We start from the raw sequence: 922,746 nt of genomic DNA on the forward strand, positions 1-922,746 counted from the left end.
CAGCCAGTGTTGTGTAATCTGCTTCTCCATAAATTTTGGCGTTCATAAGCTTAGTGTGAGATACATAATCGAAAAGGAACATCGTATATCCCTTTGCCGTTTTTGCACTTGGCTCTATGTTGATAATTGAATTACTGAAATCAATAGTCATCTCTGTCGGCAGAAGTATGGTTTTGGCAGCAGGGGTGACCAGATAACGCCCAAAGGGGAATATTATTTTCTTGAAATGATTAGCAGAGGCATAATTCATGGCTGCCTGTATACCATTTGTGGTGTTGACCGCATCCGTATGATCTGAACGAATTCCGTAGGTTTCCAGCACGACATTGTAAACCTCCGAGGGTTCAATCTTTAACACTACGGGTTCAGAAACCGTTACCGTAAAACTTTTAGAGTACATTTTACTGCTGTCGTAGGCTGTAATTACAGAGGTTCCGACAGAAAGGCCGTCAAGCACTCCCAAATTTACCGAACAGACATTGGGGTTGGAGGACTGCCAAATTACAAGGTTGTCATTCATAACATCAAAGGGCAAGGTGGTTGCCATAAGTGCGAAGCTTTGTCCGATCTCCAGATTGGAAGTATTTCTATTAATAGAAATACCGTTTATCTTTCTACTTGAAGCAGGGGGTATAGTTGTACTGGCACCTACAGTAACCTTTACACGATTTTGAAATACCTGATCCTTATATTTAGAGACCACAGCTATTTCTGTGTCACCGGGATTCATGCCTGTCAACATCCCGCTTGAATTTACGGTAACAAACCCTTTATTTCCACTCTCAAATTCATTGAACAACAAGGGTGCATATTTGGCCGGGCTTGTGACCACCACCAAAGGTTGATCCTCCCCGGGAGCCATTTTTACTTCGGCTGGAGATACGGATACTAACCTCAACTCTTCTGAGTCTTTATAGGAATGATAATTCTCTGCAGCTTCTTCATCGGACAAGGCTCTATTATAGATCGAAAAGGAATGTATGGTAGTGGGGTCTGTATTTATTGCGGTCTGGTCTCTTCTAATGAAAATATTACTTTTTGCCAAAACCTTCGCATAATCAACAAAATCCGCAGGCTTATCACTATTTGCACCCGGCTTCCCATTGATCATTAAATTACATCTGCCGTCAGGATAGAATCTTACCGTGGCGATATTAAGCTCATTTATATTATGAAGGGAATCATTCAAGCTTTTATTGATCCCGCTATTTGCATCAACAAACCAGGTGTGCCCCAGATTACCGGGCTTTTCAGTTCCACCAGCCGCTATATATTTATAAAAATTGTTACATACAATACTGCCAATGTAGGAGCTTATGCTGGAAGGTTCAGTTCTGAATAAGACGCCTCTGATGTTATAGGCCACGATTTCAAAGGTTACACCCCTTGTGTTGAAATCCAAAGAATCAGACAGGACTCCGGTATTGGATAATATAGTAACGTAATCCTGTTTATTAAGATATAATCCCCTGTTATCCAGCCACCCGTCAGTTCCATCATGGGCAACCCCTATAAGGGTGCACACCACCTTATTAACGGAATCATACACTATGTTGGTTTTAGAGCCAGCTCGTCCGGTGAATTCAACATTGAATACAAGGCTGTCGTCTGATGATTTTAAAGTTGTCGCATTAATGGTTGCCTCAGGAGAGACTCCTGTATGATTCTTGGCTTTGACACTGAACTTGTAAGTTGTTTTAGTGGCCAGCGCCTCCACATCGTGGGTTGTAAAGGTGGTATTCGCGAGGAAAATTCCATCTATGAAAATATCATAGCTCGCAGCATTATCTGAAGCTGTCCATAATAACGTCATTGCTGTTTGCTTTATATTGGTGGCCTGAAGATTACTCACGGGTTCCGGAGGGGCTGATATGATTCCGGTCTCTACCACTCGAACAGAACGGTTTGTACCATCACTGACTGCATAAATTTTTACATTGTCACCTATAATGAATTTCAGAGGAGAGTCGGCAGATTTATGCGGAGCACCGGTTCTTTCCGTTACCGAAGCGGACCCCCAATAAATAACTCCGGTATCGGGGGGATAGACTATTAATTGTTTTCTGCCTGTTAATTTTCCTGTCTTCAACTCAACCGGGGCAGAAGTAATAGTAATAGCATTTGTTTTTAAATTGATCAAGGGCTCATCGCCATCTAGATAAAAGTTAACCATAATTATCACCCCTTCTATGATTCCGATCATTTATATATATACTTTTTGTAGTGCGAGGGTGAGAGAGAAGAGAATAAATAGGTAAAAATTCCACTATTAAATGGAATAATTTTCTCCCTTTCTGACGAAACTGGAACACAGTACCTGTGATATGAAGGTTAAAGTTCAGGAGGGGAACCATGTGAAAAAATTGCGTGATGTAATTACCATGCTGCTTGTGCTTTGTATTGTGATCGGACCCTTTAGCACGGCTTCGGCGGCTTATGCGGAAGAGAAGAGCAAGGGCTCCGGAGGAAAGGCTGCAACTTTAGATCTGGCGCCGGGAGCGCGTTCCGCCATTTTGCTGGATGCCGGTACCGGCACCATTATTTACGAGAAGAACAGCCATGATAAGCTGCCTCCGGCAAGTATTACGAAAATAATGACGATGCTGCTCATCGTAGAGGCCCTGGATGAGGGGCGGCTGCAGTTAACCGACAAGGTGCGGACGAGCGAATATGCCGCTTCGATGGGCGGTTCACAGATCTTTCTGGAGCCGGGTGAAGAAATGTCTGTGGATGAAATGCTCAAAGGAATCGCAATGGCTTCCGGTAATGACGCGTCTGTGGCGATGGCAGAGAAAATTGCCGGCTCGGAATCGTCTTTTGTGGACCTGATGAATAAACGTGCCGAGGAGCTGGGTCTGGGGGATACCCATTTCGCCAACGCCAACGGTCTGCCTGCCGAGAATCACTATTCCTCTGCACATGATATTGCCTTAATGAGCCGGGAGCTGCTTAAACATGAGCAGATTATAAAATATACCGGTGCCTATCAGGACTATTTGCGCAAGGATTCCGAGAAACCGTTCTGGCTCGTGAATACAAACAAGCTGGTGCGCTTCTACACCGGAGCCGATGGACTGAAAACCGGTTATACGTCTGAGGCTAAGTTCTGCCTGTCCGCTACCGCTGCAAGAGACGGGCTGCGCGCTGTGGCTGTGGTACTGGGTGAACCCAATACGAAAACCCGCAACAGCGAAGTTTCGGGGATGTTCGATTACTTGTTCAACCAATACAAAGTCCATACGCTTCATAAAGCCGGAGATACGATGGCTACGCTCAATATCGAAAAGGGCATGAAGTCACAGCTGGTTCTGACGGCTAAGGAGACTTATAGTGTTCTTTTGAAAAAAGGGGTGGCACAGGAAGGCATCCGTCATGCGGTTATACTGCCGGAGAGCGTAAAAGCTCCTGTCGCGGAAGGACAAATCGTCGGAAAGCTTGTTGTGTATCAGGGCAATGCCGTTTTGAAGGAATATGATCTAAAAGCAGGCGAAGCCGTCGCTAAGGCAGGCTGGTGGAAGCTGTTCAAGCGGACGACAGGATCGTTGTTTACAGCAGATTAATCCGATTATTTTGTAGATAAACCGCTTCTCTTTTGTAATTTCATAGGAGTTTTCTTCTAGTTTTGTCGGGAGGCAGGATTCCTGTTTTGCCGCGTAGAAAACCTTGTCCTTGAAGGGTACAACAAAGAGGAGAGTGGCAAGCATGAATTCACATGTTGAAATGGAGCATCACCGGGGTGTGCTGATCGTCCGTCTGTCAGGGGAGCTGGACCATCACGCAGCCGACTATGTACGTATGGATATGGATGAAGCGATTATGAAGAATCAGGTAGAGCATCTGGTTCTTAGTCTGAAGCATCTTCAATTCATGGACAGCTCCGGGCTGGGCGTTATTCTCGGAAGGTATAAGCTCATTCGCAGCAAAGGCGGAAAAATGGCAGTATGCGATGTGACCGCACCCGTGCGGAGACTGCTCGAAATGTCGGGCCTGTTCAAAATCATGCCCCTATATGACGACGAGAGTGCTGCACTCTCGGATTTGGAGGTTGCGTTATGACAAAGAGCCAAGCCGGTAACTTCATGAAGGTGCAGTTCGCTGCCCTGTCAGAGAACGAGTCGTTCGCGCGTGTGGTTGTGGCAGCCTTCGTCACCCGGCTCGATCCTACGCTGGATGAACTGAATGATCTGAAGACGGTGGTGTCAGAAGCGGTCACCAATTGCATTATTCACGGGTATGACAGTGATCCGAACGGTGTGGTCAGCATCTCGGCCAGTATAGAGCATGAAACCGTGCACCTTACCATTGAGGATCAGGGGCGGGGAATTGAGGATTTGGAGCTGGCACAGCAGCCGCTCTATACGTCGAAGCCGGAGCTGGAGCGGTCGGGCATGGGTTTTACCATTATGGAGAGTTTCATGGATGAGTTCGAAGTCACTAGTGAACCGGGTCGCGGCACTTCCATCTCAATGAAGAAAACCATCGTTTCGAAAAAAGCTTTATACAATTAGGGGTTGGAGCCATGGATGCAGAATCAAAAAAAGCTCCGCCGACCTATTTGGACGATGCGGAGGTCAAACGTCTTATCGCGCTCAGTCAGGCCGGAGATAATCTGGCCCGTGACACGCTTGTAAGCTGCAATATCCGTCTCGTCTGGTCGGTGGTGCAGCGGTTTATGAACCGCGGATATGAGCCTGACGATTTATTCCAGATCGGCTGTATCGGTCTGCTGAAGTCCGTTGATAAATTCGACCTCAGCTATGAGGTCAAATTTTCTACCTATGCCGTGCCGATGATCATCGGCGAGATTCAGCGTTTCCTCCGGGACGACGGCACCTTGAAGGTCAGCCGCTCATTGAAGGAAATGGCCAACAAGGTGCGTAAGATGAAGGACGAAATGTCCAAAACGCTTGACCGCCTGCCGACCATTAGCGAAGTTGCGGAGGCGCTGGGCGTGACGCCGGAAGAAATCGTCTTTGCCCAGGAGGCCAACAAGCCGCCGACCTCCATCCACGAGACCGTGTTCGAGAATGACGGTGATCCGATTACACTGATCGACCAGATCGCCGACGAGTCACAGGAGCGCTGGTTCGACAAGCTTGCGCTTAACGAAGCGATCGGGGCTTTAAGCGAACGGGAGCGCCTAATCGTCTACCTGCGCTACTACCGCGACCAGACCCAGTCGGAGGTCGCCAGCCGCCTGGGGATCTCCCAGGTGCAGGTTTCCCGGCTGGAGAAGAAGATTCTGGCGAATATCCGCGAGCAGATTGCGCAGTAGGATGGGGCAGATTTATAAGCTGAACCCCCGGGATGATGTCAAGTATGCAATATGAATAGGACAACAGACAAGCCGCCCATTTCGGGCGGCTTTTGTGAGGCTCAACACCAATATCAATTCTTGACGGAGAGGGATACTGTGCAATAGGAATCACTCGAACTTTTGAGAAACTGGTCTAACCTACTTACAGTGACGGAGCGTTGTAGGAAAGACCGCCATATCGGGTAATGGAAAGCAGGACCAATCCAACCGAAATGAGGCTAGGGTCCAAATCAGGAAATCTGGAGTTGGGGAAGTTAAATCTACAAGACCGTTTTGGCGGACCCAGGATACGCTACCCGACTTGAAATACCCCCGTTTTCGTATTTGGTGGACAGAGGAGCCCTTATTTAGCTGAAAGCTACCTAAAGAAGGCGTTGAATCCACAATTAGCGTCACCTCAGTCCGGTTCTGTTCTCTTTTAGTACATCAGGCGATAATAAGGACTCTGCAGTCCGCCCAACAGTTCGAATACGCGTATACCCGCATGAAACATATTGTCAAGCACTGATTCTGGTGTTGATCCAGTAAAGAGAGGTTTCTCTTTACTGTTTTTAGAGAGATTTAGGAATGGTTCCTGCTGCAGCAGCGGAGAGAACGGAACGATTGCGGAAAAACGGGAGCGGTCGCCCAAAAGTGTTATTTATGTACTGAACAAAGGAATAGAGGTATTTGCCAGAACAGCTCAAATCTATGTGATCATTATCCTAATGATGGGTTTAATAAGCAGTTTCTTTGTTATTGCTGCCGGTCTGGTTGATCTTAATAATTTGTTTCCGCTGCACCCGAAGGATTGGATAGATGCATTAAAATCCGCGTACCCCAACATTTGGATTTTTCCATTCGGAGAAGCGGTATGCTTCACAACGATTTTCCCCCATCTCAATAAAGCTCACGCGGCTAAGACAACGGGGATTGTTGAAACCCCTGGAAGGGAAACTGTAGGTATTATTTCCACGAATAATGGAGAGTAACCATAAAAAAGTGAATTGGCCTTCCTATTGACAGTCTACTAACTAATAGGTAGATTGAATAAAATCCCTCTGCTCCATCATCTAAAAAGCAGCGGGGTATAATTGGGCATGAGGGGGACGAATCGTCCATGACAACATGGAATCTGCAAGGAACTGTCAGTCACTTACTGGTCTGTAACGGAAGCAGCTGCAAGAAGCACAAGGGTGAAGAGGTAGCTGAAGCCATAGAGGATGAAATTGAGAAGCAGGGTGCGCAAAGTCTGATTCATACGACGGTGACCCGCTGTAATGGAAGATGCAACGACGCCTGTGTGGTTATCGCTTATCCGGAGGGCGTGTGGTATAAGGAAATTACGCCAAAATCAGCGAAATCACTGGTGCGGAAGCATTTGCAGGGTGATCGGCTTGAAGAAAATGTGGTGTATACCTATGACGGGAAGCTGGTAGCAGCGGGTGAAAGAGGAGCAAAAGGGAAGAAGAAAAAGTAGCAATTATATTGAATAGGCAGCAATTAACCTCAGCCCTGCACCGGAATTGTTCGGTGCTGGGCTGTTTATTTTTATGGGAAAGAGGATTATCATTGAAAGAAAGTTATATTTTAGGGGGGGCTGGCATGTTCGAAAGATATTCGGCTGGCGATGGAGTTCTGCAAAACGGGTCTTTTATAAAGGATGAGGTTCAATACAATTTGATTCATCGTATCAGTGAAATTGAACATTCAATTAAGATTAGATCTGCTGACGGCAACCTGATCTTTACCCGGTCCGAGGGCCATAATCCTTGGCTGTGGGTTTCAAGTGAGATTGCACCGGAAAAAAGAAAAGTGCTGGTGCAGGAGCTTGTGGAACAGGTGAAGGAGGATGACTATCCGGGAATAACTGCGGAACTGGACACGGCAAAGCTTTTTGCTGAATCCTTTTGTGAAGCTAAAGGTGCTTTGTTTCATACTCATATGATGCTGGAGTCCTATCATTGCCCCAAGGTGCACAAACCCGAGGCGGTTGGTGGACATCTGCGGCAAGCAAACCTGGAACACTCGGCTATGATAGCGGAATTTATGGCAGGGTTCTCGGAGGATGCTTTTGGCGTGCCTGCCGAACCTGAGGTTTTCCGGTCCACGGCAAAAGAAGCAGTCCGCTCGGGCAACCTGTATCTGTGGGTCGTTGATGATACTCCGGTATCCATGGCAAATATCGCCCATCGCACCGCCAGACATGGCCGTATAAACGATGTATATACCCATCCAGCCCATCGTAAACAAGGATACGCCAGCGCGGTTGTGGCTGAACTCTGTGAACAATTATTTGAAGAGCGGTTAACACCGATGCTCTATGCAGATGCCAAAAACCCCGATTCCAACAAAGTGTATCAATCGATAGGTTTTGTGGAGGCAGGAAGCATAGCGGAACTTAAGTTTATTTGAAGGAGAATGAACATATGCTGCATTGAAAATCATAGTGACCGGAGCAGCCTCCGGTATTGGAAAAGAGGTAGTCCGGCATAGCTTGCAGAATAATGCGACAGTTATCGGCTGTGATCTGAATGGCTCGGCTTTAGAGGATCTGAATGTGGAGATGGCCTCTGACAAAATGTACATATACAATCTGAATGTCAGCAATTCCGGGTGAATGCAGTGGCCCCTACGATGGCCAATACTCCGATGATGAGCCATATTCCAGAGTGGAGACAGAAGGAATACCAGGAGCACCAGTTGATTAAAGAGCCCTTGCGGTCGGAGGATATTGCCGATACAGTCATCTTTTTATTAAGTTCTAAATCAAGAGCCTATACGGGGGCTACCTTTGATATAAATAATGGCTGCTATTTGCGTTAACAGGAAAGTGACAGCATTCATGCTGATAATTTGACTTGCAGCCCATGCGTTGACTATGCTATTAAAACACGAATAGATAATTAACGCATGTTAATGTAGGGGGACTGGAGAAATGGAGAGGCTGCAGGTGTGGCCGGAAAAGTTCAAAAAGTTTTTTCTTAACAATAAGTTTGTTGTTTTTTTGCTGATATTACTGCTGATCGGAATCAATGTTCTGGTATTTTCCAAAATCCCGTTCGTCTTCAAGCCTATCTCCGTACTTCTGCACACGGTAGCGCTGCCGCTGATCCTCTCGGGGGTTGCCTATTATATGCTGAATCCGCTGGTAGACCGGCTGGAAAGAAGAAGTAAAGTGAGGCGTGCGTATGGAATTGTCATTCTATATCTGCTGATCGCGGCTATTATTACCCTTATTTTGCTGACCGTCATTCCGCTTATTCGCAGCCAGTTGCTCGATTTAATAAACAATTTCCCGAAGTACAGTAACCAGATCCAAGAGGAGTTTATAAGCCTGACAGGCAGCGAGTTGTTCGACAAGGTTCAGCAGAACGTCGGAACTGACGTTAACGACATCACGAGCCGGGTTACGACATGGGTAACCTCTTTCCTGAACAATGCCCTGAATGGTGTCGGTAACTTTGTCGGAGCGCTCACAGAGATTGTGCTGGCGCTCGTGACGACTCCGTTAATCTTATTTTACCTGCTCCGGGACGGAAAAAGACTTCCTGACTTTATTCTGCGATTTGTCCCTACGTCACTGCAGCCGCAGACAAAATTGGTGATGTCGGAAATGAACAGTCAAGTGGCTTCCTATATTCGCGGGCAAATTATCGTCAGTTGCTGTATAGGTGCGCTGCTTTACGTAGGTTATGTGATCATCGGACTGAAGTATTCGCTTGTGCTTGCCATTGCGGCAGCTTGTACAGCGGTCGTTCCTTACCTGGGTCCGGCGATTGCCATTATTCCCGCATTAGTTGTAGCGATGGTTACTTCCCCCTTCATGCTGCTGAAGATGATCATCGTCTGGACAGCGGTGCAGTTGATTGAAGGTAAATTTATCTCTCCGCAAATTATGGGCAAGACGTTGAAAATTCACCCGATCACGATTATCTTTGTAATTTTATTCGCGGGTAAAATGTTCGGAATGGTCGGCATTATCCTAGCTGTGCCAGGTTACGCTGTGTTAAAGGTGGTATTTATTCATGCTTTCCAGTGGTTCCGCTTCCGTTCCGGTTTATACACGCAGATTGAAGAGAATAAGGAATAAAATGAAAGGATGATTGCAAATGGAAGGACCCATAGCCGTAACCTGCTACGGCAGGCTTAAAGGAATGCAAGCTAATGGCGTGAACATCTGGCGCGGAATTCCCTTTGCAGCTCCTCCCGTTGGTGAGCTTCGTTTTCGTGCGCCGCAGCCGCCGGAGCCTTGGAGCTCCGTTAGAGATGCTTTGGAATTCGGTCCCGTCAGCCATCAGCCGCCAGATACCCGGGGTACAAGATTCGGGGGTTCTAAGCCCCAACATTCTGAGGACTGCTTGTATTTGAACATTTGGTCACCTAGAGCTGGCGGCGAAGGTTTGCCGGTTATGGTCTGGATTCATGGAGGAACCTTTGTAACCGGAGCGGGCAGCCAGCCGATGTTCGATGGAGCCAGCTTGGCTGCACGGGGAAAAGTAATTGTAGTTTCTATTAACTACCGGCTGGGGCCGTTCGGATTTCTGCATCTATCTCCACTGGGTGAAGGATATGCATCCAACCAGGGATTGCTGGATCAGATTGCGGCTCTGAAGTGGGTGCAGCAGAATATTGCCGCCTTTGGCGGAGATCCTAAGCATGTAACAGTGTTCGGGGAATCGGCAGGCAGTATGAGCATCGCCGCGCTGCTGGCCATGCCTGCGGCAAAAGGCTTATTCTCGGGGGCAATCATGCAAAGCGGAACCTCGCAGACTCTTCAGCCGCAGCAGGCGGAAGGAATAGCCGCAGGTTTGCTGGATGAGCTCGGGATTTCTCCCGGCGGTGGTGATACCAGCCTGCTGATCTCCCTGCCCGCCGAGAAGATTATGGAGGCGGCTGAACGAATGACATTCAAGCTGTCCGGAGGCTCGCTAAGTATGTTTTATCAGCCCGTTATTGATCATGATACGCTTCCGGAAGACCCGGCGAAGGCTGTGTCAGGCGGATCGGCAAGCGGCATTCCGCTGCTTATTGGTACAAATCGGGATGAGGGCAATCTTTTCTTCCGCGAGGGATCGAATGCAGCAGGCTTTGAGCAATCGCTTAAGGCGCTTGAGATGATGATGGGAAGAGGAAACCTGTCCGAGATCGCCCGGCATTACCCGACTTCCTGGCAGGGACAGGCTGATATTCTGACTGACCTCTACTTCTGGAGCAATGCGGTTTCCTTCGCTGAGAGACAATGGGCTCATGCGCCGGTCTGGATGTACAGGTTCGATTGGACAGTCCAAGGCCATCCACTGCTGGGCAAAGCTGTGCATGGCGCTGAAATTGTCTATGCTTTTAATAATTTATCAAATTTGAAACGTCTTGGGTTAGAGATCAAACCATCGATGAAGAGGCTGGCGGAAGCCATGCAGGGGGCGTGGATTGCTTTTGCACATCGAGGAGACCCGGGGACACTTGGGCTGCCATGGCCGCAGTATAGCCCTAAGGATCGGGCTACCCTTATTTTTGATGAAGACACACGGATCGTGCATGATCCCGAGCCGGAGAAGCGCAAGCGGTTAATCCGTTATGTAGGGACCAGTTTATGACGGCTCCACTTCAGGCTCAACACGATCATTTACTTCGGTAATTTAGCCCAAATATTCCTTAATACCCGCAACAATCGCCTCGGCTACCCTTTGCTGGAAATCCTCGCTGTAGAGTAAGGCTTCATCATTTGCATTGCTTAGATAACCGCATTCCAGCAGGATAGCCGGCATTTTCGTTTCTCTAGTTACATGCAGACTGCTCTGACGCACGCCACGGTCCGACAGACCTGTTGCAGGCACAAGGTATTTATGGACAATTTCGGCAAATTGCAGGCTTTCATTCCGCGTGTAATAGGTCTCCGTGCCGCTTGGGTTACTCTTGCTTCCGGCCGGAATACTGTTGGCATGAATGGAGAGGAACAGATCAGCATTCAGATTATTGGCGATTCTGACTCTGTCCTGCAGGGTCGGATAGCTATCATCGCTGCGAGTAAGGACAACCTCAATATCCGGGTCATTCTTTAGCAACTCCTCAATCTTCAATGCAGTCGCAAGGGCAAAATCCTTTTCCTTGCGTTTGTTGACGCTGATCCCCCCCGGATCTTTTCCGCCATGGCCGGCATCGATTACAATCCTTTTTTTGCCGGAAACCACAGCTGGGGGTACCGTTGCAGCCGGAGCAGCAGGGGCGATTGTGGTAGTGGGAGTAGTGCCTGTCCCATTCAGGTCCACAATAATAAGTCCGTCGTTCGCATTAATCACACTGTAGGTTTTGGCACGGTTCAGATCGATGACTACCCGGATTGCAGAGGGAGAATTACTGAATAATGAGTACCGGACAGTAGAGACATCAGGGTTTCCAATAACCTCCAGCGTTCCGTTTTGTTTGTTTCCGAGAGACAGGTTTTGGACAAAGCTTTGAGAATAAAAGGTGTTTGGCAAATCTATGACGATCCGGTCTTTACCGGTCATAGCAAAGACACTTGGTGATACACTGCCGTTCACGGCAATACTTAATCTGTTATCGCTAAAGCTCAGATTAGTGACAGCAGCCCCCTGACTGTTTACTCCGCTTGACGTTTCACTACCAACGGGCGCACTGTTAGTTTCCGCCGGCTCACTTTTCAAGGGAGCTTTGGGGGGAGAAGTTAAATATACCGTTTTTGTAGGGTTGTCCCAACCGACAGTGGTTCCCGTTTCCTCTCCAACGAACCTCAAGGGCACGAGAGTGATGCTTCCGCTGAGAATAGGAGGATTGTCCAACTGTACCTGTTTGCCGGATGACTCAGCCGTCGCTCTGTTCAAAACCAGCTTCAGTGTTGTACCCGCCTGCTCGATGGTCACCATCTTGGTTACATTGTCCCACTTCACGGAATAACCGAGCTGCTCGGCTACAAGGCGAAGTGGAACCATTACACTTCCATTTACAACCTGCACCTGTGTATCTTTTGTAATCGCAAGCTCGTTACCATTCAGGTTGATGTGTGTTGCTGCCGAATCGGCATGACCAATTCCAGGCGCAACCAGTACCAACAGGAGGAGCAATAAAGCCCAAAAACTATATTTCTTCATATCCAATCCCTACCATCCCCGTTTATTGGTCTTATGTATGATGATTACGCGTACCCGCAGGAGGAGAAAAATAAATAATTATGTCCTAAATTGTAGGATAGCTAAAGTTTATATTAGCTATATCGGATTATGGAAAAGGAAAGTGAACATAGATGCCCTGATGACAGTCCAAGGTTAAATGCCTCGGGCTGTTATTTTTGCGTGGAACAATGATTTCAGAGCATCAAGAGTAAAAATAAACCTTTCCTCCCATACTATCGTTAATCTTGCAGCTAAGAGCTTCTTACACAACCTTTAGGAGGACCTCGGATGAAACGTCATTCTGCTCCCGACATTTATATACAGCTTAAGAACCGGGTAACGCTTCCTAAAGGTAAGGCTGTTACGCTCCGTGATGTTGCGCTTCTGATTACGGAGCCGGAGTGGGAGGAGCTTTTGTACTCCATGCAGCTCATTCAGCCGGAGCAGAGTGACGGCAATCTCGTGCTTATTGATTTGCTGACGGTTATTCCGCGAATTCGTGAGCTGCTGCCGGAGGCTAACATCAAGCCGATTGGTGAAGGCAGGACAATCGTGGAGATTGAGGGCCAGAGAGAGGCGCGCAAGCCTTCAAAGTCGCTGTTTGTGCTGGTCTGGCTGCTGCTTTTCTTCGGCTCGGCGCTGACGATCATGAATTTTCATGCCGATGTCAATATGCTGGAGGTCCAGATCCGGACTGTGGAGATGTTGACCGGCCATCGGGATGAGCATCCTTATGTGTTCCAAATCGCGTATTCATTGGGGATCGGGCTGGGCATGGTGATATTTTTCAACCATTTGTTCAAGAAGAAGTGGAATGAGGAGCCGACTCCGCTTGAAGTGGAAATGTTCCTGTACCAGAAAAATATTGACCAGTATGTGATGAATGAGGAATTCAGCAAATTGAAGCAACGTGAAGATGGTGGATCTGACCATGCGGGAGGCACATTATGACCGCGCCAATATCGCTGGGACTGAATCTGCTGCTCGGCATTGCGGGCGGGATTGCTGTAGGCAGCGGTGTGATTGCTCTTTTTATTGTGCTCGATATGATTCCCCGTCTGGCGCAGCTAACCTCTTCATACGATAAAGTGCATTGGTACGAAGGTGCGATGATAGGAGGTTCGCTGCTTGGTACCATTAGCGATTTCTGGAACTGGAGGATCGCGGCAGGGCCTCTGTTTGAACTCGGGGTTGGTTTGTTAGACGGGATTTTTGTCGGGCTGCTGGCTGCTGCATTGACAGAGGTGTTAAATGTACTGCCGATATTGGCCAAACGTCTGAATATGACTCAATATCTGTTCGGGCTGCTGATGGCTATGGTAAGCGGAAAGGTCGCCGGTTCTTTATTCGACTGGGTTGTGTACCGACAATAAGGGGGTTATAGAGTGACCAAATATGTTCACAGCGGCAATTTTCTGGGGTCAGATGAGAAAGTAAATTCAGTGGCGGAAATGGATGAAAGTCCTGGGCAAACGGAATCTGCAGGCAGCGAGCAGAAGCAGGATACGGAGGCTTCAGATGAGCTGGGTAAAGAGGAGCCGGAAGAATATTCAGGGAAGGGAATCTTCGCCAGGCTGTTCGGTTTAGACCCTGACCCGGACCCGGACATGCAGGATCAGGAAGCACAGGGAGCAGAAGAGGGGATATCGGAGGAGGAGAACCAGGCGAAGCCATCCAAAAAATCCAAGAAGGCAAAGGATTCCGTAAGTCAGGCGCAAGACCCAAGCGATAACAAGGACCCTCTCCAAAAAAAACGTGACAATGAGCAATCCGATTCGTTGAAGGAATCGGTTGTTTACTGGCAGGGTAATGACAATATTCCGAGTTCTCTCGAACAGACCAAAGATACGTTAACTGAGGTAATGGGACTGGACTCTTCTTTTGACATCATATTCCGGGAAATGACCTTTGGCGGCCGCAAGGCAGCAATGCTGTGTATCAGCGGTTTTGCCAAGGTTGAGATCATCGACGAAATCTTGAAAAGGCTGACCTTTCTTAAGCCTGAAGATATGTCTTCGGATGTGATCGCGAGATTTATGAGTGAATATATCCCTCACATTCAGGTTGTGAAATCCAACCAAATGAGTGAGATCATCAACAAGGTTTTGATGGGCATGAGCGCTATCTTTTTTGATGATGAGACGCAGGCAATCCTGCTGGATTCCAGGTCCTATCCAATGCGCAGCCCCGATGAACCTACCATAGAGAGAGTCGTCCGCGGAGCGCGGGACGGCTTCACAGAGACGCTTCTCAGCAACGTAACGCTTGTTAGAAGAAGGATACGTGATCCGGGACTGAAATACGAGATGCATCAGATTGGGGAGCGGACAAAAACTGATGTCTGCGTGGCATACATTGATGATATCGTGGATAAGACTCAGGTTAAGGCCGTGACCGATAAAATTAAAAGCATTGTAATCGACGGCATCCCCATGGCGGATAAGCAATTGGAGGAAGCAATCGTTGGCAGCGGCTGGAATCCTTATCCTATGGTTCGTTATTCTGAACGCCCTGATGTTGTAGCTTCCCATTTGCTGGAGGGACGGGTGGTTATCTTTGTCGATACCTCACCGAGTGTAATGGTTTTACCGACAACCTTTTTTGACCTCTGCCAGCATGCGGAGGAGAACCGGCAGACCCCGTTTATAGGTACTTATTTACGCTGGATTCGGTTCTTGGGTGTTTTTGCCTCCATGTTTCTGCTGCCACTATGGATGCTGCTCGTAATACATCCCGAATTAAAGCCGCCTATGCTTGAATTTATCGGTCCGCAGAAAATGGCCAAAATCCCTCTGCTGGCCCAGTTTCTCCTAATCGAAATCGGTGTTGACTTATTGCGGATGGCTGCTGTGCATACGCCGACACCTCTTGGGTCTGCTATGGGCCTGATTTCAGCTATATTGATTGGTGACGTTGCCGTGCAGACCGGATTGTTTGTGAATGAGGTGGTTCTGTATATGGCCGTGGCGGCGATCGGGATGTTCGCAACTCCCAGCTATGAGCTTGGGCTTGCGAACAGGATTGTCAGGCTTGTGCTGCTGCTCGCCGTTGCCGCCTTCCAAGTGCCGGGGTTTATGATAGGTTCAACGCTGATCATTGTATTGTTGACCCTTCGCCGGTCCTACAACTCGTCTTATTTATGGCCGTTTATACCCTTTAATATAAAGGCAATGGCTCAAGTCATCCTGCGCCAGCCTGTGTTGAATTCAAAAACAAGGCCGTCCTTCAACAAACCCAGGGACAATACGAAAATGCCGTCGGCGAAGCCAAACGATAAACTATCGTAGGATAATACAAATCAACTGCAAATTAATCCATTCAATGGCGTTCCCTCCGTCTGCTATACTGAATACACTAAGACAGATGGAATTGGATATTCCATAGAAAATGGAGGACTACACAATGTTTTTACACGGGACGAGCCGAATTAATGATGCTGGACATCTGGAAATCGGCGGATGTGATGTAACGGAATTGAAAGCGGAGTATGGAACGCCTCTGTATATTATGGACGAGCAATTGGTCCGTCGCCGCTGCCGCGAGTATATTGATGCTTTTACAGCTTCGGGACTTGGTTTTCAGGTTGCGTACGCGAGCAAGGCATTTTCAGTAATGGCAATGTGCCGTTTGGCTGATGAAGAGGGCTTGTCCCTTGATGTAGTGTCGGATGGAGAATTATACACGGCGCTGCAGGCCGGTTTCCCGGCAGAGCGCATTCACTTCCACGGCAATAACAAAACACCTGATGAGATTGAAATGGCCATTGATGCCGGTATCGGTTGTTTTGTGGTCGACAATTTGGTGGAGCTTGGCATGCTGCAAGCCATAGCTTCCCACAAGGAAACAACAGTTAATATCCTGTTGCGTGTTACTCCGGGTGTTGAGGCGCATACACACGAATATATCTCTACCGGCCAGACCGACTCCAAGTTTGGATTCGATATCGGAAACGGTTCGGCCTATGAAGCGGTGAAACAGGCTGCTCTACAGAGTAATTTAACACTGCTGGGTGTGCACTCTCATATCGGCTCGCAAATCTTTGAAACGGATGGTTTCCAGCTTGCCGTTGAGCGTGTAGCAGGATTTGCACGCAGCGTTAAGGAAGGGTTGAACGTGGAGTTCCGGGTAGTGAATCTGGGGGGCGGCTTTGGGATTCGTTATATTGAAGGCGATACTCCACTGCATGTATCTGAATATGTGGCGGCGATTACCGATGCCGTGAAGACTCATTTTGCGGGAATCAGCAGTAATCTGCCGGAAATATGGGTTGAGCCGGGCCGCAGTATTGTCGGTGATGCCGGAACTACACTTTACACCGTAGGTACCAACAAGAACATTCCGGGTGTACGCAAATATGTGGCAGTGGATGGCGGAATGACTGACAATCCCCGTCCGGCATTGTATGAGTCCAAGTACGAAGCCCTGCTTGCCAATCGTGCCAACGAAGCAGCGACCGAGACGGTATCCATTGCGGGCAAATGCTGCGAGAGCGGCGATATGCTCATTTGGGATGTAGAGCTGCCCGAGGCAGAGAGCGGTGACCTGCTCGCTGTTGCCTGCACAGGCGCGTATAACTACTCCATGGCAAGCAACTATAACCGTCTTCGGAAGCCGGCGGTTGTGTTCGTACAGAACGGTCAGAGTGATCTCGTAGTGCGCAGAGAGAGCCACAACGATATTATTGCGAATGATATTGTGCCGAACCGTATCGCTAAACAGGCTGTTCTGAAGTAATATCCGGTTAAGGATCGATTTATAAATGTGAATTACAGAACGACTGCCTGTTTTGCTCAGGCAGTCGTTCTGACGTTCATGGATAAGGAATAAAAGATCCTTTGCTTTTTTTGCGTAGAAACGTAATTCATAGTAAAATAATGAAAGTGTCTAAATTTGTTTATTTCGAAAGGGGTCATTTACATATGGCTAAGCAAGCGAAGATTACATTGGAAAATGGCGGCGTAGTGCTGCTGGATTTGTTCGATCAAGATGCTCCCAACACTGTAGCCAACTTTGAAAAGCTGGCAAACTCCGGTTTCTACAACGGATTGGTATTCCACCGCGTTATTCCGGGTTTCGTAGCTCAGGGCGGATGTCCTAATGGAACAGGTTCCGGTGGACCCGGTTACACCATCAACTGCGAAATCAACCCGAACAAACATGAGCGTGGCTCCATTGCCATGGCGCATGCCGGCAAGAATACAGGCGGAAGCCAGTTCTACATCGCCTATGCTCCACAACCGCATCTGGACGGCGTACACACCGTATTCGGTAAAGTCGTTAGTGGCATGGATCAAGTGGATACTTTTAAAGGCCGCGACAAAATGACTTCTGTAGAAGTACTCGAAGCTTAATCAAAACTGCTTAATGAAACATCTTTTTTGAAAAAAAATCGCTCCTTGCGAAATGGTTGGGTGGAACCTCCATTTTGTAAAGGGCGATTTTTTTGTGTTGTTCTACTTCGATTGAATGAGCACCCGATGGGTGGTTCCGTCCATTTCCACGTACGTCTTCCAGCCAAATTGTTCGCTTACGAATTGAGCGGGAACCATTGCAGTTCCGGCAAGCAAGACTAAAGGATTCTCCAAGGCTGCTTCATTTCCATCTACATTGGCGCTGTTTTTCCCTGCTGTCATTTTAATGGTGGTGCTGTCATTAGCCAAAGTTGCTGTTTTTGTTGAAGAGTCCCAGGTAAGAGTTGCCCCCAGCGTAGAAGCAATCTCTTTTGCGGATAGAAACAATTCTCCATCTCCCTGGACGGACCGTTCGGTAAAGACAATGCTTTTTCCATTAATTTGAATATCGTATGAAGACACGTTACCCTCTTTATCCATTGCAGCCGTTGTGGCCTGTGTTATAAGGATCTTGTTTAACGGATCAATGTTGTCGCTGGTCACCCGGAACCGGACGTCGTCCTTTCCGATAGCTTCCGCAATCCAGCTGTTCACCTGCCCGCTATGATGACTTAAATCCTTGTATAAATCCAGATTGAAGGTCCATTCGGGTTCTGCCTGGAAATCGTAAAGACGGACATTGGAATACTTGTCAAACTGCTGAAACATCCACTTGCGCATCTCCAGCTGATTGTTAAAGCGCGTCGGGTTGCTGCTGTACCAGGCGACTTGTCTCATTACACTGTAAGGCGGGTAATAAAAATTAAATTCCACATCGGGGTACTCCTTAATAAGCGGAGCGATGTAGGTGTCGAATCGCTGCTGAAGCTGCTCTATGTTTTCTTCATTCAGTCCAAAGTAAACTTCACTGGCTCTTTGCTCGTAATACAGCTTGGCGACACGTTTCTTTGTGTAGGAAAAAGCGGCACTCCAGTTGTTCAGATGCTCCAGATCTTTATTCTTTTTACCGGTAAGCATATCTTTTATGCTGGTTCCAAATTGCTCATAAACCGAGGCATTGAACCAGTACTTGTAATCATTCCAAAAATTGTCGTCATACATGTAGTCAGGAAAGGTCTTAAGGTCTTGCTCATCGGCATTCTTCAAAGAAAAGTAGTCCAGCCCCCAAAGAACCTTTTTAACCTTACCGGTTTTCAAAGCGACACTCGCAATCTTGTTGTGCTCTTCGACGGTAGATCCTTCAATGGACAGCTTCATCGTTGTTCCGCCCAGGCTTTTATTGACTTCCGATGGCAGGAAGTTTTCAGTCATGGAAGTACCAATGATAATGGTGTCATAGTCAAAATTTTTGGCCAATCCCGGATTCTGGTACCTTTGCTCTTTGGAGAAGACCGGGGTGTACCAGGTGGAGCGGTGATAGAACTGGAGCGGATCAAGAAATACCATTAGCGCGACCATAATAACCGCAATAATCATTGTAAAAAGAAAAAAGTAACCTACTGCTATTTTGGACCGGTTATCTATAACCGGGGCGGGCTCGGGGGCGGGCTCAACCTCCAAGTTTGTTTTTAATTTTGGCAACACAATAACGTTCCTCCTAAGTGAATCATCTTGACTCTAGAAATTAAAATATAGGAATTCGGTAATCCGGTTAAAGAAGAGCAGCGAAATCATAAACACAACAGCCATAACCAGCGACGTCTTCCAAGTAGGTCGCAATTTACTGAAGGATTCCGACAAGTTGGGAGATATCAGCATGATCAATGTTAGCGCGGCTAAAGCCGGCAGCATCAGCTTGAACTCGGATACCTGGGAAAGTCCGGTTCCGTTTATTCCAAACATACCCTTGAGCAGCCTTTCAGCTTGTTTCATATTCTCTGCACGGAAAAAGACCCAGGTTACATTCAAAAAGATAAAGGTGATGACCCAGCTCAGCCAAGTCGGCAGCGGAACTCCCCAGCGTTTCCAAATACGTTCGACGGCTTGTCCACTGCCATGAAGTAAACCCCACAGTATGAACATCCAGCTTGCTCCGTGCCAAATACCGCCGATCAGGAAGGTGATAAGAACATTTCGGATGGCGATCCAGTATCCACTTCTGCTTCCTCCCAAAGGAATATAAATATAGTCTCTCAGGAATTGGCTTAGTGTGATGTGCCAGCGTCTCCAGAAGTCCTGAATGCCCGTAGCCCTGTATGGTGAATTAAAATTCTGCGGCAAATTGATGTTAAAGAGCAGGGCAATTCCGATGGCCATGTCCGTATAACCGCTGAAATCGTAATAAATTTGAAAGGTGTAGCTAAGGCTGGTAACCCAGGAATCCACAAATTGGGAAGCGGATGAAAAGCCTTGATTGGCATAAACGGCGAGATTGTCAGCAATAAGCATTTTTTTGCCGAGGCCGATACAGAAAATCAACAGACCGGACCAAACATTGCTCCAATTCCAGAGCTTGTTGCGGACGCTTTCGAACTGCGGCATCATGTCTTTGTGATGTAGGATAGGTCCGGCAATCAGATGCGGGAAAAATGTGACAAAAAGAATGTAGTTAATCATGCTGTATTCCTGCACACGCCCCCGGTACGCATCAACCAGGTAGGCAATTTGAGTGAAAGTGAAGAAGCTGATTCCCAATGGCAGCAGGAGGTGAAGCAGCGGCAGGTTGCCGCTCGTTGCCTCATTCCAGTTCTGTATAAAAAAGTCCGTGTATTTGTAATATCCGAGCAGCAGCACGTTAGCCGATATTCCGAAAAAGAGCAGCGCCGATTTGCGGGAGGCAGCAGTCGTTAGCTTTTTGCCGACCAGGTAATTGAATAAGATGGACATCAAAATTAAAGGAATATACTTCAGGTTCCACCAGCCGTAAAAGAAAAGGGAAGCCAGTGCCAGCCATAGCTTCGCCATATAAAAATAACGAAATTTTATAAAGACAAAGTAAACCAATAAAACGATAGGCAGAAATTGAAAAATAAAAGTATAAGAATTAAATAACATGATGAGCCTCGCTTTTCTTCATTATGGGTCCAACTTCATTATAATAGTATTTTTTGTAAGAAAAAGACTGTGATATTAATCAACCGGAAGCAGACCAATGCTTTCTAAACCGGCTTGGCAGCCAAAAGAAAAACACTAAAATCACCAGAAATAATACAAATGCCAAAAGCTCTGTCCGAAAACGGTTGAAAAGTTCATTGAAAACTCCTCAAAAATAGTTTAGTTACCATGATTCTAATGGCTTGAAAAAAGGTGATATAAGTATATACGCTTTATAAGTTTTCATCAATGGCATATGCTGCAGTGATCCCTCATAAAATGAACAAATTATGCCCCGTGACTACATATTAGCTGCCTGAGCGGAACGGTTCAAAAAAAATCAAATACCCATTTTCAACCCGATTTGCATGACTTCACATCAGTCGTGCCCAAATTAGGGGTAATAGTGATGGGAAGAAACCGCCGCTTAAGCGATTTTGTGTAATTACATATAACGTAAATCACTGTTCATTTTATGAAGTCCACTAAAGCGCTCTATTCCTTTCATGTCATTGCCCGAATAAACATGAATTTTATAACACGGAGGGGTTGAGTCAATGGTTAAGAGAAGACTAAGTGTGCTCATTATTATTTTCATGCTAGTAGCGCAATATATGTATGGCTTGGGTGTTCCATTGCCTGTGAAGGCTGAAGGAGCCGGTGGGAGCACGACTGTCTCCGAGGCTGTTTATGACAATGGTGTTACGGTCTCGGAAAGTGTGTACGCGTCTACGGTGCCTACAGCGCCTAAGGCCATTAGTTCTAACATCATCACCAGTGTCACCTTATCTGTATACGGCGCTGATGGTCAGGTAGACACAGGCCCCGTATATCAACAGGGTTCTAATGTATCACTGGATTATACATGGGCTCTTCCAAATGGACATAAGGCCGGAGACACCTCCACCTTCCAGCTTCCCGCCCAGTTTAAACTCTATAATGACATCAGTGGAGTCCTTGCTTCAGAAGGAGAAAATGTAGGAACGTTTCAGATCAGCCAGGCTAGCCACCAGGTTGTCATGACCTTTAGCAGCTATGTAGAGAGTCACGATAATGTCCGAGGCACACTCCGAATCAATACCAAATTTGATGAAGAGGTCATCAAAGGCAGTACCGTGCAGCAGATCTTAATTCCGATTAACGGGGAAACACAAACCTTTACCTTTATTTTCAAACCTTCAGGTTCAACGATTGCGAAAAGAGGCGTAGCCTCAGGTTTCAATGCGGATGAAATCCGCTGGACGGTTGATGTGAATACAACTCTGGATGCTGTAGATCATGCCGGTGTAACCGATCCGATACCGGCTGGATTGTCTTTGGAGAACCTGGCAAGCAATCTGGCTGTATACCAGCTTAACGTCTCGCTTAACGGCTCAGTGACACGGGGAGATTTGGTTCCGGCAAGCAATTATTCGGCTAATGTAGAGGCGGGTGCACTGAAACTTCAATTCACCTCAGACACGATCAGCAGCGCTTACCGTATCGAGTATACAACTGCCATTACGGATGAGACCAAAACCACCTTTACCAACAAGGCGACCTTCACAGAAAAATACGTGGCAATTGCTGACTCTACTGCGACGGTTACCGTACAGCGCGGGGTGGGCCTGAATAAATCCGTAACCAAATATGACTCGGGGGATCAGATCATTTCCTGGGCAATCGAATATAACTACAATGAAAAGAATATTTCGCAGGCCAACGCCCTTATAACTGACTTGTTCAACGATACTCAGCAGTTGGTGGAAGGCTCCCTGGCAGTTTATCCTGTAACTCTGGCTGCGTCCGGAGCTCCAACCAAAGGCGCAGCACTGGCAGCAGGTACAGATTATACTGTTGAAGCTGCAGCAGGTGTGAATCAAAAAGGCTTTAAGTTGCACTTCAAGAAAGATATTTCTTCAGCCTATCGCATAGAGTATCAGACCAAAGCAGTTGACCGTGTCCTGAGTAATGCTACGATTACTAATACGGTCTCAGACAGTACGTATAGTGATAAGGCGACACAAGTTATGCGGCCTGCCGTAATTTACAAGAACCTTAACGGGGTAAATTACAATGCCAAAACTGCTGCCTGGAAGCTAACCTTTAATGAAGATGACTATCCGATGAGTAACGTAGTCGTTACCGATACGTTTCCGGAAGGTGGTCTGAAATATATACCGGGATCTTTAATTGTTAAGGATAATTTTGGAAAAGATGTGAACCCGTCGGAGTATGATTTGGTGTACGGGGTTGATCCCAAGATTGGTTTTAAGATCAGTTTTCATTCGAAGATTACCGGAACTTATACCATTCAATATCAGGTTGAATTTAATAACGAATGGATTACTACTGCCACGGAGCAATTCCATAACACTGCGCGAATAGACTGGGAGGACAATTCTTCCATCAAGCATACGGCGGAAGCGCATGGTGTATTTAATCCCAGAATTGACGTGAAGAATAACGGCTTCAAATACGGCACTTATAATGCTGCTGCGAAGACAGTTAACTGGACGATAGGCGTTAACTATAATGGCAAATCCCTTACGGATGCTGTGTTGACGGATCTGGTAAAGGAACCCCAAACCTTGCTTGAAGATTCCATCAAGGTATACAAGATGAACATTAGGGCAGACGGCTCATCTTCCAGAGGGGATGAGGTGACCAATTTTACCTTTACAACAAGCAAGGTGGGTAACGACACTCTGCTGAATGTGAAGCTGGGTGCTATCAATTCTGCGTACTATGTTATTTTTAAAACAGACCTTGAAGGAAAGCTCCTCGGCACCAAAATAAACAACAAAGCTAATTTGTTCGACGGAGCAAAGGCAGTATCCAAAGACTTGACGGCTTCTGTGAACATCCCTTACGGCGGGGAGCATCTCGACAAGAATGCTGTTCAGTCAGGAGACAAGATCAACTGGACGATTCCTATAAACCGGGGGCAGTCCTATATTAAAAATGTAGTGATTATTGATACGCCTAGTCCTAATCAGATCCTTCTGCCGGATTCATTCCATTTGTATAAAACAAAAATCGGTGAAGACGGAATAGTGGGGGAACTCCAAAATGAACTGGTCAGAGGCGCGGATAAAGATTATACGCTGGAAATCACAACAAATAACGCGGGTCAGCAAACCTTTACTCTGAAATTTATGAAGGACATTCAGACCTCTTTTATCTTGAAATACCAGTCGCTCATTACTGCACGGAACGGCCAGGAAGTGACGAATACGGTCAAGCTAACAGGAGACAATGTTGTCAACGTTAACCATGAAACAACAAAAGTAATGATTGTCGGGATCTCCAGCGGCTCTGGAACAGGTACTGGTGAAAGGGGTACTTTGACGGTCAAGAAGGTAGACGCGGATAATAACGCCATGATACTTATCGGCGCAAAATTTAATTTGTACCGAATCACGGGTACAGAGCGTCTGCTTCTTGATACTCAAACCACAGATTTGGATGGGACTGCAGTATTTAGAAGCATATTGTCAGGGAATTATATTTTAGTTGAAACCTTGGCACCGGATGGCTATGTACTTGATTCACAAGAGCGCAGGGTAACGCTCAATCCAGGAGCAAATATAGTATTAACAGTTACGAACGGAAAACAGGCTGCGCCTTCGCCGGAAACGTCGCAATCGCCAATCGTGACATCACCGTCGCCGGAACTGCCGACACCTACGCCTTCAACAATACCTGGCGAGATCATAATTGAAGAATCGGCGGTGCCGCAGGGTCCCGGAGTTACCCCGACAGTTCAGCCAACTGTTCAGCCGACGCCGCCTGTAGATCAGGTGGTGCCTGAAGATGAGACTCCGCTCGGGGGTGTTGAGATTGATGACGAGGAAATCCCTGAGGGAACTGTACCGGATAATAGCAATACCAGTCCTGATGTGCAAAATCTCCCTAAAACAGGTGAGGAAAGCTCATTACCGCTTTACATCGCAGGGTTCGGAATGATTCTTGCAGGATATATTCTAAATAGAGTGTTCAAGCGGGGCAAACGGTCAGAATAATGATTGTAAATCTTAGGTCAGATAGGACATCATAACAAACAGGCACCTGGAGGCATCTCCGGGTGTCTGTTTTTTTGATTATAAGTTACATTAAGAAAGTAAGTATAATATTCACACTTGCATTTTGATTTTGTAGATGTTAATTTTATTTTATCAGTTCTTAAATTGAATATTAGATTTGATCCTTCAGGGCAGGGTGTAATTCCCTACCGGCGGTGATGCCGTTGTATATTAGCTCGTTAAGCTGATCTGCAGCGCTTAGTCCGCTACCCGGCTGTCGTTATTACTAACGCAGACGGTGGACCCGGTGAAATTCCGGGACCGACAGTATAGTCTGGATGGAAGAAGGAGAGAATGACGCTTGTTTTTTACTGACAGGTGAACCGCAGTTTTTTTATATTGCTATGTGCGTTATTTCACAAGGCCGCCGTTTGGCGCAATTTCCGCACAACCTTATTTAGACTGCCGCAAACTCTCATTCAACCCATCTGAAGTTCTCCCCTGGAGACCTGAGGTGGGTTTTTCTGTTTTATAATATTCTACAGTAGGACAGCTGCGGATTGGAGGTAGATATGGACACAATGAATGACGAGTATTACATGTCCCTGGCACTTGATATGGCTGAACGAGCTCAGGGACAGACAGGGATAAACCCTGTCGTCGGCTGTGTAATTGTCAAGGATGGAGCAATGATCGGTCTTGGAACCCATCTCCAGAGAGGCAAGGGCCATGCAGAAGTACATGCGCTTAATATGGCCGCAGGCCAAGCCGCAGGAAGTACCGCCTATGTAACACTGGAGCCCTGCAGTCATTATGGCAAAACGCCTCCCTGCAGTGAACGGCTGATTGCCGAAGGCGTGGTCAGAGTTGTTATTGCCAGTGAAGACCCTAATCCGCAGGTCGCTGGAAGAGGCGTAACAATGCTGCGGGACAAGGGTATTGAGGTGGAGGTAGGGCTGCTGCGTGAGCGTGCGCTCCGTCTTAATGAGAAATTTATCAAATACATCCTGACCAAGCAGCCGTTTGTTACACTCAAGAGCGCCAGTACGCTGGACGGCAAAATAGCTACCAAAACCGGAGACAGCAAATGGATCTCCAATGGGACAGCGCGGGAAATTGTACATACGCTGCGGCATCGCCATCAGGGTATTATGGTTGGCGTTAATACCGTAATTGCCGATAATCCCTCCCTGACCACAAGAATGGAAGTTCCGGGCATTAACCCGGTGCGGATCATTATTGATTCCGGTTTGCGAACACCGCTGGAGTCGGCTGTAGTAACTGACAGTTTGGCAACCACAATAATAGTTACTACAGAAACAGCCGATGACGTCCGAAAGAATGCGCTGCTCGGGGCAGGAGTCCAGGTATTGGTTTGTGGTGAGGGGCCGCGTGTTGATTTGCAGGATGCGATGGCGAAGCTGGGAGAACTGGAGATCGGCTCGATTCTGCTGGAAGGCGGAGGTACGCTAAATGGAGCGATGCTGGAGAGCGGGCTGGTCGACCGCGTAATTCTCTTTTTTGCTCCAAAGATTTCTGGAGGCGGAGCGGAAGCGCCGGGAACCTTTGTATTCCCCGGTGTCCAGTTGATGAAAGATGCCATCACTCTTCAGGGAGTGGAAGTGGAAACCCTCGGGGATAATGTGTGTATCAGTGGTACTCCCGTAAACGCCAGTGATTTACAAGGGACTTCTGCTTCTTGAAACTTTTAGGAGGTGCGAAATGTTCACAGGATTAATAGAGGAAGTTGGCGTCCTCCGCGGAGTTTCCACCGGGGGCGAGGTTATGGTACTGAAAATTGCGGCTTCCGTCATTATGGATGACCTGAAAATTGGGGACAGTGTTTCGGTTAACGGAGTCTGCCTTACCGCAACAACCTTGGGGGATCATTTTTTCACCGTTGATGTGATGCCTCAGACGTACCGCAACAGTAACCTTAAGGAGCTGCGTGCCGGAAGCAAGATGAACTTGGAGCGGGCCATGGCCTCCGGAGGACGTTTTGGGGGACATATCGTTCAGGGGCATGTGGATGGAATAGGGACGATCAAAAGTGTGAAGCGCGATCAGAATGCAGTAGTGTTCGAAGTGAGTCCAGACGTTAAATCCATGTTTAAGTACATTATTCCTCAAGGCTCGATAACAATCGACGGAATCAGTTTAACGGTTGTAAATACAACCTCATCCTCTTTTTCAGTTTCGATTATTCCGCATACGCTGGGCGAAACCGTGCTGGCATTTAAGCGGGCCGGCGACAGTGTGAACATTGAATGTGACGTGCTGGGCAAATACGTGGATCACCTTTTGCATTATGGCTCTGCCGCTCAGAACGAAGAAGACAAGCCCTCCGGTATCAGCAGGGATTTCCTGGCAGCCAACGGGTTTGTATAATACTTTTAGGAGGACAGAATGATGAGCGAAGCATCGAATGAAGAAACTGTGCTAGACCCGATTGAAGAAGCCATATATGATCTTATGCGCGGTAAAGTGATCATCGTAGTCGATGATGAGGATCGTGAGAATGAGGGGGATTTCATAGCCCTGGCGGAAAAGGCAACACCTGAGGTCATTAACTTTATGATTACCCAGGGCCGCGGACTGGTCTGCCTGCCCATTACGGCTGAGCGGGCCGAGGAGCTTGATCTGAAGCCGATGGTCAGCCAGAATACCGATTTTCATGGAACGGCCTTTACCGTATCCATTGATCATAAAGATACCACAACCGGTATTTCTGCCAACGAGCGGTCGATAACTGTCAAAGCGATTATGGATCCTAACGCAAAACCCGCCGATTTCCGCAGACCGGGTCATATGTTCCCGCTGGTCGCCAAGAAAGGCGGGGTCCTGCGCCGCTCCGGCCATACCGAAGCTGCTGTCGATCTTGCCCGTATGTGCGGGGCTTATCCGGCGAGTGTAATTTGCGAGATTATTAAGGAAGACGGCGAAATGGCCCGGCTGCCTGATTTGATCGAGATTGCCCGCAAGCATGATCTTAAGCTGATCAGTATCAAGGATCTTATCCATTACCGCAACGAGAAAGAAAAGCTCGTAAATCGTGAAGTGTCTGTCCGTATCCCTACTGATTTTGGAGTCTTCCAGACGATAGCTTACAGCAACGAAGTGGATGATAAAGAGCATGTAGCTCTGGTTAAGGGTGATATTTCCGGTGATGAGCCGGTGCTGGTACGGGTGCACTCCGAATGCTTGACCGGAGATGTGTTCCACTCCCACCGCTGTGATTGCGGGCCTCAATTTGAAGCCGCGCTGCGCCAGATTGACGCTGCAGGAAAAGGTATTCTCCTCTATATGCGCCAGGAAGGAAGAGGCATTGGCCTGATTAACAAACTTCGCGCTTATAAACTTCAGGAGGAAGGTCTGGACACAGTTGATGCAAATCTTAAGCTGGGCTTCCCGGCCGATTTACGTGATTACGGCATCGGAGCACAAATTCTTAAGGACCTTGGTATACGCCAGATTAAACTGATGACCAACAATCCGCGCAAGATCAAGGGATTAGAAGGCTATGGACTGGAAGTCGTCGAGCGTGTGCCGATTCAAATGCCGGAGAATGAAGACAACAGCAAGTATCTTCATACGAAGCAGACGAAGCTGGGACATTTGCTAACATTTGATACCATTGAGCAGAACGAGGATTCGGAAGTCTAAATTATAACTTACTTATGAAAGGTTGATGAATGGAAATGCCGAACTATTTTGAAGGACATTTAGTATCCGAGGGACTTAAATATGGGGTTGTAGTAGGACGTTTTAATGAGTTCATTACCAGCAAATTGCTGTCTGGTGCTTTGGATGCATTCAAACGCCACGGTGTTAAGGATGAAGAGGTTGATGTAGCATGGGTTCCTGGAGTGTTTGAAATTCCGTTAATCGCCCAGAAAATGGCTGAAAGCGGCAAGTATGATGCTGTTATTACTCTGGGTACTGTCATCCGCGGGTCTACCACTCATTATGACTATGTGTGTAATGAAGTGGCCAAAGGTGTTGCCGCCATCAATCTTAAAACGGGTGTGCCGACGATTTTTGGTGTAGTCACCACCGAAAATATCGAACAGGCTATTGAACGTTCCGGAACCAAAGCAGGCAACAAAGGCTGGGATGCAGCCAATGCCGCCATCGAAATGGCCAACCTGAACAAGATGTTCAAATAAGTAGGCTATTGACGGATATCCATAAATCGTGCTTATTTATATGTATAAGAAGAAAGCATGGATTATAAAAATTCTTTCTACTTGTGTAGCGTCCTTAGCGGTGCTGCACTTTACTTTTTTTGGGCAGGAGGTTGCCTCGTGACTGTATTGTACAAGCTGGAGACGTTTGAGGGTCCGCTGGATTTGCTTTTGCATTTGATTGATAAGGCGGAAATTGACATCCAGGACATTCCGGTCAGTGAGATCACCGAACAGTACATGGAATATCTGCGCAGCATGCAGCAGCTTGAACTGGATATTACGAGCGAGTTTCTCGTGATGGCCGCTACATTGCTGTCTATTAAGAGCAAGCTGCTGCTGCCCAAACCACCGGTGATCGAGTTAGACGATTTCGAGTATTACGAAGAGGATGGCTTCGACCCGCGTGAGGAATTGGTGCAGAGGCTGATTGAGTATCGTAAAATTAAGAGTATTGCTATTCAGTTAATGGATATGGAAAGCGAGCGGAGCCTGATTTTTACGAAGGAGCCTGAGGATTTGGCGCCGTTTGTACCGCTTCAAACCGATAATACCCTCAAAGGATTGCATACGGCCGACCTTATAGCCGCTTTCCGCAAAGCACTGAGCAAGGCAGCCAAACGCTCCTCCTATCAAAGGATAACCAGAGATGAGATCTCGGTCAAAGACCGGATTCGTGATGTATCCGAGGCGCTGCGGCGGAGCGGAAAGGGTGGCAAGCTGCGCTTCTCGGCGCTGCTTCATGACGAAATGGCCCGTCATGAGATTGTAGTGACTTTTCTGGCTATCCTGGAGCTCATGAAAATGAAGGCAATATGGTGCTATCAAGAGAGACTGTTTGAAGATATCGTAATGGAGTGGAGAGGAGAAGAACACTTCAATGGATTACAAGAGTCTGAAGTCAATTATTGAAGGCTTGCTGTTTCTGTCCGGGGACGAAGGGCTTTCAGTCCGGCAAATAGCGGAGATTACAGAGCAGCGGCCGGAGCTTGCAGCCCGTGCGCTGGAAGAACTGAAAGAGGAATATGTATCTCAGAAACGGGGTCTTCAGGTGGTGCAGATTGCCGGAAATTACCGGCTGGCCACACTGCCGGACCATGCACCATACTTCGAACGGCTGGCTTATTCACCCTCCCGGTCATCCTTATCCCAGGCAGCGCTCGAGACACTGGCAATTGTCGCTTATCGTCAGCCGATTACCCGGGTGGAGATTGAAGAAATCCGCGGGGTCAAATCAGAGCGGGCCATCCATACGTTGAACAATAAGGATCTGATCCATGAGGTCGGGCGTGCGGAAGCCGTAGGCCGCCCCATTCTGTATGGTACGACCAAGTCTTTCCTGGAAAGCTTTGGACTGGCTACGCTGAAGGAATTACCTGAACCGTCAAGCCTCGACAGCTCTGATCAACTGGAAGAAGAGACTCAGCTCCTGTTTAACAAGCTGGACAGCACCCAAATAACGATTGATGAATTAGAGCAGCCTTAGGCTGCTTTTTTTTTGTACTATTTTGAAGGAATGAGGGGTCCGGATCGACGCAGGCAGCAATATATTCAATTTTTAGCATTTCTGCCGAATGATTTACGGAATATCCTGCCATACTAATCCAAGTGTACCCAATACTGAGGTTGCTTGGAGGTTTTCACGTGACGTTATGGCTCGCATTACCCCTGGCATTGCTGATTCTGGCTATCGTTCTGCTGTTGTCTTCTTCTATTGATTTTCATTTACGACTTTGGAAGCGTGGCAAGGATGACCATGTAGAAATAAACATCTCTTTTCTATTTGGAGTGGTAAAGCTTCACTATGAGCTGCCTGCTATAGTGTTTCAGGGTTTTAGACGCGGAGTGCGTGTCAAGCTGGAGGAAAGTGGAGTAGCGCCGGTAATGGAGAAGAAGCAGAATGATGATGAGAAGTACATTGACAAGGAAACCGTGGAGAAATGGTTTGATAAGTTTAAAAAGGCACTCAAAGCAACAGAGGGATTGAAGAAATGGGGTATAGATACCATGTCCCATGTCAAAATAACAAAGCTTGACTGGTCTACGGATTTCTCACTTGGGGATGCAGCAGGTACGGCTACAGCGGCTGGTGCGCTATGGGGGCTGAAGTGGAGTATGGTCGGCTGGTTCTCGCAGTGGGTGAAGCTAAAGAAGAGTCCTCGTTTGTTTGTTGTGCCCGTATTCGAAGATGATTTGGCTTTTACTACAGAAATGGCCTGTGCGGGGAGTATCTCTATCATTCATGCCATATATTCTGGATTGCGGCTTTTTATCCGTGCTGTCAAAGCCGACAGAGAGCTGATCCTGTGGAAAGAAATTATCCGGGGAAGAGTTTAGAAGAGGAATAAACTTGAAAAATACGTCCTTACATACTGATGAGCTATTTTGGGGATGATATACGCTGTGGAAGAAGAATATTCATAAAAAGCCAAAGGAGGATAACAATATGAATGAACATCCCATTCAAGGTCTGATGCAGACTGCGATGGAAAATATCAAAGGCATGGTCGATGTAAATACAATCGTTGGCGATCCTGTTGAAACTCCAGACGGAAGTGTCATCCTTCCAATCAGTAAGGTGGCATTTGGTTTTGCTGCGGGTGGAAGTGATTTTCGTGTTGACGAAGATGATAAGACCAGCGGTGGTGCTGCAGGACAAACTAATGTTAGAATGCTTCCGTTCGGGGGCGGTAGCGGTGGAGGCGTATCGATCCGTCCGATTGCTTTTCTCGTAGTGGGCAAGGAGGGCGTGCATATTGTGCCGCTTGACAATCAAACCCATCTGTTCGAGAAAATTATCGATGCGACTCCGGGGGTGATCGACAAAATTCAATCGATGTTCCCGGGGGCTGGAGCAGGTCAAATGCCGCCAACACCTGTGCCGCCTGTAACGCCCGCTGTACCTCTTTCCCAAACTGTGGTTAAAGGCGAAACTGTTACTATTAACCCATCCTCTGATAAGAACCATTAAGGCACAATGAACGATACATTTTACTTTTAAAATAAGCAGGATCAGGGACATCGCTCAATGGGCGGTGTCCCTTTTTGCGCAGAGCCGCGATAGAGGAACAGGGACATACCATCCCGTCGTACTGCATACACTTGTACAACACAGCTTGATCCTAGCTGCTGACACAAGAACTGATAAAAAGCCGGAGGATGAACATGAAGACAATGAACCGTAAATGTCCCTTTACCTTGATATTGTGCGTTTTGCTGCTGCTTCTGGGGCCGCTGCCTTCACTCCGGGCAGAGAATAGCTCCATTAACACCCATGCAATGGCAGCGTCGCTGATCGATGTGGAATCCGGACGGATTTTGTACAGCAGCCGTGGTGATGAGAGAATGCGTATAGCCAGTCTGACCAAAATTATGACAGCGATCGTTGCCATCGAGAATGGTGATCTTAATGATGTTGTAAAGGTTGGCAAAAACGCCTACGCGAAGGAGGGATCTTCCCTTTTTTTGAAGCTGGGCGAAGAGATGACACTGGAAACGATGCTTTACGGCCTAATGCTGCGCTCCGGCAACGATGCAGCTTCTGCAATAGCCGAGCATATAGGTGGGTCCGAGGAAGGATTTATTTATCTGATGAATGCCAAGGCGCAATTGTTAAACCTCACGAACACTCATTTTGCCAATCCTCATGGCCTTGATGCTGAGGGACATTATTCAAGTGCGAATGATTTGGCTGTGCTGACCGCTTATGCTCTCCATAATCCTGTGTTTAAGGAGATTGTAAAGACACAGGTTAAGACCGCTGATAATCCATATGAGAAATGGGATTACAAATGGAGCAATAAAAATAAAATGCTGCGCATGTATGAAGGGGCGGACGGAGTAAAAACAGGGTATACAAAAAAAGCGCTGCGTTGTCTCGTAAGCTCCGCAACCAGAAACGGGCAGCAGCTCGTGGCGGTTACACTCAACGACGGTGATGACTGGAATGACCACGCTTCACTGCTTAACTTCGGTTTTAACCATTATCCGCTCAAAACATTAATCGAACGCGGGGATAAAGTAAGCGGTTATGATTTGGTGACAGGGAAAGACTTCAGCTATCCATTTAGTGAGGGAGAGCAGGAACGTTTCGTTACCAAAATGGTTCTTCAATCAGGAGCTGATTCAAGCTCAACAAAAGTCCGAGTGGCTGATTTTGGTTTGCGGGGGGCATTGGTGCTGGAGCTAGGAGGCAGGGAGATCGGACGGGTACCTTTGTACAGCCCGGATGCGCTGCCGCCTGAACAGCCTGCATACGGCAAAAGGCTCAGTACAGCAGGTGCGGCCGCTTACCCTGCCGCTACGTGGCTGGAGGCACTTGGAAGTGCGCTGAGGGCGTTATTTCAGATCATGGGAGGAGAGGCTCCCCATGATTAACGTTATCTGGTTAGCGATGATTGTCATCGGATTTCTGTTCGCAGCAGTCAACGGCAGAATGGACGCTGTGACAGCCGCTGTATTTGACGGAGCCAAAAATGGCGTTACCGTAAGCTTTGGATTAATCAGCGTATTAGTGTTCTGGCTCGGAATTATGCGTATCGCGGAGGATGCCGGCCTGCTTCGAAAAATTGCCAAGCTGCTGGGTCCGATTGTAGCCTTCCTATTCCCGGATGTTCCGCGGGGACATCCGGCCATAGGCTATATTCTTTCAAATATGAGTGCTAACCTGCTTGGCCTGGGCAATGCTGCAACGCCAATGGGAATAAAAGCAATGCAGGAACTGCAGACACTTAATCCCAATAAGGATACTGCGACACCTGCCATGTGCACGTTATTGGCATTAAATACGGCGAGCATTACCCTCATTCCTGCAACGCTTATTGCTATCAGGCTTACCTATGGGTCAGCCGATCCTGCCGGCATCGTTGGCACAACGCTTGCAGCGACTGCTGTAGCCACGTTTGCAGCAATAGCTGCCGACAGATTGTGCAGGCGCCTGGCGCTGCTGCGCAGGCCGCCCGAACCGCCTTCTGCGGGACCGAAGGACGCCGCTCGCAGGAGCAGTCCTTTCTCCCATCCTTCAGTGAAAGGGTGAATGACCTGTGCTACAACTAATTAGCCTTATATCCGCTTGGGCTATTCCCGTCATGATCACGTTCATTCCCTTATATGCCTATACACGTAAAGTTCCCGTATATGAGTCTTTTGTAGAAGGTGCAAAGGATGGATTCAGTACGGCGATAGGAATTATTCCGCACCTGGTCGGCATGATGGTTGCCATCAGTGTTTTTCGTGCTTCGGGAGCGCTCGATTTTATTATGGGCTTTATAGCTCCCATGCTTCATGGCTTTGGCGTACCTGCAGAGGTGCTTCCTCTAGGTTTGCTGCGCCCTCTCACCGGGACAGGCTCACTGGCCTATACCACCGAGCTCATTCGTGTCCACGGGCCCGATTCGCTGATCGGAATGATCGCATCGACCATTCAGGGCAGCACAGACACCACACTATATGTCCTGACCGTATATTTCGGCGCTGTAGGCATTCGCAACGGACGTTATGCTCTAAAGGTCGGCCTTTTCTCCGATGCCGTCGGCTTCGTTGCCGCCATCGTCATCTGTATGCTCGTGTTTGGCTAGAGATGTAATCTTGGCATGTTATCTCATCTTCATCTTGGTCTTCAACCTTGTCTTTTATTTTTTGACTTATGTTTTGGCACTTTACCTCTCCTTCATTTCGGTTTGATGCCTGCTCTTTGAATGGTTTGGTTTTTACCGTTGACGATAGTAACGAAGAGGAGGTTTGGAACTGGAGAAGCGCCAGCGTTCGGAAGTCCAAACATTCCTCGCAGTTACGCCCCAGTCAACGCTTCCCCCAAAACAAACGTTCAACAAGCAGGCGTCACCCCGAATCCCCCCCCAACATATGCTATTGCAGCAATGCTGGGGAGGCGACAACCATGTTGTACAAAGGTTTTATTATGCACCATTCGCACTGCTCTTCCATCAACGGCAAAGGCTTCGACTTCTGGGTGGAACCGGGCGGTCAGGTGTATGCTGCTCCGATGCTGACTGATCCGGATTACATTCATATCTGTCTGGAAGGAGACTTTAGCCATCGGGATGCTGCGGCGTCCGAGTCCGGGAGGAAAGAGCAGCTGTTTGCGGCAGGAAAGCTCATTCTGGAGCTGGCTGCACGCTTTGAAATCTCCCCGCTAATCATTGAACCCCATAGCATTTCTTGTCCTGGTACTTTTTTTCCTTGGAATGACCTTGTGATTTATCCCTCTGATGGTTATCATTAACCTGAGGTGACTAGTCGAAAATGGAAAGATTACAGAAGATTTTGGCGCAAGCTGGTGTAGCATCCAGACGTAAATGTGAGGAACTGATTTTGGCCGGAAAGGTTGAAGTCAACGGGGAGTTTGTTACAACGCTCGGTACCAAAGCCGATCCTGATAAGGATATTATTACAGTTTCCGGTAAAGCAATCCGAGGCGAGAATAAAATCTATATTATGTTTAATAAGCCTAAGGGCGTTATTACGAGCGCATCCGATAACAAAGGACGTAAAGTCGTAACGGATTACCTGAAAGGCATTAATGAACGGGTATATCCTGTAGGCCGTCTCGATTATGATACGGAAGGTCTGCTGCTGCTGACGAATGACGGGGAGTTTGCCAACCTGCTCACGCATCCAAAGCACCATGTACCCAAGACGTACCATGCAACAGTCAAGGGGGTTCCGCACGGAAGTGCACTGGACAAGCTGAAAGCCGGCATCAAGCTGGAAGATGGCATGACTGCTCCGGCCGAGCTCGAATACAAGGATATTGATGAAGTGAATAAGGAGTCGATCATCAGCATAACCATTCACGAGGGACGTAACCGTCAGGTGCGGCGTATGTTTGAAGCGATCTCTCACCCTGTAATCCGTCTGAAACGAATTTCCTTCGGGGATATTATGCTGCAAAATCTAAAACGCGGATCGTACCGCCATTTGACCAAGGATGAAATTAATCATTTACAGCAAATTGCCAAGTCAGGGCTGCTGAAAACAAAAACACCACGCAAGGACACATAAAGTTCACAAAATGACCCCCGAAAGTCGTGGCAGTATTCGTTATAATGTTCATAGGATGTTCACACCTAACAACAAATGTATGAGTTACGTCATAGAAGGGGGCTTCTGTGTGGGCAAAGCTAGAAAGCCTGTTCAAATTGTAATTTTGTTTCTGGTAGTCATCCTCGGCGGCTATGCGATTGGTTCTTCGGTCTTCAAAGGGGACGGGAAGCCTAAAGTGGGAAGTAAAGCGCCTTCTTTCGAGCTGCTGGGGCTTGACGGCCGGAATCATACTTTGGATGAATATGAAGGCAAGTCGGTAGTATTGAACTTTTGGGGCTCATGGTGTACACCCTGCGTAAAGGAAATGCCGGCATTACAAGCCCAGTGGGAGAAATGGCGTGATAAGGGCGTTGTTGTCGTCGGAGTCAATGTTGGCGAGGATCAAATGACCGTGGAAAACTTTGTGAAGCTTGTGAATATCAATTTTCCTATCATTATGGACCCCGGCCGGAACGCTGTGCGCAGCTACGGTATTTCACCTATGCCGACTACATTCTTTATCAATCCCAAGGGCAAGATCGATAGTATTCATATCGGACAGCTTGATCTCACTACACTTGATGATGTAATCGGGAAGCTGGTGAATCCATGAATCAGCGTACACCTTTTATCACGAATACCAAGTGTGAATGCGGCCATCAGAACCCGGTAGGCACCGTGCTTTGTGAAGCATGCGGCAAGCCGCTGGGTGATGAGATCAACTCGAACGAGAATCTTGAAATGCGTTATGATGGAGCAGCCCGCCGCTCCCAGCGTGTAAATCCGGGGCTGATCGATTTGGTGTGGAACTTTTTTTCCTCGGTCAAAATAGCGATCTATCTGATTGTGCTGACGCTGCTCGGCTCGACGCTGGGGACTGTTTTCCCACAGGAAAGCACCTTTCTTAACATTGATCCATCCACCTATTACAAGGAAGAATACGGAATTGCCGGGGATATCTATTACACACTGGGCCTTTCACATACTTATGAGTCGTGGTGGTTTGTGTCGCTGCTGGTTATGATCGGCGCGTCGCTGGTTATTTGCAGCCTTGACCGTGTACTGCCCCTTTACAAAGCCCTAAGCAGACAGAAGATCCGTAAACACCGTCAATTTCTGACCCGTCAAAAGATTGTCCTTGTCACAAAGGTCGAGGAAGATCCTGATACCTGGATAGTAAAGGCGATTCAACCGCTGAAGAAGAAAGGGTACCGTGTCGTTACAGAAGAGGGTTCACTGCTTGCGGAGAAACACCGGTTTAGCCGTTGGGGTCCTTATGTCATACATATCGGCCTTATTATTTTTTTGCTCGCTGTGTTGGTAAGGGGATTGCCTGGACTTAATATGGATCAGCATCTTGCTTTTCCTCAAGGCGAACTCATTCAAATACCGGATACATCATACTATCTGAAGAATGAGAAATTTACCGTAGAATTCTATACCGAGGAAGAGATGCCCGAGGAGTTCCGCGGCACAAAGGTTCTTCCAAAGCTGTATGAAACCAAAGCAGTGTTGTATGAATGTACGGCTGACTGTGGAGATCCTTCCAGGGAACCGCAGCTCACCGAGGTAGCATCGCATGATATTCAGGTTAATGATCCATTGAATTACCAGGGTCTGAAAGCGTATCAATTTGATTATGACCTTACACCTGTATTGCGTTCTGTGCAGCCAAATCTGGTCAATTCCATTACCGGGGAGTCTTACGGCAAGTTTAAATTGGACATGAAGAACCCGCAGCGTGTCTATGAGTTAGGACCCTATGAGCTTACGCTGAAAGAGAAATACATGGACTTCGGCCTGAATGAGGAGGGGCAGCCTGTCTCCAAGTCACCCTATCCCAACGCTCCGGCGTTTCTTTTCCTGATGAAGGGCCCGGATCTTCCGGCGGAGGGACAGCAATACTTTTATTTCCCTAAACAGGTGGATCAGGCAAAGTTTCAGCAGGAGGCTATCAACGACAAACTGGGCGGTACGGAACGGTTTCTCGAGTTTGAGGTAAATGCAATGAGCGATGTGGACTTCTCAGAATCGACAACGTACCTTAACATCCGTGTCGACCGGGTGATGCCTTTCATCTGGATTGGAGCGGGCATTATTATGCTGGGTCTTGTACTCGGTTTTTACTGGCAGCACAGACGCATTTGGCTGACGCTTGAGCATGGGGAACTGACGCTGGGCGCACACACCAATAAGAACTGGTTCGGCTTCCGCCGGGAGATTGTTTCTTTTTTAGGAAAGATGGACATCACAGTCGATGAAAAATCATTGGATAACGGGGGAGGTCTAACATGAACTTGCTCGATTTCAGCAGTAACGCCTTTATAGCCGCATTCTTCCTGTATAGTGGAGCTTTCATGTTATTCACCATTGCCATTATGGGCCGTAAATGGTCGGGCCGCAAGCCGGAGGAACACACTGCCCGATGGGGCAAAATTGCCTTCATTACTTCGTCTTTGGGTCTGGCAGGTCATCTGTTATACTTCTTCACGCGGTGGGCCGGAGCAGGTCATATACCCGTCAGCAACATGTATGAATTCATGACCTTTCTCTCGATGATGGTTATGGTTGCTTTTACAGTAATCTTCGCGATTTACCGCAAAATATTGCTCGGCCTCTTTGCAGTTCCGATCTCCATTATTATTATGGCTTATGCAGCGGTGTTCCCGCAGGAGGTTCAGCCCCTTATTCCTTCGCTGAAATCCATCTACCTGAATATTCATGTAACCCTGGCGGCGCTAGGGGAGTCTTTCTTCGCAGTCGGCTTTGCTGCCGGACTAATGTATCTGCTGCGAACCGTTAATTTTGACAGCAAGGCCAAAAACGACAAAAAACAACAAAGACTTGTGGAGTTTACGCTGTTTTCCATCATTGTCATCATTGGTTTTCTGGGCTCGGTATTTGCTTTCCGCGGGGCTGGATACGAAACTGTTTTTACAAGACAGAACGTTACGATTGACAGCCCGGGGCAGAAAGATAGTACAATAGAGAAAGTTAGTTATAAAATGCCGCCTATTGTGGCACCTTACCATAGCGAAATTGAGAGCTTCCAGTCGTTTCTTGGCATGAAATCTCCACTGTTCGAAGCACCCTCGTGGATGAATGGTGTTAATGCCGGACGCAAGTTCAATACCGTGATCTGGTCGCTTTTATCGGGGCTGGTTCTGTACGGAATTGTTCGTCTGCTTGCCCGTAAATCATTAGGCAAGGCACTGCACCCTCTTATGGACGGAATCGACGCCGATGATCTCGACGAGATCACGTACCGGGCGATTGCGATTGGCTTCCCTATATTTACGCTGGGGGCTTTGATTTTTGCAATGATATGGGCACAAGTGGCCTGGGGAAGATTCTGGGGATGGGACCCTAAGGAAGTTTGGGCACTCGTTACCTGGCTATTTTACAGCGCCTATCTCCATTTACGGCTTGCTCGTGGATGGCAGGGACGCAAATCCGCATGGCTCGCCGTACTCGGATTTTTGGTCGTAATGTTTACACTGGTTGGCGTTAATCTGGTCATCGCCGGACTGCATTCTTATGCCGGAACCGACTGAGTGAATGTATGGCTGCTGCGCAGCGCATGAATAGCGGGTATTGTTCTACTGTATTTGATGAAGGGGTTGTTGTGAAATGGCAGAGCATTTGAACAGAATTCTGGTGGTGGATGACGAGGAGCGAATCCGCCGCCTGCTTAAAATGTATCTCGAAAAAGAAGGATACGAAATCGATGAAGCGGAAGATGGCGAAATTGCCCTCCGTAAAGCAACAGCCAATGATTACGGTCTTATTTTACTGGATGTTATGCTGCCCGGCATCGACGGCATTGAGGTGCTGACCAGGCTTAGAGGGGTTAAGTCCACACCGGTGCTGATGCTTACCGCCAAGGGTGAAGAGATTAACCGGGTTCAGGGTTTTGAAATGGGCGCTGACGACTATGTCGTTAAGCCTTTTAGCCCCCGTGAGGTGATTTACCGGGTAAAGGCCATTATGCGCCGTTCATCCGCTACGGCTTTCTTGTCCAAAGAGAGCAATTCCAGCAATAACATCGTATTCCCGCATCTTATTATCGAGCACGATGCGCACCGTGTTACGGCTGGAGGGCAGGAAGTAAGTCTGACTCCGAAGGAATATGAGCTGCTGCATTATTTGGCTATTTCGCCGGACAAGGTGTTCTCCCGTGAAGAACTGCTTAAGGATGTCTGGAATTACGAATTCTTCGGGGATTTACGGACAGTAGATACGCATGTGAAACGGCTTCGCGAGAAACTGAATAAAGTATCACCGGAATCGGCAGCTATGATCACAACTGTATGGGGAGTAGGCTACAAGTTAGAGGTGCCTAAATAACGTGAACTTTTGGAGAAGTCTTGTCGGCAAGCTGTGGGCTACGATCATCTGTCTGGTTGCTGTCGTACTCATAACACTGGGTTTATTTTTACTTCCCTATATCGACAGCAACTTTACCAATTCCGGAGCAATCAAACGGTTATTTATGTACACATGCATGATAGGATTCTCTTTAACCACTTTTTTCGCTTTGTTTCTTTTTACCAAGATTACGCAGCCGCTGCAGCGTGTCATAGAGGCTTCCAATAACATTCGCCGCGGCGAATATGGGACAAGACTGACACTTGTAACAAGTGACGAGATTGGCCAACTGGCCACTTCTTTCAACCATATGGCTGAGGAACTGGAGAAGAACATCCGCAATCTGAATCATGAGAAGGGCCATCTTTCCAGCGTATTGCGCAGTATGAGTGACGCGGTCATTACATTTGACATTGATGGACGGATTATATTGACCAATCCGCACGGACAGTCTCTACTGGAAGCCTGGAGTGATTTGAAGTGGGAACAGGAAAGTGATTCCGAGCTCTATACGGAACCGGATGGCCGGAGTGATGTGCCTCCCCCGCTGAATCCCTTGTTCCAAAGTACGCTCATACAGGGCGGTGATCAGCGTTCCAATGTTCATGTCCGCCAGGGCGTATGGTCTGTACACATGGCTCCGCTATACACGGAGGATGATATTCGCGGTGCAGTGGCTGTACTGCGGGATGTGACTGAAGAGGTACGGCTGGAAAAGATGCGCCGTGACTTCGTGGCGAACGTCTCCCATGAAATCCGGACCCCTCTATCCATGATGCAGGGTTATAGTGAGGCCCTTCTGGACGGTATGGCCTCCTCACCGGAAGAGAGCAGTGAACTGGTGCAGGTGATTCATGATGAGTCGCTGCGGATGGGACGTCTGGTGAAGGATTTGCTGGATCTTGCCCGAATGGAAGCCGGACATACGGATATGCAGAAGGCTCAGGTGAATATGGATGACCTTTTGGATAGAATGTTCCGGAAGTTCACTGTGCGTGCCAAAGAGCGGGAGATTCATTTACAGTACCGCAAGCTAAGCGATAATCTCGTTCTGGAGGCAGCGGATGAGGACAAGCTGGAGCAAGTCTTAACCAACCTGCTGGACAATGCTTTCCATCACACGCCTGCAGGGAAGAATATCGTGATTACTGGAGAAGAAAGTGTTCTGGAAGGAAGGCACTATGTCGAGATTAAAATTATCGACGAAGGTGTCGGAATTCCTCCGGAGGATTTACCCTTTATATTTGAACGGTTTTATAAGGCCGACAAAGCGCGTTTGCGCGGAGATTCAGGCGGTACAGGGCTGGGGCTGGCGATTGTCAAGAATATCGTAGAGTCTCATCAAGGCCATATTTCCGCAACAAGCAAGCTGGGTGAAGGTACCCGTTTCACGCTTCGACTTCCTGTCGAAAAACAGTAATTTCAAACAAAGCCTGACGGCGCCTCTGACAGCAGAGGTGCTTTTTGTTGAAACAGGCACATAAATCTTGTTCATCGTGGAACAAAAGTTATGTTATTTTGATTATCCTATATCCATTAATCTCAGGAGGCCATTATTTTATGACAGATTATATTTTGGCATTGGATCAGGGTACAACCAGTTCACGGGCCATTCTGTTCGACCGGGAAGCGCGTATGATCTCCCAGGGACAGTATGACATCTCGCAATCTTTTCCCCGTCCCGGCTGGGTGGAGCATGACCCGGAGCAAATTTGGGAGACCCAGCTGGCTGCGGCAAGGGATGCTATTGAAAGAAGCAATATTCAGCCGAACCAGATTGCAGCTATCGGAATAACCAACCAGCGTGAAACGGCATTGGTCTGGGATAAAGCCACCGGCAAGCCCATTTATCCGGCGATTGTATGGCAGGACCGGCGGACCGCAGGGTTATGCGAGGTGCTGAAAGGGAAGGGGCTCAAGGAGGAAATCGCAAGCAAAACCGGACTTGTCATCGATGCCTATTTCTCCGCCACTAAAATCTCATGGATTCTGGATCATGTGGAAGGGGCCCGGGAGCGGGCAGAAAAGGGTGAGCTGCTTGCCGGAACGATCGACAGCTGGTTAATTTGGAAGCTTACCGGAGGAGAAATCCACGCTACAGATGTAACGAATGCCTCCCGCACGATGCTGTTTAACCTGCATTTGCGGACCTGGGACGATACTCTGCTGGCTGAATTAAATATTCCGCGCTCCATATTACCGGAGATCAAGATGTCGGGAGGAGAGTTCGGCATGGCACAGTCCCAGTGGTTCGGTGCTGATATTCCGATCACCTCAGTGCTCGGCGACCAGCAGGCTGCCCTGTTCGGCCATACCTGCCTTGAAGCGGGCAGTGCCAAAAATACATACGGCACCGGTTGTTTTATACTCATGAATACCGGAAGTGAAGCTGTGGTATCACGGCACGGTCTGCTGACAACGGTTGCGTGGGGATTTGGGGATGAAATGTATTATGCGCTAGAGGGAAGTGTGTTCGTGGCAGGTGCGGCCGTACAGTGGCTGCAGGAGGGGCTTGGACTGATCGAAGCACCGGCGTGTTCTGAGCAAAAGGCGAAAGAGGTCGAAGACAGTGAAGGGGTTGTGGTCGTACCAGCCTTTACCGGGCTAGGCGCACCTTACTGGGATATGTATGCCAGAGGCGCGATATTTGGCTTAACCCGTGGAACCACTGCAGGACATTTGGTGCGCGCAACCCTGGAATCGCTGGCTTTTCAAACGCGGGATGTTATCGGAGCTATGGAAAAAGACGCCGGAATGCCGCTTACCGAGCTGAGAGTGGACGGAGGAGCCGTTCGCAACGATCTGCTGATGCAGTTCCAGGCCGACATTCTGGGCAGCGAGGTTACCCGGACGACATACTCCGAAACGACTGCACTTGGTGCGGCTCTTCTAGCCGGCTTAACCTCCGGCATCTGGACCAGAGAGCAGCTGCTAAGCTTCAACAAGTCGGAGAAGGTGTTTGTTCCCCTCATGGAGAAGGAGGAACGCGAACGCCGCTACCACGCCTGGCAGGACGCAGTCTCGCGTACAATGGGCTGGGAGAAGCACTAGGAGCTTGGAAAGAGTTTCTCAAAAGCAAGAGGAGGTGTCCCATCTGCCATTTTCATGGCTTATGGGACACCTCCTTTTAGTTCACTTAATACTCCATAACGAAAGCTACATTTTGCCAGCCGGCACCAACCGTCCAAAACAATACTTTATCACCACGTTCAATTTTTCCGGTGGTCACAGCTTTGTGAAGGGCAATAAAAGGGCTGCTGGTGGAGGTATATCCAAACTCATCACCTATGTATACTGCTGCATCTTTATCGATGCCGACTTTTTCGGAAACGGCAAGAATATTAGGAAGTGACAGCTGTGAGAAACAGGCTGCTTTAATAGATTCTGGTGCAATATCATTGTTCGACAGCAGGGTTTGGATAGATTCAGATGCAGCACCAACACAGATTGAATCATCGAAGGGAATAAACTTAACATTGAACTCCCCGGTGTTCACTCCTGTCTTGCCCAGCTTAGCCAAGCCTTCAGCAGGAAACAAGGAATTACCATAGACACAAGTGTCTGTCTGGTAAATAGAATCAATGAACCCTGTCGAATTCTCATCACGTTCCAAAATGACTGCCGCAGCAGCATCACCGAAGTTAGCATAATAAACGGGATCATTCTTGTCGGCATGAGGTGCAACGTGATCGGAACCGATGACCAGAGCGCGCCGGATTCTGGGATTTGCAATCATTTGGCGGCTAACCTGTTCAATTGAAGCCGTCATTCCGGCACAGTTGGCGTTACTGTCGATACATATCGCATGGGATGCGCCGTTAATTAATCGGTGGATCATTAATGAGTTCGTAGGAAAGATATATTCAGGAGTTTGAGTCGCATAGGCGATAAGGTCGATATCTTCTCCGGAAAGTCCGGTTTTCTCCAAAACATTGCTGGCGGCCTCAAAAGCCATTGTCAGGGAGTTCTCGTCCTCATTGTCAATGCTGTAGCGGGTTTCACGACCTAAGGCCGTCAAAAGTCCACGGATATCAATACCCTTTTCATCAAAATGCTGAATGAAAAAGTCGTTCCCAATCTTGTTGCTTGGATGATAAATATCGATGTCCTTAATACGAATCCCAGCCATATAATTCCTCCTAAAATTACGAGCATGCTTAACCTAAAACCCGCATTAATGGACTAGACACTTACCGTAGAAATGATCTCTAAATTCTCAATTCCAGCCTTACGACCCAGTCGGGACAGCTGCATTTTAAGGATAGGATTATTCTCAAGTGTGAGTTTTACTTTTACGAAACCGTCGCTTTTAAACATGATGAAGCACCCTTCAAGCAGAGGAACAACATCAGCTGAGGTTACATTAAGTTTTCTGCAATCAATTAGGAGTTCGTAGTCGGCAGGATTGATAGGACTAATTGTTTGTTTATAGGCCTGAATGGATTTTGTGCCGTCCTCTTCTGAGAAAGTACCTTCCAGCTCGATATTCATTACCTTGTTAGCTGAATCCGTCTTTAAATTAAATTTCCCCATTTGTGCATCTCTCCCATTGTTAATTGTTTTAAAGCATGCCAATCTTTATATCCGCTAAAACTATTTATTAACGTCAATTTTCGACATTAACCTTTTATTTTTGGGATATTTTAACTCTATTATTTCATATATTTCTCAAATATGCAATGTAAAAGTCGAAAAATGTATTAAAATGTCGTGAAAGATTTATTGGATTTCATCAAGTGTAGAGAGTAGGACATTAAAAGCACTAATCACTCTTGGTGCTCCTACACAAGGGACTAAATGCAATAACGTGCCTTTGATTTGTTCAATAGTGATCCCGACACGAAGCGCCATGATATAGTGAACTCCCAGTTGGTCAAACTGTCCCATTGTAATTAAGGAAGAGATGACCGCGATTTCCTTCCAGTCATTGCCGATGGTGTTGCGCTGAAAAATATCACCATAGGCGTTTCCCATTATATATTCAGCCAGATCGGGAAAATGCTCTTTAATCGGAGCCAAGGCTTTAGCGCCATAGTCTCCGGAAAGATTAGAAAAGTGGTCCAGGCCATTCATAACATTGTCGCTCATATGTACCTCCTCTAGAGATTTAGTGTACGGTGTGCGGTTGGGGGGACTTCGTCACGGTCAGTTAACAATTCGATGACGGCCACAGCATTCAAAGCGACAGCTTCTCTAATTGCTGAAGCAAATTGTTCTGCAGTCTCACACTTAAAGCCGGTAGCGCCCAATGATTCAGCGAATTTTACAACATCCATAGGTACTTCGAATATAGTCCCATCATTTCGGCCTGTAGTTTTCTCCATACCTTTTAGCGCCATATCCAGTTGCATATTATTCACAACGATAAAGATGACAGGGATATCTTTACACACGGCTGTATTAATCTCTGTCCCCAGCATCATAAAGCAGCCGTCGCCTGTGATGCAGAAAATCGTTTCAGCGGGTGAGGCCACCTTGGCTCCAATGGCCATGCCGATCGCATTGCCCATGCAAGCAAAGTAAGCATCAAAAACCAGGCTGCCTGGTTTCTTCACCTTGTACCATTTGACAGCATTGAAACCGTGACTTCCATCGTCGACGAACACTGTATTATTATAAGGGATTAGATCACTCATAGTGCTTAGTACCGATGCCAGTGAGAGCTTGGGGAGGACAGGGAGCTCTTCCGTATAATCTACAGGCACGGTTTCGCGTTTAGTAACAGTGTCAGGATTAATATTATTGATATACAGCCTCAGGTTTTGGCGAAGATCTCCGGTTACCTGTATGGTCTTGGAGGTTAATATTTTTCCGACAAAGGTAGGATCGCTGTCAAACTGAATCAATGTCGCCGGATGATTCTCCCGCCCCAGATTACAGATGGTCATATCGCTTAACCGTGATCCCAGAACGATATATAAATCACTATGGTTCAGTAGATCTTCACCGTGTTTGCATCCCCCGACACCGATCGGACCGTGATACAACGGGTGATCCCAAGGAATAGCTCCTTTACCTCCAGGCGAGGTCACGATAGGAATATTAAAGATTTCAGCTAATTGAATCAGCTCCACATGGGCTTCAGACCGATTAACACCTTTACCGGCAATAATTAAGGGATTAATGGAGTTATTAATGGCCGAAATTACACGATCAATGTTAGCAAAACTTACGAGGAATTCCCGCTCCGGGATAATAATATTGCATTCTTCAAGCCGTTCCGTCTGAACATCAAAAGGTAAACAAAGATGAACAGGTCCACGCTTGCCGCTCAGTGCAATTGAAATCGCATGATTAAAAATGGTGCCGAAGTGGTCGCCGCGTTCAACAAGCTTACTAAACAATGTAGCAGGTCTGAACATCTCTGCCAGATCAGCAAGATAAGAGGACGAATCCTGGCATTGTGGAATTCCTAGTTCTTTAATGGACTGGTGACCGGTAATGAATAAGACAGGTAAGTTATTAGCTTTAGCATGCGCTGCTGCGGTGAGCAAATTAGTGCCTCCTGGGCCAGAGGTACCAAAAGCTACTCCGAGATTTCCGGTTTTTAGAGCGTAACCGGAGGCTTCGAACCCGGAGCTTGATTCATGTCTCCCAGGGATAAACTCAATTCCATAATCCACCATCTTTAAAGCTGCAGGACAAATAGATTTACCTATGATTCCAAAGGCATGGGTTACTCCGAGGTTACGTAGTGCTTCTGCCATGTAATCTGCGACTGTCTTCAAAAGTTACACCTCACAAGTGAATTTATGTAGATTAAATTATCGATCCATCGAATAGAAATCGTCAGACCTATAAAATTAAAAAAATAAAACCTGTGCTCAAATACAGAGCACAGGTTGGTAGCACAAATCGCCGTAGAGACCGCATAAATAATCCAGTCATTCTGGTTTTTCAGCAACCTGGCAGTCATGACCCCATTAATTACCGAGGCTGTAGATCCATGGCTTTGCGTCATTCTCTTTCGAGAATTTTGCCCATATAAATTTGTGAATTTCAAAGAAGAATAATTTTCCTTTACAATATATTCCTCGAGCACCTTTGTCAATAAAATTATACATAATAGCTCGAAATTTGACGAAGAATGTGAATAAATTAGGAAAATTAGATTCTATTTAAAACTTAAAGACATGGATAGTCTTTTGCAGTTGAAGTACGGAACGGGTCATAATTTCAGTTTCATCGGCTACCGCTTGAAGCGCATGAATTTGTTCGTTCATTGCCGCTGAAACTTCCTCGGTTCCGGCAGCAGTTTGCTCAGTGATTGCTGAAATATTTTGAATAGCGCCGGAGATTTTCTGCGCACTCTCCAGCATGCTGTCGCTTTCTGCAGAGAACGAAGAAATTTGCTCGGTTATATACTGAACACTTTGTACAATCTGGGCAAAAATCTGGGCGGTTTCAACAATCATCTCATTTTGTATTTGCACGACTTCTTCATTGATGGAGATATTCTCAATGGCTTGCTTGATATCATTCTCGATACTCCTTACGAGACCGAACACTTCTTTCGTGGAGGCGGTAGATTCTTCAGCAAGCTTACGAACCTCCTGGGCAACGACGGCAAAGCCTCGTCCATGTTCCCCGGCCCGTGCCGCTTCTATGGAAGCATTCAGCGAGAGGAGGTTGGTCTGCTCGGCAATCTCTGTAATCGTCTTTGTAATCATCGTTATGCCTTTGGCATTTTGGGAGAGGGCCTCGATGGTCTGCGCTACTTTTTCGGTAGCATCGATATTTTTCCGCATTCCGGCAGCTTGGGTATCTACAGAATGTCTGCCTTTTTCAACCAGATCCAGCGTATGTATTGAACGTTTGTTCATTTCTTTCGTTGAACTTGTGTAGTTGGATACTTTAGTCTCTATGTCTTTTATAGATTCCGCCATATCGGCAATATCAACGGATATTTCATTCGCTCCGAGAGCCAGTTCATTGGAGGATGAAGCGACTTGAGCCATTACAATTTTCAAATCCTGATTCTTATTCTCTATCCCGCGGCTTGCATCCGTTACCTGGCGGGTAATCTGTGAGGCTTCTGTAAGGATTTTCTTGAGTTTATCAATCATACTGTTGAACGAGCGGCTTATATCGCCCATAGAGCCTGTCTCATCAGCTCTGGAAGTAAAGTCTCCTTTCGCGATCGTGTGCGAGATATTGGAAATGTCGTCAAAGGATGATGTAAGCGTTCTCTCAATGTAGCGGGAAAGAGGGTATGTGAGACCGCCAAGTAAAGCTACCAGGATAATTCCTGCAAATGCTTTACCTATAATCAAAAATGCAATCAAAACAGGAACAGCGAACAACGCGGCAACCATAAAACATCCGGCAATGATTCTTTCTTTTAACGCAAGCTTGTTCATCCAGGCCATAACAAACAGATCCCCCTTAATTATGTTGACTATTGTAATATTATAGGTGTTTTTGGGAGCCGAGGTCTATTGTAAGAATTGACATAAATCATAAATCTTTAAAGTGGTATAAAAATAGGGGGTGTCCCATAAGCCATATAAATGGCTTTGGGTATCCCCGTTGTTTTTCGAGTAGGATGTACATTGACGCTTGCTGTGGACGCTCCGCGAACGGACCGTTGTTCCAATCGCTGTTGTCCCCAGATTTTATTTATTCTCCTTAGCGGTGAAAATCCGGGGACAAAGGCGACCGCTACCGCTTTTCCACAATCGTTCCGTCCTCTCCGCTGCTTTAAGCAGAAAAAGTTTCGACAATCCTCTTTAAAATCACAAAAAAAGAAACCGTCCTTTGGTAAAATGGAAGTACCACCAACCATCCTAAAAGGAGCAATTTCTCTGTACATTCTATATACCATAGACCAACTTTACCTGCCAATGGATTTAGAAGAAGATCTTCCACCCCATCACCTCGTTCGTGTCGTTAACGCCGCCGTAAATCGACTGGACGATACCATCTTTGACGCAGCCTACCCCGGCGGCGGCCGCGATAGCTACCATCCCAAAATGCTCACCAAAGTCATGATCTACGTCTACACCCAGCGCATCTATTCCTCCCGGCAAATCGCCAAAGCCATTCGGGAGAATCCTACTTGGAAAGCGAAGAGATCAAGGCCGTGGTTAAATACGGCAACTACCACAAAGAAAAGAGCAAGACATGGAAAGAAAACATTGGAAAGATGGAGAACTGGACGTACAACGAAGTCGAAGATACGTGGACGTGTGCGGCCGGAACAACGCTTCATTTTTGCTATGAGAGTAAGAAAACAATTAGATAGTGGATATGAACTCCGGCAACGCCATTACCGCAGTACCGGCTGTCATGGTTGTCCCCTGAAAGCCGAGTGTACAAAGGCTATGGGATATAGAATGTACAGAGAAATTGCTCCTTTTAGGATGGTTGGTGGTACTTCCATTTTACCAAAGGACGGTTTCATTTTTTGTGATTTTAGAAGGAGATTGTCGAAACTTTTTCTGCTCAAAGCAGCGGAGAGGACGGAACGATTGTGGAAAAGCGGCAGCGGTCGCCTTGGTCTCCGGATTTTTACCGTTAAGGGAAATAAATAAAATCTGGAGAGCACAGCGATTGGAACAACGGTCCGTTCGCGGAGCGTCCACAATAAACCAAGACCGTAATCCTACTCCAAAAACAACGAGGGTGTCCCTAGCCATTTACATGGCTTTTGGGACACCCCCCTATTTTTCTGGTGACTATAACGTCTACAGAAGGATAACTTCCTCGGCTGTGTTGATTTCCGGTAATCCGGCCAATTTCACAAGCACCTCAGTTGGAACGGCTTTGTCAACTGTCAGGAGCATGATTGCGGCACCGCCGACAATTTTGCGGCCTACCTGCATGGAGGCAATATTGACATCATTTTGCCCGAGCAGCGTACCCACCAAACCGATGATACCCGGTTTATCGTTATGGGAAATGAAGATCTGGTGACCTTCCGGAGCAATATCGACCGGGAATTTATTTAATTGCACGATGCGTTCACCGTACCCCTGCAGGAGTGTACCGGCAACCAGCTGTTCTTCGCCATTCTCTGTTTTCAAAGTAACGGTTAGAAGGTTGGTGAAGCCTTTTGTTTTGGAGGCTTGGGTTACGACCACGTTGACATCGCGCGTTTTGGCCAAATGCATGGAATTCACAATATTTACATCGCCGCCGAAATGACGGGACAGCACACCCTTCACGATGTAGCGGGTCAAAGGCTGTGTATCGACATCGGATAGGTCACCCGCATATTCAATATGAATTTCACGGACGGCTCCATTAGTAATTTGGGTGACAAAGCTGCCGAGCTTCTCTCCAAGATTGAAATACGGCTGAAGTCTTTTCATCACGCTTGGGGCAACCGCAGGGATGTTAACGGCATTGATAAACGGTTCATTCCGCAGAATGTGAAGCACCTGTTCCGAAACATCAATCGCAACGTTCTCCTGTGCTTCCACGGTGGATGCACCCAAATGCGGGGTTACGATGATTTTTGGATGCGACAGGAAAGGATGGTCGGCTTGTGGCGGCTCCTTCTCGAACACGTCGAAAGCAGCTCCGGCAACAATGCCGCTATCTATGGCTTCCACCAAAGCCAGCTCATCAATTACACCGCCACGGGCACAGTTGACAATGCGCATGCCTTTTTTCATTACCTCGAACTGCGGACGGGAGATCATATGACGGGTTTCCGGAGTTAATGGTGTGTGTACTGTGATGAAATCCGATCCCCGTACAATGTCGTCAACAGAGGCCAGTTTTACTTCCATTTTCTCTGCACGATCAGCTGTCAGGAAGGGGTCGTAAGCAAGGATGTCCATACCGAACGCTTTGGCGCGTTTGGCTACCTCACTGCCGATCCGCCCCATACCTAGTACACCCAGAGTCTTGCCGCGAAGCTCCACCCCGAGAAATGTTTTTCTATCCCATGTTCCCCCGATAGTCTTCGCATAAGCCTGAGGAATATGACGGGCCAAAGCCATCATCATGGCAAAAGCATGCTCACATGTCGTAATGGTGTTGCCATCCGGAGCATTAATAACTACAACACCGCGCTGGGTTGCTGCTTCAAGCTTAATATTATCTACACCTACACCGGCGCGGCCAATAACCTTCAGGTTAGTGCCAGCTTCAATGATTTTGTCCGTAACCGTTGTTTGACTGCGCACGAGCAGACCGTCGTATTCTCCGATGATCGCGATGAGTTCATCTTCGCTAAGTCCTGTTTTTTTATCTACCGTTACGTCCTTTGCATCCATCAATTGCTGAATGCCTAAATCGCTGATTGGATCCGATACTAATACTTTAAACATGGTTTCTTTTCCTCCTTAAATTTGAAAGCATAATATGTTGAGGATGCCCTGATAGGACGCTCCACATTACCTGAAAATCACTTCCGGCTGCTGAATCCAAAAACTTTTCCCTAAACAACGGAGCAACGCGGTGCCGCGGAAAAGAAAGAGGGTGCATCCAGGCAGTAAATACCGGACTTATCCCGGAAATCGGCATGTTTCTTTATTTAGGGTAACAAAAAGACCCTCAACCCCATACTACTGCCATAGTAAGGGACGAGAGTCGTCGTGGTACCACCCTAATTCACTGTGATTGCAAAATCACAGCCTCATTGGCCTGTAAAGGCCACACTGGTAACGGAGATGATCCGATTGTACCTACTGTAAATTCGATACAATATCTCAGGAGCGCTAAAGATAACTGTCCGCCACCGGTTTGCACCAACCACCGGCTCTCTGTAGACCTTGAGTATCTTTGTTCCATCATCGGCTTTGCTTGATTAATTTTTCATAATGTAACATGGTGATGCCAGATGTGTCAATAGGCGATTAGTAAGATGGATTACCTAGGCAGCCGCCTTGAAGAGGTCTTCATTTTTCGTTATGATGCAATAACAAGTCTTACTCATAAAAAAAAGGAAGCTGGGGCATGGTCTCCTTGGCGTAATATTGTTCCCGCCATTTGATGAAATCCTGCTCCTGCACAGCACCGGTAGAGATAAGCACTGCAGCAGAAGACTGAACATCCTTCAGTTTCAGGGTGCTGGCGGTACCAGAATAGATCAAATCATCAACCTTGGCTGTAATATCCTGAGGATCATATCCGGCGTAAATCGCACGATTCAACATCATATTGGCGATGGTTGCATTTTTAAGCAGCAGGGGCATTTTTTTCCATTCTATAAAAGTCACTGTTTTTGGTGCGATGAGCTCAACCGGGATTTTGCTGTTGCTTTTGGCTCCCCATCTCAGCATAGCGTCATAAAAATTCTTTTGCGCCAGCAAACCAAATTTCATACCACTGGAGGTAAAAGAGTCGCTTTTCAGAAGCTTTGCGGTTTCCTTGCCTGCGGAGCCTGCAGTAATCTTGTCGGATGCCTGGGAAAAGAGGGTTAGGCTTTTCAGTATATTTAGCTGTGATTCCTGCAATAGCGGCGAATTGGTAAAGATCGAATCCTGGTTCACCTTTTTATATTGTTTATCAGCAAGTATGCCGAGATTTTTGAGAATTGCTCTGTTCTCGCGGGTATCGTTGTTCCGCGCCAGCTTATCGACTTCCTCGTTCCAATCCCGCTTGAATTCACGGTAAGGCAAAAATACGTTATGATAGAAAGTAACAAGATCCTGCTGCTGATAGGATCCGGAGTATTCCTTCGCTTCTTTGCTGCTGTTCAAGCGCTCATATTTGTCTTCCGTTTTATCTGCCCCCACCTTCACACCGGTAAAAAAGGCGGCGAATGCAGAAATCAGGAAAAATAGTAGGCCAAGTGTGTATAACATTTGAGTGCGGGAGGTACGACGGTTCATAATAAGTGCTCCTTTTTCTAGGGGATATCGTTATGTAGTTACTGCAAAAGACAAGATTTGGCTCTATGTAGGAGCTACCCGTAAATAACAATATAGAACAGGCAGGTAATAATGAAAAAATTCAAATTTGGCGATATCAAAATAAAAAAAGTAACCTCGCAGCAATTAACGGACCGGCTGCTTTTGTTAAATCTATATATTACACAGGGACTTACCTTAATTATCGGTTTGATCTGGATATTATTACAGAAAAGAAATCCTTTTCAAGTACTAAATTTTCCGGACAGTGGACATTTTGTGGCATGGGGACTTATTTTAGCCGGAATTATGCTGGTTGTGGATTTCTTGCTGACCTATATTGTACCTGAAGACAGCATGGATGACGGGGGGATTAACGAGCTTCTGTTCCGCAAACGGCCGGTCTGGCATATCGTACTTATCGCTGCAATTGTATCCGTATGTGAGGAGACGTTATTCCGGGGTGCGGTGCAATATGCGTTCGGACCGTACTGGACGAGTATTCTGTTCGCCGTTATTCATATCCGCTATTTGCGGCACTGGATACCAACCGGTTGGGTATTTTTAAGCAGCTATGGTCTTGGATACATATATATCCACTCAGGGAGCCTCTGGGCACCCATCGTATGTCATTTCGTCATCGACCTGTTCTCAGGACTGGTGATCCGCTACAGGAGGGAATCATGAGTGAGGAACTCAGCCGGGTAAAGTCCCGCCAAAAACAGTATAAGGGAGAAGCTCCGTCAACTGTCAAAATAAAACCAATAGAACCATCCCCGAAGGAAGCTTCTACACAACGGGAAATACCCGCCGGTAATCTGTCAAGGGCAGGCCGTGCAGCGTCGCGTACCAAGACGAATAAGACGGATAAGGTGGCTATGGAGGGGGAAGGAGCACGGCAGGACAAAGAAGCCACACCTTCTCGTGCACGAACCTATACCTCGGAGCGGGTGCGGCTAAGCAAAATGTTTGTTAATTCGCTGATTTTTATATTTGTCATTCTGCTTGCTTTTCTGCTCTGGTGGGGGATTGAAGGCGCACCGAAGCTGAGGACGCTCCTGTGGTAACCGGCTTATTCGCTTATACAGCAGGCCTGATGCTATTGACGGCAGTGATAGCTGCAGGTTTGATGATAGTCCAGGCCTATGGGAAGGAGATTATTGCCGAGGAAATAGTACTGGATTCGCTGCCGGAGCCATTTGACGGTTTTCGTATCCTGTTTATTACGGATATCCACCGCCGCCGGCTTCCATCGGCTAAGCTGTCTCTCTTAAAGGGGAGAGTGGATGCAGTCTTTCTTGGCGGTGATCTAACGGAGAAAGACAGCCCTTTGGAGCGGTTTGCCGATAATATAGCACTGCTTGTCTCAATTGCGCCGTTGTACGCTGTTCATGGCAACCACGACCACAAAGCAAATACCCCGGTCGTCGATAACATCATCCGGGGTAGAGGGGGCCATTTACTGCTTGATGAGAATGTGGCTTTTGTGAGGGAAGATACCACTCTATGGCTTACCGGGGTGGATTATCCGAGAAGCAGCGGGAAGATCTCTTACGCTCCATTGCCGCCGCTCCCCTTCAGTGAAAGTGAAAATCCGTGCCGCATTATTCTGGTGCATGATCCGTTATGGCTGTCTCAGAGCGGCTCTGTGCCGGGGGACCTTGTACTGGCCGGCCACACCCATGGCGGACAGATAATACTGCCCTTTATCGGACGGAGACATGTAGAAGCATTCTATCGTACATACGATGCCGGAATGTTTCAATGGCCGAAAGGTGACGGTACAAAGGCCTTTGCCAAGGTGCTGATCAGCCGCGGATTCGGCACCTCTCATTTGCCGCTGCGCTGGCGCAGTCCGGCGCAAATGCATGTGCTGACTTTACGCCGGGAGCCTTCTTCCTGAAACGGGATCAGCGCATTTTCAACTCAATGCTTTGTGGATCAACAAAGCTGTAGCCTTTGCTCTCCAATGTACTCAGCAGAGTATCCAGACCTTCTACAGTCCAGGGAAGCTCATGCATGAGGATATTACTCCCGGAGTGCAGCTGATCCGTTACATTCTTAATCAGCTTCTGGGTTTTTCCGGTTTCTTGCTCTTTCATTTCCCAGTCCAGGGAACCGACGGACCAGTTCATAAAGAGCATTCCGTACTCTGCAGCTACCTTTTTCCCTTCTTCGCCACCTGCGCCAAACGGAGGACGGAAGAAATGGGGAACCTCCCCTGTAATCTCCTTGACCAAATTCTGAACATCTTCGAGCTGCTTCCTAACGGCGGCATAGGATTTGTCTTTGAGAACAATATGATCCCAGCTGTGATTACCGATAATTCCACCGCGGTCATGAATGAGCTTTAACAGTTCAGGATGCTCTTTTACACGATAGCCATTTACGAAAAATATCGCTTTGGCGTTATGTTTGTCCAGCGTATCCAACAGGGAATTGATCATACCTGCTTCCTTTGGGCCATCATCAAATGTAAGCAGGACAACTTTTTTGGGCGTGCCTGCCTCATTGGGGATGATGTCATAATTCTTGTTCATATGGTACAGAAGAGGCACCTCTGCTGGTTTTAATTCGGTGGACTGGGGAGCTGATGAAGCTGCCGGTACAACCGCCGACGGACTTGGCTGCGGTGAAAGAGTTCCTTCACCACCGTTTTCTTCTTGGTCCGGCAAAGTTGATATTACAGATGTGGCAGCCGCCGTGGGCTGCTGGTTTGTCTGGATGGCTGCATTTCCGCCGTTTCCGCTGTTATTGCTGCATGACACCAGCAGAAACGTGGCCAAAAGGAGCACTGCTGTCTGTTTACCCACATTTTTCATCTCGCTTTCCTTTTATTAGACTGTATGAGCCGGAATTTTTCAGCGAACACTAGTCATGATTTTACCATAGAAGGAGGTTAGAGTAATGAAATCTTCGAAATTTATGTTCGGAGTCATGGTTGGTGTAGCCGCTAGTATGTATATGTCCAAAAAACGAAAATCAATGATGTCATCTTTTGGTCAATCGAACGGTTCCATGGGTGGCGCCGCTGATAAGGCTAAGGATAAAATTATGGGAATGGCTATGACCGGCTTCGGGAGCACTTCGGCAAATAATGCGGCCGGAAGCACCACGCAAGGCAGCAACCAGACGACTCAAAAGAACGGCGCTCCAATTCAGTCTAAGGAAGAAAATTTAAAAATGATGAAGGATTTTATCCGCAGCAACCCTGATGTCAAGCATGAAGTGGAGCATATTCTTAAAGAAACACATACAACCATACCCGGTTTGTAACCTCTTTAAGCTCCTGCAGAATCATTTTGGGGATGCAATTATCTCCAAAATGATTCTTTTTTGTATATTAAATTACGTGCATTTGTAGCGGTGAAATGATAACATACATACATAGTAACCATTTTTGGCTCATTACTCGGGACTCATCATACATTATACTAAATGAGCTTGCAAAAGGAGGATCCTGTCATGAGAATAGAGCGTTTAAGTCAAGATAAGATACGGATTTTCCTCACTTTTGACGACCTGAGCGAGCGGGGCATCCAGAAGGAAGATATGTGGCAGGAAGTTCCAAAGGTGCACGACCTCTTTACGGAAATGATGGACCAGGCTTACAGTGAACTTGGTTTCGACGCAACGGGTCCGCTTGCCGTGGAAGTGTTCGCTTTGCCCGCGCAGGGAATGGTCGTTATAGTGACCCGGGGAAAATATGATCACCATCAGTACGGTATGTCCGGGGAAGAAGAATTGCCTGAAGAGATTTACGAAATGGAAGTTACCCTTGAACAAAGCGACTCCATTGTATACGCATTCCGCGATTTTGAAGTTCTGATTGAAGCGGCTCATGTGCTCATCGGCAATATTACTTCCGAGGGAAAACTGTATTCTTATAAAGATAAATGGTTCCTTTACTTCGACCCGAAGGAATTTGAGGAATCTGCTCTCATCGGTCTAATCGCTGTATTGGCCGAATTCGGGGAATCATCGTCTGTTACTGAAGCAGTGCTGGATGAATACGGTAAGACGGTTATGCCGGAGAATGCGGTACAACTGCTGTGCACTCATTTTAAACGTCAGGACTAAGCCGTCCGTGTCCGGATTGAAGATGTCTTCAATCCGGTCGTCACGGTTCGGATGATACCGGGCATCTTGTAAAGAGACCTGGACAGGGAGGTTATTCGGTGCTTTTGTTATCGGTCATTTCGTCAGCAGTAGCACCGGGACTCGCTTTGCTGACCTATTTTTATTTGAAAGACAAGTATGATCAGGAGCCGCTCCATATGGTCATCAAAGTCTTTCTCCTGGGCTTTTTGATAGTTTTTCCAGTAATGATTATTCAAAGAGGTCTAGTGCTGGGTATAGATGGCGGCTCCTATGTGGATTCGTTCCTCATTTCCGCCGGCGTGGAAGAAGGCTTGAAATGGTTTGTGCTCTATCATATGATCTACAATCATACCGAATTTGACGAGCCATACGATGGGATACTATACGCCGTGGCTATTTCGCTCGGCTTTGCAACGATAGAGAATGTCATGTACGCCTGGTATAGCCATGCCTCACTCGGCTCCATGTTTTTAAGGGCGCTGCTGCCCGTTTCAGGACATGCTATGTTCGGTGTCATCATGGGCTATCACATGGGCAGGGCCAAATTTTCGCAGGGAATCAGAACCCGCAGAATTCTTTTAATATCCTTGCTTCTGCCTTGGTTATGGCACGGGATATATGATTTTATTCTTAATACAACCGCTAACTATTGGATCTGGTTCATTATCCCGTTAATGGCCATATTATGGTACGGGGGTATGGGGAAGGTAGCGAGAGCCAACAACCGATCTCCTTTTCGTTTTTTGAAACGGGAAGAAGAGGTTAACCTGTAATAGAGATGGACACACTTACATCTGAAGGATAGTTCCGAAAATGAGGGATTCCAGTCAGGAGGAAGGTGTCTTTTTTTTGCGCGTAAAAGTTCGTATTCTTTGCAAACAGTGCGGCGAGACCTACATATTAAGGGGAATTAAAGAGCAGGGCGTGATCCAGACGGGCTTCAAGCAGTGCCTGTGCAGCAATAGCAGCGGATTCCAGATTGAAGAGCGGCTATAATTGCAGCTTCGGGTGCACTATGGATTTGAGCGAGAATCATTGTGGAGATTTTTGTGAATAAGACTCCTTCGTTATTGTCAAACTAACGGCAATAAGCTATGGAAAGGAGTTTTGCAGCCTTATGTATAAAAGATGGAGTGCCGTTATGTTTCCTCTTACCACGCTGCTGCTGATCGGAGCGCTAGTATGGGGATATCAGGTGAACAAGCAGAAAAATGCGATTATGATCAAGGCGGAGAACCAGTATCAGCGCGCCTTTCATGATTTGTCGTACCACGTGGAGCGACTGCACGGGGAACTGGGCAATACCCTCGCAGTTCGTTCAGCTTCAGACGGGATGCACCGTAAAGGACTGGTCAATGTGTGGCGGCTGACCAGTGAGGCGCAGAACGAGATAAATCAGCTGCCTCTCGCACTGCTGCCTTTCAGTGAGACTGAGGAGTTTCTCTCGAAGATTTCCAATTTTTCTTATAAAGCCGCTGTTCGTGATTTTACTAAAAAACCTCTTACAGAAGGGGAACTGAACAATTTAAAAGAGCTCTACAAAAGCTCAGGAGAAATCTCCAAAGACCTGCAGGAGGTTCAGAACAAAGTAATTGATAACCGGCTGCGCTGGGTGGATGTTGATTTGGCTTTGGCATCCGATGAAGAACCTTCGGACAACACGATTATTGATGGCTTCAAGACCGTCGATAAAAGGGTTTCGGCCTATCCGGAATTAGACTATGGACCTTCTGTAGCCAGTATTTATGATACACGTTCTGTAAAAAAGCTGGGTGGAGCTCCCGTCACGGCGGAGAACATCAAAACCAAGGCTGCTAAATTTGCAGGTGCAGGAAGCGGAGCTAAAATCGAAGTTCGTGAGAATGGTAAGGGCACTGAGTGGGCGTCTTATACAGCAACAGTTAGCGGTCCACAAGGAACGGTGCCCATCAGTATGGACTTTACTACCAAGGGTGGCCTGCTGATTTCTTATAACGAAAACCGGGAAGTCGGAACTGCCCGGGTATCCATGAAGAAGGCTGTATCCAAAGCACAGGAGTTTCTGAAGCAAAAGGGATATCCTAATATGACTGCTGTCCGTGCTGATCGTTACGATAATCTCGGTAATTTAACCTTTGTAACCGACAAGGATGGTGTGCTGATCTATCCGGAGAAAATGACCGTTCGTGTCGGTCTGGATACAGGTGAGGTTACCGGATTTCAGGCCAATGATTACGTTAATGAGCATGATGACAACCGTGAAATTCCAAAGCCTGAGCTTAGTCTTGCCGAGGCCAGGAAATTTCTGAATTCGGATTTCAAAGAGCTCTATAACCGGCTTGCGTGGATTGAAAATGATGATGCTGAGGAAATGTTGACCTATGAATTCGGGGGCAGAATCAATGGATCGCAATACCGCATTTACTTAAACGCATCGGATGGAAATGAAGAGGCGGTGGAGGAAATCAGAACCTCTTCTGGAGCACAGGATAAATAAAGCATTCCTGCCAAGCAGTTAATATACAAAAGACTGTCCCATGAGCCATTAAAAAGGCCGGTGGCAGTCTCTTTTTTTTGTAATATTATTTTCTCACCCGGCTTTCAAAACGCCATGGTATAATATGCATTAGAATATTTTACTACATAAGTGGCGGTGACAGGTTTGTATCCCAAAATAAACGAATATCTCTACATTCAGATTGCTGCCGGTGACACTGCAGAGGCGGAAATTGAATATAAATCGAGAATCGCAGAGACAGAAGACGACGCGTTCTTGATTGAAATTCCGATTCAGGAGAATAACGGACGGCTCAAAAAGCTGTTTATTGGAGATGAGCTATCGGTTTATTTCGTGACCGAGGGCGGCATCAAGAATTATTTTTATACACATGTTATCGGTTTTAAAGAAGATGTAATCCGCATGGTGCGGGTACGCAAGCCTGTTGAAGAGTCCATCTTTAAAATACAGCGCCGCAGTTTTTTGCGGGTCAACGCTGAACTTGAACTGGCCCTGAAGCAAGGCAGCGGTGCCCGTTTTCTCGTGCGGACAGATGATATCGGCGGAGGGGGAACATCATTCCTTACGGACGTTAGCTTAAAGCTCGAAGTAGGCAGCAAGCTGTCCTGCTGGCTGATGGTGCCGTACCGGAACGGAACTACCGAGCATGTCTATTTTGAAGGAGAAGTTGTAAGAATCAAACCCTTGGAGAACGGACGGAAGCTGGCGATGCTGAAATTTGCCGCCATTTCCGATAGTGAGCGGCAAAAAATTATCCGTTTCTGTTTTGAGCGCCAATTCGATTTCCGTAACCGGTAAAGTCTTTTTTTATCATTTTTTTACTCTGTGCGCTTTTGCACTGACGTACAAACTGTGGTATAATTTTATAAGTCGCAGGCAATGCCTGCTTTTTTCTTGATGAAAGAGTGTTTGAGGAGGAATGCCCCGTTGGATAGGCAGGGTACACACATTAACGACAGAATTAACGTCGCCATAGACGGACCTGCCGGGGCAGGCAAGAGTACTGTAGCCCGATTGGTAGCACAGAAGCTGTCTTACATTTATGTCGATACGGGAGCTATGTACCGGGCGGTAACCTGGTATATGATTCGCGAGGGCATATCGCCGGAGAATTACGATAAAGTGTGTCAAAAGGTACACGATATGGTGATTGAATTAATACCGGAGAAAGATGTGCAGAAGGTGCTGATTAATGGGGAAGATGTAACCCCGCATATTCGCAGCCTTCAGGTGAATGGCCTGGTGTCGCAGTATTCTAAGATTGAAGGCGTAAGATCCAGACTCAGTCATTTGCAGCGTCAGATGGCGCTTCGCAAGGGGGTCGTTATGGATGGCCGCGACATTGGCACAACAGTATTGCCTGATGCCGAAGTGAAGATATTCATGACGGCAAGTGTAGAAGAGCGGGCGCTCCGCCGTTATATGGAATTGAGAGAAGCGGAAGTAGTGAGTCTGCAACAGTTGGAGAAGGATATAGCTGCGCGGGACCGGCTTGATGAAGGTCGGGAGATTTCACCGTTGCGCCGTGCAGAGGATGCCATTCTTCTGGATACGACCTCTATGGATATCCATCAAGCCGTTGAAGCCATTGTGTCCCACTGCAGATCTCATGTTGACGGGGAGAGAAATCATTTATGATTTATGTAATTTGCCGAGGATTATTACGCTTGATTTACGCCATTGTTTTCCCTCTGAAAGTAGTGGGAAGGGAGAACGTGCCGAAAGAAGGCGGAGTATTGCTCTGCGCGAACCACATCAGCTTGCTCGATCCTTTCACAATGGGAATCAAGCTGAAGCGACAGGTAAAGTATATGGCCAAGGCAGAGATTTTTAAAATTCCTGTGCTAGGCTGGATAGCCAAGCAAGTTGGAGCATTTCCTGTCAAGCGTGGGGGCGTAAGCAAAGAATCCATTAAAACGGCTCTTAATACGCTGCGTGGCGGCAACGTCATGGGAATCTTCCCGGAGGGTACTCGTAATTCCGATGTAGGAGCAAAGAAGGGTGCAGCTAGTTTTGCCCTTCGTAGCGGTGCTGCTGTTGTTCCGGCGGCGATCATCGGTCAATACAAGCCTTTTCGCAAAATGGTTGTCATTTATGGTTCACCCATCGATCTCAGTGAATTTGCAGGTGCCGGCAGTGATTCGCTGGAAGCTGTCACAGATGTGATTATGGGCAGGATTCGTGAAATGCTGGAAACGGGTAAGCCAAGCAGTAAGTAATCAGCAAGGTTAAATTACGGCATAGCCGCTATATTTTGGAACATACTATTTGGGAATGCTTGTTTTGAACTCTGCTCTACGCAGGTTTAAATAAATGGGGTTTTGAATCGAGGAGGGTAATCACATGTCTGAGGAAATTAGAAATCAGGAATCTGCGGATAACGTTGAGAACAACGAGAACGCAGAAGCGACAGAAACTGTTGAATCCGCTGTGGTAGAAGAGAACAACGGAGCTGCAGAAGCTGTTGACAGTAATGAAGAAGCGAGCCAAGAAGATTTGGAAGTTATCATTTCCGTGAAAAAAGGCGACACCGTGAAAGGAACGATCGTCAAAATCGAAGATAACCAAGCTTATGTAAGCATTGGATATAAATACGACGGCGTAATTCCGATTCGCGAATTGTCATCCGTACAATTGGACAACGCTGCTGAGGCGGTAGAAGTTGGACAAGAAGTAGAATGCAAAGTGGTTAGCATCAATGACAACAAGGAAAGTCTTGTACTCTCCAAGCGTGCCATTGACAGCGAAAAATCATGGGAAGATTTGGAGAAGTATTTCGCTTCCCAGGAAACCTTTGAAGTTACTGTGGCTGACGTTGTTAAGGGCGGTCTCGTAGCTGATGTTGGCGCGCGCGGATTTATTCCGGCTTCCATGGTTGAACGTCATTTCGTAGAAGACTTCAGTGATTACAAAGGCCGCACTTTGCGCGTTAAAGTGAAAGAACTGGATCGTGAGAACAGCAAAGTAATCCTTTCCGCCAAAGAAGTGCTTGAAGAGGAATTCGAAGCTAACAAGCTTAAAATTATGGGTGAGCTTTCCGAAGGTCAAATTATTGAAGGAACGGTACAACGTTTGACTCAATTCGGCGCTTTCGTTGATGTAGGCGGTGTTGATGGCCTCGTTCACGTATCCGAAATTGCCTGGAACCATGTGGAGAAGCCGTCGGATGTTGTTTCTGAAGGAGACAAAGTTCGCGTTAAAGTACTTAAAGTAGATCCGGAGAAGGGCAAAATCAGCCTGAGTATCAAAGCTGCTGCTCCAGGTCCTTGGGATTCTGCCGGCGATCAAATCAAAATTGGTGATATTGTTACAGGTGAAGTTAAACGCCTTGTCAACTTTGGCGCATTCGTAGAATTGCTTCCGGGTGTTGAAGGTCTTGTGCATATCTCCCAAATTTCTCACAAACATATCGGCACTCCACATGAAGTGTTGAAAGAAGGACAAGAAGTACAAGTGAAAGTACTCGACTTCAATCCATCTGAAAAACGCGTGAGCCTGAGCATTAAAGAAACTGAAGAAGCTCCAGCTCCTTCGGCCAGACCTGAAAGAAGCAGCAACAGCAACAGAGACAGAGGACCTAAAGAAGTGCTTAACAATCCTAACGTTTCGTTAAGCAATGAAGGCCTTAGCTTTACACTTGCTGAGCGTTTTGGCGATAAGCTGGACAAATTTAAGGGTAACAACTAATCCCTTAACTAAGAAGAAACGCCTCCCCGTCCTTTTAGGGACGGGATTCGTTTCATACCGGGTAAAGTAATCGGCGAACCCTCGATGCGGGGGTTCGCCGATTGTGTTTTTGGGGTCCCTGAATCGGGAAATAATAAATTTGCGGTGAGATTGGTGATTTTGAGGAGTGTTAGCCAATTTTATTGTTTTTTGCTATGATGAGTAGCGTAAAGGAAGACAGGAGGAATGAATATGGCAAGACCCGTTGTGGCAATCGTTGGGAGGCCTAACGTCGGAAAATCGACGATTTTTAATCGGCTGATCGGCGATAGACTGGCCATTGTAGAGGATAAGCCGGGCATTACACGTGACCGGATTTACGGTATTTCAGACTGGAATGGCAAGTCATTCAGTGTAATTGATACCGGAGGTATTGAAATTGACGGTGAGGACGCGATCCTGAAATCCATCCGTGTTCAGGCGGAGCTGGCCATTGAGGAAGCGGACGTCATCATTTTTATGTGCGAAGCGAAGAGCGGACTTACGAATTCAGATGAAGAGGTAGCACAAATTCTGTTCCGGTCAGGGAAACCCATTGTGCTGGCCATCAATAAAGTGGACAATATGAAACGTACCGAGGATATTTATGAGTTCTACAGTCTCGGATTCGGAGACCCTATCGGAATTTCCGGCAGTCATGGTACAGGAATCGGTGATCTGCTTGATGCTGTAACTGAGCGTCTGCCTGAACCTAAGGAGGAGGAATACGACGAGGATGTTATTCGTGTGGCTTTAATCGGCCGCCCGAACGTAGGTAAATCATCCTTGGTGAACGCCATTTTAGGGGAAGAACGTGTTATCGTCAGTGATATTGCCGGAACGACACGCGATGCCATTGATACTCCTTTTGAACGTGATGGCCAACGCTATGTGCTTATAGATACCGCCGGCATGCGCAAACGCGGCAAGGTGTATGAAACTACTGAGAAATACAGTGTAATGCGCGCCATGCGTGCTATTGAACGGGCCGATGTTGTACTCGTTGTCATTAACGGTGAAGAAGGTATCATTGATCAGGACAAGCATATCGCCGGTTATGCGCATGATGCAGGAAAAGCGGCGATTTTTGTTGTAAACAAATGGGATGCCATCGAAAAAGATGATAAGACGATGCAGAATTTCGAGAAGAATATCCGTGACCATTTCTTGTTTATGAGTTATGCCCCGGTTGTCTTCTTATCCGCTTTGACCAAGCAGCGTCTGCAAAAACTGCTGCCGGTTGTGCAGCATGTCGCTCAGCAGCATGCTATGCGGATTACTACGCATTTGGTTAACGATGTTGTATCGGATGCCGTGGCCATTAATCCTCCACCGACGGACAAAGGCCGGCGCTTGCGCATTAACTATGTGACGCAGGTTGCGGTTAAGCCGCCCACTATTGTGGTGTTTGTTAACGATCCGTCGCTGATGCACTTCTCCTATGAGCGTTATCTGGAGAATAAGATCCGCGCAGCGTTTAATTTTGGAGGGACGCCGATACGTATCTTTACACGGCGTAAATCCGACGAAGGTTAGGGGAGAATTCGTGTGGCGCTTGAAGTTCTGGTTATCGTTGTAAGCTATTTGATTGGCTCCGTCAGCTTTAGTGTATTGTTCGCCAAGCTTCTGAAAGGAATTGACATCCGTCAGTACGGAAGCGGCAATGCGGGGGCTACCAATACGCTGCGGGTTCTGGGGAAAGGACCTGCAATCATAGTGCTGCTTCTGGATGTGTTGAAGGGAATCGCCGCTGTCTGGCTTGGGACCTGGATTGGCGGATGGGGGTCATGGGTTGCTGCGGCTTGCGGGATCGCCGCCATTATCGGCCACAACTGGCCGCTGTACTTTCATTTTCGCGGCGGTAAAGGCATTGCGACTACGATCGGCGTTATGGCTACTCTCTGTTTCTGGCCGGCATTGACGGCCGGAATTATCGCGATCCTGTCCATATTCATTACCCGCTATGTGTCGCTTGGTTCACTGATTTTTGTGGTTTTAACACCCATCATATATCTGCTGAGCGGATTTACGCAGCCGGTGCTGTGGACCAGCCTCATCATAGCGGTCTTCGCATTTTGGCGGCACCGTACCAATATCGTAAAGATCTTCGAGGGCCGTGAGAACAAAATCGGCTCCAAAGCCAAAGGGGGGAACCGCGTTGTCTGATAAGGTCACCGTACTGGTCGCAGGAAGCTGGGGAACAGCGCTGGCTAGCGTGCTGGCGGCCAACCATCCGGAAGTTTATCTGTGGACGCGTAATCCTGAGCAGGCTGCGGAGATCAATGGATCCCACACCAATCAGCAATATTTGCCGGGAATTGACCTCCCTGTCAACATTGTTGCCACCACGAATATGGAGACTGCTGTAGCTGGTTCTAAAGCAGTAGTTATAGTAGCTCCTTCTTCTGGTATGCGCCAGGTCACCCAAGCCTTGAAGCCATATTGGAAGGAAGATATGCTGTGCGTTCATGCAACGAAGGGGTTCGAGACGGAGAGTATGAAGCGTATGTCAACCGTCATATCCGAGGAACTGGGCATACAGGAAGGAAAAGTGGTGGTGCTCTCCGGGCCCAGCCATGCCGAAGAGGTCGTCCGCCGTTGTCCTACAACGGTTGTTGTTGCTTCACCGGACGATAAGGCTGCAGCAGCAGCGCAGGAGTTGTTCATCAACAACGACTTCCGGGTCTATACGAATCGTGATTTGATTGGTGTAGAGCTTGCCGGAGCACTCAAGAATATTATTGCGCTCGGTGCGGGTCTTTCGGATGGTCTCGGTTTTGGAGATAATGCGAAAGCGGCGCTGCTCACTCGCGGACTGGCTGAAATTTCCCGTGTGGGTGTCGAAATGGGCGCCAACCCTTTGACCTTTGCCGGACTGGCAGGTATCGGCGACCTGGTCGTAACGGCAACCAGCCAGCATAGCCGTAACTGGCGTGCAGGCTTCATGCTTGGACAAGGCAAGCCGCTGCAGGAAGTGCTGGATTCAATGGGAATGGTAGTAGAAGGTATCCGCACGACGCAAGCTGCCTATGCGATCTCGGCCCAACTGAACGTTCAGATGCCGATTACGGATCAGATTTATCATGTACTCTTTCAAGGCAGAAGCCCCCGCAGTGCCGTCGAAGCGTTGATGGGGCGTGACCGGAAGACCGAAATGGAAGCTATTTCGCAGGAAACCTGGGAGCAATGGCATTCCTGAGCACTTTCACCATTTGCCGTAAATTCTCATATGTTGTTAATGGGTATTGACGGAGGAGGGATGAAAAGTGAGCAAGAGTTTTTCCAAGGATGCGTTGAACGCCATTAACAAAAAAGCGGGCAAAAATATTACCGAAGGCGCCGTCAAAAAGCTGGCCAGCACAGTCAAGCCGGGGACGATGCAGAATGAAGCCCAGCTCCGCCAGTTAATTAAGCAGGTGTCATCAATGGCTAAAGTACCGGTCAGTGAAGATACAGTACAAGATATTATCAATGCGGTTAAAAAAGGCGGCGCAGGTACGGGAACGATAGAAACATTAATGAAAATGATGCTTAAAAAATAGCTTATCTTTTTTAAGACAAGAGCAAAAGAACCTGGCAGATCATCCTGCCGGCGGCTTTTGTTCTTTTTTTGATCCGGTTCATGATATAATGTTGCCTATAAAATGCAGCTGATGGGGGGATTTGGCCTTGGATCCGATGACAAAAATGTGGTTGTCGCTGATCGCTATACTGATTATGGGATTGTCTGTATTTCTGATTACTTTTGCACGCAGCAGGACAAAGGGTCTGATCAGAGCTGTACTGTCCGTGTTTGCTTTTGTGATCATGATTATTGGCCTTCTGGGTGGAGTCGCCTCAATTATGTAAGCCGTTACAAGGGAAAAGCATTACCAAAGAGATAAAGCCCCAGCTGGGAATGACACTGCTTGCGCATGCTTTGAAGCAGTTAAGACACCAGGAATCATTATAGCGATGAACAGAACGTATTTCTGAAAATAAGGTTTCTGAAAATAAGGTTTCTTCTTAGCAATCGCACTTCGACTTTTGTTGAAATGGGGACTGAGGCGATGTCTGGTTTGGAAATGCGTCCTGGGCTGCTTGAAGCGTTGAGAAATGTAAGCGGTCTATTAAGCTTTGATTGGGAGGAGAAGCCGCCTCTATGGCTGCTTGGCGGCAGCTGCGGACTGCTGCTGCATGGGGTGCCGCTGGAGGTGTCTCCACGTGATATAGATTTGTATGCGGACTTGGGAGAAGCTGACGTCCTGCACAGCGCCTTAAGCAAATGGGCGCTTAACCATCCGGAGGAAGACTGGAGCCGGGGCTGTTTCTCGCTAAGAAGCCAATACAGGCTGGAAGAATATTCTGCTGAACTGGTATGCGGCTTCAAGGTATGCTTCGGACTTTCGCAGTATACTGTAGAGACAAGCCTGTTGCTTCAGGATGCTCCTCGTACCTATTTTGAAGGTATCGGACATCTGAGGCTTATGCCTCTGGCTCATGAGTTTGTGTTTAACGTAATGCGTGGCAGGCGGGACCGATATGAGGGCATAGCTGCTGTAATGAGGAAGAACCTGGCTAATCATTTGCCGCTGCTGCAGACCTTGATTGACCACAATTTACTGGAACAGTCTCATGTACTACTAATCGAAGAGCTTTTGGCAGTTTCTTTGTCGCATGAACTGGAAAGGATGTGACCTCATGAATTCGCAAAAGGGGCTAACGGTGGTATTTCAGCCGGATGGCCGTAAAGCTGTCGTACCCCGCGGTGTAACGCTGCTGGAGGCTGCGCGTAAGGCGGGTGTAGCGATTACAACACGCTGTGGGGGGAAAGCGGGTTGTCTGATGTGTAAAGTAACGATGGAAAGTCAGGAAGCGGCGTTTGTGCGCCCCCCAGGTGATGCTGAACGCCGCAAGCTGGGAGGCTTGCTGGACAAAGGGGTGCGTCTGGCCTGCCAAACAGCCGTATGGGAGGATGTCACTGTCATCGTCCCGGAAGATCCGTTGAAAGCTGCTGTACGTCGTAAGCTGGAAGCTGCGCGGCGTAGGGAAGACGATGCGCTTTGGTAATCCCGTCTATATCATTTCGGGCACAGGAGGAAGGAGGACACAGTGAGATACATACGAAAGGATTGGGCTTCCCAAGGCCGTATACTAATCTTAATAAGCGTTTTTCTTTCTCTGTCAATCACACTATCGGGTTGTCTGTACCCTGAAGATAAAGAGGGGCGGACAAAGGTGAATTACCGGGAAAGTGTAAGGCGGATACAGTCTGCTGTAGATGATTATCAGAAGGAGGAAGGACTCCTGCCGATCATCAATGCCGAGACCACGACCCCTAGATATGAGAAATTCCGGGTTGATCTTAACCTGCTGAATCAAAAAGGGTATCTGGATGATATCCCCGCCACAGCTTTTGAGAAGGGAGGCAGCGCTTATTTTTTGATTTTAAACGAAGAGAGCAGCCCTACTGTTAAAGTGATGGATCTTGCTACCGTACAGAAGGTGAATGATGTGCAGCTTCAGGTAACCCGGTATATGTCTGCTCATGGAGGGGCGCTTCCGTCGGGGGAGGAAATTTATCCGGGATTATATTTATTAGATACCAAAAAGGCGGGAATTGGCTCTGTTGAGCTAACGAGTGTCTATTCCGGTCAAGTATTACCCTTTCTTATGGATATAGAGGGAAAAGTATATGTCGACTATGTATTTGATATTATGGCTGTTATTAACAAGAACGGGGGCGGTCACGAGCAGAATAAGGATCTGAGGCTTGCTCTGGAGCAGGCTTCCTATTTTGTGCCGGTCAAGTCGTTGCCTTACCTATGGATAAATGAACAGCCTGTGCCGCAGGCGCCGAACGGACAATAAGGCCGGAACGCACCCTCAATCGCAGCTTTCCACATGGAGAATCCCCTCCATGATTGGAAAGGGCGATTTCTTTAGGTTGTGATCTAAATAGTGGTTCTTTTCAAAGTCCCGTCCTCATATGATTGATGAGAAAGCTTCCGGGTGCCGAACGCTTGCGATGCGTATCTTCTTTGGAATTCATAACTCAAATTGTGCAAAAGCAGGTCATAAATTCGTACTGGATACATATGATGATACTAGTCCAAATGCATGTCCGAGCATTCGGAGTTTAGCGCGGGGCAGTACGTTCCGTTTTCGTAAGCGGCTAAGCTTCGGGCGGACATACGAAAAGCCCGGTTAATGTCCTGTAGAAGGGTCATGACTACCGGCGGAACGCGAAGTCGATGCTCTTCAGGCATTTTTTCTTCGGAGTAATATGAGGAGGGGATCTCTTTTGGAAAAAGTGGATATTTTCAAGGACATTGCCGAGCGAACCGGCGGAGACATTTATCTTGGAGTCGTCGGCGCGGTCCGCACGGGAAAATCGACATTCATCAAACGCTTTATGGAGACGATTGTATTGCCCAACATCACGAGTGAAGCCGATCGTTTGCGGGCAATAGATGAGCTTCCGCAAAGCGCGGCAGGCAAAACCATCATGACAACCGAACCTAAATTCGTCCCTAACAACGCTGTGCAAATCAAGGTGGCGGAAGGGCTTGAGGTGAATGTACGGCTGGTGGACTGTGTAGGCTACGCTGTAGATGGCGCCAAAGGCTATGAGGACGAAAATGGACCGCGGATGATCTCGACACCGTGGTTCGAGGAACCGATTCCGTTCCAGGAGGCAGCGGAAATCGGTACAAGAAAGGTTATTCAGGAGCACTCCACGCTTGGAGTAGTTGTAACTACAGATGGTTCGATTGCCGAGATTCCCCGCGGCTCTTATGTAGATTCAGAAGAGCGGGTGATTGCGGAGCTGAAGGAGGTCGGCAAGCCGTTCGTGCTTGTTATTAACTCTACACGGCCTCGCAGTGAGGAGACGCAGCAGCTTCGGGGAGAACTGGCCGCCAAGTATGATATACCGGTCATGGCGCTCAGCGCAGCGAATATGAGCGAGGATGATGTCACGGGTGTTCTGCGTGAAGTATTGTATGAATTCCCGGTACATGAGGTTAATGTGAATCTCCCAAGCTGGGTTATGGTGCTGGATGAGAATCATTGGCTGCGCAGCAGTTACGAAAACTCGGTTCGTGATACGGTTAAAGATATCCGCCGCCTGCGGGATGTAGACCGTCTTGTAGCCCAATTTACAGAATATGAATTCATTGAAAGAGCGGGCCTCAGCGGTATGAATATGGGGCAGGGGGTTGCGGAAATTGACCTGTACGCTCCAGAAGAGCTTTATGATCAAGTGCTCATGGAGGTTGTGGGCGTTGAAATCCGCGGCAAGGATCATCTTCTGCAGCTGATGCAGCAATTCTCGCATGCCAAACGCGAATATGACCGCTTTGCCGAAGCACTGGAAATGGTCAAAACGACCGGCTATGGGATTGCAGCACCTTCACTGGCGGAAATGGCGCTTGATGAACCGGAGCTGATCCGCCAGGGCTCGCGCTTCGGAGTCCGTCTGAAAGCGACTGCCCCTTCCATCCATATGATTCGTGTAGACGTGGAATCGGAGTTCTCGCCGATTATCGGAACCGAGAAACAAAGCGAAGAGCTTGTGCGTTATCTGATGCAGGATTTCGAGAATGACCCGATCAAAATTTGGGAATCAGATATTTTTGGAAGATCACTGCATTCCATCGTCCGCGAAGGCATTCAGGGTAAAATCGCCATGATGCCGGATAATGCCCGCTATAAGCTTCAGGAAACACTAGGCCGTATTATTAACGAAGGCTCTGGCGGTTTAATCGCCATTATTCTGTAAATTAATACGAACTTTGAAATGGGTTTCACATTGGAGCAGGCGCTGTCCTGCTCTTTTTGCGTTTTTTAGGACTTTATAGGTCTATGAAATCATTTAAATTTTGAAAGAAAGGTGATACTTTCTGCTCTTTTTTAAGTAACGCCTTGAAATTATGGATGGGCTGTATTACTATAAGTTTGTTGCGCTTTAGGGACAATGATGCGCCAGAGTCTTGCTGATAGCGGGTTATCACGTATATTTTACGCGTAAACGGAAACAGTGAGTGATATTGCAACACATTGGTCGGGGAGGTGAGAAGACATGAACAAATCAGATTTGATCAACGCAGTAACGGAAGCAACTGAACTTCCCAAGAAAGATGTTACCAAAGCTGTAGATGCTGTATTCGAAGCCATTACGGAAGCTCTGCAAGGCGGTGACAAAGTGCAATTGGTTGGATTTGGAAACTTTGAGGTGCGCGAGCGTTCAGCACGTAAAGGCCGTAATCCGCAAACCGGTGAAGAAATCGAAATTCCTTCGAGCAAAGTTCCGGCATTCAAACCCGGTAAAGCGCTTAAAGACGGAATCAAATAAAGATTTCTACATATCCATATCCTAATTTGGTTATACACAACCATGCCGCCCTCCAAGGCGGCATTTGTTTTTTGAATGGCATACAGGTACATTCTAAATACATTCAGAGGAGGATCAGAGATATGACTGATAACAAAAATTCCGGCAACCCGGTACCCGCAGGCAGCGATTATATCGTAGTCAAAGCGAAGGAGAACGGTGTTCAGGTAATCGGGTTAACCAGAGGCCTGGATACAAGGTTTCATCATACGGAGAAGCTGGACAAAGGCGAGGTGCTCATCGCTCAATTTACCGATCATACCTCGGCTATGAAAATTCGCGGCAAAGCCGAAATATGGAGCAAGCACGGACAACTGGAGAGTGAAAGCTGAAAAGCAGGCATAGCCTGCTTTTTTTCGAAATATAAGTAAGTATGAGATATCGTATAAAGGCCTAAAGACACGGATACGCTGGATAGAGGGGGAGAATCCATGAACCGGGCATGGTGGGTCGGAGCTGTTCTGCTGCTAAGCGCGGCATCTGCTGTAGTATTGCCGAAGCTGGCAGATCTGAATTCCGTCCTGCATAAGGAGCAGGGGGTTGTAGAAACCTTTATCGGCGGCGGTCATACGACGCTTAACGAGGACAATCTTGTAGATACTCTGGGGGCTCTGCCCCTGCTGCTGCCCATCGACAGCGTGGGCTGGAAGAACGAGGTCCTGTCGCTGGACCTGAAGGTTACAAGCAGTGATCATGAACCGGACGAGATATATAAGGATATGGCCCAAGTCATTTCCTTTGCTTTCCAGGACACATCGAATGTGAATCAGCTTCTGCTGCGTATTATTGTTGAGGACAAATGGCTTGGAAGCCGGCGACTTTTACTGGCCGGAGACATCAGACGTGAAGAATGGTCCCGCGAGCTGCAGCGTGAACTTGAATCTGCGGGGAATAATCTTCTCTCGGCCCGGGTTCAGACCGGTTTTCGGATTAGCGAAAGCGATCTTTGGAAAAAGCAGTTCATAACTCCCTGAGCGGGGTAAAAGAAACTAGGACCGTCCACGGTGCGTGACAAAATAACATGTGATATAATAGACAAGATTGTGAACAAAGTAACTGTCATAATGTCATTGGCTCGGAGGCTGAAATGAAACCGTACCGCATACCACAGCTAGCTAAACCCTATACCGACTACGACATGATTCAGCGGCATACGGAATTGCCGCCGTTTCCTGATGTCCGTGGACATTTGTTATATATTTTTCTGAACCATGGTACTACGGGCCCCCAACGAAATGATGAATTATACACGTTGGTAACTACACTTATACAGCTGGGCCTGGATACCCATGAAGCTATTGACCGTTCAAACGGAGAACCGGGTGGAGATCCTATGCGCTCCCGTCAGCTTAAGGTGCTTGCAGGAGACTATTTCAGCAGCTGGTTCTACCAGTTACTCGCAAGACATGAGCAAATTGAGATGGTTGGCATCCTTAGCGCGGCAATCGCTGAATTGAATGTGATGAAGGCGAACCTTTACAGCAAGATGAAGGGAATGCTCTTCTCGGGTGAACAATATCTTCGGCACATGGTACAGCTGAATATGCGGCTGTTCCTTTCTTTTACCCCAATGATTGAAGATTCGCTTAAAGAGCTGTGGCAAAATCTGCTTCGTGAATTCTGCCAATGCGAGACGGTTGCGGTGGAACTGCGGCGAGGCGGAGAGCCATCAAGTGCGTTTGACGGTTACAGTTACTGGCATATACTTGAGGCTGCAGCAGAGGATGAGAAACAACTGCTTCGGGATCGTAGTCTGGATCTCAAGGATTGGAAGAAGTTAAAGATGAAATATAAGTGTGATTCCCTGCTTAGGGACAAGCTGCACAAATCTGTGGATACCATTCAGGGAATGCTGCAGGGAATTAAAGATGAGAGCTTAATTAACGAACTCAATGCTGCACTGGACCGCTTCCTCCTGCAGATGAAAATTTCGGGACAAGCCGCCGGGGAGGGTTAATGAATGTCTATTGAGAAAACAACTGCCGGTCCTGAGGTTACTGTGAAGCCGAAAGAGCAGTACGTACATTCGGTATTCGAAAGCATAGCTGGCAATTATGATATTATGAACGATATTTTAAGCTTTCGCCGCCACAAAGCATGGCGTAAATTCGCTATGAAGAAAATGGCGATGAAGCCGGGAGATAATGCGGTAGATTTATGCTGCGGCACCTGTGACTGGAGTATTACAATGGCTGAAACTACAGGAAACGGATCTGTTGTCGGGCTTGATTTCAGCGCGGGAATGCTTGAGGTTGGCCGCCGCAAGATTGAAGAACGCGGGCTTGGAGAGCAAATCTCTCTCGTACAGGGGAATGCAATGAATCTTCCTTTCGGAGATCATTCTTTCGATTATGCAACCATCGGTTTCGGTTTGCGGAATGTGCCGGATCTGGTTCAGGTACTGAACGAAATGAAGCGTGTTGTGAAGCCTGGCGGTATGGTGGTCTGTCTGGAGCTGTCCAAGCCTACGGTTCAGCCCTTCAAAGGCATATATTATTTTTATTTCCGGCGCGTTCTGCCCTTGCTGGGCAAACTGTTCGCCAAGAGCTATCAGCAATATAAATGGCTTCCTGAATCTTTAGCGATCTTTCCCGACCGGCAGCAGCTGGCCTCGATTTTTCGTGAAACCGGATTGCAGAAAGTGGAATCTTTCCCCTTGACCGGAGGCATCGCGGCATTACATATTGGACTCAAGGAGAAACTTTGATGTTTAAGAAAATGGGCATTTTTTTGCAAATGATCAAGTTTGAGCATACGGTATTTGCTTTACCCTTTGCCTTTATGGGAGCATTACTCGGCTCTGTTGTAATGTTCGGATCATTGCCGTCATGGAGTAAGATTGGTTGGATAGTCATCGCGATGTTTGGAGCACGCAGTGCGGCCATGGGACTGAATCGTCTGATTGACCGGATAAGCGACGCCAAAAATCCCCGGACAGCCGGAAGGGCAATTCCCGTGGGACTTCTAAAGACGGGAGAAGTCATTTTATTTATCGCTGTTTCATTTTTTCTGTTATTCTGGGCCGCTTTTCAACTGAACTCTCTATCTACGAAGCTGCTGCCAATCGCTGTCTTTCTACTGGTCTTTTATTCTTTTACCAAACGTTTTACCTGGGCATGTCATCTTATTCTGGGCCTAACGATCGCCCTGGCGCCGCTCGGCGGATGGGTAGCGGTAACAGGAAATGTAGACTGGACGGCCATGGTATTCTACTTCACGATTGTGTTCTGGACGGCTGGATTCGATATCATTTATTCCTGCCAGGATGTTGAGTTTGATACGAATGAAGGGCTGTACTCCATTCCAGTCCGGTTCGGCGTTGCGCGTGCTCTCGTCATAGCCCGTGTGTTCCACATTTTGACCGGGGTTGGTTTCGTATCTCTACTGTTTATTACCGATTTGAGCTGGTGGTATGTTGCCGGTATGCTGATCGCCTACATTATTCTTTTTTATGAGCATCATATTGTATCTCCGAGCGATTTAAGCCGTTTGCAAACCGCATTTTTCACCATGAACGGCGTGCTCAGCATCGTGGTATTCTCGTTCACTTTGATTGACTTGGTGGTGCAGTTCTACAAATGATCCACACGAAACCTAAGAGCTTTGTTGTCGGGATTACCGGGGCGAGCGGTGCGATTTATGGTGTTCGCCTTACTGAAACTTTGCTGTCTATGGGATATACTGTGCATTTGGTTGTTAGTCATGCGGGCTGGCGCGTACTCAAGGAAGAGCTCGGCGTTAATACCTCAGACCGGGACGGTTTTTTGAGCGATAAGTTCAAAGACTGCCCCGGTTCTCTGCTGTATCACCCTATCGGCGATATAGGTGCGTCTATAGCCAGCGGCTCCTTCCGTGTAGAGGGTATGATTATTATGCCTTGCTCAATGGGAACGCTGTCAGCTGTAGCCAATGGAACCTCGGATAATCTGATGACACGTGCGGCAGACGTTATGCTGAAGGAAGGGCGCCAGCTCGTGCTCGTTCCCCGCGAAACGCCGCTGCATGCGATTCATCTTGAAAATATGCTGAAGCTGTCCCGTTTGGGAGTTCGAATGATTCCAGCCATGCCCGCCTTTTATTTTGGTCCGCAGAGCTTGGAGGATCTCGTGAACTTTATGGTTGGCAAAGTGCTGGACAGCTTCAATATTGAACATGCTTTATTTCGCAGATGGGAGGGTTGAACTTATGGACATTAACGGGCCTACCGTTATCGGCAAAATCAGCTATACAAACTCATGGCCGGTATTTCATAATTTCCATCCTGCTTCCCTGAGCCACCCTGCCGAAATGGTAACTGAAGTGCCTGCGATTCTGAATCGGGGCATGAGCGAAGGCAGCATTCATGTCGGGGCGTTATCTTCTTTCGCTTATGCTGAAGCCAGTGACAGGCTGCTCCTGCTGCCGGATTTATCCGTCAGCTCGGAGGGCCCTGTCAAGTCTATCCTCCTGTTTTCACGGGTTCCCGTAAAGGAGGCAGCGAACGGTGTCATTGCTTTAACCAACACTTCCGCAACCTCGGTCAATCTGCTGAAGATTTTATTGGAGAAGGCTTATGGGGGAAAGCCGCAGTACATTAGCGTTGACCCCGATCTGGATGTCATGATGGAGAATGCCGACGCTTGTCTGCTGATAGGTGATAATGCAATTAAGGCTTCCTGGCAGGATCAAGGGTATATCGTTACAGATCTCGGGGCACTTTGGAAAGAGTGGACAGGCCTGGGGATGACATTTGCAGTCTGGGCCGTAAATAGAGAAGCTGCACTTAAAAAGCAGGAGGCCATATCGGAGATTGCTGACGCCTTTGCGGAAAGTAAGAAACGTGGTCTCAGGGATCTTGTGCCGATTGTCCGTGATGCCTGCTCCATGGTCGGAGGAACCGAGGCCTATTGGTACGGGTACTTCCGTAATTTATGCTATGATTTTGGAGAAAGGCAGCAGAAAGGTCTGAACCTCTATTTCCGCTATGCCTACGAATTGGGCCTGCTGCCGCAGGAAGTGAAGATGGAGCTTTGGAGTCACAATCTGCTGACTAGGGTGAAGGAATGAAACGACTGCAAATATTCGGTTTGCTGAATAAAGATATGGATCATATCGAAAAAGAGTTATACCGCAGTGTCCAGGGCGACGATGCCCTGCTGACCGAGACCTCTCTTCACTTGCTGAAGGCCGGGGGTAAACGTCTGCGTCCTGTATTTGTGCTTATGGGCGGTAAATTCGGACAGTATGACCTGGAGAAGCTGAAGCGTGTTGCGGTTCCCTTGGAACTGATCCACAGCGCATCGCTCGTTCACGACGATGTTATAGATGATGCGGACCTCCGGCGTGGTGAGCCGACTGTAAAGGCTAAATGGGGCGATAAAATTGCCATGTACACCGGTGATTATATTTATGCGAAGGCATTGGTTATGACCAGCGAGCTGAAAAATCCGCGAATCCACCAGATTTTGTCTAAAGCGATGGTAGAAATGTCCATTGGCGAAATGGAGCAAATTCGTGATTTCTTCAACAGTGAGCAGAGTGTTCGCCATTACTTGCGGCGTATTCGCCGCAAAACGGCGCTGCTGATTGCGATCAGCTGCCAGCTTGGCGCACTTGCCGCAGATGCAGACCCGGAAGATGCACGGCTGCTCTACAACTACGGATACAATGTTGGGATGGCCTTCCAGATTCGAGATGATCTCCTGGATCTTTCCGGGACCGAGAAACAAATCGGCAAGCCTCCGGGCAGCGATATGCGACAGGGCAACATCACCTTGCCGGTGATATACAGTCTTGAAGATGACAGGCTCCGGGACCTCTTGCTTGAGGAGCTGGAATTAATCCGCGAAGGCCGCAACGGGGTAGGGCGGGCCATTGATCTGATCCTCTCCGGTGAAGGAATCAGCCGGGCGGAGGAACTGGCTTCACACTACATAACCAAGGCGTTGGCAGCGCTCGATGGTCTGCCTAACAACAAGACCAAGCGCAGCTTGCGCGACATTGCTTTTTTCGTTACCGGGAGAGCTTATTAGGAGCCTGACGATGAGAGGCTTGCAAATCCGATATTAAGCGTTCACAGAGGCTGTTGTTTCTGTTAAAATATCGTAAAAAACACATCCTTCGAAAAGAGAAATGGAGAGTGGACTCTATGGAGCAGACATATCTGATGATCAAGCCCGATGGTGTGCAGCGCGGATTAATTGGCCGTATCGTTGCCCGTCTGGAGGACAAAGGCTTCAAATTGGCAGCCGCCAAGCTGATAACGATTACAGAACAGCAGGCAAAGAAACATTATGCGGAGCATGAAGGAAAGGAATTTTTTCCGGAACTGGTTTCTTTTATTACCTCGGGTCCTGTATTTGCCATGGTCTGGGAGGGGGATGACGTCGTGGCCTTGTCACGGCTGCTCATAGGCAAGACCAAGGTAGGTGAAGCTTTACCGGGCACCATCCGCGGGGATTTCGCCAGCCATACGCCGCTCAACCTGATTCACGGCTCGGATTCACCGGAGAGCGCACAGCGGGAAATTGCCAATTTCTTTGCCCCGGAAGAACTGGCCCAGTATCATAAAGACATCGCAGCTTGGATTTAAGATCCGGCAGGAGGCAGGGGAAAATCATGTCCGAACGTGAAGCCACAATTGCGGACCCCGATTACATTGGGTTTATTCATAATATCAAACAAAGCACCGGAATAGATCTGGCTCAATATAAAGAAGCACAGATGAAGCGGCGCCTGACCACTCTTCGTGTGAAGAACGGATTTCATAGCTTTGCCGAATTTTTTACTGCAATGATGAAGGATAAGTCTTTATTTTATGAATTTCTGGACCGGATGACGATTAATGTCTCCGAATTCTGGCGTAATCCGAATCGCTGGGAAATTTTGCGTGATGTGATCCTGCCTGAACTGCAGCGCGGCGGCCGCAGACTGAAGCTGTGGAGCGCCGCATGCTCCACTGGGGAAGAGCCTTATACGCTAGCCATGATTCTGTCCGGTAAGGATATTCTTGCGAATACCGGAATTCTGGCCACGGATATTGATGACGGAGCCTTGTTCAAGGCAAAGCAGGGCATTTATTTGGAACGTTCCCTTAAGGATGTGCCAAAGGATGTGGCAGAACGTTACTTTAAGCCCGAAGGGCCGGTATATAAGGTTGACGAGTCGCTGAAAAAAAATATCGATTTCCGCAAACAAAATCTGCTCCTGGACAAGTTCGACGAAGGCTTTGACCTCATCATTTGCCGCAATGTGATGATCTATTTCACTGAAGAGGCCAAGGGCAAGCTATATCAAAAGTTCTCGAACAGCCTGCGTCCAGGCGGATATTTGTTCGTAGGCAGCACGGAGCAGATTTTTACGCCATCCCAGTACGGCTTCGAATCAACGGAAACGTTCTTCTACCGTAAAAAATAATATTCAGGCCATCATCCGTACTCTTATTTCTACGTATACTTTCGCGTGTATAAACTGATACTGCATAGTAGGTTCAGCATGCCAAGCGAAAGGTCGTAAATACACAATGGACAAAAGCAAGGTTATTGCCGCATACAGGCGCGGATTCATTACGGTTCGCGAATGCGGGCAAATTCTCGGCGTGGAGGAAATGCAGTTGAAGCGTCTTCTGCAGCAGGAGGAGAACAAGCAGTCCTATCCTCCGCAAAGCCAGCCTATCGGGAGCTAATCCGAAACCAGAGTATTGCTTCTGAAGCAGCGTCGCCTTTACCCTTGGGGTAACAGGACGGCGCTTTTATTTTAGAAACAGCATGAATTCAGTTTTCTTGTCAAAGAGGTTTCCCTATACTATAATGAGCAAAGATATTAGGATTTTAGCGGTTTACAGTTTGAAAGTGTGAAGGGGGAACGCAGCATGAGTTTACGCTATTTGACGGCGGGGGAAACGCACGGCCCCCAGCTTACAGCCATTATTGAAGGTTTACCCAGCAATCTGATACTGAATTTTGAAGAGCTTAATTTTCAACTGCAGCGGCGTCAAAAAGGTTATGGACGAGGACGTCGTATGCAAATTGAGAAGGATACCGCACAAATTGTCGGCGGCGTGCGTCACGGCTTTACGACAGGTGCTCCAGTTGCTTTGGTGGTAGAGAACAAGGACTGGACACATTGGCAGAACATTATGAATATAGAACCGATTCCAGGCAGCGATGAAGAGAAACGGCGTGTAAACCGGCCGCGTCCCGGTCATGCGGATCTGAATGGCGGATTGAAATATAATCTGACGGATCTCCGCAATGTACTGGAGAGGTCCAGTGCGCGTGAAACAGCGGCCAGAGTAGCCTGCGGTGCTGTTGCGAGACAGCTGCTGGCAGCCTTTGGAGTCAAGATCGCAGGACAAGTTATTCGTATTGGCGAGATAGAAGCACCTGCAAATAATTTGCCAATAGATGAATTGATCGAGTTAACGGAACAGTCCTCTGTAAGAGTTGTAGATAAAGAGACGGAGCTTAAGATGGAGTCTTACATAGACAAGATCAAGGAGGAAGGCGATTCCATCGGTGGTATTGTGGAGTGCGTCGTCGAAGGTCTGCCGGTAGGACTTGGCAGTCATGTACAATCTGACCGTAAGCTGGATGGAGCCATTGCTGGAGCTGTTATGTCGATTAACGCCTTTAAGGGCGTAGAAATCGGAATCGGCTTTGAAGCCGGCAAGCTGAGGGGCTCACAGGTGCATGACGAAATTATGTATGACGCGGCGCAGGGATACTACCGGGCCAGTAATCGTCTGGGCGGCTTTGAAGGCGGTATGACGAACGGGATGCCGGTTGTAGTCCGCGGAGTAATGAAGCCGATTCCGACCTTGTACAAGCCGCTGAAGAGCGTGGATATTGATACCAAGGAACCTTTTACGGCGCAAGTGGAACGTTCCGATGCATGTGCTGTACCCGCAGCCTGTGTCGTGCTTGAGAATGCAGTTGCCTGGGAAATCGCCAAAGCCTTCCTGGACAAGTTCGGCGGGGATTCCCTGGAAGAGATTAAGGCTAACTACGACAATTATCTGCTGCAGCTGGAGAGCTACTGATTATGCGGAGTATAACAGTAGATTTGGGCGAACGTTCTTATCCCATTCATATCGGAAGCGGCCTTTTACAAAATATCGGTACACGGTGTGCCGAAGCCGGTTTTCCGGTTCGCAGTCCGCTGCTGCTCGTCAGTGACAGCTCGGTAGCCCCGCTCTATTTGCCGGCTTTGGAATCCCGGCTACGGGAACATGGCTATACGGTGATCAGTCACATCATACCTGCTGGTGAGGCTTCCAAATCGCTTGCAGTCTATGAAGAGATTATGACAACGGCCATTAAAGCCGGTCTGGACCGCAGTTCTGCTGTACTCGCATTGGGTGGCGGCGTTGTTGGCGATCTTGCTGGCTTTGTGGCTGCAACCTATATGCGCGGGATCGGATTTCTGCAAATGCCTACAACCATTCTTGCGCATGACAGCAGCGTAGGCGGTAAGGTCGCAGTTAATCATCCTCTCGCCAAAAATATGATCGGTGCATTTTACCAGCCTTCAATGGTCCTGTACGATCTGGATACGTTAAGCACTCTTCCTCCGCGTCAGGTAGCCTCCGGGCTGGCGGAAGTCGTGAAGCACGGTCTGATTGTGGACCGCGAATTTGCATACTGGTGCCGGGCACATGCTTCGGAGCTGCTGGCTCTTGATCCTGAAGCACTGGGCCATGCGCTGGAGCGCGGCTGTGCAATCAAGGCTGATGTAATTGCTGTTGATGAGCGGGAACAGGGCCTTCGGGCGATTCTGAATCTTGGGCATACGATCGGCCACGCCATTGAGGCGGTAGGCGGTTACGGTGTATTTCTGCATGGTGAGGCGATTTCTATCGGTATGGCAGGTGCTGCGTTGCTGGCTGCCAAGCTGGGCAAGGATAAGTCCATTTATGAGGAAACGGTATCGATGCTGACCGCTCTCTCTCTTCCGGTGACTCTCCCCTCCCAATACGGGGAGGATGAGCTGATGGAGGCTATGATGCATGACAAGAAATTCAAGGAAGGCAAAATGACGTTCGTTGTGCCGGATTCCATAGGCTCCGTAAGTATAGTCAATGATGTGCCGGAGTCCGCTGTTCGTGAGGTTCTTGCACAGCTTAAGAAGGAGGGAAGCCCGTGGTAAACCGGGGAATTCGCGGAGCGACGACCGTTGCCCGCAATGAGGAAACGGAGATTTTACATGAAACCGTTGTGCTGCTGCGGGAAATTGTAGAGCGTAATCATGTTATTGCTGAAGATATTTGCAGTGTGTGGATCACGATGACTGCTGATCTGGACGCCACGTTTCCGGCGCGGGCAATCCGCGAGATAGAGGGCTGGGAAATGGTGCCGCTAATGTGTTCTACGGAAATCCCGGTCAAGGGCAGTCTTCCGCAATGCATACGGTTGATGGTACAGGTTAACACAGACAAGAGCCAGCGGGAAATCCGGCATGTATATCTGAACGAAGCGCAGAAGCTGCGTCCTGACTTATCCCAAAACAAATCATAAACCGAAGCTCGGGGTTGTCAATGGCTGTCAGCATCATGTATAGTGTAATTAGACGAGTGAAGTTGAGTTTAGTTGAGATGAGTATAGATGAGCAGAGTGCACAAGGATTTTTAAGTATAATCGGCTATCGTTTTTTACAGTGTCTGTCTTTTAAGATACGCTGGAGTTTTTTTGTTATATCGGCGTATTCCGATTTGGGCGTAACTGTAGGGTGCGTTACCGGTCCTATGCTCTTTTTCAGATACTTACTTACATAAACCTCTACTTCGGTGGAGGTTTTTCTGTTTTTTGAACCCTAATACATCTTCAAGGAGGCCCCAAATGACAAACCCCAGTGTTGAAGAAGCGGTATCCATGTCAAGACAATATAATCTGATCCCTGTGGTGAAACGGCTGCTCGCCGATATGGAGACGCCTATCCGCATATTCCAGCGTTTTGCAGGACGCGACCGCGCTTTCTTGCTTGAAAGTGTGGAGGGAGGCATTCAGTGGGCCCGGTATTCCTTCATTGGCAGTGATCCGTTTCTGATGATTTCCGGTAAAAAGGGTGTCATAAACGTAGAGTGCGGCGGCGAAAAGAAGCAGCTTCAGGGTAAGCCGATTGAAGAACTAAAGGCACTGCTTCGTTCGTACCGCAGTCCGAAGCTGGATGAAATGCCGCCTTTTACGGGTGGAGCCATTGGATTTTTCGGATACGATCTATTGCAATATTACGAAAAACTGCCTGCACATGCCAACGATGATCTCCATATGGATGACATCCGCTTTATGTTCTGTGACCGTATCATCGTGTTCGATCATGTGAAGCAGCAAATTCTGCTTGTAGGCAACCTGCATATTAAGGACGGTGACACCGACTCCGATATCAGAGCGAATTACGAGGAGCTTAGCGGCAAGCTGGAGATTATGGCGGAAGAGCTGCAAAAGGAAGGACCGAAGGAGAATGTCAACCGTCGCAGTATCCCGAAGGATATCGAGCTTGGGGACATCAAGTCCAACCTTACCAAGGAACAATATATAGGGAATGTGGAGCAGGCAAAAGAGTATATTCGCGCCGGGGATATTTTTCAGGTGGTGTTATCCCAGCGGTTCCACATCGAGACAGAAGTTTCGCCGCTCCATGTTTACCGGATGCTGCGTACGCTTAATCCTTCACCTTACATGTATTATTTAAAAATGGATGATGAGATTATTGTAGGCACTTCACCGGAGGCACTTGTCAAGGTGGATGGAGACCGGCTCGAGACCCGGCCGATTGCAGGTACGCGTCCGCGTGGCGAGAATGAAGCTTTGGATCGTGCGCTTGCTGCCGAACTGCTGGAGGATGAGAAAGAGAGGGCAGAACATTTGATGCTGGTCGATCTCGGCCGCAATGATCTGGGGCGTGTGTCCAAGTTCGGAACGGTAAAATGTGATTCTTTTATGGAAATCGAAAGATATTCACATGTCATGCATATGGTATCCAACGTTTCAGGGACTCTGCGTGAAGACAAGGATTTCTTCGATGCCTTCCTCTCTTGCCTTCCTGCAGGGACCGTCTCAGGTGCACCGAAGCTGCGGGCCATGGAGATTATAGCGGAGTTGGAGAAGGAAGCTAGAGGAGCCTACGCCGGAGCGATTGGTTATCTCGGGTTTTCCGGTAACATGGATTCATGTATTACGATTCGTACGATTATTTTCCGCAAAGGACGTGCTTATGTCCAGGCAGGAGCGGGGATTGTCTGGGACTCTGTTCCGGAGAAAGAATATGAGGAGACTGTCAACAAGGCCAAAGGTATGCTGAAAGCAATTCGGATGGCGGAAGCGATGTTCCCTCCTGCGGCGAAAGAGACTGAGGTAATCAACCAGGATTATTTATACGAATACACACCCTGATAAGGGTCTGAAAGATATTGAACAAGTTATTTTCATAATGGCTGGGAGGAAGAGAGAGATGGAAGCAATGGAAATCATGCAGGCTGGAATCAGAGGCCTGATTGAAGGCAAGAACCTGTCGAGAACTCAGGCCAAGGAGATTATGGGCGCTATTATGGAAGGGAATGCGACACCTGCGCAAATCGGCTCTCTGTTGACAGCGCTGCGGATCAAAGGGGAAACGGTAGATGAAATTACCGGCTTTGCGGAGGCAATGCGCGGATTCGGAACACATGTGGTAACCGAGAGCACCCGTCTGCTGGATACCTGCGGCACAGGAGGTTCAGGCATCCATAAGTTCAATATTTCCACAGCTTCAGCGATTATCTCCTCTGCGGCTTCGGTGCGTGTGGCCAAACACGGCAACCGTTCAGCTTCTGGCAAAGCGGGCAGCGCCGATGTCCTGGAGGCGCTCGGAGTCAACATACACCTGAACGCTGAACAGGCGCGGCAATGTCTGGACAGTATTGGGATTTGCTTTCTTTTTGCGCAAATCTATCACCCCTCCATGCGCCATGCGGCCGCGCCGCGCCGCGAGCTTGGGGTTCGGACGGTCTTCAATATGCTTGGGCCGCTTACAAATCCCGCTGGAGCCGACCGTCAGCTCCTCGGAATCTATGACCGCAGCAAGACAGAGACCGTTGCAACTGTGCTGAAGGAGCTTGGCTCCAAGCGGGCAATGGTCGTAAGCAGTCTGGATGGACTGGACGAAATCAGCATTTCTGCTCCTACGCAGGTATCGGAACTGCGTGAAGGAATTGTGACTACCTATGAGGTGCTTCCCCACGATCTGGGACTTGAAAGCCATCCGCTGGAGACTGTTCTAGGGGGAGATGCCGCCGAGAATGCGGCTATCATCACCTCCGTGCTTCAAGGATCCATAAGCCCTTACCGGGATATTGTACTGGCGAATGCGGGAGCCTGCATTTATGTCGCCGGACTTGCCGATTCACTGGCCGGAGGCGTGGACACAGCGAAGGCGGTAGTAGATTCAGGCCAAGCATTAGCTAAGCTGAAACAGCTTGTAGCCGTGACGGAGGAGTTCAACTATGTATCTTGATAAAATCGTCTCCACCAAGATTAAAGAAGTAGAAGCTCTCAGTAAGTCATTTACCTTGGAAAAAGCAGAGCGTGATATAGCTGCCATGCCGGCAACACGAGGCTTTCGTGAAGCTCTTACGACACGGAGGAAGAGAGATCTCGGTCTCATCGCCGAAGTGAAAAAGGCATCACCCTCAAAAGGATTAATCCGTGCCGATTTCGATCCTGCTGCTATCGCCAGAGGATACGAGGCTGGTGGTGCGGATTGTCTGTCTGTGCTTACGGATGCCGACTACTTCCAGGGCAGTGGCGCTTATTTGCAGCAGGTTCGCGAAGCCGTGGGTCTTCCGCTCTTGCGCAAGGATTTTATTATTGATGAGAAGCAAATCTACGAGGCGCGTTTGCTGGGGGCCGACGCTGTGCTGCTGATTGCCGCGATTTTGACACCTGCTGTGCTGTCGGCCTTTACGGATACTGCCGCAAGTCTTGGGCTTGATGTGCTAATTGAGGTCCATGACCGCAGTGAACTGGAAGCGGTGCTGAGCACCGGAAAGGCAGTGCATAATCATGTGCTGCTGGGTATCAATAACCGTAATTTGCGTACTTTTGAAACCTCTTTGAACACTACGGCAGAGCTTGCGGCTCTCATACCCCAAGGTGTTCCTATCATTAGCGAGAGCGGAATAGCAGGACCTATGGATATTGAGTTTCTAAAAGGAACCCGTGCCGGGGGAGTGCTGGTGGGTGAGTATTTGATGCGGCAACCCAATGTGGAGGACGCTGTCAATGGATTATTGGGCCCTCTGCCTGAAGGAAGGGATCGGATCCGGAATGACTGAGACAATGGTAAAAATCTGTGGACTTCAGGACGTTGAAGTGCTAAAATCTATGGTAAACTTGCCTGTGGATTATATCGGATTTGTCTTTGCGCCGAGCCGCCGCAGAGTATCGGCGGATACAGCTGCGGTGCTGGTAGCCGAACTAGCGGGATGGAGGACTGGAGAGGTACCCAAGGCTGCTGGGGTTTTTGTTAATCCGGAAATCGCCGAATTGAGAGAGCTGCTCTCCACCGTATCGCTGGACGTGATTCAGCTCCATGGTGACGAAAGCCCGGGTTTTTGCCGCGAGGTACAGGAGGCTTTTCCTCAGGTTCAGGTATGGAAGGCGCTCTCCGTAATCGTTAATAAAGACGATAAGACTGGAAATAGTTACAATATAATCAATAGCTATGCCGGGACTGTAGATGCGCTGCTACTGGATACCTATGATCCCCAGCAGAGCGGCGGCTCCGGCCGTACGTTTGCCTGGGAGGAAATTCCGGCCTATCAAGAGCAGGCGGCAAGCCTTGGTCTACCGCTGTTTGTAGCCGGGGGACTTCATCCCGGAAATGTAGGAGAGCTGCTGGAAGGCTACTCACCGGATGGAGTGGATGTATCCAGCGGAGTGGAAACGGACGGCGTAAAGGATATTGCCAAAATGACAGCTTTTGTGGAAAGGGTGAAGCATTTATGATACAAGTACCAGATCAACATGGACGTTTTGGTGCTTTTGGAGGGCGCTTCGTGCCCGAAACTTTGATGAATGCACTGATTGAGCTGGAGGAAGCCTACCGTAAGTATTCCGGTGACCCCGCTTTTCAGAAAGAAATAGATTATCTCCTCAAGCAGTATTCCGGGCGGGAGACGCCGCTTTACTATGCAGAGCGTCTGAGCAAGCACCTTGGACAAGCCAAAATATATTTAAAGCGTGAAGATCTCAACCATACGGGCGCACATAAAATCAACAACGCCATCGGGCAGGGGATTCTGGCTAAAATGATGGGTAAAACAAAGGTAATCGCTGAGACAGGAGCTGGCCAGCACGGTGTTGCCACAGCTACTGTAGCTGCACTGCTCGGTATGGAATGCAAGGTGTTTATGGGCGAAGAGGACACCCGCCGCCAGGCGCTTAACGTATTCCGTATGAAGCTGCTCGGAGCTGAGGTTATCCCGGTTACGTCCGGTACTCGCACACTGAAAGACGCCGGCAATGAAGCACTCCGCTACTGGGTCAGCCATGTGGACGATACATTCTACGTGCTGGGCTCTGCGGTAGGGCCGCATCCGTATCCAATGATGGTCCGTAATTTTCAGCGGATTATTGGAGACGAAACACGGCGCCAGATTCTGGAGGCTGAAGGACGTCTGCCGGATCTGCTCGTGGCTGCCGTAGGCGGCGGTAGTAATGCCATCGGGATGTTCTATCCTTTTGTTGGGGATGAGAGTGTGGGGATGATCGGCGTGGAAGCGGCTGGGAGAGGCGTTGATACCCCTTTCCATGCTGCTACTATGAGCAAGGGAAGCCACGGTGTGTTCCAAGGCTCAATGAGTTATCTTCTGCAGGATGAGCACGGGCAAGTCCAAGAAGCTCATTCCATATCGGCGGGTCTGGATTATCCGGGTGTGGGTCCCGAGCATTCCTATTTGAAAGATATAAAACGGGCTCAATATGTTCCTGTTACGGACGCTGAAGCCCTGGAAGCATTAAAACTTCTGTGTTTAACCGAAGGAATCATCCCTGCTCTTGAATCGGCTCATGCTATTGCACATGTAGCCAAGATTGCTCCAGGCTTGACTAAGGACGATATTGTAGTTATCTGTCTGTCGGGCCGAGGAGATAAAGACGTTGAATCCATCTTGGCCTACACGGAAGGGGCGGAAAAGTAATGACAACCGATACAACGAATCGTATGGATGTGGCTTTCCGGCAGCTTAAGGAGCAGGGACGGGCGGCACTGATTCCTTTCCTGACGGTAGGCGATCCTGATCTGGAAACTACACTTGCTATTATCAAGGAGCTTGAAGCGGCTGGAGCTGACATGCTCGAGCTGGGCGTTCCTTATTCGGATCCGCTTGCGGACGGGCCTGTTATACAGCGCGCTTCCGCACGTGCGCTGAAGGGAAGCATTCATGTGCGAACCTGTATGGAGACTGCGCTCAAGGCTCGTCAAGCCGGAAGTGAGCTGCCTTTCATTCTCTTCACTTATTACAACCCGGTCCTGCAGATGGGGTTGGATACTTTCTTCGCAGAGCTGAATAATCATGAGATTAGCGGTCTTATTATACCGGACCTCCCTGTAGAGGAATCAGAGGATATGCGCAGCCGCAGCCGCGAAGCCGGAGTGAACCTCATTCCGTTGGTAGCTCCAACTTCCAGTGAACGTATCGCCAAGATTGTATCCGGCGCGAGCGGGTTCGTATACTGCGTTTCCTCATTAGGCGTGACTGGAGAAAGAGCTTCTTTTCACGTTGGGGTGGATGAATTCATCAACTCTGTTCGTCAAGCGACAGATTTGCCGGTGGCGGTTGGCTTTGGTATTTCTACTGGAGAACAGGTTGCCCGTTTTGCGAGCATTTGCGATGGTGTGGTTGTCGGCAGCGCCATTGTCCGCAAAGTTGAGGACGTCATACCGCTGCTGGACAATCCCGATACGCGAAGCGAGGGTCTTTTGCAAATCCGTGAGTTTGTGGCACAATTAAGACCATCGAAGTAAATGGCTATCCGGACCGCCTTTAGCGGAAGTTTATTCTTGCATGATCAGGAAGCTGATTCAGGAAGTTTATATTTTCTGATATTATTAAGAAATAACAGGAATTTTTCCTGTTAATTGAGACGTGATGATTCTACGGAGAACGGCCAGTCTCGAATAAGCATTTAATTACTGACGGAGAGAGGGCTTTTAATGAATCCAAAACCTAATATCGTGAATTTGCCTGTCTACAAGCCGGGCAAGCCTATCGAAGAAGTGAAGAGAGAGCTGGGCTTAAGTGAAGTGATCAAGCTGGCTTCCAATGAGAATCCGTACGGATCATCCCCGAGCGCCAGAGCTGCTATTGTAGCAGAGCTGGACAATCTCAGCGTTTATCCCGATGGCTCTGCTGCTGAACTGACTTCAGCGTTGGCCGGTCATCTTGGGGTGAAGAATGACAATATTATTTTTGGATGCGGCTCAGACGAGATCATTGCGCTTATTGCCCGGGCTTTTTTTCTGCCTGGCGATGAGACGATCATGGCTGACCAGACCTTCTCTGTCTATAAGAGCAACGCCGACATCGAAGGTGCCGTAACTATTGAGGTGCCGTTGGCTTCGGGAACACATGACCTTGATGCGATGCTGGCCTGTGTCTCTGACCGGACCAAAGTCATTTGGGTCTGCAATCCCAACAACCCCACAGGGACAATCGTGGGGGAAGAAGCTTTAACGACTTTTCTGGACTCGGTACCAAACCATGTTATGGTCGTGCTGGACGAAGCCTATGCTGAGTATGTAACGGATCTCTCTTACTCTAACGGAATCCAGCTGCTGGAGCGTTATTCCAACCTTGTTGTTCTGCGCACATTTTCCAAAATTTATGGTTTGGCGGCGCTTCGAATTGGATACGGTGTCGCTAGTCCAGAAATCATTAAGCTGATCAATCAAGTGCGTGAACCGTTCAATACTTCCCGTCTGGCTCAGGCAGCAGCTTTGGCAGCTTTAGGGGACCAGGATTATGTACAGGAATGCCGTCGGCTTAATAGTGCGGGAATTATTCAGCTGCAGAGGGAATTTAAGCGGCTCGGTCTGGAATCTTTTCCGGCACATGGAAATTTCATTATGGTTGATGTCCGCAAGTCTGCGGTTGATGTATTCGATTCCTTATTGCGCAAGGGAGTCATTGTGAGAGCGGGACATCGTCTGTACCCTTCTTATATCCGAGTCACAGTCGGCTCTACGGAGCAGAATATAGCATTTGTTACGGCTTTGGAGCAGGTGCTTAGCGAGCAAGGGGTAAGAGCATAATTGCACAGAGAATAGAAAATATAGAAGGCGGGTAGTTCAAAGAACATGACGACAAAAATAGCAATATTCGGTGTCGGTCTGATCGGCGGCTCTCTGGCCCTTTGCTTCAAAGGCAAGGAGGGTCTGTATGTTGTAGGCCATGCCCATCGCCCTGAATCAGCAGCCAAGTATGTCAGCAGGGGTGTCGTTGACAGTGCCACACTTTCGTTTGAAGAGGCGGCGCTGGATGCCGACTACATTTTTTTGTGCGTACCAGTAGGAATGCTGGAGAGCTATTTGCAGAAATTAAGCGTACTTCCGCTCAAACCCGGCTGTATTATTACTGATGTAGGGAGCACGAAGGCAACCATTGCAGCATGCGCTGTCTCCCTGGATCTTCCTGGTGTCCATTTTATAGGTGGACATCCGATGGCAGGATCGGAGCGCTCGGGAGTGGAGGCAGCTTCTTCGCTGCTGTTCGAGAATGCTTATTATGTATTGACGCCACCGCCTGGAGTCCCGGAACAGGCCTACCGTTCCCTGGAGTCCTTGCTACTACATACCAGAGCGCAGATCGTCCGTCTGGATCCGGAACGCCATGATGAAATCGTTGGCGCGATCAGCCATTTACCGCATGTTATTGCGGTTGCGCTCGTGAATCAGATTCATGCCTATGATGACACGGACTCATTGTACAGTACGCTTGCCGCTGGAGGCTTCCGTGACATCACGCGGATTGCTTCCAGTGATCCCGTAATCTGGCGAGATATTTTATTGAATAACCGGTTGGTCATGCTGAAGCTGCTGAAGGACTGGAATCAGGAGGTTTCTTCTTTTGTTCATCTGCTGGAGTCAGAGGATGGAGCGGGCATAGAAGAAGCATTTGATGAGGCGAACGGGTTCCGCAGCCAACTGCCTGAACGGCGGAAAGGCATGATTGCCCCGTTGTTCGACCTGCACATTGATGTGCCTGACCATCCGGGTATTATTGGGCGAATAGCCACGGAGCTTGGAGATCAGGGCATCAACCTTAGCAACATACAGATTATTGAGAGCCGGGAGGACGTTCCGGGTATTATGCGTCTATCCTTTCGCCAGGAGAGTGACATGGAGCGGGCCAAAATTCTGCTGCAGCATAATGATTATTTGGTATATGTCTAAAAAGCCGGGGCCTGCGCCCAATGTCATTAAGTTAAGGCGCAAGGCCAAAAATCAAGAAAAAGAGTAGGTTATCGAAAAGATAGCCCGCTCTTTTTTTTGCACTAAAAAAAGAACTTGACAAGCAGATGGAAATGTGTGGCGAAGCCCCTTGAAAAAACGAGGAGGTTACGCCAATGGATGAGTACGCGATCTCGCTAAAAAAAACGCTGACATCCCTCATACGAAAAATGTCAGCCGCACCCGCTCCTTTTGTCAAAAACCCTGAAAAAGATTTTACCCGAAAGAAAAAGCTGCCCTTTGAAACGGTCATGCAACTCCTGATTTCCATGGGAGGAAACAGCCTTTACAAGGAACTCTTGGAATCGCAGGGCTATGACGTAAACACCGCAACCACTTCTGCTTTTGTCCAACAGAGGAATAAAATCCTGCCGTCTGCTGTGGAATTCTTGTTTCACGAATTTACGCAATCCTATACGGATATCAAGGACTACCGAGGGTATCGATTACTTGCCATTGACGGTTCGGATTTGCATATCGCAACCGACCGGGCGGACACGGATACCTATTTCCAAAGTCAACCGAACACGAAAGGCTACAACCTTCTGCATTTGAATGCAGCCTATGACTTATGCAACAGACTTTACGTGGATGCCATTATTCAGCCACGGAGGTTGTGCAACGAGGGAAGGGCGCTGGCTGCCATGGTTGACCGTTCCCCCATTCAAGGCAAAACCATTGTTACTGCCGATAGGGGTTATGAAAGTTACAACAATTTCGCGCATATGGAACGCAAAGGGTGGAGCTATGTCATACGGGTTAAGGATTTGGATTCGAATGGCATTCTTTCGGGCTTGCATCTGCCCTCTGGCGGAGCGTTTGATATGGACGTTCATCTGACACTCACCAAAAAACAAACCAAAGAGGTCAAGGCTCATCCTGAGATGTACAAGTTCGTCCCTTCCACGTCTACCTTTGATTTTTTAGATTTGCACGAGAACTTGTTTTACCCGATTTCCTTTCGGGTTGTCCGTTTCGTCCTGCCGGGTGGCGCTTATGAAACCGTCATTACGAATCTTTCTGCCGCTGATTTCCCACCCGATGAAATCAAGTCCATTTATAACATGCGATGGGGCATTGAAACCTCTTTCCGGGCATTGAAATACACCGTCGGCCTGACGAATTTTCACGCAAAGAGACAAGAGTCCATCACCCAAGAGATTTTTGCAAGAATGATCCTGTACAATTTCGCTGAAATGATGACCTCGCACGTCGTCATTTCCCAAATGGATAAACGGCACCCCTACCAAGTCAACTTCACGGTTGCCGTTCACGTTTGTAGACATTTCCTGCGCTCACGGGACGATGAACCCCCGCCCGATGTAGAAGCACTGATTCGCAAGAACATTTTGCCGATTCGACCCATTCGCCCAGGGCAGAAGAATACGCGCAAAATCCGCTGGAAATCAGTCGTTAGCTTCGTCTACAGAGTAGCATAATTCGTTTCGTATGAACATTTTTTTAAGCGGATATTCCGTCCGCTTGTTTGCTGTGCGCTTTTTTCTTGCTTGCACCAAAAAAACAAACGGCACAGGGCTTTTTCCCATGCCGTTTCGGATTCCATTTTTATTCCCAGTCTTATCTTTGAGCTTATCTTAATGACATTGGGCCTGCGCCCCGGCTTTTTTGTAGGCAGTTCTAAAAATAGACAAAAAAAAGACCGCTTACAAAAGCGGCCTTTGCTCATTAAGAGCAGCAGTTTTGGATAGGAGTGGAGAGAAACCATACTGTACTTTTATTATATGTATACGGTTACATTTTGTCAACACTTAATTCTTATTTAAATATTCTTGTTTACAGAGTGGGAAGGAATATATAAAAGAAGGAGAAATATATTAGTGTTATGTCCGAAATATTATGTAAAATAATGCTGAACATTCTATGCAAATCTACCAAACTGAGGTCTATTACTGAAATTTGCTAGGGAAGTGTGTTACAATAGAAAAGTATTTTTGCAGAATGTTATATTTTAGTATGTTTCAGCTGAAGCATGCCTGAATTATTGGGTATGTGAATATACATAGGAGTATTTTGTATGGAGCCAGACCCAATTGTACATGCACCGCAACTTTTCAAGCCCTGCCCGGTAATAACAATAAGGACCGGACGGGATAGACGTGTAAGGGCGAGGAGGGCCGAACCCCACCATGACTGATTCCCAGTTGATCCAGCTTATTAAACAAGGCGATACAGAACTTTATTCGGAATTAATGCGCAGGTACCAGCGCAAAATATTGGCATTTGTCTATCACATGCTCAAGAACTCCCATATGGAGCTTATTGCAGAGGATCTCTGCTCAGAGACGTTCTATAAGGCGTTCCGGAGCTTGCATTCCTTCCGTGAGGTCGATGCTTCCTTTTCCACTTGGCTGTATACGATCGCCCGCAATACTGTGCTTAGTGAGCTAAGAAAGCACCGTGCAGGCAATGTGTCGTTGGAAGAGAGTGGATACACACCTATAGCTCCGCTAGAGGTGGCTCCTGAGCAGGCTGCACTTCGCAAAGAACGGATGAATTTGGTTCGTGAAGCCATCAACAACCTTCCAGAGAAGCAGCGCTCGGCGCTGATCCTGCGTGAATACGATCAAATGGACTATCAGGAAATTGCTGTTATTTTGGACCAGAGTGTAAGCTCTGTAAAATCATTGTTGTTCCGCGCCAGGAGCAGCGTGAAGCTCCAGCTCGAATCCTATTTTTATGAGCCTGTACTAGAAGAGCAGGCTGAGAGGGTGTAAGGCCTATGAACTGCAGGGAAGCGCAGGAATATATTCCGCACTTGTGGGACGCTCCCCCCACTCATCCAAGGCGGATTTTACTGGAGAAGCATATTGCGAGCTGTCCTTATTGTGCAGCTGAATGGGAATTATGCCAGGAAAGCAGTCTGCTTATCCAAGACATGAAAGAACATATTAGTGAAGAGCGTGCTGAAGTTATAAATGTTAAAGTAATGGAGCGCATCTATCTCGAAAGTCCCTGGCTGCTGCCGGGTGACGGGAAATCGGCGGGCAATCCGGCTGTATTCCGGCGCAGGATCAGTCTTTGGATAGCTTGCTTCCTGGCGGTATTTCTTTGCAGCTTTCTATACTTTACGATGTTTAAGAATCCAGCTGACACTACAGTAGTGCAGAGCGGCATAGTGGATACAGGTGTTGCCGGATTATCTTTGGATTGGACGTCCTCTTATCCTGCAACAGCTTCTGACAGCGGAATTATTGAACCGTTCGTGGCCGGCATGGGGCCGTCTCACCCGGGATATTGGATGGTGCTGTCTATGCTCGGCATCGTTTTGTCAGTTATTTCTCTAAGTCGTTTGAACCGTTACCGCAGATCATAAAAGCCCTTTACAAATGTAAAGAGGCTTTTTTGTTTCTGAAAACTAGCACTTCATTGCACCCAATATGCTCTAAAAAGAAGACATTTGATTTCATCCGTGGTACATTAAGAAACAAAACATGAGAGAGGATAGGTGTGCAGATGTTGATTGGCTTAATACGCCATGGGCTGACCGATTGGAATGCTATAGGCAAAATACAGGGGCATAGCGATATCCCGTTAAACGATGAAGGCCGGATGCAGGCGGAAATGCTGGCAGAACGTCTCCTGCAAGAGGCCTACCGCTGGGATTATTGTATTACCAGCAACCTTTCTCGTGCAGAAGAGACGGGGAGTATTATTGCAGCCAGGCTGGGAATTCCGCTGCTGGACCCTGACGACCGGATCCGTGAACGTGCATACGGCCAGGTGGAAGGACTTACTGCTGAAGAGCGTGAACGCAAGTGGGGTAAGGATTGGAATCAACTGGATTTGGGACAAGAGAGTGACGGGCAGCTGCAATGCCGTGCACTTGCTTTTCTGGAGGACCTTGTGGTAAATTATCCGGACCGCAATGTGCTTATTGTGTCTCATGGGGGATTTTTGGCTCAGCTTTACAATGCGCTGTATAAGGATAAATATTCTGAACGGATCGGTAATTTGTCACTGACAATTCTGGAGAAAAAGGATCGGGAATGGAACCCGCTGCTGTACAATTGTTCCCGCCATATTCTGCAAAAGCAGCACTAACCCGACCTTTCGGGTTATTTTTTTTGCATATGGGGAATAAAAAGGGCTGTATTTCCCATAATGGTAGTAAAACGGTGAGGCGATAAAAGATGAATCTGGCGGATATGCTCACATACGCAGATATTGGGCAACTGACCGCTATAGCGGGCCGATACCACTGTGAATGCAAACGAAATTCCAAGCACGACCTGATTCAGAACATTTTGATCACGCTTGGAAGCAAAGAATTCATGAGGGATCATATCCGGGAGTGCTCTCCGGGGGATTTGCGATTCATGAACATATTATTGTTCGATGAACGAAGCTATTTCAGTCTGGAGGATTTGCTCGCCGCCGCACGGCAGGCGACGTTTGACGTCCCTGATGGCAGCAAGGGGAGTTACCGGGATATTGTTTCCCGATTTAAGAGCGGAGGCTGGATTTTTAGCGGTCCCTCCCAGCAAACCCGTTATTTGTTTCAGGTGCCTTTAGATTTGAAAGAGCGCTTCCGTGATCATATGGGGGAGAACCTGAGAGAGCGGATCACATACAGCAGCGAGCCTGAAATGTACAGGGATGAGGGTGATATGAGCGTTCGTGATCTATTATTGTTTCTGCGTTATGTAAGAGACAATGAGCCGGAGCTGAATCTGGAGGGGGCGCTGTATAAACGATTTCAACAGGGACTAATGAATGCCCTGCACATTCCTGAACCCCCACTTACCAAAGGAGGCTGGACCTTTGGATACGGCAGAGCCTTTGAGCACTATCCTCCAAGATTCGCTCTGTTATATGATTACGCCCGTCATCGCCGCTGGATTTCCGAGGATGGATTCCGTCTCAGGCTTACTCCGGCAGGGAATTCGGTACTCGATGAAGGAAAATGCGAAAGCCTGTTGCAGTTATACTCCTTTTGGTTAAGACTGTATAAAGGTGCTATTCCAAACCTCCCATCTCTTATTTACTGGATCAGCATCAGTGCAAGAGAATGGGTAACAGTCTCTTCCTTAGAGGAAGCAGTGGGTTGGCTGATCAAGCCGTTTTACTACGACGACGCCGGTTCGATTTTGGAAAAGCGCATATTGCGTATGATGCTGCATCTGGGAATGCTGCGGCTGGGTGAGACCTCAGAGGGACTGGTGTGCATGGTGACACCTTGGGGAGTGGAGGCGGCTCGTCAAAAGCAGATGCAGTAAGGGGGAGGGGAAGTATGCGGATTGCTTATGGGTCTTACATACCCCAGCTTGATAGCTCGGTTTATGTCGCTGAAGGAGCTAAGCTGGTCGGTGACGTGAAAGTGGGACGGAACTCGAGTATTTGGTTCAATGCTGTACTCCGTGGGGATCTGGCACCGGTTATTATCGGGGAACGCTGTAATATTCAGGACGGTGCCGTAGGCCATGTGGGCGAAGGTCTGCCGCTTATATTGGCGGACGATATATCCGTAGGGCATACAGCGATTATTCACGGCTGCAAAATAGGTAAAGGTACATTAATTGGAATGGGCGCAATTGTGTTGAACGGAGCCGAGATTGGTGAATATGCTTTAATAGGAGCAGGATCTATTGTAACCGAAAACAAAAGAATTCCTCCCTATACGCTCTCTCTCGGCTCCCCGGCCAAAGTTGTGCGTGAGTTGACCGAACAGGACTTGCTAAGGATGGCGCATACGACAGAGAGCTATGTGATGAAAGGTAAAGAATACGGAATAATTTAAACAGCGGAGGTGTATCTCGAATGGACAAAATGAAGGCTACCTATGAAGTGATGCTGGGTTTAGCGGCGGAAATGGTGTGGGACGAAGCGCTGCGCAAGCGCCGCAGCGACATCTTGTACCGGGAGATTGACACGGCGCTGGCTGCCGGGGACGAGGCTGCTTTCCGAAACCTGACAGAAGAACTGAAAAGCTTGGCATAAAAAAGTATAATGTTCTTTTGTACTTAGCTTGCGTTTATTGGAGAAACGGATTCTGTTCAAAAAAGGACGGAAGATCCGTTTCTTCGTGTTGTTATAGATTAGTTGATTATAGCAGGGGAGATGAGCAACATTGAAATTTAGTGATTTTGACTCCATGATGTGGGAGGAGAACAAACAGTTTTATGATACCTGCCTTATTCCATTTACGGGACTGACAGGAGCAGAAAGTCCTGTCGATGCAGTGGCAGCCTTGGAGAGATTGCGCGATTTCATGGATTATGTAGAAAAGCCTTTTCGGGGGCGTATTATAACCTATCCGGTTTTTCAATACACGGGTGATCTATCTTTACAGCTAATGAATGAGGTCTGCCGAAAAGTCAAATCCATAAATTTCCGGTATGCTGTGGTGCTGACTGCCGATTTGGAGATTAAGAAAGAAGATATTATTGAAAGCGATTTAGTTCTTTCTATGCACCAAATGAAGTCTCTTTCCCATACAGAAATACAGGCTATTCTATCTGAAAAAATACAAACACTATGGCAGCAAGGGGTTCCATTTTAAATGTGACTAAATAACGACAATTTCGAAGAGTGAACACTTTTTGGCTTGTCACAAAACGGACAATATTCTTGACGGTTTTCTGAAGCATAAGATATGATTAGGTTGAACTTATGTGTCGTGTGATTATTATCATTGAAAACGCATTATAAATGAATACGGATCTTCTTTAATGACATCTTTCAAGCAACACCGATAGGTGCTTTATACTTTGAAGAGGGGGTTATAAACAGTATGAGCAGCCATAATGAGCAACAAGAGACCTGGCCCAACCAACCACCCGGCCGCAAAGAGATGTCACGCAGACAATTTTTAACGTACACACTCGGCGGCGCCACCGCATTTATGGGAGCCGGCGCCATCCTCCCCATGGTCCGTTTCGCGGTAGATCCGATTCTACATAAGAAAGGCAAGGGGGATTTCATAAAGGTTGCAGAGACCAAAATCATTACCGACCAGCCGCAGGAGTTTAACTTTGAGCTTCAGCAGCAGGACGGATGGTATGCCAGTGCAGCTACACTTACAGCCTGGATTCGTAAAAATGAGCAGGGAGAAATTTATGCGCTTTCACCGATTTGCAAGCATCTGGGCTGCACGGTCGGCTGGAACAACAACAAGAGCACTCCCGATGAATACCATTGTCCTTGCCACGGGGCACGTTATACAAAGGCGGGTAAAAACCTGGCCGTAGCGCCCAAACCGCTGGATCAATACACTGTGAAAATCGAAAACGGGTGGGTTCTTTTGGGCGACATCATCCCGAATACCGAAGTCAACAAGGAGGCGTAGTGATGTTTAAAAATGTCTATAACTGGATTGACGAGCGTCTGGACATTACGCCAATTTGGAGAGACGTGGCCGATCATGAGGTTCCAGAGCATGTAAACCCGGCCCATCACTTTTCGGCGTTTGTGTATTGCTTCGGCGGACTTACGTTTTTTATAACCGTTATTCAAATTTTATCCGGCATGTTCCTGACGATGTATTATGTTCCCGATATCATGAATGCTTATGCCAGCGTTGAATATTTACAGACCAAGGTTGCCTTTGGGCAAATCGTCCGCGGGATGCATCACTGGGGCGCCAGTCTCGTTATTGTTATGATGTTTCTCCATACGATGCGCGTATTTTTTACCGGCTCGTATAAGGCGCCTCGTGAAATGAACTGGGTAGTAGGGATGCTGATCTTTTTTGTAATGCTGGGTCTGGGCTTGACCGGATATCTGCTTCCTTGGGACAACAAGGCCTACTTTGCAACCAAGGTTACGCTCGAAATTGCCAATTCTGTTCCTGTCATGGGTCCGGTATTAAAGGAACTGATGCAGGGCGGCACGATTGTAGGCGCTGAAACGCTGACCCGATTCTTTGCACTTCATGTATTTTTCCTCCCGGCGGTCCTGCTTATTCTGCTTGTAGGACACTTTATCATGATTCGCAAACAGGGTATTTCAGGTCCGCTATAAACGATCGCGAAGCAACTCTTAGAGAGGAGGAATACGATGGCACACGGAGACAATTCCAAAGAAAAGGTTGTATTTGTCGGCGATTCACGCGTACGCAGAGGCAGCGGATTTATTACACCTCCAGACTATAGTGCTTATCCGGGCAAATCTGAGGCCTTTATTCCTAATTTTCTGCTAAAAGAATGGATGGTTGGTGTAGTAGTTCTCGTCGGAATTATGGTGCTTACCATTTCAGAGCCAGCACCGCTGGGATTTCCCGCAACGGCAACGGCAACGGTAATACCGATCCCCGACTGGTATTTTCTATTCCTGTATCAATACTTGAAGCTGCCGTATGCTTCGGGGAGTTATATCGTTCTCGGAACACTCGGCGTTACAGGCGTAGCATTCGGTGCGCTTTTGCTGGCACCTTTTCTGGACACAGGCAGGGAACGCCGCTTCTATCGCAGACCGATCGCCTCATCTCTCATGTTCCTCTCCCTGGCAGCCATTATTTATCTTACGAATACCGCCTGGACGGAATATAAGCATGAGATGGCAGCTACCGGTCAAATTCCGGAGGATATCCAACGTGAGGAAAAGGCGGCGGAGAACAAAGCTAAGGGATTACCCACTTCCAGTGCTGTAAAGACTAATACAGTTGCTATTGTGGACAAGGATGATCCCGCCATGGGACTTTTTAAACAGGCTACCTGCATCTCCTGCCATGCAACCGATCTGAAGGGTGGTGCCGGCCCCTCGCTTAGAGGTGTAGGAGATGTTTACGACAAGGAAGGTATTCTTAGTATAATTAAAGAAGGCTATGGCGACATGCCCAAGATGTATGATGTTGCAATAAATGCGGGTCTGAGCGATCAGGATGTGGACGATCTTGCCGGTTGGCTTGCGAAACAAAAAAGCGAACAGTAAAATAGTATTATGTCGCAAAGTCTGATCGGTTATGCGGTCAGGCTTTAGTCTGTTAATTCGCAAAGCTGCACATTATGGAGGTCTGACCATTTTATGTTTGGAAAATCGAGTGGAAGAATACTTAAACACCGGGGAGTGCTGTGGCTGCTGTTCGCCGTTAACTTCCTCGGAACGATTTACGGTTACATATGGTACGGCAATCAACTGGAATTTACGGCGGCTAATTATCCGCTATGGCTGCTTCCGCTAGTTCCCGACAGCCCGACAGCAAGTCTCTTTTTTACGGCTGCACTTCTATTACTGCTCTATCCTCCAAAAAGCATCACTGGGTCAACCATTCGCAGTTTAGTGGAAGCGCTGGCCGTCATTACCTCTGTGAAATATGGAATTTGGGCAGTGAGCATAATAGCAGCAGGCGGTTATCAAGGCAATTATTTAAACTGGCAGGATTGGATGCTCATCATTTCCCACTCCGGCATGGCGGTGGAGGCTCTGCTCTACGCCCGATTCTTCTCCTATAGGAAACTGCTGCCTCTTGCCGTATTATGGACACTGCTGAACGATACCGTAGATTATTCTTTCGGTGTATATCCATGGCTGCCGTCTGTGCTGGAGGATGATGTTACCGGAGTCCAATTTTTCACGTTGGGTCTGACGTTATTCAGTGCAGCTGCCGCTTGGTTAACAAGTGGGCGCAAGCGCACCTGGTGACCCCGTTTCTATTAGGTCATAAGGTTCTAACCCTTGTCCTCCTGCCATAGTTATAAGGCAGGAGGGATGTCTCATGCCGCTTAAAGGGTATAATCAAATTCTTGGTCTGATCCTTTGCTCGATACTGTTCCTGCCATTCGGAGGGGGAGCTTTTGCGGCTGCAGGGAGTGCCTCGGGGGCCGTGGACAATGGAGCAGCTCAAGTTAGTGCGAAAAGCCGGGCGCTGCAGTTGGAACAAGCTGCGGAGGTTCTATATGGTCATGTGCTTGAGGGGGATGTAACCAAGGTTCGTCAGGACACTGAAGCGGTATCCCGCCTTTTTGTTGCGTCTTCCTTTGAAGGATTGACCTCTGTAGAAGGTATTAATGCCCTGTCAGGTGTGATTATTGATCTGAAAGCCGCCGTGGCCGGAGCGGAAATTTCCCAGCAGCGGTGGGAATCTGCTGCAGCCAAATTGCGGCTTGCCGCGAACAGTCTGAATCATCCACGCCAGCCGATGTGGCTGCAATATTATAAGTTGATCCGCGAAGATCTGAATAATATGGAGAAAAGCGCGTCTGTAAATGATTTGGGAGCCTGGAAGACGGCTGTCCAGCGTCTTCAGAGCCGATATGAGAACATCAGACCAGCTATTCTTATTTCCCGCCCGCCGGAAGAGGTAAACGCTTTTGATTCGTGGCTGTCCTACGCCTCAGGGGTCCCGAATTCTTCCCAGCCGATTAACCGCACACGGCTACTGGAGATTGTTTCATACGGACAGGATGCTGCACGAGTATTGTTCGGCAAGGAGAAAGATGAGCCGGCTCTGTCGCTTCCATTGGCACCGGAGGCATACGGGATATGGGGACTTCTGGCGGCCAGCTTCATACTGGCTGCACTGGTATATGCGGGTTACCGTAAATATCGCGCAGAAAGACAGAGTTGGCGTCCGGTATAGTATCTGTTAATAGCAGTTGATTTTTACTGGAAAAAGAGCCGATATGAACGGTTAAAACCCGTACATCCGGCTCTTTTTGCATCTGATTAATAGTCCCTGGAGCTACGTTTCCCGGAAGCCTTCTCCGTGTACGTCATGCACATCATTGATAATTACAAAAGCCCTCGGATCTATGGATTTAACCAGCTGGCTGAGCCTGCGGATTTCCTGGCGGTATACCACACAATACACCATATGTTTGGCCTGTTTGGAGTACGCGCCGATAGCGGGAATCAAAGTAACCCCCCGATCCATTTCAGCTGTGATCAAATCCGCAATCTCGGGAGCATGATCGCTGATGATGGTAAAGGCTTTTGCGGCGTAAGCACCTTCTTGAATGAAGTCAATAACCCGTGAGGCTATAAATACAGCTACAAGTGTATATAGTATTTTTTCTCTCGGAATATACAGCAATGAGACGCCGATAATAATAATATCGATGGAAAGTATGACCTGACCCATGCTCCAGCCGAAATTTCTGCCGCAAATCCTGGCTACAATATCGACGCCGCCGGTTGTTCCTCCGAACCTGAAAACAATGCCAAGACCGAGGCCGAGGGTCACACCCGCATATAATGAAGCCAGAATGAAGTCATGCTCCGTGCGGAACGGTTCGATCCAGCCAGAATCAATCATTCTTTCGAAAATCCACAAGAAAAAGGATAATGCTCCGATACCGACTCCGGTATAGGCAATTTGCCTGGCTCCCAGAACCTTCCACCCCAATATAAACAACGGCAGATTAAGAACCAGTGTTGTCAGGAAGATGGGAATATTGAAGGCATAATTAAGCAGGATGGTGATCCCGGTGACGCCCCCCTCCATCAGCTGGTTGGGAATAATGAAATACAGCAGCCCGAAAGCATAAATCGCCGTGCCGAGCAGGATGGGAGCTACTGTTTTACTTACCGCAATGGTTTTGGATGAACTCATAAAATCCCTCGTTTGGCCTCTTTATGGGCAGTTTTTCTTAACCTAAAGGATAGTATTCCTTTTTAGCCGGACATTAAAAAAGATTTGTCTTCAAAACGTCTTTACGATAACATAGGGGCAAACAGAAGGCAAGATGCTGCAAGGAGGAGGATTGGCAATTTATGGACAAAAGTCTTGGGGACATCCAGCGAGAAGTAGACGCTTATATATCCCAATTTAAAGAGGGTTACTTCAGTCCTTTGTCTATGCTCGCACGAATGTCCGAGGAAGTCGGAGAACTGGCCCGGGAAGTCAACCACCAGTTCGGCGAAAAGCCGAAAAGGAAGGACGAAGCGGATAATTCCATCGAGCTGGAGCTGGGCGATATTATGTTTATTACGGTTTGCTTCGCCAATTCACTCGGCATTGACCTGACTGAAGCCCATAATAAAGTCATGCACAAATTCAATACCCGTGATGCCGGGAGATGGACGAAAAAAGACACCGATTAGGCCATTCAGACATATGCTGTACCATACGACCGGCAATTAGCCGTGAGGATGGTGCATATGAGTCCAGAAGATTATGTTAGACAGGCATACCGTTGTATTTTGCGAAGTGATTTTGCAGAGGCCATTCTTTGTTTCGAGGCTGCCATCTCGGAAAGTCCGGGTGATGCGGAGGTTCGTTACCGCTGCTCAATTACTTATGCCCGTAACGGCAGACTGGATAAAGCGATTGAGCACGCGCTCGCTGCGGTGGCCCTGGACGGCAGCAAGCCCGAGTATACGCTGCATCTGCAGCATTTGCAGGCATTGACTCTTGTACATGAAGCCAAAGGCTTGCTGGAGGCGGAGGGCAAGGGAAGCAAGAATCCGTACAGACCGATTACATTATTAAAAGAAGCGGTTATGCTCGATCCATTAAACGGTGATGCCTACGTGTGGCTAGCTCTTGCGTACAGCCGGATGAATGAGCATTTACAGGCTATTGCGGCCTTGAAAGAAGTCATTTCCCTGCATCCGGACGATGCCGGATTACGGCAGCTGATGAAGGATCTTCAGAAATCGCTACAAAAGTATATGCAGTAATTACACAACTAGTGAAAGCGGGGATAAACATATGAGTGACAAAATCAGAGTCATTGTATCCGGTGCCGGCGGAAGAATGGGGCAAGAAGTAGTGAAGCTTGTGCTTCAGGATGAAGCATTGGAGCTGGCGGCGGCAGTAGACCACTCTCCGCAGGAACAGGATGCCGGCCGGCTGGTAGGCCTGCCGGAAGCCGGCATTAGCGTTTCCGGGGATTTAGAGACGGCTTTGGCGGCGAGCTCAGCCGACGTGCTGGTAGACTTCACCACTCCCCAATCCGCTTATATTAACACCGCTCTTGCTATTAAATATGGAGTACGGCCGGTAATCGGGACGACAGGATTTACACCTGAACAAATTGCCGAGCTGGACAAGCAGTGTCAGGATCAGGGGATTGGCGGCCTGATTGCGCCGAACTTCTCGATAGGGGCCATACTTTTAATGAGATTTGCGGCACAGGCAGCAAAATATTTTCCTCATTTGGAGATTATCGAGTATCATGGAGACCAGAAGCTTGATGCCCCTTCGGGGACCGCTGTAAAGACTGCCGAACTGATCTCGGAGGTACGGCAGGAGCTGCGTCAAGGCAATCCGCTGGAGGAAGAAACTATTGAAGGCGCCCGCGGCGGATATTACAACGGATTCCGCATTCACAGCGTAAGGCTTCCCGGTGTATTTGCCCAAGAGGAAGTAATCTTTGGCGGGTATGGCCAGTCGCTCAAGATCAGACATGATTCCTACGAGCGTGCAGGATATATGCCGGGTGTCAAATTGGGTATTCAGAAGGTAATGGAATATACCGGAATGATATATGGATTCGATCATTTTATTGAGTAGATGGGGGAGAGTTCTTCATGATGAAGATCGCATTTATCGCACATGACCGCAAAAAGGATGAGATGGTTAATTTCGTGACCGCATATGAGCATGTATTTGATGGTCATGAGCTGTTTTCCACAGGAACGACAGGCCAGAGAATAATGGATGCAACCAAGCTGAAGATAAACCGTTTCATGTCTGGTCCCCTAGGCGGAGATCAGCAAATAGGCGCTTTGGTCGCCCAGGATGAGTTGGATCTGATTATCTTTTTGCGGGACCCGCTGATGGCTCAGCCCCACGAGCCGGATATTACGGCACTGCTTCGCCTTTGCGATGTATACGGAATTCCGGTAGCGACAAATATTGCGACTGCCGAGATTCTGGTTAAGGCCATAGACCGCGGCGATTTTGGCTGGCGGGAGCTTGTCCATAAATACAAACCAGGAGTAGACGAATGAAGCTCGATATCCTGATATTCGGCGCTCATGCCGATGATGCTGAAATAGGAATGGCAGGAACCATAGCCAAGCATACATCAGCAGGTTATACAGTAGGCTTATGCGATTTGACCGCTGCAGAAATGTCCTCCAACGGTACCGTGGAACTCCGCAAGGCGGAAGCGCAGCAAGCGGCAGATGTGCTTGGAGCAAAGATTCGTACGAATCTGGGTCTCCCCGACCGGGGTCTTTATATAACAGAGGAGCATTTGTCAGCAGTGACAGCGGAAATCCGCAGGTTCGCACCAGACATAGTGTTTGCTCCCTATTGGGAGGACCGCCATCCCGATCATATGGCTTGCAGCAAGCTGGTGGAGGAAGCGGTATTTAACGCCAAGCTGCGTAAATACATGCCGGACAAGCCGGCGGTGCCTGCGCCGCAGCTGTATTTTTATTTCATTAATGATCTGGGGCGAACCGATCTGATAGTTGATGTAACGGAGCATTATGAAGCCAAGGAAAAGGCGCTTTCCTGCTACCGTTCGCAGTTTCAGAAAACTCCGGGTGAGGATTATGTAACCACCCCGTTAACGGAAGGCTATATTGAACGCGTCCGCTCCAGGGATATGCTGCTTGGACAGCGGAGGCTCATTCCTTATGCCGAAGGATTCGCAACGAAGATTCCCCATACCGTGGAATTGTTTACTGCAGGGTCTTCACGTGTGTAGAAGACTTGATTAATGTCAAAGAAGGGGACGGAACTATGGACCGGTTGTTAAAAATAGGCATTACCTGTTATCCGTCTCTTGGCGGCTCGGGCGTGGTGGCAACGGAACTCGGTAAGCTGCTGGCCGAGAAAGGCCATGAGGTTCATTTTATTACACATAGCATCCCGTTCCGGCTGGGAACGTTTCAGAAAAATATATTTTATCATGAGGTTGAAGTTAACGATTATTATGTATTCCGCTATCCTCCCTATGATCTGGCGCTTGCTACCAAGATGGCCCAGGTCGCCAAAATGCAGGGGCTTGATCTGCTTCATGTCCATTATGCTGTTCCGCATGCGGTCTGTGCGCTCCTCGCCAAGCAGATGCTGGGCAATCAGATCAAGGTGGTTACTACGCTCCATGGAACTGATATTACGGTACTGGGTCACGATGAATCGCTTAAAGATCTCATCCGTCTGGGTATCAACGAAAGTGATGCAGTGACGGCGGTGTCGCTGGATCTCATCCAAGAGACGCACCGTGCTCTGGATATTACACGCAATATTGATTTGACTTATAATTTTGTAGATAAGCGGGTCTATTATCCGCGGGATGTTTCAGATCTGCGCGATGATTTCGCATCACCGGATGAGAAGATCCTGATGCATATCTCAAATTTTCGTCCAGTAAAACGGGTCAGTGATGTAATTGACGTATTTGCCCGTGTAAGCGCCCGGCTGCCTTCGCGGCTTCTGTTGGTAGGAGAGGGACCAGACTTGCCTAAAATCCAGGCCAAGATCACTGAAATGGGCCTGGAGGACAGAGTACGGTTCCTGGGCAAGCAGGATGACATTGCTCAAGTGATTTCGATGGCCGACCTGCTGCTGCTTCCTTCGGAAAAGGAAAGCTTTGGTCTGGTTGCTCTGGAGGCTATGGCCTGCGGGGTTCCGACAATCGGTTCGATGACCGGCGGAATACCCGAATTAATACAGCATGGAAAGACGGGTTTCCTGGCGCCGATCGGCGATACTGCTGCTATGGCTGATTACGCCATAACGCTTTTATCGGACGATCAAAAGGCCGGGCAGTTCAGAAAGGCTTGCCTGCAACGGGCCTGCGAGGATTTCAATAAAGATAAAATTACGAGACAGTATGAGGATATATATTACCGTGTACTGGGGCGTAAAGTGCCGGGACTGGATACGGTCCGGGGATAAGGAGTCAGTTATGGAATGGACCATGGCACATCCCGATATGGCGGAAGCCGCCGGAATTATAGTCAGCCGGCTGTTGGAAAAAGGCTACGAGGCTTTCTGGGTCGGGGGCTGCATTCGCGATGAGCTTTTGCACCGTCCAGTGCATGATATGGATATAACCACCTCTGCGCTGCCTGATCAAATCCTGTCAATCTTTCCCCGCTGTATTCCTACGGGACTGCAGCATGGAACAATCACAGTTCTACAGGGTAAATATGCCTTTGAGGTTACTACATACCGGACAGAGAGCGGGTATTCGGATCACCGCCGTCCGGAGCAGGTTGTTTTTGTAAAAGAGGTGAAGGAGGACCTTCGCCGCCGCGATTTCACCATTAACGCGATGGCCTGCGGCATGGATGGCCTGCTGATTGATCCGTTCGGCGGGGCGGATGATTTGCAGCGGCGTGTTGTACGCTGCGTAGGAGACGCGGAGGAGCGCTTTGAAGAGGACGCCCTGCGGATGCTTCGCTGCGTTCGGTTCGCGTCCACGCTGGGCTTCTCCGTCGCCAAGAACACGTGGCGGGGACTGTTGCGCCAGCGGGACAAGCTGGCGCATATCGCGGTGGAGCGTGTCCGCGCGGAGCTGGAACGAATAGTGGAGGGACCGCATCCCCGGCGCGGTCTCGGCATGCTCTCGCGCAGCGGGCTGCTGCTGCGCGGCAAGGCCCCGTTCCCCGTAGCCGGTACCGACCTGGCGGCAGCCGCCGCCGATGTGGCCGGGATCGGGGAACTGGAGAGCGCCCGCCTGCGGTGGGCGCTGCTCCTCCATGCCCTGGGGCGGTCGGCCGGCGAGGCCGACGAGCTCCTGCGGGCATGGACGTTCCCGGGGGCGACGCGGACTGGCGTCGCCGGGGTGCTGCGGGTCCGCGAAGCCTGGACCGCTTCAATGGCGGAGGTGCCGCCGGGGGACCCGGACGGCACGGACAAGCTGCGGCGGCGGTGGATCGCCGCCGTGCTGGCCTACGGCCCGGACGCCGCCTGCGGCTGGCTGGCGCTGCTAAGGGTGCTGCCTCCGGGTAGCGCCAGCGCCGCCTGCGTTCCGCAACCGGAAGTCCCAGCAGAGGGTACTTTCGCACCGGAGCCCGAAGACTTTCCATCCATGGCAGAGACATGGATGTCACAAATGCCTGTAACCAGCCTCGCGGGTCTGGTTGTGGGCGGCAAAGACCTGACAGAAAACTTGAACAGGCGGCCTGGACCCTGGGTAGGCGAAATACTTGACAAGCTGCTGCTGGCGGCAGCTGCAGGAGATATTCCCAACGATAGACAATTATTGCTCGCGGAAGCAAAAAGGATGGTTGGACATGAGCAACTATGAGACGCTGCTGTTGGCCCGGTTGAAGGGGAACACTTCTCTCTCCGGCTGGACGGGCGGGCTGAAGCTGCTGGAGACTGTGGTGTCCACACAGGAGGAAGCCAAAAAATTAGCCGAGAACGGCGCTCCGGAAGGAACGGCTGTCATCGCGGAGGAACAGACAGGCGGCAGAGGCCGGATGGGACGGAAGTGGCATTCTCCCAAGGGAAAAGGGATCTGGATGAGTGTTGTCCTTCGCCCTAATCTGCCTCTTATGTCTACCCCTCAGCTTACACTGCTGGCCGGAGTGGCCGTGTGCCGGGCAATCCGGCGGGCCACAGGGGTGGAAGCCGGAATTAAATGGCCGAACGATCTGCTGGTCTCGGGCCGCAAGGTCTGCGGTATTTTGCTGGAATCTTCCTTAAGTGAAGGGCAGCTTCAGTATTGCATTGCCGGAATCGGCATAGATGCAAACCTGGCAGAGGACGATTATCCGGACTTTCTAAAGGGTGTCGGCACCTCGCTCATGATTGAACGCGGAGGGCTTCCTGTAGACCGTACCGATCTTGCCGGGACGGTACTGGCTGAACTTGAGAATCTCTATACTCTATATCTGGAACAAGGCTTCGGGCCCATCAAAGAGCTGTGGGATTCCTTATCAGTGACCTTGGGGCGGCAGATTGCCCTGAATACGGCACAAGGTCGCCGTGGAGGACGGGCGGTAGGGCTCGACAGTGACGGAGGACTGCTGCTGCAGGATGACAAGGGACAATGGTTCAGTGTTTGTTCCGGTGAAATAGAAATGATTTGATATGATATGGCAAGGGTATCATCCCTTGTCATATTTTTATCGTGTAATTGCGTCATGAATTTGGTATACTATGGCTGTGAGGCAGTATCGTTTCACGAACTGCACTCTTAAAGGTTATTGAAACTGTAACCCCATGTTTTCATAAGTCTTTAAATGTACCTTCATAACTGCGTTGACGGTTACGTTGGATTCTGCTCTGAGCCGTAAGGACCGAGACAGAAGGGACGATCGCGAGTGACTCTTCTACTGCCCTTCGGACCTTTTTAGCGGACATGCTAAAAGGTTTTTTTGTTTGCGCGGATACGCGTATTTTAACTCGAAAAGGGGAATGGTGCTCAAATGGCTGAAAAACAGGCTTTGAACATTGTGAAAATGAAAAAAATGAAGCGGGACGGCGTGCCGCTGAGCATGCTGACCGCTTATGATTATCCTTCTGCACGTCTGGCTGAAGAAGCCGGTATAGATCTTATCCTCGTTGGGGATTCTTTGGGCAATGTGGTACTCGGTTACGACTCGACTTTGCCGGTCACGATTGATGACATGGTCTATCACACCCGGTCGGTGGCCCGGGGCGCTGAGCATACGTTTATCGTTGCTGATATGCCATTCCTGACGTACCACGGCGGTATTGATGAGAGTCTGCGGAGCGTACGGAGACTGATGCAGGAAGGCCGTGCCCACGCCGTTAAAATGGAAGGCGGATTGGAAATTTGCGCAACCGTGGCTTCCATCGTCTCCGCCGGCGTACCGGTGCTTGGCCACATTGGGCTGACACCTCAGTCCGTGAATATGATCGGCGGCTACCGTGTCCAAGGCAAGGATGCGAAGGACGCGCAGCGTCTGATGGATGAAGCGAAGGCTTTGGAGGCTGCGGGCGCATTTGGCATCGTGCTGGAGCTGGTAACGGAGGAAGTAGCGGAAGCGATTTCGAAGGAGCTCAGTATCCCTACGATCGGTATTGGCGCAGGGCGTTTCTGTGATGGCCAGGTGCTGGTATTTCACGATTTGCTCCAGTATGCATCCCCTTATCGAACGAAGCGTTTTGTCAAAACCTATGCAGATGTCGGCAGCTTGATCCGTGAAGGAATCAGCCAATATGTACAGGAAGTGAAGCAGCGTTCCTTTCCGGACGAGAGTCATATCTTTGCTGCGGATGAGACTGTCCTTGAATCATTATATGGAAATGCCGGAAAAGGAGTGAAGTAAGATGAGAGTGGTCCGAAATGTAGAGCAATTACGTGAAGCTATAGAATATATGCGCGGCGGAGGTCATGGCCCCATCGGGCTGGTGCCTACCATGGGATTTCTGCATGAGGGGCATGCAAGTCTGCTGCGCCGGGCCGGAGAAATGTGCGGCACGGTTGTGATGAGTATTTTTGTCAATCCGCTGCAGTTTGGACCGAATGAGGATTTCGAGTCTTATCCGCGTGATGAGAAACGGGATTTGGAGCTGGCGGAGCGGGAGGGCGCCGATATTGTTTTCATTCCAAGCGTTGAGGTGATGTACCCTGTGCCCATCCGCAGCAAGGTTATGGTATCTTCACTGACGACACAACTGTGCGGGGCTTCCCGTCCGGGTCATTTTGACGGAGTTACAACGGTGGTCGCCAAGCTGTTTAATATGGTGCAGCCCGACTATGCCTACTTTGGTCTGAAGGATGCCCAGCAGGTGGCGGTATTGCGTCAAATGGTGTCCGATCTAAACATGAACGTATCGATCATAGCATGCCCTATTGTTCGTGAGAGCGATGGTCTTGCACTGAGCTCACGCAATGTGTATCTGTCGGCGGAAGAACGTCATCAGGCACTCGTGCTGTCCCGGTCACTCCGGGAAGCCCGCGAAGCCGTTGAAGAAGGCAGAGCCGGTACGGCAGCCGAAGTAAAACAATTGCTGATTTCTGTTGTTTCACGTTCGCCGCTTGCGGTGATTGACTATGCGGAGATTTTATCGTTCCCGGGACTGGAATCCTTGGAATCCGGCTCACGCCTTACGGACACAGACGGGGAGATTATTATGGCGCTGGCTGTTAAATTCGGCAAAACGCGTCTGATTGACAATATTGTATTTACGCCCAAGGAGGTTGCAGCCCTTGTTTAGACATATGATGAAATCCAAAATTCACCGGGCGACGGTAACGGAAGCGAATTTGAATTACGTGGGCAGTATCACCATTGATGAGGATTTGATGGAAGCGGCGGATCTTTTGGAGAATGAAAAGGTGCAGATCGTTGACAACAACAACGGCTCCCGCCTTGAAACGTATGTTATTCCCGGACCGCGCGGAAGCGGCGTGATTTGTTTGAATGGTGCAGCAGCCCGGCTGGTTCACCCAGGGGATACAGTGATCATCATTTCCTATGCCTTGGTGTCCCAGGAAGAGCTGGCGGCTCACAAGCCGACGGTGGTATTCGTTGACGATCATAACATGCCGGTAAAGCTGACAGACCATGAGCTGCACGCTACGATAGCGTAAGATCCGTTCGATTTCCCGGCCATGTAATCAATGGAAGGGATGAAACAGCCTCTCCCGGCAAAAAATGAAGTCAGGCAAGTTGAACTGATTTCATTTTCAGTGAGGGTGGGATGTCCCATGTTTCAACATTTATTTGCTGAAATGAACGAGATGCTCCAGGAAATCGTCATTCATTACCCTACAGCGGAGGGTACCCGCCGGGAAGAGCTTTTATGCAAATATAACCTGCTGCGCCGGCTGAGTGATAATGTAATGGATGAATGGCTGGCCTTTGCGGAGAAAATGAACAACTTCAGCCAAGGGACGGATCTGTCCTATGCGCAAGAAGAGGAGCCGCCTCAGCGGGAAGCTCCGGAGCTTTCCATGGAGTCCTTTGTCCGCGGGCAAGGATACTATAAGCTGCTCATGTACCCGCAATGTATCGAACAGTTCAAGGCAGTCATTTCACGTTATCCGGATAGTCTCTCGGGCCGGTTGTATCTGGCGATGTCCTACCTGCATCAAGGGGAAGGTGAAACGGCGTGGGAGCATTTAAACCACATGATCACTTTGGTCAGGAACAGGAAGCTGAAAGCAATGGTCTATAATGCCATGGGCTGCATAAGGGCCTCGCAGAAACGTTATCCTGAAGCCCAGGAGCTGTTCGGTCTTTCCCTGCAGCATGATCCTTCACTTCCGGAGCCGAATGTTAACCTGGAGGTCTGCCGCCTTAAAGACGGCGAGCTTCAGTATGGAAGCCAGCTTGTTTCGCTTTTGTAATTATTACCGTTATATTCAAGCGATGCATCCACTGAACAAGCGGCGTGCATCGCCTTTTTTCGTAACTTCTGTTATGCTCATAAAGAGTCTCAAGTGAAAGGGAATAGAACTTACAATGAAATTTGCCGTGCTTGATTTTGAAACAACGGGAACCCAATCTGTGGGTGAAATCATCCAGGTTGGACTTGCCATTATAGAAGAAGACCAGTCCATCTCGCGGGTTTATGGTTCCTACGTCAAGCCCGGAAAGCCGATTCCTCCTTTTATTACCGGATTAACCGGAATAACTGACAGTGATGTGCAGGATGCCCCGGAGCTGGAAGAAATGATGATGGAGCTCGTGCCGCTGCTGGATGATGTTGTGCTTGTTGCGCATAACGCATCCTTTGATTTTCAGTTTCTGCAAAATGCCTTGGACCGGTGCGGATACTTGCCGTTTCAGGGCCGTATTTTGGATACCATTGATTTCCTTAAAATCTGCTTTCCATCGCTGACGACCTATCAGCTGGGGGCAGTCAGTTCTTATTTTGGAATTAAGCATGAACGTCCGCATCAGGCCGACAGCGACGCATTGGCTACTGCCCTGATCCTGCTCAAATGCCTTGAGGAGCTTTATAGTCTTCCGCTCCTTACGGTGCAGCGTCTCAGTGAGCTGTTTACGGAGAATGACGGTGATCTGGGCTGGTATTTTGACGGTTTGCTGCGTGAACGGGAGATGGAGACCTTTCAGCCTGAAGGAGAGCTCTCCTTTTACCGTCAGCTTGCACTTAAGGTGGGGGACTGGAATGAGCTTACCCCACCCCGGGCTGACAGTGAGGAGAACCCTCTGGACCCTATATCCTTTGCCGATTATATGGCTGAGGTGACCCGGCGGCTTCAGGATTCCCTGCCTCATTACGAGAGCCGGGAAGCTCAGGAAATCATGTTTGGTGAAGTGATGACAGCACTGGAAGAAGATAAGCACCTGCTGATTGAGGCTGGAACGGGAACGGGTAAATCACTCGGCTATTTGCTGCCGGCGATCTACCAGAGCGTCCGTACGGAACAGAAGGTGATGGTCAGCACTCATACCATCAATCTGCAAGACCAGCTGCGTGAAAGGGATATTCCTTTGCTGACCCAGGTGGTCCCTTTTCCGTTCAAAGCTGCGATTTTCAAGGGCAGAGGGCATTATTTGTGTCTCCGCAAGTTTGAGCATAAAATAAACCGGAGGGACTTCGTCAGTCCTAGAGAAGATTTAATTACAGCAGCGCAAATGATTGTATGGTTAACCCAAACGGAATCAGGAGATGATGAGGAGCTCAACATGGGTAACCGTGGAGGCGATTTCTGGGAAACTGTAGCAAGTGATACGGATTCCTGTCTGGGCCGCGCTTGTCCCTGGTTTCGCAAATGCTATTATCATCGGGCCAAGCATGAGGCAGGGATCGCTGATGTGGTCATCACGAACCACTCCAAGCTGTTCGCAGATGTAAAAGCGGGGCATCAATTGCTGCCTTCCTACGACCATCTGGTTATTGATGAGGCTCATCATCTGGAGGACGTAGCGGGTAAGCATTTAGGCATGCATATGAAGCACTTTACTGTTGTTCACACGCTTTCCCGGCTGTTCAAGGACAGCCGCAACGGCCAACTGCCGGCACTGCGTCAGCAGCTGCAATCGGCTGGCAGCGAGCAGGCCTCCGAATGGAGCGTTATCATCGATAGAATTCATAACGACTTAATTACCGTGAAGGAAACATGGGACATCTTAAGTGAGAAGCTGTTCAGTCTTCTTCCGGAACGAAGCGATTCGGCCGCAGGAGAAGCCGGACAATTAGTGCTGCGCCTCTTGCCCGGAAAGAAGCCGAAGAATTGGGATGAGCTTGCTTCACTGGAGAGCGGAATGATATCAACGCTCAGCGATGTCCTGCGCACCGGCGAGAGAATGCTGAATGAAATGAGGGATCAGGAGGGGCAATCCTCTTCCGATAGTCTTGTCACGGATATCAGCGGATTATTCAAGGATTTGGCGGCCATCCGGGATCAAGTGCGGTTTTTTATGGGCTTGAACGATGAGGGTGTTGTATATTGGCTGGAGGCTAACGGGAATTACCGCAGCAAGTCACTGCAGCTATATGCGGTTCCAGTGAATGTCAGCTCTCAATTGAAGGAGCTGTTCTTCGACAAGAAGAAAAGCATTGTGCTGACTTCGGCGACTTTGTCGGTAGATAAATCGTTTCAGTTTATGATTGATAATCTGGGTCTGAATGAAGCTGCGGAAGAGGGCCGCCTCATGACCGTTCAGCTGCCCTCACCCTTTCATTACCGGGAACAAGCGCTGCTCGTGATCCCCCGCGACTTCCCGAGTGTAAAAGGAAGCGTGGGCGATGCCAACTTTGTGGATACTCTGGTGCAGTCACTTGCCGAAGCGGCTGTAACGACTAAAGGACGTATGATGGTGCTTTTTACATCCTACCGCATGCTGCGTCAGGTGTATGATCCTTTGAAGGAAGTGCTGGCATCGCAAGAAATTACGGTGCTCGGGCAAGGCATAGAAGGCGGGAGCCGCAGCAAGCTGATACGTCGCTTTCAGGATAACGCCGCTTCTGTCCTGTTGGGAACAAGCAGCTTCTGGGAGGGGGTAGACATCCCCGGCGAAGCGCTCACATGTCTGGCTATTGTGAGGCTTCCCTTCCAGCCGCCCAACCATCCTCTGGCGGAAGCGAAATCGGAGCTGCTGCAGGCACAGAAGAAGAACCCTTTTATGAAGCTGTCTGTTCCCCAGGCGGTGATCCGGTTCAAGCAGGGCTTTGGACGTCTGGTCAGAACTGCCCAGGACCGGGGGATTGTAATTGTTTATGATACCAGAGTTATAGAATCTTATTATGGAAAGTACTTCCTTTATTCATTGCCCGGCCCTAAAATGGAGCATATGCTGACCGATCAGATGGTCCCGCGTATTGCCGAATGGCTGGAGGAGGGGGGCGTCTCCTAAACGCCCGTTTATAACTTTTAATCTATAGGGACTCATAATTTTCCGCTGATACTGCATTCAACCTTTAGGAGGAGAAAATATGAAATCGGATAAAATATCGGAGGCTGTCGTTCGCAGACTCCCTGTGTACCTGCGCTTTCTGAACGATCTCCACAAGCGTGAAATTGCGACCGTTTCTTCTCAGGAGCTGGGCCAAAAACTGGACCTTAACCCGGCGCAAATTCGCAAGGATTTGGCTTATTTCGGCGATTTCGGAAGAAAAGGCATCGGTTATGATGTCACCTATCTTATTGAGAAAATCCGTCATATCCTGAAGCTGGATCAGCAAATAAACGTAGCACTGGTAGGTGCCGGTAACCTTGGGCATGCCTTATCCAATTATAATGCGTATTTGAAGGATACCATGAAAATTACGGCTATCTTTGATTCCTATATGCCGAAGGTGGGGCAGAAAATCAACTCTCTGACCGTACAGCCGATGGATGAGCTGGGCAGGACGATCCGGGAGCAGGGTATCCGAATCGGAATTATCACTGTTCCGGCTTTTGAAGCACAGAACGTAGCGGATATTCTTGTGGATTCAGGAATCGAGGCCATCCTGAACTTTGCCCCGGTCATTCTGAAGACTCCTCCTTACGTTCGTATCCATGCTGCTGATTTTACGACCGATTTGCAAAGTCTGGCTTATTATTTACAGGATGGAAGGGAGGAAGAAAGTGAACATGAAGAGCAATAAATGGATCATCAAGAACGGGAAATTTATTGTTCCCGGTGCTGACAAGCCTGTCCTGAGCGGTTATATGACTGTGGAAAACGATCGGATCACTTACATAGGTGAAGTGGAACCCCCTTTGGAGAATGGTGTTGAAATTATAGATGGAAGCCGGCTTCTGTTCATGCCGGGTCTTGTTAATACGCATGGCCATGCTGCGATGTCGCTCCTTCGCGGCTATGGAGATGATCTGGCCCTTCAGGTATGGCTTCAGGAAAAAATGTGGCCAATGGAGGAGAAGTTCACGGGCGAGGATGTGTACTGGGGAACTTCATTGTCAGTATTGGAAATGCTGAAGGGGGGTACAACTACCTTCCTGGATATGTATGATCATATGGACCGGGTTGCTGAGGTTGCAGATCTCTCGGGTATCCGTTCTGTTCTGATGCGCGGAGTGATCGGATTTTGCTCTGAAGAAATGCAGAATCATAAACTTGCCGAAGCCATTGATTTTGCCCGCAGCTGGCATGGCAAGGCTGACGGAAGAATTACAACGATGATCTCGCCGCACGCACCGTATACGTGTCCGCCGGATTATTTTGTGAAATTCGTGCAGGCTGCGCATGACTTGGACCTTCCGATGCATACGCATATGTCTGAGACCCGGCGGGAAGTCGAACAGAATGCAGCCGATTATGGCCTGCGTCCTGTCGCGCATTTGGAAAAGCTGGGCATGTTCACGCGCCCGTCGCTGGTGGCTCATGGTGTCCATCTGAATGATGAGGAAATTGAGATTCTTGCCCGTTATCAGGTCGGTGTATCCCATAATCCGGGCAGTAACCTGAAGCTGGCCAGCGGAGTTGCACGTGTTACGGATTTACTCCGGGCCGGTGTGCCTGTGTCTCTTGGTACCGACGGAGCAGCTAGCAACAACAATCTCGACATGTTTGAAGAAATGCGTCTTGCGGCGCTGATTCATAAAGGGGTTACCGGAGATCCTACTGCGGTTCCGGCACCGGAAGCCATGCGGATGGCCACGGAGGTTGGCGCCAAATCCATCTTTTTGGATAAAGTGGGAAGGCTGGCCCCGGGAATGAAAGCAGATTTCATTGCCATTGATATCGACCAGCCTCACCTCCTTCCGCATACCGACCTGCTCTCTCACGCGGTATACTCGGCCAGTGCGAAGGATGTAGAGCATGTATGGATTAACGGCAAGCAGGTTGTGAAGCACGGAAAGTGCCAGACACTGGATGAGGAAATGATCCGCCGTAAAGCCCAAGAGTCTTTTGAGGGCCTTCTAAAACGGTAGTGCCGTAGAAAGGAAGCTGTAATTTGAAGAAAAGGAGAAAATGGATCCTGCTGGGATCGGCCCTGATGCTGCTCCTTCTGTTCGGACTAAGCCAGTTCTACGTCTCCATTATGAAGGACGAATGGAACGAGAAAAGGGCTGCCGAAGACATCGCCGGAACGCGGGCCGGGCTGACCCAGGTTAAGAAGGCGCAGAAATCCATCTGGGACGAAAATTCAATATATTGGGTTCTTACAGGTAAAAATGAGGCTGGAATCGAAATGATGGTTTGGGTTCAATTTACTAAAGACGGAAAAATCGCTGAGGGTGATAATGCCGTCTACGGCGTAGAGCTGAGCAGAGGTACTTCGGAACAAAAAATCCGCTCACTTATAGAAGCCCAGCTTCCGGACATAACGATTAAGCGGCTAATGCCTGGAGTATATAACGGAGAATATGCCTGGCAGCTTTTCTATGAGCAGGGAGACCGTTATTACTATAAGTTTTTCCGTTTTGCCGACGGAACCCCCATCGGGGAAGGTTACAGTCTGCCGAATCGCTAAACTGATTTAATCACTGTGATATAAACTTTGATATATGATAAGTATGCAATTCCTATGTAATGATACGCGAAATTCATAGAAAAAGAGACCGCAACGCTAACCGTTGCGGTCTCTTTTGTCGATATAGGAAGAAAGCAGGGCCTAACAGGCAAAAATTAGTAGTAAAAATTTTAAATATATTCACACTTTGTTTTCAAATCGTATATACACCTGTGATATACTACTACTTGTATCAAGTACATGACTCGTAGAAAAAAACATATATCACTTATTGTGATAAATGCGAAAGATGTATAGTTTTCCCATCCTGAGAGGAGGACGTTTACTTGAAATTGCGTCTGGTACCCCTATTACTTACGTCATTGCTATCGGCTGCCCTTTTGTTTGGAGGGTGGTTCATGTATCGCCAATTTGCAATTCAGGAGCCGCTCCAAAAGATCGTCAACAGCTATGAAGGAGTTAACGATTCACACATATCTATTAACCGCGATGAAGTATCTTTGAAACTTGATTTACAGCCGGGAACGAAATTACGTGAACTGGTTCAATATATTTCAACCGAGGGCCAATCGGTAATCGGAGGCCGTACGCTTAATCTGGATGTTGAGCAGCACTCCAATCAAGAGCTTGATGAAATCTGGGATAAAGCAATGTTCTCTGTAGCCGAAGCGATGGAAAGCCGCAAGTATACATTAATACCCGCCACACTGGACGAGTTGAAGGAACAGTATAAAGGGATAACAGCCACAACGGAAATTGATGATAATAACGTATATGTAAGTCTGACGAACGGCAAAGAAAGCAAATTTATTATTTTGCCGCGACAGCCTGAAACAATGGGGGTTTGGAATAATGCCTAAATGGACTAAAGAAGTATTGGCCGGATTTCTTCCAGTGCTGCTGATTTTTATGGCTTTTCTCGGTTTCAATATTGTGCCCGTTATCATCGGGGTTGCCATGCTTGGTTCATTATTGCTCATTGCTCATATGCGCGGCGGATTAACGGTAAATGCAGGTGCAGATAAGAAACGCAAGAAGAGCGGCCCTTCCAAGCTCACCTTTGAACAAATCGGTGGTCAGGATAATGCCAAGCAGGAGCTGCGTGAAGCGCTGGATTTCCTGATCCGGCACGAAGAAATCAGTAAATTCGGAATTCGTCCCTTGAAAGGTATTCTGCTTACAGGCCCTCCGGGAACGGGCAAGACGCTTATGGCCAAGGCCGCTGCACATTATACGAACTCTGTTTTCGTCGCAGCCTCGGGTAGTGAGTTTGTAGAGATGTATGTCGGTGTCGGTGCCGGACGGATCCGTGATTTGTTCCGCGATGCCCGCACCCGGGCTGTGAAGGAGAACAAGGAAAGTGCGATTATTTTTATTGATGAAATTGACGTGATCGGCGGTAAGCGTGAAGGCGGACAGCAGCGCGAGTACGATCAGACGCTTAATCAGCTTCTAACGGAGATGGACGGTATTTATAACTCGGATACCCCGCGTATTCTTCTCGTAGCAGCTACAAACCGTAAAGAAATGCTCGATTCGGCTCTGCTGCGTCCGGGACGGTTCGATCGGCACATACAAGTGGATATGCCTGATAAGAAAGGCCGTAAATCGATCCTGGATCTGCATGCCAAGAATAAACCGCTGCATGAAGAGGTCAGTCTCGATAAAATTGCCGAGGAAGCCTACGGCTTCTCGGGTGCCCAGCTGGAAAGCGTCATGAATGAGGCCGCTATCTACATGATGAGAGAAAATCTGATGGAAGTGGAACAGCGCCACTTGTCGATGGCCATCGACAAAGTGATGATGGGCGAAAAAACGGACCGGGAGACGAATCACGAAGAGAAGAAACGTGTTGCCATTCATGAGCTTGGACATGCCATTATGGCTGAGCTTCTCCGTCCGGGGAGTGTCAGTCAGGTTACGCTGACCCCGCGCGGACAGGCCCTCGGGTATGTTCGCCACAATCCGCAGCAGGAACAGTATCTATACACAAAGGATTATCTGGAAGATCAGATTATGATCGCGCTGGGCGGAGCCGCTGCTGAAGAAATATTTTACGGCGGAAGAAGTACAGGTTCACGAGGAGATTTCGATCAGGCACTTAATATTGTAGAGACGATGATGAAGTCAGGACTAACCTCACTGGGTATTGCCAAGCTGGAGATGGTAACGACAGAAGAGCTTATGAAGGAGAATAGTAAAATTCTCGATGAGCTTATGGCTCAGACCCATGAGAAGCTAATACAACAGCGGAGCGTATTTAATTACTCCCTGGACATACTTATGAAGGAAGAAATGCTCTCAGGGGAGCAATTTCGTTGTCAATTTCGTGACAGTGTACTTTTACCGGCATAATTCTTTATGCCGGTTATTTTTTTTTACTTTTCAGGCATGCTAAGATATCATTATATGTCGGGCTTATTTATTTTTACGACAGAAAAGGTACGATACTAAGTATAGATACCTGAAAGGATGAGAATTTTAGATGAATTTTAAGAAAATTGGTGTCATCGGCGGTGGCACGATGGGACAAGGCATTTCTGAAATGCTGGCAGCAAAGGGTCTCGATGTTATGCTGGTGGAGAAAACCCCTGAAAGATTGAATTATTCCTACGAAATGATTGAGACAAGTCTTGACAAGCAATTGGAGAAATGGGCGATTACCCAGGCCGAGAAGAAGCTGATTCTGAGCCGGATTCAAAAAGTGACCCATTTTGCCGAACTTAGCTCATGTGATATGGTCATCGAAACCATCACTGAGGATTTGGAAGCCAAGAAGAAAGTGTTTAACCAGCTCGATCAGGTATGTCCGAGCCATATTATTCTCGCCAGCAACACGTCGACGCTCAGCTTGACGGAGCTTGCAAGCACAACAATGTATCCGGAGCGTGTAATCGGAATGCATTTCATATACCCTGTAGCAAAAGTTGATCTTGTCGAAATTGTACGCGGATTGAAAACATCCGATGCTACTTTTGAAGATACCAAATCTTTTGTTGACGAAGTGGTTGAGAAAAAAGGCGTAATGATCTATGAATCCCCGGGATTTGTAACTTCACGTCTTATTTGTCTGTTCATTAATGAAGCTATGCATGTGCTGCAAGAGGGTGTGGCTTCACCGCAGGATATTGACGATGCTATGCGCATCGGCTATCAATTCCAATATGGACCGCTTGAAATGGCTGACCGATTCGGTCTTGATTCTGTTCTGGCTGCGCTGGAGCGGATGTTCCGCGAGTATGGCGAGTTGAAATACCGTCCTTCCACCATTCTCAAAAAGATGGTGCGTGCAGGACATCTGGGCATGAAATCAGGCGAAGGCTTCTTCAAGTATGACAAGGATGGTGACCGTGCATGAATATTTTAGTAATTAACTCAGGCAGTTCTTCTTTGAAATATCAGCTTTATAATATGAATGATGAATCCGTTCTGGCTAAAGGCTTGGTAGAACGCATCGGGATGGATTCCTCCATACTGACTCACAAGCCGACAGGGAAACAGGAAGTAACAGAAGTTAGCGAAATTCTGGAACACAATACAGCAATTCGTAAAGTCCTTGCCAGTCTGACGGACAAGGAGCACGGTGTGATTGCTTCAACTGATGAGATCAATGCTGTGGGTCACCGGGTTGTACACGGTGGAGAGTTTTTCAAGGCTTCTTCGCTGGTGGATGCTGATGCAAAGACTAAAATCCGCCAATTGTTTGACCTTGCACCGCTGCATAATCCCGCAGCAATGATGGGTATTACTGCAACCGAGAACAATATGCCGGGTGTGCCGCAGGTCGTTGTATTTGATACGGCGTTCCACCAGACGATGCCTGAGAAAGCTTATATGTATGCTATTCCGAGAGTATTGTATAACAAATACAAGGTTCGCCGTTATGGAGCACACGGTACATCCCATGATTTCGTGAGCAAGGCTGCTGCGGAATATCTGGAGCGTCCGCTGGAAGACCTGAAAATTATTACTTGCCATATCGGCAACGGAGCGAGCGTAACGGCAGTTCAAGGCGGCGTGTCCGTGGATACATCTATGGGTATGACTCCATTGGAAGGCCTGATGATGGGTACTCGCAGCGGCGATCTTGACCCTGCCGTTGTCCCTTATGTCATGAATAAGGAAGAGCTGTCCGTAGGTGAAGTCAACTCCATGCTAAACAAACATAGTGGACTCTTGGCAATTTCGGGCATAAGCAGCGACATGCGTGATATTGAGGCCGGTGCAGAAAATGGTGAGCCCAACTCTACACTTGCTTATGATATGTATGAATACCGCTTACGGAAGTACATCGGTTCTTACGCAGCTGCAATGAACGGTGTGGATGTTATCGTATTTACTGCTGGTGTTGGAGAGAATTCCTCCATGCTGCGTGAAAAAGTACTTAACAATCTGACGTTCCTTGGAATTGAACTAGATGCCGAAGCAAATAAGATTCGCTCCGGCGATCCGCGCCGCATCTCTACGGCTGATTCCAAGGTGCAGGTGCTTGTAGTGCCGACAAACGAAGAGCTTGTCATTGCACGCGATACACACCGTATTGTTCAAGGAATTAACGGCTAAACCAGAGGAGAGTATGAAGGCATGGCTAACAAGAGTGTTATCAAGAGCGTGAATGAGCATGTCGGAGAAAGTGTTGTAATCGGCTGTTGGGTAAACAACAAGCGCTCCAGCGGTAAAATTCAGTTCCTGCAGCTTCGTGATGGTACCGGTTATATTCAGGGTGTTGTGGTGAAATCGGAAGTGCCTGAGCAAGTATGGGATGATGCCAAGAGCCTGACACAGGAAAGCTCCTTGTATGTGACCGGAATTATCCGGGAGGAGCCGCGCAGCCAATCGGGTTACGAAATGACCGTGACCGGAATAGAAGTCCTGCATCTGACTGAAAACTACCCGATTACTCCGAAGGAGCACGGTGTCGACTTTTTGATGGACCACCGTCATCTCTGGCTTCGTTCCGCGAAGCAGCGGGCAGTGCTTGTGATTCGCGCGGAAATTATCCGGGCGGTACAGCAGTATTTTGATACGAACGGATTTACGCTTGTGGATCCGCCAATCCTGACGCCTACGTCGGCTGAAGGCACCACTAACCTGTTTCACACCAAGTATTTTGAAGAAGATGCCTACTTAACGCAAAGCGGACAGCTTTACATGGAAGCTGCAGCAATGGCGCTTGGCCGGGTGTATTCCTTCGGTCCAACCTTCCGTGCCGAGAAGTCCAAGACACGTCGCCACTTGATTGAGTTCTGGATGATTGAACCGGAAATGGCGTTTACGGATCATGAGGAAAGCCTGCGCGTTCAAGAGGATTTCATTAGCTATGTCGTGCAATCCGTCGTTACGAATTGCCGCCCGGAGCTGGAGGCCGTAGGCCGAGATATTTCCAAGCTGGAGAATATCAAGGCACCCTTCCCGCGCATTACTTATGACGATGCGATCAAGTTCTTGAATGACAAAGGGTTTGAAATTGCCTGGGGTGACGATTTCGGAGCACCTCATGAAACGGCTATCGCTGAAGTCAACGACAAGCCGGTCTTTATTACTCATTATCCAGCATCGTTCAAGGCCTTCTACATGAAGCCTCATCCGGATCGTCCGGAAGTAGTGCTGTGTGCCGATATGATCGCTCCGGAAGGCTACGGAGAAATTATCGGCGGTTCACAGCGGATCGACGACCCGGCTCTGCTGGAGGAACGCTTCAAAGAACATAACCTATCTCTGGACACGTATAAATGGTATATGGATTTGCGCACCTACGGTTCTGTGCCTCACTCCGGCTTCGGTTTGGGCCTGGAGCGCACTGTGGCCTGGATTTGCGGTCTTGACCACGTGCGCGAGACAATTCCATTCCCTCGTACGCTGTACCGTCTCTACCCTTAAGGGAGAGAGGAGCACATATGGACAGCAAAGGCTGGAACACTTGGGGCGAAGGCGTCTCCTTTGGCCTGGACAACGGGATGGCCGTCATTCCTTATGCGCTGCTGAAGAATTACCGCAAGCTGAATTTAAGCGGCAGTGAAACACTGCTGCTCATCCACTTGCTCTCTTTCCGTCAGGTGGAAGGGATTGAATTCCCTTCTCTTGAAGAGCTTCAGGCTGTTACAGGCCGGAGTACATCCGTGATCGCCGGTGAACTGCAGAAGCTCATGAAAGATGGCTTTATCAGTATCGATGGAGATAACGACGAGCTGCAGGGCATTCATTATGAGCGCTACAACTTCTCCGGCCTCTATGGCAAGCTGGGCGCTTATCTGGCGATGCAGGCAAAAACCGCTGAACAAGCAGGAACAGGCAAAGCTTCATCCGTCTCTCTGAACAGTAATATAGAGGATGAAAGCCGCAGCATGTTCAGCATTTTCGAGAAGGAATTCGGACGCCCTTTGTCCCCTATGGAATGCGAGACGATTTCCAACTGGCTGGATCAGGATCGCTATCCCGAGGAACTGATTCTACTGGCGCTGAAAGAATCCGTATTCGCAGGCAAGCTTCATTTCCGGTACATCGACCGTATATTGCTGGAATGGAGCCGTAACCGGATTAAGAACGCCCAGGATGTTAAGGCCTACACACAAAAATTCCGCAGTGGCGGCAGATAATTATAGCTTGAATGAGCAGAAGAACCGTGTTGCAATGGCGTTATTAGCCTATTGCAGCACGGTTCTTTTATTTACTGCTTATTTTGATCGAGAAGGTTTCTGTATAAACCGAACTAAAGAATTAAATGATGAAAAAGGGTAGAGTAACGGAGGGGAAGGTTGGATCTGTAGGAACGTATAGTAATTATGCAGGGGCAGGCAGGATAACCTGCGTCTATTGCTATGGGAAGGAGGGGAGAGTCATTGAGGATGACAGCCTAATCAGGGGAATTTGCCGGGGAGACGGTAATTCCTTTCGTCAGTTTGTTGAAAGATACAGCCAGCATGTGTTTAAAGTGACTTATTCGGTTCTAAGAGATGCCAAAGAAGCTGAGGATGCAGCACAGGAAACTTTTTTGCAAATTCATAAATCTCTCCCCGACTACCGCAATCAGGGATTAAAGACCTGGATCACACGTATCGCCTTACATAAAGCCATCGATGCCAAGCGCAAACGCGACAGGCGGAGGGAACAGCCGGTGGATTACGATAATGTGCTTAATCTTACTCCTGCAAGGGATGAAGATGTACTGACTGGCGTAGTCCGGCGGGACCGGGAGAATCGCCTGTGGAATGAAGTGGAGAATCTGCCGTCAGTACACCGAGACGTTGTTATTGCATTTTATCTGGAAAATAAAAATTACGAGCAAATTGCCGCTGAGAAAGGGATAACCCTGAAAACGGTGGAATCCAGATTGTACCGGGCCAGACAGTGGATTCGGACCCATTGGAAGGAGGAGGAATGGCTGTGAAGGATAGCAGGGATAGCATGGGCAGAGATGAGGTTGTGGCTTACCTTACAGGCCAAGGAACTGCTGATGAAAGAGAGAATTGGGAAGAGTTACTGCTCGGAGAAGAGGACGCTCTTTCTTTATATATCGAAGCCCTGGAAGATATGCAGGATGAGCTGCCCGTATTGGTTGATCCGGTTTCTTTTGCCGCAAAGGTTATGGAGGGTTTTTCGGAGGATAGATCGGAGGAGCCGCGCCGAAACCGCTGGTATGAGAAAGCTATATTCCATTACGTTGTCGCAGCCTCGCTGACGCTGGTGTTTTTGTCCTCCGGAGTTTTTGACAAGCTGCTCTCAGGGAATATGGATGTAATTGTGCAGACCAGCGATAAGGGGCCATCCTACAGCGAGCAAGTGATGCAGGCCACCAGCGGATGGCTGGACCAGCTTATGAAAGACGGGAACAAATGAGAGGAGAGAGAAGAATGCAATTGCAGTTCAATAAATTACGGGCGTTTTTTCTAAATGTGATTCCAGGGGCGGGACATTATTATGCGGGGAGTAAGATCCGTGGAGTCGTTTATTTTCTAATCAGCTTCGGAGGCTTGTTTATGTCATTGCTTCTTGCTGTCGCCTCAAATGAAGAAGGATTTGTAGTTATTGGATTGGTTGGCTTTTTCCTGATGTGGTGCCTGAGTATGCTGCATCTGCTGATCATTCTGTTGAAAATGCCTGCTCACTATACAGCAGATGTGCCCCGTGAAGAAGTGACCATGCCATCAACACCCGTTCGAAGCGCAGAAGGTGAAAGATTCCACGTTATTTTGCTGTCCTTCATCCCGGGACTCGGTCATTTTCATTTGGGACTCATGCAGCGGGGCTTGTCCTTTCTGATCTCGTTCTTCGGATATATGACGGTGATGCTCTTCCTGACAGGGGTGACGTCCAGTTCCGCATTTCTGCTATTGTTCGGCGTTCTTCCCGTTATTTGGCTCTATAGCATGTTCGACGCGGTACAGCACATTCACCGCAAGCTGGCTGGAGAACAACTGGTTGATCGTACACTGTTTGAGGATATGGAAGCAGGCCGCGAGGATGGACGACGCAGTAAAGTGCTGGCTACGCTGTTGTCCGCTTTTCCCGGTGCAGGTCAAATGTATCTCGGATTGCAAAAAAGAGGACTTCAGCTCATGCTGCTCTTCCTCGGAAGTATTTATGTGATGGATCTGCTGCGGTTGTCCGTGCTTTTCTTTCTCATTCCGGTGATTTGGTTCTACAGTTTATTCGACGGCCTGCAGCTTGTAAGCCGTTATGGACGCGAGCCGCTGCAGGATAAGCCTGTAATCGAAGGGTTCATGAATCATCAGGGCTGGCTGGGGGCGGTGCTTCTGGCGCTCGGGCTGTATTATATTCTGGCTAATGTGGCGGTACCTGCACTTGATGTGCGTTTTCCCGAATGGCGGCTGCAGTACAGGGTGAGTACTTATTTAAAAACAATTATCGTATCGGTATTGCTTATTGGCGGAGGCCTGAAGCTGCTGACCGGCAGTAAGAATGCAGCAGGAAAAAAAGAAGCGGGTGGTAAATGATGAATAGTCCTGTAGAAGCTCAAACGGCAGAGGGAGCCGGCAGTTCAGCTTTTAACAAAGAGTGGGCCTCCCGGCGCTGGCGAGTGGGTACCTTATCCATGGGAATTAGCTTGTTGTTTCTGGGATTGCTAATTATGGCCTCGCAATGGAAAGGTGCCGATGTATTTGAAACTCCAGAAATGGAGTTAATGTTACCGTGGCCGCACCTGCGGGTATTAAGGTGAGTGTGCGGGATAATAGCGGAAATAAGGTAGTTAGGTGAAAAATAAAAAAAAGGGAGCCTTCCTCGCAGCAGAAACATCTGCTCCGGGATAGGCTCCTTTCTTATTCAGCAAGTCCGATAGCTTACATCAGTTCCTTCTCCAAGGCGGCACCCATCTCACGGGAGCGCTCGGCACACCGGTTAACAGCAGCGATCACCGTTTCAAAGAACTCCCCTTTATCGAGGACTTCAAGGGCTGCTTGGGTAGAACCGTTGGGAGAGGTAACTTTTTTACGCAGGGCAGCCGGATCTTCACCGGTCTGCTGTACCATTCGGGCGGCCCCCAGAACCGTCTGCACTGTCAATTCGGTGCTTTGCTCTGCGGACAGACCGCCGCGAATCCCGCCCGCAATCATGGCCTCCATCATGTAGTAAATGTAGGCGGGTCCGCTGCCGGAAATCCCGGTTAGCGTCTCCATACGATCTTCATCAATGACTGAGGTCAGGCCAACCGCTTCGAATATATTGAGAGCCAGACGCCGGCTTTTCTCGTCCACTTCTTTAGAGAAAGAGATTCCGGTAGCGCCGAGGCCAATGGTACTGGAGGTATTAGGCATCGTGCGGACAACAGGCTGGTGTGTTCCAAGCAATCCCTGGATCGTCCGTATAGTCAATCCGGCGATTACAGAGATTACAAGTTGTTCCGGTGAGAGCAACGGACCCAAGGCTCGCAATGCTTCCGCAGCATCTTTGGGTTTCATGGCCAATACGATCACTGGTGCGGTTCGCAGGTATTGGGCTCTCTGTTCCGGATCATTGCTGGCCAGGACGCCATAACGTGCACGGAGCTCAGCCAGTCTATCATTGCCGCTACGATTCAGCATCACAATATCAGGGGAGGCAACAACCGAGCGGGCAATCATTCCGCGTACGATGGCTTCCGCCATGGAGCCTGCACCATAAAAGACAATGTTGTGGTTAATGAGAGGGGTGGAAGGTTGTTGACACATAGGTAAAGTCCTCCTTGGAAGTAATGCGTACTAGCCCCGGATTTGCCCGTTGCCGTATATCTTATATTTGGTTGAAGTAAGTGCAGGCAGTCCCATAGGTCCCCGGGCATGCAGTTTCTGGGTGCTGATGCCGATTTCGGCTCCGAAGCCGAATTCAAAGCCGTCCGTGAAGCGGGTGGAGGCATTGTGGTAAACGGCAGCAGCATCTACTTCCTGTAAAAAGCGTGCCGCCGCCTCCACATCTTCCGTCACGATGCATTCCGAGTGTTTCGTTCCGTATTCCGCAATATGCTGCAAGGCTTCTTCAAGACCGCCGACGATTTTGATATTAAGAATATAGTCATTATATTCTGTGGCATAATCTTCAGGCGAAGCTGGCACAGCCCACGGGATGAGGGACAAGGTCTCCGGGCAGCCCCGCAATTCCACATTGGAGCTCCGGAATACTTCAGCAAGCGCAGGTAGACGGGACACGGCATAGTCCCGGTGTACCAGCAGCGTCTCCATCGAGTTGCAGACGGACGGGCGCTGTGCCTTGGCATTAAGGCTGATCGCCTGTGCCATCTCCTGCAGTGCACTGGAATCGAGGTAAGTATGGCAGATGCCGGCCCCTGTTTCGATGACAGGCACGGTGGCGTTCATAACTACATTCTGAATAAGGGAGCTTCCCCCCCGCGGAATAATAACATCCAACAGGCCATTCAGCTTCAGCATTTCATTTACCGAGGAGCGGTCAGGGTCCTCGATCAGCTGGAGTGCATTTTTCGGCAAGGCAGTCCCGGCAAGGGCATCATGCAATATCTCAACAATTTTACGGTTTGAGCTGATGGCGGAAGAACCCCCGCGCAGGACGACGGCGTTGCCGGTCTTCAGGCACAGACCCGCAGCATCCACAGTTACATTCGGACGAGCCTCGTAAATAATGCCGATTACCCCAAGCGGTACGCGAATTTTCTCAATCGTCAGTCCGTTTGGCCGCTCCAGCAATTCCAGACGGTCACCGATCGGATCAGGGAGGACGGCGATTTGCCGCAAACCTTCAGCGATATCGTCGATGCGGCTTTCGCTCAGTGCCAGCCGGTCCAACAATGGTTCAGGTGTGCCGCCCAGCCTGCCCCGCTCCAAATCCTCTGCATTAGCGGCGATGATGGCCGTTGCTTCGCGCTGCAAGGCATCTGCCATGACCAGCAGGGCTTCATTCTTCTGGCCGGTCGTCAGGCTTGCCAGCACTCCTGCAGTTTCCTTGGCCAATGTTGCTTTGGTAACAACTTCACTCATAATTATTATACCCCCCAGAACTAGTTATGTTAGTCCGACACCCATTATCTCAGTGTAATCCATTCGTCACGATGTATGACCTCCAGCCGATGCACTTCACCGAGCTTTTGCACGACCTGGCTGCTAGGCAGGCCTTCAATATTCCGGAGCTGATGATCGTCGTAATTAACGATGCCCCGTCCGAGGAGCCTGGAATCAGGCCCCAGCACTTCCACGACATCTCCCGCATGAAAACTTCCTTCAGTCCGTTTAACGCCGACAGGGAGCAGACTATGACCGCCGTTAAGCAGCGCCTCAACCGCACCTGCATCGACATACAGGGAGCCGAGCGGGGTAGACATAAAGCCGAGCCATTGCTTTTTGACCGGAAGGGATGATAAATGGGTCGCAAAATAGGTGCCCTTACCCTCACCTTCCGCCGCCAGACGCAAATCTCCAGCTTCGGACACCTTCCCTACAAAGACCGGAACGCCGCCCCGGGTAGCAATTTTGGCCGCATCGATTTTGGAACGCATGCCGCCTGTTCCGACACTGGAGCCTGCGCCGCCGGCGATGGCATAAATTTCCGGAGTGATTTCCTCCACATGCTGATATCTTACAGCATCGGGATGCTTGCGCGGATCGCCGCTGTATAAGCCGTCCATATCGGTGAGCACCAGCAGTCTTGAGGCTTTGAGCAGGTTCGCTACAAGCGCTGACAGCGTATCATTATCCCCGAACTTCAGCTCGTCTACCGACACTGTATCATTCTCGTTAAAAATAGGTACGGCTCCTTGCCGGAGTAATTCTTCTACGGTCATAATGGCGTTATTCATCGCCCTGCGGCTGCAGAAATCGGTCCGGGTCAGTAAAATTTGTGCAGCAGTAAGATGATGCGCGGCAAAAGCTTCCTGATATGCCTGCATAAGCAGCGCTTGTCCCACCGCCGCTGCCGCCTGCTTCTCGTGAAGCAGCTTCGGCCGCGCCCGGTAGCCAATACTGCGAAACCCGGCAGCTACGGCACCCGAGGTGACCAGCAGTACTTCACAGCCTTTCTGCCGCAGACCGGCAATTTCCGCAGCAAAGAATGCGATAGCCTCGCGGTTCAATCCACCTTCTGGACCCGTAAGCGAGCTGCTTCCGATTTTGACCACTAATCGTGTCGCCAATGTCTTTCACTTCCTCAACGTTTATAAAAATACAAAAAAGCCCCATCCTAAGACTTAGCAAAGGACGAAAGCTTGGTTAACTTCCGCGGTACCACCTTCATTGATGAGGTATCATCCGACTCTAGTCCTCATAACGGGAGGGGCCGTCCTGCGGGAGCAGGCCGTTCGGGGGTAGGATTCGGAATGAAATCGCGGTAAATTCTTTCAGCCTGTCGGAATTTACTCTCTTGGCGCGATTGGATTCATTCGTACTGGTCCCGTCTGCACGTTTCATTGTTTGTCATTTAGAATACCATGGAGCGAAGCGGTTTGCAAAGGGATTATGAACTACATTTTTCATGCCGGAGCAGGCGCTAAAAAAGATGTTTATCCTTACCGGGAACGGGCAAAATACTACTAATCTGTTGCCGGGAGGTGGATGTAATTGGAAAACAGCGAGGATGTCCAGTTGGAGCAGATCCAAAATGCAAATGAAGAAGCAGAATTTCAGAATCAAGTGACTCGTGAGTTTTTGGAGGAAAAGTTTGGCACCCGCAAAGATCATGGTCCGGTAGATGATGATACATCTCGGCTTAAGGATGACCAAAACCGTTTGACTTCAGTGCATAATAGACGCTTAGAATAATGCATACACAAATAAGCCGACTAATGCCTAATAGCATCGGGCGGCTTATTCTCAGTTCTAATGTTAATGATTTAATCCAGCTACAGTTGTTTTGAACGTTTCGATAAAAGCCTCGGCGGCTTTGGACAGATACCTTCCGCGCCGATAGGCTATGACTAGGGTCCTGGTCGGTACTGGTTCTGCTAATGGCAGATACACTGGAACGAACTCGCTTCGTGGTGCTCTAGCAATAAAATGAGGGACAAGTGTTACACCCATGCCTGTGGCCACGAGTGATTGCACAGTCTCCATGTTATTACTTTCGAATACGATGCGCGGCTCAAAGCCGGATTTCATACACAGCTCCATGGTCATTTTACGAAAGCCCTGACCCTCTTTTAGTACAATGAAGGACTCCTCCTTGAGTTCTTCCAGATGAGTACGTTCACCTGTCAGAGCACGGGATGCCAGCGGGTGCCCGGGAGGGACAGCCAGATCAATCCGTTCTTCTCCGAGGATTTCGTAAGCTAAAGCAGGAACCTCAAGAGGGAGTGAGAGCAGGCTGAGATCGGTCTGACCGTTCGCAGTCAGCTTTTCCAAATTCATAGATGAATCCTCCAGCAGATTAATATCTACCTCTGGATACTTTTCTTTAAATACGGGAAGGACATGCGGGAGGAGATGTGCGCCAGTAATCGGCATGCTTCCGACAACGACCTTGCCGGTTCGTAGTTGAGAAATGTCTGACATCTCTTGACGCAGCAGCTCTACAGCATCAATAATATTCTGCGCTTGTTCCACAAATTTCGCCCCTGCATGGGTCAGTTCAACCGAACTGGTATTTCGTTGGAAGAGCAGCACTCCGAGTTCCTTCTCCAGCTTGGATAGCTGCTGGCTAAGGGAGGGCTGTGCAATATGCAGTTTATCCGCCGCACGGGAGAAGTTTCTTTCGGCTGCAATTTGCAGCGCATATTGTAATTGTCTTAGTTCCATGGCTCAAGCTCCTTAAGTATTCAGTTAACCTATTTTTTTTTATAATTGTACTTATAAGTATATCCTATAAACATCGCAGTTAACATAGGTGAAGGGTGAAGAACAATCAGCACACCATTCAATATATTCACCAATCTTCATTGAAGAGAAAAGAATGATACATCTTATAGGATGTACCTATCGCTTTTATAGATATCATATCTTGGAATTATAAATGCAGCGATGTTATATTTATATCATTCAAGAGAGATGACTCTCTTCCAATGAACGATTCTATTGATGAGGTGAATTCATGAGCAACAAGACAATGTTTGAGAAAATTTGGGATAATCACGTTATCCATCAAGAGGAAGGCAAGCCGAGCATTTTGTATATCGACCTGCATTTGGTGCATGAGGTAACTTCTCCACAGGCATTTGAAGGTCTACGCCTTAGCGGCCGCAAGGTACGCCGCCCAGAATTAACGTTTGCGACGATGGACCACAACGTACCTACTAAAGACCGTTTCAACATTACAGACCCTATTTCCAAGCAGCAAATTGACACACTGTCCAAGAACTGCAGTGATTTCGGTGTGAGACTGTTTGATCTGAATGATATTGATCAGGGTGTTGTTCACGTTATGGGCCCGGAAATTGGTCTCACCCATCCTGGCAAAACCATTGTTTGCGGGGATAGCCATACTTCTACGCACGGAGCATTCGGCGCATTGGCATTTGGTATTGGAACAAGTGAGGTTGAGCACGTAATGGCCACCCAGTGTCTGCAGCAATCCAAAGCCAAGACGATGGAAATCCGCTTTACAGGAAAACGCAATCCTGGAGTCACGGCGAAGGATATGATTCTCGGTGTTATCGCTAAATACGGTACAGACTTTGCAACCGGTTATGTTATTGAATATACAGGTGAAGCGATCCGTGAATTGTCCATGGAAGAGCGTATGACGGTCTGCAATATGTCGATTGAAGGCGGGGCGAGAGCAGGCTTGATTGCTCCTGACGAGACTACCTTCGAATACTTGCGCGGACGTCAATATGTGCCCCAGGGCGAAGCCTATGATGACGCTGTAGCGGTATGGAAAGGTCTTGTGAGCGATGAAGGCGCACAGTATGACACGGTAGTAGAGTTCAATGTGGAGACCTTGATTCCGCAAGTAACCTGGGGCACAAGCCCGGGTATGGGAACGGATATTACATCAGCCGTACCTAACCCTGCTGACTTTTCTACGGAAAATGAACGTAAAGCAGCTGAAAAAGCATTGGAATATATGGACCTGACTCCAGGCACCCCTATCTCCGAAATTGATATTGATTATGTATTTATCGGTTCCTGTACGAATGGCCGGATCGAAGACCTGAGAGCGGCTGCGCAGGTAGCCAAGGGGCATACGGTATCCGGAAAAGTAACGGCTATTGTTGTACCGGGCTCGGGACGGGTCAAGTTGCAGGCTGAAAAGGAAGGGCTCGACAAAATATTTACAGAAGCCGGCTTTGAATGGCGTGATGCGGGCTGCAGTATGTGTCTGGCTATGAACCCGGATGTTCTGCAACCAGGCCAGCGCTGTGCCTCTACCTCGAACCGTAACTTTGAAGGACGCCAGGGACGCGGCGGACGTACGCATCTGGTATCCCCGGCAATGGCCGCGGCGGCAGCGATCAAAGGTCACTTTACGGATGTACGGGATTGGAATTACAAGACGGAAGCCGTCAACGCATAGAAACGAGAAGAAGCGGGAGGGTAATGAAATGGAAGCTTTTAAGAAATTAACAGGAATCGTGGCACCGGTGGACCGGGTGAATGTAGATACGGACGCAATTATTCCGAAGCAGTTTTTGAAACGGATTGAACGGACGGGGTTTGGGCAATTCCTGTTCTATGAATGGCGTTTTGACGAGGCCGGCAATGATAATTCAGCGTTTGAAATGAATAAGCCCCGCTACAAAGGGGCCTCCGTTCTGATTTCACGTGCCAACTTTGGCTGCGGCTCCTCCCGGGAGCATGCACCTTGGGCGATTATGGATTACGGATTCAAGACCGTAATTGCACCCTCGTATGCGGATATTTTTTATAACAACTGTTTCAAGAACGGTATTCTGCCAATTAAGCTGTCAGAAGAGCAGATTGATGAGCTATTTAACCGGACGGCTGCTTACGAGGGCTATGAATTGACAGTTGATCTTGAGAACAATACACTCAGCGATGAATATGGCCTTAGCATTCAGTTTGAGCTGGATGAGCACCGCCGCCAGTTCTTGCTGCAGGGTCTTGATGATATTGGACTAACGCTCAAGCATGTAGATGAAATTGATGCCTATGAAGCTCGCAACGCTGCTAAATTGTTCGCTTAGTTGCAGGATTAGATAGAAAGTGACAGAAGTCATGTTAATTTTACACAAAACTTCCATTTCCGGGATGCGGAAATGGAAGTTTTTTTGCTATAATCGATATATTCGTTACTAGAAGAGTAACTTTTGGAGAATCTTGGCGTCTAGTACTTATCTGTCTATCTATCACTGTGTAAGGGGAGAAAAGAATGAGGAAAACCGGTTTGCGACTTCTGCTGCTGCTGCTGTTGCCCCTATTGTTTCTGTCGTTCACCGGGCCGGGAGCATCTGCTGCGGGAAGCGGCAAGATTGTGCTGGACAACAAAGAGCTTGTCTTACCCCAAGGAGTAGTGCTTGAGAGTACGAATGGAAGTGTGATGATCCCCATTCGCGTCGTAGTGGAGAATCTCGGCTTCGAAGTGCAGTGGGAGCAGAAAACCCGCAAAGTCATCGTGCGCCAGGACGGCAAAAGCGTTGAGCTTGCGGTGGGGAGCAGGAAAGCCAACGCCGATGGAGTCACGCTGGATTTGAACGCAGCTCCCAAACAGACGGGAGGCACGGTACTTGTTCCTATACGCTTTGTTAGTGAACAGTTTGGCCTCAAGGTAGGCTGGGATAACAGCGATAAGACAGTCTATTTAACCGGAAGCTCTTCAGGCGGGAATGAAGGCGCTGACAGTACTGGCGAAGGTTCGGGAATCGTTGTGGATGCTCCTGTAATTCCGGGAGGAAATGAAACTCCCGTTATCACAGCCCAAATCAAAGGAGCAGCATTCAGTGAGAACCGCTTGATGATTGCTGTAACCGGAGCAGCGAAACCGACCGTTACTTCAATGACCAATCCAAATCGCATTGTCGTGGATTTTCCGGACACCTCAGTTGCTTCTGACTTCACTGGCGGTCCAGCCGGAGAGTCGGCACTAGGCAATCAACAAGGAAAGCTGGACATTACCGGTTATCCGCAAGTATCAGAAATCAGATATGCCCTGTTCAGCACCAGTCCATCCATCGTCCGTTTCGTCATTCAGACGAATGCCGTTACTCCTTATCAAATCAGCACTGATGAAGGCTCAGGTCTTACTACTATTGATCTTAATATATCGGCGAATACCGAGGGGGATGTTGGAGGTACCGAAGGTAAGGGGAATCCTGTCGTTGTACTTGATGCAGGTCATGGCGGGACACAGCCGGGGGCTGTCAGTATAACTAAAAGGCTGGAAAAAAACTTTAATCTTGCGGTTATTCGCAAAGCAGAAAGCTTGCTGCAGCAGGAATCAGGCATAACCGTAATATTGACGCGGGGAGACGATAGTACGCTTGGTCTGCAGGATCGGGTAACTATTGCTGAATCCGCCAAGGCCGATTTATTTATTTCACTTCATGCGAATGCTATGCCCCCTACCTATACCAATTGGGGCAAGGTTAACGGGAGCGAAACCTATTACAGCCGAAGTGAAAGTCTGCCTCTGGCGCAAATTATGCATAAGCATCTTTTGGTAGGCACCGGCTTCAAGGATAACGGAGTAAGAAGCAAGAGTCTTCATGTGACAAGGGAAACCAGCATGCCGGCTGTGCTGCTGGAAGCCGGATATTTGACCCATGCCGGTGACGAGGCTTCGATGTACAGTGAAGCTTTTCAGGATGCCTTGGCACAGGAAATTGTTGCGGGGATCAAGGAATATCTTGGGTTGTAAGAGAATCGTTCCGCTAGACTACACTTATGCGAATCTTGTTTTACCATGGGATATTTTCGCAACTTTTAGACTGAAGCGGCGTCTAATAGAGGTCAAATGTCGCCCGTCGTGTGCATCATGAACGCCATTCCCAGGCGGAATACTAGATTCGTAGAGGTGAAGAATGAAGAAATTTGGTTTTATGTTGTTGCTGCTGCTATTTATGCTAGTTCTACCAGAGAAGAGCCAAGCCGCCGCGAATAACAAGATTATTCTGGATGGTAAAGAGCTGGCTGCGGGTCAGAACGTCCAGGTTGAGAATGTGAATGACACGATTATGGTGCCGCTCCGAATGATCGCAGAGAATCTGGGGTACAAGGTGGGTTGGGAACAGAAGAATCAGAAGATCACCATTGAGCAGCAGGGAAAGACCATTGAACTGATCGTTAATCAAAAGACAGCTTCTGTCGATGATAAAACAGTCACGCTGCATGCCTCTCCCTTGCTTCGGAACTCCACGACTCTTGTGCCGATCCGGTTTATAAGCGAACAATTTGGATTAAGCGTCGAATGGAACAACAAAGAAAAGGTTGTAAGCATTGTTAGCCCGGAAAGTACACCGGATAACGGCAACTCAACCGGCAGTACTGGTGAGGGCGGGACAAGTGTTACAGTGCCTCCAGCAGACACAACAGCGAATCTTGCCAAGGTAAATGGAGTAAGCTTTAGTGAGAATAGGCTGCTCATCGCAATGCAGGGCTCTTCGAAGCCTAAAGTAACCGTTCTTAAAAATCCTGACCGGTTAGTGGTGGATCTGCCCAATGCAACCTTTTCCGATGTTTTTGGCTCGGGACAGGCTTTGGATCCTACATTGAATGGGAAGCTGGAGGTAACTGGATATCCGGATGTATCGGGAGTCCGATACTCACTATTCAGCTCTACCCCCTACACGGTACGATTTGTGTTGGATTTGAATTACGCCAAAAATTATGCCCTTAGTGTGTCGGAGAATGAAAATAATCTCGTTATAGTTGATTTAAACGCAGCGGATTCGGGTGAAACAGGAGTAGTACCCGGCAGCAGCGGCAGGAAGCTTGTGGTTCTGGATGCAGGCCATGGAGCGAAGGATTCAGGCGCAGTAGGCGTAACCGGTAAATATGAGAAGACCTTTAATTTAGCAGTAGTGCTGAAAGCAGCGGAGCTGCTGAAAAAAGAAAAGAATATCGACGTGGTGCTTACCCGCAGTAACGATACCTTCCTTGAGCTCAAGGAACGGGCTGCGATAGCCAATAATCTGAATGCTGATTTGTTCCTTTCCGTGCATGCGAACAGTGGGGCTTCATCCAGCGCAAGCGGAACAGAGACGTATTATCAGCGTGAGGCGAGTAAAGTTCTGGCAAATGTGATGCATAAGTATCTGATGAAGGCAACGGGCCTAAATAACCGCGGTGTCCGCTATGGCAATTTCCATGTTATCCGTGAAACCAAAATGCCGGCTGTCTTACTGGAAGTAGGTTATTTAAGCAACAAGGGTGATGAAGCCCTTTTATTTACTGAGGCTCTGCAAAATCGGACAGCCGCCGCGATGGTAAGTGCCATTAAAGAATATCTCGGGTTAAAATAACAGCCAAACGGCAGACAAGCGCCGCGAATCCACCTTTCTGTTGCTATAGCAGTGAAGAAGGCTTTGTGATGCGGGTCTGTCCGTATTTATCTAGGGGGCGTAACGAATGAACACAAAATTAGGTTATGCAGGCTTATCGGTATTATTGCTTTTTGTAATGTCAGGATGCGGGGACAAGCCTATTACTGCATCTGAGGGTCTTCAGACGCCGGCCGTTGTCAGCGGCGCCGGCGGGAATTCAGAAGCTGCAGCGGATTCAGTTAATTCCAATGCGGAAGCTTCTTCACAGCCCACTGCAGGCAGCGACGGAACCGGGACGAATAATACAGCCCCTGCGGATCCGGCTGCAGAAGAGAAGAAGGTCGAGACTATTGATGTATATTATACGGATTCCCAAATGATGGATCTGGTTGCGGCTAAAGCGACAATCAGCTATACCGTTACAGAGGCTGCCAGTAAATATTCAGCGGCATTTCAGGCACTGCAAGCCAGTGACAATACCGATCTTGTTCCGCTATGGGGCAAGATTGAACTAAAGTCCTTGAAGTTCGATAACGGACAAGTTGTGATTGATATTCATAAACCGATTGAGGCTCAGCTTGGCGCAGGCGGAGAGTCCTTTGCTATGGGCGCACTCTCAAAGACACTGTTTCAATTCGCAGAAGTCCAGAGTATCGAGGTTCTGCTGGATGGTGAGAAAGTAGAGAGTCTGATGGGACATGTGGATCTGGAGCACCCCATGACCAGAGATAACAGCTTATAACTGCGCAGGAATATCGACAGTTTCCGGCGAAGACCTATGGATACTTCTTATTTGTGATACAGAGAGGGGAATATTATTTTGTCTGGACATAACAGGTTAAGTCGTCCCGCAGGGGGCTATTCTGCTAAAACAGTATCCGTGATCCTTGCGGGAGCCATAGCGATTAGCGGCGCTAGCGCAGCATTTGCCGATACCGCTGCGGCCGCTGGTTCAACTGCTTCAACAACTGCTTCAACAACTACTTCCGCAGTTGCAGCCGCTGCCGCTGCTGGTGCATTCAAAGATGTGAAGAGCGGCTTTTGGGCTGAAAAGCATATCTATAAGCTTGCTGCACAAGGCATTATTATCGGGAATAACGGAAGTTTCCGACCTAATGATCCTGTCTCCCAGCAGGAAGCCGTACTGATGGCATTACGCTTTATGAAGCTGCAGAATCTGGCGGACAGCAGTACTGATGTGGCCCTGCCGGCCGATTTTAAAGTGTCGAATTATTATAAATCCTACGTTGTGCTGGCGTTCCAGCAGAAGCTCCTCGACAAGACCCTGGAAATGGCTCCAGACAATTTGAAGACCTCATGGGGTGAGCGTAAGGCAACGCGTGAATGGATTGCGGAAGTACTGATTCGTTCACTAGGAAAAACTGCTGATGCAGTAGCGGCAGCTTCTGAACCTACCGGATTTGCCGATGATGCCAAGGTGTCCGCAAACAAGCGGGGATATATTAATGCCGCCGTGGATCTCGGATTGGCAAATGGTCTGGATGGTAACCGCTTTGATCCGAAGGGTGTGGTAACCCGTGCGCAGTTGGCTGCTTTTTTCAGCCGGGCAGAAGCTCATAACACACTCGTCTATGACAACACTTTTACAGGTACTGTTAGCGGTCTGAAGGATGGAAAAATTACAATTTATGACAACGGAAAGTCTTCTGTGTTCAATCTTGGCGCAGGTACCGCTTACTACACCAGTGCTTCCGAAACCAAAGGCAGTCTGAACGATGTCAAACCGTATACGAAGGTTATGGTTATAGGGGCAAACAGCAATGCGGCTTACATCGAGATTACCGATCCCAAGCAGCAGGTCGAAAGTATTCGGGGCAGTTTTGCCATGGTTACGGGAAACAATAAGCTTTTCTTAAAGACTTCCGAGGGATATCCAGAGTACACCTTTGATGCTGGCACAACTTTTCTGGATGTTAACGGAGCCACAATTGAACCGTCCGCCATTGCTGCGGATAGCCTGGTCACATTGCAGCGTGAAACTTACACCGGTTCAAAAAAGGTGGTTAGCGTTCAGGTGACTTCCGGGGTCGTAAACAAAACTGCGACAGGCTCATTGAAAAGCATCGACATTACCGGAAAAAGCATTACATTCAAGAACGCTTCAGGAGTTGAGGAAGCCTTCAAGTGGGACGACACCACTATATTCCGCTATCAGAATTCCATTCTTGCAACTGCAGAGTTGAAGGCTGGTTCAGCTGTAAAGTACACGATTAAGAATAACCTTATTACATCTATAGAGGTTACCGAAGCTGTAGAACGAACCGTTCAGGGTTCACTTTATGAACTAAGCGCTTCTACTGTCGTTTTTAAAAAGAGTGATGGAAGCCGTGAGGTGAAGCTGCTTGGTGCAGCTCCAGTTATTGTGATTCCGGGAGTATCGAATCCTCTTGCCGCTGATCTGATTGCGGATGCGACGGGCGGTGACAATATTAAATTGACACTGAACAGCAACGACCAGGTAGTGAAAATTGAAGTGCTCAGCCGGCAGGTCGAGCTGTACGGCAGCCTCTCGGTTGTAAGCTACAATGTTAAAAACAAGCTGCTGACTGCGCTGGACAGCAATAATAAAGCTCATTTATTTACTCTGGACGATAAAACGAAACTAACTTATGAGGGTTCACTGCCTACCTTGACTACTATCGGTACGTTGTTGACAGAGGGGCGCAAAGTCAGTGTTAGTTCAATTGGACAGCGTACTTTTTCCCTTGAAGTAGTGACTAAGTATGAAGGTACAGTGACAGCAATTAATACTGCAACTCAAAAAATGGTAATCAAAACAAATGAAGGTCAAGTGGTTACCCTTCCTTTTCCGGATTCGGTTGATGTCTTCGGCCGTACAAATGCTGGAATAGCTGATGTTGCGGTTGGTAATACGGTCTCGGCAGTAATGGCAGACAATCAGGAAGCAGTCTCAGTATTAAGAGTGAAGTCGGTCCTGCAGGCTGCAGTTACTTTTCTGGACACGGCTAATAACAGGCTGAATGTAAAATGGGCCGGCGGTACCGGCACTGTCTATACTTCGGGTGTGGCTCTGACGAATGAGGCGGGTCTGACTCTAAAGCTGAGTGATTTTAAAGTAGGGGACTATGTTAATGTTGTCGCTAACGGGTCCTCCACGGTATCTGTTCAGTTAGCCAAGCTTACAACGGGTCAAGTATTGTCTCTGGATGCAGCTGCAGGGACGCTGGCGGTTAAAGACTTTGCAGGAAGCACACAGACCTTTTTGACAGGAAGCAGTGTGAAAATTGTCCGTGACAGCGTTACGAGCACTTCTCTGGGGAGTCTTGCAGTTTCCGAAAGAGTAGAAGTGCGAAAAGATGCGGACGGATCGACAATCATTCGTGTATTGCCTAAGCAAAACCGTGATTTCTCCCGCTACGAGAGCACTGGTAATCAGGTAGTAGTCAAACGGGAGAACTTAAATGACGAGAATTACCGCTTCCAGCTTGCTTCGAATGCATATATTCACCAAGGTGACACGACATTATCCGTGCAATCTATCAAAGAAAATGATAATATTACATTATATTTCAATAACGATGTTATCGTTGAAATCGTGAAACAATAAGTTTTAAGGTGGCTTTCCGTGTGAAACACCGTCTTGACGCAGGGGGATTTACTTGCGTCAGGACGTTTTTTTTGAAATATAAGGGGCGGTAGGGCAATCGCTTGTAATGTATGAAAGTGTACGCTATAATACATACTTTGCTTATATTTTCTAACAACAATGAGGAGCCGCCTATGAAAATTGCAGATGTCCGCCACATTCTGGATACCATCGGCGGCATGTTCCCGGATGCTCACTGCGAATTGAATCATAGCAATGCCATTGAGCTGACGATAGCGGTGCTCTTGTCAGCCCAATGTACGGACGCTACGGTCAACAAAGTAACAGTGGACTTATTCCAAAAGTATAAAACGCCTCTCGATTACATTTCAGTTCCGCTTGAGGAGCTGGAGGGGGACATCCGGCGCATCGGTTTATACCGAAACAAGGCCAAGCATATTCAAAGCCTGTGCTCGATCCTGATCGAACAGTATGGAGGGGAAATCCCGCAGGCTCATGACCTCTTGATTACATTGCCTGGTGTCGGACGTAAGACGGCCAATGTTGTGGTCTCCAATGCTTTTGGAGTTCCCGCCATTGCCGTGGATACTCATGTTGAACGGGTTGCCAAGCGGCTGGGACTCTCCGGCTGGAAGGATTCCGTGCTGATCGTCGAGAAGAAGCTCATGAAGGCTGTTCCGCGTGACGAGTGGACTTTGACGCATCACCGGCTCATTTTTTTCGGACGCTATCATTGTAAAGCGCAGAATCCCAAGTGTCAGGTATGCCCGCTCCTTGATGTGTGCCGTGAAGGCAAAAAACGTATGAAAACGTCGCTGATCAGGAAAGATAATGATCAAGCGCCAAAAGTTAAAAATTAGAGATGAAGAAGAGGATGGGGATAGAATGAAATGCATTTCTGTATACACTGATAATTTTGAAGTATTTTCGGATATTTTTGAACGGGTTGTAGACAGCCCTCTGGAGGAGAACGAAGAACAGGAAGTGGAAGGCATTACAATCAGCCACTCCGGCGACGTGCCTGAGCATTACCTGGAGCGTATGGCTCAGAAGCCTGAAGTTGTTGTTATGAAGGATAAATCCCGTGGACTGACCATTCTGCAGCATGGTAAAGTGTTTGAGATTTTGCTGCCTGTATTGGAAAGTGCCTAAATTATTACGGCTAAGAGAGAACGTATAAGTAGATTCCTCTACGAATGAAAACAGCCACTCTCAACTTAAAACGGTAGGAAGCAGCCAGTCTCCGGTTTGGAGACTGGCTGCTTTTTGTGTACGCCCAGCATGGGCGTCATCTTTAGGGTGAAGGTCAAGGTGGATGAGGATGAGTTACCACTAAACAACGAAATTCAGAGCCGCTTTAAAGGCTATCTCTATAAACTTGAGTGGCCGCCGTGGGCAGACAGATGACTTCTTATTCTTTGGAGGCCTGCCGGATAAGCGGAGGAAAATCGTAACCACAACCCAGAGGCTGCGCAGATGCGGCAGGAGTCAGCACTCGCAGTTCGCGAATGTGTGTACGGATGAAGTCCTCCCGAATCCCCTGCTGCAGGTTTTGGAGGTTCGTCTTTGCTGAGGTTTCGAGACCTTCTTCGGCGCTAAGCGAATCGTTGCCTGTTTCTGGCTGAGGATACTAAACTCGAAGAAGTTGCCAGTTTGTTTGGGCAGATAGAGGGAAATTATCCCTCTAAAGTGGTCAGTGCCAGTTTGTTTGGGCAGATAGAGGGGGATTATCCCTCTAAAGTGGTCAGTGCCAGCTTGTTTGGGCAGATAGAGGGAAATTGTCCCTCTAATCATGCCGTATGAGGTGTATTTGCTGATTTACAGGGAGGAATTCCCTCTAATCACCGGTTACAGGATCTGGTGTGTGGCTAGGTTGAATCCACAATTAGCGTCACCTCAGTCCGGGTCTGATCTCTTTTAGTACATCAGCACGATAATAGTTATCATGAACGAAACCGACATCGCAATTTGTTTATCTCGTAGGTTGAAATGGAAATCCTAAGAGTGAATGGCTCAAAGATTCCAATTCAGAGCTAACAAACAAAAAGGAGTCGGTTTACTAATGAGTATCGCCAAAAAGTATATTGGATTAGACGTATCCAAAGCCAAAATTGCTGTAGCCATCGCGGACGAGGGCCGAAGCGAACCCCGCTTCTGGGGGATTATCGAACATACCAGGGAACGTGTTCTAAGGCTTTTGCAGCAGTTGCAAGGTTCCGGAGAATCCAGAGCGGAACTGGAAGTCTGCTACGAAGCCGGGCCCACCGGTTACATGCTTCACCGCTGGCTGCTGGAATCCGGCATTTCCTGTACGGTTGTCGCTCCCTCCCTCATCCCTCAGCGGGCCGGCGACCGAATCAAGACCGACAAGCGGGATGCGCTGCGTTTGGCTCAGCTGTTTCGTGCCGGCGAGCTGACCGGTGTTTACATCCCATCCCCTGAGGAGGAAGCTCTCCGGGATCTCGTTCGAGCCCGGGAGGACGCAAAAGAAGATATGAACCGCCACAAGCAGCGCATGGGCAAGTTTCTGCTACGCTTGCAGCTCGCTCCCCCAAGCAAGGTCAAGGCATGGACCTTCGCCTACGAAGAGTGGCTGGACACCCTCCGCTTCGAGAGTCCCTGCCACCGTATGGTGTTTCAGGAATACCGGGAGAGCATTCGAGAAACGGCAGAACGACTCCGGCGTTACGAAAAAGAGATCGAGCTTCTCTCCCACACCCATGCGCAGGCGCCGCTTATTGAAGCGCTTCAGGCGCTGCGAGGGGTGGCTACACTCACCGCCACGACGCTGGTGTCGGAGATGGTCAGCGTGACGCGGTTTGCCAGCGCCCCCTCATTCATGAGTTACTGTGGTCTGGTGCCCAGCGAGCACTCCAGCGGCGTGAGCCGCAGTCAGGGGAAGCTGACCAAGGCCGGTAATGCGCATTTGCGACGGGTGCTGGTCGAAGCTGCCCACCATTACCGGCACTCGCCGGGAGTGCGCCGCAAACTGCGCGAGCGGATCACCGGACTGCCGCCGGAGGTGCAGCGGATGGCCTGGGAGGCACAGAACCGGTTGCACCGCAAATATATGAACATGCTGGGAAAAGGGAAGCACAAATCGAAGATCGTAGCCGCCATTGCCCGGGAGCTTGCCGGATTTGTATGGGCGATTGCCCGAGCTTTGGAGATGGACGACCGAAACCCCGTCCCGGAGTCCAAGCTTGCCGGGTAACCCTCTCCGTCCGTCTACTGCAATGTGACGCTGTATACCACTGAAAAATCACTCCCTAAAGGAAAGGAGATGAATGCCAGGAAGCCGGAGCATGACTTACCTTGGAGGCAAAATCGAGCAAGGTGAAGAGAAACGCCGCGGAAGCCCTTTGTGCCCGTTTGCTTGCGAACGATGGACGAAAATAGTTAGCGGCAGGCTCTTCAGATGGATTAATACCATGTGTAAACCCACGAATATCAGGATGCCGACCAGCGAATGATTTTTGCCTCCAAGCTAAGGACATGCTCCCTCCCTAATGTGTAAGGAAAGAAGTCACACTCAGAGTCAACCCCTTTGGAAAAAGGGGGCTCTCTTTAAAAGACGTCTATTGATAGGTTTGTTTAAGTGCGCCAAAAACGGAGTTGCTACAGCGGCGCTTGACAGTTTCGTTCATATCAGGGCTATGCAGTCCGCCCAACGGCTCGAATCCGCGTATACCCGCATGCAACATTTTGTCAAGTACTGATTCTGGTGTTGATTCTCTGTTTTTAGAAAGATTTAGGAAGGGTTCCCGCTGAAAGCAGCGGAGAGGACGGAACGATTGCGGAAAAGCGGCAGCGGTCGCCCAAAAGCTTTCCGAAGGAAAGCTCTCTTCGAAAGCATATGCTGTCTCCGGATTTTTACCGCTCAGGAAAATAAATAAAATCTGGAGATCACAGCGATGGAGCAACGTTCCGTTCGCGGAGCGTTCGCTCAAAAAACCCATCTATATCATACTCAAAAGCAAAGTGTGTCCAGTCATTTTTCATAGATTATTGGCCACCCTTTTTTTGTGAGCATAAGTTTTTGCCGTATTTGATTTGTGGCAAACTGGTGTTAAAATAGAATTATTCTATTCTTGCAAATCAGATGAACTGTGAGTTGTCATTGAAGCTTTTACTGGATCCGAAGGACATAGCAGAGGTGGAGAAGACCATGGGAGCGGAATCGGCAAAGGTTGATAGTAACAGTCAAAGGGTTAAGAATTCGGCTATTTCCTTACTGCAAGCCTTAATGATGCAGTGGGGGGATGAAGAAGCTGAACGTATATATTCTGAATTGCAGCGAAAGGAGAACGCGGGGGAGCTGACGATAGCTTTTTGCGGTCATTTCTCGGCAGGGAAATCCAGTATGATCAACGCATTGTGCGAATGTACTGTGCTCCCCTCCGGCCCGGTTCCAACCAGCGCGAATGTTGTTTCTATACGGTGCGGGAATCCTCGTGCGCTTATTTATCCGCGAGCGACAAAAGGCGAGGTGGAAATAAGCCCGTGGGAGACAACACCCGAAAGGCTGGAGGAATACTGCCGCAATGGGGGAGAGTATTCTGCCATAGAAGTTTGGGAAGAGGTACCGATGCTGGGCCCATATGGAGTACTGATGGACACTCCTGGAGTAGACTCAACGGATGACGGGCATCAAAGTGCTACACGGTCGGCACTGCATCTGGCCGATGTCGTGTTCTATGTAATGGATTACAATCACGTGCAATCGGAGAATAATCTGGCTTTTGCCAAAACGCTTAGTGATTGGGGCAAGCCGCTTTACCTCATTGTCAATCAGATCGACAAGCACCGGGAGCAGGAAATAGAGATTAAGGAATACCAACTGCAAATGGAAAACGCTTTCAGTCAGTGGGGTATACATTATGCCGGAATTCTGTTTACTTCCCTTAAAGTAAAAAACCATGGATTGAATAACTGGGACCGTTTGATGCTGCTAATCCAGGAACTTCTGAACTGCAGGGAAGAGCTGCTGGAATACAGCCTGTCTTGTTCGATTCATCATGCGGCGGAGACTTCACTTGCCGCTTTTCGGGAGGAGCAGAGTGAAGAAAGGGAGGCTTTGCTTTCAGAACTTTCCGGTGCAGAGGAGCAGGCCGTGAATAGGGAACTGTCTTCTATTGATGAGGAGCAGAACAAGCTGGAGGATCTGTCCCAGTCGTCCCGGCTGAATCTTCGGGGGGCCCTGGACGATCTGCTGGGAAATGCCAATCTTATGCCTGCTGATGTAAGAGAGGTTGCAGGACAATATGCTGACAGCCTAAGCCCTGGCTTCCGGCCAGGTTTATGGTTCACTGCTGCCAAGAGGGAAAAAGAACAGGCTAACCGTCTCAACGCTTTCACTGAATTGCTGGGCCGGCAGGTCTCCGCGCAGCTGGAATGGCATCTGATTTCTCTTCTTAGTACCTGGGCTGAAGAGCTTCAGCTGTGGGATGAGGAGACGGAGGCAGCTTTGAAGCTGAAGCTGCCGGTTGTCCATTCCAGCTTATTGGCCGGTATGGTGAAGCCGGGAACCGGCGGCTCCGGCGAAGCGCTCCTTAATTTCTGCCGCAGTCTTTCGGCAGAAATTAAGGGCATGTACCGCCGGGCAGCTCTGGAGCTGGCAGATGAGCTGCTGGCGAAGCTGCCGCCGCTGCTGGAGGAGCGCCGCGCCCTGCTCGCGCGGCGCGAACAGCGCCTCCGGCGGCAAGCGCGCGCCTTCGCCGCGCTCGCCGCCCTGGGCCGCGCGGCGGACGCCCGCGCGGCCGGGCTCGCGGCGCTGCTGCCGCCGCGCCGCACCCTCACCCCCGGCATCCTGCCGGAGGTGAGGGCAACCCCGCGGGCGGGCGCTGCTGCGCACAGCGCAGCGCCGCCCGAGGCCCAGCCGCCGCGCGCAGCAGCGGCCGGGCCCGGCCCCGCCGCCGCCGCAAGCCTGGCAGCGGCGGGCATGGCTTCGCCGGCGGGCGGACGCCGCCGCCGGCTGTCCGCGGCCGCGGCGGTGCTGACGGCCGCAGCGGAGCGGCTGCGCCGCGAGCCGGCCATGGCGTCGGCGGCGCGCAGCCTGGCGGCGCGGGCGGGCGATCTCGCCGGCGGCCGCTTTACACTGGCGCTGTTCGGAGCGTTCAGCGCCGGCAAATCCTCCTTCGCCAACGCCCTGCTCGGCGAAGAGGTGCTGCCCGTGTCTCCCCACCCCGCCACGGCGGCGGTCAACCGCATATTAGCGCCGGAAGGGGAATTCCGGCATGCCACCGCGGTTGTCACCATGAAGTCCATGGAGGATTTCTGGGGAGATATCACTCATTCCTTCAACGTGCTGCAGCTTGGAGAGCCGCAGCATGAGACATGGATTTCTGCCCTGACGAGTCTGCCGACAAGGGGGATCCATCCTTCGGCGCTGCCTCATGCCGGATTTCTTAAAGCTGCCGCCGCTGGCTGGGCAGAGTCAAAAGATCTGCTCGGAACCGTGCGCACCGTTGATCTGGAGCAATATCGTCTATTGGTTTCGGAGGAGACCCGGGCCTGCTTCGTGCAGGGCATCGATCTGTATTATTCAAGTCCGCTGACTGACAGCGGTATTGTCCTCGTGGATACACCCGGAGCGGATTCTCTGCATGCCCGGCATACGGGTGTCACCTTCGGGTACATGAAGGATGCGGATGCGATTTGTTTTGTGACCTATTACAATCATGCCTTTTCGAAGGCGGACCGGAGTCTCTTGGCTCAGCTTGGCCGGATCAAAGACAGCTTTGCGCTGGATAAAATGTTTTTTATTATCAATGCCTCCGATCTTGCTTCAGGGGAAGAGGAATTGGAGGAAGTCCGTAACCATGTCGCGGCAAATTTACGTGCCGGAGGACTTACCTCTCCGCGAATTTATAGTCTTTCCAGTTTGCAGGCGCTAGCAGGAAAGCGAACCGGGGACCAAGGACTCTATGAAGCTTCGCGTTTCGGAGCCTTTGAATTGGCGTTATCCCGCTTTGCAGGTGAGGAGCTGCCCCAGCTGTCCTTGGGAGCCGCCAAAGAGAGCATTGTATCCGTTCGCCGCCGGGCGGAAGAATGGCGAGGGTTGACTTCGCAGGAGGAAAGCCAGCGTGAGGCCGGGCTGCTGCGGCAGGCAGAACGCCGTCGTCAGGCGGAGGAACGGATTTCCCTGTTGAAAATAGAGGAGCGGCCCCGCCGTGATCTCCGCCGGGAAGGAGAGGAGCTGCTGTATCATGTGAGACAGCGGCTGGGATTTTCATTTGGACGTTTTTTTCAGGAATCCTTTCATCCTTCCTTGCTGCGCGAGGATGCCGGAAATTTGAAGGAACTATTTGCAGCTTGCGGGCGTGAGCTCTGGCGTACGGTCCAGCGCGAGCTGGAACAGGAGCTATGGGCCACAACCCTGCGGCTGGAAGCCAAAGGGCAACTGCTGGTCCGTGCGGCAGCCGGAACCGCTGCAGAGGAGATGTCCTTTTCTGAAAGTGAGACGCAGCTTCTATGGGAGGAAGAAGGGCGCTGGTCTCCGCCCGAGAGACTGGAATGTCAGCTCCAGCCTTTGGACTGGTCCGGCCTGTGGAATTATTTCAGAACTCCCCGGCATTTCTTTGAAGGTCCCGGCCGCGACAAAATAAAGTCGGTGGTTGAACCGTTATTGAAAGAAGCTGTCGCCAGCAGGGCGGCCGTTCTTGAAAAGGGTCTGCTGGATCATTATGAAATCTGTATAAAAGAGGCTTTGGCTATCTACGCAGAGAGACTCCGGAATTTATTGGCTGAGCAGGAACAAGCCCTGACTCTGGCCCGTGAAGGAGGTGATTCAGCAGAGTATTGGGATCATTTGGCCCGCGATTTGCATAGTTTGGAGCAATCTTTCGACGATATCGTGGACAACGAACTGTGAAGTTTGTAGGAAAATGTCGAAGAACACTTGCAATCTGCTCTATGATGGATGAAAATAAAGAAGTCTGAAAATTTACAAGGAAACTGTCATGTTTTCCTGAAACTAAGGGATGACAGTGAAATTGCCGAAAGAGGTCGAAATCGACAATGTGGGGTGCTCCTTTTTCAGCTCAAAGCCGCAAGCTGCTGCTGCTGGGCAGCGGTGAATTGGGTAAGGAGGTCATTATTGAAGCTCAACGCCTTGGCGTGGAGACTGTGGCCGTAGACCGTTACAACAACGCACCTGCGATGGGAGTGGCCCATCGTTCTTATGTGATTGATATGCTGGATGCAGAGGCCCTTAAGGCGCTCATCCGTTCAGAGAAGCCGGATGTGATTGTTCCGGAGATTGAAGCAATCGCTACCCAGGCTCTTGTAGAATTGGAAGAAGAGGGCTTTAATGTCGTTCCCACAGCCCGTGCGGCCCGGTTGACCATGGACAGGGAGGGCATCCGGAGGCTTGCCGCCGAAGAACTTGGCCTCCCTACAGCCGATTATCGCTTCGCGGACAGTCTGGAAGAGCTTCGCCTGGCAGTAAGAGAACTTGGCACACCCTGTGTAGTGAAGCCTATTATGAGCTCATCAGGCAAAGGCCAAAGCATCTGCCGGAAGCCGGAGGATGCGGAGGACTGCTGGAACATCGCACTTGAGGGTGCCAGAGCTAAAGGCACGCGTGTCATTGTAGAAGCCTTCGTTACGTTTGAGAGTGAAATTACACTGCTTACCGTACGTTCAGTGGGTGGAACGGTATTCTGCCCGCCCATCGGCCACATTCAAAAGGATGGCGACTACGTGGAATCCTGGCAGCCGCATGCCATGAACCCCAGTCAAGTGGCGGAAGCTCAATCTATTGCCAAAGCCATTACAGATGAACTGGGCGGTCTGGGCATTTTCGGCGTTGAGTTGTTTCTGACGGATCGTGGTGTACTGTTCAGTGAAGTTTCACCAAGGCCGCATGACACCGGTATGGTGACCATGGCCACTCAGGATTTATCTCAGTTTGCTTTACATGTCAGGTCGATTCTTGGTTTTCCCGTAGATTCAGTGCAACTGCTGACACCGGGAGCATCGGCTGCCCTCAAAGCGGAAGGCAACGGACAAGCCTTTGCTGTCACAGGACTGGTGGAGGCGATGGCGCTTCCGCGTACTCAAGTCCGGGTGTTCGGCAAACCGGAAGTTCGTCCGGGGCGGCGGATGGCAATAACGTTAAGCGCAGCGGAAAATGTGGACAACGCAAGGACGACAGCCAAACAGGCAGCGTCTATGCTGAAAGTGGAGGTATATCAGGATGAACAGTAGTACTCAGGCACCAGTACTGCAAATTCGCAAATGCGGCATGAACGATCTGGAGAGAGTCACAGCACTCTTGCGTGAATTCGGCTATCCAACAACGCTTAGCGTGATGAAAGAGAGAATGGAAGATATGGAGAATGATTCTCTCCATTGTACACTCGTTGCCGAGCTCGACAACGAAGTCGTGGGAATGATCGGATTGCGGCAAATAAGTTCATACTACAAACAACAAGACTGTATTACCGAGATAACAGCACTCATTGTATCAGAGCAGCTTAGAGGAAATGGACTCGGAAAAAGACTTGTAGCCTCCGCGGAAGAATGGGCGCGCCAGCAAGGGTGCTGCCAGCTTTTCCTTAGAAGCGGAAACCGTGTAGAGCGAGCCCCGGCGCATGCCTTTTACCGTCATATTGGGTTTGAAAAGTCAGGTTACCGTTTCAACAAGGCGTTAAAGTAGAACGTATACGTTAATGATCATCCCCATCCCGGCTTAAGCGGGATGGTTTTTTTTTGATTCATACATAATTTTAAAATCATTAGCAAAAAATATAATACCATTCGAAGGAGAATTGGAGGTATTAATATGAGTTGGAGAAGAAGAATGCCGAAAGTAAAAACGGATTTCGAGAAATTCTCCAAGGACACACAGATATCCGATAGTCAAAATGAACAATTACACACAGATTTAAATCAAAATCAACAACTATTCAAAAACATTTTCGTTAATTGTTCCGATATTGTTTTCCATCCTTTTCTCATTTACGGAGAATCAAATGCTCTTTTGATTTACGTGGACAATTTAATAGACACCAAACATCTTGAAGAAAATATTTTAAAGCAAATCGTTTCAAAGGAATTATCACAGAACCAGGACAATATAGACCGAATAGGAACAGTCTTATCACAAGATATTATTGCAGGACAAACAACATACATTTCGGATATCGTTCAGAAAATATTGAAAGGTAATGTCGCCATTTTGGTAGATGGGGAAAGTCAGGCTTTGCTTGCAAGTGTCATAGGCTGGAAAAATAGAAGCATTGAAGAACCTGCTTCCGAATTAGTCATTCGCGGACCGAGAGAAGGATTTATCGAGAATATTTCAACGAATATGAGCATGATACGCAGAAGGCTCACCACTCCGCAACTTAAAATGGAATCACTGACTATTGGTGAAATATCCCGCACCGATATAGTTATTGCATATATTGAAGGTAGGGTGAAACCTTCACTCTTGGAAGAAGTGAAACAAAGATTAAGTCAAATTCAACTCGATGTAATCTTGGAATCAGGCTATATAGAAGAATTAATCGAAGATGCCAAATATACGCCTTTTCCACAAATACAAAATACGGAGAGACCAGATGTTGTCGCCGCGAGCTTACTGGAAGGAAAAGTAAGCATCCTAATAAATAACACCCCGGTAGTACTTATAGTACCCATGACATTCTGGACAGGAATGCAAGCTAGTGATGACTACTATGAGCGATTTCCGGGCGTAGTCTTCATTCGCTGGTTGCGTTTGACACTCCTTTTCATTGCAGTATTCCTCCCTTCTGTTTATGTGGCTATTATGACGTTTCATCATGAAATGATTCCTACCCATTTAATATTAAGCTTTGCGTCTACCCGCGAATCGAGTCCATTTCCGCTTTTAACAGAAGCCTTGCTGATGGAAATAACGTTTGAAGGGTTGAGAGAAGCAGGTATTCGTTTGCCGAAGAATGTGGGTTCAGCTGTCAGTATCGTCGGAGCATTAGTTATTGGGCAATCGGCTGTAATGGCAGGACTCGTATCTGCACCAATGGTAATCGTGGTGGCAATCACAGGAATTGCATCATTTACGATTCCGCGTTTCAGTCTTGGAATTTCCATTCGAATCATTCGATTTCCTTTGATTCTTCTTGGGGGTACTCTAGGACTATACGGAGTTATGCTTGGAATGTTGGTCATTACAATCCATCTTTTAAGTCTAAGTTCATTCGGCATTCCGTATTTTTCACCCATGGCGCCCCTTAAGATTAACCGCTTGAAGGATATATTAAGCCGCGATCCGTGGTGGAAGTTGAACTCAAACTTAAATTCAAATTCAATCTCTAAATCGAAAAGGAATGATTAGCATAATATGAAACGACTCCCTTTCTGTTGTATCGTAATGTTGCTTTCACTTGTGATGACAGGGTGCTGGGATCGTACAGAAATAAATGATATTGCCATTATTATGGCCGTGTCATTTGATCTTTTGGAAGATGGCAAGATGATAAGTACCTATCAAATTGCGAACCCAACCGCAGAAACAGGCTCGCCGGAAGCTAAAGGATCCAGACAAAAGTTTGTGATCATAACTGCTGCTGGAGGCAATGTTCAAGAACTGCTGGGAAAGTCTCAATATCAACTTTCACGCAAGATATTCAGGGCCCATCGAAAAATTATTTTAATCGGCGAACGCTTGGCAGAACACGGCATTGGCGACTTGTTGGATTCTTTTAGTCGCGACTCAAACAGTCGTATACAGCCCTATATATTGGTGGTAAAAGGAGGGGAAGGACGGGATATTCTCAAAATGAATTACCCTCTTGAGGATGTTTCTGCTGAAGCGATTAGGGAAATGATCGTAATGGATGTTGGACCAAAAATTACGATTCGTGATTTAATCACTGTCTCCTCCAGTGAAGGCATCGAACCCATAGTTGGAACAATTAAATCCTTCTCTAAAGAAGATCACGCGGATGAAAATCTGAACGAGCCAGCATTTCGAATATCAGGAGCAGCGATTATCAAGGATTTAAAACTGTCAGGATACTTGAATAATGAAGAAACACGAGGACTGCAATGGATCAGAGGAGAACTTAATAAAAAAGATATTAAAATCTCAATACCGGGGACTTCCGAAAGCGTCAACATATCTTTAAGTCAGATGAGAAGAAAGATCAAACCGGTAATACACGGGAGTGAAATCAAAATCAATCTCAAATTAAAGGGCAAAGGTGTAATTAAAGAAAATGATGCTAAACTGGATCTTTTTCAAACGAAGAATATTAAAATTATAGAAGCAGCCCTCCAAAACCAGGTTAATGAAGAAATCGGACAAATCATTTCGAAAGCACAAAAAAAATATAAAGCTGATATCTTCGGTTTTGGAGATGTGATCCACCGTAAATTCCCCCATCAGTGGAAATCGCTAGAAAAAGATTGGGATAATACGTTTCCTAAGGTGGAGATTGCTGTTACGAGCGATCTTACGATCACTAGCCCGGGAATCATTGGACCGCCTTTATATCTCAAACAAGATGAAATAATAAAGTGAATGCAGCTATCCTCCTTATGAGGCTGGCTGCATTTGTTTGTCTATTCATTTTTTTTCCTCTTGCCTCTAATCCATGTGATGATTGATCCAATAATCGCTGATGAAACCAGAAATAACTGCATGATCCAAGGATTTTCCAACATGGTTTTTGACGCCCACGGCCACATAATCATTTTTTGATTTCCTTCCATCGTAAAAGTTGTTCAAGTTAAGTAGTTATCTTGAATATCTTTTTCTTTATCCATATTACGATTAACAAAATACCGGGAAGAACCAAAAATAAAGGTACCCAAAAATAAGGTGAAAGAATTTTGAACGCAACACCATAAATGTGCTCAGTTATGCTTGTAGACATGGTCATTCCAAAAAATAATGCGGTAAGAACCACGGGCAATAGAATGAACTGCTTATTTTGTATATATGTCAATTTCTGAATAGCAAGGGTCGCAACCATTATATGCAAGGATATCTTAAAAAAAGCATTTACTGTAATGTACAAAATGCCAATTACGTCCATATTTTCGATAAAATCGCTAATCTCTATCTGTTGTATAAGAGTGTAAAGCGGAAATATACTTCTTTGAAAGGTGCTTTCACCAAGAACAGTAACAGCAAGACAATCAAATATGGCAAGAAAAATCCCAGCGCTGATCGTAGCGAGAAGGGTCGTCTTCATAATTCTTTCCTTCTGCTTTACCAATGTCCATAACATTGCAAATTCAATGGTTTCAGCAAATGACTGAGTTATTCCTACTGGCCATACTGCATCCCATATTCGTCCCCACCCTAAATCAAGTACAGGTTGAAGATAGGTCAAATGGACAACTCTCGAGGCGAAAAGCATAATGGCTTCGATAATTAATAAAAAGAGAATGATCGGTAAAAAAAGTCCTGCCATGTTTCCAAGAAGTTGTATTCCATAATAGACACCATACAAGATCACAAGCATAAACAATCCAACAATAACTATAGGTGGTGTCTTCGGCAATAATGTACTTGGAATCAAATAACTTAAATCGGCCACACCGCGTCCTGCATCATAAATAAATATTAAAGGGTATAGCCAAGAAATAGGTGTGCCTATCCATCGACCGAATTGGGCAGGGAACCATTCCACAAGAGTTAATCCTGGCTGCAGACGCATTAAGATGATATACATAGCGATGATGATGGATCCCAAAAATGTTGAAATCGCAATACTTATCCATGCATCCTTGCCAGCTCCTGCCGCAAACCCGAAAATGCTGGAAGTCCCAATCTGGAACAAAGCCGTAAGCGAAAACAGTTGGTAATTCGTTATTTTTTCCATTTCTCCTCCATTAACTTATTGTTAAAAAATGAGCTATAATTTATTTTGCCCATAATAACAATAACAATGCTATAGATCGTGCCGATTGAATCATATAGAATAGTTTTATTCAGCAATTAATCATTATCCAAAGAGGGATGAAGCATGTATAAATTGATTCTGGTAGAAGACGAAGAAGACGTAAGAGAGGGTATTATCGGACAGATCGATTGGGGGAAATACGGATTTGAGGTCGTGGATCAGGCCGAGAACGGAAGAGAAGCGGCGGAATCCATTGACCGGCTGATGCCGGACGTGGTTGTGACCGACATACAAATGCCCTTTATGAACGGTTTGCAGCTGGCAGAATGGATTCGCAGCCGCCATCCGAATACGAAGATTATTATTTTGACAGGGTATGATGAATTTGAATACGCCCAGCGTGCGATCAAGCTGCAAATTGATGAATATGTACTCAAGCCTTTCTCGGCCCAGGAATTGATCGACATCCTCATAAAAGTCAGAGAACAGATCGAAGCTGAAATTTCCGAAAAAGAGAACGTATATGTGCTCAGCGAGCATTACCGCAAAAGCCTGCCTGTACTGCGCGAACAGTTCCTGTCCTCGCTTGTGTCCCGCAGACTTCGTCCGGCGGAAATCGCCGAGAAAAGCGCAGAATACGGGTTAAAACTGTCCGGATCATTATTCCAAGCCTCTGTAATCAGCGTGGATTATATCCGCGGTGAGGGAACGATCGGTGTATCCGTTACGAGGCCTGTCTCTCTGCGTGACACCGGTGACCGCAATCTGCAGCTTTTCGCTGTATTGAACATCGCCGAGGAAATTTGTATGAAGCACGGCTTTGGCAAGGTGTTCATTCACCGCGATGATATCGTCATGCTCTCGGTCAGTGGAGAACAGGAGGAAGCCGAGATTACCGGCAAGACCTTTGCCATACTGGAGGAAATCCGTCAGAATGTACAGCGCTTTCTGAAGCTGACGGTGACAGCTGGAGCAGGTACGGTCTGTCAATCACCGGCGCTGTTGTTCACTTCCTTCGCGGATGCCCTGCAAGCGCTGGATTATCGCCTCATTCTGGGCAACAATAGAGTCATCTGGATTGAAGATGTAGAGTCCCGCTCCAATCGGCTGCTTGCCTATGATGAGCTCACCGAGCAGGCCTTGATTCGGACCATCAAACTGGGGACGGTGCAGGAACTGACGGAAACGGTTGATGAGCTGTTCGGGGGTCTGGACGTGGATCAGGTATCCACCCAGGACTACCAAATCTTTCTACTGGAGATTATCACTTCGATCCTGCGGGTTGCCAAAGAAGCGGGCAGTGAGACCACTGAGCTGTTTGGCTCCGGCTTTTCCTCCCTGATGGTATTGAACAGGTTCAACAATATGGGCGAGGCCAAGCAGTGGATCATTACCGTGTGCAGCCGTCTTATGGACAATATTGCTACGGAGCGGCAGTCCAGCTATAAGCTGCTGATCGAACAGGCCAAGGACTATATCCGTGCACACTACGAGGAATCTGATATTTCCATCGGAAAAGTCTGTCAGCATCTGCATATCAGTACAGGCTATTTCAGCAGCATATTCAAAAAAGAGATGAAAATGACCTTCGTCAGCTACCTGCTGCAAATCCGGCTGGAGGCTGCAAAGGATATGCTGCGTTCTACAGAGCTTAAGGCTTTTGAGATTGCGGAGAAAATCGGCTTTGCCGACCCTAATTACTTCAGTTTTTGCTTCCGTAAAAAATACGGACAATCCCCCAAAGAGTACAAAAACAGTTCCAGAGGAGGATAAGCCATGTCAAAGAGAAAGGCTTATTTCTTCCCGCTGCGGCCGGAGCGGCGTAAGGGGGGGAAGCTGAGGCTTTCCTCCAAGCTGCGCAGCATCCAGTTGATTATTACGGTCACATTCACAACGGTCGCTGTGCTTGTCGCGGTAATCGTCAGCTTTATGCTTTACAAAAAATTTGCAAACACCGCCGAAGAGAATGCGAATCTGAATATGCAGCAAATCATCGAGCAGGTCAATTATAATCTGGATATATATGCGAAAGGGATGCGCAATATTTATGATAAGGCGGAGGAGCAAATCGCCCATACCTCGTCCATCGATTCTTCCCTTCTGAAGGAACGGCTCGCAACCCTTCTTGAGACACGCGAAGATCTTGTAGCCGTCGCTTTATTTACACCTCAGGGTAAGCTTGTACTGGATGTACCGGGAACAGAGATGCGAAATAATACACAACTGGAGAACCAGAACTGGTTTACCGCTCCGAGCCGTACCCCGGAAATTTCCTTTTCTCCGCCACATATTCAAAATTTATTCAAGAATCAGTATACCTGGGTCGTTTCGATGAGCAAATTGATTCAATACAGAGAGAACGGAATATTGAAGACGGGTATTTTGCTGATCGATTTTAACTTCCGGACGATTGATGAGCTCAGCAAGCAAGTTAAGCTCGGCAAAAGAGGTTACGCTTACATTTTGGACCCGCTGGGGAACATTGTGTACCATCCTCAGCAGCAGCTTATATACGCTGGTTTAAAATATGAGAACGTGGAGCCTGTCCTTGAATATGCTTACCGGAGTTATCTTGATGAATCTACCGGTGAGAAACGTTTTATTACCGTGCGCACTGTGCCCCAGACCGGCTGGAAAATCGTCGGTGTCGCTTATTATGATGAAATTGTCACGACAAAGCGCGATCTTAACCAATTTTTGGCCGGATTTCTGTCGGTTGTAATTTTATGTGTAATTATCGTGTCTGTTTTTATGTCCGCCCTGATCGCAAGTCCAATCCGTAAGCTTGAGCGGACGGTTAAGCTCGTCGGAGAAGGAGATTTGAACACACCGATTGATGTCAGTGGTGCATATGAAGTCGAGCAGCTGTCCAGGAGGTTCAATCTGATGCTCCAGCGCATCCGCCAGCTGATGGATCAGATTATTTATGAGCAGGAGACCAAACGTAAGGGAGAGCTGGAGGTGCTGCAATCGCAGATTAATCCGCACTTTCTCTATAACACGCTTAATTCTGTGATCCGGCTTGCGGAACGCGGAAAGACCGATGAAGTGGTCACGATGATTCAGTCTCTGTCCAAATTTTTCCGGATCAGTCTGAGCAAAGGTAAAAATATTATTACCATCCAGGAGGAGCTGGATCATATCCGGCATTATCTGGTGATCCAGAGTTTTCGCTTCAAGAATAAATTCCGCTATGAGATTAACGCACAGGAAGAAGTTCTGCAGGTTCAGACCATCAAGCTTATTTTGCAGCCTATTGTGGAAAATGCGCTTTACCACGGCATTGAAATGATGCCCGATGAAGGTTTGATCACTATAAATGCAGGTCTGAGCGAAGGCAACGTAGTCATAACGATCCGTGATAACGGACTCGGTATGTCTGAGGAGACATTGAACGGGATTCTGACAGGCGGAAGCAAAAATGGAAGCGGATCAGGTGTTGGGGTGCGGAACGTTAATGAACGGATCGGACTCTATTTCGGACGGGAATACGGCCTTTCGTTTGAAAGTGAAATGGAAGAGGGCACGACGGTTACTATTATTTTTCCGGCTGTAATTGACCTCAAAGACAATACCGAGGAGGAGGGGGGGAAATCCCAATGAGGAAAGTCCGGTTTGGCTTAACCCTGCTGCTGTGTGCAGCGATTTGGATAACAGTCACCTCCTGTTTCAATTCTTCTCCGGATTACATTAGTACGAATAAAACCCGTAACATTCATATGATTGTGAAAATGAACAGGGGAGAGTACTGGAACACCGTTAAGCAGGGAGCTGAGGCTGCAGCCAAAGAGTTTAACGTGAATTTGACCTTCAAGGCCCCTAATTCTGAAAGTGATATCGATCGCCAGATCCAAATGGTGGAGGATTCTATTACGGAGAAGGCAGACGTGATTATCCTGGCAGCCAGCAGCTACATGGGACTTGCCCAGGTGGTTGATAAAGCGTCGTATTACAAAATTCCTGTGATCTCGGTGGATGCAGAGGTCGGTTCAGCGAGAGTTACAACTTATGTCGGCTCGAATAGTTATGAAGCCGGGCAAAAATCCGCCGAAAGGCTTATTCAACTGCTAAAGGGTTACGGTGAAATCGGGATTATCAACTTTACAAATGCTACTTCCCATGAAGAGGGAAACTCTTCAAGCTCCATAGATATAGGGGCCCGTGACGCAGATGAGCGGGAGAAAGGGTTTCTGAATTACGCTGCCCGATACCCTAATGTCCATGTCGTTCAGATTTCCTATACCTCTTCGGAGACCAGCGATGCGGAGGAGCTTACACGGCTTATGCTTATCAAGCATCCGGCACTGCGGGGCATTGCTACCCTGAACGAAATTGCTTCCCAGGGAGCGGCAAAAGTTATTCAAAGCTTGGGATCAGGCACAATAAAAATGGTTGCTTTCGACAGTTCTCCCTCTATGATGGAACTGCTTCAGGATGGTACTGTTCAGGCCACCGTGATCCAGAATCCGTTCAGCAACGGATATTTGGCCGTGAAGCATGCTGTAGAAGTGATTGAAGGTATGGATGTGCCCGAGCGGGTGGATACGGGAACGAAGATAATTGATTTGGACAATATGCTATGGCCGGAGAATCAGAAACTTTTATTTCCGTTCGTACGATAGCTGAAGATTACAGTCTTCATTTCAAGTTTAGTATATTAGAATTTTCATAAAACAAAGCAGTATTTTATATTCGCAACCGTTTTCAAGTAGGGCATAATAAGGATGTACCCGGGAGAACACGGGACAAACAAAAATAGAAATATTCTCAGGAGGTCAATCAATAATGAAAAAAATCACTTCCGTATTACTCGCCAGTGCTTTGCTGGGAGCCGCTCTTGCAGGCTGTGGCAGCAACAAAGCAGCTAACACTGGTAACGCTGCAGAAACCACTGCTGCTCCTGCCGCCGATGCGGCTGCAACTCCGAAAGTCGGCGTGGCCATCTACAAATTTGATGACACTTTCATGACTGGCGTTCGTAACGCAATCCAGACTTCTGCTGAAGGAATCGCTGAAGTAGATATCGTGGATAGCCAAAACTCCCAACCCACACAAAATGACAAGGTAGACTTGTTCATCACTAAAAAATATAACGGCATGCTGATCAACCCGGTTGACCGTACAGCTGCTGGCGTTATTATCGACAAAGCAAAAACTGCAAACATTCCGGTTGTATTCCTGAACCGCGAGCCGCTTCCTGAAGACATGAAGAAATGGGACAAAGTTTACTATGTAGGCGCTAAAGCAGAAGAGTCCGGCACAATGTCCGGCCAACTGGTTGTTGACTACTGGAAAGCAAACCCGAAAGCTGACAAAAATGGCGACGGCGTTCTCCAATATGTAATGCTTAAGGGCGAGCCAGGACACCAGGATGCTGAGCTTCGTACAACTTACTCCATTCAGGCTATCGAAGATGCAGGAATCAAGGTAGAGAAATTGGCTGAAGACACCGCAATGTGGGATCGCGTAAAAGGTCAAGAAAAAATGGCTGCTTTCCTCGGCTCCAACGGTGACAAAATCGAAGCCGTACTGGCTAACAATGATGACATGGCACTTGGTGCTATCGAAGCATTGAAAGCTGCCGGATACTTCACTGGCGACAAATACATGCCGGTAGTAGGTGTGGATGCAACTGCTCCTGCTGTTCAGGCTTTGGAAGATGGAACCATGCTTGGAACGGTTCTGAACGATGCCAACAACCAAGGTAAAGCTGCTATCACGGTTGCCGCTCTGCTTGCTAAAGGCGAAGCACCAACTAAAGAAAACGTAGGCTTTGACGTCACTGATAACCAATATGTGTGGATTTCCTACAAAAAGATCACTAAAGACAACGTTGCTGACGCTAAATAAGCTAACTTCACCAATTTAGATTAAAAGGAAATAAACGGGGGGCGTTTAGCTCCCCGGTATTCCTTACGGGCAGGGAACAGGATGGAACCGCTGTGCCTCTCATAGAAAAAAGAAAAAAACGTAGGGGGCGTAAGAAAATGGCTCAAAGTGAGTTTTTGCTGGAAATGAAGAACATCACGAAAGAATTTCCCGGCGTTAAAGCGCTGGACGGTGTAAGCTTGCAAGTTAAACCAGGCTCCGTTCATGCTTTAATGGGCGAGAATGGTGCAGGAAAATCAACGCTGATGAAATGTCTCTTCGGAATTTATTCACCGGATGCCGGTGAGATTTATCTGAACGGCGAGAAGGCCACTATAAATAACTCTAATGATGCACTCAAAAGCGGGATCTCGATGATTCACCAAGAGCTTCACCCCGTACCTTACCGCAGCGTAATGGAAAATATCTGGTTAGGACGTTTTCCGACCAAGGGAATCGGGCCGTTTCAGTTTATTGACCACAAAAAAATGTATACCGATACGGAAAACCTTTTTAAAGATTTGGATCTCGATCTGAATCCCGAAACTTTGGTGGGCAAGCTGTCCGTATCCAAAATCCAATCCATTGAAATCGCGAAAGCCGTCTCTTTTCATTCTCGCGTTATTGTAATGGACGAACCGACTTCATCCTTGACAAGCGTGGAAGTGGAGCATCTGTTCCGGATTATCCGGGATCTCCAAAAAAGAGGCGTAGCCATTATTTATATATCTCACAAAATGGAAGAGATTCTCGAAATTTCCGACGATGTTACCATCATGCGTGATGGTAAAAAAATCGGCACATGGCCGGCAGCGGAAATGACAACCGATTTGATTATCTCCAAAATGGTTGGTCGGGACTTGACGAATCGATTCCCGGAACGGTTCAACGTACCGAGTGAAGTCTACATGAAAGTTGAAGGCTTGACTTCTCCGGAGCCGAGATCCTTCAAAGATGTTTCTTTTGACTTAAGACGCGGCGAAATTCTGGGTATTGGCGGTCTCGTCGGCGCTCAGCGTACAGAAGTTATTGAAGCGTTGTTTGGTCTTCGTGCCATTAAGTCAGGTACAATCTCGATCGACGGCAAGGCAGTGAAAATTAATTCCCCTAAGGATGCGAAGAAGCACGGTCTGGCTCTGCTTACGGAAGAGCGTCGTGTAACCGGTATTTTCCCTGTATTATCCGTACATGAGAATGGTGCAATCGCCAACCTTGACCGCTATCAGAAACCGTACTTCCTGCTTGATGGAAAGAAGAAAAAAGCGGAAGTCGATAAAATGATTGAAAAACTGCGTACAAAAACACCTACAACCAAAACACAGATCATGAATTTGTCTGGGGGTAACCAGCAGAAGGTGCTGCTGGCCAGATGGCTGCTTACCGAGCCTGAAATTCTCCTTCTCGATGAGCCGACACGCGGTATCGATGTTGGAGCCAAGTTCGAAATATATTCGATCATCGCCGATTTGGCGAAACAAGGTAAAAGCATCATTATGATTTCCTCTGAAATGCCGGAGCTGCTCGGAATGTCTGATCGGGTAATGGTCATGTCGGAAGGAAAAATGACAGGAATACTAGAAGGCGCGCAGGCTACGGAAACCGAAGTTATGCGTCTCGCTGCACAGCATTAGGATAGGAAATCTAAGGGGGAACATACTCATGAACGCCAAAAAAGCTCAAACTTTTATTACACAAAACGCTATTTATATCGTATTGGTACTGCTTATTGCGGGTATTGCCTTATATGAACCAGCTTTTATCTCTGTAAACACACTGCGTGACATTATGATTCAATCGTCTACGCGGATTATTATCGCACTAGGCGTTGCCTTTATCCTCATTACGGCCGGTACTGACTTATCTGCAGGCCGGGTAGTCGGCTTCACGGCGGTTATCTCCGCATCCATGCTGCAAATTCCGGATTATTCCCGTCGTTTCTTCCCGGATCTGCCGCAGATTAACGTTTTGATTCCAATTCTTATCGCGATAATTGCAGGTTTGCTCTGCGGTCTCGTAAATGGTCTGATCGTTTCAAAGCTTAATGTACCACCATTCATCGCCACCTTGGGTACAATGGTTATCGTATACGGTGTAAACTCCCTGTACTTCGACATGGAACCAAACCAATCCCAGCCTATCGGCGGTCTGCGTCCCGATTTCACCAATATCGGTTCCGGATTTATCGGCAGCGGCCAATATTCGATCCCATATATCGTTATCATCGCTCTGGTAGTCGCAGGTATTGTATGGGTACTGTTCAACAAAACGAAACTCGGCAAGAATATGTACGCTATCGGCGGCAACATGCAAGCTGCTAAAGTATCCGGTATCGACGTTTCCAAAAACCTGATTTACATCTATGCCATCGCTGGTGCTTTGTACGGTCTGGCGGGTGTGCTTGAAGCTGCAAGAACAGGCGGAGCTACAAACAACTATGGTAACATGTATGAGCTTGATGCCATCGCAGCCTGCGTAGTCGGCGGTGTATCCACAACAGGTGGTATCGGTACTGTACCGGGCGTACTGGTAGGTGTTATCATTTTCACCCTGATCAACTATGGTTTGACCTTTATCGGCATCAGCCCTTACTATCAGTTGATTATTAAAGGTTTGATCATCATCGCGGCGGTTGCTTTCGATATGCGCAAGTATTCGTCTAAAAAATAACGCGTGGTGATGAATGCGCCGTAACTGCGGTGAATATTGGGCTTACGATCGCTGTTGTTCTCGGATTTCCTGATTTAAACCGCTGTCAGCGGTAGAAATCCGAGAACAGCTTATGCTTACGAAGCGAGTTTTCCTGCGGAAAACTTTCGGGCGACCACTGCGTTTCTCCAGCTCCAATATTCCCCTCCGTTACTTCTCATCACCTCGCTAAGCAGGTGGCATGCAAAAAAGCGTTTGCGACATACAGCAAACGCTTTTTACTATGTTTATTTCGATTGCTTCGCTCCGAAATTAGTTATATAAGATGAACTTAAAAAATGATATTAGGGTGAGGAGTAACGAAGGAGAGGTTTGGAACTGTAGGAGCGATAGCGCCCGCCTTTGTCTCCGGATTTCACCCGCGAACAGCGGTACAATTGAAGAAATTCTTACGACAACAGCGGCCGGAAGTCCAAACATTCTCCGTAGTTACGAATGACCCCTAAGTAGTAAAATCTTTAGTTCATCTTATATAGATTGAGAGATTTCGTTAACAATTTGGGTTAGTGCCTCACTGATTGGTGTAAGTGGACGACCGAGCAGCTTTTCCAAATCGTTGCTTTCGATCTCCAGTGCGCCTTCCCGGATGCCTTGCTGGATACCTACGAGAATAGGGATGACGAAGTCGGGTACACCCGCGCCCAGCATGATCTCGGCATACTTGGCATCATCGACTTGTTGCACGGGTACTTCTTTGCCTAATACCGTTTCAATAACAGACACCAGTTCTTCTTGGGTCATCAGTTTACCTGAAAGCTCGTAAATCGTATTCTCGTGCCCATATCCCGCCAATACTGCTGCGCCTGCCTCCGCGTAATCTTGTTGTGCTGCCCAGCCTGCCTTGCCGTTTCCGGCAGATGTCACCCACGGCGCTCCTGCCATCACACCTTGAAGGGTCCCGATCTCGTTCTCCAGGTACCAATTATTACGCAAGAAGGAATACGGAATGCCCGTTTGAATAATAGCTTCTTCCGTGACACGGTGTACAACAGCAAGGAATAACGAGCTTTCACTTGCATTCGTTGCACTAGTATATGCTATGAATCCAACTCCCGCTCTTTGAGCTGCTGCTACCGCGTTTGAGTGCTGCCGAATTCTTGTTTCGTTGTCCCCGTCTGTAGAAATAATTAATAACCGATCAATACCTGCAAAGGCGGAATCCAATGTTTCCGGGCGGTCAAAATCTCCATGCCGAACTTCAACTCCCTGAGCTTGTAGTCCTTCTGCTTTTTCCGGATTGCGAACGCTGACAGCTAATTGACTTGCTGGTACAGATTTCAATAACGTTTCTACAACTTTCGCTCCCAATTTCCCTGTTGCGCCTGTGACTAAAATTTTCATCTTCGTATTCCTCCCAATATAATTAGTTGTAATCAATCTCGTTATAACTTTATAAGTTACAACGAGTTTATAAAATAAAAGCTCTTAAAGGAGCTCTCATTTATTTGAATCTTGTTGTGAGCTGACTCAACGTTGTTTGTGCCAACCTGTGTTCCATGGCGGACTGAGCCTCATTCAATTCGGATTGAAGAACCAGCTCAATATTCCGGCCTACGGGGCATTGCATATTCGGATCAGCGTGAACACGGAATAATTGGTTATCTTCAATCACATCTACAGCGCGATAAACATCAAGAAGCGTAATTTCCTCGGGTGCTTTGAGTAGAGAAGCGCCTCCTACCCCTGACCGTACTTCCACTAACCCTGCCTTTTTTAACATTCCCATAATTCTTCGAATGACCACAGGATTTGTGTTTACGCTGCCCGCAATGAAGTCCCCGGTCAATTCGTTCGGATGAACAGCAATCAGGGTAAGGATATGAACAGCCATGGAAAAGCGCGTGCTTATTTGCTTCAAACTTATCACCACCGTTGTAACCATTGTAGTTATTACCGGGCGCGATGTCAATATCAATGAGTGACCCCAAGACACATAAACACCCGCTTTCCCATATTCTATAGGCAAATGCCTTGTGCAGGGGGAGCGAATGAGGATGATTAGAATTAGGCTGAATGACTTGGGCAGCGGGAAAGAAGATAGTCTGCTAAACACGGAAGTATGGAAATGGGACGGTACGGGCTGGAGTGGATTAAGCAAGCAGCAAGAGGATTTCGTTCGGGCGGAGGAAGATCAATTTGCCACAATTCCTGCGGAACCGGGATTGTACCGTGTGGATTATTCCAGCAAGCCGTGGGACACACTCTCCTTACTTGAGGATAATGAGGCCAATGACTTGCGCACTACAGCTTTACACCCGGCTCCTTTTAAGCTAAAGGACGGGATGTTATGGGGTTATGTAAGCGATGAAGGAAAGACTGTGATTGATCCGCGTTTTGAATATGCTGAGGATTTTCAGGAGAATGGGCTTGCGATTGTACAGATTAAGGGGCATAGCAGTCTGATCGACAGCTCTGGCCGGGAAAAGGTGAAACCGATTTACTCTTTCATTGCCCCCTTTTCGGAAGGGCGTGCTGTAGTCTCTGATTCAAAAGGGTATTTCCTGATGGATGAAGCCGGCAAGGCGGTTACCTCGAAACGGTATGATTTCCTGAACTCCCTGCAGGAGGGGCGTGCGCTTTTTTATACGGGTCAGGACAGTGGCAAGATTCGATACGGTTATCTGGACCGGCAGGGAAAAGAGGTAATACCTGCTGCGTATGAGGATGCGAGTGACTTCACAGAGGGGACAGCACTGGTGAAAACGGGCAGCGGGGAGTTCGCTTTGATAAATCCGGAGGGGCGTCAAATGCATACGTACAGCCATCCTTTTGTAGGAAGTCCGGGTGACGGGATGCTCTCGTTCCAGGCTGCTGAAAATGGCAAATACGGCTATCTCCGCACGGACGGGACTATAGCCATTCAGCCGCAATTTACATCAGCCCTTCCTTTTTCAAGCGGGAGAGCAGTTATAAATACAGCAGATAATTATGGCAATGCCTACGGACTGATCGACAAGCAGGGCAGGATGGTTATACCTGCACAATATTATGAGGTTCAGCAGCTTGGAGAGTCGAGGGTGGCTCTTGGAACTCCTCTCTATCCGGATCAGCCTTATCGGGGCTCACGCTATGAGATAGCTGACGCGGATACAGGGAAGGTTTTAAACAATCATCCATTGCTTGGGGTCAATAATTACAGTAACGGGTTAGCTTCGGTATATGATGCCAAGGAGACTTACTTTATAGATAAAAGCGGTGGCAGAGCAGCCCAGCCTCCAGTCCTTCCGGGTGCAGGAACGCTCTCCTTCAGCGGCAATTTAATCCGGGCTGATGTGGACCAGCGTACAGCATATTATAACCGCTTGGGTAAGCTGGTGTGGAAGCAAAACACTGTAATTCCTTTGAGACCTCCATATTCTGTCTTAGAGAAAAAATACAACCCGAATAAGGATTACTTAGTCTACTACCCGGAAGTAGAGGGGATCGCCAATGTGGAGGTTTCCAGAGGTGTTAACGATAAACTGCGGAAGCTTTCACTTGCAGAGGGTGCCGGAAGCGGCTCAGCTTCGCAGGAATTTAGCTATACCGGTGATTTCTCCGTTGCTTTCTTCCGTAAAAACCTGCTGGTCCTGGAACTCAGCGGATATCATTTTCCTTTTGGAGCTGCACACGGCATGCCTACCAGGATCTATGTACACATCAATTTACGTAATGGGAAATTCTACAGGCTGAGTGATCTGTTTAAGCCGGGGAGTAAATACGTGGCAAAGCTAAGTGAAATTGTCGGCAAACAGATCGCGAACGACCCTCAGTATTCTTATGTATTCCCGGGATCGTACAAGGGGATATCTGCGGACCAGCCATTTTATGTGGATGAACAGGCGCTTTACCTTTATTTTGCACCTTATGAAATTGCACCTTATGTTGCAGGTTTTCCTACTTTCCGTATCCCTTATGCCGAGATTATGGGACTAATATCGACGGAAGGGGAGTTTTGGCAGTCGTATCATTAAACAGAACACGTACGGATGCCGATAATGAATAAAAGAGTTTGATTTACGATCAAAACCTTGCCGTCCTCCCGGGGGCGGCAAGGTTTTGTGGTGTAATAGATACCCAATTTTGTACAAGCTAAACGCTGTTTTTGAAATTTACAATAAATAACACCGCACAGACTACAGAAGTGTGTTACAATAACTGAGGGCAGAAAAGTTACATATTTGTAATCTTTTCCGCAGCCATCTAATCACCCTAGAAATAACATCCAGAATATAAGGAGTTGGCAAAATGAAAAGCAAGACATTAAAAGCATTAATCGGTGGAAGCCTAGCAACTGTTATGGCGGTGAGCATCTCTCTTCCTGTACAAGCTAATGCTGCAGCAGCCGGCACGGAGGTCCAGACCTTTAGCCGCTACGAACAAATAGTCAAATACTTCCAGACTTATTATGGGAATGTTACCCCTACTATAGCGAACAATACTACTGTGGTGACCAAGCCCGCGGCGGCGGTAGTCCCACAGAAGAGTGCTGCAGCAGCAGCTACCCGAGCAACCAAGAAGACAGCAGTGGCTGCCCCGGCAAGCACTAAATTAACTTACACACAGCAGGTAGTAGCTTTGGTAAACAAGGAGCGTGCCGCTGCCGGACTGAATGCGGTTATGGGATTGGATAGCTTGAACAAGGTGGCGGCGGCAAAAGCAACGGATATGCGTACGAACAAATATTTCTCGCATACCTCGCCTACCTACGGATCACCGTTCGAAATGATGTCTGACTTTGGAATTACTTATAAAGCCGCAGGCGAGAACATCGCTATGGGCCAGAAAACACCGGAAGAAGTAATGAAGGCATGGATGAACAGCCCGGGCCACCGGAGTAATATCCTCAGTAAAAATTTCAATTACATCGGTGTAGGCTTTGATAATAACTATTGGGTTCAGGAGTTTGTAGGCAAATAAGTTTTTACATCAGATATCGTTCTCCGCATCTTGGGCGGAGGGCGATTTTTTATTTATCGCGCCTAGCCAAGCTAGGCACAACTAATTGATGGAAGTTCAATTGAGGTAAGAGCCAAGTCGCCTTGTAGCTGACGGGCAACTGGTGGAGAGATCCTAAGGTTGAAGCCCCGTGACAAAGTAACTCCGCAAAGAGTGCGAGCAAAACAGCAGGCCGTAACATGAAGTGAATCCTGCTATTTCTGTCCAACGCGAAAAAGCGGTTTTTTCAACGATGAATTCCCGTTTACGGATTATCCGATTTTTATTCGGCCGCTATTGCAGCCTGTCGTTCCGAAAAACGCATCCAGATCTATTTCCGGGGCAGGCGGAGGTACGGGAAATGTCGTGAACACAGTAAATGGGGTGACTGTAAACAATGTGTTGGATCCTGATAATGTAGATAACACTGCACAAGGAAATGTTTAAGCTTGCCGTATGCGAATGGCTTGCCCGCCTCCAGGGGCGAGTCTCAATTTTAGTATCGTATTTCTGTCAACAAATGCTTTATGAATATCTACAGGATACGGATTGCACTTCCAAGCAGCGCCAGCGCCATCAGCATATATTTCGGCCACATATTTTATATTTGGTTCAAGAAAAGTGAGCGGCGCTCCAAGTGTACGTCCATTTTCGTTGGTAATGCTGCCCAGATACCAATCTTCACTGTTTCTGTCTTTCCGGACAATCGTAACATATTTCCCGATTTCTCCATTTAAAACTTTGGTATCCTGCCAATCAGTAGGTACATCGATGATGAATTGAAAAGCATCACGCTGCTTTTCATAATTTTCCGGCAAATCAGCAGCCATTTGTAGAGGACTGTAAATGACTACATAAAGCGCCAGTTGTTTAGCCAAGGTACCCTGAACCCTGTTGTTGGGTTTATATTCCTTATAAGTAAGTTTAACGATCCCTGGTGTATAGTCCATGGGACCGGGAAGCAGTCTGGTAAATGGAAGGATTGTGGTGTGGTCCGGAGGATTGCTTCCATGTTGACTCGAAGCATCAAATTCCTGTCCTCGTGCACCTTCGCGAGTCATCATGTTGGGATAAGTACGTCTTTCTCCCGTATCTTTTATAGGTTCATGCACATCTAAACTGATGTGATATCGGGCTGCAGTCTCTATCACTTTTCTATGATGATTCACCATATATTGTCCATCACGCCATTCCAGACCTGCAAGATTGCCTTGCTCATCAAGACGCTTGACCCCTGGATCAAAAGTTACGTATCCTGATTTCACAACATCGATCCCCAGATTTTTGTAGAAAGCAAAAGCCTTTTCCATCTGGCGTTCGAAATTCTGAATAGCAGTAGCAGTCTCCATATGACCGATGATTTTTACTCCTTTTTTTGCAGCATATGAGGTTACTTCTACTATGTCATAATCTTCATATGGAGTTGTAAAATCAAATTTTTCCCCATGTTTTATCCAATCGTTGTCCCAGCCTATATTCCATCCCTCAATCAATACCATCGGAATGCCATATTTAGCGGCAAAATCGATATATCTCTTGGCATTTTCAGTAGTTGCACCATGTTTGGGACCAGAGCTCCAAGTGTATTTTCCAAGATGAATCCCCCACCATATACCTATATATTTACCCGGTTTAACCCACGAAACATTCCCTAATTTGTTAGGTTCGTTGAGATTAAGAATCAGATAAGATGTGATCAAGTCGCCTGGCTTTTCTGCAATTTGGATCGTACGCCAAGGAGTTTTTAGAGGAGTAGAGCCTTTTACTTTAACGCCGTCTGACCACGGAACCAGATCGGCTGCGAGCGTATTATTCCCAAGAGGCATTAATGTCATAGAGGAATAGTCCGACAGATTAGCTTCGTGGATACTCATGTACAGTCCGTCAGCCGTTTTCATGGTTAGAGGTGTATGGACGGCACGGTAGGGAATGGAATCAAGAGGAGTTTTGTTAAAGAGGTACTCCGAATAAAGTTCTTGATAGGCAGGAATCCACCAAGCCTCATTTACATCGGTTAGGGCAAATTCGGTTTCCTCGTTCAAGATTTCAAAATGGGAGAGATTGTCTTGTTTGGGCAATTCGTAACGGAATCCGAGGCCGTAATTGTATACGCGAAAGACTAAGGTCATTCTACGGAGAGTTTCGGTAGTTTCTTCAAGATCCACTCGGAGTTCATTGTAATGATTGCGGATTTCTTTGACTTCACCCCAAGGCTGCGTCCAAATTTCGTCAAAACTGCCATACTTGCTTGCAGTGACTATGAAATTCCGGTTGAGCGGCTCTGCATTTTTAAATGTAAAACCTAGTTTCGATGGTTTAATAATGAGTTTATCGTTATATGTTACACGATAAAATGGAACGCCGTTTTTTAGCATAAACGCGACTTGAACCCTGCCATCTGGTGAAGAAACAGAATAGGTGCTATACAATTTTAATGATTTTAACAACACATTCTCTGCGTAAATTGGTATTTTTAGCAGTTGGCCAACAAATAAAATGGGATAAAACAATCCATTGATCCGTATTATGTCATGAATGGTGACATGAAATCGTTGTGCAATTGAATAAAAAGTATCTCCAGGCTTGACTGTATAAAGTATGTTAGTGGTCTTTTCCATAATATACCCCCACAAACGAACGATTTCGATTGAATAAATAATGACTTATAATTTGGTTACATCATAATATGATAATATTCATGACTTAAGCACTTCATAAGTTGATGGATTTTTTACACCTTTTCAGTAGGGGATTGCGGAAGCCCACGGGGGAAGGGGTCCGGCATTGCCCGGGAAGAGCTGTTCATCACCACGAAGGTGTGGAATTCCGATCTGGCTACGATTCCACGCTGAGAGCGTCCGAGGAAAGCCGAAGCCCCTCCAGTGAAATTTCAGTTCTCTACTCTACAGTCGGCTGCTCTACCAGCTAAGCTAATAACCCGTGTCATGAATCAATAAGGATTTATTGTATACACCAAATATCAGTAGTCAAGTACTGATTTTGATTTAGAGCCATTTTTTCAAGAAAAAATTTATGAGGGCTAAATTAGAGGGAAATCCACTTTTTTGCCTCCGCTATTCATTCCCACTTTGAACATTTGCAAATTGCAGATAGAAGAATTATGTTTATGTACATAGTTAATAAGACTGAAGAATTTGGCACAAGAGAAAGTTTGCGGAGGGATAGATTTTGAATGATTCCAAATGGATCTGGCGCTTTGTAAGCCTGGTTTCTATAATAGCAACCATAATCTTTATTGTTGGCTTTGGTTATGCGGTAAAGGATATTGTTAATCCGCAAGGAGATGTTCCTCTTACCTCTCTGCCTCAGGAGACGGTCTCACCGGAGGGTGACGCGGCCGAAATTTTAAAGGTGGTTGCGCTGGGAGACTCGCTCGCCAAAGGAACGGGTGATAATACAGGCAACGGATTTGTGAAACGCGCTGTATCAGGAATGTTATTGGATGGCGGAAAAGTCAGCCTGCTCGGGAACCTTGGAATCAACGGACTAACCACTACGGGATTGCAAAGTGAACTAAAAGAAGCAGGCGTGAAGTATACGATCCGCCAGGCTAACACGATTTTGGTTTCCATAGGAGGCAATGATTTATTCAGAGGATCAGGAATGAGTCAGAGCGGAAATGCGGGTCCTGATTCAGCGGCCAGCGCTCCCTCGGAGGCTTCCGGAAATGGGTCTGCTGCAGCCAAAGAAGAGATGACCCCGGAGTCGCTTTTGGCGGCGCTGCCCGAGGCCTCCAAGCGGCTTGGAGCGCTGCTTCAACAGATTTCCGAGATTAACCCTGAGGCCAAGGTCTATTATTTAGGCCTGTATAATCCTTTCGGTGATATTCCAGAGATGCAGGTTCCCGGGAATCAGGCAGTTACTGTCTGGAACAATGCAGCTATGGAAATTATTAATCGTCACAGCAACATGACACTTGTTCCGACTTTTGATTTGTTTCACAATCACCTGGAGAAGTATCTTTCGTCGGATCATTATCACCCGAGCGGTGAGGGTTATCAGCGTATTGCAGATCGGATTATACAGGCGATGCGTTAGAAGATCGATGATTTCATGAGGGATTGACATGAGGGTACTAAGGAGTTGTAAGGAAGATGAACAACGATAATAACAGCGGCTCGGGAAAAGTCGTCTTGTCCGTGAATAATGTCCGAAAAAAAATAGGCCGTAAATGGATTATAGATGATGTCTCATTCGATGTAAGGGAAGGCGAGATATTTGGTTTCCTCGGTCCAAATGGTGCAGGGAAGACAACGACAATTCGTATGCTCGTTGATTTGATTCGTCCAAGTACCGGGACAATTACCGTCTGTGGATATAATGTCAACCGTGATCCGGAGAAGGCGCTGCAATATGTAGGCTCTATTGTTGAGAACCCGGAGGTTTATACTTATTTGACAGGCTGGGAGAATCTACAGCACTTTGCCCGTATGCAGCCGGGAGTGGATGAGACCCGAATTGCTGAGGTGGTGGACATTGTACGGCTGGATCAACGGATACATGATAAGGTGAGAACATATTCACTTGGAATGAGGCAGCGTCTAGGTATCGCCCAGGCTCTGCTGGGAAGACCCCGGCTGCTTATTCTGGACGAGCCTACGAATGGACTTGATCCCAAGGGAATTAAGGAGCTGCGGGAATTTATTCGGAAGCTGGCCGATGAGGGCTTAGCTGTATTTGTCTCAAGTCATCTTCTTAGTGAAATACAGCTTTTATGTGACCGAGTAGCAATTATCAGCAAAGGCCGTGTCCTGGCTGTAGGCGGAGTAAACGAGCTTGTGGCCCGAAACTCTCCTTATGTATTATGGGAAGTTGAGCCTTTTGCTAAAGGGAGGGAACTGCTGGCGGCCCGACCTGAGATCACTATTACCGACCCGGCAGAGGTGACGCTGGATGACACCGTAATTGCAGGAATGGGAGCGAACTCCGTTATAACAATTATGGAGGATGAGCTAATCCCGGAAATCGTCGCCGCGTTAGTTGCTGCGGGTATTGAGATAAGTGGTGTGCATAAAATTAACCCTACATTGGAACAGCTATTCTTGAAACTGACGGAGGGTGAGACTATTGAATAATCTGCTGCCGCTCATCCGTAATGAGTGCATTAAGATACTAAAAAAGAAACGGTTTTATGTTATTCTGCTTATTCTGGCCGTGCTGATTCCTATGTTTACTTATGCCCAAATGCGCATCGCCGAGCGCAGCCGGGATAAATTCAACTCTGATTGGCGGCTTGAGGTTCAGCAGCAGATTACCGATAACCAGAATTCGCTAAGCAGCGACCGTATTCCGGAGGAATGGAAGTCGTACCGGCGGATTTTTGTGCAGCAGTTGCAGTACTACCTCGATCATGATGTGAATCCGAATGAGCCAAGCGGGGTTACCTTTACCCGTGAATTTTTGGACAACTCCGTTACACTGTTCATTCCACTTTTGATTATGGCTGTAGCCTCCGATTTGGTATCAGGAGAAAGAACTACCGGGACAATTAAGATGCTGCTGACAAGACCGGTTAAACGCTGGAAGATTCTTTTTAGCAAAATGGCGGCATTGATCATGTTTGTGTCGCTTATCGTGCTGTCTACTTTCTTGCTCAGCTATCTGATATCGGGCTTGGCCTTCGGGTATAAGGGATTTAATGTTCCGGTATTTACAGGCTTCCAGATCAGTGGAGATACTGTAAACATGTCTGCAGTACATGCGGTTCCACAATGGGAATATATACTTATGCAATGCGGTTTGATCTGGTTTGTGAGTGTGGTTGTAGCACTGCTCGCCTTTATGGTGTCGGTTCTGGTTCGCAGCACAGCGGCAAGTATCGTAGTCATGATGGCAACACTCATAGCCGGCACTATTTTGACCAATATGGCATCGGCCTGGACCACCGCTAAATATTTGTTCATGGTCAACCTGGGTCTGACCGGATATTTGGCGGGCACACCCGCGCCCATAGAGGGAATGTCACTTCCATTTTCTATGGCGGTATTGAGTGTATGGGGCATAATATCAGTGATCATTTCATTCACTGTCTTTACGAAACGGGATATTTTGAATTAGAATGAACAAAGTGACCAAAACATTTGTTTGCATTTTGGTATAGAGAAGAGAAGGGGGAGCATGAATGCTCGAACAGATCGATTTGTTTGCAGAGTCATCAAAGAACGGTGAATTAGGCCGGACTGGATACGATGCTGACGACATTCAAGTGCTCGAGGGTCTGGTTGCGGTACGCAAACGGCCTGGCATGTATATTGGCAGTACGAGTTCCTCGGGGCTGCACCATCTGGTATGGGAAATTGTTGATAATGCTGTAGATGAACATTTGGCAAAATTTTGTTCCAAAATTGACATTACGCTGCGCAAGGACGGCTCGGTTACCGTAATTGACAACGGGCGGGGAATCCCGACCGGTATGCACAAAACGGGAGTGCCTACGCCACAGGTTGTATTTACGATTCTGCACGCTGGCGGTAAATTCGGTGGTTCCGGTTATAAGAAATCAGGCGGTCTGCATGGTGTGGGGGCTTCGGTTACCAACGCTTTGTCCGAATGGCTGGAGGTTGAGATTTACCGCGAGGGCAAAATCCATCGGCAGCGCTTCGAATATTGGGTGGACAAGAGTGGGAAAGAGCATGTGGGAGAGCCTGTCACGGGTCTCGAAGTCTTGGGTAATACGAACAAAACCGGTTCGAAGATTACCTTCAAGCCGGATATTCGCGTCTTCCCGAATGGCATTGCGCTAAGCTATGATACACTTGCTGAACGTGTTCAGGAGATTGCCTTCCTTAATTCGGGCCTGCGAATCACGCTGACAGATGATCGGAGTAACAGGCAGGATGAGTACTTATATGAAGGCGGAGCTAGCCAGTTTGTTCAATTTCTAAATGAGGGCAAGGATGTTCTGCATGATGTGATTCATTTCAGCGCGGAAAAGGATGACATAGAAGTTGAAGTAGCGCTTCAGTACAACGGAGGCTATACGGAAACACTGGCTTCCTTCGTAAACTCGATTCCTACCCGCAGCGGAGGTACACATGAGACCGGCTTTAAGACGGCCTATACCCGGGTGATGAACGAATATGCGCGGCGTACACAATTGCTGAAGGAGAAGGATAAGAATCTGGAAGGCAATGATCTGCGTGAAGGAATGATGGCTGTAATCAGCGTCAAAATGTCCGAGGTTGAATTTGTCGGTCAGACGAAGGATCAGTTAGGCAGTGCGTCTGCCCGCAGCGCAGTGGATTATATCGTTTCCGAGAACATGGCACGTTTTCTCGAAGAGAACCCCCAGGTCGCTCAAAGCCTGCTGAAGAAGTCCATTCAGGCCTCCAAAGCCCGGGAAGCGGCGCGCAAAGCCCGTGATGAAATCCGCTCCGGCAAGAAACGCAGCGAAAGCTCGAATCTTGGCGGCAAGCTGACGCCTGCGCAGTCGAAGGACTTCACCCGTACGGAGCTGTTCATCGTGGAAGGCGATTCTGCCGGAGGTTCTGCCAAGCAGGGCCGAGACTCCAAGATTCAGGCGATTTTGCCGCTTAAAGGGAAGCCGATGAATCCGGAGAAGGCCAAGCTGCTGGACATATTGAAGAACGATGAATACAAGGCAATCATTTCCGCAATTGGAGCGGGGATCGGCACGGAATTTGCCGTGGAAGACAGCAATTATTCCAAAATCATTATTATGACCGATGCGGATACCGATGGAGCGCACATTCAGGTGCTGCTGCTGACCTTTTTCTATCGATATATGAAGCCGTTGATTGATGCCGGGAAGGTGTTTATCGCTCAACCGCCTTTATATAAGCTGACACGCAAAACAGGTAAGCTGGAAACAGTCCGATATGCCTGGAGTGATGAGGAGCTGCAGAATTACCTGAAGGAATTCGGCAAAAACTTTGAGCTTCAGCGTTATAAAGGACTGGGTGAGATGAATCCTGATCAGCTGTGGGAAACGACAATGAATCCGGAGTCGCGCACGCTGCTGCAGGTGCAGATTGAGGACGCCGCCAAGGCGGAACGCCGCGTATCCACACTTATGGGCGATAAAGTCGATCCCCGCAAGCGCTGGATTGTCGAGAACGTCGATTTCACCGAGTTTGTGGAGTAGTGCTGCAAGTGACGATAATCCCGATTATTAAAGAGCTTGGTGATTTAAGGAGCGTAGGGGAGGTTTGGAACTGTAGGAGCGATAGCGACCGCCTTTGTCTCCGGATTTTATCCGCGAAACGCGGTATAATCAAAAAAATCTGGGGACAACAGCGGCCGAAAGTCCAAACATTCCCCGCAGCAACGATTATAATCACCAGACTGCTTTTAAGCGGGCAGTTTGAGGAACAGAAGGTGAGCCAATGAGCAGTTTATCAGAACAATTTTTACCGGCTTTTCTGGAAGAGGTCGTCGGTGACCGCTTTGGCCGGTATTCCAAATATATTATTCAGGACCGGGCCATACCGGATGTCCGTGACGGGCTCAAGCCGGTACAGCGCCGTATTTTATATTCGATGTACGACTCCGGCAACACTCCGGACAAGCCATACCGGAAGTCGGCCAAAACCGTCGGTGATGTAATGGGTAACTATCACCCTCACGGTGATTCCTCCATTTACGACGGAATGGTACGGATGGCACAGCCATGGAAGATGGGTCATGTGCTTGTGGACGGACACGGCAACTGGGGTTCGATGGACGATGATCCGGCAGCGGCGATGCGCTATACGGAAGCTCGTCTGTCTCCCATCGCCATGGAGATGATGCGCGATATCGAGAAACGGACTGTGCTGTTTAAGGATAACTTTGACAACACCACAAAGGAACCCGTTGTTGTACCCTCGCGCTATCCGAATCTGCTCGTTAACGGTGCAAGCGGGATATCCGCCGGCTTCGCTACGGAAATTCCGCCGCATAACCTTCGTGAGGTCATCGATGCCTGCATCGCCGTGATGCAGAAGCCGGATATTGAGCTGGAAGACATTATGACTTTCATAAAAGGTCCGGATTTCCCGACTGGCGGCACCATTATGGGCGGCGAGGGCATTATGGACGCGTACCGTACCGGCAAAGGCCGCATTTACTTGCGGTCCAAGACGGAAATTGAGAACCTGCGCGGAGGCAAGCAGCAGATTGTGATTACAGAGGTTCCGTTTCAAGTCGTGAAATCAAGGCTCGTTACGGCCATGGAGAATATCCGTCTGGAGAAAAAAATCGAGGGAATTGCAGAAGTGCGTGACGAGAGCGGGCGTGAAGGCCTGCGCATCGTGGTGGAATTGAAGAAGGATGCGGATGCACAGGGGATTTTGGCTTATTTGCTCAAAAAAACCGATTTGCAGGTTACCTACAATTTCAACATGGTGGCCATTGTAAATAAAGCGCCGCAGCAGCTCGGGCTTAAAGCGATTCTGGAAGCCTATATCGCCCATCAGCGCGAGGTTGTTACGCACCGGACGCAGTATGACCTGGAGCGGGCGGAAGACCGTGCACATGTATTGGAGGGGCTGGTCAAGGCCCTGGACATCCTTGACGAAGTCATTGCGGCGATCAAAGCGTCGAAGAATCGTCAGGATGCCCAGAATAATCTGGTCTGGATGTTCGGTTTCAGCGAACGTCAGGCAGATTCCATTCTTACCTTACAATTGTATCGTCTGACCAATCTGGAGATTACATCGCTTCAGAAGGAACTTGACGAAATGCTTGCCCGGATCGCGGTTTTGCGCGGCATTCTGGAAAGTGATAAGAAGCTGATTACTGTAATCCGTAAGGAACTGCTGGAAATCCGCGACAAGTACGGCATTGACCGCCGTTCTCTCATTCAGGGAGAAGTGGAAGAAATTAAGGTTAGTCTTGAGGTATTGGTTAATGCAGAAGATGTGCTGGTAGCACTCTCAGCGGATGGATATATCAAACGGACAAGCATGCTGTCTTTTACACGTTCAGGCGGTGAGCGCAATACGTCTGGTGTCAAGGAAGGCGACTACATCATCAAGCTGTTTGACCTCAATACGAGAGACAGCTTGCTTGTCTTTACGCGTAAAGGTCAGTATTTCCAGCTTCCGGTTCATCAGATTCCCGACTTCAAATGGAAAGATCCAGGTACAGCGATAGTTAATGTTATCGGCTTGTCCAAGGGGGATGGAATCGTTAGTGTACTTCCGGTAAATAATTTGGACGATCCTGAGCAGAGCCTGGTGTTCATCACCCGCAAGGGACAGGTAAAGCGTACAGAGCTGAAGGAATACTCTACCAGCCGTTCCGGAGCTGTTGCGGCTTGTAAGCTGGTTGAAGGAGATGAAGTGCTCTCTGTGACGTCTAGCCGTGGAGATAAGGATATTGTGCTTGTCACCCGTGACGGCATGAGCATCAGATTCCGTGAAAGTGAAGTGAATCCGATGGGCCGGGTTGCAACCGGTGTACGGGGGATTCAACTGCGTGAAGGCGATGAGATCATATCCGGCTTCTGGGTAAGTGAAGACGAAGGAGAAATACTGGCCATAACCGAGATTGGCTATGCCAAGCGGTCGCTGCTGGTGGATTATCCATCCCAGAGCAGGGGCGGCAAGGGGATGCCGACATTCGAGTTCAAGGAAGGCAAACGTGTTCGTCCGAATGGCAGCAGGCTGGTTGGGGCTTTCTATTGCAAAGACCCTCTCGAAATGACAGCTGTAACCCGCGAGGGTACGTTTTATGCCTTTTCTTCTGAGGCTGCGCCGCTTGGTGACCGGCGTTCAACAGGCAAGCAGATTATTCCTGTTGAGAAGAAGGACGAAATCACGAGTCTTATGCATACCATCAAATAAAGCATGTCATTCCAGGCATAAACTTCCTATAAACGGTATTTGGCTGCTTTTCTGCGGAAAGGCAACCGGATACCGTTTTATTTTTTTCCTTTTTGCAGGAAAATCAATCCCTCTCTCGAACATGTAAGAATACCGGAAAGAACCGTGGGGAAAGGAAGGAATATGTGTGCACTCTTCTGAATTCAGTAAAATCTGGCATAAAATCTTGAAGGATTACAAGCTTCATATGGATACCAAGCTCGCCCCGTCTCTGACGGATGCCCAACTCACTGTGCTGGAATTGCTTCAGGAGCGTGATGTCATGAAACCTTCTGATTTGGCGCCGCATCTGGCAACGAGTCCGGCTGCAGTAACGATGCTGCTTGACCGTATGGAGAAGCACGACCTTATCAACCGCGAACGTGATAGTACGGACCGCCGGATCGTATGGGTAAGCATTACGGATACCGGGAAGATGGAAGCAGAGCGCGGCATGAAGATCCGCAGTGATTTTTTTGCTGAAGCCCTCGATCCTATCTCTTCACACAATCAGCAGTTATTGCTTTATTTAATGGGCAAGATGGTTGTTAATGCAAAGGCTGAGGTGTCAACGCCTTGAGTAAGTAATAAATACTTTGTACGTCTACATAACTTTCTATGAATTCACGTAAAAAAGCAGGTCGCCCACTAACGGACGGCCTGCTTTTGTAATTCCTGCGGCCACAAATTCCACGGATGGCTTTGCGGAGGAAGTGAGATTAAGGTGACTTCTTCTTTAGTCACAGGGTGGGGAAAGCCAACCAATGCGGACCAAAGTGCAATTTGCTGTCCGGGCCTGTTCACCGAAGCGCCGTATTTCTGATCTCCGTACAGCGGACAGCCAATGGAGCTAAGCTGCACACGAATTTGGTGGGAGCGGCCTGTAAGCAGGTCTACTTTTAACAAGCTGAAGCCCTCTGCTGTACCGAGCACGGTATAATCCAGAATGGCTTCCTTGCCCCCGGGCGTTCCTTTTCGAACAACAGAAACGGTATTGCTTTTTTCATCCTTCAGCAGTGTATCCACAAGACGGCCGTGAGGTGAAGGAAGCTTGCCGTGAACGACGGTTAGATAAATTTTACGGAAGCTGCGGCTGCGCACGCTTTCCGAGAGCCGTGAAGCCGACTTGGATGTTTTGGCGAATACCATTGCTCCTCCAACGGGACGGTCCAGACGATGGACCAGACCCATATAGACATTGCCGGGCTTATTAAAACGCAATTTAACGTATTCCTTGAGGATGTTCAGGAAATCAGGGTCTCCCGTGGCATCCTCCTGTACAGGAATGTTTACTGGCTTCACAACCCCGAGAAGATGATTGTCCTCATACAAGATCTCAACGGATGAAAGTCCGCTCTGATTCTCATGCTGTGCCATGGCTTACGCCTCCCAGCGTCCCAAAATACCGCAGGGGAGATTCAGGCCAGAAGAAGTAATCGGCAGGCCGATCTCACCGGAGGTAAGCTTGCCGCCGTATCGCTTGCCCATAGTCATCGACAGCATATTCCGCAGCACAGTTGGAGAGATGCCTGTTGTATAGGAATTGATGAGCATGAACAGCGGTTTATCACTCATAATTTCCATACAGCTTTCGAGAAAAGGATAAAGGCTTGATTCCAGCTTCCACATTTCTCCGCCGGGTCCTCTTCCGTAGGATGGAGGGTCCATAATAATCGCATCGTATTTGCTTCCGCGGCGCTGCTCGCGCTGCACGAATTTGAACACATCGTCAGTAATAAAGCGGACTGGCTTTTCGCTGAGTCCGGATAGCTTTAGATTATCCTTAGCCCACGCCACCATCCCTTTGGCTGCGTCTACGTGTACAACCGATGCTCCAGCACTGGCCGCGGCCACCGTGGCGCCACCCGTATATGCAAACAAATTAAGCACTTGAATGGGGCGGTTGGCCGCCGCAATCTTGTCCATCATCCAGCTCCAGTTAACGGCTTGTTCAGGGAATAATCCCGTATGTTTGAAATTGGTCGGACGGAGCTGGAATTTCAGCTTACCGTAGCTAATATTCCAATGGCTCGGGATGGCTTTCTTCATCTCCCATTGTCCGCCGCCTGATGAGCTGCGGTGATAATGTCCGTGAACATTTTTCCACTGGGTGGTTTCCTGCTCTAAGGGCCAAATAATTTGCGGATCCGGACGACGCAGCAGAATATCTCCCCAGCGCTCCAGCTTTTCCCCGCCTCCGGTATCGATAACTTCATAGTCCTTCCAATCGCTTGCTATATACATGTTCTTATCCATCCTTCAAAAAATTCATTTAGCCTTTATTGTACAACATTTAACCCTGCTGCTACAAACAAATGGTTTCTAAGCTGCGACTATAACCGCTTCAGGAATAATTGCTAAAAGAAGAAAAAAGTTGGATAGGAAATAATAATAAAGGAGTTTATAGTTAATCTAACATAGCCTTCATTAAAAAGGGCCCAACAACAATATCCGTTCTTGACGGAGAGGGATACTCGCAATAGGAATTACTTGGACTTTTGAGAAACTGGTCCTACCTGCATAAAGTGACGAAGCGTTGTACGAAATATAGGGGTGTTGATTTACCAGGAAAAAGGTGCAGAAAAGGCCGCGGCCGGCAGCCCAAACCTTCATCGTAGTTATGACCAAAACCTGTAAAGGAAATTCTTAATTTCAAAATTATTGGGTTGTTAGCGCACGACGACGAACCAGCGAAGGTGTGGGGGAAGTCAAATCCACAAGACCGTTTTGGCGGACCCAGGAGACGCTACCCGACTTGAAATACCCCCGATTTTGTATTTGGCGGACAGAGAAGCCCTTATTTAGTTGAAAGTGGGCTAAGAAGGCGTTGAATCCACAATTAGCGTCACCTCAGTCCGGGTCTGATCTCTTTTAGTACATCAGCACGATAATAGTTATCATGAACGAAACCGACATCGCAATTTGTTTATCTCGTAGGTTGAAATGGAAATCCTAAGAGTGAATGGCTCAAAGATTCCAATTCAGAGCTAACAAACAAAAAGGAGTCGGTTTACTAATGAGTATCGCCAAAAAGTATATTGGATTAGACGTATCCAAAGCCAAAATTGCTGTAGCCATCGCGGACGAGGGCCGAAGCGAACCCCGCTTCTGGGGGATTATCGAACATACCAGGGAACGTGTTCTAAGGCTTTTGCAGCAGTTGCAAGGTTCCGGAGAATCCAGAGCGGAACTGGAAGTCTGCTACGAAGCCGGGCCCACCGGGTACATGCTTCACCGCTGGCTGCTGGAATCCGGCATTTCCTGTACGGTTGTCGCTCCCTCCCTCATCCCTCAGCGGGCCGGCGACCGAATCAAGACCGACAAGCGGGATGCGCTGCGTTTGGCTCAGCTGTTTCGTGCCGGCGAGCTGACCGGTGTTTACATCCCATCCCCTGAGGAGGAAGCTCTCCGGGATCTCGTTCGAGCCCGGGAGGACGCAAAAGAAGATATGAACCGCCACAAGCAGCGCATGGGCAAGTTTCTGCTACGCTTGCAGCTCGCTCCCCCAAGCAAGGTCAAGGCATGGACCTTCGCCTACGAAGAGTGGCTGGACACCCTCCGCTTCGAGAGTCCCTGCCACCGTATGGTGTTTCAGGAATACCGGGAGAGCATTCGAGAAACGGCAGAACGACTCCGGCGTTACGAAAAAGAGATCGAGCTTCTCTCCCACACCCATGCGCAGGCGCCGCTTATTGAAGCGCTTCAGGCGCTGCGAGGGGTGGCTACACTCACCGCCACGACGCTGGTGTCGGAGATGGTCAGCGTGACGCGGTTTGCCAGCGCCCCCTCATTCATGAGTTACTGTGGTCTGGTGCCCAGCGAGCACTCCAGCGGCGTGAGCCGCAGTCAGGGGAAGCTGACCAAGGCCGGTAATGCGCATTTGCGACGGGTGCTGGTCGAAGCTGCCCACCATTACCGGCACTCGCCGGGAGTGCGCCGCAAACTGCGCGAGCGGATCACCGGACTGCCGCCGGAGGTGCAGCGGATGGCCTGGGAGGCACAGAACCGGTTGCACCGCAAATATATGAACATGCTGGGAAAAGGGAAGCACAAATCGAAGATCGTAGCCGCCATTGCCCGGGAGCTTGCCGGATTTGTATGGGCGATTGCCCGAGCTTTGGAGATGGACGACCGAAACCCCGTCCCGGAGTCCAAGCTTGCCGGGTAACCCTCTCCGTCCGTCTACTGCAATGTGACGCTGTATACCACTGAAAAATCACTCCCTAAAGGAAAGGAGATGAATGCCAGGAAGCCGGAGCATGACTTACCTTGGAGGCAAAATCGAGCAAGGTGAAGAGAAACGCCGCGGAAGCCCTTTGTGCCCGTTTGCTTGCGAACGATGGACGAAAATAGTTAGCGGCAGGCTCTTCAGATGGATTAATACCATGTGTAAACCCACGAATATCAGGATGCCGACCAGCGAATGATTTTTGCCTCCAAGCTAAGGACATGCTCCCTCCCTAATGTGTAAGGAAAGAAGTCACACTCAGAGTCAACCCCTTTGGAAAAAGGGGGCTCTCTTTAAAAGACGTCTATTGATAGGTTTGTTTAAGTGCGCCAAAAACGGAGTTGCTACAGCGGCGCTTGACAGTTTCGTTCATATCAGGGCTATGCAGTCCGCCCAACGGCTCGAATCCGCGTATACCCTCATGCAACATTTTGTCAAGCACTGATTCTGGTGTTGATCCTTAAAAAGAGCACTCTTTCTGCAGGCGGCCTCCGCTAACTGAAAGAGTGCTTTGTTAACTGTCCTAGCCAATATACCGGTAATAATCCTGTTTGTTCAGTATGATAAAACCACAGCTTTCATATAACTTCAAAGCATTGGGATTATCCAGTGCCACTTCCAGGTTCACGCCATTGTAATTACGGCGTTCACGTTCAATCGTCTGCAGCAATGCGCTGCGTCCGATGCCGATCCCGCGCAGCTTCTTGTCGACAGTAAATCCGTATATCCAGGTTTCATTATCTTCTGTCCAAAGCCGCATTTTCCCGGCAGGTTTTCCGTCCATCTCAATCATGATATGCTCCTGCAACCCTTCCTTCCTCTGAAGCTCATAGACCGCGGAAGCGTCCTCTTTCGTCATATCGAAGCCTCCACAGTCCAGGTCCACCAGAATATGAGCCTCATCCTCGCGTGCAGGCCTCAGAACCACTGTCCCCGTAGCTGAGCTTGCTTCCTGTGAGGCTGAATGCGCGGAAGCCCCGTCCCATTTCATCTGATATTCCGCATGATTGAAGGAAAGGGGGAGAGTCGCCAGATAGGCCTTGGCAGTAGCAGATGCCGCAGGAGCATTCAGCAGCAGCTTCGAGATATGATTACGGGTGATGATGCTCTGTGCACGCTTCCACAGCGAGGTAAAGATACCCCTCCGGCGATATCCCGGACGTACCATCCCGCATACTTCCATCTCGCCGTCGAAGCCGTACATCCCCAGAAAGCCGACCAGCAGCTCGTCCTCATAAGTAACCAGCCATTCCGCACCGCCTGAAGCCGGCGGTTGACGCAGCATATCCCAATTTAGTTTAAGTGAAATTCCGTCGAATTGCTCACAGCGGCGCTGCAGCTCTTCCACATCTTTCAAAGTTTCAGTTGTAGACAAACCCGTTTCCCCCTAATTGTGTGATAGAGCTCCGGCAATTAGGATCACCGGTTCCCGTCCCCGCTCCGTACATCTTGATATTCGGGATGCTTCTGGAATTGATGGGCCGCGTAGGAGCATACCGGAACGATTTTCAGGCCTTCTTCGCGCGCCTTGTCCACAACGGCCTTAACAAGCTCTTCACCGGCACCTTGGCCGCGCAGTTCTTCAGAGACATGGGTATGATCGATAACAAGAGTCTTGGTGCCCTCCTCCAATTTGTAGGTGATTTCCGCCAGTTCCTTCCCGTCGCCGGGAACAATAAAACGTCCCTTTTCACTCTGAATTTGCACCATCTTCATCACTCCCGCTGAATTTATTACCTTTATTTTACTACCCTGGTCTGCAAAAAGCGAGGAAAGGGGATAGCCCGATTTACAAGCAAATGAGTTGAAGTCTATAGATAAAATGGATTTTTATTGAATATTACCCTATTTTGACTTGTTTTATTGGGGATGCTATACTGATTCCATTGCACACAAATATGGTTAATAAGAGACTGATTAGACATACATATCTAATCGGTCTTGTTTTTTAATCCCTACTTAGGAGGAATTGTCATGAATACAACAGTACGTTTGACAGAAAGATCCGGCTCGACATCTTCACAGCGAAGCAAAGGTTTTGTACCGGTCGTCGTCTACGGTGCAGGTTCAGATAGCCAATCCTTTACAGCGGATGCGAAGACCATAAACGAAATCCTGGGAAAAAACCCGCGGGCCATTCTCAAGGTGGAACTGCCGGACTCAGGGTCCAAAAATGTTGTAATTCAAGAGGTGCAGCGCCAGCCGTTATCGAAACAGCTGCTGCACATTGACTTTCAGCAGATTGATATGAAGGTGGAGCTGGATACGAAGGTAGCCTTTCATTTTACCGGCGATCCTGTTGGCGTCAAGAACGGAGGCGTGCAGCAAGTTGAGCTGTATGAGCTGGATATCCGTACCCTTCCTGATAAGCTGACGGCAACCTTTGATGTTGACATCAGCGGCTTGGACATCGGTGATCAATTACTGGTTTCTGATCTTCCTAAGCATGAAGGATGGGAAGTATTGACTCCGGAGGACGCACTTATTGTCCGGATTGCGGCTCCTGCTCATGAGGAGACAGTTGAGGATGATGCTGCCACTGAACCAGCCGCTGCTGAAGCTTCCGCTGAGGACAAGCAGGAGGAATAAGCCCGGCAGGCCAAGTAATTATATAAGCTTTGATGAACAGGAACAGACAGATCCTTCACAGGAGCTGTCTGTTTTCTTTTGCAATTACGGCAGCTGCAGTATGAAGAAGGGCATTCGTGAATACGCATTCTCAAAAAAATATAAGGTCTTTCGTATTATTTCATTAGGAAAATAATAGGATTTTCGCCTCATTTCGTCTAATTTTGGGAAAAATGAATTGACTGGAAAGCCTGAAGAGATGAGAATGAGGGTAATTACCATGGTAAATAGTTCAAAAAACCGCATTACGACCAATTGAAAACGCTTTAGTTTTTCTGCTGAAACTGGGAATTCTTTGGGTTATCCATTATTAATTCCGGGGAGGAAAGGTATGAGAAGGAAGCTGATTCAAGTCTTGATGGCAATTTTGCTGGTTCTGGGGGGCTCGGTGCCCGCGTCGGGAATTACGAGTGCAGATGCTGCAAGTGATGCTTCAAATCGTGCGTTAACCTGGCTTAAAGCTCAACAGGATGCAACGGCTGGGTATGCTTTTGACGGATTGGTCGACAGCTTTGAAGATTTCTGGGGGCCCGGCAGTCCCAAGCAAATCGTATATACGTATGATCAGGCGGTTGCTGCGATTGCTTTTATCGTCAAAGGAGACCGCGTACGAGCAGAGAAGGTATTGAACAAAATGCGGGATATTCAGGACCCGTCAGGGTTCTGGCTGAATTCCTACTGGTGGAACAACGGCGCCGGTGAGGAAATCCGCAAGCATGTCGGACCTGTCGTCTGGATGGCAATGGCGGCCATGACCTATGAGAAGCAATACAACGATACCCGTTACCGCCCGATGGCGCTGAAGGCGCTGGACTGGAGTCTGCTGTATAAGAAAGCAAATGGCGGCATCGCTGGGGGCTGGAGCGCATGGAGCAACTCAGATGAGCCATGGAGCTCCACGGAGCATAATATCGATATTTACCGGGTACTGCAATATTATGCTTCGGTTGATGCTTCAAAAGCGGCAGCTTACAACAGTGCAGCATCGGGAGTTAAAAGCTTTCTGGATAACTACGTCTGGGACGATAGCGCAAAACGCTTCAAGGGCGGCTGGAAGAATGATACCAACCTGATTGATCCCAAACTTCCGCTGGATGTGAATCCATGGGGGGTATTGGCTTTAGGTTTGACGGGAACCCGCAATTACGGAGCAAGCCTGGCCTATGTAGAGAACGCCGCCGGTAATCCCGGTACACTGGCAAATCCGCGTTATAAGCAGACCTTGACGTACAATGACGCCGGAAATACGCTTAGCGGGTATGATTTTGACTGGACGGGTGAGGTGCTCCCGGCCTACGACGATAATGGCAATCAGATCGGAAATACGGGGCCTGATGTGTGGTTTGAGGGAAGCGCATTTATGTCGCTCGCTTACTATATGCAGGGCAATACAGCTAAATCGGATGCGATCAACACAGAAATTATTAAAAAACAGGGTACGAGCGGAGCTTCCCTCGGCGGAATTCCGTACTCGCTCAAAGGGACCAGCAACAGCTATTGGGTTATGGCCCAGCAAAACTGTGTTTCCAGCACCGGTTGGCTGATACTTTCCCTGCATCGATTTAATCCTTTCACCGGACAATATTTGACCGGCGGCAGCAATCCGGGAGACACAACGGCACCGACGGCGCCGGCTAGTCTCGCGGTGACAAGCAAGACCGATACAGCAGTCAGCCTGAGCTGGTCGCCATCCACCGACAATACCGGTGTTACCGGCTACTATGTTTACCGTGGAGCAACCCAGGCGGCTTCCGTTACAGGGACAACGGCAACAGTAAGCGGACTTACAGCAGGAACAGCCTATACGTTCACGGTGAAGGCAACAGATGCGGCAGGAAATCTGTCCTCTGCCAGCAATGCCGTTACAGTTACAACAAATGCCTCGGGAGGAGGGGGCGGAGAGCATGTGACAGCCGACTTTACGGCTGGTGTAACGAAGCTTTCCGCAACAGATGCAAGCATTTATATAACTCCTGTCACCCCTGCTCTGTATGTGGATGTACATTACAAGGTTAACAACGGTGCGCAGCTCAATTACCGGATGACGAACACTTCCGGAACCTGGCGGCAGACGGTAAGTGGTCTTAGTACAGGAAGCAGCATAGAGTATTGGTTCACTTACGAGAAGTCCGGTCCGCAGTACGATTCTCCGCATTATACGTATGTGCAGTAGACAAGACACGGATCCCCTTTAGTAAAAAGAATACTAAGATCGGAGCAGATATCCTCCTTCGGGAGGAGGTCTGCTCCTTTTTCATGGAATATAATCTAATCGGGAATTTACCTGATGGAGGGATCGGCTATGAATAAGGAAAAATTGTCCGAATTAATTATTAACGGGATCAGTAGTGCCCCAGGCGGAACCTATGACAGCGTGGTGATTAATGGAGTAAGCACAATTGGTGACCCTCTGGCCGCCCGCGTCTTTAAAGGAAACGGACATATCCATCTGAATGGCGATCTTGCGGCGGGAGAGCTCGAATGCAAAGGAACGATTAATGTAAAAGGGAATGTGCGCTGCGGAATCATGAAGGCGGAGGGCATGCTGGAGATCAAGGGAGGCTTGAGCGGTGAGCACTGCAGTCTTAACGGATTGATGAGGGTTCATGGAGATTGCGAGCTTGAGGACTTCAAAGGTGAAGGAGCCTTCACAATTGACGGAATGCTGAGCGCGGGGCATATGGATTTCCGTCTTCATGGATCGGGAAAAGCGCGGGAAATCGGGGTGGAGAGCATCGTTATCCGCCAAGCCAACAAGGGAGTCTGGAGCAAGCTGTGGGGCGGGATTTTTCCGAAGTTCAAACCTGAGCTTTTGGCAGGAACGATTGAAGGAGACAACATCGATCTTGAATATACGACTGCAGAGATCGTCAGAGGCAACGCTGTTATCATCGGCGAGGGCTGCTCTATAGGGCTGGTAGAGTATCGGTCAAAGCTGACTGTGCACCCGGGGGCTATAATCGGAAAGGAGGAGAAGATCGGTGACTGAACAAACCCGAAACGATCTGAAGATGATAGGTACGACTGCAACGGCCGGCGGTAATTTCCGTCATGTGGCTGTCACAGGGGAATGCCAAATTACCGGGAATGTAGATTGTGAGAAGCTGAGCCTGACCGGGGAATTAGGGATAGCAGGAGATTTGCAGGCAGATGAAATGAAAATAACGGGTCAATGTAAAGTAGATGGACGAATCGGTGGGCTTTCCATCCGGGGACAGGGTGAGATCAGAGGTTCCTCCGGCATGAAAATGGAACAGATCAAATTTAATGGCAGTTTGGTTGTGAAAGGCAGCTGTGAGGCGGAAAACCTGAGTCTTAACGGTGCGCTGGACGTAGGAGAACTGCTGAGTGCTGAACAGCTGGAGATCGGACTCTATGGCCCTTCCCGAGCCAAGGAGGTCGGAGGCGGAACCATAGAGATCAAACGAAGCACAGCTTCAAGGATCATGGAGCTGGTCAAGCCGAGGCAGGAAGCATTTTTCGAGGCGGAACTGATTGAAGGTGATAAGATAGGGCTTCAGTATACTAAAGCTAATACCGTTAGAGGTAAGGCCGTCAGCATTGGTCAAGACTGTGTAATTAACACTGTGGAGTTCCGCGATACGCTTGAGATCCACAAAAATGCAATAGTGAAACAACAAATTAAGTTGTAACAATATATAGAAACTGGAGTGGAGTTAATGAGTTCAGCTAAATCGTCTCATCTGGGCATTGTCATTACCGGCCTGCTGCTGGGAATTCTGATGGCTTCCATGGACAGCACGATTGTCGCTACCGCTATGGGGAATATTGTGGGAGAGCTTGGCGGAATGGATAAATTCGTCTGGGTAACCTCCGCCTATCTCGTTGCCGAGATGGCTGGAATGCCGATATTCGGCAAGCTGTCGGATATGTTTGGACGCAAGAAATTTTTTGTATTCGGTATTATTGTCTTTATGGCAGGCTCGGCGCTTTGCGGAACCGCGGACAGCATTACACAGCTGGCGGTTTATCGGGCGATTCAGGGTATCGGAGGTGGAGCACTGGTGCCGATTGCCTTTGCCATTATGTTTGATGCCGTACCGCTGGAATCCCGCGGAAAGCTTGGAGGGGCCTTCGGCGCGGTGTTCGGTTTATCAAGTATATTCGGTCCTCTGCTGGGGGCTTATATTACGGACCATATTGCCTGGCAGTGGGTATTTTATATTAATCTGCCGCTTGGTATCCTGGCCTTTGTCATGGTAATTTTCTTTTACAAGGAATCCCATGACCATTCCAAGCAGCGAATTGACTGGCTGGGCGCAGGTACGCTTCTTGGTGCCGTAGTCGCTCTGATGTTCGCGCTGGAACTGGGGGGAAAGCAGTATGACTGGAATTCGTCTGTAATTCTGGGGCTGTTCGCTATATTTGCAATGCTTACGGCTGTGTTTTTTTATGTAGAGACCAAGGCCGAGGAGCCGATTATTTCCTTTGCATTGTTCAAAAAACGGCTGTACGCCTTCAGCATCCTGTGCGCTTTGTTTAGTGGAGCGGCCTTTATCGTTGCCTCGGTATATATTCCTATCTTTATTCAAGGTGTATTGGGCGGCTCGGCTACGAACTCGGGGCTGGTGCTGCTGCCGATGATGGTAGGCTCTGTAGTGACAGCTACGGCCGGCGGATTTCTGATGACAAAATTTAGTTACCGCAGCTTGATGATTCCAACACTGGCGTTGCTGGTCGTAGGGACTGGGCTTGTATCAACCCTTACTCCGGATGCTTCCCGTCTGCAGGTTACTATGTACATGATCCTGATCGGGCTTGGAATTGGAGCTTCCTTCTCAGTCCTAGGCAATGCGGCGATTCATGGACTGTCTGCCAACCAGCGCGGTTCGGCAAGCGCAACGCTGAATTTCATCCGGTCGCTCGGAATGACCCTGGGGATTACAACCTTCGGGATTATTCAGAGCCATTATTTCACTAACAGACTTAGTGAGTTATTCCCGGGAGGGGGCAGCGGGGGCGGGGCAGTTGGCGGAGTACTAGATTTCAAAGACCCGCACACCTTACTGTCGCAGGAAACACGGGCTCTGATTCCCCCAGGCGTATTAAATAAAATTACAGAAGGGCTTTCATCCTCTATTGTTAATACTTTTGCCTGGGCGGTTATTCCTGCCGGATTGGCTTTGCTGTTCTCATTTTTCATGGGCCGGCAGAAGCTGGATGAAACCGCAGAAGATTATGCTCAAACGTCCGGCTTGGTGAAAGACTAGTATTAATTGACCGCAAGGACAAAATTCATGTTTTTGATGCTAAATATAGTACAAATAAGGATGTCCCAAAAGCCAGGCAAATGGCTGCTGGGGCATCCTTCGCTTTGTGGAGTAGGTTTTCTCAGTTCAATCTATGTAGCGATAAACATCCTAAGGCGACCGCTGCGAAAATCACGCAGTATGCTCGCAGCCCATCTGAAGTGTTATTTCTTCCCATCCCTTGCAGACATCGACCCATACCTTCCCGCCGGAGTATTGGGCGAGTTCCTCACAAGTCAGCTCTATAGCGGAATTAGTGCTGCCGCATGCCGGAAAAAGAGTGTCGAAACGCTTCATGGACACATCCAGGAATACATCCAGCTCACGGACTAAACCGAAAGGGCAGACGCCGCCGATTTCATGGCCGGTTTGCTCAAGAACTTCATCCGGGGCAAGCATTCTGGCTTTGAAGCCGAAGGTCTCCCTGAATTTCTTATTATCTATTTTGGCGTCACCTGCAGCTACTACCAAAATGGCATTGTCACCCTCTCCCCGGAAGGAAAGAGTCTTGGCAATTCTGGCGGGAATAACACCAATGGTTTCTGCCGCCTGTTCTACGGTTGCGCTGGAGGTGGTGAACTCCTGTACATCCTGCTCTCTGTTGTAGATCCGGAAATGACTTTTTACATTCTCAATCGACATTGTGAATTTCCTTTCTGAAATAAACTGGTTTTTATGATGATTTACATTTTAACGTAATTTTTGTTTTTTTTCAGCTATTCAATAAGGCTCGCACTTACGCAACATCATCTGTTGCATAAGTGGCGGTGAGGGGATTAGGCAATGATTCGAGACGAATGGGATAACGTTAGCTTTCTCATTAGCTTCATAATAGGAATAAGCATTAAGTGGCCAAAATGTAAGAGATGGTCATTCGTCCTACCAGTCAAGAGCGGTAATCTTAATTGTTTAAGGAGGCTAAAGTTGTACACACGACTAAAAAATTGTTTGCAATCAAGGGATATAGTTTATTTGTCATTTGTGTTCTGTTGGTCGGCACCGGGATTTCGATTACACTGCCGTACTTAGCTCTATATTGTACAGAGGATTTGGGAATGAGTGCGGGAACCTTCGGCGTTTTCACGGCAGTGAGTTCATTAAGTGGCGTGGTAGCGAACTCGTTCATTGGTAAACATTCGGATCGCAGGCTGGACCGGAAATTAATTATTATTTTAGCCACGGTTTCATCTGCATTGGGCTATACTTCATATTTAGTGTTTGATAACTTCTTAATTCTGCTTATTATCGTTAGTTTTTTTAGTGGTTTAGGGGCAGCCGCCATGCCGCAAATTTATGCCTACGCTCAGGAATCGGCAAATGAAAGCAACTCCGATGACAAGACGTTTGCGATGTCTACTTTACGTTCACTTGTATCTCTCGGATTCCTGGTAGGACCTTTAGTCGGAACAATAATTTTAGGAGCTGTTGGATACAAGGGACTCTTTCTGGGGACTTCCGCCATTTTTCTTACAATCGCATCTCTTGTGTTTATATTTCTGCCTAAAAAAAGAGCAGTTCAAAAGAAGAGACCGGGTACTGGCGCAACTTCACTCAACCGCAGGCAGATCTGGTATCCGTTGATTGCTTTCATCTTTCTATTTGCGGTCAATGCCATAAACGGGATTGTCACGCCATTGTTTATTGTAAACGAGCTTCAGGGTACGCATACAGATGTCGGATTGGTTGTTAGTATTTGTGCTGGTTTGGAGATTCCCATTATGTTTGCGCTAGGCGCCCTGGGCAGAAAGATATCGAACCATTCGTTGATGATCAGCGCTTGCTTTATTGCAATAATTTACAACATTATATTAAGTGTTTCTACCGATTCTTGGCAGCTGATCGCAGCACAGCTTTTGCAGGCAGCGTTTGTGGCTATTGTTATGGGCAACGGACTAAGCTATTTCACGGAGCTGCTTCCAAATTCACCGGGGATGTCCACAACGATCTATTACAACGGGTCCATTATTGGAAGGTTAGTGGGAAATTTAGGCGGCGGTATCATTGCTCAGTTTGCAGGGTTTCGTGACGTTTATTGGGTGTGTCTGGCATTTGTAATCGTCTCGTTCTTTATCTTATGGAGTATAAGACCCCATAAGGATATTGAAGTATCCACTTGAAGAAACCATATTCATGGCTGCCGTTTTTGAACTAATGGGAGACGTTACCTCAATAAAACAGCGGCAGTCTAGGACTTTATTTTCTCGTCCACGGCTGCCGCTGTTTTTATAGTTGGGGCCAGTCTGATACTTTATATTCTTTCAACACATGGCCTTTGGAACACTCTCTTTTTCGTCTAGCGGTCTAATTCTTGAAGCTGTGGATCGGAGCAGGGATGCGTCCGCCTCTATTGACAAAGTTAGCGCAATTGAAAGAATTGACCGCCATTACCGGAGCATAACCGAGCAATCCGCCGAATTCGACCATTTCGCCCACTTCCTTGCCTATGACCGGTATTACGCGGACAGCCGTCGTTTTGTTGTTGACCATTCCGATAGCCGCTTCATCCGCAATGATGCCGGAGATCGTCTCCTTGGTGGTTGAACCAGGGATAGCAATCATGTCCAGGCCTACAGAACAGACACATGTCATGGCTTCGAGCTTCTCGAGCGTCAGCGCACCGCGCTGAACAGCCTGGATCATTCCGTGGTCCTCACTGACCGGGATGAAGGCCCCGCTGAGTCCGCCGACATAGGAGGAGGCCATCACGCCGCCTTTTTTCACATTGTCGTTCAGGATCGCCAGGGCAGCGGTTGTACCGGGCGCACCGGCTTCTTCAAGGCCCATTACCTGAAAAATTTCAGCAATGGAATCACCGATTAACGGAGTTGGGGCCAGGGAGAGATCAATAATTCCGAAGGGAACGTTCATCCGCTTGGAGGCTTCCTGGGCAACGAGCTGTCCCACACGGGTAACCTTGAAGGCGGTCCGTTTGATCGTCTCGCACAAGGTCTCAAAGTCCTGGCCCTTAACTTCCTCCAACGCCCGCTTGATTACACCGGGGCCGCTAACGCCCACGTTGATTACACATTCCCGCTCCCCGACACCGTGAAAAGCCCCAGCCATGAAGGGATTGTCCTCAACCGCATTGCAAAAGACCACCAGCTTGGCACAGCCGATTGAATCTCTGTCCTTGGTGCGTTCAGCGGTTTGGATGATAATGTCGCCCATCAATTTCACGGCATCCATATTAATTCCGCTCCGCGAGGAGCCTACATTAACGGAGGAGCAGACTCTTTCCGTGACGGCCAGCGCTTCAGGTATGCTTTCGATGAGAATCCGGTCGCCTTTGGTACAGCCCTTTTGTACAAGTGCGGAGAAGCCGCCGATGAAGTTAACGCCAACTTCTTTGGCTGCCTTGTCCAGTATTTCTGCAACAGGAACATAAGTATCGGTGTGCACCGCTCCGGCAGCAATACCGATAGGGGTAACAGATATCCGTTTATTGACAATGGGAACACCGAATTGCCGCTCCAGATCTTCGCCGGTTTTTACCAGCTTCTCGGCAGACCTGGTGATTTTGTCGTACACATTCTGGTTAAAGATGCGCATATCCGTGTGGGCACAATCCATGAGGCTGATGCCCATGGTGATGGTGCGCACATCCAGATTCATTTCACGGATCATTTTATTGGTTTCCTGTACTTCCACAAGTGAAATCATCGAAGTCCTCCTCAAGGTTTCGCACGTAAGCGGATCTAAATCCGGTGCATAATATTGAATATATCCTCATGCTGCAGTTTGATCTCAACGCCAATGGCCTCGCCCACATGCTGCAAATCTTCGACAATGGTCTCAAAAGGCCGGGTTGAGCCGGAAATATCAACAATCATCATCATATTAAAATAGTCCTGCACGATCGTTTGGGAAATATCCAAAATGTTCACCTGATGCTCGGCAAGATATGTACATACCTTGGCGATGATACCCACCTTGTCTTTCCCTAACACAGTAATGATCCCCTTCAATGAAAAATCCTCCCTTGTATATCTTCTATTATCCGTTTCAGGTACGGAATTAACCATTTCAACTATTATTGCAAATGATGAAACAAGCTACAACCAAAGTTTTTTTGTCAGTATGATCACAATTTTGAACATGCTGTCGTTTTTTGAAGAATTCCAATTGACAATTTATTAAAAACATGATTATCTAAAGGGTTTATATGATGGTCCGGAGGAGCGGTTATGACAATACGGAAATATAAAGATCTGGTTGAACGGCGAACCAAGCAAACCCTGCAGGAGTGGTCGGAGCAGTCTGTAGTAAAGGAAAAAGACATTTATCGTTTTCTGCACAATCTGAAAGGCACCGCTGGCACGGTGGGTTTGAAAGCGGTTGAAGACTTAGCCGATAGCACGATGCTGTTCTTCTCGGATAAAAGTCTGAAAGAATGGTCCGTGGAGGAGTGGGGGGATTATTTATATCCTTTCCTTACTATTTTTGACGAGTCTCACAAAGCTCTGATGATTTCGGAGAATCATCCGGGAGGGGCGGGATTCAGTTCGGCTAACCCCCAGCATGAAATCCTGGTTATTGAAGATGATGTGGAACTGGTTGCCTATTTAAAGGAATCGCTGGAGAGACAGTCCTACTTTGTCAGTATTGCTTTATCTGCTGAACGTGGTCTGAAGATTTTTTATGAAAGAAAGCCGGATCTGATTCTGCTCGATATTCTGCTGCCGGATCAGAGCGGGATTGAGGTCCTGAATCAAATTATCGGCAAGGCCAAGAAAGAGCGTATTCCGATCATTATTATTAGCGGAGAACATTCCAAAGAGATTCAAATGAATGCCTACTCTCTGGGTGTGATGGATTATGTGCCTAAGCCCATAGACATCGATCTGTTCCTGACACTAATCAGAAACCGCTTTGAGCTGAAGAATGAATGGCAGAAATCCATTATAGTAGATGAGCTGACGGGTGCCTTTAACCGCAAACATTTTAATCAAACAATGAAACAGCTGATGTCGGACTATAAGCGCACGAACCGGACCTTCTCACTAGCGATGATAGATCTGGATTATTTCAAAAAAGTTAACGATACGTACGGCCATCTGATCGGAGATGAGGTATTGCAGAGTTTTGCAGAGGAAGTGCAGAATTCGATACGCGCAGAAGATTCCTTTTGCCGCTATGGGGGAGAGGAATTTGCCCTTTTCTTGCCCAATACATATGCAGCTTCTGCACTGATGGTTATTCAGCGTATTCAGGAACGGTTTTCTTCCAGAGAATTTTATGCTAAAAATGAAACTTTTCATGTGACTTTTTCATGCGGGATTGCAGAAATAACAAATCCTGAAGAGGATGCCAATAATCTGGTATGGGAAGCGGATCAGGCGCTCTATGCCAGCAAGCACAACGGAAGAAATCTGACGACCCTGTATAACGATCATTTGTCTGCCAACAAAACAGAGTCAATTCTAAATGTGATTATAGTGGATGATGATCCGCTGATCCGCAGAATCGTGACCAGTCACTTCTCAGCATGGGTGCCGGCTAATAAATCAAGGGTGAATACAAGCAGTTATTCGAACGGCCTGGATTTCCTGCATTCGGATTGGTATTCCGTAAACGAGAAATATATTATCCTGCTGGATGGTGTGATGCCGGATCTGGATGGCATTGAAGTTCTGGAACGAATCCGCGATAAGTATCCGGCTGTAAATATATTGGTAATCATGCTGACAGGGAGAAAGAATCAGGCGGATATTGTCTACGCATTGCAAACGGGCGCAGATGATTATGTGATTAAACCTTTTCATATGAAGGAGCTTTTGTTAAGAATTGAGCGGCTGGCTCTCAGGTTTCTGTTCTAGGTGATAAAAAGGTGAGAGTAACGAAGGGGAAGTCAGGAATTAAATATCGGAGGCAGATATGCAAAAAGTACTTGTTGTAGATGATGAAGAAGTGCTGCGAATGTTAATCGTAGATACGCTTGAGGATTTGGAAGGCGTTGAAATTCATACTGCAGATCATGGAGTGGAAGCGCTCGAGAAGCTGTCAGCGGATGACTATAACCTTATGATCCTGGATTATATGATGCCTGTGATGACGGGGATTGAAGTGCTGGGCCATCTGGACGAGGCCAAGAAGAGCGCTACACCCATACTAATGCTGACTGCCAAGGCGCAGGATGTAGATCGTAACAGGGCCATTACGGCAGGAGCCCGCTATTTTATGCCAAAACCATTCAGTCCGATGGAACTCTTGCAGGTGGTGGAGGGGATTCTTAATGACCAAGGCAAAAACCTCTAATACCAGCATCAAAACACGATATTTTCGCATAATTTTAAGTATATTCTCTATCATTATATTAACGGGAACCTTCTTTTTTATTTATATAAAGACGGAGCAAAGCAAGTTAAGCCAGGAACGGGAAATTCTGCAGCACAAAGTGGACACTATAAATGAACTGGCCGGAACGTTAAATGATGTGTTCTTTCGACTTAGGGGTTACGCGGCACTTAAGAGTGAGAATGAGATGAAGCTCTTAAATTCAGCACTCCTGAAGCTTGACGGGATTCTGGATAGCTATTCCAAGCTCGATCTTTCGGTTGAAGAAGCACAGTTCAGGGATGATATAAAGACATTTTATGTTCAATACAAGACAAAAACGGTTCCGGCGGTCATACGTTTTGTGGATAATGATAATTATGAGGGCTTGAGAGCCTTATCCCAGGATGGCAGCACCAAGGCTGTAAATGATTTTCTGGCCTATACCATTGAATTCAAGAAGAAGTCTGATCATGAATTGAATATGATGGCTCTGGATTCCATTAATCAGTCTAACAATTCCACAATAGCGGCGTTCATGTTCAGTTCTATTGTTTTGCTGATCCTTACGTTAATCATTTGGAGGATTCTGAAAAATCTGATAGATCCGATTCTGAGGCTCGAAGGGGCAACCCACTCTCTGGCAGCTGGAAAAGAGATTCTGTTAAGTCAGCTTCATAGTCAGGATGAAATCGGGCGGCTTCATGATGCTTTCCTCGATATGGCCAGAAGTATCCAGGATAAAGAGGAAGAGCTTATGATGCAGAATGAAGAGCTTCAGGCCCAGCAGGATGAACTTCATGCCCAGCAAACCAAGCTGAAGCGCACTTTAAGTGAAATTGAAAGTATGATGAAAGCTCTGGATCAATCCTGTGCGGTAGGGATACTTACCAGTAAGGGTGTCTTTACCTATGCTAATGATAATCTGAGCGAGTATACACGGTATAAGAATTCAGAAATTATCGGATATACCTACAAATTGTTTGAAATGAATAATATCTCCCCTGAACAACTGCAGCAGATTTTCCGCAAATTAAGCTATGGCGGGGTATGGAGCAATGAAGTGCAGATTCTTGCCAAAGACGGATTAACGATCTGGCTTCATTTAACGATTGTGCCTTACTTAAATGATGATGGTGATGTGTATCAATATATTCTCATTGCGAATGACATTACTTCGATGAAAAGTGTCCAGCAGGAACTGGCGGATACGCTCAGAAATACGGAACAAACCAAAATCATGCTGGAGCTCAACAATCAGTTAAACCACGACATTACATACACACTGGATAAACAGGAGTTTGCGGATAAGTTTATTCATTTCATGAACCGTTTGTATTCATTTGACTCCAGTTTCTTCCTGCTTGTCAAAGACAAAGTTTCAGCAGTCAAAGGTATTCCGCAGGAATGTGTTGACCGTTATCTCGATAATGACAGCAATGAAATGTTATACCGCCTGCAATCGGAAAAATCATACCTTATCAAGCGGCCAGCAACTCTGGCAGAACAGGGGATTTCTGCCGATGAAGTGTTCTGTTACGATTTCTATACTACCGTTATGGATGCCGAGGATGAGATTCTGGCTGTATTCTGCGGAAGCCGGACCGGAAATCCTTTCCGTAAAGAGGAAATTAACGAGATCCAAGGCGTAATGAATCGGGTAGCCCTCGCGATTGAACGGCTGTTTATGTACGAAGAAATTGAATATGGAAGAAAGCTGAACCGGGATATCGTGAATAATGTGAATGAAGGGATTCAATTCGTTCATACAGACGGTACAATTCTGCAAATCAATAAAGCCCTCTGTCAGATCTTGAATTACAGGGATTGGATCGAAGGAGATTCCATACCAAAAGACCAATGGCTGGATCACTTTATAGAAGCTTCCAACGAATCACAGGAGCTCCAGTTATTTTACCTGAAAGCTATGTCTGAGCATTCCGTGGATTCCTGCAGCATGCAGTATTCCATCGGTATGGACTCCGTGAAACATATTGACGTATACGCCATTCCGGTTTTCCGCCGTGATATGCGTATCGGTACTTTATTCGTGCACAGAGACATCACCAGGGAGTATGAGCTTGATTTAATGAAGTCAGAGCTGGTAAGTACGGTTAGCCATGAGCTTAGAACACCGTTATCCAGTGTGCTTGGTTTCACGGAGCTCCTGTTGTCCAAAACCATGAAGCCGGAGAAGCAATTGAAATATCTGGAGACCATCCATAAGGAAGCCCAAAGATTAACCGACCTTATCAATGATTTCCTGGATCTGCAAAGGATGGAGTCGGGTAAACAGCAGTATATAACAGAGCATCTTAATCTAAGTGAAGTCGTGATGGAGGTAATCGATCAGTATAAGCTGAGCACTTCACATCATTTACTTCTGGTAGATGAAGCCTATAATTCTGAAGTGGATGTGGATAAGGATAAAATCGTTCAGGTTATGACAAACCTGCTAAGTAACGCAACAAAGTTCTCGCCTGACGAGAATGAAATCAGGGTGCTTTTGCATAATGAACCAGGTCGTATTGTTGTGCGGATTCAGGACAAGGGACTGGGAATTCCCAAAGATCAAATCGGTCACCTGTTTCAAAAATTCAGAAGAATTGACAACAGTGCTTCCAAAAGAATCGGCGGAACAGGTCTGGGGCTGGCGATCTGCAAGGAGATTATTGAAAAGCAGAAGGGCAGCATAGGTATTGATTCGGTTGAAGGAGAGGGTACCACAGTCTGGTTCAGTATCCCGATCCTTCATGCTGAGACAAGCCGTCAGGATGAAGAATTGAATAAAACGAGTGGGGATAAAGAAATCAGGCCAAATGTCATGATCGTTGAAGATGACTATAGTCTTTCGTTGCTTTTATCGGAAGAACTGAAAGGCAAGGGCTTCAGAGTTACCCATCATTACCATCCTGTACAAGCCTTCGATCAAGCCTTGAAAACTCCATTTGTGGCGATAGTGGTGGATTTGATGCTTGGCGAAGAGCTGGATGGCTGGGATTTGATCAGAATGCTGAAGAATGATTCGAGAACGGAGACCATTCCGATTGTCATTTCATCAGCACTGGACAAGTCAGATAAAAACCTGATGAATAATCTGGTTCAGAAATATCTAACCAAACCCTATCCACCAGGTGAGCTATCCATTACGCTTGAGGAGATTGTAAAGATCAGGCAGGGGACTGGTGAGGTGCTGTTTCCGGATTCCAGTCAGGCAATATAGTTCACAATTAATAAAACAAGCCTTATTTATCGGGCTTGTTTTTTTGGGATAACACCCGGGACAATATCAATCTCACCTTCTTCATTGATTTCGGCATAAGCTACGGATTGGATATCCGGCCAGCCTCTTTCTTGAAGCTCGCGGAGGAGCCAGTCCTCATCTTTACCGATGCTCTCAAGAGTTTTCCGCTGCAGAGTCCCGGTTTCAATTATACATTGGGGCAGCTTGATTTCCTGGGCAGGCAAATCCATATCTTGACGGGTTACCGTTTCAAATGGTGATTTTTTCAGAATACTTAGTGAGCCGTTTGTTTCATAAATGGCGTAAGCTACCTCGCTTATTGAAAAGGTGTCCTTCGCTCTAAGCATCATTCGCAGCTGGTCGAAATCCAGATTGTTTTTTTGGAGTTTAACCAGATCGATGCGGCCATCGTGAATAAGGATTTCCGGTGCTCCTTCCAATGGCTTCCGAAGCTTCTTGATATGCGAAGTAATCTTTTCGAAAAGGACAGATAAAACTGTCCAGACGGCCAGGGTAAACACCAGCTTCATTACGGAATGCTTTTCTTCATAAATTGTGTTCCCGACAAGGTCGCCTAATATAACAGCCGAGATAAAATCGAAGGGGGTTAAGGCGGAAATCTCTTTTTTGCCAAGCAGTCTCGTCATTGCCCATAATCCGACAAAACCTGTAGTAAGTTTGATTAATATGACTCCGAACTCCATGCAGACCCCTCCTTGGAATGGATGTATTCTAAAAAAATTAACCACATTACATTATAAACGTAACATTTTTAGAAAACGGGTTTATCATAATATCTAATTGAAGTTATCATTATTTGTAATGAAGTTGCTTAAATCGGGGTTAATGACTATGATTTAGATGGTTTTCCCGTATTTATTACATATTTATCTCTGAATATACAATTATTGAGAATGTTGTCGTCGTTGTACGTTTTCTTTAATTATGTTAGCCTGAATCCAAGCGATCTAATACTGCCCTGTCATACTCATTCGAAAAAAACTCGAAAAAGTGTGAACAGGCCCCGGATATTATATGGTAAAAAGATTTCATGTTTAGGAGAGGTGGATATTGTTGCAACTACAAGTAACGAACAGTCCCTTTAACGAGAACCAAATTGAGCTTCTCAATCGACTTCTGCCATCCTTAACGGAGACACAGCAGATATGGCTAAGCGGGTATATAACCGGTCTTCACCGGCCTGCGGCAGCGGGTAGCGGCGTATTGCAGGCTATTCCGGCAGCGGCTGAGAATGCGGGAGTCCTAACTGCCGACAGCCAGCCTGCAGCTTCCCGGGAGGTGACCGTGTTGTTCGGTTCCCAGACCGGTAACTGCCAGAGATTGGCTGGAACCTTGTCTCTCAAGCTGGAGGAGCAGGGATTTCAGGTAACACTGGCTTCCATGAACAGCTTCAAGCCGAACGGGTTGAAGAAGATCGAGAATTTACTCTTATTGGTGAGCACCCACGGCGAAGGAGAACCGCCGGATAACGCCCGTTCCTTCCACGAATTTCTTTATAGCAAAAGAGCGCCGGAACTAGGGAATCTCCGATTCTCTGTACTGGCTTTGGGTGATACTTCTTACGAGTTCTTCTGTCAAACCGGCAAAGATTTTGATCAGCGTCTGGAGGAGCTCGGCGGTCAGCGGCTAAGTCCGCGTGTGGACTGCGACCTGGATTATAACGAGCCGGTAGCGCAATGGTTCGAGAGTGTACTTGGCGCTTTAAATGGACGTTCCGATGCTCATGTTATCGCGTCAGAAGTTGTCCAAGCGGCGGAAGCAGCGGAGTCCATGGAATCCCCATATTCGCGTAATAATCCCTTTAAGGCCGAGGTGCTGGAGAATTTGAACCTGAACGGCCGTGGCTCCGATCGTGAAACCCGTCATCTGGAGCTGTCTCTTGAGGGTTCAAATCTTCAATTTGAACCTGGTGATTTGCTGGGGGTATACCCGGAGAATCATCCTGAATTGGTGAATTCCATTATCGAGGCCTTGGGCTACAATCCTGATGAGATTGTTCCTGTGAACAAGAAGGGTGAAGAGGGTACCTTACGCGAGGCGCTGCTCAAACATTATGAAATCACCGCTTTGTCTAAAGCGGTGATGAAGCAGGCGGGACAGATATCCTCTGCAAGCGGGCTCCACGAGCTGCTCGCGTCAGGCCATGAGCAAGAGCTTAAAGAGTATATCCGGGGACGCGATCTTCTGGATCTGGTGCAGGATTTCTCGCCTTGGGAAGTTTCGGCCAGCACTTTTGTAGGCATTCTACGGAAGCTGCCTGCGCGTCTCTATTCCATAGCAAGCAGCTATAAGGCTAACCCGGATGAAGTTCATTTGACTGTAAGAGCTGTGCGATACCATGCTCACGGCCGGGAACGGTATGGCGTATGCTCGATTTATTGTGCGGAACGAGTGCAGCCGGGCGACACATTGCCGATCTACATCCAGCACAATCAGAATTTCAAGCTTCCGTCCAATCCGGACGTTCCGGTCATTATGATCGGGCCAGGCACAGGGGTAGCTCCTTTCCGCTCTTTCCTGGAGGAGCGTGAAGAACTGGGTGCGCAAGGAAAAACGTGGCTATTCTTCGGGGACAGACATTTTGTGACCGATTTTCTATATCAGAAGGAATGGCAGAGAATGCTTAAAGACGGCGTTCTGACGAAGCTGGATGTTGCTTTTTCCCGTGATGCGGATGAGAAGGTATATGTACAGCATCGCATCCTGGAGAAAAGCCGTGAGTTGTATGAGTGGCTGCAGGAAGGCGCCCATATCTATATTTGCGGCGACAAGAAGAATATGGCACATGACGTTCATGCCGCTCTGGTGACAGTCATCCAGCAGGAAGGCGGCATAAGTCCGGAAGAGGCGGAAGCTTATCTGGAGAATATGCAGCAGCAGCAGCGCTATCAGCGTGACGTGTATTAATCATAGTAGAGAGCAATTGAAGACTACCGGGAGGAGATAGCAACAATGGCTAATAATGAATTGGTTAAGCCCATAGGCGGGCCGCCAAGTGATGTGGAACATATAAAGATAGAGAGCAATTACTTGCGGGGAGCCCTGGTGGAGACCCTCGGCAATCCGATTACCGGTGGTCTGCCTGAAGATGATAACCGGTTGTTAAAATTTCATGGGAGCTATATGCAGGATGACCGGGATCTGCGGAATGAACGCGATCGCCAAAAGCTGGAGCCTGCTTATCAATTCATGCTCCGTGTAGTGTTACCGGGCGGTGTAGTAACACCGTCACAGTGGCTCGTTTTGGACGATCTGGCCCATAAAACGGGTAACGGTACGCTTCGCATTACCACAAGACAAGCTTTTCAAATGCACGGTGTTCTAAAGTGGAATCTAAAGAAGACCATCCGTACCATAAACGACACGCTGATGACCACACTGGCCGCTTGCGGCGACGTGAACCGTAATGTCATGAGCAACCCTAACCCGTATCAGTCAGAGGTGCATGCTGAGGTTTACGATTGGGCGCGCCGGGTAAGTGACCACTTGGCACCGCGCACCCCTGCCTACCATGAAATCTGGCTGGACGGTGAAAAGGTAGTGGACAGCTTGGCGGACGGAGCTGAGGTAGAACCTATTTACGGCCCTGTATACCTACCGCGCAAATTCAAAATCGGGATGGCAGTGCCGCCTTCTAATGATGTGGATGTCTTCTCTCAGGATCTTGGTTTTATCGCCATCGTTGAAGACGGAAAGCTGACCGGGTTTAACGTTTCGGTTGGCGGCGGTATGGGGATGACTCACGGGGATACAAGCACTTATCCCCAATTGGGACGTGTGATTGGCTTCTGCCGTCCGGAGCAGCTGATCGATGTGGCGGAGAAGACAGTCACGATCCAACGGGACTACGGCAACCGCTCCGTTCGCAAGAATGCGAGGTTCAAGTATACGATTGACCGGCATGGCATCGAATGGTTCGTAAGTGAGCTGCATGAAAGACTGGGTTGGCAGCTTGAGGCGGCGCGCGCCTATCACTTCGAACATAATGGAGAGCGCTATGGCTGGGTGAAGGGGACCAACGGCAAATGGAATTTATCGCTCTACATTCAGAGTGGACGAATTCATGACCAAGAGGATAACCCTATGATGACCGGTCTGCGGGAAATTGCCAAGATCCACACCGGCGATTTCAGGCTTACACCGAATCAGAATCTGATCATTGCCAACGTAACCACTGCCCAAAAACGGAAGATTACTGAATTGGCAGGTCGATATGGACTCACTGACGGTGCCCACCATTCCGCCTTGCGCAGAAGCGCACTGTCCTGTGTGGCTTTTCCAACCTGCGGGCTGGCGATGGCTGAAGCTGAACGTTATCTGCCATCCCTGCTGGATAAGCTGGAGCTTATTCTGGATGAGGCGGGTCTTCGTGATGAGGAGATCGTCATTCGGATGACGGGATGCCCTAACGGATGCGCAAGACCGGCGCTAGGCGAAATCTCGTTTATCGGCAAAGCGCTCGGCAAATATAATATGTATTTGGGGGCAGGGTTTGCCGGTGACAGATTGAACAAGATCTACAAGGAAAATATCGACGAGAAGGAAATTCTCGAGACTTTGGAGCCTATTATCCACAGGTTTGCGAAAGAACGCAACTCCGGAGAGCATTTTGGTGACTTTGTCATCCGCGCCGGATATGTGAAGGCCGTTACCTCCGGTCTTAACTTTCATGACTGATCGATAAAAGCAGTAAGCAGTTAAGGGGGTGTCCCAAAAGCCATGTAAATGGCTAGGGACACCCCCGTTGTTTTTGGAGTAAGATTACGGTCGTGGTTTATTGTGGACGCTCCGCGAACGGACCGTTGCGTAAGTCGCTGTGGTCGTAAGAATTTTATTTATTTTCCTTAACGGTAATAATCCGGAGACAGCATTATGCTTTCGAAGAGAGCTTTCCTTCGGAAAGCTTTTGGGCGACCGCTGCCGCTTTTCCGCAATCGTTCCGTCCTCTCCGCTGCTTTCCAGCAGAACCATTCTTAAAATCTCTCTAAAAACAGCAAAAAGAAACCTCTCTTTGGTAAAATGGAAATGCGACCAACCATTTCAAAAGGAGAGGTTTCTTTGTACATTCAATAACCTGGACCAACTTTGCTTACCAATAGATTTAGAGGAAGATATCCCATCACATCACATCACCTCGCTCGTGTCGTCAATACAGCCATCAATCGGTTGGACGACCAGAATACCTTCCTATATCTTATTCCAATGCAAAAGGTGCCCCTAAAGTGAACTTAATGAAAAAAACACTTATTATCTGTCTTATTATGTCGAACGTCACAGCTTTATGATCCTATTTCAGTGATATAATTAAAAAACTGGAATTGATTGTGAGGATTATTATAATGAAAACTGATGTAAATTGTAAGAATCTGCTCCACTCTCCCACCCCTAATCAATGCATGGAGCATTATGGGTGTATCTATGAGAATAATCATCTGGTCACATTGCTTGTTAATCCTGCTGATGGAAGCATTGCAGATGCCAATAGGGCAGCATGTTCCTTTTATGGTTACACACCCAAACAATTCAGGGGGCTGCTCATTGCCGATTTGAACATGGAGAACACTGCTCAGCTTGATGGGTTTGTTAACAAAGCTTTACCCGATGGCAAGTACCAAGGGAACAAGATCATTTTTGAAAAACACAGGTTAGCCAACGGCGGTATCATTGATGTAGAAATACATACCGGTCTGATTACTATGCTTGGGAAGAAATGCATCTATTCCGTCATTCATGATATCACTGAGAGAGTTAGGTCAGAGCAAAGACTTAGGGAAAGTGAGGAGAGGTACAGGGATCTGGTGGAGCTTTGTCCGGAGGCAATACTGGTCTACAGCAGCGGCACTATATTGTTTGCTAATAAACAAGCGGAAAAGCTGTTCGGGATGGCTAAGGAGAAGCTGACCGGCCGAAGTATCGATGCTTTTTTCCATGAAGAATACATAAGCAGTACTGAATACATAAAATTTAAAACGACAGAATCTGCAAAAGAAGGCTTTCGCATAGAGCAGCGTTATATCAGATATGATGACCGTATTTTTGATTTGGAGATATCCGGAGTGCCGATTGTGTACCAGGAGGTAAAGGCAATACAGTTGGTGTTAAGGGATATTACAGAAAGCAAGAAAGAGATCGCCCGGGCTGTGCGGTTTCAAGAGCATCGCCATGCCGTAATGTTCCCTCTGGAGACAAGGGCGGACTTACAAAAGCTATATGTTCCTGCCTCCACGCTCAGTGGAGATTTCTTCATATTTCACAAGATAAATGAGGAGCAGGTTATTGGGATTATCGGTGATGTGACAGGAAAAGGGATAACGGCAGCGCTTAACATCACCGCTGTGCGGGTTCTTTTCTCGGAGAGTCTGCTGGTTACGCATGAGCCTGTTGAAGTTCTACACGATTTGAATGACAAGGTTCTGCAGCATCTGGTCGAGGATTATATCTCTGTTTGCTGCTTTCATCTGGATTTCAGAGCAGGAAGGCTTAAGGCGGCCGGAGCCGGTATCAATGAGTTCATGTTTATGCCCAAGGATAATCCCTGCGAGAAAATGACTGTTAGAGGTGCTCCGATCGGAATGTTCAGCAATAGTGAATTTGATCAAGTGGATATTTCCTTTCAATCGGGAGACAGATTCTGCTTTTACAGTGACGGTGTGGATTTATTGGTGGAGGACGGCGAGCCTGAGCTGTATTGTGATTATGAGTATTTACAGCAAAGGATCACAAGTACATCGCTGCAGGACGATTGCACATGGCTCAGTCTGTATATAAGGTGAAGCAAGGAGGGGAATATGGAGTCTATTCATAAGGAAGTGTCGCTCTACGGTATAGAGCATCATCAGGGTGTCATCGATACAATCATCCGGGAGCTCAGAATCGAAGCATGCGCCTTTGATGTCAAATTAATATTGGTGGAGGCTGTAATGAACGCCCATTATCACGGGAATCAGTCTGACTCTGCCAAGCCGATTATGATCAGATATTCGGTTAGAAACCGGTGTTTGAATATTCAGGTGGAGGATTGCGGAGAGGGGTTCAAGCAGTTGATCTTTCCGGATGAAATCAAGAATGAACATTTACTCGATGAAGGAGGGAGGGGGTTATATTTGATCCGGTGTTTATCGGATAACGTAAAAATGATCCAAAATACAATACATATCAATAAAACATTAACCTATCCATAATTATTAACATCAGAGAGAGTTGCTTTGAGTGGGTATCAGAGAGGAACATTCACTATGAAGTTAAGTTTAAAGGTTAAAATTAGTATATTTTTGCTTTTGATGATAAGCATTCCCTTATCCATATCGGGTCTAATCTCCTACAATCTGGCATCACAATCGTTACAGACGACGATAGAAGAACAGCTGAGCAATACTACGGCTGCTGCGGCAGAATCGATTGATGTCGCTTTGGAGTCCTCCAGTCATTATCTGCAAATTGCGAGCAAGAATGAGACACTGGCAGAGCTTACTGCTAATCCTGAGAATGAGACTTTAATGAAAAGCGCTTATCAATATATTTCCGGCTTTCAAAAAGATAATGCGGCCCAATTTGAAACGATCATTATTGCAGATACGGAAGGGAAAGCACTTCTAACGAACCAATCCGAATCTCCTGATATGAATGTGAAGGACAGGGAGTATTTTCAAACCGCCCTTACAGGGAAGGAATCGACAAGTGAAGTTATTATTTCGAGAGTTACTAATAAGCCTATCGTAGCAATCGCACATCCTCTAGGCAGCAATGGGGAAACAACGGGGGTGCTGATCGGTACCATTGTCTTTGACAGCATATCCAATGCTGCAGCAAAGGTTAAGGTTGGAGAAACCGGTTACGCGTATATGATTGACCGTAAAGGGCTTATTGTCTCCCATCCTGTTAAGGAGAAGATTCTTAAGGATAACCTAGATGGCAACAGCAATAAGGAATTGAATAATTTGGTGCAAGAAATGAAGGCCGGAAAGACCTCCCACGGGTTTTATACCTATGAAGGCCAATATAAATTTGTGTCATTTCAACCGGCGGGCAACTGGGTTGTAGCGACTACAGCGAATTATAAGGAATACATGACGCCAGCAACGGAAATCCGCAACAAAACCATACTGGTTACAGCCATCTTTATCCTGGTTGCTCTGCTTATAGGTTACTTATTTACAAAACGGAGTATAATCAATCCTGTTCAGAAGCTGAAGAAAGCAATGGCTTTAGCCGGAGAGGGGGACATGACCGTACACACTTCCATCCAAACGGGTGATGAGCTTCAGGAATTGAGTGAGTCCTTTAATATGATGATCAACAAGCAGGGAGCCGTAATTGAAAAAATTAGGGTGAACTCCGAGTTGTTAACCTCCATGTCTCAAGAAATGGCTGCATCTTCGGAGCAAATCAGTGCCTCCATCCAGGAAATAAGCTCCAGCACCGAGGAAATAGCTACAGGTGCGGAGAATAATAATCAGTCGGTAGTAAATGCCTCCCAGGTATTGGTGCAGCTGTCCAGTCTTGTTCAACTGGCACAAAATAAAGCGGCTGCTACTCACTCCAATGCAAATGTGACTAATCAGGCGGCACAGTCCGGCAGAACCAGAGTCATAAATACGGTTAAAGCCATGGATACCATTAGCAGCAGCACTAACGAGACAGAGAGCTTGCTGGAATCGGTTAATGAAATGTCCGATAAGGTCTCTACGATTATTGGAACGATTAATGCGCTTGCCCGGCAAACGAATCTGCTTGCACTGAATGCTGCGATTGAAGCAGCCAGAGCCGGGGAGCATGGCCGGGGTTTCAGCGTAGTGGCAGGTGAGGTCCGTAAGCTTTCAGATGAATCCCATTTCCGGGCCAATGAAATATCCGAATTGGTTCAGAGTATGATTTCCAAAATCGAGCTGGCGGTTATTTCGATGAAAAGCGCGTCCGAAGCGGTAACGGAAGGCGTGAAAATTGCGCATGAAACAGACCATGCCTTTGTTCATATTATTGACGCTGTGGAAATGATAACGGAGAATGTACAGGAAATTCTGGATATCACCAAGGATGAGGTAGCAACCTCAGAACAGATTGTGAAGCTGATTGACTCCATGGGGACAACATCGGAAATAGCGGCGGTCAATAGCGAAAGTGTTTCCAGTGCGATAGAAGAGCAGGCAGCAACGGTTAACAACTTTGTGGCTTCCGCAGAGGAAGTAAGCGCTATGGCCTCCGAACTGGAAAACCTGGTGGAGAATTTTAAAATCAGAGGTGAATTACATGCGTGAGATTGTCATCAAAATGCCGGAAATATTTTCAGTAGAAGAGGCTGCCCATTTCCGGGAAACCGTTCGGGAGCATTTGAACAGTAGCCCTGATGCTGTAAGTTTTTTATTGGATTTCAGCGAGTGCAGCTTTATCGACAGTACAGGATTAGGTGTGATTGTAAGCTCCTACAAGAAGAGTGTTGAAGGTGGCGGCGGCATAAAGCTGAAATCCTTGAACGCTAACGTGCGAAAGGTTTTTGAATTGACAAGATTGACTAATGTTTTTGAAATGCTTTAGGAAAACCTAAAGAGCAATAGGATTGGGCAAACCCCCATTCTCCTATTGCTTTTTTTAAATATATTCAGTCATTCCCTTTTCCTTCAACAAGTCGACAATGTCTTTGACAGACTGCGCTTTGTCCTTGGGACAGATTAAAAGCGCATCCCCGGTGTCCGCAATGATGAAGCCATCTACGCCTATTGAAGTGATTAGTCTCCCGTTGCCATAGATGATTGAATTCCGTGTATCTATCCCAATGTGATTCGCTTTAATAATATTGCCCGATTCATCCGGGGGGAAAATAGCGCCAAGCATATCCCAGCTGCCGATATCATTCCAGCCAAATTGACCGGACAGAACAACAACTTCATCGGAGCGTTCAAGGATGCCGTAATCAATCGAAATGCTTTGGAGTGTGGGATAAATCTGATTAATAGTCTCCTCTTCGTGCTCCGTACCCAGTACATCACGGATTGGAAGCATCGACTTGTACAGCCTGGGAAGGTAACGTTTGAAATTATCAATAATTACTGAGGTTTTCCAAATGAATATCCCGCTGTTCCATAAATAATTACCTGAGGACAAATAGTCTTGCGCTTTTTGGAAGTTCGGTTTCTCTACAAATTCCGCTACATCGTATACAGCCACTGGACTAACAGCTATAGGCTCTTTATCAAAGGCTATATAGCCGTAGCCTGTTGAAGGAAAGGTAGGCTTAATTCCGATGGTTACGATTTTATCCGATTCCATTGCGACTGTACAGGCTTCATCCAGCGTTGACCGGAATTGTGCTTCATCCGTTATATGATGATCGGAAGGCAGTACGACCATTAAAGAATCGCCGTGGGATTTTTCTATGGACAACGCCGCAAAAAGTATACTTGCAGCTGTGTTTCGCGCGACCGGTTCGATCAAAATATTACCTTTTAATACACTGCTATGCATGATACTCTCCAGCAATACGGCTTGAGAACGATTTGTAACAATCACTGTATTTTCCTGAGGGATAATGCCTTTGAAGCGCTCGATGGTATCATTTAACATAATATCATTTCCGCTTATATTAAGAAGCTGCTTCGGTATCTCTTGTCTGGACAGCGGCCAAAAGCGTGTTCCGCCTCCGCCTGCAAGGATAGTGGCAAATTTATTCATGATGCATCACCAGATGGGCAATAGAGTAAGAAATAATACTTTCCGAGCCTTGATTAAGGTTCAACCCCGCGCTATGGATGCCATCATAACAAGCTCCGGTTTGGGGATCAATTAATGAGATTTTCAATGAATTATGTCCTAAATACCATTCGTAGCACAAGGCTGCTTGTTTAAGATAAGAAGGGTCATGGAGCACGATCGCGGCTTCTTTACATGCAAGAAGCATTTCACAGGCTTCAATCGGTTGTTCGTCATAGGGAGCGGTCTTTCCGTCCCGCAGCAGCCATCCATGGCTGCCAATCGGCTTATAATATCCCTCTTCGGAGAAGGTTTGGGATGCCAGGAAATCCAGGCTCTCTTTCGCCGTGTTTTTCAAACCAACGTTTTTCGAAATACGGAATGCTTTTAAAAGGGCCCATGGAAGCATTGAGTTTCCGTAAGTCATGCTGTCTTCGAACCAGTTCCAACCATTTCCTTTATTGCGGGTATATTGATTGTGCAGACGAACCGCTATTTTTTCAATCAAATCCATGATGAGTTTTTTTGGCAGAAATGCCTTCTCTTCTGCGGTACTTGGCGTGTGGGGATAGGGAAAGGAGTAAGTTAAGGCATTAGGTGTTTCGATTAGGTAACTTAAACCGATAAGGGCATACGCCCCGGCACGGGGAGAACCGAGTGCTTCGAGATGTGGTAATGCCTGATTGATTAAATAACGGCAAGTGTTGAGTAAATTATCGGGCAGGGAGGAGGAGTGGGAGAGCGCAAATCCCAGTGCCCATAATGTGCGTCCTTGACAGTCCTCAGAGCCGCTATCCTCCATAAATGAACGGTTATAATCCATAAAATTTCTGAAGTTTCCCTCTGCGTTCTGAGCATGATGGATGAAGGAGATGTAAGTATGAATCAGATCGAGTGCTGTTGAATCTTTGGTATCGTTGTACATTAATACGGCTGCAATTAATGCCCGTGCGTTATCATCAGTCGTATAGCCCTTCGAGCGATCGGGAACTCCGAACTTGGTATGCTGAAAAATCCCGGTATCATCCGTTATTCTGCGCATGTAATCGGACTTAAACTTTAATTTCGTTGGTGATTGCATTAAACCACACTCCTATTGGCAACATCTGAAGTTTTAATTTCCTCTTGGAACAACGCGGCATAGGTTTTGGCGATTTCACTCCATAACATGGTTTTTCCAAGCTCAAGTGTTCGCTGTTCCATTTCTTTGACTAGCGCAGGATGATCCAGTAACTGTAGTATACGAGCTTCCAGAGAGGCGGAATCGCGGAAGTTTGCGAGCAGACCCCTGCCCTCTGCCAGCATTTCCTCGGCATAGCGGTAAGGAGTGGAAACAATGACCCGTCCATAACCGACGCCGTAGGCCAAAGTGCCGCTAACAGCCTGATCCTTGCCTAAATAAGGAGTCATATAGATATCTGACATAACCAGGGATTGAATGACTTCCTCCTGCGTCAACAGCTTGTCAACGAAGAGCACATTATGACTCAAATCGAATTGTTTCACGAGATCGATCAGCTTTTGTCTGTATACCTCGCCTATTTCCTGTTTGACGACCGGATGTGTTTTCCCCCAAATGATATAGAGAGAATCCGGATGCTGTTTGACCACTCCGCGCATGGCCTCAATGCTATATTCAATTCCTTTACCAGGACTTAGAAAGCCAAAAGTGGATAAGATTTTCCGGTTTGCAAAGCCATATTTCTCTTTAAGCTTTGTTCTGGATTCTGTTTTGACATAAGGCACGCCATGGTGAATAAAAGCGACCTTTGCAGTGTCAATTCCATAAATAGAGATCAAATCCTTGACGGTAGACTGCGCCATCGTTACGACCTTAACGCTTAGTTGCGCAATCCGATGGATGATATGCAGCTGCTTCGCAGAAGGTTTTGTTAATACGGTATGAAAAACGACGATATAAGGAATTTGGAGTCTTTCAACAAATGGAATCAAATATTCCCCGCTTTCTCCGCCATAAATACCGAATTCATGCTGGATAACAAGAAGATTAACATTGGATTGGTTAAGATAATCAGCCGTATCTATATAATCAGACAGCTTGTGCTGGTCAATTTCTCTCATCACTTGTTCCTCATAGTGGTAAGTTTCGTTGTTGTTGACGGCAATGATCCGGGGTGTATTGAAACCTTGAAGATGTACAAATTGATCTAATAAATCCTGTGTGAACGTAGCGATACCGCACTCTCTCGGAAGACTGGTGGATAGAAAAACGATGTTTCGGTTGTTGATGATTCTTTTCATAATAAATGAGCCTCCCTATTTAATCTTGCAATTTTTGAATAAAAAAAGAAAATAAAGAGGTCTTTATTTTCTAAAAAGAAAGCGGTATTAAATTTTCTGAAAATACTAGTGATGTAAATTGTTTCCTGCGCCTACTATACCATGACCATTTTATCTTGTCAAATTATTGACTCTCCACCGTTCACCATATATATTATTAGAGGAGGTGGATGTATGCCGGTCATACGCAGCAAATTGAGTGAGGTTATGGAAAATCACGATCCAAAGTTATCTATTCGCAAGCTTGCAAAGGATGTTAATTACCACTTTGATTCTATCCGTCGTATGTATAAAGATGAGATGGTACAGTACCCCAGGGATTTGTTGCTGAAGCTTTGTCTATACTTTAATGTTCAGCCGGGGGAACTTATTAGAATCGAAGCGGATGAAGAAAGTGATTATACAAATAGATAAACCGAATAGATTATGAGGAGGAAGGCAATGACAAGGAACCCGGTAAAGACAGCAACCTGTAACCAGCTGCTGGATACCTTTTATGCCAATCTCCGAGTAGCGAAAGTGGAGAAGCTGGAATTCTCTGGTGTTGGAAAACGCGATGTATATAATATAACGGCCCCGTTTCGGTATAACGGGGAGGAAGTCATCTTGGGAAGAGTTGAGGAACGGGATAGCGAGTTCTCTCAAGTCTTCTTTTTTATATGCAATAACGAGGAGGTTTGGAGTCCCCGTGTACATACACATACCTATAACCTGCAGGATCCCTGCTGGGCTATCATCCAAGGTGAATTAATTGTTGGCGGAGTTGAAGTCATCACTGCAGCCGATCATCCCCAGAAAATTGTGTCATGGGTCACTCAATTTTATCGCGGGTTCAATATTGATTCGTTATGCCACTTTTCATCCGGTCCGGGTACGATGAAGGATATTCGTCTGATTGAGCTTACAGATGGCAGAATAGGTGTATTTACAAGGCCGCAAGGAGCAAGGGGCGGAAGAGGGCAAATCGGATTTACCATTATTCATTCGCTGGATGAGTTGAATGAGCAAACCTTCATCAATGCAGAAGTGTTTCAAGATCAATTTGTTCCCGAAGAGTGGGGCGGCGCGAATGAAGCACATTTATTGAAGAATGGCCATGTGGGCGTTCTGGGGCATATAGCCTGCCTGGATAAATTAGATATTAAGCACTATTATGCTATGGTTTTCACGGTAAATACCGAGACCTTTGAGACAACACCCATAAAAATTATTGCGGCGAGAAGTGATTTTCCAATCGGCCCCGGCAAACGTCCAGACCTGCAGGATGTTATCTTTAGTGGGGGAATTATACGGTCAGATAATGGCCGGGCAGTTCTGTCCGTTGGCGTTAGTGATGCCGAGGCTTACACCCTCGAGATTCCGGATCCCTTTCTCGAATATGAATGAGAAGCGGAGGGATATTTGACTAGATTCTATGGTCATGGTATAATCGATCTGACAAGAATTTATGGTCAAAAGAGAGCAGGAACAAACAATGAGTAAATTTATTCAATTAAACAAACGCACGGGTACAACTAATTCCCAATTGAATCAGGCAAGAAAACAAGGACGGATCCCGGCTGTGTTATATGGAATGGGTAAAGATACTTTAACGCTGGAAGTGAATGAAAAGGAAATGCTGGATGTTTTAAAAAAGAATCCACGGGCGATTCTGCAGGGTAAATTATCGGATGACAAAGAAATGCCTGTTGTTATTCAGAACATCCAAAGAGATGCTTTGTCAGGCAAACTGTTGCATATCGACTTTCACCATGTGAACATGACTAAAATCATGGACAGCAAAGTTAACGTTCATTTTGCCGGAGAAGCAATCGGCTTGAAATCCGGTGGAGTTTTGCAGGTGGAATTGTACGAAGTGGAAGTCCGTTGTATGCCTGATGTGTTGCCGTCTTCCATGGAAGTGGATATCAGCAACCTTGATGTCGGCGACCAGCTCCTTGTTTCCGACCTGATCTTCCAGGATGGAATTGAAGTGCTGACAGATCCCGGCAGCGTGATGATTCAGATCAAAACGGTGCATGATGAAACTGCAGAAGAACCGGCAACCGTAACAACGGCTTAATTTAAAATACCTAAATATAGAGTGAGGCTGCACCAGGCCATTGTCATGAGACCGGTGCAGCCTCTTTGTATTGTACGAGCAACGGGTGTTCTGTGCAGACGTTTCGAGGTTTGCCTTGTCGTGCAGATCAGAGTCCACGGAATTTTGCGGCCAGTATTCCGAGATACTCCTTCAGCGCAGTTCCGGTTAACGAAAGCCCTGCTGCTGAAGGTGTGAGCTTCGCCGCATATAAGTATTCCGGGCTGCTGGTCAGATAGTCGGTAGGGTAGGGTTGTACATGAACCCCGGCCTGCCGGAACTCCAGAACCGCCCGCGGCAGGTGGAAGGCAGACGTAATCAGAACAGGGGCCGAAAAGCCGCCGGAATTCAGGAGTGATAAAGTGTAACTGGCATTTTGTTCGGTATTCAGAGAGCGGTTCTCGATATAGATATCCTTCTCCAGAATGCCGAGCGCCAGCAGCTGTCTGCGGGAGATATCAGCCTCATTTCCGCTGTCGGGGAATACTTTCCCCCCGGAGAAGAGAATCGGAAGCCCGGTCGTTTGGTATAGTCTGGCGGCAGTAAGCAGCCGATTGGCTGCCGAGCCTGACAGATTGCCTTCGCCGTTAATATCGGGGGTTCCTTGGGTTGCTCCGCCACCGAGCACCACGATCATGTCACCCTTTAGGGTGTCTGGCTGGGCATATTGCTGTTCCAGTCTGCCAATCAGCAAACCGCCGATCCAGCTGGTTGCCGACAGATACATAATTAGCGTTACTCCCAGCAGGAACAAAGCGGGTTTGCGTTCGCGTTTCCAGAGCCATAGGGTGATTGCCAGAAGCAGAAGTATAAACAGTCCGGGAGGAAGGATAAAGCTGTATATAAACTTAATGAAATAAATCATGATAGAAACAACCGCCTTTAAAGGTTTGGCTCTATGATATCACACTTTCTACTCCCTATTAATCGGTTATATTTCTCGTATAATATTCAATAATATCTTTCCGGCGAATAATTCCGAGGAATATCCCGTCCTGATCAATCACCGGAACAAAATTCTGATCTGCTGCAAGCGTCAGCATATCCTCCATCTGCGCATTGATGGCAACGCTTTCATTATGAAAATGCTTCTGAATGTCCTGCACAGGGATTTCTCCCATATTGTCAAAAGTAAGGCCTGGTGTATTCTTCAGCTTCCATAAAAGGTCGCCTTCCGAAAGTGTCCCTACATACCGCCCTTCCTTATCGATAATGGGGATTGCCGTATAATGATGTACTTCGAGCAGCTCCATGGCTTCCTGCATGGAGAGTGAGGAAGTAATATAAGCTACCTGGTCTTTGGGTAACAAAAAAGAGGATATTTCCATAGCTTGAGTCTCCTTTACTTTGGAATTTTCTTATCTTATTCTGACTGAACATCCAATCCACTATTACTATATCTTAAATTTAGACAAATAAGAAATAAATGCACCAATGAATGGGGCTGCCATCCGTCATTTACATGACTTCACGGCAGCCCCGTATTAATGGCTACATATGGATAGGATGCAGCATGGTTATTTCAAACCGCAAGTCGTATTAGCCGGAATGGTAATTTCCAAATGACCACCGGTTTTCTTTAGTTTCACCCCATTGGAGGTGGAAAACTCAATTTTACGGCCTTTCCATTCTTCTTTGGACAATTGGAGGGTTGCCGGTTCATGGGTCAGGTTATGCAGAACGAGTATGGAGTCATCCTCGTAAGTTCTCGTGTAGCCCATAACACGGCTGTCACCGGTCTGAAATTCCTGAATGTCGCCTTTCACCAGGACCGGGTTCTCATGGCGGATGCGGATCAGGTCCCGGTAATGAGAGAGCAGGGAGTCCTTATCCTTCGTTTGCGAGTCTACAGAGACGGTGTCTGGGCCGACATTATCACGCGGGGCTTCCCAGGTCGTTTGTCCTTCTCCGCTTTCAGGGTACCACCGGAACGGCTCGCGGATATACTCATCCGGTTTCTTGCCGAGCATTCCAATTTCTTCTCCGTAATAAATGAACGGGTTACCCGGTAATGTAAACAGAATGGAAGCGGCATTTTTAGCTTTATTTACATCCCCGTTCAACCGGGTCATCGTACGTTCCTGATCGTGATTGGTCAAGAAGGGAGCATCAATCGGATTCGAGGAATAAGCCCGGTACAATTCCAGAGTTTGCGCGGCAAAAGAGGCCAGTCCGTTGTCTGCACCGTTCTGTACGGCATCCAATATCTTCTCCGAGAGGTCAAAGTTGAATGCGGAATCCAGCGGTTTATAGTATGGCGCGACTTGATTCGGCCGATCCCACACTTCTCCGACGAGATAGGCATCCGGCTTGAGTTGTTGCAGGCCTTTCTTAAACTCATCCCACCAAGCGACATTCTTATCGATATCTTCATAGATATGCATGGCCGCATCGAGGCGGAATCCGTCCGCGCCCTGGTTCAGCCAATACTTGCCTACCTTGGTCATTTCCTCACGGACCTTAGGATTCTCGAAGTTGAGATCCGGCATAAAATCAATGAAAAGGGCGTAGTAGTAGTCTCCGGAGCCGGGGTACGTTTCATACCAAACCTGTTGGCCCCATGGGCCTTTTTCATTCAGGTCGGTGTCCGCGTCAGCCCATATATAATAATCCCGGTGCGGGCTGTTCTTATCCTTTGATGCATCCTGAAACCAGGGATGCTGGTTGCTGGTATGGTTAAGGGCAAGATCAATCGTCACTTTCATCCCTCGCTTATGCGCTTCTTTCGTCAAGCGTCTGAAGTCTTCCACACTCCCATATTGTGGATCTACACTGTAAAAGTCGGTGGTATCATACTTGTGATAGCTCGGGGAAGGGCTGACAGGCATTAACCAAAGCGAATCCACTCCCAAGTCCTTCTTCGTATGAGGGTTTCCGTCATTCAGATAATCCAGTTTTTGAATAATCCCGTTCAGATCGCCATTTCCGTCTTTGTTGGAATCGTAGAAGGACCTGACATAAATTTCGTAAAATACTCCGTTGTTCGAGTCACTCTGGGGCTGAGCTCCATCTTTGGCGAGTGCGCCGGAGGCGAAGCTGAACAGCAGGGGCAGGGATAAGGCAATGGACGTAATTTTTTTCATAAAGTGGATTCCTCTCTCTCTTGGGACCTGTGTGATAAAAAGAAAACGGGTGGAAGCCGAAAAACCTCCTACCCGTTTACTTTTCTTCCGGCGTAATACCGTGAATCGTATTATTGAATTTTTACTTTATGTTTTTCGTTTGCAGGGATTTTGACATAAAGAACTTTCTCTCCCGAATCGAAGTAGTAACCACTTGCCTTGGTGTTTAATTCTTCTGCACTGCCAGCTTTGGCATATTTGTCATTAGCGGCCTGTACTTTCTTAGGCTCTTCGGCATTATGCAGTTTAAGTGTATAGGACTTGATGTCCGACTTATAGTTTTGCGTTTTTTTGTCTTGCTCGAACTCGATGGATTTCCCTTTCTTTTCCACGCTGAATTCAGTTACATTGTATTCGCCCTGTTTGTAATCCAAAGTAGCGGCATCGTCCTCGTAGAAACTGTAGCTGGCCTCATCGTTCAGGTAAGCATCAAGAATCAGGTTCTCCAGTTTCTTCTCATCCGTATACTGCTCGACTTCCTGACGCGGGAGAATCGAATTGTTTTTTACGAATATAGGCAGTGTTCCAAGATCGGCATTGACTGTAATCGTCTGATTGCCGTTATACTCTTTACCTGTCCAGTAATCGATCCATGTCTCGCCTGACGGCAGATACACTTCACGGCTCGTTTGACCTTCTTGTACTACAGGAGCAAGCATAAGCGAATCGCCGAACATGAACTGGTCTTCAATGTTGTAGGTTTTCGCATCATCCTGGAACTGGTAAACAAGCGGCTGTTGAACCGGCTGGCCGTTATCGGCAGATTTCTTGAACTGATTATACAGGTAAGGCATCAGCTCATAACGCATTGAAATGTACTTGCGGCTGATATCTTCAACTTCCTTGCCGAATTGCCAAGGCTCCTGACCGCCTGCCAAACCGGACTTCGCACTGTTATCATAGTGGTCACGTGCGAACGGCAGGAACGCTCCTACCTCGATCCATCTTGCAAACAATTCAGGGGTCGGAACATTCCCCGGAGATTTCGCAAAGCCGCCGATATCATTTCCGACAAACGGAACACCGGACAAACCGACGTTAGCGTTCATCGGAATCGACATTTGCAAATGCTCCCAGTTACTTACGTTGTCCCCTGTCCAAAGCGCTGCATAGCGCTGGGTTCCCGCATACATGTCACGGGTTAATACGAATGGACGGGTATTCGGTTTATGTTTCAGGAAACCGTTATACGTCGCTTCCGCTTCATCATGTCCGTAAAGGTTATGATATTCCGTATGCAGCTTCTTCTCTCCGTTGTCGCCTTCAAACACGGTATCCAGCGGCATCGTATGGTTTGGACCATCAAACACAGCAGGTTCGTTCATGTCATTCCAGATCCCGTCAACCCCTTCATTAAGGACAGTGCCGAGATTATCGGCCCACCAATTGCGGACATCCTTCTTCAGGAAATTCGGGAAAGCGGATTTACCCGGCCATACTTCACCGATGAAGGTGGAGCCGTCAGGATTTTTCGCCCAGTAGTTATTTTTGGTTCCTTCTTGATAGATCCGGTAATTTTCATCCTGCTTGACCGCGGGATCATTGATCGTAATGGCGCGGAAGCCTTGTCCTTTCAATGTCTTAAGCGCTTGTTTATACTGGTCGTTCCAGGTGAACACGCGGTAGCCATCCATGTAGTCGATGTCAAAATGCATCGTATCGAGCGGAATTTGCTTCTCGCGGTATTCATTGGCCACGCTGACCAGCTCTTCCGGTGTGTATCCCCATTTACTTTGGTGGAATCCCAGCGACCACATCGGCGGGGTTTCCGATTTTCCGGTAAGCTCGGTGTATTTATCGATTACATCCCCGATTTCCGGGCCGTTGATGAAGTAATAAGTAAGAGTGCCGCCGTTGGCGTAGAAATAGTAATAATCGTCTTTCTCGCTGGCCATTTCATAGTAGGAGCGATAAGTATTGTCGAAGAAAATACCATAGGCCTTTTTATCTTTTAGTCCTATGAAGAAGGGAATGGACGTATACAGGTATTTTGTATTCTTGTTATAGGAGTAAGCGTCCGTATTCCACATGCCGAGACTTTTACCGCGTTTGTTCAACCCGCCGGATTGCTCGCCGAATCCATAGAAGTTTTCCTGGCTATCCGTTTTTTTGAACACATACGGCTTTCCGTCTTCATAGCCCACGCCTTCAGCCGCATCTTCGTTGATCACATTGCCCTGCTTGTCCAAAAATTTAACGCCGAACGGACTTTTGTTAATCTTCACTGTAATTTCATTCGTGGAGAGAGTGTATTCCTTGTCCGTTTCTTTTTTCTTAAAGCGTGGAGTGCTCCAATCCTTCTTGGCAATTCCCGGGGAGACAAATTCCGCTTCGCCATTTTTGACTACCGAGATTTTCGCCATGTCTTCTGCGAAGAGGCGGATATAGCCCTGATAGTCTCCTAAGTTCAACTTCACTCCATTGTCCAAAGCTTCTAACGATTGTACGGATAACGGCTTAAGATTCTGTTTGTTTAACGGGGTGTCCGCTTCAGGCTGCGTTTCAGCAAAAACCACATTTGCCGGTAGCACTGCCGCAGCCGTTCCTGACAGCAAGCTTAGGCATATAGCGGCTTGTGCCATTTTTTTCGACATGCTCAAAGACTTTAACTTGTTACGCATACATTTCTCTCTCCCTCTCCGATTCATCTGGTTAATTGCACACCCGGCCCCCGAACTGAACACTTCGGCTTCCGGTGCCTCTTTCAAATTAGCAAGTAAATCCGGCATGGACAATGGGGAATACCTCCTACGGGATTACCGGACATGTCAATAATCTAGTAAAAAAGCGTTTGCATATGTATGCTTAAAACCGGGTTAAATTAGCGCCAAGCCTGGAATCAAGCGTGGTTTCGTTTTTCTTTTGCCCAGCTGTTTGTTAATTCAATTTTTTCCATATATCTGGATATAAATGGGGAAATGTAGGTCTATGGAACTAGTGAAATGCAATTTTCGTTAATGCAGCACATACAGGTCAACCTTTTTTATTATTTCATTTCGAAAAATAGGACACTATAACCGCATTTATTTTGAAATAAAAGAAATGTATAACAAATTTCCAGATTTATGTTCCATTTTTTAGGAAAAAATAACGGGTGCAAAATCTATTGCTATTAAGAGAATATAAGACACCTTCGTATTTGTGAACGGATACATACGTGCAGCAGCAAAGAAAAGCGCGGTTTGGCTCGTGTGAATTGGCACTTGGAGCCATTTGATCCAAGGGTAGATCCATCAGATAATGTTTAAAAACGATCAATAGGAGTGAGTGTATGAGAACTGTAAGAATGCTTCGGGCGGCCGGGGCGATTGCGCTTTGCGCCGCTATGTGGATGACAACGGCATGTGAGAAAGCTTCCGTCAACATTCAGGACCAGCGAAACGATGACCGGGTTTATATCGGTTCCGTGCTTGAGGAGTTGTCTACGGACAAAGCGGCTTATCTGCCCGGGGAGGATGTTCAGTTTCATTTGAAGCTAAAGGAATCGGTTTCCGGTGAAACCTTCCATATTCGATATCTGCACATGAACGTGATCGTTAAAGAGGAAAGGCTGAAAGCGGAAGGTGATACACTGAGCTGGAACTGGGACCCGCCACAGGATGATGGCAAAGGGTACTTGGCTGAAGTGTTTTATGAGCAGGGGGGCAAGGCTGTCGATCAAATGAATATTGCTGTGGACGTTTCCTCTGACTGGGGGAAGTTTCCCCGTTACGGCTACCTGGCGGATTTTCCGCGTATGAATTTCGAGGAGATGTCCCGGGTAATCGGCCGTTTAAACCGGTTCCACATTAATGGCATCCAGTTCTATGATTGGCAGTACAAGCATCAGGAACCTATCCGTTTCGAAAACGGCAAGCCTGCTGCGGAATGGAATGATATTGCTAATCGTCCGGTTGCGCTGGACACGGTGAAGACTTATATTGACCTGTCCCACAGCCGCGGTATGAAGACGATGAACTACAATTTGTTATTCGGAGCTTATGCCGATGCGGAAAAGGACGGTGTGAAGAAGGATTGGGGGCTGTACAAGGATACAATCCATACAGAGCAGGATAAACATCCTCTTCCGGAAGAATGGGCCAGCGATATTCATATGTATGATCCCTCCAATCCAGGTTGGCAGGACTACCTGGTCGGCAAGGAAATGAAGACATTCGAGGAGCTTCCCTTTGACGGTTGGCATGTCGACCAGTTGGGGGACAGAGGAGAGCTGTGGAACTATGACGGGAACAGTGTCAACCTGGCTGAGACTTATCCGGCATTCTTAAAGGCCGCAAAGCAGAGGCTGGATGTTGATTATGTCATGAATGCCGTCGGCCAATTCGGCCAGGAATTTATTGCCCGTGAGGCTCCGGTTAAGTTTCTATACACCGAGGTTTGGGGTAATCATCCGGGATATCAAAATTTGAAAGAAATCATTGAGGAGAACTCCAGGTACAGCGGGAACCGGCTGAACACGGTATTGGCCGCATATATGAATTATCATTTATCCGATGCTCCGGGAGAGTTTAACACGCCGGGGATTCTGCTGACGGATGCGGTGATTTTTGCCTCAGGCGGCTCTCATCTGGAGCTTGGAGAAAACATGCTGTCCAAAGAATATTTCCCTCACCGCAATCTAAGCATTTCTCCGGCTTTGGAAGAACAGCTGATCCACTACTACGACTTTCTGGTCGCTTATCAGAATCTGCTGAGGGACAACATGGAGGATTCCGGACTGAAGGCCGAAGGGAAGGGGGAGATTGCTGTTTCCGATCAGGCGGAGCAAGGCAAGGTGTGGTCCTTTTCTAAACGGAAGGAGGACAAGGATATATTTCATTTTATCAATTTCACGGATGCTGCGACTATGGATTGGAAGGACGATCAGGGTACGCAGACAGAGCCGGCAGAGAGGGAGAATGTCACCGTTTTTGTGAGAACAGATCGACCGGTCGCCAAAGTTTGGTTCGCATCCCCTGATTATGATAACGGCTCGCCTCGATCCCTGGAGTTCTCGCAGCGTGACGGTGTGCTGGAGTGGAAGCTGCCGAAGCTGAAATATTGGGACATGGCGGTTGTCGAATATAAGGAGTAGCGTGCTCTTTCCTGTAAATAACATTGGTATTGCTGCTTTCATCCTGTACACTTTTATTAGAAAGACAACGAAATAGGAGAGACGGCATGCTTCATAAATTACGAATATCCAACCGTTTTACCGCCAAAATCATAGTGGTTCTCCTGCTCGTTATTTTAATTCCGACCATCTTCACCAGCTTGACCTTCTACTGGGTGTCGGACTCCATTCTGAAGAAAAACGTACGGGAGTCCACGCTTCAGATTGCCAAACAAACGGCGGAGTCGCTCTCTTTTATCCTGAATGTGGGGATCGATACTTCGGACTTTCTGTCCAGTGACCTGAACATCCAGCGGGCGGCGATACAATTAAACAGCAGTCCATCTTACGAAGAGAATTGGAATTATCAATATATTAATACCCTGCTGAACAATTACGTCTATTCCAACTCTTTCGTCAAAATCGTTTATCTATTGAAAGAGGAGGGCAGAGGATGGGGCAGCGGCAACTTTTCCGATTCCAGGTTTAAGGATATCCGTTTGTCGGAGCAGGAATGGGTGAAGGAAGCCAAGCGGAAGGACGGAGAGCTCGTCTGGCAGGGCCTGCAGTATGACCATTTCAGCGGAGGCGGGGTTAATACGGATTTGGTTGTGCCTGTGGGTAGGGTTCTGAAGGACTTTAATACGATGCGAAATATCGGGCTCGTGCAGGTTCATTTGGACGGGCAGTCGATTGTGGGTACAATCCGGCAGTTGAAGCTTGGGAAGACGGGGAAATTTTTCGTTGTGGATTCCGAGGGAAGAATCATGATCGATTCCAACCTGGACATGATTAACAAGAAAGTGAAAAATCCCGATTTATATAATAGCATAGTGGGCGATGACGCTGTGGAATTCGAGTTTGATATCAAGGGGGTACCATATTACGGGGTCAAGCAGCTGCTGAGCAACGGTTGGATGATTGTAGGGACTGTTCCAGTTGCTGAAATCAGCGGACAGCTGGAACGTCTCCAGACGTGGATCTTGTTGTCTTCCGCCGCGTTTTCCCTGATTGCTATCGGTATCGGACTTTTTATAGCCGGATGGGTAACCAAGCCTGTCGAACAATTGACCCAAAGTATGCTGCAAGTCCAAGATGGAGACCTGAAAGTGAGGGCGGTCGTCCGCACCTCCGATGAAATCGGCTTTTTGAGTATACAGTTTAACAAGATGCTCCATGAAATCGAGAATTTAATGCAGCAGGTAGAGAATGAACAGAGCGAGAAGCATCATGCGGAGCTTAGGGCTGTTATGCACCGGGTTCATCCTCACTTCCTGTACAATACGCTCAGCACACTGCGGTGGCTGATTGATTCCGGCCAAAATGACCGCGCCTCTCAAGTTCTGTCAGCACTCAACCATCTGCTTGAGGCTAACATGGGCAAAAGCGGGAGCATGATTACGGTGGAAGAGGAACTGGACATCATCCGGAAGTACTTGATTATTTTGGAGCTGCGTTACGAGAAAACCTTCCATCTGGCCCTGGACGTTGAACCCGGAACGGAGAAAATCATCATCCCGCGCATGCTGCTGCAGCCACTGGTGGAGAATTCCATATTTCATGGAATCGTCCCGAAGAATACGGGCGGCCGGATCTTGATAACGATTCGCGGTTGTGGCGAGGATCTGGAATTTATCATCAAGGATGACGGTTTAGGCATCGGCGATGACAAGCTGAGGGTACTGAACGAGCCGGGGAAGGCTATGGAGAATGGAGAAATCGGCATCGGCCTGCGCCATATCTATGACACACTACGGCTTTATTATGCGAAAGATTGGCAATGTCTTTTTGTAAGCAGTCCGGGGCAAGGGACGACCGTAAGGATTTTGTTAAAACGGATCAGGGGGGATCAACATGTATAGAGTTCTTATTGTTGATGACGAGCCTGTCATCCGCAACGGAATCAGCGCTTTTGTGGATTGGGAGAAGGAAGGGGCTTCGGTTGAAGATCATTACGCGAATGGTGTGGAGGCCCTTAATGCGCTGAAAAGTAAGTCTTTCGATATTCTGATCACGGATATCAAGATGCCTTTAATGAACGGCATTCAACTGATGAAGCATGCGCTGGCGGTTAACCCTAAATTAAAGGTGATCCTGATCAGTAATTACAGTGACTTTGAATACGTCAAAGAGGGTCTTCAGCTGGGCGCTGTCGATTACTTGTTAAAGCTGACTCTGAAGCGGGATGATCTTCTTGCCGTCCTTCGCCGCAGTATGTCCATGCTTGAGGAGGAAAGGAGAAAGGACTTCGAGCTGAATCATTTTCAACAGGGAGCCCTCTATCTGGAGCGAAAGCGTGTGGAACAGGAAGTTAAACGATGGATTATGCAAGAACAGACTTCCAGCGCATTAACCATTGCTGTCCCGACCTGGTTGGAACGGCCCTATGCCTGTGTTTATCTTATGCTGGACGCGGCTGAGGAATGGAGAGAAAATCTCGGCTATTTGTATGTACAGCTGCTGCTGGAAGAGCTTCAGGAAGCTTTTTATGAGCGGACAGAGGAAGGATATGCCCTGCAGGTAACTGAAAGCAGCCTCTTTATTTTTTTGCCGGATCACGATGGGGAGGTCGAACAACGGCTCCATCTGTGGAAGCAGCGGCTCGAAAGTAAATGGGGAGTTTCAACGTCGATCGGCTTCTCCGAGGAGCAAGGAGTATGCGGCATACTTACGGGATATACCGGAAGCCGTATGGCCTGCCAAAGACGGTTTTTCGAAGGTCTGGGCGGTTTGTATCGCAGGAGCGAATCGGAATCCTGTCATGAACTAACATTAACAAGCACAGAAGCGAGCCATGATTGGGCACTCTTCTTCGAGTTGATCCGCAGCGGTGAACCGGCTTCAATCGCCGTGGATTATGCGCTGGAGCGCTGGAAGAGAGGGGGACTGACCCCGGAACAAGTACAGGAAGAGGCATGCAGCCTCCTTACAGGTGTTTATCAGCTGCATGAGGACGAGGGTTCCTTGCTTTCGGAACAGCACGAACGGATTCGCAAGACGGAGACGCTGGAACAACTGGCATCGTTCATGGTTAGAGAGCTGGAGGCGATCGGCAAGTCTTTTATTCCCAAATTATCCGATAACGGTTACGGCGGACAGCTGATCACGAAGGCGCTGGAATATATAACTGCCCATTATACCGAGAACCTGACGCTCCAGAGCCTGGCGGATATCGTTCATCTCAGTAAAAGCTACTTCAGTCTATTATTCAAAAAACAAACCGGGAGAAACTTTATCGATTATCTGATCGAGCTGCGGATTCGGGAGGCGAAACGGCTGCTTGCACAGAATGACAGCCGCGTTTCCGATGTGGCCGGTGCTGCAGGCTTTAAAGACGTTAAATATTTCAGCAAGGTGTTCAAAAAAACAACAGGACTTACTCCGGTGGAGTATAGAGATAGCATGAAATAAAGGAGGATTTCCGTATTGGTCATCCGGTGGATACCCTTACTACTGATTCTGTTGTTAACGGCCGGGTGTGGAAGCACATCCGTGATCTCTAACCCCAAGCAAGTTCAAACTCTAGACGGGAATGGCAAAACCGTCATTACGTTCTGGCATACGTACAACGATGCGGAAACCCGGCTACTGGTTCAGGAGTTAATTCCGGCTTTTGAGCGGAATAATCCGAACATCAGGGTTAAATGTACTAACTTAGCCAACAATAACGAATTGAAATACAATCTTATTGCGCGCGCTTCCTCAAACCGTGGACCGGATGTGGTGCGTATGGATATTTCCTGGGTGCCGGAGTTTACACAAAAAGGGCTACTTGAGCCGTTAAACGGGCTGCCGGGTTTTGAAGCTCTGAAACCTGTCTTTCATCAGAAGGCTATGAGCGTGGGTCATTATAAGAACCAATACTACTCCCTGCCGCTCAACTTATATACCAAGTCGGCGATTTTTAACCGGAAGCTTCTGATGCGGGCAGGACGTACAGAGGCTCCGCGCTCCATGAGTGAAGTTCTGGAGCTTGCCCGTAAGCATCGGTACACCATTGGCCTTGGCGGGCTGGAGGCCTGGGATACGCTCCCCTATATCTACAGTCTCGGAGGTTCGTTCATGAACGAGAATTTCACCAGGGCTTCCGGATATTTAAATGGTGAAGACACCGTCCGTGCCGTGGAGATGCTGGCAGGTCTATACAAGGAACACCTCATTCACCTCTCGGCCGCGACCCTTAACAGCGACAACTGGGAGGCAGTGCGGAGCGGAAACATGCTTGTAACGGATGAAGCGCCGTGGTTCTACAGTTTGTTGAAGGATTCGGAGATCCATGATGCCCTTAAGCAAACCCTCCCCGCGCCTTTTCCACAGGGGAAGGGTCCGTCTTCCATTATTGGCGGTGAAAACCTGGTCATTCTGAAAGGCAGCAGGCATCCTGCTGAAGCCTGGGCATTTATGAAATGGATGACGGGAAAGGAAGCACAGCTTATTATGGCGCGAGCCGGATTGATCCCGACCAACAGGGAAGCGGTTCAAGCTTTGAGCGTGAGCACGGATTCGTACCTGTATCCTTATGTCGAGGCAATGGATGATACCTTTCTGCGGCCGCCTGTGAAGAACTGGAGCAAAATAGAAGAAGTGTATACCTTATATCTGCACAAAATATTTCTCGGTAAATTATCCGTTAAGGATGGATTGGACGATGCTGCCTCTGAAATAGATACGCTTTTGGCAGATTCGAATTAGGGTAATGGATTATGTAAGCACGTTAAAAATCGCTCTATGGATCGAATGGATCTCTATAGAGCGATTTTTTATATAACTGGTTTTCTACCGAAAAGATTATTCTTCAACTAAGATCCCTACGGGGACTGTTTGCTCATTCTCCGACTGGGCCAGCGGATATATTCTTGCCATTCCGGTGTCTTCATCCACGTGCTGAATATAGATCTGTACCCCTTTGTAAGTGACGTTCTCCATGACTGGTGAAGCGGCGATTTCTTTGGCTCTCTGTGAATTCATAATTTTTACATACCTCCTTGTATTAGATCGTCCTGATTATTGTCACACTAATAAGAAGAATTATTCATGAGTCCGCGCGGCATTGGTATATATCTTAAATTTTAGGTATTATTAACGATGGCCTGTTTTATATAAGAAAGGGTGAGTAGAATGAGCGGGGGCATTAACATTTTGGGGGACATTACCATTTTTATTTCACCCGATTACTCCATCAGAAATGTGAACAAATCCATCTTTAATTTTTTGCAGTATACAGAGGAACAGCTCATCGGTAAGCCGGTCGGCCAAATTTTACCCGATTATAACCTGGATTTGCTGCGCAGCCAGGATTATCTGCCGTTCAAAGACACGGAGATTATCAACCAAAACGGGGATAGAATTCCAATGGCTGTATCGGCCTCAGCTATTCGGGATGATCAACAGCAATTAATCGGTATATGGATGCTTCTTAACCATACCGATAGTTATAAAGAAGACAAGGTGACGCTTAGGGATTTGGAACAGAGATATCGGGCAATGACAGACCACGCGCTCGACGCAGTGATCGTGATGAATTCGATGGGAATGGTTACGGAGTGGAACAAGCGGGCGGAGATTGAATTTGGTTGGCTGGAAGAAGAAGCGGTTGGACAAAACCTCGGAGATCTTATTATTCCGGTTGAATACCGGGAACATCATAAAAAAGGATTGGCCCGTTTCGTACATACTGGCGAGGGGCGGATTTTGAACAAGCGGATGGAGTTAAGCGCCCTGCATCGGTATGGACACGCCTTCCCTATAGAATTGACCGTTACACCCATCCGGTGGGGAAAGTCGTTTATATTTAATGCTTTTGTCAGAAACATCACGGAACGAAAGACCAACGAACAAGAATTGATTTTGGCAAAAGAAATCGCCGAAGCCGGCACCAAAGCAAAAAGTGAGTTTCTTGCCACGATCAGCCATGAGATTCGAACACCGTTAAACGGGATTATTGGGATGACCCATTTGTTAAAGGATACCGAACTAAACCCGGAACAAGAAGAATACGTCGATTATCTGATCAAGAGTGAGGATGCTTTAATTTCTGTTATTAATGATGTCCTGGACTACTCGAAAATTGAATCGGGAAATGTTGAACTTAACGTTGAACCTTTTGAGCTGAAAGCCTGTATTCTGGAAACCTTCGATCTGCTGTCCACCATGAATCAGGAAAAACAACTGAAGATGAGCTACTCTATTGATTCGGATATTCCCTCTGTTCTGGTTGGGGATTTAGGTCGACTTAGACAGGTGATGATTAATTTAGTAGGAAACGCTGTGAAGTTTACCGAGCAGGGAGGGATCCATATTGAGGCAAGGCTGCTGGAACAGGAGCGGGATGAATTCACAACCATCAAGATTTCCGTGCAGGATACCGGGATTGGGATCCCAAAGGAGCTGGCGGTGAAGCTTTTTGAGCCATTTTCCCAGCTGGATTCATCCAACACACGTAAATACGGCGGCACCGGATTAGGACTCGCGATCAGCAAAAAACTGGTCCAGCTTATGGGCGGGGACATCTGGCTCGAAGAGAGTGACCGGCGAGGGGCGTGTTTTTCATTCACTGTAGCGCTTAAGGGGGATTCCAGCGGAGACCAGATAGAGAAAAGCCGTTCCGGTGAAAACAACAAAAAGGCTCAAACGGCTGAAGTGAGACTCCTGATTGCTGAAGATAATATTGTAAATCAAAAGGTGCTGCTAAAAATGCTGAATAATCTGGGCTTTACCGCGGATATTGCCAATACGGGAGTCGAGGTTCTGGAATGCGTTCAACGAAAGGACTATGACCTTGTCCTCATGGATATCCAAATGCCTGAAATGGACGGTATTGAAGCAACGAAGAGAATTCGGCAGCTGATCCCCCCCTATAAACGTCCGAAAGTGATAGCAGTTACCGCCAATGCTTTTCAAAGTGATAAGGAAAAATATTTGACTGCGGGCCTAGACGACTACATCAGCAAACCGGTTAGATTGGAACAATTAAAGAGTGTGCTAAGCAGGCTTATTAAATATTGATAACTTCTTACTCCACCTGCCGGTTACAGGAAAATTATAGTATACTCAATGAAGTGCCATTTAATTGAGAAACGGGGTAACCAGGTATGAGTAAAAAGAAACCGCCAGTTCTTTTCCTCCTGAACAAACATCTTCTTCCGGTATTAGGGGCGCGCCGCTACTTTTTTATAGCAGGTTTAGTAATAGCAGCCCCTGGATATCGCCGCCGATTCCGCAGCTCTGCTGACGATAATGGGCTAAAGGAATTTAAAAAAACATTCTTATTGGTCGGTGCGTTGTATCATGAGTTGGTCAAAATCGTGGGCGAGGAAGTCGCCATTCGGACCACTACGCACTTTCTAACAGATGTAGCAAATGCTGTCCAACGCAATTGGTACATACCCCCAACGAACAGTCCCCGCTCTTTTGAAGCTTTTCATGACGAACACGAACATCAAATGCAGCATGGTCTTATCCGTCATAATGTTCACGATGAAATTATAGCAGACAACAATCAGTATCAATTTCACATTACTCGTTGTTTGTTTCATGAAGCTTTCAGCGATATGGGGTTTCCTTGGTTGACCGAAGTTTTCTGTCACTCGGATGAGGTAGTGTTTAACGAATATTCACCGGATATGAGTTTTCACCGCGGGGATGACAAAGAAAATACGATTGCCCGGGGCGCTAAACAGTGCACCTTTATCTTCCGGAAACTAAACTGACGCCCTATGCGATAACAACAAATACTTCTATAAAGTGGGCATCCTTGAAAGTGTAGAAATATGAGTATATTCAAGAAACAAAGGAGAATTTTCTATTCCCGGAGAATAAAGCCAATGATAATATCATGTATGAAAAACAGTATTAGCCAAATCAAAGGGAGGGTTTTCTGAAATGAAAAAGCTTTTGAAAGCGATTCCACTCATGCTCGTTGTTCTGATGCTAACAGCAATCGTATCAGCGTGCGGAAATAGTGGCAGCAAGGTCGATGTGGGGATCGTATTGCCAACTAAAGATGAACCTAGATGGGTTCAGGATGAGCAAAGATTTAAAGATGAATTAAAGGGTACTAAATACTCGGTAGAAATCCTGTTTAGCCAAGGGTCTTCCGCTAAAGAGAAAGAAAATGTGGATTCCTTAATCGCGAAAGGCATCAAAGTTCTTATCATTAGCCCTCAAGACGGCGACGCAGCAGCAGCTTCCGTTGAAGCAGCTCAAAAAGCAGGCATCAAGGTTATCTCTTATGACCGTTTGATCACCAATACAGATGCAGTTGATTACTATGTAACCTTTGACAGTGTGGCTGTAGGTAAAGCTCAAGCTCAATACTTGGTTGATAATGCTAAAGGCAGCGGCCAACCACTGTACCTGTACGCAGGTGCCGCTTCGGATAACAACGCATTTTTGTTCTTCGAAGGCGCTTGGACAGTTCTGCAACCTAAGATCGCTGACGGCACTTTCAAAATTGCCAACTCCAGCGAAGCTGTAACTTTGCAGGATAAAGCTGAGCTTTCCCGTGAAGAGCTGAGTAAAATCATCAGCCAGGTAACTACAAACTGGGATCCCAGCGAAGCCAAGAACAAAGCTCAAACTCACTTGACAGCTGCCGCTGCCGACCAAAAAGGCGATGTAGCGATCCTGGCTCCAAATGATGGTACTGCACGTTCAATCGCTGACGTATTCGCTACGGACAGTGCAATCACGAGCTTCGTAGTAACAGGCCAAGATGCTGAAAAAGCTTCCATCCAATACGTTATTGACGGCAAACAATCGATGACCGTATTTAAAGATGTTCGGAACCTTGTTAAAGATGCAATGGGCATGGCCGTAACCATTCTGGATGGCAAAGAGCCTGAAACGACCGGTTCTTATAACAACGGTAAAGTGGATGTGCAAGCTAAACAAACCGACGTTATCGTAGTTGACAAAGACAATGTTAAAGCATCGCTTATTGATTCCAAGTACTATGAAGCCAGCGAATTCACAGGTCTATAATCGCACATAAACATAGCTTGGACGGAATAGTGATAGATACGTCTATCACTATTCCTCTATTCTATGACTTGTTTTGTTAAGGAGTGTAGGTTAATGAATCCATACATTTTAGAAATGAACAATATCTCCAAAGAATTTACGGGTGTAAAAGCGCTCTCCAATGTTAATTTCAAGGTGAATAAAGGTGAAATTCATTGTTTGATCGGCGAGAACGGCGCTGGCAAATCAACCTTAATGAAGGTTCTTAGCGGTGTATATCCTCATGGAACTTATTCAGGGGATATCATCTTTGAAGGCAATGTGCAGAGTTTCTCGAGAATCAGCGACAGTGTAAAAACAGGCATTGCAATTATTTATCAAGAGCTTGCGTTGTTTCCTGACCTTACGGTTTATGAGAATATTTTCGCGGGCAATGAAGTGAAAAAGGGTTCGCTCGTGGACTGGAATCAGACGATTGTTAAAGCCAAAGAAATGCTGAAGAAAGTAAATCTTAATGTAAACCCTGAAGTTCTGATCAAGGATCTTGGCGTAGGCAAGCAGCAGCTAGTTGAAATCGCCAAAGCATTAAGCAAGGATGTCAAGCTGCTCATTCTGGACGAACCGACAGCTGCGCTTAATGAAGACGACAGCGAAAATCTGCTCCAGCTGCTTAGAGAACTGAAAACCCAGGGAATAACAAGCATTATGATTTCCCATAAGCTGAAAGAAGTCATCGCGATTGCGGACCAAGTCACCGTTCTCCGCGATGGCCGTACGATTTGTACTCTCGATGCTGCCAAAAATGAAATCTCCGAAAGCGTAATTATCAAGAACATGGTCGGCCGTGAAATCGATGATATCTATCCTAAGCGCAGCAATCAACAATTTGGCGGGAAGGTGCTGGAAATCCGGAATTGGACGGCATTTGATCCCAAGCTGGGCCGGGATGTGGTGAAAGAAGCCAATCTCAATGTGAGAAAAGGGGAAATCGTCGGTATAGCAGGCTTGATGGGCTCAGGACGTACAGAACTGGCACAGAGCATTTTCGGCAACCCGAAAGGTTATAAAGTAAGTGGCGAATTATTTATGGACGGTGTCAAAAAAGGTTTTAAAAATCCCAAAGACGCAATTAATGCGGGAATCGCTTATGTTACGGAAGATCGTAAAGGTGACGGCCTATTTTTGATACAGGATATCAAACAAAATATTTCCGTCAGTAATCTGAGTGCGATTGCCCCGCAAGGAGTAATCAACATCAATGAAGAAGTGAAAGTTTCCAACGAATACAAAAAATCAATAAATATAAAAGCGCCGTCGGTTGAACAACTGGTCGGCAATTTAAGCGGCGGGAACCAGCAGAAGGTATCCTTGGGCAAGTGGTTATTTGTTAATCCCAGCGTGCTTATACTGGATGAACCTACACGGGGCATTGATGTGGGAGCTAAATTTGAAATTTATACGATCATGAACAAATTGATCAGTGAAGGCATGAGCATCATCATGATTTCATCCGAGCTGACTGAAGTATTAGGCATGAGCGATCGTGTGTACGTTATGGCTGAAGGGAAAATCAAAGGTGAATTGCCTGTAAAAGAAGCGGACCAAGAAAAAATAATGAAGCTTGCTACGCAATAGGAGGAAGACCGGTGAAATTACTTAATGAAGCGAAGTCGTTGATCAAGGTTAACATTCGGGATTATGGGATGTATATTGCTTTATTCGTCATTATGCTGACTTTTTCAATTATGACCGATGGACTGTTTATGTCATCACGGAATATCAGTAACCTTATCGATGCCACAGGTTATATTGCTGTTTTGGCGGTGGGGATGACGTTGGTCATTGTTATTCGGCATATTGATTTATCTGTCGGCTTTGCGGCCGGATTTCTGGGAGCTATAGCAGCAATCCTTCTTACCCAGGCAGGAGTATCCGTGTTTATCACAATCCCGGCTATCCTGGTAATGGGAATAATCGTCGGCATGTTTAATGGTTTTCTGGTTGCTCGAATGGGAATTCCTTCGTTCGTTGCCTCATTGGCCGGTATGTTGATATTCAGGGGGGCCCTGCTGCGGGTAACTGAAAAAACCGGAACGATCATTGTTAAGGATGAACAATTTAACGCCTTAGGCAATGGATTCATTCCATCGATCGCAAAAGTGGGCCAGTTGAATCTGCTGTCCCTGATCATTGGGGCATTGATTATCGTTCTGTTCATTTACTTTGAGTTCTCCAAGCGAAATAATAAACTCAAATATAATTTTGAAGTCATTTCGAATGGCATGTTTGCAGTAAAAATCGTTTTCGTATCCGCTATCATTGCCTATATCACCTGGATATTAGCGGGTTACAACGGATTTTCATGGACTGTGGTTATTGTGATGCTCGTCGTCGTAATCTATCACTTCCTGACAACGTCTACCGTAGTTGGACGGCATATTTATGCCGTCGGAAGCAATCCGGAAGCCGCACATTTAAGCGGAATCAGCGTTAAGAAAATTACGTATATTGTGTTCGGTTCCATGGGTATGTTGTCTGCTTTGTCCGGTATACTGTTTACTTCCCGCTTGCAATCCGCTACAACGACCGCAGGTACTTTATTTGAACTTGATGCGATTGCAGCTGCCTATGTAGGCGGCGTATCGGCTGCCGGCGGGATAGGTAAAATAACAGGCTCCATCATTGGTGCGGTCGTAATGGCGTCCCTTTCCAGCGGTATGAATTTACTCGGAGTCGGAATTTCCTATCAGTACATGATCCGTGGCGGTGTGCTCGCTGCCGCTGTTATCTTCGATGTTATCACCCGTAAACAAAGAGCGTAGTTCATAGTTCTGCAAGGCAGTTAAGAGTACGCCGGAGCGCTGACAGGCAGCGCTCCGGCGTTTTTTGTGTATATATCTCATTTTACAATGAGTTTCTCAAAGGCAGGCTCATCGTATCTATCACCCTGTACAAGCCATTGCCCCTTAACATCAAAAAGAGTCAGTATACCCTCCATGGGAATACGTTTATTTTCCTTGCCTTCCTGATCCAACAATAAAAGGTCCAAGGTATATTCTAACTCGATAATACCCTTCTTTTGCTTTTCAACATTAAAGTGAAGGTTCTCCGGTTTTAAAGAAAGCTTCTGTTTATGGGCAATTTGCAAAGGTAAAAGTGTGTAACGGGTATCGGCCGCCTTTTTAAAAAAGTATTCCGTAAAAAAGGGTTTCATCTCTTCATTTCGTTTTTGAACGGATTCGTCGGACAGTATATCCTCAGAAGCCTTAATGTCATATTCCACATTTATGTATTTCTCTGCTGCTTTTACAGCGTTGTCTACTTCTGCAGTTGCTTTGTCATCATTCGATGCAGTTTCATTGCATCCCGTAATTAACGCGAGTGAAAGAAAAATTATTCCAAACAACCATGGACATTTTCGCATAGAAGTCCCCCTGAAATAAAAGTTGAAATATTAAACGTGTTAGAATACATAACACAATTAGGTGAAATCTGTTAATATTTTGATATTAAACATTACAATGTGATTAAAATTGACATCTAAGTATAGACAAGCTCGTTTTCTGTATGTATTATAAGGCTAAATCTACGATATTGTATACAATTATACAATTATACTTTTGAAGGCGAGAACTATATAAACCGAACTAAAGAATTAAATGATGAAAAGGGGAGAGTAAGGGAGGGGAAGTTTGGAACTGTAGGAGCGATAGCGACCGCCTTTGTCCCCGAATGTTCACCGCAGCAAGCGGTTAATCCAAAACATCTGGGGATGGGCAGCGGCCGGAAGTCCAAACATTCTCCGTAGTTACGGGTGAATACCCTTAGCATTGAACAAAATCTTTAGTTTATCCTATATAGCAGCATATTGATTAGGGGATGGATTTATGAACAATTCTGTTATGCGAACGCGAAGGTTATCAAAGGACACCACTTATTTTGCATTAAAACAAAAAATTATTGATAACGAGTTGAAGCCTGATCAAATCGTGCATGAAGAAAACTTGGCAGCTTTGCTGGGAGTTAGCCGCACGCCTTTAAGAGAGGCTATACAAAGATTAGAGAACGAGGAGTTTCTCGTTCGGCAACCGAATGGAAGGTTGAGAGTGGCGTCCGTAACAATGAAAGAGGTTGAAGAAATATTTCTTATTCGCAGCATGCTGGAAGGTTATATTGCCAAGAATGCCGCTAAACATGCCACGGATAAACATATTCAAAACTTAACGGCCATGATTGAAAATATGAAACGGTCTTTTCGGTCAGGCGACACTCAGGATTTTGTTTCCTACGGCTTTGAATTCCATGATTATTTATCTGAAATGAGTGATCTTAAAACATTTGTGAAAATTTTGAATCACTTAAGAGATCATGCGCTTCGCTATTGCCGATTTGTTACCATGCATGGAGATTGGAGCACACAGGCAGATGAAGAGCACAACCTGATCTTACAAATGATAGCCGACAAGAATGAAGACGGCGCGGAAAAAGCGATGCAGGATCATATATTAAGCAGTCTAGCCTCTGCATTGGGGAGATTAAAAGGAATTCAAGCAAACAGGGAGGATTGAGTTTTACATGAAAAGAGAATGGAGTATGGATACGAAGATTATTCATGAAAGCCAGTTTCCCGACCCTCAAACAGGCGCCATCTCTCAAAGCATCGTACCTGCAGTCGCTTATGCGTTCCCTGATGCAGAAACAGCAGCAGCCGTTGTATCTGGTGAGGAGGAAGGTGTTTATTACGGCAGATACGGAAATCCTACATCCCGCACATTGGAAAAAAAGATCGCTGCACTAGAAGGTGGAGAAGATGCTTTGGGAGTTTCCAGTGGAATGGCGGCAATCTCCATTGCTCTGCTCGGTTTTTTGAAGCATGGGGATCATGTCCTTGTAACCAAGGATGTTTATGGAGGCACCTATAACTTCCTGACTTCTTTGGCACCTCGATTTGGCATCCAATTTGATTTTGTCGACTGTACGGATATAGATTCCATGATTAAGGCTATTCAGCCAAATACAAAAGCAGTTTATATTGAAACTCCTTCTAATCCAAAATTAACAATCCTTGATATTGGAAAAATTACAGAAGCCTGCCAAACCTGTCAGCTGCCCGTCATTGTCGATAACACATTTATGAGCCCTTGCTTACAAAAGCCTTTGGAACTTGGGGCCGATGTTGTGGTACACAGCGCTACTAAATATATTAATGGCCATGGGGATGTGTTGGCTGGATTTATTGTAGGAAAAAAAGACATTATCCAGTTTATGAGAAAGAAACTGATGGGTGATTTGGGGCAAAACTTAAATGCCTGGGACGCTTTCTTGATTTTAAGAGGAATGAAAACAATGGCCTTACGGGTAGAAAAGCATTGCAGCAACGCCCAGAAGATTGCTGAATACCTCGAAGTTCATCCTTTCATCGATAAAGTCTTTTATCCAGGTTTAGAGTCACATCCTCAACATAAGCTGGCCAAAAAGCAAATGAAGGGAATGGGAGGGATTGTTTCTTTCGAAGTAAAGGGAGGCCTGGTTGAGGGGAAAAGATTCATAAACTCACTGAAATTAGCGATGATTTCATTCAGCTTGGGAGATCCGGAAACATTGGTACAGCATCCGGCATCTATGACTCATGCTTCTATTCCAAAGGAAGAAAGAATGAAATTCGGGATTACGGACGGATTAATTCGTGTTTCGGTCGGGTTAGAAGATGCGAATGATATTATCCGAGATTTCGATCAAGCTCTTACAGCTCTATTTTCTACTTCTGAAACGAAAACAATAACGAAATAAGCATAGTGCTGACAAAACTTTTAGGAGGAAGCGCATGTCTACTAAACCGTTGGATGAGATTGAACAAGCTTTGGGCAGTCAATTAATAGACGTTCGAAGAAACCTTCATCGGGAGCCCGAATGTTCTTATGAAGAGTTCAAAACAACAGAGAAACTGCGGAAATGGCTGACAGAGGCCCATATTCGTATATTGGACCTCCCTTTACAAACGGGACTCATCGCAGAAATCGGTCATGGTGCAGGACCGATCGCAGCCATACGCTGTGATATTGATGCGCTCCCGATTGAAGAACAGACCGGCTTGCCTTTTGCGTCACAGGTTCCGGGGAAAATGCATGCATGCGGTCATGATTTTCACACAGCTGTCATTTTAGGTGCTGCATACTTGCTGAAAGCCCGTGAAGCTGAGCTGCCCGGAAGGGTTAGAGTATTGTTCCAGCCAGCAGAAGAAACCGGTCACGGGGCTGAAAGTGTCTTGGCAACGGATGGGCTTAAAGATGTGGCGGCTATATTTGGTCTTCATAACTCACCGGAATTGCCTGCAGGATCGTTTGGAACGAGAACCGGAGCTTTAACAGCAGGGGTTGACCGGTTTGAAATTACGGTGAAAGGGATCGGCGCTCATGCCGCAACTCCGGAGAATGGTGTAGATACTATTGTAACGGCGGCTCAAATCATTACCTCGCTTCAAACGATAGTAAGCCGCCAGAGCAGCGCAAGGGAGCCGGTTGTGCTAAGTGTAACCAGAATCAATGGGGGGTTCACTTGGAATGTACTGCCGGAGATCGTTGAACTGGAAGGCACGGTTCGAACTCATAGTGAAGAGATTCGCCGTAGTATTCCGGAAAAAATGACACGAATCATAGAAGGAATTGCCGCGGCAGCCGGAGCGGAGGCCAGGTTGCATTGGTTTCCAGGCCCGCCGGCAACGGTAAATGACGGGTATTGGGCCGATTTTACCAAAGAGATCGCGAACCAGGCAGGTTATGAGGTGCATGATATTCCGCCGCAAATGGGAGGAGAAGATTTCTCCTTATATTTACAGAAAATACCGGGCGCTTTTGTGAATATCGGAACAGGTCCCGCCTATGCGCTGCATCATCCGCGTTTCGATGTGGATGAGGCTGCAATATTGCCGGCTGCCAAATATTTTGCTTTATTGGCGGAGCAAGCGCTGGTGAAACTGAAAGAGAGGAATGTATATGATTGAATTACGGGACATTTATAAAACGTACACCCGGAAAGGGATCTCGAATGAAGCCTTAAAGGGGATCCATTTAAAGGTCGAGAAAGGCGATATATTTGGGGTTATCGGCTATAGCGGCGCAGGGAAAAGTACATTGATCCGTTTAGTCAATTATTTGGAAAGACCCACGAAAGGACAGGTTTTTGTCGATGGGCATGATTTGGGCGAATACAGCGTTAAAGAGCTGCGTGCCGCCAAAAAAAATATCGGAATGATCTTTCAGCATTTTAACCTGCTGGAATCGAAAAAAGTATTTGATAATGTGGCGATCCCCCTAGTTTTATTGAAAATGAATAAAAACGAGATTCGTAAGCGTGTCCTGGAACTGCTTGAGTTTGTTGGATTAAGTGACAAAGCGGGCAGCTATCCGAGTGAATTGTCGGGCGGGCAGAAGCAGCGCGTCGGGATTGCAAGAGCGCTTGCCTCGAACCCTTCCATTCTCCTTTGCGACGAAGCGACGTCAGCGCTTGATCCGCAGACGACGCGCTCGATTTTACAACTTTTGAAAAAAATTAATGCGGAATACAATATCACGGTTATGATCATCACCCATGAAATGTCTGTCATTCAGGAGATTTGCAACAAGGTGGCGGTCATGGAAGAAGGACGGATTATTGAGCAAGGAAGCGTTCTGGAGGTATTCGGACATCCCAAGCATCCGACTACGCAAAATTTTGTGAAAACCGTTATTCAAAACAGCATAACAAACAGCGTACTAAAATCATTAAAAACTGATCCCGGAAGTCAGCTTTACAAGCTTGAATTAGTAGGGCCATGCGCTTCTGAGCCTATTATCTATGATATGATTCGTTCCTGCGATGTGAAGGTCAATATTCTATTTGCAAATATGACTGAGATTCAAGAAACGACATTAGGAAAAATGATTATTCAGTTAAAAGGAGAGACGGCTGAGGTTAACAAGGCTCTGTCATTCCTGAAGAACAGCGGAGTCGTTGTGGAGGAGGTGGAAAAGCATGATGTCAACGACAGTTACAACTGAACAATTTATGGAGGCGATCGTCGATACCCTTCATATGGTAGGGATGTCGCTGTTTGTGGGTTCTTTAATTGGAATCCCTCTTGGAATTTTACTTGTGGTCACCCGTCCCGGCGGTGTTTTGGAGAACAAAGCGCTGTACTCCATTTTAAATCCAGTGATCAACATTATCCGCTCCTTGCCTTTTATTATATTGCTCGTCGCCATTATTCCGTTTACCCGGATGATAGTCCATACTTCGATTGGGACAAGCGCGGCGATTGTACCGCTTATTATCTATATCGCGCCTTATATCGGCCGCCTGGTAGAGAACTCTCTGCTTGAAGTCAATCCGGGAATTCTTGAAGCGGCAGAGGCGATGGGGGCTACACCGTTTCAAGTGATTTGGTACTTTTTATTACCGGAGGCCGTCGGATCGTTAATCCTGTCCTTGACGACCGCGACCATCGGGTTGATCGGCGCGACTGCGATGGCTGGAACGGTCGGCGGCGGCGGGGTCGGAGACTTGGCTATTGTATATGGATACCAGCGATTTGACACCGTTGTAGTTTTTGCCACGGTATTTATACTTATTATTTTCGTGCAGGGCATTCAATCATTGGGAAACACTTTGGCGAGGAAGATTCGCCGCTATTAGTCATTAACGTAGGCAGGGAGGAAAACGACAAGTGAGTAAATGGAGCAAGCAGGACCGGTTTAACGCTATCTTGTCCGGGGAACGGGCGGATCGTCCGATTGTCAGCGGCTGGCGTCATTTTATTGACAAGGAACAAAATGCGGAAGATTTGGCGGAGACGACGATCACTTTTACCAAAAAATATGATTGGGATTGGGTCAAAATTAATCCTAGAGCAACCTATCTGGCGGAAGCTTGGGGAAATGTGTATGACTTTCAGGACTATCAAACCGTATTTCCCAGGCAGAAAACGACCGTTATTTCAACAGCCGATAATCTTTGGAATCTCGAGGTTATAAATCCTGTACATTCAGCGCCATTATTGGAGCAATTGGAGGGGGTGCGAAAGATTCGTCAAGGGTTGCCAGATACACCATTGATTCAAACGGTCTTTTCACCTTTAACGGTTTTGCTGTTTATAGTAGGCCGATCTGCTTATGTGACTAAAACGGTTTTTGGCATCGAGAATCCTGTCACGCTGGAATCTTTGTTTAAAGAGCATCGAGCGGCAACTCATCATGCGCTGCATGTCATTTCATTAACTATGGCCGATTATGTAAAAGAACTGAAGCAGGCGGGATCGGATGGATTGTTCTATGCGGTGACGGGTACGGCTCACCCGGGCTTGTTTAATGAAGAGATGTTTAATGAATTTTCCAGGCCTTATGATTCTATTGTATTGGAGGCTGCTCATTATGGGAAAAATGTCCTTCATACTTGCGGTGCCTATGCCCAGCCGGAGAGATTTAACGACTACCCTATAGACGGGATCAGTTGGGACACAAAGGCTGATGGAAACACGGATCTGGATGCAGCTTTAAAAGCAACAAAGGTAGGTGGGGTCGATCATGCTTTATTTGCGGCAAATGACATTCCTCAAATTCAAAAGCAGGCAGAAGAGGCGCTGAACTTCATGAAAGATCAACCTTTTATTCTGGCTCCAAATTGTGCAATCCCGCTTAACGTAACCGATGAGGCTCTGCAACAGCTTAAAAAATCCGTTTTTGAAAAGGAGACAAAATAATGAAAAAGTTATTTCTTGTTCTTTTAGTTGGGGTTGTAGTATTGTTGACGGCTTGCGGCCAAAATGAAGCAAAGAACACAGATACGGGTGCAGGACAAGAAGAAAAGAAAGAGATTACCGTCGGATTTGGTGTTGGAACGTATGAAGAGCAATTCCGCCAATCGATTCTGCCGATTTTAGAGGACAAAGGCTACACCGTTGATATTAAAACCTTCTCTCAAAACATGCAGGTCAACCCCGCCATGAAGGAAGGCTCCATTGACGCCAGTATATTCCAGAGTACAGCGTATATGGAGGCGATTAACAAAGAAATCGATGCGGATATGGTTGGCATTGCTTATGTGCCGGGTGCGCCGCAAGGTCTTTACTCTGTAAAGCACACCACACTCGATGTTGTAAAAGATGGTACAACCGTTGCTGTCCCCAATGATCCGGTTAACCAGGAACGTGCTCTTCGCATTCTGGAAGAGCTTGGTTGGATAAAAATTAAAGAAGGAGCAGGTGTGGCTGACTTTAACATTAACAGCATGGAGCCGGACAAGTATAACATCGATATTAAAATTCTGGACCCGGCTCAAATCCTGGTATCGCTGGAAGATGTGGATTTTGGAGTGGTAAACGGAAATTACATTGCAAATGCCGGCAAAAAGATTACAGACGCATTGAAAATTGAAAATACGCCAATGCAGCACAGAATCATTGTGTCGGTTAATAAGAAAGATGAAAACACCCAATGGGCCAAAGACTTGAAAGCCGCCTATGAGTCCCCGGAGTTTGAAGAATATATCACTGGTATAGAGAAATATGACGGATTCATTCTGCCTGAAGCATGGAAAAACAATTAAGTAAGGAAGTGGGCGGGTTGACAAAGAAACAGATTCATTTTATTGGCGGCGGACAAATGGCCGAGGCGATCATTCGGGCGGTTGTATCCAATCAAACCGTATCTCCGGATCAGATCACTGTAATGGATATCAATGAGGCGCGTCTTCAGTTTTTGAGTAAAACTTACGGAGTAACAACGGGCAACTCTCAAGAGAGTTGTCTCGCTGAAGCTGACCTGATTGTGGTTGCAGTCCGGCCACAGGATGATTTGGCTGCACTGGGACAAGCTGTACATCAATTCGCTGCACCAACTGCCGCAATCGTTTCGATTGTGGCGGGTGTAACGATCCAGAAGCTGGCCGACCTTTTTGGAGCTGAACGCCCCATTATCCGGGTCATTCCCAATACGTTGACCGACACGGGATATGGCTATAGCGGGGTTTCCTTAAATGCTTACGCTACTCAAGATCAAGTGGCCGATTTCTTGCTCGGATTCGGAAAAGTACAATATATGGACGAATCATACATTGATATCTTCACCGGATTTGGTGTGGCTGGACCGAATTATATTTATTATTTCATTGAATCTCTTGCGGATGCCGGTGTACTTGCCGGATTGCCGCGGGAACAAGCGTGGAAGGTTGCGCTGGAAAATATCACGGGAGCGGTCGTCATGCTGCAGCAGACCGGCCTGCATCCAAGACAACTGCTTGACATTAATAACTCGCCCGGCGGTGTAGGTATTCATGGCTTGTACGAACTGAACAACAGTGATTTCGCGGCTGGCCTGCAAAGAAGTGTCCTGGCAGCCGTAAAGCGGACAACTGAGTTGGGAGCGAAGTAGACGATGGCAACGAAACAGTGGGATCATCTTGTTCATTACTTCAACGATTTAGACAAACCGGTTGAAATCTTTGGAGAACACGGCTTGGTTGCCTTCAAGGGAGGTTCGCACAAAGAATGGGGAACCTTTAATACTTTAAGTTATTTTGGTTTAACCTATATCGAGTTTCTGGGCATTGAGAATCTTGAATTAGCGAAGGCAACGGAACATAACCGTGTGGTGAAAGATGCGGTTGACTCCTTGCCAGAGCATGAGATTTTGAGCAGAGTCGTTATTCGGACCGATGATATTGAAGGAATGGCTGCTTCTTTGGAAGCGGCAGGCTTAACATTATCTCCTATTATCGATGGCAAGCGTCTGGATGCGAACGGCAGATTAATAGAGTGGCGTATGATGATCATTGAAGGCGATTTTGGGGGATTAGTGTATCCTTTTATTATTCAGTGGAAAGGAACAGATGCGGAAAGATTGGAGAGGTTAACGGCCTCCGGCATCATCCAGCCTCATCCTGCCGGTCATGCCGAAATCAAACGAGCGGTATTCCATGTCTCCGATCCGGCAGCAGCCGCTGGGCATTGGGGGGATTTGTTTGGACTGTCTGTAGCAGAATCAGAAAACAAATCCGTCACCCTTAAGATTGGCGATAAGTTTTTTGTTTTCGTAAAAGGCGACGAGAACCAATTCAAACAGGTGATTTTTGAAACGGATTCTATTAAGCTAAAAGGGAAAACCATTCGGATGGGTGAAGGAGAATATGATTTCACTTAAAAGCGATGTCATTGCAAACAATTTTCAGCCTATAGACATAGCTGTTATGGCAGCTTTGTTTATAGGTTTTTTTGTTATAAAATGAAACCTGTGTATGGGATCATCTATCGGAATGAGGGGACAGGATATGATAAAACTAGAGAATAGGCATTATAACAAAGCGATAGCGCCTTTAAGTCATGTGAAGATCAACACGATGTTTGCCGAGGCGGTTATCCGACAACGTATTCCCGGTACGATCTATGTGGATTGTGTCGAAGCACCAAGCTCGTTTTATGTGGTGCATCCGTATGGAATGTCCTTGCTATTCGGAAATACTGACAATGAATATTTTCAACACAATCTTTATGAGTATATAACCAATACCCGACGGATCAGGAACCAACCAGAGTGGCTGCAGGTTGCACCAGAGGGAGCTTGGACAGGTACTATTGATTCTATTATAAATTCCTATAACTGTACCGTTCATGAGAATACTATCATCAAACAAACAAGAGTAAATTTCAGCTTTGACCTGGAAGCCTATCAGAGAACGAAGAAACAGTTACATAATCATGAACACAACGTTATGCAGACAACGAAGGAACAATATCTATCCCTATCCGGAAGTGTGACCCCTAAGTGCTTTTGGAGAGATGCGGACCAATTCCTTACAGATGGTATTGCATACAGTTTGCTGGAAAACGGAGAGATTGCTTCAACTGCATTTTCGGCTTTTCGCAATGAGCATCAGTTGGAGATCGGAATTGAAACCTCAGAAGCATACCGCGGGAAGGGATACGCGTATTCCGTTTGTTCCGCACTGATAGATTATTGTCTGAATAATCAATTAGAGCCCGTATGGGCATGCCGGTTGGAAAATGAAGGTTCCTACAAATTGGCCCAGCGACTGGGCTTTACGCCGTCAATTACCATACCTTATTACAGGCTGGCTGAGTAGAGGAATACATACTTAATTTTTTTAGGTGGTGTCATTTATGAACAATAGTCTCATTGTGAGAGAATACTCTAACGAGTATCAAACTCAAGTCGTAGATTTAATACTTCATATTCAACAACAAGAATACAAAATTCAGATAACAAGGAATGACCAGCCTGACTTGTTTACTATCGAGGATTTTTATCAAAATGGAGTTGGAAACTTTTGGGTGGCACTTTATGACAATAAAGTAGTGGGTACAATCAGCTTTTTAGATATAGGCAATAATCAAGTTGCTTTAAGAAAGATGTTTGTACATAAAGAGTTTCGAGGGGCAAAGTTTAAAACGGCAAGTCTTTTGTTAAATACTGCAATGAAATGGGCAAAAGAAAATTCTAACCACCAATTATCGTCCAAACATCACGTTTACGCCTAATATTGAATCAAAATGTTATTTGTTTGGTTGTTTGAGACATGATAATCCTAATCCTAATTTTCTTTGAGATAATTTCTGCTTTATGTGATCTAGGTCCACGTTACAAAGGATTCTGGTGTATTGCGAATCGCGGGTATGGAGGATGCCTTCAACGTCTTGCAGAAGTGAAACGAATTCTAGATCTCCAAGCTCGCGCATCTTCTCGTTTAATACAGTCCATCTTACCTCCTGTGCCAGAAAAAAGGCGCTCCACCAGTAGAACTCCTCTGCCGACTCTATAACATGGCTGTAATAGGTGTTGAAAATAAATAATACTTGCTGGCTGGAGGTCAGTTTACGGTAAAAATCGCCCGTATCACCGTCTTTGCTGCTTACCTCTTTGTATGTCTTGATGAGTGGCTTAAAGCAGGCAGAAATTAACGCCCCGTCATCCATCATTTCAAAAACATCACGTTGCATCGTCACCAACATTTCCCTATCACTCCTTCTGATTGTGCTTCTAAATTAAGATTTAAAGATACTTCGCCTATTAATGTTTAGTGCTGTGGAAGAGATATGGATGACACTTTCTTCCACAGCCGATAAAACCGCAGCAATGCACACAAGCCAAAATATTGCAAATTCCTGGAATAAAATGAATAACGGCGGAGCCATAAAAAGCAATATACCGGTGATCTTATTCCCCCAAGTATGTAAAATAACAAAAGAATGATATTTGTATGCTGCTATTGCGATATTTGCACAACGAACTAAGGCAGTAATAATAATCAAAGGCATAAAAATTAATATTTCGCTCCCTAGCCATAGGATAACAGACACGGTAATCACTCCAAAAAGTATTAAATCAGCAATCGAATCCAATCTGGCCCCTAGTTCACTTTCTGTTCCAGTTTTGCGTGCTATAAATCCATCCAGAACATCGCTTAACCCGCAGATCAGATATAAAGCGGAAAATAACAAGGCATTGCTGAATGAGAAAAATAAGGAAAACAAAAGGATAATCCTGCTTATAGAAATGATATTCGCAATGTGTTTCAAAGTGTAGGTCCTCTCAGCAATATTTTTTAAAACGTAACTACTGGGCTGAAAACAGAACAGTATATAACCAGCAAGAGTAAAGTGAATCGTTGGACATGAGCAACTAATAGTAGCACTGTTACAGAATAACACTCCGTGAAGACAATTTAAATGGAGTTTAACAACATGCCATTAATAATCGGTTACTTAAATGTAGTCAGCCCTAACAAATTCTTGTTCATTACATAATATATAAATTATGGGATACATTACTCGCTTTTATTGCGATATCCAGGGTCAGGGAGATGAGTTTATGACGGACAAGAGAATGAAATTAATCGGTTCAGGTCGCAAACGAAATGTTTTTGATCTCGGTAATGGTAATGTTCTGAAAGTTGCAAAGTCTAGGTCTGGGTTACAAAGTAATAAGACTGAATTTTTACTTTATCACTCACAACGAGCAATTCCTTTAAGGAAACATCTCGCCAAAGTTATAGAATACGGATTTGAATATAAATGGTTAGTTATGAAGAAATATGCAAGACCTTTTCATGATTCTGGTAAATACCGAAAGAAATACTTGAAATTAAAAAGACAATTTAGACAGAACGGAATCATCCCGCGGGATATGTATTCCATGACTCATAAAGGACCAAGTCTAACCAATTTACGTTTGAATCGTAGAGGAGAAATAATCGTGATTGACTACGGAAATTTCAAAATTAAGTCCAGGCATTGAACTGTAGCTGTGATAAGAGGTCATACCCGAGGGAGTGGCTAATGAATACATTTAAAAGAGTGTTTAAAGTGAGGAAAATTATCGGCGTAGGATCTAGACGTATAGTATATGATTTAGGAAATGGAAAAGTTCTGAAATTAGCTAAGTCGAAGTTTGGAATTAAAAGCAACAAAATTGAAGTTAAACTATACCAATCATCTTCATACAACATTAAAAAAAATCTGGCCGAGATTTTTAGTTATAATTCCAGGTATCGTTGGTTAATCATGAAGAAATACACCAGAAAAATCCCAAAAACCAAAGCCTATAAAAAAAGGATATTCAAATTAAAGCACGAATTCAAGCGACATGGAATTATCCCCTATGAAATCACAACTCGGTATAAAAAACCAAATTATAAAAACATAAGTTTAAAATCGAATGGTCAGATTGTGGTGTTAGATTTCGGGAATTTTAAGTATCTCTCTTCAACTCCTAAACGTAAAAGAACACAGGGTTCAAAGCCGATACAAAATAATACGCCCACGGAACCATTCAACTAAACTTCAGTGTGCAATAATCCGGTCGATTGGTTCCCGTTGGGGCAGAAGCTCAATGGAGCTGAGACATGTATTCATACGCGGTTATTCCAAACATACTTTTAAAATGCCTGTTCAGATGAGTTAGATCCACAAATCCGCATTCCGCTACAGCTGAGTAGACATCTTTGTTTTTCTCAATGGACTGTTTGGCGTGCTCTACCTTGCAATTCAGAAAAAATTGGTAGGGCGATATTCCTGTATGCGTCTTAAACTCCCGGATAAACTGATATTTTGACAGTTCAAACTCTTTGCAGAGGTCATCCAGCTTTAGCACATTTTCAATACTGCAGAACATCATTTCCTTCGCTTTTTTAACAAGTTTATTATTTTTTCTGATCCCTGTATCTATTTCTGTATGGGAAACAAGGTCGACTAATGTTAGCAGCAGGTCGCTGCACAGAGATTCCTCTTTACCGTTCTGTATAGCGTGATTTAGGGAACATATGCATTGTGCCAATTTGTCATCGTAGACAATAGGAGAAGTAAAACGTACCCATTCTTTCTTGCCTAATACCTCTAAAAATAAGTCCGGCTTGATATACAACATGACATAATCAATACCTTCCTTACCATATGAATTGCCGTCATGCGACTGCTCGGGATTAAACAGCATTACGCCATTTTTATGGGATGACTGAAAACTGCCGTCCAAGTTATATTGCTGGATGCCGCGCAGGGTTACACCGAGTGCATATTCCTCGTGGCAATGCTTTTTATATGTAAAATCAGTAAAGCTTGCCGATAATGCCAGGATATCTGCCGACTTTTTATAGCTGAATTTCTCCACGCTTTTCGCCCCCAACTCTCTATATCAATCCCGATACCATAATTGCAGAATATACTAAAAAAAGCGCCATCAGGGTATTAATCACTTTTTGATGGTTTTGCAGAAATCTCCTGAAGACTGTGCCAAAAACAACCCATGTCGAAAATGCTAAGAACCCTATTACAGTTATGATTATAACAAACAGGAACGAAGCAAGTGATGAAGTATAGTAGGGCATAACATAGCTGGGTATAACGGTCAGTGTAAACAAAATAGCTTTGGGATTAATAAATTGCATAAGTAAGCCTGAGACAAAATTGGCGGATTGATTATTTTTGGCTACCGTTGAATCCATTTTATAGATTTGATAGGCAAGGTAGAGCATATATAAACTGCCGATAATCTGCATAATGCTCAATATATTCGGGATGACCCCGGTAAGAGTACGGTTTAGTAAGGCAGAAGCGGCAAGTAACAGACCAAAAGCAATCGTAGCTCCGAATACATACTGCATTGCCTTTTTTGCGCCAAAATGTTGCACGGAAGATAGAATAACAATATTGGCAGGCCCGGGTGTAAATGTAACAACAACGCAATAGATAAGAAAAGACGTAATATTCATGATGACCCTCCTGTAAAGTAGTCACATGAATATACACCGTATGTCTTGAATGTTTATAGTATATTATTGCAGCTGGACCAACAGATATAATCAATGAGAGAATTCAACTAAAACGAAACCCCCGCTTGCTGACCGTTAAAAGTGACGGAAGGCAACGGGGGTTATTTTAGGTTATGTTATTGTACTTAAACATCTTCCCCTTGTGGCGCTCTAATGCCGTTAAGTCTGATTTTATAAGTTTCCCCCCATGCTTTCATCGATACTATGATCGGTTCCAATGTTTTTCCAAAATCAGTAAGAGAGTATTCCACTTTGGGCGGAACTTCTTTATAAACCTCTCTGTGAATGATGCCATCCCGTTCAAGCTCCCGTAACTGAAGTGTAAGCATAAACTGCGTAATACCCGGATTGAGACGCCGGAATTCATTAAATCTTTTCGTTCCGTCAATGAGATGATAGAGAATGATCCCTTTCCATTTTCCGCCAATGACATCTAGAGTTGTCTCTACAGGACATCCTTCCATGTTTGGACTAGTACCGTATTTGTTTCTTCGATCTCCCATCACTCTGCCCCTCTCAATGGTATGAATTTTAATACTATATAATAAAATTCTGCGTACTTCCTTAAAGTAAGTATACAACATATAATTCAAATGTACGATATACCAATACGAAAGGAAGAAAAATATGAGCAATCACCAAAAAATGAAAGCAGTCGGTGCTTACCGATATCTCGCTATATCCGATCCGGAGAGCCTTGTTGATCTATATATAGAAAAACCGATTCCTACAGGTCGTGATCTACTAGTAGAAGTAAAAGCCATCTCTGTTAACCCTGCCGACTTGGGTGTTCGTGAGACAAACAATTATGAAGCAGAATCACCCAAAATTCTTGGTTGGGATGTAGCTGGGATCGTTGAACAGGTTGGACCTGAATGTCAATTGTTTAAACCTGGAGATGAGATATATTATGCGGGGAGTGTGGCTCGCCCAGGGGGTAATAGTGAATTTCACTTGGTAGATGAACGAATTGTGGGATACAAGCCGAAGAGTTTGGATTTCGCACAAGCAGCGGCTTTACCGCTTACCTCGATTACTGCTTGGGAAGGCTTATTTGATCGTTTAGGAATCAGTCATAGCGTAGAAGAAAACAAAAACAAAAATAAAAGCATACTCATTATCGGTGCAGCAGGAGGAGTAGGGTCGATTACTACTCAACTTGCCAAATTAGCAGGTCTAATTGTAATTGGTACCGCTTCACGTCCGGAGTCAATCCAGTGGACCAAAAGCCAAGGGGCGGATTTTACTATCAACCACAATAACCATTTTGCACCGCAACTCAAGGATATTGGATTTGAGACCGTGGATTATATATTCTGCTTAAATGACACGGTACAACATTTTGCGAATATGGCAGAGGTCATAGCCCCCCAAGGTAAGATTTGTTCAATCGTTCCTGCAGATAAGGCTTCTTGGGCGGGAAGTTTGGATATGGACCTGCTTTTTGCTAAAAGTATCACGTTTGTATGGGAGCTTATGTTTACCCGATCCATGTTCCAAACCAAAGATATGATCAAACAACACGATCTGCTGAATAAACTGGCCTATTTAATCGATAACGGAAAGTTGAAAACTACCTTAACTGAACGCCTGGAACCAATCAATGCAACAAATCTACGTTTAGTACATGAAAAAATGGAAACAGGAAGATCGATAGGAAAGATTGTATTGGAAAATTTCTAATAAATCTTCACAGATTAACCCATGGTTTTTGTTCCGTGTTTATATTCCCATATAAAAGGAGATTTGATTAAGGAAAAAGAGGGGGTTTTGACATATATAAAAATGTTATAATTAGTATTTTTTCAATAGGGAATGTACATAGCATTGGGGGCTTAGAAAATGGTAGAGGAAATGATCAAGCTAGATCATATAGGGATTAATGTAAGATATTCAATAGATTATAAGGCCGTTGTTTTGTTTCTTCACTTTAGTGGCGGGAATTTGAACATGTGGGAAGGAATCATACCGCAATTTGAGGGGGAATACAGTATCATTGCTCCTGATTGTCGTGGACATGGCAAATCAGACAAGCCCGAAACAGGATATCACATTGATGATATAGCTAACGATATTTATTTACTGTTACAGCGATTAAACGTAGACCACTGCCATATCGTAGGTAGTTCAATGGGGGCTGAGGTTGGGCTTAGTTTAGCTGCGTCACATCCAGAGCTCGTTCTATCCCTTATATGTGAGGGAGCTTTATATAATGAGTTTGGAGAACATGGGTTATTTAATGGTACAGAGGAAGAAATTGAACATGAAAAGGAAAGCCTTCGGGCTCAATTAGCTGAAAGAGTGGAACGTGTATTCGAAACTAAAGAAGAGTATCTCGAGGAAGAACGAGCAAAATTAACAGAGCAAGGATTATGGAATGAATACTTCGCAGCCTTCTTTGAAAATAATTTACAACAGATGCAAAACAGTAATTTTACTTATTGTTATTTAAACCGTGTTAGAACTGAGTATATTCAAAAATACTGGGATATGAAGTTTGAGCAATATTACAAGAAGGTACAATGTCCTGTTTTATTTCTTCCTAGCGAAGAAGAGTGGGCGGATCAGAAGATTAGAAGTAGTCTGCAGACATTCACTAGTACCTTGACCGCATCAAATTTCAGGGTATAAATGTTTCAATTTGCCTCTGGCCTGATGAGTGGTAAAGTGCCACTCCACGGACTTTTGTGCCTGGTTGCGATCAACTTCCCATGCCGTGATTTCGCGTTGCAATTGTTCGATAGAGCCGATGCGCCGATCCAGACATTGGATCGTCATAGAACTCAGTTCAATTTCGGCCATGTTTAGCCAGCTTCCATGCTTGGGAGTGTAGTGGATTTCCAATCGTTTCGCTAAAGATAAGGCCTGTTCTGGCGGAAAGGTTTCATATAACGAAGAGATTGTGTGCGTGTTCAAATTGTCCATGACGAGCCGAACCCGTTTCGCATCGGGATAGTGAACGTCCAGTAATTCCTGGATTTGAAGTGCCCAATCTGCTTTGGTTCGTCTTTCGCTTGCCTGTACGTGACCATCCAGCTAACGGTTCCGTAAACAAAAACACACTGCAGCTTCCCTTTCGTACGTATTCGTAATCTTCACGCCGCACTTGCCCAGGTTTCATCGGTTCGGATGGACGAGAATCCTCCAGAAGCTGAATCGGCTGTTCGTCCATACAAATTAGTGGGATTTCAGGATCGTAAGGCAGGGCATACGTCTCCAAAACATCCTCCATTCGGGCGACAAATTCGGCGCTGGACTTGGCGGGAATACACCATTGTTTCTTTAAGTGAGGCTTAAGTTTCGTTTTTTTAACGTGGCTCGAATCGTCTCTCGTCCCACCGATTCTATAATAATCAGTTCGATGACCCGGCGCGTCAATAGACGAATGGTCCAGCGAGCATAGCCCACCGGCGGCTCGGAACAGGCCAGTGCAATGATCCGGGCCTCCAGTTCTCCCGTAATCACAGAGGGATGCCCCGGCTCCGACCGTTTTCGATACTGCAATGTGGCCTCTAAGCCGCGGGTACAGTAACTCTTCACGGTATGATGAATCGTGACGTCACTAACACCAACTCGCTGGGCAATCTCCATCTGCTTGGGAATGGCTCCTTGACTTTCATCTACCAGCATGAGGATGAGGCAGCGATTTCGAATTCCCCGTGAAGTCTCCTTCGCATGAAGAAGTTGCTGAAGCCGTTCGCGTTCTTCGTCTTTCAGTTCAACCACGTATTTTTTGTTCATTGGTAAGCCCTCCCATTTGACTCTATATGGAGAGCTTAAAGGTAATATTATTCACGGTCAAGGTACTAGTCTATTAGATGAATACGAAATTGAATGTATAGAAAACTCCATCCATGCTTATGTCTGGATGCAACTTCCGAATACAGCAGGCGAAGTGGCAAAAAGATTTATAAATAAAGTGGAAGAAGCTTAGCTAGTTCAGCCTAGCTGAATAATTCCTGCAGTTCAATAGCTCCTTAATGTGTAAGAGATGGTAAGAAGCAAACCCGTTTACCAGAATCGTATCCGCATCAAAAGGGGAGACAAGTGAAGGATGAGGAAGACCTGCATCATTTTGATCCGGTTTGCTGGGGTAGTAAAGTGACCCATCCGGATTGAATGAGCGGTCCACAATTAAAAGAGGGATTTCATATTTTCCTTTCGGAAGAGCAGGCGTTCTTCCTCCATGTAAATGTACAACGCTTCTACCTTCCGGAAGAGTCATTTCGGAACCATGAATTGTTGTATCCACGGGAAGAAAGTGCTTATTGGGCAGATCATTAATCCATTTTACATACACGGTTTCATTCTTCATCACTTCGAATGTAGGACCAGGAAAGGTTCCTTCATAACCACCCCAAAAACGGGTGGGTCCGAGATCCCTATGCAGCTTTATCTTTTCAGGCATTAGAATTGAAATCCTCCCCGTTGTTTGGATCCACTCCGTAAGTTTATGAACGTGAACTTGTTCATTATGTAAATGTAAGTTGTAGGTATTTTAAAGGAAAAAAAACATGCTGCACAGGGTGCATCAAGTGCGGGTTGGAAAATCAATGTAATGTCGTGAAATATAAGTAATTTGAGGATGGTTGGGGAACCGCTAAATGTCGTTTATATTTCCAGCATCTGTGGCTAGTTTCATCCTCGTCTCTTAAGCTTCTTTTCCCAGCAATCCTCCCATGTATCCATCGGCCTGCTATCCTGCCTCAATACTCTCGAAATATCTATGAACTATTAAAGTATTGTTAAAATTGTAAAAATTGTAAATATATATTCTATCCCATTTTTTTCTATGTTATTCTATTAACGGCCATCCATGGTCAAAATACAAGAAAAAGAATGGAGGAATGATTAATGCTTCAAAGCATCCTGCGTCTACGCAAAACCTGGACGAGCCTGGTCATCGCCGCTGTGCTGGCAACGGCTATGGGGATTCCGTCCTTGAAGGTCAACGCGGAAGGGCCGTCCGATCCGGCACCCAGCATTAACCCGACCACGGCGAACGGCAAGAAGATTCTGTTCGACAACACACATGCCCAGACCGCAGGCGCGGCAGATTGGGTCATCGACGGCGGCTTCTCGGATTTCGCAGGCGGGCTGGCGGCCGAAGGCTATTACGTGAAGGAGTTGCGCAAGAGTACAGCGATTACCTTATCGGATCTGTCCGGCTACGATGTGTTCATCATTCCGGAAGCTAACACCCCCTATAAGACATCGGAGCAGGCCGCTCTGCTTAACTACGTACAGGCCGGCGGGAGCATTTTCTTCATCAGCGATCATTACAACGCAGACCGGAATAAGAATCGTTGGGATGCATCGGAAGTCTTCAACGGCTATCGCCGGGGAGCCTGGTCGAATCCTGCGCTCGGAATGAGTACGGAGGAAGCCGCTTCGTCTGCGATGTCCGGGGTTGCCAGCTCGGACTGGCTGTCTGCTAACTTTGGTGTGAAATTTCGCTACAACGCGCTCGGCGACGTGGTAGCGAACAACATCGTGGCGCCGTCGCAGGCGTTTAACATTACAAGCGGGGTATCCACCGTTGCCGTTCATGCCGGTTCAACACTCGCCATAACGGATCCGACGAAGGCGAAGGGAATCGTCTATGTACCAACGACGGCTGCTGCTTGGTCCAATGCAGTGGACCAAGGAGTTTACAACGGAGGCGGAGTGGCGGAAGGGCCGTTTGTTGCCGTAGCCAAGGTAAGCGCCGGCAAAGCGGGCTTTATCGGTGATTCTTCTGTGGTCGAGGACGCTTCGCCTAAATATAAGAAAGAAGAGACGGGTGGCATCAAAACGACATACGACGGCTACAAGGAACAGAACGATGCCAAGCTTTTGATCAACATGGTAAACTGGCTTGCGACGAAGGAAAGCTATACCTCGCTCTCTTCGGTATCGGGGCTCACTCTGGATACGGCAACCTCGCTGTACAGCTGGGAAGCGCCCGCAAGCTCCACGGAGCCGGTTGCGGAGCCTTGGGCATCGCCAGCTTCCGGATACAAATGGTATGATCCTTCTACGTTCAAGACCAGTTCTTACGGCGCCGGATCGACCTCTACAACGACGCCAGCTTATTCGTTCGGCCATCAGGCAACGCTTCCGAACCATTATGAGTTTCAGGTGGAAGTGATCGTCACCGGACTGGCGGCCAATTCGACGATCTCCGGCTACAGCCTGGGCATATATAACGGCTCGGGGACGCAAGTCGCCAAGGTGAAGAACAGCGACGGTTCATGGCCGTCCTCCTATGGCTACAGTTCAACCTTCTCGCTGACGGCCAATTCCGGAGGAGTCGCTTCCAAAATCTTGACCGTATCTATCAATCCAAGCATAACCGGCGCGGCCAGTATGCGTTTGAGATTGAACAGTACGGCTAAGTATACCGAGTCTGTGACGATAGCAAACGTCCCTGTCCAGTAATTGATGAAGTCAAGACAGCAGAAGCAGCCGATTAACTCTCGGCTGCTTTTTGTTTTTTGGCAGGACTGAGGATTGTTGCCCACTATCCGATCCGATGGAGAGCTTTTACGTTATCCTCAAATAAGCGATAATCCTTTCGGCGTCAAATTAATTAGAATTTTCCGGGACTCCGCACATTGCTGTTATAATAAAGATTAGAAAATGTAACACCGCAGGAGGAACCATAAATGTCAAAGGTATATTCGCGCATGTATATTGAAAGTGTAAAGCTTGAGTTGTTAAACAGGCTCGGATTGAAGCAGGTTTATTATAAGGGACAAACCGGCGATGATTTGCTGTATGAGGCATCGGGTTTTGACAGAGGAACGGAGCATAAATTTTGTGTCAGAACGAAGACGGGAACAATCGAAGAGCTGGTTGCAGGCAAATGGATGAAAGTCCGCAGTTTTTCAATTAAAAGCAAAGAGCTATAGTGCTAGGATGCCCATGACTGGAAGCCTCTTGATCACGATTCGTGAGTTAAGCGGCCTTTTAGCATGAACTATACTGTGAAATAAATACAAATTCTTATCCAGTCAATCCATTTTCTGTACATACTTTTAAAGGTATATTGTGATAGAAAAGCCGATTATTTTGACGGTGCCGTGATTGCCGTGATTGCCGTGATTAGCTATATGGAAGGAAGGTATAGGGGTGACTATTTATTACTCTTCAAACAAAGAAGATATCACAAAGGAGGCTCTCCAGGATTTATTTCTTTCGGTAGAATGGGAGTCTGGTAAGTACCCTGACGAGCTTTTACAAGCAATCCAAGGGTCTCATTCAATTGTTGCTGCCTGGGAAGAAGGAAATCTCATCGGTTTAGTAAATGCTTTGTCGGACGGAGCTTTAACGGTATATTTTCATTATTTACTTGTTAACCCGAGTTATAAAAGAAAAGGTATAGGTAAGGAAATAATGAACATGATGTTTGACCGGTATAAAGATTGTAAAACAAAAGTATTAATTTCTTATCCTGATGCAGTAGATTTCTATAAAAAAATAGGCTTTAATACAGAGGACGGAGCTACACCGATGTTTATTTCAGAACTGGTATGATTTGACTACGGAAGAACAAATCTTTGTAATTAAGTGGCTATCTGAATATGTGCTATCAGGTCTGGTATTTTAAAATGAAACTCTATTGGCATTCATGGAGAGACGAAGCTTTTGCCAAAGCAAAGTCTGAAAATAAGCCGATTTTCCTCTCAGTCGGATATTTGACCTGTCATTGATGGTATGCCGCATTAATCAATAAAAATAAAGCTTCCGTGACTATTCACTGGGAGCTTTATTTTTTCGGACTATTCTTTTTTACCGGTGAATCGCTTAGGGTTGTCTGTCTGATCTAGGAGATAGTCGATACTTACTTTGTGGAAATTAGCTAATTTGATTAAAACAACACTTGGCAAATCTAAATTTCCATTCTCGTATCGGGAATAAGTTGCTTGCGTGATATGTAAAAACTCAGCCATTTGTTGTTGTGTTAAGTCCTTGTCTTCACGTAAATCACGAATTCTTTTGTACATTGCTCATCACCCAAGCCAAGTTTACTTTATGCGAAAACTGCATATTATTATTTATGCGATTTTCGCATAAAATTTATACATGAAGAAAATTGTTAGAACCTGACTGGAGGGATGACCGATGACATCTCAGCAAAAAGCTGTTGCGAATGAAAAAGCTGGTATAGATCCAAAGGACCAGGAAGTAATGGGAACGGATGAGAAAAAACTGATGATTGAGGAGATTTTAATATCAAAGAACTTCGCTATGGTCCACAACAAAATGATTCCAGCGATCAAAGAAGGTATATGGGGAAAAGCGGTTGAGCACTTGTGGTTACTTCGTTCTACATACCTTTATTCTTTTGAGAATTCATTAAAATTTTTAACTAAGTCGGAACGTGTGAGTTTATAAATACACAAGTGAAACCAAGCCCAAGCGAGGAATGAATTGCTCGGCTTGGTTTTATTTGATGGGATGTTCGTGTGAATTAATTTTTATAGAAGCTTCTGCCATTAGAATTGGTGGGAGTTTTTTTGTGTGAAGATAGGAATGCGAGAGTAATATTTTTCCATTTCATAAACTATAATAAGACTACACTTCATTGGGGCTATTTACCGAAAGTTTTAAATATTAAATAGTATTCTGCAATTGCCAAGGTCAAGAATAGAATGGGGGAATAGTGTTGAAATCTACAACAACTTTTACAAAATCTATTGGGTTTGCTTTCATTCTGTTATCAGTTTTACGATTAACTCCAATTATTAATGTGAACGGAAAATTACTGTTATATGTTGGAGTTGCAGCTTTACTTTTAATATTAACTGATTTATTTGAATTTATAATGGAGGGCATTGCAAAAAAGAAAGGGGTTCAATGGGAGAGAGCATTAGAAATTTCACGTAAGGATCGACTCTTTGTACAAACTGCTGCAGCCCGGAAATGCCCCTTTCCGAAGACTGCGAACAGAAAAATGCTAGAACTCGAGCCGATCCATCACCATGCCCCATTTTGGCTTGGAGGTTATAAAACATGAATGTCTTACTGGAAAACTGTGTAGGCATGTGACGTGCATGAATACCGATGTGCTGGAAACATACAAAGTGAGGTTTAAACGTTTGAAACACTGACCAAACCATTGTTTGAGTTGCTTCAGTGGCTGGAAGCCAAAGCAATTTCCCACGTGACCATGGAAAGTACCGGTATGTAAGACATTAAAGAAATGTTACTGACATGATCTTGGCAAGAAATTGACGATGCCCGGTTCCTTACTGAAAATCTACTTCGGTGGTTGTTATTTTTTCTCAAACGCACTATAACAAAGCTAACGCATTGAATGAAAAAGAGGTTGACTTACTGTGACCCCCGAAGTTTCAAAATTTTGTATGTCAGCTTGATACGCCTTTTTCCAAGCATAAAATCAAGTAAATAAACGAATTTCCCACTTTTGGGAACAAGCTTATTTAACTAACTGGAAAGATAAGGGTGGCAGTTCCTACTGACAAGGAGAATTAAGACCTAGCTGTAGTTAAAGTAAACAACAGTCATTCACACAGATTCTGTATCATATATCATTAAGAATGAGTATACAAAGAATGCCTGTGAGAGGAGTCAATGAAATGGAAATTCCGAGACGGAATCAAGGTATGTTCGGAAATGTGCCACAGCCCATCCGAAATGACGGCGCAGGCGGGATTGATTCCGGTCCCCGCGATATTATGCGGGATATTGAAAATCCTGACATGCTAGTTCCACCTGTAACGGATGCTGGCTTGCTCCCTAACATGAAATTTTCATTCTCAGACACTTCTATGACATTAAATCACGGGGGGTGGTCACGGGAAATCACCGTCAGGGAACTACCCATTGCGACCACACTTGCAGGTGTAAATATGAGTTTGACACCGGGTGGTGTTCGGGAATTGCATTGGCATCAACAAGCGGAATGGGCCTATATGATATTAGGTCGCGCGCGAATTACGTCAATCGACCAAGAGGGGCGAAATTTCATTGCCGACGTAGGCTCGGGCGACCTTTGGTACTTTCCCCCTGGACTCCCACATTCAATTCAGGGGTTGGAACACTGCGAATTCCTGCTCGTCTTCGATGACGGTAACTTTTCTGACCTTAACACTTTATCCATCTCGGATTGGTTTGCACATACTCCAAAAGATGTGCTATCTGCCAATTTCGGAGTACCAGTGAGTGCCTTTAACAACATTCCTTCAGGGCAGGTGTATATCTATCAAGACAAGGTTCCCGGTCCGCTTGAAAGTCAGAAGGTCCAGTCACCTTACGGTACCATCCCCCTAAGCTTCAAGCATCAGCTGCTATCGCAAACACCAATTAAAACACCTGGCGGAAGCGTACGAATCGTAGACTCTTCTAATTTTCCTATATCTAAAACTATTGCAGCGGCGCTAGTTGAGATTGAACCGGGCGCAATGAGAGAACTACATTGGCATCCGAATAATGATGAGTGGCAGTATTACCTTACCGGACAGGGACGCATGACAGTATTTGCTGGAAATGGTACAGCCCGTACATTTGATTATAGAGCCGGTGATGTCGGTTATGTACCATTTGCTACTGGGCACTATATTCAGAATACTGGTAACCAAACCTTATGGTTTTTAGAGATGTTCAAGAGCGACCGATTTGTGGATGTGTCGTTAAACCAATGGATGGCACTTACCCCTTATGAGCTGATAGAGAAAAACTTACATGTAGGACCGGAACTGATTAACGTGCTACGCAAGGAGAAATGGCCCGTCGTCAAATATCCAGGGTTTTCGTACTATCCTAAATAAAGACTGATATGGTCTTCGTCACCAAGGTTCATAGATAAATGTTAGGGAACTGTATTTGCATAAAAGGCTGACGGAAAACAATATTTGTACAATTAAGGGATAGCGAATAAACAATCGCTTACCCTTTTTTTACATCAAAACGGAACCTTTCCTTAAACGTTTCACAGTAAAAATCGTCTGTGACGTTGCATCTGGTTTGCCTTGCTTACGATAAAACACAGCTAGCAAATCAAGCGGATTGGCTAAGAATACGTCAGAGACTTATGTAGTTGCTGTATCGAAACTTCCAAATATCGGAAGCGTATTAAGTGTAAAGATTAATCTGCCGGGAGCCGATTACGAATCTGGAAGCTGTTAAGGAGCTTTTGGTATCCAGGGAGTGAGCACGATGTCTCTGAGTAAAACGCCCCAGGTTGGATGTCGCGGGAGAAATTAAAGGTCAAACCGATGTCCGGTCCGGACTGTAGCGCCCTTATTCCACTGTGAATGTCCAATAAGAAGACGGCGCGGACACAGATACACTTATTCGTTGTTACAGGGCTGTATTTATGCAAAATCCCATTCGATAGCGTCTGCTCAGTCCGCAGAAACATAAAGCATGGGTATTTGGAGGCATTAGCGCCTGCTGTGTCCGCTTAACGCTGTGTCCGCTTAATGGTACGTTCGCTTAATGGTGGTCCGCTGAACGGTTCAAGGCCATTAACAGTCCTCAAATATCCCAGTTCTCCCTGTGGCTTTGCATCCAAAAGCCACCGTGATTCACGGGCTAGCGCTGATTTGGAGATGGAGCCTAAATAGTAGCCTTAATCATAGAGGAGCGGCCACTATCTGAAAATATTCAAAGACGACGCCATCGTTTCCGGAATCGGCTATACCCTTTTGTATGCGATTTCCAGCACGGTGCTTATTACTCTAATTGCGATACCGCTAGCTCTTGTTCTGGATCAGAACTTTTTAACCAAAAATATTCACCGGGCGATATTTTTCTTCCCGTCCATCCCAAGCGGATTGCTGCTGGCGTAAAAGGACTATTATGAAGCAGCTTCCATTGATGGTGCGGGGAAGTGGGGTCAAATCCGCTATATCACCCTCCCGCTGCTTGCTCCGGCAATGACCGTAAGCATTATGCTGCTCTTAACCGGCGGACTGAAGGTTTTTGAAATTCCTTTTGCCTTGACAAGGGGTGGCCCCGGCTTCGAGACGCATACGATTACCCAGGTCATCGTGCTTCGCGGGATTTCCGAGGTGCAGTACGGGCTTGCTTCCGCAATGTCTATTGTATTCTTCTTAATTGTGCTTGTGATTACGTTCTTCCAGGTATCATGGATGCAGAAGCGGGAGGAACGAGTCTTATGATCCAATCCGCCAAAAGGAACTGGCTGCTCGATATTTTGATGCTTCCTGTCGCCCTGATCACTTTCTTTCCTTTCTATCTTATTATTATCAACACGGTAAAAAGCCAGGCGGAAACGGCCCAGCATCCCATGGGCTGGCCGAAGGACTGGAATTTCTCCAACTATATCAAGGTGTTCGAGGATACCCCGTTGCTGCGAAGCTTCGGCAACAGCTTGACGATCACGGTCTTCTCGGTACTGTTCATGGTCTTGTTCGGAGCCATGGCTGCTTATCCTGTCGTCTTCAATGCGAATAAGATGAACAGGGCAATAACCGTCTATTTGCTGGCCGGGTTTCTGATCCCTTTTCAAACAACACTTATCCCCCTGTTCGAATTAATGACGGGTCTGCACCTGGTCAACAAATTGTCAGGTTTGATCGTGCTCTATATGGGGGGAGCCGTATTCGTTTTCTTCCTGATGATGGGGTACATGAAGACGATCCCGCGGGAGCTTCCTGAGGCTGCCGTTATAGACGGATGCAGCATCTGGGGGATCTTCTGGCGGATTATCCTCCCGCTCCTTAAACCGATTACGGTAACCAGCATTATCTACCAGACCATGTGGATATGGAACGACTTTTTGGCCCCAATGCTGTTCCTGAATTCGTCCAATAAAGCGACACTGGTACTGCTGGTCTACAAAGCCAAAGGCGAGTTCTCCGTAAATTGGCCGATGTTCATGACCCTTACGGTTATCGTCCTGATTCCGATCTTCATCTTCTTTGTGTTGATGCAGAAGCAAATTGTAAAAGGGATCGTCGGCGGGGCTATAAAAGGGTAGGTTCATAGGTTGAGTGTATTTTAACTGGCACCCCGGCCTAGGCATCCGCATAGAATGGAGCAAATCCATTTACGGAGGTCGGAACAAATATGTCGACATTTAACCCTGGACAACAGACCGTAATTTATCAGGCGGATCCAGCCGTAATTCACCACCTGCAAGGAGTGCGCGAGTCTCTGCATCATACCTGCAAGCCTTACATGAATCACAAAGTAAAAGTACAGACGCTTGATGGTGAAGTACATGAGGGTATGATCGCCGGTGTAGACAACAAACACCTGTATTTAAAAGTTACTGTAACTGCCGAAATGTCCCGCGGGTACTATAATCCCTACCACAAGCCGTATCCGCCGTATCACCCACCATATCACCCATATCCGCCATATCACCCGTATCCGCCGTACCCAGGGTACCCTGGTAATGTTCTCCTGCCTCTGGTGCTCTTCGACCTGCTGAATATTGCTCTTTTATAAAGGGCACTTTGCAGAATAACAATTCAAAAAGCCTCCGCCACGGAATATGTGGCCGGAGGCTTTTTCGAAATATAAGAAAGTATAAGTTTCACTCTATACTTTATCCTTATATTTCTCCGAGAAACGGGTGCCGTCCCTATAAGGACGGCGAAGCCGTTTCTTCTTGGTAAGCAGCATAATGCTTTAAGCTGTAACAACAGCTGTTATTTCTTCATCCAGTTCCAGCTTCACCTGTTCACGATAGGCACGAATACCATATTCGCTGTATACGTAACGCAGGATGGCTTCAATCATGTTGGACTCCACCAGATATTGGTTGCGGCCCTGAATCCAGACCTCCGCCGTATAGCCGGTTTCTTCCTCCCAGCTCAGCTCGACCAGAACATCCGTAGGCTGTACATTTTTACGCTCTGCCATGTGCAGGCAAATCGCGTTAATAATCTCATCCATGCTTAGAATGGTTGTTGACATTTTAGTAGCGACCATCCTGTTCTTCAAAACGGCGGCGCTTTTGTCTGCGACGGAAGAAGGACAGAACCAGCATGACTACAAAATAGATGGCCAGCATATTTACGGCAAGCCCTAGAAAGCTTCCGAAAGCCCCCATACCGGCAAACATACTGCCAAACAGGAGTCCGGCAAGTCCGCCGATCATCAACCCTTTCATCAAGCTGCCTCCGCTGAAAAATCCGCGATTTGCTTTCGCAGCGGTGGCTGAAGTGGTACCTTTCGTGCTGTCGCTTTGCTTTACGCTATTTTGTGTTGATTTTTTGGGTGTCGTGGTAAAACTGCGGGGACTGGATTTAAAGCCGCCGCCTCGCCGTGCATCTGCGGAGTCTGGAGCACTCACAACGAAAAACAGGGTAAAGGCCATTATGATCATCGTGATGCGTTTCATGGTTTTCATGAGTAGTTAGTTCCTCCTGTGAATTGGGTTTTGTGTATATGCCCGGTAATACGCAGGATATTCAGGTTGGTTTCATTTTAACTATCATAATTAAATATATTTGAAGGTAAAAAAGAGGCGTGGATATCTTCCACGCCAAACAGCAGTTCAGAGAGATGTCATAAAACTTACGCGTACCCTTCCGAGACAAGATCAAGCGCTCCGGTAGCCGGATCGATAATCATGCCGTGGACGGGCACCCCGGGGGGGAGTAATGGGTGATGCCTGATTAGCTCCACAGTTTGAATTACCCCGTCCTCAACGTTGTCAAACCCGCGCAGCCATTTTGTAAGCTTAATTCCTGAGTTTTCCAAGGTAGACAATACCTGATCGGAAACGCCGCGATCTTTGATGGAGTTAATCATCTTTTCCGCGTTCAGGGAAGCCATGCCGCATTCGTAGTGGCCGACAACAATAACCTCGTCTGCATCCAGCTCATACAGTGCAACCATTACACTGCGCATTACGCTGCCGAAAGGCTGGGAAATAATAGCTCCGGCATTTTTAATGATTTTGACGTCACCATTCTTGAAATTCATAGCTTTGGGCAGAAGTTCGACCAAACGGGTGTCCATGCAGGTAATGATCAGCATTTTTTTGTCCGGAAACCGGCTGGTAAGATAGGCCTCATACTCTTTTTTCTCTACAAAGCTCTGATTGAACTGCAGAATTTCGGATACTTGACTCATAATATGCTTTCCCCCCTCAAAAATTTACCCAGCTGTGCTCACGTTGCAGGCAGGTGCTTGGCTAGATGGTGTGTTTGTGGTGCTGCGTATATCTCTAACAAGAACATTTTTACCATAAATCTGCGAATCACTATCAAGCTTAAAGGAAGTGAACTGCTCTTCTGTGTCCAGCCGCATTTTTTCTTCGTAAAAAATCTCCTGCTGGCGGCTGACAATAAAGGGAAGCGCTCCAGCTTCAATAGGGCGGTCCCCGGACTCCGCTTCGTTCACGAGGAGCAGAACATTAATTCCGTCACAGCCGCAGCCTTCCGTATCATAAAAGAGCTTGAAGATTCCCGGCTGATCTCCCAGCCTTTCTTTGAGCTTCTTTTCCGCAAGCGGAGTTACTTGAATGTTCATGGATGAATTCACGCTCCTACAAAGGTTGATTTCAGTTTAGAAATGTAAAGCTCTGAAGTTGATTATACGTATTTAAAAAAGTATCATCAAGAGGTGATCGAAAAACAGAGAAGGCGGGTGTCCCGGGATGGAACAACACGTAGCGGAAGAATGGGAGAAATTTAGCGGACTATTATCCAAAATGAGCGGATATTCGGAAGCCATTGGACTACTGCATTGGGATTTGCGTACAGGTGCGCCGCGCAAGGGTGCCGAGATCCGTTCCAGAACGGTCGGGATGCTGAGCGGCGAATCCTTCAGACTGGAAACCTCTCCGGAAATGGGCCAGTTTACCGAGTTTTTCAGCCGTCCGGCCATTATGAATCAGCTTACGGAAATTCAAAATAAAATCGTGAAGGATTGCCGCAAGGAGTACGAGCGCAGCAAAAGCATCCCTCCGGAAAGATACGAGGAGTACGCAATGCTGGCAGCCCATGCGGAGACGAAGTGGGAGATTGCTAAGGAGAGCAATGATTTTGCTTCCTTTGAGCCTTTTTTAAGCAAGATAGTGGAATTCAAGCAGGAATTTATCGATTACTGGGGTGTAAAGGAAACGCGGTACGACACACTGCTTGACATGTATGAGCCTGACCTGACTGTGAAAAAAGTAGATGAGGTGTTCAGCCGTCTGCGCAGCCGTCTTGTACCTCTGGTGGAAGCTATAGCAGCTTCGCCGAACAAGCCGGATACGGCGTTTCTGCAACGCATCTTTGAGAAGGAGCAGCAGGAGAAGTTCGGACTTTTTATTTTGGAGCAGATGGGTTATGACTTTGACGCCGGACGTTTGGATGAGAGTGTGCATCCTTTTGCAACAGGCCTGAATCCCGGGGATGTCCGCATCACTACCAATTACTTGCTTGATAATGTGACCAGCGCGATATTCAGCTCCCTGCACGAAGGTGGCCATGCGCTGTATGAGCAAAATATCAACAAGGAGCTCGTAGGAACTCCGTTGGCCCAGGGAGCATCGATGGGGATTCACGAATCACAGTCCAGACTGTGGGAAAATATGATTGGACGCAGCCGCCCTTTCTGGCAGCGCTATTTCGGCGATTTGCAGCAGCATTTCCCGGAGCAGCTTGTACATGTGGATGTTGAGAATTTCTACCGTGCCATTAACAGCGTATCGAATTCCTTTATACGGATTGAAGCGGATGAGTTAACCTATAATCTGCACATTATCGTCCGGTACGAGATCGAGAAGCTTATTTTTAATGAGGGGCTTTCGGTTAAGGATCTGCCTGGGGTATGGAATGCCAAATATCAGGAATATCTGGGCATCACGCCGCCTAACGATAGTCTGGGTGTACTGCAGGATGTGCATTGGTCGGGAGGAGATTTTGGTTACTTTGCTTCCTATTCGCTCGGCAATATGTATGCCGCCCAAATTCTGAATACGCTGCGCAAGGAGCTGCCGGAATTCGATGGGCTTATTGAAGCCGGTAATCTATTGCCGATCAAGGAATGGCTCACAGACAAGATTTACCGGTATGGACAAAGTCTGACGCCTTCGCAAATTATCGAGCAGGTGACGGGTGAACCGCTGAATCCGGATTACCTGGCTGATTATTTGGAAGCAAAATATACCGAGCTTTATAAATTATAGCTCATAGTTGCGCTTGGTGACGCTCTGGTAAGTGGATTGACGCCGGGGGAAGAGCTATAATAGAAGAAAAGCATCATGGAAGGATACTTGGTATGGCGAATACTCATACTTACAGCCGCAGGGAAGAAGTGGCGAATGCGATTACGCATGGAATCGGGACTGTATTAAGCGTAGCTGCACTCGTGCTGCTGATCGTCTTTGCCAGCTTGAAGGGAACGGCCTGGCATGTAGTCAGCTTCTCGATTTACGGCACGACGATGCTGCTTCTGTATTTGAATTCCACGCTGGTGCACAGCCTTAGGGAAGGCAAAGCAAAGGATTTATTCGAATTCTTCGATCATTCTGCCATTTACCTGTTCATTGCCGGCACATACACGCCTTTCTTGCTTGTGGCCATCCGGGGAACGCTGGGCTGGACCCTGTTCGGCATCATTTGGGGAATTGCCGTTTTCGGTGTTTTTTTCAAAGCCTATTTCGTCAAAAAATTTCTCTTTATGTCCACCATTTTCTATATTGCCATGGGCTGGCTGATCGTTATCGCCTGGAATCCGTTGTCTGCTGCGGTTGCGGACGGGGGGATGACCCTCTTGATGGCGGGCGGCATCCTATACACGCTTGGAACGGTTTTTTATGTATGGAGAGGCTTCCCGTACCATCATGCGATTTGGCATATGTTTGTGCTTGCCGGAAGTGTCACACACTTCTTCGCAGTCCTGATCTATCTGCTGCCAATCCGTTGATTCAGGCGGATATTTCAGCGAAAATTATAGAAATAGAACAAAGAAAAAGATGACAAGCAAAAACGCTTGACATCTTTCTTTGTTTTCGGTATTATAAGGGACGTTGTAACGCTGTAAAGTGTTTTTCCTTGACGAAGGGAGTGCCCTTGATGAGTCAGGACGATAAGCTGGAGAAAACGAACCGAATCAATCTGCTGTTTGCTTTTTACGAAAGATTGCTTACCGATAAGCAGCAGACGTTCCTTAAATATTATTTCCATGATGATTTCTCCCTGGGGGAAATCGCCGCCGAGTTCGAAATCAGCCGCCAGGCTGTCTACGAGCATATCAAACGGGCGGAGCAGGTGCTGGAGAACTACGAAGACAAGCTTGGTTTACTTGGCAAACATGAGAGTCGTAATCAATATTTAGAAGAATTGCGCAGACTCCCGGAAATCGGGCTGCTGCCGGAACAATATCAATTGCGGTTCGCGGAAATCGTGGATCGTTTGCAGAGCTTGGAGTAATGCGAAAGGAGGCAGCAGCATATGGCGTTTGAAGGTTTATCCGGAAGATTACAGAATGTGTTCAGCAAGCTGCGCGGTAAAGGCAAAGTTTCCGAGGATGATGTAAACGAAGCTATGCGCGAAGTCAGGCTGGCCTTGCTGGAAGCAGACGTTAACTTCAAAGTGGTTAAGGATTTCGTTTCCAAGGTGAAGGAGAAAGCCATCGGCAAGGAAGTGATGAACAGCTTCACTCCCGGCATGGTCATTATTGATATCGTCAATAAGGAATTGACGGAACTCATGGGTGGCAGCCAAGCCAAGCTGGCAAAGTCGAACAAGCCGCCGACTGTGATTATGATGGCGGGTCTGCAGGGTGCGGGTAAGACGACAACCTCAGCGAAGCTGGCAAAGCTGCTGCAAAAGGGAAACCACCGGCCGCTGCTTGTGGCAGGGGATATTTACCGTCCGGCTGCAATCAAACAGCTGCAGGTGCTGGGAGAACAGATTAAGGTTCCGGTATTCTCGCTGGGCGACCAGAACAGCCCTGTGGAAATTGCCAGACAAGGTCTGCAGCATGCGAAAGACAACGGTCTTGATTATGTAATCATTGATACCGCAGGCCGCCTTCATATTGATGAAGAGCTGATGGAAGAACTGAAGCAGATTCACACCGTAGTGAAGCCTGATGAAGTTCTGCTGGTTGTGGATGCCATGACCGGACAGGATGCCGTAAACGTTGCCGACAGCTTCAACAAACAGCTCGAGCTTACAGGTGTTGTGCTGACGAAGCTGGATGGTGATACCCGTGGCGGTGCTGCTTTGTCCGTCAAAGCCGTTACCGGCTGTCCGATTAAATTCGTCGCTCTCGGCGAGAAAATCGACGCTTTGGAGCCTTTCCATCCGGAACGGATGGCCTCGCGGATTCTGGGAATGGGCGACATGCTGTCCCTGATCGAGAAAGCCCAATCTAACATTGATGCGGACAAAGCGAAGGAAATGGAACGTAAGATGCGCAATGCGGAATTTACGTTCGATGACTTCCTGGAGCAGATGGATCAGGTGAAGAAGCTTGGCCCGATCGACCAGATTCTCGAAATGCTCCCCGGCATGAACAAAGCCAAGGGCATGAAGGACTTGAAGGTCGACGACAAGCAAATGGGACGCGTTGAAGCCATTGTCCATTCCATGACCAAGGCTGAGAAACAAAAGCCTGAGATCATCAATCTCAACCGCCGCAAGCGTATCGCTACAGGCAGCGGCACCTCGGTTGCTGAAGTAAACCGTCTCATCAAGCAGTTCGATGAGATGCGCAAGATGATGAAGCAGTTCTCCGGCATGATGGGCGGCGGAGGCAAAGGCGCCAAGAACGCCATGAAACAGCTCAAAGGCATGGGCGGCAAAGGTATGAAATTCCCTTTCCGTTAATAGATGGTTTTTACCCGATTATCCATTGTACAACATAGGATTAATCCTTAGGTTTAGGTTTTAGGTTTAGGTTTTTCTAGATACCGCATAAAGTCCAGCGTGTCCCGCCAGGGACGAAAGCGATCACCCCTCAACCATTTCCAGGTACCGCCATTCTGACTCCATCCGCCAACATCTTTTGTTGCGGGTGTCCAGAGGGTGCAACCCTTGGGGCCCTCCCTTGGAAGGGAGGGTTTGGGTGGGATCGATATTCTTTTAAGGAGGTGAATTTCGTGGCAGTACGTATTCGTTTGAAACGCATGGGTGCACATAAAGCGCCTTTCTATCGTGTAGTGGTTTCTGATTCCCGGTCCCCTCGTGACGGTCGTTTTATCGAGGAAATTGGTTATTATAATCCGATTGAACAACCGGCAGTAGTTAAGATCGATGAAGAGAAAGCTCTTAAATGGCTTCAGACAGGTGCACAAGCATCTGACACCGTCCGCAATCTGCTTTCCAAAGCAGGCGTGATGAAGAAGTTCCATGAGCTTAGACAACAGAAATAATGACTGAATGCGAGGGTCCTCTATGGAAGAATTAGTTGGAGTAATTGCTAAGGCTTTAGTGGATCATCCAGAAGATGTGACGGTACGGATCGTAGAGAAGGATCACCTGATTGTATATGAGCTGTCCGTACATCCTGATGATGTGGGGAAGGTCATTGGCAAGCAGGGCCGGATCGCCAAAGCGCTGCGTACAGTAGTCACATCGGCAGCAGTCAAGAGCGATAAACGCGTAACGGTAGATATTTTATCTTAAGTAGATCGCACAATGAGGGGCTAGGGATAGTATATCCCGGCTCCTTTTTGTTCTATGATATAGAAGTAAGCGGGATTCATGTAATGTTGCTAAAGGAGAGGATCACATGACGGAGGATTTATTAACGGTAGGCAGACTGGTGAATACGCATGGTATTCGCGGAGAAGTGAAAATTTTATCTTATTCCGACTTTCCTGATGTGCGGTTTGCAGCAGGTAAGAAGCTGATTGTTATTCCTGAGAATGGAAACAGTACCTTTGAGGTCATCGTGGAATCCGCACGTGAGCATAAAGGGATGTTCATTACCAAGCTGAAGGGATATAACGATATCAACCAGGTGGAAAAATATAAAGGCAGTCTGCTCAAGGTGCCCAGCAGTGATTTGGTTGAGCTGCCGGCTAACGAATATTATTTCCACCAAATTATTGGCTGCGAGGTTTATACGGATGAGCCTGAATCAGGACTTCTGGGTACAATTACGGAGATTCTGACCCCGGGGGCCAATCATGTATGGGTGGTTAAGCCTGCAAAAGGGCAGGATATCCTTATTCCTGTTATTGATGATGTGGTGCTGGATGTGGATGTCCAGGCCAAACGTGTGACGATTCACTTAATGGAAGGGCTGCTGTCATGATAAGAATTGATGTGCTTACGCTGTTTCCTGAGATGTGTGAAGGCGTATTTGGCACAAGTATTCTTGGCAAAGCCCGTGATAAAGGTATTGTGTCCTTAAATGCTGTTAATTTCCGTGATTTCTCGGGCAATAAGCACAACACTGTGGATGATACTCCTTATGGCGGAGGGGGAGGGATGGTCTTGAAGCCTGATCCGATCTTCGCGGCTGTCGAGCACCTCTTGTCTCCTGTTCCTGCTGAAGAAGCCGCTAAACCGCGTATTATCCTGATGTGTCCGCAAGGCCAAACCTACAACCAGCATATTGCTGAAGAGTTGGCGCAGGAGCAGCATCTTATTTTTATCTGCGGACATTATGAAGGTTATGACGAACGCATTCGGGAGCATCTGGTGACGGACGAGCTGTCCATCGGTGATTATGTGCTTACCGGAGGCGAGCTTCCGGCGCTGACAGTAATTGATTCCGTGGTTCGTCTGCAGCCGGGAGCACTTGGCAATGAGACTTCGGCAGTGACGGATTCCTTCAGTACGGGCCTGCTAGAGTATCCGCACTATACGCGTCCTGCGGAGTTCCGCGGCTGGAAGGTGCCGGATATGCTGCTAAGCGGACATCATGCCAACATCGAACTGTGGCGGCGTGAGCAGGCGCTGCAGCGTACTTTGGAGCGCAGACCTGATCTGCTGGATACAGCAGAGTTGACGCCAAAGGACAAGCAGATCCTGGAGCGGCTTAAAAGGGATAACCATTAATATAACAGTCCTGCATACGAACACCTTATTAACGGAAATTACGTAAATAGGGTGTTTTTGTTATGTCCAGAAACACTTTTGAACTTATATATTATGAACTAAAGAATTAAACAGAAGATGAGCAGCGTGAAAAAGTAATGGAGGGGAATTTTGGAACTGTAGGAGCGATAGCGACCGCCTTTGTCCCCGGATATCACCAAACATCTTTTGCCGGAATCATTAGTTCACTTTATATAGTGGAAAATAATTTTTTGAGATTAGTCATCAAACCGATTACGTCGGCATATACTGATAAAGTGCGTTACCGGGGTGTTTTGTGGGTAATATATAATGCAGACGGGAGAAAGCAAACAGATGGAGCAGCAGTATGATAAACGAAAGGAATGAATTGGAGTGACTACGAAAACGCATGAAGAATTCAAGCAGGACGTGGACGCTGTCCAAAAGGAAGCGGAGCAGCTCCGCACGGTGAGCGATATTATCGATTTTTATAAAAAATCGAAAGCCTTGACCCGAAATTCCTTATGAAAAGCGAAAATGAATAAGAAATAACCACATAGTAAAACAATAAAACCATTAAAGACAGGTGAACATTTGCGTTCGCTGCTTTAATGGTTTTATTTGTAACGTAGCCATGGAACTCATGAAAAAGTAAATGAAAAAGACCGTCCGAAGACGGTCTCTCTACCCGGGGCGCTATTTAAAGCTGTAAAGCCTTGATCCGTATCCCGCGCCACCAATGCCAGTTGATTAGCGATTGGTTCGGGTAAGGGATACGTTCAACATGTCATGCTTGATGTGAACGCACCTCCTTTCCTTGTGCCAAGAGTATAGCACAGCTATTTTAAAATATCCATAAAATTTTAGAAAAAATCAGAAGGATGCTAGATTTAATTTCATATACTTATTTGTTAATTGTAATTGAACCGACGGAGGAGAACAGGGAGAGCAGCGGCCCACCGCCGTTAATTATACTTTTACCGCCGGGTGCACCCGTGATGGCTCCGAGTTCACTCTTTGTTTCAAGGCTGCATTTCAGGGAATCATCCAGAACAGCGGTCAGGCCGCCGATATCGGTTTTGGCCTTAAGACTGCTGTCAGCACTCATACCGGCTATTTCCAGATGAATGCTGCCCGTATTTGTCTCCACTGTGGATTTTCCCGTAACCTCAGCACCTGAAATATTTACAGCTCCTATATTGCTGACAATGCGGTACGTCCCTTTCAAATCACGAAGGTTAACTTCCCCGACATTATTGGTAATTTGAAACGTATCAACACCGTCCGGAACTTCAATAACATAATCAACGCTGAAATCCGAGTAATCGACTTTATCCTGAGCCCAGCTCCAGATATCCTTTTGTGGATCATCTTTGGCATACGTGGATACCTTCACTTCGTCTCCAGCAATCTGGATGGACACCTCGGCATTATCCAAGATTTGTTGGCGGTCATCTTCATGAGAGGGGTTGTTCTTAAACCAGAGAGTGGCGTTTACGGTCATCTGATTGCCGGATGCGGGTAAAACCTTGATTTCCCCCACGGGATTGTCTATATCCAGAACCGATGAGGAGCCGATCTCCTCGGACACGGACAGCTGCTCGCTTACTCCCTTGGATTTGACACTTTCGGTTACCTGGTCTACTGCGTTCTCAACATTTTGCTCAATATTCGCTGTTGCTTCGCCAATTTTTTGCTGCAATGCTGCACCAAAATCCTGTTGTACCACTTCTTCTGCAGTGTTCTGTCCCGGGTTGGAATCCGCCTTGCCCGGCAGCTCTGTACAGCCTACCAGGAGCACCATAGATAACACCACTGCAGCCAACACCGGCTTATAATTATTTCTCATTCATAAATCCCCCTTAATATTTAGTTGAGCTTATAGTAATTGTAGAAAATGGCTTATGTACTTCCATCATTATACATTATGGGAAATTATTCAAAAAGAGGCTGCAGACGGGTTATAATACTGGACCTGAGACCAGTAGGATTCTGGAAATTAACGAGGATGCGTCAACGTGTAAAGAGTTGTGCAACAAAATAGCTTGTCCTGTAAAAAAGGCGTATCTTATAATAGTGAGTATATTTATATGCCGCTAGAGAGAGGGTATGGCAGAATGCGATACGTCGCAGTTATAGTTATATTGTTGGTATTGGCGTTTGTTTATTTTATTGTTCGCAGCCGGAACAGGAGTGCAGCTAACCCACGGGTCTCCACCAGTAATGTTATTCCCATAGACAGGAATCATAAAACCAAGAGTAAAAGCGGGGAACAACCATGCTCCTACTGCAAAAAGAAGAACGGCAAGCTGATTTTCTACGCACAGGATAATGGAACGGTAGTTGGTTTATGCAAGGATTGCCGGGGCAAGGCCAAGAAGCGGGACATGCTTCCCTTATAGTAGATATTAATTTACTAGTTGTATTGGAATGGCTGATATGGTATTATTATTTCTGTTGTGTGGAATACGGTGGTCCGCTGCGGATAATGAAGGAGAGCACAGTTCTCTCCGGAAGAAGCAAGAACACCTGTACGGAAGGAGGAAGTCCTTAATGAATATCCTACAAGCTATTACGCAAGAGCAACTTCGCAGCGATCTCCCGAGTTTTCGCCCGGGTGACACTCTGAAGGTGCACGTAAAAGTTATCGAGGGAACTCGTGAGCGTATCCAGTTGTTCGAAGGCGTTGTAATCAAACGTCGTGGCGGTGGAATCAGTGAGACTTTTACGGTTCGTAAAATTTCTTACGGTGTTGGTGTGGAAAGAACATTCCCGCTGAACTCGCCTAAAATCGAAAAAATCGAAGTGGCTCGCCATGGTAAAGTCCGTCGTGCGAAGCTTTACTATCTTCGTGAACTACGCGGTAAAGCAGCAAGAATTAAAGAAATCCGTCGCTAGAATAGTGACAAAAAGGAAGGGGCTTGAGTTCAAGCCCCTTTCGTTTTATCAAAATATAAGAAATTACTATTCATATAGTCGCTGGGGAACGGCTTCTCCAAAAAGGCCTTCTGAAGGAGTATCTGCGGAGGGGTTTTTGGCGGAAGTTTTTTTGTGTTAAATTGTAAGAACAGCATACAGAGAGGACGGTGAACCATGCAGCAGGATTTGCAGCAGGGACAAGGTGAGAGTGGAGAATCAAGCCAGCAACAGCCTCCCAAGCAGAAAAATGAAGTATTGGAATGGATCAAGGCTATTGCAATTGCCTTAGTGCTGGTCATTCTGATTCGCTGGCTTTTGTTCAAACCGTTTATTGTGGACGGGCCTTCCATGAAACCTAATTTCCATACAGGAGAACGGGTCATTGTGAATGAGATTTTATACGATATCAGACCTCCGCAGCGGGGAGAGGTGATCGTATTCCATGTTCCTTCAGAGGGCAAGGACTTCATTAAACGTGTAATTGCTGTAGCCGGGGATACGGTAAAAGTAGAAGGGGATGTCGTTACGGTTAACGGCGAGCCGGTGAACGAAACTTATATTCAAGGGGCTATCGATGACGCGCATAATAATAACACTCTGTACAATAATAAGAACTTCCCTAACGAAGACTTTACCGATACTACTGTGCCGGAAGGGCATGTATTCGCAATGGGTGACAACCGCTCGGATAGCAGAGATAGCCGGATGATCGGTTATGTACCGCTGGGTGATATTGTCGGCCGGGCGGATATAATCTTCTGGCCGGTAAAAGATATTGAACTGATTAACCATTAATGGATAGAAGTCAAAGGAGGTGTCGGCAATGGCCATTCAATGGTTTCCTGGTCATATGACGAAAGCCAGACGGCAAATCGAGGCGAAGCTGAAGCTGATTGACGTTGCCATAGAACTGCTCGATTCCCGTCTTCCGCTTTCCAGCCGCAATCCGATGATTGACGATATTTTGCGGGATAAGCCGAGGCTTATTATTTTGAACAAATCAGATTTAGCTGATCCGGAAGCAACGCGGAAGTGGCTCGCCTATTTTAAGGAGGAAGGTCATATCGCACATCCCGTGGATGCTTCCACTGGAACGGGGATTAAGGAAATTCCAGAGCAGGTCAAGCTGCTGCTTAAGGAAAAGATCGACCGCCAAATTGCCAAAGGCATGAATCCACGGGCAATGCGTGCTCTGATCGTCGGTATCCCGAACGTAGGGAAATCTACATTGATTAACAAAATGGCCGGAAGGCATATTGCTGCGGTCGGTGACCGTCCTGGGGTAACCAAGGGTCAACAGTGGATTAAGACGGGCGGGGATTTGGAGCTGCTGGATACCCCGGGTATTTTGTGGCCGAAGTTCGAGGATCAAGAGGTTGGTTACCGTCTGGCGGTAACGGGAGCCATCAAAGAGGAAATCCTCAATGTTGAGGATATTGCTTTTTACGCGGTGAAATATTTGGTGAAGGATTACGGATCGAGATTCAAGGAGCGCTTCGGAATAGACAAGCTCCCTGAGGATCTGGAGAATCCGGATGAGATCGTGGCCGTTATGGAAGCCATTGGACGTAAGCGCGGCTGTCTGATCAGCGGGGGACGGGTGGATCTGGAGAAGGCTTCCCGCACACTGCTGCATGAGCTGCGCGACGGCAAGCTGGGCCGCTTTACACTGGAGACCCCTTAAGCAGGCGGTATCCGGTACATAAGGTTAGTGTAAGGATAGAAGAGGCAGCCGGAAACGGTTGGCTCTTTTTTGGCTTTTTTTGGACAAATGTTGTAAGTATAAAGAGGGATGACCTCGTAAGCTTTACTATGTTAAGCTGATTCATAAGGATTGCGTAGAAATCATAAGTGGCGGTGAATGAAAGTTGAGTACGATTGATATGCTTTTATACGAGAAAAAGGGCTGGGAACAATCCTATCGCCGAATTGCAGGTGTTGATGAGGTAGGGAGAGGTTGTCTGTTTGGGGATGTGGTAGCGGCGGCCGTCATTTTGCCGGAGGGTCTAATTATTGAAGGGGTGGACGATTCCAAGAAGCTGACCGCCAAGAAGCGGGACAGCCTGTTCGAGATGATTATGGAGCAGGCGCTGGCGGTTAGCGTGGGTTATGTGGATTCCGATGTTATTGATGAGATTAATATTAAGCAGGCTTCCCGTCTGGCTATGAAAAAAGCAGTGGAAGGCTTGATTCAAACGCCGGACTATATGCTGATCGATGCTGAAAAGGTGGATTTACCCCTGCCGCAGCAGGCTATTATTAAAGGGGATGCGAACAGCCAGTCGATTGCCGCTGCCTCTATTGTGGCTAAAGTAACCAGGGACAGGCTCTGTGAGGGGTTGTGGGAGGAATTATATCCGGATTACGGAATTGCGATACATAAGGGTTATGCGACCAAATTGCACCGGGAACAAATTACGGCTTTGGGCCCGACCCCGATGCACCGGCGCAGCTTTCTCGGGAGAATACTGGCGGAGCAGCAGACGCTTTTTTAGCATAAGCGCTGAAATCCGGGCGTAGCGTTGTTCTCTTGTTAAATGAGATGAATTTGCCGATAAAGATTAAATGATGGAAGAACTGAAATGATAATGAGAAGTAAAAGATAACAGAAGGGAGGGGTGCTGTATGAACATCGGATCACTGATACGGGGACTGCTCGGAGACAGCAAGGCGGGAGAACCGAAATCTTTGGAATTAAAAGAGGGACAAATCGTACGCGGTGTCGTTCTGAGTGTATCGGATTCGGGCAAGGAAGCGGTTGTGCAGATTCAGGGCACCCCCGTGCGTGCAGAATTGGAAACACCGCTGCAGGCGGGGCAAACGGTGAATCTGCAGGTATCACCTCCTGCTGAAGGCGGTCTGCCAGTTCTAAAGCCGGTCCCTCTCGGTGAAGCTGCGCTAGTCTCCCCGCAAAGTATGGGAGAGGCTCTGGAGACGCTTGGTCTTACGGATGCCAAGGCGGGTCGTGAAATTGTTCAGGCAATGCAGTCCGCTGGATTGGCGCTAACCAAAGAAACAGCTGCGAAGCTGAATGCAGTTATGAATGCTAAGCCTCCCGGCGTGCCGGCAGAGCAATGGCTTGAAGCAGCAGTAATCTCGGCAAAGCGAGGGCTGCCGGTTACAGCCGAGAGTGTAAGAGGATTACAGCAGGCTGTTTTTGGTCCCCAGCTGCATCAGCTGTTGTCAGCTTTGGAGGAACAATTGAGCCTTTGGGCAGGACAAAAGGACGGAAAAAGCGGAGCGGCCGTAACGGGTGACATGCCCCATACTTCTTCTTCTGGAATGGCATTGTCAAACGGGGCAGCAGGTAATCCGCTGAAAGCGGAGAGCGTTGGGAATACGGCGGCACTAGCTGCAGGAAAAGATGTGGAAACACCTGACAATCCTTCTGGAAAAATACCCCTGAACGTGGTTAAAGAAGGCATATATGAAGAAAGTACGGACGGAGGGCGGAATGCGGTTCCCGGAATCCGTTCCGGAGCGGATGGAACGGCCGCAGCATCAGGGACTGCAGCTGCTCATGGTGCAGGCGGTATTGAGGATGCAGCAAAAGGTGCTGGGGATGAAAGTGGCAATGCTGTCAATGCAAAAGTCGCTGGGGATACAGGTGGCCCTGGAGGCGCAGCTAGAGGTGCTGGGGATGCAAGTAGCGCTGGAGGTGGAACTAGAGGTGCTGGGGATGCTGGAAGCGCTGGTGACGCAGCCAGAGGCGTTGGGGACGCAAGTGGGAGTGAAGGCGCAGCTAGAAGAGCTGGTGATACAGGTGGAGATGCGGGAGTAGCTAAAGGGGCAAATGATGCAGGTGGCACTGGAGGTGCAGTTAGAGGCGCTGGGAGTGAAGGTGCAGCTAGAAGAGCTGGTGATACAGGTGGAGATGCGGGAGTAGCTAAAGGAGCAAATGATGCAGGTGGCACTGGTGGCTTAGCTACAAGCGCTGGGGGTGCAGGTGGCAGTGAAGGCGCAGCAGCAACAGAAGCTGGCGAGGGAGATGGGACTGGAAGCGTAGCTAGAGGCGCTGCGGGCGCAGGGAGTGCTGAAGGCGTTGCGGGTGCAGCCAATGCTGCTGCACCTTCCGGCTCTGCCCTGCTCGCGAAGCTGCAGGGCGTTCTGGCCGAGCTGCGCGGCAGTCTGCCGCAGCTCGCCGCCGTCCCGCCCGCTGACGCGGCGGGACAAGACCCGGCCCCCGGCGCGGGTGTGCCGCGCGGGGACAACCCTGCAGCGGCTGCGCAGCCGCTGCAGGGGGCACCCGCTCCCCACGACATGGAGTCGTGGGTGGGGCGGGTGCTGAAGCTGCTCGGTGCGGAGCACGAGCAGCACGCAGTGCGCGGCGGCGCGGGCAACGCCGCCGCTTCGGTCGGCGCCGGCGAAAGCGCCGACACGCTGAAGGGCGTGCTGCTGCAGGCTCTGGGCAGCAGCGAGGTCCCGCCGGCGCTCAAGGAAGCCGCCGGCCAGCTGGTGCAGCACATGACCGGCCAGCAGCTGCTGCTGAATACGGACCGGACGGCTCCTTTTGCCCAGGTGACCCTGTTCCTGCCGCTGAAAGGCCCGGATGGAGAAGAAACGGCATCGGTGCATATCCAGTCCAGACGGGGACGCAAGGGAGAACTGGATGCGGCGAACTGCCGCCTGTGGTTCGATCTGCAAATGAAGCAGCTGGGTCAGACCCTTGTCGATGTCCAGGTTGTCGATCATATCGTTAGTCTGAAGCTGCATAATAATGATCCCTGGGTCTTGGAGCTGCTGGAGGATCGGCGAGATGAGATCAAGACATCCGTAGAATCCATTGGTTATCAGCTGTCAGGTCTGCGAACGGAGCCGCTTCCGGTGCAAAAACCGGCAGAGTCCGATAAAAGCCCCGGTAAGTTGGTCGATTTTGTGCCCGATTCCTATAAAGGGGTGGATTATCGGATATGAAGGAGCAGTCTGACGAAGTTTCACAAAGACTCAAAAAAGCGGTAGCCCTCAAATACACCCCCGGTCAGTCAGAAGCTCCAGTCGTTGTGGCTAAAGGCCAAGGTGCTGTGGCGGATGCTATTCTGCAAAAAGCCAAAGAGAACGGTGTGGCTGTTCAGGAGGATGCCGCTTTGGTTGAGGTGCTGTCGAAGCTGGATCTGGATCAGCAGATTCCGGCAGAGCTGTACCAGCTTGTGGCCGAAGTGCTGAGCTATGTGTATCAGAGTGACCGGGCGGCAGTGGCGCGGAGGCGGGAATGAACAAATATTACTCCGGAGAAAGATTTAACCGTAAACAAAAGGGACACGCTGCTGAAGAAGCTGCCGTGCAATATTTGTCCTCCATGGGGTATGGAATCCTTGAACGCAATTGGCGCTGCCGCAGCGGAGAGATTGATATTATTGCCTTGGAACGGGATCGTCTTGTTTTTGTGGAAGTGCGCAGCCGCAGCAACAGCCTCATGCAGGGAACCCCGGAAGAATCGGTCGATGCCCGCAAAATACAGCAAGTCCGCAGCACGGCGGAATTTTATCTGCATTTGAAACGACAGAGTGATCGTCCGCTATCCTTTGAAGTCATCAGTGTAATATTGAACAGTGATTTAAGCGTGGTTTCACTGAACCATATTCGGGAAGCCTTTTGAGTGATTTTGCCTCCTTTTTACGTTGAATAAGCATTATCTATAATAGAAGTCTCTATGGAGCGTCTGCACTATGGGTCATATGCGAAAGGAAATGGGTAAAAACATAGTGTACCTTTTTAAAGCCATGTAGAGGAGGGCTGTCCGAATGAACAAACAGCCATTAGAAATACAGGTGAGCTTTGCATGCCACCAGTGCGAAGGGAAAATTGAAGCGGTTTTCAGCAGGGAGCCTGTGTCGGTTGTCAGCTGTCCGCAATGCCATAATCCATTTACCATCATGCGGCCGACAGTTGCCGAAGAAATATTGATTGATTGGGAAAATGAAGCTTTGTTTCAAAAAATCAGGGCGGATAAGACGCAGAACAGCAACAGCAGTCTGATGGCGCTGGTTATCAAAGTAGTTGATCTCTTAACCTGGCGCGATAAAGGAGATGGTCAGGTTGAGGCCATCAGGGCTATGCGGGAATGGCTCATAGAGAATGAAGGAGCGCCGCCGATTGCGGAACTTATAAATATGGAGGATAAACATCGGCGGTTTTACAAGCGTGATTAAGGAAATAATAGACGCCTCTGAATAAAGAATTCCAGACGGATTGACCGCTTTGTTGGATGGGCTCCGGGTACACTCCAGTAAATTGGAGGGACCGGAGCTTTTTATCGAAAGGAGTAGACTATAAATGGCAAACGTTTTTTTCACCTCAGATCATCATTTTGGTCACAAGCACATTATTGATTTTGAATCACGTCCATTTACAGATGCGCAACAGATGAATGAGTCCATGATTGAAAGCTGGAATGCTGCAGTTGGAAGAGACGATAAAGTTTTTCATTTGGGGGATTTCTCCTTCCTGAACAAAGAAGCGACAAAAGATATTCTAACCCGGCTGAACGGATACAAAATTCTGATTATGGGGAACCATGACCGTGGCCGGAGCCGGATCTGGTGGCTTGATGCGGGTTTTGCCGAAGTGAGTGAGTATCCGCTGATTTATAAGGACTTCTTTTTCCTCTCACATGAGCCAATGTACATGAACAAGCATATGCCATACGTAAATGTGCATGGTCACATCCATGGTCAGAAGTATGAAGGGAAGAATCACTTCAATATTTGTGTTGAGCATTGGGACTATAAGCCGCTGTCCTTTGAGGAGATCAGGGCTGCGGTGGTTGCTAGTGAAGAGGAGTAGCCATCCACATCAAAATCAACCTGAACTTACTCCTCGGCTATCGCCTGGCGGTCCAAATTACGGTATTGGACGGCTTCCGCAATGTGTGCGGAGGTGATATCCGAGGCCCCCTCCAAATCGGCGATCGTACGAGACAGCTTGATAATACGGTCATGTGCCCGCATGCTGAGCCCGAGAGACTCCAAAATATGCTGAAGCATGCCGGCTTCCGGTGTTCCAAGGTTAGCAAAACGCCGGAGAGCCGCGCCTGAGAGCTCACTGTTCCATGAGATGGACAGGTTCTTGTAGCGTTGGGCCTGAATGGTCTGGGCTGCTGTGACGTGAGTCCGCATTTCCGCCGAGGACAGCACGGGCCCTTGGCGATCCAATTCTTTGGGCCGCGGCACGTCAACCTGGAGGTCGATACGATCCAGCAGCGGTCCGGAAATTTTGGCCCGGTATAAGGCGATACGGGCGGGGCTGCAGGTACACCGCTGCTGCGGGTTCCCGCTGCCCAGGAAACCGCAGTGACAAGGATTCATTGAACAAGCAAGCATGAATTGAGCGGGGAAGGTAAAAGCGGCCCGTGCCCTGCTGATCGTCACGACCCCGTCCTCCAGCGGCTGACGCAATACCTCCAGCACGTTGCGCGAGAATTCGGGGAGCTCGTCAAGAAACAGAAGTCCGCGATGCGCCAGGCTGACCTCGCCCGGCTTCGGAATTCCTCCTCCGCCAATAAGTCCGGCGCCCGATATCGTATGATGGGGGGAGCGGAAGGGGCGGCTGCGCAGCAGTCCGCTGTGTGCGTCCTTCAGCTTTCCGGCGGCGCTGAATATTTTGGTGACCTCCAGCGCCTCGCTGTCGGAGAGCGGAGGCAGAATACCGGGAAGCCGCTTAATCAGCATAGTCTTGCCTGTGCCAGGCGGACCGATGAGGAGGATGTTGTGCATCCCTGCAGCAGCTATGGTTAAGGCTCTCTTGACATGGTGCTGTCCTATTACATCGCTGTAGTCCTCCCCTATTTCCGCATCAGGCGTAAGGTTGGCAGAACGGATGGAGACTTGGGGCACATATTTCAAATGTTCTAGGTTTAGCGCCAGGACAGGAGGAAGCTCTTTGGCAGGGGTCGCGAAGCTGGAGGTGACAGGAAAAGGCAAGGAATCAGCAGGGGGGACAGCAGGAGTATCCCCAGCCGCAGCCGAATCTCTATGCCCATCCATGTCGTCCGAAGCCTTCCTCTGCATCTCGGACTCCCCTGTGAGCTGCGCCGGTTCCGGCAGCTCACGTAAATGATCGGCGGCATACACGGTCATGCCGCTGATCAGGGAAGCTTCCGCCGCGTTTCCGCGCGGAAGCAGCACAGCCCGGAAGCCGGCCCGGCGGGCGGCTTCCACCATCGGCAGCACGCCGGTCACCGGCCGCAGGCTGCCGTCCAGGGCAAGCTCCCCGATCAGCAGCATCTCCCCGGCAGAAGGCATGACAAGCTGGCCGCTTGTCGTGAGGATGCCGAGGGCGATGGCCAGATCGAACGCGGAGCCCTCCTTGCGCAGATCCGCCGGCGCAAGGTTTATGGTGATGCGCAGCTGCGGATAGCGGTACCCGCAATTTTTGACAGCAGCGCGCACCCGTTCTACCGCCTCCCGAATGGCGGAGTCGGGCAAACCGATAATATTCGATTGGGGCAGCCCATTCGCCAGATCAATCTCCACACCGATCATTACGCCCTCTATACCATACAGACAGGCGCTGTGCATCTTTCCATACATAACAAAAACACCTCTTCTCTGGGATTACGCCCTTGGCGGGCGTCAAATCTTCAAGATAGGTGCTTCCTTATCTTCCAATATTTATGGTTGCTATATTATTATACAAACGATCGACGGTAATTTACAATACTTATAGGATATGTCGAACAAAAAGGGATGCTGCCGCAAAAGCTCAGCACGCTGTAATTAAAGTAGTATACGTACTTCGGAAGCGGATATATAATTAAATCTGTAATAAAAATAATGTCGGGCGGTGTTTTGTTGTGTCGTGGGAGCCGGTAGGGTTTATTTTTTTCTCAACAATAGAAGGTGTTGCGGTTTTCTCATTAATGATGTCCATTTATCGAATGAAGGCAACGGAATTTATATGGTATGCTTTATTTGTGATTTTGCTAATGAATTTGCAAAGCTTTGTTCTGCGCGAGGAGTTGTCTCTGGCTTTTCTTGTACCTATTATTAACATGCTTCTTTTCATTTTTCTCTTAACGACCGTAATGAGAATTTCATTGGTTTGGTCCTCGATCATCACGATTTCCGGGTATTTTGCATTCGTAGTCATTCAATCCTTAACCTTCAAAATTTTATTCTGGAATCTGACCCTGGCCGAAGTGCAGGGAGATGTAGTAAAGGGTTATATGCTTCAATCCACAAGCGGACTTTTCGGGATTTTATTGGCTTGGTTATTGTATAAGTTTGGTGTCGGGTTTGCGGCCGATTTTGAGAAATTAAGATTTAAGTTCGAGCATGTCATGGTCATTGGATCCATCATAATGACATTGATTATGGCGGCGGTTTTCTTTTTCTATAATGATATTTGGTTGAATGTATCCTATTTTACGGTGGCAGTCCTTTTCTTTTTGTATTACGCACTAAGAAAGGAAAAATGGAATGATTGACATGGTGGCAGCAAAGCTGGCCATGAGAATAAAACGCACCGTACCTGATCATCCGGCTTCGGAAGCGGTTTTGAAATTTGCGTTGGCACTTGTAATTAATGCCCTATTAATCATAATTTTAAGTATTTCCATTTCTCTCTTCACTGGGAGAACTCAAGAGACGATAATTATATTAATATCGTTCGCAATTCTACGGCAACTTTCCGGGGGGCTTCATCTTAAATCCGGCATTTGGTGCGTTATAGGATCTACCGTAATAATAACGATTTTATCTTTGCTGCATCCCACTCACCTCTGGATTCAGATACTTAATGTGACGGGCATGCTGCTGGCACTGATCTATGCGCCCTCAAGGATCGAAAGACAGTCGCGCATACCGTCCAGATATTATCCCTTCTTAAAAGCCTCTTCATTTCTGCTTGTAGCTTCAAATCTTTGGATTCAATCTCCTGTTTTGGCTCTCTCTTTTTTTATGCAATGTATCACATTAATTAAAAAAAGGAGGTGAATAAAAATGCTGAGAAAGAGTATTTACGCGTTGGCAACCGGGCTTTCTCTGTTTGCGGTAATGGTCGTTTCTACAGCCAGCTTTGTATACATCTACCAAGGAGAAACGCCCGAAGAACTACTTAAATAACTGGAGGTGGGACCAGTGGCTACGATTACCGTCACTCGCGATCCCGCAGGGATCTCCGGTATTTTTAGTATTAATGTGGACGAAATATTAATGCTGGAATACTCCAGGAGGGAAGACCGAATTGTGGTTCATACAGAGGATAACTCCTTTTTCACTGTAGGAACTCTAAAATACTGGACCGATGCTTTAAACGGCAGCGGGCACAAATTCGCAATGGTGGACAGAGGTAACTCGCTGAACCTGGAAAAGGTTGTAAGAATTGATGAAACCTTTAATGTAGCATATTTTGAAGATGCAATAGACAGTAATTCCAAACGCTGCATGATTGCCAGACACAGAATTAAAGAGGTTAAGAACGCCTTGGATATCATTAATCCTGCGGTAATAGTCACATATTAAGGGGCTTTCCCATGAGGTAGACTTTCTACGAATTGAGAACAGCCCTTCTCATCTTAAAATGGTAAAAAGGCAGCCAGTTTCCGGTTATGGAGACTGGCTCCTTTTTGTTTCCGGTCGAGCGCAGCTTGTTTCAGCCATATTATGGGCAAGTGAAAGCCACCAGACTTCGAGGGTTGTTGTTGGCATGCCCCGAAGCAGAATCCGTCGTAAACCCCGGTGCCTTCATTCGCTGGAAAAGGAAGCGGTTAGTGGTGCGAGATTTTAGGGATGGTTCCCGCTGAAAGCAGCGGAGAGGACGGAACGATTGCGGAAAAGCGGCAGCGGTCGCCCAAAAGCTTTCCGAAGGAAAGCTCTCTTCTACCCCACCCACTTAAATCCCACTCCACAAAGTGAGGGTGTCCCGGCAGCCATTTCCAGGAGTTTGGAACATCCTCTTTCTTATATTGCACACAATATAATTCAATGCAAATTAAACGATAGTCAAATTATTTCTCGCTATTAACATGAAGTTAATAACGCATTATGATAAAATAAGGCAAGAAGGCAGGTGAAAAAGATATGCAAAAAAAGACTTCAACGCCTGAACTGCTGCTGGAGAATCAACTCTGTTTTACCATATATGCCTGCTCGCGCGAGATCACCAAGCTGTACCAGCCCTATTTGGACAAGATCGGTGTGACCTACTCGCAGTATTTGGTATTGCTGGTGTTATGGGAGAAGCAGCAATGCACTGTAAAAGAAATCGGAGAGGCTTTGTTCCTGGATTCAGGGACTCTTACTCCCTTGCTGAAACGTTTGCAGGCTGCCGGACTGATCCTGCGTGAACGTTCTTTACAGGATGAACGCAAGGTTCTGATCTCTCTGACCGAGCAGGGCTGGGCTTTGCAGGCAGAAGCCGCTTGCATTCCCGGTAAAATGATGGAGGGAACAACCATGTCCGGCGGGGAATTTGAGGATCTGCTCGGGCAGTTCAAGAGCTTGCTGAGCCGGGTGCATGAAGCTAATATAGGCGGTTCTCGGAAATAGTATAACTGGTTGTCAAGGCTATTGATCTCGCTGCGGCATGATACCGTGCGAAAATATGTGTATAAATGATGAAATATTTTAAGGAAAGCGTTTTAAAAACATGTTACAATATTCTGGGTTTCATTATTAGACATATAAAGAAAGTATAGGTTGATTTCATACTTTGCTTCATATGTCGCTCGGAGAAACGATGCCGTCCTTAAAGGGCGGCAAAGCCGTTTCTACTAGTTCCGGGAAAGTGTATATGGTACCGGCCTGGACCCCACTTGCGGCAATCAAAACGGAATGCGGAATGCAGGCAGCCTGCAGGTACCGCAACACTTTAGGAGGCTTCCGGAATGAATATCCACGAGTATCAGGGAAAAGAAGTGCTGAAGAAGTACGGAGTCGCAGTCCCCAACGGGAAAGTGGCCTATACAGTGGAGGAAGCGGTGGAAGCCGCAGAGTCGCTGAAAAGCCCGGTCGTCGTCGTGAAAGCCCAGATTCATGCCGGCGGACGTGGAAAAGCCGGAGGCGTAAAGGTCGCCAAGAATATGGAAGAAGTCCGGAGTTATGCAGGCGAGATCCTTGGCAAAACCCTGATCACACACCAGACAGGACCGGAAGGCAAGGTAGTGAAACGGCTGCTTATTGAAGAGGGCTGTCAGATTGTTAAAGAGTATTACATCGGACTTGTCGTCGACCGGGGCTCCGGCCGGGTCGTAATGATGGCTTCCGAGGAAGGCGGAACTGAGATCGAAGAGGTTGCAGCTACGCATCCGGAGAAAATTTTCAAGGAAATTATTGATCCGGCTGTCGGACTGCAGACGTTCCAGGCCCGCAAGCTTGCGTACAGTATCTCTATTCCTAATGAGCTTGTAGGTAAAGCGGTCAAGTTCATGCAAGCGCTATACTCGGCTTTTATCGATAAAGACTGCTCCATAGCCGAGATTAACCCGCTGGTGGTTACGGCGGACGGAAATATCATGGCGCTGGATGCGAAGCTGAATTTTGATTCCAACGCATTGTTCCGGCATAAAGACATTCAGGAGCTTAGAGATTTCGATGAAGAAGACGAGAAGGAAATTGAAGCCTCAAAGTATGATCTAAGCTACATAGCACTGGACGGCAATATCGGCTGTATGGTGAATGGAGCGGGTCTGGCGATGGCTACAATGGATATTATTAAATATTATGGCGGGGAACCCGCCAACTTCCTGGATGTGGGCGGCGGTGCCACTACAGAGAAGGTTACAGAGGCTTTCAAAATCATTTTATCCGATGCGAAGGTTAACGGAATTTTCGTCAATATATTCGGTGGCATTATGCGTTGTGATGTAATAGCGAACGGTGTTGTGGAAGCGGCAGGACAGCTCGGCTTAACCAAACCGCTGGTTGTCCGGCTTGAAGGAACGAATGTAGAGCTGGGCAAACAGATTCTGGCCGGCTCGGGACTCAACATCGTGCCTGCTGATTCGATGGCTGACGGTGCCCGTAAGATAGTCGCTCTTGTGCAGTAATATAAGGAAGACCGATCTTAGTTATCGTATTTGACAATTTAAGTAGGGATGTGACATAGGCATGAGCATTCTTGTAGATAAAAATACGAAAGTTATCACACAGGGTATAACGGGGTCAACCGGATTATTCCACACTAAGGGTGCGCTGGATTACGGTACACAGATGGTTGGCGGGGTCACTCCGGGCAAAGGCGGTACTTTCGTTAATATCCAGCTGGAGAATGGCGGAGAGGTCAGCCTTCCGGTATTTGATACCGTCGCCGCAGCCAAAGCGGCCACGGGTGCGACCGCCAGTGTAATTTATGTGCCTCCGGCTTATGCTGCCGACTCGATCATGGAAGCAGTGGATGCCGAGCTTGATCTGGTCATTTGTATTACGGAAGGTATTCCTGTATTGGATATGGTTAAGGTGTCACGTTATATGGAAGGACGCTCGACGGTTTTGATCGGGCCTAACTGTCCTGGAGTCATTACACCCGGTGAGTGCAAAATCGGCATTATGCCTGGTTATATCCATATGCCGGGTTATGTAGGCGTTATTTCCCGCAGCGGTACCCTGACATATGAGGCGGTTCATCAGCTGACTACGCGGGGAATCGGCCAGTCCTCTGCTGTGGGTATCGGCGGTGATCCGGTTAAGGGCTCTGAGTTTATCGACATTCTGAAGCTGTTTAACGAAGACCCCGATACCAAAGCGGTAATCATGATCGGAGAAATCGGCGGAACGGCGGAAGAAGAAGCGGCGCTGTGGATCCGTGATAACATGGTTAAACCGGTTGTCGGCTTTATTGGCGGGGCAACGGCGCCTCCCGGCAAGCGGATGGGCCATGCAGGGGCCATTATTTCCGGCGGCAAAGGAACGGCGAGCGAGAAAATCTCTGTCCTTGAGTCCTGCGGCATCAAGGTAGCTCCAACGCCTGCCGAGATGGGGTCCACACTGGTTAGTGTACTTGAAGAGCGCGGCATTTTGAATGTATGCACGACACATTGAAATAACTTTGGATGAAATCCCCACTTTTTGGATTGGCTGGGGTATAATCAATACAAAGGTAAGCAACCTTTTGTTCCTGCCAGGGAATGAAAGGTTGCTTTTTTGCGTTTATGCGCAAAAATGTACACTACACAAAATAAGGAAGGCCTGAGCCTTCCCTTAAAGGGAGAGTATACGAATGTTGGATCGTTATTTATTGTTTGGGCTAAATGAAGTCGAAGGCATCGGCTGGAAGAGTATCTACAGAATATGCAAAGCCGGATTATTATCCGAACGGGCCTTTACATCGAGCGCCGCGGACTGGGAAAATATCGGCTTAAAGGGGAATTTGCCGATGAAGCTTTCCTCTATGTTTACGGAGGACTGGATAAACACTCGTTACTCTTTAATGGAAGAAAGCGGTGTGGCTTTGCTCACAGTGCTGGATAAAGAGTACCCTTCACTCTTGAAGGAAACCGCTCAGCCCCCTTGGGTGATCTATTACCGGGGAAGGCTTGAGCTTATTTCCCGTCCGTCTGTAGCCATGGTAGGTACCCGAGTACCTACTGCCTATGGACGAAAGGTAGGCTCGACCCTGGCGGAAGAACTCAGCGATGCCGGTCTTGCTGTTGTTAGCGGACTTGCGAAGGGAATTGATAGCGTCTGTCATGAAGCTGCACTTGCAAGGCTGGGAGGAACTATCGCCGTTATCGCTACGGGTATGGATAAGGTTTACCCTCCGGAGAACCGGGAGCTGCTGCGGCAGATTGCGCAAGATGGGTTGGTCATATCCGAGTATCCCATTGGCACGAAGAGTCATCCCGGCCTGTTCCCGCAGCGTAACCGGATAATAGCCGGTCTCAGCCTCGGCACCATCGTGGTCGAGGCCGACAGCCGGAGCGGATCGTTGATTACCTCGGATGCTGCCCTGGAGGCGGGGCGGGATGTGTTCGCTGTTCCCGGACCGATTACCTCTCCCAAAAGCCGGGGGGCTTTGGAGCTTATCAAACAAGGGGCGAAGCTGGTAACCTGCAGTGCTGATATTTTGGAAGAATACGCATCCTGCTTGCCAAAAGCAACCCGAAATCTGGAGGAGAACGCCTCAACCGAACGCACTCCGGAAGACTCTTTATTTGAAAAGAAATTGACAAGAGAGGAGTCCCAACTATACCATATACTGCATCAGGGGCCATTTACGCTTGATGAGCTGCTTACGAGGAGCAGGTGGGATTTTGGACATTTGCATTCAGTTCTGTTATCTTTAATCATAAAAAAAGCGGTAACACAATTACCAGGTGCTATTTATAAGGTAATTTAATATAGAAGTTTGAGTGTTGACGAGGAGGACGAATCCGTGGCGGATGCATTGGTCATTGTCGAGTCGCCGGCTAAGGCGAAAACGATCGGCAAATATTTGGGCAGTAAATATATCGTTAAGGCATCAATGGGACATATCAGGGATTTACCTAAAAGCCAGATTGGTGTAGAAGTTGAGAATGATTTCAATCCAAAATATATCACAATTCGCGGTAAAGGCTCCGTGCTGAAAGAATTGAAGGATGCCAGCAAGAAAGTGAAAAAAGTGTATCTGGCAGCTGACCCGGATCGCGAGGGGGAAGCGATTGCCTGGCACCTGGCGCATGCGCTGGATTTGGACAATACCCAGGAGTGCCGGGTTGTTTTTAATGAAATTACCAAGCAGGCTGTTAAGGATGCTTTCAAGACACCCCGCAAAATCAATATGGATCTGGTTAACGCGCAGCAGGCACGGCGGATATTGGACCGGCTTGTTGGCTACAAGATCAGCCCTCTATTATGGAAGAAAGTTAAAAAGGGACTGTCGGCCGGACGCGTTCAATCGGTTGCGGTCAAAATTATTATGGACCGGGAAAATGAAATTTCCGCCTTTGTGCCAACGGAGTATTGGAGTATTACCGCCAAGCTTGGCATTCAAGATTCCGTATTTGAGGCCAAGTTTCATAAACTGAACGGTAACAAAAAAGAGCTTCATCAAGAAAGTGATGTAAAGGAAGTTTTAGAAGCGATTAAGGATTCTGCTTTTAAGGTGAGCGAGGTCAAGGAAAAGGAAAGACAGCGGCATCCTTCCGCACCGTTTACTACGAGTTCTCTTCAACAGGAGGCTGCGCGTAAGCTTGGCTTCCGTGCGGCTAAAACCATGTCCGTAGCACAACAGCTGTACGAGGGCGTCGAGCTGGGTAAAGAGGGCACCGTAGGTTTGATTACGTATATGCGTACGGACTCCACCCGTATTTCTGCAACGGCCCAGGATGAAGCGAAAGAGCTGATTACTGGCAAATACGGAGAGAAGTTTCTGCCGGAAACGCCGCGCCAGTATTCCAAGAAAGCTGCAAATGCCCAGGATGCCCATGAAGCGATCCGGCCGACATCCGTACTTCGCGAGCCTGACATGGTGAAAGAGTTTATGAGCAGGGATCAATTCCGCTTGTATAAGCTTGTATGGGAACGTTTTGTATCCAGCCAGATGGCTTCTGCAGTGCTCGATACGCTGTCAGTGGATATCGCTGCGGGCACAGCCATATTCCGGGCTGTTGGCTCCAAGGTTTCTTTTTCCGGCTTCATGAAGGTTTATGTTGAAGGCAACGATGACGGGACTACGGATGAGGACAAGTACTTGCCTCCGCTGAAAGCCGGGGATGACTTGATCAAGCAGGAAATCGAGCCTAAGCAGCATTTTACACAGCCGCCTCCGCGATATACGGAAGCCAGGTTGGTCAAGACGCTGGAGGAACTGGGTATAGGACGTCCAAGTACGTATGCGCCAACACTGGAAACCATTCAGAAACGCGGCTATGTTGCCATTGAAGAGAAGAAGTTCATGCCTACGGAACTCGGAGAACTGGTTATTGAACAGATGGAGCAGTTCTTTCCGGAGATTCTCAACGTAGAATTTACGGCTAATATGGAAGGCGATCTTGACCATGTGGAAGAGGGAGCCGAGGATTGGGTTAAGGTTCTGGGCGAATTCTATGAGTCTTTCGAGAAACGGCTTGTGTTTGCCGAAGAAGAAATGAAAGAAATTGAGATCGAAGACGAAGTCTCCGATGAGTTTTGTGAAAAATGCGGTAAATCGATGGTTTACAAGCTGGGCCGCTTCGGTAAATTTCTGGCTTGTTCAGGCTTTCCGGATTGCCGGAATACGAAACCTATCGTGAAAGATATTGGTGTCAGCTGTCCTAAATGCCATGAAGGAAAGGTTGTTGAGCGGCGCAGCAAGAAGGGGCGTGTCTTCTACGGCTGTGATCAATACCCCGGCTGTGATTTCGTATCATGGGATAGACCGTCGGCCAAGCCTTGTCCCGCATGCGGCTCATGGATGATTGAGAAACGCAATAAACAGGGAACCAAGCTGCAATGTACGTCGTGCGACCATACAGAAGCCGTCGAGGACAACGAAGAAATAGCGGACTTATAGTCTCTACAGGAGGTAAGTGAAGTTGACGGAAACAGCTAAAGTAACAGTAATCGGTGCAGGGCTGGCCGGCAGTGAAGCGGCTTGGCAAATTGCCTCGCGCGGCGTGCCGGTCAGACTGTACGAAATGCGGCCCGTGGTGAAGACACCGGCCCATCATACCAATCAATTTGCAGAGCTTGTGTGCAGCAACTCGCTGCGGGCGAACGGATTGGGAAATGCGGTAGGCGTTCTAAAGGAAGAAATGCGCAGGCTGAACTCGCTTGTGCTTGGAGCTGCTGACCGCCATGCGGTGCCCGCTGGTGGTGCGCTTGCCGTGGACCGGGACGGTTTTTCCGGTGAAATCACAGCCACCCTGCATAACCATCCCCTAGTGGAAGTCATAAATGAAGAACTTACGCATATACCGGAGGAAGGGATTGTTGTCATCGCTACCGGACCCCTGACCTCTCCTGCTTTGTCTGCTGAAATCAAGGGTCTGCTGGGTGAAGAGTATTTCTACTTCTACGATGCGGCTGCTCCGATTGTCGAGAAGGATTCCATAGATATGAGCAAGGTTTATTTGGCATCACGTTACGATAAAGGTGAAGCCGCTTACCTTAACTGCCCGATGACTGAAGCGGAATTCGATGTATTCTATGATGCGCTCATCTCGGCTGAAGTGGCTGCACTTAAAGATTTCGAGAAGGAGATTTACTTCGAGGGCTGCATGCCTATCGAGATCATGATGAAGCGCGGCAAGCAAACGGCGCTGTTCGGGCCGATGAAACCGGTCGGATTGTTAAATCCCCACACAGGAAAGCTTCCTTATGCTGTTGTTCAGCTGCGTCAGGATAATGCCGCAGGTACACTCTATAATCTGGTGGGCTTCCAGACTCACTTGAAGTGGGGTGAGCAGAAGCGGGTATTTTCCCTTATTCCAGGCCTTGAGAATGCCGAATATGTGCGTTACGGAGTAATGCATCGCAACACATTTATCAACTCCCCGAAGCTGCTTCATCCAACCTATCAAATGAAGGGGCGCGAGCGGCTGTTCTTCGCCGGTCAAATGACGGGGGTAGAGGGTTATGTGGAATCCGCGGCATCGGGTCTAATCACCGGAATTAACGCGGCCAGAGCGGCTCTTGGGGAAGAGGGTCTGGTCTTTCCGGCGGATACGGTCCTCGGAAGCATGCCTGCCTATATTACCTCAGCCGATCCGGAGCATTTCCAGCCGATGAATGCCAACTTTGGCCTGCTGCCGAAGCCGGAGAAGAAAATCCGTAATAAGAAAGAAAAAAATGAGCTTCTCGCACACCGAGCACTTGAGGCTTTGTCCGAATATGCTACCCGTACAGGGCTTGCATATAAAGAGCCGGCAGCCGGGGATCTGAGTTTAATAGCCTCTCGGAATAAGAAACGATTTCAAGAGGTGACTACCGTAAAAACTGAGTAATCGAGCTGTAAAATGTGGAAAGTGAAAACCAGTTTCAAAAAAGGGCAGACTTCGCCCTTGGGATCAGATCATTTTTTAAAAAAAGTTAGGCCAGAAAAGGACGAAAGACGGTTTTCAAAAGATCCCATTCTTCTTTTTGGCTGAGGTACCAGGCGTGCATGTGTTGGCAGATCATAATGCCGTAGATGCGGTTGTACCACATCATCGTGGAAAGGTGCCGACCGGATTCAAGCTTGTAGTCAATCTTCTCGCGCTTGTTGGAACGTTCCACCGAGGTGCGGCGCTTGTAAATGAGCTTCCACTTCTCGGACCCGCGAAGCGTCTTGGGAAACATGCGGAGATTGTCGCGGCTGAACGTGTGGTAGGTTAAGCCATACTTGGCGGACGAACAGCCGCAGGCCGGAGAGCATCTCCACTTCCGACGGTTCTGGGACTTGTCAAAACCGTTGGGTCTCATTTCATTGCCCTTGGGACAAAGGGGAATGCCGGTGGGAGAAATCTTCACTTCGCTGCCCGTTGCCGTATTTTTCGTGCCCCGGGGGTTGAGGTCAATGAACGGCTCGATGTGGTGAGTATCGAGAAGCTTGTAAATCGCTTCGGTGTCGTGAGCGGCATCAAGCAGCATTTTGTCCACCGTGCCCAAGGTGAATCGTTGCTGAAATTCGGTTGTGCTCAGGACCAGGCTAACCCCGTCATGCTGAGAGGCAGATTGGAGTCTGGGATAGAGCGGCAAATCGTGAGGACTATCCGCCGCCGAGATCATGTACAGGTGGTAGCCATTAAAGTATCTTTCGCGTGCGCTGTCCCAGCCGGAGTCGCAGTCGGGCTGGGAATACAGACGAGGATGGTTGCAGACAAGGATACCGCGGGCGCGACAATCGCAAGTCGGTTTGCTGCGGGGATAGACGGAAGTGACGAGCGGTGTGCCATCACCGGCCGTAGTTAGCGCCGAAATGTCCCCGAGCAAACCGAGGCTTGCGGATGTGGAAAGAAACTGAGTTTGGAAAAAGTCAAAGAGACGGTCGGAAGGCAGAACGGGATTCTTCTCGGGATGCGAAAGAATCCACTGAACCAGGCGCTTGATTCTGCCGGGAGTGGCGGTTGGCGCTTTTTCTCCTTTCTTGCCTCTCTTGGTTTTACGCTTGCGTTTGGGTTGGCGCTTAGGTCTCCAGTGGGGAGTAGAGCCGTTCCAAAAGCGGGCTAAAAAGTCGTAAAAAGTACCCACGCCGGGCAGGTCATCTAGAGGAAAGCCACTAAGAATGGCGTAAATGGGCGTACGCTTCATGACGTTAATCCATTCGGTGAGCCCGACCTGGGGGCAGGTCATGAGGAAGAGTAAGTAGGAGCGCAGCATGGAGGCCGGATCGCGAGGCAGAGGTCCCCGTGTAGAATAAGCATCCTGCAAAAAATCCGTAACGGGGGACAAATCGGTCATCCAGAAGATGGCGGCTAGAGGCCAGTCTTTCCGAATGAGAAAGACGTTGCCCTCCTGAAGTTGCCGAAGGACAACATCCTGATACTGGGAATGGGGAACGAGAATCGGTTTCATGAACAACACTCCAATCGCGAGTAGTGGAAAAAAACCCTTACCACGCGATTTTGGAAAAATGGGCTAAAAGTCAAGGCCTTTTTTAAAGGAATTTGTCACAATCTCCAAATTATTTTCCAATTTGGATAGGGACTGAAAAACCCATTCCCCTGTGAAAGTAGGAGGATGGCATATTGGATGAAACAAGGAAACCCTTGTCCCATCTGCCTCGGCGAATGCCGAGAGGCTATTTTATCTTAAGGAGGCGCGTAAGTTATGGTTCCAAGTTTTCATGCGACGACAATTTGCGCAGTCAGACATAATGGTCAAGCTGCAATAGCTGGTGACGGTCAGGTAACTTTCGGAGAAAGCGTCATTATGAAGACGACCGCCAAAAAAGTGCGGCGTTTGTACAGAGGACAAGTGATTGCCGGATTTGCAGGATCGGTTGCCGATGCGATCACTCTGTTCGAGAAGTTCGAGGGTAAGCTGGAGGAGCATCATGGCAATCTGCAGCGCGCTGCGGTTGAGCTCGCCAAAGACTGGCGGCAGGATCGCATATTGCGCAAGCTGGAGGCACTGATGATCGTGATGAATAAGGAAGGTATGCTTCTCATCTCCGGAAATGGTGAAATCATAGAGCCGGATGATGATGTGCTGGCTATTGGCTCCGGAGGCAATTTTGCTTTGGCATCCGGTCGTGCCCTGAAGCGTCATGCTTCTAATCTTAGTGCGGCGGATATCGCAAGAGAGGCGCTTCAAATCGCTTCTGAAATATGCGTGTACACCAATTCCAATATTATTGTTGAACAATTATAGGCCCCGGTGCCACAGAGAGAGGGAGGAAGTCACGATGGTTAATCAATCGCTTACACCCCGCCAAATCGTAGCCGAACTGGATAAATATATTGTAGGTCAGAAGCAGGCCAAGAAATCAGTCGCCGTTGCGCTCCGCAACCGTTATCGGCGCAGTCTGCTGGCCGAGGAGCTGCGTGATGAAGTTGTTCCGAAGAATATTCTGATGATCGGCCCTACAGGAGTAGGAAAGACGGAAATCGCCAGAAGACTTGCCAAGCTCGTTAATGCTCCCTTCATTAAAGTTGAGGCAACCAAATTTACAGAGGTCGGTTATGTGGGCCGCGATGTCGAATCCATGGTTCGTGATTTGGTGGAAACCTCGATTCGTATGGTCAAGCTGGAACGGACGGAAAAGGTTAAGGACCGTGCCGAGGAATTGGCCAACGAGCGTATAGTGAGTATACTGGTCCCTTCAGCTTCCAAGAACAAGGGCCAACGTAATCCTTTTGAAATGATTTTTGGCGGAAATGGCGGGGGGCAGGACGATTCCAAGGTAGATCCGGAACAGGACGGGAGCCTCAGCGAACGCCGCCGTGGAATTCGTTTCAAGCTGCTCGCTGGCCAACTGGAAGATGAGATCATAGAAGTTGATGTGGAAGATACAGCGCCGTCGATGCTGGACATGTTTGCCGGCCAGGGCAATGAACAGATGGGGATGAACATGCAGGAGATGTTCGGCAGTCTGCTCCCCAAACGGACCAAGAAACGCAAGCTCCCCATCCGGGAAGCCCGCAAGGTGCTCATTCAGGATGAGGCGGCCAAGCTGATCGATATGGACGATGTAATCCAGGAATCGGTCACGCGGGCAGAGCAATCGGGAATTATTTTTATTGATGAAATTGATAAGGTTGCCAGTCAAGGCAAAGGTTCAGGTCCGGACGTATCCCGTGAGGGTGTGCAGCGTGATATTCTGCCGATTGTCGAGGGTTCGACTGTCATGACGAAATATGGCCCTGTAAAGACGGATTATGTGCTCTTTATGGCTGCCGGGGCATTTCATATTGCCAAGCCTTCCGACCTCATACCGGAGCTTCAGGGCCGGTTTCCTATTCGCGTAGAGCTGAGCAGTCTGACGCTGGAGGATTTTGTGTCGATTTTAACGGAGCCCGAGAACGCGCTCACCAAACAATATGTAAATTTGCTGGCAACGGAAAATATAGATATCCAGTTCCAGAAAGAAGCGATATACGAGATCGCCAAAATAGCGGCAAACGTCAACCAAAACACGGAAAACATTGGTGCACGGCGCCTCCATACCATATTGGAGAAGCTGCTTGAGGATCTTTCCTTTGAAGCACCGGAGTTGACACTGGATACTATGATCATCACACCGGAGTATGTACGTGAAAAGCTGGAAAGCATTGCGCAAGATCGGGACTTAAGTCAATACATCCTGTAAAATTTTGATAAAACATTCAATAAGCCCTCTCTTATCTGAAAAGATAGGGCTTATTTCTTATTGTAATAATATACAAATTCTAAGAGAATCATAGTATAAGAATATGACTATTTTCACGTCAAGGGACAGTTTTCGACCAGAAATCGATGAAAATGCATTTTTTTTAGCTTTTTTTGTCGAATAAGAAGGATTTCTGAAAGAGTTGTGGAATTCTTTTCAATATGATAGCTTTGGAAGGGGGATATCCATGGGATTGCTGAACAGTGTCAGTTTTCAACGATTGCAGGGAGGTATAGAAGCCGCCAACATTCGACAAAGTGTTCTCTCCAACAATGTGGCTAATATCGATACGCCGAATTTCAAACGCTCTGATGTGTCATTTGAAAGCTTCTTGCGGCAGCAGGAGAGTGGACTAAAGTCTCAACTTAGCGCGAAAGTGACCCATTCCCGTCATTTTCAATTCGGAAATCATTCGGTTGTTCCGGCTGCAGTCACCAATAAAGATGAAACTTCTTCAATGAATAACAACAACAATAATGTTGATATTGATCGGGAGATGGCGCTCAGCGCAGAGAATCAGCTAAGGTACAACTCTTATATTCAACAAATTAATAGTCAAATTACGATGATGCGTACAGTTGCTGAGGGGAGATAACCTGGTATGAATTTTGGTAGCAGTTTTGGAATAAGCGCCTCAGCCTTGACAGCCCAGCGGCTGCGGATGGACGTGATTTCTTCCAATATAGCTAACGCCGAAACAACAAGGGCCTCGGTGGTAGACGGGAAAGCGGTTCCTTACCGCCGTAAACTCGTTGTGCTGGAAGCGGCTCAGAGTAATAATTTTGCTGATATTTTAAACTCGAAAATGAACGGCGGTACCCAAGGGGTTAAGGTACAGGCCATTACAGAAGATACTTCCCCGCTCAAGCCCGTATACAATCCAAGCCATCCCGATGCGGATCAGAATGGTTATGTTTATATGCCTAACGTTGACATTACAAAAGAGATGGTAGATATGCTCTCCGTTTCCCGTTCCTATGATGCTAATGTTACGATGCTTAATGCTAGTAAAGCTATGGTAACCAAGGCTCTTGAGATTGGACGGTAACATAAATATACCAAGGAGGTAGACAGTTGATACAAAATCTAGCTATTGGCTCCCAATCTGTGCAGCAGCTTGCTATGAAAACAGCGAATGCACAGTCTTCATCGACTCCATCGAATTCAAATCAGAGCTTTGGTTCTTATCTTGAGGATGCTCTGAACCAGGTAGCCAATCAGGAGCAGCAAGCAAAAAATATGAACAATAAATTTGTACTTGGAGAAGTAAATATAGATGAAGCACTAATATCTTCCCAGCAGGCATTGCTAAGTTTGCAGTTGACTACACAAGTCCGGAACAAAGTGATTGAAGCCTATCAGGAAATTATGAGAACTCAGATCTAAATATCCTAGCTAAGTTTCGGATGGGGTGACACTGTGAATGAAAGATTTGCCCAGTACAGGGACAAGGGCGTCCAGTACTGGAACAGATTCAGCAGCCGGCAGAAGATGCTATTCTTTTCGACGCTGTTTATCATTATTATTATCATCGTGGTTATGACGATGCAGCTTTCCAAAACCGAGTATGAAGTAGCTTTTAAGGATTTAGACAGTACGGATTCGGCGGCTGTTATGACCTATTTGGACTCGGCCGGGATAACATACAAGCTGAGTACAGATGGGAAGAGTATTTCCGTACCCAGTACGGAAGCGGCACGAATTAAGGTGGACATCGGCTCTCAGGGGATTGTGCAAGATGGATCTATCGGATATAAAATATTCGATGAAAATTCCTCGATGATCGGTACGACCGACAGCGAGTTTGAAGTGAAATATAATAATGCGCTCAATGGCGAAGTCGAACAGTTGATGAGAAGGATGCAGGGGATTAAGGATGCAAAAGTCCTGATAAATTTGCCTAAAGAGACTGTATTTGCCTCCCAGGCGGATCAGGAGAAAGCCTCCGCATCGGTTGTTCTGAGCTTTGATCCGGGCTTTAGACCAAATCAGGATAATATTGACGGTTATTTCAACCTTGTCAAGACAGCCGTTCCGAATTTGCCGGTGGAGAATATAACGATTGCCAACAATGAAGCTGAGCTGAGGCCGACATCAAGGGGTGGACAAGCCGGATTTTCAAGCCAAGTTCAAGAGAACTTCGACCTGCAGAAAAAATTAGAAGAAGAAGTCAAAAAGAATGTAAAGCAATTTCTAAGCACCCTTACAGGTCCTAATAAAGTGGATGTTCTCGTATTCTCCAAGCTGAACTTCGATAAGGAAAATCGCAAGGAGGATATCGTAACTCCAGTAGATACAGAGAATTTGAAGGGTATAGAGATCAGCTCGCAGATTATCAGTAATTCTTATTCAGGACAAGGGAACACGAATGGCGGCGTGGCAGGTACTGGTGAACAGGATGTAGCCGGTTATCCATCAGGAACGAATTCCGGTACTTCTACCTCAGAGGAATCATCGGAGACCATAAACTATGAAGTGAATCATATCACTAAAGACATTATCGCTAGTCCATATACTGTTAAAGATTTAACCATTAATGTGGCAGTTGAACCACCTACAGGACAAACAACTTTGGATCAGCCTACAACGGCTGCCATTCAGAACATTCTGGTCAATATCGTCCGTGCTTCTCTGGCGGATTCTGGTGTTGCTTATACTGACGCTGATTTGGCTAAAAAAGTTTCGGTTTATTCCCAGCAATTCGGCAGCAATGCTGCCGCAGATACAACTGGAAAACTCGCGAACTGGATGATATGGGCAATCGGCGCAGCCGCACTGGTTGTTGGTGCCGGAGCCGGTTATCTCTTTTATCGGAGCCGCAGAAAGAAACTTGAAGAGGAAGAAGAAGATGTACCGCTACAGGTTCCAACCGAGTTTCCATCTATTAATTTGGAGAGCGTAACGAACGAGAGTCAAGTACGCAAGCAACTGGAAAGTCTGGCCAAGAAGAAGCCGGATGAATTCGTAAATCTGCTGCGCACATGGCTAGCTGACGAACAGAGGTGAATTAATGGCAAAAGCTAGCCAGCAGGGACTTAGCGGCCGGCAAAAGGCTGCAATCCTGCTTATCACACTAGGGCCTGAGGTATCGGCACAGATATTCAAACATTTACGGGATGAGGAAATCGAACAGCTTACGCTGGAAATTGCCAATGTCCGCAAAGTGGACAGTGGTGAGAAGGAATCGATTATGTCTGAGTTTCACCAGATATGTCTCGCCCAGGAATATATATCACAAGGCGGAATTAACTACGCCAAAGAAATTTTGGAAAAAGCGCTTGGTCAGGCGAAGGCGATGGAGGTCATTAATCGTCTGACGGCTACCTTGCAGGTAAGACCCTTTGATTTTGCACGTAAGGCAGATCCGCACCAGATTCTAAACTTTATTCAGAATGAGAATGTTCAGACGATTGCACTTGTCCTGTCGTATCTGCAATTTGATCAGGCAGCTTCGATTCTTTCTTCCCTCCCTCAAGAGAAGCAGGCGGAGGTGGCCAGAAGAATTGCCATTATGGATAGCACCTCACCGGAGGTCGTTTCTCAGATAGAACGCGTTCTGGAACAAAAGCTTTCGGCAACTGTCACCCAGGATTATACCAATGCAGGCGGAATTGAATCCATCGTGCAGATTCTAAACGGAGTAGACCGTGGGACAGAACGGACGATTCTGGATTCATTGGAAATACAAGATCCGGAGCTTGCGGAAGAAATCAAAAAACGGATGTTCGTTTTCGAGGATATTGTCAATGTGGACAACCGTTCCATTCAGCGGATTATTCGCGATATCGAGAACGCCGATTTGCAGCTTGCGCTTAAAGTGGCAAGCGAGGAAGTGCGCGACGTTATTTTCCGGAATATGTCCAAACGTATGGCAGAGACATTCCGGGAAGAAATGGAGTACATGGGGCCTGTGCGGCTGCGTGATGTAGAAGAGGCACAGACCCGCATTGTAGGCACGATCCGCAGACTGGAAGAATCCGGTGAGATCATCATCGCACGCGGTGGAGGAGATGACATTATTGTCTAGGCTGATCAAACACTCCCAATACGTCCCGGTAGATGTACTGAAAAGACTGGAACAGGCCCGACACCACGCCGGACTTAGCGAAGAGCCTGCTTCGGAAGATCCTTCAGCTGAACTGCATTATAACGATCCTGCCCGGGAAGAGGCTGAACTGGCCCGTAAACAGATGCTGTGGGATGCGCAGGAATTTGCTGAAGGGCAGGTAAGGGATGCTTCCCGTGAAGCAGAGCTTATTCTGGAGTCGGTGCGTGCTGAGGCGGAGCAATGGTGGATTGAGCGTCGGGAGCAGGATGAACACCTTATAGAGGCTGTGAAATCCGAGGCATATCAGCACGGTTACCAGGAAGGTATAACGCAGGCTGAGGAAGAGATGAAGCGGAAGGTAGCCGAGATGATGGAAGAAGCCAGAGTGGTGCTTTCTGAAGCTTACAGGGCCAGAGACGTCATTATTCAGGAGGCTGAACCCTTTTTGGTGGAACTCAGCTGTGGTATTGCCGAGAAAATTGTGGAAAGACAGCTTACGGTTGAGCCTGAGTTCACTATGGAGTTAATTAAGAAGAATTTAGCCCGTAAACGCGAGCAGGGACTGATCTCCCTGTGTGTATCTCCAGCGCAATTCACATTTGTGCACGCGGCCCGTGAAGAGCTTGCGCTCGCCATTGATTCACAGGCGGAACTGCAAATTTTACCTGATTCTACTGTGAAGGACCATGGCTGTGTAATTCGTTCTTCCTTCGGAAGTATCGATGCTCGAATCGACACCCAGCTTGCCGAAATCAAGAAAGAGCTGTTGAGAATCGCCCTGGACACCGAAGAAGGCAGAAATGGGGAAGACAATGCTTGACGGCCGGCGCTACAAAGAGCAATTGCGTAATATTGATCCGGTCAGAGTGAACGGCAAGGTAACTCAGGTTATCGGCCTCATGGTTGAATCCGAAGGTCCGGATGCGAGCATAGGTGATGTGTGTTACATCTATCCCGCCAAAGGGAACAAACCGCTGAAGGCGGAAGTCGTTGGGTTTCGGGATAACAAAGTGCTGCTGATGCCTTTGGGTGAACTGCAGGCTATCGGTCCCGGCTGTGATGTTGTCGGTACTGGCAAGCCGCTAAGCGTACAGGTTGGATCTGAGCTGCTGGGCAAAGTGCTGGACGGGCTGGGACAACCATTGGACGGTTCACTCATTCCGGCACGTATGCCGCATAGCTCAACCTTCAATATACCCTCCAATCCGCTGAATCGGCCTCGTGTGCAAGAGCCTATCAGTATTGGAGTAAGGGCAATTGATGGATTATTGACGATCGGCAAGGGACAGCGGGTCGGTATATTTGCTGGCTCCGGTGTAGGCAAAAGTACACTGATGGGAATGATCGCCCGCAATACCTCAGCCGACGTTAACGTAATTGCGTTGATCGGGGAGCGGGGCAGAGAAGTGCTGGATTTCATTGAACGCGACTTGGGTCCCGAAGGGCTGCAGCGTTCAGTGGTAATTGTCGCTACTTCGGACCAGCCGGCGCTGATTCGGATTAAGGGAGCGTTAATTGCCACAACAATTGCCGAATATTTCCGGGACCGTGGACTAAACGTCATGCTGATGATGGATTCTGTTACCCGGTATGCTATGGCACAACGTGAAGTAGGGCTTGCCGTCGGGGAACCGCCGGCTATGAGAGGCTACACACCGTCCGTATTCGCAAGTCTGCCTAAACTGCTTGAAAGGGCCGGGACAGGACCGTTAGGTTCAATAACCGCCTTTTACACGGTACTGGTTGACGGGGATGACATGAATGAGCCAATCGCTGATGCGGTACGGGGAATTCTGGATGGGCATATCGTATTAAACCGGAGCATCGCCAACAAAGGACACTTCCCGGCGATTGATGTGCTGTCCAGTATTAGCCGGGTTATGAAGGATATTGCGCCTGAAGAACAGATCGATGCGGCTGAGAATGTGAAAAGGCTGATGGCGGTTTACAAGGACTCGGAAGATTTAATTAATATCGGAGCCTATCAGCGAGGGTCTAACGCCCAGATTGATGAGTCAATCCATTATATTGACAGCATCTGGAATTTCACCAAACAGAAGGTTAATGAGAAAGTGACGCTGACCGAAGTTCAACAATCTTTAATTTCTCAGTTCTCAAGGAGTTGATTGCGTATTATGAGATTTCATTATACATTTCAAAAAGTTGTAGATTTGAAGGGCAATGAAAAAACACAGGCAGAGTGGATGCTCTCAACCGCACTTGGAGAACTGCAGGCCCAGGAAAAAAGTCTTGATGAATTGTTGGTTCAGCGAAATGAAGTCATATTCTCGTTGCAAAGCTCTGCAGAACAAAGAACTTCCATGATCAAAATCCGGGAAATGCAGGATTATGTTGATTTTCTGGATAAATGTATCGCGCGCAAGCATGCCGAAATAAACCGTGCTCATCAAGAGGTTCAGCATAAGCAGGATCAGCTCAGTACGAAGGTTTTGGATGAAAAAGTGTGGTTGAAAGCAAAGGACAAAGCTCAGCAGCTGTTTCAGCAAAGCATGAATTTACGGGAACAAAACGAATTGGATGAGATGGCTACCGTCCGCTTCGCGATGAAGTCCCTCTAACCCGGAGGTTTCCGCTAGTGGCAAATAATGAAATGGAATTTGAAAATGAAGGGTCAGCGGGTAAATTTGAACGGTTTCTGTTTTTAATGATACCGATCATCTTCACGCTTGTACTTCTGGGAGTATTGCTGACGCTTTTTAATATGGATATTCGTAATAATGTGCTTACGGTTGCGAACAAAATTCCTGTTGTAGACAAGTGGATTCCTGATCCGCCAGCAGATCCTGCTCTGAATGAACAACAGCAGACTGATGAACAGGCCGCCAGCTCAGAGACGACCATTAAAGCGCTGAAAGCGCAGCTTGCCCAGCAGGAAGAGAATCTTAAGAAGGTCACTGAAGAGAAAGCCGCTCGGGATACACAGGTGCAGGCGCTCCAATCGCAGATCGATGGTATGGAGAAAGAGGCTGCCGCTTCTGAAGAAAGCAACGCTAGCGAAGAGGATGCCTATCAGAAGAAGGTTACTGAACTGGCCAAATTATACTCAGGGATGAAGGCTTCCAAAGCGGCACCGATTATGGAGAATTTGACGACTGACGAAATGGTGCAGATTTTCAGTGTAATGAACAATGCCAGCAAAACGGCTATTTTGGAGAAGATGACACCCAAAACGGCTGCTGACGTATCCGTAAAGCTCAAAGAGACTACAACCTCGACGGATTTGGCGATAGCTGCTCTTCAATCCAGACTGAAGAAGGAAGCAGGTACAACTACTGCCTCTGGAAGCAGTACTAACCTCGATAAGGAAAAGCTTAGCAAGACGTTTACATCCATGCCTGCAGCAAATGCAGCAAAGCTTCTGGGGGATATGTTTCTCATCAGCCCGGATAAAGTGATCACAGTATTGAACACTGTAAGCGATAGTGTGAGGTCCTCCATACTGAGTGAAATGACCAAGAACGACAGTGCACAAACTGCGAAAATCGTAAATCGGCTCATGGGCGCTAAATAAGCTTTGAAGGGAGGTGAGAAAAAAATGAGCTTAGTATTTCAAATGATTTCTGCCGGCAATGGATTAACTGCAAATCCAGCTTCATCTTCCTCTGTGACTGCTCTTGGTGGTAACACTGAGGGGACAGGATCGCTGCTGCCTTTTGCACAGGCGCTAATCCAGAAGATGACGGGCACTAATGAAAGTAATAATGCCTCGACTACCGGAACGGGAGACCCGATCGCTTTATTGCAGGGCTTGCTTAAGGAACTTCAGCCCACCGGAAGCGATGTAAAAGAGGAGACAGCCTTTCAGAATACGGATTTGCTCGGTGAGCTGGCCCAGGATATTGAGAAACTTGATGAATCTATTGAAAAAGATCCGGCTCTGCTGTTAGCGCTCCAGGGATGGTTACTGCAGGTATCCGCTCTTTTGCCGAGTGATGTGCCTGCGGATAGTCAAAATGAAAGTGGTACTGGTACTGCTGCTTTATCACCGTTAGCCCAAAACCCTGAGACACTTCGTTTTGCGGTGCAGGATGACCTTAACAGACTGGTTTCCATTATTCAGGAAGCTGCTTCTAGCGGAAATGAGGAATTAACAGCCAAAGGACTAGCTGTACTTAACAACTTTGCTGATTTAATGACACAACCGGCTGCGGACAAGCCAAAAGTTCTTGGCAACCCGAATGGCCGTTCGACAGACGCTTTGGCAGTTAAGAGTGAAACAACAGTTTCTTCTTCGCCCGTAACCGTTTCTGCAGAGTCTGGAAAGAATGAATCCGATCTCTCAGGCACAATGCAAGCCAGGATTATTGTAACTGATGAGGCAAAAAGGGCAGTTTCCAATGATGAATCCATTGCGGAGTTCAGTGTTCCTGCGAAAGACGGGGAAATCGTAACTGCAGGACAGTTGTCCATGCGTAACGGAATTACAGCTCCTCTGAAAGCAGAGACACCGCAGGTGCCGGTTCAACACTTTGCCAAGGAAATGACGGGTTTAGTCACCAGTAAATTGGAGATAGTCAACAAGGGCGGAGTTGCCGAAGCTACTATTTCACTGTTTCCGGAAAATCTTGGACAGGTTGATGTTAAGATTACGATGCAGAACGGGCATTTAGTCGCTCAATTTGTAACGGAGCACGCCGGAGCCAAGGATTTGCTGGAGCAGCAGATGGTACAATTGCGTGCAGCCTTGCAGGCACAGGGGCTGCAGGTAGAAAAGCTTGAAGTAACGCAAAATAATACACCGCTTCAATCGCAAATGCAGCAGGAAGGACGTCAGACCGGTTCAGGAGGTCAGCAGTCCAATAGACAATCAAAATACGGTAATGAAATATCCGGAGATGCCGTTATCGCGGCTGAACTGAATGGTGAGTGGAAGGATTGGCTAGTGAATGGAGCACCGGAAGACCGGGATCAAGCGGCCTCATTCTCTGCTAAGGCTTAATGGAAGGAAAGAGAGGTGGCAGGAATGGCTTCTTCAGAGATTATATCTACCAGTAATACATGGCCCAATTATTCGGTGGGCAACAGTGCAAATCCGGGTAAAACACCAGGCAGCTCAGTCATGGGTAAGGATCAGTTCTTGAAAATTCTAATCACCCAGCTTCAGAATCAGGATCCGATGCAGCCGATGGAGGATAAGGAATTTATCGCTCAGATGGCCCAATTTACATCCGTTGAGCAGCTTATGAACATTTCAACCCAGCTTACTTCGCTTAATCAGTCACTTGGCTCGGCATCAAGTCTAATAGGCAAAGATATCACCTGGACAGACAGTACTACACTATTGCCCAAGTCGGGTACCGTTGACTCCATACTTGTCAGCAGCGGAGTGAATTATGCGGTAGTCGGAGACCAAAAAATAGCTCTTTCAGAAGTTACACAAATTAAAAATGCTTCTACAGCGGCAAGCGTTGACTCTAGCAGTACTACATCAGGGGGCAGCGGGGAGAGCGGGGCGACGACATGAATGAAAGGCTGACAATCGGCCAAATGTATCCAGGCACGGTCCATCCTTCCTCTCTTCAACGTCCGCCAAGTTCAAAGAGTACGGTGGCGCCAGAGGCTTCGTTCGAAAATGTTTTGCAGCGGAATATGCTCAAATTCAGCAATCACGCCGCTAAACGACTGGAGCAAAGAGGGATTGAACTTGGCAGCCGCCAGTTGGATCAAATCTCTTCGGCAGTAGACAAAGCTGCAGCCAAAGGCAGCAAGGAATCATTGATATTAATGAAAGACATGGCATTAATTGTTAGTGTGGCGAATCGCACCGTAGTTACAGCAATGGATGGAAGCTCGATGAAAGATAATGTATTTACCCAAATAGACAGTGCAGTGATCATTTCCTGAACCGGCCGGTCCTAACGGAAAGCCGGAGTGACCGCCGACCGATTGACGCGGTCCATGCTCCATAAAGCAAGTTCAATAAAGGAGTCATAACGACTTCATATTCCGGGAGATGATACAGCATGTTAAGATCTATGTACTCAGGGGTTTCAGGTATGCGCGGTTTTCAAACCAAGCTGGATGTTATCGGCAACAATATCGCAAACGTGAATACCATCGGCTTTAAATCGGGACGAGTTATGTTTAAAGATATTATGAGCCAGACTGTTTCCGGCGTTACAGCACCATCTGACGGAGCTCAAGGTGGTGTAAATGCCAAGCAGATCGGTCTGGGAGTAAGTATCGGCTCGGTCGATACGCTGCACTTGGCAGGCAGTGCCATGACCACCAATAATCCGACGGATTTGCGGATTGATGGAGACGGATTTTTTCTGGTAAAGCTGTCGGATGCCCAGGAAACCCCCTTTCTGACTCGTGCAGGTGATTTCCATGTGGATTCCAGCTTTAACTTAGTCACCTCCGATGGATTGCGTGTATTGGATTCGGGTGGAGCCCTTATCCAGCTGGAAGAAGGGGTAACGGGATTCTCCATTTCCAATGATGGTACGATTGTGCAAACCATGAGCGATGGAACCACGCAGCCCGGTGTTCAAATTGGTATTGGCAAGGTAACCAACCCACAGGGCTTGGAGAAGATCGGCGGCAACCTGTACCGTATGACTTTGAATGCTAATCCGGATGGCACACTGGAACCGACAACTGCGAATAATACGGAAACAGGAACGGGAGCGATTGTTGCCGGTCAGCTAGAGATGTCCAATGTGGACTTAACGAATGAATTTACGGAAATGATCGTCGCACAACGCGGTTTTCAAGCCAATTCCCGGATTATAACCACTTCTGATGAAGTGCTGCAGGAAGTTGTTAACCTGAAACGTTAATATATGATCTGAACCTGTCTTAAGGATTGCTGTTTGATAGAAACTTTTCGCCTCAGGCGAAGTGTTATCGAGCAATGTGGGGGAGGACTCCTCCCCTTATTTTTTGTTAGGAGGCCTGTTATGATTTCGGTAACACGATTAAATGGTACGCAAATGTGGCTGAACGCCCTTCTGGTGGAAGTGGTGGAAGAAAGCCCGGATACACATATTACGCTGGTTACGGGCAAAAGACTGATCGTGCTTGAAAAAGCCGATGAAGTCATTGAAAAGATCCGTGAGTATAACAAGGATATCGGCATACACGCGGCCACCATTAAAGTCCAATCATTGGAGGAGCTTTCATGAAAAAGATGCTGCCATGGCTCATAACGATTTTACTGGCGATTACTTTAATCGTGCTAGCTGCATTTCTGTTACTGGGCAAGTTCTTTCCTGGTGATCCCAATGAAGTCAACGCGGCTGTTGAGAATGTGGAAACCAAGAATTTAACCGCCGATGAAATAGTAGAGCTGACTTCGGAAATACAAGACATCAAAACTAATCTTGCCGATCCCGATTATATCGTTTCAATAAATTTTGCTTTTCAACTGGATTCAGCAACAGCCAAGGAAGAATTTGATAAGATCAAAGAGATCAAGATTAAACCGATTCTTATCAAAACGCTTGCCGACACCAAGTCGGAGCAACTGAACGGGGCGGATGGCAAGGATCAGCTTAGCAGCAGGCTAGTGAATCTAATCAATAAAACCTTGACCGAGGGCAAGCTGACTCAAGTTGAGATCACCAACTTTATACTGGCTCCTTTGTAGCTTTAAAGCGCGGTAATTCTTTGATGGGGGGGTGATTGAATTGGTTGATGTACTGTCACAAAACGAAATTGATGCTCTATTAGCTGCACTATCATCCGGTGAAATGGATGCCGATGAACTAAAAAAGGAAGAAACCCAGAAGAAAATCCGGTCTTATGATTTCAAGCGGGCGGTACGCTTCTCCAAAGATCATATCCGAAGTCTTACGCGGATTCATGACAACTTCGCCCGCTATCTGACGACGTACTTTTCGGCCCAATTGCGCACCTTCGTGCAGATCAATGTCGTCCAGGTAGAGCAGCTCCCATATGATGAGTTTATCCGCTCCATTCCGAAAATGACTATTTTAAATATTTTTGAGGCAGAGCCATTGGAAGGCCGAATGGTAATGGAAGTTCATCCAAACATCGCCTATGCCATGCTGGACAGGCTGCTGGGCGGTTTCGGAACGGCGCCCGCCAAGGTCTCGAATCTAACTGAAATTGAAACAACAATTATGGAACGGATTTTCAGCAGGTGTTTTGAAAGTCTGCGGGAAGCATGGAAAACAGTTTTGGATATAGAGCCCCGTATGGAGGCACTGGAAACAAATCCACAGTTCATGCAAATTGTTTCTCCCAATGAGACGATTGCCCTGATCTCGCTGAGCACCAAAATTGGCGATACTACCGGAATGATTAATCTCTGTATTCCTCACGTTGTTCTGGAGCCTATTATGTCCAGACTTTCCGTTCATCAGTGGTTTGTTTCTGAGAAGAAGACACGCGATGCGGATGAGTTGGAGATCATCAAGACCCGTGTTCATCGGGCGCAGCTTCCGATTGTAGCCGAACTCGGTGAATCCAATTTATCGATATCCGAATTTCTTGGACTCAGCATTGGGGATGTTATCTCTCTGAATAAAACCGTTGATTCAGGATTGTCGATTAAGGTAGGGAACAAACTGAAGTTCATTGGAAGCCCGGGAATGATCAAAGAACGGGTAGCCGTCCAAATAGACGAGATTGTCAGTGAAGGAGTTGAAGAATTTGACGAGTAAAGATTATTTATCCCAAGAAGAAATCGACGCCCTTTTAAGACAATCTGCGGAAGGATCGATAGGTCCCTCAGCCAAGACGGTAAGTGACTTTTTAACAGCTTTTGAACAGGATGCCTTGGGTGAGATTGGCAACATCACATTCGGAAGCGCAGCGACTGCCCTCTCCACATTACTGGGGAAAAAGGTTGACATCACTACTCCGCAGGTTTCTATCATTACTCGCGGCGAATTCGAAGAGGCTTTTCCGAGACCGCATGTTGCCGTTCATGTACAGTATGTGGACGGGTTCCAGGGCATTAATTCACTTGTCATCAAAATTCGGGATGCCCAGGTTATCGCCGACTTGATGCTTGGCGGAGTAGGCGACCCAAAGGATGAAGATCTGAACGAAATCCATGTTAGTGCCGTACAGGAAGCGATGAACCAGATGATGGGCTCTTCCGCCACCTCCATGTCGACGATTTTCAACCGGTTTGTCAACATTTCTCCGCCGGGAATCGATATCCTGAACATGTCCAGCGGTGAAGGTGTTGGCAGTCTGCCTGATGACGAAACTCTTATCCGTATTTCTTTCCGGCTCAAAATCGGGGATCTGATTGATTCTACGATTATGCAGCTTCTGCCGGTGGCATTTGCTAAAAGTATGGTCACGATGCTGCTCGGCGATGTCAGCACAACAGAGCAGGAGACCGCAGTCTCGTCAACTTCTGCACCAGCTCCTGAAATACCGGCCGCTCAGCCGGACCCGGCAAATCCTGTCGACCCGCAGGCCCCACAACAGCCAATGGGTGGACAACATCCTCAATATCCGCCCCAGCAGGGGATGCCGCCATATCCGGGAATGCCCGAGGGAGGTTATTATTACCCACCTGCAGGAATGCCGGCTTATGGGATGCCGGGGATGCCGCCATATGGTATGCCGCCGCAAGGAATGCCACCGCAAGGTATGCCTTATGGGCAAACTCCACCGCCAAATTCAGTACCGAACCGCAACGTAAATGTTCAGCCGGTACAATTTGCTAATCTTCACGGGGGAACCTTTGGGAATATTGACGAAAATAATTTAAATTTATTGATGGACATACCATTGAGAGTAACCGTAGAATTAGGAAGGACGCAGAAGCAGATCAAAGATATTTTGGAAATGTCTCAAGGTTCGATTATTGAGCTGGACAAGCTTGCTGGTGAACCTGTAGATATTTTGGTAAATAACAAATTGATCGCCAAAGGTGAAGTCGTCGTTATTGACGAAAACTTCGGAGTTCGAGTTACGGATATTGTCAGCCAGTGGGACCGAATTCAAAAATTACAATGAGCATAACTTAGGGAGGATTTTGTAAAAATGGCTAATAAAATTCTAATCGTGGACGATGCAGCATTTATGAGAATGATGATCCGTGATATTTTGTCGAAAAACGGATTTGAAGTAGTAGGCGAGGCCCAGGACGGTGCTCAGGCAATAGAGAAATTCAAGGAGTTACGTCCTGATTTGATTACGATGGATATTACTATGCCAGAAATGGATGGAATTGCAGCCCTGAAGGAAATTAAAAAAGTGGATGCGAACGCAAAAGTAATTATGTGTTCAGCCATGGGCCAGCAGGCTATGGTTATCGATGCGATTCAAGCGGGTGCCAAAGACTTCATCGTGAAGCCTTTTCAGGCCGACCGTGTAATTGAAGCGATCAATAAAACGTTGGGTGTGTAGGGAACTAAAATGCCAAGCAATTCCGAGTCGCTGGGAAGTAATAACACCCTGCTGAATTTGCTTAATGTTATTCTTGTCCTTGCGGTAATTATTATAGTTATAGTGTTGCTAATACGTTTTTTGGGACGGCGCAATCAGGCCTTGACCGGTGTACATAGCATGCGCACTCTGGGAGCCATGGGTTTGGGACCGAATAAGTCGATGCAGGTCATTGAAATAGGCAGCAGCCTCTACTTGATCGGGGTGGGTGAGAATATATCCCTTTTGGATAAAATCACCGACCCGGGTGAGGTAGCATTAGTCATTTCGGCTTTTGAGGACCCATCCTCCGGCCAGAAGAATTTTCTTATGCCACTCCTCGAGAAGGTACGGGGCAAGCTGCGCGGAGAAGTTCCGTCTCAGGAAATCGATCTTAACGAAACCTCTTCTTTTTATGAAATGCTGCAATCCAAGCTTCGCTCTGCTCCAGAGCGCAAAGAGATGATAGAAGAGCTGCTTTCGGAAGATACCACCAAGAATGAGTCGAGGGATTTATGAAAAAAAAGCTTATCATCGCTTTTCTACTGCTCGGATTTATCAGCATAATGGCTCTGCGGCCGATTCATGCCGATCCTATCCCGAATATTGATATTAAAATCGGAGATAATGACGGCACGAACGGTACCAGCTCGCTATCCATTCTGCTGCTTGTTACGGTTCTGAGTGTGGCTCCTGCTTTTCTTGTACTCATGACCAGTTTTACCCGCATTGTTATCGTGCTCGGCTTTGTAAGAACTGCACTGGGTACTCAGCAAATGCCTCCAAACCAGGTGCTGGTGGGGCTGGCTCTTTTCCTGACGCTGTTCATTATGTCTCCGACGCTTGCGCAAGTGAATGAAACTGCGGTTCAGCCTTATATAAAGGGTGAGATTACCCAGTCCGTTGCTTTTGAGAAGGCTGCTGATCCAATGAAAGCTTTCATGTATAAGCAGACAGATTCTAAAGATTTGCTGCTTTTTATGAAGTATAACGGCTATACGGGTACCGCGAAGCCCGCCACCTATTCCGATATTCCATTAACGGTGATGGTGCCTGCTTTCGCAATCGGAGAAATGAAAAAAGCTTTTACCATGGGCTTTATGATTTTTATTCCTTTTCTGATTATTGATATTGTAGTTGCCAGCACGCTGATGGCGATGGGGATGATGATGCTGCCTCCGGTAATGATCTCATTACCCTTTAAAATATTGCTCTTTGTACTGGTAGACGGCTGGTACTTAGTCATTAAATCGCTGCTGCTGAGTTTTAACACCTGATTGCCAAGGAGGCAAGTGATATGAATACGGACTTTATTATCGGTCTGGCAGGCCAAGCCGTATATATCGTGCTTCAAGTCAGTGCTCCAATGCTGATTCTGGGTCTGGTGGTTGGGCTTATCATTAGTATTTTTCAGGCCACAACACAAATACAGGAGCAGACGCTCGCGTTTGTCCCCAAAATTGTAGCTGTATTGCTGGCGCTGTTATTGTTTGGCCCCTGGATTTTGACGAAGCTGATCGATTTTACGAGCCAGATCCTAGGCAATCTCGATCAATATATCGGTTGATAAAAGAGCTATGGAGAATATTCTGCAAAGCTTTCCCGTCTTTCTGTTGATTTTTTGTCGAATTTCATCTTTTTTTGTTGTAGTACCTGTATTTTCATCCAGAGGCGTACCCGTCAGCTTCAAAATAGGACTTTCTTTTTTTGTAGCACTGGTAGTTTTTAGTGCCAATGGAAGCGGAATTACCGTGCCGCAGGATCTAAGTTATATTTTACTGATTACCAGAGAAGTTTTGGTAGGGTTGCTGCTTGGTTTTTTGGGATATCTGATGTTTATGACGATTCAAACCGCCGGTGCCTTTATTGATATTCAAATCGGGTTTGGTATTGCGAACGTTATTGATCCGATGACCGGCGCGTCCTCACCTATTCTCGGTAATTTCAAGTATATGATTGCGCTCCTGATGTTTCTAAGCATGAACGGGCATCATTTTCTGCTGGATGCGATTGTGTACAGCTACAACTGGGTTCCTATTGATAACAATTTATTCTTTAAAATGATTAACGGAGGACTGTCGGAGTTTCTGGTCCGGTCGTTTGCCCAATCTTTTGTGTTGGCCTTTCAAATGGCGGCCCCTTTAGTCACGGCCTTGTTTCTGACGGATGTTGGACTTGCCTTTCTGGCAAGAACCGCTCCGCAATACAATGTGTTTGTCATCGGTGTTCCACTCAAGATCATTATCGGGCTGGGCCTGCTATTTTTGCTGATGCCGAGTCTGGCGGTGCTGTTCCAGAGCCTGTTTGACATTCTGTTTGAATCCATGCGTAATTTACTGGGCGTGATGGGGGACAATCCACAATCACCGTAAAAGGGAGTATGTCATGCCGCAGCCGCAGCTTTATAAACTGGATCTTCAGCTTTTTTCAGGAGAGAAGACAGAGAAGGCCACCCCCAAAAAGCGTCAGGAAGCCCGTAACAAAGGACAGGTTGCCCAAAGCCCGGAGCTGTCGGGTGCGCTCGTTCTGCTGTCAGCGGTGCTTTGTCTAAGTATATTTGGCGGTTTTATGAAAGAGCGCTTGATGCTGCTGTACACAGATGTTTTTCTTAACCGAATGACCATGGAAGTTACATCGGAGAATGTGACCTCTCTGCTAAGCGAGTATGGTTTGCAAATATTAATTTTACTTGCCCCAATGCTCGGCATCACCTTCATTATTGCAATCGCAGGTAATCTTGCTCAAGTTGGTTTTATGGCTACAGGAGAAGGATTAACACCCAAGTTCAGTAAGATTGATCCGATTAAAGGCTTTAAAAATATTGTCTCCATGCGCTCTTTTGTTGAATTTTTAAAGTCGATTTTCAAGCTTTTAGTGATTTCCTATTTGGTGTACAGCACGTTATGGGGACAGAAAGGCAGCTTTGCTTCCCTGTCTCATGTAAATATGGAAGGAATCCTTAAGTTTACTGCCAGTATGACTATGAGTCTGGGTATCAAAATCGGAGCGGCACTGATGGTTATGGCTGCCCTGGACTACATATATCAGCGTTATGAGCATGAGAAAAGTCTGAAAATGTCCAAGCAGGACATCAAGGATGAGTATAAAAAGTCAGAGGGCGATCCCCTCATTAAAGGCAAGATCAGGGAACGCCAACGCAGAATGGCTATGCAGCGGATGATGCAGGAGGTTCCCAAGGCGGATGTTATTATTACGAACCCGACTCACTTCGCAGTTGCCCTGAAATATGACGGGACTAAGATGGAAGCTCCACAAATCGTGGCTAAGGGCCAGGATTATGTAGCACTCCGTATCCGTGAACTTGCCAAGGAGCATGGCGTTATGACAATGGAAAATAAGCCGCTGGCGCGGGCGCTGTTTCAAAGGGCGGAAATCGGGGATGTTGTGCCCTCCGATCTCTTCCAGGCAGTAGCCGAAGTGCTGGCATATGTATATAAGCTTAAGGGCAAGGCCAGATAAGACGGGGAGGTCAAGACCATTGAAAGCAAAAGATCTAACAGTTCTGCTGGGAATCATCGGCATCGTGCTTATGATGATTCTTCCAATCCCGGAATGGCTTCTGGACGTTCTTCTTGTTATTAATATTTCCATAGCGTTAATTATCATTCTGGTCGCTATGAATACCAAAGAAGCTTTGGAATTTTCAATATTTCCATCCCTGCTGCTCATTACCACCCTTTTTCGGCTGGCCTTAAATATTTCAACTACAAAGCTGATTCTTTCCCACGGACAAGCTGGCTCGGTTGTGGCGACGTTCGGCAGTTGGATTGCCGGAGGACAAATCGCTGTCGGGTTTATCGTGTTTCTGATTTTGGTCGTTGTACAGTTTATTGTAATTACCAAGGGCTCCGAGCGGGTTGCCGAGGTTGGAGCGCGTTTTACACTCGACGCGATGCCCGGCAAGCAGATGAGTATTGACGCTGACCTTAACGCCGGAATGATCAACGAGCAGCAAGCGCGTGACCGGCGCCGCAACGTAGAGCGTGAGGCGGATTTCTATGGTGCCATGGATGGTGCGAGCAAGTTTGTCAAAGGTGACGCCATTGCGAGTATTATTATCCTGCTAATCAACCTGATCGGCGGGTTTATTATTGGAATGACGATTAAGGGCATGCCCTTTCAAGATGCACTTTCGACTTATTCCGTTCTGACCATTGGTGATGGTCTCGTCAGCCAAATACCAGCCCTGCTGATCTCGACCGCTGCCGGTCTTATCGTAACCCGGGCATCTTCATCGGGCAATCTGGCAGAGGATTTGACAAAGCAATTATTTTCTTATCCTAAGTTGTTATATATTGTCTCAATTACTATAGCATTTCTTGGTTTATTTACCCCGATTCATATCATCACTACTCTACCTCTAGCCGGACTTTTGGCTTTTGCCGCTTACCGGATGGGACAGAATTTGAACCGCAAACAGATTGCCGAGGAGCAGCTCGTCGAGGAGAAACAGATCGAAGAGGTGCGCAGTCCGGAAAGTGTGATCAATCTGCTGTCTGTAGACCCCATCGAATTTGAATTTGGTTATGGTCTGATCCCCTTGGCAGATACGGGACAGGGCGGTGACTTGCTGGATCGAATCATCATGATTCGACGGCAATGTGCGCTTGAAATGGGACTGGTTGTACCTGTTATTCGTATTCGCGACAATATTCAACTAAAACCGAATGAATATGTCATAAAAATTAAAGGAAATACCGTTGGCGGTGGTGAATTATTACTTAATCACTATCTTGCTATGAGTCCCGGATACGATGATGAGTCTATTCATGGAATTGAGACGGTGGAGCCTTCGTTCGGACTCCCTGCCTTATGGATTGATGAATCTGTAAAAGAACGGGCAGAGTTGTCCGGTTATACGGTTGTTGATCCGCCATCCGTAGTAGCAACACATCTGACGGAGCTTATCAAACGCCACGGACACGAGCTGCTTGGACGCCAAGAGACCAAATTGCTGGTCGACAATCTTCGCGAGAACTACTCTGTTCTTGTCGATGAATTAATTCCATCGGTGCTCGGTATTGGGGATATTCAGAAGGTTTTGGCCAAGCTGCTGCGTGAGAAGATTTCAATCCGGGATCTGGTTACGATTTTTGAAACGCTTGCTGATTATGGAACCTATTCCAAGGACCCGGACATTCTTACGGAGTATGTGCGTCAGTCGCTATCCAGACAGATTACCCAGCAGTTCTCACAACCTGGAGAAACCCTTCGGGTAATTACGGTGGGACCGACACTGGAGAAGAAAATTGCCGAGAGTGTCCAGCAATCCGAACAGGGAAGCTATTTGGCACTTGATCCCGTGTCTACTCAGACTGTGTATCAACGGCTTATGGAGCAGATAAACCGTCTGTTGCAGTCGGGACAGCAGCCAATCGTCCTGACATCGCCGACCATTCGCATGTACTTACGACAGGTGATCGAACGGACAATGCAGGACATACCCGTATTGTCTTATAGTGAGCTTGAGCCAAATATTGAAATTCAAAGCGTTGGAGTGGTGAATTTATGAGAGTGAAGCGTTACGTTGTCGACACGATGCCGGACGCCATGCATTCCATCCGCAGCGAGCTTGGAAGTGATGCTGTCATTTTGAGCACCAAAGAGATCAAGATCGGTGGATTCATGGGTTTGTTTCAAAAAAAGAAAATTGAGGTTGTCGCCGCTGTGGAACAGGAACAGAAGCGTGTTGTTCCCGAGAGACCGGCTCCTTCACTTAGTGTTCCGAGAAACGCTGTCCCGCAAGCTTACATGAAAGCCTCGGCAGCCCCGGCAGCTTCTGCAGTGAAGAAGCCGGCTGAGAATCGTACTTATGCTGAACTCGCGGCTGCTTTAACCGATGCTGTTGCTCAGAGCAACGTCGCGGTTCTGGAGGAGCCTTTAGATGGAGAACAGGACAGTGATGCAAAAGACATAGTTCCGTCCGCTCCCGCTAAGACAAATCTAACCTCAGGTTCAGCTCTGTATGAATCGAGGGACATCAAAAGTATGCCCGCCGCGCCTTCAGTGCCAGATAACAATGAGGTTCTGCACGAGATTAAGGAAATGAAGCAATGGATGGAGCGTTTCACAAGACAAGCCTCAGGGGCAAGAGATTTGCCTGTGCCACTTGAACTTATCCGAGAGCGCTTGGTTGAGCAGGATTTGGATGCTGACCTTGCCGAACAATGGATTGATGCAGTATTCGATCAATGGACCAGCGAGGGCCGAAACTGGACATCAGAGCAGTTTCAAGCCTCCTTGAAGGAGCAAGTCTCCTGTTTTTTGTCGAATCGAATGGGTAATGGCATTGCACGGGATACACGTATTTTATATATCGCAGGCCCGACTGGTGTAGGTAAAACTACCACTATTGCAAAGCTGGCTGCAGAGCAATTGTTCAGGCAGGGACGGAAGGTCGGTCTAATAACTTCCGATACCTACCGCATATCCGCTGTTGAGCAACTAAGAACTTATGCAGCTATCCTGAATGTTCCGCTGGAGGTTGTACAATCGCCGGGCGATATGCAGCGGGCATTGTCACGGCTGGAAAGCTGCGATCTTATCCTTATGGATACGGCTGGCCGGAATTATCGCAACGAGATGCTGGTAGCTGAACTGCAAAGCCTGTTAGCCAAGGAATGGCAGAGTGAAACCTATCTGGTCCTCAGCCTGACATCAAAGAGCCGGGATATGAAGATGATCACGGAGCATTTCAGCAAGTACGAGCTGGATAAGGTTTTATTTACCAAGCTTGACGAAACTGGAAGCTACGGACCCCTGTTCAACCTTTTGAAGGATTTCCCCCTTGGCTTGTCCTATTTGTCAAATGGCCAAAATGTGCCTGATGATTTGCTAATGGCCTCTGAAGAGCTGCTGTACGGTATGCTGATAGGAGCGGGTGGAAAATGATGGATCAGGCGCAATCACTAAGACAGCTTGTATCCAGCCAGGACTCCAAGCGAAGCAATGGAGGGGAAGCCACTGCCCGTATTATTACGGTGTGCAGTGGTAAAGGCGGAGTAGGCAAATCGAACTTCACATTAAATTTTGCCCTGGCTTTAAAGGCTATGGGCAAAAGGGTCCTGTTATTCGATGCCGATATTGGCATGGCTAACATTGATGTGCTGATGGGTGTATCATCGAAGTATAATCTGTATCACTTGCTAAAACGGGAAGCGGAAATTGATCAAATCATTCAGCTTGGACCCAACTCGCTTCCATTTATAGCCGGTGGCTCGGGTATGGATGAATTATTTTCATTATCCGATTCTGACCTGAATTACTTTACATCACAGATCGCACAGATTGCCGACAGTATGGATTTTATCCTGTTCGACACAGGTGCCGGGCTTTCAAAGGAAACCATGAAGTTCATTACTTCGGCGGATGATTGTCTGGTTGTTACAACCCCGGAGCCGACAGCGATCACAGATGCTTACGCTCTGATGAAGGTTGTCCATAATTCGCATCCTGAAGTAGCTTTTAAACTAATCGTTAACCAGGCTGGAGATGAGAAAGAAGCGACAGCGACCAGCGACAGAATCCGGATGGCTGCGGATCGATTTTTGCAACTGAGCATACCTTTTCTAGGATATATCAGCGCTGATACCCATGTGGTACAGGCCGTTAAGAAACAAATTCCGTTCTCAATGGCTTTTCCGAACAGTGCCGCTGCCAAGGATATTCAAAGACTGACTCTGAGTTACCTGGCATGCAGTCCTAAGGAGATAAGCAAGCTGCAGGGAATTAAAGGTTTTATCAGCAAATGGCTGAAACGCTCTAAATAATTGTTCTGAATTTCAGGAACAGAGGTGGAAATGATATGGAGCCATATAAAGTTTTGGTTGTGGATGATTCGGCATTTATGCGCAAAATCATTTCCGATTTAATTGAAAATGACGCTGACTTTCAAGTAACGGCAACGGCCTCCAATGGTCGCGAGGCTATTGACAAGATAAACGAGCTCTCTCCGGATCTTGTGACAATGGACGTGGAAATGCCGGAAATGAATGGCTTGGAAGCGCTGAAAATAATAATGGCCTCTCATCCGCTGCCGGTTATCATGCTGTCAGGCATTAATGAAGAGGGCATGAAGGAAACCATCCTGGCGCTCGAATGGGGGGCTTTTGATTTTATCCGCAAGCCTTCAATCTCGAATTCGCAGGATATCATAGGGGTTGGCGAATCGCTGCGGGAACAAATGAAAGAAGCGATGCTGGCTCGCCAGCAGAGAGAGGCCAGAGCCACCGCTCATAGAACTGTAGAGGCTGTACCGCCGGATGTAAGTTCTACAACCGTTCCCGGCATCCCAATGGTGCTGCCTCCCCCTAAGAAAAGTATTGAAAAGTTAGATGAAACAGACGGCAAGCCACAGCGCAGCCTGACGGGGCCTAAGCCGCCACCGGATCGTAGAATTTCTACCGGTTCCAAAGCAGTCGGAAAGGGATCTGACATTGCGAAATCGGGGAGAGACGTCCCCCAAAGTATCCTTAAGCCTTTGGTTTCACCGCCGAAGCCGGCCGCAGAGAAATTAAGGAATCGAGTCAAGGCTGAGATTAAGCCGATTGCACCTTTTGCAAAGGAGATCCCGGCGACCGAAGCGGTTCCTGACATTCCAAAGGCTGTCGGGGACAGGAAGATTTCAGGTGCCGAAGGAATCCGCAAGCTGGTCGCAGTGGGCTGCTCGACAGGTGGCCCCCGTGCATTGAAGGAATTGCTGGAGAACATACCGGCCGACTTTCCGGCACCCATCGTTATTGTCCAGCATATGCCGCCCAACTTCACCAAGTCACTCGCACAGCGTCTGAATACGTTCAGCCCACTGGAAGTGACAGAGGCTGAACAGGGCATGGTACTGCGGCAAGGATCAGCTTACATTGCTCCCGGGGGCTACCACATGAAAATATCCTCTTCTGCCGGCGGGCAATTCATCATTTCACTGACCAAGGAAGAGGTCCGGAACGGACATCGCCCTTCTGTGGACACCCTGTTCGAATCTCTGCTTTCACTGACATCTCTGGAACGACATGCGGTAATAATGACGGGAATGGGCAGCGACGGGGCCAAAATGATGAAGTCTTTATACGACTCAGGGGTTACATCCACCTTTGCGGAGAGTGAGGAAACCTGTGTGGTATATGGAATGCCGCGTTCCGCGGTGGAATTGCAGTGCGTTAGTCATATCCTGCCTTTGCAAGAAATTGCTCCAAAGCTGGTGCAAGTCGTTAAGTAACGGAAAAGTGAACTCACGAGGAGGTGTCTCACAATGGACATGAACCAATATTTATCCATGTTTATTGATGAGTCAAATGATCATCTGCAGTCATTGAACGAAAATATGATGGGGCTTGAAGCAAATCCTGAAGATTTAAGTATCGTACAGGTGATTTTCAGGTCAGCACATACCTTGAAAGGTATGGCGGCAACTATGGGCTACGAAGATTTGGCTTCACTTACGCATCAGATGGAGAATGTACTTGATCTGGTCCGCAATGGCAAGCTGCGCATGCAGGATTTTATTTTTGATACCTTGTTCAAAAGCTTGGACGCGCTGGAGTCTATGGTTGAGAATATAACCGGAGGCGGAGACGGTAAAGCTGATGTTTCGTCTATTGTTGCCTCGCTTCAGGCTATCGTGCGCGGGGAAATACCTGCTGCTGACGGTGCTTCTGTTGCCGGTTCAGTGCCTGCGCCTGATAAAGGTGCAAATACCCCCATCCTTCTTGACGAGTTCCAATTCTCAGTTCTGGAGCAGTCGATTCAGGAAGGGCATAAGGTAATTTATGTTGAAGTCACGATTCGTCAGGATTGTCAGCTAAAAGCAGTCCGAGCCTATATGGTCTTTGATCTGCTGGAACGTTCCGGTGAAGTGGTGAAATCATTCCCTTCGGTCCAAGATATCGAGCAGGAGAAATTTGACCAAAGCTTCTCCCTCTACTACATAACCCAAAAAGAAGCAGAAGAAATTCAGACCATGGTTTTGAGTTTATCCGAAATTGATAAAGTAACCGCTGTAACGCTTGACCGGGAATCCCTTGAACAGTTGGGCCAGGAAGCTGCGGCAACCCTTGAGGTGCCTGCTCCAATAGCTCCTTCAGCAACTTCTTCACCTGCAGCTGTGGCTCCTGTCCCTGCTGTTCAGTCGAAGGAGGAGGGGCCAAAAGCAGCAGCCAGAGCGGCGTCAGGCGGCGCTCCATCAAGAACGATTCGTGTGGATATTGAACGGTTGGACGTTCTGATGAATTTGTTCAGCGAGCTGCTTATCGACCGGGTGCGGCTGGAGCAGCTGGCTTCCGAAGTGCAGAATCAGGATCTTACAGAAACGGTTGAACACATGAGCCGGGTAAGTGCCGATTTGCAGAACATTGTTATGAAGCTGCGGATGGTTCCGGTAGATACCGTATTTAACCGTTTCCCGCGAATGGTGCGGGATCTTGCCAAATCGCTTGATAAGAAGGTTGATCTTGTCGTCACTGGTGCGGAGACAGAGCTTGACCGGACGGTTATCGATGAGATTGGCGACCCCCTTGTCCATCTGCTTCGTAATGCAGTAGATCATGGGGTGGAATCCATTGCAGATCGTATTGCTGCTGGCAAGCCGGAGACAGGGACCATTAACTTACGCGCATTTCACAGCGGTAATCATGTCTTCATTGAAATTGAGGAAGATGGCGCCGGCATTTCACGAGAGAAGGTATTGAAGTCAGCTCTCAAAAAAGGCGTGATTACGCCCGACCAGGCTTCAGGCATGACCGATTCGGAGGTCTACCAGCTGTTGTTTGCCCCGGGCTTCAGTACAGCAGAGGTCATTTCCGATATTTCAGGCCGCGGTGTGGGTCTGGATGTCGTCAAAGCAAAAATCACTTCACTGGGCGGCAACGTGACCATATATTCAACACTGGGAAAAGGAACAAACTTTTCGGTGCAGCTTCCACTTACGCTTTCGATCATCGCGGCGATGCTCATCCGATTGGGTTCTGAGAAATTTGCGATTCCGCTCTCTTCTATCGTAGAGACCGGAATAGTGAAGAAATCTCAAATACGCACAATACATGGAAACAAAATGCTGGAGTTCCGCAATACTCATATTCCGCTAGTTTCTCTTAGCCGTATTTTTTCAATACCCGACTATGATGAGAGCACAGAAGACGAGACGGAAATTGTGGTTGTTCGTAAGGGAGAACGTCTCGTCGCATTGGCAGTTCAGGATTTTATCGGTCAGAACGAGATCGTTATTAAAAATCTGGGAAAATATCTGCCAGAGGTTCAGGGAATATCCGGCGCCACAATTTTGGGTGACGGACAAGTAGCACTCATTATTGATCCGAACGCTTTTATTAAATAACTAGGATAGAACAGGGAGGTTCATTCCATGGCTGAAGATATTAAAGTGATTGTGTTCAAATTAGGCTCTGAGGAATACGGTATTGAAGTTGAAAAGGTACAAACTATCGAGCGTATGATGCCGATTACGCGTGTACCGAAAACTTACTCCTTTATCAAGGGTGTCATCAATCTGCGCGGCGTTGTCATTCCCGTGATTGATCTTAGGGGACGTTTCGGTATCGAAGAGGCTGAGCATACAGATCAAACACGTATTATTATTGTAGCGGTTAACGAAATGGAAGTCGGCTTCATTGTTGACTCTGCCAATGATGTTATCGATTTGAACAGAGATTCTGTGGACACCCCACCGGATGTGGTAGGCGGTATCAAAGCGAAATATCTGGATGGAGTGGCTAAAATCGGAGAAGTTCGTCTGCTTATTATGCTTAACCTGTCCGAGGTGCTTAATAAGGGTGAAATTGTACAATTGGAAAGTATAGAGGACTAGCTTATGGAACTATTCAAACATTTTAAAGATTTTAAAATGGATGTTCTAAAAGAAGTTGGTAATATTGGAGCCGGGAACGCCGCCACTGCGTTATCCCAGCTCTTGAATAAGCCGATTGATATGGCTGTCCCCAAAGTACAGCTGCTGAGTTTTGAAGAGATTACTGAAAAAGTAGGCGGGGCGGAAAACCTGGTGTACGCAGTATTCCTGCGTGTCGAAGGTGAAGCTCCAGGCAATCTCTTCTTTATTCTGACGCCGGAAGCGGCCATGAGCTTGCTAAGCCGCGTTGCTGGCATTGAAATCTCAGGTGGCGAGGAGCTGAGTGAGATGGAGCTCTCCGCATTGAATGAAATCGGAAATATATTGGCAGGTTCCTATTTGTCTTCTTTGGCGGACTTCACTTCTCTTTCCATGTATCCTACAGTTCCGGCGCTCGCAATGGATATGGCAGGGGCAATATTAGGCTACGGGCTGCTCCAATTCGGACAGATGGGTGATGATGCCCTGTTAATTGATACAACCTTTCTGGAGGGACAGGACGAAATCGAAGGGCAATTCTTCCTCATACCGGACCCGGAATCGTTCCCGAAAATTTTCAAGTCACTAGGAGTACCGTTCGAAGATGATTGAGGAGCAAAGTATAGTCAAGGTAGGAATGGCAGATCTCAATGTAGGGAGTCAAGAAAGCCTGATCCGGACAACCGGCCTTGGCTCCTGCGTGGGATTGACCTTGTTTGATCCCGGAAAAAAGCTTGCCGGGATGGCTCATGTCATGCTGCCTTCCTCCGATATTGCCCGGGAAGGACAGCTGAATATCGCAAAGTTTGCAGATACTGCTGTACCGGAGCTCTTATCGCGCCTGTTGGAGCTGGGAGCTGTCCGCAGCAGGATCGTAGCCAAAATGGCCGGAGGTTCACAGATGTTCGCTTTTGCAGGGGGGAACGATACAATGAGAATTGGACCTCGCAATGTGGAGTCCTGTAAGCTTGCTCTTGAAGCTCTGAATATACCGCTCATTGCCGAAGATACGGGCGGCAGTTTTGGCCGGACGATAGAAATTGCCTGCAGCACTGGAGTTTTGTACATCCGAAGTGTGCAAAAAGGCTCTAAGGAAATATAATGATGATCGGAAACATTTTGATAAATGTACTGTTTGGGTTGATAGGATTTGTATTAACCTTCCTTGTAACTTTTGGACATAATTTGTTGTTGACCAGTCTGGTACGCGGTTTTTTCGGATTTATCCTTTGGTTTATGCTTGCGTTCGTCTTGAGATGGGTATTGGGTTTTATCTTGCGTTCCTCCATGGAAGTTGACAGCGAGGGTTTAGGCGCTACACTTGATATAATGACCCCTGACGAGGATGAGGAACTGAAAAATTTGCTGAAACCAAAGCCGGGCCAAGGAAACGGAAGTGATCCCGGATTTAAGCCGCTGCAGCCGCCAAAACTGGTCTCAACAAAAGATCCGGAAGAATTGGCCAAGGCCGTTCGTCACCTGAAAGAAGAATAAGCATGCGCTGTGGCGGAAACCGGTTATGCCTATTAGCCAAGCAAACTTTGTTTCGCCGCATTAGCCCGCTGACTAAACTTTGGGAAGGGTGAAAGCTATTGAACGAGCGTAAAGCTTCTCAATCGGAAACTGACGGGCTATGGGAACAGTGGAAAGAACACGGAGATCCGGAAGCCAAAAAAAGACTGATTGAGAATTATCTCCACATTGTAGATTATGTATCCAGTCGTCTGGCTGTAGGTTTACCCAAAAATGTCTCTAAGGATGATTTGGCCAGTAATGGGGTCATGGGACTGATTGACGCCATTGAGAAGTTTGATTATAAACGCGGACTTCAATTCCAGACCTATGCCTCCTGGCGTGTAAGGGGTGCTATTCTGGATTCCTTGCGCCAAAGCGACTGGGTACCCCGATCTGTTCGTGAAAAAGCTAAAAAGATCGAGGATGCTTATCAGCAGCTGGAACAAAAATATTTACGGTCAGTAAGCGACGAAGAAATGAGTCAGCATCTGAATATTAGTGAACAGGAATTCCAAACGATGCTGCAGGATGTTGCAGTGATGTCTCTTTGTTCCCTTGAAGATCCTATTCGTGAGGAAGAATCAGAGACTCGGATGTCCATATTGGTGGACGATAAAGCTAAAAATCCCGACCGCAAGGTAAATGAGTTTTATTTACGTGAAACACTCACCAAAGGAATCGAGAAATTAACGGTGAAAGAACGGACCGTTGTGTCCCTTTTATATTATGAGGATTTGTCTTTAAGTGAGATTGCTGAAGTTATGTCATTGTCTCCATCGCGGATTTCACAGCTCCATTCCAAAGCCATTCTGCGCCTGCGGGGTACACTGGAGAAAAACCGGGATCTTCTGATGCAAAGCGATTAACCATGAGTCGGTTCGTGAAGGGGGAGGATAAAATGATTGGCCATTATGCGTTGAATCACTATTTGAATATTACATTTTCGGATGACAAAGGGATTGCATATCTTCAATTCTCCAAAAAGGATGAGAACTTTGCCTGTACGGTCGAAGATGTAGAAGGATTCTTGCACAGCCACAACATTCGATACGGCCTGCAGCGCAATATCATCGAACGTCTCAGCAGTCATCCGGAGGAATATTTCTTCAATAAAGTATCTATTGCTGTTGGTGATACTGCAACACACGGAACAGATGGACAAGTAGTTATGGCTGTTCATTTGAATGAGGATGCGGATCGAAGACCCAATGAGAAGGCTGATGGAAAGGTCGATTATAAAGACTTTAACCGGCTGAGCAATGTCCGTAAAGGGCAATTGATTGCAACGATCACCCCTCCGCAGCCCGGAACGCCCGGAAAGACTGTGACAGGTGAAGAAATACCCAACAAACCGGGTAAGGAAGCTTATTTTAAAATTGGTAAAAATGTTCTGCTGGATAATAACCAGACTTCGATGTATGCAGCTATTGACGGACTTATTACCCTGACGGATAAAGGCAAGATTAATGTGTTCCCTGTATATGAAATTAATGGTGACGTTGATTATAGTATTGGCAATATTGATTTTGTCGGGACCGTTGTTATTCGGGGGAATGTGCTTACGGGCTTCACTGTGAAGTCGGCTGGAGATATCCGGGTAGTTGGGGGCGTAGAAGGCGCAGAATTGATTTCCGGTGGATCGATTGAGATTACAGGCGGGATCATCGGGTATAACAAAGGCCATATTACCGCCGAGGGCAATGTAAAAGTATCTTTTATTCAGGACGGTACTGTTATAGCTGGTGAAGACGTTTTCGTGTCCCAAAGCATTATGCATTCCAACATCCGTGCTGGCCGTAATGTAATATGCAATGGCACGAAGGGATTAATTGTTGGTGGAATTGTTCAGGCCGGAGAGAAGGTTGTGGCACGTACAATCGGAAATACCATGTCGACAGCGACTGCCATTGAGGTTGGCGTACTCCCTGAGCTCAGAAATGAAATCAATGAACTGCGGCACCAGCTCCGGCTGTTGCTGGAAAGTGCGGATAAGACGAATAAGGCTTTGTACCTTCTGAATCAATTGGCTACTAATGGTCAGCTATCCCCTGATAAAGTGGCGCTGCGGATAAAGTTAAACGCTACGAAACAGTCTCTGTCAAGGGATGAATCAACAATTAAGAACCGTGTGCTTGAAATCGAAAGATTGCTTGAAGATACTGGAAAAGCTAAAGTGGAAGTGATCAAAACCATTTATGGCGGCTCCAAAATTGTGATTGGAAGATACACCAGATTCGTTAAGGACCCTTCTGAGAGGGTTGTTTTTACTTATAGCGAAGGTGACATAACTATATCACCGTATATCTGATAAGGCTGGCAGCCGTGGCGGCCGGCCATTATGTGTGAGAAGGGGATTGCCGTGAGCCTAAAACCGGTGGAATTGCAAATTGCTCTGCCCCGAACCACCGAGGCGGGGAAAATTCAGAACGAGCTTCAGCATCGGCCTGCACTTCATCAGCAGCAGCTTGCCGGTCAAAATGTGAAGAACAGTCTTGAGCTGACGCAGCGCAGCTCCGGAGTGGACGAATCCTCTGAAACCTCTGTACGGGATGATGGACAGCGCGGGAATAGTTCCGGAGGAAATCCCTCAACGGGAAAGAAGAACAAGCCGGGTAAATACACCGGCGCAGAGCACCCTTACAAAGGGCATAGCATTGATCTGTCGCTGTAAGAAATATTTTATTAGTCAAAGGAGACCGGACACTTGCAACCATGGGTGTATATTGTGCTGTTGGGCGTTTTTGCCATCGGTTACGCGCTAATGCTGCCGGCTCGCGCCCGGAATGGGAATGCAGAGAAGCGGAGTCTGAAAGAGACAGAAGCTGCGCTTGAACTGTATGTGGCGGATATAGAACGTGAGAATGAAGAAATGATTAAGCTTGTGAGTGGCATCAAGCAGCAATCTATAGCGAATCAAGGGGCTTTTCAAGAGCAGCTCAGTGAGCTTAGGACACAATTAGCAGAGCAGCAGCTGAAGTCTCTACAATTGGAAGCTCGTGTAGCCGCAGGTGAAAACGGGCTTCTTCAGATGGCGCTCACGAATAATAAGGAGAATTCAGAGACTAGGGATACAGATGCGGTAAATAAGCTTGCAGCTGATAATACCATTTCAGAACCTGAGATTCAATCCAAGCCGGTGAGTTCCATTAAACTGCGTTATCCAAAGTTATTCGAGCTGAACGAGCAGGGGAAATCGATCGACGCCATTGCGAAAACGGCCGGACTCCAGCGCGGAGAAGTACAATTGATCCTGCAGCTGGCCAAACAGGAGGAATCGGTGTGATTAAGAATCGTTCCTTTATGATTGGACTCGGCTCTGGACTCGTAGCAGGCGCCCTGCTGCTTCAACTGATGAACTCGGCAGGCGTGGCGGAACCTTCGAAAGAGCAAATTATTAAAGAGGCAGCAAAGCTCAATTTGAAAGTGAGCGATCAGGCGGAGAAGCTGCTGACCCAGGAAGAGTGGGCGGCGCTTCAGGAACAGAACATGGAATCCGGCGGAGAGGGCGGGAATGCTGCTAATAGTGGTACACTTTCTCAGCCAGCAGCGGGTATATCTCCTTCTCCTGCAGCAGCACCGGACGCCGCTGCTTCCCCGGCACCGCCTTCAACTCCCGGAGAAGTGCAGCTGCCTGCTGTGAGTGCTGCGCCTGCGGTTACAATGGCTCCTGCATCTTCGGATTCCACGATCGACGGCGTTGTTTCCCTGCGTATCCCGAATGGCAGTACATTAAGGGATGTAGCGAACCTTTTGACTATGGCAGGTGTAATCCAGGATAAAAGCGGTTTTTTACGTGCAGCTGACAGTCGCGGGATAACCAAGGTTATTCAATACGGCAAGTACAGCTTCAATAAGGGCGAAAGCCTTGATTCTATCATTAAGAAGCTGACAACCGCCAAGTAAAGTTCCGCCCTATAGGACGGATTTTTGCGAATATAGCGCACAACGCGTTGCATCCACTCTTAAATTATGATATAGTAGTTGACGGTGTTAAAACACACGCCGGTTGATTTCGACAAGAGGTGCTTTCTTCTGAAGAAAGTCTTGTTGAAAAATGACACGCGGCGGAGGAGACACACAATAAACCAAAACTAGGAGGTGTGTGAAGATGGCAGTAATATCTATGAAACAGCTTCTCGAAGCTGGGGTACACTTCGGTCACCAGACTCGTCGTTGGAACCCAAAAATGGATCGTTATATCTTCACTGAAAGAAACGGAATTTACATTATTGACCTGCAAAAAACGGTCAAGAAGGTAGAAGAAGCTTACAACTTTGTAAAAAGCGTCGCTGGCGACAACGGCACAATCCTTTTCGTAGGAACAAAGAAACAAGCACAAGATTCCGTGAAAGAAGAAGCTGAACGTTCGGGTATGTTCTTCATTAACCAACGTTGGCTCGGCGGTACCCTGACTAACTTCCAAACCATTCAAAAGCGTATTGATCGCCTGAAGAAATTGGAAGCTTGGGAAGAAGACGGTACCTTCGCAGTTCTGCCTAAGAAAGAAGTTATCCTTCTCCGCAAAGAGAAAGATCGTCTTGAGAAGTTCCTGGGCGGTATCAAGAACATGAAAGGTTTGCCAAGCGCGTTGTTCATCATTGATCCGCGTAAAGAGCGTATTGCTGTTGCAGAAGCTCGTAAATTGGGTATTCCTATCGTGGCTATCGTAGATACTAACTGCGATCCGGACGAAATCGATTATGTTATTCCGGGCAACGACGACGCTATCCGCGCCGTGAAATTGTTGACTGGTAAAATGGCTGACGCAGTTGTAGAAGCTCACCAGGGCGAAGACACAACTTCAGCTTAATAACTTTCGAACTATAACATGAACTTAAATGAAAAGGGTGGTTGGCAGGTGGATAACCTCTCACTGCCCTTTTTTTAGGATATACGATGTAACTACAATTTATCTGGAGGGAATAACAATGGCAGTAGATGCAAAAGCAGTAAAAGAACTTCGTGAAAGAACAGGCGCGGGTATGCTTGATTGTAAGAAAGCGCTGGAAGAAGCAAACAATGATATTACAAGAGCCGCTGAATTGCTTCGTGAAAAAGGCCTTTCCGCAGCTGCTAACAAAGCAGGCCGGATTGCAACTGAAGGTACTGTTGAATCTTATATCCATGCCGGCGGCCGTATCGGCGTTCTCGTGGAAATCAACTGTGAAACGGACTTCGTTGGTAAAACTGACCAGTTCAAAGATTTCGCACGTGATATCGCTATGCAAATTGCTGCTGCTAACCCTCTTTATGTTCGTCGTGAAGAAGTGCCTGCAGAAGCCCTTGAGAAGGAGAAAGAAATTTTGAAGGCTCAAGCTCTTAACGAAGGCAAGCCTGAAAAAATCATCGAAAAAATGGTTGAAGGCCGCATCAGCAAGTTCTATGAAGAACATTGCTTGCTTGAGCAATCCTTTGTTAAAGACCCTGACAAAACGATCTCCCAGCTGTTGAACGAAAAAGTCAGCACGATCGGCGAGAATATCTCCATCCGCCGTTTTGTGCGTTACGAGCTTGGCGAAGGTTTGGAAAAGAAAGTCGACAACTTTGTTGAAGAAGTAATGGCACAAGTAAATCAATAATTTATCCCCCGGTTAGATCCTGGGCAACCTGATGAATAAATCTATAAAAGAACGGAACACGTTGACGTAGTGTTCCGTCTTTTATAAGAAAGACACCTATAAATGGGTACTAACAACTGGAGCCTGTTAAGGCACCATTGCAAAGTGAGGGTAAACATTTGGAACAGCCGGTATTTAAAAGAGTGGTCCTGAAGGTCAGCGGAGAGTCACTGGCGGGACAAAACGGATACGGTATTGATGCCGACACGATTATTTCCATCGCCGAGCAGGTCAAGGAAGTCGTGGAACTGGGTGTGCAGGTTTCTATCGTCTGTGGCGGAGGCAACATCTGGCGTGGAATTGCCGGAAGTGCAAGCGGTATTGACCGTGCAACTGCGGACTATATGGGCATGTTGGCAACGGTGATGAACTCGCTGGCCCTGCAGGATGCTTTGGAGCAAATCGATGTCCCTACCCGGGTGCAGTCGTCGATCTCCATGCAGCAAATTGCCGAGCCTTATATTCGCCGACGCGCTATCCGTCATCTGGAAAAAGGCCGTGTTGTAATTTTTGCGGCGGGTACGGGCAATCCGTTCTTCTCCACAGATACAACGGCTGCACTGAGAGCGGCTGAGATTGAAGCAGAAGTCATCCTTATGGCGAAGAATAAAGTGGATGGCGTGTATTCAGCAGATCCTTTCAAAGACAGCACTGCCGAGAAGTTTGAACAGCTGACCTACATGGATATGCTGAATAAGAATCTGGGCGTCATGGATTCCACCGCGTCCTCTCTCTGCATGGATAATAATATTCCGCTTATTGTGTTTGCTATTACGGAACAAGGTAATATTAAACGCGTTGTCCTCGGTGAGAAGATCGGAACGATTATTAAAGGGAGTGTAGATTAATGCCACAATCGGTTAAGAAAAATGCCGAAGAACGTATGGAAAAAGCGATTTTGTCGCTGAAGCGTGATTTGGCTACCCTCCGTGCGGGACGCGCCTCTACGGCGCTGCTTGATCGGATTCAAGTTGAATATTACGGTTCGCCTACTCCTATTAATCAGCTTGCCAATATCAATACTCCGGACTCGCGGACACTGTTGATTCAGCCTTGGGATAAAACCTCTATTTCTGATATCGAACGTGCGATTATGAAATCAGATATCGGGCTTACACCGGCTAATGATGGTACTACGATTCGTCTATCCATTCCCCCGCTAACCGAAGAGCGCCGCGGTGAATTGGTGAAATTCACGAAGAAGTTTGGTGAAGAAGCGAAGGTAGCTATCCGGAATATTCGGCGGGATGCCAACGACGATATCAAGAAGATGGAGAAAAACGGAATTTCAGAGGATGAATCCCGTGGACATCAGGAAGATATTCAGAAGACAACGGATAAATTTATTGCCGAGGTCGATAAAGTACTCTTGAACAAAGAGAAAGAAATTATGGAAGTTTAAAGAATTCAAAAGACTAAAAGCCCCTCCGTTTATGGTGGGGTTTGTCTCTTTCTGATAAGAGCTTGGAGGAAACGGAAATGATCAAACGGGTTCAAGAGTGGCTGAATCGGGAAGACCGGCAGCAACCGGTCGTGATTTCACCGGATAATATTCCCAGGCACGTAGCGATTATAATGGACGGCAACGGACGCTGGGCTAAACGTCGTGGACTTCCGCGCATAGTGGGTCATCAGAACGGGATGAAAGCGGTCAAACGTGCCACGATTGCTGCTGATGAGCTGGGTATTGAATACTTGACGATGTATGCCTTCTCGACCGAAAACTGGAAACGGCCAAAGGAAGAGGTTGACTTTCTCATGCGTTTGCCGGAGGAGTTTTTGGCGCTGGAGCTTGATGATTTAGTAGCCAAGAACGTACAGGTGAGAGTAATGGGCGACACGGCTGCTTTGCCTGGTTATACCCGCAGAGCAATGGAAGAAGCAGTGTCCCGTACAGAGAAGAACAATGGACTTATTCTGAATTTTGCTCTGAATTACGGTGGACGCAAAGAGCTTGAAGATTGCATGCGCGCTTTGGGAGAGGACATACGGGCAGGTCTGCTGTCGCCGGAACAGATTACAGCAGATTTGATTGATAGCCGTCTTTTATCCGGAGGCCTTCCTGACCCAGATTTGCTTATTCGGACTAGCGGGGAGATGCGGCTTAGCAATTTCATGCTTTGGCAGCTTGCTTATAGCGAGCTGTGGTTTACGGATGTGTATTGGCCGGAGTTCAACAAAGAGCATTTGCTGGAGGCTGTGGCTGAATACCAGCGCCGTTCACGCCGCTATGGTGGACTGAAGTAGCCTGATAGGAGATGGAAGCCTTTGAAGCAACGATTAATAACCGGTATTGTGGCCGGGGCTTTGTTTTTAGGTCTATGCCTGCTGGGGGGCTGGTGGTATCATCTACTGCTGACTGCTATGGCTCTGATCGGGTACTATGAATTTGTGAAAATGACAGGGGCGCCTTCCTTGAGCGGAAGTGCTGTATTTGGTTATGCGGGTGTACTGTTCTTCATGCTCCCATGGGATCTGCTTGGCATGACTGCGCCATTTTCCTTGGAACGGGGAATTTGGCTCATTCTTTTGGTGTTTCTTTTAATCACAGTGTTTACCAAGAACAAAATGGATATTCGAAGTACCGCAATGCTTTTTACAGGTATTGTATACATTGGGATGGGTTTTTCGTATATGGCTTTGACCCGAGCTTCGGGCGACGGCTACGGCCTAATGTGGACGTTCCTGCTCTTGTCCTGTATTTGGGGCAGTGATGCCGGAGCTTATTTTGTAGGCAGAAGATTCGGGAAGAACAAGCTGTGGCCTGCTATCAGTCCCAACAAAACGGTGGAGGGAGCAGTTGGAGGCGTAATAATCTCCATGGTCATATCCGTTATTTTTGCTATTATCGTTCCTGATCTGCTGACGGTAGGCCGGGCTCTATTAATCGGTCTTTCCTGCGCCTGTTTGGGCCAGCTGGGAGATCTTGTACAATCAGCCTATAAACGGGTATACGGCATTAAAGATTCGGGCTCGCTTCTGCCCGGGCATGGCGGTATTCTTGATCGCTGTGACAGCTGGATTATCGTATTTCCGTTCGTACATATTGTAATGCTCATGCCTTACTATTAACGGAGAAAGCAGGTGCACCTGTGAAAAAAATCAGTGTTCTCGGTTCAACGGGTTCCATTGGCACACAGACGCTGGATGTCGTGGCCATGCACCCGGATTCGTTCGAAGTTGACGGTTTGGCGGCGGGAAATAACACCGGGTTACTGCTGGAGCAGATCCATCGTTTCAAACCGCGTCGGGTTTCCGTGGCTAGTCCACGTCTCGCGGATGAGATCAGATCAAGCCTGCCTGCCGGCGTAAAGCTTTTTAGCGGATCAGAAGGTCTGACAGAGATCGCAGCCGGCGGTGACGCTGACACAGTCGTAACAGCAGTTATGGGCAGTGTCGGCCTGCAATCTACGCTGGCGGCTATAGAGGCCGGAAAGCACATTGGCTTGGCGAACAAGGAGACGCTTGTAACGGCTGGACATCTGGTAACAGAGCTTGCCGCCCGCAAGGGAGTAGCCCTCCTGCCTATTGACAGCGAGCATTCAGCTATTTTTCAATGCTTGAATGGGGAGACCCGTGGAGATGTGGCCGGAATAACACTTACCGCCTCCGGAGGTTCTTTCAGGGATTTCAGCCGTGAGCAGCTGAAGAGCGTGACGGTAGAGGATGCGCTTCGTCATCCCAACTGGACGATGGGTGCCAAAATTACCATCGACTCTGCCACAATGGTGAATAAGGGCCTGGAAGTTATAGAGGCACATTGGCTGTTTGGTTTGTCTTATGAACAAATTAATGTATTGCTGCATCCGGAGAGTATCATCCATTCCTATGTCGAATTTTGTGACAGCAGCATAATCGCTCAGCTCGGTACACCCGATATGCGGGTGCCGATCCAATATGCACTCACTTACCCGCAGAGATGGAACTCACCTGCCCAGCGATTATCACTGGCTGAGATAGGAAGGCTGACGTTCCGTGAGATGGATTATGAAAGATTTCCGGCGCTGAAGCTGGCGGTGGAATGCGGAAAAGCAGGCGGAACGGCAACAACAGCGTTCAATGCGGCTAACGAGATTGCAGTAGGTCGCTTCCTCCGCTCTGAAATTTCATTTTTGCGGATCGAGGAGATCATCGCTGAAACTCTCGAGCGTCATATCAATGAGAGCCATCCGGATTTGGAGCAAATCCAGCATTGCGACCGATCTGTTAGGGAGCTTGCAGCCCGGATGTAGCCCTGAGTGACTTGAAATTTCGGCTTCACCCTGAAAAATAGGCTCAGACTGTTGATTCTCTTGTGCCAGATCGGAGAATAATGATAAATTAAGAGGACATACTTCGGTCTTACACCTAAAGGGGGATGTTATACTTTGGAAATGGTTCAGGTCGTTTTTTTGACGGTGCTCATGTTTTTCGTTCTTGTGACCGTTCATGAATGGGGACATTATTATTTTGCTAAACGCGCCGGTATTCTGGTAAGGGAATTTGCGATCGGTTTCGGCCCGAAACTGTTTTCCTATAAACGCAATGAGACTCAGTTTACGTTGCGGCTGCTCCCATTTGGCGGCTATGCGCGTATGGCCGGCGAAGATCCGGAGATTATCGAGATTGGTGCGGGACAGACCATAGCTGTAAGACTCGGTCAGGATAACAAAGTGAAAAATATTTACCTGGATGGGCTGGATACCCGGAGAAATGTCATTCGCGGAGAGGCTCAATATACCGATCTGGAGAATGATCTGCAAATCAGGCTGGATGTGGACGGAGAAACCACCACCTATGCTGTTCACCCTCAAGCAATGATGATTAGAGGTGGACAACAGACACAGATAGCCCCCAAGGACCGCCAATTCGGGAGCAAAACGGTGGGTCAACGCGCTCTTGCTATCTTTGCGGGACCGCTTATGAACTTCCTGCTTGCTTTTGTTCTGTTCGCTGTACACTTGCAAATGGTTGGAATTCCTCTGGAGAACCCTACTTATGTCAAGATCGGCGATGTCACCCAAGGTATGCCGGCTGCGGAAGCCGGATTGCAAAAGGGAGATATTGTAGAGTCGATTAACGGTGAGAAGATCGGTGCCGATTATCAGAAAATGATCACAATGACCTCTGCGTCCAAAGGGAAGGCCATGGAGTGGTCCATTTTGCGGGGGAACGAGACGATTAACGTTACAATGATTCCGCGCACTATGGAAGGCCAGGAAGGCGGCAAGGTAGGCATTACCCCTGAGCTGCCAAGCAGAAAAGCTACAATCGGTGAAACGATAACCGGTTCCGGGAATGCGATGGTTAACACGACCAAAGTTATTTTTCTGGGCTTTAAGCAGCTGATCAACCAGTTTAATATGGACGATATCGGAGGACCGGTTCGAACTTTTGAAATGACGGGTCAGATTGCTCAGCAGGGTATTCAATATCTTACCTCTTGGGCAGCAATTCTTAGCTTATACCTTGGCATTTTTAATCTGCTGCCGATTCCGGCTCTCGACGGAAGCCGCCTTGTATTCCTGGGTGTTGAGGCTCTGCGGGGCAAGCCAATAGACCCGGGCCGTGAAGGGATGGTTCATTTTGTAGGCTTCGCGATGCTGTTCCTGCTCATGATAGCTGTCACTTATAACGATATTTTACGCCTTATTAGCGGTTAATTTTGCTTTTATTTACGGGAGGAAATCCATTACATGTCCAACAACAACAAACAGTTCGTTACGGAAATTACGCCGCAGGGCGAAGATTTCTCACGCTGGTATATTGATGTAATCAAAAAAGCCGACCTTATGGACTATTCTCCGGTCCGGGGATGTATTGTGTTCAAGCCGGACGGCTTTGAGATCTGGGAGCATATCCAGGAGGAAATGAACCGCCGCTTCAAAGAGACGGGACACCGTAACGCATACTTCCCGATGTTTATTCCAGAGAGCTTTTTCCAGAAGGAAAAGGATCATATTGAAGGCTTTAATCCAGAGCTGCCATGGGTAACCGAAGCGGGTGGAGACAAGCTGGAAGAGCGTCTTGCCATCCGTCCGACTTCAGAGACTATGATCGGTCATATGTATTCCAAATGGATACAATCGTACCGCGATTTGCCGGTGCTCATCAATCAGTGGGCGAACGTCGTCCGCTGGGAGAAACGCACGCTGCCTTTTATCCGCACAAGCGAATTCCTGTGGCAGGAAGGTCATACGGCGCATGAGAATGAAGCCGAGGCCCGCGAAGAGACGATGCAGATGCTGGAGATTTATCGTGATTTCGTCGAAGGATATTTGGCCATTCCGGTGATTACCGGTCAGAAAACACCTTCTGAAAGATTCGCAGGAGCCGTGGACACTTACTCTATCGAAGCCATGATGAAGGATGGACGCGCTGTTCAAGCCGGAACCTCCCATTATCTGGGCACTAAATTTGCGGTGGCTTTTGATATACAATATCTAAGCAGAGACAACGTTCTCGAATATGTGCACACCACCTCATGGGGAACGAGCACGCGCCTGATCGGTTCCATGATTATGGTGCATGGTGATGACCGCGGACTTGCTTTGCCGCCTAAGGTTGCGCCTACTCAAGTAATCATGATTCCAATCGGCCCGCCTAAGACACGGGAAGCTGTGATCGGCCGGACGGACGAGCTGTTCCGCGAGCTGAAGAAAGCAGGAATCCGTGTAAGCGTGGATGACCGCTCCGACGTGACTCCAGGCTGGAAATTTAACGAGTACGAAATGCGCGGAGTGCCTGTACGTCTTGAGCTTGGACCCCGGGATATGGAAAACGGCGTCTGCGTTCTCGTATCACGGATTACGGGTGAGAAGAAGGTCGTTCAGCAGGACAACCTGGTCGAGGAAGTTCAAGCCATGCTGGAGCAGGTGCATAACGAGATGTTCGAGCGTGCCCTCAAATTCCGCGAGGATCACTTCTATTCCGTGGATACCCTGGATGAAATGAAGGCTTCGATGGAAGAGAAGCGCGGCTTCGCTCTGGCAGGCTGGTGCGGCACTGAAGAGTGCGAGTCCAAGGTTAAGGAAGAGACCGGCGCTACAAGCCGCAATATTCCGTTTAATCCCGCTGAGACCAAGCAGGTCTGCATCTGCTGCGGCAAGCCCGCTCAGCATACCGTTGTGTTTGCTAAAGCGTATTAAGAAATAAATATAGCTTCTGGCGAAAGGAGTCGGCGGGCCGAAAGAACCCAATGCTTTTTGAAACCGGAAGCTTTTGATTTTTGTGGAGGATTAAAGGTGGGGGGAAGGCATGGAGCATAACGAGGAGAGAAGAAAAAGGTTCGAGCTGCTGATGAAGCAGGGCGACATTCCGCCCGCGCTGATAGATCCCTATTTTTTGGATGGGTATATAGACCGGGTGGAGATTAGCCGCGGCAACCGCGACTGGCATATCGCCATAGTCAAAGCAAGTCTGGTTCCGGCCCAGGCCTACCGTACTTTTTGTCTGAGAATGAGGGAAAAGCTGCAGCACATCGCCAAAGTAAGCTTTTTGTTCCTATATGATGAGAAAATAAGCCGAGCGGAGATTATCCAGGAATATTGGGGTCTGTTTCTGGAGTGGGTGCACCGCGAAATTCCGTCAGTAAACGGCTGGCTGACCCGCTCCACCCAGGAGCTTGAGGATCAAACTCTAGTGCTGACTATGAGTGATTCCACTTCTCTGGAGCTTGCCCGAAAAAAAGGCATCGACAGTGCTATTATAAAATTTTATGAGACCTATTTCGGAATCAACCTCAAGGTGAAGGTACAGGTCGCGGAGAAGGACACCAACGTAGGTGTTGTAGAAGAATTCCAGCAAAAGCTTCAGCAGGAAGAACGCGAATTTATCGAGCAAATGATGACAGCCATGGAGCCGGAGCCATCCGGGGAAGAGAATGACGGCAATGAAGTTGTAAAGCTGCAGGTGGGTTATGATATCAAGGAACCGCCGGTTCCCATCGTAGAAATTCAGGATGAAGAGAAGAAAATCACGATACAGGGTACCATTTTTGGCCTGGATCGTAAGGAGCTGCGCAATGGCAGCACGTTGTTTACTTTTAGCCTGACGGATTTCACGGATTCCCTGCAAATGAAGATGTTCGCCAAGAATAAAGAGGATTTGAAGATTATGAGCCAGCTCGCCAACGGCAAATGGGTAAGAGCGCGCGGCAAGGTGGAATTCGATCGTTTTATGCAAATTCCCGAGCTGGCTATGATCCCTTCAGATCTTACTGAAGTACAAGCACCTGCGGCACGTAAGGATAATGCGCCCCAGAAGCGGGTGGAATTCCATCTCCACACTACGATGAGTACAATGGATGCGGTCGCCCCTATTGATGCATATGTCAAAACTGCGGCCAAATGGGGCCATCCGGCCATTGCGGTCTCTGATCATGGAGGGGTTCAAAGTTTTCCTGACGCAGCGCATGCCGCCCACAAAAACAAGATCAAAATGATATACGGTGTGGAAGCCAATGTCGTGAATGACTCTGTTAATATTGTGGAAAACGCCCAACCGCTCGATCTCAAGACTGCTACCTATGTTGTATTCGATATTGAGACCACAGGTCTTTCTATTACCCGCAATAATATTACGGAGCTCGCAGCCATCAAAATGCGTGAAGGTCAGGAAATTGACCGTTATTCCACCTTCGTCAACCCGCATGAGAAAATCCCGTATCACATCCAGCAGCTAACGAATATTACGGATGAAATGGTGAGCGATGCGCCGGATCTGGAGCCTGTACTGCATAAATTCATCGAGTTTGTGGGCGAGGCTAGTATTCTGGTCGCTCATAATGCCCGTTTTGATATGGGATTTATACAGGCTTCATTAATTAAGCTGGGATTGCCGCAGCTGGCTAATCCTTCCTTGGATACCCTGGAGCTGGCCCGGCTGCTGCATCCAACGATGAAGAATCACAGGTTGAACACACTTGCTGACAAATATAAGGTTCTGCTGGAAAGTCATCACCGTGCGATAGACGACACCATTGCACTCGGCGGCATACTGACCGGATTGCTGGGCGATGCGGAGAAGCTGAAGGGCATGACAAGACTGGACCGGCTGAATGACTACGTGGGTAACGATCTGTCCAACACACGCCCGTTCCACTGCAATATTTACGCTCTTAATGCCATCGGCAAAAAAAACCTGTACAAGCTCATATCTCTATCGCATACAGAATACTTCAAACGTGTTCCGTGTATTCCAAAATCAAAGCTCGTAGAGCTGCGGGATGGACTGCTTGTGATCTCGGGATGTGAGCGCGGTGAGTTTTTCGAGGCCGTATTGAACAAAACCACAGAGGAAGCCATGGAGGTTGCCCAGTTTTACGATATCCTGGAGATTCAGCCTCTGACCATGTACATGCATTTGGTTGACAAGGGTTTTGTCGCAAGTCCCGAAGAGCTCAAAGGAGCTTTGCGCAAAGTATGTGAAATTGGAGAAAAGCTGAACAAGCCTGTTATCGCAACGGGTAATGTGCATTATCTGGAGCCGCGTGACAAGCTGTTCCGTGATATTACGATTAACGGCATTACCGGCTTCAGTCCACTGAAGGATCAGCGCAAACCTGACGCTCACTTTCGGACCACGGAAGAAATGCTGGCCGAATTCGAATTTTTGGGCGCGGAAAAAGCGATGGAAGTTGTTGTGACCAATACCGTAGAGCTTGCGGATCGGTTCGAGGAACTGGAGCTTTTCCCGGATAAATTGTTTACCCCGATTATTGACGGCGCAGATGAGGAAATCCGTGAGACCTGCTACAATACAGCCAAATCTATTTACGGGGAAGAACTGCCGGAGGTAGTCATAGCGCGTCTGGAAAAAGAACTGGAGCCGATTATCAAGTATGGCTTCTCTGCGAACTATCTTATTTCAGAGCGTCTGGTAAAAAAATCGAATCAGGACGGTTATCTCGTGGGTTCACGGGGTTCCGTAGGTTCCTCCGTAGTCGCCACATTTCTCGGTATTTCTGAGGTTAATCCTCTCCCGGCGCATTATATGTGCCGCAATCCCGAGTGCCGCCACAGTGAATGGTTTCTGGACGGCAGCGTGCCGAGCGGATTTGATTTGCCGGATAAGGCTTGTCCGGACTGCGGCGGAATGCTGAAGGGTGAAGGGCAGGATATCCCGTTTGAGACCTTCCTTGGCTTTAAAGGGGATAAGGTTCCCGATATCGATCTTAACTTCTCGGGGGAATATCAGCCGAACGCGCATAACTATACCAAAGTCCTGTTCGGTGAGAAAAGTGTTTTCCGTGCGGGTACCATCGGTACGGTAGCGGAGAAAACCGCCTTCGGTTTCACCAAGAAATACGAGGAGCTTCATCAGAAGCGCTGGCGCGGGGCTGAGGTCGGCCGTCTTGCGGCGGGCTGTACAGGTGTCAAAAGAAATACGGGCCAGCATCCGGGCGGTATTGTGGTTGTGCCGGATTATATTGATGTAGAAGATATTACACCTGTTCAATTTCCGGCGGACGATGTCAATTCCGAGTGGAAGACGACTCATTTTGACTATCATGCTTTTGACGCCAACCTGCTGAAGCTTGACATTCTGGGCCATGATGACCCGACCATGATGCGGATGCTACAGGATTTGACAGGCGTGGACCCTACGTCGATTCCGATGAACGATCCTAAAGTAATGAGCATGTTCAACTCTACAGAAGCACTCGGGGTTAGGCCCGACCAGATCCGTACACCGGTTGCCACCTATGGCGTCCCTGAGATGGGAACCCGTTTCGTGCGCCAGATGCTTGTGGAATCACAGCCTACCAGCTTTGCAGACTTGCTGCAAATCTCCGGTCTTTCCCATGGCACGGGGGTTTGGCTGGGCAATGCTCAGGAGCTTATCAAGAACAATACCTGCAATATTAAGACCGTAATCGGCTGCCGGGATGACATCATGCTTTTCCTGATCTATAAGGCCGGTATGGATGCCGGATTGGCCTTTAAAATTACCGAGAGCGTCCGCAAGGGGAAGGGCTTGTCCCCGGAATGGATCGAGGAAATGAAGAAGTGCAAGGTTCCGCAATGGTATATCGAGTCCTGTCTGAAGATCCAGTACATGTTCCCGAAGGCGCATGCCGCGGCCTATGTCATTTCCGCTGTTCGCACCGCCTACTTTAAGCTTTATCATCCTATCGAATACTATGCCACTTATTTCACGGTAAGGGCCGCGGATTTCGATATCGAGCTTTGCTGTCAGGGCTATGAGGCCATTGCGCGGCAGATTGTTGAAATTGAGCAAAAAGGGTTCCAGGCTCTTCCTAAAGAAAAAGCCATGCTCCCTATTCTGGAAATGGCCCTGGAGATGACGGCACGCGGCTTTTCGTTCAAGAGTATCGATCTTTACCGCTCGGAGGCAACCCGGTTTACAGTGGACGGAGACAGCCTTATTCCGCCTTTCTCTGCTCTGCAGGGAATCGGGGATAACGCGGCGTATAATATTGCTGCTGCTAAAGATGCCGGTGAATTCCTCTCCATTGAGGATTTTCAGCAAAAGTCAAAGGCGAGCAAGACCGTAATTGAGATGCTTACCGGTATGGGGTGCTTCCGGGGTCTGCCGGAAAGCAACCAGCTCTCATTGTTCTAAAGTCTTTATCAGCCCTTATCTGAGGTACTATGATTCGGAGGTTGGTGTGTGAGGAGAGTCAAGGCATTCCTGTTTAATATTAGTTTGCGGACACGGCTAACGCTCTCCTTTATCGCAATGATTGTCCTGTCCCTAACGGTGATGGCCGTCGGCTATACATTTAAAAGCTCGGATGTGATCCTGAAGAATGCGAGCGAAACGTCACTCGGACTTGTCCGGATGGGCAATCAGTCGCTGGACAACAATCTGGCGCGGGTGGAGCAAAGTGCGATTAATATGCATCTTGATCAGGATTTGTTTCATTTTTTCAACGCTGAAGATTTGGAGCATAAGGTGTTGACCAGTGACTCAGATCGCAAAATTACGAGAATTCTTCAAAAGTATTTCCCGACCTCCGAGGATATGTTTTCGGTCAACCTGGTGACCAGGGATTACACCTTTGGAGAAACACCGTCCTTCTGGATTCCGAAGAAGGATTACTCCCTCTCCAATATTTATAAAATCGGAACGGAGTCCCGCAGCAGCATCAGCTGGATTCCTACCTACAACCTGCTGGAACAGTTTTATTCAACTGCTCCCTCGGATAAAGATCAATACGTCTTTACTGCAACGCGATTAATGAATTTTGCTATTGTCCGGAATAATATTCTGATCCAAATGGAAGAGGAGATGGAGCGGCCGATTCTGGTCGTGAACTTTCAGGAATTCATGTTTCAGCATGCCTTTGAGGAAAGCTTGACAGTGGAGGGCACGTATTACCATATGTTCACCAAAGAAGGCGCTGTCCTGTCCAGTTCGAAGCTGGCTGGCAATCCGGCTGAAGTGAGCCGGGAGTGGATATCACGGGCTTTGGACAAGAAGAGCGGGACGGAGTATATTACGTTGAACGGGCAGAGAATGGTTGTCTGTTTCGATACGATGAAAACGACGGGCTGGTTGTCGGCGGTTTTTATTCCGTATGAGAATCTGAAGCGGACACTGCCAGACATGTTCGTTTACACCATGTACTCCATGATCATTATCACTCTATTAACAGTAATTGTTGCCGCTCTGTTGTCCGGGCGGATTACCCTGCCGTTAAAAAAACTGATGCGAGGCATCAATCGGAGTGGAGACGGACACTTCAATACGTGGATCGAGCCATCGGGTACCAAGGAACTGAACATTATTATTCATAAATTCAACCAGATGAATGACAGTATCTATACTTTGATTGAAGAAAACTACAAGTCGCAAATGAAAGAACTGGAAGCGGAGCTTAAAGCGCTCAACTTCCAGTTCAATCCCCACTTTCTCTACAATACACTCAACATCATCAATTATTTGGCGATTGAAAATAAACAAACCTTGATCAGCAAGATGCTGGTGGAATTGTCAGAAATGCTGGAATATACAACCAGAAGCCCGGGGAAGGTCATTTTCTCGGAGGATCTTAAATATTTGAAAAATTACGTTTTTATTATGAGCCATCGTTTTGAGGATAAATTTACGGTGAGTTATGAGATTGAACCGGAATTGGAACGTTATTGGGTTCCTAAATTTTTCCTGCAACCGTTTATAGAAAACGCCCTGATTCACGCCCTTGAAGACAAGGAGCATGGCGGTCTCATTCATATCACGGGACGAATCGATAATCTCACCAGAATATTCACCATTACCGATAACGGGAAAGGGATGGAGCAGGAAACGATACGCCGTGTATTGCGGATGAATGAAGAGCCGGGTTCAACCACCGCTTCCATTGGTATCCAGAATGTCAATCAACGGATCAAGCTGCTGTACGGTCCGGATTATGGCGTGGACATCTGTTCTGAACTGAATAAGGGGACGACGATCATTCTCCGGCTCCCCCTGGAATAAGAAAATCCGGCTTACGGCACGCAAATTAGTGTACGTAGCCGGATTTTGTTTGTTTTCATAAAAATGAAAATGCTTTCAGTTGAATAGTCCACTATTCCTCGTTTTTTAGAGTAGGAGGAGACGGTGATTGCCTTTATGATGAAAGCGTGATCAAAAACTTCATTCGATAGGAAGGTGCTGTATGAAAAAGGGGATTCTGATATCTTTATTAGCTGTAACATTGTTAGCCGGATGTTCTGGTGCCCAGACAAAAACGGACGGTTCAGCAGGCGGCAACGAGCAGGTAAAAGGCGAAGTGATTGAACTAAGCTTCTGGCGTCCGCAGGCCGGTGAAGCTGAGGATAATGTGTATGTGAAGCGGATGGAGGAATTCAACAAAGCAAATGAAGGAAAGATCCACGTGAAGATGGAGGTTATTACCCGGGGGAACTCTTTTGCTTATGAGGATAAAATCAATGCAGCCGTAGCATCCCACACCTTGCCTGATGTTCTGGCGATGGACGGACCGAATGTAGCCAACTATGCAGACTCTGAGATCATTATCCCGCTGGATGAATATTTCGAACAGGACGACCTGAATGACTTTGTCCCCTCGATCCTTCAGCAAGGCACCTATAAGGATAAGTTTTACGCACCGGGCCTGAACGAGTCCTCCGTCGTCCTCTTTTACAACAAAAAAATTATGGACGAACACGGAATCACCCCTCCGGATCAAATCGAGAATGCCTGGACGTGGGACGAATGGTATGACGTGATGAATAAGACTGCGAAGGACGATGTATTCGGCACCAACATGATCAACGACAAAGGTGAGTGGATGACCTACGCATTTGAACAGTTCTGGATTTCCAATAATACCGATCTTGTCAACAAGGAAGGGACGATATCTGAAGGGTTCGTCAACAGTCCGCAAGGCGTAGAAGCGGCCACATTCCTGCAAAAGCTGGCGAATGAGAAACTGTTCAATATTGATCCGAAACCGACGGAATTCGAGGAAGGTAAAGCTGCCACAAAGCTTGGCGGACCCTGGAATATTCCGGGCTTCAAAAATTATCCGGATCTGGAGTGGGGCATCACCTATTTCCCCAAAAAAGCAGACGGAATTCAATCCGCCCCTTCCGGCAGCTGGGCTGTAGGAGTATCCGCCGACAGCAAGTATCCGAAGGAAGCGGCCGAAGTGGTCAAATGGCTTACAAATAAAGACAGCTCGGTCCAACTGGCCCAGGCAATCAGTATGCCGGCCAGCCGCAAATCGGCGTTCGAAAGCATGACGGAATACAACGAGCTTCCGCTCCGTGTTATTAAAGAGCAAGTAACGACCGTATCCCATGCCAGACCGGTCACTCCAGCGTATCCGGTGCTGACGCAGAAATTTGCCGAAGCCTTGATAGATATTATGGTCGGTGCAGAAGTCAAGAAATCCTTGGACAACGTAGCGTCTACTTATGATGAAGAGTTCAAACGGAATTTCGCTGAATAGCCGGACATAGGAAAACTTAGTGCGGCAAAGGCATACCCCTGTGCCTCTAGCCGCACTTTTATTATCTGCTGAAAGAAAGGAAGAATTGATTATGCAAACGGCAACAAATACGTTGAAAGTAAAGCGTGAATCGTCACTTGGCCGTCAGAAGCGGAGAGAGACCTTGGTCGGCTATTCGTTTGTAACGCCGGCGGTCCTCCTGCTGATTTTTTTTCTGGTCCTCCCTTTTCTGCTCGCCGTTGCGTTCGGCTTCACGAAATTCAATTTGCTGCGTCCGGATAAGATTCAATTTATCGGCTTCGAAAATTATAAGCTACTCTTTACCGATAGCTTGTTCTATAAATCGCTCTGGAACACCTTGTATTTCACGATCATTGTAGTGCCTGTTCAATCAGGAGTAGCGTTAATGCTGGCTTTGCTCGTCAATAACCAGCTCAAGATGCGGAACGTGTTTCGTATCGCCTACTTTAGCCCTGTAGTCACCTCCATGACTGTAATCGCGATTCTTTGGATTTCCCTCTACAACCCTAATGAGGGTCTGATCAATTCGGCTTTGAATTTCTTCGGCATTCCGAACCAGCCTTTTCTGCGAAGCGCTGGTCAGGCAATGAACTCCATCATTTTTATGTCCGTATGGCAGGCAGCAGGCTACCAAATGATGATTTTTCTGGCCGGTCTGCAGGGGATTTCCAAGGATTTATATGAAGCCTCCTCCATAGATGGTGCGAATAAGCTTCAACAGCTGCGCTTCATTACGATCCCCAGTCTTTACAATGTAACCGTTTTTGTGTTGACGATTACGACGATCCAAGCCGTGAAGCTATTCGTACAGCCTTACATCATGACAAACGGCGGGCCGGAAAATTCGACCCGAACGCTGGCCCTGCTTATCTATCAACAAGGCTTTCAGTTTAGGAATGCGGGCTACGCTTCCGCGATATCCGTCATTTTCTTCCTGATCGTTGTATTCATCTCATTCTCCATGAAAAAATTTTTAAGAGATAAATAACGGGAGGAATGGATTAGAAAATGAAAGATACCCGTACAAAGCTGTTATTGAATGTTATAAACATTATAATGTCGCTGCTGTTCATCATCCCGCTTCTATGGATGGTAGTTTCCTCGCTTAAGCCGGAGAACCAGATTTTTGCCGATCTCAGCTCTTTGAAATCGTTGTTGCCTTTGAATATTACCTTTGACAATTACAAAGCAGCTTTTGAACGAATTCCGATGATGAAGTATTTGTTTAATAGTATTTTTTACGTATCCGTTATTAGTATTAGCGGGCTGGGGGTTAACTCCATCTGCGGCTACGCGCTGGCCAAGCTCCATTTCAAGGGCAGGGAATTCATTCTTGTTGCGATTATAGCCCTAATGATTGTTCCATTCGAAAGCATTTTGATGCCGCTGTACCTTGTGGTGAACAGCCTGCACTGGGTCGATACCTGGTTTGCCCTGATCGTTCCGTTCATTGCCAACTGCTTCAGCATTTTTATGTTCCGCCAGTTCTTTATGGACATTCCCAATGAAATTCTGGAATCGGCCTCCATCGATGGTGCTGCTCCGCTGAAGACCTTTGCCTCCATTGTAGTTCCGCTGTCGGGACCTGTCTTTGCAACGGTGTTCATTCTTGATTTCATCAGTCATTGGGGTGATTTCATGTGGCCGATCCTGGTAACGACGGGAGAATCGCTTCGCAATATTCAGCTAGGGATACAGACCTTCTTCACTCTGCCGCCGATCTATTACGGACAAATCATGGCTACGCTGACCTTTACGACAATTCCTATCATCGTACTTTTCTTACTGCTGCAAAAATATTACGTCCAAGGAATCACCAGTGCTGGAATTAAAGGTTGATTTGGAGGATTACTTATGCATATCGACAAATACCGTCCACGTTATCATTTCACGCCCCCGTCACAGTGGATGAACGATCCGAATGGCATGGTGCATTTCAATGGAGAATATCATCTGTTCTATCAATATCATCCGTTCGGAACGACCTGGGGACCGATGCACTGGGGACATGCGGTAAGCCCTGATATGGTACATTGGGAGCATCTTCCGGTCGCACTTTCGCCCGATGAGTATGGACAAATTTTCTCCGGCAGCACGGTTGTGGATTGGACAGACACGTCCGGTTTTTTTGGCGGCAAGCCTGGTCTGGTAGCCATTTTTACGCATCATGATGAACATCCGGGAACAACCAGGCAACGGGAAAGGCAAAGCTTGGCTTACAGCAGCGATTACGGACGAACATGGATAAAATATAGCGGGAATCCCGTACTAGAGGACCCGGGCTACCCCGATTATAGAGACCCTAAGGTGTTCTGGCATGAAGCTGCAGCACGGTGGATTATGGTTCTTGCCACCGGACAGACCATTTGCATCTACACTTCGCCAAATCTTAAGAATTGGAGCTTTGCCAGTGAGTTTGGAGAGGGGCATGGCTCCCATGACGCTGTCTGGGAATGTCCGGATTTGTTCGAATTGGCTGTGGAAGGGGACGTTACGGGGACAAAGTGGGTTTTGTTTGTAAGTACAGGATTAGCCGCCGCTATTCCAGAGGGCTCCCGAACTCAATATTTTGTCGGCCATTTCGACGGGAAGACGTTCATGAATGAGCTGGACTCCAAAGCTGTACGCTGGGTGGATTATGGGCGGGACAATTATGCAGGCGTCAGCTTCTCGGATATACCTGCCGAAGACGGGCGGAGAATTTATATAGGGTGGATGAGCAACTGGAAGTATGCCAATCTTACGCCTTCGGAGGGCTGGAGAAGCGCGATGACGATCCCCAGAGAGCTTTCCCTTAGAGATGTTGATGGTGAAGTGAGGCTGGTGCAGCATCCCGTGGTGGAGCTATCGAAGATTACGGAAGAGACCATACGCTTCAATGAAATAACCGTCGAAGAAGGGATTATTCCTATGACCCGGATTAAGGACGATTCCTTTCGAATCGACGCAGAATTCGAGCTTGGCTCTGCCTCTGAATTCGGCGTGAAAGTACGGGTCTCACAGGACGGAGCCCGTGGTACAATAGTGGGGTATGATACCCGGAGCGGGGAGTATTTAGACCGGTCGTCCTCCGGCGAAGTGATGTTTCACGAGCTATTTTCCGGCAAGCATTGCGCAAAGCTTGGGTCTTCATCCCAGCGCGTGAATCTGCAGATTTGGGTGGACAGATCATCGGTGGAGGTGTTTGCAGGCAACGGGGAATGTGTGATTACCGATTTAATATTTCCGGAGCCTGAAGATCATGGACTGGAGATCTATGCGCGTGAAGGGAACGTAAGGCTTCTTTCTCTGGAGGTAACCAAACTAAATTTAAAATAGCAGGTGAGACCGCCATGAACAGAATTATGGTTGTCGATGATGAAGCGATTCAGAGAAGGGTGCTCGGGAAGATGATCCGGGAATTCCTGCCTGATTGTGAGGTCGTTGAAGCCAATAACGGCAAGACCGCTCTGGATATTGTCCGATCCGCTGCCTTTGATGTCGTTATTACGGATATTAAAATGCCAATCATGGATGGTTTCGGTTTTATTGAGCATATGAATGAACTGTCAGCCGATACGAAGATCATCATATTAAGCAGCTACCGTTACTTCGAATATGCCCAGCGCGCCATTCGGCTCGGCGCTTTCGACTACTTGCTGAAGCCGGTGAAGGAAGAGAGCATTGGCTTGCTGCTTGAGAAGGTTCGGGAAAGCATAGAAAAAGAAAAACGCATCTCTCCGGAACAAGAGATCATCAATGAACAGTTCAACAGCAGTATGAATGTTTATTATGAGCATTTGCTAGGGGAATGGATACAAAACGGGGTTTCCGGCGCGAAATTTCACGAAATTCAGCATCAATATTCTCTGGACCCATGCGGGGCAGTTATCGTAACCCGGATTGAGGACAGCGCCTCCGGGGACATGTCTGCTGCCAGCCTGGAGGACATCAGAAGAACAATGCCCGTCATGCTGACAAGCCTTCTTCACTCAGCCGGTCGGGCTGTGTCCTTTTTTTCTTCAAAACACAAAATGACTATGATCTCTATTATAACGGCGAAGATTCCTTCCGAGGTTATTCCATCCCCTACGATAGGAGTTCTGGAGGAGTACAGCCAGCGGCTTTCCGCCAAGTACCAGATGTCGTTCGCTATTGGCGTGGGCAATGTGCAAACGGATCTATACCGTGAAGCAGGTGACTCCTATATAGAAGCACTGGAAGCAGTTGATTTCCGATATTTTTTGGACAGTGAGCGGGTTATTACCTATTGTGGTCTTTCCGGCCGGATTGCACCCATGCTTTATGACTTTCATAAAGACGAGGACATGTTCAAAGAATACATTAGAACGGTCAAGACCGATGCGGTCCTCAGATATACGGATGATTTGTTCTGCCGGGTTCTGGAGAAAGGATTGCCCTACCGGGAGCAATGGCTTAAATCCATAGTTCATCTTGTTGTTCATATCGCTCCTGTGGTCAAAGGATATCTAAGTGATGAGGCTTACCGCCGCACCATGTACGATGCCGAGAGCAGCCTGACTGCTTGCGTCAATTACAGGGATTGCAAAGAACAGTTTTTGGGAATCCTAAGAGGGTTCATGTCGATTCTGCAAACCAATCGGGCAAAGAAGCATGATACGGTAATTGAAAAGTGTATAAATTATATCGATGCAAACTACATGGAGGACATATCTCTTGATCTAGTAGCAAACCGGCTGTTTTTCAGCCCCAATTACTTGAGTGTTATTTTCAAAAGTTATCTCGGCGTCTCCTTTACGAAGTATTTGTCTGATATCCGGCTGGAAAGGGCAGTTCAACTGCTGGGAATCAGCGACATGAAAGTATATGAAATAGCAGGTAAAGTGGGCTTTAAGGATGAAAAATATTTTTACCGCGTGTTTAAAGCAAAATACGGTCTTACACCTGATGAATACCGTAAAAAAAATGCTTTCCCGTCACCCCCATCCTGATTAGATTGCAAGGCAGTCAAGGGCTAGCACTTGTCAGTGCTGGCGCACTATGGTATAATTTTTTTGGTAATAATGAGATAAGTCCGTTGTGTAAAGAGTGGGGAAACCCACTCTTTATCTTTGGTATATAGCAAAAGACAAGTTCGTGGAGGTTATTATCTTTTGAGCACACCCAAATCCAAAATTAAACAAACGGTAGAGCAAATGCTCGGACCCTATCTTGACGACAATGGTTTCGAACTGGTGGACGTTGAATACGTGAAGGAAGGCTCCAACTGGTTTCTGCGCATATTCGTGGATAAAGAAGGCGGCATCGATATTGATGACTGCGGCAGTATCAGCGAATATTTCAGTTCAAAGCTGGATGAGAATGATCCTATTCCTGAGGCTTATTTCCTTGAGGTATCCTCGCCGGGTGCTGAACGTCCGCTCAAAAAAGCTGCGGATGTTGCCAAAGCGGTAGGCAAGGACGTGTATGTGACTGTTTATGAGCCGATTCAGGGACTCAAGGAGTTCGAAGGACGTTTGCTTTCGTTCGACAACGAGGAGTTGCTCATCTCCGCGGGCAAAAAACAACATGCAGTACCGTATGCCAAAGTCGCCAGCGCGAGATTGGCCATCATTTTTTAATGTCTTGAAAGGGGGACCGGAATTTCATGAGTATGGATTTTATTGAAGCTATGAATGAACTGGAAAGGGAGAAGGGCATTAGCAAGGATGTGCTGTTCGAGGCCATCGAAGCTGCGCTGATCTCCAGCTATAAACGCAATTTTAATGCGGCTCAGAATGTGCGCGTAGACATGAACCGCAACACAGGTGTAATTAAAGTATTTGCCCGCAAGCTGATTGTAGATGAGGTTTTGGATACACGCACCGAAATTTCATTGCCGGCGGCCAGAGAGATTAATCCTCACTTTCAGCTGGAAGACATTGCTGAGCTTGAGGTAACACCGCGTGATTTTGGTCGCATTGCGGCTCAGACCGCCAAGCAGGTCGTAACCCAGCGCATTCGCGAAGCGGAGCGTGGACTTATCTATAACGCCTTTATTGACAAGGAAGACGATATTGTTACGGGTCTTGTACAACGTCAGGATATGCGCAACGTGTATGTTGATCTTGGCAAAATTGAGGCGGTTCTTCCGCTGAACGAATTGATGCCGGGTGAAAAGTTCAAGCAAAGCGAGCGTATCAAGGCGTATATCACTAAAGTTGAGAATACGACCAAAGGACCGCAAATCATGCTGTCCCGCAGTCATCCAGGTTTGCTGAAGCGTCTGTTCGAGCTTGAGGTTCCGGAAATTTTTGACGGAGTGGTTGAGATTCGTTCCGTAGCCCGTGAGGCTGGCTTCCGTTCCAAAATTGCAGTGTTTTCCCGCAACCCGGAAGTCGATCCGGTCGGTTCGTGTGTAGGCCCAAGAGGTACGCGTGTTCAGACCATCGTTACCGAGCTTCGCGGCGAGAAGATCGATATCGTCCGGTATTCGGATCTGGTACAGGAGTATGTGGCAAATGCACTCAGTCCGTCCAAGGTGCTTGAGGTTCAAGTCTTTGAAGCGGAGAAAATGGCACGGGTCATCGTTCCAGATTATCAATTATCGCTGGCCATTGGCATTAAAGGGCAAAACGCGCGTCTTGCCGCTAAGCTGACAGGTTGGAAAATTGATATTAAAAGTGAGACCCAAGCGGAGCAGGAATACGGCAGAGCTAGAACATCTAATGATGAAATGCATCAGGATTCCGTCTCCATTGATTAATTAACAGTTGGCGGGAGGTGCAGGTATGAAACAAAGAAAGGTGCCGCTGCGCAAATGTGTCGCCAGCCAGGAGATGATGCCCAAAAAAGAGCTGATTCGGGTGGTCAGGACACCTGAGGGCGAAGTGCTGATTGATCTGACCGGCAAAAAGTCGGGACGGGGCGCTTATATATGCGGCAAGCTGGAATGCTTCAAGCTGGCACAAAAGACAAAGGCGCTTGACCGGGCTCTTAAATGTCAGGTGAGTCCGGAAATATACGCTCAGCTTACCAGGGATTTTGCTTCTGTTGAGGAGCAGTTTTTGGCAGCAAAGGACAGTGAGGATAATGAGTAAAGCACTTTCTTATTTAGGGCTTGCCATGCGCGCAGGCAAGATTGTCACCGGTGACGAAGGAGTGCTGAAAGCAGTACGTTCTTCGGAAGCGAAGCTGGTCATTCTTGCAGGCGACGCTTCAGATAACACACAAAAAAAGTTCCGTGATAAATGCGGGACCTACGATATTCCACTAGTGATCGGATTTCACCGGGATAGCCTCGGTGCAAGTATTGGTAAGGATCAGCGTGTTGTGCTGGCCATTACGGATAAAGGATTCGCGGAAATGATCTCCAAGCAGCTCGGAGATAATGTCGGAGGTGGATTTATTGAGTAAAGAGGACAATAAAGATAAACTGCGTGTTTACGAATACGCCAAATCACTGAACATGAGCAGTAAAGAAATTATTACGATTCTGAAGCGTTTGGATGTCCCTGTGAATAATCATATGAGTGTCATGGAGAACGGTTCTGTGAACAAAGTAGAGCAATTCTTTAAGGATATTAAATCAAACGCTGCAGCCAAAAGGGATACAGGCACAAGCAACCGTCCGGTAAATACCGGTACAGCAACAGCCGACTCCGCAAGTGGCCAGAATGTTAACAAAAATCAACCGGAAAAGCAGGTAGGTATGAACAGTAACCAAAACAACAACCAATCGACGTCACCAAGGCCCCAAAGCGGACAAGATTCCCGCAGAACACAAACAAGCTCTACACAGAGCGCACGCCCGCAAACAGGCGGTGCACCGCGTCAAGGCAGCACCGGCGGCAGCCGTCCGCAAGGCAGCAACGGCAGTACAGGCGGAAACCGTCCGCAAGGCGGCACCGGTAATTCCGGCGGCAGCCGTCCGCAAAGCAGCAACGGAACTCGTCCGCAAGGCAGTACTGGCGGCAGTCGCCCGCAGGGCGCACAAGGTGGAGCACCACGTACCGGTGATCGTCCGCAAGGATCGGGTCAAGGGGGCAACCGTCCGCAGGGCGGAGCACCACGCACAGACAGCCGTCCGCAAAGCGGATCTCCGCGGACAGGAGCTCCAGGCGGCACTCGTCCGCAAGGCGCACAAGGTGGAGCACCACGTACGGGTGATCGTCCGCAAGGAGCAGGTCAAGGCGGCACCGGGGATTTCTCCCGCGGCGGCGACAGAGGTCCCAAGAAGAATGCAACCGGCGGCAGACCAAACACCAACCAGGGTCAAAGACGTTTTGAAGATGGTAAAGGCGGCAACTTCCGCGGACGCGGAGGCAAGAATGGTCGCGGCAAGAATCAGCAGATGGAGCGCCGGGAGAAGATCGACAACACGCCGAAGAAGATTATTGTACGCGGCAGCATGACTGTTGGTGAAACAGCGAAGCTGCTCCATAAGGATGCTTCGGAAGTCATCAAGAAATTGATCTCTATGGGTGTAATGGCTACCATTAACCAGGAGCTTGATATCGATACTATTCTGCTTTTGGCCGGTGAGTTCGGTGTAGAAGTAGAAGTGAAGATTCCTGTTGATGAAGACAGCTTCGAGACAGTGGAAGAGAGTGACACTGATGAAGAGCTGCAAGACCGTCCTCCGGTAGTTACGATCATGGGACACGTTGACCATGGTAAAACAACTCTGCTTGATGCCATCCGTTCAACGAATGTGACCGGCGGCGAAGCCGGCGGAATCACACAGCATATCGGTGCGTACCAGGTAGAAATCAACCACAAAAAAATCACGTTCCTCGATACACCGGGTCACGAAGCGTTTACCGCTATGCGTGCACGCGGAGCGCAGGTTACGGATATGACAATTATCGTAGTCGCTGCCGATGACGGCGTTATGCCTCAGACAGTAGAAGCTATTAGCCATGCAAAAGCAGCGGGACTGCCAATCATTGTTGCTGTCAACAAGATTGACAAGCCGGGAGCGGACCCAGATAAAGTTAAGCAAGAGCTTACCAATTATGAGCTGGTTCCTGAGGAGTGGGGCGGAGACACCATCTTCGTTAACCTGTCCGCTAAACAGCGCATCGGTCTGGAAGACTTGCTGGAAATGATTTTGCTCGTTGCCGAAGTGAATGAATATAAAGCGAACCCGGACAAACGGGCGCGCGGTACAGTTATAGAAGCCGAGCTTGATAAAAACCGCGGACCGGTTGCGCGTATTCTCGTACAGCACGGTACACTGAAAGTGGGAGACGCTTTTGTAGCCGGTAACTGCTTCGGACGCGTACGTGCCATGGTTAACGATAAAGGCCGCAAAATCAAGGAAGCCGGACCTTCCACACCTGTGGAAATTACCGGTTTGACTGAAGTGCCGCAGGCCGGAGATCCGTTTATGGCCTTTGAAGATGAACGCAAAGCCCGTGCAATCGCGGACAGACGTTCGACTACACAGCGCCAGTCCGAGCTGAACACTAACACCCGTGTAACCCTGGATGATCTGTTCAAGCATATCAAGGACGGCGAAATCAAGGATCTGAACGTTATTATCAAAGCGGATGTACAGGGATCGGTTGAGGCCCTTAAAGGTTCCCTGGCTAAAATCGAAGTTGAAGGTGTGCGCGTAAAAATCCTTCACAGCGGAGCCGGTGCGATTACAGAGTCGGATATTACTTTGGCAGCAGCTTCCAACGCTATTGTAATCGGCTTTAACGTTCGTCCGGACGCTCAGACCAAGGCAGCAGCTGATCAAGAGAAGGTAGATGTTCGTTTACACCGTATCATCTACAACGTTATTGAAGAAATTGAGCAAGCGATGAAAGGCATGCTTGACCCTATCTTTAAAGAGAACATCATCGGCCATGCTGAAGTACGCAACGTCTTTACAATCAGCAAAGTCGGCACCATTGCAGGTTGTATGGTTACTTCCGGCAAAATTGCCCGTAATGCTGAAATGCGTTTGATCCGCAGCGGAATTGTTGTTTTTGAAGGTAAGATTGATACCTTGAAACGCTTCAAGGACGATGCGAAAGAAGTGGCACAAGGTTATGAATGTGGCATAACTTTGGAACGCTATAATGATGTCAAAGAAGGCGACATTATCGAAGCGTTCATTATGGAAACTGTTGAGCGCTAAGCAAAGAGGTGAACAAAGATGTCTAAAATCAGAGCTGGACGTGTAGGCGAGCAGATTAAAAAAGAGCTTAGCCTGCTCATTCAGAAAGAACTAAAAGATCCCCGCATCGGTTTTGTAACTGTAACCGGCGTAGAGGTAACCAACGATCTGTCGCAGGCCAAAGTGTACCTCAGCGTGTTTGGTGACGACGAACAGAAGGCGGGCTCCCTCAAAGCAATTGAGAAGGCTAACGGCTTTCTCCGCTCAGAGCTGGGTAAAGCGATCCGTCTCCGGCATACGCCGGAACTGATCTTCAAGTTCGATGAGTCCGTTGCTTATGGCAGCCACATTGAGAAGCTGCTTGGACAAATCGGCAAGAACGAAGAAAGCTAGGCAACATAAAAGGAGACGGCGAATGCAGAGCTATGAACAAAGTCTCCAGCAGACCCGTAAATTTCTGCTGGAACACGACGATTATCTTGTAGTGTCGCATGTTCAGCCGGACGGAGATGCAGTCAGTTCCACCCTTGCGGTGGGCTGGCTTCTCTCATGTTTGGGCAAGAATTACACTATGATTAATGAAGGTCCGATCCCCAAGCGGATGGAATACTTATGGCATGCCGATGAAATCGTTAATATGTCTGCTGCGGAGCCCCTGAGCACGTACAGCAATATCATATGCGTCGATTGTGCCGATTTTCAGCGTGTAGGACAGACTCAGCGATATTTTGCAGAGAATGCTCTTATCGTAAACATAGATCATCATCCGACCAACAACGGCTACGGATTCCTTACCTTAATCAAACCGGATGCCGCTGCTACCGCAGAAATTTTGTTCGATTTACTGAAAACGTTCGAAGTGGAATGGAATCTTGATATTGCTACAGCCATATATACAGGACTACTGACGGATACGGGCGGTTTTCGTTACACCAATACATCGTCAAAGGTGATGGCTGCTGTTTCAGATCTTCTGGCACTGGGAGTCAACGGGCCCGAGCTCGCGGAAACTCTGCTGGAAGAAATGACACTGCCTCAGGTTAAGGTGTTGAACCGGGCATTGAACACCTTGCAATTATCGGCAGAAGGCGATATTGCCTGGGTTCAGGTAACACCTCAGGATATGATTGACTGCGCTGCCGCTAACGAGGATTTGGAGGGGATCGTAAATTATCCCCGCAATATCCGCGGTGTGGAGGTAGGCATTCTGTTTAAAGTGATCCATGACAACGCCGTGAAGGTTAGTCTGCGCTCCGCTGGTAAGGTGGACGTTGCGGCACTTGCCCAAAAATTCGGAGGAGGCGGACATACCCGTGCCGCCGGCGCCCGTATAGAGGCTTCACTTACTCAGGTTATGACGCAGGTGCTTGAGGAGGTAAGGCGGCATTTATGAGCGAGCTGGAAGGTGTTTTGGCTGTATATAAACCGGCAGGGTTCACTTCGCATGATGTTGTAGCCAAGGTACGGCGTATTCTCGGGATGAAACGAATCGGCCATACAGGTACGCTTGATCCGCAGGTGACCGGTGTTTTGCCGCTTTGTCTTGGGCGGGCCACGCGAGTGGTTGAATACATTCAAGAGCTTCCTAAGGAATACGTAGCAACACTACGGTTAGGGATGTCCAGCGACACGGAGGATTTAACCGGAACCATAACGGAAACGGTGGATCAGGTTCATGTCACCGAAGAGGAAATGCGGGCTGTTCTTGATTCCTTTAAAGGCGTGATTTCCCAGACTCCTCCTATGTACTCCGCCGTTAAGGTCGACGGTAAGCGGCTCTATGAGCTGGCCCGTGAAGGCAAAACGGTAGAACGAAAAAGCCGTGAGGTTGAGATTTATGAAATAGAGATGCTGCAGATGGAGTGGAACGGTAACTATCCGGACATTACATTCCGTGCTCTCTGCTCCAAGGGGACCTACATCCGTACACTTTGTGTTGATATCGGCCGTGCGCTTGGACTTCCTGGCGTGATGGTGAAGCTTACGAGAACGATGTCAGCGGGCATAAGAGCCAATCACTGTCTAACCTTTGATGAAATTGCGGAGCGCCAGGCTTCCGGGACGCTGAAAGATCATCTTATTCGCGCGGACGAAGCTATTGCACATTTGCCTATGCATACGGTGATGGAGGAGAAGAAGAAGGCAGCGCTGCAAGGACAACGTCTCTCCTCCCGCTTTGTGGCACCTGAAGTAAAGAAGGCCGGGCATTTCCGGCTGTATGATCTACAGGGGCTTTTCCTCGGGATCTATGAGCTGGAAGAGAACGGGGCTATTGCTCCGGTCAAAGTATTTGCACAAATGTAATATCAACTTTACAAAGTGAATTGCAGGTGAGAAACAGCGTGAGAACCGTAACGTTAACCTATCCTATATCTCCGGAGAATGCAGCTGTGTGGGCTGGACCCCAGGTAGCCGCTCTTGGTCAGTTTGACGGTCTGCACCGCGGACATGCCAGTGTTATTAAATCCGCTATAGCTCTGGCTCGCCAAAAGGGTGTCACAGCTGCAGTGATAACTTTTCACCCCCATCCGAAAGACGTGATGGGCAGGGGCGATTATGACGGATATTTGACGCCGCCAAGGGACAAGGAGAAGCTGCTTGTCGATATGGGGGTCGATATACTCTATATTATTGAATTTAATGAGCAGCTCTCCCGGGTGAGTCCGCAAGACTTTGTATCCGGTATGCTGCTGCCGCTCCATATTGTCACAGCGGTTATAGGCTTTGATTTCCGCTTCGGATACAAAGGTGAAGGCGATGCCGATATGCTTCGGGAGCTGGGACAAGGGCTGATGGCTGTGGAAACCGTCCCGCCTTTCCTGCTTGAAGGACAGAAGGTAAGCAGCTCCGGTATACGCAAAAGCCTTCAAAGCGGGGATTTGGAGCTCGCTAATGCATGGTTTGGCCGCTGCTATCATCTGCGGGGAACGGTGGTGCATGGTGAGAAGCGCGGCCGCACTATTGGATTTCCTACAGCGAATCTTCTGCTTGAAGACCGTTTTGTCATTCCGGCAAAAGGCGTTTATGCTGTCCGTGTATTCTACAATGACAAGGTTCTGCCGGGTGTTATGAATGTCGGTGTTAAACCTACTTTTCATGAAGATGTAACTGCCCCGAGCTTCGAAGTGCACTTATTCGATTATGACGGAGATTTGTATGAAAAACAGCTGACTGTGGAATTGGTCTCATACATCCGGCCAGAGCGTAAATTCGACTCTATTCAGGCCCTGATCCAGCAAATCGGCTCAGATGCAGAGACAGCCAAAAAGCTGTTGAAGGACAATAAATAAACTGCTTTGGACATGACGTTTACTTTTATCTGGTAAGGTGCTATACTGATTAACGTTGCTGGAAAGACAGCAAACATAACCATAGCTTGGTTATTCGATCTCACCGACGGTGACGAGGCTATAGGCGATTATATTGAAGGAGGTGAATAGGATGGCATTGACTCAAGAACGTAAACACCAATTGATTGACGAGCACAAAACTCATGAATCCGATACAGGATCCCCTGAGGTGCAGGTTGCTATCCTTACGGAGAACATCGTTAATCTGACTGACCACTTGCGCACGCACAAGAAGGATCATCATTCCCGTCGTGGATTGTTGAAGATGGTTGGACAACGTCGTAAATTGCTGGCGTATTTGAAGAACAAAGACATCAGACGTTACAGCGCCCTGATCGAAAGACTCGGATTGCGCCGTTAATCATCCATAAGATTACCCTTAAAGCAGCCTGGTTGTTTACCGTATGTCCTTCTCGGAGCGACAACGGGGACGACCGGGTTGCTTTTTGAAAATAAGGGTATTCTATTTCTTGGGTGAACTCATGCAATTCATGGGCTGGATCATATTATTCGCAAAAACGCCTACTTCTTCCTTAAATGAGGCCAGGCCGTTTTTGCTTGTTTTGTAATAGAATCGGAAAGTGTCCTTAACAGGGCGGAAAAACATTAAACAAGTTAGATTCAAGGAGGGAATTTATGGAACAACGTGTTGAAATGCAACTGGGCGGAAGACGCCTTGTACTGGAAACAGGCCGCTTGGCGAAGCAGGCAAACGCAGCAGTTATGGTGCGTTATGGGGATACTTCAGTATTGTGTACGGTTACAGCTTCAAAAGAACCGAAGGATCTGGATTTTTTCCCGCTTACCGTCAACTATGAGGAAAGATTATATGCGGTGGGTAAAATCCCCGGCGGATTTATTAAAAGAGAAGGCAGACCGAGTGAAAAGGCGATCCTGTCGAGCCGTTTGACAGACCGTCCTATTCGTCCTCTGTTCCCGGAAGGCTTCCGTAATGATGTACAAGTACTCAATATGGTGATGAGCGTAGACCAGGATTGCACACCGGAAATTGCGGCTATGATCGGTACTTCCGCTGCACTGAGCATCTCTGATGTCCCTTTTGACGGACCGATCGGCGGCGTAGCTGTGGGCCGGGTGAATGGTGAGTTCGTGATCAACCCTGATATTGCTCAGCAAGCCGTAAGTGACATGTATCTGGTTGTTGCCGGAACTAAAGACGCTATTATGATGGTAGAAGCGGAAGCCAATGAATTAACAGAAGAAATTATGCTCGAAGCGATTATGTTCGGTCATGATGAAATCCGCAAAATTGTGGCTGTTATTGAAGAGCTGGTTAAACTTTCCGGCAAAGAGAAAATGGCTGTAAAGCTGCATGCGGTTAACGCTGAAGTGAATGCTGATGTTCGCGCGATGGCGGAAAGCCGTCTTGTGGAAGCAGTGAAAATTGCTGAGAAGCATGCGCGTCAAGAAGCTATCGATGTTGTGAATAATGAGACCGTTGCGTATTTCGTGGAGAAATACATAGAATCACCTGAGCTGCTGAAGGATGTTAAAGAAGTTCTTCATGATATCGTAAAAGAAGAAGTAAGACGTCTTATTACGCATGACAAGGTCCGTCCGGATGGCCGTAAGCTTGATGAAATTCGTCCAATCGAATGTGATACAAACCTTCTGCCGCGTACTCACGGCTCTGGTCTTTTCACGCGCGGTCAGACACAAGTGCTGAGCGTATGTACACTTGGTGCACTTGGTGATGTGCAAATTCTGGACGGCATTGATCTTGCCGAAACCAAACGGTTCATGCACCATTACAATTTCCCGCCGTTCAGCGTAGGGGAAGCCCGTCCGCTCAGAGCACCGGGTCGCCGGGAGATTGGTCACGGAGCACTTGGCGAACGCGCCTTGTCCAAGGTCATTCCAAGTGAAACTGAATTCCCGTACACCATCCGTCTCGTATCTGAAGCTATCGAGTCTAATGGCTCCACTTCCCAGGCAAGCATCTGTGCCAGCATACTGGCTATGATGGATGCAGGTGTGCCGATCAAAGCGCCGGTAGCCGGTGTAGCGATGGGTCTCATTAAGGATGGAGAGCATGTCTCGATCCTGACGGATATTCAAGGCATGGAAGATCACCTTGGCGATATGGACTTTAAGGTAGCGGGTACAGCGGAAGGTGTAACAGCGATCCAGATGGACATCAAGATTGCCGGCATTGACCGTCAAATTTTGCAGGATGCCCTGCAGCAGGCTAAAGATGGACGCATGTTCATCTTGGGTAAAATGCTGGAAGTGATCTCTGAGCCAAGACCTAATCTGTCCAAATATGCTCCGAAGATTATTATCATTAACATCAATCCTGACAAAATCCGTGATGTTATCGGCGCTGGCGGGAAGATTATTAATAAAATTATTGAAGAAACCGGCGTTAAGATCGATATCGAGCAGGATGGCCGTGTCTTCATCGGTTCGTCGAACGAAGAAATGATCCAAAAAGCTCGTTCCATCATCGAAGGCATTGTACGTGAAGTGCAAGTCGGCGAAATCTACGTTGGTACTGTAAGACGCATCGAGAAATTCGGCGCATTTGTCGAACTCATTCCGGGCAAAGACGGATTGGTGCATATTTCTCAGCTGTCCACAGAGCGCGTAGCTAAGGTGGAGGATGTTGTGGCTATCGGAGATACGATTACTGTAAAAGTAACCGAAATCGACCAGCAGGGCCGCGTCAACCTGTCACGCAAAGCTGTCCTGACCGCTGAAACCGGAGCTAAAGCGTAAAAACAGCCTATTTCAAGTGAAACGCCTAATTTTATGGTTACCCGAAAGAGACAGAAGCGATTGCGTTCTGGCTCTTTTTTAAAATATAAAAAAGTATAAGTTTTCACTATACTTTGCTTATATTTCTACGAGAAACGGATACCATCCCTTTGAGGACGGTGAAGCCGTTTCTTCTTGAATATAAGACAGTAATATGCTGAACAAGTCCGCCTTTATGCATAATTCTTCCGCCCTTATCATAGGTTGGGACAAAGCGTCCCCTACCAGCAAAAAGGGGTGCAAACTGTTTCTGCCGGGGAGGAAGGTTGTCATGAAGTCGCAAAAGACGGCGGTTGTGCTGGCCTGTATAGCTGTCGTAATCGGGATTGGAAGCACAATAGGGCCGGTTAGGGCTATGCTGGAGCAACTCTCTCCCGAAGGCGGAGCCGCCGCTGTATGGAAAGGCATATCCTATTTCCCAGAAGATAAGCTTCGCATAACCATCGAGACCAAGGCGGCTGAATTAAAGACCCCTCCGGTTGATGCGGTTGTAGACAGAGTGTGGAAGGCTATACCGGGCTATAACGGGCTGGAGGTAGACGTTGAGGCTACTTACCGGAAATCTCTTCTGGTGTCACCCAATGCGGAAATCAGGTACGTTTACAGGCAGACCCCCCCAGCGGTGTCTCTGAATGATCTGGGGGCGCAGCCGATTTACCGGGGATATCCGGGCAAGCCCATGGTTTCTTTGATGATTAATGTAGCGTGGGGTAATGAGTATATTCTGCCTATGCTTACTATTTTGGATGAGGAGAAGGTTAAGGTTACCTTTTTTCTGGATGGCAGCTGGTTAAGTCATAATGCGGAGCTTGCGGCAGAGATGCTGAAGCGTGGGCATGAGCTGGAGAATCACGCATACACCCATCCCAAGATGAGTAATTTAAGCCGTCCCAGAGCTTCTCTTGAAATTGACAAAACACGAAAGCTTCTGGAGAAGCTGGGTATAGCAAATAAATGGTTTGCTCCGCCTTCGGGGGATTATGATCAGGAAACGGTAGAGATCGCAAGCGGATTAGGACTCAAAACAGTACTGTGGACGCTGGATACAGTCGATTGGCGAAATCCTTCACCAGAATCCATTGTGTCTAAAATCAGTACAAAAGTGGAGCCGGGATTCCTTATCCTGATGCACCCTACCTCATCTTCCTCCAAAGCGCTGAGAGGCATGATACGGGGGATTAAGGCGAAAGGGTTAAAGCTCGGAACAGTCAGCCAGACGCTGTCAGAAGAGCGGGTATTGCCCTCTGAAGTTGAGTGAGAAGGTTATTTCTGCTAATATCAAAAAAGATGTTTTCATAGAGGTATGCCAGGAGGATTTTTAAGTGGAAAAAATAGTGCTGTCCAACGGGTTGCGAGTAGTGATGGAGAAAATTCCAACCGGACGTTCCGTCTCCTTCGGAATATGGGTTAAAACTGGCTCGCGGAACGAGCGTCCGGAGAATAACGGGATTTCCCATTTTGTGGAGCATATGCTTTTTAAGGGCACCGACCGCTTCAGTGCTAAGGATATTGCGGAGCAATTTGACGCCATTGGCGGGAATGTTAATGCCTTCACCTCGAAGGAATACACTTGCTATTATGCCAAAGTGCTGGATGAGCATTTGCCCATAGCTATCGATGTGCTTGCCGATATGTTTTTTCGTTCCAGGATGGACGCTGAAGAGCTGGCGAAGGAAAAGAACGTCATTCTTGAAGAAATTGCGATGTGTGAGGATACGCCTGATGACTTGGTACATGATCTGATGAGTGCCGCCGCCTATGGCGAACATCCGCTGGCATACACGATTCTCGGGCTGAAGGAACGTCTTCTGGACATGACACCGGACCATCTTCACGCCTATATGAAGGAACAATATACGATAGAGAACACTGTAATCAGCATAGCAGGCAATATTAATGAGAGTCTTGTCGAGCTGCTCGAACATCATTTTGGCACATTTGGGAATCACGGAACCTCGGCTCCCTTGTCGCCGCCTGACTTCCGGGGCAATTTAAGATTTCACCGCAAAAAAACAGAACAAAATCACATCTGCCTCTCTCTCCCGGGCGTACGTTCCGGAGATCCGCTGCAATATGCGATGGTGCTGATTAATAACGCTGTCGGCGGCGGTATGAGCTCCCGGATGTTTCAGGAGATCCGCGAAAAGCGCGGTTTGGCCTACTCCGTCTACTCCTATCACAGCTCCCAGGCCGACAGCGGCTTGTTTACTGTATATGCAGGCACTGCGCCCAAGCAAACGAAGGAAGTAATGGAACTGACCAAAGAGATGATGCATGAGCTTGCAGTGAAAGGCCTTAGCGAGGACGAGCTTAAGAAGGGCAAGGAACAGCTCAAGGGCAGCCTGATTCTCAGTCTGGAGAGCACAAGCAGCCGTATGAACCGGATCGGCAAGAATGAGCTCATGCTCGGCAGACATGATACCCTGGATGATATGATCGCCAAGATCGGGCAAGTAACCATGGAAGATATCAATACCGTTTTGAACCATATGTTTGCAGAACCGCTCGCAATGGCCATGGTGGGTTCATCAGATAAAGCAATTGCAAAGGTAAGGAGAGATGATCTTGTCTTATTACGTTCAAATCAATAAGCTACAAGGAAATGAAGAGGTATTCCTGCCTCGTAAAATGTCGGAGCAAGCTTCAGGATATGACCTGTTCGCGGCTGTTGAAGCCGAGGTTATGCTTGCCCCTGGTGAGCGGGCGTTGATTCCGACAGGAATAGCATTGGCAATGCCGGACGGATTGGAAGCCCAAATACGCCCGCGCAGCGGATTGGCGCTAAAGCATGGCATCACCTGTCTTAATACGCCCGGTACCATTGATGCCGACTATCGTGGAGAGATTAAGGTATTATTGATTAATTTGGGGCAGGAGCCCTTTGCCATTTCCCGTAATGAACGGATCGCTCAGATGGTATTTCAGGCAGTCCCGACTGTGACCCTGGTGGAAGTAGAGCAGCTCTCGGATACCGAGCGGGGTGCCGGAGGCTTTGGGCATACGGGGAAATAATATATAAATTAAATCAAAGCTTGCGGAGTCATGCCCATCGGGGTATGGAGCCGCAGGCTTTTTTTATTTTTATTTTCCATGTAAATTCCAGCTTCAGCTTCATTACCCTCCGCTTTCACCCATCTGCAGTCTTCGGCATAAGATGCTTTATAGTCGAGAGTGTAGTTGAAAGGAGCGTCATCCCTATGCTTACTGGCGTCAGGATCGTCTTCCTGGGCGGGGACGCAAGACAGATTGAAGTGATACGAAAGTGTGTGGAAATGGATGCTACAGTGAGCGCTGCCGGGTTCGATCAATGGGAGGCCCCATGTGACGGGGTTAGCCTGGAGTTAATGTCTGTAGAATTGTTGAGTAATGCGGATGTTCTGGTTCTTCCAACGGTGGGCTGCGACGATGAGGGGAATATCAGTGCCTTATTTTCCTCGCAGCATCTTCAGTTTCTGGAAGAGCATGCCGTGGCTTTGCCGGGCCATTGTACGGTTTACACCGGTATGGCGAAAGAATACTTACGCCGGCTTTGCGTCAAGCATAAGCTGAAGCTGGTGGAAATGCTGGATCGCGACGATGTGGCCATTTACAACTCCATCCCGACAGCCGAGGGCGCACTGGTTATAGCCATTCAGAATACCAAGTTTACCATTCACGGCTCCAAGTCGATGGTGCTGGGTATGGGGAGAACCGGCTTTACCATGGCCAGAACTCTGCAGGGATTGGGTGCCAGCGTGAAGGTTGGTGTCAGGAAGCAGGAGCATTTTGCACGTGCGGAACAAATGGGATGGAAGCCTTTTTTAACTGAAAATCTACTCCAGCACGTACCGGATGCTGATCTGATATTCAATACGATTCCAGGCATGATCATTACTGCTGAGGTTTTATCACGAATACCCAAACACTCCCTGATTATCGATCTGGCTTCCGCACCTGGCGGCTGTGATTTCCGTTATGCGGAGAAAAGAGGGATTAAAGCGATACTGGCTCCCGGTCTTCCCGGAATCGTTGCGCCGGAAACGGCTGGAATCATTATGGCAAATGCGCTGGTACAGTTAATATCGGACGAGACTTTTAACAAGGGGGGATGAATAATGAACTGGAGTGGAAAAACAGTCGGGTATGCGATTACCGGTTCCCATTGTACATTTGCCGAGGTAATGCCACAGATTCAGCGCTTCATGGATGGTGGCGCAAACGTCGTGCCAATCGTTTCCGGAGCGGTGCTGGCAACGGATACCCGGTTTGGCACATCGGAAAATTGGCTAAAACAGTTGAAAGATATAACAGGGAATGATATCATTTCTACAATTGTTGAAGCAGAACCGCTCGGTCCTTCCAAGCTGCTGGATGTGCTGACGATAGCACCCTGCACAGGAAACACCACGAGCAAGCTGGCTAACGCAATGACAGACAGTCCGGTACTCATGGCGGCAAAGTCGCAGATGCGCAACGGGCGCCCTGTTGTTTTGGCGATATCGACGAACGACGGACTGGGTCTGAACGCTGCCAATATCGCGAAGCTGCTTGTGGCCAAGAATATTTATTTTGTTCCGTTCGGTCAGGATAACCCGCAGGCGAAACCCAATTCGCTCGTGGCACGCATGGATCTCATTCCAGAGGCCTGCTATGCCGCGCTGCAGGGAACCCAGCTGCAACCGATGATTGTCGAACGGTTTCATTCAGCATAGATGAATCAGTAGATCAAGCTGTAATTAATAGAAGGGGAGATGCACCAAATGAGCAATGTAAAGTTTAATGTCGCCGTGGTCGGAGCGACGGGAGCGGTAGGAGAACAAATTATAGGCCTCTTGGAGAAACGGAACTTTCCGATATCCAAGCTGAAGTTGCTGTCTTCTCCGCGGTCGGCAGGCACGGTAATAAACTTTAAGGGCCAAGATATCGTAGTGGAAGAAGCTACCCCCGACAGTTTCGAAGGAATTGATATTGCTTTGTTCAGCGCCGGCGGAGATGTAAGTAAAGCTCTAGCGCCTCATGCCGTACGTCACGGAGCAGTTTGTATCGATAATACAAATGCATTCCGTATGGATCCGGGTACCCCTCTGGTCGTACCGGAGGTAAATCCCGAGCAAATAGATGCCCATCAGGGAATTATCGCCAATCCGAACTGTTCGACAATCCAGATGGTAGCTGCTTTGAAACCGCTGCAGGATAAGTATGGCATCGCCCGTATTATCGTATCCACCTATCAAGCCGTATCGGGTGCAGGTGCGCGTGCCATTGATGAGCTTATGCGCCAGAGTAAAGAAGTGCTTAACGGCGGGCAGGTAAATCCGGAAATTTTGCCGGTCGGTTCACTTCCGGTGAAGCACCAGATTGCCTTTAATGCCATCCCGCAAATTGATAAATTCCAGGATAATGGATATACGCTTGAAGAAATGAAAATGGTCAACGAAACGAAGAAGATTATGGGTGATGATTCGATTGAAGTGACCGCTACTTGTGTACGTGTTCCGGTAGTTTATGGTCACTCTGAGTCCGTCTATGTTGAATTGAAAGCAGATTATGAGCTTGACGATGTCCGTGAAATTCTTTCTGCTGCACCGGGCATTACGCTGACCGATGATCCTTCCTCCCAAATGTACCCGCTCGCTACCGAGGCTGCCGGCAAGCAGGATGTATTCGTCGGACGCCTGCGCCGGGATCTGGGGGCCACACGTGGTCTTAATATGTGGGTGGTCTCCGACAATTTGATGAAGGGCGCTGCATGGAATGCTGTGCAGATTGCCGAAATCATCGCTTCGCAAAAATCATAAGCCTAAAGGCATACCGTCCTCTTTTTTGAGGGCGGTACATCCTTTTTACCTAATATTTTTTCTGAACAGCGCATGAAATTTAACTCCTGCCCTGCGGGTTAACTTCCCTGCGTCTTTGTTCGTGTGCTTGCTTTGATAGTAATGGAGGAATAATACATGGGTATTTTAGTACAAAAGTTCGGCGGAACTTCGCTCTCCACCCCTCAAGCCAGGGAGCATGTCATCCGTCATGTTAAGCGTGAGCTGGCGAATGGATACAGTCTCGTTATTGTAGTCTCGGCAATGGGACGGCGGGGCGAGCCTTATGCCACCGATACCTTGCTGGATTGGGCCATGCAGAACGGCAATGCGCTTCCGGATCGTGAGAAGGATCTGCTGCTGTGCTGCGGCGAGATCATTTCGGCGGCAACGCTGTGTAGCTTGCTGGAGGTGGAGGGCATCCCGTCTACTGTGCTTACAGGGGCTCAGGCAGGCTTTATGACGGATAACAGCTATGGCAATGCAAGAATACTGGATGTGCGCCCAGAACGTATCGTGCGTGAGCTGAGAGTGCATAAGGTTGTCATAGTAACCGGATTTCAGGGTCAAACTGAGGCTGGGGACTTTACAACCCTCGGAAGGGGAGGCAGCGATACCTCGGCGACGGCTCTGGGTGCTGCGCTCCGAGCAGATATTGTTGATATTTATACCGATGTTGATGGCATATTAACAGCGGATCCGCGTATTGTAGAAGACGCGAGGCCTCTGACCAATATGACTTATACAGAAATTTGCAACATGGCCTATCAGGGCGCAAAGGTTATTCATCCGCGTGCCGTTGAAATAGCAATGCAGGCACAAATTCCGGTGCGTGTTCGCTCTACTTTTTCAGAAGGTGAAGGAACGCTGGTTACCCATCAGGAAGGCTTCAGTGATATGCAAAGCGGTATTGTTGACCGCTATGTTACCGGCATCGCTTATGTCAGCAATATAACGCAAATAGCCGTCGATTGCCCGGATGGCAATATCGGTGGTGTACAGCTGCAGATATTTAAAAGCATGGCGGACAACGGCATCAGTGTTGATTTTATCAATGTGACCCCTACCGGTGCTTTATTTACTGTATTCGATAATAACTCGGAAAAGGCTATTGCGGCGCTGCAGGATCTTGGGTTGCGTCCGAAGAGCCTTTCGGGCTGTGCCAAGGTTTCTGTGATTGGCGGCGGAATTAACGGGGTTCCGGGTATCATGGCTCGTGTTGTAGAGGCGCTAAGTACCAAGAACATCCAAATTCTGCAGTCGGCGGATTCAAATACAACGATCTGGGTACTCGTGAAAAAAGAAGATATGGTACAATCTCTGCGCTCACTGCACACCAAGTTTGAACTGCACCGTTAGGAGGAGATTCGAGTGGATTTCGGAAGATTAATTACAGCCATGGTCACCCCTTTTGACAAGGCGGGAGAAATCAACTGGGAAGAAACCTCGCGGCTTGTTGATTATTTGATTGAGGATCAGAAGACAGAAGGACTGGTCGTCTGCGGGACTACTGGAGAATCACCCACCCTTACCGATGAGGAGAAGCTTCAATTATTCTCTTTTGTACTCGAGAAGGCACGGGGAAGATGCAAAATTATTGCCGGTACAGGCAGCAACAGCACCAAACATTCCATTCACCTCACGAAAGAAGCGGAGAAGCTCGGAGTTGACGGGGCACTGCTGGTCGTTCCTTACTATAACAAGCCGAATCAGGAGGGGCTGTACCAGCATTTTGCAGGCATAGCTGCCGAGACGAATCTGCCGCTTGTTCTCTACAACGTTCCAAGCAGAACCGGGGTATGCATGAGTGTGGCTACAACAATCAGGCTGGCGCAAATTCCCAATATCGTTGCCACCAAGGAATGTGTATCCGTTGATCAGGTTGCTCTGATTGCGGCTGGTTGTCCCCGGGATTTCCATGTCTATTCGGGTGATGATGCCTCCGCTCTGCCGGCTTTAGCCGTGGGAGGCCACGGGATTATCAGTGTAGCCAGTCATATCGTGGGCTCAAGGATGTCAGAGATGATCAGCGCCTATCTTTCCGGTGAAGTTCAGCGTGCTGGAGAAATCCATCGCAATCTTTTCCCGATATTCAAGGGGCTGTTCGACTGTCCGCAGCCGCTGCCGAATCCGTCAGCTGTTAAATACGCGCTTGAGCTGCGCGGGTTGAAGGTTGGCTCCGTAAGACTTCCGTTAATTTCTCCAACGGAAGAAGAGGCGGCATTTATAGAAGCTCTTTTGAAATGAAGTGCGGAGCGATATACCATGCTTTGAATGAGAACCGGCCTCCTGGAGAGCCGGTTTTTTTGGTGTGCGGACCGCGATAAATTATTTAAATAATGGCAAGCTTTTGTGGGAAGAATAATGTTATGGAGTGGACGACTTGTCTTTTGACAAAAAAATCATGTATAATATGGATAAGTGACTGGGTGCGGTTAAAATTAAATATGCGGTAATCTTCCGTCAATGGTAAACATTGGGAGACAGGATGGGTCCCAGTATAAGTCTGCCTATTGTAGGCTATAGTTTCGCGCGAGGGGCGCGGCGGTGAATTTTTTGACGGCGTTTGTCCGCTTGAGAAGGTCTTTACTGCCCGAAATCGGGAGCTTTAGAGTTGTGCAATTATATAGACTTTCGGAATTTCCTTGTTGCTTCACGGGAGTTTTCTGCAGTTTGAAGAATGTGTTCAGCGCCGCTGAGATATTGAAGTTCAATGTTTTTAAATAATAGTATGACGTCCAACATCATAGGAGGGTTAGATTCATTTGTCCAAAAAAACCAACAACGATAAATTGACGATTTTCGCTTTGGGCGGAGTCGGCGAAATCGGGAAAAACATGTATGTCGTTCAGTATGGAGCTGACATTGTAGTCGTGGATGCGGGACTAAAGTTCCCGGAAGAAGATATGCTCGGTATTGATATTGTTATTCCTGACATTTCGTATTTGACGGAAAATCGCGACAAGGTAAGAGGCATCGTGCTGACGCACGGACACGAAGACCATATTGGCGGTCTCCCTTACGTCCTGAAGAATCTGAATGTTCCGGTGTACGGAACAAGATTGACGCTGGGACTCGTAGAGAACAAGCTGAAGGAAGCGAATTTGCTCGGAGAAACCAAGCGGATTCTGATCAACGAAGATTCGGAAATCCAGCTGGGCAATTCTCTGAAGGCTACTTTTTTCAGAACAAACCACAGTATTCCAGATTCGGTCGGGGTATGCATCGAAACACCGGAAGGAAACGTTGTTCATACAGGCGACTTCAAATTTGACCATACCCCAGTTAATGGCCAGTTTGCGAACCTGCACCGGATGGCAGAAATCGGACAACAAGGCGTACTCGCTCTCCTGTCGGACAGCACCAACGCCGAGAAGCCGGGCTTTACACCATCCGAGAAAAATGTCGGTATCGTTCTGGAGGATATTTTCCGGAAGGCAGAGCAGCGCGTCGTTGTCGCGACCTTTGCATCCAACGTGCATCGTATCCAGCAGGTGGTCAATGCCGCAGAATCGACAGGCCGGAAGATTACGGTTATTGGCCGCAGCATGGTCAATGTCGTATCCATCGCCTCCGAGCTTGGATATCTGAACGTTCCGGACGGCATGCTGATTGAGCCTGAAGAAATGAACAGAATGGCGGCCAACCGCGTAGTCGTGCTTTGCACAGGCAGCCAAGGCGAGCCTATGTCCGCACTGACACGCATGGCGCGTTCCAGCCACCGCAAGGTTGATATTATGCCGGGAGACACCGTCATTATTGCGGCAACTCCGGTTCCGGGCAATGAGAAGTATGTAGGCCGTACGATTGATGAATTGTTCCGTCTGGGTGCGAACGTTATATACAGCGGTTCCAACTCGGGCGTTCATGTATCCGGTCACGGAAGCCAGGAAGAACTGAAGCTGATGCTTAACCTGATGAAACCTAAATTTTTCATTCCTATTCACGGTGAGTACCGGATGCAGCGTAAACATGCACTGCTGGCGGAATCCGTTGGTGTGGATCCGGCCAACATTTTCATCACAGAGATTGGTGAAATTGTTGAGATTGTGGGCGGTGCTGCACGTAAGGCTGGCAAGGTAACTGCCGGCAATGTACTGATTGACGGTTTGGGTGTGGGTGATGTAGGCAACATCGTACTGCGTGACCGTAAGCTTCTGTCCCAGGACGGCATTCTTGTTGTCGTTGTGACCTTGAGCAAGCAGAATGGAGCAATCGTCTCAGGACCTGACATTATTTCGCGCGGATTTGTCTATGTGCGTGAATCGGAAGGGCTGCTCGATGAAGCCAACCGGATTGTATCCAGCACGCTGCAGCGTCTTATGAGCGAGAAGGTCAACGAGTGGGCTTCCCTTAAAACAAGTGTAAAAGATTCCCTCGGCCGTTTCTTGTATGAGCAAACACGCCGCAGACCGATGATTTTGCCAATTATTATGGAAGTATAAGGAGAACACTCCTAAAACATATTTGCAGGGCAATAAAGCCCCTTCTCCCGGAAATATTGGACGGTTTCCGGCGGAGAAGGGGCTTTTTATGCTGAGATTCTGAAACATTATGACTGGATTCTGAATAATGCTGCGCCCTGTGATGTCATACTAAGGTAAGTTAGCACGGCTGCAGCAGGCATGTCTGCAAGCTGAAGGGAGAGCTGTAATTATGACCAATCAGGTGGGTTTCCAATCTAATGATCAGACTGGCGGGGAGAATATTCCGGGAACGGAGAACAATCCGAATCCCGAGATGGGCACACTCAGTGCAGTGAAAGAGCTGGGGCAGACCGTCGTTCCCAGCGGGGAGCCGGATATCTTTTGTATGACGATTATAGGGCAGATTGAAGGGCATCTCGTGCTTCCTCCACACAACAAAACAACGAAATATGAACATATCATTCCGCAGCTGGTGGCCGCTGAACAGAACAAAAACATTAAGGGGCTGCTAATTATTTTGAATACCGTAGGAGGAGATGTCGAAGCGGGACTTGCCATAGCCGAAATGATCGCCTCCCTTTCCAAACCGACCGTAACGGTAGTCATTGGAGGCGGGCATAGTATCGGGGTGCCGATTGCGGTATCCTCCAGCTATTCGATTATCGCCGAGAGTGCCACGATGACTATTCATCCCATCCGGATGAACGGTCTGGTTATTGGCGTTCCGCAGACATTTGAATATATGGAGAAAATGCAGGATCGGGTAGTTAAGTTTGTGACGAGTCATTCACGGATTACAGAAGATGAATTCAAGAATTTAATGTTCAAAACAGGGGAATTGAACCGGGATATCGGCACCGCTGTCGGAGGATATGATGCTGTCAAATACGGACTGATGGATGAGGTAGGCGGGATAGGTGCGGCGCTCGCCCGACTGAACGGTATGATCGCGTCTACTGCCTCAATTCAGCCCATAGGTGGAGGGTTAACGCAATGACACTATATACAGTAATGACTATGGATCAGGTATGGGAGGGGGCCTATAGCGGATCTCCACCGCTTCGTGAACTCAGTATGGGTGGAATGTTAATGCAGGTGGAGCCGCTGGAGGAAGGGCGTGCCCGGATTGTCCGGCTTCTTCATTGTCCACTGAACCGGTATTTGGATCCGGGGCTGTCACCTGGAGCAATAATACCTTATATATCCGGCCATTGAGGGTGAGTGAGGAGAGGAATCAGGAGGCAACAGAATAACGCTTTTTGCGACAAAAGAGAACATAGGTGCGCCACCCCATTATATGGTATAATGTGTTCTTGGGGGTGGCTTGTGTGGCTAAACGCAGAAAGAAGAAGAAAAAAGCGCTGCTGGGCAGTGTTTTAAAATATGAGATTTATGGAATTATGCTGATTACGATATCTGTCATAGCTTTGTCCGGGGAGGCGGCTGTTGGACGCTCACTTTCCAGTATGGCGGGTTATTTGCTCGGCAGATTTTATTTTGTTCTGCCATTGACCGGTATCTTTTACGGCCTAATGGTGATGATTCACCGGAAATGGCCTTCTGCCTGGAACAGCCGCCATTCCGGTGGGCTGCTCCTTGTGTTGTCCATGTGCCTGATGAGTACGATCTCTGCGATGGAACAGAAACTCGGCCCGCTTTCCATGCTGCACCCGAATAATGTTCTATCGCAAATACATAATGATCTTAATGGAGCGCTCTCACCCTCCGCAAACAACAGTGAAGTGTATATGCTGGGCAAAGACATCAGCGGCGGCTATCTGGGTGCACTTGAGTATGCGGCGCTCCTGTGGCTGTTTGGAAATCTGGGTGCCAAGCTTCTGATGATCGTTATGATGGCCATCAGCTTTATGCTGATTACCAATCTTTCATATGTCGAGATCTTTGGATTGCTGCGGGTTCGAACGCTAAGTCTTATCGAAAGCATCAGGCTCAGGGCAGCCAACCGCCCACAGGCAGTCCCAGTAACGAAATCCCGAGCCGGTCAAGGCAAGCAGGATTCAAGCGTACAGGATGACTATAAGGATGACGATGAGGACTTTGTGGAAGGCGAACAGTCTTTACCGAAGCGCAAACAGCCGCTTTTCTTCAAAAGACTGGCACAGTGGACTTCAGCATCTTCCCGTTCCAACCCTTCCGATGATTCTGAAGATGAGAATTACGATGATCGACCTGCAGGGCAGAATGGTCCCCTTATAACCGGTATAGCAGGCGATTCTCCTCTTTCCGCAGGGCTCCGCGGTAGGGACAGTGAGGATTATTTCACGGGAGAGGATACGGAAGAAGTAACGCCAATTATCCGGGATTTCTTCGAACACATCCGTTCTGAAGGACTGAGTGAGGAAGATCGTGAGGATTGGAGTGAGTTTTCGCCGACCGCACGGAGCGGGGCTAGAACCCCTGATCAAGAAATCTCTTCGGGACAGGCTGCCCTTAATCCTTTGGAGGGCAACGAACACAGTGATATGAACGAAATAATGGGAAGTGCCGGAACTGAAGAGGATACCGTGATCTCTCCTCCGCTTCCGCCGCCACCTAAGCCTTATAAGCTTCCTCCTTTCCGTCTGTTGACCAAGCCGAATAACGGAGGCAAGGCCGGAGACCAGAACGATTATATGCAAACCGCACGGAAGCTGGAAGCAACACTTGAAAGCTTCGGCGTCCGGGCCAAGGTGCTGGAGGTTGTAAGAGGACCGGCAGTAACCCGCTATGAGATTCAGCCGGATATTGGTGTCAAGGTTAGCCGCATAGTTAATCTTACGGATGATATCGCCCTGGCGCTTGCTGCCAAGGATATCCGTATGGAGGCCCCGATTCCCGGCAAATCGGCTATCGGTATTGAGGTGCCCAATCCGGAGGTTTCCATCGTGACCATGCGTGAGGTAATGGAGACGCAGACGTTTCAGGACGCTGAATCGAAACTGTCTATCGCTTTCGGCAGAGATATCTCTGGCCAGACGATTATCGGCAATCTGGCAAAGATGCCCCATCTATTGGTGGCTGGAGCTACAGGATCCGGCAAGTCGGTTTGTATTAACGGTATAATCACAAGCATTCTATATAAGGCCAAGCCTAACGAAGTGAAGTTTCTGATGGTCGATCCCAAGATGGTTGAACTTAATGTGTATAACGGTATCCCTCATTTGCTGGCACCCGTAGTAACCGATCCCAAACGTGCCAGTCTGGCGCTCAAGAAAATCGTTGTAGAGATGGAGAAGAGGTACGAGCTTTTCTCCAAATCGGGAACCCGGAATGTTGAAGGCTACAATACGCTCATGAAGGATAACCCGTCCGCTGTGCTTCCTTATATCGTTGTTATTGTGGACGAGCTTGCAGACCTGATGATGGTAGCCGCTAACGATGTAGAAGACGCGATTTGCCGGCTTGCGCAAATGGCCCGTGCTGCCGGTATTCACCTGATTATTGCTACACAGCGTCCTTCTGTTGATGTTATCACAGGGGTCATCAAAGCCAACATTCCTTCGCGTATAGCCTTTGGAGTTTCATCTCAGGTGGATTCGCGTACCATACTGGATATGGCGGGTGCGGAGAAGCTGCTCGGGCGCGGTGATATGCTGTTCATGCCCATGGGCTCCTCCAAGCCGGTTCGGGTCCAGGGAGCTTTTATGAGTGATCAGGAGGTTGAAACCATCGTTCACTTTGTCAGCAGCCAGGCTGAGGCAAATTACGATGATTCCATTGTGCCTGAGGTGGATGATTCCGTTTCGGATGATCAGGAGCCACAGGACGAGCTGTATGAACAAGCGGTGCAAATCGTCTTGGAGGCGAAGCAGGCTTCAGTATCTCTGCTGCAGCGCCGGATGCGTGTCGGTTATACACGGGCTGCCCGTTTAATTGATTCCATGGAGGCCAGGGGGATCATCGGACCTTACGAGGGCAGTAAGCCGCGTGAGGTGCTCGTTTCTTTGGAGCAGTATCAACATAACCGGATCAGTTCTTAAAAGGTATGGTGTGAATAGAAAATCGAGGTGTCTTTCAGTCAATAGAAATGGCTGAGGGGCACTTTTTTTATCTACGGGATCTCTTTATTCCTGGTTGGCTATGCATAGGTTGTCCTGACAATTGTCATAATAACTTTAGCCATCCATGCAGAACCTACAAGAGAAAGGTAGAGCGAAACCCTATGAAGAATCAGAAGCTGTGGATAATTGCCGTATTGACCCTTGCGCTGACAACAGCACCACTTGCAGTCCGGCTCTATGGGGGACATGACGATGTTCAGAATAAGGACACAATCGCATTAAAAGCTCAACATGCACCGGGAACAACCACTTTTGGGGAACAAGCCCTGCCGGTCTTTGGGACAACTCCGATTAAATATGGAGCATCCGGTCAGGATGTGTATGAGCTTCAGGGCAGATTGAAGCATTTAGGGTATTACGCAGGGAAAATAGACAGCCACTACGGATCAAAAACACTGAATTCCGTAAAATGGTTTCAATGGAAGTTTGGCATAAAGGCAGACGGTGTTGTGGGTGCCAAAACGAAGCTGAAGCTGTATAACGCAACCAAAAATTGGAGGCCGACAGAGCCTTCCGCCGGATCAGACAAAAAAACCGCGAAAAGTGGTGCAAGCGGCGAAAAAGCAAATACCGAAAACAAAACCAATACGGCCGGGTTATCTTCGGGAAATACAATGGGATTATCGGACAATGATCTCAAAATTATGGCTAACGCCGTGTATGGGGAAGCCAGAGGGGAGCCTTTTGAAGGACAGGTTGCGGTCGCCGCCGTTATCTTGAACCGGGTAAAATCGCCAAGCTTCCCTAATACGCCGTCAGGTGTTATCTTTCAGCCTGGAGCCTTCACAGCTGTCGCTGATGGCCAGATCTACCTTGAGCCCAATGAGCAGGCGCGTAAGGCGGTGCAGCAGGCATTGAACGGCTGGGACCCATCCGGTGGATGCATCTATTATTTCAATCCTAAAACGGCTACCTCCAAATGGATCTGGAGCCGGCCGCAGGTGAAGACGATCGGAGAACATATTTTCTGTATGTAAAAGGCAACGTCAAAGGGAGCAACCGGAAATGGAGTTCCGGTTGCTTCCTTACTTTGGAATGGTTTAGAATGGATATTACTTCATAAAATGATCTATAGCACCTATTCACGCCGTAAAGGAGTTTTGGACTTGAATAATAATGGTTTTCAGCATGGCACCGCTGCAGGCATGCGTATTCACGTATTGCCGACAAAAGCGTTCAAAACATTCGCCATCTCACTTTATGCCGGCGTTCCGCTTGCGGAGGAAACAGTTACTTCCACTGCGCTAATTCCATTCGTGCTGCGCAGAGGAACAGCTTCTTACCCGGAGACTACCCAGTTTCGCGAGCGGCTGGAGGAACTGTACGGAGCCGGCTTCGGCTTTGATGTCTATAAACGGGGAGACCACCAGATTGTCCAGTTCCGGATGGATACGATCAATGATTCGTTTGTACAGAGTAAGGAAAGCCTGCTCGGAGAGTCATTCGCTTTTCTGGGTGAAGTGTTGACCCGCCCTGTGCTGGAAGATGGAGTCTTCCGCCCGTCATATGTGGGTACAGAACGCGAAACGGTCCGCAAGAAGCTTGAATCTATTGTCAACGACAAAATCCGTTACGCTGCCGAACGCTGCATTGAGGTCATGTGCCAAAATGAACCGTACCGCCTGCATCCGCTAGGCCAGCGGGCCGATCTGGATGGTTTGACACCGGAGAAGCTGTATCAATCCTATAACTCCTTGCTGGAGGGTGCAATCCTTGATCTGTATGTTGTCGGTGACACTACACCGGAGGAAGTGGAGAAGCTGGTAAAGCGCCACTTCGGACGCGACAACTCGGAGATCAGAGATTACAACTCACGCTTCGTTCCGGTAACGGTTACGGAGGTCCGGACCGTGGAAGAGAAGCTTGATGTTAATCAGGGCAAGCTCAATATGGGCTTGCGCACCTCGATTACTTATAAAGATGATTCTTACGCCTCTGCGCTAATGTATAACGGAATTTTGGGTGGATACCCTCATTCCAAGCTGTTCGTCAATGTTCGTGAGAAGGAGAGTCTTGCCTATTATGCCTCCTCCCGTTATGACGGACATAAAGGCATCGGAACGATACAATCGGGTATCGAAATACAAAATTATGGAAAAGCCGTTGAAATTATAACCAGGCAGCTAGATGAGATGAAGGCTGGCCGGATCACCGAACTGGAGCTGGGTCAGACCAAAGCGATGATCCGTAATCTGCTCTCTGAAATTCAGGATTCCGCATTTGAAATGATTTCGTATGATTTCAACCGGCAGCTTTCCGGAAAAGACCGGTCTGCACAGGAGCTAATGGATCAGGTTGAAGGAACCGGAGCAGAGGATGTGAAGGCAGCCGCCGACACTTTTCAGCTGGACACGATTTATTTCCTGACAGGGCAGAAGGAGGAATAGCGGTGGAACAGATTTATTACGAAAGGCTTCAGGAAACGATATACCATGAAGTTATGGAGAACGGCCTTCGGGTGTATGTATTGCCAAAACCGAATTTCCGTAAAACATATGCTACCTTTGCCACCAAATATGGTTCTGTAGACAATCACTTTCAAGTGGCCGGTGGAGACGAGACAAGGGTTCCTGACGGGATCGCCCATTTTCTGGAGCATAAAATGTTCGAAGAGCCGGAGGGTGATATTTTTGCCACATTTGCATCCAATGGAGCTTCTGCGAACGCTTTTACCAGCTTTGACCAGACCGTCTATTTGTTCTCTGCAACGGAGAATATTGAGAAGAACCTGGAAACGCTGGTTGATTTTGTGCAGCGTCCCTATTTCACGGATGAGAATGTAGAGAAGGAAAAGGGCATTATCGGCCAGGAAATTAACATGTATGCGGATAATCCCGATTGGCGTGTCTATTTCGGACTGATTGAAGCGATGTATTCCAAGCATCCTGTTCACATTGATATCGCAGGTACTGTCGAATCTATAGGTACGATCACGAAGGAAACGCTGTATTCCTGTTACAATGCTTTTTATCATCCCAGCAATATGCTGCTGTTCGTAGTAGGCGGAGTGGAGCCCGAAAAGGTAATTTCGCTCATAAGCAGCAACCAGAAGGCGAAGTCATACGGTACGCAGGGTGATATCAAACGCATATTTGAAGAGGAGCCTCTGGAAGTGGGGCAGAAACGGCGGGAGTGCAAGCTGGCCGTATCCATGCCTAAATGCCTGTTCGGCTTCAAAGAGAAGGTAGAGGGCCTCACCGGTGAGGCGGCAATCCGCCGGGATTTAACGACCAAACTAATGCTGGATCTGCTGTTTGGCAGCAGCACGTCTCTATATCAGAAGCTTTATGACGAGGGTTTGATTTCGGACAGCTTTGGAAGTGAGTTCAACAGCTCTCCGGAGTATGCTTTCTCAGCGATTGGCGGGGATACGAAGGATCCGGATCTGCTCCTGAAACGAATTCGGGAAGAGGTGGATGTGCTTCTGGAGTCGGGCTTTGCGGAGAGCGATTTCGAACGGGCCCGTAAAAAGAAAATCGGCGGCTATTTGCGTATGCTGAATTCTCCGGAAAGCATCGCCCATGAATTTACGCGTTATCAATTCCGCGGCGGCAATTTATTCGAGGTTCTTCCGGTCTACGAATCCCTCACATTGGAGGAAGTTAATGAGCGTCTGCGGGGCCATGTCGATTGGGAACAGCTGGCGGTATCTTTGGTGGTGAGTCCTTAATGGCTGGTTTGGGAGAGAACAGCAAGCCTATAGGGGAAACTACAGTGCTGGTTACCGGGGGAAGCGGGGGCATCGGCGCAGCGATTGCGGAACGTTTTGCCTCCGTCGGCATGAATGTCGTCATTCACTATTTGACATCACATGAAGCAGCAAATGATGTTGCAAGGCGCTGTATGGCGCATGGAGCCAAAGTGATGACCGTAACTGCCGATATCAGAGACCGCGGCCAGCTGCAGAGGATGGCCGACAGGCTCCAGAGCAGCGGAATGATGCCGGATATTCTGGTAAACAACGCAGGCAAGGCTCATTATGGCATGCTGGCTGATCTTAGTGAAGAAGAATGGGATGATATTATGGCTGTTAACCTGAAGGGAATCTTTTTATGCAGCCAAATTTTCATGCCTTATATGGTATCACAGCGATATGGACGGATAGTTAATGTATCGTCGGTATGGGGGATTTCAGGCGCTTCCTGTGAGGTAGCTTATTCCGCCAGCAAAGGAGGCGTCAACGCCTTCACCAAGGCCCTGGCCAAAGAACTGGCCCCCTCGGGTGTAACGGTCAATGCGGTTGCCCCTGGAGCAGTTAATACGGCTATGCTGTCCAATTTGCAGGAGGATGAAATGCGCATGCTGGAGGAGGAAATTCCGGCAGGACGGCTGGCGTCTCCGGAAGATATCTCCTCCCTGGTTTATTTTTTGGCGCTGCCAGAGTCGGGATATATCACCGGTCAGATTATCAGCCCGAACGGCGGCTGGATTACCTGATTGCACTGGAGAAATACTCCAGCATAACGCTCCCGGACCCGGGACATATTATTATTGTTGCTTTTAAATCTCACGTAAACATGAAGGAGGATTTAAGATGTCAACAGGGTCAACTGGGTCAACCGTACTCAAAAACTTCGACACTTGGAAAAAATTTCTGGGTGAACGTGTCGTGCAGGCGGAGAAAATCGGGATGAGCGATGAGACCATCTCAAAGCTGGCTTTTGAAATCGGGGAGTTCCTCGATAATAAAGTCGATCCACAGAATTCTTCGAACCGGGCGATCAAAGAGCTGTGGGATGTCGGCAACGAAGCAGAGAAGCATACGATTGCGACTCTGATGGTTAAGCTGGCAAAGAACAACGCATAGCTGTGGAATAAGCTCCCTTTACGGGAGCTTTTCTGCAATTATGCAGTCTGACCTTGCCTTTCAAAAAAAATTTATATATCATTAACATGACCCAAGCATCAGAGTGCCTTTGTCGGTTTATTGATTTTTTTGACGGTTGACAAGGTGCAGGGAAAAGGAATCTATGAGGTGTCCAAGTGGAATATAAACAATGGTATATGGAATATAAGATACATAAAAACAGGCCGGGTCTGCTGGGTGATATTGCCTCCATGCTGGGCATGCTGGAAGTGAACATTTTGACGATCAACGGTGTTGAAGGCAAAACACGGGGCATGCTGCTGGAAACGAATGACGACGAGAAAATCATGCTGATGGGCGAAATGCTCAAAAAAGTAGATAATATTACAGTTACTGCACTGCGTTCCCCCCGGCTGGTAGACAAGCTTGCCGTTCGCCACGGACGTTACATTGACCGGGATTCCGATGACCGCAAGACGTTCAGGTTTACCAGGGACGAGCTGGGGCTATTGGTAGATTTTCTGGGTGAGCTGTTCAAGAAGGAAGGGAATCAGGTCGTTGGTCTGCGGGGTATGCCCCGTGTCGGCAAGACGGAATCAATTATCGCCGGCAGTGTATGTGCGATGAAGCGCTGGACCTTTGTATCTTCGACGCTGCTTCGGCAGACCGTCCGCAGCCAGCTTGCCGAGGATGAAATGAACACTCATAATGTGTTCATTATTGACGGGATTGTAAGTACAATCCGCTCGAATGAGAAGCATTATAACCTGCTGCAGACCATTATGGCCATGCCAAGCACGAAGGTCATTGAGCACCCTGATATTTTTGTGCAGGAATCCGGATACAGCTATGATGATTTCGATATTATCATTGAACTGCGAAACAATCCGAATGAAGAAATTCTATATGAATCGTTTACAACGAGCTACAATGATGATTTATAAACCAAACTAATCAATGAGGTGATGGTATGTCGGAACTGGGCCGGCACTTGAAGGAGGCGCGTCTGCAAAAAGGGATGAGCCTTGACGATGTCCAGGAAGTAACGAAAATTCGCAAAAAATATTTGGAGGCCATCGAGACGGGGGACTATAAGGTGCTTCCGGGAAGCTTTTATGTACGGGCGTTCATCAAAACTTATGCAGAAGCAGTAGGGGTTAATCCCGACGAGCTTCTTCAGGAGCATGGCAACGTACCGGCGGCTCCAAAAGAGTCAACCATGGAAAGCGTAATCCAAAAGCGCAGCCGCCGGCCTGAAACCGAACGGAACGCCAAATGGCTGCCTACCCTGCTTATGTGGACTTTTCCTGTGCTCATTATTGTGGTCATCTATATGTATGCATCCGGTTGGAGCAAGTCGGGTTCAGACAGCAGTCAGGTAGTAGACTCGACAAGGGTAACGGATACGAAGCAGGACCCTGCTGCAGTGCAGACATCCTCCCCGGCGCCTGGTGGAGCAGCTGCGGAACCATCAGCCTCCGCAGCAGCGGGTACTGACGGAGAGACCGTACAAGCTTCGCCATCGCCTTCTCCTTCTCCATCACCGTCGCCACAGTCCGTAACCGTGAGCGAGGGTCGTAAATCAGGCAAAACTACAATCTTTGATGTGTCGGCCCCGGCGGGGAGCGCGGTAGAGGTAGCAATCAACGCCACCGGAGTCAGCTGGCTTGAGGTGTATAAAGGCGAGAATTCCACAGGTGAGAAGCTTTCCTTCGGTAACACGGTTGCGGGAGACAATATGGTTTTCACCCTGGGAAGCGAAGGGATTTATATTAAGTCCGGAAACTCTCGGGCGACCACGATCACTGTAAACGGTCAGATTGTGACAGATGGAAAGACTACCTCACGTATTCTTGTTCAACTGGCTGACGAGACAGTGGGCAGCGGCGAAGCTTCCGCAACGGAAGGCAGCATCACAAGCGAATAGTTACGTAAGGATCATAGACGGATTGGCACATATCGTGCTCGGGATTTTGGATATGTTCCGGAATCCGGTCCGAAGCAGGTAAACTGCTGAGAAAAAGCGTCTCCCGGAAAGATATTTCTCTTCGGGAGGCGTGTTTTTTGTGTCTCTCTTCTTACATAATTAGACTTGCGAGCTGCTTTCTCATATAATAGGAGCAGAAATAATTGTTGACAAAGGACGTGGAGTAATGAGTTCGGAAAGTTCATTCGATATCGTATCCAAAATGGATATGCAGGAGTTAACCAATGCGGTTCACCAGACAGAGAAGGAGATCGAGAACCGTTTTGACTTTAAAGGAAGCAAAAGCAGTCTGAAGCTGGAGAAGGACGCGCTTATCATTGCTTCTGAAGATGAATATAAGCTGAACGCAGTCATCGACATTTTACAAACGAAGATGGTCAAGAGAGGAATTACGCTCAAAAACCTGGATTTCGGCAAAATAGAACCGGCTTCCTTGGGAACTGTACGTCAGCGCTTGGGTCTGAAACAGGGCATCGATCAGGAAAATGCCAAGAAAATTAACATCTTGATCCGTGATTCCAAGCTAAAAGTGAAAAGCCAAATTCAGGGTGATCAAATCCGTGTAACCGGAAAAAGCCGGGATGACCTGCAGCAGATCATTCAACTTTTGCGGAAGGCTGATTTACCGCTGGATTTGCAGTTTAACAATTTAAAGTAGGATATCGTACCCCGCGGTGCTCAAGCAGCACTTCCTTGCGGGGTGCTTTCTGTTATGAATAATTTTGTCAGGGAGGAACTTCTGTGAATTTGCCCAACCGTATTACACTTGCACGTATTTGTCTCATCCCGATCATGATGTTTTTTCTGCTGGTCGATTTCAGCTTTTATCCGGAGCCTATTCGCTGGGGTTCGTTCCAGCTTTCTGTTAACCATCTGTTTGCCGCGATTATCTTTTTGCTCGCTGCCAGCACGGATGGAATAGATGGTTACATTGCGCGGAAGTACAATATGGTCACTAATCTTGGCAAACTGCTCGATCCCCTCGCTGACAAGTTGCTTGTTTCGGCTGTGCTGATCTCGCTGGTTGAAATGGGCAGACTTGATTCATGGATTGCTGTAGTTATCATCAGCCGCGAATTTGCCGTCACCGGCCTTCGCCAGGTTGCACTCCTTGAAGGTAAAGTGGTTGCCGCCAGTAAATGGGGCAAGATCAAAACGATTATACAAATCGTCGCGATCTCACTGCTGCTGCTGAACAATTTCCCCTTCCAGTTTATTCGTATCCCGGTGGATGATATCGCCATTTGGGCTGCGGCATTGATCACTATTTACTCGGGCATAGATTATTTCGTGAAGAATAAGGAACTGCTCCAGCTTCACAAGGCATAGGCAGCAGAGCTCCAGCTACTATACTAGTCTAATAGGAGGCGTAAGCAGCTATGAAAGCAGAAATTATTGCGGTTGGTACTGAACTTTTACTCGGTCAAATTGTAAACAGCAACGCCCAATTTTTATCAGTCGAGCTTGCCGCGCTGGGTATTGATGTGTATTTCCAGACTGTGGTCGGTGATAATAGCGGCCGGCTCCAGCAGGCCATTGAGATCGCCCGGAGCCGTGCGGATCTTATTTTATTCACAGGTGGAATAGGTCCGACTGAGGATGATCTTACCAAGGATGCGCTTGCTGCTGCTTTAGGGCGCACACTACATATCGACAGGCTGGCAATGGATCATGTGCAGCGGTTTTTTGACGAACGGGGCATTGTCATGACCGAGAATAACCGTAAGCAGGCGATCATTATTGAGGGGACCACGCCACTTCCAAATGATATCGGTCTTGCTGTGGGAATTGCTCTTGCGCATGAAGGTAAATTTTATATTGTTCTTCCAGGTCCGCCTAGAGAGATGAAGCCGATGTTCACGGATAAAGCCAAACCATGGCTGCTGCAGCATGCGTTGACCAATGAGATGCCTATCTACTCCAAAATGCTTAAATTTGCCGGTATCGGTGAATCTTTGCTGGAAGATAAGCTGATTGATCTGATTCGCAATCAGACCGATCCGACCATTGCTCCTTATGCCAAGGAAGGTGAAGTAACTGTACGCATCTCCACCAAAGCGCCAACCGAAAACGAGGCTATGCAGAAGCTTGACGTTCTGGAGGCGCAAATCCGGGAAATCCTTCCGGAGCATATGTATGCGAACATTGACGTCCCGCTGGAGCAACTGATCGTGGATTGGATGGCTGATGCCGGATTGACTCTGAGCGTGGCGGAGAGCTGTACGGGCGGACTGCTGATGGAGAGTCTTACCAATACCCCCGGGAGCGCGAGCATGTTTATGGGAGGCATCGTCTGTTACTCCAACGATATGAAGAGGAAGCTGCTGAATGTTCCGGAAGCTTATCTGGAGGGGAATGACGCACCGGGAGCAGTGAGCCCTGAAGTAGCCGAAGTTCTGGCGGACCAGGTAAGAATGATCGCGGACAGCGATTTCGGTTTGTCAGTTACAGGCGTCGCAGGACCGGGATATTCCGAGCGTAAGCCGGTAGGGCTTGTCTACATCGGTATAGCGGAGCGGGGATGCAAAACGGAGGTATTCGAGCTTAACCTGAGGGGAACCCGCGAGAATATCCGGCTGCGCTCCGTTAAGGCGCTGCTGTACCGCCTTTGGCGCAGACTTGAGGAGCGTAAAGTCGAAACACCGCTGAACGGATCAGGCTTGTAATAGTTCCCTCCTGGGGTATATAATCAGGACATACGGAAGAACCGTGGCGATGAATCTATTTGCCACGGTTCTTTTTGTTTATAAATGGATAATAACGGAGTATAAACCTAGAAGATCGTTGACATTTTGTAAGGCATCGCTTTGTACTTTGTTGAGGCCATTGATAGAAGTTTGTTGAATCTTATATATACGAGGAGGCTTACAATAAAAGGGATACCTATCGCAGAAGATAAAAAAAACGAATGTATGTTCGAAAAAAGGCTTGGCAAGACCTCTAAAACACGTTATTATAATACTATAAACAGTGAAGGAAGTGGTCTGATTGTCAGATCGTCGTGCAGCGCTGGAGATGGCGCTTCGTCAAATAGAGAAACAATATGGTAAAGGTTCAATCATGAAGCTGGGAGAATCGTCTCATATGCAAGTGGAGGTTGTTCCTAGTGGATCTTTGGCATTAGATATTGCATTAGGTATAGGCGGACTCCCAAAGGGACGGATTATTGAAGTATACGGGCCGGAATCTTCCGGTAAAACAACGGTTGCTCTTCATGCTATTGCAGAGGTACAGAAGGCTGGAGGACAAGCTGCGTTTATCGATGCCGAGCATGCTCTGGACCCTAAATATGCCAATAACCTGGGTGTAAATATCGATGAGCTGCTGCTTTCGCAGCCTGATACCGGGGAGCAGGCACTAGAAATTGCTGAAGCGCTCGTTCGCAGTGGAGCTGTAGACATTATTGTTATTGACTCCGTTGCAGCGTTGGTACCGAAAGCGGAGATTGAAGGAGATATGGGGGATTCCCATGTCGGCTTGCAGGCCCGCTTGATGTCCCAGGCTTTGCGCAAACTGTCCGGTGCAATAAACAAATCGAATACGATCGCAATCTTCATTAACCAGCTTCGCGAGAAGATTGGTGTGATGTTCGGAAACCCTGAAACCACTCCTGGTGGGCGGGCACTGAAATTCTACTCCTCGGTCCGGCTGGATGTACGCCGTGTTGAGAGTATCAAGATGGGTAATGATGTGGTGGGTAACCGCACCAAGATAAAAGTCGTGAAGAACAAGGTAGCTCCTCCGTTCAAGCAGGCGGATGTCGATATCATGTACGGTGAAGGGATTTCCAAAGAAGGAAGTCTTGTCGATATCGGCACGGAGATGGATATAGTGAATAAGAGCGGCGCGTGGTATTCCTACGAGGGCGAGCGTCTCGGCCAGGGCCGTGAGAACGCGAAGCAGTTCCTGAAGGAACATAAGGATATTGCGCTTGTGATTGAGAACAAGATTCGTGAGGCGAGTAATTTGACGACTCTCGTAGCTCCGCCAAGTGAAAAGGAAGTTGAAGCGGAGAAAGAAGAAGAGAAAGCACTACTGGAAATCGAATAATTTCATATTAATTGGCGCCCTGTGAATGACAGTACAGGGCGCTTTTTAATAAGATATAGCAGCACTGGATGACGAGGTGACCAACAATCATGGTAATACAACTTAATCCGGAGCCTGAGGAAGAGCAGGAGGGGCATGTTCTTTCTAGTTTTCCTGATGATGAATTATTGGAGATTACACGGGTAGAGCGGCTGAAGAGATCCGATCATCGTTATATCATTCATTTTGGGCCCTATAATTTGACTGTTCATGAAGATGTCATGATTAAATATGTTATGTTTAAAGACAGCCGTTTTACGAAGTGTGATTTGGAGGAAATCGTACTGGCCGATGAGCGCCAACGCGCTTATGTGGAAGGGCTCCGCTATTTGGGTTATAAACCCCGGACCGCGCTGGAGATGACCCGCCGTTTACGGCAGAAGGAAATCGGGGAGACTATTATAAGAGAAACCCTGGAGCGGTTGCAGCGGGAACAATATATTGATGATACCTTGTATGCCCAGCAGTGGGTCGAACAACGGATTACGAGTCAGCGCAAGGGAAAGATGTGGATTCGCCAGGAACTGAGGGAGAAGGGGATCGATAAATCTCTGATCACCGAAGCATTGGATAATATCAGCCCTGAGCAGGAGAAGGACAGTGCCCTCCAGTCGGCCCGTAAGAAGTGGAACCTGATCCGCGGGGAGGTTCCCGATAAGAGAAGGAAGACCGGAGCTTATTTAATGAGACGTGGTTTTTCCGGTGAACTGGTTCGTCAAGTACTGCAAATTTTGGTCCAGGAGGAGAACTTTCAAGGTGAAGAGGATGAAACATACTACCCTGATTGATTCTCTTGACTTTCCTCTCTATATCGACTCTCTTGACAATCTCTTTTTATAAATAATAAAATATAACATGAATCGGCATAAAGTATGAATCCTTTTTCCTTCCCAAAAAGGTGCATACTCCGGCTCACGCATTAACTCATATGAAATGTAATCGCCGGATAAGGCGGGCAGTGTGTATGTGCGGCAAGTGCAGCATGTGCAGGAAACAATCAGTGAGAATATCAATTCTACAAATCCCAAGGAGTACCTTGGAGGAACTAAATCAACGAGGAGGTGAACAGATGCCAACTTTGATCTGGATCATTATCGTTCTCGTTGTAGCGACATTATTCTTTGGGTTCGGTTATTTTATTCGGAAGTCCCTTGCAGAAGCTAAAATTTCCAGCGCAGAACAAGAAGCCGTAGTAATCGTGGAGAACGCGAAGAAAGAGGCCGAGGCGCAGAAGAAGGAAACGGTATTGGAGGCTAAGGACGAAGTCCATAGAATCCGTAGCGAAGCTGAGAAAGAAACGCGTGAACGTCGTAATGAAATTCAACGGCAAGAAAGACGTTTGCTGCAAAAGGAAGAATCGCTGGATAAAAAAATGGAATCGCTTGAACGAAAAGAAGAACAAGTGGCTAACAAAGAGAAACGAATTGATGAAACCCAACAGCAAATTGACGTCATTTACAAAAATCAAGTAACTGAATTGGAGCGCATCTCCAATTTAAGCATTGAAGATGCAAGAAGCATTATTCTAAGCAACGTGGAGCAGGAAGTTCGCCATGAAACTGCACAAATGATCAAGGAGATCGAGCAGCAGGCGAAGGAAGAAGCGGATAAGAAATCCCGCGAAATTATTACACTCGCTATTCAGCGCTGCGCGGCTGATCATGTAGCAGAGACAACGGTATCGGTTGTTACGTTGCCGAACGAAGAGATGAAGGGACGGATTATCGGTCGTGAAGGCCGCAATATCCGGGCACTGGAAACTCTCACGGGTATTGACCTTATAATTGATGATACGCCGGAAGCGGTTATTTTGTCGGGATTTGATCCTATCCGCCGTGAAGTCGCACGTACAGCACTGGAGAAACTGGTGGCTGATGGACGCATTCATCCAGCACGCATTGAAGAAATGGTGGAGAAATCCCGTAAAGAAGTGGACGAACGAATTCGGGAATACGGCGAACAGGCTACCTTCGAGGTAGGAGTTCACGGATTGCATCCGGATTTGATCAAAATTCTGGGCCGTCTTAAATTCCGTACGAGCTACGGTCAAAATGTATTGAAGCACTCCATGGAGGTTGCTTATTTGACTGGACTGATGGCCGGTGAGCTTGGGGAAGACATCGTGCTTGCAAAACGTGCCGGATTACTGCATGATATCGGCAAAGCGCTGGATCATGAAGTCGAAGGTTCACATGTAGAGATCGGCGCCGAACTGGCTAAGAAATACAAGGAGCATCCGGTAGTTCTTAACAGTATCGCGTCTCACCACGGAGACTGTGAAGCGACCTCGGTTATTGCCATGCTGGTTGGAGCCGCTGACGCTTTGTCGGCAGCCAGACCTGGCGCACGCCGGGAAACACTGGAAACCTATATCAAGCGTCTCGAAAAGCTGGAGGAAATCTCCGAATCGTTCGAAGGCGTCGAGAAATCGTATGCCATTCAAGCCGGCCGCGAGGTTCGCGTAATGGTTCAGCCTGAGAAGATTGACGATGCCGAAGCTTTCCGTCTGGCGCGTGACATTACCAAGATGATCGAGAATGAACTGGACTATCCGGGACATATCAAAGTCACCGTAATTCGCGAGACACGGGCGGTTGAATACGCTAAATAGGCAATAATGAAAAGTGGCGCCTTAAATGGGGCCACTTTTCATTATGTGCACCTTATAGATCTCTTGAGGAGGAGAACATTATTAAAGTTTTGTTTATCGGTGACATCGTAGGCAACACAGGAAGAAAAGCACTGCGTGAAATGCTCCCTTCCCTGAAAAGCAAATACCAACCGCATATAATCATCGTCAATGGGGAGAATTCAGCTGCCGGAAGAGGGATCACCTCAGCCATAGCGAATGAATTTTTCAACTGGGGCGTTCATGGCATAACGATGGGAAACCACACATGGGATAACAAGGATATCTTTGAGTTTATCGACGATGAGCCGCGTATCATCCGTCCGGCCAATTTTCCGCCGGATACTCCGGGACGGGGCTATACGGTTGTTAAAGGTAATGGCAAACAGCTGGCGATTGTTAATTTGCAGGGACGCACCTTTTTACCGGCGATTGATTGCCCTTTCCGGGTCGGAGAGGATATTGTCGAGGAGCTGCGGGCCATGCACAAATGTATACTTGTCGATTTTCATGCGGAGGCAACCTCTGAGAAAATTGCCATGGGCTACTTCATGGATGGACGTGCTTCAATCGTAGTCGGGACGCATACCCATGTGCAGAGTAATGACGATGTGATCCTGCCGGGAGGTACCGCTTATCTGACGGATGCAGGGATGGTTGGTTCAAGAGAAGGAATATTGGGTATGGAGAAAGATGCGGTCCTTTATAAATTCTTAACCCAGCTTCCGTCCCGGTTCGTAGTGGATGAAGGCAAATGGCAGTTAAATGGCTTGTTTGCAGAGCTGGATGAGGCAACAGGAGCGGCCATGCGTATGGAGAAGATTCGTTTGCGTGAAGATGAATGGATGATGAACTAACAAAGCAGCATAGGAGGGAATAAATCGGGAAATTCGGTCAAACCTGGGTAATTTGTGATATTTATTATATCGAAAAAAAGTATCTTTTGGATTAAATTCTGGAGAATGCTTCGTAAAAAGAAGGAATTATTTCTTCTCTCTCGAATAACATCTACAGTAGTGGAAGAACACCATCATTTTTCCCAGGGGAGGTACTTACAATGGATGTATTAAAAGTATCAGCTAAATCCAATCCGAATTCCGTCGCCGGTGCATTAGCAGGTGTTCTTCGTGAACGTGGAACGGCCGAGCTTCAAGCGATTGGAGCAGGGGCGCTTAACCAAGCGGTTAAAGCTGTTGCGATTGCCCGGGGATTTGTCGCACCAAGCGGCGTCGATTTGATCTGCATCCCAGCCTTTACCGATATTGTGATTGATGGAGAAGACAGGACGGCGATTAAACTGATTGTCGAGCCAAGATAATATAAGATATTTCTCGAAAGAAACGGGGGCCGTCCATTAGGGGCGGTATTACCGTTTCTTTTTGCTTGCAAAGAAAGTGAGGTCAAGCCATATGAGAGCCGAAGAGTGGAGAATAGTCGATTTTCACTGTGACGCACTGAGCAAAATGCAGGAAATGCCGGATATTGTCTTCCGGAACGACGACCGCCTGGATGTCACAGCAGAACGAATGACTGCGGGCGGGATCGGGCTACAATGTTTTGCGATTTATTTGTCTGCAAAGAGAGGAAAGCCTTGCTTTGAGGACGTTCTGGGGCAGATCGAACATTTTCGACAGGGTATATTGAGTCAGGGAGGGCTACAGTGGCTCCGTTGGAAGGAGGAAGCAGTAAACATAGGTAAAGAGTCCTTGGGATGGGGAATGCTCTCCTTGGAGGGTGTAGATGGTCTGGAGGGCAATCTATTCTATGCACAGCTTTGCTTCGAGCTTGGGGTGCGTTTTTTCGGCGTAACCTGGAACTATGCCAACTGGGCGGCAGACGGTGTGCTGGAGCGGCGTAATGGAGGATTTACGAATCAAGGGCGGAAGCTTGTAGAGTGGTGTAACAGCAGCGGAATGCTGCTCGATGTGTCGCATCTGTCACCTGCGGGGTTTTGGGAATTGACTGAGCTTAGCGAACGTCCATTTATTGCCTCGCATTCAAATGCCGCCTCCGTATGTCCGCACCCGCGGAATTTGAGTGATGAGCAGATTAAAGCACTGGTAGCTATGGGTGGACGGATGGGTCTGACCTTTTTTCCTACATTCGTCTGTGAAGATGGAAAGGCCACGGCAGAGCATTTGCTGAAGCATATTGAGCATGTATGCAGTCTTGGCGGGGAGAAGCTTATTATGTTCGGCTCGGATTTTGACGGGATCGATTCATGGGTGGACGGCTTGGAGCATCCGGGCAAATATCCGGAGTTTACCGAGCTGCTGCTTCGTCATTATCCGGAAGAGCTGGTTAAAGGCTGGCTGTATGACAACGCAATCTCTTACTTAACGACACATTTGCCATCTCAGAGTTCAAAACCGTGACAATCCTGTTCCGAAATCATAAAAATATCGAAAAAAAGGACCTCAATATGAAGAGGTTCCTTTTTATTTTTGAGGAGTAAGTTGTATAATATTTAGTGGCTTGTACAGATACTAGAGAAAATACAAGGAGTGACTTACAAATGAGCAAGACTGTACCCGTAGGTGTGTCGGCCCGACATATTCACCTAACGCAGGAGCATGTGGAAGTGTTGTTTGGCGCAGGTTACCAGCTAACTGAGTTCAAACCGCTCTCCCAACCCGGACAATACGCTGCTAACGAAACTGTAGCGGTAATTGGCAGCAAAGGCAAATTCGACAAGGTCAGAATTCTGGGACCGGCGCGTCCGGCATCCCAACTGGAAGTATCCCGCACAGATGCATTTAGTCTCGGCGTAAAAGCACCTGTCCGCGAATCCGGCAACATCGATGGAACACCAGGCATCACGCTTAAAGGTCCTGCAGGTGAAGTAGAACTGGACAAAGGTGTTATCGTGGCGACTCGTCACATTCATTTTCATACCTCCGATGCAGAAGCTTGGGGCATTGCCGACAAGCAGATGTTGAAGGTGCGCCTTGGCGGCGAACGCGGTCTTGTACTTGAGAATGTGCTTGCCCGTGTATCCGACAACTTTGCGCTCGACATGCATATTGACACCGACGAAGCAAACGCTGCAGGAGCCAATAACGGCGATACTGCTGAAATTGTAGACTAGTCATTATATTTTATAACAAACGAAGAAAGCGGGGGAGAAATCCTCCGTTTTTTGTGCTTTAACAGGCGGAATAGACTCCTTTTTATGTTAATTTGGGCATTCGGGTGTACTATTCTGTCGAAAATTAGTATGATAAGTACAGGTAAAGAATAAGGACCTTTTCATTAAGAACCATATTCAAATCAATCCGATCATATTAATGGTTAAAAAAGAAAAGGAGAATAAAAAATTGAAATTTAACTTAAATTTTACTCCCAAAGGAAAAGCAGCCATTGAAAATTTTTCGAACGAGGAATTAATCGAAATTTTCAGCCGATACTCAAACACATTAACTAAAAAGTACAGTGTGGATATCACTGTTCCGGTTGATGTGAATCAGGGTATTGTGGCCGACGGCACTTTGAAAGTCATATTGAGCAACGTAATGTGTGATGTTGAACTCTTTTTTAGAGAACTGGGGCGGGATATCAAAGTGCCTCTGAAGAAAAGATTGGCCGTCGGCAACCTTGATAACGTATTTAAAGTTGCGGCAGTTGAAGAGTAGGATCGGATGAATGAACTGCAGCGTTTGCGGGCAAATCGTATGGGAAGGGCTTATACAGGTCCTTCTTTTTTGTCGTTCGGCGGGAAATTCAAATGAAACCGGAGCTGCTCTGGTACATGTGAATTGTGATGCGGGACGAGACCGTTTATAATTGATATATTAATATTTTATCTGGAATAAGGTCGTCTTAGCAGATAAAGTTAGAACGGAGGGCTTAAAGATGAAACAAGTTGTTAACACTCCAGAAGAATATATCGGCGGGCTGCCTGAAGACAGAAAAGAAGCTGAAGAGGCTCAGAGAGACAATTAAGGAGAATCTGCCGCCCGGTTTCGAAGAAAAAACAGCTTATGGAATGATAGGCTATGTCGTCCCACACCGTATTTATCCTTCAGGGTATCATGTTACTCCCGGGCAGCCGCTTCCATTTATAAGTCTGGCATCCCAGAAAAACTATATTGCACTGTATCATATGGGGATTTATACTGTTCCGGATGTTCTGGCATGGTTTCAGGAGGAGTATCCAAAGCATGTTAAGACAAAGCTGGATATGGGAAAGAGCTGCATTCGCTTTAAAAAAATGGACAGCATCCCTTACGATCTCATAGCAGAGCTGTGCAGAAAGATCACCGTGGAGATTACATAAGAAAATATGAGCATGAAATTCTGAGGTGAAAAGGGGGATATGACATGACAGCTGAAAAAGGAACAAAAGAAAATCCGTGGAAACTGAAAACCCCGCCGCAAACGTCAGAATACGAAATGTATAGATCGGAAAAAGACGGCAAAGAAATTTTGGTGTGTACCGTGGGAAAAACAGTACTGCACTATGATTACCGCTGTCTTGAGGATCTGACACAAATGCTTAAAGATCATGGAGACTGGATGGAGCTTGGCAGCGCGGATGAACAGAAGCCCGCTAAAGAAGGAACCGTCGAAGCTTGGGGGCGTTCACCCGAGAATCCAAACGGTGGATGGTATGGCCTCAAGAAAGGCTTTCGCGGACGGTTCGGGATGTATATCCCGCCATTGATGGAAGAGCTGGGGTTTGCGGAAGTAGAGCATAATGCCAGAAACAACCGGATGAGAGTCAAGCCATAACGGCTATTTTAATGGGGCAGGTTCGGAAGGCATGGATAAACGTGTTACAATAGGACTCAAAAAGGAGTGATCGACCATATGGCGATAGAAATCAATGTTCAGACTACACCGAATCCGAATTCGATTAAGATCAGTACAAATCAGACCCTTTTTGAAGGTCCGAGAAGCACCTCGTTAAAAAGGGGAGACGCTACAGATCTTCCCCTAGCAGCCGCACTATTGAGCATAGAGGGGATTGATAATATTTTCGGAATCCGGGATTTCGTCACGGTCAGTAAGACGGAGGAAGCGGAGTGGGATACGATTTTACCTCAGGTAGAAGAGGTATTTGAAAAAGTATACGCCTGAGATGTTAGGTATAAGTTGGGGCTGTCCCATAAGTAGAATTCTCTACGAATGAAAACAACTCCTTCTCATTTTAAAACGGTAAAAAACTAGCCAGTCTCCGGGTTATTGGAGACTGGCTAGTTTTTGTTTTCGCTCTGCAGCGGCCTGCTTCAGCAGGTTATGGGCAAGGTAAAGCCGCACGGCGGTTGACGGCGGTATTGACGACACTAACTACGTGTTTGGTCGATCTACACAAGAAATCGCTCCATTTTAAAATGGTAGCTTCGACTCTTCCACCAAAGGGCGATCTCTTTGTGTTGTTCTAAAAATATTGTAGAAACGATTGTCGCGGAGCGTCTGCCTAGAACGCCTACCTGCATCCTACTCTAAAACAAAGGGTGTCCCAGCAGCCGATTGCATGGCTATTGGAACACCTCTTTATTTTTCTTATCATTCGCTTATTAGCTCAAAGCAAGAGTGTTATCTTGCAGATGTACTCGTAGCTCCTGCTGAAGAGTTTGGCTAATGGATGTCATAGGCAGCCTGAGTGTATCCGAAGCGATTGTACCATTTTCGCTGAGAACCCACTTAATAGGGGCGGGATTGGATTCCTTGAACAATAGGCGAATTAGCGGTATAAGCCTGTCAAAGCTTTCTTTAGCCAAATCGAATTGTCCGGAACTGAAGTATTCGTAAACCTGGATGAATTCCGCAGGTTGAACGTTGGCCGAAGCCAGCATGCCCCCGGCAGCTCCGCAGCCAAGCATATCGTAAAAGTGCAGGTCATCACCGCACAATACAGGTTTTGAACCCAGGCGGGACAGTTCGGTGACCAGCTTGGGACTACCGGAGCAGTCTTTTAAGCCAACAACGTTATTCATCTCCAGAATGGTACGGGCAGTATCCACGGTCATGCCGACACCGGCCCGGCCAGGAATATCATAAGCCATAACCGGCACGCCTACCTCGGCCGCCTTGCGGAAGTGTGCGATGATTCCTTCTTGTGAGGGGCGACTATAGTAAGGGACGACTACAAGAACGGCATCCGCCCCGAGATCTGCGGCAAGCTCTGTCCGTGCAACTGTAGACGCTGTATCATTAGTACCTGTACCGACGATCAGGGGAATATTCGTGGATTTCAATAGTTCACGTGAAGCATTTACCAGGAGCTGCAGTTCATTTACAGTTACAGTTGGCGATTCTCCAGTGGTTCCGTTTACGACCAAACCTTGAATGCTGTTGTTAATAATGTTGTTCACATAACGTTGATACGAATCCAAATCAACTTCACCGGCAGCATTGAACGGGGTTACTACGGGCACATAGACTCCATAAATCTGTTGCTCTGTAAGCATAAATATCGGCCTCCAAAATATTTAATTCCTTTTAACCACTTTATCATGGAAACTTGCATCGGTGTTATCTATAATAAATGATATGTATCATCAATACTTTTGATGTTGAGGTGAAATTATGGATTTAACTTATTTACGAACTTTCCGTGAGGTTGCCAAACGCCAAAGCTTTACACGTGCAGCCGAAGAGCTTGGTTACGCGCAGTCAAGTGTTACTATGCAGATACAGAAGATAGAGAAGGAGTACGGGGTTTCTTTAATTGAGAGACATGGCCGCCAGCTGCGCCTTACCCCTCCGGGGGAGGAGCTGTTGAAGCTGTTTGTGGAAATATTAGATTTATATGACCGCTCCAAGGAGACCATCGCACAGCAAATCGGGGGCACTTTAACCATAGGTACGATAGATTCCTTGGCTGCCTTCTACTTGCCGCCTTTTCTGCAGCAGCTTAGAACCCGATTCCCCGGGCTGAATATACACTTGCAGACGGATAAGGAAGCAAACCTTGTTGCCAAAATAAAAGACGGCGAAGTGGATATCGGCCTAATGCTGGACCGCAGCAGCACAGATTCTTTTCTTCACCGGACGATTATCAGGGAGGAGCCGCTGGTATTGATTGCCCCGGCTAATCATCCGCTTGCCAAGCTGGAGACCGTAAAGCTGCAGGATCTTAATAACTGCGAATTTATTGTTTCCGAGGAAAGCTGTATTTACCGGAGCTTATTTGAGAATCTGTTAAAAGAGCATCATATCATCTTCCGAATAGGCTTCGAGCTTTCGAATCTGGAGGCCATCAAACGCTGCGTAATGAACGGGCTTGGACTTGCACTGCTGCCGAGAATTGTTGCCCAGGAGGAAATAGAGCGGGGTTATCTGGCGGAGCTGCCTTTTGTCCATCCCGAGATTCACTTCGATCTGCAGCTTCTGATGCATCCCAAGAAGTGGTTATCCCAACCGCTGCAGCTATTCATTCAGATGCTGATGTCGGATGCAAAGGCTGAAGCTGTTTAACTTTAGCGGAGAAAGCACATAGCCACACAAAAATAACCCGGTGCCATCAGGTACCGGGTTATTTTTTAAAAAGGTGAATTATCTGGCCAACTATCCACCGTCAACGTTCAGAATGTGACCGTTCAGGTAATAGGGTGTTTCACTATCTTGCTATTCCATTCAAAAAAACGTACCAATGACTCTGCTGAAGGTTATACTGTCAGTGGAGGTGATAGTACTGTTAACCGAAGAAAAATGGCAGGCCATTCTTTCAAACGACGCCTCGTATGATGGTGCTTTTTATTACGCTGTAAAGACAACCGGCATTTTCTGCCGGCCCTCCTGCAAATCCAAGGTGCCCAAAAGGGAGAATGTGCGAATCTTTGCTTCGGCACAGCAAGCTTTGGCGGAACATTTCCGTCCATGCAAACGATGCAAGCCCACCGGGGAACGGCTGCCGGATAAGGAATGGGTTGCGGTAATGACAGAGTATATTGACAATAATTATACGGAAGCGTTAACTCTTGAGACCTTGGCTGAAATGTGCCACGGCAGTCCGTATCATTTACACAGGACATTTAGGAAGGTAATGGAAGTTACCCCAACGGATTATATACAGCAAAAAAGAATGGCGAAGGCCTGTGAATATCTGATTCATTCAGACAAGAGGGTGGCGGACATTGCACTGCATGTGGGCATTCCCAATACGCCTTATTTTGTAACGCTGTTCAAGAAAAAAACGGGGTATACACCGACGCAATTCCGTCACCACAACAGGAAACCCGAAAGTAGATTACCTTAATATTAACAAATCCACGGAGGTGCAGAATCATGGAAATTAAAAGAGATATTAAGTTGTTCTGGACTTTGCTTGTTCATAAAGACTGGGAATTTTATATAGCTGCAAGTGAGGCTGGATTATGTTACGTGGGCTCGCAGAACAAACCGTTTAGCGATTTACACGAATGGGCCAAACGCCGTTTTCCCGGGAGCGAATTGGTGAGCGCAGATGATAAAATGCAGCCTTACGTTACCGAATTGACGGAATATTTAGAGGGGGAACGACAGAGTTTTACCATTCCATTTGATTTCCGGGGTACCCCGTTCCAGCTTGCCGTGTGGAATGCCTTGTGCGAGATTCCTTATGGACATACCTGGTCCTATTCAGATATCGCCGCCCATATCCAAAAGCCGGCTTCCGTGCGCGCGGTCGGTGCAGCCATTGGTGCGAATCCAATTTTGATAACAGTGCCCTGCCATCGGGTAATCGGGAAGAACGGAGCACTCACCGGCTACCGCGGCGGCCTGGAGATGAAGATGCAGCTTCTTAATCTCGAACGGGGAAGTTCGTTGGTTAATACCAAGTAAAGACATGCTATAATAAAAAGAAGACATTCTTACTTATTCTTCATCTTAAACTTGTAATGACTTATTTGGAGGAATATCGTGGCAAAAGCAAAGGTAGCAAAACGGCCCACCAGAGATGAATTTGTGCTGGAGGAGATAGGCAATCAATTGACAGAAGCAAAGCAGGAAGACTCTGAGATTTTATTGACCGTATGGGGCAAAGAAGAGCAAGTACGCGGTCGGATTGTGGAAATGGACCCCAGAACCGGCAAGGTGCATATGAGTTACCGCGAAGAGATTATTAAGGTTCCTTTTATGGATATTATGAGAATTGATTATCCCAGAGATTAATAAGAACGGACAAAACCCCAACTTCATCAGAAATTGGGGTTTGTTTTAATAAAGAAATCTCCACAAATAAAAGGTGGCATAGGATTCCCAGTTCGTCCAAGTCGCAGAGAGCTGCAAAATTTCTTCTTTCGTCGGTTTGTTGTCCATGCCAAGCAGAAATTTAATGGAATTATGCAATCCGACATCATCAATGGGAAAAGCCGAAGGGATTCTCAGACAACGCATCAGCACATAGTTTGCCGTCCAGGGGCCTATGCCGCGGATTGCGACCAGCATTCTTTCAGCTTTTTTAAAATCCCCTGCTTGCAGCAGCAGCTCCTTCGACAGCTTTCCTTCGGCAATCAGCCTTGCAACGCCAATGAGGTATTCACATTTCTTGACGGTCATTCGTACGGGCTCCAAGTCCTGAACCGACAAGCGAGCGATATCTTCCGCGGTAGGGAAAATCCAGTAATCTTCTCCTTCGCACACCACATGCCGCCCAAAGTTCTCTACCAGCCGCCTTTTTAAGGTATAGGCAAAAGCAAGATTGATCTGTTGGCCGATAATTCCCCAGCTGATCGCCTCGAATAAATCGGGAATGCCGACATTGCGCAGGCCGTAAAAGGATTCCACCGCTCTTTGCAGCAGCACATCTGTCCCGGCCAGCTCATAAAAGGGTGCCAGATCCGTATCCAAATCCAGCCAATCCCGGACGTAGCTTATTACCGCTGCCCGCGTGGATTCAAGAGAGGGGCAGGTATCGCCTAAAAAGCGAATCAAAATCATGCCAATGCCATCTTCCCCGCTAATCTCAAAGACCGGCGTTTCCTCTCCAACCGCAATGGCTTTATAAATCCGCTGATCTTTGATGTGGTACAGGCACTCGTTCGGGGCATTGGAGAAATATTTAAGATTTTGGGCAAAGCTGAATTCTTCAGGCACTAATATATGATTATCCATAACCATCCTCCATGATTAACACTCCAACTACACACTCTTAGTTGTAACATATAAATCGTTCCCGTACTTTCGTTATCTTGCGGTTATATTAGTCAGCCCTTATAAAAGAGCAGCCAGAAAGGTAGATGTATGATGCAGATTACCAAAACCAATGCCATGCGAATTCTTGATGTCAACAAGATCCCGTATGAAGTCTTATTCTACGACAACGAGGATGGAAAGATCCATGGTACAGCCGTAGCCGAGAAAATTGGCAGAGTTCCCGAAGCTGTCTTCAAAACACTGGTCTCCCATAGCGGATCAAACCTTTATGTGTTTGTTATCCCGGTTGGTGAAGAGCTGGATCTCAAAAAGGCCGCCAGAGCAGCCGGTGAAAAGAGAATCGAAATGCTGCCTGTAAAGGACCTGCAGAAGTGGACAGGTTACGTTCGCGGCGGCTGTTCACCCGTCGGCATGAAGAAGCTTTATCCAACCTTTATTGACAGCAGCGCAGAACCTTTGGACAAGATAGCCGTCAGCGCCGGGAAAATAGGTTTGCAGATGGAGCTTGCACCGGTGCGTCTGGCAGATACGATTGCAGCGAAATTTATGGAGCTGGCCCGTCATGACTCAAATGGTGATAACCCACTTTGAAAAAAGGTGTTAATTTTTTGGGTAATTATTATGAATTTGTGTTATCATTATATGTTATGACGTGAAAGTTAGCTGATTCAAGAATATATGTATTTGAAATTAAGGAGACCCAATGACATTTAAAGAATTAAATATTATACCCCCTATTTTAAAAGCTTTGAGCAAAGAGAACTATACTTCCCCAACACCCATTCAGGAACAATCGATCCCGGCAGTGCTGGCCGGCAGAGATTTACTTGGCTGCGCTCAGACTGGAACAGGGAAGACGGCCGCTTTTGCTGTACCGATTATCCAGCTGTTAAACGAACAGAAAACCGTTCCCAATACGGGGCGCCGTATTCGTTCATTGATTCTAACCCCGACAAGGGAGCTTGCTATTCAGATTTCTGACAACATCAAAGCGTATAGTCAATACACCGATTTGCGTTGTACGGCTATTGTTGGCGGCGTTTCACAAAAAGCGCAGGAGCGGGCGCTGAATCAAGGTGCAGATATCCTGATTGCGACTCCGGGCCGACTCATTGATTTAATGAATCAGAAGCGTATAGATTTGCAATATGTCAAAATATTAGTGCTCGATGAAGCCGACAGAATGCTGGATATGGGCTTTATTCATGATGTGAAGCGGATTATCACCAAGATGCCGAGCAAAAAACAAACCCTTTTCTTCTCCGCGACGATGCCGCCGGAAATCACCAAAATGGTCAAATCACTTCTGGTGAATCCGGTAAAAGTAGAAATTACTCCAGTGTCTTCTACTGCGGACCGGATCCAGCAATCTATTTATTTACTCGAAAATGGAAACAAGCAAAATCAATTGAATCACCTGTTGCAGGATAAATCCATCGCTTCGGCATTGGTGTTTACCCGTACCAAGCGTGGAGCTGACCGCGTAACCCGCGATTTGGCAAAAGTGAACATTTCCGCCCAGGCCATTCACGGAAACAAATCTCAAAATGACCGGCAGAATGCGCTGAATAATTTTAAGAGCGGGGTAACGCGTGTGCTGGTAGCTACGGATATCGCAGCAAGAGGAATTGATATCGATGAACTGTCTCATGTAATCAATTTCAACCTGCCTAATATTCCGGAAACTTATGTTCACCGCATTGGCCGTACCGGTAGAGCAGGACTTAGCGGGACTGCGATCTCCTTTTGCGAAATGGAGGAGCTTCCGTTTCTTAAGGATATTGAGAAATTAATCGGTAAGACGATTCCCGAAGTGAAAGACCATCCCTATCCGATGAAGAGAATAGTTCAGCCTTTTAAGACTGAACCAGCCTCGAAGTCAACTTCAAAACCTGAACAACGTAAACCCAAACCAAAGGCCAACCCGGCGCGGAAGCCCAAGTCGGAGTGGTTTGCAAAGGGTAACAAGACTAGTAAGACAAGCAGATAATATTATATTTACAAAAGAAACCTGCCTCCCCTCACCGGGAGGTTATTTTTGTACGTAGCCGTGGCAATGTTGTAGAAGATATTGTCCGGCTGTTCAGCTCCCGGTACTAACTTTGATTATTGGGTTTAGAAACTAAGAGGCTTTTATTAAGAGAATTAACAGAAGAGGGAGCTGAAGCTATCTTTGGCTATGCGTCGGAAGCGATATCCGCAATGGGGTTTCAAAAGGACGGGGTATCGCATGATACAAAGGTTTATTCTATTTTGAAAAAGTAAAGTAGGGCCTCCTATTGCGGCAGCCCTGTAATAAGTTCTTCCTTTTTGATTGCGGATGGATTGGTTCAGGCCAGATATGCTATAATTTTTAATTATATAGAATGAACTCGAGAATTATTTGATAAAAAGGTGAGAGTAACGAAGGAGAAGTTTGGAACTGTAGGAGCGAAAGCGACCGCCTTTGTCCCCGGATTTCATCCGCGAACAGCGGTAAAATTCAAGAAATCTGGGGACAACAGCGGCCGGAAGTCCAAACATTCTCCGTAGTTACGGGTATACACCCCATAGCATATGTCAAAATCTTTAGTTCAACTTATATAGCAGTATATAAAATTAATATAATGATAAAAGCTTCATAAATAAAGGATGTGTACAGCATGACCAAAGAAAGCCAAAACTCACCGGACTTAAAATCCGGCAAGGGTGCCAAAAATTATGCCAAGTTTTTTGACTTCTCGGATGCCAAAGTAATTTCCGAAGAAGAAGGTAAGACCACTTACCGGATTAAAGGCAGAAATGTTCAAATTAATAGCCAGCCGGATTATAAAGAGGGCAAGCGGCGCGGCAAGGAAGACATAGAGGTTCATTATGATTTTGTCATACCCGAGGATATGCAGAGCTTCGGAGTGGATAAGTTTTACCACATTACAACGTACGGCTGTCAGATGAATGAGCATGACACGGAAACTATGAAAGGTCTGCTCGAGCAAATGGGCTACCGCAGCGTGGAGGACCGGAATCAGGCGGATATTATTTTGCTTAATACCTGTGCCATTCGTGAGAACGCTGAAGATAAGGTGTTCGGAGAACTGGGTCACCTCAAGCATCTGAAGATAGAGAAGCCCGGACTTCTGCTTGGAGTCTGCGGATGTATGTCTCAGGAGGAAGGCGTAGTCAACCGGATTATGTCGAAGCACGGGTTCGTTGATATGATTTTCGGTACGCACAATATTCACCGTCTGCCGCACCTTATAAAGGAAGCTATGTTCAGCAAGGAACTGGTGATAGAGGTTTGGTCCAAGGAAGGCGACATTATCGAGAACCTGCCGAAGAAACGGGAGGGAATGCGCGCTTGGGTAAATATCATGTACGGCTGCGATAAATTCTGTACGTATTGTATTGTTCCCTTTACCAGAGGCAAGGAGCGCAGCCGCCGTCCGGAGGACGTCATTGCGGAGGTGCGGGATTTGGCCCGTCAGGGCTTCAAGGAAGTAACGCTGCTAGGGCAAAATGTAAATGCATACGGCAAGGATTTTACCGATATTTCCTATACGTTCGGCGATTTAATGGATGACATGCGTCTGATTGACATTCCGCGCATCCGCTTTATGACCTCCCATCCCCGCGATTTTGACGACCGTCTGATTGAGGTTCTGGGCAAAGGCGGTAACCTGACCGAGCATATCCACCTGCCGGTACAATCCGGAAGCACGGAAGTTCTTAAGAAAATGAGCCGCAAATACACACGTGAACGCTACTTGGAGCTTGTCGGCAAAATTAAGTCCGTGGTTAAGAATCCGGTTCTCACAACAGACATTATTGTAGGCTTCCCTGGTGAAACCGAAGAGCAGTTCGAAGAAACATTGTCTTTGGTACGTGAGGTTGGTTTTGATATGGCCTATACGTTCATCTATTCCCCGCGTGAGGGTACGCCAGCAGCCGGGATGGAGGATAATGTTCCGATGGAGGTCAAGAGCGCACGCCTGCAGCGGCTGAATGATCTCATTAAAGAGAACAGCCGGATCAGTAATGACCGTATGCTCGGTGAAGTGGTAGAGGTACTGGTGGAAGGCGAGAGCAAGAATAACACGGATATGTTATCCGGCCGTTCACGCAGCAACAAGCTGGTTCATTTCGAGGGTCCTAAGGAACTGATCGGAACCTTCGTACAGGTTAGAATAACCGACACCAAAACCTGGTACATCAAAGGCGATTGCGTTGAGGAAGCTGCAGTAGTCATTTAAATCATATCGGAATGGGGCGATTCTTATGGCACTGGAAGAAGAACGTTTGAATAATTATGGAATGCCGACCTACAACACCCGTGATTTAATCGTACGAGAGGACATTATGGGCAAAGCCAAAGAGCTTGCATCACTCATATCCACCAGCGAAGAGGTACAACATTTCCAGCAGGCCGAACAGAAGATTCAGGCGCATGAACGGGTGCAGGGACTGATAGCGACGATCAAGAAGAAGCAGAAAGAGATCGTTGCCTTCGAAAGCTTTAAGAATAAAGAAATGGTGGCTAAGATCGAGCGTGAGATCGATGAGCTTCAGGATGAGATTGACAGTATTCCTCTCGTCACTGAATTTCAGCAAAGCCAGAGCGATATCAACTACCTGCTGCAGCTCGTCATTTCCGTGATCAGAGACACCGTCTCCGAAAAAATAAATGTAGAGGCCGGCACGGAAGCACCTCCTTCCACATGCGGCGATTAATTTCAAACGGTAGGGGCGGATGACAATCCGTCCCTTTATTTTTGCGGAAAGCGGGGATTATGTAACTGTGTGGAACAAGGATGTTGATTTTCGAAGTTCAGGTTTGGTACATTTAAAGGTACGATAGCAAAAATCAGCTGCGGCAAAGGATGGATTAAAAGTGAGCGACAACGGGGAACAAACCTATAACGCCAAAAAGTACCGCACACCGGACGGTGTTCCGGCCGACATTGTCATGTTTACATTGACCAAGCGCGAACGGAAGACGGTCACGAAGACACTTCCCCTGCGCGAATTAAAGGTAATGCTGATCCGACGGAAGAAATGGCCTTATGCAGGAATGTGGGCGTTGCCGGGGGGCTTCTGCCAGGAGGATGAGTCCATTTACGACGCTGCCACACGGGAATTGAAAGAGGAGACGGGTGTGGACGGCGGCCATCTGGAGTATCTCGGAGTCTACAGCACCCCCGGGCGCGATCCGCGCGGATGGATTATCAGTCATGCTTTCTTCGCATTGGTGGAGGAGTGGATGCTGGAGCACAGACAGGCTTCCGATGATGCGGGAGAGGTAGGCTTATTCAGTCTGCAGGAGGCGCTGGAAGAGCTGGAGCTGGCTTTTGACCATCATGATATTATTACGGACGCTTATTTGCGCATTCAGCAGCAGATGCTGCAAACGACGATTGCGAGACAATTTCTGCCCCGGCACTTCACGTTAAGCGAGCTGTATCAGGTGATTCAGACGGTGGTTCCCGACTTTAAGGAGCCTAATTTTATCCGCAAAATCACTTCAACACGCAGCCGTCAAGGGATATTGCAGGAAGTAAGGGATGAGGCCGGGAATACGCTCAGCTCCAATCAATATTCTCAGCGGCCTGCGCAGCTGTACATGTTCACCGATCACGAACCGCTGTTGTCCATCTATACGTAACACCGGTAAATCGAGGAGGTCATTTTTGTGAGAGCTTTGATCGTAATTGATTATACGAATGATTTTGTGGACGGAAGCCTGCCGGTGGGGCAGCCCGGAATAGACATTGAAGCTAGAGTCTGCGAATTGACAGAACAGTTTGCAGATAACAACGATTACGTGGTAATGGCTGTAGATTTACACGATGAGAAGGATGTCTTCCATCCGGAGAGTAAGCTGTTTCCACCCCATAACCTGCGCGGCAGTTTAGGACGGGAGCTATACGGAAATCTTAAGATGGTATTTGAAGACAATAGCGACTCTATTTACTGGATGGACAAAACCCGTTACAGCGCCTTCTGCGGCACGGATCTTGAGCTTAGGCTAAGGGAGCGGGGAATAACAGAACTGCACCTTATCGGGGTGTGCACGGATATTTGCGTACTGCATACTGCGGTAGATGCATATAATAAAGGCTTCTCAATCATCGTACATGAAGATGCCGTGGCCAGCTTTAACCAGGATGGACATACATGGGCGCTTGGGCATTTCCGTGGCAGCCTGGGTGCAAAAGTGGTTACTGGCGATTAAAAGTCAGCTATGGGCATGCAGATACAGCAGTTATAGGAGATGAGGACTTGAAAAGAGAGCTTGCTCTACATACAGATAAATATCAGATCAACATGATGTATGCTCACTGGGTCAACGGAAGCCATAAACGGAAAGCTGTATTCGAAGCTTATTTCCGCAAGCTGCCTTTTGGCAATGGTTTTGCAGTGTTTGCGGGACTTGAGCGTATTGCCGGTTATATTGAAAGTCTGCGCTTTACCGAGGAAGATATCCGCTATTTGTCGGAGCAGGAGGAGAATTACGCACCTGCTTTTTTGGAGGAGCTGCTGCAGTTTCATTTCCAAGGCACTCTACACTCTATGAAAGAGGGAGCCTTGGTGTTTCCGGATGAACCGTTAATCCGCGTGGAAGGCACGATTATGGAAGCGCAGCTCGTGGAGACGGCTATTCTGAACTTTATGAATTACCAGACGCTGATTGCGACCAAGGCTTCCCGGATTAAGCAGGTGGCTGGTGACGACATCCTGCTGGAGTTCGGCACCCGGCGCGCGCAGGAGGCGGATGCAGCGGTGTGGGGTGCGCGTGCGGCTTATATTGGCGGATTCGACGCCACCTCCAACATGCTGGCCGGTAAATTATTCGGTATTCCTACCAAAGGTACACATGCGCATTCCTGGGTACAGAGCTTTGCCAGCGAGCAGGAGGCCTTCGATGCTTATGCTCGAGTAATGCCGGACGGAGTAACCCTGCTTGTAGATACCTTTGACACCCTGCGCAGCGGCGTGCCTAATGCCATACATACAGCGAAGAAACTCGAAGCACAAGGCAAGCGGATGAACGGGATTCGTCTGGATAGCGGTGACCTGGCTTACTTATCCATTCAGGCCCGGAAAATGCTCGATGAGGCGGGTCTGCAATATGTCAAAATTGTCGCTTCCAATGATCTTGACGAGAATACAATCATGAACTTGAAGTCGCAGGGAGCAGCTATAGACACCTGGGGGGTGGGGACACAGCTGATAACAGCCTCCGACCAGCCTTCTCTGGGCGGGGTATATAAGCTGGTAGAAATTGAGTCTTCGACGGGTGAGATGGTTCCTACAATCAAAATTTCCTCCAACCCGGAGAAGGTATCCACTCCCGGCAAAAAGGATGTCTTCCGCATCATTGGCAGCAAAGGCAAGGCTTTGGCTGATTACCTCAGCTTTCCGGAAGAGGATGCCCCGCGCAACGGCAGCAGGATAAAGCTGTTCAATCCGCTGCATCCCTATTTGCAAAAGCATGTGGACCGCTACGAGGCCTTGCCAATGCTGGAGCCGATCTATGTGAACGGCTTCCGGACGTATACGTTGCCGGATCTGAACGAAATTCGCCGTTATCACCAGGAGCAACTGGACCTGTTCTGGCCGGAATATTTGCGCAAGCTGAATCCAGAGGTGTACAGGGTGAACCTGAGCCAGCAGGTATGGATCCGCAAGCAGCAATTGATTGAAGAGCATATGCAGCCTGATTTTGAATAAGGGTTTATATAGATATCATCTAAAAGAGGCGTTCTCCTTTATCGGGGAACGTCTCTTTTGTGTGATATTTATCATGATAAATGTGATAAATTTAACATCTTAATTTTTAATTTTATTGCTAAATGAAGTTAAAGAATTAAGCAATAAAGTAAGCGGGTACGCGAAATGCACACAGAATGTACACAAAATGTTGCTATTATGGGAGCTAAGCTGCTATTAGGGTAACGCGACTCTGTAGTGTATAAAGAAATAATTAGAAATCAATAAATTATTGTGATTCGCAAAGTGCCTAAAATGCAAGATTTGTCACTTCGCGTCCCGCAGAATCACGTTACAATCGTTGAAAAAGTCAAAAGGATGTTATTCTAGTTGACACTACGAAAGGGGCTATGTCGGTGATACAGTTGCCAAAAGTGAACGATCTCGGCTTTTTTGAGATTCGTCTGGAATCAATAGGAGGTCTGGGTGCGAACCTGGCCGGTAAAATGCTCGCGGAAGCGGGAGTTGTCGGTGCCGGGATGAATGGGGTAAGCTTCTCATCCTATGGTTCGGAGAAGAAGGGCTCAGCCGTTAAGGCACACATTCGTTTTTGTGATTTGAACACGCATATCCGCGATACTTCACCGGTCGAACGTCCTCACGTGGTAGGCGTATTTCATGAAGCGCTGGCGAAGACGGTCAATGTAACCAGCGGAATTTATGATCATAGTACGGTGCTGGTCAACTCGGCCAAGTCACCTGAAGAATTGAAAGAGTCTATGAAGATGCTGGCCGGCACCGTTGCTGTGGTCGACGCCACCAGTATTGCATTAGATGAGAAAAACCGTGTAAATATGGCTATGCTGGGTGCCTTGTTCCGGATGTGTGATTTCCTGGACCCGGAGATTATGAAGGGCGTTATTGAGAAATCATTGGGTAAAAAATACCCGCAGGCCGTACAATCGGCCTTGACCACGTTCGATCGTGGATATAAAGAAGTGAAATTCATGCATTTCCCGCTGCCTGAAGGTGCGTCTATGCCTGAATTCGTTCGCTCCGATATCTCGGCACTTGGATATGAAACTCAGCCAATGGGTGGAACCATCATCAATCCGGGCAGCAGCTTTTTGAAGAACCTCAGTATTTCCCGCTCCGGTCTTCTGCCTCACTTTAAAGGAGAAGATTGTATTCATTGTGCGCAGTGCGACACGGTATGTCCTGATCTGTGCTTTGTCTGGGATGAGCAGCCTGATAAGAAGGGCCGTCCGCAAATGTTCCTGCAGGGGATTGATTATCAATACTGCAAAGGCTGTCTGAAATGCGTCGAAGCCTGTCCTACGACCGCCCTTTCAAGCGAACGTGAGGAAGAAGGCTATGCGGAAAGCCACACAGTACGGCATATTTTTGATTTGATTACTCAAGCTTAATTCGAAGGAAAGGTGGAACACATATGGCTATCGATTATGAAAAAGAAGTAGGCTCTGCCAAGGTGGAGCAGAAATTTTTATATGAATCCGGCAATGAAATGGCGGCCTACGCGGCCCATCAGATCAATTATCATGTAATGGGTTATTTTCCAATCTCGCCTTCGACAGAGGTCGCCCAATTTCTCGATACAATGAAAGCGAACGGACAGCATGATATTATGCTGATTCCTTCGGACGGCGAGCACAGCTCTGCCGGTATTTGTTACGGTGCATCTACGGCGGGTGGACGAGTATTCAATGCCACCAGCGCCCAAGGCTATATGTTCATGCTGGAGCAAATGCCTGTACAGGCAGGTACACGTATGCCGATGGTTATGAACCTGATCTGCCGCTCGATCTCGGGTCCTCTTAATATTCATGGCGACCACTCGGATCTTTATTTCGCCCTGAATACAGGCTGGCCCATCCTGATGTGCCGTGATCCACAATCTGTTTATGATATGAACCTGATGGCACTCAAGCTGGCTGAGCATGCCAAAGTCCGGCTGCCGGTCATGGTCGCTTCTGACGGATATTTCACTTCCCATCAAAAACGGCGGGTACAGGCTTTTGCGCACCGTGCAGATGTTCATAAATTTGTGGGTGAGCAGCCGCCAACCGGCTTTACCGATACTCTTGACCGCAATAATCCTGTGACCGTCGGTCCTTACATGAACGAGCCGGATTATATCAATAACCGGTATCAACAATCGGTAGCGATGTACAATGCCGGAGAGGTTTTTGAAGAGATTGCCAAGGAATTCGGTGAACTGACCGGACGCCATTATCCGATGATTGAGCAGTATCGTATGGAAGATGCCGAAGTAGCTGTATTCCTGATGAACTCCGCTTCCGAGATCATTAAAGATGTAGTGGACCAGCTTCGCCTGCAAGGAATTAAGGCGGGTGCGATTTCTCCCAACATGATCCGTCCTTTCCCGCAAAAGCAAATCGCTGAAGCACTGAAGAATGTTAAAGCCATTACTGTTGGGGATCGTGCAGATTCCGTCGGCGGACATGGCGGCAATATGGTTAATGAAATTAAGGCTGCGCTGTTTACCTACGGCAACACGACAACGAAAGTAATCAGCCGTATTTATGGACTGGGCGGCAAGGATTTCTATGCGGAGGACGGCCACAGCTTCTTCCAATTAGCCATTGATGCTGTCGCTGCAGACCGTGTGGACGTGCCTTTCGATTACTACGGCCACAATCCGGGAACTCCGGACAAAGCGCCGCAGCGCCTTTTGAAACCGATGAATTTTGATTCACTCAAGACTGGCCTTATCACTGTTAAGCAGGACGAAGCTACAGGCAAGCTGAGCGTGAAGATTCCTCCGCTGCGGAACCTGACGAAAAAGCCTAAGCGTCTTGCACCAGGCCATGGTGCGTGTCCGGGCTGCGGTATTTTCTCGGGACTGGAAACCTTTTTCAAAGGGATTGAGGGAGACATCGTAGCCTTGTACCACACAGGTTGTGCAATGGTTACAACGACTGGATATCCGTACTCATCCCATAAATCAACGTTTATTCATAACCTGTTCCAGAACGGTGCAGCTACACTTTCCGGTGTGGTGGAAATGTTCTGGGAACGCAAACGCCGGGGAGAGCTCGACGGCCTTGGACTTCAAGAAGATTTTACATTTGTAATGGTTACCGGCGACGGCGGTATGGACATTGGTATGGGTCCCGCTATCGGTGCTGCGCTGCGCGGCCACAAAATGATCATTATAGAGTATGATAACGAAGGTTATATGAACACCGGTGCACAGCAGTCGTATTCCACACCGCTCGGACACCGCACTTCCACATCCAGCATCGGCAAGAAGCAGCAGGGTAAAGTGACCCAGCATAAGGATACCGCGCAAATTATGGCAGCTACGAATATTCCTTATGTATTCACAGGCTCCGAGGCTTACCCGCAGGATCTGGTGAAGAAAGCGGCTAAAGCACAGTGGTATGCGCAGAATGAAGGCCTTGTATACGGCAAAATTCTAATCGCTTGCCCGTTGAACTGGATGTCCGACGACAAGGAAGGCACCAACATTGTATCGCTTGCCGTGAATTCCTGCTTCTTCCCACTGTATGAGGTAGAGCACGGAACAACGACGATTACCTACAATCCAGAGGATAAGGACAATCGCATCGAGCTTTCGGCTTGGCTCAAAACAATGGGTAAAACCCGCCATTTGATGAAGCCGGAGAATGAGCCAGCCCTGCGCAGCTTCGAGGAAGAGGTACAGCGCCGCTGGAATCGTCTGAAAGCCAAACACGAGCATCCGGATCTGTAAGTAACGTAAGAAAACAGCCCTTTACGCTATATAACGGTAAAAAGAAGCCAGTCTCCGGTTATTCATCATTGGAGACTGGCTTCTTTCTGTTTTCGGCTTCAAGCAGCAGTCGTCATTTCGAATAATCTCACTGATGCTATAGCCGTTAAAAATCGCTCCTAAAATAAATTCCAGTTTCCTTTTACCCGGGCATGCTTTTCCGCCAGAACAAGAATATAGCGGGTGCAGATAACTAGTGCAATGTTGACTGCGATTAGAAGTTCGTTGTGTAATTGCACTCTATACATTTATTTCGCCTACAAAGAGCTTCTGCCGGGCTTTAGTTGTAGTGAGTACAACTAAAATCCGGCGGAACGGGGTTTACAGCCTCATTATGAAGATATAATTGCGCAATGTGCAATTATACTACGCCATCCAGTAAAATGGTCAGTTTTAGTTGTACGGAATACACTTAGACCAACATATACAAGACTACTACTTCATTGGAGTAATGGCCGTCCTAGGCGTCATGGCCCGACTTAGGAGTAATGGCCCGACTTTACCCGCAACAGTCAAGACCCTTTATAGATTTCGCGCATCACATGGCGCAGTTCGGGAATGATGATCCTGCTCATCGCCAGCCTCACGGCTCCCGTTGAACCGGGCATGGAAAAGATCGCTGTGTTTCCGATGGTACCGGCGATTGCGCGGCTAAGGATGGCGGCGGAGCCGATATCCTCAGTAAAGCTGAGGTAACGAAAAATCTCACCAAATCCAGGGAGTGATTTATCGAGCAGGGAAGCAACGGCTTCATACGTCGTATCCCGGGGAGAGATGCCTGTGCCGCCGGTTAGCAGAACAGCCTCGATTCCGGTCTGGACGGAGCTTTTATAGACCAGCTCACGGATCTCTTCATAATCGTCTTTTACTAGGGTACGGCCTGCAATGGTGTAACCGGCTTCTTCGAGCAGGGACTGGACAAGGTCTCCTCCGGTGTCGGTTTCAGGGGTGCGGGTATCGGAAACGGTAATAATGTAGCAGGAAACGGATTGCGGCGCTTCCCGGCGATGCTCTTCGACAGATGACATCTGGACCAGCTCCTTCGGAGGGGTTTTGGACTACTGTATGTCCCCATGATAGGCTAAGGATTATATAATGACAAGTTATACGGAGTTAGCAGACAGGTCTGCCGTTTGCAGTAAGGTTGCACAGCATGTCTTGTTGTAGTACACTCGCTAGCATAAACCTTATTTTGGGAGAGATGAAGCATGGAACAGGTTGTACCTGTATACATATTGTCGGGATTTTTGGGAAGCGGCAAAACCACCCTGCTGCAGCGTTTGCTGAGTGATTGGCAGGATCAGGGGCTGCGTCCGGCAGTCGTTATGAATGAGCTGGGCGAGGTGAATTTGGACGGAATGCTCGTCGAACAAACGGTGCCGATGGCGGAGCTCCTTGGCGGTTGCATCTGCTGTTCCAGCCGCGGCGACTTGAGCACTGAACTGGCAACCCTTGTGAAAAAAGAGTCGCCGGATGTCGTGATTATTGAAGCGACAGGCGCGGCGAATCCGCTCGAAATCGTAGATGGAGTAACGGAAACATCACTTTATCTCAAAGTCGAGCTGAAAAGCCTGATTACCATCGTCGATGCCGCCCATCTTTTGGAGCTGCACCGGTCTCAGCAAGGCGCCACTTACAGACTTATGCAGGAGCAGATCCGCTGCGCTTCCGTGCTTATTTTGAACAAGACAGACCGGGTAACCGCAGAAGAAGCGGAAGAGGTTTCCGGAGTGCTGCGGAAGTGGAATGCTTATGCGACGATAATGCCTGCAGTGCGCTGTGAAGTAGAGCCGGAGGAAGTCCTCGGGAACACAGGCGGGATTTTATATGAGGGCAAGCAAGATTCAGAGAAGGATAATAGCCCAATACATGGCTCACACGATCATGTGATGGCGTATACTCATTATTTTAAACGGCCGGTTGACAGCCTCGAATTTGAGGAGTTCGTCAAGGAACTTCCGCGGGATGTATACAGAGCAAAAGGGATTTTAACGTTCAGCGACACTTCGAGCCGTTTTCTTTTCCAGTATGCTTATCGTGAAGCGGATTATATGAAAATTACTCCCCAAGGCGAGGTACCTGACGTAGCTGTTTTTATTGGTGAACACTTCTCGTCCAGTGAGCTGCGGAATAAGCTGCTGCATTTGGAGAAGCGGAACTTGGTCAGACCGGGCACTGTAAAAAGAAGCTTATAAGGGGTCATCAAGAAACTTTGGCTAGGCGGATTCACTATTTTGGACAATGGATACGGTTAATGTGTTTGGTTCGTTATCACACTTGCAGGTTAATACAAGACATACCCAATAAAAAAGCAGGAGGTTAAAGGCTATGACCCCGATTCAATATCAGGAGTGCATTGAAGCTTGCATCAAGTGTATGAACGCCTGTAATTACAGCTATGTCTCAAGCCTGAAAGAGTACGACCTTGCGTTATTGAGGGATATGATTAGAATGGACCGTGAATGTGCTGATATTTGCGGCTTCGCTGTAGAGGCGATGACCCGTCAAAGCCCGTTTGTTGCCGAAATTTGCCGTTTGTGTGCTGAGATCTGTGAAGCCTGTGCCAAGGTGAGTAGCCAGAATGTACATATTCAATGTCAGGACTGCATTGAAGCATGCCGCAACTGTGCAGAGGCTTGCCGCCAGATTAGTGAAGCTGTTGCCGTGTACGCATAAAGTGGCTGAGGTCATATAGAAATACCGGACCAGACTTCTGCAGTAGTTATTACTGCACAGGGCTGGTCTTGTTTTTTTGCAGATCGATAAAAATATCTCCGGTAAAAGGGAAGTCCTGGGGTTCCGGCGAATAAAAAGGGGGTAGAAGGGGGAGAAGGAACGTTGAAGGCTATAACAGAAGAACGACCAATAATCGAACTGGAGCGAGTCGCGAAAATATACAGCGGCACAGCGGTGCTGCAAGAAGTTTCAATGGTTATAGAGAAGGGGAAGGCTACGGCTCTCGTCGGCCGCAACGGTTCCGGTAAAAGCACACTGCTGTCCATTCTTGGCGGGCTTGATTCAGGCGTCTGAGGGCCGGGTGATCTATGGGGATAAAAGAGCGGCGATTGGCTATGCTCCCGAGGTTTTTCCACCGTTGAAATTCACACCGGATGAGTTTTTACAGAGCATTGGATGTCTTAACAGGATTGCTCCGGCAGAAATAGACCACCGAATAGCGGAACTGCTTGCCTTTTTTCGTCTGGAGAGTTTCCGTTCCAAGTCCATGGTGAGCTTCTCCAAAGGAATGCTGCAAAAGGTGAATCTTATGCAAAGCATGCTGGCTCAGCCACCCTTGCTGCTTCTGGATGAGCCGATGTCTGGTCTCGATTCTCCTGCACAGGATACCCTGGTCCAATTAGTGCTTGAGCTGAAGCGGAAGGGGACAGCCATTATATTCTCGGTTCATGAACCGCAATGGATAGAGGCCATGGCTGACGATGTGCATGTGCTTCAGGCTGGGCGGACCGTACGGACTATACAACAATCAGAGCTGCTGGGCTCAATCACATCCCATATTGCGTTTATGGGTATTGAACAGCATACATATATGCAAATGCAGGCTATGCCGGGATTCCTTTCCGCAAATGCTCCTATGGAGCAACAGACCCGTGATTGTGCAGCTATAACTGTTCAGTCATCTTCCTGTGATTCATTTCTGCGGGCTATACTGGATGCAGGTGGTTCAGTTCGTTCAGTAGAGCGGCGCGGGGGCTTGTCTGGCCTGGACTTATGGATGAGCCCCATGGACAGCTTCAATAAGGAGGAGGCAATTTGATGATGCCTTTGATCTCCTATTTACTGAAAAGCTATACCCGATCACAGCGTTATTTTGCCCCTTTAGCAGGTGTTGTTATTGCGGTTTTGGTGCTGTATTCTTATAGGCCTAACCCGGTTATGAACAGCTATGCCGCATCGGCTGTGATTTTATTTATTGGCTGTGCCTCCTTGGGACTTAGTTTTCTGAATCATGAACATCCCGTGCAGAGGCAGTTGGCTATAGTCCACCTTAGAAGTGCTAGAAGGTATAGTATGGGTGGAATCCTAGCCTTAGGAATTTTAACTTTACTTTTTGATGTAATAATTGTTATGTACCCGGTGATCACAGGACAATTCTCGGAACCTGCGGGTATTTACCGGATTATACTGGCATTGATTGGACATGCACTGCTTGGTATGCTGGGAGTATCTTTATCTTTAATGCTGCAATCGTCTTGGGTACCGAAACGTAATCATTCTACCGGACTTATCCTGGGGATTCTCATCCTGTCCATAGGAGGGACCCAAATAAGTGGTCTGTTAACCGGACCGCTCCTTCCCTTGCGTCTGCTCCTGCCGCCGGTTGCTCCAGTTATGAATGCCCTGATGGATGGAGACACACTGCCGGTTTCCAGTATGCTGTCGTCTTTTGTCCATGTATTATTATACATAGCTCTGTTAATGTCAGTTTACTTGTATAAATCGGGATATAAGGATTATGCCAGGACTTAAAATACAAAATAATCTCAGTGGGAGGAAAGATGAAGGACACACAATTACCGGAGAGTGAGCATTCTAAAGAGTTATTCGCGTATTTCGGACTGGCTGTCTACTATGGTCAGGCGCTGGAACAGCAGCTTGCCAACCTGCTGCTGCTAACCAAGCTGTCACAGGGAAAGACGGCGTCGGAAGCCGATCTGGCTGATTTGTACCAGCGTAAACTCGGAAATTCACTCGGCCAGCTCATCAAAGAAATCCAGCATCATTTTCCTTTCTCTGAGGAGGAAACGGCACAATTGCAGGAAGTCTGGAAGCAGCGCAACTACATTGTGCACGATTATTTCAAGGAGCGCATACAAGATACCTTCACCCCGGCGGGGAGAGCCCTTATCATCCGGGAGCTGAAAAGATTCAAGAACAAAGCCAGCAGATTGGAGATCAAATTACAGGGCTACTGCACAGAAATGTATACCAAGCTGGGCCTGGAGGGTGCTGAAGAAGGGGTTCCTGAATGTAGCGATAAACAGCGCGTCCCGTCAGCTATACATGCTGCCCAATTTGAGCGGGATTCGGCATGCTGGAACAAACGCAAAAAATAAAAGGAGTGGTTAGTGTGGCCGAAATATTCAAACAGACACCCTTATACAGATATCTTATGTTCTGCAATGAAACGGAGATGGAAAGAACCGTCCTGGACTGCGGTGCCGGAGGGGACACCGGAGCGTTTATATTAGGAAAACAAACTGCCTGTAAAAATGCGGTTCCTCTAAACCGCGTTTGAATGGGTATTGACTTCGATGTATTCAGCTACTCGGCGGTACTCATTGGCAAATTTCAGTTTAACGCTGATATTGCCGTTTTCGTACACCTTGATTTGCTCCACAAGCTCAATCAAAATATCTCTTGTCAGTTTGTCGATGTTTTCATACTTCCTAAAGGTTTCTAAGAATGGGTTTTCCGTATCAATCCCATTTTCAAGCTCTGACTTTTCTTCGTGCAGGTTGCTGATAACCTCGTTGATAGCCTCAATTTGCCGCTCGTAATCTTCCTGCATGTGGCGGTAATCCTTGTGGGTAATTTCGCCGTCTTTCTAATCCTGATAAATGCTTTGCTTGTAGCGCGTTATCTTGGAAAGCTCTTTTTCCTTTGCCGCTATCAAGTCATTCAGGCGTATGGATTGGCTTTTCTGTAAGGGAGCGGTGTTAATACGCGAAACAATTTCGGAAAATGCTACCGCAAGATAAACTTGTTCCTTGATCGCATACAACACACCTTGTTCAAGGTGATTGTGCCTAATCGTATGTTTTGTACAAGCTGTTTTGGATTGGTCTTTATAGGTGCGGCAATAGTAATATACATTTCCTCCGACCTTGCTTCGTGTCATAGCCTTGCCACAATCAGCGCAACGGAGAAAGCCGCTAAACAGGTACAGATTTTTTTGATTTGGCGCGGTTCGGGTGTCCTTTCTTAAAAGCTCCTGTACTTTGGCAAAATCTTCTCGGCTGATAATAGGTTCGTGCGTATTTTCTACAATGAACCATTCCTATTCCGGGACTGTTTCCTGCACATGGATTTTATAGCTTTTAATGCGGTAACGGCCTTGCACCATATCACCAACATAAATACGGTTTTTCAGAATGTTGCCAATACTTACCGCGCACCACAACGGATTACCGTCCTCGGCGTTAGGATTTTTATATTTCATGCCCTTGCTTTTCTTGTAAGCCGCCGGGCATAAAATACCGCTGTCATTGAGTTTGCGTACAATCGCATTTTTACGCATACCTTCTAAAAACCAAGCAAAAATGCTTTTTACATGCTCTGCCGCTTCCTCGTCTATGACAAGGGCGTTTTTATCATTCCTCCATTTCGATTTTTTATGGGATAGTGAATCGAAATGGAGGCGGCGGTGAACGACACCGGGGCTGGACTTCGGGCCAAGTTGGACCGAAGTGGTATTGAGACTTGTCCAAAAAGAAAGCGGTCAAAAAAGAGCGCAAAAAAACACCTTTGCGGGGAAACACCCGAAAGATGTCGAATAAAAAATGAGCGGAGTAACCGCTCATTTTTTGTTGTATTTTTTTGAAGATACATATAATTAAGATTTCTGCTACATCTGGCCGCTACGATAAGGTGGCGGCCAGATGTAGCAGACAGAAAGGGGTTTGGCGCATAAAAGACCCTCCAATCGCATTACTGCCATTGGAAGGCCCTTAAAAGCGCGCATTTAGTTACCTACCAATACCTATGGTTTTGGCAGTTAAACTACTTTAAACTATCGGCCGATAGTATTTGGATAGTGGCTAATTAAGCGTAAAATCGTATTCTGTCCTTATCTGTAGGGATTCCGTTATACACTTTTCGCCATTCACCGTCTTTGAATGATTCATACTGCTCAAAAGCGCAAGGCAGCCCCTTTGCTAAAAGCATGTCACTACTATCCATGAGCTGAAAATGCAAATGTGGAGAAAATGAATTACCCGAATGCCCGACTTTGCCTAAAACATCACCTTTTTTCACGCTTTGTCCAACCGAAACCCTAATTGAACCTTTTTGAAGATGGACTAATCCGGCATATACATCGTTACTACATTTCATAATGATGTAGTTGCCAGCAACGGATTGTATATTGTCTTTCCTTGGGTTAAAGGCATAGGCGCTCTTTACAGCAACAAACAAATCCGAAAGTAAATGCGCTCTGGCTCTTTCCTTATAACCATCTTCGGCTTCAACAATTACCCCGTCGCAAGGCGCATGTACTTCTTGCCCCCAACAATAACACTTGTTTAAGGGAACGCCCAAAAGGAGATATTGTAACCAGTGAACACGATAACTGGGCCAACCTTTTCTTTCCCAATCTACTTGTAAAAAATCGTAAGCATATCGTGTCCCTAACTGATCTGTTCCGTGGCTTGGAATCTTTTTGCCCGGCGTATTGGGAGCCAACCATTCTCCCCTTAAAGGAAACTCAACTATTATAGGTTTATATATTTCTTTCATTCCATACCTCCGCAACTTCTAATGATATCCTCGACTTTAACATTAGGATTGCGATATCTTGTACGTCCGATTGTATTTCTGCCATACTCAATAGCTTCGCAAGGACACCAGTGAATACAAGCAAGGCATTGTTCGCATGTATGCTGCCAACATGGACGCTGATTTTCAATTTTAATATTATTCACAGGGCATACTTTAGCACACAAACCGCAACCTACACACTTGTCGGTAGCTGTAAATTTTTCATCCAATTTATGCGCGTTTTTATATAAGAAACGGTGATTGATTATTTCGCTCCATAGTTTTGCTTTTTGTTTGACAGGTTGAAGCTCACAGTTAAAAATAGCTTTCGCTATTCTTTTTGTTCTAATAGAAGCATCTGTAATCAGCCTTTCCACTTCGGTTAGATTGGGAGAATTATGAGAAATAATATAATTCCCCGGCATTTTAATCTCGTCTGCAAAAGATAAGCGAACACCTTTGGAGATAAGGATATCGTCCATCATTCCTAACGAATTTGAGCGTGTGCCTCCAGAATCAGCAATCGCAAAGCAATAGGTATTAGGAGATATAGCAAGTTTTTCAACAAAGCCTTTAACTAATCTTGGCAGCCCATTAAAGTAAACGGGAAATATAAAACCTATGGATTCACCTAAACCACCAACAGGTTTATTTGGTATGCATGTGGCCATTGACTGAATAACACAGTTTTCTAATTCTTCTTCTATATTACGGGCAATTTGCAGCGAATTCCCTGTGGCGGAAAAATAAAAAATCTTAATACCCATGCAAGCCTACTCCTTTCTTGATTTATTTATAGAAAATTTTCCTAAGTTCTTCAAAATACCCATCGAGTTTTGCAATGATACTCACATAGTCAACCTCCGAGGCTTTTGAATTGCGGATATCGTCCAGTATTTGATTCGTAAAGCCAATATTTGACCAAAAGATGAATTGTTTGCACTTTTCTATGTCCAGACCTTCCCTGAATTTGGATTCATCTATCATGTCAAATATTTGAATGTAGCATGATGATTGTTTCTTCTGAGTCCTTTCTTCAAGTTCTTTATTGACTTCATCAGAATGAGTAGTGGTAGAAAGTTTATTGAACTCAAAAATCCAAGGATATCTTTTTAGCAATTCAATCTGGAGAAGATATGATTGACGCAATCTATGAAAAATATCTTTTTCGCTGAAATTCATTAACTCGAAATATTCTTTGTCCATGAGATCAGTAAAATAGTCGTATGTAAACAGAAAAAGATCTTTCTTACTATTTACATAATGGAACATCAACGCTTTTGAAATTCCAGCTTCTTTTGCAATTATATTTGTTGACGCATCATCGAATCCTCTCGTGGCAAACTCCTTTAATGCCGCATTCAAAATAGCGTCGCGCCTTTGAGGTTCTAAATCCAGTAATTTTGTAGGCATATTCGTTACTCCTTTATATTAAACGCTTCTCATTTACCTATTAGGTCAATATCATTATATCGCCGTTTACCTAAAAGGTCAATAAGCGAAATTTAATCCTAAATTCACGTTATTTCAAGAATTCGCTAAACGGCAAGCAATGTGACTGTGGCCACAGTCACGAATTTTTTATAATTTGCCCTCCGGTCAAATCATAAAAAATTGCTTGTTGGGGAGCCTCCCCAAACCCTGCCACTTCGGGCCAACTTGGCCCGAAGTCAGCGCGTTGCGCTCTTTGTTGCGTCATGTCGCTATCGCTCCATTTCCTTGTTCTTCTGTGCGTCCGTCAGGCCGAGCAGATGGTCAATATTAGCTTTCGCTGTGATAAGCTCCTGTATATTTTTTTTTGCCTCCCGATATTCCTTGTAGGTTGTAATAAATATGATTATGAAAATGCTTGCGGTCAATGTGTGTAGCTACAAAGAAAGCATGTTTTCCCTTTGTCCAGCGCATAGCCGTTTCATAGCCAATTCTGTTAGCCTCCTCCGGCGTTATTTCACCCGGAACAAAGGACTGTCGAATTTGATAGCATAGAATATCCGCATCCTTTTTTTGCTCTCGGCCCGTGATAGCCTTGTACTTGGCTTTGGAAAGCAGAAATTCCGCATCGGCAGTTTCCGGATCACACAGATAAGCGGAAATCAATTCGCCCTGTTGCGTCTTGTCCGGGTTCTGCCCATAATCGAAACGGTCAGCAAGAGATTGCGCAATGGTTGCTCCCTTACTGATGTGGTGTATTATCAGGCGCGTGGTTGCCATGCACAGCCTCCTTCCCGGTAGATATGACTTCGGGCCATTTTGACCCGAAGTCTGTGATAAAGATGATAAAAGCGGGCCGTTTGGCCCGCTTCTCTTGTTGTGTTCAGCTTCCTATTTCAGCCCATCACATAGTCTTTCAGAGAATAATTCAGGTCGGCCAGCCTGTCGATAAACCACTCAATCACAGCCCGGAGGCCGAGAGGGGAAATCAGAAATCCCAATACGAGTAGTACCACGCCGTTAAAAACAGAACCGCCCGTAAAAAACGTCAAGACCCCTAAAGCAGCAAGCAGGACAGCGGCAACCGTACATTCGTTTTTCGAAAATTAAATGCAATTTCCCGGTGTATTCGGCCTGAATGAGCTTTTCCGCCTGCGCTTCTGTTACAATGAGGGTCACGGCTTTTGGCACCGGGTCGCTGGAGCCGGATTGACTTTCCTTTTGCTGTTCCCGCATTTCGGCGGTGTCTTGTGTCCTATTCATGCAGACTCTTGGCAAGCTCCTGCAGCCCGGAATTAGCAACGACATCTGGCAGGAAGCGCACTGAATCTGCTCGGAGACAGCGTGCCAGCGAAGCAATGGCCTGCTTGAGGGCCAAGGACAGCTCCGGCGTTAAACATTCTCCCTGTTCCCACCACCAGTTGAGGATATTCAAGGTTCTGCTCTTCTTATCCATAACCGGCTCAAATCTGGCTACGAATCGGTCGCCGTATAGCAGAGGCAGTACATAATATCCAAATTGCCGCTCAGCCGCAGGCTTGTACACCTCCCAGCGGTATTGAAAATCAAATAATTGCCGTATAAGCTCACGGTCCCACAGAAGATTATCCAGGGGAGCGAGTGCGGCAGCGAAGGGAGCGTTGGTCACATTATCCCCGCTCAGATCATTTTGCTGCTGAATAACGTTTTCCAGAGCAGGTGCATCTATGCTTCGAATATAGAAGGGCAGCTTAATTCCTTCGACAGTCACTTCCCTGATCTTGTCTGTATGAAGCAATCGCTGCACAGACGCAGTTCTCTCCTTGCTCTTCAATCCGTGAATACCCAGCCAGCCGTCGCCGGATCGGTTCCACTGCAGGCCGATACTGCCGATCCGCCGGAGCACGTACCAGTCATGGTACTCCTCTTCCTTTTCATTCGGATCTCCCCGCTCAAGCAAAAATTCAGGCAGCAGTCTGGCTGTGAAGTCGTAATAGCGGCGTGTATGCACACGACGATGGACAACCAGCTCCCCCCAGAAATACATGCTTTCCAGCGCCGCCCGTGATAGCCGTGCAGGTGCCCAGGCCCAGTCGATCTTATCTTTCCACTCCAGATCCAGTGAGGAGAGGGGGCCGCGTTCCGTAAGTGCTTGACGGACGCGGGATACGGTTGCCATAATTTCGCTGTTCCCTTCGTACCTCGCCAAGGCAAGCTGGCGTCCCCGGCGGAAAAAAGGCCAGTCCTCTGTGCAATAAATCGACATGTTCTTGTCCCAGCCATCGAGCAGCAACCGATCCTTATATAACAGCTCCTGAACAAGCTCAGGTGTGAAGTCCGGAATACGTGACTGCAGCACAAGCTCATGATTCTGTCCTGTAATGCTAAGCGGATCATATTGGATACAGCCTACGTGTCTGATATAGTCGTAAACACTTTGTTTACCAGAGGGCAATGTAAAGGAGCCCAGACGCTGGTGCTGCAGCAAGAACAGCCTGGCCTGACTTTTGGTTAGTAAGTAGTTGATCAATGTTCGCTCACTCCGCTCGTATGTATTATTTTACATTATACAGAACGAATGTTCCGATGACAATAACAACAAAAGCCCTTGCACCGCCATACGGCGGACAAGGGCTCAGCTGTGCTTCCGGATAGTCTACATGCTGCCTTCCGGAGAAGGACGGAGGGATGCAGCGGTGTTTTCATTACTTCCCCCGCCCGAAGCTCCCGCTCCAAGCTGAAGCTGATACATACGGAAGTACCGGCCACCCCGTTCCATGAGCTCATCATGGCTGCCGCGTTCTACAATTTCACCATGATGCAGCACCAGAATCTGATCAGCGCTGCGGATCGTGGACAGGCGGTGAGCAATAATGAAGGTAGTGCGGCCCTTTTTGAGTACTTCGAGCGCCTCCTGGATGATGCTCTCTGTCTCAGTATCGATATTGGAGGTAGCTTCATCGAGAATGAGGATCGCAGGATCGAAAGAAAGAGCCCGGGCGAAGGAAATCAGCTGGCGCTGGCCGGCGGAAAGGGTACTGCCTTTCTCCACAACAGGTTCATCGAAGCCCTGCGGTAGGTGGGCCAGCAATTTGTCTGCGCCGACCTCGCATAAAGCCCGTTCTACCCTTTCACGCGAAATCCGCTCATCACCCAGACTGACGTTAGAGGCAATGGTTCCGGTAAACAGATAAGGGTCCTGCAGCACGATACCCATATGACTGCGCAGCCACTGCTTAGGAATCTCTTTTACTTCCTGACCGTCAATGGTGATAGAACCCCGCTGCGGATCATAAAAACGGAACAGCAGATTAATGATAGAGCTTTTGCCGGAGCCCGTATGACCCACGAGTGCGACAGTTTGCCCGGAGCGGGCCTCGAAGGAGATATCACGCAGGACGAAGTCTTTTTTGTAAGCAAAGGATACATCCTTAAAAACCACATTTCCCTTGTAACGCGGCATCGAACCGTCAGTAACTGCATCTCCGGGTTCGTCCATGAGCGTAAAGACGCGTCCGGCGGAGACCATGGAGGAATCCAGGTTGGCCAGCTGATTGACCATACCCGTAATCGGATGGAACATCCGGCCGAGAACATCCACGAAGGCATAAAGCACGCCCAGCGAAACGAAGGAAGAACCGCCCAGACTGCCGAAGCCGAAATACCACAGCACCAGCACAAAGGACATGCTCCGCAGCGAATTCACCAGATTGTGGGACGTTAATGCATTCAGATTAAGCATTTTATTCTGATACTTCAGATAATCATCGTTAAGGCTTTCGAATTCCTCACTGCGCTGCTTCTGACGGCGGAAGATACGGATAATCGACATCCCCTGAATCGATTCATTAATAATAGCGTTAATCTCACTCAATCGAGACCGGATAATCGTATTGTATTTGGTTGCGATTTTACGGTACATGATGATCCATATGATGAGGATCGGGACAATGAACAGGCTGACAAGTCCAAGCCGGTAATCAAGCAGGAACAGGGCAACGTAAACGCCGATGATATTGATCATGCCGGAACTGAAATTGGACAAAACGGCAATGAACAGATCCTTGATGGCTTCGGTATCGTTCGTCACCCGGGAGACAACCTTGCCCGCCGGCAAATTGTCAAAAAAGTAAACCGGAAGACGCTGGATATGCGCGTACACATCGGTCCGCAGCTTCCGGATGACCTGATTCGCCGAGGACTGCAGCCAGTAGGTTTTGCCGAATTCCGCAAAAATGGATATGACCAGGAACAGGGCGTAGAACCCCACCAGCTCATAAATACCGGGAAGCTCCGGCTTATAAAAAGCGAACAGTTCATTTGCCGACAGCTTAACCGCAGGATAAGAAACCTCACTGTCGCCGCGATCAATATGAAGCTCACCGTCACGATAGGTCCGCTCACCGTCAGGCTGAGTTACAGGCTCATTAATAAAGTAAAAGCTTCGGCCCGCCTGAAGCAGGCGAATCTCCTGCCCCTTGGCCTCACCCGGCTGAAAACGGTCCGCCCGTTTATATAACTTGTCGTTATATACCGCAGCCTCTTCCGGCGAGCGGGTCTCGTAGTAGGGCTTCTCAATGGCAAGCATATGATTGTCGATCATGCTTTTGGCGATAAAAGGGCCTGCGAGCTCAGCGGCTACACCGATGGAAAGCAGCAGAAGGGCTGTGATAAATGTTTTTTTGGCAGTTAAAGCGTAATGCAGCAGGCGTTTGCCTGTACTTTGTGTCAACGGTGACACCCCCTAAAAGTTTGCTGAACTACTCATTCGATAAGTTGTTTTCCACTTGCTGCCGGTCATATTGCTCACGGTACCAGCCATTTAGCTCGAGCAGCTCCTGATGGGTTCCCCGCTCCGTAATATGTCCATTGTCGAGCACAACGATTTGATCGGCATGTTCGATGGCCGAGAGCCTGTGGGTGGAGATCAGGGTTGTTTTTCCGGAGCGCTGCTCCCGGATATTCTCAATAATTCGTGCTTCCGTGCGGGCATCAACCGCCGACAGGGCATCGTCGAGAATCAAAATGTCCGGACTCGAGATAAATGCCCTGGACAGGGAAACCCGCTGCTTCTGGCCTCCGGAGAGGGAAACGCCGCGCTCTCCGACCAAAGTGTCCAGCCCGTCGGAAAGCGTTCCGAGGTCATTCTGGAACGAGGCTGTGGTGATGGCTTCCATAATTCGCTCTTCACTGGCATTGTCATAGCCAAACTGAATGTTCTGGCGCACCGTTTTGGAGAAGAGAATTTGCTCCTGCGGCACATATCCCATCCAGCTGTGCAGCCGGTCAAGCGCAATGTGTTCGATGGGAACGCCGGAAATTAAAATATCGCCTGTACCGGTCGGATAATCATGCAGCAGCTGCTTCAGCAGCGTGGACTTCCCGCTGCCGGTACGTCCGACAACGCCCAGCGTTTCTCCTTCAGTCAGGGTTAGGCTGACATGGCTCAGATTGTCAATGGTCGAGGTCGGGTAGCGGAAAGTTACATTATTCAGTTCGATGCGGGTCGGGCTTGCAACCGGAGCCGGGTGCGCTATATCCTGCACATCCGGACGGGAATTCGTTGTTTCGTCAATACGGTCAAGGGAAGCGCCGCCCCGCTGCATAATATTGATGAGCTCGCCTATGGCGAACATCGGCCAGACGATCATTCCCAGATACATACTGAACGAGACGAGGTCGCCAAGCGTGATCTCATTGCGGAAAACGAGGTAGATCCCGTAGGTGAGTCCGATAATATAGCTCATTCCTACACACAGCCGGATGGTTGGTTCAAAGAAGGCGTCGACACGGGCCACGGCCATATTTTTACGGTATACATCCTCTGTAATGTCCGCGAAGCGTTTCTCATCCAGGCGTTCCTGGACATAGGCACGGATAACGCGCACACCAGAGACAGATTCAAGAACCTGGTCATTCATATCCCCGAAGGCGTCCTGTGCCAGGCTGTAACGGTCATGAATCGCTCTGCCGTAAAAAATCATGGCTACCGCAATCAGCGGGAGCGGCAATACTGCCGCCAGCGTCAGTTTCCAACTGACGAGAAAGCCCATTGCCAGCAGAACGACAGAGAGAAATATAGTGGAATCCACAAGGGTCAGCATTCCAAAACCAACCGTTGCGGAGACCGCGCGGATATCATTGGTTGCCCGGGCCATCAAGTCTCCGGTACGGTTGCGCTCGAAGAACGAAGGCGTCATCGTCATCAAGTGATTCATAAACCGGGACCGTAGCAGGCGCTCCACCAGATTGGAACCGCCAAACAGTTTATGCATCCATATGTACGTGATCCAATAGATAATCAGCAGCATCGCCAGTATCATGGCAATATATTTGGTTAGAGAAGCGGCTGTAATCGAACCTCGCACAATTTCGTCTATAGCATTGCCAAGGAGACGGGGAGGCAGCAGCTCCAGCACACCGGCAGCGATAAGCAGGAACAGGCCGACAACGTAACGCCTTTTTTCCCGGCGAAAGAACCAGCCGAGATTTTTGAGAACAGAGAACAAGATAAATCCCTTCCTTTCGGGTTGAATGATCGTATGACGATGACATAAGAAGTTGAATCGTGGTTAGCCCTAAAGCATGCAAAAAGGCATATCATCCGATAACGGACGATATGCCTGTAAATTAGAGCTTATCATGCGCACGGTGCTAAGCAGCACCAGGCAAGGAGATCTTCATGTCTGAAAATCAAGCGAATTAGGACATCCGCAAAATAGTCAGGAAGGGTTCACCACTCGGGCCGCTTCGGTATTTGGTTGTGTGTAGTTGCGAGGCAATTGTAAAGTATTGGAACTGTATTGGATTAAACACCGCTCTCACCCTTTCGTTAATTTGGTAATTACTTGAAGACGTTTCGTTCTGTTCAGAGTTTATCATTGGGGCTTAAATGTTGTCAAATGGATTTTTTGAAGAATTCTAATTTGGAAAAATGGATTTTTTTCAGTATGATGGATAAACACAAAGGAGTTGAAAGCCATGAGTATTGAGATAAGTGCAGGTGCTGCCTCCTGGTTTAAACGGGAACTGGGACTTTCAGAAGGAACTTATATTCGTTTGTTTCCCCGGTACAGTTCAGGCGGCGGCCTGCATCCCGGGTTTTCGCTTGGTATAGCCATCGAACCCCCGGGACGGCCGGCGATCGAGAGCAGGCAGGAAGGAATCGTGTTTTACATGGAGGAACAGGACTTATGGTATATGGATGGGTACGGGCTATCCATTGTCTACTCTGAGGCCGAAGATGATATTGAGTACAAGTACGAAGCCAAGACGGCAACCAGCAGCAAGCAGCAATAATGCAGAGATCCGGAGTATTGTTATCGCCGGTTTGACCCAAAAAAGCCCTTGCCAAAAGGCAGGGCTTTCATCATGGATGGACCGTAAGGTATCCTGTTATAGTGATCAGTGGGAGCGGCGGAAGTTTTCTTCCTCCATCGCATAATCGAAATCATCTATATCGTAAACCTGAACGGGAACGCCGCCCTCGATAATACGCTGAATCAGCTCGAATTGATCGGTCAGAATCGGCACGTTCTCCCGCTGTGAGGACAGCAGAAGCTCTGTTTCAATAGGATCAAACAATTCACCGTATGTCGCTGTATCCATGCTGTTGATGATGACCATTTGCGCCTGTCCGCCGAGCAGGATGGTTGAGCTTTTAGCCCAGGGCATCGTTAAGCAGCGGTTGATTTTTTTCTGATTAAGCGGTTCTTCAAAGTATGTGATCAGTTCTTTAATCTTGCTCTTTACATGCGTATCGTCTTCCTGGTAATTCATAAGCGGCTCGTCACTGTCCCGCAGTTCATACAGTTCCAGCACAGTCGAATATGGCACAATATATTCTACGGGGCCTCCCGGCACGAGAAGTTCGCCGTAAATCGCCATCATGACGGCTTCTGTTACAAATTGTCTGGACATCATTTTCCTCCTGAGGTTGCGGTACTGCATAGTCCGAAAGGACTTAAAAATATAAAAACACTGTATAGAGCAAATGTCAACAATTGTTGTGTGCATGGTACCAGGAAAGGATCGAACAAACTGTGAAACAATGGAAATCATATTTTACTTTCGTACGTCCGTACATGAAATGGATTGTGCTGACCCTCATTATTGGCATGATCAAATTCAGCATCCCGCTGACCCTTCCGATGATATTGAAGTATGTTGTGGACGATCTTCTGATGAACCCCGATATGTCCGTGGAGGATCGCGTATCGCAGCTTATGCTGATCTTGGGCGGAACGTTTGTTTTGTTTGTGGTGGTCAGGGGTCCGGTGGAGTATTTCCGCCAATATTTTGCCCAGCTTATTACAAGCCGGGTGCTGTTCGATATGCGCAATAAGCTGTATGGCCATATGCAGCGGCTGTCGCTGCGGTATTACCAGAACACTAGGGTTGGCGAAGCGATCTCCAGGTTCATAAATGATGTGGAACAGACTAAAAATCTGGTTGAAGTCGGCATGATGAACGTCTGGCTGGATATGTTCACACTGCTGATCGCGCTGGTGTTTATGGTCTATCTGAATCCGGTGCTGGCTTTGGTGTCTATCGCGATTCTCCCTTTGTACGGTATTGCTGTGAAAACTCTGTATAAGCGGCTAAAAAAACTGACTAAGGACCGTTCGCAGGCGCTGGCCGGTATTCAGGGCTATCTTCACGAGCGTATTCAAGGAATCTCTATTATCCGGAGTTTTACCATGGAACGGGTGGATCAGAAGAAATTTGAAGGCATCAATGCACACTTTCTGGAAAAAGCAATGGCACAGACACGCTGGAATGCGTTCACTTTCGCCATTATTAATACGCTGACGGATATCGCGCCGCTGCTCGTCATCGGTTACGGGGGTTATCAGGTTATACAGGGCCATTTGACACTGGGAACCTTCGTTGCTTTCTTCGGTTATCTGGATCGAATGTATGCGCCGCTGCGCCGCTTGATTAATTCCTCGACGGTATTGACGCAGGCCTCGGCTTCACTGGAGCGGGTGCTGGAGCTGCTGGATGAGCCCTATGATATCGTGGATGAACCGGGAGCGAGACCGCTTGAAGGAGCAGCAGGGGCCATTGAATTCCAGAACGTATGGTTCAAATATAACGATGCGAACGAGTGGGTGCTGAAGAACATTAATCTGCGTATTCAGCCTGGCCATACCGTTGCTTTTGTTGGCATGAGCGGCGGGGGGAAATCGTCATTGATCAGCCTGATTCCGCGTTTCTATGATATTCAGGAGGGCAGTCTGAAGTTGGACGGTCAGGATGTGCGGGACGTGACGCAAGAGAGTCTGCGGAGAGCAGTCGGCATGGTGCTGCAGGATAATTTTTTGTTCAGCGGCTCGGTGCGTGACAATATTTTGTTCGGCAATCCAAAAGCCTCTGACGAGCAGATGATCTCGGCTGCGCAAGCGGCCAACGCCCATGATTTCATTGCCATGCTGCCGCAAGGCTATGACACCGAAGTCGGAGAGCGCGGCGTGAAGCTGTCGGGAGGGCAGAAGCAGCGTGTAGCGATTGCCCGCGTATTTCTTAAGGACCCGCAGGTGCTTATTCTGGACGAGGCTACCTCGGCACTCGATCTGGAATCGGAGCATCTGATTCAGCAGTCTCTGCAATCCTTATCTTCACAGCGGACGACACTGATCGTAGCTCATCGTCTATCGACAATAACGCATGCGGATCAGATTATAGTCATCGAGAACGGAGAAATCACCGAGCGTGGTACGCACGAAGAATTGATGCTGTTAAAAGACGGCAGCTATGCCCGATTGTTTAATGTGCAGCGTTTGGATGTGTAAGCAAAAAGGGTGTCCCATAAGGTTTAAGATTGTATCTGAAATTGTGCACTCCTATGGGATTTCAATTACTGCATCGTCTTGTGGAGAACGCTCCTTTCGTCTCTTATTAGCCATTATGGCCAATAAATGATCGAAAGAAGCAGTTAAAGAAAAGCTACCGCGCTAGCGGTTTCGTTCAAGTAAATATTTTTACGAATGAGACAGTCATCTCGCACTTAAAGCTGTAAAAAGGTAAAAGACTAGCCAGTCTCCGGGTTATTGGAGACTGGCTAGTCTTTGTTTTCGATCTGTAGCTGCCTGCTTCAGCAGGTTATAGGCAAGGGAAAGCCACCTGACCTCAAGCGTCACTTTTTCCATGCCTCGAGGCGGAAATCGTCGGAATCCCCGGTTATTCTTTAGTTGCCTGAACACACTCACCGGTTCTGTCATTCTTCGAACCGCCAGGGCATATCCATTTTCGCTCCGCGATAATTCCCTTGCGGACAGTCGTCACAACTGCGCTTCGGTAATGACGCTTGCGAATTTCGTATCCACTTTCCGTTCTTTCTTTGCTCTCGTAGTAAAAATGAAGGGTTCGTCCAGCCCTACCTGTCCACGTATCTTGTTCCTCGTCATAGCATCGCTCCTTTTGAAATGGTGGCCTCAACACTCCCATTTTACCAAGGGCTATTTCTTTTTGTGATTTTAAAAAAGATTTGGGAGTAAGGGTTTCCGCTGAAAGCAGCGGAGAGGACGGATCGATTGCGGAAAAGCGCAGCGGTCGCCTTGGTCTCCGGATTTTTACCGCCAAGGAAAATAAAAAAAATCTGGAGACCACAGCGATGGAGCAACGGTCCGTTCGCGGAGCGTCCACTCAGAACACCCCCCTTTGTCTATTCACGTTCTTCCGATCAGCAGCGACAGGATGCCCGCTGCGATAAGCGGACCTACCGGAACGCCTTTGAAGAAGGCGACGCCGATTACGGTTCCGATCAGAAGACCGGCTACTACTGTAGGTTGGCTGCCCATAAGCACAGCTCCGCGTCCGCCGAGATAGGCGACAAGAATGCCAATCCCGATAGCCAGCAATGATTTCCAGTGCAGAAAGGAATTCCCGACAGTTTGCAGAGAAATTCTGCCGCTGGCCAGCGGGGTCATGACCCCGATCGTGAGGATGATAATACCGATGGTCAGGCCGTTCTTTTCAAGCCATGGAAAAGCCTGGTGCACTCCCAGTACCCGCAGAAGAAGCAGGACAACCATCGCAATCGTCACAGGTGAATTACTGCTGATAATGCCAAGCGCGGCAAGTCCCAGCAGGAGTAACGAGGTCATATCCATTCTATTAATTCAGCTCCTTAACCTCAGCTTTGGGTTTGGTGATAATATGGTCTGCGATGAGCTTGCCGTGGCCCCGCCCGGTCTCGATAAAGACCTCATTCGCATTGCGGCCGGAGGCAATAACTCCTGCTACATACAGCCCCGGAATGTTGCTCTCCATGGTGGCCGGATCAAATTCCGGCTTGTCCATATCGTCATCCATAGTCACGCCAGCCGAGGCGAGCAGGGCACGGTTCGGACGGAAGCCGGTAAGCGCAAGCACAAAGTCATTATCCAGCTTTGTCGTTCCGCCATCTTTAGCCGTTATGATTACCGAGTCTGCGGTAATTTCCGTAACCCGCGACTGGAGATGCAGAGTGATTTTATCTTTCTGGACCATACTTTCAAAAATAGGGCGAACCCAAGGCTTGATATTTTCCGAGATGCTGTCACCGCGATATACGATATCAACGGAGGCTCCGACACGCATAAGCTCTAATGCTGCATCAACGGCGGAATTGCTGCCGCCGATTACCGTCACCTTCATACCGGTGTAGGGGTGGGCTTCCCCAAAGTAATGCGATACCTTGGGCAGCTCCTCGCCGGGAATGCCAATCAGATTAGGCTGGTCAAAATAACCCGTAGCAATAACAACGTTCGCAGCACAGCGGATTTGGCGTTCTCCCCGCAGGTTCGAGGTATGTACGGCAAAGCTTCCGTCACTAAGAGGCTCGACAGCCAGCGCTTCCTCGTATGCAGCAATATCCAGTCCATGCTGCCCGGCAGCCCGCCGGTAATATACCAGCGCTTCATGACGGTAAGGTTTATCATTAGGCGAAGTAAAAGGGACACCCCCGATTTCCAGAAGCTCGGCTGTGCTGAAGAACTGCATGTTTGTCGGATACAAATAAATCGAGTGGACAATAAAGCTTTTTTCTATGATGAGGCTTGAAAGGCCTTGGCGCTGGCATTCAATGGCGGCTGACAGTCCGCATGGACCGGCTCCAATAATAATTACATCTTTCATACAGGTGATAACCTCCCGAGTGTTTTCTGTCTCGTACTCTGCAGCCTTGCAGGCGTTAATCTAAATCCTACTCCAATTTAAGTTTTTTTTCCATCACGGGCCAGTTTACTTATGAAAACAGTTGTTGAGCAATTATAAACTGTGATAAAATTAGATATATATCTAATTTGTTGAAGTAGGTATTCCATGATCAATTACAAGGAGTGTGCCCCCGGTGCAGCTTGATAAAATAGTAAACTATCACAAAGCGTTGGCTGATCCTACGCGTCTTCGTCTTTTGCTCCTCCTGTCCAAAGGAGAAATGCACGGCCAGGCACTGGCTGAGAAACTGAATTTATCGCAGCCGACAGTAACCCATCATGCGTCGAAATTGCGTGAAGCAGCGCTGATTAAGGAGCGGCGCGACAAAAATACGGTCTATTTCATGCTCAATCCGGAGTTCATCAGGCTAAATTCAGAAGCGTCCATGCAGTTTATTTTTGCTAAAGGAGCAGAAGATATGGAAGAGAAGGGTATGGAGAACAATCTAAAGGAAACGGTTATCCGGAATTTTTTCTCCAAGGACGGCCGTTTGCGGCAAATCCCCGCACAGTACAAAAAAAAGCTGATTGCGCTGCAGCATATCGTAGAAAAGCTGGAACCCGGTGTAGTCTATAGCGAAAAAGAGATGAATGAGTTCATCAAGAATTATCATGAGGATTATGCCACGATCCGCCGTGAGTTCATCATGCATCAGTTTATGTACCGCGAGAATGACAAATATGAATTGAACCCTCCTGAGATGTGGACTCATTGGGGATATGTCAAATAATCAACTTGAAAATGGTAATTTTCTGTGACGTTTATAGGCTGTACTGATTAAAAACTCGGCTAACGAATACACTGGGATTGTAAACGTTATCTGACATATGCTTCGAAAGGAGACCTTCAGTATGATATTTAAGCGTACCAAAAAGGAACTTACCCCACGTCATGTAACTGTCACGCTGCCCCAGATCAAGCAGGCGGTCAGGAAGTTCGAAGAGGATATGCCCGCACCCATTAACCGTACGGCATTGATGCTTGAGGATAAAAGTATTGACCTGAACCGTCTAAAACGGTATCTAGGCGGAGTCTCGGAGCAGAAATTTTATATGTCACGCGAAACCTATGAGATTTTTGCGGAGGAAGACAAGCTGGTTCCCTATTATCTGGACATGGTTCAGTCCGCTGTAGATAATTATATTCATGATACGGGAAAGCTGCCTGTGCTTGAGGATGCATGGCTTCCGGAGGTGCATTACCGGCTGTTGTCCACAGAGCGCTATCTAAAAGAGACGCCTCCGTTCCCGCTCTACATTACGGATGAAGAAATGATGCTGACGCACCGCAGTGATCATTTTCAGTGATCGAACCCTGATGATTCAATTCCGTTATAGACTGTTTTGGAAGAGGAGAGGCAGGATTTCCTTTTTACAGAACGGTCTTTTCTTTGTTCGGGGGGACATAGTACAATTGAATTCTGAATGTTTAAACATTTGAATCGCTAGCCAAGGGGAATCACGGGATGAAGGAAGTACAAGCACTCTTATTTGATCTGGATAATACATTAATGGACAGGGATCATACTTTTCGCAGCTTCTGCACGCAGTTTGTTCAAGACATATTAGGCCATTTGGAGCCTGACTCCGCACAAAAGGTTGTAGAAGATATGATCGTGAGGGACGCAGACGGGTACCGGGACAAGGATGGCTTTTTTGAGGAGCTGAGTCAGGTTCTGCCCTGGCAAAATCCCGTACCAGCCTCTGATATCCGAGCCTATTATGATGAGAGCTATTCGGCCCACGGAGCCATAATGAAACATGCTGAGACTGTCCTGGATTACTGTAAGGAAAGAGGATATATTCTCGGACTGGTTACGAACGGTAAAAAGGATATTCAACACGCCAAAATTGACCTGCTGGGTCTTCGCCACTATTTTCAAGTCATTGTTATCTCCGCAGAGGAGGGAATCAGCAAGCCGGACCCGGAGATCTACCGGCTGGCATTGGAACGTTTGGGTGCAGACCCCGGCAAAACTCTGTTCATAGGCGATCATCCGGTGAATGATATTTGGGGCGCCGGGAAGGCTGGAATGGAAGGAATATGGCTGCGCCGGAATCATATGTGGGACGAGACTCTGGATATCCGGCCTTGGAAAACTATCAGCGGGCTGGATGAGCTGAAGAATATTTTGTAATGGAAAAAAATACCGGGAGTTTGGAAGGTTTTTACCTCAAAGGGATTATGGGAGACGGGGAATGAATGGCTTTACCGAAATCCTTTTGCTCCTGCAAGGTGTATGAAACACCGCCGCTGTTTGTGCTGATTAAGATGGTGAAGGGGCAGGAGAGAAATTGAGCAAAGCTTGATATTCCTGGCGAAGAGAAAGCAGCTTAGAAACGCTCTGTTCCAGACCGCCCATACGATTCCGTTCTGACCATAACAACCGATAATCATGAAGAAGAACATCAAGATCTTGAATTTGCTCCGAAAGAATAACCCTATCGACTTGGCCGGGTGTATTCACCAGTTGGCGTTTGATCGTACCGAGTGTTATGGCATGCTTGACGAAATGTATACCATTTCTAAGTTCGTTCAGCACAAGTTCACCATCTTCGCAATACAGTGAAACTTCCTCCAAACGTTCCGCTATGTCTTTAATGTAGCTTGTCAGCTGTTCCAGATGTTGCTCTGTTAGCTGTTCTACGATCAGCACATTGCCGAGTTTACTACGCAGCAGCATGGACATCTCTGTATCGTTCGGGCGTGATAAGCCGGATTCCAGCTTATAGTAATTACCCAAGTCCAGCAGTAGATCTCCAATAATCTCTGACTTGTCAACGAATACAAACTTATTCAGATAGCCGGGAACATCAGCCTGCAGGTTGGCATCTACATTCCAGGCAAGAGCGGCTCCGTATACGAATCCAGCATAGCTTATCGGGAGATGCTGCCAGTGTCCGAAGTCGCCCCAATCTGTAATCAGATAGCCGATGGCTCCATTGTTTTTGCCGTGAATAGCAGCACTGCGAAGATTAGCCATCATGTTGTCACTTCGTCCGGTCAGGGAGTTCCATGAACTGGTTCCCGGACAAACATAGAAGGGGATTCCGGCTTCACGAAATTTACGGGTGTCCTCCTCGAACGGATGCTCTGCACTGTAGCCCCATTCCATGGCGATAATATCCTTGGGAAGCTGGGGGATCAGCTCGGGGTACTGGATTATAATATCCCCCCAGAATTGCATGCTTTTGCCCCGTTTGGTTACTAATTTATGGATCTTTTGCAGAAAAGACAAATATAGATGGCCTTTTCCTAGGCTTTCAGCCAGTTCTTTGCTTTTACCAAGGCCAAGCTCATAAGTTTCATCGCAGCCCACATTGAACTGTTCAGAACTGAAATAAGGGAGCAAATCATCATACATTCTTTCCAGCAGTTCAAGAACCTCGGGATCTTCCGTGTGGAATGTGCCTGGTCTCATAAACAGGCCTTCCGGATAAAAGTCGGCCGCATACATCCCCTCCGGCAGCATAAAACCTTCCGGAATTTCAGCCAGACCGTTGAATTCCGGGCGTGAGAGCCAAGCCTCCATATGTCCGAAGCTATTCTGATTAGGAACTAGCTCGATATAACGCTCCCGGCAATAGGCATCGAGGAGCCATATTTCCTCTCCGGAAAGCGGAGTTTCCAGCTTCCATACCTCCGGAAAGGATTCATAGGCGAACGGCGAACCTTCTATATATAGCTGCAGCTGGTTCATTTTTAAATCGGCCATAAGATCAACAATCTTGTATAAAGTCTCCTGCTTAGGAATCTTGTTTCTACTGATATCAATCATTAGACCTCTAGCTCCGAAATCAGGATAGTCGCGTATATAGAGACAAGGTACAGCTCTACCGGTTTGTTCTAATATTTGCTTCAGTGTGGCTACGGCATAGAAGGCTGCTTCCGGAGAACTATAAGTAATAGAGATCCCTTTCTCCACGACTATGATCTCATAGACCGATACTGGCAGAGATGGGTTTTGGGTAAAAGAGCAGACGGCTGTGATAGATGAATGGATACCAATGGATAGCGGAAGAGTCAGATGTAAGGCCTTGGAGATAACCTTCTGCAGTTTTTGGGCAGCAGGCATCGCAATGCAGTCTTCCTTGCGGCCAAGAACAATGCTCCCGCCAGAGGGGATTCGAAAGTAGCCGGAGGAAGAACTTATTTGCTGCGGGTAAGGCATTAATAATAATGAATTTGGAACGGACATAGCAGTTTCACCTCTAATTCATGTAGAATATGATCATCATCCTATTAAACATACCACTCGGAATCAAAGGGAGGAATGCATACGATGCCCAAGGTGATGGATTATATGATCAGTCCTTATCCTATACGGATTATTGATCCTAAGGTTGATGCTTCTAGACTAAAGCTAAGAACGATCCGGGTTGGACAAGTGGGTCATCTGCCTGGAAGAACGCTGTTTCGTTCAGATGTAGTATTCGAGCACTGGGCTGTTGTTTATATTGTATCGGGGTCCGGTGTTTACGCAGAGAATGGGCGGGAGGAGCAGCCGGTATCGGGAAAAAGCCTCTTCTTTTTCAGGCCGGGCAGCCGCTATAATTTCGGGCCTCCCCAAGGGGGGAGTTGGGATGAATACTACATAAACTTTAGCGGAACACGGGTTACGGAATGGCTGGAAGCCGGTCTGATCGCCGGGGGAACTGTATTTCAGGTCCATTCGGGAATTGGAATTACGGATTTTTTAGAGGAAGTACTTAAGCTCATGGAAGGGGGCGCTCCGGCGGATGCAGACAGAGCTGCATTGCTGCTGGAAGGGCTGCTGCTGGAATGCTCTCTTGTTATTAAGGAAAACGGCAGACCCGCGCAGCATGATTCCCTGCCCCAAATCCGGGAGGATTTACATTCCTGTGTCTACGGAGATATGGATTTAATGCAAATTGCGGCCAAGCACCATATTTCAATGTCCACCTTGCGCCGTTTAGTGCGACGAAGCAGCGGTTATCCACTGCATGATTACATTCATCGACTCAAAATGTCTGAAGCTAAACATCTGCTGCTGAATACTCCCCTGCGGGTTAAGGAAATTGCCGGCATGCTTCATTACCAAGATGTCTTTTATTTTTCCCGTCTTTATAAAAAGTATATGGGGATTTCACCTCAGAATTGTCGTAGTAACGTATGACTTTCGGCTGGCATAGTGAATTGGAAGAATTGCAATAAGAGCAGCGGAATCCCAATAAAGCAAAAACTCCCGGTATCCATAGGGGAACGGGAGTTTTTGCTTGACTTATTGTTATTAGAATGAAGCAGCAGCAGTTTTTGCCAGCTGCAAGCCGTTTTCCACGATCTCTGCCGCTTGATCCAGAAGCTGGTTGTGACCCTCAACAATGACTTGTGTAATATCCTGGAAGCCCCAGAAGCCAAGGTTGCCGAGAATGAAATTAACAGCCATTTCAGCGCTGGCAGCAGGACCTTCGGAATAAATGCCGCCTCTTGCATTAATAACTGCCGCTTTTTTGCCGGTAAGCAAGCCTACCGGACCTTCAGCGGTATATTTGAATGCTTTACCTGCTTGATTCAGGTAGTCAATATAAGTGTGCAGTACAGCAGGAACAGTCATGTTCCAGAGTGGAAATGCGAATACGATTTTATCTGCAGCAGCGAACTGCTCGAAGTATTTATTAACAATAGCTGCGCCTTGGGCTTCTTCTGCAGTAGCTTCTATACCTTGGGACTCTTTGTAAACCCCGGTGATCATGGTGTTATCATAGTAAGGAAGCTCTTCAGCGAACAGATCCAGCTCTGTGATTTCATCTTGCGGATTGTTTAGTTTGTAGCTTTCCAAGAATTCATGATAGAGCTTTACACTTACAGATTGTTCCACTGGACGGTTATTAGCTTTGATGAATAAGACAATAGACATTATAATTTCTCCTTAAATGTGAATTCAATATTTACTTTATTTAATATAGTACAGGAGAATTTGTTTGTCAACTGCTGTGCAAAATAAATAATTTTGTCTTGTTTGAGGGAGTTCTATCGGGTCTTGTCGAACAGGCATCTGCCCATGTTTGAAATAGAAACAACCCGGTTATATAGGGGATACATAGAATAGGTAATCATTTCCTGAACAGGAGCAGAACTAAAAAAAGGAGCGATTAACATGTCCATCGACCGGTTTATTATCAAGAAACTGGATAGCTGTCACGAGGAACATACGCGTCTTAATTTAGTCAAGCTGTTTAAACTCCGGATTCAAAAGGCGGAAACAGCCGAGAAGGGTAATTACAAGAACGATAAGCATAAGATAAGCTGAGCTACAACAAAAAAAAGCTACCCCCCTATTAATAGAGGGATAGCGCTAAGGAGTCATTCTCGCTGTAACTGTGCAATATAGCTTCCGAGCCTTTAATTTCGATACTTATCAGAGAATTCAAGCATTTCTTGAGGGCGCTTTTGCCCTTTTGAATTTTGAGCTCCAGGGTGCTATTAAGCAGTCGAAGTACTTTTTGAGTGGGCTGTTTATTTTCTGTGGTGAAATACACAGGTACAAGTTTGTTCTGAAATGTTATGACCATTCTCATTTGAAATCACCTCGCTACAAGTATTTCATATTCTAGATAGTACCCCTCATTTCTTAAATTTACCTTAAAATTACCTTATGATAACATAAAGATTACTAGATTTAAGGTCCTAGTACCTTGACCGCATCAAATTTCAGGGTATAAATGTTTCAATTTGCCTCTGGCCTGATGAGTGGTAAAGTGCCACTCCACGGACTTTTGTGCCTGGTTGCGATCAACTTCCCATGCCGTGATTTCGCGTTGCAATTGTTCGATAGAGCCGATGCGCCGATCCAGACATTGGATCGTCATAGAACTCAGTTCAATTTCGGCCATGTTTAGCCAGCTTCCATGCTTGGGAGTGTAGTGGATTTCCAATCGTTTCGCTAAAGATAAGGCCTGTTCTGGCGGAAAGGTTTCATATAACGAAGAGATTGTGTGCGTGTTCAAATTGTCCATGACGAGCCGAACCCGTTTCGCATCGGGATAGTGAACGTCCAGTAATTCCTGGATTTGAAGTGCCCAATCTGCCTTGGTTCGTCTTTCGCTTGCCTGTACGTGACGCCATCCAGCTAACGGTTCCGTAAACAAAAACACACTGCAGCTCCCCTTTCGTACGTATTCGTAATCTTCACGCCGCACTTGCCCAGGTTTCATCGGTTCGGATGGACGAGAATCCTCCAGAAGCTGAATCGGCTGTTCGTCCATACAAATTAGTGGGATTTCAGGATCGTAAGGCAGGGCATACGTCTCCAAAACATCCTCCATTCGGGCGACAAATTCGGCGCTGGACTTGGCGGGAATACACCATTGTTTCTTTAAGTGAGGCTTAAGTTTCGTTTTTTTAACGTGGCTCGAATCGTCTCTCGTCCCACCGATTCTATAATATTCAGTTCGATGACCCGGCGCGTCAATAGACGAATGGTCCAGCGAGCATAGCCCACCGGCGGCTCGGAACAGGCCAGTGCAATGATCCGGGCCTCCAGTTCTCCGGTAATCACAGAGGGATGCCCCGGCTCCGACCGTTTTCGATACTGCAATGTGGCCTCTAAGCCGCGGGTACAGTAACTCTTCACGGTATGATGAATCGTGACGTCACTAACACCAACTCGCTGGGCAATCTCCATCTGCTTGGGAATGGCTCCTTGACTTTCATCTACCAGCATGAGGATGAGGCAGCGATTTCGAATTCCCCGTGAAGTCTCCTTCGCATGAAGAAGTTGCTGAAGCCGTTCGCGTTCTTCGTCTTTCAGTTCAACCACGTATTTTTTGTTCATTGGTAAGCCCTCCCATTTGACTCTATATGGAGAGCTTAAAGGTAATATTATTCACGGTCAAGGTACTAGTATAATGGTAGAGTAAGGCGAAATAGTAAGCTCGGCTCCGTTCAGGGCTGCCAATTTGGACAGATCCCTCAGGATGGAGGTGTAATTTCCACCCTCGCGGTTAGCTTCAAGCGTCAGCTTTTGCTCCTTCCCGGTAAGATTATGAACCACTAGCACCCGTTCTTCTGCCGTTAACCTTTCATAAGCCATAATTCCGGCATTGCCGAAGACGTACTCGCGGATCGAGCCATTCTGCAGGGCGGGCTGTTCATTGCGGACAGCGATCAGCTCACGGTAATACTGAAGGAGTGATGTTTCCTTATTATTCTGGCTGTCAACACTGTTGTCAGCGGAAACCCCGTTATTATTTCTGGCTTCCCAAGCAGTTTGCCCCTTACCGGAACCTCCCGCATACCATCCCATAGGCTCACGGATGCCTTCATCCGGCTTTACGCCGAGCATTCCAATTTCTTCACCATAATAAATAAAAGGATTGCCGGGTAAGGTCAGCAGCATGGCCGCAGCCATTTTGGCATGGTCAGGATCACCTTGCAGCTGGCTCATTACCCGGTTCTGATCGTGATTCGTCAGGAATATGGCATCGGTGAAAGCACCGCCTGACAGTTTTGAATACAGCTTATAGGTCCGCTCCAGAGTAAAAGCAACCCCGCTGTCCTTTTCGGTTTTGGCCGAGTTCACAAGTGACTCTCCCAAACCAAAATTGAAGCCGGAATCAAAAGCCTGGTTCAAATAGGCGCCTACGGAAACAGCAGAATTTTCCCATACTTCACCTACGATATATGCCTTTGGATTAACCTCATTCATCGCTTTGCGGAACTCCTGCCACCAGGCCACGTTCTTGGAGGTTGTAGCCTCGCTCTTGTCACTCAGCAAATCTTCATAAATATGCTTGGCAGCATCCAGCCGGAAGCCGTCGACGCCTTTCTCCAGCCAAAAACGGCCTATATCCTTCATTTCATTGCGTACCTCCGGATTGTCGAAATTAAGATCCGGCATTCCGTCCCAAAAACCGCCTAAATAATGGCTTCCCAGCAGGGAGTGCCAAGGATTGCCGCTACCTGCGGCGCTTGCTCCGCTCACCGGACGGTTCTGATCCTCAGCCCAAACGTACCAGTCCCTATATTTACCGTCCTTGTTTTTGGCGGAATCTACAAACCAGGGGTTAGCCTTGCTGGTGTGATTGACTACGAGATCCATAATGACCTTGATCCCGCGCTTATGCGCCTCATCCAATAGCTCCTGTAAATCTTCCATCGTCCCGTAATCAGGATTGATAGACCGGTAGTCAGTAACATCATAGCCGTGATAGCTGGGTGAGGGGTTGATCGGCATGAGCCAGATTCCGCCTACGCCCAAATCCTCCTGAGTATCCGGATTCCCGTCATTTAAGTAGTCCAGCTTCTCGGTAATTCCCTTAAGATCACCGATTCCGTCTCCGTCCGAATCAAAGTACGAACGCACAAATATTTCATAATATACAGTGGAGGGTTGTTCATCTACAACAGTTGCGGAGGGCAGTGGCGAAGAAGAGACCGGGCGATTACCGGTTCCATTGTTGCTTGAGCAGGCGCTCAAAATACTCACAGCCAAAGCTGCTGCAGCCAGAGCTTTAAAAGAGCGGTTCTTATGTATTTTTGTCAGCTTGTGTTCCAACGGTGTTTCCCCCTTTTTATGAGAATGAGTTATTAAATGAAGAAAGCGCTTTTATTATTAATATTACTTAATTAGCAGCTATTGATAAAACGTTTGCACAACTCAAATATGGGGGTTTAGCCTTTAAATCATCCATTTTCAAAGAAATATCTAAGTAATGCATGGATTTCCTTTGATTTCACCTAATTATCTTCGAATACTACATATTAGTGCAAACGATATGCCTGGCGCTCCTTAACCTTTCAATGTAAATATGCATATGATCTAGGAAGGGCGTATAACCCGGAGAGAAAGGAGAATGAAGGATGAAGAGAGGGAAAAGACTAGCGTTATTGTTCATGATAACCGGAATATGTATTTCCGTTCTGGCCGGCTGCGGCGGAGATTCAACGGTAAAGGTTAGGATCGGCGAAGTGACCCGGTCTGTATTCTATGCACCGGAATATGTGGCCCTGTCCCAAGGTTTTTTCAAAGATGAAGGGCTGGAGGTAGAGCTGCAGACGATACCTGGGGGTGACAAGACAATGACCGCCCTCCTGTCAGGAGCGATCGATGTGGCGCTGGTGGGCTCGGAAACATCCATTTATGTGTATCAGCAGGGAGCGGATGATCCTGTTATTAATTTTGCCCAGCTGACACAAAGAGACGGAACGTTTCTGTTCGCTCGCGAAGACGGCGGGGATTTCAGCTGGGACAACGTGAAGGGGTCGACGTTCCTCGGCCAAAGAAAAGGCGGAATGCCGCAAATGGCGGGTGCATTCACTTTGCTGAACAAAGGAATCGATGCGAATAAAGATCTCACGCTGATCCAGAATATCGACTTTGCTAATATTGCAGGCGCATTTGCATCCGGTACAGGCGATTATGTGCAGCTGTTCGAGCCGCAGGCTTCCATCTTTGAACGCGAGGGCCGGGGGAAAGTGGTGGCTTCCTTCGGGGTGGAGAGCGGGTATTTGCCTTATACCGTGTTTATGTCTAAAAACAGCTATATCACCAAAAACGGAGATACAGTGCAAAAGTTCACGAATGCCATTCAACGTGCGCAGCTTTGGGTGAAGGGACACAGTCCGGAAGAGATTGCCGATGCCATCCTGCCTTACTTTGAAAAAACGGATCGGGATATTGTTATCTCTGCGGTCAATCGATACAAGGAACAGGATACCTATGCTGAAAATCCGGTTGTGGACAATAACGAATGGAATAATCTTCTGGACGTTATGGAGAATGCGGGGGAATTGAAGGAGCGCGTCGCTGCAGAGAAGATTGTGAATAACAGCTTTGCTGAAAAGGCCCAAAGCGAGATTAAGGATGAAGCAGTTAAGTAAGCTTAAGGCTTAATTGTGTCCTGTTGGTACACGCTCAATTTTGAGGGAGGAGGGTATGTATGCTTCCAGTAGTGCAATTAAAAGGGATATCGCATGTATATCTTGGCGACCGCGAAGCTTCTCTGGCGGTGGAAGATCTGAACCTCAGTATTGGCAAGGGAGAGTTCGTCAGTCTGGTCGGTCCAAGCGGCTGCGGGAAAACGACGCTGTTATCCATTATTGCCGGACTCCTGCAGCCTTCGCGGGGCGAAGTCCTTCTTAATGGTCACAAAGTAGCGGGCCCTTCTCCGGAGGTGGGTTATATGCTGCAGCAGGATTACCTCTTTCCCTGGCGCAGCATATTGGACAATGCGGTACTGGGTCTTGAACTAACGGGACGTCTTAATGAAGAAACACGGGAGAAGACCATGCGGCTGCTGGAGGATATGGGACTTGAAGGTACGGGCAACCAGTATCCGTCACAGCTGTCAGGGGGGATGCGGCAGCGGGTGGCCTTGGTGCGTACATTAGCCAACGATCCCCAGTTGCTGCTGCTGGATGAGCCTTTCTCTGCGCTGGATTACCAGATTAAGCTTCAGCTTGAGGACCTTGTATCAGAGACTTTGCGCCGACGCGGAACAACCGCTATCCTTGTCACGCATGATCTGTCGGAGGCTATCGCGGTTAGCAGCACCGTTATCCTGCTGGAGCGAAACCCTGGAAAAATCCGCAAGGCATTCCCCATCCCGGATATCATCCGGGATGCTCCACCCTTGTATGCGCGCAACCAGAAAGGCTTTGCAGAGCTTTTCAACGAAATTTGGAGGGAAATGGAACTGGCAGGAGGGAAGGCTGATGGATAAAGCGGGGCAATCCGGGAATGCGGCTTCCCGTGAACAATGGCTGCTGGAGATGCATAACGGCTATACCCTTGGGAAGAGACGCCGTAAAAGAAGCGTGTTTGCTGTACGGACGATCTTGCTGGTACTGTTTTTTGCCATTTGGGAAGCTGGAGCCAGATCAGGGTGGATCGATGAGCTGCTGTTCAGCTATCCCACCAAAGTATTCCGACAAATCATCGGGGATATGGTCAGCGGCACCCTGTGGCCGCATCTGGGTATAACTGTAGGAGAAACCGCCGTAGGCTTTTTATTGGGCACACTGCTTGGGACGCTGCTGGCGGTGCTGATCTGGTGGTCACCTTTTTTATCGGCGGTACTGGATCCCTATATGGTCGTGTTCAACAGTATGCCAAAGGTGGCGCTGGGGCCCATTTTTATTGTAATGTTCGGAGCGGGCTTCACCGCTATTGTCGTTACAACCTTATCTATTACGGTAATCGTGACGACGCTCGTCGTGTATAACAGTTTCTGCGGCGTAGATCCCAATCTCGTGAAGGTAGTCAGGTCATTCGGGGCATCACGGTATCAGATTTTTAATAAGGTGATCCTGCCGGCTTCCTTTCCTACGGTCGTGTCCACGCTTAAAGTGAATGTCGGCATGTCGTGGGTAGGGGTCATTGTCGGTGAGTTTCTGGTGGCAAAATCCGGACTTGGCTATTTGATTATTTATGGATTTCAGGTTTTCAATTTCACTTTGGTGATGTCGAGTCTGCTCATTATAGCAGCTGTAGCTACAGCGATGTACCAGCTTGTTGTTTATGTAGAAAAGCTGCTGCTATCGCGCCGCTGAATTTGTCATATTGTGCCTCTTGTGAAAATCAAGTACCATGAATATAGGATGTGAATGTTGTTAAGGAGAGATATTTTCATGGGATTTCGTATCATAAAAACGGCGGCTGCAACGTTATTGTCCGTCCTGCTCGCGGCCGCTGTGGGTATACCAAATGCGCAAAGCGCAGGACTGCTGGCCATACTGGGCGTTGAGGTTACCCGTAAAAGGAGCCTGCGGACCATAACAGCACGATTTCTTGCCTCGCTCGTGGGACTCTTGTGCGGATGTATTCTATTCTGGTTATTAGGCTTTCATTATTGGGTGCTTGGATTGTTTGTACTGTTCGGTTTCCCGCTTATTGTCCGCTCCGGCTTCAAGGAAGGGATTGTAACCAGCTCTGTTATCGTTTTCCGTGTGTTTGGACAAGCCGAGCTTAGTATTCATGTTCTGCTGCAGCAGGTGGAGCTTCTGATTATCGGTCTCGGTTCTGCCGGTCTGGTCAACCTGATCTATATGCCAAAAACAGAAGGCGTGATGTACGGGATCCGCAAAGAGGTTGACGGCGCTTTTTCCGTAATATTTAGTCAAATGGCCCGAACACTGCGCGACCCCCAATATCTGTGGGACGGTAAGGAGCTTATTGCAGCAAACAAGGCAGTACAGCAGGGACTTACGGCAGCAGGAAGAGAAATGGAGAATCACGTCATTCATCCGGATGAAGCGTGGAATGTATATTTTTATATGCGTAAAGAGCAGTTGGAATCCATTCAAGCAATGATGCAGCTGCTGTCCCAGGTATACCGTTGTTTCCCGCATGGCGAAATGGTAGCCGATTTGTTCGACCAGCTAAGCGGGGATGTGTTGTCTGAGAAATACACCGGACGGACGGAACATCTGCTAGTGGAACTGGAGAAAAAATTCCAAAGGATGGAACTCCCAACGTCCCGTGAGGAATTTGAAGTACGTTCTGCGATTCTGCAGCTGTGCCGGGAACTGACGCTATATTTGAAAATCGCCAAGCAGCATAAAGCGCCTGTCACGAACAAAACGGAGAAACAGAGGCTGGCTTAAGTAAATAATGGCGATACATTTTTCAGTCAGGCAGGTGAGAGGGTATGGACAATGGCAATAAGACATTTATCGGCAAGCAGCTTGGGACAGATCTGTTTAATGACAAGGGGCTATTTGTTTTACCTGCGATGACCTTGCTGAATGCAGATCATATTAGGCTGCTGGAAAGACATCGGATTTTTCTGGATGCCAAGGATATTATTCAATTGGATAGCGCAGCTTTCTTTCAAATCGCCGTCGACGACTGTACCGCTGCGATGGAAAAGGTTTTTGAGCAGGTCAGGTTCAACAGACGGGTGCCTGTCAATCAGCTTCGCGCCGAGGTCCTTCCGTTTATTAACGAGGTTACGGAGAAGAATGATTTCTACGGAATGCTGTCGGCCTTGCAGTCTAAAGATGACTATACATACAGGCATAATATTGCGGTAGGCATATTGTCCACACTGCTTGGCAAGTGGCTCAAATTGGAGCCCGAAGAGTTAAGCATGCTGACCATCGCGGCCACTCTGCATGATATCGGAAAGATCATGATTCCGGCCGAAATTTTGACCAAAACGGGTCCGCTGACGGATAAAGAATTTCAATATATGAAGAAGCATACCACCATAGGCTATGAGTTAATAAGAGACACTGTGGGGACAAGCCATATGCAAGCGCTTGTAGCGCTGCAGCATCACGAAAGAATGGATGGCAGCGGATATCCGTTTGGCGTGATGGGTCACCGGATTACGGATTTCAGCAAGATAGTGGCGGTAGCCGATGTCTTTCATGCGATGATCTCTGACCGTTTATACCGCAAAGCATCTCCGCTTTACGAGGTTCTGAAACAGATGAGCGACAGTGTCTTCGGCAAGCTTGATCCATACATTTGCCGGGTTTTCATGGATAAATTAATGCAGTCAATGATAGGGAACGAGGTAGAGCTGACAGACGGACGGGTGGGCAGAATCATTCTGATTCTTCCACATGATCCGATTCGTCCGCTTGTAAATATCGAAGAGGATTTCATCGATCTTAGCAAAGAGAGGAAGCTTGGAATTGTGCGGGTATTCCCGCAATAGGGAGGCAGAAGTCTCCTTTTAAGGCTCGGAAGGCTTACCCAAATTTTTTTATAGTCTAACAATCAACAAACGCCCATGTCCTGCATACACTTGATAGTGAATGATTGTATGGAGGAGGTTTAAAGATGCCATTAAGCCATAAACGTCAAACAAGGGAGATCATTACGAAGGCGATTTGCGGCAAAGGTCGTAAGTTCTCTACCGCAACCCATACCGTAACTCCGCCGCATCATCCGACCAGTATTTTGGGGGCCTGGATCATCAACCACCAATATGAAGCGGTAGCTGCCGGGAACGGAATCGAAGTCATCGGTACTTATGATGTTAACATCTGGTATTCGTACGACAAAAACAAGCAGACCGAGGTAGCAAAGGAAACGGTCTCCTATGTGGAGCTTATTCCACTCTCGTATCTGGACCCCAGACACCGCGCTTCCACCGTGGAGGTCTCTGCGGATGCAACGCAGGAACCGAACTGTGTGGAAGCGGGCGTATCTCCCGGCGGAGGCAGTGTTACAATCCGGGTAGAACGGGAATTCGAGGCGGAGCTGGTGGCTGAGACCAAGGTCCGCGTTTATGTTACTGATCAAAGCGATGATCTGGAAGACAAGGATTACGATTTTGACGGTGAGAGCTTCGATTATGAGGATTTGGACCCTGATGCGCTGGATGATGAGCTGTAAGAAGATACGCCGCTGCTAACTGAATCTTGATGGTTATGAATCCATTATATGATGAGGGGGCAGCGGTGTAGAGGGCGGATGCCCTCCTTTTTTAAATTTTTTTGCGTATGGAGTAAAGGAACAACTATAGCCCATGATCTGCAAAAACGGTGCCGTCCAGAGGGATGTGGAGCCGTTTTTTGCTTTCTTCATTAACGGCGGGGCGGGGGGAAGGAATTGAATGAAGGTTTCCAGGTGTTTGATACATTATCACCGCTGCAGAGAGAAAAGCGGCTGCTTCGCAGCGGCGTAGAGGCTGCACTGACCCGGCAGAGCCAGCAGGTGCTGCAGAGCAAGACAGCAGACAGACAGCGTTTCAGGGTTTTCGTATATAATTTGAAGGCTCTGGATATCCTGCCGCTGGGAGCCGGAGCGGGAATGAAGGCCGTGTCTGCGGAAATGAATGCCCGGCACCCTATTATTCCTGCCGAACGTCGTGGTTTAAGACGGATATTGGAGGGCATAGCGGCTCGTGCTTTGTACAGTGTGGGACTTGATAGCGGTGAAGTGCTGCTGCTCGCCAAAGGAGACCGGAGATACGTGGTGGAGGAGCTTGCACCACTCTTGAAGAGGAACGGTGAACGGCTTCCTGAGCCGTTCCGTTCGGCGGAGCTGGCGCTGGCCCGGGATCTTGCCCAGGAGCTGCCGGGCCGGCCCGGCCTGCTGATGGGCATGGACCCGGAGTTCCTGCTCCAGCGGGGGCCCTCCGGCGGCGTCGTGCCGGCGTCGCGGTACCTGCCCCCGGACGGCGTCGCCGGCTGCGACGCCGGACCACCGGGAACGCGCGGCGCGTTCCCGGTGGCGGAGCTGCGCCCACGGCCGCGCGGGGAACCGCGCGCGCTGCTGGCGCAGCTCATGTCCGCCGCAGCCACGGCGGACCGGCTCATCGCCGACCGCTCGCTCGCTTGGCGGGCGGGAGGCATGCCGCTGCGGGGCTGGGCCCTCGGCGGCCACCTGCACTTCAGCGGCGTCACGCTGACGGCGCCGCTGCTGCGCGCGCTGGACAGCTATCTCGCGCTGCCCATGCTTTTGCTGGAGGACGCCCGCGCAGTGGCGCGTCGTCCACGCTATGGCGTGCTCGGCGATTTCCGGCACCAGCCGCATGGCGGCTTCGAATACCGGACCCTGCCGAGCTTCCTGGTGTCTCCGGCCGTCGCCAAAGGGGCAGTCTACCTGGCTCACCTCATTGTGAGCCATTATGAAGACCTGCCCCTCCGCCCGCTCGACAGGGAAGAGCTTCATGCCGCCTACTACAGCGGCGACAAATCCCCGCTTCGCGTCGCCTTTACTCCGCTCATGGTCCAGCTGCGCGCTTTGGGCGGCTACGGGAAGGCCGCCCGGTACATAGAGCCAATCTTTCGGTATATTGGCCAAGGGAAAACTTGGGATGAATCCCGTGACATCCGCAGTTTATGGTGTTACAGAGAAGCGCCGTGAACCGGCGCTTTTAATTCGAAAGTATAAGTTTCACTCCATACTTTTTGGGTCAACACCAGAATAAGTGCTTGACAAAATGTTCCATGCGGGGATACGGGGATTCGAGCCGTTGGGCGGACTGCATAGTCCTTATTATCGTGTTGATGTACCAAAAGAGAACAGAACCGGACTGAGGTGACGCTAATTGTGGACTCAACGCCTTCTTTAGCCCGTTTTCAGCTAAATAAGTGCTCCTCTGTCCGCCAAATACGAAATCGGGGGCATTTCAAGTCGGGTAGCGTTTCCTGGGTCCGCCAAAACGGTCTTGTGGATTTAATTCTCCCCCCAACTCCAGATTTCCTGATTTGGACCCTAGCCTCATTTTGGGTGGATTGGTCCTACTTTCCAATACCCGAAATGGCGGGCTTTCCTACAACGCTCCGTCGCTTTAAGCAGGTTAGGACCCATTTCTCAAAAGTCCGAGTAATTCCTATTGCACAGTATCCCTCTCCGTAAAGAACTGATATTGGTGTTGAGCCTACTTTTTCCTTATATTTTTACGAGAAACGGGTGCCGTCCCTTCTTATTTTATCCCCGGACTCCAGGAGGCTGCCAGGTGATTACCATGCGGAGGCATAACCTAGCGAGGTCACTTTCTGCTATAATGATGGATAGCATGAAATAGGCATGGAGGTTGACCATGGCAAAATATACGCCGATGATAGAGCAATATTTGCGGGTAAAGGAAGGGGCCAAGGATGCCTTTCTCTTTTTCCGTCTGGGAGATTTTTATGAGATGTTCTTTGAGGATGCGCTGCTGGCCTCGAAGGAGCTTGAGATTACTTTAACAGGACGCGAAGGAGGAACCGAGGAGCGCATACCGATGTGTGGAGTGCCGCACCACGCCGCCGAGGGTTATATTCAGCGCCTGATCGAAAAAGGATACAAAGTCGCCATCTGCGAACAGCTCGACGATCCTGCAACCACCAAAGGTATGGTACGGCGCGATATCGTGCGAGTTGTCACTCCGGGAACAGTAATGGACGGCAAGATTCTCTCGGAAAAAGCCAACAATTATCTGGTCTGTGTCACTGAGAACGACGGTATGCTGGCACTGGCGGCCTGCGATCTGACCACGGGGGAGCTTTACGTAACATCAGTCCTCTCCGGAGCCGAATGGCTGCGCGATGAGATTGGGATCTATGAGCCTGCAGAAATTATCGGGGATGCAGCGCTGCTGGACCGAATTCGTGGTGAAGCGGTTTTTGGTGCAAAGTCCGTTGTATATACCCCTTGGGAGAAAAAAGATGAAGAGTCGGCACGCCGCCAGTTTGGCGAAGCGGCCTGGGTCCGGCTGGAGAAGGAGCGGGGCCAATGTCTGGCTCTCCTGATCAGTTATTTAAGTGAGACGCAGCGGCGTTCGCTCGGACAGCTCAGCCAAATCTCTCCTTATGAGCCGGGGAACTATATGATCCTCGATCCTTTTACGCGCCGGAACTTGGAGCTAACCGAAACCGTGCGTGAGCGTTCCAAAAAAGGTTCACTCCTCTGGCTGCTGGACCGCACAGAAACATCGATGGGCGCCCGCCTGCTCCGGCGGAGGATTGATAAACCGTTGTTACAGCGCGCACCGATTGAACGGCGGCTGGAAGCTGTGGATTATTTATACAACCAATTCATTGTACGCGAAGATCTGCGCCTGGCGCTTAAGGAAATCTATGATCTGGAGCGGCTGACCGGACGTATTGCGTTCGGCAGCGCCAATGGCCGGGATATGAACGCGCTCAAGCTGTCGCTGGCCCAAATCCCTGCTTTGAAGGAAATGTGTCTCGCTTCAGGCTCATCAACGCTGCGGGAAATCGGTTCCTCCATGGATGAATGTGCCGAGCTGCGGGAGGATATTGAGCGGGCCATCGTGGACGACGCCCCGGTTTCAATCCGTGATGGCGGAATTATCCGGGAAGGTTACCATGCGCGATTGGACGAGCTTAGAGAAGCGAGCAGCAATGGCAAGCAGTGGATCGCCGAACTCGAAGCCAGGGAACGCCAGGCAACCGGCATTAAATCCCTGAAGATCGGCTACAACAAAATATTCGGCTATTATATAGAAATAACCCGCTCCAACCTGGCTTCCTTGCCGGAAGGAAGATACGAACGCAAGCAGACACTGGCGAACGCGGAGCGGTTCGTTACGCCGGAGCTGAAAGAGAAGGAAGCTCTTATTCTGGAAGCACAGGACAAAATGACCGACCTGGAGTACACGCTCTTTACCGAGCTGCGGGAGCGACTAAACGGGCAAATCCCCCGCTTGCAGAATCTCGCCGAGAAAGTGGCGGAAATCGATGTCTACCAATGTCTGTCTGCGGTCAGCGCTGAACACAGATTCGTGAAGCCGAAGCTGTCTGACGGGTACGATCTGATAATCGAAGGCGGACGGCATCCTGTCGTGGAGGCTGTCCTTAAGGATTCGGCCTTTATCGCTAACGGGAGCAGCCTTACCAAGGGCGAGGGCAACATTTCACTGATTACCGGTCCTAACATGGCGGGCAAAAGCACTTATATGCGCCAGGTGGCGCTGATTGCCATCTTGGCGCAAATCGGCTGCTTTGTACCGGCTGTCAGTGCCGAGATTCCGCTCATTGACCGTATTTTTACACGTATAGGAGCTGCGGACGATCTCATCGGCGGGCAAAGTACTTTCATGGTGGAGATGGCTGACATTCAGGTCATGACGGAGAAAGCAACCCCGCGCAGCCTGATCATCATAGATGAGCTTGGACGGGGGACTTCCACAAGCGAGGGCATGGCTATTGCTCAGGCCGTGATTGAATATGTTCACGATAAAATTGCCTGCAAGGCGCTAGTCTCGACGCATTTTCATGAACTGGCGCATCTGGAAGAGAGTCTGGAGGGTTTGCGGAATTATTCGATGGCCGTGCAGGAGAGCGGGGATAAGGTGAATTTCCTGCGCAAGCTGGTGCCGGGAGCGGCAGACAGCAGCTACGGAATTTACTGTGCCCGTCTGGCAGGGCTGCCGGAAGGCATTATTGACCGGGCATACGGGCTGCTGCAGGATATTGAGCAATCTTCCGCCGCCGGGGTTGGACATCGGGCTTACAGCATTATTCAAGGAAAAGAGCCCGGGATCAAGGAGGGCTCCCCCGCTATGCTCCGCGATCAGGCTGCAGGTCAAAAAGCGGCTTATGCAGAAACAGCTGTGTCCGTAGCTTCTCCTGGCGAGGAAGAGGGACTTGAAGTGGTTCAACTCTCTATTTTTGGAGAAGAGGAGCCGCGCAAGAATCGAAAGGGCAATCCATCTGCTCCTGTTCCCAATGTCCAAGAGAATCCATATATGAAGCAAATCATTGCCGCTGTGAAAGAAGCGGATCTCATGAACATGACGCCGCTTCAGGCCATGGGTTTGCTGAATGATCTCAAGATGAAGGCGAAGGAATTGTAGAGTATATAAACCTAAATAACAAGCGGGGTGAATAAAATGGCTAAAATTCATGTATTGGACGAGCATATTGCCAACCAGATAGCCGCCGGGGAAGTAGTGGAACGGCCCGCTTCTGTTGTGAAGGAACTGGTGGAGAACGCGATTGATGCCGGGAGCTCCCTGATTGAGGTTTTCGTGGAGGAGGGCGGCCTGCAAAGCATCCGTGTTAAGGATAATGGTTCGGGGATTGAGCCGGAGGATTGTGAAACCGCCTTTTACCGTCATGCTACAAGTAAAATTGCTAACGGACGCGATCTGTTTCAGATTACTAGTCTCGGCTTCCGTGGAGAGGCTTTGCCCAGTATAGCCGCCGTATCCAAGGTTTCTCTGTTAACTGCCAGCGCAGATGATGGCAAAGGCAAGCGGATCAAGATCGAGGGCGGCAAGCTCAAAGATAACGAAGACGCAGCTTCAAGCCAGGGAACCGATTTTGAAGTGAGGGAGTTATTCTATAACACCCCGGCAAGACTGAAATATATGAAGAGTATACAAACGGAGCTGGGGCATATCTCGGATGCGATGTACCGGATGGCGCTTGCCCATCCGGACATCTCTTTCCGTTTCCATCATAATGGCAATCAGCTGCTCCATACATTGGGCAATGGTGATCTGCTGCAGGTGATTGCCGCTGTATACGGTACCTCTGCGGCAAAGGCCATGCTGCCGATTGCGGCGGAAGATCCCGACTACCGGATTTCCGGTTATGTCAGCCGCCCCGATTGGACACGTTCAAATCGGAATGCAGTCACTACGATTGTAGGCGGACGTTATATCCGGGGTAACGGGCTGAATGCCGCAATTATGCGTGCCTATCATACGCTGCTGCCGATTAACCGTTATCCTTTGCTGGTGCTGAAGCTTGATATGCATCCATCGCTTGTCGACGTTAACGTTCATCCCGCCAAGCTGGAGGTTCGCTTCAGCAAGGAAGTCGAATTGTACAGATTTGTTGAGGAGGAGATCCGCAAGGTATTGCTGGGGCAGAATCTCATTCCCCGGCCTGGCAGGGAGACGATTGGGCCGAAGGGAAGTTCCTCTTTTATACAGGAGCAATTTGCCTTTCCGAAGAGTTCAGGGGCACCGTCAGCGCCCGGGAATAGCAGGGTACCGGCCGGGGCGTCCGGCCAGATGCCCATTTCTGATGGAGACCCCGCAAATGGCATTCAGGGCTCTAACGCCTATCCAGCAGCACCCGGATTCACACAACGTGATAAGAAGCAGACCGAAATATACGGCAGCTCACCGTTAGCCGCCCCGCAGATCCGTGAAGCCGGAACCAATAGTAGCTATCGTGCGCCTCAGCCTTCTTCCCCTTTGCGGGAAATGGCAGCGGGCATTGAAGAACTATGGGCGCCTCCAGCCGGTTCAGATAAAGGGCTTCCCGTATTTCCTGAACTCAATTACATCGGGCAGCATCACGGGACCTATATTATCGCCCAGAACGATCAGGGATTGTATCTCATAGATCAGCATGCCGCTCACGAACGGATTAATTATGAATATTATTATGAAGAATTCGGGCGTCCGGCAGATGCCTCACAGGAGCTTTTACTGCCCATCACGCTGGAATTCACGCCTTCAGAGAGCCGGATGCTTGGGGAACGTTTGCACTGGTTCCAGCAGGCTGGGGTGATTCTGGAGCATTTTGGCGGCCAGACCTTTCTCGTCCGTTCCTTGCCTTACTGGTTCCCTCAAGGGGAGGAGAAATCTATTGTCGAAGAGATGGCGGAATGGGTGCTGAGTGAGAAAGCTATCGACCTGGCTAAGCTGCGTGAGAAGTCTTCTATTCTATGCTCTTGCAAGGCGTCCATTAAAGCGAATCATAAGCTGACCGAACAGGAAGTGGACAGCCTGCTGACCCGGTTGTCGGCCTGCCGGCAGCCTTACACTTGTCCGCATGGACGTCCAATCATGATTTCCTTCTCTGCCTATGATCTGGAAAAGCTGTTCAAACGGGTCATGTAATAAGTAAGAGTACTACTGTATACTGCAACAAGACAGGAGGCATCATGATTATAACTACGGGCAATGGCCCGATACCGGAAATCGTGCTGCGCGCGCAGACACTCGCTGATCGGTTGAACGTTGAATATAAGCCGCGCGGAACGCTCTCTTTACCTAAGCTGGTAGAGCGTTATCAGGACCAGGAAGTGCTGGTCGTGCTGCAGGAGGCAGTCCGGCTGCTCCGGCCGGGGTTGCCCCCGCTGCAATTTCATCCCAGTATGGGTTTTGTTCGTGCCAAACGGGTATTAAAGGGCGAGAGTGATCCTATGCTGGAAGCTGCCGGAATGGAGCCGGGTGACAGTGTGCTGGACTGCACGGCGGGACTCGGAACCGATTCCCTGCTGTTTGCCGTGTACGGTGGCGAAAACTCAGAGATTACTGCACTGGAGAGCTCGCTGCCACTCTATGGACTCCTCTTGGAAGGGATGAGCCATTACACCTCAGGGCAGGAGAAGGTGAATGCGGCCCTGCGCCGTATTAAGGTTGTCTATAGCGATCACCTCCACTATTTGAAGGACCAGCAGGACAACAGTGTGGACATCGTTTATTTTGATCCGATGTTTCGTCAGCCATTGACGGACTCAGCAGCCATTTCACCTCTGCGCCAGTTCGCAAACGGTGCCGCCTTGTCGCCTGAGAGTGTGGCTGAAGCGGTCAGAGTTGCCCGGAAAGCCGTGCTCCTGAAAGAAAAAAGCTTAAGCGGCGAATTCGGAAGGCTGGGCTTTACCGAGCTGCTGCGCAATAATTCCAAAACATCGTACGGGGTGATACAAATTGGCAATCCAAGCTAAACGTAAGCTGCTGGTGCTTCTCGGACCGACTGCTGTGGGCAAGACAAGACTGAGTCTGGAGCTTGCGGCAGCTTACGGCGCCGAAATTATCTCGGGAGATTCCATGCAGGTGTACCGGGGGATGGATATCGGCACAGCCAAGATTACTCCAGAGGAAATGCAAGGGATTCCGCATCATCTGATAGATATCCATGATCCGGGCTATCCCTACTCCACTGCCGAATTTCAGGAACAGGGACGCAAAGCTATTGAGGATATCGGTGATAGGGGGAAGCTGCCTTTTATTGTGGGAGGAACCGGACTTTATATCGAATCCCTCTGCTATGGATTCCGTTTCTCGGAGGCTGTGGCCGATGAGGCCTTCCGCAAGGAGCAGGAGCAGTATGCGGAAGAATATGGAGCACTCGCTTTGCATGCCCGCCTGGAGGCGGTAGATCCGGCCAGTGCAGACCGGCTGCATCCAAATGACCGCCGCCGGATTATCCGGGCGCTGGAGATTTTTCACCAGACCGATACGACACTTTCGTCCTCACATGCAGCCCAAACTAAGGAATCTCCTTATGAGCTTTGCATCGTAGGTTTGACAATGGACCGGAAAATACTATATAAACGTATTGAAGACCGAATTGATCAAATGCTGGCAGAGGGACTTGTAGAAGAGGTGAGAGGTCTGCTGGAACACGGCTACGGCAGGGGTCTTGTGTCTATGCAGGGACTGGGCTACAAGGAAATTGCCGCATACCTCGCGGGGGAAACAACACTTGAGGAGGCTGTGAACCTGCTTAAACGCGATACTCGCCGATTCGCCAAAAGACAGCTGTCATGGTTTCGTCACATGAATGAAATTGAATGGATCGACGTTGGTGAAGAGCAAAACTTTTCTGGGAATTTTGAAAAAATACGTGATATAATAGCAGGAAAGTTTCTCTCAGGTCTTGAATATACTTCAGAACAATCTAATTGAACCATTGGGGGTACGGCATATGAACAAGTCCATTAACATCCAAGATACGTTCTTGAACCAACTGCGTAAAGAGAATATCCCTGCTACAGTATATTTAACCAACGGCTTTCAGATCCGGGGGATTATTAAAGCATTTGACAACTTTACAATCGTCATAGACAGCGACGGACGTCAGCAAATGGTGTACAAGCATGCCATCTCAACGTTTACTCCGCAGCGCAGCGTGTCTTTGATGCAGGACAGCGGAAGCAGCGAATAACTGTAGAAAAGCAGCTTGAAAGATTCAAAGTGAAACTTTTTTGTTTATAATTCGTTTGAATAGAATGAAAGAGAGCAACCTGAGAAGGTTGTTCTTTTCATTCAGGGGAAGACTATAACGATTTTTCCAAAAGGGAGTCAGGAGGCATTTATGGCTAGAGACGATATATCCAGAACCAACCGAAACAGAGACCGGGAGCAGACCAAGCCAAAAAAGAGAAAGAAAAAGCTGCTAACCAAAAAACGCGTCTTATGGAGCTTGTTTTTTGCAACGGCGTTGGCGATCTTCTGCGCACTGGGCGGGTATTTGTTCATCATGCTTAACGGTGAAAAGCTGCTGCAGGCGAATGGAGATAAGCTGACTGTAAACGAGACTACGAAGATCTATGACCGTAACGCCAATCTGATTGGCGAGCTGTCGCTGGAGAAAAGTGATCCCGTTGAGTATGAGAAAATTCCCAAGCTGATGATCGACGCTTTTGTCGCCACAGAGGATAAGCGTTTTTTTGAACACAAGGGTGTGGACTTCTGGTCCATCGGACGCGCGGCCGTTAAGGATATTGCAGCACGCAGTATGGTTGAAGGGGGAAGCACGATCACCCAGCAACTGGCCAAGAATATATTTTTGACACGCGATAAAACCTTCTTCCGCAAGGCCACAGAAGTATCCATTGCCGTAGCTCTGGAGAACAAAAAATCCAAAGAGGAAATTATCACGATGTATCTGAACCGGATCAATTTCGGTGGTACGATCTATGGAGTCAAGGCTGCATCTGTTCGTTATTTCGGCGAGAGCAATCTTGACGATCTTGAGATTTGGGAAATTGCCACATTGGCGGCTATGCCAAAGGGCCCTTCCCGGTACAATCCGCTCCGTAATCCGGAGCTGTCGAAGGAACGCAGAGCTGTTGTGTTGAAGCTGATGTACGAGCAGAAGTATATCACGGAGCAGGAGATGAATGAAGCCAAGGACGTTGATTATACTTACAAACCGCCGGAAAGCAAGCAGCGTTATCAGGCATTTATAGATTTTGCCGTTGATGAGGCTGAAGAGAAGTTTGGTCTTTCCGAGGATGACCTGAACATTGGCGGGTATAAAATCTACACCACAATGGATAAACACGCCCAGCAGACGGTGGAGGACGCATTCGCTGATGGGGACAACTTCGAGCAAAGCGCAGATGACAAGCCGGTACAAGGCTCTATGGTGATCATGAATCAGGAGAATGGCAGCATTGTTGCTCTTCTTGGGGGACGCAACTATGAAAAGAAAGGCTATAGCCGTGTAACTTCCAGCCGCCGCTCCCCGGGTTCGGCCTTCAAGCCGATCGTATCGTACGCGCCCGCGCTGGAGTCCGGCAAGTTCACCATTGACTCCGAGCTAAGCAACGAGAAACAATGTTTTGGCAAATACTGTCCGAATAACCTCCATGGATATTCTTCAAGCATAAGTATGAGCGATGCTTTGCAGAAATCGGAGAATATTCCTGCCGTATGGCTTTTGAATGAAATCGGCGTAAACACAGGGTTCAAGTTTGCCCAAAAATTGGGCATCCCGCTTGAAGATGACGATAAGAACTTGTCTTTGGCGCTTGGCGGGATGAGCAAAGGGACGAATACACTGGAGATGGCCCAAGCTTACAGTGCATTCGCAAATGGCGGAGAACTAAGAGAAGCGTACTCTATCAAGTCCATTGCGGATAGCAATGACAAAATCGTGTATAAGGCCGATACCTCACCAGAGCGTGTCATGGCTGAAAGTACTGCCAATCAAATGACAGAAATGATGCAGAAGGTTGTGGAAGACGGTACAGGCAAGAAAGCCAGAATTAACCGGCCTGTAGCCGGTAAAACAGGTACGACCCAGAGCGGATATTCCGGCATCAACTCTAACAGAGATGTCTGGTTCGTAGGCTATACGCCGGAGTGGACGGCAGCGGTTTGGATGGGTTACGATGAACCCGACAAGCAGCATTTGCTTAAGAACAGCAGTCCGCTCGCCGCGGCGTTTTGGGGTAAGGTCATGGAGGAAGCGCTGAAGGATTACCCGGTGAAGCCTTTCCCGCAATCTGATGTTGATATTCCCGAACCAACCGAAGATCCTAATGCCATTCAGGCAATAACAGGTTTGTCAGCGCAATACGATCCTTCAACGATGACCGTTAATCTTAGCTGGCAGGGCCTGCCGACTGAGGGCGTAGAATACAGGATTTATCGCAGAGAAACCTCGGAAGCAGACTTTAGTCCACTGTTAAATACTTTGTCTCCCAGTGCAGCCGATATCAGTGCGATGCCGGGTCTGATCTATGAGTATTATGTGACAGGATATTATCCGGAGCAAGATACGGAAAGTGAGCCGTCTAATATAGTATCTGTATCCGTACAAGATGCGCCTCCGACGGAAGAGCCTTTGCCAAGCATTGATCCTAACCAGCCTACGGAGCCACCAGATGATGGCAACAGTTCGAATAATGAGAATTCAGGCGGCAACGAAGAAGACAATGGACAAGGAAACGGACAAGGAAACGGCAATGGTAACGGTAATGGAAAAGGGAATGGAAAGGGGAACGGAAAAGGGAACGATAACGGAGCTACGGCTTCTCCTGTTCCGGCAACTCCTGCTCCATCACCTTCAGTTGAACCGGCTTCCACAGATGGCGTAGATGCAGGTGCTGCTGCCAGTCAGGAACCGGGAACGGGTTTGTGAATAGGGGAGTTTAGTATCGCTTAGTTTAATCAGTAATCCTTTGGTCAGCCCTGGCAGTCCTGAATCTTCCGTAGTGTACGGATATTTGGAGCTGCCGGGGTTTCTTTTTGAGTGTATCTCCTAAATGTGGTAAGCTGAAGTCACCATAATGGAGAGGGTTATTTATATGAAACGTAAATTCGGAGACCGGGCCAACTGGCGCCGGATTACGCGCCGCCATTTTGCCTGCCGCTATGTGGAAACCCGGGAGTTCAGCGGATTTATCACGCTGTATACCATTTATGGGCTTAAAGAACCCCTGTGGAAAAGCTATGGCAGGCATACATACCGTATTGCGGACAAGGGATATTCGTGGCTGCAATATTTTCCTAAAGACTGTCATTATATTGTGACTGCCATGTTTGATGACAAGCAGAATATTATTCAATGGTACATTGATACCTGTAAAGTCCAAGGTGTTACAGACCAGGGCGTTCCCTGGTTTGATGATCTGTATCTTGACGTAGTGGTGCTGTGGAACGGAGAGGTGTTCCTGCTTGACGAGGATGAGCTGGAAGAGGCGCTGGAGCACAGCGATATTACCGATAGCGATTACAACCTGGCCTGGTCTACAGCTAACAACCTATTACGGAGCATTGATGCGCATGCCTTTCCTTATTTCTCTCTTTCATTGAAGCATCGCGCCGAATTGTTTCATAATGGAGATTTCAGGAGGAAATGAAATGGATAGGTATGGCGGTGGAACTTCCCCTATCAGGGTTGTGTCCAGAAAACGGGGATTCAGGCGCAAAAGATGGATTAAGATTACATTCGTTTCTTTGCTGATTGCCGGTGTTCTCTGGTGTATATTCGCTTACTGGAACATCAATCGAGCTGTAACTACAGATCCCATGACAGGCGGCGATGTCGGGATCATACTTGGGATGTCGATGTGGGGAGATGAGCCCAGCCCCGGATTGAAAGAAAGACTGGATTATGGACTGAAGCTCTATAGGGAAGGGAAATTCCCTCATTTTATCGTTACCGGAGGGTTGGATAAACCGGACCTTAAGTATACAGAAGGCCAGGGAATGCGCAATTATCTGGTGCAGCAGGGTGTGCCGGACAGCGATATTTTTGTGGAGAACAAAGCTACCAGCACGTATGAAAATTTACAATTTAGCAAAGAAATCATGAATCGTGAAGGCTGGTCCACTGCAGTTATTATTACGCATACTTTCCATGGCCGGCGGGCCAGTGAAATTGCCGATGAGCTCGGCTATGAACGAATAGAGCTGGGATTAACCGATTCACAAATCATGTCGATGGCCTGGCATAAGTCGCGGGAGATTCTTGCTTATACGAAATGGAAAGGGAAGCAGCTAATTCTGCAGTTTGACAGGTAATATCTCGAAACTGCTAATAACACCTTATGGACGGGAATAGACTTGAGTAGAGTAGTCAGCCTGTATAATGAGGTGAAATTCATGAGCGGACGCATAGCGGCGGCAAACGGACGGGACGATGGCAGACCGTCACGGCAAATAAATATTGTATTGCGGAATCAAGAGCCTCCGGTCGTGAGTAATCCGGCAGGAGACAAAGAGACGGTACCGGTCAAGGTTCACAGTCATAGCGGGCTTTTTCAAGAGATCAGCAAGGATCTGGATGCTTTGGTAGGTCTGGATAATATTAAGGAATTGGTGTTTGAGATATACGCGCTGCTGCAGGTAGCTCAAATGCGCAGCGAAGCCGGTCTTGCAAGCAGCGGGCAGGCGTATCATATGGTATTCAAGGGAAACCCCGGCACAGGCAAGACGACGGTGGCCCGGATTGTCGCCAAGCTGTTCCAGCGTATGGGCGTGCTGTCCAAAGGCCATTTGATCGAGGTGGAAAGAGCCGATCTTGTAGGTGAATACATCGGTCATACCGCACAAAAGACCCGTGATCTCGTCAAGAAAGCGCTGGGCGGCATTCTTTTTATTGATGAAGCATACAGTCTGGCCCGCGGCGGGGAAAAAGATTTCGGCAAAGAAGCCATAGATACATTAGTGAAATCAATGGAAGATCATCGCAGTCAATTCGTGCTAATACTGGCCGGGTACTCTGGGGAAATCGATTATTTTCTGATGAGCAATCCGGGTCTCCCGTCACGTTTTCCGATTCAGGTTGAATTTCCCGATTATACGATTGATCAGCTGCTGCAGATTGCGGAACTGATGGCTAAGGAAAGGGACTACATTTTGATGCCGCAGGCTATACTCAAACTAAAGCAATATTTGCTGGTTGAGAAAAATGAAAGTCTTCATGCCTTCAGCAACGCCCGCTATGTACGTAATTCGATAGAAAAGGCAGTGCGCAGTCAAGCGGTGCGGCTTCTTAACCAGTATGAGAACAACAGTCCCGGGAGGCAGGAGCTGATGTCTCTGCGTACAGAAGACTTCAAGCTATAGGACAACGGAAGTATACTACACTATCACCGGCATAAGGAGCATGTTATACATGGCAATAACCACTCATAATACAACAACTGAAATACAGGACAGGGCGATTTTGGTCAGTCTGGTTACTGATAAAATTAAGCGAACAGGGATTGATCCGGAGCTTTCTTTGCAGGAACTGGTCCAATTGGCCGAAACGGCGGGCGTCGAAGTGCTCGATGTGCTGCGCCAAAATAAAGAAACCCCGGATTCGAAATGGTTTATCGGAAAAGGCAAAGTTGAGGAGCTGCGGATGGCTGCGGATGGGCTGGGCGCAAACACTGCGATATTTGATCAGGAGCTCTCCGGCGCCCAGGTACGGAACCTGGAGGAAGCTCTTGACTTGAAAATCATCGACCGCACGCAGCTTATTCTGGATATCTTTGCCGGCCGCGCGAAGACGCGTGAAGGCATTATTCAGGTGGAGCTGGCCCAGTTGTCGTATTTGCTGCCCCGTCTTTCCGGTCAGGGCAAGAACCTGTCCAGGCTCGGCGGAGGAATTGGTACGAGAGGTCCCGGCGAGAGCAAGCTGGAAACCGATCGCCGCCACATCCGGGGCCGGATAACCGAACTGAAACGCCAGCTTGATGATGTTGTGAAGACCCGGGAGCTGCATCGTGAACGGCGCCGTAAGAGCGGAGCCATTCAAGTGGCTCTGGTCGGTTATACAAATGCCGGCAAATCGACGCTGCTCAAGCAGCTTACCGATGCGGATGTGTATATCGAGAATCAGCTGTTTGCCACACTGGACCCGACCTCGCGTGTGCTCCAGCTATCCGGAGGCAAGGAGGTAGTCCTTACAGATACCGTTGGTTTTATCCAGAATCTCCCGCATGATCTGGTAGCAGCCTTCCGTGCGACTCTGGAGGAGGTTAATGAGGCGAATCTGGTGCTTCATGTAGTGGATTCCTCTTCGCCGATGCGTGCGGAACAAATGGATGTGGTCCAATCTATTCTTCAGGAGCTGGGAGCGGCGGGCAAGCCGCAGATTACACTGTTTAACAAAATTGATCTGTGTGAGCCTCAGCAGCGGGAAATGCTTCCGACGGGCAGCGGCTATTTAAAAGTCAGCGCTTTTAACTCAGAGGATTTGACGCGCATTACGGAAGTTATTCAGGATCAGCTGGCCGGTGACACCCTGATCTTCCGTATCCCGGGAGACCGCGGAGATCTCTATTCACTGCTGTATAGAGTGGGGGAAGTGCTGGAACAGACCTTTGATGAGAACGATATTTTGTACAATGTGCGTTTGAATAAGGAAGATTATGAGAAGTGGGGCTACATGCTGTCTGAGTTTGTGGATCAGCCAGCAAGTGATGAGTTTCAGGAACAATGAACAGCAGCTTATGGAAGCAGTTGTTTCGATATTCCGGACAAAGTGACAGGGAGCTTTCGCGCTCTGTCACTATTATGGGAAGTAAATGTTAGGAGAGAAAAGATAGTAATGGCGGTATTTGCAGAGGATATTTTACAGGCAGCAGAAGCTGCGGAGATTGAAATTGAAAGTGCAGTCAAACAGCTTGACCGGATTGTGGATCAGAATCAATGGAAAGTCATCGAGGCTTTTCAAAAGCATCAGGTCAGTGATTTTCATTTTGCCGGCTCTACGGGTTATGCCTATAATGACCGTGGGCGGGAGGTGCTGGATCTGGTATATGCCGACGTATTCGGGGCTGAAGCGGCTCTGGTGCGCCCTCATTTCGCATCCGGTACGCATACCATCTCTACAGCGCTGTTCGGAGTGCTTCGCCCGGGTGATGAACTTCTTTATATTACCGGGCGTCCCTATGATACCCTTCACAAGGTGGTCGGCAAGCCCGGGGACGGGACAGGCTCCCTAGCGGATTTCGGAATTTCTTACCGCGAGGTTGCCCTGACGGCTGATGGGAAGGTGGACTGGGACGAAGTCGCCCTTTGTATATCTCCCAAAACCAAGGTGATCGGAATTCAGCGTTCACGGGGGTACGATTGGCGTTCTTCGTTTACCGTGGACGAGATCGGAGTGATGACCTCCAGGGTCAAAGATCTCAAGCCGGATGTAATCGTATTCGTAGACAACTGTTACGGTGAATTTACCGAGGCGCTGGAGCCGCCGCAGGTCGGTGCCGATCTGGTAGCCGGGTCACTGATCAAGAACCCGGGGGGCGGCATTGCTGAGACGGGCGGGTATATTTGCGGACGCAGAGAGCTGGTGGAGCTGGCGGCTTACCGCCTGACCGCTCCAGGCATAGGTGGAGAAGTAGGAGCTATGCTGGGAACGACACGGGGGCTTTATCAAGGGCTGTTCATGGCTCCGCACACGGTGGGACAAGCGGTCAAAGGAAGCATCTTCGCTGCGGCCGTATTCCAGCGCTGCGGATTCACTACCAAGCCGGCCTGGAATGATCCGCGTACGGATCTGATTCAGGCGGTGGCCTTTGACGGACCTGAGCACCTGATTGCGTTCGTTCAGGGAATACAGCGGGCTGCTGCGGTCGACAGCCATGTAGTTCCCGAGCCTTGGGATATGCCTGGATATGAGCATCCTGTCATTATGGCGGCAGGTACGTTCATACAAGGTGGCAGCTTGGAGTTATCTGCAGATGCACCTATCCGGGCTCCTTTTATCGGTTATATGCAAGGCGGATTAACGTATTCCCATGTCAAATACGGCGTCCTTATGGCGCTGCAAAGTATGCGGGATCGCAAATTATTGTAAGAATATCTTACACACCATTGACACGCCAAATTAGGAAATGTACAATGAGATGAGAAAAAGATCATTGGAAGGTTGGATGAGTCATGGGTGATGAAATCCGCAGAAATATGGCATTATTCCCTATAGGAATCGTAATGAAGCTTACCGATTTATCTGCAAGACAAATTCGTTATTATGAGCAGCACAGCCTGATCGTACCTGCGCGTACCTCGGGTAACCAGCGTTTATTTTCATTTAATGATGTAGAGCGTCTATTAGAAATCAAAGCTTTAATAGAGAAAGGCGTTAACATCGCCGGTATTAAGCAGGTGATGAATCCTGTCTCCAAGGAATCTGAAGAAGCTACGGTTATTACCCCGGATACAGAGGTAAGACGTAGAGAGTTGTCCGATTCCCAGCTTCACCGCTTGCTGAAGCAAGAACTGGTTTCCGGTAAAAGACCGGGACAAGTATCTCTCATTCAAGGTGAGTTATCCCGGTTTTTTAATAAATAATATAAAGAAGCTTGAAAGGGAGAGGGTAAAGTGAGCTTTTCAAAAGAGGATATTTTGAGCATTGCCAAGGAAGAGAATGTCCGTTTTATTCGCCTGCAATTTACCGATCTGCTTGGAACAATCAAGAATGTAGAGATTCCTGTAAGCCAATTGGAAAAGGCGCTGGATAACAAGATGATGTTCGACGGTTCTTCCATCGAGGGTTATGTGCGTATCGAAGAATCTGACATGTATCTGTATCCTGACCTTAGCACATGGGTTATTTTCCCATGGGTAACGGATAGCCGTGTAGCACGTCTCATCTGTGATGTGTACATGCCTGACGGCACGCCTTTTGCCGGAGACCCGCGCGGTATCCTCAAACGTTGTCTGAAGGAAGCGGAAGAAATGGGATATACGGCCATGAATGTTGGACCTGAGCCTGAGTTCTTCTTGTTCAGAACGGACGAGAAGGGTAATCCTACAACAGAATTGAACGATCAAGGTGGATATTTCGATTTGGCGCCGATGGATCTGGGGGAGAACTGCCGCCGCGAAATCGTATTGACACTTGAAGAAATGGGCTTTGAAATTGAAGCATCTCACCATGAAGTGGCTTCCGGCCAGCATGAGATCGACTTTAAATATGCTAATGCAATCAAAGCTGCTGACCAGATTCAAACCTTCAAGCTTGTCGTGAAGACGGTAGCCCGTCAGCATGGCCTGCATGCTACTTTTATGCCTAAGCCTTTGTTTGGTATGAACGGATCCGGTATGCACGCACACCAATCCTTGTTCAAAGGCAAGGAGAACATGTTCTATGATGAGAGCGACACGCTTGGCTTGAGCCAAACGGCACGTTATTACATGGCAGGCATTTTGAAGCATGCCCGTGCTTTTGCCGCCATTACGAACCCGACGGTTAACTCTTACAAACGTCTGGTTCCCGGTTATGAAGCGCCGTGCTATGTTGCCTGGTCCGCAAGTAACCGCAGTCCGATGATCCGTATTCCTGCTTCCAGAGGCCTTAGCACACGCGTCGAAGTCCGTAACCCGGACCCGGCAGCTAACCCTTACCTTGCACTTGCTGTAATGTTGAAGGCAGGTCTTGACGGCATCAAGCGCCAGCTTGATCTTCCGGCTCCTATCGACCGTAACATTTATGTGATGTCCGAGGAAGAGCGTATTGAAGAAGGCATCCCAAGCTTGCCTTCTGATCTGAAGGAAGCGCTAAGCGAAATGATCCGCAGTCAGGTCATTACCGATGCTCTCGGTGAACACGCGCTTGCCCATTTCTACGAGCTGAAAGAAATTGAGTGGGATATCTACCGCACCCAAGTCCACGAGTGGGAAAGAGCTCAGTACATGACTCTTTACTAGAACACAGAGCCCTTGACGCTGTTAGCGTTGAGGGTTTTTCTTTTTACTATGCGGTGCTCTAGGGTTGCGTTGCGATTACCGGACACCTGCAGCCCATCCCTAGGTTTTACTCCTCTGCTGGTTTAGGAGGGTGATTCTAGATTACCAGCCCCATGGCTCGCAGCCGCTTTTTTATCGACTCAATTTTGATAATTCGTCTGACTTCTGTCAGTTCATTCTGGTTGAGCCTTGTTGTATCCAGGGCCAGCTTGGGGTTATCCGCAATCCTTTGCAAAAGATACATAAGGACAACAGTACCTGTTAGTCCGAAATTTCGAGCCCTTTCTAAATCCAGCCATGTGCTGTTTAAAATATCACCAATAGTATTATAATTGTTGGATTGAAGTGAGTTTACCACCCGGGACAGTACCCTTTGACTATATCGATCGGAGGATATGGATCTAAGTAAGAAGACGGGGATTGGATAATAATCTTCCGGGATGGGAAAGAGGTCTATTAGAGAGACATCTAAGTTCTCTGGCTTATTCATATAGAATCACCTCCAAGATCATCAGCACTTTTCTCCAAAGGTTCTGTGCAATATTATTCTTGGATGTTCAACTCATTTTTACTCTTGTTATTATGTAAACGCATTAAGAGAAGATGAATTATCGTTGGTTAGAATCTCTATAACAAGTCTATGTAATTCAAGCGCATCTGAAAAAGCCTGGGTATAGCGTGCATCCGATTTTTGAAGAGGCAGCTCTCCGGGAAGGAAGGAAATACAATAGACGGGCGTTTCTATGCTTTTGATATAAATTTTAAGTATTAGTTCACTAATATCTTCTATGTTATCGGTAGCTGCGGTAATCTCGTTATTAAATACTATTCGGCTTAACCGGCTGGTTTTAGTTGCCTTAGTGAGCGTTAATGCGTTCTCAACAATTTCACTGCCCATAATTTCATCAAAGGAATAAAGGACGGCCGAAGCTTTTTTTGGCAAACTTGAAGGATAGGTGCCTATAGCTATCTTTTTGGCGGAGTCATGAATGGCGATGATATGGGTTTTATTGGGCGTAATCATTCGTTTGGGGAATTTGAGATGGAAAGTGGAGACCGCAACAATCAATTTATTGTGTGAAGTTAACGGAAATAATAACTTGAGTTTTATACTCGCTGCAAGGAGTAGTAATGAAACTCCAGTAAATGTAAAAAGGTACATCATAAAGATTAGCATTTAAATACACCTCCCAAATACTGTTTTGCAGGAATGATAAGTTCTCTATTAAAAAGATATGCCCCATTCGTGAAAGAATACGTTTTTTCTCCCTTCATCCCCCTATAGATTGCTAGAAAAAAAGAAAAACTCTCCTTGGGTAAGGAGAGCCCACTTGAAAGATTAAATTAAAGCAATGGCCAGCAAGGTAAACAGGCTTAGGGTTAAAATTTGATTTCCGTAAGGATAGGGGTAGGGATAAAAGGCCGAGGTCTGAACGGTGCGCTTTTGCTCTGTTTTTAAATAAACATTATTTAGGTCTACATCCATAACTACTCCCTCATATTGCTTGCCATCTACTGTTAAAATACGAACTTTTTTGTTTTTGCAATGTAAACAATTGTAGTATGCCTCCATGGATACAACTCGCCTCCTTTGTCATATTAACTTATGGAGATTATGTTTGTTGGTAACGGCGTAGTTGCATATCTAAAAATTTTTAAGGTGATTATTTTTAATATCACTGCCGGATCGTAACTCTTGTACCTATTGGGACCATTGACTTAAGCGCCAAAACATCTGCATTGTACATGCGTATACAGCCACGGGACACTCTTTTACCGATGGAGGAGGGGTTATTGGTTCCGTGGATACCGTAGTGCGGCTTGGAGAGACCCATCCAGAAGGCTCCGAACGGCCCGCCAGGGTTGGCTTGCTTGTTAATAATCGTGTAATCACCTTCCGGAGACTGGTTAAGCATGGTGCCAATACCTACCGGAAAACCTCTGACAACGACATTATTGTCCAAAAGATAAAGCATGCGTTGTGACAAATCGACGATAATACGATAATTGGGCATTATAATCAGCACTCCTTTTATTGTAAGATATGTGACGGGTGCCCTGAACGTTAAGGAAAGGATGCTGAATGTGATTGAGGCAGAAAACTTGTACAAAAAAAAGGCTGCTCCGCAAAATATGCGTGAGCAGCCTGTACTGGTTGTGAGACGATTAAAAAATATAATTAATGAATATCGCGGAACAGTCCGACTACTCTGCCCAAAATGGTAACGCGGTTTAGGCGTAATGGTTCATAGGCGGGGTTCTCCGGCTGCAGGCGAATATGGTCGCGTTCTTTATAGAACGTCTTGACGGTTGCTTCATCTTCATCGGTCATTGCTACGACGATATCACCGTTGTCTGCTGTCTGCTGTTGACGCACAATAACGTAGTCACCGTTCAAAATACCGGCTTCTACCATGCTGTCGCCGAGAACGGATAGCATAAATACTTTGTTATCTCCGACATAGTGAGATGGGAGCGGAAAATAATCTTCGATATTCTCTGTTGCAGTAATCGGTAAACCGGCAGTAACCTTTCCTACGACAGGAACACGGGTGATTGTCTGTGCAAATTGATGTACATTCTCGGAATCTTCTTGACCCAGAAGTTCAATCGCACGCGGTTTTGTTGGATCGCGGCGGATAAGCCCCTTCTTCTCAAGACGGTCGAGGTGACCATGAACCGTGGAACTGGAGGCTAGGCCTACAGCTTCCCCTATTTCCCGTACGGAAGGAGGATAACCCTTGCTACGGACTTCGTTACGTATAAATTCCAGGATCGCCAACTGGCGACTCGAAATCTTTGACATCGGAATCAACCCCATATAGTAATGTTTGGTAAAATTATAACATAGAACTGCCGTTCGCACAAACATAAGTTCTAAAGAAGAGAGAGTATATCTTTTGGCGAAAATAAAGGGAACAATTGTTCGAAAACAGTATTGATTCAAACACATGTTCGTGATATATTGATTTTGGGAGTAAGAACAAGTGTTTGGAGGGTGATGTTAATGTTGAAATACAGCACATATCGTAGCATATATGACAAGACTCCGGAGGTTAAATCTGCAGGACGGAGTGTTGCTTCCTTTAAGAGTTTTAGTAGATTGTTCATGCAGGCAAATTTGATGAAGATTATGATGATTATTATGCTGGTCGTTTCCGGTTTTACAGTGGTTGGTAATGTTGTTGCCAGCTCCACGGCTCCGGTAAAACAGGAGAAGCGAATCGTGGTTGAACGTGGGGATACCCTTTGGGAAATAGCCTTATTACATAAACCGTCGGATATGAGAACGGCTGTATATATAGAAGGAATTAAACAATATAGCGGGTTAAAGGACAGTTATATTCAGGCCGGTGATATCTTGTCTCTTCCTATTTATTGATATTATTTTAGATACAGTAGAGCTTGCAGGGGGGAGACCTTGACAAGCTCTTTTTCTCATGGCAAAGTTAGTATGAATTTATAGGGGAGGGACAAGCAGTGGACATCGACAAATTGGTCGGACGGATTAACGAATTAGCACGTAAACAGAAGACCGTAGGCCTGAATGAAGAGGAATTGGCGGAACGCGCCAAGCTTCGTGAGATTTATCTGACCAACATCCGCAATAATTTCCGCGCCCAGCTAAACAATATTGAGATTGTGGATAAAAATGAGCATGGACAAGGCGACAAGGGACTTTTGCATTAACACTTGTTTCCTTTTCATAGATATTACAGTAAGACTAGGGGGAAATGACATGGCCCGTTCTTGGGAAAGAATGGTTCAACGCAACTCACAGCAAGTAAACAAGCAAAGAAAGAAAGCAGGCAAGGATACGATTTATGCCTCAACTTCTCCTTCGAAGACCGGCGAGGTGTTTCGAGGACGCAACATCGTTTTACCCGTAGTGCTCTTGGGACTGGGAATCATGTACTGGATGGTTGGCACAGTCGATCAAACCAAAGGCAACGGTTCTTTGATGAATTGGCTTGGAATTGTCCTTTATTTTGTTTTGGCAGTGCTTATCTTCTTCCGTCGTCCATTTCTGAAGGTGGACCGCGCAAGACTATCAACCTTCAAGTTTAACCGCGAACGGTTTTTGGCTGCAGGGGATATTGAGAAAATTATTCTCTCCCGTGGTTCTGTTACCATTAAACATAAGGGTAAGCGGATGAAATGGATTTTCTCCAAGCTGATCAACCGGTATGACACCGCAGCGATGGGAGATCATTTGGAGCAGTTCGCCAAGGTTAACAATATTGTGGTAGAACACAAATAGATATTAGTGGATTCTGAGGGAGAGGGAGAAATTTAATGCCGATTAGAGCCGTACTGTTTGATCTGGATGACACGCTGCTTTGGGATGACCGCAGTATTGAGGAAGCATTCGAATTTACTTGTAAATCAGCAGGAGATGCAGTTAACCCTCAGGAGCTGGAAGCAGCTGTCCGCAGGGAAGCAAGGTCTTTGTATGAATCCTATGAGACCTTTCCTTTTACTAAGATGATCGGGATTAATCCTTTTGAAGCACTCTGGGGGAACTTCACCGCAGGGGTACAGGATGAATTCCGTCAAATGGAGCAACTGGCGCCTTTATACCGCAAAGAATCCTGGCGCCGGGGTCTTGCGGCATTGGGAATAAATGATGAGAAGCTTGCCGAGACTTTGTCGGAGACATTTGCGGCCGAGCGGCGCAGCAGACCATATATTTATGAAGAAACGTTCCGGATTCTTGATGAGTTGCGCGGTAAAGTGAAACTTTTGCTGCTAACGAATGGCTGCCCGGCCCTTCAACAGGAGAAGCTGGAAGGTGTACCGGAGCTAACCCCTTATTTTGACCATATTGTGATTTCCGGCAGCTTTGGCAAAGGTAAACCGGATAAGGCTATTTTCCTTCATGCGCTTGAATTGCTGGATATTACTCCAGAGCAGGGGATCATGGTTGGCGATAAGCTGACTACGGATATCCGGGGCGGACTGGAAGCGGGCTTAACCACTGTTTGGATTAACCGGAACGGCAAGGAGCCGAATCCTGAAATACAGCCTCATTATGAGATCGTACATCTTGCAGATCTGCTGCCGCTGGTAGAATCCCTTTAAGTTTGCCATAATAGTATTTGAACAAGGCTGTCCGATAAAGTAGAGCTTCTCTACGAATTGGGCAGTCTTTTCTTCATTTCTATAATTCACTGACACTATGCGTCTGCATTTTGAGGTCAGATATATGTGTGATAAATGTCACAATAATGTGAACGTAGCAACGCGGAACGCTCCGGAAAAGTGAATAATTATGTGTATAATAAGAGTTGACCGCATGGAAATAATGAATACGTATAAAGCAGAGTGGAAAGGAAGGCTTTTCGTATTCTCTTTATTCTGCTAAACTTACTCTAATGTTTTACTGGGGGGATAGGAAATTGGCTAAATTGACACTTGCTGAAAGCTTGAAAAAACGCATATTAATTCTAGATGGCGCTATGGGTACTATGATCCAGCAGGTTCCGCTCACCGGCGAAGATTTTGGCGGGGACGAGCTGGACGGGTGTAATGAAATGTTGGTTCTTACCCGGCCTGAAGTTATACAACGCATACACGAACAGTACCTCGAAGCAGGCGCTGATCTCATCGAGACGAATACATTTGGTGCAACCTCTGTAGTACTGGCGGAATATGATATTCCGCAGTGTGCACGTGAGATAAATCTGGTAGCAGCCGAGCTTGCGCGTAATGCGGCGGATAAATATGATACACCCGAGCATCCGCGTTACGTGGTGGGCGCCATGGGACCGACGACAAAGACGCTTTCAGTTACAGGCGGTGTGACGTTCCAGGAGCTTGTTGATAGCTATGAGGAGCAGGCGGTCGCACTAATCGACGGCGGCGTGGATGCACTGCTGCTGGAGACCTCACAGGATACGCTTAACGTAAAAGCCGGAAGCATTGGCATACGTAATGCATTTGAGAAAAGCGGAATTACGCTCCCGGTGATGATCTCCGGTACGATTGAGCCGATGGGTACCACGCTGGCGGGACAGAATATCGAGGCCTTCTATATCTCACTGGAGCATTTGCAGCCGATCTCCATCGGCCTGAACTGCGCCACCGGACCCGAGTTTATGCGGGATCACATTCGTTCACTGTCAGCGATTTCCTCAGCGGCTGTCAGTTGCTACCCGAATGCAGGTCTGCCGGATGAGAACGGCAACTATCATGAGTCGCCGGACTCCCTGGCCCGCAAAGTTGCGGCTTTTGCCGAGAAGGGCTGGTTAAACATCGCTGGAGGCTGCTGCGGTACGACACCCGACCATATTCGTGCTATGGCCGATGAATTGGCACAGTATCCGCCGCGGCCGCTGGACGGGATTCACCCTCCGGCATTATCCGGTATAGAACCCGTATACATCGAGAGCGACAACCGTCCTTATATGGTTGGAGAGCGGACCAACGTGCTGGGCTCCCGTAAATTCAAACGTCTTATCGTTGAGGGGAAATATGAGGAAGCGTCAGAGATCGCCCGGGCACAGGTTAAGAGCGGTGCACAGGTCATTGACGTTTGTGTGCAGGATCCTGACCGTGATGAGAGTGAAGATATTAAGCTTTTTCTGGAGCTCGTAGTCAAGAAGGTTAAAGTTCCTTTAATGATTGATACTACGGATCCTAAGGTTATAGATTTGGCACTCCAGTACTGCCAAGGGAAAGCGATCATTAACTCCATTAACCTTGAAGATGGTGAAGAAAAATTCGAGCAGGTTACACCCCTTATCCATAAGTATGGGGCTGCAATAGTTGTAGGTACCATTGATGAGACAGGACAGGCTATTAAAGCTGATGATAAGCTGGAGGTTGCCAAGCGTTCCTATGATTTGCTCGTGAATAAGTACGGCCTGGCTCCAGAGGATATTATTTTTGATACCTTAGTGTTTCCGGTGGGCACTGGCGATGAACAGTATATTGGCTCGGCTAAGGAAACGATTGATGGCATCCGTTTGATTAAGGAAGCCCTTCCTACGGTCCACACGATTCTGGGTATCAGTAATGTTTCCTTTGGACTGCCGGAGGCTGGACGTGAAGTGCTGAATTCGGTCTTCTTATATGAGTGTACGAAGGCGGGGCTTGATTATGCTATCGTCAATACGGAGAAGGTAGAGCGCTATGCCTCTATTCCTGAAGAAGATCGCCGTCTTGCCGAGGAACTGATCTACAGTACAAATGATGCTACGCTTTCCGCGTTTGTTGCGGCATTCCGGGGCAAGAAGGTGGAGAAGAAAGAGAAGATCTCCAATCTCTCGCTTGAAGAGCGTCTTGCATCTTATGTGGTTGAAGGAACGAAGGAAGGTCTGGTTCCCGATCTGAACGAGGCATTGACTAAATATGGTCCGCTGGAAATTATCAATGGTCCCTTAATGAATGGAATGTCTGAGGTTGGACGTCTTTTTAATAATAATGAACTGATAGTAGCGGAAGTGCTCCAAAGCGCGGAAGTGATGAAAGCCTCCGTAAATCATCTGGAGCAGTTCATGCAAAAGGATGAGACTGCCGTTAAGGGAAAGATCATGCTGGCTACCGTTAAGGGAGATGTGCATGACATCGGCAAGAATCTGGTGGAGATCATCCTGTCCAACAATGGTTATCAAATCGTAAATTTGGGTATAAAAGTACCACCAGAAAACATTATTGAGGCGTTCCGGCGTGAAAAGGCGGATGCGATTGGATTGTCGGGACTGCTGGTGAAATCAGCGCAGCAAATGGTCCTGACCGCACAGGATCTGCGTACTGCAGGGATTGACGTTCCGATTATGGTAGGCGGAGCCGCTTTGACGCGGAAGTTCACCAAGACACGTATCCGGCCTGAATATGATGGTATGGTGCTCTATGCCAAAGATGCGATGGATGGACTGGATATCGCCAACCGGCTGATGAATCCGGAGGAACGGGCGAAAATGCAGGAAGAGATTCGTTCCGAAGCAGAGGCTGCTGTTGCCGTTGCTCCTGCATCTGAGCTGCCGAAGCTGACGCGTGCCGTGCGCTCCAACATATCAGCGGATGCTCCCGTCTTCATCCCGCCGGATCTGGACCGTCACGTATTGCGTAACTATCCACTGGGTCATGTGATTCCCTATGTGAATATGCAAATGCTGCTGGGGCATCATTTGGGACTGAAAGGTTCCGTAGAAGCTCAACTTGCAGCCCGTGACCCGCGAACGGTAGAATTAAAAGAAACCGTGGACGATATCCTGCAACAGGCGATTGCCAAGGGAACGATTAACTCTCACGCGATATATCGGTTTTTCCCTGCTCAATCACAGGGGAATGATATCATCGTCTACGACCCGCAGGATGTCAGCAAGGTGCTCCATACCTTTTCATTCCCGCGTCAGTCTGTAGAGCCTTATCTGTGTCTGGCCGATTTCCTTAAGCCGGTGGACAGCGGTATAATGGATTATGTGGGCTTCCTGGTAGTAACTGCCGGACATGGGGTGCGGGAGCTATCTGCGGAGCTCAAGGAGAAAGGCGATTATTTGCGTTCTCATGCTCTTCAGGCGGTTGCCCTTGAGGTGGCCGAAGGATTGGCAGAGCGTGTGCACCATATGATGCGGGATATCTGGGGCTTTCCGGACAGCGCGGATATGACGATGAAGCAGAGACACGGTGCCCGCTATCAAGGAATCCGGGTATCGTTCGGCTATCCGGCTTGTCCGGACTTGGAGGATCAAGGGCCGCTATTTAAGCTCATGTCACCTGAGGATATCGGTGTTCACTTGACGGAAGGCTTCATGATGGAGCCGGAGGCATCCGTATCGGCGATGGTATTCGCTCATCCCGAGGCACAGTATTTCAATGTTGAGAAGGCGTAACAACCCTTATTTATACCCGGACTGAGTGGTGTCCAAATCCATTCAGCGGAACCTCCCGGTTACGGGAGGTTTTTTGCTGGAAATAATAGTGAGTACAGCTTCACATTCTAAGATAAGGTTGCGTGAAATGATTGCCGCCTATTTTGAATACAGTATAGTGAAGAAAGGAGGACAGTTATGGAGTTATACTTTTTAGGCACGAATGCGGGAATTCCCACACTGCAGCGGAATGTAACATCTATTGCATTACGGCTGCTTGAAGAGCGCCGCAGCTTCTGGATGTTTGATTGCGGGGAAGGCACGCAGCAGCAGATCCTCCGCTCACCGCTGCGGCTCGGAAAATTAGAAAAGCTGTTCATTACCCATTTGCATGGTGACCATCTGTTCGGACTGCCTGGCCTGCTATCCAGCCGCGGTTATCAGGGAGGAACATCACCTCTTACGGTGTATGGCCCCCCCGGGCTAAAGCTGTACGTGGAAACCTCGCTTAACCTTAGCCAGTCACGCATTCCCTACAAGCTGGAGATTCTGGAGCATACCGGAGGTCTGCTCTTCGAGGATGATAGTTTTAAGGTAGAGGCAGGCTTACTGGAACACCGCATTGACAGCTATGGTTACAGGGTGACCGAAAAAGACAGCCCAGGCAGTCTTAATACGGAGCTGCTTCGGGCAAAAGGGTTAAAACCGGGACCGCTGTACGGTAAACTGAAGAAAGGCTTCGATATTACAACGGAGGAAGGCGTGACGATTCATGCGGCTGATGTGGTGAGCCAGCCTAAACGGGGCCGTGTGATTACCATACTGGGCGATACCAGACCTTGTGCAGGAGCTCTCCCGCTTTCCATCGATGCTGATTTACTGCTGCATGAGGCTACCTTTGCCCATGACCTGGCGGACATGGCTTACCAGTATTATCATAGTACGGCATTGCAGGCTGCGGTGTTTGCCAAAGAAGCAGGTGCGCGCCAGCTGCTGCTGACGCACTTTAGTTCCAGATACAGCTCTCAGGAGGAGCTGATTCCCCTGCTGGAGGAAGCCCGTACGGTATTCCCGCAGACGCGGCTTGCCGAGGAGTTTACTGCGTTTCCGGTATATCGGAGATGAGCGGAAAATGAATTATTTTCCGGGAAAGCGCAGGAAGTGACAGAGTTGTGTCGAAAACAGCGGAAACCGCCCGTCTTCGATTCCGTTCGACTTTTCATGGTAATCTTAAGAAGCCAGACGGGACTTTACCGCACGAAAGGATAGGGAAAATGGCGATTTCAAGCCGTTTTCGAAGAATGAATCACCGATTCATCTGATTAATAATTAATGATGTTAATTAAAATAAGGGCAGCAAGAAAGGGAGCTTCAATGGACAATATCGAAGGATTATTGATTGATCTGGACGGAACGCTTTACCATGGACGGCATATGATCCCCGGTGCCAATCTTCTGATAGCAGGACTTCGGGAAGCCGGTATCCCATTCTTGTTTGTGACTAACAATTCCTCACGGACCCCTGAAAGCGTGGCTGCTCATTTGCGTGGTATGGGAATTGAGGCAAAAGGAGAAGAGGTATGCACCTCCTCTCTGGCGGCTGCCCGATACATCTCCGGAGAATCTCCGGGGGCAACGGTAGCAATACTTGGGGAAGAAGGCTTGCATCAGGCCTGTGCTGAGGCAGGTCTTACGATCGTAACAGAATCTCCGCAGTATGTTGTTCAGGGGATAGATCGCTCTTTTACATACGATTCTCTGGCAAGAGCGGCACGCTGGATCATGGACGGTGCGGTTTCTGTCCTGACCAATCCCGATCTGATGCTGCCATCCGATGATGGAGTGATGCCTGGGGCAGGCACGATTGGTGCAGCCATAGAAGCGGCAAGCGGGGTGGCTCCAATTGTAATCGGTAAGCCGCACAGCCATCTGATGACTTACGCGACATCCTTGCTGGGCATTGAACCGAAGAATGCTATTGTTGTTGGTGACAACATGAGGACAGACATTGCTGCCGGAGCAGGTGCGGGATGCCGCACGGTACTCGTGCTTACCGGACTTACGACCGAGGATAACCTGGAGCATTATAAAAGTGTCACGGGGATCACTCCGGATTATATTTGTGCTGATTTAACTGAACTTGGGACATTGCTCGGGTTATACTAGGATAATCGCTATCATTGACCAACCTGGAAGGGAAGATGTGACATGCCGGAATTGCCGGAAATGGAGAATTACAGAAGGCTGCTGAGCCAGCATATTATAAATGTGCCGATTACGGGCGTAACCGTGAACAGAGAGAAAACCATCAACGTGGAAAAGGACGAATTTACGCAAGCGCTGCTTGGAGCACGTGTGGTATTTGTTGAACGGAGAGCGAAATATATATTGTTCCACCTGCACGACGGCCGGCGTCTGCTGCTGCATCTGATGCTTGGGGGGATGCTTTTTTACGGTACAGAGGATGAAAGACCGGCACGGAGCACCCAGGTGGAGCTGGCCTTCGGGGATCGTATCCTGTATTTTATCGGACTGCGGCTCGGGTTTCTGCATCTGGTGTCGGTCAAGGAGGGGGAGGCTGTCATGGGCAAGCTGGGTCCCGAGCTGCTGGATCGCCGGATGACCGTGGAACGGTTTCAGGAGCTGTTGAAAAGAAGACGAGGAGCGCTCAAAAGTACGCTGGTGAATCAGCATGTATTTGCGGGAATCGGAAACTGTTACGCCGATGAAATCGCTTATGAGGCAGGGCTGCTGCCGTCTGCGCCTATTCAGGATTTGACGGAGGATTCTATTGTCCGGCTGTATGACAGTGTTCGCAAGGTACTGACTGAGGCTACCGACATTGGCGGATACATGGAAATACCGTTTATGACCGGTGACACTGTTACAGGTTCATATAATGATCAATGCAAGGTGTATGACCGGGAGGGCGAACCTTGCCTTCGAGGCGGGGGAACCGTTGTCAAAATAGAGCTGTCCGGACGCAAAGCGTTCTTTTGTCCCGACTGCCAGCATGAGCAGTAGTCCTGCAATCGGAAGTCATGTCAGTATCAGCGGCGGTTTCGGGAAAGCAGCCCGTTTCGCCTGGGAGAGCGGTGCGACAGGCTTTCAATATTTTCCGAAGAATCCAAGAAGTCTTAAAATCAAGCCGGTGGATGCCCGTGATGCCAAGGATTGTGCAGTGTTTTGCCGGGAAAAGGGAATGGTGTCCATTGCTCATACTCCGTACCCTACGAATATGGCTGCAGAAGGCAGTCTCAGGCAGATCACTGTAACGTCACTGAAGAATGATCTGGAAATTGCCGAAGCCTGCGGATCGCTTGGAATTGTAGTGCATTTTGGACATTTTCAGGGTACGGAGCCGTTACAAGGCTATCAAAATATTATACAATGTATGAATGAAACGCTGCATTCCTGGGAAGGCAGGGCCAAGCTGCTGATCGAAAACCAGGCCGGCAACGGCGGGCCTGTTGGAACAACGCTCGAAGAACTGGTTAAGGTTCGGGAGCTGAGCCTCTTTCCTGACAAAATCGGCTTTTGCTTCGATACCTGTCATGCTTTTGCCGCAGGGATATGGAACCCGTTAGATACGGAAGAGCTCCTTAAGCGAGGACAGTCTCTGGGCTACTGGCCCCATCTCGCTGCGATACATCTCAATGATTCTCTGCATCCTTTTGCCTCGCATAGGGATAGGCATGCTGTAATAGGACAGGGTTATATTGGTGAGAAGGGCCTGAGTGGTCTGCTGACAGCGGAACCGCTGCGTCCTGCGGCTGTAGTCATGGAAACAGGACCAGGTGCTGACGGAACATACCGGAATGAGATCGCAACCGTGCAGTCTTGGTATTGAACGGAGGTTATTATCTTGATTAATGTCTATATGGATGATTTCAGAGCTGTACCGCAGGGCTTCACTCTGGCACGCACCACGGAGGAATGCCTCATGCTTTTGCGTGATTGTGAGGTGGGAGTCCTGTCACTCGACTATGATATGGGACCGGTGGACGATACCGGCGGCGAGGTTGCCAGTAGGATCGTAATGGAGGGCCTTTTCCCCCGTGAAATCTATTTGCATACCTCCAGTCCGTGGGGCCGGAGAGAGATGTACGAAATGCTCTATGCCGCCAAGCCGGAGGGGGTACTGCTGCATAACGGGCCTATGAGTCCGGAGAGGCTGCGTGAATTGGCTGCCGGAGACGGAAGCAAATGATGGACATGAATGAAATCGAGCTGCTGGAGCTTTTGGCGCAGGAGGGAAGACCGTTGGTTATCTTCTTCTATACTCCACTGTGCGGTACCTGTAAAGCGGCCCGGCGCATGCTGGAGGTAGCCGAGCACTTGCTGCCAACAGACGTTATTGTCGCAGCCGGCAATGTCAATATGATGCCTGAAATCGTCAGCCGGTACCGTATTTCCAGTGTGCCAGCCCTTCTTGTGTCTTCTGCAGAACGCAAGGCAAGCCCTGATATTTTTTATTCGATGGTTTCTGTAGAAAGAGTACTGGAGTACATAAGGAGTGTGACCCCATAATGATTTCATTGCAGCATCTTACTCTCCGCAGGGAGCAAAGCTTAATACTCGATGATGTTTCACTTGAGATCGGCCCTGGCGAGAACTGGGTGATTCTGGGCCGCAACGGTTCCGGGAAAACGACACTGCTGGAGATGATGACTGGTTATATGTTTCCCAGCAGCGGTTCGATAGAGGTGATGGGCTATAAATATGGCCAGTGCGATGTACGCGAGGTGCGTAAGGAGATCGGCTATATCGGCCCGACCCTCATGGAGAAGCTGTCACTGCAGGACCCTGTGTGGGAAGTTGTAGCGACGGGAGCATATGCTTATCTGCGATTTTATCAAAGCATTCCGGATTCCGTAAAAGAAAGAGCGATAAAACTGCTGGAGGATATGAATCTGGGTTCGCTGGTTTACCATCCGCTGGGAACCTTGTCACAGGGTGAACGCAAAAAAGCGATGCTGGCCCGTTGTCTGATGGCTGACCCGAAGCTGCTCATTATGGATGAGCCCTGTGCCGGTCTGGATCTGTATGAACGGGAAAAAATGCTGGCCGAGGTGGATAAGCTGCGGCGGCGTAATGTTGCCGTTGTCTATGTTACCCATCATGTCGAGGAAATTGTTCCGCTCTTCACTCATGTTGCGCTTATACGGGATGGAAAGCTGACCGGTTCCGGCCCGAAAGAAGAAGTACTGACCAAGGAAATGATTATGGCTACCTACGATATTCCTGTTGATGTTGAATGGGACGGAGGTCGTCCATGGATTAAAATAAGACCTGGAGGATTATCCATTTGAACGATTTTAGGCAAGACCCCGAGGGACAGGCTTCCCATGCGGAAGAAAAAGTAAGCTCTCGTTATATCTGCACCGCCAATCACGGCTTTGCTTCCTATGCCCAAGAGGAGCTTCGGCGGCTGTTTGGCGCTGTAAAGAGCATGCTGCTGCTTCCGGGTGAAATCTTTATCGCTACCCTGCAAGCGGAACCGGAAGAGGTAAGTCGTATTCTCTTGGCGAATCTGCCGATTTTTCTGCGGCATATTCAACCCGTGCAGTTTCAGGATGAGGCCGGCCTTCCGGCTCTGGGACGCCTTGCGGTATATTTGAGCCGTCAAAGTCAGCTTGAGGGACAAACCCTATCCCTGCAGGTCCGCAAAAGCAAAGATTCATTCTGGCAGGAAAGTCCCGGAGAACTGCGGGAGTGGCTGCAGGAGGAACTGAAGAGTCTGGATGCCGAATTCTCCGTTCAGGAACCGGCTTGGGTGATCTCTGTTTACGCCGATTCCGATGCTCTGTATGCCGGTGTCTCCCGTCCGGAAGAGAATTTATCTGACTGGAGCGGAGGTGCGGTCCGCTTCCGTAAAGAGGAAGGGCAAATTTCCAGGGCCAAGTTCAAGCTGATCGAGGCCGAAAAAGAATTCGGCATCCCTTTCAACAGCTTCCGCCGTGGACTTGATATCGGCGCAGCTCCGGGCGGCTGGACTTCCTTTTTGCTGGAGCGGGGCATACAGGTGACAGCGGTAGATCCGGCTCACATGCATGAATCGCTGAAGAATTATCCGGGGCTTAAAATTCTGCGTAAAAATGCCAATGAGTTGAAATTCAGTGAAAATGAATTTGATGTGATTGTTTGTGATATGAGTTGGAGTCCCAAGCTGATGGCCAAGATGGTGACAGGACTGCTTCATAGTCTGGTTCCGGGAGGAACCGCAATAGTTACTGTGAAGCTGATGCATAAGAAGCCGCTGGCGATGATCAAGGAGATCATTGAAATGTTCGAGGCCGAACGCATGCAGATCCAACGGGCCAAGCAGCTGTTCCATAATCGTGATGAAATAACGCTTTATATGATTAAATATTAAGCTAAGTTACTTGCATGCTCAACAGATATAGGGAAAGCATCCCGTAAACAATGATGCCGGCTTTTTGCCGGTACGTTGCTGCGGGTGCTTTCCCTTTTTATTTGCTAAGGAGGAGAATGAAATGCGTATGGAGTCCAAACTTTCGGCAGGACAAATTTTGGGTGGGCGTTATAAAATATCGGGGATCATCGGATCGGGCGGCATGAGTCATGTGCATTTGGCGGAAGATCTGCGGCTGCCGGGCAAAAGATGGGCGGTAAAAGAGTGTGTGACAGCAGGCCCGCAATACGGGAACGTTCAGGCCGAAGCAGAGCTGCTGATCTCATTGAACCACCGCAGACTGCCGCGGGTAGCCGATTTCTATCCGCCGGATGATGACGGGTACTCTTACCTGGTTATGGACTACATCGAGGGAATAACCTTAGCCCATTTAATGACAGCAAATCCTGGGCCCGTTCCGGGAGCGGCAATCCTGGAGTTTGCTGTACAGCTGCTGGAAGTCCTCCAGTATTTGCATGGGCATCATCCGCCAATTGTGTACCGTGATCTGAAACCGTCCAATATTATGGTGAACGGTCAGAATGAGCTTATGCTGATTGATTTTGGTATTGCCCGCAGCTTTAGAAACGGAGGCACGGAGGATACGGTGAAGCTGGGAACTGTCGGCTTTGCAGCCCCGGAGCAATATGGGGATGGACAGAGCCAGCCGGTGTCCGATCTGTATGGACTGGGTGCCTTACTGCTCTATATGGCAACCGGAGGCAAGTATAGCCAATGGATGACAGGAATGGATCGACAGCTAAGAGGCAAGGTCCCTGCCGGATTAGTTCCTGTTATTCAGCGTTTGCTGCGTCATCATCCGGAGGATCGTTATCGCGACGCCATGTCTGTCCTGAAAGTGATATCCAGCATTGAAGGGGGAAGTGCTGCGGCATCTGTGATACCGGCTTCAACCCTGACAAGCACAAGCAAAAGCACAAGCACAAGCACAAGTAAAAGAACAAGCACAGTGGCGCTGCTGGGAGTCGCCCACGGGCTTGGAACCACGCATACTTCTCTCGCGGTGAGCGGATGGTTATCGAGGCACGACACTACGGCCTGGGTTGATTTATGTCCTGGCTCCCCCGTATATGATCGGATTCAGAGCATGGTGGTAGCTGCAAAGGAATCCGATCCTGAACGGGAGTCTGGAGAGCCTTTTTTGTGGAATGGGGTTCATTACTGGAAATTGCCTGAAGGCAGGCGTTTGTCCGATTTGCCGTTAGGCAATTACCGTTATGTGGTTATGGATTTGGGTGTCGGGGGTTATGAAGGAGCGCTGGAGGAATTTGCGAGAAGCGATGTCCCGCTGCTGATGGCTTCAGGTGCGGATTGGCGGCTTGAGGAAACTTTGCTGTGGCTGCATCGCAGCGGACTGCCAGATCAGACGAAGTGGAAGGTATGCCTGCCGATGGCGGGCCGCTCTTCCGTATCCCTGCTGCAGGGGGCGGTTAGAGAGGGCAAGGTCTTCGGTCTCCCGGTGCAAATTAATCCGTTCAAGCGTGAAGGCAAGCTGGTGGAAGTGCTCGGGGAGCTGTTGAAAGACATCATCGACAATAGAAGTTACAGCAAACGGGGAAGTTTTTTTAAAAGAAGATAATATAAATCCCGCTAATTCTCTATTTCAGAGTAACTACTACTTGTGTTAAAATAAATTGTTGTATTTTTTTCGGATTGTAACGATTTTAAATATAGATAGGAGCTTGCGGAGAATTTATGAGTTTACTTACTGTAGAAGACGTTTCCCACAATTTCGGGGACCGGTTGTTGTTTAAGAACGTATCTTTCCGGCTGCTTGCCGGTGAGCATGTTGGAATCGTGGGTGCAAACGGTGTCGGCAAATCAACGCTGATGAATATTTTAACCGGAAAATTGCTCAAGGATAGCGGTAAAGTAGAATGGACGCCAAGAGTCCGCTACGGCTATCTGGATCAGCACACCAAGCTTACACCGGGCAAAACGGTGCGTGATGTGCTGAAGGATGCTTTTCTGCCGCTTTTGGAGCTGGAGCAGGAAATGATGGGAATTACCGATAAAATGGGCGATGCCTCCCCTGAGGAGCTAGAGGTTCTGCTGGAGCAGATGGGTGAAATTCAGGAACAGCTCGATATCGGTGACTTCTATCTGATTGATGTAAAAGTGGAGGAAATGGGCAATGGTCTTGGTTTGTCTGCCATTGGTCTGGATCGCGATGTTGCCAGCCTGAGCGGGGGACAGCGTACCAAGGTCCTGCTTGCGAAGCTGCTGCTGGAAAAACCGAATGTACTGCTGCTGGATGAGCCTACCAACTATCTGGACGTTGAGCACATCGACTGGCTGACCAATTATTTGAAGCAATACCCTTACGCATTTATGCTGATTTCCCATGATACTGAGTTTATGAATAAAGTTGTAGATATCGTCTACCACTTGGAATTTGCCAAGCTTACCCGTTATACGGCGAACTATGAGAGATTCCTGGATATGGCGGATATGAATAAAAATCAGCATATTGATGCTTATGAGAAACAGCAGGAATTTATCAAAAAACAGGAAGACTTCATCCAGCGCAATAAAGCGCGTTATTCTACTTCGGGCCGGGCAAAAAGCCGCGAGAAGCAGCTTGACCGCCTGGAGCGTATCGACCGTCCGGAAGAAGCGGCCAAGCCAACCTTCCAGTTCAAGGAGAGCCGGGCCAGCGGCAAAACGGTTTTCGAAGGCATCGATTTCGAGATCGGGTATGACCGTGCGCTCCTGCCGAAGCTGAATATGACGATTGAACGCGGTGAAAAAATAGCTATCGTTGGTTGTAATGGTGTAGGTAAATCAACGCTGCTGAAGACGATCCTGGGAGTTATTCCTGCGTACAGCGGCAAGACCTATCTTGGCGACTTCCTGAATACAGCCTATTTCCAGCAGGAAATGAAGGCTGCCAACATTACACCGATAGACGATGTCTGGAATGAATACTCAAGTCTTACCCAGAATGAAGTGCGCGGCCATCTGGCGCGTTGCGGTTTGAAAAATGAGCATATCACCCGTCCGCTTAATATGCTGAGCGGCGGCGAGCAGGCGAAGGTGCGCCTGTGCAAGCTGATGATGCGTGAGAGCAACTGGATTCTGTTCGATGAGCCTACGAACCATCTGGATGTTGTCGCCAAGGCGGAGCTTAAACGTGCATTGCAGGAATACAAAGGCACCATTCTGCTCGTTTCCCACGAACCGGATTTTTATGAGGATTGGGTCACCAAAATTTGGGACGTAGAGCAATGGTCGGGACAAACCGTATAGAATGAATAATAAGTCCGGGGAAGAGCGGCTCATGCTGCTGTTCCCCGGCTTTTGAATATGGGGGGGGCTGTTCTTGATAAACCATAATGAAAAAGATAATCCTACTGCTGCCGCTTCCGAAGGAAGGAATGGCCGCTATTCGCGTCAGGTCCGGTTCACACCTTTTGGTGCGGAAGGGCAGCAGAAGCTTTCGCAGTCCAGTGTATTGGTAGTCGGAGCAGGCGCTCTGGGTACCGGAATCGCTGAGACATTGACACGCTGCGGTGTCGGACGGGTTGTTATCGTTGACCGTGATTATGTAGAGTGGAGTAATCTCCAGCGTCAGCAGCTTTATACTGAAGAGGATGCCGCCCGCCGTATGCCGAAGGCAGCCGCTGCCAAAGCCAGACTTCAGAGCATCAATTCTGATGTAACAATAGAAGCTCATGTGCTCGATGTGCGAGCGGAAGAGCTGGAGAGCCTTGTTCAAGGCATGGACCTCATTATGGATGGAACCGATAATTTTGACACCAGGCTCATTATTAATGATATCGCGCAAAAACATCGGATTCCCTGGATTTACGGGGCCTGCGTCGGCAGCTATGGAATCACTTATACGATCATGCCCGGCGAGACTCCCTGTCTGAATTGCCTGCTCGGATCGGTTCCGCTAGGCGGAGATACTTGCGATATTGCCGGTATTTTGCCTCAGGCTGTGCAGCTCGTCACGGCCAACGGTACCGCTGAGGCGCTAAAGCTGCTCGGGGGGCGAAAAGAAAGCCTGCGGCGCAAGCTGCTGACCTTTGACGTGTGGCGTAATGAGCATCAGGAAATAGGAGTAAATGCCGCCCGTAAAGAGCACTGTCCTTCCTGCGGCAGTCATCCGGTGTATCCTTATCTTACAGCAGCCAATACGGAACGAAGCGATGTGCTATGCGGTCGGGATACGGTACAGATTCGTCCGGCCCACCGTCAGAAGCTTGATCTGGAAGAGACGGCGAAGCGGCTGGCTCGACTCGGAGGCGGGAAGGTTGACAGTAACCCCTATCTGGTCTCATTCAGGGAAGGGGATTACCGGTTGGTTGTTTTCGCTGATGGCAGGGCGCTGATTCACGGCACCAATGATATCGCTGTCGCTCGCAGCCTGTATCACCGGTATTTCGGATAGTGATGGAATCAAGTAAAAGACCCTTCCTTACAGGAATGGTCTTTTTGCAATACGGGAACCCTAATCTTAATCTGCAGCTTGCTGCAGGGTGAGACTTACGGAATGAGGGGGATATCCGTGAATGAAAGAATCATCTGGTTTACACCTAAATGGGAAGGTGTTAATGATATCTCTGCTAAAGACGATGGATGGGCTGAGAAGAAACGCATGGCTGCGGACCGACTCTTATTCGATGTGGGCCTAGAAATGGCAATAAGCACAGATCTAAAGGATCTGCGCTTACAACTCTCCCGGGATGAATCTGTCCTTCTGGTGGCGGAAATAAGAAATGCCGGTGAATGGACGGGTTGGGAAGAGATTTATGCCCTCAGAGAAAAGGGGAGACAGCTGCCCGTGATGGTAATCTCCGAGGGTGGTGGGCCGGAAGTTGCTGTCGCGGTTTTTGAAGCCGGAGGGAACGAGTACATGGACAAGCCCCTGCACCCTGAAGAATTTAGATGCAGAATACGTAATCTGTTATCTCTTACAGGACGCAGGAGATTAGGTAATCATGTTTTAAAAATTGACGGGCTGGTACTTGAGCCCACCCGCCGGCATGTCAGCCGGGATGGACAGGAAATGAAGCTGACTCCCAAGGAGTTTGATCTCCTTCACTATCTTGTCAGCAATGCTGGCGAGATTTGTCTGCGTGAAGAGATATTAAGCCGGGTATGGGGTTATCAGTTCCACGCGGATACCAATGTCGTGGATGTATATATACGGCATCTTCGAACAAAACTGGACAAGGGCTATCGAAATAAGCTGATCCATACAGTACGCGGTGCCGGTTATGTATTAAGGGCGCCGTAGGGCGGCGCCACATGCTGTTCCTGAATCTCTATTATAGCTATAACTCTATTATCTAGAGCTGTTACAGTACACGGCGGGCCTTCAAATAAGTTCTTTTCCAGTTGCCGGAATTAAGGTCGGAAATGGTTACACCCGGTGATCCGTAAGTGTGCAGGATTTTACCGTTGCCTGCATATACAGCTACGTGAGTAACATTTTTGCCGTTTGCTCTGCTGCCGCTCGAGAAGAAAACAAGATCGCCTACACGAAGATCGGACTTCGATACCGCTACGCCGACTTTCGATTGAGCTACGGAAGTGCGGGGTAATGTTTTTCCATATTTGCTGAAAATATATTTAGTAAAGGACGAGCAGTCAAAAACTCGGGTAGTAGAAGTGGATGCGCCGAATTCATAACGGACACCCATATAATTTTTGCCCAAGTTTACAATGCTTTGACCTTTCGAAACCGATGCGGTTGCTGCTGCTGCGGGTGCTGTGCCGACTCCTGTTGCCATCAAAGTACCGAGGCCAATTGTGGCACTCATACTTACGATAATTGCTTGTTTAAACCATTGCTGCTTATTCATGTTGTTAGTACCTCCAAGGTTTGTTGTGTTGCTTAGGTTGTTTGTCCTGCTTGTCTTCCTGATTCGTAGTATAGCAGGTTATCTATGCCCTAAAAATTGGTTGGGAGGTCTCAAAATAAGGCTGGGCAAAGAATGGAAGCGTTTTATTAAAAACTCATTAAAAGTTACAAAATATTAATATTTACATAGATGGGCGTACGGAAAAAAGCCGGAAAACCCTGTATTGGCAAGGGATTCCCGACTTTAATCATTTGAAACAAAAGTTACAACGATGTCTTTTAATTTGGGTATGTACTTTAATCTTTGCTCTGAATAATGAGCAGCAAACCGCTCTCTATAGTTACGGTACCCGTGGGGGCAGACAGCTTATTGCTTACACCCAGGGATTGTCCAAGTTTCAATGTGGCGTCAGTCAGCGGATATTCGAAACCCTGAAGTGTAATCCCCGTGACTTCCGGTGTTAAGGGGAGCAGGGACACATAAGTATAACCGCGGTCTTGGACTAATGCGTGTGATCCGGTTAGCGTTATATAATTATTGGAATCCATGACGTAACAATTCACCTGGCGCTGAAGCGCCCTGGTCATCATCTGAATGCTCGCCAAGGTATGATCCATCCGGGTACCGGTAACTCCCAGCAGCAATATTTGTTCAGGCTGGGTATTCAGTGCGTAATCAAGAGCCATTTCACTATCCGTCAAGTCCTTATTTACAGCGTCGCAAGTGATGGTTTCTCTGCTGCCTGCTTCAATCTGCTGTAATGCTTCAGAGGGAATAGAATCAAAATCACCAACCGATAGGTCGGGTGTATACCCGTGAGAAATCAGAAAAAGGGCTCCGCGATCCGCACCTATAATGAAATCATCTTCATCTAATACGTTCAAATACTCCGGAGACAGCTCTCCACCGGCAAAAATAACTACTCTTTTGGACGGCATCACAATACTCCCTTTCTTTTAGGTTTAAAGTTTATCATCCTGACCCAGTATAATGCAGTTTGAAAAGTTGTACAATTGTCTTGCACAGCGCTAAAATGAAAAGTGTACGTCTCATCGTCGGGACTACTGGATCATATTAGGGAGTTACGGCTTGGAGGTGAAAGAGATCGTAAGCGTTTTGTTTGTATGTCTGGGAAATATTTGCCGCTCGCCTATGGCTGAGGCTGTTCTGCGGCATAAGATTAGTGAGCGCGGATTGTCACAGGAAATCGTGGTTGACTCAGCGGGAACCGGAGACTGGCATATTGGTAAAGGGCCTCATGAGGGCACCCGGCGTATGCTAGATCAGAATGGGATCGGGTATGAGGGTGTAAAGGCCCGGCAGGTGCAAAGTGATGATTTTGAAAAGTTTCATTATATAGTGTGCATGGATAAGTCTAATGGCAGTAATGTCCGCAAGCTTCCCGGCGGGGAGAATGCCAAGCTGTTGTTCTTCATGGACCTGCTGCCGGAAGAGGAGCTGCGGGAAGTGCCGGACCCTTATTTTACCGGGAACTTTGAACAGGTTTATGATTTGATCAATGCTGGTTGTACAGTCCTGCTGGAACTGATGATCAGGGAGAATCTGTAGCACGATTCTCCCGCAATTTATCTGAAAGCGCACTCATCATAATTTCGTACATAAAGTTTTCAAGTTGTTCACTTTTTTTTCGATCAAACAGGATTTAAGCGTTTAAAAAATAGAGTAGCGATTCCGGAAGCTCCTGTTGCCAGAATCCCCAGAGATGCCTGCCGTCCTTTTCACGGTAGGATACGGTTGCCCCGCGCTGCTCCAATAATTCTTTCGTTTCCCTGTTCATTTCAACAAAGTTGTATACGCCTGTATCGGTCTTGAAATCCGTTTCCTGAAGTCCTACGACCATATTGATATTCAACCAGGACAGGTCTGCCTGCGCAGCTATTATTTCTTGGGACTCGGGATAGAATGCCCCGGAGAGACTGATTACCCGGTTGAATAAAGAGGGGTAGGAAAGGGCTAAATGAAGCGAAACACTGCCGCCCAGGGAATCGCCGGCAATGATCCGTTCATTCGGAGTTTGCCGCACCGGATAATTGCTTTCAATGTAGGGAATAATTTCTTCGGCAAAGCAAGAGAGATACTGAGCAAACCTGTTGCCAAAAGGCGCATACTCCTGTGTTCGTACGGCAACATCCACTTCCACACCGACGATGATGAACGGCTCGACATCTTCCTCCAGGATCAGCCGGCCTGCCAAAGTGGCAATACGGCCAAAGTTGAAGAATTCCTCGCCATCCTGGCAGTAGATAACCGGGTAGCTAAGAAGCTCATTGTAGCCCGGAGGCAGATATATCCGCAGCTTGCGGTCCTCCTGCAGATGGTTGCTCCAAATGGTTTGCTTTACGATTGTACGTTTCAGAAAAACAGGCTCACTCATGGTTGTCACGTCACCTTTCTTGTCGTATTTTGCAATACTAACGGCAATGCGTTAAAATTACCAATGTGCTAAATGTGGTAAATATCATTTACATGTTGAAAATAATCTTTTCTGTTATACAGAAATCGTAAGCCTGTTATACATACAAAATTTGTGAAAACATAAATTTTATACGTATTTCTTTGACGAAAGAGATAAAACAGGTGTATAATAATTCTATAACAGAGGCAGCTGATATTCAAATTTTTTTATTGAGGTGAAGATAATGAGTAAAGTTCCTTATGAAGTGTATACAGAGGATGTGGAGGCTCTTTCGGTGCTTTCCCCGGATGGAGAAGTTATCAATAAGGATAAACTGCCTGCACTTACCGACGATCAATTGAAAGAAATTATGTATCGTATGGTATTTACCCGTACTTGGGATGATCGTGCAGTGAATTTGGGCCGTCAAGGCCGACTTGGTTTCTACGCGCCGGTATCCGGCCAGGAAGCTACAATGATCGGCAGTGAATTTGCTTTGGAGAAAGAAGATTTCGTCTGCCCGGGCTACCGTGATATTCCGCAGCTCGTATGGCATGGCCTTCCTTTATATCAAGCGTTCCTGTACTCCCGCGGACACCAGCATGGTGGACAAATTCCGGACGGCGTAAACGTATTGATGCCGCAAATCATCATTGGCGCACAAATTCTGCATGCCACCGGAATCGCGATGGGCTTCAAGCTGAAGAACCAGAAGAACGTAGCCATTACTTACACGGGTGACGGCGGTTCCTCCGAAGGCGACTTCTATGAAGGTCTGAACTTTGCAGGACGTTTCAAACTTCCGGTTATTTTCTTTGTACAAAATAACGGCTATGCCATTACAACTCCTTTTGCAAAACAGACGGCTTCCAAATCGATTGCCCACAAAGCGGTTGCAGCCGGTATCCCGGGCATCAAGGTTGACGGCATGGATATCTTTGCTGTTATCCGCGCTGTACAGGAAGCTGCTGAACGCTCACGTAATGGCGAAGGCGCTACGCTGATCGAAGCTGTAACTTACCGTTTCCGTCCGCATTCCCTTTCCGACGATGCCAGCAAATACCGCTCGAAGGAAGAAGAAGGACAATGGAACGAGAAGGATCCGATTGCCCGTCTTGCCAAGTATTTGGAGAAGAAGGGTCTTTGGACCGAGGAAGATACCCTGCGCGTAAGAGATGAAGCGAAAGCGACTGTCAACGAGCAGATTAAAAAAGCGGAGCAAACCGAAAAAATGACCATTCCCGGCTTGATCGACAGCATGTTCGAGGTAACACCGAAACATCTGCAAGAGCAAAAAGCCGATTTTGAATAAGGGGGATACCACGCAATGGCACAAATGAATATGAAAGAAGCGATCCGCGACGCAATGCGCGTTGAACTGAGTCGTGACCCTAACGTTCTTATCTTTGGAGAGGATGTTGGTAATGTAGGCGGCGTGTTCCGTGTAACGGAAGGGCTGCAAAAGGAATTTGGCGAAGACCGCGTATTTGATACACCTCTGGCTGAGTCGGCTATAGGGGGGTTGGCTGTAGGTCTCGGCGTGCAGGGCTTCCGTCCTATCGCAGAGATTCAATTTATCGGCTTTATCTTTGAAGCGCTTGATCAAATCGTCATTCAGGCAGCACGTTTGCGCTGGCGTTCCGGCGGTAAATATAATGCACCAATTGTATTCCGTACTCCTTTTGGCGGCGGGGTTAAGGCTGCTGAGCTTCATACCGATTCTTTGGAAGGCTTGATTGCCCAAAGCCCGGGCATTAAAGTAGTCATTCCTTCTAATCCTTACGATGCAAAGGGACTTCTCATTGCGGCTATCCGCGATAATGACCCTGTATTCTTCATGGAGCATTTGAATCTTTACCATGCTTTCCGTGCTGAAGTGCCGGAAGGTGAGTACACCGTAGAGCTTGGCAAAGCAAATGTGGTTCGCGAAGGCTCTGACGTAACAATCGTAACTTACGGCCTGATGGTACATACAGCTACTAAAGCGGCCGAACAGCTTGAGAAGGACGGCATCAAGGTTGAGATCATCGATCTGCGTACGGTTAGCCCGATCGACATTGATACGATTCTGGAGTCCGTGAAGAAAACGAACCGCGTCATCGTTGTGCAGGAAGCACAGAAGAGCGCGGGCGTGGCCGCTGAGGTTATCGCGCAAATCAACGAAAAAGGCATTCTTCATCTGGAAGCGCCGGTGCTTCGTATTGCCGGTCCGGATACCGTATATCCATATGCACAAATTGAAGATACCTGGCTCCCTAACCCTGCACGCATCATTGCAGGCGTGAAGAAAGTTCTGGAATTTTAAATAATCCACAGCACTAATTTCCATGAGGAGGTTTTCGAGTTGGCAAAATTTGAGTACCGGTTCCCTGAACTGGGCGAAGGCCTGCATGAAGGCGAAATTATCAAAATGCATATCAAGGCCGGCGACAAAGTAACAGATGACGATATTGTTATGGAAGTCCAAAATGATAAAGCAGTAGTGGAAGTACCCTGCCCTGTCAATGGTACAGTTCTGGAAGTATTCACGAAGGATGGTCAGGTTTGCCGTGTAGGCGAAGTTGTGGCTATCATTGATGCGGAAGGCGACGTTCCAGAACAGGAAGGCCATGCTGAAGCTCACGGTTCCCAAGAAGCCGATGCTGCAAAAGGAAGTGCGGATACGACTTCTTCTCCTGCGGCAACCAGCCCGGCAGACGCCAAAGAAGGCGGAGCGGCGGCAGCAGCTGTTGTACCGGCTCCAGACCGTGATGTACTGGCTACCCCTAGCGTTCGTAAATTTGCCCGCGAGCAGAACGTGGATATTTCCAAAGTAAATGGCAGCGGCAAAAGCGGCAAAATCACCCGTGAAGACGTTGAAGCGTTCCTCAGCGGTGGTTCGGCACCAGCGGCTGCACCTGCAGCAGCAACTGAAGCTCCTAAGGCTGAAGCGAAGACTGCAGCACCGGCAGCATCGGCGGGCAATGTAAGCCCTGAAGAAGAACGCGTTCCTTTCAAAGGCATTCGTAAAGCAATCTCCAATGCTATGGTTAAATCGGCTTACACTGCACCGCATGTAACGATTATGGATGAAGTGGACGTAACCGAACTGGTAGCGTTCCGTACCCGTATGAAGCCTGTCGCTGAGAAAAAAGGCGTTAAGGTTACTTACCTTCCGTTTATCGTCAAGGCACTTGTTGCGGCTTCCCGTCAATTCCCTGCACTTAACGCAATGATTGATGAAGAGTCCAATGAAATTGTCTACAAGAAATACTACAATATCGGTATTGCTACAGATACGGACAACGGCTTGATCGTTCCTGTTATTAAGGACGCTGACCGTAAGAGCATCTGGATGATCGCAAGCGCGATTAGCGACCTTGCCCTGCGCGGACGCGACGGCAAGCTGTCTCCGAATGAAATGAAAGGCAGCACCATCTCGATCAGCAACATCGGTTCCGCCGGCGGCATGTTCTTTACACCAATTATTAACTTCCCGGAAGTGGCTATCCTCGGAACAGGCCGCATCACGGAGAAACCGGTGGTTAAGAACGGCGAAATCATAGCTGCTCCTGTAATGGCTCTGTCCCTGAGTTTTGATCACCGTATTATTGATGGCGCAACAGCGCAAAACTTCATGAATTACATTAAAACGCTGCTTGCTAATCCTGATATGTTAGTTATGGAGGTGTAATATATGGTAGTGGGAGACGCTTCACTCGATATTGATACATTGGTAATTGGTGCAGGCCCCGGCGGATATGTGGCAGCCATTCGTGCTGCCCAGCTGGGCCAGAAGGTCCTGGTCGTAGATAAATCGGAATTGGGCGGTGTATGTCTGAATCGCGGCTGTATTCCTTCCAAAGCGCTGATCGCAGCAGCACATCAGTACGAATCGGCCCAGCATGGTGAAGTCTTCGGTGTTACCGCCGAAAATGTTAAGGTGGATTTCGCCAAAACTCAAGCATTCAAAAACAGCGTGGTCAAGAAAATGACCAGCGGTGTAACCAGCCTCTTGAAAGGCAACAAAATAGAAGTATTCAGCGGTGAATGCATGTTCATCAGCGATACGGAAGCACGTGTCTTTAATGATCATGAATCTCCGCGTTACCGTTTCAAGCACTGCATCATTGCTACAGGCTCCCGTCCGATTGAACTGAAGCCGTTCCCGTTTGGCGGACGTATTCTGTCCTCCACCGAAGCGCTTGAGCTCCCGGAGATCCCGAAGAGCATGATCGTAATCGGCGGCGGATATATCGGCGCTGAGCTTGGTCAAATGTACTCCAAATTCGGTACGAAAGTAACGATCATTGAAGGACTGGATACCGTACTGCCAGGCTTCGATAAGGATATGACCCGTCTGGTTGCCAAGAACATGGCGAAAACCGGCATCGAGATCGTAACGAATGCCAAGGCTGAAAGTGCTGTGCAAAATGACAAGGAAGTTACCGTGAAATACTCCGTGGGTGGCGAATCCAAGGAAGTAACTGCGGATTATCTGCTTGTCACTGTAGGCCGTCGTCCGAACACGGATGGTGAGCTAGGTCTGGATCTGATCGGTCTTGAGCTTGATGAGCGCGGATTGATCAAGGTTGACCACCAAGGACGTACGAATATTCCGAACATCTTTGCCATCGGGGATATCGTTCCGGGTCTGGCATTGGCTCATAAAGCTTCCTATGAAGGCAAAATCGCCGCTGAAGCGATCTCCGGGCACAAATCCGTGGTGGACTACAAAGTCATCCCGGCTGTCGTGTTCACCGATCCTGAATGCTCCAGCGTAGGCTTGTCCGAGAAAGAAGCGAAGGACAAAGGCTATAAGGTGAAGAGCGGCAAGTTCCCGTTCGCCGGAAATGGACGCGCTGTTTCTTTGAACAGCGCGGAAGGCTTTATCAAGATTGTGGCCAATGACGAGAACAATCTCGTACTGGGCGCACAAATCGTAGGGATCGAAGCTTCCAACCTGATCGCTGAGCTGGGTCTGGCGATTGAAATGGGCGCTACACTCGAAGATATTGCTTTGACCATTCATGCGCATCCAACCCTTGGCGAAATTGTCATGGAAGCGGCTGAGCTTGTAGAAGGTCACCCGATTCACGTAATGAAATAATAAAATACAGGCTTGCTCCGCAAGCATCGAAGAGAGGATGTCCTACAGAGCCATGGAAATGGCTGCTGCGGCATCCTCTTTTTGCACATGGCAAGGTTGGTATTTTGATTCATCATGGGCAAACTCCAGGACTCAGGATATACATAGTGCTTTCAGAGACCCCAATGTAAAGGGGATATTGACCACCTTAGGGGGACATAATTGCAGCCAATTACTGCGTAAGCTCGACTGCTCTTTAATCGCTGCCAATAGGGAACGGAGTTTATGCCGAGCCTGGAAGACTCCATCCTCTTTGTAGAAGATGATTATGAATCTCATCCGAAAACCTTTGATCGAGACCTGCAATCACTGATTCACCAGCCAGGTTTTGTACATGTAAAGGGACTCGTGATCGGCAGATTTCAACGGGCTTCACAGATGACACGGGAATTGCTGCGTACGATCATACAAACCAAAAAGGAACTTGAGCACATTCCCGTCATTGCCGATGTGAACTTTGGGCATACCTCACCGCTCATTACTTTTCCTGTAGGTGGAACGGCTGGGGTGAAGGCATTTGAAGAGACAGTGGAGTTGAGGATTGGTGAATCATCGGATTCATTAAGAATTGGGTTAAATCATTAGTTCCTTTACTTGCCTGCGATCATACCTTATTACATAAAGGAGATGTAATGGAGGTACGTATGAGCAAAGTAGCTTTGATCACTGGAATTACAGGACAAGACGGTTCTTATCTTGCTGAACTGCTACTTGATAAAGGCTACATTGTCCATGGATTAAAACGGAGGAGTTCCCTTTTTAATACGGATAGGATTAATCATTTATTTCAAGATCCGCATGAGGATGACGTTCGATTATTGCTGCATCACGGGGATATGACCGATTCTAGTAATATTATTCGGCTTATTCATGAAATAAAGCCTGATGAAATTTACAATTTAGCTGCGATGAGTCACGTCCACGTTAGTTTTGAAACACCGGAATATACGGCAAACGTAGATGGACTTGGTACGCTCCGGATTTTGGAGGCTGTTCGAATTCTTGGACTTATTGGGAAAACCAAAGTATATCAGGCTGCTACCTCAGAGCTTTACGGGCTTGTACAGTGTGTGCCACAAAATGAAAAAACCCCTTTTTATCCCAGAAGTCCCTATGCTGCGGCGAAATTATACGCTTACTGGATTACTGTTAATTATCGCGAAGCATATGACATGTTTGCCTGCAATGGTATTTTGTTTAATCACGAAAGTCCAGTTAGAGGCGAAACCTTTGTTACTCGAAAAATTTCTAGAGCTGTGGCAAGAATTGCTTTAGGACTTCAGCAGCAGCTTTATTTGGGGAATTTGAATGCCAAAAGAGACTGGGGCCATGCGAAGGATTACGTGGAAGCAATGTGGTTGATGCTGCAACAAAAGCAGCCTGAGGACTTGGTTATTGCCACTGGGATAACAACGAAGGTGAGGGATTTCGTCCGTCTGGCCTTTGGCGAGCTCGGCATCGAAATCGAGTTTAAAGGGAAGGAGAAACAGGAAAAAGGGTACGTAAAAAGCTGCTGTCATCCCGATTTCCAGCTTGCCGTCGGTAAAGAGGTGGTATCCGTTGATCCGCGTTACTACAGACCCACTGAAGTTGATATTTTACTTGGGGACCCGTCTAAGGCGAAGCAAAAGCTTGGGTGGTCTCTTAAATTCGATTTAAAATCCCTTGTCAAAGATATGGTGAGGCATGATTTACAAGAGGCAAAGAAATCGGAATATTTGCGAAAAGGTGGCTATTCCTTCATCCAGGAATTTGAGTAGCGAATGCTTACAAAGAGAGGGATTATTTGAAAAACGCTAGGGAGGAAATAAGCAATGCAAATCCTGCTTACCGGGGCAGCGGGCTTGGTTGGGAAAAATATTCTGGAACATCCGGAACTAAAGGAGATTTCATCCAAATGGCTGACCCCAACCAGAAGCGAACTGAATCTGCTTGATTATCCGAATGTGAAGCGGTACATCGAGACGCATAAGCCGGATTTGATTATTCATGCCGCCGGTACTGTGGGGGGAATCCAAGCGAATATAGATCAGCCTGTCCGCTTTTTGATAGAGAATTTGGATATGGGCCGCAATGTCGTCGCAGCAGCAAAACAAGGTGGAATAAAAAAAATGATCAACCTTGGAAGCTCTTGCATGTATCCGAAGCTTGCTCCGAATCCTTTGCGCGAAGAAATGATGTTGTCAGGGGAATTGGAATCGACGAATGAGGGCTACGCACTGGCTAAAATAACAATCGCGAAGCTTTGTGAATATATCCATCGTGAAGATCCGGAGTATCAGTATAAAACGTTAATTCCTTGCAATTTATATGGCCGCTGGGATAAGTTTGCTCCTAACCGTTCGCATATGATTCCTGCAGCAATCCGAAAGATTCATGAAGCTAAAATCAAAGGGACCCGACAAGTGGAAATTTGGGGAGACGGTCAAGCCAGAAGAGAGTTTATGTATGCTGGCGATCTCGCGGATTGCTTGATCCGGGCTATTGCTTGTTTTGACAGGCTGCCTTCCATAATGAATGTAGGAATGGGAACAGACTATTCCATTAATGAGTACTATCGAATCATCGCCGATGTTATCGGTTATGATGGGGAATTTATCCATGATGTAATTAAGCCGGTTGGAATGAGACAGAAGGTGGTTTCGATCACAAAACAAACAAGCTGGGGCTGGAACCCCAGTACTACATTAGAAGAGGGGATACGACATACCTACGCTTTTTATTTGGAAGGGGATGAAAATTCGTGATTCGTTATCCTTTAGCCAGCAGCACTTGGGATGAGTCCGAACGTACGGCGGTTGAAAAAGTTTTAGATAGCGGAATGTACACGATGGGGCGCTATACCTCACAGTTTGAAGTGGAGTTCTCAGGATATGTCGGAAACAAATTCGGTATCATGGTTAATTCCGGATCATCGGCAAATCTTCTTGCTGTTGCGGCGTTATTTTATAAAAAAAATGGGGCTCTTAAAGCGGGGAACGAAGTAATCGTACCTGCCGTTTCGTGGGCCACTACGTATTATCCGTTATACCAATATGGATTAAAGCTAAAATTTGTTGATATTGACCGACATACGCTGAACTATGACCTCGTTGCGCTGAAAGAGGCTGTCACCGAGCATACTCGTATGATTATGATCGTAAATTTATTGGGTAATCCAAATGATTTTCACAGTATCAAGCAGATCGTCGGTAACCGGAATATTGTTCTGTTGGAAGATAATTGTGAATCGCTGGGAGCCGAATATGATGGGAAGCAGACAGGTACGTTCGGAGTGATGGGCACGTTCAGCTTCTTTTTCAGCCATCATATGTCCACGATGGAAGGAGGAATGATTACTACTGACGATGAGGAGCTTTATCATATCCTGCTCAGTCTTAGGGCGCATGGCTGGACGCGGAACCTTCCAAGGGAAAACCATGTTTGCGGGACGAAAAGCGACGATCCGTTCGATGAATCGTACCATTTCGTCCTTCCAGGATATAATGTCCGTCCGATGGAGATAAACAGTGCCATTGGCCTGGAACAGTTGAATAAGCTGCCTGAGTTTCTTCGTGTCCGTAGGGAAAATGCGGCCTTATTTCAACATAGGTTGAAGGATCATCCGCTGTTTATGATTCAGAAGGAGATTGGAATGAGCAGTTGGTTCGGTTTTTCCTTGTTGTTGAAAAGTGAAGCGCCATTCGACCGGAAAAAGGTAATTACCCATTTGCAGCAAAACGGGATTGAATGCCGACCCATTGTCGCAGGTAATTTTACACGCAATGAAGTGGTCAAGCGGTTTGACTATGAAATTCATGGGAATATAGAAAACGCTGAATATATTCATCGACATGGCTTTTTTGTAGGAAATCATCACTATGATATTAATGAACAAATTTCTGGATTATGCCGGGTATTGAATCAATTGGAGCAAGGTGGAAGCTCATGAGCAAGAAGAAAACGATTTTGTTGCATAACGTATACGACGAGATGAACCGGGATAACGTCGTATTTCGGCTGGATTCGGGATATAATCGCGACGATTGCCTTCTTCATCTCTCTTATTTAAAGGAGATCCTTGCTAGCCTGGACTATCACCTTCAAACCATCGATCAAGGCGATGTTATGACTTGTGAATATTTGCTTTTTTTTGATATGCCGTCATTCATTTCGTCGCTGGGACCATTTTATTTTTTGCAATACATGAAAAAGGAAAGCTTTAAAAAGAAAATGCTATTATTTTTGTGGGAGCCTCCTGTGGTGAATGAGCTGAATTGGAATTCCGAATACCACACATACTTTCAAACGATCTTTACTTGGTATGACGATATTGTGGACCACGACAAATACGTTAAAATTCACTATGCTCAGCCGGATAGACGGTATCAAGGCCTTGCCTTTTCTGAAAAAAAGTTCAGCATAATGATTAACGGCAACCGTTCGTCCACACATCCGCTAGAGCTTTATTCGGAAAGGCGCAAAGCGATCCATTTTTTCGAGACGAATCATCCCGAAGATTTCGATTTATTCGGCATAGCTTGGAATCCGGTGGATTTTCCCTCTTACCGGGGAACGATTAAAGAAAAAGGCGATATTTTGAGCAAGTATAAGTATGCCATCTGCTTTGAAAATATGACTCAAGTGAACGGATATATCACAGAGAAAATATTCGACTGCTTCCGGGCAGGCTGCGTACCTGTCTATCTTGGAGCATATAACATAACAGACTATGTGCCGGAAGGTGCGTTTATCGATTTCCGAAAGTTTAACGATTATGAGAAGCTGTATGCTTACTTAAAGCAGATAACCGAGGAACAGTATCATGCTTATTTGGAGCAAATTGATCGGTACCTAAAAAGCAGTCTGTACACCGAAAGGTTTTCCAAGGAAGCATTCGGCGCAGCGGTTGTTGATCGGATTATTGCACTTGATCGTGCGTGAGGATATACATTGTACAGAGCCAGCCGCGGTTAGAGCGAAGCTGCACGGATGCCCCAAGAGGCCGTGTGGCTTCGCTTTTGTCGTTGACTGAAAAAGAAATCGCCGTTATCAGGCCAATAGGCCTAGTAACGGCGATTATGGGGCTGCTCCTATACCTGTCCCTGGAAAAATTCGTTGAAGGTAACGGTACATGCCGCAGTTTGCGCAGCATATTGAATTCTGGCGTATTTGGTGAACTTGCTAGGTGCAAGAATGCCTGCAGTACTTGCAGCAATAAGTCTGGTTCCCGAATCGTTGGTCCAGTTGACGTTATCGGGACTGAGTTGCAGTTGAATGACGAGACCCGTTTCGCAAGAGTTCGATACACTGATAGCGTACTGTGACAAAGTGATGACGCTTCTTGTGACGGAGGGAGTCAGCGTTGCACTTGCTATCGTATGGGATACAGGAGCAGTGTCGCTAGTACCCAGATCTCCAAGAAGTACTACAAGACAAGCTGCGGTAGCGTTGCTGACTTGGGAAAGCAAGCTTGCTGCAACCGGTTGGCTGACTTGAGCGAGCAAGCTTGCGGCTGTAGCTTGGCTGACTTGGGAAAGTAAACTTGCTGCAACCGGTTGGCTGACTTGAGCGAGCAAGCTTGCGGCTGTAGCTTGGCTGACTTGGGAAAGTAAACTTGCTGCGACCGGTTGGCTGACTTGAGAGAGCAAGCAGCCTGCAGTAGCTTGAGTCGCTTGCACAAGTAAACAAGCGGAAGTCAGATTTGTGGTAACGGAGTTGACTAATAGGCAGGCGGCAGTCAGGTTTGTGACACTAGCGATAAAATCAGCAGATGTTTCAGTAAAAACCCTCATTTCTTTACCTCCTCTCTTATACTCAGTATTGGTTTATGCTGTTCAGAGACAATCTGATTGGGATTTATGGAGAAGGTATAGGAAAATACTCAGTAACCTATTTGTTTGAACAATAAATGTTTCCATGTAGCAAGACCTTTCCTTGCACATATACATATATATAGGTTAGGAATGAATGGAGGCATATGAAATAATGACATTACAAATCTCTGCCATCGTACTTGTAGAGGATCATAAAGTAATGGAAACCTTCCCTTTATTCATTCAACAATGCGAAGCGGTTGTAGATGAAATCATTGTAGTCTCATCGCTACCTTATAAATATTCGCAAAAAGAGATTGATCAATGGGGAGTTAAATGGATGGAGAGTGCCGGCTTATCCAGATCGGAAGCCTTAAATAAAGCAATGGATCAGGCACAAGGCTTATGGATTTTGCGGCTGGATGCAACGGAAACGCTCGTCGGACAAGAAATCTACAAATTGCAAATGTTGGCTAATCGTTTTGAGGAAGAAGGCTTTTACTTCCCTATAGAGGATCGTTCGGGAACAAACTACACCGTTCCGTTCGAAACAAGATTGTTTAGAAATCGGGCAGACAATCGATATCAGGGTCATTTCGTTTGCTGCTTGCCTCTTGATCTTGAGAATAAAGCCAAACTCGTAACCACCCCTATCTTTCAACCCGGCGTGCTGGAATGCCAATCAAGAGCCTCAGATATCGTTCAAGGCTATGGCGAAAACTTTTGGTTGGCCGATTCTATGGAAAGATTTCATTTGTCAGTCCAGCTAGCGAACTGCGGCTTACTGACGGAAGCGAAACGGCTTTGGGAAGAACTCAGAATGGAAGAATGCTTGCCGCTCAGATATGAAGGATTGCTCTATCAATGGAGCTCAAAGGCGTTGGAAGAAAATGGCCTGATTAAAGAAGCGTTGGATTGCATCAACAATGGCTTGAAGAAACATCCTCATGATGTCGGCCTATATTTGATAAAAGGCCATTTATTATTTCTTCTTGATGAATTTGATGCCGCAGAGGAATTGTTGCATCATTGCCTTCAATTCGTGTCCTTATCGGATGACTATGTATCGGAACCGGAAACAATTCGAAGTAAGGCATGGTACGCACTTGGATTAATAAGCGAGGCAAAAGGACTTATCGATCAGGCTATTTTGTACTATGAAAAAAGCTATGTGTTAAACCGGAACTTCACAGATTCTCTCTATGCGAGCGCTCGGTTAGTGCATGCGCGGGACGGTGAGCCGCAATTGCTGGTGCTGCTGGATCAAAGGATTGACGAACAAGGCGGGAAACACCAGTTGCTCCGGGCCCATATTTTATTTGAGGAACACTTATATAAGGAAGCTAAAGATGCGGCGGAAAGTGCATGGCGCTCGTCGCTATCGCAAAGGGATGCCGCAATGATGGTGATTGCTGACAGTATGCTGATGATGGGCAGCCCCAAGGATGCGATCTTGTCTTTTGGAAAAATTTCAGAGCAGAGCCCTCTCTATGTTCTGGCTTTACTGCGAACGTGCCTGGCATACTGGATTTTGTCAGATTGGCTCAAGGCTAAGGAGTATCTCACGCACTTGCAAAGCCATCCGTCTTATCCGGGATCTCCTTACGCTGCTATGTATATGGCGATCCATCATTTCTTATCGGGGGAACAAGAAGCTGTTATAGATCTGGGGGAGCAAGATTTTATCAAGATCGAGGAGGAATTTAAAAACATCATCCGTTGTTTTCTTCAATCAAACCGGATGGATCTCATCGAAGCCCTTATACCATTATTGGAAAATAAGCGCTATTTGTACACCGCCTTATGTGAATTGTTCTACGAATACGGACAATATAGCTATGTAGACCGGTTTGCCTTCAAGGTCCTTGAGTATGACCCGGAGCATGAAAAAATGGGGCTTCTGTTCATGCGCTCCAAAAAGAAGCAAAAAAAGGAATACGAGGCCGCACAATGGCTAAGCCTCTATTTGGGCCATACGATGACGTCACCGCAAAGATATATCCAATATATTGACATCCTTCGGGAATGGGCATTGACAATTACAAGCATGGGAATACGAGATTATCCCTTGGATGAATCGCTGAAGCGTTATTATCAAGCGGCAAAGGAGCTGCAGCTTGGATGAATCAGAACGTATTACTAAGTTTATGTATGATCGTCAAGGACGAGGAAGAAATGCTTCCACGCTGTCTCAACAGTGTAGCAGGGGTTGTTGATGAAATTATTGTGATTGATACAGGCTCCACGGACAATACCGTGGAGATAGCCAAATCGATGGGTGCCAGAGTTTACCCATACAGGTGGGACCATGATTTTTCCAGAGCTCGAAATGTATCCCTGGAAAGGGCCCGGGGTGAGTGGATTTTGTTTCTCGATGCGGATGAAGAAATTCATCCGGAAGACCGGGGATTACTGCGGCCACTGCTTGCTGCTTCTGCTGCCTCCGGTTATTTATTAACGATCGAAAATAAGATGCCGCAAAGCGTGGAGAGGGATTATGTGCTGCGATTGTTCCACAATCACCCTGACCATTATTTCGTAGGCAGCTTTCATGAACAAATCGGTTCATCGATCCTTACCGCTAATCCACAGGCTCAATTTCATCGTACAGGCATCCGAATATTGCATGTTGGTTACACAAGCGAAATTATGAAGAAGAAAAATAAATCGGCACGTAATCTGGAGATGACGTTAGCGGAATTGAACAAACGGCCTGATGATGGTTTTCTCCGGTTTTGTGTGGCGCAAGCATATCTTGGACAAGAAAACCCGGGTTCAACAGACATCCAGGAAGCAATCAAACATTTGCGAATCGCCACAGAATTAAGCGATCCCAGGGCCATGTGGGGACCGCGCATGTACAAATTGCTGGCCGTGGCTTTAGAAGCTGCCGGTCAAACAAGCGAGGCTCTTGAAGCCTTGGTTAAAGGTATTCTCCTATATAAAGAGAGTGCTGAGCTTTATTATTTGCAAGCGAGAATTTTCGAGAAAATGGGCAAATTGGACCGGGCAGTTGGTTCCTATATGCATAGCTTGGAAGTGGACCAGCATAACCGGTCGAGCGGGCTTGGTCCCGAAATCGAAGCAGGCGAACTGCATTTTGCCCTGGGCCGGACGTTTGAAATTAAAAACAACGATTACAAAGCGGTAGAACAGTATAAAAAATCGATTGAGTCCAATGCAAGCAGAAAAGAATCCTATGTACGAATGGGGGCCTTGCTTCTGAAGGAGGGCGGAAATGTTCGGGACGTACAGCAGCTCTTCGAACAATGGACTTCTCCAGAAACGATAGACGGGTTACAATTCCTGAACCAAATTTTCATGGAGTTGAACCGATTGGACGCCGCTCTTTGCTATGTGGATCGTATATTGGCCATAGAGCCAGCCCGGTGGGAAGTTTTAATCTTGGCAGGAAGCTATCTGATTGCACTTGGTAAATATAGCGAGTCTATCGAGCGGCTGGCTGTGGTGCCGGAAGACAGCATCTACTTCCGCCGCTCTTTGGTGATGCGCTCAGCGGCGTATTGGTTCTTGGGGGATGAAACCATGGCAATCAAGCTGCTGCGAAGACATGGGGATGCGGCTTTATACCGTGAACTGGCTCTATGTTTTATGCAGGAGGCAGCTCTAAGGCTAGAAGAAGGGTTAAAGAAAAATAACAACAATAAGTTGTCGGAGCTGCTTCGACAGCTGCGCGAGGTGATAACCCATGGATAAGAAAAAGCCAAAACTGTCATTATGCATGGTGGTTAGAAATGAAGAGCTTTTCTTGCCAAGATGTTTGGAAAGCGTTAAAGAATTGGTGGATGAGATTATCATTGTCGATACAGGCTCCACGGATCGTACGATTCAGATTGCTGAGCAAGCTGGGGCTATCGTAATTCAGGAGCCTTGGGAACAGAATTTCTCCAAGCCCATTAACAGGTCGCTCAGGGAAGCTAAAGGAGAATGGATCATTCGTTTGGATGGTGACGAAGAACTGGTTGCAGAAGATAAAGGGAAATTGCGAAAACTAATGAGCGATCCCAAAGCGGAGGGCTATATTCTTCCGATCATTAGTCTGCTTAACGATCAGAATGTTGTCGAGGAAGAAGTATCTTCATTCATACGTTTGTTTCGAAATCGCCCCGAATATGTTTATGAGGGATTAATCCACGAACAGGTGATTCCTTCCATCTACAGAAGGAATCCGAATGCCATTATTAAATCCGCCGATGTGCGCATTAAACATTACGGATACCTGAAGGAAATTTCCGATGCAAAGGATAAAGGGAAAAGAAATCGGGAGATAACCCTAGAAGCGATTAAACGCGAACCTGACAATGGCTTTCTCCGTTTCTACATGGGGGTTGAGTACCGGCGACAGAATGAAAGGGAACAAGCCGTTGTCCACTTCGCCGAGGCAATGAAAATGCTCGATCCAAAGCTGCCATGGGCACCGCGATGTCTTCAAGCTTATACGACTGTGTTAATGGAATTGGGGCTGTGGGATCAGGCGATGTCTGTTGTAGAGGAAGGGATCGGGTTGTACCCTGACTATACCGACCTCGTTTATTTAAGTGGTGTGATTCATCATCAACGAGGAGATCATTCAACAGCGGTTTCCGACTTTTCTAAATGCATTGCCATGGGTGATCCGATAGGACTGAATTATGTGGTCAGTAAAGGGATTGGGGGGTATAAATCCTACTACGCGCTTGGCCTTGCCTATCGATCAATGGGGAAAGTTAAGGAAGCAGTTAGCGCCTATGAAAAATCGTATCAATTATTTCCCGCGCGTTCTGCGCCCCTTTATGAAATAGCGGCTATCCAACTGAATCGACAGTCTGCCATATGGATTGGTGAATATTTGGAAACGATCATGCCACAGCCGAAAAAAGATAAATACCCTGTGATTGCGGATATTTTATTGAGCCTTAGAAGGTATGAGGCCGCTGAAAAATATATGGCCGAGATGGTAAATCATGATCCCAATTACCAGTTCCGCTACTTGCTCGGAGGCTGTTATCGTAAACGTGGCGCCTATGAAGAAGCTATTCAGCAGTTGAGCGAAATTCCTGTCTCAAGTCTTTATTACGTCGAGGCAAGACTTCATCTTTACGCATGTTATAAATATCAAAATGAGCATGAAAAAGCTAAGGAAATTTTTGTGCAATTGAATGCGGATGAAGCTGTATTTTCCAAGCTATCGCTCTTATTCCTTGAGGATTCGAAGGATATTCTTTCAGAAGGTGTAAGACGGTTTCCAGAAGTTAGGTCTCTATCCATAGAGCTTGCGAAAATAGAGGAGGCCATCAAATATGTCGGGCAATGAAAAGCAGCGACTTAGTATGGTGATGATTGCCAGAGATGAGCAATTTAACATTGGGCGTGCTCTTCAAAGTGTGAAGGATATCATGGATGAGATGATCGTTGTGGATACCGGCTCTGTTGACGCTACGGTGGAAATCGCGGAATCTTTGGGGGCCAAGGTGTTTCATTTCCCATGGCAGGATGATTTCAGCTTGGCGAAAAATGTTGCGATCGAACATGCGACTGGCGATTGGATTCTATTGATGGATGCGGATGACGAGCTTCATCCAGAGGACCGGCCTCTCGTTAGGGAACTGCTGCATGAAACCGAAACCGATTGTTTCTTTTTCGATACACTCAGTTATTTCGGAGAAGGCGGCGGGCTTTATGTTCGCATGCTGCAGCCCCGATTGATAAAAAACGAACCGCACTTCCGTTTTACTGGAAAAATTCATGAAGCCTTACATTTGGATGGCGCTAGGATTAACTATTGTGATATCCGCATGCAGCACTACGGATATTTGAACACAGAGGTTGAAGCGAAGAAGAAAATTTCACGAAACCGTACGTTATTGGAAGGAGAATTGGCACAAAATCCTTCGGCGCTTACCTATTTTTACCTCGGTACGGAGCATTTGCGCGCGGGGGATTACGACTTGGCCGTAGAGGCATTTGAGCGTTCGGAGCAGCTCTATTTGGAGATGGGGATTAAACCCCCTTCGGAAATGTTGAAGAAAAAGATTATTGCATTCCAGGAATTGGGTCAATACGAGCGCGTCTACGAAGAAATAGAGGAAGCAATAAAGCTGTATCCCGATTACACCGATCTTTACTTTCTTCGAGCCGAAACGCTTGAGCAGGAAGGGAAGATCATGGAGGCGATTCAGGCTTACCGTGCCTGCATCGATCAGGGCGAACCGCCTGTGACATACAGTTCGATGAGTGGAAGCGGGTCCTACACAGCCCATTATCGAATCGGCTTCATGTATTCCGAGATTGAGGAGAGCGAGAATGCGCTAGAAGCTTATTTCGATGCCCTGCAATGCAACACGTCTTATGTTCCCGCAGTTCATGCTATCGCTGCCGAACTGGTCAAATCGAAAACGAATGAAGAAATAGCAACTTTATTGAGAAGACAGTTTGACTTGAATATTCCCATTGCCAATCAGTACTTTGCTGAAGCTTTTTCGAGTGCGGGTGCCTTCGGAATGGCGCTGGTTTTTCTTCATCAATATGAACGGCTCAGCCCATCTTTACCAGAAAATCTGTACCTCTTAAAGGCACAATGTTTGTTTTTTTGCGGTGACCTGCAGCAGGCTTACGGCATGTTCAATCAGATCCCCGAATATAGCCAGAAATATGTAAGAGCATCATTTTTCAAGTGTATCTACTACTGGTTATGCGGGGATTATTCGGAATCGTTAAATACCTTGGACATCCTTCGTCAAGCAAATCGATTCGCCCCCTATGAAATTGAAATGTGCACGAAAGTGAGTCGCATCTTGGAAGGGAAATCGGACTCCGATGAAAGGGCCGAATGGATTTTATCCGACAAGGAGGAGGAGGCGCTTCTCAGTTTAACGGAAATCTTTGTTCATTTAAAAAAATTCGACTGGATTTCTAGGATATATTCTGTTATTCCAAAGCAGTGGCACCACGAAGAAAATCTGATCCTATTTGCAAAGTTGTTGGTAAAGGAAGGAAATGCAGCGGAAGCAGAACGCTGGCTGCACTTATGGGATGATCGGGGAAACCCGAGTTTGGAAGCAGCTGTGCTCAAAGCGGAAATTGACCATTCATTAGGCAGATACGGCCAAGCTTGGCAGGAATATCAGGGAATATTGCACAAATTCCCGGATCATATCAAGGCGATGCTTGGTTCGTCGCGAATTTCATACCAATATTATTTGGAAACTACTCAATTGGAACGAAGCTCCTCAGTTCCGAAACGGAATCGGGAGAGCATCAGCCTCTGTATGATCGTTAAAAATGAAGAAGAGTGCCTGCCCACTTCGTTGCAAAACCTATCCAGCTTAGTCGATGAAATCATTATTATCGACACGGGCTCGGAGGACAAAACGGTTGTGATAGCGGAACAATACGGAGCTAAGGTTACTCAAATGACATGGAATGGCGATTTTTCCATTGCACGCAACACAGCTCTGGAATTAGCAACCTCGAAATGGATTCTGGTCTTGGATGCGGACGAATGGCTGGAGCCTGAGGCTTGCGAAGGGCTGCGGGAATTGGTTCAAAACCCCGATATTGATGGTTATTTTCTGACTATCAACAGTACGATTGACGATACGCATACAATTATTGACCGTAGACTTTCGATGTTTAGAAACAAACCGGAATATCGATTTGAAGGGATCATTCATGAGCATATTCCTTTGCAACGCTTTTGGGAACGGGGGAATCGAGTTGAAACTGTTGACATTGTGATTCATCATGATGGTTACAAAACGGAAGTCATCGAGAAAAAGCAAAAATCAATCAGAAATATGGCACTCATTCAAAAGCAATTGCATCAGCAGGAATCGCCCCTTTATCGATACTATTTGGGTGTGGAATATATGCTGCAAAATCAGTTTCGTGAGGCAGCCATCCAATTTCAATCCTCCCTATTTCAATGGACCCCTGAACATCCCCAATATGCCGATAGTTTAAATAAGCTAACGCATTGTTATTTGACTTTACAAGAATACGAAGCTTGCGAACAGACGCTGAATATCGGGATCGCCCATTTTCCGGAATTTACCGATCTGCATTACGTATTCGCGATGTGCGCTTTCGAACAGGGAAAGTGGAGTCAAGCCACTCACCACTTTGAAACATGCATTGCCATGGGTGCGGCACCCTATCTATATTCCAGTTTTGAAGGTGTAGCTACCTACCATGCCTATTACGGACTAGGGTTAGTTCATCGTGAGGCGGGCCAATGGGAACAATCTACTCGGTATTTTACATTAGCGTTAGATGTCAATCCCGGATTTACCCAAGCTTCTGAGCAACTCATTCAAAACTGGAGAATCCGGTACGGCATTACCCTTCAATACGCTAAAGAATCGTTACAGTTGGGAATTCAATTCCATCCGGGATCGCATCGTCTACAAGAAAAGTTGGGAAGCCTTTAAGGCATAAATACCTCTAAAAGCGGGAAAGAGAGGGGGAAGTTATTATGGAAACACCGTTCATGTCAGTCTGCATACCTACTTACAACAGGGCTGATCGGCTTGCAGATTGTATCCGCAGCGTTCTTGGGCAAAGCTTTCAAGACTTTGAACTTGTTATCGTGGATAACCATTCCACCGATCATACGGAAGCAGTAGTTGCTTCATTTCATGACGATCGGATCCGCTTTATTGTCAATAAGTGGAACATCGGAGCCGCAGCAAATCATAACCTCTGCCTGCTTGAGGCGAAAGGGAAATATATTAAATTTCTTCACTCTGATGATTTTCTGCTTACAACGGAGGCATTACAACGTTTTCACGATGCCGCGATAAACCAACCGAGTGCGGGAATCATTACCTGCTGCTTCACATTTAATTCGGAGAAATTCTTATCTCAGCCGTTCGATCTGCTGCGGACCAAAGGCTTCAGTACCGCCAGGGAGTGCATGAACATTCACAGCTTCGGACTTCCCAGCGAATGGATGATCAAAAAGGAGATTTTGCCTTATACAGGGCTGCTGATCGATTCCCATATTTGCGATGTCGATTTTATGATGAAGACGGTGTATTATTTTGATACTTTTGCTATTGCCGAGCCTCTCGTTAATCACACCCTGCACGATGGAAGCGAAACGACGATCGCTTCCCAGATGAATGGATGGGAATTTATGCGGTTTAAGGCGCTTGAACAGCTTCCCTATTTTTCTGCACTATCTGTGGAACTGAAAAATGTACTGAGTAATTATTTGCATATGGCAATGATGATAAGAGTGAAGGAAGCCATAGAGAAGCAAGCTTACCATATTGCCCTTCAAGGCCTGCTTGATTTGCTAAGGATGGATCCCCAGTTACGCGATTATGAGGGAGAAGATAGGGAGAGGGTGCTGACCCGCTTGCAGGATCTGCTTATATTCAGGAAAACCCCTGTTGAAATCGTTAACTACATGCAATCACAGAATGAAAGCAGAGCCTATGCTCATCTCTATCATCATGGCATTGCATTTCGCCATCAACTCTACAATTTGGAAAAAAAAATGAGGGAATCCAACAAACAGCTTCACGTTCTGGGGGATGGGGGATTGGCGGGATGTTTTCTAGAGGCTTTTCCAGAATTGAAACAGCGTGTATCTCGGATTGTTCAGACAGAGCAGCAAGATCAAGGAGCGGATTCCTTCATGGGCATTCCGATCACAACGGATCTCCAAATAGATTTCTCGGATACGTTTGCCATTCTCGCCTCCGATGTCAACATGAGAAACCATAGGTATGCTTTGATTCGATCTGGACTAGTTGAAGGCGAGCATTTCCTCCCTTTAGCGGAGCTCAACTAATGGCTACAACCCATATGATCACCGTTTCTACCGTTCAAGAAGCGGATTTTAGGACCCTCACGGAGGCGGTCCTTGCTGCGGAACCGGGAGATACGATCATTGTATACCCAGGTACTTACAGGGAAAATATCCTCATTGACAAACAAGTGAAAATCATTGGAATCGGTACTCCGGGTCAAGTGATATTGATCGGGACAGATTCCTACAGCCTTGAGATTAAAACTGATTTTGCGTCGATTGAAAACATGATGATCAATTATGAAGGCGAAGGGGAATTCGGTGCGGTTTATATCACGAAGGGTTCCCCTATTCTTGAACAATGTGAAATGTCATCGACGGCAGGACCTGTATTGGGCATTTGCCACGAAGGGGATCCCGTCATCAAACGTTGTAAAATTCATTCTGGACAAGATGCGGGAGTCCATGTGTTTGACGGCGGTCAAGGGCTGTTCGTGGATTGCGACATCTGTTCTCAGAAGTCAGCCAATGTGGTGATCGAACGCGGAGGTGATCCCGTTTTTCGAAGGTGCCGGATTTATGGTGGAGGAAATGCTGGCGTATTGGTCGATGACGAAGGCAGAGGGAGTTTCGAATCCTGTGATATTTATGCCAACGCTAAAGCGGGCTTAGCGATTATTCACGAAGGCAATCCTAAGCTTACCAAATGTCGAATTTTCGATGGTCACGATGCTGGGATATACGCAACAGAACGCGGACAGGGCCTCTTAGAGGATTGTAAGATATATGGAAACGAGATGCTGAATGTAGCCATTAAGAGAGAGGCGAATCCCCAATTAAGGCGCTGCCAAATTTTCGAAGGGAAACAACTCGGTTTGCTCATTGCGGATAGTGGCTTAGGAATTCTGGAGGACTGCGGGATCTACGGCCATGCCGGTCAAGGACTATGGATTCAAGACGGCCATCCGCAATTGGTGAATTGTGTGATCAACGATCGAAGTAACGTACTTATCTCGTCTACTGTCATTCCGTCGTCATTTACCGGAATGGAAGACCGTAAGAGCTTAGCGATGCTGCTTCAAGAGCTTGAGGGATTTGTGGCCATGGACTCCATTAAACAATCCATTCTAGATCTAGTTGATTATATTGACTTTGTAAAGGACCGTCAGCGCCTAGGCATAAAACCGGCCGAATCTCTGACGCTGCACATGCTTTTTGTTGGCAACCCCGGAACAGGGAAAACGACAGTTGCCCGCTTGTTAGGTAAGCTGTTTAAATCCATGGGCCTATTAGAAAAGGGGCATGTTGTGGAAGTCGACCGTTCTGGTTTAATCGCAGAATATGTGGGTCAAACGGCGATGAAAACAGAGCGAGCGATTCAATCGGCTTTGGGTGGCATCTTATTCATTGATGAAGCTTATACGTTGGCGAAATCAGATTCGGGGCAAGATTTCGGTAAGGAAGCAATCGAAGTGATATTGAAACGAATGGAGGATCTTTCAGGTCAATTCGTAGTCGTTGCCGCAGGTTATCCGCAAGAGATGAAAACCTTGATTGACATCAACCCCGGTCTAAGGGAGAGGTTTAAGCAGACGATTGTTTTTCCAGACTACACACCGGATGAACTGCTCCTGATCGCCCGTCATATGGCCTTAAGCGAGGAATATATCCTGAGTTCCGACTTTGAAGCCTTACTACATCATTATTTTATGGAGCAATACCGAAAGCGTGATTATTCTTTTGGCAATGCCCGCTTGGTTCGTAACTGTTTGGAAAAGGTGAAGATGGCTCATGCCCGGCGCTCTGCAAAATTACCAAGAGACAAGCGAACAAGGGAAGTAATGACTACCCTTTTACCCGAGGACATGTCCGCTCTTCGACCTCCCCGATTGCATAAAAAGGTTTCCATTCCTATTGATGAGCCCCGTTTAAACAAGGCATTACAAGAGCTTCAGAATATGGTAGGCCTCAAGGAAATCAAGAAAAATGCAAACGAACTTGTGAAACTTAGCCGGTATTTTAAAGAGTCTGGTCAAAGTACCCCATTTATGTATCCCCATTTTTTATTTCTTGGCAATCCTGGAACAGGGAAGACGACGGTAGCCAGGCTGTTCAGCGAAATTTATGCGGCCCTCGGAATTTTGTCAAAAGGTCACTTGGTGGAAACATCAAGAGAGCATTTTATTAGTCCATGGGTTGGTCATACTGAACAAAAAACGACGAATCTAATAAGCGAAGCATTAGGCGGGGTATTGTTTATCGATGAAGCTTACACACTGAGGTCCGAGGAATTAAAAGAAGATTACGGCCAAGTTGCAATAGATCTGCTGGTCAAGCAAATGGAGGATCGAAGAGGCGAGTTCATTGTCATTGCAGCGGGGTATACGCAAAAAATGCAGACATTTATGCAAAGCAACCCGGGGCTTCAATCCAGATTCTCCCAGACTCTTTATTTCGATGACTATGAACCAGACGAATTACTGGAGATGACGAAAAGATTAATCAACTATCATAACTATGTTGTAACTGAGGAAGCGGAAGAAATGTTATGTCGATATTATGAAGACATATATCTGGACCGGGATACATTTTTCGGGAATGGAAGGCTAACACGCAATATCGTAGAGGAAGCATTAAATTATGCCGAATTGAGAAAGGCGGACGACTTTGCGGCATATCATCGTTATGATAGCGAAAAAAAGATACTTTTGGCGGATATAGCTTTCTTGCATAAGCAAAGGTAAGCCAAGCGAATGTAATCTATCCATATAAGGGGTGTGATGCGTTTGAATCCATTAAAGATTGTTTTTGCGAATATGCTTTATGATTACGGGGACCCTGCTAGAGGATATAGTTTGGAAATGGTTCTATATGACCAGCTGCACCGGATGGGACACCGACTTGTCCCTTTTCATTATGACGTGCTTTTACATGAATTCGGAAAAGAGAAGATGAACGCCATGCTGCTCGAACTGGTTCACAAGGAAAAGCCGGACGTGCTCTTTACTATTCTTTCTGAAAATCAATTTGACCCGATGATCATCAATGAAATAAGCCATCGAACAGATACCGTTACCTTTAATTTATGTGCAGACGATCATTGGCGCTTCGCTTATTCTAGTTCATGGGCTCAGCATTTTAATTGGATGGTCACCACCTATGCAGGGGCTATCCAGCAGTATCACCAGCTTGGTTATTCGAACGTCATACATTCGCAATGGGGCTTCAATCCGGGCATTCATCGAAAAATAAATGTCGAGAAAATATATGATGTTTCCTTTGTTGGGATGCCTCACGGGAACCGTGTCGAAATATTGCAGCAATTGGTCGATACGGGAATTGGGGTACATGTGTGGGGAAGCGGCTGGTCTACGGGGAGAGTATCTCTGGAAGAGATGGTAAAGATCTTTAATCAAACCAAGATCAATCTCAATTTAAGCAGGTGTTCCTCCGCAGACCTCTTACAAATTAAAGCGCGGGATTTCGAGGTTCCGGGATGCGGGGGGTTATTGATGAGCGGCTATAACCCGGAGCTTGCTTCCTACTACGAATTTGGAAAAGAAATAGAGACATATCGCGATGTTAAGGAATTGATAGAGAAGATTCAATATTACTTACTTCACGAAGAGGAAAGAAAACGTATTGCCGCCGCAGGACACATGCGGGCAGTGGAAGAACATTCGTATAAGCAAAGATTTGTAGATATTTTTCGGAAAATGGGGCTTGCAGATTAAAACGAAGGATGAACCGTAATTACTTTGTAGACTCCCGAAGTAATACTAGGTGGTTCACAGATTCCAGCGTGAAGCTGGAATTCTCAGTTGCGACCGCGGCGGACGCCTCCGCCTCCGCCAAGCCCCTTCCGCTTCCGGCTACCAATGACAACCAGTTCAACAGTCGGAATTCCAAATGAATCGCCTAGAATCAGTGGGGAATTATCGCTTTTTTACAGTTTTTTTGCTGCGTAATTTGGGGTTGAGTTTGCGTTTGGTAATAAACGTCAACATTTGCTTGTAGGTCTTTCTCTAACGTTCTGAAAGAAACCCTTGTAAATTTGGCAAAACGCGATGGGGTGGTGACATAGTTGCTGTTTGGCTTGATTTTGATTCCAGACGTATCCAAATAATAATTGATTTCGTCAGGACTGACTTCAACCTGAATTTCCAAGGTTGCATCATGACTTAGATTTTGGATCATGTACATGATGTTCGTTGAGAGAGAGGTATCCTGTGGTGGCAGATATAGAAATTCATTATCCGCCGTTAGTCCTTTAAAACTCTGTTCAATGAATTCGAGAGTCCTTACCTGAATTGCTTTTATTTTATGATAAATCATTAATTTTTTCTTGATATGTTTATTTAGGGTATGTTTTCTGCGGTGTTTTCTCTTTTTAGGAGGACAGAGCACCCTTTTTTTTGTTGCACAATGTTTGGTTGGTTTAACCGGGCATTTTATTGCTGACTTGCTAATAGAAACTGCAACTTTTGTCTCGGCAAGCTTCCTATGATCCGATAAAGGAACGACCACGCCATAGAAAGATCTAGCTAAGGAAAGGTTAGACCGCAATGTATTACGTATCGTCATGGTATCTACCCTTAATTTTTTCGTAAACTGCGGCTTACCTTTGTTTGTAAATGGGATATATGTTATAGGTTTCATTTTCTTCCGAGTGGCAGATTCATTCAAACCTTATCTCACCGCCTTAATATACTTATTGTATTGTATGTAGGTGATTGGAGGTATTGATTATGCGAAAACCCATTATTTCAATTTATTAGGCGAAAAACGTTACAGGATGAGAATGAGTTGAATAAAATGCACCATAGTACCCCGATTGCGAGGAAAACATAAATGAGAGCGTTAGTCACGGGTGCATCAGGTTTTGTCGGTTTTCATCTTGCTCAGACCTTGCTTGCCATGGGTTTTGAGGTGCATATTTTCACACGGAATCAATCGAGCAGATGGAGGATTCGTCATTTGGACGGTTTGCTGACAGAACATCACGTAGACTTGAGTTGTTTCTCTGATGTAGAACAGGCCGTACTCCGTATAAAGCCCGATGTGATCGGCCATTGTGCAGCTTACGGCGGCTTTTCATTTCAAAACCATGCCGATTTTATCATCCATACAAATTTATTGGGTACTATTAACTTGCTGAGCGCATGTGAAAAAACAAACACCGGTTAAAGAGATCGTTTCTCTCATTTGTGAAATCATGGGGACAACAGTGGATCCGATCTGGGGAGATGTTCACATTCCTTTACATGAATCAACCACATGGGCTGCCAATATCAGCAAAGCCAAAAATGAATTATTATGGCTGCCTTCTCCCTCTCTCTATGATGGAATCTCAGATACCGTGAAATGGTTTGAACAACAGATCCATGACTATCCTTGAGTTAAAGGTGGTAAGCAAAAAATGAAGCTTTCTGATTATGTCATTGATTTTATTGTCAGACAGGGCGTTTCCCATATATTCGAAATGGTTGGCGGAGCGATTACGCACCTTCTAGATTCGACCTATGATAGAAAGGATATTCATTGTGTATCTGTTCATCATGAACAAGCAGCAGCATTTGCCGCAGAGGGATATGCCAGAATCAATGGCAACCTGGGTGTTGCAATGGCAACTAGCGGGCCAGGAGCTTTAAATTTAATCACGGGTATCGGTTCTTGCTATTTTGATTCGGTTCCCACCTTATTTATTACTGGTCAAGTAAATACCTACGAGTATAAGTTTAATAAGCCTCTTCGCCAGATTGGGTTTCAGGAAACAGATATTGTAAGCATCGTCAAGCCTATTACTAAATACGCGGAGCTAGTCGTAGATCCGCATATGATTCGTTATCACCTAGAGAAGGCGGTATACCTAGCACAATCAGGAAGGCCCGGACCGGTGCTGCTTGATATTCCGATGAATATTCAACGAGCGGAGATTGAGCCGGAAGAGCTTGAAGGCTTTACCCCTAATTGGATATGTGAACAGGGAGGTATACAAGATTGGGAAGAAAAAACATTTGAAGAAATAATCTTACTCATAAAAAAAGCCGAACGACCGCTTATTCTTGTCGGTGGCGGCATTCGAACAGCAGGTGCTCATGGGGAATTACTCCATTTAGTCAAGAAAACGGGAATTCCAGTCGTATCATCGCTTATGGGGCTTGATGCTATTTCGCATGATAACCCTGCCTTCTTTGGGTTAATTGGTTCCTATGGCAACCGTTATAGCAATTTGGCGCTTGCCAATTGTGACCTGCTGTTCGTACTTGGCTCTAGATTGGATACAAGACAAACGGGAAGCAGACCCGATACGTTTGCCCGGGCGGCGAAAATCATCCACGTTGATATCGATAGGAATGAACTGAATGCGAAGGTGCGAACGGATATTGCTCTTCATGGTAGTGTGACGCATTTCCTTAGTAGATTATGCGAGTTGGTTCCACATTTAGGAACACTAGATTTATCAAGTTGGTATGAAATAATCAACGGGTACCGCGACCGTTATCCCTCCGCTTCACCCAGCATAGATACCCGAGCTATTGACCCGAACCATTTCATACAACTGCTTTCCGAACACTGTGGGCCGAACCAGGCCATCTGTCTGGATGTGGGTCAGCATCAGATGTGGGCGAGCCAATCCTTTCAAATCAAGCAAGGACAGCGGTTATTGAATGCGGGCGGAATGGGTGCCATGGGATTCGCTTTGCCTGCAGCCATTGGTGCAGCGAAAGCAAATCCTGGGCAGCAAACGGTCGTCATTGCGGGAGACGGGGGAATACAGGTCAACATTCAGGAATTGGAAACGATTAAACACCACAAGCTGCCGATTAAAATATTCGTCATGAATAACTACAACCTGGGGATGGTGAGACAATTTCAGGACGTTTATTTCCAAGGCAGACAGCAATCTTCACTCATCGGATACAGTTGTCCTAATCTAGTCAGAATTTCCAAGGCCTACGGCTTTCGAACATACCAAATCCCCAATCTGGATCAAGCAGAAGGAATCATCATGAAGGCCCTTGCTTATAAAGGGCCGGTGCTCGTCCATGTTCCTTTGGATCCGCGTTCCGTTGTTCAACCGAAGCTGGTAGTTAATAAACCGATTGAGGATATGTCACCGCAATTGGATCGCGATGTGCTGCAAAAGGAAATGCTGATCGATTTGCTGGAGGATTGAAGACAATACTTACGAAGTAAGCTTTGCTTGCTGCCGCTCATTTTCTTCGTCATCATCAAGATCCAGTTCTCATTACACTGCCGGCTGACCACTATATCGAAGGGGACGATGAATTCCGTGAAGCCGTGAATAAAGCTTATCTTCAGGCTAGAAAAGAAAGGTGTGTCGTGACGCTAGGCATTAAACCAACAAGACCAGAAACTGCTTACGGATATATTAAAATACACGGGGACACCTTCGAAGATGTATGCTTAGTCGAAAAATTCACTGAAAAGCCGGATGCGAATACGGCACAAAGCTGGGTAAGCAAGCCCCACTATTATTGGAACAGCGGTATTATGGCCTGCGTCAGAGCAGGGTACAATTCATCTGGAAATGGTAAAACGACAGGTATACAAGGAACTTCCAAGTATTTCAATTGAATACGGGGTTCTTGAGAAGCTGCCTGTTACTTATCTAATCCCGGTCACTTTTCAATGGGATGACCTAGGAAGTTGGTCAGCGCTGGATAGATGGATACCTCGGGACGAACAATCCAACGTAATCGTAGGCGATCACAAGCTGCTGCATTCAAAGGAGTGCACCGTATATAGCGAACGGACATTTGTTGGAACGATAGGGGTGGAGCAGCTCATTATTGTCGTTACGGACGATGCCGTCCTTGTCTGTCACAAGGATAATGAGCAGGAAATAAAGAGCTTGCTTGAACATTTTAAACAATATGAATGAAGGAGATCACCGTATGGCTCAATCCGCTAAAGAACTGAGGGATCAGATTTTGGAGCTATCTAGGCAATATTATAACCTTAATTGGGTCAAACGGAAATTCCGTCCGAACCAGGATTATGTTCCGGTTTCGGGGAAGGTGTTTGATGAGGAAGAGCTCGTTCATCTGCTTGATTCCTCGCTTGATTTTGTACTGACCTCGGGACGGTATGCCCACCGATTTGAAGCTGAATTTGCTCGCTTTATGGGGACTCGCTACGCGATATTAACCAATTCCGGATCAAGTGCGAACCTGCTTGCGCTTTCCTCCCTTACCTCTCCTGAATTAGGTAATAGACAGCTAAAACCCGGAGATGAAGTGATTACCGTAGCGGCGGGTTTCCCAACGACGGTGAATCCGATACTGCAAAACGGGCTAGTTCCTGTTTTTTTGGACGTAAACATGTCCACATATAACATAGATACAGCGCTTCTGGAGTCAGCGGTCAGTCATCGCACAAAAGCAATTATGATTGCACATACACTAGGTAATCCGTTTGATCTGGATGAGGTATTGCGCATTGCACGTAAATATAATTTATGGCTAATTGAGGATACCTGTGATGCCGTAGGCTCGGAATTTCGGGGGGAGCAGGTTGGTTCTTTCGGGGATTTGGCAACAGTCAGCTTCTATCCTGCCCACCATATTACGATGGGAGAAGGCGGAGCCGTACTGACCTCAAATCCCCTGCTTAGAAAGCTAGTCGAGTCGTTTCGGGATTGGGGACGGGATTGCTGGTGCGAACCTGGTAAAGACAACACCTGCGGTAAAAGGTTCGATTGGAAACTGGGAGAACTCCCGCACGGTTATGATCATAAATATACGTATAGCCATATTGGCTACAATCTAAAGCTGACAGATATGCAGGCTGCTATTGGTGTAGCGCAATTTAAGAAGCTTCCTGCTTTTATTAAGCAGCGCAAACTTAACTTTCACTATTTGCGAGAAGGACTAGAACTTCTGCAGGATGTGCTGGTGCTGCCGGAGCCGACGTTAAACAGCGAACCAAGCTGGTTCGGCTTTCCCATCACAGTACGGTCTGATTCGCTGCTAACCAGAAATCAATTGGTCGCTTTTCTGGAATCGCACCGCATCGCTACACGCTTGCTTTTTGCTGGAAATCTGCTTCATCAACCAGCTTACCGGCATGTGAACTACCGTATCGTAGGCGAATTGACAAATACCGATCGCATTATGCATGATACGTTTTGGATTGGCATATACCCTGGCTTAAACGAAGAGATGCTGAATTATGTCATCGGAGTTTGCTATCAGGCGTTCAAAAGGGAGAAGTCATGATGAAAGTGGTCATCTTAGCTGGGGGACTTGGTACGCGGATTAGTGAAGAGACACAGATAAAACCAAAGCCTATGGTTGAAATCGGGTCCCAGCCTATTCTGTGGCACATTATGAAAATGTATTCCGCTCACGGATTCAATGATTTTATTATTTGTCTGGGTTATATGGGACGCAGTATTGTCGAATATTTCAATCATTATGTGTTCAATCATTCCGATATTACGTTTGATTTGAAACAAAATCAGCGAATTATTCATAATAACGCCATTGAGCCCTGGAAAGTTACTTTGGTGCACACGGGGAAGGAAACGATGACGGGGGGGAGAGTCAAGCGGATTCAACCCTATATCGGTAATGAAACGTTCATGCTTACTTATGGTGACGGAGTGGCTGATATTGACATTTCCGAACTACTTCGCTTTCATCGTGAGCATGGTAAAGTAGCAACTGTGACGGCAACACAACCGCTCGGCAGATTTGGATCATTACAACTTACGCAAGATAACCGTGTTAAATGTTTCAGGGAGAAACCAAGAGGAGACGGTTCTTGGATCAGTGGCGGATTTTTTGTAATGGAGCCGGAATTTTTTAATTATCTGGAAGGGGATCATACCGTTCTGGAACAAGAGCCTTTGGAGAAATTAGTAAAGGATGACCAAATGATGGCTTTTAAGCATTCAGGATTTTGGCATCCCATGGATACATTAAGAGATAAAAATATTTTAGAGGAAATATGGAAAACCGGGAAAGCACCATGGAAAATGTGGGAGTAGTTTATTTGCCAAAGAGACTGGGGATTGGAACATGCTGAACACGGCATTCTGGAAGGAAAAAAAAGTATTTGTCACAGGCCATACGGGCTTTAAGGGAGCATGGTTATCTTTGTGGCTTGAATACATGGGTGCTGAAGTTTATGGGTATGCACTGAAACCGCCGACTATTCCCAGCCTGTACGAAGTCTGTCAAGTTGAGAGCCGGCTTGCTAGTGTAACCTATAACGATATACGAAACCTTGACGCCTTATGTCTTGCCGTACAATCTGCTAAACCGGACATCGTTATTCATATGGCTGCTCAGCCGATTGTCAGAAAATCGTACGTGAACCCTCGCGAAACCTATGAAACCAACGTGCTCGGCACCGTGCATTTATTTGAAGCTGTTCGCTGTTCCTTAGCCGAAGGAAATTCAATAAAGGCAGTGATTAATGTTACTACGGATAAATGTTATGATAATAAGGAATGGGATTGGGCTTATAGAGAGAATGATGTTCTTGGCGGTCAGGATCCGTATTCCAATAGTAAAGCATGCTCCGAATTGTTAACGACAGCTTATCGTGCTTCTTTTTTTTCTGGGGCAAAAGGGTTGGCGGTAGCATCCGTAAGGGCAGGAAATGTGATCGGCGGGGGGGACTGGGCGGAAGACCGTCTGCTTCCTGATTGTATTGCAGCCATTATCAAAGGAGAATCAATACAAATTCGGAATCCCTCATCTGTCCGCCCGTGGCAGCATGTTTTGGAACCGTTAGGTGGATACTTGCATCTTGCGGAAAAGCTGGTGACAGGTGGGGAAACTTATGCCGAAGCATGGAATTTCGGACCTGATGAAAGCGAAGTCTACTCGGTTGAACAGGTGGTTGGAATGCTTTGCGCCAAATGGGGCGGTGAAGCAACGTATCAAACGCAACTCCCGGCGGACCATCTACATGAAGCTCGTATGCTTCGGCTGGACTGCTCGAAAGCAAAGTTACGCTTAGGTTGGAAGCCTCAATGGAACATTAGCGAGACGTTGGATAAAGTGGTGGAGTGGACACAGAGTTGGATAAAGAATGAGAATATGGTCAAATCCTCTATCAAGCAAATCAAAGAATATATGGGGGAGAAATCCACATAATTATAAAAAGTTATATATGATCCTAAAATAAAGGTGAGAGCAGCCTGGCGAAAACTTCATTCATTTTTTGCAGGGTTGACCGCTTTTTGAATTCTGATAGTAAAATCTCTTCGCTTACGTTAAGATCCGTGAAAAAATCTTGTACCAGACGGTTCACGATCTTCCTGTCAAAAAAAACTGCGTTCATCTCGAATTGGTCACAAAAGCTTCGCATATCCATATTAGTACTGCCGGAGCAGGCCAAGTCATCTGAAATCAATACTTTAGCATGGAGGAATCCTTTTTGATAGCAATAAAACCGTACCCCTACCTGCAGCAATTCTTGTACATAGGATAAAGTGCTGTTGTAAACAAGTTTTTTGTCAGGGACGCAAGGAATGATGATGCGAACATCTACACCACCCATGACGGCCGTTTTTATTGCCAACAGGACACCGGGGTCGGGAATGAAGTAAGGCGTCTCCATATAAATTCGCTTCTTTGCCGAAACGATAAGGGAGAAAATAAGCTCCTGGATGGTTTCATCCGGACCGCTCTTCACGATTTGAACAAATTCTCTTCCTTGACTGTCCTGAACCGGAAAAAAAGTTGGGTCGGTGAGTAATTTCCCTTTAACCATATACCAATCGGTCAAAAAGGTATACTGAATCCACAGTACAGCATCTCCCTTCATGCTGAAATGAGTGTCCCGCCAGTAACCCAAAGTGGGATCTTTCCCCAAGTACTCGTCTCCGATATTCAAACCGCCAAAAAAACCGATTTTCCCGTCGATGACTACGATTTTACGATGATTACGGTAATTGAGCCGCCTATTAAAAAAAGCGGGTAATGGAGGGGAAAAGCACCCGGTTTCCACGCCGGCATGCTGCAAGCGTCTCACATTAGCCTTTCCCAAGCGACGGCTGCCAATCCCGTCATATAGAAGCCGCACGTTAACCCCTTCCTGCACTTTTCGGATCAACAACTGCTCAAATCGGGTACCGAAATCGTCATCCCGGATAATGTAAAACTCAATATGAATATGATGCTTGGCCACGGCAATCGACTCCAGAATCGCTTCAAAGGCTTGTTCTGCTTCGGTGTATACCGTCGTTTCATTGCAAGCGGTGATGGGGATGGTCAGTTTATTTTGGAGTAAAGTATGGAATTTATTATTTTTCGAAACCGTTTCCGCAAGTCTATTTTTCGGTATTCGCTGGTTGCATCGATCAATGAGGTCTGCCTTGAACGATTCCCGACTATATTCTTTCTGGCGAGGGATGCGGTGGCGGGAATATTCTTTCGCTATAAAATAATACCCCAGAAAACCAATCAACGGGATCATAAACAAGATCATTAGCCAAGCTACCGCTTTGTCCGGGCGACGATATTCGGTGATGATAATGGTAATGATTTGGATGATCAATAACGAGAAAGCCAGTATGATCCAAAGCAATGGTTCAATCTCCCTTTCAAATGCGTTTGATGTATGGAGCGTTGCAGGCTATTTTTACCCTCTATACTCCAAAAAATCCAAGTATGATAAATGTTGCATCTTTTGTATAAGCTAAACAGGATTTGAATTGGAATAAGGAGTAATGTTATGAGTCACATAATTCAAGGTCGGGATTCTCTTATTATTGGCATTGATGTAGGCTCAACGACTGTCAAGGCCACGTTGGTGAATCCGGAAAGCAAGCAAATCCTTTGGTCGGACTATCAGCGTCATCATACGAAGCAGGCGGAGAAGGTGTTGGAAATGTTAGTTGCCATTGGGAACGAATTTCCGGACATCAAACAGGAAAACGTTCGCGTCTTTGTGACGGGTTCCGGCAGCGGCCCTATTGCTCCGCATATCGGAGCGAAATTCGTACAGGAAGTTAATGCGGTTACCATGGCTGTAGAGCATCTTCATCCCGATGTCGGGAGCGTAATCGAACTTGGGGGACAGGATGCAAAGATCATCATTTTTAAGGAAAACGAGCAAACGGGCCATAAGCAAGCATACACCTCTATGAATGACAAATGTGCATCAGGCACCGGCGCCATGATTGACAAGTGTCTGATCAAAGTAGGGATGCCTATGGATGATGTGGGAAAACTGCACTTTGACGCTTCGAAATTGCACCATGTGGCCGCAAAGTGTGGGGTATTTGCCGAAACGGATATTGTTAATCTCGTTAAAAGCGGAATCCCTTCCACAGAAATCATGTGTTCGCTGGCGGATGCCATCGTCATGCAGAATCTTTCCGTCCTCACCCGCGGCAATACACTGCGGCACCGTGTTCTGTTGCTGGGAGGACCGAATACCTACTTAACCTTCCTGCAGGAATGCTGGCAGAGGCGGATCCCTCAGACTTGGCAGGAACGGGAATATGATTATCCGAAAGATAGGCCCGTCGAGGACTTGATTTTTGTTCCTGACCATTCGCAGTATTATGCAGCCTATGGAGCCGTCCTGTACGGGATGCACGAACCGATTAATGTTGGTGAGTACCTGGGATTGAAAGGGCTGAAGGAATTTATTGCCCACGGCCGTAAAGCCAAACTGAGCGAGAAAGCGGGTCCGCCGCTGGTTAACACCGAGGATGAACTGGAACAGTTTCGCCGTAATTACAGCATCCCCAGATATACGCCCGCAAGCTTCACCCCGGGGCAGAAGGTGAGAGCAGTGATCGGTCTTGACGGCGGTTCCACTTCATCCAAGGCCGTTCTGATTGATGATCAAGGAGCTATCCTGCTTAAAGAATACCAGCTTTCCAAAGGAAATCCGCTTGAAGATACGAAAGAAATGTTGACGCGGATCCGGGATAAGGTGAAGGGGCAGGGGGCCGATTTGGAGATTATCGGTTTTGGCGCCACGGGGTATGCCGCGGATGTTTTGGAAAAAACATTAAAGGCGGACATCAACATTGTGGAGACCGTCGCGCATATGATGAGCGCTGTTCACCAATTCGGCGACATCGATGTGATCTGCGATATCGGGGGGCAGGACATCAAAGTTCTTTTTCTGAAAAACAGGGATATCCGTAACTTCAAGCTGTCCAACCAATGTTCCGCCGGGAACGGGATGCTGCTGCAGGCGATGGCGGATCAGTTCGGTATTCCGGTTCAAGAGTATGCGGATACGGCTTTCAGCGCAGATCTGAGCCCTAAATTTTCCTATGGCTGTGCGGTATTCCTGGACGCGGATCGGGTGAATTTTCAGAAGGAGGGGTATTCCAAAGAGGAATTGCTCGCCGGACTCGCTCTGGTTTTGCCAAAGAATATATGGCAATATGTAGTGCAGATTCCGCGTATGGCTGAACTTGGCCGCAAGTACGTCCTGCAGGGCGGGACCCAATATAACTTGGCTGCGGTCAAGGCACAGGTCGATTATATCAAACAGCGGGTTCCCGATGCCGAAATATACGTTCATCCGCATCCGGGAGAAGCGGGTGCGATTGGCGCAGCCATGGAAGCATTGCGCATGGTGAAGCGGCGGGGGTATTCCATCTTTTTAGGACTGGATACCGCAATTGATTTACGTTATGTAAGCCGTAACGACGAATCGACCCGCTGCCAGTTTTGTCCCAACCACTGCAGCCGTACCTTTATTGATTCCGAGACACCGAACGGGCAAACTGCCCGATACATTTCCGGTTTCTCCTGCGAAAAGGGAACAGTGGAAGACAAGGCAGCGGTCATCAAATTAACAAGAGAGCGGCAGGAACTGAAAAAACACTATCCCAATCTCGTGGAATACGAGGCACATCGCATGTTTCAGCATTTCTACGATGCGGAGCGACTTCCCGAACCCGAGATGTCGATGGATGATGTCCAGCTGAAACGCGGTTGGCTTGGACTAAGCGGAAGGCGTACAAAACCAAACCAGCGTCAGTTTGCGCGTTCTTCCTCTGAGGCCATGAAGCGGCGCAACCGGATCCGTATCGGGATTCCCCGGGTATTACATATTTGGTCCACTGCCCCTTTTTGGCGGACATATTTCGAAACGCTCGGCATCGATGGGCGCAACATCGTGTTTAGCGATCATACAAGCGAGGAAATGTGGCAGGAAGGTGGCAAATACGGCTCTATCGATCCATGCTACCCTTCGAAGGTGGCTCAGGCTCATGTTCACAACCTGCTGTTTAAGCACCATGAGCAAAAAACGCTGGATTACATTTTCTTTCCGTGCGTCACCCATATTCCGACTCACCTGCAAAATGTAATGGATTCGTCCAGTTGCCCTATTGTGGCTGGCGCCCCGAATGTGATCAAGGCCGCTTTTACCAAAGAAGTGAATTTCTTCGAGTCGAGAGGAATTGCTTATCTGGATCCGGCGGTAACGTTCACCGAACCGAACATGATGAAGAAGCAATTGTATGAAGTGTTTGTTGAACATTTGCAGATTACGGAGGATGAAAGCGACTTTGCCGTAGAGCAGGGCTTGAGAGCGATGGAGTTGTTCGATGCGGAAATGCAAGAGAAGGGGCGCATAATCCTGGAGCAGGTCGAGCATGAAAATCGCCTCGCTATTCTGATGATCGGGCGCCCCTACCATTCCGATCCGGGCCTGAATCACGGCGTGCTTGAACAATTCCAGGTACTCGGCTACCCTATTCTGTCCATGCGTTCCATTCCCAAAGACGAGGCGTGGCTGCACCGCTTTTTCAGTGAAGACCTGAAGAGCGGGCGGGTGGAACAAGCGCTTGAAGTCAGCGATGTATGGCCGGAAAATTTCAGTTCCAACAGCGTGCAAAAAGTGTGGGCGGCCAAGTTTGCCGCGCGTCATTCCCATGTGGCAGTGCTGGACTTGTCCAGCTTCAAATGCGGACATGATGCACCCACCTACGGGTTGATCGATTCGATTATTTCGGCCGTGGGCACCCCGTACTCGGCGTTGCATGACATCGATGCCAACAAACCGAGCGGTTCGATCAAAATCAGGGTCAATACGTATGCTCACAGTCTGGGGCTTCATGAAGAGCGTCTGCAGGATTTGGCCCGCAAAAAAGCGGAGCTGCAGCAGCGCCTGGAGCAAAAATGCGCTGAATTGCAGGGCGGCAAACAAGACGAAGATGCTGAAGTTATTTAAATTATTTAACCAAACGAAGGAGTAAATCGATCATGATTGTCGCCAAAAGAAAGCAGAAAGCCGGAGTCCCGCCCTCTCTCGAAGACATACTTTTGAACTTTCAGAAGGAACAGGAAAAAGCATTAGGCGTGGATCAGGAGAACAAGAGCCAGTGGTTCGATCCCGTTCCTCATCCGTTTTTGGCCAAAGATAAATCCACCACGACCCTTCTTTTCGGGGGACTGACGATGGCACACGATTATTTGGTGGAGGCGGCATTAAAAGGGTTAGGGTATCGGGTGCAGCATATGGAATGTCCTGATAATGAGTCGCTGCGCTACGGCAAAGAGTTCGGCAACCGCGGGCAGTGCAATCCAACATACTTCACAGTCGGCAATTTAATTAAATATCTGCATAACCTTCGTGATGTGGAAGGCAAATCAAAGGAAGAAATCATCGGCAACTACCTATTCGTTACCAGCGGTTCTTGCGGTCCTTGCCGTTTCGGCGCCTATGTTACGGAGTACCGAAAGGCTCTGCGCGATGCGGGATTTGAGGGTTTTCGGGTTCTTTTGTTCCAACAGACGGATGGGCTGAAACAGGCGACCGGCAGCGAATCGGCGCTCAAATTGGATACCCCGTTTTTTATCAGCCTCCTGAAAGCCGTTCTTTTGGGAGACATTTTGAATGCGCTGGCTTACCGTATCCGTCCCTATGAGGTGGAGGCAGGTTCAACAGACGCCGCTCTGGAACGCTGCAAGCAGTATATATATGAAGCCCTGAGCGAGCGTAAACGGCTGAGACCGGCGTTGATCAGATGCCGCAGGGAACTGCAAACCGTTCGGGTGGATCGTACCAGAGTCAAACCTAAGGTATGCATCATCGGCGAGTTTTGGGCGATGACTACCGAGGGAGACGGCAACTATCAGCTGCAACGCTTTTTAGAAAGGGAGGGAGCCGAGGTGGAGGTGCAATCGTTGACGGTTTGGATCTTGTTCCTCATCTGGGCAGGGCGCTTCGATACCTTAAAGCGAATCCCTCTGCGCGTAGCCGATTCCGGAAAATATGGTCTGAAAGGAAAGCACCCGTTCCTGCATCTGCGTATGTTAGGGTTGGCTGATCGTGTCCTTCGTGTGACGTTCCAGACGTATGCCAAAATCATCGGTCTGTATCATTACCACCTGCCCAATATGGAGGAGATCGCCCGGGTCGCCCATGAACACTATAATAACCATCTGCGCGGCGGAGAAGGGCACATGGAGGTAGGAAAGCTGATTCTGAACGTAGTCAAGCGGAAAGTGAACATGACCATTTCTGTCAAGCCTTTCGGATGCATGCCGTCTTCCGGCGTTTCCGACGGTGTGCAGTCCCTGATCACTGAAAAATACCCCGACGCTATCTTTCTGCCGATCGAAACAACTGGGGATGGAGCGATAAACGTTTACAGCCGGGTGCAGATGATGCTGTTTAAAGCCAAGCAGGCGGCGCAGAAGGAATTTGACGAAGCCTTATTGAAAAAAGGCTTGACGGTTGAACAGCTTCAGAAAAAGAAGGGCCGTTTGAAATCTGCCTGTCCGCTGCAAACAAGCCGTCATGTGGTCGCTTGTACGGCGGCAAATCAGGTATACGGCGTGAGCAGGTTTTACAATGGGTTGTCGTTGCGACGAAACCATGAGAGCATTCAGAGGATATAACAACTGGAAAACCAAGAGGGCCTTACCTTTTCTGTGCGGATCTTATCTCACCAATTGACGTCCGTAAAGAAGTAGCTTTCCGATCAGAGGCGCGCGGCCTTCCTTTCGATGTCTTACTTGGTTTGCGGTACAGTTCCTCTTCGAAGGCGGACCAGGGGTGGTACATATAGACTCGCAAGAGCTGAAGCACACGCCAAGCCGTAATCAAGATCAAGAACAGTTGGTTCCAAATCGCCTGGGGTTTGTAGCTGTGCAATTTAACCGTCCGTAATTGCTGCTTCATCCATTTGAAATACAATTCTATGAGCCATCTGCATTTGTAGAGTCGCAGATGCATTTTGACGCCGCTAGCTTTGCAGGACATTTGCGCCCAATCCCCGAGTCCAAGCGGTAACCGAGGGTCGTGGAATCCACTACTATACTGAGCCTGTCGAATCGATCGGTCATTCCCCGATGTCTCGATTCACGTTGCTCCGCACGCGAAACCAATTGGAAAAATATCCACTCGAGTAAATTAACTGGGTCAAACATAAAAAACAAGCTGGCGCCTATCGAGTAGACACCAGCTTGAATAAAGCTAAGATATTAAAACGTTACATCTTCTCCTCTAAACGCTGCTACGTACAGTTTTTTCATTTCTTCTACAGACGTTTCTCGCGGATTGGTGCCTGTGCATGGATCTTTCACGGCGTTTGCCGCCATGCTGTCCACATGCATGTTAAACAGATCTTCAGATACGCCGTAGTCTCGGAGTGTACTCGGGATACCCATGTTACGGTTCATCTCACGGATCCACGCAATCAGCGCGTCTACCAGCGCGCCCGTCGATTGACCGGTGAGACCGATCCGTCTGGCGATAGCCGCGTAGCGGTCGGCGACGACCGTACGGTTAAACTGGATGACGTACGGCAGATAAATCGCGTTGGCGCAGCCGTGCGGAATGTCGAAGGTCGGGCCGCTTTTGTGCGCAAGACTATGAACGTTACCAAGCACCGCGTTGGCGAAAGCCATACCAGCCATACCTTGGGCGATATGCATCGCTTTACGCGATTCCTGGATGCCTTGGTACGAATGAAGCAGGTGCTGTTTCACCAACTCGACCGATTCAATCGCCAGCGCATCGGTCAGTAGAGTGCGAGGCTTGGCAACATACGACTCGATGCCGTGAGTCAGCGCGTCCATGCCGGTATATGCCGTTATTTGTTTAGGCATCGATTCAACCATCACCGGATCGATGACCGCCAGATCCGGCGTCAGTTCGAAATCGGCGAGGGGGTACTTGATGCCCGTTTTCTCATCGGTCACGACCGACAGATTTGAGATTTCCGAAGCGCTGCCGCTTGTCGTCGGAATGCCGATGAATTTGGCTTTGGTCCGCAGTTTAGGAAGCGTGAACGGCCGGCTTGCTTCCTCGAAGGTAAGCTGCGGATGCTCATAGAAGACCCACATCGCTTTCGCGGCATCCATCGGCGAACCGCCGCCAATGCCGATTACCCAGTCCGGCTGGAATTCGTTCAAGGTTTTGACCCCTTCCATCACCATGGCAACGGTCGGTTCGGATACAATACCCTCGATTACCCGTGTTTCCATGCCCGCTTCCGCAAGCAGACCTTCAATTTGAGCGAGGTTGCCGCTCGTTTTGACGGAACCGCCGCCGATGACGAGTGCAGCTTTTTTCCCCTTAAGTGTTTTGAGGATGTCCAAAGCGCCATCCCCATAATAAATATCGCGTGGAATTGTAAAACGATTCATGTACATTTGCTCCTCTCCATGTTGTTCAGTAGTTTGAACGGTGTGTTAATTGTGTTTGTCAGGGACAGGCTTTATTCTAAACATAAAGTTTACAATTAGGAAGTACGCACTTTTATGTGATGTAGTGACCTGTAGTATACTATTGGGAAGATGATGATCATGGCGAATGAACAATCGCGAAATTCGGGACGTTGATGGAATATATGACAAAAAATCCCTTGAATAACATCAAGATTCCCGTGACAAAATGTACTTAAAACAGGTGAATTGTCATGTGGAAAAAAGAGAGTAGAATCTTATCAGCGATCTTTATATTAATCCTGGTTTGTGGATGCCAGAACGAGAAACCTAAAGAACAAGATTTGATGCGGGTAAAATCCGCTAACGGAGAAAATACGAAGAAAGTCATTTTACTGATGGTGGACTCTTTAATGGCTCAGGCAATTGACCAAGGAATCAGAGAGCAAGAACTTCCCACCTTTCAATTCCTGATCAAACACGGGCAATATTATAAAGACCTGGTCAGTTCTTTTCCTACGATGTCCGTCACAATCGACAGCTCGCTGCTTACGGGAAAGTATCCGGATGTGCACCGTGTGCCGGGTCTGACTTGGTATTCTACGGACAACAAGAAGGTAATCAATTACGGAACCGGGCCAATGGAAGTTCTAAGACATGGAATTAATCCTGCTTTAGCCGATGCATTGATCCATTTGAACGGGAGTCACTTAAACCGGAAGTTGCCCACGATCTATGAAGATTTAGCCCGGCAAGGGTTAAAGTCCGGGTCGATAAATGGCCTTATTTACCGGGGGGCATCCGATCATAAGTTGACGATTCCTGGCTGGATTCAAGGCCCTACGTCTTTGGCCAAAGAAATTCAAGTGAAGGGACCGGAGTTTTTGTCCTTGGGTTCGTTGTCGAATCCGTTTGAAGGTATCAAAAATTTGCCTGATGGTCTAACGAATCGGATGGGAATCAATAATAACTTCGCTATAGAAGCCGTAAAATATTTGATTCAAGCCAATAAATTGCCGGATTTTTTGTTTGTTTATTTGCCCGATTTGGACCGGAAGCTGCATAAGAAAGGCCCCACGGAGTTGAATGGGGTCAAAGAGGTGGACCAGCAGCTTCAATCTTTGTTGCAAACATTCGGTTCGCCGGAAAAAGCTTTGAATGATGCGATTATTATCATTGTAGGGGACAGCGGAATGACCCAAATCCTGCCTGCTGGACAAAATCCGGTTATCGATCTGCCCTCTTTGTTCGGAGATGCCCAAGTTTTGCGTCCGGGTGAAGCCGTATCGAAGGAGACAGAAATCATTCTCGCCGTCAATGAAACGATGGCCTATGTGTATTCATTAAAAGCGAATCGTTCCCTTAGAGATGTGGCAGATGTATTGAAAAAAGACCCGCGTATCGATTTTATGGCATGGAAAGAAAACGAATGGGTTTATGCAATCCAAGGATCAACAGCTAAGCAGCTCAAGTACAAAGCAAACGGAAACCTGACCGATTCTTACAAACAATCATGGACGATCGAACAGGACAGCGAGGTGCTGGATATCAAGGTGAATGCTGCCGATCATTCATTGGATTACGATCAGTATCCCGATGTGCTGCAGCGATTGTCAGGCGCGCTTCATTCGCACCAAGGCGAATTTTTGGTAGTCACGGCAAAACCGGGATATGAATTGGCGGACAGAAGCTCACCAACGCATAAGGGCGGCGGCGCTCATGGTTCCATTCGTAAATCGGAATCGCTTGTTCCCCTGATTATCAGCGGAACGGATCAAAAACCCAAATATTTACGAATTGTCGATTTAAAAGCTTATCTGCTTGACCTTTTAACAAAGAAAACTCTATGAACGGGATCCTTTTATTATTGATCGCAGCGATGAATAAACTGCTGAATCAGTTCATTCAATGTTGCCGCTGCTTTGGTAGGTATCTGGTGTTTGGTGTTTTTGACAAAAATGAGTTCGCTCTTAGGCAATCGTTGACGCAGCAGCTTAGCGTACGGATGAAACAGTTTGTCCTTCTCTCCGTAAACCAACAAAACGGGTTGATGTATTTTTCCCAAATGTGCCGTACAGTTATAATGCAGACTATATTGATAATACTGTTCGGCGTTTTTGGGGTTTCCTTTTTTGGCATCGTTAAACAAGGACTGAAACAAGGACAGCTTAGTGTTCGCTTGCGACCAGGCAACGGAGAGCGCGATTGTACCGACCGCTCCAATTTGCGATAAGATGCGCCCGAGCCATATTTTATTTCTTAAACTACTGTCGCTTACTTCTGACATCCCGCCGATCACAATACCGCCCGCTGCCCGGTCGGGATAAGTTAACAGAAATTCGAGCACAACCGAGCCGCCTGTCGAGTAGCCGCACAAAAAGGCTTTCTCAATCTTTAAGTGATCCATCAACTGCCTGATGTCCTCAACAATCAACGGATAGGTAATCTCTTCTTTGGAAGGTTCGCTTCGGCCGTGGCCTCGGATATCAAAAGAGACCGTTCGAAAATTCGCCGACATTTTCTGGACCTGATATTGAAAATTCAAGCTTGTCAACACAGGAGGATGGATGAATACGATCGCTGTTCCTTGTCCTCGATCCGTGTAATGCATGCTGTATCCATTTATATAGGTTTGGGGCATTTCCGATCACCTTCTTCTTCTGATTAAAAATACAAAAAGCCGGTGACATTGCTGACACCCGGCTGTTTATTATCGGTCCCAAAAGATTGTCCTTAGAACATTTTGCGAACAGGTCTAAGCATCTGACGCCAGGCATTTCCGTTTAATCTGCGCCGCTGTGTGATGCCCAGGGCAGTAACTCCAACACCGACTGCCAATAAAGACATAACAGCTTTCCGATTATTTACTCTTCCCAGTATAGAACGCATCCATCGCATACCATTTCACCGCCTCTTTCTGAATTTGTTCAACATATGATGCACGATCTTTATTTTGCGTCTGATCCGATTTCTTCATTCATGTAAAAAATTACATTGGAGTCAAGGGTTTATCGTTAAGAGGATTTTTCCTGTCACAGATCCGTTGAAAAGATCGATTACGAAGCATCTTAAATAAAGTATTCAGATCATCTTTAAACCAATGCGGTTTTGTTTTTTTGATAAGATTAAAAAATAGATCGAAGCTCTCTTACCATCGGGTATTAATTTTCGAGAAATAATTGTCATTAGAGTAGGCAGAAGGTGTTGGGACCCATATCCAATCAACCGGCCGTTCTTTCGCAAGAGAGGGTATGATTTTTTGAAGTTTATACCGCCGACACAATCAAATACGACATCCATTCCGTCCGGGTGATATTTTTTGATCTCACGAACAAAATCTGTATGTTTGTAGTCAATCGGTGTGGCATGCAAACTGGAAACATAAGCATGCTTTTCTTTGGAGGCAGTACCAAACATTTCAACACTCGATAACTTGCCTAATTGTAGCAGTGCGGTACCAATCCCCCCAGAGGCACCATGAATGAGAATTTTCTCCCCTTCTTGTACTTTGGCATACCGGTGGAGCAGCTGATAGGCCATAAGATAATTGAGTACAAGACAGGCCGCTTCTTCCGGATCAATCCCATCGGGGATCGGGACAATTTCCTTCTGATGAAGACAAATATTATGTATCAACTCCATATCTAAAAAAGAGGGTTTACGATGAACGGTTTTGAAAGAAGACGTCAACAAAAACGAGATTCTATATTAAACGCTGCGTTGGAATTGTTTAAGAGACACGGATATCACAAGGTCAGCATTGCGGAGATCGCACAATCGGCTTCTGTTTCGCAGTCCTCCGTCTATAATTTTTTCAATAATAAGGAAAACCTGAAGCAGGAATTGATGAGGAAGTTAACTTATGATGATTATGCGAGGACGAGGAATATTTTGGAGAGCGGTGATCCTGTCAAGGTTAAGCTGGAAAAGCTGCTCGTATCCAAAATTGATTTTTTTAAAAATTTCTCTATGCATTTTTCATTGGAATCTTCGGGAATGGAAATTTTCATTAAAGAATTAGTAACGGACGAAAATTATAATAACGCACTCCTTAACCTCATTGAGGAGGGGAAAAAAGAGGGGGTTTTTCATGATTCCATTACAGCAAAGTCAATGGTCGCTTACTTCGATATCATCCGGTATTACTTTATACACAATCCTGATGCTGTAGCGATACTTGAGAACAATCCGGCAAGCGATATGTATTTCTTATTCTTGAATGCTTTATTGAAGAAATGAATAAGGCAACAAATCTCCTTAACATATTGCATGGCGGCAAGGTCATGGTAAACTGATAAAAGAAAAAATGGATAGAGGAGCGTTGACTTTTGCGCAAATATTTAGAGTTACTTCAGGATATATTGGATCATGGAACTGCTAAAAGTGACCGGACAGGAACCGGCACATTATCCGTGTTTGGCCGCCAGCTTCGGTTTGACCTGGCTGAGGGCTTTCCGCTGATGACAACCAAGCGCATTCATCTGAAATCGGTTGTACATGAGCTGCTCTGGTTCCTAAAAGGAGAAACAAACACCGCTTACCTGAAGGAGAATGGCGTCTCCATCTGGGATGAGTGGGCGGACGAGAATGGAGAACTGGGACCGGTTTACGGTTCACAGTGGCGGGCTTGGGAGAGTGCGGACGGGCGACATATTGACCAGATCGCGAATGTAATTGATTCGATCAAGAACAATCCGGATTCGCGCCGTCATATCGTCAGTGCCTGGAATGTGGGCGAGATCGACCAGATGAAGCTGCCTCCTTGCCATTTTGTATTTCAGTTTTATGTAGCGGACGGCAAGCTGTCCTGCATGTTAACGATGCGTTCGGTGGATTCCTTCCTGGGATTGCCTTTTAATATTGCCAGCTATGCGCTTCTGACCCATATGGTCGCTCAGCAAACCGGACTTGAAGTCGGTGATTTCATCTGGTCCGGCGGGGATGTGCACATTTATACAAATCATCTGGAACAGGTGGCGACTCAGCTGCAGAGAGAACCTCATACGCTTCCTAAGCTGGTGATTCGCAGAAAGCCGGATACGATTTTTGACTATACTTTCGATGACTTTGAATTTACAGACTACGTCTTTCATCCAGCCATTAAGGCACCGGTAGCGATATAACAACAGAGAGGAAGGCATAAGATGAGCATTAGTATGATTTGGGCGATGGGGAATAACGGTGTGATTGGTAAAGACAATGATATGCCTTGGCATCTGCCGAGGGATTTTGCTTTTTTTAAGGCGGAGACGCTGGGCAAAAGAATGCTTATGGGCCGCAAAACCTGGGATTCCCTCGGAGGTAAACCTCTTAAGGGCAGAACAAGCCTGATCATGACCCGGGATACAAGCTTTAGTCCTGAGGGGGCCGAAGTGGTACACACGCTTGAGGAAGCTCTTGCCGAGGGGAAAAAATCGGATGAGCTGATGGTAATTGGGGGCGCCGAAATCTACCGGATGCTGCTGCCATACGCCGACAAGCTCATTGTGACCCGTATACAAGAGGATTTCGAGGGGGACACTTTTTTTCCTGAGGTGGACTGGAGCCATTGGAAGGAGATCTCCAGTACGAAGGGGATTCGTGATGAGAAAAACCCGTATGATTACCATTTTGTAGTATATAAACGTACGGATTAAATAAAAAAACGATTTCACTAACATAACGTGTGAAATAGTACAAATAAACAGCAGATTAATCCATTACTGTGCAAAAGTGATGAATGCTACTATAATTAAAATTAGAAATAATATGTCGCCATACAAGAGAATGTACAGGACAACACTTGCGCTGTTGATGACATGATAATGCCGCAATTTGTTACAATGTACTATAAATTTAGAAGAGAACGGATGGGGGAAACGTAAAGATGTCTACGCCAACAGGTTTTATGGAGTATAAACGTCAGCTCCCGGGTGACCGCGAGCCTGAACAACGCATTAAGGACTGGGAAGAGTTTCACCACCAGTTGTCCGAAGAGGAGCTGCGTACGCAGGGTGCACGCTGTATGGATTGCGGGACGCCTTACTGTCATACGGGCATCGATATGGATGGTGGAACCTCCGGCTGTCCGGTACACAATCTGATTCCGGAATGGAACAACCTGGTATATCGCGGACTCTGGAAGGAAGCTCTGGAACGACTGCACAAGACAAATAACTTTCCCGAGTTTACGGGCAGTATCTGTCCGGCTCCATGTGAAGGTTCTTGTACCGTAGGTTTGATTGGTCAGCCGGTTACCATTAAGACTATAGAACTGGCTATTATCGATAAAGGCTTTGAAGAAGGCTGGGTTGTACCTACGCCTCCCGAGAAGCGTACTGGCAAGACGATTGCCATCGTAGGCTCGGGTCCTGCGGGTCTGGCGGCGGCTGCACAATTGAATAAAGCCGGCCATACAGTGACTGTGTACGAACGCAGTGACCGTATCGGCGGATTGCTGACCTACGGAATCCCAACGATGAAGCTGGACAAGCGCGTGGTGCAGCGTCGTGTGGATTTGCTGGCAGCCGAAGGCGTCAACTTTGTGGTCAACACAGAAATCGGCAAGGATATCCCGGCGCAGCAGCTGGTAGACGAATTCGATGCGGTTGTTCTGTGCGGTGGAGCGACGAAAGCGCGCCGTTTCAACGTTGAAGGCAGTGAGCTTAAGGGCGTAATGTACGCTATGGACTACTTGAACGGAACGATCAAGAGTTATCTGGACTCTAATCTTGAGGATGGCAAATATGAATCTGCGGCTGGCAAGGATGTCATTGTCCTTGGCGGTGGCGATACGGGTTCTGACTGTGTAGCAACTGCGCTGCGCCATGGCTGCAGCAGCATTACCCAGTTCGGTACCCACGACAAAGCTCCGCTTGAACGTGATCCGATTGCCAACCCTTGGCCGCAATTCCCGAACGTATATACACTTGACTACGCCCAGCAGGAAGCCAAAGCCATCTTTGGCGATGATCCCCGCGAGTTCTCCATCATGACGACCAAATTCGTCGGCGATGAAGAAGGGAACCTGAAAGAGCTGCATACGGTGCAAATCCGCCGGATGGTGGATGAGACAGGACGTAAAATTTATCAGCCGGTTCCCGGTACAGAGGCCGTTTATCCCGCTCAGCTGGCTCTAATCGCCATTGGCTTCGACGGACCGGAGCAGGATATTATTCAGGAGTTGAAGCTGGACACGGATCGTCGTACGAACGTGAAAGCCCGTTACGGAAAGTTCAATACCAACGTGGATAAGGTATTTGCTGCCGGCGATATGCGCCGTGGACAAAGCCTTGTGGTCTGGGCTATCAATGAAGGACGCGAAGCTGCCCGTGAAGTGGATAAATTCCTGATGGGATCTACCGTACTTGCATAAGCATTAAGGTGAGATGCCGTTTTAGGCAGCATAGATGCTGCTTAAGACGGCTTTTTTAATTTCCGGGGCGTTAAATTGCAGCTATCGCTTCATCCATATGTATTTGAGAAATCCAGAAGAACGATTCAATTGAATCAGGAGACAGAGGTCAAGGAAAATATCGTGACACAGGAAGAATCGGTAGCTTTATTGCAGCGGATAAGCTATGGCACCACCCAAGAAGGCTTTCAAGATGTGGATTTCCTGATTGAAGCGATCCTGGAGAAGCTGGACATCAAGCACGAGTTCTGAAGAGAAGTATCACGAATAGTGAAACCGGAGGCAGTACTGGTAAGCAACACTTCAGGTTTGAGTATCACAAGCATTGCGGAAGTGGTGGAGTATCCTGAACGTTTTGCCGGAATGCACTGGATTAACCCGCCGCATATTATTCCATTGGTGGAGGTAATCTCGGGTGAGAAGACATCAGAGGAAACTTCGGATCTGGTATACAATTTAGCTGAACAGGTAGGCAAGAAACCAGTCCGGACCAAAGATGCGCCCGGGTTTGTGCTGAACCGTATCCAGTTTGCCATCTTAAGAGAATGTCTGCATATTGTCCAGGAAGGCATCGCAAGCGTTGAAGATACAGATAAAGTGATGAAATACGGTTTAGGTCCACGGTATGCCGTTCTGGGTCCGTTTGAAGTGGCGGACTTTGGAGGACTGGATATTTTCAATAATATTGCTTCCTATCTTTTTGCAGATCTGTCCAAGGCGAATGAAAGCTTCTATCTGTTAAAAGAGAACTTTGAAAATAGCCGGCTCGGTGTAAAAAATGGTGCAGGGTTCTACGATTACTCCAACGGAAAAGATGAAGAGGCCATTCGCTACCGTGATGAAATGTACACCAAAGTGGCTAAGGTACTGTTTGGGGAAGCGGCAGGCTAACAACTTGACGTAATCAGCAATATCAGATAAATTATATACAATCTGGATAGAACAAAAAGCATTGACCAAGGATTTACAGTTCAGGAATCGTTAGAACAGAGAGGGAATTTACCGGCTGAAAGGTTCCCCGTGCGAGTGAAGTGTATCCTGCCCTGGTAGCTGCAGCGGTACCGCTGCCGGAATCCGCCGTTACCGGATTTGAGGACTGCCAAGGCGTTATTGACGGCGGTCGAAATAGGGTGGTATCACGACACATTCGTCCCTGACGGATGTGTCTTTTTGCGTTCTGGAGGGTGGAATCAGATTCGAACAGGGAGGCATTTCTTATGCGACAAAACAAGCTGTTATTATCAACGCTGCGTGAAGCTCCGGCGGAAGCAGAAACCCGAAGTCACCAGTTGCTGCTTAGAGCGGGCTACATCCGGCAGCTGGCGGCCGGAATCTATACCTATCTGCCGCTGGGACGGCGTGTGCTGCGCAAGCTGGAGAATATTGTCCGGGAGGAAATGGACCGCAGCGGAGCTCAAGAAATTCTAATGCCATCCATGCAGCCGGCTGAGCTGTGGAAGGAATCGGAGCGTTATGAGGTGTATGGCAAGGAGCTGATGCGGCTGCAGGATCGCCATGAGCGGGAATTCGTGCTTGGACCTACTCATGAGGAAGTGGTGACAACGCTTGTCGGTAATGAGATCAGTTCTTACCGCAAGCTTCCTGTTACCGTGTACCAGATACAAACCAAGTTCCGCGATGAACGCCGTCCGCGCTCAGGATTGCTGCGGGGCAGGGAGTTTCTGATGAAGGATGCTTATTCGTTTGATACCGGCTGGGATGGCTTGGATCAATCGTACTGGACAATGTTTAATGCGTATCACCGGATATTCAGCCGCTGCGGCCTGCAGTTCAGGGCAGTTCATGCTGACTCTGGCGCAATAGGAGGGGAAGGCGGAAGCCACGAATTCATGGCACTCGCGGACATCGGTGAGGATACGATTGTTGTCTGTTCCGCCTGTGATTATGCGGCTAATCTGGAACAGGCTGAGACTGCAGGAGCAGGAGGCGGGTCTGCTTCAGGCGTTGCGGGGAATATGCCACCGCTTGAGAAATTTCATACGCCAGGCATTCGTACCATCGGGCAACTGGAGCAGGAGCTGGGGGTTAAGCCGGAGCAGATTATAAAGACGCTGATCTACAGGGGCAATGGGAAGATCTTTGCAGTACTGGTCAGAGGGGATCATGAAGTCAATGAGATTAAGGTGGGAAAACACATCGGGGCCGGAGAGATCGCCTTGGCTGATTATCAATCCGTAATGCAAGCAGCTGGTGTAGAGAGCGGGTTTGTCGGACCTGTCGGACTTACGATACAAGATGTACTTGTAGACGCTTCGGTTGCTGAAATGGCAAACGGAATTTCCGGCGCGGGAGAAACCGACTATCATTTCCGGAATGTGGTGCCAGGCAGAGACTTTGCATTAACCTATGTTGGTGATTTCCGGAATGCTGCAGAAGGAGAGACTTGCACACACTGCGGTGAAGGACATCTGGAGTTTCATCTGGGGATTGAAATCGGTCATGTGTTTAAATTAGGCACCAAGTACAGCGAGAAGCTGGGCGCTTCATATCTGGATAGTACAGGCCGGAGCCAGCCTATGATCATGGGTTGTTATGGAATCGGCATTTCGCGAATGCTGGCAGCGGTAGTGGAACAAAATCATGACGAGCAGGGCATCCAGTGGCCGGCGGCTCTGGCTCCTTATCAGGTTCATATTCTGCTCATATCGGGTAAGGACAAGGAACAAGTGGCGGTGGCGGAAGCCCTTTATGAGCAGCTTAAACAACTTGGAATTGAAACGTTGCTGGATGACCGGGAAGAGCGACCGGGTGTCAAATTCAAGGACTCCAGCCTGATCGGCATCCCGCTTGCTATAGTGGTCGGAAAGGCTGCTGCAGAGGGCCGGGTTGAATTTATTGAACGGAAAACGAACGGAAAAGAGATCGTCGAAATCGCCCAGGCTGTTTCACGTATTAGAGAATACTACTAGGTTCAACGTAAGTATTCGGAAGCTATTTATTAATGTATGTTTTCAGTTCGTGTAATTACCATTCACTCTCTTGGTTAATGAAGTCCGTATTTTTTTCAAATATCGTTTCTCAAAACCGTATTATCCATTTATATTATTAATGCTTATATTTTAGCCCAACACCAAAATCAGTACTTGAAATGTTCTGCGAGCAAAAAAAAAGGGGAAAGCTCCCTCTAATTTTGCTCATAGCAGGATATTTCAGTAATTAAAGGGAACTACTCCCTCTAATTTTGCTCGCAGCAGGATATTTCAGTAATTAAAGGGAACTACTCCCTCTAATTTTGCTCGCAGCAGGATATTTCAGTAATTAAAGGGAACTACTCCCTCTAATTTCGCTAACAGAAGGATATTTCAGTAATTAAAGGGAATTACTCCCTCGAATTTCCCCGGTTAGGACCTCCAGGGGTCTTTGGCTAATAAAAGAGGGCGGAATTCCCTCTATTTTCAAAATAACAAGGATTTGGGCAAAATTAGAGGGAGATTTTCCCTATCATTCTGTCATATCTCTATCGTACCGGAAACCAGACGCAAATTAAAGCGGGCATAGGAAGGGAGATAAGCATGCGCGGTTATCGGCTGGAAAGCAAGAACTGATTGTGAGTAAGAGCCTATATTTTAATATACATAAGTCCCCAAATAAATCATAATGATATAAATATTGAAGAAGTTCCATACCCTGCCAGTAAGGGTGAGGTACTTAATTAAAAGTACATAAGGAGATGAGAATGAAATGATGGCACAACCAGGATTATTTTTTGGAGGATTTAGTGTATTTTTCTTCTTGATTTGGCTGGTATCCATTGGCTTAGGGATTTATGCTTTTGTCCTATTTGTAAAGCTTGCGCGTAGAGGGATAGTAGCCTTAGATTTGTACAATTACGCTAAAAATCGTGAAATACGTGACCGTTATGAGTCACCAAATAAGGATGTTTAGTTTAAGCACTGCATACAAGGTTTTATTTACATCTTGTTTTGAAAAATCCGCCTCCGGAGTAAGCTGGGCGGATTTTTGTTTTTGATTTTCACAAACCCCCTTTAAAGTCGTCTTGTCTTTAGTGAAATCAGTGACCTTCTATGGAATACGTTAAAAAATAGTAGAGTTGATGGTATAATAGACTACTGGACGTATTTTGGATAGAGAACGCAAAGGTAAGGAGCGATTTTTTTTGAAGACACTCATTATTGCGGAAAAACCGGATATGGGGCGGAATATCGCCGCCGCAATAGAACCGAAGGCCAAAAATCACCGTTCCTATTTAGAAGGGGAGCAGTACATTATCACATGGGCTATCGGTCATCTCGTCGGATTGGCGGAGCCGGAGGCTTACGATGTTAAATACAAGAAATGGAACATTAACGATCTGCCAATTATTCCAGATCAGTTCAAGCTGATACCCAACGCAAGAACCATGGATCAGCTTAAAGTGATTGGCGAGCTGGCTAAACGTAGTGATTTGCTGGTGAATTCCTGCGACGCAGGGCGTGAGGGACAGCATATCTTTTCGCTGATTCAGCGGCATTTGCAGCTTGGACAGCCGGTCAAGCGGCTGTGGATTTCCGATCTGACTCCTGAAACCATCCGCAAAGGCTTCGCAGAGCTGAAGGACGGAGCAGAATACGAGAATCTGACCAAGGCAGCCAAAGCACGAAGTGAAGCGGACTGGCTGATCGGCATGAACGGCTCGCGCGCGTTTACAACAAAGCATAATGTGCTGTTGTCCGTGGGCAGAGTGCAGACGCCGGTGCTGGCCCTGATTTATGACCGCCAGAAGACCATCGAAGCCTTTTCTTCGCTCAAATTTTTTGAAGTGGAGGGCCATTTTGCTCAAGGCGAAGTTACCTACAAGGGCATGTGGCAAGGTGACCGGTTGACCGACGGCGGCAAGGCCGAAGCCATAGCTGTCAAGGTGAAGGGAAAGCCGGGTAGAATTGCTTCCTATGAGGTCAAGGACACGAAGGAGTATCCGACCAAGCTGTATGATCTGACACTGCTGCAGCGTGAGGCTAACGGCAAGTACGCTTTTTCCGCCAAAAAAACTCTCGATATCGCGCAGGCGTTATACGAAAAGCACAAAGTGATCTCTTACCCGCGGACGAATTCCAACTATGTAACCGAGCAGAATATCCCGGAAATGCATAAGACCCTATCGGCTCTCCAAGGGACAGCCTATGACGAATGGGTCAAAGGCGCTAACCGCAATCTGGTGCATAAAGGGAACAAGTTCATTTGCAATCCGTCGAAGGTTGAGGATCACCATGCGATTTTGCCTACATACCGTAAGGCCTCCGGCTTAAGTGCGGATGAACAGAAGCTGTATGATTTAATTGTGCGCCGCTTTCTGTCACAGTTCTATCCGGCTGCGGAATACAAGGTTCATACCGTCTTTACCGAGGTGGAGGACGAGAAATTCAAGACGACTGTCAAGGAATTGCTGAACCTCGGCTGGAAGGTCATTTATGCCGACCAGAAGAAGGACAAGTCGAAATCCGCCAAAGGTAAATCCAAGGACGACGAGGAAGAAGAAGAGATTGAGGTCAATGAGCCATTCTCAATCATCCCTTCGGAAGTAGTGATGTGCAGCGATGCCATCGTTAAAGAAAAGGATACCCAGCCGCCCAAGCACTACACGGAGGGCACCTTGCTTAAGGCGATGGAGAGTGCCGGCAAGCAGATTGAGGATGAGGAGCTGCGGGATGCGATGAAGGATTCCGGTCTGGGGACTCCGGCTACTCGTGCGGCTACGATTGAACGGCTGAAGAATGTCGGTTACGTAGAAATGCAGGGTAAAAAAATTGCCATCACCCAAAAAGGGCGGACCGCCATTGAACTGATTCGCGGGGCAGGTATTGAGCTGCTGACTTCACCGGAAATGACCGGACAATGGGAGCGCCGACTGAATGAAATTTCCAGAGGTACGGCTTCGGACGGACAATTTATGGAGAATGTAAAAAAATTCGCCTCCATGATCGTAGAGAAGGTTCGGGTGCAATCCCGGGCGGCCAAAACCTCGTTTGAGGGCGATACCCCTGCTGCCCAAGCAGCCGGATCTAAAGGACGCGGCAGCAATGCAGTTCCCCGTAAAGCTGCGGCTAAACCGGCAGCTCCACGTAAACGCACCGGGGAGGGGGATGGTACAGCAGCACAGGCCTCCTCCCGGCAAGGCAGCAGCACCGAAGCGGAGGATCAAGGACCGAAGATCATTGGCAATTGTCCACGCCCCGGCTGCGGCGGAATGATCTTTATGGGACGGAAAGGCTACGGCTGCTCCCATTACAAGGAAGGCTGCAAGTTCGTAATCTGGAAAGAGAACCATGGGCGCATGCTAACCGATGCCCAGGTGAAGTCGCTGATTGGAAAAGGTCGGACCGGGAAGCTGAAGCTGACCGGTGAAGACGGCGCATCTCCAATTGAAGCCAAGCTTGTTCTCAAGAGTCCAGAAACCGGAGAACTTGCAATGGAACAATAGGAATTCACAACATACACATCCACCCCAGGCTGAGGCTGAAGGTGGATTTTTTGCATTTAGATGTGCGCAGGCGCATAAGGTGAGTATCTTCTCCGGGCTATGATAATGGTAGCGCAATCACTGTTGAGGAGGTAATGATACGATGAAAAAACAGGGAATGGTAATCCCGCATGAGCACGGCGGATGGGCAATGATCAGCGGCGCTGATTCTATTGTTCAGCTTTTCACATTTTATGGGCAGCGTATTTTTTGTGAAATCGGTATTCCGGGAAAGAAAGAATCAAAGCTGGGTCAGGTATGCGCAATATATCATCTATTTCTGCTCCTTTTACCCTTTGTCGTGGGTCAACCGTGGATGGTTGTCGCGTTTGTATTTTCCGCTGGACGGACGTTTGTTTATGCGGGCAAAGTCATGCGGCCATGGAAAGTAGGGATCATTGAAATCGTGGGAGCTGTACAGTTCTTGCTTCTCTCCATTATGGTTATTCATTAGCATAAATAGGAGTTTCCCTAATAGGAACGATCCATGCCCCAATACATAATGAAGGTATAAGAATGTGCAACGATTTGATCCCCCAAATTATTGTCATTCTGCAAAAGGAGTGGTCATGTCCAATGAAACGGAAATTTGGACTTAAGTTCTTTAAACCGGCGGAGAGTTACTCGGATAACTGGTCGGTGCTTGAGGAGAAAAGCAGGGATTGGGAGGATATGTACCGTAATCGCTGGTCCCATGACAAGGTTGTGCGGACGACACACGGCGTAAACTGTACTGGCTCCTGCAGCTGGAAAGTATTTGTGAAGAACGGAATTATAACTTGGGAAAATCAACAGATCGATTATCCGTCCTGCGGTCCTGATATGCCGGAATTCGAACCCCGTGGTTGTCCGCGCGGCGCGTCATTTTCCTGGTATGAATATAGCCCGCTACGCGTTAAATACCCTTATATGCGCGGCCGGTTATGGCGTTTATGGAAGCAGGCTTTAAGCGAATTCGCTGATCCGGTTGCAGCTTGGGCCAGCATTGTAGAAGATCCGGAGAAAGCTAAATCCTATAAACAAGCACGAGGAAAAGGCGGGCATGTGCGGGTATCCTGGCAGGAAGCAACAGTCTTGATCGCCGCCCAGTTAATCTATACGATCCGTAAATATGGACCTGACAGGATCGCCGGATTTACACCCATTCCAGCTATGTCGATGATCAGTTACGCTTCAGGTGCGCGTTTTCTGACTCTTCTTGGCGGTCAGATGCTCAGCTTTTACGACTGGTATGCGGATCTTCCGCCGGCCTCTCCGCAAATATGGGGGGAGCAAACGGATGTGCCCGAGTCGAGTGACTGGTATAACGCCGGTTATATCATGATGTGGGGTTCGAATGTGCCGCTAACGCGTACACCGGATGCCCACTTTATGACGGAGGTTCGTTATAAGGGAACGAAGGTCGTCTCCATCGCGCCGGATTATGCGGAGAACGTAAAGTTCGCAGACAACTGGCTCGCGCCAAATCCCGGTACGGATGCAGCGATTGCCCAGGCGATGACGCATGTCATACTAAATGAATTCTACAAAGAGCGCCAGGAGCCGATGTTCCTGAACTATGCGAAACAATATACGGATATGCCTTTTCTAATCTTGCTGGATGAGCATGAGGGAGATTTAAAGGCGGGCCGCTTCCTGCGGGCAAGTGATCTGGGTGACACCTCGCCGAATGCGGAGTGGAAGCCTGTCATTCTTGATGAAATCACGGATCAGATTACGATTCCGAACGGAACGATCGGCCAGCGCTGGGAAAAGGATAAGAAATGGAATCTGATTCTGGAGCGTGAGGATGGTTCGCCGATCCAGCCGGCTCTTTCGGTTGAAGCACATGAAGCCGAGTGGCAGACTATTGTATTCCCGTTCTTTGATAACACGGCGAATGGCACATTTAAACGTCCTATTCCGGCTAAAAAGGTGCGTATGGCAGACGGGACCGATCGATTGGCAGTAACCGTGTACGATCTGATGTTGAGCCAGTATGGCGTACAGCGGGCGGGCAGTGATTTGGAAGCCAAGGGATATGATGACCAGAGCTCCTTTTATACACCGGCCTGGCAGGAAACAATTACGGGCGTAAAGTCATCCATTGTCGTTCAAATCGCCCGTGAATTTGCGCAGAATGCGCTGGATACCGGCGGACGCTCAATGATCATTATGGGAGCAGGGATCAACCACTGGTTTAACAGTGATACGATTTACCGTTCAATTCTGAACCTGGTTATTCTTACGGCTTCCCAAGGCGTTAACGGGGGCGGCTGGGCGCACTATGTGGGACAAGAGAAATGCCGTCCGATTGAAGGCTGGTCTACGGTGGCCTTCGCCAAGGACTGGCAGGGGCCGCCGCGTCAGCAGAATGCAACTTCTTTTTTCTACTTTGCTACAGACCAATGGAAGTATGAGGAAATGGGTGCTGACAGCTTGAAATCCCCTACGGGGGGGGATATCCGCTACAAACACCCGGCTGACTATAATGTGCTTGCTGCCCGTTTGGGGTGGCTGCCTTCCTATCCGCAGTTCAACAAGAACAGTCTCGTCTTTGCGGAGGAAGCTGCGTTAGAAGGAAAGACAACACCATCCGAAGTTGTACAACATGCGCTGGATCAGATCAAGTCAGGTAAAACCCGGTTTGCAGCCGAAGATCCGGATGCTCCGGAGAATTTCCCGCGTTCACTGTTTGTGTGGCGCTCCAATTTGATTTCCAGCTCAGCCAAAGGGCAGGAGTATTTCATGAAGCATTTGCTGGGTGCGGCGGATGGACTGCTGTCTACCCCTAATGAGGAAGATAAGCCGGAAGAAATGACATGGCGTGAGGATGTGGAAGGCAAGCTGGATTTGCTCGTTGCGCTTGATTTCCGTATGACTTCGACGCCGATGTATGCAGACATTGTCCTCCCGGCAGCAACATGGTACGAGAAGACGGATTTATCTTCAACCGATATGCACCCGTTTGTGCATCCGTTCAACCCGGCAATCGATCCCCTGTGGGAATCGCGTTCCGACTGGGACATCTACCGAAGTATTTCACAAACCTTTTCGGAGATGGCCAAAACGCATCTTCCAGGTGTCTATAAGGATCTGGTCAGTACGCCACTCGGCCACGATTCCGCGAGTGAGATCGCTCAGCCCTATGGTCAGGTAAAGGATTGGCGCAAGGGTGAAATTGAAGCTATACCGGGAAAAACCATGCCTAATTTAACCATTGTGGAACGTGATTATACGAAAATTTACGATAAATATGTAACCCTTGGACCTCTGCTCGCTACAGGCAAGGTGGGCGCCCACGGGGTCAGCTTCTCGGTGGCAGAGGAGTATGAGGAGTTAAAGAAAATCAACGGCACTTATTTCGATGAATCCATTAAAAACGGACTGCCAAAGCTTCACACAGCCCGGCAAGTAGCCGATGCCATTTTGAATATATCGTCGGCAACCAACGGAAAGGTGTCTCAGAAGGCCTGGGAATCGGCAGAACAGGACACGGGGGTTACCCTTAAAGACATTTCAGCTGACCGTGCCGCCGAACGTATTACGTTCCAGAGCATCACCGTTCAACCGCGTGAAGTGATTCCAACGCCTGTATTCAGCGGGTCCAATAAGATGGGCAGACGTTACTCACCTTTTACTACGAACATTGAACGTCTTGTGCCTTTCCGGACTTTAACCGGCAGACAGCATTTTTATATCGATCATGAGATCTTCCTGCAGTTTGGAGAAGCGCTGCCGGTTTACAAGCCGACGCTTCCACCTATGGTGTTCGGGCCGCGTGACAAACAAATTACCGGGGGCAAGGATTCGCTTGTTCTTCGTTATTTGACGCCGCACGGAAAGTGGAATATTCACAGTACGTATCAGGATAATCTCCATATGCTGACCCTGTTCCGCGGAGGTCCAACGGTCTGGATCAATAACGAGGATGCCGCCGCCAATGACATTGAGGATAATGACTGGCTGGAAGTCTACAACCGGAATGGTGTGGTTACGGCCCGTGCGGTTGTCAGTCATCGCATGCCCAAAGGAACGATGTTTATGTATCATGCGCAGGATAAGCATATTAACGTGCCGGGCTCCGAGATTACGAATGATCGCGGGGGCAGTCATAACGCTCCGACAAAAATACATGTCAAGCCCACCCAAATGGTAGGTGGTTATGCGCAGCTCAGCTATGGTTTTAACTATTATGGACCCATCGGAAACCAAAGGGATGTTTATGTTGCCGTCCGCAAAATGAAGGAGGTGAACTGGCTTGAAGATTAAAGCTCAAGTTGCCATGGTCATGAACCTGGATAAATGCATCGGCTGCCATACTTGCAGCGTAACTTGCAAAAGCACATGGACCAACCGCTCCGGTGCCGAGTATATGTGGTTCAATAACGTTGAAACCAAGCCGGGCATCGGATATCCGGTACGCTGGGAGGATCAGGAAAAGTACAAAGGCGGATGGACGCTCAAAAAGGGTAAGCTGGAACTCAAATCAGGCAGTAAATTATCCAAGATTGCGCTCGGCAAAATCTTTCACAATCCGGATATGCCTGAAATGAAGGACTACTATGAGCCTTGGACATATAACTATGAACACTTGACTACTTCCGGTGAGAAAAAACATCAGCCGGTAGCCCGTCCCAAGTCAGTCATCACCGGAGAACAGATGGATCTGAAATGGGGTCCTAACTGGGAGGATGATCTGGCCGGCGCACATGTAACAGGTCCAAAAGATCCCAATATCGAGAAGATTGAAGAAGAAATCATCTTTAATTTCGAACAGGCTTTTATGATGTATTTACCGCGTCTATGCGAGCACTGTTTAAATCCGAGCTGTGTGGCCTCATGCCCGTCAGGTGCGATGTACAAACGGGATGAGGACGGCATCGTATTAGTGGATCAGGAAGCTTGCCGCGGCTGGCGCTATTGCATGACAGGCTGTCCTTACAAGAAGGTTTATTTTAACTGGCAAACCAATAAAGCGGAGAAGTGCACCTTCTGCTTTCCGCGCATTGAGGCCGGACTTCCAACCGTTTGTTCCGAAACGTGTACTGGACGCATTCGTTACCTGGGTGTGCTTTTATACGATGCAGACAAAGTACTGGAAGCCGCATCAACACCGGATGAAAAAGATTTGTATCAGGCCCAGTGTGACTTGTTCCTCGATCCTCATGATCCTGCTGTTATCGAGCAAGCACGCAAGGACGGGTTATCGGAGGAGTGGATTGAATCCGCCCAGAACTCACCGGTCTACAAATTGGCTATCGAATATAAGCTGGCTTTCCCGCTTCATCCCGAGTATCGGACGCTGCCCATGGTATGGTATGTTCCGCCGCTCAGCCCGATTATGAATTACTTTGAAGGCAAGGATTCGATCGAGAATCCGGATATGATTTTCCCTGCGATTGAAGAGATGCGTTTGCCGGTCCAATATCTGGCCAATTTGCTGACGGCTGGCGATACGGTGACAGTTAAGGAAGCTCTGCAAAAGATGGCTATGATGCGTTCCTACATGCGGGCAAAGTCGTCAGGCAAACCTTTTGATGAAAGCCGTTTGAGCAGGGTAGGGCTGAGTGCGCATCAAACGGAGCAAATGTACCGCCTGCTGGCCATTGCCAAATATGAGGACCGTTTTGTCATTCCAACCTCTCACAAAGAGAATCATATGGATGTATACCGTGCGCAAGGCTCAGAAGGATTTGGACTGGATTGCAGCGGCTGCGGCCCTGTAAGTCCGACGGTGGGCAAGAGCGGTAAAGAGCTTTATGAAGAAAATTTCTATGGGGGAATCTGGCGTGATTAATCTCGGGAAGCTCTATGAACGTAAACGGGTATTCGGTTTTTTCGTTCAACACTTAACCTATCCGGACAAACTGGATTATCATCCCTCCGTTCTGGAAGAGCTGATGGATTCTTCGGACCCCGTGTATGTGGATGTAAAGAAATTTTGGGATCTGATGCATGAATTCAGCATGGAGGAAATCGAAGAGATGTATGTGCAGACCTTTGATTTTCAAAAAAAATCCACCCTCTATATGACCTATTACCGACTGGAGGAAGCGAAGGAACGCGGGCAAATGCTTGCCAATATCAAATCCGTATACCAGACTTACGGTCTTCATATGGCGGGTGAGGAGCTTTCCGATTATCTTCCGCTCATGTGCGAATTTCTGTATGCGGCGGAATGGAAGGGCGATCCGCGGGCGCAAGAGAGTCTGGGATTGATCCTGGCAGTCATGGAGGACGGCACGTACCATCTCCAGCAAGCGTTAAAGGAATTTAATAGTCCCTATTATTATGTGATTAAGGCACTTCGTGAAACGTTCAAAGCTTGTATAAGGCAGGAGGAATCTATCCATGAACATGGTTGATCAATTCCTGTGGGTGATCTTCCCCTATATTTGTATGGCTGTATTCGTCGTAGGTCACATCTATCGCTACCGGGTCGATCAGTTTAGCTGGACGGCCAAATCCAGTGAGTTCATCGAGAAAAAGCAATTGAAAATCGGGAGCATGATGTTCCATATTGGAGTTATGCCGGTTATAATGGGTCATATCGTCGGGCTCGGGGTTCCCAAGTCCTGGATGCATGCGCTGGGTATCTCGGACCCTATGTATCACTTTGGAGCGGTGTATATCGGGGGGATCTTTGGATTTCTTACCCTTGGAGGCATGATTATACTGACCTCACGCCGTTTTACGCATAAGGGGGTCCGCAGGCTAAGCTCCGTTTCGGATCGGCTGGTAAATGTATTGCTGTTATTCATCGTTCTCATGGGAATGTATAGTACACTTGTTACCAATAACGTTGAACCCGGCTTTGATTACCGTTCCACCATATCCGTATGGTTCCGGAACTTAATCATTCTGCGTCCGGATGCCGCATTTATGCAGCAGGTACCCGTACCTTTTAAAATTCATATTGTCTCGGGTTTCCTGATATTCGCCCTGTGGCCCTTCACCCGGCTTGTACATGTATGGAGTGTTCCATTGAACTATGTGGGCAGAAGTTATATTCTGTATAGAAAGCATCGTAAACATTGATGGCACAAGAGAAGGCGGACTGCCTTCTTTTCTGCATACAAGGGAGTTAAAGCTATGAATGATCAGCCCAGGTTTGATTACCAGAAAGAGATTGATGACCTTCGAAACCGGTTCGGACTGGACTTTGTTTCTGTTGCTCTGGTGCAGCCGGCTGAAGATCGGTTTGTCCTGACCTGGCAATTTGTCTCAGGCAATCTGAATAATCGGTATAAACGGATTGTGCTAAGCTCTGGCAAAGGGATTGCTGGCATTGTGTTCAAGACAGGCAAACCTCTTTTGATCAAAAATGTGAATGTGGATATTGGAGCCAGAGATTTGTTCAATTACCCCATTATTATGTCGGAGCGTCTTCAGAGTTTGGGGGCGATCCCGCTTTGGAGCTATGACCGGGTAATGGGCGTCCTCTTAATAGGATTTCGACATGTGAATGGATTAACTGAAGGCTTATTCAATACTTTTCAGAAGGAAATAGGCTCTGAGTTTGGATCTCTTTATGCAAAGGAGAGGGTAAAGGAATGATACCCATCACCGATGACGGGATGACCGGATTGTTAAGGAACATGTACCAGAACAGTATTGAAGCTATCTTTTTCATGGATAAGGATGGAAAGGTTCTGGCCATGAATCCGGCAGCGGAGAATATACTGGATATAGAAGTCATTGAAAAAATGAACAGAAATGAAGAGAACTCGATCTGTCAGTCCTGCGAAGGTTATACGAGCGAGCAGGAGGCCATAAGCTGCTGCAATTGTTATCTGGCAAGCCCGAAGGAAGACTTCTCTTCCTTCCAGGTCTATTTGAAGACGCGGGGGCAAGGGATTGTCCCTTATGCGGCAAGCTATCATATCATTGACGAAGAGTCGGGGACCCGTGTTTTTATGCTGCTGAATTTAACCAAGCAGTTTCAGACACAAGAAAAGCTGTATCAGACGAAGATGCTGAAATACATCATTAAAGCCCAGGAAGACGAGCGAAAACGGATCTCCCGGGAATTGCATGATAGTGTTGCCCAAGAACTGCTTAGTTCCCTGGTAGATTTGCGAGTTATTAAATATATGAATGTCAATGAAGATGTCCTAAGGAAGCTTCAGCATACCGAAATCTCAATAACAAGACTGCTCGATGATATACGCCATTTATCCGTTGAGCTGCGTCCCGCTTCACTAGATGATTTAGGTTTGGAGGCAGCCTTCCGCTCCCATTTCAAATGGATTGAGAAAAATTACGGCGTTTTGGTTGATTTTTCTGCCAAGCTGTCTGCAGCCCGTTATAGCAGTGAAATCGAAACCGTGGTATACCGGGTGTGTCAGGAGGCTGTTTTGAATGCGCTTAAATACGCAGATACAGATCAGGTTTTTGTAAAATTGTTTGAACTGGGCGGTTATTTGCAGCTTATTGTGCAGGATCACGGTATCGGCTTTATAGTGAATTCCAGCGAAGTCAAGGGGACAGGGCTGGGTCTGTACGGGATGCGGGAGCGGTCAGAGTTAGTCAATGGCCAGTTGATTTTGAACTCGGATATCGGGAAGGGAACGACGATTCAACTCTATATTCCGCTGGCTCAGGTTCGAATAGAGGAGGAAGCTCTTTAATGAAAATCGTTATCGTAGACGACCACGCCGTTGTTCGAAGCGGATTTTCAATGATTCTCAATTATCAGGGAGATATGGAAGTTGTGGCAACGGCTGCCGACGGGAGGGAGGCCTACCTGATGGTCGGAAAGCACCGGCCGGATATCCTCCTGATGGATTTAAGCATGCCTCCAGGGGAGAGCGGACTTGTGGCTACCGGGAAAATAAGCAGTGATTTTCCGGATACCAAAATCATTGTCCTAACGATGTATGATGATGAAGAGTATTTGTTTCATGTGCTCAAAAGCGGCGCTTCCGGGTATGTGCTGAAAAATGCGCCGGATGAGGAGCTGCTGTCGGCTATTCGCATGGTGTATAAAGGCGGAACCTACATTCACCCGCAAATGACGACGTCACTCGTCAGAGATTATATCAAAAAGGACCTGGAAACCAAGGAAAGTGATCCTTTTAAATTGTTATCAACGCGTGAGACTGAAATATTACCGCTGATCGCCAAGGGTTACGGGAATAAAGAAATTGCCGAAAAGCTCTTTGTTTCCGTAAAGACCGTTGAGGCACACAAAGCAAAAATAATGGAGAAACTCAACCTGAAGAGCCGTCCGGAACTCGTAGAATATGCGCTTAGAAAAAAGCTGTTTGACTTTTAAATGCTGATTAGGGATTCCCTCAAGGGTTTAAGGGGGAAATCCCTATTATTTTTTTTGGGTAATACATTTACAATAGAGATGGGGGATCATTAGCATTGCCATTCACTACACTTGGAAAAGGTGATATGGATGATCAGGAAGCTACAGTTACCGCTGCAAACGTTAAATTTAATTGTGGGCTTTATGGTATGGGTAATTATTTCAGCACTCCTTCCGTTTATTAAGGAGGATATACAAATTCCGGCTAATCGGCTGGCGATCTTAACGGCAATTCCTGTCGTCCTGGGCTCGGTTTTAAGAATACCGCTTGGGTACTATGCCAATATGCTCGGTGCGCGGGTTATTTTTTCAACCAGCTTTATCCTGCTGCTATTTCCGGTTTTCTATATCAGTGCGGCGTCCTCATATACGAGCCTGGTGATTGGCGGTTTGTTTCTGGGGATTGGAGGCGCGGTATTTTCCGTTGGCGTTACCTCTCTGCCCAAGTATTATCCCAAGGAAAAGCATGGCCTCGTAAATGGGATTTACGGAATAGGAAACATCGGAACAGCGATTACAACCTTTACCGCGCCGCTCATCGCGGCCCAAATCGGATGGTCGAAGACAGTGCGGCTGTACCTGGTACTGCTGCTGATCTTTGCAGTATTGAACATCCTATTCGGTGACCGGAAAGAAACAAAAGTTAGAACACCTATTGTTGAACAAATGAAAGCGGTTTATAAAAATGACAAGTTATGGTTTTTATCGATTTTTTATTTTATTACGTTCGGCTCATTTATTGCTTTTACGGTATATCTACCCAATTTCCTGGTCTCAAACTTTGGACTCGAAAAAGTAGATGCGGGTATGCGCACCGCCGGTTTTATTGCTGTAGCAACATTCCTGCGGCCGGTTGGCGGCTGGCTGGCGGATAAGTTCAAGCCCTTATTTTTACTAATGGGTGTCTTTATAGGTCTTACAGCGGCGGGTATTGTACTGGCGTTCTCACCGTCTATTGGATTGTATACAGTGGGCAGTTTAACCATAGCTGTCTGCGCAGGATTTGGAAACGGCATCATATTCAAACTGGTTCCGTTGTATTTAAATAAACAGGCGGGGATCGCCAATGGCATCGTCTCGATGATGGGCGGACTGGGCGGATTCTTCCCGCCGCTTATGCTGGCGCTTATTTTCTCCATTACAGGTCAGTATTCCATAGGATTTATGGCACTTTCACAAGTTTCGTTTGCAAGCTTTGTGCTTGTCGTTTGGCTCTATTACCATGAGAAATTAGCTCTTTCGTCTGAAGTCTTCCGGTCCACAGGTCAGGGGATTCTGGTGACGGATGCGAAGGGACGGATTCATGCAGTCAACCCGGCGTTTACCCAATTAACAGGCTACTCTGAGCAAGAGGTGATGGGCATGAATCCGAATGTACTTAAATCGGGCAAGCAAACGAAAGCCTTTTATGAAGCCATGTGGAATGAAATTAAGGAAAAGGGGAATTGGCAAGGGGAAATTTGGAACCGCAGAAAAAGCGGTGAAGAGTTCCTGGAGTTTCTGACAATCAATGTAGTGAGAGATGAGGCAGGAGAAGTGGTCCGATACGTGGGGACGTTCAGCGATATCACCGCTCATGACTTGAAGTCCATTCAACGATGATGGAAGCAGTAGAGCCAGTCTATATAAGATGAACTTAAAAAATGATATTAGGGTGAGGAGTAACGAAGGAGAGGTTTGGAACTGTAGGAGCGATAGCGACCGCCTTTGTCTCCGGATTTCAGCCGCGAACAGCGGTACAATTGAAGAAATCCGGAGACAACAGCGGCCGGAAGTCCAAACATTCTCCGTAGTTACGAACGACCCCTAAGTAGTAAACTCTTTAGTTCATCTTATATAGTACGCAGAAACCATTGGGAGAGGGAGAGTAGTTGTGGTAACAACACAGATTAGCGATCAATTGCAGCGCCCGATCCGGGATTTGCGTATTTCAGTAACAGACCGGTGTAATTTTCGCTGTCTTTATTGTATGCCCAAGGAAATTTACAAGCCGGATTATGCTTTTTTGCCGGAAAGCGAGCTATTGACTTTTGAGGAAATCAGACGGATGGCAGTGCTGTTTGCTTCGCTCGGTGTGAAGAAGATCCGGTTGACAGGGGGCGAGCCCTTAATGCGGAGAAATCTGGCAGAGCTCGTGAGAATGCTCGTCCATATTGAGGGAATTGAGGATATTGGTTTAACAACCAATGGAATGTTATTAAAGCAGCAGGCACAGGACTTGTATGACGCAGGCTTGCGCCGCTTGAATATCAGTCTGGATGCGCTTGATCCGCAAGTTTTAGCTGAAATCAATGGCCGCGGGATCAAACCACCGGTGATTCTGGCAAATTTGGAGTTCGCACGCAGCATTGGATTTCAGATCAAAGTAAATATGGTTGTGCGTAGAGGGATGAATGACAAAGAGATCCTGCCGATGGCCGCCTTTTTTAAAGATTATGGAATCACGCTTTGTTTCATAGAATTTATGGATGTCGGAAATGACAATGGATGGAATCTGGAGAGTGTTGTGACCAAACGGGAGATCTTTGAAATCCTTCGAGCTGAATATGACCTGGAACCCGTGGAGCAGAATTATTATGGGGAAGTGGCAAAAAGGTATCGGTACAAAGACAGCACATCCGAGGTTGGTTTTATCACGTCGGTGTCCGAATCCTTTTGTTCATCATGCACGCGTGCGCGGTTGTCCTCTGACGGGAAAATATTTACCTGTTTATTTGCATCGCAAGGATTTGATCTGCGCACCCTGGTTCGCAGCGGAGCCTCAGACAGCGAACTGCTTACTGCCATTCGTACAGTATGGGAGCAACGCTCAGATCGTTATTCAGATGAACGCACCTTCCAAACAGCGCACTCTTCCGGCAAAAAGATAGGGATGTCGTATATTGGGGGGTAATATTTAGGAAGGGTTTCCGCTGAAAGCAGCGGAGAGGACGGAACGATTGCGGAAAAGCGATAGCGTTCGCCCAAAAGCTTTCCGAAGGAAAGCTCTCTTCGAAAGCATATGCTGTGTCCGGATTTTTACCGTTAAGGTAAATCAAAAAAATCTGGACACAACGGCGATTGTAGCAACGATCCGTTCGCGGAGCGTCCACTAACGCACCTCCCTATATTCAACTCCAAAGCAAAGGGTGTCCCAGCAGCCATTTACATGGCTTGTGGGACACCCTTTTTGAAATTCATCAGTTGCTTGCCTCAGCCAGCTTCGCATCAATGGCAGCCGTCAAGCTCTCGTAGGAGCTGTCTTTCTGCAAAACGCCGTTAACCATGAACTGTGGAGTACCGTTAACACCGAATGAGCCTGCGATTTTGAAGTCTTCTTTCACATCGTACATAAAAGTTTGGTTCTTCAGGTCCGTTTTGAACTGGTCATAATCGATACCGTCGATGTTCTTCTTAACAAAATTCAGAATGTATTTCTCCGTGGCCCAAATTTTGCTCTCATCGCCCTGATTGGCGTACATCTTATGAACATACTCCCAGAACTTCTCGTTGCTTTGCTTGTATATGGCTTCACCAGCGCTTGCGGCAAGATAGGAGTCCCGGTCTATGAACGCGAAGTTCATGAAGAAAAATTCCACTTTACCGGTATCTACATACTCCTTGATGAAGCGATCCAAATACTGATCTGTCCACTTTTTACAGGCAGGGCATTTGAAATCGGCAAATTCAATTACTTTCACTGTAGCCGTGCTGATTCCGAGATGAGGCTGCTTCTCGTACTTCAGGCCATCCACGACAATTTTGCCTTCCACTTCGGTGTAGTTAGGCAAGCTATCCAGATCAGAGGCGCCGTTGTCTTTTCCTACACTAACGTATCCAACAACTCCTGCAAGAATCACAATTACTAACGCTAAAAGCATAGGCAAGGCATATCTGTTGTTCTTCATTTGTTCCCTCCTGCGCGAAATGAATTCTACTAAACCAAGATAGTATAATCATTTCGACCGCAGGTTTATATGCTTTTTGTAACATTGATCAAAATGGCTTACCCGTGCTGCATGTGCTGCTGCTGTGCCGATGAACGGATAACGGGGGGCACCTCGCGGATCGAAGAAATCGTCATAACCGCCTGCTGCATTTCACGCTGCAGTTCAATCAGATTGTACAGCCATTCGTTTTGCTGCTTCAGGTAGATGCTGTTAATGCCTGCGGTTACCGCAGGAAGCACATCCGTGCGCAAGGAATTACCGATCATCCAGGTACGTTTGCGGTCAAATTGATGACTGGCCAGAATTTCCTCAAGGGATTCCACGTTCTTATGCTTGCGGATAAAAATACGGTCGTCAAAGTAAGCATCCAGCTTCATTTGCTCGATTTTGCGCTTCTGGATGGTGTCGTCGCCACCGGTGTACAGGTACAGGTTATGACCCTCCTGTTTCAGCGTATCGAGTGTCTCAACCATTCCGGGATAAGCTTCAATCTCCTGGTCGTACACACTAAGCCCGAGCTTCATGAGCTGCTGCTCCTGAAAGGCTTCTGCGGGACGGCCAAATTTGGTACAGAAGAAGCGGTATGTCGCAATCAGAGATTTGGGGAAGTTGTCACTTGCTAAACCGCTGGCGCTGACCGTCTCCACATCAATTTCCACTTGCTTGCTGCGTAATTCCCCGGTGGTGGGACCGAAATCCTTGAACCAGTCGCTCATCATTTCGAAATACTGTCCCAGAATGAGGTCGAAATATTTGTTGCAGTGGACCAGGGTGTCGTCCAGGTCGAAGATTACTTGTTGAGTCAAATGTTTCATATCGCTCACTCCTCTATCTATATCTATCTGTGTTGTTGTTAATATTATAAACGAATATAGGATTCAAGGAACATTTGCAATTCCGAAGCACCGTCCGGACGAATGCTGAACCGTTCATTTTGTTCTTCCCGCAAATGTATGCGCAGCAGACCGGCTACCCGCAGCATCATCAGATGGTGCATCAGCATTTCACCGGACTGATTCAGCTCCGATTGCATTTCCCAGAGTGATTTCGGCTCATGGGCTACATAACGCAGCAATTTGAGACGGTTGGGGTCCGACAGTGCTTTGGTCATCCGCAGCAGCTCGGTTGGCGGCTCATCCTCATTGTCTACCGGGACTTCTACAGGATACTGGATCAGCATCAGCGTTTTATAGAAGCAGTAGGTATTGATCGGCCGGTTATGTACTGTCGGCAGCAGCACAATGGTTTGCAGCTCCGGAATGTCCTCAATGACAACACCGCCCGACGCATATTCAATCAAAGCGACAGGGTCCATTTTGCTCTGAAGCATTTTTTTCTCTGAAGCATCTTCAATTAACAGCGGCAGAATCTGATTCTCAACATGACGGAAATATTGTTCATGCCACAGCCGCAGGAGCGGGCCATAATTGTTCTTGATCCGGGAGCATTCCTCCAGGGTGAAATCATGGAAAAAAGGAACCAGCCGCAGATACCACTCTTCTATAGAAGCTGACTCCAGCTCATCCAGGAACTGAAGCACACTGGCTGCAGGTCCGCCGCTGTATGCACAGGCATAAAGCACATCGTAATCGTTGAAGGGCCATTCTGCCGCCTGAAGGAGTAAGGCAACCTTCTGAGGGGGAATGCGGCTGTCCACATCACGGATCCAATCCGGACCGATATCGAGATTAGAGATCCATTTCCTTGTAACATATAACATAAAACTGTCAATGAGTTCGTACACCGGTGAGACATCGATTTTCAATTCGTATTCCATGAAGCATACATTCCTCCCAGGAAATCCGTCACTTCTATATATTATCTCTTGTTTTGAAGGAGCTTGTCCACTATAATGTTGGGGGTTTGCCATTCGGCGTCAGGTATAATATTGCATTGTTAACATAGGGGGATTTCATTCGTGTCAGACCATTCTTCTTCCGCTCGCGGGAACAGCAAACTGCATTATCTCATTCTCATATCCGTAATTATATCTGCCGGACTCAGTCAGGGACTGCTGCTGCCGGTATTGTCCATTCTTCTCGAGCAGAAAGGGATCTCGTCCTCTCTCAATGGTTTGAACGCTGCTTCCTTGTATATCGGCTCCTTCGCGATGACACTTGTTGCGGAACGCGCACTAGGTGCCTTAGGTTTCAAAAAGCTAATTACTGCAGGAATAAGCCTTGTTCTGGTATGTCTGTTATTGTTCCCGGTGCTGCCCGGCATTAAAGCCTGGTTTATCCTGCGCCTGCTGGTAGGTGTCGGAGATTCGGCCATCAACTATGCCGCACAGCTGTGGGTTCTGCTGATGACGCCTCCGCAGCATCGCGGACGCAACCTTTCCTTGTACGGCATGTCCTATGGCCTCGGGTTCTGTCTGGGCCCTGTTGGAATCAGTCTGCTGCGCTTCGGGCAGTCGACACCCTTTATAGCTCTCGCCTTTCTATTCCTATTAGTTCTACTGCTGACTGCAACAAAATTGCCCCATTCCCGTCCGGATAAAGTGGATAGCGGGGAGGGACAAGCCCGGCGCTTCGGACGCAGTTACAGTCTTGCTTGGTATGCCTTAATTCCGGCACTCTTATACGGGTATATGGAAGCAACCTTGAACAGTAATTTTCCTGTCTATGGTCTGCGCATCGGATTCAGTGAAGACCAGATTGCGGCACTGCTGCCTTTTGCGGGCATTGGCGGATTGCTTCTGCAGCTTCCGCTTGGATTATGGAGCGACCGGCTCGGGCGTAAAAAAATTCTGATGCTGACCGCAGCAGGCGGCGGACTGGCTTTCCTGCTTCTTCCGCTGGCTAATGACAGATTCCTGGTTACACTTGTGCTGCTTGTGTTCGCTGGAGGATTTGTCGGTTCTTTCTTCTCATTGGGGCTGGCTTATGCGGCAGATATTTTACCGCGCAATCTGCTTCCGGCCGCTAACGTAGTATCTTCTTTTCATTTTAGTGCAGGCAGCATTATCGGTCCGGGCCTTGGCGGTTTGCTGCTGGAATATGGCTGGGGCGGCGGAGTATTCGGACTCATGGGTTTCCTGTACATTATGTTCGGTCTGATCGGGTTATTATTCTCGCCACGCCTGAAGATATAAGGTAAGATAAGAACGAGTGATCGCATGGAATTTGATTACATTTTCAAATACACTATAGAGTAGAGTTGAGAACAGGGGAGACTGAGTCATGATCAAGGTTGAACATTTGGCTAAAGCCGTTGGAGAAGATAAAATACCCGTATTGCGCGATATCCGTTTTCAATTAGAAGCAGGTGAGCTTGTAGCTCTTATAGGGGGGAGCGGCAGTGGAAAATCAACATTGCTTCGTTGTCTGGCACTGCGGGAGAAATGGGATGGCGGTACTTTTAAGGTAGACGGCGTTGATGTTCTGGGAAAAGGTTTTATGGGCCAAAGAAGGATACGCCGTGAATGGGCGTATTTGGAACAGAATGCGGAATTGAATCCCAATCGGACCGCACTCAAAAATGTACTGATCGGCCAGTCCGCCCAGACGCCCCTGTGGCGCATGGTTACCGGAATGGTTCGTTCCGATGATTATATGGGAGCTATGGATGAGCTTGATGCGCTGGGCCTGCTGGACAAAGCCAAGCTGAAGACAAGTCAGCTCAGCGGCGGCGAGCGCCAGCGTGTGGCCATTGCCCGTGCGCTGATTCATGGTGCAAAGGTTATACTGGCGGATGAACCGGTGACCGGCCTTGATCCCAAAACAGCCGAGAATGTAATGGAAACCCTGCGGAAGCTGTGCAAGGATACGGGATTGACGATTGTGACGGTGCTGCCTTTGGAACTGGCCGAACGTTATGCCACGCGCCTATGGGTGCTGGAGGACGGAATCATCAAGCAAGATGTGAAGGGCCGCCGGCTGACTTCCCAGGAACGGGTTAATCTTTGAATTTTGAACCAAGGAAAAGAGTGATGAAATTGAATCTACGAGGTCTGCGGCATCTCCTGGGATGGGCAGCAGTGGTATCCGTATTATCAGGCTGCACTTCTTTCATCAGTGATCCTGTTTCCCGGATGACTTACCCGAAGCTGTCTGAAGACCAGGCAACACTGATCGCCGCAATCAACACCTTAAAGCCTGCGGGGTCTCTGCTGATCCGACCGATTAATGATGATGACAGCTCGATTTTTACCGAAGACTTGAATGATGACGGCGTGCGGGAAACGATTGTTTTCTATGAGACTCCTGGGGAGGCTGTGCAAATTCACGGGATGATTCTTGAGAATCAGGGAAGCTCCTGGGTTAAGAAGCTGGTGTTCGATGGAGAAGGAACCGTTCTTGAATCGGTTGATCTGAAGGATGTCACGAATGATGGCAAGGTGGACATTGTAGCTGGATTCTCCAGGGGAGATGAGGGGCTCCAGAAGGGGCTTGTCGTCTACAGCTATTCCGGCTCCTCACTGGGCGAAGTGCTGCAGCTGTCCTACACAAAATATGTTATCGGTGATTTGAACGGGGACGGCACCCAGGACATTACTGCTGTTTCGCTGAAGCGTAATGAAATCGCCACGATTACGACTTATCAATATGAGGACGGTTTTCAACAGCTGGATAAGCTGGATACGCTCGATCCTTATATTAATAATTATTACAATATTGTCGCAGGAAAAGTGGCGGAAGACAAAGAAGGTATCGTACTGGATGCTGCAGTAAATTCCCAATCGGCTACGAGCTATATCGTCGTTATGGAGAATAATAAGCTTCGTCTGGTCGTGGGCGGAAATGACCGTACCTTCAGAGACCGGCGCATACTCAGCGAAGACATCGATGATGATGGCATTATTGAGATCGGAATTTTGGAGGCTCCCAAGGGCTGGGAATATTTCGATCCGAATACGATCCCGTATTTCACTTCCTATTACAAGTGGGATGGAACTACAGGGCTGAGTTTTGCCAAGCAGCAGTACCGCGACCCGTCAGACCGCTTCTTTATCGACTTCCCTCCCGAGTGGTATGGTAAGGTCACCGTGGATACTAAATCCATTCAGGAGAAATATCTGGAATTTATAATGTCCGATACCGGTGAGACGGTTGCAGAGGTGTCCTTCTTCTCATTGACGGAATGGGATCGGGTGAAGGATGAAGGCTGGGAACTGTGGGGACGGACCACGGATAAGATTATCGGTTACAGAGGGAAGCTTGAACAGACCATTACAGGGGAAAAAATAGATAAGAATGCACCCCCCATGGAGAGGAAGGGTAAAGATGAGTAAAGTACTGATTCTTGAGGATGAAGAATCTATCCGCAGCTTTATTGTGATTAATCTGAAACGCAACGGTTTCGAGGTGCTTGAAGCTGCCGACGGAAATGAAGCACTGCACAAGCTTACCACTGTACCTGATATTGATATCGCGCTGCTAGACGTTATGGTTCCCGGAATCGACGGATTTGAGGTATGCAGACGTGTACGGGAGACTAATGAGCGGCTCGGTATTATTTTTCTGACCGCCAAAGTGCAGGAGCAGGATAAGGTCTACGCCCTTTCCGTAGGTGCAGATGATCACATCAGTAAACCGTTCAGTCCTACAGAGCTTATTGCGCGTATTCAATCGCTGCTGCGGCGGGTCAATGTTCATCGGGAGCAATCCGCGAAAGTCTCTTTCCATTCTGGACCCTACACCCTGGACCTGATCGCCAAGCAGTTCAAGCGGAATGGTGATGCGATTGAACTTACGCCGACTGAATTTTCATTAATCCAATTTTTCCTGGAAAAAGAAAATACCCCGCTCAGCCGGGATTTGCTGCTTGACCACGTCTGGGGCAAGGAGTATATGGGTGATCCCAAAATCGTTGATGTAAACATTCGTCGCTTGCGGCAAAAGATCGAGAGTAATCCGTCGGACCCTGAATTTTTACAAACGGTATGGGGGCACGGTTACAAGTGGAAGGGTCAAGGACAATGATTAAGAAGGGGATGCGCAGACAAATTGTCCTGCACTACATTCTTGTGGTCTTTCTGGCGCTTCTCCTCGTGGAAGTTATATTTCTGCTGGCTATCCGGACGTATTATTATGACAGCATATTTACAACGATTACTACACATATCAGTACGGCTGAACTCTTCTTCCAGAGATACCAGCTTTCTGGCGAGAACGTTTCGCTCAAGGAACTGCTCGACAGCTTTACGCTGAGCAATACCGAATTGGAAGTGCTGACGCTGAACGGTGACATGATCACCAGTTCCACCGGTTTCCAGCCGGACAGGACGATTACAACTAGTGATGTGCCCGAAGCGGCAGGAGGCAGTATCGGCCGCTGGGTAGGCAGGCAGCCGGGAACCAATGAAAGTGTTATGGCGGTTTCAAAAGTGCTGCAAATTCACGGCCGGGACGCTTATGTGCTGAGATATCTTACTTCAGTGGAGGGGATTAACGCTGATTTGCTAAATCTCTCCCTGCTCTCAGTGGGTATTGGCGTAGCTGTTCTTGCTATCGTTGTGATTTTCAGTTTTGGATTGGCGAATTCGATCGTAAAGCCGTTAAACAACATTACCGCCGTTTCCGCTCAGATGGCCAAGGGCAGATTCAATACCCGAATTAAGGGGAATTACAAATACGAGATCGGGGATTTGGCCTCGACACTCAACTATATGGCACAAGAAATTGTACGCAGTAATCAGATCAAGGATGATTTCATTTCATCGATTTCCCATGAGCTCCGAACGCCGCTCACCAGTATCAAAGGCTGGAGCGAAACGCTGATCTCCGGCGGCTACGATCCGGAAGAAACAAAGCTTGGCATGGGGATCATTTCCAAGGAAAGCGACCGGTTGATCGGTTTAGTGGAAGAGATTCTCGATTTCGCCAAGCTGCAGCAGAACGAAATGAAGCTGTCGATGGGGACCGTTAACTTAATGGTCTTGCTTCAGGAGACCATACTAAATGTCTGGGCCAAGGCCGAGAAGAAAAGGATACATCTTCGATTGGAATGTGAAGATAACATCTTCGTCCTGGGCGATGCCAACCGGTTAAAGCAGGTGTTTCTGAATCTGGTCGACAACGCCGTAAAGTTCTCTCATGAGGATTCGATCATCGGGCTTTCAGCCGGACGTTTATCCGGGAGTGAAGCTGTTATCACCGTCCGGGATACGGGAATCGGCATTAGTGAAGAGCATTTGTCGAGAGTAAGGGACCGCTTTTTTCAAGTGGATGCCCTAAATGGGGGTACAGGTCTGGGTCTGGCGATTACACAGCAGCTCGTTGAGCTTCATAATGGCAGAATTCAATTGAACAGTGAGATCGGCAAAGGAACGGAGGTCACAGTCATCCTTCCGCTGACGGAAAACTTGCTGGGTACGAATTGAAAAGGAGGCGGTGAAATGAAGGCCGGTACTACTGATAATAACCATCCCTCTCAGAGCATGATAACTATTGTACGAGGCGATCATACCCGCGCCGGAGAGATTCTAACACTGCTGCAGCAGGCGGCAGGATGGATGGAGCGCAACGGGATCAAGCAATGGACACCCGGGCAATTCAATGAAGAGGATATAGCCAATTATTTCGTGGATAGAGAGGTTTACCTCGCATTGCAGGATAACGAGCTTGCCGGGATGTTCACGCTGCAGTTCAGCGATCCTGTGTACTGGGGCTACAGGAATGATGAGTCATACGCTTACTTGCATCGGTTGTCCGTTGCGGAATCCTACCGGGGAATCGGTCTGGGCAGCCATATGCTCCAATACGCCGCCGACTTGGCCAAAGAAAAGGGCTGCAAGGGTCTAAGATTTGATACTGTGGCCCATAACGTGAAGCTTAACGGTTATTATCAAAGCCTCGGTTTTCATTATATGGGAACCAATGATATGGGCGGAGGGCGACTGGTGAACCTCTATGAGAAGTTTGAGGATACCGGTAATGAGGATGAGATTATACTCCGGTATTTCCGTGAGGATGATTTCGGTTACTTAAAAAGCTGGAGCGTCTCACCGGAGTTTTTGAAGCAGTGGGCCGGTCCGTCGCTAACCTTCCCTCTTGAGGATCAGGAATTGAGAAAGTATATGGAGGATTCCAATCATCCGGTGCATTCAAAGCTGTTAATCTATAGCGCTGTACATAAAGCGTCCGGTCAGGTCGTGGGTCATATCAGCCTTGCGGCTATAGACCGGGACAACCGTTCTGCCAGAGTAGGAAGGGTTGTCCTGGACCCTGTGTACCGCGGGCGTGGTATCGGGAAGAGAATGATGAATGAAATGCTGCGCATCGCCTTTGAAGGGCTGGAATTGCACCGGGTATCTCTTGGAGCGTTTGACTTCAACACCTCTGCTTTGAATTCGTATGAAGCGGCCGGATTTCGCCGTGAGGGCATCCAGCGTGAAGCGGCATGGTTCAGTGATCGCTATGTAGACTGCATAGAAATGAGCATTTTGGATAGAGAGTGGAGAGAAATACACCGTAACTAACATCAATTATTTGCAATTCCTATATCTACAAATAAAAGGGGCTGCTGCACCGGTCTGAAACAACCGGCGCGGCAGCCCCTTTATAGATCAGGGAATACCCTTAAGAAGGAAGTCCTTCCGCACGTAAACGTCCTGTTTTCTCATAAACATCCTGCAGCAGGCGGGAAGGCTGTGTCCGGATTACAGGTTTGGCTGCGACAATCTCATGAGGACCTACAACAACGATATTGTCACTGCTGCCCTTGATCATGGCTCCGTCCTTGATTACAGCGTCTTCACCGATAATGGCGTTCTCAATATGGACACCGCGTCCTATCTTAGCACCCGGCATAATGACGCTTTGCTTGATGATCGACAGTTTGCCGATGTCGACCCCACCGAAGACTACGGATTGATGCAGACTGCCTTCGGAGGTGCAATATTCATTGACCAGAGAGCCGGTTGCCAGGCTCTGAACCTTCGCCTTGTGAACGGCCAGCTTTGGACGCCGGGCGCGGCTGTACATCGGCCAGCGTGCGTTGTCCAGCTGCCATCCGCTCTCGGCTTGCAGCAAGTCCATATGAGCCTCCCACAAGCTGCTTACAGTGCCTACATCCCGCCAGTAGCCCTTAAAGCGGTAAGCATACAAAGCATCGTTTCCTTGAAGCATGCAGGGGATAACATCCTTGCCGAAATCATGGCTGGACTCTGGATTGGCTGCATCCTGAAGTAAATGTTCCTTCAGGTAATCCCAGCGGAACAGGTAAATTCCCATGGAGGCCAAATTGCTCTCCGGCTTATTGGGTTTCTCGGCAAAGTCCGAGATTTTTAGTTCGTCGTTAACGTTCATCACTCCGAAGCGGCTGGCTTCCTCCCAGGGAACCTCCATAACGGAGATGGTTGCTTCCGCATTTTTGCTAACATGATAATCCAGCATTTTGCGGTAATCCATATGATAAATATGATCTCCTGACAAGATTAGCACGTGTTCCGGATTACGGCTGTCAATGAATTCAATATTTTTATAAATGGCATCGGCAGTTCCTGAATAGTTATCTCTACCTTCAATACCGGCAGGAAGCAGTGTTACTCCTTTATGATCATTACCTTGAAGACCCCAAGGCTCACCTGCTCCGATATGACTGTGTAACGATTCTGCTTCGTACTGCGTCAGTACGCCTACAGTGTCAATCTTTGAATTGACACAATTACTGAGGGGGAAATCAATGATTCTGTACTGACCACCGAATGGGACGGCAGGTTTAGCCATATTGGAAGTCAAGGGAGCCAATCTGCGGCCTTCCCCCCCCGCCAAAAGCATGGCGATGCAATCTTGTTTACTCATTTTGTGTTGTCCCTCCCAATTTTTCGTCAATGACTGTTATTTAACCTTACTCTGTGTTGTTGAAACATAACACCCAGCACGTAGCTGTTGTTGCCACTCTCCTTTGTGCCTTCAAGGACAAGGTTTTCTTCGCGGCAAATGAGTAATCCTCCCTCCCGACAAAACTAGAAGAAAACCCCCATGAATCAACAGAGGATCTGCCGAAAATCTACAAGATAATTGAATTACTTTGCTGTGAATCCCGATCCCTCCGCCCGCTTGAACAGCTTCAACCAGTCGTCATAAATGTCCTAACCAACCTTTAGATCATTTTCCTTCCGTGATAGACAACTAGTCTCTGATGATCTGTTCCTCAGCTAATGACCTATGTGAAATATATTGCTTTGCATCAAGAAAAATTACATGAATAAATTTCTTAATCGGTAAAATAATTCTTTTCACATCAAATCATTTTCAAATGGCATTGTTTGGGGTAATGTTATAGGTGCATCCTATATAAAAAGGCGGTGTTGAATTGGCAGAACGACCTAATACAGGAAACGAACCTTCCCCTGATGATATTTTCTTATTTCATGAGGGCACACATCATCGAAGCTATAACCTGCTGGGTGCGCACATAGCCGTGGAAGAAGGCGTATCCGGTGTGCGTTTTACCGTGTGGGCTCCTCAGGCGACTTATGTAGGACTAGCTGCCGATCATAATGGCTGGGACGGAAGTCATGAAGAAGATGCATTATATAAGATACCCGAATCAGGATTTTGGAGTCGTTTTTTTCCGGGTATAGCTCCGGGAACATTTTACAAATACAGAATTGTTGCAGCAGATGGTTCCAGCTTTCTAAAAGCCGATCCCTATGCGTTTAAGTCAGAGCTTCGTCCGGCTACGGCTTCGGTTGTGGCAGATCTAAGCGGATACCGCTGGGGTGACGGAGCTTGGCGCCGCAAGAATAAATCTCCGTATAACAAACCCCTTAATATTTACGAAATGCATTTTGGCACCTGGCGTCAAAAAGAAGACGGAGAGTTTTATACGTATCAGGAAATGAGCGGATTGCTGATTCCTTATTTGCAGGAGATGGGCTATACTCATGTGGAGTTTATGCCCCTTGCGGAGCATCCTTATGATTTATCCTGGGGGTATCAGGGAACAGGGTATTTCGCTGCGACCAGCCGTTACGGTGAACCGCAGGAGCTGATGTATCTGATTGACAGCTGCCATCAGGCCGGCATAGGTGTCATTCTGGATTGGGTTCCGGCTCATTTTGCCAAGGATGCCCACGGTCTCCGGATGTTCGACGGGTCACCGCTTTATGAATACAGTGATCCAATGCTGGCCGAGAAGCCGGGTTGGGGAACTCTCTCTTTTGATTTCAGCAAGCCGGAGGTCGTTTCTTTCCTGATTTCCAATGCATTATTCTGGTTCGATATGTTCCATATTGATGGCATGCGTGTAGATGCGGTAACAAGCATGCTGCGGCTGGACTTCGAGAAGCAGCATCATCAATACCGGCACAATGTGAACGGGGGACTCGAGAATCTGGAAGCGATCAGGTTTCTGCAGAATCTGAACAAGACGATCTTTGACTATTACCCGCAGGCCTTGATGATGGCTGAAGAATCCAGTGCCTGGCCCGGTGTAACATCTCCTGCCCATGAGGGAGGACTTGGTTTCAACTACAAATGGAACATGGGCTGGATGAACGACACTCTCGGTTACATAGAACATGATTTCGGAGCCAGGCCTTATCATCACAATTTGTTAACATTCCCTATTTGCTACGCCTATTCAGAGAATTATACGCTTCCATTGTCCCATGATGAGGTGGTTCACGGCAAAAAATCATTGCTGAGCAAGATGCCGGGCTCTTACGAGCAAAAGTTTGCCGGTCTTCGTCTGCTGCTTGGCTATCAAATCACTCATCCAGGCAAAAAACTGCTCTTTATGGGCGGTGAATTCGGTCAATTTATCGAATGGAAAGACCAGGAGGGGTTGGACTGGTTGCTGCTGGATTATGAAAGCCACCGCCAAATGTTAACTTTTACGGCAGCCCTTAACAAGCTGTATCTATCGGAAAAAGCATTATGGGAGCTTGATCATGATATGAGCGGATATCAGTGGATCAACGCGGATGACAGCGGGCAAAGTGTTGTTTCGTATATCCGTAGGGGCAAAAAGCCCGGCGATACCCTGATCATCATTATTAATTTCCAGCCGGTTGAACGCCTGCTGTACCGTATTGGTGTTCCAAGTGCGGGAACGTATGAAGAAATTTTCAACTCGGAGTATACCTTCTTCGGTGGATCAGGGACAAGTAATGCCCCACGGAAGAGCGAAAAGCTGGAGTGGCATAACCAACTGCACAGTATGGAGCTGACATTGCCCCCGTTAAGCTTTTTGGTGTTAAAAAAAGCGGGACGTAAAAGAAAAAGCGAAGAAGTTGCCAAAATCTAATGGAAAATCCTTACCAAGGGGGAAAAAAAGATGAAGGTTTTATTCGCCGCAGCTGAAGCCCATCCTTTTATCAAAACGGGAGGACTAGCTGATGTTATTGGAGCATTGCCCAAAGCACTTAAAAGTGCTGGAGTTGACGTAAGGGTGATTCTGCCTAAATATCGAGGGATTCCCGAGAAATTCTCTTCGAAGATGGAACATGTAACCGTTGTACACGTACCGGTAGGCTGGCGCAGCCAATATTGCGGGATAGAGCAGATTATTTATGACGGGATTCCGGTTTATTTTATCGACAATGAGTACTATTTCGGCCGGGATGGGGTATACGGTTACATGGATGACGGGGAGCGGTTTGCGTTCTTCAACCGGGCGGTGCTGGAGTGTCTGCCTGCGATAGATTTCCAGCCGGATGTCCTGCATTGCCATGACTGGCATGCGGCTGTTATTCCTATGCTGCTGCAGGGCCATTACCGGACTAATCCGTTCTACAGTGAGATGCGCACCGTATTCACCATTCACAATTTACTTTACCAGGGTGTGTTTCCGTATGAGGTGCTGGAAGGTCTTCTGGGGCTGGATAGCAGCTATTTTAACGGAGTGGAGTATTACGGTAACATCAATTTTATGAAGGGCGGCATCGTTTACAGCGATCAAGTCACTACCGTGAGTCCAACCTATTCGCAGGAAATCCGTACACCCTACTATGGATACGGTCTGGACGGCTTGCTGAATTCACGTTCAGACAGTCTGAGCGGAATTGTAAACGGCATTGACACCAAGAGCTATAATCCGGCGAGTGATCCCCATATTTTCAGCCGCTACCGTTCTAACCTGCTGAAGAAGACAGAGAACAAGCTGGGGCTGCAGAAGGAGCTTGGCCTTCCAATTGCACCGCATATCCCGATGGTAGCGATGGTTACGCGACTGGTGGACTCCAAGGGTCTTGACCTCGTTACACGTATTCTGGATGAATTGCTGTATTATGACGATATTCAATTTGTGCTGCTTGGAACAGGGGACGAAATTTACGAGCGCTGGTTCCGGGAAGCGGCGTGGCGTTATCCGACAAAGTTATCCTCGCAAATTTTGTTCAACGATGCTTTGTCGCGCAAAATGTACGCTGCCAGCGATCTGTTCCTGATGCCTTCCATGTTTGAGCCCTGCGGTATAAGCCAACTGCTCGCGCTGCGCTACGGAAGCATTCCTGTGGTCAGGGAGACAGGAGGGCTGAACGATACTGTACAAGCCTATAACGAGATAACAGGCGAGGGCAACGGCTTTACCTTCACCGATTATAACGCCCATGACATGATGTATACACTCCGGCGGGCCGTCTCTTTCTACAATAAGCCGGATCATTGGAAACGGGTCACCAAGAACGCTTTTGCCGGTGATTACAGCTGGAATGTATCTGCGAAGGAATATATTGATATTTACAAAGAGATTACGGGATATATAAGTTAAACTAAAGATTTTGATCTATGCCATGGGGTGTTTACCCGTAACTACGGGGAATGTTTGGACTTCCGGCCGCTGCCCATCCCCAGATGTTTTGGATTAGACCGCTTCCAGCGGTAAACATCCGGGGACAAAGGCGGTCGCTATCGCTCCTACAGTTCCAAACTTCCCCTTCGCTACTCTCACCTTTCTATAGTTAATAATAATAAAGGACTCTCCCAAGGCCGCTGATCTTGGGGAGTCCTTTTTTTCAATCTATCTAATCTGAACTTATTGCTTTAGAAACGATTCCCGCTGAAAGCAGTGGAGAGGACGGAACGATTGCGGAAAATCGATAGCGGTCGCCCAAAAGCTTTCCGAAGGAAAGCTCTCTTCGAAAGCATATGCAGTCTCCGGATTTTTACCCCTTAGGTAAATTAAGAATATCTGGAGACAACAGCGATTGTAGCAACGGTCCGTTCGCGGAGCGTCCGCCAGAACACCTATTTAAGCAAGTTCACGGTACAATATCCGGTACCCATAGGGATCAAGCGGTATATTCATTATGCCGTTCTGAGGGACAACCGGGTCTCCGGTCAGCGAATCCTGCCAATCATCCGTTTCCATGGGATGGCTTAATGTTCGGGGGTCCGGCGTATTGTTCATCCAGATCGTGAAGTGGATCACCTCATCGGCCCGCTCATAGACAATGCACGAATCGGTTTCACAGGCCTGCAGTATACGGAATCGTCCTTCCCGAAGCGCTTTGTTCTCTTTGCGCAGAGCGATCATCGTCCGGTAGAAATCGTACAGCTCCCGGTCCTGCTTCTCTTCCTCCCACTCCATACATTTGCGGCAGTCGGGATCTTCATTTCCGGTAAGACCTATCTCATCACCGTAGTAAATACAAGGAGTACCCATGAAAGTGAACAGAAACACGACTGCGAGCTTCAACCGTCGTTTGTCCTCGCCCACACAGGTGAGAAGGCGCGGGGTATCATGGCTGCCCAGTAAATTAAAGACGACCTCGTTTGTCTGCTGCGGATATCTCATAAGCAGAGCGCCAATCCGATGACCGAACGCAACTCCATTCATCCCTCCGTTGAAGAACTCCAGCACCGTACCGGAGAACGGGTAGTTCATAACGGAATCAAACTGGTCTCCCAGCAGCCAGTTCAGCGAGTCACTCCACACCTCGCCGACAATATAAGCTTCCGGATTGGCGTTTTTCACCACTTTACGGAAATCGCGCCAGAAATGGTGGTCTACCTCATTCGCTACGTCCAGCCGCCAGCCGTCCACTTTAATTTCCTTGATCCAGTATTCCGCAACCTCCAGCAAATAAGACTTCACCTCCGGATTAGCGGTGTTGAACTTGGGCATATTGCCAAAAAAGCCGAAGGTGTCATAGGTGGGAATACCGTCGACAATCTCAGCCGGAAAGGAGTTCACATGGAACCAGTCCCTGTATACGGAGTACTCCCCCTTCTCCAAAACATCCTGAAAAGGCGGGAACCTGTCGCTGCAATGATTGAATACTGCGTCCAGCATGACTCGAATTCCTCTTTTATGGCATTGTTCCACTAGATGTTTCAGCAGCTGATTGTCACCAAAGTGCGGATCGACCTTTTTATAATCTACGATGTCGTATTTGTGATTGGAGAAAGAGAGGAAGATCGGAGTGAAATATATAGCGTTGATGCCAAGCTCCAGCAGATCATCCAGGTGATCAAGCACGCCTTGCAGGTCTCCCCCAAAGAAGTTATCCAGCTTCGGAATTCCGCCCCAGGGCTCGGTTCCTTCAGGATCGATGGCCGGGTTACCTTTTGCAAACCGTTCGGGCATAATTTGATAAAATACAGCTTCCTTAGCCCATTCCGGCACCTTGAACACATCAATTTCGTGTATATATGGGAACTCAAAGTAGTGAATAGGGGGGAGCGGACATTCATAACGGGTCCCGTTATCCAGTAAATATATATTTTCCGGGCCCGTGCTTATGCGGAAGGTGTAGCACAAACGTTTGTACTTAGGACGTACGGCGCCCTCCCAATAATCGAACATGTCATCCGAAGCGGCTTTTTCCATCATGATCTCATAATACGTATGCTCCCAGTCATATTTGTCACCCGTCAGGGCCACCACGCAATCCACATCATCCCGTTTGGTGCGAACACGCAGATGTATAGTTTCTGTATCGTAAGCATAGGCCCATTTATCACGGGGCACATGGTACAAAGCCTCCAAAAGCATGATAGCACCTCCTATATCAATGTACGGAGCATGGAACAGCCTGAAATCTGCGCATTTAGCTTATTAATTACCCCGTATAACAACTCAATGAACCACAACCGTTTTACGGTGTGTGCGCGTATATTCCTATAGGCTGCTGATCAGCAGAAGAAGTAATTCTTCCACTTCCTATTTTATCCTTTATAGATATGCTGCCATTCATATTTGGGTAATTTTTTCTTCAAAAATTGTTACAAAAATATCTTTGCATATTCATGCGAAGTGATTTATAATAAATCGGTCAATGAGGTAAATATAGAGTAACAAGAGAACAGGGGAGATATAGAAATGAACAAATGGGGTAAAATATCATTAGGAATGCTGCTTGCGGTAGGCTTGCTTACCGGCTGTGGCCAAAATAAGAACGAGAACAATTCTGCAGCAGCAGGCAATACCGACACAAGTGCAGCAGCAAAGACGCTTACATTGGGTACCAGTGCAGATTTCCCTCCTTATGAATTCCATAAGGTTGTTGACGGCAAGGATACAATCGTGGGTTTTGACATCGATATCGCCAAGGATATCGCTGCTGATATGGGCGCGGAGCTTGTAATTAAGGACCTGCCGTTTGACTCATTGCTGAATGAGTTGTCCAGCGGAAGAATCGATATCGTTATTTCCGGACTCAGCCCGACAGAAGAACGCAGAAAATCGGTTGATCTTTCGGATGTCTACTACAAAGCTGAGCAAGCCGTTGTAGTCCGTGAAGCCGACAAAGACAAATTCGCAACCATGGATGCCCTTAAAGGCGCCAAAATCGGGATTCAAACCGGATCTATTCAAGAGGATATTGCTAAAGGTATTGAGGGAGCACAGCTGACCTCACTGGGTAAAATCTCTGAAATCGTGCTTCAGCTGCAATCAAACCGTGTGGATGCTTCCATCATGGAAGGACCGGTAGCGAAATCTTTTGTTAAGAATGTGCCAGGCCTTGTAATCACCGACGCTAAACCTGTGGTGGAAGATGACGGTTACGTGATCGGCATTAAGAAGGGGAATGCGGAGCTGCTTGAGCAAGTGAACAAGACACTTACCCGTCTGAACTCCGAAGGCAAGATTGAAGCGTACGTTGCTGCGGCGAGCGAGCTGGCTGAAAGCAAATAAATGGCCTGAGTGGCCGGAAACAAGAGATGAACCTGCAGATTACTGCAGAGTGCTTTACCCTTCAGAAAATAGCGGTAACCCGCTGTTTTCTATTTTTTTGGAGATAGGAGGTTAGGTTTGATATGGAACTATTAAATATGGCTTATGAATACCGGAACTTTTTCCTAACCGGAATGCAGTATACACTGCTATTGGCAGTTATCGGTGTCTTTTGCGGCTTCGTACTGGGAATAGCGGTGGCGCTGCTGAGAATGTCGCGCTTATGGCCGCTTCGTTTTATTGCTACGGCTTGGGTGGAGTTCCTGCGCGGCACACCTATGCTGGTGCAGCTGTTTCTGATTCATTACGGTTTGCCCGAATTCGGGTTGGAGTTCTCACCGATTCAGTCAGGTGCAATTACGCTTACGATCAATAGTTCAGCCTATTTGGCCGAGATTTTTCGGGCAGGCATTCAGGGAGTGGATCGGGGTCAGGTGGAAGCATCCCGTTCGCTGGGGATGAAACAGGGCATGACCATGCGTTATATCGTACTGCCGCAGGCGCTCAAAAGTGTGCTGCCGGCGATCGGAAATGAATTTATTACGATTATCAAGGAATCATCCATAGTATCCATGATTGGGGTAGCTGATCTGCTGTTCCAAGCCAGAACCATAACCACAATTACTTATGAGGGTTTGACTCCGCTAGTTGTAATAGCATTAATGTATTTTGTTCTGACGTTTATATTATCCAAGCTGCTTGGCAGACTGGAAAGGAGGCTGAATACCGATGATCGAGGTTAAAAACCTGCAAAAGCACTTCGGCAAGCTGGAAATATTAAAGGGCATCGATTTGGAAGTCAAGAAAGGCGAGGTTGTTGTTGTCATCGGACCCAGCGGTTCGGGTAAAAGCACCTTTTTGCGCTGTCTTAATCTGCTGGAGCAGCCTACAGGCGGTGAAATCGCCTTTGAAGGCCAGTCTATTACTTCGAAGAAGCACGACATCAATGTCACCCGTGAGAAGATGGGCATGGTGTTTCAGCAGTTCAACCTGTTCCCCCACAAAACCGTACTGCAGAATATTACCCTGGCTCCTGTAAAGGTGAAAAAACTGCGGGATAGTGAAGCGGAGAAAATCGCCATGGAGCTGCTGAGAACAGTGGGCCTTGAGGATAAAAAAGACGCATATCCCTCCCAGCTGTCCGGCGGACAGAAGCAGCGGATCGCCATTGCCCGCGCACTTGCCATGCAGCCGCATGTTATGCTGTTCGATGAACCTACATCAGCTCTTGACCCGGAAATGGTCGGTGAAGTGCTGGAGGTTATGAAGAAGCTGGCGGAAGACGGAATGACGATGATTATCGTCACCCATGAAATGGGCTTTGCGCGCGAAGTTGGCGACCGGATTCTGTTCATGGACGGCGGTGTTATCGTAGAGCAAGGTACACCTGCGGAAGTATTCGGCAACCCTAAGCATATACGGACACAGGACTTCTTGAGTAAAGTTCTGTAATCATAAATGAAACGGCCCCGGTGAAAATTCCCGGAGGCCGTTTCATTTATGCAGATAAACCATGTATAATAAATGATCAATCAACTTAGTAAAGGAGTACATACTGAAATGAGAGATGACCTCTGCCGGATTGGCATTATCGATATAGGTTCCAACTCCATACGCCTTGTAATTTACGATACAACACCGGAAGGCGGATACAAAATCATCAAGGAGTGTAAAAGCTCTGCCCGCCTAAGTGAGAAGATCACCAAGGAAGGCAGGCTGGAGCAGAAGGACATGAAGAATGTAGTCCCGGTTCTGCTGCAGTTTAAGGAAGTGTGCCAAGCCTTTGGTGTTGATAAAATCAGAGCCGGAGCTACGGCTGCGATTCGCAATGCGGCCAACTCGGGAGAAATTATCTCTTATTTATCGGATGCCTCATCCATACCTATCGAGGTGATCAGCGGACATCAGGAGGCTTACTTCGGATTCCTTGGAGTCATTAACGCCTTTGATGTGGTAGATGGATTCGTTATTGATATTGGAGGCGGCAGTACGGAGATCACTTTATTCTGTGGACGGCGCTACCAGCATAGTATTTCCTTTCCTTTCGGTGCGGTCAATACCAATGTCATGTTCGGGCTGGGCGGTAATTGGAACGGGGAACAAATACGAAAGCTCCAGGCTTATGTAACCGGTCGTCTGGTGGAGCATTCCTGGCTAAATGAAGGAAGAGGTCTGCCACTATACGGACTCGGAGGTACACTTCGTTCGTTAGGTAAACTGGATCAGAAGCAGCGTGATTACTCACTGCAGAATTCGCATGGGTACACCTTGTCCACAGGAACTATCGACCGTTTCATGAATACATTGCCGGAAATGCCTTACGACAAGCGTAAGGATCTGGACGGCTTGTCCAAGAGCCGGGCGGATATAATCGTATCCGGACTGATTATTTTTCAGACCGTGTACCAATACATCGGAGCCAGCAGCGCAGTGATCAGCGGGGAGGGGCTTCGAGAAGGAATGCTGCATGATCTGCTTGAGCCTAAGGAGCCGGTGCGTGACAGTGCGCTGGAATATAGTCTAAGTACCATTTTACGATTTGATATCGGTACCTCTAAGCGTCATTTGAATCATATCTGCAAGCTGGCCCACAATCTCTTTGCTCCACTCAAAGGGGAGGGCAATACCAAGGAACAGGAAATGCTGATCTATGTGTCCATTATGCTGCATCGGACCGGTTCCAATATCAACTATTATCAATCCAAACGCCATACGCGCTATTGGCTGATGAACTCACCCATTCGCGGGCTTACGCACCGTCAGCTGATTCTGTGCGCCATGATCGCCTCGTACAGCACAAAAAGCCGGAAGCAGAAATTGTCCACAGCACACAAGGACATTTTGCTGGCTTCCGACGAAGAATGGATTCATAAGCTGGGCACACTGGTCCAGTTGAGTATTGCACTGGACGGTAGTGAGACCGGGGTTGTTAATGATTTGGACGCTAACTTACGCGGCAACAATCTGGATATTGAACTTAAAGGCGTCCACAGGCTTCTGCTGGGAGTGGAAGACATAGAGAACGCCCTCAAGGCATTTAAGAATGTTTGGGATTTGAAAGTGAAGCTCGACTTCCCTTCCATCGCTTAACATCCATCGCGGCAAACTGGCTCCGGAAGGGGGCCTTTTTGTCGTCCGGCCGTTCGTAATTTCCATTAAATTGTAGGAAGCTGGACTTGACATTATCCTTCAGAGACAGCTCCAGGATCTTGATAATCTGCTTGCGGATGTTGCCGTCCAGTACGGGACACATCAGCTCAATCCGCCGGGTAAGGTTGCGGGTCATCCAGTCCGCACTGGATAAATACACTTCAGGCTTTCCGCCGTTCTCGAAGTAATATATACGTGAATGCTCCAGGAACCGGTCTACAATACTGCGAACGGTGATCCTTTCGCTGAGTTCTGCTATCCCCGGACGCAAGCAGCATACGCCGCGGACGATCAGATCAATATTAACGCCGGCCTGAGCCGCACTGTACAGATCGTCTATCACTTGCTGATTGGAGAGAGAGTTCATTTTGGCTATAATCCGTGCGGGCCTTCCGGCAGTGGCATGCTCGGCTTCCCGCTGCATGAGCTTTTGCAATGAAAGACTCATGTTGGTCGGCGCCACAATGAAGGAATTCCAGTGATAATTCGCGGAATAACCGGTCATTTGGTTAAACAGCTCTGACGCATCCAGCCCGATTTGATTATGGGAGGTGAACAGACTAAGGTCTGTATAGGCTTTGGCTGTATTGTCATTATAATTCCCCGTGCCTACATGGACATAACGGCGCAGCTCCGTGCCTTCCTGGCGGACGATCAGCGTGATTTTGGCATGGGTTTTGAGTCCGACCAGTCCATAGACGACGTGACAGCCTGATTGCTCAAGCTTGCGTGCCCAGGCGATATTCCGTTCCTCATCGAATCTGGCCTTGAGTTCAACGACAACCGTAACCTGCTTTCCTGATTCAGCTGCATTCGCGAGTGCCGATATCAGGGGGGAGTTACCGCTAACCCGGTAGAGTGTCATTTTGATCGCCATGACCTGGTCATCCTCTGAGGCTTGAATGATAAAATCGGTCATTGCGTCAAAGGACTCATATGGATGATAGACAACCACATCGCGCTCACGAAGGACTTCGAAGAAATCCTCATTCTCATCGAACTCCGCCGGATAGACAGGCTCGATAGGAGGGTAATTCAGATAGCTGAACCCTTTCAGGCTGCCGGCGAAATTCCGCAGGAATCCCAGATCGAGCGGACCCTCGATTTCAAATACGAATTCGTCGATTTCAAATTCGGCCTGCAGCTGCTCCAGCGCATACGGGTGAATGCCCTTTTGTACCTCAAGACGAGCCGGGACACCCCGCCGTCGCTTACGTAATTCTTTTTCGATCTCCTCCAGCAGATCCTCGGCACCTTCCTCGTCAATCGTCAGGTCGGAATTACGGGTTAAGCGGAACTCATTCACGGCAACAGGCTCATAGCCGCTGAAGAGCGTCTGAATATGCTGCCTGATTACATCCTCGATAAAAACAAACTGTCTCTTTTTACTGTTGGAACGGTGCGGAAGCGGGATACAACGCGGCAGGCTGGCAGGGATCTGCAGGATTGCGAAATAGGGCTCCTCTTCATGATTGTTTTTACGAAGTACAACCGCCAAATAAATAAACAGGCTGTGAACGAGCGGAAAGGGCCGGCTCTGGTCAACTGCCATTGGGGTAAGTACAGGATAAATAATATCGCGGTAATACTGTTCCGCAGCCAGTTTTTGGGCATGGGTTAAATCCTCGTAATTCACAAACACAATGCCTTCCTTGTACAGAAGCCGGGAAATCTCCTTGAACGTCCGGTACTGGTCCGCAACGATTTTGGTGACACGTTTAATAAGCCGCTTGTACAGACCGGATGGAGTGTAGCCGGTAAAATCCATTTTGGAATAGCCTGCACGGATCTGGTCCTGAATACCCGCTACGCGCACACTAATGAATTCATCCAGATTACTGGATACGATCGCCAGAAATCTGGCCCGCTCCAGCAAAGGATTCTCCGGGTCCTGCGCCTCTGCCAGTACGCGCCGGTTGAATTCGATCCAGCTCAAATCCCGGTTCAGGTAAGCAGTCGCCGGAGTGATTTGGTGATTATTCTTTTTCTCTTCTTCGCTCATGGAACCTCCAAGGTTGACTCATTATCTTATGTTATCTATCCTATTCTATTATTCTACTATGTGCCAAAGGAACAATTGTTAACTCTTTGTAAAATTTCGCTTAAAAAAACCTCTAGTTATTGCGAAGTGGTAACAATTTCTTGTGCATAGGTTACAAAATTGTGATATATTCAGCTATGTACATAGTACAAGAATATCCCGTGCGTGTGAAGGACAGCCACAAAGTCCCCCGCCTATCGTTAGAAGGAGGTCATTATTTAATTTATGAAGCTCAAATTTTCAGCATTCAAAGCCATTACTGCCGTTCTAGGAATCAGCGTACTGCTGCATGCAGTGCCCGCGCAAGCGGAGTCCATACATATTACAAAAGAAGGGAACACTTTTTACAAATTGTCGAAGCAGTATGGTGTTAAGCTTGATGATCTGATGAAGGCCAATCCCCGTGTTGAAGCTCTTAATATGACTACCGGACTGAAGCTGATTATTCCCGGCAAAACGAAAGTCGGAGCAGCTGTGAAGGCAGAAACGGCTAAGTCCCAGGTGATCACAGCCAGTCTGAATGTAGAGCCTGGAGCCAACATTGTGGAAGCTTGGGGCAAAGTATTCAGCTACGACAAAACATTACGGGTCAAGGCCACCGCTTATTCCTCTGCAGCCAGCGAGAATGGCAAATGGGGCGCAGTCGATTACTTCGGAAATCCGCTCAAGCTTGGGACGATCGCCGTTGATCCCAATGTAATTCCACTGGGAACCAAGGTTTTGGTCACCGGACACTCACATCCAGGGCTTCCTAAGCTTGCCTTTTTAGCTACGGCTACGGATAAGGGCAGTGCCATCAAAGGGAATAAGATAGACATCTTTATTCCCGGCAGTCAAAGCTTCGTTTCAGAATTCGGTTTTCAATCCGTAGAATTATATGTTATCCAATAAGCATAGAATTGCAGCTCCACTTGAACTTAGTGGGGCTTTTATTTATATGGGGAAATGTGAAGTAATTCCGGTACTGTTACGAAGGTGTAACCGCGCTCCCGCATGTAGGAGATCACTTCGGGGAGAGCTTGAATGGAACCGCCAAGATCACTTCCCCGGCCGCCACCGCCATGCTGAAGAATGATAGATCCTCTACCGGCCTGTGAAAGAATATTGGCCTTTACTTGCGTCTTGGACAGACTCCTCCAGTCGAGTGAATCTACATTCCAGTTGATCAGCTTATATCCGTTAGCTTTTGCCCATCTCAGCTGAGCTTCACTAATATCCCCGTAAGGCGGACGGATTAATTTGGGCTTATAGCCCGCTAAAGGTTTAATAATATTTTCTGTATGGATAATTTGCGACTTATAGGCATTCATTCTTAGCCTTGTGAATTGGGAATGATTATAGGAGTGGTTTCCGATAATATGGCCTTCTCTTACCATTCGGGTTACCAGCGCGGGATATCTCTGTGCACGGCTGCCTACCACAAAGAAGGTAGCTTTGATATGATATTTATGCAGAACATCAAGCAGCTGCGGAGTAAACCGGGGATCGGGAACATCGTCAAAGGTGAGCGCTAATGCCTTGATCCGCGGGCCCCTCGTCTTTATAGTTTCCGGATACTTACGCAGCAGCTGGCTTATGGTCAGACTCTTTTTTTTCAGCCTCTTTTTTTCATGCAAGGTGGATGCAAAGCTTTCTGCGGAGACGGGTACAGCTCTGGAAGACGGGGGAGGAAAGCAGGCGATAATTGAAGTAATCATCAGAATAAACAATACTTTTCCCAATAATTTGTGTGACATCCCGGTTCCTCCTTAAAGTGTTTTAACCGTACCCTATTCTTCGTTGTTATCCCCCGATTCGGGCGGAAGTATGCCTAAAGCTGAGTTCTCCGGTAAACATTTCTTGTAGCCGTTAATGAGTGTATACTAATGAAATGGGATACTTATCCTGGTGCCATTTATATAGAAAACGGGAAGGATGAAGAAAAAATGACGAATTTATTCACACCGTATGAATTGAAAGGGTTGACGTTAAAGAATCGGGTGGTAATGCCTCCAATGTGCCAATATTCAGTTGAAAAACAGGATGGCATCCCCACGGACTGGCACTATGTTCACTATGTGAGCCGTGCCGTAGGAGGCACAGGTCTTATTATTGTAGAGATGACCGGTGTACACCTGGATGGACGCATAACCAATCAAGATACAGGGATCTGGAGCGACGATCATATAGCGGCTTACCGCAGAATTACAGACGGTGTTCATGCAAATGGCGCCAAAATCGGAATCCAGCTCGGCCATGCCGGTCGCAAGGCGGTGGACGCAGAGCCTCCTGTAGCGCCTTCAGCCATTCCGTTTGATGAGAATTCCAAGACACCTGCTGCATTGACCCAAGAGGGTATCGCTGAAATGATAGAGGCCTACCGGGAGGCAGCACGGAGAGCGGTTCAGGCCGGTTTTGATACGGTGGAGGTTCACGGCGCTCATGGATATCTGATTCACCAGTTTCATTCCCCGCTGACAAATGTGCGAGAGGATGAATACGGAGCCGATCTGGCTTTGTTTGGTGAGCAGGTGGTTAAGGCGGTAAAAGAGGTTCTGCCTGCGGATATGCCTTTGCTGATGAGAATATCGGCTAAGGAATATGTGGATGGAGGATACGATGCTGACTACGCACTTGAATTCTGCCGCCGCTATAAGGCTGCTGGAGTAGATATGTTCCATGTTTCCTCCGGGGGCGAAGGGCCGATCGGTTCCAATGGCGGACCCAATGCGGGTCCAGCCTATCAGGTGGATTTGGCGGAATATATCCGGAGCGGGCTGCAGGTGCCTGTAATTGCCGTAGGCCGGCTTGAATCTTATCAAGAGGCTGAGTCCATTGTTAAGGAAGAACAAGCAGAGCTGGTAGCCGTCGGACGTGGTATGCTCAGCGATCCTTATTGGACACTACACGCCGAAGAATCGCTGGTTGGTGCACCTAACGTGCCCAAAGCTTATGAACGCGGCACATGGAGAAGAAAGTAGAGTTGAATTACTGTGAAATATGTCACAGATTTTAAGCTCCTTCTAAGGCATGGTTAATAAGATAAAATTTGAAGGAGCTTGATAACGTGGGAACGGTTATAAGTAACGAGCGGCTGACAGATGGAGTATATCACCTCAATGTTGAAGGGGATTATGGTGGCCGAATAGGGCAATTTTACATGCTGCGTGCATGGGGCGCTTATCCGATCCTGTCGAGACCGGTTAGCATACATGCTGTGAATGATAATGGAATTGAATTCCTGTACCACGTCGTAGGTGAGGGTACAGAACTGCTGTCCCGATTGGAGCAGGGTGATGCCATTGGGCTGGAAGGACCTTTCGGTAACGGATTTCCTGAAGTAGAAGGAAGAGTTGCTCTTGTGGGCGGAGGCATTGGTATTGCTCCGCTTTTATATTGCGCGCGCGAACTCCCAAACTGTGACGTATATTTGGGCTTCAGCCGTGAACCTTTCCGGACGGAGGAATTCCGTTCTCACGCCGCCAAGCTGACGGTGGATGTCGGCGGATTGATTTTAGACAGTGTTGACTTTTCGGAGTATGATCATGTCTTTGTATGCGGTCCCCATCCTATGCTCAAAGCAGCCCAGTTAAAAGGTATCTCTGCAGAGTCGGCAGGAAGCAAAACCAATGTTTACCTGTCGCTGGAGAACCGGATGGCCTGCGGCATTGGTGCATGCCTGGTATGCAGTGTTTCCTGCCGGGACGGGCAGCGTAAGGCCTGTACGGACGGTCCGGTCTTTTTGGCGGAGGAGGTGCTCTTTCATGATTAATTTGAGCGCAGCCATTGGTACGGTGAATTTCAAAAATCCGATCGTGATGGCTTCCGGCACCTTTGGCTTCGGACGTGAATATGGCAAACTGTACGATGTGTCCAAGCTGGGAGGAATCTCCGGTAAAGGACTCACCTTAAATCCGAAAGCGGGTAACGCCGGAATCCGTGTATATGAGACGGCTTCGGGTATGCTGAACAGTGTCGGGCTTGAGAACCCCGGTGTGGCAGCCTTTTTGGAGAAAGAATGTCCTTACTGGGAAACCCTTGATACGGCGCGAATTGTTAACCTGGGCGGGAATACGCTGGAGGATTATGTTCGGGGTGCGGAACTGATCCAGGAGGATGCAGAACTCAGGGAACGTGCAGGGAACAAGGCTGTGGATATGATTGAACTGAATATCTCCTGTCCAAATGTGAAGGAGGGCGGCATAGCTTTTGGCGTCAAAACCTGTGCTGCCCAAGAGGTGGTTCGGGCTGTGCGCCGGGCAACGAAGCTGCCGCTGGCGGTCAAGCTGTCTCCGAATGCTGAGGATATCGCCGAAATGGCATACATGTGCCAGGTGGAAGGTGCAGACGCTGTCTCGCTTATTAATACGATTTCCGGTATGAAGATCGATGTGCGCCGGCGCAGCAGTGTGTTCAACAATCTCTATGCGGGACTTTCCGGACCTGCGATCAAACCGGTGGCGCTGCGTATGGTTCACCAGGTTGCGAAGAGAGTTACTATTCCTGTAATCGGCATGGGGGGCATTACATCAGCAACCGACATTATCGAATTTATTATGGCCGGTGCGACGGTTGTGCAGGTGGGAACCTATAATTTCATGAATCTGCGGGCCGGAAGTGAGCTTGTTGATGAGCTTGAGCAGTTTATGATCCAGGAAAATATCAGCACATTGGACGAAATTCGCGGAATTGTGTAAAATTCGGGTTAATATAATGAGGAGGGGAAATAACCTTTGACTTCGCCGTATGTTCAACCGGATGATATTGAGGTGTCCGCTACGGTTGTCGGCCGGGATATTTTGCTGCTCATTACCGGAGGTGTCCGGCATATCGGTGCCGCAAGCACCGCATATGTGGACGGAGAAAAGATTGAAGTGTTAACCTCCGCCGTGCCTCATCATAAAGAGCATACCATCAGCGAGGCCATCGCGATCCGGGTAGCTGAAACGCTGCGCCGGACAGTGACCGTAGTTATGGGCATTCATTATGATGACCTTACGAAAGAAGGCATTATGGAAGTCGTGAGGATTGTGGACGAAAAGGTTAATCAATATTTAACGCAACAAATTTGAAACGATAGTGACACACCTGCGTAAAAGATACCAAATGAGCTTTTCAAACTATCTTTTGGAGGAATGAACCATGTCGATTTTTAAAAGATTGCGTGATTTAACAATGTCCAATGTGAATGCGATTATTGACAAAGCAGAAGACCCGATTAAAATGACTGACCAATACATCCGCGATATGACTGAGGACTTGGAGGATGCCGAAAAAGCGGTAGCTGCCCAAATCGCCATTGAAAAGAAATTCAAGCAGCTGTACGAGGAACAGGAAGCGCTGGCGAATAAGCGCAACCAACAGGCACATGCGGCAGCCCAGGCGGGTAATGCGGAGCTGGCACGACGTGCGCTGGAGGAGAAAAAGTCCGCTGAAGCGAAGCTTGCAGAATACAAGAACAGCTTCGAGCAGAATAAGGCTTCCGCAGATAACCTTCGCGGCAAGCTGGAAGAGATGCGCAAACAGCTGACCCAGATGAAGAACAAGCGCGAGACGCTTGTTGCACGATATAATGCAGCCAAGGCGCAGACAGAAATCAACAAAGCGATGAGCGGATTCAGCTCCGATTCGGCAACTGCCGGACTTAAGCGCATGGAAGACAAGATGCTGCAGGCAGAAGCTCAAGCCGAAGCCAGCAATGAAATGAGCTCCGGCAACAAGTCACTGGATGATGAATTCGAGAAGCTGAACAAGGATCAGGGTGTGGAAGACGAGCTTGCTGCCCTGATGAAGCAATACGAGAAACAATAACATACAACTTGAGCTGGCAACGGCTTTGGGTTTACAAGGCGAAGGAGAGACAGCAGCAGCGTTTCTCCTTCGCCTTATCTATGCAGGAAAACTGAATAAGCGGAGGCTAAATGCAGTGGATATCCATATTCTGGTTTCCATGATTGTCTGGACGGTTTGCGGTACGTTACTGCTGTTTGTGCTAATGTATGTGGATTCGCTTTTTACCCGATATCACGATTTGGAGGAAATGAAGAGCGGCAACCTGGCGGTGACTATCCGCCTCGTGCTGAAGCTGCTTGCGCAGGCTTACATATTATCCTCATCCATTTCCACCTCCAGCAGGCTGGGCGAAGCGCTGGTTGTCTCTGTAGTCTCTTTTGTTCTTTTGCTTATCCTGGAAGGTACAGTACGCCTCCTGCTGGGAAAGTGGGGGAAGCTGGATCTGGACCACGGTACACAGCAGGGCAAAATCGGTTACGGGCTTTTCTCCGGTTCCCTGCATATTGCCGGGGCGTTAATCATTTCAGCTTTTTTATAATTGATGATTTATAGAAAGGTTGGTTAATCATGAGTATTTGGAAACGTATTGGCAATCTATTCTCCAAACCTGAGCCTCCGGCCGTTGAAAAAAGCATGCTCCAGCTGGCTCCCGGAGACATTTGCGAAGTATCCCTGGTGACCTATGAGGTGACTGGGCGGACCCATAACCGTGGGCGTAATGCTGTAGTACTAACACTCCGGGATGGAGTTCATATTTCTTATCTGCATATTGAAGAGCGTGAACAGCTACAATATGGATTGTATAAACCGATCGACGGACGGCTGGATAATCCTGCTGAAGTACCCACCACGATTGAACTGGATGATCAAGTATTTTTCCTGGAGGAAGAATATGAGGGTCATGTTGCCGTTGTTGGGCAGACTCCCTTTATGAACGGCGGGGATCAGCATGTGTGGCAGTATCAGAGCGATGACTACCGTCTCCTGCGGGTAGAATGGCAGAACGGACGGTTTATGCTGTATGAAGGCGAGAAAGTGATCCCGGGCGATGTAAGGGTGATCCGGGCTTCCTAGGAGAGGGTGTTTATGGAAGGCGTGTCTTCACGCTGGCTAAAAATCATTATAGTGCTTGGACTGCTGGCTTCTTTGCTTAGTGGGTGCGGTGCTCCTAACGTAAAAGAAAGCTACCCGCTTGAATCCGTAAACCGTGACGGGAATGCGACTTCTTTTGTCTACAGAGCTAGCGATCAGTCGGTTACAGAGGTAGCGGAGTCATTATCCGCGCAAAAAATGCCGGATCAAATCTCACCTGCCAATGATGAGCGAATGTTCCTCGTATACGGCAGCCAGTGGTACCATTTGCAGCAGGACCCTCAGAAGCCTGAGGATACACTGGTTGAAGTCAATTCAGAAGAGTATGTGCGGAATAATTATGACGCAAGCTTTCTGCAGATGTATTTGACTGCAAGATTGATTGGCAGCCTCTTTAATTCCGGGTATGGAACGGGATCTTACCGGGGTTATGGCAGCAGGGATATATACAAGCCAAGCCAAGGTTCGTACCGCATGCCTACCGAACAGGACAAAAAAATTGCCCCACCGATTACAGTAGTACGGCAAGGGTTGGTCTCACGCCGGGGTAGAAGCGGGAGCGTAACCGGAGGGACAAACGGCTCTGATAACGGCAATACAAAAGGGAGCATTTCACGCGAAAGGGGCGGCTCCGGTTATTTTGATGCCCCCCGGCAGAGAATAAACAAGCCCCAAACCCGGTACCGAACCGGCAGAATCGGCCGACGGGGCAGGCGTTAAAGGAAAATAGAAGGATCGATTTGGGACGCGATCATTAAGATTGCGTCTCTTTTTATGAAATAATTGCGAACATATATTCTCATCTGTTATAATTGGATTCATATAAGCGGCGGAGCGATGTTTAGGTTCAGGGAAGTCCGTGTTAAAATAGTTCTGTTGATCCAGCACAGGAAATGGAGGTCTACTATGACAAGAAATCCGGATTCAAGGGATGATAAATTTCAGCGCAGGGCCCTGCAGGTTAAAGAGGCTCAGGCCAGAGTGATCCAATATGCAAATGCACTTGATCTTGAGGAGGTGCCGCTAAGCCAGAGCTGCGGGCGTTACTTGGCAGAGGCTGTTATAGCACCACACCCCTTTCCGGCATTTAAGCGATCTGGAATGGATGGTTATGCTCTAATTGCTGCGGATACAGAGGAATGTGGCAGTGAAAATACAGTCTGGCTGGAGGTAGTGGATAATATCCCGTGTGGAGCAGTGCCTGCGGTGGATGTTACCTCAGGTAAAGCATCACGGATTATGACAGGAGCTCAGGTGCCTGAAGGCGCGGATACTGTTATTATGCTGGAGGCCACAGAGAGCCGAGTAACGGATGGAACTTCATATGTGGGCATCCGCAAGACACAGGAGGCTGGACGAAACATTACGCCCCGCGGTTTGGAGCTAAGCCAGGGCGATCTTGTTCTGCCTGCGGGGGGTCTCATTTCCGCCGGAGAAATTGCAGTTCTGGCGGCCTTTGGCGTACATACCGTTAAGGTGCGCCGCCGGCCTAAGGTTGGCATTTTTGCAACAGGAACTGAACTCCTGGAGGTGCATGAGCCGCTGCAGCCCGGCAGAATCCGCAATAGCAATTCCCCTATGCTGGAGGCCCTCGTAAGAGAGGCAGGCGGAGAGCCTATCATGCTGGGAGCCATTGTCGACGATTTGGAGCTGGCCAGGAGCAAAGTGCAAATGGTATTGGAATCATACGATTTTGTGATCACAACAGGCGGAGTTTCGGTAGGCGACTACGATATTATGGGCGATTTGATAAGCGAGCAGAGCGGGGACATGCTGTTCAATAAGGTAACGATGCGCCCGGGAAGCGTAACTACGGCGGCGGTTCGCGGAGGCAAGCTGCTGCTAGCGCTCTCCGGCAATCCGGGAGCCTGTTTTGTCGGGTTTCAATTGTTTGCCCGTCCGGTGATTGGCCTGATGCAAGGGGCATCGAAGCCATATCTGCCGGAATGGACGGCTACGCTTGGTGAGGATTATCCTAAAGTGAACAACTTTACCCGCTTTGTGCGTGCGCGTCTGGAATTCCGGGAGGGAAGTCTCTATGCATTTCCGGCCAAAATTGATGAGTCCTCTGTTATGGTGACAATCAAAGACAGCAATTGCCTCATTATAGTGCCTCCGGAGGAGCGGGGGTTAACCGCTGGAGCGAAGGTTAAGGTGATCAAGCTCCCGGGAGATATTCAGGCGTAAAGCATAGGTGGATACATTTAAGACAAGATTGAGGTGAATAAAAGATGAGATCATCTATACAATCGAATAGTTCGCGTAAATCTGCCGTTTGCCAGTTCGTTGGTTACAAAAACAGTGGCAAAACCTCTTTAATCTGTGCATTAATCCCGCTGCTGCGGGAAAAGGGACACACAGTAGCTGTCATTAAGCATAGTCATCACGATATTGAAATCAACCATCCTCAGACAGATACGTGGAGGCAGAGTGAGGCTGGAGCAACTGCAGTTGCTATAACCAATGGAACCCGGACGGCGAGGATTGAAGAACAGGGAATCGGACTGCCAGAGCTGGTGAAGTCTTTTGAAGGCTATGATTATATTCTGGTCGAAGGGTTCAAAGCTGAGCATTATCCCAAAATGGTTCTGATCCGGAATGAGGAGGATTTGGCTCTGCTGTCATTAACAGCAGTATCTTCAGCAGCGTATTGGGAACAAATGAAAGATTCTGTAGCCTTGCATAAGCCTAAAGGTATGCCGCAATTTAACATCAACGATGTTACGGGCATCGCTAACTATTTGCTATTATTGACCTAATTTCAACATATGAGAAATTCACAATAGAAAACACAAAAAATTACCGATCTGCTATATGCTATGTTTTCACAAACCCCGGTCACAAAGAACGGCGGCCCAGACCGCTCCAATGAGGGGCAGAGACCGCCGCTTTATTTTCAATACATATTTCAAGGCTCCAGACGGCGCTCAATGGCATCTGACATGGTTTTGTCAGTAAGATGAGCGTATACCTCGGTGGTTTCGGTGGAAGCGTGGCCGAGCTGTTCCTTTGTTTTATAAATATCGTTCTGCAGGTAATAATCCGTGGCGAACGAGTGGCGCAGCTTGTGCACGGTAAGATACGGTTTGCCAAAACGCTTGGCGTACTTAATGGTCATTTCCTGAATCGCCCGTTTGGTCATGCGTTTACCTTCGATGTGACCGTTGGGTAAAGCAATGAACAATGCCTTTTCTTTCTTGGGCGTTTTGTAGCGGGTTTGCCGCAGACTTAAATAGAGTGACAGATCATCCTTGGCTTGTTCACGGAAATATACCGGTGTTTTGAACGTTTCGTCGTTATGTCCTTTCCGGAATACGTATAACAGCTTGTTGCCAAAATCCAGATCATCCACATTGAGATTTACGACCTCCGACACGCGGAGGCCGGAGTTGAGAATAAGACTAACGATACAGGCATCTCGCTCCCGGTTTTGCTGAAAGGAATAGAAGGCCTGCTTATTGTTCTGTACATCCATCCCGTAGCCTTCCAGAATGTAACCGACAAATTCCAGCAGCTCATCCTCTTCCAAAATCTTTCCTTTGAGCTTCGCGGCGGTGTCCTTAGGCTTGTGTATACGTTTGATCTCTACCTTGGCCATGATGTTCCGTTTAAGCAGTGGATAGAAGTTTTCATCCTCGGCAATCTGGCTTAGGTAATGAAATAAAGAACGCAAAGCGGACAGCTTGCGGGAAACTGTAATTTTGGTATTGGTTCCATCAATACGGGTCATCAGATGCAGCCTGTATCCGACTACACTATCCATATGAAGAGTCTCCAGATCATGCAGGGTCAGCTCGGTGTTGTTCGCTGCTTGAGTGAGTCCTTCCGCTCGCAGCCAGCCGAAAAAGGATTCATAATCCCGAACATATTCCAGCAGGGTAGAAGGAGAGAGATCAGGCAGCTTATAATCAATGAATTGCTGAACAAACCAAGGCATGTCCGGCAATTTTTGGTCAAGCTTCAGACGGTCGCTGTGTTTTTGAATACTCATGACGGTTTCACCTTTTTCATAATTAGCATAATGTCTCCTCTATATTATCACGTTTTCATCCATTGACGCTTCGTTGAAGCTCTGATCTTTGCCTCGCCTTGCTCCTAAAGGGACAAAGTTATATCATGTGATGTATACGTGATTTCAGACAGAGGTGGACTATGGAACTTAGAATCGAGCTGGTGCCCAAAGAACGGAAGCATGTGATCAGCAGACTAATGCAGCTCTATTTGTATGACTTTACCCGCTATTTGGATTTCGATGTAGACCAGGAGGGGGTATTTCCATCTTATCCTGGATTGGAAGCTTATTGGCACAGCGGAAATAACAAATATCCGTACCTTATTATTGCGGATGGGAATCTGGCCGGGTTTGCTTTGATCGACCGTATGCTTCGCAATCCTGAAGGGCAGTTCTATATGACCGAGTTTTTTGTGATGCAGAAATATCGGCGTACAGGCGTAGGTACCTGGGCTGCACACAAACTCTTTGATACGTTCCCCGGTGATTGGAAGGTGTCGCAGGTTCGGGCCAATTCACCAGCCCGCAATTTCTGGCATCGGGTGATTGACAGCTATACGCAGGGGAAGTTCCAGGAACGGTTTAATCCGATGCAGGGAAATCCAAGTCAATATTTCAATTCATTTGAAGCAAATCGACTTAAAAAATGAGGAGAGCTGCTTGAGTTTATATTCAATTAATTCATTATAGGGGATGATGACTTGTATTTACCGACTTTTATGCTAACAGGGAAAACCGCACTTGTAACGGGTGCCGGAAAGGGAATTGGACGCGCGCTGGCAATCGGTCTGGCGGAGGCCGGCTGCAATGTTGCACTTGTATCCAGAACATTAAGTGATTTACAGGAAACTTCAGCCTTGATTTCGGAGCACACCTCAGCACAAAGCTATTGTTATCCAGCGGATGTCAGTCAGAGAGATCAGATGGAGGAAGTGTTCTCACGCCTTGCCGCAGATGCCGGACGACTCGATATCCTTGTTAATAACGCCGGGATGAACATTCGGACACCTGCACTTGAGGTTACAGATCAGGAGTGGGAGACCATTGTTGGCACAAATCTAAAGTCGGCACTTATTGCTTCCCAGCTTGCTGCCAAAATAATGAAAGAGCAGGGTGGAGGCAGTATTGTCAATATCTCTTCCGTAGCGGGTCACACGGCTCTGCGCACAGGCGTTGTATATGGATCGACGAAGGCCGCTCTTATTCAAATGACCAAAAATTTGGCATTAGAGTGGGGTGACTACGGCATTCGGGTAAATGCGGTTGGTCCATGGTATTTCCGTACGCCTTTAACGGAAAAACTGCTGGCTGATGAACAGTATCTGAAACGAATTCTGGACCGCACTCCGCTGGGGCGTATCGGTAATCTCGAGGAGCTCGTAGGTCCAGTTGTCTTCCTGTCTTCCGATGCGGCTAATTATGTTACAGGACAGACATTATTGGTGGATGGCGGTATGAGTATATTCGGCTTCTGATGAAGCAGGTACCAGCGCAACTATTTGCGGTTTCCAGCGTCTGGTAATCGAGGTGGTTGTGCATGAATAAGAAGAAGGCGAAGTCGGTACGACTATTCGAAGAGGATATCACGGATTATGACGGCTCAGGACGATTTTATATAGTGGATGGTAATGAACTGGACACAGAGTTTTTGGTGTTGCCGCTTGGACTCTTTATGCCTGACACGATGATGCGTTTTGACTGGAATGGCGGTACGGCATGGGGGACTGAAGACAAACGAAATTACATCACCCTTATTTCAACACCTGCATCCGCCGATCTGCCAACCATCACTGGTGCAAACGAATCTTTAACTAAATATAAGGAATATATGGGGAGCTTTAGGGATGGAGACGGCACTGTAGACCTTTTCTCTTTTGTGGCGAAAGGGAAACCTTATCTGGCCGAAGTCCGGACGAGTGCAGATGCACGTGAGCAAATGCTTCCTCTTTTTACGGATATGATTTCGGATATTCAGGTACTGGAGAAGAGAGAGCCCCTGATTGGCGGTGTATTCGTCAAGGTTCCCGAAATTCTACTCTTTATTCACCGATTGTAGTACGAGGGCTGCAACACTGGGTAGACAATAATTACATTTACCGGTTTGAAGAGGTCATCTATGATGGAATGCCGCAAGATTCCAAGCGCGTTAAGTTTAACGCGCTATATGAGCGCATGACTCCGGAAGGCTTTTATTCTGAACAGGCCTTTACCATTTCTTTACTGCGGAATAAGCAGGGGGAATGGAAGATTGCCGATATTGACTAGAACTGACTTTATACAATGCAGAGGAGTGCGCAAGGATACATGGCGGAGCTAAAACGATTCGGATTTGGATTACAGGCGTTAATTATACTTGCTTCACATGCAGAACAATGCTCCAGTGAAGAGATTGCCGAGCATATCCATTGTGAGCCTACCGCTTTACGCAAAATATTATCCCGGCTGACGGAGAATGGTTTAGTAGAGGTGAAACAAGGCAGAGGCGGGGGATATACCCTGGCAAAGCGTCCAGCGGATATTAATCTGGTAGAGGTATATCACTCGGTACATAGTCAATGCCCGCAATGGGATCGTATGCTGGATACAACAGGTGAACATATGTTCGGTAATAAGATGCGCGACTCCTTCGGAAAGATCATGTCGGATATTCATACACAGGTGGATCAAGTGCTGCAATCGTATACTATTGCGGATTTAATGGAATGAGTTTTTTTGTATTAATCTGTGCTGAAAAGTGCACATATCCAATGAATCACTAGAATACAGAGATGAGGCTTGATAATGGCATAAACCACCGCCCTATACACAAAAAACTGTAAATATAGCAATTACTCTGCTCAGTGCCCTACTGGGAGGTGCTCTGTTCATGCTGCTTCATCTGCCGCTTCCCTGGCTGCTTGGGCCTATGCTTGCGTCACTCATAGGTTCCAATACAAAGAAAAGGTATTTTGAGTGGCCCGGAAGGTTCAGAAACACCGGGATGATTATCGTTGGTTATACCATCGGATTATCGTTATCCCCTCCCTTATTATTAATGCGGCCCAACTGATGATCGGTATTTATGTCGGACTGCTGCTGAATCCCGGAAAGCTGACACATAAACTTCGGACAATCCTCCTGGCAATTGCAAGCAGCATTGTACTGATCGCAGGCTGTCTATGGTGGCTGGATTTCATCTTTTCCGAACTTTTTTTATTTTTTTCGCTGTCCCGCCTTTATTTAAAATTATTTTTAGAGTAAAGAAAACGAGAACAGTGGAGGTGACATAATAAATATTATGTAAACTAAATCTGACGGATATAAAAAATGCAAAAAAAATCCCAAGCTTAGGCCTAAAACAGATTGACTTGTGATACAGCAAAATATATATTTAACAGTGTTCAGATGTTGAACGTCGTTAAAAGATGAAATGTATACTATATAATATGAACTGGAAAAAAGACAACAGAGTGAGAAGTAACGGGAGGGGAAGTTTGGAACTGTAGGAGCGATAGCGATCGCCTTTGTCTCCGGATTTCATCCGCGAAAAGCGGGATAATCTAAGAAATTTGGAGACAACAGCGGCCGGAAGTCCAAACATTCCCCGTAGTTACGGCCGACTCCTTAAAGTAAAATTTCTAGTTCATTTTATATAACTGAATGAAAGGGGGCCACAGGCATGACAACCGAAAGCAGAAAAGAACGTGAACGTGAAGAAATGAGGACACTTATTCTGGAAAGTGCAAGCCGGATTATTGCGGAAGAAGGTATAGAAAAGCTTTCCATTCGTAAGATAGCCAATATAATCGAATATTCGCCGGGCATCATCTATCACTATTTTCAGGGGAAAGAAGATATCGTAGAGCATGTACTGCAAAAAGGCTATCAGCAGATGGTTTCCGGTATACGAACTGCGCAGAGTGAGGGTATGAACGATCAACCTGCCTTGAAGCTAAAGCATTCGTTACGGCAATTTATTAATATGTCCATTGCAGAAGGAGCCCAATACCGGAACGTTATGTTAAATGAATCCCCTGCTGTGCTAAGACATACCGCTGTATTATTTAGGGGGGCTGCGCAGGAACGGCCAGCAATCGGTATGCTATGTCAGAATCTCCGCCAATTTCAGCATATGAAAGACAAGGAAGACGCTTATGTTGAACGGACAGCCCAAGTGATTTGGAGCTCCGCCTTTGGCTTAATTATGCGATTGACGGTGGAGAAAGACCTCCCGGAAGAGCAGCGGGAAGCTCTTATCTCTCACTATCTAGATGCGATGCTGGCTATTGCTGAAAGAAATGGGAACTGATTTCAAATCATGGGGAGGAAGCTTTCAATGAAGCATATTAAAACAGTTGTAGTGCTGGGCCTAATGATTATTCTCTTATCAGCCATAGCAGCAGGATACGGGTTATTTTCCAGCGGCGGGTCGGGAGAATATTCATTTACGACGATTCGGGGCGAAACCGTGCAAATTGACGGAAAGGGGATCTATGCCTACGATTCTGTATCCATGGCTGCACAAGCCAGAGCTCAGGATGCGGTTACACTGTTCTTGGGTGTTCCTCTGCTGATTTTATCCTTAATTTTGACTGTAAAAGGGTTAATAAGAGGCCGGCTGCTGCTAACGGGAACCTTGGGATATTTTTTATATACCTTTGCGTCCTACTGTTTTTTAGCAATGTATAATTCCATGTTTCTAGTGTATGTCGTGTTGTTTTCGGCCTGTTTTTTTGCCTTTATATTAACGATGATGTCCTTTGATAAGCGTATGCTGCCTGTTTACTTTAAAGAAAGCCTGCCTGCCAAGTCGATTGCTGTTTTTCTCTGGTTCATTGCCTTCGCCATTGCCATGTTGTGGCTGGGTAAGATTGTGAATCCGCTCACAAAAGGATTGATTCCGGCGGGGTTGGAACATTATACTACGCTAACTATTCAAGCATTGGATCTTGCCATTGTAGTTCCGGTAGCCGTTGTTACAGGATTATTGGTGATCCGCAGACAATCGTTCGGTTATTTGCTGGCGGCAGTAGTTATTGTAAAAGGAGTTACGATGCTGACTGCCATTTCGGCTATGCTGGGTGCAATGATTTATGCGGGAGTTAAAGTATCACCTGTGGAGACAGCGATATTTCCGATTTTTAACGCAGGAATAATTGTATGTCTGGTCATTTTATTGAGGAACGTTAGGGAACCTGGTAAAGAGGAAATCATCCTATAGCCGCATGAAAGGAGAGGTTCAGAGTGAAGACAATTATCGTCTATACCACCAAATACGGATGTACTGAAAAAGCAGCCTACCTGTTGAAATCAAAAATGGGTGGGGAGGTTGATGTTGTTAATCTGCTGCACGCCCAAGTACCCCCGCTAACGACATATCATAGTGTTATTTTTGGGGGATCGATCTATTACGGAAAAATTCAGAAGGAAATGACAGCTTTCGTAAATAATGCAATGCCTCAATTGGTCTGTAAACGGATAGGTCTGTTTATATGCGCCGGATCGAAGGAGCAAGCCGCACAAGAGCTGCAGTCGGCATTTCCGATAGATCTGCTAAAGCGGGCGTCTGCATCTGAAGTGTTCGGGGATGAGATTTATTACGATAAACTGAGCCTGATGGACAAATTCATTATGCGGATTGTAAAAGGGAAAGAGAAGTCGGGAACGGGACTCTCAACCACAACCATTGAGAAATTCGCCCATGCTATGACGAACCCCATCGATAAAATGTAAAAGGCTTAATGAGATAATTTCATTATATGAAAAATTCACAATAAAGAACAATAATATTCCCCCACTTATCTACTTATTGCTTATTACTATCAACTCCACACTCTCTAATTCAGATACCAGGTTAAAAGAAGCTAAATAACACACCTCTCCAGTCACATACAACTCATTCTTATACAAAGATAAAGGGTTTTAAAATCAGGGAAACAAACTATAATGTGGGTTTAAAGGAGAAGGGTTTGTAATGACTGGTAAGAAATTATTTAAAATAGTGGGGATTAGCTTTATAGCTATACTAATTCGTTCAATGTTACAACTTATTATACCCTCAACAAATCAGACGGTATTGCAGCAGAGTGTATTTGCCAGGAATGGTACTTTACCTATAGCTTTTATGATTTATGGTACAGCAGCATTTACTGCACTTACTCTTATTTTTATTTTAATTCATAGAGGCATGGGTGGTGGGAGAATATCAAAAGGTTATAAAACAGGCTTAATATATGCGGTGGTATGGACGGTATTCTTGGTTGAGCCATTGCCGCATGGTTCTACTATTGATTTAATTACTTATCCTTTGGCAGACGGCGCTGTACTTTTAGTCTTAGGATTATTGTCAGGAAGATTTTTATCTGAGAGCTCGACAAAGAAAAAACATAAATTAACTGTTAATTCCATATGTAATATTTCAGTTATTACTTTGATATTTACAATGGGTAGAATTATTCAGTATAAGGGATTTCATATTTATTCTATGTTTGAACAAGCACAAGGGAGAACGCTTATATGGGTTATCTGTGCAGGTGTTATTACAGGAATTATGTTTGAATATTTAAATTATACGATTCATATTAAAAATGTTTTTACAAAGTCTATAATATTTGGAGGAGTTATTTTTGGTATTGATTTATTTTTCCGTAACTTTTTTCTGCCACTTGTTTTAAAAGTAGACATTCTGGATTTAAGTATAAGAACTGCAATGGATATTGTTTCTGTAATTATCGGTTGTCTGATTATAAATGTTAAAGAAAGCTCAAAACTAAAATCAGCTGTTGACCATTCTTGAATAAAGCCACTGTCTTTTCCCTACAGTGAGCCTTCTGTGTGCAGTAATCAGAAAGGGAAGTCCCAAAGCGGCAGATAAAGCCAGCGGGATAAAGACGGCGGGGCCGTTATGAGCGCCGAACTGGTCCAGCAGCAATCCGCCGAGAATAGGAGCCATAACATTCCCAAGGTTATTAAATCCAATGGTTCCAAAGTAGGTGCCCTTCATTTCCGGATTAGCGATCCGGTCGATCAGCATATCCATCATGGTAAAGAGCAGCACTTCACCAATAGTGAACAGCACGACACTGAACATAAGCAGAACAATCCCTTCAGCCAGTCCGAACAGCAACAGGCTCATCGCGACGCAGATATTCCCAAGAATCAGAGGAACAAGCGGCGGAAAATTACGGGCGGCCCGGACAATAGGATATTGTACTACAAGCACTGTCACAGCATTAAGCGATAGCATATAAGAGAATACTTTCCCGCCATCGGCAAAATGAGTGTTTAGCGCCAAATACTGAGCCAGTGTAGAGCTGAAATGACCATAGCCCAGAACACAAAAAACAGTTCCAATCAAGACGGGCAGAAAGACACGATCCCGGCCAGTTGTTGCCAGGGCTTCACGTAATCGTGGAGCCTTGGATTTGGAACGAGTGGGCAGACTGGAACGGTGAAGCTTAAACTGCAGAAATAGCACCAGACCGTAGGCGATGTAGACAAAACCTGCAATCAGAAACGGAAAGGTAGACTTGGCTGAGCCGAGCTGCAGGCCTATGATCGGACCAAAAACAACCCCCAAATTAATAGCCGCATATCTCAGATTAAACACCAAGAGCTTACGGTCGGCAGGTGTAATATCGGATAAAAGCGCCCGTGAAGTCGGTTCAAATACAGCCCGGTATAATCCGTTCAGCGTATTCACCAGGAAGAAAACCCACAAATGCTGAGCTGCGGAGAAACCGAAAAACACACCGGCCCAGCCGAAAACAGAGATTAGCATGACGATTTTGCGGCCCAAGACATCAGAGATATATCCTCCATAAAAGCTGACCATAACTCCAGCCAGTGAACTGACGGCAACCGTAATCCCTGTTTCTGTGGGAGAAGCACCGAGTACTTGAGTTAGATAAATCGATAAAAAGGGGATGCTCATGGAGGTCCCAGACGTCCGAACATCGTGCCGATGATAATGGTCCAGGCTAAAGGATGAATGTGGCGTAAATGCTGATTCATAAAGCGGCGGAATGCTACGGCAACAGCGAGGAACTGATCGGCAAGGTTCTCGGCGGACGCCGCAGCGACTATTATCTGTTTACTAAATGCGGGCATTCTTCCGGATTGGATTATCCCGATTGGGATCTCTTGATGCTGGAAAAAAGCATCGACCGCAGTCTTAAGCGCCTGAAGACCGATTACGTGGATATGATTCACCTGCACAGCTGCAGGGAAGAGGTTCTGCGAGAGGGTGGAGTTATCGAAGTGCTTCAACGCGCCAAACAAGCAGACAAAATCCGCTACATTGGTTATAGTGGAGATCGAAAGGATGCACGCTATGCGGTTCAGACCGGGGTTTTCGACAGTCTGGAGACATCGGTTAACATTGCCGACCAGGAAGTGATTGATTTGACGCTGAACGAGGCGATCAAACGGAACATGGGCGTAACCGCAAAGCGGCCGATTGCCAACGCCGCTTGGACTTTTGAGAGCATGGGGGAGACCGAATATCCTTATATTTACTGGAATCGCCTGCGTGATCTCGGATACGGGTTTCTTGCGGACAACCAAAATGGTGTAGAAATCGCCCTGCGGTTTACACTCAGCACTCCCGGAGTGCACACGGCGATTGTCGGCACCAAAAACCCGGACCGCTGGCAGCAGAATGCGGCTTTGCTTGAGAAGGGCCCGCTGCCACGAGAGCAATATGAGGAGATCCGCAGCATCTGGCGCAGTACAGCCGGACCGGACTGGGTAGGTCAGACCTAAATACTTGCGACAACTAAACTGCAAATTAAGGAAACATTGATAATCTGAGGCGTATGTTATAGTGGTTCCTACGTAATGCAGTATTCTTAATATTAAGCTTTAATGCATAAAGCAGGGAGGATGAACACCATTCTCCTTGCTTTTTTTTGCATATACCGCAGATTAGTCGTAGCGTATGATTTCTGCAACATTTTTGCTTATCAAGCGTCTATTTAATCGGCGACAAAGCTTTCAGTGATTAATGCCCAACCATTAACGCTCCATTGTTTAGCTTGCTTCTTTCCCATGGCATTTCTTGCATACATTAATCTTCTCGCCCAACGTTCCTTTACCGGTATACAAAAGCTTGATGCGTGTGCTGCCGCAGATCGGGCAAGTTCCCCTGCTCCGGGACGGCATACGCCAAAGAGCTTTTCCACGCTTGTTTTTAGCCATAAATGATCCCACCTTCGCCAACCTCTTTTCAAGTATCTTATGCAGTTGGGCAGAGATAGTTTCATGCATGGCATGTACAGCTTTGAAGGATCAATGAACGCGGGAGGGCAGGAGGGCCTTTTATAAGTAAAATTCCCATAAGATTCCTCTGTACGACAAAGTTTACATTTGATATGTTGTTTATTATGAGCGGTTTAGGTTTATGTAATAGGGAAATATATACGTAGGAGAGAAAATAATACAATGGACGATTCGCAGAAAAAACTGATCCATAAAAATGAAAGGAAATATTTTATTATTGCTCTTGTTATTAGTATCGCGACATACATTGCTCTGATTATTTCAATTATAGGAATGATGTATATTGGCTTGTTTTTGGCGGTATCCCTGTTGTTGCATTCTCTTATGCTTGGAAATATACGCACGAATGGGGTTCGTTTGAACCCGGATCAATTCCCGGAAGTATACAACAAGGTGAAAGAATTGTGTGCTAAAATGGAGATGAAGTTCGTTCCCGATATATATGTAATGGAATCAAGCGGAGCCTTAAACGCTTTTGCTACACGCTTTTTTGGACGAAATATGGTTGTGCTGTATTCTTCGATTTTTGAACTGAGTGAAGAGGGCGCGGAAGTTGAGCTGGCTTTTGTGATCGCACATGAACTGGCACATATTAAACGTCGACATCTCTCAAGGCAATTGGTAGTGCTGCCGGCTATGTGGATGCCTGGAGTCAGAGAAGCCTATTCCCGTGCATGCGAATATACCTGTGACCGATTTGCGGCTTATTACACAGGGAATTCTGAAGCAGCCAAGAATTGCTTAACTATGTTCGGCATAGGAAAATTACTTTCTAAACGTGTGAATAGAACAAGTTATCTCAATCAGGTAAATGAAGAAAAGGGCTTTGTTATCTGGTTGAGCGAAGTGTTATCGACCCATCCTCCTCTGCCAAAGCGAATTAACGAAATTGGTTTGTTCATGGGGGATGCTGATAACACAATCCCTACTAAGCAAGCCTCTAAAAAAATTTGGATTTGGGTGTCAGCCGCTGCATTACTATTTACAGTTTTAATTGGCGGAAGCATCTTTGCTCTTGAAAAGCTCGATTTTGAAGCGCTGATGAGTGAGGTTGATATGAACTCGAGTCTTGAATCCACAACTCCATTGATTACTGCTGTTGTCGATGAAGATCTCCAAAATTTGAATAATTTATTAAATGCGGGAGAATCTATAGACACTCAAGATTCTAACGGCTGGACTGCACTGCATTGGGCTGTGAAAGCTTCTTATACCGAAGGATTCAATGCGTTGATTCAAGCAGGAGCAGACCCAAATATGGAAGATAGTTATGGTGCTGTCCCTTTAATGACGGCAGCCGGTGATGGTCATTTGGAAATTGTTCAATCATTGCTAGAGTCAGGCGCAAACATCGATCATCAAGATTATGACGGTTGGACCCCTCTAATATACGCCGTCTCTAGCGAACAAATTGAAATTGTGCAAGCTTTGTTAGAGGCTGACGCAAATACAGAGCTTACAGATTATGAAGATTCAACTGCACTGATGCACGCGATCAAGCAAGGAAATCAGGATATTGTAAATTTATTAAGGAATTATAATTAGGAGGAATAGTAATGGCAGACTACAACCAATCCATCATCAAACCCGCAGGATTTTGGATCCGCGTACTTGCGAACATTTTGGATACCATCGTCGTGATGATACCCCTGGCATTCATTAGCTATTTGATAACAGGGGATTGGGAGAATGATATTTACACAAACATCCTCTCAGGATTGTATTATTTAATCCTTCCTGTCATTTGGTTCGGATATACCGTAGGCAAACGCATGGTCGGGATTCGAATTGTAAAAGTGAATGGTGAAACCGTCGGTTTTGGAACAATGCTTATGCGCGTTATTGTCGCTTCAATTATTTACGGTATTACCTTCGGAATCGCAGTTATTGTAAGTGCATTTATGATGGGAATGCGTGAGGATAAACGAAGCATTCATGATCTCATCGCCGGCACTTATGTGACATACGAAAAGCCGGACAAAATATAAATGTAACCATAAAAAAGCATTATATTGACACCCCCCTTGTTGTTTCAACAGCAATGGGGGTTTATTTTTATCTGAAATAAACAGCGTATAACATAAATTATGCGCATATTTGGATGTAATCGATTTTCAAACAATACAAGCTATACTTTGCTTGCTCGAAAAGAGGGGCATAGTGGATGTTAAGTGTTTCAGGTTGCGGTCAACCTCTGCTGACTCATGCTATAATGATTGAAAAAAAACAAGTGGGTGGATTTCTTTGACTTATCACAGCTCCAAACGGAAATGGAGATCGGAGAAGCTGTCACAGCTCGGTTCCTCCATTTTCTCCGAAGTAGCCATATGGAAGGGTGAAGCCATTCAGTCCGGCCTGGATGTTATTAATCTTGGAATTGGCAGTCCGGACCAAGCTCCTGCGTTTGAAATTCGTGAAGCTTTAAGTGCGGCGGTATTGAGAGCGGACAGCTACTCCTACCCTTCTTCCAAGGGAAGTTTTGCATTCCGTAAGCAGGCTGCTGCATGGATGCTTAAACGATTTGGTGTGGAGGTAGATGCGGAGGAAGAGCTGGTAGCATTAATGGGATCTCAGGATGGTCTTGCCCATCTTGCTTTGGCAATTTGTAATCCTGGAGATATAGCGATCGTTCCTGATCCGGGTTATCCCATCTATTCAGGGTCACTGGCTATTGCAGGCGTGAAGCCTTGGCATCTCCCCTTACTGGCTGAGAATGAATTTCTGCCGGATCTGGACAGTATACCGGAAAACGTATGGAGGGAAGCTGCTTTCATTCTCTTGAATTTTCCTGGTAATCCGATATCAACGGAAGTGGATCTTGCTTTTTTCGTAAAGTTAATCTCTCTGGCCCGGAAGTGGGATGTACTCGTGGTGCACGACTTGGCTTATTCGGAGATGGGCTTTGACGGTTACCGTCCGTTAAGTATTTTACAGGTGCCTGAGGCGATAGATACGGCTGTCGAATTTCACTCCTTCTCCAAAAGCTTTAATATGGCTGGCTGCCGCATTGGATTTATGACCGGGAACCGGGAAGCCATTGGAGCGCTGCGGGAGCTGAAAAGCAATATAGATTATGGTGTTTTTGATCCGATTCAGGAAGCAGCCATAGTTGCTTTGGAGCTGGCAATGGAAGCTGGCGCGGAGCAAGGAGTAGCTCCTCTTTACGAACGCCGCCGTGATGCCTTTGTGGAAGCTTTGGCTCAGGAGGGGTGGATGGTTCCCGTTCCGAAAGCAACGATGTTTATCTGGGCCCCGCTTCCTGAAGGATTCAGCAACCATTCGGGGACTGGAAGCTCACGGGATTTTGCCCGCGATTTGCTGCTGAAAACAGGGGTAGTCGTAATTCCCGGCGATGCATTCGGCGCTCAAGGAGAGGGGTTCGTTAGAATTGCATTGGTCGAGGAAGAAGTGCGGCTGGTGGAGGCCGCAAAGCGGATAGGCAGGTATCTGCGCGGGGAAATGATCGGTCCGTTTTTTATTATATAAAATGAGGCTTAACACCAAAATCATTACTTGAAATGTTTTGCGAGCAAAAACAATCTCCATCTCACAGGCTCTTTCCCTTGCACGGCGAGGTGTTGTACCGGAAACCAGACGCATGTTAAAGCGGGCATGGAAGGGAGATCACCGTGCGCGGTTTTCGGCTGGAAAGCAAGAACTGATTTTGAGATAGAGGCTAAAATGATTTGAAGCCTTCCCGAAGCCAAGCTGTTGCCAGCAGGATGGCTCCTTTTTTGGCGTTGGTGTCAGCCAGGACATTTAGCATCACAAAATCATGAATGATCCCTTGGAAACGGACAGCGGTCACGGGCACGCCTGCTTCGCGTAATTTGGCAGCGTAGGCTTCGCCTTCATCGCGCAGTACATCGGCTTCACCGGTAATGACCAAAGCTTCGGGCAAATCGCATAGTTGATCAATACTGGCCCGAAGAGGAGAAGCGGTGATCTGTGCCCGTTCTTCGGGGTCTGTTGTATATTGATCCCAGAACCATTTCATCCCTTCGCGCTGCAGGAAATACCCTTCGGCAAATTGATTATAGGATTCTGTATCGAAGGAAGCATCCGTTACCGGATAGAATAACAGCTGCCTGGAAATTTTCGGACCCCTGCGTTCTTTGGTCATCAGCGTGATCGCTGCGGCCATGTTCCCGCCGACGCTGTCACCGGCTACCGTTAGTTTGCTGGGATCAAGTCTGTGATCCAATCCTTTTTCGGCTGCCCAATTTAATACGGCGTAGATTTCTTCGATGGCCGTTGGGTATTTCGCTTCCGGTGACAGGCTGTAGTTCGGGAAAACAACGGCGGCTTCAGCACCGACAGCCAGTTCACGGATTAAGCGGTCATGGGTATGCGCATTTCCGAACACCCAGCCTGCTCCATGAATGTAGATGATGATCGGTAATGCAACCGAAGAAGAGTTTTTGGGCCGGACAATTCGTACAGATACGTCACCGTTTGGTCCGCCGGGAATCAAAATATCTTCTAAATCTGCCTCGGGTCTAGCAATATCGCCGGATTGCACTTTATCTACCGTTTCACGTCCTTTTTCAGGTCCGATGTCGGGAAGAAAGGGGGGCTTTGAGTTGTCATCAGCGAATTTCTGTGCTGCGGGCTCAAGGACAATCTTGTTCATTTCAGGCATGTATAATCGTCTCCTTTAGATATCCATAGTCAACTTCGCTCTTCTCAATCCATAACCAACCAGGTTCATCCTGAAACGAACAAGAGGCTTTTCAGCTATAAAGCCCTTTGTTCCCTGTCCAAAATAACGGCTACGTCCATTTCAGGCTCGGAGGGAATTCTTTTGCTGCGAATGTATAGAATTCCTGCAAAAATAGAAGTAATCAGTAACGGATACCCGATTGCCCAGCCTGTAAAAGGAAATACGACTGCAGTCGCCAGAAAAGATATCCAGCTGATCGTTACGCCTGGGCGGCTTCCTTTAAGCAGACGGATACCAGCAGCACAGCCTCCGATATAAGTCAGAATAAAGGTAGCGTTAGGAAACTGGATCAGTGTGGTGATGGACAGAAGGCCGCTCCCATATAAGAAAAGAACGGTTATAAAACACAGCAGGAGGAAGCCGATGGCTCCAATCGGTGTATTATAACGTTTGGACAGTTTGCCTATCCACTTTGGCGCATATCCCTGACGTGATAAGGCAAAAGCGACCCGGGAGGCAGCGCCTGCATAAGCAATAATGGTGGCTGTACAGATAAAAGTCCCGTAAGCCCGGCGATTAAACCGCCCCAGGCACCCAGCGGCTGACTAATAATCCATACGAGTGAAGCGCCAGAGCCTCCCTTGAGGTAGCTTTGTGTACCAACCGTCGCCAGCGCGGACAGGAAATACAGAATCCCAACAATAATTGCCGGAATAGTTACTCCTTTTACCGCAGCGGTCTGCGGGTTCTTGAACTCCTCGGAGAGGTGGGATACGGCTTCCCAGCCAATAAAGCACCAAAAAAGTATGGCTGCCGCCTGCCCGATGCTCATCCATCCATGCGGAACGAATGGCGTGAAATGTACGCTTTCCATGCGGGGGAGAGCTGCGGCAAAAGTAAAGACCAGCACAGCCACAATCGCAATAACAACAGCAATCTGCACCCGTCCGGCCAGCTGCATGCCAACCCAGTTCGTGATGAGTCCGACCGCCAGCATGGCCGCTGCCATAGCGATCCTTGCATGGTCACCCCAGCCCATAGCAGCTGTCATATACCCCGCACCCGTTAGAGCGGCAACGGGCCCGCCGATCGGTACGGACATCAGGAAGAACCAGCCGACAAGAGCACCTGCCCTCGGTCCGAAAGCCAAAGTGACGAAATGGGATACGCCACCTGCATTCGGGAACTTGGCAGACAGCAGTCCCATGGATAAAGCCATAGGCAGAATAAGTAAAGTCATAAATCCCCAGGCCAGCAAGGATGCCGGACCGGCCATCTCCGCCGCCAGACCGGGGACGATTAATACTCCCGAGCCAAGCACGGCGCCGATGTACAGGGCAATGGCCTGAGGCATGCCGATATTTCTTTGTAAACCACTTGATTCTTTCATTTTTACATCCTGCTTTCCTTGTCATTTGTTATAGAGTATCAGATAATAGATCCATTGGAAAAACAGAATTATCAGATCGTATCCATTCGAAAAAACGATGAACCATCCCGTAGTCAGGAGGTACATATGGAATCTCGTCATCTTTTTACGTTTTTGGTGGTTGTTGAGGTTGGCAGCTTTACGCGTGCCGCGCAGAAGCTGGATTATGCGCAATCCAGTATTACAGCGCAAATTCAGGCACTGGAGGCAGAGCTGGGCCAGCCCTTATTCGACCGGATCAACAAAAAAATTATCCTGACCGATGCCGGCCGCCGTTTGCTGCCTTATGCTCAGGAAATTTCTAAAATGCACATCTTGGCACAGGATGCCCTTCGTTCAGATAGTGAATTGGCCGGATCTTTGCGGATTGGTGCGCCCGAATCCTTGGCTGCGTTCCGCCTGCCGGGAATCATTAAAGAGTTTCGCGGACGTTATCCGCAGGTGCAAATCCTTCTGAGGCCTGGTGCCTGCTGGGAACTGACCGAGTGTATCCGCTCCGGAGAGCTGGATTTGGCCTTTCTCCTGCAGCCGGAGACCGAATACAAAGATATGCACATTGAGACGCTCATTCATGAAGAAATGGCGCTGGTAGCGCCTTTGAATCATCCCTTACTGAAGCTTGGAGAGGTAGAGCCCCTTCATTTAAAAGCAGAAACGATCCTGCATACGGAAACGGGCTGCACGTATCGCAACTTATTCGAGCGACATTTGAACAGCCATGGTGTATTTCCGGACCCGAAGCTGGAGTTTTGGAGTATTGAGGCCATAAAGCAATGTGTGATGGCCGGACTGGGCCTCTCATTCTTGCCGCTGGTGACGGTAAAAAATGAGCTGGCAGAAGGGAAGCTGGCTAAGCTGAATTGGAATGATGAATCACAGCGCGTTGCCACTCAAATAGCGTATCACAACAAGAAGTGGAGATCGCCGGTTATTACCGAATTTTTGCTGACCGTACAGAAGCATGCAGCCGGGTGGCAGGAAGAAACAGCCATACGTTAAGACTGATTAATCTTGTTTAAAAGACCGTTCCTGCCCAGTTATTCTATGGTACAATAGGTTGTCGTAAAAAGAGGGGAGGGGCTTTTTAGCGTGAGCGATTTGGACGAAGACTACGAGGAAGAACTGGACGCCTTTTTGATCTGGATGAAAGATGCCGGCTACACTCCCCATACTCAAAAATCTTACCTGGCTGATATCCGGCAATTCCTGGGCAGCTTGAACGGCAAGAAACTGGATGCTGTCAAGAAGCTGCATGTAATCTCTTTCCTGACTTCTGTCCGGGAACGCGGCGTAAGTGATGCCACCCGGAACCGGAAGCATGCTTCGGTCAGCTGCTTTTTCAAGGCATTGATGGAGCTTGAGCTCTATAATACCAATCCGGCGGCGGGCATCAAGAAATCCAAAACCGAAAAAAACCGTGAGCCGGTCTACCTGGACGAGAATGACCTGCAGCGGTTTTTGTCTGCCATAGAAGGAAAATACAGGACACGCAATTTGGCTGTCTTTTTGCTAATGTCTTACATGGGTCTGCGGGTAGGCGAGGTCCATGTTCTGAATGTCAGTGATTATAATGTGGAAAGACGTTCACTCCGGGTTTTCGGGAAAGGACGTAAATGGCGGAATGTCCCGGTCCCGGAGGGTATCGTTCCTTTTTTGGAGCGGGCAGTAGAAGAGCGTTTAAACCCTTGGCGCAGTAAAGAGGAAGCCCTGTTCATTTCTCAAAAAGGGCGCAGGCTCTCTATAAGAGGCATTCAGCAAATTGCTGCCGATACTTTCAACCGTTTCCAAAGTGAGGTACCTGTTACGCATCGGCGTCCTTATTCCAGCCATAAGCTGAGGCACTCTTTTGCCACAATGCTCTTGCGTAAAGGGGCCGATTTGCGGACCGTGCAGGAACTGCTGGGGCACTCATCGATTCAGACAACAACAGTATACACACACATTACCAGCCGGGAGAAAGAAGAGGCTATGTCCAAGCTTCAATTCAATCTGCTCCAGCAGAAAAATGAAATAAGTTAACATAATAAGTATTATGTTAACATTACACGCAAATCTGAATTGCTAACATTAATGATCAGGTTATGGGGTTTGTACAGAGCTATGTAGAGAACAAATGGCCTGATGAGAGCCATGAAGAGCGCCAGCAAACAGAAAGAGAGCTCGAACTGTGGGCTGCAAGCGAGAAACGGGATATTCAGAATAAGTGGGAACCGGCGGAAGTTATAGAGGCAGCCTCGCAAATCATTGAATTCAAACCGGAAATTGGTCATAGAGGGCGATTCCTTTACCTTCGATAAAAGCTTCTCACCGGTGGAACTGCTGCAGCCGGAGCCTTTCGCGAAGCTTGCGGAACGTCTTCAGGATAAGAAATGGTCTGCTGAAGACGACGGCCCTTGGGAGGAATAAATTCCATTGAAAAAGCCGCCTGAATGTCATTCTCACAGGCGGCGGCTTCTTATCCTTCTATAGCTCAAGCTTGGCAATTTCCCCTTTGAGCTTTTCTGCGGATTTCTGGAACAATGATAGTTCAACCTCATTAAGCGGCAGGTCAAGCACCTCCCGCACACCGGAACGGTCTACAACGCAAGGAGCACCAAGAAAGACATCGGAAACTCCATTGTAGTTGTTCAGGAGCGTAGAGACGTTGAGCACGGATCCTTCATTATGAAGGATAGAGACAACGATCCGGTCAAGAGCCAGCGCGATGGCGAAAGAGGTCGAGCCTTTGGCATCAATGATTTCGTAGGCGGCGTTTTTGGTATCTTCGAAGATATCTTTGCGCTCCTCTTCATCAAATCCGAGTTCTATTCCGGCAACATTCGCCAGGCTCCAGACAGGCAGCTCGGAATCCCCATGCTCGCCGATGATCTGGCCGTGAATACTGCGCGGGTCAATTTCTTTATGAAGGCCGATAAGGTAACGGAACCGGGCACTATCGAGTACCGTACCGGAGCCGATCACGCGTCTGCGATCAAAACCGCTTATTTTCAAAGTGGCATAGGATAAAATGTCAACCGGATTCGTAGCGATCAGCAGAATGGCATGCTGGTTGTATTTTGTAATTTTCTGAATGATATCCTTGAATATTGAAATGTTCTTCCGCAGCAGATCAATTCGTGTTTCTCCAGGCTTTTGGGAGGCGCCGGCGGTAACAATGATGATGTCTGCTTCCCGGCAGTCTTCATATGTGCCAGCCCACAGCTTTACTCCACCGACAAAAGGCATGCCATGGTTCATATCAAGCGCTTCACCCAGTGCTTTCTGATGATTAACGTCAATGAGCACAAGCTCGGGCATGCGGCGGCGTAGCAGCAGGGTGTACGCGGTTGTCGTACCGACCGCACCAGTCCCGATAACTACGACACGGTTGGGCTTGAATGGGGGGGTCATTGTTCCATCTCCTCCAAATATCGAATTTTTTGTGTCCAATCTTATCCATCATAATCTCTGGACATAGTGTTTTCAAGTAATCCGCTTTTAATTCATTACCCCAAAACGGGCACAATAATAATGCGAACGTAGAGGAAAGGAGACAGCTATGTTTAGCATTTCAAAATTGCCGGTGCCTTGTATCTGTTTAATCTGGCCTGGAAGTCACTGAAACACCGTAAAGCTGCACTTCAATTATTTCCAGGAGTACCGCTGCAGATGATTGTGCTCGGACTTATTTTTATTGTGTTAACGGCATTCATTTTTGGCTTGTTCGCTTATTTTGCGGGTGTATTTAGCGGCAGGCTGCTGGAGAAACCGCGTGTGCAGGAAGGCGCCAATATTGGCGCCGCAGTGATTTTTATGTGTCTGGGCCTTAAGCTCCTCACTACCTCACCATAAACTATGAACTTTTTAACCTTATACAACGGACAGGAGAGAACTTTTATCCCTCTGTTAAGTGCGGCAGCCTGCGGGTATTTGATGTATAATCTGGGAAGTGAGACATGGATCGGCTTCCTGATCTGGCTTGCAGCCGGTCTGGTAATCTATGCTCTTTACGGATATAACAATAGTAAGCTTAACAAGAAAGAACTTTAATCAGGTCCCGATTTACACCTTTTTAGAAGGTCCGAGAGGAGAGATAGAATTGTCATTTAATGCTCTGGCTTTGAAGCATGTGAAGCTGCTGTTTCTGGTGGTATTGACTGTGTTGGCATTAACTGCTTGTTCTTCTCCTCCGCCGGAGCCCTCGCAGCCGCCACAACCGACGGAAACGCCGGAAGAGGGACAGACGATTACTTTAATTACCCCGGATGCACAGAATATCGATGATGAGGATGCACCCAAATACCAGATTCAGACCCGCCTTACGGATTTCGAGCTTCTTAGTGAGTCTGAAGGGATAGCTTGGGGAGTTACTAAAAATTCGCTGCGTATCTATATCACAAGGGATAATGGAAAGACGTGGACGAATATATCTCCATCCTCTAATATCCAGTTCTCATCTAACCCTGTCTACGGAAAAGATATTTTCTTTACAGATCCAAGCAACGGCTGGATCGTCCGGGGTTCGTACGGGATGACGGAAACCATTGTGCTGCGTACACAAGATGGTGGGCTAAATTGGAAGGTATCTTCCTTAGAAGATGGTAATCCTATTTCTTCAATATTTTTCGTTTCACCTCAGCGGGGGTGGCTGATGACGTCCTGGAACTCTACCTCTTATAAAGAAAGCAAGGCGATGTACTCTACCGTAAATGGTGGAGCCACTTGGAATATTATTATGCAGAATGAGCAGTACAGTCCGATATCTCCCAATCCTTCTATTCCTATAGTGGGAGTTACTACCGGCATGATCTTCAGAAATAATACTCACGGCTTCGCTGCTTTGCAAACAGCTGCTCTGCCTAAGATATATACTACGAGTGACCGAGGGGTCACTTGGCGGCCTGGGCAACCATTTCTTGTGAACGAGCAGTTGAAAAGCTGCGACAGGGTGATTACCGGAAAGCCGGACTTTTTTGGAGCGAACAGCAGTAAGGGCTGGATGTCTGTTGGTTGTGAAATAGACAAGGACAGTAGGATCGCCTACCACGGTTATTTTACAGCCGATGGGGGAGACAGCTGGAAATTTACTCCATTCAAACTTAACCAGCTGAGTGGAGTGAATAGGAATGTGCCTCCGACATTTTTGAATTCCTCCTTGGGCTGGGCACTGGACGATAATATCCTGTACCAGACCCGTAACAAGGGAGTCACCTGGAAGCCGCTTCCGGCCAGCAGTGTGCTGCAATCGAAGCTGATCGAGTATCCTGAGGTGGTAAAGCTGCAGTTTTTTTCAGCCAATCTGGGTTGGCTCCTGATTGAGAAGAAAGAGGATAAACGATCTATTCTTCTGCAGACGACTAACGGCGGAATCAGCTGGCGAGTGATATAGATTAGAATGAGAGACTGTCTGCGGGCAGTCTTTTTTTGTTCCGTACGAAGTGACGAAGAATATCAAAAATATAAGAAAAAAAATTATTTAAAATTCTCTCTAAAATTGTGAAAAAAATCACATTCTCCTAAAATATCGTGTGATATATTTAACACATAGAACAAGTTCAATATTTCACAAACTTACATTCCGATAGGAGAGATTCTAATGACAACATTTGAAACGGATTATGTAACTAGAAACCTGCTGCAATTATGCTATAACTGTGACGATGCTCACCTGTGTGAAACCGAAGAGCAATGCAGAGCATGCTGGGCCGACAATGGGATGCTGCCAGAACAAAATGATGAAACTAAACAGTTATTAGAACTTGTACATGCTTAATCTATTTCTCAATAGGTACAGTTAAAGACTACACATTTTCTTTCTTGAACTTAAGGGAGTGTGTAGTCTTTTTGCATTGTGCTGGAATTGACACTATTCCTTTTACAGGATGTACTTTCTTTATGCTGTATGGACTAGGTGATGCATATATATGTATGGAAGCTCCCAAAGGTAACGGAGGGCGGATTAAGGGTGTTAAGGGGGAATAAGCAATGGGAATGGGGCCGGAGCCTTCATGGATGTTTGATTTTGCCGGAACGGTGATACCGATCTTCCTCGTCGTTATGGTAGGTATTATCGCTGTATCGGCAGGAAGGGGCTTGCTGCAGTGGAGCCGCAACAATAGCTCACCCATGCTGACCGTCCCTGCACGTATTGTCAGCAAGCGAAGTGAAATCAGGCAGCAGCAAGATGAGGGCATATCAAGCCGTACAACTATGACCTACTATTTAACCTTTGAGGTTCCGGACGGAGTAAGAATGGAATTTAAAGTAGATGGGCAGGAATACGGAATGAGCGCCGAAAGCGACAGAGGTTCCTTAACCTATCAAGGTACGAGGTATCATGGCTTTCAGCGTCATCCGAGTTACTCCACCGCCGAAGAACGTTAATGGACCTCCTATACTTGCTTTTGCATAGTACTTATTGCATAATCCTCTTGTTTCGTCCAGGCGAAGCAAGGGGATATTTAGATTATTACATATAACTTTGGAGCGTGAATCGAAATGAGTTTTCATAATAAAACGGTTGTCATTACGGGTGCCGGTCAGGGAATTGGCAGAGCGATTGCAAGAGCCTATGCTGCTGAAGGGGCTAACGTGATATTGGCGGATCTGAACGAAGAACAGGGCAGGAAAACAACGGAAGAAATCATTCTTGCAGGCGGTAAAGCCCAATTTGTAGCCTGTGATGTAAGCAAGGAAGAACAGATTGCCGAGCTCATGGCTTTTACCGTAAAGGAATGTGGCACGATAGATATTCTAGTTAACAATGCCGGCATTTCCAACCCTCATATATCCTCATTATATGACCTCTCTATTGAAGAATGGGATCTTGTGATGAATACCAATGCGCGCAGCTGCTTTCTGGCAACCCGGGAAGCGGCTAAAACGATGAGAAAAAATGACGGAGGGGGAGCGGTCGTTAATATTTCGTCTACGCGCGCTTTAATGTCTGAGCCGAATAGCGAAGCGTATGCTGCTTCCAAGGGAGCTATCTCTGCCTTAACTCACGCCATGGCTGTTACACTTGGAAAAGATGGCATCACCGTAAATAGCATTAACCCGGGGTGGATTGAAACAGGGGACTATAACGAACTGCGTGAGCTCGACCATAGTCAGCATCCTGCAGGCCGGGTTGGCAAGCCAGAGGATATCGCCCGGGCATGTCTGTACTTAACACTCCAGGCAATACATTCGTGACGGGTGCGCAGCTGGTTATTGATGGCGGGATGACGCGCAAGATGATCTATGAAGAATAATTGTCACCTCTTAGGCTAACGCACATACAATACATCGTGCAGTTAAGAACTAGGTCGATGATTCAAAGGCAGCTTGAAGGAGGAGAGAGAGTGGCCGTCATCAAGGCGAATTCAGAAGATGTAAAGATGCTTGCACGGCTGATGAGAGCGGAAGCCGAGGAGGATGGAGAGGCTGGCATGCTGATGGTCGGCAACGTCGGCGTGAACCGGATTCTGGGCAATTGCCTGGATTTTAATAACATTCGCAATATCAACCAAATGATTTATCAGAGTCCGGGCGGGTTCGAAGCGCCGCAGAAAAGTTATTTCTATCAGCGTGCCCGGGAGTCCGATATTCGTTTGGCCAAACGCGCCATTGCAGGTGAACGAACATGGCCGGCTTCCAATGCCCTCTGGTTTTTTCGCCCTGTAGGAGACTGTCCAGCCACCTGGTACAATCAGCAAAACACCGGCCGCTATAAAGCGCACTGCTTCTTTACACCGAGGAGTACAGATTGTCCGACAGTATTTTAAGCAGCCCATGCTCACATAACTTTTAGGAGGGTTCACCAAATGATAGTTCAACCTTACCGTCCCGTTACTTATTCGATAGGCAGCACAACTTCCGGGATACCCGGAATGGGCAATATGACATCAGGAATGCCTGGAATGCCCGGAATGCCCGGAATGGGTAATACCCCTGCAGGGATGCCCGGGATGGGCAGCGTTCCGCCTCAAGTCAGCAGTGGAAGCCTAATGACACCTACCGGAGCCGTCATGCAGACCACTGCGCCTGTATTTGAGCAATCGTATGTGGAGAATATTTTGCGGCTTAATTTAGGGAAAACTGGTACTTTTTATATGACATACGAGAATAATAAGGAATGGAACGCTAAAATTTTCAAAGGTGTTCTGGAAGCTGCGGGGCGCGACCATATCATTATAAGTGATCGTGCAACCGGACAGCGTATTTTATTACTTATGATAAATTTGGATTATGTTACCTTTGATGAACCTCTTACTTATCAATATCCCGGAGTCATCGGAAATCCCCCTGTAGCACGAAACTTCCGGTAGAACAAAGCCCCTCCTGTTATAGGAGTGGGCTTTATTTATGTCAGCCAATTTTTTATAGCAGGGATTAGTTCTTCAGAGCCCTTTAGAGCTCAAAATCGATAAGAAAAGATAAAAAATAGGTACGAAAGCCCGGCCACTCGTCATACGTTATCGTTTGACTGTGTAGATTATAAATATATATAATGTTGTATATATTTATAATTCGTGATCGTAGTCAGGAGCTGAGTCCATTGGGAAGTTGTTGAAGAAAGGATTTGCTGGCGGTATACTAGCTGACATTTTGAGAAAACGAAGGAGGTGTGCCTATCCGTCCTGCGAGGAGAATGGCGGATAGGAGTATAATTTGAGCGACCCTTTACCCGGTATATTACATGTAAGTTTAATTATTCTTTTGGTGCTGTTGAATGGTTTTTTTGTTTCAGTGGAGTATGCGATGGTGAAGGTCCGCAGCGGCCGCATTAATACTTTGATTGAGGAGGGCAGCAAAAGAGCTTTAGCAGCGCGAAACATTGTACACAATCTGGATGCTTTTCTCTCGGCATGCCAGCTCGGGATTACGCTTGCTTCTCTTGCGCTGGGCTGGCTTGGAGGTCCGGCAATTGCCACAATTATAAGACCAATAATAGTCGGCTTGGGTTTTGGAGAATCGGCTGTCTACGTTATTTCACTCTTGACCGCGTTTGTGTTGATTACGGTACTGCATATTGTGCTTGGTGAATTGGCGCCCAAGACGATAGCCGTAAACAAAGCCGAAGCTGTACTATTACTGACATCCGGACCGATGAACGTCTTTTACAAGCTGATGTATCCTTTTATCTGGATCGTTAATGGCCTGGCACTCGGCTTGCTTCGTGTCTTCCGGCTGGCGCCTGCCTCTGAGCTCGGAACGGCACACACCGAGGAAGAGATACGGATACTTATGCAGGAGAGCAACAAGAGCGGCCTGATTGATAAAACCGAAATGGATCTCGTAGATAATATTTTCGAATTTGTCGATACGATGGCCCGGGAAATCATGATTCCGCGTACGGAAATGATCTGTTTGAGCAATCATCTCTCTGTTGAAGAGAATCTTGACATTGCTTATGAAGGAATGCGAACCCGTTATCCCGTGTGCGACGGAGATAAGGACCACATTATAGGCTTCATTCACATCAAGGATTTAATAAGAGAAAGTGCCCCCAATTATCTTGATTTAATCCGTCCTATTCTTACTGTCCCGGAATCCATTCAAATCAGTGACCTGCTGAAGGTCATGCAGCGTGCCAAGACGCAGATTGCCATTCTCATTGACGAGTATGGCGGTACGTCAGGTATGGTTACACTGGAAGATATTATGGAGGAGATTGTCGGGGAAATTCAGGATGAATTCGACGAGGAACGCCCAGGTGTGGAGAAGCTGAACGACGATAAATACTCTATCGATGGCTTGATGCTGATTGAGGAGATTAACGATCGGCTGGGTCTTCATATGGAAACGGACGATTATGACACGATAGGCGGCTGGCTTTATTCCAAGCTGGAGGTAAATCCTCCCCAAGTAGGCCAGTCGATTGAGTTCGATAATCATCTGTTTATTGTCGATGAGACGGACAACAAACGTATTTCCCGTATCAAGGTAATGAAAACACTTCTTATGATCGAAGAAACAGGAACTTAATGGACAGCACTAATATCTTATAAGAAAGGCATGGCGCCGTGAATGGCGCTGTGTCTTTTTTTAAATTTCAGGACGATTCGAGAGGAAGGCAGGCGGGTAAAAGTTAATAAATGAATTATGAGTTGTTCAAGTATAAACTGATTCAGATTCAGAAGGGAGTTAAGGCAATGCCTCACCATACTGATAACTACAATGTGATGCTTGTCATTCTCTCTGTTCTTATTGCACTTCTGGCCTGCTTTATTTCAATTGATCTTACAGATCGGCTCCTGCGCGGAACAAGAAAACAACGTTCTCTTCTTCTGATCTCATTTGTGCTGGGTATAGGACTATGGTCCATGCATTTTATTGGTATGCTCGCTATGGAAACAACCAAGGCCATGACCTACCATACCCCTCTGTTATTCTTCTCTTTATTTATGCCGATCCTTTCCTCCTACGCACCCCTCTTATTGATTAGCAGCCCACAAGCCCGAAGTAAGCCTTATTTAATACTGTCAGGAGCGGTATTCAGTACCGGTCTTTTGATTATGCATTACAGCGGAATTATGGCGCTGAAGCTTTCTGCCTCAATTGAACAGAATACTTCGTCCTTTGTGTTTTCTGTAGTGTTTGCTCTTGCTGCTGTGGGGGTTATAGCGTCCTTTAATGAGAAATGGCTGAAGAATGAATATAACCTTTTTTCCTACAAAAAAATAACGATTATCCTGCTGTTAACCGGCGCGATGACCGCGATGCATTATACAGCAATGGCAGGCACTTCATTTTCGTCAGCTGAATCTGGTCGATCTACGGGCAGAGTGTTAATGCTGAATAATTCTTTATTAGCACTGATCGTCGGTGGAGCATTCCTGTTTATTGTTTCCCTCGTTATCAGACTCCTGTACATGGATCGGCAGAACGTACTGTCCAAAGCCCGTTTTTATGAACAGCATTACATGACGTTATTTCAGCTCAGCCCTGACATGGTAATTTGTATTGATCCTGTTCAGAAGAAAATCGTCAGCGCCAATCCAGCAGTATATAACACAACCGGTTTTTCGAAGCAGCAGATCCTGCATATATTCAATGAGGAGGACAGGGGGGTTATTATCAGAGCAGTACAGAAGGCTGCAAAAGGGCATTCCAGCAAGCTGGAGATCTCGGTAAGGACTAAAAGCGGTAAAGTGTTAGTCTGCAGCTCGTCCGTGTTTCCGCTCCAATCCGATCATCAGAATTATGTATATATAGTGTCCAAGGATGTTACAGAACGGGTGCAGTTCCAGCAAGAGCTGATTATTGCAAAAGAAGCGGCGGAAGGCGCCGCCAGGATGAAAAGTGAATTTTTGGCTACCATGAGCCATGAAATCCGTACCCCGCTTAACGGGATTCTAGGCATTAATGAGCTGCTGGCGGATGAATTGAATGATCCGGAGCTGCTGGAGCTGTTGAAACTGCAGGCTAAGAGCAGTCAGGCGCTGCTCAAGGTCATTGACGATGTTTTGGAGTTATCGAGAATGGAAGCCGATGCCGTACAGCTGCAAACGGCCCCTTTTCGGCTGTCTTTGCTGCTGCAAGAATGCATGGACCTGTTCGAGGTTATTATACGTAATAAAAATTTGCGTTTGGAGTTGTCTGTGAGCGATGCTATCCCGGATCTGCTGATTGGTGATGCAGCACGTATCCGGCAGATATTGGTGAACTTAATCGGCAATGCAGTGAAGTTTACTCCTTCCGGCAAAGTGAGTCTAATCCTTGAATCCTGCTGTACTGAAGGAGAAACCATAAGTCTGCAGTTTAAGGTGAGTGATACCGGGATAGGAGTGGATCCAGACAAGCTCGGTTTATTGTTCCAGCCGTTTACCCAGCTCGACGCTGCCCATAACCGTAAATTTTCCGGCATGGGGCTGGGGCTGTCGATCTGCAAGAAGCTGGTTGATCTGATGAATGGCGAGATATGGGCGGCAGCGGCAAAGGGAGGCGGGGCAGAGTTTGCGTTCCGGATCCCTTTACAGGCCCCAAAGTCGGCACATCCGGCCCCGATCAATAAAGCGGAGAATAAGGTAAGCATTGGAAGACTCAAGTAATCCTTTTGCCAAGGAGAGTTCTTTAATTATATAATTTTTAATTATTACACTACATTTACTATGCCCAGTCGCTACCGGACAGAAAGGAACGCCCCTTGAGCAAAACTAAAAAAAACAGCACAGCGTTTCCGACAATGAGTAAACAGGAGAAGCGACGAGCAGAGCAGGAACGACAGAAGAAAAAGAGCAGGGTGCTTCTTATTGTTACTGTAGCTTTAGTAGTTATTGTTTTTGCGGCATTATTTATTTTAGCTTCTAAAGACAGCGGGTCAAGCGGCAGCTCCAACAGAAAAGTAGAATTTACTTACAGCGATTTCCCAAGGTTAGGTAAAGAGGACGCTCCGGTCAAAATTGTAGAATTCGGGGATTTCAAATGTCCTGCATGCGCGCAGTTCACTGGAGTGATCAAGCCGCAAATCGTTCAGAACTATGTTGATCAGGGCATAGCAGCTTTTTATTTCGTGAATATGACCTTTATTGGTCCGGATTCCGAGACGGCTTCGCTTGCGGCTTTATCTGTGTACCACCAGAATAATGATGAATTTTGGAAGTTCTATGACGCACTCTATGCCAACCAAGGAAATGAAGAGGAAGAGTGGGCAACGGAGGATTTTCTCGTAAACTTGGCAGAGCAGGAGAAACTGTCCATAGATTATGACCTCTTGCGCAAGGATATCCAAAATCAGACGTATGCGGATGAATTGAAGCGCGACAATACTCTGGCTAATGATAATAACGTTTCACAAACGCCTACTGTGTTTGTTAACGGATTGAAGATCAATGAACCTTTTAATTTTGAAGCGATCTCCCAAGAAATAGATACAGCTGCCAAAGCAGCAGAAAGCCAATGAGCAGGTTCTCATCCTTTTGCCGCCGCCACTGTCTGTATCTGGCATGGATTGTTTCAGTGATCGCCGTTGCCGGAAGCCTGTATTTAAGTGAGGTGCTCAAGTACGAGCCTTGCAAGCTGTGCTGGTTCCAGCGCATTTTTATGTATCCGCAGTTGATTCTGCTAGGAATCGCCACATATCGAAATGACAAAAGCATTATCCCTTATGTGCTGCCGCTCAGCCTGATTGGCGGGAGTATCTCCGTGTATCACTATGCGGAACAGAAGATCCCTGCTCTAAGTAAGGTGCTGCCCTGTACGATTGGCGTTCCCTGCAACAAGGATTACCTGAATTATTTTGGCTTTATTACCATCCCGCTGCTGGCACTGACCGCGTTTACTCTGATATCCATTTTGCTGTGGACCGGACGTGACCGCGGGGAGGAAAAGAATGAGGAAGAACTTGAACATGACGGGCATTCATAATTTGTTCTGAAACTGTTACGAAATTCAGGCAAAACGTTATAAAAACACGGGGCAAAGGGATAATTGAAGAGAATGAAAGAAAGGAACCTGCCCGATCATCAATTTGCGGGAATTGGTCTTTTTTTCATTCTTTTTTCATTTTTTTCAACGCTTTACTGTAATCGCTATGTAGACTAATATTAGACCTTGTGAGAAGTTGAATATGCGCTGAATTTTCCGTAGGAAAAACGGGGGAACCAAACTTGACCCTAAGGGTCAAAAGGGGTGAATCGGCACCGGGATCATACCGGGTCCGTAGGGCTTCCACAGTCCGAATCCGCCAGCTAACCTCGTAAGCAAAAGTGGGATAATGACCATGCCATAAGCATGCGGATCATGTCCGTATGCTTATTTTTGTGCCTGCATTTTTGAAAATCCACTATTGAAAACGGCGCGCGGAATTTCCGTTTCAACTCACCAAAGAGAGGAACTGTTCTAATAATGGTTAGCAAAGTAAAAAGACTTTTGATCGGACGTCCCATGAAGTCGAACGAACTCGATCATGAAAAGTTATCCAAGGTGAAAGCACTCGCGGTTCTGTCTTCAGACGCGCTTTCGTCTGTGGCCTACGGAACGGAACAAATTCTGATCGTGCTGGTGGCTGCCGGCTTCACGGCCATTTGGTACTCTTTGCCGATTGCAATCGCTGTATTGGGTTTGCTGGCCATTCTTATTTTATCTTATCGCCAGACGATCTATGCTTATCCGCAAGGTGGAGGAGCTTATATCGTAGCAAAGAAGAATCTGGGTATTCCCACAGGTTTGCTGGCTGGTGGTTCCTTGCTGGTGGATTACATCCTGACCGTAGCAGTTAGTGCTTCGGCTGGAACGGATGCGATAACGTCTGCTTTTCCAAGTCTTCATAATTATACAGTGCTGATTGCAATCACAGTAATTATTATTTTAACTATACTTAATCTTCGCGGTGTTACAGAGTCGGCCTCATTCATTGCGATACCGGTATATCTGTTTGTCGTATCCATCTTTGTCCTCATCATCGCCGGAGTTATCAAATATGCTACGGGCGGTGTGCATGCCAATATCCCTGAATTCGGCGCTGTAGTATCTAACGTCAGTTTGTTTCTTTTACTTAAGGCGTTTAGTTCCGGTTGCTCGGCACTGACAGGTGTAGAAGCTGTGTCAAACGCCATTCCCAATTTCAAAGCTCCAGCGGAGAGAAATGCCGCAAAGACCCTGGTATTAATGGGGGTGATCCTCGGGAGTATGTTTACCGGAATTACGCTCCTCGCTTACTGGTACGGGATTATGCCTGATGAAAAAGCAACGGTCATCTCTCAGATTGCTGAATCTACTTTTGGGCGCGGAGGTCTGTATTACTTCATTCAAGGGATTACGGCGGTCATCTTGTTCCTGGCTGCGAATACGGCCTACTCTGCATTCCCGCTGCTCGCTTGCATGCTGGCCAAAGACAAATATATGCCGCATGCATTTATGGTCCGCGGCGACCGCCTAGGATTTTCTAACGGGATTATTTTTCTCGGCGTGATGTCGGCATTGCTTGTAGCTGCTTTTCACGGGAATACAGAGGGTCTGATTCCGCTCTACGCAGTCGGCGTATTTATTCCATTCACGCTGTCACAGCTTGGGATGATGGTCCGCTGGTACCGATTGAGACCGAAAGGCTGGCAAAGCAAGTTTGCTGTAAATACAGTGGGGATGCTGACCACCCTGACCATTACCCTGATTTTTGTTATCACCAAGTTCTCCAGTGTATGGATGGCGTTCATTTTCCTGCCGCTTGTAATGTTCGTATTCTTCCGTATTTATCAACATTATATGAACACTGCGGATCAGCTTCGTATCCAGATGGATATTGAGAAGCCGGTGATCAAAGGCAGTACGGTTGTCGTTCCGGTGTCCGGTGTGACGCGTGCCGTTCTCCATTCTTTAAGCTACGCGAAATCACTTACTGACAATGTAGTTGCCGTCTATGTCGGTTTTGATGAAGAGGAAATTCAGAAAATGGAGCACAAATGGGAAGAATGGAATCCCGGCGTTCGTCTGATTGTGCTGCGTTCGAGGTACCGCAGTATTATGCGGCCATTGGTTAAATTCATTGATACAGTTGAATGGAAGACTGCTGCCACGGATCATATTACAATTCTGATTCCCCAGTTTATTACGAAGCATTGGTGGCAGGCAATTCTGCATAATCAGACCAGCATATTAATTCGCACTTATTTAATGAATCAAAAGGATATCGTTGTTGCAACGGTTCCTTATCACTTGCACAAATAATTGCTTAAATATTAGCAGCGGATGTTCCTGAAAATTAGGAATTTCCGCTGTTTTTTATTTTTATGTTGACATAGATAATGAGAATCAATATCATTTAAAGAGACAAGGCGGGGATCATACTTCCTTCGACCTTCACAGCAAGTACATACAGGAGGGGTAAAAATGTTTTCGTTGAACAAAAAGAGATGGGGAAGCATGAGATTTGCACTAATAGGATTAATGGTGATGATGGTGTTCTTATCCGCTTGCGGAAATAACAACACCGGAAACTCAGCAAATACTGGAGCAGAAGCCACAGGGCAGCCTACCGCCGAAGCAACAGCCGAACCGGAACAAACGACAGCACCTGCAGTGGAGAAGACTGTAACAGACGGCATGGGGCATAAGGTTACGGTGCCGGCCAACCCGCAGCGTGTACTTGCATCTTATGTTGAAGATCCTGTAGTTTCGCTGGGAGTGACACCGGTGGCGCAATGGTCGGTACCAAACGGTATTCAGGACTACCTGTCGGATAAGCTCAAAGAAGTTCCTACAATCAGCTACGATCTTCCACTGGAAGCCGTAATAAGCTTTGCACCTGATTTTATCATTGTCGGGTCCGAAGCGGATGTTCAGAATGGAAAGTATGATCAACTGAACAAGATTGCACCGACCTATGTAATTGGCGACGAAATATACAAGGATTGGCGCAAAACCCTCCTAAAAGTTGGAGAGCTTCTGAACAAAACTGCAGAGGCGGAGCAAGCGATACAAGACTACGATCAAAAAGCGGTTGATGCAAAAGAAAAAATCACCGGCGCTATTGGACAAGAGTCCGCTGCTATCCTTTGGCTGGTGCAAAAAAACTTCTACATCGTGGATGAAACCCGCAGTAGCGGAGCCGTGCTGTATAACGATCTGGGAATAACTCTTCCGAACCTGGTGACTGAAATCCCTGCAGAAAAGAGAGCAACATGGAACCCGATTTCCCTGGAGAAACTGTCTGAACTGACTGCCGATCATATTTTCCTTGTGAACAGTGATAAGGCAGAGGGCTCGGATATCATCAACAGCGCGATCTGGAAGGGTATCCCTGCGGTCAAAGCCGGTAATGTCTATGAGTTAAGTTCTACCAGCAGTTGGCTATACAGCGGTGCGACCGCCGGCTCTAAGACTATAGACGATGTATTGAAGTTCCTTGTGAAATAGGGAAACTATAATGCGATGGATAAGATCTTGAGTATTCGGTGTAGGAGAAATGTGCAGATCCAGTATCCTAGGATACAAGGCCTGCACATTTTTCTTTTAAGCAAGAGATTGTACATAACAGATATATTTGCAATAATGAGAATGATTGTTGTTATCAACTATGAAGGAGACGACCCATGCTTTTATCTTCTCACTCCAATCAGAAAAATACGGAATCTGCTGAGCGGGGGCAGCTTGCTTCTCGTCCTGCAGCAGCCCTTAGCATCATCATATTTGGACTTGCGGCCATTGCTTTCGGTATGGCGTTATCCATCACAGTGGGGGCGGCTGATATTGATCTGGCCACCGTATGGGCAGCGGTATTTCACTTTAATCCGGATCTGCAGCAGCATCAGGTAATACAAGAGCTTCGTATTCCGCGTTCACTCGCGGGTGTTATGGTCGGAGCAAGCTTCTCTGTAGCCGGTGCGATGATGCAGGGGATGACCCGCAACCCGCTTGCGGATTCAGGTTTGCTAGGCTTAAATGCCGGTGCTGGAGCAGCTTTGGCGTTGGCCTTTGCCTTTGCGCCTGCGATTTCTTTTACGTATATTATGTTATTCTGCTTTATTGGTGCTGCGGTTGCAGCCACTATAGTATTCGGAATCGGCTCTTTATCCTATAACGGTCTGACCCCGCTTCGCCTGACTTTGGCCGGTGCGGCAGTAAGCTCTCTGCTGGTTGCACTAAGTCAGGGTATTGCTATTCTGTTTCACCTCTCACAGGACTTGGCTTTTTGGTTCGCAGGAGGTGTTGCAGGGACAAGCTGGGCTCAGCTCAAGATTATGACTCCTTTTGTGGCAGTAGCGCTGATTGCTGCGATGATGCTGTCACGCTCCATTACATTGCTCAGTTTGGGCAGTGAGGTGGCAGCCGGTTTGGGGCAGCGAACAAGGCTGGTTCAAACGGCGGGGATTATCATCGTCGTTGTGCTTGCTGGGTCGGCCGTTTCCACTGTAGGCCCTGTAGCTTTTGTCGGCCTGGTGATTCCTCATCTTACCCGTTATTTGGTGGGTGTCGATTACCGCTGGGTCATACCATGCTCAGCCGTACTTGGAGCTCTGCTGATCCTCTTCGCAGACATTGCTGCAAGAGTCATCAATCCTCCCTTCGAAACGCCTCTTGGAGCACTGATAGCCTTGATCGGGGTTCCGTTCTTTATCTATTTGGCGCGTAAAGAACGGAGGGCACCACAATCATGAGTAACTCAACCTTATCTCTTGATGAACGACGGCGCCGAACACGTGGAATAACGGTTATTCTTTTGCTTGCTGCTTTAATTGTTATGGTATTTGTCATCAGTATGAATACGGGATTCATACGTCTTTCTCCACAGGATGTTATTCGCACTCTACTGGGTGATGGTACTCAGCAGCAAAAGCTCATTCTCTTCGACTTCAGGCTGCCACGAATCGTAATTTCAATACTCGTCGGAGCGGGTTTTGCAGTCTCCGGCTGTATTTTGCAAAGCGTGGCCCGCAATCCGCTCGCAGAACCGGCCACGCTCGGTATTAGTGCAGGTGCTGGATTTGCTGTGATCCTGTTTATATCGTTTTTTCCAGCAACAACCTCAGCGCCTATACTTGTCCTTCCGGTGCTGGCTCTGGCGGGAGCCGCATTAACGGCAGCCCTGATCTATTTCCTTGCTTATCGGCGGGCAGACGGTTTATCTCCCACACGGTTAATTTTAATCGGGATTGCCGTTGCTGCAGGAATTAACGCCTGCCAAATTGTGTTTGCACTGCGTCTCAATCCGCAGAATTATCAATTTGTCGCCACCTGGATCGCGGGCAAAATCTGGGGCGGGGATTGGCGGTTTGTTCTTGCGCTGCTGCCATGGATAGTAATCCTGCTGCCCTTTGCCTTTTTCAAGGCAAGAGTCTTAAATGTGCTGAACCTGGGAGATCAGACCTCCACGGGTCTTGGTGCGGCGGTGAACAAGGAACGGATGCTCCTTTTGGCCACAGCGGTTGCCCTGGCGGGGTCTTGTGTGGCTGTCAGCGGGGGAATCGGCTTTGTCGGGCTTATTGCGCCTCACCTGGCAAGAAGGCTGGTCGGCCCAAGACATCAGATTCTATTGCCTGCTTCTGCTTTAACCGGCGGGCTGCTGCTCCTGACGGCAGATACGATTGGACGATGGGTCTTGCAGCCCGCGGAAATTCCAACCGGTGTTGTAGTAGCCATAATAGGAGCACCGTACTTTTTGTATCTTCTTGCGAAATCAAAGGCTTAAATATAGATATGAGGGAGAGAGAACTAATGCCGGAACGTTTGCATGCAGAGCAGCTGAGTATCGGGTACGCGGAAGCTATGATCGTGGACAGCCTGAACCTGACGCTCCCTACCGGGAAAATAACGGCTCTGGTCGGGGCGAATGGTTCCGGGAAATCAACCATTCTTAAGACCATGGCAAGGATCATGAAGCCAAAGAGCGGCAGTGTGATGCTGGACGGCAAATCGATTCACACCTTACCAACCAAAGAGGTGGCCCGCCAGCTGGCTATTTTGCCGCAAAATCCGACCGCACCCGATGGATTGACGGTTACTGAGCTGGTAAGCTACGGCCGTTATCCGCACCAAAAGGGCTTCGGAACATTAACAACGGAGGACCGCCGGATTATTACTGCTGCTATTGCAGTGACCGGCATGGAGAGTTTCAGTGATCGTCCTATCGACCGTCTCTCGGGAGGTCAACGGCAGCGGGCCTGGATTGCCATGGCATTGGCACAGCAAACCGACATCCTCTTTCTGGATGAGCCGACCACGTTCCTGGATATGGCCCATCAGCTGGAGGTGCTGCAGCTGCTCCAAAAGCTGAACGAGCTTGAAGGAAGGACCATCATTATGGTAGTTCATGACCTGAACCATGCTTCGCGCTATGCACAGCATATGGTTGCGATAAAGTCAGGAAAGGTGATTAGTGAAGGCCCGCCTGTCGAAGTAATGACAACGAATGTGCTGCGCGAGGTCTTCGGGATTGAAGCGGATATTATGGCGGACCCGCGTACAGGTGTGCCGCTCTGTATGCCTTATGGACTGGCAGCTAATAAAGGATCTGTGGGATAAACTGAACGAGGCTGCACTGAGCCGGCTAATGACAGGGAGGAATAAGAAATGCATGATCACTTGATTAACGAGCTAAGAGCCAGATTCGATCTTCAGCTATCTTACCCGGAAGGTGCGAAACATTCATTTTTAGCAGCGGAACTGGTGAAGGAAGAGAATATGCGGGAATTTATAGACTGCTACAGCCCGTTGATGAAAGCCCTGGACGACACAGCCGCAGCTGCCTATTTCGCTAACTGGTTTTCGAATGTGGCACTGGCGCTGCAGTATTCCATTTCGGCTTTTGATACGGTGCCGGATCTTAGGCTGGCTAATCTTGTTATACATCTTATTCCAGACGGCGGATACTGCCGGGTCATGTATTCGTTACAGCAATGGAAGACGTTTGATACAGCTGCGAGCGGTTTGGAGCGGGGGAAGTGGCGATATAACACTCTTGCGGACTTTTACCAGAATACCGCTTCGCCACTTATACAATGCCTGTCTGCGGTCAGTGGTTTGAATACTGGTCAAATATGGGGGCAGCTGCCGACGAAATTCAATTACTATCTTGAGAATCTGACTGCGGAAATGAACAACAGCACCACCGTAAAAATCCTTCAAGAGGATTATATATGCCTGAAAAATGAACTGTCCCCTGAAATCTTCGGCTTGTCCAAAAATCCGTTCCGGGTAAATGTACTCCTAATTGAAGATATAGCCGATCCGAAACGCACGGTACAGATGCGAAATCGTTGCTGTCTGTTTTACCGGACAGAAGGTAGAAGATACTGTTACACCTGTCCGCGTCTTAAGGAAGTGGAAAGAGCTGCTCGCAGAGATGATTACAGAGAGAAGGCAGTCATTAAGAGTAACTAGGTCCGCAACAGGTTCCCGTCATTGACAAGGGAGCCTGTTCGTTGTTAAAGTTGTGGGTGCAAACCAATTCAATCCCATCCATTCAGGATATTCAGGCAGTTACTAATGCCATCATTTATAAAGAGTAAGGAGCCTGAAATATGAACATCAACAAAGTTCTTGAGGATCTACAGAAGCTCGTAATGGCCGGAGTCTTAAAGAGCCACGAGTCCTTAAAAGACCATGTGTATACGAAGATGGGCGGGCAGGCCGATATTTTGGCAATCCCCACCACCTATGAGGAGATTCAAAGTGTCGTTACATATGCGCATCAACACAATGTACCCCTTACTGTTCTCGGAAATGGTTCAAATGTAATTATCCGGGACGGAGGGGTGCGCGGAATCGTTCTGCAAACCTCCGGTTTAACCGAAATGGGCTTGAGAGAAGACGGTCTTTTATACGCCCAGTGCGGCGCCGAAATCATCGAAGTCTCACGCTTTGCGCTTAAGAAGGAGCTGACCGGCCTTGAATTTGCCTGTGGAATACCCGGTACGGTAGGCGGAGCACTTTATATGAACGCCGGCGCCTATGGCGGAGAAATCGCCCAGGTGCTGCACAGCGCGGTTGTTTTGAAAAAGGATGGGCAATTAATTACGCTATTAGGAAATGAGCTGCAGTGGGGCTATAGAAAAAGTATATTTGCAAGCGGAGAGTTTATCGTTCTGGAGGCGCACTTTACCTTGAAGTCCGGAGCTTATGCGGAGATCAAGTCCTCGATGGATGAACTGACAGAGCTTCGGGAATCGAAGCAGCCTCTGGAGTACCCTTCCTGTGGAAGTGTCTTTAAACGGCCTCCCGGGCGGTTTGCGGGGCAGCTCATCCAAGAAAGCGGCCTGCAGGGTACCCGAATCGGCGGGGCGGAAGTGTCGAGAAAGCATGCCGGATTTATCGTAAACGCAGACCATGCAACGGCTACTGACTACATCAGACTTATTCATCATGTCCGCAACACGGTAAAAGATAAATTCGGCATTGAACTGGAGACCGAAGTGGAAATCATCGGAGAAGAATAATTCATGAAAGAGAGGCTTCGGGGCAGCACCCTGAGGCCTCTCTTTATTGTGTTTATTCCTCCAGAGAAAAGATATACTTCGCACGATCCGTAAGGGCTTGAAACCTTTTGTCATCCGAGGGACTGAATCTAAGACCACTGACCGCGATCTCATAGCTGTTCTGCGGCAGGGGTACCGATTCACCTGATTTGTTCAGGGTATTTCCGCTGCCCCTCAGAATCAGCGCATGATCCAGGTAATCGTCAATCGTATCCTCGCCGCTTCTGAAATCCAGGCTCTCCAGCTTGAAGTGTACAATGTCCAGATCAGCAAGCTCATGCTTCTCGATGACAATGGTTTGATTTACATGTGAGTTAAGCCAATCTGACAGTATTTCTACACTCTGTTCCATGAAAGATCCCATCCTTTAGGAGATTATAAAGTTTAAGTTACCCCTTTTCCTGCAAATGAATCCATCTGATCCCAAGGAATGTGTATATAATGATTCATAACATTAATGATTAATGTTATGAATATATGACGGCTGCTGTATCAACGTATGAACTTAGGCCGGAAGCGTATGAGGAAGGCGGTCCGGTGACGGGCATGGCTGCCGCGCTCGGGTTGCTGTGTTCACTGGTTCTGGACCACATATAATACTTGTCTTTGGACCCTCTATCGTGGTATAGTACTAGACGCACATTAAGTATAAAGAAGATATCTGCGGCATTCCTGCGCAGGAGAGGTTCGCAAACTCCCTCTATAAAAAACTAAGACCGCTGGAGTATATAAGCAGCACTTTAATACAAAATAGCTGGAAAAGTCTTGGCGCAGCCGAAACTTCATTTCCTTATATGCAGCGTTATAACGGCCCCTTTTGTATAGGTGATGCCGTTCTTCTTAGTAGAGCCGGTTTTCGAAATCTCGTTCTTCTTTCCCATACGGTAAATACCGAAGGAAAAGAGAGGGGTTTTTTGTCATGTCAGAAGGAAGATTGAAAGAGGAAATGCAAGAGGTCACGCTCCTGGGGAACCAGGGCACTGCGTATAAATTCAGTTATGACCCGAAAATCCTGGAGGTGTTTGACAACAAGCATCCGGGACGCGATTATTTCGTTAAGTTCAACTGTCCGGAGTTTACAAGTCTATGTCCGGTAACGGGACAGCCTGATTTTGCAACTTTATATATTTCGTACATTCCGGAGCAAAAGATGGTGGAGTCGAAATCTCTGAAGCTATATCTGTTCAGCTTCCGTAATCACGGTGATTTCCATGAGGATTGTGTCAACATTATAATGAACGATCTTATAGCCCTTATGGGTCCGCGGTACATCGAAGTGTGGGGCAAGTTCACTCCGCGTGGAGGCATTTCCATTGATCCTTACTGCAACTGGGGCCGTCCGGGAACCAAATATGAGACCATGGCAGAACATCGTCTGCTAAATCATGATTTGTATCCCGAAAAGGTAGATAACCGTTAATGGATATTGCTAAGGAGAAGGAGATTCATACAATGAACAAAAAAGCACTTGTCGTGTTCAGCGGCGGGCAGGACAGTACGACCTGTCTGATCTGGGCTTTGCAGAATTTCGATGAAGTACAAGTGGTGACCTTCAATTACAATCAGCGTCATGCCGCCGAGATTGAGGTTGCGACTGAAATTGCCCGTCATTTTAATGTGAAACAGCATATATTGGATCTTGGATTGCTTAATCAACTGGCGCCCAATGCATTGACACGCAGTGATATTGAAATTGCTGCCGGAGAGGGCGATGAGCTGCCTACAACGTTCGTGGATGGCCGTAACCTGCTATTTTTGTCTTTTGCCGCAATTATGGCGAAGCAGTTCTCCTATCATCATATCGTAACCGGCGTATGCCAGACTGATTTCAGCGGATATCCCGATTGCCGGGATGTATTCGTGAAGTCACTCAATGTCACCTTGAACCTGTCCATGGATTATGAATTTGTAATTCATACCCCATTGATGTGGCTTGATAAAAAAGAAACGTGGCAGATGGCCGATCAATTAGGTTATTTTGACTATGTCCGTGAGCACACATTGACTTGCTATAACGGAATTAAAGGCAGCGGCTGTGGAACCTGTCCGGCTTGTCAACTGCGCAGCAGAGGGCTTGAACAATATGAGGCCGAAAGAAAGAAGGTCGGCTCCTAATGCTTAACGAGGTTTCAGTATGTAAAATCTTTACGTTCGACGCGGCACATCAGCTCATCGGGCATAAGGGAAAATGCAGTAACCTGCACGGACATACCTATAAGCTTGAGGTTGTGCTAAAAGGCCGTCCCTCAACGGTAGAGGGTCACTCTGATGAAGGATTCGTTATCGATTTCAGTGATATGAAAACCACGATTAAGCAATCATTGATCGACCGGCTGGATCACTCTTTTCTGGCCATGGGCAACGAGCCCGTCCTGGAAACACTGATGAACACGGGTTCAAAGGTAGCTCATTTATCATTTCGTACGACAGTAGAGAACATGTCCAGTTATATCGCGTATAAACTGAAACAAGCAGATCTTCCGTTGTATTCGGTAAAGCTGTGGGAGACGCCTACCGCCTGGGCGGAAGTACTGGCTGAGGATATACCGGAAGAAGGTCCGGCTTACCGCCTGTATGGGGGCTGCGATTGTGAGTAAAATACCGGTGATTGAAATGTTTGGGCCGACCATTCAGGGTGAGGGTGCGGTCATTGGGGTCAAAACCATGTTCGTACGCACGTACGGCTGTGATTACCGCTGCAGCTGGTGTGATTCAGCTTTTACCTGGGACGGCTCAGCCAAGGATAAGGTCCGTATGCTGGAAGCTGACGATATTATAAGGGAACTTACGGAACTTGCGGCAGATAACTTCAACTGTGTGACCCTATCCGGTGGAAATCCTGCCCTGATTGGTGATGGCATGATGGAGCTTATTGTTAAGCTTCAAGAACGCGGCATAAAGGTAGCAATTGAGACGCAGGGCAGCAAGTGGCAGGACTGGCTCAGCAGGGTGGATATGCTAACCATCAGTCCCAAGCCACCTAGTTCCGGTATGAGTACAGATTGGACAGTGCTGGAAACAATTATGAACAGAATGAAGGACACCATCGTATCCTCGTACAGCTTGAAGATCGTCGTCTTTAATGATGAGGATTATGAGTATGCACGGATTGTTCATAAAAGGTATCCGGAGGTGCCATTTTTCCTTCAGCCTGGCAATGATAATGTAACCGAGGAAGGGGATATTTCAGCCCGACTGCTGGGACGTTTGGAATGGCTGTTTAACAAGGTCATTGCTGATCCAGGCATGAATAACGCACATGTGCTGCCGCAGCTGCATGCGCTGATTTGGTACAATAAAAGAGGTAAATAGGAAGATTAACGGAAATAGTTAGGCAGTTCCTTTTATAAATAGGGACTGTCTTTTTATATTTTCAATCATAGTCATAATTATTTCTGAAACATCTGATACAAAAAAGAGCTTTCGGTCGTCTTACATATAGCTGCAGCAGACAAGGAGGTTTTACAAGGTGGGAATTCCGGAATCCGAAGGTTTTCGAACGATATTTTATGAACATTATCCTATGGTACGGCGCAAGCTGGTGGCTCTGGTTCGGGATGAGACGGCTGCCGATGATTTGGCACAGGATGTGTTCCTCAGGCTGTACCGTAACCCGCCCGATGATCCGGCCGCGCTCGGTGCTTGGCTGCATAGAGTGCTTACCCGGATTGGATATGACTATATGGATAAAAAAGCAAGAGAGCGGAGATTGCAGAGCAAGCAGGAGATGTTCTACGACATGGAGGCATCGCCCCCATCAGGCGAAGAGGTAATGCTGCGCAAGCTGGATCAGGAAGACATACGCGAATGGCTGGATGAGCTGCCCGAAAGAGACAGACAGGCTCTTCTGCTCCGTTATTCCGGCTACAGCTATACGGAGATTGCCGGGGAGCTTGGCGTTCGGCCACCGGTAGTCGGGACTCTGCTTCACCGTGCGACTCAAAGGCTAAGGCAAAATGCAGCCAAGTCGCTTCCGCAGACGGATTAGGATGAACGAGAACTTTTAGGAGGTAAAAACAAATGACTACTAATTCTGCAAATGATGATAACGAACAAAAAAGAACGGATGAAGCTTGGGCGAGGCTGCAGGGTAAGCTCGCAAACGAACCGGTAAGTCTCATCTGGTCGGAATGGGGCAAGAATACGGATCAGGTAAAGACAGAGGATTTGGAAGAAGTGGCCAAAGAATGTGATTCTGCAATTGTTGATCCGCCGACTGGTTCGGTCTCCCTAGTGGAGGTTCAAATTCCTGCGGTCCAAAATAACAAGACGGGGAAACGTTCTTCCCGCCGGAGAATGAGCAGAAGCCGCAAGTGGGCTGCCGCCGCAGCCGGTGTTGCTGTCTTTGCAGCCATTCTCTCCACACCGGTAGGCAATACGGCAATGGCTTCGTTTCTGAATCAGTTCCGGATGCAGAACGTGACAGTCGTTAATGAAGATGACCTTCGCAATATATTCAATGAGGTGACGGAGAACGGAGATATTAATGAGTCTGTTAATAAATTCGGAGCTTTCACCAACACTTCAGGTACATTAAGTGGAGATATGACTTTGGATAAAGTTGCAGATGCCTTAGGGTTCGCTCCACCGGGCTCTGTGGCGGCAGATGCCGGAAACACAGCATTTGTTAATCCCTCGCAGGAAATTACGCTTAGTCTGAATGTAGGCGAGGTCAACAATGCATTGAAACGATTGGGAGCAGAGAAACTGCTGCCGGAATCGATAGACGGCAAGGCCATCACTTTACAAATACCTGAGAGAGTGAATTACAACCTGTCACCAGATAATAACCACTGGTCAAGCTTGATGCAGATGAATACTCCGGTTATCACTGTAGATCCATCCATTAAGGTGGAAGAAGCGCTGGAGACTATAATTAATTTTCCGCTGCTGCCGGATTACCTGAAGTCCAGTCTGAAACAGAGCAGTGTATTATCAGGTGAAATTCCGATGCCCCTAATCGCGGGAGACCATACAGAGCAAATTAGTGTGGGCAGTACAGTTGTTTTAATGGACCGGTATGAAGAGAGTCAGGGTTCAATCTATAACGCGACCTGGGTTCAAAACGGACAATTGTTCCAGTTCTCGGGTGGTAATCTGTACACGAATAAAGAGAAATTCATGGCGAAGCTGCAGGAGCTGATTCAATCATGAATGCTGCTGCAATAGAGGCCAAAGGATTAACCAAAGAATATAACAACGGGCGCGGCTGTCGAGATGTTACAATTACCGTCGGGAAAGGGGAAGCCTTTGGCTTCCTCGGCCCCAACGGTGCCGGCAAAAGCACTTTCGTCAAAATGCTGGTAGGGCTCATTAATCCCACTGGCGGCAGCGCTACATTATTCGGACATCGGATCGGATCGCTGGAAGCCAAATCACAAATCGGCTATTTACCCGAATTGTACCGTTACCAGGAGTGGCTTACCGGAGAAGAAGTAATAAGGCTGCACGCTCGGCTGTGCCGGATGGAACGTTCAGTGGCAGATAAACGAATTCCCGAACTGCTTGAAAAGGTGGGGATCGGTGTACGCGGGCGGGACCGGGTCAAGCATTATTCCAAAGGGATGCAGCAGCGCCTTGGGCTGGCCTGTGCGCTGGTTAATGATCCTGCTATCGTCTTTCTGGACGAGCCGTCTTCGGCGCTCGACCCGATCGGCAGAAAAGAAGTCCGGACGATTCTGGAGAATCTGAAGCAGCAGGGCACAACCATATTTCTTAACTCTCATTTGCTGGAGGATGTGGAGATGCTGTGCGACCGGATGGCACTGCTGAATAACGGTGTTATCCTGCGGCATGGCAAGGTGGATGAGGTACTTAATAAGCGGACAAGCTGGTATTTTAAAATCGGCGGGTTTTCGCCTTTTTTGCTGTCCTGGCTGAATGAAACAAGCGGCCTGGAGATCAGGCTCTCATCTCATTCCATGGAGAAGACTGCTGCAGGGGTTCAGATCCCGCCGTCCCTGGACAGCAGTGTGGTATGGCTGGAGGCAGAACTGGAGAGTGAGGAGCAGGCCGGCTGGTTGAATGCGCTCATCGTGGAGCAGGGGATGACGCTATATGAAGTCTCCCGCAAGAAAGAACGACTGGAGGAGTGGTTTATGAACGCTGTATCCGGACTGAACCATAGAGGTGAACGGGCATGAATATCATCATGAGCATGACATGGAAGGAACTGCTGCGCAAACGGGTGATGCTTCTTACGCTGATTATGACGGTAGTATTTCTAGTTGGTTTCTGGTTTGTTGCCCGTGCCATTGGGGGAGATGCCTCCCTTCAGGGAATGGATCCCAACAGTATTGAGCATCTGATGATCCGTTTCTCCAATGGCGCGATCATATTAACACTCGGCTTTTTCTTTGGGGCGTTCGTGATTGCCTTTCTGGCCATCTTCAGTTCTTTCTCCGCTCTTGCAGGGGAAGCTGAGCAGGGAGTGCTTCAGGCACTGCTTCCCCGTCCGCTTCCGCGCTGGAAATGGTACCTCGGCCGCTGGCTGGGCTATGTGACACTGGGTATTGGTTATGCGCTGCTGCTTTTTATTGCGATATTGTTTATTGCTGAAGCCAATGCCGCCATCCCAAGGGATACAATGGCCTTGGTTAAATCCTTTTTGCTGTTCTCTTCGGTCGTACCGATGCTGATTACGGTCTCTATGCTCGGCTCGGGATTTTTATCGGCTATTGGGAATGGGGTTTTTATGACGATGCTGTATGGAGCAGGCTGGCTTGGCGGGATGATCGACAATCTGAGCTATTCCATGCCTTTAGCGCCGAAAGCAATGAATTCCCTTCAAAATATGACAGGAATTATATCCATGCTCCTGCCTGCTGACGGTTTGCAGCGGAGAATGATGGTTGAGCTGTTCAGTGTTAACGAAATACTCGGTATGAACCCTTTAAACGACAGCCCCTTCGGGATTTCTGATCTAAGTTCTATACCTTCTAATGCTTTCGTTGCCTATGCTGCCCTATATACTGCCGCCGTTTTTCTCATAGGAGTGCTGCGTTTTCAGCGGAAAGATTTGTAGCTGCCTTAATCACAAAGTGTGCAACATAAAGAGCCCTTTTGGATTCCTGTCAAGGAAGCTTAAAAGGGCTTATTTTGTATTTCAGCTCCAGAGTTAACTGTTTACGCCCATCTCAATCCATTCCGTAGACCAATTGCTGATAGCGCCAAGTATGGGGGCCAGTGCGATGCCTTTATCTGTTAGCGAATATTCAATACGTACAGGCATCTCTGGGTAAACTGTCCGCTGAATGATGCCTTCGTTCTCCATTTCCTTTAAACGGTCAGATAACACTTTGCCACTGAGATTGGACAGACAGCTCTCAATTTCACCGAAACGTCGGGGGCCGGGCATTAGAACAAATACGATGAGCGCAACCCAACGCTTGCTTAGCATATCAACCGCTTTTTCAAAGCGTGGACACATTTCAAAATTATTCATAAGGATCACCTCTACGTTCATTATAACACAAACTTACATAAAGTAATTATGAATATTAAAATATACACTATAACTTGACGAACTTATATTACAATGATAAACTAACTTACAAATAGTTACTAAACATTAAAGCTTGTTTAAACATTTCAGCAAAAAAATACTAATCACTTATAAATATGATCCTGAGGAAGGTGTTGTACATGATTAGATCTGATATCATTTCAATCCTGAAAAATAAAATACAAAAAATCACTTTAAATGATAACTCCGCTAACATCCTGGTTGGTCCGATTAATCTGCCGGTTAACCTGGAAGGGGAGACCGTTAATTTTAAATGGTACAGCTGGCTCCACGTAACCGATCAAGAGTTGCTGCAGGATGGAACTGGAGAGTTGACTTCGGCTTTAGTCTCACGCTTGTCCTCCCTTAACCTTGCTGATGGCCAGCAGTCGAGTGCTTTGGTGTACGGTGATTTCGAGGGGTCGGAGGAGGCGCTAATTCGGATGCACAGTATTTGCCACACCGGAGACATCTTCGGCAGCAAACGCTGCGATTGCGGATTCCAGCTTCACCAGTCGATGAAAATGATTGTCGAGAATGGATCAGGTGCGCTGTTCTATCTCGCCAACCATGAAGGAAGAGGTATTGGACTTTTTAGTAAAGCTATGGCTTATATTTTGCAGGAAGAAGGATACGATACAGTAGAAGCTAATCTTGAGCTTGGCTTTTCCGACGATGTTAGAAGCTACAGTGACGCGATCAGTGTACTTCAGCACCTGCGGCGTAAACCCGTAACTCTGATAACAAACAACCCGAAGAAGCTGGAGGCTCTAAAGGCTGCTGGAATGAACGCTGTAAAACGGACTCCGCTGTGGGGCGATGTATCGGTCTTTAATGAGAAATATCTGCGGACCAAGGTGGCTCGTTCAGGCCATTTGGAGGCCATGATGGACACGGATTTTTTTGAAGGAAGACTTGCCAAATAAAAAAAGTAATTCTGACGTTAAGCCAAATGACTGCCGAATATAGTGGTGATTTTGCAGTCCTTACATTATAATGGATTGTTGAACCCTATACTTAGATTAGCGAGGTATATTATGACTGCCATACAAGTGCAGGACTTACGAAAAACATTCAAAGTCCAGAAAAACCGCGAGGGTCTAAAAGGGGCCTTCGCTGATTTGTTTAAACGGGAGTTTCAGGAAGTGACCGCAGTTAAAGACATCTCCTTCAATATCCCCCAAGGTGAGATTTGCGGGTACATCGGGGAGAACGGGGCCGGTAAATCTACGACAATCAAAATGCTGACCGGAATTCTGGTGCCGACCTCAGGCAGTCTGTCCGTTGGAGGCTATGTGCCTTATCTGGAGCGGGAAAAGTTCGTCCGCAATATCGGGGTTGTGTTCGGGCAGCGCAGCCAGCTGTGGTGGGATATCGGTGTTATTGAGTCGTTTCAGCTGCTCCGCAAGGTCTACCGGGTGTCTGAGCAGGATTTCAAAAAACGTCTGGATGAGCTCGTGGAACGGCTGGAGTTGCAGGAGCTGCTCAATCGTCCGGTCCGCAAGTTAAGTCTTGGCCAGCGGATGCGCTGTGAGCTTGTAGCTGCTCTGCTGCATAATCCTTCGATTCTGTTTCTTGATGAACCGACGATCGGCCTGGACATTGTAGTGAAGTCAGAAATTCGCGAGTTTCTAAAAGATATGAACCGGCAGCACGGTACCACCATTTTGCTGACCACGCATGACCTGCAGGATATTGAGGCACTTTGTTCCCGGGTGATTATGCTTGATGATGGAAGCATTATTTATGACGGGGGTCTGGAGGAGCTTAAGCAACGCTGGGGAACCGGACGTGAGGTGCTGTTTCAATTCGGTACCGCTACAAAGCTTCCGCAGCTTGAGCTGTGGACGCAGGGGCTTCCGGTCACATGGTCTGCTGAGAATGATCTTGGCGCCAAGGTATGGATTCCGCTGGAGCTGAATGTATCTGATGTACTGGGACGGGTCGTAGGACAGGCTGATATTACGGATATTAAGATCATTGAGACGAATACGGATGATATCGTACGCAGTATTTACCAGTCAGGCTCTGCGGACAAGCCGGAAGATGCCTTAGCGGTGAAGGATGGGGAAGAGGTTACCCATGTCTAATCCCCAGAATAGTGGCCGGAAATTATTGTTCGGGGCGTATTTAGATTTTATTCGCATCCGTTTTCTGACCATGCTTGCTTACAGGTTGAACTATTATACCGGGATCCTTATTTATTCGCTTAATATTGGCGTTAACTACTTCACCTGGCAGGCGATTTACGGAAATGGGGGTTCCCTCGGCGGCTTCACCGCTTCACAAATGACGACTTATATTGCAGTATCCTGGATGGCTCGGGCCTTTTACTTCAATAATCTCGACAGGGAGATATCCACGGACATTCGTGACGGAAGCATAGCGATTCAATTTATCCGCCCTTATAACTATATATTAGTCAAAATGATGCAAGGGCTCGGTGAGGGAATGTTCCGCTTTATGCTGTTCATGATCCCCGGCATGGCCATTGCAATGCTATTGTTTCCTGTGCAGCTGCCGACCGATCCAACGGCATGGACTGGCTTTCTTGTGATGCTTTTCTTCAGCTTTTTGATTAATTCGCAGATTAACGTGATTACCGGGCTGTCTTCTTTCTTTGTGGAAAATAATGAAGGCATGATGCGTATGAAGCGTGTTATTGTGGATTTGTTCTCCGGATTGATCATACCGATCAGCTTGTTTCCGGGGTGGTTGTCCTCCGTGCTGAAGCTGCTGCCCTTTCAAGCCATTACGTACCTTCCGGGCTCTGTCTTTACAGGACGGGTAGAAGGTGTGGGGATTTGGAATGTGCTGGGGATTCAAGTATTCTGGTTCTTGGCACTGCTGATTCCTATCGTCTGGCTATATCATGCGGCGCGGCAGCGTCTGTTCGTGCAGGGAGGGTGAGGAAATCTTGTATCATTTGGGATTGATCGTAGAATATTTGAAGAATTATATGAAAACCCGGCTGACCTACCGCGCAGACTTTTGGGTAGAGGTCGTGTCGGATCTGCTGTTTCAGGCAACCAATTTTATCTTCATTCTTGTAATCTTCATGCACACGAATAGTCTGGCAGGCTGGAATCAGAGTGAAGTAATCTTTGTCTATGGGTTCTTCATGGTTCCTTTCGGACTGTTCAGCTGTTTTGTGAATATGTGGAATTTCAGTGAGCGTTATATTGTCAAAGGGGAGATGGATCGGATCCTGACCCGTCCCGCTCATAATCTGTTTCAAATCTTTCTGGAAAATATAGATCCGCCGGCTCTATTCGGCTCCTTGATTGGTCTTATTATCATGGCGATCAGCGGTTCACAGCTGGGTCTGCCTTTCGAATGGTGGACCCTTCCGGCGCTGATTATTCTCTCTCTTAGTGCAGTCGGGATTTACGCGGGGATCTATACGGCTCTTACGTCATTATCCTTCTACTCGGATGCTCCAACGGGGATTATACCCCTGATGTATAACATTCAGAACTATGGACGTTATCCGGTTACCATCTACAACCGGGCGATTCAGGTACTGTTAACCTGGATTTTGCCGTTTGCCTTTGTTGGCGTGTATCCGGCAGCTCTGTTCCTGCAGCGTGCAGAGATGAAGAACATCGCGCTGTTGACGCCTGTTATGGGGGCGATTTTTGCGGGACTGGGTCTCATTGCTTGGAATTACGGTGTGAAGCGTTATAAGGGAGCGGGCTCATAGGTCGAAGTTTGGTCAACTTAATACAACAAGAGCAGTCAGGAACAGAATGGTTCCAGGCTGCTTTTTTTTCAATTTCAGCCAATAAAGATCTATCGCTTCGGCCTATATATATTCATAATAAAAGAGGGAGGCGATTCCATGAAACCATACATAATAGGTGTCGATCTGGGTGGAACCAACATTAAAGCGGGAATTTTCGATGAAGATTATAAGGTAATAAAAGCACTCTCTATCCCTACCGAGGCCTCGGCGGGGTCGTCACATGTGCTCCATCGTATCAGGGCAGCTGTCGATCTTCTCACTGAAGGATCGGACGTAACGATGGATTCGATTAAAGGTATGGGAATCGGAATTCCTGGACTATTAGATCCGGTGGAGGGACTCTCTATTTTCTCGCCGAACTTTCCAGACTGGAATCATGTACATATTATTAATGAGATGAAGGACTATTACGACTTTCCTGTTTTTATAGATAATGATGTGAGGGTAAACCTGTACGGAGAGTGGCTGCATGGCGCCGGAAGAGGATACAACAATATTGTATTGATTACGCTAGGCACTGGACTTGGCTCGGGGATCGTGAACGATGGCAAAGTGTTATATGGCACATCCTACAGCGCCGGAGAAATTGGACATATGAATATGTTCAGAAACGGGCGTCCTTGCAAATGTGGAAGCTCCGGCTGCCTGGGCAGATATGTGTCTGCGTTAGGTATGATTAACACCATTAAAGAAAAACTGAACGAAGGAAGAACCAGTATTATTCAGGATTGGGTTAATCGTGAACACGCTAATATAAATGCCTTAATGGTCTCGGAAGCCTATGATCTGGGAGATTCCCTGGCGATAGAGGTGATGCATGAAACAGCCAGCTTGCTCGGATTCGGATTGGCGAATGTTGTGAATATGCTTAATCCTGAGGTGATTATTGTCGGAGGAGGTATGGCAGCGGCGGGGGACAGACTATTGAATACCGTTCGTGAGACTGTGGATCAGCATGCGCTTAAGCTTTCCGGAAGCAAGTGCAGAATTGTACAAGCGGAGCTGGGAAGCCTGGCAGGAACCATCGGCGCAGCGTCATATGCATACAGGAGGATGCTTGGATAGAAATAGAGCTTTGCATATAACGCTATGATGGGGGCTGACTTCTAATGCTTTTAGTATTTGCGACTATTTTGGCATCGGGGTGGCAAATATTGTGCTTATACGGTTCAACCCGGTCAAAAATGCGTTGATATTCAGAGAACCATTTACAAACTGGATGATTGATATTAATCATACAAAGTGGGCTGAAAACAGTGTATTAGTCAGCGTTCGTTATCCAACGTATTTCATTCATTTCGGGACCTTCCTTACTGCTGGACTGCTTGTGGATGCCCTTATTAAGAGCCAGCTCGTGAGGAAAAGAACACTTTAACACCTAAAGCAATAAAAAGTATCCCGGCTATGCGGTTCAGAACCACTGATATACGGGAATTTTGTCTCAGTCTCCGCGTGGTCATATCTGAAAAAAGAACAAGCAGACAGCACCATAGTGTGCTTGTTGCAATGAACGTAATCCCTAGAAGCAGAAAGGGCAATGTGCCATAGCTGTTGCCCGGTGAAATAAATTGAGGCATAAAAGCCAGATAGAAAAGAGCGACCTTGGGATTTAGCAGGTTGGTTAGAAATCCGTTAAGGTAAATCTTTTTCTTCGCTACAGCAGAGGTACCGCCATCCGTCCCCATTTCACTTTCCTTGCTTAATAGAGAACGAATCCCCAGATAAAGAAGGTAGCCTGCGCCGAGCCATTTTACCACTGAAAAAGCAAGTGCAGATTGCGCCAGGATTACAGAGAGCCCCAGTGCTGCGAACACGGTGTGCGCAAAAGTGCCGCTAATGATGCCAAATACGGACAAGAGGCCTGTGCTTCTTCCTTGCGCGATGGTTCTTCCGAGAATGTAGAACGTATCCGTACCGGGTGTCATGTTCAGAATAACCCCCGAAACTAGAAATAAAAAGTAGTGCTCAATCCCAAACATATGCATGTTTCCCCCTTTTTCGCTTCCCTGCGGTAGTCCGACGAGGTGAATTTCATTCATTCTAGCATAAAAGATAGGCTTTTTCCGGCGAGATTTGATACATCATTAAACAGCGATAAATCACCTAAATCTAAATATAATAATTCCGATGAAACTACTAGTTGTTAAAGAATTAGACTCGTGATATTATCGTTGCTAAATAATTGTTATCTAGAATGTTCTCAAGATTGGACAAAAGAGGAGTCGTTGGCAGGTGCAAAAAATGAACGGGACGCAGACGCTAAGCCGTGCGCTGGATATCTTGTTCGCTTTATCCGAAGTAAACGGAACACTGACGGTGAGCGAAATCGCCCAAAAAGTATCCATTCCGGAGAGTACGACTTACCGTTTCCTGCAGACCTTGGAACAGAACGGAATCATCGAGAGGAGGGGGAAGAATCAGATCGGCATGGGCCTGCGCATCTTGGATTTGGCGCGTAGTCTGAATATGCAGTTTCAACGCGACTTACTGCCTCTCGCACTCCCGATCATGGAGGAACTGACGGAAGCCGTGCAGGAAACATCGGTATTGTTCGTTCGCACAGGAAATAATGCCGTGTGCATTCAGAATGTGAAAAGTCACGGCCTGATCCAGTTCTCCATTGATAACGGGCGGATTCTGCCGCTTCACCTAGGGGCGTCTGGAAAATGTATTCTCGCTTTCGAGAGCAGTAAAGTTTCAGAGAGGATTCTGCAATCGATAGGCTATGAGAAGGAAAGAGTTACTCTGGAAAAGGAACTGGAGATTATACGATCGCGGAATTACTGTATTACGAAAGGCGAGGTTGATCCGGATGTTTTTGCGATTGCAGCTCCGATTACCGACGGACATGGCCCCGTCATCGCCAGCTTATCCGTTGCAGGACCAAGTTTCCGCTGTAATCATGAGCATGACAAAGCGATAATTGATGCTGTTTCGAGGGCGGCAGAAGAACTTTCACGTCGTATGGGCAGTGTCATAAAAAATAATTCCGACAAGAATGGTTGAATTTGTATTGACAAATTGTTGTGATAGACAATATTATTAAATTATGAAAATTAATTATCGTTTGATGATAAGTATATGACTGACCAAACCATTGGAGGTCTTGTTTTTCGCAAATTGCGAAGAATAAGACCTCTTTGCAATTTACTAAAAAATTTTGCATTAAATTCTTAGTTTACCTATCCGATTAATAATTATTTAGAAAGGAGTATAAAGTCATATGAGTGATGCTATTGCAGTAGAGTTCAGAAATGTCAACAAGGATTACGGCTGTGGTTGTGTGCTGCGAGATTTTAATCTTGAGGTCCCGAAGGGACAAATTGTAACGATTATTGGGCCTTCCGGCTGCGGCAAGACCACGCTGCTAAAAATGATAAATCGGCTTGTCGAACCAAGTCGCGGACAGGTTTTTGTTGAAGGACGGGATATAGGTACTGTGGATGCAGTAAACCTCAGACGAGATATAGGATATGTATTTCAGCAAATCGGACTTTTTCCCCATATGACCATTGAAGATAATATCGGAATTGTTCCAAAGCTGAAGGGGGCGGGGAAGGAAGAGAGGAAGGAAAGGGTCACCTCGCTCCTGAACCTGATCGATCTCCCGGCAGAGCAATACCGCAAACGCTATCCCCATGAGCTTAGCGGGGGGCAGCAGCAGCGGATTGGTGTTGCACGTGCTTTGGCATCAGACCCGTCGATTATTTTGATGGATGAGCCGTTTAGTGCGCTTGACCCGATCAGCCGCGTTCAACTGCAAAAGGAGCTGATTAATTTGAACCAGCGGCTACACAAAACGATTGTTTTTGTTACACACGATATTGATGAAGCGTTAAAGATTGCCGACCGGATCATTCTGCTGAACGAAGGTCAAGTTGTGCAGAGCTGCACACCCGATGAACTGCTGACTCATCCGGCTGACGATTTTGTGATCGAATTCGTGGGTCGGGAACGTTTTCAGGTGACCTACTCCTGCGTTATCGAAGCTCTCGGGCGACAGACCCAACGGAAGGAGACCAGCGCATGAACCATGTATGGGATACGTTAGCTGCCGATTGGCCGATGATTCTCGATAAGACGGGTGAACATATGTACCTGTCCCTGATTTCGGTCTGTATTGCCGGATGTATCGCCATTCCGCTCGGCATCTATCTCACTGGCCGCAAGCGGATGGCTAACGGCGTGATTACCGTGATTTCCGCGATCCAGACCATTCCGAGTCTAGCGTTGTTTGGATTCATGATTCCACTGGTCGGAATTGGAACCACACCTGCCATTATCGCCCTGACGTTATACGCTCTGCTGCCAATGCTCCAGAATACATATGTCGGGATTAGCGGCGTCAATCCGGCGCTGATCGAAGCGGGAACCGGAATGGGGATGACCAAATGGCAAATGATGAGATTAGTCCAGCTCCCCATTGCCCGAAGCATTATTATGGCAGGCATACGCCTTGTAGCTGTACAGACCATTAGTCTGGCAACCATTGCTACATATATCGCCGCTGGGGGACTGGGAGACATTATCACCCGGGGGATCGCCATGATCAATACGGTCACGATTATGGAGGGGGCCATTCCTGTTTCGCTGCTCGTTATTATCGTCAACTTCATTTTGCTGCTGCTTAACAGGGTGCTGACCCCTAAAGGGCTGCGACATTTGAGTAAATTTTAAGAAATCATGGAGAGGGGAACAAATCATGACAATTGAAAAGAGAAAGAGCCGGAAACTGCGCAAGGGAGGAAAACTTTTGCTTACACTGGGACTGGTGATCACCACGGCGCTGGCGGCGGCAGGCTGCTCGAATTCGCAAGCATCCGGCAGCAAGGATACTATCGTGCTTGCTACGAAGGGGTTTGCGGAGTCTGATATTTTGGCGAATGCATTAAAGCTGCTGATAGAGAATGACACCGATCTGAAGACAGAGGTCAAGAAGCTGGATAATACGCTGCTCTGGAATGCAATCGACTCGGGAGACGTGGATGCGTATGTGGAATACAGCGGCACGGCGCTGATTAACATTTTGAAGCTGGAGCCGGAATTTGATCCGGATAAAGCCTTTAAGACCGTGGCTGCTCAGTTAAAGGAGAAGAAAAAGCTGATTGCGCTCGATCCATTGGGCTTCAACAACACCTATGTATTAGCAGTACGCAAGGAGACTGCCGATCAATACGGACTGAAGACAGCTTCACAGTTAGCGGAGAAATCCGGCGATCTGGTATTCAGTGCAAGTGAAGAATTCTTAAACCGCCCGGATGCCTGGCCTTATATTGAGAACATCTATACTCCAAAATTCAAGGAAATCAAGTCCATCCAGGATAAATCACTTCAGTATCAAGCCATAGATCAAAAGCTGATCGATGTGATGCTCCCTTATTCGACAGACAGCCAGCTGCTAAAGAGCGGACTGGTGGCGCTGGAGGATGATAAGCATGTATTCATTCCTTATGACGCCTTCCCAATTGTGCGTGAACAAACACTGAAGGATCACCCTGAGCTGAAGGAAACCTTGAACAAGCTGGCGGGAAAAATTGACGAAGCTACGATGCAGAGCTTGAACGCTCAGGTTGAACAAGACCAGAAACCGGCGAGTGATGTTGCCAAAGCGTGGCTGAAGAGCGAAGGGCTGATTAAATAAACAATCTAAATAGCTTTAAATGAAAGGAAGCGGGGGATAAAAGTGACCAGGATTACTGCCGAAAGAGGGGGCAAACTCCGCTGCAAGGGCTGGAGACAGGAAGCACTGCTGCGCATGCTGGAAAATGTGCTGGAGAACAGCGAGAACCAGAAGGAGCTGATCGTGTACGCATCACTTGGAAAAGCGGCGCGTAATTGGCCCTCCTACCGGGCGATTGTTGATACCCTGAAGCATCTGGAGGAAGACGAAACGTTGGTCATTCAGTCCGGCAAGCCTATCGGCATATTCAAAACACACCGCCAGGCCCCGCTGGTCGTTATGGCCAATTGCAATTTGGTTGGCAGGTGGGCGACCAGCGAGAACTTTTACGAGCTTCAGGATAAAGGGCTGATTATTTGGGGCGGGCTTACCGCCGCCGCTTGGCAATATATTGGCTCGCAGGGCGTTATTCAGGGAACGTATGAGATCTTCCAAAGTATTGCCAGGCTGCATTTCGGCGGTGATTTGCGGGGGCGTTTCATCCTTACCGCAGGTCTGGGCGGCATGGGAGGGGCGCAGCCGCTGGCAGGCCGTTTGGCGAATGCTGCTATCCTGTGCGTCGAGGTAGCAGAAGAACGCATTGACAAACGGATTGCTGCCGGATATTTGCAGCGGAAGACGGATAGTCTGGATGAGGCTTTATCCTGGATTGCTGAAGCCGTAAGCAACCGAAAGAGCTTGTCTGTGGGTCTGCTTGGCAATGCTGCGGATATTTATCCCGAGCTGCTGCGCAGAGGCGTACAGCCCGATATTGTGACGGACCAGACGTCTGCTCATGATTTGCTGTACGGATACATCCCTAGCGGCTTTTCCCCGGCTTCCGCAGCTGCGGCACGCCGGTTGAATCCGGCTGGACTGCAGGCCGCTGCCGGAGTATCGATTGCAAACGAAGTAAGGGCGATGCTGGAGTTCAAGAAACGGGGAGCGGTTGTTTTCGACAATGGCAACAATATCCGTTCCCAAGCCGCTCAATACGGTGTTTTGGACGCGTTTGAAATCGATATTTTTACGGAGGCATTCTTGCGCCCGCTCTTTGCGCGGGCCATTGGGCCTTTCCGTTGGATTGCACTTAGCGGCGATCCGCAGGATATCCGGATCATTGACGATTTCATTCTGCAGGAATTCAGCGACAATGAAATTGTGTCGAACTGGATTATACTGGCCAACTCTTACGTTCCCTTTGAGGGATTGCCTGCCCGGATCGGATGGTTTGGGCATAAAGACCGCAGCAAGCTGGCCTTGGCGGTTAACAGCATGGTGCGCGAAGGAACGCTTGCAGGCCCAGTGGCCTTCTCCCGCGACCATCTGGATGCGGCTGCCATGGCGCATCCGAATATAATGACGGAGCGGATGAAGGATGGAAGCGATACGATTGCAGATTGGCCGCTCTTAAACGCCATGTTGAATTGTTCATCGATGGCCGATTTGGTGGCAATTCATTCGGGCGGCGGGGGATATGCCGGTTATATGACAAGTGCGGGAGTTACTATCGTAGCCGACGGTACGAGGGAAAGCGATCTTCGCTTACGCACTGCTCTCGACAACGACACCGGCCTGGGTGTGCTCCGTTATGCAGATGCCGGTTACGAAGAGTCATTGGAAGAGGTAAGGGATAAAAGCATCGCCAGAGTTGACATCAGCCTTCATGAGTCGATTCATGCGGACTGAAATAAAAACTGAAGACCCACTTGACGGATTTCTTACAGGAGGAAACATACATGCGGGAATTAACAAGAGATGATGTGAACGCCGCTGTCAAGGGCGGTTCTGTCTTTGCCAGCGGAGGAGGCGGCTGGGTAGATCATGGACTGGAGATCGGGCATGCCGCCTTGAGCATCGGACGTCCTAAGCTGCTGGCGGTGGATGAATTGCCGGATGACGCTATCATATTAACATGTACGGCGATTGGGGCACCGGCCGGCCGGGATTGGCAGATGCTCGGCAAGGACTATATCAAAGCTGTGCAACTGGTTATCGACCATTATGACGGCAAGATTGCCGGGGTGATGACGCCGCAGAATGGCATGTCCAGTACCATAAACGGCTGGCTGCCGGCGGCGGCGCTGGGACTTGCCGTTATAGATGCGACCGGTGATATTCGCGCACATCCGACAGGCAAAATGGGCTCGCTCGGATTGGCCTCTTCCATTCATTATGAGACGATTCAGGCGGTGGCCGGTGGTAAGCCGGAGCTTGGCAGCTACCTGGAACTCGTCGTGAAGGGAACTCCGGCCAGAACATCAAATATACTGCGAACGGCCTCGGATATGGCGGGCGGTTTTATTGCAGCCGCACGTCATCCGCTGCCGGCCAAATATATTAAAGAGCACGCGGCGCTTGGAGGCATATCTATAGCGCTTGAGCTGGGCCGGGCCATTCTTCAGGCAGAACCGGACGGACCTGAGGCGGTGTTGAAGGCGGTCGTTCGCAAGACCAAGGGCAAAATTTTCGGAAGAGGGAAGGTTACAGCGAAGAACGTCCGTTATTCGGGCGCCTTTGATATTGGCACCATTGAGGTGGAGATCGCAAGAAATGTCCTGAAGCTTCATGTTATGAATGAATATATGGCAGTCGATGACCGCACCGGCAAACGTCTGACGACTTTCCCGGACGTCATTACTACATTCGATTTGGAGACGGGGCTGCCTGTGAGTGTAGGTGATGTTAAAGAGGGCATGAGTATCGCGGTGTTCGCCGTTGATAAATCCAAGGTCCCTTTAAGCTCCAGTGTGAAGGACCCCAGTGTATACCCCGAGGTGGAAGAGGTGCTGGGTATCGATCTGCAAAGCTATGCGTTCGGCAAGGAGAAGAAAATCTATGCCTGAGAAACCAACGCTCTCATCCGATTTCATACCTGTCGATGAAAACTATTTAATTAACGATATGAACAATCTCATTCTGGACGGAAGCAGTCTGACGATTAAGGATGTGGATAGTGTTGCCCGTAGGCACAGACCTGTGTTTATTGCCAGCGAAGCTTGGGAGCGGCTGGAGTCAGCACGCAAAGTGATTTTTGAACTCGCTGCAGAGGGTGTTCCGGTCTATGGACTGAACCGGGGAGTGGGCTGGAATAAGGATAAGGGTATTGGCCCCGATTTTTTTGAAGAGTATAACCGCAATTTATTATTATCTCATAGTGCGGGAGTGAAGCCAGAGGCGGAGGAAGAAATAGTGCGGGCCGTAATGCTGGCTCGGCTGAACGGCCTGTTGTCAGGAGCAACCGGAGCACAGCCGGAGATTGCCGGGCGTTTGGCGGATTTTTTAAATCTTGGTATTCATCCGGTCCTGCCGCTTCGCGGTTCTGTGGGCGCGGCGGATATTACCTCAATCTCGCACATAGGTCTTGCTATGATCGGTGAAGGTGAGGCGGATAGAAACGGCATTCGGATGCCTGCAAGGGAAGCTCTGAAGACAGCCGGCTTAGCACCTCTTCGGCTGGGTCCCAAAGATGGTTTGGCTATCGTCAGCTCCAATGCGCTCTCCGCAGGAAACGGTGCTTTGGCGCTTTTCGATATAGAGCAGCTTCTGGAAGTAGCAGACAACATATATGCTCTGTCGCTGGAAGCCATCCGCGGCAACGTCAGCCCTCTGGATGAAGCGGTCCATAACAAACGTCCTTTCCCGGGACAGTTAAAGAGTCTGGCTTTGGTTCGAAGCTGCTTAAAAGGCAGTGACCTGTGGAATCAATTCAATCCGGATTCGTTGCAGGACCCGCTATGCTTCCGGGATGCCTGCCAGATTCATGGTGCTGCAAGGGATGCGTTAGTCTATACGCGCCAGCAGCTGGAAATCCATCTGAACAGCTCCGATGATAATCCATGCGTTTTGACAGAAGAACGGCGAATCCTATCCTGTGCCAATTATAATTCCCTGTCCTGGACACTGGGTTTTGAAATGCTGGGCAGTGCGCTGCATCATGTATCCAAAAGCTCCTGTTACCGGTTAATCAAGCTTGGTGACCCCCGATTTACAGGTTTAAGCCGTTTCCTGACCGCTGATCCGGGTCATTCACTCGGCTACTGCACCTTACAGAAAACCGCAACATCACTGGATGCGGAAATCCGCCACCTTAGCAATCCAGCGTCTTCGGATTATCTGTCACTGGCTGGAGATATTGAAGACCATGCTGCCAATTCGCCGTATGTTGTATCCAAAACAAGAGAGATTCTTGACCGGCTTACTTACATATTGGCGATTGAGGCTCTGCATGCGGCCCAAGCCATTGATCTGCGCGGCGATCTTTCACTGGGCGAAGGTTCAAGAGCAGGGTACGAATTACTGCGTTCTGTCGTTCCTTTTCTTGTTGAAGACCGCAATCAAACGACGGATATCGAGTGTGCTTACCGTTTGATAAAGGAAGGGAAATGGCTAAAAGCTGTTCGTGAGAAAATGTTGCAAATTTCGCCCCTGTAAATCGCAAAAACCGGCGTTCCTCCTAACGGGGAAGTGCCGGTTTTTTGTCGAAGATACTTGCCCGATATAATACATCACATTAAGAATAGCGGATAGAAAATCTAATGACCTATAAGGCATTAAGTCACCATATATACATAATTAAATGGAAATCCGACATTATTCTCCATTTTATTTCAATGAATTGTTATGGATAAAGATTGTATACTAAAGTCAGATAATATAGTCAATGATTGCTCTAAAGGTCAAGGATTAACAACTCACCCGGGAGTCGAAAGACAAGGGATGAGTCTAATTTCATGTGATATGTTTTACCTATTTTTCCGTGTTTAAGCGGGTTTCGGATAGGAATTAACACACATGCAAACTGGCTGAAGCTCCGAAATGGCCCGCTTATACCCACAAAGGAGAGTTCGCGTGAGCAGCATAGTCCATATGATTAGACCTACCCCGCAACGAATTTCCATCTGCATGGATACTCAACCAGGAGAATCTATTCACCCCCTAAAGACCGCTAGGCGTGTTTTTACCGTTTCCCTCTTTCCCTACATGTACAGCCGCACCGCTGTTGTACCTTTTAGCTTAGCTGCTATGGTGATGTTATGAATCTGATCATTGGCGGTAATGGCGGGCTAGGTTTTGCGATCACCAAGGAGCTTTTGTCGAAAGGAAAGGCGATAACAGCGACCTATCATCAATCCAAGGATTCACTAATGAGTTTGAACGGACCGCTGCTTACATTTGCCCAGTTGGATATTCGGGATGAAGAGTCGCTGGTACAACTGCTGAAGAATACGAACACGATTTACTTCTGCCTGAACGTGCCTTATCAGGATTGGTACTCAGTGATGCCGCAGGCGCTTGAGAGGGTAACCAGAAATCTTAAACCCGCTCAAGTTTTCGTATTCCCTGGAAATGTATATGGCTACGGTAAATTCCAATATTTTCCTGCTGATGAGAATCATCCGAAAGCAGCCAAAACCCATAAGGGCAAATTGCGCAATGAGCTGGAAGAGATGCTGAAAGCCCAAGCGGCTAAACAAGGGTTCCGTTATGTGATCCCGCGTTACCCGGACTATTACGGACCGAATGTAACCAACCGAATGTTCGGGCCGATATTCACAGGGGCGTTAAAAGCCAAACCGATCTTCTGGCCGGGGAAACTTCGTGTTCCGCATGATTTGATTTATATTCAAGATGCGGCCAAGGCGGCCGTCCTTTTAGCCGAAAGTGAAGAGAGTGGAGAATGGCATGTGTCCGGAGCAGGTGCGATGGAGAGACAGCAATTTCTAAATATCGTACAAGATGAGGCGGGCAGCCCACGCAAATGCAGAACACTGCCTGCCTTGGCCGTAGGCCTTGCAGGTATGTTCGACAAGGAAACCAAAGAATTCCATGAGCTTCTGTATGAATTCCAGTATCCGCTGGTATTGAATGACAGTAAATTCACCAATCGATTTCCTTCTTACGCTGCTACGCCGCACACGGAAGCTGTTAAAGAAACACTGAGTTGGTTTCGGGCAAACACGAAGTGAGCTAGTCAGAAGGAGGTTTAGATGCCAATGATGATTATAGCGGTATCCCTTGGAGCTGCTTTTTCAATATCAGAGCTTCTTCCTTATGTATCTCCTGAATACAGGGTCAAGAGCAGCCGATTGAAAAGGGAAGACGATGTGCGCAGGTCGCTGATCGGTGATATGATGGTTCGTCTGTGCGCTATGGATATTGAAGGTTTGCGGAATGAGGAAATCCGTGTTGAAAGAGGGGTGTTCGGCAAGCCGCGCCTGCAGTTCATGCGGGAACCGTGGGATTATAATATCTCACACTCCGGGAAATGGGTGACAGGAATTGTCGGCCGGAAAGGGCAACGGGTCGGAATTGACATTCAGAAAATGGATGCGGTGAATCCCTCGCTCTCGCGATACACAATGTCTGCAGCGGAAATAAAGCAGTATCTGTCCCTGCCGCCGGAACAACAGAAGCAGTACTTATATGAACTATGGACGCGCAAGGAAAGCTACTTGAAAATGGAGGGGATCGGAATAAACGTACCGATACGCTCCGTCTTTTTAGAAGAGAATCCTATGTATGCCGCGGCTTGTTATTTTAAACAGTACGCTATGGATTCCGGCTATAAGCTTACGGCGTGTTCCACAGATTTCCGCTTTCCGGATGAATGTCTTGTTGTGAAATCAACAGATCTGGCTGAGGTTTTTCTCCGTCGCTGTAGAGAACAAACGGTGCATTTACCTTTGAATGAAAGCAAGCTTCCAATCGTGGACCTGAAAGAGCCGGTTTTGCAATAAAGCTGCTTTTCAGACCAGAAGATCTTCTAACCTCTTAGCAAAGCAATGACAGGCTCATCCGGCCTTCGTTATTGCTTTTTCTAATGCGAGGAATTGTACGTCGCCTAATGTCGCATGATATGCTGTATATAATTAACAAGAAGCAGGAGGGTTAAGATGAAAAGAGACATCCAGCACGTCCCTTATGGTTATGAGCCGCCAGCCGAGCAACGTAAAGGAACATTAGTGTTTTACGATTCTTTTGAACATATCTCAGACCGGGAGCTTGAAGCTGCTGCAAAGGTAGTGACAGACCGTCAGTTCACGAAGCTGGTCCTTTATCCGCTGCATGAGGAGACTGTAAGACGTATGTCGAAAGAGCCTGTGCTGTCTTTTTATAAGAGAGAGGATCGTCTGCATGAGTGGAAGCGGGAACAAGGTCGTTCTTTTATTACGGTAGAGGGTCTGGAAGGAAAGCGCAAGAAATATACACCGATGGATTCTGCGCTCCGCCATATTACCGAAGTTTATCCGTCGCCGTATTTTCTCTATCTAACGCCAGAGATGGCCAACCAGTTTGCGTCCTTTTCTTCTTTTGAGGAGTGGATCGTGAAGCTTCGCCTGGTGCTGCCGGAAGCTCCCGAGTTCGTTCACCCGCGGTTGGAGAAATATCGTCATCGCTGGGATGTTGTTGGGGGAAAAAGCTTAGTTTAAAGGATCTCAACACCCACTCAAATCCTACTACACAAAATAAGGGGTGTCCCGGCAGCCATTTCCATGGCTTTTGGGACACCCCCTTGAATGGGGGGAAACACCCCATAAGGATATTGGCGAATTGCAGGAAGTCCGATCTTACACCGTGCATTGAATAACCACGGAATATTTCATGAACCGCAGTATACTGAACGGTACGTACGGTGGTATAGAGGTCGGGGGGCTAGCCGCCCCCTCCTACTTTATTACTGAATCGCTTCTTCAATCGGCTGAACAACCTTGTTAACGAGCGGATTCTGACATAACATACTGCCCGCCTGCCCGCCTACGATACGGCCCATCCGGTCGCCAAGCACGCCCCCAAGCACCGCTCCAACCACGGTACCTACGCCGGGCAATACTGTGCTACCTAGCACCGCTCCGTACTCCACTCCAGCCATTATGCCGACCGTCCCGGTTACATTCTCCATCGTTTGCACCGTATACTCCTTCTTGCCCATCTGCCCTTGCTGCAAGCTCTTGGTATCCTGAAGCTGCGACATGCCTCCGGCAAGAAGGCCTGCCCATAATGAACCGCCTTCGAACATAGGAAAGCCCTCCATTCTTTTTATATAACCGCATTTTGCGGTCTTAAATATTGTGCCCCAATTTACGTTATAGATGTCGTTCTGTCCGATCGGGAATTATTTCCTCGTCGTGAGTCGTTAGAGACTGCAGCTTTCTTTGTGTCGCGGTACCCGCATCCTTCGCCATTTCGGTTAAATCAAGCACGTTCTCCGTTCCCTTGACCGCCCATCTTCTTACAGTTTTTCTAGCTTCTGGCGACAACATTAACAATAAAGCCGCCGCGCCCAATATCAAACCCATACGTGATTTTATCATAAGGTCCCTCCAAAATATGGTTTTATTTAAGTAGTTTAGATTATCCCTCAAAGCGCGGAGTTTTATGCGTAAAGCTCCGGCAAATCCGATGCATAACCAATTCCAAATTGTAAATACTACCTTTTGCATTAAAAAATAACAGCATTTACCTCTTGAAAGGAGCTATTTCATGTCGATTACGACTCATCGTAGCAGGTTTATCCGCTTTTTGCCGGGGCGTATTCGCCTTGAATTTGCGGGTCTGCTGCACAGCAAGCAAACAGAATTATCTTTACGCCGGGATCTAGAGTTGTTAGCGGGTGTAACTAAAGCGGAAGCGTCCGCGATAACCGGCCGAATTCTCGTTGTATATGACGAACGGCAAACCTCCGGGAGGCAACTGCTGCATCAACTGGAGTTGCTGGAGAGCAGATACACCGGTCATGGTCAAGATGAAACAAACAACCAAGCATACCTGGATAAGCCTGTACATACAACTGCCGAGCGGGGGGCACGCGCTGAAGCGGCCGCCTCCTTGGAAACGCCAGAACTGCCGCAGCAAACTTCGGTGCATGCGAAGTCCTTTCAGGATTCGAGCGCTGTGCCCGAAACGCTGGGAACGTTGCCAGCTCCGCTATACCCGCGATCCGCTTCGCTTCCAGGCGTCCCCCTTGCGATTGCAATGGGCGGACTCCTGGTGCTTGGAACCAAGCAGTTGATCTTCGGCAAGTCTGCATTGGCGCAAAGCCCGGTTCCCTTCTACATGTCCGGGCTGGTCGCCGTAGTAACCGGATACCCTTTCCTGCGCAGGGGGTTTACTCGTCTCAGCGAGCAGGGTAAGCTAAGTCCCGACCTGATATTGGGCACCGCAGCGTTAGGACTTGCGCTGGTCCGGGAAAATCTCGTCGTATTGGGTGCCTTAAGCATTCTGCAATACGTAAATTGGAAACGCAGCCGGATTGGGTTGACCAATGCGGATTCTCAGCCGCTTTCTCCTGAAATTCAAGCCTACAGCGAGCGTGCCGGCCGCTTGGGCATGGTCGCCGCGGCAACGACCTGGCTGTTCACCCGCAGCCCTCTGCGGGCTATTGCGGTGCTGCTTGCCGCTAATCCCCGGCCGACGACGGTTCCGGTGAAGACGGCGTGGCAGCAAGCGGAGCTTTACTCCAAGGAAGTGCAGCCGAGTCTTCCGCAGGGAGCGTCGTTAGCGCATTTGGCCCAAACTGGCATGCTGCTGCTGGAAAACACGTCCCTGCTTATGCAGGCAAATATTCAGGAGACGGAATGCGTGTCTCACAATGAAGATCCGGACAAGCTCATTTGTCTAGCCGAAGGTTTGATGAAAAAATCTGCGCATCCGTGGAAAGAGGAAGTGCTGCGGAAGGCAAAGCTAACATGCCGTACGTTACGCACGGCCTTTCACGTCGCCGAAGAGGAGAACGGAATTCGCGGCCTGATCAGCAATACGCCTTATTGCATCGGGAATCTCGCATATTGCAAACGGCACGGGGTCTCCTTCGAGCCGTATTACCTTGAAGCTAAACGGATCGAAAGCAAAGGTTGCGAGGTGCTTTATCTGGCGAAGCAAACCGGCGGGATTTGGATATGCCAAGGGCTGATCTACCGCGGACAACAGCTCGATCCCGAACGGAGGGCGCTGCTCTCGCAAGCACGGCAGCAGGGCATTCAGGCCGCAGTGCTGGAGGATAGCTCCGGCATCGGCCGGGAAGCGATAGCCCGGCTTGGCCTGCAAACCGATTGGCTGGGCACTCATCTCAGTGAAGCGGTGGAGCGCATCGCAGAACTTCATGAACAAGGAAACCGAGTACTCCTCGTAAGCGAGTCGTCCAACGAGTACAGCCGATATTTAATGGAAGCCGGCGTCCCCGGCGTCACGTTCGATCAGCTCGGACGGGTATTGGACACAAGACAGTCCGCACAAAAGATCGAGAGCAAGGTGAACGAGCATTTCCATATTACTAAGAAGTGGAATTTGTTCGGATCGCTGCTTGCCGCCCTAGGCGTAATCAGCGCCCCGATTGCGAATTTGCCCAGTGATGCCTTGTCGCTGATCTTTTTTTCCCGCTCGCAAAAGTTGGCACAGCAGGTATTTCCTGCTTCCGCAGCCCATGCCGCCGAGGCTCGAAACGAGGTGGCCGCGACGGCGGAAGCCGTTGCGTGGCACGGCTTGCCCTGGGAATGTGTCACCCAACGACTACAGGTTAACGTGCAGCACGGCTTAACGGCGGCTCAAGTCAATGAATCGCGCAACCGATACGGAATGAATCGGCTTGTCGAAAAGCAGCATACACCCTGGATCGTCTCCTTTGCCGGACAGTTTAAAGAATTTACGACACTGATTTTGCTTGGCACCTCGGTGCTCGCCCTGTTTACGGGCGGACTTTTCGACGGTCTGGCCATGGGAGCCGTTCTACTCGCGAACGCGGCGATCAGCACATTCCAGGAACGTAAAGCCGAGAGGATCGTTGAAAGTTTAAATCAGTTTCAGCCTCCGGTCAGCAAGGTCATCCGTGACGGTGCGGAACAAAACATAAGCGCCATCGACCTTGTACCGGGCGACATCGTATGCCTTGAACCGGGCGACCGGGTGCCTGCCGATATTCGTCTGGTTCGCGCGTGGAATCTGGAAGTGAACGAATCGGCGTTAACCGGCGAATCGGTTCCCGTCGCGAAGAAGGAGACCGAGGCCGAAGGAGATTGTCCGCTGTCGGAGCGCAGCTGCATGCTGTATATGGGCACCGATATCTCCCGCGGAAAAGCCTTAGGTATCGTCGTCCAAACCGGTATGAATACGGAGTTCGGCCACCTGATGTCGCTACTCAAAACTAATGAGAAAACGACCACGGCGCTCCAGGATAAGGTTACGTCCATCAGTAAAAAATTTATCAAATGGGCATTCATCGCCGGAAGTATCGTATTTGCTTCCGGGCTTATCCGAGGCGTTCCGTTCCCTCAGCTGGTTAGCACTTCCATCACGCTGGCCGCCTCGGCGATTCCCGAGGGGCTTCCGGTTACCATAACGATCGCGCTGAGTGCGGGTATATACCGCATGTCCAAGAAAAACGCGCTCGTCCGCAAGCTGTCGGCTTTGGAAACGCTGGGCCGTGCAACTATCATCTGTACGGACAAAACCGGTACGCTGACGAAGAATGAAATGACGGTTAAGCAAATCGCCGCCATCGGCCGCGCCTGGGAAGTATCCGGAAACGGATACGACGCGGAGGGGGGGTTCCGGGAGAAGAGTTCAACAGACAACGGCTCCGGCTTGCCGGATGCCATGGAATATGAAAGCACCGTCACGCAGCCCGAGCTGCAGCGAATCCTGCAGATTGCCTGCTTGTGCAATAACAGCAAATTGGTCAAGCAAGGAGACAACTGGTCGATGCAAGGAGATCCTACCGAGGGCGCGCTGCTGGCGATGGCCTCTAAAGGCGGGGTCAACCCGGAGCGGATGACCCATTGGCATCGCGGCGCAGAGATGCCTTTTGACTCCGGCACGGGAAAAATGAGCGTGGTGTGCAAGGACACCTCGTACGGGCCTGCTTGTTACATTTTCTCCAAGGGTTCCGTAGAATCAATTCTCCGCCGCTGCAGCAGGTACCAGCAGAACGGCGAAGTATACCCGGCCACCGAGGAAATTCGAGCGGACATCCTGAAGCAGAGCGAAAAGCTCGCCTCCAGTGCTCTGCGTGTGCTCGGCTTCGCTTACCGTGAGCTGCAGGCGGACGAGCATGATCAGCAGGCAGACCTCGACGAGCGGGATATGATCTATGTCGGCATGACCGGTATGATCGACCCGCCTAAGGATGATGTGCGAAAAAGCATCGAAGAGGCGATTTCCCTCGGCGTGAAGCCTGTCATGATCACCGGGGATCATCCGATCACGGCGATCGCCATCGCCGAGCAAATCGGAATTACTGACGGCAGACAGCCGGGTCAAGTGCTCACAGGTCACGAATTTGACCGCATGAGCGACGAGGAGCTCGAGCAGTCTGTCGACCGGGTGTCCATCTTTGCCCGAATGACTCCGGAGCATAAGCTGCGCATCGTCAGCATGCTGCGCAAGAAAGGGCATATCGTCGCGATGACCGGGGATGGCGTAAATGACAGTCCCGCGATCAAGCGGGCTGACGTCGGGATCGCGATGGGGCGATCCGGCACGGAGGTCAGCAAAGCCACCGCCGATATCGTTCTGAAAGAAGACCATTTCGGCTCGATCGTAGACGGGGTCAAGGAGGGCCGTACGATTATCTGCAATATCCGTAAGGCGCTTGGCTGTCTGCTGACCGGCAATCTCGCGGAAATTCTCGTGACGAGCGTTGCGGTTATTGCGGGTATGCCGATTCCGCTCGTGCCCATTCAAATTCTGCTGATGAATATGCTGACGGACGCACTGCCGGCTATGATTCTGGCCGTCAACCCAGGCAGTAAAACGAAGCAGACAAAACGGATGGATATCGTGGACAAGTCGCTGTACCGCAAGGTAATCACGCGCGGAGTACTGCTTGGCGCCGGTTCCCTCGGTCTGTTTGGTCTGGCTCTGGCCTCCGGACAACCAGTAGCTGTAGCGCAAAGCGTCGCTTTCGCGACGCTGGTGGCCGGCCAACTGATCCAAACGTTCTCCTGGCGCCAGGAGAATACCGAGCAAACGGTGGGCGATTGGAGTAAAGATCGCTTCCTCGTCGGCGCTTTGAGCATTTCCTGGCTCACCCTGCTGGGCGCACTGTATGTGCCTATGCTTAACCGGTTTTTCCATACCGCGCCGATCGCTTTGCATCACTGGGGTCCGATCCTGCTCGTCGCATGTTCGATTTCTTGGCTCTCTAAGCCGATCCTGTCCTTACTCGAAAGGAAGGACAAGACGACGAGCACGGCGGCTCTCTCCTATTCCGCGGCCTAGCTGCGGGATAGGCTTTTCAAATCAACTTAAGGAGGTTACCCGAACATGCTAGAAAGAAACACGGAAAAGCTTATCGTAGGCACTGCGCTCGCTTTTGCGGCCACCACGCTTTGGCCGATTGTAAAAAATTCCTTGAAGCCGATCGCAGAATCCGGGATTCAAGGCACCGCCGGTTTAACGGGTCGTATCCAATACGCCTTGCAGGTGGCTCGCGACGAAATCGAAGACATTGTCGCTGAAGCTCAATTCGAACGGATGAGAAAGCAGGTCGATCGGGACATCGCCACGGAATTCCCTTCATCCGAAGAGAAGGGAGACTCACTGCATGCAGAACCAAACGATTGATCATCATCTTCGGGAAGCGCTGGCGCATTTGGAGCAAGCCATCAATCAAAGCATACATACCGTGATGGAAAATCAAGCCTCCAGCAAGGAGATCGGCGCCAAGTGGGAGCAATTTTTAGGAGAGTTTTACGGTATGGTCAAGGACAAGGGGAAAAAGACACGGATCAACCTGCTCAGCTGGATCTCTTTCTCCAAAATCCGCTGACGTGCCGTCTTCCCAGACAGGAGGGAAAAACGTTTATGAGTGCCATCTATATGAATCGGGAGCTCAGCTGGCTCCACTTCAACCGTCGAGTGTTGGAGGAGGCGCAGGACAGCAGTACTCCATTATTGGAGCGGATCAAGTTTCTGGCGATCGTTTCCTCCAATCTGGACGAATTTATGAGCGTCCGCGCGGCGGCCCTAATGGATCAGGCTAAAGCTCGCATCTCCAAAAAGGACTTCACCGGCTACACGCCGGGCGGTCTGCTGTGCCGAATCATGAAGCGGACCGAAAAGCTGGTGGCCGATCAATATCGGGCTTTCCGGGGAAGTTGCAAGGAACTTGAGCAGCAGGGCATTGTATTCCTTACGTTCGATGAACTCAGTCAGGATCAGCAGCAGGCGATGGAGGCTTATTATTATGAGAATGTGTTTCCCCTGCTCACCCCGATGGCCATCGACCAGTGCAGGCCATTTCCGCTCGTCCACAGCCAAAACCTGTATTTGTCCATTCTTTTAAAGCATGATTTCGGCACTCCGAATGAAGAGCCGTACTTTGCCATCCTGCAGGTTCCATCAAACCTTGACCGGGTAATCAGGCTTAACTCTCCTGCGGGCGACCGCAGGACGACCTATATTTTGCTCGAGGAGCTGATCAAACGCTGGCTGCCCAAGCTGTTCAGTGACTACACACCGGTCGCCGTGGACGTGTTTCGGTTGACTCGCAACGCGGATCTGACTATTGACGAGGAAGGCGCTGAGGATCTGCTTGAGGAAATGGAAAAAGAACTCCGCCGTCGCCGCTGGGGAACCCCGGTTCGCCTTGAAATCGTGCGGTGCTTTCATCCCTATGCGTTAAAGCTGATTATGGAAGAATTTGAGCTTGGGAGCGGCAGCATCTTCACCATAGATGGACCAATCGATTTGAGCTTCCTGATGAATTTATCGTCCTCTCTTCCGGGACAAGACCAGCTTCGCTACCTGAAAGCCGAGCCGGTTTATCCACAGGAGTTCATGGAAACTGATGATTTGTTCAAAGTGATCCGACAGCGCGACGTCCTTGTGTTCCACCCCTACGAATCGTTCGAAGCGGTCACCGATTTTATCGCTGATGCGGCGAATGACCCGGCGGTGATGGCCATCAAGATGACGCTATACCGGGTAAGCGGCGATTCCGTTATCGTGCGTTCGCTCGCCCTCGCCGCCGAAGCCGGCAAGCAGGTGACGGTGGTGCTGGAGCTGAAAGCGCGGTTTGATGAGGAACGAAACATAGCCTGGGCCAAAAAGCTGGAACAAGCCGGCTGTCATGTCATTTACGGTCTGGTTGGGCTAAAAACCCATGCCAAGGTTGCGCTGATAATCCGTCAGGAGGAAAGCTCGCTTCAGCGGTACGTCCACATCGGAACCGGAAATTATAACGACAAAACCTCCAAGCTGTACACCGATATCGGCTTATTCACCTCGCATCCCCGGATCGGGGAAGATGTGACCGCAATGTTCAACGAGATGACCGGTTATTCGACGCCCCATGATTGGAAAGCGCTCTGCGTAGCTCCTTCTCATCTCAAGCCTGCTCTGTTCGAGTATATCCAGAGAGAGATGGCTCATGCCAAGGCCGGCCGGCCGGCGAGAATCATCGCGAAGATGAACTCTTTGTCGCACCGCGAGATGGTGGACCAGCTCTATGAAGCCTCGCTTGCCGGTGTGCAGATTGATCTGCTGATTCGCGGCATTTGCGTGCTGCGTCCGGGCGTGCCGGGGTTAAGCGAGAATATCACGGTGCGAAGCATTGTGGATCGGTTTTTGGAGCACTCGCGCGTATTTTATTTTAAAAACGGAGACGAAACTCAGGTTTGGCTGGCCAGCGCCGACTGGATGACTCGCAATTTAACGCGCCGCATTGAGTTGATGTGCCCCATTTACGATACACGGCTGCAGGAGCTCGCGGTTCGTTATTTACAGCTTCAGTGGAACGATAACGTCAAAACGAGACAGTTGATGCCAAACGGCAAATATGTCCGTATTCTATCCGAAGGGCCACCCGTTCGCAGTCAATTCGATTCGCAGGAGCAGATTTTGAGTTGGAAGCGTGAAGGGGAAGACGAGACTAAGTTAAGCTGACATCAGAGGTGTACGTTTTTTATCTGAGCATTTATTAACTTGTTCTACCCTGTACAAATCTTTTTTAAATCGTAAAGCTTACTTTTGAATTGCGACAGTTACAATCATTTGCGTCCTATTGACGCTTTTGACGGAACTGCCGCTTTTAATTATGGAACTAAGGGAACTGACGAAGGAAAGCCGTGTGCGGGAAATCCTAATGCACGGTTTGACAGGGAAGTCCGAGGGAGTAATCCCTCGTCTAACAAGTATATTCAACCCATTCTGAACATGAGGAGGAGGACTTATATGAAATCCAATCAACATCCGTTATTACGAAAATGGAAAAAAGGGGCGCTGCTAGGCCTTGCCCTCGCACTCGGCACCGGAACCGGAGCTACCATCTATAGTCCGCTGCCAGTAGAAGCGGCGTCTGTGACTGCACAGTCGTCGGCAGCCGTCTACAACCAGTTCGAGAAATATGTGAAGAATCCGGCCAGTCTGGCTCATGCTCGTAAATATCTGATTAATCATATCGACGAGGCAGGTGTATGGCATGCAACTCTGATGACCCTGCATCTCGAAAATGCTCAAATGGCCCAGCTTGCAGGGTTCTCTGAGAAGCTGTATCCTGAAAAGGTGCAGAAGGCGATAGATTCAGCTTTTCGGCAAAAAAATTACAAAAGAAGTGAACTTACGTATACGTATCTCCTAAGTGTTATTAAAGATTCCGGCATTCGCGCAGTCCTCATGGAGTCACGGGATAAGGGTTACAAGATCGAGACAAGCGAAGGAATGTACTATCCGGTAATGCATTATGAAGGCTTCAAAGTCTTCAAACCGTATATTAATAAAGATATTGCCGCTTACATTGATATCATGGCCAAGGAATCCAATAGACCCACGATGTTTGATGCAGCTATTGTTATAAGCTGGGACGAACTGATCTCGCGGGCACTGGAGAAGGAAGCTTTTGTTACGAAATATCCCAACTCCAACCGCACGGCCAGAATCAAAAACAATCTGTCTCTTGGCCTCATCTATTACGGCTCCAGCAATACACTTGCCTATGGATATGAGAGCCCTCTGAAGATCAATGCGGATTTGAGAAAAGCTTATGAGAAAGCACTCCAAAATGGTGCTGATGGCAGCGATATTTTAAAGGGGATTGAGGGTCTTCTGAAGCTGCTGGACAAGAGTGATAATGAATTGACACCGGCAGTAAAGAAATATATTGAGGATCAGCTGAAATAATAGAATCCATAAAAGATGTCCGTAAGCCATGTGCGGTGGGCATAGGAGGACGTCAATCTATGATGTTAAAGCTTTGGCCCCGCAAGCTTGCTTGTCTGCTCCTTTCAATCAGTGTGCTTACAGGTGTAGGCTTATCAGCAGGATCACCGGTTATGGCCAAGAGTACGCCGGAGAAGGAAACCGTCAAAAAGTATCCTTTTCCCAAGGCCTTCGTCTATTTGAATGAGATTATCCCCTCTGTCTATTATGACATTCGTTATTATGGGGAGAACAATTTCGTGGGAGCACGCATTGACGGATATAAAGCGCCACTGGCTATTATGACCCGAAAAGCAGCGGTGTCGCTAAAGGCTGTGAGCAATGAACTGGAAAAGAAAGGCTACAGTCTGAGGATTCACGATGCATACCGGCCGCAAAAGGCAGTGAGTCATTTTGTAAGATGGTCGAAGGATGCGAGTGATGTGAAGACGAGGAAGGAATATTATCCGAGCCTGGATAAACGCAATTTGTTCAAGCTTGGATTCATCGCCACGAAGTCCGGGCATTCAAGGGGAAGTACCGTGGACCTGACGCTTGTGTACAAAAAGACGGGCAAAATAGTGGACATGGGCAGTCCGCTGGATTTCTTCGGGGATATTTCCTATTACGATACGAGCCTCATTACCAAAGCGCAGAAAGCCAACCGCAAGCTGCTCAGGGATGCTATGGTGAAGCAGGGCTTCAAGCCCTACAGCAAGGAATGGTGGCATTTTTCGCTCATAAAGGAGCCTTTTCCGAATCAATATTTCAATTTCAATGTAGAGTGACTTGGTTGAAAAGTGCTGCATTTCCTGTAAAGAGACTATGTTTGAGCTGTTCATTCAGCTTTGGACATAGTCTTTTTTATAACAGGAAAACACTTCTTTTCTTGACAGGAAGCGGCTCCTAGAGTACATTGAAAATTGAATTAAACACAGTTTAAATTTCAAGAATCCCATAATAAACGGGAAGGAGAGAAGGGAGAACATGTCCGAAGCAGATAACATTGATGCCTCTACAGTAAAGGACACGAAGCAGTGCATATTAAATGCAACAGTGGAGCTGATCCGGGAAGAAGGTTTTACATGCACAACCCTTCGCAAAATCGCTTCCAGAGCCGACATTAACCTTGCATTAGTCAATTATCATTACGGTTCCAAGGAGAACTTGATTGGTGATGCTGTCCGAGTGTTGTTATCGACATTCGACGATGCCCTAATGACGCTTGAGGATCTGTCCTTGCCACCTAAGCAGCGGTTAAAGACCTTTTTTATCCGTTACATAGGGAATCTTCAGCAGTACCCCGGATTAGCCAAGCAAATGTTGGATCAGGCAGGGTATATTCTGGGTTCACAGGATGAGTATGAACAGTATTGCAAAATGTTGAAAATGCAGAAAATACTCGCCACTTTGCAGGAAATTACAAATGAGCAACATGAGAAGAAGCTCACCAGTATGTTGATGCAGTTATACGGTGCCGTTATTTTTCCAGTAATTATGACTTCCTGCTTACCTGAGGGCCAGGAAACGTGTGTACCTATGCTTACTCTTCCATCCATTGAAGTTCAGATTGAGGGATTGTTCGAGCATTACTTTCATAAATACAATTAATAGAGAAAAGAGTGGAGAACATAATGTCAAAAACAATTACCGGGAATAGCGCTCCTAATGAGCAGCCGTTCTCGTTAAAAGCGATCATACCGCCGCTTATGGCGATCATCGTAGGGATGATCATGGTCATTCTGGATAGTACGGTAGTAAACGTAGCAGTGCCGAATTTGGTAGAATACTTTTCCTCGGATCTCAAAACAATTCAGTGGGCCATTACCGGTTATACTCTGGCGCTGTCAGCGGTGATTCCATTGGCAGGGTGGATGACGGATAAGTTCGGTTCAAAGCAGGTATTTCTGGCGACCGTTACTATGTTTGTCCTTGGATCGATGCTCTGTTCCCTGTCCCAGACCTCGACTCAGCTTATCATTTTCCGGGTCATTCAAGGCTTGGGAGGAGGTATGATTGCTCCAATCGGGTTGGCAATGGTGTTTAGACTTGCTCCTCCGGAACGCCGCGGCTCCATCATGGGCATGCTCGGTGTTCCCATGCTGCTTGCTCCGGCATTAGGTCCTATACTATCAGGATGGCTGGTGGAATATGCCAGCTGGCATTGGATTTTTCTGATTAACCTGCCGATTGGCATTGTCGGAATCATTCTTGGTGTTAAATATTTGCCGAAAACAGAGAAGAAGCAGGCCCCTCATCTCGATCTGCTTGGCATAATCTTGGCCCCGATCGCTTTTGCCAGTCTGGCGTATGGTGTGAATCAGGGAGGTGGCACAAGCTGGACTTCTACCGGCGCCATTTGGGGGCTGTCTGTAGGGGGTACTGCACTTATTTTGTTTATCATTGTAGAGCTTCTTCAGAAGCATCCATTACTGGAGCTGCGCGTTTTCCGTTCCTCGGATTTCACGCGCGGGATCGTTCTTACCTGGGTCATGCAAGCTGCTCTATTTGGTTCCATGCTGTTCGTACCGCTGTATCTGCAGCAAATTCGCCAGTATACGCCTCTGGAGACGGGGTTGATTCTACTCCCTCAAGCACTTTCATCTGGTATCGGCATGCCTTTGGGCGGACGTTTGTTTGACAAGATTGGCGCACGTCCGGTAGCTTTTGTCGGACTGACCTTTATTTCGACTTCCCTATATCTATTGTCTGGAATCACAGTGGATACTAGCCTCCCTATTATTGTAATGTGTCTTGCTTTGCTGGGTCTGGGCATGGGCTTATCCATGATGCCGCTGAATACGCATGTGCTGAATTCGGCTCCCCGGGAATGGGTCGGACGGGTTACGCCATTGACGGCAGCTGCGCAGCAGGTAGTCGTTTCTTTTGCTGTAGCAGGAATGACAGGCTATCTAACAAGTCAAATTGATGTACACATGGGTGAAATGACAGAAGGCGGCAACCCGCTGGTGTCAGCAGTAATGGGATTTAATGATGTATTTTTTCTGTCCGCCTTTATTGCAATTGCCGGGGTTGTGATGAGCTTAATCCTGCGCAAGCCGAAAATGGAGGATCTGACACCCTCGAAAGAGGCCAAGAAGGCTGATCCGGCGATGATGATAGGCCATTAAGATCCTTATAAAGTGTTAATAAAAAAGAACACATTCTCTGCTCCACAGCCGTGCTATGCTTCATAGTCGTGTGGGCAGGAAAAGTGTTCTTTTTTTATATTGGCCTTTCCTAACAGCTCTGAAGCGAGAATCCCAAGCAGCACTAATGCGGCACCGGCGTATCCTTGCACTGACAGCTGTTCCCCGGCAAACCAGTAACCGAAAAAGGCAGCGAATACCGGCTCCAGGGAAAAAATCAATCCCGTGCGGGTGGGCGAGGTGTATTTCTGTGCGATGGGCTGCAGGATAAATCCGCAGGCGCTGCAAAGAATGCCAAGGGCAAGGATCGCAATCCAGCCCGGGACCGAGGAGGGCAAAGCAGGAGTTTCCCATACAGCAGAAAGGATCCATGCGAATCCGCCGGTAAAACCGAGCTGGACCATGCCGAGATTGAGCGTATCACAGCTTTTGACCGCTTTTCCGGTCACCAGAATATGTACGGCATAAAATAGGGCAGCCAGAATACAGAGTAAATCCCCAGGCTGCATGTGCAGGGAGGAATTAAGGGTGAGTCCAATTCCGGTTATGGCCAGCAGGGAACCGAACAGCTGCTGAAGTTGGGATCTTTTTCTAAAGACAAGCACCTCAATCATGGGTACGAATATGACAGTCAAAGCAACGAGAAAGCCTGCATTTGAGGTCGTGGTTGTCTTGAGGCCGTATGTAATACAGGTAAATACTGCTAGCAGCAGAAAGCCGAGTACAGCCCCATATTTCAGTGTGCCGGCATTCACATTCCGCAAACGCTTGTAGAAAATGACTCCCGCTGCTATAAACGCAAGTCCGAAACGGAGAGCAATCAGATTGAACTCACCCAGCGTATTCAGACCCATTTTCATAAACAGATAGGAAGAACCCCAGAACATCGTAACCAATAATAGCAGCAGCTCCGCCTTGTGCGGTTTCATCTCATCATCTTCCTTCTTCATTTCAGCTGAATATAGTATAATACGTTCTGATACATAAATTAATTGAATGTTTCTCATGCGATACATGAGTGATTTTCATGCATTGGGTCTTTGAAGAGTGGGAGGAACAGGGATGAGCATCAGCAAATACGAGGTTTTCTTGAAGGTAGTAGAACTGGGCAGCCTGACCAAGGCCGCAGATGCGCTGGGCTTTACACAGTCCGGCATTAGCCACACGATCAGCAGTCTGGAGAACCAGTTCGGCTTCCCCCTGTTAATCCGCAACCGGTCGGGAATAAAATTAACGGTGAACGGAGAGCAGGTTCTGCAGCCGATCCGGGAGATTTTGAAGTGGAATGAGCAGTTGAAGCAGGAGGTTGCCCACATTCATGGATTGGAGGTTGGCACCCTGACGATTGGGACCTTCACCAGCGTATCCGTGCATTGGCTTCCCGGCATGATCAAGCAATTTCGTGCGGACTATCCGCAGATTGAATTCAAGCTGATGGAAGGAGATTATCGGGAAATTGAGCATTGGATAGAGACCGGAGTGATCGATTGCGGGTTTATATCGCTGCCTACACGCGACCATTTCGACGTTTTTCCACTAAAGAAGGACCGGATGCTTGGAATTGTGTCTAAGGATCACCCGCTTAGCGGACAGCCCTATCTTTCCTTCTCGCAAATGGTTAACGAGGATTTCATTATCCCGAAGGAAGGTTCAGATTATGATGTCAGGCGTGTCCTGGACAAGGCTGGAATGAAACCCAATGTTAAGTTCTCGGCAGGAGATGATTATGCTATTATTGCAATGGTGGAGAAGGGGCTTGGAATCAGTATTTTGCCGGAAATGGTGCTTCAAGGCCGGAATCACAACGTCACTCTTCTGGAGCTGGAGGAACGCAGCTTTCGGTCTCTGGGTATTGCCGTTAACTCTATGAAGTATGCTTCCCCTGCTGCTAAAAGATTCGTGAAGCATGTTCAATCGTGGGTGGAGCCGAAATCTTAACGCATAGAATACATTCAAAGGGGATTATCATTTTATCATGGTTATATTTACAACAATACTCTTAAACAATGTCATACCCTTATTCATTGTCATCTTTCTCGGCGCTGTGCTGTACCGGGCCTTTAAGCTGGATATTAAAACCTTGTCGAAAATCAGCTTCTTTCTGTTAACGCCAGCCGTAGTATTTCATTTGCTATATAGCACCGAAATTTCATTCCTTTTGTTCGGACAAATCATGCTGTTCTTTTGCATGTTTATGCTGCTTCAATATGGGGTTCTGGAAATTGTGATCCGGATTCGCGGCTTGCAGGAGGGGATGAAGGCTGCTCTACGCAACAGTGTGTTGTTCGCCAATAGTGCCAATTACGGGCTGCCGATCAATCAATTGGCCTTCTCCGGCAATCCGCTAACTCTATCCGTTCAAGTAGTAATTCTGGTGCTGCAGTCGTTCCTGCCTAACACCTATGGAATTTATAGTGTAAATTCTCATAAGAGCAGTTTCCGGTCCATGTTCAGAACAATCGCAAGCCAGCCCGTTATTTATGCTATTCCTATCGCCCTTCTCATGAGGGGACTTCAAATTCCGCTTCCGAACTTTCTGGCAACACCGATTACATATATTACTGATGCTTTTATAGGACTTGCCCTTATTACGCTTGGTGTGCAGCTCGGTTCTATGAAATGGTCCATGCCTACCGGTAAAATCATTGATTTAACTCTTTCTGTAACGCTGAGACTGCTCGTTGGACCTGCTATTGCTGCATTAACCCTATGGATGCTCGGAATGGATGGTCTTGTTGCCAAAGCGCTAGTTGTATCCTCAGCCGTACCGACCTCTTTAAGCTCCGTATTGTTAGCCGTCGAGTTCGACAATGAGCCGGAGTTTTCTTCACAGGCCGTTTTCTTCTCCACGTTGATAAGCACGCTCACAGTGACATTAATGATATGGATGCTTCACATTTAAGCCGCAAACTCGGCGTGAAATACAGATTATGGATTGACGGCTGCATTATTCTGGGGGCCAAGGATGAGTCTGATGAATTACTGGCTCTCCGGCAACTCAGAGAGGAAGGGCATCCCTTTTGTCTGATCAACCAGCACTTTGAAGGAGAGAACTTCCATGAAGTAGATGCAGATCACGAGACTGGCAGTTGGCAGGCCGTCAAGCATTTACTGGGGCAGGGCTTCCGCAGGATTGCCTTTCTGAATGGTCCGCCGGAATACTCCAACAGCCGTGACCGCATGAAAGGTTATGCCCGGGCGCATGAAGAAGAGGGGCTTCACTGGAACCCTGCCTTACAGTTTCAAGGTAACTTCAGCCGCCGAAGCGGGGTGCAGGCCGCCGCAGAAATGGTGACAGTACTGGATAGCATTGATGCTGTATTCGCAGCCAATGACCGGATGGCGATTGGATTGCAGCAGGGGTTCCGGGAGCTGGGAATTCAGGGGAACCGGATGCCTGCCATCGTCGGTTATGATGATTCGGATGCAGCCGAGCTGACCTTGCCCGCACTGAGCAGTGTGCGTGTCCCCTTTTACCAGCTGGGCGAAATTGCAGCAGCCCGGGTTCTGCAGATGTTGGAGGTTGGAGCTGTAGTACCCTTCGAAAGTGAACGCATTCAGATTAAACTGCCTACCGAGCTTGTTGTTCGTGCCTCATCTTGTCCGTAAGAAATGCTTGATTGCTTGCGTACCATAACTTGAAGAATATTCAAGGAGGAGTAAGGCTGAAACAGCATCGTATCGGAATGATCGGCTGTGAAGCGGAGGGAGTTGGCGTCATACCTTGGAGTCCGCTTGCCCGGGGCCGCTTAACCCGTGACTGGGAGGAGACCAGTTTGCGGTCTGAAACGGATGAATTCGGAAAGCTCCTGTACAGCAAAACTGATGAAGCTGATCGCATTGTCGCGCTTCGCGTGAAAGAAATTGCCGAAGAACGGGGAGTTCCGCGTGCGCAGGTGGCACTGGCCTGGGTGCTGCATAAGAAGTCTGTAACTGCCCCCATCATAGGAGCAACAAAAACACATCATCTGGAGGATGCGGCAGCTGCTGTTTCACTCCGGCTAAGTACAGCTGAGATTCAGCGTCTAGAGGAGCCTTATGTCCCGCATCCGGTAATCGGCGGATTGAATTAAATAACAGAATCAGAAGAAATAGCGCAGGACCATTAAAGAAATGATCCCTGTAATGACTGTTCCAAGCAAGCTGCGTGTCTTCACGGCAACGAAAAAAGCGGGCAGGGCGGCCAGCAGCTCTGCCTTATTAGAAGAAATGGAGAGATTGCCATCCTGAATAAACAGCTCCTCCGCTACAAGTGCTGCCATGACTGCAATGGGCACATAATTTAACCAGCGCATGCCCCACTCCGGAATATTAATCCGGCTCAGAAGCATAAGTGGAAGAACCCTGGGAATGAAAGTAACCAAGGCAGCACCTGCAATAATTAAGAAGATTTCCATTCTTATTTCCACTTTTCAATCACCATTCCTATCGTTGATGCTACGATTGTAGCCGCAATCACGCCCATACTGGGTGACACTGCCAAAGAAACGCCGACCGCTACGAGTACGGCAATACATCCAACCAAGATATCGAGTGCGAATTTGCTTCTGCTGAGGATGGTTAGAACCAATAATCCAATGAACATCGCAGGCAGTGCGAAATCAAGTCCGAATTTCTCCGGATTCGTTATCCATTGTCCCAGAAAAGCTCCGGCTATATTGGCAATGATCCAATTCAGATAAGCGGTAATATTCAAGCCGTGCATCCATTTTTCACTGATATTTTTCTTCCTGGCGCTTTCATTAATGGCCACACCAAAGGTCTCATCGGTAAGCAGTGACCCGATCAGCATATTTCGAAGTGGAGTAAGCTGACGGAAATAGGGAGACAAGGCGGCACTAAGCAGCAAATGCCGCAGATTTACGAAAAGAATAGTAATAATAATACTCATGCCGGTACTTCCAGCCGCTATCATCCCCGCAGCAATAAACTGGGCGGAACCGGCATACAGAATGATGGACATCATCGCGATTTCAGGTATAGAAAGCCCTGCGGTTTTCTCAACAACACCGGCCGCAAAGCCGATACTTAAATATCCCAGCAGTGTAGGGAGACAATCCTTGACCCCCTTCATAAAGCTATCCTCACTCCCTGGGGCCGCATGTGATTCTATCCTTGCGGTCTCCAGCTTCATTTCATTTCCCCCTTTTACGCCGCCTTCTCATCATTGAAGACAATCTATATCTCTATCTATCTCATGCCAAAGTACAACTACTATAAAAGTTAATTAAATATCTGTCAATCCGCAGCGGTTTGCTTACTTATAAATTTGTTTGCGCCATTCACGGATATCCTGATTGAGAGAAGTTAAATCCGGCACCGGCAACGGCTTGTCGGATAGGTCGTATTTGCTTTTCAATGATAAAATCCGGTATACACTCTCATCTATGCGGGATTCCGAAATCGAACCGTTCTTCACACTTTGCAGGATTTGGTTATAAACAAGCTTCTCGTTGTCATATCCGTGTGCAACCAGCAGAATGTCGCTGCCTGCCTTTATGGTGTCTATTGCAGCAGCAGCCAGATCAAAATGCTTGATGATCGCGCCCATGGTCAAATCATCTGTGATGACAACACCCTGATAGCCCATCTCTCCTCGGAGTTGTTTCCCAATGATAACCTTTGAGAGAGAAGCCGGCTTGTCTGGATCAATCTTTGGAAAAAGAATATGAGCGACCATTACGGCTTCGGCCTGCGCCTGAATAGCGGCCTGGAAAGGGAGCCATTCCAGCTTTGCCAGCTGTTCCGCATTTTTGTTGACGACTGGCAGCTCAAGATGGGAATCCACAGAGGTATCCCCGTGTCCCGGGAAATGCTTGATAACCGGAATAACACCTTCGCTTCGCAGACCTTTCATTTCAGCAAGTCCCATCCCACTAACTGCAGCAGCCGTGCTGCCAAATGCCCGGTCGCCGATGATTGGGTTTTTAGGATTACTGTTCACATCCATTACCGGTGCAAAGTTCATATTGTACCCTGTTGCCGCCAGCTCTCTGCCGAGCAATTTCCCCATCGTTTGGGCCAAACGGATGTTTTTGGTGCCGCCTACCACTTTATTGGAAGGAATAGAGACAAATTCCTCCGGCATACGGCTGACCTTTCCACCTTCCTGATCGACACTGATGAACAATGGAACCGAATTCACCTTGTTACTCTCTTTCAGTTTATTAATAAGCTTAACCATTCCCTGAAGATTAGTAATATTATCTGCATACAGGATGATGCCGCCGACCTTGTCTTTGGTAATCATCCTTTTGGCGTTAGCATCAAGCGAGGTTCCGTCAATGCCCACCAGCAGCATTTGCCCGATTTTCTCTTCAAGTGTCATGTTTGCAATCTTTAAAATAAGGGGGTCAGACGCTTTGGAGGGTGCAGGAGATGGTGACTCGGGCCTTGCCATCGTAACTTTTGAGGGAGCGGAGGGCTCAGCTATCGGCGTGGCTGTTCCTGCTTGGCCGTTATTGTTACTGCCGCAGCCGGATAAGGTGAGCGTTGTAAGCAATACAAGACAGAGGAGAAGAGCATGGCCTTTAGTGTTTTTTATTCCAAATAAGTTCAAAACCGGCATGGTTTCTTCATCGTCCTTTCCAACTTTGCTTGGATCAGTTTTGTCTGTAATCAACTATAACTCTAACTGCGAGTTGCTGACAAATGGGCACGGGTGTTAAGATGAAGGAGTACTAAGGATATCCATAATTTGAAATTGAGGTGATGTACTTAATGAAGAACGAATTAGTGGACGCACTTAATGAACAAATGAACTTTGAGTTTTATTCGGCACATGTGTATCTTGCAATGGCAGCGTATTGTTCCAGCGAGAGTCTGGACGGGTTCGCGAATTTCTTCCTTGTTCAGGCAGAAGAAGAACGTTTTCATGCGATGAAAATGTACAGGTTCCTGAATGACCGCAGCTTCCGTGCGACACTGGCTGCATTGCCGGAGCCCAAGAACGTGTATGAATCCATGCTGGACGCCTTTGAGCACGCTTTTGCCCACGAACAGCAGAATACCAAGAAATTCTACCATTTAGCCGACCTGGCCCTGGATGAACGGGAGCATGCAACGATTTATTTCCTGAAATGGTTCATTGATGAGCAGGTTGAAGAAGAAGCGCTCTTCAGCAACATCATCCAGAAACTCAAACGGATTGATAAAGACAGCAACGCTTTCTACATGCTGGATGCTGAATTTGCAGCTCGTTCGTTTACAGCACCAGCGGAATAAGCAAGAAGAACGTCGCCCGAAAAGCCTGAGTTCTCAGGCTTTTTTTGTTGCGCAGCGGAACCTGAATTGACGGAAAGTTGAGCAAGGGAAAACTATGTTGCATGCAGCAAAACAATTTTAACGCACCAACTCTATTTGGCAGGGAGAACTATTACGTCTCTCTGCAAAACTGTTTCTCTAGACCCACCCAATCTCCGGCGTGTAGTATGGAACGATACTATTCTTTGGAGGTACTCATTTTGGAAACTTACAAGACAATCAAACAGGGTGAAAGAGGAGCCTGGGTTAGCATAATCGCTTATATTTTTCTGTCCGCTATTAAGCTGTTCATAGGGACGATTTCCGGGTCACAAGCGCTGCTCGCCGACGGGCTTAACAACAGTACAGATATTGTAGCTTCCATCGCCGTTCTGGCTGGACTGAAAATTTCAAAAAGACCCCCCGACTCCAATCACGGCTACGGGCACTTCAGAGCGGAAACTATCGCCTCATTGGTGGCCTCTTTCATTATGATCATTGTTGGATTTCAGGTTTTGTATCAGGGAGTGAACAAGTTTGTTCAACCCGCTCATGAAACTCCGGATCTTCTCGCAGCCTGGACAGCAGCCTTCAGTGCCTTGGTTATGATCGCCGTGTATTCCTATAATCTAAAGCTGGCCCGAACCATTAACAGCAACGCCATGATGGCAGTTGCACAGGACAACCGCTCGGATGCTTTGGTAAGCATTGGGGCATTTGTAGGCATTCTTGGCTCTCAGTTTGGCATTCCATGGCTGGATCCTCTGACCGCAACGATAGTAGGTCTTATGATCTGCAAAACGGCCTGGGATATTTTCCGTAAAGCCTCCCACGATTTGACGGATGGCTTCGATGCCGAAAAGCTGGAGATGATGAAACAAACCGTAGCTGAAATCGAAGGCGTACGATCGATAAAGGATATTAAGGCCCGCATACACGGCAACAATGTGCTCGTGGATACAACGGTGCTGGTAGATCATTCGCTTAACGTGGTCCAGAGCCATGAAATTACAGAAGAAATAGAGGATCAATTAAAAGTGCAGCATCAGGTCGCAAATGTCCATGTACATATTGAACCTCTGTGATCTTCCTGAAAGTTCATGTTGAATAATGTCGTGTGATGTACTTAACTGCTCTATCCGGCCCGAATGGTAGAGAATATAGTAAATTTCACAACATGAAAAATATGGAAGAGGACGTGAGCGGGAATGATCGCATGGAAGGATTCGTATGATATCGGGGTAGAGACGATTGACTGTCAGCATCGGCAGCTGCTAGTGAAACTGAATGATTTTTTCGAGGCTTGTACGAACCAGCAGGGTAAGGAAAAGATCAACGAAACGCTGAAATTTCTGAAGGATTACACCATCGAGCATTTTGGCAGCGAGGAGCAGTTGATGAAGGATATTGATTTCCCTGAATTAGCAGAGCACCAGGCTACCCATGCTGAATTTGTGAAAACCGTTCTGGACCTGGAGGAAGCGATCAATACCAAAGGAGTCTCCATTCTCTCGACCATCAAGCTGAACCGTACCCTCACGGACTGGCTTTTGAACCACATCAACAAATGCGATCAACTGATTGGCGATTGCATCGCTAAGCGGAATGCGAGCGCATAGACAAACCCTTTAAAAGAAGATGCCCACCAGCATCTTCTTTTTTTTCGTTGTAAAACGTACATTCAGATACTTTTCAGCGGAGATTCAGCGAATCTTCAGCCAAGCTGGTTATTCTTAACATGCAGCATCATCCAATAATCAGGAGGTATGAGAATGAACAGAAAACGAAGTATTTTAGTAGCGAGTGCCATAGCTCTTGCTGTAACTGCAGGTAGCGGAGTCGTCATGATAGGAAACGTAAGTGCTGCAGAGGTTGTGAAGAAAGTCGGAGATCACCTTGGGGGCAAAGGAGCTTTACGGGGGAAGATAGCGAATACTGAATTGGCGGCTCTGCTGGGATTAACCACCGACGCATTGAAGACCGCGCTGCAATCCGGCAAGTCGCTTGCTGTTATTGCAGGTGAACAAGGGGTGGACGTGCAGAAGGTGATCGATCTTCAGATTACTGCGCTGACAGCAGAACTGGATAAGAAGCTCGCGGCGGACAAGATCACTCAGACAGAATATGATACACAGAAAGCTACACTCACCACCAGAGCAACAAATGATGTGAATACTGCTTTTAGTGGCAGGGCGGAAAAAGGATTTGGAGGGCGCGGCGGATTCGGACATGTCGACCTTTTCAATAATGCAGATTTAGCCGCACTGCTCGGAACGACAACCGAGGCACTGAAAACAGCCCTAACTTCCGGAAAATCGTTAGCCACTCTTGCCGGTGAGAAAAATGTTACCGTACAAGCTGTTACTGATCTATTGACGAGCCAAGTGAAAAAGGAATTGGATCAAAAGCTGGCGGCCGGAACGATTACACAGGCGCAGTATGATGAACACAAAGCAAAGTTCTCCACCAGAGTTTCCGAGATGGTTAATAACACATTTACGGGGAAAGAAGGAGATGGGGGCAGAGGAAAGCACGGAAATCGAGGTGATCGGGGATCTACGGGAGCTGCCCAAACGGCTCCTGCGGATGCTGCATCGGGTGCTTCAGCTTCATAAAATAGGTTTAATTTAAACCGCTGAGTATTTAATGAAAGACTGATTCTCCTTTAGTGGTGGAATCAGTCTTTTGTGCGTTCTTAGGAACAAAGTTGTAATAACAACAGGGATTGACTATAATATTGAGCGATTAGCACATCGCAGGATTTTCAAAAGGGGAACGTGAAATGAAGACAAAAAGACTCATCGCCTCAATATCCATAGCGGTTATTGTTCTAGGACTCGTTAACTTCTATATCGGGTTTCACATTTGGCTTTTCCTTCAAGCTTTGCTGCCGGAGTTCCCTTCAGGTATCTTCTGGACTGTATTCCTGTTGATTGCTTTTGCCTATGTTATTGGTTATATTTCCTGGCCTCAGCCGTTGCGCCCGATCGCCCGATTGTTCAAAGTCATAGGTTCCTATTACCTGGCCTTCATGGAGTTTGCAGTGATTATGCTGCCGGTTACGGATCTTCTGTATGGGCTGCTTGGCGTCCTTGGCCTGGATAGGAATGATTATGTAACTGAAGCAGGGGGCGTTCTGCTGGTCTTATTAATCCTCTTTATGGTGTGGGGCTCAAGGAATGCCTGGAGCACTGTTGTGCGGAATCATACTTTGCAGATAGACAAGTCCATAGGGAATAGCTCACCGCTTACGATCGCCGTTGCTTCCGACCTGCATTTGGGTAATATTGTGGGAAACAGGCATTTGAAAAGAATGGTTATGCGCATCAACGAAATGAACCCCGATGTCATCCTGCTGGCTGGCGACGTGCTGGATGATAGTATCGAACCTTTCATCCGCAATCGTATGAGTGAGACGCTTCGGCAGCTGAAAGCAAGATATGGCATTTATGCTGTCCTGGGCAATCATGAATATTACGGAGGTTCGATTGAGCAATACACGGAATTAATGAAAAGCATCGGCATCCGTGTTTTGCAGGATGAAGTTGTAGAGGTGGCAGGCACCTATATTGCAGGCCGGAAAGATAAGAGCGCGGAGACGATGGAGGCAACAGGCAGAGTTAGTGTACCCGTGCTTTTGGAGGGAATTGATCATTCGCGGCCCGTCATTATGATGGATCACCAGCCTACCGGGTTTGATATCGCAGCCAAGGCGGGAGTGGACATTCTGCTGTCAGGACATACCCACCGGGGACAAATTGCTCCTAACCACTGGATTACCAGACGTCTCTTCGAGCTGGATTGGGGCTATCTGCTGAAGGAAAAACTCCATATTGTCGTTTCCTCCGGTTTCGGAACCTGGGGACCGCCGATACGGCTCGCCAGCCGTTCGGAAATTATTAAGCTGGAGGTTATGCTGGAAGGCAGCAAAAGATACAGGGATGAAGCATTTACAACTGGATTGACCAAAATAGCAATTACAGATATATTATAAGAAGTTGATAAGGCGATGGAGTTCGCCATAACCGCCGGCAACGGCTAATGACTCCTACCAGCGATTCATCTGCTGGTAGGGGTCTGTTTTTTATGAAAACCAAGAAAGTCCTTAAGGAGATATGCTGCCGATGCAACTATTCAGATTACGCTGGTTATTATGGAGAACTTTTTTGAAATGGATTCTATTAGGAAGCGGTGTGGGTATTTTGAGCGGGACGGCCTCCGCCTTCTTCCTCATCAGCCTGGAGTATGTGACCGATCAGAGAACCGAACATCCGTGGCTGTTATTTCTGTTGCCTGCCGGTGGTGCGTTTGTCAGTTTTCTGTACCTGAAGCTGGGAAAGAACAGTGCCAAGGGCAATAACCTGATCCTGGAACAGATCAACGACGGCAAGGAAACGATTCCCCTGCGTATGGCGCCTCTAGTGCTGTTGGGAACCTTGATTACACACCTGTTCGGAGGCTCTGCAGGCCGTGAAGGTACTGCTGTGCAGATGGGAGGGAGTCTGGCTGAAGGCTTTGGGAAGCTATTGCGAGTCAGTCCGGTTGACCGGAGAATCCTGTTAATTTGCGGAATTAGCGGCGGGTTTGGATCTATTTTTGGAACGCCCCTGGCAGGTACTGTATTTGGACTTGAAGTGCTGGCTATCGGTTTAATTAGTCATGAAGCCCTGCTGCCTGCCTTTGTTGCCAGCTATGTAGGTCATTTAGTAACAACCTCCTTCTGGGGAGTATCCCATATTCAATATCAGGTGGGAGCGGTACCCGATCTTTCTGCCCTTGTGCTGCTTAAGGTGATATTTGCATCGCTGCTATTCGGATTAACCAGTATTTTGTTCAGCGAGTTAACGCACGCACTTAAGAAAGGATATAGCTATTTATTCCGGAACCCTATGATTAAAAGCGCCGTAGGCGGTTTAATTATTATCGGCTTGGTGTACTTGCTGGGAACAAGAGATTATTTGGGACTCGGTCTCCCGCTTATTCAGGACTCGTTCGGTGAGGGGGTCTCTCCGTTCGCGTTCCTGTGGAAGCTGATCTTTACTTCACTTACATTAGGGGCCGGTTTCCAGGGCGGTGAGGTTACTCCTTTATTTGCTATAGGGGCGACTTTGGGGAATGCGTTATCCGGCTTCTTGCATTTATATGGTCCATTTTTGGCTTCCCTTGGCTTTATCGCTGTATTTTGCGGCGCAACCAACACGCCTATCGCTTGTTTTCTTATGGGCATCGAATTGTTCGGATCGAGTGGGGCGGTTTATATGTTCATTGCTTGTCTCGTCAGCTATTTGTTCTCCGGCCATACAGGTATTTATACCTCTCAACAGATCGGGATTTCCAAATCACATTTGATACAGATTCCGCAAGGCGCAACTCTCGGTTCGATAAAGCTTGGCAAGAAAAAGAAACCCGGGAGCGGGAAATAAGTGAAGGTCAGATGTCCTTTTTCACAACAAACAGCTTTTGCATAAAAACGGTGAGTGCCATTGAAGATGTGCTTTCTTTATGACGTATGATCGAAAAGTCTCTTTCCAGAAAATGATGCCTGATCCGCAGTTCTTTTATCTCGCCGCCAGCCAGTTCTTTTCGTACAATTGATCTAGAGAGCATGGCTATACCTAAACCGGCATTCACAGCTTCCTTGACACCTTGGCTGCTGTTAAAGACATAGGATCTCTTTATCGAAATAGCCGCTTCCTGCATGAAATGATCACTAAAGGCGCGGGTTCCCGAGCCATGTTCCCTCAGTACCCATACCTGATCCTGCAGCATGTCCTGCTCCACTACCAAGGTTTCCGATAATGGATGACCAGACGAAGAGACCACGATCATCTCATCTTTCATGTATGGGATTACGGTCAAGTCTGAAACCTGTGACTCACCTTCGATAAAGCCAATATCCAGCTGATTGGAACGAACAGCCCCAATTATTTCCTCCGTATTGCCGATGGTAACCTGAAGGTTGACTTGCGGATATTGATTCGCGAATTCTGCAAGTTTTGCCGGCAAAATATACTCCCCGATTGTGAAGCTGGCCCCGATATGAATACTGCCTGTTACTTCATCCCGAAGCATTTTAATTTCCTGACCCGCTTGTTCGTAGTGGGCTAATATTTGCTTGGCATGCTTGAAAAGAATAGCTCCCGCTTCTGTCAAACGCACCTGCTTAGGCGAACGATGCAGCAGCTTTGCACCGAGCTCATTCTCCAGATTCCGGATATGCAGACTGACTCCGGGCTGGGAAAGGTTGAGTAGCTCCCCCGCTTTGGAGAAATGACTTTGCTCTGCTACGGTAACGAACACTCGTAAGGCATCCACAATCATAATAATCCCTCATTATTAATTAATATTAAAGACACTCAAACACGGATAACTAAGGTCATTTTAGCATAGATATTCATTTAATCATAAGTTTTTGTAATGGTACAAATAGCAAAGCTGTATTTCACTTCCTCCACCGATGCTTCTATAGTGAAGCTATACCCGTAAGATTTGACCGGTGAATGGGAGTGAGAACTTGGAACATACACAACAAACATCTATCAAGGCATACAGAAAGGCCGGCTTTTTAAAAGGTTTAATGATTCCTTTGCTTCTGTCCATTGCTGCGAAAGCGTTGGCGGTACTTCCTTTTCTGCATATTATGGGGCAGCTTGTTCTTGCGATCTTGTTAGGAATCTTATTTAGAGCTGTAATAGGGGTACCCCTTCAGGCTCAACCAGGTATTACTTTTTCGAGTAAGAAGCTTTTAAGAGCGGGTATTATTCTGCTCGGTCTGAAGCTAAATATAATGGATATCGTACATGCAGGCCCTGAAGTTTTGGCTATTGCCGTGATTAACATTCTATTTACGATAATTGTGGTTTATGGGCTGTCCAGGTGGTTTAAGGTAGATAAGAGACTGGGGCTGTTAACTGCCTGCGGTACGGCAATCTGCGGCGCGGCGGCGGTGGTTGCGATATCTCCGCAAATCAAGGCGAGCGACGATGAAACGGCGGTAAGCGCGGCGACCGTTGCGATTCTGGGGACTCTTTTCACACTGCTGTACACGATTATGTATCCGATATTAGGCTTGACTTCAGCCGGGTACGGAACCTTTACAGGAGCGACATTGCATGAGGTAGCACATGTGATTGCTGCAGCTGCACCGGGAGGACAAGAGGCTGTAGATTTGGCAGTTCTAGTCAAGCTGACACGGGTTGCGATGCTGGTTCCGGTAGCACTGATGCTCGGAATATGGGAAGGGCACAATCAACGTAACAAAGAGGGTGGGCTTTCGAAAGGAATACAGTGGAAAGAGCTTCCGGTACCCTGGTTCATTTTCGGATTTTTGTTCATGAGCGGCTTGAATACGTTAGGGATATTACCTGTGAAAATAACTGCCGGAATCCTGGTTATTGCCTATATGCTACTGGCCATGGCGATGGCTGGTCTTGGACTCGGCGTAGATATCGTGACCTTCCGCAAGCTGGGCAAAAAACCTTTTCTGGCAGGAATAATCGGGTCAGTATTGCTCTCATTGCTTGGATTCTTGCTGGTTCATGCCTTTGGGCTTGCTTAGCCACAGGAAATATCTGCTTATCTACTTTTCCTATAAAACTTGTTACCCTAGAGGATGAGAAAAAGCACATGAGGTGATAAACTGTTATGTTAAAGAAGCACTGTTTGTTCTGTGATCAAATCGTTCCGATAGAAGCAAAAGGCGAATACGACAGATATATAGGCTGTTACTGTTCACCCGACGGGTCGTATAGCCTTTTAAGAGATAGCTACGAAGCCATCAATGCTTATTCGTATGCGATGAAACGTCAAAATTTCCCTATCGTATCGGCTTATATCCGGGAGCTGACGGATGGGGATGAGAAGGTCGCTCTATCGAGCGAGGATATTGAACCCCTTACCAATTCTCCTAGAATCCCGGTGACACTGGAGGAGAAGGGGAATCGTCTGCTGCAATACTTGTACAGGCATTCCGAGCGTGCGGGAGAACCGGTTGTGATTTCTCTCTCTAGTAGCTATAACTTGACTTATTCTCCTAATTTACAAGAGCTTGTATATATTATAGATAAGCTGAGAAACGAGCAGTCTATCATCCGGGAAGGTATGACCTTTAAGCTTACGGAAAAAGGCTGGAGCGAAGCTGCTGCACGAGCCGGAGGAAGGAAATTAAAGCCGTGCTTCGTTTTGATATCGGATAATAATCATGAATCTATGGAATGGTCGGAAAGAGTACTTCCAAAAATCGAACAGTGCGGGTATCTTCCGCGTTTGTTGAATCATTCAAGAACCCGGTACTATGAAAAGTATTCGCTGGAGCTTATCTCCGGGAGCAAAATTATTATTGCGGATTTAAGCGATCCGTCACCAGCCGTATATTTTACAGCGGGTTATGCGCTTGGGCTGAATATCCCGGTCATCTGGACCGTGAATGGCAGCGTTGCGGATCAGCTGGTCTTACCATCCAATGACATCCGTCCAATCGTATGGGATAACACTGAAGAACTGGCCGCATTGCTGCAGCAGCGATTGAATCAATAAGAATTTATATCAAATAAGGCTTGCAAATTTATTTTGCAGGCTTTTTGTTTTGGTCTATTTGGAAGAGAAAGGCCGTTGTTGATGACACAGCATAGCAGGAAAATATTAAAAAAACGTAACAAATTTAATAGTAAACCAAATTAAGACATATTAATCTATTGAAAAGGACCAAAGACCTAATAAATGTAATTTATAAAAGAAATATTTAGAAAATATTTAACAAAAATCTACTTAAAAACTGTTTTTATTTAAAAGAAATAGGTATATCATTTTTATAAGGGATAATATTGATAATTTTAATTAAAAAGACAGGATTACAAACCGACGAGAGGAAGATTAAATGAGAGCTCTTATGATGGGAAATGAAGCAATTGCTAGAGGAGCCTATGAAGCAAATTGTAAAATCATATCATCCTATCCTGGAACACCGAGCACAGAAATTGTAGAAACGATAAGTGCATATGAGGGGATTTACGCCGAGTGGGCCCCCAATGAGAAGGTGGCTCTGGAAGTAGCTGCAGGCGCCTGCATCGCAGGGGTCAGAAGCCTTACGACAATGAAGCATGTGGGTGTTAACGTTGCGGCAGATCCCCTTTTTAATATGACCTATGAAGGGGTCAATGCCGGCCTGGTCATTGTTTCGGCGGACGATCCCGGCATTCATTCCTCCCAGAACGAGCAGGACAACCGCATATATGCCAGTCATGCCAAGATCCCGTTATTAGAGCCGACCAATTCCCAAGAATGCAAAGACTTAATGATAGAAGCCTACGACATCAGCGAGCGTTTCAACACCCCGGTACTATTTCGAACCACAACCAGAGTATCCCATTCCAAAAGCATTGTTCATTTTCAGGAAGATTTTCAGGTGGAAGATAAATTCCGAACCTACAAAAAAAATAAGCTGGACAGGCTGCTGCTTCCGGCAATATCCAGAAAGAGACATCTCGAAATCGAGGATAATCTTCTTTCCATTCAGGAATATTCCAACTCCTCTGGCCTTAATGTAATTGAATTCAATTCACCGGATATCGGTATTGTGACCAGCGGAATCTCCTATCAATATGTAAAAGAAGTGTTTGGAGATACCGTCTCCTATTTGAAGCTTGGCATGAGCTATCCTTTCCCGGATCAAAAGGCCGAGGAATTCGCCTCCTTGGTGAGGAAAATATACGTTGTCGAAGAAGGCGAGCCTTTCATTGAAACCTCTTTGAAAGCGATGGGAATAAGCTGCACAGGGAAGGAAATTATACCGATCTGCGGCGAATTGAACCCGGAAATCATTAGGAAAGCCATAATCGGCGAAGAGTACGCTTGTTACGATGCTGTTAATGTTCCGCCAAGACCTCCAAGGCTGTGTGCCGGCTGCGCGTATATTGGGCTGTATCATGCCGTCAAGCAGCAAAAGGATATCATTGCGGCCGGGGATATCGGTTGCTATACCCTGGGAGGAACAGAGCCGATCAAAGCGCTGGATACCGTCCTATGTATGGGAGCCTCCATATCCATGGCAACCGGAATGCAGCGGACACAGGATTTCAAACCGATGGGCAAAAAAGTTTTTTCATTTATCGGTGATTCGACCTTTTTCCACTCAGGCATGACCGGGCTGCTCAATGCCGTATACAACCAGACTCCGATTGTCGTTTGCATTTTGGATAACCGATCCACCTCGATGACGGGCAACCAGGAAAATCCGGGTACAGGCAAGACGCTGCAAGGAAACATATCAGAAGAGATTCGGATTGAAGATATCGTTTTGGCCCTGGGCATTAAGAAAGACAACCTCAAAGTGATAGACCCCACAAACCTCCAAGACATGCATCAGTGTGTGGAAACTGCAAAGCAAAGCACTGAACCTTTCGTCATCATCTCAAGACATCCCTGTGAACTATTGAAAAGCAAGACAGAAACCAAAAATAAATTCTTTATTGATACAGAAGCTTGCGTAAATTGCAAAAAGTGCACCATGCTCGGTTGTTCGGCAATCAAGATCGTGGATCAAAAAATTGTGATAGATCAGCTGGAATGCAGAGGCTGCAGCATTTGCCAGCAAGTCTGTCCTTATGATTGCATTAAGGAGGCATAGCATGATGACAGGAGCCATTAGCATAATTCTGGCAGGCGTGGGCGGAAAAGGTGTCATTACCGCAACTAATGTTTTAGCTCAAGGACTGGTTGCGCTTGGCTATGACGTGAAGGTTTCAGAGGTGTATGGCATGTCGCAAAGAGGCGGAAGTGTTCATTCGCAGGTCAGATTTGGAGAGAAAATCTATTCGCCTTTGATTGAAAAAGGGACTGCGGATTTCATACTCGGTTTCGATCAAATCGAAGCGCTTCGCTGGGGGAGCTTCCTGAAGCAAGAAGGACAAATGATCGTCAATCAGACAGATTTGATTATTGATACATACAAGGGTAAATTTGACGACAGCTTTGATCAGTATAAACATGTCACCTTCGTTGAAGGAGCAGCCATCGCCAAGGAAACCGGAAATATTAGAAATGAAAATTTTGTTATGCTGGGTGCTTTGCTCCAGGCTCTGGATTTTGAGTTTGATGCCTGGAAAGGCACGATGGAGAAGCATATCAAAAAGCAGCATCAGGCGGAAAGCATTCTCTCCCTGTTAAGAGGAATGAGTGAGCTAAAGACCTTAGTGAAAAAGGAGAAGGTGTATGGGGTCTAAGGCCGCGGGGAATAAGGTAAAAAAGCGGGGAGAAGCTGTAGCCCAGGATGTGGCCATCGTTGGTATAGGATGCAGGTTTCCACAGGCGGATCATTACAACGACTACTGGAATAATATGATTAATCATGTAAATTCCGTAACGAAAATCGGATTCGACCGATGGCAAAACGGGAAGTACGGGTTAAAAAATGAAGCTGAACTAGGCTGGGATAATGAACAGTTTGTCAAATACTGCGCTTCCTTATCCGACATAGACAAGTTTGATAATACCTTCTTTAATTTGTCACCCCGAGAGGTTACGAGCATGGACCCTCAGCAGCGAATTCTGCTGGAGGAAACCTGGCATTGCATTGAAGATTCAGGCATTCCCCTGCGGGAGCTGAGGGAGGAAGGAACCTCGGTTTACGTAGGAGTTACCGGAAATGACTATAATTTGATTGCCTTAACCAACGGGGAGCATGTGGATCATTATGCCGGACTCGGAAATTTCGAGTGCATTGCGGCCAATCGAATCTCACATTATCTAGGTTTAACCGGGGAAAGCCTGTCACTAGACACAGCTTGTTCTTCCTCCCTTGTTGCTGTACACAAAGCCAGACAAAACTTGCAAATCGGCGATTCAAAGTATGCCCTTGCGGCAGGTGTATGTCTTGCTTACCATCCGTGGAGATATATTACCTTTTCCAAGTCCAATATGATGAGCAGAGACGGACAGTGCAAGGCTTTTGACGCCCATGCGAACGGATTTGTTCAAGGTGAAGGAGCAGGCGTACTGTTGCTGCAGAGACTGGATGATGCGATCCGGGACGGCAACCATATTTACGGTGTGATCAAGGGAACGGCGGTGAACCACTGCGGAGAGTCGCAGACGATTGCAGCACCCAGTATGAAGGCGCAAATGGACGTAGTCGACAAGGCTCTTCAGCAAGCTGGGGTGAATGCATCAACCGTTAATTATATCGAAGCGCACGGGACGGGAACTGCTCTGGGGGACCCGATCGAAGTTGAGGCGCTTACCAACGTATTCAGACAATACACCGATGAACGGCAGTTTTGTACCATTGGTTCCGTAAAAACAAATATTGGCCATCTCGCCAGTGCGGCGGGGGTTGCCGGTATCATACGGGTACTTATGATGATGAAACATAAGAAGATTCCCAAATTGTTGAACCTTTCCGGCCTGAATCCATTGCTCGATTGGGAAAATACGCCCTTTAAGGTTGCTGATCAGAATGAAGATTGGAGGCCTGTCAACGAGCATACCCCTCTTAGAGCTGGAGTAAGCGGATTTGGCTTCGGCGGAGTAAACGCACATGTCATTATTGAAAGTTATGATCGTATGGCAGCGAAAGCCAGCAAAAAACCGGCAAAAGACGGACACATCTTCGCATTGTCTGCTCTGAACGGCAGCAGCTTGAGCAAGAGTGTGGAGTCGTGGAAAAATTACTTGAACTCAACGGAGATCAGGGATGAACATATCGGCGATATGTGCCGGACTCTGTTGGTTGGCAGAAGACAGTGCCAGGAATTCAGACTAGGCGCCATGGTTCAGAATAAGAAAGAGCTGTTGCATTTCCTGGAATCCGTTCCTACGGTGGAGAAGAGAACTGACACGGAACGGAAAACGTGGGATCTTCACTTCTGTAACATCCTGTATCAAGGTTATTCGGACATCAAGCCGTTCATGGAAGATCCTTATATCCAAAAGCGCTTTGAGCGGATTGGAACCGAAATTGAGCTGACTGGAGGGCATACGAATGTCCGTAATGGCATTAGAGTTGCCAAATGGAATAAGGAACGAATTGCGGCATACTCTTTTATCGCCAATTATGTGCTGGCTGAAGCCCTTATTAGCCTGGGTATAGGCATATCCTCCATAAGCGGAGAAAATCAAGGCACCTTGATAGCGATGGCGGTTTGCTCCATGATCAAGCCGGCTGATGCCTATTCGGTTTTGACAGGCGAGAAAACGTTTGCCCAATGTCAGATTAAACGGCCGTTGCTGCCATTTATTGAACCGATTCACAAAGAAAAGATCAGAAGATATAACATCGGAAAAGCTTATATTGAAGGCTTAAGAGATCTGAACATAAATGAAACAGACAGCAAGGCGTTTAAGCATTATGTGGAGAAAGCCAGAACCCTGAACGAGACCCAATATACGTTCAAAAAATATTTGCGGGACTGGGATCAGGCCCTGCGACTCGGGAGCCTGACAGCGGAATCGCTGCTGCACCAGGATGAATTGCTTACCGGCAGTCGACCGGAGCTTAACAAGCGCAGGCTTCTGCTTCTGCTTATCGCCTATGGTTCTCTGCTGAAGCTGAATCAAAAATGGGATTTGTCGGAGCAGATCCAATTGTCGAATGAAAGACTCCATGAATTCACCCGTCTCGTTCTGGACGAGGTGATTACCAAAGAAATGGCAGTGGAGCTGTTAATGTCTGAAAAAGTGAAGATCGAGGATATTCAGGAACAGGCCAATGAACGGCAAGGTTATCTGAATTCTGATACGGAGTATCCTCATTTGAATAAAGCAAATAACCTCCTGGTAGAAATTGAAGATATAACCGAATGGACCGAACGGCTGCAGAGTCAATTGGGAGAGCACCAGATTTTGCAAACTCATGCTTTGAGCGTATGGGAAGGGGATACGGAGGCTGCAGCGGTTTCAATTTTTAATGAGGGTATGTCCAGCTTTAACGATATGCTGATTCGGCTTTGGACGGCCGGCGCTGATATGGATTGGGCTCTGCTATATCCCAAGGCTGCTTATAACAAGCTTCCTTTACCTGGCTACGTCTTTGACAAAGCCTCTTACTGGATGCCGTTAAGACAGCCTGCTGGCGGTAATGCAAACGTAATGCAGACCCACCCGATGCTCGATATGGGCAAGTCCAGTCCCGAGCGCCAATTATTTGTACGTACACTGAAGGTCAGCGATTTCTATGTGGGCGATCATATTGTGGACGGTCAGGTGATTTTACCGGGAGTAGCATACCTTGAAATGGCTAGGGCAGCAGGTGAAATGGTTGCGGGGCAGAACATTCAGTCCATTAAAGACGTGCTGTGGGTCAATAGAATGCAGATTGAAGACTCAATAGACGCTTTCATTCAGATCTACCGGGAACCCAATTACATGAACTTTCAGGTATATACCGTCCAAGACGGTAACCAGCTTATACATTGCAAGGGTAAGCTGTATGCCGAAGCAGAGACGCCACTCGAAAGAAGAAAGTTCGATATCGGGGGAATTAAACAGAGATGCGGAGTAAGAATCACCAAAGATTTCTGCTACAATCAGGTATTCAAAGATTCCATAGGGTTTCAGTATGGTCCAAGCTTTCAGGCTACGACGGAGGCATTCTGCGGCGATCATGAATCGCTGGAGAAGCTGGATCTGCCGGCTGATCTCCATGATACCTTCCACCATTATGACCTGCATCCTTCTATTGTTGATGCTGCGCTAAGAGCGGTCACCTGGATTGGCGGCCCGGAGGCTTATAAGCAGTTAAGACTGCATATTCCTTTTGCGCTTGGTGAAGTCGTAATCTACGGAAAGCTGACACCAGGCTGTTACTCCTATGCGAGGATCGCACCGGAAACCATCGGCAAGGCTTCGGGCATGAAGAGGTTCCAAGTTTATATTTTAAATGAGCTGGGAGAGGTGCTTGTTGAAGCCAAAGACTTTACCATCCGCCAAATCCAACCAAAGAATGCTCTAGAGACGGTAAAAAATTTAAATCTGTATACGGAAAGCTGGCTGGAAGCACCCCTTTTGGATAACGGCAAGTCCGAAGTGAAGAATATTTTATTTTTTGGCAGTGACAGAACGGGTGTGAAGCGGTTTGCGGAAGCGATAGCTCGGCAGCAAGCGGCATTGCAAAACATTATTTTTGTAGGGAAGGGTACAGCCTTCAAGGAAATCCATCCGTCGGAGTACATTATCAATCCTGCTCAGGAACAAGATTATTGCCGCTTGCTCGAAGAGCTGAAGGACAAGCACATCATTATTGATTCAATTCTGTATGACTGGGAGCTTGTTTCTTCTGAAGCTGTTGGATTTAATGGCGATGAACAACCTAGTATTATGAACGGGTTTTACCCGTTCCTTCATCTTTTCAAAGCGTTTACCCTTATTCAAAAAAAGGATCAGGTCCGATTTCTATTAGCAGCTGCGAATAACAACTTTCTATCAGAAGCCGGATTGCTCAAAGGTTTGTCCAAAGCCTTTCAAGCCATTAATCGGAATTTTATTCCTTCCGTCATTTACTACAACAGCACAGATGAAATGCCGGAACTTGCAGCCAAGGAATTGCTCTGCCGCACAAATACATCCTACTCGGAGATTTCATATCAAGGCGGCACAAGAAACAGGCAAACGATTGCTCCATTGGAGTCGCTGCCGGAGGGACAATACAGCGGGTTTAGAAATCATGGAACTTACCTCATCACCGGCGGGATGGGCAGACTGGGAATGGCCGTGGCGGAATTTATAGTGAAGCGCTATGAAGCCAAAGTTGTGTTGACGGGAAGATCCGAACTGGATGAAACGAAACGCAATGAGCTTGAGCGATTGCAGGCCTATCAAGGTAAAGTAATATACGTGCAGGGCGATATTTCTGACCGCTTAGTGATAGAGCGTATCGTGAAACACACCAAAGAGACGTTTCATTCCATTAACGGAGTTATTCATTGTGCAGGAGTATTGGGCGATCAGCCGCTTTTGACGGCTAATCATGAGCAGATGATTGAAGTTCTGCTTCCTAAAATCCATGGAGCCATAGGTCTTGATATCGCCACGCAGGATGAGGGGCTCGATTTCTTTGTACTATTTTCGTCGATTTCCTCTATCATTGGAGATTTTGCCAGAGGCACCTATGCGGCAGCGAATAGTTTCCTCGATCGGTTTGCAACAGACCGGGCTGAATGGGTGAAAGCGGGCAAGCGAACCGGAGCCTCCATATCCGTTAACTGGCCGATCTGGAACGGTGGCGGCATGCAGCTATCCGAAGAGGAAGCGGTGCAATATCATAGTCAGGCCGGTCTGGAGCAGCTGGATATGCAGGCCGGATTGGAACTTTTGGACCAATTGGTCAAAACAGACCTATCACGGATTGTTGTAGCCTGCGGAGAACGGCAGCAGGTTAATAGGGTACTGGAAGCAGCGTATCCTGAAAAGAAAGAACAGGTGCAGATCAGCCCTGGTATTAGCGGGACTATCGATATGGAAAGGGCAGTTCAGCAGTATTTAAAGGAAGTTATAGCCAAAGCGACTGGCATTCCGGTGCAGCAGGTGGATGTGACGGCCGAATTCTCCAAATACGGAATTGATTCCATTATGATCATGGACCTCAATTCGATTTTGGAAAAAGATTTCTCGGATTTGCCGAGCACCTTGTTCTTTGAGTACAACACGATTGAGCAAATGACTGCATTTTTCATCACTAACTATGGTGACTTCTTTCAGAAGCTAGCCGGTGTAGAGGACAGTCAACAGCCAATTGCAGGAGCAGGTCCGATACATCTGCCTTCCAGTGAGGAGAAGTCTGTAAGTGCTGCGGCGACTGTCACTATTTGGGAGCTGCCAGCTGAAACGAAGCGGGATGACATTGCAATTATTGGTCTGAGCGGCCAATATCCGATGGCAGACACGCTGGACGAGTTCTGGGAGGTTCTAAGAAAAGGACAGGATTGCGTTACAGAAATTCCGAAGGACCGATGGGATTACAACAAAGACTTCCATCCGGAAAAGGGAAAGAAAAATAAAGTGTACACCAAGTGGGGAGCATTTATGAACGATGTGGAGAAGTTTGATGCAGGCTTCTTCCATATCTCCCCAAGAGAAGCGGAACTGATGGACCCGCAGGAAAGACTGATGCTGCAATCCACGTACCATACGCTGGAGGATGCCGGATATGTAGGCAACAAAATTTCCGGCAAACAGGTTGGTGTGTTTGTGGGAGTCATGAATTCACATTATCAAATGCTCGGAGCCGAGCAATATGCGAAAGGGCAATTGATGGATGTCCGATCTTCCTTCGCGTCCATAGCAAACAGAATATCCTATCATTTCAATTTCAAGGGCCCCAGCATTGCTATAGACACGATGTGTTCCTCAGCTTTGGTCGCGATTCACATGGCTTGCGAGAGCATAAGGCATGGCGAGAGCGAGCTGGCTGTAGCGGGAAGCGTCAATACGATTGTACATCCGGCTAAATATATTTTTCTTGCCGATCAACGATTTGGTTCGACGGAAGGAAAGTGCAGAGCCTTTGGCCAAGGCGGTGACGGATATGTCCCAGGGGAAGGCGTGGGAGCTGTTCTGTTAAAGCCGCTGGAGCTCGCACTCCGCGATGGAGATCACATATACGGTCTCATTAAGGGAACAGCGGTCAATCACGGCGGCAAAGTCAGCTCGTATACCGTTCCTAATCCCAACGCCCAGTCAGATCTTATTGAAGAGGCATTGAAGAGATCCGGAATTCATCCGGAAACTATCAATTACATTGAAGCGCATGGCACCGGGACCGCATTGGGAGACCCGATTGAGGTTGCGGGATTAACAAAGGCATTCCGAAAATTCACCGCTAATACACAGTTCTGTGCAATTGGATCGGTAAAATCCAATGTAGGACATCTGGAATCGGCGGCTGGAATGGCATCTTTAACGAAGGTACTGCTGCAAATGAAGCATAAACAGCTCGCGCCTTCGATTCTCGCGGAACAATTAAATGAGAATATAGATTTCGAGAAAACACCTTTCTATGTGCAAAGATCACTTCAGCCATGGGAGCAGACTTTCGAGCCTACGCCTTCCGGCCGCCGATACCATCCTTTACGGGCGGGAATCAGCTCATTTGGCGCAGGAGGAACGAATGCCCATATCATCATCGAGGATTTTGAGCAAAGCGTAATTTCTGCCTGTCATGATAAGGAGCAGCTGATTATTCTGTCCGCAAAAAGCAGGGATAAGCTGAAGGAGCAAGCAGGACGGCTGGCAAGCTTTATTGCCCGGCACCGGAAGGGACAAGCTGCCAAGCTTTTAAACAGTAATGCACGTTCGGAAGAAAGCCCGGAAGTTACTGAAGGCATGTGCGTACAGGTTGTAGCAGAGGTGCTTGGTATGAACCCTGATCTCATCGACTGGGACGAGGATTTGACCAGTTTATGTGCGGATGCCGTCCATCGGATTAACATTGCCGGAAGACTGAAGGAGCTTTATCAGATAGACATTGCGGAAACCGCATTTTTTGAAAGCAGATCTCTGCGAGAACTGATGACTCGTTATGAAGCGGCAAAGGAAACTCAGAAGGAAGTTGCGGTAGCCAGCGAGTCCGGGTATGCCCTTCGTTTGGAGGATATCGCTTATACCCTGCAGGTCGGAAGGGAAGCTTTTGATGAACGGGTTGCCATTATTAGCAAGGACATCGGGGAACTGGAGAAAGTGCTGGTCCGGTTTTCTTCGGGAGAGCCGAATGTGCCGGATGTGTATACAGGCAGCTTAAACAATCACCGGGATATGACAGCTATTCTATTCCATAACGAATCGGGCCATCAATTTATTCAAAACATTGTACGCAGCAGACAATTGCAGCAAATCGCCCAATTGTGGCTGTTAAAGGTAGATATCGGCTGGGAGCAATTGCATGAAGGCACGACACCACAAATCATCTCCATGCCGAATTATATTTTTGACAAGAAGACTTATTGGATTGGCAAAGGCTCTACGGAAACTACGGTTGACCAGCCTGAATCTAAGCCAGTGCCTGCGCCGGTTTTTCCAACCGTTATAGCAGACACCAAGAGAAGCAGTGTTGTAACGGCAGCTCATACCGATCATGAAACTACAGTGGAGCATTGTCTGATCGACACGCTAACAGAGGTTATCTATACAGATGCAAGTGATATAAACACATCTCTTTCTTTTTCGGAGTATGGCGTGAATTCGGTACTGACTCTGGAATTCATAGCCAAGGTAAATGAAAAGCTGGGCATAGGCTTACATCCAAACGATTTGTTCAATTTTAACAATATCAAGCAATTGAGCGGCCATATCCTGGCAAGATTTCGTACGGAGCTTGTCAGTCCGTTTGGCCGAATAGAAAATGATGGCTGGCAGGCCGAAGCGTTAGAGCCGGTACCGTCTATGAATATCGGACAAATCGATCTGAACGAACTTGAATTCTTACTGGAGGATAGTTAGAGCCTATGACGAGTAAACCACAAGCTCCCAGTCTGCTGCCGTCTGCCGGTCAGACCGGCAACGATGAAATTGCAATTATAGGCATATCAGGCAAATTCTCAGGATCTCATAATGTTGAGCAATATTGGGACCGTCTGGTTCAGGAACAAAGCAGCCTGCAAGAAGCTCCTATGGACCGGACAGCGTTGACCCGGTTAACTCCTTCGCAGAGCGAGCATATCCGGTTCGGCGGGTTTCTGCCGGGGATTGACCAGTTTGACCCTTTATTCTTCCATATATCGCCCAAAGAAGCGGAGCATATGGACCCCAGGCAAAGACTGTTTCTGGAAGAATCCTGGAAGGCGATAGAGGATGCGGGTTATTCGTTAAAAGACATATCAGGCACAAAATGTGGTGTATTTGTAGGCATTCAGCAAGGAGAGTATCTGGAACGTTTTCAGGGGGAGGCCAATGAGCATGTGCCTACCGGAAACAGCCTATCCGTAATCCCGGCCAGAATCTCATACCTTCTTAACCTCAAAGGTCCCAGCGTTGCACTGGATACGGCCTGCTCATCGTCATTAGTAGCTTTGGCGCTCGCCTGTGACAGCCTTAACAATGGCAGCAGCGAGATGGCTATCGCCGGAGGGGTTCAAATTATGTTGACTCCCTGGATATATATGTCATTGGGCAAGCTCGGGATGCTGAATAAAGACGGAATGTGTAAACCGTTTGATGATCAAGCGGATGGAATCGGTCTCGGCGAAGGCGTTGGAGCCGTACTCTTGAAAAAATACTCTGAGGCCAAACGGGATGGCGACCACATTTATGGTGTCATCAAAGGCATCGGGGTAAATCAGGATGGCAAAACCAACGGCATTACTGCTCCTAACGGCCTGTCGCAGGCGTCCCTTGAAAGGGAAGTATACGAGAAAAACCGGATACATCCGGAGCATATCACTTATGTGGAAGCACACGGAACAGGAACCCGGCTGGGCGACCCGATAGAAGTAAGCGCCTTGACAGAGGCTTTCGGCACCTTTACAAACAAGAAACAATACTGCCATCTCGGTTCGGTAAAGGGGAATATAGGCCATACTTTATCAGCTTCTGGCATGGCGAGCCTGATCAAAGTTCTGCTCAGCATGAAGCACGGCAAGATTCCCGCGACGATTCATTGCACAGAGGAGAATCAGCTTATTGATTTTAAGAATAGCCCGTTCTATGTCGGCACCCGGACGGAGAATTGGCGGACAGAGGCCGGTTATCCCAGAATGGCGGCCGTAAGCTCTTTTGGAATGAGCGGAACCAACTGTCATTTGGTCGTTAGTGAACATCCCGGGAAAGAATATGCGGAGGCATCTGTTCCAGACGAGGAGGCAAATCAGGGAGTACACCAGAAAGTACATCTGTTTGCCCTTTCGGCTAAAAGTGACGCGGCTTTGGAGAGCAAAGCAAGGGATCTGCTGGACTTTTTGCAGAAGAACCAAACCACCAACCGCTTGCCGGATATCTCTTATACGCTGCTGGTCGGCAGAGATCATTATCCCTTCCGCAGTATGTTTATCGCCGGAAATCGCAAAGAACTGGAGCGGGAACTTGAGGCATTCATCCATAAACAACCAAGCGCCGGCTGGTTCAGAAGCGGAGGATCGGCAGGCAATGACCGTATAAACCCGGTTCTTAAAGAAAAGATGGAGCAGCTGATAAGTCAGTTTCTACAAGACCGGCTTTCTCCGCAAGAGCAAGAAAAGGCGGCCAAATTAATCGCAAATTATTACACCAAGGGCTATGAAGCCGATTTTAAAAACATGTTTGCATCAGGGACGTATAAAAGAATCTCCTTGCCTGCCTATCCGTTTGATTATATTCGCTGCTGGATAGATGAAACAGAGGGTAAGGGGACCACAGCAACCATCCAACCGGGCGGCCTGCTGCATCCGCTGGTTCACAGCAATGTGTCAACCGTGCAGGGAATAAGCTTTGAGAGTAACCCGGATTGCTGCAAACAGGCTTTTTGGCAAAAGGCATTTTTTCATACGAAGGTTATAAGTGAAGCTATTTTATTGGAAATGGCAGCAAAGGCGGCAGAGCTCGGCAGCAATTCGGCGGTCCGCTCCTTGGAACATGTTCAGTTTGCACATCCTGTTGCTGAATTCAAGCAGGCTGGCAAGCTGAAGATTCAGCTTCATGGGGACGGAGAAAGAATCGGGTTCGCTATCCTTCAGGAAGATGAACAGAAGACTATACATGTGTCAGGAACCGCCAAAACTGGCTTGATAGCTTCCGTTGAGGAAACTCCGGTGGATATTCGGCTCTTTAAGCGGAAAGCGGCGCTTTACCGGACAGCGGACGAGCTGTATCAGTCACTGGAAAATCAGGGCATAGCCTATGAGGAACAAGCCAAACTCATCACTAATTACTTCGGAAGCTTACAAGGCGTTCTGGCGGTTATCCGCCAACCGGATTGTTCTTCCGACCAATACACCATTTCTCCGCAGCTTACTGAGGCGATTTTGCAGGGACTTAATACGGACATTATTGGAAACGGCGGGATAGCTTCCGTTGTTTATGAGATCAGCGAAGTGCAAATTGCCGGACATATGGAAGCTGCCCAATACATTTATTTTAAATCCATCGGACTTGGCGTAAGCGATTATCATTATGACGTTTACGTGATGACAGAATCGGGGAGCGTTGTATTGGCCTTAAAGGGTGTCCATATGGTTCCGGTCAGCACACGGCAGCTGGCTTCAGCAGAACAGTACAGTCTTCTAAAGAAAGAATGGGTGAAGTCGGGTCATACACCGGTGCCGTCGAGGCCGGAGGGTCAATACCTCATTATAGTCAATGATGAGACGGACGATGACGCGCTGGCGGTCATTAAAGAAAGCTTCGATAACGCGTTGATCCTTTGCGACGGAACTGTAAAAACAGACCGTGATTCTGTTCTAGCCGTCAGTTTTAAAGAGGTTGAGGGAAGCAAACAGGTTATTGATGATATTCTCGGGATGAACCTGGACATCAAGGGTTTGATTGATTTCTCTGATATTCACGACCAACCTGTGCATATGTCCAAGCGGAGCTACGGAAAAATCATGCTCTTGCAATCCCTGGTCAAAAAGTATGCAAAAGGACTGCGGATTCTGCATTTAACAAGCGGTGTCCAGGGACCATTGGATCGGACGGAAACCTTGGCAGGTGCTGACATGGCAGGCTTCATCCGGACATTAAGCTCAGAATACAAGCAGGTACTGGCTCAGACAGTAGATATGGATTTGGGTTCACGGGATATCAATCAGCTAATTAAATGCGTCTATGCGGAATTGAACGGCAATGATGGAATGGCTGAAATCTGCTATGCAGACGGAATAAGATATGAACCGGCGATTGCTGTTCTAAAACTACAAAATAAATGGGTGGGCCGCCAGGCTGACAACAGAATCCAACCGGACCCGCAAAAGGTATACGTCGTAACCGGGGGCACCAGAGGCATCGGGGCTGAAGCAGTCCGGCTGCTGGTCAGAAGGGGAGCGAAAAAGCTGCTGCTCATGGGCTTTCAATCCTACCCTCCCAAAGAGGCGTGGAGTGATATCCTGTCCGATGGTTCAGGCGATCCGGGTACTCAGGCCAGACTGAAGCGGGTACGGGAGCTGGAAGACTGCGGGGCAGAGGTTGAGATTTATTCCGGTTCTCTGACTCATTCAGAACAGCTTCACACGTTCTTGCAACGAATCAGGCAGCAGTGGGGAGAAATCGGCGGCGTGATCCATTGCGCGGGTTCCAGTCTGAATAACCATCCGGCTTTTATTAATAAAAGGATTGACGACATTCGCCATGTATTTGAGCCCAAGGTCGAGGGAGTAGAAGCGCTGCATCAGCTGTTCGAGCATGATTCACTGGACTTCTTTATTCTCTTCTCTTCCATCTCGGCTCTATCGCCAATGCTTTCGGTGGGACTTAGCGATTACAGTGCGGCCAATTATTACATGGACCTGTATGCAAGACATCAATTCACGCTGGGAAATAAGTATTTTCAATCGATGATATGGCCGAGCTGGTCAGAGGTCGGTATGCTGGCGGATTCCGGGTTTCAACTCAGTCCACTGTACGCACAGTCGGGGCTGACACCGCACAGCTTGGCCGATGGATTATATATGCTGGAGGATGTCATTTGCGGCATGGAATATCCGAGCGTGGTTCCGGCCATTATCCGTACGGATGATTTTAATCCGGATCTATTAATTCGGACAAGCTCCACCAATCCAGCAAAAGGTCATTCTCTATCTCTGCCGGGCGGACATAAGAAAAATGCAGCTTCTACTATGCCCGGGGCAGTCATGAAAGAAAAGATAGAGCTGATTAAGGATATTTTCTGCGAACAATTGAAGCTCCCAAAGAACCGGTTGCGGGACGATATGCCTTTTGCCGAAATCGGAGTGGATTCCATTTTATTAATTGAGGTCATTAAAAAGCTGGATGAGGTTCTGCATACCCGAATTGATCCCGCTCTCTTTTTTGAACTCAGGGATGTGCGAGCTTTAGCTGAGCACCTGTTCAAGGATAACGACAACGTGCATACGAAAGACTTCGCCGAATTGCGATCTGAAATGGCAAATGAAATCAGGCTGGATGAGCGGTACAGCCGCGTGTTAAGGGATCAGGTTAACCGTGTGAGCGAAACCGAAGAACAAGATAACCGAATTGCCGTAATCGGCATAGGCTGCCATTTTCCGGGGGCAAGGGACAAGGAGAGCTTCTGGAACAATCTGCGGCAAGGCGTGGACAGCATATCGGAAGTTCCAACCAGCAGATGGGATACCGATGAATTATATTCCCCCGTTCATGCGGAGGGAAAGAGTATCAGCAAGTGGGGAGGCTTTATCGAGGATATCGAGCTGTTCGATGCGGAATATTTCGAAATTCGGGAGAACGCAGAGCAGGTCAGTCCTTTGATGAGGCAGTCACTTGAGGTTACAGCAAATGTAATCCTTGACGCCGGTTATGAAAAGTCCGAATTAAGCGGCAGAAAAGTGGGCGTGTTTATCGGAGCCCATCCGGGCTCATACCCTGGTTGGATCAAGGATATCAATAAAAATACAATCATCGGGATCGGACAAAATTTTATCGCATCCTATGCTTCACATTTCTTTAACTTCAAAGGGCCGAGCCTGACCGTAGACAGCGCGTGCTCATCCTCACTTATGAGCTTGCATCTGGCATGCCAGAGCATCCGTTCCGGCGAGTCGGAGATGGCGATTGCCGGTGGAGTGGACTTGATTCTGGATGAACGTCCTTATCTGGTGTTCAGCGCTTCCAAAGCGATGTCTCCGGATGGCAAATGCCATACCTTTGACACGGATGCCAACGGGATCGTGCCAGGTGAAGGCTGCGGAGCCGTTCTGCTGAAGCCGCTCGCCAAAGCGATAGCGGATGGGGACAGAATCTACTCGGTAATTGAGGCTTCAGCGTCCAACAACGACGGACGGACGATGGGCGTCACGACTCCGAGCATGCAGGCACAGGAAGAAGTTATTGCGGAAACCATACGTCGCGCTAATATTGACCCGAGAACGATCGGTTATGTGGAGACACATGGCACGGGTACGATGATCGGCGATCCGATCGAGCTGAAAGCTTTAACTTCGGTATACAAAAAATATACCGATGCCACCCAGTTCTGCGGCGTTGGAAGTGTGAAAACCAACATCGGCCATTGCCTAAGCGCGGCGGGAATCGCCAGCTTTATCAAAGCGGCCCTGTCCGTATATCACAAAACCCTTGTCCCTACCCTGAATTGCAGTAAGCCAAATCCGAGATTTGATTTCGGGCATTCCCCCTTTTATCCGGTTATGCAGGCTAAGGACTGGGAGAGATACGGGGATGCACGGCGAGCGGCCGTCAGCTCCTTCGGATTCGGAGGAACCAATGTTCATATGATCCTTGGAGAGTGTGAAGACAAGCTGCTGAATAGCTATACAGAGCGAAGAAAACCATTGCCCCTGGCAGCGTTTCGCAAACAAAGGGCATGGGCGAATGACGAGAGATTAGCTCAGCTTTTATTTCTTGAATTCGTGGAAGAAATGTGAAGTTGAATACTGGAAAGCGGAGAGGTGTACACTGATGGACGCTTTAAGCGACGTGCGGTTCAGTACAGTGATAAAAAACAGCAATTATATCGTGAGGGACCATAGAGTACACGGTGTAAGAATTATGCCGGGCGTCACCTTACTCGATATGATCTACCGATTTTTACAGACCAAAGGCATCGCCCTGCGGGACGTCGAGCTTACTAAGGTTCTTTTTAGTGAACCGGTATCCACCAGTGAACAATATGATAAAAAAATCCAGATCAGCTTCACGAAGAAAGCAGAGGGCTACCTCGTGCTGGCGCAAAGCCAAAAGGTGAAGGATGGAACGGTTCTTGGCGAGACCTGGGATGAAAACCTGCGTTGTGAGCTGCATTTGAACCCTGCGGACAACAGTGACAGAAAATCCATCGATATTCATCGAATTAAAGGCGAAAGCCAGCGTGTGGAAGACATGGACTACGCCTATGGCTATGTCCGGAAAATAGATATCCGGCATCGGGACTTCATGAAGGGGCTGGGTAAACTTTACTACGGCGATCAACGGATTCTAGCCGAGATTTCATTGGGAGAGCTTGCTGAGCAATACATGGACCATTTCTATATGCATCCGTGCTATCTCGATGCAGCCACTTTGGTTCAGGGTTTTGTTGTCCTGCAGGACATAGATTTTTCTCAAGAAATCCATGCGTCCATTCCGATGTTTATCGAGTCCTTCCGTTCCTACGAACCGATGAAAGAAAAAATATACGTATATATCAAGGATGAGGGCTACCCAGACGGAGCGATTAAGGACCTGATGTACTTTGATATTGAGGTTTACAACGCACAGGGGGAGGAAATCGCCAGCTTTAAGAGATGGGGACTCAAGAAAATCCGGTCCCGGGAGCTGATCAGCAAGCTTCAGCAGGTAGAACTGTCCGAATCCCAAATTGAACAACCTAAGCCTCAACCGGCTGTAGCATCACTGAACCATACGGTCAAAGCAGGAGGAGAAGACGCGCAAAAGGAAGCGGTCATCACCTGCTTAAAGCAAATGGTAAGCAGCTTGTCCGAAGTGGATGAGGCCGATATTCAAATTGGTGAAGGATTTTACAATCAGGGACTTCATTCGCAGGATCTGCTGAATATTGTTAATCAGCTTGAACAAAAGCTCGGAACCAGTCTGTATCCTACGCTGTTGTTCGAATACGCCAATATTGAAGAACTCAGCCAATATATCCTGTCAGAGCATCGGGATTCGTTTTTCAAGTCTCAAAATGCCATTACAGAGCAAGAAATTACGGAGCCGAAATCAGTTCATCCCGCCACTCTTTGCTATGCTCCACACTGGGAAAAGAGCCAGCCCAAACCAAGGGAACGGACAGAACAGGCGGAGCATGTGCTTGTCTTTTGCCAAAGTCATGACGAACTGTACCATTTGGCAGGAAAGAGTGAAAGCGAGAATTTCAGTTTCGTGCTCCCGGGAGAGCAATTTGCAGCTGGTGGTAATCATACTTACCGTTTGAATCTGTCTAACGAGGCGGATTACATGAAATTGGTGGATGAGCTGAAGCGAGAGGACCGTCTTCCCGCGATACTTGTCAACAGCTTGAATGCAGGAAGTTTAAGCAGCGCAGGCTTGCAGGATTTGACGGAAAACCGTATTCACCCGATGTTTTATATGCTTAGAGAGCTTCTGAGAAACAAAATTAGATCACTTTTGAAAGTCATGTACTTCTATGACCAGGAATGGTCAATGGTTCACCCGGGCGATGCAGCTATGGAGGGCTTCCTGCATTGCATACAATCCGAAACGGATAAAGTCGCATATAAATGCATTGGCATGGACGCCACCCATCGGGGAATGTTAGCGGATATTTTTTATAAAGAAGCCTACGGTGACTGGGCTAATGACCGCAGCGTTTGGTATGAACAAGACAACCGGCGAGTTAAGGGTTATCGAAAAGTCGGACAGGCAGTGGGTAGCAGTGAGTCATCAATTCGAAAGAATCATACTTATCTGATCACGGGCGGAACGGGCGGAATCGGGATCAACCTGGCCGAGCATATTCTAAATCATGGAGGTAAGGCTGTTCTTTGCGGAAGGGGAGCAGACACTCCAGAAGATATAAAGACAATGCAGGCCATGAACAAGTCTTTGGATTATGTGACCTGTGATGTTACGGACCGGGCAGCTGTAGATAGACTGCATGTCCACATCAAAGAAAAGTACGGCAAATTGGACGGAATTATCCACTGCGCAGGCCTAACCCGTGATTCCTATTTAGTTCATAAAGAAAAGGATGAGCTGGAACAGGTGCTTCAGGTGAAAATTGACGGCACCGTAAATATTGACGAAGTGTTTAAGGATGAACCGCTTGAGTTCTTTGTTGTTTTTTCGTCGGTGGCAGGCATTCTGGGGAACCCGGGTCAAAGCGACTATGCTTACGCTAATTTATACATGGACGGTTATATGCTTCAAAGAGAAGCTTGGAAACAAATGAATCTCCGAAGCGGAAAATCGCTTGCTGTGAACTGGCCTCTTTGGAAAGAGGGAGGAATGAAAGGGGATAGCCATACTGAACAAACGTTAAAACACAGGTTCGGCATCTCCCTTTTAGAAACCGCACAAGGTATAGAGGCATTGGAATGGGCGCTGAAACGGGACGAAATTCAAATGGTCATTCTGCCGGGAGAAGAAAGCAAGATCGATTCTATTCTCCTTCAGGATATAAGTACGAACGACGCCCGTCCAGCGTCAGTGGAAACCCCGTGTGTTGAGGTTTCTAATTCATCCGAAGAGGATGACTTGGCGATTATCGGCATTAGCGGAAGGTTTCCGGGGGCTGACAATCTGTTCGAATATTGGGATCTTTTGAAGGCAGGAAGAGATTGTATTTCTGAAGTTGATCCAGAAAGATGGAGTCACGAGGAAGTTCAGCAGACAGCCAGTAAAAGCTGGAATAAGAATTGCTCCAAATGGGGCGGATTCATTCGCGATGTGGACAAGTTCGATTCTTTATTGTTCAACGTGGCGCCTTATCAAGCCGTCCTGATGGACCCGCACGAACGGGTATTTCTGGAGCTGGCATGGGAAGCTTTTGAGGATGGCGGCTACGTAAAGTCGAATTTAAAAGGCAAAAAAGTGGGAGTATTCGCAGGCGCAATGTGGATGCAGTATCAGCTCTACAATAACAGCCAGCATGTCTCCACCTCGACCCTCTCATCCATTGCCAACAGAGTGTCTTATTATTTCGGACTGACCGGACCTTCACTCGGCATAGATACGATGTGTTCCTCGTCAATGACGGCCTTGCATCTGGCTTGTCAAAGCGTCAAGAGCAAGGATTGTGCCATGGCATTGGTGGGAGGAGTCAATCTCTCCGTTCATCCGGACAAGTATTTATTGTTGACGCAGGGCAATTTTGCCTCTTCCGATGGAAGGTGCAGAAGCTTTGGCGAAGGCGGGGACGGATATGTGCCCGCAGAGGCGGCAGGGGCGATCCTGATTAAGCCGCTGAAGCAGGCGGAGAAAGATAATGACCGAATATATGCGGTGATCAAGGGAAGTGCGATCAATCATGGCGGGGAGGCCAGCGGCTTCACCGTTCCCAACCAGAAGGCTCAGGAGGAAGCGATCTCCGAAGCGATCAGAAGAAGCGGGATCGACGCCAATTCGATTAACTACATTGAAGCTCACGGCACGGGAACCTCTTTGGGAGATCCAATCGAGATTAAAGCTTTGATCAATGCTTATCAACCTCTCAAAGATGATCAATTCTGCTGCGCGGTAGGCTCGGTAAAGTCTAACATAGGCCATGCGGAAGCGGCGGCCGGAATCTCCTCCATCGCCAAAGTCATCCTGCAAATGAAACACGGGCAACTGGTTCCTTCGATTCACTCAGAGGTGCTCAATCCGCATATTCGCTTTGGGGATTCCGGCTTTTATGTTCAGCGGGAGCTGGAGGAGTGGAAACCGGTTCAGCATTTGGTTAACGGCAAAACGGTCGCTTATCCCAGACGGGCCGGCATTAGCGCTTTTGGGGCTGGAGGATCAAATGCCCATCTCATTCTGGAGCAATATAACCGAACCGGAGTTAAGGATAGCCGTAAATATGTGGCAGAACAAAATATCTTTGTTTTGTCAGCACAGACCGGGGAGCGACTGCATGCATACGCTCAGCGAATGTTGCAATTTCTTAAAAAAGGAAGAACCCTTCGGTCAAAACCGTCTGAGGACGTGACAGCAGCATTGAAAGCTTCCATTTCAGAGCTGTTAAACATACCTGTTCTTCGTATCAGTGAAGAAAGTTCCATCAGCGAGTTGGGCTTGGGTCATGTGGAGCTCATTCAACTATGCGAAAGCCTTAACGCGACACACAGCATAAATATTCAGGCGTCTGCTATAGCAGGGGATTTGACGGTTCAGGAAGTGAGCAGACAAATTTCTGCTGGTTTGGCCAGGGTTCATGAAGACAACTCCACTGACGGGACTCAGGAAATCAAGGAAATCCCGCTGCATGATCTTGCTTATACGCTTCAGGTTGGCAGAGAACCGATGAAGCATCGGTTGGCTATCATATTTGCCTCATTGGAAGAGCTGTTGGAGCAATTGGCTTTATATTTAAACCACCAAACTTCAGATCGGCTGTTTACAGGTGAAGCGGGCAGAATTAGCACTGAAAACGGTCAAGAAGGATACGGTTTCCAATATTGTGAAAATATTTCCAGATTGTGGACGGAGGGAGCTTCGATCGCTTGGCGGACACTTTATGGGGACAGCGCGCCTGAATTCATTTCATTGCCGCATTATCCTTTTGCCAGAAAGAGATATTGGATCGAACCTGCGGAACAGGCTTTGGCAGACATGGATCATCGCTCAGTTAGTCAAAAGAAACCGGTGGAACAGGCACAAGTACAGATGCAGCTACAGCCGAACCGAACCGGGCATAAGGTGGTTGAAGAGTATACCGGCAATGAGGTTGAACTCGAAGTGATTGACGGCAATGTGGCTATCATCAGGATTCAGGATGCCAAGCACAACAATACCTTTACCCATGAAGTCATACAAGGCTTTACCTATTGCTTTGACAAAGCTCAAAACAACGAGCAGATTAAGGCGATTGTAGTGGCGGGAAATGATCGGATATTCTCAATGGGTGGCACCCAGGAACAGCTTCTGGACATATCGGATTCGAAGCTGAGCTTTACAGATGCGCCAATTTTGTACAAAGGCATGCTGGAATGTCCGATCCCCGTTATATCCGCGATGGAGGGACATGCTTCCGGTGGAGGTATGTTGTTCGGGCTGTATGCGGATATCGTGGTCATGGCGGAGGAAAGCGTGTATAGTGCCGCGTTTGCCAAATATGGGTTTACCCCGGGCATGGGAGCGACATTCATTTTGGAAGACAAGCTCGGCAAAAATCTCGCAACAGAGATGATGTTCACAGCAAAAATGTACACTGGAGAACAGCTTAAAAGCAGAGCTGCATCGGTGATTTTCCGGAAAAAAAATGAGGTGCTTCAGGAGGCCGTTTCCATCGCCCGTCTCATTGCGGAAAAGCCCAGAACAACAGTCAGCGTACTCAAGCAGGAGCTGTCCGGACGGGTACTGGATACGTTATTACGCTGTGTAGAGCGCGAGAATGAAATGCACCGGATCACCTTTACAACACCTGAGGTCAAGGAAAAAATTCTGCACCTTTACAGGGCTTCGGATACAGAAAGCAGCCAACTGCCCAAGGTGTATCCCGCAACCTCGCCGGCCATCGAGGAAAAACAGGCCAAGCCGGCAACGGTCAACAACTCAAGTCCGGCGCAAGATGTGAAAGCAGAATTAATCCAAATCATAGGCAGCCAGATTCAGATAGAAGTCGATGAGCTGGATGCGGATATGAATTTCAAGGATATGGGAATTGACTCCATAAGCGGGGTCGAAATTGTAAGAGATATCAACGAGACATTCCACACACATCTCGACACCATTGATATCTACGATAATTCTACGATCAATAACCTTGCTGCGCATATTCAACGCAAGCGCAATACGTCGCAGGTGGATGAAAGCATTGCAGATCAAGCACCGGATAACAGCGACCGGCATGTGCTGGAGCTTTTGTCCAGATTGAATGAGGATGAGCTGGATGTCGATGAAGTGGCCCAGTTTTTGGAGGTGTACTATGAGTAATGCCGATATCATCAAGCAAATATTGCAACAGATCAAGGACAATCAACTGGATGCCAAGGAAGGCCTCAGAAGAATAAACGTATTAAAGCAGCAGCAAACCGTCCCCAATACCAGCGGGCAACAGGAGTTGTCTGCAGAGGCTGTGGAGCAGAAAGTAAAGGAAGTATTATGCAGGATCATACAGCTCCATCCGGGCGATGTGAATCTGGATATCTCCTTTAAGGAAATGGGCGTAGATTCGATCAGCAGTGTGGAAATTGTCAGAGATTTAAATGATGCCCTTCATATTCATATGGACGGCATTCAGCTCTACGATTACCCGACTATCCCCGAGCTTGCCCGGTATATATTGAAGGAAATTCAAAAAAACAACATCGGAGTATCGGAAAACCTGAAGCAGGAACAAAGCACACAGGATCAGGCTGGGCAAAAGAGATTGAATCACAGATATGAATATATGAATGATTTAATCGATCAATTTTCAAAATCCAAACCGGACACACCGGCCACCGAAACCAATGAATCTTTAGTGAAGCATGAAGTAACGTTTAGAAAGGCAGAAACGGCTCCGGAACCCGCTGCAAAAAAGAAGCCCGGAGCGCTTTCCCTGAAATCTTTGGGCGGAAACCAGGAAATGAAGACTCAGGAGCAGCAAAATACCAAACTGAATCTCACCTCATCCCTACAATCCGAGGCCTCAAGCGCGGTAAAGGATGGCATTGCAATTATAGGTATATCCGGAAGATTTCCGGGAGCATCCACACCCCGGGAGCTTTGGCGGAATCTGCGGGATGGTGTATGCAGTACTGGTGAAATTCCAGGCGACAGATTTGATATCCATTCCTTATTTGATGAAGACCGGAAGGCGTTTCAAAAAACCTATTGCAAGGTTGCCGGGCTGATCGACAGCGTGGACGAATTTGACCCTTTATTTTTCAACATCTCACCCAAGGAAGCGGAAATTATGGACCCGCAGCAAAGGATTTTTTTGGAGGAAGCCTGGAAAGCGCTGGAGGATGCGGGATATTCTGATCTCTCAGTCCAGGATACCCGCTGCGGTGTATTTGTCGGTTGTGCACCGAGTGATTATACCAAACATCTGGATGCGAACAGGCTTGGCAATACCGCAGAGGCTTTTACCGGGACTTCGTCGTCGATCTTGGCAGCCAGAATCTCCTATTTCCTGAACCTGAAAGGCCCAAGCATTTCCCTGGATACCGCATGCTCCTCCTCTTTGGTAGCTGTGCATCAGGCATGTATGAGCTTATGGAGTGAAGAATGCGATATGGCGCTGGCCGGTGGAATCCGGTTGATGTTTACTCCCGACAGCATGGTGCAAAGCAGCCAAATGGAGATTTTATCGGCGGAGGGAGTATGCAGACCTTTTGACAATGCGGCAGATGGCACTTTGTTAAGTGAAGGCGTTGGAATCGTTGTGTTAAAGCCGCTTGAGAAGGCACTGCAAAACAGGGATCACATCTACGGTGTCATCAGAGGAACGGGCGTGAATCAGGACGGCAGAACCAATGGCATTACGGCGCCGAGCGTGAACTCGCAAATCCAGCTTGAGAAAGCGGTGTACGAGAAATTTCGGATCGATCCCGCAGATATTAATTATGTGGAAGCTCATGGAACAGGCACTACCTTGGGAGATCCTATCGAAGTGAAGGCGCTGACCGAATCGTTCCGGGAATTCACGAAGGCCAGCGGTTATTGCGCACTTGGCTCCATCAAAGCTAATATCGGACACGCGACGATGGCTGCCGGGGTGGCCGGGATTATAAAAGTAGTGCTGGCCTTAAAAAGCAGGAAGATACCGCCATTAATTCACTATGAGCAGTTAAATGAAAAGATCAGGCTGGACGGAAGCCCTTTTTATATTAATACGGATTTGATCGACTGGCCCGAAAACAAGAAACGCTCCAGAATGGCCGCCGTCAGCGGCTTCGGATTCAGTGGCACAAACTGTCATGTGGTCATTGAAGAATACAAGGGTGGAGACGAGTACCGGCAGTGACTTTACGCAGCGATAAGGTAGAGAAGTGGAGGCTAAACGGATGAGCAATAATGACATACATAGCAACCGCCCTTTTTATCTGTTTCTCTTTTCAGCCAAGACCAGGGAGGGCCTGATTCAGAGATTAGCAGATTTAAAAGAGTGGGCAGGGGAAGAGCCGGAAACGAATGCGGGAAATATCGCCTATACGTTATCCATCGGCAGAAGTCACTTTCATGAAAGAGCAGCCTTGATTGCGAGAGATACGGAGGAACTTAAAGCGGAGCTTCTCCGAAAGCAAAATGAACTTATGTCTCCAGCAAGCAATTCAAGCAACAATAGCAAGCGGAAGCATAGCGAAAAAGAGGATCAGCTCAGATTTTCCGGTTTGGTTGAACAATTGGAAGCCTCCACAGGAACCGATTCCCTATATAAAGAAGCGCTGCACAAGATCGCCGATTTGTACATGGAAGGCTGTGATTGTGACTGGAGCAAACTGTACCAGGATCGTCCTTACTACAAGATTCCGCTGCCGACCTATCCTTTTCAAAAGAACAAGTACTGGTTGAATTTGAAAGCTGAGAAGGAGTCGACCGGGGGCAAGGATGTGGTTCATTCCTTATGCCCGGTGCTGGATTATAATAGATCAACGGTTCATGAGCAGATTTTCGAGAAAGGGTTGACCGGTGAAGAATTTTACCTGAAGGATCATGTCGTTTCGGGACATAAGCTTCTGCCCGGGGTTGTTCAGCTTGAAATGGCATTATCCGCGGCCACCTGTTCACTACCCGGGACTACTGTTCGCAAGATAACGAATGTGGTTTGGTCCTACCCGATCCAAATGGACAATGATGAATCCGGCAAGCCGGTTCAAATCCGCTTATTTCCGGGAGAATCGGACAGTGAGCTGGGCTTTGAAATAACGAGCGTCTCCTCCGGGGAGACGGTCATTCATAGTCAGGGAAATATCGGCTATGCAGAGGAGCAGTCGAAAGCTCCATTGGAATCGATAGATATCGCAGCGTTGAGCCGCAATAAAGCGAGAATCAGCGGTGCGCAAGTCTATGAAAAGTTCAGGAAGCATCAGCTTCACTTAGGTCCCGCCTTTCAATCCATGACCGAAATGTATGCAGGGGACACGGAAGCGGTAGCCTTTATTGAACTCCCTGCACATTTGCGGGAGGATTTCGCCAAGTATACGCTGCATCCTACCGTCATCGACGGAGTACTGGAAGCGGTAATTGGATTAGTTAGCTCCAATTCAGATCATGAGGGCGCGGTAGCGCTGCCGTTTTCATTTGACAGTATGGAGATCTTCGGGCCTATACCTGCTAACTGCGTTTCTTATGTACAAAAGATCGAGTCCGGCAACAACAGCGGGGATCAGGCTTTTGACGTAGTGCTGGCAGATGAACAGGGCCGGGTATTATTGAAGTTCACACGTTTTGTATTAAAGGTTTTTTACCAGGGAAGGCAGCATAGCATCGAGGAGATGGGCTTTTCCTATCAGTGGAAGGACAGTGGAACAGGCATACGGTTAGATAGCCGGATTGCCGGTGATATTGTGATTTTTGCCGATCATCCGGATTTGGTTCAGGAGATTGCAAAACGCCATCAGGGCCAGGTGTTTGTGGTCGAACCCGGTTTACGGTTCCAGCAAGAGGGAGAATATCATTACCTGATAAATCCTTCGAATAAACAGGATTATGTGCAATTGTTCCGTGAATTGAACAGCAGAGGTTGCTCACTGGAGCGGGTTCTGTATGAAAGGCTGGAGCGTGGCGCTTCCTCGGAATTTGATGCTGCCGAAGCTTACCAAAGTCAATTATATATGGCTCAAGCCTTGATGGAGGTCCAACCCGGGCATACGCGAGTCATCCAGATATGCAAGGTTCAGAATGATATGATTGCTCCCGTACTGGGAGCCTTAAGGGGTTTCAATAAAACATTAAAGCTGGAAAACTCCAAGCTGCATTTTACAGCTCTATTCATAGGGAAGGACAGCTTACAGGATATCTATCCCATGATCGCTGCCGAGGTGGAGTCAGCCGACTATGAAGTGCTGTATAAGAATGGCAAAAGGTACATTCATACCCTCACGGAGATAAAACTGCCGTCAAACAGCGGTTCATCGGAAATACTTCGCTCGCAAGGTGTTTATTGCATTACGGGCGGCCTGGGGAAGCTAGGGTTAATCCTCGCGGAATATCTGGCTGGGCAGTTTCAGGCGAAGCTGGTATTGATCGGCAGGTCATCGCTTCGGCCGGAGCATGAACAGAAAATTGCCTATCTGAAAAGCCTGGGTGCAGAGGTGCACTATGTACGTGCCGATATCTCCCAGGAACAGGAAGCAATTGAAGCGGTGGCTGAAGTTAAGAGTAAGTTCGGCGTGATCCATGGCCTTATTCATTGCGCCGGAGTCGCCCATGACTCATTCATTGCCTCAAAGAACGATCAGCAGGCAACCGAAGTACTTCAGGCAAAAATACAGGGACTAGTTCAACTCGACCGTGCGACACAGGATGACAAGCTGGATTTTGTTGTTGCGTTCTCATCGATTGCTGCCATTACCGGAAATATCGGCCAGAGCGATTATGCCTACGCCAATGCCTTCATGGACTATTATGCCGCTTATCGTCATCATCTTGTCCAGTCGGGGCAAAGATACGGCAAGTCCATCTCCATCAACTGGCCGCTCTGGAAGGACGGAGGAATGTCCGTAAATGATCAGACCCTGCTGTTTTTCAAAAACACCGTCGGGCTTAAACCGCTCCAAATAGCGGATGGGTTGGCGTATTTTCATTCGGTCGTAAATGCCGATGTGCAGCAGATTTTGATTCTGCAAGCCAATCGAAAAAAAATCAGCGGTATTTTGGGATTGGAATCCGCATCAGGTTCTGCAGGAACGTCTCCGTTCTCGGAAAAAAATGCCGAATTAAAAGACAAAGTACAGCAGGCCGTGGCGAACATGATCAGTCATCTTATGAAGATCGATCCCGCAGCCATACAGGCTGATCAGGACTTAGGGGAATATGGCTTCAACTCCATTACGTTTACGGACGCCGCCAATGTCATCAACGATACATTCAGCGTCAGGATCACACCGGCGATCTTTTTTGAATATCCTACGGTTCGTTCATTGGCAGCCTATTTGGCAGAAACCTATGAAGTCGAGCTGCTAGATCATTTCAACCGGGGAGAAGAGCAAGCGGTTCTTGCCTCCGTTGACTACGGAACGGCCAAGACAGCAGTCTCAGGCATAAGGTGCAGGCAGAACTGGAAAAAGCACAAGCCGGACGCATCCGGAAAACGCGAGCCCATTGCTATTATCGGGATCAGCGGGACCATGCCGCAATCCAAGGATATGCATGAATTCTGGGATAACCTGAAGGATCAGAAGGATCTGATCTCCGAGATCCCCGGGGACAGATGGGATTATCATGAGCTTAACCGGTTAAAAAGCCGCCACTCCGAAAAGCCGATCTCCAGCTGGGGAGGGTTCATGGAGGATGCGGATAAGTTTGACCCTGCCTTTTTCAACATAAACCCGAGAGAAGCCGACCTGATGGACCCCCAGCAGCGGATCTTCCTTGAAACCGTATGGTCAACGATAGAGGACGCTGGATACAGAGCCTCGGAGTTGTCGGGAAAAAAAGTCGGACTCTTTGTAGGGGTGTCTACGAGTGATTACAGCACGCTTTTACAGGATAATGACATCGAGGTGGAGGCTTATTCCTCTACGGGCAGCTCTCATTGTGTACTGGCGAACCGCATTTCGTATTTATTTAATTTCCGCGGACCGAGCGAGCCGATTGATACCGCCTGCTCGAGCTCTTTGGTTGCGGTGCACAGAGCGGTGGAAAGTATTGCGAACGGAGACTGTGACCAGGCGATTGCCGGAGGAGTAAATGTTATCGTCAGTCCAACCTTGCATATCTCCTTCAGCCGGGCGGGGATGCTGTCTCCGGACGGCAGATGCAAAACCTTTGACCAAAATGCAAACGGATATGTCCGAGGGGAAGGCGCAGGGGCGATCCTGTTAAAGCCGTTAAGTCAGGCTGAAGCGGACGGGGATTACATCTATGCGGTGATAAAAGGAACTGCCATTAATCATGGCGGAAAGGTCAGCTCCTTGACGGTACCGAATCCGAAAGCTCAGGCGGAGGTGCTGGTGGAAGCGTACGACAAGGCGGGCATTTCCCCGGATACCATCGGATATATCGAAGCCCATGGAACAGGTACCAGCCTTGGCGATCCGGTGGAGGTTAATGCCCTTAAAAATGCGTTTAAAGATCTCTACCAAAAGCATCAGATTGCCATGCAGCAGACGCGTTACTGCGGATTGGGCGCGGTTAAAACCAATATCGGACATTTGGAAGCAGCCGCAGGCATAGCCGGTGTTCTGAAGATAGTCATGGCGATGAAGCATAAGCTGTTACCGGGCAACGTCCATTTTGAGCAGCTCAATCCGTTTATTGAGATGGATCACTCGCCTTTTTATATCGTAGAGAAGACGCAGGAATGGAAAACGATTCGCGGTGAGAATAGAAGGGCAGGGGTTAGCTCCTTCGGTTTTGGCGGTGTCAATGCCCATGTGGTGTTGGAAGAATACAATTGTTCCGTTGTGGCTGCCGAAGCATCCGAGCCGGGAAACCTGATTGTCCTTTCTGCCAAAAATAAAGCTCAACTGCTCAAGAAAGCCAAAGAGCTTGTTCACTATCTAACGGATCATGCAGAGATTGATGAACTGACGCTTCATAATATCGCCTATACACTGCAGGTCGGCAGAGAAGAAATGGAAGAGAGAATCGCCTTCACTGCCAGAGATAAATCAGACATGCTGAGCCGACTGGGAAACTATGTATCCCGGCCCGAAGGTGAAGCATCGATACTTTCGCAACATGTCGATAACAGGCAGAAACGGTCGGCAAAACCTCAAGCGATAGACAATCAAGCTACTGGCGAGCCTGTTGGATTTGAGGGATTAAACAGCATCATGAAACAGTGGATTGCTGGAGAATCGGTCAATTGGAGCGCGATTAATGTGAATCGCAAGGGCAGACGCATCCCGCTGCCTGCGTACCCTTTTGCCAAGGAAGTCTGTTGGGTCAGCAAAAATACGCGCCGCATCACTCCCAAATTATCGCCGGGAGAAGAGAGAAGCGCGCTGCATCCGATGGTGGACAGCAATGTATCCACCATGGAGGAGGAGAAGTTCAAGAAGACGCTGCGGCTTGATCAGTCTTTTCTAAAAGACCATGTCGTGGGAGGCAAAATCTTGCTTCCGGGAGTCGCATATCTGGAGATGGTAAGAGCTGCCGCAGACCTGGCGGGTATCCACCCGATCACGGGTTTAAAAGACATTAGATGGATTAAAGCGATTGAGATGGACACGGACCGGAAAGATATTTTTACTACCTTTCAGTTGTCTGACAATAACGAGCTGGAATATCGGGTGTTCAGCGAAGTTGGCGACCAGCGCATCCTGCATTCGTACGGAAAAATTCTGCGGGAAACTCCGGCTGCAGCTCAAACGATAGAAGTCGGGAAAATCAAGGAGAAATGCTCTGTCATTCTGGAAAAAGAAGAGTGCTACGAGCATATTTTCAAAGGGGTCGGTTTTGATTACGGTCCGGCGTTCAAGGTTACCAATAGAGCTTATTGCGCTGAGCTTGAAGGGTTGTCCGAGCTGTCCCTGCCTGATCATTTGGATGCTGAATACGAGCAATATGCGCTGCATCCGTCGATTATTGATGGAGCCGTCAGATCCGTCTCTTGGGTCGGCAGACGAACGGATGAGGATTTAACGCTCAGAGTGCCTTTTGCCCTGGATCGAATGGAGCTCATTGGTGAAGTTCCCAAGCGCTGCTATGCCTATGCCAAACCTTCTGAAGGAGCTACCGGCACCGATGATGAGGGAACAAGAAAGTATGATATTCAAATTGTGAATGAAGACGGCCAAGAGGTTGTAAGACTATTCGGCTTCTCGATTAAGCAGTACGCGCCCAAAAGCGCAGTGGATCAGCCTATTGCCAGCATAAACCTGTACACATCCAAATGGGTAGAGGCTACTATTCCGGCGGAATCAGCCGCTATTTCATCTGTACTGGTGTTCGGTACGGCCCCATTGGCGGATTCCATCCGCGATCAGGGCCTCCTCAAGGGAGTAGCTGGGGATTGCATCATTCAGGTGAGCGCCGGAGCAGGATTTGCCCAAATCAACCAGGGACAGTATGTGATTCATCCTGCGGAAGAAGCCGATTATCACCGATTGTTTGATTCTTTAATGAGCCAGGGTCAGGAACTACAACATATTATTCATGCCTGGAATATGGATGATGCGGGCGCCGTTTCAAAGGAACAGGCTCAAACTGCCGAAAATCTGGATGCGCATTTGGATCAGGGACTATATTCGATTTTATATGTATTGAAAGCTACAGCTGCCCTGAAAGCAAAGTCCAAAATCAGATGCCTTTACGCCTACACAGGCTCGGATGACCGGCAAACACCTTTGAATGAAATGGTCGCCGGATTCTCCGAATCTCTGTCTGCAGACCATCCGCTTTTCCAGTTGAGCTTGGTTCGGATGAATGAAGTAGCACCCGCTCAGGCTGCTGAACGCTTGATTCAGGAGCTGAATCCGCCCCACTTGGCTAATGGAACAGTAATTTTATATGACGGGGAAACGAGATATTTGAAAAAGCTTTTCCCTCATCAGATAATTCATCAATCAGAGGGAACGAAATTCGTCAAAGGCGGAGTCTACATCATCACAGGCGGGACAGGCGCACTAGGCATGATTGTGGCAACTGAGTTGGCGGAGAAATATCAAGCCAGGCTGGTGCTTTCCGGTAGGCAGGAGTCGGATGAACAGATTCAAGCGAAGCTTGAGCGTCTGGCCAGCTTGGGAGCAGAAGCCATATATATCAAAGCAGATGTGGCGAGTGATAGCGATACGACTCAATTAATCATGGAAGCCAAGCGAAGTTTTCACCGGATTAACGGGATCATCCATTGTGCTGGAATGGGAGATACGACCAAAGTGTCCCAAGGCAGCAAAGCAAGCTTTTCACGCATTCTTTCTCCCAAAGTGAACGGGACGGTCTATCTGGACCTGGCAAGCAAGGATGAGCCACTGGATTTATTTATATTATTTTCGTCCACGTCTGTTGAAATCGGGGATATGGGCGCGTGCAGCTACGCGGCAGCCAATACATTTATGGACCGGTATGCCGTATACCGGGATAAGCTGACCGCAGCGAATCAGCGGCAGGGCAAGACCGTGTCTATCAACTGGCCGTTATGGAAGGACGGAAGGTATCAGATTGAAGCTGCACAGCAGCAGTTGCTTTCCGATTATTACGGCATGCAGCCATTGGACAGCCAAACAGGCATGGACATCCTGGAATCCATTCTAAAAGAGGATGTTGTGCATGTATTTGCGGGCTATGGAGACCAGAAGAAAATTCGGCGTTCCTTGGGCATCGGCAGTACCGTATCAGCCGGAAAAGTGGACACCGATTCTGAAAGCAGTCCGGTAATCAGCGGGGAACTGCTCGACAGAACACAAGCCTATCTGGTTAATTTGCTGGCTAAGACGATGGGCATTTCCAAGGACCGGATCGGGCATGCCTCGCCTTTGGATTCGTTTGGACTGGATTCGATAATGATCCTGGAACTGAATGAGGCATTGCAGCGGGATTTTGAAGGCTTGCCGAACACGCTGTTTTATGAATATAACACCGTACAATCGCTTGCCGGCTACTTCATGGAACAATACCGGGAGCAGCTTGTCCGCCAATTCAAGCTTGCGCAATCTCATAAGCTGGAAGTGACGGCTCAGGAAGAGAATGTGCAAAGGGCTGATTCTTATGAGCTGCGCTCCAGCGGCACACCGCTAAACGGCCGGTTTCTGCCGAAACCGAAACAATCAGTACCAGCGGAGGCAGGCAGCGTTAATGGCGGAGTGATGGATATAGCCGTTATCGGGATGGACGGAAGATTCCCGATGGCGAGCAATATGTCCGAGCTGTGGGAGAATCTGAAGGACGGCAAGGATTGCATAACGGAAATTCCCAAGGACCGTTGGGATTACACGAAGGATTATGATGTGGAAAAAGGAAAGAAGGGCAAGATTTACACTAAATACGGTGGCTTTATCGATGATGTAGATAAATTCGACCCCTTATTTTTCCAGATGACGCCGAGAGATGCCCAGTTGACTGATCCGCAGGAAAGATTATTTTTGGAATGCGCGTATCATACGGTGGAGGATGCCGGATATACGAGGGAACGGTTAGCACAGACCAAAGTAGGCGTATTTGTTGGCGTAATGTATGGTCACTACCAGTTGATCGGTACGGAAGGATATGCCAGCGGAAATCTGGTGGCACCAAATTCTTCTTTTGCGTCTATCGCGAACAGAGTATCGTATTTGTTCAATTTCCAGGGGCCAAGCATGGCGATTGATACCATGTGTTCCTCATCGTTAACGGCGATCCATTTGGCCTGCGAGAGTATTCGCAGAGGGGAAAGTGACACCGCCCTGGCCGGTGGAGTGAATGTGACAATTCATCGCAACAAATACGTATTCCTGTGCAGCCAGCGGTTCGCATCCAGTGAAGGCAAATGCAGAGCGTTTGGCGAGGGTGGAGACGGGTATGTCGCCAGCGAGGGAGTTGGAGCGGTTCTGCTCAAGCCCCTAAGCAAGGCGATAGAGGACGGAGATCATATTTATGGAGTCATCAAAGGTTCAGCGATCAACTCGGGCGGAAAAACGAGCGGCTACACGGTGCCTAACCCGAACGCGCAAGCAGCGGCAATAGCGGAGGCGATTCAGCGATCAGGCATCAATCCCAGATCGATTACCAGTCTTGAGGCCCACGGAACCGGAACATCCCTGGGTGATCCTATAGAAATTGCAGGCCTTTCCAAAGCTTTCGGCCAGTACACAAACGATAAGCAGTTTTGTTCCATAAGCTCGGTCAAATCCAATATCGGCCATCTGGAATCGGCTGCTGGTATAGCTTCTCTTGCAAAGGTGCTGTTGCAGCTGAAGCATCGGACGCTGGTGCCGTCGATTCATACGGATGAATTAAACAATCATATCCATTTTGAGGATACACCGTTCTACGTTCAGCGCACACTGGACCACTGGGAGCAAACAGATCAGGCGCACAGCGCAGTAAGAAGAGCAGGCATCAGTTCTTTCGGCGCGGGAGGATCTAACGTGCACCTTATTGTAGAAGAGTTTGTGTCTCCGCAAGCTGCGAATGAAACGAACGCTAAGAAGCTGATCGTATTGTCTGCCAAAAACCCGGAGCGTTTGATGGAGAAGGTAAATGACCTTTACAGCTTTCTCGGTCAGTCCCTTACTGCCGAGTACAGCCTGGCGAATATCTCCTATACGCTCAACCTCGGCCGGGAAGAAATGGAGGAGCGGATAGCGATCGTATCCACGACGATGGAAGAGCTTAAGGCAGGGCTGAAGTCCGTTTTGGATGGTCAATTAAACGATTCTGTATGCATGGGAAATGCGGCGGTAGCTTTGGAAAACGGAGCAACAATTTTTGGGAATGATCCGGAGGATATTGCTTATATCACTGCACTGGCTAAGAAAAATCAGTTGGAAAGAGTCGCTAAGCTTTGGGTATTGGGAAATCCGATTGATTGGAGCATCCTGTATGCGGGCTTTAAGCCGCAAAAGGTGTCCTTGCCTTTATATCCATTTGCAAAAGAAAGGTACTGGCTTGAGAATGCAGTTGCAGAAGGAAGTAAGAGTTCTTCTTCGAATCTGGATCATCAGGTCGTTCGTACGCTGCACCCACTGGTGGATGTAAATATTTCAACGCTGCGTGAGCAGCGGTTCCGCAAGCGGCTATCCGTGGAACAGTTCTACCTGAGAGATCATATCGTCGCCGATCAGATCCTCCTGCCCGGGGTGGCTTACATTGAAATGGCCAGAGCAGCCGGGGAAATATGCGGAGAAGCTCCTGTCAGTGCGATCAGGGATGTTGTTTGGTTAAAGCCTGTCGTCATGACAGAAGACTTCAAGGATCTTGATATCGTTCTTGAGCCTGTAGAGGATGCCGTACATTATGAAATTTTCAGCACCGAACAGGGAAACAGGGTCGTTCATTCCAGGGGCTTACTGGAATTTGCGGCGGATGCTCCCGCTTACGGAGGCGGCCGGAGATATTTTGACCTGAACGAAATTAAACGGCGCTGCACGAACAGAAAGGATAAACAGGACTGCTACCAGAATGTTTTTAAGGGGATAGGCTTCAACTACGGACCGTCGTTTCAAGTTACGGAAGAGGTCTTAAACGGGGAGATGGAAACGCTGGCCCGTTTGTCCCTGACAGAAGCTTACAGACCTACATTGCAGGACTTTGTGCTGCATCCGGCTTTGTTCGACGGAGCGATCCGTTCAGTCGCGGCGGGACGCGATGCGGAAGGAAGAGCAACACATATCCCGTTCTCGCTTGGAAATGTTGAAATATTCGGGGCTATTCCGTCCGACTGCTGCGTGTACACTCAGGTGAAGGAGCAGCCGGGAGAGAATAATCAGGGACTGAACATTTTCGATATCTCTATTTTGGATTTGGATGGCAATGAAGTTGTCCGGATTGAGGATTTTATCGTCAGACCCTTTGCCGGCAAGCCGGAAGGTCAATCGGGAGATGAAATTTTATACTATACCCCGGTTTACGAAAAAGAAGCACTGACGCATGAGATTGCCGAAGAAAAGCGGAATGTGTTGATTTTTGGCGATCACGGAACAAAGTCTGCTCCATTGACCAACAAGCTGCCGAGTGGATTCGATGCTTGCATTTTGGTCACTAGAGACAAGGAATATAAGGTCTACAACGGAAATCATATGGCCATCAACCCGTCGAGGGAAGAAGACTACGTCCGGCTGCTGTACGAGTTGAAGGAAATCGGGTTTGATGCCACACATATTCTGCACCAGTGGGCCGGATCTCAAACGTTGGTGAAACCGGGTGACTATAACGAAGACAATATTGAGAATGTGCTGGAGCAGATGATGCAGGATGGAGCTTTTTCCGTAATCTACTTGTTCAAGGCATTTGTCAAAGTCTACGGACAGCGGCCATTAAAGTTGTTGTTCGCCTATCAAGGGGAATCGGGTTATTTTACAGCTCCCCATGAAATGGTTGCCAGCTTCGCCAAGTCCATTGTGACGATTCATCACAAGTTCCAAATTGCTTCCGTATCGGTTGATCACACCACCTTGAATACTCCAGGATATCAAGAGACTCTGTTCAAGGAGCTGTTTTCTGAGGGGAATAAAAGCCATACGGATATCCGTTATATCGACCAGCAGCGCCATGTCCGCAAAATTATGCCATTCGAAATGGAGTCTATAAACGGAACGACTGCAAACTCCGTGACTTTTAAAGAGGGAGGCGTCTACCTGATTCCGGGCGGGGCTGGAGCGCTTGGCATGATCTTTTCAAAGCATATCGCCCAACAATATCGCGCTCGGATCGTTTGCGTGGGCAGACAGCCGGAGAATGAGCGGATCACTCGTATGATGAATGAGCTGCGGATCGCGGGAGGAGAGGGACGTTATCTTGAGGGAGACATCTCCAGCGCATCGGATGTTAAGCGAATTATGGACCGGATCAGATCCGAATACGGAATGCTCGATGGCATCATACACTGTGCAGGACAAGGCGATTCGGTTCCGGTTACGGAATCCGACAGCAGTAGGGCCCGGACGGTTATGGGCGCCAAAGTGCAAGGACTCCTCAATCTGGATCTTCAGAGCCGGGGCTTTGATCTGGATTTCATGATTTTGTTCTCTTCCGTTTCTGTGGAATTGGGCGATTTGGGCGTCGGTTATTACTCGATGGCTAACAGCTTTATGGACCGCTTCACTATTATGAGAAATGAATTGGCTTCTAGAGGGCAGAGAAAAGGCAAAACTCTTTCCATCAACTGGCCATTATGGAGCGATGGGGGATTTGAGATCCCGGAGAATGAATCGGTGTTCTATTCCGGCTACCTGGGCATGAAAATGATGAGCGAAGGGCCGGGAATCCGCGCCTTTGAAGAGATTTGCCGTGCGGGTTCATCAAACCTAATCGTTGCCACCGGTAATAAATCGAAGATTGACCATGCCTTTAAGCTGGAAAGAAGTAAACCGGACCAGGAAGTTAGTTCGAATGATAAGGATGTTATTGTGGACCTGCTCACAAAGCTGCAGGCAGGAGAACTGAGTGAAGCGGATGTGGAACAGTGGATGGGAGGGATACGATGACGGATTCAAGCCATGAGATGAGCAGGATACTGGAGAGGATTAAAAAAGGAGAAATTGATCCTGAACAGGGGTATTCACTGATTCGGCATCTGAAAAGCTCACCAGTACAACCGGAAGGCAATGAAAACAAACAGAGTATAGACATTAAGTCACAAGGAAGCCATGAGCTGCATGATTTTGCCGTCCAATATTTGAAAGGACTGCTCTCGCAGGTGATAGGTTTGGAGGCAGGCCGAATCAATGCCCGGCAGAGCCTGGAGGATTACGGAGTTGATTCGGTAGCGATTATGGAAATTAATAATCTTCTGGATAAGGATTTTCAAAACCTTCCGAAAACCTTGCTGTTCGAATACGGCAATCTAAATGATCTTGCGGACTATTTTGTTCAAAATCATAGGGACCTACTGGATGAGCGGGCCGGGATAAACCGGCCTCAGCCATCCTCCAGACCTGAGAAGCAACCCCAGATCAGCCCGCCTGAGGTGAAGAGGGAAGAGGAACGCGCGAAATACCGTACCTTCTCCACTCCAGGCAAACAGCCTACACAGACAGTAGACAAGGAAACGCCGAAAGACGACGGAATTGCGATTATCGGCATCAGCGGCGCTTTTCCAAACGCAAGAAATCTGCAGGAGTTCTGGAATAATCTTAAGAACGGCGAGGACTGTATTACCGAAATTCCTTTGGAAAGATGGGATCATAGCCGCTACTATGATCCTGAGAAGGGCAAGAAAGGCAAGGTTTACAGCAAGTGGGGCGGATTTATCGACGAATATAATTGCTTTGATCCTCTGTTCTTCCAGATGACTCCCAGAGATGCGGAGCAGCTTGACCCACAGGAACGGCTTTTTCTGGAAAGCGCCCATAGTGCAATAGAGGATGGCGGCTATACCAGACAATCCCTGTGGAATAGCAAAACGGGTGTGTTTGTCGGTGTGATGTACGGTCACTATCAATTGTATGGTGCGGAGGAAACCGCAAAGGGAAATACCCTGACCTTAAGTTCCTCTTATGCGTCCATTGCCAATCGTGTCTCTTATTTCTTTAATTTCAACGGACCGAGCATCGCACTGGATACCATGTGCTCCTCATCCTTAACCGCTCTGCATTTGGCATGTGAAAGCATATATAGAGGGGATAGCGAGATTGCGATTGCCGGCGGAGTAAATGTAACGATCCATCCGGATAAATATTTGTTCCTGTGCAACCAGCGGTTCGCTTCCAGTGAAGGCAAGTGCCGCGCTTTTGGAGATGGCGGTGACGGTTATGTGCCCGGAGAGGGCGTCGGAGCCTTGCTGTTGAAGCCTGTGAGCAAGGCCATTCAGGACGGCGACAACATTTATGGAGTGATCCGGGCTTCCTCCATCAATCATGGCGGGAAGACGAATGGATATACTGTGCCCAATCCGAATGCGCAGGCGGCAATTATTTCGGAATCCTTGCGCAAATCAGGTATTCATCCTAGAGCAATCAGCTATGTCGAGGCACATGGAACAGGTACGTCACTTGGTGATCCGATCGAGATCAGCGGATTGACGAAGGCCTTCAGAGCCTCAACAACAGACACCCAGTATTGCGCCATAGGTTCTGTAAAGAGCAATGTCGGACATCTGGAATCCGCGGCAGGAGTCGTATCCATTATCAAGGTTTTACTCCAAATGAAGCATAAGCAATTGGTGCCTTCCCTTCATTCAGAGGTGCTCAATCCGAACATATCCTTTGAGGATACTCCTTTTTATGTTCAGCGAAACCTTGAAGAATGGAAACCATCAGAATTTCCCCGATTGGCTTCAGTCAGTTCATTTGGAGCAGGGGGTACGAACGTGCATGTCATTCTGGAGGAATACAATCAGAAAAACATTCTTCCCGGAAAAGATCAGGCAGATCCGCAAATTTTCGTCTTATCGGCAAAGAACAGGGACAGATTGACTGCTTATGCCGAGCAAATCATCAACTTTATCGACGAGCATACGATCCGGCATGTAATAACAACTGAAACGATAAGCAGTGACACGCTTAGAAAATATGTCATTACCGATATTACAGCATGTTTTCTTCAATTGGCCTCATTACCTTCGCAAATCAGCGCCCAAGAAAGCATCGAGGAGTACGGACTGTCGAAGGAAGAACTGATTTCTGTTGCTGACGCGATTTATGAAGCGTACCCGGTGCGATTGCCTATGGGACTGCTTACGGGCAGCGGCACAATTGAAAGCATTGCGGAGCTTATCCTTGACCAATTGGAGAGCGTAATTTCGGCTAAATACAATCAGGGAACAAAAGCAGAAGAAAACAGTGTGGATTTCTACAATTTCCGTCTGGAGGATCTGATATTTACCTTGCAAATTGGCAGAGAGACGATGGATGAGAGATTGGCCATGGTCATATCCAGTATCGCTGAATTGAGAGAGAAGCTTGGCCAGTTTGTTAACGGGAAACGAAATTCTACGGATGTATATGCCGGGAATATTCGCTCCGGAAGTGAAATACAGGATGTGTTTACAGAGAGTGCGGAGGGGGAAGCGTTCCTGCTGTCCCTGGTTCATTCCGGGAAGCTGAGTCAACTATGCAGGCTCTGGAGCTCTGGAGTGAATTTTAAATGGCAGCTTCTTTATACGGGGCAAAAACCGAACAAAATTTCATTGCCAACCTATCCTTTTGAGAGAAAGCGTTATTGGTATGATTCCTCAGAACCCAAGGCGAATACTCACAATAGTCCATCCAAGGCCCTGGCGGCGGTGATAGATTCCAATGAGTCCGTGTTTGAAGAGCAGTGCTATAAAAAAACATTAACGGTGCAAGATTCCTTTCTTCGAGATCATGTCATTCAAGGCCAAATGCTGCTTCCGGGTGTCGTGTATCTGGAAATGGCCTGGAGGGCAGGGCTGCTGTCCAGCAGGGAATGGAAAGTGCAGTCGATTACCGATGTGAAATGGAGAAAAACGTTGGCGCTCCCGGCGATTAAGGATTCCCAGGATGTGTATATTAGTCTGGTCTCCCAAGAGTCGGGGATTGAGGCAAGCATCTACGCGTTGCAAGAGAACGGGCAAAAGATGCTTTATTGTACCTGTACTCTGAACTATACACACAAAGAAGCTGAACCAGCGGAAGTTGCCGGACTGGATATCCAGCATATCATCCATACGAGCGATAGCCGCTTTAGTCGGGACCATTGTTATGAAGCCTTTTCGGCGCATGGTATGGAATATGGCGACAATCTGAGGGTCATTGAAGCCGTTTATACGGGCAATTACGGCACATTGTCCAAGCTGGTGCTGCCGGAGCACACTCACATGCCGCTTTCTGATTATGTCATTCATCCGGGCTTTGCCGATGGAGCAATGCAGACAGCATTGTATTCGGTCCTCAGCGGGCAGCAGAAAAAGGGTACCTTTGTCCCGTTTGCCTTGGATACTGTTGAAGTCTACAAAGCTTTAACACCGATCAGTTATTGTCTGGTTACACCTTCCAACTCTTTCGCCTCTGAACATCAGGGTTTGCAGTTTGATTTGCTGCTTTTTGATGAATCAGGAAATTTAGCAGTCAAGTTCCTGTGCCTTTCAGGAAGAGACTTGACTCCACCGGCTCCAAAAACCGAAGCCGGAGCAGCAGCTAACGCTGACTATGCATCACTGGATCATGTGCTGACGAAGCTGCTGGCCGGGGAAGCAGGGATTGATGAAGTTGAGAGAATGCTGGAGGGAATCTAATGAGATCTATTATTGAACGGGTTGCGAACGGACAAATCTCCAAAGAGGAAGGCCTTTGGCAGATCGCGCAACTAAAGCAATCGGATAAACAGGAGCTCGTTTATTTTACCAGAGAGTTGTCTGAGAGAGAGCTGGCCCCTGGTAAGGATGTCCGGCTTGGAAATTTGCTGGTTTTTGCAGCTGACAAGAGCCTGGAGATGCTTTTGCGCAATTCATTCACTTCCCTGTTCGATTCGCTTGTGTTTGTAACGGCCGGGGAATCGTTTGGCAAGGTTGAAGAATTGCGGTACCAGCTTCGTATGGATCAGCAGGAGGATTATGTCAGCCTTTTGTCCTCACTGGAGCAAAGGGGCTTGTTCCCCAACAGTATCCTTCACTTAATCTCGGAGGAATCGGTGCACAGCGATAGGCTGGATACCGCCATGAAAAGCAGCATTTATTCTATCTTTTCCATGACCAAGGCGCTCCTGTCTTTCAAAAAACGGACCAAGATAAATATCCTGTTTCAATATAAAGAGTCAGAGAATTATTCCATACACGCTGCTATGGACGGTTTTATCAAGAGCGTCATGATTGAAAATCCGAATCTGTTATTCAAAACGGTGTCCACGGATGACGACCGGAAAATGTTTAATTCTCAAATGGTTGAACATTTGCTGCTGGAGCTTGGCAAGATACAGAACGAATCTCGACAGATTCATTACCGGGGGTCCAGACGGTTCGTGCCAGTTCTTGAACAGCATGTCGCAGCAGACCATCAGGAGCATAATCCAAGCCTTGGCGTCCATCCGGTATATATCATCACAGGCGGAATGGGAGCAATCGGCTACACGCTGGCCCGGCATCTGGCAGATAGATGTCAGGCCAGCCTGATTCTGACCGGAAGAACGCCGCTCAATCCTGCGATGGAGGAGAAGGTAAAAGCTTTACAAACGGCAGGCAACGAAGTTGTCTATGTATGTGCGGACATTACAAGTCTCTCAGACACTCAAGCTCTATTAACCGAGGCAAAAGCTAGATTTCCCAAGGTGCACGGCATCCTTCATTGCGCCGGTTCGACAAACGATTCTTTCATTCTCCACAAGGAGAAAGGGAATCTGGACAACGTCCTGGCACCCAAAGTTGCAGGTACAAGTCATTTGTTTGAAGTGTTCAAGAATGAAGAGTTGGACTTTATGATGCTATTCTCATCCATTTCCGCCGTCATCGGGAACGTGGGTCAATGTGATTATGCGTATGCCAACAGCTTTATGGATCATTTTGCCGCGGAGAAGAGAGAGTCTGTCGCTTTTAAATTACTGTCTGTCAACTGGCCGCTGTGGAAAGATGGCGGTATGGCAACGACGGATGAGAGTATGGAATTCCTCAGAAAAAATTTGGGCATAGCTGCATTGCCTGCTGTTGACGGAATAAAGGCTTTCTCCTATATCAGCCGTAACCTTTCAACGAATGCTGCTGTGCTCTATGGAGACTCTGCCTTAATCAAACAAGCAATTCATGGCATGAATTATCCGGAAACCGTGAACGAATCCCGTAACAGCAAAGTCCTGAAACCGGAGGTCCCGCAGATGGATAAAGAGGGTCTGAAGCAAGGCACAGAGCAATATTTGAAAAATATTTTTATCAAAGTTACCAAGATACCGCCGCATGCGCTCGGACTTAATGATTCATTCGAAAAAATAGGCTTTGACTCGATTATGGCGATGAGCATCAATGAAGAGCTGGAGGCAAGCTTCGGTGAACTGTCCAAAACACTTTTATTCGAATATCAGACGCTCCGGGAATTAAGCGAATATTTCTTGGAACACCATGCGGAAGCAATGGCAAGAATCGTAGAACCGCCGGCGCAAAAAAAGACTTCTGCTCCTGCAGCTCGTGCGGACGTTCAGCCACCGGTTCCCGGTAAACCACCGCTACAACCGAAACGCATACAGCCGGGTGCAGCGGGAGGACCTAAAGATCGGCGGGATCGCAAGCCGTCGGGCCAAGATATTGCCATCGTCGGGGTCAGCGGAAAGTTTCCGATGTCTCCCGATTTACAGGCCTTTTGGAACAATTTGATCCAGGCGCAGGACTGCATTACAGAGATTCCGGCAGACCGGTGGAGCATTGAAGAGTATTACACAACAGACAAGAACCAGCTCGGCAAAATGTACTGCAAATGGGGCGGGTTCATTGATGATGTGGACCGCTTCGACGCTTTGTTTTTTAACATCTCCCCCAGAGAAGCTGAAATCATGGACCCGCAGGAGCGGTTGTTTCTGGAGTGCGCATACAGTGCCATCGAAGATGCCGGTTATACGCGGGACACCTTGGGAAGCCAAAAGGTCGGTGTATTTGCAGGGGTTATGTATGGCCAGTATCAGCTTCTGGATGCGGAGATCGACGGTAATAAAATAGCCCTATCTTCCGTCTATGCTTCGATTGCCAACCGGGTATCCTATCATCTTAACTTGAATGGTCCCAGCATTGCGCTGGATACGATGTGTTCCTCGTCGCTAACCTCTATACATCTGGCCTGTGACAGCATCCGCAAGGGGGAGAGCGATTTTGCGATTGCCGGAGGCGTTAACGTATCAATTCATCCCGATAAATACATATTTTTAAGTCAGCAGAAGTTTGCTGCCAGCGACGGGCGCTGCAGAAGCTTTGGTGAGGGTGGAGACGGCTATGTTCCGGGAGAAGGTGTAGGCGCTGTTTTGCTGAAGTCCCTGGAACAAGCCATAGCGGATGGCGATCATATCTATGCTGTGATTAAAGGCAGCTCGATCAACCATGGCGGAAAAACTACCGGGTACACCGTACCGAATCCGACCATGCAGGGGGCAGTCATTCAGGAGACTTTACAGGCAGCGGGTGTTCATCCCAGAACCATTAATTATCTCGAAGCACATGGCACCGGAACCTCGCTGGGTGATCCGATTGAGGTAAGCGGCCTTGTCAAAGCCTTTAAGGAAAACACGAACGACAAGCAATTTTGTGCTATTGGATCAGTTAAGTCCAACATTGGGCACTGTGAATCGGCTGCCGGAATCGCGGCGATCATTAAGGTTCTTTTGCAGATGAAGCATGGCTTGCTTGTCCCATCTCTTCATTCGGAGGAATTGAACGGCCATATCCGCTTTGAGGATACTCCGTTTTATGTGCAAAGACAGGTGAGCGCGTGGGACAGAGTGCAGCTGCAGGAAGGGAATGACCGGAAGGAATATCCGAGAAGGGCGGGGGTCAGCTCATTTGGAGCAGGCGGAGCCAATGCGCATATTATTCTGGAAGAATATATCCAGCCTGCTAAAGTAACCGATCAGGACTCTGGCCAGGACAGAATTATGGTGTTGTCTGCCAAAACGGAGGAACGGTTAAAGACTTACGCCAAGAAGATGGGCGATTACTTGGACTCGATCCAGGATGAAGCGCTCTGTCTTGACGACATTGCCTATACCTTGCAGGTGGGCAGAGAGCCTTTTGCAGAAAGACTTGCAATCGTTGCCGGTTCTGTTCGGGAGCTCAAGGAATTATTGAATGAGTTCAATAACGGCCAGGTGCGCAGCGGAAAAATATTCAGGGGAAACACAAAGGGCAATAAGGAATATATTGAGCTTTTTAATACCGGCAATGCGGGGCTCTCATTCGTGGAAATGCTTCTGGACGACGGCAATACGGATAAAATAGCTCAGCTATGGACGATGGGGCTTGAATTGGACTGGCATAAGTTGTACGAGTCAAATCACCATAAAAGGCTGTCTTTGCCAACCTACCCTTTTGCGCGAAACCGCTATTGGGTCAATGAGGTCAAACGGCGGGAAATTGCATTCCCTGCTCAGATCTCTAATGTTACTGAACCGGGCCAATTGGTGGAACGCAATTTATCGACGATTGACGGTTACCGGTTTTCCTCCCGTAATGCGCTGATCAGCCAGTATTATCATTCGTTGAAATGGCTTGGACAGGAGTATATGAACAGCTTCGGCGTATTGGCCTTTGCACGGGAAGCGGTTGAGCTTGTCGGTTACAAAAAGGATATCGTGCTGGAAAACCTGGTATGGTCCGGGATGATCAACCAGCAGCAGCCTCATCCCTCACTGGATGTGCATATATTCCCGGACGGCAGGACGTCATTATGTGAAGTGCTGACCGGGGATCAACAAGTTATTTTCCAATGTGGGATAGCCCATGGGGAGTCCGAGACGGGACAAGTATCTTATGCAAAAACCCCCTTCCAAAAAGGAGGGCAAGATGAGGGTATTCTGAAGCAGGTTCAGCAGTCACTCCGCTCCTTATACGGGTTCGAGTCGAGCTTGGAACAGGTGACTGGTTTGCAAAAAGACAAGGACACGCTGCTGGCATTCGTTGATTCAGGAGAATCCTCCTGTGACTCTTTGTCCGCTAAAGTGTTAAATCTGGCCTGCCAGGTATTACTGGCCGCAACGGTACAAGATGGCTCTGAACGTCCGATGGCGCTTCATTCCATTGAAAAAATGTCTTACCGTCACAAGGAATTGCAAGAATTCATCATCCGTGTCGAACGCACCGCTCATGATCAATATACGCTGGCAGTCGTGGCCGAAGATGGAGAAAATGTATTGCTGATACAAGGGGTTGCTTTTGACGATCTCCAGGCACAAGACCAGGAAACGGCAATGTATTATACAACCGAATGGGTTGAAAGCCCGCAGAAAATGGAAGCAAGTCTGAAAGGCGATATCGTGCTTTTCCTGGATCATACAGAAGAGCTGCCTAAATTCAAGGAGAGTTTCGGGAAAGACGCAAGGCTGGTATGTGTCACGCCTGCAGAGCAGTTCGATCAAGCTGGAGACCATTTGTATACCATGCGTTTTGACGACAAGCGTCATTATCTGGCGTTGCTTGATTCGTTAAAAGCTCGCGGGATAAGCGTTGAACAAATTGTATATTTCGCAAGCCCTGTGGAGATGCCTGTACAGGAGAAGCTGAACCGCAGCCTGTATCCAATGCTGTTCTTAACCCAGGCCCTGATGGAAAGCAGGACGGCGGGCAACATTCGGCTGCTGTATGTATCTGCTGACAAGGGTAACGAAAATAGTTTGCTGGATGCCTCCCTCGGCGGGTTCATCAAGACCCTCCGTCTGGAGAGCCCGAACTACAAATTCAAGACAGTATCCCTAACGGGGTCCGTACCTCAGGCTGCCGTTCAAGGCATTATGGAAACGGAGCTTCTGCTCCAAAACCAGGAGATGGAAGTGCTGTACAGCAGCGCAGCCAGATACGTCAAACGAATCGTACAAGCCAGCAATAACAAACCGGCCACCGCCCCCATATCCTTAAAAGAAAACGGTGTGTACATCGTTACCGGAGGCTTGGGAGGACTGGGCAGCATTTTTGCAGGCTATTTGGCGGAAACAAGGCAGGCCCGGTTAATTCTTACCGGCAGATCCCCGCTCGATGAGGGCAAAAAGCTGAAACTGGCGGCTATTCAAAAGCTCGGTGGAATGGTAGAATACGTCGTTTCCGATGCTTCCAATGCACAAGATGCGCAGGCATTGGTACGCCATGTGAAGGAGAAATACGGCAGGATTGACGGAATATTGCACTGTGCCGGCATTCATCAGGACGCTTATATTCTGAAAAAAGACAAAGCTTCCTTCGATCAAGTCATTTCCTCCAAAGTAGTCAGTACCTTGCATCTGGACCTGGCGGCGAAGGATGAAGAACTGGATTTCATCATCTTGTTCTCCTCTATTACAGGTGAGACCGGTAACCCTGGGCAGGCGGACTATGCGTATGCGAACAGCTTCATGAATGAGTTCGCCCGGTATCGGGAGCGGCTGGCCGCGGCGGGAGAACGTTCCGGAAGAACCTTATCCATAGCATGGCCGCTGTGGGAAGCAGACGGAATGCAGCTATCGGAAGAACAGCGGCAAATTCTGGCGCTTCAGACGGGGCTGATACCGCTGCCTGTCGATAAAGGAATTGAAGCTTTTGAATATTTGCTTGTGAATGGCGTCAATCCGCTGATCGTCGGATACGGGCAAGCGCAGAAGGTCGGAAGGCTGCTGGATGGCATCAACCGGGCCGAACAGGAAACTGTGGCGACTGAGCGGGCGGAAGCAGAAGGGGAAACAGACCCTGATTTACTGGATCAGACGATAAAATATCTTACCGGCCTGTTCAGTGAACTTTTGAAGCTGGACGCTGAGGAGATTGATATCACAGCCGATTTTGAGGAATACGGCATTGAATCGGTAATGGTCGGCTATTTCAACGGAAAACTCGAAGAAGAACTCGGAGAAGTTTCCAAAACCCTGCTGTTCGAATATCAAACGATACAGAGTCTGGCCGCTCATATGGTTAGCCGCTATGCGAAGCCTTTGATGAACCGTTTTGGTTCCTCCAGTGAAACTGTACGGGCGCAGCCTGCTGAGCAACCGGAGCAAGTAAGTGGGTATGCTGAGAAGCCCTTCATCTGGAAGGTATTAAAGTCATTTGCAGGACAAGCAGCCGGCAGACCCGCAATGCATCAAGGTGGATCGGACGATGATATCGCGATTATCGGCTTGAGCGGGAAATATCCGCAGGCGGATGATATTTACGAATTCTGGAATAACATCGCGGACGGAAAAGATTGCATTCGCGAGATTCCCGCAGACCGCTGGGATTACAAAAAGTATTTTGATAGCAGCTTCGACAAAGTGAAGGAAGGCAAGATGTACAGCAAATGGGGAGGATTCCTGGAAGACGTGGACAAATTTGATCCTGCGTTTTTCAATATCGCACCCAGGGAAGCCGTCATCATGGATCCTCAGGAAAGAATTTTTGCCGAGACTGTCTGGTCGGCTCTGGAAGATGCGGGGTACACCCGAAAGAAATTGCAGCGGTATCAGGACGGTTATGGTGCCAATGTAGGCGTATTTGCAGGCGCCACAACGTATTCGTATCAGCTGTGGGGACCGGAAGAATGGGAGAGGGGCAATCTCTCCTCCATGCCGAATGTATCACCGTGGTCTATTGCCAACCGAATCTCTTATATGTTCAACTTCAGCGGCCCAAGCCTGGCGATCGATACAGCCTGTTCGTCGTCTCTTGCAGCAGTCCATGCGGCATGTGAAAGCCTGAAGAACCAGGATTGCAAGCTTGCGATAGCGGGCGGGGTGAACTTATATCTGCATCCTTACAAGTATGTACTGATGTGCCAGACCAAGATGCTTTCACCGACAGGCAAATGCCATAGTTTTGGAGAAGAAGCCGACGGATTTGTTCCTGGAGAGGGTGTCGGGGCCGTTCTTTTGAAGCCTTTGAAAGAGGCTGTCAAGGATGGGGACCACATCTATGGAGTGATCAAGGCGACCGAAATCAATCATGGCGGCAAGGTTAGCGGATATACGGTTCCCAATCCCAACGCCCAGGTCAGTCTAGTATCCAAAGCCTTGAAGAAGGCGGGCGTCGATGCCGGAACCATAACTTATATGGAGGCGCATGGAACAGGAACCAGGCTCGGTGATCCGATTGAAATCAACGCATTAAATCAGGTGTTTGACGAATACAATCCGGATAAGCAATCCTGCGCCATCGGTTCGGTCAAGTCCAATATCGGACACCTGGAAGCGGCAGCGGGCATTGCTTCTATAACCAAGGTATTGATGCAGCTTAAACACAAACAGTTGGCTCCTTCGATCCATGCGGACCAAACCAACTCGAATATTGATTTCGACAATTCGTATTTTAATGTCCAGCGGCAGGCAGCCCCTTGGAAGGCGGCAGACGGAGCAACGGGCACTAGAAGAGCCGGTGTCAGTTCATTTGGCGCTGGCGGTACGAATGCTTTCGTTCTGATTGAGGAGTACAACGGCGATGTTCCGGCAGGGAAGATAAAGAGTGATCAGGTTCTTGTCCTTTCCGCAAAAACACCGTATTCTCTGAAACAAATGGCAGTGAAGCTGCACGCATTTCTGGAAACTCATCTTGATAATGATCTATCCGATATTGCCTACACGTTGCAGTTGGGCCGGGAAGAAATGGCTCATCGACTGGCATTCTCGTGCCGCAGCTTGGAGGAATTGAAGGCAAAGCTGAAACTCTATGTGTCCGATGAGAGCCGTGAGGATATTTTTTGCGGGGTTGTCTCGAAACGAACTAAGCATGCAGGATATCTCAGTGATACCTCAGATACCGCAGGTGTTGCTGCTCAATGGGTACAGGGAGCGGAGGTAGACTGGGAACAGCTTCACCAGGGTGAGAATGTGCGTGTGATTCCGCTGCCGACCTATGCTTTTGAAAGAGAGAGCTACTGGATAACCAGAACAGAATCCCGCCGAAATACCAATGAAACCGGAAAGATACATCCGCTCATTGACCGGAATTTATCCAGCTTCAACAAGCAGAAATATGAAACGGTTCTCTCTGACACACAAGTTATGCAGGATAGGGACTACTTCTCATTCATAGAACTGTTTCGTATCGCAGCGGAATTATCGCTGGAAGTTCCTTGCCATGTAATTGAGGATGTCGTTTGGGGAGTGCGGCCGGAGCTTCAGGCGGGTCGCAGCCTCATCACCACCTTGTACGAGGATGATCAGCATATTGATTGTGAGACCGGCTATGAGAACGCAAACGGCGAGTATATCGCCTGTTCGCAGGGAAAGGTCGCGATATCCGCTTGTCAGCAAGCAGAACTGGCCGATCCAGGCAGCATGGTTGGGCTCGGCGCTAATGAAATTATTCGAGATGATATCTCCTTCAATTGCAGTCAGATCGAACGGATTCAGGAAATGCGTGTTGCAGAGGACCGGGCGCTCATGAACGTTCGGCTTAAGAGCTTCGCAGACCTCTCGGATAGTAAGGTGCTTTTCTCCTATTCGGCGGTAGAAGAGATCGTTCAGTCTCTTGTTCAGCTAACCCAGCACACTCAGAACTACGAGTTGTGCGAGCTGCGCAGATGTACGGTATTCAGCCCTCTTGGCGGTGAAGTGAAGGTGTTCGCCAAATGGCGGACGCTGAATAATCAAATGCTTGCCTGCCAGATCTATATTATGGATCAACAGCAGAACATGCTTGTGACCATGGAAGAGTTGACGTTGCGACTCACCGGAGATGCAACAGCTAACGTTGAACTCCAGGGAATTCCCGCTTCGGTCTGAAATCTGTCAACGCCGGATAATAGCATATCAAACATAGGTTGGTGGTCAGCGAAATGAGCGCGAAGCATAAGGATCATAAAGAACTGATATATTTCAAAGAGCTGTGGGCGGAATCCACCCCGGCTCCCCAGTCTTTAACCCTGCCTACAGGGCCGAAGACATTGCTGCTGTTTGTTGACCCGGAGAATGCGGAAGATGACGGACTGGCTGAGGAGCTAAGCCGGAACTTTAAGGTAATAACCGTTCGAAGAGGCCCTTTCTTTCAAAAAGATTTGGACGATCAGTATACGATTGACCCCTTGTCTGAACAGGATTATGCCCGTTTATTGACCAGCATCATTAAGGATTCCTTGCCGGTTGCCTACATTGCGATGCTGTGGAATGACCGAACAAAGCAAGATACTTTCGTAAAGCCTGATACCAGCGGCATTTACAGCATCTTTTATTTGGTCAAAGCCTACAGCGCTCTGAAGCTGAAGATGAACGTCAGATGGATTTCATTATTTCGGGCAAGCGGAGAACCGCAACTTATCGCTCACTCATCAGGTGCTTACGCCAAATCGCTGGAACGGGTATATCCACGGCTACGATTTACTCATTTAGAGGTAGGCAGCGAAGTGAATAACCTTGCGGAAATCATACAGCAGGAGTGCTTAATGAGCAGGTACGGATTTGCTCAGGAGGTCAGATACACCAACGGCTTAAGATATGAAAAACAGTTTACGGAGTTAAGTTTGGAGTCCGGTGAGAACGCCCTGAAGCAGGGGGGCGTGTATATTATATCCGGAGGAGCCGGGGCATTGGGTTTGATCCTGAGTGAATACCTGGCCAAAGTCTATCAGGCGAAGCTGATTCTGCTAGGCAGACGGTCAATTCAGTCTTCCATAGAAGAAAAGCTGCATGAATGGCAAGGCTACGGAGCTGAGGTGGAATATCAAACCTGTGATATTACAAATTCGGCAGATGTAAAGCGGCTGATTCAGGAAGTAAAGCAGAGGTATGGAGAAATTCATGGTGTGATTCATGCGGCGGGAAAGGCCAGTACACAGTTGGTTTTCCAGAAGCAGATCGCTGATTTTGAAGAAATACTTCAGCCGAAAGTGGAAGGCGCACTTTTGCTGGATGAAGCTACCCGGGATGAACCGCTTGATTTCTTTGTTACCTTCTCCTCCACTTCATCCGTCATGGGCGATTTCGGACAGTGCGATTATGCGGTAGCCAATCGCTTTTTGGATCATTTTTGCAGATACAGAAATCAGTTGGCGGCAGAAGGCAGGAGACAGGGAAGAAGCATCAGCATCAATTGGCCATTATGGGAATCCGGCGGTATGCATCTGGAAAATCAAGGTGAGCAGCTCTATTTGCAGACATCGGGTATGGGGTATTTAACAACGGAGCTGGGGCTTGGGGCGTTTGCATCCATTATGTCCGGTCAGGCCCGGCAAGTTGCAATTCTATACGGGGAACGAAAAAGGCTGGAGACGCAACTGAGGCTGAAGCCGATGGATGCCGTGCAGGCCAAAGGAGGCGCAACCGAATTGGACAATCTTACGGGCAGTACATCCGGCGAACTAAAGACATCCATGGAAGAGCAATTAATGCAGGATGTTCTGCATCTGGCAGCTCAAATCTTGCAGACTCAGCCCGGGAAGCTGAATGCGGATGAAAATATGGGTGATTTCGGATTTGATTCGATTTCGTTAAAGGAATTTGCCGACGGATTAAGCGAGTTGTACGACATTGAGCTGTCCCCGGCTGTTTTTTTCGCCAAAAGTACGCTCAATGACCTGTGTCAATTTTTGCTGGAAGATTTCAGCGAGGAGATCGGATCTCATTATGCTGTGAAAGAGCTGCCACAAGAGCAGGATCAGATGCTCACTGTTCCATATGTGGCCGAATCGCTGAACGAGCCAGCAGAGCAACCCGATTTCCCTGAATCGCAGCCACAAGCTCAGACTCCGGTCCTGCAGCCGCTAGAACATAAATATTCCGGCAGGAAGAAGACCAAGGAAAAGTCCGTTCCGGAAAAAGCAGCCCGGGAAGTGGCCGTGATCGGCATGAGCTTCAAGCTGCCCGGAGCGGAGACCATTGAAGAACTGTGGCGCATGCTGGAGCAGCAGGAGAACCAGGTTCACGAAATACCCGCTGACAGATGGGACTGGAAGACCTACTATAGCGCCGATCAGCAAGCCGAGAACAAGACCAATTCAAGATGGGGCGGCTTTGTTGCCGGACATGATACATTTGACGCCAAATTCTTTCAGCTTTCGCCTCGTGAAGCGGAGCTGATGGACCCGCAGCAAAGATTGTTCATCCAGGCGGTATGGAAGGCAGTTGAGGATAGCGGATATAAAATGTCCGCGCTTGCCGGGAAGCAGGTCGGCGTATTCTCGGGGGTTCAATTCTCCGATTACCAGCAGCTGCTTTCCGCCAATATGGATAAGGTCTATGCCCAGTCGAGTATCGGGAATGCAACGGCCTTATTAAGCAACCGGGTATCTTTTATGTTCAACTTCAAAGGGCCTAGTGAATCCATTGATACGGCTTGCTCAAGCAGTCTGGTGGCGCTGCATCGTGCGGTGAAATCCATCCAGCATGGCGAAAGCGATATGGCCGTTGCCGGCGGGGTCAGCCTGATGCTTGATCCGAACACTTATGTAGGCGCTGGAGTAATGGGTGTATTTTCACCGGACGGCAAATGCAAAACCTTTGACCGCAGCGCCAATGGTTATGTCAAAGGAGAAGGCATCGGGGTCGTAGTATTGAAGCCGCTGGATCAGGCCGTTAAAGATGGAGACCACATATACGGAGTCATCACAGGAACTGCCGAAAATCATGGCGGACGCGCTCATTCCCTCACCGCTCCAAACTCTGACGCACAGGCGGAGCTATTGCTGAAAGCTTATACGGAAGCGGCGATTGATCCGTCGTGGGTATCTTACATTGAAACGCATGGGACAGGAACCGAGCTGGGAGATCCAGTCGAAATTAACGGGTTGAAAAAAGCTTTTTCCGAGCTATACAGCCGCTGGAACAAAGCGCCTGTTTCTGGCCCGCAGATTGGTCTCGGCGCGTTCAAGACGAATATCGGGCATCTGGAGCCTGCATCGGGAATTGCGGGAGTGATTAAGGTACTCGTTTCCCTTAAGCAGGGCAAACTGCCAGGCAATTTGCATTTCAATGAACTGAATCCTTACATTCAGTTGGATGATTCTCCTTTTTATGTTTTGGACCGGACCCGGGAATGGGGTACTGCCGTGGACGAACGCGGCAACAGCCTGCCCCGATGTGCCGGAGTCAGCTCCTTCGGTTTTGGCGGAACCAATGCCCATGCCGTTATTCAGGAATATCTGCGTGAACCGGTACCTGCCGGACAGATTGCAAAGACTGCAAAGCCTATGCTGTTCATATTATCCGCAAAAAACAGGGACAGGCTGACAGAATATGCTCACACTTTCAGCACGTTTCTGGACCAGGATGCGGATTTAGGCCAAGTGGCTTATACCCTCCAGGTTGGCAGAGAAGAGATGGATGAAAGATTGGCCATCGTTGCTTCTACCGCACAGGAAGTGCAGCACAAGCTTACAGCCTTCAGCGAAGGCCGGGAAATGAGCGGTTTATATACCGGCAGTATTAAAAAGCTCCGGTCGGCAGCCGGTCATCCGGAACCCTCGTCTCCAGATCTTGCAATGGCCCTTGAGACAGCGAATTTGGCAACACTCGCCCAGGCATGGGCTGCAGGGGAGGCTATCCAGTGGGAAAAGCTCTATCCGGCGAAGCGTCCTGCAAGAATTCCGCTGCCGACGTATCCGTTTGCTCCGACACGTTATTGGATGCCGCTTAAAGCATCAGGCAAGGCAGATACGCCTGTCGCCGCACTGCATGCACTGATCGACCGTAATATATCGACTCTTTATGAGCAGGGATTTGAGAAGACCTTTCGGGGAGACGAATTTTATATTGCGGATCATGGCCACGTTCTGCCTGGCGTCGTATATCTGGAGATGGCCAGAGCAGCAGGAAACATGGCGGACGACAAACACACCGTAACCGGGATCAGAAATGTGGTCTGGTCAAATCCAATAATCGTCGACAAGGAAGCACGTTCGATTAAAACGGTCTTGCAACCAGGAAATCAAGGGATCGAATTTCAGGTGTATTCTGAGCAGGCAGGGCAAAGAATCGACCATGCGCAAGGAAGGCTGGAGCTTGGCTCATCTGAGGCCCAACACCGGGAGAACATGGATATTGCTGCGGTAATCCGGAGATGTAATGGAGGCGAGCGGGAAGCGGGGAACTATTATGATCTGCTGGGCCGCCTGGGAGCGGAACTGGGAAGCCGGTTCAGGGGGATTCAAGCCTTGTACTGTAATCCATCGGAAGCCATTTCCCGACTGGAAGTCTCAGACAGCCTGGAGCATACCCTGAATGATTTCCTTCTGCATCCCACACTGACCGATGGAGGCTTGCAGTCTGCGGTAGCTTATGCGTACCAAACGGGGCTTATCGATCAACATGTGCTTTTTGTGCCTTTTGTGCTGGGACATCTCGAAATCTATCATTCTTCAGCCAAGGCTGCCTATGCCTATGTTCAACAATCGAAGGTACAGGGATTGAAGTTCGATATTGCTTTTCTGGATGAAGCGGGACAGGTTGTGGCAAGAATGAGCGAGCTTACGATCAGACCATTTCAGGTTGAGCAGATGACAGGGGGATCTGAGAACAAGCAGCAAGTGTCCACAGACTTGGTTTATTTGACGCCAACCTGGGTGGAAAGTTCAAGGGCAGCCGCTGAGAAGTTATCCTCTACCCGCAGCAGACAGATGGTCATTGGCCATAAGTCGGACTTGGAAGCCAACAAGGAAAGCTTTGCAGGTCAAGCCATCAGCGTAAGCTTTGGAGCAGCATTCAAGGCTTACGGAACCAACCGTTACGAGATAGATCCTGCAAACATGGACGACTACCGCAAATTAGCCGATGCATGCCTCCTCCAAGAGGATGAGCAGCTGCAAATCGTGTACTTATTGGGAGCTCCGGACAGCAGAACATCGAAAGAAATGATCGATGAGGAAGTGTATCCGGTATTCCATCTTTGCAAGTGGCTGACTTCAATGAAACTCAAGCATACCGTCCGGCTTTGCTGCGTGTATCACAATAAAGAGACTGTTGCTGAATATAGCGCTTTGGCAGGCTTTTTCCGCTCTATTGCGCTTGAGAACTCGCGACTGGAGTGCAGACTGATTGAGGTTAGAGATGCCGCGAAGCTGAAGCAGGTTCTGGAGTATGAGCTTTTGGGCAGTAGCAATGAAAACGAAGTGAAATATGAAGAGAATTTGAGATACACCAAGCAGTTGAAGCCTCTGGAGCCTGCGCATGATCAGACGAGAAAGCTGAAAGACCGTGGGGTCTACATGATTGTTGGCGGATTGGGCGGTCTGGGCTTTATATTTGCCAAACATTTAGCGAAGAATTATCAAGCCCGGCTTGTCTTGTGCGGCAGAAGTCAGCATGCGGACATAACCAAACTCAATGAGCTGAAGGCTTTGGGAGCAGAAGCTATTTATATTCCTATGGATTTATCCAGGGCTGAAGCTGTGGAGATGGCAGTCCGCACGGCCAAGAAGTCTTTTCATAAGTTGGACGGAGTCCTTCATTGTGCCGGTGTAATCAAGGACTCGCTGCTTGCCAAGAAGGACCTGACAGAGATTGAAGATGTATTGAAGCCTAAAGTATACGGGACCATGAACCTGTATCAAGCCTTGGAGCATGAGAACCTGGATCTTTTTGTTCCTTTTTCCTCCTCTACGTCGCTAATCGGGAATATCGGGCAAGGGGATTATGCTTATGCCAACAGTTTTATGGATCATTATGTAACTTTGATGAATAAGAAGACGGGAAGAACGGATTCTGTTCTGAACTGGTCCTTGTGGAAAAATGGCGGCATGCAAGTGGACAGCGCAACCGAGCAAATGCTGTTTTCCAAATTCGGGATGAGCCCGTTGTCCGATGAACATGGGATCAAGGCGTTTGAGGATAGCTTGTCACTCAGCCATAGCCAGGTCATGGCCGTCTCGGGAGCGAGGGAAAGAATCATCCAATCCTTCACAAGCCGTGAACGGCAGAGCATTCGCCAAGCAGCGGCGGTGACAGCCGCCAGTCCGGAAAGCGAAGAAAGAACAAATCAGCTGGCACATGCGATCATCGGCATCATGAGTGGAATTTTAAAGAGTGACCGGGGAGACATCAGCCTGGATTCCGATCTCAGTGAGCTGGGTTTTGATTCAATCTCGTTTACGGAGCTGTCCAATGAAATCAATCGGGCTCTCGGGGTCGACATTACACCAACCCTGTTCTTCGAACAGTCTACACCGCTTGCTATAGCTGGAGCTATTTACTCGGAATATTCGGCTATCATCGACACTTATTTTTCAGCGGGGAAAGTTGCAACTGGGTATACCGCTAAAACAGAACCGTCGGTTCAAACCGTAATCCCGGATACTGCTTTCAGACAGATGATCCGTAAGGAGGCTGCCCCGGTGGAGTGGCACAACAACAGCCCCCAAAAGGTCGACAGAGAACCTGTCGCTATTGTAGGAATGAGCGGAGCCATGCCTGGATCGGACAATCTGGAGCAGTTCTGGGAGAATCTCGAAGCGAAAAGGGATATGGTGACCACCATACCGGAGAACAGGTGGAACTGGCAGAGCCGGTTCGGCGATCCGCGTTCGGAGCAGGGGAAAACGGATGTCAAATACGGAGCGTTTTTAAAGGATATTGATACCTTTGATCCGTTGTTTTTCGGAATCTCTCCGGTTGAAGCAGAAAAGATGGACCCGCAGGAAAGAGTCATGCTGCAGACCGTTTGGCATACGCTGGAGAATGCCGGCTACAAGCCGGATGATCTGTCCGGAACCCGTACCTCGGTGTTTATCGGGGTATCCAACGGGGATTATCAGGAGCTGCTGCTCAAGGAAGAGATTGCAACTACATTAACACGAACGATGCTGACGAACCGGATTTCCTATTTCTTTAATTGGAGCGGTCCGAGCGAGCCAATTGATACGGCCTGTTCCAGCTCCCTGGTGGCAATTCACCGGGCGGTGGAATCGATCTGGCATGATAACTGCAAGTATGCGGTTGCCGGCGGAATCAATCTGATCTCCAGCCCGAACCTGTTCATTGCAGGCAGCAGCCTGGGCATGCTCAGCAAGGATGGGAAATGCAAGACCTTCGACAAAGATGCTGACGGTTACGTGAGAGGCGAAGGCGCAGGAGCATTGCTCTTAAAACCGCTGTCCGCTGCGATCAGAGACAAGGATTATATTCATGGCGTCATTCGCGGAACCGCGGTCAATCATGGTGGGAAGTCGAACTCGATCACGTCACCGAATGCCAAATCCCAGGCCGATGTCATTATTCAGGCGCATGAAAGGGCGGGAATTGACCCTTCGACCGTTACCTATATTGAGACGCATGGAACGGGAACGAGCCTTGGCGATCCCATTGAAGTGGAGGGGCTGAAGAAGGCGTTCAAGACGTTATTTCAAAAATGGGGCAAGCCGGAGTCGGAACTGCCGCAATGTGTACTGGGGTCAGTGAAAACCAATATTGGCCACTTGGAATCGGCAGCAGGTATGGCAAGCATATCCAAGGTATTGCTCTCGATGAAGCATCGGAAGATTCCGGGGAATATTCACTTTAATGAATTGAATCCTTATATCAAATTGGATGGCAGCGGGTTAACAATCGCCGGTGAATCAGCATCTTGGGAAGCGCTGAGGGATGAACACCGCCGTGAGATTCCGAGAAGAGCCGGAATCAGTTCCTTTGGCGTGGGGGGAAGCAATGCGCATATTGTCGTGGAGGAATATCAGAATCAGCATGTAGACGTCCCTGCGAAGACCCGAAACAGGAACATCATCGTCCTCTCAGCCAAAAGCCAAAGCAGCTTAATACAGAACTGCCGCAGCCTTCAGGAATTCGTCGGTCGAAGCATCGCGGGGTCCGTGTCAGAGAGCGGGCAAATACAGGAAGCCAACCTGGAATTAGCCCTTAGGCAGGATGTTGTCAGTCTTTTCAAGGATGTAATGATGTTCGGACCCGAGGAGATTGAGCTCGAAGCCGGACTGGAGGAATACGGTCTGGACGCGGTTAAGAGCGTACGGCTTATGGAAGCCATCAAGGACAAATATAATCTGGAGTTTAAGGATTCTATTTACGGCTTCTCTTCCTTACAGAGCCTAATCAATTTCTTGCTCCACCATGACACGGGCAGGATTTCACAATATTATGCAGATGAACATAAGGCGCCGCAGATCGATGAGCACGAACCTATTGAGCAATTAACGCTGGACAAACTGGCTTACAACTTGCACACAGGACGGGCGGAGCTAAGCGAAAGAGTAGCCATTGTAGCAGACAGCCTGGACATGCTCCATAACAAGCTGGAAGCCTATCTTAACGGGCAAAAAGAAGTGAGTGGCATTTACGTGGGCCAGAGCAGCAAACGCACGCCGCTCAGCCGATTGTTTGACGGTGAGGAAAGCCGATTGTTCATGAACGAACTGATGATGTCGGAGAAGCTGGACAAAATCGCCCAGCTCTGGGTGCAGGGCATTCAGATTGACTGGTCAAGTTGGTATGAAGAGCCGATGCGCAAAACACCGCTTCCGGAATATGCGTTTGACAAGGAAAGATATTGGCTGCCTAAACGGGAAAGCGCACATGACATGAGAGTTGTTGAAAGAGTCGATAGTGAACCGGAGAATGATCCCGTTACGCTGGATGACGAGCAATTGCTTCAATTGCTGACCAAGGTCCAAAAGGGAGAAATGAGTGCCGAGAATTTAAATCTGTTGGTGGGGGATCTCTTAGAATGAGCACCTATTCAAAAATGCAGCTGTTAAAGATGGTGGAGAATCAGCAATTATCTCCGGATGAAGCGTTGAAGATTATCCGGGAAACGAATCTGCGGACGGAGAACAAACCCCAAGAGGAGAAGCTTCTATCTAACCCTGCCGATACCCGGCAGGAGTTGGACCTCAAAGTGAGGAAGCTGCTTGTGGACGGTGTGGCAACCCTCTTAAAGGTTCCGGTGACGAAGATTCATGAAGATGAGAATTGGAAAAGCTTTGGCTTTGATTCCATCAGTTTTACGGCATTTCACAGCTACCTGGCGGAGAAGCTTCAATTCAGCTTCTCCCTGGATGTTTTCTTTGAGTACAGCACAATTGCCGAGCTTAGCGAGTATCTGATTTCTCAACATACCGGCGAAGCCATCCGCTTAAATGCAGAGGAAATTAATGTTTCGGAATTAATTAAGGCAACAGAACCGGCAACTAAGACAGTTACTACGGGAAGAGGAAGCTTGTTGGCACCGATGTCCCGCAATGAAGAGGAAGACTCAATGTGGTTAATCAACAGCTCGGATGAGTTTTTTATGGACTTTTGGAAAAATTTGAGTGACACCCGTGTGAATGACATCAGCTATCGCCCTCTTTCCCTGACCGAACTGGGTCAAGTGCAGCATAAATATGTCCAACTTCTAGTCAACACATCCATTGGCAAGAAAATGGAAGTCGTCATTTCCGGCAAAGGCAAGCCGATGGTCATTGTGGGTGGCGTTGGAATGGCTTCGCCCATGATCCTGAACCAAATGAATTACTTTTCACAACACTCCAGAGTGATCTGCATCCATAATCCGGGTTGCGGGCTCAGCGAGGATATTCATCATTACGCCCTCGAGGATCGGGTCAAGATCATTGTCGAGGTATTGAATCAATTAGGAATCCAGGAGCCCGTTGATTTTGTCGGCATTTCCTGGGGAGGTCTGGTGGGTCAATATTTCAGCGCATTCTACCCTGAGAGAGTGTCCAGTCTGATGCTGGTAAGTTCCATCTATGAGATTGTGAATGAAAATCCGCAAATGAATGCCGATGATGCGATGAAGAAGGATCTGGAGGCCGTCGACAACGGATTGGATTCTTTGGAACTGCTGGAGTGCGGCAAAAGTATTGACAAGAAGATTTTCACCCAGTATATGGAGTACTATTTACCCGGCAATCAAAAAAGCTACACAACATTTGATATTCTCAGCCAAATTAATGTGCCCGTTCTTATCGTCTACGGGAAGAAGGACACGATCATTAACACAAGACAATCCAAAGTGATGATCGATACCATTCCGGGCGCCCGGTTCCTGGAGATCGAGGACGCTGCACACTTCCTGTTTATGACGCATCATGAGGTGCTTAACCCTGCAATTAAGGGATTTATCTCCGGTATAAACAGGAACAGATCCTTCAGTCTGCTGGACAGCTATGCGCAATTACTGGACTTTGAGCATCACCGGGAAGCTGAGCTGAACATCAAGGGCCTTGAATGCTACGAGGGTCTGGAGGAAAGCTTAAATGAATTGTGCATGAGCTATGCGTATCACTACTTCAAGCAGGCCGGTATCGATACCGGTGCGGGTGCTATACATGACCGGAATGATTGGTTCAAGCAGCTGGGAATTCTGCCTCAATTTTCGAAGCTGGTGGATTGCATGATTGATATGCTGACAGAGGACGGAATCGTTAAAGTGCTGGACAGCAGAGTCAAATTTGTAAAGGAGGAGCGCACGATCCCCGATCCCCGGCTTCTGTATGATGACTGTCTCCGGAAATATCCATCATTTCAGGGGATGATCAAGTTCCTGGATTACTGTGTCGGGAATTACAAGGATGCGCTTTGCGGACGTATTCCACCGGTTAGCGTCTTGTTTCCCAAAGGCAGCTCGGATGCGCTGGAACAAAGCAATAAAGATACCGTGGAGCACGGCAAGGAAAGAGTTTACGCCCAAGTCATTGGTGACATTCTGCGGGTAATCCTTGACCAAACCGACAACAAAAAGGAGATTAACATCCTTGAGGTTGGAGGCGGAACCGGTTTGCTGACCCGGCAGCTGCTGTCCATAGCCGGACTCCCGAACGTGAATTACTACTTCACCGATATCGGAGAATATTTTATCAACAAGGCGAAGCAAAATTCCGAATTTGGTCACTTGAATTTCAAGCTTTTTGATATTACGAGAAGTCCGGTCCAGCAGGGTCTGGAGCTTCACAGCTTTGACATCGTTCTGGGGCTGAATGTGGTTCATGCCACTAAGGATATTATCAAAACGCTCACCAATCTGAAACAGCTGCTGGTTCCGGATGGAGTCATGATGTTGATCGAGGCCTGCAAACGTCTGAGATGGGTGGATATGGTTTGGGGATTGGCTGAAGGCTGGTGGTATTTTGAAGACAACGCCCTAAGGGACAAATCGCCGATTATACATGCTTATGCGTGGGAAAGAGCCTTCCAGGAAGCGGGCTTTAAGGAAATAAAAGTATTACCTGGCGACGATAGCCGTCGCTTTGATGCGGATTGTGCTCTAGTGAGTGCGCATGGTTAAAATATTCGATAATATGAAACAAAATTTAACATTATACAGCATAAACTTTCATTGACAGTCACTGAGAGAGTGGATGATAATTTAAGAGATTAATGAAGTAGAATATGGTAATTCTACAATAAATCACTTTGAGGGGGCGAAAATGGAAGCTGTATACGAGATGTTTACGATCAAAACACAATGTATGAATTTTTTTAATTATGCTTATCTGGGAATAGATAAAGCCACTCGCAAAGCTTTTGTAGTTGATCCTTCATGGGATGTTTCACAGCTGGTACGTATTCTGGAGCAAAAACAGGCTTCTTTGGAAGCTGTGCTGTTAACTCATTCTCATTTTGACCATACCAATATGGTTAAGAAGCTCGAGATGCTGTATCAGCCTGATGTTTATATATCGAAAACGGAAGCGGACTATTACAAGTATCACTGTAAACGATTGATAACGATAGAAGACATGGACCGGATAGGCATTGGTGAAACCACAATCACCTGTCTCGTTACACCGGGACATACGAAGGGAAGCGTCTGCTACTGGAGTGGGGACAACCTGTTTTCCGGGGATACGATTTTCATAGAAGGCTGTGGTCTCTGTGACAGCGAGGGCGGGTCCGCGGAGGATATGTATCACAGTATTCACAGGCTGATCAGGCTGGTTCCAGCGAATGTTCGGGTGTACCCCGGACATTCCTTTGGGGAATCCCCCGGCAAAGAAATGAGCTATTTATACAAAAAAAATCTCTATTTTCAGATAGACGACATCCAACACTTCGTTAAATACAGAAACAGAAAAAACAATCTCAGAATATTTGACTTCAAGTAATCATTGATGGCAGACACGCTCTTATTCAGGAGGTATCGAATGCAAAGAGAGATTGTTTTTATGTTCTCCGGACAAGGCTCCCAATACAATAAGATGGGCATCGAGCTGTATGACAATAATACCGTTTTTCGTCAATCGATGGATGATCTCGACAAAATTTTTCAGAGTTTGACCGGCAAAAGCGTTGTGGAGGAGTTATATTTCAACCCCAAACGCAAAGGTTCGAGATTTGAGGATATTTTTTATACACATCCTGCCATTTTTATGATTCAATATGCGCTTGCCCATACGTTGGCGGACAGGGGTATCTACCCCCAATATGTACTCGGTGTCAGTCTGGGAGAATACGTAGCGCTAGCCGTAGCCAAGGTTATTACTCCTGAACAAGCTCTGGAATTGATAGTAAGTCAGGTAGAATTGCTGCGGAAAAACTGCAAGGGCGGCGCGATGATCGCTGTTTTGGACAATGAGCTTCTATATCACGGCAACAAGGAGCTGAATACTAGGTCTGAGTTGATTGCGGTGAACTACGAGAAGCATTTTACAGTCGCCTGCAAACGCGAGCATACCAAAGAAGTTCAGCAATACTTAAAAGAAAAGAATGCAACCACTCTAAAGCTTCCCGTACATTATGCATTTCATTCCGCCGCCATCGATGAGCTTCAGGAGCCCTATTGCGCATACTTGCAGACGGTTCACATGCAGACGCCTGATGTTCGAATTGTTTCTTCGATGACGGGTGGGTTGGTTCAGCAGATCGGGCCTGAATTTTTATGGGATGTGCTAAGAAAACCAATGGATTTCGGGGGCGCTCTCCAATCGCTTCCATCCGGCGGGCAGCAGTTCTACATAGACTTGGGACCGTCGGGCACGCTCGAGAATTTCAGTAAAAACATCCTGGACAAAACAGAAGTTCAAAATATACGATCAGTGATTACCCCGATGGGCAGCGATCTGAAGAAGCTGAATGAGGTTGTTGCGTACTGTGAACATATGAACCTTAAAAGGGATGGGTGGAAGCCAAAGATGAAGGCCTATTTATTTCCGGGGCAAGGAGCGCAGTCCGTTGGAATGGGCGGGAAGCTGTTTAAGGAATTTCCGGAGTACACCAGGATTGCCGATCAAGTGCTCGGCTACTCGATTGAGGAGCTTTGTCTGGAGAACAAGAGCAAACTCCTGGACATTACGGCTTATACACAGCCGGCGCTTTATGTTGTCAATGTCTTGTCCTATTTGAAGGATTTGCAGGAAACCGGCGAAGCCCCCGACTTTGTAGCCGGACACAGCTTGGGCGAATACAGTGCGCTCTATGCAGCGGGCGTTTTTGATTTTGAAACCGGCTTGAAAATTGTACAAAAAAGAGCAGAGCTGATGCATACGGCGACCGGCGGAGGAATGGCAGCCGTGCTCGGCTTAACAGAGAATGAAATCAGAAAAATTCTGGCCGATCACCGCCTGGATACGCTGGATGTTGCAAACCTCAATACCCCTACCCAAATTGCTGTTTCAGGCCCAAAAGAAAACATCCAGGCCGCAAAGGAAGTTTTCGAGAACAATGGCGCGACAGCCTATGTCATTTTAAACGTGAGCGGTGCATTTCATTCCAGATACATGACCGATTCAGCCAGACAATTTAAAGAGTTCCTCTCGCAATTTCACTTTTCAGCACCATCCATCCCGGTTATTTCTAACCTGACAGCCAGACCATACACATTAGCCAACAGCGTACATTATATGACAGAACAAATGGTAAGCAGCGTGAAATGGTGCGAAACCGTATGTTACCTCATGGGCAGACAGGCGGATATCGAACTGAAGCAGGTGGGTCCCGGGCATGTAATCGCAGGGCTCATAAGCAAAATTAAAAGAGAAGCAGATCCGTTGACCGTTGAAGATTCCCTGGAGGAGAAACTTACTTTCAAGGATGAGGCTGCAGAGGTTGTGGAGGCTGCGGATGCTGTGGAGGTTGTGGAAGCAGTTGAAGAGCCTGTTCTTATAACAACGGAGGTTGAACAAATTCCTCCAGTCCAGAGTATCCCGGAACCGGAAAAAGTCGAAAAAAGCATGGCAACACCCGGTGCCCGTCTCGGTAGCGATACATTCAAGCAGCGGTACGGACTGCAATATGCCTATCTGATGGGTGGGATGAATGACGGAATATCCTCCAGAGAGCTGGTAGTCCAAGCCGGAAAAAATGGTTGCTTGGCGTTTCTTGGGGCAGGCGGGATGAGTATGACAGGGCTTGAAGATTCGATCCGGTATATCCGGCGGGAGCTTGGTAGCAACGAGCCGTTTGGGGTTACCGTTACGTACCATCCGATTCAAATGGCTAAGGAAGAGCGGCTGATTGAAGTTCTTTTGAGAGAAGACGTTCGGTTAATTGAAGCTTCATCCTATCTGACCTTGACGCCTGCGCTGGTGAAATATCGTTTGAAGGGTTTGGTGAAAGAAGCGGATGGAGCGGTCCGGAGAGCAAACCGGATCATAGCCAAAGTATCCAGACCGGATATTGCCAAAATGTTTATGCTGCCGCCGCCTGAGCGAATCGTGGATAAGCTGCTGGTTGATGGGCAAATCACTCCGGAGCAGGCACAGCTTGCCCGACTTGTTCCAATGGCGGATGACATCTGCTCGGCAGGGGATTCAGCAGGACCTACCGACCAAGCCAATATATTAAGCTTGCTGCCAACGATTATCCGATTGAAAAGAGAACTGTCCCTCCAATTTGAGCCGATTAAAGATATCCATATCGGTGCTGCAGGGGGTATTGGTACGCCCGAAGCCGCAGCAGGTGTTTTTCTGATGGGAGCGGATTTTATTTTGACCGGGTCCATCAATCAATGCACAGTGGAGAGCGGCGCAAGCACGGAGATTAAGGATGTTCTGGAGCAGGTAAATGTCTATGACATGGCTTATGTCCCCTCTCTGGAGCTGTTTGAACTGGGTGGAAAAGCTCAGGTGGTCAAAAAGGGACTCTTCTTTTCTGCAAGAGCCAATAAATTATATGAAATATACCGAAACGTAGGCTCCATCCCCCAAATCGACAGCAAAACGAAAAGCCAGCTGGAGGATAAATATTTCGGGAGAACCCTGCAGAGTGTTCTGGAGGAATGCAAGCGGCAGATGTCCACGGAAGAATTGACCGCCTTGAACGGAGATCCGAAGCAGCAAATGGCAGTTGTTTTCAAATGGTACATCGAGAACGCGAAGAAATCAGCCATTGCAGGTGAATCCGGCAATAAGGTCAATTACAGCATTATGTGCGGTCCGGCCATAGGATCATTCAATCAGTGGGTAAAAGGGACATCGTTGGAAGCATGGAGAAATCGCAGAGTAGGGCAAATTGCAGCCATGATTATGAATGAGGCGGCTGAGATGGTAAAAGGAGATGTCGTATGAGCAAAGAGCAGATTTTTGAAATTATGAAAAGTAAAATGCTTGAGATATTGCCCGATTTGGCAGCTGAGAATATCAGTAGAGAAGAGAGTATGAAAGATTTGGGCGCGAATTCTATCGACAGATTTGATATTATCTCGGATACGATGGACGAACTGAATATCAAAATCCCTCTCCTCAAGTTTGGGAGCCTCAAAAATATTGGGGAAGTGGTAGACTTTTTGTATGAAAACACTCAGTAAAGGCACTGAATATCGGTTTCAATCCTTTAGACCCGTGGTTGTTACGGGCATCGGTATCATAAGTACTGCCGGAAACAGTGCGCCAGAGTTTGAACAATCGCTTAGAGACGGAAGAAGCGGAATTGGCTACCTGGAAGGCTTTACGTTTCCCGATGGGCAGCCATGCATTGGTGCAGAAGTTATCGAGGAACGCCTATATGATGTATTTCGCCAGTATGACCAAACTTTGTTCAGAAGAGCCGGGCGGTTGTTTAAAATCTCCGGTAAATCCATCAAAGCCTCGGCTCTGGCAGGAGCAGAGGCCTGGCTGCAAGCGGGAATGGATCGGAATGAGCTGAGCGAAGATCGAATTGGGATCGTCGTCGCAGGCAACAATATTTCACCGGCAGTCAGCTACAATGCCATGCAAGAGTGCCGGAACGATCTGGAGCTGGTCCATCCGAGATACGCACTCAGCTATATGGATACCAACCAGCTGGGCGTGCTCAGCGAGCTGTTTGGCATCAAGGGAGAAGGAGTTACGGTGGGCGGAGCCTCGGCTAGCGGCAATGCAGCCATTCTGAAGGCAACTCAAATGATTCAATTGGGCATTGTCGATGCCTGTATGGTAATCGGAGCAATGGCCGAGCTATCTCCGCTTGAACTTCAGGGTTTTATTAATATTGGCGCTTATGGAGGCAGGAGCTTTCGGGATGCTCCCGGCAAGGCTTGCCGGCCTTTTGACAAGGACCATGAGGGTTTTATCTTCGGACAGGCTTCCTGTTGCCTGATTCTGGAAGGTGCTGACAGTGCTTCCGCCAGGCAGGCGGACGTGCTGGCAACAGTAGCCGGAGGAGCGGCATGCCTGGATGGCCACAGTCTATCCGATCCCAACGAGGACGGGCAGGTCAGAACGATGGAGAAAGCGATTCGGACTGCCGGTATCCATGCATCTTCTATAGATTATATTAACGCCCATGGAACCTCTACTCCACTGGGAGACCTTACGGAGCTGAGATCCATCGGGCGGGTTTTTGGAGGGTATTTAAGCGATGTAGTGATCAATTCTACTAAAGCGATCACCGGTCATTGCCTGTATGCGGCCGGAGTGGTGGAAGCCGCAGCCACCATCATTCAATTGAAAGCAGGCTTCCTCCATCCCCAAATTAATCTGGACATTCCGGTCAGCCGGGAGCATTGTTTTGCAGCCGGCAAGATGGAACCCGCCAACTTTACCTATGGTCTTAGCAATTCCTACGGATTTGGTGGAATTAACACCAGTGTTATTTTTAAAAAAGGAGAATGCTGAATGCGTGCAGGTATCGAAAGCATCAATTTTTACGGAGGACCGGCATTTATCCCGGCAAGGCGAATTTTTGAAGGAAGAGGACTGGATATCAGCAGGTTCGATAATCTGATGATGGACAGGAAATCGGTAGGCGTTTCTTGTGAGGATGCCGTTACCAACGGGGTCAACGCGGCGAAGCCGATCATCGATTCCTTAAGCGAGGAAGTGAAGAGCCGAATTGAACTGGTCATTACTTCCAGCGAATCAGGAGTCGATTTTGGGAAGTCACTTAGTACATATATTCACGATTATCTTGGACTGGGCCGAAACTGCAGGCTGTTTGAAGTCAAGCAGGCCTGCTATGGAGGCACGGCGGCGTTACATATGGCCGCTTGTTTTGTGGCTTCAAATGTTTCACCCGGGGCAAAAGCGCTGGTCATCGCAACCGATGTGGCGCGGGCAGCGGCCAAAAGCACATATGGGGAACCGTCGCAGGCGACCGGAGCGATTGCGATGCTGGTTGGAGAAAACGGGGACATTCTCGAACTGGACTTTGGCGCAACAGGCCAATACAGCTATGAGGTGATGGATACGTGCAGACCGCTTCCGGAAATCGAGACTGGGAATCCCGATCTGTCTTTATTATCCTATCTGGACTGTCTGGAGCATTCTTATAAGAATTATAAGGAAAAGGTAGACGGGGTCCATTTTCAGGAAACCTTTGATTACCTGGTGTTCCACACTCCTTTCGGCGGAATGGTCAAAGGCGCCCACCGAAAAATGATGCATGACGAATTAAAGGTAAGAGGTGCAGAAGTCCAGCGTGATTTCGACCGACGAGTAGCCCCTTCGCTTACGTACGGCATGCAAGTCGGCAATGTTTATTCCGCCGCATTGTATTTAGGCTTGTGCAGTCTGATTGATAGCACGGACATTCAAGAGCCGCATAGAATTGGTCTATTCTCTTATGGATCGGGTTGTTCCTCTGAATTTTACAGCGGAGTCATTACCCCGGAGTCTGGAAGAAAATTAAGTGCAATGAACATAAAGGGGCAACTGGATAGCCGTTATGAATTAAGCTTTGATGAGTATGAGCAGATTTTGGATCAAAACGTCGAGTGGTTATTCGGGATACGGGATAAGCGCGTTGATTTCTCCAAATTCAGCCATGTTTATGATCATTTTTTTAAAGGAAAAGGTTATCTTGTTCTGACGGAAATCAATGATTTTCACCGCAAATATGCGTGGAGTTAGCGAGGGCTTAATGGACTATCATTCACTGGTTGTTAGCGGGATTTCCGAAGGTATCTATAGTATACAGCTTAACCGTGCGGCAGAAAAAAACAGTATTACCTCCGCCTTGATCGAGGACCTGCAGCACGTCTTACTCTGGCTGGATGGATTGGATTCGTGTAAAGCGATTGTGTTAGAAGGGTCAGCGGGATATTTCTGTACAGGGATGAATTTTCAGGCATTCACTGAGGATGGTGCAGAAGGAGAAGATCATACCGCCCCTGCTCCTGAAGCTTTTATGCGAACGATGAAGTTGATAGGCGAAATCTCCAAAGTGGTTATCGCTAAAGTGGATGGACAGGTCATGGCCGGGGGGATCGGACTCATGGCGGCATGTGATTATGTTTTCGCATCGCCCCGTTCCAGTTTCGCTTTGCCTGAAGCGATCTGGGGTTTGATTCCCGCGATGGTGACTCCCTATCTTATCCGGCGGACCGGGTATTGGCAGGCTTATAAAATGACTTTAACCACCCTGCCCCTATCCGCAGAAGAAGCGCTTCAGCACCACCTGGTTGATGAAGTCGTCTCTGATTTGGATGGCGGCATATTGCGGCTCTATAAAAGGATTAGCCGGGTATCCCCAAATACGGTCAAGGAGATCAAGAGCTATTTTAAAAAAATGTGGATCATTAATGAAACGATGGAGAATGCTGCGGTACAGGAAATTGACAAGTTAACCTCCTCCACAGAGGTCAGGGAAGCCATTCAAAACTATGTGCAGTATAAAAGATTTCCATGGGAAAAAGGATAGGGGCTCCGGATATGCTGTATACAACCTTTGCAAGCCGGAATGAAGCGTTCTTTTCCAAAGCGGTACGGAGACGAACGATTCGGCTGAACGGGCCGGACGAGGCCTATGACCTAAACCTGTGTGTTGCTTCTATCCATCAGGAGGCAGCTCCTCTGGAATTTCTTAGCCCGTCTGAGACGGATAAATACTTCAGCTTCAAATATCAAAGAAGGAGAAACAGCTACCTGCTCGGCAAATTGGCGGCAAAGCTTGCAATAGCCAGTGAGGAAGATGATCTCGATCATATCATCATTGAGCACGGTATATTGTGTCAGCCGATTGTGGCGGGAAGTGACAGAAAGATCACGATTACTCATAGTGACTCCATTGGAGCGGCGGTATATTATGATCCGCGCTTGCTGATCGGCATTGATATCGAAGTGGTGGATCAGAAGACTGAGGATGCTCTGAAAAAGGTAACTTCTCAAGATGAAGAAGCACTTATTAATCAGAGTGATGCAGATTACGGAGCCATGCTAACGATGCTCTGGACGATCAAGGAGGCGATGTCCAAAGTGATACAGACCGGATTTACGGTCGCTCCGGACATGTTCGAGATCAGTGAGATTGCCAGGAAAGAGGCGGGCTTTATAAGCCAGTTCAAAAATTTCCCGCAATTTCAGGCTATATCCATCCTGAGCCATGAATATGTTTTAACTGTTGTACTTCCCAGGAAAGCAATGGCAGATGCGGGGGAGTATCGACTGACGCAGATTTTGCAGGAACTTTTACAACCATTTTAGGGGGTGCTTTATGAAGAGTCTGGTTCTTTATACAAGCGCGTACGGAAGTACGCAGCAGTATGCTGAGTGGATTGCGGAAGAGATTCAAGCCGATATCGAAAGCATCGACACCTTCGACATTAATCAGGCAGCCCAGTACGACACGGTTATCATCGGTACTTATGTCAGGGTCTCCAAGCTGGTTGTCAGTGATTATCTGAGAACTGTATGGGATAAGCTGCAAAACAAAAAAGTAATCCTCTTTTCCGTATCCAAAACCCCGATTCAAAGTGAAGCCTCCGTCAAAAATTACAATAAAAGCATTCCGGAGAAGATCCGCTCCGGGATCAAATATTTTCCGCTGGAAGGAAGATTTATTTTTGACAAGCTTGAGGACAAGGATAAAAGCACGATGAAAATTGGCCAAAAAATGACGAGGCTTTTCATGGGCAAGCAGATGGCGGAAGAAATGATGAGAGATTGCGATGATGTGAGGAAAGAGAATATTTCCCCTATTCTAAATGAAATTCGCCGTTCATCCTAAGCAGCTTCAGGATGGTAAAGGAGTGAGGGTGTGCGTATTGGTGTATGTGTGAAGCAGGTTCAAACCTATCCGTCTGAACCGATGATCAACCCGGCGGATGTGTTTGCAGTTGAGGAGGCGCTGCGTATCAGGGAAAGGCTGGGAGGCAGCGTCACTGTTATGAGCATGGGTGCGGAATCGGTGGAAAAGTCTTTGCGAAAATGTGTGGCACTTGGAGCCGATAAAGGCGTCCTCTTGACCGACAGACTGTTCGCGGGCAGTGATACTTTGGCAACAGCAAACGTTCTATCACGGGGTTTCATCGAAATAGGAAAGCCGGACCTGATCATCTGCGGCACCCATTCAATTGATGGCGAAACGGCACAGGTAGGCCCTTCGTTAGCCGAAAAGCTGGCTATTCCACATACCACGCATGTGGTCGAAATCATATGCGTGGAGGAGCAGCACATTTTGTGCAAGCGAATGACGGATGAAGGATATGAATGGGTGGACTTGACACTTCCGGCGTTAATTACGGTAGCCAAAGGAATCAATCAGCCGAGAATGGCCACAGTTAAAGGTATTCTGGGAGCAAACCGCAGTGAAATCACAAGGTTGTCTGCAAAGGATCTGCACCTGGAGCCGCAGGCCTGCGGACTGGCAGGCTCTCCTACCAGAGTTAAAGGAACGCATGCTGTAACCGAAAGGAAAATAGAGTTCACAGTAACTGGGGATAGCTTGCACGAGCAAGTCGATTATATTGTGCATCAGCTCCTGAACGCAATGAAAGTATAGGCAGGAAAGGTGGATCAGATGCCAGTCGAAAGAACTCGCACCAGTGAATACGAAGGCATTATGGTTATCGGGGAATGCAGTAACGGAATTCTAAAGCCTGTGCTGAATGAACTGCTGGGCTGCGCCCTTGAGCTGAACAAGAAATTAGATACGGAAATTGCTGCCGTGCTGATCGGAGATCAGATCAATAGGCATGGCGACACCTGTATCCGGCATGGTGCGGATAAGGTCTATTTAATCGATTATCCCGTTCTAAACCCTATTAACGAGGAAATATATACGGAGCTTCTGCACCAGATCATATCTGACAATAAGCCGGAAATAGTATTGATGCCATCTACGACACATAGCAAATCGCTCGCAGCGCGGTTGGCCTCCAGACTGAATACAGGTTTAACTGCGGATTGTACAAGCCTCGACATCGATGTGTCCACTCGAACCTTATTGCAAATTCGGCCCGCAAGGGAAGGCGCCTTAATGGCTACAGTGAGTTGTCCGGATGCCAGACCTCAAATGGCGACGATCAGGCAAGGGGTCATGTCCCCGAGTACGTCTGATCCAGATCGAACTGGAAAGATAATTTACCCCAGGATTCAAATGCCGTCCAAGGTGAATACCAAAATATTGGATGTGGTGACCCATGCGGCAATCCATCATTCCGGTGAATCCGAGATTATTGTAGCAGTAGGCAGAGGGATACAAAGCAAGGAAGGTTTGGACATGATCAGGGAGCTCGTGGTTTGCCTTCGTGCGGATCTTGGAGCTACCAGACCGGTCGTGGATCAGGGGTGGCTCGATTACTCCAGGCAGATCGGATTGACCGGCAAAAATGTCAGCGGAAGAATCTATATCGCGATCGGATTATCCGGTGCGATTCAACACACGGTAGGGATCAAAAGGATGGACACAGTAATTGCAATCAATCAGGACAAGAATGCCCCCATATTTGGTATTGCCACCCATGGCATTGTGGCTGATCTGTTTGAAGCCGTGCCGATGTTGATAGATAAAGTAAAACAAAATATGGCCGTTAGCAGGTGATGACATGGACCAACCGTTAACCTTTGAGCAGTTCCAAACGATTTTTTCGGAATATCTGGGGATTGATACCATCAAGCTGACCAAGGATGTCAATCTGTTGTTTGAGCTGGGCGTTGATTCCTTATCATTGGTCAATGTGATGTTGAGACTGGAAAAAGAATATCAGGTAGCATTTAAAGCCGAGGACAGAGTAATGACGCGGACATTAGGCGAGGCCTATGATCTATTTACCAAGTATAAAAGCCTTGGCGGTCAAGCTCAGGTTGGCAATTAATCATTTTTTTCCGAAAGGAGCATGACCATGTTGAATCTGTCTATACGGGCATTATCCTACTATATTCCCAAGGGTCGAATGACCAATGAGGAAGTTGTTGACCTTTTTGCTGAGAAATACTTTCAGCATTTACCGGTGGAAGATTTGGAGCAGCTAGTATACGGAAGTAAAAGAAAACTTGATTTCCTGGAGATTCAGACCCGCTCCTGCTCTGTGAGTTACAGCGAAGAAAGTTCGGTACAAATGGCAACAAAGGTAGCGAAGGAAGCCATTATTAAGGCAGGTCTATCCGTACAGGATATCGATTTGCTGTTATTTGTCGGTGTATGCAATCCTTTCAGAGAGCCTTCCTACTCCATCATCTTAGCCCATGAGATTGGGATGACCGCCGGGAATTACTATGATATCAACGATACCTGCAATGGTTTTCTAAAAGCGATGGAGTTGGCCAGCCTCTATATTCATTCGGGGAAATACCGGAATATTCTGATCGTAACCAGCGAAAATCCGCTGGAACTGCTGGAGGCCTCCCAATTTTCCGGTAAGGTCAGAAATCTGGAAGAAGCGGATTACAAAATGAATCTATTGTTTGCCGGTGCCGGTGCCGCCGCCATGGTTCTAACTGCGGACAATGGCGAGAAATCCGTTCAATACTACGGTGAACAAAGGAACAACACGGATTGGGAGCTTTCCCTTTATGTCTCTCCTAAAATCAGTATGCCGGCTGCCAGGTTTGACGAGATGGATTTTATGAGCTGGGCGGATGGCCGGGGGATAGCTGCCAACGTTATCCGGGATATGCCGGGTTTTGTGTATGAGTTTTTGGATGAGAATCACATCCGCAAAGACTCGATTGACTATATTTTCTCCCACCAATTAGGCCGTAATATTACGAATTCACTGCTGAATAAATTGGAAGTCAGAACGGATAAGGTGTTTCCGGTAAATACCTTTCCCGAGAACGGCAATATGGGCAGCGCCAATATCCCTATTGGGCTCTGCATCGCTGAGGAGCAGGGCTTGCTCGGCAAGGGAGATTCGATCCTGCTGCTAGGAAGTGCTTGCGGTTTAACTTATGCGGCGGCATACATAGTATGGTAAGGGAGGAATCCAGGGATGACCACAATGAACTTTCCAACTCCCCAATTGATCGTAAAAGAATACACGGATAAAGAAAAGATCAGGAAAAAGGTAGCCTACGGAAATTATTCCTGTACGGATAAGATCGTTCCGATGATCCGGGCAAGGGGAACGACTCTGCAGCCGGATGAGGATGGAAAAGTCCGCATTATTGGCTGGCAAAGAGATATTACGAGAATGAGAAAGCAGGATGTGTCGCTATCCTTTATGGTGCATCTCACGGTCAACCGGGACGGAATCATTGAGGAAGCGGCAGTAGACGACCTTTTTAACGGTGGTAAAGGTGTTCTCTGTTCCAAGGAATATTTGGAGCATAAATTGAAAGAGGAGCTCGAAGGCCAGCTTTTTGATAAAAAATTGGCAGCAAAGCTCAGATTCGATAAGTTTAAATGTTTTCATATTTTTGAGATTATGAGCGGCATTTATAGTTCCTATTTTATGTATAGAAATGAAGAACATACGGGCAGCAGATTATTTTACGAAGAAGATATTGTAGACATCTATGCGAGCAACGGCAATTTGTACCTAACAGGCCTGCAGAGTTTTATAGGGAAGGAAGACATCCATTACACGGTCGTACTCTATGATGTCTTTAATAACATTACGTTTGATCTGGAAGGCTATATGAAATTAAAGGCTCCGATTCTTGCAGAATTCTACCTCAACCAACAGCTTGTATATGCCGATGAGCTCTATCAAAAGGAAAAGGATTATATCTTCATCCGGATGCAGAAATTTCTGTTCGTATGTGTGGAAAAGCTGAAGGCAGCCCTGTTTCCGGATTTCACGGACAAAATGATGAATACCAATCTGGCTCCAAGCGCATTTATTGGAATCATCATGCAGGCCATTGGCATCCGTTCGTTCTCCAACAATTTCAACTATATCCAGTATATTATGACGGCGATGCAGCGCCCCAGAAAAATGCCGGGCTGTATCGGCGCGATTTTGAATGAAGAAGAAGCTGTGAAGTATTTCGAAGGCTTTGATTTAAACTATTTAGGTTAAAAGGAGATCAGCAATAATGATCCAGTATGAGCGCTTGACGATAGATTGTGTACTCGACACGTTAAAAGACGGCTATCCCGATAAAGCGGCAGTTGTGTTTGAACATCAGACAGTCACGTTTGCACAATTATACGAGTATTCGATCACGATTGCCGGAAATTTGCTGGACTTGGGAGTGAAGAAAGACGATAAGGTAGCGGTCCTTATGCCTAACTGCCTTGAGTATCTGTACGTATATTTTGCGCTTTTTAAAATCGGAGCATGGATCGTGCCTGTCAGCACGAGATACGAGCCGGACGAAATCAGAAGGGTTCTTGTGGACTCTGATGCTGAAACGATCATTTACCAGGACAAGCTGGGCATCTTTAACTACGATCAGATTTTGTTGTCCGACCTTCATCCGCATCTGACCCACATCAATAATTATATCGTTCTGGGAGATGAACCGCAGGCAGGCAGTATTGCATTTTCCGAATTGATGAAAACAAACGGGTTGCCCTTCCGTGATCGGCAGCTGGAAGCGATTAACCCCGATGATGTTGCCATTCTGGGATATACCTCTGGGACAACAGGTCACCCCAAAGGCGTCATGATCACTCATCGGAATTTGATAGAAACCTCCTATTACGGGGGGAAGCTGCTGGACATTAAGGATGATATCGGATTTTCGATTGCCCCGTTATATGCGGCGCAGGGCTTCAATGCTGTACTGGTCTATTTTGTCTCCTGTATTACGATGAAATGGATATCCAATTTTAATCCGAATGATATTTTAACGCATGTAGCCAAAAATCATATCAATCTGTTTCATACCCAGCCGACCATGTGGAGCCTGATCCTGGCTATGCCCTATTGCAAACCGTATCTCTTCAAGGAGCTCCGAAAGGTCGTGGTTTCAGGCTCCTTGTGTACCCCGTATTTAGCCCGCTCTATCGAGAAAATGACCCAATGCACCCTTATTAATGCGTACGGAATCATTGAAGCCACGGGTCTGGTGACAATGACCAGACTGGATGATCCTGAGGATGTCAGACTGAACACGGTGGGCAGGCCGATTGAAGGTTTTCAGGTGAAAATCGTGGACAGGGATCGGAACGAGCTGCCAAAGGGCGAAATCGGGGAGCTGGCTATTAAAGGCTACCTAATGAAGGGCTACTATAAAAATCAAGAGAAAACGAATGAGGTTATAGACGAGGAGGGCTGGTTATACACAGGGGATCTTGCCTGCTATTACGAAGACGGGATCAACATTTGTATTGCCGGAAGAATCAAGGATATGGTGATCCGGGGCGGTTTTAACGTCTATCCGGTGGATATCGAGGAATGCGTATTAAACTTTGAAAAGGTGGAGGACGTTTCGGTCGTCGGGGAGCCTGATGAAATTCTGGGAGAAGCGTTGGTCGCATTTGTCATTCCAAAACCGGGAGAGATGATTACCGAGGGAGAAATCAAGGCGTTTTGCAGAGGTAAAATCGCGAATTACAAAGTGCCGGACCAGGTGCATTTCGTATCACAATTGCCGGTATTAGAATCCGGAAAGGTACAGAAAAACATACTCAGACAATGGGCGGCTGAAGGGATTCCCGCGGAAAGCCAATTTTTATTAAACGATACCATCGTCAGAGGAATGGCCGGAGATTTATCAAATTCGGAAGCTTGAGGGGCGCTTATCGTGAATTTCAGTGTCACCGAGGATCAAAAGCAAATTTGCGGCTTGATGGAGGAATTATGTGACCGGTACCTGAATGATGGGGTTTATGCAGATGATGCACAGTGCACATTCAGGAGGGATAAGTGGGCGCGGCTGGCGGAAACCGGATTACTGGGGCTGCCTTTTCCAGCCCAATTCGGTGGAAGTGATCAGGGGATGCTCACAACAGCACTGGCGATTCGAACACTGGCACAGAAATGCAGGGACGAGGGATTGGTTTTCTCCGTATGCGCCCAAATGTCGGCTACTCAGGTTCCATTGTGGCTATTCGGTACCAGTGAACAGCAGGAGAACTATTTAACTCCGATTATTGAAGGAAGGTATATCGGCAGCAGCGTCATCACCGAACCGGGTGCAGGGTCCGATTCCTCCGCGATGACCACAACCGTTGAGAAGCTCCAGAATGGTTATTTGTTAAATGGGGTCAAAACCTTTGCGACACTGGCTCCGGAATCGGATGTCCTTATTGTATATGGTAAGCACAAGAGTGGAATCCCGATGCTGGATGTCTCCGCTTTTGTTTTGGAAAAGCAGCTTGATGAATATGCCATTGGGCAAGTTTTTGAGAAAATGGGCCTGAGAACCAGTCCGATGAGCGAAGTCATACTGAATCACTGCCAGCTTCCGCCCGCCCGGCTGCTTGGACGCGAAAGGCATGGGATGGACATTTTCTTCAAAGCGATGCTGTGGGAAAGAATCATGGTCAGCGCCTATCATGTCGGAGCGATGGAACAGCAGTATGAGGAAGTCTATCAGTATGCCAACCGGAGGAAGCAGTTTAATCAAAGAATCATCGCTTTTGAAGGCGTTTATGAGAAGCTCGTTAATATGAGAATACGGATAGAAACCAGCAGACTCATGCTCTTTAAGGTTTGTGAGGATTTTGACCAGGACCGCCGCGAAATGTACAGGGCTTCCATGCTGAAGCTTCATACCTCCGAGTCCAAGGTGCAGAACAGCCTCGATGCCGTTCAAATATGGGGAGCCTATGGATATGTGAAGGAAAGCGTGGTGGAGAAGCAGATGAGAGATTCATTGGCTGCGAAAATTTACTCCGGGACAAGTGAAATGCAAAAGAAAATCATGCTGGACCATCTGGGGGAGCTTTATGACTGATTTCTTATTGCAGCATTATTTATGCCATACAGCAGAACGCTGTCCGGATCATCCCGCACTGAGGTACGAAGGTCATGAACTGACTTACAGGGAACTGCTGGAGGAAAGTGTAGTCCTATCCGATACGCTGATTGGAATGGGGATGGAGACCGGGGAGATCGCCGCCATCTATCTGAACAAGTCTCAGCATGCAGTGGCCGCCATGTTCGGCGTGTTGTTTACGGCAGGGACCTATATTCCGCTGGATTCCTACTATTCTCCCGTCAACAGGACCTTGTCTATTCTGGAACAGAGTCAGGCCCGCTTTCTGATTACGAGCGGAGCGAATCTAATGAAGCTTATTCAAGGAGCTGACTCTCATCAGGTAGAAGTATTGAAGTCTCTTCATGTGCTTGTGGTCGATGGCGATTATTCGTCAAGCACGGAATATTTTCAGCAATATGTGCATTTTATCCCTAACCTAACGCCCCAGTATCTCTATCAAATAAGAAAACAGGCAATTAGCGACGATTTGGCCTATATCCTCTATACTTCAGGCTCCACGGGCATACCCAAAGGTGTGATGATCAGCCATTTAAATGCAAGAACATTTATTGATTGGTGCTGCAATTATTTTCAGCCGGACGCCAAGGACCGATTTGCAAGCATTGCGCCGTTTCATTTTGACCTGTCGGTGTTTGATATTTTTGTGCCGGTTGCGGTGGGAGCAGAGCTTGTTATCCTGCCTGCCGTCAAAATTCAAAATCCGTCTCTCTTTGCGGCAGCGATCAAGCGGGAAGAAATCAACTGGATCTATTCCGTGCCGTCCCTTTGGAACGCTGTTATCAAATACGCCGGACTAGTCCCCGGAGAGCTGGCTTCACTAAAAAACGTATTATTTGCCGGTGAAGTATTTCAGCCGAAGTATTTGAGATTAACGATGGAGCTGTTGCCGCAAGCTTCCTTCTACAACCTGTATGGATTAATAGAAACGAATGTCTGCACTTACTATCCCGTAAAGGACAAGGAAAGTGTAAAAGACACCCCTGTGCCGATTGGATATCCTTGCGAGAATACCGAGGTGGTGGTGATCCACCCTGAGGGAAGAATCGCCGGTATAGGCGAAGAGGGTGAACTGTGCGTAAGAGGTTCTATTGTTATGAAAGGATATTATCGCAATCCGCTGCTGACGGAGCAGTGTTTCCGAACCAGTCCGGTACCTGGACATCGGGGAGAACGGCTGTACCACACGGGAGATATGGTCCGGATTAATGAAGAAAGGGCTTTTGTCCTGGTTGGCCGAAAGGATAGCCTGGTAAAACGCTCCGGCTTCCGAATTGAATTGCCTGAAATCGAGCGTGTGCTTCATGATATGGACGGTATAGCTCAGGCTGCGGTGGTGGATGTGCAGGATGAAGACGGCAATGTGATTATCTGTGCCGCCCTTACTTTGCGTCCGGGTGAACAAATATCGGTGATAGGGCTGAAGCAATCGGTCGGGGTGGTTTTACCCCATTATATGATTCCTGACTTGGTTCATGTATTCGAGCAATTTCCAACCGGGAGCAGTGAGAAGATTGACCGCCGGCAATTAAAAGAAATCTTTCGAAATATGCTCTAGCATAGAGCTTAACTAAGAGGGGGCAGTTTCGGTGCAGGAAAAGCTGTTTGAGATTATCGGTAGCGTGTGCTATTTCGATAGGGAAGATATGCATCCCGGCTTGTCGGTTGAAGACGATCTGGCGATCAGCTCGGTAATGATTGTGGAGATTGTCGCCATGATCGAAAACGAGCTGGGCGTTAATATGGAAGAGCATGTCAATGAACTGATCGGCTGCACGGTGCTGGGAGAGATGGTTCAACTGATCGAACAGCTATATCAAGAGAAGTCATTAGAATCCATGCCCGGAAGGTGATGCCGGTGAGAAGCAATGCAACCATTCATCAATTGTTTGAAGATAAAGTGGACGAATTGCCCCAGCATCCCGCGGTCCGGTACAATGGCAAATCTATGACCTACCTGGAGCTGAATCAGCACGCCAATGCGCTTGCTCACGAATTGATTCGCCGAGGAATCCAAGTGAATGATCATGTAGGTGTCATTGTTAATCGTAATATGAATATGATTGTTGCTCTGCTGGCGGTTTTGAAATGCGGTGCGGTGTATATACCCATTGATCCCGAATATCCGCTGAACAGAAAGAACTATATTTTGAACCATTCCGGTGCGATGGCCGTGATTGTAGAGAGTGATGAGCAAGCGAATGTCCCTATTCGTATTAATCTGCAGGAGACAAAAGGGTGTGCAGATCAGACTCATAATCCGAACATACCGAAAAGCGAAAAAGATTTGGCCTATATTATGTATACCTCAGGATCTACCGGTATGCCTAAAGGAGTAATGATAGAGCATCATTCCGCCGTCAATCTAATTCGTTGGGTCAACACAACCTTGCAGATGAACAGCAGTGACAGAGGCCTCTTCGTTACCTCTATGTGCTTTGATCTGTCCGTCTATGATATTTTTGGCATGCTGGCTGCCGGAGGAACCATTGTTATTTGCCCGAATTCACATGTGACGAACCCGGACGAGCTGAGGAATCTGTTATCTGCTGAAAGGATTACCTTCTGGAATTCGGTTCCGACAACGCTGCATTATCTTGTTCGTGATCTGATGAACCGGGAAGAGGATTATGCACAATATGATCTGAGGCATATTTTTCTGAGCGGGGACTGGATACCTTTGGAGCTGGCGAGAACATTCAAACGCTATTTTCCGGGGGCACGGATGACCAGTCTTGGCGGGGCTACGGAAGCTGCCGTCTGGTCCATCTATTATCCCGTCGAACAGGTCAAAGAAGAATGGACAAGCATACCGTATGGGAAACCGATAGACCAGAACTATTTTTACATATTGGATGAGGCGCTTCAGCCGGTGCCGGATGGGGAAATTGGAGAGCTGTATATCGGCGGGATTGGCGTGGCAAGAGGGTATATCAACGATAGCAGCAAAACGGAAAAAGCTTTTATGCAGGACCCGTTTAGAAACCCGGCTGTGGATCGGATGTATAAAACAGGCGACCTGGGAAGAATGCAGGGCGATGGAAATATCGAATTTCTCGGAAGATGCGATGACCAGGTGAAAATCAGAGGGTTCAGGGTGGAGATCAAAGAGGTGGAGAAACAACTGCTGAATTACCCTGCCATCCGGGATGCGGTTGTAGTCCCAAAGAACGCCAAGGCAGACAAGTATTTATGCGCCTATCTGACTGCTGGACAAACGGTTCAAATCAGCGGCATTAGGAAGCATTTGGAAGCTGTTCTTCCGGCCTACATGATTCCTTCTGTGTTTATTATGCTGGAACAATTTCCGTTAAATCAGAACGGCAAGGTGGATAAAAAGCAATTGCCGGAGGTTTCACTGGATTCGATCCTCACGGATACGGAATACACACCTTGCTCGAATTCGCTGCAGCAGACGATTTGTAAGGCATGGGAACGGGTATTGGGCCTGGTCAATATAGGCATAAACCATGATTTCTTCGATATCGGAGGAACCTCCATAGAAGCCGTTACTTTGCATACCGAGCTTCATCTGAGTGGCATTCCTCTTTCATATGATGATTTGATAACGCACACTACTGTCGCAGCACAGGCCAGGCTTATGGAGGAAACTGGTGAACCCGAAGTAAGGGAGACCTCAACCCATACCAAACATGACCTCAAGCTCAAGCCCATGCCGTTTAATGATTTATATTATAAAAGCTGCCTGTATAACTCGTTGTTTCCCGCCGTGCATTATTTTGACCGGAATATTAATTCGTTTCTCAGCAATGATATTTTTGTATACACACTTGAATCTGCGCATGGCCATGAGTATCTTGCTGCGAACTGTATTGAATCCAGAAGGCCGGAGGAGATTTTACAGCAATTACAGTTATCGGTCCTGTTTGAAAAATCCCTCGGCGGGACAGCTCTTGCGGAGAGGCTGGTTGAGGGGCTTGACCGGCAGAACCTGTTCATTCTATGGGTAGACAGCTTCTATGAACCCGGACGAAGAGATGTTTATCTCAAAAAGCATATCGCGCACACCTTGCTTGTATATGGTTATGACGAGGTGAACGATCACTTTTACATTCTGGAGCACAGTCACAAGGATGCCCTGAATTACAAGGAGCGTACCTTGTCTGCAACAGATTTGCTGAACAGTTATTCAGGCTATCAGCAGCATCTAATGTCGGCGGAGGAGCCTTATACTTTCATCGAGTTTCCCAGTTTCCAAAAACCTTATCGATATGAAGCAGAGCACGACCGTAGAAAGCTGATCCGGAATTATGAGCAGCATAGACACTCTGTTTTGGACGGATTAAGCGCGGTGACCCGATTCAAAGAGAGCTATTCCGGGCTGCTACGGGAGTTGGATGTGTGGTCTGTCTCCCGGCTGATCGGCAATTTGAATGCCATTATTGATTTTAAGAGAGCGGAGAAATACAGAATGGAAAGAATCTTTGCGGAGCAGTGTGAAGCCATCTCCATCTTTGGCCAAATCATCGACGGTTGGCTGATCATCCGCAATGATCTGATTAAATGGACCAAGGGCATTGCTTTACTGGGTGAACGGGGAGCCTTCCACTATGAAATCATGGAGACCTTATGCCAGAAAGAGCTTGATATTTTGGAGACGATGTGCGGCTTGGATATTCACTGCAAGGAGGGAAAGATCTGATGATTCCGATTGATGTAAATAGATTGCCTTATCTTTCGCAAAAGTATAATGAACATAATCTTCCGCTGTATTTGAGTTATCCGGTAGACAGCTATTGGAGAGATCCAGCAGATGAAAACATTATCGCCCCGGCATTACGCCACATGGAAGACGCACAGGTGTATGTGCATATTCCCTTCTGCAAGTCCATTTGCTACTACTGCTGCTGTGACAGGGTGTTGAGCGCGAAGGAAGAGGACAAGGATACCTATATAGATTATTTGGACAAGGAGCTGTCGTACAAGCTAACCGGCCGCAGCCGCAAGCTTAAGGTCCATCATATGCATTGGGGCGGTGGAACTCCGGCGTATATGAATATGCGGCAGATCGAGCGGTTGTATGGGGTAATGCAAGAGCATTTGGACATTTCGGAAACGGCCAGAATCAAGATGGAAGCCTATCCCGATAAACAGATTGTAACCGGGGAGAAGCTGCGGCTGTTGAGAGATTTGGGCTTTAATTATATCAGCTTTGGCATTCAGGATTTTGATGCAAGAGTTCTGAAAGCCATTCATCGGGACTGTGATTTGAACGACACGCGGGAAATCATAGAACTGGCAAAAAGCCTAGGTTTCATTGTTAATATCGATTTATGCTATGGCCTGCCTTTTCAAGGCTTGGGTGAATTTGAAAGGACGCTTCAGGAGGTCATGCGGATCGAACCCGATAAAATTGTCATTTACCCGTATGCCCATTATCCGGCGATCTATCCGATGCAGCGTAAAATACATCATCTCAGCCTGCCCAACAACTATATCAAATCCCTCTTGTTCGATCTGGCCAATCAGTTCTTATCTGTGGACTATGAGAAAATGGGCACGGATACCTTCATTCGCACCAGCGGAAGGGAACATAAGCAGCGTACCGGGCAGAATGTAGTCAGGGATTTCATGGGGTCATCCGAACTGACCAGCCAGCAGTTATTGGGACTTGGAAAGTCGGCTATCAGTAAAATCGGCAATACCTATTATAAAAATGTTTCGGAAATGGACCGCTACTACGACTATCTGGACCACGGAAAGCTTCCGCTCGAGACGCAGAGAACACACTCCTTGTCGAAGGAGGATTTAATCCGGGAGGATGTTATCCAGAAAAATCTTTTAGCTAGCTTCCAAATTGATAAGAGCGCTATAGGTGAACGATTCGGCGTGGATTTCGATACTTTTTTCCAGGATGAGCTTGCCGTGTTAAGAACGCTGGAGAAGGATGGGCTGCTTCATGGAGTGGATACTCCCTGCATTGCTGTAACGGATACGGGGTCTTGTTTTGTCCGGACGATTGCCCATGTTTTTGATTCGTATTACAAATAACCCATGAATGGAGAAATTAGTATATGGAAACGAAAGAACAAGTTACAATGATCGTATCGGAGCTAACCCGGATACCGAGGGAAGAATTGAATCCGGGTACCGATATCTTTGAATCTAGGCTGATTACCTCTCTGGGACTGCTGGAGCTGGTGTCCAGGCTGGAACAGAAGTTTGGAATTATTATACTGCCCGAAGAGCTGATTCATGAACATTTCTCCAGCATTGAGACGATCATCGGTTTTATCGAGTCCAAGCTGGCAGAGGCATCCTAACTATCGGTCGCTCGCTTTCATCGGGATGAGGGGTGGACATCTATGTTTAAGATCATGATTGTAGAGGATGATATCAAAATCAGATCCCTGATGACGGACATCCTGAGGAAGTATGGTTATGAAGTCGTAGAGGTTGCGGACTTTCTGCAGGTGGAAAAAATCTTTGAAAAAGAGGCGCCGCAGCTTGTATTGCTCGACCTTAACTTGCCGTACTATGACGGGTTTTATTATTGCAGGGTATTCAGAAGGAAAACCACAGTGCCCATCATAATCATTTCCGCAAGAGATGAGGAATCAAGCCAGGTGCTGAGTATGGAACTGGGGGCCGACGATTATATCATCAAACCCCTCAACATTCAGGTGCTGCTGGCCAAGATCATGGCGATTCTACGACGAGGCTATGGAGAGTATTCCAACAAGCCGGAAACGGAAAAAGAAGCGCTGCCGATTCATTTGGATGACAGGAATTTCAGCATTTCCTATCAGGGAATAGTGGAAGAGCTCAGCAAGAATGAATACAAGCTGCTTAAGAAACTGATGGAGAAAAAAGATACGATTGTCACCAGAGAAGAACTGCTCGAAGAGCTGTGGGATGATGTTCATTTTGTAGTGGACAACACGTTAACCGTTAACGTAACCCGGGTAAAAAGCAAGCTGCTTAATCTGGGATTTACCGATGTCATCAAAGTTAAAAGAGGCGTAGGCTATATCTTTGATACGGCTGCAATGGGAGGGACTCTTCAATGAGCGGAAAGCTGGTCAGAGAGTTTATGAGGGATCATCTTGATTTTACATTGATCTATTTCATCAGCCATATCTTGGTGAGCGTGTACTGCAATTCTTTTATCAGCAATAACATTCAGTTAATGTACCTGCTCAGCATTTATTTCTATCTCTTTATCATATTTATGTGCTTTAGATTTATTAAGTACGCATCTACCAATAAAGAAATTAAGAGATTAACAGAAAATATCGAAATTGAAGAAAAGAGTTATTCGTGCGAGCAGGAAGCTGTAATCGGGCTGATCCGCGGCATTCACCAAAGCTCTCAGGACAAAATCTATGAGGTCAAGTCGCAGGCCGCCAATACGCACAAGTTTATTTCGCAATGGATACATAATATGAAAACTCCTTTGTCGGTGATCGACCTCATTCTCCAGAATTACAAAATGAATCAATTGAACGATGATGTTGCGATGCAGCATATTGAGGAAGAAAAAGAACTGATTTTAAACATGCTGAACCAGCTTCTGAAGATATTCCGGCTGGAGCATTTTACCCGGGACTATAATCCCGAGAATGTGAACCTGTTGGACTCTCTGAGAAGCATCATCAACAGCAAGAGAAATCAATATATCTACAATAACGTGTATCCTGTCGTGGAATGCGATTATGACATGGTCATGGTCATGACAGACAGCAAATGGAATACAGCTATGCTTGAGCAGATCATCTCCAATGCGATTAAATATTCGGACTCTAAAGACGAGACCAAAACGATTCATTTCCGCATTGAGCAGTGGGACGAAAAGGTTGTCCTCTCGATCAGGGATGAAGGGATTGGAATCGAAAAGGTAGATCTGCAGCGGGTGTTCCAGCCGTTTTTTACCGGGAAAAATGGACGAACCCATAACCAGGCAACAGGCATTGGTCTGTATGTCTGTTCTGAAATCGCCAAGAAATTGGGCCACAAACTGGAAATCTCCTCAGAAGTAAATCAAGGTACTGAAGTGAGGATTAATTACCTTACAAAATCGAAAGACAGCGTAACCCAAATGAATGGATAAACCATTAGCAGCCAATTACAATAAAGCTATAATCGTCCGACAAAAAGGAGATGTAACCATGAGCGTATTGGAAGTTAAGGAAATCAAGAAGGTCTATGGTGTTCAGAATGGGGATAATGCTACAGTAGCTCTGGAATCCGTCAGCTTTAACGTGGAGGAAGGCGATTTTATCGGTATCATGGGGCCTTCCGGCAGCGGCAAAACGACACTGCTCAATATTTTGAGCGGGATCGGCAAGCCGAGCTATGGAGAGGTTTATATTGCGGGAAAAAACATTACATCCCTGGATAAAAATGAGATGGCATTGTTTAGAAGAAAACATCTTGGATTTGTCTTTCAGGAATTTAACTTGATGGACAGTCTGACTCTGAAAGAAAATGTCATGCTGCCGATGATCCTCGATAAAAAGGACAAAGAGCAGATGGAAGCCAAGAGCGAAGAGATCATGAGGCTTTTTGACATCGATCAAATTGGCGGCAAATATCCCTATAACATTTCAGGCGGGCAGCAGCAAAGGGTAGCTGTCAGCAGAGCGTTGGTCAATGATCCGGACATTATTTTCGCCGATGAGCCTACGGGTAACCTGGATTCCAAATCGTCCAATGCGGTAATGAAATGCATAGAGAAGATGAATCAGGAAAGAAACAGCACCATTCTGATGGTAACCCATGATGCTTTCGCTGCAAGCTTTTGTAAGAAAATTATTTTTATAAAAGATGGAGCGATCTGCATGGAGATTTTCAGCAACGGGAACCGAAAGGAGTTTTTTGATCAGATTCTCGATTGTCTGGCGATCATTGGAGGGGAAAGAAATGACGTTTAGAGATATAACCATCAAAAACTTCAAAAAAAATGTCAGAAACTTTTTCTCCTATTTTATATGCAGCACCTTTGCAATCACTATTTTTTTCCTCTACGCAGCTTTGTTGTTTAACAAAAGTATACGGGAAGGTGCAACAGAGGATGTCATTCAGATTATTTTTATGCTCAGCTTGGCTGCCCTTACACTCTTTTCGATATTTTTCATTAACTATGCCCAATCCTCTTTTATCAAGTCGAGAAGCAAGGAATTCGCCATCTTCATGTCGCTTGGAATGCACAAAAATGATCTGCAAAAGATTATCGCCGTTGAGAATTTAATTATCAGCATATCCTCAATGATTGTCGGGATCATTACCGGAACGATCTTCTCCAGACTGTTTCAAAACGTAGCGATTGATTTGCTGGATCTGAAAGGTATTTCGTATTCCCTTGGCGTGGAAAGCTTTGTTGTTACTGCGGTCGTATTTACAATTATTTTTGCAGTGTCACAGACGATATCAAGCCTGAAAATCGGGAAATTGGACATCGCAGATATGATGAAGGATTCCCGCAAGCAGGATAACCGGGCTAAGAAGAATGACGCGAAGCTTGGGATCGTAGGTGTGGCATTGGTTCTCCTATCCATCGTATTCCTGGTTGTGATATCCAATAATGAAAGCCTCAATACGAACCCGTTCATGATCATAACCTATATTTTGCTTAGCTTTGTCGGCATCTATATGGTGATCGCAAATTTGGGCAATACAATCATCACCTTCTTGAAGGGCAAGAAATTTTATTATCACCATATTCTTTCCATTACCGAAATCAATCATAAATTTAATCAGAACAAACGTATTATGTTTATCCTCAGCATTTTAAGCGGAATGACGATCTTTCTGGTGGCGTCTCCGTTTTCACTTCTCCAACTGTCCGAGACTATTGCTGAAAGAAATAAATTCGATATTGAGTTTGTTTCCGTGGCCGGTATTCACAACATCGAAGCGGCACAGTTAGAACAGCTCATGAAGCAGTCTTCTGATCCATTAGAAGGCATCATCAATACGCAATTTTTGAATCTGCAAATGAATTTGGAAGGCAGCAAATACGATGTGCTGAAGACGAAGCCGATTATATCGCAAGAAATGTATCAAACGCTGACGGGTGAGACCTTGCAAGTCAATGCGGGGGAAGCGGTCAACATTATTACGGCCTGGGAGCCTGGAACACAAGGCATCGATCAGGGAGCGGATATCCAGTTTACAGACGGTAAAGAAACCTTTAAATATAAGGTGAAGGCGTCCTATCATGGAGATTGGTTTGCTACGGCCAGTTCCTATCCAACCAGTTCGGGCATTGTAGTTAGCAATCAGGACTTTGAGAACATGCAGGCCAAGGTAAGCACCGGCGCGGTAGGGACGCATTACGGGATTAATTTTAAATCCTGGAAGCAAACAGAAGGGCTGGTACAGCAGCTAAAAGATACCTTAAAGGCGTCCGATAAGGACGAACGCAGCCAGCTTTTCCCGGTAGCCTCCAAAATTGACGCATTTAAGGAATTGAAAAAGAATTATTCACTCTTTGTATTTGTAACCTCCTTAATCGGTGTATTATTCTTCATCGCAGGCGGAATGGTATTGTATTTCAAACAGTATACGGAACTTAGAAATGCAACAACCTTTTTCCGCAAGCTGTACAAGATTGGAATCAGCAATAAGGAAATTAAGGCTGTCGTATCCACAGAACTGCTGATCACATTCTTTGTGCCTTTGTTCCTTGGAAGCATATTTGGCTATTGCTTCATTTATTTGATAACCAATGTAGTCAGCGGTTCCGATGTATTGGGTGAGTTCATGAAGAATACGACAATAGTTGTGGCCGTATACTTTGTATTCCAGCTCAGTTTCTACTTCATTACAAAAAGAAAGTACAGCCAAGAGGTAGTGAAAAACTTGAGCAATGCTGCTTAGATAGACATGATTATCAAAAAGTAAAGACCGACTAAGTATAATATTTAGTCACAGAAACAAGACTGCAACATTCAAGATTAATACCCTTGGAATACACATTGGATTTACCAATGTATTTCAGGGGTATTTTTGGGCCAGTAAATGGCCAGTAAATCTGAATAGTCGCTGAACCAGATTCCTGGCGCGTAACTATAAATAATGGGTCTGATGCCTGAGCATGTGGCAGAACAAGTTGAATACAGACATACAAAGCGAGTAGCGAATAGTTGTAATAGTTCTTAAATAAGCAAGTACAGTGACCTTAAAATTTAACCAGCAAAGTCTTGATAACTTATTGATTTAATCACTTCTTCACAAAACCCGTATTTTGTACATATGTATATGATGAGGGAATATCCCGTGTGTATCAAGGGTTTTTATATGATGTGCCACATTATATGTGTTGTTTTTCCCTGCTAAAAATACTAAGTGTCAAATTAGCAATATAAAACCGTTCCCTCTTTTTTGAGAAGCGGTTTTTATTTTTGGGGCGAACGGCTCATACAATTCAAAAAGCATTAGTTGTTTTAATGATTCATTAGCACAGATTCTGCCAGTTACTTCAATGGGAAACGGCAGCCGATCACCGGCTGCCGTCGTGTTTGATTCAACTATCGTTGCCCGTTAGCTTAACGTTTATCCTTATTTTCTAGTTGCTATGAGTAATCCCGTCGACCAGTTAAGTTCAACAATTTGAAAATCGTCTAAACTTCGCATAGTTCTTATCAAGTTTTTTACCTTTTCTTCATGACCTGCAATCCATGAGTCTATCGGGTTCAAATCATCAATTATATAAAATCCTCCAGAGTTTACCATCGCCAAAGTCTCTTCCAAGTAGTAATACTTACCTGGCCAAGTGTCAGCAAAAATAAAATCAAACTTCTTTCCTTTACTTTCTTCAATAAAAATACCACCATCTACCGTAACAAACTGTACACGCTCATCATCAATAAAAGATCTTGCAATGTTCTGTATTGATTCGTCCATTTCAACGGATATCAATCGAGACGACGTATCCATTCCATCTAATATCCATGTTGTTGAAGCTCCAGCTCCAGTTCCAAGTTCTAAAAATATGCCTTTTCGCTTTGAACTAGCAAGAGCACGTAACAATTGACCTGTTTCTATATCACAAGACATTTTGATCGGTGCCCATTAACGTTATAGAAATTGAGCCTTCTGCACTCGTATAATTAAAAATGATAGGACTTGTCCGTCATTCCTCTCAATACAAAATAAATCTTGGAAAATTAAATCCTTCTATGTGTCCTCGACGACATCTTCTGTAAACCAAGAACCTGTCGACGAACTTATTATTTGATTAATCTTTAGTATAATAGAATTGCCGGATCTGGCTGGTCTTTCATAAAGATTTATTGAAAAGTCCATCTTGTAGTATCCTCTTTTCACACGAGAATCTGCATGTTTGCACAAAACATATTTTAACTCATTTCTTATTAGGAGAGGGTCGTTATGCGAAACTGCCCCTTTAGCTTCCTACACCACCACTATGTATGTATGTATGTATGTATGTAGCGACAGTGGGGCCTCAGGCTGACGAGACTTTCTCGACAACTTGAGGCCCTCCTTTATTTTATAGGATGGACGTTCTTTCCGATTCTTCTCGAAAAGTCATACGCAGCGGATGAACGCCACGTTAATTAAAACCCTGCGCGATCGTTTCCAGGTATTGCTCGATGGGAACCGATTTCCGTAGCCTCAGCAAGTTATGGCCAGCTTCACCAACGACCGTACGGAATTGATTGCTTTCTCCGGTTGCCTGGGCCGCAATGGCGTCAACGATGGTTTGCGGATCGTCCAGCTTGCCAGGGTTATTCATCATCGTGAGAAGTTTATCCATAAGCCCGTCGTAAACCTTGATTTTCTCTTCTTTGTTCCAGCGGATGTTATTCTTGAAATTGTTTCCGGAAGAACCGCCCTGTTCAATGAGGCGAAGCTCGATATTTAGCGGCTTCAGCTCGTAATAGAGCCCTTCCGTCAAGCCTTCCAGCGCGAATTTGGACATGTTGTACAGGGAACCCAGCGGAACTGCCGTCGTGAGGCCCATGAAAGAGCTGATATTGATGAACATGCCGCCACCGACTGCTCGGAAATGCGGCAGAAACTTACGCATGACATTGATCGGACCGCGAACGTTCACGGCAAACTGCCAATCAATGGTCTCTTCCGAATCCAGCGCCCCGTAAACGCCCATTCCCGCATTTGAATGGGCAGGTGTTATCTCCAACGGCAAAAGGCACGATGACCAGATAGCCTTTCTTGAAACCAGAGACTTCCGAACCCATTTCTTCAATTCGTCCAATCACTTCATGCCCCATGGCTTCGCCCTCCCCATGCTCATGGGCATGCATATTGTGATACGGATGCAGATCGCTTCCGCAAATGCAGGCGACCACCACCTTCAAAATGGCATCGGTTGGTTTTTGCAATTGGGGAACGGGGATTTCTTCTACGCGAACATCACCGGCAGCATACATAATATTGGCTTTCATATTAAAGTTCCACCTTCTCATTAAATTTGTTTGCTTACAGCATGCGCAATTTCTTTAGTCTTCTATAAATGAATTGTGCCATTTTCATTCTCGAACATTAGCGATCAGCCAAGAGCTTCCCCGAAAAACCAATATTTTCAGGCTCATTTTCTTTGACCAAAACGATAAATGCGGACTCGGGTACATTCATAATGTTTGAAGCTGATGTGGTAAGTTCGGTAACCAACAGTTGGTATAAAAAACGTTCATTCGAATTCGTTAGATGGAACAGCAGTTCCATCAGTTTTACCTTTATCAATCCCTCGCTGACATGGCTAGGCACGTCGAAATAAGGTTGTAACGACTCGAAATAAGTTCTTATGAGTTCGTTAACTGGAATAATGGATATCGGAACAACATCGTTCACGGGATAAATGGACTTTAACCCCGCAAATTTGACAAATTCCTCTAACAATTTTTCATTTAGGAAAAACATCATATAATCTAACATGTACTCAGAACTGGCTTCCCCTGATTTCTCGTACTCTATCAAAATCGATCTGTGAAGAAACACCATTTCGTTGCTCCGAACGGTATACTCCCGGTCTCTGAAGCGAACCGTATAGATACCTGACTTCACGAACAATAGCAGATGATCTTTCAGAAAGTACGTTCCCTTTCTACCTTGTGTGTGCAAGCAGAATGTGACAACGGATAATCCGTTCTGCTGCAGGCTTCCTGTTTTATCCGGTGCATTTACCAGTTCTTGAGGGGCCTTGGTTGGTTTTCCGATACTACTTAACATGAGCAATGCCGCCTTTTTTAGCTTTAACATGAGTAATAGGTTCTACAAGTACTTGATCCTCCGTGATATATTATTCCTCTGCTAATTCAATCGTTATGGTGAAGTCCCCGTTCATCCCCATGAGGGTTTCCATTCCCGAATCAATGCGTCCTAATTGATTCAGTCCACTGGAATAGCCACCTCCTTTCTGACCATCTGTTTTTAGCATCTGGGCGCTAAGTCCGGCAAAAGCTCCCGTAACGCATACCCCGAATCAATCAAAAGGGAGGTATGCTCTATACGCGATGCTTCGGTTACCGCAATTGCCACCGAAATCTAGCCGATGTTGTCTAGAGTTACCCCGCATATACTAAAAGAACCCGTGTCGGATGCGAATTCGGTATTCTTCTCATTGTAGGGGGAGTACCAGCGAAGCTGACACCACTCGCAAATCAATTTGTATTCTTCACCTTGTTATCTTATTTACAAGGCATGATCTTAATTGTCGCTGAGCGGGCGCGCGCACCGATCATCGGGTTGAGATACGGGCTACTATGGTATTTCACACGGTATGCATCGTCGATGAGGTCGTTAATGGGACCGTCAACCGGCTCGAAGGTAACCTCCTTGGTCATACCGGCGGCAGTAATCCGCCCGGCCTTCTGCTGCACCGCGGCTTGGTACCATCGAGAGTTACGCCCATTATATGCTCGTACATAAAGACCATCGCCGATCATCACGGACCAAATCCAGGTCGGGGTCCCGTAGGTCACTCCGTCCTCACGGAACGGAGAGATATGAAGGTCATCAGCCTCGGCGATCTGTCGCAGTTCATCTTTAGTCCAAGTGCTCATTATCCAGTCCTCCTACAATGAAACATCGATTCAATCCGAACGTCCTCTAGTCCATTTTTTCAATGGTCATTGTAAAATCATCGCTCATACTTGCCAGCTCCTCTATGCCGGATTCAAACTCTCCTAATACAATAACTCCATTCGAAGAAGTGGTAACAGGTCCATTGTAAAATATAGCCAGATTTCCCCATGGGGCATAATAGGCAAATTCGCCAACAGAAGGGCCACTGTTTGATGGTGTAGAATCGGTATTTAATTTCCGTGGCAAATAACTGATTTTTTCCTCTCCGTTGAAGTCCTCGAATGATAAGGTTATCGGGAGCATCGTCAGAAAGTCTCTGCTCATTGGATTGTCATATAGATTCACGATGACTTCTTCATTATCGAAAATCAATTTGATCTTGGTATCTTCAACACTTTCGTTTTCATCAGTAGAATCTTGACCGCTCTCTACAGCAGAATTTTGACTGTTCTCCTCTTGCACTTCATCGGGGTTGCCTGTTTGCTCATTAGTTGAATTATTGCCAATCGTTTCAGACTCGTCAGGAGTAGAGCCCCCGCTGTTATTTCCGCCACAAGCTGCAGAAGTGAAGCTCAACACCAGAGCGAGAGCCACTGATAATATTTTTCGCATACGTTTGTTCCTCCACCCAATTAATCGATTTTTTCAATTGTCATTATAAAATTATCGCTTATATTCGCTAACTTTTCTTCAAGCTCCTGCATGCCGGAATTAATCTTTCCTAATACAACAAGTCCATTCCCAGTGGTAGCAGACTCGTTGTAAAATATAGCCAGATTCCCCCAAGGAGCGTAGTAAGCAAATTCGCCAACAGAAGGACCACTGTTTGACGGTGTAGGTTCGGTATCTAATTTCCGTGATAAATAACTGATTTTTTCCTTTCCGACGAAGTCCTCAAATGATAAGGTTATCGGAAGCATCGTCAGAAAGTCCCTGCTGGTCGGATTGTCATACATGTCAACGATGAACGTTTCATTGTCAAGAATCAGTTTTATTCTGGCATTATCTGTATGGCCATTTGTGGGATCTTGATTTTTTCCGGTTTGATCGGAGTCACTTTCACCGGTACCCCCACCCGTAGTTGCAAATAGACGTTGAACAGAATCTGCGACTTTAGCGTCAACCGCACCATCAGCCACTAATTTATTCAACAAGGTGAGATCGCTGTTCTTTAGTCTAGTAGCCAGCGCAGAATAAGATACGGCAACCATATCTCCCCGAAGGAAACTGCTGGTTGCTTTATCGAACAGACCAATCTCCTGCGCTTCTTGCATTGCCGACGCAAAGGTAAAGTCCACTCCATCCTCGTAAGCTAACGCGCGAAGCATAAAAGTAGAATACATTTGGTGACTGCATATCCCGTTAGGATCGAAAAGCTTATTGCTCATACCTTTTGTCAACCCGCTGTCGTACATGTAAGCAACGTATTCGTCAGCCCATTTAGGTACATCGGTGAAGGGATGGCTATAATTACCGTTCAGTGCCTTGTTTTCCACGCCCAATAGACGAACCAGCATAACAGCTGCTTGGCCGCGGGTAACTGGTTTATCCAGTTCATAGCCTGCACCGGTTCCGCGGAATAGCCCTAAATTCTTTAGAGTATCTGCTTGCTGAGTAGAATCAGCCGCAAATACGGTTTGATGACCGAATCCTATGATAAACATCAATAAAGCGAGCAGCAATGTTATAAATTTCGATTTTGTTCTAGTACTCAATATTCAGCCCTCCATTTACTGATATAATCAATTATTCTAATACTTCAACCGTTACGATGAACTCACTGTTCATATTTGCGAGGGTTTCAATGCCGGAATCAATACGTCCCAATGAAATTAGGCCTCTTGAATAGCCGAAATCGCTATAGAATATCGCTAGATTTCCCCACGGAACAAATAGAGTCAGTTCCCCCACTGAAGGATCGAAGCCTTCCGGCGCGTCCTCCGTCGTGAGATTGCGGGGCAGGTAACTGATTTTTTCTGTTCCATTGTAGTCCTCAAAGGTCAACGTCAACGGGAGCATACTTAGAAAATCCCGGCTGGTGGGGTTGTCGTACATTGTGGCAGTAATTTCTTCGCCATTAACAGTCATTTTAATTTTGACATCCTGTGCTCCAGCACTTTCATCGATCGGTTCTCCAGTCGATGGTTCGTCTTTGGTATCTGAACTGCCGGTATCTTCTCCGCTGCCTTCCGATGAAGATACAGGCTGGGAAGAAGTCGCGTTGTTGTCGGAAACCGTATTGCTCGCACATGCCGAAAGGACAAAAATCATCGCAAGAGCAAGAAACAGTGCTAAACGTTTCTTCATTTGTTTGTCTCCTATACATGCTTCACTTTTTTAACCGCCTCCTTTTGGGGGACGAAATCCGTTGCAAACCTTTTGCAGCATAATAAGCAATACAGATAAATAGCCCCATCATTGCCAAATAATCCGTAAAAAACAATATCGGGAATTGTTCAAATTCAAAGGAAATGAACATGATTTTCAAAAAAAGATACGAAACAATATCGTGCCTGATAAAGGCATATACGCCGTATACGGCTATCGTTGCTGCGATGACCCGTAATATAACCTTACGGATATCAGACGGCGGATTTGCTTTTACCGCTTTTCGCGTCATCAACATAATCATGTTCCAATGCAAACCGACATGAACGGACATAAAGATAAAGCCCCAATGGGAGGCAAGCATATGCAATTCCCTTGCAAAGGACATTCCGCCGCTAATGGACAGAAAAGCGAATGGATAACGGGACATCATTATGCCGCTGACCATCAGCCCGATCATACATATAAATACCGACAGATTCACCACGGTTTGAAAGATGCGGAAAGCTGTATACTTCCCTTTCCACAGATTTTTGTACCATTTTAAGTTCAGCACGTTGTGGGTGATAAACATCACAAACATTGCAGTTCCAAGCCATTCATGCACTTTTTGTCCGGTCAGCATGAATGCCATCAAAATCGGCAGCAATACCGTCATGATTAGATCAACCGCTATTTTAATGATTGCTTGGGGTTTCATCGTCTCTCCTTATTCGTATCAGTTAGACATTCCAAGCTGACCCAGCCATTCTTCCACATCACGCTGCGCATCAATGGCATCTTCGCCTCTAACGGCAAGACCGTCCAACACGGTTGCACCGGTCAACATGCTTTTTATCGTTTGCTCATTTCTTGAAAATCCGCTGCCTCCATGGGTGCTAAACGGGATCACGGTTTTACCCGAATAGTCGTATTCCTCCAGAAATGTATAAACTGCCATAGGCAGGTCGCTCCACCAGTTCGGGAAACCAATAAAGACTGTATCGTAATCTTCCATGTTTTCCACATGAGCGCTCAGTTCTGGACGTGCATTTTCCTTCTGCTGCTGCTGACCCAAATCTAAAACCGTATCGTAATCGGCAGGAAATTTATTTGCGGTTTCAATGAGAAACAGATCGCCGCCTACAGTATCCTGAATCATATCTGCAATAATTTCCGTATTGCCTGCAAGCACACCGTCTTGGAGGTTTAGACTTGCGCTGGCAACGGCGTCCACATTTGTATCAAAATCCGTATTACCGACGCGGGAAAAGTACGCTATGAGGATTTTCTGATCACTAGGAACCGGCTGAGTTGCATTGTTATTTTCAGTAGGAATACCAGAAGCATTGCCCGGCGTGTTGATAACCGTATTACTATCATCTGAAGAGTTATTTCCGCACGCTGCCAAGGAAAGAACTACCAGTGATATAAAGAATAATAAAATCGCTTTTTTCATGTATAATTCCTCCCACAATAAATTACAGGAGTGGCTCCTAATTCATGCTTACTTCACTAATTCAATTAAGACATCAATAGAACATTCTGCACATATTGTCTCAGCCGACAGATTAGGAGTATTTTCCTGCAGTGTACTGCTTTGCGCTTCTGCCGGGTTGCTTTCCAGCATATTGGAATTCCCGCCACTGCAAGCGGCAAGAGAGAAGGCCATCAAAGTGGCAAGACCTAAAGTGAAAAATCTTTTCATTACTGTTCCTTCGCAAAAACTTTCTTTGTAACTGTATAGGCAGACGTTGCGTTCGGCCAACCGGCATAAAAAGCAAGATGGGTAATCGTTTCAATGATTTCTTCTTCCGTAAGACCATTTTGTTTGGCATAGTTTATATGAAAACTTAGTTGCCCCGTATCTCTACCCGTAACTAAACTAGTTACTACAGCAATTAAACTGCGGTCGCGCGGAGATAGTGCTCTACGCTCCAAAATATCTCCAAATAAAACATTATCGGTTAGTCCCACAAGTTTTGGTGAAAAATCGTTAATTGCTTTCTGTGCACTAGAAGGCCTTTTAGGGTTTGACATTTTTTTATTCTCCTTTTCTTATCAGGAGTTTATTAATTGATTAATTTCATGACTTGCTCCAGTCTTTCTAATCCCTCTTTCAATATGGCTCTTGGACATGCAATGTTTATTCGGATAAATCCCTCTCCAACTTCGCCATAGATGAGGCCCTCATTAATTCTTAGATGACCTTCTTCCAATATCTTCATACTAAGCTCTGCTGAAGGGATACCAAGACTCCTGCAGTCGATCCAGATTAAATAAGTTGCCTCAGGGATTATGACCCTTAATTTAGGTATTCTTTCTTTGAGGAAGGAATTGAAATAATCCCGGTTTCCTGCAAGATAATCGAGTAATTGATCTAACCAACCTTCCCCGTAGTTATAGGCAGCAATCAAAGCCTCGATTCCAAAAACATTAGGTTCAATGGCCTCATTAACATTAAGCGACCGGTTAATTTTTTTTCTGTATTTTTCGTTTGCCGATATAATATTGGATGTTTTAAGACCGGCTAGGTTGAAGGTTTTGCTAGGTGCTGTACATGTTATTGAGTTCATTAAGAATTCTTCACCGAGTGAGGCAAAAGGAATAAATTGATTATTTTTATATACCAAGTCCCTATGAATTTCATCGACCACAACCAAAACGTTATGTCGTAAACATATATCGCCTAAGCGTTTCAGTTCATCTCTACTCCATACTCTTCCAACAGGGTTGTGAGGATTACACAGAATAAAGAGTTTGACTTTTTCATTGGAAGCCTTTTGTTCAAAATCATCAAAATCAATTTCATAGGATTCGCCGTTGTACTTGAGTTTATTGACGACGATATCACACCCGTTATTTGTTATAGAGGTATTGAAATAATTGTAAACTGGGGATTGAATCAATACTTTATCTCCAGCCTCAGTAAAGGCTTGAACGATCGCCGAAAGCGATGGGATAACACCTGTACTAACTTCTATCCATTCCTTATTGATTTTGAAAGCATGCCGTTTCTCCCACCAGCGCACCTCAGCTTCATAATAAGCATCCGGGATGCTTGCATAACCAAAAATCCCATGCAGAGCTCGTTTTTCTAAAGCTTTTATAATCGGATCTGCTGTTTTAAAGTCCATATCTGCTACCCACATCGGTAAAATATCTAATCCGTGGGCCGTATCCCATTTCGCGCTATTCGTATGTTTCCTATTAATGATTTGGTCAAAATCATACTTCAAACCAATATCCTCCTCAAAATGATTCGATCTTAGCATTTGTAATGATTTGTATATTTGAGAAGTTTAGTTCCGGGTCGTCCAGTATTAATTCTTTAATGCCTTCTGCTTTTATGATGCCGCTAATGGGATTCTTCACACTATCAACTGTGTTAATGATTTCAGCATGTACGGTTGAATACTCAAAACTCAAGTCAGTATCAACCATTTCACAGTTTTCCAAGATTAAGTTTTTCGCATAGCACAAGGGCTGTGTTCCAATAATTTTGCAGTTCACGAGTCTTAGATTTTTGGAATACCAACCCAAGTATTCTCCTTCGAGTACGGAATCATATACCGTTATGTTCTCTGTATTCCAAAAGGCGTCTTTTGAAATGATCTCGCTATTTCTAATCACCCCTTGTTTGACATGCTGAAAGGAGTAATCACCGTCTAATCTGAAATTGTTAATTTCAATATTGCTGCCATGCAATAACAAATAGTTCCCCTTGAATTCCGAATCAAAGATGTTCACATTGGAACAATCCCACAAGGTTTCATTAGTATCCATAATCGTTTTGTGAATGGTAATATTTCTAGCATCTCTAAATATCTTAGGCGCATCCACTTTGCAGTTGTTCATGATCACCTCACTTGTATACCAAATAGCCGCGCGACTGCCTTCAGAGAAATAACTATCCTGGATTTCTAAATCTTTATTGTGCCAAAACGGATATTTACCTGAGAAACTGCAATGGGATACTTGCACATTTCTACTTTCTTTAATTGCAGATTCCCCAGGCAGAAACTCACTATCCTTAATTTGCACATCGGAAATTTTGAATAACGGTCGTTCTCCCTCGAATGTTCCTTTTTCGATTAATCTCATGAAGTTAAATCCTCTCTTATCATTTATTTCTTAGAACTTAGCACCGCAATGCCTAAAGCTATTGCGACAGATACAACCCCTGTCCAACTCACCGCCAGTACTGATGAGCTTGTTATTGCGATACCTCCAATTCCAGCGGCCGCTGCAATGCTTAACTGCAAGACGGAACCGAACCAGACTAACCATGATACCCGTGGCTTCTGGAGCTCTATTCTCTGTTGAACTTGTCGAGTGTCCTTCCAAGACTTTGGTAACGAGTTCCTCAATTCGTTATCAAGGGAGCTCTCATAATCCAATCAATATCTTCACATGCTTCGATATAATCATCTATGACCATTTCTATCTTCCCTGCATATAATCGATATTGATCGATTAGACGACATGTGTATAATAATATATAGAATCAAGCTGCTTGCAATCGTTAAATTAACCTGTTTTGTCGATTATTTTACAAATCATAAATAAGTGTTGATTATTTAAGAAAGATTGGTGAGGCTAACCTTGACTAAAGTGGATAGAAGAATACTCAAATCGCAGGAAGCGATAAAAAAAGCCGTTATTGAACTGATGTCCGAAAAAAATTTTGATGGCATTACCATCCAGGATATTTCCGACAGGGCAAATGTTCACCGAGCAACCATATATCTTCATTACGCGGATAAATTTGATCTACTGGATAAGCTCATTGAAGAACATATTAACGAAATGCGGGAAATCAACGAATATGCATGTGAAATGGACTGGAGAGATGCTAATCTGGTCTACTTCGAATACTTTGAGCGTAATTATCTATTCTTTTCGACGATGTTAGCGAGTAAAGGAGCCCCTTCTTTTCGTACTCGGTTCCTTGAATTTCTTATCGAAGAGTACAAGGCTGAAGTAAATATAAATGAAGAAAGAAATCACGGATTGAATGAAGATGTTATGGGGTGCTTTATGGGAACAGCTTTCGTAGGAATAGTGGAATGGTGGATCACGAAAGGAATGCCTTATCCGCCTGATGTCATGGCAAATCAAGTGGGGATCTTGTTAGAGAGGGTTGTATAATCAATAAATCAAGGAACAGTTTTTTTAGGCAAACATCTCCTTGTTTCGTATTGATAAACATCATAATTATTAAGCTATTCTGACCGTTCGTATTATGAGGTCACCAGATCTTTCTGGTCGACCTCATCTTTATGTGGTCGTAAGATATCGGAGCCTGGGATCGAACGTTTCTGCCCGTGGGACTCGGATCCAGAGAGCTATTCCGCTCATCCCCATACAGCCAAGTCCCAGTGACGATACTTCCAATCCGCTTTTTCCCAATATACGTTTTTGCATTGTTGTACCTCTTCCCTTCTATGATGATTAGTTTCTCTTATAAAAAGAGTTCTCCATTGAAGTTCTGCGACGCTTCAGCCCGGCCATCGGCAAACATCCGTACATATGAGAAACGGAAGAACTTCGCCAGATCTTTCCCCGATGAAAAAAATAAGGCGGTAGCTAGTCCGTCGGCTGTTACGGTGTCATTAGCAATTACCCATGTAGCGATTACATCTTGCACTGGAACACCCGTCCGGGCATCTAGCACGTGATGAAGATACTCTCCCCATGCACGTCTGTTGACGGCAGATGCACACAAGCTACGATTTTTCAGTTCAGCTACGCCGATAACCATACTCTTATTGAGTGGGTGTTCCAGACCTACTTGTAAGCTTGACTCTCCCTTATGGCGAAGGTCTCCGCTTCCATCAACGACGAAATCACTAATTCCGCCCTCACGAAGAATCTCGGAAAGGATGTCCACACAGTAACCTTTCCCGGCCGCTCCGAAATCAATTGAGAGTGGACGACGAGTGATGAGCGATGTGCCTTTTCGAGAAATATCTTTCGCCCAGTTGCCTCTACCTTTAGCATGCGCTTCGGTTCGGACTGAATCTGATACCGGTATAAGTGAGTAAGCTGCATCATATCCAAGAAGCTCTAGGTCCCTGCCTATGAGCGGATCCATAGCACCTTCGGTAGCGATATGGAGGCGATCATATAAGTTGAAAAGAACAGCTGAGTCGTCTGGAAAAATGAAGGTGCCCCCTTCAGATGCTGCAGCAATTTGTGACACAAGAGAATCAGAACGGAACCGCGAATAAGTCCTGTTAAATTGGTCTATCCGTTGCAGGATATGCTGTTGCAATATAAAACTTAGCGGCGTACCGCTTTCAATCTCCCATCGTGTACCTATCGCTTCAAATCCGAACAAGAATCTTCCTGCGTCAGTCTCAGTGGAGTAGGCATTATAATTATGGATGTTCATTATGAATTCATTACCTCCCATATTCGAGGGCTTCAATGCCCATTGATTAAGCGAATCCCACTCTCTTATTATGCTTTAGATAAACGAGTCAACGTTATATCATAAATGCTAAATGATTGCCTAATCCTATGGCCGGTAAGATAAGATGATTAAGAGGATTAGGCAATCATATGGTATGAATGTTATAACGGTTCCTTTGTCATATGGAGCATAATAAGATTGTAATGGATAAGAGCACTTCGATTGAGAAACAATATTTCTAAAAATATGGAGGATATTTTATGCAAAAAGTAATTTTAAACAATGGTGTGGAGATGCCTGTACTCGGTTTTGGTGTGTTTCAAATTGCAGATCAAAGTGAGTGTGAGCAAAGCGTTTATGACGCTATCACCGCAGGCTATCGGCTAATTGATACAGCTGCCTCTTATCTGAATGAAGAGGCTGTGGGCAGAGCGATCAAACGGAGTGGCGTGAACTTCTAAAATCCCCCTCCGCCACTTTTCCCTGAATGTATATTTTCAACTTCAATCTATATAGGTATTCTTTTAGATAGCTTATATAGATACTCAAAAAGGAGCAGATGCATTTAAGCATTCTGCTCCTTTTCGTTTGATTGATTTGACTAAGTGACATATATCTCAGTAAAAGGATGGTTTTGACCAATTCGTATTTGGTTCACTTACGCCTATACTTGTATTTGCATAACCAGCAGGGTTTTCGATAATATCGAAGATTAGTTGTGCTACAGCTTCTCTGGCAACTTGTGCTCCCACAAAAGGTTCACCTTTCTGAGTTAAGTGATAGGCTTCATTTCCTCTTTGATTATAGAGCCATGTTAAACGAAGAATAGTGTAGTCTAAGCTGGAATTCTCAACAATATCAGCAGCTTGACGTTGGCGCTTGATACCGGCTGTGCCCACCATTCGTTCATTCCATTTACCAAATGCTCCGGGTACCTCACCGTAAATCCCTAAAATAGACGCCGCAATTAAGATGTTTACGTTACAATCTTTCATTGCATCTACAACTGTCTCTACACCTGCAAGGGAATTTAAATCGTTAAGATAGACTGCATCGATCCCTTCAAGTGCCTTCTTCACAATATTGATGTCAGTAAAATCTCCGTCAATAATTTCCTCTCTGCTGGCGTTGGAAATCTTGATTCGTTTCGATCCATTACGGGCGAATAATACTAACGAGTGATTCGTTTCTTTTAAGAGCTTCTGGGTAACAAGACGAGAAATCTGCCCCGCAGCTCCGAGAATTAAGATTTTCATATTCATTTCCTCCTATTTTTATAAGTTGTCTGCCTTCTCTTGGGCTTGGGCCTTGATCTGTTGGATCGCAGCATTGAACCCGTCGGGGGTACCGCTGGACCCTGCGAGGCGTCCCACTTTCACTTCATCGATACGCTTCCCGACGACAACCGCAGGGACCGCGTCAGCGAAACGGCGCTGCAAGTCCAGGGATATCGGGTTCGTTGCATGAGGTGTAACTTGAACGGCGATTATGATGTCATCATCCAGACTCAAGGTTACGGTGATCGACGACGGGAGGCTTCCGTATAATCCTGTCGCCGTATATTCACCGTCTGCGTATGTGGAGGTCTCATTCATATACCTGCTTGCAAGAGTTACTTCTTTAGTCGTTGAATCAAATGAGATCGTTGTACCCAAATTCTCGCTCACAAAACGTAAAGGCACCATTGATGTACCCTGGACGTTGAGAGGTGGCGTCTCTAGCATGATTTCTTTTCCGTTCACAACCGCCTTTTTTTGGTTCATCCACAGCTGGATATTGACTTCTGGTGTCTGGTATTTCACGGATTTCTCTTGCTGCAGCCACTGAACCTCAGCTCCCAACTGAGTCCCGATAAATCGGATTGGCACGTAGATACTGTTTCCTATCAATTTCGGTGCCGTAGCCAGCACGATTTCAGTTCCATTGACCTTAACCGATGGATTGCCTGCTCTCAGAACAATCTCCTTCTGGTCTGCACCAGCTGCTTCTCCCTGATTCCATCCGAAGGTTAATGGAGAAGCCAACAATATTATTGTAACTAAATAAGGTTTCCAGTTTTCACGCATGATCGAACCCGCCTCTCGATTGTTATTACCGAAGTTCTCCGGATCAACTCAAACATCCATCCCGACTTCACGCAGCCACGCGGATACGGCTTCTTGTGCGGTTGACGCTTTATTGCGCTCTATATCAAAGCCATCAAGGACGGTTGCTCCCGGGACAAGTTCTCTAATCACTGAAACACTCTGTCCCGGTCCATATCCCGCATGAGTACAAAAAAGGACGATTGTTTTTCCTGAAAAATCATATTCGGATAAAAACGATGCAATTGGAGCGGGGATGGTCATTCCCCAGATGGGATGTCCAAGGTACACCACATCGTAGTCATCCATATTTTCCACTTTGGTACTTAGAGGTGGCTTGTAGCCGGTCGCTCTCTCCTCCGACGCCTGCTTCACCGTTGCATCATAATCTCCGGGATACGGCGCTACTGTTTCAATCCGGAAAAGATCGCCACCCACTGCTTCATGCACCATACCTGCAATCACTTCCGTAGTTCCTGTTAATCTTGAATCTCCGACTCTCAAGCTTGCAGAGGATACCGCATCTGCATCTTCGCTGAAGGAGATATTTCCTACTTTAGTGAAATAGACTACAAGGACTTTACCGGGTTCACTGTCAGCCTGTCCCTCAACTGCAGGTTTGCTTTCCGTTGGGACAGGAAGTGTGCTTTTGCTGGGTGCTGCTGATGGCTGCTCTTGGGTGCTATTATCAGCGCAAGCTGCAAGCAGTGTCATCATTAGCGTAAGAACCGAAAGCAAGGTTATCGTTCTGCATTTTTTCAATTCTGTGACCTCCTTCACTATTTTCGCTTTTGGGTTTTCTGAACCCGTTTCATAACATAATGCGTGATACAGACGCACAGTCCCATCATTGAAATATAATCCAAGAAAAAGAATACTGCCCATTCATCGTAATTCCAGAACGAATAGGAATAGTGCAAGATCAGGTTGTAGCCGACTTCTCTCTTGAAAAAAGCATATATCCCATAAACCGCAATCATTATACCGACTGCCCGGAGGCCAATAGAAAGGACTTTACTTGGCTTCGAGTTTTTCATTAGCCTCCGTGCTGCCCCCATAACCATCACCCAGTGCAAGCCAAGATGAACGGCCATAAAAATAAATCCCCAATAGGCAGACAGCGAATGCAGCTCCCGGGCATATGGAATGTCTATCATCCCTATAAAGGAAAATACCGTCTTTGAGATTACAAGCGCACTTTGACTGCAGTACGAATCACACGGACAGGTGAATATTTCCCTTTGTAAATCGACTTATACCAGTTTAAATTCAGTATGTTATGGAGGATAAAGAGGATAAAGAGCGACATCCCGAGAAATTCATGAACGGTGTTGCCTGTCCATTGATAAGCCATCATGAAAAGGAAGAGTATAGTCATTATTGTGTCGATAGCCAATCTCACGATTGTTTTTGGCTTCATCCAGTTTACCTCCTTTCTGATTATTGTGTTCAATCAACCATGCCGGTCTTCACGAGAATAGCTCGCCGAGGAGTTTTCATTTTCGTATGATACAATCCTGCGGATCTCAATAGATTCCTTTTGAATCTTGCATCTCATGGGATCAAATCGATATCCTGCAACCACTTTTGCACATCGCCGCCCGCACTGCTGACATCGTCACCCCAAACCGTGAAGCCATCCAATATAGTGGAGTCAGGGAGAAGTCTGGCAATATCGCTAAGGCTGCTTCCAAATCCGCTGCCCTTATGCGTACCGAAGGGAACGATGGTTTTTCCGGCAAAATCATACTCCTCAAAGAATGTAGACATCGCCTGCGGCATCGTGCCCCACCATATCGGACTTCCAACAAAGATAATGTCGTAGTCTTCTATGTTCTCCACATGGGTGGAAAGAGCAGGCCGCACACCGTTGCTCCGTTCTTCAGTAGCGCGATCAACATTCTCTTGGTAGACTGTCGGGTAAGCGACTGATGTTTCAATCGCAAACACATCGCCGCCGGTATACTCCTGTATGAAATCAGCGATAATTCTGGTGTTGCCGACCAGCTCGCCATTGTTCATGTTCAGCGAGGCCGCGCTGACTGCGTCAACATCGGAAGTATAGTTGATGTTATCCGCCCTCGAAAAGTAAGCAATCAAAATTTTTGGATTTCCCTCTTCAGTGCTGGTTGTATCGGCTTCATTTGAGGTCATATAGTTGCGCAGAATGGTTGCCACTTCCGCGCGAGTCGCATTACCTGTGGGATCAAACCTGTTGTCGAGTTTGCCGCTGATTATGTTATTTTCACGCGCCCACCGAACCGCAAGGGCTGCCCAAGAGGAAATCTGATTTGCATCAGAAAATTCGGTGGATTCAGCGTTTGACACGGGGTTGTCCGCGTAGCGCCAAAGGATAGCGGCAATCTGCTCCCGAGTAACAGGGTCATTTGCCCCAAAAGAATCGTTTCCATAGCCGCCCATGACATTATTTTGTACCGCCCATGCCACGGCGCTGCTATACCAAGTGCTACTCGCGACATCGTCAAATTGATTGGCGAGTGTGACAGCAGGTGTTCCCTCTGCTCGGTAAAGAACGGCGGCCAGCATGGCACGGCTCATCTCGCCTTCCGGAGTGACGATTGTAGCTGTCGTGCCGCTCATTAGTCCGTTATCACGGGAATAGCTCACTGCGTCCGCATACCAAGCTTCGGCACTGACATCGGCAAAGCCGGTATCCTCCACCGCTGCGAAAGCGGGAAGCGACAATGTCGATAGAAGGGTTGACGCAAGCAATGCCGATAGAACTCCGTTTTTCTTCATTTGTTTCGCCTCCTCTTTTTGTTAACTGCTTTTATATCGAATATCCGCGGATTCTGCTACTCCGTTATACCAAGGCTTTGAACCCACTCATTCACATCGTCTTCTGCATCCACAATGCTATTTCTGGAAACAGTCAATCCATCCTCCACTACTGTTGCATTCGGCTGAAGATCTTCAATAGTACGGATCGTACGGGAAAATCTGCTTCCGTCATGGGTGGCAAAAGGAATGATCTTCTTGCCGCTCAAATCATATTCCTCAAGGAATGAATAGAGGGGCATGGGCAAATCCGCCCACCAGTTCGGATAGCCAAGAAGAATCACATCATAGTCATCCATTTTTTCCACATGGGTAGAGAGCTCTGGTCTGACCTTTTCATCCTGTTCTCTTTCAGCAAAATCCACCAGTTCATCATGATCTCCCGGATATTCCTGCACTGTCTCAATCGCAAACAGATCACCACCGACAGTTTTCTGAATCGCTTGAGCGATGAACTGGGTGTTCCCTAAAACTTCGCCGTCCTTGACCACACGGCTCGCAGATGCCACAGCATCCACACCATCGCTTTTGGGCATTGTGAAATATGCAATCAGGATCTTACCGTTTGTTCGACTTTCTGTGGGAGTTACTTCTGTTCCAGATGTGCCTTCATCTGGAGATTCGGGGGTCGAAGTATCAGAAACTGGCGGCTGCTTAGTAGTGTTATCAGCCGAGGGGTTATCGTTGTTGCCACAAGCCGCCAAAGCAACAATCATAAAAACAGAAAGAATTACTGCTAATGTCCTTTTCATTATTATCACTCCTTGATTGATTATGTCTTTCCATGATCCCAGATATGAATATCTGCTGCAGAACACATGAGAAATTGTCATTGTGATCCACGTATAAAGGTCTTAGTGAAACTCTTATTTAATGTAATATCATAGACATTTGTGAGGGAATTGTGAGAAAAGCAGCAGGGTTTTGTGAGGCTATTCCACTTTTATGAGTGTCATCCTCGTGATCTTACAAATGATGAGCCTCGGCCTAGAGATAACAGTGCGACGGCGGCAGCAACTATTACTGAAACGGCACTGATCCAAGTAATCGCCAGAACTGACAAGTCTCCAATCGCGAGTCCTCCGATTCCCGCGCCTGCGGCAAATCCGAGCTGAACGAAGGAGCTGTTTAGACTAAGCACAATACTGGAAGCCTCGGGAGCCAGTGATACCAGATTGAAATTCTGCGTGGGACCGAACGTCCATACTGCGATTTCCCATAGCATGAGCAGAACAATGGTGACAACTATCCATCCAGATACGGTGGATTGCAGTACTAAGACAAGGGCTTGTACGGCCATGGAACAGAAAAGCGTGCGTTTAATTCCAATTCGATCCGCCAGAAAACCACCCAGTCTGGAACCAATCAAGCTTCCTACTCCTAAAATTAGAAGAATGACACTCATATGGTCCTCCATAGTTGGCATAGCTGCAGCAAGAAAGGGCGTAATGTACGTATCGACTAAGGAAAAGCCAATAAATACAAAGAAAGTCACGCCGAGGGTGATTGCAATTCTAGGCTGCTTTAAGAAGGCTAAACGCTGGGATAGAGGTACAGACGCCTCTCCTTCCATGACCGGAATTGTCCTTGCAACTAAAAAGGTCGCCAGCAGGCATAAAAAACCAATCCCCCAAAAGATGGTCTTCCAATCATATGTGGCTGCGATCATACGGCCGATAGGAACTCCGAATACAAGAGAAGAACTAAATCCCATAGCAACATTGGACATCGCAGAGCCTTGGCGTCCGGGAGATGCCATCTTTGAGGCTAGAGAATAAGCTGTAACTACGAAGATTCCAGTTCCGAGTCCAAGGACAACGCGAGATGCCATCAATAAGGCAAAGCCCGGAAGAGAAAGTGTTGAAGCGATTCCGATTAATATGATAATGAGCGCCATTAACAATTGCTTGCGCTGATTCATCTTCGCCGTCGCTATTATTACAATAGGTGTACCTATTGCGTTACCGAGCGCGAATACGGTTATAAGCTGACCTGCAGCTGCTACGGATACGCCGGCTGATGCGGCAATTTGATCAAGCATGCCAACAATACCGAACTGAGTAGTTCCGACCAAGAAACTGATTAAAGCCAGCAGGTATATTTTCCAAGTGTTATTCATCTCTTTGATCAGCTTCTCCTTTCCATTACATTCATTTGGGCACTAACTAATTATGCAGGAAACAAGAATTTAACCGATATCCTGATTGTATTAAATGATTGCCTATTCCTATCATCATGGTTAGCAATGCGGATCATTCTAGTTTATAATCGAGAAAAAACATCCGGAGGAATAGTCATGTCGGAGAAGATCCTGAAACAGCAAAAGGAACTGGCAAAACTCATTCAGCACCATTCGCTTAAGGAAGGGGTCTCTGAGACATCTATTCCCCAGCTATCACTCATTCGATGCTCTGAAGTATCTGAACGCGCATATAGGGTGTATAAACCTTCTTTTTGTCTTATTGCCCAGGGTTTAAAAGAAGTGATCTTGGCTCAGCAACGTTTTGAATACGGGTTAACAGTTTACGCACGACCAGATTTTAGAGGTTATCAATGAAGCAAACTTCCGCATGATACCAAAGGAGAACACCAGTCGGGCTCTTTTTGTAGGCCAAATGGAGCATTCATTAATGGATGCAACTCTCAGACTAATTGAGTTACTGGATCGACCGGATGACATCCCGTTTCTTGCCCCGCTTTTCACAAAGGCAATTCTGTATACACTCTTGAAGGGACCTTACGGTCCTGCATTAGGACAAATTGCAATAGAAGGCAGCAATAGTTACCGGATTAGGGAAGCGATCGATCAAATCACTTTATATTTCTATCAACCTATGCGTGTGGAACAACTTGCAGAAGCAGCCAGTATGAGCATCTCTTCTTTTCACCGTAACTTTAAGGAAGTGACAGGCATGAGTCCCATTCAATTTCAGAAACAACTCAGATTACAGGAAGCACGGCGTTTATTGCTATCTGAATCTGCAGAAGCTGCAGAAGTCGCATTCCGGGTCGGCTATGAGAGTGCTTCCCAATTCAGCCGTGAATATTCCCGTATGTTTGGTTCTCCTCCGAGATCCGACGTAAAACAATTAAAGGAAATGTACGATCCCGCTAAAAGTGTCGTTTTTATGGGAGAATAATTTTATTTGAATAGAATTGATGAAATAAAAAAAGAAACAGATTGCCAATGCAACTGCTTCTTTTTAGACCTGCTTTTTTCTAATTCTTCTCAATAGCGATTAACGCAACGTTAGGGCGCAGAAATTATCCCTAATGCTCCACACTTATTTTTTTAATCTCCGTGCTTTCAATAATTGGGCTGGGATAACCGGTATGCACCACTTGGATCATGGCCTTCCCTAATTGTTCAGATGTAATGACACTGTTCGACTTACTTAATAACGTATAAAAAGGTCTCTGCACATCATATAAGAATTGGTACAGCTTTGTTTTGGATTTCACGCCATGAAGGGGAAGAATGAGCCCTGGCCGGAACATATACACTGCCTTAAAAGAAAGCCGTAATAAATCATTCTCCGTCTTCCCTTTCACTCTCGCCCACATGGATCTGCCTCTTTCGGAACTATCCGTCCCGCTTCCCGAGACATAGATGAAGGTCATTTGCGGATTCAGTCTTACTAATGTCTCTGCAACAGATAGCGTAATGTCATAAGTTATTCGTCTATATTCCTCTTCCTTCATCCCCTGAGAAGATACACCGAGACAGAAAAGACAAGCATCAAACCCTGTTATTTGTTGTTCAATTGGCCGTAAATCAGCGACATTTTCAAGTTCAATTGATCTTAATTTGGCATGTTGCTGCATCGGAGCCTTACGGCCGATCGTAACTACTTCTTGAACCTTGTCGTCTAAGAAACATTCCCGCAGTGCACTTTGTCCTACCATTCCTGTTGCGCCAAAAATAATGACCTTCAATACCATTCACTCCAATCATTAAAAGGCAAGCTTGTTAGGCTCGCCTTCATAAATGTGATCTGTCTGACTCTTTACTTGTTCCACCAGTAGGTAATTGGGTATGACCACTCTCCGTGTTTCAGGGCTACAGTTTCGCCAATCTGAGGCGCGATTAAATTCACATTCTCTTTCTCGGCTGCACGTATGGCCCGTTCAATGGGCTCTGTCCAACCGTGATATGCAAGCGTAAACCCTGCCCAATGAATGAGCATCATATTCTTAGCCCCTAAATCTTCCCGGGCTTGAAGCGATTCTTCCGGCATCATATGAATTTTCCGCCAGCGTTCATCATATTGCGCCCCTTCAATTAAGGCGATATCAAAGGGACCGTACCTTTGTCCAATTTCCTTAAAGTGGCTTCCGTAACCGCCATCCCCGCTGGTATAAAAACGTGTGTTTTGTCCAAGTATGACCCAGCTCCCCCATAATGTTGTGTTACCATTAAAGAGTCCTCTTCCTGACATATGTTGGGATGGAGTAAATGCAACCTGTAAACCTTCGTATTCCGATTCATCCCACCAGCCAAGTTCAGTAATGTTCTCTTCGGGGACCCCCCAACGAATCAGGTGATTGCTTACGCCAAGCGGAACAAAAAAATGATTAGTCTTATTCTTCAGCTTTAGTATGGATGAATAATCCAGATGATTTTAATGATCATGAGATAGAAAAACAGCATCAATTGCAGGCATGTCATCGATTATATCTAACAAACTCCCGGTGTATCTTGTACTGCCTCCGACAAAGGATACTGGAGAAGACCTTGAAAAGAGCATGGGATCTACTAGTATTTTTTTATTATCCAGACTGACTAGAAAAGCTGAATGTCCGAACCAGGTTAAACTGTCTTCTTCACTTCTGATTTTATCCCAATCTATTGGCATGACAGGCAGGATTCCCTTTGGTTCGAGATCTTTCCCGCCATTTATAGAATCCGTGATCATGGATATGGAGTCCGACAGAGTAAAGCTTATGTCTGCCTGTTCCAAATTCACAAATTTACCATCCACGAAATTAGGGTATTTCTTGTAGGCCTGCTTTTGCTCTTCCGTAAGGTTTCCACCAAAAGCAGGGTTCAGATTGAGCACTAATGCAGCGGCCACACCTAATAGAGTAAGAAGAACAGCGGAGTACAACATAATTCTTTTCAAAATTACTCTCTTTGACTTACGCCTGCGAGATTGTTGATTGTTATTGCTCGATGCTGGTATCATATGCAACCCCTGTCTGCTGAGCAGCTGGTATTAATTATTCAGCTACTGTGCTGCTGAGCCACTTTACCATTGCGGGATCGCGGTGGGAGAAGAACAAGCTCTCATTTGTATCCAGCGCAGCAATCGCGTTCATATCCACTTCGCTCAATTGGAAGTCAAAGATATTGAAGTTTTCGATGATTCTTTCCTTGCGTACAGATTTAGGAATAACAACGACACCTCTTTGAGTCAGCCAGCGTAAAATCACTTGAGCAACAGACTTAGTATACTTTTCAGCAATGGATACTAAGACCTCATTCTGGAAGATGTTATTTTTACCTTCTGCAAAAGGGGCCCAGGACTGAATCTGAACTTGATTCTCTTCCATCAGGTTCTGACTTTCAATTTGCTGGTTAAATGGATGAGTTTCAACCTGGTTTACGGCAGGAGTGATCTCATTATGGATAAGCAGATCCACCAAACGGTCTGTATGGAAGTTGCTCACGCCGATGGCTTTGATTTTTCCTTCCCGGTACAGTTCCTCCATCGCACGCCATGATCCGTACACGTCACCATATGGCTGATGGATCAAATAGAGGTCCAGATAATCCAATTGCAGTTTTTCAAGGGATGTTTCAAACGCTTTTTTCGTCTTTTCATAACCGGCATCGCTAACCCAGACTTTAGTGGTAACGAATAGTTCTTCCCTAGGCACGCCGCTCCGCTTAATCGCTCTGCCGACCGCCTCTTCATTCTGGTAAATCGCAGCTGTATCCAGCAGACGATAACCTGCCATTAAAGCATCATAAACCGCCTGCTCACATTCGTTTGCATCTTGAATTTGAAAAACACCAAAACCGATAATTGGCATCTCGAGACCATTGTTAAGAATTACTTTTTGCATTGTAGATCCTCCTGAATTGTTAATTTTTCTACGGTAACCGCTGCTCAGCAGTATAGTCATTATTGTAGCTGCTAATTTCAACCGAGTAATTAGCGCCATACGCCAATGTTATGACATCAGGCGCCAAGCTTATTATTAGTGCAAGCCCGGCATGCCAGGCGAATCTTCGGAAATCGCATCAAAGCCTAAATGTACGGCACGCCAATTGGAAGGGGTATCGTCTTCCCAAAGGCGGAAGGCCCGGTAGAAAGAGCTTTGGTCTTCATATCCAAGCAGAAATGCCACTTCTTTAAGATCGAGCGTAGGATCCGCAAGGTACTCCAGTGCCTTCTCGTGCCTGGCTTCAGTTAATAATTGCTTGAAGCTCGTGTAATTGTCGGTTAATCGGCGCTGCAAGGTGCGATCGCTCATCCCCAGCTCACTCGCCACGATATGTATGTCTGGGCGTCCTGAAGCTAAGGTTCGTTTCATTATCCACTTGACCATTTCTGTGATGGACTTGCTGCGCTGCTGCTCATTTAGAGATCGGTCCAGTGCTGGAGTTAAAATCTCGAGCAGCTCGGCGTTGTAAGAGATAAAGGGACGATCGAGATCGCTTCGGTAAAGAGTGAGCCGGTTCCGTTCAGCACCTAACTTAATGCGGCAGCCGAAGTATTTTTCCAGGGGTTCTACGTTGCTGCTCATATGGCCAGATAATTCAAGAGCATACGCGGTCATAGGATAACCTGAGCCTCGCCGCCCGATCTCGAGAAGAGATGCCATAATGACACCAACCAGCATAGGCGGCTCGGGCTGATCTGCATAGGGCCACTCCAGTTCGATTGCACAAAGCTCACCCTTCTCGATGATGTCAATGCGTTCGGGGACGCACATTTGTTTATATCGGGCCATTCGTATTAGCGCGTCCCGATAGTCACGTGAGTGGTAAGGCGCCAAGACGAGCGGCGGTAACTGCGCTGTTTGCATCCCCGTCGTAAGTTTAACAATACAATCTGCAGGGTCATTAACCAACTCCGAGAAAGCTTGCCAAAGTGCAAAAAACTGGGCTGTATTCACAACAAAGGTCTCATTAAGAACAGCCAGCGGCAATTGTGCTTTGCGAATCACATCATGGGCAGCAATATTAAACTGAAGTAATCCCTTCCAAAATCCTGCCGGGATTTTAATACGGTCCAAAGAATGAGACGTCATACATATTCACCTCTCTCAATAACCCTCAAATATATAAAGGTTAGTATTATGAATAGTGTCCTTCATTATGAGCAGGACAGTTATTATTTTATCTACACAGGATTGCTGCGTAAATAGCACAAGGCGACAATATAGTTGCGCAGTACGCCAATGCAATGAGAAAGACGGAGCACTGAATGCAGTGATCCGTCTTTCCGGTTATTAAAAAGTTATTTAACAACATTAACTAATCTATAAATGGTTACTATTGCTTGGTCTTTCGTTGTTGTACCGTTTGGCATGAACAGTCCGCCACTCATACCGTTAATAACTCCCGACTTTTGAAGGACGGCTACGGCATCCTTCGCATATGGAGATATTTTGGCATTATCAGTAAACGGAGAAACGACTTTACTGCCTTTTAAATCCACATTTAACTTTTGCGCTGCCTTAAACATGATGACGGCCATATCCTGGCGGGAAATAGGATCATTAACTCCGAAGCTTCCATCCTTTTTACCGTTCACAACACCCAATTTCTGAGCTGTAGCAATGGATCCATAATACAAGGATCCTTTTTTCACATCAGTTAATTTGCTTACTGCACTCTCATCCATCCAATCAAATGCCTGCACGAGCATATTGATAAACTCGGCTTTGGTTACATACTGTCCGTTTGATGCCGGTTTGATCAAGTTCAACTTAACGATTGGATTAAGTACGTCATGAACTTTATCCGCAATAATCTCTTTAGTAACCTTAAAAGTTGCTACCTGCCGGATATCCTTTGAGGAGGCTGCGGCATACACCACAAAAGTTCCCGGTTCCACCACCCACGCCGAACGCGCTTCATCGAAGGAAGCAAGCGATTTCGCATCAAGTGTAAAGTTCAGGGTTTGCGAAGCGTTACCTGCAAGGTCATTTGTTTTAGCGAATGCTTTTAATTCCTTCACAGGTTTGTCCATGGATTTACCTGGCGCCCCAACGTAAATTTGGACAGCTTCCTTGCCGGTTACAGCACTTGTGTTCTTTACATCGACCTTGACATTCATCGTATCGCTGACACTTTTAAATGTGGCAGAGCTTAATTTCAAATTGCTGTACTTAAACGTCGAATAGTTTTTACCATAACCAAACTCGTAAGAGACAGGCACGTTGAAGGTATCGTAATACCGGTAACCGTTATAAATCCCTTCATTGTAGGCGACCCCGCCCTGACCATTTGTCTGACCGAAGTCCACTGCAGGTGAGTAAAGGTATCCTTTACTGTCTTTCCCCGTTACATCAACCGGTATAGTAGTCGGCAGTTTACCGGACGGGTTGGCCGCTCCGGTTAATACGGCTGCAACTGGTTTAGCAAGAACTGTACCTGGTTCCCAAGCGAGCAGAATAGCGTCCGCCTTCTCCATCCAGCTCTCCATTTCAATCGGGCTGCCTAAGTTCAGGACGACGATAAACAACTTTCCTGCTGCATGGGCTTTAGCAGAAGCCTTATTGATCAAGTCTCTTTCTGCATCACTGATGTAATAGGCACCTTTTTTCTTCTGGATATCAGAGCCTTCTGACGAACCCCTTGCAATAGTCATAATAATGCTATCTGTATTTTTCACTAGGTCATCCATCTGACTATCCGTAATTTGCATTTCATTCTTGGCACCGGTGGTGCTGAAGCCGCCAATTGGCAGGACGCTTGGAACTTGTGCATAGCTCTTAGAAGAAGTATCGATAACGGAACCGCCTTTATAGATCGCCGAGAGCGCCTGCGGCAATTGCACAAGCTTGCTGGTGTCGATATTAGCGCCGCCGCTGCCGTCACCCCCGCGAACCATGTCCGTTGATGCGTTGCCGATAGTCGTAATATTGCCGCTTTTTAGCGGAAGCACCTGCTTATTGTTGACGGTGCCGTTCTTAAGCAGGACCATACTTTCTACAGCCGTTTGATAAGCAATCGATTCATGCTGCTCCGCATGAGGGTTGGGTTCTGTATTGGCCGGTTCTCCCTTGAAAGAAAGCGATGTGACAACAAACTCAAGAATGTTTTTCACACCTTTGTCGAGTTCAGCCATCGTAAGGAAGCCGGAATTAATTCCCTCGATCACTTTGTTTGCATCACCGTTAGGCATTCCTATATCCACACCGGCTTTAAGATTGGACGAATAGGGGTTATTGCCGGCTTGTTTGGCCCAATAGGAAGCGTTGCCTTGACCATTCCAGTCTGTCATTGCAAATCCTTTGAAGCCCCACTCATCACGGAGCACGGTGTTTGTTAATTCCGAATTTTGTGCCGTACTCACACCATTCAAGTGGTTGTACGCCGTCATCAGAGCCTCCGGCTGGGATTCTTTGATTGCAATTTCAAAGCTTCTAAGCTCAATTTCCCTGAGAGTGCGCCCACTTACATTCGTGAAGCCGTTACTGCGCTGGGTCTCCTGAGCATTAGATGAGAAGTGCTTGATGGCTGCGCCGACGCCTTGAGATTCAATTCCATTGATCTCTGCTGCTGCCATTTTACCCGAAAGAACCGGATCTTCTGAATAGTACTCAAAGTTTCTTCCGTTTAACACACTTCTGTGAAGATTGACAGCCGGAGCCAACAAAAGGTCCGCGCCGAAATAATGGGTTTCTCTGCCAAATGCCGTACCAAGTGCAAGCTCCAGAGACGTATTCCAGGTCGCGGCACGAGCTGTGGCGTTAGGCCACTGTGTAGCATATCGGGTTGACGGATTACCACTGGAATCAACCCATCCTTCCGGATGCGCCGAAATTCTAACGCCTGCCGGACCGTCTACATACGTAGTTCCCGGAATGCCCAATCTTGGGATGGCTTTGGATCCACCAGCGGCTCCCGGTATACGGACTACTCCATTTCCGCTAACCAAATCCGCCTTCTCCTGCAATGTCATTGAACGAATGACACCAGGAATAGAAATCGCATCGGTTAACTTCACAAGAGCAGGATCAATTGTGTAGGAAAGCGTCGTGATGCTGCTGGTTCCCAGACTTGGTGATACAGCAATCGCTTTAATTGTAATTTGCCTGTTGGCAGCAATACTGCCGGTCAGGCCGATTGGTCCTGTATATTGCATGCTTGAAGCAGTCGGATCGCTGCCGTCCGTTGTGTAATACATTTTTGCTCCCGCCGTTGTTGACGACAAGGTTGCTCTGACCCCATCCGGAACGGATACTCCAGTTGCAATATCGGAGGTTGGAGTTGCAGAAATAATGTTGTAAGTGAAAACCGATACATCGCTGGAATTTAAGCTATCAGCAACTGTAATGGCTTTCAGTGTAGTACTGGAGCTGACGGCAACAGCTGTGCTGTACAATTTTGTTGATCCAGTAACTGAAGCAGCAGGTGTAGTGCCATCTGTTGTGTAATAAATTTTGGCGTTGGAGGATGTTGAAGATAAAGTTACGCTTTGTGTACCTCCGTATGTCCCCGTAACCCTGGACGCAACCGGGGCAGCAGCCTTCGCATTAGGATCAATGGCATAATTAAAGGTTGCAACATCACTGTTAGCCAACCCGCTTCTGACAGCAGCAGCATGAATGGAGGTGGCCGAAGCAACAGCAATCGGATTTACGTATAAAATGGTTGATGCATTTCCCGGGCGGGAAGCACCGTTCGTGTCGCTAGTTACAATCGGCGTTGATCCGTCCGTCGTGTAATAGATTTGTGCGCCGGGGATATCATCGGCAAGCTTTACGTTTACCGTTGAAGCGTAAGTGCCTGAAGCAGAATCGGCTGTCGGCGGATTGACATTCGTGACTGGCGTGAATTGGAAGGAATCGATATTGTAACCGCCCTTATCGCAATATAACGTTAAAGTCTGTTGTCCTGCCGGCAGATTCACATATCCCGTTACAGTACTCCAATTGTAAACTCCGCCAGTCGCAGGTATGTTAAAGGTATGCAGTACTTTACCTGCGCTGTCTCTCAAAGAGAACGCTGCCGTCTCCGAGACCTGTGCGCCAAAATTGACAACGACCTTATAGGTGCCTGCAGCAGCCGCATTAATTAAATAATTGAATTCATCACCCGCTATTACGCGGCGGAGAGCCAGCCCTTGACTGGCGGTTTGACTTGTTCCAATTGTACTGGTGAAACTCGGAGCCGTAGTGAAGTACTCCGCTTCAATTAATCCCGGTACGTTAGCAGCTGTTGCTGCAGAGGCAGCACCGGGGGGGGTGATGGACAATAAGGAAGTGGCCAATGCAGTGGTAAGCAATACAGGCAAAGCTTTCTTTTTCGATGGGGCCATAGAGTGTAATTCCTCCTAGTTTGCTTATTCGTAACTTGATGTATCCGCTTTCAATATTACCTCCTCTATCCTCTTTCAACTATTACAATACGGTATACGAAATATCACAAAACCGACTTGTTCCAAGTTTCTATTTTAGTTCATACCCATTTCAATTATATTAAGTACTAAGACATTCCTTAGTAAAAGGCAGGCCACAGCTATGACCAAACCTAACATTCAGCTGTTCCGCTCCATTCGGTTTCAACTTGTCGCCGGATTTCTAATCGTCATTGTCCCCTTAATTTTTCTTCTGATTTATAATAATTTTTATGCTATCGAAGTTGTACGCAAACAGACCGCCGTCACTCACCAAACAACGATGGAACTTTTTATGAATCAAATGGACAACAGCTTGGAGGAAGTCGACCAATACTTGTATTCTGCTGCTGTACAAGAAACTGATTTGGCATACCTTCGGCTGTGGGAAGGCGATAATCAACAAGACTACAATAAAGCCAAGATAAGAATGTACAATAAGTTAAAAACAGACCGCAACCGCTTTAGTCAGGTTGATTTATTTTTCATCTATTCTCCAGCCAATGATGATTTGATTAAAACGTCTTTAAGCGCCTATTCCTTCGCTGAACGGGAAATTATTGCAGCACAAATACGACAACTGTTTGAAGACAAGAAGAAACTGGATTTTAACCAGGAGAAATGGTCCGTCTTGAATTCCACCCAGCAGCATTATTTCTTATGCCGTATCATCTATACGGAAGGGGTCTATGTCGGGGCACTTGTCAGAGCGGATCAATTGCTCATTCCATTCCAAAACATCAGCCAATCGGAGCGAAGAATAACTTTACTCACTACAGATCAAAATCTTCCGATGAATGACCTGGACCTTGTCTCTGAAGAATCAGGTCTGGATTTAGAATTTGGAGACAGCACCTATAAGTTAACAGGAACCGCTAACCGTTATTTACTAATTGGCACTCCATCCGAGAAAGGAAATTTCAATGTTGTATCATTAATTCTCGACAGCTCCATATTGGAACAGCTGCCTTATTGGCAGAAGCTTTTTTCCATAATCTCTGCAGGAGCGGTTGTTCTGGTGCTTCTATTTCTGGTCTTCCTTCGAAAGATCATTCTTTCACCGATAAGAGATATGGTTGCCGCTATGCACCGGGTATCCTTAGGAATCTGGGGATCGCAAATCAACAACAAGCCCAATTCACTTGAGTTTGAACTTATGAACAGAACATTTAATAATATGGCTAATCAAATAGAAACCTTAAAAATCAGTGTCTATGAAGAACAACTTAATCATCAACAAGCCGAACTCAAGCATCTGCAGTTACAGGTAAATCCTCATTTTTTCCTAAACTCGCTGAACATTATTTACAGTCTGGCCAGGGTGCAGGATTATGCGTTAATTAAGGATATGACGATGTATCTGGTCAAACATTTCCGTTATACCCTGCGCAGCAGCATGTCGATGGTAAGCTTGAAGGATGAACTGGATCATATAGTTAATTATTTAAAAATCCAGGAGATGCGTTTCCCCGGTCAATTAACCTTTGCCATTTCCGCTGAGGAAGCTGCTCTCGAGCAATCCGTTCCACTCCTTATTATTCAGCCTTTTGTCGAGAATTCGGTTAAATACGGTTTCGTCATGAATCAACCCCTTCATATATCCGTCGAAGCGGCTGTCACCCATCATGAGGGGCTCACTTACACTAGCATATCTATACGGGATAACGGCAAGGGTTTTCCAGACGAGGTGCTGGCTCGAATACAAGAGGAAAAGCTTCATAGCAATGAGCATGGAGAGCATATTGGGATATGGAATGCCCAGCGCAGGATCCGTCTTGCTGAACCACTTCATTCCGGCATAACCATCTCCAATGGTACAAATTCGGGCGCCCACATCATGATTAAATTACTGCAAAACTAACAAGAACAAGGGGGTACCGCAGGTGCAATTACTAATTCTGGATGACGAATTGCATGCCATTCGAGGCATTGAAGCGGAACTGGATCAAGAAAAACTAGGAATTTCAGTCCTTCATACGGCCCTTCATGTCCATCAAGCAGAAGAAATATTCCGAAATTTCCCTATTGAGATTATGATCTGTGATATTGAAATGCCTGAAATCAACGGCCTTCAATTTATGGTATGGGTCAAGGAGCATTATCCGCATACGCAGTGCATTATCCTGACTTGCCATTCTGATTTTAGCTACGCCAAAGAAGCTGTCCACCTCGGAAGTATCGAGTATTTGCTCAAGCCTTCCACAACGGAAGAACTGGAGAACGCCATTCGTAAAGCGGTTGAACCGCTCCTTAGAGCCCGTGAGCAGACTCAGTTTCATCAAACCTATCAGAAAGCATATGAACTATGGAATAAACACCAGCCTTTACTTATTGAGCGCTTCTGGTCCGACCTCATCAGCGGTAATATCCCTGCCCGCCCCGGTGATATACGTGATGCTGTGAAAAATTTGGCAATAAAAGATCAGCTTGATAAATCGTTTGTTCCTGTGTTTATACGAATCGATCGTTGGTACAAGAAATGGACCGAGCGGGAAGAGATGATCCTTCAATATGCACTCTTAAATGCAGCCAACGAATGTATAGCGGTATATGCGGGGGAGGGTTCAACGATTCCATTAAATAATGGAGGTTTCGCAAGTATACTAATGCTGGATCCGGATGACTTGAATCTGGAGCCGCTAGCAGATGCCTGCTCAACTTACATTAGCTCCTGTAATCAATATTTTTACTGCGACTTGACTTGTTTTATCGGACCACCTGTTGCCATTCACGAATTGCCAAACATGCTGAAGAAATTGAATGAATCTTCGCAAAATCAAGTATGGTCTCGGAATAAAGTTCACTTGTATTATGAAAGCGGACATGAAGATATCTTTACACTTTCCGTACCTTCGATGTCCCCTTGGCAGGAAATGCTGCAAGCCGGGCACAGGGAGCTGCTGGAGGCTAATCTCGAACAGTTCTGGAACAAGGTATCCAAAGAAGGCCGGCTAGACAAAGCCTATTTGGAATGTTTTTATCACGATTTCCTTCAAATGGTCTATTACACACTGCAGTTAAAGGAATTGCAAGCTCATTTAATTTTTGCAGAACCTGAGATTTCCAAGTTTGCTTCAGCCGCCACCCGCTCCGTATTTCATCTGCAAGAGTGGATTCATGTTGTTATTAAACAGTCCATTCTTCACATACATTCGGCTGGAGAAACTAAAAATGTGGTCAGCAAAGTGCAGAAGTATATGTCTGATCATCTGGACCGAAACTTGACAAGAAAAGATGTTGCTAATTATGTATTCTTAAATCCTGATTATTTAGCCAGGATCTTTAAGAAGGAAACAGGCTTCTCCATACTGGATTACTTAATGAAGGAGCGTATAGAAGCGGCACGAAAGCTTCTGATCCATACCGATCTTCCCGTCAGTACGGTAGGTGAACGTGTGGGCATCCCTCATTTCTCTTATTTCTCTAAACAGTTCAAGAGACATATGGACATGAGTCCTCTGGATTATCGTCAGCATAATCGCTTGCACACATTGAAAAACGGGTGACGAACTATGAAATGGACCAAAAAATCTTTTAAATCACCGTTTTTTACGGTTAGTCTGCTAATCGTTTTATTTGCAATGTCAGGCTGCTCCGTTCTAAAAGGCAAAGAGCCGTCGGCCCCTTTCGCCTCCGATGATTTACCTGAGATTATATTCGCTTATAGAGAAGATCAGCCAAGCCCGGATTTACCGGAAGTAGAGCAAGAAATCAATCGTATGGTGTCGCAGAAACTGGGGGCAAGAATACGCCTGCTCCCCGTTCAAAAGGATAATTATTACCAGCAGATTCAGTTAATGATGCTCAAAAAACAAGCGATTGATTTATTTGTGACTACAAATTCATCCATAAACAACAGCATGATTACCAAAGGTCATGTATTACCCTTGAATCATCTCCTCCAAGAGTACGCGCCGGATCTTCTAAACTCGATCAAACCCGAGATACTAAGCATCCTTAAGGTGAATGGCGAGCTTTACTCTATTCCCAATATACGAGATTGGGCTGCCGGAGACGGGATTGTAATGCGCAAGGATTTGCTAGATAAGTACCACTTTCGTTTAGATGAACTTCGTACACTGGATGATTTGGAAATAATATTTCAAACCATCAGAACCAAGGAAATAGGCATCTATCCCCTTGTCCCCTTACACAATCCTTCTATTTATTACGGAATGAGGAGATGGAGCTATGATGGCCTAGGCGACAGAGTGGGCGTGCTTCCCGACTTTATTCATAGTCTGAAGGTAGTTAATCTCTTCGAGACGAAGCAGTATGAAGAGGATATCCGCCGAATAAACCGATGGTATAATGCCGGATACATCCCCAAGGATGCTGCTGTCAGTACGGATAATGGGAGAGAACTTGTCAAGACGGGTACAGGATTTGCTTATTTCTCGTCGATAAAACCAGGTGTAGAAGAACAGGAATCACGCTTAACGGGTATGCCTATGGTTGCAGTGCCTTTAACCGATCCGGTTATGACTTCAGAAACGATCAAGGTCTTCGGCATGAGTCTAGCCGCTCATTCCGAGCATCCGGATATTGCCATGAAATTTATCAATCTGTTGTATTCCGATGCCAGTCTTTTGAATTTGCTTAACTATGGAATCGAGGGAAAACATTATATTAAGGTAAAGGATCAATCGATTGCTTATCCTGCCGGTAAGAATATAAACAACGTGGGATATTGGTTTAGTAATTACGAAGTTGGCAATCAATTTCTCACTTATATCTGGGAATCTTATAAGCCTGATATTTGGGAGCAAACTGCGCTTTATAATCAAGAGGCCAAGCCTTCCAAAGCGCTGGGATTCTCCTTCAACGCCGATCCCGTACGCACCGAAATGTCAGCCATACAGGCTGTTCTCAATCAATATTTGGACGGACTTGAAACCGGAACCTTAGATCCAGATGAGACATTGCCCGAGTTCCGTGCCGCTCTCCGGACAGCGGGTATTGATAGAGTTATAAAGGAGAAACAGAAACAACTGGATATCTGGTCAGCTCAGCAAATCAAAACTAAACCCTAGTTAACAAAATAATGATATGAAAAAAAAGAGCCCGGAAAAACGGGCTCCTCTTAAATCAGACTTACTACCCTTCAACTACATCCGCTTGCAGATCAGTTGCAATTTCAATCATTTTGGGAACTATAGCTTCGTTTGAAATAGCTACATATAAATCTCCCATGAATAGCCGGAAAGGGATTTCCGCATCCCCATGCTTCCACATAAAAAAGTCCCCATCAATGGACATGATGCTGTCTGGTCCTTTAATGGTGAAAACTTGTGAGTACGTAAAGTCGGGTTTGGACGCAAAATAATGTTCGCACTCTTCCAAAGAGATAGATTGCTCCATATTGTTTTCCTGCATCGACCGTGTTAGACGAAAACGCTGATTCATTAATAAGCCTCCAAAGTTGTTTTTTTCTACAAAACAACATTTTCTCATTCCCTGAGGTCACTGTCAAAACCATGCATGTCCATTCTTGTCAGAAGATCTTTTCTGATTTTATTTTAATGGCATCTTGTAATTTCAAGCATTCAAAATATTTTATTATCAAGCATAACCAATTTTTCAGTCGAGTTTTTCGCTGTGCTTTTGGTAGTATGTACTACTTGTATGATGTTTTTATAAGTTTGCTTTGACCCTAATATTAATAATGGTACACCAATAAAGTCAATTTTTAGCCAACGGGAAAGGAACCCCCCTATGGTCATGGAGAAAGGCACTGTCGGGGAAGTATTAGATAGGATTATTTTTTCTTGGAGTACATTTTCCTTATAAAGCATTTCGATCAAATTGTATATTCCTGGAACAAGGATTTTGGATCTGCCTCTACCCACGGTATAAACTCTATTCCCTTCTTCATCAATTCCGTGAAAGTACAACTTCCCCCTATCCTTAGAGGTTAGCTTGTTGAAATTATGAGAATGTAATATTTCATGCGTTGTTGGTTCGCGATTTTCATCTAACTTTTTCAAATGATACGCAGCAGCCAAGGCCGTAGTATGTGTACCCCCAAAATCGTTATAATAACTGGAGTACCTCCGGATGGAACTCATAAAATAAAAAGCCGCGACCAGCGCGGCTTCCAAGAGGCATAACGACAATAATCTTTCCGTTTCAGTTCATACTAACTCTAACACTTTTTTTACGCCGAGGCATAACTGAAAACTGTACAATCCATAAATAAGCAGTACAATTGAACCTATAAGACGCAGATACGAAATAAGCGATGAAGAGGGGTGTTCCTTGATGACAAATAGTAGAATGAATCCTAAGGTTGATGAATATTTAAGTAAAGCCAAAAAGTGGCAGGAAGAAATTGAGAAATTGAGAATGATCATTCTTGACTGTCAGCTGACCGAAGAATTGAAGTGGGGTGTTCCTTGTTACACGTTTCAGAAAGGAAACATAGTTTTAATACATGGATTTAAAGAGTACTGTGCGCTTCTGTTTATCAAAGGTGCCTTGTTAAAGGATGCTCATGGTATTCTAATCAAACAAACGGAGAATGTACAAGCGGGGCGCCAGATTCGGTTCACCAATGTTCGAGAAATAGCTGAAATGGAAACCATCTTGAAAGCCTATATTTATGAAGCCATTGAAGTTGAAAAAACCGGTTTGGAAGTGGATTTTAAAAAGAATACAGAATTCATAATTCCTGATGAATTTCAAAATAAATTCGATGAAATCCCTGCCTTGAAAACTGCTTTTGAAGCATTGACGCCCGGACGGCAAAAAGCATACATTCTTTATTTCTCTGAACCCAAACAATCCAAAACTCGAGAGTCACGTGTTGAAAAATGTATGCAGCAAATTCTGGGTGGAAAGGGATTAAATGTTTAGTGCGAGCATGCAAACCTAAGCAAGCCAAACCATAATCGAAGCAGGTAACTTTTTATTAGCTTGCTTTATCTACGATGAATCCGCCCCCTCTCCAAACAAGAACGCCCAATCTCATGGACTGGGCGTTCTTGGCATTTTTCTTATATCAAGCTTTCCAACGTTACTGATGCCAACTGGCAGCTGCCGCATCCTCAAGATGGGACATTTTTATGGCACCACCGACAATAGGGGCTGATACCGGTGCTTTCTGCAGCAGCCAGGCAAGTGCGATTTGAACACGGGGAACACCGTGTTGTTCGAGGATAAATTTGACCTGTTGGATAAGCTCATTGAGGAACATATCAGCGAACTGCGGGAATTCTGCGAATCGGAATCTGAAAAGGATTCTGCAAAACAAAAGATGACCTGGTTCGAATACTTTGAACGGAATTATTTATTCTTTTCCGCCATGTTAACCAGTAAAGGAGCCCCCTTCTTCCGAAGCCGGTTTCTTGAATTTGTCATCGAGGATATCAGGAATGGATGGGAATTGACAGAGGGAAAAAAGCGCGGATTAAGCGAAGAGATTATTCTTCAGTTTATCGCGCCAGCTTACGTAGGGATCGTGGAATGGAATGCCTTATCCACCTAATGTTATGGAAGAACAAGTGGGGATTTTATTGGAAAGCAATCTGACATAAATCATCCGTTATTTCGAAACCGCGTCAACAATTTCTTTCGAAGGAAGAGGATTGGTGTTCAGAGGGTTCAGTTCTTTGTTGTTCAACAAACGTTTCACAAAGAAAATGAAAAGCAACAAGGAGAACGCTACTGACACTGCGCTGACCGCAAACAATACTTGGTAGCTTGTGTACTGGGAGACCCAGCCTAGCATGATCGCACCTAGCCCGATGCCAAGATCATTAGCAGTCGATATAGAGGCGTTGGCAACCCCTATGCGGTCCGAACGGGCCAGACGTATCGTTGCCGCTTGAAGAGCCGGCTGCGCGGAACCGAAGCCAATACCATATAGAACCGCCGATACAAGCACGCCGATCAAACTGGTCGAGAGGCTCATGACAATTAATGAACAAATCGAAATCACAAGTGCCGGTACAATAACAAACACCTCTCCGTATCGATCGGAAAGTTTCCCCGAAATGGGGCGGCTGAGTGCAAGTGTTGCAGCAAAGGCCAGAAAGAACGCGCCGGAATTGACCTGTATCGAGTCCGCGAACAGTGGAACAAAGGTGGTAATGCCGCCATAAGCGACAAACAGAAAAAAGACGGATGCCGCGATGGGCATGACCGATTTTTCGAACAATTCGATTCTCCTTGCGCCCGATTGCGGGCGAAAAGGCATTTTTGCACCAACCATTAGAAGCAGCGCTGCGGTAGAGAGAACCACGGCAAATAAAAACAGAGCGCTGAACGATAGATTCTGTGTAATCCAGATGCCGAACATCGGGCCGATTGCCATAGCCAGGGTCATGGACGTGCTAAACCACCCCATCCCTTCTCCGCGGCGTGCCGGCGGGATCATATCCGTAATCGCCGTGAGAATGGAGGTTGTGGAAACGGCCCAGCTCATCCCGTGTAAAATTCTAAGCCCCATTAGAACGACGATTCCAACGATCCAGTTATACATATACATCGCCAAGATGAAGAGAAGCAGTCCCCAGACAATAAATGGACGCCTGCCGAATCGATCCAAGAGCCCACCGACAATGGGTCGAAAAATAACGGCAGACAGCATAAACGCGCCCATCGCCAGACCAACCTGCGATTCGTTGCCTCCCATCTGTTTAATGAACAGCGGCAAAGTCGGGTACAGCATATAAAATGCGTTAAATAGAAATAGGTTTCCTATAGTGATTAGAATAAATGGCTTCGTCCATAGGCGTTCCACGTTTTATTCCTCCTATCACACTCACAATTACTGGTGCCCGACTATCCGGTGAGGTACATACGGTTCTTCGAGCGACGCCATTTCTTCAGGTGTTAACGTAATGGAAAGTGAAGCTGCCGCATCCTCAAGATTGGATATTTTTGTAGCACCGACAATAGGGGCTGTTACCGGTTCTTTCTGCAGCAGCCAGGCAAGGGCGATTTGAACACGGGAAACACCGTGTTGTTCTGCGATAGCCGCAACCTGATCTATGATTAATCGATCGGTATCTGCAGTCGCATCGTATTTTTGTTTCGCAATTTGATCGGTTTCGGAACGATGCGTTGTTTCCTGTGGATCTCTTGTTAATCTTCCTCCTGCAAGCGGGCTATATGGAATCACGCCGATTTGTTCAGCTTTACAGAGAGGCATCATCTCTCTCTCTTCTTCACGGTATATGAGGTTGTAATGATTCTGCATCGATACAAACCGGGTCCATCCATTGTTCTCGGCTACATGTAGGGCCTTCAAAAACTGCCATGCAAACATGGCAGAAGCACCTATGTATCTTGCCTTCCCTGCCTTCACCACATCATGCAAGGCTTCCATCGTCTCTTCGATGGGCGTATGGTAATCCCAGCGGTGAATCTGGTACAAATCCACATAGTCTGTTCCCAGACGTTTTAAGCTTTTATCAATCTCACTCATGATTGCTTTTCGGGAAAGTCCGGCACCGTTTGGACCTTCATGCATGCGGCCATGAACTTTTGTCGCGAGGACGATTTCATCCCGATTGGCATAATCCCTGAGTGCGCCTCCAAGAATTTCCTCGCTTGTTCCGTTTGCGTAGACGTTAGCCGTATCAAAAAAATTGATTCCAAGCTCCAGGGCTTTTTTAACAATTGGACGACTGCCCTCTTCATCAAGCACCCATTTATGAAACGAACGCTCTGCCACACCAAAGCCCATACAGCCAAGACACAGCCGGGATACATCCAAGCCGGTATTTCCAAGTTTCACATATTCCATCTGATAGATTCCTCGCTTTCCAATAGCTATTGTTTCCTTCAAATGCAGTTTACTCCTTGAAGTTAACTCCAAGTCAAGCGATTTTAGTAACTCACTATCAAAATAGCAATCCCCCTACAAGGTTTCCGCTCATTAACCAACTTCGATTGCTGCAATACAAAAAAAACCGCAGCAATGGAGAATATTTGTCTCTCCACTGCCGCGGTAGTCATTAGTGTCATCCGATCCGTACTCTTGCACTCCTCTTAATTAAATTCCCAATAGCTTAAGCTCAGGCTGCCGTATTGATAGCTGCGGTGAAGCAGCTTCGCCTTACGGTTAGAGTCACCGGTTCCCATCGCAAGAAGAAGCGGAATAAAGTGTTCACTCGTCGGTACGGCTTCTTGGGCATTAGGAGCCAGTTCACGATATTGAAACAACGCCTCCGTATCCCATGTCTCGAGTTTACTCTGGAGCCAGTTGTCGAACTGCTCTGCCCACTCATCAATTCCTTCGGACTGCCATTTCAATCTTCCTAGATTATGAACGGTTCCTCCGCTTCCGATGATTAGAACATCCTGTTCCCGAAGCTCTGCCAACGCTTTACCAATTTTATACTGCTGCTCGTTCGGCAGATTTCGGTTCACGGATAAAGCAACCACCGGAATATCCGCATCCGGATATAACAGCTTTAGAACCGCCCAGGCTCCATGATCTAATCCTCTGCTCTCATTCTGAACGCTCTGAATACCGTGCTTTAAAAATAACGACTGAACCTGCCCGCTCAGCGGGCGATCGCTTTTGGCCGGGTAGGTCATTTCGTAAAGCTCATCCTGAAATCCGCCAAAATCATAAATAGTATCATACGTTTCAGCAGCACCGACGGTCTGTACCGGCTCCTCCCAATGAGCGGAAAAGAGCACGATCGCTTTCGGTCTGGGTGTATGATCCTTAAAGTTCTTTAGCAATTGTGCATATTCATTATCCTCAAGAACGATCGACGGGGCGCCGTGTGCGAAAAAATAGGAAGGCATCATGTGGCTTCTCACTCCTTATAATAGTTATGCGCTGCGTTTGTTCTTAATAAGATGGTCAACCGAGAGAGACGTCTCATTGGCAACAGCCAGATACAACGAAACCAATATATATCCAAGGTCCAGCTCATAACCAGCCATTTGACCATTGCCAAGAAGTCCGGCCGATAGCTTCGTTGTGACAATCGCGCCGATTAGCATGACGATAAACAATGCGGATACGTAACGAGTAAACAACCCCACAATAAGCATAATACCGCCCACAAGCTCAAGCACCGCCACGAGATAAGCCAATGATCCCGGAATACCTATAGAACTAAACCATGCATCAACATTGCTTAGTCCCATTTGGAACTTGGCGATCCCATGAAACATAAATATGATTCCCATCACCACACGCATAATCATTGAAACAACTGCTGTCTTTGTCATTTGTATTCTCTCCTCCATAAATTATTAGTAATAAAAATTTAAATTTTATATGAGTAATTTAACGCAGATCACATTGACTTGTCAATAGGAAAATTGCTAATATTAAAATATGTTACGTATTACAAATATTTAAGGAGTGTATTCAAATGGATATCGGCTCCACCATACGATCGATTCGGAAGCGTAAGAATATCACCATCGCTCAAATTTGCGATGCAACCGGCCTGTCCCAAGGCTTTATGAGCCAGGTTGAAACCAATAAAACCTCGCCCTCCATTTCAACACTGGAGAACATAGCACTGGCGTTGAAGGTGCCCTTAGCATATTTGCTTTTAAAGAAAGAGGATCGAATGGGTATTGTCCGGAAGAATGAACGCAGAATCACAACAAGCGGGGCAGAAAATCTAAAGGTGGAGCACCTGAGCTCCACAAAGAACGTAAGGATGAGACTCGTAGAGTTCCCTCCTGGCGCTTCGACGGGAGACGAACCACATGCGCATGAAGGCGAGGAAGTCCATTTAGTGATTAAAGGGAGAATTTACGCTGAGCAAGGGGAAGATGCAGCCGAATTTGGAGAAGGGGATTCTTTTAGCTGGAATGCATGCACGCCTCATGTGGTAAGAAATATAGGGGATGACACAGCAATCGTGCTTATATCCATCTATACAGAGAACGAGAGTGAACGGGATCTTATCTAAATATGTATAGGGCAGCCCGGAGTCATTCCTTTCGCCGAGCCGTACATCGTACGTACTTGAACACTCTGGCAACCCAGCCCTGAATGTTCGGTTCGGATCGATTAACCAAACCATACGTAGACAGCGAAGACCAGCACAATAGAATCCTTTTCGCCTATTATCCGGATTCAGAATCTCTTGATACGAGCAGTTGAATTGACAGTTGGAACTCGCTTTCGATATGAAAAGATGCGGGATCGTGTCTGCTGGCTCTGCTCTTTGGCCCCTCTGCCCGCTGACAATGATATTCGGTAAGCGACCGATAGATGTCAATCCCGACACGCAGCCTTCTCTACAACTCGCAAAAGCAAAAAAACGATTGCCGCGATGAAAGGTTCATCTGCAGCAATCGTTTTTCAGTTCAATTAAAAGTTGACTGCCACCAACCGTGAATTTTTCACCAGATTCCAACCCGGCAGGTATTCCTTGGTGTTCTGCAGCATCTCCTGCATCAGAGCTCTCGCGTCCCGACCCCGATGGACACAAGCGGATCGGCCGAGAAGGCACGGAAAGCAAGATTCCCATCCTGGTGCAGGCCTGCCTGCAGCGTGGTTTCCTGATTGGCGACATGGCGCAGAACCAGCGATTCAACCTCTGACGGCAGCCGGCCGGCGGCAACCGGCGTGATCCGGTAATACCCGTCTTCTAATCCGTACCAGTTCGTCTATACTGAACATTAGTGGGTGGATTACAATAGAGGATATAATAATTTGCTTATTAGTTTCACTACTAATTGCTCTATATGTAGTCCCAAGCATAACTAAAAAATTCTAATTAGGGGGATATACGATGAACTATGATTTAATAATCGTAGGCGGGATTTTACTTATCTTAGGTTTTATAATCGGTATTAAAAAGCAGACATGGCTGCTTTCAGGATTTAATGAAAAACGTGTCGCGGATAAAAATAAGTTATCGATTTTATTAGGTGGATATTATGGAATAATGAGCATTCTGTTTTTAGCAGCAGGGGTAACATCATTCCAACATACACAAATTTTATTCACTATTTTGATTATAGGCTTCGTCGTACTTATCGTTTATGTAAATGTGAAAATGGTTGATTAAGTCAGCTATATACTCGGCTGCTGTTTTCGTCATTATAGAGCCTTACGGAACCTACACTTAGAGGCCGGTCCTCTTCTCCATTTCCTCCGTATATCTTGCACCCATCAAAATAAAAGCGTCCCGGATTAGCGAGATCATCTCCTGCTTGTCCGAAGCCGGACCAAAGCCGTAGCTCATTCCCATGCAGCCGAGCCCGATAGCTGAGACTTCCAATCCGCTGTTGCCTAATGTACGTTTTTCCATTGTAAGACCTCCTATATATTTACATAGTCCATACGTCAAGTCGCTTCTCAGTAATCGGCCATCTTATTAAGGTTTGTTCACTCCAAGGCTGCGGCGAACTTCCAATTGAGGCGTTTCAGCCAATTTAACAACCAAGTCGGCAACACTGTTGCACGATACGACTCCCCCTTTGAAAGGCTCGCCTTTCTGCGTGGTCTCATAGTCAATTTCGTCTTTTTGGGTAAACCATGCAGGTCTCAAAATCGTATAGTCGAGATTGGAGTCTTCAATGATTTCAGCTGACTTTCGGTAGGGATCCAATATACTGCGATATTTCTGCCCTGGAACTTCATCATAAATTCCCATGGAGCTGATAAAAATCAGACGTTTAACACTTGTCGCATCCATTGCGTCCACGATGCTTTTCGCCATTTGCGCCGAGGATCAGAACTTTCTTCAGATGCAAAACTCCCTTTTATATTTCTTTTTAAAATTATTGCATCGGTCTTCTTAGTGTTTTTTCTGTTTCACCTATAGTCTGCTCATACGTTGCAATTTTGGAATCCAAGCGTTCCAATGTTTTTTTCATAACTTCCATCCTTGTGACGAGCTGTTTGCGTTCCTCGATTAAAAGGTCTTTTCTTGCCTCGGCGGTTTCATCTCCCTGTTGAAACAGGGCAACATATTCAATCAATGACTCTATCGAAAGACCGGCATTTCGCATGCATATGATAAATTCAACCCACCTGCAGTCTTCCTCCGAATAATCTCTGTTTCCGCTTTTGTTGCGATTCACATGAGGAATCAGTCCGATCCGTTCATAATAACGGAGTGTATCCTGTGATACATCAAATTTCTCACTTGCATGTTTAATCGTCATCGCCATAATCGCTTCACCTCCCAGTTTCCGAAATAATATGTGATAACTTTAAATTATACTAAATGGTTATATTCTTCATCCGTTACAGGTTCAAGCCACTCGGTGTCTCCATTTTGAACATTAGTACTTATCGCAATATGTGTAAACCAGCTATCCGGTGACGCACCATGCCAATGTTTCACATCTGGGAGGATTTTTACTACATCTCCTTCATGAAGCTCCGTTACCGGTTTGCCATCTTCCTGATAATATCCTTTGCCGCCGGTAACAAGCAGAATTTGGCCGCCTGGATGTATATGCCAATTATTTCTTGCGCCTGGTTCAAAAGTTACATTGCCTATCGGGCAATTCAAAGTGCTGTCATTAGTGACCAGCATCTCAAGCCATGCCGCCCCTCTGAAATAGTCATTCGTAATTTTCTCTCCTTTTGGAAAGATTACACTTTCAGACAAATTGGGTCTATTCATATTTATTCTCCTCGTATATAAATTTTTTGTTAAATGGCATGAAACTTAGTCCACTTTCCGCTTATATACCGGTGAAGAAAGAGGATTGCCTTGACAATCCAGTCCATAAACATAGCTATCCATGTTCCAAACATTCCCATATCAAGATAAATCCCCAGGAAATACGCCAAGGCGATACGGCAGAGAAACATGGTCAACATTCCGACAATCATTGGGAATTTGGCATCTCCAGATGAACGGAATGTCACAGGTAAGGTGTAGCCCAGCGGCCAAATGAATAGGGTGAATGCTGCATGCCACCAAACAATCTGTGTCGTGAGTGATGTTGCGGCTTCGGATAATCCATAGACTTTTAATATGACCGGGAGTAAAGCAAGCACCAATGCACAGCTTATTACATGTGTCACATACACAATGCCCATAATCTTTTTTGTATAATATTTCGCCTGTTCATAGTCTCCTGCGCCGACACATCTTGAGATCACTACAGTCAAACCAAGACCAATGGCTATACCCGGCAGCACTTGAAACATAACAATCGTGCCTGACACCGCATTTGCTGCAATGGCTGCAGTACCAAAGGATGCAACAAGACTTAGAACAATAATTCTTCCCAGATAGAACAGACCATTCTCCAATCCATATGGAGCACCAATGCTTAATATCTTTCGAATCATTGACCAGTTAAATTTGTGTTTTAAACTTTTCTTTATATATATGGATTGATTCTGGTTAAAAGCCAATGTGATAATTATAACCGCAGCCGCAATACGTGATATCAAAGTCGGTATGGCAACACCTGCAGTACCAAAGTGGAAGCCGTAAATGAGGACCGCATTGCCAGCTGCGTGCGCTATGTTCATCGCCAGCATCACCTTCATGGGCAGTTTTGAATTACCCATCGTACGGAATATCGCAGCTCCTGCATTATATAGTGCAAGAAACGGAATGGATAAGACTGTAATCATCAGGTAAGTATTCGCTTCCCTGCGTACTTCATCTGTGATCTGTCCATATACTGACCTGCAATGACTGCACCTCCGGTAGCAAGAGCTGCGAACAAACTAATGAGCAATGCCATGACAAAATCCACTAAAGACACTCCGAAAACGGCTGCTTCACTCACATATGCTACCATGATGGAGTCCGCTAATCCCACCAGAAATTCTAAAAACTGCTCTATGATCAGTGGCAAAAATAATATGGATAAATCCCGGTTCGTAAATAACTTTTTTGCTGCTAAAGCTTGCTGAGCCAAATAAAGTCCTCCGATCAACTATACTGCTCCGAATTTCTTTTTTTCAGATTTGATTCTCCCCTGCTTTTCGACTTCACTAAACAAAAGATGGGTCAACCAATTTGCTTTGGCTAACCCATCTTTCATTACAGCAAGATGGTAGAAAAGATTTTTAGCAATTACAAAGTAGACATGTCAATGACAAATCGATAACGCACATCACTACGGAGAATACGCTCATACGCTTCGTCTACTTGTTCTGCATCAATCACTTCAATTTTAGGGGCAATGCCGTGCTCCGCGGAGAAATCGAGCATCTCTTGGGTTTCCCGAATTCCGCCAACAAGTGAACCGGCAATGCTGCGGCGGCTCAGGATTAAGGAAAATACATGATACTTGTCCGGTTCGCTTGGAGCGCCGACATTTACAAGCGTTCCGTCTACACGAAGCATAGATAAATAGGCATCTACATTTAGATTCGAAGATACTGTATTTAAAATAAGGTCAAAACGACCCGCCAATTCAGTAAATGTAGCGGAATCGCTGGTTGCATAGTAATGATCTGCACCGAACTCCAGAGACTCACTTTTCTTACTCATGGATTGGCTGAGGACCGTTACTTCAGCACCCATGGCATGCGCATATTGAACCGCCAGGTGGCCGAGACCGCCCATACCCACAATAGCAACCTTTTTGCCTGGGCCGGCGTTCCATTTTTTCAAAGGAGAGTAAGTGGTGATGCCTGCGCATAATAGCGGGCTTGCCACATCCAATTCCAGACTGTCCGGAATGCGGACAACAAACTCTTCCTTTACAACGATTTTTTGGCTGTATCCGCCGTATGTTAGATCACCGTTGTAGTCATATGAATTATACGAGTTGATAACACCTTTCGTACAAAATTGCTCCTCACCAACAAGGCAGTATTCACATTCTCCGCAGGAGTCAACAAAGCAGCCGACGCCAACTCGATCGCCGACAGCGAATTTTGTAACTTCTGTTCCGACTGCTGTTACGACTCCGGCCATTTCATGACCAGGAACCATTGGGAAGATTCCGCCTCCCCATTCATCAAAAGCGTTGTGAATATCGGAGTGGCAGATGCCACAAAACTTGATATCGATTAAGATGTCGTTTGATCGTAAACCTCTACGCTCAATCGTTGTCTTTTCAAATGGTGCTTTTGCACTTGGAACACTTAGTACATGGGTTTTACACATTTTTTCTCCACTCCTTAGTTTCTGATAAGTAAGGCATAAATAATGAATGTTAATTCATTAATGAATCACTGTTTATTATTATACGGAAATCCAGGGTGCTTACAATTGTTAAATGAACGCAATTTGTTTATTACTAGACAAACCAATCCATAATGTTAATTATCTCCGGAAAAATCCAGCTTAGATGCCTGCAACCGGATGCGGGACATATGGCTCCTCAAGGCTTGCAATTTCATCTGCATCCAGCTTCACCGACAATGCTGCAACGGCATCCTCCAGATGGTGAGGCTTGGTTGCACCGACGATCGGTGCGGTTACCGGCTCCTTTTGCAACAGCCACGCCAGCGCGACTTGCGCGCGAGGAATGCCGCGTTTGGCGGCAACTTCAGCCACTCTCTCCACGACCTTGCGATCAGCATCGGCCATTCTCGAATAAAACGCTTTTCTGACTTCGTCGTTCTCGGACCGGGCTGTCTTCTCATCCCAATCCCGGGTCAAGAGGCCCTTCGCAAGCGGACTCCAGGGGATGACGCCAATTCCCTCTTCGCGGCAAAGCGGCAGCATCTCCCTCTCTTCTTCCCGATACAGTAAATTCAAGTGATTCTGCATGGAGACAAACTTTGTCCAACCGCTCTGTTCGGCGACATGCTGCGCCTTCAGGAACTGCCAAGCATACATCGAGGATGCTCCGATATACCTTGCCTTGCCCGCCTTGACGACATCATGGAGCGCCTCCATTGTCTCTTCAATGGGTGTCGTGTAATCCCAGCGGTGAATCTGGTACAGATCGACGTAATCCGTGCCCAGTCGTTTAAGACTGTTATCAATTTCAGTCATGATGGCCTTACGGGATAATCCCTCTCCATTTGGGCCGGGGTGCATACGGAAGCGCACCTTTGTCGCGATGACAACCTCCTCACGGCGGGCGAATTCCATAAGTGCACGTCCGGCAATCTCCTCGCTTGTTCCATCAGAGTACATATTCGCCGTATCGAAGAAGTTAATGCCTAGTTCAAGCGCTCTTTTAATAAAGGGTCTGCTTTCCTCTTCATTCAGCGACCATGGTGCATTTCCGCGTTCGGGTACTCCATAACTCATGCAGCCAAGGCAGATTCGTGAAACGTCCAAACCGGTACGTCCGAGCTTTACATAGTCCATTCGACAATCCCTCCTCTGTTTTTTATTGGATAAGCTACATAAAGAAGTCTACACTCTGGAGTTAACTCCAAGTCAACACCCAATATTTCAATTAATAATAACTATTGATAAATTAATGAACTATTGTCTATAATTATAAATATGTACAGGATTTACGCAATTGTTTATTATCTTAAGAAAGTCTGGTGACATCGGATGTCTAAAGTAGATCGAAGAATACTCAAAACGCAAGAAGCATTAAAGAAAGCCATTATTGAACTAATGTCTGAAAAAAATTTCGATGATATTACTTTACAGGATCTATCCGACAGGGCAAATGTTAGCCGAGGAACGATCTATCTTCATTATATGGATAAATACGATTTACTGGACAAGCTCATAGAAACCCATATCAACGAACTCCGGCAAAGGTGCGAAGCGGCAGCTGATATGGATTTTATAAGCGGGTCGCTGATCTGGACTGAATACCTTGAAAGTAATTACACCTTTTTTTCAATGATGTTAGCAAGTAAAGGAGCCCCTTACTTTCGAAATCGGTTCGTTGAGTTTCTGGTTGAAGAATTTCTGAATGAGGTGGATGTGACGAAAGGAAAAAACCAGGGGTTAAATAAAGATCTTACCGTTAGATTTGTGGCAACGGCGTATGTAGGAGTAATGGAATGGTGGTTTACGAATGAAATGCCAATCCCACATCAAGCCTTAGCTGAACAATTGGGAACATTGTTAGAGAGGATTTGCGACTAGATCACAAATCGCCGCCCATATTTTCAAGGTACCTTTACCTTTAAAACAAAAGTAGACGGCTATCCCTTAACTAGCTTTTCAGGGATAGCCGTCTACTTTTCATGCTGCGTGCTTAAATCCAGACTTCACTCACCCTCTATTGATCAGCGGACGCAAGATGAGTTTAATTCACTCCAGTTGGCCGTGTTAATGCAAACATTAAGTCAAGATGGGTCTGGTAAGCGTCCGATAATGATGCTGTTCCTATCATACCCGTATAAACCTGAAATGGAATACCGTAAAACAACGTCAGCAAGTGATCGACGAAATCAGGTCTAAGGACATCAGTGACATCTGTTTCATTTGCATAATGGAATAGAATGTCACGCAGAGGGAGAATTTGCACCTCTAAGCTATTCACATTGTTCCCCGAGATGAGATAACGCTCATACGCCATTAAGTCTTTTTTGACGGGAGGCTCCTTCAACTTAGAATAATACTGCAACAGAGCCACGAGAATTTTGGACGCGCTAGGAATTTCTGAAGCGGATTGAAACACATGGCGGATTCCTTCCTCGCCTTGATACGTACCTGCCTGGACCTCAATACTGCGCTGGCAGCACCAGCGCAGTACAAAATAATCCAGTACCTCTTCTTTGGAGCTGAAGTATCGGAAAAAGGTCATTTTTGAAATACTTGCTTGTTCACATACATCCTCCACTCCGATTTCATGAAAAGGACGAAGCTCCAGGGAGATAAGGAATGCATCTAAAATGGACACCATGGTTTGAATCTTTTTCCGTTCACGAAGTGTAAAATTATTGTCCAAAATGGCCACCTGACTTATGCTTAATAATTTGAATAAACCGTACAACCAACAAGAACAACAATACAACATAATACGCAGTAGATAACACGCTTTTTAATACAGTAAAAATACTCGCTGCGGACGCTGCCCAAATGGAAAGTTCAGCAGACTGTCGTAACATAATTATAATCATTACATTCTCCATGTAGTCCATGAATCCAGCTATTAAAGGCAAGCAGATAATATAGGAAGCGTTCCGTATCTTTTTTCTTACAAGTAAAGCAATGAAAGCGGCTCCAGTCAAGCCCATGCAACCAGGATAAAGGAAGTCCAACGGAAGCTGGCGTGTCAAATAAACCGATATCCCCTCTTCACCAAGATTATTGATCAAAGTTTCGGCATAGCTGAAGGTATAACCAAATGGCTTAAGATCGAAAATCATCATACCATTTGCGTACTCTTCCACTGCAGGAATCGTCAAACCTAACATGAAAAAGTAAACGGTGTACGTTAAGACAAATAGAATAATGGCTCTCTTCCAGGTCGCTCTGGCAGCAATAGCAGCCGCAACTTTGTTCAATAAGTTCATGGGATCGCCTCTTTACTCATTATGTGTTACTCAAGTAACAATTTATACCTAAGCAACACTATTGTCAAGTCCATTTACGGGTACTGATATATGTAAAGTGGACACGGAGCTCAAGACCTAGCCCTTTATCGAGCACAGGGCACATTAGTAAGGGGAACTGCCATTGGCTAGGGGCAGACGTAGTCGCGGCGTCAGGTAATGGACGTTCTAGGAAACCTGCGGGTGATGGGTAAGCCCAAAAAAGCGATTCTGCTAACGGGACAAGTTCTTGTACCAATAAAATAGAAAAATCCGCGCTAAGCGCGGATTCCAAAAGGTCTATGTTCTTGTTCCCTTACAAGCGCCCACAAAACTCCGGTACAAGTATTTAAACAATCACAGCCGATTCTCTGCTTCTTTTAATAACTATCCTAACCTATCCAATAACCCCTTCACTTTCGCTACCACATTTTCCACGCTAAATCCGTATTCCTTCAAGACTCTGGATTCAGCACCCGACGCGCCGAAGCTGTGAATTGCCAGAACTTCACCATCGGGGCCTACATAACGGTCCCATCCCAGGGAAGAGCCCATTTCGATGGCTAACCGGGCCTTTACCGATGCCGGAAGAATCGAGTCCCGGTATTCCCTGGACTGGGCCTCGAACCGGTCCCACGACGGGAAGCTGATTACGGATACAGCAATATTTTCTTTTGCTAGTTCACTCCGGGCTTCCAGCGCCAGCTGTACCTCAGAACCCGTCGCCAATATAAGTGCCTGTGGAGTTTCTGTTTCGGTGCCAGCTACTACATAAGCGCCCTTTCGGACACCTTCGTAGGCCCGTTCCTTTGTCCCGGGAATCGTAAGAAGATTCTGGCGTGACAGGATCAATGCTGTCGGTGTTTCGGTGGATTCCATGGCGATTCGCCAAGCGGCCACGGTTTCATTGCCATCCGCCGGACGGATGACGCTAATATTGGGCATTGCCCTTAGCGAAGCCAGTTGCTCAACGGGCTGGTGGGTAGGACCGTCCTCACCTACCGCAATGCTGTCATGTGTGAACACGTACGTGACAGGCAAATTCATCAGGGCTGCCAGGCGGATCGCCGGACGCAGGTAGTCGGAGAAAACAAAGAAAGTACCACCGAATACCTTGAGACCTCCGTGAAGCGCCATTCCATTTAAGGCTGCCCCCATGGCAAACTCCCGCACACCAAACCAAATGTTGCGCCCGGCGTAATGAGAGGCGAAAAAATCACCGGCGTCTTTTAACGTTGTTTTGTTGGAGCTCGCCAAGTCGGCAGAGCCGCCAAAAAATTGCGGAACCGCTTTGGCAATGGCGTTTAGGGCTTCACTGGAAGATGCACGTGAAGCCAGGCTCGTTCCAACATCATAGGACGGCAAACTCTCTGTCCAATCTGCGGGCAGGCGGCCTTGAATGGAATCATCCAGTTGTCCTGACAGCTCAGGGTATTCCTGCCGATAGGCAGCATACAAGGCCTTCCACTCTTCTTCCTTCTGTTGTCCCGCCTCGGTTACAAGGGAGCGGAAATGGCTGTATACCTCTTCAGGGACATGGAAATCTTCTTCGAACGTCCATTGATAGGCCTCTTTGGTTAATCTTGTTTCCTCTATTCCCAAGGGTGCACCGTGCACATTGGATGTTCCTGCAAAGTTTGGCGATCCGTATCCAATAACTGTTTTGACTTCAATTAAAGTGGGACGGTTCAAATCTTCCTTTGCTTGCTCAATCGCTTTACCGATGCTCTCCAGATCATTTCCGTCTTCTACACGGATGACTTGCCATCCGTAGGCATGGAAGCGTTGTTCCACGCTTTCAGAGAAAGCGTGCTTTAATTCCCCATCGAGACAAATGTCGTTGGAGTCATATAACACCACAAGACGTCCCAACTTCAGGTGAGCCGCGAGCGAAGCCGCTTCACCGGATACGCCTTCCATTAGATCTCCATCACCGCAGAGGGTGTATGTGAAGTGGTTAACCACTTCGTAGCCCTCTTTATTATAGGTTGCTGCCAAATGACGTTCCGCCATTGCCATTCCGACGGCCATAGCAATCCCTTGTCCCAGAGGTCCAGTAGTAGCTTCAACACCGGGAGTGTGTCCGAACTCGGGATGCCCCGGTGTTTTGCTGCCCCATTGACGGAAGTTCTTGATCTCTTCTATGGGCAGATCGTATCCAGATAAATGCAGCAAGCTGTACAATAACATCGACCCGTGCCCGGCAGATAATACAAACCTGTCCCTGTTGAACCACTTTGGATTCCCGGGATTATGATTCATATGCTTCACCCATAATTCATAGGCCATGGGAGCGGCTCCCATCGGCAAACCCGGATGCCCGGAGTTGGCCTTCTCTATGGCATCTATGGATAGTGTTCTAATCGTTTTAATAGCAAGCTCATCATGTAAATTCACTTTTCAGTTCCTCCATTTGCCCATCAAGATGCTCCAAATATCTTCAAAATTCCCAGAATAATTATGCCGACGACTCCAAAATCCGAGTCACCAAATGTCGTTCCGCTGAAACCAACATCGCCGAGGAAGACCAGCAAAATGGCCGGCAGAAAACTGATAATAATTCCGTTGGCAAATGAGCCGAGTACCGCTCCGCGTCTGCCGCCGGTAGCATTTCCGAACACCCCTGCCCCGGCACCAGTGAAGAAATGCGGCACCAAGCCGGGAACAATTACACTTAACCCCACTACAGGGAGAATGAACATCGACAGAAGCCCCGCTACAAAGCTGGCCAGAAATCCGATAATTACCGCATTGGGCGCAAAAGGAAAAACAGTTGGAATATCCAGCGCAGGTTTTGTATTTGGCGCAATTTTTTCAGCAATCCCCTTGAATGCAGGAACAATTTCAGCAATCAGCATACGTACGCCGGCGAGAATAATATATACCCCGGCAGCAAATGTGATCGCTTGCATTAAGGAGAAGACAATGAAATTTGAACCGCCCGAAAGCTCGGATTCAATGTATTCCGGGCCCGCAAATAAGGCCACGACAACAAAGAAGATCGCCATAGTAAGGGAGACAGCTACTGAGGTATCCCTCAGAAATCCAAGAGATTGCGGAACTTTGATTTGTTCTGTTGTTTTTTCCTTATTTCCGAACCTTTTTCCGATCATCGCGGAGGTGAAGTATCCAATGGAGCCAAAATGGCCGATGGCAAAGTCATCGCTTCCGGTAATCTGCCGTACAAACGGCTGCAGTATAGCGGGAAACACGACCATACACAGTCCCAGAAGAATAGCGCCAACCAGGATCAGCGAAACGCCTTCCAGTCCTCCAACGGATAAAGTAACCGCAATTAAACAAGCCATGAACAACGTGTGGTGACCGGTTAAGAAGATATATTTTAGCGGCGTAAACCGGGCAAGTAAGATATTAACAATCATTCCAAAAACCATAATAAGAGCCGTGGAAGTACCAAAGCTGCTCTGTGCAGCGGCTACAATAGCTTCGTTGTTGGGGATAACGCCCGAAACTTTAAATGCATAATTAAACATTTGACTGAATATGTCGAGCGCGCCAATCAGAACCGTTGCTCCTGCTCCAATAATCACAAAGCCCATGATCGTTTTTAAGGTGCCGGAGACGATATTGGCCGCAGACTTGCGTTGCAATACCAATCCTATTAGAGCAAAAAGCCCTACTAATATGGATGGTGTACCCAGAATATCTTTCATTATCAGCTCTAACATCATAAGCCTCCCCATTTTCGGATAAATTTTTATGCCAGATGCGGTTGCAATTTGGAGGTAATCTCCGGGATACTCATCATATTTTCCAGGGTAACGATCGTGCGGCTTCCATCATCCAGTTGTCCCATAATATCGGCTGCTCCGAGGAAAATATCGGCCTGCACGGTTCTGGCGGATGTCAGATCGGTATGATCGACCTCTGCGGTCTTGCCCATTTCCGTCAATGCCTTCTTTACGTTGATCTCCATAATAAAGCTGCTACCGAGTCCGTTTCCACAAACCACCATAATCTTTTTCATACTGTTTCCTCCTTCGAATATTTATGAATGTAATCCAAAATGACTGACTTATCCTGACTCTGCAAAATATCTTCAATATTGGACGGTTCACCAAGCAATTGCGATAACTGCACCAAAGCACGCAAGTGGGATGACCTGTCGGCAGCAGCCAATACAATAATCAACCGGACCGGTTTATTCGGGCTGAACTCTACCGCTTCATCCAGTCTCAGCAGACTCATGGATAGAGACAGGACGCCCTGATCAGGACGTGCATGGGGAATGGCTACCCCTGGAGTAATGACAACATATGGCCCGTTCGCTTCTATTGAATCAATCATGGCCGCTACATATCTTTCTTCAATGGTCCCCATTTCAACTAGAGGCCCCGCTGCGATTCTTATCCCTTCTCTCCAATCGGAAACGCGGGACACAAACTGAATCGTTTGCGCTGTGATTAATTCTTCCAACACTGGTTTCTCTGCCCCCTCCAAGGAATGTTTATTTGTCTTTTGCGCATGCGTGTAGATATGGGATTGGAGAGCATTTTCAAGTTGGCCAGGTTCATGAATCGTTGCGTATTGAGAAATAACTTTTAACAACATCTCAACATCCAGGTTCTGCGTGGTATAACCGTACAATTCATGCATTACTTGCTGACGCAGCTTTTGCTTGTCTTGCATCTCCAAAATAGGGGGTACTACAAACAGAGTTGCTTTCGTTCTTAAATGCACTGTTGAAAATACTAGATCATAGGATAAGGCATAATTGGCCGCATCCCTAACAGATAAAGCATCTAAGAAAAGAATATCAGGGAACAATTCACGTAAGGTATAGACTAAAATATTGCTTATTCCAATCCCGTTTGCGCAGACTACAATCGCACGCTTCCGATCATCCAGTGTAGTTCCCTGCCGGCGGAGCCATCCCCCGAAATGGGTCGTAAAGTACGCCACTTCACCTTGCGGAACCGGATAGCCTATCGCTTGTTCTACCGGCTTCAAGGATTTTTTCGTGAGATGATACAGCTCGGGATACACCTTTTGAATTCGCTCTTTCAGTGTATTGATATGAGAGCTGCGATACAGAATACGGTAATATGCAGGCCGAAAATGAACGTAAAGCTGCTGGTAGAACAATTCCTTTTCATGCAAATTTACACACGCCAGCCGCTCGAACTCGTCCACGATTTCCCGGATTAGTTCCTGTATCACATTATCCTCTTGCAGAAGTGAGATATCTCTCGTTCGGTTCATGCTGAGTAAATGTAAAGTCGCATACAGGCATTCCGTTTGATTCCATACCGATTGGAACATGCTATTCTGCGTCATCCGCTCGACAATCTTGTATTCCTTGGTAGAAATGAGCGGTTCCCAGCTAAAATTGGAGTGCAGAGTTTCGCCTTTTCCAATGAGCTGATCGGTACAGACAAATAAGTAAGTCAGTTCCTGGAGACGTTCATCCGTAAAAGCAATCCCCAGTTCCCTCTCCGTCTGCTCCAATTGCATCTGTACCGAGAGAATTTGTTCTTCGCGGTCTCCCCATATGCATTGGATAATGAGATGGTTGCTTGCACTGTGCAATACATCGTGTATGAGTTGTTCGATCATATATCTTTTGTTATTGCTGTCGCCTTGTATAAAGTAGCCGTCTTGCTTGGAATATTTAATTTGCAGCTGGCGCGGCTGCATTTTTTTCTTAAGCCTCTGTAAATCTTTCAATACGGTATTGCGAGATACACCTGAAATGGATTGAAAGTGATAGACAGACAGTGGCTCTTGGCTGAGCAGAAGCATCAGATAGAATACCCTTTCACGATCCGTCTCAGAAAACACATAAGTGCGTTTAGTGAGTTTTTCCGGCAACTCCTCCTCCCCGATTTTATCAGTCAAATAATAACCAACTTTTCGGTCAAAGCCGATCGGTCGGTATCCATGGGATATCAGCCAGTCATTGGCTTTGCCTATACCATATTGGAGTTGTCTTCGAGTCAGACCGGTTTGTGATTCAAGCTCGGCCATGTTCACAACGGATGATTGTTGTAATAACCGCAGCAAGCTGGCACTTCGTTCATCTAAAACCATCCTATTGTCCTCCCCTGCCTCTACAATACATCACGCTATACGGAAACTGTATTGTTTTTGGGTCCGTTTATTGTTGTAACGTCTGCACAATAATATACGCTATATAAAATGAACTGGGTTTATCATCGAAAAAAGCAGGTTCACAACATTGCCCAAAAGCAACGTTATGAACCTGCTTCATGTAATACCGGAATGGCACCGCAGCAGAACAAAAATAAGCAATTCTACATTTTTACAATTTACAGCTCACGTAGTCGCCCTCTTAACCAGACAGTACTGCAGCTTCTTCTGTTCCCCTTCCACTTCCGAGGGGTTCAGCTTACTAAGCAGCAGATTGAAAGCATTTTGTGCCTGAGCGGCAATTGGATTATGAATGGAAGTTATACCCAAAGTATGTGCCAGCTCCGTATTGTCAAAGCCAACGACAGCTAATTCCTCCGGAACCTTCACCTGCAATCTGCGGGCTTCGCTCAGAATGCCTGCCGCCACCAAATCATTGGAGCACAGGATTGCATTGGGCCGTTCTTTTGCATTCATCAGCAAATCCCGGACCAGCTGTTCACCTTCACGAATGGAATAGATGCCAGTGGGCGACCACTGGGGGTTTATAGGCAGTTCGTATTTTTTCATGATGTCTTTATAAGCAACGAACCGGCTGAGTGTATTCATACTGCTGGGCCTGCCGAATGCGTTGGCAATGCGGGTATACCCTCGTTCGATGACATGTTCGAGCCCCAGCATGTATCCGTCATATTGATTCATGGCGACCGTAGGAATCTCCGGGAGTTCCATCCGCTGCCAGGAGACTATAGGCCCATATTTGCAATAGGAGCCTAACAAAGCTTGATCATTAACACAAGTGCTAATGACCAGTGCATCCACTCTTTTTCTCCTCAAATCCTCGAAAGCCCGCAGCTCTTTCTTCGAATCACCACCGGAAGTATAGATAATCGTCTGATATCCATTCTGACTGGCCGTTTCCACGAAGCTGTTCAGGAAAGGCAGCATCACTTCATTGATGCCCTCCGTACACAACCCTATCTGCAAGGTCTGCCCTTTGGACAAGGAGACGGCATTCCCATTGGGAACGTAGTCCAGCTCCTTCATGATCGCCATAATTTTATCCCTTGTCAGCTGACTCACATGGGGGGAGTGATTCAGAACTCTAGATACGGTTGCTTTGGAAAATCCAGACAGCTTGGCAATTTGATCAAGATTCGACATGATGTTTCTCCTTATATCAAAAAAAATACTTGACATGTAACGCGTTACAACATTTAGCATTCACTTGTAGGTCATAATATTAGCTTACCATAAATCATTCAACAACTATAAAAAGGCGGGATAACGTATGAGCGTAAAATTTCCTGAAGGTTTCTTATGGGGCGGCGCAGTAGCGGCGAACCAATGTGAAGGCGCATATAATGAGGATGGCAAAGGCTGGTCTACCCAGGACGTTGCTCCGGAAGGAATCAGAGGCCCCATTACCGAGGTCCCTACCGAAAATAATATGAAGCTGGTCGGCATTGATTTTTACCACCGGTATAAAGAAGATATCAAGTTGTTTGCCGAAATGGGCTTCAAGGTATTCCGTACCTCCATTGCCTGGTCACGGATATTCCCGAACGGCGATGAGCTCGAGCCCAATGAGCAAGGCCTGCAATTCTATGACGATCTGTTCGACGAATGCCATAAATATGGCATTGAGCCGCTAGTTACCATTTCGCATTACGAAACACCGCTGCATTTGTCCAAGCACTATAATGGCTGGGTAAACCGTGAATTGGTCGGCTTCTATGAGCGTTATGCCAGAACGCTATTCACACGCTATAAGGATAAAGTAAAGTATTGGCTGACCTTTAATGAGATCAATTCCATTCTGGAAGAGCCATTCATGAGCGGCGGCATCTATACTCCGAAGCAGGAGCTCAGCAAACAGGACCTCTATCAAGCCATTCACCACGAGTTCGTAGCAAGTGCACTGGCTGTGAAAATCGGACATGAGATTAATCCGCAGGCTAAAATTGGATGTATGGTTCTCAGCATGCCGACCTATCCGCTCACACCAAACCCGGATGATGTCATTGCTGCAATGGAAACCGAGCACAAGAACTACTTCTTTGCCGATGTGCACGCGAGAGGCGTTTACCCTGGCTACATGAAACGTTACTTCAGAGAACATGGCATTAAAATTCATATGGAGCCTGGCGATGCGGAGATTCTGAAGCACACAGTAGACTTTATCTCCTTCAGCTATTATGTAAGCATCTGTGAAACTGCAGACGTCAGCAAACGCAAACAAAACAAAGACGACCTGTTCAGCGGTGTGGCCAATCCGTACCTGAAAGCCAGTGAATGGGGCTGGCAGATCGATCCGCAAGGACTGCGCTATGTAATGAACATGTTCTACGACCGCTACCAGAAGCCGCTGTTTGTCGTAGAGAATGGACTTGGTGCCAAGGATGAGCTGATTACGGGTGACAATGGCGAGCCTACAGTCGATGATGATTACCGGATTGAATATTTGAACGATCACTTGGTTCAGGTAGGTGAAGCGATCGACGATGGCGTTGAAGTAATGGGCTATACGACTTGGGGCTGCATTGATCTGGTGAGTGCTTCTACCGCACAGCTCAGCAAACGTTATGGCTTCATTTATGTGGACCGCCACGATGACAATACAGGTACCCTTGAGCGTTACCGCAAGAAATCTTTCCACTGGTACAAGGAAGTCATTGCTACCAACGGCCAAAGCCTGCAGCGTTAAGCCCGAAGAAATTCAACGATTCGGACATTGCAGATAAAAATCCGCAATATCTCCATGATCGAGAGACTTGCGGATTTTTTTTGATTATCGGTTCGGTTTATACTGCTTGCTTATGGAACGTGTTCTTTTTCTGCCATCGAGCATCTGGAGCACTAAGCCATTCTGTAATTTTTCACTCTTATTGGGTCTGACATAATGAATGATTTCTGTACCGGATTCACTTAATGCTTGTCCGTAAATGCTTCCGATTACTCCCGCACCAAAAATTAAAACTTTCATATAAGCACTTCCTTCATTCATTTATTCAATAAAGAAATTCTGCTCATCTATATAAAGGATGAAGAAAAAGACAAACAGAACATCTACAACTATTTCGGTCTCTGTCCGTTATTCCCTCCTTTAATCGACTATAATACTATAGGCCTCTATTCTGGGAACCGTTGTACATATCATGATTTACTCTAACATTACATATATTGCTCATTTCCAGTAAAAAAATTGCTATTCTATCAACTTATTTGCTAATATAATCTCAATCTTGCTGTTCTGAAAGTCTATTCAATTATTAGCTTCAGGATGATCTATACCTCGAATAAATATGCGAAAGGATCACTGGGGTTCATTTGATTCTTCACATTCTTAATGGGATGAGACGAGGTAACGAGACTTGCTGATATCAGTATTGTTGCGCAGAGAAAGATCCAAATCAACAAACCTAGAACTACCCACATATGGACACACTCCTTAAATTGTTAGTTGTGTAACTCCCAACTTTCTACGCCTAGCAGCTTTCGACCTAAAGAGCTAAGAAAAACCGGCTTTGTTTGATCTTTAATAAATTGTTCTTCCCGTTGTTTGGTTAAGATAAGATTTTCCTCTTGGGCAGGAATATAACGCAATCGCAGCCAGTCCGAATCATTCAGTTGCTGTACACTAAACCGCTGTGAATCAATAATTAATAAATCTCCAACGTCCGCTTCGAAAGTTGTACTAAGATTATTTTCTATGGATCTCAAACTCCCAAGGACCTTATTAACCGCAAGTAAACCGAATACGCCATCTGGTTCAGTATTGAAGAAATCTACCCAAAGACGGGAGTTGTTCAACACTTCTGAAAATGCAGAATACACTAATGGCCTCATTCGAATATCCCATATATATTGATGTTGATTGAAAGTTCCTTCCAACAACGGGCTGTCCAATTGTTCCCTCCAATAAGAGAAACGTAAGGCATAGAACTTTGGAACAGCTTCACGAATCAAGACATATCCATCGTCTTCCTTCCATTTTTCTTGAAGTTCTTGATAAGATCGAGTATTCAACAAATCACTTCCATTCATTGTAGTGATTGTGTCTGGCCTTAAATAAATGTTACATCCCATCCGTATTAGGAACAATATTGCTTCTTGCTTTCTTTTCTAAATTAATTATATATATTGCTATCAAATCATAGAGTTATTGCTCACGCGTGAAAGAAGGTCTAAATATGCACGAAGAAATTGACACTAAACAAATAAAATCAATTCAAAGGAAACCTAATTGCCACCTTCTGTATGCTGGTAAAGTGAGTGATAATCCGTATTGGAAATTCCCCAGCCATAAACATGATGATTTGCATGAAATCGTCATGCTTCAGCAAGGTGCAGGCGAGTTTATTATTGATGGTCAAGCCTATACTGCGGGGGAAGGGGACATTTTGATTTATAATCGTGGAATTCTGCATGAAGAACGTTCTTTTCCAGATCATCCTCTTTTCACATATTATTGCGGCTTCAACTTCCCTAGTCTGGCAGTAAGTAACAATGATTGGGTTGTACCACTTGACCGTGAACCTGTAATTCGCGCAAACCGCTATTCGGACGGACTTGCTTCCCTAATGAAATTGCTGTTCGAAGAATCATCTGTACAGGATGTAAACTTTCATTACATTTCTCAAAAACTTCTGGAAACGATTCTTGCACTAATCGAGAGAATGTTGCGTTCAGAGGATAAAGTTTCGGAAGCTGTTAAAGGAACTCTTGCAGAGGAAGTCAAGGACTACCTTGATAAAAATTTCACTCAAAACTTGAGTCTGACAGGTATTGCTGAAAAATTTCATATTAATCCTTATTATTTATCCCATCCTTACAAAAATAGCTACGAAATTTCACCCATTAATTATCTGATTCATCGACGTTTAGGGGAAGCGACAAGGCTGCTTGTCACAACTAAAATGAAAATATGGGAGGTTGGAAAAATGGTCGGATATGAAAACCCCAATTATTTCTCCATTCTATTTACTCGAGTAATTGGCCAGTCTCCCAAGCAATTTCGGGACAGCCATCAAAAGAATTTATTCTATCAGAAAGACTAAGCTAATAAACAGCGCTTCTTTACACAGTATTGGCATTTTACCATCGATACTGAGCACCAAGTACTTCTCACGGCATGAATCACCATTACCCAAGCCGGAACCTTGATATCAGGTTTGACAGCAGCCATCGCCCATAGGACTCACTGATAAAATAAGCTGGGTGGCTCCCCCTCACCAGTAACATGCAGCCATGACATTTACCTAAGCTATATTCCTCTTTCAGATAATTAATGGATTTGCATTATTTGTTATACTACAATATGTAGTTTAAAGATGCTAAAGGAAGCGGCTAACTGCAGCCGCTTATGATAATAACATTCAGCAATACAAAAAGAGTTGACGACATCGCCAAAGGTTTCATTTCCAATACAGGGATAATAATTTCACTCTTCGGTTGAAGAAGCTTTTGAATGCGATAATTAATTGCCTTATCAGCGAAACCCACCCCTACTACGCTTTTTTGTTCGCTCTTGGAGCATTTATAAAGCACACTGGCTAAATCATATGGGGATTTCATTTGATTAATTGCAAACTGATCTGCTTCTATTTCCATCCATACTTGAATATAATGAGCAAGCTTTTTTAAAATAGGTACAAACGGTAGACTATCCTTGATAAGATGAATGATCAGTAAGCGGAGCGGATCAAACTTTTTAGTATGGGCGTACTCGTGTAGTATAACAGCAGTTACTTCTTGCTCTGTGAAATCTTGAACCAGTTTTGAAGAAACTACAATCTTCGGTCTGAAAAAACCTGATGTAATCGCTAAGAACGAATTGTGATGAACGACGATGATACGGTCCTCTATAAATTCATATTTTTCATGAAGTTGTTTGGTTAATGAATGATCGCATTGGAACTGAACTTGAGTATTCCACTGTCTTTCCAGTTTTATTTGTTTATACAGCTTTATAATGATCATCATAAAGCTATATAAAATCAACAGATTCAGTCCGATGAAAACTATTAGATGTAGTACTGTCCTTTCCGCCAAAGCAGAAAGACAATATTGCAGTAATCCCCATGTTGGAGAATAACCAACAAACTCATGTAGGATATACAGGGTCATTTGACTCCATATGAGTAAACTAACGATGATCATCAAACATTGGGCTGCTTGATACTTCTTAATGATCATTTTCACTAGCACCTTTACGCCACTGTTCCAAGCGAGCCTCCAGCAGCAGCATTAGTCCGGGATCTGCCTCCTGAACAGCATCTACCATATGGTTTACCATCAGGTCACCGAAATCATGTATAAAACCCTCTGTGACAATCCGTGTTTGTTCATCAATAAAGGCTTCTTTACTTTGGACTGATTCAAAGTAGCTTTGTCTAAATCTTCCTTTACCTACCGTTGTTTTCTTCAGATGCCCTTTTTCGATAAGTCGGTTCATCACTGTCATCACAGCGTTATAAGATAGTACTTCCTTGAGAAGAGACTGTACTTGTTTCGTAGTTACTTTTGAGTTAGCCCAAATAATATCCATAATTTGAGCTTCAAGAGATCCAAAAAAACGGTTTAATCCTACTCCTTCTAAATTGATACGCTTAACTGACATGCTTCTCATCCTTCTCTCCAAAATAGTGTTGTAACATCACGCGACCAGTAGGGAGATTGTTCGAAAGTTTATTTCCCCAGAACATCATCAGAATGACCAATAAAACAAATAAAACCATTATCCATTTCGTTATACTAGGACCATACATTCCTTGCCTTCACCTCTTTTATATACTACACATTGTAGTTAAATTAATCTGTACAGTCAATTACTGCGAACTCTACGCCGAGGTGGGTAAGCTCACCATTCAATTGGCTCTAAAGTAGCCTAGAGAGATCGCTAGCGGGATACTCTTCTGCGTCTCTCTCAATAGTCTGTATATACTTGTGCGCTTCATCTCCTGTATCCAGATTTCCAAACACTTTTTTAGCATAAGGTTTGAGAGCAAGGTGATTATGAACTACGGGATCCACCGGGAGAATAATGCAAACCGCCTTTCTCTCTCCCACTTGAAAGTTGTTGCACAAAGTGTATTACCCTTTTAAGCATATTTCAAGTCCGTATGAGGTATTTAATTGTTTCTCGATCTGATGTACATGGCAAAGCAAACGATTGATCATAAGCCTCTGTCCCCTTGCCGGTAATAACAACAATATCGCCTGACCGGGCGAGTTCCCATGCGAACTCGATAGCTTTAGTACGATCCTCGATTACTACACAAGTGTCGAGTCCATAAGGACTGGCCATCTCCCTTAGCTCAGTTAACAATTCATCCGCTATTGCGCCCTTTAAGTCATCCAAGGTTAAGATAATCAAATCACTCAAACCTGTCGAAATGTCAAACATGGGCTGGCGTTTGGATTGGTCCCCGTTTCCTCGGAAACCGAAAATATGAATAATTCGTTGGTCTGTAAGTCCCCGAACAGTTTTAAGAAATTGAAGAAGCCCATCAGGAGTATGAGCATAATCAATGATGCATTCTGCCCCTCGAGGGTGTTTATACATTTCAAACCGTCCTGGGACACCTGGGAAAGTCTCAAGGGCTTTTTGAATGGTCAAAGGATTCACACCCATGCGCCGAGCTGTAAGCCAGGCTGCTGATGCATTCCACGCATTGTACACCCCTGAAAGGGGGAGGCTGACGGTATAGTTTTCTTGCCCATTTTGAATATCAAATTCTAGTGGAGAGGCCGATATTACACGTGTAATCTGTAGTTGGTCAAGAGTAGCTTCTCCAAAAGTATGAACGGGAGATCCTTCCGTCAACAGCTGGTCGCTTAATCTTTTCCCCCATTCACATCCACTGGATACAATAGCTTCGCCATAGCTCTTCATTTGTTTAAATAAGCGGGCTTTCGTCTCAAAGTACTCTTCTAACGTATGGTGATAATCAAGGTGATCATGAGTGAGGTTAGTGAATACTGTAAAGTCATAACCAATGGCACCGATCCTCTCCTGATCGATTCCATGAGATGACACTTCCATAATAACAACCTGATCATGACTGTAATCCAGCCATTGTTGCAATTGAAGAGCATCAGGGGTTGTTTGTGTAGATTGAATTTCCTCTCCATTTATTTGTTGGCAAACAGAACCTATTAATGTACAGGAAACACCAGCGGTTTCCAGTATATGGCGAAGCATATGGGCAGTTGTAGTCTTACCGTTTGTACCAGTAATACCAACCATAATATGCCTGCGCGAAGGATGATTATAAAAAAGACTGGCGATCTGGGCTAAAGCCAACCGAGCATTCGAAACTCGAAAATACGGGACCTCCAAATCAGACATATGCATTTCACCCACCACAGCTGCGGCTCCAGCCTTAATGGCTTCTTTAATGTATGTGTGCCCATCAAGGTTCTTACCCGGTATAGCGACAAACAGATCCCCCTGCTTTACTTTACCAGAATGAAACTGGATTCCCGGAATATGAATGTCAGGGGTAGAAGTGGAATCGGGCACAATGGTTTTAAGGGCTGAGTGTAAATTCATAAGTGCTCCTTCTAGCTTTTTGTTGTAGTATGATATAGGAAAAATATAAACAGAGCATCCAGTGTAGACTTGCCTTGTTTATTCTAAGCATCCGACAAGAGTCTTATACAAACCGTTCAATGTCAATGACTCCCGACTAAAGTCGCGAGCTTGTAACGACCCAATAGTCCAAGCGGCGGTAGACGCCTCCTATCTTTTTTCGCTTGGTACACGCGTGGTGTTACATCTGTAAGCCAAGGCTTACGCGGGAAGATTGACAGCTCCCCAGCGGCGAAAGCGCTGCTTACGCCGTTTCTTCAGCGATGTACTGGATTCCAAGGCGCTGAAGATTCATGCCGCCAATGCGGTCATCGTTCGATTGATAACGGCAATTTTGGCAGCAAAACACATGTTTCTTTTTATTGCGGTTTTCTTTGGCCGTGTGCCCGCACATCGGACACGTTTGCGAGGTGTACTTAGGATCAACGGCGATCACTTTAGCCCCCCGGAACTGCGCTTTGTACGTGATCACGAAGCGCTTGGCTACCTACCATCGAACAGCAGATCATTTTTTTACGAAAACTCACTTTTTTCAGGAGCAACTAGTTAGCATCCTTTTATGTGAAATGCGTGAAGTTGCCTGCGTGTCTATGATATTAATCATGAAAAACAAGAAAAAACACTCCCCATGGAATACTTGATATAGCAATTAAGTCGTTTGATCTTCTACATAGGTAATGGCTTGTTTACCCATCTGTTCCCAACCTTCTTGAAATGAACGAATGGGAATTTTTCTGTTTTTGATATATGCGAGGGGATCATTAAAATATATGAATGTTTCGTCATACCCCGTTATTAAGACGGAATGTTCTTTATATGTAATGCTGACCTGGCCAGTTGGCGTCTGCCACGTTTCAAACAATGAATCAGATAATCGCGAAAAGTTAGTGTTGACGATAACCCATACGGGTATCCCATAGTCCAAGCTGTACAGGATATCCTGGAACTCACTTCCGGTCATATCAATGATTTGATCCGGCATGTACAGTTCAACCAGTTCTCGAATCGGTCCATGATACACCCCATATCCTGGATTCGAAAAGCTGTACATATCACCGACAAATCCGTCGTAAGGATTTCCGAAATAGGTGACTCCGTCCCTTTTTTCGTAAGGGGTCGGATCCCTTTTAATCTGAGCTGCCAGCTTCATTTTGTCCACTTTGACACCAGCATACTGCAAAAGCATAGTCAGGCTTGTCACTTCACAACCTCTGGGGAGCTCCGGCATTTGAGAGATTAATGGAGCATCGATTATGTTTGTTATAGGGGGGATGTTTATATTCTCCCATACAGGGGATGTTCCTTGATTAAAATATATTTTAGTATCTCTGAATTTTTTGGCATAACGGACTGCTTCTTGGAACTGAGCAAAGTCCGCGATCATTTTTTCAGTTTGGTATACCGTGAAGTCATCATAATTGTTCCAATACAACTGTCCATCCAGCTTGCTTCGTACAGAGGCTTGCTTTAAAGATTTAGCATACGCTATGGCTCCGTCAATAGATGCAAATGAGGTTTCTAGATTGTTTTTAGAATATACGGTAAATTCATGACCTATATCTTTTTTGGCAACTTCATATGGTTCGTCTACATTAAAAAAGGACAGGATCAGTACTAAAATAATCGTCCATAGGAATCCGACCCAAGTTAAAACAATAAACTCTTTCTTCTTCATGACCTCTCCCCTTTGTATGAGTGATCTGATATATTTCCGTCATACCAAATCCACAAAATATTTGAAATCCTATACTGCCGAAAGAGTAGGCGAACTCGTTATGCTACCTGCATGGGATTTCAGCACATACGAAACGGATGCCCCCAAATTTCATCTATCCACGAAACAAAGAATCCAGGAGTCCAACCAAAGACCATAACATGGCCATCGTCAGGAATACCGAAGGAATAATCCCTATAACACTGATGACCACATTAAGCGCAATGCTGAGAAGGTATGTATTATGCATTCATGCCTAAAAGGCTGAATGAGCCGGTCAATAGCTCAAACAGTCTTTTAGAATCTGTTTTGATTAGTGATTCATCCCTGGCGATTCATCCCTGGCATATTGCCCATGTCCATGTCGCTAAAGTTATTCGTATTAAAGAAAGAACTGCAACCAACACTAAAATGTTAATTCCACAGGAGCAATGGAAATCGAGTAAGGGGAGCGGTTAGCCCCCGTTTTCTCACACCACCGTACAAGCGGGCCCGCTTACGGGTGTTCCAAAAGGTTTAAAAAGCTCCAGCAATAACGGCTAGATGAGAAAATAAAACAAACATTCTAAGGAAGTAGTCTTTTCCCTTACACTTTCAAAAGCTTTGCATTTATGGCTACAACAATTGTACTAAGGGACATTAGTACGGCTCCTATAGCAGGATTTAAGAGGATCCCGACACTGTACAATACACCTGCCGCCAAGGGTATAGCAATAATATTATACCCGGTTGCCCACCATAAATTTTGGATCATCTTGGCGTATGTTTTCCTGGATAACTCAAGAATGGAAACCACATCCTCCGGGTCGCTTCTAACCAGAATCACATCTGCGGTTTCAATGGCCACATCGGTCCCCGCCCCTACCGCAATTCCGAGATCGGCTTTCGCCAACGCAGGAGCGTCGTTTACCCCATCACCAGTCATGGCAACCCGCAACCCACTATTTTTAATTTCCGCGATTTTTTTCGACTTTTCATGAGGTAGAACCTCGGCGTAAATCTCTTCTATTTGTAGTTTTTTACCAATCCATTGTGCAACCTGTTTGTTGTCACCAGTCAGCATAATGGATTTGATGCCCATTGTTTTTAATTTGTCTACCGCCCTTTTTGCACTTTCCCTGGTTTGGTCCGCTAAAGCGATCATACCTGCAAACCGGCCGTCAATGATGGCAAAAACAACCGTTTTTCCTTCAGAAGCAAGTCTCCGATAATGTTCTGCGGGATATTGGACTTTCTCCTGATCCATGTATCACGGGCTGACCACCTTGACCTCCTTCCCACTAACGACACCTTTAAGCCCTTTTCCTGTCATTGCCTCGAATGATTCCGGACTAGATACTGTAATTCCGCGTTTTTTAACTTCATCCACGATGCCTTTAGAAATAGGGTGTTCGGACTGGGATTCGAGAGAACCTATATAGCTCAATATTTCCTCTTCCTTATATCCATTTGCTGGAAAGATATCGGTTATGCCGAATTTACCTTGTGTCAGCGTTCCCGTTTTATCGAATACGACCGCTTTTAACAGTCGGGCCTCTTCAAATGCCGCACGGTTACGGACCAGTAGTCCTTTTTTTGCAGCTAAAGAAGTCGAAGTGGATACAACAAGAGGTATGGCAAGACCCAGAGCATGTGGACAGGCAATAATCATAACGGTAACCATCCGCTGCATGGCGAAATCGAAACTATAGCCCAGAGATAACCAGACAACCAAAGTGACCAAACCTGCACCAAGCGCCATATAAAACAACCACTTCGCCGCACGATCCGATAGGTTCTGTGTTTTCGATTTAGATTCCTGTGCTTCTTTGACCAATGAAATAACTTGGGACAGATAACTTTCCTCCCCGGTATTCTTAACCGTGACGGTCAAAGCGCCCTCCCCGTTTACAGCTCCTCCAATTACGGAGTCCCCCGGTTGCTTGGTTACTGGGACGGATTCACCCGTAAGCATTGATTCATCCAGGGAAGATTGACCATATTCAATCACTCCGTCAACAGGAATACGTTCACCCGGTTTGATCAATATTTTTTGCTCTGGCTTTAAATCCGCCACACTAACCTCCTTGACAGCCCCACTGGAGGTAAGGAGATGAGCCTCCGAGGGAATGAGCTTCACTAGTTCTTCAAGCGCATTAGATGCACCCAAGATAGACTTCATTTCCAGCCAATGGCCCAACAACATAATGTCAATTAGGGTAGCCAGCTCCCAAAAAAAATCAACATAGGTTACTCCAAAGATGATTAACGAACTGTACCCATACGCCACAACGATGGCCAGCGAAATTAGCGTCATCATGCCCGGAGCCTTTTGTTTAAGTTCACGATATGCTCCCACTAGGAAGGGCTGTCCGCCATAGAAGAAAACAAACGATGACAATAGAAACAGCAACATCGAGTCATAAGGAAAACGCCAACTCACACCGATAAACATTTGAATCATTGGCGACAGGATCAAAATCGGGATCGTGACAATAAGACAAATATAGAAACGCTTCTGAAAATTCTTAACATGATGACCGGCATGTTTGTCAAGACCATGTGAGCCATGCTGGTGAGTCGATTCATTACGGGCCCTGACATGATGATGCATGTGGCTGTTGTGATGATCAGTGCTTGACACCTGATTGTTAATAGATTTAGTTTTGCTTGTGTGGTCTTGGTTCATTAAAACATTCACCTCTCCGAATCATCTTATTTTTCAGACAAGGGTAAACCTTCATAACTACCAAACCAAAACATACCGCCTTTTTTCCTTCATCCCCGCCAACTTGGAGTGCATTTAATACCACAGACACAGAACTGAGTGCCATTGCGGCTCATATAAATAGCGTCAGGGATACTGTTCAGGTCACCGTTCCGACCGCCATGCCGATATCAGCCATGGCCACTCTATGCCCCTGTTCCTGGAGTTTCTTTACTTCTTCCGCTTTGCCTTCTGGCAGCACCTCCGCCAAAACCTGATCAATCCCCCGCCTGCTTCGCAATTGCAACGGCTCGTTTTTTGTTTCTGGAAAAATTGAATGTAATGTAACTCAGCGAAGAAAATTGTTGAAAAACTACATAATGTAGTTAATAAGAGATTTAAATGTTATACTGTTTTTTGTTAAAAAATATTTTCACAAGGAGTTCTTCGAAAACAAATAATTAAAACAGACCGACGATTTCTTTAAAAAAAGATATTAGAAAATTGCCGATTGATTGAAGTAATAAACGAAACCAGTGTGCTTTCTCGATATCATTACTTGATACTAAGTTAACTGTAGCCACATTTATTTCAGCATTTTCATTTTTGTAAGTAACTGTTGCGGTAGCTAGAATAGTTCCTTGTTTCACTGGAGCAACCAATTTGCTCTTATCCAGGGGTTCAGCTTTTATTTCCAGCTTTGGTGTAGTGCCTTTCTCAACTATGAACTTCAAGTCGTTTGCCGTTTCCAAGGTTACTTCTTTTTGTTTACCTTTAGAAACTTTCAATGTTTTTAATGTTTCTATTTGTGATTTTCCTGGTAAAACCGTTTTTAACTCAAAACGATTAAAGCCGTAGTCCAACAATTTTCTTGTTTCTACAAACCGCTCAGATTCTGAACTGGTTCCCATTACTACACTTATGAGTCGAACACCGTCACGTACAGCCGTTCCAGTAAAACAATACCCTGCCTCATCTGTGTAACCGGTTTTCATACCATCCAAACCCTGATAAGCAAAGCTTCGCAACGATGGTACGTCTTTATTGCCTTCGAGCATCCAGTTATAATTGATTATCGGTTTTTCGTCTCGCTGTCTAAATTGAAAAGATGGTAGGCTGGAAATTTCGAAAAAATCGGGGTGTTCTTGTTGAATCGCTAGTGCAAGAATAGCAGCATCTCGAGCAGACATGACAGTTTCACCTTCTATGCTCTGAGGACGATCCTGAATTTTCATATCACTACGGCCTAATCCAGTCGCATTAATGAAATGTGCGGTGCTCAACTTAAGCCTTATCGCTGTTTCATTCATTTTTTTCGCGAAGGCTTCTTGTGTACCTGAAATATGTTCTGCCAGTGCAACGGTAGCATCATTGGCTGAACCGACTGCCATAGCAGTAAAGAGCTGCCTAACAGTATGCTTATCACCAGCAGCCAAAAACACTTTTGATCCGCCGGTGTCTTGCGCATTTTGGGAGGCGACTACTGTGTCTTCCCAACTAAGTCTTCCATTTTTAATTTCATCTAATACAATATACTCTGTCATCATTTTGGACATACTAGCTGGAGGATAGGCGACATCTGCATTAGATTGATAAAGAATTTGTCCGGTGCTTACCTCCAGAAGAATGGCGGACCTCACCTCCAATTGTATACCCTTACCGTTTACGCTGGAAGAAGGAGTCGATTCTTCTCCTGAAGCAATTGGTGAAAGTAGAAGAAAACTCATACCTAAAAATAATAATATCAAAGACCTAATTTTTACTGTTTTGCGATGATTCCTTTTCAATGCGTTCACTCCTATTCATAACAATAGATAAAAGAGGTGTCTTCCATGTCGACCTTAGCGTTTACACAAGAAAAAAATAGGACAATCCTAATTGTCGACGACGAACAACCGATGAGGGAGCTTCTACAGCTTTATTTATCAACAGATGGTTATCATACCGAAACAGCAGTCGACGGTGAAATCGCTATGACATTAATTAGGCATAAAAAATACGACTTAGTTCTTCTCGATCTCATGATGCCGAAACTGGACGGGTTCGATGTTTGTAAAGCAATTAGAAACGTATCCAACGTTCCGATCATTATGCTCACCGCCCGTGAGGACACAATTGATAAAGTTGTTGGTCTGAAATTAGGTGCCGATGACTATATGACCAAGCCTTTTGAACAACAGGAACTGTTGGCGCGGATGGAATCGATTTTTCGAAGAGAAAAGTACTTGCAAGAAGATATGCCAGTTGCTAATCAACCTATCGTTTCAAATCAAAAGATTGATTATTCTTATGATGATCTCCGAATGAATATCCAAACCCACCAGGTATTTTACATGGAACGAGAACTGTCACTAACTCCTAAAGAATTTGCCATTCTTCGATTATTTCTATCTAATAAAGGAAGGGTATTTCATCGGGAAGATATGCTCGAATTGTTATGGAACAATCGCCCAGTTAATGATGATCGCACTGTGGACACTCATATTAAAAACCTAAGAGATAAGCTGTCACAAGCCGGCATTCCCGGTCAGGATGTTATTAAAACCGTATGGGGAACGGGATATATTTGCAATGAAACGACTTAAGTTGAACAGTATCGCCATTAAACTAGGCACTATTCTCGTTATTCTTTTCATGGTGTTGATTATTTTCATCGAAAGCGTACTATACTTTCTCTTCATCCGCTTTTATACGGACGATATTATCGGCGAGCAAACTAGACGAACTCATAGTTATGCTTCTGTACTAAGTGATCATTTCGAGCCTTCTACAATCGGCCATGTTGTCCGAATTGAAAGCGAGACTAACAACCTGTTGCTCATTCTGGATGAATCAGGTGCCATTCAGGGAGCATCCGATGGTATTTCTGATGTTTCACCGGACTATTTGAGTCAGCTTATTAATCACAGTTCCACAAACCACGGTCCGGTATTAGCCTCGGATTGGAAAAACGAACCCTTTTTCATAACGGAATCGTTGGTTACTATTGACGAAAAAACGATAGGTAGAGTCGTTATGTTCAGTCCGACCGAAACGATCAGGACTGCTACTAAAACGATAAGAAGTACGTTTACTGGAGTTGCGCTTATGGTACTAGTAACAGGAGCAATCATAATCCTTCTCGTATCGGGAAAAATCGTGCAACCTCTGCTTCGTATGATTAGAATTACGCAGCGAATTTCCGAAGGAAAACACGATTGGGAGCTGCAAACACACGGTTCGGATGAAATCGCACAATTGTCACATGCAATCAATCGAATGTCAGCCAACATTCAATTTTATAAGCAACAGAGACGACAGTTTTTGGCTGACATTTCGCATGAGTTGCGTACTCCTTTAACCTACATGATTGGTTATTCTAAGGTGCTCCTTAATGGACTTGTTTCCAAAGAAGATGACCAGAAAAGATATCTGAACTTGTTATATACGCAAAGCATGCAACTTCAACGATTGGTTCAGGATTTATTTGAACTTGCCAATATAGAACAAGGATCCTTTACGTTAGCTTTAGGCCGAACTTCAATCGACAAGATCCTGCAGAATTCTCTTGGTTTGATGGCAGACTCTATTCAACAAACCGGAATTACATTGAGATACTCTCCCTCTCAAATTCCACTCTATGTAGAAGGAGACGAGCGTCGACTGCAACAGGTTATTGTCAATTTACTAGAAAATGCAAGGAAATACACACCTAATGATGGAGCAATTTCCATTTCAACTTATGAAGAAGATGTTTACTGTGTTATTGAAATTACAGATACCGGGATTGGCATTCCTGCGGAAGATCTGATCCACATTTGGGAAAGGCTCTACCGTGTCGATAAATCTCGCTCCCGGGCAACAGGCGGTATGGGACTTGGCCTAGCCATTTGCAAAGAAATCGTTGACCTACACCAGGGTCATATTCAAGTCGAGAGTATGAAGGGCATAGGGACTACGTTTCGCGTTCGACTTCCGATGGGATGAGATGACGGAACCGGATGGATTTGACTGATATACATTTGATGCCAGAGCATGAACACGAGCAGTGTCCATAACTTGCGGCTTGCATCATATTTTCCCGCACGATGATCGTCCAACATCTGCAGCACATAGGATTTATTGATCCATGGCATACTACTATCCGTTTCGTGAATTAATTCTCTTGCCCAGTTATACCACTCATTCTTAAGCCACACTCGTATCGGTACCGGAAACCCCAATTTTTTGCGGGATTGAACATCCGGTGGGACGACATTTTTCATCGCTTCTCGAAGGAGCAACTTAGTTGAGACCGATGATACTTTATATTTGGTTGGGATAGTAGCGGCAAACTGGAACACCTTCGTGTCGACAAAAGGGACACGAAGCTCCAGCGAATGCGCCATGGACATTTTGTCAGCTTTCATTAGAATATTGCCGCGTAACCAGGTATGAATGTCGATATGCTGCATTTTCGTAACATCATCATAATAGCTAGCGCTTCCGTAAAGGGGATCCGTAATGTCACGAGCCGGTTTGAAATTTAAATATTCGAAGCCGGGTTTACTCAATATTTTTCGTTTCTCATCCTCCGAGAAAATTTTAGCGTTTCCGTAAAACCGTTCTTCCAACGGACGACTGCCTCTTTCCAAGAAGCTCTTCCCTTTCATTCCACTTGGCATCATATTAGACAAAACACCAGCAAATTTACGCATACCTATAGGCATATGCTCGAACATTCGCAGTGAGTGTGGCTCCCGGTAAATGTTATATCCGCCGAAAAACTCATCAGCTCCCTCACCCGAGAATACGACTTTAACGTATTGGCTTGCGAGTTGAGACACGAAATATATACCTGCGGCGGAAGGATCGGCGACTGGCTCGTCCATATGCCATATCATATTAGGCAACGCTTTGAGATAGGTATGGGCATCAACGGCGACTTCGAAGTGTTCCGTACCAAGATAGCCAGCTGTTTTTCGTGCCAGCTCAAGTTCACTATAACCGGGTACGTCGAATCCGACCGAGAACGTCCGAGTCGGTTCCAACCGCTGTAGCATGCCGACCAAGCTACTGGAATCAATGCCTCCCGATAGGAAAGCGCCTCTTGAAACGTCTGAGTTCCGGTGCAGACTGACGGAATCCTCTAATACTGAGCGTGTTTCCTCAACGAGATCAGAGTATGAACGTGTATCTTCCGCGAAGAAGCGCGCCTCATAATAGGGTTTGGTCGTTAAGCTTCCATCTTTAATCGTCAATGTATGTCCGGCCCTTAGTTTGCTAATAGACATAAACATGGTTGCCGGCTCGGGTACATATTGAAAAGTCAAATAATGATAGAACGACTGCCCATCTACTTCCCTGTCAAGTTTGCCTGATGCTAACAGAGACTTGATCTCAGAAGCAAACATAAATCCATTTGACGTCTCACTGTAATAAACAGGCTTTATACCGAATTGATCACGAGCGGCGAACAATACGTCACGTTTTTTGTCCCAGATGACGAAACCGAACATACCTCTTAAATGAGTCGGACAATCTTCACCCGTTTCTTCGTACAGACGTAACAAAACCTCCGTATCGCAATCGGTCTGAAATGTATGGCCTTTACCGGACAACCACTCGCGGAGCTCGCGGTAATTGTAAATTTCACCGTTAAATACAACGCAAATATCCTGATTAGCATTTCCGAGCGGTTGAGCGCCATTTTTTAAATCTAGAATGCTCAATCTCCGGAACCCGAGGCCGACATGCTCATCTATCCGAATTCCTACATCGTCAGGACCCCGATGTATAACGGTATTCGTCATCGCTTGGATCATATCTGCGTTTACGGGAACCCGATTCCGATTATATACAGCAACAAATCCACACATGATATTAACTCCCCCTATTCCCTTGTTCCTTACTATTATTAGTCTACCTGTCCGTTTTGTAAGATTTGTGAAGGTCACATTACAATTCACAACACGTTTCTTCAAAAAGTCTTCACAATCAGATTATTAGAAAAAAAAGACATCCATTTGTTGGATGCCTCGATCACCAAATTGTTTATATGTCATCTCGATCACTTATGGTTCCACTAGATGTCTACCTGGATCACTTTATGACAGAAGATGTACAGACTGGGACACAGCACTGGACCTATTCCTTCACTTATCTTCCGTACGACAGCATGAAAGTTCGCTTCGTATTGGACGATTATTCGCTCACCCGGGCAATCTGAGGAATCTGTTATTTTCCCCCTGGAGAAAGCTGAGTGAGCAGCCCGCAGTCTTTCAAGCGCAAGGCGATATCCTCAAAATCCACACATATGACAATTTCATTAAGCGAAAGTAGCCTGCTTAAATGCGGAATATCATCATCAATAATGCAGCCAATATCGCAATGATACTGCTTGTACTAAAAGCAACCCCAGGTCCAAACGTTTGCCATAAAAAACCCGCAATAATACTCGCCGGTAATGCTGCTAATCCAGTCAATGCATTATATGTACCCATCGCCGTTCCTCTTAGCCCTTCCGGTACAATATCGGCAATATATGCCTTTTGTATACCTTCAGTGAATGCGTAGTAAATTCCATATAAAACGAATAATACCCAGATCCATGCAACGCTTTTTACCATACCGAATCCAAAATAAATGAGTGCGAAGATAAAGAATCCGGAAATAAGCACCGGTCGGCGACCAATACGATCTGACAACATGCCTACCGGCATCGAAAAGATGCTGCTGCTCATGTTAAATGCGAAAAACGCTAGTGGAATTAAGGCAGGAAGTATGCCTGCGTCCAGTGCACGTAGAGCTAGAAACGCATCGGAGAAGTTACCGACCGCAAAAAGCGTGGAAATCAAGGAAAACCATATAAAGCGGCGATTTAAATTTTTAAACTCAATTTGCGGAAGTTTCGATTGTTTTCCGGTATTACTGGACTTCTTTTCTTTTAGAAAAAAAACGATAAGAGCAACAGCCAGAATCCCAGGAATAACAGATAACCAAAATACGAGGCGATAGTTGTTCGCAGACATGGCAAGCACGCCAAAAGCAACTAATGGGCCTAATGCTGCTCCTAGAGCATCCATCGCGCGGCGAAAACCGAACGCTTTTCCTCGTTCTTCCTTTATAGTGGAATTTGCGATTAACGCATCTCGCGGGGACGTTCGTATTCCTTTTCCAAAACGATCGGAAAAACGAATCATGAGTACCTGTTCCCAGGAAGCGCTTAATGCAAAGAACGGTTTTGTCAAATTTGACAACCCATAACCAATCAACATCAAAATTTTATGTTTGCCTACGCGATCTGTAATCCGACCCGAATATAATTTTAAAATACTCGCGGTGCTTTCAACGATTCCTTCAATAATACCGATGGATTGTACCTGAACATGCAATACGGTAGTGAGATACAGCGGCAGAATGGGTACAATCATATTACTGGACATATCGGTAAAAAAACTGACAAGCCCAAGTACAATTATGACCGGATTCATCGCGAACAGTTTTCTTTTTTTAGCTTGAGCCATAGGATCCACGTCTTCACCTTCATTTTGCATCTATTTTTTTCCCCATTTTCTTTTAATATACCAAACAATCAAGGCCATGCCAGCAATTAAAACTACAGCAATCAAGAGATACTGATGAATGGTTTCCATTACTTCACGCCAGTGTTCGCCCAAATAGGTCCCTAACGTGATAAATGTGACCGCCCATAACATTGCTCCCGGTGCTGCGTATACAAAAAATGTTCGATACGACCATTCGCTAATTCCTGCAAAATAAGCCGTTAGTTGACGAATACCCGGAATAAAATATCCAATCGTAACCGCAAATTTGCCAAACCTTTTGAACCACTGCTGAGCATGACCCAACTTCTGTTTCGTAATATGAATTTTGCCCCCATACTTCTCCAATAGGGGATAGCCGAATTTATGTCCAATAAAATAACTGATGGACATACCGGTAAAACTGCCAACCACGGAAACACTTACTGTCGTAAAATAGTGAAGTCTTCCTTGCGAAATTAAATATCCCGCAAATGTCATTAACAATTCGTCCGGAACCGGTAATCCAATAATTCCAAGCACTAACGAACCAAAGATGCCTATATAGCCAAAATGGGCAATGAACGATAAAAGTTGATGTTGAAGCAAAAGATGAGTCCCTCCTTTTTATGACTTTGCGGATGGTTTTCTTTTTAATTTTTCCAAAATCCACAAAGTCATGAATCCTATGGAGAAAACCGTTACTCCTAAGAAAAGAAGTCCTCCAAAAAGCGGAACATTCATAAGGGAAACCAATAAAATCGAACCCGCTAATGAAATCATCCAATTGGAACGATTAAACGTTCCTTGAATTCTTTCCCCACCCAACATGCTTAGTACAGAAATGTCATTGCTATAAAGATTAGACTACTGAAAAAACCGATGTATAAAAAATATCCGGGAGTTTGCCGCGCACGATCTACAAATGGATTTATACGATGCTTGCTAAAAAATACGGTCATAACAGGGAGTATTACGAAAACAATGCTGACAGCTAACTGCAACAACCAAGTTCCGACAACTAATCCTCCGCCTATCACCAAAACAAAACTGTTTATTTTTGCAGATGCTTTTAAAACCACGTTTCCGTTTACAACGATAACCGAATTATTCACTGTGCCCCAAATGGTGGCATCCCCGCCAACCATTATAACATCATCAACCGTTTGATTTCCTGGTACGATTGTATCCTTATGTTCAAATATCCCTTTTGTCTCCAGCAGATGTTTTAATATCCGATCAAACCGACGATGATATATGGGTCCGAACCCAGGATGCTTCCCAGCGCGTAACTCAAATTAATAACGACCTTCATCATGACCGAACCTAATTTCAAAACAAATGACCCCATGAGAACAAATGACTTGAGTTCAAGTCGAAAAGTTCAGCTTGCTGTTTCGGAAAAACCGAAATATCTCCAATAAAACAACATTGAAACTAAGCCATACTCCGCCAAATACGTATCCCGCAACTACATCGCTTGGATACTGAATATCGAAATAAATGCGACTGAGTCCAACCAACAACGAAACAGCAAGAACAAGAAGTACTGCGCCTGTCCGAAGCCATGTAATGTTTACATGCCGAACAAAAAGATACACGGCGAAACCTAAGAAAATGATCGTAATTAAGGTCTGTTCGCTCGGGAACGTATCTAGAAGGTTTTCAGGTCCAGTGCGATGAAATAGTCGCCGTAATCCCTCATCCCAAAGCTCGCCCCCGATTAAAACAAACAATAAGAATCCAGCTTCAAGCAAACGGTCTTTTCCTTTTATCAGAATCCAGACAAGCGTTAGGACAGCAATCGTTAGCACGATCTGAAAAGATGCTAAATACGCGAAGCGATTCATCCATGTAGCCCAATTCTCATCAAATATGGCATGGACGATATACGTAGTGACAACATCAAAATCAGCAAATTCATTCGCTAAAAAATCTTGGACCAAGCCTGCCATTAAAATAAAAAGCGTAAGAAACGTTCCAAATGATACGACCACCAGAAATTTAACTCTGCCCAGGGAATGAAATGCTTTGACTCCTTTGTTCAACCCCAATACAGTTACAATATACAGCCGATTTTTGTATTTTCGAAACACATAAACAACAACAAAAATCACCGCCGCGATGATCCCCGCGATAAGCAAATATTTTGTGATCGTTTGGTGAAACAGCTCCCATTTGGGACCGAGTATTTTTCCTAAGGAAATAAACGTGCCTGTCCAAATAAACGCGCCTGTATAAGCATACTTGATATATGTTCGAAACGACATACGTGTAATTCCCGAAAAATAACCTGTAAAATGGCGAATTCCAGGGATGTAATAAGCGATGATCAGAAGCTTATTTCCATAGCGTTCAAACCATTGTGATGTTTTCTTTAGTTTATCTGGTCCCAAATGTATCTTCGAACCGTATTTTTCAAGAAACGGTGTGCCCAATTTATAACCGATCCAATAGGAAACGGTCATGCCGATCGAAGCTCCTACACCCGCCGTCAAGATGCTTAGAATCCAATGTAACTTCCCTTGGAAAACCATAAGTCCTGCATATGTCATAAGAACTTCTCCCGGCAAAGGCAGGGCAAGAAGTTCGAGCATAAGGGAAATGCCTAAAACATAGTAGCCGTATTGATCCATCCAATTTTGTATGAAGTGCGCCACGTTTAACCTCCACGAAAATAATCATTTATCTAAAAAGACTTATCTTTCTTCAGAAAAGTTCAAATCAACCTTTGTTATTTTTTGCTTTCCTTAAGATAAAAATACCTGGATCAGCACGAAAAAGACTGCGATATTCGCGATCTCAGTCATCTATACAAATGAATACACCCGGCTGCTTGGCATTGTGACCATTCCTTGTTCCCGGATTTCTACGATGCATTCCGCAGCCCTATCTGCGGAGAAAGGTTTGCCAGTCTTCTTGGCTTGCCTTTTCATCGTTTTCAATCGTACCGGATCGGATAACAAGGCCGATAGCGACTGCAGCAATTCCTCCACATGGTTCAACCGAACTGCTGCACCGGCATCCAGCAAATAATTCGCGTTATCCTCCTCCTGACCCGGAAGGGGTTTATAGATGAGCATGGGAAGACCAGCCGCAAGCGCTTCAGAGGAAGTAAGTCCTCCTGATTTGGTGATGAGCAGATCCGAGGTTGCCATAAACTCGGGAATGTGCTCGGTAAAACCGGTAACAACCATGGGCAAATTCCACTCGGACGCAATACTGCTTAAATGATTCCTTAATTTATCGTTATGGCCGCATACCGCAATGACCTGCATGCTACCTTTGTTTCCATGGAGATAACGACAAAGCGTATCGCCGATCTCTTGGCCGAGCATTCCGTAACCGCCGCCCATGACCAGTACGGTCGGAAGATCCGGGGTCAGTCCGATTTTGGCCCGGATTTCTTTCCTGTTATAAACATGGCTGTATTCCCGGCGAATCGGAATACCGGTTACTCGAACTTGCGAAAGGTCTATGCCAAGCTTAACAAGATGGTCTGCAGTATGCCGGGACCCGACCAAATAAGCGTCCGTATGCGGATTAATCCAATAACTGTGATCCGTGTAGTCGGTAATTACCGTTATCGTTGGCACATTGAATAAGCCATTTGCTCGTAAGAAAGACATGGCAGCGGCAGCAAGTGGAAACGTCGATACAACGGCTGATGGCTGCACACTACGCAGCATAGACAGAAACTTCCCCAGTCCGAGACCATGGAAAACCTTCAAACCGTTAGAGAATTTGTTGCTTCGACGTGTTTTTTGAAACAGATATCCATAGGTGCGAGGGAACGCTTTTATACCGCCAAGATACATAAATTTGCTTATCGGGTGAACGATAGGATGAGCATGCGACATAAAGTCCTTTGATTCCGTACCGATATAGGGAAATAACCGGGTAAACGATTCCTGAAGGGCACGCGCTGCTTGTACATGCCCTGAACCGTAGTCCCCCGTCAAAAATAAAACCGGCCCTTCTCCCATCCGTATTCCGCCTCCCCGTTCATGATGTTTTATGTTGTCAGTAAGTAAATAAAAAATACAGCCGCAATGACAAAACGGTAATAAGCGAAAGGAGCGAGCTTCAAGCGCTCGAGCAGTTTCAGAAATGTGATGACGGCTAGAAGCGCTACAGCGAATGAGACGATAAATCCGGTCGCAAAAAATCCTGCATCTGCCGCCGTTAGCGTATGATAACTTTTCAGCAGTTCATACCCGCTTGCGGCGACCATCATCGGTATGGCGATAAGGAATGAAAAATTAGTAGCAGCCCTGTAGCTGCCGCCAACCAGCAGTCCGCCGGCAATGGTCGTGCCGGAGCGTGAAAAGCCCGGCCATAAAGACAAACACTGAAACAATCCGATCTGTAGCGCCTGCTTGTACGACAATTGATCCATGCCCTCTGCCTGTACCTTTGGCTGCCGTTTTTGTCCGAACAGCATAAACCCGCCGCCAAGAACGAGTCCTACCAAAACCGTATAAGGCGAAAACAAGTGCGTTTTAATAAAGGAGTGCAAAATCAATCCAAGCGCCATCGCCGGAAAACATGCCAATATGACGTGAATTAGGTTTAATTTAGCATTACCTGATGAATCCGCTTTTTTCATGAGTCCAAGTAATCCGAGTATTCGACGCCAGTAAATTACTGCGATGGCAAGTATTGCGCCAAGTTGGATGACAATTTCAAAGGTATCCGCCTTTTCTCCCGTGAAGCCGAGAAGCTTACCGGCTAAAATCAAATGTCCGGTTGACGATACCGGTAAAAACTCCGTCAGCCCCTCCACAATCCCTTGAACAATGGCCGTCAAAATATCTTGCATGAAAGCTCCAACTCCCCTTTTCAATTCTCGACAATAAAAAGACTGCTTGGTTACCGAAAATGTTCATCCAATAAAGATAAAGTTGCGGAATGTTAAGAATAAAAGAATAAAAATAAAACTTCAGAAGTATACCAATGACAATTCCGAATAACGCGCCTGCAAATACTTCAATTGGTCGATGCCCGAGCTTGGCATGCCTCCCGTGCTGAATCCGAGACCAATTTTTAACGTTCTCTTGGTGATAAGATGCATTGGGATCTTAATGAATTGAGCCACAAATATGGAAATAAAGGCAGCTATCAGCGGAAAATTATGCAATATGGACAACTACAGTCGCTCTCCTTGTATCGATGTTGAACATCTACTCTTCGTTTTTATTTTTTATGGATTGAATCATGGAAAAACCACTATAACACAAGGCAAGAGAACCAAATTCAGAAACGAGTATCTTTACAAATATCGGTTCATGACCATAAATCATCAAAACATATAACAGGATGCCAAATCCAAATATCAGCAAATTATATAATAATTTTCGCAATTGGGTTACTCCTTTCTTAATTGAGCTTAGCTCACCGAACCCAGACCTTTTGCTCGACTTTTTCATAGATACAAAAGTTTAAGCATTTTTTAGCTGTGTAAGACTTCACAAAAATCCAATGGGTAGACAAAGCACAGATCACTCCAATAAATGTACCGGCTAATACATCAAGAGGGTGATGCACCCGTCCAGACGGGCGATAATGCAATCAACGTTCCCAACATAAGGGTGGCTGAATTAATTGGATCACATCATGATGGACAAAAGGTCTGTATCCCCGATATCAACCGCAACATAAGAAGTAAGCAATGCTTGTGTGACCATATATCTATTCTGTTTTACTCGCGTAAACCAATAAATAATCACACCCAAATAAAATAGATATTCCCCATAACGCATGATGGGATTCAAAAAAGGGAGTTTTAAAGCAAAGTGATTAATGAATTGAAATGCTTGAAAATCATTAGCCTATAAATCCATAAAGTAAACCTTCTTTCTCGTTTCTTTTCAATTTACAAATAAAAAGACTGATCTACTAATCAAAAAGTTCAGATTGAGAATTTTTTTCATGACACCAAAAATAAAAAAACTGCTGGTTTAATCCAGCAGGTCATAGTGCAGTACCAACGGCCAAACGAGTTATTATTATTTTATTTTCCCCTTACCACCCTCATGCGAGTGGCCTTCATGTCCATCGCTTTCATGCTTATGTCCATGTTCACCATGTTCCTCTTTGGCACTCGTGCAGAGCTCCCCCTTCACGCTTACGTCAATATGCGTTGATTCGTAATAATCTTACTCCAACTTCTTCCCTGACATCTACCCGGGCCTGGAAGAAATCTCATCGGCTGTCGGTACATATTCTTGTCAATAGCTTTTGACAAGAATATGTTATAAAAAAAAGAAAAACCCGCAATTTATGCGGGTACCGTGCGGAACACTAACGAGATCTTACACCGGCAAGCTTTCCTCCCAGGCAAGACGGGCAAGCGGAAACGGGGAAATAGCTCTCTCCAAAATGCCCTGGACATGCGCAATCGCAACGCCATAATTGACGATCGGAACTCCAGCCAGGGCAGCTTGCTCCACACGCCAGAGCATCTGTCTGCGATTCATCATGCAGCCGCCGCAATGAACAATAAGCGAGTAGTCCTTCACGTTATCTGGAAATTTCATTCCATTAGCAAAGTCGAATTCGATCTGTTTACCTGTGGCCTGACGGATCCAGCGCGGAATTTTCACTTTGCCGATATCATCTGGCTGCTGGTGATGTGTACATGACTCGGCGATTAGCACTCTGTCGCCGTCCTGCAGTCGGTCGATAGCACGGGCTCCCCTAACCATCTCCTCCAGATCACCTTTGCTGCGGGCGAACAGGATCGAGAAGGAGGTGAGAGGAATGTCCTTTGGCGTATCTGCCGAAACCTTCAGGAACACTTGTGAATCCGTGATCACAAGCCGCGGCTTCTTACCGAGGCTCGCAAGTGTCTCTTTCAACTCGTATTCCTTGGTAACAACCGCAATCGCGTCGCTCTCCAGAATGTCACGGATGGTCTGCTGCTGCGGAAGAATCAATCTGCCTTTCGGCGCCGCTTTATCAATCGGCACCACTAACACTACCAAATCTCCTGGGGAGATTAGATCCCCGACAATGCGGAATTTATCATCATCGTCTGGTACAGCAGCGATCAGCGCCTTCCCCAGTTCACTGATCCCCTGCTGTTCTACTGCAGATACAGGGATCACCTTAAACCCCAGTTCCTCCTCGGTCTTTTTAACAAGAGCTGTAAGGTCTCCAGTATTGGATGCGTTCATATTAGTTAACAAATCTATTTTATTTAATATACCAAGAGTTGGGATGGCCTTGTTTCGAACGATCTCAGCAATTTGCCGATCAAATGAGGTCACACCGCAAGCAGCATCAATGACGATCAGGGCCACGTCGGTCTTGTTTAGAACTTCAAGCGTCTTCTTTTTCCGCAGCTCTCCAAGATCTCCTTCATCATCCAAGCCTGCCGTATCAATCAACACAACCGGCCCGAGTGGAAGCAGCTCCATGGATTTATATACGGGATCTGTCGTTGTACCTTTAACCGGAGACACGACTGCGATATCCTGTTTGGTTATCGCGTTGATAATGCTTGATTTACCTGCGTTGCGCCTGCCGAATATGGCGATGTGCAAGCGACTCGAGCGGGGGGTATCGTTCAAACTCACGCTGCTCTCTCCTTCAGTAGACCGGTTAGCGCCGGTCTACTCTTATTGGCCGGGCACACCCGGTTTGGTCACTTGATAGAGACTCAGGATTTTATCGATCTCAGCCACCGGGAGAATCTGAGCCTCCATCAACACCTGGCGCACTGTTTTGCCTTCTTGCCTTGCTTGCTTGGCAACCTCTGCACTTTTCTCGTAACCAATGTGGCCTACTAATGCGGTAGCTAGAACAGCAGAGTTTTCTACCAATTCACGACATCGATCCTCACGAATGCCAATACCACGCACACAGCGCTCTTCGAACAGCCGGACGGCACTAGCCAATATCTCTAAGGATTCCAAAAGCGCATCAGCGATCAGCGGCATAAAAGCGTTAAGCTCCAGCTGTCCACCCGCAGCCGCCATCGTTACCGCTGTATCATTGGCAATGACACGCATGGCAACAAGTCCTGTCATCTCCGCCATAACCGGATTCACTTTATCCGGCATTATCGAGGATCCCACCTGCACAGCTGGCAATTCAAGCTCCCCAAAGCCTCCTGTCGGACCGCTTGCCAGAAGGCGCAGGTCATTGGAAATTTTCAAAAGATTAACTGAAGCGGCCTTCAGAAGTCCGGACACTTCAGCGAAAATATCCATATTCTGCGTGGGGTCCATCGGATACTCGCTCCGCGCCAGACCATAGCCAGTCAACTCTTGCAAAAGATCGGTTACATAAAACGTATATTTTACCGGTGCATTGATTCCTGATCCAATTGCTGTACCACCAATATTGACTTCCCGCAGCCGTTCCTCTACCTTGTATAGTCGCCAACGATCCCTGGCTATCGCTTTGGCGTAGGCTCCGAAACCTTGACCTGCCATCATTGGGAGAGCATCCATCAGCTCCGTACGACCCAGTTTGAGGACATCTGCAAATTCATGTTCCTTCTCCTGAAGGGCTTCCTGCAGGGAAGCAAAAGTTTGACTAAGCAGTCGAACCAGACCGATCGCAGCAATTTTTAGTGCCGTTGGATAAACATCATTGGTGGATTGGCAGCAGTTGACGTGATCCAGAGGATGTACCCGTAAATAGTCTCCCCGTTCTCCACCCATGAGCTCAATCGCACGGTTAGCTATGACTTCGTTCACGTTCATATTCGTTGAAGTACCGGCACCACCCTGCAAAGCATCCACAGCAAATTGCTCCTTAAAGCGTCCTGCCAGGATATCATCACATGCTTGCACGATAGCCCGGGCAATTTCTGCTGGATAGGTATTCAGCTTCAAATGAGCCAGCGCCGCTGCCTTCTTCACCGTAACCATGCTATGGATCAAATGAGGGTTAACAGCTCTCCCGCTTACAGGGAAATTGTCCATTGCCCGCGCCGTATGAATACCGTAATAAGCAGCTTCTGGTATATCCCTTGCTCCTAATGCATCCTGTTCACTGCGGGGATGATTCCGGGCTTGCTCCATCGAATTGCCGTCCTCTTTAAGCGGTTGAACCGCCGTTTATTTGTACCCTTTAAGCTTAAGCCTTCACTTGCAGGGCTTCCAGCACACGCGGCAGAATCCCATTGAAATAAGCGAAAGCAATGCCATAGTTGGTGATCGGCACGCCTTGCTCTCCTGCTCTCATAAGCCGTATCATCAGTTGTTTACGATTAAATATACAACCACCACAGTGAACAATCAGCTTATACTCGGAAATATGTTCAGGGAATTCAGGCCCCACACTCGTTGTGATATCGAGACCACCGCCAGCAATTTCCTGAAGCTTGGCATGGACTAACACACGGTCGATCTCTCCGTTATGCGGGTGATGGATACAGGCCTCTGACAGAAGAACTTTGTCTCCGGGCTTCAAGCTTGGAATCACCCCGACACCCGCCACAAAAGTATCCAAATCGCCTTTAAAGCGCGCCATCAGGATCGCAAAGGTGGTTAGCGGCACATTAGCTGGAAGGATCTCGTTCACTCTGTCAAATACTTGGGAATCCGTAATAACAAGATCTGGTAAGTCTTTTAAGTGCATGAGCAACGTTGGCAGCTCTGCTTCGGTAACAGACAATGCTATAATGTGATGATCGAGCAGATCACGAAGAATTTGCTGTTGTGATGCAACTAACCGATATTTAGGAGCCGGTATCGTCTCAGGCATAACCATAACGACCAGATCACCTGAGTTCACCAGATCGCCCACAATGCTGTCTCGTTCAAACTCAGCGGGAGCAGAGACACGTATGGCGTGGCGCAGACTTCCAAAATTGACGTTTTTCTTCGCGCTGATCTTGACGATGGGAATGTTCAGTTCCGTCTTTAAAGGATCAATATCTACATAATGATCATCGACTTTGGCAATGATCCCGATGACAGGAATATTCCGTTTAGCCAGCTCGTGGAACCATTCCTTCTCCAGCTTGAAGTTATTCGACTCATCCGAGAAGATAAGGATACCAAGATCAGTTAAATCCATAACTTCTCTAGTCTTTTGAACCCGGAAGAGGCCCAGATCCGTATCATCATCAATTCCAGATGTATCCACGATAATGACGGGTCCCACTTTTTCCATTTCAAAAGATTGGAAGACCGGTTCAGTCGTTGTTCCCGGCTTTTCGCTAACCATCAAGGTCGCTTGCCGGGTGAGTGCGTTAATCAGACTTGATTTCCCGGAATTTCTTCTGCCAAAAACAGCAATGTGCATCTTGTTCGATTGTGGTGTAGTTTGCATAGCGAATCCCTCCTTAAAATCTTTAGAAACGCAAATCTCGTTCGCCGTTTTCGATGCGCTGCAGCCGATCAATGGTTGCTTTTCTTGCGGCTTCCTTCGGAATATCATCAAGACCCTTACGAATGATTTCTTCCCCAAGGGTACGGGTCTCTTCATCTGCATAGTCAAGTAAATACTCTTTAAAAGTTAAAAGAGAGTTCGGTTGGCATATATTATGAATCTGACCGGATTTAGCCAATCTCATGAAACGGTCACCTGTACGTCCTTCCCGATAGCAAGCGGTACAATAGCTGGGAACGTATCCATCCTGGCAAAGCCCACGAATAATCTCCTCTGGTGAACGATGATCACTTACTTCAAACTGAGGTTTCTCCTTCGACTGACCTGCGGTTCCCTGCTTGGCTTCCATGTATCCGCCGACTCCCGTGCTGGAGCCCGCGCTCACTTGGGAAATACCGAGCTTGATCACCTCGTCACGGAATGACGGTTCTTCGCGGGTGGAAAGAATCATCCCGGCATATGGAACAGCTAAACGCAAGATGGCAACAAGCTTCTTGAAATCTTCATCCATCACCAAATGGGGATACGTTTCCAAATCCACACTGACCGCCTCACGCAACCTGGGAACAGATACTGTATGGGGTCCTACGCCAAACCTCTCCTCCAAGTGCTCAGCGTGCATCAGCATAGCGATGGTATCGTACTTATGGTCATATAGGCCGTAGAGAACGCCCACACCAACATCATCGATCCCACCCATTTGGGCACGATCCATGGCAGTGGTATGCCAATCGTAATCGCGCTTGGGTCCTTGGTGATGCATAGCTGCGTACGTGGGTCTGTGGTACGTTTCTTGGAATAAAATATATGTCCCTATCTCCGCATCCCTGAGTTTCTTGTAATCCTCGATAGTTGTAGCTGCAATATTAATGTTTACACGGCGTATGCTGCCATTATCCACCTTAACGGAATAAATCGTCTTGATCGACTCGACCACATAGTCAATGTCACAGTTAACCGGGTCTTCTCCCGCTTCTACGACAAGTCGTTTGTGACCTAATTCCTGAAGCACGCGGACTTCATCCGCAAGCTCTTCCATACTCAGCTTCCGCCGAAGGAAATCTGTGTTGGTGTGTTTATATCCACAGTATTCGCAATTATTGACACAATGATTACTTATATATAAGGGAGCGAACAATACAATGCGGTTGCCGTAGATTTTCTCTTTAATCACCTTTGCAGACCGGTAAATACTATCGAGCACATCCGTATCTGTAACCTCTAGAAGAACAGCTGCCTCCCGGTGGGTAAGTCCCTTGCACTCTCTTGCTTTCTCTAAAATGGACTTTACATAGGCATGATCGCCCGACTTCACTTTAGCTTCATCCAGACTCAATAAGATTTCCTCGTCATTGATAAAATCAGCTGATTCCCAATCCTTCCGCAATTTCGTCAACCTCCTAATGCGTCCATTAAATTAATACTTGGAACGCTTCACGTAATGAGTGTGCAGCAGTTCGTGTGCAAGATGACTGTTAGGCTCCCCTAAGAATTCTTCGTAAAGAGCTTTGATATAAGGATTTTTATGCGATTTACGAATCGTTTGTGCCTCATCTTCCGTGTAGATGGCTTTCGCACGTTCTGCCTTAATATCGATCCGCTCGGATGTTCTCGCATCCACGATTGGCTGACCTCCACCCGTGATACAACCACCGGCACAGGCCATTACTTCCATGAAATCATAGCTTTTCTCGCCGCGTTCCATTGCTTCCATCAACTTACGCGCATTGCCGAGACCATGAACAACAGCCGTACGAATCTTCTTGCCATTAGGCAACTCGATGAGATTTTCTTTGATACCATCCATTCCACGGACAGCGGTGTATTCGATGGTATCCAGATCCTTACCTGAGGTTATTTCGAACACGGTACGAAGTGCGGCTTCTGCGACACCGCCGGTTGCACCGAAAATAACGGCTGCACCAGAGCCCTCGCCAATCGGACTATCGAACGCTTCACCCTTCAGGTTAACAAAGTCGATACCTGCTTCTTTAATCATCGCAGCAAGCTCACGGGTCGTCAGCACCCAATCGACATCCTGCATACCTTCATTGGACAGCTCTTCACGCGCACCCTCGAACTTCTTCGCGGTACAAGGCATGATTGAGACGACGACAATATTCTTCGGATTAATCCCCATCTTCTTGGCGAAGAAGGATTTAACCATTGCACCTTCCATTTCATGCGGTGATTTACAGGTAGATAGGTTATCGAGCAAGCTCGGGAAGTTATGCTCCATAAATTTAACCCAGCCTGGGCAGCAGGACGTCATAAGCGGCAGGTTTTGTCCACTGGTAAGTCGGGAGATCAACTCCGTGCCTTCTTCCATAATTGTTAGGTCAGCCCCAAAGTTGGTGTCGAACACTTTATCAAAGCCAAGCTTCCGTAATGCAGCAATCATTTTACCAGTTACGCGAGTCCCAACTGGCATGCCAAATTCTTCTCCTAGTGCAACACGTACAGCAGGTGCTGTTTGGACAACAACATATTTGCTTGGATCTGCGAGCTCATTCCATACATCGCCCATGTTCTCATGCTCAGTAAGAGCGCCTACGGGACAAGCCATAATGCATTGACCACAGTTGACACAGGTTGATTCAGCAAGCGGACGACCAAACGCTGTAGAGATGACCGTATCAAAACCACGCTTAGCAAAGCCGATGGCGCCCACGGTTTGCAAAGTTCCACAAGCTCCGACACAGCGACCGCAAAGGATACATTTGGATGCGTCACGGAAGATAGATGGGGAGGTATAGTCTTTCTCTTGGCTGGATTTTTCACCAACGTAGGTAACGTTACGTATATTCAGATCACTCGATACGGTTTGCAGCTCACAGCCACCACTTCGGGAGCAACTGAGACATTCCCGGTCATGATCAGAAAGCAGAAGCTCTACGGAAGTTTTACGGGCGTCACGAACTTTCTTAGTATTCGTCTGAATCTTCATGCCTTCTTCCGCTTTCAGCGTACAGGAAGCAATGAGTCTTGGACCCACTTCAACCACGCAAACTCGGCAGCTGGATGAATGGTTGATGCCTTTCAAATAACACAGGGAAGGAATATGAATGCCCTGATCACGGGCCGCTTCGAGAACAGTTGTACCCTTGGCGACTTCTGTCTCGATCCCATCGATCATAATTTTAATCGTATCCAACTTGACCACTCCTATCGTCAGACTATCACTACAGCATTGAACTTACATACGTCGAAGCAGACTCCGCACTTGATGCAGGCAACCGTGTCGATTACATACGGTTCCTTTAGTTCGCCAGAAATCGCATCGCTTGGGCATTTCCGTGCACATAGGCTGCAACCGCGGCATAGATCAGCATCGATTTCATAAGAGATCAGGGATTTACAGACACCAGACGGACATTTTTTGTCGGCAATATGGGCCATGTACTCTTCACGGAAAAATTTAATTGTGGATAATACCGGGTTTGGAGCGGTTTGGCCTAACGCACAAAGGGATGCATTCTTGATCTGAACCGAAAGGTTCTCAAGCTTCTCGAGATCATCAATCGACCCTTTGCCTTCCGTGATCTTATCAAGCATTTCAAGTAGACGTTTGGTACCGATGCGGCAAGGCGTACATTTCCCACAGGACTCATCTTTTGTGAAATCCAGATAGAAGCGAGCGACGTCAACCATACAGGTATCTTCGTCCATGATGATCATCCCGCCGGAGCCCATCATCGAACCAAGACTGGTCAGTGTATCAAAATCGATTGTGCAGTCCAGATGCTCTTCAGTCAGACAGCCGCCGGAAGGTCCACCGGTTTGTACAGCCTTGAATTTCTTGCCATCTGGGATACCGCCGCCAATTTCAAAAATAACTTCGCGCAAGGTAATACCCATTGGAACTTCAACAAGTCCGGTATTCACGACCTTACCGCCCAGAGCAAATACTTTAGTGCCTTTGGACTTCTCAGTTCCGATATTTGCATACCATTCGGCACCGTTAAGAATAATCTGGGCAACGTTAGCCAGTGTTTCAACATTGTTGATGATCGTCGGTTGGCCCCACAGGCCCTCTACTGCCGGGAAAGGAGGCTTGGGGGTTGGCATACCCCGGTGTCCTTCAATGGAGTGCATTAAAGCGGTTTCTTCTCCGCAGACAAAAGCTCCGGCCCCAAGACGGACATCAATGTTAAATTTAAAGCCGGTTCCAAGTACATTATCACCCAGCAACCCATACTCACGAGCTTGGTCAAGCGCTTTCACAAAACGTTGGACTGCAATTGGATACTCTGCACGAACGTAGATGAAGCCTTGGTTTGAACCAATTGCATAGCCAGCGATTGCCATTGCCTCAATTACTGAGTGAGGATTGCCTTCCAGGATCGAGCGGTCCATGAATGCTCCGGGATCTCCTTCGTCAGCATTACAAATGACATACTTCTGTTCTTTATTTTGCTTTGCTGCAAATTCCCACTTCAAACCGGTGTTAAATCCACCACCGCCACGTCCCCGAAGACCGGATTGCTTCATCGTATCGATGACCTCTTGGCGGCTCATGGTCATGAGCACTTTGCCAAGAGCTTTGTAGCCATCACTGGCAATGTATTCATCAATAACCTCAGGGTCGATGGTTCCGCAGTTACGCAGGGCGATCCGTACTTGTTTTTTGTAAAAATCGGTTTCTTCAAAATTCAGGATTTCGCTGCCCTGCTTGGTCTTTTCGTAAACCTTTTTCTCGAATGGCTTTCCATTTAGCAAGTGGTGTTCAACCAGATCTGGAATATCCTTTACTTCCACGCGGCTGTAGAAAACACCCTCTGGGTACACGATAACGACTGGACCGAGCTCGCAAAGGCCAAAGCAGCCTGTGCGAACGACTTCCACATGTTCCTGTATGCCGTGATTGGAAACTTCTTGTTCCAATGCGTCGATGATTCTTTTGGAATCCGAAGATGTGCATCCTGTACCGCCACACACCATCACTGATCTGAACTGAATGGAACCCGCAGGTTCTCCGGTAATTTTCCGGTTGTCCAGGCGACCCTGTGTGAGCGTTCTGATTGCATCAAGATCCGTTAAAAGCTTCATGCCCATACCTCCCGTATAAAATGCGATTGAAGCGCAAGATAATAATTAGTATTCTTTCAGAATTTTCGGCACGTTATTGGGAATCAGGCGACCGTGTACTTTTTCACCAATGGTCATCACCGGTGCAAGCCCGCATGCACCCAAACAGCGGGTTGCTTCAAGCGTGAACTTGTTATCCTCTGTGGTTCCTTGTACAGGTACTTTCAGTTCCGTACTCAGACGGTCAAGCACCGCTTGTGCGCCTTTGATGTAGCATGCTGTACCCATGCAAACATGGATAACATTCTCCCCTTTAGGTGTAAGAGAAAAGAAATGATAAAACGACGCCACACCATAAATTTCACTTAAAGGCAGGTTTAGCTCCGTGGAAACCACCTGGAGCACATGCTCCGGCAGATATCCGTAAATATCCTGTACTTCATGGAGCACAGGGATCAAAGCACCTTTGATCATTTTGAACTGCTCGATAGCGGACTGTACCTTTTCGAGCTTCTCGTCGGCTTCGGCTATGTCCTCACTGCTGCAGGTTTGTTGTTGTACCATTTAGATTGCTCCCTTCATTCAAGGTTACTAAATATCAGAACTCACTGTATAAGGGAAAAACGTAACTTTTATTAATTTTAAAAAAATTTGCGGTTTGTAACGATCTACCCCTTACATTTTGCTCAAAACAGGTTATAATTGAATGAGAATGATTTTCACTCGCAATGGATGAGGCCGCAGCCGTTAACTGCCGGCCTCAGTATACCCAAATCTTCTTACAGCAGTGCGTTTTCGTGTCTGAGCTTTAAACGGCTCCAACGACGCTCGATTTCGGTTTCGAAGTTTTGCAGCAGCTCTTCATCCTTCAAAAGATGCTTGGTTTTGCCCATTCCCTTCAACCATTCAACTGCCGGAATACGCTTGCCTTTAAGCTCTGGATTGTAAGTTATATTGGTGATTCCTTGCTCAATTTCATAAAGCGGGAAGAAGCAGGAATCCACAGCTGCTTTTACCAGGTCATATCCCTTATTATCAGGAGTCTTCCAGTTCAGGGGGCATGCGCAGAGAATCTTGCCGTAGGCTGTCCCCACGTTGTTGGCGTACCACTGTGCTTTAGCTGCTTTTTGCAGCAGATCCTGTGGATTGCATTCAGCAGCCGTGAATACATAAGGGATGTTACAAGCTGCTAAAATTTGCGCCGTATCCTTGTGATGACCCTTTTTACCCTTTTGAGTTTTACCGACACCTGAGGTGCTGGTCATATGACCCATTGGAGTCGAGTAAGAAAGTTGGGAACCGGTGTTCATGTAACCCTCGTTATCGTACTCAAGGATGATCATTTTATGGTTACGAAGTGCCGCACCTACGGTTGCACCCATCCCGATATCCATACCACCGTCGCCGGATACCATAACAAAGGTAACATCGTCGGAAACCTGGACTTCGCCGCGGCGCTTCAATTCATAAAAAGCATCAACCATACCGGCTAATGTAGCTGCACCATTCTGGAACAGGTTGTGTACAAAGGTTTGTTTATGGGATGAGTACGGATAGCTTGCCGTTACAACATACGCACAGCCTGTTTGGAATAGGACTACCATGTCTCCTTCGATTCCCTTGAAAAACAGCTCCAATGCGGATAGTGCACCACAGCCAGGACACGCGCCATGTCCAGGAGCCAACCGATGTGGCTTCACCGTCAATTGACTTAGTGGTGGAAGCTTAACTTTCAGCATACCGGTTTCTTCGTTTTGGGTAACATTGATCAGTCCGGTTTTGAATGCATTGCCATACAACGGTTCCATAACCGGAACAAGTGCATCCTTCACTTCACCAGGGTAGTATCCATAATAATCAAAAGGTTTCTCAGCATAGCCTTTTTCAGCAGCGTCGATCGCCAGTTGGAAGAATGCTTCTGCATCGTCAGCATAGAAGTCTTTGCCACCTAGACCAAAGATACGTGAAAGGATGATCGTCTTGTTCTCTGGATCTATTTGCAGAGCCGAACGAATCTCGTGAGTCAGGTTGCCGCCCTGAGCACCATAAGAATCTGCTCGTTCACCTACAAGCAGTGCCTTGACGTTCTTTAGTGCTTTACGTAGTTGTTCCGTTGGAAACGGACGGATGATATTCGGACGAACCAAACCCGCCTTGATGCCCTTTGCGCGAAGATCGTCAACGGTATCCTTTGCGGATTCACCTGCAGAGTTGAGCAGGAACACAGCTACTTCCGCATCATCCATACGGTACAGGTCGAGAACTGGATATTCGCGTCCTGACAAGAGAGCATATTCCCGAGCGACTTCCTCATACACATCACCCGCTTTTTCCAAAGCTTCTGACAGCTGGTAGTGGTTATTCAGCAGATCATCGCCACCCATATGGGCACCAATAGTTACTGGGCGAGAAGGATCTGACACGTTCGGATAGCTGTGGTTCGGATTCGGACCCACAAAATTCCGGACTACTTCGTTGTCTTTGAAGTATTGTACTTTGCGTTTTTGGTGGGATGTGAAGAAGCCATCATAAGCCACGATAACAGGTAAACGAACTTTAGAGTGCTCAGCAATCTTGAGTGCCATGATGTTCATGTCATATACAGCCTGTGGTGTACTGGCAGTCAGGATGACCCAGCCTACATTAAGACCATAATACAAGTCAGAGTGATCCCCACGAATATCAAGCGGTCCACTAATTGCACGGGTAACTAGGTTAAGGACCATCGGGAAGCGTGTGCCAGATTGGGTGGGGAGCTGCTCCAGCATGTACAGAAATCCTTGGGAGCTTGTGGCGTTCACAACACGTGCACCAGCCATTGCTGCACCGTAGCATATCCCGGCAGAACCATGTTCACCGTCAGCTGCGATCAGTTGAATGTCATGCTGACCACGAGCTTTCATTTGATCCAGGTATTGGGCAACTTCCGTGGAAGGCGTAATCGGGAAGTATCCCATGATGTGGTAATTGATTTGAGCTGCAGCTGTAGCAGCCATTTCATTACCGGATTCGAAGGTGTTGACTTGCTCAGCAAGTACAATCTCTGTCAATTTATTTTCACTAACAGCCATTTTTCGTATCCTCCCTTTCGATTTACTTGAACACTTGGGCAACGCGATGTTGTTCGGCAAACCCAACTTCTTCACGGAGACTGGTAAGGGCCTCAGTTGGGCATACATCGATACATTTCAGACAGCCTTTACAGTATTGATAATCGATCCCGAGCAGGGACTGCTGTTGCCGTCCACGCTTGTCCTCAACGGATTCCCACACAAAGCAATAGTCAGGGCAAACATTGTCGCATGCCGCACAGCTAACGCACAAATCCGAATCAAGCACTGGCAGTAAGCCTGCACGCGAGCCGCTCAGATCCTTCAGTATGCTGTTGCCTTGAGCCATAATAACTCCGCCAGGCAACTGTGTCTCATAGCCAAGTAGGGATTGTGCGCGCTTAAAAGTCTTAGCTTCAGTACCTGCTGGCACATCATAGGTTTTAAATTTCACTTCATTGTAGCCGCGATCGAAAGTACGAATGTTCGGCTCAACCAGGTGCGGGTATTTCTTCTCAAAGGTTCTACGGATAACCGTACGCATCGCTTCTGGATCAAGGAATTCACAAATTCGGAACATAGCGCCAAGCATCGAGGTGTTTACTTTGGTTTTCTCTTCAACGGCAATACCCATTGCATCTACAAGAGCTATCGTACCGTATTCAAGCTTTAGACTTGAGCGAACTTCATCGAAGCCACGAGTTGTGTTCACCAGAGCAACCCCATCAGGTTGCATACCGCTAACTACGTTAACATTCTTGTACAGTGCTTCGTGAAAAACCGCTACAAGGTGTGGCTCTTCGATTGGACTGTGATCACGAATTTCAACCTCTGGATCACAGAAACGAACAAAGGTTTTAATAGGTGTACCTTTTTTCTCAGAACCATAAGACGAGAAGTTAGCCGCGTTAAAGCCCAGTTCGATAGCACCTGTCTCGGCAAGCATTTTGCCTGCGAGGTTGGCACCCAGTCCACCGATCGATTCAAGGCGGATTTCATAAAAACCGAGCGCATTCTTCTTCGGTAAAGTAGACATCAATTTTCCTCCTTTGTATTAAATAGCCTCTCGGCATTCGCCGAGGCAGATGGGACAAGGGTTTCCTTGTTTCATCCAATATGCCATCCTCCTACTTTCACAGGGGAATGGGTTTTTCAGTCCCTATCCAAATTGGAAAATAATTTGGAGATTGTGACAAATTCCTTTAAAAAAGGCCTTGACTTTTAGCCCATTTTTCCAAAATCGCGTGGTAAGGGTTTTTTTCCACTACTCGCGATTGGAGTGTTGTTCATGAAACCGATTCTCGTTCCCCATTCCCAGTATCAGGATGTTGTCCTTCGGCAACTTCAGGAGGGCAACGTCTTTCTCATTCGGAAAGACTGGCCTCTAGCCGCCATCTTCTGGATGACCGATTTGTCCCCCGTTACGGATTTTTTGCAGGATGCTTATTCTACACGGGGACCTCTGCCTCGCGATCCGGCCTCCATGCTGCGCTCCTACTTACTCTTCCTCATGACCTGCCCCCAGGTCGGGCTCACCGAATGGATTAACGTCATGAAGCGTACGCCCATTTACGCCATTCTTAGTGGCTTTCCTCTAGATGACCTGCCCGGCGTGGGTACTTTTTACGACTTTTTAGCCCGCTTTTGGAACGGCTCTACTCCCCACTGGAGACCTAAGCGCCAACCCAAACGCAAGCGTAAAACCAAGAGAGGCAAGAAAGGAGAAAAAGCGCCAACCGCCACTCCCGGCAGAATCAAGCGCCTGGTTCAGTGGATTCTTTCGCATCCCGAGAAGAATCCCGTTCTGCCTTCCGACCGTCTCTTTGACTTTTTCCAAACTCAGTTTCTTTCCACATCCGCAAGCCTCGGTTTGCTCGGGGACATTTCGGCGCTAACTACGGCCGGTGATGGCACACCGCTCGTCACTTCCGTCTATCCCCGCAGCAAACCGACTTGCGATTGTCGCGCCCGCGGTATCCTTGTCTGCAACCATCCTCGTCTGTATTCCCAGCCCGACTGCGACTCCGGCTGGGACAGCGCACGCGAAAGATACTTTAATGGCTACCACCTGTACATGATCTCGGCGGCGGATAGTCCTCACGATTTGCCGCTCTATCCCAGACTCCAATCTGCCTCTCAGCATGACGGGGTTAGCCTGGTCCTGAGCACAACCGAATTTCAGCAACGATTCACCTTGGGCACGGTGGACAAAATGCTGCTTGATGCCGCTCACGACACCGAAGCGATTTACAAGCTTCTCGATACTCACCACATCGAGCCGTTCATTGACCTCAACCCCCGGGGCACGAAAAATACGGCAACGGGCAGCGAAGTGAAGATTTCTCCCACCGGCATTCCCCTTTGTCCCAAGGGCAATGAAATGAGACCCAACGGTTTTGACAAGTCCCAGAACCGTCGGAAGTGGAGATGCTCTCCGGCCTGCGGCTGTTCGTCCGCCAAGTATGGCTTAACCTACCACACGTTCAGCCGCGACAATCTCCGCATGTTTCCCAAGACGCTTCGCGGGTCCGAGAAGTGGAAGCTCATTTACAAGCGCCGCACCTCGGTGGAACGTTCCAACAAGCGCGAGAAGATTGACTACAAGCTTGAATCCGGTCGGCACCTTTCCACGATGATGTGGTACAACCGCATCTACGGCATTATGATCTGCCAACACATGCACGCCTGGTACCTCAGCCAAAAAGAAGAATGGGATCTTTTGAAAACCGTCTTTCGTCCTTTTCTGGCCTAACTTTTTTTAAAAAATGATCTGATCCCAAGGGCGAAGTCTGCCCTTTTTTGAAACTGGTTTTCACTTTCCACATTTTACAGCTCGATTACTCAGTTTTTACGGTAGTCACCTCTTGAAATCGTTTCTTATTCCGAGAGGCTATTTAATAAAGCTATGAATCCCCCTCACCAATCTTTCAATCGGTTTAAAACAATATATGTTTTAAACAACACTACGTGAAAACATTCACTTAATTTATTAAAAGATTATCACAGCAATATTTCTTACTCTGAAGTGCTAAGAAAGCTGCAGTGGTCACCGCGACCGAGCTCAATCTTATATCCAGAGGCTGTGATTCTCATTTCAATACAGTTCCTGCAATGTGAAGCTTCGTCGCCCGTGCAAATCTTGTTCTCATAAAGGGCATATTTCTCGCGAACTTTCAGAGGAGAAAGAATGGGCATGACAACATTGGCTCCTGCCGAAAGTGCCTTCTCCCGACCTGTTGGGTCAAGTGTACCCATAGCCGTGGTGGCAGGCATTAGAGCATCCGGAACAAATAATCTCGCCATGGCAATCATCACGAGCGTATCCTGGGCGGTTCCACCGGTAGCATCTTTAAGAGGAGTTGCGCTATGCGGGATAAATGGACCAATACCGATCATTTCCGGATGGAGCTCTTTCAGAAAAAGCAAATCCTCTGCAAGATGCTCGTAGGTTTGACCCGGAAGTCCAACCATAAAACCGGCTCCAACCTGATAGCCAATATCCTTCAGGGTACGTAGGCAGTTCATACGGTTATCGTATGACATACCTGGATGCAAAGATTCATAGAGCGAACGTGAGGCTGTCTCATGCCGAAGTAAGTATCGGTCAGTTCCTGCATCGTATAGCGCACGATAAAATGCTTCGCTGCGTTCTCCAATGGACAAGGTAATTGCCGCATCGGGAAAACGAACCTTCATGCTCGTGACAATGCTGATCATCAGCTCTTCCGTGAAGCGAAAATCTTCTCCACTCTGTAAGACAAACGAACGATATCCGAGATTGTATCCCTCTGCAGCACATTCCAGTATCTCTTCCTCAGTCAGTCGGTAACGGTCCACACTGAGATTGGATCTGCGCAGACCGCAATACATACAATCCTGTTTACAGAAGTTTGAGAATTCAATCAAGCCACGAAAGTAAACGCTTTCATTATAATGCCTCTTTCGGGTTTCATCCGCCAAACGAAACAACCGCTTCTTGAGATCAGGAGTCAGGTGCTGGAGGAAATAGACAATTTCTTCTTTAGTCAGCCCATTCCGCTCATACAGTTTGCTCAGCAATACTTCCATAATACGTATTCCTCCATCCCATGCGGTGGGTCTAGTGGTGAGCCAGGTCCTTCGTAACCCATTGTACTGCAAAAAAGCTCACGCTTGAAGTGAATTACTTTAGATTATGCTACGCTGTAGTCTTACATGCCGGTATTACATACTGACTAAATACTTTTAACGAATATTTATAGTTTTTAGTTAACTCTACATATAGTGATAGATCTTTTTTGTTGTGTTTCATTGAAAATCCAGTACCAAATAGAGGAATATTTTAGTAACATCAAACCGATTGATACGCTATGATCCACAACAGTATTTCCTGAATAACCTTCTGTAGCCATAAAGCAAAATCTCGAAAAGTCATTTCTTTTATATTTGTTTCCATAAGAGTATCTTGTAATGATCCCCGTTGTCAAGACACAAATCGAGAGAAAATAAGTTAACTCCTCTCTGGTTTCAAGTGGTAGGGTTCAAGAAGCTCTCCTGCTCAAAGATTGGGTGTATACGCTGTTCGTTGAAACCTCGTTCAACGCCTGGTGCGGACGTTCAGCGTTATAGAATTTCACGTAATTCGTAATACCTCTACGCAGATCACAGGGCGTATCAAACTCGTACAAAAAGATGCACTCATACTTTAAAGACCTGAAATATCGCTCGGTACGGCTGTTATCCGTTGCTCGGCCTTTGCCGTCCATGGAGATCTTCACGTTCTCCTTTTCGAGCAGTTCCAGGTAAGTGCTATTTGTAAAATGAGAGCCTTGCATCTACAAAGTAATGCTCCAGAGAGACGTACATTTTGGGGTGATAGCTGTCACGGCCGTATTAATGACACGAACGAGATGATTTGACGGAATGGTGGCTTCGACACTTCCATTTTACCAAAGGGCGATTTCTTTTTGTGATTTTAAAGAAGATTTGGGAGGAAGGGTTTCCGCTGAAAGCAGCGGAGAGGACGGAACGATTGCGGAAAAGCGCAGCGGTCGCCTCCGGATTTTTATCGCCAAGGAAAATAAAAAAAATCTGGAGACCACAGCGATGGAGCAACGGTCCGTTCGCGGAGCGACCACTCAGAACACCTACTAAAGTCTTACTCAAAAGAGAGGGGGTATCGCAGCAGCCATTTGTATGGCTTTTGGGACACCCCCTTCATTTTTACCATATATAATCTTTACCCTTCATTGCACTCCAGGTATGACAAACATGTTAACGGTTTCGGTTAACCATATAATCCAATAAATGCTTCAGAAAAGCTATATTACGCGGCATTTCTTTCAAGGCTTCCGTTGCCAGACAATAGTGATCCCACATCTCTTTTCTGGCGCCTTCTTGACCAAGGATGGACACAAAAGTCGAATTGTTGTTTTCAATATCCTTGCGGGTGGGTTTACCGAGTAGGAGCAGATCTCCTTCTAAATCAAGCAAATCATCCTTAATCTGAAAGGCAATGCCCGCATGATAGGCGAATTTCTTCAAAGCCGTAATTTCCGGCTCCTTAACCTGAGCGAGAATGGCAGGCATAACCAGGGAAGCTTCAAATGCTACTCCGGTTTTGTAAAAGCACATCATATTCAATTGCTCCAGTGTCAATGCTTTTCCTTTGGAATGCAAATCCATCGCCTGTCCCATACACATATCTTCTGCCTTTTGGGCCGAATACTGCATCAAGGCAAGCACGGTTTTAGCATCGAACTGCTCAAGCGACGCTTGTTCTTTAATTGCCTTCTGGATCAGAAAAAGACCGGTTAATTCTGCCGTGGCGCTATTGTGCACCTGATGCAGCGTTGGACGCCCTCTACGGGTAGAGGCATTATCCTGGGATGGGAGATCATCGAAGATCAGGGATGCAGTATGCATATATTCCAATGATCGCAGAAGAGGCACGATTGCCGATTCATTGAGTCCATATTCCTTTACGCCCATGACCCAAGTCAATATAGGCCGTATTCGCTTTCCGTCCCCTTCGAGACTGTAATTTGCGGCATCAATAAGCGGCTCTTTCATCGGAGGAATCCCGTTAGGTTTGGGAATCTGCAGCAGATTGTTAATCTGATGGCGCACAGTTTCAATCGTACCCTGAAAGTCTTCCTTTTCCTGCCGGTCGTTTTTCAAAATGGTATTCATCTGGTCCCGAAGCAGTTTATCGAAGAAATCAACATCCTCCGCTTTTCGAACCATATGCTGAACGAGACGATTAAGGTCCGGATTTCCCGAAGCAAATATCTCCATGATTTCGTTATACTTTTCAGTACCTATGCGTTCTTTACAACGTTTTAGGCCGTTGATTGCACGATCCAGTATCACCTCACGGGTTTTGGCGTCGGAGTGATACACGTTATGGATCAAACGGGAGATGACCGTCCAGTATAATTCATAGGGGTTTATGAGATCCGAACGGTGATTATGGTATTTTAAATAATAGGTATAGGGTGTTACCGCCCCGTCTCTCCTATCGTCAAACATATCCGCAAAATCATCAGCCAACTGGTTGTAAATGCCATAAAAGAATGTCCGATGTTCAAAGCCTTCATCCATGGGTGCACTAATTACGGAACGGACAATCAATCGGGAAGAAGAGGATTTCAAAATGATGGGTATATAAAGCTCTTCGTTGGTGTAATTTGCATTAGACAGATCCTTTTCACGGTCCATGTCCTGGGAATGAAAAAACACATAGGACTGCTCGAAAAATGTTTTCTGTGTTTCCGGTCGCTGAAGGCCCTTAATATATTCAAAAGCATCCCGGAGCTCTGAATGTACGAATTGAATGAAATCCACGTTTTTCCCGGCCCACCCTCTAAGTTCCGGCACAACTCCAGACAGAAGCGCGGCACGTATCATACGGGAATATTGTTCTTTTTCCCCAGCGGTCAAGACCCCAGAATCGAGAAGATCGTCAATGAAAGGATAAGTCAGACCATAGGAATAACCAAGCCTGATGGCTTCATCAAGTCTCAGGGTACGTTCCGCAGGCGTTATTTCATCGTCCATCTCCTCTATCACATGCAGAATAACCCCGATAATGATCTTGATCAGCTTGCGCTCTGCTTGCTCGGCATTCATTCCTTTCGGAATATGGGAGGAGACGTTCTTAAGTTTGTCTATCACCCAAATAGCGGCGATTTCTATGCCTTCCTTCTGGGCCCACCGATAAAACCCGGCCAAGCTCATATACTCGGGTTGGTCTCCCCGCTTTGTTGAGGTGGAACGAATCAAGTGATTTTTGATGTCGGCAACTACACGCTGAATTCGGGTCTGTGTGTCAGAAGAATCCAGGGCTTTGCCCAGATCTCTCATGTAAATATAGGAAACACTTCGATCCAAGTAATCATCCAATTTACCTGTATAATTCAGCCACTCTAAATATCTATGATAATCCCGGGAATCAGGTTTTCTCTTTCCCCGCGAAAAAAAAGATAGCCATGAATGTTGATGTATATGGCTCCGTTTCCACAATTGGAGATCTTTTGTCAGGGTAGGCACATAAGTCTTCTCCATAACCTGCACATAAAGTGATGCAAAATACTGGGCTGCCTTCTGCTCAGCCAGCCGATACATGGTATCGGCCTGATCTGTAAATTCCACATTCATACGATTCATTACCTCTACTTTTATTTTTGAATTCGTCGGATCATGTTCATATCATAATACGGGAAAGAATCTTTTTGGTAACCAAATAGTTATAAGGGTAGCTAGTTACGTCTGAGCATAGAAGTAGGAGTGTTCCAAAAACCGTTCGTTCATCGGCTTTTAGAACACTCCCTATTTCTTGTACAACTATTAAAAACTACATAAGCTTCTACATGATGATATAACTAAGATGTAGTTACTTTTAAGACGCGCATGGCATTCAAGACCGCAAGCAAGGTCACACCCACATCTGAGAATACCGCTTCCCACATGGTAGCAATACCAAAAGCGCCTAACATTAAGAATACCGCTTTTACGCCCAGTGCAAAGATAATATTTTGCCAAACAATACGTCTTGTTCTCTTGGCAATCCTGATAGCAGTAGAGATTTTGGATGGTTCATCTGTCATAATGACAATGTCAGCCGCTTCAATAGCAGCATCCGACCCTAATCCGCCCATTGCTATACCCACATCTGCCCGGGCCAATACAGGAGTATCATTAATACCGTCTCCGACAAAAATAATCTTTTCTTTGGGTGACTTACTCCGATCCAGCTTCTCAATCTCTTCCACTTTATGCTGTGGCAGTAACTCTGCATACACTTCATCTATACCGAGCTGCTGTCCAACAGAATCGCCGACGGCCTTGGCGTCCCCTGTCAACATCACGATCTTCTTGATACCCAGTTCTTTTAACGAACGTATAGCCTTTGCGGAATCGTCTTTTATTTCATCCGAGATGACAATATAGCCCGCATATTTCTTTTCAATTGCTACATGAATAACTGTTCCTACTCCATTGGGTGCTTCAAACGGTATACTGTACTTATTCATTAGCTTGCTGTTGCCGGCCAAGACCTCTTTTCTCTGAACCATCACCTGTATACCATGTCCGGAGATCTCATTGTAACACTCAAGCTGATCTTCCCTGATCTCCTTCCCATAGGCAACCCGTATGGATTCGGCGATGGGATGAGTTGAATGCAGCTCCGCAAATGCCGCATATTGAAGAAGCTCGTCTTCGGATAATTCTCCGGCAGGATAAATGCCAGAAACTTTAAAGGCTCCCTTAGTGAGTGTTCCTGTCTTGTCAAACACAATGTACTTGACATCGTTTAAGGCTTCCAGATAATTGCTGCCCTTGACAAGAATACCTGTCTTGGATGCTGCTCCAATCCCTCCAAAAAAACCCAGCGGTATGGAAACCACAAGCGCACAAGGACAAGATATGACCAAAAATACAAGCGCACGGTAGATCCAATCTGAAAAGGTGGCCCCACTCAAAACCAGAGGAGGTACAACCGCCAGAAGTAAAGCGATGATGACAACAACCGGCGTATAGTAACGCGCAAACTTAGTAATAAATTTCTCGGTCGGCGCTTTCTTACTGCTTGCATTTTCGACTAGTTCCAGTATTTTGGATACAGTCGATTCACCAAACAGTTTGGTTACTTCCACAGTTAAAACTCCGTTTTTGTTGATGAAGCCGCCAAGGACATCACTCTTGACTTCAACTTCCCGAGGCATAGATTCACCGGTTAGTGCTGATGTATCTACCGTTGAGCTTCCTTCAATAACTACTCCATCCAAAGGTACCTTTTCACCAGGTTTGACAACAATGTGATCTCCAATGTTAACCTCTTCCGGCGTCACCCGTTTCGTTTCGTTTCCTGTTTTTAAGTTAGCATAATCGGGCCTGATGTCCAACAGTGCACTGATGGATTTACGGGATCGATTAATCGCAATGCTCTGAAACAGCTCTCCTACTTGAAAAAAGAGCATTACGGCTACACCTTCAGGATATTGCTGGATAGCAAATGCGCCAATCGTAGCTACGGACATTAAAAAGTATTCATCAAACACTTGACCACGAAGAATATTCTTAACAGCTTGAAGGACAATATCGCCACCAACGAGGAGATAAGCTACCAAGTATAAGGAAAACTCCAACCATCCGGAAAATGAGTTTAGAATTCCGATTGCGGCAATTACTGCGCCCACTGCCAAACGAATTAACATTATTCTGATTTTTTCCTTACCAGCATCATGCGAATGACCTTCGTGTCCATCACTACCATGCTTATGTCCATGTTCCTCTTTGGCACCCAATCGTCCGGAGCCCCCCTTCCTCTTAATACTTACTTCAATATGCGGTTCGAGCTTATTAACTAATTTGGTTGCCGCGGATACAATTTCTTCATCCTGATCTTTGTCTGCCTCAAAAGTCAACGTTTTATTCACAAAATTGACAGAACAGTCTGAGACTCCTTGAATTTTTTTTACTCCATTTTCGATTTTCATTGCACAATTCGCGCAATCTAATCCTTCTAATAACAACTCACGCTTTACCGTATCTTTGGATTGCCTCAATTGCCCCATTTAATTTTCCCCTTTCGTAAAAATAATGTATGAGTATATGCTCATGTGTTAATCTTATTATATTCCTATTCATTTATTTAAGTCAACGAATCTTCAAAATTATTCAGAGGCAGCATATTTCTAATCCCAAATTATACAATTCAGCAGCTCAGATGGCTGATTGGTTTAAAGCTTTCAGTGACCTACAAGAATCAGGATTTTAGACGCCAATCTGCTGTTTCCCATCAGCTAAGGTTTTTACGAAATATGCGAATTGTAAAACGTCGAAAAGAATTAAAACCGTCTTTTATTCGCTGCATGACACACATGTTGAACAGATTTTTCAACAGACCTTGCAACATTTAAGACATGAATAATTACACACAAAAAGACCGGCACACACACCGGCTTTTAGCATTTTATTAATGAGACCCCCTGTTTCCCCTAGATTGGAGGGAATAGGGGGCTAATTCAAGTTGTGAATAAATATGACGTTTGCTTATAGGCTATTAGATATATTTTCTCAGTTTATCAATATAGGGTGTTGTCCTATTTGATTTTTTTATTAATTCATCAAATTCTTTCTGTAACAACTTCATCTCATTATGAGCAACAACAGTATGTCTGGACATCGTTATTTCTGCAATTTTAGTGCTCATGATTATTTTAAAGATAAATGATAATAACCCCACAGGCATTTTAAAATACTGTAGCTTATGAGGGGTTACTTTATACCCTAAAGCCTCAATGACTTGAAAACCTTCTTTAACTCCTTGAATCATAAGCCGAATATCCTTCGTGGATTTGGATAGCGCATAATTGTTTGATTTATGTATATATAGGGCATTTGCAATACTGGTAACTAATGCAACATGAGTTTTTTGCCAAGCATCCATATTTGAATTTGTTACAGTGGGGATATGACTTCTATTAAAGGCTTTGACAACAGCAGTTAGTCTACGTGTTGTCTTGCCGTCTAACTCTCCAAAGGTTGTAGTTTGAAAAGCACGGGCAATGCCTCTTCCAATAAAATAATTCACAACCCCATTTTTGAGTTCTCCCCCAGCTGATGGAAACCCGATCATCAATCTTTTCTGCCCAATGCATTTTAACCACTCATCGTATCCAAGTGGGTTATTGACGACAAAAACAATGTTTTTACTTTGGTTTTTTGCTAAATGAGGTAAAACAGAGTTGACCTGCGTTTTTTGCATGATGACTAGGATATAATCGTAGACATCATTCGGTTCAAGGCGATCAATAACCTTGACCTTCGATACTTCTTTGCGATTAGAACAGTGACATCATAACCCGCGCTTGCCAGTTTACCAGCAAAAATACTGCCAATCACCCCTGCCCCATATATCAGAAAATTCATTTTCAGTTCACCTCGACATAATCTTAGCTTTTGTTTTTCATTTTTATCATAAGCGACAGGTGCGCTGTTCCGCTGATCAACTTTGCGATGTTTCTGAATCGGAATGACAGCGGTGGCTTCATTCTGAGCAGACTGACTATTAGTGACATAAATTCCTGCAAAGACATCATAGTTTCTGTTACTTCAAAATTGAAAAAGAAATTACAAATAAGGCATCGGATTTACCGGCTTACCGTCAATACGAACTTCAAAATGCAAGTGCGGTCCCGTTGAGTTACCGGTGCTGCCGACCTCGGCGATTTTCTCTCCTTGCTTCACCATTTCGCCTTTTTTTACTTTGATTCCGTTGTTGCGAATATGAGGGTACAGGGTCCAGAGGTTATTACCGTGGTCAATAACGACCGTGTTTCCATATCCGCCCCACCATTCCGCAACGATAACTACACCGTCTTCTGCTGCTTGAATTTCTGTTCCTTCGGGAGCTGCCATGTCAACACCGTTGTGCTTCTTCAATTTACCCGTAATCGGATGCACTCGGGTACCGTAGTTTGAGGATATGTGAGCACCGGTAACCGGAAGCGCCATTGATCCACCGTTTCCTTTAAAATTACCAGAATACGTATAAACCTGATCGGCTTTCAGCTTGTTTTTCTCTGTTTACGGCTTGAATAACGTGAAACTTATCGAAGGTAATCGCAGCATCCGGGAAATGGTTAGCAGCCCCCTTTATAAAAGCTGGTGACATGTCCATGCATAATTCCGTAACGTTCGTAGCTTGCCCACCTTGTGACTCAAGGCGTTCTTTACAAATGTCCCAAGTACTCGAGTCTCGCCCAACGGCTACACAGATGACATTCTTCTGCTCGGGATCCATGAAGATCGTAATGTAGTTGTGGCCCCGTTTAGCTGACGTTTCATCGGTACTGATTTTGGTCACATATGACAGGTCTTGCGTTGCGATTGCATGATCCACATAACAATGCAGGATGCGCCACAGTCGCGTGTCGTGTTCATTCACAAGACGAGAGATCGCATTCATCGGCATATCTTTGGCCAGTTTCAGAATGAGGGCATCGAAATGGAGCGTAAAATAGTGCTTGGGTTTATCTAATGCCAGGGAACATGAACGCGCATGATTCGCTTACACTGTCCGCAATGGGTCTTCGGTAGTTCGGCATGAAAGTAGCATGGGTATTCAAAGAAGTTTAAATGACGCCATGTGCGATCTTTGGCGGCAATGCCAAGAACCGGTTGACCCTCAGCGCCGCAATGTGAACAGGCGAATATCGCACGCTTTCTTGCTTTAACATAAATATCTAACTGCTTCAGTTCCAAATTAAATGAAACCAGTTTTAATCTTCCAATCGACAATCAGGATTCACTTTGAATTTCTTTGAAAAGCTCATAAGCTTTGCGTCGGGCTTCCACAAGCACTTCCTTTCCATTTTCCGTTGCTCGGTAATATTTCCGGATCTTTCCGTCTACGTTTTTTTTCTTCTTTCACTAAAAGCCCGCTAACTTCCATTGTGCGAAGCAGCGGATTATAGCACTTCTCCAATCAGAAATACCCCCCTAACACAGGCCTAATGAAGACTGGGTATTCGCTGCGAATACCCCATCTTTTGTACATCGTTTTAGTACTCCGATACTTCTATAGTACATCCTTATTATTTTCTGTTTTCTCTTCAGATTCAACTAGTCCTTTTGCTCCTCTTTTGAACTCAGATAAGGTTGTGCCGATCGCTCTTCCCAGCTGTGGCAATTTAGAGGGTCCGAAAAGAAGCAATCCCAAAATGACAAGCAATACAATTCCCGCAACCCCTATATTCATTGGCACATCCATCTCCCCTTTCTATCCGTTAGAAATTCACTAACAGTGCGGTTACATACATCAACAGGATCCCCAGTGTGAGTCCGCCAAAATTGAGCCACGATACGCTGGGAGCACCCTCTACTTTGGCATCCCTAACGATCATTTTAGCAATAACAAATATAACTTGAACAATTGCACCGGCACCAATACCGAAGAACAGAGCCGCCAATGTTTGATTAAAGACAAATCCTCCTATCCAGGTACCTACAATTGCTGGAGCCCCTCCTAAAGCAGCCAATGCCAGAAAAGTCTTAATAGTCGGTCTTGTCTTCAAGAGTGGAGCTGCTATTCCGATGCCTTCCGTTATATTATGAAGTGTGAATCCAATAATGAGGAATGTACCGAGCGCTGCCTCACCCGCGGCAAAGGCTGCACCAATCGCAAGACCCTCACCGAGATTATGGAGACCGATCCCACCTGCTATTTTGTAGGAAACTTGCTTGCCATAATTACGCTCAACTGTTTTCTTCTTGAAATTGGTCTGATCAACTGCAAGTAACAATAAAAAGCTGAGTACAGCTCCATACCAAACGAGTCCCGTTCCTTGAAACACACCTGGCGCTTCCATTCCCAATTCCAATCCCTCTTGAATCGTGTCAATGGCAAGAAAGAACAACAAACCTACAGTAAATGCCAAAACGGCCTGAATCCCCTTAGAGGAAAAACGACGCATAAATGGATACCACATCAAACCGAGGCCAACTGGAATTACTCCTACATAAATTCCGATTAACGAGTATTGCGTAAACCGGGTGCTATCTGCCTCAGGCGTTTTCATGGCTGCCGGTACATCGCCTACAAAGATTAAACCGTTTTCTGTAATGAACTTAATTTCATGCGGATCGCCTTCAACCCATGGATAAGGAACATAGACTGTTGCATTTCCCAACCGTTCAATAGTTGAGCTTGGTGTATAAGAGGCATTCCAAAACGAGCCATCCACTACAACCTGTGCAATTGTTAGCGGTTCAGGTCCTGAATTCAAAACCCTCACCTCAAATCCCTCATCTGTCAGTATAATACGTTCGATATTCAATACTTCAATTGGAGCAGCTTGCTGTTCATCAACACCTGTTCCCCAATTGCCAACAACGTAGATCATCCCTGCCAAGAGCAACAGCGGTAATAACCCCAGTAACCACACCGTTCCGTTATTTCGTTTTTTATTTAATGGTTCGGTCTGCACAATATACCCCTCCTAATATCACTCAACTTCGAAAAAACCCATCCATCCGAGCTCAGTAAACTCACTCTGATGGGCATGAAACATGTATTTACCTGGAGTTGGAAAGGTAATCTCAATAATGCCCCTTTCGCCTTGGCATTGCATGATCGTATCCGTAAACAACGGACGCGCGTCAGGATCAGCACCAGTGGGGTAATAGTGAAAATAATTGGAATGCAGATGAAATGAATTGATAGGATCGAATTCCGTCAAGTTGCTTAAATAAATCCGAACTAATTCTCCAACCTTTACTTTAATGGGTCTGGATTGATAAGCGAATGCGTATCCGTTCACCGTGTATACTTCATTTTCCCCATCTAAATCCAAATCAAATCCATTCATGACCATGCTTAACTCTTTTGCCTGTTTTCGTGGTTTCTTTGGATCAATAATGAAATGACCATACAATCCCTTGTGGATATGCCTCGCTAGAGGCGGTACGTGACAGTGATAAGGCTGCAATCCAGCGGGTTTGGCTTCAAACTCATAGACGAATTCTTTCCCGGTAGGTACAGGCTCCAAACCGTCCATATTAGTTGGATGTATGCCATGCAGATGTATGGAATGCGGATGCGCTGATCCGTTCCCGAACTTTATTCGAATAATGTCCCCTTCTGTACATCGTAAGGTTGGGCCAGGTATCGTACCGTTGAATGTCCAACCCGGAAACTTAATGCCTTTTGCAATTTCCACCTCTGTATCCCAGGCAAGAATATTATATTCCCTAATGGTTCTGCCATCAGGCGCTTTACTTACTACCCCATAATCGAATGCGGTTAGTGCCTTAACCGCTGCTTCCAGCCCTGGAGTTGAATCCGTTCCCGGATCATAACCGTGAACCATCCCCTGATTCATTTGACTTTTCAAAGTGTGATGCATTTCCTTCTTATCCATGGCATTAGCTGTCTTGGTGAATAATGAACTAGAGTTTAAAAAACTGGTTCCTAACACCCCCACTATTCCTGCTGCGCCCATTTTCAAAATACTTCTTCTTGATAAGTTCCGCTTATTATTAGAAGACATTCCTACTCACCTCCGAGTTAATTTATGCTAAAATTTTTCCTTAGGGCAAATTATTTTAAATATAAATCAATTTACCCCTAATCTAAAATTGTTTCCTCAAGGAAACATTTATCTTGGTTAGAATATATGCCACAGTGGGGACTTTGTAAAGAATTATTTTTGTTGGATTGTCCTTATCTACAGGCACATCAACAAGTGGGTTCTACACAAAACAAAATTGACAACTAGATCAACTTACAATACTATATAATTATTCAATTGATTTATTGAATAATGAATGAGGTGACTAATATAATGAATATAGAACGTGTTTGGCAAGATCAGTTGTATCAGGAATTTGCACGTATCGGAAAAAGTCTCTCCAGTCCTAAACGACTGGAACTGCTTGATCTATTGAGTCAAGGTCCAAAATCAGTGGAACGTTTATCCAAAAGCACCGGTATGAGCGTTGCGAATGTCTCTCAGCATTTGCAAACCTTGTATGAAGCAAAATTAGTAAAGTTCACGAAAAAAGGTACATTTGTTATGTATGAAATTTCCGACTCGGCAGTAGCCGATTTTATGTTGTCGTTGCACAGCCTTTCTGAAAAACAGCTAGTGGAAATCCAACGCATTAAATCAGAAATTCTACATTATCACGAGAGTATGGAGCCCGTTTCTTTGGAAATATTGATGGAGCGCATGGTTAAAGGAGAAGTCTTATTACTGGATGTAAGGCCAAGGGAAGAATACGAAACAGACCACATACCAGGTGCGATATCCCTTCCTGTGGAAGAATTGGAACAACATATTTCAAGCCTGCCTTCAGATGTAGATATCATCGCCTACTGCCGTGGGTCTTATTGTTTCATGTCCTCTCAGGCAGTAGAAATGTTGAAGACTAAAGGGTTAAGAGCCTTCCGCCTGGAGGAAGGAATCCACGAATGGCGTCAGTTTGCAGAGCAACAAAATTAACCAAAAACGGGGAGGTTTTATCATGAAGTTAGGTATTATCTTGGAGACTAGTGAACCAGAAAAAGCTTGGAATGCTTTTCGATTCGCCAACACATCTTTAAATCGACAACATACTGTTCAAGTATTCCTTATGGGCCAGGCTGTAGAGTGTGAAGAAATTGATCACGAGAAATACAATGTCGCGGCAGAAATGAAAAAATTTGTGGATCTCAATGGAGTATTATATGCCTGTGGGACTTGCCTAAAATCAAGAAAGCTTACGGAACAAACCTCCTGTCCGATTTCGACCATGAATGATTGTGTAGATCTCGTCGAGTGGGCAGATAAAATGGTTACTTTTTGAAGTTTTTTTCAAAACTCCGAACGCTTAAGAGGTAAAGAAAATGATTTACATAGACTACAATAATATCTTTAGCAAGGAGACAAGAGGACACAATGACTACAGAAATTAATGATTCAAAATCTTTAGAGAGTCAACCGCCTTGGTTACAAAGTTACATTGATTCTCCAGAAAAACAACAACAGTTGTATCGCCGGACGTTAATTAGCGTTGTCATTTCACAGATTTTTAGCGGAGCTGGACTTGCTGCAGGCGTAACCGTCGGAGCTCTGCTTGCACAAGACATGCTGGGCACAGATAGTTTTGCGGGTGTCCCCACTGCCTTGTTTACTTTGGGTTCTGCAGGAGCAGCGTTACTGGTAGGACGACTTTCCCAACATTTCGGAAGACGTTTGGGGCTTGCGACAGGATTCTTGGCTGGCGGTATGGGTGCAATCGGAGTGGTGATTTCAGCTTTAGCTAATAATATTGTACTTCTTTTTGTCTCACTACTAATCTATGGTGCCGGAACTGCAACAAATTTACAGGCACGTTATGCAGGTACAGACCTGGCAAAGTCCACTAAACGAGCTACCGCAATTAGTATCGCAATGGTATCAACAACCTTAGGTGCTGTCGCAGGTCCAAATTTGGTTGTGCCCATGGGAAGATTCGCCACAACACTTGGAGTCCCTGCTCTGGCTGGTCCATTCATTCTTGCAGCTGTAGCCTACATCATTGCCGGTTTAGTGCTTTTAGCTTTTCTTCGTCCTGATCCTCTCCTTGTTGCAAAAGCAATTGCAAATATGCAGAAAACAGACGGGGGCTATCTTTCAGAAGAAAGCTCTAGCACTCTAGGAATAAAACAACGAGGAATCGTTGTTGGGGCTACAATAATGATATTAACGCAAATTATCATGATTTCAATTATGACAATGACGCCTGTAAATATGAGGCATTATGGGCATGGCTTGAGTGAAGTAGGACTGGTTATTGGCATCCATATCGGCTCTATGTATCTCCCCTCTCTTGTGACTGGTATCCTCGTAGATAAGATTGGACGTACTGCCATGGCAATCGCTTCTGGCGCTACTCTGCTTGCTGCTGGTATTTTGGCTGCTGTTGCACCTGCTAATTCTCTGCTGGTACTCATCATTGCTCTCGCTTTGCTTGGACTTGGTTGGAACTTTGGCCTGATTAGCGGTACAGCACTCATCGTAGACGCAACTAATCCTGACAATCGTGCAAAGACACAAGGATCTGTTGACGTCTTGATCGCTTTGTCAGGTGCATCTGGTGGAGCACTCTCTGGAATGGTTGTAGCTCATTCCAGCTACACGGCACTCTCACTTGCTGGAGGCCTTCTTTCACTGCTGCTAATTCCAGTTATTATCTGGTCCCGTAGCAATCAGAACAATGGTTAACAGGTATAGTTTAGCTTTTCTTTACTTTTTTTCTTGCACTTAAAAAAGCACCTGAATTAATTATAAATGAAATTATTCCATTTATTGTTCATAACGACACCCCCATATACGAATCATATCGTTTCTCTACCATCCCCATTCGCTCCTTTTTAGCGTCAAGCCCTAACAGTCAATAAAGACTTCTTCTCCTTTCCATTCCGCTTTAACATCTCTTCCTGTCACAGATTGAAGATTTTTCGCTTCTTCTAATTGGCTTACGCGAAGTTTTTCTTGAACCCCCTTTACTACTGCAGCGGCTAGAGGATGGTCACTTAGTTTTTCTACGGCTCCGGCTATTAAAAGAAGTTCTTCACTTGTTGTATTTCCAAAAGGAATAATTTCCGTTAACTTTGGCTTCCCCTCAGTTAAGGTTCCTGTTTTATCAAAAGCAATGGCTGTTAGTTCCCCAATTCTTCCAAGGGGCCTCCGCCTTTTACTAAAACACCTCCTCTGGCAGCCCTTGCGATTCCGCTAAGAACGGCACTAGGTGTAGAAATAGCCAGCGCACAAGGGCTTGCAGCTACCAACACTGCCATCGCTCTGTAGAAACTTTCGGTAAACGTTTCATCAATTATTAAAAAAGCAAAAAGTAACAAAATTAACCGAGCCAATGTATAATCATTTGCTTCTTTTATCACTTTCACTTCGAGTACATGGGTACCATTTATGGTACCTGAGGGGCAAGATCCGCCAGTGCAGCAATGGATTTTCGAGCTCTGTTCATGGCAAAATGCTCTACGGCATGACCTAAGCTGAATAAAAATAATAATAAAGCACCTTCTGCCCATTTTCCTAGAAAACCCGCTCCAATTGCTGCGATAAGCATTAAGAAATCGATTTCAAAGCTGCACTTCATTAATGACTCAATGGCCTCTTTTACAGTAAAATACCCTCCAAAAAAGTACGCAGCTAAGTAAAGAGCCAAGCTCACCCAACTAGAGATTTGCCCTAGGAAGTCCAATATAAATCCAATACCTAGCAACGTTCCGCTTATTATTGAAAATATAAGCTCGTTGTTAGGACCAAATATACCTTGATGGACATGTTCGTTTTGCTCGTTTCCAATTGATGAGTTATCATGGGGTTTATTTTCCAAAGTAAAAAACCTCCTATGAATACTAAAGTTATCGATGTTTAAGAAGCTGTCTTTCTGTGATGTTTTGTTGATTCTCAACTGACCAGGGGTCGCTTATTGTTTACAGGATTAGTCTCTTTATGTTTATACACGAGTATTTCCATAAATTAGACTAATAAATCTTAGGATATAAACAGTATGTTAATGATTAAATTTAAGTTCTTCTACTTATCTTCCATACAAAAAACAAGCCCAGTACCGATAGGGTACTAGGCAGTATATAACCTAAAATGCACTCATTTTCTAAGACTCTTTAATATCAATGATATTACTGACTTTTTTCCACACATGCGATAAGCCGCTTTTCAATATCAGTAGCGATGGACATTAGCTCGTCATTTTCTACGAAGCCTATGAGACTTGTTGGTTTCGGCAAACCGATCTTGGTACTACCGTTTTCTTCATACACGGCTAGCTTGCATGGAAGGAAATAACCAACGAGGGCATTTTCGGACAACACGCGCTTCGCTTCAACCGGATTACAAACCTCCAAGATATGATAGGTCATCTCAAGATCGACGCCCTTTTCCTGAAGTTTCTCCTTCATATCCAGCTGCCAAAGAACGCCGAACTTCTCTGCCTTCAGGTTTTCCGTAAGAGCTGCGATCGCTTGTTCAGGTGTTTTTGTTGTTTCAACGGTATAATGGAACATGACACTTCATCCTCCCGTTATCATTTTTGTACAATCAGAACATTATGAGCGTTAGTTGGGTGATCAATCTCCAAAATAGTAAAACCCAGTCCTGCAAACGTGCTTCATGTCTTTGGATCCGATGCGGTGATGAATTCCTTCCAAATAAACTAACTTGTCTACCCTTCTTATCCTTACCCTAAATTGTCTAACCTAAACGGATGAATCCCTTATCAGCGTTTCAGTTTACCGCTCCAGGCGCTCAGGCCACCTTGCAGGTGAGCAAGCTCTGAATAACCGTTTTTCAGCAAAATTCTTGCCGCATTCTTGCTTCTCATACCACTTCGGCAGTATAGAAGAATAGCTTTATCCTTAGGTATTTCCCCTAGCCGACCAGACAACTGGGATAATGGGATGTTCTTCGCACCGGTAATATACCCGTTCTTATACTCACCCGGCTCCCGCACATCGATGATCATCCGATTATCAGTGCTCTCCATCGCATTTCGGAAATCCTCGGACCTCAGCGTCCTTAACCCTTTAGCCGGTCTTAATCGGGAATAGACGAACCAGAGCAACAACACAATCACTGCAATGTTAATGATTGAACCTGTGTTCACAATGCCTTCCTCCTTTCGCAGTTATTTTATGAAAGTCTATTTGGTCAAGCAAAAAATCGCCTTGTATAGCAAATAGACTATGGAATCTATGCCTACGGAGGATTCTTGCTGCTTTATTGATCTGGTACCAATTGTTGGACAAAATTAATACATCATCATCAGGTGAGAGATCATGTTGCCAAACATAAGGAAGACGCCCTAAGGATATATTAATCGAGCCGGGAATATGTTCTTTCAAATAATCCGAAGCATCCCTGACATCGAGCATTTTCAAGTTTAAGCAATCCTTGGTTTGGACCCAGTCGTGTGCCTTAACATAGGAAAGTGAACGAACGGGCCAGAAATGGCGAAGGAACCATAAGACCACTGCTCCAGCCGAGAAGTACAAAAGTGCTATCATGTTGTCCTGTCCTTTCAATAGCGCTGCAGTAGCTGACCATTACCACAGCTACTGCAGAACCTTAATGTAAGGCGTTAGTCACGCACCAATTCATGCGTCCAGGCATTAAGTCCGCCCGTCATGTTCACAACATTAAATCCCTTCTCACTCAGCAGCTCGCAAGCCAGACCGCTCCGGTTGCCGCTTCGGCAGATGACAATGGTTTCACGCGCGGGATCCAGCTCATGTTGCCGTTCCAAAAGCAGCCCAAGCGGAATATGCTTGGCACCGGTGATGTGCCCCTCGGCCCATTCTCCAAGTTCGCGAACATCCAGCAGTGTAAGGGATTCCCCTTTCTTGAGCTGTGCTGCTACCTTCTGCGGTGTGATTTCTTTTGAAATTTTGAATGCCATGTTGATCTCTCCTTTATTTTAAGTAGTCTTAGCCTTTCCCAATCCATTAATGACTTTTCACAAGAAGCTCGACGGCTTCCTTGACCATTTTTCCGGTATCTTGGTTGCCTGCGGCTTGTTCAGCCAAGATACATTGATGCAGGTTCTCCGCGACGATTTGGGCAATGGCTTTGTCGGAGGCATTGCGGACGGCGGACAATTGAGCCACAACTTCTTTGCACGACTTTCCTTCTTCCATCATTCGCAACACACCCCGAACCTGACCCTCGATTCTGCGCAAGCGTGTTTTCATTTCATCCGTATAGTTGTAATCCATCATTCATCCTCACCTTTCAAGTTATACCAGTATGGGTATAGTATAACGCAAAAAAATAAGAACATACATGCTTAAATAAACAAATTAACCTTCCCATTTGAAGCATCACCCAAATAGGCAGCAACTCCGGCATATTCAAAGCCGTCAATCAATTCTTCCCGTTCGCAATAATAAAAGCCGCTATAGCTTTATCAATATCACCGCAAAACAGCATGATCGTTGTATTTCCCTTCATATAAACCCTCTTTCTTTACGTTTTGTACTTATACCCCTATAGGTATTATATCACGAAAAAACTGTAACACAACTCCTAATTTTAGGTATCTTGCAGCAGCCTTAAAGAATGGAAGACCAGATCTTTACTGCCGTGAGGGCAATCAAGACGACCAACCCATACCGCAGTACATTTACATTCATTTTTGAGCTTATCCTCGATCCAAGAGGTGCACCGACTAGACTTCCGATTACAGTATAAACGGTTGGTTCTAGGGGGATACCGCCAGCCGAGATTTTGCCGATTAGCCCACCGATCGCCGAAATAAAGACGATAGCGAGCGAGGAGGCTATCGTTGTACGAGTCGGAATTTTGAGAACAGTCAGCATTATGGGAATGAGAATAAACGCACCGCCAGCACCTACGATTCCCGAGACGATCCCTACCAAAAAAGCCGCTCCTATTGCAATACCTTTATTGAATGCAAGATTACCTGATTGTTCTTCGGTCCCTTTCCTAGGGATAAGCATTAGAATAACCGCAAGGACCGCTAGGATTCCGTAAATCAGATTGATAACTTCGCCGTGGAGCAGACCCGATATATAACCTCCGACCAGACTACCCACGAGAATGCTGCTCCCCATATACACTACTAAACCCTTGTGCACAACAGCGCCATTATTTTTCTTTCGGCGAAAGGCAATCACCCCGGCGAGTGAGGCGAAAAACACTTGGAACATGCTAATAGACGACACCTCATGCGCCGAGAAATGGGCTACCCCAAGCAAGGAGGGTACATACAGGAGAAGAGGATAATTGATAATTGCTCCGCCAATTCCAAGCAAGCCGGAAAAGAAGGAACCGACCAAACCGAGCAATACCATTACGATAAAGAGCAGTACATCCATCGGTTTTCACCTCCCTTTACATGGTTATGAAGAAAACAAAAAACAGTATACGAATCGGAAACAAGTGGATATAATAAAACCAAGTAAAATAATATGAAATGAGTGATTAAGCATGCTTAACGTGTTGAAGACTCTTTTTGAAGATAAATGTCCCGTATGCAGCGAGAAACTGCATGCCGATAGCAATGCTTCCTGCTGTACCAAGATATGCCCAAAAGGTCATTATAAAGAAGAGAGCTACTGCTCTCTTGGCGTCCGAATCGTCTATGACGGCTTGAAATAAGCGAACACGCCCGTGCGTGTTCGCTTATTTTTTATATCTTTTTTACAAAGAATTTATAGATGCCATTATCTTCTTCGTGTTTGATAAGCTCATGTTTGGTTTGTTTGACCCATGCCTGAAAGTCGTTAACGGAACCTTTGTCCGTAGACTGTACTTCCATGATTTGACCGGATGTAAGACCATCAAGGGCTTTCTTCGCTTTTACGATCGGCATTGGGCAAGCCATTCCTTTCGTGTCTACCACAACATCAACTTGCATATCATTAAATCCTCCTCTTATTAGTCATGAACGGCGCAGCGGTTCGGACCGATTTCCATCTCGCGCTGCTCGTCTTCACTTGGTGTCAATTTTCCCATGTTAGTTTGACGAATTTCTTGGTATGCATTCGGCTGAGGTGGCAGGTTTTCAGTTACAGTGCGCCGGAATGCCTCCTCCTCCTGAATATTCAGACCTGGATTTTTACCATAGAGTTCCGACAGCCCTGCCATAACTTTTCCGCCTTCTCCGAGCTCAGACACTTTACCGAAATGAGCCGGAAGTACGGTTAAATCCTGTGGTAGCCCTTTGTAGCGGTTATAGAGCGTTTCACGAAGGTCACCGACCCAGTCCTCTGCTTTGCCAGCCAAGTCGGGACGTCCAATGGATTCGATAAACAGGATGTCACCGGTCAACAGGAATTGTTCGTCTATGATAAGCGATGTGCTGCCGATCGTGTGACCCGGTGAGTATACCGGTTCAATACGAATCGTCGTATTTCCTACAGAGATATCCTGTCCTTCTTCCAACTTCTCATACGGAAAAGTCACTTCGCCAGCATCCTTGGGGGGCAACCAATAGGTGCCTCCGGTCTTTTCCGCCAATCTCCGGCCGCCAGAGATATGATCGGCATGGAGGTGAGTATCTAGGGTATGCTTGATCGTCGTACCTTGCTTTTTCGCAAATTCTTCGAAGACTTCCGTCATCCGGAGCGTATCCACTACGGCCGCTTCTCCGTCTGAAACAACCATATAGGATAAGCAGCCTTTACCGAGCCGCACGAACTGGTACAGTGATCCCCCACCTTTCAATTCACTGATCTTGACGGGTTCCAGATGCTCACTCCAGGATTTCATTCCGCCTTCCAGATAATGCACATTGCTTCTTCCCGCTTCAACGATCTGCTCAGCCACAAATTTGGATGAACCCTCCTTGGCACATACCACAAGGATCTTTTTGCCGTCCGGAATTTGATCAAGTGCCGGATCCACACCGTCCAGCAGTTCAAAATAGGGAATATTTATCACATCTATCCGTTCGCCTTCAATTTTCCAGTCATTAAAGTCACTCTCATTACGAACGTCCAGAATAAACAGTTCTTCTTTGGCCAGAACCATTCTTGTAAGTTCCTTGGCCGTCATTATGCTCAGTCCTTTTGTAGCTTCCATGTATCGGTTCCTCCTTTGTTATTAAAAAGTTAAAGAGACGTTTGCATCCTTCGCAAAATCAAGAAAAGTCACAGCTCCGCCCACTTCGATCCCTTCGATAAAATCTTCCTTTTTCAGATTCATCACATCCATGGTCATCTGGCAGGCAATAATCTTTACGCCCATCTCCTGTGCCATCCCAACCAATTCCGGAATGGATGGAATGTTGGCATTCTTGAAGCCTTCGGCAAAATGTTCGCGGCCAGCCGGCAATGGCAGTTGATGATGAGCTTGGATATGAATCAGATTCAATCCTTCAAAGGTGAAGAAAATTGCAACTTCGGCATCCGTCGCCGCCGAAGCAGTTGCAATGTTGAACACTTTATAAGCATCAAACAAACCACCGTTACTTGCGATAATAGCTACTTTAGTACTCATTTCGTATATACCTCCGTTTTGTTTTTAGTTTATTTTATTAGTTTTTTCCTTTGGTCCTGTCCATTCGGACATGCCGGGTTCGACATTCTGCACATGATTGAAGCCTTTCCCGGCTAGCAGCTGGCATGCCAAATCACTACGTGATCCCGTCCGGCAAATGATATGGATGTTGTCCTCTGGATTAAGTTCATTCAAACGGTTTTCCAATTCACCTAGCGGGATCGAAAATGCTCCCGGTATTCGATTAAATGCGTATTCGGCAGGTTCACGAACATCGAGAACCGTCACCTTCTCTCCGCTCGCCAGTTTTTTCTCAAGATCTTCATTGGAAACGACATGCTTATACTTTTTCTGCTCCTTAACCTCATCGGGGTTGGCTTTGCGAAGATAATGCATAAGCACGTCACCTTCTTCAACGGTTCCCAAATACTGATGTCCGGTATTCTTGGCCCATCCCTGAATATCCGCAAGGGAGCCTTTATCTGTAGCTTGAACTTCGATAACCTGACCAGCTTCAAGCTGGCCCATCGCTTTCTTTGTTTTAACGATCGGCATCGGGCATGCCAGTCCTCTGCAATCCAGCGATTGATCTGCTTTAATCATAGGCAATTTCATAACCTCCTCTGAAGTATTTTCCAATCCTACTGTTAAAATCAGGCTATTCGATCATGTCATGATTATCTGCCCCCACGGATAATTAATTTAAAATTAAGTGAATAATACATATACCCGTATGGGTAAATAATAAATATGTTAGTCTCGTTTGTCAATAGTGTAGTTAAGCAACTGAATTTAAATTGATTTGACGAGTGTTAACTTCATAAAATTTTAGAATTTTATACCACTCAGCTTAGGCATCATCAGGTCTGTAATTACAAAACAGGGATCATACTTTTGAAAAGCCTCCTTGCCTTTTTCCCCATTCTCAGCCTCCAAAATTTCATATCCTTCTCTTTCCAAATACAGTTTAAGCAACTTTCTTATTTTCGGATCATCTTCAATGATCAAAATGTTTTTTCCCAGCATGCGATACCCTCCCCTGGAGTAGGTCTTCATTTTATAATTATTGTGAAAAAAACAACTTGATTTATATATCAATAAATCTTATTATTACGATATACAAATATTATAAAGCGAGGTGTTCTTCACATTGAATAATAATTTCAAAGCCTATAACCAAACAGCAGATACCTTAAAGGCTCTGGCTCATCCCGTTCGATTATGCATCATTAAAGGATTACTCGAAAAAGGCAGCTGCAACGTAAGCTTTATGCAGGAATGCCTGGACCTTCCACAATCAACGGTTTCCCAACATCTCCAGAAGCTTAGATCTTTGGGCATTGTTGAAACTGACCGTAATGGCCTTGAAGTTAATTATTCTGTTAAAGATGAGAAAGTAAAACAGCTGATTCAATTATTTTTAGGGGAGGATAAATGATTATGAGTAAAAAAGTATTGATTGTCGGTGGGGTTGCAGGAGGTGCTTCCGCAGCGGCTCGTTTACGGAGATTGGATGAAGAGGCACATATTATTATGTTTGAACGAGATCCTTATATTTCTTTTGCCAACTGCGGCCTTCCTTATTATATCGGGGGTTCCATACAGGACCGCTCCAAACTGCTGGTACAGACTCCGGAAGCCATGCATAAACGATTTAATATCGACGTACGGATTCAAAGTGAGGTTGTCTCCATTGATCCGGTGAACAAGAAAGTCCGCGTACAAAGTAAGGAAAGAGGTTTTTATGAGGAGAGCTATGATGCAATAATCCTGTCTCCTGGTGCGAAACCGATTCGCCCTTCTTTACCCGGTATAGATAGTACTAAAATTCACATACTGCGTAACATTCCCGATACGGATAAGATTAAAGCCAAAGTTGCCGAGGAAGGCACTAATTCAGCTGTTGTAATTGGTGGTGGATTTATCGGTGTTGAAATGGCGGAGAACCTCAGAGAGGCCGGTCTGGAAGTAACATTGATCGAAGCAGGTCCGCAAATACTAGCTCCTTTCGATTCCGAAATGGCTTCAGTACTGGCTAAGGATCTTGAGGATCATGGTGTGAACCTTATATTCTCCGATATGGTGAAAGGTTTTTCAGAAGTAGGAGAGCAAATTGAGGTTAGCTTAGCAAACGGAACTGCTTTTCAAAGTGAAATGGTCTTACTGGCCATCGGTGTTTCGCCGGATACCTCCTTCCTGAAGGATAGCGGCTTGGAGTTTGGTCCCCGCGGTCATATTCTGGTCAATGAGCGAATGGAGACAAACCTTGAGAATGTTTTTGCGGTAGGTGATGCGGTGGAAGTTGTGGATTTCGTAAACGGGAGCAAAACCGCCATTCCTCTGGCTGGACCTGCGAACAAACAAGGGCGGATTGCTGCAGACAATGTTTGCGGGCTCGGCACCACTTACAAAGGCTCACAAGGCACATGCATCATAAAAGTGTTCGGTCTGACCGGTGCTGCTACCGGCAACAACGAAAAAACTTTGCAGCGCCTTGGCATTCCCTATCATGTCATCCATATTCACCCAAACTCTCACGCTTCCTATTATCCCGGTGCAACTCCTATATCTTTAAAGCTGCTCTTTGATAAGGAAGGAACTGTGCTTGGAGCTCAGGCAGTAGGTTATGACGGAGTGGATAAACGTATCGATGATATTGCCACGGTGATCCGGTTTAGAGGTACTGTTACTGATTTGACAGAATTGGAACTTTCTTATGCTCCTCCCTATTCATCCGCGAAGGATCCGGTCAATATGGCGGGGTATACGGCAGAAAATATTTTGACAGGGTTGACAGAGGTATTTCTTACCGCAGACTTGGCGGGGCGTGACAAGAACAATATCATTTTGGTAGATGTGCGCTCGGAGCTGGAGCATGCCAACGGTCATATTGAGGGTTCCATTAACATTCCTGTGGACGATCTTCGTGAGCGTCTGGCAGAGCTTGATCCAAGTAAGGAGATTTGGGTTTACTGCCAAGTCGGCTTGAGAGGTTACACTGCATCAAGAATTCTGAAGCAGAAAGGTCTGCAAGTGAAGAATCTGACCGGGGGCTATAAAACCTATCAAATGAGTATCCCTACGCCTAAAAAAAAAGATGATCTAACTCCAGACCATATAATTCCTGTAGCTATTAAGGGAGTGGCACCATCTCCAGTCCTGCCTGATGTGGGCAAAGTCAAATTGGTTGCCGCTAATCAAGAATTGACGCCTGATGCAGTTCTTGACGCCTGTGGACTGTGCTGCCCAGGGCCGTTAATCCAGGTGAAGCAGAGTATCGATCGATTGCAAGATGGACAGATACTGAAGGTAACCGCTTCGGACCCAGGTTTCTATGAAGATATTAGAGCATGGGCCCAAATGTCCGGGAACCGCCTCATGCAGTTGACAAAGCTGCCCAATGGTATGATAGAAGCCTATTTATGCAAAGGAGTATCGGAGGAATATACGCAAGTCGCTTCACAAAGAGATCAAGGTCATAGTGGCAGCACCATGGTTGTCTTCAGCGGTGATTTGGATAAGGCAATCGCCTCCTTCATTATTGCCAATGGAGCAGCCTCCAGCGGTAAGAAAGTTACCATGTTCTTTACCTTCTGGGGACTGAATATTATCCGCAAGCACGAGAAAGTGCGAGTGAATAAGAATTTCATGGGCAAAATGTTCGGAGTTATGATGCCCCGAGGCAGCCGAAAGTTGAAGCTATCTAACATGAACATGATGGGCATGGGTTCGCAGATGATTCGTTCTCTGATGAAAAGCAAGAACGTTTTCTCGTTGGAGGAATTGATGCAGTCGGCCTTAGACCAAGGGGTAGAGATTGTCGCCTGCCAAATGTCCATGGATCTCATGGGAATTACTCGTGAAGAACTGATTGACGGTGTGGGTATCGGCGGCGTAGGCTATTATCTTGGCCAAGCCGATCAATCTGGCCATAATTTATTCATTTAAAGTTTTGTTATATCGGCTATATAGTTATTAAATAGACCTACAACAAAGATAATCTGCTATAAAACGGCAGATTATCTTTGTTATCTAGGTCTAAAATTGCAGCAAACCCCAAGTTAACCTCTTCCATCAGTCACGTAAACGCTCTTTCATTTGTTTATATTCGTCGTCCGTTATTTCACCTTTAGCATAACGCTCTGCAAGTATTTTCTCAGGAGTTGAATCACTTGCCCGAACAAGTCCCTCCCCCTTAACTAATTTAATTACCACGTAAACCACCCCGATAATAATAAGGAGATTAAGTAGAATACCGAAAATCCCCATTCCGTAACCATAACCCGACATCATAGCTGTTCAATCCTTTCGCAATTAAATTCTAGCTCTTGAGAAAACGAACACCTGAATTCCTCCCCCCGAATCCGTAATGTTCATTGTTCTCTCCTCCTGATGATTACAATATAAACCATAGATATGAAGAACTCATTTGCAACTTGTGAAGAAGTTATTAAGGTTGCTTTCGGCTCTTTCCGCGAGTTCTCTTGTGATTTCATTGATACTTATATTGGGATTTGTATATCTTCCCTTTTTTTCAGTTCCTTTGCCATATTGAATTGCTTTCGCGGGGCAATAATGGACACATGCCAGACATAGGGTACAGCGTGGCCCCCACTGTGGTTTTCCATCCACTTGAATGTTATTACAGTTACAAACCTTTTCACAAGTACCACAACCGGTACACTGATTATTTACATAAAACTTTGTAGTATCAATGGCTTTTTTATTAAACATAGGATTTATAATGCCGGTTAATAGCCACGGAAGAGTACCTTTATCCACCTTAAATTCTCCCGTTATTCTTCGCTCAATAACATGGTTGATATATTTCAAGGTCCCCTCTGCCTCAGCCAGCTTTTTGTTTTGCACTTCTTTTGAATCTACGTCACCCATTATGATAAAGTTATTTGGCATTTTAATAGAAAATCCGCTATTTAAATGTATGTCTTTTTTCCTCAAACAATCGTTCATAACTTTCATCGTATTTCCAATGCTGCCTCCACAAGTTACAATCGAAAAGACGTAGTTCCCCAGGTAATTATTCAGCTTAAGCTTCTCAATAAAATCAAGCACGATTTTGGGAGGGCCCCATGAATGAATAGGATGTACAAATCCTACAAGTTCATTGTCCTTCAAGGTGTATTCATGGCATGTAGCACCCGTGCTTTCAGCGGTGGATATTGAAATTAACTCTTCACCCGTATGACGGGCAATTGTTTTAGCGGCATATAGCGAGTTCCCTGTTCCGGAAAAGTAAAATATCATGGTATCATCCTCTCGATTCCTGTGTTATTATTCCTGCGCTTGATCAAGCGCATTTTCTATTGCTTTGAGATAGGCTTTAGAGGTAAGGGTTGCACCACTTATGGTATCCACCTGCAGCGACTGCGACTGGATTACCCTGCCGTACAGTTTATCCGTGAATTCAGATGTCTGTTTCTCTTTATGCTCTAATATCCTGATGTCTGTAACCTTGCTTGAGGACACGGTTACCTGAACTTTATTGGCTCTCCATTTGTACATGCCGCCCTCATACTCTCCAATATAAGTGCCATCATTAAGCTGTTTAAAATTCACGGCCTTGATCGGGAGATTTTTTGCTTCACGCCGTTCCCCGGCAGTAAAGAGTAACCCTCCTCCCAGTCCCGCCACTACAACACTCACCACAACGATAACCCCTATTAGCATTTTGCTTTTCCCCTTTCTTTTCATCCTGATCTTCTCCCATCATCTAATCTAAGATATTCACTCTTATCCCCTTATCCGTCTGAAAACAGTCTTTCAGACCTTGGGTAACGTAAACTCGCAACTCCGTATCGACGAGAACAGCATCGGTTCCGGGGAAGCTTTTGAGGAATTTAAGCCCTTTTTTCATTCCGGCTATAAATACTATTGTCGACAATGCATCCGCAACTGTGGCGCTATCCGCAACTATGGTCACACTGATCAATCCTGATTCCGACGGATATCCGGTATTTGGATCCAGAATATGATGACGTCTTTTCCCCTCACGATCCACAAAGTAACGCTGATAGTCCCCGGATGTAACCACTGCTTTGTCAGCTACAAGCACAGCACCGATTAAACGGTTTTCGTGCCTGGGGTGCCGTATACCCACACGCCACGGTGAGCCATCAGGATTTGTCCCCAGAGCAGCTACATTTCCCCCGATATTTGTAAAAGCCGATGAGACACCAAATTTACTAAATATCTCTAAAAACTTATCGCTGGCAAATCCTTTGCCTATCCCTCCCAAATCAACGGACTGTCCCGCTTTTTTAAGTCCTGCTGTCTTTTCACAGGGGTCAAATATCAAATCTGCATTGTTTAACAGAGGCATAACCTGCCTTATCCTTGCCTCATCCGGAATCTCTGACGAATACTTATAATCCCACAGGTTTACCAAAGGACCGATGGTGACATCAAATAATCCTTTACCAGAGATAGAGAATTGTGCAGCACGCGACAGCACCTCATAGGTATCCATACTCAATTTTTCACATTTCATGCCAGCAGACCCGTTGAGCCTGCTTATCTCGCTTCCGGGCATAAAGCGGCTCAGTAATTTTTCCAGCCGCAGAGCTTCATCCTCAACAGCTCTGAGTGCATCTTCAGCATGCTTGCCAAAGACTTTGTGTGTCATCACTGTGCCCATTCCAAAGTTCGTGGACTGGGCTACCGCGGCATTGCTCATCATTATTCCTCCTTTCAATTGCCGTTCCAAGAATGCATAAGTTCAGAAACGCTATTAAAGAATCTTACATATGAAAAGACTCATAAATGAATGAATATTTTATTATTCATTCATTTATGTGCGTGATGAAGGAAATGCTTGGAATAGGAGGACCGGGTACGAGCGACTAATCCAAATTCCGCAAGAAAGCTGCACCTCCAGCATAAGCATTTGTCTCCCTATTTCAGCCGCTATTTGGGATTATCAGTCAGGCCTTTAATTACAAACTCCGTTATATACTCTAAAATTTTCGGAAAATATTTAAACCCAATTTCTTCCTTATGGGTATCGATATTTATCAGTGTTGCAAAAATGGCCATAATAAGCTCACCATCTATATCATCCCTCATCTTACCTTCAGCCTGCCATTTTTCAATTAACTCCGAAACATTGCCATATAAGAAGTCAACGGAATTATTTCCATTTTCTTCACGGTATTGTTGTTCTATCTTACTGAATACATCCTTGTTGTACCATTCCTTCAGTATTGGATTAGAGTTCATGCCACTGAGGTTTTGTGACATAAATTCTTGAATCAACTTTAAGGGATCATCATCCGGGTCAACAGATTCCATAATACTCTTTTTAAGTTTCGCATTTTCTTCTAAATAAATCTCCATGAAAAGTTTATCTTTCGAGGAGTAGTAATTATAAAACGTACCCACCCCTATCCCGGCCTTTTCTGTAATATCAGAAACATTTGTGTCTTTAAATCCTTTGGCGCTGAACAACTCTTTCCCGCAATTAAAAATATAAGTTTTTTTATCTTCCACCGTATTACCCTCCGAATTATCTATAATTTAAGCTATGCGAATGAATATTTTTTCGTTCATTCATATTGTAACATACAAATGATTTTCTGTCAGGTATAACTCATATGTGAAAGCAGCCGAACGTTACATTCCCCACCAAGGAAGATTGGCATAAGGGTAATGGTTAACATTGCCTTCTTTTAAAGCAGCGTAAAATTCCGGGAAATTATAATTCGGTTGGTATCCTAGTACCTTGACCGCATCAAATTTCAGGGTATAAATGTTTCAATTTGCCTCTGGCCTGCTGAGTGGTAAAGTGCCACTCCACGGACTTTTGTGCCTGGTTGCGATCGACTTCCCATGCCGTGATTTCGCGTTGCAATTGTTCGATAGAGCCGATGCGCCGATCCAGACATTGGATCGTCATAGAACTCAGTTCAATTTCGGCCATGTTTAGCCAGCTTCCATGCTTGGGAGTGTAGTGGATTTCCAATCGTTTCGCTAAAGATAAGGCCTGTTCTGGCGGAAAGGTTTCATATAACGAAGAGATTGTGTGCGTGTTCAAATTGTCCATGACGAGCCGAACCCGTTTCGCATCGGGATAGTGAACGTCCAGTAATTCCTGGATTTGAAGTGCCCAATCTGCTTTGGTTCGTCTTTCGCTTGCCTGTACGTGACGCCATCCAGCTAACGGTTCCGTAAACAAAAACACACTGCAGCTTCCCTTTCGTACGTATTCGTAATCTTCACGCCGCACTTGCCCAGGTTTCATCGGTTCGGATGGACGAGAATCCTCCAGAAGCTGAATCGGCTGTTCGTCCATACAAATTAGTGGGATTTCAGGATCGTAAGGCAGGGCATACGTCTCCAAAACATCCTCCATTCGGGCGACAAATTCGGCGCTGGACTTGGCGGGAATACACCATTGTTTCTTTAAGTGAGGCTTAAGTTTCGTTTTTTTAACGTGGCTCGAATCGTCTCTCGTCCCACCGATTCTATAATATTCAGTTCGATGACCCGGCGCGTCAATAGACGAATGGTCCAGCGAGCATAGCCCACCGGCGGCTCGGAACAGGCCAGTGCAATGATCCGGGCCTCCAGTTCTCCCGTAATCACAGAGGGATGCCCCGGCTCCGACCGTTTTCGATACTGCAATGTGGCCTCTAAGCCGCGGGTACAGTAACTCTTCACGGTATGATGAATCGTGACGTCACTAACACCAACTCGCTGGGCAATCTCCATCTGCTTGGGAATGGCTCCTTGACTTTCATCTACCAGCATGAGGATGAGGCAGCGATTTCGAATTCCCCGTGAAGTCTCCTTCGCATGAAGAAGTTGCTGAAGCCGTTCGCGTTCTTCGTCTTTCAGTTCAACCACGTATTTTTTGTTCATTGGTAAGCCCTCCCATTTGACTCTATATGGAGAGCTTAAAGGTAATATTATTCACGGTCAAGGTACTAGCCTTTCCTTGGCCCTATCAATCGACCAATACGTATAGCCCCACTTATTCAAAAGATTTTCCGGCTCTTCACCGTACTGCACCATCAGTTGTTTCCTCGTATTTGTCCCATCAATCCGCCCTTTGTAGATACAATAACCCGATCTCTTCGGCCGTATCAATAAAATTCACTCCCAAATCAAGTGCTTTTTCCATCGAAAGCGAAGAGGGAAAATGAAAGGATTAAGAAAGAGCCGAGGTATGACGAACCTCGGCTCCTCTTTTTCGAGTTCAGAACGAATCAGCCAATAAAAATATTATGGACATGGAAAACGGAAAATATCTAGGATGATGCCAATTGGAATTCGAATCGTAATAAATGCTCTGTCAATTCCGCTAAAAACCCGTAAACGAATGGTGGTTGGCCCAATGCTTCGTAAACATCCTATGAAAGTGCCGAATAATGTTCGAACAACAACAATGTTTCCAACTAATCCTGGAGAACTATTTTTAATTCTTCTCTGTGTTTTCAGAGGAACTCTTTTAGTAGTGCTTAAATTTAATTCTTTGGACATTCATCTCTCTCCTTTATTGATTGCTGTAATCTCATCTGGTTTTGTCATATGGCAGATTATATTTGACTCACAACAACAGTCTATGGAGAAGCCTTTTAGGTGCACACGGCATTTACCCAAATACCCATCATTAATCATGCTTTTTTCACTTAAATGTCTTATTAGTGTCGTTTTATGTTCATTATTTTCTCATGTAAATATCATTGACGTGAGAATCATTATCAAGTAAAATGAAGCACATGTTAATACCTGATAATGATTCTCATTATTACAAAAGAATTTAGTATTTACAGATTGGGGGAAATGTTCGTGCGAAAACAGCTTTTGATTCTACTGGTTCTACCTTTTATTCTCACCATGTTACTGTTGCCGCAGCTCGCGAATGCTGCAAGTGAGGGGATCGAAAAAATGGGCGAAGCGGAACCTTTGATCTCGCAAGCAATGAATATGGCGAAAGAAGACCTGGTTAAATCAAAACAAATTTACGATCAGTTTCATGATCAGTGGGTGGATGCAGAGGATTCCGTTAAAGTGGATTCCAAACCTGCTTACAAAGATATTGAAACTGAGATGGGTCAAGTGGATTATGCTTTTATGCTCAATAAGCAGGAAGAAATTATCCCTGCGCTGCAAAAATTACAACAAGTGCTTGATCGTTACATACACGGCCAGTACAGTCAAGGAACCGACGACCAAGAGGAGAACATAACACTTCCCGGATTTGTTGCTCTCCTAGAGCAAACGAAGGAACATATTTTAAAACACGATCAAACTGCATCTCAGGATGCTATTAACAAGGTTCGAGATAGTTGGTTAAGTGTTGAAGGCAATGTTGTAGCACAGTCCGCTTCTGTCTACAGTAATTCGGAACGTGACATTGTAGTTGCAAATGCGATGGTTACTAAGCAAGAGTATGATAACGCGGCGAAAATCCTGGATAACATGATCGCTTATCTCACGCCGCTTGCACAAAAAACGTCTTACACCTATTGGGATGCTGCCATGATTCCGATCCGGGAAGGACTTGAGGCATTGCTGGTGGTTGGCGCATTACTTGCGTTTGTGAAAAAGTCCAACGTTAGTAAAGGTGGGCGTTGGGTCTGGTCTGGAGTAATGGCTGGGCTTCTCCTTAGTGCTGTTATAGCGATAATTGTTAAGTTTGCATTCTCTTCAGGAGCTTTTGGCACAAACAACTTCCTTATCGGCGGTTGGACAGGGATTTTTGCCGCAGTCATGTTGCTGTATATGAGCTACTGGCTTCATAGTAATTCTAATGTTAAGAAGTGGAATGCTTATATTCAGACCAAAACTCAAACGGCTGTATCTACAGGACGCATCGTTTCTCTTGGTATACTTTCATTCTTGGCCGTATTTAGAGAAGGTACAGAAACCGTTCTTTTCCTTATCGGGATGGTCAATCAAATTAGTGTTCAGGAGCTTTTGCTCGGCATCTTGCTAGGCTTTGGAATTTTAGCAATTGTAGCGTTTCTTATGCTATATGTAGGTATGAAATTACCGATTCGCCCCTTCTTTTTAGTCTCAAGCTTTATCGTCTTTTATTTATGTATTAAATTCACAGGACTTGGTATACACAGCTTGCAGCTTGCTGGAACTTTAAAGACATCCAACAGCTCTGTTTTGCCAAGCATCAACTTTTTGGGTTTCTTCCCTTCTTGGGAAAGTGCCATACCACAAATCATTATTGCGCTGGGAGCTTTAGCCTTCCTCATTGGAAGCAGCATTAGCAAGCGTCTTGCCAAGCAATCCACTGTTCATTCCTAACTAACTTACACGGAGGTATTACCATGAAACAAAAAATGTTCCTGCTTATGTCTATTCTACTCATTTCTGCTTTGACACTTTCCGCTTGTGGTTCTAAAGCAAACGAGTCCGGACAATCGAACAAAACGGAAGCATCATCTGCAGCTGGTGAGACTGAAGAAAAGACTGTATCTGATTCTGCTATTAAAGAGGGAACTGCCGAGTTACTTAATACAGCAAAGCAACTTAGAGAAGCTGCAACTGCTGGAGATGAAGCAAAAATTAAGGAGACTGGACCGAAATTAGAGGAGATCTGGTCCTCTTTCGAGGAAGGGGTAGAACCTAAATACCCGGACATTTATGAACAAATAGAGGAAAGCCTAAATCCAGCTATTGCTGCGGCCAATGCATCACCTCTCGATAAAGAAGTATTATTAAAAATTGATAACCAATTAATTCAGGTGTTGGATGAATTATCACAAAAGTTACCAGTTAACTAAAAGTCCAAACCCGGAACCAGCTGGCTCACAAAAAAGCTCGATTGATGCTCGAGTTCCACTTTGATAGTGGTTCTCGAGCTTTTTTCGATAATATTAATTCCTTAATCGTCAAGTACGCGGAAAAAGGGTCGATAAGTCTGCTGAGGGGCGTTGCTGTATATATCTTTAGTAACAGGTAAACCATATGCCGCCTTTTGCGGAGGCCTAAAATCTAGGGGGAGCGAAAATAACTCCGTCAGAATTGCTCATCTTCTCAATCAGCAAATCACGATCATCTTTTAATGGACGGTTTATCATAGTGTTATGCTGATCGAACCGAGAGTTGTTTTGGTTCCTTAAATGGAGATCATCAGTGTTTATGATCGGAAGTTACTACATTTATTGCAGCAGATGTTTTTTTGTCGCCTGAACTTACATAAATGGTGGCCTTTCCTGGGCTGACCGCCGTCACTAATCCGCTTCCGTTTACCGTAGCTACCTTAGTATTCGTTGAAGAATATGTAATTTTTGCATTGCCTTTCGGTGAGGTAATCACGGTTGGCTTCAACTGAAATGTCTGAGTTGGTGTTAACGGTTTGGAAGGACTTTTGACTGTTATGGAGGTTACCTTTATCGCTTGGGCGGCATGAGTTAAGGTAGCTGGACTTGTAACTAACGTTAAGGAAAACACAGCCAAAGTAGCTGACAATACAATTGTTTTCAATAATTTCATTTTCAGTCTCCTCTCGGAATCTTGTGAATTTAACAAATCTTGTTAAGCTAAAGTATCCCCCCTTTTGAATCTTCAATAAGATCCTTATATTGTAATAAAAGGATACCAACTCACTTTGGAGGAGATATAAGAAACGATGGTTTTTTACAAAAATAATTAGCCATTCTCTTATTTTAGTGTTAATAACCTGGCGAATGATTACTAGATTATTTTACGCGTGAGAAAAGTACCGAGACTCTTTCCTGTCCCCCGCACAAACCACATAAAAACGACACATTTTAGTGTTACTATGAATGGGTATTAAATATTAGGTAAACACATGACGAGGAGGAATGTTTAATGACAGGTATGGGCGGGGTATCGAGTGCAGCTAATATGCCAAGGAATAGTGGAATGGAAAATATGACTGGAGGGGCCGCGAAAAAACAATCGGCCAATCACCAGCATACTGAGGCAGCCCATCAGAATCACAATACAAAAATATCGGATCAGTATCGTGGGCAAACTGTTGATATTAAGGTCTAAAGGCACATACATAACCCAAGTAAAACTGCTGGACTCTTCCTGCAGATCTTACTTGGGGTTTCTTTTTCATTATAACAATAGGGGAATATTGTCCAGAGACTCGGCAAGTATTATTAAATGGAAAAGCTCGTCTTCTTCAGTTCCTCTGTGCTAAAGAGGATATCGTAAGACTCGATGGATTTCTCCCTTATGAATCCTTCAACAATTTGCTGCACTTCCGCTTCAGTAGCCCCATGAATCATAGCGTATACATTATACGGCCATTCAGGATAAGACTGGCGCTTGTAACAGTGGCTAACTTCTTCAAAGCTAGCCAGTCTTTGGCCAGCTTCATTAATCTTTTCCTCCGGCAGGACACAAACAAACAGACCATTGGCAGAAAAGCCGACTTTCCTGTGCTTCAGGATGACTCCAACTCTTTTTAATGCTCCTCCTGCCTGCAGCCTTTGTAAACGCAGGATTACCTCTTCCACTCTGCAGCCCGTCCGACGTGCTACTTCATGATAAGGCTCGGTTAACAACGGCAAATCTCCCTGCAACTCACGGATAATAAGCAGATCTAAAGTATCAATTTTGCTTTGTTCTCTTATGAATCTACTATCGTTATTTTTTTCTTGGACAAAATTCGTATTCGTTGCCGCTGGTTTTCCTTCCATATTCAAAAACAGCTTCAGCTTGAACACCTGCTCGGCTGGAAATTCATAGAGCTGTGTATTGCCAGCCGCCTCGCGGATCGGCTCAAGCATTGCTCTTCGTTCTTCCTCGGTTCGCGCTGTCAAGGTAAACCACATATTCAACCAATTACGTCTGCGATAATTGTGAGTGACGCCTTTATAGCTATTGACTACCGCGGCAGTCGTATAAAAACGGTCCTCTGCCACTTGCATCGCATACAATCTGCCCGTGTAACCGAGACCAGCCGGATTAAAAACACCTCCAATCCGCCGGATAACCCCTTGATTCTTAAGACTCTCCAGTCTTTGCAGCACTTCTTCCTGTTGTATCCCCAGCTCTTCCGCAACCACACGCCAAGGCTGTGTCACCAAAGGGATTTCTACCTGCAGCCGATTCAGCAGAATCCGGTCTGTTACATCCAGTTTCATCGGCTATCCCTCCTTAATCAGATGCGATGCCTCTGTTCTTTTGTAGCACCATGGTTCTTCAGCCATGAAGTTGCCGCCGCTGTAATAGTACGCTCGCGCCCGACAACCGCCGCAAATGTTAACATCCGGGCAGGAACCACAGGCTCCTTCGTATTTCTTGAAGTTCCTAAGGTCCCGGAATACCGGATTGTCTCTCCAGATATCATCAAATGGCTGCTCACGGACATTCCCCACCTTAACCGGCAGGTACGGGCAAATATGTACTTCGCCGTCCGGCAGCACGGAACAGTAGGCGACGCCGGCGAGACATCCCCGCGTGTAACGCATATCAAGACCCATGCTTTTGGCAAGCGGCATAAATTGGGGAGCGCATGTTGGCTTGATTTCAATGCTTGTTGTTTTCTGTTTGGATAACACGCTGCGCAGGACCGTGAAATACCGGTCCCGCTTCAGGGCATCTTCTTCAATATGGATGCCGCGGCCGGTGGGGACGAGAAAGAACGGATGCAAGGATGAGACACTCAACTTCTCCGCGAGCTCGGCCACCTGCTCAAAATCATCCATATTGTCGGCTGTAAGCGTCATATTAATCTGCACCCTCAAGCCGGCCTCCTGGGCATATCGTATCCCCTGTACCGCTCTTTCCCAGCCATCCGTAGTGTTTCTGAACCGGTTGTGGTAATTCGGAGTAGCGCTGTCTATGCTGATTGCGATCCCTCCCAATCCAGCTTTTTTGAGTTCCTCCGCCTTACCGGCGGTCAGAAGTGTACCGTTGCTTCCGAGTACGGGACGGAGCCCTTTGGCTGCCGCGTAAGAGATCAATTCGCACAGATCGTCACGTGTCAGCGGTTCGCCACCGCTAAAGATGAGGAGCCGGAATCCGGCCGCCTGGATTTGGTCAATCAGGCGGCGCCCTTCTTCCGTGGTCAGTTCACCTTCAGTAGGCGATGCCGGTCCGGAGTCACGGTAGCAATGTTCGCAATATAAATTGCATCTTTTGGTCACATTCCAGGATATGAGCATAACTTAAGCCTCCCTTTGGTGTTTATACGATTCCGATCTCACGGTCGCTTAAATAACAGGAAGGGTCGGCGGCCCAGAAATCACCGCTGACCGAAGCGCGGGCTCGAAAATTGCCGTTACAAATATCAAGCCAAGCACATTCTCTGCAGCGCCCCTTCAGGAGAGACTTTCTGTCCCGCAGCCCGGCCATTACCGGGTGGGCAGCATCACGCCAGATTTCGCTAAATTTCTGCTCACGAATATTACCGATTTCGATGTCCCTGGTGAACTGGTCGGGATAGGCTCTACCATGCCAATCTACACAACCGATCGCCACCCCGGAACGATTGCCGCCATTTCGCCGAAGGAGTTCCAGAAGCTCGGCCGCATGTTCAGGGTTGTGTTCCTTCATCCATTGGTACAAATAAACCCCGTCCGCATGATTGTCCACGGTAAGCAGTTCTACCTGCTTGCCTTTGCTGTGCAAATCCATCGTTTTGGCGATAATCTTGTCAAGTGCTAGTCGTGATTGTTCTCGGGTAACATCCTCCTGCTGTAGGGCGCTCCCACGACCGGAATAGACGAGATGGTAGAAGCAGGCCCGGGGGATATTTTCCCGTTCAATTAAATCAAGGATTCCGTCCAGGTCACCGTACGTATGTTTACTGATCGTAAACCGGACCCCCACCTTCTGGCCGATGGACAAGCAATTACGTATGCCAGCCAAAGCCTGCTCAAAGGAACCCCTTTTGCCACGGAATATGTCATGACGCTCTCCCAGTCCATCCAGACTAATGCCGACATATTTGACGCCTGCTTCCTTTAGCATTCTTGCCTTGTCAGGAGTAATCAAAGTACCATTCGTGGACACAACCGGTCGCAGCCCTTTACTGGCGGCAAAAGAAATCAACTCAAAAATATCCTTACGAATCAGCGGTTCTCCACCGGAAAACAGCAGGACCGGCACTTGAAATGCAGCCAGATCCTCAATGAACTCTTTTGCTTCTGCCGTTGACATCTCATCGGGATCTTTCACGGCACAGGCATCCGCATAGCAATGTCTGCAGCTCAGGTTACATGCACGGGTCACATTCCATACAACAACAGGCCCTTTGCCTGCTGAAACACCATGCGGCTTGGCTCCCGCCGTAATTGCATAACGCAGGTGATCTCCTTCGCCCTTCATACCTGTGAGCAGTTTCGTAACATTTATCACTATAGCTACCTCTTTTCTCTACTTAATGCTATAGAACCAATCATCAACTATTATATATTATATTTGTGAATTATTTAACAAGGATAGCTTCATATAATCTTCATAATTCGTAGCTACTCCTTTTTATTCCTCTAGATTTAATTTATTGGCAGGAATACCGAGTCTTAATCCAAACAACGTTGCCCCGATCAATAGCCAGACTATACCAGTAAAGAATCCTGAACTTCCGACCGGAATGATCAAGGATATACATAACACGAGAGCAAGTGCCGGTAAAACGGGATAAAAAGGAACTTTGAAATGGTTTTGTCTTTCGTTTATCGATAAGCGTCTTCTGGAAATGAAGAAGGCAATCATGGTGAAGATAAAAGTTAATAAATACAAAAATCCCGTTGCTGATACCGCAATATTAATCGAACTGAACAGGGTAAATAGGACTTGAATGCCAACACCTAAAACAATAGCCCATACTGGGGTTTTTAGACGGGGATGTATGTACGATATTTTTTGGGGCAGCAGTCCGTTTCGTCCCATCGCAAAGGCTGTCCTCGAAATGGAAAGTATAAATGCATTTGCAGTAGCAGGCAGCGCGATGACGATGATAATATTGACAATAACAGGTCCTACATTACCCATAAATTGCTGGCTTGCCAGTGCGATTGGAACGGAAGACGCTCCAAGTTCTCCCCAAGGAACAACACCTATAGCCACGAACAGCATCCCTATATAAAGCAGAAGAACAACGCTGATGGAACCAAAAATTGCCCTTGGGATGATTTTTCGCGGATTTTTAATTTCCTCCCCCATAGCTACGATAGCATCCCAACCCACCATAGAAAGAAATCCAACCAATCCTGCAGCAAAAATTCCTTCAAGACCCTTTGGAGCAAAAGGTGTATATAAAGAGTAATCAACATGTTTGAAACCCATTGAGAAAAAGCCCAGTAACAATAGGATTTCAATGATCACTATACAGACTTGAACGATCCCGCTGAGCTTAACGCCCATAATGTTAAGAGCTCCTAATACCAATAAAAGAATAACCGCACTTAGGATGGGTGAAGCCCCGGTTAAAGCATTTAAATAGTTGCCGAATCCTTGAGATACAAAACTGCTTGCTGCCAACCATGCTCCCCAATAGGCCCAACCAACCAGAGTTCCAATCAGAGGTCCCATCGTTTCACGTACATATTCATAGGAGCCTCCGGCTCGAGGGTATCTGGTTGCCAATTCCGCATAACACAATCCCAACAGAATTTCGAGTACAGCAGCTAAAGTAAATGCTACCAATACGGATGGTCCTGCTTTACCGGCAGCCACACCACTTAATACAAAAATCCCTGCACCAACCATTGCTCCGATCCCCAAAGAAGTGGCTTCTTTAAAACCTAATGTTCTGTTGAGCTCCATATTGCGCTTCGATGAATCAATGACCATTACACATTTCATGTTAGTACCTCCATTGAAGAAAATATGAAAAATGCTATCTTTCTAAAAAATAACATGATAAATTGGTTTATTGTAGAGCCAATATTGCGAATTACAAGGGTACCACTTATAAGGAGTGCAAAAGATCATGTGGATTCTCATAGATAAGTTGTCGGACATGCCATTAATCAGACAAGTATATGAACATATCCGTACACAAATATTGCGGGGAGAATTAAAGACCGGGGACCGGCTGCCTTCTTCCCGTGAGTTGGCTTTTGACATTAAAGTTTCCCGTAATGTTGTTATTGAAGCCTACGAGCAACTCATTGCAGAGGGATACTTGGAGAGCCGTCAGGGATCAGGAACTTATGTGGCGGAAGGAACTTTTTTGGAGGAGTTGAATTATCACTTAGCGTTGCCTTCACTTCAGGCTGTGGAATCCAGGGAGAACCCTAAGGACGTGATTGATTTTCGATCCGGCATTCCTGATTTGGACTTATTCCCCCGAAAAATATGGGGGCAATTAGCATACCGTATGTCACTGGAGACCTCCCATACCGCATTTGGCTATGGAAATCCCGAGGGTCGTTTGGAGTTGCGGTTGGCATTAACGAAATATTTACTTCGAACTAGAGGCATTCGTTGCACTCCTGAACAGATAGTAGTGACCTCAGGAGCGACTCAAGCCTTTTCACTAATAGCCAAGCTTCTTCTCAAACCGGGAGATGAAGTAGTAATCGAGGATCCAGTAACGCATGAAATACAAACCATATTTACCGAACCCGGTTCCGTTCTTTGTCCAGTCCCGGTCGATGGATATGGCATGAAAACAGACCTGATCCCTCCTGATAAGAAACCGGCATTTATTTTTGTTACACCCTCCCACCAATTCCCTCTTGGGGGTATATTACCGATCCAGAGAAGACTGCAATTGATCAAGTTTGCCAGAGCAACCGACTGTTACATCGTTGAGGATGATTATGACAGCGAATTCCGCTATCTCGGGCCACCCATCAGCTCATTACAAGGGTTAGAGCCTGAACGAGTGATTTATGTTGGAACATTTAGTAAAATACTGTCTCCAGGTCTTCGGGTTGGATATCTTATTCTTCCCCCCTCCCTTACGGATCGCTGCAGGAATATAAAGTGGTTTAACGACCTTCATTCCCCGTCACTGGAACAGCTAACGCTAGCACGTTTTATTGAGGAAGGTCATTTAGAGAGACATGTTTCAAAAATGAAAAAGATTTACCGGCAGCGCCGCGAAACCTTAATAAATAGTCTTACACATCATTTTCCAAACCAGATCAAAATATCAGGTCATTCAACGGGTCTTCATTTCATAGTGGAATTTACTGAACTGGATTTCACAAAAGAGTTGCTTCAAAAAATATATGAGCATCATGTACGAGTCTACCCGGTAGAACTTCATACCATCTGCAAAGAAGATCATAATAACAAACTCATCCTAGGATACGGGAACGTGAGTATGGAGCTGATTGAGAAAGGAATTTTAAGATTGAGGAATGCAATGATGTGAGGGATACGGTCATCAGCAGCTAAAAAAACGACCGTTCCCCAGTGAAACACCGGAAAACGGTCCTTCTATACCTTAAGCATATTGCTATTACATTTTAACACGCTGCAACCGAAGTGCATTAAGAACTACAGAAACCGAGCTGAGTGCCATGGCTGCTCCTGCAACCCAAGGAGCCAAGAGTCCAATAGCCGCAATAGGAATTCCTAATGTGTTGTACGCCAACGCCCAGAACAGATTCTGGCGGATGTTCGTCATTGTTTTACGGCTCATATAAATAGCATCCGGAATGCTTGTGAGCTCCCCGCGAATAAGTGTGACGTCCGCAGCTTCCATGGCAACGTCTGTACCTGTTCCGATGGCCATCCCAATATCGGCCATTGCAAGTGCTGGAGCATCGTTGATACCGTCACCGACCATGGCCACTCTTTTCCCTTGAGCCTGGAGCTTCTTGACTTCCTCCGCTTTACCTTCTGGAAGAATTTCAGCGAGTACGTTCCGAATCCCGACCTGTTTCGCAATAGCTTGTGCGGTACGCTCATTATCTCCGGTAATCATGATAACTTCAATTCCCATCTGTTCAAGCCGCGCTACCGCCTCGCTTGATGTTTCTTTAATCGTATCGGCAACGGCTACCATGCCTGCATATACCCGGTCGATAGCGATCAGCATGGCTGTCTTCCCTTCCTCTTCGAGGGCCGACATTGCATTTAAAGCATCCTTGCTGTCCACCTCATATTTAGCCATCAGCTTCCGGGTACCGGCGAGAATTTCTTTCCCCTCGATTACTGCACGAATACCAAATCCGGGGATCGATTCAAATTCTTCTGCTGATGAAAGTTCGATGCCTTTGTTTCGAATACCGGATACGATTGCGTCTGCAAGAGGGTGTTCCGAGTTCTTTTCCGCTGATCCAACCAGCCTTAGAAAATCTTTCTCTTCCATTCCCACTGCACGCACATCAGTCAATTCCGGTTTGCCTTTGGTAATGGTCCCCGTTTTGTCGAGAATAATGGCATTAATCTTATGTGTTGATTCCAGGTGCTCGCCGCCTTTAAACAATATCCCCCATTCTGCAGCCCTGCCCGAGCCGGCCATGATTGAAGTAGGGGTTGCTAAACCGAGGGCGCATGGGCAGGCAATAACCAGCACCGCAATCGCATTTTCCAATGCTTCCGCAATATTACCCGGTGAGACTAAGAAATACCACACGATAAAGGTGATGACGGATATTCCGACAACAATCGGTACAAAAATGCCGGAAATTACATCCGCTACCCGCTGTATTGGAGCTTTAGAGCCCTGTGCCTCTTCAACAATTTTGATAATTTGAGCTAATGCAGTTTCTTTTCCAATTTTGGTGGCCTGAATCTTTAAAACGCCGTTTTTGTTAATGGTAGCCCCAATAACCTGATCTCCCGCATTTTTGCCCACGGGTATGCTTTCCCCTGTTAGCATGGATTCATCAACAGAAGAGTAGCCTTCTACAACCTCCCCGTCCACCGGAATCTTCTCGCCCGGCTTAACGATGATAAGATCTCCAACAATGACCTCTTCAATAGGAATGCTCACTTCCTGATTGTCCCGAATCACCAAGGCGGTTTTTGCCTGCAACCCCATTAAGGTTTTAATTGCCTCCGAGGTCCGACCTTTGGCCAGCGATTCAAATAATTTCCCGAGGATAACCAGAGTGATCAGAACAGCACTTGTCTCGTAATACATGTCCGGGCCATGATGAACATCAGCGCCTCTTATTACCCAATCAATGGTTAGATACAGGCTATAGAAATAGGCTGCCGAAGTCCCCAAAGCAACAAGAACGTCCATGTTTGCACTTTTATTTCTTAACGCTTTATAAGCTCCCACATAGAATTGTGCCCCTATATAAAATTGAACCGGGGTGGCGAGCAGGAATTGAAACCAGGGATTCATAAAAAGATCCGGTGTCCAAATCCAGGACATAAAAGAGATATGACTTACCATGGACCAGAGCAGCGGAAAAGATAAAACGGATGAAATAATGAGCTTTCTCTGTTGACCCTTGATTTCCCGCTTACGCAGCTCTGCCGGGTCCATTTGCTGTTCTTCGGAAAGAACAGCTTTATAACCGAGCTTCTGGACTCTTTGCTGCATATCGGAAATGGTAACATCGAGAGGGTTGTATTCCACATGTGCTTTTTCCATTGCAAAGTTAACGGTTGCTGAAGATACGCCGGGCATTTTATTTAATGTTTTCTCGATCTTTGCAGCACAGGCCGCGCAAGTCATGCCCATCAACTGAAAATCAACGCTTTCTTTAACGGTTCCATAACCCAGTTTTTCAATTTGTTCTTCAACATTCTTCAAGCTCAGTTGCCCCGGATTAAACGTTACCGTTGCTCTCTCCATGGCGAAGTTAACATTCGCTTCTTGAACGCCGTCCAGTTTCTTTAACCCTTTTTCGATCCGATTTGCGCAAGCAGCGCATGTCATTCCTGTAATTTGAAGAGTTTCCTGCTTATTTGCATTGTTTTGAGACTCCACTTATAATCCTCCTTTTCAGAGCAAGCTATTTCATTAATTTATTTACCGTAAGCAGAAGCTCATCAATTACAGCATGATCCCCCTCATGCAAACGATCTATAACACAGCTTTTCATATGATGCTCAAGCAGCATCTTGCCCACCCCATTCAGTGCAGACTGAATAGAAGAAATCTGGTTCAATACATCATCACAATAAGTATCCTTTTCTATAAGGCCTTTTACCCCTCGGACTTGACCTTCGATACGGTTTAGCCGTGTAATCAATTGTTTCTTTGTATTAGCGGAATGATGACTTTTACGCTCTTGAGAGTCTGAACAGTGCTGGGATTTCTCTTCTGTTATTTCGTCCATGTTCTTGTCTCCTTGCTGACTCTATATTAGAAAAATAAGCCGACCGGTTGGCGGCTTATTTTTTAGTTATTTACTTAACCTCATATCTTTGATCTTCTGAAGATCTACATTGCCCTCCACACCAATTTCTTTTAAAGCGCCTTTGATGGAGTTAACGCAGTGGTTACAGGACATTCCTTCTACAGTCAGTTTTGCATTTGTCATTTATTCCATCCCCTTTATTCATTATCTACATCCACCACACTATACCCCCCTAGGGTATTTGTCAAGTCATTTTGAAATTGCAGTCAGTGAATATTTTAGGAGCGAGTGCCTATTGTTTTAAAACTCTTTTTAAGCACGCTTATAAAGTTTTAAAGGACAAGCCCCTAGAGTATTAAATCACGGGCTTGTCCTTCTTAATTTACTTTCGTTTGAATTCCATTAGATTAAGCGGCCATGGCCCGACAAGCCTTAGCACATTTAAAGCATGCCTCCGCACAAAGTCGACAGTGCTCCGAATCATGTTTCTTACATTCGTTTCCACAGGCCTCACAGGCATCTGCACAAACCTTACAAATCTCTTTTGCATAGGCACTATTCATTGACATGGCTTGCGCAGCAAAAGCACAAATATCCGCGCATTCCCGATCAAGACGAATACATTCCTTCATCATTCCAACATGGCCTTCCTCTAAACAGGACGTGTAGCAATGGTTACAAGCTACCATACAACGGAGGCATTCTTCAATACAATCTTTAAACTGTTCATGGGACATTGGTAAGACTCCTTTCATGATCAATTTTAGATAACTCTCTCTTTTAGCCTTTTCTGAAGTAATAATTTTTATGCAGCTAATTAGATTCTATGTATTTCTCATTAAATTTTAAAGATTATCAAACGGCTCACGCTAAAATCAGTCACGATCCCCTCTTCCCATTTGCGCATCGTCTTTAATGTGCTTCGGAATTCCGCCGCCACTGCCGCTATTGTTATTGTTCATGTTGTTCCCCATACCTCCCGGGATTATCTTCTTCCAATAAGTGAGGGTTGTCTCATCTTAGATAGCCCCTTTATAATGCTCTCGAAAGGAGGCGACCATGAATATATCGAAAATTTTCGCCATTTTGCTGATTTGGATATTCGTAAGTGTGTCAATTCTAAGCAGCGGTACAGCCGATGCTGCGCCGGTACTCCAAAAGGGAAATCAGTCAGGGGATGTATGGGATCTCCAGTATCGGTTAAAAACACTGGGTGTTTATCCTCAGCCATTAGATGGCACTTATGGAACAAACACTAAAGCAGCCGTTTATAAGTTTCAAAAGAAATACGGCCTGCCAGCTGACGGAATTACAGGCGCCAAAACTTGGGCATTGTTAAAAAAACACTCTTTGAATATTTACGAAATGGATATCATGGCTAAAATCATATACAGTGAAGCACGTGGCGAGCCTTATACCGGCCAAGTTGCTGTTGGCGCTGTAGTTATGAACCGGATTCAATCAAATCAATTCCCAAATAATATCAAAGATGTAGTATTCCAACCTGGTGCATTTACGGCTGTAGATGATGGTCAATTTTGGCTCATTCCCAACCGGACAGCTTATTTAGCTGCTTTGGATGCCGTCCGTGGGTGGGACCCAACCAACCATTCACTCTATTATTTTAATCCGGATACAGCTACCAGCAGCTGGATTTGGACACGTTCCCAAAATCTTAAAATTGGAAAACATATCTTTGCCAATTAAAAAGCACTTTTTGAACAACACAAAGAAATCGCCCTAAAAGAGCGATTTCTTTTATAAAATCAGTAGCTAAACGTTAAATTGGGTAATTGCTTCTCTCGTTTCATTTACAGATTTGAACATAGTTTCCGATGCTTCTGTAATTTCTGTCAAGGCATGCACCTGAATATCGGATGCCTTTACGATCTCCTGTAAGTTAGAAGAGGTATTCTCAGCGATAGTAGAGACTTCCAGAATAGAATCCGATATTTGTTGAGTACCTTGTGAAATCTCTTTTGTAGCGTCGTAGACCTGTTTATTTTGTACAGCAATGGTTCGGGAATAGTTTGTAATTTCTTCAAGGGCAACACCTGCTTGGTAAATAACGCTGTCACGTTCACCCCAAACCAGATCATATTCTGGTGAAAACTTTTTACAGCTTGAGTATACTTCACGAATGGAAGCATGTCCTTGAAATTTGTTATTTCATCTCCGGCTGCATACACTGCGCTTCCAATTCCCATGATTGATTTTTATTAAAAGTTACTCCTAACCTAAGAAAAAGGTGTCCGACCTCAGCCCAAGCCTTAAGGTTTCCAACGGGATCGGGTCCGAGAAGGAAATGTTGCCAAGGTTGACATTAGGTCCGGCTAATTTGATAAAAGTAGTCTGTATTTTCTTGGATGGAGCTTCAAAAATGATTTTACGCAAATCAATTTCGGCTTCGATAATTCTATCAATGATCTCCAGTCTCATTTCTCCATCTTCCAGGCATATCCCGCTGGTACCACTTTCTCTGGCTTCAGTGATCACCTTTGCAGACCCCGCCTCCATATCCTCAAGGATCCACTCCACCCATTCGGAAGCCTCCTGATACTTGGCCTTCAAGCTGTCTTTGGCGCCCACTTCACTCATAACAATGAAATCCTTTGAAAATTCTTTAATATAGACAGCTTTTTCTTTATTGCTCATTTCAAGTGTTCCATTCGATATTTCGATATACCTGCTGTTAAACTTCCGGATAAAACGATCGAATTCACTCACTTTATTCTGGCTTACAAATTTCTCAAATAACGTCCCGCCGAAATAGAAGTCGACTTCGTTTTCCTGAAGACAGGCAATTTTTTCTTCCAGATGTTTGGTAACCACCGAGGTTCCCCACCCGAACTTTACAAAATCAATATATTGGCCTGAGCTGTTAATGGTATCTTTAAAAAAATGCAACGGGACGCCATTATCGATAAGCGCTGTAATTCCATCCAACCTCGGTTTGCTGCTTCTCTCCGGCAGGTTAAGTCCAGTATTAATCACAGATCCACCCTCTCAATCCTAGGGAAATTATTCTTCCGGTTCACTTTCATTACAAAGTTAAAACTCAGCTCATCCAGACACAGCTCTATATCGCCCGCCTTAAATTCTGGTCTGCTGTCGACAAAAAATTTATGCGCAGCTTCGGATTTCCTTATTCTGAGCGCGGTGTCACCCGCAAGCTTATAATCACGGTTCTCTATGATCTCCTTCATAAACTCCGCGCAGGCAAGGTCCTCATCCCCGGTTGGATGGGAAGCGATGATTTGAATTTTTTGATGTGCCCCATATTTCTTCTCAATGTATTCCGCTGTTGTTTTCGCGTTCGAAAAACCGGTAACAAACACATGATCTGCGTTTAACGCATTCAAAGCCGCTTTCACACCATTGGTTGTTTTCTGGACAAGTGTCTTACCGGCCAGCTCTGTTTCAAGAAGATTTACCGGAGAATTATCCAGATCAAACCCGGCAATATACAACCCATTTATTTCCCCGGCCAGCATGTATTCAGGGTGTTCTTCCTTCAGTTGAAATGCTAAATCGGTGGTCTCAGCCAGCAGAATCTCTTTAGTTCCTTTAATAAAAGCATAGTGGGCAAAGGTAAAAGCCCGTATGACGTCGATGACAACATTCACATCGGCATGAGCCAGATGATGAGAGTGCCCCTGAAATATGTTAACTGGCAACCTGTGCGCCTCCCCTTTTATCAGCATATACCCAGTGTATTCCCTCAAGTTCAGATGGTTACCAGCCCGGATTGGCACACAAATAAGGATCATAGCTTTACACTTCCGGATGAAGGTCAATCCCTTTTTCGGCACATCGTTTCGTTCCACAAAAAAGCCTACCGAGGCCGGTAGGCTTTTTTGGATTCACTTACCTAAAATTCATTCTACTAATTGTCCCCCTGCATAATAAAACGGAACAGTAAGTCCACATCTTCCGGCTCATGCGCTACGATTTCAATATCCCTGATTTCTGCTTCTTTGAACATTTTGCTGAGTGCAACATATTGGGACAATTTCGATCTGAGATTTAGACGGTCTCCTTCTGTCGTAACCAGTTCTACCACACCTTTGCATTTATCCAGTACCTCGAAAAAACCATCGACATTTTCAAGCTTATAAATTTTCATAAGAGCCACTCCTTCTTTTTTCAATCTGTTAAATCGATTACGTAATCGATTTAACAGATTGAAAATAAAAAGCGATTGAACAGAAATGTGGTTAATCGCTCGCTTCTTATTTTCAGAATGAATTTCTTAAAATCAGCTCGGCGGGCAGCCGGTATTCCCTGTATTCCTTCTGCGGATTCTGAATCCGGCTCATCATCACCTCCGCTGACTTCTGTCCCAGTTCGAAAGAACGCTGGCGTATAACGGAAAGCGGCGGGTCCATGACCTCGGTCCATTCATAATCATCGAAGATGATCAGCCCCAGTTCCTCAGGTACCTTCACCTTAGAGTCGCGAATATAGCTTACAACGCCTTTTCCCATTATATTATTGGCGACAAACAGTCCATCAACCTGATGATCGCTGATTAAGGTCCGAGCATAATTATAGCCGTTCGCAGCGCTGATCTCACCAATCAGCACCAGGGATTCGTCAAAGGGGAGTCCACACTCCATCAAGGCCTGCTTGTATCCCTGAAACCTTTCATTCACTGAGGTAAGGCTCAATTCTTCCGATATGTATCCAATCCTTTTAATACCCTTATCTACCATCGCTTTAATTCCGCTGCAGGTACCTTCCACACTCTCGGAAACAATACAATCTCCATACTTACTGTTGCTCTTGGGTTTACGGTCAACAAATACAATAGGGTAATCCCCGAATACCCCTTCCTTATAATACGATGCCCCTTCAATCGGAGCGATTATCAATCCGTCTATATTCTGGGTATTGAACATCTTTATGCAGCGAATTTCTTCATCGTAATTTTCCTGTGAATTGCTGAGCAATAAATGGTATCCCTCGTTTTTCAGAACGCTTTCAATTCCATTGGCGATGGACATGAAGAAATGGTTCGAGTTATCCGTGTTTTTGATAGGAACAATCAGTCCAATAATAAATGACTTTTTGTTTCGCAAGGATCTCGCTACAGGATTAGGGGTATAGTCCAGTTCCTCCATAGCCAATTTGACCTTGGTCTCCACTTCATGCGATACGTATCGTGTTTTGTTAATAACATGGGACACCGTTGCAGTGGAAACACCTGCATGCTTCGCTACATCTTTAATTCGGACAGCCATGCGATAACCTCATTTTAAAGTGTTTATTACTTACATTACTGCGAGATGTAACAACTGTCAAATATCGCGCGGAACACACAGGTCAGCATTTCATTTATTCGGAAGAGCTGTAATTTATAGCTTAAATGCCTCTACGGAGATCCTTAACTCTTCTGCCAGAGAGGATAGAATACTTGCGCTTGAGAACACCTCCTCCATGGATGCCATCTGCTCTTGCGTTGCGGCGGATACGGAATGAGACCTGTCTGCGGATCCTTCACAGATCCGGGTAATTTGCCCGACCGAGTCCATAACATCCGCCATATCCAATCGGATGTCTTCTATGGCTTCTGCAACAGCCCCCGTATCACCGGTTATTTCCCTTACTGCCGATAGAATGCTGTCGAACGCCTGACCCGCAGATTCAGTTTTCTCTTTGCCGGCAAACACATCCTGCTTGATTCCTTCCATTACAGATACGGTATTCAGAATATCGGCTTGAACTCCTGCGATTAATTCCTGAATCTCTGTTCCCGCTTGTGAAGAGTTCTCAGCAAGGTTTCGAATCTCTTGAGCAAGAACAGTGAACGCCCGTCCGTTAGGTCCAGACTGTGAAGCCGTTATTCCGGCGTTTAAAGCCAGAATTCTCGTGCGCCCGGACAGCTGCGTTACCAGATCCACGATACCGTTGATCCTCTTGGATTTATCATGCAGCTCTTTAATATGCAGGACAGCTGTTTCAGTCTGGTTGTACATGTCCTGAATTCGCAAGACCGCCTCCTGAATTTCCTGGTTGCCTGCCTGAGCTCGCTTTAAAGTCAGTTGAGCAGATTCTGTTACCCCTGTAATCCTTTGTGCCATCGTATCCATCCTTTGATACGCACCCGCAATCTTGCCGTTCATTTCATGAGTGGTCTCGGCCTGAACACTGCTGCCCAGGGCAACCTCCTGAATTTGCAGAGCGATCTCTTCAGCGGCTTTCGAAGTCTGCTCCGTGTTGGCCGTTAGAAGCACTGAGGTGCCGGCAACCTGTCCAGAGGTTTCATACACAGATCTTAAGATTTGCTTTAAATGAAGAACAGTACCGTTAAGCTGCTCCGACATCCTGCCCAGTTCATCTCTTGTGGTCACCTCAATGGCATTCGTGAAGTCTCCTTGTGCCATATTGAAGGCCAGAAGGTTCACTTTGCGGATTTGAAGCGTTAAATAACGGGAGAAGAGGTAAATGACAAGGACAACAAACAGCAGTGCACCACTGATGATCGCTGCAGATTTCACCAACAGTGCTTTTAATGGAGCGAGCAGTTCCGCTTCGGGAATAACAAGCGCCAGCTTCCATGACGTTTCAGGAACGTCTTTGTAGAAAACCCGGTAGTTCTCCCCTTTATTCGCATAAGAGGTTGATCCGGCCTCGTTGGTGAGCATGACTTTTCCCGCAGCGGCAAGGCTTTCGTTGGAATCAGTGGTTACGTTTGCGGTCAGCATTTTCTTCTTGTCCGGATCCACAATATAGACTCCGCGTTTGTCCACAAGAAAAGCCCAGCCTGCATCACCCGGTTTAATCGCAGATACCGTGTTTTTCAAATTCTCCAGATTAATATTGGCTGAGATGGCCCCTCTAAACTTCCCGTCATAATTGTAAAACGGGGCCGAAGCCGTCAAAATCGTGGCATCCGAGTTCTCATCATAATAAGGGTCACTCCAAACAATGCTGTCAGTGGTTGCCTCTGCCGCCTTATACCATAACTGGGAGGGGTAATTATAGCTTTCGGTATTGTAATCCTCAGAATACAGAATTTGGTCATTAAAGCGATAAGCATATGAACCGAATAATTTTAGATATTTCTTATATTGATACGGTTCGTACCAGACGCCAATCCCGAAGGTTTCCTCGTTGGTCGTTAAATACTTGCCGATCAGTGAATACATCGTATCTTTGGAAATTTGGTCCCCGGTCGATTCCATGGTTCGCGCCAGTGTCTCAGGCAGTTTCAAATGGGCGGTCAGCTTGTTTTGCATCTGTTCGATAGTCGCATTCAATAAATACTGCATCTTGGTATCTATTTCCTGATTCATCAGCTCTTTAGAGCTGAAGTACGTAAACCCTGACAGGAGAGCCATAGCCAGCAGCAGCATGGGTAGAATAAAAGCATATATTTTCGAGCGCAAGCTTTTAAATTGTAATTTCATCATACCTAATCCCCTTGAGTAGTAGAAAATAATATGACATAATACAAATGACAAAGTATGGTGGCGACCATTATAACTCCCCATATACGTCAATCAGCCGAGAGTGAATGCAGACGATATCTATTTAGCCGTAGATCGTTCGGGTTCGCTCTCTTTTATTTAAAATGACTCGCGGACAACCAGCTCAGCTTCAAACATATAGCCCCGGTTTTTCAGCCCCGCTTTTTGAATACGATGGATAAGCATTTCCGCCGCCTTTTTTCCCAGCTCGTTGGAGGGCTGCCTGATTACCGATAATGCGGGGTGGACAATTTCTGTCCATTCGTAATCATCGAACCCGATGAGCGCTATGTCCTCTGGAATTCTGATGTTGTTCTCTTTCAGGTATTTGACAGCTCCCAGACTCATGGCGTTATTGGCGACGAACAGTGCTGTTGCTCCCTCCTCTTGAAGTAACTGTCCGGCCAGCTCATACCCCGTCTCCCAGCTCATATCGCCTATTTTTAGCAGAGATTCATTGAAATCGACCTTGTAATCACTGAGTGCCTGGCGGTAACCATCCATTCTCTCTTTACTCGTGGAAATATCCGGAAGTCCTGCAATACATCCGATTTTGCGGTGTCCTTTGTCCAACAGTGCGGTAACTCCGCAATATGCTCCCTTTGTCCCGTCCACCAGTACCCAGTCACCCGGGGGTTCAGCAGGCTTACGGTCGATAAATACAACAGGATAATCACCGAACAGTTTATCTGTTTCACTGCAAAGCTTTGAAGTGGGTGCGATAATCAATCCGTCAATATTCTGTGTGTTGAACATTTTAATCCGTTCGATTTCTTCGAGATGATTCTCTTGAGAATTGCTGAGCAGCAAATGATAGCCGTACTTTTTCAATATACATTCAATCCCATTTGCAACCGATAAGAAGAAGTTGTTGGCATTGTCGTTTGCTTTGATCGGGACGATCAGGCCTATCGTATTGCTCTTGCGGCTGCGAAGAGAACGCGCTACAGAGTTAGGGATATAATCCAACTGTTTCATAGCCTTGGTTACTTTTTGCCGCACTTCTGCGGACACGTTCTTTGTGCTGTTGATAACATGCGATACGGTAGCCGTGGAAACACCTGCTTCGATGGCGACATCTTTAATTTTGACTTTCATTTCTCCACATCGCTTCCTGTAGCTGTTTTTAATATGAGGATGGACAATCACAGGCATTGGCCATCCTCATGCAGTTTTCTAGAGAGCCGTCTGAACGTTCACATCATCCAGATTGATATGCCCCCAGCCGCCGGTTTCCCGATCTATTAATTGAATGTAAAAGCTTTCGCCAAGAAACTTTCCAGCATCCCAAGTGACCCTGCGGTAATTCTCGGAATCCTGACCGGTTTCCTTGAACAGCACCGCACCGTCGGAGGCTCTAACCAGGGCGACAAACAAGTTAGCAATATTGTGCCCACCGCTTACGAGCAGGTCAATTTTACCGCTTCCGCCGAGCTTGAAGGTTGCGCTTCGCATCTCTCCCACTCCTGCGTCTCCGCCATCCTTATGGCTCCATAAGTGGTATGCGCCCTGTGGATTGAAACTTCCTCCCCAGTAGGTCGTGTCCGTCGCAACATCCGCGCCGCTGAACGCATTGCCGCTGACGATTGTCCATCCAAGCAGGTTCCCCATCTCAAAGTCATGATTAACCAGTTCTCCAGTTGCGCCAGTATTCACAGCTTTCACATCCTGGAACTGAGCCGTACCGTTCCATACATTCAAACCGAATCGTCCTGAGGAAAAGGATGAGTCGTTCACATTAATCAGCAAAGCGTCATCGATGTATACCTTAATATTGGGGCCGTAAGCGGTCACCTTGAGGTTGTAAACCGTATTGTTGTTTACCGTCCCTCTCACTTCTTTCAAAATGGTCGCCTGCCCGTTGACTATTTTGAACAGCTTGACGACTTTGTTTAGGGCATCGACATTCGCGACGTAAGCATTGGATGCGGTGGCGTTCGAGCGGAATACCAGGGCCCCTGCACCTCCGCTGCTTACGATGATTTTTCCTTCATAGCGGAAATCCGTTCCCGTTTGTTCTGCAAGCATAAATCCGTCAGTCGTATGCGTGCCCTGTTTTCCGCTGCCGGTATCGATCCAGCTGCCGCTAACATTGGAGAAGCCAGACAAATTCGTACTGAAGAAAGGCTGTGCGCCCGAAGGAATTAGCTTGATATTCTGAAAAAAGGTATTGGAATTCCAGACATTCAGGCCTGCATTGCCGCTTGCATACGTACTGTCATTGGCATCGATGACCATTGCCTGATCCACATAAACCTTCATATTCGATCCTGCGGCTTCCACCTTCAGATGGTAGCCCCGGTTCGTATCGATTGGCATGGCGGCAACTTTAATTTCCGTCAATGAACCGGCGCTATTCATGCGGATCAGCTTCACACTGTCGTTTACCGCGTCGATATTGGCGAAATACCCGGCGGTTGCCGATGGATTGCTGCGAAACAACAGGGCTCCCGCTCCTTTTCCAAGACCGTCTGTAATCTTGACATCGGCTTCATAAACGAAGTTTGCCGCTGTATTTTCCGACACGATAAACCCGTTATCCGAGCTTCTTCCCTGCTTCCCGGATACGGTGTCGGCCCATAACCCGCTCTGCGTCGTCCAGCCTCCGATGTTCGAAACTACCGGAGTTACACCGGGTGCCCGCTGCAGCGGATACACTTGTAAGGAAGTCAGCGACGCATTGCCGCCATTTGCATAAATCTCAAGACCGTTACCGGATTTACCTGGGAAAATCAGATTGCTCATGCTTACGATGCCATCATTTCCGAACACCTCGACGGATGAACGATCCACAAAAATGCGCATTTTTACCACATTGTTGACCGGCTGCAGAACTGCCTCGTATTTGCCGGCAAAGCCTGCGTTAAAGGAGCTTGTTCCGGAATTTGTCCGGTCCGTAAACAGCTTGCCAACCGCGCGGTTATAGCCGATAACGGTTTCCTGTCCGTTTCCTTTGCGGATTTTGAAGCCATATTCGGAAGCGGTTGAAGTATTGTTCTGAAATTCGGCTACAATCTCGTAAGCGTCTCCTGTGAATGAGGACAGCAAGTT

At 47.2% G+C, this 922,746-nt stretch carries 839 protein-coding genes, 32 pseudogenes, 5 riboswitches and 1 other annotated feature (2 of these 877 cut by a window edge); of the genes and pseudogenes, 616 read left to right on the top strand and 255 right to left on the bottom strand.

Features of this window, described 5'->3' with window-relative positions:
• Positions 1 to 2,173, bottom strand: the 5' portion of a protein-coding gene (locus PaeBR_RS10415; RefSeq protein ID WP_410514738.1) for an Ig-like domain-containing protein. Its footprint begins 977 nt before the window's first position; 2,173 of the gene's 3,150 nt are visible here — the first part of the coding sequence; its start codon is at positions 2,171 to 2,173; its stop codon lies off the left edge, out of view.
• 208 nt (positions 2,174 to 2,381) lie between these two features.
• On the opposite strand from PaeBR_RS10415, the gene PaeBR_RS10420 reads away from it, so the two are divergent.
• The 11 genes and pseudogenes from PaeBR_RS10420 (at position 2,382) to PaeBR_RS10470 (ending at position 10,893) form a co-directional block, all read left to right on the top strand.
• The gene (locus PaeBR_RS10420) at positions 2,382 to 3,560 is read left to right on the top strand and encodes a D-alanyl-D-alanine carboxypeptidase family protein (protein ID WP_410515146.1); all 1,179 of its coding nucleotides are present in this window, start codon (positions 2,382 to 2,384) and stop codon (positions 3,558 to 3,560) included.
• Positions 3,561 to 3,702: 142 nt separating this feature from the next.
• On the top strand, positions 3,703 to 4,056 hold the full coding sequence (gene spoIIAA / locus PaeBR_RS10425; protein ID WP_410514739.1) for an anti-sigma F factor antagonist: 354 nt from the start codon (positions 3,703 to 3,705) through the stop codon (positions 4,054 to 4,056).
• Entirely contained in the window at positions 4,053 to 4,508 is a 456-nt protein-coding gene (spoIIAB, locus tag PaeBR_RS10430; protein WP_410514740.1) for an anti-sigma F factor, read from the top strand. Before spoIIAA ends, spoIIAB begins: the two co-directional genes overlap by 4 nt.
• A gap of 11 nt (positions 4,509 to 4,519) precedes the next feature.
• Complete coding sequence (gene sigF / locus PaeBR_RS10435; protein WP_410514741.1) at positions 4,520 to 5,275, top strand: RNA polymerase sporulation sigma factor SigF; 756 nt, start codon at positions 4,520 to 4,522, stop codon at positions 5,273 to 5,275.
• A 536-nt stretch (positions 5,276 to 5,811) separates the two neighbouring features.
• On the top strand, positions 5,812 to 6,288 hold the full coding sequence (locus PaeBR_RS10440; protein WP_410514742.1) for a GerAB/ArcD/ProY family transporter: 477 nt from the start codon (positions 5,812 to 5,814) through the stop codon (positions 6,286 to 6,288).
• Between the two features lie 128 nt (positions 6,289 to 6,416).
• Positions 6,417 to 6,776: a (2Fe-2S) ferredoxin domain-containing protein gene (locus PaeBR_RS10445; protein WP_410514743.1), complete on the top strand. Its 360-nt coding sequence runs from the start codon at positions 6,417 to 6,419 to the stop codon at positions 6,774 to 6,776.
• Between the two features lie 125 nt (positions 6,777 to 6,901).
• Positions 6,902 to 7,711 carry a GNAT family N-acetyltransferase gene (locus tag PaeBR_RS10450; RefSeq protein ID WP_410514744.1) on the top strand — a complete coding sequence of 270 codons (810 nt, stop codon included), beginning with the start codon at positions 6,902 to 6,904 and terminating at the stop codon, positions 7,709 to 7,711.
• A gap of 34 nt (positions 7,712 to 7,745) precedes the next feature.
• A complete protein-coding gene (locus PaeBR_RS10455) occupies positions 7,746 to 7,916 on the top strand; it encodes an SDR family NAD(P)-dependent oxidoreductase (RefSeq protein ID WP_410515147.1) in 171 nt (56 codons plus the stop codon).
• Positions 7,910 to 8,122: pseudogene (locus PaeBR_RS10460) on the top strand (SDR family oxidoreductase); the annotation flags it as partial. The gene PaeBR_RS10455 and the pseudogene PaeBR_RS10460, both read left to right, overlap by 7 nt.
• Positions 8,123 to 8,234: 112 nt before the next feature.
• Positions 8,235 to 9,389, top strand: a complete 1,155-nt coding sequence (locus tag PaeBR_RS10465) for an AI-2E family transporter (protein WP_410514745.1) — start codon at positions 8,235 to 8,237, stop codon at positions 9,387 to 9,389.
• Between the two features lie 19 nt (positions 9,390 to 9,408).
• Positions 9,409 to 10,893: a carboxylesterase/lipase family protein gene (locus tag PaeBR_RS10470; RefSeq protein WP_410514746.1), complete on the top strand. Its 1,485-nt coding sequence runs from the start codon at positions 9,409 to 9,411 to the stop codon at positions 10,891 to 10,893.
• A 42-nt stretch (positions 10,894 to 10,935) separates the two neighbouring features.
• Here the strand turns inward: PaeBR_RS10470 and PaeBR_RS10475 are convergent, their stop codons facing one another.
• Positions 10,936 to 12,405 (bottom strand): N-acetylmuramoyl-L-alanine amidase, encoded by a 1,470-nt coding sequence (locus tag PaeBR_RS10475; protein ID WP_410514747.1) that lies wholly within the window; start codon positions 12,403 to 12,405, stop codon positions 10,936 to 10,938.
• Between the two features lie 309 nt (positions 12,406 to 12,714).
• On the opposite strand from PaeBR_RS10475, the gene PaeBR_RS10480 reads away from it, so the two are divergent.
• The 5 genes from PaeBR_RS10480 to PaeBR_RS10500 all read left to right on the top strand — a co-directional run bounded on the left by PaeBR_RS10480 (position 12,715) and on the right by PaeBR_RS10500 (position 17,777).
• A complete protein-coding gene (locus tag PaeBR_RS10480; RefSeq protein ID WP_410514748.1) occupies positions 12,715 to 13,377 on the top strand; it encodes a stage V sporulation protein AA in 663 nt (220 codons plus the stop codon).
• Positions 13,374 to 13,799 carry a stage V sporulation protein AB gene (locus PaeBR_RS10485; RefSeq protein WP_410514749.1) on the top strand — a complete coding sequence of 142 codons (426 nt, stop codon included), beginning with the start codon at positions 13,374 to 13,376 and terminating at the stop codon, positions 13,797 to 13,799. Before PaeBR_RS10480 ends, PaeBR_RS10485 begins: the two co-directional genes overlap by 4 nt.
• A 234-nt stretch (positions 13,800 to 14,033) precedes the next feature.
• Complete coding sequence (locus tag PaeBR_RS10490) at positions 14,034 to 15,713, top strand: spore germination protein (protein ID WP_410515148.1); 1,680 nt, start codon at positions 14,034 to 14,036, stop codon at positions 15,711 to 15,713.
• Between the two features lie 115 nt (positions 15,714 to 15,828).
• The gene (gene lysA, locus PaeBR_RS10495; protein ID WP_410514750.1) at positions 15,829 to 17,160 is read left to right on the top strand and encodes a diaminopimelate decarboxylase; all 1,332 of its coding nucleotides are present in this window, start codon (positions 15,829 to 15,831) and stop codon (positions 17,158 to 17,160) included.
• Between the two features lie 185 nt (positions 17,161 to 17,345).
• Positions 17,346 to 17,777 (top strand): peptidylprolyl isomerase, encoded by a 432-nt coding sequence (locus PaeBR_RS10500; protein WP_410514751.1) that lies wholly within the window; start codon positions 17,346 to 17,348, stop codon positions 17,775 to 17,777.
• Between the two features lie 102 nt (positions 17,778 to 17,879).
• Here the strand turns inward: PaeBR_RS10500 and PaeBR_RS10505 are convergent, their stop codons facing one another.
• Positions 17,880 to 19,361, bottom strand: a complete 1,482-nt coding sequence (locus tag PaeBR_RS10505; protein ID WP_410514752.1) for a stalk domain-containing protein — start codon at positions 19,359 to 19,361, stop codon at positions 17,880 to 17,882.
• A gap of 33 nt (positions 19,362 to 19,394) precedes the next feature.
• Positions 19,395 to 20,771 carry an MBOAT family O-acyltransferase gene (locus PaeBR_RS10510; protein WP_410514753.1) on the bottom strand — a complete coding sequence of 459 codons (1,377 nt, stop codon included), beginning with the start codon at positions 20,769 to 20,771 and terminating at the stop codon, positions 19,395 to 19,397.
• Positions 20,772 to 21,367: 596 nt separating this feature from the next.
• Between PaeBR_RS10510 and PaeBR_RS10515 the strand changes: the two genes are divergently transcribed.
• The 20 genes from PaeBR_RS10515 (at position 21,368) to glpK (ending at position 43,458) form a co-directional block, all read left to right on the top strand.
• Positions 21,368 to 24,814, top strand: coding sequence for a collagen binding domain-containing protein (locus PaeBR_RS10515; RefSeq protein WP_410514754.1), 3,447 nt, complete (start codon positions 21,368 to 21,370; stop codon positions 24,812 to 24,814).
• Between the two features lie 178 nt (positions 24,815 to 24,992).
• Positions 24,993 to 25,168: riboswitch (FMN riboswitch) on the top strand.
• A gap of 218 nt (positions 25,169 to 25,386) precedes the next feature.
• On the top strand, positions 25,387 to 26,517 hold the full coding sequence (gene ribD, locus PaeBR_RS10520) for a bifunctional diaminohydroxyphosphoribosylaminopyrimidine deaminase/5-amino-6-(5-phosphoribosylamino)uracil reductase RibD (RefSeq protein ID WP_410514755.1): 1,131 nt from the start codon (positions 25,387 to 25,389) through the stop codon (positions 26,515 to 26,517).
• A 19-nt stretch (positions 26,518 to 26,536) separates the two neighbouring features.
• Positions 26,537 to 27,202, top strand: a complete 666-nt coding sequence (locus PaeBR_RS10525) for a riboflavin synthase (RefSeq protein WP_410514756.1) — start codon at positions 26,537 to 26,539, stop codon at positions 27,200 to 27,202.
• A gap of 21 nt (positions 27,203 to 27,223) precedes the next feature.
• On the top strand, positions 27,224 to 28,477 hold the full coding sequence (locus PaeBR_RS10530) for a bifunctional 3,4-dihydroxy-2-butanone-4-phosphate synthase/GTP cyclohydrolase II (RefSeq protein WP_410514757.1): 1,254 nt from the start codon (positions 27,224 to 27,226) through the stop codon (positions 28,475 to 28,477).
• A 35-nt stretch (positions 28,478 to 28,512) separates the two neighbouring features.
• The gene (gene ribE / locus PaeBR_RS10535) at positions 28,513 to 28,980 is read left to right on the top strand and encodes a 6,7-dimethyl-8-ribityllumazine synthase (RefSeq protein WP_410515149.1); all 468 of its coding nucleotides are present in this window, start codon (positions 28,513 to 28,515) and stop codon (positions 28,978 to 28,980) included.
• Positions 28,981 to 29,118: 138 nt separating this feature from the next.
• Positions 29,119 to 29,910, top strand: a complete 792-nt coding sequence (locus PaeBR_RS10540; protein ID WP_410514758.1) for a segregation and condensation protein A — start codon at positions 29,119 to 29,121, stop codon at positions 29,908 to 29,910.
• On the top strand, positions 29,879 to 30,484 hold the full coding sequence (gene scpB, locus PaeBR_RS10545; protein WP_410514759.1) for an SMC-Scp complex subunit ScpB: 606 nt from the start codon (positions 29,879 to 29,881) through the stop codon (positions 30,482 to 30,484). The genes PaeBR_RS10540 and scpB overlap by 32 nt, the downstream gene beginning before the upstream one ends.
• 158 nt (positions 30,485 to 30,642) lie before the next feature.
• Positions 30,643 to 31,335: a DUF2953 domain-containing protein gene (locus PaeBR_RS10550; RefSeq protein ID WP_410514760.1), complete on the top strand. Its 693-nt coding sequence runs from the start codon at positions 30,643 to 30,645 to the stop codon at positions 31,333 to 31,335.
• A gap of 109 nt (positions 31,336 to 31,444) precedes the next feature.
• The gene (gene ytfJ / locus PaeBR_RS10555) at positions 31,445 to 31,969 is read left to right on the top strand and encodes a GerW family sporulation protein (RefSeq protein WP_410514761.1); all 525 of its coding nucleotides are present in this window, start codon (positions 31,445 to 31,447) and stop codon (positions 31,967 to 31,969) included.
• A 194-nt stretch (positions 31,970 to 32,163) separates the two neighbouring features.
• Positions 32,164 to 33,375 carry a D-alanyl-D-alanine carboxypeptidase family protein gene (locus tag PaeBR_RS10560; protein WP_410514762.1) on the top strand — a complete coding sequence of 404 codons (1,212 nt, stop codon included), beginning with the start codon at positions 32,164 to 32,166 and terminating at the stop codon, positions 33,373 to 33,375.
• Positions 33,368 to 34,033: a nucleoside recognition domain-containing protein gene (locus tag PaeBR_RS10565; protein ID WP_410514763.1), complete on the top strand. Its 666-nt coding sequence runs from the start codon at positions 33,368 to 33,370 to the stop codon at positions 34,031 to 34,033. Before PaeBR_RS10560 ends, PaeBR_RS10565 begins: the two co-directional genes overlap by 8 nt.
• 7 nt (positions 34,034 to 34,040) lie before the next feature.
• Positions 34,041 to 34,574: a spore maturation protein gene (locus PaeBR_RS10570; protein ID WP_410514764.1), complete on the top strand. Its 534-nt coding sequence runs from the start codon at positions 34,041 to 34,043 to the stop codon at positions 34,572 to 34,574.
• A gap of 320 nt (positions 34,575 to 34,894) precedes the next feature.
• Complete coding sequence (locus PaeBR_RS10575) at positions 34,895 to 35,239, top strand: N-acetylmuramoyl-L-alanine amidase (protein ID WP_410514765.1); 345 nt, start codon at positions 34,895 to 34,897, stop codon at positions 35,237 to 35,239.
• A 20-nt stretch (positions 35,240 to 35,259) separates the two neighbouring features.
• Positions 35,260 to 36,018 (top strand): pseudouridine synthase, encoded by a 759-nt coding sequence (locus PaeBR_RS10580; RefSeq protein WP_410514766.1) that lies wholly within the window; start codon positions 35,260 to 35,262, stop codon positions 36,016 to 36,018.
• Positions 36,019 to 36,127: 109 nt separating this feature from the next.
• Positions 36,128 to 36,652: a thiol-disulfide oxidoreductase ResA gene (gene resA / locus PaeBR_RS10585; RefSeq protein WP_410514767.1), complete on the top strand. Its 525-nt coding sequence runs from the start codon at positions 36,128 to 36,130 to the stop codon at positions 36,650 to 36,652.
• Entirely contained in the window at positions 36,649 to 38,334 is a 1,686-nt protein-coding gene (locus PaeBR_RS10590; protein ID WP_410514768.1) for a cytochrome c biogenesis protein ResB, read from the top strand. The genes resA and PaeBR_RS10590 overlap by 4 nt, the downstream gene beginning before the upstream one ends.
• Positions 38,331 to 39,593 (top strand): cytochrome c biogenesis protein CcsA, encoded by a 1,263-nt coding sequence (ccsA, locus tag PaeBR_RS10595; protein ID WP_410514769.1) that lies wholly within the window; start codon positions 38,331 to 38,333, stop codon positions 39,591 to 39,593. The genes PaeBR_RS10590 and ccsA overlap by 4 nt, the downstream gene beginning before the upstream one ends.
• A gap of 76 nt (positions 39,594 to 39,669) precedes the next feature.
• The gene (locus PaeBR_RS10600; RefSeq protein ID WP_020427515.1) at positions 39,670 to 40,386 is read left to right on the top strand and encodes a response regulator transcription factor; all 717 of its coding nucleotides are present in this window, start codon (positions 39,670 to 39,672) and stop codon (positions 40,384 to 40,386) included.
• 1 nt (position 40,387) lies between these two features.
• Positions 40,388 to 41,827, top strand: a complete 1,440-nt coding sequence (locus PaeBR_RS10605) for an ATP-binding protein (protein WP_410514770.1) — start codon at positions 40,388 to 40,390, stop codon at positions 41,825 to 41,827.
• A 140-nt stretch (positions 41,828 to 41,967) separates the two neighbouring features.
• The gene (gene glpK / locus PaeBR_RS10610; protein WP_410514771.1) at positions 41,968 to 43,458 is read left to right on the top strand and encodes a glycerol kinase GlpK; all 1,491 of its coding nucleotides are present in this window, start codon (positions 41,968 to 41,970) and stop codon (positions 43,456 to 43,458) included.
• Between the two features lie 85 nt (positions 43,459 to 43,543).
• On the opposite strand, the gene PaeBR_RS10615 is transcribed toward glpK, so the two are convergent.
• From PaeBR_RS10615 to PaeBR_RS10640, 6 genes are all read right to left on the bottom strand, one after another.
• A complete protein-coding gene (locus PaeBR_RS10615) occupies positions 43,544 to 44,536 on the bottom strand; it encodes a ketoacyl-ACP synthase III (protein ID WP_410514772.1) in 993 nt (330 codons plus the stop codon).
• 53 nt (positions 44,537 to 44,589) lie between these two features.
• Positions 44,590 to 44,940 carry a hypothetical protein gene (locus PaeBR_RS10620; protein WP_410514773.1) on the bottom strand — a complete coding sequence of 117 codons (351 nt, stop codon included), beginning with the start codon at positions 44,938 to 44,940 and terminating at the stop codon, positions 44,590 to 44,592.
• Between the two features lie 186 nt (positions 44,941 to 45,126).
• Positions 45,127 to 45,495, bottom strand: a complete 369-nt coding sequence (locus PaeBR_RS10625) for a carboxymuconolactone decarboxylase family protein (RefSeq protein WP_410514774.1) — start codon at positions 45,493 to 45,495, stop codon at positions 45,127 to 45,129.
• Positions 45,496 to 45,506: 11 nt separating this feature from the next.
• Complete coding sequence (locus PaeBR_RS10630) at positions 45,507 to 47,135, bottom strand: thiamine pyrophosphate-binding protein (protein ID WP_410514775.1); 1,629 nt, start codon at positions 47,133 to 47,135, stop codon at positions 45,507 to 45,509.
• Positions 47,136 to 47,303: 168 nt separating this feature from the next.
• A riboswitch (cyclic di-GMP riboswitch) is annotated at positions 47,304 to 47,398 on the bottom strand.
• 127 nt (positions 47,399 to 47,525) lie between these two features.
• Positions 47,526 to 48,776: a methyl-accepting chemotaxis protein gene (locus PaeBR_RS10635; protein WP_410514776.1), complete on the bottom strand. Its 1,251-nt coding sequence runs from the start codon at positions 48,774 to 48,776 to the stop codon at positions 47,526 to 47,528.
• Between the two features lie 480 nt (positions 48,777 to 49,256).
• Positions 49,257 to 49,436, bottom strand: a complete 180-nt coding sequence (locus PaeBR_RS10640) for a hypothetical protein (RefSeq protein ID WP_410515308.1) — start codon at positions 49,434 to 49,436, stop codon at positions 49,257 to 49,259.
• On the opposite strand from PaeBR_RS10640, the gene PaeBR_RS10645 reads away from it, so the two are divergent.
• On the top strand, positions 49,395 to 49,940 hold the full coding sequence (locus tag PaeBR_RS10645; protein WP_410515150.1) for a hypothetical protein: 546 nt from the start codon (positions 49,395 to 49,397) through the stop codon (positions 49,938 to 49,940). The genes PaeBR_RS10640 and PaeBR_RS10645 overlap by 42 nt on opposite strands.
• A gap of 153 nt (positions 49,941 to 50,093) precedes the next feature.
• On the opposite strand, the gene serA is transcribed toward PaeBR_RS10645, so the two are convergent.
• Both serA and PaeBR_RS10655 read right to left on the bottom strand, forming a co-directional pair.
• Positions 50,094 to 51,686, bottom strand: a complete 1,593-nt coding sequence (gene serA / locus PaeBR_RS10650; protein WP_410514777.1) for a phosphoglycerate dehydrogenase — start codon at positions 51,684 to 51,686, stop codon at positions 50,094 to 50,096.
• Positions 51,687 to 51,934: 248 nt separating this feature from the next.
• Positions 51,935 to 52,161: a binding site (T-box leader), on the bottom strand.
• Between the two features lie 125 nt (positions 52,162 to 52,286).
• Complete coding sequence (locus PaeBR_RS10655) at positions 52,287 to 53,192, bottom strand: hypothetical protein (RefSeq protein WP_410514778.1); 906 nt, start codon at positions 53,190 to 53,192, stop codon at positions 52,287 to 52,289.
• A 111-nt stretch (positions 53,193 to 53,303) separates the two neighbouring features.
• Here PaeBR_RS10655 and PaeBR_RS10660 point away from each other — a divergent pair, with 111 nt between their 5' ends.
• Genes PaeBR_RS10660 through PaeBR_RS10670 form a run of 3 tightly spaced genes read left to right on the top strand, consistent with a single transcriptional unit; the run spans position 53,304 to position 55,113 of the window.
• Entirely contained in the window at positions 53,304 to 53,897 is a 594-nt protein-coding gene (locus PaeBR_RS10660; protein ID WP_410514779.1) for a CPBP family intramembrane glutamic endopeptidase, read from the top strand.
• On the top strand, positions 53,894 to 54,277 hold the full coding sequence (locus PaeBR_RS10665) for a hypothetical protein (protein WP_410514780.1): 384 nt from the start codon (positions 53,894 to 53,896) through the stop codon (positions 54,275 to 54,277). The genes PaeBR_RS10660 and PaeBR_RS10665 overlap by 4 nt, the downstream gene beginning before the upstream one ends.
• Positions 54,278 to 54,321: 44 nt before the next feature.
• Positions 54,322 to 55,113, top strand: coding sequence for a metallophosphoesterase (locus tag PaeBR_RS10670; protein ID WP_410515151.1), 792 nt, complete (start codon positions 54,322 to 54,324; stop codon positions 55,111 to 55,113).
• A 7-nt stretch (positions 55,114 to 55,120) separates the two neighbouring features.
• On the opposite strand, the gene PaeBR_RS10675 is transcribed toward PaeBR_RS10670, so the two are convergent.
• Positions 55,121 to 56,032 (bottom strand): polysaccharide deacetylase family protein, encoded by a 912-nt coding sequence (locus tag PaeBR_RS10675; RefSeq protein ID WP_410514781.1) that lies wholly within the window; start codon positions 56,030 to 56,032, stop codon positions 55,121 to 55,123.
• Positions 56,033 to 56,117: 85 nt separating this feature from the next.
• Between PaeBR_RS10675 and PaeBR_RS10680 the strand changes: the two genes are divergently transcribed.
• The 54 genes from PaeBR_RS10680 (at position 56,118) to PaeBR_RS10945 (ending at position 101,888) form a co-directional block, all read left to right on the top strand.
• Positions 56,118 to 56,486 (top strand): hypothetical protein, encoded by a 369-nt coding sequence (locus PaeBR_RS10680; RefSeq protein WP_410514782.1) that lies wholly within the window; start codon positions 56,118 to 56,120, stop codon positions 56,484 to 56,486.
• Between the two features lie 189 nt (positions 56,487 to 56,675).
• Positions 56,676 to 57,290, top strand: coding sequence for a genetic competence negative regulator (locus PaeBR_RS10685; protein ID WP_410514783.1), 615 nt, complete (start codon positions 56,676 to 56,678; stop codon positions 57,288 to 57,290).
• Positions 57,291 to 57,388: 98 nt separating this feature from the next.
• Positions 57,389 to 58,084 carry a glutamic-type intramembrane protease PrsW gene (prsW, locus tag PaeBR_RS10690; protein WP_410514784.1) on the top strand — a complete coding sequence of 232 codons (696 nt, stop codon included), beginning with the start codon at positions 57,389 to 57,391 and terminating at the stop codon, positions 58,082 to 58,084.
• Positions 58,085 to 58,160: 76 nt separating this feature from the next.
• Positions 58,161 to 58,307 (top strand): hypothetical protein, encoded by a 147-nt coding sequence (locus PaeBR_RS10695; protein ID WP_410514785.1) that lies wholly within the window; start codon positions 58,161 to 58,163, stop codon positions 58,305 to 58,307.
• A 121-nt stretch (positions 58,308 to 58,428) separates the two neighbouring features.
• A complete protein-coding gene (gene ypeB / locus PaeBR_RS10700) occupies positions 58,429 to 59,787 on the top strand; it encodes a germination protein YpeB (RefSeq protein WP_410514786.1) in 1,359 nt (452 codons plus the stop codon).
• A 165-nt stretch (positions 59,788 to 59,952) separates the two neighbouring features.
• Positions 59,953 to 60,606, top strand: coding sequence for a flagellar brake protein (locus PaeBR_RS10705; RefSeq protein ID WP_410514787.1), 654 nt, complete (start codon positions 59,953 to 59,955; stop codon positions 60,604 to 60,606).
• A 129-nt stretch (positions 60,607 to 60,735) separates the two neighbouring features.
• A complete protein-coding gene (gene cmk, locus PaeBR_RS10710; protein ID WP_410514788.1) occupies positions 60,736 to 61,446 on the top strand; it encodes a (d)CMP kinase in 711 nt (236 codons plus the stop codon).
• Positions 61,443 to 62,027: a lysophospholipid acyltransferase family protein gene (locus tag PaeBR_RS10715; protein ID WP_410514789.1), complete on the top strand. Its 585-nt coding sequence runs from the start codon at positions 61,443 to 61,445 to the stop codon at positions 62,025 to 62,027. The genes cmk and PaeBR_RS10715 overlap by 4 nt, the downstream gene beginning before the upstream one ends.
• Positions 62,028 to 62,151: 124 nt before the next feature.
• The gene (gene rpsA / locus PaeBR_RS10720) at positions 62,152 to 63,495 is read left to right on the top strand and encodes a 30S ribosomal protein S1 (protein ID WP_410514790.1); all 1,344 of its coding nucleotides are present in this window, start codon (positions 62,152 to 62,154) and stop codon (positions 63,493 to 63,495) included.
• A 231-nt stretch (positions 63,496 to 63,726) separates the two neighbouring features.
• Positions 63,727 to 65,049, top strand: coding sequence for a ribosome biogenesis GTPase Der (gene der, locus PaeBR_RS10725; RefSeq protein WP_410514791.1), 1,323 nt, complete (start codon positions 63,727 to 63,729; stop codon positions 65,047 to 65,049).
• A gap of 12 nt (positions 65,050 to 65,061) precedes the next feature.
• On the top strand, positions 65,062 to 65,679 hold the full coding sequence (gene plsY / locus PaeBR_RS10730) for a glycerol-3-phosphate 1-O-acyltransferase PlsY (RefSeq protein WP_410514792.1): 618 nt from the start codon (positions 65,062 to 65,064) through the stop codon (positions 65,677 to 65,679).
• Entirely contained in the window at positions 65,672 to 66,712 is a 1,041-nt protein-coding gene (locus PaeBR_RS10735; RefSeq protein WP_410514793.1) for an NAD(P)H-dependent glycerol-3-phosphate dehydrogenase, read from the top strand. The genes plsY and PaeBR_RS10735 overlap by 8 nt, the downstream gene beginning before the upstream one ends.
• Positions 66,713 to 66,779: 67 nt before the next feature.
• Positions 66,780 to 67,055, top strand: a complete 276-nt coding sequence (locus tag PaeBR_RS10740; RefSeq protein WP_410514794.1) for a stage VI sporulation protein F — start codon at positions 66,780 to 66,782, stop codon at positions 67,053 to 67,055.
• Between the two features lie 136 nt (positions 67,056 to 67,191).
• A complete protein-coding gene (locus tag PaeBR_RS10745; protein ID WP_410515152.1) occupies positions 67,192 to 67,362 on the top strand; it encodes a DUF2768 family protein in 171 nt (56 codons plus the stop codon).
• A 200-nt stretch (positions 67,363 to 67,562) separates the two neighbouring features.
• Complete coding sequence (locus PaeBR_RS10750; RefSeq protein WP_410514795.1) at positions 67,563 to 68,189, top strand: hypothetical protein; 627 nt, start codon at positions 67,563 to 67,565, stop codon at positions 68,187 to 68,189.
• On the top strand, positions 68,170 to 68,562 hold the full coding sequence (locus tag PaeBR_RS10755; RefSeq protein ID WP_410514796.1) for a 2Fe-2S iron-sulfur cluster-binding protein: 393 nt from the start codon (positions 68,170 to 68,172) through the stop codon (positions 68,560 to 68,562). The genes PaeBR_RS10750 and PaeBR_RS10755 overlap by 20 nt, the downstream gene beginning before the upstream one ends.
• Positions 68,563 to 68,604: 42 nt before the next feature.
• On the top strand, positions 68,605 to 69,363 hold the full coding sequence (locus PaeBR_RS10760) for a hypothetical protein (protein WP_410514797.1): 759 nt from the start codon (positions 68,605 to 68,607) through the stop codon (positions 69,361 to 69,363).
• Between the two features lie 433 nt (positions 69,364 to 69,796).
• A complete protein-coding gene (spoIVA, locus tag PaeBR_RS10765; protein ID WP_410514798.1) occupies positions 69,797 to 71,275 on the top strand; it encodes a stage IV sporulation protein A in 1,479 nt (492 codons plus the stop codon).
• 300 nt (positions 71,276 to 71,575) lie between these two features.
• A complete protein-coding gene (locus PaeBR_RS10770) occupies positions 71,576 to 71,848 on the top strand; it encodes an HU family DNA-binding protein (RefSeq protein WP_410514799.1) in 273 nt (90 codons plus the stop codon).
• Between the two features lie 122 nt (positions 71,849 to 71,970).
• Entirely contained in the window at positions 71,971 to 72,219 is a 249-nt protein-coding gene (gene mtrB, locus PaeBR_RS10775) for a trp RNA-binding attenuation protein MtrB (RefSeq protein ID WP_410514800.1), read from the top strand.
• Between the two features lie 99 nt (positions 72,220 to 72,318).
• Entirely contained in the window at positions 72,319 to 72,861 is a 543-nt protein-coding gene (locus PaeBR_RS10780; RefSeq protein WP_410514801.1) for a hypothetical protein, read from the top strand.
• A gap of 113 nt (positions 72,862 to 72,974) precedes the next feature.
• A complete protein-coding gene (locus PaeBR_RS10785) occupies positions 72,975 to 73,844 on the top strand; it encodes a heptaprenyl diphosphate synthase component 1 (RefSeq protein ID WP_410514802.1) in 870 nt (289 codons plus the stop codon).
• Between the two features lie 3 nt (positions 73,845 to 73,847).
• Positions 73,848 to 74,594, top strand: coding sequence for a demethylmenaquinone methyltransferase (locus PaeBR_RS10790; RefSeq protein ID WP_410514803.1), 747 nt, complete (start codon positions 73,848 to 73,850; stop codon positions 74,592 to 74,594).
• A complete protein-coding gene (locus PaeBR_RS10795) occupies positions 74,594 to 75,469 on the top strand; it encodes a UbiA-like polyprenyltransferase (protein ID WP_410514804.1) in 876 nt (291 codons plus the stop codon). The genes PaeBR_RS10790 and PaeBR_RS10795 overlap by 1 nt, the downstream gene beginning before the upstream one ends.
• Positions 75,466 to 76,068, top strand: coding sequence for a UbiX family flavin prenyltransferase (locus tag PaeBR_RS10800; RefSeq protein ID WP_410514805.1), 603 nt, complete (start codon positions 75,466 to 75,468; stop codon positions 76,066 to 76,068). Before PaeBR_RS10795 ends, PaeBR_RS10800 begins: the two co-directional genes overlap by 4 nt.
• A 4-nt stretch (positions 76,069 to 76,072) precedes the next feature.
• Positions 76,073 to 76,933, top strand: coding sequence for a menaquinone biosynthetic enzyme MqnA/MqnD family protein (locus tag PaeBR_RS10805; RefSeq protein WP_410514806.1), 861 nt, complete (start codon positions 76,073 to 76,075; stop codon positions 76,931 to 76,933).
• Positions 76,930 to 77,898, top strand: a complete 969-nt coding sequence (locus PaeBR_RS10810) for a polyprenyl synthetase family protein (protein ID WP_410514807.1) — start codon at positions 76,930 to 76,932, stop codon at positions 77,896 to 77,898. Before PaeBR_RS10805 ends, PaeBR_RS10810 begins: the two co-directional genes overlap by 4 nt.
• A gap of 116 nt (positions 77,899 to 78,014) precedes the next feature.
• Positions 78,015 to 78,458 (top strand): nucleoside-diphosphate kinase, encoded by a 444-nt coding sequence (gene ndk / locus PaeBR_RS10815; RefSeq protein ID WP_410514808.1) that lies wholly within the window; start codon positions 78,015 to 78,017, stop codon positions 78,456 to 78,458.
• 26 nt (positions 78,459 to 78,484) lie between these two features.
• On the top strand, positions 78,485 to 79,282 hold the full coding sequence (locus PaeBR_RS10820) for a CheR family methyltransferase (RefSeq protein WP_410514809.1): 798 nt from the start codon (positions 78,485 to 78,487) through the stop codon (positions 79,280 to 79,282).
• A gap of 106 nt (positions 79,283 to 79,388) precedes the next feature.
• Positions 79,389 to 79,550 (top strand): hypothetical protein, encoded by a 162-nt coding sequence (locus tag PaeBR_RS10825; RefSeq protein ID WP_410514810.1) that lies wholly within the window; start codon positions 79,389 to 79,391, stop codon positions 79,548 to 79,550.
• 186 nt (positions 79,551 to 79,736) lie between these two features.
• Positions 79,737 to 80,906, top strand: a complete 1,170-nt coding sequence (gene aroC, locus PaeBR_RS10830) for a chorismate synthase (RefSeq protein ID WP_410514811.1) — start codon at positions 79,737 to 79,739, stop codon at positions 80,904 to 80,906.
• A gap of 2 nt (positions 80,907 to 80,908) precedes the next feature.
• Positions 80,909 to 82,012: a 3-dehydroquinate synthase gene (aroB, locus tag PaeBR_RS10835; RefSeq protein ID WP_410514812.1), complete on the top strand. Its 1,104-nt coding sequence runs from the start codon at positions 80,909 to 80,911 to the stop codon at positions 82,010 to 82,012.
• On the top strand, positions 82,006 to 82,380 hold the full coding sequence (aroH, locus tag PaeBR_RS10840) for a chorismate mutase (RefSeq protein ID WP_410514813.1): 375 nt from the start codon (positions 82,006 to 82,008) through the stop codon (positions 82,378 to 82,380). Before aroB ends, aroH begins: the two co-directional genes overlap by 7 nt.
• A gap of 321 nt (positions 82,381 to 82,701) precedes the next feature.
• Positions 82,702 to 84,255: an anthranilate synthase component I gene (gene trpE / locus PaeBR_RS10845; RefSeq protein ID WP_410514814.1), complete on the top strand. Its 1,554-nt coding sequence runs from the start codon at positions 82,702 to 82,704 to the stop codon at positions 84,253 to 84,255.
• Between the two features lie 58 nt (positions 84,256 to 84,313).
• Positions 84,314 to 85,354 (top strand): anthranilate phosphoribosyltransferase, encoded by a 1,041-nt coding sequence (gene trpD / locus PaeBR_RS10850; RefSeq protein ID WP_410514815.1) that lies wholly within the window; start codon positions 84,314 to 84,316, stop codon positions 85,352 to 85,354.
• Positions 85,344 to 86,174, top strand: a complete 831-nt coding sequence (trpC, locus tag PaeBR_RS10855; protein WP_410514816.1) for an indole-3-glycerol phosphate synthase TrpC — start codon at positions 85,344 to 85,346, stop codon at positions 86,172 to 86,174. Before trpD ends, trpC begins: the two co-directional genes overlap by 11 nt.
• Positions 86,167 to 86,847, top strand: coding sequence for a phosphoribosylanthranilate isomerase (locus tag PaeBR_RS10860; RefSeq protein ID WP_410514817.1), 681 nt, complete (start codon positions 86,167 to 86,169; stop codon positions 86,845 to 86,847). The genes trpC and PaeBR_RS10860 overlap by 8 nt, the downstream gene beginning before the upstream one ends.
• Positions 86,844 to 88,040, top strand: a complete 1,197-nt coding sequence (gene trpB / locus PaeBR_RS10865; protein ID WP_410514818.1) for a tryptophan synthase subunit beta — start codon at positions 86,844 to 86,846, stop codon at positions 88,038 to 88,040. The genes PaeBR_RS10860 and trpB overlap by 4 nt, the downstream gene beginning before the upstream one ends.
• Complete coding sequence (gene trpA, locus PaeBR_RS10870; RefSeq protein WP_410514819.1) at positions 88,040 to 88,867, top strand: tryptophan synthase subunit alpha; 828 nt, start codon at positions 88,040 to 88,042, stop codon at positions 88,865 to 88,867. Before trpB ends, trpA begins: the two co-directional genes overlap by 1 nt.
• 189 nt (positions 88,868 to 89,056) lie before the next feature.
• Entirely contained in the window at positions 89,057 to 90,154 is a 1,098-nt protein-coding gene (gene hisC, locus PaeBR_RS10875; RefSeq protein ID WP_410514820.1) for a histidinol-phosphate transaminase, read from the top strand.
• Between the two features lie 45 nt (positions 90,155 to 90,199).
• Positions 90,200 to 91,294, top strand: coding sequence for a prephenate dehydrogenase (locus PaeBR_RS10880; RefSeq protein ID WP_410514821.1), 1,095 nt, complete (start codon positions 90,200 to 90,202; stop codon positions 91,292 to 91,294).
• A gap of 173 nt (positions 91,295 to 91,467) precedes the next feature.
• Positions 91,468 to 92,790 carry an IS4 family transposase gene (locus tag PaeBR_RS10885; RefSeq protein ID WP_410511435.1) on the top strand — a complete coding sequence of 441 codons (1,323 nt, stop codon included), beginning with the start codon at positions 91,468 to 91,470 and terminating at the stop codon, positions 92,788 to 92,790.
• 708 nt (positions 92,791 to 93,498) lie between these two features.
• On the top strand, positions 93,499 to 94,086 hold the full coding sequence (locus PaeBR_RS10890) for an RNA polymerase sigma factor (protein WP_410514822.1): 588 nt from the start codon (positions 93,499 to 93,501) through the stop codon (positions 94,084 to 94,086).
• A 161-nt stretch (positions 94,087 to 94,247) separates the two neighbouring features.
• Entirely contained in the window at positions 94,248 to 94,685 is a 438-nt protein-coding gene (locus PaeBR_RS10895; RefSeq protein WP_410514823.1) for an anti-sigma factor, read from the top strand.
• Between the two features lie 140 nt (positions 94,686 to 94,825).
• The gene (locus tag PaeBR_RS10900; RefSeq protein WP_410514824.1) at positions 94,826 to 95,413 is read left to right on the top strand and encodes a histidine phosphatase family protein; all 588 of its coding nucleotides are present in this window, start codon (positions 94,826 to 94,828) and stop codon (positions 95,411 to 95,413) included.
• An 89-nt stretch (positions 95,414 to 95,502) separates the two neighbouring features.
• Positions 95,503 to 96,588 carry a hypothetical protein gene (locus PaeBR_RS10905; RefSeq protein ID WP_410514825.1) on the top strand — a complete coding sequence of 362 codons (1,086 nt, stop codon included), beginning with the start codon at positions 95,503 to 95,505 and terminating at the stop codon, positions 96,586 to 96,588.
• Positions 96,589 to 96,602: 14 nt separating this feature from the next.
• Positions 96,603 to 97,109, top strand: coding sequence for a gamma carbonic anhydrase family protein (locus tag PaeBR_RS10910; protein WP_410514826.1), 507 nt, complete (start codon positions 96,603 to 96,605; stop codon positions 97,107 to 97,109).
• Between the two features lie 20 nt (positions 97,110 to 97,129).
• Positions 97,130 to 97,309 (top strand): IDEAL domain-containing protein, encoded by a 180-nt coding sequence (locus PaeBR_RS10915; RefSeq protein WP_036657134.1) that lies wholly within the window; start codon positions 97,130 to 97,132, stop codon positions 97,307 to 97,309.
• Positions 97,310 to 97,439: 130 nt separating this feature from the next.
• Entirely contained in the window at positions 97,440 to 97,871 is a 432-nt protein-coding gene (locus PaeBR_RS10920) for a DUF2487 family protein (protein ID WP_410514827.1), read from the top strand.
• Positions 97,872 to 98,102: 231 nt separating this feature from the next.
• The gene (locus PaeBR_RS10925; RefSeq protein ID WP_410514828.1) at positions 98,103 to 98,657 is read left to right on the top strand and encodes a ubiquinol-cytochrome c reductase iron-sulfur subunit; all 555 of its coding nucleotides are present in this window, start codon (positions 98,103 to 98,105) and stop codon (positions 98,655 to 98,657) included.
• Positions 98,658 to 98,659: 2 nt separating this feature from the next.
• Entirely contained in the window at positions 98,660 to 99,331 is a 672-nt protein-coding gene (gene qcrB, locus PaeBR_RS10930; protein ID WP_410514829.1) for a menaquinol-cytochrome c reductase cytochrome b subunit, read from the top strand.
• 36 nt (positions 99,332 to 99,367) lie between these two features.
• Positions 99,368 to 100,240: a c-type cytochrome gene (locus PaeBR_RS10935; RefSeq protein WP_410514830.1), complete on the top strand. Its 873-nt coding sequence runs from the start codon at positions 99,368 to 99,370 to the stop codon at positions 100,238 to 100,240.
• Positions 100,241 to 100,333: 93 nt separating this feature from the next.
• Positions 100,334 to 100,951 carry a DUF1405 domain-containing protein gene (locus PaeBR_RS10940; protein ID WP_410514831.1) on the top strand — a complete coding sequence of 206 codons (618 nt, stop codon included), beginning with the start codon at positions 100,334 to 100,336 and terminating at the stop codon, positions 100,949 to 100,951.
• A 73-nt stretch (positions 100,952 to 101,024) separates the two neighbouring features.
• Positions 101,025 to 101,888: a sporulation protein YpjB gene (locus PaeBR_RS10945; RefSeq protein ID WP_410514832.1), complete on the top strand. Its 864-nt coding sequence runs from the start codon at positions 101,025 to 101,027 to the stop codon at positions 101,886 to 101,888.
• A gap of 102 nt (positions 101,889 to 101,990) precedes the next feature.
• Here the strand turns inward: PaeBR_RS10945 and PaeBR_RS10950 are convergent, their stop codons facing one another.
• On the bottom strand, positions 101,991 to 102,860 hold the full coding sequence (locus tag PaeBR_RS10950) for a YitT family protein (protein ID WP_410514833.1): 870 nt from the start codon (positions 102,858 to 102,860) through the stop codon (positions 101,991 to 101,993).
• A 161-nt stretch (positions 102,861 to 103,021) separates the two neighbouring features.
• Here PaeBR_RS10950 and PaeBR_RS10955 point away from each other — a divergent pair, with 161 nt between their 5' ends.
• The 26 genes from PaeBR_RS10955 (at position 103,022) to PaeBR_RS11080 (ending at position 127,206) form a co-directional block, all read left to right on the top strand.
• Positions 103,022 to 103,351: a nucleotide pyrophosphohydrolase gene (locus tag PaeBR_RS10955; RefSeq protein ID WP_410514834.1), complete on the top strand. Its 330-nt coding sequence runs from the start codon at positions 103,022 to 103,024 to the stop codon at positions 103,349 to 103,351.
• A 57-nt stretch (positions 103,352 to 103,408) separates the two neighbouring features.
• Positions 103,409 to 103,930 (top strand): tetratricopeptide repeat protein, encoded by a 522-nt coding sequence (locus tag PaeBR_RS10960; RefSeq protein WP_410514835.1) that lies wholly within the window; start codon positions 103,409 to 103,411, stop codon positions 103,928 to 103,930.
• A gap of 31 nt (positions 103,931 to 103,961) precedes the next feature.
• Positions 103,962 to 104,765, top strand: a complete 804-nt coding sequence (dapB, locus tag PaeBR_RS10965) for a 4-hydroxy-tetrahydrodipicolinate reductase (RefSeq protein ID WP_410514836.1) — start codon at positions 103,962 to 103,964, stop codon at positions 104,763 to 104,765.
• Positions 104,766 to 104,782: 17 nt separating this feature from the next.
• Positions 104,783 to 105,205, top strand: a complete 423-nt coding sequence (gene mgsA / locus PaeBR_RS10970; RefSeq protein ID WP_410514837.1) for a methylglyoxal synthase — start codon at positions 104,783 to 104,785, stop codon at positions 105,203 to 105,205.
• Entirely contained in the window at positions 105,202 to 105,912 is a 711-nt protein-coding gene (gene bshB1 / locus PaeBR_RS10975) for a bacillithiol biosynthesis deacetylase BshB1 (protein WP_410514838.1), read from the top strand. Before mgsA ends, bshB1 begins: the two co-directional genes overlap by 4 nt.
• A 35-nt stretch (positions 105,913 to 105,947) precedes the next feature.
• Positions 105,948 to 107,108, top strand: a complete 1,161-nt coding sequence (gene bshA, locus PaeBR_RS10980) for an N-acetyl-alpha-D-glucosaminyl L-malate synthase BshA (protein WP_410515153.1) — start codon at positions 105,948 to 105,950, stop codon at positions 107,106 to 107,108.
• A gap of 10 nt (positions 107,109 to 107,118) precedes the next feature.
• The gene (locus PaeBR_RS10985; protein ID WP_410514839.1) at positions 107,119 to 108,465 is read left to right on the top strand and encodes a CCA tRNA nucleotidyltransferase; all 1,347 of its coding nucleotides are present in this window, start codon (positions 107,119 to 107,121) and stop codon (positions 108,463 to 108,465) included.
• Positions 108,452 to 109,252 (top strand): biotin--[acetyl-CoA-carboxylase] ligase, encoded by an 801-nt coding sequence (locus tag PaeBR_RS10990; protein WP_410514840.1) that lies wholly within the window; start codon positions 108,452 to 108,454, stop codon positions 109,250 to 109,252. The genes PaeBR_RS10985 and PaeBR_RS10990 overlap by 14 nt, the downstream gene beginning before the upstream one ends.
• Before the next feature lie 339 nt (positions 109,253 to 109,591).
• Entirely contained in the window at positions 109,592 to 110,458 is an 867-nt protein-coding gene (gene panB / locus PaeBR_RS10995) for a 3-methyl-2-oxobutanoate hydroxymethyltransferase (RefSeq protein WP_410514841.1), read from the top strand.
• 1 nt (position 110,459) lies between these two features.
• Positions 110,460 to 111,350 carry a pantoate--beta-alanine ligase gene (gene panC / locus PaeBR_RS11000; protein ID WP_410514842.1) on the top strand — a complete coding sequence of 297 codons (891 nt, stop codon included), beginning with the start codon at positions 110,460 to 110,462 and terminating at the stop codon, positions 111,348 to 111,350.
• On the top strand, positions 111,343 to 111,726 hold the full coding sequence (gene panD, locus PaeBR_RS11005) for an aspartate 1-decarboxylase (protein ID WP_410514843.1): 384 nt from the start codon (positions 111,343 to 111,345) through the stop codon (positions 111,724 to 111,726). Before panC ends, panD begins: the two co-directional genes overlap by 8 nt.
• 117 nt (positions 111,727 to 111,843) lie before the next feature.
• The gene (locus PaeBR_RS11010; protein ID WP_410514844.1) at positions 111,844 to 112,485 is read left to right on the top strand and encodes a tetratricopeptide repeat protein; all 642 of its coding nucleotides are present in this window, start codon (positions 111,844 to 111,846) and stop codon (positions 112,483 to 112,485) included.
• Between the two features lie 115 nt (positions 112,486 to 112,600).
• Positions 112,601 to 115,462 (top strand): ATP-dependent DNA helicase DinG, encoded by a 2,862-nt coding sequence (dinG, locus tag PaeBR_RS11015; protein WP_410514845.1) that lies wholly within the window; start codon positions 112,601 to 112,603, stop codon positions 115,460 to 115,462.
• Positions 115,463 to 115,541: 79 nt separating this feature from the next.
• Entirely contained in the window at positions 115,542 to 116,198 is a 657-nt protein-coding gene (locus PaeBR_RS11020) for a redox-sensing transcriptional repressor Rex (RefSeq protein WP_410514846.1), read from the top strand.
• A complete protein-coding gene (locus PaeBR_RS11025) occupies positions 116,185 to 117,486 on the top strand; it encodes an amidohydrolase (RefSeq protein ID WP_410514847.1) in 1,302 nt (433 codons plus the stop codon). Before PaeBR_RS11020 ends, PaeBR_RS11025 begins: the two co-directional genes overlap by 14 nt.
• A 23-nt stretch (positions 117,487 to 117,509) precedes the next feature.
• The gene (locus PaeBR_RS11030) at positions 117,510 to 118,028 is read left to right on the top strand and encodes a DUF5590 domain-containing protein (protein ID WP_410514848.1); all 519 of its coding nucleotides are present in this window, start codon (positions 117,510 to 117,512) and stop codon (positions 118,026 to 118,028) included.
• 326 nt (positions 118,029 to 118,354) lie between these two features.
• The gene (locus tag PaeBR_RS11035) at positions 118,355 to 118,888 is read left to right on the top strand and encodes a hypothetical protein (RefSeq protein WP_410514849.1); all 534 of its coding nucleotides are present in this window, start codon (positions 118,355 to 118,357) and stop codon (positions 118,886 to 118,888) included.
• On the top strand, positions 118,881 to 120,383 hold the full coding sequence (locus tag PaeBR_RS11040) for an AAA family ATPase (protein WP_410514850.1): 1,503 nt from the start codon (positions 118,881 to 118,883) through the stop codon (positions 120,381 to 120,383). The genes PaeBR_RS11035 and PaeBR_RS11040 overlap by 8 nt, the downstream gene beginning before the upstream one ends.
• A 130-nt stretch (positions 120,384 to 120,513) precedes the next feature.
• Positions 120,514 to 121,386 (top strand): 3-hydroxyacyl-CoA dehydrogenase family protein, encoded by an 873-nt coding sequence (locus PaeBR_RS11045; protein ID WP_410514851.1) that lies wholly within the window; start codon positions 120,514 to 120,516, stop codon positions 121,384 to 121,386.
• Positions 121,383 to 122,591: an acetate/propionate family kinase gene (locus PaeBR_RS11050; RefSeq protein ID WP_410514852.1), complete on the top strand. Its 1,209-nt coding sequence runs from the start codon at positions 121,383 to 121,385 to the stop codon at positions 122,589 to 122,591. Before PaeBR_RS11045 ends, PaeBR_RS11050 begins: the two co-directional genes overlap by 4 nt.
• 21 nt (positions 122,592 to 122,612) lie before the next feature.
• Positions 122,613 to 123,908, top strand: a complete 1,296-nt coding sequence (gene asnS / locus PaeBR_RS11055) for an asparagine--tRNA ligase (RefSeq protein ID WP_410514853.1) — start codon at positions 122,613 to 122,615, stop codon at positions 123,906 to 123,908.
• A gap of 17 nt (positions 123,909 to 123,925) precedes the next feature.
• On the top strand, positions 123,926 to 124,624 hold the full coding sequence (locus tag PaeBR_RS11060) for a DnaD domain protein (protein WP_410514854.1): 699 nt from the start codon (positions 123,926 to 123,928) through the stop codon (positions 124,622 to 124,624).
• Between the two features lie 125 nt (positions 124,625 to 124,749).
• Positions 124,750 to 125,415 (top strand): RNA polymerase sigma factor, encoded by a 666-nt coding sequence (locus tag PaeBR_RS11065; RefSeq protein ID WP_410514855.1) that lies wholly within the window; start codon positions 124,750 to 124,752, stop codon positions 125,413 to 125,415.
• The gene (locus tag PaeBR_RS11070; protein ID WP_410514856.1) at positions 125,412 to 125,864 is read left to right on the top strand and encodes a hypothetical protein; all 453 of its coding nucleotides are present in this window, start codon (positions 125,412 to 125,414) and stop codon (positions 125,862 to 125,864) included. Before PaeBR_RS11065 ends, PaeBR_RS11070 begins: the two co-directional genes overlap by 4 nt.
• A gap of 14 nt (positions 125,865 to 125,878) precedes the next feature.
• Positions 125,879 to 126,982, top strand: a complete 1,104-nt coding sequence (locus PaeBR_RS11075) for a hypothetical protein (protein ID WP_410514857.1) — start codon at positions 125,879 to 125,881, stop codon at positions 126,980 to 126,982.
• Positions 126,979 to 127,206, top strand: coding sequence for a hypothetical protein (locus tag PaeBR_RS11080; RefSeq protein WP_410514858.1), 228 nt, complete (start codon positions 126,979 to 126,981; stop codon positions 127,204 to 127,206). Before PaeBR_RS11075 ends, PaeBR_RS11080 begins: the two co-directional genes overlap by 4 nt.
• Positions 127,207 to 127,327: 121 nt before the next feature.
• On the opposite strand, the gene proC (PaeBR_RS11085) is transcribed toward PaeBR_RS11080, so the two are convergent.
• The 3 genes from proC (PaeBR_RS11085) to proB are packed head-to-tail and all read right to left on the bottom strand — an operon-like array spanning position 127,328 to position 130,620.
• Complete coding sequence (gene proC, locus PaeBR_RS11085; protein WP_410514859.1) at positions 127,328 to 128,194, bottom strand: pyrroline-5-carboxylate reductase; 867 nt, start codon at positions 128,192 to 128,194, stop codon at positions 127,328 to 127,330.
• Between the two features lie 30 nt (positions 128,195 to 128,224).
• Positions 128,225 to 129,472 (bottom strand): glutamate-5-semialdehyde dehydrogenase, encoded by a 1,248-nt coding sequence (locus PaeBR_RS11090; protein WP_410514860.1) that lies wholly within the window; start codon positions 129,470 to 129,472, stop codon positions 128,225 to 128,227.
• A gap of 44 nt (positions 129,473 to 129,516) precedes the next feature.
• On the bottom strand, positions 129,517 to 130,620 hold the full coding sequence (gene proB, locus PaeBR_RS11095; RefSeq protein ID WP_410514861.1) for a glutamate 5-kinase: 1,104 nt from the start codon (positions 130,618 to 130,620) through the stop codon (positions 129,517 to 129,519).
• A gap of 424 nt (positions 130,621 to 131,044) precedes the next feature.
• On the opposite strand from proB, the gene PaeBR_RS11100 reads away from it, so the two are divergent.
• Positions 131,045 to 131,245: a hypothetical protein gene (locus tag PaeBR_RS11100; RefSeq protein ID WP_410514862.1), complete on the top strand. Its 201-nt coding sequence runs from the start codon at positions 131,045 to 131,047 to the stop codon at positions 131,243 to 131,245.
• 63 nt (positions 131,246 to 131,308) lie between these two features.
• Here PaeBR_RS11100 and PaeBR_RS11105 read toward each other — a convergent pair whose 3' ends face one another.
• On the bottom strand, positions 131,309 to 132,217 hold the full coding sequence (locus PaeBR_RS11105) for a LysR family transcriptional regulator (protein ID WP_410514863.1): 909 nt from the start codon (positions 132,215 to 132,217) through the stop codon (positions 131,309 to 131,311).
• A 292-nt stretch (positions 132,218 to 132,509) separates the two neighbouring features.
• Between PaeBR_RS11105 and leuC the strand changes: the two genes are divergently transcribed.
• From leuC to PaeBR_RS11155, 10 genes are all read left to right on the top strand, one after another.
• The gene (leuC, locus tag PaeBR_RS11110) at positions 132,510 to 133,934 is read left to right on the top strand and encodes a 3-isopropylmalate dehydratase large subunit (protein ID WP_410514864.1); all 1,425 of its coding nucleotides are present in this window, start codon (positions 132,510 to 132,512) and stop codon (positions 133,932 to 133,934) included.
• Positions 133,935 to 133,962: 28 nt separating this feature from the next.
• Entirely contained in the window at positions 133,963 to 134,565 is a 603-nt protein-coding gene (gene leuD / locus PaeBR_RS11115; protein ID WP_410514865.1) for a 3-isopropylmalate dehydratase small subunit, read from the top strand.
• 185 nt (positions 134,566 to 134,750) lie between these two features.
• Positions 134,751 to 136,235, top strand: a complete 1,485-nt coding sequence (locus tag PaeBR_RS11120; RefSeq protein ID WP_410514866.1) for an N-acetylmuramoyl-L-alanine amidase — start codon at positions 134,751 to 134,753, stop codon at positions 136,233 to 136,235.
• Positions 136,236 to 136,398: 163 nt separating this feature from the next.
• On the top strand, positions 136,399 to 137,838 hold the full coding sequence (locus tag PaeBR_RS11125; protein WP_410514867.1) for an N-acetylmuramoyl-L-alanine amidase: 1,440 nt from the start codon (positions 136,399 to 136,401) through the stop codon (positions 137,836 to 137,838).
• A gap of 106 nt (positions 137,839 to 137,944) precedes the next feature.
• The gene (locus PaeBR_RS11130; RefSeq protein WP_410514868.1) at positions 137,945 to 138,601 is read left to right on the top strand and encodes a GerMN domain-containing protein; all 657 of its coding nucleotides are present in this window, start codon (positions 137,945 to 137,947) and stop codon (positions 138,599 to 138,601) included.
• Between the two features lie 78 nt (positions 138,602 to 138,679).
• Positions 138,680 to 141,448 carry an S-layer homology domain-containing protein gene (locus PaeBR_RS11135; protein WP_410514869.1) on the top strand — a complete coding sequence of 923 codons (2,769 nt, stop codon included), beginning with the start codon at positions 138,680 to 138,682 and terminating at the stop codon, positions 141,446 to 141,448.
• A gap of 173 nt (positions 141,449 to 141,621) precedes the next feature.
• Positions 141,622 to 142,308, top strand: coding sequence for an endonuclease III (gene nth / locus PaeBR_RS11140; protein WP_410514870.1), 687 nt, complete (start codon positions 141,622 to 141,624; stop codon positions 142,306 to 142,308).
• A gap of 25 nt (positions 142,309 to 142,333) precedes the next feature.
• On the top strand, positions 142,334 to 142,600 hold the full coding sequence (locus PaeBR_RS11145) for an NAD/NADP transhydrogenase alpha subunit (protein ID WP_410514871.1): 267 nt from the start codon (positions 142,334 to 142,336) through the stop codon (positions 142,598 to 142,600).
• A gap of 226 nt (positions 142,601 to 142,826) precedes the next feature.
• Positions 142,827 to 143,021, top strand: coding sequence for a hypothetical protein (locus PaeBR_RS11150; RefSeq protein ID WP_410514872.1), 195 nt, complete (start codon positions 142,827 to 142,829; stop codon positions 143,019 to 143,021).
• 489 nt (positions 143,022 to 143,510) lie between these two features.
• Positions 143,511 to 144,662 carry an IS110 family transposase gene (locus tag PaeBR_RS11155; protein ID WP_410512566.1) on the top strand — a complete coding sequence of 384 codons (1,152 nt, stop codon included), beginning with the start codon at positions 143,511 to 143,513 and terminating at the stop codon, positions 144,660 to 144,662.
• A gap of 364 nt (positions 144,663 to 145,026) precedes the next feature.
• Here the strand turns inward: PaeBR_RS11155 and PaeBR_RS11160 are convergent, their stop codons facing one another.
• A complete protein-coding gene (locus tag PaeBR_RS11160) occupies positions 145,027 to 145,407 on the bottom strand; it encodes a hypothetical protein (protein WP_410514873.1) in 381 nt (126 codons plus the stop codon).
• 161 nt (positions 145,408 to 145,568) lie between these two features.
• On the opposite strand from PaeBR_RS11160, the gene PaeBR_RS11165 reads away from it, so the two are divergent.
• The 5 genes from PaeBR_RS11165 to PaeBR_RS11185 all read left to right on the top strand — a co-directional run bounded on the left by PaeBR_RS11165 (position 145,569) and on the right by PaeBR_RS11185 (position 153,959).
• Positions 145,569 to 149,321 (top strand): dynamin family protein, encoded by a 3,753-nt coding sequence (locus PaeBR_RS11165; RefSeq protein WP_410514874.1) that lies wholly within the window; start codon positions 145,569 to 145,571, stop codon positions 149,319 to 149,321.
• Positions 149,322 to 149,467: 146 nt separating this feature from the next.
• Positions 149,468 to 150,658: a formate-dependent phosphoribosylglycinamide formyltransferase gene (gene purT / locus PaeBR_RS11170; RefSeq protein WP_410514875.1), complete on the top strand. Its 1,191-nt coding sequence runs from the start codon at positions 149,468 to 149,470 to the stop codon at positions 150,656 to 150,658.
• A complete protein-coding gene (locus PaeBR_RS11175; protein ID WP_410514876.1) occupies positions 150,648 to 151,109 on the top strand; it encodes a GNAT family N-acetyltransferase in 462 nt (153 codons plus the stop codon). Before purT ends, PaeBR_RS11175 begins: the two co-directional genes overlap by 11 nt.
• Positions 151,110 to 151,235: 126 nt before the next feature.
• Complete coding sequence (locus PaeBR_RS11180; RefSeq protein ID WP_410514877.1) at positions 151,236 to 152,771, top strand: spore germination protein; 1,536 nt, start codon at positions 151,236 to 151,238, stop codon at positions 152,769 to 152,771.
• 36 nt (positions 152,772 to 152,807) lie between these two features.
• Positions 152,808 to 153,959 carry a Ger(x)C family spore germination protein gene (locus tag PaeBR_RS11185; protein ID WP_410514878.1) on the top strand — a complete coding sequence of 384 codons (1,152 nt, stop codon included), beginning with the start codon at positions 152,808 to 152,810 and terminating at the stop codon, positions 153,957 to 153,959.
• Between the two features lie 208 nt (positions 153,960 to 154,167).
• Here PaeBR_RS11185 and PaeBR_RS11190 read toward each other — a convergent pair whose 3' ends face one another.
• A complete protein-coding gene (locus tag PaeBR_RS11190; protein ID WP_410514879.1) occupies positions 154,168 to 155,268 on the bottom strand; it encodes a GerAB/ArcD/ProY family transporter in 1,101 nt (366 codons plus the stop codon).
• 144 nt (positions 155,269 to 155,412) lie between these two features.
• On the opposite strand from PaeBR_RS11190, the gene PaeBR_RS11195 reads away from it, so the two are divergent.
• The 6 genes from PaeBR_RS11195 (at position 155,413) to mglC (ending at position 163,824) form a co-directional block, all read left to right on the top strand.
• Complete coding sequence (locus PaeBR_RS11195) at positions 155,413 to 157,062, top strand: response regulator (RefSeq protein WP_410514880.1); 1,650 nt, start codon at positions 155,413 to 155,415, stop codon at positions 157,060 to 157,062.
• Positions 157,063 to 157,065: 3 nt separating this feature from the next.
• A complete protein-coding gene (locus tag PaeBR_RS11200) occupies positions 157,066 to 158,892 on the top strand; it encodes a histidine kinase (RefSeq protein WP_410514881.1) in 1,827 nt (608 codons plus the stop codon).
• Positions 158,889 to 159,911 carry a substrate-binding domain-containing protein gene (locus tag PaeBR_RS11205; RefSeq protein ID WP_410514882.1) on the top strand — a complete coding sequence of 341 codons (1,023 nt, stop codon included), beginning with the start codon at positions 158,889 to 158,891 and terminating at the stop codon, positions 159,909 to 159,911. The genes PaeBR_RS11200 and PaeBR_RS11205 overlap by 4 nt, the downstream gene beginning before the upstream one ends.
• Before the next feature lie 163 nt (positions 159,912 to 160,074).
• The gene (locus tag PaeBR_RS11210) at positions 160,075 to 161,139 is read left to right on the top strand and encodes a galactose ABC transporter substrate-binding protein (protein ID WP_410514883.1); all 1,065 of its coding nucleotides are present in this window, start codon (positions 160,075 to 160,077) and stop codon (positions 161,137 to 161,139) included.
• Positions 161,140 to 161,276: 137 nt separating this feature from the next.
• On the top strand, positions 161,277 to 162,788 hold the full coding sequence (locus PaeBR_RS11215) for a sugar ABC transporter ATP-binding protein (RefSeq protein ID WP_410514884.1): 1,512 nt from the start codon (positions 161,277 to 161,279) through the stop codon (positions 162,786 to 162,788).
• A 28-nt stretch (positions 162,789 to 162,816) separates the two neighbouring features.
• Positions 162,817 to 163,824: a galactose/methyl galactoside ABC transporter permease MglC gene (mglC, locus tag PaeBR_RS11220; protein WP_410514885.1), complete on the top strand. Its 1,008-nt coding sequence runs from the start codon at positions 162,817 to 162,819 to the stop codon at positions 163,822 to 163,824.
• A 507-nt stretch (positions 163,825 to 164,331) separates the two neighbouring features.
• On the opposite strand, the gene PaeBR_RS11225 is transcribed toward mglC, so the two are convergent.
• Entirely contained in the window at positions 164,332 to 165,204 is an 873-nt protein-coding gene (locus PaeBR_RS11225; RefSeq protein WP_410514886.1) for an SDR family oxidoreductase, read from the bottom strand.
• 100 nt (positions 165,205 to 165,304) lie between these two features.
• Positions 165,305 to 165,721 carry an Rrf2 family transcriptional regulator gene (locus tag PaeBR_RS11230; RefSeq protein ID WP_410514887.1) on the bottom strand — a complete coding sequence of 139 codons (417 nt, stop codon included), beginning with the start codon at positions 165,719 to 165,721 and terminating at the stop codon, positions 165,305 to 165,307.
• A gap of 136 nt (positions 165,722 to 165,857) precedes the next feature.
• Between PaeBR_RS11230 and PaeBR_RS11235 the strand changes: the two genes are divergently transcribed.
• From PaeBR_RS11235 to PaeBR_RS11245, 3 genes are all read left to right on the top strand, one after another.
• Positions 165,858 to 167,816 carry a WG repeat-containing protein gene (locus PaeBR_RS11235; protein WP_410514888.1) on the top strand — a complete coding sequence of 653 codons (1,959 nt, stop codon included), beginning with the start codon at positions 165,858 to 165,860 and terminating at the stop codon, positions 167,814 to 167,816.
• Between the two features lie 274 nt (positions 167,817 to 168,090).
• Positions 168,091 to 168,762: a CAP domain-containing protein gene (locus tag PaeBR_RS11240; protein WP_410514889.1), complete on the top strand. Its 672-nt coding sequence runs from the start codon at positions 168,091 to 168,093 to the stop codon at positions 168,760 to 168,762.
• A 315-nt stretch (positions 168,763 to 169,077) separates the two neighbouring features.
• Positions 169,078 to 169,227 (top strand): spore germination protein, encoded by a 150-nt coding sequence (locus PaeBR_RS11245; protein WP_410514890.1) that lies wholly within the window; start codon positions 169,078 to 169,080, stop codon positions 169,225 to 169,227.
• On the opposite strand, the gene PaeBR_RS11250 is transcribed toward PaeBR_RS11245, so the two are convergent.
• Positions 169,224 to 171,398 (bottom strand): glycoside hydrolase family 97 catalytic domain-containing protein, encoded by a 2,175-nt coding sequence (locus PaeBR_RS11250; RefSeq protein ID WP_410514891.1) that lies wholly within the window; start codon positions 171,396 to 171,398, stop codon positions 169,224 to 169,226. The two genes, PaeBR_RS11245 and PaeBR_RS11250, sit on opposite strands and share 4 nt — an antisense overlap.
• 159 nt (positions 171,399 to 171,557) lie before the next feature.
• Here PaeBR_RS11250 and PaeBR_RS11255 point away from each other — a divergent pair.
• The 7 genes and pseudogenes from PaeBR_RS11255 to PaeBR_RS11285 all read left to right on the top strand — a co-directional run.
• Positions 171,558 to 171,649 (top strand): annotated as a pseudogene (locus PaeBR_RS11255) (aldo/keto reductase); the annotation flags it as partial.
• A 320-nt stretch (positions 171,650 to 171,969) separates the two neighbouring features.
• Positions 171,970 to 172,839, top strand: a complete 870-nt coding sequence (locus PaeBR_RS11260; RefSeq protein ID WP_410514892.1) for a GDSL-type esterase/lipase family protein — start codon at positions 171,970 to 171,972, stop codon at positions 172,837 to 172,839.
• 56 nt (positions 172,840 to 172,895) lie between these two features.
• Entirely contained in the window at positions 172,896 to 173,876 is a 981-nt protein-coding gene (locus PaeBR_RS11265) for an ABC transporter ATP-binding protein (protein WP_410514893.1), read from the top strand.
• A complete protein-coding gene (locus tag PaeBR_RS11270) occupies positions 173,869 to 174,858 on the top strand; it encodes an ABC transporter permease (RefSeq protein ID WP_410514894.1) in 990 nt (329 codons plus the stop codon). The genes PaeBR_RS11265 and PaeBR_RS11270 overlap by 8 nt, the downstream gene beginning before the upstream one ends.
• Before the next feature lie 64 nt (positions 174,859 to 174,922).
• A complete protein-coding gene (gene parE, locus PaeBR_RS11275) occupies positions 174,923 to 176,905 on the top strand; it encodes a DNA topoisomerase IV subunit B (protein WP_410514895.1) in 1,983 nt (660 codons plus the stop codon).
• Between the two features lie 241 nt (positions 176,906 to 177,146).
• Positions 177,147 to 179,588, top strand: coding sequence for a DNA gyrase subunit A (gene gyrA, locus PaeBR_RS11280; RefSeq protein ID WP_410514896.1), 2,442 nt, complete (start codon positions 177,147 to 177,149; stop codon positions 179,586 to 179,588).
• Positions 179,589 to 179,754: 166 nt separating this feature from the next.
• On the top strand, positions 179,755 to 180,186 hold the full coding sequence (locus PaeBR_RS11285; protein WP_410514897.1) for a MarR family winged helix-turn-helix transcriptional regulator: 432 nt from the start codon (positions 179,755 to 179,757) through the stop codon (positions 180,184 to 180,186).
• Positions 180,187 to 180,254: 68 nt separating this feature from the next.
• Here the strand turns inward: PaeBR_RS11285 and PaeBR_RS11290 are convergent, their stop codons facing one another.
• The gene (locus PaeBR_RS11290; protein WP_410514898.1) at positions 180,255 to 180,983 is read right to left on the bottom strand and encodes an RluA family pseudouridine synthase; all 729 of its coding nucleotides are present in this window, start codon (positions 180,981 to 180,983) and stop codon (positions 180,255 to 180,257) included.
• Between the two features lie 3 nt (positions 180,984 to 180,986).
• The gene (locus tag PaeBR_RS11295) at positions 180,987 to 181,850 is read right to left on the bottom strand and encodes a class I SAM-dependent methyltransferase (RefSeq protein ID WP_410514899.1); all 864 of its coding nucleotides are present in this window, start codon (positions 181,848 to 181,850) and stop codon (positions 180,987 to 180,989) included.
• 772 nt (positions 181,851 to 182,622) lie between these two features.
• On the opposite strand from PaeBR_RS11295, the gene PaeBR_RS11300 reads away from it, so the two are divergent.
• A complete protein-coding gene (locus tag PaeBR_RS11300; RefSeq protein ID WP_410512566.1) occupies positions 182,623 to 183,774 on the top strand; it encodes an IS110 family transposase in 1,152 nt (383 codons plus the stop codon).
• A gap of 583 nt (positions 183,775 to 184,357) precedes the next feature.
• Here PaeBR_RS11300 and PaeBR_RS11305 read toward each other — a convergent pair.
• Positions 184,358 to 185,209 carry a GNAT family N-acetyltransferase gene (locus tag PaeBR_RS11305; RefSeq protein WP_410514900.1) on the bottom strand — a complete coding sequence of 284 codons (852 nt, stop codon included), beginning with the start codon at positions 185,207 to 185,209 and terminating at the stop codon, positions 184,358 to 184,360.
• A gap of 44 nt (positions 185,210 to 185,253) precedes the next feature.
• On the bottom strand, positions 185,254 to 185,544 hold the full coding sequence (locus PaeBR_RS11310) for a GNAT family N-acetyltransferase (protein ID WP_410514901.1): 291 nt from the start codon (positions 185,542 to 185,544) through the stop codon (positions 185,254 to 185,256).
• A 264-nt stretch (positions 185,545 to 185,808) separates the two neighbouring features.
• Here PaeBR_RS11310 and PaeBR_RS11315 point away from each other — a divergent pair, with 264 nt between their 5' ends.
• The 5 genes from PaeBR_RS11315 (at position 185,809) to PaeBR_RS11335 (ending at position 191,693) form a co-directional block, all read left to right on the top strand.
• Positions 185,809 to 186,423, top strand: a complete 615-nt coding sequence (locus PaeBR_RS11315; RefSeq protein ID WP_410514902.1) for a 50S ribosomal protein L25 — start codon at positions 185,809 to 185,811, stop codon at positions 186,421 to 186,423.
• Between the two features lie 370 nt (positions 186,424 to 186,793).
• Complete coding sequence (locus PaeBR_RS11320; RefSeq protein ID WP_410514903.1) at positions 186,794 to 188,635, top strand: fibronectin type III domain-containing protein; 1,842 nt, start codon at positions 186,794 to 186,796, stop codon at positions 188,633 to 188,635.
• Positions 188,636 to 188,764: 129 nt separating this feature from the next.
• A complete protein-coding gene (locus PaeBR_RS11325) occupies positions 188,765 to 189,451 on the top strand; it encodes a hypothetical protein (RefSeq protein ID WP_410514904.1) in 687 nt (228 codons plus the stop codon).
• Positions 189,444 to 190,115 (top strand): hypothetical protein, encoded by a 672-nt coding sequence (locus PaeBR_RS11330; RefSeq protein WP_410514905.1) that lies wholly within the window; start codon positions 189,444 to 189,446, stop codon positions 190,113 to 190,115. The genes PaeBR_RS11325 and PaeBR_RS11330 overlap by 8 nt, the downstream gene beginning before the upstream one ends.
• Positions 190,116 to 190,142: 27 nt before the next feature.
• Complete coding sequence (locus tag PaeBR_RS11335) at positions 190,143 to 191,693, top strand: MDR family MFS transporter (RefSeq protein ID WP_410514906.1); 1,551 nt, start codon at positions 190,143 to 190,145, stop codon at positions 191,691 to 191,693.
• A gap of 171 nt (positions 191,694 to 191,864) precedes the next feature.
• On the opposite strand, the gene PaeBR_RS11340 is transcribed toward PaeBR_RS11335, so the two are convergent.
• Positions 191,865 to 192,374, bottom strand: a complete 510-nt coding sequence (locus tag PaeBR_RS11340; RefSeq protein WP_410514907.1) for a YbaK/EbsC family protein — start codon at positions 192,372 to 192,374, stop codon at positions 191,865 to 191,867.
• Between the two features lie 347 nt (positions 192,375 to 192,721).
• Here PaeBR_RS11340 and PaeBR_RS11345 point away from each other — a divergent pair, with 347 nt between their 5' ends.
• Entirely contained in the window at positions 192,722 to 193,849 is a 1,128-nt protein-coding gene (locus PaeBR_RS11345) for a sugar efflux transporter (RefSeq protein ID WP_410515154.1), read from the top strand.
• Between the two features lie 184 nt (positions 193,850 to 194,033).
• Here PaeBR_RS11345 and PaeBR_RS11350 read toward each other — a convergent pair whose 3' ends face one another.
• Positions 194,034 to 195,392 (bottom strand): PFL family protein, encoded by a 1,359-nt coding sequence (locus tag PaeBR_RS11350; RefSeq protein ID WP_410514908.1) that lies wholly within the window; start codon positions 195,390 to 195,392, stop codon positions 194,034 to 194,036.
• Between the two features lie 35 nt (positions 195,393 to 195,427).
• Positions 195,428 to 195,697: an ACT domain-containing protein gene (locus PaeBR_RS11355; RefSeq protein WP_410514909.1), complete on the bottom strand. Its 270-nt coding sequence runs from the start codon at positions 195,695 to 195,697 to the stop codon at positions 195,428 to 195,430.
• Between the two features lie 219 nt (positions 195,698 to 195,916).
• Here PaeBR_RS11355 and PaeBR_RS11360 point away from each other — a divergent pair, with 219 nt between their 5' ends.
• From PaeBR_RS11360 to PaeBR_RS11370, 3 genes are read left to right on the top strand one after another with little or no spacing between them, the layout of a single operon-like run.
• On the top strand, positions 195,917 to 197,548 hold the full coding sequence (locus PaeBR_RS11360; RefSeq protein WP_410514910.1) for a diguanylate cyclase: 1,632 nt from the start codon (positions 195,917 to 195,919) through the stop codon (positions 197,546 to 197,548).
• A gap of 58 nt (positions 197,549 to 197,606) precedes the next feature.
• Positions 197,607 to 197,987, top strand: coding sequence for a response regulator transcription factor (locus PaeBR_RS11365; protein WP_410514911.1), 381 nt, complete (start codon positions 197,607 to 197,609; stop codon positions 197,985 to 197,987).
• Positions 197,965 to 201,228, top strand: a complete 3,264-nt coding sequence (locus tag PaeBR_RS11370) for an ATP-binding protein (protein ID WP_410514912.1) — start codon at positions 197,965 to 197,967, stop codon at positions 201,226 to 201,228. The genes PaeBR_RS11365 and PaeBR_RS11370 overlap by 23 nt, the downstream gene beginning before the upstream one ends.
• 26 nt (positions 201,229 to 201,254) lie before the next feature.
• Here PaeBR_RS11370 and PaeBR_RS11375 read toward each other — a convergent pair whose 3' ends face one another.
• Positions 201,255 to 201,953 carry a DUF421 domain-containing protein gene (locus tag PaeBR_RS11375; RefSeq protein ID WP_410514913.1) on the bottom strand — a complete coding sequence of 233 codons (699 nt, stop codon included), beginning with the start codon at positions 201,951 to 201,953 and terminating at the stop codon, positions 201,255 to 201,257.
• A 370-nt stretch (positions 201,954 to 202,323) separates the two neighbouring features.
• Between PaeBR_RS11375 and PaeBR_RS11380 the strand changes: the two genes are divergently transcribed.
• The 6 genes from PaeBR_RS11380 (at position 202,324) to PaeBR_RS11405 (ending at position 210,801) form a co-directional block, all read left to right on the top strand.
• Positions 202,324 to 204,177, top strand: a complete 1,854-nt coding sequence (locus tag PaeBR_RS11380; protein ID WP_410515155.1) for an assimilatory sulfite reductase (NADPH) flavoprotein subunit — start codon at positions 202,324 to 202,326, stop codon at positions 204,175 to 204,177.
• 45 nt (positions 204,178 to 204,222) lie between these two features.
• Positions 204,223 to 205,947 carry an assimilatory sulfite reductase (NADPH) hemoprotein subunit gene (cysI, locus tag PaeBR_RS11385; protein ID WP_410514914.1) on the top strand — a complete coding sequence of 575 codons (1,725 nt, stop codon included), beginning with the start codon at positions 204,223 to 204,225 and terminating at the stop codon, positions 205,945 to 205,947.
• A 662-nt stretch (positions 205,948 to 206,609) separates the two neighbouring features.
• Positions 206,610 to 208,043 (top strand): PAS domain S-box protein, encoded by a 1,434-nt coding sequence (locus PaeBR_RS11390; protein WP_410514915.1) that lies wholly within the window; start codon positions 206,610 to 206,612, stop codon positions 208,041 to 208,043.
• Positions 208,044 to 208,058: 15 nt separating this feature from the next.
• Positions 208,059 to 208,451 (top strand): ATP-binding protein, encoded by a 393-nt coding sequence (locus tag PaeBR_RS11395; protein WP_410514916.1) that lies wholly within the window; start codon positions 208,059 to 208,061, stop codon positions 208,449 to 208,451.
• 54 nt (positions 208,452 to 208,505) lie between these two features.
• Positions 208,506 to 210,524 carry a methyl-accepting chemotaxis protein gene (locus tag PaeBR_RS11400; RefSeq protein ID WP_410514917.1) on the top strand — a complete coding sequence of 673 codons (2,019 nt, stop codon included), beginning with the start codon at positions 208,506 to 208,508 and terminating at the stop codon, positions 210,522 to 210,524.
• Complete coding sequence (locus tag PaeBR_RS11405; protein ID WP_410514918.1) at positions 210,517 to 210,801, top strand: STAS domain-containing protein; 285 nt, start codon at positions 210,517 to 210,519, stop codon at positions 210,799 to 210,801. The genes PaeBR_RS11400 and PaeBR_RS11405 overlap by 8 nt, the downstream gene beginning before the upstream one ends.
• 54 nt (positions 210,802 to 210,855) lie before the next feature.
• On the opposite strand, the gene PaeBR_RS11410 is transcribed toward PaeBR_RS11405, so the two are convergent.
• The 3 genes from PaeBR_RS11410 to PaeBR_RS11420 are packed head-to-tail and all read right to left on the bottom strand — an operon-like array spanning position 210,856 to position 214,215.
• Entirely contained in the window at positions 210,856 to 211,935 is a 1,080-nt protein-coding gene (locus PaeBR_RS11410; RefSeq protein WP_410514919.1) for a mannose-1-phosphate guanylyltransferase, read from the bottom strand.
• Positions 211,928 to 213,034 (bottom strand): glycosyltransferase, encoded by a 1,107-nt coding sequence (locus tag PaeBR_RS11415; RefSeq protein ID WP_410514920.1) that lies wholly within the window; start codon positions 213,032 to 213,034, stop codon positions 211,928 to 211,930. Before PaeBR_RS11415 ends, PaeBR_RS11410 begins: the two co-directional genes overlap by 8 nt.
• A complete protein-coding gene (locus PaeBR_RS11420; protein WP_410514921.1) occupies positions 213,034 to 214,215 on the bottom strand; it encodes a glycosyltransferase family 4 protein in 1,182 nt (393 codons plus the stop codon). Before PaeBR_RS11420 ends, PaeBR_RS11415 begins: the two co-directional genes overlap by 1 nt.
• 213 nt (positions 214,216 to 214,428) lie before the next feature.
• Between PaeBR_RS11420 and PaeBR_RS11425 the strand changes: the two genes are divergently transcribed.
• From PaeBR_RS11425 to PaeBR_RS11435, 3 genes are all read left to right on the top strand, one after another.
• A complete protein-coding gene (locus PaeBR_RS11425) occupies positions 214,429 to 214,668 on the top strand; it encodes a helix-turn-helix domain-containing protein (RefSeq protein ID WP_410514922.1) in 240 nt (79 codons plus the stop codon).
• A gap of 27 nt (positions 214,669 to 214,695) precedes the next feature.
• Complete coding sequence (locus PaeBR_RS11430; protein ID WP_410514923.1) at positions 214,696 to 215,640, top strand: DUF1861 family protein; 945 nt, start codon at positions 214,696 to 214,698, stop codon at positions 215,638 to 215,640.
• 88 nt (positions 215,641 to 215,728) lie between these two features.
• Entirely contained in the window at positions 215,729 to 216,316 is a 588-nt protein-coding gene (locus PaeBR_RS11435) for a 50S ribosomal protein L25 (protein WP_410514924.1), read from the top strand.
• 127 nt (positions 216,317 to 216,443) lie between these two features.
• Here the strand turns inward: PaeBR_RS11435 and PaeBR_RS11440 are convergent, their stop codons facing one another.
• From PaeBR_RS11440 to PaeBR_RS11455, 4 genes are all read right to left on the bottom strand, one after another.
• On the bottom strand, positions 216,444 to 217,199 hold the full coding sequence (locus PaeBR_RS11440; RefSeq protein WP_410514925.1) for a YdcF family protein: 756 nt from the start codon (positions 217,197 to 217,199) through the stop codon (positions 216,444 to 216,446).
• A 58-nt stretch (positions 217,200 to 217,257) separates the two neighbouring features.
• A complete protein-coding gene (locus tag PaeBR_RS11445) occupies positions 217,258 to 217,662 on the bottom strand; it encodes a CBS domain-containing protein (RefSeq protein WP_410514926.1) in 405 nt (134 codons plus the stop codon).
• Between the two features lie 189 nt (positions 217,663 to 217,851).
• The gene (locus PaeBR_RS11450) at positions 217,852 to 219,417 is read right to left on the bottom strand and encodes an alpha-amylase family glycosyl hydrolase (RefSeq protein WP_410514927.1); all 1,566 of its coding nucleotides are present in this window, start codon (positions 219,415 to 219,417) and stop codon (positions 217,852 to 217,854) included.
• A gap of 110 nt (positions 219,418 to 219,527) precedes the next feature.
• Positions 219,528 to 222,050, bottom strand: coding sequence for a glycoside hydrolase family 31 protein (locus tag PaeBR_RS11455; RefSeq protein ID WP_410514928.1), 2,523 nt, complete (start codon positions 222,048 to 222,050; stop codon positions 219,528 to 219,530).
• A 677-nt stretch (positions 222,051 to 222,727) separates the two neighbouring features.
• On the opposite strand from PaeBR_RS11455, the gene PaeBR_RS11460 reads away from it, so the two are divergent.
• From PaeBR_RS11460 to PaeBR_RS11475, 4 genes are all read left to right on the top strand, one after another.
• The gene (locus tag PaeBR_RS11460) at positions 222,728 to 224,530 is read left to right on the top strand and encodes a glycoside hydrolase family 66 protein (protein ID WP_410514929.1); all 1,803 of its coding nucleotides are present in this window, start codon (positions 222,728 to 222,730) and stop codon (positions 224,528 to 224,530) included.
• An 86-nt stretch (positions 224,531 to 224,616) separates the two neighbouring features.
• Positions 224,617 to 226,410, top strand: coding sequence for a sensor histidine kinase (locus PaeBR_RS11465; protein WP_410514930.1), 1,794 nt, complete (start codon positions 224,617 to 224,619; stop codon positions 226,408 to 226,410).
• Positions 226,403 to 227,959, top strand: a complete 1,557-nt coding sequence (locus PaeBR_RS11470; protein WP_410514931.1) for a response regulator — start codon at positions 226,403 to 226,405, stop codon at positions 227,957 to 227,959. The genes PaeBR_RS11465 and PaeBR_RS11470 overlap by 8 nt, the downstream gene beginning before the upstream one ends.
• Positions 227,960 to 227,974: 15 nt before the next feature.
• The gene (locus tag PaeBR_RS11475; protein WP_410514932.1) at positions 227,975 to 229,240 is read left to right on the top strand and encodes an extracellular solute-binding protein; all 1,266 of its coding nucleotides are present in this window, start codon (positions 227,975 to 227,977) and stop codon (positions 229,238 to 229,240) included.
• 96 nt (positions 229,241 to 229,336) lie between these two features.
• On the opposite strand, the gene PaeBR_RS11480 is transcribed toward PaeBR_RS11475, so the two are convergent.
• Positions 229,337 to 229,516, bottom strand: a complete 180-nt coding sequence (locus tag PaeBR_RS11480) for an H-type small acid-soluble spore protein (protein WP_410514933.1) — start codon at positions 229,514 to 229,516, stop codon at positions 229,337 to 229,339.
• A 150-nt stretch (positions 229,517 to 229,666) separates the two neighbouring features.
• Between PaeBR_RS11480 and PaeBR_RS11485 the strand changes: the two genes are divergently transcribed.
• The 5 genes from PaeBR_RS11485 (at position 229,667) to PaeBR_RS11505 (ending at position 236,331) form a co-directional block, all read left to right on the top strand.
• Complete coding sequence (locus PaeBR_RS11485; RefSeq protein WP_410514934.1) at positions 229,667 to 231,553, top strand: PAS domain S-box protein; 1,887 nt, start codon at positions 229,667 to 229,669, stop codon at positions 231,551 to 231,553.
• 86 nt (positions 231,554 to 231,639) lie between these two features.
• Entirely contained in the window at positions 231,640 to 232,257 is a 618-nt protein-coding gene (locus tag PaeBR_RS11490; protein ID WP_410514935.1) for an L-2-amino-thiazoline-4-carboxylic acid hydrolase, read from the top strand.
• Positions 232,258 to 232,429: 172 nt separating this feature from the next.
• Positions 232,430 to 233,530 (top strand): sugar ABC transporter substrate-binding protein, encoded by a 1,101-nt coding sequence (locus PaeBR_RS11495; RefSeq protein ID WP_410514936.1) that lies wholly within the window; start codon positions 232,430 to 232,432, stop codon positions 233,528 to 233,530.
• A 93-nt stretch (positions 233,531 to 233,623) separates the two neighbouring features.
• Positions 233,624 to 235,144: an ATP-binding cassette domain-containing protein gene (locus PaeBR_RS11500; RefSeq protein WP_410514937.1), complete on the top strand. Its 1,521-nt coding sequence runs from the start codon at positions 233,624 to 233,626 to the stop codon at positions 235,142 to 235,144.
• Positions 235,145 to 235,155: 11 nt separating this feature from the next.
• Positions 235,156 to 236,331, top strand: a complete 1,176-nt coding sequence (locus PaeBR_RS11505; RefSeq protein ID WP_410514938.1) for a sugar ABC transporter permease — start codon at positions 235,156 to 235,158, stop codon at positions 236,329 to 236,331.
• A gap of 77 nt (positions 236,332 to 236,408) precedes the next feature.
• On the opposite strand, the gene PaeBR_RS11510 is transcribed toward PaeBR_RS11505, so the two are convergent.
• Positions 236,409 to 236,933, bottom strand: a complete 525-nt coding sequence (locus tag PaeBR_RS11510) for a hypothetical protein (protein WP_410514939.1) — start codon at positions 236,931 to 236,933, stop codon at positions 236,409 to 236,411.
• A 463-nt stretch (positions 236,934 to 237,396) separates the two neighbouring features.
• Here PaeBR_RS11510 and PaeBR_RS11515 point away from each other — a divergent pair, with 463 nt between their 5' ends.
• From PaeBR_RS11515 to PaeBR_RS11565, 11 genes and pseudogenes are all read left to right on the top strand, one after another.
• Positions 237,397 to 238,077 carry a GntR family transcriptional regulator gene (locus tag PaeBR_RS11515; RefSeq protein ID WP_410514940.1) on the top strand — a complete coding sequence of 227 codons (681 nt, stop codon included), beginning with the start codon at positions 237,397 to 237,399 and terminating at the stop codon, positions 238,075 to 238,077.
• A 7-nt stretch (positions 238,078 to 238,084) separates the two neighbouring features.
• Positions 238,085 to 239,299 carry a trans-sulfuration enzyme family protein gene (locus PaeBR_RS11520; RefSeq protein ID WP_410514941.1) on the top strand — a complete coding sequence of 405 codons (1,215 nt, stop codon included), beginning with the start codon at positions 238,085 to 238,087 and terminating at the stop codon, positions 239,297 to 239,299.
• Between the two features lie 34 nt (positions 239,300 to 239,333).
• Positions 239,334 to 240,509, top strand: coding sequence for an amidohydrolase (locus tag PaeBR_RS11525; protein WP_410514942.1), 1,176 nt, complete (start codon positions 239,334 to 239,336; stop codon positions 240,507 to 240,509).
• Entirely contained in the window at positions 240,502 to 241,545 is a 1,044-nt protein-coding gene (locus PaeBR_RS11530) for a methionine ABC transporter ATP-binding protein (protein ID WP_410514943.1), read from the top strand. Before PaeBR_RS11525 ends, PaeBR_RS11530 begins: the two co-directional genes overlap by 8 nt.
• Complete coding sequence (locus PaeBR_RS11535; protein ID WP_410514944.1) at positions 241,520 to 242,179, top strand: methionine ABC transporter permease; 660 nt, start codon at positions 241,520 to 241,522, stop codon at positions 242,177 to 242,179. The genes PaeBR_RS11530 and PaeBR_RS11535 overlap by 26 nt, the downstream gene beginning before the upstream one ends.
• A gap of 31 nt (positions 242,180 to 242,210) precedes the next feature.
• Positions 242,211 to 243,242 carry a uroporphyrinogen decarboxylase family protein gene (locus PaeBR_RS11540; protein WP_410514945.1) on the top strand — a complete coding sequence of 344 codons (1,032 nt, stop codon included), beginning with the start codon at positions 242,211 to 242,213 and terminating at the stop codon, positions 243,240 to 243,242.
• Positions 243,242 to 244,087, top strand: coding sequence for a MetQ/NlpA family ABC transporter substrate-binding protein (locus PaeBR_RS11545; RefSeq protein WP_410514946.1), 846 nt, complete (start codon positions 243,242 to 243,244; stop codon positions 244,085 to 244,087). The genes PaeBR_RS11540 and PaeBR_RS11545 overlap by 1 nt, the downstream gene beginning before the upstream one ends.
• Positions 244,072 to 244,911: a pyrroline-5-carboxylate reductase gene (gene proC, locus PaeBR_RS11550; protein ID WP_410514947.1), complete on the top strand. Its 840-nt coding sequence runs from the start codon at positions 244,072 to 244,074 to the stop codon at positions 244,909 to 244,911. Before PaeBR_RS11545 ends, proC (PaeBR_RS11550) begins: the two co-directional genes overlap by 16 nt.
• Positions 244,912 to 244,914: 3 nt before the next feature.
• Positions 244,915 to 245,679 carry a VOC family protein gene (locus tag PaeBR_RS11555; RefSeq protein WP_410514948.1) on the top strand — a complete coding sequence of 255 codons (765 nt, stop codon included), beginning with the start codon at positions 244,915 to 244,917 and terminating at the stop codon, positions 245,677 to 245,679.
• Between the two features lie 127 nt (positions 245,680 to 245,806).
• Positions 245,807 to 246,619: a GNAT family N-acetyltransferase gene (locus PaeBR_RS11560; protein ID WP_410514949.1), complete on the top strand. Its 813-nt coding sequence runs from the start codon at positions 245,807 to 245,809 to the stop codon at positions 246,617 to 246,619.
• Between the two features lie 37 nt (positions 246,620 to 246,656).
• Positions 246,657 to 246,995: pseudogene (locus tag PaeBR_RS11565) on the top strand (GNAT family N-acetyltransferase); the annotation flags it as partial.
• 54 nt (positions 246,996 to 247,049) lie between these two features.
• Here PaeBR_RS11565 and PaeBR_RS11570 read toward each other — a convergent pair.
• Positions 247,050 to 247,505: a hypothetical protein gene (locus PaeBR_RS11570; RefSeq protein ID WP_410514950.1), complete on the bottom strand. Its 456-nt coding sequence runs from the start codon at positions 247,503 to 247,505 to the stop codon at positions 247,050 to 247,052.
• Positions 247,506 to 247,538: 33 nt separating this feature from the next.
• Positions 247,539 to 248,072 (bottom strand): CDP-alcohol phosphatidyltransferase family protein, encoded by a 534-nt coding sequence (locus tag PaeBR_RS11575; RefSeq protein ID WP_410514951.1) that lies wholly within the window; start codon positions 248,070 to 248,072, stop codon positions 247,539 to 247,541.
• Positions 248,073 to 248,364: 292 nt separating this feature from the next.
• Here PaeBR_RS11575 and PaeBR_RS11580 point away from each other — a divergent pair, with 292 nt between their 5' ends.
• Together PaeBR_RS11580 and PaeBR_RS11585 are read left to right on the top strand one after the other, a co-directional pair.
• Positions 248,365 to 248,790: a hypothetical protein gene (locus tag PaeBR_RS11580; RefSeq protein WP_410514952.1), complete on the top strand. Its 426-nt coding sequence runs from the start codon at positions 248,365 to 248,367 to the stop codon at positions 248,788 to 248,790.
• A 41-nt stretch (positions 248,791 to 248,831) separates the two neighbouring features.
• On the top strand, positions 248,832 to 249,332 hold the full coding sequence (locus tag PaeBR_RS11585) for a hypothetical protein (RefSeq protein WP_410514953.1): 501 nt from the start codon (positions 248,832 to 248,834) through the stop codon (positions 249,330 to 249,332).
• Positions 249,333 to 249,381: 49 nt separating this feature from the next.
• Here PaeBR_RS11585 and PaeBR_RS11590 read toward each other — a convergent pair whose 3' ends face one another.
• The 3 genes from PaeBR_RS11590 to PaeBR_RS11600 form a co-directional block, all read right to left on the bottom strand.
• Complete coding sequence (locus PaeBR_RS11590) at positions 249,382 to 250,158, bottom strand: AraC family transcriptional regulator (protein ID WP_410514954.1); 777 nt, start codon at positions 250,156 to 250,158, stop codon at positions 249,382 to 249,384.
• Positions 250,159 to 250,177: 19 nt separating this feature from the next.
• Positions 250,178 to 250,759 carry a LysE family translocator gene (locus tag PaeBR_RS11595; RefSeq protein WP_410514955.1) on the bottom strand — a complete coding sequence of 194 codons (582 nt, stop codon included), beginning with the start codon at positions 250,757 to 250,759 and terminating at the stop codon, positions 250,178 to 250,180.
• A gap of 185 nt (positions 250,760 to 250,944) precedes the next feature.
• Positions 250,945 to 251,322, bottom strand: coding sequence for a winged helix-turn-helix transcriptional regulator (locus PaeBR_RS11600; RefSeq protein ID WP_410514956.1), 378 nt, complete (start codon positions 251,320 to 251,322; stop codon positions 250,945 to 250,947).
• Positions 251,323 to 251,446: 124 nt separating this feature from the next.
• Here PaeBR_RS11600 and PaeBR_RS11605 point away from each other — a divergent pair, with 124 nt between their 5' ends.
• Together PaeBR_RS11605 and PaeBR_RS11610 are read left to right on the top strand one after the other, a co-directional pair.
• Positions 251,447 to 252,502 carry a zinc-binding alcohol dehydrogenase family protein gene (locus PaeBR_RS11605; RefSeq protein ID WP_410514957.1) on the top strand — a complete coding sequence of 352 codons (1,056 nt, stop codon included), beginning with the start codon at positions 251,447 to 251,449 and terminating at the stop codon, positions 252,500 to 252,502.
• Positions 252,503 to 252,661: 159 nt separating this feature from the next.
• Positions 252,662 to 253,450: an alpha/beta fold hydrolase gene (locus PaeBR_RS11610; RefSeq protein ID WP_410514958.1), complete on the top strand. Its 789-nt coding sequence runs from the start codon at positions 252,662 to 252,664 to the stop codon at positions 253,448 to 253,450.
• Here PaeBR_RS11610 and PaeBR_RS11615 read toward each other — a convergent pair.
• The 4 genes and pseudogenes from PaeBR_RS11615 to PaeBR_RS11630 form a co-directional block, all read right to left on the bottom strand.
• Positions 253,433 to 253,798, bottom strand: a complete 366-nt coding sequence (locus PaeBR_RS11615; protein ID WP_410515156.1) for a transposase — start codon at positions 253,796 to 253,798, stop codon at positions 253,433 to 253,435. The genes PaeBR_RS11610 and PaeBR_RS11615 overlap by 18 nt on opposite strands.
• Complete coding sequence (locus tag PaeBR_RS11620; protein ID WP_410514959.1) at positions 253,704 to 254,051, bottom strand: hypothetical protein; 348 nt, start codon at positions 254,049 to 254,051, stop codon at positions 253,704 to 253,706. Before PaeBR_RS11620 ends, PaeBR_RS11615 begins: the two co-directional genes overlap by 95 nt.
• 50 nt (positions 254,052 to 254,101) lie before the next feature.
• Positions 254,102 to 254,560, bottom strand: a complete 459-nt coding sequence (locus PaeBR_RS11625) for a helix-turn-helix domain-containing protein (protein WP_410514960.1) — start codon at positions 254,558 to 254,560, stop codon at positions 254,102 to 254,104.
• 265 nt (positions 254,561 to 254,825) lie between these two features.
• Positions 254,826 to 255,212 (bottom strand): annotated as a pseudogene (locus PaeBR_RS11630) (multicopper oxidase domain-containing protein); the annotation flags it as partial.
• Positions 255,213 to 255,673: 461 nt separating this feature from the next.
• On the opposite strand from PaeBR_RS11630, the gene PaeBR_RS11635 reads away from it, so the two are divergent.
• The 4 genes from PaeBR_RS11635 to PaeBR_RS11650 all read left to right on the top strand — a co-directional run bounded on the left by PaeBR_RS11635 (position 255,674) and on the right by PaeBR_RS11650 (position 258,513).
• Positions 255,674 to 257,239, top strand: coding sequence for a DNA-binding protein (locus tag PaeBR_RS11635; protein WP_410514961.1), 1,566 nt, complete (start codon positions 255,674 to 255,676; stop codon positions 257,237 to 257,239).
• 227 nt (positions 257,240 to 257,466) lie between these two features.
• Positions 257,467 to 257,712 (top strand): hypothetical protein, encoded by a 246-nt coding sequence (locus PaeBR_RS11640; RefSeq protein WP_410514962.1) that lies wholly within the window; start codon positions 257,467 to 257,469, stop codon positions 257,710 to 257,712.
• 220 nt (positions 257,713 to 257,932) lie between these two features.
• Positions 257,933 to 258,337: a GNAT family N-acetyltransferase gene (locus PaeBR_RS11645; RefSeq protein ID WP_410514963.1), complete on the top strand. Its 405-nt coding sequence runs from the start codon at positions 257,933 to 257,935 to the stop codon at positions 258,335 to 258,337.
• A gap of 74 nt (positions 258,338 to 258,411) precedes the next feature.
• Positions 258,412 to 258,513, top strand: coding sequence for a DUF255 domain-containing protein (locus PaeBR_RS11650; RefSeq protein ID WP_410514964.1), 102 nt, complete (start codon positions 258,412 to 258,414; stop codon positions 258,511 to 258,513).
• A 69-nt stretch (positions 258,514 to 258,582) separates the two neighbouring features.
• Here PaeBR_RS11650 and PaeBR_RS11655 read toward each other — a convergent pair whose 3' ends face one another.
• Entirely contained in the window at positions 258,583 to 258,807 is a 225-nt protein-coding gene (locus PaeBR_RS11655) for a helix-turn-helix domain-containing protein (RefSeq protein ID WP_410514965.1), read from the bottom strand.
• A gap of 118 nt (positions 258,808 to 258,925) precedes the next feature.
• Here PaeBR_RS11655 and PaeBR_RS11660 point away from each other — a divergent pair, with 118 nt between their 5' ends.
• The 7 genes and pseudogenes from PaeBR_RS11660 (at position 258,926) to PaeBR_RS11690 (ending at position 264,244) form a co-directional block, all read left to right on the top strand.
• Complete coding sequence (locus PaeBR_RS11660) at positions 258,926 to 259,198, top strand: hypothetical protein (protein ID WP_410514966.1); 273 nt, start codon at positions 258,926 to 258,928, stop codon at positions 259,196 to 259,198.
• Between the two features lie 271 nt (positions 259,199 to 259,469).
• Positions 259,470 to 259,820, top strand: coding sequence for a hypothetical protein (locus PaeBR_RS11665; protein ID WP_410514967.1), 351 nt, complete (start codon positions 259,470 to 259,472; stop codon positions 259,818 to 259,820).
• A 583-nt stretch (positions 259,821 to 260,403) separates the two neighbouring features.
• Positions 260,404 to 261,594: an oxalate decarboxylase family bicupin gene (locus PaeBR_RS11670; RefSeq protein WP_410514968.1), complete on the top strand. Its 1,191-nt coding sequence runs from the start codon at positions 260,404 to 260,406 to the stop codon at positions 261,592 to 261,594.
• 900 nt (positions 261,595 to 262,494) lie between these two features.
• Positions 262,495 to 262,617, top strand: a complete 123-nt coding sequence (locus PaeBR_RS11675; protein WP_410514969.1) for a hypothetical protein — start codon at positions 262,495 to 262,497, stop codon at positions 262,615 to 262,617.
• A gap of 12 nt (positions 262,618 to 262,629) precedes the next feature.
• A pseudogene (locus PaeBR_RS11680) lies at positions 262,630 to 262,950 on the top strand (carbohydrate ABC transporter permease); the annotation flags it as partial.
• A complete protein-coding gene (locus PaeBR_RS11685; RefSeq protein ID WP_410514970.1) occupies positions 262,947 to 263,771 on the top strand; it encodes a carbohydrate ABC transporter permease in 825 nt (274 codons plus the stop codon). The pseudogene PaeBR_RS11680 and the gene PaeBR_RS11685, both read left to right, overlap by 4 nt.
• An 89-nt stretch (positions 263,772 to 263,860) precedes the next feature.
• Entirely contained in the window at positions 263,861 to 264,244 is a 384-nt protein-coding gene (locus PaeBR_RS11690; RefSeq protein WP_410514971.1) for a hypothetical protein, read from the top strand.
• 183 nt (positions 264,245 to 264,427) lie between these two features.
• Here the strand turns inward: PaeBR_RS11690 and PaeBR_RS11695 are convergent, their stop codons facing one another.
• From PaeBR_RS11695 to PaeBR_RS11710, 4 genes are all read right to left on the bottom strand, one after another.
• A complete protein-coding gene (locus PaeBR_RS11695; RefSeq protein ID WP_410514972.1) occupies positions 264,428 to 264,730 on the bottom strand; it encodes a YxcD family protein in 303 nt (100 codons plus the stop codon).
• Positions 264,717 to 265,151 carry a hypothetical protein gene (locus PaeBR_RS11700; protein ID WP_410514973.1) on the bottom strand — a complete coding sequence of 145 codons (435 nt, stop codon included), beginning with the start codon at positions 265,149 to 265,151 and terminating at the stop codon, positions 264,717 to 264,719. The genes PaeBR_RS11695 and PaeBR_RS11700 overlap by 14 nt, the downstream gene beginning before the upstream one ends.
• Before the next feature lie 167 nt (positions 265,152 to 265,318).
• A complete protein-coding gene (locus tag PaeBR_RS11705; protein ID WP_410514974.1) occupies positions 265,319 to 265,879 on the bottom strand; it encodes a beta-class carbonic anhydrase in 561 nt (186 codons plus the stop codon).
• A gap of 24 nt (positions 265,880 to 265,903) precedes the next feature.
• Positions 265,904 to 266,278 (bottom strand): iron-sulfur cluster biosynthesis family protein, encoded by a 375-nt coding sequence (locus PaeBR_RS11710; RefSeq protein ID WP_410514975.1) that lies wholly within the window; start codon positions 266,276 to 266,278, stop codon positions 265,904 to 265,906.
• Between the two features lie 127 nt (positions 266,279 to 266,405).
• On the opposite strand from PaeBR_RS11710, the gene PaeBR_RS11715 reads away from it, so the two are divergent.
• The 9 genes from PaeBR_RS11715 (at position 266,406) to PaeBR_RS11755 (ending at position 273,282) form a co-directional block, all read left to right on the top strand.
• Positions 266,406 to 267,923 (top strand): carboxypeptidase M32, encoded by a 1,518-nt coding sequence (locus PaeBR_RS11715; RefSeq protein WP_410514976.1) that lies wholly within the window; start codon positions 266,406 to 266,408, stop codon positions 267,921 to 267,923.
• Between the two features lie 92 nt (positions 267,924 to 268,015).
• The gene (trhA, locus tag PaeBR_RS11720) at positions 268,016 to 268,663 is read left to right on the top strand and encodes a PAQR family membrane homeostasis protein TrhA (RefSeq protein WP_410514977.1); all 648 of its coding nucleotides are present in this window, start codon (positions 268,016 to 268,018) and stop codon (positions 268,661 to 268,663) included.
• Between the two features lie 149 nt (positions 268,664 to 268,812).
• Positions 268,813 to 269,169 (top strand): YlxM family DNA-binding protein, encoded by a 357-nt coding sequence (gene ylxM / locus PaeBR_RS11725; protein ID WP_410514978.1) that lies wholly within the window; start codon positions 268,813 to 268,815, stop codon positions 269,167 to 269,169.
• Between the two features lie 21 nt (positions 269,170 to 269,190).
• Positions 269,191 to 270,573 (top strand): signal recognition particle protein, encoded by a 1,383-nt coding sequence (gene ffh, locus PaeBR_RS11730; protein WP_410514979.1) that lies wholly within the window; start codon positions 269,191 to 269,193, stop codon positions 270,571 to 270,573.
• Positions 270,574 to 270,845: 272 nt separating this feature from the next.
• Positions 270,846 to 271,118 carry a 30S ribosomal protein S16 gene (gene rpsP / locus PaeBR_RS11735; protein WP_036656710.1) on the top strand — a complete coding sequence of 91 codons (273 nt, stop codon included), beginning with the start codon at positions 270,846 to 270,848 and terminating at the stop codon, positions 271,116 to 271,118.
• A 22-nt stretch (positions 271,119 to 271,140) separates the two neighbouring features.
• Positions 271,141 to 271,371: a KH domain-containing protein gene (locus tag PaeBR_RS11740; protein WP_379464401.1), complete on the top strand. Its 231-nt coding sequence runs from the start codon at positions 271,141 to 271,143 to the stop codon at positions 271,369 to 271,371.
• Positions 271,372 to 271,477: 106 nt separating this feature from the next.
• On the top strand, positions 271,478 to 272,005 hold the full coding sequence (gene rimM / locus PaeBR_RS11745; RefSeq protein ID WP_410514980.1) for a ribosome maturation factor RimM: 528 nt from the start codon (positions 271,478 to 271,480) through the stop codon (positions 272,003 to 272,005).
• The gene (gene trmD, locus PaeBR_RS11750; RefSeq protein ID WP_410515157.1) at positions 272,005 to 272,754 is read left to right on the top strand and encodes a tRNA (guanosine(37)-N1)-methyltransferase TrmD; all 750 of its coding nucleotides are present in this window, start codon (positions 272,005 to 272,007) and stop codon (positions 272,752 to 272,754) included. The genes rimM and trmD overlap by 1 nt, the downstream gene beginning before the upstream one ends.
• A gap of 393 nt (positions 272,755 to 273,147) precedes the next feature.
• Entirely contained in the window at positions 273,148 to 273,282 is a 135-nt protein-coding gene (locus PaeBR_RS11755; RefSeq protein WP_410514981.1) for a hypothetical protein, read from the top strand.
• A gap of 376 nt (positions 273,283 to 273,658) precedes the next feature.
• Here PaeBR_RS11755 and PaeBR_RS11760 read toward each other — a convergent pair whose 3' ends face one another.
• Complete coding sequence (locus PaeBR_RS11760; protein WP_410514982.1) at positions 273,659 to 274,603, bottom strand: hypothetical protein; 945 nt, start codon at positions 274,601 to 274,603, stop codon at positions 273,659 to 273,661.
• Between the two features lie 268 nt (positions 274,604 to 274,871).
• On the opposite strand from PaeBR_RS11760, the gene PaeBR_RS11765 reads away from it, so the two are divergent.
• From PaeBR_RS11765 to PaeBR_RS11810, 10 genes are all read left to right on the top strand, one after another.
• Entirely contained in the window at positions 274,872 to 275,156 is a 285-nt protein-coding gene (locus tag PaeBR_RS11765) for a hypothetical protein (protein ID WP_410514983.1), read from the top strand.
• Positions 275,157 to 275,307: 151 nt separating this feature from the next.
• The gene (gene rplS, locus PaeBR_RS11770) at positions 275,308 to 275,652 is read left to right on the top strand and encodes a 50S ribosomal protein L19 (RefSeq protein WP_410514984.1); all 345 of its coding nucleotides are present in this window, start codon (positions 275,308 to 275,310) and stop codon (positions 275,650 to 275,652) included.
• A 195-nt stretch (positions 275,653 to 275,847) separates the two neighbouring features.
• On the top strand, positions 275,848 to 276,468 hold the full coding sequence (gene lepB / locus PaeBR_RS11775) for a signal peptidase I (RefSeq protein WP_410514985.1): 621 nt from the start codon (positions 275,848 to 275,850) through the stop codon (positions 276,466 to 276,468).
• A 28-nt stretch (positions 276,469 to 276,496) separates the two neighbouring features.
• Positions 276,497 to 277,357 (top strand): ribosome biogenesis GTPase YlqF, encoded by an 861-nt coding sequence (ylqF, locus tag PaeBR_RS11780; RefSeq protein ID WP_410514986.1) that lies wholly within the window; start codon positions 276,497 to 276,499, stop codon positions 277,355 to 277,357.
• A 199-nt stretch (positions 277,358 to 277,556) separates the two neighbouring features.
• Positions 277,557 to 278,168, top strand: coding sequence for a ribonuclease HII (locus PaeBR_RS11785; RefSeq protein WP_410515158.1), 612 nt, complete (start codon positions 277,557 to 277,559; stop codon positions 278,166 to 278,168).
• Positions 278,169 to 278,298: 130 nt separating this feature from the next.
• On the top strand, positions 278,299 to 280,587 hold the full coding sequence (locus PaeBR_RS11790) for a hypothetical protein (protein ID WP_410514987.1): 2,289 nt from the start codon (positions 278,299 to 278,301) through the stop codon (positions 280,585 to 280,587).
• The gene (locus tag PaeBR_RS11795; RefSeq protein WP_410514988.1) at positions 280,584 to 280,886 is read left to right on the top strand and encodes an EscU/YscU/HrcU family type III secretion system export apparatus switch protein; all 303 of its coding nucleotides are present in this window, start codon (positions 280,584 to 280,586) and stop codon (positions 280,884 to 280,886) included. Before PaeBR_RS11790 ends, PaeBR_RS11795 begins: the two co-directional genes overlap by 4 nt.
• Complete coding sequence (locus PaeBR_RS11800; protein WP_410514989.1) at positions 280,883 to 281,269, top strand: YraN family protein; 387 nt, start codon at positions 280,883 to 280,885, stop codon at positions 281,267 to 281,269. Before PaeBR_RS11795 ends, PaeBR_RS11800 begins: the two co-directional genes overlap by 4 nt.
• Positions 281,270 to 281,414: 145 nt before the next feature.
• On the top strand, positions 281,415 to 281,822 hold the full coding sequence (locus PaeBR_RS11805) for a hypothetical protein (RefSeq protein WP_410514990.1): 408 nt from the start codon (positions 281,415 to 281,417) through the stop codon (positions 281,820 to 281,822).
• Positions 281,823 to 281,946: 124 nt separating this feature from the next.
• Complete coding sequence (locus PaeBR_RS11810) at positions 281,947 to 282,456, top strand: phosphoesterase (protein WP_410514991.1); 510 nt, start codon at positions 281,947 to 281,949, stop codon at positions 282,454 to 282,456.
• Positions 282,457 to 282,482: 26 nt separating this feature from the next.
• Here the strand turns inward: PaeBR_RS11810 and PaeBR_RS11815 are convergent, their stop codons facing one another.
• Positions 282,483 to 284,201, bottom strand: coding sequence for a YifB family Mg chelatase-like AAA ATPase (locus PaeBR_RS11815; protein WP_410514992.1), 1,719 nt, complete (start codon positions 284,199 to 284,201; stop codon positions 282,483 to 282,485).
• A 263-nt stretch (positions 284,202 to 284,464) separates the two neighbouring features.
• Here PaeBR_RS11815 and PaeBR_RS11820 point away from each other — a divergent pair, with 263 nt between their 5' ends.
• The 10 genes from PaeBR_RS11820 to trmFO all read left to right on the top strand — a co-directional run bounded on the left by PaeBR_RS11820 (position 284,465) and on the right by trmFO (position 294,514).
• Positions 284,465 to 285,097, top strand: coding sequence for a hypothetical protein (locus PaeBR_RS11820; protein WP_410514993.1), 633 nt, complete (start codon positions 284,465 to 284,467; stop codon positions 285,095 to 285,097).
• The gene (locus PaeBR_RS11825; RefSeq protein WP_410514994.1) at positions 285,090 to 285,605 is read left to right on the top strand and encodes an accessory gene regulator B family protein; all 516 of its coding nucleotides are present in this window, start codon (positions 285,090 to 285,092) and stop codon (positions 285,603 to 285,605) included. The genes PaeBR_RS11820 and PaeBR_RS11825 overlap by 8 nt, the downstream gene beginning before the upstream one ends.
• Positions 285,606 to 285,611: 6 nt before the next feature.
• The gene (locus tag PaeBR_RS11830; RefSeq protein ID WP_410514995.1) at positions 285,612 to 285,734 is read left to right on the top strand and encodes a cyclic lactone autoinducer peptide; all 123 of its coding nucleotides are present in this window, start codon (positions 285,612 to 285,614) and stop codon (positions 285,732 to 285,734) included.
• Between the two features lie 15 nt (positions 285,735 to 285,749).
• On the top strand, positions 285,750 to 286,133 hold the full coding sequence (locus PaeBR_RS11835; RefSeq protein ID WP_410514996.1) for a LytTR family DNA-binding domain-containing protein: 384 nt from the start codon (positions 285,750 to 285,752) through the stop codon (positions 286,131 to 286,133).
• A 558-nt stretch (positions 286,134 to 286,691) separates the two neighbouring features.
• Positions 286,692 to 287,159: a MarR family winged helix-turn-helix transcriptional regulator gene (locus PaeBR_RS11840; protein ID WP_410514997.1), complete on the top strand. Its 468-nt coding sequence runs from the start codon at positions 286,692 to 286,694 to the stop codon at positions 287,157 to 287,159.
• Between the two features lie 338 nt (positions 287,160 to 287,497).
• Positions 287,498 to 288,658, top strand: coding sequence for an ADP-forming succinate--CoA ligase subunit beta (sucC, locus tag PaeBR_RS11845; protein ID WP_410514998.1), 1,161 nt, complete (start codon positions 287,498 to 287,500; stop codon positions 288,656 to 288,658).
• Positions 288,659 to 288,719: 61 nt separating this feature from the next.
• Positions 288,720 to 289,649, top strand: coding sequence for a succinate--CoA ligase subunit alpha (gene sucD / locus PaeBR_RS11850; protein WP_410514999.1), 930 nt, complete (start codon positions 288,720 to 288,722; stop codon positions 289,647 to 289,649).
• Positions 289,650 to 289,827: 178 nt separating this feature from the next.
• The gene (gene dprA, locus PaeBR_RS11855; RefSeq protein WP_410515000.1) at positions 289,828 to 290,946 is read left to right on the top strand and encodes a DNA-processing protein DprA; all 1,119 of its coding nucleotides are present in this window, start codon (positions 289,828 to 289,830) and stop codon (positions 290,944 to 290,946) included.
• A gap of 36 nt (positions 290,947 to 290,982) precedes the next feature.
• Positions 290,983 to 293,082, top strand: a complete 2,100-nt coding sequence (topA, locus tag PaeBR_RS11860; RefSeq protein WP_410515001.1) for a type I DNA topoisomerase — start codon at positions 290,983 to 290,985, stop codon at positions 293,080 to 293,082.
• Between the two features lie 22 nt (positions 293,083 to 293,104).
• Positions 293,105 to 294,514 carry an FADH(2)-oxidizing methylenetetrahydrofolate--tRNA-(uracil(54)-C(5))-methyltransferase TrmFO gene (gene trmFO, locus PaeBR_RS11865; protein ID WP_410515002.1) on the top strand — a complete coding sequence of 470 codons (1,410 nt, stop codon included), beginning with the start codon at positions 293,105 to 293,107 and terminating at the stop codon, positions 294,512 to 294,514.
• A gap of 85 nt (positions 294,515 to 294,599) precedes the next feature.
• Here the strand turns inward: trmFO and PaeBR_RS11870 are convergent, their stop codons facing one another.
• Positions 294,600 to 296,063: a transposase gene (locus PaeBR_RS11870; RefSeq protein ID WP_410511273.1), complete on the bottom strand. Its 1,464-nt coding sequence runs from the start codon at positions 296,061 to 296,063 to the stop codon at positions 294,600 to 294,602.
• Positions 296,064 to 296,318: 255 nt separating this feature from the next.
• Here PaeBR_RS11870 and hslV point away from each other — a divergent pair, with 255 nt between their 5' ends.
• The 99 genes and pseudogenes from hslV (at position 296,319) to PaeBR_RS12365 (ending at position 395,750) form a co-directional block, all read left to right on the top strand.
• Positions 296,319 to 296,861, top strand: a complete 543-nt coding sequence (gene hslV, locus PaeBR_RS11875) for an ATP-dependent protease subunit HslV (protein ID WP_410515003.1) — start codon at positions 296,319 to 296,321, stop codon at positions 296,859 to 296,861.
• Between the two features lie 34 nt (positions 296,862 to 296,895).
• Entirely contained in the window at positions 296,896 to 298,299 is a 1,404-nt protein-coding gene (gene hslU / locus PaeBR_RS11880) for an ATP-dependent protease ATPase subunit HslU (protein ID WP_410515004.1), read from the top strand.
• Between the two features lie 247 nt (positions 298,300 to 298,546).
• Complete coding sequence (gene flgB / locus PaeBR_RS11885; protein WP_410515005.1) at positions 298,547 to 298,954, top strand: flagellar basal body rod protein FlgB; 408 nt, start codon at positions 298,547 to 298,549, stop codon at positions 298,952 to 298,954.
• A gap of 6 nt (positions 298,955 to 298,960) precedes the next feature.
• Positions 298,961 to 299,407 (top strand): flagellar basal body rod protein FlgC, encoded by a 447-nt coding sequence (flgC, locus tag PaeBR_RS11890; RefSeq protein WP_410515006.1) that lies wholly within the window; start codon positions 298,961 to 298,963, stop codon positions 299,405 to 299,407.
• A 26-nt stretch (positions 299,408 to 299,433) separates the two neighbouring features.
• On the top strand, positions 299,434 to 299,745 hold the full coding sequence (fliE, locus tag PaeBR_RS11895; RefSeq protein ID WP_410515007.1) for a flagellar hook-basal body complex protein FliE: 312 nt from the start codon (positions 299,434 to 299,436) through the stop codon (positions 299,743 to 299,745).
• A gap of 33 nt (positions 299,746 to 299,778) precedes the next feature.
• Complete coding sequence (gene fliF / locus PaeBR_RS11900) at positions 299,779 to 301,365, top strand: flagellar basal-body MS-ring/collar protein FliF (RefSeq protein WP_410515008.1); 1,587 nt, start codon at positions 299,779 to 299,781, stop codon at positions 301,363 to 301,365.
• 4 nt (positions 301,366 to 301,369) lie between these two features.
• Positions 301,370 to 302,386 (top strand): flagellar motor switch protein FliG, encoded by a 1,017-nt coding sequence (gene fliG, locus PaeBR_RS11905; protein WP_410515009.1) that lies wholly within the window; start codon positions 301,370 to 301,372, stop codon positions 302,384 to 302,386.
• Positions 302,379 to 303,227 carry a FliH/SctL family protein gene (locus PaeBR_RS11910; protein WP_410515010.1) on the top strand — a complete coding sequence of 283 codons (849 nt, stop codon included), beginning with the start codon at positions 302,379 to 302,381 and terminating at the stop codon, positions 303,225 to 303,227. Before fliG ends, PaeBR_RS11910 begins: the two co-directional genes overlap by 8 nt.
• Entirely contained in the window at positions 303,220 to 304,533 is a 1,314-nt protein-coding gene (gene fliI, locus PaeBR_RS11915; protein WP_410515159.1) for a flagellar protein export ATPase FliI, read from the top strand. Before PaeBR_RS11910 ends, fliI begins: the two co-directional genes overlap by 8 nt.
• 9 nt (positions 304,534 to 304,542) lie before the next feature.
• Positions 304,543 to 304,986, top strand: coding sequence for a flagellar export protein FliJ (fliJ, locus tag PaeBR_RS11920; protein ID WP_410515011.1), 444 nt, complete (start codon positions 304,543 to 304,545; stop codon positions 304,984 to 304,986).
• Between the two features lie 17 nt (positions 304,987 to 305,003).
• Positions 305,004 to 305,939, top strand: coding sequence for a MotE family protein (locus PaeBR_RS11925; RefSeq protein WP_410515012.1), 936 nt, complete (start codon positions 305,004 to 305,006; stop codon positions 305,937 to 305,939).
• 24 nt (positions 305,940 to 305,963) lie between these two features.
• Entirely contained in the window at positions 305,964 to 307,367 is a 1,404-nt protein-coding gene (locus PaeBR_RS11930; RefSeq protein ID WP_410515013.1) for a flagellar hook-length control protein FliK, read from the top strand.
• Between the two features lie 24 nt (positions 307,368 to 307,391).
• Positions 307,392 to 307,892, top strand: a complete 501-nt coding sequence (locus PaeBR_RS11935) for a flagellar hook capping FlgD N-terminal domain-containing protein (protein ID WP_410515014.1) — start codon at positions 307,392 to 307,394, stop codon at positions 307,890 to 307,892.
• Positions 307,889 to 308,272: a TIGR02530 family flagellar biosynthesis protein gene (locus tag PaeBR_RS11940; protein WP_410515015.1), complete on the top strand. Its 384-nt coding sequence runs from the start codon at positions 307,889 to 307,891 to the stop codon at positions 308,270 to 308,272. The genes PaeBR_RS11935 and PaeBR_RS11940 overlap by 4 nt, the downstream gene beginning before the upstream one ends.
• Before the next feature lie 119 nt (positions 308,273 to 308,391).
• Positions 308,392 to 309,210: a flagellar basal body rod protein FlgG gene (flgG, locus tag PaeBR_RS11945; protein WP_410515016.1), complete on the top strand. Its 819-nt coding sequence runs from the start codon at positions 308,392 to 308,394 to the stop codon at positions 309,208 to 309,210.
• A gap of 120 nt (positions 309,211 to 309,330) precedes the next feature.
• Positions 309,331 to 309,555, top strand: a complete 225-nt coding sequence (locus PaeBR_RS11950) for a flagellar FlbD family protein (RefSeq protein ID WP_410515017.1) — start codon at positions 309,331 to 309,333, stop codon at positions 309,553 to 309,555.
• The gene (locus PaeBR_RS11955; protein WP_410515018.1) at positions 309,552 to 310,019 is read left to right on the top strand and encodes a flagellar basal body-associated FliL family protein; all 468 of its coding nucleotides are present in this window, start codon (positions 309,552 to 309,554) and stop codon (positions 310,017 to 310,019) included. The genes PaeBR_RS11950 and PaeBR_RS11955 overlap by 4 nt, the downstream gene beginning before the upstream one ends.
• A gap of 40 nt (positions 310,020 to 310,059) precedes the next feature.
• On the top strand, positions 310,060 to 311,058 hold the full coding sequence (gene fliM / locus PaeBR_RS11960) for a flagellar motor switch protein FliM (RefSeq protein ID WP_410515019.1): 999 nt from the start codon (positions 310,060 to 310,062) through the stop codon (positions 311,056 to 311,058).
• Positions 311,048 to 312,373, top strand: a complete 1,326-nt coding sequence (fliY, locus tag PaeBR_RS11965) for a flagellar motor switch phosphatase FliY (protein WP_410510829.1) — start codon at positions 311,048 to 311,050, stop codon at positions 312,371 to 312,373. Before fliM ends, fliY begins: the two co-directional genes overlap by 11 nt.
• 27 nt (positions 312,374 to 312,400) lie before the next feature.
• Complete coding sequence (locus PaeBR_RS11970) at positions 312,401 to 312,766, top strand: response regulator (RefSeq protein WP_410510830.1); 366 nt, start codon at positions 312,401 to 312,403, stop codon at positions 312,764 to 312,766.
• Positions 312,767 to 312,775: 9 nt separating this feature from the next.
• Positions 312,776 to 313,303 carry a flagellar biosynthetic protein FliO gene (locus tag PaeBR_RS11975; protein WP_410510831.1) on the top strand — a complete coding sequence of 176 codons (528 nt, stop codon included), beginning with the start codon at positions 312,776 to 312,778 and terminating at the stop codon, positions 313,301 to 313,303.
• A complete protein-coding gene (fliP, locus tag PaeBR_RS11980; RefSeq protein WP_410510832.1) occupies positions 313,300 to 314,061 on the top strand; it encodes a flagellar type III secretion system pore protein FliP in 762 nt (253 codons plus the stop codon). The genes PaeBR_RS11975 and fliP overlap by 4 nt, the downstream gene beginning before the upstream one ends.
• A gap of 20 nt (positions 314,062 to 314,081) precedes the next feature.
• Positions 314,082 to 314,351: a flagellar biosynthesis protein FliQ gene (gene fliQ, locus PaeBR_RS11985; protein WP_410510833.1), complete on the top strand. Its 270-nt coding sequence runs from the start codon at positions 314,082 to 314,084 to the stop codon at positions 314,349 to 314,351.
• Between the two features lie 10 nt (positions 314,352 to 314,361).
• On the top strand, positions 314,362 to 315,156 hold the full coding sequence (gene fliR, locus PaeBR_RS11990) for a flagellar biosynthetic protein FliR (protein ID WP_410510834.1): 795 nt from the start codon (positions 314,362 to 314,364) through the stop codon (positions 315,154 to 315,156).
• Between the two features lie 13 nt (positions 315,157 to 315,169).
• Complete coding sequence (gene flhB / locus PaeBR_RS11995) at positions 315,170 to 316,264, top strand: flagellar biosynthesis protein FlhB (protein ID WP_410510835.1); 1,095 nt, start codon at positions 315,170 to 315,172, stop codon at positions 316,262 to 316,264.
• A gap of 19 nt (positions 316,265 to 316,283) precedes the next feature.
• Complete coding sequence (gene flhA / locus PaeBR_RS12000) at positions 316,284 to 318,317, top strand: flagellar biosynthesis protein FlhA (RefSeq protein ID WP_410510836.1); 2,034 nt, start codon at positions 316,284 to 316,286, stop codon at positions 318,315 to 318,317.
• Positions 318,314 to 319,696, top strand: a complete 1,383-nt coding sequence (gene flhF / locus PaeBR_RS12005) for a flagellar biosynthesis protein FlhF (protein ID WP_410510837.1) — start codon at positions 318,314 to 318,316, stop codon at positions 319,694 to 319,696. The genes flhA and flhF overlap by 4 nt, the downstream gene beginning before the upstream one ends.
• The gene (locus tag PaeBR_RS12010; protein WP_410510838.1) at positions 319,693 to 320,574 is read left to right on the top strand and encodes a MinD/ParA family protein; all 882 of its coding nucleotides are present in this window, start codon (positions 319,693 to 319,695) and stop codon (positions 320,572 to 320,574) included. The genes flhF and PaeBR_RS12010 overlap by 4 nt, the downstream gene beginning before the upstream one ends.
• Before the next feature lie 35 nt (positions 320,575 to 320,609).
• Positions 320,610 to 322,019, top strand: a complete 1,410-nt coding sequence (locus tag PaeBR_RS12015) for a protein-glutamate methylesterase/protein-glutamine glutaminase (protein WP_410510839.1) — start codon at positions 320,610 to 320,612, stop codon at positions 322,017 to 322,019.
• A 33-nt stretch (positions 322,020 to 322,052) separates the two neighbouring features.
• Positions 322,053 to 324,131 (top strand): chemotaxis protein CheW, encoded by a 2,079-nt coding sequence (locus PaeBR_RS12020; RefSeq protein ID WP_410510840.1) that lies wholly within the window; start codon positions 322,053 to 322,055, stop codon positions 324,129 to 324,131.
• 27 nt (positions 324,132 to 324,158) lie between these two features.
• Complete coding sequence (locus tag PaeBR_RS12025) at positions 324,159 to 324,620, top strand: chemotaxis protein CheW (protein WP_410510841.1); 462 nt, start codon at positions 324,159 to 324,161, stop codon at positions 324,618 to 324,620.
• Positions 324,621 to 324,623: 3 nt separating this feature from the next.
• Positions 324,624 to 325,250: a chemotaxis protein CheC gene (locus tag PaeBR_RS12030; RefSeq protein WP_410510842.1), complete on the top strand. Its 627-nt coding sequence runs from the start codon at positions 324,624 to 324,626 to the stop codon at positions 325,248 to 325,250.
• Complete coding sequence (locus tag PaeBR_RS12035) at positions 325,243 to 325,740, top strand: chemotaxis protein CheD (protein ID WP_410510843.1); 498 nt, start codon at positions 325,243 to 325,245, stop codon at positions 325,738 to 325,740. Before PaeBR_RS12030 ends, PaeBR_RS12035 begins: the two co-directional genes overlap by 8 nt.
• Positions 325,740 to 326,132, top strand: a complete 393-nt coding sequence (locus PaeBR_RS12040; protein WP_410510844.1) for a hypothetical protein — start codon at positions 325,740 to 325,742, stop codon at positions 326,130 to 326,132. The genes PaeBR_RS12035 and PaeBR_RS12040 overlap by 1 nt, the downstream gene beginning before the upstream one ends.
• A 98-nt stretch (positions 326,133 to 326,230) precedes the next feature.
• Positions 326,231 to 327,019, top strand: coding sequence for a FliA/WhiG family RNA polymerase sigma factor (locus tag PaeBR_RS12045; protein WP_410510845.1), 789 nt, complete (start codon positions 326,231 to 326,233; stop codon positions 327,017 to 327,019).
• Between the two features lie 32 nt (positions 327,020 to 327,051).
• Complete coding sequence (locus PaeBR_RS12050) at positions 327,052 to 328,461, top strand: DUF342 domain-containing protein (RefSeq protein ID WP_410510846.1); 1,410 nt, start codon at positions 327,052 to 327,054, stop codon at positions 328,459 to 328,461.
• A 66-nt stretch (positions 328,462 to 328,527) separates the two neighbouring features.
• On the top strand, positions 328,528 to 328,824 hold the full coding sequence (locus PaeBR_RS12055) for a hypothetical protein (protein WP_410510847.1): 297 nt from the start codon (positions 328,528 to 328,530) through the stop codon (positions 328,822 to 328,824).
• Positions 328,825 to 328,857: 33 nt separating this feature from the next.
• Entirely contained in the window at positions 328,858 to 329,436 is a 579-nt protein-coding gene (locus PaeBR_RS12060; RefSeq protein WP_410510848.1) for a hypothetical protein, read from the top strand.
• Positions 329,433 to 330,056 (top strand): hypothetical protein, encoded by a 624-nt coding sequence (locus PaeBR_RS12065; RefSeq protein ID WP_410510849.1) that lies wholly within the window; start codon positions 329,433 to 329,435, stop codon positions 330,054 to 330,056. Before PaeBR_RS12060 ends, PaeBR_RS12065 begins: the two co-directional genes overlap by 4 nt.
• A gap of 205 nt (positions 330,057 to 330,261) precedes the next feature.
• Positions 330,262 to 330,963 carry a 30S ribosomal protein S2 gene (gene rpsB / locus PaeBR_RS12070; RefSeq protein ID WP_173133254.1) on the top strand — a complete coding sequence of 234 codons (702 nt, stop codon included), beginning with the start codon at positions 330,262 to 330,264 and terminating at the stop codon, positions 330,961 to 330,963.
• A 118-nt stretch (positions 330,964 to 331,081) separates the two neighbouring features.
• The gene (gene tsf / locus PaeBR_RS12075; RefSeq protein ID WP_410510850.1) at positions 331,082 to 331,732 is read left to right on the top strand and encodes a translation elongation factor Ts; all 651 of its coding nucleotides are present in this window, start codon (positions 331,082 to 331,084) and stop codon (positions 331,730 to 331,732) included.
• Between the two features lie 158 nt (positions 331,733 to 331,890).
• Complete coding sequence (gene pyrH, locus PaeBR_RS12080; RefSeq protein ID WP_410510851.1) at positions 331,891 to 332,619, top strand: UMP kinase; 729 nt, start codon at positions 331,891 to 331,893, stop codon at positions 332,617 to 332,619.
• On the top strand, positions 332,619 to 333,173 hold the full coding sequence (frr, locus tag PaeBR_RS12085; RefSeq protein ID WP_410510852.1) for a ribosome recycling factor: 555 nt from the start codon (positions 332,619 to 332,621) through the stop codon (positions 333,171 to 333,173). The genes pyrH and frr overlap by 1 nt, the downstream gene beginning before the upstream one ends.
• 77 nt (positions 333,174 to 333,250) lie before the next feature.
• Positions 333,251 to 334,018 (top strand): isoprenyl transferase, encoded by a 768-nt coding sequence (locus PaeBR_RS12090; RefSeq protein WP_410510853.1) that lies wholly within the window; start codon positions 333,251 to 333,253, stop codon positions 334,016 to 334,018.
• A gap of 21 nt (positions 334,019 to 334,039) precedes the next feature.
• Positions 334,040 to 334,843, top strand: coding sequence for a phosphatidate cytidylyltransferase (locus PaeBR_RS12095; protein WP_410510854.1), 804 nt, complete (start codon positions 334,040 to 334,042; stop codon positions 334,841 to 334,843).
• Positions 334,844 to 334,863: 20 nt separating this feature from the next.
• Positions 334,864 to 336,003 carry a 1-deoxy-D-xylulose-5-phosphate reductoisomerase gene (locus PaeBR_RS12100; protein ID WP_410510855.1) on the top strand — a complete coding sequence of 380 codons (1,140 nt, stop codon included), beginning with the start codon at positions 334,864 to 334,866 and terminating at the stop codon, positions 336,001 to 336,003.
• Positions 336,004 to 336,138: 135 nt separating this feature from the next.
• Positions 336,139 to 337,413 (top strand): RIP metalloprotease RseP, encoded by a 1,275-nt coding sequence (rseP, locus tag PaeBR_RS12105; protein WP_410510856.1) that lies wholly within the window; start codon positions 336,139 to 336,141, stop codon positions 337,411 to 337,413.
• Between the two features lie 33 nt (positions 337,414 to 337,446).
• A complete protein-coding gene (proS, locus tag PaeBR_RS12110; RefSeq protein ID WP_410510857.1) occupies positions 337,447 to 338,898 on the top strand; it encodes a proline--tRNA ligase in 1,452 nt (483 codons plus the stop codon).
• A gap of 109 nt (positions 338,899 to 339,007) precedes the next feature.
• Positions 339,008 to 343,336, top strand: coding sequence for a PolC-type DNA polymerase III (locus tag PaeBR_RS12115; RefSeq protein ID WP_410510858.1), 4,329 nt, complete (start codon positions 339,008 to 339,010; stop codon positions 343,334 to 343,336).
• Positions 343,337 to 343,384: 48 nt separating this feature from the next.
• The gene (locus tag PaeBR_RS12120; RefSeq protein WP_410510859.1) at positions 343,385 to 345,196 is read left to right on the top strand and encodes a sensor histidine kinase; all 1,812 of its coding nucleotides are present in this window, start codon (positions 343,385 to 343,387) and stop codon (positions 345,194 to 345,196) included.
• A gap of 181 nt (positions 345,197 to 345,377) precedes the next feature.
• Positions 345,378 to 346,676 (top strand): ABC transporter substrate-binding protein, encoded by a 1,299-nt coding sequence (locus tag PaeBR_RS12125; protein WP_410510860.1) that lies wholly within the window; start codon positions 345,378 to 345,380, stop codon positions 346,674 to 346,676.
• A gap of 91 nt (positions 346,677 to 346,767) precedes the next feature.
• Positions 346,768 to 347,685: a carbohydrate ABC transporter permease gene (locus tag PaeBR_RS12130; protein ID WP_410510861.1), complete on the top strand. Its 918-nt coding sequence runs from the start codon at positions 346,768 to 346,770 to the stop codon at positions 347,683 to 347,685.
• A gap of 20 nt (positions 347,686 to 347,705) precedes the next feature.
• Positions 347,706 to 348,536 (top strand): carbohydrate ABC transporter permease, encoded by an 831-nt coding sequence (locus PaeBR_RS12135; RefSeq protein WP_410510862.1) that lies wholly within the window; start codon positions 347,706 to 347,708, stop codon positions 348,534 to 348,536.
• Positions 348,537 to 348,551: 15 nt separating this feature from the next.
• Positions 348,552 to 350,015: a glycoside hydrolase family 32 protein gene (locus PaeBR_RS12140; protein WP_410510863.1), complete on the top strand. Its 1,464-nt coding sequence runs from the start codon at positions 348,552 to 348,554 to the stop codon at positions 350,013 to 350,015.
• 14 nt (positions 350,016 to 350,029) lie between these two features.
• Complete coding sequence (locus tag PaeBR_RS12145) at positions 350,030 to 351,649, top strand: response regulator (protein WP_410510864.1); 1,620 nt, start codon at positions 350,030 to 350,032, stop codon at positions 351,647 to 351,649.
• Between the two features lie 162 nt (positions 351,650 to 351,811).
• On the top strand, positions 351,812 to 352,279 hold the full coding sequence (rimP, locus tag PaeBR_RS12150) for a ribosome maturation factor RimP (RefSeq protein WP_410510865.1): 468 nt from the start codon (positions 351,812 to 351,814) through the stop codon (positions 352,277 to 352,279).
• Between the two features lie 26 nt (positions 352,280 to 352,305).
• Positions 352,306 to 353,403 carry a transcription termination factor NusA gene (gene nusA, locus PaeBR_RS12155; RefSeq protein WP_410510866.1) on the top strand — a complete coding sequence of 366 codons (1,098 nt, stop codon included), beginning with the start codon at positions 352,306 to 352,308 and terminating at the stop codon, positions 353,401 to 353,403.
• A gap of 25 nt (positions 353,404 to 353,428) precedes the next feature.
• Positions 353,429 to 353,737: an RNase P modulator RnpM gene (gene rnpM, locus PaeBR_RS12160; RefSeq protein ID WP_410510867.1), complete on the top strand. Its 309-nt coding sequence runs from the start codon at positions 353,429 to 353,431 to the stop codon at positions 353,735 to 353,737.
• Positions 353,730 to 354,048: pseudogene (locus PaeBR_RS12165) on the top strand (L7Ae/L30e/S12e/Gadd45 family ribosomal protein); the annotation flags it as partial. The gene rnpM and the pseudogene PaeBR_RS12165, both read left to right, overlap by 8 nt.
• Positions 354,046 to 356,769, top strand: a complete 2,724-nt coding sequence (infB, locus tag PaeBR_RS12170) for a translation initiation factor IF-2 (RefSeq protein WP_410515160.1) — start codon at positions 354,046 to 354,048, stop codon at positions 356,767 to 356,769. The pseudogene PaeBR_RS12165 and the gene infB, both read left to right, overlap by 3 nt.
• An 18-nt stretch (positions 356,770 to 356,787) precedes the next feature.
• Complete coding sequence (gene rbfA, locus PaeBR_RS12175; protein ID WP_410510868.1) at positions 356,788 to 357,141, top strand: 30S ribosome-binding factor RbfA; 354 nt, start codon at positions 356,788 to 356,790, stop codon at positions 357,139 to 357,141.
• A gap of 22 nt (positions 357,142 to 357,163) precedes the next feature.
• Positions 357,164 to 358,141, top strand: a complete 978-nt coding sequence (locus PaeBR_RS12180; protein ID WP_410510869.1) for a DHH family phosphoesterase — start codon at positions 357,164 to 357,166, stop codon at positions 358,139 to 358,141.
• Complete coding sequence (truB, locus tag PaeBR_RS12185) at positions 358,138 to 359,052, top strand: tRNA pseudouridine(55) synthase TruB (RefSeq protein WP_410510870.1); 915 nt, start codon at positions 358,138 to 358,140, stop codon at positions 359,050 to 359,052. Before PaeBR_RS12180 ends, truB begins: the two co-directional genes overlap by 4 nt.
• A gap of 38 nt (positions 359,053 to 359,090) precedes the next feature.
• On the top strand, positions 359,091 to 360,038 hold the full coding sequence (locus tag PaeBR_RS12190; protein ID WP_410510871.1) for a bifunctional riboflavin kinase/FAD synthetase: 948 nt from the start codon (positions 359,091 to 359,093) through the stop codon (positions 360,036 to 360,038).
• A 151-nt stretch (positions 360,039 to 360,189) separates the two neighbouring features.
• Complete coding sequence (rpsO, locus tag PaeBR_RS12195; protein WP_036656390.1) at positions 360,190 to 360,459, top strand: 30S ribosomal protein S15; 270 nt, start codon at positions 360,190 to 360,192, stop codon at positions 360,457 to 360,459.
• Between the two features lie 275 nt (positions 360,460 to 360,734).
• Complete coding sequence (gene pnp, locus PaeBR_RS12200) at positions 360,735 to 362,837, top strand: polyribonucleotide nucleotidyltransferase (RefSeq protein ID WP_410510872.1); 2,103 nt, start codon at positions 360,735 to 360,737, stop codon at positions 362,835 to 362,837.
• Between the two features lie 310 nt (positions 362,838 to 363,147).
• Positions 363,148 to 364,134 carry a polysaccharide deacetylase family protein gene (locus tag PaeBR_RS12205; RefSeq protein ID WP_410510873.1) on the top strand — a complete coding sequence of 329 codons (987 nt, stop codon included), beginning with the start codon at positions 363,148 to 363,150 and terminating at the stop codon, positions 364,132 to 364,134.
• Between the two features lie 64 nt (positions 364,135 to 364,198).
• Positions 364,199 to 365,467, top strand: a complete 1,269-nt coding sequence (locus tag PaeBR_RS12210) for a M16 family metallopeptidase (RefSeq protein ID WP_410510874.1) — start codon at positions 364,199 to 364,201, stop codon at positions 365,465 to 365,467.
• A complete protein-coding gene (gene dut, locus PaeBR_RS12215; protein WP_410510875.1) occupies positions 365,442 to 365,888 on the top strand; it encodes a dUTP diphosphatase in 447 nt (148 codons plus the stop codon). Before PaeBR_RS12210 ends, dut begins: the two co-directional genes overlap by 26 nt.
• 185 nt (positions 365,889 to 366,073) lie before the next feature.
• Positions 366,074 to 366,967 (top strand): dipicolinate synthase subunit DpsA, encoded by an 894-nt coding sequence (gene dpsA, locus PaeBR_RS12220; protein WP_410510876.1) that lies wholly within the window; start codon positions 366,074 to 366,076, stop codon positions 366,965 to 366,967.
• A 3-nt stretch (positions 366,968 to 366,970) separates the two neighbouring features.
• Positions 366,971 to 367,567 carry a dipicolinate synthase subunit B gene (locus PaeBR_RS12225; RefSeq protein ID WP_410510877.1) on the top strand — a complete coding sequence of 199 codons (597 nt, stop codon included), beginning with the start codon at positions 366,971 to 366,973 and terminating at the stop codon, positions 367,565 to 367,567.
• Positions 367,568 to 367,615: 48 nt separating this feature from the next.
• A complete protein-coding gene (locus PaeBR_RS12230) occupies positions 367,616 to 368,653 on the top strand; it encodes an aspartate-semialdehyde dehydrogenase (protein WP_410510878.1) in 1,038 nt (345 codons plus the stop codon).
• A 156-nt stretch (positions 368,654 to 368,809) separates the two neighbouring features.
• Complete coding sequence (dapG, locus tag PaeBR_RS12235; protein ID WP_410510879.1) at positions 368,810 to 370,030, top strand: aspartate kinase; 1,221 nt, start codon at positions 368,810 to 368,812, stop codon at positions 370,028 to 370,030.
• Positions 370,031 to 370,042: 12 nt separating this feature from the next.
• A complete protein-coding gene (gene dapA, locus PaeBR_RS12240) occupies positions 370,043 to 370,918 on the top strand; it encodes a 4-hydroxy-tetrahydrodipicolinate synthase (RefSeq protein WP_410510880.1) in 876 nt (291 codons plus the stop codon).
• 518 nt (positions 370,919 to 371,436) lie between these two features.
• Positions 371,437 to 373,116, top strand: a complete 1,680-nt coding sequence (locus tag PaeBR_RS12245) for a ribonuclease J (protein ID WP_410510881.1) — start codon at positions 371,437 to 371,439, stop codon at positions 373,114 to 373,116.
• Between the two features lie 223 nt (positions 373,117 to 373,339).
• Positions 373,340 to 374,095, top strand: a complete 756-nt coding sequence (locus PaeBR_RS12250) for a ClpP family protease (protein WP_410515161.1) — start codon at positions 373,340 to 373,342, stop codon at positions 374,093 to 374,095.
• Positions 374,092 to 374,313 (top strand): YlzJ-like family protein, encoded by a 222-nt coding sequence (locus tag PaeBR_RS12255; RefSeq protein ID WP_410510882.1) that lies wholly within the window; start codon positions 374,092 to 374,094, stop codon positions 374,311 to 374,313. The genes PaeBR_RS12250 and PaeBR_RS12255 overlap by 4 nt, the downstream gene beginning before the upstream one ends.
• Positions 374,314 to 374,426: 113 nt before the next feature.
• Complete coding sequence (locus tag PaeBR_RS12260) at positions 374,427 to 377,078, top strand: DNA translocase FtsK 4TM domain-containing protein (protein ID WP_410510883.1); 2,652 nt, start codon at positions 374,427 to 374,429, stop codon at positions 377,076 to 377,078.
• A gap of 182 nt (positions 377,079 to 377,260) precedes the next feature.
• Positions 377,261 to 378,136 carry a spore cortex-lytic enzyme gene (gene sleB / locus PaeBR_RS12265; protein WP_410510884.1) on the top strand — a complete coding sequence of 292 codons (876 nt, stop codon included), beginning with the start codon at positions 377,261 to 377,263 and terminating at the stop codon, positions 378,134 to 378,136.
• A 129-nt stretch (positions 378,137 to 378,265) separates the two neighbouring features.
• The gene (yfmF, locus tag PaeBR_RS12270; RefSeq protein ID WP_410510885.1) at positions 378,266 to 379,546 is read left to right on the top strand and encodes an EF-P 5-aminopentanol modification-associated protein YfmF; all 1,281 of its coding nucleotides are present in this window, start codon (positions 378,266 to 378,268) and stop codon (positions 379,544 to 379,546) included.
• 2 nt (positions 379,547 to 379,548) lie between these two features.
• A complete protein-coding gene (yfmH, locus tag PaeBR_RS12275; RefSeq protein WP_410510886.1) occupies positions 379,549 to 380,829 on the top strand; it encodes an EF-P 5-aminopentanol modification-associated protein YfmH in 1,281 nt (426 codons plus the stop codon).
• Positions 380,829 to 381,596 (top strand): elongation factor P 5-aminopentanone reductase, encoded by a 768-nt coding sequence (ymfI, locus tag PaeBR_RS12280; protein ID WP_410510887.1) that lies wholly within the window; start codon positions 380,829 to 380,831, stop codon positions 381,594 to 381,596. The genes yfmH and ymfI overlap by 1 nt, the downstream gene beginning before the upstream one ends.
• 97 nt (positions 381,597 to 381,693) lie before the next feature.
• A complete protein-coding gene (locus PaeBR_RS12285) occupies positions 381,694 to 381,966 on the top strand; it encodes a DUF3243 domain-containing protein (protein ID WP_410510888.1) in 273 nt (90 codons plus the stop codon).
• A 176-nt stretch (positions 381,967 to 382,142) separates the two neighbouring features.
• On the top strand, positions 382,143 to 382,910 hold the full coding sequence (locus PaeBR_RS12290) for a DUF3388 domain-containing protein (RefSeq protein WP_410510889.1): 768 nt from the start codon (positions 382,143 to 382,145) through the stop codon (positions 382,908 to 382,910).
• A 26-nt stretch (positions 382,911 to 382,936) separates the two neighbouring features.
• Entirely contained in the window at positions 382,937 to 383,893 is a 957-nt protein-coding gene (locus PaeBR_RS12295; RefSeq protein WP_410510890.1) for a helix-turn-helix domain-containing protein, read from the top strand.
• 226 nt (positions 383,894 to 384,119) lie between these two features.
• Complete coding sequence (locus tag PaeBR_RS12300) at positions 384,120 to 384,611, top strand: YajQ family cyclic di-GMP-binding protein (protein WP_410510891.1); 492 nt, start codon at positions 384,120 to 384,122, stop codon at positions 384,609 to 384,611.
• A gap of 83 nt (positions 384,612 to 384,694) precedes the next feature.
• Positions 384,695 to 385,282 (top strand): CDP-diacylglycerol--glycerol-3-phosphate 3-phosphatidyltransferase, encoded by a 588-nt coding sequence (gene pgsA, locus PaeBR_RS12305; RefSeq protein WP_410510892.1) that lies wholly within the window; start codon positions 384,695 to 384,697, stop codon positions 385,280 to 385,282.
• A gap of 50 nt (positions 385,283 to 385,332) precedes the next feature.
• Positions 385,333 to 386,619: a competence/damage-inducible protein A gene (locus tag PaeBR_RS12310; RefSeq protein ID WP_410510893.1), complete on the top strand. Its 1,287-nt coding sequence runs from the start codon at positions 385,333 to 385,335 to the stop codon at positions 386,617 to 386,619.
• A gap of 322 nt (positions 386,620 to 386,941) precedes the next feature.
• Positions 386,942 to 388,003 carry a recombinase RecA gene (gene recA, locus PaeBR_RS12315; RefSeq protein WP_410510894.1) on the top strand — a complete coding sequence of 354 codons (1,062 nt, stop codon included), beginning with the start codon at positions 386,942 to 386,944 and terminating at the stop codon, positions 388,001 to 388,003.
• 89 nt (positions 388,004 to 388,092) lie between these two features.
• The gene (locus PaeBR_RS12320) at positions 388,093 to 388,830 is read left to right on the top strand and encodes a regulatory protein RecX (RefSeq protein ID WP_410510895.1); all 738 of its coding nucleotides are present in this window, start codon (positions 388,093 to 388,095) and stop codon (positions 388,828 to 388,830) included.
• Positions 388,831 to 389,111: 281 nt separating this feature from the next.
• Positions 389,112 to 390,653, top strand: coding sequence for a ribonuclease Y (gene rny, locus PaeBR_RS12325; RefSeq protein WP_410510896.1), 1,542 nt, complete (start codon positions 389,112 to 389,114; stop codon positions 390,651 to 390,653).
• 80 nt (positions 390,654 to 390,733) lie between these two features.
• Entirely contained in the window at positions 390,734 to 391,528 is a 795-nt protein-coding gene (locus tag PaeBR_RS12330) for a TIGR00282 family metallophosphoesterase (protein ID WP_410515162.1), read from the top strand.
• Positions 391,529 to 391,728: 200 nt separating this feature from the next.
• Positions 391,729 to 391,989: a stage V sporulation protein S gene (locus tag PaeBR_RS12335; RefSeq protein ID WP_036656334.1), complete on the top strand. Its 261-nt coding sequence runs from the start codon at positions 391,729 to 391,731 to the stop codon at positions 391,987 to 391,989.
• A gap of 91 nt (positions 391,990 to 392,080) precedes the next feature.
• A complete protein-coding gene (locus PaeBR_RS12340) occupies positions 392,081 to 393,046 on the top strand; it encodes a dipeptidase (RefSeq protein ID WP_410510897.1) in 966 nt (321 codons plus the stop codon).
• Positions 393,047 to 393,186: 140 nt separating this feature from the next.
• Entirely contained in the window at positions 393,187 to 393,759 is a 573-nt protein-coding gene (pduL, locus tag PaeBR_RS12345) for a phosphate propanoyltransferase (RefSeq protein WP_410510898.1), read from the top strand.
• A gap of 229 nt (positions 393,760 to 393,988) precedes the next feature.
• On the top strand, positions 393,989 to 394,303 hold the full coding sequence (locus PaeBR_RS12350) for a hypothetical protein (RefSeq protein ID WP_410515163.1): 315 nt from the start codon (positions 393,989 to 393,991) through the stop codon (positions 394,301 to 394,303).
• A 230-nt stretch (positions 394,304 to 394,533) separates the two neighbouring features.
• Positions 394,534 to 394,947, top strand: a complete 414-nt coding sequence (locus tag PaeBR_RS12355; RefSeq protein ID WP_410510899.1) for a DUF1801 domain-containing protein — start codon at positions 394,534 to 394,536, stop codon at positions 394,945 to 394,947.
• 44 nt (positions 394,948 to 394,991) lie between these two features.
• Positions 394,992 to 395,402 carry a DUF6855 family protein gene (locus PaeBR_RS12360; RefSeq protein WP_410510900.1) on the top strand — a complete coding sequence of 137 codons (411 nt, stop codon included), beginning with the start codon at positions 394,992 to 394,994 and terminating at the stop codon, positions 395,400 to 395,402.
• A gap of 78 nt (positions 395,403 to 395,480) precedes the next feature.
• Positions 395,481 to 395,750 carry a NifU N-terminal domain-containing protein gene (locus PaeBR_RS12365; protein WP_410510901.1) on the top strand — a complete coding sequence of 90 codons (270 nt, stop codon included), beginning with the start codon at positions 395,481 to 395,483 and terminating at the stop codon, positions 395,748 to 395,750.
• A gap of 440 nt (positions 395,751 to 396,190) precedes the next feature.
• Here the strand turns inward: PaeBR_RS12365 and dapA (PaeBR_RS12370) are convergent, their stop codons facing one another.
• A complete protein-coding gene (gene dapA / locus PaeBR_RS12370; protein WP_410510902.1) occupies positions 396,191 to 397,084 on the bottom strand; it encodes a 4-hydroxy-tetrahydrodipicolinate synthase in 894 nt (297 codons plus the stop codon).
• A gap of 118 nt (positions 397,085 to 397,202) precedes the next feature.
• Between dapA (PaeBR_RS12370) and PaeBR_RS12375 the strand changes: the two genes are divergently transcribed.
• The 4 genes from PaeBR_RS12375 to PaeBR_RS12390 all read left to right on the top strand — a co-directional run bounded on the left by PaeBR_RS12375 (position 397,203) and on the right by PaeBR_RS12390 (position 399,770).
• Positions 397,203 to 398,093: a LysR family transcriptional regulator gene (locus tag PaeBR_RS12375; protein WP_410510903.1), complete on the top strand. Its 891-nt coding sequence runs from the start codon at positions 397,203 to 397,205 to the stop codon at positions 398,091 to 398,093.
• Between the two features lie 202 nt (positions 398,094 to 398,295).
• Complete coding sequence (locus PaeBR_RS12380; RefSeq protein ID WP_410510904.1) at positions 398,296 to 398,874, top strand: bifunctional transcriptional activator/DNA repair enzyme AdaA; 579 nt, start codon at positions 398,296 to 398,298, stop codon at positions 398,872 to 398,874.
• Between the two features lie 29 nt (positions 398,875 to 398,903).
• Complete coding sequence (locus tag PaeBR_RS12385) at positions 398,904 to 399,440, top strand: methylated-DNA--[protein]-cysteine S-methyltransferase (RefSeq protein ID WP_410510905.1); 537 nt, start codon at positions 398,904 to 398,906, stop codon at positions 399,438 to 399,440.
• Positions 399,441 to 399,518: 78 nt separating this feature from the next.
• Positions 399,519 to 399,770, top strand: a complete 252-nt coding sequence (locus PaeBR_RS12390) for a YolD-like family protein (protein ID WP_410510906.1) — start codon at positions 399,519 to 399,521, stop codon at positions 399,768 to 399,770.
• Positions 399,771 to 399,815: 45 nt separating this feature from the next.
• Here the strand turns inward: PaeBR_RS12390 and PaeBR_RS12395 are convergent, their stop codons facing one another.
• A complete protein-coding gene (locus PaeBR_RS12395; RefSeq protein ID WP_410510907.1) occupies positions 399,816 to 400,712 on the bottom strand; it encodes a DNA-3-methyladenine glycosylase family protein in 897 nt (298 codons plus the stop codon).
• A gap of 132 nt (positions 400,713 to 400,844) precedes the next feature.
• Here PaeBR_RS12395 and ybaK point away from each other — a divergent pair, with 132 nt between their 5' ends.
• The 9 genes from ybaK to PaeBR_RS12440 all read left to right on the top strand — a co-directional run bounded on the left by ybaK (position 400,845) and on the right by PaeBR_RS12440 (position 412,197).
• The gene (gene ybaK, locus PaeBR_RS12400; protein WP_410510908.1) at positions 400,845 to 401,345 is read left to right on the top strand and encodes a Cys-tRNA(Pro) deacylase; all 501 of its coding nucleotides are present in this window, start codon (positions 400,845 to 400,847) and stop codon (positions 401,343 to 401,345) included.
• A gap of 112 nt (positions 401,346 to 401,457) precedes the next feature.
• Entirely contained in the window at positions 401,458 to 402,744 is a 1,287-nt protein-coding gene (locus PaeBR_RS12405; RefSeq protein WP_410510909.1) for a DEAD/DEAH box helicase, read from the top strand.
• Between the two features lie 652 nt (positions 402,745 to 403,396).
• Positions 403,397 to 404,983, top strand: coding sequence for a tRNA (N6-isopentenyl adenosine(37)-C2)-methylthiotransferase MiaB (gene miaB, locus PaeBR_RS12410; RefSeq protein WP_410510910.1), 1,587 nt, complete (start codon positions 403,397 to 403,399; stop codon positions 404,981 to 404,983).
• A gap of 25 nt (positions 404,984 to 405,008) precedes the next feature.
• Entirely contained in the window at positions 405,009 to 405,461 is a 453-nt protein-coding gene (locus PaeBR_RS12415; RefSeq protein WP_410510911.1) for a RicAFT regulatory complex protein RicA family protein, read from the top strand.
• 160 nt (positions 405,462 to 405,621) lie between these two features.
• Positions 405,622 to 406,392 (top strand): NUDIX domain-containing protein, encoded by a 771-nt coding sequence (locus PaeBR_RS12420; RefSeq protein WP_410510912.1) that lies wholly within the window; start codon positions 405,622 to 405,624, stop codon positions 406,390 to 406,392.
• Positions 406,393 to 406,419: 27 nt separating this feature from the next.
• Positions 406,420 to 406,962 carry a cysteine hydrolase family protein gene (locus PaeBR_RS12425; protein ID WP_410510913.1) on the top strand — a complete coding sequence of 181 codons (543 nt, stop codon included), beginning with the start codon at positions 406,420 to 406,422 and terminating at the stop codon, positions 406,960 to 406,962.
• Between the two features lie 47 nt (positions 406,963 to 407,009).
• Complete coding sequence (locus tag PaeBR_RS12430) at positions 407,010 to 408,461, top strand: nicotinate phosphoribosyltransferase (RefSeq protein WP_410510914.1); 1,452 nt, start codon at positions 407,010 to 407,012, stop codon at positions 408,459 to 408,461.
• 395 nt (positions 408,462 to 408,856) lie between these two features.
• A complete protein-coding gene (locus tag PaeBR_RS12435) occupies positions 408,857 to 409,867 on the top strand; it encodes a 2-oxoacid:acceptor oxidoreductase family protein (protein ID WP_410510915.1) in 1,011 nt (336 codons plus the stop codon).
• A 23-nt stretch (positions 409,868 to 409,890) separates the two neighbouring features.
• Positions 409,891 to 412,197, top strand: a complete 2,307-nt coding sequence (locus PaeBR_RS12440) for a thiamine pyrophosphate-dependent enzyme (RefSeq protein WP_410510916.1) — start codon at positions 409,891 to 409,893, stop codon at positions 412,195 to 412,197.
• A 551-nt stretch (positions 412,198 to 412,748) separates the two neighbouring features.
• Here PaeBR_RS12440 and PaeBR_RS12445 read toward each other — a convergent pair.
• Positions 412,749 to 413,264: a molybdenum cofactor biosynthesis protein B gene (locus tag PaeBR_RS12445; RefSeq protein WP_410510917.1), complete on the bottom strand. Its 516-nt coding sequence runs from the start codon at positions 413,262 to 413,264 to the stop codon at positions 412,749 to 412,751.
• A gap of 180 nt (positions 413,265 to 413,444) precedes the next feature.
• Here PaeBR_RS12445 and PaeBR_RS12450 point away from each other — a divergent pair, with 180 nt between their 5' ends.
• The 6 genes from PaeBR_RS12450 to PaeBR_RS12475 all read left to right on the top strand — a co-directional run bounded on the left by PaeBR_RS12450 (position 413,445) and on the right by PaeBR_RS12475 (position 417,311).
• Entirely contained in the window at positions 413,445 to 414,431 is a 987-nt protein-coding gene (locus tag PaeBR_RS12450) for a CobW family GTP-binding protein (RefSeq protein ID WP_410510918.1), read from the top strand.
• Between the two features lie 133 nt (positions 414,432 to 414,564).
• Positions 414,565 to 414,912 (top strand): four-helix bundle copper-binding protein, encoded by a 348-nt coding sequence (locus PaeBR_RS12455; RefSeq protein ID WP_410510919.1) that lies wholly within the window; start codon positions 414,565 to 414,567, stop codon positions 414,910 to 414,912.
• Positions 414,913 to 415,074: 162 nt separating this feature from the next.
• Positions 415,075 to 415,266, top strand: coding sequence for an ATP-binding cassette domain-containing protein (locus PaeBR_RS12460; RefSeq protein ID WP_410510920.1), 192 nt, complete (start codon positions 415,075 to 415,077; stop codon positions 415,264 to 415,266).
• Complete coding sequence (locus PaeBR_RS12465) at positions 415,241 to 416,011, top strand: ATP-binding cassette domain-containing protein (RefSeq protein ID WP_410510921.1); 771 nt, start codon at positions 415,241 to 415,243, stop codon at positions 416,009 to 416,011. The genes PaeBR_RS12460 and PaeBR_RS12465 overlap by 26 nt, the downstream gene beginning before the upstream one ends.
• On the top strand, positions 416,011 to 416,724 hold the full coding sequence (locus PaeBR_RS12470; RefSeq protein WP_410510922.1) for a hypothetical protein: 714 nt from the start codon (positions 416,011 to 416,013) through the stop codon (positions 416,722 to 416,724). The genes PaeBR_RS12465 and PaeBR_RS12470 overlap by 1 nt, the downstream gene beginning before the upstream one ends.
• Before the next feature lie 29 nt (positions 416,725 to 416,753).
• Positions 416,754 to 417,311, top strand: a complete 558-nt coding sequence (locus tag PaeBR_RS12475) for a hypothetical protein (protein ID WP_410510923.1) — start codon at positions 416,754 to 416,756, stop codon at positions 417,309 to 417,311.
• A 167-nt stretch (positions 417,312 to 417,478) separates the two neighbouring features.
• On the opposite strand, the gene PaeBR_RS12480 is transcribed toward PaeBR_RS12475, so the two are convergent.
• The 12 genes and pseudogenes from PaeBR_RS12480 to PaeBR_RS12535 form a co-directional block, all read right to left on the bottom strand.
• The gene (locus tag PaeBR_RS12480; protein ID WP_410510924.1) at positions 417,479 to 417,766 is read right to left on the bottom strand and encodes a DUF4368 domain-containing protein; all 288 of its coding nucleotides are present in this window, start codon (positions 417,764 to 417,766) and stop codon (positions 417,479 to 417,481) included.
• Between the two features lie 36 nt (positions 417,767 to 417,802).
• Complete coding sequence (locus tag PaeBR_RS12485; RefSeq protein ID WP_410515164.1) at positions 417,803 to 418,144, bottom strand: zinc ribbon domain-containing protein; 342 nt, start codon at positions 418,142 to 418,144, stop codon at positions 417,803 to 417,805.
• A 42-nt stretch (positions 418,145 to 418,186) separates the two neighbouring features.
• Positions 418,187 to 418,552, bottom strand: a pseudogene (locus PaeBR_RS12490) (recombinase family protein); the annotation flags it as partial.
• Positions 418,553 to 419,019: 467 nt separating this feature from the next.
• Positions 419,020 to 419,712 (bottom strand): M23 family metallopeptidase, encoded by a 693-nt coding sequence (locus PaeBR_RS12495; protein ID WP_410510925.1) that lies wholly within the window; start codon positions 419,710 to 419,712, stop codon positions 419,020 to 419,022.
• Positions 419,709 to 420,500 (bottom strand): EFR1 family ferrodoxin, encoded by a 792-nt coding sequence (locus tag PaeBR_RS12500; RefSeq protein WP_410510926.1) that lies wholly within the window; start codon positions 420,498 to 420,500, stop codon positions 419,709 to 419,711. Before PaeBR_RS12500 ends, PaeBR_RS12495 begins: the two co-directional genes overlap by 4 nt.
• A 22-nt stretch (positions 420,501 to 420,522) precedes the next feature.
• The gene (locus PaeBR_RS12505) at positions 420,523 to 421,146 is read right to left on the bottom strand and encodes a TetR/AcrR family transcriptional regulator (protein ID WP_410510927.1); all 624 of its coding nucleotides are present in this window, start codon (positions 421,144 to 421,146) and stop codon (positions 420,523 to 420,525) included.
• Between the two features lie 381 nt (positions 421,147 to 421,527).
• Positions 421,528 to 421,944, bottom strand: a pseudogene (locus PaeBR_RS12510) (relaxase/mobilization nuclease domain-containing protein); the annotation flags it as partial.
• A 116-nt stretch (positions 421,945 to 422,060) separates the two neighbouring features.
• Positions 422,061 to 422,240 (bottom strand): annotated as a pseudogene (locus PaeBR_RS12515) (CD1845 family protein); the annotation flags it as partial.
• On the bottom strand, positions 422,185 to 422,472 hold the full coding sequence (locus tag PaeBR_RS12520; RefSeq protein ID WP_410510928.1) for an RcpC/CpaB family pilus assembly protein: 288 nt from the start codon (positions 422,470 to 422,472) through the stop codon (positions 422,185 to 422,187). The pseudogene PaeBR_RS12515 and the gene PaeBR_RS12520, both read right to left, overlap by 56 nt.
• A complete protein-coding gene (locus PaeBR_RS12525; protein ID WP_410510929.1) occupies positions 422,420 to 423,673 on the bottom strand; it encodes a DNA glycosylase AlkZ-like family protein in 1,254 nt (417 codons plus the stop codon). Before PaeBR_RS12525 ends, PaeBR_RS12520 begins: the two co-directional genes overlap by 53 nt.
• A 126-nt stretch (positions 423,674 to 423,799) precedes the next feature.
• Positions 423,800 to 425,875 (bottom strand): ABC transporter ATP-binding protein, encoded by a 2,076-nt coding sequence (locus PaeBR_RS12530; RefSeq protein WP_410510930.1) that lies wholly within the window; start codon positions 425,873 to 425,875, stop codon positions 423,800 to 423,802.
• Positions 425,876 to 425,903: 28 nt separating this feature from the next.
• Complete coding sequence (locus PaeBR_RS12535; RefSeq protein WP_410510931.1) at positions 425,904 to 427,652, bottom strand: ABC transporter ATP-binding protein; 1,749 nt, start codon at positions 427,650 to 427,652, stop codon at positions 425,904 to 425,906.
• 472 nt (positions 427,653 to 428,124) lie between these two features.
• Here PaeBR_RS12535 and PaeBR_RS12540 point away from each other — a divergent pair, with 472 nt between their 5' ends.
• Positions 428,125 to 428,442 carry a HesB/YadR/YfhF family protein gene (locus tag PaeBR_RS12540; RefSeq protein ID WP_410510932.1) on the top strand — a complete coding sequence of 106 codons (318 nt, stop codon included), beginning with the start codon at positions 428,125 to 428,127 and terminating at the stop codon, positions 428,440 to 428,442.
• 105 nt (positions 428,443 to 428,547) lie between these two features.
• Here the strand turns inward: PaeBR_RS12540 and PaeBR_RS12545 are convergent, their stop codons facing one another.
• Entirely contained in the window at positions 428,548 to 429,063 is a 516-nt protein-coding gene (locus PaeBR_RS12545; protein ID WP_410510933.1) for an ADP-heptose synthase, read from the bottom strand.
• Between the two features lie 122 nt (positions 429,064 to 429,185).
• Here PaeBR_RS12545 and PaeBR_RS12550 point away from each other — a divergent pair, with 122 nt between their 5' ends.
• The gene (locus PaeBR_RS12550) at positions 429,186 to 430,937 is read left to right on the top strand and encodes an ABC transporter ATP-binding protein (RefSeq protein ID WP_410510934.1); all 1,752 of its coding nucleotides are present in this window, start codon (positions 429,186 to 429,188) and stop codon (positions 430,935 to 430,937) included.
• A 255-nt stretch (positions 430,938 to 431,192) separates the two neighbouring features.
• Here the strand turns inward: PaeBR_RS12550 and PaeBR_RS12555 are convergent, their stop codons facing one another.
• From PaeBR_RS12555 to PaeBR_RS12570, 4 genes are all read right to left on the bottom strand, one after another.
• Positions 431,193 to 431,366, bottom strand: coding sequence for a transposase (locus PaeBR_RS12555; protein ID WP_410510935.1), 174 nt, complete (start codon positions 431,364 to 431,366; stop codon positions 431,193 to 431,195).
• 60 nt (positions 431,367 to 431,426) lie between these two features.
• Positions 431,427 to 431,552 (bottom strand): hypothetical protein, encoded by a 126-nt coding sequence (locus PaeBR_RS12560; RefSeq protein WP_410510936.1) that lies wholly within the window; start codon positions 431,550 to 431,552, stop codon positions 431,427 to 431,429.
• 261 nt (positions 431,553 to 431,813) lie between these two features.
• The gene (locus tag PaeBR_RS12565) at positions 431,814 to 432,257 is read right to left on the bottom strand and encodes a DUF441 domain-containing protein (RefSeq protein ID WP_410510937.1); all 444 of its coding nucleotides are present in this window, start codon (positions 432,255 to 432,257) and stop codon (positions 431,814 to 431,816) included.
• 4 nt (positions 432,258 to 432,261) lie between these two features.
• The gene (locus PaeBR_RS12570; protein WP_410510938.1) at positions 432,262 to 433,263 is read right to left on the bottom strand and encodes a YpdA family putative bacillithiol disulfide reductase; all 1,002 of its coding nucleotides are present in this window, start codon (positions 433,261 to 433,263) and stop codon (positions 432,262 to 432,264) included.
• Between the two features lie 214 nt (positions 433,264 to 433,477).
• Here PaeBR_RS12570 and PaeBR_RS12575 point away from each other — a divergent pair, with 214 nt between their 5' ends.
• From PaeBR_RS12575 to PaeBR_RS12585, 3 genes are all read left to right on the top strand, one after another.
• Entirely contained in the window at positions 433,478 to 434,074 is a 597-nt protein-coding gene (locus PaeBR_RS12575; RefSeq protein WP_410510939.1) for a metalloregulator ArsR/SmtB family transcription factor, read from the top strand.
• A gap of 121 nt (positions 434,075 to 434,195) precedes the next feature.
• The gene (locus tag PaeBR_RS12580) at positions 434,196 to 434,651 is read left to right on the top strand and encodes a DUF3939 domain-containing protein (RefSeq protein WP_410510940.1); all 456 of its coding nucleotides are present in this window, start codon (positions 434,196 to 434,198) and stop codon (positions 434,649 to 434,651) included.
• Between the two features lie 158 nt (positions 434,652 to 434,809).
• Complete coding sequence (locus PaeBR_RS12585) at positions 434,810 to 435,481, top strand: HAD family hydrolase (RefSeq protein WP_410510941.1); 672 nt, start codon at positions 434,810 to 434,812, stop codon at positions 435,479 to 435,481.
• Between the two features lie 129 nt (positions 435,482 to 435,610).
• On the opposite strand, the gene PaeBR_RS12590 is transcribed toward PaeBR_RS12585, so the two are convergent.
• Positions 435,611 to 437,542, bottom strand: coding sequence for a beta-N-acetylhexosaminidase (locus PaeBR_RS12590; protein ID WP_410510942.1), 1,932 nt, complete (start codon positions 437,540 to 437,542; stop codon positions 435,611 to 435,613).
• An 84-nt stretch (positions 437,543 to 437,626) separates the two neighbouring features.
• On the opposite strand from PaeBR_RS12590, the gene PaeBR_RS12595 reads away from it, so the two are divergent.
• On the top strand, positions 437,627 to 438,481 hold the full coding sequence (locus PaeBR_RS12595; RefSeq protein WP_410510943.1) for a helix-turn-helix domain-containing protein: 855 nt from the start codon (positions 437,627 to 437,629) through the stop codon (positions 438,479 to 438,481).
• Positions 438,482 to 438,595: 114 nt separating this feature from the next.
• Here PaeBR_RS12595 and PaeBR_RS12600 read toward each other — a convergent pair whose 3' ends face one another.
• Complete coding sequence (locus PaeBR_RS12600) at positions 438,596 to 439,222, bottom strand: FMN-dependent NADH-azoreductase (protein WP_410510944.1); 627 nt, start codon at positions 439,220 to 439,222, stop codon at positions 438,596 to 438,598.
• 240 nt (positions 439,223 to 439,462) lie between these two features.
• Here PaeBR_RS12600 and PaeBR_RS12605 point away from each other — a divergent pair, with 240 nt between their 5' ends.
• Positions 439,463 to 439,615, top strand: coding sequence for a hypothetical protein (locus PaeBR_RS12605; protein WP_410510945.1), 153 nt, complete (start codon positions 439,463 to 439,465; stop codon positions 439,613 to 439,615).
• Positions 439,616 to 439,643: 28 nt separating this feature from the next.
• On the opposite strand, the gene PaeBR_RS12610 is transcribed toward PaeBR_RS12605, so the two are convergent.
• The 4 genes from PaeBR_RS12610 to PaeBR_RS12625 all read right to left on the bottom strand — a co-directional run bounded on the left by PaeBR_RS12610 (position 439,644) and on the right by PaeBR_RS12625 (position 442,861).
• Positions 439,644 to 439,883 carry a hypothetical protein gene (locus PaeBR_RS12610; protein ID WP_410510946.1) on the bottom strand — a complete coding sequence of 80 codons (240 nt, stop codon included), beginning with the start codon at positions 439,881 to 439,883 and terminating at the stop codon, positions 439,644 to 439,646.
• 126 nt (positions 439,884 to 440,009) lie between these two features.
• The gene (locus PaeBR_RS12615) at positions 440,010 to 440,792 is read right to left on the bottom strand and encodes an IS630 family transposase (RefSeq protein ID WP_410515165.1); all 783 of its coding nucleotides are present in this window, start codon (positions 440,790 to 440,792) and stop codon (positions 440,010 to 440,012) included.
• Positions 440,681 to 441,139, bottom strand: a complete 459-nt coding sequence (locus PaeBR_RS12620) for a helix-turn-helix domain-containing protein (RefSeq protein ID WP_410510947.1) — start codon at positions 441,137 to 441,139, stop codon at positions 440,681 to 440,683. Before PaeBR_RS12620 ends, PaeBR_RS12615 begins: the two co-directional genes overlap by 112 nt.
• A gap of 57 nt (positions 441,140 to 441,196) precedes the next feature.
• Positions 441,197 to 442,861: an alpha-amylase family glycosyl hydrolase gene (locus tag PaeBR_RS12625; RefSeq protein ID WP_410510948.1), complete on the bottom strand. Its 1,665-nt coding sequence runs from the start codon at positions 442,859 to 442,861 to the stop codon at positions 441,197 to 441,199.
• A 305-nt stretch (positions 442,862 to 443,166) separates the two neighbouring features.
• Here PaeBR_RS12625 and PaeBR_RS12630 point away from each other — a divergent pair, with 305 nt between their 5' ends.
• The 20 genes from PaeBR_RS12630 (at position 443,167) to glnA (ending at position 467,342) form a co-directional block, all read left to right on the top strand.
• Complete coding sequence (locus PaeBR_RS12630; protein ID WP_410510949.1) at positions 443,167 to 444,186, top strand: ABC transporter substrate-binding protein; 1,020 nt, start codon at positions 443,167 to 443,169, stop codon at positions 444,184 to 444,186.
• A 59-nt stretch (positions 444,187 to 444,245) separates the two neighbouring features.
• Positions 444,246 to 445,028 (top strand): ABC transporter ATP-binding protein, encoded by a 783-nt coding sequence (locus PaeBR_RS12635; RefSeq protein ID WP_410510950.1) that lies wholly within the window; start codon positions 444,246 to 444,248, stop codon positions 445,026 to 445,028.
• Between the two features lie 49 nt (positions 445,029 to 445,077).
• Positions 445,078 to 445,857 (top strand): ABC transporter permease, encoded by a 780-nt coding sequence (locus PaeBR_RS12640; RefSeq protein WP_410515166.1) that lies wholly within the window; start codon positions 445,078 to 445,080, stop codon positions 445,855 to 445,857.
• Between the two features lie 78 nt (positions 445,858 to 445,935).
• The gene (locus PaeBR_RS12645; RefSeq protein ID WP_410510951.1) at positions 445,936 to 446,910 is read left to right on the top strand and encodes an aromatic acid exporter family protein; all 975 of its coding nucleotides are present in this window, start codon (positions 445,936 to 445,938) and stop codon (positions 446,908 to 446,910) included.
• A gap of 44 nt (positions 446,911 to 446,954) precedes the next feature.
• On the top strand, positions 446,955 to 447,971 hold the full coding sequence (locus PaeBR_RS12650; protein WP_410510952.1) for an HD-GYP domain-containing protein: 1,017 nt from the start codon (positions 446,955 to 446,957) through the stop codon (positions 447,969 to 447,971).
• Between the two features lie 125 nt (positions 447,972 to 448,096).
• The gene (locus tag PaeBR_RS12655) at positions 448,097 to 448,654 is read left to right on the top strand and encodes an outer spore coat protein CotE (RefSeq protein WP_410510953.1); all 558 of its coding nucleotides are present in this window, start codon (positions 448,097 to 448,099) and stop codon (positions 448,652 to 448,654) included.
• Between the two features lie 216 nt (positions 448,655 to 448,870).
• On the top strand, positions 448,871 to 450,130 hold the full coding sequence (locus tag PaeBR_RS12660) for a putative amidoligase domain-containing protein (protein ID WP_410510954.1): 1,260 nt from the start codon (positions 448,871 to 448,873) through the stop codon (positions 450,128 to 450,130).
• A 679-nt stretch (positions 450,131 to 450,809) separates the two neighbouring features.
• Entirely contained in the window at positions 450,810 to 453,569 is a 2,760-nt protein-coding gene (mutS, locus tag PaeBR_RS12665) for a DNA mismatch repair protein MutS (protein WP_410510955.1), read from the top strand.
• Positions 453,570 to 453,605: 36 nt separating this feature from the next.
• Complete coding sequence (gene mutL, locus PaeBR_RS12670; protein ID WP_410510956.1) at positions 453,606 to 455,573, top strand: DNA mismatch repair endonuclease MutL; 1,968 nt, start codon at positions 453,606 to 453,608, stop codon at positions 455,571 to 455,573.
• Between the two features lie 44 nt (positions 455,574 to 455,617).
• Positions 455,618 to 456,403 (top strand): class I SAM-dependent methyltransferase, encoded by a 786-nt coding sequence (locus PaeBR_RS12675; protein ID WP_410510957.1) that lies wholly within the window; start codon positions 455,618 to 455,620, stop codon positions 456,401 to 456,403.
• Positions 456,393 to 457,367, top strand: a complete 975-nt coding sequence (miaA, locus tag PaeBR_RS12680; RefSeq protein WP_410515167.1) for a tRNA (adenosine(37)-N6)-dimethylallyltransferase MiaA — start codon at positions 456,393 to 456,395, stop codon at positions 457,365 to 457,367. The genes PaeBR_RS12675 and miaA overlap by 11 nt, the downstream gene beginning before the upstream one ends.
• A gap of 19 nt (positions 457,368 to 457,386) precedes the next feature.
• Positions 457,387 to 457,626 (top strand): RNA chaperone Hfq, encoded by a 240-nt coding sequence (hfq, locus tag PaeBR_RS12685; RefSeq protein ID WP_410510958.1) that lies wholly within the window; start codon positions 457,387 to 457,389, stop codon positions 457,624 to 457,626.
• Positions 457,627 to 457,776: 150 nt separating this feature from the next.
• Positions 457,777 to 460,332, top strand: coding sequence for a PBP1A family penicillin-binding protein (locus tag PaeBR_RS12690; protein WP_410510959.1), 2,556 nt, complete (start codon positions 457,777 to 457,779; stop codon positions 460,330 to 460,332).
• 166 nt (positions 460,333 to 460,498) lie between these two features.
• Positions 460,499 to 461,053 carry a DUF402 domain-containing protein gene (locus PaeBR_RS12695; protein ID WP_410510960.1) on the top strand — a complete coding sequence of 185 codons (555 nt, stop codon included), beginning with the start codon at positions 460,499 to 460,501 and terminating at the stop codon, positions 461,051 to 461,053.
• A gap of 1 nt (position 461,054) precedes the next feature.
• Complete coding sequence (locus PaeBR_RS12700; RefSeq protein ID WP_410510961.1) at positions 461,055 to 461,717, top strand: YdcF family protein; 663 nt, start codon at positions 461,055 to 461,057, stop codon at positions 461,715 to 461,717.
• An 81-nt stretch (positions 461,718 to 461,798) separates the two neighbouring features.
• Positions 461,799 to 462,764, top strand: coding sequence for an AAA family ATPase (locus PaeBR_RS12705; RefSeq protein WP_410510962.1), 966 nt, complete (start codon positions 461,799 to 461,801; stop codon positions 462,762 to 462,764).
• Between the two features lie 49 nt (positions 462,765 to 462,813).
• Positions 462,814 to 464,127 carry a GTPase HflX gene (gene hflX / locus PaeBR_RS12710; RefSeq protein ID WP_410510963.1) on the top strand — a complete coding sequence of 438 codons (1,314 nt, stop codon included), beginning with the start codon at positions 462,814 to 462,816 and terminating at the stop codon, positions 464,125 to 464,127.
• A 108-nt stretch (positions 464,128 to 464,235) separates the two neighbouring features.
• A complete protein-coding gene (locus PaeBR_RS12715; protein WP_410510964.1) occupies positions 464,236 to 465,489 on the top strand; it encodes an aminotransferase class I/II-fold pyridoxal phosphate-dependent enzyme in 1,254 nt (417 codons plus the stop codon).
• Between the two features lie 83 nt (positions 465,490 to 465,572).
• A complete protein-coding gene (locus tag PaeBR_RS12720) occupies positions 465,573 to 465,983 on the top strand; it encodes a MerR family transcriptional regulator (RefSeq protein ID WP_019910684.1) in 411 nt (136 codons plus the stop codon).
• 30 nt (positions 465,984 to 466,013) lie between these two features.
• Positions 466,014 to 467,342, top strand: coding sequence for a type I glutamate--ammonia ligase (gene glnA, locus PaeBR_RS12725; RefSeq protein WP_410510965.1), 1,329 nt, complete (start codon positions 466,014 to 466,016; stop codon positions 467,340 to 467,342).
• Positions 467,343 to 467,478: 136 nt separating this feature from the next.
• Here glnA and PaeBR_RS12730 read toward each other — a convergent pair whose 3' ends face one another.
• The 5 genes from PaeBR_RS12730 to lexA form a co-directional block, all read right to left on the bottom strand.
• Entirely contained in the window at positions 467,479 to 467,871 is a 393-nt protein-coding gene (locus tag PaeBR_RS12730) for a DNA-directed RNA polymerase subunit alpha C-terminal domain-containing protein (protein ID WP_410510966.1), read from the bottom strand.
• 90 nt (positions 467,872 to 467,961) lie between these two features.
• Entirely contained in the window at positions 467,962 to 468,558 is a 597-nt protein-coding gene (locus PaeBR_RS12735; protein ID WP_410510967.1) for a hypothetical protein, read from the bottom strand.
• A gap of 162 nt (positions 468,559 to 468,720) precedes the next feature.
• Complete coding sequence (locus PaeBR_RS12740; RefSeq protein ID WP_410510968.1) at positions 468,721 to 468,954, bottom strand: hypothetical protein; 234 nt, start codon at positions 468,952 to 468,954, stop codon at positions 468,721 to 468,723.
• Positions 468,955 to 469,057: 103 nt separating this feature from the next.
• Complete coding sequence (locus PaeBR_RS12745) at positions 469,058 to 469,396, bottom strand: L,D-transpeptidase (RefSeq protein WP_410510969.1); 339 nt, start codon at positions 469,394 to 469,396, stop codon at positions 469,058 to 469,060.
• Positions 469,397 to 469,560: 164 nt separating this feature from the next.
• Positions 469,561 to 470,187 carry a transcriptional repressor LexA gene (gene lexA, locus PaeBR_RS12750; protein ID WP_410510970.1) on the bottom strand — a complete coding sequence of 209 codons (627 nt, stop codon included), beginning with the start codon at positions 470,185 to 470,187 and terminating at the stop codon, positions 469,561 to 469,563.
• Positions 470,188 to 470,388: 201 nt separating this feature from the next.
• Here lexA and PaeBR_RS12755 point away from each other — a divergent pair, with 201 nt between their 5' ends.
• From PaeBR_RS12755 to PaeBR_RS12835, 17 genes are all read left to right on the top strand, one after another.
• Positions 470,389 to 470,763: a LysM peptidoglycan-binding domain-containing protein gene (locus PaeBR_RS12755; protein ID WP_410510971.1), complete on the top strand. Its 375-nt coding sequence runs from the start codon at positions 470,389 to 470,391 to the stop codon at positions 470,761 to 470,763.
• A 98-nt stretch (positions 470,764 to 470,861) separates the two neighbouring features.
• On the top strand, positions 470,862 to 471,071 hold the full coding sequence (locus PaeBR_RS12760) for a DUF896 domain-containing protein (RefSeq protein ID WP_410510972.1): 210 nt from the start codon (positions 470,862 to 470,864) through the stop codon (positions 471,069 to 471,071).
• Positions 471,072 to 471,120: 49 nt separating this feature from the next.
• Positions 471,121 to 471,642, top strand: coding sequence for a hypothetical protein (locus tag PaeBR_RS12765; protein WP_410510973.1), 522 nt, complete (start codon positions 471,121 to 471,123; stop codon positions 471,640 to 471,642).
• A 35-nt stretch (positions 471,643 to 471,677) separates the two neighbouring features.
• Positions 471,678 to 472,463: an HAD family hydrolase gene (locus PaeBR_RS12770; protein WP_410510974.1), complete on the top strand. Its 786-nt coding sequence runs from the start codon at positions 471,678 to 471,680 to the stop codon at positions 472,461 to 472,463.
• Between the two features lie 377 nt (positions 472,464 to 472,840).
• The gene (gene metH, locus PaeBR_RS12775) at positions 472,841 to 476,218 is read left to right on the top strand and encodes a methionine synthase (RefSeq protein ID WP_410515168.1); all 3,378 of its coding nucleotides are present in this window, start codon (positions 472,841 to 472,843) and stop codon (positions 476,216 to 476,218) included.
• A gap of 177 nt (positions 476,219 to 476,395) precedes the next feature.
• Positions 476,396 to 477,322: a ribonuclease Z gene (rnz, locus tag PaeBR_RS12780; protein ID WP_410510975.1), complete on the top strand. Its 927-nt coding sequence runs from the start codon at positions 476,396 to 476,398 to the stop codon at positions 477,320 to 477,322.
• 249 nt (positions 477,323 to 477,571) lie between these two features.
• Positions 477,572 to 478,363, top strand: a complete 792-nt coding sequence (locus PaeBR_RS12785) for an HAD-IIA family hydrolase (RefSeq protein ID WP_410510976.1) — start codon at positions 477,572 to 477,574, stop codon at positions 478,361 to 478,363.
• A gap of 42 nt (positions 478,364 to 478,405) precedes the next feature.
• A complete protein-coding gene (locus PaeBR_RS12790) occupies positions 478,406 to 479,221 on the top strand; it encodes an Fpg/Nei family DNA glycosylase (RefSeq protein ID WP_410510977.1) in 816 nt (271 codons plus the stop codon).
• Positions 479,211 to 480,047 carry a deoxyribonuclease IV gene (locus PaeBR_RS12795; RefSeq protein ID WP_410510978.1) on the top strand — a complete coding sequence of 279 codons (837 nt, stop codon included), beginning with the start codon at positions 479,211 to 479,213 and terminating at the stop codon, positions 480,045 to 480,047. Before PaeBR_RS12790 ends, PaeBR_RS12795 begins: the two co-directional genes overlap by 11 nt.
• Positions 480,048 to 480,062: 15 nt before the next feature.
• On the top strand, positions 480,063 to 480,407 hold the full coding sequence (locus PaeBR_RS12800) for a cyclic-phosphate processing receiver domain-containing protein (RefSeq protein ID WP_410510979.1): 345 nt from the start codon (positions 480,063 to 480,065) through the stop codon (positions 480,405 to 480,407).
• Positions 480,404 to 480,727: a thioredoxin family protein gene (locus tag PaeBR_RS12805; RefSeq protein ID WP_410510980.1), complete on the top strand. Its 324-nt coding sequence runs from the start codon at positions 480,404 to 480,406 to the stop codon at positions 480,725 to 480,727. Before PaeBR_RS12800 ends, PaeBR_RS12805 begins: the two co-directional genes overlap by 4 nt.
• Positions 480,727 to 481,509: an ABC transporter ATP-binding protein gene (locus tag PaeBR_RS12810; RefSeq protein WP_410510981.1), complete on the top strand. Its 783-nt coding sequence runs from the start codon at positions 480,727 to 480,729 to the stop codon at positions 481,507 to 481,509. Before PaeBR_RS12805 ends, PaeBR_RS12810 begins: the two co-directional genes overlap by 1 nt.
• Positions 481,506 to 482,573, top strand: coding sequence for an SAM-dependent methyltransferase (locus PaeBR_RS12815; RefSeq protein ID WP_410510982.1), 1,068 nt, complete (start codon positions 481,506 to 481,508; stop codon positions 482,571 to 482,573). Before PaeBR_RS12810 ends, PaeBR_RS12815 begins: the two co-directional genes overlap by 4 nt.
• A 121-nt stretch (positions 482,574 to 482,694) precedes the next feature.
• Complete coding sequence (locus PaeBR_RS12820) at positions 482,695 to 484,212, top strand: serine/threonine protein kinase (protein WP_410510983.1); 1,518 nt, start codon at positions 482,695 to 482,697, stop codon at positions 484,210 to 484,212.
• Between the two features lie 116 nt (positions 484,213 to 484,328).
• Complete coding sequence (locus tag PaeBR_RS12825; RefSeq protein ID WP_410510984.1) at positions 484,329 to 485,882, top strand: ABC-F family ATP-binding cassette domain-containing protein; 1,554 nt, start codon at positions 484,329 to 484,331, stop codon at positions 485,880 to 485,882.
• Positions 485,883 to 485,958: 76 nt separating this feature from the next.
• Positions 485,959 to 487,029, top strand: a complete 1,071-nt coding sequence (locus PaeBR_RS12830; protein WP_410515169.1) for a MoeB/ThiF family adenylyltransferase — start codon at positions 485,959 to 485,961, stop codon at positions 487,027 to 487,029.
• 117 nt (positions 487,030 to 487,146) lie between these two features.
• Positions 487,147 to 487,878, top strand: a complete 732-nt coding sequence (locus PaeBR_RS12835; RefSeq protein WP_410510985.1) for a winged helix-turn-helix domain-containing protein — start codon at positions 487,147 to 487,149, stop codon at positions 487,876 to 487,878.
• Between the two features lie 61 nt (positions 487,879 to 487,939).
• Here PaeBR_RS12835 and PaeBR_RS12840 read toward each other — a convergent pair whose 3' ends face one another.
• Together PaeBR_RS12840 and PaeBR_RS12845 are read right to left on the bottom strand one after the other, a co-directional pair.
• On the bottom strand, positions 487,940 to 488,446 hold the full coding sequence (locus PaeBR_RS12840; RefSeq protein WP_410510986.1) for a C40 family peptidase: 507 nt from the start codon (positions 488,444 to 488,446) through the stop codon (positions 487,940 to 487,942).
• 296 nt (positions 488,447 to 488,742) lie between these two features.
• Positions 488,743 to 489,384 (bottom strand): thiamine diphosphokinase, encoded by a 642-nt coding sequence (locus tag PaeBR_RS12845; protein WP_410510987.1) that lies wholly within the window; start codon positions 489,382 to 489,384, stop codon positions 488,743 to 488,745.
• A 166-nt stretch (positions 489,385 to 489,550) separates the two neighbouring features.
• On the opposite strand from PaeBR_RS12845, the gene PaeBR_RS12850 reads away from it, so the two are divergent.
• On the top strand, positions 489,551 to 490,015 hold the full coding sequence (locus tag PaeBR_RS12850; RefSeq protein WP_410515170.1) for a low molecular weight protein-tyrosine-phosphatase: 465 nt from the start codon (positions 489,551 to 489,553) through the stop codon (positions 490,013 to 490,015).
• 94 nt (positions 490,016 to 490,109) lie between these two features.
• Here PaeBR_RS12850 and PaeBR_RS12855 read toward each other — a convergent pair whose 3' ends face one another.
• Positions 490,110 to 490,841, bottom strand: a complete 732-nt coding sequence (locus tag PaeBR_RS12855; RefSeq protein ID WP_410510988.1) for an alpha/beta hydrolase — start codon at positions 490,839 to 490,841, stop codon at positions 490,110 to 490,112.
• Positions 490,842 to 491,106: 265 nt separating this feature from the next.
• Here PaeBR_RS12855 and pdhA point away from each other — a divergent pair, with 265 nt between their 5' ends.
• From pdhA to PaeBR_RS12905, 10 genes and pseudogenes are all read left to right on the top strand, one after another.
• Positions 491,107 to 492,174, top strand: a complete 1,068-nt coding sequence (gene pdhA / locus PaeBR_RS12860) for a pyruvate dehydrogenase (acetyl-transferring) E1 component subunit alpha (RefSeq protein ID WP_410510989.1) — start codon at positions 491,107 to 491,109, stop codon at positions 492,172 to 492,174.
• 15 nt (positions 492,175 to 492,189) lie between these two features.
• Positions 492,190 to 493,167, top strand: a complete 978-nt coding sequence (locus tag PaeBR_RS12865; protein WP_410510990.1) for an alpha-ketoacid dehydrogenase subunit beta — start codon at positions 492,190 to 492,192, stop codon at positions 493,165 to 493,167.
• A gap of 39 nt (positions 493,168 to 493,206) precedes the next feature.
• Positions 493,207 to 494,535: a dihydrolipoamide acetyltransferase family protein gene (locus PaeBR_RS12870; RefSeq protein ID WP_410510991.1), complete on the top strand. Its 1,329-nt coding sequence runs from the start codon at positions 493,207 to 493,209 to the stop codon at positions 494,533 to 494,535.
• A gap of 3 nt (positions 494,536 to 494,538) precedes the next feature.
• On the top strand, positions 494,539 to 495,951 hold the full coding sequence (lpdA, locus tag PaeBR_RS12875; protein ID WP_410510992.1) for a dihydrolipoyl dehydrogenase: 1,413 nt from the start codon (positions 494,539 to 494,541) through the stop codon (positions 495,949 to 495,951).
• A gap of 58 nt (positions 495,952 to 496,009) precedes the next feature.
• Complete coding sequence (locus PaeBR_RS12880; RefSeq protein ID WP_410515171.1) at positions 496,010 to 496,249, top strand: LD-carboxypeptidase; 240 nt, start codon at positions 496,010 to 496,012, stop codon at positions 496,247 to 496,249.
• Positions 496,204 to 496,575: pseudogene (locus tag PaeBR_RS12885) on the top strand (LD-carboxypeptidase); the annotation flags it as partial. The gene PaeBR_RS12880 and the pseudogene PaeBR_RS12885, both read left to right, overlap by 46 nt.
• A gap of 59 nt (positions 496,576 to 496,634) precedes the next feature.
• A complete protein-coding gene (gene gmd, locus PaeBR_RS12890) occupies positions 496,635 to 497,750 on the top strand; it encodes a GDP-mannose 4,6-dehydratase (protein ID WP_410510993.1) in 1,116 nt (371 codons plus the stop codon).
• A gap of 54 nt (positions 497,751 to 497,804) precedes the next feature.
• A complete protein-coding gene (locus PaeBR_RS12895; protein ID WP_410510994.1) occupies positions 497,805 to 498,737 on the top strand; it encodes a GDP-L-fucose synthase family protein in 933 nt (310 codons plus the stop codon).
• Positions 498,734 to 499,921 (top strand): DegT/DnrJ/EryC1/StrS family aminotransferase, encoded by a 1,188-nt coding sequence (locus tag PaeBR_RS12900; protein WP_410510995.1) that lies wholly within the window; start codon positions 498,734 to 498,736, stop codon positions 499,919 to 499,921. The genes PaeBR_RS12895 and PaeBR_RS12900 overlap by 4 nt, the downstream gene beginning before the upstream one ends.
• Positions 499,918 to 500,913 carry a glycosyltransferase family 10 domain-containing protein gene (locus tag PaeBR_RS12905; protein ID WP_410510996.1) on the top strand — a complete coding sequence of 332 codons (996 nt, stop codon included), beginning with the start codon at positions 499,918 to 499,920 and terminating at the stop codon, positions 500,911 to 500,913. The genes PaeBR_RS12900 and PaeBR_RS12905 overlap by 4 nt, the downstream gene beginning before the upstream one ends.
• Before the next feature lie 149 nt (positions 500,914 to 501,062).
• On the opposite strand, the gene PaeBR_RS12910 is transcribed toward PaeBR_RS12905, so the two are convergent.
• Entirely contained in the window at positions 501,063 to 501,764 is a 702-nt protein-coding gene (locus PaeBR_RS12910; RefSeq protein WP_410510997.1) for a DUF6385 domain-containing protein, read from the bottom strand.
• Positions 501,765 to 501,957: 193 nt separating this feature from the next.
• On the opposite strand from PaeBR_RS12910, the gene PaeBR_RS12915 reads away from it, so the two are divergent.
• The 7 genes from PaeBR_RS12915 (at position 501,958) to PaeBR_RS12945 (ending at position 515,276) form a co-directional block, all read left to right on the top strand.
• Positions 501,958 to 503,910 carry a hypothetical protein gene (locus PaeBR_RS12915; RefSeq protein WP_410510998.1) on the top strand — a complete coding sequence of 651 codons (1,953 nt, stop codon included), beginning with the start codon at positions 501,958 to 501,960 and terminating at the stop codon, positions 503,908 to 503,910.
• Entirely contained in the window at positions 503,907 to 505,502 is a 1,596-nt protein-coding gene (locus PaeBR_RS12920) for a glycosyltransferase (protein WP_410510999.1), read from the top strand. Before PaeBR_RS12915 ends, PaeBR_RS12920 begins: the two co-directional genes overlap by 4 nt.
• A 25-nt stretch (positions 505,503 to 505,527) precedes the next feature.
• Positions 505,528 to 507,099, top strand: a complete 1,572-nt coding sequence (locus PaeBR_RS12925) for a glycosyltransferase (RefSeq protein WP_410515172.1) — start codon at positions 505,528 to 505,530, stop codon at positions 507,097 to 507,099.
• Entirely contained in the window at positions 507,086 to 510,214 is a 3,129-nt protein-coding gene (locus tag PaeBR_RS12930) for a glycosyltransferase (RefSeq protein WP_410511000.1), read from the top strand. The genes PaeBR_RS12925 and PaeBR_RS12930 overlap by 14 nt, the downstream gene beginning before the upstream one ends.
• 44 nt (positions 510,215 to 510,258) lie before the next feature.
• Positions 510,259 to 511,584: a glycosyltransferase family 2 protein gene (locus PaeBR_RS12935; protein ID WP_410511001.1), complete on the top strand. Its 1,326-nt coding sequence runs from the start codon at positions 510,259 to 510,261 to the stop codon at positions 511,582 to 511,584.
• A complete protein-coding gene (locus PaeBR_RS12940; protein ID WP_410511002.1) occupies positions 511,584 to 514,286 on the top strand; it encodes an AAA family ATPase in 2,703 nt (900 codons plus the stop codon). Before PaeBR_RS12935 ends, PaeBR_RS12940 begins: the two co-directional genes overlap by 1 nt.
• A gap of 207 nt (positions 514,287 to 514,493) precedes the next feature.
• Positions 514,494 to 515,276 carry a glycosyltransferase gene (locus PaeBR_RS12945; protein WP_410511003.1) on the top strand — a complete coding sequence of 261 codons (783 nt, stop codon included), beginning with the start codon at positions 514,494 to 514,496 and terminating at the stop codon, positions 515,274 to 515,276.
• Between the two features lie 190 nt (positions 515,277 to 515,466).
• Here PaeBR_RS12945 and PaeBR_RS12950 read toward each other — a convergent pair whose 3' ends face one another.
• The gene (locus PaeBR_RS12950) at positions 515,467 to 516,201 is read right to left on the bottom strand and encodes a DUF6385 domain-containing protein (protein ID WP_410511004.1); all 735 of its coding nucleotides are present in this window, start codon (positions 516,199 to 516,201) and stop codon (positions 515,467 to 515,469) included.
• Positions 516,202 to 516,393: 192 nt separating this feature from the next.
• Here PaeBR_RS12950 and PaeBR_RS12955 point away from each other — a divergent pair, with 192 nt between their 5' ends.
• Genes PaeBR_RS12955 through rfbG form a run of 8 tightly spaced genes read left to right on the top strand, consistent with a single transcriptional unit; the run spans position 516,394 to position 522,677 of the window.
• Complete coding sequence (locus PaeBR_RS12955) at positions 516,394 to 516,729, top strand: NAD-dependent epimerase/dehydratase family protein (RefSeq protein ID WP_410511005.1); 336 nt, start codon at positions 516,394 to 516,396, stop codon at positions 516,727 to 516,729.
• 28 nt (positions 516,730 to 516,757) lie between these two features.
• Entirely contained in the window at positions 516,758 to 516,940 is a 183-nt protein-coding gene (locus PaeBR_RS12960; RefSeq protein WP_410511006.1) for a hypothetical protein, read from the top strand.
• A 21-nt stretch (positions 516,941 to 516,961) separates the two neighbouring features.
• A complete protein-coding gene (locus tag PaeBR_RS12965) occupies positions 516,962 to 518,722 on the top strand; it encodes a thiamine pyrophosphate-binding protein (protein ID WP_410511007.1) in 1,761 nt (586 codons plus the stop codon).
• 23 nt (positions 518,723 to 518,745) lie between these two features.
• Complete coding sequence (locus PaeBR_RS12970) at positions 518,746 to 519,144, top strand: sugar phosphate nucleotidyltransferase (RefSeq protein WP_410511008.1); 399 nt, start codon at positions 518,746 to 518,748, stop codon at positions 519,142 to 519,144.
• Positions 519,098 to 519,451, top strand: coding sequence for a hypothetical protein (locus PaeBR_RS12975; RefSeq protein WP_410511009.1), 354 nt, complete (start codon positions 519,098 to 519,100; stop codon positions 519,449 to 519,451). Before PaeBR_RS12970 ends, PaeBR_RS12975 begins: the two co-directional genes overlap by 47 nt.
• Positions 519,444 to 520,787 carry a lipopolysaccharide biosynthesis protein RfbH gene (gene rfbH / locus PaeBR_RS12980; protein ID WP_410511010.1) on the top strand — a complete coding sequence of 448 codons (1,344 nt, stop codon included), beginning with the start codon at positions 519,444 to 519,446 and terminating at the stop codon, positions 520,785 to 520,787. Before PaeBR_RS12975 ends, rfbH begins: the two co-directional genes overlap by 8 nt.
• A complete protein-coding gene (gene rfbF, locus PaeBR_RS12985; RefSeq protein ID WP_410515173.1) occupies positions 520,787 to 521,560 on the top strand; it encodes a glucose-1-phosphate cytidylyltransferase in 774 nt (257 codons plus the stop codon). The genes rfbH and rfbF overlap by 1 nt, the downstream gene beginning before the upstream one ends.
• A 31-nt stretch (positions 521,561 to 521,591) precedes the next feature.
• Positions 521,592 to 522,677 (top strand): CDP-glucose 4,6-dehydratase, encoded by a 1,086-nt coding sequence (gene rfbG, locus PaeBR_RS12990; RefSeq protein WP_410511011.1) that lies wholly within the window; start codon positions 521,592 to 521,594, stop codon positions 522,675 to 522,677.
• Between the two features lie 22 nt (positions 522,678 to 522,699).
• Here rfbG and cls read toward each other — a convergent pair whose 3' ends face one another.
• The gene (cls, locus tag PaeBR_RS12995) at positions 522,700 to 524,112 is read right to left on the bottom strand and encodes a cardiolipin synthase (RefSeq protein WP_410511012.1); all 1,413 of its coding nucleotides are present in this window, start codon (positions 524,110 to 524,112) and stop codon (positions 522,700 to 522,702) included.
• A 147-nt stretch (positions 524,113 to 524,259) separates the two neighbouring features.
• On the opposite strand from cls, the gene PaeBR_RS13000 reads away from it, so the two are divergent.
• A complete protein-coding gene (locus PaeBR_RS13000; protein ID WP_410511013.1) occupies positions 524,260 to 527,733 on the top strand; it encodes a BadF/BadG/BcrA/BcrD ATPase family protein in 3,474 nt (1,157 codons plus the stop codon).
• A 32-nt stretch (positions 527,734 to 527,765) separates the two neighbouring features.
• Positions 527,766 to 529,406: a 2-hydroxyglutaryl-CoA dehydratase gene (locus PaeBR_RS13005; protein WP_410511014.1), complete on the top strand. Its 1,641-nt coding sequence runs from the start codon at positions 527,766 to 527,768 to the stop codon at positions 529,404 to 529,406.
• Positions 529,407 to 529,428: 22 nt separating this feature from the next.
• On the opposite strand, the gene PaeBR_RS13010 is transcribed toward PaeBR_RS13005, so the two are convergent.
• Positions 529,429 to 529,770 carry a transposase gene (locus PaeBR_RS13010; protein ID WP_410511015.1) on the bottom strand — a complete coding sequence of 114 codons (342 nt, stop codon included), beginning with the start codon at positions 529,768 to 529,770 and terminating at the stop codon, positions 529,429 to 529,431.
• 221 nt (positions 529,771 to 529,991) lie between these two features.
• Positions 529,992 to 531,158, bottom strand: a complete 1,167-nt coding sequence (locus PaeBR_RS13015) for an iron-containing alcohol dehydrogenase (RefSeq protein ID WP_410511016.1) — start codon at positions 531,156 to 531,158, stop codon at positions 529,992 to 529,994.
• Between the two features lie 365 nt (positions 531,159 to 531,523).
• On the opposite strand from PaeBR_RS13015, the gene PaeBR_RS13020 reads away from it, so the two are divergent.
• A complete protein-coding gene (locus PaeBR_RS13020) occupies positions 531,524 to 533,026 on the top strand; it encodes an alkaline phosphatase family protein (RefSeq protein WP_410511017.1) in 1,503 nt (500 codons plus the stop codon).
• A 14-nt stretch (positions 533,027 to 533,040) separates the two neighbouring features.
• Here the strand turns inward: PaeBR_RS13020 and PaeBR_RS13025 are convergent, their stop codons facing one another.
• The 3 genes from PaeBR_RS13025 to PaeBR_RS13035 form a co-directional block, all read right to left on the bottom strand.
• Complete coding sequence (locus tag PaeBR_RS13025) at positions 533,041 to 533,817, bottom strand: alpha/beta fold hydrolase (protein ID WP_410511018.1); 777 nt, start codon at positions 533,815 to 533,817, stop codon at positions 533,041 to 533,043.
• Positions 533,818 to 533,909: 92 nt separating this feature from the next.
• Entirely contained in the window at positions 533,910 to 534,074 is a 165-nt protein-coding gene (locus PaeBR_RS13030; protein WP_410511019.1) for a hypothetical protein, read from the bottom strand.
• 183 nt (positions 534,075 to 534,257) lie between these two features.
• Entirely contained in the window at positions 534,258 to 534,818 is a 561-nt protein-coding gene (locus tag PaeBR_RS13035; RefSeq protein WP_410511020.1) for a zinc-binding dehydrogenase, read from the bottom strand.
• 21 nt (positions 534,819 to 534,839) lie between these two features.
• Here PaeBR_RS13035 and PaeBR_RS13040 point away from each other — a divergent pair, with 21 nt between their 5' ends.
• From PaeBR_RS13040 to moaA, 19 genes and pseudogenes are all read left to right on the top strand, one after another.
• Positions 534,840 to 535,415, top strand: coding sequence for a TetR/AcrR family transcriptional regulator (locus PaeBR_RS13040; protein ID WP_410511021.1), 576 nt, complete (start codon positions 534,840 to 534,842; stop codon positions 535,413 to 535,415).
• 89 nt (positions 535,416 to 535,504) lie between these two features.
• On the top strand, positions 535,505 to 536,299 hold the full coding sequence (thyA, locus tag PaeBR_RS13045; protein WP_410511022.1) for a thymidylate synthase: 795 nt from the start codon (positions 535,505 to 535,507) through the stop codon (positions 536,297 to 536,299).
• A 21-nt stretch (positions 536,300 to 536,320) separates the two neighbouring features.
• On the top strand, positions 536,321 to 536,812 hold the full coding sequence (locus PaeBR_RS13050) for a dihydrofolate reductase (protein ID WP_410511023.1): 492 nt from the start codon (positions 536,321 to 536,323) through the stop codon (positions 536,810 to 536,812).
• A 230-nt stretch (positions 536,813 to 537,042) separates the two neighbouring features.
• A complete protein-coding gene (locus PaeBR_RS13055) occupies positions 537,043 to 538,530 on the top strand; it encodes a glutamate synthase subunit beta (RefSeq protein ID WP_410511024.1) in 1,488 nt (495 codons plus the stop codon).
• A gap of 75 nt (positions 538,531 to 538,605) precedes the next feature.
• Positions 538,606 to 539,055: pseudogene (locus PaeBR_RS13060) on the top strand (3-hydroxyacyl-CoA dehydrogenase family protein); the annotation flags it as partial.
• Positions 539,056 to 539,079: 24 nt separating this feature from the next.
• Positions 539,080 to 539,460: a 3-hydroxyacyl-CoA dehydrogenase family protein gene (locus tag PaeBR_RS13065; RefSeq protein ID WP_410515174.1), complete on the top strand. Its 381-nt coding sequence runs from the start codon at positions 539,080 to 539,082 to the stop codon at positions 539,458 to 539,460.
• Positions 539,461 to 539,786: 326 nt separating this feature from the next.
• On the top strand, positions 539,787 to 541,499 hold the full coding sequence (locus PaeBR_RS13070; RefSeq protein ID WP_410511025.1) for a proline--tRNA ligase: 1,713 nt from the start codon (positions 539,787 to 539,789) through the stop codon (positions 541,497 to 541,499).
• Positions 541,500 to 542,271: 772 nt separating this feature from the next.
• Positions 542,272 to 542,475 (top strand): hypothetical protein, encoded by a 204-nt coding sequence (locus PaeBR_RS13075; RefSeq protein ID WP_410511026.1) that lies wholly within the window; start codon positions 542,272 to 542,274, stop codon positions 542,473 to 542,475.
• 232 nt (positions 542,476 to 542,707) lie between these two features.
• Positions 542,708 to 545,008 carry a DNA topoisomerase 3 gene (locus tag PaeBR_RS13080; protein ID WP_410511027.1) on the top strand — a complete coding sequence of 767 codons (2,301 nt, stop codon included), beginning with the start codon at positions 542,708 to 542,710 and terminating at the stop codon, positions 545,006 to 545,008.
• Between the two features lie 142 nt (positions 545,009 to 545,150).
• The gene (locus PaeBR_RS13085; protein WP_410511028.1) at positions 545,151 to 545,501 is read left to right on the top strand and encodes a hypothetical protein; all 351 of its coding nucleotides are present in this window, start codon (positions 545,151 to 545,153) and stop codon (positions 545,499 to 545,501) included.
• Positions 545,502 to 545,623: 122 nt separating this feature from the next.
• The gene (locus PaeBR_RS13090) at positions 545,624 to 549,298 is read left to right on the top strand and encodes a nitrate reductase subunit alpha (protein WP_410511029.1); all 3,675 of its coding nucleotides are present in this window, start codon (positions 545,624 to 545,626) and stop codon (positions 549,296 to 549,298) included.
• Positions 549,288 to 550,826 (top strand): nitrate reductase subunit beta, encoded by a 1,539-nt coding sequence (gene narH / locus PaeBR_RS13095; RefSeq protein ID WP_410511030.1) that lies wholly within the window; start codon positions 549,288 to 549,290, stop codon positions 550,824 to 550,826. Before PaeBR_RS13090 ends, narH begins: the two co-directional genes overlap by 11 nt.
• On the top strand, positions 550,819 to 551,394 hold the full coding sequence (narJ, locus tag PaeBR_RS13100) for a nitrate reductase molybdenum cofactor assembly chaperone (RefSeq protein ID WP_410515175.1): 576 nt from the start codon (positions 550,819 to 550,821) through the stop codon (positions 551,392 to 551,394). Before narH ends, narJ begins: the two co-directional genes overlap by 8 nt.
• Positions 551,381 to 552,067, top strand: coding sequence for a respiratory nitrate reductase subunit gamma (narI, locus tag PaeBR_RS13105; RefSeq protein ID WP_410511031.1), 687 nt, complete (start codon positions 551,381 to 551,383; stop codon positions 552,065 to 552,067). The genes narJ and narI overlap by 14 nt, the downstream gene beginning before the upstream one ends.
• 54 nt (positions 552,068 to 552,121) lie before the next feature.
• On the top strand, positions 552,122 to 552,586 hold the full coding sequence (locus PaeBR_RS13110; protein WP_410511032.1) for a GAF domain-containing protein: 465 nt from the start codon (positions 552,122 to 552,124) through the stop codon (positions 552,584 to 552,586).
• Entirely contained in the window at positions 552,583 to 553,659 is a 1,077-nt protein-coding gene (locus tag PaeBR_RS13115; protein ID WP_410511033.1) for an ATP-binding protein, read from the top strand. The genes PaeBR_RS13110 and PaeBR_RS13115 overlap by 4 nt, the downstream gene beginning before the upstream one ends.
• Positions 553,659 to 554,306: a response regulator gene (locus tag PaeBR_RS13120; RefSeq protein ID WP_410511034.1), complete on the top strand. Its 648-nt coding sequence runs from the start codon at positions 553,659 to 553,661 to the stop codon at positions 554,304 to 554,306. Before PaeBR_RS13115 ends, PaeBR_RS13120 begins: the two co-directional genes overlap by 1 nt.
• Before the next feature lie 129 nt (positions 554,307 to 554,435).
• Positions 554,436 to 555,947 (top strand): MFS transporter, encoded by a 1,512-nt coding sequence (locus PaeBR_RS13125; protein WP_410511035.1) that lies wholly within the window; start codon positions 554,436 to 554,438, stop codon positions 555,945 to 555,947.
• Between the two features lie 271 nt (positions 555,948 to 556,218).
• Positions 556,219 to 557,238: a GTP 3',8-cyclase MoaA gene (gene moaA, locus PaeBR_RS13130; protein WP_410511036.1), complete on the top strand. Its 1,020-nt coding sequence runs from the start codon at positions 556,219 to 556,221 to the stop codon at positions 557,236 to 557,238.
• A 286-nt stretch (positions 557,239 to 557,524) separates the two neighbouring features.
• Here moaA and PaeBR_RS13135 read toward each other — a convergent pair whose 3' ends face one another.
• The 3 genes from PaeBR_RS13135 to PaeBR_RS13145 all read right to left on the bottom strand — a co-directional run bounded on the left by PaeBR_RS13135 (position 557,525) and on the right by PaeBR_RS13145 (position 560,051).
• Positions 557,525 to 558,232: a DsbA family protein gene (locus tag PaeBR_RS13135; RefSeq protein ID WP_410511037.1), complete on the bottom strand. Its 708-nt coding sequence runs from the start codon at positions 558,230 to 558,232 to the stop codon at positions 557,525 to 557,527.
• Positions 558,233 to 558,330: 98 nt separating this feature from the next.
• Positions 558,331 to 559,089, bottom strand: a complete 759-nt coding sequence (locus tag PaeBR_RS13140; protein ID WP_410511038.1) for an HAD family hydrolase — start codon at positions 559,087 to 559,089, stop codon at positions 558,331 to 558,333.
• Positions 559,090 to 559,133: 44 nt separating this feature from the next.
• Positions 559,134 to 560,051, bottom strand: coding sequence for an ArsR/SmtB family transcription factor (locus PaeBR_RS13145; RefSeq protein WP_410511039.1), 918 nt, complete (start codon positions 560,049 to 560,051; stop codon positions 559,134 to 559,136).
• Between the two features lie 141 nt (positions 560,052 to 560,192).
• On the opposite strand from PaeBR_RS13145, the gene PaeBR_RS13150 reads away from it, so the two are divergent.
• The 6 genes from PaeBR_RS13150 (at position 560,193) to PaeBR_RS13175 (ending at position 566,696) form a co-directional block, all read left to right on the top strand.
• The gene (locus tag PaeBR_RS13150) at positions 560,193 to 561,368 is read left to right on the top strand and encodes an MFS transporter (RefSeq protein WP_410511040.1); all 1,176 of its coding nucleotides are present in this window, start codon (positions 560,193 to 560,195) and stop codon (positions 561,366 to 561,368) included.
• Between the two features lie 88 nt (positions 561,369 to 561,456).
• The gene (locus PaeBR_RS13155) at positions 561,457 to 562,182 is read left to right on the top strand and encodes a phosphonate ABC transporter ATP-binding protein (RefSeq protein ID WP_410511041.1); all 726 of its coding nucleotides are present in this window, start codon (positions 561,457 to 561,459) and stop codon (positions 562,180 to 562,182) included.
• Positions 562,179 to 563,507 (top strand): hypothetical protein, encoded by a 1,329-nt coding sequence (locus PaeBR_RS13160; RefSeq protein WP_410511042.1) that lies wholly within the window; start codon positions 562,179 to 562,181, stop codon positions 563,505 to 563,507. The genes PaeBR_RS13155 and PaeBR_RS13160 overlap by 4 nt, the downstream gene beginning before the upstream one ends.
• On the top strand, positions 563,500 to 564,198 hold the full coding sequence (locus PaeBR_RS13165; protein ID WP_410511043.1) for a response regulator transcription factor: 699 nt from the start codon (positions 563,500 to 563,502) through the stop codon (positions 564,196 to 564,198). The genes PaeBR_RS13160 and PaeBR_RS13165 overlap by 8 nt, the downstream gene beginning before the upstream one ends.
• Positions 564,195 to 565,598, top strand: coding sequence for a sensor histidine kinase (locus tag PaeBR_RS13170; RefSeq protein WP_410511044.1), 1,404 nt, complete (start codon positions 564,195 to 564,197; stop codon positions 565,596 to 565,598). The genes PaeBR_RS13165 and PaeBR_RS13170 overlap by 4 nt, the downstream gene beginning before the upstream one ends.
• Positions 565,599 to 565,613: 15 nt before the next feature.
• Positions 565,614 to 566,696: a GNAT family N-acetyltransferase gene (locus tag PaeBR_RS13175; protein WP_410511045.1), complete on the top strand. Its 1,083-nt coding sequence runs from the start codon at positions 565,614 to 565,616 to the stop codon at positions 566,694 to 566,696.
• 100 nt (positions 566,697 to 566,796) lie between these two features.
• Here the strand turns inward: PaeBR_RS13175 and PaeBR_RS13180 are convergent, their stop codons facing one another.
• Complete coding sequence (locus PaeBR_RS13180) at positions 566,797 to 568,020, bottom strand: glucose-1-phosphate adenylyltransferase (protein ID WP_410511046.1); 1,224 nt, start codon at positions 568,018 to 568,020, stop codon at positions 566,797 to 566,799.
• Between the two features lie 514 nt (positions 568,021 to 568,534).
• Here PaeBR_RS13180 and glgB point away from each other — a divergent pair.
• Positions 568,535 to 570,472 carry a 1,4-alpha-glucan branching protein GlgB gene (glgB, locus tag PaeBR_RS13185; RefSeq protein WP_410511047.1) on the top strand — a complete coding sequence of 646 codons (1,938 nt, stop codon included), beginning with the start codon at positions 568,535 to 568,537 and terminating at the stop codon, positions 570,470 to 570,472.
• 30 nt (positions 570,473 to 570,502) lie between these two features.
• The gene (gene glgA / locus PaeBR_RS13190; RefSeq protein ID WP_410511048.1) at positions 570,503 to 571,936 is read left to right on the top strand and encodes a glycogen synthase GlgA; all 1,434 of its coding nucleotides are present in this window, start codon (positions 570,503 to 570,505) and stop codon (positions 571,934 to 571,936) included.
• 480 nt (positions 571,937 to 572,416) lie between these two features.
• On the opposite strand, the gene PaeBR_RS13195 is transcribed toward glgA, so the two are convergent.
• Complete coding sequence (locus PaeBR_RS13195) at positions 572,417 to 574,162, bottom strand: alpha-glycosidase (protein WP_410511049.1); 1,746 nt, start codon at positions 574,160 to 574,162, stop codon at positions 572,417 to 572,419.
• A gap of 327 nt (positions 574,163 to 574,489) precedes the next feature.
• Between PaeBR_RS13195 and PaeBR_RS13200 the strand changes: the two genes are divergently transcribed.
• The 4 genes from PaeBR_RS13200 to PaeBR_RS13215 all read left to right on the top strand — a co-directional run bounded on the left by PaeBR_RS13200 (position 574,490) and on the right by PaeBR_RS13215 (position 578,434).
• A complete protein-coding gene (locus PaeBR_RS13200) occupies positions 574,490 to 575,305 on the top strand; it encodes a transporter substrate-binding domain-containing protein (RefSeq protein WP_410511050.1) in 816 nt (271 codons plus the stop codon).
• 122 nt (positions 575,306 to 575,427) lie between these two features.
• Positions 575,428 to 576,087, top strand: a complete 660-nt coding sequence (locus PaeBR_RS13205) for an amino acid ABC transporter permease (protein ID WP_410511051.1) — start codon at positions 575,428 to 575,430, stop codon at positions 576,085 to 576,087.
• On the top strand, positions 576,074 to 576,796 hold the full coding sequence (locus PaeBR_RS13210; RefSeq protein ID WP_410511052.1) for an amino acid ABC transporter ATP-binding protein: 723 nt from the start codon (positions 576,074 to 576,076) through the stop codon (positions 576,794 to 576,796). Before PaeBR_RS13205 ends, PaeBR_RS13210 begins: the two co-directional genes overlap by 14 nt.
• 108 nt (positions 576,797 to 576,904) lie before the next feature.
• The gene (locus PaeBR_RS13215; protein WP_410511053.1) at positions 576,905 to 578,434 is read left to right on the top strand and encodes a Ppx/GppA family phosphatase; all 1,530 of its coding nucleotides are present in this window, start codon (positions 576,905 to 576,907) and stop codon (positions 578,432 to 578,434) included.
• On the opposite strand, the gene ppk1 (PaeBR_RS13220) is transcribed toward PaeBR_RS13215, so the two are convergent.
• A complete protein-coding gene (gene ppk1 / locus PaeBR_RS13220) occupies positions 578,382 to 580,496 on the bottom strand; it encodes a polyphosphate kinase 1 (RefSeq protein WP_410511054.1) in 2,115 nt (704 codons plus the stop codon). The two genes, PaeBR_RS13215 and ppk1 (PaeBR_RS13220), sit on opposite strands and share 53 nt — an antisense overlap.
• A gap of 264 nt (positions 580,497 to 580,760) precedes the next feature.
• On the opposite strand from ppk1 (PaeBR_RS13220), the gene PaeBR_RS13225 reads away from it, so the two are divergent.
• Positions 580,761 to 581,426, top strand: a complete 666-nt coding sequence (locus PaeBR_RS13225) for a 3D domain-containing protein (protein ID WP_410511055.1) — start codon at positions 580,761 to 580,763, stop codon at positions 581,424 to 581,426.
• Between the two features lie 38 nt (positions 581,427 to 581,464).
• Here the strand turns inward: PaeBR_RS13225 and PaeBR_RS13230 are convergent, their stop codons facing one another.
• Entirely contained in the window at positions 581,465 to 582,271 is an 807-nt protein-coding gene (locus PaeBR_RS13230) for a polysaccharide deacetylase family protein (protein ID WP_410511056.1), read from the bottom strand.
• A 189-nt stretch (positions 582,272 to 582,460) separates the two neighbouring features.
• On the opposite strand from PaeBR_RS13230, the gene PaeBR_RS13235 reads away from it, so the two are divergent.
• The 10 genes from PaeBR_RS13235 to mobB all read left to right on the top strand — a co-directional run bounded on the left by PaeBR_RS13235 (position 582,461) and on the right by mobB (position 590,158).
• Positions 582,461 to 583,495, top strand: a complete 1,035-nt coding sequence (locus PaeBR_RS13235; protein WP_410515176.1) for an NADH:flavin oxidoreductase/NADH oxidase — start codon at positions 582,461 to 582,463, stop codon at positions 583,493 to 583,495.
• Positions 583,496 to 583,581: 86 nt separating this feature from the next.
• Entirely contained in the window at positions 583,582 to 584,286 is a 705-nt protein-coding gene (locus PaeBR_RS13240; RefSeq protein ID WP_410511057.1) for a dihydroorotate dehydrogenase electron transfer subunit, read from the top strand.
• A complete protein-coding gene (locus PaeBR_RS13245) occupies positions 584,279 to 585,211 on the top strand; it encodes a dihydroorotate dehydrogenase (RefSeq protein ID WP_410511058.1) in 933 nt (310 codons plus the stop codon). Before PaeBR_RS13240 ends, PaeBR_RS13245 begins: the two co-directional genes overlap by 8 nt.
• 36 nt (positions 585,212 to 585,247) lie before the next feature.
• Positions 585,248 to 585,586: a hypothetical protein gene (locus PaeBR_RS13250; protein WP_410511059.1), complete on the top strand. Its 339-nt coding sequence runs from the start codon at positions 585,248 to 585,250 to the stop codon at positions 585,584 to 585,586.
• Positions 585,587 to 585,656: 70 nt separating this feature from the next.
• Positions 585,657 to 586,325, top strand: a complete 669-nt coding sequence (locus PaeBR_RS13255; protein WP_410511060.1) for a PspA/IM30 family protein — start codon at positions 585,657 to 585,659, stop codon at positions 586,323 to 586,325.
• A 139-nt stretch (positions 586,326 to 586,464) separates the two neighbouring features.
• Positions 586,465 to 586,845, top strand: coding sequence for a DUF350 domain-containing protein (locus PaeBR_RS13260; protein WP_410515177.1), 381 nt, complete (start codon positions 586,465 to 586,467; stop codon positions 586,843 to 586,845).
• A 29-nt stretch (positions 586,846 to 586,874) separates the two neighbouring features.
• The gene (locus PaeBR_RS13265; RefSeq protein ID WP_410511061.1) at positions 586,875 to 587,381 is read left to right on the top strand and encodes a DUF4178 domain-containing protein; all 507 of its coding nucleotides are present in this window, start codon (positions 586,875 to 586,877) and stop codon (positions 587,379 to 587,381) included.
• Positions 587,382 to 587,393: 12 nt separating this feature from the next.
• Complete coding sequence (locus tag PaeBR_RS13270) at positions 587,394 to 588,119, top strand: DUF4247 domain-containing protein (protein WP_410511062.1); 726 nt, start codon at positions 587,394 to 587,396, stop codon at positions 588,117 to 588,119.
• 186 nt (positions 588,120 to 588,305) lie between these two features.
• Positions 588,306 to 589,586 carry a gephyrin-like molybdotransferase Glp gene (glp, locus tag PaeBR_RS13275; protein ID WP_410511063.1) on the top strand — a complete coding sequence of 427 codons (1,281 nt, stop codon included), beginning with the start codon at positions 588,306 to 588,308 and terminating at the stop codon, positions 589,584 to 589,586.
• Positions 589,587 to 589,630: 44 nt separating this feature from the next.
• Entirely contained in the window at positions 589,631 to 590,158 is a 528-nt protein-coding gene (mobB, locus tag PaeBR_RS13280; RefSeq protein ID WP_410511064.1) for a molybdopterin-guanine dinucleotide biosynthesis protein B, read from the top strand.
• A 149-nt stretch (positions 590,159 to 590,307) separates the two neighbouring features.
• Here mobB and xerS read toward each other — a convergent pair whose 3' ends face one another.
• Positions 590,308 to 591,390, bottom strand: coding sequence for a tyrosine recombinase XerS (gene xerS, locus PaeBR_RS13285; RefSeq protein WP_410511065.1), 1,083 nt, complete (start codon positions 591,388 to 591,390; stop codon positions 590,308 to 590,310).
• A 161-nt stretch (positions 591,391 to 591,551) separates the two neighbouring features.
• Between xerS and PaeBR_RS13290 the strand changes: the two genes are divergently transcribed.
• The 11 genes from PaeBR_RS13290 (at position 591,552) to PaeBR_RS13340 (ending at position 598,186) form a co-directional block, all read left to right on the top strand.
• Positions 591,552 to 592,061 carry a GNAT family N-acetyltransferase gene (locus PaeBR_RS13290; RefSeq protein WP_410511066.1) on the top strand — a complete coding sequence of 170 codons (510 nt, stop codon included), beginning with the start codon at positions 591,552 to 591,554 and terminating at the stop codon, positions 592,059 to 592,061.
• Between the two features lie 51 nt (positions 592,062 to 592,112).
• A complete protein-coding gene (locus tag PaeBR_RS13295; RefSeq protein WP_410511067.1) occupies positions 592,113 to 592,886 on the top strand; it encodes an SDR family NAD(P)-dependent oxidoreductase in 774 nt (257 codons plus the stop codon).
• 62 nt (positions 592,887 to 592,948) lie between these two features.
• Positions 592,949 to 593,467 (top strand): hypothetical protein, encoded by a 519-nt coding sequence (locus PaeBR_RS13300; protein WP_410511068.1) that lies wholly within the window; start codon positions 592,949 to 592,951, stop codon positions 593,465 to 593,467.
• Positions 593,468 to 593,535: 68 nt separating this feature from the next.
• A complete protein-coding gene (locus PaeBR_RS13305; RefSeq protein WP_410511069.1) occupies positions 593,536 to 593,676 on the top strand; it encodes a hypothetical protein in 141 nt (46 codons plus the stop codon).
• 39 nt (positions 593,677 to 593,715) lie between these two features.
• Entirely contained in the window at positions 593,716 to 594,117 is a 402-nt protein-coding gene (locus PaeBR_RS13310; protein WP_410511070.1) for an Rrf2 family transcriptional regulator, read from the top strand.
• A gap of 115 nt (positions 594,118 to 594,232) precedes the next feature.
• A complete protein-coding gene (locus tag PaeBR_RS13315; RefSeq protein ID WP_410515178.1) occupies positions 594,233 to 594,460 on the top strand; it encodes an AbrB family transcriptional regulator in 228 nt (75 codons plus the stop codon).
• Positions 594,364 to 594,651, top strand: coding sequence for an AbrB family transcriptional regulator (locus PaeBR_RS13320; RefSeq protein ID WP_410511071.1), 288 nt, complete (start codon positions 594,364 to 594,366; stop codon positions 594,649 to 594,651). The genes PaeBR_RS13315 and PaeBR_RS13320 overlap by 97 nt, the downstream gene beginning before the upstream one ends.
• 418 nt (positions 594,652 to 595,069) lie before the next feature.
• A complete protein-coding gene (locus tag PaeBR_RS13325) occupies positions 595,070 to 595,699 on the top strand; it encodes a TetR/AcrR family transcriptional regulator (protein WP_410511072.1) in 630 nt (209 codons plus the stop codon).
• 27 nt (positions 595,700 to 595,726) lie between these two features.
• A complete protein-coding gene (locus PaeBR_RS13330; protein ID WP_410511073.1) occupies positions 595,727 to 596,611 on the top strand; it encodes a hypothetical protein in 885 nt (294 codons plus the stop codon).
• Between the two features lie 23 nt (positions 596,612 to 596,634).
• Complete coding sequence (locus tag PaeBR_RS13335) at positions 596,635 to 597,123, top strand: flavodoxin domain-containing protein (protein ID WP_410511074.1); 489 nt, start codon at positions 596,635 to 596,637, stop codon at positions 597,121 to 597,123.
• A gap of 241 nt (positions 597,124 to 597,364) precedes the next feature.
• Entirely contained in the window at positions 597,365 to 598,186 is an 822-nt protein-coding gene (locus PaeBR_RS13340; RefSeq protein WP_410511075.1) for a hypothetical protein, read from the top strand.
• On the opposite strand, the pseudogene PaeBR_RS13345 reads toward PaeBR_RS13340, so the two are convergent.
• A pseudogene (locus PaeBR_RS13345) lies at positions 598,166 to 599,403 on the bottom strand (MDR family MFS transporter). The gene PaeBR_RS13340 and the pseudogene PaeBR_RS13345 overlap by 21 nt on opposite strands.
• Between PaeBR_RS13345 and PaeBR_RS13350 the strand changes: the two are divergent.
• Positions 599,392 to 600,153, top strand: coding sequence for an aldo/keto reductase (locus PaeBR_RS13350; protein ID WP_410511076.1), 762 nt, complete (start codon positions 599,392 to 599,394; stop codon positions 600,151 to 600,153). The pseudogene PaeBR_RS13345 and the gene PaeBR_RS13350 overlap by 12 nt on opposite strands.
• 267 nt (positions 600,154 to 600,420) lie before the next feature.
• Here the strand turns inward: PaeBR_RS13350 and PaeBR_RS13355 are convergent, their stop codons facing one another.
• Positions 600,421 to 600,588 carry a hypothetical protein gene (locus PaeBR_RS13355; protein ID WP_410511077.1) on the bottom strand — a complete coding sequence of 56 codons (168 nt, stop codon included), beginning with the start codon at positions 600,586 to 600,588 and terminating at the stop codon, positions 600,421 to 600,423.
• A 243-nt stretch (positions 600,589 to 600,831) separates the two neighbouring features.
• Between PaeBR_RS13355 and PaeBR_RS13360 the strand changes: the two genes are divergently transcribed.
• From PaeBR_RS13360 to PaeBR_RS13370, 3 genes are all read left to right on the top strand, one after another.
• The gene (locus tag PaeBR_RS13360) at positions 600,832 to 602,214 is read left to right on the top strand and encodes a M48 family metallopeptidase (RefSeq protein ID WP_410511078.1); all 1,383 of its coding nucleotides are present in this window, start codon (positions 600,832 to 600,834) and stop codon (positions 602,212 to 602,214) included.
• Positions 602,215 to 602,225: 11 nt separating this feature from the next.
• Positions 602,226 to 602,657 carry an RDD family protein gene (locus tag PaeBR_RS13365; protein WP_410511079.1) on the top strand — a complete coding sequence of 144 codons (432 nt, stop codon included), beginning with the start codon at positions 602,226 to 602,228 and terminating at the stop codon, positions 602,655 to 602,657.
• Positions 602,658 to 602,913: 256 nt separating this feature from the next.
• Positions 602,914 to 604,155 (top strand): aminotransferase class I/II-fold pyridoxal phosphate-dependent enzyme, encoded by a 1,242-nt coding sequence (locus PaeBR_RS13370; protein WP_410511080.1) that lies wholly within the window; start codon positions 602,914 to 602,916, stop codon positions 604,153 to 604,155.
• 190 nt (positions 604,156 to 604,345) lie between these two features.
• Here PaeBR_RS13370 and PaeBR_RS13375 read toward each other — a convergent pair whose 3' ends face one another.
• Together PaeBR_RS13375 and PaeBR_RS13380 are read right to left on the bottom strand one after the other, a co-directional pair.
• A complete protein-coding gene (locus PaeBR_RS13375) occupies positions 604,346 to 605,311 on the bottom strand; it encodes an alpha/beta hydrolase (RefSeq protein WP_410511081.1) in 966 nt (321 codons plus the stop codon).
• Between the two features lie 95 nt (positions 605,312 to 605,406).
• Positions 605,407 to 606,722: pseudogene (locus PaeBR_RS13380) on the bottom strand (APC family permease).
• Positions 606,723 to 606,848: 126 nt separating this feature from the next.
• Here PaeBR_RS13380 and PaeBR_RS13385 point away from each other — a divergent pair.
• The 3 genes and pseudogenes from PaeBR_RS13385 to PaeBR_RS13395 form a co-directional block, all read left to right on the top strand.
• Positions 606,849 to 607,760, top strand: a complete 912-nt coding sequence (locus tag PaeBR_RS13385; protein WP_410511082.1) for a LysR family transcriptional regulator — start codon at positions 606,849 to 606,851, stop codon at positions 607,758 to 607,760.
• Between the two features lie 90 nt (positions 607,761 to 607,850).
• Positions 607,851 to 608,780, top strand: a complete 930-nt coding sequence (locus PaeBR_RS13390) for a tyrosine-type recombinase/integrase (protein WP_410511083.1) — start codon at positions 607,851 to 607,853, stop codon at positions 608,778 to 608,780.
• Positions 608,781 to 608,827: 47 nt separating this feature from the next.
• Positions 608,828 to 609,167: pseudogene (locus PaeBR_RS13395) on the top strand (DUF3898 domain-containing protein); the annotation flags it as partial.
• Between the two features lie 57 nt (positions 609,168 to 609,224).
• Here the strand turns inward: PaeBR_RS13395 and PaeBR_RS13400 are convergent.
• On the bottom strand, positions 609,225 to 610,151 hold the full coding sequence (locus PaeBR_RS13400) for an L-lactate dehydrogenase (RefSeq protein WP_410511084.1): 927 nt from the start codon (positions 610,149 to 610,151) through the stop codon (positions 609,225 to 609,227).
• Between the two features lie 177 nt (positions 610,152 to 610,328).
• Here PaeBR_RS13400 and PaeBR_RS13405 point away from each other — a divergent pair, with 177 nt between their 5' ends.
• The 19 genes and pseudogenes from PaeBR_RS13405 to murB all read left to right on the top strand — a co-directional run bounded on the left by PaeBR_RS13405 (position 610,329) and on the right by murB (position 628,594).
• Positions 610,329 to 610,592 carry a hypothetical protein gene (locus PaeBR_RS13405; RefSeq protein WP_410511085.1) on the top strand — a complete coding sequence of 88 codons (264 nt, stop codon included), beginning with the start codon at positions 610,329 to 610,331 and terminating at the stop codon, positions 610,590 to 610,592.
• Between the two features lie 3 nt (positions 610,593 to 610,595).
• On the top strand, positions 610,596 to 610,790 hold the full coding sequence (locus PaeBR_RS13410) for an amino acid permease C-terminal domain-containing protein (protein ID WP_410511086.1): 195 nt from the start codon (positions 610,596 to 610,598) through the stop codon (positions 610,788 to 610,790).
• 49 nt (positions 610,791 to 610,839) lie between these two features.
• Positions 610,840 to 612,129: a WD40/YVTN/BNR-like repeat-containing protein gene (locus tag PaeBR_RS13415; RefSeq protein ID WP_410511087.1), complete on the top strand. Its 1,290-nt coding sequence runs from the start codon at positions 610,840 to 610,842 to the stop codon at positions 612,127 to 612,129.
• Positions 612,130 to 612,336: 207 nt separating this feature from the next.
• A complete protein-coding gene (locus PaeBR_RS13420) occupies positions 612,337 to 612,513 on the top strand; it encodes a hypothetical protein (RefSeq protein ID WP_410511088.1) in 177 nt (58 codons plus the stop codon).
• 218 nt (positions 612,514 to 612,731) lie between these two features.
• Positions 612,732 to 613,124 (top strand): DUF2500 family protein, encoded by a 393-nt coding sequence (locus PaeBR_RS13425; protein WP_410515179.1) that lies wholly within the window; start codon positions 612,732 to 612,734, stop codon positions 613,122 to 613,124.
• 114 nt (positions 613,125 to 613,238) lie between these two features.
• Positions 613,239 to 613,993: pseudogene (locus tag PaeBR_RS13430) on the top strand (SDR family NAD(P)-dependent oxidoreductase).
• 90 nt (positions 613,994 to 614,083) lie between these two features.
• Positions 614,084 to 614,506, top strand: a complete 423-nt coding sequence (locus PaeBR_RS13435; protein WP_410511089.1) for a cell wall hydrolase — start codon at positions 614,084 to 614,086, stop codon at positions 614,504 to 614,506.
• A gap of 39 nt (positions 614,507 to 614,545) precedes the next feature.
• Entirely contained in the window at positions 614,546 to 615,049 is a 504-nt protein-coding gene (gene gerQ, locus PaeBR_RS13440) for a spore coat protein GerQ (RefSeq protein ID WP_410511090.1), read from the top strand.
• A 343-nt stretch (positions 615,050 to 615,392) separates the two neighbouring features.
• The gene (locus PaeBR_RS13445; RefSeq protein WP_410511091.1) at positions 615,393 to 616,709 is read left to right on the top strand and encodes a hemolysin family protein; all 1,317 of its coding nucleotides are present in this window, start codon (positions 615,393 to 615,395) and stop codon (positions 616,707 to 616,709) included.
• A gap of 110 nt (positions 616,710 to 616,819) precedes the next feature.
• Complete coding sequence (locus PaeBR_RS13450; RefSeq protein ID WP_410511092.1) at positions 616,820 to 618,775, top strand: ATP-binding protein; 1,956 nt, start codon at positions 616,820 to 616,822, stop codon at positions 618,773 to 618,775.
• 134 nt (positions 618,776 to 618,909) lie between these two features.
• Positions 618,910 to 619,626, top strand: a complete 717-nt coding sequence (locus PaeBR_RS13455) for a DsbA family protein (RefSeq protein WP_410511093.1) — start codon at positions 618,910 to 618,912, stop codon at positions 619,624 to 619,626.
• Positions 619,623 to 620,090: a disulfide oxidoreductase gene (locus tag PaeBR_RS13460; RefSeq protein WP_410511094.1), complete on the top strand. Its 468-nt coding sequence runs from the start codon at positions 619,623 to 619,625 to the stop codon at positions 620,088 to 620,090. Before PaeBR_RS13455 ends, PaeBR_RS13460 begins: the two co-directional genes overlap by 4 nt.
• A 195-nt stretch (positions 620,091 to 620,285) precedes the next feature.
• A riboswitch (cyclic di-AMP (ydaO/yuaA leader) is annotated at positions 620,286 to 620,443 on the top strand.
• A 127-nt stretch (positions 620,444 to 620,570) separates the two neighbouring features.
• Positions 620,571 to 622,388 (top strand): APC family permease, encoded by a 1,818-nt coding sequence (locus tag PaeBR_RS13465; protein ID WP_410511095.1) that lies wholly within the window; start codon positions 620,571 to 620,573, stop codon positions 622,386 to 622,388.
• A 162-nt stretch (positions 622,389 to 622,550) separates the two neighbouring features.
• On the top strand, positions 622,551 to 623,576 hold the full coding sequence (locus PaeBR_RS13470; protein ID WP_410511096.1) for an iron-hydroxamate ABC transporter substrate-binding protein: 1,026 nt from the start codon (positions 622,551 to 622,553) through the stop codon (positions 623,574 to 623,576).
• 176 nt (positions 623,577 to 623,752) lie between these two features.
• Positions 623,753 to 624,817, top strand: coding sequence for a FecCD family ABC transporter permease (locus PaeBR_RS13475; RefSeq protein WP_410511097.1), 1,065 nt, complete (start codon positions 623,753 to 623,755; stop codon positions 624,815 to 624,817).
• A complete protein-coding gene (locus PaeBR_RS13480) occupies positions 624,814 to 625,848 on the top strand; it encodes a FecCD family ABC transporter permease (RefSeq protein ID WP_410511098.1) in 1,035 nt (344 codons plus the stop codon). Before PaeBR_RS13475 ends, PaeBR_RS13480 begins: the two co-directional genes overlap by 4 nt.
• A 26-nt stretch (positions 625,849 to 625,874) precedes the next feature.
• Positions 625,875 to 626,681, top strand: a complete 807-nt coding sequence (locus tag PaeBR_RS13485; RefSeq protein WP_410511099.1) for an ABC transporter ATP-binding protein — start codon at positions 625,875 to 625,877, stop codon at positions 626,679 to 626,681.
• Positions 626,682 to 626,729: 48 nt separating this feature from the next.
• Positions 626,730 to 627,539, top strand: coding sequence for a (2Fe-2S)-binding protein (locus PaeBR_RS13490; protein WP_410511100.1), 810 nt, complete (start codon positions 626,730 to 626,732; stop codon positions 627,537 to 627,539).
• Between the two features lie 140 nt (positions 627,540 to 627,679).
• Entirely contained in the window at positions 627,680 to 628,594 is a 915-nt protein-coding gene (gene murB / locus PaeBR_RS13495) for a UDP-N-acetylmuramate dehydrogenase (RefSeq protein WP_410511101.1), read from the top strand.
• A gap of 52 nt (positions 628,595 to 628,646) precedes the next feature.
• Here murB and PaeBR_RS13500 read toward each other — a convergent pair whose 3' ends face one another.
• Complete coding sequence (locus tag PaeBR_RS13500; protein WP_410511102.1) at positions 628,647 to 628,985, bottom strand: hypothetical protein; 339 nt, start codon at positions 628,983 to 628,985, stop codon at positions 628,647 to 628,649.
• Between the two features lie 324 nt (positions 628,986 to 629,309).
• Positions 629,310 to 629,353: riboswitch (PreQ1 riboswitch) on the top strand.
• Between the two features lie 199 nt (positions 629,354 to 629,552).
• Between PaeBR_RS13500 and queF the strand changes: the two genes are divergently transcribed.
• From queF to PaeBR_RS13540, 8 genes are all read left to right on the top strand, one after another.
• The gene (queF, locus tag PaeBR_RS13505; RefSeq protein ID WP_410511103.1) at positions 629,553 to 630,053 is read left to right on the top strand and encodes a preQ(1) synthase; all 501 of its coding nucleotides are present in this window, start codon (positions 629,553 to 629,555) and stop codon (positions 630,051 to 630,053) included.
• 32 nt (positions 630,054 to 630,085) lie between these two features.
• The gene (queC, locus tag PaeBR_RS13510; RefSeq protein WP_410511104.1) at positions 630,086 to 630,748 is read left to right on the top strand and encodes a 7-cyano-7-deazaguanine synthase QueC; all 663 of its coding nucleotides are present in this window, start codon (positions 630,086 to 630,088) and stop codon (positions 630,746 to 630,748) included.
• Positions 630,748 to 631,230, top strand: coding sequence for a 6-pyruvoyl trahydropterin synthase family protein (locus PaeBR_RS13515; RefSeq protein WP_410511105.1), 483 nt, complete (start codon positions 630,748 to 630,750; stop codon positions 631,228 to 631,230). The genes queC and PaeBR_RS13515 overlap by 1 nt, the downstream gene beginning before the upstream one ends.
• Positions 631,223 to 631,945 carry a 7-carboxy-7-deazaguanine synthase QueE gene (gene queE, locus PaeBR_RS13520; RefSeq protein ID WP_410511106.1) on the top strand — a complete coding sequence of 241 codons (723 nt, stop codon included), beginning with the start codon at positions 631,223 to 631,225 and terminating at the stop codon, positions 631,943 to 631,945. Before PaeBR_RS13515 ends, queE begins: the two co-directional genes overlap by 8 nt.
• Before the next feature lie 157 nt (positions 631,946 to 632,102).
• On the top strand, positions 632,103 to 632,621 hold the full coding sequence (locus PaeBR_RS13525; RefSeq protein WP_410511107.1) for a sigma-70 family RNA polymerase sigma factor: 519 nt from the start codon (positions 632,103 to 632,105) through the stop codon (positions 632,619 to 632,621).
• Positions 632,622 to 632,653: 32 nt separating this feature from the next.
• Positions 632,654 to 633,787 carry a hypothetical protein gene (locus PaeBR_RS13530; RefSeq protein ID WP_410511108.1) on the top strand — a complete coding sequence of 378 codons (1,134 nt, stop codon included), beginning with the start codon at positions 632,654 to 632,656 and terminating at the stop codon, positions 633,785 to 633,787.
• A complete protein-coding gene (locus PaeBR_RS13535; RefSeq protein WP_410511109.1) occupies positions 633,784 to 634,776 on the top strand; it encodes an ABC transporter ATP-binding protein in 993 nt (330 codons plus the stop codon). The genes PaeBR_RS13530 and PaeBR_RS13535 overlap by 4 nt, the downstream gene beginning before the upstream one ends.
• Positions 634,773 to 635,657, top strand: coding sequence for an ABC transporter permease subunit (locus tag PaeBR_RS13540; protein ID WP_410511110.1), 885 nt, complete (start codon positions 634,773 to 634,775; stop codon positions 635,655 to 635,657). Before PaeBR_RS13535 ends, PaeBR_RS13540 begins: the two co-directional genes overlap by 4 nt.
• A 93-nt stretch (positions 635,658 to 635,750) precedes the next feature.
• Here the strand turns inward: PaeBR_RS13540 and PaeBR_RS13545 are convergent, their stop codons facing one another.
• Positions 635,751 to 636,077, bottom strand: coding sequence for a winged helix-turn-helix transcriptional regulator (locus PaeBR_RS13545; protein ID WP_410511111.1), 327 nt, complete (start codon positions 636,075 to 636,077; stop codon positions 635,751 to 635,753).
• A 200-nt stretch (positions 636,078 to 636,277) separates the two neighbouring features.
• Here PaeBR_RS13545 and PaeBR_RS13550 point away from each other — a divergent pair, with 200 nt between their 5' ends.
• The 5 genes from PaeBR_RS13550 (at position 636,278) to PaeBR_RS13570 (ending at position 640,947) form a co-directional block, all read left to right on the top strand.
• Positions 636,278 to 637,063, top strand: a complete 786-nt coding sequence (locus PaeBR_RS13550; RefSeq protein WP_410511112.1) for a GTP cyclohydrolase II — start codon at positions 636,278 to 636,280, stop codon at positions 637,061 to 637,063.
• A gap of 111 nt (positions 637,064 to 637,174) precedes the next feature.
• Positions 637,175 to 638,227 (top strand): ATP-binding cassette domain-containing protein, encoded by a 1,053-nt coding sequence (locus tag PaeBR_RS13555; RefSeq protein ID WP_410511113.1) that lies wholly within the window; start codon positions 637,175 to 637,177, stop codon positions 638,225 to 638,227.
• Positions 638,220 to 639,047 carry an ABC transporter permease gene (locus tag PaeBR_RS13560; protein WP_410511114.1) on the top strand — a complete coding sequence of 276 codons (828 nt, stop codon included), beginning with the start codon at positions 638,220 to 638,222 and terminating at the stop codon, positions 639,045 to 639,047. Before PaeBR_RS13555 ends, PaeBR_RS13560 begins: the two co-directional genes overlap by 8 nt.
• Before the next feature lie 4 nt (positions 639,048 to 639,051).
• On the top strand, positions 639,052 to 639,840 hold the full coding sequence (locus PaeBR_RS13565; RefSeq protein WP_410515180.1) for an ABC transporter permease: 789 nt from the start codon (positions 639,052 to 639,054) through the stop codon (positions 639,838 to 639,840).
• Positions 639,841 to 639,978: 138 nt separating this feature from the next.
• Positions 639,979 to 640,947: an ROK family protein gene (locus PaeBR_RS13570; RefSeq protein ID WP_410511115.1), complete on the top strand. Its 969-nt coding sequence runs from the start codon at positions 639,979 to 639,981 to the stop codon at positions 640,945 to 640,947.
• A gap of 275 nt (positions 640,948 to 641,222) precedes the next feature.
• On the opposite strand, the gene PaeBR_RS13575 is transcribed toward PaeBR_RS13570, so the two are convergent.
• On the bottom strand, positions 641,223 to 641,861 hold the full coding sequence (locus PaeBR_RS13575; protein WP_410511116.1) for a LysE family translocator: 639 nt from the start codon (positions 641,859 to 641,861) through the stop codon (positions 641,223 to 641,225).
• Between the two features lie 262 nt (positions 641,862 to 642,123).
• On the opposite strand from PaeBR_RS13575, the gene PaeBR_RS13580 reads away from it, so the two are divergent.
• From PaeBR_RS13580 to PaeBR_RS13625, 10 genes are all read left to right on the top strand, one after another.
• Positions 642,124 to 642,888, top strand: a complete 765-nt coding sequence (locus tag PaeBR_RS13580) for an IclR family transcriptional regulator (protein WP_410515181.1) — start codon at positions 642,124 to 642,126, stop codon at positions 642,886 to 642,888.
• Between the two features lie 217 nt (positions 642,889 to 643,105).
• Positions 643,106 to 643,912 (top strand): ABC transporter ATP-binding protein, encoded by an 807-nt coding sequence (locus PaeBR_RS13585; protein WP_410511117.1) that lies wholly within the window; start codon positions 643,106 to 643,108, stop codon positions 643,910 to 643,912.
• Complete coding sequence (locus tag PaeBR_RS13590) at positions 643,909 to 644,559, top strand: ABC transporter permease (RefSeq protein WP_410511118.1); 651 nt, start codon at positions 643,909 to 643,911, stop codon at positions 644,557 to 644,559. Before PaeBR_RS13585 ends, PaeBR_RS13590 begins: the two co-directional genes overlap by 4 nt.
• Positions 644,560 to 644,584: 25 nt before the next feature.
• Complete coding sequence (locus PaeBR_RS13595; RefSeq protein WP_410511119.1) at positions 644,585 to 645,523, top strand: glycine betaine ABC transporter substrate-binding protein; 939 nt, start codon at positions 644,585 to 644,587, stop codon at positions 645,521 to 645,523.
• 42 nt (positions 645,524 to 645,565) lie between these two features.
• The gene (locus PaeBR_RS13600) at positions 645,566 to 647,230 is read left to right on the top strand and encodes a urocanate hydratase (RefSeq protein ID WP_410511120.1); all 1,665 of its coding nucleotides are present in this window, start codon (positions 645,566 to 645,568) and stop codon (positions 647,228 to 647,230) included.
• 50 nt (positions 647,231 to 647,280) lie between these two features.
• Positions 647,281 to 648,387 (top strand): DUF917 domain-containing protein, encoded by a 1,107-nt coding sequence (locus tag PaeBR_RS13605; protein WP_410511121.1) that lies wholly within the window; start codon positions 647,281 to 647,283, stop codon positions 648,385 to 648,387.
• Positions 648,380 to 649,975: an HAL/PAL/TAL family ammonia-lyase gene (hutH, locus tag PaeBR_RS13610; RefSeq protein WP_410511122.1), complete on the top strand. Its 1,596-nt coding sequence runs from the start codon at positions 648,380 to 648,382 to the stop codon at positions 649,973 to 649,975. Before PaeBR_RS13605 ends, hutH begins: the two co-directional genes overlap by 8 nt.
• A gap of 602 nt (positions 649,976 to 650,577) precedes the next feature.
• Positions 650,578 to 651,510, top strand: coding sequence for an NAD-dependent epimerase/dehydratase family protein (locus PaeBR_RS13615; protein WP_410511124.1), 933 nt, complete (start codon positions 650,578 to 650,580; stop codon positions 651,508 to 651,510).
• A 27-nt stretch (positions 651,511 to 651,537) separates the two neighbouring features.
• On the top strand, positions 651,538 to 652,281 hold the full coding sequence (locus PaeBR_RS13620; RefSeq protein WP_410511125.1) for a 4'-phosphopantetheinyl transferase family protein: 744 nt from the start codon (positions 651,538 to 651,540) through the stop codon (positions 652,279 to 652,281).
• Between the two features lie 156 nt (positions 652,282 to 652,437).
• Positions 652,438 to 652,974: a hypothetical protein gene (locus tag PaeBR_RS13625; protein ID WP_410511126.1), complete on the top strand. Its 537-nt coding sequence runs from the start codon at positions 652,438 to 652,440 to the stop codon at positions 652,972 to 652,974.
• A 245-nt stretch (positions 652,975 to 653,219) separates the two neighbouring features.
• On the opposite strand, the gene PaeBR_RS13630 is transcribed toward PaeBR_RS13625, so the two are convergent.
• Entirely contained in the window at positions 653,220 to 653,561 is a 342-nt protein-coding gene (locus tag PaeBR_RS13630; RefSeq protein WP_410511128.1) for a hypothetical protein, read from the bottom strand.
• 67 nt (positions 653,562 to 653,628) lie between these two features.
• Positions 653,629 to 653,856 (bottom strand): hypothetical protein, encoded by a 228-nt coding sequence (locus PaeBR_RS13635; RefSeq protein ID WP_410511129.1) that lies wholly within the window; start codon positions 653,854 to 653,856, stop codon positions 653,629 to 653,631.
• A 169-nt stretch (positions 653,857 to 654,025) separates the two neighbouring features.
• Between PaeBR_RS13635 and PaeBR_RS13640 the strand changes: the two genes are divergently transcribed.
• From PaeBR_RS13640 to PaeBR_RS13675, 8 genes are all read left to right on the top strand, one after another.
• A complete protein-coding gene (locus tag PaeBR_RS13640; RefSeq protein ID WP_410511130.1) occupies positions 654,026 to 658,756 on the top strand; it encodes an HAD-IC family P-type ATPase in 4,731 nt (1,576 codons plus the stop codon).
• A 45-nt stretch (positions 658,757 to 658,801) separates the two neighbouring features.
• Complete coding sequence (locus tag PaeBR_RS13645) at positions 658,802 to 659,101, top strand: DUF5132 domain-containing protein (protein WP_410511131.1); 300 nt, start codon at positions 658,802 to 658,804, stop codon at positions 659,099 to 659,101.
• A complete protein-coding gene (locus PaeBR_RS13650; RefSeq protein ID WP_410511132.1) occupies positions 659,082 to 659,306 on the top strand; it encodes a hypothetical protein in 225 nt (74 codons plus the stop codon). Before PaeBR_RS13645 ends, PaeBR_RS13650 begins: the two co-directional genes overlap by 20 nt.
• Positions 659,307 to 659,341: 35 nt before the next feature.
• Positions 659,342 to 661,423, top strand: a complete 2,082-nt coding sequence (gene ppk1 / locus PaeBR_RS13655) for a polyphosphate kinase 1 (RefSeq protein WP_410511133.1) — start codon at positions 659,342 to 659,344, stop codon at positions 661,421 to 661,423.
• A gap of 288 nt (positions 661,424 to 661,711) precedes the next feature.
• A complete protein-coding gene (locus PaeBR_RS13660) occupies positions 661,712 to 662,656 on the top strand; it encodes a hypothetical protein (protein ID WP_410511134.1) in 945 nt (314 codons plus the stop codon).
• Between the two features lie 59 nt (positions 662,657 to 662,715).
• Complete coding sequence (locus PaeBR_RS13665; RefSeq protein WP_410511135.1) at positions 662,716 to 663,462, top strand: M15 family metallopeptidase; 747 nt, start codon at positions 662,716 to 662,718, stop codon at positions 663,460 to 663,462.
• Positions 663,463 to 663,661: 199 nt separating this feature from the next.
• Complete coding sequence (locus PaeBR_RS13670; RefSeq protein WP_410511136.1) at positions 663,662 to 664,285, top strand: TetR/AcrR family transcriptional regulator; 624 nt, start codon at positions 663,662 to 663,664, stop codon at positions 664,283 to 664,285.
• A 23-nt stretch (positions 664,286 to 664,308) separates the two neighbouring features.
• Positions 664,309 to 665,805, top strand: a complete 1,497-nt coding sequence (locus tag PaeBR_RS13675; RefSeq protein WP_410511137.1) for an MDR family MFS transporter — start codon at positions 664,309 to 664,311, stop codon at positions 665,803 to 665,805.
• A gap of 53 nt (positions 665,806 to 665,858) precedes the next feature.
• Here the strand turns inward: PaeBR_RS13675 and PaeBR_RS13680 are convergent, their stop codons facing one another.
• Positions 665,859 to 666,752: a DMT family transporter gene (locus PaeBR_RS13680; protein ID WP_410515182.1), complete on the bottom strand. Its 894-nt coding sequence runs from the start codon at positions 666,750 to 666,752 to the stop codon at positions 665,859 to 665,861.
• Between the two features lie 133 nt (positions 666,753 to 666,885).
• Here PaeBR_RS13680 and PaeBR_RS13685 point away from each other — a divergent pair, with 133 nt between their 5' ends.
• The 4 genes and pseudogenes from PaeBR_RS13685 to PaeBR_RS13700 form a co-directional block, all read left to right on the top strand.
• Positions 666,886 to 667,761, top strand: a complete 876-nt coding sequence (locus tag PaeBR_RS13685) for a LysR family transcriptional regulator (RefSeq protein ID WP_410511138.1) — start codon at positions 666,886 to 666,888, stop codon at positions 667,759 to 667,761.
• Between the two features lie 37 nt (positions 667,762 to 667,798).
• Positions 667,799 to 668,725 carry an AEC family transporter gene (locus PaeBR_RS13690; protein ID WP_410511139.1) on the top strand — a complete coding sequence of 309 codons (927 nt, stop codon included), beginning with the start codon at positions 667,799 to 667,801 and terminating at the stop codon, positions 668,723 to 668,725.
• Positions 668,707 to 669,432: a substrate-binding domain-containing protein gene (locus PaeBR_RS13695; RefSeq protein ID WP_410511140.1), complete on the top strand. Its 726-nt coding sequence runs from the start codon at positions 668,707 to 668,709 to the stop codon at positions 669,430 to 669,432. Before PaeBR_RS13690 ends, PaeBR_RS13695 begins: the two co-directional genes overlap by 19 nt.
• A gap of 86 nt (positions 669,433 to 669,518) precedes the next feature.
• Positions 669,519 to 669,896: pseudogene (locus PaeBR_RS13700) on the top strand (aldo/keto reductase); the annotation flags it as partial.
• A gap of 9 nt (positions 669,897 to 669,905) precedes the next feature.
• Here the strand turns inward: PaeBR_RS13700 and PaeBR_RS13705 are convergent.
• The 3 genes from PaeBR_RS13705 to nagZ all read right to left on the bottom strand — a co-directional run bounded on the left by PaeBR_RS13705 (position 669,906) and on the right by nagZ (position 672,151).
• Entirely contained in the window at positions 669,906 to 670,232 is a 327-nt protein-coding gene (locus tag PaeBR_RS13705; protein WP_410511141.1) for an AzlD domain-containing protein, read from the bottom strand.
• Positions 670,223 to 670,957, bottom strand: a complete 735-nt coding sequence (locus PaeBR_RS13710) for an AzlC family ABC transporter permease (protein ID WP_410511142.1) — start codon at positions 670,955 to 670,957, stop codon at positions 670,223 to 670,225. The genes PaeBR_RS13705 and PaeBR_RS13710 overlap by 10 nt, the downstream gene beginning before the upstream one ends.
• 123 nt (positions 670,958 to 671,080) lie before the next feature.
• The gene (nagZ, locus tag PaeBR_RS13715) at positions 671,081 to 672,151 is read right to left on the bottom strand and encodes a beta-N-acetylhexosaminidase (protein ID WP_410511143.1); all 1,071 of its coding nucleotides are present in this window, start codon (positions 672,149 to 672,151) and stop codon (positions 671,081 to 671,083) included.
• 34 nt (positions 672,152 to 672,185) lie between these two features.
• Here nagZ and PaeBR_RS13720 point away from each other — a divergent pair, with 34 nt between their 5' ends.
• From PaeBR_RS13720 to PaeBR_RS13750, 7 genes are all read left to right on the top strand, one after another.
• Complete coding sequence (locus PaeBR_RS13720; RefSeq protein ID WP_410511144.1) at positions 672,186 to 672,491, top strand: hypothetical protein; 306 nt, start codon at positions 672,186 to 672,188, stop codon at positions 672,489 to 672,491.
• Positions 672,492 to 672,543: 52 nt separating this feature from the next.
• Positions 672,544 to 673,047 (top strand): ferritin, encoded by a 504-nt coding sequence (locus PaeBR_RS13725; protein WP_410511145.1) that lies wholly within the window; start codon positions 672,544 to 672,546, stop codon positions 673,045 to 673,047.
• A 239-nt stretch (positions 673,048 to 673,286) separates the two neighbouring features.
• A complete protein-coding gene (locus tag PaeBR_RS13730; protein WP_410511146.1) occupies positions 673,287 to 674,150 on the top strand; it encodes a cation diffusion facilitator family transporter in 864 nt (287 codons plus the stop codon).
• Positions 674,151 to 674,273: 123 nt separating this feature from the next.
• Positions 674,274 to 674,684 carry a bacteriohemerythrin gene (locus tag PaeBR_RS13735; protein WP_410511147.1) on the top strand — a complete coding sequence of 137 codons (411 nt, stop codon included), beginning with the start codon at positions 674,274 to 674,276 and terminating at the stop codon, positions 674,682 to 674,684.
• Positions 674,685 to 674,837: 153 nt separating this feature from the next.
• Complete coding sequence (locus tag PaeBR_RS13740) at positions 674,838 to 675,680, top strand: hypothetical protein (protein ID WP_410511148.1); 843 nt, start codon at positions 674,838 to 674,840, stop codon at positions 675,678 to 675,680.
• A gap of 167 nt (positions 675,681 to 675,847) precedes the next feature.
• Entirely contained in the window at positions 675,848 to 677,059 is a 1,212-nt protein-coding gene (locus PaeBR_RS13745) for a metallophosphoesterase (RefSeq protein WP_410511149.1), read from the top strand.
• A 2-nt stretch (positions 677,060 to 677,061) separates the two neighbouring features.
• Positions 677,062 to 677,123, top strand: a riboswitch (Fluoride riboswitch).
• A 57-nt stretch (positions 677,124 to 677,180) separates the two neighbouring features.
• A complete protein-coding gene (locus PaeBR_RS13750; protein ID WP_410511150.1) occupies positions 677,181 to 678,488 on the top strand; it encodes a voltage-gated chloride channel family protein in 1,308 nt (435 codons plus the stop codon).
• A gap of 7 nt (positions 678,489 to 678,495) precedes the next feature.
• Here the strand turns inward: PaeBR_RS13750 and PaeBR_RS13755 are convergent, their stop codons facing one another.
• On the bottom strand, positions 678,496 to 679,386 hold the full coding sequence (locus PaeBR_RS13755) for a LysR substrate-binding domain-containing protein (RefSeq protein ID WP_410511151.1): 891 nt from the start codon (positions 679,384 to 679,386) through the stop codon (positions 678,496 to 678,498).
• Positions 679,387 to 679,642: 256 nt separating this feature from the next.
• Between PaeBR_RS13755 and PaeBR_RS13760 the strand changes: the two genes are divergently transcribed.
• From PaeBR_RS13760 to PaeBR_RS13950, 39 genes and pseudogenes are all read left to right on the top strand, one after another.
• Positions 679,643 to 680,623, top strand: a complete 981-nt coding sequence (locus PaeBR_RS13760; protein ID WP_410511152.1) for a YeiH family protein — start codon at positions 679,643 to 679,645, stop codon at positions 680,621 to 680,623.
• 239 nt (positions 680,624 to 680,862) lie between these two features.
• Positions 680,863 to 681,600 (top strand): hypothetical protein, encoded by a 738-nt coding sequence (locus PaeBR_RS13765; protein WP_410511153.1) that lies wholly within the window; start codon positions 680,863 to 680,865, stop codon positions 681,598 to 681,600.
• Between the two features lie 340 nt (positions 681,601 to 681,940).
• Positions 681,941 to 683,689, top strand: a complete 1,749-nt coding sequence (iorA, locus tag PaeBR_RS13770; protein ID WP_410511154.1) for an indolepyruvate ferredoxin oxidoreductase subunit alpha — start codon at positions 681,941 to 681,943, stop codon at positions 683,687 to 683,689.
• Between the two features lie 4 nt (positions 683,690 to 683,693).
• On the top strand, positions 683,694 to 684,284 hold the full coding sequence (locus PaeBR_RS13775) for an indolepyruvate oxidoreductase subunit beta (RefSeq protein ID WP_410511155.1): 591 nt from the start codon (positions 683,694 to 683,696) through the stop codon (positions 684,282 to 684,284).
• A pseudogene (locus PaeBR_RS13780) lies at positions 684,274 to 689,712 on the top strand (SDR family NAD(P)-dependent oxidoreductase); the annotation flags it as partial. The gene PaeBR_RS13775 and the pseudogene PaeBR_RS13780, both read left to right, overlap by 11 nt.
• A 189-nt stretch (positions 689,713 to 689,901) precedes the next feature.
• Positions 689,902 to 691,299: pseudogene (locus PaeBR_RS13785) on the top strand (type I polyketide synthase); the annotation flags it as partial.
• 99 nt (positions 691,300 to 691,398) lie between these two features.
• A pseudogene (locus PaeBR_RS13790) lies at positions 691,399 to 692,490 on the top strand (phosphopantetheine-binding protein); the annotation flags it as partial.
• A gap of 5 nt (positions 692,491 to 692,495) precedes the next feature.
• Positions 692,496 to 698,558 carry a beta-ketoacyl synthase N-terminal-like domain-containing protein gene (locus tag PaeBR_RS13795; protein WP_410511156.1) on the top strand — a complete coding sequence of 2,021 codons (6,063 nt, stop codon included), beginning with the start codon at positions 692,496 to 692,498 and terminating at the stop codon, positions 698,556 to 698,558.
• A 34-nt stretch (positions 698,559 to 698,592) separates the two neighbouring features.
• Positions 698,593 to 704,730, top strand: a complete 6,138-nt coding sequence (locus PaeBR_RS13800) for an SDR family NAD(P)-dependent oxidoreductase (RefSeq protein ID WP_410511157.1) — start codon at positions 698,593 to 698,595, stop codon at positions 704,728 to 704,730.
• On the top strand, positions 704,723 to 706,747 hold the full coding sequence (locus PaeBR_RS13805) for a beta-ketoacyl synthase N-terminal-like domain-containing protein (RefSeq protein ID WP_410511158.1): 2,025 nt from the start codon (positions 704,723 to 704,725) through the stop codon (positions 706,745 to 706,747). The genes PaeBR_RS13800 and PaeBR_RS13805 overlap by 8 nt, the downstream gene beginning before the upstream one ends.
• A 40-nt stretch (positions 706,748 to 706,787) precedes the next feature.
• Entirely contained in the window at positions 706,788 to 719,012 is a 12,225-nt protein-coding gene (locus PaeBR_RS13810) for an SDR family NAD(P)-dependent oxidoreductase (RefSeq protein ID WP_410511159.1), read from the top strand.
• Complete coding sequence (locus PaeBR_RS13815; protein WP_410511160.1) at positions 719,009 to 722,722, top strand: beta-ketoacyl synthase N-terminal-like domain-containing protein; 3,714 nt, start codon at positions 719,009 to 719,011, stop codon at positions 722,720 to 722,722. Before PaeBR_RS13810 ends, PaeBR_RS13815 begins: the two co-directional genes overlap by 4 nt.
• Positions 722,722 to 731,832: an SDR family NAD(P)-dependent oxidoreductase gene (locus PaeBR_RS13820; protein WP_410511161.1), complete on the top strand. Its 9,111-nt coding sequence runs from the start codon at positions 722,722 to 722,724 to the stop codon at positions 731,830 to 731,832. The genes PaeBR_RS13815 and PaeBR_RS13820 overlap by 1 nt, the downstream gene beginning before the upstream one ends.
• A gap of 53 nt (positions 731,833 to 731,885) precedes the next feature.
• Positions 731,886 to 740,711 (top strand): SDR family NAD(P)-dependent oxidoreductase, encoded by an 8,826-nt coding sequence (locus tag PaeBR_RS13825; RefSeq protein WP_410511162.1) that lies wholly within the window; start codon positions 731,886 to 731,888, stop codon positions 740,709 to 740,711.
• A complete protein-coding gene (locus tag PaeBR_RS13830) occupies positions 740,708 to 743,269 on the top strand; it encodes an alpha/beta fold hydrolase (RefSeq protein ID WP_410511163.1) in 2,562 nt (853 codons plus the stop codon). Before PaeBR_RS13825 ends, PaeBR_RS13830 begins: the two co-directional genes overlap by 4 nt.
• A 142-nt stretch (positions 743,270 to 743,411) precedes the next feature.
• Entirely contained in the window at positions 743,412 to 744,089 is a 678-nt protein-coding gene (locus PaeBR_RS13835; RefSeq protein WP_410511164.1) for an MBL fold metallo-hydrolase, read from the top strand.
• Between the two features lie 39 nt (positions 744,090 to 744,128).
• Positions 744,129 to 747,488 carry an ACP S-malonyltransferase gene (gene fabD / locus PaeBR_RS13840; RefSeq protein ID WP_410511165.1) on the top strand — a complete coding sequence of 1,120 codons (3,360 nt, stop codon included), beginning with the start codon at positions 744,129 to 744,131 and terminating at the stop codon, positions 747,486 to 747,488.
• Positions 747,485 to 747,727: an acyl carrier protein gene (locus PaeBR_RS13845; RefSeq protein ID WP_410511166.1), complete on the top strand. Its 243-nt coding sequence runs from the start codon at positions 747,485 to 747,487 to the stop codon at positions 747,725 to 747,727. The genes fabD and PaeBR_RS13845 overlap by 4 nt, the downstream gene beginning before the upstream one ends.
• A complete protein-coding gene (locus tag PaeBR_RS13850; RefSeq protein WP_410511167.1) occupies positions 747,711 to 749,015 on the top strand; it encodes a beta-ketoacyl synthase N-terminal-like domain-containing protein in 1,305 nt (434 codons plus the stop codon). Before PaeBR_RS13845 ends, PaeBR_RS13850 begins: the two co-directional genes overlap by 17 nt.
• Positions 749,016 to 750,248 carry a hydroxymethylglutaryl-CoA synthase family protein gene (locus PaeBR_RS13855; RefSeq protein WP_410511168.1) on the top strand — a complete coding sequence of 411 codons (1,233 nt, stop codon included), beginning with the start codon at positions 749,016 to 749,018 and terminating at the stop codon, positions 750,246 to 750,248.
• The gene (locus PaeBR_RS13860) at positions 750,217 to 751,038 is read left to right on the top strand and encodes an enoyl-CoA hydratase-related protein (protein ID WP_410511169.1); all 822 of its coding nucleotides are present in this window, start codon (positions 750,217 to 750,219) and stop codon (positions 751,036 to 751,038) included. The genes PaeBR_RS13855 and PaeBR_RS13860 overlap by 32 nt, the downstream gene beginning before the upstream one ends.
• Positions 751,023 to 751,820 (top strand): 4'-phosphopantetheinyl transferase family protein, encoded by a 798-nt coding sequence (locus tag PaeBR_RS13865; RefSeq protein ID WP_410511170.1) that lies wholly within the window; start codon positions 751,023 to 751,025, stop codon positions 751,818 to 751,820. The genes PaeBR_RS13860 and PaeBR_RS13865 overlap by 16 nt, the downstream gene beginning before the upstream one ends.
• Positions 751,821 to 751,830: 10 nt before the next feature.
• Complete coding sequence (locus tag PaeBR_RS13870; RefSeq protein ID WP_410511171.1) at positions 751,831 to 752,343, top strand: flavodoxin domain-containing protein; 513 nt, start codon at positions 751,831 to 751,833, stop codon at positions 752,341 to 752,343.
• Positions 752,344 to 752,373: 30 nt separating this feature from the next.
• The gene (locus tag PaeBR_RS13875; protein ID WP_410511172.1) at positions 752,374 to 753,117 is read left to right on the top strand and encodes an electron transfer flavoprotein subunit beta/FixA family protein; all 744 of its coding nucleotides are present in this window, start codon (positions 752,374 to 752,376) and stop codon (positions 753,115 to 753,117) included.
• An 18-nt stretch (positions 753,118 to 753,135) separates the two neighbouring features.
• Positions 753,136 to 754,158 carry an electron transfer flavoprotein subunit alpha/FixB family protein gene (locus PaeBR_RS13880; RefSeq protein ID WP_410511173.1) on the top strand — a complete coding sequence of 341 codons (1,023 nt, stop codon included), beginning with the start codon at positions 753,136 to 753,138 and terminating at the stop codon, positions 754,156 to 754,158.
• A 4-nt stretch (positions 754,159 to 754,162) separates the two neighbouring features.
• Complete coding sequence (locus PaeBR_RS13885) at positions 754,163 to 754,432, top strand: acyl carrier protein (RefSeq protein WP_410511174.1); 270 nt, start codon at positions 754,163 to 754,165, stop codon at positions 754,430 to 754,432.
• Positions 754,433 to 754,459: 27 nt separating this feature from the next.
• Positions 754,460 to 755,533: a 3-oxoacyl-ACP synthase III family protein gene (locus PaeBR_RS13890; RefSeq protein WP_410511175.1), complete on the top strand. Its 1,074-nt coding sequence runs from the start codon at positions 754,460 to 754,462 to the stop codon at positions 755,531 to 755,533.
• Between the two features lie 15 nt (positions 755,534 to 755,548).
• Positions 755,549 to 756,580: a hypothetical protein gene (locus PaeBR_RS13895; protein WP_410511176.1), complete on the top strand. Its 1,032-nt coding sequence runs from the start codon at positions 755,549 to 755,551 to the stop codon at positions 756,578 to 756,580.
• Positions 756,581 to 756,596: 16 nt separating this feature from the next.
• Positions 756,597 to 758,240, top strand: a complete 1,644-nt coding sequence (locus PaeBR_RS13900; protein ID WP_410511177.1) for a class I adenylate-forming enzyme family protein — start codon at positions 756,597 to 756,599, stop codon at positions 758,238 to 758,240.
• 12 nt (positions 758,241 to 758,252) lie between these two features.
• Entirely contained in the window at positions 758,253 to 759,407 is a 1,155-nt protein-coding gene (locus PaeBR_RS13905; RefSeq protein ID WP_410511178.1) for an acyl-CoA dehydrogenase family protein, read from the top strand.
• Positions 759,400 to 761,007, top strand: a complete 1,608-nt coding sequence (locus tag PaeBR_RS13910; RefSeq protein ID WP_410511179.1) for an amino acid adenylation domain-containing protein — start codon at positions 759,400 to 759,402, stop codon at positions 761,005 to 761,007. Before PaeBR_RS13905 ends, PaeBR_RS13910 begins: the two co-directional genes overlap by 8 nt.
• A 31-nt stretch (positions 761,008 to 761,038) precedes the next feature.
• Positions 761,039 to 761,302 (top strand): acyl carrier protein, encoded by a 264-nt coding sequence (locus tag PaeBR_RS13915; RefSeq protein ID WP_410511180.1) that lies wholly within the window; start codon positions 761,039 to 761,041, stop codon positions 761,300 to 761,302.
• Between the two features lie 5 nt (positions 761,303 to 761,307).
• Positions 761,308 to 764,112: an amino acid adenylation domain-containing protein gene (locus tag PaeBR_RS13920; RefSeq protein ID WP_410511181.1), complete on the top strand. Its 2,805-nt coding sequence runs from the start codon at positions 761,308 to 761,310 to the stop codon at positions 764,110 to 764,112.
• Entirely contained in the window at positions 764,112 to 765,461 is a 1,350-nt protein-coding gene (gene hemN, locus PaeBR_RS13925; protein ID WP_410511182.1) for an oxygen-independent coproporphyrinogen III oxidase, read from the top strand. Before PaeBR_RS13920 ends, hemN begins: the two co-directional genes overlap by 1 nt.
• Positions 765,462 to 765,484: 23 nt before the next feature.
• Entirely contained in the window at positions 765,485 to 765,733 is a 249-nt protein-coding gene (locus tag PaeBR_RS13930; RefSeq protein WP_410511183.1) for an acyl carrier protein, read from the top strand.
• Between the two features lie 42 nt (positions 765,734 to 765,775).
• The gene (locus PaeBR_RS13935; protein WP_410511184.1) at positions 765,776 to 766,480 is read left to right on the top strand and encodes a response regulator transcription factor; all 705 of its coding nucleotides are present in this window, start codon (positions 765,776 to 765,778) and stop codon (positions 766,478 to 766,480) included.
• Positions 766,477 to 767,520 carry a sensor histidine kinase gene (locus PaeBR_RS13940; RefSeq protein WP_410511185.1) on the top strand — a complete coding sequence of 348 codons (1,044 nt, stop codon included), beginning with the start codon at positions 766,477 to 766,479 and terminating at the stop codon, positions 767,518 to 767,520. Before PaeBR_RS13935 ends, PaeBR_RS13940 begins: the two co-directional genes overlap by 4 nt.
• A 58-nt stretch (positions 767,521 to 767,578) precedes the next feature.
• Positions 767,579 to 768,343: an ABC transporter ATP-binding protein gene (locus PaeBR_RS13945; RefSeq protein ID WP_410515183.1), complete on the top strand. Its 765-nt coding sequence runs from the start codon at positions 767,579 to 767,581 to the stop codon at positions 768,341 to 768,343.
• Positions 768,333 to 770,291 (top strand): FtsX-like permease family protein, encoded by a 1,959-nt coding sequence (locus tag PaeBR_RS13950; RefSeq protein ID WP_410511186.1) that lies wholly within the window; start codon positions 768,333 to 768,335, stop codon positions 770,289 to 770,291. Before PaeBR_RS13945 ends, PaeBR_RS13950 begins: the two co-directional genes overlap by 11 nt.
• A gap of 681 nt (positions 770,292 to 770,972) precedes the next feature.
• On the opposite strand, the gene PaeBR_RS13955 is transcribed toward PaeBR_RS13950, so the two are convergent.
• From PaeBR_RS13955 to PaeBR_RS14025, 15 genes are all read right to left on the bottom strand, one after another.
• A complete protein-coding gene (locus PaeBR_RS13955; RefSeq protein ID WP_410511187.1) occupies positions 770,973 to 771,470 on the bottom strand; it encodes an O-methyltransferase in 498 nt (165 codons plus the stop codon).
• A gap of 517 nt (positions 771,471 to 771,987) precedes the next feature.
• On the bottom strand, positions 771,988 to 772,584 hold the full coding sequence (locus PaeBR_RS13960) for an SDR family NAD(P)-dependent oxidoreductase (protein ID WP_410511188.1): 597 nt from the start codon (positions 772,582 to 772,584) through the stop codon (positions 771,988 to 771,990).
• The gene (locus PaeBR_RS13965; protein ID WP_410511189.1) at positions 772,505 to 772,843 is read right to left on the bottom strand and encodes an alcohol dehydrogenase catalytic domain-containing protein; all 339 of its coding nucleotides are present in this window, start codon (positions 772,841 to 772,843) and stop codon (positions 772,505 to 772,507) included. Before PaeBR_RS13965 ends, PaeBR_RS13960 begins: the two co-directional genes overlap by 80 nt.
• A gap of 97 nt (positions 772,844 to 772,940) precedes the next feature.
• Positions 772,941 to 773,657 carry a tautomerase family protein gene (locus PaeBR_RS13970; RefSeq protein ID WP_410511190.1) on the bottom strand — a complete coding sequence of 239 codons (717 nt, stop codon included), beginning with the start codon at positions 773,655 to 773,657 and terminating at the stop codon, positions 772,941 to 772,943.
• 40 nt (positions 773,658 to 773,697) lie between these two features.
• Positions 773,698 to 773,835 (bottom strand): hypothetical protein, encoded by a 138-nt coding sequence (locus PaeBR_RS13975; RefSeq protein ID WP_410511191.1) that lies wholly within the window; start codon positions 773,833 to 773,835, stop codon positions 773,698 to 773,700.
• A 250-nt stretch (positions 773,836 to 774,085) separates the two neighbouring features.
• Positions 774,086 to 774,460, bottom strand: coding sequence for a DUF2255 family protein (locus PaeBR_RS13980; RefSeq protein WP_410511192.1), 375 nt, complete (start codon positions 774,458 to 774,460; stop codon positions 774,086 to 774,088).
• A 46-nt stretch (positions 774,461 to 774,506) separates the two neighbouring features.
• A complete protein-coding gene (locus tag PaeBR_RS13985) occupies positions 774,507 to 775,094 on the bottom strand; it encodes a cyclophilin-like fold protein (protein WP_410511193.1) in 588 nt (195 codons plus the stop codon).
• 20 nt (positions 775,095 to 775,114) lie between these two features.
• A complete protein-coding gene (locus PaeBR_RS13990) occupies positions 775,115 to 776,197 on the bottom strand; it encodes a cyclophilin-like fold protein (protein ID WP_410511194.1) in 1,083 nt (360 codons plus the stop codon).
• A 31-nt stretch (positions 776,198 to 776,228) separates the two neighbouring features.
• Positions 776,229 to 776,789, bottom strand: a complete 561-nt coding sequence (locus PaeBR_RS13995; RefSeq protein WP_410511195.1) for a cyclophilin-like fold protein — start codon at positions 776,787 to 776,789, stop codon at positions 776,229 to 776,231.
• 22 nt (positions 776,790 to 776,811) lie between these two features.
• Positions 776,812 to 777,510 carry a DUF4405 domain-containing protein gene (locus PaeBR_RS14000; protein WP_410511196.1) on the bottom strand — a complete coding sequence of 233 codons (699 nt, stop codon included), beginning with the start codon at positions 777,508 to 777,510 and terminating at the stop codon, positions 776,812 to 776,814.
• A gap of 18 nt (positions 777,511 to 777,528) precedes the next feature.
• The gene (locus PaeBR_RS14005) at positions 777,529 to 778,248 is read right to left on the bottom strand and encodes a flavodoxin (protein WP_410511197.1); all 720 of its coding nucleotides are present in this window, start codon (positions 778,246 to 778,248) and stop codon (positions 777,529 to 777,531) included.
• 48 nt (positions 778,249 to 778,296) lie between these two features.
• Entirely contained in the window at positions 778,297 to 778,497 is a 201-nt protein-coding gene (locus tag PaeBR_RS14010; RefSeq protein WP_410511198.1) for a hypothetical protein, read from the bottom strand.
• Positions 778,497 to 778,829, bottom strand: a complete 333-nt coding sequence (locus PaeBR_RS14015) for a carboxymuconolactone decarboxylase family protein (protein ID WP_410511199.1) — start codon at positions 778,827 to 778,829, stop codon at positions 778,497 to 778,499. The genes PaeBR_RS14010 and PaeBR_RS14015 overlap by 1 nt, the downstream gene beginning before the upstream one ends.
• A gap of 32 nt (positions 778,830 to 778,861) precedes the next feature.
• Positions 778,862 to 780,028: a MalY/PatB family protein gene (locus PaeBR_RS14020; RefSeq protein ID WP_410511200.1), complete on the bottom strand. Its 1,167-nt coding sequence runs from the start codon at positions 780,026 to 780,028 to the stop codon at positions 778,862 to 778,864.
• 13 nt (positions 780,029 to 780,041) lie between these two features.
• The gene (locus PaeBR_RS14025; RefSeq protein WP_410511201.1) at positions 780,042 to 780,893 is read right to left on the bottom strand and encodes a DUF3737 family protein; all 852 of its coding nucleotides are present in this window, start codon (positions 780,891 to 780,893) and stop codon (positions 780,042 to 780,044) included.
• Positions 780,894 to 781,394: 501 nt separating this feature from the next.
• Between PaeBR_RS14025 and PaeBR_RS14030 the strand changes: the two genes are divergently transcribed.
• Entirely contained in the window at positions 781,395 to 781,940 is a 546-nt protein-coding gene (locus tag PaeBR_RS14030) for a TetR/AcrR family transcriptional regulator (RefSeq protein WP_410511202.1), read from the top strand.
• Positions 781,941 to 782,069: 129 nt separating this feature from the next.
• On the opposite strand, the gene PaeBR_RS14035 is transcribed toward PaeBR_RS14030, so the two are convergent.
• Complete coding sequence (locus PaeBR_RS14035; RefSeq protein WP_410515298.1) at positions 782,070 to 782,216, bottom strand: hypothetical protein; 147 nt, start codon at positions 782,214 to 782,216, stop codon at positions 782,070 to 782,072.
• A 37-nt stretch (positions 782,217 to 782,253) separates the two neighbouring features.
• Positions 782,254 to 783,186 carry an FAD:protein FMN transferase gene (locus PaeBR_RS14040; protein ID WP_410511203.1) on the bottom strand — a complete coding sequence of 311 codons (933 nt, stop codon included), beginning with the start codon at positions 783,184 to 783,186 and terminating at the stop codon, positions 782,254 to 782,256.
• Between the two features lie 281 nt (positions 783,187 to 783,467).
• Between PaeBR_RS14040 and PaeBR_RS14045 the strand changes: the two are divergent.
• A pseudogene (locus tag PaeBR_RS14045) lies at positions 783,468 to 783,659 on the top strand (aldo/keto reductase); the annotation flags it as partial.
• A 165-nt stretch (positions 783,660 to 783,824) separates the two neighbouring features.
• Here PaeBR_RS14045 and PaeBR_RS14050 read toward each other — a convergent pair.
• The 8 genes from PaeBR_RS14050 to PaeBR_RS14085 form a co-directional block, all read right to left on the bottom strand.
• Positions 783,825 to 784,463, bottom strand: a complete 639-nt coding sequence (locus tag PaeBR_RS14050; RefSeq protein WP_410511204.1) for an NAD(P)H-binding protein — start codon at positions 784,461 to 784,463, stop codon at positions 783,825 to 783,827.
• A gap of 18 nt (positions 784,464 to 784,481) precedes the next feature.
• Entirely contained in the window at positions 784,482 to 785,273 is a 792-nt protein-coding gene (locus PaeBR_RS14055) for a stalk domain-containing protein (RefSeq protein ID WP_410511205.1), read from the bottom strand.
• A 48-nt stretch (positions 785,274 to 785,321) separates the two neighbouring features.
• Positions 785,322 to 786,053 (bottom strand): flavodoxin, encoded by a 732-nt coding sequence (locus tag PaeBR_RS14060; RefSeq protein WP_410511206.1) that lies wholly within the window; start codon positions 786,051 to 786,053, stop codon positions 785,322 to 785,324.
• Between the two features lie 17 nt (positions 786,054 to 786,070).
• The gene (locus tag PaeBR_RS14065) at positions 786,071 to 786,448 is read right to left on the bottom strand and encodes a hypothetical protein (RefSeq protein WP_410511207.1); all 378 of its coding nucleotides are present in this window, start codon (positions 786,446 to 786,448) and stop codon (positions 786,071 to 786,073) included.
• Between the two features lie 29 nt (positions 786,449 to 786,477).
• Positions 786,478 to 786,711, bottom strand: coding sequence for a hypothetical protein (locus PaeBR_RS14070; RefSeq protein WP_410511208.1), 234 nt, complete (start codon positions 786,709 to 786,711; stop codon positions 786,478 to 786,480).
• Positions 786,712 to 786,845: 134 nt separating this feature from the next.
• Positions 786,846 to 788,051, bottom strand: a complete 1,206-nt coding sequence (locus PaeBR_RS14075) for a flavodoxin (protein ID WP_410511209.1) — start codon at positions 788,049 to 788,051, stop codon at positions 786,846 to 786,848.
• Positions 788,052 to 788,107: 56 nt separating this feature from the next.
• A complete protein-coding gene (locus tag PaeBR_RS14080) occupies positions 788,108 to 788,842 on the bottom strand; it encodes a flavodoxin (protein WP_410511210.1) in 735 nt (244 codons plus the stop codon).
• Positions 788,843 to 789,042: 200 nt separating this feature from the next.
• The gene (locus tag PaeBR_RS14085) at positions 789,043 to 790,209 is read right to left on the bottom strand and encodes an MFS transporter (RefSeq protein WP_410511211.1); all 1,167 of its coding nucleotides are present in this window, start codon (positions 790,207 to 790,209) and stop codon (positions 789,043 to 789,045) included.
• Between the two features lie 177 nt (positions 790,210 to 790,386).
• On the opposite strand from PaeBR_RS14085, the pseudogene PaeBR_RS14090 reads away from it, so the two are divergent.
• A pseudogene (locus PaeBR_RS14090) lies at positions 790,387 to 791,230 on the top strand (AraC family transcriptional regulator N-terminal domain-containing protein).
• Positions 791,231 to 791,360: 130 nt separating this feature from the next.
• Here PaeBR_RS14090 and PaeBR_RS14095 read toward each other — a convergent pair.
• The 6 genes from PaeBR_RS14095 to PaeBR_RS14120 all read right to left on the bottom strand — a co-directional run bounded on the left by PaeBR_RS14095 (position 791,361) and on the right by PaeBR_RS14120 (position 799,591).
• Positions 791,361 to 792,026, bottom strand: a complete 666-nt coding sequence (locus PaeBR_RS14095; protein ID WP_410511212.1) for an NAD-dependent epimerase/dehydratase family protein — start codon at positions 792,024 to 792,026, stop codon at positions 791,361 to 791,363.
• A gap of 71 nt (positions 792,027 to 792,097) precedes the next feature.
• Positions 792,098 to 792,706: an MBL fold metallo-hydrolase gene (locus PaeBR_RS14100; protein WP_410515184.1), complete on the bottom strand. Its 609-nt coding sequence runs from the start codon at positions 792,704 to 792,706 to the stop codon at positions 792,098 to 792,100.
• A gap of 6 nt (positions 792,707 to 792,712) precedes the next feature.
• Entirely contained in the window at positions 792,713 to 793,213 is a 501-nt protein-coding gene (locus PaeBR_RS14105; RefSeq protein ID WP_410511213.1) for an MBL fold metallo-hydrolase, read from the bottom strand.
• Between the two features lie 97 nt (positions 793,214 to 793,310).
• Positions 793,311 to 794,159, bottom strand: a complete 849-nt coding sequence (locus PaeBR_RS14110) for an aldo/keto reductase (protein WP_410511214.1) — start codon at positions 794,157 to 794,159, stop codon at positions 793,311 to 793,313.
• Positions 794,160 to 794,294: 135 nt separating this feature from the next.
• A complete protein-coding gene (locus PaeBR_RS14115) occupies positions 794,295 to 795,350 on the bottom strand; it encodes a helix-turn-helix domain-containing protein (RefSeq protein ID WP_410511215.1) in 1,056 nt (351 codons plus the stop codon).
• Between the two features lie 209 nt (positions 795,351 to 795,559).
• On the bottom strand, positions 795,560 to 799,591 hold the full coding sequence (locus PaeBR_RS14120) for an FN3 associated domain-containing protein (protein ID WP_410511216.1): 4,032 nt from the start codon (positions 799,589 to 799,591) through the stop codon (positions 795,560 to 795,562).
• A 202-nt stretch (positions 799,592 to 799,793) separates the two neighbouring features.
• On the opposite strand from PaeBR_RS14120, the gene PaeBR_RS14125 reads away from it, so the two are divergent.
• Genes PaeBR_RS14125 through PaeBR_RS14135 form a run of 3 tightly spaced genes read left to right on the top strand, consistent with a single transcriptional unit; the run spans position 799,794 to position 804,702 of the window.
• Positions 799,794 to 801,530 carry a sensor histidine kinase gene (locus PaeBR_RS14125; RefSeq protein ID WP_410511217.1) on the top strand — a complete coding sequence of 579 codons (1,737 nt, stop codon included), beginning with the start codon at positions 799,794 to 799,796 and terminating at the stop codon, positions 801,528 to 801,530.
• Positions 801,531 to 801,552: 22 nt separating this feature from the next.
• Complete coding sequence (locus PaeBR_RS14130; RefSeq protein ID WP_410511218.1) at positions 801,553 to 803,175, top strand: response regulator; 1,623 nt, start codon at positions 801,553 to 801,555, stop codon at positions 803,173 to 803,175.
• 6 nt (positions 803,176 to 803,181) lie between these two features.
• Positions 803,182 to 804,702, top strand: coding sequence for an ABC transporter substrate-binding protein (locus tag PaeBR_RS14135; RefSeq protein WP_410511219.1), 1,521 nt, complete (start codon positions 803,182 to 803,184; stop codon positions 804,700 to 804,702).
• A gap of 64 nt (positions 804,703 to 804,766) precedes the next feature.
• On the opposite strand, the gene PaeBR_RS14140 is transcribed toward PaeBR_RS14135, so the two are convergent.
• Both PaeBR_RS14140 and PaeBR_RS14145 read right to left on the bottom strand, forming a co-directional pair.
• Entirely contained in the window at positions 804,767 to 805,075 is a 309-nt protein-coding gene (locus PaeBR_RS14140; RefSeq protein ID WP_410511220.1) for a hypothetical protein, read from the bottom strand.
• A gap of 140 nt (positions 805,076 to 805,215) precedes the next feature.
• Positions 805,216 to 805,737 carry a DUF3189 family protein gene (locus PaeBR_RS14145; protein ID WP_410511221.1) on the bottom strand — a complete coding sequence of 174 codons (522 nt, stop codon included), beginning with the start codon at positions 805,735 to 805,737 and terminating at the stop codon, positions 805,216 to 805,218.
• A 193-nt stretch (positions 805,738 to 805,930) separates the two neighbouring features.
• On the opposite strand from PaeBR_RS14145, the gene PaeBR_RS14150 reads away from it, so the two are divergent.
• Positions 805,931 to 806,524, top strand: coding sequence for a YdeI/OmpD-associated family protein (locus PaeBR_RS14150; RefSeq protein WP_410511222.1), 594 nt, complete (start codon positions 805,931 to 805,933; stop codon positions 806,522 to 806,524).
• A gap of 175 nt (positions 806,525 to 806,699) precedes the next feature.
• Here the strand turns inward: PaeBR_RS14150 and PaeBR_RS14155 are convergent.
• Positions 806,700 to 806,822 (bottom strand): annotated as a pseudogene (locus tag PaeBR_RS14155) (aldo/keto reductase); the annotation flags it as partial.
• 150 nt (positions 806,823 to 806,972) lie between these two features.
• Here PaeBR_RS14155 and PaeBR_RS14160 point away from each other — a divergent pair.
• Positions 806,973 to 807,155, top strand: coding sequence for a hypothetical protein (locus PaeBR_RS14160; protein WP_410511223.1), 183 nt, complete (start codon positions 806,973 to 806,975; stop codon positions 807,153 to 807,155).
• Between the two features lie 57 nt (positions 807,156 to 807,212).
• Here the strand turns inward: PaeBR_RS14160 and PaeBR_RS14165 are convergent, their stop codons facing one another.
• From PaeBR_RS14165 to PaeBR_RS14180, 4 genes are all read right to left on the bottom strand, one after another.
• Entirely contained in the window at positions 807,213 to 808,412 is a 1,200-nt protein-coding gene (locus tag PaeBR_RS14165) for an MFS transporter (RefSeq protein WP_410511224.1), read from the bottom strand.
• 27 nt (positions 808,413 to 808,439) lie between these two features.
• Positions 808,440 to 809,420, bottom strand: coding sequence for an aldo/keto reductase (locus tag PaeBR_RS14170; protein WP_410511225.1), 981 nt, complete (start codon positions 809,418 to 809,420; stop codon positions 808,440 to 808,442).
• Positions 809,421 to 809,665: 245 nt separating this feature from the next.
• On the bottom strand, positions 809,666 to 810,436 hold the full coding sequence (locus tag PaeBR_RS14175) for a DODA-type extradiol aromatic ring-opening family dioxygenase (protein WP_410511226.1): 771 nt from the start codon (positions 810,434 to 810,436) through the stop codon (positions 809,666 to 809,668).
• A 24-nt stretch (positions 810,437 to 810,460) separates the two neighbouring features.
• Positions 810,461 to 810,865, bottom strand: a complete 405-nt coding sequence (locus PaeBR_RS14180; RefSeq protein ID WP_410511227.1) for a DoxX family protein — start codon at positions 810,863 to 810,865, stop codon at positions 810,461 to 810,463.
• Positions 810,866 to 811,011: 146 nt separating this feature from the next.
• Between PaeBR_RS14180 and PaeBR_RS14185 the strand changes: the two genes are divergently transcribed.
• Positions 811,012 to 811,563, top strand: a complete 552-nt coding sequence (locus PaeBR_RS14185; protein WP_410511228.1) for a helix-turn-helix domain-containing protein — start codon at positions 811,012 to 811,014, stop codon at positions 811,561 to 811,563.
• A 490-nt stretch (positions 811,564 to 812,053) separates the two neighbouring features.
• Here the strand turns inward: PaeBR_RS14185 and PaeBR_RS14190 are convergent, their stop codons facing one another.
• On the bottom strand, positions 812,054 to 812,230 hold the full coding sequence (locus PaeBR_RS14190) for a hypothetical protein (RefSeq protein ID WP_410515185.1): 177 nt from the start codon (positions 812,228 to 812,230) through the stop codon (positions 812,054 to 812,056).
• 161 nt (positions 812,231 to 812,391) lie between these two features.
• Between PaeBR_RS14190 and PaeBR_RS14195 the strand changes: the two genes are divergently transcribed.
• A complete protein-coding gene (locus tag PaeBR_RS14195) occupies positions 812,392 to 812,670 on the top strand; it encodes a DUF3784 domain-containing protein (RefSeq protein ID WP_410511229.1) in 279 nt (92 codons plus the stop codon).
• Between the two features lie 114 nt (positions 812,671 to 812,784).
• Here the strand turns inward: PaeBR_RS14195 and PaeBR_RS14200 are convergent.
• From PaeBR_RS14200 to PaeBR_RS14235, 8 genes and pseudogenes are all read right to left on the bottom strand, one after another.
• Positions 812,785 to 812,913 (bottom strand): annotated as a pseudogene (locus tag PaeBR_RS14200) (aldo/keto reductase); the annotation flags it as partial.
• 66 nt (positions 812,914 to 812,979) lie between these two features.
• Positions 812,980 to 813,324, bottom strand: coding sequence for an NAD(P)H-binding protein (locus tag PaeBR_RS14205; protein WP_410511230.1), 345 nt, complete (start codon positions 813,322 to 813,324; stop codon positions 812,980 to 812,982).
• Positions 813,325 to 813,385: 61 nt separating this feature from the next.
• Positions 813,386 to 813,778: a MerR family transcriptional regulator gene (locus PaeBR_RS14210; RefSeq protein WP_410511231.1), complete on the bottom strand. Its 393-nt coding sequence runs from the start codon at positions 813,776 to 813,778 to the stop codon at positions 813,386 to 813,388.
• A 47-nt stretch (positions 813,779 to 813,825) separates the two neighbouring features.
• On the bottom strand, positions 813,826 to 814,239 hold the full coding sequence (locus PaeBR_RS14215) for a cupin domain-containing protein (protein ID WP_410511232.1): 414 nt from the start codon (positions 814,237 to 814,239) through the stop codon (positions 813,826 to 813,828).
• 29 nt (positions 814,240 to 814,268) lie between these two features.
• The gene (locus tag PaeBR_RS14220; RefSeq protein WP_410515186.1) at positions 814,269 to 815,141 is read right to left on the bottom strand and encodes an MATE family efflux transporter; all 873 of its coding nucleotides are present in this window, start codon (positions 815,139 to 815,141) and stop codon (positions 814,269 to 814,271) included.
• A pseudogene (locus tag PaeBR_RS14225) lies at positions 815,136 to 815,377 on the bottom strand (MATE family efflux transporter); the annotation flags it as partial. The gene PaeBR_RS14220 and the pseudogene PaeBR_RS14225, both read right to left, overlap by 6 nt.
• Before the next feature lie 278 nt (positions 815,378 to 815,655).
• A complete protein-coding gene (locus PaeBR_RS14230) occupies positions 815,656 to 816,696 on the bottom strand; it encodes an NAD(P)-dependent alcohol dehydrogenase (RefSeq protein ID WP_410511233.1) in 1,041 nt (346 codons plus the stop codon).
• Between the two features lie 180 nt (positions 816,697 to 816,876).
• Complete coding sequence (locus PaeBR_RS14235; protein ID WP_410511234.1) at positions 816,877 to 817,854, bottom strand: aldo/keto reductase; 978 nt, start codon at positions 817,852 to 817,854, stop codon at positions 816,877 to 816,879.
• Between the two features lie 195 nt (positions 817,855 to 818,049).
• On the opposite strand from PaeBR_RS14235, the gene PaeBR_RS14240 reads away from it, so the two are divergent.
• Positions 818,050 to 818,598 carry a TetR/AcrR family transcriptional regulator gene (locus PaeBR_RS14240; RefSeq protein WP_410511235.1) on the top strand — a complete coding sequence of 183 codons (549 nt, stop codon included), beginning with the start codon at positions 818,050 to 818,052 and terminating at the stop codon, positions 818,596 to 818,598.
• Between the two features lie 163 nt (positions 818,599 to 818,761).
• Here PaeBR_RS14240 and PaeBR_RS14245 read toward each other — a convergent pair whose 3' ends face one another.
• The 7 genes from PaeBR_RS14245 to PaeBR_RS14275 all read right to left on the bottom strand — a co-directional run bounded on the left by PaeBR_RS14245 (position 818,762) and on the right by PaeBR_RS14275 (position 827,267).
• Entirely contained in the window at positions 818,762 to 819,406 is a 645-nt protein-coding gene (locus tag PaeBR_RS14245; RefSeq protein WP_410511236.1) for a TetR/AcrR family transcriptional regulator, read from the bottom strand.
• Positions 819,396 to 819,974, bottom strand: a complete 579-nt coding sequence (locus PaeBR_RS14250; RefSeq protein WP_410511237.1) for a hypothetical protein — start codon at positions 819,972 to 819,974, stop codon at positions 819,396 to 819,398. The genes PaeBR_RS14245 and PaeBR_RS14250 overlap by 11 nt, the downstream gene beginning before the upstream one ends.
• Positions 819,975 to 820,379: 405 nt before the next feature.
• Complete coding sequence (gene tkt, locus PaeBR_RS14255; RefSeq protein WP_410511238.1) at positions 820,380 to 822,389, bottom strand: transketolase; 2,010 nt, start codon at positions 822,387 to 822,389, stop codon at positions 820,380 to 820,382.
• 23 nt (positions 822,390 to 822,412) lie between these two features.
• Positions 822,413 to 823,681: a PTS ascorbate transporter subunit IIC gene (locus tag PaeBR_RS14260; RefSeq protein ID WP_410511239.1), complete on the bottom strand. Its 1,269-nt coding sequence runs from the start codon at positions 823,679 to 823,681 to the stop codon at positions 822,413 to 822,415.
• A gap of 29 nt (positions 823,682 to 823,710) precedes the next feature.
• Positions 823,711 to 823,980 (bottom strand): PTS sugar transporter subunit IIB, encoded by a 270-nt coding sequence (locus PaeBR_RS14265; protein ID WP_410511240.1) that lies wholly within the window; start codon positions 823,978 to 823,980, stop codon positions 823,711 to 823,713.
• Positions 823,977 to 826,043: a BglG family transcription antiterminator gene (locus tag PaeBR_RS14270; protein ID WP_410511241.1), complete on the bottom strand. Its 2,067-nt coding sequence runs from the start codon at positions 826,041 to 826,043 to the stop codon at positions 823,977 to 823,979. Before PaeBR_RS14270 ends, PaeBR_RS14265 begins: the two co-directional genes overlap by 4 nt.
• Before the next feature lie 246 nt (positions 826,044 to 826,289).
• Positions 826,290 to 827,267 (bottom strand): LacI family DNA-binding transcriptional regulator, encoded by a 978-nt coding sequence (locus PaeBR_RS14275; RefSeq protein ID WP_410511242.1) that lies wholly within the window; start codon positions 827,265 to 827,267, stop codon positions 826,290 to 826,292.
• A 127-nt stretch (positions 827,268 to 827,394) separates the two neighbouring features.
• Between PaeBR_RS14275 and PaeBR_RS14280 the strand changes: the two genes are divergently transcribed.
• Positions 827,395 to 828,810, top strand: coding sequence for a glycoside hydrolase family 1 protein (locus PaeBR_RS14280; protein WP_410511243.1), 1,416 nt, complete (start codon positions 827,395 to 827,397; stop codon positions 828,808 to 828,810).
• 84 nt (positions 828,811 to 828,894) lie between these two features.
• Here the strand turns inward: PaeBR_RS14280 and PaeBR_RS14285 are convergent, their stop codons facing one another.
• Positions 828,895 to 829,089: a ketopantoate reductase family protein gene (locus tag PaeBR_RS14285; RefSeq protein ID WP_410511244.1), complete on the bottom strand. Its 195-nt coding sequence runs from the start codon at positions 829,087 to 829,089 to the stop codon at positions 828,895 to 828,897.
• A gap of 473 nt (positions 829,090 to 829,562) precedes the next feature.
• Positions 829,563 to 830,150 carry a hypothetical protein gene (locus tag PaeBR_RS14290; RefSeq protein WP_410511245.1) on the bottom strand — a complete coding sequence of 196 codons (588 nt, stop codon included), beginning with the start codon at positions 830,148 to 830,150 and terminating at the stop codon, positions 829,563 to 829,565.
• 146 nt (positions 830,151 to 830,296) lie between these two features.
• On the opposite strand from PaeBR_RS14290, the gene PaeBR_RS14295 reads away from it, so the two are divergent.
• Positions 830,297 to 831,163 carry an AraC family transcriptional regulator gene (locus PaeBR_RS14295; protein WP_410511246.1) on the top strand — a complete coding sequence of 289 codons (867 nt, stop codon included), beginning with the start codon at positions 830,297 to 830,299 and terminating at the stop codon, positions 831,161 to 831,163.
• 289 nt (positions 831,164 to 831,452) lie between these two features.
• Here PaeBR_RS14295 and PaeBR_RS14300 read toward each other — a convergent pair whose 3' ends face one another.
• From PaeBR_RS14300 to PaeBR_RS14320, 5 genes and pseudogenes are all read right to left on the bottom strand, one after another.
• On the bottom strand, positions 831,453 to 832,301 hold the full coding sequence (locus PaeBR_RS14300; protein WP_410511247.1) for a M56 family metallopeptidase: 849 nt from the start codon (positions 832,299 to 832,301) through the stop codon (positions 831,453 to 831,455).
• A complete protein-coding gene (locus tag PaeBR_RS14305) occupies positions 832,291 to 832,725 on the bottom strand; it encodes a BlaI/MecI/CopY family transcriptional regulator (RefSeq protein ID WP_410511248.1) in 435 nt (144 codons plus the stop codon). The genes PaeBR_RS14300 and PaeBR_RS14305 overlap by 11 nt, the downstream gene beginning before the upstream one ends.
• Positions 832,726 to 833,217: 492 nt before the next feature.
• Positions 833,218 to 834,660, bottom strand: a complete 1,443-nt coding sequence (locus PaeBR_RS14310) for a UDP-N-acetylmuramoyl-L-alanyl-D-glutamate--2,6-diaminopimelate ligase (protein ID WP_410511249.1) — start codon at positions 834,658 to 834,660, stop codon at positions 833,218 to 833,220.
• Positions 834,661 to 834,943: 283 nt separating this feature from the next.
• Positions 834,944 to 835,177, bottom strand: a pseudogene (locus tag PaeBR_RS14315) (zinc ribbon domain-containing protein); the annotation flags it as partial.
• A 171-nt stretch (positions 835,178 to 835,348) separates the two neighbouring features.
• On the bottom strand, positions 835,349 to 836,374 hold the full coding sequence (locus tag PaeBR_RS14320; RefSeq protein ID WP_410511250.1) for a C39 family peptidase: 1,026 nt from the start codon (positions 836,372 to 836,374) through the stop codon (positions 835,349 to 835,351).
• 291 nt (positions 836,375 to 836,665) lie between these two features.
• Here PaeBR_RS14320 and PaeBR_RS14325 point away from each other — a divergent pair, with 291 nt between their 5' ends.
• Positions 836,666 to 836,872 (top strand): hypothetical protein, encoded by a 207-nt coding sequence (locus PaeBR_RS14325; protein WP_410511251.1) that lies wholly within the window; start codon positions 836,666 to 836,668, stop codon positions 836,870 to 836,872.
• A gap of 127 nt (positions 836,873 to 836,999) precedes the next feature.
• On the opposite strand, the pseudogene PaeBR_RS14330 reads toward PaeBR_RS14325, so the two are convergent.
• From PaeBR_RS14330 to PaeBR_RS14340, 3 genes and pseudogenes are all read right to left on the bottom strand, one after another.
• A pseudogene (locus tag PaeBR_RS14330) lies at positions 837,000 to 839,081 on the bottom strand (heavy metal translocating P-type ATPase).
• Between the two features lie 178 nt (positions 839,082 to 839,259).
• Complete coding sequence (locus PaeBR_RS14335) at positions 839,260 to 839,400, bottom strand: hypothetical protein (protein ID WP_410515299.1); 141 nt, start codon at positions 839,398 to 839,400, stop codon at positions 839,260 to 839,262.
• Positions 839,401 to 839,560: 160 nt separating this feature from the next.
• Positions 839,561 to 840,895 carry a D-alanyl-D-alanine carboxypeptidase family protein gene (locus PaeBR_RS14340; RefSeq protein ID WP_410511252.1) on the bottom strand — a complete coding sequence of 445 codons (1,335 nt, stop codon included), beginning with the start codon at positions 840,893 to 840,895 and terminating at the stop codon, positions 839,561 to 839,563.
• Between the two features lie 36 nt (positions 840,896 to 840,931).
• On the opposite strand from PaeBR_RS14340, the gene PaeBR_RS14345 reads away from it, so the two are divergent.
• Both PaeBR_RS14345 and PaeBR_RS14350 read left to right on the top strand, forming a co-directional pair.
• The gene (locus PaeBR_RS14345; RefSeq protein ID WP_410511253.1) at positions 840,932 to 841,684 is read left to right on the top strand and encodes a response regulator transcription factor; all 753 of its coding nucleotides are present in this window, start codon (positions 840,932 to 840,934) and stop codon (positions 841,682 to 841,684) included.
• Between the two features lies 1 nt (position 841,685).
• Positions 841,686 to 843,065, top strand: coding sequence for a sensor histidine kinase (locus PaeBR_RS14350; protein ID WP_410511254.1), 1,380 nt, complete (start codon positions 841,686 to 841,688; stop codon positions 843,063 to 843,065).
• On the opposite strand, the gene asnB is transcribed toward PaeBR_RS14350, so the two are convergent.
• Positions 843,005 to 844,936, bottom strand: coding sequence for an asparagine synthase (glutamine-hydrolyzing) (asnB, locus tag PaeBR_RS14355; protein WP_410511255.1), 1,932 nt, complete (start codon positions 844,934 to 844,936; stop codon positions 843,005 to 843,007). The two genes, PaeBR_RS14350 and asnB, sit on opposite strands and share 61 nt — an antisense overlap.
• A gap of 179 nt (positions 844,937 to 845,115) precedes the next feature.
• Here asnB and PaeBR_RS14360 point away from each other — a divergent pair, with 179 nt between their 5' ends.
• Positions 845,116 to 845,286: a hypothetical protein gene (locus tag PaeBR_RS14360; protein WP_410511256.1), complete on the top strand. Its 171-nt coding sequence runs from the start codon at positions 845,116 to 845,118 to the stop codon at positions 845,284 to 845,286.
• 118 nt (positions 845,287 to 845,404) lie between these two features.
• Here the strand turns inward: PaeBR_RS14360 and PaeBR_RS14365 are convergent, their stop codons facing one another.
• From PaeBR_RS14365 to PaeBR_RS14440, 16 genes are all read right to left on the bottom strand, one after another.
• A complete protein-coding gene (locus tag PaeBR_RS14365) occupies positions 845,405 to 846,613 on the bottom strand; it encodes an MFS transporter (RefSeq protein WP_410511257.1) in 1,209 nt (402 codons plus the stop codon).
• Positions 846,614 to 847,210: a DedA family protein gene (locus PaeBR_RS14370; RefSeq protein ID WP_410511258.1), complete on the bottom strand. Its 597-nt coding sequence runs from the start codon at positions 847,208 to 847,210 to the stop codon at positions 846,614 to 846,616.
• A 224-nt stretch (positions 847,211 to 847,434) separates the two neighbouring features.
• On the bottom strand, positions 847,435 to 847,749 hold the full coding sequence (locus tag PaeBR_RS14375) for a hypothetical protein (RefSeq protein WP_410511259.1): 315 nt from the start codon (positions 847,747 to 847,749) through the stop codon (positions 847,435 to 847,437).
• 222 nt (positions 847,750 to 847,971) lie between these two features.
• Entirely contained in the window at positions 847,972 to 849,261 is a 1,290-nt protein-coding gene (locus tag PaeBR_RS14380; protein ID WP_410511260.1) for a VTT domain-containing protein, read from the bottom strand.
• A 150-nt stretch (positions 849,262 to 849,411) separates the two neighbouring features.
• Complete coding sequence (locus tag PaeBR_RS14385; RefSeq protein ID WP_410511261.1) at positions 849,412 to 850,587, bottom strand: MGDG synthase family glycosyltransferase; 1,176 nt, start codon at positions 850,585 to 850,587, stop codon at positions 849,412 to 849,414.
• Positions 850,588 to 850,616: 29 nt separating this feature from the next.
• The gene (locus PaeBR_RS14390; RefSeq protein ID WP_410511262.1) at positions 850,617 to 851,423 is read right to left on the bottom strand and encodes an undecaprenyl-diphosphate phosphatase; all 807 of its coding nucleotides are present in this window, start codon (positions 851,421 to 851,423) and stop codon (positions 850,617 to 850,619) included.
• Positions 851,424 to 851,543: 120 nt separating this feature from the next.
• Entirely contained in the window at positions 851,544 to 851,750 is a 207-nt protein-coding gene (locus PaeBR_RS14395; protein ID WP_410511263.1) for a divergent PAP2 family protein, read from the bottom strand.
• Between the two features lie 1,165 nt (positions 851,751 to 852,915).
• Positions 852,916 to 854,181 carry a [FeFe] hydrogenase H-cluster maturation GTPase HydF gene (gene hydF, locus PaeBR_RS14400; RefSeq protein WP_410511264.1) on the bottom strand — a complete coding sequence of 422 codons (1,266 nt, stop codon included), beginning with the start codon at positions 854,179 to 854,181 and terminating at the stop codon, positions 852,916 to 852,918.
• Between the two features lie 42 nt (positions 854,182 to 854,223).
• Positions 854,224 to 855,636: an aspartate ammonia-lyase gene (locus PaeBR_RS14405; protein ID WP_410511265.1), complete on the bottom strand. Its 1,413-nt coding sequence runs from the start codon at positions 855,634 to 855,636 to the stop codon at positions 854,224 to 854,226.
• A 55-nt stretch (positions 855,637 to 855,691) separates the two neighbouring features.
• On the bottom strand, positions 855,692 to 856,891 hold the full coding sequence (gene hydF / locus PaeBR_RS14410) for a [FeFe] hydrogenase H-cluster maturation GTPase HydF (protein ID WP_410511266.1): 1,200 nt from the start codon (positions 856,889 to 856,891) through the stop codon (positions 855,692 to 855,694).
• A 22-nt stretch (positions 856,892 to 856,913) separates the two neighbouring features.
• Positions 856,914 to 858,338 carry a [FeFe] hydrogenase H-cluster radical SAM maturase HydG gene (hydG, locus tag PaeBR_RS14415; protein WP_410511267.1) on the bottom strand — a complete coding sequence of 475 codons (1,425 nt, stop codon included), beginning with the start codon at positions 858,336 to 858,338 and terminating at the stop codon, positions 856,914 to 856,916.
• 30 nt (positions 858,339 to 858,368) lie between these two features.
• A complete protein-coding gene (locus PaeBR_RS14420) occupies positions 858,369 to 860,105 on the bottom strand; it encodes an NADH-dependent [FeFe] hydrogenase, group A6 (protein ID WP_410511268.1) in 1,737 nt (578 codons plus the stop codon).
• A gap of 17 nt (positions 860,106 to 860,122) precedes the next feature.
• Positions 860,123 to 862,000, bottom strand: coding sequence for an NADH-quinone oxidoreductase subunit NuoF (nuoF, locus tag PaeBR_RS14425; protein WP_410511269.1), 1,878 nt, complete (start codon positions 861,998 to 862,000; stop codon positions 860,123 to 860,125).
• Between the two features lie 45 nt (positions 862,001 to 862,045).
• Positions 862,046 to 862,543: an NADH-quinone oxidoreductase subunit NuoE gene (gene nuoE / locus PaeBR_RS14430; RefSeq protein WP_410511270.1), complete on the bottom strand. Its 498-nt coding sequence runs from the start codon at positions 862,541 to 862,543 to the stop codon at positions 862,046 to 862,048.
• A gap of 215 nt (positions 862,544 to 862,758) precedes the next feature.
• Positions 862,759 to 865,050 (bottom strand): thiamine pyrophosphate-dependent enzyme, encoded by a 2,292-nt coding sequence (locus tag PaeBR_RS14435; protein WP_410511271.1) that lies wholly within the window; start codon positions 865,048 to 865,050, stop codon positions 862,759 to 862,761.
• 22 nt (positions 865,051 to 865,072) lie between these two features.
• The gene (locus PaeBR_RS14440; protein WP_410511272.1) at positions 865,073 to 866,065 is read right to left on the bottom strand and encodes a 2-oxoacid:acceptor oxidoreductase family protein; all 993 of its coding nucleotides are present in this window, start codon (positions 866,063 to 866,065) and stop codon (positions 865,073 to 865,075) included.
• Between the two features lie 252 nt (positions 866,066 to 866,317).
• On the opposite strand from PaeBR_RS14440, the gene PaeBR_RS14445 reads away from it, so the two are divergent.
• On the top strand, positions 866,318 to 867,781 hold the full coding sequence (locus tag PaeBR_RS14445; RefSeq protein WP_410511273.1) for a transposase: 1,464 nt from the start codon (positions 866,318 to 866,320) through the stop codon (positions 867,779 to 867,781).
• Positions 867,782 to 868,044: 263 nt separating this feature from the next.
• Here PaeBR_RS14445 and hydE read toward each other — a convergent pair whose 3' ends face one another.
• Both hydE and PaeBR_RS14455 read right to left on the bottom strand, forming a co-directional pair.
• Positions 868,045 to 869,097, bottom strand: coding sequence for a [FeFe] hydrogenase H-cluster radical SAM maturase HydE (gene hydE / locus PaeBR_RS14450; protein ID WP_410511274.1), 1,053 nt, complete (start codon positions 869,095 to 869,097; stop codon positions 868,045 to 868,047).
• Between the two features lie 452 nt (positions 869,098 to 869,549).
• The gene (locus PaeBR_RS14455) at positions 869,550 to 869,843 is read right to left on the bottom strand and encodes a transposase (protein WP_410511275.1); all 294 of its coding nucleotides are present in this window, start codon (positions 869,841 to 869,843) and stop codon (positions 869,550 to 869,552) included.
• A 151-nt stretch (positions 869,844 to 869,994) separates the two neighbouring features.
• Here PaeBR_RS14455 and PaeBR_RS14460 point away from each other — a divergent pair, with 151 nt between their 5' ends.
• Entirely contained in the window at positions 869,995 to 870,162 is a 168-nt protein-coding gene (locus PaeBR_RS14460; protein ID WP_410511276.1) for a hypothetical protein, read from the top strand.
• Between the two features lie 120 nt (positions 870,163 to 870,282).
• Here the strand turns inward: PaeBR_RS14460 and PaeBR_RS14465 are convergent, their stop codons facing one another.
• Positions 870,283 to 872,676, bottom strand: a complete 2,394-nt coding sequence (locus tag PaeBR_RS14465) for a polyprenyl synthetase family protein (protein WP_410511277.1) — start codon at positions 872,674 to 872,676, stop codon at positions 870,283 to 870,285.
• A gap of 215 nt (positions 872,677 to 872,891) precedes the next feature.
• The gene (locus PaeBR_RS14470; RefSeq protein WP_410511278.1) at positions 872,892 to 875,087 is read right to left on the bottom strand and encodes a heavy metal translocating P-type ATPase; all 2,196 of its coding nucleotides are present in this window, start codon (positions 875,085 to 875,087) and stop codon (positions 872,892 to 872,894) included.
• Positions 875,088 to 875,294: 207 nt separating this feature from the next.
• Here PaeBR_RS14470 and PaeBR_RS14475 point away from each other — a divergent pair.
• Positions 875,295 to 875,443: pseudogene (locus tag PaeBR_RS14475) on the top strand (ArsR family transcriptional regulator); the annotation flags it as partial.
• A 132-nt stretch (positions 875,444 to 875,575) separates the two neighbouring features.
• Here PaeBR_RS14475 and PaeBR_RS14480 read toward each other — a convergent pair.
• The 9 genes and pseudogenes from PaeBR_RS14480 to PaeBR_RS14520 all read right to left on the bottom strand — a co-directional run bounded on the left by PaeBR_RS14480 (position 875,576) and on the right by PaeBR_RS14520 (position 880,565).
• Positions 875,576 to 876,280 (bottom strand): hypothetical protein, encoded by a 705-nt coding sequence (locus PaeBR_RS14480; protein WP_410511279.1) that lies wholly within the window; start codon positions 876,278 to 876,280, stop codon positions 875,576 to 875,578.
• A gap of 5 nt (positions 876,281 to 876,285) precedes the next feature.
• Positions 876,286 to 876,444, bottom strand: coding sequence for a 2-dehydropantoate 2-reductase N-terminal domain-containing protein (locus tag PaeBR_RS14485; RefSeq protein ID WP_410511280.1), 159 nt, complete (start codon positions 876,442 to 876,444; stop codon positions 876,286 to 876,288).
• A 201-nt stretch (positions 876,445 to 876,645) separates the two neighbouring features.
• Positions 876,646 to 877,035 (bottom strand): annotated as a pseudogene (locus tag PaeBR_RS14490) (M23 family metallopeptidase); the annotation flags it as partial.
• Positions 877,036 to 877,051: 16 nt separating this feature from the next.
• Positions 877,052 to 877,489 carry an ISL3 family transposase gene (locus PaeBR_RS14495; RefSeq protein ID WP_410511281.1) on the bottom strand — a complete coding sequence of 146 codons (438 nt, stop codon included), beginning with the start codon at positions 877,487 to 877,489 and terminating at the stop codon, positions 877,052 to 877,054.
• Positions 877,490 to 877,551: 62 nt separating this feature from the next.
• Positions 877,552 to 877,815 carry a transposase family protein gene (locus tag PaeBR_RS14500; protein ID WP_410511282.1) on the bottom strand — a complete coding sequence of 88 codons (264 nt, stop codon included), beginning with the start codon at positions 877,813 to 877,815 and terminating at the stop codon, positions 877,552 to 877,554.
• Positions 877,816 to 877,984 (bottom strand): annotated as a pseudogene (locus PaeBR_RS14505) (PadR family transcriptional regulator); the annotation flags it as partial.
• Positions 877,985 to 878,095: 111 nt separating this feature from the next.
• Complete coding sequence (locus tag PaeBR_RS14510; RefSeq protein ID WP_410511283.1) at positions 878,096 to 878,275, bottom strand: twin-arginine translocase TatA/TatE family subunit; 180 nt, start codon at positions 878,273 to 878,275, stop codon at positions 878,096 to 878,098.
• 28 nt (positions 878,276 to 878,303) lie between these two features.
• Positions 878,304 to 879,503 (bottom strand): ZIP family metal transporter, encoded by a 1,200-nt coding sequence (locus tag PaeBR_RS14515; RefSeq protein ID WP_410511284.1) that lies wholly within the window; start codon positions 879,501 to 879,503, stop codon positions 878,304 to 878,306.
• An 18-nt stretch (positions 879,504 to 879,521) separates the two neighbouring features.
• Positions 879,522 to 880,565, bottom strand: a complete 1,044-nt coding sequence (locus PaeBR_RS14520) for a multicopper oxidase domain-containing protein (RefSeq protein WP_410511285.1) — start codon at positions 880,563 to 880,565, stop codon at positions 879,522 to 879,524.
• A gap of 294 nt (positions 880,566 to 880,859) precedes the next feature.
• Here PaeBR_RS14520 and PaeBR_RS14525 point away from each other — a divergent pair, with 294 nt between their 5' ends.
• The 3 genes from PaeBR_RS14525 to PaeBR_RS14535 all read left to right on the top strand — a co-directional run bounded on the left by PaeBR_RS14525 (position 880,860) and on the right by PaeBR_RS14535 (position 883,262).
• The gene (locus PaeBR_RS14525; protein ID WP_410511286.1) at positions 880,860 to 881,519 is read left to right on the top strand and encodes an ArsR/SmtB family transcription factor; all 660 of its coding nucleotides are present in this window, start codon (positions 880,860 to 880,862) and stop codon (positions 881,517 to 881,519) included.
• Positions 881,520 to 881,541: 22 nt separating this feature from the next.
• On the top strand, positions 881,542 to 881,862 hold the full coding sequence (locus PaeBR_RS14530; protein ID WP_410511287.1) for a DsrE/DsrF/TusD sulfur relay family protein: 321 nt from the start codon (positions 881,542 to 881,544) through the stop codon (positions 881,860 to 881,862).
• Between the two features lie 92 nt (positions 881,863 to 881,954).
• On the top strand, positions 881,955 to 883,262 hold the full coding sequence (locus PaeBR_RS14535) for an MFS transporter (RefSeq protein ID WP_410511288.1): 1,308 nt from the start codon (positions 881,955 to 881,957) through the stop codon (positions 883,260 to 883,262).
• 162 nt (positions 883,263 to 883,424) lie between these two features.
• Here the strand turns inward: PaeBR_RS14535 and PaeBR_RS14540 are convergent, their stop codons facing one another.
• The 15 genes and pseudogenes from PaeBR_RS14540 to PaeBR_RS14610 all read right to left on the bottom strand — a co-directional run bounded on the left by PaeBR_RS14540 (position 883,425) and on the right by PaeBR_RS14610 (position 891,068).
• The gene (locus PaeBR_RS14540; RefSeq protein ID WP_410515187.1) at positions 883,425 to 883,712 is read right to left on the bottom strand and encodes an HAD family hydrolase; all 288 of its coding nucleotides are present in this window, start codon (positions 883,710 to 883,712) and stop codon (positions 883,425 to 883,427) included.
• Positions 883,700 to 883,945: a hypothetical protein gene (locus tag PaeBR_RS14545; protein WP_410511289.1), complete on the bottom strand. Its 246-nt coding sequence runs from the start codon at positions 883,943 to 883,945 to the stop codon at positions 883,700 to 883,702. The genes PaeBR_RS14540 and PaeBR_RS14545 overlap by 13 nt, the downstream gene beginning before the upstream one ends.
• A 20-nt stretch (positions 883,946 to 883,965) precedes the next feature.
• Positions 883,966 to 884,397, bottom strand: a complete 432-nt coding sequence (locus tag PaeBR_RS14550) for a hypothetical protein (RefSeq protein WP_410511290.1) — start codon at positions 884,395 to 884,397, stop codon at positions 883,966 to 883,968.
• Between the two features lie 307 nt (positions 884,398 to 884,704).
• On the bottom strand, positions 884,705 to 885,088 hold the full coding sequence (locus PaeBR_RS14555; protein ID WP_410511291.1) for a DUF302 domain-containing protein: 384 nt from the start codon (positions 885,086 to 885,088) through the stop codon (positions 884,705 to 884,707).
• Positions 885,089 to 885,300: 212 nt separating this feature from the next.
• The gene (locus PaeBR_RS14560) at positions 885,301 to 885,687 is read right to left on the bottom strand and encodes a rhodanese-like domain-containing protein (RefSeq protein ID WP_410511292.1); all 387 of its coding nucleotides are present in this window, start codon (positions 885,685 to 885,687) and stop codon (positions 885,301 to 885,303) included.
• Positions 885,665 to 886,087: a rhodanese-like domain-containing protein gene (locus tag PaeBR_RS14565; protein WP_410511293.1), complete on the bottom strand. Its 423-nt coding sequence runs from the start codon at positions 886,085 to 886,087 to the stop codon at positions 885,665 to 885,667. The genes PaeBR_RS14560 and PaeBR_RS14565 overlap by 23 nt, the downstream gene beginning before the upstream one ends.
• A 74-nt stretch (positions 886,088 to 886,161) precedes the next feature.
• The gene (locus tag PaeBR_RS14570) at positions 886,162 to 886,479 is read right to left on the bottom strand and encodes a rhodanese-like domain-containing protein (RefSeq protein ID WP_410511294.1); all 318 of its coding nucleotides are present in this window, start codon (positions 886,477 to 886,479) and stop codon (positions 886,162 to 886,164) included.
• Positions 886,480 to 886,525: 46 nt separating this feature from the next.
• Positions 886,526 to 886,795 (bottom strand): metal-sensitive transcriptional regulator, encoded by a 270-nt coding sequence (locus PaeBR_RS14575; protein WP_410511295.1) that lies wholly within the window; start codon positions 886,793 to 886,795, stop codon positions 886,526 to 886,528.
• A 71-nt stretch (positions 886,796 to 886,866) separates the two neighbouring features.
• A pseudogene (locus PaeBR_RS14580) lies at positions 886,867 to 886,959 on the bottom strand (DsrE/DsrF/DrsH-like family protein); the annotation flags it as partial.
• A gap of 172 nt (positions 886,960 to 887,131) precedes the next feature.
• The gene (locus PaeBR_RS14585; RefSeq protein ID WP_410511296.1) at positions 887,132 to 887,917 is read right to left on the bottom strand and encodes a sulfite exporter TauE/SafE family protein; all 786 of its coding nucleotides are present in this window, start codon (positions 887,915 to 887,917) and stop codon (positions 887,132 to 887,134) included.
• A gap of 314 nt (positions 887,918 to 888,231) precedes the next feature.
• On the bottom strand, positions 888,232 to 888,459 hold the full coding sequence (locus PaeBR_RS14590) for a sulfurtransferase TusA family protein (RefSeq protein ID WP_410511297.1): 228 nt from the start codon (positions 888,457 to 888,459) through the stop codon (positions 888,232 to 888,234).
• A 20-nt stretch (positions 888,460 to 888,479) separates the two neighbouring features.
• Entirely contained in the window at positions 888,480 to 889,625 is a 1,146-nt protein-coding gene (locus tag PaeBR_RS14595; RefSeq protein ID WP_410511298.1) for an MBL fold metallo-hydrolase, read from the bottom strand.
• 21 nt (positions 889,626 to 889,646) lie between these two features.
• Positions 889,647 to 890,042, bottom strand: a complete 396-nt coding sequence (locus PaeBR_RS14600) for a DsrE/DsrF/DrsH-like family protein (protein ID WP_410511299.1) — start codon at positions 890,040 to 890,042, stop codon at positions 889,647 to 889,649.
• Between the two features lie 24 nt (positions 890,043 to 890,066).
• On the bottom strand, positions 890,067 to 890,645 hold the full coding sequence (locus tag PaeBR_RS14605; protein WP_410515188.1) for a sulfurtransferase TusA family protein: 579 nt from the start codon (positions 890,643 to 890,645) through the stop codon (positions 890,067 to 890,069).
• Between the two features lie 225 nt (positions 890,646 to 890,870).
• Entirely contained in the window at positions 890,871 to 891,068 is a 198-nt protein-coding gene (locus PaeBR_RS14610) for a response regulator transcription factor (protein WP_410511300.1), read from the bottom strand.
• 124 nt (positions 891,069 to 891,192) lie between these two features.
• On the opposite strand from PaeBR_RS14610, the gene PaeBR_RS14615 reads away from it, so the two are divergent.
• A complete protein-coding gene (locus tag PaeBR_RS14615) occupies positions 891,193 to 891,480 on the top strand; it encodes an ArsR/SmtB family transcription factor (RefSeq protein ID WP_410511301.1) in 288 nt (95 codons plus the stop codon).
• 2 nt (positions 891,481 to 891,482) lie between these two features.
• Positions 891,483 to 893,990 (top strand): FAD-dependent oxidoreductase, encoded by a 2,508-nt coding sequence (locus PaeBR_RS14620; RefSeq protein WP_410511302.1) that lies wholly within the window; start codon positions 891,483 to 891,485, stop codon positions 893,988 to 893,990.
• 126 nt (positions 893,991 to 894,116) lie between these two features.
• Here the strand turns inward: PaeBR_RS14620 and PaeBR_RS14625 are convergent, their stop codons facing one another.
• From PaeBR_RS14625 to PaeBR_RS14660, 8 genes are all read right to left on the bottom strand, one after another.
• Entirely contained in the window at positions 894,117 to 894,332 is a 216-nt protein-coding gene (locus PaeBR_RS14625; RefSeq protein WP_410511303.1) for an SHOCT domain-containing protein, read from the bottom strand.
• A 135-nt stretch (positions 894,333 to 894,467) separates the two neighbouring features.
• Complete coding sequence (locus PaeBR_RS14630; RefSeq protein ID WP_410511304.1) at positions 894,468 to 895,307, bottom strand: EFR1 family ferrodoxin; 840 nt, start codon at positions 895,305 to 895,307, stop codon at positions 894,468 to 894,470.
• Between the two features lie 27 nt (positions 895,308 to 895,334).
• A complete protein-coding gene (locus PaeBR_RS14635; RefSeq protein ID WP_410511305.1) occupies positions 895,335 to 895,754 on the bottom strand; it encodes an FMN-binding protein in 420 nt (139 codons plus the stop codon).
• A gap of 19 nt (positions 895,755 to 895,773) precedes the next feature.
• Entirely contained in the window at positions 895,774 to 896,736 is a 963-nt protein-coding gene (locus PaeBR_RS14640; RefSeq protein WP_410511306.1) for an FAD:protein FMN transferase, read from the bottom strand.
• Positions 896,737 to 896,966: 230 nt separating this feature from the next.
• On the bottom strand, positions 896,967 to 897,548 hold the full coding sequence (locus PaeBR_RS14645; RefSeq protein WP_410511307.1) for a TetR/AcrR family transcriptional regulator: 582 nt from the start codon (positions 897,546 to 897,548) through the stop codon (positions 896,967 to 896,969).
• 241 nt (positions 897,549 to 897,789) lie between these two features.
• A complete protein-coding gene (locus tag PaeBR_RS14650; protein WP_410515058.1) occupies positions 897,790 to 898,572 on the bottom strand; it encodes an IS630 family transposase in 783 nt (260 codons plus the stop codon).
• Entirely contained in the window at positions 898,461 to 898,919 is a 459-nt protein-coding gene (locus PaeBR_RS14655) for a helix-turn-helix domain-containing protein (protein WP_410510947.1), read from the bottom strand. Before PaeBR_RS14655 ends, PaeBR_RS14650 begins: the two co-directional genes overlap by 112 nt.
• Before the next feature lie 363 nt (positions 898,920 to 899,282).
• Complete coding sequence (locus PaeBR_RS14660; RefSeq protein ID WP_410511308.1) at positions 899,283 to 899,540, bottom strand: hypothetical protein; 258 nt, start codon at positions 899,538 to 899,540, stop codon at positions 899,283 to 899,285.
• 255 nt (positions 899,541 to 899,795) lie between these two features.
• Between PaeBR_RS14660 and PaeBR_RS14665 the strand changes: the two genes are divergently transcribed.
• Entirely contained in the window at positions 899,796 to 901,322 is a 1,527-nt protein-coding gene (locus PaeBR_RS14665) for an FTR1 family protein (RefSeq protein ID WP_410511309.1), read from the top strand.
• 23 nt (positions 901,323 to 901,345) lie between these two features.
• A complete protein-coding gene (locus PaeBR_RS14670; RefSeq protein WP_410511310.1) occupies positions 901,346 to 901,801 on the top strand; it encodes a hypothetical protein in 456 nt (151 codons plus the stop codon).
• A 349-nt stretch (positions 901,802 to 902,150) separates the two neighbouring features.
• Here PaeBR_RS14670 and PaeBR_RS14675 read toward each other — a convergent pair whose 3' ends face one another.
• On the bottom strand, positions 902,151 to 902,513 hold the full coding sequence (locus PaeBR_RS14675; protein WP_410511311.1) for an Ig-like domain-containing protein: 363 nt from the start codon (positions 902,511 to 902,513) through the stop codon (positions 902,151 to 902,153).
• A gap of 339 nt (positions 902,514 to 902,852) precedes the next feature.
• Between PaeBR_RS14675 and PaeBR_RS14680 the strand changes: the two genes are divergently transcribed.
• On the top strand, positions 902,853 to 903,038 hold the full coding sequence (locus tag PaeBR_RS14680) for a hypothetical protein (protein WP_410511313.1): 186 nt from the start codon (positions 902,853 to 902,855) through the stop codon (positions 903,036 to 903,038).
• Positions 903,039 to 903,151: 113 nt separating this feature from the next.
• Here PaeBR_RS14680 and PaeBR_RS14685 read toward each other — a convergent pair whose 3' ends face one another.
• The 4 genes from PaeBR_RS14685 to PaeBR_RS14700 form a co-directional block, all read right to left on the bottom strand.
• Positions 903,152 to 904,141 (bottom strand): hypothetical protein, encoded by a 990-nt coding sequence (locus PaeBR_RS14685; RefSeq protein ID WP_410511314.1) that lies wholly within the window; start codon positions 904,139 to 904,141, stop codon positions 903,152 to 903,154.
• A gap of 3 nt (positions 904,142 to 904,144) precedes the next feature.
• Positions 904,145 to 905,164 (bottom strand): radical SAM protein, encoded by a 1,020-nt coding sequence (locus PaeBR_RS14690; protein ID WP_410511316.1) that lies wholly within the window; start codon positions 905,162 to 905,164, stop codon positions 904,145 to 904,147.
• Between the two features lie 22 nt (positions 905,165 to 905,186).
• Positions 905,187 to 906,359, bottom strand: a complete 1,173-nt coding sequence (locus PaeBR_RS14695) for a radical SAM protein (protein ID WP_410511317.1) — start codon at positions 906,357 to 906,359, stop codon at positions 905,187 to 905,189.
• A 123-nt stretch (positions 906,360 to 906,482) separates the two neighbouring features.
• Positions 906,483 to 907,808, bottom strand: a complete 1,326-nt coding sequence (locus PaeBR_RS14700) for an APC family permease (protein ID WP_410511318.1) — start codon at positions 907,806 to 907,808, stop codon at positions 906,483 to 906,485.
• A gap of 124 nt (positions 907,809 to 907,932) precedes the next feature.
• Here PaeBR_RS14700 and PaeBR_RS14705 point away from each other — a divergent pair, with 124 nt between their 5' ends.
• A complete protein-coding gene (locus PaeBR_RS14705) occupies positions 907,933 to 909,330 on the top strand; it encodes a PLP-dependent aminotransferase family protein (RefSeq protein WP_410515189.1) in 1,398 nt (465 codons plus the stop codon).
• Between the two features lie 87 nt (positions 909,331 to 909,417).
• Here PaeBR_RS14705 and PaeBR_RS14710 read toward each other — a convergent pair whose 3' ends face one another.
• The 4 genes and pseudogenes from PaeBR_RS14710 to PaeBR_RS14725 form a co-directional block, all read right to left on the bottom strand.
• Complete coding sequence (locus PaeBR_RS14710) at positions 909,418 to 911,850, bottom strand: heavy metal translocating P-type ATPase (protein WP_410511319.1); 2,433 nt, start codon at positions 911,848 to 911,850, stop codon at positions 909,418 to 909,420.
• 25 nt (positions 911,851 to 911,875) lie between these two features.
• The gene (locus PaeBR_RS14715) at positions 911,876 to 912,202 is read right to left on the bottom strand and encodes a metal-sensitive transcriptional regulator (RefSeq protein WP_410511320.1); all 327 of its coding nucleotides are present in this window, start codon (positions 912,200 to 912,202) and stop codon (positions 911,876 to 911,878) included.
• A gap of 99 nt (positions 912,203 to 912,301) precedes the next feature.
• Positions 912,302 to 912,406 (bottom strand): annotated as a pseudogene (locus PaeBR_RS14720) (heavy-metal-associated domain-containing protein); the annotation flags it as partial.
• A 224-nt stretch (positions 912,407 to 912,630) separates the two neighbouring features.
• The gene (locus PaeBR_RS14725; RefSeq protein ID WP_410511321.1) at positions 912,631 to 912,960 is read right to left on the bottom strand and encodes a four-helix bundle copper-binding protein; all 330 of its coding nucleotides are present in this window, start codon (positions 912,958 to 912,960) and stop codon (positions 912,631 to 912,633) included.
• Positions 912,961 to 913,282: 322 nt separating this feature from the next.
• On the opposite strand from PaeBR_RS14725, the gene sleB (PaeBR_RS14730) reads away from it, so the two are divergent.
• Positions 913,283 to 913,930 carry a spore cortex-lytic enzyme gene (sleB, locus tag PaeBR_RS14730; protein WP_410511322.1) on the top strand — a complete coding sequence of 216 codons (648 nt, stop codon included), beginning with the start codon at positions 913,283 to 913,285 and terminating at the stop codon, positions 913,928 to 913,930.
• 525 nt (positions 913,931 to 914,455) lie between these two features.
• Here the strand turns inward: sleB (PaeBR_RS14730) and PaeBR_RS14735 are convergent.
• The 7 genes and pseudogenes from PaeBR_RS14735 to PaeBR_RS14765 all read right to left on the bottom strand — a co-directional run.
• The gene (locus PaeBR_RS14735) at positions 914,456 to 915,217 is read right to left on the bottom strand and encodes a phosphosulfolactate synthase (protein ID WP_410511323.1); all 762 of its coding nucleotides are present in this window, start codon (positions 915,215 to 915,217) and stop codon (positions 914,456 to 914,458) included.
• Positions 915,214 to 915,900 (bottom strand): 2-phosphosulfolactate phosphatase, encoded by a 687-nt coding sequence (locus PaeBR_RS14740; protein ID WP_410511324.1) that lies wholly within the window; start codon positions 915,898 to 915,900, stop codon positions 915,214 to 915,216. The genes PaeBR_RS14735 and PaeBR_RS14740 overlap by 4 nt, the downstream gene beginning before the upstream one ends.
• A 209-nt stretch (positions 915,901 to 916,109) precedes the next feature.
• Entirely contained in the window at positions 916,110 to 916,349 is a 240-nt protein-coding gene (locus PaeBR_RS14745; RefSeq protein WP_410511325.1) for a polya polymerase, read from the bottom strand.
• Positions 916,350 to 916,461: 112 nt separating this feature from the next.
• On the bottom strand, positions 916,462 to 917,466 hold the full coding sequence (locus PaeBR_RS14750) for a LacI family DNA-binding transcriptional regulator (protein WP_410511326.1): 1,005 nt from the start codon (positions 917,464 to 917,466) through the stop codon (positions 916,462 to 916,464).
• A 114-nt stretch (positions 917,467 to 917,580) separates the two neighbouring features.
• Positions 917,581 to 919,635 carry a methyl-accepting chemotaxis protein gene (locus tag PaeBR_RS14755; protein ID WP_410511327.1) on the bottom strand — a complete coding sequence of 685 codons (2,055 nt, stop codon included), beginning with the start codon at positions 919,633 to 919,635 and terminating at the stop codon, positions 917,581 to 917,583.
• A gap of 159 nt (positions 919,636 to 919,794) precedes the next feature.
• Positions 919,795 to 920,793, bottom strand: a complete 999-nt coding sequence (locus tag PaeBR_RS14760; protein ID WP_410511328.1) for a LacI family DNA-binding transcriptional regulator — start codon at positions 920,791 to 920,793, stop codon at positions 919,795 to 919,797.
• A 1,053-nt stretch (positions 920,794 to 921,846) separates the two neighbouring features.
• Positions 921,847 to 922,746 (bottom strand): annotated as a pseudogene (locus tag PaeBR_RS14765) (GH32 C-terminal domain-containing protein); its annotated part runs 1,134 nt beyond the window's last position; the annotation flags it as partial.

It is taken from the genome of Paenibacillus sp. BR2-3 (assembly GCF_046529485.1).
Taxonomy (GTDB): domain Bacteria; phylum Bacillota; class Bacilli; order Paenibacillales; family Paenibacillaceae; genus Paenibacillus_AQ.

Excerpts from the sequence above, each read along its gene's own strand:
- PaeBR_RS10420 (WP_410515146.1), top strand. The coding sequence starts at position 2,382 with ATGCTGCTTGTGCTTTGTATTGTGATCGGACCCTTTAGCACGGCTTCG.
- spoIIAA (WP_410514739.1), top strand. The coding sequence starts at position 3,703 with ATGAATTCACATGTTGAAATGGAGCATCACCGGGGTGTGCTGATCGTC.
- spoIIAB (WP_410514740.1), top strand. The coding sequence starts at position 4,053 with ATGACAAAGAGCCAAGCCGGTAACTTCATGAAGGTGCAGTTCGCTGCC.
- sigF (WP_410514741.1), top strand. The coding sequence starts at position 4,520 with ATGGATGCAGAATCAAAAAAAGCTCCGCCGACCTATTTGGACGATGCG.
- PaeBR_RS10445 (WP_410514743.1), top strand. The coding sequence starts at position 6,417 with ATGACAACATGGAATCTGCAAGGAACTGTCAGTCACTTACTGGTCTGT.
- PaeBR_RS10450 (WP_410514744.1), top strand. The coding sequence starts at position 6,902 with ATGTTCGAAAGATATTCGGCTGGCGATGGAGTTCTGCAAAACGGGTCT.
- PaeBR_RS10465 (WP_410514745.1), top strand. The coding sequence starts at position 8,235 with ATGGAGAGGCTGCAGGTGTGGCCGGAAAAGTTCAAAAAGTTTTTTCTT.
- PaeBR_RS10470 (WP_410514746.1), top strand. The coding sequence starts at position 9,409 with ATGGAAGGACCCATAGCCGTAACCTGCTACGGCAGGCTTAAAGGAATG.
- PaeBR_RS10475 (WP_410514747.1), bottom strand. The coding sequence starts at position 12,405 with ATGAAGAAATATAGTTTTTGGGCTTTATTGCTCCTCCTGTTGGTACTG.
- PaeBR_RS10480 (WP_410514748.1), top strand. The coding sequence starts at position 12,715 with ATGAAACGTCATTCTGCTCCCGACATTTATATACAGCTTAAGAACCGG.
- PaeBR_RS10485 (WP_410514749.1), top strand. The coding sequence starts at position 13,374 with ATGACCGCGCCAATATCGCTGGGACTGAATCTGCTGCTCGGCATTGCG.
- PaeBR_RS10490 (WP_410515148.1), top strand. The coding sequence starts at position 14,034 with ATGCAGGATCAGGAAGCACAGGGAGCAGAAGAGGGGATATCGGAGGAG.
- lysA (WP_410514750.1), top strand. The coding sequence starts at position 15,829 with ATGTTTTTACACGGGACGAGCCGAATTAATGATGCTGGACATCTGGAA.
- PaeBR_RS10500 (WP_410514751.1), top strand. The coding sequence starts at position 17,346 with ATGGCTAAGCAAGCGAAGATTACATTGGAAAATGGCGGCGTAGTGCTG.
- PaeBR_RS10510 (WP_410514753.1), bottom strand. The coding sequence starts at position 20,771 with ATGTTATTTAATTCTTATACTTTTATTTTTCAATTTCTGCCTATCGTT.
- PaeBR_RS10515 (WP_410514754.1), top strand. The coding sequence starts at position 21,368 with ATGGTTAAGAGAAGACTAAGTGTGCTCATTATTATTTTCATGCTAGTA.
- ribD (WP_410514755.1), top strand. The coding sequence starts at position 25,387 with ATGGACACAATGAATGACGAGTATTACATGTCCCTGGCACTTGATATG.
- PaeBR_RS10525 (WP_410514756.1), top strand. The coding sequence starts at position 26,537 with ATGTTCACAGGATTAATAGAGGAAGTTGGCGTCCTCCGCGGAGTTTCC.
- PaeBR_RS10530 (WP_410514757.1), top strand. The coding sequence starts at position 27,224 with ATGAGCGAAGCATCGAATGAAGAAACTGTGCTAGACCCGATTGAAGAA.
- ribE (WP_410515149.1), top strand. The coding sequence starts at position 28,513 with ATGCCGAACTATTTTGAAGGACATTTAGTATCCGAGGGACTTAAATAT.
- scpB (WP_410514759.1), top strand. The coding sequence starts at position 29,879 with ATGGATTACAAGAGTCTGAAGTCAATTATTGAAGGCTTGCTGTTTCTG.
- ytfJ (WP_410514761.1), top strand. The coding sequence starts at position 31,445 with ATGAATGAACATCCCATTCAAGGTCTGATGCAGACTGCGATGGAAAAT.
- PaeBR_RS10560 (WP_410514762.1), top strand. The coding sequence starts at position 32,164 with ATGAAGACAATGAACCGTAAATGTCCCTTTACCTTGATATTGTGCGTT.
- PaeBR_RS10565 (WP_410514763.1), top strand. The coding sequence starts at position 33,368 with ATGATTAACGTTATCTGGTTAGCGATGATTGTCATCGGATTTCTGTTC.
- PaeBR_RS10575 (WP_410514765.1), top strand. The coding sequence starts at position 34,895 with ATGTTGTACAAAGGTTTTATTATGCACCATTCGCACTGCTCTTCCATC.
- PaeBR_RS10580 (WP_410514766.1), top strand. The coding sequence starts at position 35,260 with ATGGAAAGATTACAGAAGATTTTGGCGCAAGCTGGTGTAGCATCCAGA.
- PaeBR_RS10590 (WP_410514768.1), top strand. The coding sequence starts at position 36,649 with ATGAATCAGCGTACACCTTTTATCACGAATACCAAGTGTGAATGCGGC.
- ccsA (WP_410514769.1), top strand. The coding sequence starts at position 38,331 with ATGAACTTGCTCGATTTCAGCAGTAACGCCTTTATAGCCGCATTCTTC.
- PaeBR_RS10600 (WP_020427515.1), top strand. The coding sequence starts at position 39,670 with ATGGCAGAGCATTTGAACAGAATTCTGGTGGTGGATGACGAGGAGCGA.
- glpK (WP_410514771.1), top strand. The coding sequence starts at position 41,968 with ATGACAGATTATATTTTGGCATTGGATCAGGGTACAACCAGTTCACGG.
- PaeBR_RS10615 (WP_410514772.1), bottom strand. The coding sequence starts at position 44,536 with ATGGCTGGGATTCGTATTAAGGACATCGATATTTATCATCCAAGCAAC.
- PaeBR_RS10620 (WP_410514773.1), bottom strand. The coding sequence starts at position 44,940 with ATGGGGAAATTTAATTTAAAGACGGATTCAGCTAACAAGGTAATGAAT.
- PaeBR_RS10625 (WP_410514774.1), bottom strand. The coding sequence starts at position 45,495 with ATGAGCGACAATGTTATGAATGGCCTGGACCACTTTTCTAATCTTTCC.
- PaeBR_RS10635 (WP_410514776.1), bottom strand. The coding sequence starts at position 48,776 with ATGGCCTGGATGAACAAGCTTGCGTTAAAAGAAAGAATCATTGCCGGA.
- PaeBR_RS10645 (WP_410515150.1), top strand. The coding sequence starts at position 49,395 with ATGATCTACGTCTACACCCAGCGCATCTATTCCTCCCGGCAAATCGCC.
- serA (WP_410514777.1), bottom strand. The coding sequence starts at position 51,686 with ATGTTTAAAGTATTAGTATCGGATCCAATCAGCGATTTAGGCATTCAG.
- PaeBR_RS10655 (WP_410514778.1), bottom strand. The coding sequence starts at position 53,192 with ATGAACCGTCGTACCTCCCGCACTCAAATGTTATACACACTTGGCCTA.
- PaeBR_RS10660 (WP_410514779.1), top strand. The coding sequence starts at position 53,304 with ATGAAAAAATTCAAATTTGGCGATATCAAAATAAAAAAAGTAACCTCG.
- PaeBR_RS10665 (WP_410514780.1), top strand. The coding sequence starts at position 53,894 with ATGAGTGAGGAACTCAGCCGGGTAAAGTCCCGCCAAAAACAGTATAAG.
- PaeBR_RS10675 (WP_410514781.1), bottom strand. The coding sequence starts at position 56,032 with ATGAAAAATGTGGGTAAACAGACAGCAGTGCTCCTTTTGGCCACGTTT.
- PaeBR_RS10680 (WP_410514782.1), top strand. The coding sequence starts at position 56,118 with ATGAAATCTTCGAAATTTATGTTCGGAGTCATGGTTGGTGTAGCCGCT.
- PaeBR_RS10685 (WP_410514783.1), top strand. The coding sequence starts at position 56,676 with ATGAGAATAGAGCGTTTAAGTCAAGATAAGATACGGATTTTCCTCACT.
- ypeB (WP_410514786.1), top strand. The coding sequence starts at position 58,429 with ATGTATAAAAGATGGAGTGCCGTTATGTTTCCTCTTACCACGCTGCTG.
- PaeBR_RS10715 (WP_410514789.1), top strand. The coding sequence starts at position 61,443 with ATGATTTATGTAATTTGCCGAGGATTATTACGCTTGATTTACGCCATT.
- rpsA (WP_410514790.1), top strand. The coding sequence starts at position 62,152 with ATGTCTGAGGAAATTAGAAATCAGGAATCTGCGGATAACGTTGAGAAC.
- der (WP_410514791.1), top strand. The coding sequence starts at position 63,727 with ATGGCAAGACCCGTTGTGGCAATCGTTGGGAGGCCTAACGTCGGAAAA.
- PaeBR_RS10745 (WP_410515152.1), top strand. The coding sequence starts at position 67,192 with ATGACAAAAATGTGGTTGTCGCTGATCGCTATACTGATTATGGGATTG.
- PaeBR_RS10750 (WP_410514795.1), top strand. The coding sequence starts at position 67,563 with ATGTCTGGTTTGGAAATGCGTCCTGGGCTGCTTGAAGCGTTGAGAAAT.
- PaeBR_RS10755 (WP_410514796.1), top strand. The coding sequence starts at position 68,170 with ATGAACTGGAAAGGATGTGACCTCATGAATTCGCAAAAGGGGCTAACG.
- PaeBR_RS10770 (WP_410514799.1), top strand. The coding sequence starts at position 71,576 with ATGAACAAATCAGATTTGATCAACGCAGTAACGGAAGCAACTGAACTT.
- mtrB (WP_410514800.1), top strand. The coding sequence starts at position 71,971 with ATGACTGATAACAAAAATTCCGGCAACCCGGTACCCGCAGGCAGCGAT.
- PaeBR_RS10780 (WP_410514801.1), top strand. The coding sequence starts at position 72,319 with ATGAACCGGGCATGGTGGGTCGGAGCTGTTCTGCTGCTAAGCGCGGCA.
- PaeBR_RS10785 (WP_410514802.1), top strand. The coding sequence starts at position 72,975 with ATGAAACCGTACCGCATACCACAGCTAGCTAAACCCTATACCGACTAC.
- PaeBR_RS10790 (WP_410514803.1), top strand. The coding sequence starts at position 73,848 with ATGTCTATTGAGAAAACAACTGCCGGTCCTGAGGTTACTGTGAAGCCG.
- PaeBR_RS10795 (WP_410514804.1), top strand. The coding sequence starts at position 74,594 with ATGTTTAAGAAAATGGGCATTTTTTTGCAAATGATCAAGTTTGAGCAT.
- PaeBR_RS10800 (WP_410514805.1), top strand. The coding sequence starts at position 75,466 with ATGATCCACACGAAACCTAAGAGCTTTGTTGTCGGGATTACCGGGGCG.
- PaeBR_RS10805 (WP_410514806.1), top strand. The coding sequence starts at position 76,073 with ATGGACATTAACGGGCCTACCGTTATCGGCAAAATCAGCTATACAAAC.
- PaeBR_RS10810 (WP_410514807.1), top strand. The coding sequence starts at position 76,930 with ATGAAACGACTGCAAATATTCGGTTTGCTGAATAAAGATATGGATCAT.
- ndk (WP_410514808.1), top strand. The coding sequence starts at position 78,015 with ATGGAGCAGACATATCTGATGATCAAGCCCGATGGTGTGCAGCGCGGA.
- PaeBR_RS10820 (WP_410514809.1), top strand. The coding sequence starts at position 78,485 with ATGTCCGAACGTGAAGCCACAATTGCGGACCCCGATTACATTGGGTTT.
- PaeBR_RS10825 (WP_410514810.1), top strand. The coding sequence starts at position 79,389 with ATGGACAAAAGCAAGGTTATTGCCGCATACAGGCGCGGATTCATTACG.
- aroC (WP_410514811.1), top strand. The coding sequence starts at position 79,737 with ATGAGTTTACGCTATTTGACGGCGGGGGAAACGCACGGCCCCCAGCTT.
- aroB (WP_410514812.1), top strand. The coding sequence starts at position 80,909 with ATGCGGAGTATAACAGTAGATTTGGGCGAACGTTCTTATCCCATTCAT.
- trpE (WP_410514814.1), top strand. The coding sequence starts at position 82,702 with ATGACAAACCCCAGTGTTGAAGAAGCGGTATCCATGTCAAGACAATAT.
- trpD (WP_410514815.1), top strand. The coding sequence starts at position 84,314 with ATGGAAGCAATGGAAATCATGCAGGCTGGAATCAGAGGCCTGATTGAA.
- trpC (WP_410514816.1), top strand. The coding sequence starts at position 85,344 with ATGTATCTTGATAAAATCGTCTCCACCAAGATTAAAGAAGTAGAAGCT.
- PaeBR_RS10860 (WP_410514817.1), top strand. The coding sequence starts at position 86,167 with ATGACTGAGACAATGGTAAAAATCTGTGGACTTCAGGACGTTGAAGTG.
- trpB (WP_410514818.1), top strand. The coding sequence starts at position 86,844 with ATGATACAAGTACCAGATCAACATGGACGTTTTGGTGCTTTTGGAGGG.
- trpA (WP_410514819.1), top strand. The coding sequence starts at position 88,040 with ATGACAACCGATACAACGAATCGTATGGATGTGGCTTTCCGGCAGCTT.
- hisC (WP_410514820.1), top strand. The coding sequence starts at position 89,057 with ATGAATCCAAAACCTAATATCGTGAATTTGCCTGTCTACAAGCCGGGC.
- PaeBR_RS10880 (WP_410514821.1), top strand. The coding sequence starts at position 90,200 with ATGACGACAAAAATAGCAATATTCGGTGTCGGTCTGATCGGCGGCTCT.
- PaeBR_RS10885 (WP_410511435.1), top strand. The coding sequence starts at position 91,468 with ATGGATGAGTACGCGATCTCGCTAAAAAAAACGCTGACATCCCTCATA.
- PaeBR_RS10890 (WP_410514822.1), top strand. The coding sequence starts at position 93,499 with ATGACTGATTCCCAGTTGATCCAGCTTATTAAACAAGGCGATACAGAA.
- PaeBR_RS10895 (WP_410514823.1), top strand. The coding sequence starts at position 94,248 with ATGAAAGAACATATTAGTGAAGAGCGTGCTGAAGTTATAAATGTTAAA.
- PaeBR_RS10900 (WP_410514824.1), top strand. The coding sequence starts at position 94,826 with ATGTTGATTGGCTTAATACGCCATGGGCTGACCGATTGGAATGCTATA.
- PaeBR_RS10905 (WP_410514825.1), top strand. The coding sequence starts at position 95,503 with ATGAATCTGGCGGATATGCTCACATACGCAGATATTGGGCAACTGACC.
- PaeBR_RS10910 (WP_410514826.1), top strand. The coding sequence starts at position 96,603 with ATGCGGATTGCTTATGGGTCTTACATACCCCAGCTTGATAGCTCGGTT.
- PaeBR_RS10915 (WP_036657134.1), top strand. The coding sequence starts at position 97,130 with ATGGACAAAATGAAGGCTACCTATGAAGTGATGCTGGGTTTAGCGGCG.
- PaeBR_RS10925 (WP_410514828.1), top strand. The coding sequence starts at position 98,103 with ATGAGCAGCCATAATGAGCAACAAGAGACCTGGCCCAACCAACCACCC.
- qcrB (WP_410514829.1), top strand. The coding sequence starts at position 98,660 with ATGTTTAAAAATGTCTATAACTGGATTGACGAGCGTCTGGACATTACG.
- PaeBR_RS10935 (WP_410514830.1), top strand. The coding sequence starts at position 99,368 with ATGGCACACGGAGACAATTCCAAAGAAAAGGTTGTATTTGTCGGCGAT.
- PaeBR_RS10940 (WP_410514831.1), top strand. The coding sequence starts at position 100,334 with ATGTTTGGAAAATCGAGTGGAAGAATACTTAAACACCGGGGAGTGCTG.
- PaeBR_RS10945 (WP_410514832.1), top strand. The coding sequence starts at position 101,025 with ATGCCGCTTAAAGGGTATAATCAAATTCTTGGTCTGATCCTTTGCTCG.
- PaeBR_RS10950 (WP_410514833.1), bottom strand. The coding sequence starts at position 102,860 with ATGAGTTCATCCAAAACCATTGCGGTAAGTAAAACAGTAGCTCCCATC.
- PaeBR_RS10955 (WP_410514834.1), top strand. The coding sequence starts at position 103,022 with ATGGACAAAAGTCTTGGGGACATCCAGCGAGAAGTAGACGCTTATATA.
- PaeBR_RS10960 (WP_410514835.1), top strand. The coding sequence starts at position 103,409 with ATGAGTCCAGAAGATTATGTTAGACAGGCATACCGTTGTATTTTGCGA.
- dapB (WP_410514836.1), top strand. The coding sequence starts at position 103,962 with ATGAGTGACAAAATCAGAGTCATTGTATCCGGTGCCGGCGGAAGAATG.
- mgsA (WP_410514837.1), top strand. The coding sequence starts at position 104,783 with ATGATGAAGATCGCATTTATCGCACATGACCGCAAAAAGGATGAGATG.
- bshB1 (WP_410514838.1), top strand. The coding sequence starts at position 105,202 with ATGAAGCTCGATATCCTGATATTCGGCGCTCATGCCGATGATGCTGAA.
- bshA (WP_410515153.1), top strand. The coding sequence starts at position 105,948 with ATGGACCGGTTGTTAAAAATAGGCATTACCTGTTATCCGTCTCTTGGC.
- PaeBR_RS10985 (WP_410514839.1), top strand. The coding sequence starts at position 107,119 with ATGGAATGGACCATGGCACATCCCGATATGGCGGAAGCCGCCGGAATT.
- PaeBR_RS10990 (WP_410514840.1), top strand. The coding sequence starts at position 108,452 with ATGAGCAACTATGAGACGCTGCTGTTGGCCCGGTTGAAGGGGAACACT.
- panB (WP_410514841.1), top strand. The coding sequence starts at position 109,592 with ATGGCTGAAAAACAGGCTTTGAACATTGTGAAAATGAAAAAAATGAAG.
- panC (WP_410514842.1), top strand. The coding sequence starts at position 110,460 with ATGAGAGTGGTCCGAAATGTAGAGCAATTACGTGAAGCTATAGAATAT.
- PaeBR_RS11010 (WP_410514844.1), top strand. The coding sequence starts at position 111,844 with ATGTTTCAACATTTATTTGCTGAAATGAACGAGATGCTCCAGGAAATC.
- dinG (WP_410514845.1), top strand. The coding sequence starts at position 112,601 with ATGAAATTTGCCGTGCTTGATTTTGAAACAACGGGAACCCAATCTGTG.
- PaeBR_RS11020 (WP_410514846.1), top strand. The coding sequence starts at position 115,542 with ATGAAATCGGATAAAATATCGGAGGCTGTCGTTCGCAGACTCCCTGTG.
- PaeBR_RS11025 (WP_410514847.1), top strand. The coding sequence starts at position 116,185 with ATGAAGAGCAATAAATGGATCATCAAGAACGGGAAATTTATTGTTCCC.
- PaeBR_RS11040 (WP_410514850.1), top strand. The coding sequence starts at position 118,881 with ATGCCTAAATGGACTAAAGAAGTATTGGCCGGATTTCTTCCAGTGCTG.
- PaeBR_RS11045 (WP_410514851.1), top strand. The coding sequence starts at position 120,514 with ATGAATTTTAAGAAAATTGGTGTCATCGGCGGTGGCACGATGGGACAA.
- PaeBR_RS11050 (WP_410514852.1), top strand. The coding sequence starts at position 121,383 with ATGAATATTTTAGTAATTAACTCAGGCAGTTCTTCTTTGAAATATCAG.
- asnS (WP_410514853.1), top strand. The coding sequence starts at position 122,613 with ATGGCTAACAAGAGTGTTATCAAGAGCGTGAATGAGCATGTCGGAGAA.
- PaeBR_RS11060 (WP_410514854.1), top strand. The coding sequence starts at position 123,926 with ATGGACAGCAAAGGCTGGAACACTTGGGGCGAAGGCGTCTCCTTTGGC.
- PaeBR_RS11065 (WP_410514855.1), top strand. The coding sequence starts at position 124,750 with ATGATGAAAAAGGGTAGAGTAACGGAGGGGAAGGTTGGATCTGTAGGA.
- PaeBR_RS11075 (WP_410514857.1), top strand. The coding sequence starts at position 125,879 with ATGCAATTGCAGTTCAATAAATTACGGGCGTTTTTTCTAAATGTGATT.
- PaeBR_RS11080 (WP_410514858.1), top strand. The coding sequence starts at position 126,979 with ATGATGAATAGTCCTGTAGAAGCTCAAACGGCAGAGGGAGCCGGCAGT.
- proC (WP_410514859.1), bottom strand. The coding sequence starts at position 128,194 with ATGTGTCAACAACCTTCCACCCCTCTCATTAACCACAACATTGTCTTT.
- PaeBR_RS11090 (WP_410514860.1), bottom strand. The coding sequence starts at position 129,472 with ATGAGTGAAGTTGTTACCAAAGCAACATTGGCCAAGGAAACTGCAGGA.
- PaeBR_RS11105 (WP_410514863.1), bottom strand. The coding sequence starts at position 132,217 with ATGGAACTAAGACAATTACAATATGCGCTGCAAATTGCAGCCGAAAGA.
- leuC (WP_410514864.1), top strand. The coding sequence starts at position 132,510 with ATGAGCAACAAGACAATGTTTGAGAAAATTTGGGATAATCACGTTATC.
- leuD (WP_410514865.1), top strand. The coding sequence starts at position 133,963 with ATGGAAGCTTTTAAGAAATTAACAGGAATCGTGGCACCGGTGGACCGG.
- PaeBR_RS11120 (WP_410514866.1), top strand. The coding sequence starts at position 134,751 with ATGAGGAAAACCGGTTTGCGACTTCTGCTGCTGCTGCTGTTGCCCCTA.
- PaeBR_RS11125 (WP_410514867.1), top strand. The coding sequence starts at position 136,399 with ATGAAGAAATTTGGTTTTATGTTGTTGCTGCTGCTATTTATGCTAGTT.
- PaeBR_RS11130 (WP_410514868.1), top strand. The coding sequence starts at position 137,945 with ATGAACACAAAATTAGGTTATGCAGGCTTATCGGTATTATTGCTTTTT.
- nth (WP_410514870.1), top strand. The coding sequence starts at position 141,622 with ATGAAAATTGCAGATGTCCGCCACATTCTGGATACCATCGGCGGCATG.
- PaeBR_RS11145 (WP_410514871.1), top strand. The coding sequence starts at position 142,334 with ATGAAATGCATTTCTGTATACACTGATAATTTTGAAGTATTTTCGGAT.
- PaeBR_RS11155 (WP_410512566.1), top strand. The coding sequence starts at position 143,511 with ATGAGTATCGCCAAAAAGTATATTGGATTAGACGTATCCAAAGCCAAA.
- PaeBR_RS11160 (WP_410514873.1), bottom strand. The coding sequence starts at position 145,407 with ATGGGTTTTTTGAGCGAACGCTCCGCGAACGGAACGTTGCTCCATCGC.
- purT (WP_410514875.1), top strand. The coding sequence starts at position 149,468 with ATGTGGGGTGCTCCTTTTTCAGCTCAAAGCCGCAAGCTGCTGCTGCTG.
- PaeBR_RS11175 (WP_410514876.1), top strand. The coding sequence starts at position 150,648 with ATGAACAGTAGTACTCAGGCACCAGTACTGCAAATTCGCAAATGCGGC.
- PaeBR_RS11180 (WP_410514877.1), top strand. The coding sequence starts at position 151,236 with ATGAGTTGGAGAAGAAGAATGCCGAAAGTAAAAACGGATTTCGAGAAA.
- PaeBR_RS11185 (WP_410514878.1), top strand. The coding sequence starts at position 152,808 with ATGTTGCTTTCACTTGTGATGACAGGGTGCTGGGATCGTACAGAAATA.
- PaeBR_RS11190 (WP_410514879.1), bottom strand. The coding sequence starts at position 155,268 with ATGGAAAAAATAACGAATTACCAACTGTTTTCGCTTACGGCTTTGTTC.
- PaeBR_RS11195 (WP_410514880.1), top strand. The coding sequence starts at position 155,413 with ATGTATAAATTGATTCTGGTAGAAGACGAAGAAGACGTAAGAGAGGGT.
- PaeBR_RS11200 (WP_410514881.1), top strand. The coding sequence starts at position 157,066 with ATGTCAAAGAGAAAGGCTTATTTCTTCCCGCTGCGGCCGGAGCGGCGT.
- PaeBR_RS11205 (WP_410514882.1), top strand. The coding sequence starts at position 158,889 with ATGAGGAAAGTCCGGTTTGGCTTAACCCTGCTGCTGTGTGCAGCGATT.
- PaeBR_RS11210 (WP_410514883.1), top strand. The coding sequence starts at position 160,075 with ATGAAAAAAATCACTTCCGTATTACTCGCCAGTGCTTTGCTGGGAGCC.
- PaeBR_RS11215 (WP_410514884.1), top strand. The coding sequence starts at position 161,277 with ATGGCTCAAAGTGAGTTTTTGCTGGAAATGAAGAACATCACGAAAGAA.
- mglC (WP_410514885.1), top strand. The coding sequence starts at position 162,817 with ATGAACGCCAAAAAAGCTCAAACTTTTATTACACAAAACGCTATTTAT.
- PaeBR_RS11225 (WP_410514886.1), bottom strand. The coding sequence starts at position 165,204 with ATGAAAATTTTAGTCACAGGCGCAACAGGGAAATTGGGAGCGAAAGTT.
- PaeBR_RS11235 (WP_410514888.1), top strand. The coding sequence starts at position 165,858 with ATGATTAGAATTAGGCTGAATGACTTGGGCAGCGGGAAAGAAGATAGT.
- PaeBR_RS11240 (WP_410514889.1), top strand. The coding sequence starts at position 168,091 with ATGAAAAGCAAGACATTAAAAGCATTAATCGGTGGAAGCCTAGCAACT.
- PaeBR_RS11250 (WP_410514891.1), bottom strand. The coding sequence starts at position 171,398 with ATGGAAAAGACCACTAACATACTTTATACAGTCAAGCCTGGAGATACT.
- PaeBR_RS11265 (WP_410514893.1), top strand. The coding sequence starts at position 172,896 with ATGAACAACGATAATAACAGCGGCTCGGGAAAAGTCGTCTTGTCCGTG.
- parE (WP_410514895.1), top strand. The coding sequence starts at position 174,923 with ATGCTCGAACAGATCGATTTGTTTGCAGAGTCATCAAAGAACGGTGAA.
- gyrA (WP_410514896.1), top strand. The coding sequence starts at position 177,147 with ATGAGCAGTTTATCAGAACAATTTTTACCGGCTTTTCTGGAAGAGGTC.
- PaeBR_RS11290 (WP_410514898.1), bottom strand. The coding sequence starts at position 180,983 with ATGGCACAGCATGAGAATCAGAGCGGACTTTCATCCGTTGAGATCTTG.
- PaeBR_RS11295 (WP_410514899.1), bottom strand. The coding sequence starts at position 181,850 with ATGTATATAGCAAGCGATTGGAAGGACTATGAAGTTATCGATACCGGA.
- PaeBR_RS11300 (WP_410512566.1), top strand. The coding sequence starts at position 182,623 with ATGAGTATCGCCAAAAAGTATATTGGATTAGACGTATCCAAAGCCAAA.
- PaeBR_RS11310 (WP_410514901.1), bottom strand. The coding sequence starts at position 185,544 with ATGGTGCAAATTCAGAGTGAAAAGGGACGTTTTATTGTTCCCGGCGAC.
- PaeBR_RS11315 (WP_410514902.1), top strand. The coding sequence starts at position 185,809 with ATGAATACAACAGTACGTTTGACAGAAAGATCCGGCTCGACATCTTCA.
- PaeBR_RS11320 (WP_410514903.1), top strand. The coding sequence starts at position 186,794 with ATGAGAAGGAAGCTGATTCAAGTCTTGATGGCAATTTTGCTGGTTCTG.
- PaeBR_RS11325 (WP_410514904.1), top strand. The coding sequence starts at position 188,765 with ATGAATAAGGAAAAATTGTCCGAATTAATTATTAACGGGATCAGTAGT.
- PaeBR_RS11335 (WP_410514906.1), top strand. The coding sequence starts at position 190,143 with ATGAGTTCAGCTAAATCGTCTCATCTGGGCATTGTCATTACCGGCCTG.
- PaeBR_RS11340 (WP_410514907.1), bottom strand. The coding sequence starts at position 192,374 with ATGTCGATTGAGAATGTAAAAAGTCATTTCCGGATCTACAACAGAGAG.
- PaeBR_RS11350 (WP_410514908.1), bottom strand. The coding sequence starts at position 195,392 with ATGATTTCACTTGTGGAAGTACAGGAAACCAATAAAATGATCCGTGAA.
- PaeBR_RS11360 (WP_410514910.1), top strand. The coding sequence starts at position 195,917 with ATGACAATACGGAAATATAAAGATCTGGTTGAACGGCGAACCAAGCAA.
- PaeBR_RS11365 (WP_410514911.1), top strand. The coding sequence starts at position 197,607 with ATGCAAAAAGTACTTGTTGTAGATGATGAAGAAGTGCTGCGAATGTTA.
- PaeBR_RS11370 (WP_410514912.1), top strand. The coding sequence starts at position 197,965 with ATGACCAAGGCAAAAACCTCTAATACCAGCATCAAAACACGATATTTT.
- PaeBR_RS11375 (WP_410514913.1), bottom strand. The coding sequence starts at position 201,953 with ATGGAGTTCGGAGTCATATTAATCAAACTTACTACAGGTTTTGTCGGA.
- cysI (WP_410514914.1), top strand. The coding sequence starts at position 204,223 with ATGGCTAATAATGAATTGGTTAAGCCCATAGGCGGGCCGCCAAGTGAT.
- PaeBR_RS11390 (WP_410514915.1), top strand. The coding sequence starts at position 206,610 with ATGAAAACTGATGTAAATTGTAAGAATCTGCTCCACTCTCCCACCCCT.
- PaeBR_RS11395 (WP_410514916.1), top strand. The coding sequence starts at position 208,059 with ATGGAGTCTATTCATAAGGAAGTGTCGCTCTACGGTATAGAGCATCAT.
- PaeBR_RS11400 (WP_410514917.1), top strand. The coding sequence starts at position 208,506 with ATGAAGTTAAGTTTAAAGGTTAAAATTAGTATATTTTTGCTTTTGATG.
- PaeBR_RS11405 (WP_410514918.1), top strand. The coding sequence starts at position 210,517 with ATGCGTGAGATTGTCATCAAAATGCCGGAAATATTTTCAGTAGAAGAG.
- PaeBR_RS11410 (WP_410514919.1), bottom strand. The coding sequence starts at position 211,935 with ATGAATAAATTTGCCACTATCCTTGCAGGCGGAGGCGGAACACGCTTT.
- PaeBR_RS11415 (WP_410514920.1), bottom strand. The coding sequence starts at position 213,034 with ATGCAATCACCAACGAAATTAAAGTTTAAGTCCGATTACATGCGCAGA.
- PaeBR_RS11420 (WP_410514921.1), bottom strand. The coding sequence starts at position 214,215 with ATGAAAAGAATCATCAACAACCGAAACATCGTTTTTCTATCCACCAGT.
- PaeBR_RS11425 (WP_410514922.1), top strand. The coding sequence starts at position 214,429 with ATGCCGGTCATACGCAGCAAATTGAGTGAGGTTATGGAAAATCACGAT.
- PaeBR_RS11430 (WP_410514923.1), top strand. The coding sequence starts at position 214,696 with ATGACAAGGAACCCGGTAAAGACAGCAACCTGTAACCAGCTGCTGGAT.
- PaeBR_RS11435 (WP_410514924.1), top strand. The coding sequence starts at position 215,729 with ATGAGTAAATTTATTCAATTAAACAAACGCACGGGTACAACTAATTCC.
- PaeBR_RS11440 (WP_410514925.1), bottom strand. The coding sequence starts at position 217,199 with ATGATTTATTTCATTAAGTTTATATACAGCTTTATCCTTCCTCCCGGA.
- PaeBR_RS11445 (WP_410514926.1), bottom strand. The coding sequence starts at position 217,662 with ATGGAAATATCCTCTTTTTTGTTACCCAAAGACCAGGTAGCTTATATT.
- PaeBR_RS11450 (WP_410514927.1), bottom strand. The coding sequence starts at position 219,417 with ATGAAAAAAATTACGTCCATTGCCTTATCCCTGCCCCTGCTGTTCAGC.
- PaeBR_RS11455 (WP_410514928.1), bottom strand. The coding sequence starts at position 222,050 with ATGTCGAAAAAAATGGCACAAGCCGCTATATGCCTAAGCTTGCTGTCA.
- PaeBR_RS11460 (WP_410514929.1), top strand. The coding sequence starts at position 222,728 with ATGAGAACTGTAAGAATGCTTCGGGCGGCCGGGGCGATTGCGCTTTGC.
- PaeBR_RS11465 (WP_410514930.1), top strand. The coding sequence starts at position 224,617 with ATGCTTCATAAATTACGAATATCCAACCGTTTTACCGCCAAAATCATA.
- PaeBR_RS11470 (WP_410514931.1), top strand. The coding sequence starts at position 226,403 with ATGTATAGAGTTCTTATTGTTGATGACGAGCCTGTCATCCGCAACGGA.
- PaeBR_RS11480 (WP_410514933.1), bottom strand. The coding sequence starts at position 229,516 with ATGAATTCACAGAGAGCCAAAGAAATCGCCGCTTCACCAGTCATGGAG.
- PaeBR_RS11485 (WP_410514934.1), top strand. The coding sequence starts at position 229,667 with ATGAGCGGGGGCATTAACATTTTGGGGGACATTACCATTTTTATTTCA.
- PaeBR_RS11490 (WP_410514935.1), top strand. The coding sequence starts at position 231,640 with ATGAGTAAAAAGAAACCGCCAGTTCTTTTCCTCCTGAACAAACATCTT.
- PaeBR_RS11495 (WP_410514936.1), top strand. The coding sequence starts at position 232,430 with ATGAAAAAGCTTTTGAAAGCGATTCCACTCATGCTCGTTGTTCTGATG.
- PaeBR_RS11500 (WP_410514937.1), top strand. The coding sequence starts at position 233,624 with ATGAATCCATACATTTTAGAAATGAACAATATCTCCAAAGAATTTACG.
- PaeBR_RS11510 (WP_410514939.1), bottom strand. The coding sequence starts at position 236,933 with ATGCGAAAATGTCCATGGTTGTTTGGAATAATTTTTCTTTCACTCGCG.
- PaeBR_RS11515 (WP_410514940.1), top strand. The coding sequence starts at position 237,397 with ATGAACAATTCTGTTATGCGAACGCGAAGGTTATCAAAGGACACCACT.
- PaeBR_RS11520 (WP_410514941.1), top strand. The coding sequence starts at position 238,085 with ATGAAAAGAGAATGGAGTATGGATACGAAGATTATTCATGAAAGCCAG.
- PaeBR_RS11525 (WP_410514942.1), top strand. The coding sequence starts at position 239,334 with ATGTCTACTAAACCGTTGGATGAGATTGAACAAGCTTTGGGCAGTCAA.
- PaeBR_RS11530 (WP_410514943.1), top strand. The coding sequence starts at position 240,502 with ATGATTGAATTACGGGACATTTATAAAACGTACACCCGGAAAGGGATC.
- PaeBR_RS11535 (WP_410514944.1), top strand. The coding sequence starts at position 241,520 with ATGATGTCAACGACAGTTACAACTGAACAATTTATGGAGGCGATCGTC.
- PaeBR_RS11545 (WP_410514946.1), top strand. The coding sequence starts at position 243,242 with ATGAAAAAGTTATTTCTTGTTCTTTTAGTTGGGGTTGTAGTATTGTTG.
- proC (WP_410514947.1), top strand. The coding sequence starts at position 244,072 with ATGGAAAAACAATTAAGTAAGGAAGTGGGCGGGTTGACAAAGAAACAG.
- PaeBR_RS11555 (WP_410514948.1), top strand. The coding sequence starts at position 244,915 with ATGGCAACGAAACAGTGGGATCATCTTGTTCATTACTTCAACGATTTA.
- PaeBR_RS11560 (WP_410514949.1), top strand. The coding sequence starts at position 245,807 with ATGATAAAACTAGAGAATAGGCATTATAACAAAGCGATAGCGCCTTTA.
- PaeBR_RS11570 (WP_410514950.1), bottom strand. The coding sequence starts at position 247,505 with ATGTTGGTGACGATGCAACGTGATGTTTTTGAAATGATGGATGACGGG.
- PaeBR_RS11580 (WP_410514952.1), top strand. The coding sequence starts at position 248,365 with ATGACGGACAAGAGAATGAAATTAATCGGTTCAGGTCGCAAACGAAAT.
- PaeBR_RS11585 (WP_410514953.1), top strand. The coding sequence starts at position 248,832 with ATGAATACATTTAAAAGAGTGTTTAAAGTGAGGAAAATTATCGGCGTA.
- PaeBR_RS11595 (WP_410514955.1), bottom strand. The coding sequence starts at position 250,759 with ATGAATATTACGTCTTTTCTTATCTATTGCGTTGTTGTTACATTTACA.
- PaeBR_RS11600 (WP_410514956.1), bottom strand. The coding sequence starts at position 251,322 with ATGGGAGATCGAAGAAACAAATACGGTACTAGTCCAAACATGGAAGGA.
- PaeBR_RS11605 (WP_410514957.1), top strand. The coding sequence starts at position 251,447 with ATGAGCAATCACCAAAAAATGAAAGCAGTCGGTGCTTACCGATATCTC.
- PaeBR_RS11610 (WP_410514958.1), top strand. The coding sequence starts at position 252,662 with ATGGTAGAGGAAATGATCAAGCTAGATCATATAGGGATTAATGTAAGA.
- PaeBR_RS11620 (WP_410514959.1), bottom strand. The coding sequence starts at position 254,051 with ATGGAGGATGTTTTGGAGACGTATGCCCTGCCTTACGATCCTGAAATC.
- PaeBR_RS11625 (WP_410514960.1), bottom strand. The coding sequence starts at position 254,560 with ATGAACAAAAAATACGTGGTTGAACTGAAAGACGAAGAACGCGAACGG.
- PaeBR_RS11635 (WP_410514961.1), top strand. The coding sequence starts at position 255,674 with ATGCTTCAAAGCATCCTGCGTCTACGCAAAACCTGGACGAGCCTGGTC.
- PaeBR_RS11640 (WP_410514962.1), top strand. The coding sequence starts at position 257,467 with ATGTCAAAGGTATATTCGCGCATGTATATTGAAAGTGTAAAGCTTGAG.
- PaeBR_RS11650 (WP_410514964.1), top strand. The coding sequence starts at position 258,412 with ATGAAACTCTATTGGCATTCATGGAGAGACGAAGCTTTTGCCAAAGCA.
- PaeBR_RS11655 (WP_410514965.1), bottom strand. The coding sequence starts at position 258,807 with ATGTACAAAAGAATTCGTGATTTACGTGAAGACAAGGACTTAACACAA.
- PaeBR_RS11660 (WP_410514966.1), top strand. The coding sequence starts at position 258,926 with ATGACATCTCAGCAAAAAGCTGTTGCGAATGAAAAAGCTGGTATAGAT.
- PaeBR_RS11670 (WP_410514968.1), top strand. The coding sequence starts at position 260,404 with ATGGAAATTCCGAGACGGAATCAAGGTATGTTCGGAAATGTGCCACAG.
- PaeBR_RS11685 (WP_410514970.1), top strand. The coding sequence starts at position 262,947 with ATGATCCAATCCGCCAAAAGGAACTGGCTGCTCGATATTTTGATGCTT.
- PaeBR_RS11690 (WP_410514971.1), top strand. The coding sequence starts at position 263,861 with ATGTCGACATTTAACCCTGGACAACAGACCGTAATTTATCAGGCGGAT.
- PaeBR_RS11695 (WP_410514972.1), bottom strand. The coding sequence starts at position 264,730 with ATGGTCGCTACTAAAATGTCAACAACCATTCTAAGCATGGATGAGATT.
- PaeBR_RS11700 (WP_410514973.1), bottom strand. The coding sequence starts at position 265,151 with ATGAAAACCATGAAACGCATCACGATGATCATAATGGCCTTTACCCTG.
- PaeBR_RS11705 (WP_410514974.1), bottom strand. The coding sequence starts at position 265,879 with ATGAGTCAAGTATCCGAAATTCTGCAGTTCAATCAGAGCTTTGTAGAG.
- PaeBR_RS11710 (WP_410514975.1), bottom strand. The coding sequence starts at position 266,278 with ATGAACATTCAAGTAACTCCGCTTGCGGAAAAGAAGCTCAAAGAAAGG.
- PaeBR_RS11715 (WP_410514976.1), top strand. The coding sequence starts at position 266,406 with ATGGAACAACACGTAGCGGAAGAATGGGAGAAATTTAGCGGACTATTA.
- trhA (WP_410514977.1), top strand. The coding sequence starts at position 268,016 with ATGGCGAATACTCATACTTACAGCCGCAGGGAAGAAGTGGCGAATGCG.
- ylxM (WP_410514978.1), top strand. The coding sequence starts at position 268,813 with ATGAGTCAGGACGATAAGCTGGAGAAAACGAACCGAATCAATCTGCTG.
- ffh (WP_410514979.1), top strand. The coding sequence starts at position 269,191 with ATGGCGTTTGAAGGTTTATCCGGAAGATTACAGAATGTGTTCAGCAAG.
- PaeBR_RS11740 (WP_379464401.1), top strand. The coding sequence starts at position 271,141 with ATGGAAGAATTAGTTGGAGTAATTGCTAAGGCTTTAGTGGATCATCCA.
- rimM (WP_410514980.1), top strand. The coding sequence starts at position 271,478 with ATGACGGAGGATTTATTAACGGTAGGCAGACTGGTGAATACGCATGGT.
- PaeBR_RS11760 (WP_410514982.1), bottom strand. The coding sequence starts at position 274,603 with ATGAGAAATAATTATAAGCCGGTGTTGGCTGCAGTGGTGTTATCTATG.
- PaeBR_RS11765 (WP_410514983.1), top strand. The coding sequence starts at position 274,872 with ATGCGATACGTCGCAGTTATAGTTATATTGTTGGTATTGGCGTTTGTT.
- rplS (WP_410514984.1), top strand. The coding sequence starts at position 275,308 with ATGAATATCCTACAAGCTATTACGCAAGAGCAACTTCGCAGCGATCTC.
- lepB (WP_410514985.1), top strand. The coding sequence starts at position 275,848 with ATGCAGCAGGATTTGCAGCAGGGACAAGGTGAGAGTGGAGAATCAAGC.
- ylqF (WP_410514986.1), top strand. The coding sequence starts at position 276,497 with ATGGCCATTCAATGGTTTCCTGGTCATATGACGAAAGCCAGACGGCAA.
- PaeBR_RS11785 (WP_410515158.1), top strand. The coding sequence starts at position 277,557 with ATGCTTTTATACGAGAAAAAGGGCTGGGAACAATCCTATCGCCGAATT.
- PaeBR_RS11790 (WP_410514987.1), top strand. The coding sequence starts at position 278,299 with ATGAACATCGGATCACTGATACGGGGACTGCTCGGAGACAGCAAGGCG.
- PaeBR_RS11795 (WP_410514988.1), top strand. The coding sequence starts at position 280,584 with ATGAAGGAGCAGTCTGACGAAGTTTCACAAAGACTCAAAAAAGCGGTA.
- PaeBR_RS11800 (WP_410514989.1), top strand. The coding sequence starts at position 280,883 with ATGAACAAATATTACTCCGGAGAAAGATTTAACCGTAAACAAAAGGGA.
- PaeBR_RS11805 (WP_410514990.1), top strand. The coding sequence starts at position 281,415 with ATGAACAAACAGCCATTAGAAATACAGGTGAGCTTTGCATGCCACCAG.
- PaeBR_RS11810 (WP_410514991.1), top strand. The coding sequence starts at position 281,947 with ATGGCAAACGTTTTTTTCACCTCAGATCATCATTTTGGTCACAAGCAC.
- PaeBR_RS11815 (WP_410514992.1), bottom strand. The coding sequence starts at position 284,201 with ATGTATGGAAAGATGCACAGCGCCTGTCTGTATGGTATAGAGGGCGTA.
- PaeBR_RS11825 (WP_410514994.1), top strand. The coding sequence starts at position 285,090 with ATGATTGACATGGTGGCAGCAAAGCTGGCCATGAGAATAAAACGCACC.
- PaeBR_RS11830 (WP_410514995.1), top strand. The coding sequence starts at position 285,612 with ATGCTGAGAAAGAGTATTTACGCGTTGGCAACCGGGCTTTCTCTGTTT.
- PaeBR_RS11840 (WP_410514997.1), top strand. The coding sequence starts at position 286,692 with ATGCAAAAAAAGACTTCAACGCCTGAACTGCTGCTGGAGAATCAACTC.
- sucC (WP_410514998.1), top strand. The coding sequence starts at position 287,498 with ATGAATATCCACGAGTATCAGGGAAAAGAAGTGCTGAAGAAGTACGGA.
- sucD (WP_410514999.1), top strand. The coding sequence starts at position 288,720 with ATGAGCATTCTTGTAGATAAAAATACGAAAGTTATCACACAGGGTATA.
- dprA (WP_410515000.1), top strand. The coding sequence starts at position 289,828 with ATGTTGGATCGTTATTTATTGTTTGGGCTAAATGAAGTCGAAGGCATC.
- PaeBR_RS11870 (WP_410511273.1), bottom strand. The coding sequence starts at position 296,063 with ATGAAACCGATTCTCGTTCCCCATTCCCAGTATCAGGATGTTGTCCTT.
- hslV (WP_410515003.1), top strand. The coding sequence starts at position 296,319 with ATGGTTCCAAGTTTTCATGCGACGACAATTTGCGCAGTCAGACATAAT.
- hslU (WP_410515004.1), top strand. The coding sequence starts at position 296,896 with ATGGTTAATCAATCGCTTACACCCCGCCAAATCGTAGCCGAACTGGAT.
- flgB (WP_410515005.1), top strand. The coding sequence starts at position 298,547 with ATGGGATTGCTGAACAGTGTCAGTTTTCAACGATTGCAGGGAGGTATA.
- flgC (WP_410515006.1), top strand. The coding sequence starts at position 298,961 with ATGAATTTTGGTAGCAGTTTTGGAATAAGCGCCTCAGCCTTGACAGCC.
- fliG (WP_410515009.1), top strand. The coding sequence starts at position 301,370 with ATGGCAAAAGCTAGCCAGCAGGGACTTAGCGGCCGGCAAAAGGCTGCA.
- fliI (WP_410515159.1), top strand. The coding sequence starts at position 303,220 with ATGCTTGACGGCCGGCGCTACAAAGAGCAATTGCGTAATATTGATCCG.
- fliJ (WP_410515011.1), top strand. The coding sequence starts at position 304,543 with ATGAGATTTCATTATACATTTCAAAAAGTTGTAGATTTGAAGGGCAAT.
- PaeBR_RS11930 (WP_410515013.1), top strand. The coding sequence starts at position 305,964 with ATGAGCTTAGTATTTCAAATGATTTCTGCCGGCAATGGATTAACTGCA.
- PaeBR_RS11935 (WP_410515014.1), top strand. The coding sequence starts at position 307,392 with ATGGCTTCTTCAGAGATTATATCTACCAGTAATACATGGCCCAATTAT.
- PaeBR_RS11940 (WP_410515015.1), top strand. The coding sequence starts at position 307,889 with ATGAATGAAAGGCTGACAATCGGCCAAATGTATCCAGGCACGGTCCAT.
- flgG (WP_410515016.1), top strand. The coding sequence starts at position 308,392 with ATGTTAAGATCTATGTACTCAGGGGTTTCAGGTATGCGCGGTTTTCAA.
- PaeBR_RS11950 (WP_410515017.1), top strand. The coding sequence starts at position 309,331 with ATGATTTCGGTAACACGATTAAATGGTACGCAAATGTGGCTGAACGCC.
- PaeBR_RS11955 (WP_410515018.1), top strand. The coding sequence starts at position 309,552 with ATGAAAAAGATGCTGCCATGGCTCATAACGATTTTACTGGCGATTACT.
- PaeBR_RS11970 (WP_410510830.1), top strand. The coding sequence starts at position 312,401 with ATGGCTAATAAAATTCTAATCGTGGACGATGCAGCATTTATGAGAATG.
- PaeBR_RS11975 (WP_410510831.1), top strand. The coding sequence starts at position 312,776 with ATGCCAAGCAATTCCGAGTCGCTGGGAAGTAATAACACCCTGCTGAAT.
- fliP (WP_410510832.1), top strand. The coding sequence starts at position 313,300 with ATGAAAAAAAAGCTTATCATCGCTTTTCTACTGCTCGGATTTATCAGC.
- fliQ (WP_410510833.1), top strand. The coding sequence starts at position 314,082 with ATGAATACGGACTTTATTATCGGTCTGGCAGGCCAAGCCGTATATATC.
- fliR (WP_410510834.1), top strand. The coding sequence starts at position 314,362 with ATGGAGAATATTCTGCAAAGCTTTCCCGTCTTTCTGTTGATTTTTTGT.
- flhB (WP_410510835.1), top strand. The coding sequence starts at position 315,170 with ATGCCGCAGCCGCAGCTTTATAAACTGGATCTTCAGCTTTTTTCAGGA.
- flhF (WP_410510837.1), top strand. The coding sequence starts at position 318,314 with ATGAGAGTGAAGCGTTACGTTGTCGACACGATGCCGGACGCCATGCAT.
- PaeBR_RS12010 (WP_410510838.1), top strand. The coding sequence starts at position 319,693 with ATGATGGATCAGGCGCAATCACTAAGACAGCTTGTATCCAGCCAGGAC.
- PaeBR_RS12015 (WP_410510839.1), top strand. The coding sequence starts at position 320,610 with ATGGAGCCATATAAAGTTTTGGTTGTGGATGATTCGGCATTTATGCGC.
- PaeBR_RS12020 (WP_410510840.1), top strand. The coding sequence starts at position 322,053 with ATGGACATGAACCAATATTTATCCATGTTTATTGATGAGTCAAATGAT.
- PaeBR_RS12025 (WP_410510841.1), top strand. The coding sequence starts at position 324,159 with ATGGCTGAAGATATTAAAGTGATTGTGTTCAAATTAGGCTCTGAGGAA.
- PaeBR_RS12030 (WP_410510842.1), top strand. The coding sequence starts at position 324,624 with ATGGAACTATTCAAACATTTTAAAGATTTTAAAATGGATGTTCTAAAA.
- PaeBR_RS12035 (WP_410510843.1), top strand. The coding sequence starts at position 325,243 with ATGATTGAGGAGCAAAGTATAGTCAAGGTAGGAATGGCAGATCTCAAT.
- PaeBR_RS12040 (WP_410510844.1), top strand. The coding sequence starts at position 325,740 with ATGATGATCGGAAACATTTTGATAAATGTACTGTTTGGGTTGATAGGA.
- PaeBR_RS12050 (WP_410510846.1), top strand. The coding sequence starts at position 327,052 with ATGATTGGCCATTATGCGTTGAATCACTATTTGAATATTACATTTTCG.
- rpsB (WP_173133254.1), top strand. The coding sequence starts at position 330,262 with ATGGCAGTAATATCTATGAAACAGCTTCTCGAAGCTGGGGTACACTTC.
- tsf (WP_410510850.1), top strand. The coding sequence starts at position 331,082 with ATGGCAGTAGATGCAAAAGCAGTAAAAGAACTTCGTGAAAGAACAGGC.
- frr (WP_410510852.1), top strand. The coding sequence starts at position 332,619 with ATGCCACAATCGGTTAAGAAAAATGCCGAAGAACGTATGGAAAAAGCG.
- PaeBR_RS12090 (WP_410510853.1), top strand. The coding sequence starts at position 333,251 with ATGATCAAACGGGTTCAAGAGTGGCTGAATCGGGAAGACCGGCAGCAA.
- proS (WP_410510857.1), top strand. The coding sequence starts at position 337,447 with ATGTCCAACAACAACAAACAGTTCGTTACGGAAATTACGCCGCAGGGC.
- PaeBR_RS12115 (WP_410510858.1), top strand. The coding sequence starts at position 339,008 with ATGGAGCATAACGAGGAGAGAAGAAAAAGGTTCGAGCTGCTGATGAAG.
- PaeBR_RS12125 (WP_410510860.1), top strand. The coding sequence starts at position 345,378 with ATGAAAAAGGGGATTCTGATATCTTTATTAGCTGTAACATTGTTAGCC.
- PaeBR_RS12130 (WP_410510861.1), top strand. The coding sequence starts at position 346,768 with ATGCAAACGGCAACAAATACGTTGAAAGTAAAGCGTGAATCGTCACTT.
- PaeBR_RS12135 (WP_410510862.1), top strand. The coding sequence starts at position 347,706 with ATGAAAGATACCCGTACAAAGCTGTTATTGAATGTTATAAACATTATA.
- PaeBR_RS12140 (WP_410510863.1), top strand. The coding sequence starts at position 348,552 with ATGCATATCGACAAATACCGTCCACGTTATCATTTCACGCCCCCGTCA.
- PaeBR_RS12145 (WP_410510864.1), top strand. The coding sequence starts at position 350,030 with ATGAACAGAATTATGGTTGTCGATGATGAAGCGATTCAGAGAAGGGTG.
- nusA (WP_410510866.1), top strand. The coding sequence starts at position 352,306 with ATGAGTATGGATTTTATTGAAGCTATGAATGAACTGGAAAGGGAGAAG.
- rnpM (WP_410510867.1), top strand. The coding sequence starts at position 353,429 with ATGAAACAAAGAAAGGTGCCGCTGCGCAAATGTGTCGCCAGCCAGGAG.
- rbfA (WP_410510868.1), top strand. The coding sequence starts at position 356,788 with ATGTCTAAAATCAGAGCTGGACGTGTAGGCGAGCAGATTAAAAAAGAG.
- PaeBR_RS12180 (WP_410510869.1), top strand. The coding sequence starts at position 357,164 with ATGCAGAGCTATGAACAAAGTCTCCAGCAGACCCGTAAATTTCTGCTG.
- truB (WP_410510870.1), top strand. The coding sequence starts at position 358,138 with ATGAGCGAGCTGGAAGGTGTTTTGGCTGTATATAAACCGGCAGGGTTC.
- rpsO (WP_036656390.1), top strand. The coding sequence starts at position 360,190 with ATGGCATTGACTCAAGAACGTAAACACCAATTGATTGACGAGCACAAA.
- pnp (WP_410510872.1), top strand. The coding sequence starts at position 360,735 with ATGGAACAACGTGTTGAAATGCAACTGGGCGGAAGACGCCTTGTACTG.
- PaeBR_RS12205 (WP_410510873.1), top strand. The coding sequence starts at position 363,148 with ATGAAGTCGCAAAAGACGGCGGTTGTGCTGGCCTGTATAGCTGTCGTA.
- dpsA (WP_410510876.1), top strand. The coding sequence starts at position 366,074 with ATGCTTACTGGCGTCAGGATCGTCTTCCTGGGCGGGGACGCAAGACAG.
- PaeBR_RS12225 (WP_410510877.1), top strand. The coding sequence starts at position 366,971 with ATGAACTGGAGTGGAAAAACAGTCGGGTATGCGATTACCGGTTCCCAT.
- PaeBR_RS12230 (WP_410510878.1), top strand. The coding sequence starts at position 367,616 with ATGAGCAATGTAAAGTTTAATGTCGCCGTGGTCGGAGCGACGGGAGCG.
- dapG (WP_410510879.1), top strand. The coding sequence starts at position 368,810 with ATGGGTATTTTAGTACAAAAGTTCGGCGGAACTTCGCTCTCCACCCCT.
- PaeBR_RS12255 (WP_410510882.1), top strand. The coding sequence starts at position 374,092 with ATGACACTATATACAGTAATGACTATGGATCAGGTATGGGAGGGGGCC.
- sleB (WP_410510884.1), top strand. The coding sequence starts at position 377,261 with ATGAAGAATCAGAAGCTGTGGATAATTGCCGTATTGACCCTTGCGCTG.
- ymfI (WP_410510887.1), top strand. The coding sequence starts at position 380,829 with ATGGCTGGTTTGGGAGAGAACAGCAAGCCTATAGGGGAAACTACAGTG.
- PaeBR_RS12285 (WP_410510888.1), top strand. The coding sequence starts at position 381,694 with ATGTCAACAGGGTCAACTGGGTCAACCGTACTCAAAAACTTCGACACT.
- PaeBR_RS12295 (WP_410510890.1), top strand. The coding sequence starts at position 382,937 with ATGTCGGAACTGGGCCGGCACTTGAAGGAGGCGCGTCTGCAAAAAGGG.
- PaeBR_RS12300 (WP_410510891.1), top strand. The coding sequence starts at position 384,120 with ATGAGTTCGGAAAGTTCATTCGATATCGTATCCAAAATGGATATGCAG.
- PaeBR_RS12310 (WP_410510893.1), top strand. The coding sequence starts at position 385,333 with ATGAAAGCAGAAATTATTGCGGTTGGTACTGAACTTTTACTCGGTCAA.
- PaeBR_RS12320 (WP_410510895.1), top strand. The coding sequence starts at position 388,093 with ATGGTAATACAACTTAATCCGGAGCCTGAGGAAGAGCAGGAGGGGCAT.
- rny (WP_410510896.1), top strand. The coding sequence starts at position 389,112 with ATGCCAACTTTGATCTGGATCATTATCGTTCTCGTTGTAGCGACATTA.
- PaeBR_RS12335 (WP_036656334.1), top strand. The coding sequence starts at position 391,729 with ATGGATGTATTAAAAGTATCAGCTAAATCCAATCCGAATTCCGTCGCC.
- PaeBR_RS12340 (WP_410510897.1), top strand. The coding sequence starts at position 392,081 with ATGAGAGCCGAAGAGTGGAGAATAGTCGATTTTCACTGTGACGCACTG.
- pduL (WP_410510898.1), top strand. The coding sequence starts at position 393,187 with ATGAGCAAGACTGTACCCGTAGGTGTGTCGGCCCGACATATTCACCTA.
- PaeBR_RS12360 (WP_410510900.1), top strand. The coding sequence starts at position 394,992 with ATGACAGCTGAAAAAGGAACAAAAGAAAATCCGTGGAAACTGAAAACC.
- PaeBR_RS12365 (WP_410510901.1), top strand. The coding sequence starts at position 395,481 with ATGGCGATAGAAATCAATGTTCAGACTACACCGAATCCGAATTCGATT.
- dapA (WP_410510902.1), bottom strand. The coding sequence starts at position 397,084 with ATGCTTACAGAGCAACAGATTTATGGAGTCTATGTGCCCGTAGTAACC.
- PaeBR_RS12375 (WP_410510903.1), top strand. The coding sequence starts at position 397,203 with ATGGATTTAACTTATTTACGAACTTTCCGTGAGGTTGCCAAACGCCAA.
- PaeBR_RS12385 (WP_410510905.1), top strand. The coding sequence starts at position 398,904 with ATGGAAATTAAAAGAGATATTAAGTTGTTCTGGACTTTGCTTGTTCAT.
- PaeBR_RS12395 (WP_410510907.1), bottom strand. The coding sequence starts at position 400,712 with ATGGATAATCATATATTAGTGCCTGAAGAATTCAGCTTTGCCCAAAAT.
- ybaK (WP_410510908.1), top strand. The coding sequence starts at position 400,845 with ATGCAGATTACCAAAACCAATGCCATGCGAATTCTTGATGTCAACAAG.
- PaeBR_RS12405 (WP_410510909.1), top strand. The coding sequence starts at position 401,458 with ATGACATTTAAAGAATTAAATATTATACCCCCTATTTTAAAAGCTTTG.
- miaB (WP_410510910.1), top strand. The coding sequence starts at position 403,397 with ATGACCAAAGAAAGCCAAAACTCACCGGACTTAAAATCCGGCAAGGGT.
- PaeBR_RS12415 (WP_410510911.1), top strand. The coding sequence starts at position 405,009 with ATGGCACTGGAAGAAGAACGTTTGAATAATTATGGAATGCCGACCTAC.
- PaeBR_RS12440 (WP_410510916.1), top strand. The coding sequence starts at position 409,891 with ATGGCTATCGATTATGAAAAAGAAGTAGGCTCTGCCAAGGTGGAGCAG.
- PaeBR_RS12445 (WP_410510917.1), bottom strand. The coding sequence starts at position 413,264 with ATGTCATCTGTCGAAGAGCATCGCCGGGAAGCGCCGCAATCCGTTTCC.
- PaeBR_RS12450 (WP_410510918.1), top strand. The coding sequence starts at position 413,445 with ATGGAACAGGTTGTACCTGTATACATATTGTCGGGATTTTTGGGAAGC.
- PaeBR_RS12455 (WP_410510919.1), top strand. The coding sequence starts at position 414,565 with ATGACCCCGATTCAATATCAGGAGTGCATTGAAGCTTGCATCAAGTGT.
- PaeBR_RS12470 (WP_410510922.1), top strand. The coding sequence starts at position 416,011 with ATGATGCCTTTGATCTCCTATTTACTGAAAAGCTATACCCGATCACAG.
- PaeBR_RS12475 (WP_410510923.1), top strand. The coding sequence starts at position 416,754 with ATGAAGGACACACAATTACCGGAGAGTGAGCATTCTAAAGAGTTATTC.
- PaeBR_RS12480 (WP_410510924.1), bottom strand. The coding sequence starts at position 417,766 with ATGCAGGAAGATTACGAGCGGCAAATTGAGGCTATCAACGAGGTTATC.
- PaeBR_RS12495 (WP_410510925.1), bottom strand. The coding sequence starts at position 419,712 with ATGAAAGAAATATATAAACCTATAATAGTTGAGTTTCCTTTAAGGGGA.
- PaeBR_RS12500 (WP_410510926.1), bottom strand. The coding sequence starts at position 420,500 with ATGGGTATTAAGATTTTTTATTTTTCCGCCACAGGGAATTCGCTGCAA.
- PaeBR_RS12505 (WP_410510927.1), bottom strand. The coding sequence starts at position 421,146 with ATGCCTACAAAATTACTGGATTTAGAACCTCAAAGGCGCGACGCTATT.
- PaeBR_RS12520 (WP_410510928.1), bottom strand. The coding sequence starts at position 422,472 with ATGTCGTTGCTAATTCCGGGCTGCAGGAGCTTGCCAAGAGTCTGCATG.
- PaeBR_RS12540 (WP_410510932.1), top strand. The coding sequence starts at position 428,125 with ATGAGTATTGAGATAAGTGCAGGTGCTGCCTCCTGGTTTAAACGGGAA.
- PaeBR_RS12545 (WP_410510933.1), bottom strand. The coding sequence starts at position 429,063 with ATGTCCAGACAATTTGTAACAGAAGCCGTCATGATGGCGATTTACGGC.
- PaeBR_RS12555 (WP_410510935.1), bottom strand. The coding sequence starts at position 431,366 with ATGACAGAACCGGTGAGTGTGTTCAGGCAACTAAAGAATAACCGGGGA.
- PaeBR_RS12560 (WP_410510936.1), bottom strand. The coding sequence starts at position 431,552 with ATGACGAGGAACAAGATACGTGGACAGGTAGGGCTGGACGAACCCTTC.
- PaeBR_RS12565 (WP_410510937.1), bottom strand. The coding sequence starts at position 432,257 with ATGGATATGACCTCGTTACTCCTGCTGGGACTTGCCGCGCTTGGCATT.
- PaeBR_RS12570 (WP_410510938.1), bottom strand. The coding sequence starts at position 433,263 with ATGAAAGATGTAATTATTATTGGAGCCGGTCCATGCGGACTGTCAGCC.
- PaeBR_RS12580 (WP_410510940.1), top strand. The coding sequence starts at position 434,196 with ATGATATTTAAGCGTACCAAAAAGGAACTTACCCCACGTCATGTAACT.
- PaeBR_RS12585 (WP_410510941.1), top strand. The coding sequence starts at position 434,810 with ATGAAGGAAGTACAAGCACTCTTATTTGATCTGGATAATACATTAATG.
- PaeBR_RS12590 (WP_410510942.1), bottom strand. The coding sequence starts at position 437,542 with ATGTCCGTTCCAAATTCATTATTATTAATGCCTTACCCGCAGCAAATA.
- PaeBR_RS12595 (WP_410510943.1), top strand. The coding sequence starts at position 437,627 with ATGCCCAAGGTGATGGATTATATGATCAGTCCTTATCCTATACGGATT.
- PaeBR_RS12600 (WP_410510944.1), bottom strand. The coding sequence starts at position 439,222 with ATGTCTATTGTCTTATTCATCAAAGCTAATAACCGTCCAGTGGAACAA.
- PaeBR_RS12605 (WP_410510945.1), top strand. The coding sequence starts at position 439,463 with ATGTCCATCGACCGGTTTATTATCAAGAAACTGGATAGCTGTCACGAG.
- PaeBR_RS12610 (WP_410510946.1), bottom strand. The coding sequence starts at position 439,883 with ATGAGAATGGTCATAACATTTCAGAACAAACTTGTACCTGTGTATTTC.
- PaeBR_RS12620 (WP_410510947.1), bottom strand. The coding sequence starts at position 441,139 with ATGAACAAAAAATACGTGGTTGAACTGAAAGACGAAGAACGCGAACGG.
- PaeBR_RS12630 (WP_410510949.1), top strand. The coding sequence starts at position 443,167 with ATGAAGAGAGGGAAAAGACTAGCGTTATTGTTCATGATAACCGGAATA.
- PaeBR_RS12635 (WP_410510950.1), top strand. The coding sequence starts at position 444,246 with ATGCTTCCAGTAGTGCAATTAAAAGGGATATCGCATGTATATCTTGGC.
- PaeBR_RS12640 (WP_410515166.1), top strand. The coding sequence starts at position 445,078 with ATGCATAACGGCTATACCCTTGGGAAGAGACGCCGTAAAAGAAGCGTG.
- PaeBR_RS12645 (WP_410510951.1), top strand. The coding sequence starts at position 445,936 with ATGGGATTTCGTATCATAAAAACGGCGGCTGCAACGTTATTGTCCGTC.
- PaeBR_RS12650 (WP_410510952.1), top strand. The coding sequence starts at position 446,955 with ATGGACAATGGCAATAAGACATTTATCGGCAAGCAGCTTGGGACAGAT.
- PaeBR_RS12655 (WP_410510953.1), top strand. The coding sequence starts at position 448,097 with ATGCCATTAAGCCATAAACGTCAAACAAGGGAGATCATTACGAAGGCG.
- mutS (WP_410510955.1), top strand. The coding sequence starts at position 450,810 with ATGGCAAAATATACGCCGATGATAGAGCAATATTTGCGGGTAAAGGAA.
- mutL (WP_410510956.1), top strand. The coding sequence starts at position 453,606 with ATGGCTAAAATTCATGTATTGGACGAGCATATTGCCAACCAGATAGCC.
- PaeBR_RS12675 (WP_410510957.1), top strand. The coding sequence starts at position 455,618 with ATGATTATAACTACGGGCAATGGCCCGATACCGGAAATCGTGCTGCGC.
- hfq (WP_410510958.1), top strand. The coding sequence starts at position 457,387 with ATGAACAAGTCCATTAACATCCAAGATACGTTCTTGAACCAACTGCGT.
- PaeBR_RS12690 (WP_410510959.1), top strand. The coding sequence starts at position 457,777 with ATGGCTAGAGACGATATATCCAGAACCAACCGAAACAGAGACCGGGAG.
- PaeBR_RS12695 (WP_410510960.1), top strand. The coding sequence starts at position 460,499 with ATGAAACGTAAATTCGGAGACCGGGCCAACTGGCGCCGGATTACGCGC.
- PaeBR_RS12700 (WP_410510961.1), top strand. The coding sequence starts at position 461,055 with ATGGATAGGTATGGCGGTGGAACTTCCCCTATCAGGGTTGTGTCCAGA.
- PaeBR_RS12705 (WP_410510962.1), top strand. The coding sequence starts at position 461,799 with ATGAGCGGACGCATAGCGGCGGCAAACGGACGGGACGATGGCAGACCG.
- hflX (WP_410510963.1), top strand. The coding sequence starts at position 462,814 with ATGGCAATAACCACTCATAATACAACAACTGAAATACAGGACAGGGCG.
- PaeBR_RS12715 (WP_410510964.1), top strand. The coding sequence starts at position 464,236 with ATGGCGGTATTTGCAGAGGATATTTTACAGGCAGCAGAAGCTGCGGAG.
- PaeBR_RS12720 (WP_019910684.1), top strand. The coding sequence starts at position 465,573 with ATGGGTGATGAAATCCGCAGAAATATGGCATTATTCCCTATAGGAATC.
- PaeBR_RS12730 (WP_410510966.1), bottom strand. The coding sequence starts at position 467,871 with ATGAATAAGCCAGAGAACTTAGATGTCTCTCTAATAGACCTCTTTCCC.
- PaeBR_RS12735 (WP_410510967.1), bottom strand. The coding sequence starts at position 468,558 with ATGCTAATCTTTATGATGTACCTTTTTACATTTACTGGAGTTTCATTA.
- PaeBR_RS12740 (WP_410510968.1), bottom strand. The coding sequence starts at position 468,954 with ATGGAGGCATACTACAATTGTTTACATTGCAAAAACAAAAAAGTTCGT.
- PaeBR_RS12745 (WP_410510969.1), bottom strand. The coding sequence starts at position 469,396 with ATGCCCAATTATCGTATTATCGTCGATTTGTCACAACGCATGCTTTAT.
- lexA (WP_410510970.1), bottom strand. The coding sequence starts at position 470,187 with ATGTCAAAGATTTCGAGTCGCCAGTTGGCGATCCTGGAATTTATACGT.
- PaeBR_RS12755 (WP_410510971.1), top strand. The coding sequence starts at position 470,389 with ATGTTGAAATACAGCACATATCGTAGCATATATGACAAGACTCCGGAG.
- PaeBR_RS12765 (WP_410510973.1), top strand. The coding sequence starts at position 471,121 with ATGGCCCGTTCTTGGGAAAGAATGGTTCAACGCAACTCACAGCAAGTA.
- PaeBR_RS12770 (WP_410510974.1), top strand. The coding sequence starts at position 471,678 with ATGCCGATTAGAGCCGTACTGTTTGATCTGGATGACACGCTGCTTTGG.
- metH (WP_410515168.1), top strand. The coding sequence starts at position 472,841 with ATGGGTACTATGATCCAGCAGGTTCCGCTCACCGGCGAAGATTTTGGC.
- rnz (WP_410510975.1), top strand. The coding sequence starts at position 476,396 with ATGGAGTTATACTTTTTAGGCACGAATGCGGGAATTCCCACACTGCAG.
- PaeBR_RS12785 (WP_410510976.1), top strand. The coding sequence starts at position 477,572 with ATGGACAATATCGAAGGATTATTGATTGATCTGGACGGAACGCTTTAC.
- PaeBR_RS12790 (WP_410510977.1), top strand. The coding sequence starts at position 478,406 with ATGCCGGAATTGCCGGAAATGGAGAATTACAGAAGGCTGCTGAGCCAG.
- PaeBR_RS12795 (WP_410510978.1), top strand. The coding sequence starts at position 479,211 with ATGAGCAGTAGTCCTGCAATCGGAAGTCATGTCAGTATCAGCGGCGGT.
- PaeBR_RS12805 (WP_410510980.1), top strand. The coding sequence starts at position 480,404 with ATGATGGACATGAATGAAATCGAGCTGCTGGAGCTTTTGGCGCAGGAG.
- PaeBR_RS12810 (WP_410510981.1), top strand. The coding sequence starts at position 480,727 with ATGATTTCATTGCAGCATCTTACTCTCCGCAGGGAGCAAAGCTTAATA.
- PaeBR_RS12820 (WP_410510983.1), top strand. The coding sequence starts at position 482,695 with ATGCGTATGGAGTCCAAACTTTCGGCAGGACAAATTTTGGGTGGGCGT.
- PaeBR_RS12825 (WP_410510984.1), top strand. The coding sequence starts at position 484,329 with ATGAGTTTACTTACTGTAGAAGACGTTTCCCACAATTTCGGGGACCGG.
- PaeBR_RS12840 (WP_410510986.1), bottom strand. The coding sequence starts at position 488,446 with ATGAATAAGCAGCAATGGTTTAAACAAGCAATTATCGTAAGTATGAGT.
- PaeBR_RS12845 (WP_410510987.1), bottom strand. The coding sequence starts at position 489,384 with ATGCCGTCCAAAAGAGTAGTTATTTTTGCCGGTGGAGAGCTGTCTCCG.
- PaeBR_RS12855 (WP_410510988.1), bottom strand. The coding sequence starts at position 490,841 with ATGAGTGAGCCTGTTTTTCTGAAACGTACAATCGTAAAGCAAACCATT.
- pdhA (WP_410510989.1), top strand. The coding sequence starts at position 491,107 with ATGAGTAAAGTTCCTTATGAAGTGTATACAGAGGATGTGGAGGCTCTT.
- PaeBR_RS12865 (WP_410510990.1), top strand. The coding sequence starts at position 492,190 with ATGGCACAAATGAATATGAAAGAAGCGATCCGCGACGCAATGCGCGTT.
- lpdA (WP_410510992.1), top strand. The coding sequence starts at position 494,539 with ATGGTAGTGGGAGACGCTTCACTCGATATTGATACATTGGTAATTGGT.
- PaeBR_RS12880 (WP_410515171.1), top strand. The coding sequence starts at position 496,010 with ATGGCTGCTGCGGCATCCTCTTTTTGCACATGGCAAGGTTGGTATTTT.
- gmd (WP_410510993.1), top strand. The coding sequence starts at position 496,635 with ATGAGCAAAGTAGCTTTGATCACTGGAATTACAGGACAAGACGGTTCT.
- PaeBR_RS12895 (WP_410510994.1), top strand. The coding sequence starts at position 497,805 with ATGCAAATCCTGCTTACCGGGGCAGCGGGCTTGGTTGGGAAAAATATT.
- PaeBR_RS12905 (WP_410510996.1), top strand. The coding sequence starts at position 499,918 with ATGAGCAAGAAGAAAACGATTTTGTTGCATAACGTATACGACGAGATG.
- PaeBR_RS12910 (WP_410510997.1), bottom strand. The coding sequence starts at position 501,764 with ATGAGGGTTTTTACTGAAACATCTGCTGATTTTATCGCTAGTGTCACA.
- PaeBR_RS12915 (WP_410510998.1), top strand. The coding sequence starts at position 501,958 with ATGACATTACAAATCTCTGCCATCGTACTTGTAGAGGATCATAAAGTA.
- PaeBR_RS12920 (WP_410510999.1), top strand. The coding sequence starts at position 503,907 with ATGAATCAGAACGTATTACTAAGTTTATGTATGATCGTCAAGGACGAG.
- PaeBR_RS12925 (WP_410515172.1), top strand. The coding sequence starts at position 505,528 with ATGGTGGTTAGAAATGAAGAGCTTTTCTTGCCAAGATGTTTGGAAAGC.
- PaeBR_RS12930 (WP_410511000.1), top strand. The coding sequence starts at position 507,086 with ATGTCGGGCAATGAAAAGCAGCGACTTAGTATGGTGATGATTGCCAGA.
- PaeBR_RS12935 (WP_410511001.1), top strand. The coding sequence starts at position 510,259 with ATGGAAACACCGTTCATGTCAGTCTGCATACCTACTTACAACAGGGCT.
- PaeBR_RS12940 (WP_410511002.1), top strand. The coding sequence starts at position 511,584 with ATGGCTACAACCCATATGATCACCGTTTCTACCGTTCAAGAAGCGGAT.
- PaeBR_RS12945 (WP_410511003.1), top strand. The coding sequence starts at position 514,494 with ATGAACGCCATGCTGCTCGAACTGGTTCACAAGGAAAAGCCGGACGTG.
- PaeBR_RS12950 (WP_410511004.1), bottom strand. The coding sequence starts at position 516,201 with ATGAAACCTATAACATATATCCCATTTACAAACAAAGGTAAGCCGCAG.
- PaeBR_RS12955 (WP_410511005.1), top strand. The coding sequence starts at position 516,394 with ATGAGAGCGTTAGTCACGGGTGCATCAGGTTTTGTCGGTTTTCATCTT.
- PaeBR_RS12960 (WP_410511006.1), top strand. The coding sequence starts at position 516,758 with ATGGGGACAACAGTGGATCCGATCTGGGGAGATGTTCACATTCCTTTA.
- PaeBR_RS12965 (WP_410511007.1), top strand. The coding sequence starts at position 516,962 with ATGAAGCTTTCTGATTATGTCATTGATTTTATTGTCAGACAGGGCGTT.
- PaeBR_RS12975 (WP_410511009.1), top strand. The coding sequence starts at position 519,098 with ATGGTAAAACGACAGGTATACAAGGAACTTCCAAGTATTTCAATTGAA.
- rfbH (WP_410511010.1), top strand. The coding sequence starts at position 519,444 with ATGAATGAAGGAGATCACCGTATGGCTCAATCCGCTAAAGAACTGAGG.
- rfbF (WP_410515173.1), top strand. The coding sequence starts at position 520,787 with ATGAAAGTGGTCATCTTAGCTGGGGGACTTGGTACGCGGATTAGTGAA.
- rfbG (WP_410511011.1), top strand. The coding sequence starts at position 521,592 with ATGCTGAACACGGCATTCTGGAAGGAAAAAAAAGTATTTGTCACAGGC.
- PaeBR_RS13000 (WP_410511013.1), top strand. The coding sequence starts at position 524,260 with ATGAGTCACATAATTCAAGGTCGGGATTCTCTTATTATTGGCATTGAT.
- PaeBR_RS13005 (WP_410511014.1), top strand. The coding sequence starts at position 527,766 with ATGATTGTCGCCAAAAGAAAGCAGAAAGCCGGAGTCCCGCCCTCTCTC.
- PaeBR_RS13010 (WP_410511015.1), bottom strand. The coding sequence starts at position 529,770 with ATGTCCTGCAAAGCTAGCGGCGTCAAAATGCATCTGCGACTCTACAAA.
- PaeBR_RS13015 (WP_410511016.1), bottom strand. The coding sequence starts at position 531,158 with ATGAATCGTTTTACAATTCCACGCGATATTTATTATGGGGATGGCGCT.
- PaeBR_RS13020 (WP_410511017.1), top strand. The coding sequence starts at position 531,524 with ATGCGGGTAAAATCCGCTAACGGAGAAAATACGAAGAAAGTCATTTTA.
- PaeBR_RS13025 (WP_410511018.1), bottom strand. The coding sequence starts at position 533,817 with ATGCCCCAAACCTATATAAATGGATACAGCATGCATTACACGGATCGA.
- PaeBR_RS13030 (WP_410511019.1), bottom strand. The coding sequence starts at position 534,074 with ATGCGATGGATGCGTTCTATACTGGGAAGAGTAAATAATCGGAAAGCT.
- PaeBR_RS13035 (WP_410511020.1), bottom strand. The coding sequence starts at position 534,818 with ATGGAGTTGATACATAATATTTGTCTTCATCAGAAGGAAATTGTCCCG.
- PaeBR_RS13040 (WP_410511021.1), top strand. The coding sequence starts at position 534,840 with ATGAACGGTTTTGAAAGAAGACGTCAACAAAAACGAGATTCTATATTA.
- PaeBR_RS13050 (WP_410511023.1), top strand. The coding sequence starts at position 536,321 with ATGAGCATTAGTATGATTTGGGCGATGGGGAATAACGGTGTGATTGGT.
- PaeBR_RS13055 (WP_410511024.1), top strand. The coding sequence starts at position 537,043 with ATGTCTACGCCAACAGGTTTTATGGAGTATAAACGTCAGCTCCCGGGT.
- PaeBR_RS13070 (WP_410511025.1), top strand. The coding sequence starts at position 539,787 with ATGCGACAAAACAAGCTGTTATTATCAACGCTGCGTGAAGCTCCGGCG.
- PaeBR_RS13075 (WP_410511026.1), top strand. The coding sequence starts at position 542,272 with ATGATGGCACAACCAGGATTATTTTTTGGAGGATTTAGTGTATTTTTC.
- PaeBR_RS13085 (WP_410511028.1), top strand. The coding sequence starts at position 545,151 with ATGAAAAAACAGGGAATGGTAATCCCGCATGAGCACGGCGGATGGGCA.
- PaeBR_RS13090 (WP_410511029.1), top strand. The coding sequence starts at position 545,624 with ATGAAACGGAAATTTGGACTTAAGTTCTTTAAACCGGCGGAGAGTTAC.
- narI (WP_410511031.1), top strand. The coding sequence starts at position 551,381 with ATGAACATGGTTGATCAATTCCTGTGGGTGATCTTCCCCTATATTTGT.
- PaeBR_RS13110 (WP_410511032.1), top strand. The coding sequence starts at position 552,122 with ATGAATGATCAGCCCAGGTTTGATTACCAGAAAGAGATTGATGACCTT.
- PaeBR_RS13115 (WP_410511033.1), top strand. The coding sequence starts at position 552,583 with ATGATACCCATCACCGATGACGGGATGACCGGATTGTTAAGGAACATG.
- PaeBR_RS13120 (WP_410511034.1), top strand. The coding sequence starts at position 553,659 with ATGAAAATCGTTATCGTAGACGACCACGCCGTTGTTCGAAGCGGATTT.
- PaeBR_RS13125 (WP_410511035.1), top strand. The coding sequence starts at position 554,436 with ATGATCAGGAAGCTACAGTTACCGCTGCAAACGTTAAATTTAATTGTG.
- PaeBR_RS13135 (WP_410511037.1), bottom strand. The coding sequence starts at position 558,232 with ATGAAGAACAACAGATATGCCTTGCCTATGCTTTTAGCGTTAGTAATT.
- PaeBR_RS13140 (WP_410511038.1), bottom strand. The coding sequence starts at position 559,089 with ATGAAACATTTGACTCAACAAGTAATCTTCGACCTGGACGACACCCTG.
- PaeBR_RS13145 (WP_410511039.1), bottom strand. The coding sequence starts at position 560,051 with ATGGAATACGAATTGAAAATCGATGTCTCACCGGTGTACGAACTCATT.
- PaeBR_RS13155 (WP_410511041.1), top strand. The coding sequence starts at position 561,457 with ATGATCAAGGTTGAACATTTGGCTAAAGCCGTTGGAGAAGATAAAATA.
- PaeBR_RS13165 (WP_410511043.1), top strand. The coding sequence starts at position 563,500 with ATGAGTAAAGTACTGATTCTTGAGGATGAAGAATCTATCCGCAGCTTT.
- PaeBR_RS13170 (WP_410511044.1), top strand. The coding sequence starts at position 564,195 with ATGATTAAGAAGGGGATGCGCAGACAAATTGTCCTGCACTACATTCTT.
- PaeBR_RS13175 (WP_410511045.1), top strand. The coding sequence starts at position 565,614 with ATGAAGGCCGGTACTACTGATAATAACCATCCCTCTCAGAGCATGATA.
- PaeBR_RS13180 (WP_410511046.1), bottom strand. The coding sequence starts at position 568,020 with ATGAGTAAACAAGATTGCATCGCCATGCTTTTGGCGGGGGGGGAAGGC.
- glgA (WP_410511048.1), top strand. The coding sequence starts at position 570,503 with ATGAAGGTTTTATTCGCCGCAGCTGAAGCCCATCCTTTTATCAAAACG.
- PaeBR_RS13195 (WP_410511049.1), bottom strand. The coding sequence starts at position 574,162 with ATGCTTTTGGAGGCTTTGTACCATGTGCCCCGTGATAAATGGGCCTAT.
- PaeBR_RS13200 (WP_410511050.1), top strand. The coding sequence starts at position 574,490 with ATGAACAAATGGGGTAAAATATCATTAGGAATGCTGCTTGCGGTAGGC.
- PaeBR_RS13205 (WP_410511051.1), top strand. The coding sequence starts at position 575,428 with ATGGAACTATTAAATATGGCTTATGAATACCGGAACTTTTTCCTAACC.
- PaeBR_RS13210 (WP_410511052.1), top strand. The coding sequence starts at position 576,074 with ATGATCGAGGTTAAAAACCTGCAAAAGCACTTCGGCAAGCTGGAAATA.
- PaeBR_RS13215 (WP_410511053.1), top strand. The coding sequence starts at position 576,905 with ATGAGAGATGACCTCTGCCGGATTGGCATTATCGATATAGGTTCCAAC.
- ppk1 (WP_410511054.1), bottom strand. The coding sequence starts at position 580,496 with ATGAGCGAAGAAGAGAAAAAGAATAATCACCAAATCACTCCGGCGACT.
- PaeBR_RS13225 (WP_410511055.1), top strand. The coding sequence starts at position 580,761 with ATGAAGCTCAAATTTTCAGCATTCAAAGCCATTACTGCCGTTCTAGGA.
- PaeBR_RS13230 (WP_410511056.1), bottom strand. The coding sequence starts at position 582,271 with ATGTCACACAAATTATTGGGAAAAGTATTGTTTATTCTGATGATTACT.
- PaeBR_RS13235 (WP_410515176.1), top strand. The coding sequence starts at position 582,461 with ATGACGAATTTATTCACACCGTATGAATTGAAAGGGTTGACGTTAAAG.
- PaeBR_RS13245 (WP_410511058.1), top strand. The coding sequence starts at position 584,279 with ATGATTAATTTGAGCGCAGCCATTGGTACGGTGAATTTCAAAAATCCG.
- PaeBR_RS13255 (WP_410511060.1), top strand. The coding sequence starts at position 585,657 with ATGTCGATTTTTAAAAGATTGCGTGATTTAACAATGTCCAATGTGAAT.
- PaeBR_RS13260 (WP_410515177.1), top strand. The coding sequence starts at position 586,465 with ATGATTGTCTGGACGGTTTGCGGTACGTTACTGCTGTTTGTGCTAATG.
- PaeBR_RS13265 (WP_410511061.1), top strand. The coding sequence starts at position 586,875 with ATGAGTATTTGGAAACGTATTGGCAATCTATTCTCCAAACCTGAGCCT.
- PaeBR_RS13270 (WP_410511062.1), top strand. The coding sequence starts at position 587,394 with ATGGAAGGCGTGTCTTCACGCTGGCTAAAAATCATTATAGTGCTTGGA.
- glp (WP_410511063.1), top strand. The coding sequence starts at position 588,306 with ATGACAAGAAATCCGGATTCAAGGGATGATAAATTTCAGCGCAGGGCC.
- mobB (WP_410511064.1), top strand. The coding sequence starts at position 589,631 with ATGAGATCATCTATACAATCGAATAGTTCGCGTAAATCTGCCGTTTGC.
- xerS (WP_410511065.1), bottom strand. The coding sequence starts at position 591,390 with ATGAGTATTCAAAAACACAGCGACCGTCTGAAGCTTGACCAAAAATTG.
- PaeBR_RS13290 (WP_410511066.1), top strand. The coding sequence starts at position 591,552 with ATGGAACTTAGAATCGAGCTGGTGCCCAAAGAACGGAAGCATGTGATC.
- PaeBR_RS13300 (WP_410511068.1), top strand. The coding sequence starts at position 592,949 with ATGAATAAGAAGAAGGCGAAGTCGGTACGACTATTCGAAGAGGATATC.
- PaeBR_RS13305 (WP_410511069.1), top strand. The coding sequence starts at position 593,536 with ATGCCGCAAGATTCCAAGCGCGTTAAGTTTAACGCGCTATATGAGCGC.
- PaeBR_RS13310 (WP_410511070.1), top strand. The coding sequence starts at position 593,716 with ATGGCGGAGCTAAAACGATTCGGATTTGGATTACAGGCGTTAATTATA.
- PaeBR_RS13325 (WP_410511072.1), top strand. The coding sequence starts at position 595,070 with ATGACAACCGAAAGCAGAAAAGAACGTGAACGTGAAGAAATGAGGACA.
- PaeBR_RS13330 (WP_410511073.1), top strand. The coding sequence starts at position 595,727 with ATGAAGCATATTAAAACAGTTGTAGTGCTGGGCCTAATGATTATTCTC.
- PaeBR_RS13340 (WP_410511075.1), top strand. The coding sequence starts at position 597,365 with ATGACTGGTAAGAAATTATTTAAAATAGTGGGGATTAGCTTTATAGCT.
- PaeBR_RS13350 (WP_410511076.1), top strand. The coding sequence starts at position 599,392 with ATGCTGATTCATAAAGCGGCGGAATGCTACGGCAACAGCGAGGAACTG.
- PaeBR_RS13355 (WP_410511077.1), bottom strand. The coding sequence starts at position 600,588 with ATGGCTAAAAACAAGCGTGGAAAAGCTCTTTGGCGTATGCCGTCCCGG.
- PaeBR_RS13360 (WP_410511078.1), top strand. The coding sequence starts at position 600,832 with ATGGACGATTCGCAGAAAAAACTGATCCATAAAAATGAAAGGAAATAT.
- PaeBR_RS13365 (WP_410511079.1), top strand. The coding sequence starts at position 602,226 with ATGGCAGACTACAACCAATCCATCATCAAACCCGCAGGATTTTGGATC.
- PaeBR_RS13375 (WP_410511081.1), bottom strand. The coding sequence starts at position 605,311 with ATGCCTGAAATGAACAAGATTGTCCTTGAGCCCGCAGCACAGAAATTC.
- PaeBR_RS13385 (WP_410511082.1), top strand. The coding sequence starts at position 606,849 with ATGGAATCTCGTCATCTTTTTACGTTTTTGGTGGTTGTTGAGGTTGGC.
- PaeBR_RS13400 (WP_410511084.1), bottom strand. The coding sequence starts at position 610,151 with ATGACCCCCCCATTCAAGCCCAACCGTGTCGTAGTTATCGGGACTGGT.
- PaeBR_RS13410 (WP_410511086.1), top strand. The coding sequence starts at position 610,596 with ATGAACTTTTTAACCTTATACAACGGACAGGAGAGAACTTTTATCCCT.
- PaeBR_RS13420 (WP_410511088.1), top strand. The coding sequence starts at position 612,337 with ATGACAACATTTGAAACGGATTATGTAACTAGAAACCTGCTGCAATTA.
- PaeBR_RS13425 (WP_410515179.1), top strand. The coding sequence starts at position 612,732 with ATGGGGCCGGAGCCTTCATGGATGTTTGATTTTGCCGGAACGGTGATA.
- gerQ (WP_410511090.1), top strand. The coding sequence starts at position 614,546 with ATGATAGTTCAACCTTACCGTCCCGTTACTTATTCGATAGGCAGCACA.
- PaeBR_RS13450 (WP_410511092.1), top strand. The coding sequence starts at position 616,820 with ATGAATTATGAGTTGTTCAAGTATAAACTGATTCAGATTCAGAAGGGA.
- PaeBR_RS13455 (WP_410511093.1), top strand. The coding sequence starts at position 618,910 with ATGAGTAAACAGGAGAAGCGACGAGCAGAGCAGGAACGACAGAAGAAA.
- PaeBR_RS13460 (WP_410511094.1), top strand. The coding sequence starts at position 619,623 with ATGAGCAGGTTCTCATCCTTTTGCCGCCGCCACTGTCTGTATCTGGCA.
- PaeBR_RS13465 (WP_410511095.1), top strand. The coding sequence starts at position 620,571 with ATGGTTAGCAAAGTAAAAAGACTTTTGATCGGACGTCCCATGAAGTCG.
- PaeBR_RS13470 (WP_410511096.1), top strand. The coding sequence starts at position 622,551 with ATGTTTTCGTTGAACAAAAAGAGATGGGGAAGCATGAGATTTGCACTA.
- PaeBR_RS13475 (WP_410511097.1), top strand. The coding sequence starts at position 623,753 with ATGCTTTTATCTTCTCACTCCAATCAGAAAAATACGGAATCTGCTGAG.
- PaeBR_RS13480 (WP_410511098.1), top strand. The coding sequence starts at position 624,814 with ATGAGTAACTCAACCTTATCTCTTGATGAACGACGGCGCCGAACACGT.
- PaeBR_RS13485 (WP_410511099.1), top strand. The coding sequence starts at position 625,875 with ATGCCGGAACGTTTGCATGCAGAGCAGCTGAGTATCGGGTACGCGGAA.
- PaeBR_RS13490 (WP_410511100.1), top strand. The coding sequence starts at position 626,730 with ATGCATGATCACTTGATTAACGAGCTAAGAGCCAGATTCGATCTTCAG.
- murB (WP_410511101.1), top strand. The coding sequence starts at position 627,680 with ATGAACATCAACAAAGTTCTTGAGGATCTACAGAAGCTCGTAATGGCC.
- PaeBR_RS13500 (WP_410511102.1), bottom strand. The coding sequence starts at position 628,985 with ATGGAACAGAGTGTAGAAATACTGTCAGATTGGCTTAACTCACATGTA.
- queF (WP_410511103.1), top strand. The coding sequence starts at position 629,553 with ATGTCAGAAGGAAGATTGAAAGAGGAAATGCAAGAGGTCACGCTCCTG.
- queC (WP_410511104.1), top strand. The coding sequence starts at position 630,086 with ATGAACAAAAAAGCACTTGTCGTGTTCAGCGGCGGGCAGGACAGTACG.
- PaeBR_RS13515 (WP_410511105.1), top strand. The coding sequence starts at position 630,748 with ATGCTTAACGAGGTTTCAGTATGTAAAATCTTTACGTTCGACGCGGCA.
- PaeBR_RS13530 (WP_410511108.1), top strand. The coding sequence starts at position 632,654 with ATGACTACTAATTCTGCAAATGATGATAACGAACAAAAAAGAACGGAT.
- PaeBR_RS13535 (WP_410511109.1), top strand. The coding sequence starts at position 633,784 with ATGAATGCTGCTGCAATAGAGGCCAAAGGATTAACCAAAGAATATAAC.
- PaeBR_RS13540 (WP_410511110.1), top strand. The coding sequence starts at position 634,773 with ATGAATATCATCATGAGCATGACATGGAAGGAACTGCTGCGCAAACGG.
- PaeBR_RS13545 (WP_410511111.1), bottom strand. The coding sequence starts at position 636,077 with ATGAATAATTTTGAAATGTGTCCACGCTTTGAAAAAGCGGTTGATATG.
- PaeBR_RS13550 (WP_410511112.1), top strand. The coding sequence starts at position 636,278 with ATGATTAGATCTGATATCATTTCAATCCTGAAAAATAAAATACAAAAA.
- PaeBR_RS13555 (WP_410511113.1), top strand. The coding sequence starts at position 637,175 with ATGACTGCCATACAAGTGCAGGACTTACGAAAAACATTCAAAGTCCAG.
- PaeBR_RS13560 (WP_410511114.1), top strand. The coding sequence starts at position 638,220 with ATGTCTAATCCCCAGAATAGTGGCCGGAAATTATTGTTCGGGGCGTAT.
- PaeBR_RS13570 (WP_410511115.1), top strand. The coding sequence starts at position 639,979 with ATGAAACCATACATAATAGGTGTCGATCTGGGTGGAACCAACATTAAA.
- PaeBR_RS13575 (WP_410511116.1), bottom strand. The coding sequence starts at position 641,861 with ATGTTTGGGATTGAGCACTACTTTTTATTTCTAGTTTCGGGGGTTATT.
- PaeBR_RS13580 (WP_410515181.1), top strand. The coding sequence starts at position 642,124 with ATGAACGGGACGCAGACGCTAAGCCGTGCGCTGGATATCTTGTTCGCT.
- PaeBR_RS13585 (WP_410511117.1), top strand. The coding sequence starts at position 643,106 with ATGAGTGATGCTATTGCAGTAGAGTTCAGAAATGTCAACAAGGATTAC.
- PaeBR_RS13590 (WP_410511118.1), top strand. The coding sequence starts at position 643,909 with ATGAACCATGTATGGGATACGTTAGCTGCCGATTGGCCGATGATTCTC.
- PaeBR_RS13595 (WP_410511119.1), top strand. The coding sequence starts at position 644,585 with ATGACAATTGAAAAGAGAAAGAGCCGGAAACTGCGCAAGGGAGGAAAA.
- PaeBR_RS13605 (WP_410511121.1), top strand. The coding sequence starts at position 647,281 with ATGCGGGAATTAACAAGAGATGATGTGAACGCCGCTGTCAAGGGCGGT.
- hutH (WP_410511122.1), top strand. The coding sequence starts at position 648,380 with ATGCCTGAGAAACCAACGCTCTCATCCGATTTCATACCTGTCGATGAA.
- PaeBR_RS13615 (WP_410511124.1), top strand. The coding sequence starts at position 650,578 with ATGAATCTGATCATTGGCGGTAATGGCGGGCTAGGTTTTGCGATCACC.
- PaeBR_RS13620 (WP_410511125.1), top strand. The coding sequence starts at position 651,538 with ATGATGATTATAGCGGTATCCCTTGGAGCTGCTTTTTCAATATCAGAG.
- PaeBR_RS13625 (WP_410511126.1), top strand. The coding sequence starts at position 652,438 with ATGAAAAGAGACATCCAGCACGTCCCTTATGGTTATGAGCCGCCAGCC.
- PaeBR_RS13630 (WP_410511128.1), bottom strand. The coding sequence starts at position 653,561 with ATGTTCGAAGGCGGTTCATTATGGGCAGGCCTTCTTGCCGGAGGCATG.
- PaeBR_RS13635 (WP_410511129.1), bottom strand. The coding sequence starts at position 653,856 with ATGATAAAATCACGTATGGGTTTGATATTGGGCGCGGCGGCTTTATTG.
- PaeBR_RS13640 (WP_410511130.1), top strand. The coding sequence starts at position 654,026 with ATGTCGATTACGACTCATCGTAGCAGGTTTATCCGCTTTTTGCCGGGG.
- PaeBR_RS13645 (WP_410511131.1), top strand. The coding sequence starts at position 658,802 with ATGCTAGAAAGAAACACGGAAAAGCTTATCGTAGGCACTGCGCTCGCT.
- PaeBR_RS13650 (WP_410511132.1), top strand. The coding sequence starts at position 659,082 with ATGCAGAACCAAACGATTGATCATCATCTTCGGGAAGCGCTGGCGCAT.
- ppk1 (WP_410511133.1), top strand. The coding sequence starts at position 659,342 with ATGAGTGCCATCTATATGAATCGGGAGCTCAGCTGGCTCCACTTCAAC.
- PaeBR_RS13660 (WP_410511134.1), top strand. The coding sequence starts at position 661,712 with ATGAAATCCAATCAACATCCGTTATTACGAAAATGGAAAAAAGGGGCG.
- PaeBR_RS13665 (WP_410511135.1), top strand. The coding sequence starts at position 662,716 with ATGATGTTAAAGCTTTGGCCCCGCAAGCTTGCTTGTCTGCTCCTTTCA.
- PaeBR_RS13670 (WP_410511136.1), top strand. The coding sequence starts at position 663,662 with ATGTCCGAAGCAGATAACATTGATGCCTCTACAGTAAAGGACACGAAG.
- PaeBR_RS13675 (WP_410511137.1), top strand. The coding sequence starts at position 664,309 with ATGTCAAAAACAATTACCGGGAATAGCGCTCCTAATGAGCAGCCGTTC.
- PaeBR_RS13680 (WP_410515182.1), bottom strand. The coding sequence starts at position 666,752 with ATGAAACCGCACAAGGCGGAGCTGCTGCTATTATTGGTTACGATGTTC.
- PaeBR_RS13685 (WP_410511138.1), top strand. The coding sequence starts at position 666,886 with ATGAGCATCAGCAAATACGAGGTTTTCTTGAAGGTAGTAGAACTGGGC.
- PaeBR_RS13690 (WP_410511139.1), top strand. The coding sequence starts at position 667,799 with ATGGTTATATTTACAACAATACTCTTAAACAATGTCATACCCTTATTC.
- PaeBR_RS13695 (WP_410511140.1), top strand. The coding sequence starts at position 668,707 with ATGGATGCTTCACATTTAAGCCGCAAACTCGGCGTGAAATACAGATTA.
- PaeBR_RS13710 (WP_410511142.1), bottom strand. The coding sequence starts at position 670,957 with ATGAAGCTGGAGACCGCAAGGATAGAATCACATGCGGCCCCAGGGAGT.
- nagZ (WP_410511143.1), bottom strand. The coding sequence starts at position 672,151 with ATGACACTTGAAGAGAAAATCGGGCAAATGCTGCTGGTGGGCATTGAC.
- PaeBR_RS13725 (WP_410511145.1), top strand. The coding sequence starts at position 672,544 with ATGAAGAACGAATTAGTGGACGCACTTAATGAACAAATGAACTTTGAG.
- PaeBR_RS13735 (WP_410511147.1), top strand. The coding sequence starts at position 674,274 with ATGATCGCATGGAAGGATTCGTATGATATCGGGGTAGAGACGATTGAC.
- PaeBR_RS13740 (WP_410511148.1), top strand. The coding sequence starts at position 674,838 with ATGAACAGAAAACGAAGTATTTTAGTAGCGAGTGCCATAGCTCTTGCT.
- PaeBR_RS13745 (WP_410511149.1), top strand. The coding sequence starts at position 675,848 with ATGAAGACAAAAAGACTCATCGCCTCAATATCCATAGCGGTTATTGTT.
- PaeBR_RS13750 (WP_410511150.1), top strand. The coding sequence starts at position 677,181 with ATGCTGCCGATGCAACTATTCAGATTACGCTGGTTATTATGGAGAACT.
- PaeBR_RS13755 (WP_410511151.1), bottom strand. The coding sequence starts at position 679,386 with ATGATTGTGGATGCCTTACGAGTGTTCGTTACCGTAGCAGAGCAAAGT.
- PaeBR_RS13760 (WP_410511152.1), top strand. The coding sequence starts at position 679,643 with ATGATTCCTTTGCTTCTGTCCATTGCTGCGAAAGCGTTGGCGGTACTT.
- PaeBR_RS13765 (WP_410511153.1), top strand. The coding sequence starts at position 680,863 with ATGAAACGTCAAAATTTCCCTATCGTATCGGCTTATATCCGGGAGCTG.
- iorA (WP_410511154.1), top strand. The coding sequence starts at position 681,941 with ATGAGAGCTCTTATGATGGGAAATGAAGCAATTGCTAGAGGAGCCTAT.
- PaeBR_RS13775 (WP_410511155.1), top strand. The coding sequence starts at position 683,694 with ATGACAGGAGCCATTAGCATAATTCTGGCAGGCGTGGGCGGAAAAGGT.
- PaeBR_RS13795 (WP_410511156.1), top strand. The coding sequence starts at position 692,496 with ATGACGAGTAAACCACAAGCTCCCAGTCTGCTGCCGTCTGCCGGTCAG.
- PaeBR_RS13800 (WP_410511157.1), top strand. The coding sequence starts at position 698,593 with ATGGACGCTTTAAGCGACGTGCGGTTCAGTACAGTGATAAAAAACAGC.
- PaeBR_RS13805 (WP_410511158.1), top strand. The coding sequence starts at position 704,723 with ATGAGTAATGCCGATATCATCAAGCAAATATTGCAACAGATCAAGGAC.
- PaeBR_RS13810 (WP_410511159.1), top strand. The coding sequence starts at position 706,788 with ATGAGCAATAATGACATACATAGCAACCGCCCTTTTTATCTGTTTCTC.
- PaeBR_RS13815 (WP_410511160.1), top strand. The coding sequence starts at position 719,009 with ATGACGGATTCAAGCCATGAGATGAGCAGGATACTGGAGAGGATTAAA.
- PaeBR_RS13820 (WP_410511161.1), top strand. The coding sequence starts at position 722,722 with ATGAGATCTATTATTGAACGGGTTGCGAACGGACAAATCTCCAAAGAG.
- PaeBR_RS13825 (WP_410511162.1), top strand. The coding sequence starts at position 731,886 with ATGAGCGCGAAGCATAAGGATCATAAAGAACTGATATATTTCAAAGAG.
- PaeBR_RS13830 (WP_410511163.1), top strand. The coding sequence starts at position 740,708 with ATGAGCACCTATTCAAAAATGCAGCTGTTAAAGATGGTGGAGAATCAG.
- PaeBR_RS13835 (WP_410511164.1), top strand. The coding sequence starts at position 743,412 with ATGGAAGCTGTATACGAGATGTTTACGATCAAAACACAATGTATGAAT.
- fabD (WP_410511165.1), top strand. The coding sequence starts at position 744,129 with ATGCAAAGAGAGATTGTTTTTATGTTCTCCGGACAAGGCTCCCAATAC.
- PaeBR_RS13845 (WP_410511166.1), top strand. The coding sequence starts at position 747,485 with ATGAGCAAAGAGCAGATTTTTGAAATTATGAAAAGTAAAATGCTTGAG.
- PaeBR_RS13850 (WP_410511167.1), top strand. The coding sequence starts at position 747,711 with ATGAAAACACTCAGTAAAGGCACTGAATATCGGTTTCAATCCTTTAGA.
- PaeBR_RS13855 (WP_410511168.1), top strand. The coding sequence starts at position 749,016 with ATGCGTGCAGGTATCGAAAGCATCAATTTTTACGGAGGACCGGCATTT.
- PaeBR_RS13860 (WP_410511169.1), top strand. The coding sequence starts at position 750,217 with ATGATTTTCACCGCAAATATGCGTGGAGTTAGCGAGGGCTTAATGGAC.
- PaeBR_RS13865 (WP_410511170.1), top strand. The coding sequence starts at position 751,023 with ATGGGAAAAAGGATAGGGGCTCCGGATATGCTGTATACAACCTTTGCA.
- PaeBR_RS13870 (WP_410511171.1), top strand. The coding sequence starts at position 751,831 with ATGAAGAGTCTGGTTCTTTATACAAGCGCGTACGGAAGTACGCAGCAG.
- PaeBR_RS13880 (WP_410511173.1), top strand. The coding sequence starts at position 753,136 with ATGCCAGTCGAAAGAACTCGCACCAGTGAATACGAAGGCATTATGGTT.
- PaeBR_RS13885 (WP_410511174.1), top strand. The coding sequence starts at position 754,163 with ATGGACCAACCGTTAACCTTTGAGCAGTTCCAAACGATTTTTTCGGAA.
- PaeBR_RS13890 (WP_410511175.1), top strand. The coding sequence starts at position 754,460 with ATGTTGAATCTGTCTATACGGGCATTATCCTACTATATTCCCAAGGGT.
- PaeBR_RS13895 (WP_410511176.1), top strand. The coding sequence starts at position 755,549 with ATGACCACAATGAACTTTCCAACTCCCCAATTGATCGTAAAAGAATAC.
- PaeBR_RS13900 (WP_410511177.1), top strand. The coding sequence starts at position 756,597 with ATGATCCAGTATGAGCGCTTGACGATAGATTGTGTACTCGACACGTTA.
- PaeBR_RS13910 (WP_410511179.1), top strand. The coding sequence starts at position 759,400 with ATGACTGATTTCTTATTGCAGCATTATTTATGCCATACAGCAGAACGC.
- hemN (WP_410511182.1), top strand. The coding sequence starts at position 764,112 with ATGATTCCGATTGATGTAAATAGATTGCCTTATCTTTCGCAAAAGTAT.
- PaeBR_RS13930 (WP_410511183.1), top strand. The coding sequence starts at position 765,485 with ATGGAAACGAAAGAACAAGTTACAATGATCGTATCGGAGCTAACCCGG.
- PaeBR_RS13935 (WP_410511184.1), top strand. The coding sequence starts at position 765,776 with ATGTTTAAGATCATGATTGTAGAGGATGATATCAAAATCAGATCCCTG.
- PaeBR_RS13940 (WP_410511185.1), top strand. The coding sequence starts at position 766,477 with ATGAGCGGAAAGCTGGTCAGAGAGTTTATGAGGGATCATCTTGATTTT.
- PaeBR_RS13945 (WP_410515183.1), top strand. The coding sequence starts at position 767,579 with ATGAGCGTATTGGAAGTTAAGGAAATCAAGAAGGTCTATGGTGTTCAG.
- PaeBR_RS13950 (WP_410511186.1), top strand. The coding sequence starts at position 768,333 with ATGACGTTTAGAGATATAACCATCAAAAACTTCAAAAAAAATGTCAGA.
- PaeBR_RS13955 (WP_410511187.1), bottom strand. The coding sequence starts at position 771,470 with ATGTCTTGTGATATAGAAACAGGTCAATTGTTACGTGCTCTTGCTAGT.
- PaeBR_RS13965 (WP_410511189.1), bottom strand. The coding sequence starts at position 772,843 with ATGAAAGCCAATATTATGTATGCTGCCGGTGATGTTCGCGTAGAAGAA.
- PaeBR_RS13970 (WP_410511190.1), bottom strand. The coding sequence starts at position 773,657 with ATGTTAAAGCTAAAAAAGGCGGCATTGCTCATGTTAAGTAGTATCGGA.
- PaeBR_RS13975 (WP_410511191.1), bottom strand. The coding sequence starts at position 773,835 with ATGCTAAAAACAGATGGTCAGAAAGGAGGTGGCTATTCCAGTGGACTG.
- PaeBR_RS13980 (WP_410511192.1), bottom strand. The coding sequence starts at position 774,460 with ATGAGCACTTGGACTAAAGATGAACTGCGACAGATCGCCGAGGCTGAT.
- PaeBR_RS13985 (WP_410511193.1), bottom strand. The coding sequence starts at position 775,094 with ATGCGAAAAATATTATCAGTGGCTCTCGCTCTGGTGTTGAGCTTCACT.
- PaeBR_RS13995 (WP_410511195.1), bottom strand. The coding sequence starts at position 776,789 with ATGAAGAAACGTTTAGCACTGTTTCTTGCTCTTGCGATGATTTTTGTC.
- PaeBR_RS14000 (WP_410511196.1), bottom strand. The coding sequence starts at position 777,510 with ATGAAACCCCAAGCAATCATTAAAATAGCGGTTGATCTAATCATGACG.
- PaeBR_RS14005 (WP_410511197.1), bottom strand. The coding sequence starts at position 778,248 with ATGAAAAAAGCGATTTTATTATTCTTTATATCACTGGTAGTTCTTTCC.
- PaeBR_RS14010 (WP_410511198.1), bottom strand. The coding sequence starts at position 778,497 with ATGAAAAGATTTTTCACTTTAGGTCTTGCCACTTTGATGGCCTTCTCT.
- PaeBR_RS14015 (WP_410511199.1), bottom strand. The coding sequence starts at position 778,829 with ATGTCAAACCCTAAAAGGCCTTCTAGTGCACAGAAAGCAATTAACGAT.
- PaeBR_RS14025 (WP_410511201.1), bottom strand. The coding sequence starts at position 780,893 with ATGAGATTAATCGAAAAAGGAACATTCGAGGGAGAACGACCGTTATTC.
- PaeBR_RS14035 (WP_410515298.1), bottom strand. The coding sequence starts at position 782,216 with ATGCAAAAACGTATATTGGGAAAAAGCGGATTGGAAGTATCGTCACTG.
- PaeBR_RS14040 (WP_410511203.1), bottom strand. The coding sequence starts at position 783,186 with ATGAACATCCATAATTATAATGCCTACTCCACTGAGACTGACGCAGGA.
- PaeBR_RS14050 (WP_410511204.1), bottom strand. The coding sequence starts at position 784,463 with ATGAAAATCTTAATTCTCGGAGCTGCGGGGCAGATTTCTCGTCTTGTT.
- PaeBR_RS14055 (WP_410511205.1), bottom strand. The coding sequence starts at position 785,273 with ATGCGTGAAAACTGGAAACCTTATTTAGTTACAATAATATTGTTGGCT.
- PaeBR_RS14065 (WP_410511207.1), bottom strand. The coding sequence starts at position 786,448 with ATGATAGACATTCCATATGCCCGGGAGCTGCATTCGCTGTCTGCCTAT.
- PaeBR_RS14070 (WP_410511208.1), bottom strand. The coding sequence starts at position 786,711 with ATGAAGCCAAAAACAATCGTGAGATTGGCTATCGACACAATAATGACT.
- PaeBR_RS14075 (WP_410511209.1), bottom strand. The coding sequence starts at position 788,051 with ATGAAGAAAAACGGAGTTCTATCGGCATTGCTTGCGTCAACCCTTCTA.
- PaeBR_RS14080 (WP_410511210.1), bottom strand. The coding sequence starts at position 788,842 with ATGAAAAGGACATTAGCAGTAATTCTTTCTGTTTTTATGATTGTTGCT.
- PaeBR_RS14085 (WP_410511211.1), bottom strand. The coding sequence starts at position 790,209 with ATGAATAACACTTGGAAAATATACCTGCTGGCTTTAATCAGTTTCTTG.
- PaeBR_RS14110 (WP_410511214.1), bottom strand. The coding sequence starts at position 794,159 with ATGCAAAAAGTAATTCTTAACAATGGTCTCGAGATGCCAATTATCGGT.
- PaeBR_RS14115 (WP_410511215.1), bottom strand. The coding sequence starts at position 795,350 with ATGACGTCTCATTCTTTGGACCGTATTAAAATCCCGGCAGGATTTTGG.
- PaeBR_RS14120 (WP_410511216.1), bottom strand. The coding sequence starts at position 799,591 with ATGGCCCCATCGAAAAAGAAAGCTTTGCCTGTATTGCTTACCACTGCA.
- PaeBR_RS14125 (WP_410511217.1), top strand. The coding sequence starts at position 799,794 with ATGACCAAACCTAACATTCAGCTGTTCCGCTCCATTCGGTTTCAACTT.
- PaeBR_RS14135 (WP_410511219.1), top strand. The coding sequence starts at position 803,182 with ATGAAATGGACCAAAAAATCTTTTAAATCACCGTTTTTTACGGTTAGT.
- PaeBR_RS14140 (WP_410511220.1), bottom strand. The coding sequence starts at position 805,075 with ATGAATCAGCGTTTTCGTCTAACACGGTCGATGCAGGAAAACAATATG.
- PaeBR_RS14145 (WP_410511221.1), bottom strand. The coding sequence starts at position 805,737 with ATGAGTTCCATCCGGAGGTACTCCAGTTATTATAACGATTTTGGGGGT.
- PaeBR_RS14150 (WP_410511222.1), top strand. The coding sequence starts at position 805,931 with ATGACAAATAGTAGAATGAATCCTAAGGTTGATGAATATTTAAGTAAA.
- PaeBR_RS14160 (WP_410511223.1), top strand. The coding sequence starts at position 806,973 with ATGTTAACCAGTAAAGGAGCCCCCTTCTTCCGAAGCCGGTTTCTTGAA.
- PaeBR_RS14170 (WP_410511225.1), bottom strand. The coding sequence starts at position 809,420 with ATGGAATATGTGAAACTTGGAAATACCGGCTTGGATGTATCCCGGCTG.
- PaeBR_RS14175 (WP_410511226.1), bottom strand. The coding sequence starts at position 810,436 with ATGATGCCTTCCTATTTTTTCGCACACGGCGCCCCGTCGATCGTTCTT.
- PaeBR_RS14180 (WP_410511227.1), bottom strand. The coding sequence starts at position 810,865 with ATGACAAAGACAGCAGTTGTTTCAATGATTATGCGTGTGGTGATGGGA.
- PaeBR_RS14185 (WP_410511228.1), top strand. The coding sequence starts at position 811,012 with ATGGATATCGGCTCCACCATACGATCGATTCGGAAGCGTAAGAATATC.
- PaeBR_RS14195 (WP_410511229.1), top strand. The coding sequence starts at position 812,392 with ATGAACTATGATTTAATAATCGTAGGCGGGATTTTACTTATCTTAGGT.
- PaeBR_RS14205 (WP_410511230.1), bottom strand. The coding sequence starts at position 813,324 with ATGGCGAAAAGCATCGTGGACGCAATGGATGCGACAAGTGTTAAACGT.
- PaeBR_RS14210 (WP_410511231.1), bottom strand. The coding sequence starts at position 813,778 with ATGGCGATGACGATTAAACATGCAAGTGAGAAATTTGATGTATCACAG.
- PaeBR_RS14215 (WP_410511232.1), bottom strand. The coding sequence starts at position 814,239 with ATGAATAGACCCAATTTGTCTGAAAGTGTAATCTTTCCAAAAGGAGAG.
- PaeBR_RS14220 (WP_410515186.1), bottom strand. The coding sequence starts at position 815,141 with ATGGGTAATTCAAAACTGCCCATGAAGGTGATGCTGGCGATGAACATA.
- PaeBR_RS14230 (WP_410511233.1), bottom strand. The coding sequence starts at position 816,696 with ATGTGTAAAACCCATGTACTAAGTGTTCCAAGTGCAAAAGCACCATTT.
- PaeBR_RS14235 (WP_410511234.1), bottom strand. The coding sequence starts at position 817,854 with ATGGACTATGTAAAGCTCGGACGTACCGGTTTGGACGTTTCACGAATC.
- PaeBR_RS14240 (WP_410511235.1), top strand. The coding sequence starts at position 818,050 with ATGTCTAAAGTAGATCGAAGAATACTCAAAACGCAAGAAGCATTAAAG.
- PaeBR_RS14250 (WP_410511237.1), bottom strand. The coding sequence starts at position 819,974 with ATGAACTTATTGAACAAAGTTGCGGCTGCTATTGCTGCCAGAGCGACC.
- PaeBR_RS14260 (WP_410511239.1), bottom strand. The coding sequence starts at position 823,681 with ATGTTAGAGCTGATAATGAAAGATATTCTGGGTACACCATCCATATTA.
- PaeBR_RS14265 (WP_410511240.1), bottom strand. The coding sequence starts at position 823,980 with ATGAAAAAGATTATGGTGGTTTGTGGAAACGGACTCGGTAGCAGCTTT.
- PaeBR_RS14270 (WP_410511241.1), bottom strand. The coding sequence starts at position 826,043 with ATGGTTTTAGATGAACGAAGTGCCAGCTTGCTGCGGTTATTACAACAA.
- PaeBR_RS14275 (WP_410511242.1), bottom strand. The coding sequence starts at position 827,267 with ATGTCGAATCTTGATCAAATTGCCAAGCTGTCTGGATTTTCCAAAGCA.
- PaeBR_RS14280 (WP_410511243.1), top strand. The coding sequence starts at position 827,395 with ATGAGCGTAAAATTTCCTGAAGGTTTCTTATGGGGCGGCGCAGTAGCG.
- PaeBR_RS14285 (WP_410511244.1), bottom strand. The coding sequence starts at position 829,089 with ATGAAAGTTTTAATTTTTGGTGCGGGAGTAATCGGAAGCATTTACGGA.
- PaeBR_RS14290 (WP_410511245.1), bottom strand. The coding sequence starts at position 830,150 with ATGAATGGAAGTGATTTGTTGAATACTCGATCTTATCAAGAACTTCAA.
- PaeBR_RS14295 (WP_410511246.1), top strand. The coding sequence starts at position 830,297 with ATGCACGAAGAAATTGACACTAAACAAATAAAATCAATTCAAAGGAAA.
- PaeBR_RS14300 (WP_410511247.1), bottom strand. The coding sequence starts at position 832,301 with ATGATCATTAAGAAGTATCAAGCAGCCCAATGTTTGATGATCATCGTT.
- PaeBR_RS14305 (WP_410511248.1), bottom strand. The coding sequence starts at position 832,725 with ATGTCAGTTAAGCGTATCAATTTAGAAGGAGTAGGATTAAACCGTTTT.
- PaeBR_RS14310 (WP_410511249.1), bottom strand. The coding sequence starts at position 834,660 with ATGAATTTACACTCAGCCCTTAAAACCATTGTGCCCGATTCCACTTCT.
- PaeBR_RS14320 (WP_410511250.1), bottom strand. The coding sequence starts at position 836,374 with ATGAAGAAGAAAGAGTTTATTGTTTTAACTTGGGTCGGATTCCTATGG.
- PaeBR_RS14325 (WP_410511251.1), top strand. The coding sequence starts at position 836,666 with ATGCCTAAAAGGCTGAATGAGCCGGTCAATAGCTCAAACAGTCTTTTA.
- PaeBR_RS14345 (WP_410511253.1), top strand. The coding sequence starts at position 840,932 with ATGTCGACCTTAGCGTTTACACAAGAAAAAAATAGGACAATCCTAATT.
- asnB (WP_410511255.1), bottom strand. The coding sequence starts at position 844,936 with ATGTGTGGATTTGTTGCTGTATATAATCGGAATCGGGTTCCCGTAAAC.
- PaeBR_RS14360 (WP_410511256.1), top strand. The coding sequence starts at position 845,116 with ATGTCATCTCGATCACTTATGGTTCCACTAGATGTCTACCTGGATCAC.
- PaeBR_RS14365 (WP_410511257.1), bottom strand. The coding sequence starts at position 846,613 with ATGCAAAATGAAGGTGAAGACGTGGATCCTATGGCTCAAGCTAAAAAA.
- PaeBR_RS14375 (WP_410511259.1), bottom strand. The coding sequence starts at position 847,749 with ATGGTTGGCGGGGATGCCACCATTTGGGGCACAGTGAATAATTCGGTT.
- PaeBR_RS14385 (WP_410511261.1), bottom strand. The coding sequence starts at position 850,587 with ATGGGAGAAGGGCCGGTTTTATTTTTGACGGGGGACTACGGTTCAGGG.
- PaeBR_RS14390 (WP_410511262.1), bottom strand. The coding sequence starts at position 851,423 with ATGCAAGATATTTTGACGGCCATTGTTCAAGGGATTGTGGAGGGGCTG.
- PaeBR_RS14405 (WP_410511265.1), bottom strand. The coding sequence starts at position 855,636 with ATGGAGCAAGCCCGGAATCATCCCCGCAGTGAACAGGATGCATTAGGA.
- hydF (WP_410511266.1), bottom strand. The coding sequence starts at position 856,891 with ATGCAAACTACACCACAATCGAACAAGATGCACATTGCTGTTTTTGGC.
- nuoF (WP_410511269.1), bottom strand. The coding sequence starts at position 862,000 with ATGAAGCTTTTAACGGATCTTGATGCAATCAGAACGCTCACACAGGGT.
- nuoE (WP_410511270.1), bottom strand. The coding sequence starts at position 862,543 with ATGGTACAACAACAAACCTGCAGCAGTGAGGACATAGCCGAAGCCGAC.
- PaeBR_RS14435 (WP_410511271.1), bottom strand. The coding sequence starts at position 865,050 with ATGGCTGTTAGTGAAAATAAATTGACAGAGATTGTACTTGCTGAGCAA.
- PaeBR_RS14440 (WP_410511272.1), bottom strand. The coding sequence starts at position 866,065 with ATGTCTACTTTACCGAAGAAGAATGCGCTCGGTTTTTATGAAATCCGC.
- PaeBR_RS14445 (WP_410511273.1), top strand. The coding sequence starts at position 866,318 with ATGAAACCGATTCTCGTTCCCCATTCCCAGTATCAGGATGTTGTCCTT.
- hydE (WP_410511274.1), bottom strand. The coding sequence starts at position 869,097 with ATGGAAGTATTGCTGAGCAAACTGTATGAGCGGAATGGGCTGACTAAA.
- PaeBR_RS14455 (WP_410511275.1), bottom strand. The coding sequence starts at position 869,843 with ATGCAAGGCTCTCATTTTACAAATAGCACTTACCTGGAACTGCTCGAA.
- PaeBR_RS14465 (WP_410511277.1), bottom strand. The coding sequence starts at position 872,676 with ATGAATCGTATGAATGTGGAATTTACAGATCAGGCCGATACCATGTAT.
- PaeBR_RS14470 (WP_410511278.1), bottom strand. The coding sequence starts at position 875,087 with ATGGGGCAATTGAGGCAATCCAAAGATACGGTAAAGCGTGAGTTGTTA.
- PaeBR_RS14480 (WP_410511279.1), bottom strand. The coding sequence starts at position 876,280 with ATGCAAAAAACGCAGGTCAACTCTGTTTTACCTCATTTAGCAAAAAAC.
- PaeBR_RS14485 (WP_410511280.1), bottom strand. The coding sequence starts at position 876,444 with ATGAATTTTCTGATATATGGGGCAGGGGTGATTGGCAGTATTTTTGCT.
- PaeBR_RS14495 (WP_410511281.1), bottom strand. The coding sequence starts at position 877,489 with ATGCCGATGAATGCGATCTCTCGTCTTGTGAATGAACACGACACGCGA.
- PaeBR_RS14510 (WP_410511283.1), bottom strand. The coding sequence starts at position 878,275 with ATGAATATAGGGGTTGCGGGAATTGTATTGCTTGTCATTTTGGGATTG.
- PaeBR_RS14520 (WP_410511285.1), bottom strand. The coding sequence starts at position 880,565 with ATGTCTTCTAATAATAAGCGGAACTTATCAAGAAGAAGTATTTTGAAA.
- PaeBR_RS14525 (WP_410511286.1), top strand. The coding sequence starts at position 880,860 with ATGAATATAGAACGTGTTTGGCAAGATCAGTTGTATCAGGAATTTGCA.
- PaeBR_RS14530 (WP_410511287.1), top strand. The coding sequence starts at position 881,542 with ATGAAGTTAGGTATTATCTTGGAGACTAGTGAACCAGAAAAAGCTTGG.
- PaeBR_RS14535 (WP_410511288.1), top strand. The coding sequence starts at position 881,955 with ATGACTACAGAAATTAATGATTCAAAATCTTTAGAGAGTCAACCGCCT.
- PaeBR_RS14555 (WP_410511291.1), bottom strand. The coding sequence starts at position 885,088 with ATGTTCCATTATACCGTTGAAACAACAAAAACACCTGAACAAGCGATC.
- PaeBR_RS14565 (WP_410511293.1), bottom strand. The coding sequence starts at position 886,087 with ATGATAGCACTTTTGTACTTCTCGGCTGGAGCAGTGGTCTTATGGTTC.
- PaeBR_RS14570 (WP_410511294.1), bottom strand. The coding sequence starts at position 886,479 with ATGGCATTCAAAATTTCAAAAGAAATCACACCGCAGAAGGTAGCAGCA.
- PaeBR_RS14575 (WP_410511295.1), bottom strand. The coding sequence starts at position 886,795 with ATGGATTACAACTATACGGATGAAATGAAAACACGCTTGCGCAGAATC.
- PaeBR_RS14585 (WP_410511296.1), bottom strand. The coding sequence starts at position 887,917 with ATGGATGTACTGCTCTTTATCGTAATGGTATTGCTCGGTTTGGTCGGT.
- PaeBR_RS14590 (WP_410511297.1), bottom strand. The coding sequence starts at position 888,459 with ATGCAAGTTGATGTTGTGGTAGACACGAAAGGAATGGCTTGCCCAATG.
- PaeBR_RS14595 (WP_410511298.1), bottom strand. The coding sequence starts at position 889,625 with ATGGAAGCTACAAAAGGACTGAGCATAATGACGGCCAAGGAACTTACA.
- PaeBR_RS14600 (WP_410511299.1), bottom strand. The coding sequence starts at position 890,042 with ATGAGTACTAAAGTAGCTATTATCGCAAGTAACGGTGGTTTGTTTGAT.
- PaeBR_RS14605 (WP_410515188.1), bottom strand. The coding sequence starts at position 890,645 with ATGATTAAAGCAGATCAATCGCTGGATTGCAGAGGACTGGCATGCCCG.
- PaeBR_RS14610 (WP_410511300.1), bottom strand. The coding sequence starts at position 891,068 with ATGCTGGGAAAAAACATTTTGATCATTGAAGATGATCCGAAAATAAGA.
- PaeBR_RS14620 (WP_410511302.1), top strand. The coding sequence starts at position 891,483 with ATGAGTAAAAAAGTATTGATTGTCGGTGGGGTTGCAGGAGGTGCTTCC.
- PaeBR_RS14625 (WP_410511303.1), bottom strand. The coding sequence starts at position 894,332 with ATGTCGGGTTATGGTTACGGAATGGGGATTTTCGGTATTCTACTTAAT.
- PaeBR_RS14630 (WP_410511304.1), bottom strand. The coding sequence starts at position 895,307 with ATGATATTTTACTTTTCCGGAACAGGGAACTCGCTATATGCCGCTAAA.
- PaeBR_RS14635 (WP_410511305.1), bottom strand. The coding sequence starts at position 895,754 with ATGAAAAGAAAGGGGAAAAGCAAAATGCTAATAGGGGTTATCGTTGTG.
- PaeBR_RS14640 (WP_410511306.1), bottom strand. The coding sequence starts at position 896,736 with ATGAGCAATGCCGCGGTAGCCCAGTCCACGAACTTTGGAATGGGCACA.
- PaeBR_RS14655 (WP_410510947.1), bottom strand. The coding sequence starts at position 898,919 with ATGAACAAAAAATACGTGGTTGAACTGAAAGACGAAGAACGCGAACGG.
- PaeBR_RS14660 (WP_410511308.1), bottom strand. The coding sequence starts at position 899,540 with ATGTCCAAAGAATTAAATTTAAGCACTACTAAAAGAGTTCCTCTGAAA.
- PaeBR_RS14665 (WP_410511309.1), top strand. The coding sequence starts at position 899,796 with ATGATTCTCATTATTACAAAAGAATTTAGTATTTACAGATTGGGGGAA.
- PaeBR_RS14670 (WP_410511310.1), top strand. The coding sequence starts at position 901,346 with ATGAAACAAAAAATGTTCCTGCTTATGTCTATTCTACTCATTTCTGCT.
- PaeBR_RS14675 (WP_410511311.1), bottom strand. The coding sequence starts at position 902,513 with ATGAAATTATTGAAAACAATTGTATTGTCAGCTACTTTGGCTGTGTTT.
- PaeBR_RS14680 (WP_410511313.1), top strand. The coding sequence starts at position 902,853 with ATGACAGGTATGGGCGGGGTATCGAGTGCAGCTAATATGCCAAGGAAT.
- PaeBR_RS14685 (WP_410511314.1), bottom strand. The coding sequence starts at position 904,141 with ATGAAACTGGATGTAACAGACCGGATTCTGCTGAATCGGCTGCAGGTA.
- PaeBR_RS14690 (WP_410511316.1), bottom strand. The coding sequence starts at position 905,164 with ATGCTCATATCCTGGAATGTGACCAAAAGATGCAATTTATATTGCGAA.
- PaeBR_RS14700 (WP_410511318.1), bottom strand. The coding sequence starts at position 907,808 with ATGAAATGTGTAATGGTCATTGATTCATCGAAGCGCAATATGGAGCTC.
- PaeBR_RS14715 (WP_410511320.1), bottom strand. The coding sequence starts at position 912,202 with ATGGACGAAATAACAGAAGAGAAATCCCAGCACTGTTCAGACTCTCAA.
- PaeBR_RS14725 (WP_410511321.1), bottom strand. The coding sequence starts at position 912,960 with ATGTCCCATGAACAGTTTAAAGATTGTATTGAAGAATGCCTCCGTTGT.
- sleB (WP_410511322.1), top strand. The coding sequence starts at position 913,283 with ATGAATATATCGAAAATTTTCGCCATTTTGCTGATTTGGATATTCGTA.
- PaeBR_RS14745 (WP_410511325.1), bottom strand. The coding sequence starts at position 916,349 with ATGAAAATTTATAAGCTTGAAAATGTCGATGGTTTTTTCGAGGTACTG.
- PaeBR_RS14750 (WP_410511326.1), bottom strand. The coding sequence starts at position 917,466 with ATGGCTGTCCGAATTAAAGATGTAGCGAAGCATGCAGGTGTTTCCACT.
- PaeBR_RS14755 (WP_410511327.1), bottom strand. The coding sequence starts at position 919,635 with ATGAAATTACAATTTAAAAGCTTGCGCTCGAAAATATATGCTTTTATT.
- PaeBR_RS14760 (WP_410511328.1), bottom strand. The coding sequence starts at position 920,793 with ATGAAAGTCAAAATTAAAGATGTCGCCATCGAAGCAGGTGTTTCCACG.